Origin of the sequence: Virgibacillus profundi, assembly GCF_002287375.1 — a bacterium.
In the GTDB taxonomy this organism is placed as follows: domain Bacteria; phylum Bacillota; class Bacilli; order Bacillales; family Amphibacillaceae; genus Virgibacillus_K; species Virgibacillus_K profundi.
In genome coordinates, this window is sequence record NZ_NPOA01000001.1 from 1 (window position 1) to 739,797 (window position 739,797).

The 739,797-nt window shown below is 38.0% G+C and carries 622 protein-coding genes, 10 pseudogenes and 5 riboswitches; of the genes and pseudogenes, 140 read left to right on the forward strand and 492 right to left on the reverse strand.

The window, feature by feature from the left end; all coding sequences use genetic code 11:
- Positions 1-757: 757 nt before the first annotated feature.
- From CIL05_RS00005 to CIL05_RS00130, 26 genes are all read right to left on the reverse strand, one after another.
- Entirely contained in the window at positions 758-1,789 is a 1,032-nt protein-coding gene (locus CIL05_RS00005) for a GDP-mannose 4,6-dehydratase (RefSeq protein WP_095653450.1), read from the reverse strand.
- Positions 1,770-3,140: a UDP-glucose dehydrogenase family protein gene (locus CIL05_RS00010; protein WP_095653451.1), complete on the reverse strand. Its 1,371-nt coding sequence runs from the start codon at positions 3,138-3,140 to the stop codon at positions 1,770-1,772. Before CIL05_RS00010 ends, CIL05_RS00005 begins: the two co-directional genes overlap by 20 nt.
- Before the next feature lie 241 nt (positions 3,141-3,381).
- The gene (gene tnpC / locus CIL05_RS00015; RefSeq protein ID WP_240510083.1) at positions 3,382-4,890 is read right to left on the reverse strand and encodes an IS66 family transposase; all 1,509 of its coding nucleotides are present in this window, start codon (positions 4,888-4,890) and stop codon (positions 3,382-3,384) included.
- Positions 4,891-5,029: 139 nt separating this feature from the next.
- The gene (gene tnpB / locus CIL05_RS00020) at positions 5,030-5,386 is read right to left on the reverse strand and encodes an IS66 family insertion sequence element accessory protein TnpB (protein WP_095653453.1); all 357 of its coding nucleotides are present in this window, start codon (positions 5,384-5,386) and stop codon (positions 5,030-5,032) included.
- Positions 5,380-5,709 (reverse strand): IS66 family insertion sequence element accessory protein TnpA, encoded by a 330-nt coding sequence (tnpA, locus tag CIL05_RS00025; protein WP_095653454.1) that lies wholly within the window; start codon positions 5,707-5,709, stop codon positions 5,380-5,382. The genes tnpB and tnpA overlap by 7 nt, the downstream gene beginning before the upstream one ends.
- A gap of 126 nt (positions 5,710-5,835) precedes the next feature.
- Positions 5,836-7,782, reverse strand: coding sequence for a TRAP transporter permease (locus CIL05_RS00030; protein WP_095653455.1), 1,947 nt, complete (start codon positions 7,780-7,782; stop codon positions 5,836-5,838).
- A gap of 23 nt (positions 7,783-7,805) precedes the next feature.
- Positions 7,806-8,804, reverse strand: a complete 999-nt coding sequence (locus tag CIL05_RS00035; protein ID WP_095653456.1) for a TAXI family TRAP transporter solute-binding subunit — start codon at positions 8,802-8,804, stop codon at positions 7,806-7,808.
- Positions 8,805-8,961: 157 nt separating this feature from the next.
- Complete coding sequence (locus CIL05_RS00040) at positions 8,962-9,873, reverse strand: ATP-grasp fold amidoligase family protein (RefSeq protein WP_095653457.1); 912 nt, start codon at positions 9,871-9,873, stop codon at positions 8,962-8,964.
- Between the two features lie 79 nt (positions 9,874-9,952).
- Positions 9,953-11,089, reverse strand: coding sequence for a CapA family protein (locus CIL05_RS00045; protein WP_095653458.1), 1,137 nt, complete (start codon positions 11,087-11,089; stop codon positions 9,953-9,955).
- Entirely contained in the window at positions 11,090-12,388 is a 1,299-nt protein-coding gene (locus CIL05_RS00050; protein ID WP_095653459.1) for a lipopolysaccharide biosynthesis protein, read from the reverse strand.
- 118 nt (positions 12,389-12,506) lie between these two features.
- Positions 12,507-13,601, reverse strand: coding sequence for an EpsG family protein (locus tag CIL05_RS00055; RefSeq protein WP_095653460.1), 1,095 nt, complete (start codon positions 13,599-13,601; stop codon positions 12,507-12,509).
- Positions 13,602-13,700: 99 nt separating this feature from the next.
- Entirely contained in the window at positions 13,701-14,660 is a 960-nt protein-coding gene (locus CIL05_RS00060; RefSeq protein ID WP_095653461.1) for a glycosyltransferase family 2 protein, read from the reverse strand.
- 72 nt (positions 14,661-14,732) lie between these two features.
- Complete coding sequence (locus CIL05_RS00065) at positions 14,733-15,761, reverse strand: NAD-dependent epimerase/dehydratase family protein (protein WP_095653462.1); 1,029 nt, start codon at positions 15,759-15,761, stop codon at positions 14,733-14,735.
- Positions 15,736-17,112, reverse strand: a complete 1,377-nt coding sequence (locus CIL05_RS00070; RefSeq protein ID WP_095653463.1) for a UDP-glucose dehydrogenase family protein — start codon at positions 17,110-17,112, stop codon at positions 15,736-15,738. The genes CIL05_RS00065 and CIL05_RS00070 overlap by 26 nt, the downstream gene beginning before the upstream one ends.
- 116 nt (positions 17,113-17,228) lie before the next feature.
- Positions 17,229-18,122, reverse strand: a complete 894-nt coding sequence (locus tag CIL05_RS00075) for a glycosyltransferase family A protein (RefSeq protein ID WP_095653464.1) — start codon at positions 18,120-18,122, stop codon at positions 17,229-17,231.
- 13 nt (positions 18,123-18,135) lie between these two features.
- Positions 18,136-18,708: an acyltransferase gene (locus tag CIL05_RS00080; RefSeq protein ID WP_206207730.1), complete on the reverse strand. Its 573-nt coding sequence runs from the start codon at positions 18,706-18,708 to the stop codon at positions 18,136-18,138.
- Between the two features lie 4 nt (positions 18,709-18,712).
- Positions 18,713-19,846 (reverse strand): glycosyltransferase family 4 protein, encoded by a 1,134-nt coding sequence (locus CIL05_RS00085; RefSeq protein WP_095653465.1) that lies wholly within the window; start codon positions 19,844-19,846, stop codon positions 18,713-18,715.
- Positions 19,846-20,712: an NAD-dependent epimerase/dehydratase family protein gene (locus tag CIL05_RS00090; RefSeq protein WP_095653466.1), complete on the reverse strand. Its 867-nt coding sequence runs from the start codon at positions 20,710-20,712 to the stop codon at positions 19,846-19,848. The genes CIL05_RS00085 and CIL05_RS00090 overlap by 1 nt, the downstream gene beginning before the upstream one ends.
- Positions 20,709-21,344 (reverse strand): sugar transferase, encoded by a 636-nt coding sequence (locus CIL05_RS00095; RefSeq protein WP_095653467.1) that lies wholly within the window; start codon positions 21,342-21,344, stop codon positions 20,709-20,711. The genes CIL05_RS00090 and CIL05_RS00095 overlap by 4 nt, the downstream gene beginning before the upstream one ends.
- A 167-nt stretch (positions 21,345-21,511) precedes the next feature.
- On the reverse strand, positions 21,512-22,405 hold the full coding sequence (galU, locus tag CIL05_RS00100; protein WP_095653468.1) for a UTP--glucose-1-phosphate uridylyltransferase GalU: 894 nt from the start codon (positions 22,403-22,405) through the stop codon (positions 21,512-21,514).
- A 39-nt stretch (positions 22,406-22,444) separates the two neighbouring features.
- Positions 22,445-24,274 (reverse strand): polysaccharide biosynthesis protein, encoded by a 1,830-nt coding sequence (locus CIL05_RS00105; protein ID WP_095654036.1) that lies wholly within the window; start codon positions 24,272-24,274, stop codon positions 22,445-22,447.
- Positions 24,275-24,310: 36 nt separating this feature from the next.
- Positions 24,311-24,943 carry a helix-turn-helix transcriptional regulator gene (locus CIL05_RS00110; RefSeq protein ID WP_165769004.1) on the reverse strand — a complete coding sequence of 211 codons (633 nt, stop codon included), beginning with the start codon at positions 24,941-24,943 and terminating at the stop codon, positions 24,311-24,313.
- Positions 24,944-25,095: 152 nt separating this feature from the next.
- Positions 25,096-25,767 carry a response regulator transcription factor gene (locus CIL05_RS00115; RefSeq protein WP_095653470.1) on the reverse strand — a complete coding sequence of 224 codons (672 nt, stop codon included), beginning with the start codon at positions 25,765-25,767 and terminating at the stop codon, positions 25,096-25,098.
- A gap of 104 nt (positions 25,768-25,871) precedes the next feature.
- The gene (locus tag CIL05_RS00120; protein ID WP_095653471.1) at positions 25,872-26,636 is read right to left on the reverse strand and encodes a tyrosine-protein phosphatase; all 765 of its coding nucleotides are present in this window, start codon (positions 26,634-26,636) and stop codon (positions 25,872-25,874) included.
- A gap of 263 nt (positions 26,637-26,899) precedes the next feature.
- Positions 26,900-27,601 (reverse strand): CpsD/CapB family tyrosine-protein kinase, encoded by a 702-nt coding sequence (locus CIL05_RS00125; RefSeq protein WP_095653472.1) that lies wholly within the window; start codon positions 27,599-27,601, stop codon positions 26,900-26,902.
- Positions 27,576-28,340: a YveK family protein gene (locus CIL05_RS00130; protein WP_095653473.1), complete on the reverse strand. Its 765-nt coding sequence runs from the start codon at positions 28,338-28,340 to the stop codon at positions 27,576-27,578. The genes CIL05_RS00125 and CIL05_RS00130 overlap by 26 nt, the downstream gene beginning before the upstream one ends.
- A 327-nt stretch (positions 28,341-28,667) precedes the next feature.
- On the opposite strand from CIL05_RS00130, the gene CIL05_RS00140 reads away from it, so the two are divergent.
- Entirely contained in the window at positions 28,668-29,750 is a 1,083-nt protein-coding gene (locus CIL05_RS00140) for a C40 family peptidase (RefSeq protein ID WP_095653475.1), read from the forward strand.
- A 542-nt stretch (positions 29,751-30,292) separates the two neighbouring features.
- Here CIL05_RS00140 and CIL05_RS00145 read toward each other — a convergent pair.
- From CIL05_RS00145 to CIL05_RS00185, 9 genes are all read right to left on the reverse strand, one after another.
- Positions 30,293-31,738, reverse strand: coding sequence for an SLC13 family permease (locus CIL05_RS00145; protein ID WP_095653476.1), 1,446 nt, complete (start codon positions 31,736-31,738; stop codon positions 30,293-30,295).
- Positions 31,731-33,245, reverse strand: coding sequence for a tripartite tricarboxylate transporter permease (locus tag CIL05_RS00150; RefSeq protein WP_095653477.1), 1,515 nt, complete (start codon positions 33,243-33,245; stop codon positions 31,731-31,733). Before CIL05_RS00150 ends, CIL05_RS00145 begins: the two co-directional genes overlap by 8 nt.
- A 51-nt stretch (positions 33,246-33,296) precedes the next feature.
- Positions 33,297-33,782 carry a tripartite tricarboxylate transporter TctB family protein gene (locus tag CIL05_RS00155; protein ID WP_095653478.1) on the reverse strand — a complete coding sequence of 162 codons (486 nt, stop codon included), beginning with the start codon at positions 33,780-33,782 and terminating at the stop codon, positions 33,297-33,299.
- 194 nt (positions 33,783-33,976) lie between these two features.
- Entirely contained in the window at positions 33,977-34,711 is a 735-nt protein-coding gene (locus tag CIL05_RS00160; protein ID WP_095653479.1) for a PIG-L deacetylase family protein, read from the reverse strand.
- Positions 34,712-34,757: 46 nt separating this feature from the next.
- Positions 34,758-35,738 carry a Bug family tripartite tricarboxylate transporter substrate binding protein gene (locus tag CIL05_RS00165; RefSeq protein WP_095653480.1) on the reverse strand — a complete coding sequence of 327 codons (981 nt, stop codon included), beginning with the start codon at positions 35,736-35,738 and terminating at the stop codon, positions 34,758-34,760.
- A gap of 35 nt (positions 35,739-35,773) precedes the next feature.
- Positions 35,774-36,676: an NAD(P)-dependent oxidoreductase gene (locus tag CIL05_RS00170; RefSeq protein ID WP_095653481.1), complete on the reverse strand. Its 903-nt coding sequence runs from the start codon at positions 36,674-36,676 to the stop codon at positions 35,774-35,776.
- Between the two features lie 30 nt (positions 36,677-36,706).
- Positions 36,707-37,324 carry an RraA family protein gene (locus CIL05_RS00175; RefSeq protein ID WP_095653482.1) on the reverse strand — a complete coding sequence of 206 codons (618 nt, stop codon included), beginning with the start codon at positions 37,322-37,324 and terminating at the stop codon, positions 36,707-36,709.
- A 158-nt stretch (positions 37,325-37,482) separates the two neighbouring features.
- Complete coding sequence (locus CIL05_RS00180) at positions 37,483-38,133, reverse strand: GntR family transcriptional regulator (protein ID WP_095653483.1); 651 nt, start codon at positions 38,131-38,133, stop codon at positions 37,483-37,485.
- A 158-nt stretch (positions 38,134-38,291) separates the two neighbouring features.
- Positions 38,292-39,314, reverse strand: coding sequence for a YeiH family protein (locus CIL05_RS00185; protein ID WP_095653484.1), 1,023 nt, complete (start codon positions 39,312-39,314; stop codon positions 38,292-38,294).
- 454 nt (positions 39,315-39,768) lie between these two features.
- On the opposite strand from CIL05_RS00185, the gene CIL05_RS00190 reads away from it, so the two are divergent.
- Positions 39,769-41,097, forward strand: coding sequence for a multi antimicrobial extrusion protein MatE (locus CIL05_RS00190; protein WP_095653485.1), 1,329 nt, complete (start codon positions 39,769-39,771; stop codon positions 41,095-41,097).
- Between the two features lie 285 nt (positions 41,098-41,382).
- On the opposite strand, the gene CIL05_RS00195 is transcribed toward CIL05_RS00190, so the two are convergent.
- The 10 genes from CIL05_RS00195 to CIL05_RS00240 all read right to left on the reverse strand — a co-directional run bounded on the left by CIL05_RS00195 (position 41,383) and on the right by CIL05_RS00240 (position 51,161).
- The gene (locus tag CIL05_RS00195; protein WP_095653486.1) at positions 41,383-41,613 is read right to left on the reverse strand and encodes a hypothetical protein; all 231 of its coding nucleotides are present in this window, start codon (positions 41,611-41,613) and stop codon (positions 41,383-41,385) included.
- Between the two features lie 120 nt (positions 41,614-41,733).
- Positions 41,734-41,949 (reverse strand): hypothetical protein, encoded by a 216-nt coding sequence (locus CIL05_RS00200; RefSeq protein WP_095653487.1) that lies wholly within the window; start codon positions 41,947-41,949, stop codon positions 41,734-41,736.
- Positions 41,950-42,049: 100 nt separating this feature from the next.
- Complete coding sequence (locus CIL05_RS00205; protein WP_095653488.1) at positions 42,050-43,078, reverse strand: RpnC/YadD family protein; 1,029 nt, start codon at positions 43,076-43,078, stop codon at positions 42,050-42,052.
- Between the two features lie 67 nt (positions 43,079-43,145).
- A complete protein-coding gene (locus CIL05_RS00210; RefSeq protein ID WP_165769005.1) occupies positions 43,146-44,093 on the reverse strand; it encodes a nuclease-related domain-containing protein in 948 nt (315 codons plus the stop codon).
- Between the two features lie 717 nt (positions 44,094-44,810).
- Positions 44,811-45,695: a ribokinase gene (gene rbsK / locus CIL05_RS00215; protein ID WP_095653490.1), complete on the reverse strand. Its 885-nt coding sequence runs from the start codon at positions 45,693-45,695 to the stop codon at positions 44,811-44,813.
- 15 nt (positions 45,696-45,710) lie between these two features.
- Positions 45,711-46,640, reverse strand: coding sequence for a nucleoside hydrolase (locus CIL05_RS00220; protein ID WP_095653491.1), 930 nt, complete (start codon positions 46,638-46,640; stop codon positions 45,711-45,713).
- Between the two features lie 279 nt (positions 46,641-46,919).
- Entirely contained in the window at positions 46,920-48,101 is a 1,182-nt protein-coding gene (locus CIL05_RS00225) for a NupC/NupG family nucleoside CNT transporter (protein ID WP_095653492.1), read from the reverse strand.
- 167 nt (positions 48,102-48,268) lie between these two features.
- Positions 48,269-49,177 carry a pseudouridine-5'-phosphate glycosidase gene (locus CIL05_RS00230; protein ID WP_095653493.1) on the reverse strand — a complete coding sequence of 303 codons (909 nt, stop codon included), beginning with the start codon at positions 49,175-49,177 and terminating at the stop codon, positions 48,269-48,271.
- The gene (locus CIL05_RS00235) at positions 49,178-50,113 is read right to left on the reverse strand and encodes a carbohydrate kinase family protein (protein ID WP_095653494.1); all 936 of its coding nucleotides are present in this window, start codon (positions 50,111-50,113) and stop codon (positions 49,178-49,180) included.
- Between the two features lie 160 nt (positions 50,114-50,273).
- Entirely contained in the window at positions 50,274-51,161 is an 888-nt protein-coding gene (locus CIL05_RS00240) for an EamA family transporter (protein WP_095653495.1), read from the reverse strand.
- Between the two features lie 439 nt (positions 51,162-51,600).
- On the opposite strand from CIL05_RS00240, the gene CIL05_RS00245 reads away from it, so the two are divergent.
- Complete coding sequence (locus tag CIL05_RS00245; RefSeq protein ID WP_095653496.1) at positions 51,601-52,692, forward strand: carbohydrate kinase; 1,092 nt, start codon at positions 51,601-51,603, stop codon at positions 52,690-52,692.
- Between the two features lie 495 nt (positions 52,693-53,187).
- Entirely contained in the window at positions 53,188-53,586 is a 399-nt protein-coding gene (locus CIL05_RS00250) for a hypothetical protein (RefSeq protein ID WP_095653497.1), read from the forward strand.
- 353 nt (positions 53,587-53,939) lie between these two features.
- On the opposite strand, the gene CIL05_RS00255 is transcribed toward CIL05_RS00250, so the two are convergent.
- The 6 genes from CIL05_RS00255 to CIL05_RS00285 all read right to left on the reverse strand — a co-directional run bounded on the left by CIL05_RS00255 (position 53,940) and on the right by CIL05_RS00285 (position 61,070).
- Positions 53,940-55,871 (reverse strand): BglG family transcription antiterminator, encoded by a 1,932-nt coding sequence (locus CIL05_RS00255; protein ID WP_095653498.1) that lies wholly within the window; start codon positions 55,869-55,871, stop codon positions 53,940-53,942.
- A gap of 168 nt (positions 55,872-56,039) precedes the next feature.
- Positions 56,040-57,428: a glycoside hydrolase family 1 protein gene (locus CIL05_RS00260; RefSeq protein ID WP_095653499.1), complete on the reverse strand. Its 1,389-nt coding sequence runs from the start codon at positions 57,426-57,428 to the stop codon at positions 56,040-56,042.
- A 30-nt stretch (positions 57,429-57,458) separates the two neighbouring features.
- Positions 57,459-57,764 (reverse strand): PTS sugar transporter subunit IIA, encoded by a 306-nt coding sequence (locus tag CIL05_RS00265; RefSeq protein ID WP_095653500.1) that lies wholly within the window; start codon positions 57,762-57,764, stop codon positions 57,459-57,461.
- Between the two features lie 67 nt (positions 57,765-57,831).
- A complete protein-coding gene (celB, locus tag CIL05_RS00270; RefSeq protein ID WP_095653501.1) occupies positions 57,832-59,121 on the reverse strand; it encodes a PTS cellobiose transporter subunit IIC in 1,290 nt (429 codons plus the stop codon).
- Positions 59,122-59,152: 31 nt separating this feature from the next.
- Positions 59,153-59,461 (reverse strand): PTS sugar transporter subunit IIB, encoded by a 309-nt coding sequence (locus tag CIL05_RS00275; protein WP_095653502.1) that lies wholly within the window; start codon positions 59,459-59,461, stop codon positions 59,153-59,155.
- Between the two features lie 694 nt (positions 59,462-60,155).
- Positions 60,156-61,070, reverse strand: a complete 915-nt coding sequence (locus CIL05_RS00285) for a Gfo/Idh/MocA family protein (protein ID WP_095653504.1) — start codon at positions 61,068-61,070, stop codon at positions 60,156-60,158.
- A 172-nt stretch (positions 61,071-61,242) separates the two neighbouring features.
- On the opposite strand from CIL05_RS00285, the gene CIL05_RS00290 reads away from it, so the two are divergent.
- Positions 61,243-62,121 (forward strand): aldose 1-epimerase family protein, encoded by an 879-nt coding sequence (locus CIL05_RS00290; protein WP_095653505.1) that lies wholly within the window; start codon positions 61,243-61,245, stop codon positions 62,119-62,121.
- 224 nt (positions 62,122-62,345) lie between these two features.
- Here CIL05_RS00290 and CIL05_RS22525 read toward each other — a convergent pair whose 3' ends face one another.
- The 5 genes from CIL05_RS22525 to gatY form a co-directional block, all read right to left on the reverse strand.
- The gene (locus CIL05_RS22525) at positions 62,346-62,453 is read right to left on the reverse strand and encodes a putative holin-like toxin (RefSeq protein ID WP_240510068.1); all 108 of its coding nucleotides are present in this window, start codon (positions 62,451-62,453) and stop codon (positions 62,346-62,348) included.
- Positions 62,454-62,596: 143 nt separating this feature from the next.
- Positions 62,597-63,235 (reverse strand): SGNH/GDSL hydrolase family protein, encoded by a 639-nt coding sequence (locus tag CIL05_RS00295; protein ID WP_095653506.1) that lies wholly within the window; start codon positions 63,233-63,235, stop codon positions 62,597-62,599.
- Between the two features lie 236 nt (positions 63,236-63,471).
- Positions 63,472-64,263 (reverse strand): SDR family oxidoreductase, encoded by a 792-nt coding sequence (locus CIL05_RS00300; protein WP_095653507.1) that lies wholly within the window; start codon positions 64,261-64,263, stop codon positions 63,472-63,474.
- 72 nt (positions 64,264-64,335) lie between these two features.
- Entirely contained in the window at positions 64,336-65,271 is a 936-nt protein-coding gene (locus tag CIL05_RS00305; RefSeq protein ID WP_095653508.1) for a hexose kinase, read from the reverse strand.
- 42 nt (positions 65,272-65,313) lie between these two features.
- Positions 65,314-66,171, reverse strand: a complete 858-nt coding sequence (gene gatY, locus CIL05_RS00310) for a tagatose-bisphosphate aldolase subunit GatY (RefSeq protein WP_095653509.1) — start codon at positions 66,169-66,171, stop codon at positions 65,314-65,316.
- 48 nt (positions 66,172-66,219) lie between these two features.
- Here gatY and CIL05_RS21950 point away from each other — a divergent pair, with 48 nt between their 5' ends.
- Positions 66,220-66,468 (forward strand): hypothetical protein, encoded by a 249-nt coding sequence (locus tag CIL05_RS21950; RefSeq protein ID WP_133065285.1) that lies wholly within the window; start codon positions 66,220-66,222, stop codon positions 66,466-66,468.
- Here CIL05_RS21950 and CIL05_RS00320 read toward each other — a convergent pair.
- From CIL05_RS00320 to CIL05_RS00330, 3 genes are all read right to left on the reverse strand, one after another.
- Positions 66,456-67,631 carry an SIS domain-containing protein gene (locus CIL05_RS00320; RefSeq protein WP_095653511.1) on the reverse strand — a complete coding sequence of 392 codons (1,176 nt, stop codon included), beginning with the start codon at positions 67,629-67,631 and terminating at the stop codon, positions 66,456-66,458. The two genes, CIL05_RS21950 and CIL05_RS00320, sit on opposite strands and share 13 nt — an antisense overlap.
- A gap of 71 nt (positions 67,632-67,702) precedes the next feature.
- Entirely contained in the window at positions 67,703-68,419 is a 717-nt protein-coding gene (locus CIL05_RS00325; RefSeq protein ID WP_095653512.1) for a GntR family transcriptional regulator, read from the reverse strand.
- A gap of 188 nt (positions 68,420-68,607) precedes the next feature.
- Positions 68,608-69,909: an alpha-glucosidase/alpha-galactosidase gene (locus CIL05_RS00330; RefSeq protein ID WP_095653513.1), complete on the reverse strand. Its 1,302-nt coding sequence runs from the start codon at positions 69,907-69,909 to the stop codon at positions 68,608-68,610.
- A gap of 169 nt (positions 69,910-70,078) precedes the next feature.
- Between CIL05_RS00330 and CIL05_RS00335 the strand changes: the two genes are divergently transcribed.
- The gene (locus CIL05_RS00335) at positions 70,079-70,972 is read left to right on the forward strand and encodes an AraC family transcriptional regulator (RefSeq protein WP_165769006.1); all 894 of its coding nucleotides are present in this window, start codon (positions 70,079-70,081) and stop codon (positions 70,970-70,972) included.
- Between the two features lie 168 nt (positions 70,973-71,140).
- Here CIL05_RS00335 and CIL05_RS00340 read toward each other — a convergent pair whose 3' ends face one another.
- The 17 genes from CIL05_RS00340 to CIL05_RS00430 form a co-directional block, all read right to left on the reverse strand.
- A complete protein-coding gene (locus CIL05_RS00340) occupies positions 71,141-72,133 on the reverse strand; it encodes a LacI family DNA-binding transcriptional regulator (RefSeq protein WP_095653515.1) in 993 nt (330 codons plus the stop codon).
- 538 nt (positions 72,134-72,671) lie between these two features.
- Positions 72,672-74,417 (reverse strand): glycoside hydrolase family 35 protein, encoded by a 1,746-nt coding sequence (locus CIL05_RS00345; RefSeq protein WP_095653516.1) that lies wholly within the window; start codon positions 74,415-74,417, stop codon positions 72,672-72,674.
- 637 nt (positions 74,418-75,054) lie between these two features.
- Positions 75,055-76,323 carry a Gfo/Idh/MocA family protein gene (locus CIL05_RS00350; RefSeq protein WP_095653517.1) on the reverse strand — a complete coding sequence of 423 codons (1,269 nt, stop codon included), beginning with the start codon at positions 76,321-76,323 and terminating at the stop codon, positions 75,055-75,057.
- 91 nt (positions 76,324-76,414) lie between these two features.
- Positions 76,415-77,338, reverse strand: coding sequence for an ROK family protein (locus CIL05_RS00355; RefSeq protein ID WP_095653518.1), 924 nt, complete (start codon positions 77,336-77,338; stop codon positions 76,415-76,417).
- 29 nt (positions 77,339-77,367) lie between these two features.
- The gene (locus tag CIL05_RS00360) at positions 77,368-79,032 is read right to left on the reverse strand and encodes a DUF4091 domain-containing protein (protein ID WP_095653519.1); all 1,665 of its coding nucleotides are present in this window, start codon (positions 79,030-79,032) and stop codon (positions 77,368-77,370) included.
- Between the two features lie 364 nt (positions 79,033-79,396).
- Positions 79,397-80,545 (reverse strand): Gfo/Idh/MocA family protein, encoded by a 1,149-nt coding sequence (locus tag CIL05_RS00365; RefSeq protein WP_095653520.1) that lies wholly within the window; start codon positions 80,543-80,545, stop codon positions 79,397-79,399.
- Entirely contained in the window at positions 80,542-82,929 is a 2,388-nt protein-coding gene (locus tag CIL05_RS00370) for a glycoside hydrolase family 95 protein (RefSeq protein WP_095653521.1), read from the reverse strand. Before CIL05_RS00370 ends, CIL05_RS00365 begins: the two co-directional genes overlap by 4 nt.
- Before the next feature lie 98 nt (positions 82,930-83,027).
- Positions 83,028-84,647, reverse strand: a complete 1,620-nt coding sequence (locus CIL05_RS00375) for an extracellular solute-binding protein (protein WP_095653522.1) — start codon at positions 84,645-84,647, stop codon at positions 83,028-83,030.
- A 725-nt stretch (positions 84,648-85,372) separates the two neighbouring features.
- Complete coding sequence (locus CIL05_RS00385; protein WP_165769007.1) at positions 85,373-86,998, reverse strand: extracellular solute-binding protein; 1,626 nt, start codon at positions 86,996-86,998, stop codon at positions 85,373-85,375.
- Positions 86,999-87,043: 45 nt separating this feature from the next.
- Complete coding sequence (locus CIL05_RS00390; protein ID WP_095653524.1) at positions 87,044-88,669, reverse strand: extracellular solute-binding protein; 1,626 nt, start codon at positions 88,667-88,669, stop codon at positions 87,044-87,046.
- 329 nt (positions 88,670-88,998) lie between these two features.
- A complete protein-coding gene (locus CIL05_RS00395; protein WP_095653525.1) occupies positions 88,999-89,835 on the reverse strand; it encodes an MBL fold metallo-hydrolase in 837 nt (278 codons plus the stop codon).
- A gap of 210 nt (positions 89,836-90,045) precedes the next feature.
- The gene (locus CIL05_RS00400) at positions 90,046-91,665 is read right to left on the reverse strand and encodes an extracellular solute-binding protein (protein ID WP_095653526.1); all 1,620 of its coding nucleotides are present in this window, start codon (positions 91,663-91,665) and stop codon (positions 90,046-90,048) included.
- A gap of 308 nt (positions 91,666-91,973) precedes the next feature.
- The gene (locus tag CIL05_RS00405) at positions 91,974-93,596 is read right to left on the reverse strand and encodes an extracellular solute-binding protein (protein ID WP_095653527.1); all 1,623 of its coding nucleotides are present in this window, start codon (positions 93,594-93,596) and stop codon (positions 91,974-91,976) included.
- A gap of 371 nt (positions 93,597-93,967) precedes the next feature.
- Entirely contained in the window at positions 93,968-97,069 is a 3,102-nt protein-coding gene (lacZ, locus tag CIL05_RS00410) for a beta-galactosidase, LacZ type (protein WP_095653528.1), read from the reverse strand.
- An 87-nt stretch (positions 97,070-97,156) separates the two neighbouring features.
- Complete coding sequence (locus CIL05_RS00415; protein WP_095653529.1) at positions 97,157-97,774, reverse strand: YesL family protein; 618 nt, start codon at positions 97,772-97,774, stop codon at positions 97,157-97,159.
- Positions 97,775-98,235: 461 nt separating this feature from the next.
- Positions 98,236-99,147, reverse strand: a complete 912-nt coding sequence (locus CIL05_RS00425) for a carbohydrate ABC transporter permease (protein ID WP_095653531.1) — start codon at positions 99,145-99,147, stop codon at positions 98,236-98,238.
- 12 nt (positions 99,148-99,159) lie between these two features.
- Positions 99,160-100,161, reverse strand: a complete 1,002-nt coding sequence (locus CIL05_RS00430) for an ABC transporter permease (RefSeq protein ID WP_095653532.1) — start codon at positions 100,159-100,161, stop codon at positions 99,160-99,162.
- A gap of 711 nt (positions 100,162-100,872) precedes the next feature.
- Between CIL05_RS00430 and CIL05_RS23010 the strand changes: the two genes are divergently transcribed.
- The 5 genes from CIL05_RS23010 to CIL05_RS00450 are packed head-to-tail and all read left to right on the forward strand — an operon-like array spanning position 100,873 to position 105,818.
- Positions 100,873-101,076, forward strand: coding sequence for a hypothetical protein (locus CIL05_RS23010; protein ID WP_100662721.1), 204 nt, complete (start codon positions 100,873-100,875; stop codon positions 101,074-101,076).
- Positions 101,077-101,110: 34 nt separating this feature from the next.
- Positions 101,111-102,295, forward strand: a complete 1,185-nt coding sequence (locus tag CIL05_RS00435) for a galactokinase (RefSeq protein WP_095653533.1) — start codon at positions 101,111-101,113, stop codon at positions 102,293-102,295.
- Positions 102,292-103,296, forward strand: a complete 1,005-nt coding sequence (galE, locus tag CIL05_RS00440) for a UDP-glucose 4-epimerase GalE (RefSeq protein WP_095653534.1) — start codon at positions 102,292-102,294, stop codon at positions 103,294-103,296. The genes CIL05_RS00435 and galE (CIL05_RS00440) overlap by 4 nt, the downstream gene beginning before the upstream one ends.
- Complete coding sequence (galT, locus tag CIL05_RS00445) at positions 103,293-104,771, forward strand: UDP-glucose--hexose-1-phosphate uridylyltransferase (RefSeq protein ID WP_095653535.1); 1,479 nt, start codon at positions 103,293-103,295, stop codon at positions 104,769-104,771. The genes galE (CIL05_RS00440) and galT overlap by 4 nt, the downstream gene beginning before the upstream one ends.
- Positions 104,772-104,780: 9 nt before the next feature.
- Positions 104,781-105,818 carry an aldose epimerase family protein gene (locus CIL05_RS00450; protein WP_338066909.1) on the forward strand — a complete coding sequence of 346 codons (1,038 nt, stop codon included), beginning with the start codon at positions 104,781-104,783 and terminating at the stop codon, positions 105,816-105,818.
- Positions 105,819-105,926: 108 nt separating this feature from the next.
- Here the strand turns inward: CIL05_RS00450 and CIL05_RS00455 are convergent, their stop codons facing one another.
- From CIL05_RS00455 to CIL05_RS00520, 14 genes are all read right to left on the reverse strand, one after another.
- Positions 105,927-106,568, reverse strand: coding sequence for a YesL family protein (locus CIL05_RS00455; RefSeq protein ID WP_095653537.1), 642 nt, complete (start codon positions 106,566-106,568; stop codon positions 105,927-105,929).
- An 87-nt stretch (positions 106,569-106,655) separates the two neighbouring features.
- Positions 106,656-107,705 carry a sialidase family protein gene (locus CIL05_RS00460; RefSeq protein WP_095653538.1) on the reverse strand — a complete coding sequence of 350 codons (1,050 nt, stop codon included), beginning with the start codon at positions 107,703-107,705 and terminating at the stop codon, positions 106,656-106,658.
- A 94-nt stretch (positions 107,706-107,799) separates the two neighbouring features.
- Entirely contained in the window at positions 107,800-109,158 is a 1,359-nt protein-coding gene (locus tag CIL05_RS00465; RefSeq protein ID WP_095653539.1) for a sialidase family protein, read from the reverse strand.
- 146 nt (positions 109,159-109,304) lie between these two features.
- On the reverse strand, positions 109,305-110,999 hold the full coding sequence (locus CIL05_RS00470) for a type 2 periplasmic-binding domain-containing protein (protein ID WP_095653540.1): 1,695 nt from the start codon (positions 110,997-110,999) through the stop codon (positions 109,305-109,307).
- A gap of 24 nt (positions 111,000-111,023) precedes the next feature.
- On the reverse strand, positions 111,024-111,899 hold the full coding sequence (locus tag CIL05_RS00475) for a carbohydrate ABC transporter permease (RefSeq protein ID WP_095653541.1): 876 nt from the start codon (positions 111,897-111,899) through the stop codon (positions 111,024-111,026).
- 17 nt (positions 111,900-111,916) lie between these two features.
- A complete protein-coding gene (locus CIL05_RS00480; RefSeq protein ID WP_240510084.1) occupies positions 111,917-112,774 on the reverse strand; it encodes an ABC transporter permease in 858 nt (285 codons plus the stop codon).
- Positions 112,775-114,017: 1,243 nt separating this feature from the next.
- Positions 114,018-116,768 carry a histidine kinase gene (locus tag CIL05_RS00490; protein WP_165769008.1) on the reverse strand — a complete coding sequence of 917 codons (2,751 nt, stop codon included), beginning with the start codon at positions 116,766-116,768 and terminating at the stop codon, positions 114,018-114,020.
- Positions 116,769-116,797: 29 nt separating this feature from the next.
- Positions 116,798-118,366 (reverse strand): response regulator, encoded by a 1,569-nt coding sequence (locus CIL05_RS00495; protein ID WP_095653545.1) that lies wholly within the window; start codon positions 118,364-118,366, stop codon positions 116,798-116,800.
- Positions 118,367-118,627: 261 nt separating this feature from the next.
- Positions 118,628-120,136 (reverse strand): sulfatase family protein, encoded by a 1,509-nt coding sequence (locus CIL05_RS00500; RefSeq protein WP_095653546.1) that lies wholly within the window; start codon positions 120,134-120,136, stop codon positions 118,628-118,630.
- Positions 120,137-120,502: 366 nt separating this feature from the next.
- Positions 120,503-121,675: an ROK family transcriptional regulator gene (locus CIL05_RS00505; RefSeq protein WP_095653547.1), complete on the reverse strand. Its 1,173-nt coding sequence runs from the start codon at positions 121,673-121,675 to the stop codon at positions 120,503-120,505.
- 70 nt (positions 121,676-121,745) lie between these two features.
- Positions 121,746-122,711, reverse strand: a complete 966-nt coding sequence (locus CIL05_RS00510) for a formylglycine-generating enzyme family protein (RefSeq protein WP_095653548.1) — start codon at positions 122,709-122,711, stop codon at positions 121,746-121,748.
- Positions 122,712-123,325: 614 nt separating this feature from the next.
- Entirely contained in the window at positions 123,326-124,783 is a 1,458-nt protein-coding gene (locus CIL05_RS00515; protein ID WP_095653549.1) for an arylsulfatase, read from the reverse strand.
- Positions 124,780-124,926: a hypothetical protein gene (locus tag CIL05_RS21990; protein ID WP_165769009.1), complete on the reverse strand. Its 147-nt coding sequence runs from the start codon at positions 124,924-124,926 to the stop codon at positions 124,780-124,782. The genes CIL05_RS00515 and CIL05_RS21990 overlap by 4 nt, the downstream gene beginning before the upstream one ends.
- Positions 124,916-126,313, reverse strand: a complete 1,398-nt coding sequence (locus CIL05_RS00520) for a sulfatase family protein (RefSeq protein WP_095653550.1) — start codon at positions 126,311-126,313, stop codon at positions 124,916-124,918. Before CIL05_RS00520 ends, CIL05_RS21990 begins: the two co-directional genes overlap by 11 nt.
- A gap of 627 nt (positions 126,314-126,940) precedes the next feature.
- On the opposite strand from CIL05_RS00520, the gene CIL05_RS00525 reads away from it, so the two are divergent.
- The 5 genes from CIL05_RS00525 (at position 126,941) to CIL05_RS00545 (ending at position 133,161) form a co-directional block, all read left to right on the forward strand.
- Complete coding sequence (locus CIL05_RS00525; RefSeq protein ID WP_095653551.1) at positions 126,941-128,815, forward strand: family 16 glycosylhydrolase; 1,875 nt, start codon at positions 126,941-126,943, stop codon at positions 128,813-128,815.
- Between the two features lie 380 nt (positions 128,816-129,195).
- Positions 129,196-130,296 carry an amidohydrolase/deacetylase family metallohydrolase gene (locus CIL05_RS00530; protein WP_095653552.1) on the forward strand — a complete coding sequence of 367 codons (1,101 nt, stop codon included), beginning with the start codon at positions 129,196-129,198 and terminating at the stop codon, positions 130,294-130,296.
- Complete coding sequence (locus tag CIL05_RS00535) at positions 130,274-131,383, forward strand: DgaE family pyridoxal phosphate-dependent ammonia lyase (RefSeq protein WP_095653553.1); 1,110 nt, start codon at positions 130,274-130,276, stop codon at positions 131,381-131,383. Before CIL05_RS00530 ends, CIL05_RS00535 begins: the two co-directional genes overlap by 23 nt.
- 13 nt (positions 131,384-131,396) lie before the next feature.
- A complete protein-coding gene (gene dagF, locus CIL05_RS00540; RefSeq protein ID WP_095653554.1) occupies positions 131,397-132,152 on the forward strand; it encodes a 2-dehydro-3-deoxy-phosphogluconate aldolase in 756 nt (251 codons plus the stop codon).
- Positions 132,145-133,161 carry a sugar kinase gene (locus tag CIL05_RS00545; protein WP_095654038.1) on the forward strand — a complete coding sequence of 339 codons (1,017 nt, stop codon included), beginning with the start codon at positions 132,145-132,147 and terminating at the stop codon, positions 133,159-133,161. Before dagF ends, CIL05_RS00545 begins: the two co-directional genes overlap by 8 nt.
- Positions 133,162-133,248: 87 nt before the next feature.
- Here the strand turns inward: CIL05_RS00545 and CIL05_RS00550 are convergent, their stop codons facing one another.
- From CIL05_RS00550 to CIL05_RS00570, 6 genes are all read right to left on the reverse strand, one after another.
- Positions 133,249-134,016 (reverse strand): TIM barrel protein, encoded by a 768-nt coding sequence (locus tag CIL05_RS00550; RefSeq protein WP_095653555.1) that lies wholly within the window; start codon positions 134,014-134,016, stop codon positions 133,249-133,251.
- A gap of 131 nt (positions 134,017-134,147) precedes the next feature.
- Positions 134,148-135,503 carry a sialidase family protein gene (locus CIL05_RS00555; RefSeq protein WP_095653556.1) on the reverse strand — a complete coding sequence of 452 codons (1,356 nt, stop codon included), beginning with the start codon at positions 135,501-135,503 and terminating at the stop codon, positions 134,148-134,150.
- Positions 135,504-135,611: 108 nt separating this feature from the next.
- Positions 135,612-135,752: a hypothetical protein gene (locus CIL05_RS21995; protein ID WP_165769010.1), complete on the reverse strand. Its 141-nt coding sequence runs from the start codon at positions 135,750-135,752 to the stop codon at positions 135,612-135,614.
- A gap of 12 nt (positions 135,753-135,764) precedes the next feature.
- Complete coding sequence (locus CIL05_RS00560) at positions 135,765-137,216, reverse strand: extracellular solute-binding protein (protein WP_095653557.1); 1,452 nt, start codon at positions 137,214-137,216, stop codon at positions 135,765-135,767.
- A gap of 28 nt (positions 137,217-137,244) precedes the next feature.
- The gene (locus tag CIL05_RS00565) at positions 137,245-137,478 is read right to left on the reverse strand and encodes a hypothetical protein (RefSeq protein WP_095653558.1); all 234 of its coding nucleotides are present in this window, start codon (positions 137,476-137,478) and stop codon (positions 137,245-137,247) included.
- A gap of 508 nt (positions 137,479-137,986) precedes the next feature.
- The gene (locus CIL05_RS00570) at positions 137,987-139,033 is read right to left on the reverse strand and encodes a Gfo/Idh/MocA family protein (RefSeq protein ID WP_095653559.1); all 1,047 of its coding nucleotides are present in this window, start codon (positions 139,031-139,033) and stop codon (positions 137,987-137,989) included.
- A gap of 440 nt (positions 139,034-139,473) precedes the next feature.
- On the opposite strand from CIL05_RS00570, the gene CIL05_RS00575 reads away from it, so the two are divergent.
- From CIL05_RS00575 to CIL05_RS00595, 5 genes and pseudogenes are all read left to right on the forward strand, one after another.
- A complete protein-coding gene (locus tag CIL05_RS00575) occupies positions 139,474-140,832 on the forward strand; it encodes an alpha-L-fucosidase (protein ID WP_240510069.1) in 1,359 nt (452 codons plus the stop codon).
- Positions 140,833-140,917: 85 nt separating this feature from the next.
- Entirely contained in the window at positions 140,918-143,209 is a 2,292-nt protein-coding gene (locus CIL05_RS00580; RefSeq protein WP_095653561.1) for a glycoside hydrolase family 3 N-terminal domain-containing protein, read from the forward strand.
- 40 nt (positions 143,210-143,249) lie between these two features.
- Entirely contained in the window at positions 143,250-146,390 is a 3,141-nt protein-coding gene (locus CIL05_RS00585) for an alpha-mannosidase (RefSeq protein ID WP_095653562.1), read from the forward strand.
- A gap of 10 nt (positions 146,391-146,400) precedes the next feature.
- A pseudogene (locus tag CIL05_RS23015) lies at positions 146,401-146,649 on the forward strand (xylulokinase); the annotation flags it as partial.
- 634 nt (positions 146,650-147,283) lie between these two features.
- On the forward strand, positions 147,284-148,885 hold the full coding sequence (locus CIL05_RS00595; protein ID WP_095653563.1) for an extracellular solute-binding protein: 1,602 nt from the start codon (positions 147,284-147,286) through the stop codon (positions 148,883-148,885).
- A gap of 103 nt (positions 148,886-148,988) precedes the next feature.
- Here CIL05_RS00595 and CIL05_RS00600 read toward each other — a convergent pair whose 3' ends face one another.
- The 12 genes from CIL05_RS00600 to CIL05_RS00665 all read right to left on the reverse strand — a co-directional run bounded on the left by CIL05_RS00600 (position 148,989) and on the right by CIL05_RS00665 (position 162,548).
- Positions 148,989-150,587: an extracellular solute-binding protein gene (locus CIL05_RS00600; RefSeq protein ID WP_095653564.1), complete on the reverse strand. Its 1,599-nt coding sequence runs from the start codon at positions 150,585-150,587 to the stop codon at positions 148,989-148,991.
- A 180-nt stretch (positions 150,588-150,767) separates the two neighbouring features.
- Positions 150,768-152,177 (reverse strand): sulfatase family protein, encoded by a 1,410-nt coding sequence (locus tag CIL05_RS00605; RefSeq protein WP_095653565.1) that lies wholly within the window; start codon positions 152,175-152,177, stop codon positions 150,768-150,770.
- A gap of 64 nt (positions 152,178-152,241) precedes the next feature.
- Positions 152,242-153,114, reverse strand: coding sequence for a sugar phosphate isomerase/epimerase family protein (locus CIL05_RS00610; RefSeq protein ID WP_095653566.1), 873 nt, complete (start codon positions 153,112-153,114; stop codon positions 152,242-152,244).
- A 703-nt stretch (positions 153,115-153,817) separates the two neighbouring features.
- Entirely contained in the window at positions 153,818-155,485 is a 1,668-nt protein-coding gene (locus tag CIL05_RS00625) for an alpha-L-fucosidase (RefSeq protein ID WP_095653569.1), read from the reverse strand.
- A 119-nt stretch (positions 155,486-155,604) separates the two neighbouring features.
- Entirely contained in the window at positions 155,605-156,864 is a 1,260-nt protein-coding gene (locus CIL05_RS00630; protein ID WP_095653570.1) for an alpha-L-fucosidase, read from the reverse strand.
- A 119-nt stretch (positions 156,865-156,983) separates the two neighbouring features.
- Entirely contained in the window at positions 156,984-157,778 is a 795-nt protein-coding gene (locus CIL05_RS00635) for an SDR family NAD(P)-dependent oxidoreductase (RefSeq protein WP_095653571.1), read from the reverse strand.
- Between the two features lie 48 nt (positions 157,779-157,826).
- Positions 157,827-158,597 (reverse strand): SDR family NAD(P)-dependent oxidoreductase, encoded by a 771-nt coding sequence (locus tag CIL05_RS00640; protein WP_095653572.1) that lies wholly within the window; start codon positions 158,595-158,597, stop codon positions 157,827-157,829.
- 467 nt (positions 158,598-159,064) lie between these two features.
- Positions 159,065-159,958 carry a fumarylacetoacetate hydrolase family protein gene (locus CIL05_RS00645; protein WP_095653573.1) on the reverse strand — a complete coding sequence of 298 codons (894 nt, stop codon included), beginning with the start codon at positions 159,956-159,958 and terminating at the stop codon, positions 159,065-159,067.
- 21 nt (positions 159,959-159,979) lie between these two features.
- Complete coding sequence (locus CIL05_RS00650; protein WP_095653574.1) at positions 159,980-161,077, reverse strand: mandelate racemase/muconate lactonizing enzyme family protein; 1,098 nt, start codon at positions 161,075-161,077, stop codon at positions 159,980-159,982.
- Positions 161,078-161,104: 27 nt separating this feature from the next.
- The gene (gene rbsD, locus CIL05_RS00655; protein WP_095653575.1) at positions 161,105-161,491 is read right to left on the reverse strand and encodes a D-ribose pyranase; all 387 of its coding nucleotides are present in this window, start codon (positions 161,489-161,491) and stop codon (positions 161,105-161,107) included.
- Positions 161,442-161,690, reverse strand: coding sequence for a hypothetical protein (locus CIL05_RS00660; RefSeq protein WP_100662718.1), 249 nt, complete (start codon positions 161,688-161,690; stop codon positions 161,442-161,444). The genes rbsD and CIL05_RS00660 overlap by 50 nt, the downstream gene beginning before the upstream one ends.
- A 21-nt stretch (positions 161,691-161,711) precedes the next feature.
- Complete coding sequence (locus CIL05_RS00665) at positions 161,712-162,548, reverse strand: amidohydrolase family protein (protein WP_095653576.1); 837 nt, start codon at positions 162,546-162,548, stop codon at positions 161,712-161,714.
- 140 nt (positions 162,549-162,688) lie between these two features.
- Between CIL05_RS00665 and CIL05_RS00670 the strand changes: the two genes are divergently transcribed.
- A complete protein-coding gene (locus tag CIL05_RS00670) occupies positions 162,689-163,699 on the forward strand; it encodes a LacI family DNA-binding transcriptional regulator (RefSeq protein WP_095653577.1) in 1,011 nt (336 codons plus the stop codon).
- Positions 163,700-163,824: 125 nt separating this feature from the next.
- On the opposite strand, the gene CIL05_RS00675 is transcribed toward CIL05_RS00670, so the two are convergent.
- Positions 163,825-165,435, reverse strand: a complete 1,611-nt coding sequence (locus CIL05_RS00675) for an extracellular solute-binding protein (protein ID WP_095653578.1) — start codon at positions 165,433-165,435, stop codon at positions 163,825-163,827.
- Positions 165,436-165,661: 226 nt separating this feature from the next.
- Between CIL05_RS00675 and CIL05_RS00680 the strand changes: the two genes are divergently transcribed.
- On the forward strand, positions 165,662-166,453 hold the full coding sequence (locus CIL05_RS00680) for an AraC family transcriptional regulator (RefSeq protein ID WP_095653579.1): 792 nt from the start codon (positions 165,662-165,664) through the stop codon (positions 166,451-166,453).
- A gap of 272 nt (positions 166,454-166,725) precedes the next feature.
- On the opposite strand, the gene CIL05_RS00685 is transcribed toward CIL05_RS00680, so the two are convergent.
- From CIL05_RS00685 to CIL05_RS00770, 18 genes are all read right to left on the reverse strand, one after another.
- Positions 166,726-167,790: a Gfo/Idh/MocA family protein gene (locus tag CIL05_RS00685; RefSeq protein ID WP_095653580.1), complete on the reverse strand. Its 1,065-nt coding sequence runs from the start codon at positions 167,788-167,790 to the stop codon at positions 166,726-166,728.
- A gap of 15 nt (positions 167,791-167,805) precedes the next feature.
- Positions 167,806-168,672: a sugar phosphate isomerase/epimerase family protein gene (locus tag CIL05_RS00690; protein WP_095653581.1), complete on the reverse strand. Its 867-nt coding sequence runs from the start codon at positions 168,670-168,672 to the stop codon at positions 167,806-167,808.
- A 594-nt stretch (positions 168,673-169,266) separates the two neighbouring features.
- The gene (locus CIL05_RS00695; RefSeq protein WP_095653582.1) at positions 169,267-170,250 is read right to left on the reverse strand and encodes a Gfo/Idh/MocA family protein; all 984 of its coding nucleotides are present in this window, start codon (positions 170,248-170,250) and stop codon (positions 169,267-169,269) included.
- Positions 170,247-171,194, reverse strand: coding sequence for a Gfo/Idh/MocA family protein (locus CIL05_RS00700; protein ID WP_165769011.1), 948 nt, complete (start codon positions 171,192-171,194; stop codon positions 170,247-170,249). Before CIL05_RS00700 ends, CIL05_RS00695 begins: the two co-directional genes overlap by 4 nt.
- 90 nt (positions 171,195-171,284) lie before the next feature.
- Positions 171,285-172,157, reverse strand: a complete 873-nt coding sequence (locus CIL05_RS00705; RefSeq protein WP_095653584.1) for a sugar phosphate isomerase/epimerase family protein — start codon at positions 172,155-172,157, stop codon at positions 171,285-171,287.
- Between the two features lie 614 nt (positions 172,158-172,771).
- Positions 172,772-173,800 (reverse strand): family 20 glycosylhydrolase, encoded by a 1,029-nt coding sequence (locus CIL05_RS00710; protein WP_095653585.1) that lies wholly within the window; start codon positions 173,798-173,800, stop codon positions 172,772-172,774.
- A 4-nt stretch (positions 173,801-173,804) separates the two neighbouring features.
- Positions 173,805-174,824, reverse strand: a complete 1,020-nt coding sequence (locus CIL05_RS00715; RefSeq protein ID WP_206207731.1) for an asparaginase — start codon at positions 174,822-174,824, stop codon at positions 173,805-173,807.
- A gap of 15 nt (positions 174,825-174,839) precedes the next feature.
- Positions 174,840-176,144, reverse strand: a complete 1,305-nt coding sequence (locus CIL05_RS00720) for a glycoside hydrolase family 125 protein (protein WP_095653587.1) — start codon at positions 176,142-176,144, stop codon at positions 174,840-174,842.
- A gap of 90 nt (positions 176,145-176,234) precedes the next feature.
- On the reverse strand, positions 176,235-178,940 hold the full coding sequence (locus tag CIL05_RS00725; protein WP_095653588.1) for an alpha-mannosidase: 2,706 nt from the start codon (positions 178,938-178,940) through the stop codon (positions 176,235-176,237).
- 538 nt (positions 178,941-179,478) lie between these two features.
- Positions 179,479-182,613 carry an alpha-mannosidase gene (locus tag CIL05_RS00730; RefSeq protein ID WP_095654039.1) on the reverse strand — a complete coding sequence of 1,045 codons (3,135 nt, stop codon included), beginning with the start codon at positions 182,611-182,613 and terminating at the stop codon, positions 179,479-179,481.
- A gap of 98 nt (positions 182,614-182,711) precedes the next feature.
- Positions 182,712-184,310, reverse strand: coding sequence for an extracellular solute-binding protein (locus CIL05_RS00735; RefSeq protein WP_095653589.1), 1,599 nt, complete (start codon positions 184,308-184,310; stop codon positions 182,712-182,714).
- A gap of 106 nt (positions 184,311-184,416) precedes the next feature.
- Positions 184,417-185,322: a carbohydrate ABC transporter permease gene (locus CIL05_RS00740; RefSeq protein ID WP_095653590.1), complete on the reverse strand. Its 906-nt coding sequence runs from the start codon at positions 185,320-185,322 to the stop codon at positions 184,417-184,419.
- A 13-nt stretch (positions 185,323-185,335) separates the two neighbouring features.
- Positions 185,336-186,283, reverse strand: coding sequence for an ABC transporter permease (locus CIL05_RS00745; protein WP_095654040.1), 948 nt, complete (start codon positions 186,281-186,283; stop codon positions 185,336-185,338).
- A gap of 894 nt (positions 186,284-187,177) precedes the next feature.
- Positions 187,178-189,436, reverse strand: coding sequence for a helix-turn-helix domain-containing protein (locus tag CIL05_RS00750; protein ID WP_095653591.1), 2,259 nt, complete (start codon positions 189,434-189,436; stop codon positions 187,178-187,180).
- A gap of 34 nt (positions 189,437-189,470) precedes the next feature.
- Positions 189,471-190,091, reverse strand: coding sequence for a YesL family protein (locus tag CIL05_RS00755; RefSeq protein ID WP_095653592.1), 621 nt, complete (start codon positions 190,089-190,091; stop codon positions 189,471-189,473).
- 987 nt (positions 190,092-191,078) lie between these two features.
- Positions 191,079-194,156: a beta-galactosidase gene (locus CIL05_RS00760; RefSeq protein ID WP_095654041.1), complete on the reverse strand. Its 3,078-nt coding sequence runs from the start codon at positions 194,154-194,156 to the stop codon at positions 191,079-191,081.
- A 235-nt stretch (positions 194,157-194,391) separates the two neighbouring features.
- On the reverse strand, positions 194,392-194,850 hold the full coding sequence (locus CIL05_RS00765; protein WP_095653593.1) for a hypothetical protein: 459 nt from the start codon (positions 194,848-194,850) through the stop codon (positions 194,392-194,394).
- Positions 194,851-194,963: 113 nt separating this feature from the next.
- Positions 194,964-195,896: a DMT family transporter gene (locus tag CIL05_RS00770; protein WP_095653594.1), complete on the reverse strand. Its 933-nt coding sequence runs from the start codon at positions 195,894-195,896 to the stop codon at positions 194,964-194,966.
- 129 nt (positions 195,897-196,025) lie between these two features.
- Between CIL05_RS00770 and CIL05_RS00775 the strand changes: the two genes are divergently transcribed.
- Positions 196,026-196,421 carry a hypothetical protein gene (locus CIL05_RS00775; protein ID WP_095653595.1) on the forward strand — a complete coding sequence of 132 codons (396 nt, stop codon included), beginning with the start codon at positions 196,026-196,028 and terminating at the stop codon, positions 196,419-196,421.
- Between the two features lie 132 nt (positions 196,422-196,553).
- Here the strand turns inward: CIL05_RS00775 and CIL05_RS00780 are convergent, their stop codons facing one another.
- From CIL05_RS00780 to CIL05_RS00910, 28 genes are all read right to left on the reverse strand, one after another.
- On the reverse strand, positions 196,554-197,663 hold the full coding sequence (locus CIL05_RS00780; protein ID WP_095653596.1) for an SGNH/GDSL hydrolase family protein: 1,110 nt from the start codon (positions 197,661-197,663) through the stop codon (positions 196,554-196,556).
- Positions 197,664-197,675: 12 nt separating this feature from the next.
- The gene (locus CIL05_RS00785) at positions 197,676-198,452 is read right to left on the reverse strand and encodes an endonuclease/exonuclease/phosphatase family protein (protein ID WP_095653597.1); all 777 of its coding nucleotides are present in this window, start codon (positions 198,450-198,452) and stop codon (positions 197,676-197,678) included.
- Positions 198,453-198,500: 48 nt separating this feature from the next.
- Entirely contained in the window at positions 198,501-199,337 is an 837-nt protein-coding gene (locus tag CIL05_RS00790; RefSeq protein ID WP_095653598.1) for a carbohydrate ABC transporter permease, read from the reverse strand.
- A 16-nt stretch (positions 199,338-199,353) separates the two neighbouring features.
- Positions 199,354-200,301 carry a carbohydrate ABC transporter permease gene (locus CIL05_RS00795; RefSeq protein ID WP_095653599.1) on the reverse strand — a complete coding sequence of 316 codons (948 nt, stop codon included), beginning with the start codon at positions 200,299-200,301 and terminating at the stop codon, positions 199,354-199,356.
- An 86-nt stretch (positions 200,302-200,387) separates the two neighbouring features.
- A complete protein-coding gene (locus tag CIL05_RS00800; protein WP_240510070.1) occupies positions 200,388-201,845 on the reverse strand; it encodes an ABC transporter substrate-binding protein in 1,458 nt (485 codons plus the stop codon).
- Between the two features lie 220 nt (positions 201,846-202,065).
- The gene (locus CIL05_RS00805) at positions 202,066-208,623 is read right to left on the reverse strand and encodes a CehA/McbA family metallohydrolase (protein ID WP_095653600.1); all 6,558 of its coding nucleotides are present in this window, start codon (positions 208,621-208,623) and stop codon (positions 202,066-202,068) included.
- Between the two features lie 266 nt (positions 208,624-208,889).
- Entirely contained in the window at positions 208,890-209,483 is a 594-nt protein-coding gene (locus CIL05_RS00810; RefSeq protein ID WP_095653601.1) for a YdcF family protein, read from the reverse strand.
- Between the two features lie 92 nt (positions 209,484-209,575).
- Positions 209,576-210,328, reverse strand: coding sequence for a Cof-type HAD-IIB family hydrolase (locus CIL05_RS00815; protein ID WP_095653602.1), 753 nt, complete (start codon positions 210,326-210,328; stop codon positions 209,576-209,578).
- 10 nt (positions 210,329-210,338) lie between these two features.
- A complete protein-coding gene (locus CIL05_RS00820; RefSeq protein WP_095653603.1) occupies positions 210,339-211,502 on the reverse strand; it encodes an ROK family transcriptional regulator in 1,164 nt (387 codons plus the stop codon).
- 181 nt (positions 211,503-211,683) lie between these two features.
- On the reverse strand, positions 211,684-212,652 hold the full coding sequence (locus CIL05_RS00825; protein WP_095653604.1) for a sugar phosphate isomerase/epimerase family protein: 969 nt from the start codon (positions 212,650-212,652) through the stop codon (positions 211,684-211,686).
- 51 nt (positions 212,653-212,703) lie between these two features.
- Positions 212,704-213,417: a ThuA domain-containing protein gene (locus CIL05_RS00830; protein WP_095653605.1), complete on the reverse strand. Its 714-nt coding sequence runs from the start codon at positions 213,415-213,417 to the stop codon at positions 212,704-212,706.
- Positions 213,418-213,457: 40 nt separating this feature from the next.
- Positions 213,458-214,489, reverse strand: coding sequence for a Gfo/Idh/MocA family protein (locus tag CIL05_RS00835; RefSeq protein WP_338066910.1), 1,032 nt, complete (start codon positions 214,487-214,489; stop codon positions 213,458-213,460).
- Positions 214,482-215,564, reverse strand: coding sequence for a Gfo/Idh/MocA family protein (locus CIL05_RS00840; RefSeq protein ID WP_095653606.1), 1,083 nt, complete (start codon positions 215,562-215,564; stop codon positions 214,482-214,484). Before CIL05_RS00840 ends, CIL05_RS00835 begins: the two co-directional genes overlap by 8 nt.
- A gap of 167 nt (positions 215,565-215,731) precedes the next feature.
- The gene (locus CIL05_RS00845) at positions 215,732-216,715 is read right to left on the reverse strand and encodes a LacI family DNA-binding transcriptional regulator (RefSeq protein WP_095653607.1); all 984 of its coding nucleotides are present in this window, start codon (positions 216,713-216,715) and stop codon (positions 215,732-215,734) included.
- A 394-nt stretch (positions 216,716-217,109) separates the two neighbouring features.
- On the reverse strand, positions 217,110-217,862 hold the full coding sequence (locus CIL05_RS00850) for a sugar phosphate isomerase/epimerase family protein (protein WP_095653608.1): 753 nt from the start codon (positions 217,860-217,862) through the stop codon (positions 217,110-217,112).
- Positions 217,863-217,880: 18 nt separating this feature from the next.
- Positions 217,881-218,645: an alpha/beta hydrolase gene (locus tag CIL05_RS00855; RefSeq protein ID WP_095653609.1), complete on the reverse strand. Its 765-nt coding sequence runs from the start codon at positions 218,643-218,645 to the stop codon at positions 217,881-217,883.
- Between the two features lie 238 nt (positions 218,646-218,883).
- Entirely contained in the window at positions 218,884-220,026 is a 1,143-nt protein-coding gene (locus CIL05_RS00860) for a glucuronyl esterase domain-containing protein (protein WP_095653610.1), read from the reverse strand.
- 204 nt (positions 220,027-220,230) lie between these two features.
- Positions 220,231-221,844: an extracellular solute-binding protein gene (locus CIL05_RS00865; RefSeq protein ID WP_095653611.1), complete on the reverse strand. Its 1,614-nt coding sequence runs from the start codon at positions 221,842-221,844 to the stop codon at positions 220,231-220,233.
- A 188-nt stretch (positions 221,845-222,032) separates the two neighbouring features.
- Positions 222,033-222,785: a glycerophosphodiester phosphodiesterase gene (locus CIL05_RS00870; RefSeq protein WP_338066911.1), complete on the reverse strand. Its 753-nt coding sequence runs from the start codon at positions 222,783-222,785 to the stop codon at positions 222,033-222,035.
- A gap of 126 nt (positions 222,786-222,911) precedes the next feature.
- Positions 222,912-224,039, reverse strand: a complete 1,128-nt coding sequence (locus tag CIL05_RS00875; protein WP_095653612.1) for an MFS transporter — start codon at positions 224,037-224,039, stop codon at positions 222,912-222,914.
- Between the two features lie 18 nt (positions 224,040-224,057).
- Positions 224,058-224,186 (reverse strand): hypothetical protein, encoded by a 129-nt coding sequence (locus CIL05_RS22745; protein ID WP_276245320.1) that lies wholly within the window; start codon positions 224,184-224,186, stop codon positions 224,058-224,060.
- The gene (gene nagA, locus CIL05_RS00880) at positions 224,187-225,341 is read right to left on the reverse strand and encodes an N-acetylglucosamine-6-phosphate deacetylase (RefSeq protein WP_095653613.1); all 1,155 of its coding nucleotides are present in this window, start codon (positions 225,339-225,341) and stop codon (positions 224,187-224,189) included. It lies immediately after the preceding gene.
- A gap of 8 nt (positions 225,342-225,349) precedes the next feature.
- On the reverse strand, positions 225,350-226,225 hold the full coding sequence (locus tag CIL05_RS00885) for an ROK family protein (protein WP_095653614.1): 876 nt from the start codon (positions 226,223-226,225) through the stop codon (positions 225,350-225,352).
- Positions 226,226-226,305: 80 nt separating this feature from the next.
- Positions 226,306-227,859, reverse strand: a complete 1,554-nt coding sequence (locus CIL05_RS00890; RefSeq protein WP_095653615.1) for an FAD-dependent oxidoreductase — start codon at positions 227,857-227,859, stop codon at positions 226,306-226,308.
- Between the two features lie 9 nt (positions 227,860-227,868).
- Entirely contained in the window at positions 227,869-228,921 is a 1,053-nt protein-coding gene (locus tag CIL05_RS00895) for a Gfo/Idh/MocA family protein (protein ID WP_095653616.1), read from the reverse strand.
- 28 nt (positions 228,922-228,949) lie between these two features.
- Positions 228,950-229,945 carry a zinc-dependent alcohol dehydrogenase gene (locus tag CIL05_RS00900; RefSeq protein WP_095653617.1) on the reverse strand — a complete coding sequence of 332 codons (996 nt, stop codon included), beginning with the start codon at positions 229,943-229,945 and terminating at the stop codon, positions 228,950-228,952.
- A 17-nt stretch (positions 229,946-229,962) separates the two neighbouring features.
- Complete coding sequence (locus CIL05_RS00905) at positions 229,963-231,021, reverse strand: dihydrodipicolinate synthase family protein (protein WP_095653618.1); 1,059 nt, start codon at positions 231,019-231,021, stop codon at positions 229,963-229,965.
- Positions 231,022-232,038, reverse strand: coding sequence for an NAD-dependent epimerase/dehydratase family protein (locus CIL05_RS00910; protein ID WP_095653619.1), 1,017 nt, complete (start codon positions 232,036-232,038; stop codon positions 231,022-231,024).
- 226 nt (positions 232,039-232,264) lie between these two features.
- On the opposite strand from CIL05_RS00910, the gene CIL05_RS00915 reads away from it, so the two are divergent.
- Positions 232,265-233,608 (forward strand): GGDEF domain-containing protein, encoded by a 1,344-nt coding sequence (locus tag CIL05_RS00915; RefSeq protein ID WP_095653620.1) that lies wholly within the window; start codon positions 232,265-232,267, stop codon positions 233,606-233,608.
- Positions 233,609-233,761: 153 nt separating this feature from the next.
- Positions 233,762-234,382 (forward strand): YesL family protein, encoded by a 621-nt coding sequence (locus tag CIL05_RS22890; protein ID WP_095653621.1) that lies wholly within the window; start codon positions 233,762-233,764, stop codon positions 234,380-234,382.
- Positions 234,383-234,516: 134 nt separating this feature from the next.
- On the opposite strand, the gene CIL05_RS00925 is transcribed toward CIL05_RS22890, so the two are convergent.
- The 11 genes from CIL05_RS00925 to CIL05_RS00975 all read right to left on the reverse strand — a co-directional run bounded on the left by CIL05_RS00925 (position 234,517) and on the right by CIL05_RS00975 (position 246,852).
- Entirely contained in the window at positions 234,517-235,671 is a 1,155-nt protein-coding gene (locus CIL05_RS00925; RefSeq protein WP_095653622.1) for an N-acetylglucosamine-6-phosphate deacetylase, read from the reverse strand.
- Complete coding sequence (locus CIL05_RS00930) at positions 235,664-236,437, reverse strand: glucosamine-6-phosphate deaminase (RefSeq protein WP_439144816.1); 774 nt, start codon at positions 236,435-236,437, stop codon at positions 235,664-235,666. The genes CIL05_RS00925 and CIL05_RS00930 overlap by 8 nt, the downstream gene beginning before the upstream one ends.
- Positions 236,438-236,504: 67 nt before the next feature.
- A complete protein-coding gene (locus CIL05_RS00935) occupies positions 236,505-237,365 on the reverse strand; it encodes a sugar phosphate isomerase/epimerase family protein (RefSeq protein ID WP_240510071.1) in 861 nt (286 codons plus the stop codon).
- Between the two features lie 20 nt (positions 237,366-237,385).
- The gene (locus CIL05_RS00940) at positions 237,386-238,285 is read right to left on the reverse strand and encodes a Gfo/Idh/MocA family protein (protein ID WP_095653623.1); all 900 of its coding nucleotides are present in this window, start codon (positions 238,283-238,285) and stop codon (positions 237,386-237,388) included.
- Positions 238,286-238,319: 34 nt separating this feature from the next.
- On the reverse strand, positions 238,320-239,372 hold the full coding sequence (locus tag CIL05_RS00945) for a Gfo/Idh/MocA family protein (protein ID WP_095653624.1): 1,053 nt from the start codon (positions 239,370-239,372) through the stop codon (positions 238,320-238,322).
- 32 nt (positions 239,373-239,404) lie between these two features.
- Positions 239,405-240,910 (reverse strand): extracellular solute-binding protein, encoded by a 1,506-nt coding sequence (locus CIL05_RS00950; RefSeq protein ID WP_095653625.1) that lies wholly within the window; start codon positions 240,908-240,910, stop codon positions 239,405-239,407.
- Between the two features lie 136 nt (positions 240,911-241,046).
- A complete protein-coding gene (locus CIL05_RS00955) occupies positions 241,047-241,907 on the reverse strand; it encodes a carbohydrate ABC transporter permease (protein ID WP_240510072.1) in 861 nt (286 codons plus the stop codon).
- A 13-nt stretch (positions 241,908-241,920) separates the two neighbouring features.
- Positions 241,921-242,892 (reverse strand): ABC transporter permease, encoded by a 972-nt coding sequence (locus tag CIL05_RS00960; RefSeq protein WP_095653626.1) that lies wholly within the window; start codon positions 242,890-242,892, stop codon positions 241,921-241,923.
- A 55-nt stretch (positions 242,893-242,947) separates the two neighbouring features.
- Positions 242,948-244,009: a LacI family DNA-binding transcriptional regulator gene (locus CIL05_RS00965; RefSeq protein ID WP_240510073.1), complete on the reverse strand. Its 1,062-nt coding sequence runs from the start codon at positions 244,007-244,009 to the stop codon at positions 242,948-242,950.
- Between the two features lie 99 nt (positions 244,010-244,108).
- The gene (locus CIL05_RS00970; RefSeq protein ID WP_095653628.1) at positions 244,109-244,861 is read right to left on the reverse strand and encodes a sugar isomerase domain-containing protein; all 753 of its coding nucleotides are present in this window, start codon (positions 244,859-244,861) and stop codon (positions 244,109-244,111) included.
- 47 nt (positions 244,862-244,908) lie between these two features.
- Positions 244,909-246,852, reverse strand: coding sequence for an alpha/beta hydrolase family protein (locus CIL05_RS00975; RefSeq protein ID WP_095653629.1), 1,944 nt, complete (start codon positions 246,850-246,852; stop codon positions 244,909-244,911).
- Positions 246,853-247,257: 405 nt separating this feature from the next.
- Between CIL05_RS00975 and CIL05_RS00980 the strand changes: the two genes are divergently transcribed.
- Together CIL05_RS00980 and CIL05_RS00985 are read left to right on the forward strand one after the other, a co-directional pair.
- The gene (locus CIL05_RS00980; RefSeq protein WP_276245324.1) at positions 247,258-248,418 is read left to right on the forward strand and encodes a Gfo/Idh/MocA family protein; all 1,161 of its coding nucleotides are present in this window, start codon (positions 247,258-247,260) and stop codon (positions 248,416-248,418) included.
- Between the two features lie 466 nt (positions 248,419-248,884).
- Positions 248,885-253,045: a heparinase II/III domain-containing protein gene (locus CIL05_RS00985; RefSeq protein ID WP_095653631.1), complete on the forward strand. Its 4,161-nt coding sequence runs from the start codon at positions 248,885-248,887 to the stop codon at positions 253,043-253,045.
- Between the two features lie 315 nt (positions 253,046-253,360).
- Here the strand turns inward: CIL05_RS00985 and CIL05_RS00990 are convergent, their stop codons facing one another.
- The 10 genes from CIL05_RS00990 to CIL05_RS01030 all read right to left on the reverse strand — a co-directional run bounded on the left by CIL05_RS00990 (position 253,361) and on the right by CIL05_RS01030 (position 264,534).
- Entirely contained in the window at positions 253,361-255,007 is a 1,647-nt protein-coding gene (locus CIL05_RS00990) for an extracellular solute-binding protein (RefSeq protein WP_240510074.1), read from the reverse strand.
- A 195-nt stretch (positions 255,008-255,202) separates the two neighbouring features.
- Positions 255,203-256,276 carry a glycoside hydrolase family protein gene (locus CIL05_RS00995; protein WP_095653632.1) on the reverse strand — a complete coding sequence of 358 codons (1,074 nt, stop codon included), beginning with the start codon at positions 256,274-256,276 and terminating at the stop codon, positions 255,203-255,205.
- A gap of 546 nt (positions 256,277-256,822) precedes the next feature.
- The gene (locus CIL05_RS01000; RefSeq protein ID WP_095653633.1) at positions 256,823-257,875 is read right to left on the reverse strand and encodes a galactitol-1-phosphate 5-dehydrogenase; all 1,053 of its coding nucleotides are present in this window, start codon (positions 257,873-257,875) and stop codon (positions 256,823-256,825) included.
- 37 nt (positions 257,876-257,912) lie between these two features.
- Positions 257,913-258,071, reverse strand: coding sequence for a hypothetical protein (locus CIL05_RS22000; protein ID WP_165769012.1), 159 nt, complete (start codon positions 258,069-258,071; stop codon positions 257,913-257,915).
- 87 nt (positions 258,072-258,158) lie between these two features.
- The gene (gene deoC / locus CIL05_RS01005) at positions 258,159-258,830 is read right to left on the reverse strand and encodes a deoxyribose-phosphate aldolase (protein WP_095653634.1); all 672 of its coding nucleotides are present in this window, start codon (positions 258,828-258,830) and stop codon (positions 258,159-258,161) included.
- Between the two features lie 313 nt (positions 258,831-259,143).
- Positions 259,144-260,175 carry a zinc-binding dehydrogenase gene (locus CIL05_RS01010; RefSeq protein ID WP_095653635.1) on the reverse strand — a complete coding sequence of 344 codons (1,032 nt, stop codon included), beginning with the start codon at positions 260,173-260,175 and terminating at the stop codon, positions 259,144-259,146.
- Between the two features lie 100 nt (positions 260,176-260,275).
- Positions 260,276-261,535: a galactitol-specific PTS transporter subunit IIC gene (locus tag CIL05_RS01015; protein ID WP_095653636.1), complete on the reverse strand. Its 1,260-nt coding sequence runs from the start codon at positions 261,533-261,535 to the stop codon at positions 260,276-260,278.
- A 153-nt stretch (positions 261,536-261,688) separates the two neighbouring features.
- Positions 261,689-261,967: a PTS sugar transporter subunit IIB gene (locus tag CIL05_RS01020; RefSeq protein ID WP_095653637.1), complete on the reverse strand. Its 279-nt coding sequence runs from the start codon at positions 261,965-261,967 to the stop codon at positions 261,689-261,691.
- A 1-nt stretch (position 261,968) separates the two neighbouring features.
- Positions 261,969-262,451 (reverse strand): PTS sugar transporter subunit IIA, encoded by a 483-nt coding sequence (locus tag CIL05_RS01025; RefSeq protein WP_095653638.1) that lies wholly within the window; start codon positions 262,449-262,451, stop codon positions 261,969-261,971.
- 28 nt (positions 262,452-262,479) lie between these two features.
- Positions 262,480-264,534, reverse strand: coding sequence for a BglG family transcription antiterminator (locus CIL05_RS01030; RefSeq protein WP_095653639.1), 2,055 nt, complete (start codon positions 264,532-264,534; stop codon positions 262,480-262,482).
- A 1,140-nt stretch (positions 264,535-265,674) separates the two neighbouring features.
- Here CIL05_RS01030 and CIL05_RS01035 point away from each other — a divergent pair.
- From CIL05_RS01035 to CIL05_RS01060, 6 genes are all read left to right on the forward strand, one after another.
- Complete coding sequence (locus CIL05_RS01035; RefSeq protein ID WP_095653640.1) at positions 265,675-266,616, forward strand: Gfo/Idh/MocA family protein; 942 nt, start codon at positions 265,675-265,677, stop codon at positions 266,614-266,616.
- 81 nt (positions 266,617-266,697) lie between these two features.
- Complete coding sequence (locus CIL05_RS01040; RefSeq protein ID WP_095653641.1) at positions 266,698-267,069, forward strand: DUF956 family protein; 372 nt, start codon at positions 266,698-266,700, stop codon at positions 267,067-267,069.
- 454 nt (positions 267,070-267,523) lie between these two features.
- Entirely contained in the window at positions 267,524-268,498 is a 975-nt protein-coding gene (locus tag CIL05_RS01045; RefSeq protein WP_095653642.1) for a mannose/fructose/sorbose PTS transporter subunit IIA, read from the forward strand.
- A 131-nt stretch (positions 268,499-268,629) separates the two neighbouring features.
- Positions 268,630-269,427, forward strand: a complete 798-nt coding sequence (locus CIL05_RS01050) for a PTS mannose/fructose/sorbose transporter subunit IIC (RefSeq protein WP_240510086.1) — start codon at positions 268,630-268,632, stop codon at positions 269,425-269,427.
- A gap of 19 nt (positions 269,428-269,446) precedes the next feature.
- Positions 269,447-270,358, forward strand: coding sequence for a PTS system mannose/fructose/sorbose family transporter subunit IID (locus tag CIL05_RS01055; RefSeq protein WP_095653644.1), 912 nt, complete (start codon positions 269,447-269,449; stop codon positions 270,356-270,358).
- Between the two features lie 178 nt (positions 270,359-270,536).
- Entirely contained in the window at positions 270,537-271,553 is a 1,017-nt protein-coding gene (locus CIL05_RS01060; protein ID WP_095653645.1) for a Gfo/Idh/MocA family oxidoreductase, read from the forward strand.
- 156 nt (positions 271,554-271,709) lie between these two features.
- On the opposite strand, the gene CIL05_RS01065 is transcribed toward CIL05_RS01060, so the two are convergent.
- From CIL05_RS01065 to CIL05_RS01100, 8 genes are all read right to left on the reverse strand, one after another.
- Entirely contained in the window at positions 271,710-272,447 is a 738-nt protein-coding gene (locus CIL05_RS01065; protein ID WP_095653646.1) for a glucosamine-6-phosphate deaminase, read from the reverse strand.
- A gap of 703 nt (positions 272,448-273,150) precedes the next feature.
- Positions 273,151-274,311, reverse strand: coding sequence for a mannitol-1-phosphate 5-dehydrogenase (locus tag CIL05_RS01070; RefSeq protein WP_095653647.1), 1,161 nt, complete (start codon positions 274,309-274,311; stop codon positions 273,151-273,153).
- Positions 274,312-274,749 carry a PTS mannitol transporter subunit IIA gene (locus CIL05_RS01075; RefSeq protein WP_095653648.1) on the reverse strand — a complete coding sequence of 146 codons (438 nt, stop codon included), beginning with the start codon at positions 274,747-274,749 and terminating at the stop codon, positions 274,312-274,314.
- A 14-nt stretch (positions 274,750-274,763) separates the two neighbouring features.
- Positions 274,764-276,878, reverse strand: a complete 2,115-nt coding sequence (locus tag CIL05_RS01080) for a BglG family transcription antiterminator (protein WP_240510075.1) — start codon at positions 276,876-276,878, stop codon at positions 274,764-274,766.
- A gap of 13 nt (positions 276,879-276,891) precedes the next feature.
- Positions 276,892-278,334, reverse strand: a complete 1,443-nt coding sequence (locus CIL05_RS01085; RefSeq protein WP_095653650.1) for a PTS mannitol transporter subunit IIBC — start codon at positions 278,332-278,334, stop codon at positions 276,892-276,894.
- Between the two features lie 605 nt (positions 278,335-278,939).
- Positions 278,940-279,074: a YvrJ family protein gene (locus CIL05_RS01090; RefSeq protein ID WP_095653651.1), complete on the reverse strand. Its 135-nt coding sequence runs from the start codon at positions 279,072-279,074 to the stop codon at positions 278,940-278,942.
- Positions 279,075-279,513: 439 nt separating this feature from the next.
- The gene (locus CIL05_RS01095) at positions 279,514-279,732 is read right to left on the reverse strand and encodes a DUF2922 domain-containing protein (RefSeq protein WP_095653652.1); all 219 of its coding nucleotides are present in this window, start codon (positions 279,730-279,732) and stop codon (positions 279,514-279,516) included.
- Positions 279,733-279,766: 34 nt separating this feature from the next.
- Positions 279,767-279,991 (reverse strand): DUF1659 domain-containing protein, encoded by a 225-nt coding sequence (locus CIL05_RS01100; protein ID WP_095653653.1) that lies wholly within the window; start codon positions 279,989-279,991, stop codon positions 279,767-279,769.
- 336 nt (positions 279,992-280,327) lie between these two features.
- On the opposite strand from CIL05_RS01100, the gene CIL05_RS01105 reads away from it, so the two are divergent.
- Positions 280,328-280,873 carry a hypothetical protein gene (locus tag CIL05_RS01105; protein WP_095653654.1) on the forward strand — a complete coding sequence of 182 codons (546 nt, stop codon included), beginning with the start codon at positions 280,328-280,330 and terminating at the stop codon, positions 280,871-280,873.
- A gap of 336 nt (positions 280,874-281,209) precedes the next feature.
- Here CIL05_RS01105 and CIL05_RS01110 read toward each other — a convergent pair whose 3' ends face one another.
- Complete coding sequence (locus tag CIL05_RS01110) at positions 281,210-282,769, reverse strand: glycosyltransferase (protein WP_165769013.1); 1,560 nt, start codon at positions 282,767-282,769, stop codon at positions 281,210-281,212.
- A 130-nt stretch (positions 282,770-282,899) separates the two neighbouring features.
- Between CIL05_RS01110 and CIL05_RS01115 the strand changes: the two genes are divergently transcribed.
- Positions 282,900-283,973 (forward strand): LCP family protein, encoded by a 1,074-nt coding sequence (locus CIL05_RS01115; protein ID WP_240510076.1) that lies wholly within the window; start codon positions 282,900-282,902, stop codon positions 283,971-283,973.
- A 341-nt stretch (positions 283,974-284,314) separates the two neighbouring features.
- Here CIL05_RS01115 and CIL05_RS01120 read toward each other — a convergent pair whose 3' ends face one another.
- Both CIL05_RS01120 and CIL05_RS01125 read right to left on the reverse strand, forming a co-directional pair.
- Positions 284,315-285,058, reverse strand: coding sequence for a WecB/TagA/CpsF family glycosyltransferase (locus CIL05_RS01120; protein WP_095654049.1), 744 nt, complete (start codon positions 285,056-285,058; stop codon positions 284,315-284,317).
- 328 nt (positions 285,059-285,386) lie between these two features.
- Positions 285,387-287,495: a CDP-glycerol glycerophosphotransferase family protein gene (locus CIL05_RS01125; protein WP_095653657.1), complete on the reverse strand. Its 2,109-nt coding sequence runs from the start codon at positions 287,493-287,495 to the stop codon at positions 285,387-285,389.
- Between the two features lie 286 nt (positions 287,496-287,781).
- On the opposite strand from CIL05_RS01125, the gene tagD reads away from it, so the two are divergent.
- The 6 genes and pseudogenes from tagD to CIL05_RS01150 all read left to right on the forward strand — a co-directional run bounded on the left by tagD (position 287,782) and on the right by CIL05_RS01150 (position 293,671).
- Positions 287,782-288,180, forward strand: a complete 399-nt coding sequence (gene tagD, locus CIL05_RS01130; protein WP_095653658.1) for a glycerol-3-phosphate cytidylyltransferase — start codon at positions 287,782-287,784, stop codon at positions 288,178-288,180.
- Entirely contained in the window at positions 288,173-289,348 is a 1,176-nt protein-coding gene (locus CIL05_RS01135) for a CDP-glycerol glycerophosphotransferase family protein (RefSeq protein ID WP_095653659.1), read from the forward strand. Before tagD ends, CIL05_RS01135 begins: the two co-directional genes overlap by 8 nt.
- 601 nt (positions 289,349-289,949) lie before the next feature.
- On the forward strand, positions 289,950-290,771 hold the full coding sequence (locus CIL05_RS01140) for an ABC transporter permease (protein ID WP_095653660.1): 822 nt from the start codon (positions 289,950-289,952) through the stop codon (positions 290,769-290,771).
- Positions 290,772-290,786: 15 nt separating this feature from the next.
- Positions 290,787-291,557 (forward strand): annotated as a pseudogene (gene tagH, locus CIL05_RS22530) (teichoic acids export ABC transporter ATP-binding subunit TagH); the annotation flags it as partial.
- A 273-nt stretch (positions 291,558-291,830) separates the two neighbouring features.
- Entirely contained in the window at positions 291,831-292,100 is a 270-nt protein-coding gene (locus CIL05_RS22535; RefSeq protein ID WP_240510087.1) for an SH3-like domain-containing protein, read from the forward strand.
- Positions 292,101-292,663: 563 nt separating this feature from the next.
- A complete protein-coding gene (locus tag CIL05_RS01150; RefSeq protein WP_095653661.1) occupies positions 292,664-293,671 on the forward strand; it encodes an LCP family protein in 1,008 nt (335 codons plus the stop codon).
- Between the two features lie 117 nt (positions 293,672-293,788).
- On the opposite strand, the gene CIL05_RS01155 is transcribed toward CIL05_RS01150, so the two are convergent.
- The 17 genes from CIL05_RS01155 to CIL05_RS01235 all read right to left on the reverse strand — a co-directional run bounded on the left by CIL05_RS01155 (position 293,789) and on the right by CIL05_RS01235 (position 330,750).
- Complete coding sequence (locus CIL05_RS01155; protein WP_240510077.1) at positions 293,789-298,402, reverse strand: cell wall-binding repeat-containing protein; 4,614 nt, start codon at positions 298,400-298,402, stop codon at positions 293,789-293,791.
- Positions 298,403-298,558: 156 nt separating this feature from the next.
- The gene (locus CIL05_RS01160; protein ID WP_165769014.1) at positions 298,559-299,077 is read right to left on the reverse strand and encodes a BsuPI-related putative proteinase inhibitor; all 519 of its coding nucleotides are present in this window, start codon (positions 299,075-299,077) and stop codon (positions 298,559-298,561) included.
- 131 nt (positions 299,078-299,208) lie between these two features.
- Positions 299,209-303,132, reverse strand: a complete 3,924-nt coding sequence (locus CIL05_RS01165) for a cell wall-binding repeat-containing protein (protein WP_439144818.1) — start codon at positions 303,130-303,132, stop codon at positions 299,209-299,211.
- A gap of 426 nt (positions 303,133-303,558) precedes the next feature.
- The gene (locus tag CIL05_RS01170; protein ID WP_095653664.1) at positions 303,559-307,860 is read right to left on the reverse strand and encodes a cell wall-binding repeat-containing protein; all 4,302 of its coding nucleotides are present in this window, start codon (positions 307,858-307,860) and stop codon (positions 303,559-303,561) included.
- A 385-nt stretch (positions 307,861-308,245) separates the two neighbouring features.
- Positions 308,246-309,448 (reverse strand): alginate O-acetyltransferase AlgX-related protein, encoded by a 1,203-nt coding sequence (locus CIL05_RS01175; protein WP_095653665.1) that lies wholly within the window; start codon positions 309,446-309,448, stop codon positions 308,246-308,248.
- Between the two features lie 15 nt (positions 309,449-309,463).
- Positions 309,464-310,885: an MBOAT family O-acyltransferase gene (locus CIL05_RS01180; RefSeq protein ID WP_095653666.1), complete on the reverse strand. Its 1,422-nt coding sequence runs from the start codon at positions 310,883-310,885 to the stop codon at positions 309,464-309,466.
- A 150-nt stretch (positions 310,886-311,035) separates the two neighbouring features.
- The gene (locus CIL05_RS01185) at positions 311,036-313,453 is read right to left on the reverse strand and encodes a cell wall-binding repeat-containing protein (protein WP_095653667.1); all 2,418 of its coding nucleotides are present in this window, start codon (positions 313,451-313,453) and stop codon (positions 311,036-311,038) included.
- A gap of 200 nt (positions 313,454-313,653) precedes the next feature.
- Entirely contained in the window at positions 313,654-316,344 is a 2,691-nt protein-coding gene (locus CIL05_RS01190; protein ID WP_095653668.1) for a cell wall-binding repeat-containing protein, read from the reverse strand.
- Positions 316,345-316,970: 626 nt separating this feature from the next.
- The gene (locus CIL05_RS01195; RefSeq protein WP_240510078.1) at positions 316,971-318,071 is read right to left on the reverse strand and encodes a glycosyltransferase; all 1,101 of its coding nucleotides are present in this window, start codon (positions 318,069-318,071) and stop codon (positions 316,971-316,973) included.
- Positions 318,072-318,085: 14 nt separating this feature from the next.
- Positions 318,086-319,543, reverse strand: a complete 1,458-nt coding sequence (locus CIL05_RS01200) for an O-antigen ligase family protein (RefSeq protein ID WP_095653669.1) — start codon at positions 319,541-319,543, stop codon at positions 318,086-318,088.
- Positions 319,544-319,564: 21 nt separating this feature from the next.
- Positions 319,565-320,452, reverse strand: coding sequence for a PIG-L deacetylase family protein (locus CIL05_RS01205; RefSeq protein ID WP_095653670.1), 888 nt, complete (start codon positions 320,450-320,452; stop codon positions 319,565-319,567).
- Positions 320,449-321,981 (reverse strand): murein biosynthesis integral membrane protein MurJ, encoded by a 1,533-nt coding sequence (murJ, locus tag CIL05_RS01210; RefSeq protein WP_095653671.1) that lies wholly within the window; start codon positions 321,979-321,981, stop codon positions 320,449-320,451. Before murJ ends, CIL05_RS01205 begins: the two co-directional genes overlap by 4 nt.
- Positions 321,982-322,121: 140 nt before the next feature.
- On the reverse strand, positions 322,122-324,500 hold the full coding sequence (locus CIL05_RS01215; protein WP_165769016.1) for a cell wall-binding repeat-containing protein: 2,379 nt from the start codon (positions 324,498-324,500) through the stop codon (positions 322,122-322,124).
- A 19-nt stretch (positions 324,501-324,519) separates the two neighbouring features.
- Positions 324,520-325,287, reverse strand: coding sequence for a hypothetical protein (locus CIL05_RS01220; protein ID WP_095653673.1), 768 nt, complete (start codon positions 325,285-325,287; stop codon positions 324,520-324,522).
- A gap of 27 nt (positions 325,288-325,314) precedes the next feature.
- Positions 325,315-327,549, reverse strand: coding sequence for a cell wall-binding repeat-containing protein (locus CIL05_RS01225; RefSeq protein ID WP_095653674.1), 2,235 nt, complete (start codon positions 327,547-327,549; stop codon positions 325,315-325,317).
- 233 nt (positions 327,550-327,782) lie between these two features.
- Positions 327,783-329,669: an LTA synthase family protein gene (locus CIL05_RS01230; RefSeq protein WP_095653675.1), complete on the reverse strand. Its 1,887-nt coding sequence runs from the start codon at positions 329,667-329,669 to the stop codon at positions 327,783-327,785.
- A 43-nt stretch (positions 329,670-329,712) separates the two neighbouring features.
- Complete coding sequence (locus tag CIL05_RS01235; RefSeq protein ID WP_095653676.1) at positions 329,713-330,750, reverse strand: glycosyltransferase family 4 protein; 1,038 nt, start codon at positions 330,748-330,750, stop codon at positions 329,713-329,715.
- A 190-nt stretch (positions 330,751-330,940) separates the two neighbouring features.
- Here CIL05_RS01235 and CIL05_RS01240 point away from each other — a divergent pair, with 190 nt between their 5' ends.
- Positions 330,941-331,972, forward strand: coding sequence for a GNAT family N-acetyltransferase (locus CIL05_RS01240; protein WP_095653677.1), 1,032 nt, complete (start codon positions 330,941-330,943; stop codon positions 331,970-331,972).
- A 37-nt stretch (positions 331,973-332,009) separates the two neighbouring features.
- On the opposite strand, the gene CIL05_RS01245 is transcribed toward CIL05_RS01240, so the two are convergent.
- The 4 genes from CIL05_RS01245 to CIL05_RS01260 form a co-directional block, all read right to left on the reverse strand.
- A complete protein-coding gene (locus CIL05_RS01245) occupies positions 332,010-332,720 on the reverse strand; it encodes a WecB/TagA/CpsF family glycosyltransferase (protein ID WP_095653678.1) in 711 nt (236 codons plus the stop codon).
- 33 nt (positions 332,721-332,753) lie between these two features.
- Positions 332,754-334,025, reverse strand: a complete 1,272-nt coding sequence (locus tag CIL05_RS01250) for a nucleotide sugar dehydrogenase (RefSeq protein WP_095653679.1) — start codon at positions 334,023-334,025, stop codon at positions 332,754-332,756.
- Between the two features lie 69 nt (positions 334,026-334,094).
- Positions 334,095-335,177 carry a glycosyltransferase family 4 protein gene (locus CIL05_RS01255; RefSeq protein WP_095653680.1) on the reverse strand — a complete coding sequence of 361 codons (1,083 nt, stop codon included), beginning with the start codon at positions 335,175-335,177 and terminating at the stop codon, positions 334,095-334,097.
- Between the two features lie 480 nt (positions 335,178-335,657).
- Entirely contained in the window at positions 335,658-336,386 is a 729-nt protein-coding gene (locus tag CIL05_RS01260; RefSeq protein ID WP_095653681.1) for a glycerophosphodiester phosphodiesterase, read from the reverse strand.
- A 179-nt stretch (positions 336,387-336,565) separates the two neighbouring features.
- On the opposite strand from CIL05_RS01260, the gene CIL05_RS01265 reads away from it, so the two are divergent.
- Both CIL05_RS01265 and CIL05_RS01270 read left to right on the forward strand, forming a co-directional pair.
- Positions 336,566-337,612: a dipeptidase gene (locus CIL05_RS01265; protein WP_095653682.1), complete on the forward strand. Its 1,047-nt coding sequence runs from the start codon at positions 336,566-336,568 to the stop codon at positions 337,610-337,612.
- 285 nt (positions 337,613-337,897) lie between these two features.
- Complete coding sequence (locus tag CIL05_RS01270) at positions 337,898-338,305, forward strand: hypothetical protein (RefSeq protein WP_095653683.1); 408 nt, start codon at positions 337,898-337,900, stop codon at positions 338,303-338,305.
- A gap of 320 nt (positions 338,306-338,625) precedes the next feature.
- On the opposite strand, the gene CIL05_RS01280 is transcribed toward CIL05_RS01270, so the two are convergent.
- The 5 genes from CIL05_RS01280 to CIL05_RS01300 form a co-directional block, all read right to left on the reverse strand.
- Entirely contained in the window at positions 338,626-339,294 is a 669-nt protein-coding gene (locus tag CIL05_RS01280; RefSeq protein WP_095653685.1) for a TetR/AcrR family transcriptional regulator, read from the reverse strand.
- A gap of 426 nt (positions 339,295-339,720) precedes the next feature.
- Entirely contained in the window at positions 339,721-340,371 is a 651-nt protein-coding gene (locus tag CIL05_RS01285) for an IS3 family transposase (RefSeq protein WP_276245326.1), read from the reverse strand.
- A 234-nt stretch (positions 340,372-340,605) separates the two neighbouring features.
- Positions 340,606-340,902 carry a transposase gene (locus CIL05_RS01290; protein ID WP_095653687.1) on the reverse strand — a complete coding sequence of 99 codons (297 nt, stop codon included), beginning with the start codon at positions 340,900-340,902 and terminating at the stop codon, positions 340,606-340,608.
- A gap of 165 nt (positions 340,903-341,067) precedes the next feature.
- Positions 341,068-342,084: an ABC transporter permease gene (locus CIL05_RS01295; protein WP_095653688.1), complete on the reverse strand. Its 1,017-nt coding sequence runs from the start codon at positions 342,082-342,084 to the stop codon at positions 341,068-341,070.
- Entirely contained in the window at positions 342,085-342,819 is a 735-nt protein-coding gene (locus CIL05_RS01300; RefSeq protein WP_095653689.1) for an ABC transporter ATP-binding protein, read from the reverse strand.
- Between the two features lie 166 nt (positions 342,820-342,985).
- Here CIL05_RS01300 and CIL05_RS01305 point away from each other — a divergent pair, with 166 nt between their 5' ends.
- From CIL05_RS01305 to zwf, 4 genes are all read left to right on the forward strand, one after another.
- Positions 342,986-343,417, forward strand: a complete 432-nt coding sequence (locus CIL05_RS01305) for a DUF2935 domain-containing protein (RefSeq protein WP_095653690.1) — start codon at positions 342,986-342,988, stop codon at positions 343,415-343,417.
- Positions 343,418-343,522: 105 nt separating this feature from the next.
- Positions 343,523-344,272: a threonine/serine exporter family protein gene (locus CIL05_RS01310; protein ID WP_095653691.1), complete on the forward strand. Its 750-nt coding sequence runs from the start codon at positions 343,523-343,525 to the stop codon at positions 344,270-344,272.
- 18 nt (positions 344,273-344,290) lie between these two features.
- Positions 344,291-344,728: a threonine/serine exporter family protein gene (locus CIL05_RS01315; RefSeq protein WP_095653692.1), complete on the forward strand. Its 438-nt coding sequence runs from the start codon at positions 344,291-344,293 to the stop codon at positions 344,726-344,728.
- Positions 344,729-345,162: 434 nt separating this feature from the next.
- Positions 345,163-346,650 (forward strand): glucose-6-phosphate dehydrogenase, encoded by a 1,488-nt coding sequence (gene zwf, locus CIL05_RS01320; RefSeq protein ID WP_095653693.1) that lies wholly within the window; start codon positions 345,163-345,165, stop codon positions 346,648-346,650.
- Positions 346,651-347,257: 607 nt separating this feature from the next.
- Here zwf and CIL05_RS01325 read toward each other — a convergent pair.
- The 5 genes from CIL05_RS01325 to CIL05_RS01345 all read right to left on the reverse strand — a co-directional run bounded on the left by CIL05_RS01325 (position 347,258) and on the right by CIL05_RS01345 (position 354,099).
- On the reverse strand, positions 347,258-347,560 hold the full coding sequence (locus tag CIL05_RS01325) for a hypothetical protein (RefSeq protein WP_095653694.1): 303 nt from the start codon (positions 347,558-347,560) through the stop codon (positions 347,258-347,260).
- A gap of 513 nt (positions 347,561-348,073) precedes the next feature.
- Positions 348,074-351,136: an efflux RND transporter permease subunit gene (locus CIL05_RS01330; RefSeq protein WP_095653695.1), complete on the reverse strand. Its 3,063-nt coding sequence runs from the start codon at positions 351,134-351,136 to the stop codon at positions 348,074-348,076.
- A gap of 3 nt (positions 351,137-351,139) precedes the next feature.
- Entirely contained in the window at positions 351,140-351,997 is an 858-nt protein-coding gene (locus CIL05_RS01335) for an efflux RND transporter periplasmic adaptor subunit (RefSeq protein WP_095653696.1), read from the reverse strand.
- Positions 351,998-352,532: 535 nt separating this feature from the next.
- On the reverse strand, positions 352,533-353,411 hold the full coding sequence (locus CIL05_RS01340) for a TetR/AcrR family transcriptional regulator (RefSeq protein ID WP_095653697.1): 879 nt from the start codon (positions 353,409-353,411) through the stop codon (positions 352,533-352,535).
- Between the two features lie 196 nt (positions 353,412-353,607).
- On the reverse strand, positions 353,608-354,099 hold the full coding sequence (locus CIL05_RS01345) for a competence protein ComK (protein WP_095653698.1): 492 nt from the start codon (positions 354,097-354,099) through the stop codon (positions 353,608-353,610).
- 391 nt (positions 354,100-354,490) lie between these two features.
- Between CIL05_RS01345 and CIL05_RS01350 the strand changes: the two genes are divergently transcribed.
- Together CIL05_RS01350 and CIL05_RS01355 are read left to right on the forward strand one after the other, a co-directional pair.
- Entirely contained in the window at positions 354,491-355,156 is a 666-nt protein-coding gene (locus CIL05_RS01350; RefSeq protein WP_095653699.1) for a YtxH domain-containing protein, read from the forward strand.
- 116 nt (positions 355,157-355,272) lie between these two features.
- Entirely contained in the window at positions 355,273-355,461 is a 189-nt protein-coding gene (locus CIL05_RS01355; protein ID WP_095653700.1) for a YjfB family protein, read from the forward strand.
- Positions 355,462-355,563: 102 nt separating this feature from the next.
- Here the strand turns inward: CIL05_RS01355 and CIL05_RS01360 are convergent, their stop codons facing one another.
- Both CIL05_RS01360 and fabZ read right to left on the reverse strand, forming a co-directional pair.
- Positions 355,564-355,869: a hypothetical protein gene (locus CIL05_RS01360; RefSeq protein WP_095653701.1), complete on the reverse strand. Its 306-nt coding sequence runs from the start codon at positions 355,867-355,869 to the stop codon at positions 355,564-355,566.
- Between the two features lie 156 nt (positions 355,870-356,025).
- Positions 356,026-356,445, reverse strand: a complete 420-nt coding sequence (gene fabZ, locus CIL05_RS01365; RefSeq protein WP_095653702.1) for a 3-hydroxyacyl-ACP dehydratase FabZ — start codon at positions 356,443-356,445, stop codon at positions 356,026-356,028.
- A gap of 172 nt (positions 356,446-356,617) precedes the next feature.
- Between fabZ and CIL05_RS21790 the strand changes: the two genes are divergently transcribed.
- Positions 356,618-356,764, forward strand: a complete 147-nt coding sequence (locus CIL05_RS21790) for a lmo0937 family membrane protein (RefSeq protein WP_107505441.1) — start codon at positions 356,618-356,620, stop codon at positions 356,762-356,764.
- Between the two features lie 133 nt (positions 356,765-356,897).
- On the opposite strand, the gene CIL05_RS01370 is transcribed toward CIL05_RS21790, so the two are convergent.
- The 4 genes from CIL05_RS01370 to CIL05_RS01385 form a co-directional block, all read right to left on the reverse strand.
- A complete protein-coding gene (locus CIL05_RS01370; protein WP_095653703.1) occupies positions 356,898-357,254 on the reverse strand; it encodes a DNA-directed RNA polymerase subunit beta in 357 nt (118 codons plus the stop codon).
- An 86-nt stretch (positions 357,255-357,340) separates the two neighbouring features.
- A complete protein-coding gene (locus CIL05_RS01375; RefSeq protein WP_095653704.1) occupies positions 357,341-358,171 on the reverse strand; it encodes a flagellar hook-basal body protein in 831 nt (276 codons plus the stop codon).
- A gap of 10 nt (positions 358,172-358,181) precedes the next feature.
- Positions 358,182-358,985 carry a flagellar hook-basal body protein gene (locus tag CIL05_RS01380; protein WP_095653705.1) on the reverse strand — a complete coding sequence of 268 codons (804 nt, stop codon included), beginning with the start codon at positions 358,983-358,985 and terminating at the stop codon, positions 358,182-358,184.
- 266 nt (positions 358,986-359,251) lie between these two features.
- Entirely contained in the window at positions 359,252-360,253 is a 1,002-nt protein-coding gene (locus CIL05_RS01385; protein WP_095653706.1) for a rod shape-determining protein, read from the reverse strand.
- 433 nt (positions 360,254-360,686) lie between these two features.
- On the opposite strand from CIL05_RS01385, the gene CIL05_RS01390 reads away from it, so the two are divergent.
- Positions 360,687-361,712 carry a nuclease-related domain-containing protein gene (locus CIL05_RS01390; RefSeq protein WP_095653707.1) on the forward strand — a complete coding sequence of 342 codons (1,026 nt, stop codon included), beginning with the start codon at positions 360,687-360,689 and terminating at the stop codon, positions 361,710-361,712.
- 92 nt (positions 361,713-361,804) lie between these two features.
- Here the strand turns inward: CIL05_RS01390 and CIL05_RS21955 are convergent, their stop codons facing one another.
- The 61 genes from CIL05_RS21955 to CIL05_RS01690 form a co-directional block, all read right to left on the reverse strand.
- On the reverse strand, positions 361,805-362,260 hold the full coding sequence (locus CIL05_RS21955; RefSeq protein ID WP_133065287.1) for a hypothetical protein: 456 nt from the start codon (positions 362,258-362,260) through the stop codon (positions 361,805-361,807).
- Between the two features lie 108 nt (positions 362,261-362,368).
- Positions 362,369-362,650 carry a sporulation transcriptional regulator SpoIIID gene (gene spoIIID / locus CIL05_RS01400; protein ID WP_123056247.1) on the reverse strand — a complete coding sequence of 94 codons (282 nt, stop codon included), beginning with the start codon at positions 362,648-362,650 and terminating at the stop codon, positions 362,369-362,371.
- Between the two features lie 739 nt (positions 362,651-363,389).
- A complete protein-coding gene (locus CIL05_RS01405) occupies positions 363,390-364,403 on the reverse strand; it encodes an AimR family lysis-lysogeny pheromone receptor (RefSeq protein ID WP_095653710.1) in 1,014 nt (337 codons plus the stop codon).
- Between the two features lie 316 nt (positions 364,404-364,719).
- Positions 364,720-365,649: a stage II sporulation protein SpoIIQ gene (spoIIQ, locus tag CIL05_RS01410; protein ID WP_095653711.1), complete on the reverse strand. Its 930-nt coding sequence runs from the start codon at positions 365,647-365,649 to the stop codon at positions 364,720-364,722.
- A 148-nt stretch (positions 365,650-365,797) separates the two neighbouring features.
- Complete coding sequence (spoIID, locus tag CIL05_RS01415; RefSeq protein WP_240510079.1) at positions 365,798-367,003, reverse strand: stage II sporulation protein D; 1,206 nt, start codon at positions 367,001-367,003, stop codon at positions 365,798-365,800.
- A gap of 141 nt (positions 367,004-367,144) precedes the next feature.
- Complete coding sequence (locus tag CIL05_RS01420) at positions 367,145-368,137, reverse strand: ABC transporter ATP-binding protein (protein ID WP_095654054.1); 993 nt, start codon at positions 368,135-368,137, stop codon at positions 367,145-367,147.
- Positions 368,127-369,098, reverse strand: coding sequence for a C40 family peptidase (locus CIL05_RS01425; RefSeq protein WP_095653712.1), 972 nt, complete (start codon positions 369,096-369,098; stop codon positions 368,127-368,129). The genes CIL05_RS01420 and CIL05_RS01425 overlap by 11 nt, the downstream gene beginning before the upstream one ends.
- Positions 369,099-369,609: 511 nt before the next feature.
- On the reverse strand, positions 369,610-370,704 hold the full coding sequence (locus CIL05_RS01430) for a dipeptide epimerase (RefSeq protein ID WP_095653713.1): 1,095 nt from the start codon (positions 370,702-370,704) through the stop codon (positions 369,610-369,612).
- Between the two features lie 14 nt (positions 370,705-370,718).
- Positions 370,719-371,636, reverse strand: coding sequence for a S66 peptidase family protein (locus tag CIL05_RS01435; RefSeq protein WP_095653714.1), 918 nt, complete (start codon positions 371,634-371,636; stop codon positions 370,719-370,721).
- Positions 371,637-371,725: 89 nt separating this feature from the next.
- Entirely contained in the window at positions 371,726-373,405 is a 1,680-nt protein-coding gene (locus tag CIL05_RS01440; protein ID WP_095653715.1) for a peptide ABC transporter substrate-binding protein, read from the reverse strand.
- A 20-nt stretch (positions 373,406-373,425) separates the two neighbouring features.
- Positions 373,426-374,430 carry an ABC transporter ATP-binding protein gene (locus CIL05_RS01445; RefSeq protein ID WP_095653716.1) on the reverse strand — a complete coding sequence of 335 codons (1,005 nt, stop codon included), beginning with the start codon at positions 374,428-374,430 and terminating at the stop codon, positions 373,426-373,428.
- Positions 374,431-374,438: 8 nt separating this feature from the next.
- Positions 374,439-375,395 (reverse strand): ABC transporter permease, encoded by a 957-nt coding sequence (locus tag CIL05_RS01450; protein WP_095653717.1) that lies wholly within the window; start codon positions 375,393-375,395, stop codon positions 374,439-374,441.
- Positions 375,396-375,398: 3 nt separating this feature from the next.
- Positions 375,399-376,328, reverse strand: coding sequence for an ABC transporter permease (locus CIL05_RS01455; RefSeq protein WP_095653718.1), 930 nt, complete (start codon positions 376,326-376,328; stop codon positions 375,399-375,401).
- 101 nt (positions 376,329-376,429) lie between these two features.
- A complete protein-coding gene (gene dppA, locus CIL05_RS01460) occupies positions 376,430-377,254 on the reverse strand; it encodes a D-aminopeptidase DppA (RefSeq protein WP_095653719.1) in 825 nt (274 codons plus the stop codon).
- A gap of 361 nt (positions 377,255-377,615) precedes the next feature.
- Positions 377,616-378,950, reverse strand: coding sequence for a UDP-N-acetylglucosamine 1-carboxyvinyltransferase (gene murA / locus CIL05_RS01465; RefSeq protein WP_095653720.1), 1,335 nt, complete (start codon positions 378,948-378,950; stop codon positions 377,616-377,618).
- Between the two features lie 34 nt (positions 378,951-378,984).
- Positions 378,985-379,698, reverse strand: a complete 714-nt coding sequence (locus CIL05_RS01470) for a YwmB family TATA-box binding protein (RefSeq protein ID WP_095653721.1) — start codon at positions 379,696-379,698, stop codon at positions 378,985-378,987.
- 98 nt (positions 379,699-379,796) lie between these two features.
- Positions 379,797-380,027 carry a DUF1146 family protein gene (locus tag CIL05_RS01475; protein WP_095653722.1) on the reverse strand — a complete coding sequence of 77 codons (231 nt, stop codon included), beginning with the start codon at positions 380,025-380,027 and terminating at the stop codon, positions 379,797-379,799.
- A gap of 232 nt (positions 380,028-380,259) precedes the next feature.
- A complete protein-coding gene (locus CIL05_RS01480) occupies positions 380,260-380,604 on the reverse strand; it encodes a hypothetical protein (RefSeq protein ID WP_133121072.1) in 345 nt (114 codons plus the stop codon).
- A gap of 52 nt (positions 380,605-380,656) precedes the next feature.
- Positions 380,657-381,052, reverse strand: coding sequence for a F0F1 ATP synthase subunit epsilon (locus CIL05_RS01485; protein WP_095653724.1), 396 nt, complete (start codon positions 381,050-381,052; stop codon positions 380,657-380,659).
- A 110-nt stretch (positions 381,053-381,162) separates the two neighbouring features.
- The gene (atpD, locus tag CIL05_RS01490) at positions 381,163-382,578 is read right to left on the reverse strand and encodes a F0F1 ATP synthase subunit beta (protein WP_095653725.1); all 1,416 of its coding nucleotides are present in this window, start codon (positions 382,576-382,578) and stop codon (positions 381,163-381,165) included.
- A 37-nt stretch (positions 382,579-382,615) separates the two neighbouring features.
- Complete coding sequence (atpG, locus tag CIL05_RS01495) at positions 382,616-383,473, reverse strand: ATP synthase F1 subunit gamma (protein WP_095653726.1); 858 nt, start codon at positions 383,471-383,473, stop codon at positions 382,616-382,618.
- A gap of 125 nt (positions 383,474-383,598) precedes the next feature.
- On the reverse strand, positions 383,599-385,107 hold the full coding sequence (gene atpA, locus CIL05_RS01500) for a F0F1 ATP synthase subunit alpha (protein ID WP_095653727.1): 1,509 nt from the start codon (positions 385,105-385,107) through the stop codon (positions 383,599-383,601).
- Between the two features lie 18 nt (positions 385,108-385,125).
- Positions 385,126-385,671, reverse strand: a complete 546-nt coding sequence (locus CIL05_RS01505; protein WP_095653728.1) for a F0F1 ATP synthase subunit delta — start codon at positions 385,669-385,671, stop codon at positions 385,126-385,128.
- Positions 385,668-386,171, reverse strand: coding sequence for a F0F1 ATP synthase subunit B (gene atpF, locus CIL05_RS01510; protein ID WP_439144819.1), 504 nt, complete (start codon positions 386,169-386,171; stop codon positions 385,668-385,670). The genes CIL05_RS01505 and atpF overlap by 4 nt, the downstream gene beginning before the upstream one ends.
- 183 nt (positions 386,172-386,354) lie before the next feature.
- On the reverse strand, positions 386,355-386,561 hold the full coding sequence (gene atpE, locus CIL05_RS01515; RefSeq protein WP_094886181.1) for a F0F1 ATP synthase subunit C: 207 nt from the start codon (positions 386,559-386,561) through the stop codon (positions 386,355-386,357).
- A gap of 88 nt (positions 386,562-386,649) precedes the next feature.
- Positions 386,650-387,372 carry a F0F1 ATP synthase subunit A gene (gene atpB, locus CIL05_RS01520; RefSeq protein WP_095653730.1) on the reverse strand — a complete coding sequence of 241 codons (723 nt, stop codon included), beginning with the start codon at positions 387,370-387,372 and terminating at the stop codon, positions 386,650-386,652.
- 23 nt (positions 387,373-387,395) lie between these two features.
- Positions 387,396-387,764: an ATP synthase subunit I gene (locus tag CIL05_RS01525; protein ID WP_095654055.1), complete on the reverse strand. Its 369-nt coding sequence runs from the start codon at positions 387,762-387,764 to the stop codon at positions 387,396-387,398.
- Between the two features lie 612 nt (positions 387,765-388,376).
- The gene (locus CIL05_RS01530; protein ID WP_095653731.1) at positions 388,377-390,551 is read right to left on the reverse strand and encodes a S8 family serine peptidase; all 2,175 of its coding nucleotides are present in this window, start codon (positions 390,549-390,551) and stop codon (positions 388,377-388,379) included.
- Between the two features lie 409 nt (positions 390,552-390,960).
- Positions 390,961-391,131 (reverse strand): hypothetical protein, encoded by a 171-nt coding sequence (locus tag CIL05_RS22005; RefSeq protein ID WP_165769017.1) that lies wholly within the window; start codon positions 391,129-391,131, stop codon positions 390,961-390,963.
- Positions 391,132-391,354: 223 nt separating this feature from the next.
- Positions 391,355-392,470 carry a non-hydrolyzing UDP-N-acetylglucosamine 2-epimerase gene (gene wecB / locus CIL05_RS01535; protein WP_095653732.1) on the reverse strand — a complete coding sequence of 372 codons (1,116 nt, stop codon included), beginning with the start codon at positions 392,468-392,470 and terminating at the stop codon, positions 391,355-391,357.
- 46 nt (positions 392,471-392,516) lie between these two features.
- Positions 392,517-393,146 carry a uracil phosphoribosyltransferase gene (upp, locus tag CIL05_RS01540; protein WP_095653733.1) on the reverse strand — a complete coding sequence of 210 codons (630 nt, stop codon included), beginning with the start codon at positions 393,144-393,146 and terminating at the stop codon, positions 392,517-392,519.
- A gap of 295 nt (positions 393,147-393,441) precedes the next feature.
- Entirely contained in the window at positions 393,442-394,686 is a 1,245-nt protein-coding gene (gene glyA / locus CIL05_RS01545) for a serine hydroxymethyltransferase (protein ID WP_095653734.1), read from the reverse strand.
- A gap of 69 nt (positions 394,687-394,755) precedes the next feature.
- Entirely contained in the window at positions 394,756-395,316 is a 561-nt protein-coding gene (locus tag CIL05_RS01550) for a TIGR01440 family protein (protein ID WP_095653735.1), read from the reverse strand.
- A gap of 168 nt (positions 395,317-395,484) precedes the next feature.
- The gene (gene rpiB / locus CIL05_RS01555) at positions 395,485-395,922 is read right to left on the reverse strand and encodes a ribose 5-phosphate isomerase B (RefSeq protein WP_095653736.1); all 438 of its coding nucleotides are present in this window, start codon (positions 395,920-395,922) and stop codon (positions 395,485-395,487) included.
- Between the two features lie 116 nt (positions 395,923-396,038).
- On the reverse strand, positions 396,039-396,644 hold the full coding sequence (locus CIL05_RS01560; protein WP_095653737.1) for a low molecular weight protein arginine phosphatase: 606 nt from the start codon (positions 396,642-396,644) through the stop codon (positions 396,039-396,041).
- A 209-nt stretch (positions 396,645-396,853) separates the two neighbouring features.
- Positions 396,854-397,405: a manganese efflux pump MntP gene (locus tag CIL05_RS01565; RefSeq protein ID WP_095653738.1), complete on the reverse strand. Its 552-nt coding sequence runs from the start codon at positions 397,403-397,405 to the stop codon at positions 396,854-396,856.
- A 155-nt stretch (positions 397,406-397,560) separates the two neighbouring features.
- Positions 397,561-398,583, reverse strand: coding sequence for an L-threonylcarbamoyladenylate synthase (locus CIL05_RS01570; protein ID WP_095653739.1), 1,023 nt, complete (start codon positions 398,581-398,583; stop codon positions 397,561-397,563).
- Positions 398,584-398,948: 365 nt separating this feature from the next.
- Positions 398,949-399,350, reverse strand: coding sequence for a GNAT family N-acetyltransferase (locus CIL05_RS01575; protein ID WP_095653740.1), 402 nt, complete (start codon positions 399,348-399,350; stop codon positions 398,949-398,951).
- 70 nt (positions 399,351-399,420) lie between these two features.
- A complete protein-coding gene (spoIIR, locus tag CIL05_RS01580; RefSeq protein WP_095653741.1) occupies positions 399,421-400,023 on the reverse strand; it encodes a stage II sporulation protein R in 603 nt (200 codons plus the stop codon).
- A 298-nt stretch (positions 400,024-400,321) separates the two neighbouring features.
- Positions 400,322-401,182 (reverse strand): peptide chain release factor N(5)-glutamine methyltransferase, encoded by an 861-nt coding sequence (gene prmC / locus CIL05_RS01585; protein WP_095653742.1) that lies wholly within the window; start codon positions 401,180-401,182, stop codon positions 400,322-400,324.
- A 1-nt stretch (position 401,183) separates the two neighbouring features.
- Entirely contained in the window at positions 401,184-402,254 is a 1,071-nt protein-coding gene (gene prfA / locus CIL05_RS01590) for a peptide chain release factor 1 (RefSeq protein ID WP_095653743.1), read from the reverse strand.
- A 463-nt stretch (positions 402,255-402,717) separates the two neighbouring features.
- Positions 402,718-403,338: a thymidine kinase gene (locus tag CIL05_RS01595; protein ID WP_095653744.1), complete on the reverse strand. Its 621-nt coding sequence runs from the start codon at positions 403,336-403,338 to the stop codon at positions 402,718-402,720.
- Positions 403,339-403,714: 376 nt separating this feature from the next.
- Entirely contained in the window at positions 403,715-403,960 is a 246-nt protein-coding gene (locus CIL05_RS01600) for a type B 50S ribosomal protein L31 (protein WP_095653745.1), read from the reverse strand.
- A 155-nt stretch (positions 403,961-404,115) separates the two neighbouring features.
- Positions 404,116-405,399 (reverse strand): transcription termination factor Rho, encoded by a 1,284-nt coding sequence (rho, locus tag CIL05_RS01605; RefSeq protein ID WP_095653746.1) that lies wholly within the window; start codon positions 405,397-405,399, stop codon positions 404,116-404,118.
- 345 nt (positions 405,400-405,744) lie between these two features.
- On the reverse strand, positions 405,745-406,713 hold the full coding sequence (gene glpX, locus CIL05_RS01610; RefSeq protein ID WP_095653747.1) for a class II fructose-bisphosphatase: 969 nt from the start codon (positions 406,711-406,713) through the stop codon (positions 405,745-405,747).
- Between the two features lie 98 nt (positions 406,714-406,811).
- Positions 406,812-408,098: a UDP-N-acetylglucosamine 1-carboxyvinyltransferase gene (murA, locus tag CIL05_RS01615; RefSeq protein WP_095653748.1), complete on the reverse strand. Its 1,287-nt coding sequence runs from the start codon at positions 408,096-408,098 to the stop codon at positions 406,812-406,814.
- Positions 408,099-408,259: 161 nt separating this feature from the next.
- The gene (gene fsa, locus CIL05_RS01620) at positions 408,260-408,901 is read right to left on the reverse strand and encodes a fructose-6-phosphate aldolase (RefSeq protein ID WP_095653749.1); all 642 of its coding nucleotides are present in this window, start codon (positions 408,899-408,901) and stop codon (positions 408,260-408,262) included.
- 54 nt (positions 408,902-408,955) lie between these two features.
- Positions 408,956-409,813, reverse strand: a complete 858-nt coding sequence (locus tag CIL05_RS01625; RefSeq protein WP_095653750.1) for a class II fructose-bisphosphate aldolase — start codon at positions 409,811-409,813, stop codon at positions 408,956-408,958.
- A gap of 101 nt (positions 409,814-409,914) precedes the next feature.
- Positions 409,915-410,274 carry a response regulator gene (locus CIL05_RS01630; protein ID WP_095653751.1) on the reverse strand — a complete coding sequence of 120 codons (360 nt, stop codon included), beginning with the start codon at positions 410,272-410,274 and terminating at the stop codon, positions 409,915-409,917.
- A 356-nt stretch (positions 410,275-410,630) separates the two neighbouring features.
- Positions 410,631-412,238, reverse strand: a complete 1,608-nt coding sequence (gene pyrG, locus CIL05_RS01635; protein WP_095653752.1) for a CTP synthase — start codon at positions 412,236-412,238, stop codon at positions 410,631-410,633.
- A gap of 185 nt (positions 412,239-412,423) precedes the next feature.
- Positions 412,424-412,906 (reverse strand): DNA-directed RNA polymerase subunit delta, encoded by a 483-nt coding sequence (gene rpoE, locus CIL05_RS01640; RefSeq protein WP_095653753.1) that lies wholly within the window; start codon positions 412,904-412,906, stop codon positions 412,424-412,426.
- Positions 412,907-413,185: 279 nt separating this feature from the next.
- Positions 413,186-416,428: a fused isobutyryl-CoA mutase/GTPase IcmF gene (gene icmF / locus CIL05_RS01645; RefSeq protein WP_095653754.1), complete on the reverse strand. Its 3,243-nt coding sequence runs from the start codon at positions 416,426-416,428 to the stop codon at positions 413,186-413,188.
- Positions 416,429-416,462: 34 nt separating this feature from the next.
- A complete protein-coding gene (locus CIL05_RS01650) occupies positions 416,463-417,095 on the reverse strand; it encodes a TetR/AcrR family transcriptional regulator (protein WP_095653755.1) in 633 nt (210 codons plus the stop codon).
- A complete protein-coding gene (gene meaB / locus CIL05_RS01655) occupies positions 417,096-418,034 on the reverse strand; it encodes a methylmalonyl Co-A mutase-associated GTPase MeaB (protein WP_095653756.1) in 939 nt (312 codons plus the stop codon).
- Positions 418,035-418,193: 159 nt separating this feature from the next.
- Positions 418,194-419,333 carry an acyl-CoA dehydrogenase gene (locus CIL05_RS01660; protein WP_095653757.1) on the reverse strand — a complete coding sequence of 380 codons (1,140 nt, stop codon included), beginning with the start codon at positions 419,331-419,333 and terminating at the stop codon, positions 418,194-418,196.
- Between the two features lie 15 nt (positions 419,334-419,348).
- Entirely contained in the window at positions 419,349-420,485 is a 1,137-nt protein-coding gene (locus CIL05_RS01665) for an acyl-CoA dehydrogenase (RefSeq protein WP_095653758.1), read from the reverse strand.
- Between the two features lie 96 nt (positions 420,486-420,581).
- On the reverse strand, positions 420,582-421,433 hold the full coding sequence (locus CIL05_RS01670; protein WP_095653759.1) for a 3-hydroxybutyryl-CoA dehydrogenase: 852 nt from the start codon (positions 421,431-421,433) through the stop codon (positions 420,582-420,584).
- 395 nt (positions 421,434-421,828) lie between these two features.
- Positions 421,829-423,016, reverse strand: coding sequence for an acetyl-CoA C-acetyltransferase (locus CIL05_RS01675; protein WP_095653760.1), 1,188 nt, complete (start codon positions 423,014-423,016; stop codon positions 421,829-421,831).
- 137 nt (positions 423,017-423,153) lie between these two features.
- On the reverse strand, positions 423,154-425,268 hold the full coding sequence (locus CIL05_RS01680) for a (Fe-S)-binding protein (RefSeq protein WP_095653761.1): 2,115 nt from the start codon (positions 425,266-425,268) through the stop codon (positions 423,154-423,156).
- Positions 425,269-425,635: 367 nt separating this feature from the next.
- Entirely contained in the window at positions 425,636-427,306 is a 1,671-nt protein-coding gene (argS, locus tag CIL05_RS01685; RefSeq protein ID WP_095653762.1) for an arginine--tRNA ligase, read from the reverse strand.
- Positions 427,307-427,744, reverse strand: coding sequence for a YwiB family protein (locus tag CIL05_RS01690; RefSeq protein WP_095653763.1), 438 nt, complete (start codon positions 427,742-427,744; stop codon positions 427,307-427,309).
- Between the two features lie 224 nt (positions 427,745-427,968).
- On the opposite strand from CIL05_RS01690, the gene CIL05_RS01695 reads away from it, so the two are divergent.
- The gene (locus CIL05_RS01695; RefSeq protein ID WP_095653764.1) at positions 427,969-429,996 is read left to right on the forward strand and encodes a transglycosylase domain-containing protein; all 2,028 of its coding nucleotides are present in this window, start codon (positions 427,969-427,971) and stop codon (positions 429,994-429,996) included.
- 471 nt (positions 429,997-430,467) lie between these two features.
- On the opposite strand, the gene CIL05_RS01700 is transcribed toward CIL05_RS01695, so the two are convergent.
- From CIL05_RS01700 to CIL05_RS01710, 3 genes are all read right to left on the reverse strand, one after another.
- Complete coding sequence (locus tag CIL05_RS01700; protein WP_095653765.1) at positions 430,468-430,989, reverse strand: YwhD family protein; 522 nt, start codon at positions 430,987-430,989, stop codon at positions 430,468-430,470.
- Positions 430,990-431,093: 104 nt separating this feature from the next.
- The gene (locus CIL05_RS01705; protein WP_095653766.1) at positions 431,094-431,594 is read right to left on the reverse strand and encodes a YwgA family protein; all 501 of its coding nucleotides are present in this window, start codon (positions 431,592-431,594) and stop codon (positions 431,094-431,096) included.
- A complete protein-coding gene (locus CIL05_RS01710; protein ID WP_095653767.1) occupies positions 431,584-432,903 on the reverse strand; it encodes an HD domain-containing protein in 1,320 nt (439 codons plus the stop codon). The genes CIL05_RS01705 and CIL05_RS01710 overlap by 11 nt, the downstream gene beginning before the upstream one ends.
- An 88-nt stretch (positions 432,904-432,991) precedes the next feature.
- Between CIL05_RS01710 and CIL05_RS01715 the strand changes: the two genes are divergently transcribed.
- Complete coding sequence (locus tag CIL05_RS01715) at positions 432,992-433,843, forward strand: lipoate--protein ligase family protein (protein WP_095653768.1); 852 nt, start codon at positions 432,992-432,994, stop codon at positions 433,841-433,843.
- A 210-nt stretch (positions 433,844-434,053) separates the two neighbouring features.
- Here CIL05_RS01715 and pta read toward each other — a convergent pair whose 3' ends face one another.
- Entirely contained in the window at positions 434,054-435,022 is a 969-nt protein-coding gene (pta, locus tag CIL05_RS01720; RefSeq protein WP_095653769.1) for a phosphate acetyltransferase, read from the reverse strand.
- 236 nt (positions 435,023-435,258) lie between these two features.
- Here pta and hemQ point away from each other — a divergent pair, with 236 nt between their 5' ends.
- Complete coding sequence (hemQ, locus tag CIL05_RS01725; protein WP_095653770.1) at positions 435,259-436,008, forward strand: hydrogen peroxide-dependent heme synthase; 750 nt, start codon at positions 435,259-435,261, stop codon at positions 436,006-436,008.
- A 140-nt stretch (positions 436,009-436,148) separates the two neighbouring features.
- Here hemQ and CIL05_RS22855 read toward each other — a convergent pair.
- A pseudogene (locus CIL05_RS22855) lies at positions 436,149-436,232 on the reverse strand (DUF4177 domain-containing protein); the annotation flags it as partial.
- Positions 436,233-436,590: 358 nt separating this feature from the next.
- Here CIL05_RS22855 and CIL05_RS01735 point away from each other — a divergent pair.
- Positions 436,591-437,241: an SDR family oxidoreductase gene (locus CIL05_RS01735; RefSeq protein ID WP_095653771.1), complete on the forward strand. Its 651-nt coding sequence runs from the start codon at positions 436,591-436,593 to the stop codon at positions 437,239-437,241.
- A gap of 303 nt (positions 437,242-437,544) precedes the next feature.
- Here CIL05_RS01735 and CIL05_RS01740 read toward each other — a convergent pair whose 3' ends face one another.
- From CIL05_RS01740 to CIL05_RS01785, 10 genes and pseudogenes are all read right to left on the reverse strand, one after another.
- Positions 437,545-438,288 carry a GNAT family N-acetyltransferase gene (locus tag CIL05_RS01740; protein ID WP_095653772.1) on the reverse strand — a complete coding sequence of 248 codons (744 nt, stop codon included), beginning with the start codon at positions 438,286-438,288 and terminating at the stop codon, positions 437,545-437,547.
- A gap of 214 nt (positions 438,289-438,502) precedes the next feature.
- Positions 438,503-438,817, reverse strand: a complete 315-nt coding sequence (locus CIL05_RS01745) for a DMT family transporter (RefSeq protein ID WP_095653773.1) — start codon at positions 438,815-438,817, stop codon at positions 438,503-438,505.
- Positions 438,817-439,167, reverse strand: coding sequence for a DMT family transporter (locus CIL05_RS01750; protein WP_095653774.1), 351 nt, complete (start codon positions 439,165-439,167; stop codon positions 438,817-438,819). The genes CIL05_RS01745 and CIL05_RS01750 overlap by 1 nt, the downstream gene beginning before the upstream one ends.
- Before the next feature lie 71 nt (positions 439,168-439,238).
- Positions 439,239-439,335: riboswitch (guanidine-I (ykkC/yxkD leader) on the reverse strand.
- 159 nt (positions 439,336-439,494) lie between these two features.
- Positions 439,495-439,833 (reverse strand): ASCH domain-containing protein, encoded by a 339-nt coding sequence (locus CIL05_RS01755; RefSeq protein ID WP_095653775.1) that lies wholly within the window; start codon positions 439,831-439,833, stop codon positions 439,495-439,497.
- Between the two features lie 232 nt (positions 439,834-440,065).
- The gene (locus CIL05_RS01760) at positions 440,066-441,472 is read right to left on the reverse strand and encodes a Na+/H+ antiporter NhaC family protein (RefSeq protein WP_095653776.1); all 1,407 of its coding nucleotides are present in this window, start codon (positions 441,470-441,472) and stop codon (positions 440,066-440,068) included.
- 359 nt (positions 441,473-441,831) lie between these two features.
- Positions 441,832-442,210: pseudogene (locus tag CIL05_RS01765) on the reverse strand (VOC family protein).
- A gap of 199 nt (positions 442,211-442,409) precedes the next feature.
- Positions 442,410-442,832: an RDD family protein gene (locus CIL05_RS01770; RefSeq protein ID WP_095653777.1), complete on the reverse strand. Its 423-nt coding sequence runs from the start codon at positions 442,830-442,832 to the stop codon at positions 442,410-442,412.
- A 351-nt stretch (positions 442,833-443,183) separates the two neighbouring features.
- On the reverse strand, positions 443,184-443,564 hold the full coding sequence (locus tag CIL05_RS01775; protein WP_095653778.1) for a retropepsin-like aspartic protease: 381 nt from the start codon (positions 443,562-443,564) through the stop codon (positions 443,184-443,186).
- A complete protein-coding gene (locus CIL05_RS01780; RefSeq protein WP_095653779.1) occupies positions 443,554-443,808 on the reverse strand; it encodes a hypothetical protein in 255 nt (84 codons plus the stop codon). The genes CIL05_RS01775 and CIL05_RS01780 overlap by 11 nt, the downstream gene beginning before the upstream one ends.
- 163 nt (positions 443,809-443,971) lie before the next feature.
- Complete coding sequence (locus CIL05_RS01785; RefSeq protein WP_095653780.1) at positions 443,972-444,319, reverse strand: DUF6176 family protein; 348 nt, start codon at positions 444,317-444,319, stop codon at positions 443,972-443,974.
- 498 nt (positions 444,320-444,817) lie between these two features.
- Between CIL05_RS01785 and CIL05_RS01790 the strand changes: the two genes are divergently transcribed.
- From CIL05_RS01790 to CIL05_RS01800, 3 genes are all read left to right on the forward strand, one after another.
- The gene (locus CIL05_RS01790; RefSeq protein WP_095653781.1) at positions 444,818-445,243 is read left to right on the forward strand and encodes a cell wall hydrolase; all 426 of its coding nucleotides are present in this window, start codon (positions 444,818-444,820) and stop codon (positions 445,241-445,243) included.
- A gap of 38 nt (positions 445,244-445,281) precedes the next feature.
- Positions 445,282-445,746 (forward strand): spore coat protein GerQ, encoded by a 465-nt coding sequence (gerQ, locus tag CIL05_RS01795; protein ID WP_095653782.1) that lies wholly within the window; start codon positions 445,282-445,284, stop codon positions 445,744-445,746.
- Between the two features lie 125 nt (positions 445,747-445,871).
- Positions 445,872-446,123, forward strand: coding sequence for a hypothetical protein (locus CIL05_RS01800; protein WP_095653783.1), 252 nt, complete (start codon positions 445,872-445,874; stop codon positions 446,121-446,123).
- 15 nt (positions 446,124-446,138) lie between these two features.
- Here CIL05_RS01800 and CIL05_RS01805 read toward each other — a convergent pair whose 3' ends face one another.
- The 10 genes and pseudogenes from CIL05_RS01805 to CIL05_RS01850 form a co-directional block, all read right to left on the reverse strand.
- Complete coding sequence (locus CIL05_RS01805; protein ID WP_095653784.1) at positions 446,139-446,507, reverse strand: DUF423 domain-containing protein; 369 nt, start codon at positions 446,505-446,507, stop codon at positions 446,139-446,141.
- An 18-nt stretch (positions 446,508-446,525) separates the two neighbouring features.
- A complete protein-coding gene (locus tag CIL05_RS01810) occupies positions 446,526-446,807 on the reverse strand; it encodes a YwdI family protein (RefSeq protein ID WP_095653785.1) in 282 nt (93 codons plus the stop codon).
- A 1,079-nt stretch (positions 446,808-447,886) separates the two neighbouring features.
- A complete protein-coding gene (locus tag CIL05_RS01815) occupies positions 447,887-448,144 on the reverse strand; it encodes a GlsB/YeaQ/YmgE family stress response membrane protein (protein ID WP_095653786.1) in 258 nt (85 codons plus the stop codon).
- 14 nt (positions 448,145-448,158) lie between these two features.
- The gene (locus CIL05_RS22010) at positions 448,159-448,302 is read right to left on the reverse strand and encodes a hypothetical protein (protein WP_165769018.1); all 144 of its coding nucleotides are present in this window, start codon (positions 448,300-448,302) and stop codon (positions 448,159-448,161) included.
- A gap of 171 nt (positions 448,303-448,473) precedes the next feature.
- Positions 448,474-450,049, reverse strand: a pseudogene (locus tag CIL05_RS01820) (FMN-binding glutamate synthase family protein).
- An 18-nt stretch (positions 450,050-450,067) separates the two neighbouring features.
- Positions 450,068-450,640, reverse strand: coding sequence for a cytochrome c oxidase subunit 3 (locus CIL05_RS01825; RefSeq protein WP_095653787.1), 573 nt, complete (start codon positions 450,638-450,640; stop codon positions 450,068-450,070).
- On the reverse strand, positions 450,633-452,552 hold the full coding sequence (locus CIL05_RS01830; RefSeq protein WP_095653788.1) for a cytochrome c oxidase subunit I: 1,920 nt from the start codon (positions 452,550-452,552) through the stop codon (positions 450,633-450,635). Before CIL05_RS01830 ends, CIL05_RS01825 begins: the two co-directional genes overlap by 8 nt.
- Positions 452,553-452,584: 32 nt before the next feature.
- Positions 452,585-453,271, reverse strand: a complete 687-nt coding sequence (gene coxB, locus CIL05_RS01835) for a cytochrome c oxidase subunit II (protein ID WP_095653789.1) — start codon at positions 453,269-453,271, stop codon at positions 452,585-452,587.
- A gap of 377 nt (positions 453,272-453,648) precedes the next feature.
- On the reverse strand, positions 453,649-453,951 hold the full coding sequence (locus tag CIL05_RS01845; RefSeq protein ID WP_095653791.1) for a phasin family protein: 303 nt from the start codon (positions 453,949-453,951) through the stop codon (positions 453,649-453,651).
- A 13-nt stretch (positions 453,952-453,964) separates the two neighbouring features.
- Entirely contained in the window at positions 453,965-455,608 is a 1,644-nt protein-coding gene (locus CIL05_RS01850; protein ID WP_095653792.1) for an ABC1 kinase family protein, read from the reverse strand.
- Between the two features lie 128 nt (positions 455,609-455,736).
- Here CIL05_RS01850 and CIL05_RS01855 point away from each other — a divergent pair, with 128 nt between their 5' ends.
- The gene (locus CIL05_RS01855; RefSeq protein WP_095653793.1) at positions 455,737-457,077 is read left to right on the forward strand and encodes a YjiH family protein; all 1,341 of its coding nucleotides are present in this window, start codon (positions 455,737-455,739) and stop codon (positions 457,075-457,077) included.
- A 453-nt stretch (positions 457,078-457,530) separates the two neighbouring features.
- Here the strand turns inward: CIL05_RS01855 and CIL05_RS01860 are convergent, their stop codons facing one another.
- From CIL05_RS01860 to ku, 3 genes are all read right to left on the reverse strand, one after another.
- Positions 457,531-458,358 (reverse strand): sugar nucleotide-binding protein, encoded by an 828-nt coding sequence (locus CIL05_RS01860; RefSeq protein WP_095653794.1) that lies wholly within the window; start codon positions 458,356-458,358, stop codon positions 457,531-457,533.
- A 32-nt stretch (positions 458,359-458,390) separates the two neighbouring features.
- Complete coding sequence (locus tag CIL05_RS01865) at positions 458,391-459,410, reverse strand: acyltransferase family protein (protein ID WP_095653795.1); 1,020 nt, start codon at positions 459,408-459,410, stop codon at positions 458,391-458,393.
- Positions 459,411-459,965: 555 nt separating this feature from the next.
- The gene (gene ku / locus CIL05_RS01870; protein ID WP_095653796.1) at positions 459,966-460,817 is read right to left on the reverse strand and encodes a non-homologous end joining protein Ku; all 852 of its coding nucleotides are present in this window, start codon (positions 460,815-460,817) and stop codon (positions 459,966-459,968) included.
- 208 nt (positions 460,818-461,025) lie between these two features.
- Here ku and CIL05_RS01875 point away from each other — a divergent pair, with 208 nt between their 5' ends.
- Positions 461,026-462,825 (forward strand): DNA ligase D, encoded by a 1,800-nt coding sequence (locus CIL05_RS01875; protein ID WP_095653797.1) that lies wholly within the window; start codon positions 461,026-461,028, stop codon positions 462,823-462,825.
- Between the two features lie 501 nt (positions 462,826-463,326).
- Here the strand turns inward: CIL05_RS01875 and CIL05_RS01880 are convergent.
- The 3 genes from CIL05_RS01880 to chrA form a co-directional block, all read right to left on the reverse strand.
- Positions 463,327-464,715 (reverse strand): L-cystine transporter, encoded by a 1,389-nt coding sequence (locus CIL05_RS01880; RefSeq protein ID WP_095653798.1) that lies wholly within the window; start codon positions 464,713-464,715, stop codon positions 463,327-463,329.
- Between the two features lie 301 nt (positions 464,716-465,016).
- A complete protein-coding gene (locus CIL05_RS01885) occupies positions 465,017-465,457 on the reverse strand; it encodes an OsmC family protein (protein ID WP_095653799.1) in 441 nt (146 codons plus the stop codon).
- Between the two features lie 29 nt (positions 465,458-465,486).
- Positions 465,487-466,668: a chromate efflux transporter gene (chrA, locus tag CIL05_RS01890; protein WP_095653800.1), complete on the reverse strand. Its 1,182-nt coding sequence runs from the start codon at positions 466,666-466,668 to the stop codon at positions 465,487-465,489.
- A 143-nt stretch (positions 466,669-466,811) separates the two neighbouring features.
- On the opposite strand from chrA, the gene CIL05_RS01895 reads away from it, so the two are divergent.
- Positions 466,812-467,795, forward strand: a complete 984-nt coding sequence (locus CIL05_RS01895; protein ID WP_095653801.1) for a DUF4003 family protein — start codon at positions 466,812-466,814, stop codon at positions 467,793-467,795.
- Between the two features lie 26 nt (positions 467,796-467,821).
- Here the strand turns inward: CIL05_RS01895 and CIL05_RS01900 are convergent, their stop codons facing one another.
- The 3 genes from CIL05_RS01900 to CIL05_RS01910 all read right to left on the reverse strand — a co-directional run bounded on the left by CIL05_RS01900 (position 467,822) and on the right by CIL05_RS01910 (position 471,677).
- A complete protein-coding gene (locus CIL05_RS01900) occupies positions 467,822-468,181 on the reverse strand; it encodes a DUF488 domain-containing protein (protein ID WP_095653802.1) in 360 nt (119 codons plus the stop codon).
- 99 nt (positions 468,182-468,280) lie between these two features.
- On the reverse strand, positions 468,281-469,039 hold the full coding sequence (locus tag CIL05_RS01905; RefSeq protein WP_095654056.1) for a TerC family protein: 759 nt from the start codon (positions 469,037-469,039) through the stop codon (positions 468,281-468,283).
- A gap of 901 nt (positions 469,040-469,940) precedes the next feature.
- Entirely contained in the window at positions 469,941-471,677 is a 1,737-nt protein-coding gene (locus CIL05_RS01910; protein ID WP_095653803.1) for a phospho-sugar mutase, read from the reverse strand.
- A gap of 213 nt (positions 471,678-471,890) precedes the next feature.
- On the opposite strand from CIL05_RS01910, the gene CIL05_RS01915 reads away from it, so the two are divergent.
- Entirely contained in the window at positions 471,891-472,985 is a 1,095-nt protein-coding gene (locus CIL05_RS01915; RefSeq protein ID WP_095653804.1) for an AI-2E family transporter, read from the forward strand.
- Positions 472,986-473,028: 43 nt separating this feature from the next.
- Here CIL05_RS01915 and CIL05_RS01920 read toward each other — a convergent pair whose 3' ends face one another.
- On the reverse strand, positions 473,029-473,862 hold the full coding sequence (locus tag CIL05_RS01920; RefSeq protein WP_095653805.1) for a GNAT family N-acetyltransferase: 834 nt from the start codon (positions 473,860-473,862) through the stop codon (positions 473,029-473,031).
- 624 nt (positions 473,863-474,486) lie between these two features.
- Between CIL05_RS01920 and CIL05_RS01925 the strand changes: the two genes are divergently transcribed.
- Entirely contained in the window at positions 474,487-474,669 is a 183-nt protein-coding gene (locus CIL05_RS01925; protein WP_095653806.1) for an SE1832 family protein, read from the forward strand.
- Positions 474,670-474,857: 188 nt separating this feature from the next.
- On the opposite strand, the gene CIL05_RS01930 is transcribed toward CIL05_RS01925, so the two are convergent.
- Positions 474,858-476,729: a cation:proton antiporter gene (locus CIL05_RS01930; protein ID WP_095653807.1), complete on the reverse strand. Its 1,872-nt coding sequence runs from the start codon at positions 476,727-476,729 to the stop codon at positions 474,858-474,860.
- 451 nt (positions 476,730-477,180) lie between these two features.
- On the opposite strand from CIL05_RS01930, the gene brnQ reads away from it, so the two are divergent.
- From brnQ to CIL05_RS01950, 4 genes are all read left to right on the forward strand, one after another.
- The gene (brnQ, locus tag CIL05_RS01935; RefSeq protein ID WP_095653808.1) at positions 477,181-478,467 is read left to right on the forward strand and encodes a branched-chain amino acid transport system II carrier protein; all 1,287 of its coding nucleotides are present in this window, start codon (positions 477,181-477,183) and stop codon (positions 478,465-478,467) included.
- A gap of 231 nt (positions 478,468-478,698) precedes the next feature.
- The gene (locus CIL05_RS01940) at positions 478,699-479,103 is read left to right on the forward strand and encodes a GNAT family N-acetyltransferase (protein ID WP_095654057.1); all 405 of its coding nucleotides are present in this window, start codon (positions 478,699-478,701) and stop codon (positions 479,101-479,103) included.
- Positions 479,104-479,515: 412 nt separating this feature from the next.
- Positions 479,516-481,666, forward strand: a complete 2,151-nt coding sequence (gene recQ / locus CIL05_RS01945) for a DNA helicase RecQ (RefSeq protein ID WP_095653809.1) — start codon at positions 479,516-479,518, stop codon at positions 481,664-481,666.
- A 494-nt stretch (positions 481,667-482,160) separates the two neighbouring features.
- Positions 482,161-482,670 carry a MepB family protein gene (locus tag CIL05_RS01950; RefSeq protein ID WP_095653810.1) on the forward strand — a complete coding sequence of 170 codons (510 nt, stop codon included), beginning with the start codon at positions 482,161-482,163 and terminating at the stop codon, positions 482,668-482,670.
- Positions 482,671-482,773: 103 nt separating this feature from the next.
- On the opposite strand, the gene CIL05_RS01955 is transcribed toward CIL05_RS01950, so the two are convergent.
- The gene (locus tag CIL05_RS01955) at positions 482,774-484,015 is read right to left on the reverse strand and encodes an aminopeptidase (protein WP_095653811.1); all 1,242 of its coding nucleotides are present in this window, start codon (positions 484,013-484,015) and stop codon (positions 482,774-482,776) included.
- Positions 484,016-484,254: 239 nt separating this feature from the next.
- Here CIL05_RS01955 and CIL05_RS01960 point away from each other — a divergent pair, with 239 nt between their 5' ends.
- Positions 484,255-484,584 carry a winged helix-turn-helix transcriptional regulator gene (locus CIL05_RS01960; protein WP_095653812.1) on the forward strand — a complete coding sequence of 110 codons (330 nt, stop codon included), beginning with the start codon at positions 484,255-484,257 and terminating at the stop codon, positions 484,582-484,584.
- A gap of 21 nt (positions 484,585-484,605) precedes the next feature.
- Here the strand turns inward: CIL05_RS01960 and hutG are convergent, their stop codons facing one another.
- From hutG to megL, 8 genes are all read right to left on the reverse strand, one after another.
- A complete protein-coding gene (gene hutG, locus CIL05_RS01965) occupies positions 484,606-485,580 on the reverse strand; it encodes a formimidoylglutamase (RefSeq protein WP_095653813.1) in 975 nt (324 codons plus the stop codon).
- Positions 485,577-486,824 (reverse strand): imidazolonepropionase, encoded by a 1,248-nt coding sequence (gene hutI, locus CIL05_RS01970; protein ID WP_095653814.1) that lies wholly within the window; start codon positions 486,822-486,824, stop codon positions 485,577-485,579. The genes hutG and hutI overlap by 4 nt, the downstream gene beginning before the upstream one ends.
- Positions 486,825-486,833: 9 nt before the next feature.
- Complete coding sequence (gene hutU, locus CIL05_RS01975) at positions 486,834-488,486, reverse strand: urocanate hydratase (RefSeq protein WP_095653815.1); 1,653 nt, start codon at positions 488,484-488,486, stop codon at positions 486,834-486,836.
- Positions 488,473-490,011, reverse strand: coding sequence for a histidine ammonia-lyase (hutH, locus tag CIL05_RS01980; protein WP_095653816.1), 1,539 nt, complete (start codon positions 490,009-490,011; stop codon positions 488,473-488,475). Before hutH ends, hutU begins: the two co-directional genes overlap by 14 nt.
- Positions 490,012-490,596: 585 nt before the next feature.
- Positions 490,597-492,021 (reverse strand): alanine/glycine:cation symporter family protein, encoded by a 1,425-nt coding sequence (locus CIL05_RS01985; RefSeq protein ID WP_095653817.1) that lies wholly within the window; start codon positions 492,019-492,021, stop codon positions 490,597-490,599.
- Positions 492,022-492,404: 383 nt separating this feature from the next.
- Positions 492,405-492,926, reverse strand: a complete 522-nt coding sequence (locus CIL05_RS01990) for an acyl-CoA thioesterase (protein WP_095653818.1) — start codon at positions 492,924-492,926, stop codon at positions 492,405-492,407.
- A gap of 50 nt (positions 492,927-492,976) precedes the next feature.
- Complete coding sequence (gene cls, locus CIL05_RS01995; RefSeq protein ID WP_095653819.1) at positions 492,977-494,419, reverse strand: cardiolipin synthase; 1,443 nt, start codon at positions 494,417-494,419, stop codon at positions 492,977-492,979.
- A gap of 841 nt (positions 494,420-495,260) precedes the next feature.
- Positions 495,261-496,445: a methionine gamma-lyase gene (gene megL, locus CIL05_RS02000; RefSeq protein WP_095653820.1), complete on the reverse strand. Its 1,185-nt coding sequence runs from the start codon at positions 496,443-496,445 to the stop codon at positions 495,261-495,263.
- A gap of 193 nt (positions 496,446-496,638) precedes the next feature.
- On the opposite strand from megL, the gene rarD reads away from it, so the two are divergent.
- From rarD to CIL05_RS02020, 4 genes are all read left to right on the forward strand, one after another.
- Positions 496,639-497,550 (forward strand): EamA family transporter RarD, encoded by a 912-nt coding sequence (gene rarD, locus CIL05_RS02005; protein WP_095653821.1) that lies wholly within the window; start codon positions 496,639-496,641, stop codon positions 497,548-497,550.
- Between the two features lie 71 nt (positions 497,551-497,621).
- A riboswitch (SAM riboswitch) is annotated at positions 497,622-497,740 on the forward strand.
- Between the two features lie 143 nt (positions 497,741-497,883).
- Positions 497,884-499,590 carry a PLP-dependent aspartate aminotransferase family protein gene (locus CIL05_RS02010; protein ID WP_095653822.1) on the forward strand — a complete coding sequence of 569 codons (1,707 nt, stop codon included), beginning with the start codon at positions 497,884-497,886 and terminating at the stop codon, positions 499,588-499,590.
- Positions 499,591-499,867: 277 nt separating this feature from the next.
- On the forward strand, positions 499,868-500,770 hold the full coding sequence (locus CIL05_RS02015; protein ID WP_095653823.1) for an SGNH/GDSL hydrolase family protein: 903 nt from the start codon (positions 499,868-499,870) through the stop codon (positions 500,768-500,770).
- A gap of 11 nt (positions 500,771-500,781) precedes the next feature.
- Positions 500,782-501,414, forward strand: coding sequence for a YpmS family protein (locus CIL05_RS02020; protein ID WP_095653824.1), 633 nt, complete (start codon positions 500,782-500,784; stop codon positions 501,412-501,414).
- Positions 501,415-501,703: 289 nt separating this feature from the next.
- Here CIL05_RS02020 and CIL05_RS02025 read toward each other — a convergent pair whose 3' ends face one another.
- A complete protein-coding gene (locus tag CIL05_RS02025; protein WP_095653825.1) occupies positions 501,704-502,333 on the reverse strand; it encodes a hypothetical protein in 630 nt (209 codons plus the stop codon).
- 223 nt (positions 502,334-502,556) lie between these two features.
- Between CIL05_RS02025 and CIL05_RS02030 the strand changes: the two genes are divergently transcribed.
- Entirely contained in the window at positions 502,557-504,179 is a 1,623-nt protein-coding gene (locus tag CIL05_RS02030; protein ID WP_095653826.1) for an ABC-F family ATP-binding cassette domain-containing protein, read from the forward strand.
- A 186-nt stretch (positions 504,180-504,365) separates the two neighbouring features.
- Here the strand turns inward: CIL05_RS02030 and CIL05_RS02035 are convergent, their stop codons facing one another.
- Complete coding sequence (locus CIL05_RS02035; protein ID WP_095653827.1) at positions 504,366-505,313, reverse strand: L-threonine 3-dehydrogenase; 948 nt, start codon at positions 505,311-505,313, stop codon at positions 504,366-504,368.
- Positions 505,314-505,348: 35 nt separating this feature from the next.
- Positions 505,349-506,539, reverse strand: coding sequence for a glycine C-acetyltransferase (locus CIL05_RS02040; RefSeq protein WP_095653828.1), 1,191 nt, complete (start codon positions 506,537-506,539; stop codon positions 505,349-505,351).
- Between the two features lie 291 nt (positions 506,540-506,830).
- Between CIL05_RS02040 and CIL05_RS22750 the strand changes: the two genes are divergently transcribed.
- On the forward strand, positions 506,831-506,965 hold the full coding sequence (locus CIL05_RS22750) for a hypothetical protein (RefSeq protein WP_276245322.1): 135 nt from the start codon (positions 506,831-506,833) through the stop codon (positions 506,963-506,965).
- Positions 506,966-507,092: 127 nt separating this feature from the next.
- Here the strand turns inward: CIL05_RS22750 and CIL05_RS02045 are convergent, their stop codons facing one another.
- The 7 genes from CIL05_RS02045 to CIL05_RS02075 all read right to left on the reverse strand — a co-directional run bounded on the left by CIL05_RS02045 (position 507,093) and on the right by CIL05_RS02075 (position 516,051).
- Entirely contained in the window at positions 507,093-507,875 is a 783-nt protein-coding gene (locus tag CIL05_RS02045; protein WP_095653829.1) for a 3D domain-containing protein, read from the reverse strand.
- 892 nt (positions 507,876-508,767) lie between these two features.
- On the reverse strand, positions 508,768-509,784 hold the full coding sequence (locus tag CIL05_RS02050; protein WP_095653830.1) for an ABC transporter ATP-binding protein: 1,017 nt from the start codon (positions 509,782-509,784) through the stop codon (positions 508,768-508,770).
- Positions 509,777-510,805 carry an ABC transporter ATP-binding protein gene (locus tag CIL05_RS02055; protein ID WP_095653831.1) on the reverse strand — a complete coding sequence of 343 codons (1,029 nt, stop codon included), beginning with the start codon at positions 510,803-510,805 and terminating at the stop codon, positions 509,777-509,779. The genes CIL05_RS02050 and CIL05_RS02055 overlap by 8 nt, the downstream gene beginning before the upstream one ends.
- Before the next feature lie 18 nt (positions 510,806-510,823).
- Positions 510,824-511,744, reverse strand: a complete 921-nt coding sequence (locus CIL05_RS02060; protein WP_095653832.1) for an ABC transporter permease — start codon at positions 511,742-511,744, stop codon at positions 510,824-510,826.
- Positions 511,744-512,679 carry an ABC transporter permease gene (locus tag CIL05_RS02065; protein ID WP_095653833.1) on the reverse strand — a complete coding sequence of 312 codons (936 nt, stop codon included), beginning with the start codon at positions 512,677-512,679 and terminating at the stop codon, positions 511,744-511,746. The genes CIL05_RS02060 and CIL05_RS02065 overlap by 1 nt, the downstream gene beginning before the upstream one ends.
- A 320-nt stretch (positions 512,680-512,999) precedes the next feature.
- Positions 513,000-514,733 carry a peptide ABC transporter substrate-binding protein gene (locus CIL05_RS02070; protein ID WP_095653834.1) on the reverse strand — a complete coding sequence of 578 codons (1,734 nt, stop codon included), beginning with the start codon at positions 514,731-514,733 and terminating at the stop codon, positions 513,000-513,002.
- A gap of 391 nt (positions 514,734-515,124) precedes the next feature.
- Entirely contained in the window at positions 515,125-516,051 is a 927-nt protein-coding gene (locus CIL05_RS02075) for a DUF1002 domain-containing protein (protein WP_095653835.1), read from the reverse strand.
- Between the two features lie 279 nt (positions 516,052-516,330).
- Here CIL05_RS02075 and CIL05_RS02080 point away from each other — a divergent pair, with 279 nt between their 5' ends.
- Both CIL05_RS02080 and CIL05_RS02085 read left to right on the forward strand, forming a co-directional pair.
- Positions 516,331-517,536, forward strand: a complete 1,206-nt coding sequence (locus CIL05_RS02080; RefSeq protein ID WP_095653836.1) for an MFS transporter — start codon at positions 516,331-516,333, stop codon at positions 517,534-517,536.
- A 192-nt stretch (positions 517,537-517,728) separates the two neighbouring features.
- Positions 517,729-517,974 carry a YuzB family protein gene (locus CIL05_RS02085; protein WP_095654058.1) on the forward strand — a complete coding sequence of 82 codons (246 nt, stop codon included), beginning with the start codon at positions 517,729-517,731 and terminating at the stop codon, positions 517,972-517,974.
- Between the two features lie 64 nt (positions 517,975-518,038).
- Here CIL05_RS02085 and CIL05_RS02090 read toward each other — a convergent pair whose 3' ends face one another.
- The 8 genes from CIL05_RS02090 to CIL05_RS02125 form a co-directional block, all read right to left on the reverse strand.
- On the reverse strand, positions 518,039-519,208 hold the full coding sequence (locus tag CIL05_RS02090) for an iron-containing alcohol dehydrogenase (RefSeq protein WP_095653837.1): 1,170 nt from the start codon (positions 519,206-519,208) through the stop codon (positions 518,039-518,041).
- Positions 519,209-519,222: 14 nt separating this feature from the next.
- On the reverse strand, positions 519,223-519,600 hold the full coding sequence (locus CIL05_RS02095) for a RidA family protein (RefSeq protein ID WP_095653838.1): 378 nt from the start codon (positions 519,598-519,600) through the stop codon (positions 519,223-519,225).
- A 52-nt stretch (positions 519,601-519,652) separates the two neighbouring features.
- Complete coding sequence (locus tag CIL05_RS02100) at positions 519,653-520,276, reverse strand: lysozyme family protein (protein WP_095653839.1); 624 nt, start codon at positions 520,274-520,276, stop codon at positions 519,653-519,655.
- Positions 520,254-520,706: a hypothetical protein gene (locus tag CIL05_RS02105; RefSeq protein ID WP_133065288.1), complete on the reverse strand. Its 453-nt coding sequence runs from the start codon at positions 520,704-520,706 to the stop codon at positions 520,254-520,256. Before CIL05_RS02105 ends, CIL05_RS02100 begins: the two co-directional genes overlap by 23 nt.
- A gap of 16 nt (positions 520,707-520,722) precedes the next feature.
- On the reverse strand, positions 520,723-522,066 hold the full coding sequence (locus CIL05_RS02110; RefSeq protein ID WP_095653841.1) for an MATE family efflux transporter: 1,344 nt from the start codon (positions 522,064-522,066) through the stop codon (positions 520,723-520,725).
- Positions 522,067-522,175: 109 nt separating this feature from the next.
- A complete protein-coding gene (locus CIL05_RS02115) occupies positions 522,176-524,173 on the reverse strand; it encodes a TRAP transporter permease (RefSeq protein WP_095653842.1) in 1,998 nt (665 codons plus the stop codon).
- Positions 524,166-524,696 (reverse strand): DUF1850 domain-containing protein, encoded by a 531-nt coding sequence (locus tag CIL05_RS02120; protein WP_095653843.1) that lies wholly within the window; start codon positions 524,694-524,696, stop codon positions 524,166-524,168. Before CIL05_RS02120 ends, CIL05_RS02115 begins: the two co-directional genes overlap by 8 nt.
- A gap of 139 nt (positions 524,697-524,835) precedes the next feature.
- The gene (locus CIL05_RS02125; protein ID WP_439144817.1) at positions 524,836-525,843 is read right to left on the reverse strand and encodes a TAXI family TRAP transporter solute-binding subunit; all 1,008 of its coding nucleotides are present in this window, start codon (positions 525,841-525,843) and stop codon (positions 524,836-524,838) included.
- 217 nt (positions 525,844-526,060) lie between these two features.
- Between CIL05_RS02125 and CIL05_RS02130 the strand changes: the two genes are divergently transcribed.
- Positions 526,061-527,680 (forward strand): long-chain fatty acid--CoA ligase, encoded by a 1,620-nt coding sequence (locus CIL05_RS02130; protein ID WP_095653844.1) that lies wholly within the window; start codon positions 526,061-526,063, stop codon positions 527,678-527,680.
- Positions 527,681-528,083: 403 nt separating this feature from the next.
- Here the strand turns inward: CIL05_RS02130 and CIL05_RS02135 are convergent, their stop codons facing one another.
- A complete protein-coding gene (locus CIL05_RS02135) occupies positions 528,084-529,139 on the reverse strand; it encodes an NAD(P)H-dependent flavin oxidoreductase (protein ID WP_095653845.1) in 1,056 nt (351 codons plus the stop codon).
- Between the two features lie 194 nt (positions 529,140-529,333).
- On the opposite strand from CIL05_RS02135, the gene CIL05_RS02140 reads away from it, so the two are divergent.
- Both CIL05_RS02140 and CIL05_RS02145 read left to right on the forward strand, forming a co-directional pair.
- Positions 529,334-530,143, forward strand: coding sequence for a serine hydrolase (locus CIL05_RS02140; RefSeq protein ID WP_095653846.1), 810 nt, complete (start codon positions 529,334-529,336; stop codon positions 530,141-530,143).
- A complete protein-coding gene (locus tag CIL05_RS02145) occupies positions 530,140-531,432 on the forward strand; it encodes a hypothetical protein (RefSeq protein ID WP_095653847.1) in 1,293 nt (430 codons plus the stop codon). The genes CIL05_RS02140 and CIL05_RS02145 overlap by 4 nt, the downstream gene beginning before the upstream one ends.
- 95 nt (positions 531,433-531,527) lie before the next feature.
- Here the strand turns inward: CIL05_RS02145 and CIL05_RS02150 are convergent, their stop codons facing one another.
- From CIL05_RS02150 to CIL05_RS22020, 4 genes are all read right to left on the reverse strand, one after another.
- Positions 531,528-531,851, reverse strand: a complete 324-nt coding sequence (locus tag CIL05_RS02150) for a hypothetical protein (protein ID WP_095653848.1) — start codon at positions 531,849-531,851, stop codon at positions 531,528-531,530.
- A gap of 65 nt (positions 531,852-531,916) precedes the next feature.
- Positions 531,917-532,066, reverse strand: a complete 150-nt coding sequence (locus CIL05_RS22015) for a hypothetical protein (protein ID WP_165769020.1) — start codon at positions 532,064-532,066, stop codon at positions 531,917-531,919.
- 364 nt (positions 532,067-532,430) lie between these two features.
- The gene (locus CIL05_RS02155; protein ID WP_095653849.1) at positions 532,431-535,601 is read right to left on the reverse strand and encodes a DEAD/DEAH box helicase; all 3,171 of its coding nucleotides are present in this window, start codon (positions 535,599-535,601) and stop codon (positions 532,431-532,433) included.
- 227 nt (positions 535,602-535,828) lie between these two features.
- On the reverse strand, positions 535,829-535,987 hold the full coding sequence (locus tag CIL05_RS22020) for a hypothetical protein (protein ID WP_165769021.1): 159 nt from the start codon (positions 535,985-535,987) through the stop codon (positions 535,829-535,831).
- A 157-nt stretch (positions 535,988-536,144) separates the two neighbouring features.
- Between CIL05_RS22020 and CIL05_RS02160 the strand changes: the two genes are divergently transcribed.
- Both CIL05_RS02160 and CIL05_RS02165 read left to right on the forward strand, forming a co-directional pair.
- Entirely contained in the window at positions 536,145-536,897 is a 753-nt protein-coding gene (locus tag CIL05_RS02160; protein WP_095653850.1) for an ABC transporter ATP-binding protein, read from the forward strand.
- 15 nt (positions 536,898-536,912) lie between these two features.
- Entirely contained in the window at positions 536,913-538,769 is a 1,857-nt protein-coding gene (locus tag CIL05_RS02165) for an ABC transporter permease (protein ID WP_095653851.1), read from the forward strand.
- Positions 538,770-538,825: 56 nt separating this feature from the next.
- Here the strand turns inward: CIL05_RS02165 and CIL05_RS02170 are convergent, their stop codons facing one another.
- The 5 genes from CIL05_RS02170 to CIL05_RS02190 form a co-directional block, all read right to left on the reverse strand.
- Positions 538,826-539,458, reverse strand: a complete 633-nt coding sequence (locus CIL05_RS02170) for a LysE family translocator (RefSeq protein ID WP_095653852.1) — start codon at positions 539,456-539,458, stop codon at positions 538,826-538,828.
- Between the two features lie 26 nt (positions 539,459-539,484).
- The gene (locus CIL05_RS02175) at positions 539,485-540,672 is read right to left on the reverse strand and encodes an MFS transporter (protein WP_095653853.1); all 1,188 of its coding nucleotides are present in this window, start codon (positions 540,670-540,672) and stop codon (positions 539,485-539,487) included.
- A 331-nt stretch (positions 540,673-541,003) separates the two neighbouring features.
- Positions 541,004-541,099, reverse strand: coding sequence for a putative holin-like toxin (locus tag CIL05_RS02180; RefSeq protein WP_240510080.1), 96 nt, complete (start codon positions 541,097-541,099; stop codon positions 541,004-541,006).
- Between the two features lie 98 nt (positions 541,100-541,197).
- Positions 541,198-541,914 (reverse strand): sulfite exporter TauE/SafE family protein, encoded by a 717-nt coding sequence (locus CIL05_RS02185; RefSeq protein ID WP_095653855.1) that lies wholly within the window; start codon positions 541,912-541,914, stop codon positions 541,198-541,200.
- A gap of 90 nt (positions 541,915-542,004) precedes the next feature.
- A complete protein-coding gene (locus CIL05_RS02190) occupies positions 542,005-542,637 on the reverse strand; it encodes a superoxide dismutase family protein (RefSeq protein ID WP_095653856.1) in 633 nt (210 codons plus the stop codon).
- Between the two features lie 161 nt (positions 542,638-542,798).
- Between CIL05_RS02190 and CIL05_RS02195 the strand changes: the two genes are divergently transcribed.
- Positions 542,799-543,173: a PH domain-containing protein gene (locus tag CIL05_RS02195; RefSeq protein ID WP_095653857.1), complete on the forward strand. Its 375-nt coding sequence runs from the start codon at positions 542,799-542,801 to the stop codon at positions 543,171-543,173.
- A 121-nt stretch (positions 543,174-543,294) separates the two neighbouring features.
- Here CIL05_RS02195 and CIL05_RS02200 read toward each other — a convergent pair whose 3' ends face one another.
- Positions 543,295-543,810, reverse strand: a complete 516-nt coding sequence (locus tag CIL05_RS02200; RefSeq protein ID WP_095653858.1) for a DoxX family protein — start codon at positions 543,808-543,810, stop codon at positions 543,295-543,297.
- Positions 543,811-544,270: 460 nt separating this feature from the next.
- Here CIL05_RS02200 and CIL05_RS02205 point away from each other — a divergent pair, with 460 nt between their 5' ends.
- From CIL05_RS02205 to CIL05_RS02220, 4 genes are all read left to right on the forward strand, one after another.
- Positions 544,271-544,582, forward strand: a complete 312-nt coding sequence (locus tag CIL05_RS02205; RefSeq protein ID WP_095653859.1) for a PadR family transcriptional regulator — start codon at positions 544,271-544,273, stop codon at positions 544,580-544,582.
- A gap of 2 nt (positions 544,583-544,584) precedes the next feature.
- Positions 544,585-545,307, forward strand: a complete 723-nt coding sequence (locus tag CIL05_RS02210; protein ID WP_095653860.1) for a DUF2812 domain-containing protein — start codon at positions 544,585-544,587, stop codon at positions 545,305-545,307.
- A 188-nt stretch (positions 545,308-545,495) separates the two neighbouring features.
- Positions 545,496-546,428 (forward strand): ABC transporter ATP-binding protein, encoded by a 933-nt coding sequence (locus CIL05_RS02215; RefSeq protein WP_095653861.1) that lies wholly within the window; start codon positions 545,496-545,498, stop codon positions 546,426-546,428.
- Positions 546,421-547,662, forward strand: a complete 1,242-nt coding sequence (locus CIL05_RS02220; protein WP_095653862.1) for an ABC transporter permease — start codon at positions 546,421-546,423, stop codon at positions 547,660-547,662. The genes CIL05_RS02215 and CIL05_RS02220 overlap by 8 nt, the downstream gene beginning before the upstream one ends.
- Before the next feature lie 47 nt (positions 547,663-547,709).
- Here CIL05_RS02220 and CIL05_RS22755 read toward each other — a convergent pair whose 3' ends face one another.
- Together CIL05_RS22755 and CIL05_RS02225 are read right to left on the reverse strand one after the other, a co-directional pair.
- A complete protein-coding gene (locus CIL05_RS22755) occupies positions 547,710-547,841 on the reverse strand; it encodes a hypothetical protein (RefSeq protein ID WP_276245323.1) in 132 nt (43 codons plus the stop codon).
- A gap of 28 nt (positions 547,842-547,869) precedes the next feature.
- Positions 547,870-548,127 carry a hypothetical protein gene (locus CIL05_RS02225; RefSeq protein WP_095653863.1) on the reverse strand — a complete coding sequence of 86 codons (258 nt, stop codon included), beginning with the start codon at positions 548,125-548,127 and terminating at the stop codon, positions 547,870-547,872.
- Positions 548,128-548,495: 368 nt separating this feature from the next.
- On the opposite strand from CIL05_RS02225, the gene CIL05_RS02230 reads away from it, so the two are divergent.
- Positions 548,496-549,032 (forward strand): flavodoxin family protein, encoded by a 537-nt coding sequence (locus CIL05_RS02230; protein ID WP_095653864.1) that lies wholly within the window; start codon positions 548,496-548,498, stop codon positions 549,030-549,032.
- A gap of 271 nt (positions 549,033-549,303) precedes the next feature.
- Here the strand turns inward: CIL05_RS02230 and CIL05_RS02235 are convergent, their stop codons facing one another.
- From CIL05_RS02235 to CIL05_RS02250, 4 genes are all read right to left on the reverse strand, one after another.
- Positions 549,304-549,654, reverse strand: a complete 351-nt coding sequence (locus CIL05_RS02235; protein WP_095653865.1) for a DUF4181 domain-containing protein — start codon at positions 549,652-549,654, stop codon at positions 549,304-549,306.
- A gap of 358 nt (positions 549,655-550,012) precedes the next feature.
- Positions 550,013-550,513 (reverse strand): GNAT family N-acetyltransferase, encoded by a 501-nt coding sequence (locus tag CIL05_RS02240; protein WP_095653866.1) that lies wholly within the window; start codon positions 550,511-550,513, stop codon positions 550,013-550,015.
- A 99-nt stretch (positions 550,514-550,612) separates the two neighbouring features.
- Complete coding sequence (locus tag CIL05_RS02245; RefSeq protein ID WP_095653867.1) at positions 550,613-551,332, reverse strand: hypothetical protein; 720 nt, start codon at positions 551,330-551,332, stop codon at positions 550,613-550,615.
- A gap of 335 nt (positions 551,333-551,667) precedes the next feature.
- Entirely contained in the window at positions 551,668-551,967 is a 300-nt protein-coding gene (locus tag CIL05_RS02250; RefSeq protein WP_095653868.1) for a hypothetical protein, read from the reverse strand.
- A gap of 365 nt (positions 551,968-552,332) precedes the next feature.
- Here CIL05_RS02250 and CIL05_RS02255 point away from each other — a divergent pair, with 365 nt between their 5' ends.
- Positions 552,333-553,448, forward strand: a complete 1,116-nt coding sequence (locus CIL05_RS02255; RefSeq protein WP_095653869.1) for an N-acetylmuramoyl-L-alanine amidase family protein — start codon at positions 552,333-552,335, stop codon at positions 553,446-553,448.
- Between the two features lie 57 nt (positions 553,449-553,505).
- Here CIL05_RS02255 and CIL05_RS02260 read toward each other — a convergent pair whose 3' ends face one another.
- Together CIL05_RS02260 and CIL05_RS02265 are read right to left on the reverse strand one after the other, a co-directional pair.
- Positions 553,506-553,688 (reverse strand): hypothetical protein, encoded by a 183-nt coding sequence (locus tag CIL05_RS02260; RefSeq protein WP_095653870.1) that lies wholly within the window; start codon positions 553,686-553,688, stop codon positions 553,506-553,508.
- A gap of 41 nt (positions 553,689-553,729) precedes the next feature.
- Positions 553,730-554,779: a MerR family transcriptional regulator gene (locus CIL05_RS02265; protein WP_095653871.1), complete on the reverse strand. Its 1,050-nt coding sequence runs from the start codon at positions 554,777-554,779 to the stop codon at positions 553,730-553,732.
- A 134-nt stretch (positions 554,780-554,913) separates the two neighbouring features.
- Here CIL05_RS02265 and CIL05_RS02270 point away from each other — a divergent pair, with 134 nt between their 5' ends.
- Positions 554,914-556,179 carry a hypothetical protein gene (locus CIL05_RS02270; RefSeq protein WP_095653872.1) on the forward strand — a complete coding sequence of 422 codons (1,266 nt, stop codon included), beginning with the start codon at positions 554,914-554,916 and terminating at the stop codon, positions 556,177-556,179.
- A 433-nt stretch (positions 556,180-556,612) separates the two neighbouring features.
- On the opposite strand, the gene CIL05_RS02275 is transcribed toward CIL05_RS02270, so the two are convergent.
- From CIL05_RS02275 to gltC, 4 genes are all read right to left on the reverse strand, one after another.
- The gene (locus CIL05_RS02275; RefSeq protein ID WP_095653873.1) at positions 556,613-557,656 is read right to left on the reverse strand and encodes a ribonucleotide-diphosphate reductase subunit beta; all 1,044 of its coding nucleotides are present in this window, start codon (positions 557,654-557,656) and stop codon (positions 556,613-556,615) included.
- Complete coding sequence (locus CIL05_RS02280; RefSeq protein WP_095653874.1) at positions 557,637-558,071, reverse strand: flavodoxin; 435 nt, start codon at positions 558,069-558,071, stop codon at positions 557,637-557,639. The genes CIL05_RS02275 and CIL05_RS02280 overlap by 20 nt, the downstream gene beginning before the upstream one ends.
- Complete coding sequence (locus CIL05_RS02285) at positions 558,068-560,302, reverse strand: ribonucleoside-diphosphate reductase subunit alpha (RefSeq protein ID WP_095653875.1); 2,235 nt, start codon at positions 560,300-560,302, stop codon at positions 558,068-558,070. Before CIL05_RS02285 ends, CIL05_RS02280 begins: the two co-directional genes overlap by 4 nt.
- Positions 560,303-560,560: 258 nt before the next feature.
- Positions 560,561-560,755: riboswitch (cobalamin riboswitch) on the reverse strand.
- 109 nt (positions 560,756-560,864) lie between these two features.
- The gene (gene gltC / locus CIL05_RS02290) at positions 560,865-561,770 is read right to left on the reverse strand and encodes a glutamate biosynthesis transcriptional regulator GltC (RefSeq protein WP_095653876.1); all 906 of its coding nucleotides are present in this window, start codon (positions 561,768-561,770) and stop codon (positions 560,865-560,867) included.
- A 209-nt stretch (positions 561,771-561,979) separates the two neighbouring features.
- Here gltC and gdhA point away from each other — a divergent pair, with 209 nt between their 5' ends.
- Positions 561,980-563,365: an NADP-specific glutamate dehydrogenase gene (gene gdhA / locus CIL05_RS02295; protein ID WP_095653877.1), complete on the forward strand. Its 1,386-nt coding sequence runs from the start codon at positions 561,980-561,982 to the stop codon at positions 563,363-563,365.
- A gap of 140 nt (positions 563,366-563,505) precedes the next feature.
- On the opposite strand, the gene CIL05_RS02300 is transcribed toward gdhA, so the two are convergent.
- Both CIL05_RS02300 and CIL05_RS02305 read right to left on the reverse strand, forming a co-directional pair.
- A complete protein-coding gene (locus CIL05_RS02300; RefSeq protein WP_095653878.1) occupies positions 563,506-563,637 on the reverse strand; it encodes a YuzL family protein in 132 nt (43 codons plus the stop codon).
- Positions 563,638-563,697: 60 nt separating this feature from the next.
- A complete protein-coding gene (locus CIL05_RS02305) occupies positions 563,698-564,351 on the reverse strand; it encodes a DUF421 domain-containing protein (RefSeq protein WP_095653879.1) in 654 nt (217 codons plus the stop codon).
- A gap of 284 nt (positions 564,352-564,635) precedes the next feature.
- Here CIL05_RS02305 and CIL05_RS02310 point away from each other — a divergent pair, with 284 nt between their 5' ends.
- Complete coding sequence (locus tag CIL05_RS02310; protein ID WP_095653880.1) at positions 564,636-565,232, forward strand: LemA family protein; 597 nt, start codon at positions 564,636-564,638, stop codon at positions 565,230-565,232.
- On the forward strand, positions 565,233-566,216 hold the full coding sequence (locus CIL05_RS02315) for a DUF3137 domain-containing protein (RefSeq protein WP_095653881.1): 984 nt from the start codon (positions 565,233-565,235) through the stop codon (positions 566,214-566,216).
- A 247-nt stretch (positions 566,217-566,463) separates the two neighbouring features.
- Here CIL05_RS02315 and cuyB read toward each other — a convergent pair whose 3' ends face one another.
- Genes cuyB through CIL05_RS02330 form a run of 3 tightly spaced genes read right to left on the reverse strand, consistent with a single transcriptional unit; the run spans position 566,464 to position 569,886 of the window.
- The gene (gene cuyB, locus CIL05_RS02320; protein ID WP_095653882.1) at positions 566,464-567,171 is read right to left on the reverse strand and encodes a cysteate racemase; all 708 of its coding nucleotides are present in this window, start codon (positions 567,169-567,171) and stop codon (positions 566,464-566,466) included.
- An 11-nt stretch (positions 567,172-567,182) separates the two neighbouring features.
- Complete coding sequence (locus tag CIL05_RS02325; protein ID WP_095653883.1) at positions 567,183-568,670, reverse strand: UDP-N-acetylmuramoyl-L-alanyl-D-glutamate--2,6-diaminopimelate ligase; 1,488 nt, start codon at positions 568,668-568,670, stop codon at positions 567,183-567,185.
- Between the two features lie 31 nt (positions 568,671-568,701).
- Positions 568,702-569,886 carry a carboxylate--amine ligase gene (locus CIL05_RS02330; RefSeq protein ID WP_095653884.1) on the reverse strand — a complete coding sequence of 395 codons (1,185 nt, stop codon included), beginning with the start codon at positions 569,884-569,886 and terminating at the stop codon, positions 568,702-568,704.
- Between the two features lie 297 nt (positions 569,887-570,183).
- Between CIL05_RS02330 and CIL05_RS02335 the strand changes: the two genes are divergently transcribed.
- Positions 570,184-572,535 carry an FdhF/YdeP family oxidoreductase gene (locus CIL05_RS02335; RefSeq protein ID WP_095653885.1) on the forward strand — a complete coding sequence of 784 codons (2,352 nt, stop codon included), beginning with the start codon at positions 570,184-570,186 and terminating at the stop codon, positions 572,533-572,535.
- A 21-nt stretch (positions 572,536-572,556) separates the two neighbouring features.
- A complete protein-coding gene (gene fdhD, locus CIL05_RS02340; protein WP_240510090.1) occupies positions 572,557-573,348 on the forward strand; it encodes a formate dehydrogenase accessory sulfurtransferase FdhD in 792 nt (263 codons plus the stop codon).
- Positions 573,349-573,496: 148 nt separating this feature from the next.
- Here fdhD and CIL05_RS02345 read toward each other — a convergent pair whose 3' ends face one another.
- From CIL05_RS02345 to CIL05_RS02355, 3 genes are all read right to left on the reverse strand, one after another.
- Positions 573,497-574,024 (reverse strand): hypothetical protein, encoded by a 528-nt coding sequence (locus CIL05_RS02345; RefSeq protein WP_095653887.1) that lies wholly within the window; start codon positions 574,022-574,024, stop codon positions 573,497-573,499.
- 9 nt (positions 574,025-574,033) lie between these two features.
- Positions 574,034-575,215: a ParM/StbA family protein gene (locus tag CIL05_RS02350; protein ID WP_095653888.1), complete on the reverse strand. Its 1,182-nt coding sequence runs from the start codon at positions 575,213-575,215 to the stop codon at positions 574,034-574,036.
- Between the two features lie 300 nt (positions 575,216-575,515).
- The gene (locus CIL05_RS02355; protein ID WP_095653889.1) at positions 575,516-576,304 is read right to left on the reverse strand and encodes a DUF4097 family beta strand repeat-containing protein; all 789 of its coding nucleotides are present in this window, start codon (positions 576,302-576,304) and stop codon (positions 575,516-575,518) included.
- A gap of 190 nt (positions 576,305-576,494) precedes the next feature.
- On the opposite strand from CIL05_RS02355, the gene CIL05_RS02360 reads away from it, so the two are divergent.
- The gene (locus tag CIL05_RS02360; protein ID WP_095653890.1) at positions 576,495-577,751 is read left to right on the forward strand and encodes a GGDEF domain-containing protein; all 1,257 of its coding nucleotides are present in this window, start codon (positions 576,495-576,497) and stop codon (positions 577,749-577,751) included.
- 52 nt (positions 577,752-577,803) lie between these two features.
- Here the strand turns inward: CIL05_RS02360 and rlmN are convergent, their stop codons facing one another.
- From rlmN to CIL05_RS02585, 44 genes and pseudogenes are all read right to left on the reverse strand, one after another.
- Positions 577,804-578,871 carry a dual-specificity RNA methyltransferase RlmN gene (gene rlmN, locus CIL05_RS02365; protein WP_095653891.1) on the reverse strand — a complete coding sequence of 356 codons (1,068 nt, stop codon included), beginning with the start codon at positions 578,869-578,871 and terminating at the stop codon, positions 577,804-577,806.
- A 333-nt stretch (positions 578,872-579,204) separates the two neighbouring features.
- Positions 579,205-580,185 carry a metallophosphoesterase gene (locus CIL05_RS02370; RefSeq protein WP_165769022.1) on the reverse strand — a complete coding sequence of 327 codons (981 nt, stop codon included), beginning with the start codon at positions 580,183-580,185 and terminating at the stop codon, positions 579,205-579,207.
- Positions 580,186-580,210: 25 nt separating this feature from the next.
- On the reverse strand, positions 580,211-582,004 hold the full coding sequence (locus CIL05_RS02375; protein WP_095653893.1) for an ABC transporter ATP-binding protein: 1,794 nt from the start codon (positions 582,002-582,004) through the stop codon (positions 580,211-580,213).
- 12 nt (positions 582,005-582,016) lie between these two features.
- A complete protein-coding gene (locus CIL05_RS02380; protein ID WP_095653894.1) occupies positions 582,017-583,195 on the reverse strand; it encodes a nucleotidyltransferase domain-containing protein in 1,179 nt (392 codons plus the stop codon).
- A 15-nt stretch (positions 583,196-583,210) separates the two neighbouring features.
- Positions 583,211-583,651, reverse strand: a complete 441-nt coding sequence (locus CIL05_RS02385; protein ID WP_095653895.1) for a lasso peptide biosynthesis B2 protein — start codon at positions 583,649-583,651, stop codon at positions 583,211-583,213.
- 17 nt (positions 583,652-583,668) lie between these two features.
- A complete protein-coding gene (locus tag CIL05_RS02390) occupies positions 583,669-583,959 on the reverse strand; it encodes a lasso peptide biosynthesis PqqD family chaperone (RefSeq protein WP_095653896.1) in 291 nt (96 codons plus the stop codon).
- Entirely contained in the window at positions 583,956-584,936 is a 981-nt protein-coding gene (locus tag CIL05_RS02395) for a phosphoenolpyruvate carboxykinase (ATP) (RefSeq protein WP_095653897.1), read from the reverse strand. Before CIL05_RS02395 ends, CIL05_RS02390 begins: the two co-directional genes overlap by 4 nt.
- 252 nt (positions 584,937-585,188) lie before the next feature.
- The gene (locus CIL05_RS21800) at positions 585,189-585,347 is read right to left on the reverse strand and encodes a paeninodin family lasso peptide (RefSeq protein WP_107505443.1); all 159 of its coding nucleotides are present in this window, start codon (positions 585,345-585,347) and stop codon (positions 585,189-585,191) included.
- Positions 585,301-587,283, reverse strand: a complete 1,983-nt coding sequence (locus tag CIL05_RS02400) for an asparagine synthase-related protein (protein ID WP_095653898.1) — start codon at positions 587,281-587,283, stop codon at positions 585,301-585,303. Before CIL05_RS02400 ends, CIL05_RS21800 begins: the two co-directional genes overlap by 47 nt.
- Before the next feature lie 248 nt (positions 587,284-587,531).
- Complete coding sequence (locus CIL05_RS02405) at positions 587,532-588,233, reverse strand: metallophosphoesterase family protein (RefSeq protein WP_095653899.1); 702 nt, start codon at positions 588,231-588,233, stop codon at positions 587,532-587,534.
- 150 nt (positions 588,234-588,383) lie between these two features.
- Entirely contained in the window at positions 588,384-589,538 is a 1,155-nt protein-coding gene (locus tag CIL05_RS02410; RefSeq protein ID WP_095653900.1) for an NAD(P)-dependent oxidoreductase, read from the reverse strand.
- Between the two features lie 57 nt (positions 589,539-589,595).
- Positions 589,596-590,639 carry an NAD-dependent epimerase/dehydratase family protein gene (locus CIL05_RS02415; protein WP_095653901.1) on the reverse strand — a complete coding sequence of 348 codons (1,044 nt, stop codon included), beginning with the start codon at positions 590,637-590,639 and terminating at the stop codon, positions 589,596-589,598.
- 10 nt (positions 590,640-590,649) lie between these two features.
- On the reverse strand, positions 590,650-591,882 hold the full coding sequence (gene lhgD / locus CIL05_RS02420) for an L-2-hydroxyglutarate dehydrogenase (RefSeq protein WP_095653902.1): 1,233 nt from the start codon (positions 591,880-591,882) through the stop codon (positions 590,650-590,652).
- Complete coding sequence (gene rfbC / locus CIL05_RS02425; RefSeq protein ID WP_095653903.1) at positions 591,869-592,453, reverse strand: dTDP-4-dehydrorhamnose 3,5-epimerase; 585 nt, start codon at positions 592,451-592,453, stop codon at positions 591,869-591,871. The genes lhgD and rfbC overlap by 14 nt, the downstream gene beginning before the upstream one ends.
- Positions 592,454-592,493: 40 nt before the next feature.
- On the reverse strand, positions 592,494-593,399 hold the full coding sequence (gene rfbA, locus CIL05_RS02430) for a glucose-1-phosphate thymidylyltransferase RfbA (RefSeq protein WP_095653904.1): 906 nt from the start codon (positions 593,397-593,399) through the stop codon (positions 592,494-592,496).
- A 68-nt stretch (positions 593,400-593,467) separates the two neighbouring features.
- On the reverse strand, positions 593,468-594,733 hold the full coding sequence (locus CIL05_RS02435; protein ID WP_095653905.1) for a phosphotransferase: 1,266 nt from the start codon (positions 594,731-594,733) through the stop codon (positions 593,468-593,470).
- Positions 594,734-595,022: 289 nt separating this feature from the next.
- Complete coding sequence (locus CIL05_RS02440) at positions 595,023-596,798, reverse strand: ABC transporter ATP-binding protein (RefSeq protein ID WP_095653906.1); 1,776 nt, start codon at positions 596,796-596,798, stop codon at positions 595,023-595,025.
- Positions 596,799-596,968: 170 nt separating this feature from the next.
- Positions 596,969-597,988 (reverse strand): glycosyltransferase family 2 protein, encoded by a 1,020-nt coding sequence (locus tag CIL05_RS02445; protein ID WP_095653907.1) that lies wholly within the window; start codon positions 597,986-597,988, stop codon positions 596,969-596,971.
- Between the two features lie 56 nt (positions 597,989-598,044).
- The gene (locus CIL05_RS02450) at positions 598,045-599,043 is read right to left on the reverse strand and encodes a glycosyltransferase family 2 protein (protein WP_095653908.1); all 999 of its coding nucleotides are present in this window, start codon (positions 599,041-599,043) and stop codon (positions 598,045-598,047) included.
- A 64-nt stretch (positions 599,044-599,107) separates the two neighbouring features.
- Positions 599,108-600,109 (reverse strand): glycosyltransferase family 2 protein, encoded by a 1,002-nt coding sequence (locus CIL05_RS02455; RefSeq protein ID WP_095653909.1) that lies wholly within the window; start codon positions 600,107-600,109, stop codon positions 599,108-599,110.
- Positions 600,110-600,153: 44 nt separating this feature from the next.
- On the reverse strand, positions 600,154-601,353 hold the full coding sequence (locus tag CIL05_RS02460; protein ID WP_165769023.1) for a glycosyltransferase: 1,200 nt from the start codon (positions 601,351-601,353) through the stop codon (positions 600,154-600,156).
- 92 nt (positions 601,354-601,445) lie between these two features.
- Positions 601,446-602,630 carry a glycosyltransferase gene (locus CIL05_RS02465; protein WP_095653911.1) on the reverse strand — a complete coding sequence of 395 codons (1,185 nt, stop codon included), beginning with the start codon at positions 602,628-602,630 and terminating at the stop codon, positions 601,446-601,448.
- A complete protein-coding gene (locus CIL05_RS02470) occupies positions 602,627-603,634 on the reverse strand; it encodes a glycosyltransferase family 2 protein (protein ID WP_165769024.1) in 1,008 nt (335 codons plus the stop codon). The genes CIL05_RS02465 and CIL05_RS02470 overlap by 4 nt, the downstream gene beginning before the upstream one ends.
- A gap of 32 nt (positions 603,635-603,666) precedes the next feature.
- Positions 603,667-604,656 carry a glycosyltransferase family 2 protein gene (locus tag CIL05_RS02475; RefSeq protein WP_095653913.1) on the reverse strand — a complete coding sequence of 330 codons (990 nt, stop codon included), beginning with the start codon at positions 604,654-604,656 and terminating at the stop codon, positions 603,667-603,669.
- 16 nt (positions 604,657-604,672) lie between these two features.
- On the reverse strand, positions 604,673-605,656 hold the full coding sequence (locus tag CIL05_RS02480; RefSeq protein ID WP_095653914.1) for a glycosyltransferase family 2 protein: 984 nt from the start codon (positions 605,654-605,656) through the stop codon (positions 604,673-604,675).
- Positions 605,653-606,102 carry an FAD synthase family protein gene (locus CIL05_RS02485; RefSeq protein WP_095653915.1) on the reverse strand — a complete coding sequence of 150 codons (450 nt, stop codon included), beginning with the start codon at positions 606,100-606,102 and terminating at the stop codon, positions 605,653-605,655. Before CIL05_RS02485 ends, CIL05_RS02480 begins: the two co-directional genes overlap by 4 nt.
- The gene (locus CIL05_RS02490; protein WP_240510081.1) at positions 606,089-607,273 is read right to left on the reverse strand and encodes a CDP-glycerol glycerophosphotransferase family protein; all 1,185 of its coding nucleotides are present in this window, start codon (positions 607,271-607,273) and stop codon (positions 606,089-606,091) included. Before CIL05_RS02490 ends, CIL05_RS02485 begins: the two co-directional genes overlap by 14 nt.
- Positions 607,270-608,331: a glycosyltransferase family 2 protein gene (locus tag CIL05_RS02495; RefSeq protein ID WP_095653916.1), complete on the reverse strand. Its 1,062-nt coding sequence runs from the start codon at positions 608,329-608,331 to the stop codon at positions 607,270-607,272. The genes CIL05_RS02490 and CIL05_RS02495 overlap by 4 nt, the downstream gene beginning before the upstream one ends.
- Positions 608,332-608,347: 16 nt before the next feature.
- Entirely contained in the window at positions 608,348-609,538 is a 1,191-nt protein-coding gene (locus CIL05_RS02500; protein WP_095653917.1) for a glycosyltransferase, read from the reverse strand.
- A complete protein-coding gene (locus tag CIL05_RS02505; protein WP_095653918.1) occupies positions 609,510-610,664 on the reverse strand; it encodes a glycosyltransferase family 1 protein in 1,155 nt (384 codons plus the stop codon). The genes CIL05_RS02500 and CIL05_RS02505 overlap by 29 nt, the downstream gene beginning before the upstream one ends.
- Before the next feature lie 19 nt (positions 610,665-610,683).
- Positions 610,684-611,025: a helix-turn-helix domain-containing protein gene (locus tag CIL05_RS02510; protein WP_095653919.1), complete on the reverse strand. Its 342-nt coding sequence runs from the start codon at positions 611,023-611,025 to the stop codon at positions 610,684-610,686.
- Between the two features lie 3 nt (positions 611,026-611,028).
- The gene (locus CIL05_RS02515; protein WP_095654061.1) at positions 611,029-612,183 is read right to left on the reverse strand and encodes a DegT/DnrJ/EryC1/StrS family aminotransferase; all 1,155 of its coding nucleotides are present in this window, start codon (positions 612,181-612,183) and stop codon (positions 611,029-611,031) included.
- Between the two features lie 84 nt (positions 612,184-612,267).
- Entirely contained in the window at positions 612,268-612,906 is a 639-nt protein-coding gene (locus tag CIL05_RS02520; protein WP_095653920.1) for an acetyltransferase, read from the reverse strand.
- Between the two features lies 1 nt (position 612,907).
- Complete coding sequence (locus CIL05_RS02525; protein WP_095653921.1) at positions 612,908-613,507, reverse strand: sugar transferase; 600 nt, start codon at positions 613,505-613,507, stop codon at positions 612,908-612,910.
- Positions 613,508-613,643: 136 nt separating this feature from the next.
- A pseudogene (galE, locus tag CIL05_RS02530) lies at positions 613,644-614,651 on the reverse strand (UDP-glucose 4-epimerase GalE); the annotation flags it as partial.
- An 18-nt stretch (positions 614,652-614,669) separates the two neighbouring features.
- On the reverse strand, positions 614,670-615,743 hold the full coding sequence (locus tag CIL05_RS02535) for an EpsG family protein (RefSeq protein WP_095653923.1): 1,074 nt from the start codon (positions 615,741-615,743) through the stop codon (positions 614,670-614,672).
- 29 nt (positions 615,744-615,772) lie between these two features.
- Positions 615,773-616,663: a glycosyltransferase family 2 protein gene (locus CIL05_RS02540; RefSeq protein WP_095653924.1), complete on the reverse strand. Its 891-nt coding sequence runs from the start codon at positions 616,661-616,663 to the stop codon at positions 615,773-615,775.
- The gene (locus CIL05_RS02545; RefSeq protein ID WP_095653925.1) at positions 616,660-617,778 is read right to left on the reverse strand and encodes a glycosyltransferase family 1 protein; all 1,119 of its coding nucleotides are present in this window, start codon (positions 617,776-617,778) and stop codon (positions 616,660-616,662) included. Before CIL05_RS02545 ends, CIL05_RS02540 begins: the two co-directional genes overlap by 4 nt.
- Positions 617,763-618,917, reverse strand: a complete 1,155-nt coding sequence (locus CIL05_RS02550) for a glycosyltransferase family 4 protein (protein WP_095653926.1) — start codon at positions 618,915-618,917, stop codon at positions 617,763-617,765. The genes CIL05_RS02545 and CIL05_RS02550 overlap by 16 nt, the downstream gene beginning before the upstream one ends.
- 1 nt (position 618,918) lies before the next feature.
- Positions 618,919-619,809 (reverse strand): UTP--glucose-1-phosphate uridylyltransferase GalU, encoded by an 891-nt coding sequence (gene galU, locus CIL05_RS02555; RefSeq protein ID WP_095653927.1) that lies wholly within the window; start codon positions 619,807-619,809, stop codon positions 618,919-618,921.
- A 598-nt stretch (positions 619,810-620,407) separates the two neighbouring features.
- Positions 620,408-622,237 carry a polysaccharide biosynthesis protein gene (locus tag CIL05_RS02570; RefSeq protein ID WP_095653929.1) on the reverse strand — a complete coding sequence of 610 codons (1,830 nt, stop codon included), beginning with the start codon at positions 622,235-622,237 and terminating at the stop codon, positions 620,408-620,410.
- A 219-nt stretch (positions 622,238-622,456) separates the two neighbouring features.
- Positions 622,457-623,128: a CpsD/CapB family tyrosine-protein kinase gene (locus CIL05_RS02575; RefSeq protein ID WP_240510082.1), complete on the reverse strand. Its 672-nt coding sequence runs from the start codon at positions 623,126-623,128 to the stop codon at positions 622,457-622,459.
- Positions 623,106-623,846, reverse strand: a complete 741-nt coding sequence (locus CIL05_RS02580; protein WP_095653931.1) for a YveK family protein — start codon at positions 623,844-623,846, stop codon at positions 623,106-623,108. Before CIL05_RS02580 ends, CIL05_RS02575 begins: the two co-directional genes overlap by 23 nt.
- Positions 623,847-624,022: 176 nt before the next feature.
- Positions 624,023-624,295 carry a hypothetical protein gene (locus CIL05_RS02585; RefSeq protein ID WP_095653932.1) on the reverse strand — a complete coding sequence of 91 codons (273 nt, stop codon included), beginning with the start codon at positions 624,293-624,295 and terminating at the stop codon, positions 624,023-624,025.
- 629 nt (positions 624,296-624,924) lie between these two features.
- Here CIL05_RS02585 and CIL05_RS02590 point away from each other — a divergent pair.
- Positions 624,925-625,941: an LLM class flavin-dependent oxidoreductase gene (locus CIL05_RS02590; RefSeq protein WP_206207733.1), complete on the forward strand. Its 1,017-nt coding sequence runs from the start codon at positions 624,925-624,927 to the stop codon at positions 625,939-625,941.
- A gap of 89 nt (positions 625,942-626,030) precedes the next feature.
- Here CIL05_RS02590 and CIL05_RS02595 read toward each other — a convergent pair whose 3' ends face one another.
- Complete coding sequence (locus CIL05_RS02595; RefSeq protein ID WP_095653934.1) at positions 626,031-626,819, reverse strand: ion transporter; 789 nt, start codon at positions 626,817-626,819, stop codon at positions 626,031-626,033.
- 231 nt (positions 626,820-627,050) lie between these two features.
- A complete protein-coding gene (gene cypC / locus CIL05_RS02600; RefSeq protein WP_095653935.1) occupies positions 627,051-628,307 on the reverse strand; it encodes a CYP152 family fatty-acid peroxygenase CypC in 1,257 nt (418 codons plus the stop codon).
- 522 nt (positions 628,308-628,829) lie between these two features.
- Between cypC and CIL05_RS02605 the strand changes: the two genes are divergently transcribed.
- Genes CIL05_RS02605 through CIL05_RS02615 form a run of 3 tightly spaced genes read left to right on the forward strand, consistent with a single transcriptional unit; the run spans position 628,830 to position 630,968 of the window.
- A complete protein-coding gene (locus CIL05_RS02605) occupies positions 628,830-629,522 on the forward strand; it encodes a DUF1538 domain-containing protein (protein ID WP_095653936.1) in 693 nt (230 codons plus the stop codon).
- Positions 629,519-630,289, forward strand: a complete 771-nt coding sequence (locus tag CIL05_RS02610; protein ID WP_095653937.1) for a DUF1538 domain-containing protein — start codon at positions 629,519-629,521, stop codon at positions 630,287-630,289. The genes CIL05_RS02605 and CIL05_RS02610 overlap by 4 nt, the downstream gene beginning before the upstream one ends.
- Positions 630,243-630,968, forward strand: coding sequence for a P-II family nitrogen regulator (locus CIL05_RS02615; protein ID WP_095653938.1), 726 nt, complete (start codon positions 630,243-630,245; stop codon positions 630,966-630,968). Before CIL05_RS02610 ends, CIL05_RS02615 begins: the two co-directional genes overlap by 47 nt.
- Before the next feature lie 38 nt (positions 630,969-631,006).
- Here the strand turns inward: CIL05_RS02615 and CIL05_RS02620 are convergent, their stop codons facing one another.
- Positions 631,007-631,453 carry a small multi-drug export protein gene (locus tag CIL05_RS02620; protein WP_095653939.1) on the reverse strand — a complete coding sequence of 149 codons (447 nt, stop codon included), beginning with the start codon at positions 631,451-631,453 and terminating at the stop codon, positions 631,007-631,009.
- A gap of 142 nt (positions 631,454-631,595) precedes the next feature.
- Between CIL05_RS02620 and htpX the strand changes: the two genes are divergently transcribed.
- A complete protein-coding gene (gene htpX / locus CIL05_RS02625; protein ID WP_095653940.1) occupies positions 631,596-632,474 on the forward strand; it encodes a protease HtpX in 879 nt (292 codons plus the stop codon).
- Positions 632,475-632,520: 46 nt separating this feature from the next.
- On the opposite strand, the gene CIL05_RS02630 is transcribed toward htpX, so the two are convergent.
- The 7 genes from CIL05_RS02630 to CIL05_RS02660 are packed head-to-tail and all read right to left on the reverse strand — an operon-like array spanning position 632,521 to position 638,358.
- Positions 632,521-632,952, reverse strand: a complete 432-nt coding sequence (locus CIL05_RS02630; protein WP_095653941.1) for a Na+/H+ antiporter subunit G — start codon at positions 632,950-632,952, stop codon at positions 632,521-632,523.
- Entirely contained in the window at positions 632,930-633,214 is a 285-nt protein-coding gene (locus CIL05_RS02635) for a Na(+)/H(+) antiporter subunit F1 (RefSeq protein ID WP_095653942.1), read from the reverse strand. Before CIL05_RS02635 ends, CIL05_RS02630 begins: the two co-directional genes overlap by 23 nt.
- Entirely contained in the window at positions 633,214-633,696 is a 483-nt protein-coding gene (locus tag CIL05_RS02640; protein ID WP_095653943.1) for a Na+/H+ antiporter subunit E, read from the reverse strand. The genes CIL05_RS02635 and CIL05_RS02640 overlap by 1 nt, the downstream gene beginning before the upstream one ends.
- 28 nt (positions 633,697-633,724) lie before the next feature.
- Complete coding sequence (locus tag CIL05_RS02645; protein WP_095653944.1) at positions 633,725-635,203, reverse strand: Na+/H+ antiporter subunit D; 1,479 nt, start codon at positions 635,201-635,203, stop codon at positions 633,725-633,727.
- On the reverse strand, positions 635,196-635,534 hold the full coding sequence (locus CIL05_RS02650) for a Na(+)/H(+) antiporter subunit C (RefSeq protein ID WP_095653945.1): 339 nt from the start codon (positions 635,532-635,534) through the stop codon (positions 635,196-635,198). Before CIL05_RS02650 ends, CIL05_RS02645 begins: the two co-directional genes overlap by 8 nt.
- Positions 635,535-635,537: 3 nt before the next feature.
- Positions 635,538-635,960 carry a Na(+)/H(+) antiporter subunit B gene (locus CIL05_RS02655; RefSeq protein ID WP_095653946.1) on the reverse strand — a complete coding sequence of 141 codons (423 nt, stop codon included), beginning with the start codon at positions 635,958-635,960 and terminating at the stop codon, positions 635,538-635,540.
- The gene (locus CIL05_RS02660; protein WP_095653947.1) at positions 635,947-638,358 is read right to left on the reverse strand and encodes a Na+/H+ antiporter subunit A; all 2,412 of its coding nucleotides are present in this window, start codon (positions 638,356-638,358) and stop codon (positions 635,947-635,949) included. Before CIL05_RS02660 ends, CIL05_RS02655 begins: the two co-directional genes overlap by 14 nt.
- A 1,105-nt stretch (positions 638,359-639,463) precedes the next feature.
- Here CIL05_RS02660 and CIL05_RS02665 point away from each other — a divergent pair.
- Positions 639,464-640,138, forward strand: coding sequence for an adenine nucleotide alpha hydrolase family protein (locus tag CIL05_RS02665; RefSeq protein WP_095653948.1), 675 nt, complete (start codon positions 639,464-639,466; stop codon positions 640,136-640,138).
- Positions 640,139-640,199: 61 nt separating this feature from the next.
- On the opposite strand, the gene CIL05_RS02670 is transcribed toward CIL05_RS02665, so the two are convergent.
- A complete protein-coding gene (locus CIL05_RS02670) occupies positions 640,200-640,685 on the reverse strand; it encodes a PaaI family thioesterase (RefSeq protein WP_095653949.1) in 486 nt (161 codons plus the stop codon).
- A 194-nt stretch (positions 640,686-640,879) separates the two neighbouring features.
- On the opposite strand from CIL05_RS02670, the gene CIL05_RS02675 reads away from it, so the two are divergent.
- Complete coding sequence (locus CIL05_RS02675; protein WP_095653950.1) at positions 640,880-641,941, forward strand: NAD(P)/FAD-dependent oxidoreductase; 1,062 nt, start codon at positions 640,880-640,882, stop codon at positions 641,939-641,941.
- 48 nt (positions 641,942-641,989) lie between these two features.
- Here the strand turns inward: CIL05_RS02675 and CIL05_RS02680 are convergent, their stop codons facing one another.
- The 5 genes from CIL05_RS02680 to desA all read right to left on the reverse strand — a co-directional run bounded on the left by CIL05_RS02680 (position 641,990) and on the right by desA (position 646,059).
- Positions 641,990-642,706, reverse strand: a complete 717-nt coding sequence (locus tag CIL05_RS02680; protein WP_095653951.1) for a hypothetical protein — start codon at positions 642,704-642,706, stop codon at positions 641,990-641,992.
- 174 nt (positions 642,707-642,880) lie between these two features.
- Entirely contained in the window at positions 642,881-643,030 is a 150-nt protein-coding gene (locus tag CIL05_RS22025; protein ID WP_165769026.1) for a hypothetical protein, read from the reverse strand.
- A gap of 77 nt (positions 643,031-643,107) precedes the next feature.
- The gene (locus CIL05_RS02685) at positions 643,108-643,707 is read right to left on the reverse strand and encodes a response regulator transcription factor (protein WP_095653952.1); all 600 of its coding nucleotides are present in this window, start codon (positions 643,705-643,707) and stop codon (positions 643,108-643,110) included.
- Positions 643,704-644,840, reverse strand: coding sequence for a sensor histidine kinase (locus CIL05_RS02690; protein WP_095653953.1), 1,137 nt, complete (start codon positions 644,838-644,840; stop codon positions 643,704-643,706). The genes CIL05_RS02685 and CIL05_RS02690 overlap by 4 nt, the downstream gene beginning before the upstream one ends.
- A gap of 166 nt (positions 644,841-645,006) precedes the next feature.
- Positions 645,007-646,059, reverse strand: a complete 1,053-nt coding sequence (gene desA, locus CIL05_RS02695) for a Delta(5) desaturase DesA (RefSeq protein ID WP_095653954.1) — start codon at positions 646,057-646,059, stop codon at positions 645,007-645,009.
- Between the two features lie 242 nt (positions 646,060-646,301).
- On the opposite strand from desA, the gene CIL05_RS02700 reads away from it, so the two are divergent.
- Positions 646,302-646,922 (forward strand): NUDIX hydrolase, encoded by a 621-nt coding sequence (locus CIL05_RS02700; protein WP_095653955.1) that lies wholly within the window; start codon positions 646,302-646,304, stop codon positions 646,920-646,922.
- A gap of 189 nt (positions 646,923-647,111) precedes the next feature.
- Here the strand turns inward: CIL05_RS02700 and CIL05_RS02705 are convergent, their stop codons facing one another.
- The 4 genes from CIL05_RS02705 to CIL05_RS02720 form a co-directional block, all read right to left on the reverse strand.
- Positions 647,112-647,801, reverse strand: a complete 690-nt coding sequence (locus CIL05_RS02705; protein ID WP_095653956.1) for an LrgB family protein — start codon at positions 647,799-647,801, stop codon at positions 647,112-647,114.
- Positions 647,794-648,165, reverse strand: a complete 372-nt coding sequence (locus CIL05_RS02710) for a CidA/LrgA family protein (protein WP_095653957.1) — start codon at positions 648,163-648,165, stop codon at positions 647,794-647,796. Before CIL05_RS02710 ends, CIL05_RS02705 begins: the two co-directional genes overlap by 8 nt.
- A gap of 133 nt (positions 648,166-648,298) precedes the next feature.
- Entirely contained in the window at positions 648,299-650,227 is a 1,929-nt protein-coding gene (locus tag CIL05_RS02715) for an ATP-dependent DNA helicase (protein ID WP_095653958.1), read from the reverse strand.
- A 421-nt stretch (positions 650,228-650,648) separates the two neighbouring features.
- Positions 650,649-651,329 (reverse strand): phosphoribosylaminoimidazolesuccinocarboxamide synthase, encoded by a 681-nt coding sequence (locus CIL05_RS02720; RefSeq protein ID WP_095653959.1) that lies wholly within the window; start codon positions 651,327-651,329, stop codon positions 650,649-650,651.
- Positions 651,330-651,510: 181 nt separating this feature from the next.
- Here CIL05_RS02720 and CIL05_RS02725 point away from each other — a divergent pair, with 181 nt between their 5' ends.
- The 3 genes from CIL05_RS02725 to CIL05_RS02735 all read left to right on the forward strand — a co-directional run bounded on the left by CIL05_RS02725 (position 651,511) and on the right by CIL05_RS02735 (position 653,266).
- Positions 651,511-652,077 carry a sigma-70 family RNA polymerase sigma factor gene (locus CIL05_RS02725; RefSeq protein ID WP_095653960.1) on the forward strand — a complete coding sequence of 189 codons (567 nt, stop codon included), beginning with the start codon at positions 651,511-651,513 and terminating at the stop codon, positions 652,075-652,077.
- Positions 652,078-652,185: 108 nt separating this feature from the next.
- A complete protein-coding gene (locus CIL05_RS02730) occupies positions 652,186-652,902 on the forward strand; it encodes an SRPBCC domain-containing protein (protein WP_095653961.1) in 717 nt (238 codons plus the stop codon).
- A gap of 160 nt (positions 652,903-653,062) precedes the next feature.
- Positions 653,063-653,266, forward strand: coding sequence for a DUF1657 domain-containing protein (locus tag CIL05_RS02735; RefSeq protein WP_095653962.1), 204 nt, complete (start codon positions 653,063-653,065; stop codon positions 653,264-653,266).
- A gap of 88 nt (positions 653,267-653,354) precedes the next feature.
- On the opposite strand, the gene CIL05_RS02740 is transcribed toward CIL05_RS02735, so the two are convergent.
- Together CIL05_RS02740 and metA are read right to left on the reverse strand one after the other, a co-directional pair.
- Complete coding sequence (locus tag CIL05_RS02740) at positions 653,355-653,567, reverse strand: helix-turn-helix domain-containing protein (RefSeq protein WP_095653963.1); 213 nt, start codon at positions 653,565-653,567, stop codon at positions 653,355-653,357.
- 300 nt (positions 653,568-653,867) lie between these two features.
- The gene (gene metA, locus CIL05_RS02745) at positions 653,868-654,776 is read right to left on the reverse strand and encodes a homoserine O-acetyltransferase MetA (protein WP_095653964.1); all 909 of its coding nucleotides are present in this window, start codon (positions 654,774-654,776) and stop codon (positions 653,868-653,870) included.
- A gap of 131 nt (positions 654,777-654,907) precedes the next feature.
- A riboswitch (SAM riboswitch) is annotated at positions 654,908-655,010 on the reverse strand.
- Positions 655,011-655,265: 255 nt separating this feature from the next.
- Here metA and CIL05_RS02750 point away from each other — a divergent pair.
- Complete coding sequence (locus CIL05_RS02750) at positions 655,266-656,060, forward strand: N-acetylmuramoyl-L-alanine amidase (RefSeq protein WP_095653965.1); 795 nt, start codon at positions 655,266-655,268, stop codon at positions 656,058-656,060.
- Positions 656,061-656,265: 205 nt separating this feature from the next.
- On the opposite strand, the gene CIL05_RS02755 is transcribed toward CIL05_RS02750, so the two are convergent.
- Entirely contained in the window at positions 656,266-656,793 is a 528-nt protein-coding gene (locus CIL05_RS02755; protein ID WP_095653966.1) for a D-glycero-alpha-D-manno-heptose-1,7-bisphosphate 7-phosphatase, read from the reverse strand.
- 63 nt (positions 656,794-656,856) lie between these two features.
- Positions 656,857-657,471, reverse strand: a complete 615-nt coding sequence (locus tag CIL05_RS02760) for a PH domain-containing protein (protein WP_095653967.1) — start codon at positions 657,469-657,471, stop codon at positions 656,857-656,859.
- A 240-nt stretch (positions 657,472-657,711) separates the two neighbouring features.
- Here CIL05_RS02760 and CIL05_RS02765 point away from each other — a divergent pair, with 240 nt between their 5' ends.
- Positions 657,712-658,365, forward strand: coding sequence for a lysoplasmalogenase (locus tag CIL05_RS02765; RefSeq protein ID WP_095653968.1), 654 nt, complete (start codon positions 657,712-657,714; stop codon positions 658,363-658,365).
- A gap of 111 nt (positions 658,366-658,476) precedes the next feature.
- On the opposite strand, the gene CIL05_RS02770 is transcribed toward CIL05_RS02765, so the two are convergent.
- From CIL05_RS02770 to CIL05_RS02790, 5 genes are all read right to left on the reverse strand, one after another.
- Positions 658,477-660,168: a transglutaminase domain-containing protein gene (locus CIL05_RS02770; RefSeq protein ID WP_095653969.1), complete on the reverse strand. Its 1,692-nt coding sequence runs from the start codon at positions 660,166-660,168 to the stop codon at positions 658,477-658,479.
- A gap of 129 nt (positions 660,169-660,297) precedes the next feature.
- Positions 660,298-660,795, reverse strand: coding sequence for a PadR family transcriptional regulator (locus tag CIL05_RS02775; protein ID WP_095653970.1), 498 nt, complete (start codon positions 660,793-660,795; stop codon positions 660,298-660,300).
- Between the two features lie 12 nt (positions 660,796-660,807).
- Positions 660,808-663,279, reverse strand: coding sequence for an ABC transporter permease (locus CIL05_RS02780; protein WP_165769027.1), 2,472 nt, complete (start codon positions 663,277-663,279; stop codon positions 660,808-660,810).
- The gene (locus tag CIL05_RS02785; protein WP_095653972.1) at positions 663,248-663,961 is read right to left on the reverse strand and encodes an ABC transporter ATP-binding protein; all 714 of its coding nucleotides are present in this window, start codon (positions 663,959-663,961) and stop codon (positions 663,248-663,250) included. The genes CIL05_RS02780 and CIL05_RS02785 overlap by 32 nt, the downstream gene beginning before the upstream one ends.
- A gap of 5 nt (positions 663,962-663,966) precedes the next feature.
- A complete protein-coding gene (locus CIL05_RS02790) occupies positions 663,967-664,623 on the reverse strand; it encodes a hypothetical protein (RefSeq protein ID WP_338066912.1) in 657 nt (218 codons plus the stop codon).
- Between the two features lie 305 nt (positions 664,624-664,928).
- On the opposite strand from CIL05_RS02790, the gene CIL05_RS02795 reads away from it, so the two are divergent.
- Complete coding sequence (locus tag CIL05_RS02795) at positions 664,929-665,051, forward strand: DUF4023 family protein (RefSeq protein ID WP_338066913.1); 123 nt, start codon at positions 664,929-664,931, stop codon at positions 665,049-665,051.
- A gap of 79 nt (positions 665,052-665,130) precedes the next feature.
- Here CIL05_RS02795 and CIL05_RS02800 read toward each other — a convergent pair whose 3' ends face one another.
- The 4 genes from CIL05_RS02800 to CIL05_RS02815 form a co-directional block, all read right to left on the reverse strand.
- The gene (locus CIL05_RS02800; RefSeq protein ID WP_095653973.1) at positions 665,131-665,763 is read right to left on the reverse strand and encodes an NADPH-dependent FMN reductase; all 633 of its coding nucleotides are present in this window, start codon (positions 665,761-665,763) and stop codon (positions 665,131-665,133) included.
- A gap of 26 nt (positions 665,764-665,789) precedes the next feature.
- Positions 665,790-666,371 (reverse strand): NADPH-dependent FMN reductase, encoded by a 582-nt coding sequence (locus CIL05_RS02805; RefSeq protein ID WP_095653974.1) that lies wholly within the window; start codon positions 666,369-666,371, stop codon positions 665,790-665,792.
- 237 nt (positions 666,372-666,608) lie between these two features.
- Complete coding sequence (locus CIL05_RS02810) at positions 666,609-667,391, reverse strand: FixH family protein (protein WP_095653975.1); 783 nt, start codon at positions 667,389-667,391, stop codon at positions 666,609-666,611.
- 106 nt (positions 667,392-667,497) lie between these two features.
- Positions 667,498-668,085, reverse strand: coding sequence for a DeoR family transcriptional regulator (locus tag CIL05_RS02815; RefSeq protein ID WP_206207734.1), 588 nt, complete (start codon positions 668,083-668,085; stop codon positions 667,498-667,500).
- Between the two features lie 364 nt (positions 668,086-668,449).
- Here CIL05_RS02815 and glcT point away from each other — a divergent pair, with 364 nt between their 5' ends.
- The 4 genes from glcT (at position 668,450) to CIL05_RS02835 (ending at position 674,196) form a co-directional block, all read left to right on the forward strand.
- On the forward strand, positions 668,450-669,292 hold the full coding sequence (gene glcT, locus CIL05_RS02820; protein WP_095653976.1) for a glucose PTS transporter transcription antiterminator GlcT: 843 nt from the start codon (positions 668,450-668,452) through the stop codon (positions 669,290-669,292).
- A 192-nt stretch (positions 669,293-669,484) separates the two neighbouring features.
- On the forward strand, positions 669,485-671,539 hold the full coding sequence (gene ptsG / locus CIL05_RS02825; RefSeq protein ID WP_095653977.1) for a glucose-specific PTS transporter subunit IIBC: 2,055 nt from the start codon (positions 669,485-669,487) through the stop codon (positions 671,537-671,539).
- 656 nt (positions 671,540-672,195) lie between these two features.
- Positions 672,196-673,167, forward strand: a complete 972-nt coding sequence (locus CIL05_RS02830; protein WP_095653978.1) for an NAD(P)H-quinone oxidoreductase — start codon at positions 672,196-672,198, stop codon at positions 673,165-673,167.
- 99 nt (positions 673,168-673,266) lie between these two features.
- Positions 673,267-674,196 (forward strand): DNA-3-methyladenine glycosylase 2, encoded by a 930-nt coding sequence (locus CIL05_RS02835; RefSeq protein WP_095654065.1) that lies wholly within the window; start codon positions 673,267-673,269, stop codon positions 674,194-674,196.
- 255 nt (positions 674,197-674,451) lie between these two features.
- Here the strand turns inward: CIL05_RS02835 and CIL05_RS02840 are convergent, their stop codons facing one another.
- Genes CIL05_RS02840 through CIL05_RS02850 form a run of 3 tightly spaced genes read right to left on the reverse strand, consistent with a single transcriptional unit; the run spans position 674,452 to position 676,188 of the window.
- Positions 674,452-675,093 (reverse strand): endonuclease III domain-containing protein, encoded by a 642-nt coding sequence (locus CIL05_RS02840; protein WP_095653979.1) that lies wholly within the window; start codon positions 675,091-675,093, stop codon positions 674,452-674,454.
- 14 nt (positions 675,094-675,107) lie between these two features.
- Entirely contained in the window at positions 675,108-675,623 is a 516-nt protein-coding gene (locus tag CIL05_RS02845; protein WP_095653980.1) for a methylated-DNA--[protein]-cysteine S-methyltransferase, read from the reverse strand.
- Positions 675,613-676,188 carry a bifunctional transcriptional activator/DNA repair enzyme AdaA gene (locus tag CIL05_RS02850; RefSeq protein ID WP_095653981.1) on the reverse strand — a complete coding sequence of 192 codons (576 nt, stop codon included), beginning with the start codon at positions 676,186-676,188 and terminating at the stop codon, positions 675,613-675,615. Before CIL05_RS02850 ends, CIL05_RS02845 begins: the two co-directional genes overlap by 11 nt.
- A 201-nt stretch (positions 676,189-676,389) precedes the next feature.
- Here CIL05_RS02850 and CIL05_RS02855 point away from each other — a divergent pair, with 201 nt between their 5' ends.
- Complete coding sequence (locus CIL05_RS02855; RefSeq protein WP_095653982.1) at positions 676,390-676,812, forward strand: DUF1801 domain-containing protein; 423 nt, start codon at positions 676,390-676,392, stop codon at positions 676,810-676,812.
- 191 nt (positions 676,813-677,003) lie between these two features.
- Entirely contained in the window at positions 677,004-677,501 is a 498-nt protein-coding gene (locus CIL05_RS02860) for a DUF2798 domain-containing protein (RefSeq protein WP_095653983.1), read from the forward strand.
- Positions 677,502-677,847: 346 nt separating this feature from the next.
- Here CIL05_RS02860 and CIL05_RS02865 read toward each other — a convergent pair whose 3' ends face one another.
- The 7 genes from CIL05_RS02865 to CIL05_RS02895 form a co-directional block, all read right to left on the reverse strand.
- Complete coding sequence (locus tag CIL05_RS02865; RefSeq protein ID WP_095653984.1) at positions 677,848-678,864, reverse strand: C45 family autoproteolytic acyltransferase/hydrolase; 1,017 nt, start codon at positions 678,862-678,864, stop codon at positions 677,848-677,850.
- 52 nt (positions 678,865-678,916) lie between these two features.
- Positions 678,917-679,564 (reverse strand): uridine kinase family protein, encoded by a 648-nt coding sequence (locus tag CIL05_RS02870; RefSeq protein ID WP_095653985.1) that lies wholly within the window; start codon positions 679,562-679,564, stop codon positions 678,917-678,919.
- Between the two features lie 126 nt (positions 679,565-679,690).
- Entirely contained in the window at positions 679,691-680,197 is a 507-nt protein-coding gene (locus tag CIL05_RS02875) for a hypothetical protein (RefSeq protein ID WP_095653986.1), read from the reverse strand.
- Between the two features lie 204 nt (positions 680,198-680,401).
- The gene (locus tag CIL05_RS02880) at positions 680,402-681,271 is read right to left on the reverse strand and encodes a Cof-type HAD-IIB family hydrolase (RefSeq protein ID WP_095653987.1); all 870 of its coding nucleotides are present in this window, start codon (positions 681,269-681,271) and stop codon (positions 680,402-680,404) included.
- Positions 681,272-681,818: 547 nt separating this feature from the next.
- On the reverse strand, positions 681,819-682,781 hold the full coding sequence (gene argF / locus CIL05_RS02885; protein ID WP_095653988.1) for an ornithine carbamoyltransferase: 963 nt from the start codon (positions 682,779-682,781) through the stop codon (positions 681,819-681,821).
- Between the two features lie 25 nt (positions 682,782-682,806).
- Entirely contained in the window at positions 682,807-684,228 is a 1,422-nt protein-coding gene (gene argH / locus CIL05_RS02890; protein WP_095653989.1) for an argininosuccinate lyase, read from the reverse strand.
- Positions 684,225-685,484: an argininosuccinate synthase gene (locus CIL05_RS02895; RefSeq protein ID WP_095653990.1), complete on the reverse strand. Its 1,260-nt coding sequence runs from the start codon at positions 685,482-685,484 to the stop codon at positions 684,225-684,227. Before CIL05_RS02895 ends, argH begins: the two co-directional genes overlap by 4 nt.
- Positions 685,485-685,910: 426 nt before the next feature.
- Here CIL05_RS02895 and CIL05_RS02900 point away from each other — a divergent pair, with 426 nt between their 5' ends.
- Entirely contained in the window at positions 685,911-687,071 is a 1,161-nt protein-coding gene (locus tag CIL05_RS02900; RefSeq protein WP_095653991.1) for an AI-2E family transporter, read from the forward strand.
- 405 nt (positions 687,072-687,476) lie between these two features.
- Here CIL05_RS02900 and CIL05_RS02905 read toward each other — a convergent pair whose 3' ends face one another.
- Positions 687,477-690,122, reverse strand: coding sequence for a cation-translocating P-type ATPase (locus CIL05_RS02905; protein WP_095653992.1), 2,646 nt, complete (start codon positions 690,120-690,122; stop codon positions 687,477-687,479).
- A gap of 566 nt (positions 690,123-690,688) precedes the next feature.
- Here CIL05_RS02905 and CIL05_RS02910 point away from each other — a divergent pair.
- The 4 genes from CIL05_RS02910 to pstB all read left to right on the forward strand — a co-directional run bounded on the left by CIL05_RS02910 (position 690,689) and on the right by pstB (position 694,553).
- A complete protein-coding gene (locus tag CIL05_RS02910) occupies positions 690,689-691,687 on the forward strand; it encodes a PstS family phosphate ABC transporter substrate-binding protein (protein ID WP_095653993.1) in 999 nt (332 codons plus the stop codon).
- Positions 691,688-691,784: 97 nt separating this feature from the next.
- Positions 691,785-692,741 (forward strand): phosphate ABC transporter permease subunit PstC, encoded by a 957-nt coding sequence (gene pstC / locus CIL05_RS02915; protein WP_095653994.1) that lies wholly within the window; start codon positions 691,785-691,787, stop codon positions 692,739-692,741.
- Position 692,742: 1 nt separating this feature from the next.
- Entirely contained in the window at positions 692,743-693,627 is an 885-nt protein-coding gene (gene pstA, locus CIL05_RS02920; protein WP_095653995.1) for a phosphate ABC transporter permease PstA, read from the forward strand.
- A gap of 122 nt (positions 693,628-693,749) precedes the next feature.
- Complete coding sequence (pstB, locus tag CIL05_RS02925; RefSeq protein WP_095653996.1) at positions 693,750-694,553, forward strand: phosphate ABC transporter ATP-binding protein PstB; 804 nt, start codon at positions 693,750-693,752, stop codon at positions 694,551-694,553.
- Between the two features lie 169 nt (positions 694,554-694,722).
- Here pstB and CIL05_RS02930 read toward each other — a convergent pair whose 3' ends face one another.
- On the reverse strand, positions 694,723-696,447 hold the full coding sequence (locus tag CIL05_RS02930; protein WP_095653997.1) for a methyl-accepting chemotaxis protein: 1,725 nt from the start codon (positions 696,445-696,447) through the stop codon (positions 694,723-694,725).
- Positions 696,448-696,790: 343 nt separating this feature from the next.
- Here CIL05_RS02930 and CIL05_RS02935 point away from each other — a divergent pair, with 343 nt between their 5' ends.
- Entirely contained in the window at positions 696,791-697,438 is a 648-nt protein-coding gene (locus tag CIL05_RS02935) for an SDR family oxidoreductase (protein ID WP_095653998.1), read from the forward strand.
- A 40-nt stretch (positions 697,439-697,478) separates the two neighbouring features.
- Here CIL05_RS02935 and CIL05_RS02940 read toward each other — a convergent pair whose 3' ends face one another.
- Complete coding sequence (locus CIL05_RS02940; protein ID WP_095653999.1) at positions 697,479-697,808, reverse strand: MGMT family protein; 330 nt, start codon at positions 697,806-697,808, stop codon at positions 697,479-697,481.
- Between the two features lie 157 nt (positions 697,809-697,965).
- Between CIL05_RS02940 and CIL05_RS02945 the strand changes: the two genes are divergently transcribed.
- The gene (locus tag CIL05_RS02945; RefSeq protein WP_095654000.1) at positions 697,966-698,172 is read left to right on the forward strand and encodes an H-type small acid-soluble spore protein; all 207 of its coding nucleotides are present in this window, start codon (positions 697,966-697,968) and stop codon (positions 698,170-698,172) included.
- A 106-nt stretch (positions 698,173-698,278) separates the two neighbouring features.
- On the opposite strand, the gene CIL05_RS02950 is transcribed toward CIL05_RS02945, so the two are convergent.
- On the reverse strand, positions 698,279-699,001 hold the full coding sequence (locus tag CIL05_RS02950) for a dihydrofolate reductase family protein (RefSeq protein WP_095654001.1): 723 nt from the start codon (positions 698,999-699,001) through the stop codon (positions 698,279-698,281).
- Positions 699,002-699,019: 18 nt separating this feature from the next.
- Positions 699,020-699,127 (reverse strand): annotated as a pseudogene (locus CIL05_RS02955) (alcohol dehydrogenase); the annotation flags it as partial.
- 230 nt (positions 699,128-699,357) lie between these two features.
- On the opposite strand from CIL05_RS02955, the gene CIL05_RS02960 reads away from it, so the two are divergent.
- The gene (locus CIL05_RS02960) at positions 699,358-699,762 is read left to right on the forward strand and encodes a MerR family transcriptional regulator (RefSeq protein WP_095654002.1); all 405 of its coding nucleotides are present in this window, start codon (positions 699,358-699,360) and stop codon (positions 699,760-699,762) included.
- A gap of 136 nt (positions 699,763-699,898) precedes the next feature.
- On the opposite strand, the gene CIL05_RS02965 is transcribed toward CIL05_RS02960, so the two are convergent.
- The 5 genes from CIL05_RS02965 to CIL05_RS02985 all read right to left on the reverse strand — a co-directional run bounded on the left by CIL05_RS02965 (position 699,899) and on the right by CIL05_RS02985 (position 705,944).
- Complete coding sequence (locus tag CIL05_RS02965) at positions 699,899-700,657, reverse strand: hypothetical protein (protein WP_095654003.1); 759 nt, start codon at positions 700,655-700,657, stop codon at positions 699,899-699,901.
- Positions 700,658-700,740: 83 nt separating this feature from the next.
- Complete coding sequence (locus CIL05_RS02970; protein ID WP_095654004.1) at positions 700,741-701,961, reverse strand: hemolysin family protein; 1,221 nt, start codon at positions 701,959-701,961, stop codon at positions 700,741-700,743.
- Between the two features lie 217 nt (positions 701,962-702,178).
- Positions 702,179-703,360, reverse strand: a complete 1,182-nt coding sequence (gene alr, locus CIL05_RS02975) for an alanine racemase (protein WP_095654005.1) — start codon at positions 703,358-703,360, stop codon at positions 702,179-702,181.
- 124 nt (positions 703,361-703,484) lie between these two features.
- Complete coding sequence (gene ald / locus CIL05_RS02980) at positions 703,485-704,603, reverse strand: alanine dehydrogenase (RefSeq protein WP_095654006.1); 1,119 nt, start codon at positions 704,601-704,603, stop codon at positions 703,485-703,487.
- Positions 704,604-704,708: 105 nt separating this feature from the next.
- Positions 704,709-705,944 carry a PucR family transcriptional regulator gene (locus CIL05_RS02985; protein ID WP_095654007.1) on the reverse strand — a complete coding sequence of 412 codons (1,236 nt, stop codon included), beginning with the start codon at positions 705,942-705,944 and terminating at the stop codon, positions 704,709-704,711.
- A gap of 343 nt (positions 705,945-706,287) precedes the next feature.
- On the opposite strand from CIL05_RS02985, the gene CIL05_RS02990 reads away from it, so the two are divergent.
- Both CIL05_RS02990 and CIL05_RS02995 read left to right on the forward strand, forming a co-directional pair.
- Positions 706,288-707,373 (forward strand): YkvI family membrane protein, encoded by a 1,086-nt coding sequence (locus tag CIL05_RS02990; RefSeq protein WP_095654008.1) that lies wholly within the window; start codon positions 706,288-706,290, stop codon positions 707,371-707,373.
- Between the two features lie 482 nt (positions 707,374-707,855).
- Positions 707,856-708,941 (forward strand): annotated as a pseudogene (locus CIL05_RS02995) (YkvI family membrane protein).
- Positions 708,942-709,212: 271 nt separating this feature from the next.
- On the opposite strand, the gene CIL05_RS03000 reads toward CIL05_RS02995, so the two are convergent.
- The 7 genes from CIL05_RS03000 to CIL05_RS03030 all read right to left on the reverse strand — a co-directional run bounded on the left by CIL05_RS03000 (position 709,213) and on the right by CIL05_RS03030 (position 714,825).
- Positions 709,213-710,130, reverse strand: coding sequence for a DUF7916 family protein (locus CIL05_RS03000; RefSeq protein ID WP_095654009.1), 918 nt, complete (start codon positions 710,128-710,130; stop codon positions 709,213-709,215).
- Between the two features lie 40 nt (positions 710,131-710,170).
- Positions 710,171-711,634 (reverse strand): N-acetylglucosamine-specific PTS transporter subunit IIBC, encoded by a 1,464-nt coding sequence (nagE, locus tag CIL05_RS03005; protein ID WP_095654010.1) that lies wholly within the window; start codon positions 711,632-711,634, stop codon positions 710,171-710,173.
- Positions 711,635-711,710: 76 nt separating this feature from the next.
- Positions 711,711-712,529 (reverse strand): PRD domain-containing protein, encoded by an 819-nt coding sequence (locus CIL05_RS03010; protein WP_095654011.1) that lies wholly within the window; start codon positions 712,527-712,529, stop codon positions 711,711-711,713.
- A 54-nt stretch (positions 712,530-712,583) separates the two neighbouring features.
- Entirely contained in the window at positions 712,584-713,081 is a 498-nt protein-coding gene (locus CIL05_RS03015; RefSeq protein ID WP_095654012.1) for a PTS sugar transporter subunit IIA, read from the reverse strand.
- A 354-nt stretch (positions 713,082-713,435) separates the two neighbouring features.
- Entirely contained in the window at positions 713,436-713,717 is a 282-nt protein-coding gene (locus CIL05_RS03020; protein ID WP_095654013.1) for a hypothetical protein, read from the reverse strand.
- Positions 713,718-713,757: 40 nt separating this feature from the next.
- On the reverse strand, positions 713,758-714,168 hold the full coding sequence (gene spx / locus CIL05_RS03025; protein ID WP_095654014.1) for a transcriptional regulator Spx: 411 nt from the start codon (positions 714,166-714,168) through the stop codon (positions 713,758-713,760).
- A 36-nt stretch (positions 714,169-714,204) separates the two neighbouring features.
- Positions 714,205-714,825, reverse strand: a complete 621-nt coding sequence (locus CIL05_RS03030; RefSeq protein WP_095654015.1) for a TetR/AcrR family transcriptional regulator — start codon at positions 714,823-714,825, stop codon at positions 714,205-714,207.
- A gap of 247 nt (positions 714,826-715,072) precedes the next feature.
- Here CIL05_RS03030 and CIL05_RS03035 point away from each other — a divergent pair, with 247 nt between their 5' ends.
- On the forward strand, positions 715,073-715,774 hold the full coding sequence (locus tag CIL05_RS03035; RefSeq protein WP_095654016.1) for an NAD-dependent protein deacylase: 702 nt from the start codon (positions 715,073-715,075) through the stop codon (positions 715,772-715,774).
- 125 nt (positions 715,775-715,899) lie between these two features.
- Here CIL05_RS03035 and CIL05_RS03040 read toward each other — a convergent pair whose 3' ends face one another.
- Together CIL05_RS03040 and CIL05_RS03045 are read right to left on the reverse strand one after the other, a co-directional pair.
- A complete protein-coding gene (locus CIL05_RS03040) occupies positions 715,900-716,502 on the reverse strand; it encodes a YpjP family protein (protein ID WP_095654017.1) in 603 nt (200 codons plus the stop codon).
- Positions 716,503-716,739: 237 nt separating this feature from the next.
- Positions 716,740-718,152 (reverse strand): SpoVR family protein, encoded by a 1,413-nt coding sequence (locus tag CIL05_RS03045; protein ID WP_095654018.1) that lies wholly within the window; start codon positions 718,150-718,152, stop codon positions 716,740-716,742.
- A 359-nt stretch (positions 718,153-718,511) separates the two neighbouring features.
- Between CIL05_RS03045 and CIL05_RS03050 the strand changes: the two genes are divergently transcribed.
- Complete coding sequence (locus CIL05_RS03050) at positions 718,512-719,894, forward strand: alanine/glycine:cation symporter family protein (RefSeq protein ID WP_095654019.1); 1,383 nt, start codon at positions 718,512-718,514, stop codon at positions 719,892-719,894.
- A gap of 128 nt (positions 719,895-720,022) precedes the next feature.
- Positions 720,023-720,370 (forward strand): protein YmzB, encoded by a 348-nt coding sequence (gene ymzB, locus CIL05_RS03055; protein WP_095654020.1) that lies wholly within the window; start codon positions 720,023-720,025, stop codon positions 720,368-720,370.
- Positions 720,371-720,494: 124 nt separating this feature from the next.
- Here ymzB and yhbH read toward each other — a convergent pair whose 3' ends face one another.
- Entirely contained in the window at positions 720,495-721,658 is a 1,164-nt protein-coding gene (yhbH, locus tag CIL05_RS03060) for a sporulation protein YhbH (protein ID WP_095654021.1), read from the reverse strand.
- 163 nt (positions 721,659-721,821) lie between these two features.
- Positions 721,822-723,717 carry a PrkA family serine protein kinase gene (locus tag CIL05_RS03065; protein ID WP_095654022.1) on the reverse strand — a complete coding sequence of 632 codons (1,896 nt, stop codon included), beginning with the start codon at positions 723,715-723,717 and terminating at the stop codon, positions 721,822-721,824.
- 279 nt (positions 723,718-723,996) lie between these two features.
- Between CIL05_RS03065 and brfA the strand changes: the two are divergent.
- Positions 723,997-724,191, forward strand: a pseudogene (gene brfA, locus CIL05_RS22400) (ribosome rescue factor BrfA); the annotation flags it as partial.
- A gap of 335 nt (positions 724,192-724,526) precedes the next feature.
- Here brfA and CIL05_RS03075 read toward each other — a convergent pair.
- Complete coding sequence (locus CIL05_RS03075) at positions 724,527-725,693, reverse strand: TraB/GumN family protein (protein ID WP_095654024.1); 1,167 nt, start codon at positions 725,691-725,693, stop codon at positions 724,527-724,529.
- Positions 725,694-726,009: 316 nt separating this feature from the next.
- Positions 726,010-729,204, reverse strand: a complete 3,195-nt coding sequence (locus tag CIL05_RS03080) for a DEAD/DEAH box helicase (RefSeq protein ID WP_095654025.1) — start codon at positions 729,202-729,204, stop codon at positions 726,010-726,012.
- A gap of 288 nt (positions 729,205-729,492) precedes the next feature.
- A riboswitch (SAM riboswitch) is annotated at positions 729,493-729,603 on the forward strand.
- Positions 729,604-729,820: 217 nt separating this feature from the next.
- Between CIL05_RS03080 and CIL05_RS03085 the strand changes: the two genes are divergently transcribed.
- The 5 genes from CIL05_RS03085 (at position 729,821) to CIL05_RS03105 (ending at position 735,127) form a co-directional block, all read left to right on the forward strand.
- Entirely contained in the window at positions 729,821-730,846 is a 1,026-nt protein-coding gene (locus tag CIL05_RS03085; RefSeq protein WP_095654026.1) for a methionine ABC transporter ATP-binding protein, read from the forward strand.
- Complete coding sequence (locus tag CIL05_RS03090; protein WP_095654027.1) at positions 730,836-731,498, forward strand: methionine ABC transporter permease; 663 nt, start codon at positions 730,836-730,838, stop codon at positions 731,496-731,498. Before CIL05_RS03085 ends, CIL05_RS03090 begins: the two co-directional genes overlap by 11 nt.
- Before the next feature lie 78 nt (positions 731,499-731,576).
- A complete protein-coding gene (locus tag CIL05_RS03095; protein ID WP_095654028.1) occupies positions 731,577-732,443 on the forward strand; it encodes a MetQ/NlpA family ABC transporter substrate-binding protein in 867 nt (288 codons plus the stop codon).
- An 18-nt stretch (positions 732,444-732,461) separates the two neighbouring features.
- A complete protein-coding gene (locus CIL05_RS03100; protein ID WP_095654029.1) occupies positions 732,462-733,664 on the forward strand; it encodes a M20 family metallopeptidase in 1,203 nt (400 codons plus the stop codon).
- 272 nt (positions 733,665-733,936) lie between these two features.
- Positions 733,937-735,127: a coenzyme F420-0:L-glutamate ligase gene (locus CIL05_RS03105; protein WP_095654030.1), complete on the forward strand. Its 1,191-nt coding sequence runs from the start codon at positions 733,937-733,939 to the stop codon at positions 735,125-735,127.
- Between the two features lie 84 nt (positions 735,128-735,211).
- Here CIL05_RS03105 and hprK read toward each other — a convergent pair whose 3' ends face one another.
- Entirely contained in the window at positions 735,212-736,138 is a 927-nt protein-coding gene (gene hprK, locus CIL05_RS03110; RefSeq protein WP_095654066.1) for an HPr(Ser) kinase/phosphatase, read from the reverse strand.
- Positions 736,139-736,340: 202 nt separating this feature from the next.
- On the opposite strand from hprK, the gene CIL05_RS03115 reads away from it, so the two are divergent.
- Positions 736,341-737,228: a LysR family transcriptional regulator gene (locus CIL05_RS03115; RefSeq protein ID WP_095654031.1), complete on the forward strand. Its 888-nt coding sequence runs from the start codon at positions 736,341-736,343 to the stop codon at positions 737,226-737,228.
- Positions 737,229-737,289: 61 nt separating this feature from the next.
- Here CIL05_RS03115 and CIL05_RS03120 read toward each other — a convergent pair whose 3' ends face one another.
- Together CIL05_RS03120 and tatA are read right to left on the reverse strand one after the other, a co-directional pair.
- Positions 737,290-737,529 (reverse strand): thioredoxin family protein, encoded by a 240-nt coding sequence (locus CIL05_RS03120; protein ID WP_095654032.1) that lies wholly within the window; start codon positions 737,527-737,529, stop codon positions 737,290-737,292.
- Positions 737,530-737,656: 127 nt separating this feature from the next.
- On the reverse strand, positions 737,657-737,839 hold the full coding sequence (tatA, locus tag CIL05_RS03125) for a twin-arginine translocase TatA/TatE family subunit (protein WP_095654033.1): 183 nt from the start codon (positions 737,837-737,839) through the stop codon (positions 737,657-737,659).
- A gap of 242 nt (positions 737,840-738,081) precedes the next feature.
- On the opposite strand from tatA, the gene CIL05_RS03130 reads away from it, so the two are divergent.
- Together CIL05_RS03130 and CIL05_RS03135 are read left to right on the forward strand one after the other, a co-directional pair.
- Positions 738,082-738,849, forward strand: a complete 768-nt coding sequence (locus CIL05_RS03130) for a gluconate 2-dehydrogenase subunit 3 family protein (RefSeq protein WP_095654034.1) — start codon at positions 738,082-738,084, stop codon at positions 738,847-738,849.
- Between the two features lie 14 nt (positions 738,850-738,863).
- A pseudogene (locus tag CIL05_RS03135) lies at positions 738,864-739,667 on the forward strand (GMC family oxidoreductase); the annotation flags it as partial.
- Positions 739,668-739,797 lie beyond the last annotated feature (130 nt).

Here is a 739,797-nt window from a genome sequence, read left to right on the forward strand (position 1 = left end):
ATCATACCGCGCTTTCCATTCTAACCTTTTGTCTGTAAGAGTCATCGTATAACCTCCCAAATGATTTCTAAGAAGATTATCACACGGATGTCTTACTATTAAAATGTGGGAAGTATTTGACGCTTACACCGCCATGACAATCAGAATAATATCCATCAGGAAACTTGTATAGATTTATTATCCTGAAAACCTTCATAAATCGGGAAGTGACATGCACCTAAATTCCATATATTCCATAATATAGCCCGCTTGCTGGGAATTGATCTTATTGAAAATCAGTCAAATGTGTATAACAACTATAGTATTCTAGATTCTAAAAACAATTTTCTTGATTTTTCACATGGAAAGGTATATACTGATGTTTGTCGAAACACACTTGTGTCTAATGGATATGGCTTACCATTACTGATGATGACAAGCTTAGTACTACTATATATCCTGAATTCATTCTATTTTTATTTTGTGGGAGTGATGTGGATGACAAAAATTGGTGATCACCTTGGCAAGTTTCTTTCTATCCTATCTAGTCTATTTTCAATGGGAGCCATACTTCCTTCTTATAGGATAACCTACTAATGATTCTGTGAAATCAGATGAAAAGAAGGAAAGATTGTACCTGATCTTTTTTACAGTTAATGCTTAAATAAAAGAAGTAACTACTAAAATTAGTAGTTACTTCTTTTATTTTTACCATTTACACTATATTTCCCTAAAAAGAGTATCACAAATTAGTGTGGAACTCTGGATCTTAATATTATTAGTTAACCCTATAATACCCCACATACCAATCAGCAAACCGCTGCAATCCATCTTCAATACTAGTCTCAGGTTTAAATCCTACCGCATCCTGAAGTTGCTTTGTTGAAGCATAAGTAGCTGGTACATCTCCTGGCTTAATTGGCTCAAACTCTTTATTGAATTCTATTTCTTTACCCATTGCATTACCTAAAGCTTGTTCTAGCGCTGTAATAAATTTCATTAATTTCTCTGGGCTGTTGTTTCCAATGTTGAACACTCTATGAGCAACTTCACCATCCCCACTCGGAGGTGTACTGACCAACCTTTCAATACCAGTAACAATATCATCGATATAAGTAAAATCCCGATAAAGATCATTCTCAAAATCGCCATTATTAAATATCTTAATCGTCTCACCTGCAAAATACTTATCAGTAAAACCAAAATAAGCCATATCTGGTCGTCCCATTGGTCCATAAACAGTAAAGAAACGTAACCCCGTTGCTGGAATCTTATATAAATGACTATAAGTATGTGCCATTAGCTCATTAGACTTCTTGGTAGAAGCATATAAAGACACAGGATTATCCACAAAATCCGTTTCTTCAAATGGTACTTTCTTATTCGCTCCATAAACCGAACTGGATGATGCGTAAATAAGATGATCTACTGGATAATGTCTACATGCTTCCAGTATATTATAAAAGCCTATAACATTACTTTGGATATAAACATCCGGATTTTCAATGGAATATCGCACACCTGCTTGTGCGGCGAGATTCACTACAATTTCTGGTTTATACTCTTCAAAAATCTTCATAAGTCCAGCTTTATCAGAGATATCTTCTTTAAGAAATGTAAACTTTTCATAAGGATAAAGCTTTTCTAAACGATTTTCTTTAAGCTTTACATCATAGTAGTCATTTAAATTATCAATGCCTACTACACGGCATCCCAGATCAAGTAGCTTTCTTGATAAAAAGAATCCGATAAAGCCTGCTGCACCTGTTACAAGGTATGTTTTATTGGTATCAGGAGTTGTGATGTTCATAACTCTTAGACTCCCTTCTGCTTGCTACACTTGTAGATGGTCTTCCAACAGAGTGATATTCCACGCCTGCTTCTTCCATTTCGTTTACATCATATATATTACGTCCATCGTATACTAACGGTGTTCTCATTAGATCTTTATACATTTCAGAAGTGACCGCTTTAACTTCTCCCCACTCCGTAAATACAAAACATACATTGGCATCTTGCAATGCTTGTTCTACATTTGATACGTAAGTAATGGAGCCATTACTTATTGGCCCTTCTGGATGCACTTTAGCAAAGTTTTCCGCCCCTACTGGATCAAATGCATAAATATCAGCGCCCTTTTCCAATAATAGAGGAATATTTTCAAGTGAAGCTGCTTCTCGTAAATCATCTGTTCCCGGTTTAAAGGTTAGACCAAGTACTGCAACTTTCAAGCCGTTAAAGGTTATTAATCGTTTACTTGCTTTATTATATAGTAGTGTTTTTTGATCTTTGTTTACATCAATTGCCGCTTTGACAGTTTTTAAATCATAGCCATTTTGTCTTGCAAGGTTTTCCAATGCTTTTGTATCTTTAGGAAAACATGAACCACCAAATCCAATACCAGCATTTAAAAATTTACTTCCGATTCGCTCATCAAAGCTCATTCCTTTTGCAACATCCTGAACATCTGCGCCAACTAATTCACATAGGTTTGCAATATCATTCATATAGGATATTTTAAGTGCAAGGAAGTCATTAGAAGCATACTTAATCATTTCAGCTGATCTTCTATTAACCGATACAATAGGTAAATTAAAAGGTTCATAGATATTCGTGAGACGTTCTTCAGCCCACTTGCTTTCTGTACCAATTATAATTCTGGCAGCATGTAATGTATCATGCACTGCGGAACCTTGTGCCAAAAATTCTGGGTTTGAGGCAACCTCCACTTTTACATCGTTAATTAAAAAGTCCTGTATAAACTGCTCTACTTTATCATTTGTTCCAACTGGTACCGTCGATTTCACAACGATCAAACAGTCATTCTCAATTGTTTCAGCAATCTGCCTTGCAACAGTCGCTATATAGGATAGATTTGCAGATCCATCAGGTTGCTCCGGTGTCCCAACACCGATGAATATTGCATCCGCATCCTTATAAGCAGATTTATAATCTGTTGTGTATTCCAATCTTCCTGCAGCATAGTTTTTCTGCATTAATTCTTCTAAACCTTCTTCATAAATTGGAGATACACCAGATTTCATTACTTTTACTTTTTCTTCATCTATATCAACACAAGTTACTTGATGACCTACTTCAGCGAAAGTTACACCGGCTACTAGGCCAACGTAACCTGTTCCTGCTACTGCTATTTTATACATTATTACGCCTTCCTTTACTCTTATATTTATATAACATTTCGTCTGGTACCTTTCGGCAAAGACTCGTTGATCAGTCCCCCTTAATTAAACCTACTTGTGTACTTTAGCACATTAACGTTGTGGGGGACTGACCCCAAAATCCTTCAGGCATAAAAAGGAATCCCAGTTACAACTAAGATTCCTTGAATTGTAAGCGTAAAATAGTCCACACCTATTTCTAGATGTGGACTAATGTTATGATTTATTTAGATTTATTTGGAACACGACATTCTTCTGGAATTGTCTGTGACCATGGTAGGAGTTGATCTAACTTAGTTTTATCTGTTGTATCCATATTGGGAAGTTCTTCGAATAAGTATTTAAGATAGTGAAATGGATTCAATCCGTTTTCTTTGGCTGTCTCCACAATACTATAGATAATTGCACTGGATTCGGCCCCTTTTTGAGTATTGCTGAAAAGCCAGTTTTTCCTTCCGATTACGAAAGGTTTGATTGATCTTTCACCACGGTTGTTGTCTATTTCCAGGCGACCATCCTGCAGGAATGCCTCTAATTTATCCCATTGGTTACGACAATATTTAATCGCCAGACCAAGTGCGCTTTTTGGCAGTACACGTGGCGTTTGTTCACGAAGCCATGCTGAAAAAGCCTCCAACACTGGCTGGCTGCGCTCCAAGCGTATTTCATATCGTTCTTTGAGACTGACTTCCTTTAGTTCGCGCTCGATTGCGAAAAGTTGATTACAAAATGCCAGACCTTCCTTCGCTTTTACCGCAGAGGTACCCGCTGATTCAGGGAGTGCTTTTAAGGCATCTGTAAATTTGCGGCGCGCGTGCGCCCAGCAGCCGACTAGCGTTACATCTGAAACTTTATGATAACCGGCATACCCATCCACATGTAGATAACCCTGGAAATCCTCTAGAAAACGGCTGGGATGTTTTCCAGCACGGGTTTTTCGGTAATCGTACAAGACAATAGGTGTATCCTCTTTTCCTGTGCGATAAAGCCACATGTAGGAAGTCGACGTCGCAGGCCGATCTGGCTCAGAAAGCACCTGCAGGGTTGTTTCATCCGCATGTAAAATATCCCGTGTCAGGAGTTGCTCATGCATTTCATTGAAAATTAAACGGAGCCAGGTCTCTGCGCCATATAAAATCCAATTGGCCAGCGTTTGACGTGGTATGGAAACACCAAATCGTTCTAAATGTTTTTCCTGGCGGTAAAGTGGCATACTCTCCACATATTTTTGCGACATCGAATAGGCAATTGCTGATGGAGAAGCTAGGCTTCCTGGAAAAACAGGAGCTGGCATTTCTGCCGTAACGATAGGTGTCTCTATTTCGTGGCGTTCGCAGTGCCGGCAGCTGTAAACATGACGTACGTGCTCTACCACTTTTACCTGAGCTGGGATGATCTTCAACTCTTTACGTACTTCGGTGCTCATTTCATGAAGCGCGCCAGAGCAACACGAACAGACCTGCTCTTCTTCAGATAAACGATATTCTATCGTCTCTTTTGGCAGGTTTTCAAGCATACGTTCACGCTGACCACGCTGTTTCTTGCGTTTATATGTAATCGTCTCAACTGTCGGTTCTTCAACGGTTTCGTCGGCAGTTACCTCGGCTTCATTGAAAAGGGATAGTTGATCCGGGTGCATTTGCTCACTGGAAGATCCAAAACGGCGTTGCTGACTAAGGCGAAATTGCTCCTCATACCATTTTAATTTGGCCTCTAACGCTTCTTTTTCCATTTCAAGCTTTTCATTATGCGCTTTGTAATATTCAATTTTGTCTTTTGAGGTTTGCGCTGTAGTTTCCATAAAATTAGTATACGATAAAGAAGCCGGCTTGAAAAGCCGAATTCTCTATCTTTTTTCGCTTAATAATATTTCAAAGAATAGTGCGTGCTTTCACTTCCTGATGTGCCTGTTTTTGATTCATTGGTAGACCATCCAGTAGCCAGCGCAGTTGCCGTGGACTGATATCCATCGGTGCCGCATTCGTTTCGGATGGCCAGTGGAATGTTCCACGTTCCAGTCTTCGATAATGCAGCCAAAAACCGTTATGTTCCCACTGCAGGATTTTTAGCTTATCCCGTTTCCGATTACAGAATACGAATAGGCAGGGGGAAAAAGGATCGAGGTCAAAGCATTCTTTCACAATAACGGCAAGACCATCAATTGATTTACGAAGATCGGTACTGCCACGAGCTAGGTAAACACGTTCAAACCGGGAACCTGTTAACATTCTTTTCGTAGCACATGAACAATATCAGATACTAAGCCCATATTAACTCCTGGACGAACCTCGACTGAAATCGCTCCGAAATGAATAAATACTGGTTCTTGTGTTGCAGTGTGTGAAGATTCATCTTCCATATTTACTGCTAGCCACTGTGTCTCAGGTAGTTGTTCAGGGGATTCCTCATTACTTTCAAACTTTTGAATCCAATAATACATTTGATGAACTTTTATCCCTTGTTCTCGGCACCACTTAGCCACACTCAAATCACTTGATTTCCAGGCTTTATACCGCGCTTTCCATTCTATTCTTTTGTCTGTTAGAGTCATCGCATAACCTCCCGAATGATTTCTAAGAAGATTATCGCACGTATGACTTACTATTAAAATGTGGTAACTATTTTACGCTTACCTTGAATTAAAAATATTACGTAAAACTTTTAATTATAATATAATCTATATTAAACTATTAGTTTGAATACTGGATTTTTGCTTATTAAGTACAAATAAAATAAATAACCCTACTAATATTCCAACCAAATTAGCCCATAAAATAGAGGAAATTAACAATATTCCACATATAAAGAGTATTGTTCTATTTAACATAGATAAATTCACTACATAATGTCCTATTACAGAAGCTGCTATCAGAAAAATTCCAAACATTGCTGTGAATAACGAAATTAATATATTATCAATCCCACCTTCGATAAGTATAAGTGAAGGATTATAAACAAATGCAAACGGAATAATAAATCCTGCTATAGCTAACCTAAATCCAGCCCAACCAACTTTAGAAGGTGATGCATTGGCAATTCCTGCTGCAGCATACGATGCTAAAGCAACTGGTGGGGTTAAAGTAGATAATGTTGCAAAATAAAATACAAATAGGTGGGCAGCAAGTACCTCTACCCCTGTCGCAATTAAAACTGGTGCTGCTACCGTTCCAGCCATGATATAAGCTGCAGAAGTAGGGAGTCCCATACCCAAAATGATACAGGAAAGCATCGTTAGTAATAGCAATAATGGCAATTGACCATGAGTTAAATCTAACATAATAGAAGTAAATGATACTCCTAGACCTGTTAATGAAACAACTCCTATGATGATACCTACAACCGCACACGCAGCTGCTACTGATAATGCTCCCTTACTACCTTCTTCCAAAGTCAGCATAAATTCTTTAAAAGTTAATTTTGTCTCTTTTCTTAGAAAACTAACAATCCATATGCTCACAATCCCAAAAAAGGCAGCGTAAATAGGAGTAAGTCCATAAACTATTAAAGAAACGACTATTACTAATGGAATAATCATATGCCCTCTTTTAATAAAGGTCTCCTTCAAAGATGGGAGTTCTTCCTTGTTTAATCCGCGTAAATTTAACCTTTTGGCTTCTCTATCAATCATGATCCAAGTAGAAAAGTAATATAGGAAAGCTGGAACTATTGCTGCTATCATTACGGTTGCATATGATATTCCAGTCAATTCTGCTAGGATGAAAGCTGCTGCGCCCATTACAGGAGGAACAATCTGCCCACCTGCTGAAGCAACAGCTTCCACTGAGCCAGCAAATACTGGTTTAAACCCAATTTTTTTCATTAAGGGAATAGTAAAGGAACCAGTAGTTACAACATTTGCCACGGCTGCACCGTTAATTGTCCCCATTGTACTACTAGCAATTACAGCTACTTTTGCAGGTCCTCCAGCCTTTTTCCCTGATACTGCCAAAGACATATCAGTTATTAATTGACCCATTCCTGTTTTACTCATAAAAGCACCAAATAATATAAACAAAAAGATATATTGAGCCGATACTCCCAACGCAATTCCAAATATTCCTTCTGTACTGATATACATCTGCTCGATCATTCTTCGATATGAAAAATTAGCATGATTTAAAGGACCAGGAATCCATTCACCGTATAAGCCATACAAAAAGAAAATCACGGCTAATAAAGGTAAAGCCCAACCTACAGACCTTCTAGCAGCTTCTAGAATCAACAAAAGAAATATCGTTCCTAATATTATCTCTGTTTGGTTAGCTATTCCACCTCTTAAAATAACGTCATCATAAAAATAAAAAATATATCCTATGGTAACTCCCGATAATAAAGCCAACAAAACATCAAAGATACTGGGATATTTACTGAAGAGGTTAGAATCAACTTTTTTATTTCTATGAGGGATTAGTAAAAATATTAGGATCATGATAACCCCAATATGTACTGCGCGAAACTTAATTGCCAGTAAAGAACCAAAACCTGCACTATATAAATGAAAGATTGATAAACTAACTGCTATAGCAAATATTAAATACTTCCAAAACTTATTATTAAAATTTCTATATTTGCTTTGATTTGAAACCTCTATATTCTGGTTAAGTTTTTTATTATGCTTACTCATTTTCTCATCCTTGTAATATGGTTTTATTCTGGAATTAGATCTTCAGGTATTTCCAAACCATTATCTTCAAAAAACTTAACAGCTCCTGGATGAAGGGGGATGGTAACTCCATTTAGTCCATCCTCAACCTTTAAATCACTAATACCTTTATAAGTATTCGTTAAAGTATCTACATTACCATAAAGAGATTCTAACATACTATAAACCGTGTCATCACTCATCGCTTCGTCTACAATTAATAAATTCCCTACCGCGACTGTATCTACAGCTGCTGATTGTCCTTTATAAGAATCCTCTGGAATAGTATATGGGAAATACCAAGGATATTCTTCTAAAATATTCCCTTGAAGTTCGCCCTCTATTGGTAGTATTTTTATATCACTTGAAGTAGCCATTTCAACAACACTTGCGTGCCCTAATCCACCAGCGATATAAACCATATCAACTTTTCCATCAACAAACATACTAGCTGACTCAGCATTATCAAGGTATTGTACGTCTGCATTTCCTCCATCTTGATAATCAACATTAGCAAGCTTCAGAATTTCTCTTGCATTCTGTTCTGTTCCACTTCCAACTGCTCCAGGAGCTAATGTTTTCTCCTGTAAATCTGAAAGCTTTTTAATACCGGAATCTTCATCGACTACAAAGTATGCTAAATTAGGGTATAGGAAGGTTAGTGCTCTAATATTTTTAACTGGTTTTCCATCAAAAGGACCTTTGCCTTCCCATGCTTGTAAAGCAATACCATTTTGAGAAAAGCCTACATCGGACTCACCCATTTCAATATAATTTATATTTTGTGGTGATCCCGCTGTTGATTGAACAGATACATTTAGTCCCGCTACATTGTCAGACCATACATCTGCAATTCCATTACCTAATACATAAAATATCCCAGCAGTTCCAGCAGTCCCAATATTGACTTGATTATTATCCCCATTGCTGTCAGTATCTGAGCTACAACCAATAAGAATAATAGATATAGCTATTAAGATTAATGATCCTTTAAATAATTTCATTTTTTTCCTCCAATACTGTAATATAAACTTCACTTGTTAAATCACTATTCCAAAACAATTTTTAATTAGCTAATAATATAATACTAGTTTTTGATAGATTTTTATATATTATTCTGTCGATTAATAGATTTTTTCACACTAATTACCACTAATGAAGTTATTTATTGTATATTTTCTCAGGTAAATTAATCATATCGCCCATTTCAATTAATGCATCATCAGTGTAGTGGGTAGCCATACCAGCAGCAGGTGTGAATGTCATTTCCCCTAGTATTGGTTTATCATTGTAATCATAAAAATCAACTCTTACAAAAGGAAAGGGTTTTGATAGTTTTCTGGAATAATCAATCATTCTCTTTAATGATCGTGGTTCATTGGGTAACTCTGACTTTGATATTGTACTTCCTTTTTCGAAATTAAGAATATTCCAATCTAAGTCAAAGATGAATCTTTTAAATCCAGTTTCCCTCTCAGGAGTGACTAATATTATTTCTGGGTTTCCATTAAAACAGTATATTTTATAATCCACAGGTAATTGCCCTTCGTTTGTTTCAATGAATTTCTCGCAAATTATTCTTGGCTTCATCTTTGAGTAATGTAATTCTGCGTTTTTTAGACTGAAATCTGTGTTGAGCCAATTTTTCAATTGATTTAATGTATTCTCTTTATCTAGTTTACTTTTATTTTCACATATTATATTAAAACCACAACCATTTGTAACTTTTAATGCGAACTTTTGCGGCAAAGTTTGCCATTCCAACTCTTCCACACTATTATAAATGCCGTATATTTCGGTTAGAATTTCTGGACAGCCTAAATCCTTCGCATAATTCCTTACTTCATATTTATCACCACATTGCACAACCAATGGATGTTGCCAGTATAATTTTAGCCATTGAAGCTTTTCATTAAAATCTCTTGGTTTATTTAAATTTAATTTCTTGCCCGTCTTTTTTTTGTATAGAAATTTTGTTGCTAACACTGGTGATAATTTTACTAATCTATTCTTACTTTTGGTATAATAACTTCTAATTAAATTACTTTTTTTTAATTTTTCTTTAACTGTCATTTAGAAAACCCCACTCTGTCAAAATTTGACATAAAATAAAAAAATTATATATAAATTTACATTATCTTTTATAAAATTATCATGGTAAATCTTTATTACGTGAAATTAATTCTAGTGCATGTTTTGTTGCATAATAATAAGATTCATTTCTTAATAAATGCAAAGAAAGCAATCTTTTATTCACCTTATTTCTTCCTAACAAAAAATTTATAATTCTTTTGACAGATGATTTTAATCCACCATCATAAGGAATCGGAGATAGAGAATAGATAAGATTTTTTTTAATTTTACCATAGAAAATTTCAAGAGACATATTATCATGTGATCTATTATAATCTTCAAATAGAATATTATTTAGTACCTTTAAATCAATTTGCTTTTCAATAGGAGCTAGTTGTACAACGCCGTTTTTCTTATAATGGAAAATTGGCTCGAAATCTACTTTCTTATTTTTCCCTAATTCTAAAATTATAGAATAAGAAGAATCCTCTTTCATACGAAATTTTTTTGAATCAAAGTAAAAATTACCTAAACTATAGAAGATTATAGAATCATTATAATACTCATATCCTTGTGGGACATGAGGGTGTGAGCCTACTACTGCGTCAGCACCCAAATCACAAAAATGTTTGAAACGCAAACGCCATTCTTTCTGTGGTATATCATAATGTTCCAAACCAGCATGTGCAAGTACAATAACAAAATCACATTCTTTTTTTAATTCCAAAATTCTTTTGTCTATTTCACTATGATTGATCCAAGCATACCCTGGCTGATTTTCACTAGAAAAATAATCAATTACACCAAATTGGGCTTCACACGCATTTATAAAACCAATTTTAATATTATTAAATCTCTTTACTACCGGTTCGTATGCTTGATTAAAATTAAAACCTGCACCAATTGTTTCTAAGCCCATTTGTTTTGCTTCCTTAATTGTTGCAGTTAGACCACTTTCCCCATAATCCATTATATGATTATTTGCCAAACATAATAGATTAAACCCTTGTCGATCTAATCCACTTATAGTAGTTTTCTCTTGATAGTGGTGTGGACCAGATTTCGGTACTGGTTTGCTATTTATTTCAATAGGGGCTTCAAAATTACAAATCGAATAATCAGCCTCAGAAATTTTTTTTGACAATGAACTTGAACAAATAAGGCCATCATCATTCCCATAATTAACAATGTCCCCACATATAAAAATCTTAGTCACTTATATCCCCCTCCGTTGCATATCAAAATTTTTACTGATTTGAAGCGTAATTAAAATTAATCCTATATTTAATATAGCAGCAGAGATAGAAAAGAAAGCAATAGCGATTACATCACTGGAAAACAAATAATAACCTACTATTAATGCACCTGTGCGTATTATTATAGTGAAAATAGAATACTTTAAATGAAAAGCCTGTGCCATCATAACCGGTAGTGACTTCACGCTAGGTTGATTAATAAACATAAAGAATACCCAAAGTGCCATCCACCTAGCAAATTCTCCTGCTGTCAACCAGTCAGCACCAAAAACAACACTAAAAAGCCATGGACCAAAAATAACAATAGTTCCAAAAGGAATTATTCCAATTGCTCCCAATGCTAACGTTGCTTTTATAATTAATCTTGTTAGATTCTCACCTTTATTTCCAGCCTCAGTAATTCTCGGGTAGAATACATCCCCTACAGACTTGCCTATTAACTGTGTAGGCATACCTAATACAGTTCTTCCTATTGTGTAAAACCCCGCTGAAGCTGGGCCAAAAAAAATCGTTAATAACAATATAGGGAGATTTTGAGAAATTCCATTGATAAAGACTTGTGGTGCTCTATACAATGGAAAGTCTCTGTGAACTTTAGCTAAATAACTTACTGATTTACTTTCCTCGTTTATTGTACTTGGAGATTTGTAGTTAGACCTTCTTAAAAATAAATTTAACAGGAACGCTTTAGATCCATTTCCTAAAGCTGTAAGAACTATTAATACAGCAGCTATGGGATGGAAAAAACCAATACCAACTTTGCTGCCTTGCAATAATAAAGCTTGTAAGAATGATACTTTGGCTGTGATTGCGAATTGCTTGGTACGAATAAGCCATTGCTCTGTCACCTGCAAAGAACTTGCAAACAATATAACAATTGGAATTAAGTACAAAAACGGTTCTATGTCTTCCAACTGAAACAATTGAACAATCTTTTGACTAAAAAACATTAAGATAATAGCTACAATAGTTGCAATCACCACGGAAATATATAAAGAAAGTCGAATCAATCCCTTAGCGTCTTTATCACTTTTAGGTAATACAATAGCAATAGGGTATGATAATGCTGCGATTGGAGCGATAATTTGAATTATAGCCATAAATACGCCCATCAAGCCATATGCTTCTGGTCCATATAATCTTGTTATGATTGGAGATAAAGCAAGTGAAACAGCTTGCGCTGCTGCTGTACCAGTGGTCATTATTATTACATTTCGTACAAAAGATTTACTAGTTAACTTTTTTATATTAAATTTCATTATTGCTACTCCTTAATTCCAGCCAAAATATCTTTTTTAAAAATCAGTTTAAAAGTTAAGTAATCCAAATATTTTATAGTATCATAATACTTTCATGGAATTTTCTTGAAAGTGGAATCTATTCCCAAAAGAAAGTATAAGGTAATATACCAGGACCATTTATTTTTATTAAATTTAAATAATATAAAATTAGCACTAAAGTAATAATAAATTTAGCTATAAGTCTTACTACTATCAATTCTTTTGTTTTAAATTTAATTGGGCCTTTATCAAGGATATATAGCAGATAGGGAATATAATAAATTACAAAAACTAAATAGAACAAGTTTAACCTGGAGAAAAGATATGAAAAAGAACTCATTAATTGTATTAGCAATGAGATCACCATAATATTGAACAATGCTCTATTCTGAAAATCGTCATGTTTTATTGGGTTACGAATAAAAAGGCCAATAAATAACAATACAATTATAAATACTGCCAGACCACCAATACTCCCTGCACTTTCATATTGATTTATCATTGCTTCAGCATCATCATAATAAATAAAAGTAAGTAATTTTCCTATTTGTTTACTAAAGATAGAAATCAGCGTACAAATAATTGTAATTATAATGATTTTAGTTTTTGACCACTTCATCTGAGCAATAAAATATGCCGGCAGAAATATAAATGCTGCTGTATGAAACACAATTGCAATACAAACTACAATTAAAAATTTCAAGAAATTTCTACTTATAATAAATTTAAATGAATAAAGTACTATTATTATGGAAAGAGTTTGTCTAGCAATATTAAATGAGTGGTCAAAAAAACCTAAACCAATAAATAATATGTAGCTTAAGAAAATGCTTTTGGAATATTTATATATTATTATTCCAAATAAAGCAAAAGTAAGTATAGCAAATATAAGTAAGTACATATTAAAATCATCAGTGAATATAGTCATAAATTCCAAAAATACTCTATAACCAAAATCAATTTCACTTGTTAAAAAATCCTCTATTGCATTAAAATTCAGAACTTCTAAAAAAGATTTTTCATACCTAATAGTGTCCACACCGACATTATAACTTCTTAATCCATTTAAAATAACAAATTGAATTGTAATTAAAATCACAAATAACTTTTTAGTAACTTTAGATTTTATTATTCCTAATAAAAAGAATGACAATAATAAAAATAGTATTAGATTTATCCCTAGAATATTCATAAGTACCTCTAATCTACAAAACTATTATGATAAAATTTATCACATGGATATTTCGCAATAAATAAATTGTTTAAATTAATAGATCTCAGCTTGATTTTGTTATTTGCTGTTTTTTACGTATTTCTTGTTTTTTTTATTTTTCAAGTATATTTTAATTACTTTATTAAAAAACCAAACTGGATTAAAAATTTTCGGATTGAAAACAAGTATATTATTTATTTTTAGTTTCGAGTAAACTTTTAATGTTTTTCGAACCCCATGGTTCATTGATTTACTAATATATCCCATTCCACTTAAATTTAAAGCTTTAAACTCTTCGCTAGACACATTTTCCTGAAGAAACTTGTATTGGTTTATAAATACATTTAATCGAGCATCATATATTTTATCACTGACTGTAGTAGTTAGACTTCCTTTATTTCTTGTAACGCAATAAATAACTTCTTGAGAAACGACAAACTTTTTCATATGGTAACCTGTTTTAGTAGAAAACATCACATCATTTGAAGCAATAACTTCATCAAACATAATATTATTTTCACAAACTAAATTTGCTCGTATTAGCTTAGTCCATGGTACATAAAAACAATACCTAAGAAAAACTTCAGTTTTAAAGCTTGGATTAACTATCTGATTTTCAATTAATTTCGAATAAGTCAAATGGCGATCTGATATTTTACCGGTGTCTATTTCAATACTTGTTGGCGCAAAAAAAATAATATCGTTTGCAGACTCAAAAAAATGATGTACTTTTTTATAAAAGCCTTCAAGAAAATAATCATCAGAATCTGCAAATAACAGCCACTTTCCACTAGCTCTTTTCAAACCTATATTTCTACAAGCACCTGCACCTTTTTTGCTTGTGTCATTATTATAGAATTCAATATTTTTATCGCCACAGTTCAATTTAAGATTTACTAACTCTTCTTTATGTTTCTCATTACTATTATCATCTATAACAATAGTTTGTATATCTTTTAAATTTGGTATCGTCTGCAAAAGTGTTTTTAAAGACGAAGATGAATTATAATGCGGAATGATTATAGAAAGATTAACCATAATGTGCTCCTTTTTACTCTTGCTTTTCTACTTAATTTCTTCAATAAAAGCCTATTTCATTAAAACCTGAAGTTATACAAGCTTATAATATTCTACATACCAATCCGCAAACTTTTGCAAACCTTCTTCGATTGAGGTTTCTGGCTTAAACCCAATAGCTTTTTCTAGTTGTTTTGTAGATGCATAGGTCGCTGGCACATCTCCAAGCTTAATAGGTTCAAATATTTTATTAAAAGTTACTTCTCTTCCTAAAGCATTACTCAAACTTTTTTCTAAAGCTGTTATAAATACCATTAACTTTTCGGGACTATTATTTCCGATGTTAAATATTTTATGAGTCACTTCTCCTTCAAAAGGAGGGTTATTTAAAAGAAGTACCATTCCTTTTACAATATCGTCTATATATGTGAAATCACGGTACAAATCATTTTCGAAATCACCATTATTAAAGATTTTTATTGGTTCGCCAGCAAAGTGCTTCTTCGTAAAACTAAAATAAGCCATGTCAGGTCTTCCCAACGACCCATATACAGTGAAGAAACGAAGCCCTGTTGCCGGGATCTTGTATAAATGACTATAGGTATGTGCCATTAATTCATTGGATTTCTTTGTAGATGCATATAAAGATACGGGGTTATCTACAAAGTCAGTTTCTTCAAATGGCACTTTCTTATTCGCTCCATATACAGAGCTGGATGAAGCGTAGATAAGATGTTCTACCGGATAATTTCTGCATGCTTCAAGGATATTATAAAAGCCTATAACATTACTTTGCATATAAACATCTGGATTCTCAATAGAATATCGTACTCCAGCTTGTGCAGCAAGATTCACTACAATATCCGGTTTATATTCTTCAAAAACCCTCATAAGGGCATCCTTATCAGAAATATCCTCTTTCAGAAAAGTAAATTTCTCAAAGGGATTTAGCTGTTCCAATCGAGTTTCTTTAAGCTTTACTTCATAATAGTCATTCAGATTATCAAGCCCTATTACTCGACAGCCTTGATCAAGCAGTTTCCGTGATAAGAAAAACCCGATAAATCCGGCCGCACCTGTTACGAGATATGTTTTACTAGTATCTGGTGTTTTGAAAGTCATGATTCTTTGACTCCTTTTTACCAGCTAGACTTGTAGAAGGTCTTCCAACAGAATGATATTCCACACCTGCTTTTTCCATTTCCAGAACATCATGAATATTTCTTCCATCATATACTAATGGAGTTCTCATTAAATTTTTGTATTTTTTTGGAGTTACTTTTTTAACTTCTTCCCATTCGGTAAACACAAAACACACATTAGCATCCTGCAATGCTTGTTCTACATTCGATACATAGGTAATGGTTCCTTTTCCATTTGGTCCTTCTGGATGTACTTTTTCAAAGTTTTTTGCACCCACAGGATCAAATGCATAGATATCAGCACCCTGTTCTAGTAATAATGGGATATTTTCAAGTGATGCAGCTTCTCTTAAATCGTCTGTTCCAGGTTTAAAAGTTAAACCAAGTACTGCAACTTTTAAGCCGCTAAATGTTATTAGTCGTTTGCTTGCTTTTTTATATAGTAGTGTTTTTTGACCTTTATTTACATCAATCGCTGCTTTTACAGTTTTAAGATCGTAACCATTTTGTCTAGCAAGATTCTCCAAGGCTTTCGTATCTTTTGGGAAACAGGAACCTCCAAAGCCAATACCTGCATTTAAAAATTTACTTCCAATTCTCTCATCAAAGCTCATTCCTTTTGCCACATCCTGTACATCTGCACCAACTAATTCACACAGATTAGCAATATCATTCATATAGGATATTTTAAGGGCAAGAAAATCATTTGAAGCATATTTAATCATTTCAGCAGACCTTCTATTTACAGATACAATTGGCAGTTTAAACGGTTCATAGATACTCATGAGGCGATCTTCCGCCCATTTGCTTTCTGCACCAATTATAATTCTTGCAGCATGTAATGTGTCATGAACTGCTGACCCCTGCGCCAAGAACTCTGGGTTTGATGCTACCTCTACTCTTACATCATGAACTAAAAAGTCTTGAATAAACTGCTCGACTTTATCATTAGTTCCAATTGGTACAGTCGACTTCACAACAACCAAACAGTCATTTTCAATTGTCTCTGCAATCTGTCTTGCCACAGTTGCAATGTATGATAGATTCGCGGATCCATCAGCCTGTTCAGGTGTGCCTACTCCTATAAAGATTGCATCCACATCTTTATAGGCTGTTTTATAATCTGTTGTGTAATCCAATTTTCCAGCAGCGTAATTTTTCTGCATTAATTTTTCTAAACCTTCTTCATAAATTGGGGAAACACCAGATTTCATTACTTTTACTTTCTCTTCATCTATATCAACACAAGCCACTTGATGACCTACCTCTGCGAAAGTCACACCTGCTACTAGGCCTACGTAGCCTGTTCCTGCTACCGCAATTTTGTACATAGAAACCAATCCTTTCTGAGTAATTTTTCAATCTATCTATTAGTGGTTATTTTCACTAAATGTGGTATAAACTTTTTTACGAATTTAACTGGGACTATATCAGTTCCATTGGCTAATTACACTTTTTTGTATTTTCTAATATAAATCAAGTAACTTATTGGATATAAACAAACAGTTAAGATCTTAGCTGGCGAATTATTCAAGCAAGATAAAGCATTTGAGTCCTGGTCTAATATACATCCAAGTCCATATAAGATTATTGCTTTAATTTTCAAAATTATATTAGGTGCTAATTGGATTCTCTGTTTGTTATGCAAACTATAACCTTTTGGGTTTTTCTTAATGAGTGAAACTTTTTGTCTGGTAATCCCATCTTCTAAATATTCACTTACCATTATATCGTCCTGAATGATTAAGTATTTGTATTTCAAATCAATTTGATCGAATATAAAACTTAGAGGGATAAACTTTTCTCCATTTATTATTGGATAAGGAAATTTTTTAATAATTTCTGTTTTATAAACGAACGCATATTCCGTTTCAATTCCTAGATTGTATCTAATATATTGAAGTGTTGAATATTTGATACCGGGTGGTATTCTTTTTTGATTATTCATAACTTCCCCACTAGGGTCAGTTCTTAATGCTAGCAGCCCGCATTTTTTGGGGTCTCCCTTTATTTGTTCATATTTTGAGGCAATAACTTCAATTGCATCGAGCGTAAGATAATCATCCGAGTCCAGGCAGACCCATAGCTCTGTTTGGCATTTTTTTAAGCTTAAATTTATAGCAGAAGCTTTTCCGCCATTTTCCTTCTTTATATATTCAATGTTTATTTTATTCTCTTTATTAAATTTTTTAACAACCTCTTCAGTTTCATCTGTAGACCCATCATCAATTATCATCCAAATAAAATTTTTATTGGTTTGTTCGATTAGACTTTGATAACATGTTATTAAATTATTACTTCGATTGTAAGTAGGCGTAAAGACCGTTATTAGATTATTCATGACATGATTCCTCTCAATTTCTTATACCGATAATTTTAGCAGGAGAACCTGCTACTATATTGTTTGAATTAACATCTTTTGTCACAACGGAATTCGCGCCTATAATAATACCCGAACCTAATCTTGTACCAAACAAAATAGTTACTTTTGCGCCAATCCAAACATTATCTTCTATAATTGTTTGTTTGAAGGTCAAACCTTGTTCTTTTATTGGAACTTCTAAATCTTGGAAGTTATGGCTGCTCGATAGAATTGTAGTACCGTGAGCAATTGATACATTTTCACCAATAATAATTTCACCAACTGCATCTATATAACAAAATGGATGAACACTAACATTGTTACCAATAGATAGATTTTCAGGATTTATAATGTATACATTTGGATGAATACTAACATTCTCACCAAATTTAGGGGATATACATTTAAGCAATATATACCTTATTACTAATCCTTTATTGCCTTTCGTTTGCTGAAAAAATAGCAATAATTTTTTCAATACTTTTGTAGGTAATAAATTAAAAACTTTTACCATTGACATAATTATAGGAGCAAATTTCTTAAATTTATCTCTACCTCTACTCACTAAGTCACCTCTCGTTGATAAAATTCGTAGTTTTTTTATTAATCAATATCTCATCTATTGCTTTTAAATAAGCATTTACAACAATCTGTCTATCAAATTCTCTCTCAACCTTTTTCCGCCCTGCTAACCCCATTTCACTCTTTTGTTCGTGAGAAAGGCTTATAAACTCTTCAATTTTCCTTATAAGATTTTCACTGTTTTTTTGTTCAACTAAGTAACCATTTATTCCTTCATCCACTATCTCTCTACAACCACTTCGATTAGTTGTAATAATTGGGCGGCCACTTGCTGCACTTTCTAGTAAGACATTGGACATTCCTTCAGGATAATAAGTTGGATGGATAGTACAATGAGAGGTTGAAAGAAACTTTCTGATGTCTCTTTGCATTCCATGATATTGAAGAATATCTTCTTTCTCTAGTGAATTGAGCTCTTCTTCATAATCTCCTTCGCAAAATCCTAATATATGAAATTTAGTAAAAGGGTAATTTGCCCTTATGTACTTCGCAGCTTCAATATATTGTTCAATTCCTTTTTCCTTCATTATTCTGGAAATAAAAACAAACTCCACTATTGATGAAGATGGATATTCTAATAGGTTAAAATGTTTCAAATTCACCCCTGAACCCGGAATTACTTCATGTTTTCCTATCGCTATTTTGTTATTGACAAAGAATTGACGGTTCTCCTCATTTTGAAAAAATACTTTAGAAACCTTTTGAAAAGCCGCTTTATATAATGCAACAGAGACTTTTTGCATTATCCCCTCATTTTCAACCGCAGTGCCTAATCCTGTAATATTAGCAATATAAGGAATACGTAATGATTTAGCAGCAAGTCCACCATATATATTTGGTTTAATTGTATACGTTAAGACCACGTCAGGTTTAATTTGTTTCATAATCTTTTTATAATACTTTAAGAGTTTCCATTCCTGATACACATTTAGACCATGTCTATTAATTGTTGCCTCTATATATTTACAACCTATATTTACTAAATCATCTATTCTCTCACCATAAGGGGAAGAAATAAATACTTCATATCCATCCTCAAGTAACTTTTCAACTAATTCGAGTCGAAAATTATATATAACTACATCATGGTTAACTAAAATTAATACCTTTTTTGCTTTCATTAATGCTCCCTGCTTTCAGTTAACTCTATAGAGCTTTTTAAATCATTGATTCTGTAATTTTTGTCGTATTCACTCATAGCTTTATCGTAAACCAAATTACCGAACACCTTATTGACAATTCCTACTTTATTACTCATGAATCGCAATATCGGATTGAATACCTTAACAAGTTTTATGTTTCCTCCATCGACTTGAGCAATCAATTTAACCATTTCACTAGTCTTCACATATTCACTATTCTGCGGGAAAAACAATCCACTTTCCTCATTTTCTATCATGAGTAAAATAAATTCACTAAGGTTATCTATGTGCAACATACTTCTTTTATTATCAAAGTCAGGAAACATTGGAAGTTTCTGAGCAGCTTTTGCCAACTTAGGATAATTACCTTTGGATGCTTTACCATAAATCATAGGCGGCCTAATAACAGCTACTTTAAAAGTGTCATCACCCAGGGGCGTAATCCCTTTTTCAGCCTGTAACTTACTATTCCCATAAAAATCACGAGGCTGTGGAATCGTATTCTGATCAATAATACCCTTTTCTCCTGCAGCATCACCATACACAATAATACTACTCATAAATATAAACTGTTTAACACTATCTTTCTTAGACTTTTTGGCAATTTCTATTGTTAAATCACGGTTTATTTTGTAGTATTTCTCTTCCATCTTTGGATCCTTGGATACATGAGCTATCCCAGCAACATGAACGATTGAATCATATACAGAAAAATTCATTTCTCTCCAAGCATCATTTCTTAAGCTAATACAATCAACAGCGTACTGTTCTGGTGATTTCTCTAGCCAACTGGCTAAATTGTTTCCCACATAACTGTTCACGCCTGTTATCAATACCCTTTTCACTTTGTGACAGTCTCCTTACTGCTTGCTGTTTCTTCTTTAGTTATTGTTCCTGTTCCACCCTCAAGTACTCCGTCACTTTTCACTATACTCAAGATAGTTCCAAAGAAACATTTTGTGTCCATCCATAAGCTCATTTTCTCAACATATTCCCCGTCCAACATTGATTTTTCATCAATAGGGAGTTCGTCTCTACCCTTAATCTGAGCCCAGCCTGTTAATCCCGGAGGAATATCATTCGCACCATATTTATCTCGTTCCTCAATTAGGTCATATTGGTTCCACAAAGCTGGACGTGGGCCAATGATGCTCATTTGGCCAATAAATATGTTCAAGATCTGTGGAAGTTCATCAAGCGAGGTTTTCCTTAGAAACTTACCAACCTTTGTTATATATTGTTCAGGATCTTTTAGTAAGTGCGTTGGTGTATCTTTAGGAGTATCGATTCTCATAGTCCTAAATTTTAAAATATGAAAATGCGACTTATGAATTCCAACCCGCTTTTGTTTGAACAATACAGGGCCAGGTGTTTCTAATTTAATACTTATAATAAGAAGCAGGAAAATCGGTGACAATACTATTAATCCTATTAAAGAAAGAACGATATCTAATAATCTTTTAACCTTTAAATACATTGCGACGTCCTCCTGATCGTTTTAGAAATTTAATACTAAACAGGAACAAGAGTAATCCTATTAACTATTAAAGTTCTAAATGAATTTATATGGTAAAAAAACCATATACTCTATCAGGTTTATCATCCCAATACTCTGGGTATAAACCTAATAGAGCTTAAATTTAATCATACATTCAGCTTTTTATCATTTGCACTTCTCAATAAAACTTCTTTCAACATTTGCTCTACCTCTGGTCCAAACTCTTTATTATCAAGAGCAAATTCTATAGTTGTACGAATAAATCCTAACTTCTCACCAACATCATATCTTTTACCTTCGAAATCATAAGCAAATACCTTCTGAATCTCATTCAACATCTGAATCGCATCCGTCAACTGAATCTCTCCACCCGCTCCTATTTTTTGCTTATCAAGGAAAGTAAAGATTTCAGGTGTAAACACATAACGCCCCATAATAGCCAAATTAGAAGGAGCAGTCCCTTGCTCAGGCTTTTCAACAAAATTATTCACCTGGTAACGTCTACCTTCAATCGTACTCGGATCAACAATTCCATATCGATGTGTTTCATTATCAGGAACTTGCTGAACACCAACAACTGAACTTTGCGTTTCTTCGTATTGTTGAATCAATTGTCTTAAACCAGGTGTTTCTGCTTTTACAATATCGTCACCTAATAAAACTGCAAAAGGCTCGTTTCCAATAAACTTGCGTGCACACCATACAGCATGACCTAAACCTTTTGGTTCTTTCTGCCGTATGTAATGTAAATCTACATTTGATGCATAATTTACTTTTTCCAGTAAGTCGAATTTTTCCTTTTTTACTAGATTATCTTCTAATTCAAAATTATGATCAAAGTGATCCTCTATCGCACGTTTACCTTTCCCAGTTACAATAATGATATCTTCAATCCCAGACTCAATTGCTTCTTCTACTATATATTGAATTGTAGGCTTATCAACAATTGGTAACATTTCTTTTGGCATTGCTTTGGTTACTGGAAGAAATCTTGTCCCTAAACCCGCCGCTGGAATAATTGCTTTTTTTACAGTTTTCATTTAAATTACCTCCACATTATAATGATCATATAATATAAATTATGAACCCTTCACTGCTAGAAGTGTTTTTTCCATATATACTATTTTCATTAGTTCATCTTTCAAGTTTTCCGTAGTATAACCGTCAAACTTATCCATTAAGTCAACTAGCATACTCGCATCCACCTCAACCGTCCTACCAACATAAATCTTCTCATAAACCGCATCCGGATGAACCTCATCCTCACCCAATAGCTCCTCAAACATCTTCTCCCCAGGCCGAATCCCAGCAAATTCGATCGGAATCTCATCTTCTGTATAGCCTGATAGTTTAATAAGGTTTCTCGCCAAATCAACAATCTTCACAGGCTCACCCATATCAAGCACAAAGATCTCTCCACCTCTTGCAAGTGTTCCTGCCTGAATGACTAGTCTGGAGGCTTCCGGAATTGTCATAAAGTAACGGGTCATATCAGGATGGGTCACCGTAACAGGTCCGCCTTTTTCAATCTGCTTCTTAAACAGTGGAATAACACTGCCTCGGCTTCCAAGCACATTGCCAAATCGTACGGCAACGAATTTTGTTTTACTGCGCTGCGAGAGGTCCTGAACAACCATTTCTGCCACTCGTTTGGTTGCACCCATGACATTCGTTGGGTTTACTGCTTTATCGGTAGATACCATAACAAATGTATGTATTCCGAATGTATCTGCAGCTTCTGCGACATTTTTCGTACCGATGATATTATTTTTCACCGCTTCATGTGGATTGTATTCCATTAATGGCACATGCTTATGTGCTGCTGCATGGTAGATAATTTCCGGCTGGTGAGCTTCGACAATGTTAAACATACGCTCACGATCCTGTACATCACCAATGACTGGAATAATTTCTGTTTCTGTATTACCGAACTTGTTCCGGAGCTCCATATCAATGGTATAAATACTGAACTCCCCATGTCCGACTAAGACTATTTTCTTTGGAGTAAACCGCATTATCTGGCGGCAGATTTCCGATCCGATTGATCCACCTGCACCTGTTACCATCACGGTATTGCCTGTGACATATTCAGAGATGGCGTCAATATCAAGCTTCACCGGCTCCCGGCCAAGCAGATCCTCCACTTCGACATTTTTCAGGTTACTGACAGACACTTTTCCTGTCATCAGATCTTCTATTTTCGGGATCATTTGTACCTTTGCATTTGTCTTATTACATTCTACAACAATTTTCTCTAAGGCTCCATTACGTAATGATGGAATCGCGATGACGATATGTTCGATATTCAATTTTTCAACGAGACTGGGAATATCCTTCACCTTGCCAAGGACAGATAAATTATAGACCTGCATCTTCTGCTTGGACATGTCATCATCGACAAAACCAATCGGGCTTAGCTCCGCATTATGATGATCACTTTTCAACTGACGTGCGATCATCGCCCCTGCTGCCCCGGCACCGACGATTAATGTACGTTTTTGATTTTTTGCATCTGCAATATAGCGATCACGGAATATCCGCCACATGAAGCGGGAGCCACCGATCAGGATAATATGGAGCATCCATGTAACGAGAAGTGCACGCCGGTAGATGGCGAAATCATTGACGAAGTACATAACAACACCTGCTGCAATCACAGATAATGTGATTGCTTGAACAATCGCAAGCAGCTCTCCAACACTCGCATATGCCCATACCTTATTATACAGCTTGTAGATTAATGCAAATAAATGATGAAAGATTAATAGTGCAACTGCACTGATAATGATGGCATTCATATCTAATACTTCTGTAAACGGATAGACAATCCATGATGCGATGAAGATCGCTGTACTGACGATGATGGAATCTAGTAGGATGAGTAGGGTTAGTCTGGTTTGGTAGGTCATTTTCATTTAGGTTCGCTCCTTTCTTTGGTGGTGTTTTTATTGTTCATTGTCCTTCAATAAATCATTAAGCATCGTAATCACCTTTTTCCGACGCTTAGCACCAATTTTCGCATAAATGTGGCTGATATGTATCTTCACCGTACCTTCAGCCAGTCCCAGTATGCTAGCAATCTTTGGATTTTTATAGCCTAGCCGCAATAAATCGGCAATTTCTATTTCTTTCCGTGATAAATCGATTGCGTTTTTATGTAATTGATAGGTTAATACTTCTTTATTAATTACTTTTTGTTCACTTAGTTCTACCATTAAATAGTTTACCACAATTGGCGGCAAAAAATAATAACCCTTTTGAATCAGACGCAATGTTTCAACAATCTTCGCTTGCGTCTCTTCAGTTTTGATTAATAGACTTCCGGTTCCTGCTTCAATAAATTTTAAAAAGCCCGTCTGAGAATCACCATTCATCAGGACAATGCTATGTATGCCTCTTTCATTAAACTCCCTGATCACAGTGAATACCTCATCATTAATTAATGAACCGATATCGAATAATACGAAATCCGGCTGAACACTAATTGCTGAATGAAAGTCTTCGCAAAAAATAGCTTCCATATCCTCTTGCTGATTCATAACATCTATTAGTGATTTCATATACAGATCATTAGACATACAAACTACTCTATTCATTCACATATAACCTTCATTTCTGCAATATGATTTTCTTTTAAAAAAGCATGCAGAAATATAATACTAAATACCCAGTCATATTATTAGTGACTTTTTGCAAATAAAGTAATATCTTTTTAGATCGTATGCACTATTCACCGGTAGCTTTTCTTTGAAATCAATTCGAGTAAAAAATCAATAACATCCTTGCGACTTCTAAGATTTAATTTATTGTATAATTCACTGATATAGTTCTTGATGGTACCTTCACTTAGAAAAAGTTTTTGAGCGATTAATTTATTCGTTGATCCATTCATCATCAAGTAGGCAATATCCAGCTCCCGATTGGATAAATTAATATTCCGGTTTACTAGTTTTTTTTCTAATAAGTCCTTCTTATTATACTTAATATCTACAATCATTGTTGCTAGAATTTTTGCCGCTTCCCCTGATAATACTACCTGGTCATCATACACATCACGAATGGATCGGATTAAACGGGCTCGATCAAGACTTTTCAATAAGAAACCATCTGCCCCTGCAGCTAAACCGGTAATAATCAAATCTTCTTCAGCAAAAGTAGTTAGTAAAATGACTTTAACACTCGGGTAATTGTCTTTTAGATGGATAGTTGCTTTGATTCCATCCACATTCGGCATATGAATATCCATGATCACGATGTCGGCCTGAGACTTCTTCATCAACTGAGTGGCTTCCTCCCCATTAGACGCCATTCCAACCACATCCATATCATCCACTGTCGCAATTAAAGCATGAACCCCTTCCCTGAATAGCTGCTGATCCTCTACCAACAACACACTGATCACAACAAACGACCCCTTTAGACAGATTTGTCGCTTTCACTTCCCCCGTTTTTTCTCTTTTTTTATATTGTATCGTAAGGGGTATACATATTGGTGTATACCTAAAATTAAAATAGGCCAAGGAATTTCTTTTTCTTTATCATTCCTGGTTCCATTTTATTTACATTCATGTTGTCAATTAATAGCTGACTGTTTTCAAGGAACATATAAAAATAGTCACTGCCAAACTGACGCTTGATTTCATGCATTGCTTCATCCATACAAAATCCACGTGTTGTCGTATTATGTGCATCTGAAGCAATAAAATGTGTTAAATTCGCTTCAATCAGCTGCTGTGAGAACTTTTGAATGTTCTTCCCAAACTTGCCAACAACACTTGCTGCAGTTACTTGGGTTAGTGCTCCTTTTCTGACAAAGTCATACAGCTTGGAAGGATCTTCGATGAGTGACCGGTTCCGCTCAGGATGTACGATAATCGGTGTATATCCGGCCACTTGAATATCAAACAGCATTTTCCCGGAATAACGCGGGACTTCCCCTGAAGGAAATTCAACGAAAAGATATTTCGTGTCATTCAATGCAAGCAGTGTCCCATTATTAATATCTTCAATCATTTCCCCGTTTATTCGGGTTTCCTGACCAGGAATTACTGTAAGCGGAATATTTTCATTGGCAAATAACTCATTTAATATCGCTACATTACTTAGAATAGTTTCCCGGTCATTTTCATATTTTCCATTTTTATGATGTGGTGTTGCAATGATTGCCTGGATCCCTTGCTCAACAGCAGCTTTTGCCATAGCAATACTATCCTCTTCTGTCTTTGCCCCATCATCAACTCCGGGCAAAATATGACTATGAATATCGATCATTGGTTGTCACATCCTATTAGTTGATAGTTTTTCCTGATAGTTTTCTAAAATAGTTAGTAGTACTAGCCATTATAGCAGAAATAGACATTATATTACATTAAGTTCATATAACTTTTTCTGGTTACTAGTTCTTTTTACTCACTTTTACCAGTGTAGCATGTGGGTAGATGGATTAATAGTGTAACTTTTGGTGATACTGATAAAATTTAACAGCTTGTAAAATGCTTAAAACCCCTTACTCTATCAGCAAGGAGTTTTATCATTTAATTCGTACCATAATAGTAATAATAATTGGATTCTTTTTTCTCACGGTCATTCAGTACTGTACCAAGCAGTTTCGCACTTGCAGGCTCCAATGCTTCCTTCGCTCTTGTTGCTGCTTCAATCTCAGTATGCTTGCTGCGAACAACGAGCAGTGAACCATCCACAATATTTGCGAGTATTTGTGCATCTGTTACTGCGAGCACTGGTGGTGTATCAAAAATCACGATATCATAAGACATTTTCGCTTCTGTGAGTACTTGCTTCATTTTCCTGGAAGCCAATAATTCAGCTGGGTTCGGCGGAATTGGTCCACAGGAAATCACATCTAAATTGTCTACATCTGTTTGATTAATTGCTTCAATTAATGTACTTCCACCAACAAGAATATTACTCAGGCCCCTTAAATTATCAAGTCGGAATGTATAATGAACGGTTGGCTTTCTCAAATCCGCATCAATCAAGAGTACTTTTTTCCCTTGCTGTGCATACACCACTGCCAGGTTTGCTGTTGTCATTGACTTTCCTTCCCCGGGACCAGATGACGTTACAAGCATGGAAGTAAGCTCCTCATCAACTGAGGCAAACTGTAAATTCGTTCGAACTGTACGATATTGTTCAGTGATCGGCGATTTCGGATTTAATTTTGCAATCAGATGTCTAACTTTACTGTTAGGTCTAGATTGATTCTTTTTGCGCGCCATCAAATCCACTCCTTTTCGCTCGAGTTGGCTGGAACGTAAAGTGATCTCCACGAACATCATCGTTATTAATATGTGAGATCACACCAAGAACAGGCAGTCCAAGTTTCTTGTCAACATCATCTTCTGTCGTAATCGAATTGTCTAAGTACTCCAGTAAGAACGCGATTCCGACACCTACCATTCCACCTAATACAATCGCTATTGCAATATTTAAGATGGGATTCGGAGCAACCGGTGATGGAGTTGGGCTCATTTCTGCTTCTGTAAGCACACGAACATTATCCACGTTCATAAGATCAGGAATTTTATCCTGAAAAATTCCGACAGTAGCATTCGCTATTTGAACAGCTTGCTGTGGATTTTCATCTGTAGCTGTTACGGAAACTACCTGTGAACTATCCTGACTGGATACTTGAATTTTTTCACTGAGTACCCCGGCAGAATAAGGCAGATCCAGCTCTGCGACAACTTCATTTAAAATTGCGGCACTTTTTATAATTATATTATAAGTTTTTATGATTTCGACGTTTGTGCGGATATCATTTACATTATATTGTGCATTGGGATCCTGTTGTTCCTGATTAACAATAAACTGTGAGCTAGATTGATAGGTTGGTGTTAAAACAAAATAACTAATTACCGCAGCAATCAAAGCTGCTCCAAATACGAATGCTATAATAAGAAGCAATCGTTTCTTTATGACCCCGAATATCTCCTTCAGGGAAATTGTCTCTTCCATGATGTTACCCCCATATTCCTTTGTGAATTCATGTATGGCTATAAGTGCACGATTTTTCAACATTACAGTAAGTGATTATAACATAGAAAATGATAATGCAATAGATTTATTTCAATTTGTTCGAAATTTTATAGGTGAAAAGGAGGAAATATGTAGAATTTTTAATGAAGTGATTCTACCAATTATCAGCGTAACATTACAAATAGATTACAAATACGCTTTTAATCTATTATATTTTTGAAAAAAAGGCTATAATGAAGAGAATTTATTGGTACTTTTTGTATCAACAGGAAAAAAGTGATACATATACAGAGGGGGAAACATCGATTGGCTAATAAAAAGATTATTATGTCGGTTACTGCAAGTGCGGCTATCGCATCAGCAATTTTTGCAGCAGAGGAAGTAGAAGCAGCGTCCTATAAAGTACAAAGCGGGGACTCACTATGGAAGATAGCACAACAGCATAGCACAAGTGTTTCATCACTAAAATCAATTAACAATTTATCAAGTAATGTTATTTTTCCAAACCAAGTCATTGAAACCGAAAAAAAATCATCAAACTCTAATACTACTAAACCATCTACTAATACAAACAATAATTCTAATACTAATACTAAATCTACTTATACAGTAAAGCGCGGTGACACATTAAGCGGTATCGCATCAAAACATAAAGTTTCTCTTTCTGATTTAATGAAATGGAATAGTCTTGATACGACACTAATTTATCCTGGAAATGTATTTGTAGTGAGTAAGAATGGATCGTCGGGTTCTTCTAATCCGAGTTCCGGTTCTTCGGATTCAGGTTCCTCTGATTCTGGCTCATCTAATACTGGAAGCATTTATACGGTTAAATCTGGTGACACGCTATCCAGAATTGCATCACAGCACGGTGTCAGTGTTGCAAACCTAAAGTCATGGAACAACCTTAAATCTGATCTGATTTTAATTGGACAGAAGCTGAGCATCGGGAGTAAATCTAGTTCCGGATCCAATAAAGGTAATGACTCTTCAGGATCAAGCGAAAAGCCATCAGCCAATGTCGATTACAATGTTGACAAGCTCATCAGTGTTGCAAAAAGCATGAACGGCGTTAGTTATGCATGGGGCGGTTCAACCCCGAGCGGCTTCGACTGCAGCGGATTCATCTACTATACGTATAAGCAAGCAGGTAAGAATATCACCCGTACCTCAGCAGCAGGATTCTTTGACCGGTCTTACTATGTGAACACGCCACAAGTAGGCGACCTTGTATTCTTCGAAGGCACCTACAAAGCAGGTATCTCACATATGGGAATCTATCTGGGCAACGGTGATTTCATCCATGCCGGATCCAATGGTGTAGCAATTAATAATGTAAAAGATTATTATTGGAAAGATCACTTTGATAGTTATAAGCGGTTTTACTAAGTGGCGGTTGGTTAATTAAGGGTTTAGACCTTAGTTAATTAAGAGCTGGTTGGTAAGGGATAATTTATTAAATGCTGGTTATAAGGAAGAGGACTTCAGCGAGGCTGGGGTTCTTTTTTTGTTGGGGGTTTGGGTGGCTTTGCTGGTGCGGCGTGTGCGCACGGGGCGGTGTTGGTAGAACGGGGCGGCGGATTGAGAGAGAATGCCCTATAGTTGAGAGAGGAATGCTGAAGGTTGAGAGATAAAGCTTAAAGTTGAGAGAGGATGGCAATTAGTTGAGAGATAATATATGAATCACTCGTTATCTCTCAACTTTATCCCGGTATGTTTCAACTTCCACGCCGGTTCTCTCAACTCTCATACCGCTCCTCCCAACTTGCTCCAGTTATCTCTCAACTTACATGCCGCCTCTAACGGTTTTACTAGTTGGCAGTTGGTTAATTGAGTGCCGTACAGCCAACATAAAAGGAACTCCAGCTAGGCTGAAGTTCCTTTTATGTTGGCTGTGTCTATAATGAATGGGGTAAAGACAACGGAGCAATTCAATAGAATGATAATATAGCAGGCCACAAGAAAATGGAGACAATTATAACTACCAATATCCAAAGTGGTGCAGCAAGCATCCCTGCTTTGAATAAATCCCTTTGCGAAAAATAACCATATTGGTAAGAGAGTATGTTAACAGGACTTTGCATGATTAAAAAGAATCCCGGCATACCTACCATAAAAACCACCATAACTGTAATACTTGGAGAAAGCAGTTCAGAAAATTCACCAAATTTCAAAGCCATTGGTATCATTATTACCATATAACCTAATACATTTATAAAGAATAGCCGTAAAAGTTGACTAAAAACTGCGATAATTACTAATAGCAGCCACGAGTTCTCAATGAAATTAGTTAATAAGACTATTTTTTCTGCTATCGTTTGAATTGCTCCTGAGTCCAAAAGCATACTTGCTAGTGCTAAACTGGTAGCAAAGAATATAATTAGATCCCAGTTTACTATTTCCTTCGCTGCTTCCCAGTTCCATATACCAGTACCGGGAAATATTGTTAAAGTAGCACTAAACATACCAATCATAGCAATAGAATAGCCGTGAACGGGCTCAGTAATCCATAATAATACGGTTAATATTATAATAAAGGCTATTTTTTTTTCGCTTTTCTTCCAGCTGCCATTTTCAGTAATTTGATTTTGTATATAAGATTGTAATTTATTTGTGCTTATATTCTCTATCGGGAATAACCACATGATGACTGCAAATAATCCTAGCATAAAAATCACTATTGGTATTGAAGTTAACGAAAGCCACGATAAGTAAGTCCAGTTTATTGAGGTTTCCTCTTTTAAAATGCCTAATGTATAAATACTTGAATTGGAAGAAGTTATTACCAACCCACCAGTTATTAATACTATATAACTCATAGCTATCATTAAACCTGCTGCTAAATTATTAGTGGTCATTTGATTTTTTACATTTTTTATTATACCCTCCACTGCAAATGAAGATGTGATTCCTATTCTTCCTATATTAGAGGGAACTAATAATGCTAAAAAACCGAAAATAACATAGGAAATAAATATTATGAATTTTATATTCCCGTGTGACCATTTTAACAGGTGCAACGAAATTCTGTTTATTATATTTGATTTTATAATTGCTCCCGTGATAATAAATGTAGAAAAAAATAGCCACACCACCTCAGACCCTAAATATCCAATTGTTTTATCAAAGGTGGTAACATGTATAGACATTACCAAGATAACTATTATAGAAGTATACGCAACTGGAAACACCTTTCCTAACCATAAAACCTGAGAAATAATCAGAATAGCGATAGATTTGGTCTTTAAATCAAACGTAAAAAATAATGGAGTTAAAAAAATAATATATACAATTAACATACATACTAATAGCACATATTTAGTTTTTATTTTATCATTTTTTTTCATTATTTTAACAGGCTGCCTGCCTTTAACCATCCATATTCATCTTCGATTTTTTACTCTTAATAATATTACTGATGATTGTAGCCAAAATATACAGTAATGCAATTATTAGGAGAACTAAAGATGTAGGTCTTTCAATGAATATCATAAAGTCATAACCGGACATTAACAAACTCTGTCTCAGAGATGTCTCAGCAATTGGCATTAGAATAAAGCCCAGGACTAATGGTAAAAGTGGAAATTCAAAGCGTTTTAGAATAAAACCAAGAAGCCCAAAAAGTAACATTACCCATACATCAAACATACTATTATTTAAAGCATACACACCAATTATACAAAGAACCGCCACCAATGGCTGCAGTATATTCTTTGATAATACTAGTAAATATAAGAATAAAGGAATCGTCAGAATACTCAACAATAACAATACAAAGTTTCCAACGTACATACTTGCAAATAAACTCCAGATTACATCAGATTGATTCTCATATAACTGAGGTCCAGGTCTAACTCCGAACATTATAAAAGCTCCCAGCAGTACCGCAGTTACTGCAGACCCTGGTATTCCTAAGGTTAGCATTGGAATCAGAGCACCATTTACTGCAGAGTTATTTGCTGACTCAGCTGAAGCAACTCCTTCGATTGCCCCTTTGCCAAAATTATCGCGATTTTTACTAACTTTCTTTTCAATACTATAGGAGAAGACTGTAGCTATAGTTGCACCTGCTCCAGGTAAAACTCCTATGAGGAATCCTACGATTGTACTTCTGGAAATTGTAGGTAAAGAGCTCTTCCATTCTTTAATATTCGGAAACATTTTTTTAATATTAACTTGCTTACTGTAACTATCACCTATATTAAATTTATTTATTACATTATTAAGTACTTCACTAAATCCAAATAATCCAACAAGAACTGCAACCAATTCTATCCCATCAATTAAATAGATATTATCAAGTGTATATCTTTGTTCGCCCGTTATCAAATCAACACCGATCGTTCCTATGAACAAGCCAATACCCATCATTAAAAAACCTTTTACAGGGTGTTTTCCAGTGAGTCCGGAAACAAGCAATAAACCTAATAAAATTAACGAGAAATACTCAGGAGCTCCGAATCCCACAGCCCATTGTGCGATTATTGAACTTAAGAAAATCAAAAAAATTAAACTAATCGTGGCACCAATAAATGATGAGAAGGTTGCCATACCAATTGCAGCTCCAGCTCTCCCCTGCTTATTCATTTCATATCCATCAATTGCTGTAATAACAGATGCTGAAGTGCCAGGGATATTCAACATTACTGCAGTTATTGTATTACCATACATCGTTCCATAGTAAATTCCACATAATACAATTAAACTACCCGTCAAATCCATCCCATATGTTAAAGGTAAAAGTATTGCTGTTCCTGAAACTGCACCGACACCCGGTAAAGCTCCAACAATCATGCCGATAGTAACCCCAAGTATAATATAAAATATATATGGAAACGCTAACACTGTATTGAATCCTTCTATTAGGTAACCAATAGTCTCCACGATAAATTGAAACCTCCTTTTTGGTATGTTCTATTAATAAAGAACTCCCAATTAAAAACCTATTAGGCTGTTAGGAAATTGAACTTTAAATATAAAATCAAAAATAAAAAAAACTACAATGGAGCATGTAATTGAAACCAATATACTACGAATTAATTTTTGTCCTTCTAAGAAATGCAAAAACAAGAAAATTAGTAATGTGATAGAAATAGCCATTCCAATTAATTTCACTAAACTCATACAGACTATACAAATTATCATTGTGAATATTATCTTCTTGACCTTCTCAACGGATACCCTTTGATTTTCATCACTATCGAATTTACCCCTTTTAGTCTGTACTAGGGATAAACCACTAATAACTATTAATAAAACCCCAATCCAGAAAGTAGAAAAGCCAGCACCAAGTGTATCTTTTGTTAAATAATCATAAAATAATAGGGATGTAGTGGAGATTAATATGCCCAACATTAAGGTACACCCTAAAATCAAATAATTTGGAAATCTATTAATTTTACTCGGTTCTTTATATTCCATTCTTTCACCTTCTTCTCTGATTAAATAAAACCAAAGCGATAACTTCTGCTTGTCCTATACAAATCCAGGTTAAGCACACATTCTTGCAATTATTAGATTAAGATCCATAAGCTTAGTCAATAAAATAATGTGTGCTTACCTGGCCTATAGCTATAAATGGTTTATTATGATGATATTATACTTAACGTATACTGTTAACTAAAGAACTGACCGGTGTATGGCGCAAACCTTTTAAATGCTTCTGCATTTTTAATTTCTTTATTCCCTGACACCCTGCTTGCAATATATCCTCTATACGCTGCTCTTCTGGAATAGTTATCAAACATATACTTTTGGGATTCCGAAACTGTCATTGCCTTTTCTTTTATTTCCATAACATCAGTAATGTCGATGAATGCATCTGGATTAAATCCACAAAACTCTGGTTGATCCGGCTCAAACATAAATGTTTTTACTGGACCCAATATTTTTGTATCAGGCTCTACCCCTGGAACTTGCGCAGCTCTGAGTGCTTTATAAAATAACTTAGCAGCTTCTGGATGATCAGGGTTTAAAGGATCTCCAGTAAAATGTGTCAGGATAATTTCTGGTTGAAATTCTCTTAGTTCTTTAACTAAATCTATAATATTCTCTTTATCCGTAATTAGAGGATGATCACCCATATCCATAATTTTTAATTCTGCACCAAGGATCTCACTAGCCTTATTTGCTTCATCTGTTCTAATCTCTTTCACTTGTTCCTCAGTTGCATTTTCAATACCGTTCCATAAATCTCCGGATTCTCCTCTTTCTCCTAATGTTAAATTAATTATTCTAACGTTACTTCCTGCATTAGAATATTTAGCAATAGTCCCTCCACATCTCCATACAAAGTCAAGTGCGTGTGCACTAATTACTAATACATTTGGATTTCCTTTATTTTCGCTCATTTAAATTCTCTCCTCTTTAATAAATTATTTTTTATATAGTATTTCTTTACTCAATAATTCCTGCCTGCTTCAGTGCTTTTTCTGTTTCTTTAAATTCTTTCTCAAGTTTTTCTTTATATTCATCTGCATCAGCAAACACCTTTGTCATCATACGTGGTTCTATATATTCCTCTTGAAATTCAGGTGTTTCTACTAATTCTTTTGATTTCTCAATCCAATAATCTCTAACGTCATCTGACACCCCAGGAGGGAGTGCAAGTCCTCTTGAAACTTCATGCGTTAAATCTACACCTTGCTCTACTAAGGTAGGAACATCTGGCAATTCCGGAATTCTTTCAGGTGATGTAATAGCTAATGGGACTATGTCTCCTGATTCAATCAATTCAAATGCTTCACTTGGATTATTGAAGCTGAAGTCCACATTATTACCGAGTAATGCACTTAATTGTTCACCAGAGCTTTCAAATGGCACCGCTCTTACGTTAGTCCCTGTTTCTTCAGTAAGCATTTGGGATAGAACATGAGCTGTTCCTCCTATACCAGATACTGATATAGTAAGTTCCTCTTGTTTTCCAGCCTCTATTAAATCATCTAATGTTTTATAAGGTGAATCTTTATGAACCAATACTAGATTATAATCGCTCGCATATTGAGCAACAATGGTTAAATCTTTATAGCTGTATTCTTCACCTTGTAAATAAGGCAGCATACTAAAAGTCGAGGAGAATGGTATAAGTGTGTTGTTATCTCCTATCCTCTGTTCTATAGCGATACCAAGCCCAATCTGTCCCCCAGCGCCAGGATGATTTTCATACGTGAAGGTACCATCAACTACACCAGTTTCTTTAAATAGTCTTCCAATTTCTCTTGAGAAAACATCCGTTGCTCCCCCTGTTGAAAAAGGCGTTAACCAGACAAGAGTCTCCTCAGGATAATTTGAAATATCTACATTTTCACTATTTGCATTAGAACTACAGCCAATAAGTAACACAGATACGAAGATTAAGAGCAAAAAGCTTTTCTTCATTATTAATTAAATCCTCCTCTTTATGTTAATTTTCATCATGATTTAACATGACTTGTATCTAATGCTTTGAGTACTTCGTGATAGTCATCTGGTGCTACATGATTAAAAGTTTCTTTCAGATTCTTGTCTACTATAAATTGATAAACTTCCATGGTTTGTTTTGACATTTTTGAAGGGCTATTTAATTCGGTCAATGTTTTAAGTACCTCTCCCATTTCAGAAACCCTTCTTTCAGCATGAATAGCAGCCCTCGTAACTAATAGATTCACCACCTCTTCTAAAGGTTTATGAGAAATTGTATTTTCTATCGATTTTAAAACCTTTTCATCAATGCCATAGCTCTGACTTGCCAATAGCATTTCAATCATTAGCGCAGTGAAGCCTTTCATGAATATACTTCTACACATTTTTATTGCAGATGCACTTCCAGGCATGTCGTTTAAATAGGTGATATTCATATTATATTGATTCATTTCTGAAGCAATATCGGATGCGCCATTACCACTTACTACAATGGGGACTTTATGTTTTTCCGTTGGTACTGCGCCTAGAATAGCCCCATCAACAAATTTCCCTTTTACCTTTTCTATAATTAAAGAGATTTCTTCTTTTACTGCAGGAGAGGTTGAATTCAATTCTATATAGTATTTGCTCTCATCCATGTATGCGGATGCTTCTTCTGCAATAGATACTGCATATTTTGCACTGGTTGCACAAAGGATAATCCCTGAATTATCGATTAGTTCTTTTAATGAATTAACCAATGTTACATTCGTTGCTTTTGCTCTCTCTTTGATTAACTTTCCCGCAACTGGATGGTCTACCTGCACATCATAAGACCATACAGCAACATTTCCTTCCTTTTGTAAACCTTCGCAAATATGAAATGCTGCTTCTCCAAAACCTATAAACCCAATATTCGGTCTATTCATCTTCATACACCACCATCCATCAAAGTCAATTTAGTATTATCTTAAATTATAAATATCCAGTGAAGATTCCCCATCTTTAAGCGCTTTCAAAATTTCGATTTCCTCTTCTTCTCTTTGTACAGCATTAGCTTCAATTTCCTTAAATTGTTTTTGTGGAATAACTACACAGCCATCTGCGTCACCAATAATATAATCATTTGGGAATAACTGAGTATCTCCAATACGGATTACCTCATTAATAGATCCATAGCTGTTTTTATCCTTTGAAGTTCCTCTGATGCAAATTCCTCTTGCAAAAACAGGAAAGTCCATTTCAACCAACTGTTCACTATCTCTTACACATCCGTTAATTACCAGTCCTTTAATTCCTCTCTCCTTCGCAGCCTCGTTTAAAATCTCTCCCCAATAGCCAGCTTCATAATGTCCACTAACATCAACAACCAAAATGGTTCCTGGTTCTGCTTCGTAAACTGCTTTATGGAGCCACAAATTATCTCCAGGTGGGGAAAGTACCGGGGTAATTCTGCCAAATAGTTTAGAATTATTTGCCAAAGGTTTGATCTCAGACGGAAGTGCCCCAATTTTTCCTGCTGCTTCATGAAAAGTGGCCGATGAATAATACGTATTTTCATCTTTAATTTCTTTTGTATGCATACAGCTTACCTCCTTTTCTTGTATTCATGGGGAAATATTTTGTATATTGTATCCAATGTTGTTGTATATTGTATCCAAAGTATTCCCTCGAATACAATATAACTTACATAGAATTTTCTGTCAACATGTTTTTTAGTATCTTTTTAAGATTCTTATTATTATGCTTTTTTCTCTATCAAATAATGTTTTATTTGTTTTCCAGTTCTAAGAATATGTGCCTGCATTCTTTTAAATCCTATTTTTGGATCTCTTTTTTCTACTGCTTCCAATATAAGACGATGTTCCTGATTTGATTTAGCAATCTGTTTTCCAGTTAAGGGTATACCATAACCTAACGATTTTAAATACTTAGGCAATCTAGTCCAATTTAACCTAGAATACAATAAGCGGTGAAATTGCTTATTTAGTGAAACAAAGTTATCTGGTTTTTCTACACATTCATCTAATTTTATTAGTAACTCATTTAATTCTTCGATATCTTCGGCAGTGATTAGAGGAATACTCTTTTCCAATGCAAGGGCTTCCAACATTGCTCTAATTGTATAAATTTCTTCAATATCTTTGAATGTAATTGATCTTACTACAGCACCCTTATGTGGAACAAACTCAATCATTCCTTCAGTTTCCAGCTGCCTTAGCGCTTCCCTTATTGGCATTCTGCTTACTCCAAATAACTCAGCTAATTCATCTTGTATCAAATGTTCTCCATCTTTAAAGTAACCTGACATTATTGCCTGTCTTAATTTATTTAAAACACGGCTATGTAAGGTGCTATGATTATCAACACGAAATCCCTCATTTTTCTCCATAATATTACCCCTTTTTCATCTTAAAATATATTTAAAATTAACCATTTTTTTCTAGCATAGCAAGTATTATTAAAAATGAATACCTCTTATCTAATTTAAATATGAATCCATCCAAACATAATCAAGTGCATGCTTTTCAATTCACGATTATCTACAGGTCATTTTAATGCCATGGAAATAGTTATGAAACTAACTAATGCCACAATAACAGAAGCAATTAAACCAGTATAAATCGGCGCCATGCCTAACTTACTTAGCTTTTTCACGTTTAAACTTAATCCAATACTTACCATCGCCATTAATATGAAAAACTTTGAAAAAACAGTAAGAATATTTACGACTTGTTCACTAAACACTCCTAGCGTATTTAAAATAGACATAAGCAGGAAAAACAATAAAAAAACAGGGAATATTTTGAAAATAGATACTTTGTGATTATCATTTTCCCCTTTTTTACTTGTATAAAATCCCAGGATCAGTACCAGTGGAATTAAAAACAGGGTTCGTGTCATCTTAACAACTGTAGCAACTATTCCTGACTCATCATTATATTCATATGCAGCTGCCACAACAGAAGAGGTATCATGAATTGCTACCCCGCTCCAAACCCCAAAAAATTCATCTGATAAATTTAAAATTTGTCCTATTATAGGGTATATTATAACAGATATGATATTGAAGATAAATATGGTTGATATGGCATATGCAGTTTCTTCCTCCTTAGCTTTTAACACAGGTGAAATTGTGGCTATTGCAGTAGCACCACAAATGGCAGTACCACCACCAATTAATAAATTGAGATTGTTTGTAAGTCCAAAAAACTTTCCAATATAAAATGTTAAAACGACCCCAAGAATAACTGTTACAGTAATAGGAATCAGTGCACTGCCCCCAATACTAATTACATTCCAAAGGTTCAAACTAACTCCTAAAAGTATAATAGCCAGTTTTAAAACTTTTTTCTGTGAAAACGATATTCCTTCATTTAAATTTGAAGAAAGATTAACAATATTACTTAAAACAGCACCAATTAATATAGCTAATATTGTTGAATTAAGATAAGGAATAAAATCACCAAAAAAGCTAGCGACAAGGGCGATAACCATCACCAATAGTAAACCTGGTATTACTTTTTTAAACTTGCTGAACTGAAACCAATTACTTAAAAACGAACTGTTCACTTTGTCACCTCCATACAATTTTATTTATTGGATATTGTATCCAATTTATAATAAATTGTCAATTAATTATTTTCGAATAATAAAAATTCACATCATTCACATTAGATCCAAAGCAAAGTATAAATTTGGAAAAGGTACGACTGAAAATTGGTTTATAGGGGAGGAAGACTTTAGCAGGCGAGCAAAATTTTCTTGTACCTGCAGGAGATAAAAAGTTGAGAGATAATGCCCTATTGTTGAGAGATAAAGCTTGAAGTTGAGAGAGGATGGCAATTAGTTGAGAGATAATATATAAATCACTAGTTATTTCTCAACTTTCACACCACTTCTCTCAACTTCCACCAGCTATATCCCAACTCCCACACCACCCCCACCAAGCCCCATCACTTGTGAAAACCCTCCCACTTCATTACACTAATATAATAAACGTTACTTAGGGATGGGGTTTGATTTCGTGGATTCAACGGGGCGGCTTACGTATAAGAAACTCACTGCTTTTTTTATTCCATTGGGGGTTGCGGCAAGTTTGACTTCCGTGACACATGTCATTATTAATGGAACACTGAGCCGTGGGGAAAATGGTGCTTTTATTGTGGCTTGTTTTGCTGTGGCGATGTCTGTGTTTGGTATCATTGAGCGGCCAATGATTGTTTTTCGGCAAGCATCATCGGCATTGGTAAGCGGCCAAAAGTCTTTTAAACTATTAAAGAATTTTTTTATTTACATTTTAATCATTGTCCTGGGGATCAGTTTGATTTTGGGTTACACGCCGATCGGAAATTGGGTTTACACCAATCTTTTCAATGCCACGGATGATATGGTGACCGCGATTTCCTATACTTTCCGGGTGATCACATTTGTCATTATATTTTCCGGGATTCGCGGCATTTATCAGGGTGTGATTATTAATCAATTGGAAACCAAATGGCTGACGATTGGCGTTGTCGCAAGGCTTGTGGCCATGTTCATTATTTCTTATTTGCTCGTTACTTTTGATTTGATTACAAGTGCTGCCGGCGGGGCTATTTTTCTTGTCGGGATGATTGTGGAATGTCTTGTGAGTGTATATAAAGGCCGGCTTCTCATTAAAGATTCAAAAGTGGAAACAGGCCATGGGCAATTGAAAAAAGCGGATATCTCCAGATTTTACTTTCCATTGGTAGCTTACTTTCTAATGCAGACCATCCTCATTCCAGTTATTTACATTTTACTGGCAAAATCAGCTGACATCGAGTTGAGCATCGCATCATTTGCACTCGCTTTTAGTATTACACAAATGATTCTCGGCTTTTTCATGTATACCCATCAGCTGCTGCTCCAATTTCATGGGCAGAACACGCGGAAGGTAGTCAAGTTTGTCATTATGATCAGCATCATTCCGTCACTCCTGCTTTGCGTCCTATGCTATACACCAATTGGCATGGTCTTTATGACATCAATCATGGGTGCGGAGGATTCCTTATCGATTGCCACAATCGCCGTGCTGAAATTTTTCATTATCAAAACACTCGTTTTCCCATGGGTGGATTTTCTGAATGGCTTCCTCATGCTCAAACGCCAGACAAACAAAATGCTCTTCGCCCAAATCGGCAATCTGATCGTCGTCATTATAACCTTGCTGGGTCTGGTTCATTTTTACCCAGCTTTAAATGGCGTAAACGGATCCATCGCAGCCTCCCTCGGTGAACTCGCCGGGATTGTAATTGTCAGTATTATCGTGTACCGGATGTCGGATATGTATAAGAAAAAGAGGTATAAGCGGTTTAGGGAGAGGAGACGGTAGGTTTTTGATTGATAATTTAATTTTTATTTTTAATTCTGGTTGTACCTGGAGTAGATAATTAATGAAATAGTTGAGAGATAATGCTTAAAGTTGAGAGGGAATGGTATTAGTTGAGAGATAGTGCTTAAAGTTGAGAGAGAATAGTATTAGTTGAGAGATAACGCTTAAAGTTGATAGATAGTATGTGAATTACTGGTTTTCTCTCAACTTTTACGCCACTTCTCTCAACTTTTCCGGTTATGTCTCAACTTCCACTCCACGTCTCTCAACTTTTCCGGATACTTCTCAACACTCCATCGTTTCTTTCAACTTCCTAACCGATTCAACATCCAGCCTTGTTATTTTAACAATATATTCGTTTGAAAAATTTTCGCGCATTAACTCCTGGGCAACCATTCTTTTCGCTTCTATAATTCCTTCCAATCTTCCCTCTGCTCTGCCTTCTTCTTTTCCCTCTACCATCGCTTCAGCAAAAATACCAAATAGATCCGGCACTTCTTTCTTTTTTTCCCACATCTGCTTAATGCCTCCTTTTACAATAATGGTCTGATGTTTCATTAATTCATCAATGACTTAAAATGTAAGGTATTCGAGGTTGAGAGAGAAATGCAATCAGTTGATAAGATTAACTCTGAATCACTCGGTGTCTCTCAAGTTCGCAACCACTTCAATATCTAGCCTTGTTAAGTTTGCAATATATTCAGAGGAAAAGTTGTCGCGTATTAGCTTCCTAGCAAACATTTTTTTTGCTTCTTTAATTCCTTCAGCTCTTCCTTCTTCTCTCCCCATTTCTATTTCTTGATCAACCATCGCAGCCAAGGTCGGTGATAATTGTTCTTTTTTCGTTCGCATTTGCCCAAGTGCCTCCTCCCTTTACTTGATTGTACGAAAAGCAAACATCAGTGAGAGGTTCGCTTCTTATTAAGATAAAAGTCTGCTACTCTGAACACCATTATTCGAATTCTTTTCGTAACTTCTTAATTACTTCAACATCCAGCTTTGTTAATTTTGCAATCGTTTCGTCTGAATATTTGTTACGTATTAACTCCTGTGCAAACATTATTTTTGCCTCTTCAATTCCCTCTGCTTTTCCTTCCGCTTTTCCTTCTGCTCTTCCTTTTTCAATCCCTTTTGCTTCTCCCTCTTCCTTTGCTTCAGCAAAAATCGCAGCTAAAGTCGGTGATAACTTTTCCTTCTCTGCTTTCATCTGCAGTACTTCCTCCTTTCCTATTAATGGTCTGATTTCTTCAATGAATTTCTGTTTTAATTCTTCTGGAACTTGCAGCAAGTAATCAATGAAATATAATAATGCGGTAAAATAAGTGTGGGTTTCCTCATTGCTCATGGTGAATTTCTGAAGGATTTGCGTCATTAATTTGCGTTTAAAAATATAGCGTTGCTGTGAATCGTTTTTTGTTTTGCTTGCATAAATTCCAGCGATCACTGCAGCAGCAAATGGATTGGATGATTGTTCCAGCTTTTTAATGTTTTTACTATCGAATTTGTATATATTATATGTGTATTCGAGCTCCGTGCCATGAAATGAATAACGATATTGATTATGGTAAGTAGATTTTTCAGCATCAGTTAAAAGTGCGATTGCATATATTTCTCGATCAAACTTATCATAAATACGGTAAAAGTAACGAAACATCCGCTTCGGGAAATCCGCACCATCCTTACCTTCAACCTCGATATGGATAAGGATCCATCTCTCATCACCATTTTTCAGAAATACTTTCACAATTTGATCCGCGGCAACCCTACCTTTCTTCCCTTGAATGATTTCCTTGTAAAGCTCTTGCTGCAGGAAGTCCGGATCTTTTGTAAAATCAATTTCTTCATATAACCTTGGGGCAAAAAATTGCATAAACTTCTCAAATAATTCTGTTATCAAATTTTTCCAAAGGCCATCTTGATCGGGCGGAGTTTCTGTTGCCTCATATTTCTTCTTCTCTTCGTGCACAACATTCGTTGCCATTATTTTACCACATCCTTTGTTAAATATGAATCTGAGTCATTAGACTTATCACACAAAATAGCGACACTTATTTTTTCGCCCATCTTTTAAATTCTTTTTCATAACTAAGTCCACTCGATTTTAATATTCTGTTTGCCAGGCTTTTACAGTTAATATTCAAAAAGCGCATCGCTTCCTTATTGTTGATCCAAGGTTTAATAAGCAGCAGATAATCCGCAATCGCTTTAAGGTGAGCGTTTTTTGACAAAGTGAAGCAGCGTTCACACGCCCATTTGCCATAACCCCGCTTCATCCCCAGCCTGCCACACGCTGGGCATTGCACTCCTGGCAATATGTCAGTTGCTTTAATGCCATGATTCGCCATGACATCCATGTCAAATTCTTTGCATTCCTTCAAAATGGCACGCCCAATTTTTTCGGCACTAATTTTGGCATGTTTTTCTTTGTAATCATTATTCTTTTGGATGACCATACCTGGAATATGAGCACCGTGTGCAACGGCTTTGGCGATTTCGCATTTCTCGCCCTTCACTTTTATAATTGTTCCCGGATCACTGATCGCTACGAGTGGGTGGATCTGAATATTTTGGAGGTTGCGTTCCTGAAGCCACATCTGAAGTTTGAATTTTTGAAGCTCTGCCTGCGTGACGGGGTAATCATATCCTGTTTCTTTCATTCCATTTTCACGGATCAGCTGTTTGAGGACGGTATCAAAGGTAATCGTTCCAGAGTAATTTTTGCTTTCAACGGGAAATATCCCATGCGAGGTAACTACGATGTTGTCAATTTGAAATTGTTTTCCCATAACAGTGAGGCATACATCATGAAGAATAGTCGCATCAACAGCCAGAAAATCGAGATGATATTCAACCGCTTTCTCTCCTTTATAACCTTTCAAACGTAAAGCCTGCTCCCGCTCAATTTCTTGTAAGTGTGGAAAATTCAGCCTTAGTCTTGGAATAATTGCATCATATTTTTGCAGTACGAGCGATTTTTTAAGTTTTCTAAGTATCATTTTACAGCCCCCTCTTTTAGCTAACATAATACTATATCCACCAAATTATTCAAAATATGCAATAACTCATTTTTAGGGCAAAACTAACATATGAAAAAGTGATTTTTACAACAGCTTTTACTAATATGGATACATTATTTAGCTGGAAAATTTAATTTCGCCCTATTTTAAAGGAAAATTAAATATTAATATATTTTTTTGAATATGGATGGATACGATTTAAATCATCATTTTGATAGTTGTATGAGGTTTTATTGGTTGGCAGTTTGTTAAATTGGCTTGGTTAATTAAGTGCCTGTTTTAAAGTGCAAGTTAATTAAATGCCTGTTATAGGGGGAGGAATTCAGCACTGATGCTGGACTTCTTTTTTGGAGGGGAGATTTTGATGGTGGCGTGCTGGAGCCTTTGGATGAGGTGGAATGTTTGGTTGTGGAGTCGGGAGAAAAGAGTAATTAGTTGAGAGAGGATACCTAAAGTTGAGAAAGAAGGATAATTAGTTGAGAGATAATAGCTAAAGTTGAGAAAGAAGGCTAATTAGTTGAGAGATAATACCTAGAGTTGAGAGAGAAGGCTAATTAGTTGAGAGATATTATGTGATTCATCGTTTATCTCTCAACTTCCGCACACCTTCTCTCAACTTCCCCCAGCTACCCTCCACCTAACAGATTTAACAATAAAAAAATAAGCCCGGATAACTTATCCAGGCTCACCTCACCACTACGCATCCACATCACTCAACCTCAACAAAACTTCTCCCAACGCAGGCATGCCACCCTGTGCACCCTGCTTCTCAACCGAAATAGAAGCACTTGCATTGGCGAATCGCACTGCTTCTTCAATACCCATTCCTTCTGCCAGCCCATAAGCAAAGCTGCCATTAAAGGTATCGCCGGCACCTGTTGTATCAACAGGCTCAACCCGAAATCCTTCCACGAATATATGTTTTTCCCCATCATAATAACGGGCACCTTGGTCTCCCAGAGTAACAATTAATTTATTGGGATAGCGTTCTAAGGATTGTTCCATATTTTCGCCAAAAATGCTGATACATTCTGATTCATTTGGTGTCAGATATGTTGCTAAATCAATGAATTTCTCTTTAAAATTATCGACCGGCGCGGGATTGAGTACAACGGGAACGTCATGTTCCTTGCATATTTTCAGTACTGTCTGAACGGTTTCAGCGGGGATCTCCAGCTGGATGACGACAATTTCACTACCAATAATTTGCTGTTTCACACGTTCAATTTCCCCAGATGTCAATAAATTATTTGCTCCCGGGACGACAATAATCCGGTTATCAGCTTCAGAAACAATGATTGTTGCAATACCTGTTGTTTCATTTGGAAATAAAAATACGTTTTCTGTATTGACGTTTTCCTGTTTCAGAGACTTGAGCGCTTTTTCGCCATAGCTATCCGTGCCGCAAGCGCCAATCATTCCCGTTTCCTTGCCCAATCTTGCAATCGCTACTGCTTGATTTGCTCCCTTTCCGCCAAAATGCGTGGAAAAGGAGGTTCCTAATTTTGTTTCCCCTTTACCCGGGACATGATTTGTTTCTACAACCAAATCCATATTAATACTTCCGACGACTGTAATCATAGTATCAGCCCTACCCTAATATTTTTTGAGTGCTTCAATCATGAGCTGCCAGAAGCCTTCGGTGTCAAGTTCCAATCCGAATTTTGCATTAACTTCTCTTCCTGAAACCCCGTGCAGATCGATCAAAGTCGTTCCTGCCGTGAACTCACCTTTCGTTTCCACCGCTATGTTTACATCCTTCATCGTAAACAATTCCGGTGCAACCAAATAGGCCACTGTTAAAACATCGTGTACCGGCGCCCCGTCAAAGTCAAACATTTCCTTGTAGGTTGATGCAAAAAATACTAACAATTCACCAACTATTTTAGCAACCTCGTTATCGATTTCGTTCACTTGATCAATCACTTCTTTTGTTGCAAGTGCCTGATGCGTAATATCAAGTCCCATAACCGTCGTTGGAATGCCGCTGTCAAAAACCTTTTTCGCCGCTTCCGGATCAGCCCATATATTAAATTCAGCTGTTGGTGTCCAATTGCCAAATGTTCCACCGCCCATCAGGACGATTTCTTCAATATTATCTTTTATTTCCGGTGCTTTTGTTAAAGCCAGCGCAACATTTGTTAGTGGCCCCGTTGGCAGGATTGTAACAGGATCCTTCGATGATTTTACTAATCTAATGATTGTATCAGAACCGTGCTCATCACTCCAACTGCGTGAGGGTTCAGGAAAAACCGGACCGTCCAGCCCTGAATCTCCATGAATGCCGGGTGCGTTTTCCCGCAGGCGCACCAACGGCTCACTGGCTCCTTTTGAAACAACAACATCATGCAATGAAACCAGATCACATATTTTCAAAGCATTCAGCGTTGTTTTCTCAATTTCCGCATTCCCGGAAACTGTCGTTATTCCTAAAATATTTAAGCTAGGTTGCGCAGCGGCTAAAATAATCGCAAGCGCATCATCATGCCCAGGATCGCAATCCATAATTATCTTTTTCGTAGTCATTTTATTTCTCCTTTATTATAAAAGTGTGTTGGGAGTTGAGAGGTATTGCCTTAAAGTTGAGAGGGAAGGGTTATTAGTTGAGAGACTTGTGGCTCGAGTTGAGAGATAATACCTAAAGTTGAGAGAGAATGGTAATTAGTTGAGAGATAATAGATGAATCAACGGTTATCTCTCAACTTTCATGCTGCCTCTCTCAACTTCCACGCCACTTCTCTCAACTTCCGCACTACCTCTCTCAACTCCCACACCACTTCTCTCAACCTTCTCCAACTACTTCCCTTAAATCACAATTCCCATAATCGTTCCTGAAATCACAGAAGCCAATGTCGCACCTAGCAATAGTTTTAAGGCAAATTTTGATACATAATTTCCTTGTTTTTCACTGATAGACCTGATGGAACCGGCTACAATTCCGACCGTTCCGAAGTTGGCAAAGCTGACTAGATACACGGATACGATGGCTGTTGTTTTTTCAGACAGACCTGCCGAAATTTCGCCAAAGTTTAGCATGGCGACAAATTCATTCGTGACCAGTTTGGTTGCCATAATTCCACCTGCCTGTACCGCTTCTGCCCATGGAATACCCATCAGAAATGCGATTGGGGCAAAGACATAGCCGATAAGCGTTTGGAATGAAAGATCAAATACGCCGAGGAAGATTACATTAATCAATTCCATCAATGCAATAAACCCTAATAGCATGGCGGCAACGGTTACAACAAGTTTAAAACCTTCCATCACACTTTCTGAAATCATCTGGAAGAAAGGCACACGTTCACTTTCTTCAACTTTTACCAAATCTTCATTTTTTTCTAAATCATAAGGGTTGATGATATTTGCAATGATCAGCGCACTAAATATGTTCAGCACAACAGCTGTCACAACATATTTCGGCTCAAGCATCGTCATGTAAGACCCGACCATCGCCATACTTACTGCACTCATTGCCGAAGTACAAATGGTGTAAAGCCGGCGTTGAGACAACAGCGGGATTTGCTTGATAACGGTTAAGAACACTTCAGGCTGTCCAAGTACTGCTGTGGACACTGCGAAGTAACTTTCCAGCCGACCCATCCCTGTTATTTTACTTAAAACTAATCCGACATATTTGATGATAAACGGTAATACTTTGATATAATTCATGATACCTATTAAAACTGACAGGAAAACAAGTGGCAGTAAAGCAACAAATACAAACGGTGCTTCGCCTTCATTCACAATGCCGCCAAATACAAATTGGATTCCCGTATCAGCTATAGCTAACAAACCTTCAAAAAACTTACCGACACTCGTAATTATCGATAAACCAATACTTGTATGCATCATGAAGAAAACAAGTATTAATTGCACACCCAACATGATCAAAATGCGTTTATACTTTATATTTTTTCTATCATTACTAACTAAAAATGCAATCCCGAATACTAGTAAAATCCCTGTGAGCAGGAATAAGAAATTCACGTCTGTCCCTCCCTGGTGTTAGCGGTTTCAAGTTGAATGAAAAAATTCCACAGTACGTAAGAAACACTGTGGTAGTGTCCGCAAATACTTCTTATTTAAAAAACGACTTCTATAATCTCTATCTATTTTATAGAAGTCGCACATTTTCTTAAATGTAACTTTTAAGCCTATTTGTTAAAGCTTACTGCGATCTGGCTTCCTACTTTTGCATTGTGTTTTACTAGCTCAATATTGGCAGCAAGGCTCTTACCATCTGTTAATTCTTTAATTTTAGCTAACAGGAATGGTGTGCTGTCTTTACCAATAACATTGTTTTCTTTGGCTTCAATTACTGCTTGGTCAATAATGCCATTGATATAGCTTTCATCCATCGCATATTCTTCAGGGATTGGGTTCGCAATAACTGCACCACCATGCAGATTTAATTCCCATTTTGCTTTTAACGTTGCAGCAATTTCATCAATGGAATCAGCAGAAGCATTTAGCTTGAATTCACTACCTCTTGTAAAGAAAGCAGGCAGAACTTCCGTCTCATATCCAATGACAGGAACACCTTTTGTTTCCAAATATTCCAGTGTCAGTCCTAGATCCAGAATTGATTTAGCACCTGCACAAACAACAGCCACATCTGTTTGCGCTAATTCGTCCAGGTCAGCGGAAATATCCATTGTCGTTTCTGCGCCTTTATGAACCCCGCCGATACCACCTGTAACAAAGATGTTGATGCCAGCCATTTCAGCACAAATCATGGTCGAGGCAACTGTTGTCGCACCCAGTTTTTTCGTAGCAACGATTTGTGGTAAGTCACGTCTTGAAACTTTTGCAGCATCTGAGCTTTTACCCATTAATTCTAATTCATCGTTTGATAAACCAACTTTAATTTTCCCGTCAATGATCGCAATGGTAGCTGGAACCGCGCCATTATCACGGACGATCTGCTCCACTTCGCGTGCCATTGTTACGTTTTGCGGATATGGCATACCGTGTGAAATAATAGTAGATTCCAATGCAACGATAGCTTTTCCTTCCTCTTTAGCCTGCTTAACCTCTTGAGATAATTCGATATATTTTTCCATTTATATTGCCTCCATATCTAATTTTAATTGATTTTGTGATAAATCCTGTCTCACTGTATGCTTCGACAGAATCGTTTTATGGGCATTGACTAAACCTGATTGAATGACATGATCTATTTTCTGATTTTGCAGCCAGGTATGAATAACTCCTGAACAAAACGAGTCGCCCGCGCCTGTTACATCAGCAACGGTTGGCGTTTCGATTGCGGGAAAATAATGAATATCACCATTTTCCTCACCTACCATGACACCTTCAGCACCATTGGTTACAATCACATTTTTAATCCCATATGCTAACCACTGCTTCACGGCTTGTTCCCAGTCCTTTTGATCATTTATGTGCCTATCCATAAAAGTTTCTGTTTCATCCTTATTGACTATGAGCCAGCTTACAGCATCCAATTCTTTCGGAAGCCTTTCCATTTTCGGTGAAGAAACAGGGATAATGACTAGTGGAACCTGATGTTCAGCTGCGAAATCGTGGAGATAATCCAGGCTTTCACCCGGACAGTTCAGGTCGACGATAATACATTTCGCATTTTTTAACAGCTCGCGATTTTTTTCCAGCAATGCCGGTGTAATTTCATCTAAAACATCCATATCTGCAAATGCAATGGATAAATCACCATGCAAATCGATTACTGCTGTGTAAGAACCTGTTGCCGCATGATCCATTTGGGTAACATGCTCCAAATTCATAAAGGGTGACGACGAATCATAAATCCCCTGCCAGTCGGAATCGTTGCCACTAGCGGAAATTAAAGTAACTTCCTCCCCTAATCTTCCAAGGTTTTCAGCAATATTTCGTGCTACCCCACCAATTGTTCTCGAAGATTTCACCGGATTGGAGGTTCCATTTGTAATATCATGTTTCGCATAGAATTTCCTATCCACATTGGCGCCACCTATACAAACAATCGGCTGCTTATTTTTCATTTTATTAGTGATTTTTCACACCTCCACCCCTCTTGAGGACAAAAGTTTATCTTTTAAACATAAGTTTAGTATACGTTATCATTTTGAAATCGTCAATAAAAAATTACAGAAATAATCCCCATCCATTATTTGGATGGGGATTGATTAGTTTGCCAACTATTTAAACGCTTATACGCTTTTTTCTGTTTCCCAATGACGGTAAACACATACCAATAATAATAATGGCGATGCCTAATACTTGCAGTCCAGTAACGGTTTCACTTAATAAAAGGACCGAAACCATCACCGCAATTGGTAATTCGAAGGCACTCAAGATCGAGGACGTTCCCGATCCGACTTTAGGAACTGCAATTGAAAACAGGAATACCGGAATAATCATTCCAAATAGTCCCAGAGCTATCCCATATACCCAAAGCCCTTCGTTAAACAACGTCCCATCCCAAACAATTTCCGGGGATTGGAAAACAACCGTCGTTATAAATGCAAAAAAAGCAGTTAATAATAACCGGTTGGAAGTTTTCATGCCTTCAATTGGTTTGCCATTAACAAAGATGAATAGTGAGAAACAAAGCGCTGCAGCTAATCCCCATAACCAGCCCTCGATAGGTATGCCGCTTAAATCAACATCTATCAAACCAGCCGCCGGTATTGTTCCAGCAAACAATACAATTAAAGAAATCGTTTCAATTCGACTGGGCAACCTACGTTTTGCAATACAGGAAATCAGCATCCCGATCCATGTAAATTGGAACAAAAGCACCACTGCCAATGAAGCAGGTAAATAAATTAACGAACGGCCATAGACAATATTTGTTAGCCCTGTTAATACCCCTGCCAAAATGAGAATTCTAATTCCTTTAAAGCTTATTTTTGTCCGATTTGTGATCAGGAAAATAATTAAAGCAATTATAAACCCTACCATAAATTGACTTGTAATTGCCTCTGAAGCTGTAAAGCCACCGCGCATCGCCAGTTTAACAATCGTTGACACGACGCCATAACTACTAGCCGCCACAATAACCAACAGTGGATAATACCATGTTTTCATTAATCATTTCCTCCTGCTCTGTTTTATAAAATATATTAGGAAACTTGGCTGATCGCCAAGCTTTATGTTCACTTATACTGATTTGCCATAAAAGTTATTTTTTCCTATCAGTATAAATTCATAAGTATACACTATAATCATAGATGGACTTTTTGGCAATATTTAATTATGATAGAATTTAAATATAGTATGTTCAAAAGGAGGATAAAAAGGACCGAGAAGTTCGAGGCAGCGTAGTTTCGAGCAGAAGGAAAGCTTCATCGAATCTGCATCGCACGCAGGAAAGGTGTACTTCCTTTCCAAGGAGCGGAATGTATGTATTTAGATACATGAGTAGCGGAGAAACAAGCTAACGAAGAAATTCGATGTGTCATTTTTACCGGACTTTTTGAACAACCAATATAAAGTGTAAACTTCCTTTAGAAGTGAGGTTCATTCCATGAATAAAGAAAATCAAATTTTATATCATATACGTATAAATCCGTACATTTCCCAGCAGGAATTATCGAAAAAAATCGGGTTATCGCGGTCTGCAGTTGCCAATTATATTGCGAACCTTACGAAACAGGGACTAATCAAAGGGCGCGCCTATGTGCTCCAGGAGGAATCTTCCATAGTATGTATTGGTGGCGCAAACACAGATCGCAAAGCGCGGTCGGATCAAAAGGTACGCTTATATTCTTCCAATCCCGTAAAAATGGCAGAAGTTTGTGGTGGGGTCGCACGAAATTTTGCCGAAAACTTAAGCCGACTTGGCCATAACGCATCCCTGATGACCTGTGTGGGCGATGACAGGGAAGGCGACTGGATTCTGAAGGAAACGAAAAGTCAGGGAGTGGATGTTAGTCAGGTATGGAGCCTTCAGACGGAGCGGACGGGGACATATACAACTTTATTGGATGAAGACGGCGAAATGATTGTATCCATGGCAGATATGAACATTTACGAAAAAATCACAACTGCCATGCTGGAGGAAAAGTGGTCATTTATCGTGTCCGCACAAGCCGTTTTCATGGATGCAAATATCCCCAAGGATTGCATTGATTATTTAATTAAGCGATGTAAAGATGAAAATATCCCACTGTACATCGATCCTGTATCTTCAGCCAAAGGGCGAAAACTGCCCCAACGCCTTGAAGGTGTAGCATTACTGCTGCTTAACCAGGATCAGGCGGAAATGCTTGCTGGTGCCAAAATTGATTCCGTCGAGGATTGCCAAACAGCCGCCGAAAAAATTAGAGGGCGTGGCGCAGAAAAGGTAATCATCACACTTGGCGATCAGGGCGTTTATTACGCATCCCCAAAAGAATCCGGACATTTGCCACCTTTTGAAACAGACGTAGTTGATGTCACAGGGGCCGGAGACGCATTCGCATCCTGCGCAATCTTTGGAATCATGAACGGCGAATCACTACTCGGCGCCTGCCAATTAGGACTTGCCGGCTCGGCACTAACCATTCAAACGGAGGAATCTGCATCGACCCTTTTGAAGCCGGAGAAAATTTATGAGCTGGTGGAGAAGTATAGGTGACTGCGGGGCTGGCTGGGCTGGGTTGGCCCTTGCTGGGTGCGAGGTTAATTTTAATGTGTGATGGTGATGCTGGAAATGGGATGTGGTGTGGTGGGAGTTGAGAGACGTTATGCTGAAGTTGAGAGAGAATGGTCTAAAGTTGAGAGACGTTATGCTGAAGTTGAGAGACTGCCAGGCAAAGTTGAGAGAGAATGGATGAATCACCGGTTATCTCTCAACTTTCACACGGGCTCTCTCAACTTTTACAGCTATGTCTCAACTTCCACACCGCTTCTCTCAACTTTTCCAGTTATGTCTCAACTTCGACGCGCCCTTCGCTTTTATAATCTTCCCAGGATCGCTGATGGCTACTAGTTGGATGGAAAGGATTTTCCGGAAGCCTGTCAAGCTTGCACAATCCTCACATTAACCCTTACGCCATTCAACAAAAAATGTCATAATTTGTTCGCCTGTTGTTGTGCTATAATATAAATACCAAACAAGGAGGTGATAGACATGCAAAAGGAAGATCAGATCATTGGAATGCTGGAGCAGATTTTGAGTAAGCAGGATGAGCATAGCCGCATTCTTGGAGAGCATAGTGAAAAGCTGGACGAGCACAGTAAAAAATTAGATGAGCACACTCGCATTCTTGGGGAGCATAGTCAGAAACATGACAATCACAGCACGCAATTTACAGAACATAGTGACATACTCCGTGCCCTTCGAACTGGACAGGAGCATCTAAAAGCTGAAATAGATGGTATGAAAATTTCGAATGCCAGAGAGTTTGGAACGGGTACATTAAAAGAAGAAAACAATACTGTTTCCATAAATTTAAAGCTTTTGCGTGACGAGATTTGGGCAAATAGGGTGGATATAGCCCGCATTAAAAATACAATGGGAATGAATTAGCTTAAGTTTTTTTGTAAATCATATCCACCACATTCTTCAATTAGCTTCTTAGTATAATTCTACAGAAAATGCCTCAGTTTATTATAGAAATTAATGGATGGTTGGGCACAAAGCAGCCCAACCATTTTATATTTTATACAGCAAATATGTGTTGGAGTTAGTATGAAATAGTGAAAGTTGAGAGACATTATGCTTAAGTTGAGAGACGTAACAGCAAAGTTGAGAGAAAACATTGATTTCCATCATTATCTCTCAACTTACAAGCCGTATCTCTCAACTTCGCCCCGCTCTCTCTCAACTCCGACCACGTGTCTCTCAACTTCGGCCACGTATCTCTCAACTCCGACCACGCGTCATCTCCCCAACACACCCAAAAACTCCTCATAAGTCCCTGCCCCCACCAATTTCTGAACCACAGCTCCGTTCTCAATAATTTTTCCTAACAAATCATACATGGATTGCAGGTCTTCGGTGCTGTTTTTCTTTACACAAAGAAAGCAGATAAATTGTACGGACTTATCATGCCATAGAATCGGCTTTTCCAATGTGCATATGGCGAGAAATGTTGTATTTGACTTTGGGGTTATTGGATGCGGAACTGCTACCAGATTGCCGAAGGATGTTGGTGCTATTGCCTCTCTTTCTTTTACAGCATCAAGAAATGAAGATTCGACCAGGCCCCTTTCAAGCAACTCCCCATGCATAAATTCCAGAACTTCTTCTTTGGAAGCAAAGCTTTTCCTTAAAAACATAAGCTCCTTATTAAAATAACCATTTCCATTCTTACTACCCCCAGCGATAAATCCCCCTATTTTTTCCAGGTCTTGATCTCCGAGAATTGCATTTACTTCCACGACTGGCACAGGCAATTTTTCAGAAATCGGTATGGAGCTGACAATGAAATCAATATCATTTAGATCATATTGATCAAGCTTGTAATATTCTGTTGTTCCGATGACGTCCATTTCCCTGCCAAATTGGGATTTCAATTTGTAATAAATCAATTTAGCTGTTCCCAAACCGGATGCGCAGACAATCAGGCAACGCTTCGGACCTGTTTTTATTTTTTGTCGCTCGATGGCTGCTCCAATATGAAGCGCAAGATAGCCAATTTCATTTTCATTAATTTTGGTTTCTGTATGCTCTTCTATTGCTAATCCAGCTAAGATGCCTGCCTCAAATGCCAATGGGTAATTTTGTTTAATATTTCTTAGCATCGGATTTCTTACATTCATTCCATATTTATAGCGGTTGATGGAAGGTTTCAAATGCAGTCCAAGGCCGATAATTAATTCCTCATCCTGGGTTATTCCCAGATTAAATTCTGCTTCTATTTTAGCAAGGATATTCATTACCAGCTGATAAATATCCTGCTCCAGCACTTGTTCAACAACCTCTTTTGAATCATTTGCCTGGGATAGCATTTTTGTTCCGAGTAAATGGATGGCAATATAAGCAATTTCGGCTTGTGGAAATTTCACTTGAAAAGTATCCTCCACTTCCCTGACAATCTTTTCCGCTACCAGATATTCCTTCTGATCAAGAATATCCTGCATATCCGTTTGATATAATGACACGTGATATCCACTTTTGATTCGTTTGTAAGCAATTGCGATGTGTATCAGGAGATTATTTATTGCTATATCTGACAAGGTGATATGATGTTGTTCTATTTGTCTCATAATAATGGTTTGAATTTTGTCAAGATCTGATTGAGCCACGGTCGTTAGCCCGGATTCATTCGAACAATCACAAGAACCATCATTGCGGTCAAATAAATATTCTGACATACAAAAACGGCGTTTCAATTCACTGCCTGTAATCTTTAATCCATAATTCGGGCGTGATTCCAGTTGAATATCATAGTCAGCCAATCTATCTTTGACCAATTTTAAATCATTTTGGATCGTTGATTTGCTTACATAAATTTCATCTGCCAGATCATCAAGCTTTTCATATCCTTCACTTAACAATAGACGTTTGATTAAATAGCCTTCCCGTTCCTCAGGTGTTTTTGGTAAAAATGCATCAGAAACTTCTTCTTTAAAAATAGATTGTAAATATTTACGAAAACATAGATCATCATCAATGATTAATTGATAGCCTTTGCCCATTACGGAATCGACATTTGCGCCATTTTCAACAAGCAATTCATTTAAGCTTTTCACATCTTCCCTTGTGGTACGCGATGTCACTTGATTTATATTCGCCAAATATTTCCCTGTGAGTGGGCTTTCGGCAGTTATTAATTTTTGTAAAATTGTTTTCATTCTGGAGTTCAACATTGTGCTTCTTCTCCTTATAAAGTCAGTGTCTCATTCTATCCTGAAAATAAAAGGTTCTGATTCAAATCTTGAACCAGAACCCTGCATTATGCAGAATATAGTATACCTCAGATGTAAAAATTATGGCAAATAACCTTTATGGGTATCTAGTATTTGCTAAGATATAGTCTAAAATCCATTATTCTCAGAAACTTCTTTTATCCAATGCGCACTTTTCTTCAGGGTTCTTTCCTGTGTTTCGATATCAACGGAAATGAAGCCATAACGATTTTTGTATGCATTCATCCATGACCAGTTATCCATAAATGACCATAAATGATAACCTTTTGCGTTACAACCTTCTTCAATCGCTTTATGCAGCCATTTTAAATGGTCACTTATAAACTCGATGCGGTAATCATCTTGAATTTCTCCGTCTTGGATGAAACGCTCTTCACCTTCGACTCCCATTCCATTTTCAGAAATAAATGACTCGATATTTCCATAGTTTTCTTTCAGGTTGATCATGATGTCATAAATACCTTTTTCATAGATTTCCCAGCCGCGATATTTGTTCATCTTTCTGCCAGGCATTTCATAGTTATCAAAATACCAATCCGGCATAAACGGGCTATATGGATTCGGCAAATGATCCTTTGCTTTCACACGGCGTGGCTGGTAATAATTAACCCCAAGAATGTCTGCAGTGTTGGCTTTTAATAAATTAGTGTCACCTTCACTTGTTACCGGTAATTGACCATGCTCCCTTAAAATTTCAATTAATTCCGCTGGGTATTCCCCTAGTACTGCTGGATCCAGGAAGCTTCGGTTGAAAAACAAATCCGTGATTCGTGATGCTTTTAAATCAGCAGGATTTTGGCTTCTTGGATAGGATGGTGTCAGGTTTAAAATAATGCCGATTTTGCCATCTTTAATATCAAAACCGCGGAAGGCTTCAACCGCTTGCGCATGTGCAATCATCGTATGATATGCTACCTGAGTTGCACGACCTGCATCAACAACATTTGGATAATGGAAATCGTACAAATAGCCACCTTCAACGGGAACAATTGGTTCATTAAATGTAAACCATTTGCTCACCCTGTCACCAAACAAACGAAAAGCTTCTTTGGCATAGTCCGTGTAAGCATCGACTACTTCCCTATTTTCCCAGCCGCCTTCATTTTGCAATTCCAATGGCATATCAAAGTGGAATAGATTTACGAATGGCTCAATATCATTCGAAATTAGTTCATCAATGACATTATTATAAAATGTCACCGCTTCAGGATTAACATCGCCTCGGCCACCTGGAATTAATCGGGACCAGGAAATGGACATACGGAATGTATTGTGACCAATTTCCTTCATTAATTTAATATCTTCTTTATATAAATGATAGAAATCAGAAGTGGATCCAGGACCTACATTGTCAAAAAAGCGATTGGGTTCTGTTTCATACCAATGATCCCAAATATTTTTTCCCTTTCCGCCTTCATTTGCTGCACCTTCAATTTGTGTTGCAGATGTCGCGCTTCCCCACCAAAAACCTTTTGGAAATTTATAGTTTATTGACATAGATGCATTCCTCCTGTTTAATTAGTCCTTCTATTTATTTCGATAGATTTCAATAATTTCAATAGCCAGATCCCTTACCGTCATGGAAGTCATTAAGTGATCCTGTGAGTGAACTAAAATAACGTTAACGCCTTGTCCCTCACCACTTGCCTCCTCTTGAAGCAACTTTGTTTGGTGTCCATGTGCTTCACCTAATTCTGTACCTGCTTCTTCAATTAAACGATCCGCTTCAGCAAAATCACCTGTTTTTGCCTCTTGTATTGCTTCCATTGCACTGGATTTACCATTTCCAGCATGTAAAATAATCTGGAAAGCAATTTCTGTCATTTTATCCATATGTTAATCACCTCTGAAGTCTAATGAAAATGGCCCCGTAATTATTCATGGGACCATTATTTTTCTATTATTTACTTTCGCCTTTTTTCTCGGTTTCGTAATAGTTTTTATCCAGTATTTTCAGGAATGGCCACCAGATTATAACTACAACTAATAGGTTAAATGCTTGCAGAACTGCACCCTGCCAGGCATTACCTGTTGCCAGGAAACCACTTAGAATAGGTGGAGTTGTCCAAGGTACGATAATTCCTGCTGGTGGTGGAACTAGTCCAGTTGACATGGCAAAATACGTAATGATCGTTATAACAACTGGTGCAACCAGCCATGGAATAACAATTAATGGGTTCATGATAATAGGCAGTCCAAAAATGATCGGTTCATTAACATTAAATATACCCGCTGGAGCACCTAATTTCCCTAATTCCTTCAGCTGCCTGCTTCGTCCAATCATGAAGATCAAAATAATAACAGCTAAAGTCATACCTGATCCACCCATCCCAACAAGGAATGAATCGATAAATTGTTTTGTTACAATGTTTGGCAGTTCCAAACCTGCTTGAAATGCCGCTAAGTTTTCATCATTTAATGCATACCAGATTGGGTCAAAAACAGAGTTTATAATGATTTGACCATGCAAACCAAAGAACCAGAATACTTGAATTAACAATACAGCTACAATTGTTGCTGGTAACCCGCTTCCCAATTCGGTTAACGGCTGTTGAATAATGGTATAAATAAAGTTCTGAACGGTATCAAAAGAAGTATAACTAAAGATAATGCGAACGATTAAAAATACAGTTAGCGTCAATGTAATTGGAATCAGTGCACTAAATGATTTTGCTACTGCCCCAGGAACACCGGCAGGCATCTTAATCGTCCATGCTTTTTGTACAAAAAACCGATAAAGCTCTGCTGCAATAAATGCAGTGAAAATTCCAAGGAACATTCCTTCTGCACCAAGACTTGCTGTTGGGATCACACCAGATACTCCTTCAAGAACCTGTGGTGTTAAAATAAGAACAGCTGCAAGTGCTACAGCACCACCATAAATAGCTTCTCCTTCATAATGTTCGGTTAATTTATAACCAATACCAATTATTACAAATAATCCCATAATACTTAATGTCGCAGCAGATGCTGGACCTAATGCATTTTGATATGCAGTAAATGCCTCTTCACTAATTACCTTGTCAAGGAATGGGAAGTTTGCAATTACTACAAAGATTGAACCAAAGATAATTAATGGTAATGCTACCATAAAACCATCACGTAGTGCAGATAAATAGCGATTGTTATTTAATTTGTCTGCAACGGGTAATAACATATTTTCCAGAAATTCCATGAATTTATTATTCATAATCTCGTTTCCCCCACTTTTTACTATTTAATTATTCGCCAATCAACTCGAGGGCTTTATTTAAAACAGCCTCACCATCAACTCGGCCATATGCTACTGGATCAATGACATCAAACGGAATACCAACTTCCTCGGCCACTTTGCCAAACTTCTTCTTCATAAATCTCATTTGCGGTCCAATTAATAGAACATCCGCCTTTTCCATATCGGAAGGCGCTTTATCCTGAGCCACAGCCCAAATCTCAACCTCCATTCCTTTTTCCTTCGCCGCTTCCTCCATCTTTTTCACTAACAAGCTAGTTGACATCCCTGATGAACATGCTAATAATATACGTTTCATTTATAATTCCTCCTCGTTTGTTGTCGTGCTTAAGTTGTAAATCTATTGTAGAATAGAAACGCTTACATCTACACACATTGTTTTTCCGGCAGGTGGGGGAAATGATTAAGCGCTTGCATTTAGGGGGGACGGGTTTTGGGTGGGGGGTGTGCGGGTTCTGGCTGGATGATACATGGCATTCGGCCGGAGGTGCGTGGGTTTTGGTCGGGGGTGCGCAGCTTTCGGCTGGAGGTGCACGGCTTTCGGGAGGGGGTGCGGAGTTGAGAGATATTCCGGAAAAGTTGAGAGATAACCTGCTTTTGTTGAGAGGTAATTGTAGTTTTCCAGTTTATCTCTCAACTTTATGCTAATGTGTCTCAACTTTGGCCAGGTGTCTCTCAACTCCGGCTTCTATCTCTCAACTTTCTGGTGACCTGTCTCAACTTCGGCCTGGCCTCTCTCAACTTTTCAGCCATGTCTCTCACTCTCAGTAAAAGCTAGTACCTTACGTATCTATCACTTGTAAAAACTCCGTCATATCGGAAGGAGCTTTCTCGTCTTTTACATTAATTTGAATAAGATTAGAAAACTTGGTTGTCACCAAGCTTTTGGGTGACAGCCTTAGTTGCCCTTATGCAGATAGGAAAGTTTTTATACTTTCCTATCTGCCAAAAAAGTTCTCTTACATTATTAATGTAGAGAACTTATATTATATTTATTTTTTCAACAATGCTTCCACAGCGATTTGCGTTTTCAGACCTTCCAATCCATCAACAATCGGCTGTTCATCATTTTGAATACATGCAATAAAGTGTTTGATCGCATTTTCAAACCCTCGCTGCTTTCCTACCGTTTCCCATGATGGCGGAGTTTTTGTCGTAATTGTACCATTCTGTTCTATTTTCATGGTATACATATTTTCAACGCTTATTACTACACCATCTGCAAAGAGTCTCAAATGCTCCAGATCCGCTCCGGCATTACGATGCATTGCAGTGGTGAATGCTGCTTTCTGAGAGGATTCAAACGTATGTTGTGCATGGATAAGCTGGTTTTCATTATTTAGATGCATATTTTCATACATCATTTTCAGATTATCATCTGCCAGCCATCGAACGGTATCAACCACATGAATATAGTCATCCAACATAGTAAATTCATAGGAATTAGGGCCAATTCCATTCATCCTGTGCTTCTCAAATCGTACCCAATCAAACTGCCCGGCCATTTTTTTAGCTTCCATATACATTGGAGCAAACCGCCGATTAAATCCTACCATCAGCTTTCTTTTATGTTTTTCACTTAATTCCACAAGTCTTTCCGCCTCTGAAATAGTTGATGCCAGTGGCTTATCCACATAAACATCTATTCCTTTCATTAGAAGTTCTGACACCACCTCAAAGTGCGAAGCCGTCGTGCTATGTACAAAGATCGCATCACAGTTTTCCGCCAAATGACTCAAACTAGAAAACTCTTCTATTCGATACAGCTTACAAATACGCTTTCTTCTATCTGGACTTGGTGAAAATGCACCAACAAACTCCCAATCCATTTCTTTGGTAAGTGTTGGTAAATATGCCTTCTGAGCAATACCGCCTAACCCAACCATTCCTACACGCAGTTTTCTCATTATCGAATCACTCCTCTTGTTTTATTGTAGCGTTTTGGGTGAGGATTGCAAAATTAACATCTGAGTGCTATGTGTTTTCTTCATGAGGACTGTGATTGATGCGGTCAGCCATACTGTTTGATATAATAATTGGTAAAGGCTTGATATTATAGCAACAGATCGGAGGAAACAAATGATCGTCATAGAAAATAACTCACTCAAAGTAACTATCGCACAAGACGACGCAGAAGTACGGGAAGTAATCCATAAACAAAATGAAATTAGCTACATGTGGACTGGGGATAGTGCATACTGGGGACGTGTGTCTCCTGTTTTATTTCCGATTGTAGGTCGGTTAAAAGAAGATCAATACCAGGTCAAAGGAGAATCCTACAGCATGTCGCAGCATGGTTTTCTGCGTGATGTTACATTTGAAGTGGATAAACAGGAAAAAGACTCTGCTAGTTTTACATTTCAATCCGCTTGCCGCTTCACCGACATTTACCCTTATGAATTCAAAGCAACCATTCACTATAAGTTAAAAGAGGATTCACTCCTTGTTCAATGGGAAATAACAAATGAAAATAAGGGCGACATGTATTTTTCCATCGGTGCACATCCTGCGTTCAGGATTCCTTTGCTGGAAGAGGAAAACCTGGAAGATTATCATGTAAAACTGGTTCCTGCTGAAAATAAAAATGTGCTTGAATATGGAATAAAAGACTCGCTTATTCATAAAAAAGGAACTGCTCATGATTACGAGAGGATTCCACTCCAGGCGTCTCTTTTTGAAAATGATGCACTCATTTACAGCAATATTGATCGAGTGACATTAGAATCTAGCAAATCGAATCGTGGTATTGAAGTTACATTAAAAGATTTTCCATTTGTGGGGATCTGGTCGAAATATGATGAGCAGAATGGGACGATTGCTCCGTTCGTTTGCATTGAGCCCTGGCATGGGATTGCGGATATGCATGATACAAGTGGTAATTTAAAGGATAAATTCGGAATCAACAAGCTTGGGGCTGGTGAAATATTTCAAGCGGAGTATGGGATGAGGTTTAAATAATTGAGTCACTTGTGAAGCTGATGCAAATTAGGGATAAAGTTAGTCAAAATGATGATCTACACATTGACAGTATAATAAATAAAAATTATACTATACTTAGAATAAGGTGCCAGGTAGCGCTAACTACCCGAACACCGGCAACTACAGACCGCATTAAGAGCGGTTGACCAATAGTACTTTTGTTAAGACTGAAAGAAGTAATCGCTGACCATGGTCTGGGGCGGTTACTTCTTTTTGTTGAGGTAGACGACAATAGTCACAATTAGTGTAAGCATCGCAATTTGTAATAAACCAAATTGTGCTAGCAAACTGAATACTTCAAATGTCGTCATCCTACCACCTCCCCTCTTAAGAGAGAGAACTAAGAAAAAGAGATGGCCAACCGCCCACAATACCTATGTAGTTGTTGATTTTATTTTAGCATATAAGCTGGTAGATTAGTAGCAAACATAGGAATATCTGTTCGAATATTAAACTAAACTTTTCCCAACTCTCTATCCAACAAATTCTTCGCTTCTTTCAACCAACTCATCGCCATCAGCATATTGCCGCCTGAGTTCATATGCACACCATCTGTCGTAAGTTTATATTCATTAGCTGTTTGCAAATAATCAATAAACGCCTTATGTGTTGGTACAACAATAGTCTGGAATTCTTTTGCTAATCTTTGGACAATATTTACATAGGGAATGAGCTTTGTATTCCCTTCCGAATGGATATTTTCTTCAATCACAGTTGGCTCCATCAGTATAATCGTTGCATTCGTTTTTGCTTTTACCTCTGACAGAAGGTCATGATAAACTTGTTCAAATTGTTCGGGGTAAACCTGTTCCATCTCTTTACGATCCAATTGCCTCCATACATCATTAATCCCAATCGATACTGAAACAATATCTGGATTTAATGCAATAACATCCGTCTCCCATCTGGAAGCTAAATCTGTTATTCGATTGCCGCCGACACCTTGATTTACGATAGTTAAATGTTTAGCGGGATATGTGATTTTTAGATAATCGTGTAAAATCCGTACATACCCAATACCAATTTTTTCTGGATCTTCTTTCCTGCCCGATTCTGTAATGCTGTCTCCGATAAATATAATTCGTTTGGACATTCTTTTTCCCTCCTATCTGTTTGTAAGCAATTATCGTGGTAGTTTTGTAGTTGGGCAAGTTCTGCTTCTTATTGAATTAGAAATAGCCCTTTGCATAGAGTAAGAATCAACCTGGTTACTCCAAATACCTCGATAAATTACTAAACCAAAATCCCTGGCACTGTAGTATTAAACCAGGGATTTCCGTTACTATGTAGTAAAGAGCTAATACTTTCTCCTTCACTTACAATTACGCTTCACCTCAACAAAGACTCTGCACCATCAATATATAGTTCTGTGCCAGTAATATGGCTTGATTCATCTGAGGCTAAAAAATGAATTAAATCTGCTACCTGCTCTGGACTGCCGGCACCATGCTCGAGAGGCTGGTTTCCTTCTGGGTATTCGATAGGAATTTCAACTTTATTCAGATTATTTTGATCTGAAAAGGTGTTTTCGCCAATATTCGTCTTTATCGCTCCTGGACAGATGATATTAACTCTAATCTGGTACTCTGCCAATTCCAAGGCTGCCATTTTTCCAAAAGCCATTTGGCCGGCTTTTGAGGAACTGTATGCAGACATTCCGAAACCGGAGAAGGTCCTATTTCCATTGATAGAACTTGTTATTACAATGCTTCCACCATGATTTTTCATATGAGGTATAGCAAATTTCACAGTAAGAAACGTGCTCTTTAGATTAGTCGTTAATGTTTGATCCCAGTCATCAGCTGTAAGATCCTCAATTGGGGCAACACGCCCGTTTATTCCTGCATTTGCAAAAACAAAATCTAAACTGCCCCACCTCTCAACAACTTCTTGAATACTTGCTTCTACTTCCTGGGGATTGGAGACATCCGTATCTAAAACTATTGCCTCCCCTCCATCGTTTTCAATCTCTTTCTTTACTGTTGCCGCATTTTCCTCTTTCAAATCAATCAGGGCTAATTTTGCACCTGATTTCGCCAAACGTAGTGCTGCAGCTTTACCTATACCAGATGCCGCTCCAGTAACTATTGCCACTTTATTTTCCAACGTATGTTTTGTCATCATTTACCTCCCATTTTACATGTTAGTTTATCCTTTTAAAAGGATGCTATGTATTTGGGATTACTGCATTATTCACTTTAGAATCCGCTCCACCTGTATCTGCCTTACACACCAATCCACTTTTTCAGGGTCGATTTGCCCGGTTTTGGCCTGCATCGCGTTTAATACACCCATGGACAATCCATATTTTATGAGTTCTTCCCCTGCCAGGTGCCGTGCAATACCCGCTGCAAAGCCTGCGATTACCGAATCTCCAGAGCCAACTGGATTTACTGCATCGATCTTTGGCGCAGTAGCCCGGTAGACAGCATTATTATGTTTCACCAAAGCCCCATTTTTCCCCAGTGTCACAACCACCCATGGAATATCAGCAAATAAAATTGAGTTTAGTGCTTCTACAATCTGTCGTTCAGTTGTTAACTTTTCGCCAAGTAAATCCGCCAGTTCCTCCTGGTTTGGTTTTATTAAATAAGGACTGTTTCCGCTACCGAGTGCTTGTGCAAGCAGTTCTCCTTTTGTATCCAATAAAACCGGCGTGCCATTACGATTAGCTATACCTATGATTTTTTCATAAAAGTCATTGGCTAACCCTTTGGGCAGGCTGCCGGATATTGTTACAACATTAGCCTGCTGTAAATTCTCGGGAAGTTTTTCTAAAAACAGCTCCGCTTCCTTTTTGGCAATCACAGGGCCACCTTCAAGAATCTCTGTCTGTTTTTCATCATGAATGACGGCAATGCAATTTCTGGTTTCCCCCTGAATTTCTGTAAAAAAATCATAAATGCCAAGCAGTGAAATTTCACTGCGGATAAAATCGCCCAGATTTCCACCAAGAAACCCCGCAGCACCAACTTCTGCTTCCAACTGCTTCAATACTCTGCTTACATTTAATCCCTTTCCACCGGCAGTTTTAGAAACATCCGCAATACGGTTCACCGTGTCCTGATTAAACGAATCTGATTTATAGCTGATGTCGACAGAAGGGTTTAATGTGATTGTTAGAATCATTGTTTGTCACCTCGTTTTTTCAGGAAATGATAGAGTTAATGTTTACGCCTTTCCATCACTCATACAAATTAATATTTTTTCAATAACTGCTTCTTTCATTTTAGCCTTTGCTGGATTCAAATATTTTCTCGGATCGGTTTCGTTTGGATTTGCTATTAAATGCTCACGCAATGTTTCAGAAAATGGAATCTTCAGCTCTGTTGAAACGTTCACCTTGGCACATCCCAGGGCTATACATTTTTGCACATCCTCCTTAGAAATTCCGGAAGCACCATGCAACACAATCGGAATATCTATCAGACTCTTAATTTTCTCCAGACGCTTAAAATCAAGATTCGGTTCCGTTTCATATAGCCCGTGCCCAGTACCGATTGCGACAGCCAACGAGTCAATGCCCGTCCGTTCAACAAATTCCTGAACCGTGTCCGGATCTGTGTAAGCCGCATCTTCTGCCTCCACAATCAGATCATCTTCCTGTCCGACCAGCTTCCCAAGTTCCGCCTCAATAGTTGCGCCAAATTCATGAGCCTTGTCAGCAACTTTTTTTGAAATCGCAATATTTTCTTCAAATGTACTGTGTGACCCGTCAATCATCACAGACTTCGTGCCAAGCTTCAGTGACTCCTCGATTGATTCAAAAGTTTCATGGTGATCCAGATGCAATGCAATCGGAATATCATTTTCCTTCGCAGCAACATCCGCAATCGCCTGTATGTAAGCACGCCCCGCATATTTCATTGTCCCTGGCGTTGCAGCAAGAATTACCGGTGAACGCATCTCCACAGCTGCATCAACAACCGTCTGTATCGTTTCCAGATTGTGTATATTAAACGCCGGCACCGCATACCCTTCCCGGCGCGCCTTGATTAGCATTTCACTTGTATTTTGAATGTTTGTCATCTTATTCCTCCTTTTGTTAGCTGAGTCCTAGTGTTTGGGTGGATTGTGTTGAAAGTTGTGCGACAACTCCCGATTGCTGTGCAGCAACCTGTAAAAGTTGTGTGGCATCAGCGAATTCCTGGTGTGGTGCACAACTTTTCGCGTGTGGTGCACGACTTCGGCTCCATGATGCACAACTTCGACCCCGCGGTGCACGACTTCGGCACCATGGTACGCGACTTCCGAACCACGCCGCACGACCTCCACACAACATCGCACAACCTCACCAATCCCACTACTCGCTCCTACTTCACATAATCATAAATCGTTACGCCTTTTACAACACGATTCACTCGGCCATCTGGGCTTGGGTTATCTGGTGTGATGCCAAGCTGAATGGATTTTTTCAATGCTAAGGTTTGTGCAAAAATGACATACAATAATGCCAATGAAAAGTCACTGCTTAATGATTCTTTGCTCTGGTTGACAGGCAAGGACCAGTCTGCAAGATTTTCCACTTCCTCATCACTTTTTTCCGTGAGTGCAACAATTTTAATTCCCGAGTCATCTGAAGCAAGTTCACGCAGAATGTCCATGTCGTATTTCCTTGTATGTGGATCTTTTGAAATAAACAAAACTACTACAGAATTTTCATTCAAAATTGACTTCGGACCATGGCGGAATCCGAGTGATGATTCGTGTACTGCCACGACTTTCCCTGCGGACAGCTCTAGCATTTTTAAGGCTGCTTCATGGGATAATTGTGCGAGCAGACCCGAACCAAGGTAGACAATTCGCTCAATATCAATATTTAGAACCTCGTCAACTACCGCTCCTACCGAATCAACCAGGTGCTCAGCATTTGCTATCAGCTGAGTGGATTCGCTTCCTGTAATCGCATTTGCAGTAAACAGCGCATATGCAGTCAGAATCATGCTTGTAAAACTGCTTGTCATCGCAAACCCTTGGTCATGTGCCTTTTCCGGTGTCAATAAAGTTATACTGTTTTGATCGTCCATCGTATTTTTTGCCAATTGTCCATCCTTGTTGCATGTAACCACAACCTGATAAAAATCATCAATAATTTCCTCACCAAGTTCAACTGCCGCAACGCTTTCTGGGCTGTTGCCTGATCTGGCGAAAGAAACCAGAACAGTTGGGCTATTTTTAAACAAGTACTGTGTTGGGTTAGAAACAATATCTGTCGTTGGGATTGATTCAAATTGAACATTCTCCTGATTTTGCCTGCGCAGTTCAGGGACTAGTGTGTCGCCTGCGAAAGCGGATGTGCCAGCACCAGTGAAAATAACCCTTACATTTTCATGCTTTGCGTAAATAGATTCAATAAATTCCTGGCAAACATCCTTTTGTTGATAAAAGTTAGTTACAACCTCTTTCCACACTGCAGGCTGCTGATAAATTTCATTCGCAGTATGTACTGCCTTATTTTTTTCTAATTGTTGTGCTGTTAAGTTAAACACGAAATTCCTCCCTTTGTTTTATCTTGTGGTTATGTTGTCATAACCAGTTAAATTAAACTACCCGCTGATTTTTATGTTAATTCAACGGTGTAATCAAACTTGTCTCCTCTGGCCACGCTGACTGTATATTCGATTAATTGATCCTGATGATAGGCATGGCGTCTAATGAGCATTGCCGGCTGATTGATCTGCATGTTTAAATGATTTGCTTCTGCCTCTCCTACGCTTGTGGCTGCGAACCGTTCAATCGCTTTTGTCACTGAAACCTGATAATCCTGATAGAAAATATCATACATTGGTCTCTTGTTGAGATCGGTTTCCTTAAGCTTCGGAAAAATTTTCTTCGGCAAATAGGAGGTTTCGTACAGCAGTGCTTCCTTATCTGCAAGACGCAGGCGAACTACTTGAAAGGCTTCCTCGTAGGGATCCACTTCCATTTTCGAGGCCAAATGTTCATCGACAGTAATTTGTTTAAAAGACAAAACTTCCGTTGTAGGTGTTTTGCCCATTTTTTTCATTTCTTCTGTAAAACTATATAATTTTACCAAATTTTGATTGATGGACTTTGGAGCAACAAAAGTGCCCTTCCCATGAAGCTTGTAAATATAGCCTTCCCGCTTCAGCTCCTGCAGCGCCTGCCTTACTGTAATCCGGCTCATATTATAAATCTCACAAAGCTCACGCTCAGAATTAAGTTTTTCATTTTCACGAAATTTCCCACTGTCTATTTTCTTAATTAAGTCTTCCATTAACTGTAAATATAATGGCACCCTATTTTTCTTATCCAATCGCTTGTATCACACCACCTTTTCAACCAGACTGGTTATAACCAGTTGATTTTATTATATATTATTTTAACGATTACTACAACATCACTGATTGTTTTTGGTGTTGCACGCTTTAACTTTCGATATAAAACCGTTCAAGGGGAGTCTTTTTCCAATAATAGAACTCCCTTGAACCATTTACAAAATTACTACCTGTATTCAGGCAGCCAATCCCCATGTGCCTCAATTAAGTCATCACAAAGGGCAACAATATCATCAATCGATAATTCAGCTGATGTATGTGGATCCAACATGGCCGCCTGATAAATATGTTCCTTTTTACCAGTCATTGCAGCTTCAATTGTAAGTAGCTGTGTATTGACATTCGTACGATTCAGAGCCGCCAATTGTTCAGGCAAATCGCCGACATACGTAGGTGTTACACCATTTGCATCCACCAGGCAAGGGACTTCGACACATGCTTTCTCAGGTAGATTGCTGATTAGGCGCCCCGTGTTTAGCACATTTCCGCCAATTTTTATCGGCTGATTCGTCTCCATCGCCTCAATAATATACGAACCATACTCATGTGTACGGCTATGTGCCAGGGTTTTATTTTCAATTAAATCATTGCGCATTTCCTTCCATCGATCTATTTGATTGACGCAGCGTCTTGGATATTCATCCAACGGGATATTAAAACGATCAATTAACTCCGGATACTTACTTTTGATAAAATAAGGATGGTATTCCGCATTATGTTCGGATGACTCTGTCACGTAGTAGCCAAACCGCTGCATTAACTCAAAACGGATCATATCATCGTGCTTGTTCTTTTGCTTTACGTTCGCTCTTTTCTTGATTTCCGGGTACAAATCCTCCCCATTCCGACTTATTTCAAGTAACCAGGCCATGTGATTGATTCCAGCTATTTTGGATTGAATGTTGTCTGTCGGCATATCCAGTGACTTCAGCAGGTGATCCGCACAGACCTGAACACTATGACATAATCCAACCGTTTTAATATCGGTATAGCGGTTCATGGCCCCAGTTAACGCAGCCATCGGATTTGTATAATTCAGGAACCAGGCATCTGGACAAACCTCCTCCATATCTCTTGCAAAATCCATCATCACCGGAATTGTTCTCAAGGATCGAAATAGACCGCCTATTCCAATCGTATCTGCAATCGTCTGACGCAATCCGTATTTCTTTGGAATTTCAAAATCAATGATTGTACTCGGATCATATCCACCAACCTGAATTGCATTGATCACATAGTTTGCGCCCATTAATGCATCTTTCCTGTCAGTGTAGGAAACTACTTTTACCGTGGAGCCAAGGTTTTCTTTTATATTAGTCAGCATAACCTCGGAATCTTTCAGTCTTTCATGGTCAATATCAAATAGAGCAAATTCAAATCCTTGTAATGCAGGAACGGTCATACAATCCCCGAGCACATTCTTGGCAAAAACCGTACTCCCCGCACCTAAAAATGTAATTTTAGACATACAGCCAACTCCTTTTCATTGAATGTTTTTAAATAAAATAGACTAAAATTGCTGTGGTATAATAAATTTATCAAACTCCTTTTTAATATTCCAAATATTTGTTATACTAATGATAATGTCAGAATATAACTTTTACAATGGTAAAAATATGAGAAAGGAGGGTAAAATATTGCTACCAAATAAGCCGCCCTATTACCGAACCTATGGCGTTCATTTCAGCGGAAGCAATCAGCAGCGAATTGCCGGGATTTTTTCTCTTGGGTGGGAAAAACAGATGCTTTCAACCTATAATTGGGATGGTCTAAAGCGGAGTGAAAAAGGCAAAATTATTTTCCAATATACATTAAAAGGGCATGGCGAAATTCGAGTGAACCAACAAACGTTTCGTCTGAAGCCAGGAACTGCCTTTTTTGTGAACATCCCAAGTGATCACAGATACTATCTGCCAGAGGACTCAAAGGAATGGGAGTTCATTCATCTGACCCTTTTTGGTGATGAAAGCAATCAAGTTTTTCAGGAAATAACGAAAAAAATAGGGAATATCATCCATTTGGATATAAATTCCCCGCCAATCCAGCTCATTTTCGACCTTTATGATAAGGCGATACATGATGAGATACATGATGCTTATGAAGCTTCTGCTTATGCTTACAACTTTTTAATGGAGCTGTCCCGTTTTATTTCCACTAATGGTGACCGGAATCAAAAGTGGCCTGATTCCATTTCAAAGGCGATCCAATTTATTCACAGTCGCTATACAACATACATCACCCTGGACGATATTGTGGAAGCATCTGGTCTTTCCAAGTATCATTTTTCAAGACTTTTTCATCAGACAATGAAAATAACACCACTGCAGTATGTAACAAGAACCAGAATAAATGAGGCTATTAAACTGTTGAAAAATGAAGCGTTGACCATTGAGGAAATTTCTCAGCGTGTAGGATTTTCCAATGGAAACTACTTCGGTAAAGTGTTTCGCTCATCTATTGGTGTATCCCCAGGAAAGTACCGGGATAAAAAATCCTTTATTCCTGTTGATCAACTGATTCCAGAGAACTAAATGTCTAAAAGTGAGCCCTGCCCGGATTTGCCAGAGCGTCCCATCTACACCAAGCTTTCTTTGACGGGACGCAATCTTTCCAGGTTTCCACCATGTTAAATAACGCTAAGTCAGTCCAAAGCATGGCTTAGCAGTTATAACTTTTATCAATCAAAAAAGTGCCAGACACTAAGTTCTGACACTTTTACGAACGACGAGCTTTGTTGCTACAAATATTTTCTTTGCGATTTTTCTCCCGTCAAGCCTTTCTACCAGTGTGTCAACGGATGTTTCACCCATAATCTCAGTGTTAACTTTGACTGTACTCAGTGACGGGAATACATATTTAGCGACAGACATATCGTTGACCCCGATAATGCTGACCCGCCCAGGAACCTTTATTCCAGCCTCGTGCAGGGCACGCAGTCCTCCAATCGCGAGGACATCACTACCTGTAAAAAAAGCTGTTGGCAGTTTATCACCATGATCCTCCATTGCCTGTTTCATTAAATTATAGCCATCCTCCACGGAAAATGTGCCGATATAGATGGAGCTGGGATCTGCAATGTTTTTCTCTTTGGTATAGGCTTTGAATGTTTTTTCCCTGAGGTCCACCAAGGGCTCATCTTCACCCTTCAGCAGCTCCCTACCACCAATAAAGCCAATCTTTTCGTGATTGGTATCCATAAAATAATCGATGACTTTTTTCGTCACCCGTTCAAAATCAATCACAATGGCATCATACTTATCCTCGTCCGGGCTATAGTCCACAAAAACAACATTTGGATTGATATTCGTCAATTCTTCTACCTGGGAATTGCCGAATTTTCCGACCGCAATAATTCCTTCTATTTCATCAGCTGGAATTTCTTTAATATTATTAAAAAAATAAATTTCCGCATTCATATTGAGCTCCTTGCAACGCTGCTCAATTCCAAGCCGGATTGATAAATAATAGAGGTCATTTAACTCTTCTTTTTCTGTATACCAATGAACTACTGCAATCTTTTTTCCGATATGTTTGTTTGTCGACCTTTTGCGATAAGATAATTCCTCAGCCGCTTCAAAAATTTTCTTCTTTGTCGCATCCGCAACCGATAAGCTCGTATCGTAATTCAAAACACGTGATACTGTTGCTGGGGACACTCCTGCTTTTTTTGCTATATCCTTGATTGTTGCCAAAACCTTCACCTTCCCGACGTTCCTGTATGTACTACCATTATATTACCATGATTGATGTGTAATTGTAATACAGAAAGGCGCTGCAAAGCATTCTTCCTGCGATTAAAATGGAAAGTGTTTTTTAAAAATACGGTTTACCATTAGATTCGATGTTTTCAGATGATAACTTCCTTGCCCTAAAGTGAAAGCGCTGAAGTTGAGAGACACTGCTGCCAGGTTGAGAGACGCTCGACCGAAGTTGAGAGACATTGCTGCCAAGTTGAGAGAGAATCGGTCGAAGTTGAGAGACATCGCTGCCAAGTTGAGAGACGCTCGACCGAAGTTGAGAGACAATCCGGTTTATTCTACTTTTCTCTCAACTTCTCGCCTGAGTCTCTCAACCTTTATCCACTTTCTCTCAACTTCGGCTACCCCTTCTCAACTCGGCTGAAGTTGAGAGACAATCGGCCGAAGTTGAGAGAGAATCCGGTTTATTTTACTTTTCTCTCAACTTTTCCTCCGCCTCTCTCAACTTTCCCCCCAACCCTCTCAACTAGTTCTACCCTAGTTTATGCTCATCCCCAAGTTCTACAACTTCCTGCTGATTTCCGTGTTGTTCAAATACAATGATTTCATTTTCTCCTTTTTTCAGCAATGGTCCTGGTATATATAATGTTTTTTGCGGTCCAATTTCCCAGTATCTGCCGAGGTTAAATCCATTAACGAATACTACACCTTTTTTCCAGCCTGGCAGTTCCACGAAGGTATCGCCTATTTCATCCACTTGGAATGTGCCCTTGTAAAATGCAGGTCCCTCACCGGTGCCAGCATCAGCCTCATCAAAGCTTAACTTCTCCAGATTATCAAGTGGTAGTGAATACATCTCCCAATCAAATAGGAACTGGTATGCAAATCGGACGCCCTGGGTAATGCCTTTTGGATCATTCATCAGTGGGCCATAATTGATGCGACCCATATTTTCCACTAAAATATCAAGCTGAATGCCTTCCTCTGGCACCTCAATCATTACTTTATCGTTATCCCAACGATCAATGACGCCTTTGTATTCCTTATTTACAAAGATAAGTGCGCGGTCGCGGACCTCCTGGATGGTTAATGCTGCTTCAGCGTGTGGGCCTTTGAGAAATGTCCGGTATAAAACAAATCCATAATCCTGCCCAAGCTTTTCCATCGTTTCCGGGTTTGCTTTCTGAACTGGTGCGCTAATCTGCTCCAGTGCATCAAACAGATTAACCGATTGCTTTAGGGAAACTTCACCATAATTCTTTTTCGGAATTGGTTCTGGCAGCACAAGCTCACCAATGTCCTTGTGCTTGGCAATCGCATCACGAACCAAATGGAATTTCGGTGTGAGATCACCTGTCTCACTGATCGGACAGTCATAATCATAGCTGGTAACAGTTGGTTCATATTTTTTCCCATGATTTGCCCCATTGTAAAAGCCAAAATTCGTACCGCCATGGAACATGTAAAAATTGACAGAGTCGCCACGCGAAAGCATTTTTTCGAAAGTATCGGCAGCGTCCTGTGGATCACGCTCATGATGCTCCTCACCCCAGTGGTCAAACCAGCCATTCCAGTATTCCATGACAAAATTCGGTGTGTTCGGGAAGTGTTCCTGCAGCTTGGCAAAGGATTGCTCCGGGCGTGAGCCGAAATTAACCGTTGCATAAACGTCCTCCACTGTACCGCCTTCAAGCATCAAATCTGTCGGGCCATCTGAAGTGAACAGCAGTACATCGACACCACGTTTCAGCATGCCATCCTTTATATGATTCAGATATTTTTTGTCATTTCCGTAGCTTCCATATTCATTTTCAATTTGCATCGCGATAATTGGACCACCATTTGTTTGCTGCAATGGCGTTAATTTTTCCAGCAGAACATCATAATAATTATCTACTTTTTCCAGATAAGGTTCGTAATGAGAACGGATTTTCATATTGCTGTCAGCAAGCAGCCATGATGGAAGTCCACCGAATTCCCACTCTGCGCAAATATATGGGCTTGGACGTGCAATTACATGCAATCCCACACGCTGGGCGGTACGGATAAACTCCTCCACATTGGCAATGCCTTCAAAATTAAATTGTCCCTCTTTCGGTTCATGCAGATTCCATGGAATGTATGTCTCCACCGTATTGAATCCGCAGGCTTTCAGCTTCAGCAGGCGGTCTTCCCAGTATTCCGGGACAACCCGGTAATAATGGATAGCACCTGAGATAATTTGAATGGGTTCATTGTTTAAATGTAATTCATTTCCCTGGACTTTCAGTTTCGTCAATCAACACAGCTCCTTTTATTTCTAGGCTCTTTTTGTAAACTTTGGGACTGCACTTCGTTCGCCCCATCGAAACCATTTGTTGCTTTTTTTACTTTCGTAGTTTCTATAAAATGCGAAGTAACTTTTAATTATAGTATGTGCTAAATCTAGCGCTACGGAAACACACTTCGCTTTCCGCGGGCGGCTGATGAGCCTCCTCGAGCTGACGCTCTCCGGGTCTCATCTAGGCCTTTCCTCCCGCAGGAGTCTTCGTGTGTTTCCTCCGCTGGCAATATGCTTTCAACTTCAAAAAGTGATCTGCCACTTAATTGAATCAAACAAGTGATATCCTCTTTTATGGCGGTTGATTGGAGCGTAGGGCAGTCGACTCCTGCGGGAATAGCACGTGTCCGAAGACCCCGCAGAGTGGTTTTCTCGAGGAGGCTGAGGCCGTGCCCGCGGAAAGCGACTGCCCGAAGCGGAAATCAACACAGCAGTTACGTCGCATTTTATATCAACTATGGTGCAGAGTAATTAAGTTTTTGTTTAAATGCTGTTTTCTATATTGTCGCTCTTTTGCCACTGCTAATAAGCATATTGTCAAAAAAAAATCTTTCTTTTAATTGAGAAAGCATTTATCTGATAAAATGCCAGCTTCTTACACTTCCTCTTTCACAAAACTATTATAATACGAATCTAATTCAATTGATTCACCCTTATTCAAACGTGATTCCTCTGCGGCAAATGCCATTAGATGACTTCTTAGTGATACGGAAGCAGATGACAAACTGTCCTGTTTTCCATAATTATCGATATCACGAAGGAAGGTACGGACAATCGCATTGTCTCCGCCGCCATGTCCGCCAACCGGGCGATTGAAATTAATAACTGTTTCATGCTTGGTCAGAAAATCAAAAATGGAAATACTGTTTTCTGCCATATTACCGCGGATTTCTCCTTTAGTTCCCATAATCTGCACCATACGGGTCTGTTCACGGGTAAAGCCGGACATGCTGAAGGTTGCGGTTGCACCATCTTCAAATTCCATGTTTACCACCTGATGATCTACAACATTGTTGTCAGATTGGTAGACACATTTTCCGTAATCCGTTTCTTGCAATGCTTTAATAATTCCTTCACGGGAATCGTCTTCTGTAAACTTTCTTGCCCAGCCTTTTCCTTCGCCCAGATAATAGCGGCCAGCATGGAAAGGACATTCCAATTCTGCCGGACAGCCATCCAGACATCTTTTCGGTGCCCCTTTAGGAGTATTTTCCTCCCGAAAATGCATTAGTGAGCCATAGGAGCTGACCCGTGTACATTTTTTATCCATGACAAAGCTGAGAATGTCCATGTCATGACAGGATTTCTGCAAAATCATTGGACTCGATTTTTCCTTATTGCTCCAATTTCCACGTACAAAACTGTGAGACATATGCATGATTTCCACATTTTCATTCAATTGAATGGAGGCAACATCACCAATTGTTCCCTCTTCAATCACTTTTTTGATTGTCGACCAGAATTGTGTGTAACGAAGCACGTGGCAGATTGTCAGCTGACGGTTATATTTCTTCGCTGCCCGTTCCATTTCGATACATTCTGCCGGATCTGGTGACATCGGTTTCTCAAGCAATACATGATAGCCAGATTCCAATGCTTTCATCGTTGGTGCAAAATGGTGTCTGTCCATTGTGCATACGATGGCGATATCTGCCATTTTCCCCTGCGCGAGCAAATCCTCCCAGGAGTCATAGCAATTTTCTGTCGGAATGTTGTGTGCCTCGAAAATTCTCCTTCTTCTTTCTTTATTCGGTTCCGCTACCGCAACAATCTCTAATTCATTCGGATATTCCAGTGCATACGGTGCATATGCTCTTGCACCACGGTCCCCAGCACCAATTAAAATCGCTGTTTTTGGCTGCATGATTTTTCTCTCCTGTCCGTGTTTATTAAAAATCTTTTCTTATTTTTATTCAAAAGTTAAACCCTCTGTACTCTTTGTTGGTTGTATCAGTTTATAGATTACTAGTTAAAAACCCACTACCCTTCCCCATAAACCCTGCGCCAACAAGACCTGAATTCTCTTTAAAATGACTTGCATGCATATGTTGAAGCACATGCTGCTGCTCGGGTATCAGAAAACGCATGAGTTCCTTTTTTACCAGATCCAGCAAATAAGGCTGCTTATTTATAACCCCGCCACCCAATATGATTTTCTGAGGATCCAATAAACAAATAATTGAATAAATTCCATGTGCTAGGGATTCTACCACTTCCCCAATAAGACTTCTCGCTGTCTCATTTCCTTTTTGATATTCCAAAAATACTTCCTCTGTCGTTATATCTGATTTATTGAAATGTTTAATGGCAAGCTCTTGAATGGCTGTTCCTGATGCGGACTTTTCCAGAATATTGACTCCTCCCGGTGATGATTTTGCCAAAACCGGAAGCAGTCCTATTTCACCTGCAAATCCAGTGCCTCTGAGAAATTTGCCATGCTGGATAATTGAGCAGGAAATTCCTGTGCTGACAGTTAGATAGACAAATGTATCCTCATCACTTGCATCCATAGCCTGCCACTCCGCAAATGCTGCCATATAAACATCATTTTCAATCGCAACATTCGGAAAAGGAAAATGTTCCTGCAGGCGTGCGACCAACGGAAAATTCCTCCACGGTAAATTGTTTTGAAAAACTGCGATACCATTTTCCCTGTCTACTTTTCCAGGAACGCCAACCCCCATTCCTGCAATCGCTTCATAGGGGATTTCAGATTCTGCAAGCAGATTTTCAATACATACAAGAACCTGCCTAAACATTGTTTCTTTATCCCGCGTATTGCTTGGAATCTCCTTACGATGGAGAATTTCCTCATACTCGTCAATGATTACTGCAGCAACCTTTGTCCCACCAATATCAACACCTATTGTATATGCCATTTAATCACCACTATCCCTATATGATTTAGTTACTTGATTTTCTCTTTTATACTTAGCTCTGTAATTTTCTTATTTATTTTTTCTCTAATAATTAAAAGCCATCTGCTGTCATGAGGGTATTCCGTAAACGTTAAAGACTGCGCTAGTGAAGACTCGATAATTTCCAGAACCTGTTCTCTTCCAGCAAGTTTTTCCAATAACTGTAAAGCTCGCAAATCCTGCAGCGCCTCGTAGAACACTTCCATTCGGATTGATTCAATCGGTCCTTCCTCACCGGGGTATACGAGAAAAGCATCTCCGGACGGAAAGGCCAAATCTGCATCGGTTACATGGAATGGATCAATCTGCCTTTTTGACAGCTGAGAATTCCAAAAGTTATAGCCCCAGTGCAGAAAACCAGTTATATTAAATTTATAAAACTGAATTCCACTGATTCGATTTCGAGCAGATGGAAACGCAAAAAATCGATTGGACACCTTTTGGTTCTGTGCACAGCAATAATATGTCCACAAGTCCGGGACATCATTTTCAATAAATGATCCGATATGATCATTGGCCGGAATCGGATTTTTCACAAGCCCTTTTTCATAAAATTGATAGTCTGATAATGCATCAATTATAGGAAATTCAGAAAGATAATGGTGAATGATTTCACTTGCCTGCTTATAGGAATCCAGATTACTCAGATTCGGTTCATCGGATACATGAAAGTAGACTGATTCTTCCAGTCTCTGCTCCTTGATATAATCAATCAGTGCCGGCAAAAACTCAGCAAGAAATGCTTTGTATTCTTCACCAGCCGCATCCGTTTCCCAACCGAAAATCTTACTTGTTTCGCCATTTTCAGATGCGATGATTTTAGGCGCATGATTTGCACCCCATTGTGTAAAAAGATGGGAAAACTCGATGTATTTGATGCCTCTTTCTGTAGCCATTTCAATCCAGCGGGTTAATTTGTTAAAATCGAACCGATATCCATCCTCGGTTTTCTCCACCTCCACAAGCTGAACCGTTGGGCGTTCTCCACCGACTTCTGTATCAAGCGGCGGTGTGAACAATGGTGTCAGCAGCATATTCATGCCATGCTTTGCAGCTGTTTGGATATAACGATCAATAAGCTGCCAATGCTTCTCACTAAAAACTTCCACATTATACTGGGTTGCCAGGCAGTCACTGTGAAACCAGTGTGTATTAATCAGCTTTTGTTCCGGTAATGCTATTGTTAGTAATTCAAGTTCAAATATTTCCTCCCCAAGCTGTTCTCCTGACTCTGTTTCAAAAATCACTTTGATTGGATAGATCCCTGAAGCCAGCTCCTCATTCAGCTCAACCGTTACCCATGCAGAGCGCCACTGATTGGGTGGTGCAGGCAATTTGCCATTCTCCAATGGATGGAGTGGATCCGGATATAGTCCTGGTGTTGTCCGCAAAACATTTTCATCATGGTCGTGATAGACAGGCAGCTCTGAAGGTACCAGTCCGACTGCCCGTACTTCGACCAAATCACTCAGCTTACCTTCCACCCGAATTTTCACCTTATGCATCCGGCTTTCTTTTTGTCTGTATGCTACTTGAAATGTGTAAGTTTCATTTAAAAAAGCTGATGCTTTCAGAAACGCTTCCTCTTTTAATTCCTCATCTGGAAATACCTTTGCTAGTGAGCTTAAACTGCGTGTTTCAAACATTGCTTCCATCTCTTGAACATTCCTCCTTATTTTTTGCATATTAATTGGGCTTTTGCCACGGGGATCCGTGACTCTCGACTGCCACAGCATTGGGTGGGGATGGTGTTGGAAGTTGAGAGATAACTGCTTGAAGTTGAGAGATAGCTGCCGGAAGTTGAGAGATAACTTCAGAAGTTGAGAGATAACTCTGGAAGTTGAGAGATAACTCTATTTTCCTTTATCTTCTCTCAACTTTAACCTAATGTCTCTCAACTTTTCTTTTTATCTCTCAACTTTTGCCCAATACCTCTCAACTTTCACGACGCTTCTCTCAACTCCAGTAAATACCTCCAAACGAAAGCAGTCACCACTTCCCCAGTAAAAATAGCTTTTTCTATACAACACTATGCTTTCCCTGATCAATTATCATCACCTTGCCGCCAGCACGAATAGATTCTGTAGCCGCGTGTCCTGCAGCTACGCTCATTCGGGCAGCAATTGGGCTTGTTAATGGTTGTTTATTATGAAGTACCAGTGAAATAAAATCATCACAAATACGTGGATCTGCACCGCCATGTGTTCCAGGCATTTTCTTCATTTCATAGGTGATATCACTCATCTCCTGCCTGGAGCCCGACTTTCTTGTTTTTACGTAAATTTTATCATTTACATCATCATTTTCGATTCTTCCTTTTGTACCAATAAATGTGTAGTTACGGGAATAGTCTGGTGTAAAGTGACATTGCATGTAGGATGCTTTAATACCGTTTTCAAGCTCCATGATCAGCATGCTGTTGTCCTCCACATCAATTTCTTCGCGAAAAGCACATTGGGTTAACCGGTTTAGACTGACGTCCGGGCATGTATCTTTGATCTCGCAGTCTGGACAATGGAGGTCATTTGGCATGTTTCCACCATAGTAATCCAGACTTCCAAATGCAGATACCTTCTTCGTATAGCTGCCTGCCAACCAATGAATGATGTCCAGATCATGTGAAGCTTTTTGCAGCAGCAATGATGTCGTGTTTTCAGATTTTCCATGCCAGTCATGGTAATAAAAATATCCACCAAGCCCGACAAAATGCCGAACCCAAACTGCTTTTATGTCCCCAATCACTCCTGAATCGATAATTTTCTTCATCGTCTGGTACATTGACATGTAACGCATATTAAAACCAATCATTAAATGCTTGCCGCACCTTTCAGCTTCTTCCATGATCCGGTCACAGCCCTCAGGCGTTATCGCCAGTGGTTTTTCACAATAAACATGCTTCCCTGCCCGAAGTGCCTGGATCGCATGTTCCTCATGCAAATAATCCGGTGTTAAAATAGCAACAGCATCAATTTCGTCCTTTGCCAGCAGCTCATGATAATCTGTCGTAACATATGCATCCGGATTGATGTCTTTTTTAAATTTTTCCAATGACTCAACAGATACATCCGCTGCAGCAGCGACCACAGATTCCCCATCCGGCTTGTGCCAATATTGCACAATGCTGCTTCTTCCACCAATCCCAATGACACCCATCCTTAATTGATTCATTCTGCAATACCCCTGTCATTAAAAAGTAACTTATACGTCTGTCCTTCATCCATCTCTATCGAAATAAATCCTTTCACCCCTTCGATCGGCCTGTCTTCCTTCCCTTCCACTTGAAGGATGGGAGATGAATCTGTTTTTAATTGAAAGCGATTCGCTGAATTGCAGGTAACTTCCAGTTCACAGACCTGCATCTGATCCCAGGTAATATTTACTTCAAAGCCTCCACGGACACGCACACCAGATAATGACCCTTTCACCCAAGTGGATGGTAATGCAGGCAGTAATTCCACATATCCTTTATGTGATTGGATAACCATTTCAACGACACCAGCGGTATAGCCAAAGTTCCCGTCAATTTGAAATGGAGGATGTGCACCCAATAGATTCGGATACAAACCACCACCAGTCATCGTTTCCTGTTTCGTTTCTGCTAAATTAAATAATTGATGAAGCAGTGCCTGAATTCGTTCGCCGTCACCAATCCGTGCCCAGAGATTAATCTTCCAAGCCAGACTCCAGCCAGTTCCTGCATCACCTCGTCTGTTCAATGTTTGTCTGGCTGCTTCCAGAAAAGGTCCATCTGTCACTTGATTTCCTGGAAAGACTCCATATAAATGCGAAATATGCCGGTGATTGACTTCCATATCCTCGTAATCATTCAGCCATTCCTGTAGCTGACCATATCTTCCTATTTTCAAAGGATGCAGTCGGGCTCTCGCTTCTTTCACCTGTGTCACCAATAACCCATCAATCTGTAAAATTTCCGCTGCACTGAGGTAATTTGTAAACAGATCCCAGATAATCTCCAGATCCATCATGGCACCTTTTGTAACAGATCCTGTCTGACCATCGGCTGCCAAAAAAGAATGTTCTGGTGATGTGGATGGCGATGTAACCAGATAGCCATCCACATCTTCCACAAGCCAATCCAAGCAAAATTGTGCAGCCCCTTTCATCAATGGAAATGCTTCTTTTTCCAGGAACTCCCTATTTTGTGAAAATGTATAGTGCTCCCAAAGATGCCGGCATAGCCACGGTCCTGACATTGGCCAAAAAGCCCAGATTGGATCCCCATGCCGCTCATCTCCGACTGGCTCCGCATGCCGCCATAAATCGGTATTATGGTGTGCCGTCCATCCATGCATTCCAAAACGATCAGAAACCATTTCCCCTCCATTTACGGAAATTTCCTTGATTGCATCCAATAGTGGCTGATGGCATTCAGCCAGATTCGCAACCTCAGCAGGCCAGTAATTCATTTCGGCATTGATATTTAATGTATAATTTGATGACCATGGAGCACGTGTCTGGTTATTCCAGATTCCCTGCAGGTTCGCAGGCTGGGTACCTGCCCGTGAAGATGCAATCATCAAATACCTGCCATATTGGAACAGCAATTCCACCATTCCGAGATCATGGGCACTGAATACTGAAACTCTTTTATCTGTATCAAGAAGTTCATTAACTTCTTCTTTATCCAATGTGAATTCCACACGATTAAAGAGATTCTGATAATCCTGAATATGCTCTTTCTTCAGCTGTTCGTAGGAAATACTCATTGCCTTAGCGAGTATCGTCTCATTTTGATTCTCCAGTGTTTTAAAATCTTTTCCAGGCAGCTGATCAAACCCGTTAAACGATGTAGCCGCTGAAAAATAAATCGTGGCCTTCGTAGCACCCTGAATGGACAGCATTCCATTTTGTGACTCGACATTTCCATCCTCAATGACTGCACCGAGTCTTCCTTCAAAATGAATCGCCTTTGTCATCTCAAAGTCACCATACTGGATTGGCTGTACATTTTCCTGAAAATATACCGGGTCACATTTTTCAGGACATATCCCTTGTAAAATGACTCTTTCATCAGTATCCAATGTCCTGCTTTTTAATAAACTATCCATGGAAATCATCACATTTAACTGTTTTTCCACCGAACTTTCAAGCTTAATGGCTAACACTTGATGTGGATGGGAGATAAATGCCTCACGGGTGTAGTCTGTTTTTCCAATTGTATATCCAACCTTGGAAATTGCCTGTTTAATATCCAATGTCCGTTTATAATCCTTGGCGATATCCCCATGTAGATGGTGGATGATCAGGTTCCCAAGTGGCATATAGGCCTCGCTGTACGGACCAAACATATTCTTCGTTTCATCATCTGCTGCTTCGTATTGCTCTTCATTGATAAGCATTCTCACCTTTTCAAGTGATTCCCTGTTAACATGTACCTTTCTCTCCGGAGGCCCTGACCATAATGTATCTTCATTTAATTGAAACCGGTCCGTCTCCACTCCACCAAAGTGCATCGCCCCAATTCTACCGTTTCCCAGCGGCAGTGCTTCCGTCCATTCATTTGCCGGTTTCTGATAGGATAAAAGATTCATTGAAAAACTCCCATTCTCAGTTTTGTGTTATGGAAAATAGTTATGTAAAACAGCTTGCATGCGAACGTAAACATACATGCAAGCTAACTTTTTTGATCCTAGTTATTCATATATCTCTCATAAGCGCTGTCCTTCACACCCATATATTCTTCCAGACCCATTTGTTCGATGTTTTTCACGTAAGCATCCCATTCGTCAAAAGAAGCATCGCCAGAGATGAACTTATCGCGCATTTCCTCAACATACTTGTCAATATCTGTTCCAACACTTGCTAATGTATCCGTTTCTTCTTTTGTATAGATAAATGCAGACCAAGGTTCTTCAACCAAATCAGGCTTTACTGTTTCTGCAGCCGCTACAGCTTTATCTGACATGGCAGGTCCTTTAAAGTATTTTGCTGAAGTGACAGACGGGAATCCTCCACCCGGGAATGTTAAATATTCTGCCTGTGCCTGTTCGTACGTTAAGCCATCCGGGTTATCTGTAATATGATCCATAAATACAAACTCGCCATCCTCAGTCTCTTCAAAGGTTTCGCCCTCAATTCCCATGAAGAAAAGCTTCATACCCTCGTCACCATAGAAATGATCAATCCATCTCACAGTTGCTGCAGGATTTTCATTTGCACTTGTGATTACAAATGCACCAATATTGAAAGCCGGTGACATTAGAGTTGTAAACTGATTATGACCATTCGGCCCTTCCAATGCAGGCATTCCTGTAAGTACTTCTCCAATATCCTCCCCAAAAATTTCTCCAGGGCTGTACCATACAGTACTGCCATATTTCCCTTCACTCGCATTGGCATGATACTGATCACTTTCAATTGAGAAAATATTTTGTTCGATTAAGCCTTCATTAAATAGTTTATTCATGTACTGAAGCAATTCTTTATATCCTTCCGTTGTTGGAAAGAAACGCAGGTCCCCTGATTCAGGATCCAGATCAATATTTGCATTAGATGTTCCCATATTTGCCACACCAAATGACCCCTGAAGATATGAGAATAACGTGGCAATTCCTGTACCGCCGTATGGAATCTCATCAGCTTCCCCATTTCCATTTGGATCTTCTTCTTTTACAGCTTTCAAATAGTTATAATAGTCTTCCGTCGTTTCTGGCATATCCAGCCCCAATGTGCCCAGCCATTCCTCGTTGATCCATGGAAGCGGACCAATACGGTAGGAAAGCAGTTCCGGTTCAGCCATTTGTGGGAAGGAGTAAATATTACCATCCGGAAAGGTCAGTGCCTTTTTAACGTCCGGATTCTCTTCCATTATCTTTTTCAAATTTGGTGCGTATTGATCGATCAGATCGTTCAACGGGATAAATAAGCCCTGTTGGCCGTATTTCAAAATGTCTGCAACCGGCATACCTGCACTATGAAATGCATCCGGCATATTGCCGCTTGCCAGTGCCAAATTTCGTTTTTCGGATAATGAGGCATGCGGTACCATTTCCCATTCGATGTCAATATTGGTCATTTTTTCATATTCATTAAAAACCATGACATCATTCCAGTCATCTGCAGTCGCCGGTGACTTTCCTGCAAAGAAGTTCAATTTAATCTCATCTTCAACAATCGGCATACCAGTTTCATTCGTGTTATCCTTCGCTTCCTCGCTAACTTCACCACCAGCAGTTTCATCCTTGCTACAGGCTGCAAGCAATAACAGAATCAAAGCACCTAAAATAATTATTAATTTGTTAGTCCTCAATCTATTTCCCTCCTAACAGTTTATAAATTTCCATCCGTAGTTATGTTTTTACAACAAAGACGAATACGCTTTCATTTAATGTGTTTTGGTAAATATTTTACTTAAATATTTTACTTAAATAAAGCCTAACACAATCGCAAAAATCTGTCTATATCAAATTGAGTGAAAATTGATTATAAACAATAATACAGAGACAACAAAATGCCGCCTCTGTATTATCCATTAATTATTTATGACTCATTCCGTAAATTTTGTTGCCCTTTAACGTATGTTCGTGGTTGATATAAATTGCGAAGTAACTTACCGCTACGGAAATACACTACGCTTTCCGCGGGCTCGCGATGAGCCTCCTCGGTCGCAAAGAACGCTCCCTGTGGGGTCTCATCGTCTTCGCTTTCCCGCTGGAGTCTTCGTGTATTTCCTTCGCTAGTATTGCGATTATTACCAATGAACTGCATTAGTATTCAATATATAAAGCATAGAACCACCTCACCAGTTCGGGTGAGCGAAGGGCGGTGACTCCTGCGGGAACAGCACGTGTCTGAAGACCCCGCAGAGTGGTTTTCTCGAGGAGGCTGAAGCCGTGCCCGCGGAAAGCATCCGCCCGGAGCGATCCCGAACGGCGATTATAGAAATTCTATAGCAAACAGTAATTATGTCGCATTCTATAGACTTTGTGTCACAAACAACGATCTTTTAAAATACAGCCTTATTATATAAGACAACTAATTGTCTCCTTTATATCTCCCATAAGCCGCTTTCTGAATTTCCATATAATCTTCCAGTCCCATGTTTTCAATTGTCTCTACATAATTATCCCACTCTGTGAAAGGAACATCACCTGTGATGAATTTATCACGCGTTTCTTCGACGTATTTCTCAATATCAGTCGACAATACAGACAAATTATCACTTTCTTCTAACGTGTAAGTAAATTTCGGCCAAACTTCCTCAATCAGGTAAGGTTTAAGAATTTCTGCAGATTCTAAGGATGACGGAGAGCTTTCTGTCCCCTTAAAAAATTCTTCCTTAACAATCCCCGGATATCCTCCACCAGGCCACGTGACATACTTAGCCAATTCCTGATCCAATGTTAATCCATCAGGACTATTTGTTATTTCGTCGACATACTCGACCGTGCCGTCATCTGTCTCTTCATAGGTTTCTCCCTCTACACCCATGAAAAATAATTTCGAACCTTCATCACCATAAAAATAATCCATCCATCTAACAGTTGCAGCAGGATTTTCATTTTCATTTGTAATCACAAATCCACCCATGCCACCAACAGATGGAGAGATTCCAGTAAATAGCTTATCACCATAAGGACCCTCTAAAGCTACACCCGGCATATATTTTTCCCCTGCATCTCCAGCAAACAACTGTTCCGGACTATTGAAAACCGTGCTGCCATACATGCTCTCTGATGCATTTGCCAGATATTGATCCCATTCAATCGTGAATATATTTTGTTCAATCAATTTCTCTTCATAGAGTTTATTTACAAATTGCAGCATTTCCTTATACTCATCTGTAGTTGGATAAAACCTTACTTCTCCCTTTTCGGGATCCATATCGATAAAGGCATGACCGACTCCTCTATTTCCAATTCCATAGGATCCCTTCAACCAGCTTAATAAACTATTGATGGAAGTTCCACCAAACGGAATTTCATCCGCTTCACCGTTTCCATTCGGATCGTTTTCTTTTACTGCCTTCAGATAGCTATATAAATCCTCTGTAGTTTCTGGTACTTCCATATTCAATTCAGTAAGCCAGTCCTCTCTGACCCATGGCCGTTCACTGATTAAAAGTGATAAAAAGTCCGGCGAATAGATAGTGGGCAATGAGTATATGTTTCCATCCGGAAAAGTAAGTGCCTTTTTAACTTCCGGATATTCTTCAAATAGCTTCTGTAAATTAGGTGCATATTCTTCAATTAAATCATTAAGTGGAATGAATACACCCTGATTGCCATATTTCAAAATATCAATATTGGCAAAAAGACTTGTATGAAAAGCATCAGGCAATGTACCACTAGCTAAAGCTAGATTTCTCTTTTCTTTAAGTGATTCAAATGGCACCATTTCCCATTCAATATCGATACCTGTCATTTCCTCATACGTATTATAAACCAGCACATCATTCCAATCATCAGCAGTTGCAGGGGCTTTCCCCGCAAAGAAATTAAGCTTAATTGGTTCCTCAACAATTGGCATTCCTGATTCATTCGTATTCTTTATTGCGTCTTCACTCTGCTCTGCCTCTCCTGAAGCATCTTCATCACTGCATGCTGCAAGAATCAATATTAATACTGATATAAACAATAAATACAATTTTTTTCGATACAAACATTACCCTCCTAAAAGGAAAAAAGGGTATCACCCTTTTTTCGATTAATTTTCCTGATAACGCTCATACGCTGCAGTTTTAATTTCAAGGTATTCTTCCAGATTCATACTTTTCACTGTCTCTACATACTCATCCCAATTATCCAGCGATTCGTCACCAGAAATAAATTTATCACGCATTTCCTCAACATATTTATCGATATCTGCTCCAAAGCTTGTCAGTTTATCATTTTCTTCTTGTGTATAGTTAAATCCGGGCCAGATTTCTTCTTCCAGATCAGGTGCAAGCAATTCAGCAGCTGCAAGTGCTTTCTCATTGCTTTCTGCTCCTTTAAAATATTTCAAAGAAGTCACAGAAGGGAATCCGCCACCAGGATATGTCAGGTATTTCGCAAGCCCCTGCTCATAAGTCAAGCCTTCTTCACTGTTCATGATGTGATCCATGTATTCAGGCTCGCCTTCCTCATTCAATTCATATGTTTCACCTTCAAGTCCCATGAAGAAGAGTTTTTGTCCTTCGTCCCCATAGAAATGGTCGATCCATCTTACCGTTGCTTCCGGGTTCTTATTTTCGCTGGTAATGATAAAGGAACCTTTATTCAATGCTGCAGAGTATAATGTTGTAAATCCTTTCTCCCCCTCAGGTCCTTCAAGTGCTGGCATACCCTCTAGCACACTGCCTGCCTCTTCACCGAAAATCACTTCCGGTGCATACCAGTTGGTGCTTCCGTAAATGCCTTCACTTGCATTCGCATGATACTGACCGCTTTCAATGGAAAAGATATTTTGTGCAATCAGCCCTTCACTGTATAGCTTGTTCATATACTCAAGCAGCTGTTTATATCCATCGGTGATTGGGAAAAAGCGCATTTCGCCAGTTTCCGAGTCAATATCAATATTTGTATTATTTGCTCCTCTATTGGCTACCCCAAATGCTCCCTGAAGATAGAAGTAAAGAGAGCCGATGCCAGGTCCGCCATATGGGATCTCATCATTTTCGCCATTACCATTTGGATCCTCTGTCTTCACAGCTTTTAAATACTCATAATACTCTTCAGTTGTTTGCGGCATGTCCATTCCAAGCGCATCAAGCCACTCTGTATTGATCCATTGCTTTGGACCCATTCGATAGGAATTGAACTCAGGATCCGACATTTGTGGGAATCCATAGATATTTCCATCTGGAAATGTGATTGCTTTTCTCACATCTGGATTTTCTTCCAGAATCTTTTTGAAATTCGGTGCATATTTATCAATCAGATCATTGAGCGGGATGAAAACTCCCTGACCTCCATATTTCATGATATCCGTTGCTGGCATGACCGCACTGTGGAATGCATCCGGTAGATCTCCGCTTGCAAGTGCAAGGTTTCTTTTTTCTTCAAGGGATGCATGCGGAATCATTTCCCACTGGATATCCATATTGGTCATCTCTTCATATTCATTAAAGATCATAACGTCATTCCAATCATCATTGCTTGCAGGTGACTGTCCCGCAAAAAAGTTCAGCGAAATCTGCTCATCGACAATTGGAAATCCTTCCTCATTTGTATTGTTTTTTGCTTCCTCACTGCCCCCTGCCTCACCCGAAGCCTCATCATCGTTGCTGCAGGCTGCCAGCATTACAATCAATACGATCATTGCAAAAAATAGTAATTTTCTGTTTTTCATATTTAAACCTCCCCTTATGATTTTAGCTATTAAACACGACGAACTTTCCGTTGGACATCACCTCCGAAAATGCACAGTCAATGACTGCGCTTCCATAAATACATGTTACTTTTAGTAAATGTTTTATTAAATAATTTATTTTATTTTACCATAAGTCAGAAAACTTGTCTATTAATTTTGGGCATAAAAAAATAAGGCAACTGATATGCCAGTTGCCCTTCCTCTCTCCGTATTCCCTTTCGACAAGGGAAATATTCGGAGGATAATGAATCCAGTGCAAGTACGGGTACATAAGCACCCCTTAAATAAAGAGTGATATATTTCCAAGATTACTGCGACTTATTAATATTCATGATCATACCATCATAGGCAACATCTATACCGTAGGGTTCAAAAATTTCCACTAATTCGTTATGAAGCAACCCACAATTGTGAGAAAAGTGGGTCGTTACGATTTTTGCATGATCTGTTAATACATTCATTTCTCTAAATACTTTTTGAACCTCAATCACCGTCTCTACACTCATATGGTTGCGGCTAAATTTATTCGAAGTCTTTCCAACTGTGCAATCAAGGATGGTGAGATCAATTGTTTTTCCTTTCAACCAATCCCACGTTTCACCTGGAAACCACCCTGAATCATTTCCATATAATATAGAAGTATTTTCCTTTTCAATAAAAAATAGCAAGCAAGTCTCATTTGGATCGTGATCCGCAAGTAATGGGGTAACTTTCGCCTCCCCAATATTATATGTTTTAAAAGGCTGCAGTTTATTCAGGCGGAATTGTTCACGCCCCCCATTTTCTTCGTGAAAAATCTGTTTGCATTGATAAAGCGCTAGATCACTACCATAAATGTTCAGTGGCCATTCGATACCGTGTGCGTAACCTTCCATACGTGAAATAAGTTCCTTTGCATTCAAGTGATCAAAGTGAGTGTGGGTAATCAATAGATCTTTGACAAGTGACATATCAATCCCATCACGAAGTGCCTGCATGTAAACGTCCGGAGGATAATCTACTTTAAGAACGTCATCCACAATAACAGAGCTTCTCGTACGAATATTTTTCCCGCTCAACTGTTTCGCTTTCGTGCATGCATCACAGTTACAAAAAACATTTGGAAAGCCTTCAGCTGCAGCAGTTCCTAAAAAGTGTATTTTCATTTATACTTCCCCTTCTCGCAATACGTTTTAACTACTTTCAGAGCGTTTGAGTGCTTCCATCAATAGATTAACACTTTAGTAAATACCCTAATGAAATTTATGTTATTTTAGCATAAATCAGAAAACCCGTCTAGATTGATTGGGCAAAGCTATTTTGCATTAGAAAAAGGGCAGCTGAAATACCAGCTGCCCTCTTTTTAAAACCTATTATTATTCGCTTCTATATCTCTCCATAGCCGCTTGCTGAACTTCTAAATATTCATCAAGACCCATCTGTTTAATTGTTTCCACATAATTATCCCATTCTGATAATGGGGCATCACCAGTAATAAATTTATCTCTCATTTCTGCAAGATATTTTTCAATATCTGTTCCAACTGAATTTAATACCTTATTCTCTTCTGCAGTATACGTAAAGTTACTCCAAAGTTCATCGACAATATAAGGCTCTATCTTTTCACCTGCAGCTACAGCTTCCGGTGAACTTTCCGAACCACCGAAATATTCCTGTCTGATAATTCCCGGGGCACTTACTCCAACCCATGTAAGATATTTAGTCATTTCCTGTTCCCTTGTTAAACCTTCAGCACTATCCGTAATATGATCCATATATACAGGCCCATCTTCGGTTTCTTCATAGGTCTCTCCTTCGACACCCATATAATATAGCTTTGCACCTTCATTACTATAAAAATAGTCCATCCATTTCACGGTTGCAACCGGGTTCTCATTCACGTTTGTGATGGAAAATCCGCCCATTGTTGCTAGTGGATGTGTTACTTTGGAAAACATCTGGTCACCATTTGGACCCTTTAGAGCTATCGTGCTTTCAAAATTTTCTCCGGCCTCTCCGAATAATTGTGGTGGCGTATAAAAGACCGTACTGCCATACTTTCCTTCTGCACCATTCGCAAGGTACTGACTATGTTCAATTGAGAAGATATTCTGCTCAATTAACCCCTCTGAATACAATTTATGAAGATATTCCAGCATCTGCTTATATCCATCTGTAATCGCATGCAAACGCACATCGCCTGTCTCTGGATCCTCATCTATCCAACCGCCGCCTTTGTTGCCTATTCCAAAGGATCCATACAAGGATTGAGTTAAATGGTCAATTACATGACCACCATATGGAATTTCATCTGCTTCCCCATTTCCATTCGGATCCTCTGTTTTAACTGCTTTAAGGTATTGATAATATTCCTCTGTTGTCTCAGGCATTTCCATTCCCAGTGTATCAACCCACTCTTTATTGATCCAAAGCATCGAGCCTACCCGAAGTGATGTAAACTCTGGTGAAAAGATATACGGAAATGAGTAAACGTTTCCATCCGGGAAGGTTAACGCCTTTTTAATATCTGGATATTCTTCTAACAGCTTTTGCAGATTTGGTGCGTGTTCCTCAATTAAATCATTGAGTGGAATAAAAACGCCCTGCTCCCCGTATTTATATACATCTGTCACTGGAAGCTGTGCAGCATAGAAGACATCTGGAAGATCCCCACTCGCCAGTGCAAGGTTTCTTTTTTCCTCCAGGGCATCAGGTGTTACTGTGTTCCAGTTGACATCAACATTCGACATTTCCTTGTATGTGTTCCAAATCAGGATATCATTCCAGTCGGATGCATTGGTTGTTGCTGATGTTCCAGCAAAGAAGTCCAGTTTGATTTGTTCATCAACGATAGGAAACCCTGATTCATTAACATTATCCAGATTCTTTTTACTCTCTTCTTCATTTGTTTCTCCAGCTGCATCCTCATCACTGCAAGCAACGAGCAGCATCATAACTGCGATAATGATAAAAAGTAATAATTTTCTGATTTTCAATGGTATACCTCCCTAATTTAAAAACCCCTCTATTTTACTAAAATCTATTCAAACCTATGTGTAATTTAAATCTATTTAAGTCACCTCCTTTTCTCCAGAAAATATCACCGTTTTGTATACGCTTGCATTTTATTTACTATTTACACTATTTTAACATATTAACTCCTACTTTTCTATTAAAATATTAAAATAATATTACTGTTTATAAATTTTATACTAAAATACAATTTTACAAACTATGTTCAAAAAATAAAAGCTCCAATCCACAAGGTAATCCCCCACGGATTGGAGCTTTTAATTTCTACTTATTAATTTTCCAGATATCTCTCATATGCTGCCTGCTGTACGCCCATATATTCTTCAAATCCCATGCTCTTAAGCGTTTCCACATAATTATCCCATTCAGATAAAGGAACGTCACCAGTAATAAATTTATCCTGCATTTCTCCGACATATTTTGTAATGTCGGTTCCAATACTTGATAATACCCGGTTCTCTTCATTTGTGAAAATGAATGCAGGCCATGTTTCCTCTATTAAATTCGGATTTAGTGTTTCAGCTGCTGCCAATGATTGCTCTGAACTTTCTGCACCATTAAAGAATTGTTCAGTCGTCATGCTTGGATAGCCACCACCAAACCATGTTAGGTATTTAGCTGCCTCTTGTTCGAAAGTCAAACCCTCATCACTTTCCGTAATGTGGTCCATATATACATATTCGCCATCTTCCGTTTCTTCAAATGTCTCACCTTCAATTCCCATGAAGAATAATTTCATACCTTCTTCCCCGTAGAAATGATCGATCCAGCGAATGGTCGCTGCCGGATTTTCATTTTCATTGGTAATTATAAATGATCCCACGTTTGTGATTGGTGATATAAAACGGGAGAACTGTTTGTCCCCATCAGGTCCTTCCAATGCAGGGATTCCAGTGAAGGCTCCACCAGCCTCTTTCCCAAAAATATCGACAGGGCTAAACCAGTTGGTCGCACCATACAGACCTTCCGTAGCATTGGCCAGGTACTGACTCATTTCCATTGTAAAGATATTCTGTTCGAGAAGACCTTCTGAATAAAGTTTGTTCATATACTCCAGCATTTGCTTATAACCATCGGAAAGCGGCCAGAATCTAAGCTCATCACTCCCGGGTTCTGCATCGATATATCCTGTGGATGGGCCTCTGTTCCCAACACCAAAGGATCCTTTCAAATAATCTATCAGCCAGCCAGTATGTGGTCCACCGAGTGGAATTTCATCAGCTTCCCCGTTTCCATTCGGATCCTCTTCTTTTACTGCTTTTAAATAATCATAAAATTCCTCTGTTGTCTGCGGCATATCCATTCCAAGCGCATCCAGCCACTCCTGGTTGATCCAAGGCTTTGCACCCATGCGCATGGAAATAAACTCAGGCTCAAAGATGGTAGGTAAGGAATAGATATTGCCATCCGGGAACGTGATTCCTTTTTTAATATCCGGATTTTCCTCCAAGAATTTTTTCAGATTTGGTGCATGTTCCTCAATCAAATCGTTTAATGAGATAAATACACCCTGTTCACCATATTTTAAAATATCCGATGTTGGCATCCAGGTACTATGAAAAGCATCTGGGAGTGTTCCACTTGCAAGAGCAAGATTCCTTTTTTCTTCCAGTGAGTTTAACGGGACCATTTCCCAATTGACATCAATATTCGTCATGTCTTCATATTCATTGAAAATCATGACATCATTCCAGTCATCATTCGATGGTGCCGTTTTTCCAGCAAAGATATCAAGTGTAATTTCCTCTTTAACAATTGGAAACTGCTCATCATTCAAATTTTCCTTCGCTGCCTCACTTGATTCTGCATTTCCAGCAGAATCATTATCACTACATGCTGCTAATATCGTTACCAATATAATCATCGTCATTAATAGTAACTTTTTTAGTTTCATCAGCTCACCCCTTCTATCTGTCTGGTTTTTGTGTTTTTTATTCTATTTGGTTTCTTGCTGGATTTTATAATTTGTAACTGGTCTATCACGCTTGTAATGTCTAAGAGTTTCTGAAGTTGAGATAGTGGGTTGGACTTGAGAGAGAGCCTCCTGGAGTTGAGAGATACTCTTCCGAAGTTGAGAGATAGGCGGGTTTTACCACGTTGTCTCTCAACTTTACTTAGTTGTCTCTCAAGTTAGCGCTACCCTTTCTCAACTTTCCACTGTTATCTCTCAAGTTCGTGCGGCAGTCTCCCATGTTAGCGCTACCCTCTTTCAATCTACAACACGAGCAGCACATTCCCGCCCAAAACACTATCTCACATCATACTCTACTCACCCAAACTACGTTTCCCAAGCTCAACCGCTGATACTGGGCCGTCTGAAAATGGTACTAAATGAAAATCAAAAGTAAAGTCTTCCGTTTTCAGCTTGTATTCTTCCTGTACATCCGGTCCACAGCTTGCTGACCCGATGCCATGCTGCTTATAATCCAAATGCAGATAAACTTCTTCTTTTTTCTCCAGCTCATAGGTATGCTGAGCTTCATCCAAATTCTCAACCGTATAGTGATGTGCACTGAAGTCAAAATTCTCAGAGCCGGATACGAATATGCCTGCACCGCGCTTATTGGTAATCGCTGCCCATTTCGTATCTGTCCGGTTTCCATTCTCCTGTGGGAAAATATAATTTGTAAATAATTCATCCACTGTTTTTCGATAAACACCGAAGCGATTGGCAATTTTGGTATCCGCATAGGACTCGCCTGTGCCTCGGCCATACCAGGTAACCTGATCCAGCTTTTCAGGAAGCGTTAGCCCAAGACCAATTCGAGGCAGCGTTTCTGGTGCATTATCAGTAGGTTTTCCATTTACACTTACAGAAACCTCACCATTTCCGGAAATTTTATAGCTTTGTTTAACCTCAATTCCCCATGCAATCATTGGTGGGGCAATTCTTCCCTGTACTTCAACAGTTACGGATTTCTTATCTTCGGCAAGCTGCCATTCCACTTTATCAATTCTGTGCTGAAGCCAGTGAACCCCATGCTGCTTCCACATTCCTGCAGAGCGGTGGTCATTGTTCGTCATAGCTCGCCAAAATTCAAGCTTCGGCCCACCTTTAATCAGATCTTCACCTTCGTATTTCCATGCTTCCATTTGTCCAGTTACTTTATTGAAGGCTATTTCAAAATTTACTCCCTCGATTGTAAGTGAAGAATCTTCCTTTACGGAAATAGGGTGAACCTTGGAATGAAAAATTTGCTCACTCCGCTTCTGTGGGAGTTCAAATTGTGCCCAAGCTACTTCAAACCCTGCCTTGGCCCAGTTCGTATCTTCAGCTAAAAGAAATGCTATATTCAACCAGTAATCCGTATTTGGCTCCAGTCTCTCTGGCAACTCGTATGGAATCGTTAATTCCTCTGAAGTGCCTTCCTTAATCCCATCAAGTGAATACTTGCCACTTTGAATAATCTGGCCATTTGCTTCAATGTTCCAAGCTAATGTTAAATGATCAAGTGGAATGAAATCATAGCGATTTGTCACCGTAATTTTCCCAGCTTTTAAATCTGCTGCCTCGACCTTAACTGGCTCCACTGCCTTTTTATGTTCATAATAGCCCGGTGATGGTGTACGGTCTGGTGAAACAAGCCCATCAATGACAAAGTTATAGTCATTCGGCTGATCCCCAAAATCACCACCATAAGCAAAATACGCTTCGCCATTCTCGGTAAATTGACGCAGACCATGATCCGCCCATTCCCAGACAAATCCGCCCTGGAGCCGTTTGTGTTTATAAAAGGTTTCCCAATATTCCTTTAAACTTCCCGGACCATTTCCCATCGCATGGGCATATTCACTGAGAATATGCGGTCTTGTCAGGTGTGTGTATTCACCGATTTTATCCAGTATTGGTATATCCGTGTACATGGTTGCATTCACATGGGAAAAGACAGAATCCTTATCATGTTCTCCAGCCCTGAAATGTTCCCTGCTTTCCCCTTCATGGTGGATGAGTCTTGTTGGATCTCTTTCCATTGCCCAATTTGCCATGGCCTCCTGATTTATCCCATTACCTGACTCATTTCCGAGGGACCATATCACAATGGATGGATGATTTTTATCGCGATCGACCATTCGCTCCATTCTGTCAACATAGGCTGCCTGCCACTCTGGATCGTTGCTGAGCCGGTTAATATCTCCAATTGTTTCAAAGCCATGGGTTTCCAGGTCAGCCTCGTCAATAACATAAAGCCCAATTTCATCACAGATATCATAAAATCTGGATTCATTCGGATAATGTGCTGATCTCACTGCATTAAAGTTACCTTGTTTGATCAGCTTAATATCTTCAACCATATTTTCATATGGCACTGCTCGTCCAAAATCAGGATGGTTATCATGGCGGTTGACTCCTTTAAATTTGATAGCCTCACCATTGATAAGCACAAGTCCACCTTTTAGCTCCACTGATCGAAAACCGACCTTTTGTGCAATAACTTCGGAAATATTACCTTTTTCATCCGTTAGTTTTAATAAAACATGATACAGATATGGAGACTCTGCTGACCATTTCTTTGGATTTGTGACAGGCGCTTCAATTGTCAGAAGTCCATCTGTGGAGAGGGCTTCTCTCCCTGCAATTTCTTCTACTGGCTTTTTGAGGTGATCCAGCAGCTGATACTCCACTTTCTGGTCCCCCGCAATTTCTCCTGAGACTTCCACATCCATTTTCAATAAAGCATTCTCATAATTCTCATCTAAATCTGTTCGGATAAAAATATCCCTTATATGTACATTCGGTCTTGCAATTAAGTAAACATCACGGAAAATACCACTTAGCCACCACATATCCTGATCTTCAATGTAAGTAGAATCAGACCATTTATATACACGAACTGCCAGACGATTTTCCCCTGGATGGATCAACTTTGTAATATTAAATTCTGCAGGTACCCTACTGCCCTTACTAAAGCCTACTTCCACACCATTTACCCAAAGATGGAAGCAGTTGTCTACACCTTCAAAGCCTAAATAAATTTCTTCCTCCTGCCAGTCCTCCGGAATATAAAAATCCCTCTGATAGGATCCAGTAGGGTTTTCTGTTGGCACATGTGGCGGATCTACTGGAAATGGGTAATTCACATTGGTATAATGCGGTTTGTCATAGCCCTGTAGCTGCCAGTGATGCGGAACCTCAATTAGGTCCCAATTACTAGTGTCATAGTCTTCCTTATAAAAATCAGCAGGTGCTGTTTCCGGATTTTCTGCATAATTAAATTTCCATTTCCCATTCAAAAGCTTAAATCGATCAGAATTCCCTCGTTCATAAGACAACGCACTCGATTCATTTGGATATGGAATAAAGTAAGAACGGCTTTTTTCCCGGTTTCTCTGCAGAACATCCAGAGATTTCCAGTCTGGTATACTCATATTCTATCTATCTCCTTTAATTAATTTTTCATTTCATATAAATCGCTCTAAATTTTGGGAATTTTGCTAGAAGCCTTTTTCTATCAGTCAAGCCTCTGCCTTTTCAAATTTAGCGAATGTCAGTGATGCTCCCCACATTAAAATGAATGCTGTCACACTGCCCCCAAAGAAAAACAGCAGTCCGGGCATGACTTTAAATGTAACTAAATTCAGTGCTGCCACTGCAATCAATAGAAATATAGTTAAAATCGGGTGCATTATTCCAACAACGAAAGGCCATTTAAAATACTGTGTGAATTTCAGCTTAAAATGAACAAAGATTGGAAAGAAGTAGGCCACTATAATCGCATATAGAATTGCTTGTGCGATCACCCCAAAACTTGCTATATAATAAGCAGTTGACACCTGTGTTCTGAGGATCTGAAATTCAATTGTCAGCAAATAACCTACCCCAAATAATATAATTCCAATTACATTCGATCTTAAAAATTCATCACGATATACTTTCCAAAAGGTTGGGAAAATGGGTGCATCTTCCTCGCCTCTCACCCATTTTCGTACAACCCCAAACATTGCCGTAGTTGCCGGCATGAATCCAAATAACACCAATCCAAGTAAAGTAAATGCAACCCACAACAGATTTACATAGGCAAATCTCGTAACCCATTCCATAATACGATAAAATCCGTTTGCTATACCTTGCATGATGACTCCTCCTGATTGGTAGTTTTTTCTTTTATACTTTCTACTTGTTCCACAGCAATACTTCCATCAGACATCCTGATTGCTGGCTGATAGAAATACAAGCTGGAAAATAATAGCGCTAGTTTGAGAGATTTTTGGGTGATGTTGAGAGATAATGTCGCTTAGTTGAGATATTATCGGTTGAAGTTGAGAGAAAACCATAGAAAGTTGAGAGAGAATCAGGTTTATGCTGGATGTCTCTCAACTTTACAGTACATTCTCTCAACTTTTAACAAGCTTCTCTCAACTTCACAGTGCTATGTCTCAACTTTTAGCCGACTTCTCTCAACTACACCAAGATGAAATTCTTTTTTGGCAGTTAGGAAAGTATAAAATACTTCCCTACTGCATAAGTGCAAGCTATGAGCATTTGCCCAAAATCTTGGCAAACGCCAAGTTTTCTAAAATAAAACTTTTATTAATTACTCTTTAACTGATCCGATTAAAACACCTTTAACAAAGAATCTTTGCAAGAACGGGTAGATAATAAGCAGCGGCAGCGTAGAAATGATGATTACCGCATATTTCACCTGTGCAGCAAGCTTGACCTGTTCCACAAATGAACCTGCAGATCCAGCTGGTCCACCTGCACCGCCTCCACCACCAGCACTGGCACTTGCTTCATTGACAATCAAGATTTCTCGAAGTATCAACTGTAATGGATATAAATTCTCATCTGATAAATAAATCAGTGCTGAGAAATACTGATTCCATAAACCAACGGCATGGAATAATGCCATAACAGCGATAATCGGCATGGATAGTGGCAATACGACCCTAATAAATATCTTAAAGTCGGATGCACCATCAATTTTCGATGCCTCTACTAGCTGATCCGGAATACTTTGCTGGAAGAATGCTCTTGCAACTAGAACCGACCATGCCCCAACAAGTCCCGGAATGACGATCGCCCACATTGTATCAAGCATTCCTAGTCCTTTAACGACAAGGTATGTTGGGATCATTCCACCATTAAATAGCATTGTGAAGAGAATGAACCACATGATGAGCACTTTCCCTTTCAGTTCCTTTCGCGACAGTGCATAAGCGCACGGCAGCAAGACCAACAAATGAAGGGTTGTACCGACAATGGTATAGAAAATAGTGTTTCTGTAACCAAGCCAGATTGCGTCATTTTCAAGCACGAGCTTAAAGCCATCAAATGTGATATCAACCGGCCACAGCCACATCCTTCCAGTACTGACCGCACTTGGATCACTGATGGATGCACTGACGACAAAAATCAGCGGATATAATATAACAATAGTAATAATCGCGACAAGTATCTTGTTTATGATATCGAATGCCTTATCTGACAAACCAAATTTTTTCATGTTGATCCTCCCTTACCATAAGCTATTCTCACTTGTTTTTCTTGCAATCCAGTTCACAGTAACAAGTAAAATTATGTTCAGCGCAGATTCGAACAAACCGATTGCTGAAGCAAAACTGTACTGCCCTTCCAAGAGACCTGTTTCATATACAAATGTTGCGATGATGTCAGATGTCTCTGAGTTTAAAGAGTTCTGCAAAAGTAAAACTTTTTCAAAACCGATAGCCATAAAGTTTCCGATATTCAGAATGAACAATACAACTACAGTAGGAAGGATGGACGGAATATTAATATGCATAATCCGCTGTATTCTTGATGCTCCATCCACTTTCGCTGCTTCATGAAGCTCGGGATTAACCCCTGCCAAAGCAGCCAGGTAAATAATCGTACCCCAACCGAGCGCCTGCCATTGTCCCGACCAGACAAATATATGACGGAACCAGTCCGGGTCAGTAAGAAATGGTACAGATTCTCCGCCCACCCAAACGATTGCGTTGTTCACTAACCCAGTAATCGGATCCAAGAATGCAAGAATCATCCCTACCAGAACAACTACTGAAATAAAATGCGGCGCATATGTAAGCGTCTGTGACCATTTTTTAAATGGGCCGTTTTTAAGCTCATTAAGCATAAGTGCGAATATAATAGGAAGTGGAAACAATGCCAGTTCATATATATTCAAAATTAATGTGTTCTTTAATATCCGAAAGAAATAATAGGAATCGAAAAATCGTTCAAAGTGATCGAAGCCTATCCACGGACTGCCCCAAATCCCCATTGTTGCAAAGAAATCCTTAAACGCAATTTGCACCCCATACATGGGAATATAGTGAAGTATAAAAAAGAAACTCAATGCCGGCAAAAGGAAAGCATATAACTGCCAATTTTGGCTGAAATTCTTTTTAAAATCCTTAAATTTAGTCTTTGGCTTTTTTGGTTTATCCGGTTTCTTTAAAGCCTTCTTCTTATCATCCAATGGAACAAATTCTTCCACTTTCTCCTGTCGAACTCCCATACTCTGCCTCCTTTTGAATACCAAAAATGAATAGAAGAACAATTTCATCCCTGCATTCAGTTTTTCATCCCTCGTTTTACCAAAATAGTTTATTTTCAAAATTTTAAGCTTATACAACCACCTTCTAAAATGATCTTGCAATCACCTCCAGCAATCTATTTTTCCGCATTTGACTTGAATCCGCTTTCATGTGAATTATAAAAAAGCTGCATGGAAATTTTAAATCTTAGTTAAATTAATTAATTATTATAATATACACGTTTTTTCAGAATGTCAATGACAGAATATTACTTTTTTCGCGGTAGCCGACTTTTTATTCTGTAAATCACTAACAAAGCAATAAAATTAAACTTTTTCATAATTCCAACAAAAATAGTATTGATTAATAAATAAATTCGTAGTAAACTTAATTAAGTTAATTAATAAACTAGTTGTTATTTTTTTACTATCACTAAAGATATAAGAGATGACGTAATTATTTTCTGCTAAAGGTATTTGCTATAATCGCCGTACGGGATCGCTCCGGGCGGATGCTTTCCGCGGGCACGGCTTCAGCCTCCTCGAGAAAACCACTCTGCGGGGTCTTCAGACACGTGCTGTTCCCGCAGGAGTCACCGCCCTTCGCTCACCCGAACTGGTGAGTGGTTCAATGTTTTGAATATTGATTACTAATGCAATTCATCAGCAGTAACCGGAATCCCAGCGGAGGAAATTTACGAAGACTCCTGCGGGAGGAAAGGCATAGGTGAGACCCCGCAGTGCGTAGCACGAGGAGGCTCACCAGCCGCCCGCGGAAAGCGTAGTATATTTCCAGAGCGAATTCTTGCTCTCAATCAGCGTTTGCAAATGATTTTCACTACGTCGCATTTTAAATCAATTAAGAACACTTACAGAAGCAATTATTCAATTTTCTAATACAATTAATAAACAAAAAATTCAGGAGGTAATTATGAACCAATCGGAATTAATCAACAAATTTCAATCAGTTTTCGATGTAAGCGATTGCCCAGGTGTTTTCTTTGCACCAGGACGAATCAATTTAATCGGGGAGCACACGGACTACAATGGCGGACATGTGTTTCCGGCTTCCATCTCATTTGGGACTTATGCACTTGGGCGAAAGCGATCCGATCAGCTTCTAAGGCTTTACTCAGTTAATTTCCCTAAAAACGGCATTATCGAATGCGATCTTACCAATCTGGACTATGACGACCAGCACAATTGGGCAAATTATCCAAAGGGAATGATTCAATTTATTCAGGAAGCAGGGTATTCTGTCGAGACAGGTGCAGATATTTTATTTTATGGAAATATCCCTAACAGTGCTGGCCTCTCCTCTTCTGCTTCGATAGAAATCGTAACCGGAGTTCTGCTGGAAGGGCTTTATAATTTTGATATTGACCGGATGGACCTTATCAAGCTCGGCCAGAAGGTGGAAAACGAATACCTTGGTATCAATAGTGGCATTATGGATCAATTTGCTGTTGGTAAAGGAAAAAAAGAGCATGCCATTCTATTAAACTGCGAAACACTGGATTATGAATATGCTCCAATTAAACTAGGAAATTATAAAATTATCATTATCAATACGAATAAGCAGCGCACATTGGCAGGCTCCAAATACAATGAACGCCGTTATCAGTGTGAACAGGCATTGAAGGATTTACAGGCCGAACTTCCAATCAATAACCTCTCTGAATTAACAGTGGAAGAATTCGAGAAAAATAAACAATTAATTACCAATCCTGTCCACCAGAAGCGGGCAAAGCATGCTGTTTATGAAAATGCACGTACAATCAAAGCACTTGAAAAGCTGAAACAGGATGATTTAACGTCATTTGGAAAACTCATGAATGAATCCCATATTTCATTAATGCAGGATTATGAAGTTACTGGCAAGGAGCTTGATACCATTGTCTATGCGGCCTGGGAACAGGATGGTGTGCTAGGTGCCCGAATGACCGGCGCGGGATTCGGCGGCTGTGCCATTGCAATCGTAGATAAAGATAAAGTAAATACATTTAAGGAAAACGTAAACCGTATCTATTTGGAGAAAATCGGCCATGAACCAATTTTTTACACTGCAGAAATTGGAGATGGAGCCAAACAAATAACGGAAGGAGTGCTAAAATGAGTATTCTCGTTTTGGGTGGAGCCGGATATATCGGCTCCCATGCTGTCTATCAGTTAATTGATCAGGGCAAACAGGCTGTCGTCATTGATAATTTGGAAAATGGTCACAGGAAAGCAATTCATCCCGAGGCAGTATTTTATCAGGGAGATATTCGGAATATTGAATTTTTAAGAAATGTGTTCGAGCAAGAATCCATTGATGCCGTACTTCATTTTGCTGCAAATTCGCTTGTTGGTGAATCGATGGAAAAACCGCTCAAGTATTTTGACAACAATGTTTATGGAACGCAGGTGCTGCTGAAAGCAATGGTGGAATTTGGCGTCAATCAAATTGTCTTTTCTTCCACTGCAGCAGTATATGGAGAGCCTGAAGCTATTCCCATCACAGAAGAAATGGCCACAACCACTAAGAATACCTATGGTGAAACTAAATTAACCATGGAAAAACTAATGAAATGGACCGCTCTGGCACATGATGTGAAATATGTTTCGCTCCGCTATTTTAATGTTGCCGGTGCAAGGGAAACTGCTGAAATCGGTGAAGATCATCACCCGGAAACCCATCTCGTTCCAATTATTTTGCAGACAGCACTTGGGCAGCGTGAGCATATCACCATTTTTGGCGAGGATTATGATACACCGGATGGAACCTGTATCCGTGATTATATCCATGTTGAAGATTTAATTCAGGCACATCTGCTTGCACTCGATTATTTGCAAAATGGCGGAAGCAGTGATGTATTCAATCTTGGCAGCAACCAGGGCTTTTCCGTAAAAGAAATGATTGAAGCTGCACGTGAGGTGACAGGCAAGGATATTCCAGCGAAAACAGGTGAGCGCCGTGCGGGAGATCCAAGCACACTCATTGCCAGCTCCGAAAAGGCTGGGGAAATTCTGGGTTGGAAACCAGAACGTACCTCTATCCGAAAAATCATGACAGATGCGTGGAACTGGCATTCCGATCACCCTGATGGCTACGGGAAGGATGTAGATAACGGATGATTTATCAGCATATTTCAAGTTTGATTCAACAGGCAATAGAAGCAGAACTAATTGAACAATCAGATGAGATTTACACTCGGAATCAGGTGATGTGTCTTCTGAAGCTAGAAACTTTTCCGGAGGAGTCTGGAAAGTCTACGGAAGATACCATTCCAAATCTGCTTGAAAAACTTATCGACTTTGCCATAGAGGATGACGTGATCGAAAATGTTCTTGATGAAAAGGAAATTTTATCTGCATCTATTATGAATTGCTTTGTGCCCCGCCCATCAGCAGTAACGAAAGCTTTTTATGAAAAATATGAGCAATCCCCTGAGGCAGCAACAAATTACTTTTACAATTTAAGCAAAAACAGCAATTATATTCAGATGAACCGTATCCAAAAAAATATACAATTTAAGGCTGACACCAACTATGGCGCTCTGGATATTACCATTAATCTTTCCAAGCCCGAAAAGGACCCAGAACAAATCAAGCGGGAGCGTGAACAACAGCAGCAGCTGCATTATCCGAAATGTCTTCTTTGTGTGGAAAATGAAGGCTATGCTGGAAGAACCGGACATCCGGCACGCGCCAATCATCGGATTATTCCCGTGCCTTTGCATGGTGAGAATTGGTATCTGCAGTACTCCCCTTATGTTTATTATAATGAGCACAGTATTTTGCTGTCCGAGGAACATCGGGACATGAAAATTGTTAAACAAACGTTTGATCAATTGCTCACTTTTGTTGAAAAGTTCCCACATTATTTTATTGGTTCCAATGCGGATCTGCCTATTGTTGGTGGATCCATCCTGACCCATGAGCACTTTCAAGCAGGACATTATGAATTTGCAATGACCAATGCCGAAGAGTCTTTTGAATTTTCACTTGAAGGATTCTCCAATGTTTCTGCAGCTGTTTTAAACTGGCCACTATCTGTGATTCGGCTGAATAGCCCGCATATGGATGAACTGGTTGAGACAGCCGATCATATTCTGCAGACATGGAGAAAGTATACAGATCCTGCCGCTGATGTCCAGGCATTTTCCGGAGATACACCACATAATACGATTACCCCCATCGCCCGGATGCGGGATGGTCAATATGAACTGGATCTTGTGCTCAGAAATAATCGGACATCGGATGAGCATCCATTGGGAATTTTCCACCCACATGCAGATGTTCATCATATTAAGAAGGAAAATATTGGTTTAATCGAAGTTATGGGACTTGCAGTTCTTCCCGCAAGATTGAAGGATGAACTTGTAGAAATTGAGAAGTATTTCCTTGGTCAGCCTGCTAATGTGGCTGATTATCATAAGGATTGGGCTGAACAATTAAAGAATGAATATGGCTTTGTCTCTCAGTCCAGTGAAGCTGAGAATATTTTACAAAGAGCATTAGGCAGTAAATTCATAAGGGTTCTTGAAGATGCCGGTGTTTTAAAGGTACAGGCTGCATTTGAACGCTTTATCGAAACATTAAATCAATAGGTGGTGAAAATGATGCAAGTGGAAACAAAGGAACTGAATAAATGGAAGCAATATACGATTACAAATGAGGAAGGAATGTCTGTAAGTTTCCTTAACTATGGTGGAATTATCACTGAAATCCGGACACCTGATCGGGATGGAAGAATTGAAAATATTGTGCTTGGGTTTAAGGATTATGCAGAATATGAGAAAAATCCTGATTATTTTGGTGCACTCATCGGCAGGGTTGCAGGAAGAATTCAGAATGCAACGTTTGAATCGAATGGTGAGCAGCATAAACTGGATAAAAATGAAGGAGAACACCAGTTGCATGGCGGCACAAATGGATTTAACCAGGTTATCTGGGATGGACAGCCTTTTGAAAGCCAAACTGCTGCAGGGGTTAAATTGAGTCATAATAGCCCTGAAGGTGAAGGTGGTTATCCCGGAAACATTGAAGTGGAAGTCACCTATACATTGAATAATGATAATCAGTTTATAATTGATTATGCTGCCACAACTGATAAGACGACTGCTATCGCTCTGACAAACCATTCCTATTTTAATTTAAGCGGGGATCTGAAGGATACAGTTCACAATCATTTTCTGACAATCAACAGTGAGCGATTTGTGGAACTTGATAAGGAACTGATCCCTACCGGAAATTCAATTGATGTCCAGGATAGTCCATTTGATTTTCGAGAAGGACGCTTGCTATCGGATGGGCTTAACGATCAAACGAACCAAAATAAAATTGTTGGAAATGGCTATGATCATTACTTTATTTTTGGAAATAGAAATGAAAACAATGTGGTTGTCGTGGAGGAAAACTCCGGACGTGTCCTGACCATCCAAACAGATCTGCCTGGTATGGTTATGTATACATCCAATACCCTTGACACGGGAATCGAACTTGCAGAAGGTACATCAAAGCCCTATCTCGGTGTTTGCTTTGAAACCCAAGGGTCACCTGCTTCATTAAATCATAAGGGATTTCCGGGAGTGCTGTTGAAAGCTGGCGAAACCTATAAGAAACAAACAATTTTTACATTTGATGCGGAAAATTAAATGTAGAATTTTGTTTTTATTTCCTGGGAATAGCGAAAAATAGTCAAATTTAAAAAGCTAAACAATAAAATTATTGTTTAGCTTTTTATTTTGATTGTAACCAATCCTTTAAGACGCCTGTCTGCTCATTTTCTTTTCCACACTTGTAAATGCTGCATATGCTATTCTCATTAAAAAATAGGCCAGCATACTAAAACCTATGAACGGTAAAAGCACTGGAAACCATGACATCCCAAACCAAAAAGCAATATAGGCAGCTACCATGAGCAGTACATGTAATGGATGTGACACTGCAATGATTCCAGCATGTTTCACAACCTCTGGAACGCTCACATCAAAGTGAACGTAAACCGGAATGATAAATAGCATTGTCATTAAGTATAATAGGGCCAATGTAAATACAATGGCAACTAAAGCAATAGATGCAACACCGCCCAATTGACCGAATAGTTGCAAATAATAATAAATACTTACACCAAGCAGAACCATTCCCCAGCCCAATAAATTCGCTTTTACAAAAGCACTTTTGAATAGATTCAGAAATGTTTTAAATACTGGAAAATCATGTTCCCCTCGTATTTGTTTGCGAATAATTGCGAACATCCCTATTGTTGCCGGAAACAAACCACCAATAACTAACCCAACCAAACAAAATAATATCCAGATTAGCTGAACATGTACCAGTCTCGTTAGCCATTCCATAAATTGCATTAATTTACTATCACTACTAAAAATGCCTGTTTCAGTCATTGGAATCCCCCCTTATTGAACCTTCAATCATGGTGCACTGATTATAGTCTTTTCGTCCATTTACAAGCAATTTGTCTTTCTAGCTCGTTAATGCGAGATAAATACATCTTCCGTGAAACTATATCCGCGAATTTGGCACTTTGGTGCCTCATCTGAAATGTGCTGGACAACATATAGTTCACCATCATCAAATTGAACCCAGCCGGAATATCCATTATCAGCAATAGATGATCTATCGTAATCAATCGGTAATATTCGTACATATTGCTTCTTGCGGTCTGTCTCTACTGCTGTTCCTGCATCCATCCAGGCGGCAAATAAATTTTGCGTTGTACCATAACCAGTTGTTCCACCAGCATAAAGGCGATAAGTTAGCATGATTTTTCCACTTTGCAGCATTCTGGCTACAGGTCTATGACATCCGGGAATTGGTGTACGATACAGCCCCTCCCACGTCTCACCCTGATCTTTGGAAATCGCTTTATAACAGTCCCAGCCTTCACCTGAGTTTTCTCGTAAAAATGCAACCAGAGTTTGATCAGGTAGAGCTAAAATAGACACTTCACACAGATTCAACCCTTTTTCACTAGCCAAGGTAATTGGGCCAGTCCAGTCTTTACCTTGATTATCTGTGTACCAGACCATCTGTTCAAGACAGCCATGATCCTTACTTTTTCGGTGGGTTGACAGCAGCCATCTCCCGGATTCCAGTTCACACAATGTATCTGGAACAATTCCTACAACTGGTGTTTCTATTGGCTCTCCCCATTCATCACCTTTCGCGTCACCGATATACAATTCATTCGTTGCCTCATGGAAGTAGCCTTGCTTTGTATCTTCATTTTCTGGAATTTTATTAATTACCATTACTAATCGATTATCTTTTAATCTTGTAATACTGGGACAATCATAGAAGTAATCTTTATCCCCGGTTCCTTCTGTAAGTGGAATCTTTTTACCCCAAGTTCTTCCGCGATCATCACTTTTTGTGTAAACAATGCGTGTATAGCTTCGGTCAGTATGGCTATTGCACTCCAAAAACACACTGATTAAACGTTCTTTTTCTGTTTTTACAATTGCGGGGAAGGCTTCGTATATATGATCATCCCTGCTTACTGTATGTTTCGTGATATCCAATTAAGCACACTCCCAATTTTGAGTCTATTAATCTATCGCTTAAATAAGTATAAAATATTACTTCATCCAATTATGACCTTCAGTCTATAATCCCTCACGATTTAATCCATCCGAGCGTAAATTTCAAAAAGTTAACTGTGATCGTATAATTTTCATCCAAGTCACTCTCATATAAAAGGGCAATTTCACCATTATCCAATACCGTTAGGCAGGAATAGATAAATGAACCTGAATCAATCTGTTTTGAATAAGGCCAGCTTTTCCCACCATCTTCACTTAGACGGACTGTACCATTCTTACGGTGCTTCGGATCAGCCGGATTAACAAAAACTAACCTTGTCTTTCTGTCTTCTAGTTCGGGATATTTTATAATTGTAGATTGACATGTTGGATCTATGAGTTCATTATCATAATATAAATCCGTCCATGTTTCTCCACCATTTGTACTTGTTGCCACAGCTGTTCTCTGTTTTCCAGAGTGATTTCTCATATACACCCGAAGTTCTCCTCCAGGCAGTTCAATTACTTGGGATTCTGTTAAATCGCTATTATCTTCAGCTGTCTTTTCGGCCGAAAGTAGCTTTCCATTAAATTCACGCCCATCATTTGGCGAGCTGCCTCGTGCCCATGTTTCGCCATGATCATCACTATATATCACCGCACAGGACATTTTGGAATGTTCATTTGAAAAGTAAATTGGTAGAACCAATCTGCCCTTATATTTACCTTCCTTTATTTGGATGCCTCTTCCTGGTCCTGAACCAATAAATTTCATCCAGGATTCTTTTACTTGTACATTTAAATCCACTGGTTCTGACCATGTTAAGCCATCATCTTCACTTTTAATAATTTGCAAGAATGAAGTTCTGGATTCCAGCATACTTTCATTTTCAACTATGCCCTTTTTAAAATAGATATTTCCACAGGGAACATTATCTTTAAATACATAACCTTCTTCATCAACTGTAAAGGATGTTTCAATGGTTCCATCCTTATAAACATTTCCAGTCTCACCTAAGCTATATTGATTATTCTCAGCATCAAATAATATTTTTCTGCCATCCTGATCAAATCCTACTCCTGCCTCACTATTCCATAATCCGACTCCACCTGGTGTATGGCAAAAAACCATCCAAATAACACCAGTCTCCCCGTCCTGAAGCAATGCTGTATCAATTGCAGCAGCTCCGTCCAACCCGTTTCCTGGATAGGAAACCAGCTTCTGAACGGAACCCCATGTTTCCCCATTATCTGTACTTCTTCGGATGGTTGTATCAATTTCATTCGGATTATCCCGCGAATCAACAATTCTCGCATCGATCCCAGCAATAATGGTTCCTTTTAATGTTGTGATCATGGATGGAATACGATAAGCCTTCGAATCTGCCAGGTCTGGGTAAAATAAAGGTTCTGGTTTAGTGATAGTATTTTTAGCATCTAATTTATTATTCAAAATAAAACTCCTATTCTTTTAAATTATAGAAATATAATGGAAAACTAGAAAATAAAGAGATCCTATCACGTTATTATCTTTTAAAAGGGAGAAATCTGGCAAAGTCTTACTATTTCATTGCTATCATTCTCCCTGTTAAACTTCTTCTATTCAGCTAATAAGTCAGATACTTTTGGAGCCTTCTCCAATTCATCAAGTATTTCTTGTCCGCCATTATTTAACCAATTCTCAACGTAACTATCCCATTCTTTGTCAACATCTATTTCCCCAACGATAGCCCTCATACGGAACTCATCAACAATTGTATCTAATTGACCACTATATCTCTTTTCAAGTTCGAGCCCTTTAGTTTCTTCAAATAGATCATATCTATATGGCCGTATTGCCATTTCCTCGACTACTTCGGGTTTAGCAAAAAATTGTTCCATTAAGTTAAATGTATACTCTGAAGTCAGCCATTTTAATCTTTCACCTGGGTATGTTCTAAAGTTATATGCCCAAAAGCCCATATCTCCTTCTTCCGCTGGGTATTCCTCTTTCACTAGAATTGCGGATTCCTCAGGAGTACCTTGCCACTCTGAATGTTCTCCAACTTCACCGTATAAGGTCCATCTTGCTTCATCATCATGGTTAATATAATCAAATATTTGCAGGATTCTAGCAAGCTCTATATCTGTAACATCTTTAGCAATTTGGAAACCATCCCCTAGTAGAGTTACCGGCATCCAAGAACCCTCACCTTGCTGACCATCTGGTCCTATTTCAGGTGCTGTAACTAAAAGTTTCGCATCTGGATCAGAAAGAATTAAATTTTGCGGTGCACGTAGTTTTGTCCAGTCCTCCATAGCTACATACGAACGTTGTGCAGTAAAGTAACCTGTCTTTCCAATCTTATATTTCTCCCATGCTTTTTCAACATCTAGTGTTGTCCACTCCGGATCAACTATCCCCATGTCATACCATTTTGCTAACAGCTTCAATCCTTCTTTATACTTATTGGAGATTTCAGCTGATTTTAATTTATCATCTTCCATCAAGTTATATCCTGGGGCTACCCCATGTGCACCCATTATTGTTGTCATCCAGTGAAGCTGATTATTATATGGTAATAATCCATACGTATCATCTTTTCCGTTTCCATCTGGATCATCAAAAGTAAATGCTTTCAAAATTTCTTCCACTTCTTCTAGTGAGTAAGCTTCATCCGTAAAGTAAATACGTTCTAACCCACCATCCGGTCCTACAGGTTTGATTTCTCCTGGAGGTTCTATCCCCAGCTCTTCCAGCCAATCTAAGCGAAATGTAGGCGCCCAAAGTATCCCCTTAGTATGGGATTGCAAGCCAGTTAATTGGATATATTCCTCATTTGAACCAGAAAGTAAATTTAAATCCCAGCCTGGTTGATTCTCATCAAGCATTTCTGAATAACGTGGTGCATACTTTTTTATCATTTCCTTAGGAATTGTTCTTGTAACTCCACCATCGTACATTTCCTGTGCCGTAAGCGTTCCCGATGTAAAAGAAAACGTATCTGGCACATCCCCTGAAGCAACTGCCAGAGAGGTTTCATCAGCATTCCATGTATTTAATTTTGTGTTTACAATTTCTACATTAAACATTTCTTCCAGTTTTTTCTGTACCCAATTGTCATCTTCTATTTCACCTTGTGTAAAAGAGCCCGACAAATGCAACGTGAGCTTTTCCGAATAATCCTCTACATCAGGTAATTCCTCCATATTAACTTCCTTACTAGCCTCTTCATCACTACTGCAACCGACAATACCTATCGTCAGCAGTATAGTTAAAAGCACCAACGATAAAGATTTTTTACTTTTTCCCATAGCATTCTCTCCTTTATCAATTTATTATCCTTTCAATGACCCGATCATAATACCGCGAATAAAATACTTTTGTGCAAATGGATAAACTAGAACAATTGGTCCAATGGAGACCATTACAGTTGCTGCCCGTACATTACTTAACAGCAGTTGTGTATCCCCCATACCAGCACCTGAGACTTGGGCTTCCTGTGATGGATTTACATCAACAAGCATGTCCCGGACGATTGTTTGCAGGACTACTTTAGAGTCATCCTGTATATAAATCATCGCATGGAACCATTCATTCCAATGGAAAACCGCTGCCCAAAGTGCAATCGTAACAATAACTGGTTTGGAAAGTGGAACGATTATTTTCATTAATATCGTAAGGTGATTCGCCCCATCCATAACCGCAGATTCTTCAATCCCTTTATCAATTGTCATGAAGTAATTCCGCATGATAATAATATAAAAGACGTTTACAGCGGTCGGAATAATCAATGCAAATCTACTATCCAGCAATCCAAGATTCTTTACCAATAAATAATCAGGAATCATTCCCCCTGAGAAAAACATTGCAATCAGAAATAGAATTGTAATCGTATTCCGATAGGGTAGATCCTTTCTCGATAATGGGTAGGCAGCAAGCACTGTCAATGTAACTATTAATGCAGTACCAACTACTGTTCGGAATATTGTATTTAGATAGGCCACCCCGATATCTCCGTACGAAAAGATGAATTCATAAGCGGATGTTACCCATTGTTCCGGCCATAAATTCAATCCAAGGTTTGATGCTTGCTCCGCATCTGAAAAAGAAAGCACTAAAGTTTGCCAGAAAGGATATAATACTACAATGGAAAATAACGTAATGAATGTGATGTTAAAAAAATCAAATAGGGAAAATTTACGTGAATTCATTTCTTACCTTCTCCTTTCTACCATATACCATGTTCACTTTTTCTTCGGATGATGGCATTAGCACCTAATATTAGTATGATACCGACAACGTTTTTGAACAGCCCAACAGCCGTTGCATAATCAAACTGGAATTGCTCCAGACCTGCCCGGTATACATACGTATCAATAATATCTGCAACTTCGTACACCAGTGGATTATAAAGGTTTAAGATTTGGTCGAACCCTGCATTTAGCACACTACCAAGCCTTAAAATAAATAGAATAATAATCATTGGCATAATGGATGGTATCGTAATATGGATCATTTTATGGAAACGATTAGCCCCATCCATTTCGGCTGCCTCATATAATCCTGTGTCAATAGATGACATGGTTGCCAAGTAAATAATTGCTGCATAACCAATCTCTTTCCAGATGTCAGTACCAATCAAAATTGGGATAAACGCACTTTTACTTGCTAAAAAGTGAACAGGATCCCCCCCAAACATAGTGATGAAATAATTAACAATCCCTCTTTCCGGAGAAAACACCTCTACGATCATGGCTGATAAGATAACCCATGACATAAAATGCGGCAAATAGGAAATTGATTGTGTAACCTTTTTAAATTTCATATGCCTAACTTCATTCAGTAATAAAGCAAAGATAATTGGTGCTGGAAAAGAAATAAGGATTTTTAATAGACTAATAATAATTGTATTTCTAAGTGCCCTTATAAACAGGAAATCGTCGAACAATCTTTTAAAATGTTCAAAGTTATTCCAAGGGCTTTCCAATATTCCAAGTCCAGGCGAAAAATCTTTAAAGGCAATCAGTAAGCCATACATTGGACCATAACTAAAAATGGCCAGTAAAATCATTGGCGCAAGTAACATCAAATAGAATGCCTTCATCTTCTTAGCTTTTTTCCAGGTTTCTGCCCGTTTTTGCGCCCGATTTAATTTTTTGTTATTTTCTGCTGCTTCAATATCAATGACCTCCTCCAGTTGTAATCGGTTACAATTATTATAATAGTAAAATTTTCAGTAAATTTGTTGCACTATTTCAAGCAATGTTTGTACTATTTTAATTAAATTGACAATTGACATAATAATCACTTTGAAATTCACTGATAAATGGTATATTGATTTGAAGACAATTTATTGAAAGATAATTTACCGGTGGCGGTGTTACAATTGAATTACTTTAGTCAATATATTTATCTTATTGAAGAATTACAGCACAAATTGAAGAGGAACTTGACGGATAGAGAACAAAATTTTATTAAATGGATGGCAGCAGAACAGTGTAAATCTAATAGGTCTATTCGGGCAAATCAGAGATTTATAAAGTGAAACTTCAATCAGTGGGGGTTTTCCTCCTTCCCCAAAGATGAATAGGAATCAAAGGCTAAGGTCATAGCGTCCTGGGACTGCGGTTACTCTTGCCACCAAAATACTGTTGCTTTTTTTAACTTCATAGTTTCTATAGACTGCGACGTAAATTAAGATTAAATTCCCATGATATGTGCTATTGCTGCCGTCCGGGATCGCTCCGGGCGGATGCTTTCCGCGGGCACGGCTTCAGCCTCCTCGAGAAAACCACTCTGCGGGGTCTTCAGACACGTGCTATTCCCGCAGGAGTCACCGCCCTTCACTCACCCGAACTGGTGGGGTGGTTTGATGTTTTGTTTATTGTTTACTAATTCAGTTCATCGATAGTAACCGGAATCCCAGCGTAGGAAATATACGAAGACTCCTGCGGGAGGAAAGGCATAGGTGAGACCCCGCAGTGCGGAGCACGAGGAGACTCACCAGCCGCCCGCGGAAAGCGAAGTATATTTCCGGAGCGGATCTTTGCTCTCAATCAGCGTTTACAAAAGAATTTTCACTGTGTCGCATTTTATATCGACTACGGCTCAGATAACAACAAGTCACTTCGATGGGACGAACCCATGGTGCAGTCCCAAATCACTTTGGTGGGACGAGCAGTGCGCAGTGCCAATCATACGAAAACAGCTTTACACAAAAGAAAAAGGCACCCAAGTCTTTCTGGATGCCAGAGGCAAAAGGTCAAACTAGTAGAATTCGTGATAAATCCTATTCCATTATATGCTTTTTACAATTTACACTCTTTGTTCTAATCATTTTGTAATATTGGCAAGCTAATCGTCACTTTTGTACCCTTCCCAAGCTCACTTTCTATATCTACCCCATATTTATCTCCAAAGTAAAGCTTAATTCTTGCATCTACATTATAAATACCCGATTTATCCAAGTTTCTGGAATTTAATACTTCTCTAACATGCTTTAATTCTTCTTCATTCATTCCAATTGCATTATCTTTGACAATAATTTGCAACATGTCATCAATATGTTGACTAGTGATATCAATGGTTACCTCATCTTTTGTATGCTTCACACCATGGTGGATCGCATTTTCAATTAATGGCTGTAAGATTAGTTTAATGGTTTTATAGTGATAGAAACGCTCATCAACATGCCATGTACAACTAAAGTTATCAAATCGCTGTGACATAATATCAATATAGGCTTTTGTGTATGCAATTTCTTCTTGGATGGTAATGACGAATTTTTCGCGATTTGTAATAAAACGGAAAAATCTGCTAAGCGAACTAATCATATCAACTGCTTTATCCGTCTCTTCAGATTCCACAATGTATAATAAATTATCCAATGTATTATACAAAAAGTGTGGATTGACCTGTGATTGAAGGGCGTTCATTTGAATCTCGCGTTTTTCATATTCTGATTTAATTCGTTGTTTATTTGCATCTAACGTCTGATTTATTAATTGATTCATTTTTTGCATATTATGATTAAAATTGCGCTGTAATAAATCAATTTCATCTATTCCTGTAATTGTTTCTACCACACTAGTTGGTGAATCATTGACGTCAAATGTGTTAAATAACGTGTTTATATTTTCCAGTGGTTTGATTACTTTTTTTGGTATCCAATAGGAAAACACCAAAGCTACTAATAAAATAATAAAGATCAGATAGCTATCACTTAAAAACAAGCGATTAATTTCCCTTTGAATTCCTTCATAAGAATTTTCTGTAACGAGCTTCCAGTCAAACGCATTTAAATCTGTTATAAATAGATAATTATCATTATTCAGGGGCTCCCCATCAAAAATTTCAGCATCACGTTTGAATTCCGTTCCGATTTTATAAGGATCACCAGAGCTTAAAATCATTTTTCCATCCGTAATGATAGATGTGTTTAAACTTTTACTACGATTAAAATCATTGTAAATGCTATTTAAATATTCTTTATTAAAATAAAGAGTGATGTACCCTGCACTGCTATTTGCACTGGTGTAAAGCTCTGTCCCTAAACGAATAGTAACATTATTAAAATCATCCCTTTGTAAATCATAGCTTATTTTATTATTCGACTTTTTCATTTCTCGAATGAATTTTTCATCTAGTGGCGCATTAAAAAGTGAATTATTGGCGTATAATAAGCGATTTTCTTCCCCATAGATATTGATAGATAGATTGTCTTTTACAATATATTCCTTTTCGGTAAGCAATTTCCCCTCTAGACTTTCTTCATCATTATTCATAATGTCATTCAACAAATATCCATCAGAAGTCATTCTGGCCAATGTAAGCTTAGCCTCGTTCAGCTGCTGGCTCAATTGATGTGCATTATTTTTATGTTCCAAGTAATCACTGTTCTGAATTTCCTCTAAGACAACCTTTGAAGTCTGCCAGAAATAAAGAAACATAAAAAGTATAATTGGCACAAGTATCGTAATTAAAAAATAGAAAAATAATCTTTCCCGCAAATTCACATTTTTACTGCTTTTCGATTGTCCGATTTGAAGTTCATGACTTGTATAATGATTATCTCTAATTTCAGCTAATAGTCCGTATAGCGGTTGAAGTGTTGTTTTCGAAACTTTTCTTGAGAACATATACGCAATAAGGATTGTGATAAGAAATGAAATTAAAATTACTTTCCAGATATAATGTCTCTGTATCGAATGTACACTCAAATCTTCTACATAAAATAGCTTTAAATTGTAAAAAGGAATATTCATATGGTGGATTTCATTTTCTTTATTTTCAATTACGATCCCATCTGGTAATTCTTCTAGTTCACTTAGCCTCTTCAACATGCTTGAATTAAATTGGTCTCCATTAAAAATCACATTCTTATGCTGATCTAATAAAGCGAATTGATCTGCGTTTAACGATTTTTCAATTAAATCATTCAATTTCAGGAAAACCAAAACAGTACCATGACTTCTGCCACCAGTTAGCTCTATATTGCTGCCAAAAAACACTTTATTGTTTAAGTCATCCAATTTACTGTTTCTTAATTGATAGTTTTGCACAGGATCTTCTAAAAATATTTTATTGTAAGCTTCCCCTTTTGAAACAAAATTATAATGATCATTTACTTCGTCTCTTAATTTGATGCCATTATAACTGAAATCAATATAGTTACTATCAGAGCTGAATTGTGTATCTGGTGTGATTACCAGAATGTTATCAATGAGACTGTTATTCATTTTTATAGAATATAAGTAGTGCTCCAGCTCTTTTGCTGAATCAAATTGGTCAACAGGGGACCGTCCTTGATTTGATAACTCTTCAAGCTGGGTAATAATATTTTCATTTGTTTTTAAATTTATTGCCGTATTATATGCATCCTGCATCTTTTCCTGAAGTTCAGCTGTCATTTGTTCTATTTTCCAATCAATAGATGTGTGCTTTTTTTCCTCCAAAAACGCAGAGACCTTTACATAATAAATTGATCCGATTAACCCCATAAAAATGACAGCAGTTACTAAAGAAATAAGAGTTAAATAACGTTGGAATGTACCCTTCTTAAATATCCCTGTTTTTTTCACCTGTATTCTCCCCATGCTGCCCTATATTCTTATTTTTGTCTAATTACCAATGGGCTAATACCCATTACTTTTTTAAACACTTTATTAAAATAGGAATGGCTTTGAAAGCCAACCATACTAGAAATCTCTTTCATTTTATAGTCTGTGGTTTTAATAAGCTCTGCTGCTTTTTCAACCCTTATTTTGTTAACATAATCAATAAAATTTTTCCCTATTTCTTTTTTAAAAATATAACTAAAATATGCCTGGTGAATAAATAATTGATTAGCCATATCCTTTAGTGTAATTTTTTCTGGATAGTTCGTTTGTACATATTCTTTAGCAAACAGAACATAGCGATTCAGATGCTGTTCTTCCTTTTTTGACACATCGGCAGTAATCAGCTTAACAATATGATTCAACCATCGCTTCAGCTCATTTAATGATTGAAGGTCATAAATTTTACGTAGGATATCATCTTGTTTAATAGATGGAAGTGTAAAACCCTTATCCTCAATCCGTAAAAGTAACAACACGATAAGTTCATAACAGGATTCACGGACTTCTGAAACATGATTTGATCTTTGAGTAGGGAGAATATCAAAATACCGATCAATAATAGCCGTTAGCTGAACCGGTTTTTGTGATATAACGGAATCTATTAGTTCTGCCTCCAGCGCCCTTAATTCAGATTTCTCTTTGCTTTCTAAAACGTCCCTTTGATTACTTTTCGAAGAAAGCGGTGGCAGGTCCTGGTGAAAGAAAATAGTTTCCGCAGGACGGAAGTATTTATAGCTGTAAGCATAGACAGCCTCATTATAAGATTTGCTTATCTGTTCAATACTGCTGACCAAATTTCCAACACCAATCACAAATGTAGAATGGATCCCAATTATTTCTTTTAATTTTCCTTGTAAAAAATCTAAAAAACCGGAAATAGGTGATTGAAGGTCCATTTTTGAAAGCGGCTTACTAGACAAAACGAATAAAATTAAATGATTGCCATAAAACAGAAACGGAACATCATGCCCGTCCCAATATGCGCTTGTATACTCCATGATTTTTTGTCTGATTGATAAGGTAGTTCCTTCTTTAAATATTTCATCAAAGGAAAATACAATAACCCGACTATAGGCATGTTTCCAGCTTTTCGTATATTCTTCTAAACATTCGCCTTTAATAAGATGTAAAAGCATTTGCTCATTGAATGCCCATTCATCTTTTTCTGTGGCTATGTTATGGTCTGTATTTAATTCATTTGCTAATTTACTCATCATTGTATAAAAGTCTTTTTTCAGTAGCGGCTTTAGCATATATCCTTTGACACCATACTCAATCGCTTGCTGCGCATAAGTAAAATCATCATAAGCACTTAATAGGACAACCTTCATGTCTGGATAAGTCTTTCTAATCTCTTTAACGAGTTCAAGCCCATTCATTCTCGGCATCATAATATCTGTGAGTACAACATGTGGATTAAATTGATTAATTTTCTCTAAAGCATCTATTCCATCCTCCGCTGTTCCGACAACCTCATAACCTGTTTCAGCCCACGGAAAAAAAGCAGCCATTCGATCCCTAATATTTTTTTCATCATCAACAATCAGCGATCTATACATGTAATCCCTTCTTTTCACATTATGGCATTCAGATAAGAAAGAGAATTTATTAATTTCCCTTGAATAAGTATTATTTATATTTCTATTGATTGCAACATTGATTATTTTCTAAATTTTTATTCAACCATTGTCCCACATAAATGATTTTTATTCAACTGGTTTCGACAAAGTATGGTACCCTTGATTACTAAGATAATAGGTCTGAATATAAAGCGCGAATACCTATTTCCCCTGGAAACTAATAACATTTTCCATATAGTTTTACGCTCCCCAAATCCTCGGCATTGGCATCGACTCTTTTCCAAGCTCTGCCCAAATATATTTTAATAATAATTCCTGCTTAAGCTCCTTGTATTCCGGATCATCCCATAGATTGTGATTTTCCCCCGGATCACTCTCAAGATCAAAAATTTCTCCATAGGTCTGGTTATAATAAACTGTTATTTTATACCTTTCATCAACATAGGTTTTCTGATGGATCGCGGTTGGCTCATGGTGAAATTCGCAAATCACATGATCTCTCACTGCCTCCTTCTCTCCCATCCAAACCTTGCTTTGATCGACTCCAGTTATGGCTTTCGGTACAGGAATATCAGCAAATTTTAGAAATGTTGGTGCCAGATCCACCAGTGACTGCATTGCATCAGATACTCTTCCAGCTGGTACCTTCTGAGGATACCGGACAATAAATGGAAGTTTTATTAAATCTTCATAATGAAATCCACCCTTGTACTGCAGGCCATGCTGTCCGAAAAAGTGCCCGTGATCCGTCGTAAAAACAACAATGGTATTATCAGCTATCCCTAGTTCATCAAGCTGATCAAGAATTTCCCCAATATATTTATCCATCATGCTGACCATTCCGTAATAGGTTGCTGTTAGTTTTTTATGACGCTCCTCTGACACCCTATGGGAATGGTAGCCATGTGCTCCCATTTTCGTTTCATTATAGGCGGAGAAATCCGGATCCTTCTCTTGAGTCAGTTGAAAGTGTGGTGGGTTGTTTTTGTGCTCCCCCTCCATCCCCTTTGGAATCGTCAGTTTTTCCGGATCATACATGGTATCCCAAGGCTCCGGAACAAGATATGGTGGATGTGGGTCAAAAAAGCTAGCCCATAAAAAGAAATTCTCATCATTATCCGCATGCTGCTTTAATCGATCGTTCGTCCGTTCCGCAATCCATGTATTATAATGATATTTCTCCGGAATGGGCCAGTGATGCTCTTCTTTTCGATCCATCGTCCCAGTTGGACTTACGAAGTAATCCCGCCAGTTTTCACACCCCTTTCCCTCCATCCATAATGCATAATGCTGGCCAACATGTGCTTCATTTGTATGGTTTCTGGCAAGTTCAATATGCTCAAACCCGTAGAAGCCTTCATCATAGTTTTCCCAGAAATCCAAATCCTGCAAGGTTGGATAAGCCTCAAGTGAGGTATATTCTTCATTGGAGCGGAGTGGCTGAAAATGAGCCTTTCCAATCAGTGATGTCCGGTAGCCATTCTCCTGAAAATCTTCTCCAATGGTGTGGCGATCTTCCATTAGCTTTGTTCCAAGAGTCCATGCTCCATGCTGACTTGGATAAAGCCCAGTAATGATAGATGCTCTTGATGGTGTGCAGGTGGGATTTGGGCAATAGGCTCGGTTAAAAGTGGTGCCTTCTTTTACAAGCCGATCCAGATTTGGTGTAGCTATTTCCGAATTAAAGGCACCAATTGTATCAAAATGCTGCTGATCACTTGTAATCAGTAAAATATTTGGTTTTTTCATAGACTAAAAACAACTCCTATCATTGCTGGAATTTTCGTTCAATTCTTCTTATAAAAAAAGCTGAACAATTTTCATTACTGCTCAGCCTGTATACATGGTGCTTTATCAAAGCTAGTTTCTATGTGACCAGTTACACCTGTTTCGGCTTCGTGCGGGCGTATAGAAGCGGTCTATGTGACCAGTTACACCTGTTTCAACTTCGTTTGGGCACATAGATGCGGTCTATGTGACCGTTTCTACCTGTTTCGGCTTCGTTTGGGCACATAGAAGCGGTCTATGTGACCAGTTACACCTGTTTCAACTTCGTTCGGGCACATAGAAGCGGTCTAGTGACACAATAAAATTTACGAAAGCATCCTTTATCAATTAAACCGGATCGAATAAATCAACAAGCAATAGAGAAACCGCTCCCAGTAATGTCGCATTATCACCAAGTACTGTAACTGTCACTTCCGTTTCCTTCGCTTGTGGAATCAAAGCTCTCTCGGCGATGGCCGCTTTTATTGATGGTAACATAAATTTCTCACTCCTCATGACACCACCACCTAGCACAATTTTCGCCGGGTTTATCAGATGGATGAGGTTAGTCAGCCCGATTCCAATAATTTTTCCGGTTTCTTCCAAAATTCTAATATACTCGGCTTCTCCATTTTGAGCCATTTCATAAACATATTTTCCAGTGAGTTTTTCGCCTGGAATGCTGTATTTGACTTGATGGCGGGCACGGTCCGCAATTGCCTTTCCGCTTGCAAAGGTCTGCAGACAGCCACGGTTGCCACAATCACAAATTTCACCATGAATATCGATAGTCATATGGCCCAATTCACCAGCAATATCCTGTTCACCATGGTACAATTTCCCATTAATAACGACACCTGACCCAATACCCTGTCCAATATTAACTGCTACCATACTATCCACATCTCCATGCCCGCCAAACCAGGCTTCACCTAGTGCCATTGCCCTGGCATCGTTTTCTACATATACCTGGGTGCCAAATTCCTTCTCCAGCTCCGCTTTTATAGGCATCTCTCTCAGTCCAAGATTCGGTGCAGTTAAGGAAGTACCTGTTTCCACATCAACAACTCCATGCATTGCTACGCCAATACCAATAATTTTTTCTCTTTCTGTCGTTGAAGACTGCAAAATCTTATGTACATTTTCCTTTAGTATCGAGATAAACTGATCGTTCGTTATTGGCTTAATCAGCTTGCTGGAGGTTCGCTCAAAGATCTCCCCTGAAAGATTTGTCAGGATACACTCCACTGTCTGTGGACCTGCATCTACACCAATCACATAGAAAGCATTACTGTTAATATGCAGCATTGTGGGCTTTCTGCCGCCCATTGATTCGCCAAGCTCACTCTCCCTGACAATTCCCTGTTCAAGCAGCTCTTTTACAATGCTGCTGACCGTAGGGGGGGTGAGCTTTGTGTCTTTTGCAATCTGTGCTCTGGAAATGGGCTCAGATGTACGGATTTTATTTAAAATAATTGATTTATTTACAGATTTCATTAATTGAAAACTTCCACGCCGCATAGGTAATCCTCCGTCTTCCATATTAATTCTTTGATTGGTTAGTCTAAAGTAAAAAAATTAAGTGACTGATTCATTCTACATCAGCAGCACAACGGAATCCAAGATTTCCAGTTGATGAATCCGGTGTGTTCGAGGAACGTGCCGCCACACGGTAGCGATTGCAGTATGAATGGTGGCATAAATACGATCCGCCGCGCATCACCCGGTTTGTTCCATTTTCAGGCCCTTTTGGATTTTCTTTGCCACCGCGTTTATGAATGTTTTTTACAAACCAGTCGAAGCACCATTCCCAAACGTTTCCTGATACATTATATAATCCAAACCCATTTGGTGCAAAAGACTTAGCAGGAGCAGTGCCGGCGTATCCGTCCTCTTCCGTATTAGTTTTGGGAAATTTCCCTTGCCATATATTGCATTGATGTTCTCCAGCCAGTGTTAATTCATTACCCCATGGATACGTTTTTTGCTCAAGTCCGCCCCTTGCAGCAAATTCCCATTCCGCTTCTGTTGGGAGGCGTTTACCAGCCCATTGACAGTAGCTTCGAGCATCGTTCCAGGAAATATGGATAACCGGATGATCCATTCGATTTTCTATACTAGAATCCGCCCCTTCAGGATATTTCCAATAAGCACCCTCAACAACCCACCACCATGGTGTGCTTTGTACTTTTTGACTTACCTTTTTCGCAGTGCTTTCACTGATAAATTGATAAAAAACAAATGACCAGCCGTATTGCTCTGCTTCCGTTTTATATTCCGTATCCTCGATGAAAGCTGCAAATTCAGCATTTGTAACTGTATGGACATCCATATAAAATGGATCGACGGTAACGTTGCGGATTGGCCCTTCTCCATCAGCCGGAAAGCCTTCTTTATCATTTGTTCCCATCAGAAAGGTTCCACCAGGGATATAAGCCATCCCTTCCCTTGAGACTAGAGACCCTTTGGTTATTTTCTGAGAGGATGGCTTCGGAGGTTGCTTTTCAATTGATTCTCTGCTGGATGTGCAGCAACAGGCGTTTTTAGACTGTGCCATGTTTTCCCCTTCTCTCTAAGTTTTAATTTCTGTTCAAGAACTTTCTTGTAAACATTATTGTTTTTATATCTTCGTAGTTTCTATAAAGTGTGAAGTAAATCGAGATTGATTCCAATAACATGTGCCATTGCCGCCGTCCGGGATCGCTGCGGGCGGATGCGGACCTTAGGGCACGGCTTCAGCCTCCTCGAGAAAACCACTCTGCGGGGTCTTCAGACACGTGCTATTCCCGCAGGAGTCACCGCCCTCCGCTCACCCGAACTGGTTAGGTGGTTTGATGTTTTAAAAATTGATTACTAATGCAGTACATCGGCAGTAACCAGAAATCCAGCGGAGGAAACACATTGAAGACTCCTGCGGGAGGAAAGGCATAGGTGAGACCCCCGAGTGCGTAGCACGAGGAGGCTCACCAGCCGCCCGCGGAAAGCGAAATGTGTTTCCGGAGCGAATCCCTGCTCTCAACCAGCGTTTGCAAATGAATTTTCACTATGTCGCATATTATATCGACTATGGTGCAGATAACAACAAGTATTTTGGTGAGGCGAGTAATCGCAGTCCCAAATCACTTTGGTGGGACGAGCAGTGAGCAGTCCCAATCTTTGCGAAAAACAGCCTTACTCAAAGACAAACCTGAGTGTCGGTTTTGGAGTTCTTCCGGCTATCAGTGACTTTCCATCAGAATATCCTTCTTCTCTTCCTTCCAATTCCTTCACAAGCTGATTTCTTCTCTTTTCAATTCTCTCCTGATAATCCACCACTTTTAAAAGATTTGTCATTTCTTGCGGATCATTTTCCAAGTCAAAAAATTGTTCTTCTCCATTCTGCGAAAACCAAATATATTTTTCTTTCCCATCTGTAATATAATGAAATGATTTTTCCCCAAAGGCATGCTCACCGTGAATATATTCACGCCAGGGCATATCTTCTCCATCTTTACATAGTGGCATGACACTTTTACCATCAACTGTGTCTGGAATGCCAATATCTGCAGCGTCCAGCAATGTTGGCATAATATCTCTCATTTCCACGGCTTTATCTACTCTGCTATTTTCCTTCAATCCCAGATTGTTTCCGGGATCGGCTAGAATAAACGGTACCTTTGCACTTCCTTCATATGGAAGTGATTTTCTGAATAAATTATGATCTCCAAGCAATTCCCCATGATCAGATGCAAACAAAATAACTGTGTTATGGTAAACCCCAAATTCCTGCATAGCATTTAAGAACCGGCCAATTTGATGATCAATATGGGTAATTAGCGCATAATATGCAGCCTGTGCACGTTTCAGCCGCATTTTTGGAACAAGTCCCTTTGCGGTTACTGGACTCATCCCCTCCCCTGAAGTATCCTCTGTTTCCGCCCAGCCACCAAAAGAAGGGTCCGGTAATTCCAGATCTTTATACATATCATAGAAGACTTGTGGCGGATCAAACGGCGGATGTGGCCGTACATAGGACATATTCAGGAAGAACGGTTTTGTTGGATCACGGCGTCTCAGGAAATCAATCGATTCAGTTGTTACCCAATTCGTCGGATGCAATTCTTCCGCCAGATGCCATGGCCTTGTCACTGTTGACGAATTGCAATCAAGTCCTAAATCAATTAAATCAGCCTGTCCCGTTTTTCCTCTCAGCCAATTTAAATAGTCATCGGTGTATTCCTGTGATTCGATTGTTTTCGTATTGTGTTTAAATCTGCTGTAATGCATATAGCCATCATGCAAAACTACATTATGAAATCCGGTTAGATTCCTTGTTGGATATACATGCATTTTTCCGATTGCCTGTGTATGATAATCCGCATTGGTAAATTCTCCTGCAAGTGTATGCTCATAATTCCAGGGAACCTTATCCTGGTATCCTACTCTTCCCGTAGACGCCTGAGACATCCCCGTCAAAACAGATGCCCTTGCAGGCACACAGGAAGGAGTTGCGGAATAGGCATTTTCAAAAAGAACACCATCCCGCGCTAATTGATCCAAATTAGGGGTATCGACTACTGGATGATCCAGTATACTTAAACAATCAGCTCGCATCTGGTCGACCATAATCAGCAGTACATTTGGTTTCAAAGCACATCTCTCCTTTCAAAGAAAATAATCTTATTGTAGAATGGATCGATAACCATCACTTCATCTGTCTTCCATGGTATCTGGCTTTGTTTTTCAAGGTCGAATAACCTAAAAATCGGTGTTATTCTGGATTTATTCTTCATCGCCAACTTTTTCCTTCAGACTGTACAGTTCCTCTTTTAACTTCTCCACTGTTTCCTTATAGGCAGGATCATGATATACATTATTCATTTCGTAAGGGTCTGCTTTCAGATCAAACAGCTCCCATTCCGGTGTTCTTGGATCATCAATAGTATGAGCATTTCCCAATGCTTCTCCATAATAATAAATCAGCTTGTGGTCATGTGTCCGGATACCGTAATGTGCTCCAACACTATGTTCGACACTCAAATGCTCCCAATATCTGTAGTACATGGAAGTCTGCCAGTCATCCGGCGTGTTTTCCTCCATCACTGGACGAAGACTTGTTCCCTGCATAAAATCGGGTATTTCAATACCGGCATAGTCAAGAAATGTTTCAGGAAAATCAACATTTAATGCAAAATCCTTTGTCACGGAACCTGCTTCGATTGCTCTTGGATAACGGACAATAAATGGCATTCTTAATGATTCTTCATACATAAAGCGTTTATCATACCAGCCGTGATCTCCAAGGAAAAATCCCTGATCAGATGTGTAAACGACAATGGTATTCTCAGCTAATCCTTCTTCATCCAGATAATCAAGCACACGGCCCACATTATCATCAATTGATGCAACTACACGCAGATAATCCTTAATGTAGCGCTGGTAATACCAGCTTTTTAATTCTGATGCAGACAAGTTTTCCGGCGGATCTGCTTTAACATCCCTTTTTGTTAAGTCCCTTTCAATTCTCATTCTTGCTTCCCTTGCTGCTTCTGCCCGGTTTGAATAATCATCATGGAAGGTTTCCGGTTCAGGGATATCAACATCCTCATACATATGCATATGTTTTTCATCCGGATCCCATGGGCGATGTGGCGCCTTATGATGCAGCATCAGCATAAATGGTTTATCCTTGTCCCGATTTTCCATCCAATCCAATGAATAATCAGTAATTATGTCTGTAGCATAGCCTTTGATGATCTTTTCTTCACCCATTTCAAACATTTTCGGATCATGATAATCCCCTTGTCCTGGGAAGATATTCCAATAGTCAAAGCCAGTTGGGTCACTATTTCCGCCATGGCCTAAATGCCATTTTCCTATCAATGCTGTTTGATAGCCATTTTCTTTTAGCACCTTCTGAACTGTCGGTTGTCGGCTGTCGAATTTGTCCCCGAGCGTTTTTACACCATTTTTATGATTATACTGTCCTGTTAAAATCGCTGCCCGGCTTGGGGCACAGATAGAGTTCGTGCAAAAGCAATTGTCGAATCGCATTCCCTCATTGGCTATGCGGTCCAGATTTGGTGTTTCATTAATTTTACTGTCGTAGCAGCTCATTGCATGTGCTGCATGATCATCACTCATTATAAAAACTACGTTTGGCTGTTTATTTCCTGCCATTGGGTTTCCTCTCCCTTTTATAATTTTTTTGGATTTCTTCCAAATTTTTATATTGCATTTGAGCCTAAAAGATAATCCTGTTTTTCGTACTTACTTTTCAACTTCAAAAGCTGTTTGATTAAACTCAAAACATTCCAGATGTTCCAAAGCCATTGTTTACAATGTCTCTTGCTAATTATCAATAGTTTGTAAACGCCATCATTTTATAACTGGAACCTTTCGATTGTTTTTCTAATTGAGATACCTGCGAAAGCGCCTTAAAGATGTAAACCAGAACTGTTACAAGCATCCATCTGCCGACACTACCGTTTTCACAGTACATAAGAACTAATAACTTTAAAATCATAGGTAATTATTTGAACCATCAAACAATTAAAACAATCAGAAAGTACCATATTAATTAAATTAATTAACTATTATAATAAGGTTATACCTCAGACTTGTCAATGCATTTACCCAACTCTTTTATGGGATTTCCAGCAACTTAGAATAATAAGGGAATAATATCTAAAGGGGGTACGAAATCTGTCAAACAAGTTGATGGTTCTTCAAAAAATACGATAACGGTACAGAAAGTTCATCTTCAAAAGTAAATTTATTAGAAATAAAATTGCTAAGGAGGAAGAAATGATTAATAACAAGAGAAAAGGACCAATGTTACTAGGCATAATCCTGACAGCAATCGTACTGGCTGCATTTTCTGTAAATCACTCAAAAGCCACTTCAGTTGCCAAAGATAAAACAGATCAACTAGCTTCTGCAAAGGAAGGATGGACAATTACATTCGAGGATGAGTTTGGAGGCGATTCCATTGATTATACAAAGTGGGAGCATGCCCCCGAGTGGCCTAGAAAGGATGGCTACTGGTCAGATGAGGAAGCTTTTGTTGATGGAAATGGCAATTTAGTTATTCAAATCAGCGAGAGAGATGGCGAATACTATTCTGGTGCTGTAACAACCAGAAATACATTTAATCAGGCATACGGCTATTATGAGGTTCGTGCTAAATTGCCAACTGAGGAAGGATTTTGGAGTGCATTTTGGCTCATGACGGATGGTGAGCATATTATTGGCAATGAGGGAAGAGATGGTACGGAAATCGATATTTTCGAAACTGCCCTGGCCTACAAAGGCACGGATACATTCAACCACGCCCTGCACTGGGATGGATATGCTGAGCATCATGGAAGTGCGGCTGCATACCCGTCCATACCTGGAATTTATGAAGGATATCATACATTTGGGCTGGAGTGGAATAAGGATGAATATATTTTTTACGTAGATGGAGAAGAAACATGGCGGACTTCAGCAGGTGGCGTCTCTCAGGTTCCGGCATTTGTACAGCTGACTGCTGAGGTTGGATCATGGGGTGGCAATATCGAAAATGCCAATTTGCCGGATCAGCTACTTGTTGATTATGTGCGCGTATATGAGCGGACTCCTGATGCAAAAGCCCTTCTTGCAAAAGCAAATGAGCTACCAGAGGAGAATTATACAAATGGCAGCTATTTCAATTTTGAGATGGAGCTTAAGCGAATTGAACATCAAATGAAAAAAGGTGATTCGACTGATAGAGAACTGGCCGACGCTATTGAGAATGCAAAGCAATCTCTTGTCCATATTACCAGCAATAGGCAGAAGCTTGCCATAACAAGAACCATGGTAACCGGCTCCAATAAGCCTCAGGAGGATAATCCATTATTGGACAGCAGCTTGAGTCCTGATCAACTGGCATATCTTGCCTTTGATGATAATCCGGAAACGTTTATCGATTATAACATGGCTGATGATTCTTGGATTCAGGTTGACCTTGGCGAAGGAAATGAGCAGAAGCTCGAGTGGCTACGTGTACGTGCCCGTGATTATTATGTCGATCGACTGGAATCTGCCCAGATTGTTGCATCAGCGGATGGGGAAAATTGGACAGAACTTGGTACCTTTGAGGAAACAGGGGATGGTTGGAATATTGTCAAATCAAAGGATAGTTCCACTGCCTACCGTTATATCCGTTTTCTTGGTGCAGCTGGTTCATACGGAAATGTTTCCGAAGTTGAATTATATCCGGCTGAGATCCATGCAACTGACAAGACCTTACTGGCAAGTCTGATTGACCAAGGCACCCAATTAGAAATGGACGGGCATGGCTGGCAGGTTTTGCCACAGGCACTACAGCTTGCTGCTGAAGTCTATCAAAATAGCTCTAATCAAACAGAGGTTGACACAGCTGCAGTGAATCTTCAGTGGTTTGTGACTGGCTCGTTAACCAAATCGTTTATAGCTGAATCCGAGTTCCCCGGGGCACATGGAATTGAAAAGTCTCTCAGCAATAAATTAAAAGGGGCGTTGAACGCTGCTGAACGCGGTAATGATGGAGCTGCACAGGGAAAACTGCAAGCTGTTATTGACCAGCTGGATGCCCTTTCGGAAAAAGTCTTTACATTGAAGCAAACAGGTGTATTGAAGGATTGGCATTATTCACTGATGGAATCTGTTACTGAATAATATTATGCACTTATGTAGAAAGAAATATGAATATACCTTCTTTACTACAAAATGAAAGACTGTTCATATAGAGGTTTCTCTTCTATGAACGGTCTTTACTTTCCTAAATAAAGTGTCGCAACACTACTTTCCGACTACTGGAATTGCTTACAAGCAAACGGGACTTTTACACTACCAGTCGCCCTTCGGATGCCGCATACGTTGTCTTTTATAGAATTCGTGGCAAAAAAACATGTTTTCTTGATGGACGAACCCTTTGCACAGTTTTAAATCTATTAAAAAAAGCCCTTTTTTTAATAGATATCCCCAACATAGAAATGGTATGCTAATAACATTACCTCATAATTCTGAAAACAAAAAGTCCCTTTAGGAGAATTATTATGAATACATCTTTCGTCTTACGCAATGCAAAACTTATTACCGAAGAAGAAATCGATATCGTAATTGAACATGGAAAAATAATAGAAATAGCCCATGCTGGAAGTGGTAAAGGCCAGAAAATACATGACTGTAATGGCATCTATGTTTCAAGTGGTTGGATTGATTTGCATGTCCATGCCTTTCCTGAGGTCGAACCATATGGGGATGAAATTGATGAAATCGGCATTAAAACAGGCGTAACAACCATAGTCGATGCTGGCAGCTGTGGAGCTGATAGAATTTCAGATTTGGTGGCAAGCAAAAGTCAAAGCAAAACAAACCTGTTTGCTTTCTTAAACATTTCCAGGATTGGCTTAAAAAGAACGGATGAATTATCCGATTTGGAATGGATCAATAAACGTAAAATAATCGAATCAATTAGAGAATATAAAGATACCATAGTCGGTTTAAAAGCCAGGATAAGTAAAAGCGTGGTTGGCAAAAATGGGATTGAACCACTGCGTATGGCTCAAAAGCTTTCCCGTGAAAGTCATTTGCCCCTAATGGTACATATCGGCTCTTCGCCACCTGTAATCGAAGAAGTAGTATCCCTTTTGGAAAAAGATGATATCATCACACACTTTCTTAATGGAAAAGCAAACAACCTTTTTGATAAAGACGGCAGACCACTTCAGGCTTTAACAGATGCAGTGGAGCGTGGTGTCCATTTGGATGTAGGCCATGGTACAGCCAGTTTTTCATTTAAAGTTGCAGAAATGGCAAAGCGAAATAATATTAAATTCCATACCATAAGTACTGATATTTACCGTATGAACCGGGAAAACGGCCCTGTTTTTAATATGGCACATACATTAACAAAATTTCTTTACCTCGGTTACCCACTGGAAGAAGTAATTGCTGCAGTGACGTCCACGCCTGCCAACTGGCTAAAAAAGCCGGAACTCGGCAGGATAAAGACCGGGGATACTGCTAATTTAAGCCTGTTCAGGGTTAAAAAAGAGCCTGTAACACTTACTGATTCTGAGAAGGATAAACGTATAGCAAAAAGAAAAATAGAACCGATGGGAGTGGTAGTGAATGGAGAAATCATTACATACTAAATATGGCCTGAAACGTGTCATCAATGCAAGTGGAAGAATGAGTATTCTTGGTGTATCAGCACCGACAGATACTGTGATGGAAGCAATGAAGCAAGGTGGACAGAACTATGTCGAGATTTCTGATTTAGTGGACAAGGCTGGTGATCATATTGCAGAAATCCTTGGCTCTGAAGCATCTGTTGTTGTAAACTCTGCATCCAGTGGAATAGCCTTATCGATTGCTGCCCTTGTGACAGAAGGAAACCGCCGCAGAAGTGAAAAACTGCATCAGGATAAAATCTCCAAAAATGAAGTCATTATGCTGAAAGGACATAACGTCCAGTACGGGGCACCTGTTGAAACAATGATCTATTTAGGTGGCGGTAGCCTCATTGAAGTCGGCTATGCCAATGAAGGCAGCAAGGATCATATTAAAGAAGCAATTAACGAAAATACTGCAGCGATACTTTATGTGAAATCTCACCATGCCGTTCAGAAAAATATGATTTCCATAGAGGAAGCATGGCAAGTCGCTCAAGCGAACAAAGTCCCTCTTATTGTAGATGCTGCAGCAGAAGAGGATATTCAAAAATATGTAAAATACTCTGATCTTGCTATTTACAGTGGCTCAAAGGCAATTGAAGGCCCAACCTCAGGAATCGTTGGTGGCAAAAGGAAATATATTGACTGGGTAAAAATACAGCTTCATTGTATTGGACGCAGCATGAAAGTTGGCAAAGAAACAACCTTTGGATTATTGCAGGCACTGGATGAATACTTGCTCAAAGAAGATAAAAGTGAATTAGAAAAAGAGATATTACAAGTGCTATTGCCATTAAATAATATCGATGGTGTCGATGTAAGCATTGTTCAGGATGAAGCTGGACGGGCTATTTATCGTGCACGTATTCATATTGACCCGCTGAAAACAAATATAACTGCAATAGAAGTTGCAACCTGGCTGAGAGACGGTGATATCGCCATCTACACACGTGATTATGGCGTAAGACAAGGCTACTTTGATATCGACCCACGCCCACTACAAGGGGATGATATCCGTATCATTGAATCAAGAATTCGTAAGCTGGCAGGAGACAGTTCACAATGAGGAGGAGTGTAATTTGAAAAACATTACAAAACGTTTTTACAAAGGTCGTGTTGCATTAAATGTTTTGGCAAACAGTGTAGAAAATGCAAAAGAAGTATTTCAAGCCGGAGAAGGAAATGTTTTAGTCGGTATACTTTCCAAAGATTATTCAACAGTAGAAGAAGCAGTATCTGCCATGAAGGTATATGGAAAAGAAATAGATGAGGCTGTTTCAATAGGACTAGGAGCCGGTGATAATCGTCAAGCCGCTGTTGTGGCAGAGATTGCAAAGCATTATGCTGGCAGCCATATCAACCAGGTATTCCCAGCAGTTGGTGCAACGCGCGCCAATCTTGGTGAAAAAGACAGCTGGATCAACGGTTTAGTCTCCCCGACAGGACGCATTGGCTTTGTTAATATCTCAACAGGTCCAATTAGCGCTGCCGGGGAACAGCAGGCAATCGTACCGGTTAAAGCAGCAATTGCACTTATTCGGGATATGGGAGGTAATGCATTAAAGTACTTCCCAATGAAAGGATTAAGCTATGAAGACGAGTTTCGGGCAGTTGCAAAAGCTTGTGGAGAAGAACAATTTGCGCTGGAGCCAACGAGTGGAATAGATAAAGAGAATTTTGAACAAATACTAAGTATCGCCTTAAAAGCCAATGTACCAAAAATTATTCCACATGTGTATTCATCCATTATTGACAAAGAAACCGGAAAAACAAATACTCAAGATATACGGGAATTATATGAAATTATCAAGAAACTGGTTAATCAACATGTTTAAGAGGATTGCAGCATTTGGAGAAGTTATGATGCGCCTGGAGGTTCCCGGATACGAGTCACTGTCACAAGCAAGCACATTAAATTATTCATTCTCCGGAACTGGAGTGAATGTCACTTCCGCTCTAGCTAAATTCGGTTACTCTACCTATCTCGTATCCACATTACCAAAGAATGCAATAGGTGATGCTGCTATATCTTACATTCAAAAACTTGGGATAAACCCCTCTTTTCTCAGGCAGGATGATAATGATCTTGGTATGTACTTTTTGGAAAATGGATTTGGTGCAAGACCAAGTCGCGTGACCTATTCCAACAGATCGGGAAGCAGCTTTAACAGAGCGGAAGAAGAAAGTTATTGCTTTGATAAGATTGCAAAAGAAATAGACATCATTCATTTTTGTGGAATCACACTTGCCATGAATGATAATGTACGAAGGCAAATGAAGAACTTTGCAATTGCAGTTAAGAAAGCTGGCGGTACGGTCGTATTTGACTGTAATTACCGACCCACTCTCTGGGGAGAAGCTGGTTATGAAAAAGCAAAGCCGCATTATGAGGAAATGCTGCATTTGGCCGATATTGTAATGATGAATGAAAAGGATGCAAAATTCATCCTTGGAATGGAAACTGATAAAGAAGACAGGGCAGATCAGCTGATGGAGCTGATTCCTTCCATCTCAAGTAAATATAATATTCCAGTAATAGCTGGTACACATCGTTCAATCAACCGTGACAATACCCATTCGTTACAGGGTTTTATTTATAAAAATCAATTATTCTCATTCTCAAAAAAGATCACATTTCCTGTTTTGGATCGGATTGGTGCAGGTGACGCCTATACAAGTGGAATTATTCATGGAGAAATAAATAACTTTTCATCAGATAAAACAGTCACCTTTGCAACAACAGCGGCCATGCTTGCACATACCGTAGTTGGCGACACACCAATAGCTTCAGAAAATGATATCTATCGAGCGATGAGGGAAACGAATAGTGATGTGGAGAGATAAGGAAAAAAACAACAGCAAAAATAGACTGGATACATTGTAGACGTACCCAGTCTATTTTCTATTCATTAAACAACAACACAACAAACTTTAACATTCAACCCTGGAAACTATTGATTGTTTAAAATGATCAATCGCCTCATCTGGGTCAATGGTATACCCACACTCAAGCCCAATAAATCCTGTATAACCAGTATCCTTAATGGCCTTCAGGATATTTACATAATTTAATTCACCAGTTCCAGGCTGCTGTCTGCCTGGATTATCCGCAATATGATAATGATTTATATAGTCGGAAAAGCCTGTTGCATTACGGATAACATTACCCTCTGTAATTTGCTGATGATAGACATCAAAAACAAGTTTAACGTTCGGACTGTTAACTTGCTCCAAAATAGAAACTGCCTCGTCCGAATATTGCAGAAAGTGTCCTCGATGATCAACAAGTCCATTCATTGGTTCAATTTCTAATGTAACACCAGCTTCTTCACAAAGAGGTGCACATATCTTTAATGTTTCTATCATTGTTTCCCGCTGTTTGTCTCGTGGAATGTCTTCGATAACATTACCAGTTTGAGTAATAATAGATTTTGCACCTAGTATTGAACAAGCAACAATTGTATCCTTAATACCTTGCACATATCTCTCTCGCTGCCCTGAATCAACCAGATTGAAAAAGCTTGTACATGTTGCACTAATTCCAACGCCAATTCTTTCCTGCTCTCTGGCTATATCATGTAAATCCAGATCCCACCAATTATAGTATTCTAGGCCATGAAAGCCATGGGACTTTATTTTTTCCAAATGATAGATTACATCTTTTCCTTCATAGGCGCCAATACAAAGAGAATATTTCAAACAGATAACCCCTTAGCTTATATAAATTATATTTCGTTTAAGAATCTTTTCGTAAATTTTATTGTTCACTATCTGGCGTAAGTAATCGCAGTCCCAAATGGATTCAGTGGGACGTAAGCAACCTTTTTACTTTATGATTTTATCCAATCCAATGTAAACTTTTGGAAGTTAATTGTAATCGTATAATCATCATTAACGTCTGCTTCATATAATAGGGCAATTTCACCATTATCCAACACAGTTAGACAGGAATAGATGTATGAACCAAGTGTAATAACTTTTGAATAAGGCCAGGTCTCTCCACCATCTTCACTTAAGCGCACTGTACCATTTTTTCGTTGCTTTACATCAGCCGGATTACTGAATATCAGCCTTGTCTTTCCGTCATCCAGATCGGGATATCTAATGATGGATGATTGGCAGGTAGGATCAATCAGTGCAGAATCATATCTGAAGTCTCCCCATGTCTCCCCACCATCCTTGCTCACTGCAACTGCAGTACGCTGTTCTCCTGAATGATTTCTCATATAAATTCTCAGCTCGCCACCTGGCATTTCAATAACCTGTGATTCAGTTAAATCACTGTTATCAGTAGATGTCGTTTCAGCAGACAGCATTTCTCCGTTGAATTCGCGTCCATCATTAGGTGATTCGCCCCGTTTCCATGTTGCTCCATGATCATCACTGTATATGACGGCACATGACATTTTGGAATATTCATTCGAATAATAAATTGGGAAAACAAGTCTGCCTTTATATGTGCCTTCTTTTACCTGAATGCCTCTTCCAGGTCCTGATCCAATAAATTTCATCCATGGTTCTTTCACTTGTAAATTTAAATCGACTGGCTCAGACCACGTCTTGCCATCATCATCACTTTTGATAACCTGCAAAAAAGAGGTTCTCGCTTCCAGCAGACTTTCCGTTTTAGCAATACCTTTTCTATAATAGATATTTCCAGCAGGCTTGCCATCTTTGAACACAAACCCTTGTTCATCTATTTTATACGAGGTAATGAGATTTCCTTTGTCAAATACTTGTCCCTCTATATCCAGGCTGTATTCATTACCATCCTTATCGTATAATAATTTTCTCCCCTGCTGATCAAAACCTACCCCTGGTTCACTTTGCCATAAGCCTATTCCTCCAGGTGTATGGCAAAAAACCATCCAGATTGTTTCCATTTCCTCATCCTGGAGTAGTGCAGTATCAATTGCCGCAGCACCGTCTGCTCCTTCCCCAGCATAGGTGACAAGCTTTTGAACATCACCCCAAGTTTCTCCGTTATCTGTGCTTCGGCGAATTGTTGTATCAATTTTATTGGGATTATCATTGGAATTGGCAATCCTTGCATCAATCCCCGCAATAATCGTTCCTTTTATAGTTGTAATCATGGAAGGAATACGGTAGGCCCTAGAGTCTCCCAGTCCTGGATAAAACAAAGCTTCCGGTGCTGTAATTCCATTTATATTTTCATATTTTTCCACAATAGCTCTCCTCTACATTATAAAGTCTTTTCGTGCTTCCCAAATTATAGGTATCTGCAACGTATCTTCGGTGGTTTTTTGGGTATAGGTTAATTACCTTGTTCCAACCTACTCAGCTGCACTACCCTGTCTTTCGATGGCTTCAATTTTAATATCCATATAATCATTTAGGCCCATTTTTTCTATCGTCTCAATATAGTCATCCCAATTAGAAAAAGGTTCGTTGCCAGAAATGAATTTATCGCGCATTTCTTCAACGTATTATTCTATATCGCTTCCAAATCCTTGTAGTTGATCTACTTCTTCTTCTGTATGTTTAATGTTTGCCCATGGGTCCTTTATAACATCAGGCTTGACCTTTTCAGTTGCTTCCAATGCTTCCGGTGTCGTTTCAGCTCCTATAAAGTATCTTTCTTCTGTTAAAGCTGGATACAAACCACCCCCGAAAGTCAAATACTCTTTCAATACAGATGTATCATCTTTTTCTTCATCATATACTTCTTTCAGATAGACAGGATTTCCATCTTCATCTATTTCATAAGTCTCGCCTTCTACACCCATAAAGAACAATTTCATTCCTTCTTCACCATAGAAATGATCTATCCATCTTACAGTAGCCTCAGGGTTTTCATTTTTATTCGTGATTATGAATGCACCAGCATTTTCCACAGGACTTTTAAGGTCTGTAAATAATTTATCCCCGTGTGGTCCCTCTAAAGCAGGCATCCCTACGTAATTATCTTCTTTGTTCGGAACCCCGTACCAAACAAAACTGCCGTATCTTCCTTCTGATGCGTTAGCAGCATATTGTGCGGGATCAATAGAAAATATATTCTTCTCAATCAATTCCTCATCGTACAGTTTATTCAAATATTCAAGAAGTTCTTTGTATTGATCGGATGTAGGGTAAAAACGATAATCATTAGTTTCAGGATCCAAATCGATGAGATTCGCTCCAAGTCCTTTATTAGCGATACCAAATGCCCCTTTTAAATAATTATATAGGAGTGTAACATTATGACCGCCAAATGGAATTTCATCCACTTTTCCATTGCTTGGGTTTTCCTCTTTTACAGCTTTTAAATACTGATAATAATCCTCCGTTGTTTCAGGAACATCCATACCTAACTCATCTAACCAGTCTTGATTAATGAATGGATAAGGGGCAATTCGTTTAGATAAAAATTCCGGATGATTCATAAATGGAAAGGAATAAATGTTTCCATCAGCCATTGTAACCATCTCTTTTACGTTAGGATATTCCTCCATAATTTTCTTGAAGTTTGGGGCGTATTCATCTATTAAATCATTAAGCGGAGTAAAGATGCCTTGCTCTCCATACTTTAGTAATTCAGAATTATTTACACCAGCACTGTGAAATGCATCTGGCAGGTCGTTACTCCCTAGCGCTAAATTAAACTTTTCCTCAAATGAAGAACCAGGAACCATTTGCCAGTTAATATCAATATTAGTCATTTCTTCATATTCATTAAACATCAACACGTCATTCCAATTATCATTTGAAGCAGCTGCTTGTCGTGCAAAAAAATCAAGGGTAATACTGTCGTCAACAACTGGAAAGCCTGTTTCATTTAAATTTGCGAGATTCTCTTCACTAGTTTCACCGGTTCCCTCTTCATCCTGTGCGCATCCAGTAGCTATTATTAAAACTAACGCTATAACTAACAGAAACAAATATCTATGGTTTTTCATATTTTAGTCCTCCAATAATAATTAAATCCTATAATTTTAGATACAATAAAATGATTGATATAGTTATGGCTAAACGTACGCTTGCCTGCTTCCAGCAATCTTTTGCAATCCATTCATTTGAACTTGCTACAACACCCACTGAAATCCCTTTCATAAATATTGTCTCAAAGTTCGTTTGTATGTCCTTTAGAAGCTTTATCTTCATTACCATCACTAGCAGGAAACGTTGAAAAATCCCTTTAAATTTACCCAATTCTGACATTTCTTCCCCCTTTTTTCATTTAGAACTGTAAAATAGTAGTTAGGTATTCATTATTGGTAACGGTCATAAAAATCCCAAAAACTAAATTAATTAACTTAACTAATGAACATTATATTAAAGTAGTATGAATTTTACAAGTAATTTTGACTTTTTGATAAAGCATAATTTTAAATATACTTAGGTAATTTTATTCGTAGCATTTATAGGGGGATATACGAACCAATATCTGACACAGTTATAAATAATTTGGGTAGTCAATCAATTATATAATTATTTGAGGAAACAGGTATATTAGCTTCTTTACAAAAGTGGATACTCGGGGTTGAGGATTATTCGACAAACTCTGAAGCAAAAGCTGAATGAAATACCTTCTATTTGTAATGACGTTCGTGGACTTTTCTCTATCAGGATATAAATTGTTTTGTCCGTGAGAAACTCACTCACGGACGTACCTTACAAGACTTTAGTGAAAAACTCAGAGTGTATGCCTAGTTTATCCCAATAGCTCTTAGGAGAGCTTTATCGCTTCTCCTCTATCAGCTGATTCATATAAACCATTGATTATTTTCTGCAGCTTCACACCCTGTTCTGCAGTGCTAATGGGCTGTTCACCAGTTAAACAGCAATTTACGAAACGCTCAATCTGTTGCTCGTAATTATTTTTCAATGGTAGATAGGACGGTGTGACATCAATCAATGTCTCATGTTTTTCCTGAAACATTTTCAATGGAAAAACATCTGCTCCGCCTTTATCTCCCATTACAGAAACTGACATTTCATCATGTTTTTCAATATTTGCTGCAAACGCTGATTCCAAAATGATTGATGCACCATTTTTAAAAGTTATCATCCCTCGGGCCATGTCCTCGATGGAAAAATTCTCCCAATCCCATTGCCCTGCAAGACCAACACCTTTTTTATTACCAAGCTTCTGATATGTCACACCAAAAACCGTATCGGGCTCAGGATAATCCATTAAATACAAAGCAGTATCCAGCATATGTACACCGATATCGATTAGCGGTCCTCCACCTTGAAGTTCTTTATTGGTAAAAACTCCCCAACCAGGAATACCACGACGGCGAATGGCATGGACACGAGCTGCATAGATTTCACCAAGCTCATCTGCATCAATAAATCGTTTTAATGTATCAACCTCCGCTGTATGTCTGTAGCTTAGTCCATAAGTTAGGATTTTCCCGGTCCTTTTAGCTGTTTCAGCCATTTTCTCTGCTTCAGCAACCGTCATTGCTGGTGGCTTTTCACAAAGAACATGACATCCTGCCTCCAGTGCAGCGATTGTAGCAGCTGCATGAAACTTATTTGGTGTACAAATACTGATTACATCAAGTTCTACTGTTTCCAGCATTTCCTGATAATCTGTAAAAACATGTGGAATGTTAAATTGGTCTGACAGGTTTTCAGCATTTCCCCTGACAATATCGGCTATTGCAGTTACCTTCACCTTACTTCCCTGCTTCAAATAATTTGGTATATGTACATCTCTTGCAATGCCACCTGCCCCTATAATTCCAACTCGAATTACTTCTTTCATAATGTCAACTCCCATTGATTCCAGTATCTTTATCCGATGAAATGATAAAAAAAGATTAATTTCATCCAGGCAAAATAATCATAGCATATTTTTTTCTGCAATTGTAATAATTTATTTTATTCGGTTATTACTTTTCCTAATGTTGGGTTTGGTGAAAATACTAGGAAAACGTGGTCTATTTGGATGGCTTAAAGGTCCCTTTGTTTCAAAAAATGTGATTGCCAATTGTCACCTAATTTGCAATTGACTAAAACTTCAAATTATGATATTTTAATGTTATCGGTAACATAAAGGTATCAGCATATATATAAGACAAACACTTTGAATATTGTAACTGGAACAATCAAATAGTTAATGATTGTCGGAATTAAAAGGGTTTCATTTTGATTTGGTTAAAGAAAAACAATCAATAATTTATATTTTTTGAGAGGATGGATTTTGTGGGAAAAGTATCAACTATTACACGTGGTGTACATAATTTCAGTGCTGAAGATCGGTGGGTTAAGCCCGAGGATCCACAACTTTTGGAACGTCTTGAATGGTTTAAAGATCAGAAGCTTGCCTTGATGATGCACTGGGGCCCTTATTCACAGCTGGGATTAGTCGAATCATGGGCTTTGAGTGATAAAGATGCCGATTGGTCTAGGGAAGGTATCGACTGGGAAGATGATGGTGAAGAGTTCAAAAGACAATATTTTGATCTTAATAAAACATTTAACCCAATTCGGTTTCAACCAGAGGTATGGGCAGATTTAGCCAAAGAAGGTGGGTTTAAATATTTAATATTTACCACTAAACATCACGACGGTTTTAGCATGTGGAATACAAATGAAACTGATTATCGGGTTACAGGTTCCGATACCCCTTTTCATACACATAAGTATGCTGATATCAGCAAGCATCTATTTGATGCCTTCCGCAGCAAAGGTTTAGGTATTGCAGCTTATTTCTCCAAAGCCGACTGGAATACACCATATTATTGGGCTCCTGGAATGGAACGTGGCAGGAATATGTGGCGCGGCCCTTCCTATGATCCTTTGGAATACCCATGGTTATGGGATAAGTTTGTTGAATTTACCCATAATCAGATAATGGAATTAATGTCCAACTACGGACACATTGACATTTTATGGTTGGATGCAGGATGGGTTGGACACAAAAAGCAGGATATACGTCTGGGTGAAGTAGTAGAAAAGGCGCGTCAACTGCAACCATGGTTAATCACGGCTGATCGTACAATGGGAGGGGAATTTGAAAATTACATTACCCCTGAACAGACCATTCCTGAAGATCCAATGGAGGTTCCATGGGAAAGTTGCATTTCGATGGGTACTTCGTTTTCGTTCAGGTATGAAGACCATTATAAATCGACACGTGAAATTGTTCATACGCTTATTGAGGTAGTGGCAAAAGGTGGGAACCTCGCTCTCAATGTTGCACCACAACCCGATGGACGATTACCTGAGGGAGCTATCAAAAGGATGAAAGAACTTGGTGCATGGTTAAAAGTTTATGGAGAAGCAATCTACGGAACACGTATTTGTGCACCTTACTTTACGAATGAGTTTGCCTTCACACGAAAAGGTGAGACAACGTACTGTTTCCGATTGTTTCAGAATGGCTACTGTAAAGATGAGTATGTGACGATTCCATATAATGAAAAAGTCTACCAATTAGATATGTTAGGACATGATGATAATCTCGAATTTACTCAGACAAACGAGGGATTATCTGTAAAGATGCCAAATTTACCAGAAGATGAAAATGAAGTAATTGCACATGTATTTAGATTGAAGTAGGTTAATTGGTTATAAATCTCAAGTAGTATTTAAAATGGCGTTGAATTGATGTAACTAAGATAGATCTACTATTGGAGGAGCACTTATGAATAAATACCAAAATAGTAATTATCCAATAAATGAAAGAGTAGAAGAATTAATGAGCCATATGTCTTTGAAAGAAAAAGTGGGACAACTTAACCAAAAGTTATATGGTTGGAATGCTTATATAAAGTCAAGTAATGGTTACGAGTTAACAAAGACGTTCAAGGAACATGTATCAAAGTTTGATGGTATAGGCGCCTTATATGGTTTATTTAGAGCAGATCCTTGGTCTGGCGTGGACTTCTCCAATGGTATTTCAGTAGAGGATAGTGCAGTAGTTACGAACATGGTGCAGAAATACATTAAAGAAAACACGAGGCTAGGTATTCCGGTTTTGATTTCTGAAGAATGCCCTCACGGTCAACAAACATTAGACAGTACCTTGTTTCCAACAAATATTGGCTCAGGTGCCTCTTGGAACCCAGAACTACAACAAGAAGTTTCCTCTAATGTGGCGGAGGAACTGAGTGCAAGAGGAGTACACCTAGGACTTGTGTCCACTTTAGATATTATGCGAGATCCTAGATGGGGAAGAACTGAGGAATGTTTTAGCGAAGATACTTATCTAACCTCAAAAATGACTGAGGCTGTTGTTCGTGGAATGCAAGGAGAAGATGAGGTCCCAAAAATTATTCCAGTATTAAAACACTTTATTGCCCAAGGTGCTGGGGTCGGTGGTCATAACTCAGGGCCAGCATTAATTGGAGAACGAGAGTTACGAGAAGTATTTTTGCCCCCAATGAAAGCCGGTGTAGAAGCTGGTGCTCTAGCTTGTATGGCAGCTTATAATGAAATTGATGGCGTACCGTGCCACGCAAATCAACAATTGCTAACAGAAATATTAAGGAAAGAGTGGAAATTTAATGGAATAGTAATGGCGGACGGTAATGCACTCGATCGATTGTTGATGCTTACGGGGGAAAAAGAGTTAGCAGCAGCGTATGCACTGAGAGCAGGTGTGGATTTAAGTTTATGGGATGATGTTTATCTTACAATCGAGCAAGGTGTTAAGAAAGGTAAAATAAACATGGAATTAGTAGATCAGGCTGTATCTCGAGTTTTATTTCTTAAATTTAAGCTAGGATTATTTGATAATCAATGTTTCGTGGATGAAGACAGACCTGCAATGGTAGTGGGATGTGATAAGTTTAAGAAATCCAGCTTAGAGATGGCCAGGCAATCGATAGTACTGCTTAAAAATGACGAAAACATTTTACCATTGAATAAGAACGGTAATAGAATTGCCGTCATCGGACCTAATGCTGACAATTTATATAATATGTTAGGGGATTATACCCCTCCACAAAGAAAAGATAGTGGAGTGACCATTCTTGATGGTATACATTCACTTGCCGACCCAGACACTGAAGTTATGTACGCTCGTGGCTGTGGAATAAGGGACAAATCTAAATCTGACTTTAATAATGCTAAGGAAATAGCCCGTAAATCCGATGTCGCTGTGGTGGTTCTTGGTGGATCTAGTACTAGAGATTTTGGAATGGAATTTGAAGACAATGGTGCGGTTAAATCCTATGATGAGACAGAAATGGATTGTGGGGAAAATGTGGATGTAGCTAATTTAAATTTAGGTGGAGTACAGGAAGAATTGGTTATGGAAATCTGTGCAACAGGGACTCCAGTTATAGTAGTACTAATACAAGGAAGGCCCCACTCTATTCCGTGGATTGCTAAAAATTGCAAGGCTATTCTGTCTGGATGGTATCCAGGGCCACAAGGTGGTCAAGCTATAGCAGAAGTTCTATTTGGTAATATTAGTCCAAATGGAAAACTACCAGTGTCGATGCCTATTTCATCTATGCAGCTACCTGTCTACTATAACTACAAAAATAGTGGAGCTAAGGAAGACTATCATGATATGGATGGTAAAGCTTTATATCCATTTGGACATGGATTAAGCTATACATCTTTTGAATTCAATTTTGCAAATGATAAAACAGAAGAAATCACATTAGCTGATTTAAATTCTTCTAAAAAATTACATATTACTGTTGAAGTTAAAAACACTGGAAATAGAGATGGTTATGAGGTTGTGCAATTATATACAAAAGATTTACAAGCAAGTGTGACACAGCGGATCAAAGAGTTAAAGGGTCTCAACAAAGTTTGGGTGAAAGCAGGCGAAACCAAGATTATCACTTTCATGCTTGGACATGAAGGGTTAGCGATTTGGAATATAGCCATGAATCCCGAAGTGGAACCAGGTACAGTAAGACTTATGGTTGGAGGATCTTCAAATACGGTAATATCAAAAGATTTATTAGTAAAGAATTAGCCAATTGATTGAATGCTTAAACAGAAAGGGTGGCTAGGATATGCAGCGCATTGAGCGGTTAATTCGCCATTTAAAAGAAAATCAATTTAAAGATATACAAGAGATTCAAGGATGGCAAGCAAGTAGGGCACAGTATAAAGATCCAGGAGAGTATCAGTATAAACAAAATGACTCTCCATTAACGATACGGAAAGGAGATTGGCTAGCAAATTCAGGTACTACTATCTTCCTGGAAAAGGAAGTAGACCTACCAGAAGAATGGATTAAAGACAATATTGGTATAGTATTTAAAGCTAGTGGGAAAGGCGAGCAATCTTATTGTGAAGCCTTAGTTTCTATACAGGGATTTCCGATACAAGGGCTCGATAGAAATCGTGACATTGTAGTCCTCCCTCCCGCACACCTACAAGGGGAGAAAATTATTGTTCAAGTAGAATTGTTTAATCCTGTCGGAATCCCACAAGATAATCTTAGGGGATTTAACCAAGTAGCACCACCAGAAACAGATCCACCACCAATTTATTTAGAACAAAGCAATTTAGTACATATAAACAGAGAGGTTCAAAATCTCCTATATACATTAGAACTATACCGAGAAGTTGCATTACTCTTGGATAAAAATGATACTCGCCGAAACTTACTAATCAAAGCAATGAATCAAGTTGTCGACAAACTGGGTATCCCATCAAGGGAATCTTTGATGGATGCAAGTTTATTAAAAGAGTTGGAAGAGGAGGTGAGAAAAGACACAGAATGCCTTGCTGGGTTTAAAGAAGGGACTATCCGAGCAATTGGTCAATCCCATATTGATACGGCTTGGCTATGGCCTATCAAAGAAACAGTTCGTAAAGCAAGTCGAACCTTTTCCAGTGTGTGTACTTTATTAGATGAATATAAAGATTTTAAATATGCACAGAGTCAGCCTCAATTATTTGCTTATATTAAAGAATATCACCCTAAAATATATGCGCGAATAAAGGAGAAAATTGCTGAAGGTCGATTCGAGATTATTGGTGGTATGTGGGTAGAGCCGGATTTGAATATTCCGTCTGGTGAATCTTTGGTAAGGCAATTATTATATGGAAAGCTTTTTTATAAAGAAGAATTTGGAGTAGAGTCTAGTGTCGAATGGCTTCCTGATACTTTTGGTTATTGTGCGTCTTTGCCCCAAATATTAAAAAAGGCTGACACTGATTATTTTATGACTACTAAACTTAATTGGAATGATACTAATCGTTTCCCATATGATCTTTTTTACTGGGAAGGGATCGACGGAACAAAAGTACTTTCTTACTTACATACCATTCTTGGACAAGAAACACATGTAACAGATATAAAAAATACTTGGGCGGATTTTAAACAGAAAAACGATTATCCAGAGCGAATGTTGGTATACGGGTATGGAGATGGTGGTGGTGGCGTAACTAGAGAAATGATTGAACGTTTGGATCGCTCCGCTTCGCTTCCAGGACTTCCTAATGTACAGTTTGATACGGTCCACGGGTTTTTTGAAAGAACAAAAAAAGCGAACCCAAATCTGCCTACATGGTTTGGAGATTTATATTTGGAACTTCACCGCGGAACTTATACTTCTCAAGCTGAGACGAAAAAAAATAATAGGAAAGCTGAATCTCTTTACAGAGATTTAGAGATTTGGAACAGCTTTGCTTATATGGCATTAGGGAAGACATATCCATCAAAGAAAATAAAAGAAGGATGGAAATTATTATTGCTTAATCAGTTCCATGATATTGTGCCAGGTACATCGATATCCGAAGTATATGAGTTATCGAAAAAGCAATACCAAGAAGTTTTCGAGATTGGTAACAAAGTTAAAAAAGAGGCTATTAACTATATAGCTAAAAATATTAATACAAAGGGCTTAGGAAAACCAATTATTCTTTTCAATAATCTTAATTGGAAACGAAATGAAGTTATTAGGCTAGTAGGTGGCAATGAGCTATTAGAAAAACAGATTACTGATAGATCTGGGAACATCTACAAAACAGAACATATGATGACAAACAGTGGGGAAGTTGTACTATCTGCCTATATTGAGGATATTCCGGAAATGGGTTATAAAACAGTATGGCTAGAAGACGGGACTTCAAATATGCCGGAGTCTTCTAAGGAAAATGAATTTAATGGTTGGTGGGAGACACCTTTTTACCAAGTAGAATTTAATACTGAAGGCTGGATAAGTCGTCTTTACGATAAACTTGAAGACAAGGAGATTATTAAAGAGGGTGAAGTTGCAAACAAGTTACAATTATTTAATGATCTTCCCACAGATTGGGATGCCTGGGATATAGATCCGAACTTTGAAAATCAGCCAGCGGAAAATTCAAAATTAATTAGTAAAAAAATAACCCATAAAGGGAGCTTGTCAAGTACTTTAAAATTCATTTGGGAAATCAACCAGTCTGTTGTTTCTCAGGAAATTGTATTTTACCAACACAGCCGTCGTATAGATTTTAATACTAAGGTAGATTGGCAGGAAGAACATAAGCTTTTAAAGGTGGCCTTTCCTGTAAATGTCCATGCTTCTAAAGCAACATATGAAATACCATTTGGGTCTGTGGAGCGTTCCAGCCATAATAATACGAGTTGGGAACAAGCCCAGTATGAAGTATGTGGTCAACGGTGGGTAGATGTTTCTGAAGGTAACTATGGAGTCAGTTTGTTAAATGATAGCAAATATGGCTTTGATATTAAAGGTAATAAAATCAGATTATCTCTTCTTCGAGCACCTAAATGGCCAGATGAAAATGCGGATATTATGATACATGAGTTTACTTATTCTTTGTTTCCTCATGAAGGAGATTGGAGAAAAGGCAAGACAGTTAAACAGGGGCATGAACTTAATTCACCAATAACGGTGCATAAAACATCTTCTCATTCTGGTTCCTTGCCTAATTCCATGTCGTTTATAGAAACCGAAAGTAATAGCACTATAATTGATTCAGTGAAGTTATCTGAAAACGGAGATGGTCTAATTTTGAGGTTATATGAGTCTGAAGGAAGTGAAGCACCAATTTTGCTTAGGTTCAATTTTGATGTGGGATTCGGGGAGGAGACCAATCTGCTTGAAAGGCCTATTGAGCAAATCCCAATAAAGGAAGGGATAATAAATAGAAAAGTGAAACCTTATGAAATATGTACTGTTCATGTAAAAGGGTGATTTTCCTAGTGGTGCGAAAAATGAAGATTGGCTGCAAATGCAGGCTGATATTTTTGACGCTAAAACTGTAAATTTTTCCAGTGAGCAAGGGCTAGGCATGGGTGCCGCAATGCTGGCAGCATATGGCTGTAGTTGGTTCTAATCTTTAGCGGAATGTGCGTAGGCGTTTTTGCAGGTAGATAAGGAATTTGTTCCTGATAAAGATAATGTAAGGAAATACAAGAAGCTGTTTGATGTTTATCAGAAAGTATATGGTTAAACAAAAATTTAAAATGAAGAATTATCATTTTTTATGGCAGACTCTATGAGAAAACCGTGATAAAACTCTGATAATCTGTATTAATATTTTGTGATAGATCTTAATAATAAATTTTTTTCATGAAATATCAGAGGCATTTGAAGTATAAATCAAAATTTAAACACTTTAGAACATATTTGATATATTTAAAGGTTTACAAACACTTAATGTATCAGCAAAAAACTAAGCAATGATCTCATGGTGACAATGCTTAGCTTAAAAAACATATTCGTTGTATTTTATGAAACCGTTAACATATTAACGATTTAAATGATTAATGTAAATTTACTTATAGCTGTTAACCTGAGAAATACTGGTTTACAGGAAATATTATCCCAGAAGAATACAAATATATAGCATAGGCAATGCACAGTAAGCAACAGCTCGCCGCAATTTTTAAATAGGGTGTCATGATTGTATCGACATTGCCGGTAATTATAGCTTATCCATTCCTGCAAATAATTTGATTAAGGGTGTAATTGATTGGTTCGTTGAAAGAGTAGAAAATACACTTTTAATGCTAAAGGGGGTGGTTAATTTAATTGTGAAAATGCTGTTTTTTAAGTAATTATAAAATTTTGAAAGGGGTATACAAATGAAAAAGGGTTTGTTTTTATGGCTGACCGCTCTAATTACTATTGTTATGCTAGCTGCCTGCAGTTCTGATGAAGAAAGTAAAGAAACAGATTCATCTGCAGATGTTAAAGTGAATGAGGAAGGGTATCCAATTGTTGATGAAAAACTTGAGATGACATTAATGGCACCTGATGCTGGAGTAGCGGAATGGGGAGAAATGCCAGTATTGCAAGAGTACGCAGAAAAAACTAATATTCACTTTGAATACAATCTAACACCTATAAGTGATTTTGGAACAAAGTTAAATCTGGCATTTGCAAGTGGAGATCTTCCGGATATCATTTTTGCAGCAGGAAGTAATGATTTTACCTCCGCTATGGAAATGGATTATGGAAAACAGGGTTTATTGCTTCCTCTTGAAGATTTGATAAAGGAGTACGCACCAAATATTCAGAAGGTTTTGGAAGAAAGGCCTGAAATCAGGAAATCTATTACAACTCCTGATGGACATATTTATGCATTACCAAGAGTTACTTCAGGTAACCATGAAGCGGTGTGGTATAGACAACCATTATGGTATAACGGGCAGTGGCTGGATGCCTTGGGTGTTGAGGAACCTCCGAAGACAACTGAGGAATTCTATGACCTGCTTGTAAGGTTTAAAACAGAAGATCCAAACGGTAATGGAGAAGCAGATGAAATTCCGTTATCAGATGTGAATATGAACGGTTCAAGACAATGGCTGCTTAACGCGTTTGGAATGAAAGTCTGGGATATAGAAGAAGTAGATGGGAAAGTCCGTTACGCACCTATAACAGAAAACTATAAAGAGTATTTAACGTTTATGAAAAAACTTTACAACGAAAAGTTGTTAGATCAGGAGACTTTTTCACAGTCAAATGACCAATTTGCAGCAAAAGGGCAAAACAACAGATTAGGGGTATTCAACGCGTATTATTCGTTTCAAATAACTGGTGAAACAGAAGAGGAAGCAATGAATAATCCAATGTATTTCCCACTGAAAAGTTCGGTCTCAAATGAACCATTGATGCCACTTAACCCGGGTATGTCAAGAGGAAGCTTTTCAATTACAAAAGACAATCCTAGTCCTGAAGCATCGATTCGTTGGGTTGATTATTTGTATTCTCCGGAGGGCCATGCCTACTTTGACCAGGGACCTGAGGGGTTGCTTTGGGAGTGGGATGAAAATAAAGAAGTAAGACTGGATCTTCCTGTGCCGGAAAAATTTGATAACCGAGAGAAGTGGCGTTCAACTATAACCCCAGCCTATGGTATTTTATTACCTGAACTATACGGGCCAATAGAAGGACAAAAAGAAACAGATTTCTATAAGTTTATACAGTCTGAAACAGCCGAAAAATATGAGCCTTATGCTGAGATACCGTTCCCGCTTATTTATTTAGAAAGTGAAGAACAAGATGAGATTAATACTATTAAGGTTGATCTGCAATCGTATGTTGAGCAAATGGAGGCAAAATTTATTACTGGCGTTGAACCACTTTCAAATTGGGATGGGTATGTCAAAACAATTGAGAGTATGGGTATTGATAGATATGTAGAAATATATCAGGAAGCTTATGATAAATGGAGCGAAGGGTGAAAATAATATTGAAACAAAAAAGGTAAACTAGCATTCTCTTCGAATTAAACCTGTAGAAATCCCGTCAAAATGGGATTCTACAGGTTTAATAATTTAGAAAAATTTAATTACTCTCATACCTCTCAAAAGCTGTATTCTGGATTTCCATATATTCATCCAGGCCCATATCCTTTATCGTCTGAACGTAATTTTCCCATTCCGACAAAGGAACATCTCCTGAGATAAATTTATCCAGCATTTCGTCAACATACTTTTCGATATCCGCTGAAAGTGCTGACAGCTTATTATTTTCTTCTGCTGTATAGGTAAATGATCCCCAAACTTCATCAATGATATATGGTTCTATCTTGTCTGCAGCTTCTAAAGATGAAGGCGATTTTTCCGACCCTTGAAAATAATCTTTTTTAAGAATTGCTGGTATTCCGCCAACCCATGTGAGGTATTTTGCTACTTCTTGGTCAAGTGTCAGCCCTTCATCACTATTTCTTATGTGGTCCATATATACATATTCACCGTCATCATTTACTTCATAGGTTTCTCCTTCAATTCCCATAAAGGCTAACTTTGATCCTTCATCCCCATAGAAATAGTCGATCCATCTCATAGTCGCTTCGGGATGTTCATTTTCACTGGTAATCGCAAATTTCCCTATTTGATATGCGGGATGATTTATTTTCGTATACATTTGATCTCCATGAGGACCCTTTAGTGCTGATAATCCTACATAGGCCTGCCCAGCTTCCCCAAACAAGTCTTCCGGACTCCAGAAAACAGTACTTCCATATTTTCCTTCAGCTGCATTTGCTAAATATTGACTTTGATCAATGGAGAAGATATTTTGTTCAATTAATTTTTCGCTATATAGTTTATTTAAGTACTGTACCATTTCTTTATATTCTTCTGTTATCGGATAAAAACGTACATCCCCACTTTCAGGATTTAAATCAATATATGGTCTTCCCTTGTTCCCAATACCAAAAGATCCCCTCAACCAACCAACTAATCCATCCAAATTTGTACCACCATATGGTATAGCTTCACTACCATTTGGATCCTGTTCTTTCACTGTTTTTAAGTATTCATAAAATTCTTCCGTTGTCTCTGGCTCTTCCATATCAAATTCCTCAAGCCACTCTTTATTTATCCAAGGGCGACTACTGACAATAAGTGATAAAAAGTCTGGTGAATAAACACCTGGCAGAGAATAAATATTGCCATCAGGGAAAGTCAAAGCCTTTTCCACTTCAGGATATGTTTCAAATACCTTTTTAATATTTGGTGCATATTCATCGATTAAATCATTTAACTTAAGAAAACTACCTTGCTGCCCATACTTCATTATATCTATAGGTGGAATATCTGCAGCATAAAAAGCATCTGGTAAATCCCCACTTGCCAACACTAAATTTCTCTTTTCAATTAAGGATTCACTTGGTATTTGTTCAAAATTAACCTCGATATTCGTTATTTCTTCATATTCATTCCAAATCATAATATCGTTCCAATCATTCGCCCCTGGTGGAACGCCTGCAAACATATCCAATGTTATTTTCTCTTTTACAATAGGCATATCAGATTCATTTAGATTTTCAAGACTTTCCTCATCGGAAGCAGTACTTTCACTGGAAGCATCATCACTGCATGCTGCCATAAATAACATTGTTGCTATTGCTAATAGGATAAACAGCTTTTGACTTTTCAATAGTAACCCTCCTTATTTTTCCTTTGTAGTGTTTGTTAAACGTTTTACAACTCATCTTATCTGCCAACTAATGCAACCACCTCCTTAATAAATCCCTCATTTAACATTGCTAATTTTCAAATAATAATTTGTAAAAAAAGAAGAATAGCATTTCAAACAGTTCTCTATACTTAGCCTTGGCTATTCCTTCTCCATAGAAACTTTTCCACCCCAATTAATAATCTCAATTAATTCAGCACTTAGTTCCCGAACAATATCAGGATGTTCTAAATATACATTTCTGTTTTCCGTTTCATCCTCAGACATATTGTACAATTGTCCTGGTGAATGGTCTGTTTCCCAAACTCCCTGTGTTGGTAGTCCAATTATTTGTGTATCTCTTTTTTGAAATCCAAATCCACCCGAGCCTTTCCCTTGAATCAATTTCCATTTGCCACTTCTGATTGCAAACATACCTGAAATAGAATGGTGCACTACTGCGTTACGAAGTGAGCGGCCACCAGTCAAAGCAGGTAGCATATTTAATGTATCCTCACCTGAATCCTCCGGCAGCTCTTCGTTAAATAGTGCAGCACAAGTTCCAAGCAAATCTGTCAGACAAATAAGTTCATTACTGACCGATTCTGGTTCAATCTTTTCAGGCCAACTTGCGATAAAGGGAATACGGTGGCCTCCATCCCAAATATCTGCCTTTTGACCACGTAAGTCTCCAGCTGGTTTATGGCCATGAACGGTAACTTCTTCTGTTTTAGGATGTGGACCATTATCACTAGTAAATATTAGTAATGTATTTTCCCAAATACCTTTCTCTTTCAATGTTTCTACTATTCTACCTACCGTCCAATCTAATTCAAGAATCATATCCCCACGTGGTCCAATACCACTTTTATTTTTAAATTCTGTTGCGGGAGACCACGGGGTATGTGGTCCAGTCAAAGGGAAGTACATATAAAAGGCTTGATCCGGACGGTTTTTCACATGATTTCCAATGTAGCTGACTGCTTTCTCCGTTAATGTCTTGTTAACCTTTTCATCCTTCCAGCCAGGTGTCATCAGTCCTTTACGTCCCTTTTGACTGAAGTCCTTTGGCTCTTTTTCGATTGTCGGAATCCCTACTGTACGGTTATTTTCGATAAAACAATACGGCGGCATGTCCAGTGATGCTGTAATACCAAAATAATAGTCAAACCCCAAATCTATTGGGCCATTTTCGATAGGCAGGCTATAATCTATTTCGTCACCATCTTTGCCCCAGCCAAGTCCAAGATGCCACTTGCCGATACATGTGGTCATGTAGCCACGACTCTTAAGGAATGAGGGTACTGTAAGACGGTCTGTCTCAATTAACGGTTCGGAATGTCCCCACAGAACCCCTTCCTTCAATCTGCTTCGAAAGCAATACCTTCCCGTTAAAACACTATACCGGGTCGGTGTACAGACTGCTGATGGCGCATGTGCATCTGTAAATCTCATACCTTCTTTTGCTAACTGATCTAAATTCGGTGTTTGAATTGTAGTTGCTCCATAGCAGCTTAGATCCCCGTAACCTAAATCATCTGCTAAAATATAAACAATATTTGGCTTTTGCAACTATATAACCTCCATAAGAAAAACAGCAAATTCGTTTTTACTTTCCTTGCCTTTTAGTAGTGATTTAAGCCTCATCCCAAAATCGTCTGATGTTATCCATTCCGATTTTAGAGGCTTCTCTGCATTCTTCCATACCTTCAAATTCTAATGTGATATTCCCATCATATCCTGAGGCTTTGATCAATTTTACAATCTCTCTTATTTCAATGTCACCATGGCCAACAATCGCACCTTTCAGAAAGTTATCATTAGCTGTCTTAAACCATTTACCTGCACCTGGATCCTGGTAGTAAGGTCTAAAATAAAAGTCTTTAAAATGAATAAGCGATGCAAAAGGCAGGTTCTTTTTAACCCCAACAATAGAATTCTCGTCCACACACATAAAATTTCCTACATCCAATGTCGTTTTAAAATTCGGTCTGTCAACTGCCCGCACGACACGCTGCACCCGATCACTATGCTGGACGGCCATCCCATGATTTTCAATAGTTGTTGTGATACCAAATTGTGCTGCATAATCCGCAATCTGCCTGCTTCCTTCGGTAATCTGCGGCAAACTGTTTTCAAAGTATTCAATGGTTCGTTTCTCAGGCGGCACAGTAAAAGCGGTTACATCATGGCGCATATGTTTAATTCCCATCCGGTTTAAAAGATCCACATGTTCCTTTAGACGTGCCACTTCAGCATTGAATTCTTCCTCTGTTTCCTGTACGAAATTTGCTGGCATGGAATAGTTTGATATTTCAATTCCTTTTTCCTCTGCACGATTACGCACCTGATCTGCTAGCTCCAAATTATCTACTAAAGTAAAACCATATGGAACAATTTCCATATGCTCTCCACCGTTTTCAGCAATCCAGTCCACTACATCCAAAACATCCATTTCTCCACTTTTAATTGCATTAAGCAAACTATACGTACTCAATCCTATTTTCATTTTTATCCATCTCCTTTTTATTTTTGGTTGTTTTCACATAAATTGGGACTGCGCACTGCTCGTCCCACCGAAGTAACTTGGGACTGCGATTACTCGCCCCACCAAAAGACTTGTTGTTATTCTGCACCATAGTTGATGTAAAAGACGACGTATGGGCTAGGTTGTTTTCCACTGCGGACCGTTGCTTTCCGCGGGCACGGCTTCAGCCTCCTCGAGAAAATCACTCTGCGGGGTCTTCAGACACGTGCTGTTCCCGCAGGAGTCAACGGTCCTCCGCTCCAAACAACCACCAAATAAGTGGATAGCAAATATTTGGCTCATTCAAGAAGTAAATCAACTTTTAAAGTCGAAAAATACCATCCCAGCGGAGGAAACACATGAAGACTCCTGCGGGAGGAAAGGCCTCGGTGAGACCCCGGAGTGCGTAGCACGAGGAGGCTCACCAGCCGCCCGCGGAAAGCGTAATGTGTTTCCGGAGCGCTGGACTAGCACTCATCTTCTAAAGACAGGGATGAAAAGAAAACACGTTTAAAGTTACGCCGTCTTTTATAGAAACTACTAAAGTTAAAAAAGCAACAAATGGTTTCTATGGGGCGAGCAGTGCGCAGTCCCAGTATTATGGTGAGGAACGAAGTACAGTCCCACAGCTTACGAAAAGAACCTTTATGTTTTTCCTTAATCAATACAAAGAAATTAATAAATCTTATTCATCTATCTCTACAAAGCTTATTTTGATAGACTCTAATTCTAGTTCTAAATCTTGATTTGTATGTGTTGGCTCGGCTAATTTAATATGGAGTGGCAATATACCCTCCCTTGAGTGAACATTATATGGACCAATCACTGAACTCGTTAGATCTCCCCCTTCTACTATTTTCACTTCAGAGCCGAGCTCAATAGAGTAAGTGAAGTTTGCGTTTCCTGTACCAGTTATTTCAACAACTGCTTTACCATTTTTCGCATTTGAAATATAAGCAGTTTGTCTGGTATTTGTCTTTACAAGACTCGTATAATTTCCATTATCCGCATAATTATTTCCGTAATCGAGATCTTTCTGGTTCACTATCCATGAATTATCAGATCCAATCGAAACGGTATTATACGGAATAATACACAATTCATCAGACAGTTCTACCCTGATTGTTGTGAAAATCTTATCTACAGGAGCTTCTGGGAGCGTAATTTCAAAATCATGATCGTTCATGCTCCATTCAAGTTCAAGGCTTGAATTATCTTCAACCACTTTTTCTACATTCGTTACTAACCCTGATAGGTTAATCTTCCCATCACTAGGCCATTTAGTTACATGTAAGAATAGACTATTTCCATCGCTTGTTATCTCTCCCCATGTTTGTTCATTAAATTTAGTGGGGTTAGTTCCAAGAATTGCATTTGGATGATGTTTAATCCATTTTCCCATTCCCTGAAGGACGTTAGCTTCAAAGTCAACAATTGAACCATCTGCTTGCGGACCAATATTTAGTAAATAATTCCCTCCCCTAGCACGTATAGAAATCAGACTTTCTAACAGGTTTCGAATTTTTCCATCAAATTCATCGCGTTGCTGCCAGCTTCTATATCCCCATGTCGCGCGATAAATGGAGGCTGGTGTTTGCCATGCGCCATCCAGATTAATGGAAGGAACCTGATTATCATTTAAGGTTCGGAAGTCTCCTTCGTTATTCCAAATTCTCCCGTTAATTGCAGCTTGAGGTTGCAGGTCTTTAACAATCTGCTTAAACCGAACACTTTGTTCTTTTGTAGGTGACGACATGTCGAACCAAACTTCTGAGATTGAACCATAATTTGTCATCAATTCTGTCAATTGCTCCTCAATTATTGATTCCATCGTTTCAGGAATTTCATTGTTATTATTTGGATCAAATTCATGTCCCTGATACCAATCAACCAATGAAAAATAAACACCGAATTTTAATCCTTGTTTTTTACATTCATCAGAAAGAAGTTTTAGCACGTCTTGCCCGAATGGTGTAGAATCTACGACATTATAATCTGTCGTTCTTGTATCAAACATACAAAAACCATCATGATGTTTACTCGTAATAACTATATAATTCATTCCTGCATCCTTAGCCAATGAACAAATAGCTTCAGGGTCAAAGTTTTCTAACGTAAACTGAGCGGCCACCTTTTTATAATCCTCTGTAGCAATATCTGCCCACATTTGAATCTGCTCACTGTATCCCTTTTTAACTGGCTTATCTTTCCATGTGCCACCAAGATAGGAATATAAGCCTAAGTGAATGAACATACCAAATTGGAGTTCTTGCCATTCTTTAAGCTGATTATGAGGATCTAATTTAATTTCACCTTGAATCCCGTTATAGTTCTTTTTCTTATTAATTTGCAATCCAATCACCTTCACCTTTAATGAGTCAGTATTTTACAGATGTATTTCCAGATACACGATATCCCCATTCCCGGAGCATCATAGTTATTAGCTTTTGTTCCTTAATATAATTCCAGTGTCTAAAAGTAGTTTTCTCCTATATGATGAAAGGATAATTCTTTAATAGCTGCTTCTCCATAACTTGTGATAATTTCAAGACTGACACCTCGAACTTTAACTGAAGGGATTCGTATAATTGCTTTATGGCCAATATTACTTCCTTTGTAAATCGTTAATGGACGGCGAGTTTTTGCAGTTATTATAGATATTTCGAATTCTTGAACACGCTCGCCATCTGTTAAATCCTCTTGAATAATAATATGGTCTATTAGATGGGGCTCTTTTGATTGGTAGATCCATTTCCCATCTTGATACTCACACCGTTCAATTGTTATTGGAGTATTGAAACGACTTTTTATTTCCCTGCCAAACTCTAGTAATCGTCGGGTATCTTTTTCGGGCAGCAGTCCCTGTCGATCTGGTCCAATGTTAAGCAATAGATTAGCGCCCCGACCAATCGAAGAATAATAGATCCCCATTAATTCTTCAAGGCTTTTCACTGTATGTTCATCATTATCACTATAAAACCAATTATCCCTCATTTGTACATCACATTCAGCTGGTAGCCAAAGCTGCCTGCTAAGTTCATCATGTTCATCTGTGAGAACAGAGAATTCCAACGTATCGACTACATTCCAGCACGGCACTGGAGCAATACCATCCTCATTTCCAACCCAGCGAAAATCAGGATCAGCCATGTTAAAGATTAGAATATTTGGCTGTAGAGATCGAATTGTATTGACAATACGTTCCCAGTCGTATTCATGTCCTTCAGATCCTGCACCATCAAACCAAATAATATCGATATCTCCATAGTTAGTTAATAATTCAGTTACTTGATTAACGAAATAATCATCATATGCTTTACCATCTTTATTATAAAAATCCGCAGAGCCATCATATGGAGAATAATATAGCCCTGGTTTAATTCCGTACTTTTTACATGCTGTTATAAATTCCCGAACTACGTCTCCTTTTCCTTCTTTCCATGAGGACTCAGCAACTGAAAACTCCGTATATTTTGATGGCCAATTTGAAAAGCCATCATGATGTTTAGCAGTTAGGACAGCGTATTTCATACCTGCTTCTTTTGCTGTACGAATCCACTGATCACAATCCAGATTCGTAGGATTAAATGAAGTGGGTGACATTGGTCGTTTGTCAAAATCGACATAACCCTCATAAAAGGTCCTCAGACCAAAGTGGATAAATAACCCAAATTCCCAGCTCTGAAACTCAAGCTGTCTTTTGGTTGGCTTGATTTGTTGTTTTGTATCCATTAAATATCCTCCTTCTTTAACCGGTCATGGATATTCCATTAAGGGTTCATAGATCCGGCAGATTTTACATATACAATTCACTGTAAGTGTTTTCATTTTAAACCATCTAAATCTATTAACTAGTGCTCCATATGATCCTCAGGCTGTGCTGCTTTCACAGTCAATCCACCATCAACCATTAATAAATGACCATTTATCTGCATTGCTTCTTCTGAGGCCAAAAATACTACTGAATCTGCAATTTGTTTGGCAGTTCCTAACCGTTTCATTGGATTGGCCTCTACTTCTTGTTCATAAATCGCCTGATCGGATAAAAAATCCTTACACATGTCAGTATCAATTGTGCTTGGTCCAACTGCATTGACATTGATGTTATGTTTTCCCAATTCAATTGCTAACGCCTTAGTTAACTGATGTGCCGCAGCCTTTGACGATATATAATGTGGAATAACTGGACTTGTAACCATTAAGCTGGCTGTTGATGCAATATTAATGATCTTTCCGCTTTTTCTCTCAATCATTCCTTTTGCCACAGCCTGTGAACATAGAAAGATAGATTTCACATTGGTATCATAGGTTCGATCCCAGGTTTCCTCTGTCAGCTTCATAAATGGTTCAAATGGAGCTATTCCAGCATTATTTACTAGAATATCGATTTGGCCGAATTCATTTTGTACCTGCTGTATCATCTCATCCACTTGCTGCTTTTTCCCAACATCTGCCTGTATTGTAATGGCACGTTGCCCTAGTGCCTCTACTTTCTCTCTGACAAGTTCAGCCGAATCCTTTTCCTGCTCTGAGAGATAATTTATGGCAACATTTGCTCCCTCATGGGCTAATTGTAGTACGATTGCCTCGCCAATTCCTCTACCTCCACCCGTTACAAGAGCAGATTTGCCGTTATGTCTCTTCACCAATTCATACCACCTTCCAACCCTCAATCTAATTCTTATTTATTTTAATTAACTAAGTTTACCGTTTACGACGCCACCATCAATCATTAATGGCGTTCCCATCACGAATTTTGATTCGTCAGATGCAAGATATAACGCGGCAAACGCAACATCAATCGGTTTACCGAGATCTCCCCCTAATTGTCTTCCTTTAATAGCATTTACAGCCGCTTCAGGATTAGGGTCTTTTGACAGGTAATCTTCCACAAATGGGGTGAAAATTGTCCCAGGCATTAATGCATTCACCCGGATATTATCTTTTGCATAATCAACCTGCATGGACTTTGTCAATGCAAGTATCGCACCCTTTGTCGCAGCATAAGAAGCCCTATTAGCTAAACCAATTTCTGCAATACATGATGACATATTAATAATGGAACCACTTTGTTGCTTGATCATGTGAGGGATAACATATTTAGAAACGAGAAATACACCGTTAATATTCACATTCATCACTTTGTTCCAGTCTTCTAATTCCGTCTCATGCAATACGCCAACACCGCTGACACCTGCGTTATTAAATAACACATCGATTTTTCCAAATGCCGTTATTGCTTCTTCCGTCATTCGCTTACATTCTGATTCATTTGTGACGTTTGCTTGGATAAATAAAGCTTCGCCACCCTGTTCATTTATCTGATGGGCCGTTTGATTACCCGCTTCTTCATTCAGATCATTTACGATAACTGTTGCCCCTTCTTTTGCAAACAGATAAGCCGTTTCTCTTCCAATTCCTGACCCCGCACCTGTAATCAAGGCAACCTTATTATTTAATCTCATTGTTTCACACCTCGCTTATTAAAAATCTGGTTATTTTCGTATATTTTTCTGTATATGACATCATATTTTTGATAAAATGTGATGTCATATAACCAGCCGCTCCGGAAATACACTTCGCTTTCCGCGGGCTCGCGATGAGCCTCCTCACTCGCAAAGAACGCTCGTTGCGGGGTCTCATCGTCTTCGCTTTCCCGCAGGAGTCTTCGTGTATTTCCTACGCTGGGATGGTGTTATCACCTTCAAACGATGATTTACCGCTTGATTGAAACAAACATTTGCTATCCTCTTATGTGGCGGTTGTTTGGAGCGGAGGACCGTTGACTCCTGCGGGAAAAGCACGTGTCTGAAGACCCCGCAGAGTGGTTTTCTCGAGGAGGCTGAAGCCGTGCCCTAAGGTCCGCAACGGTCCGCAGCGGAAAACAACCTAGCGCATACGTCGCAGTTTCTATCAACCACAATAAAGCATTCTAGTCAAACCAACATTTTCTCTCACTCACACAGGTATTTTTCAAAACGCCCAGTCCCTCAATCTCAATAACTACTTCATCGCCATCCTCAAGAAATACTTTAGGATTCCTGAAAACGCCAACGCCATCTGGTGTACCAGTTGACAGCAGATCACCCGTTTTGAACGTGAATCCCTTGGACAGGTATGCGACTACTTCATTAATATTAAATATCATTTCATTTGTATTCGAATCCTGAAGAACTTCCCCATTCACTGTGCAGCGGATTGCTAGATTATGAGGGTCTTTCACTTCATCTGCCGTTACCAGATATGGTCCACAGGGTGCAAACGTGTCATAGGACTTTCCTCTAATCCACTGACCGTCAGCAAACTGGACATCTCTTGCACTGACATCATTTACAATCACATAGCCAAATACATGATCCAGTGCATTTTCTTCAGCAATATGCTTTCCTTTATTTCCTATAACGACTCCAAGTTCTGCTTCATAGTCAACTTGTTTCGACTCTTCAGGAAGTATGATATTTCCCCCCGGTCCAATAATACTGCTAGGCCATTTTGAAAAAATCAATGGTGATTCAGGTGGCTCGACATTTTGTTCACGGCAATGATCCATGTAGTTCAAGCCAACACAAACAACTTTCCCAGGGTTCGGCAATGGCGCCTTTAAAACAATGTCTTCCAATCCAGCAACAAGCTCTTTATCATTTGACTTGTTTATATTTTCTAGTTTACTTTCGATATGCTCTATAAAGCCAAGGCCCCGTTCGATGAGATCCATCATTGTAAGGGAAGGCTCATCCAGTAAATAGTTGATATTCACAACCCTGTCATTATCAAAAATCGCACCAACAAAATCAGTAGTATCTTTTGTAAATCTTACCAGTTTCATCTCAAATTCCCCTCTCTCCAGTTAACCAATTCTACATTCTTTTAATATCTTATCTGTTAATTTGCAACCAAGTCCCGGCTCTTCTGGCAGTGTATAATAGCCATTTTCCACTTTGATCGGATCTTCCCAAATATCTGCAATTGATTCATAGCAATATTCGACCATCGGCACATTGGACGATGCGGCTGCCAGTTGTACGTGTAACTTCTGCTGTACATTCGTATGTGGAATGACTTCCAGATTGTAGGATCTGGCCAGTGCAGCAACATCAAGCCATTCGTCAATGCCGGAAAGCTTTGTAGCATCAGCTTGGACGATAGCAACTCCGCCCTTTTCAATATAATCACGGAAATCATATTTTGTATAAATGGTTTCACCTACAGCTATTGGAATATTTATTCTTCTGGCAAGCTCGATATGGGATTTTTTATCAAATGGGTTCATTGGTTCTTCCAGCCAATATACGTCAAATTCCTCCAGTTTCTTTCCCCATACAATGGATGTTTTTAAATCCCAAACGGTATTGACGTCTACCATTAATTTAATATCATCACCTATTGCTTTTCGAACCGCTTTGACCCGTTCATAATCTTCTCTTGGGTCTGGTAATCCAAGCTTCATTTTTACTGCATCAAACCCACGCTCGACAAGTGCAGTCATATCTCTGACTAATTCATCTGTTGTTACTTCAAGCCAGCCGCCGTCTGTATTGTAGGCCTTCACCTTATCTTTCACAGGACCCAGATACTTCCATAATGGCATATTCGCCACTTTCAGCTTGATATCCCATAATGCAAATTCAATTGCACACAATCCAACCCGTGTAACTCCAACCTGCCCAATAAAATGGTTTGTGTAATGAAGTTCCTTTAGTATATTTTTATAAAAAACCGGGTCTTTTCCGATTAATTTTGGTGCATATGTATCATCAATAATTGCCTGGACAGCACGCGTTCCCTTCGTATAATTCCAGTTAAACCCCCAACCACTTATCCCCTCATCTGTGTCTAAGCGAACAGCCACAAATTCAACTGATTCAAGTTTCGTTTGAGAGTCTGTAATTGCCTTTTGCCTTAAGGGAACGTCCAGTAAATATGTTTCCACATTTGTAATTTTCATCTTTCCTGCCTCCGATTTAATTAATATTTATCCTGAAACAATAATGATATTTGCATAGGCGCATGTATCGCCTGTTTTAATGACTGCTTGCGCTTCTTTCGTAAGCGCTTTAAATTCCAAGTGTGTGATTTTCTCAAATAATATATTGGGATATAATTGCTTTAATTCTAGCAGTCTATCTAGACTGACAGCTTCCATCTCTTCTGTAACAATGATTCTTTCAATGTTTAATTCAGTTTCAATGACCTTTAGCAAATCAGGAACTGTCGGCAAATCATCTGTGATTCCGAGGTTTATTCGTTTTTTATCCTCAGGCACGGGATAGCCTTTATCTGCCAGGACAACATAATCTGTATGCCCCATACTAGCAATCAATTGTGATATTTCCGGATGTAGAATTCCTGCCTTTTTCATCTGCTTCCTCCATATTGAAATCCTTGTAAACTTCCTTTCGCTGATCAACTGTAATGCGGTCTCTGAAGCTTTGAACAGGTTTTTTTAAATATAGCTTTATTCCGGTCTTTTGCTTAATTGCACTTACCAGTTCCCATCCAGCACTGCCAAGTTCAGAAAGCCTTTCATCATTTTCAGTTATCATGTATTCCCATTTCATCAAACCACTTCCCATCAACCTCTATAGATTTAACTTGTAAAAGTTTTTGGCATTATTACCAATCATTTTAGCAAATTCATCTTTCGTTACATGTTCTGAAACTAAATTGCCAAATAGTTCATACACATCCCCGTAGTCTCCTGCAAGCAAACATACTGGCCAGTCACTGCCAAACATCAATCTGTTGGGACCGAAAGCTTTTAAAAGATGCTCTCCAAAAGGAATAAAGTCCTTCTGCTTCCAATTTCGATGGTCTGCTTCTGTAATAAGTCCAGAAATTTTGCACATAACATTTTCAAACCTGGATATTCCACTAATATGATTTTCCCAAAAATTTGAGATGCCATTTGTTATATCCGGCTTTGCAGCATGATTAATGACACACCTTAGTTTTGGAAACTCTTCAAGCAATTCCAATACAATTGGCAAATGCCTGGGGTAGATTAAAAGATCTAAAGGAAAATCATCATGGAGTAACTTTTCGATATTTTCCATCACCCTCGGACGCAATAACCATCGATCATCCTCAATATCCTGCAGCATTGGCCGAATTCCGACAAAGCCTTTATTTTCTCGTAACTGCTGGTATTTTTCCCCGAATGAATCAGAATCCAAGTTAATCCAGCCTACTACACCCGCAATAAATTCATTTTGATGATATAATTCTAATAAATACGCTGTTTCCGCAAGTGTCGGTGCTGCCTGAACAACAATTGTTCTATCAATTTGATGCTTTTTTAAAATTGGCTGTAAATCATCTGGCAAATAATCCTGGAACAATATACCTTGTTCCTCTGTCAGCCAGCCATAGTCCTGACGGCTGAGTTTCCAGAAATGGTGGTGGGAATCAATTTTCATAGAATTTCCTCATTTCCTGGATATTTATGTTACCGATAACATTAAAGTAACATTAAATTAATAAACTGTCAATTAAAAATATTTGTATTTTTGGATCACTCCATTGTAAAATTAAGACAACATAGAGAGGAAGTAAGCAAATGGTCACGATTTATGATATTTCCAAATTAGCAGAAGTTTCACCAATGACTGTATCAAGGGTTATTAATCAGTCCGGGAAAGTGAGTGAGGCAACCAGGGCAAAAGTAGAAAAGGCTATAGAAGAGCTGAACTATATTCCAAATGCCTCTGCCCGATATTTAACGGCAAAAAAGTCAAAGATTCTGTCACTTATTATTACCGATATTAATAACCCGTTTTTCACGAAAGTGGCTCGGGGTGCCGAAGATAAAGCAAAACAGCTGGGTTATCGTTTGATGCTTTGTAATAGTGATGAGGACATCCATAAGGAATCCGATTATATTAATATGCTAATTTCAACAGGTGTGGATGGTGTACTTATAACCCCCTCTGAAGATAAATCAAAAAAGAATCTTAGAACATTGACTAAATATAAGATCCCTTTTATTCTGCTTGACCGTAAAGTAGAAGGAATAGCTTCTGATGAAATTCATGGGGACAGTCAGGAAGGAACAAGAAAAGTTTTACAGCATCTCATTGAGCTCGGACATGAGAAAATAGCAATTATAAATGGTCCTCTCGATGTTTCAACCGCCCGGGAACGTCAGGATACTTATATCGAGACACTGCAAACACATGGATTACCTGTTAAAGATGATTTAATTTTTCAAAGTCATTATAAAAACAAAAATAAAGATGAGGTTTTCTCGAAGCTTTTATCTTTAGACAAGGATGAATGGCCCACAGCAATTTTTGCAGCAAATAATATTATTGCAATCAACACAATTAAAGAACTGCGAAAACGAAGCATCCGTGTGCCTGAGGATATTTCTGTTGTTTGTTTCGATGATTTAGACCCAGCGTATGACCTGGATCCTTTTTTAACTGTCGTTTCCCAGCCGGCCTATCAGTTTGGCTATACAGGCATCCAAATGCTGATTGACAGAGTTGAAAAAAACGCACCTTCTGAATTCAGAAAGATTGTATTGCCATCTGAATTGATAGTACGGCGATCTTCAGCCTCTATTTAGTGTAAAAAGCTACTAAAGACAAACAGGTGCAGCCTTTTCAAACGCTGCACCTGTTAAGTTTTTAGCAGTAATTAAGTCCGATAACAATAAGAGAGCACAGTTATGCCTTCTTATTTATTAACAAATTAATTATCCTTATATCGACTATAGGCCTCTTTCTGAACATCCATATATTCATCAAGCCCCATTTGAGTCAACGTTTCTACATATTTGTCCCATTCAGATAAAGACGCATCTCCGGTAATGAACTTGTCTCTCATCTCATCAACATATTTTTCGATATCAGAACCAATCGATGTTAATATCCTATTTTCCTCTTCAGTATAGGTAAATGATGGCCATACTTCTTCCGGAAGATTCGGTTCAAGCTTTTCCGCCGCTTCCAAGGCAGAAGGGGCACTTTCAGATCCCACAAAATAGTCCTGCTTTACAATAGCTGGCGGACCTACTCCTACCCAAGTCAAATATTTGGACACTTCTTGATTGCTCGTTAAGCCTTCTTCACTATTTGTTATTTTATCCACATATTGAAAGCCATCCTCTGTTTTTTCATATGTTTCACCTTCCACTCCCATATACATTAACTTGGAACCTTCATCACCATAAAAGTAATCAATCCATCGCATAGCTGCTGCGGGATTCTCATTTTCATTTGTGATGACAAATTGCCCCGGATTAGTAACGACAGAGGATAGACCTGCGAACAGCTTGTCACCATTTGGTCCTTCCAATGCATACCCACTCACATATTTCTCTCCTGTACCTCCAGCAAATGTGACGTCCGGACTCCAAAAGACGGTGCTTCCGTAATTTTCTTCTGAAGCATTTGACAAGTACTGGCTCCAATCGATTGAAAAAATATTCTGTTCGATTAAACCTTCATTATACAACTTGTTCATATAAGTCAGCATTTCTTTGTATCCTTCAGTTGTTGGCACAAACCTCATTTCTTCATTTTGCGGGTCTGCATCAATATAACCGCCACCGCGAGTATTAATCCCAAAAGCACCTTGAATCCAGTGGATAAAGTTATTGATATTATTACCGCCATAAGGTACCTCATCATTTTCGCCATTACCATTTGGATCCTCTGTTTTTACTGCTTTCAGATATTCATAGAATTCCTCAGTCGTTTGCGGAATATCCATATCTAAAGCATCTAGCCATTCCTCGTTAAACCAAGGTGTGCCCCCTACGCGTAAAGATATAAAATCTGGATCCGCCATATTGGGAAGGGAGTAAATATTACCATCGGGAAAAGTGAGTGCTTTTTTAGCATCGGGATTTTCCTCTAATAGCGCTTTCAAATTAGGTGCATATTGATCAATAAGATCATTCAGTGGTATGAACACGCCCTGCTTACCATACTTTAATAAATCCAGACCGCTGAGATTGGCAGCGTAAAACATATCGGGTAAATCACCACTAGCCAGGGCAAGATTTCGTTTTTCCTCCAATGAATCGGTTGACACCTGGTTCCACTTTACATCAATATTCGTCATATCCTTATATTTATTCCAAATTAAAATATCGTTCCAATCTGATTGCATCGTTTGGGCAGATACTCCAGCAAAAACATCCATAGTGATTGATTCATCCATAATCGGCATACCTGATTCATTAAAATGCGGATCATCGTCACCTGTTGTCTTACTTACTTCTTCATCACTACTGCAAGCTGCCAGGATAAGTAAAACGAAAATGATTAAAATAGTTATCTTCTTTTTGAAAAACATTGTTAAAACCTCCTATTATTTTCAATAAGTCTAGCAATTTGTTCGATGCCTTTTTCATCTTTTCTAATAATTTTATTGAATGCGCTTGCAAAACAAGTTAGACATGTACGCATCATTAATTAAGTTAATTAACTTTGCATATCTACTATGGTTTTACATTGACAGATAAGTGGTATTCCTATACTATTTGTACAATCTAATCAACACAGTCATGAGGTGACTATTCGTGTTTGACATATTTTCAATATCTTTCGACAATGAAATTCCCGATTGGAAAATGCCTCTAAAAAGGCTTCCTGAGAATATAATTGTATTGATGATAGAGGGAGAAGTCGATTACTGGCTTGATGATATCCACCTCCGATTGCAAAAAGGTGATGTGCTTTACATCCCAAAAGGAACGCTCAGAGAATCACGAAATGCAATGGGACAGAAACATAAAAAATATACCATTTTATTTCATGAGATTTCTCCTGAATTACAGCAGCTTTCTATCATAAAACGACATCAATTCACCCACTTCAGGACGAAAAAGTTTGCTTATTTAGAACAAAAGATGAGTATCCTGTATCAGGAATATCTCAATCGGAATCACTATTACGAGCTCATGTGCCAAGGAGAACTACTTCATCTCATGGCATATATCAGCAGGGAAATGGATACCAAATATATTTCCCCCCAAAAAATACAGTTTGCTAATTTAATCGAAGGATACATTCAATCATATTACAATGAAAATATATCGACAAAAGACACTGCGAATCATATTAATCGATCAACCAGCTATGCCATTCGTCTCTTTAAAGAGGTAAAAGGAATGACACCGATGAATTACTTGCACTATATCCGCATTGTGCATGCTCGGGAGTTATTGTTGAACACAACACGGAACATGCAGCAAATCGCCAATGATTTGGGCTTTTGTGACCAGGCGCATTTTAATCGCGTTTACAAAAAACTCATAGGAGAACCCCCTTCAGCTATTCGACGGAACCATTCTTCCAATGATAGTGGATAGTACTTTCAGAGAATGGCGTTTGTCTAATTTAAAATTATCATCAATATACCCAATTTTCCGATTAATCGCAATGAATGAAATCGATTTATTTGTATTATATTGATTTTTATTTGAAACAACCATTTACTCGGGTAGCGTATGAAAAGTCTCCACCCATACTATATTTTGGATAGAAATCTATTAACAACTTGCTAACAACACAAAAAAAGCCCTGTCACCCAAAAACTGTGACAAGGCTTTTTTCATAACTTGCAAGTCAAAAACCTACATAATTAATCAAAGCGAATTTCTTCGCCTTTTTCACTGGATTCATACACACCAGCTAATATTTTCATAATCTCCACGCCATCCTGTACCGGAGAAATTGTTTCTGTTTCTCCTTGGACACAGGATACAAAATGATTGATTTCATTTTGGAAGCCTTTACTAAAGTCAAACGATAATGCATCAATTTGTGGTGTTGAATTTAATATCGTATTATTCTTCTCTGTAATGATTTCCAGCTTCGGTTCAATTTCAGCACCGCCCTTGTCTCCAAACACGTTTACAGCTATTGACTCTTCCTTTGCATGAAGGGTGAAGCTGACATCGACCATCAGGGAAGCCCCATTTTCAAAGCGAATGATCGCATTCGCCATATCTTCAACTGAATTCTGGCTTGGATCATAATCTGCAGCCTTATAAAATGATTTATTTTCAATATGTGAGCGGTTTCCAAGTTTATTGTAAGTATTTCCACTGACAGATTTCACCTTTGGTTTACCCATCAGATACCAGCACATGTCAATTACATGTACACCAAGGTCGATTAAAGGTCCACCGCCAGAGCGTTCCTTATCTGCAAACCAGCCGCCGGGATTTCCTAAAGCACGGATACAGGAAGCTTTCGCATAATAGATTTCCCCAAGGTCGCCTGAATCAATGAAACTTTTCAAAACTTGAGTGTTTGTACCAAAGCGACGCACAAATCCAACCTGTAGTGTTTTCCCATCACTTTCTTGAACTGCTTTTTCTATTGCATGAGCCTCTTCAACGGTTTTACATAAAGGTTTTTCGACTAATACATGTTTTCCTGCATTTAATGCGGCAATGGCAATTTCCGCATGTGTATTATTCCATGTGCAAATACTTACTGCATCAATTTCTGGTACTGCAAGCAGTTCGTGATAATTTGTAAAATACTTTTCTGCACCATATTTCTCTGCTTTTGCCTTTGCTCTTTCCTCATTCAAATCACAAACGGAATAAATACTTACTTCCTCATTGTTTTTATAGGATTCAAAATGCATTTCCGAAATGGAACCTGCACCAATTATTCCAACCTTTATCCCCATAATGCCATCTCCTTTTAATTATAATTCATCCCAAATTCTGCGTACATTGTCCAAACCAATCTTTGATCCTTTTTTACAATCCTCAAGCCCTTCAAATTCGATGGAAATATACCCATCATAGCCTGATTTCTTAACCACCTTCAGAACATCCTGCAAATTGATATCTCCATGCCCTGTAATCGCACCTCTTAAGTAATTCCCTGCTGTTGACTGAAACCAGCCTTCACCCGGACTAAATGAAGAAGCGGGACGAACATAAAAATCCTTTGTATGAACCATGGATGCGTAACCAATATTTTTCTTCACCGCCGACACCGGATCCTCATCTACACACAGAAAGTTCCCGGTATCCAGCGTTGTTTTAAAATTAGGTCGGTTAACATTCTCAATCAGGCGCTGTATCCGGTCACTTGCCTGGACATAAAAGCCATGGTTTTCAATACTTGTCACAATATCGTACTCTGCTGCATAGTCAGCAATACGCTGACAGGCTTGAGTTAATTTTGGAAGATCCTCTTCAAACTGTTTAATAGAAGCTTCAGCAGGTGGCTTGAACGAGACATCATGCCTCATCAATTTCACACCAAGCTGGTTTGCAATATCTACTTCCTTTTTCACTCTTTCAATCTCTGCTTCGAATGCTTCATCCGTTTCTGGAAGAAAATCAGCACCGATTGCATAGTTTGAAATATCAATTCCAACTTCATTTGCCTTGTCCTTAATTTGGTTAACTAATTCCGGATTATCTGTCAAGGAGTAGCCTATTGGAACAATCTCAATATGCTCTCCACCTTGATCAGCTGTCCACTGTATGACATCGAGGATGGACATTTCTCCTGAGTTAATCGCTCCTGCCAAACTGTATGAACTCATGCCAAGCTTCATATTTACCCCTCCATTGTTTCATTATTCTATTAGACTATTACTTGAAAGTTTTAGTGCTGTTTAATCAACAAAGTTGATATAAACTCTACGACGAAACTTTAGTGTTACTTACTCCCACCTTCTAGAAGATGAGTGCTAGTTCAGCGCTCCAGAAACACATTTCGCTTTCCGCGGGCGGCTGATGAGCCTCCTCGAGCTGTCGCTCTCCGGGGTCTCATCTAGGCCTCTGCTCCCGCAGGAGTCTTCATGTGTTTCCTCCGCTGTGATGGTACTTTCACTTTCAAAATTTAGCAGTTTAATTAAATTAAACTATTAAGATAATTCCTACTAGCGTAGGCAGAATACGAAGACTCCTGCGGGAATAGCACGTGTCCGAAGACCCCGCAGAGTGGTTTTCTCGAGGAGGCTGAGGCCGTGCCCGCGGAAAGCGAAGTATTCTGCCGAAGCGATCCCGAATGGCGTTTATAGTAAAAACTTATAGCAAACAGTAATTACGTCGTCATTTATAGATTTTCCATCAAGAAAACTAATCCTTTCGGTGGGGCAAACGAAGAATTGCCCCAAACTTTTTTTAGAAACTGCCTGCAAGAATTACTAGTTTCGTTTCAGAAGTACTGTTTCTTTTAATTCATCAGCTTCATAGGCTGCTTTTACAACCTCTAGTGTTCTGAGTCCGTCGGTTCCTGAAATGAAAGGCTTTCGATCATTCTTGACACAGTCAATGAAATCATTGACGAGCCCAGCATCCATATCCTCGGCCCATGGCATCTGCTGAATCTTCCCATCTGTATCATTGTAAAGAAGGGAATGTTGTTTATAGGCGTCAACCGCTATCGTTCCTTCTGTCCCGACAATTTCCATTGTCACATCACCCCAGGTAGGGAAAGTTTTGGGACGGGACCAGCTTGGGTCTATTGAAACAATGACACCAGATTCGAGTTCAAGTGTTACCAGTCCAGCATCTTCCACCTCAATATCGTAAAATCTGGTATCAAATTCTGCATAAACCGTTTTCACTTCATCCTTCAGCATCCAACGCAGCACATCCATAATGTGAACAATATGGTCTGTTGCTGAACCGCCACCGGATAATTCTTTTTCCACAAACCAGCCACCTGGCATCTGCCCATGGTTGGTTGCATTCACTGCCATCACCTCACCGATTTTTCCTGCCTGCACCAAATCTTTTACTTTTTGTATTGCAGGTACGAAACGGACAGGATAGGCAACCTGTAAAATAACACCATGCTCGTCACAGACTTGAATCATTTCTTTCGCATCCGCAATTTCCGTCGCAATCGGCTTTTCACATAGTATTTGTTTCTTATAGCTTGCTGCTTTAAATACATGCTCTTTATGGTTCACATTTTCTGAACATATGATGACCGCTTCAACATCAGTTTTTAATAATTCATCTAAATCACTGTAAAAATCACTGCCAAAACGGTCAGCCATTTCTTTTCCTCTTGTGGAATCAGCATCCCAAATTGCTACCAACTCTGCCTCCGGATGCTCTACAAGGTATTTAGCATAGGCTAGTGCATGCATATGTGCAAAACTGATAATTGCTGTTTTCATTTGAGCACCCCCTCAATAGATACAGGCTGACCTGTCTCAGCCGATTTTCGTGCAGCCTCAGCAAGCTGGATCGGCTTCAAGGCATCATCTGCCCGTTTTACCGGCTTATTTTGTACTTCTACAAATGCAGCAACATGCTCAAGCTGTCTCTCTAAGGCTGATTTGAAAAGTACGGCTTCCTCAAGATCAACATCGGCTTCAGATCCAGATAGCTGCAGTGAAATCGGATTGCTTTCATTGCTGTTAAATGTGAGCATTCCCGTATCACCGGAAATTTCAAAGCTCGTCTCTTTTGTTGTTTTTGCCCAGTTCAACTCCACCTGTGTAAACGATTGATCCCTATGCCGCAGTGTTATAAGAGCATACTCCACTGGCCATCCATCTCGTCGTTTTTTCTTCACATGTTTCGCCATTACCCGCTCAACATCTCCAAATGTCCAGAGAAGCCAATCGAATTCAATCATTCCAAGTCCAGTAATTATATCTTCCTCTCCACCAGGGTGAGGTGCTCCACTTGAAAGCCTAGTTACACCCAACTTTCCAACATTCCCATTGTTTACCTGATTTCTTGCATCTGCATATTCCGGAGAATATCTGCGTCGATTCCCCACAAATAAATGTACCTTTTTCGCTTCACATTCCTTAATTATGGAAGAAGCCTTCTCCATTGTTTCTGCCAGTGGTGTTTCACAAATAATATGTACCCCTTCCTTTGCGATTTGCTGAATCCATTCAGCTCTTTCGTTTACAGGTACACAAAGATCTACCACATCGACATCCATTGTTTTTAATTCCTCAGCATTGCTGACTGCTTTTTTCTGGTGTGCTTCAGGTATCCATTCATGACTTTTCCCCGAAACAATTGCAATTACTTCCACATTTTTAATGTTCGACCATGTTTCCAGATGCTTCCGGCTATTTCCAATTACCGCCACTTTTACCACTGTATCCACCTCGCTTTTTTTTCTACTATTCTATCAATCCTATAATAACGTTTTCATTTTTACAAATATTTTTACTAATTTTTTTACTATTTATGCTTTTTCCCAAAAATGTTTCAAATTTTCCATACCGATTTTACTTGCTTCCCGGCATTCTTCCATACCTTCAAATTCCAATGTGATATTGCCGTCATACCCGGAATCTTTAATAAGCTTAACAATTTTTCTTATTTCAATATCCCCATGACCGACTATTGTGCCTTTAAGGAAGTTGCCATTTGACGTTTCAAACCATTTTCCACCACCTGGATTTTCATCATAAGGACGAAGGTAAAAATCTTTAAAATGAATAAGTGAAGCATAAGGCAGATTTTTCTTTACCCCGACAATCGGGTCTTCATCAACACACATAAAATTCCCTACATCTAGTGTTGTTTTAAAATTCGGCCTATCAACTGCCTGCACGACACGCTGCACCCGGTCACTGTGCTGTACGGCCATCCCATGATTTTCAATAGTTGTTGTAATATCAAATTGCGCTGCATAATCTGCAATCTGCCTGCTTCCTTCAATAATCTGCGGCAAACTGTTTTCAAAGTATTCAATGGTCCGTTTCTCGGGCGGTACCGTAAAGGCTGTTACATCATGGCGCATATGTTTGATTCCCATCCGGTTTAAAAGATCCACATGTTCCTTTAGGCGTGCCACTTCTGCATTGAATTCTTCCTCTGAATCCTGAACAAAGTTTGCTGGCATGGAATAATTGGACAACTCAATTCCCTTTTCCTTTGCACGATCGCGTACCTGATCTGCCAGCTCCAAATTGTCAACAAGTGTAAATCCATAGGGCACAATCTCCATATGCTCCCCACCGTTTTCAGCAATCCAGTCCACTACATCCAAAACATCCATTTCTCCTGCCTTAATTGCATCAAGCAAACTATACGTACTTAAACCAACTTTCATTTTATCCATCTCCTTTTATTTTGGCTGTTTTCTAATAGATCGGAACTGCGCACTGCTCGGCCCACCGAAATGATTTGGGACTGCACCATGGGTTCGTCCCTTCGAAAAGATCTGTTGTTATCTGCCCCGTAGTCGATATAAAAGACAACACAGTGAAAATTTATTTGCGGTTGGGAGCAGGGATTCGCTACGGAAACACATTTCGCTTTCCGCGGGCGGCTGGTGAGCCTCCTCGTGCTACTCGTCTTTAGGGGTCTCACCTATGCCTTTCCTCCCGCAGGAGTCTTCATGTGTTTCCTCCGCTGAAATTGTGCTTTAAGAGCTTTTTTAAGATTTCTTGATTAATTAAATAAACAAATGCTTGCACATTTACATTTATGGCGGTTGTTTGGAGCGAAGGACCGTTGACTCCTGCGGGAAAAGCACGTGTCTGAAGACCCCGCAGAGTGTTTTTCTCGAGGAGGCTGAAGCCGTGCCCGCGGAAAGCAACGGTCCGCAGCGAAAAATAACCCAACACATACGTCGTCTTCTACAGAAACTGCGACAGTTAAATAAGCAAGTTGATGGGGCGTATGAAGTGCAGTCCCAAAGGTTACGAAAAGAACCTTTATTTTTTACTTTAGCTTCTTCGTAATTAAATCCAGTGTTCGATATAATTCATCAAGCTCTTCCAACTGTTCCTCGGGTTCAAAAGTCTGTGGCGTCATATGAACAAACTTTTCAAAAGTATGTTCATTCCACCCATTCCATGATGTTACCAGCATACCGGGCATTTTATCTTCTTTATTCAGTTGCTTAGCCTGGCGTTTACTCTCCTCCAACAAATCTTCAGCAGCATCTGTTTTATACCAGCAAGCCGGAATTATCGTAAAACCTTTTTCAATAAAATTTCCAATTGAAGGATATGCAGCTGACTTTTCATAATGCCAATCCATAATTACAATATCCTTGGGGATGGAATCTATTGCTTTATACGTACCAAAAGTATCCCCTTCCCACTGGTCATAGCCCATCTTTTTACTATCGTTTAATCGGTCACCCCACATGAACATTTCAACACCACGATCTTTAACAAGATGGCCATACATGTCATTAACAGCTTTCGCAAATAACACAGATCTGTCTTTTCCTTTGCAGCGAGGACAGTTATCATCCGCTATTTCAAATACTTCATCCATACCAACATGAAATGCATCGGTATCAAAAGCATCAATAATTTCATCCATTAGATCAAAAACAAGCTGGTTAACATCCGGATGCTCCGGGCACCAGCTTCTGCAGAAGATCTCCGGCCATTCGGCATCCAACGGTACATGCGGCGTTTCGTCAAATTCAGGATACGCTTTTAATATGGAATTACGAGATCCTCCCCAGCCTTGATGACCAAGGCATTGGAATAACGGAATAAGCCGGATGTCATTATGTTTACATACGGCTGAAATCTCCCGTGCATCCTGTTTGGTTAATGTTCCACCGGTGACTTCAGGATGGGATTCAAATACAAACGATGTATTGCATTCCAAAAATAAATGATTAATCCCCTTTGGAACCAGTACTTTTTCAATGAATTTTTTAAAAACCTCGACTTGATCGTGTGAACCGAATCTTAAATGAAATGCACGTACAGGCTCTGTCGTATTCATTTGTTTACACTCCCCATTTGATTCCTGCTAAATGAAACACAGCTTCTTTATTTCCTACCAGTTTATCATTGTCATTATAAATATCTTTGTGTGAAATCTGATACAGCCTTTGAATGGTCTGTTTATTTTTATAATCGATTTGTTCCAGGATTGTGGCAACAATTAACGGCCATTGTTCCTCCGTACCGTCCATTACTTTTAAAGCGAATCCAAATTTTTCATCCTTTAGTCCAAAACAATAAACACCCTGTGCCCCGCCTTTTGCAACAATATTTTTATCCATCAAAAGGTTTGTGCAAATCGCATCTGTACCGGAAATAATTTCCGGGTTTTCATTCATGAGACTGCTTATCGCTACCACTGCTTCACGGATAGTTTGATCCGCTATCAGTTCAGGCCTTGCAAATCTCAGATACACATTTGCAATCGATTGAAGCGGCAATGCATAAACAGGAACCCCGCAACCATCGACACCTATGCTGATTTCCGCTATGTTACAACCGGAAACTGTGGAAAGGGCCTTAAGAATTTCCTGCTGAGCAGGATGTTCCGGCTCGTAATATCCCTCTGTACTTACACCAAGTACTTTTGCCAGTGCAATCATTCCAAGATGCTTGCCGGAACAATTATGACAAAGCCTTCTTTTCGGCTGGTTATCCTTTAGCATTGCATCCTTCGCCCCAGGGTTCAGCGGATATGTTGGGTGGCATAGTAATTCATCCTCTGCAACACCTATTTTATCCATTAGTTTTTTAAGCTCCTCCAGATGAAAATCCTCCCCGCGATGTGATGCAGCAATAAGGGCGGTTTCCCGGTTCGTCAGCTTAAAATGCTCCTGAACTTTATGTGCAATCACTGGTATTGCCTGAATCGGCTTGAATGCAGATCTCAAAAAGGTTAAATGCCGTGCATTTCCAACTGTATATTTCACTTCTTCGTTTGCATCAATCCCACAAATATGACCAGGATGAATGTTTTCCAAGATGCCGTTGCGATAATCGTTAACAAGAATTTCCTCATTCATAGACTCAACTCCCATTCACTGTTTTTCCAAGGGACTGCCTTTCACATACCGATTACATTTACTTAATAAAAATTCACTGAACATCGAATTTGCCCAGGAGAACCAAGGTCTTGTAAATTTTTCAGGTTCATCCACATGGAAGCCTTCGTGCATGAAATTTGTTGCCGCATCTGTCTTTTTGAACAGTTCAAAGATTTCATCCTTTTCATCAGTTGATGCAGCTGTCATTCCCTGAATGGCCAAAGCAATATGCCAAATATAGTGCTCTGGTGTATGTGGACTGCCAATTCCTTTAGCCACCTTGCCCTGAAAATAATATGGGTTTTCTTCACTCAAAATGAAATTTCTAGTATTTTGATAGATTGGATCATCTACATCACAATAACCTAAATACGGCAGTGAGAGCAGACTTGGAACATTGGCATCATCCATCAGATTATAGTTTCCAAATCCATCTGTTTCATAGGCATAAATCGTACCATATTCGGGATGTTCTACTTTGCCATGTTTTTGAATACCCTGATGGATTTCTTCTGCCAAATCTGATGCTGCTTTTACAAGACTTATATCTTCCAAAACTTCTTCAGCAACTTCTGCCAGCTGCTTCAAGGAAACGACTGCGAACATATTTGCAGGAATTAGATAACCATATTTACAAGCATCGTCACTTGGACGGAAGCCACTCCATGTCATTCCTGTATAGGAAACAGGAGCTCCTTTTCCATTATGTGATAATGTATCCTGCGGTGGACAGTTATCCCTTTCAAAGTGATAAGTGGAATCCTCTGCATGATTTTGTTCTGTTTTAAACGTTTCTATGATTAAGTCAACTGCGTTCCTGAAGGTTTCGTTAAAATGGGATGTCCTTCCGGTAGACTTCCAGAATAGAAAGCCAAGCTGAACTGGATAGCATAATGAATCTATTTCATATTTTCGCTCCCATAAAAGTGGTGTCATTTCTGTATTATCATCATGATATCTGTTCCCATTTGCCTCTTCGTTAAATGCGTTTGCGTATGGGTCGTGGTTGATAAAGGAAAATTGCTTTTGGATTACCCCTTCTATCAAATCAGCCATTTGCCCGTCATGCTCTGCAAGCATTAAATATGGGCGAACCTGTGCAGCGGAATCCCTTAACCACATTGCCGGAATATCACCTGTAATCACAAATGTTGTTCCGTCTTCTTGTGGGCGGATTGTTGTTTCATATGTATTGGAAAAACAGTTTTCAAAAAGTTCCTGTGCTTTTTGGTCACCGGAAAATGTTGTTTTCACTTCTTCGATTAAATTTTTCATGGATATTGGTAATTGCCCTTGCATGGTTGCACACTTCCTTTTCATAGTCTTATCGTTGGAAAAGTAGTGTTCAAAAAGTCTTGTCTGGCAACTTCTTGAACACTATTCACTGGATTACCTTTTTTCAAATCCCACTGTTATTATTTCATGTCCGCGAACAGAGTGTCCCTCTTCATTATTAATAGTTTCCTTTTCCTCTTCAAGCACATTACTCTTATATGTCTTGCCAATGTCATCCGGTGTATGAACAGCTAACGAACTATCCTTATCAGTTATGTTAAACCAGCGAGCCATTACATCACCAGTCTTGTCAGAAACTTTTAATGAGGAAAATGCTAGATTCTCAGATTCCCATTGTAAAAATGAGTGTACTGCTGGCAGTTCACCATCATGAATTCCAGTCTGTTTCACTGACCACGGAATCTGGTATTGGTAAGCATCCTGATAAGCTTTTGCTCCACCTGCTTCACCATTGGAAGGGTAGATCCGGAATGATGCGGATTGCTCCCCTAGACATTGTGCTTCAGGTGTCGGGAAATGACCCCAGTCTCCCATTTCACCAACGGAACGCAATAATGTTACCGCAATCGTATTTCGGCCATCTCTTAGAACTTCATATTCATTTAATCCAAGGTTGGAAATGGTTAAGCCCTGCTCTTGATTCCTTACATCAACAAATGCCTGCTGATGCTGGGAATAATCAGGATTCGTCCACTCTTTAGAAGGCTGAATTGATCGTTTAGCAACTTCAAATATTGAATCTGCATGATGTACGTCTGTTTCGATGTCTGTTGGAAACAATACCCGGAGACGATGATCCTTCACCTGATTATTAAATGATGCTTTTACATCAACACCTTTGCCATTTTTTTGCAATGAAACAAGAGTTTTGATAGTAAAAGTTATTTTCTTGTCGGAGCGCTCCGCTTTTCTCCCTGTAAACCAGACAACCTCGTTTTGCTCCTTCTCCAGGAGTTCCGATGCACTTTCAGGGATTTCCCACTCATGGGTAATTTCGTATACAGCCTGAAATGGCGTATCTTCCGCAACTCTTACGGAAGCAGACACATCCTTGGTCGTTAATGCCGTATCATTTTCTGGCTGCTTGTACATGTATTCATTGCCAATATCACCAGTATCCTCATACACGCCTAATTCTTTATAGGTTTTTCCTGTAGCTTTATCCATCAATGTCAAAGAACCATTTTTATTGATTTTCACATGCAAAAATTCATTTTCCATTTCATTATCAGCAGTGATCAGCGAGATGTCTTCTTGTTGTTTTTCCGATTGTACCCAGGCGAATGTTTTAAGCCCTAGTGCTGGAACATTCCCTGCTTCAAAAGTGAGTCGCACCCTTCTAGCCATGTACGGCTGGCGGAATTTCTCCTCAGGCAGATCGTAATCAAATGCAATACCCAGATCTTCCGCTGTACAGCTGAATTCGTTGCCGGATTCATCAACGATTATTCTTTGACCAAATGGGAAACTTTTTAATTGCTCTTTATTTACCCCATTTGAAAAATACTCACGTTTAACGTCAAGCGTAATTGATACGGTTCCAGTCCGCTCCCAGCCTGTTGTGTTGTAAACAGTAAATGGAAGTGCATCCTCTCCCCATTTTTCAAAACCGGATGTGTTGATTTTTTTAGAAACTGCTTCGAGACTTTCATCAATCAGCATTTCCGCAACATGTTTGCTGTTTTCGAAACGGGTGATCATACCACTGTGAACCTCATCCACACTGCAGCCGCAAATACTGTCATGGGGATGATTCTGCATTAATGTCTTCCACGCATATTCAAGCAGATGACCGTTATATTCCTCTCCCTGCATATAAGCAAATGTAGCTAATGGCTCCGCAACTTTTTCTAGCAATGTCTGTCCAACCTGATTCATTTGCTTAATATATACACGTGACGACGCGGTATTTACAAGTGTACCCCATCCGTCTGTCTGCTGGCTTCTCAGTTCCCCGTCGATTACTTTTAAGTCTTCAGGAACTGAGGCAGTTAGCTTCTCAACATATTCATTGAAGTTGGAATGGACAAATTCGACATTAGGGTACAGTTCTTTGGCTGTTCGGATTGCTTCAGGCAAATCTGCTTGAATCGGCTGGTGATCACACCCGTTCATCATCAGCATATGTGGCGTTGCTGCATACTTTTCAAGTGAATCCATATGCTGTTCCCAATAATTTTTGGCTTCCTCTGAATCTGTAGGAATCTCATTACCATTGCAATACCAGTTCGCAAACAGGATACCAAGAACGGAGGACCCGTCCGGTGAGCGCCAATGCATTTCCGAATAGGGTGACTCAAAATTATCTGATTCACTGACAGTATTATTAAATCCTGTTGGCTTCACTCCCCTGCCAAACACCGCATTATTGATACCGGCCTGGCTCAGAATTTGCGGTCCTTGACCCATATTTCCAAATGAATCTGGGAAATACCCGACCTTTGAAATTCCACCCCATTTTGTAGCATCCTTTATTCCATATTGCAGATTGCGGATATTTGCTTCACTACTTGTTAAAAATTCATCCTGCAAAATATACCAAGGACCGATGTGCAGTCTACCTTCTTGAATATATTTTTTTAGAATTTCACGCTTTTCGGGACGTACCTGTAAATAATCATCAAGGATTATGGTCTGCCCATCGAGATGAAAGCTTTTAAAATCCGGATCAGCCTCGAGTGTTGCGAGCAGTTTATCCATTAACTTAATAAGAAGAACATGGTGTTTTTCGTATGGCAAATACCATTCCCTATCCCAGTGGGTGTGGGAAATGATATGAACTTGTTTGTTATCTTTCATAGTGAACCCTCCAAAATTAATACTTCTATTCCAGTTATGATTATTCCTTCTTTTAATTAAGGAACGTTTTCTTAAAAGTTTATTTTGACACTAAAGATCTAAAATGCGACGTAAATCGATATTGATTCTAATAACATGTGCTATTGCCGTCGTCCGGGATCGCTGCGGGCGGATGCTTTCCGCGGGCACGGCCTCAGCCTCCTCGAGAAACCCCACTCTGCGGGGTCTTCGGACACGTGCTATTCCCGCAGGAGTCACCGCCCTTCGCTCACCCGAACTGGTAGGGTATTTCAATGCTTAATATTAGTTACCAATATAGTTCATTGCCAGTAACTGCAACTATAGCGGAGGAAATACACGGAGACTCCTGCGGGAGGAAAGGCCTAGATGAGACCCCGGAGAGCGACAGCTCGAGGAGGCTCATCAGCCGCCCGCGGAAAGCGTAGTGTAATTTCCGGAGCGCTGGACTAGCACTCATCATCTAAGAAAGGGTAAAAATCACGCCAAGGTTACGCCGGGGCTCAACTACGTGATTTTACTAATTCGAAAACTCCACTAAAAATGTTTTGATTTCATATGGTTTCAATGTAAAAGCAATGCTGTTTTCATAAACCTCATCAGTTTCCGGTCGTTCCATCAGATCACATTCCTGCCAGGATTTTATAGTGAAGTCACTGCCTATTTCAGCATTTGTCCGCTTCCCTTCAAATTCATGTACCCTGACAACGGCCTTGTCTCCGTACTCAGCCTTCTTCACTGCATCAATCATAATATTGGAAGCATTCATATGAAGCATTGACAATTTATCAGCAGCTGCGCTTCCCTCCGTATATGTTAGCGGGTTATTCAAGTACCAGGCTTCCTGAACAGTTTCACCTTCCACCCAACTGCCAGCATGTGGAAGCAGAGAATACGTGAATTCATGTTCTCCCTGGTCTGCCCATGGATCAGGATGGATTGGCGATTTCAGCAGGGATAATCTTATTACATTATCCTTGATATCATAACCATATTTACAATCATTCAGGAGACTTACTCCATAGCCACCTTCTGATAGATCTGCCCACTGATGTCCGACACTTTCAAACCGCGCATAATCCCAGCTTGTATTCCAATGTGTCGGCCGCTTCACATTTCCATACTGAATATCATAAGTCGCTTCTGTCGACCTGATATCTACAGGAAAAGCTGCTTTTAGCAATCGTTGCTGTTCATGCCAGTCAATCTTTGTTTTAAAATCAATCCGGCGAGAATTTGCATAGACCATCATATCCTGACTGATTACAGATTTTTCGTATTTCCAGCCGAATCGAATTACCGCTTGCAGGCTGCCATTTTCAATAAGTTCAACAGATTGCAATGAAGTAACCTCTTCCATTTTCTGCTGGTAGAAAATATCAATGTCCCATGCATCAAACATCAATGGTTTATCTTCAAATACCTGTAATACATTGCCAAGGCTTCCTTCTGCAAGTACTTCCCGTTTATTTTCCCGGTCATAAATGCTCGTCAGCTGCCCTTTATCATTCCATTTAATATCATAAAACGGCGTCACCACACTGTCTTCATTTAAACGGAAGCTATTCATTTCCTCATCGGCTGTTCCTGCTGGTTTAAACTGAATTGTCATGTATCCCATTGCGGGCATTTTTTCGACTTTTACATGCCAGCCAGCTTCACAGCGTTGTGCATTGAGACTTCTGCCATCAGCATCAACCCAGCTTCCTACATCTAAATCGGATTCTCCTGTGATAAAAAGCAGATCCTCACGTTCCCATGGCGCTGAATTAAATACTGTCCATGTATATGAATCTTTTTTCTGAACAAGTGATTCTGCAGCAGTATTCCAGGCTGCATTTCCCTGTCCCCTTGCTTCTTCATATTCCAGCTTCGCATCATCATATACTTCCTTAATAGAGGAACCTGGAATAATATCATGAAACTGATTCCTTAAAATCGTTTTCCAGCCACTTTTCAGCTCCGCATATGGATAACTTGTAAAATCCTGTTGTTTTGCACTGCTCAGTACATTTAGCCATTCACTTTCACGATAAAGCAATTCCAGTTTACGGTTCATCCGCTTCATAAAGCTTTGTGATGTATAGGTGCCGCGGTGGAATTCCAGGTACAGCTCTCCATCCCAGGTGTGAACATACTCATTCGTTTTATCAACGTTTTTATGCAGTTTGTCAAAATAGTCTCCTGCAGTGGAGGTTTTCACGTGAGGAAGCCCTGGAATTTTGTCAATCCTGCGACGCATTTCTAGCATTTCACGATTGACCCCGCCGCCACCATCCCCATAACCATAGGAAAGCAGCAAATCCTGATTAATATTTTTGTCCTTATAGGCATCCCAGGATTCCTTGACGACCTGTGGCGTCATGAAACCATTGTATGTATAGTATCTTGACTCGGGCCATGGTTCCGTAGTTGTAATAAAATGGGTTAAAATTTCGGAACCATCAATTCCGCGCCATTTAAATGTGTCATGTGGCATGCGATTAAATTGACTCCAGCTGATCTTTGTTGTCATAAATGTTTTAATGCCCGATTTTCTTAAAATTTGCGGAAGTGCCCAGCTATATCCGAAAACATCCGGAAGCCAGAGATATTCACTTTCTTTATTAAATTCTTCACGCATAAAATTGTTTCCAAGCAGCAGCTGGCGGACTAAGGATTCGCCTGAAGGTATATTACAATCAGCCTCCAGCCACATACCACCCTCTATTTCCCAGCGGCCATCATTAATTCTTTGTTTCATCTCATCATAGATTTCTGGATAATCCTCTTTGATATATTCATATAATTGCGGCTGACTTTGCAGAAAGAGGTATTCCGGATATTGTTCCATCAGCCTCATTACCGTTGTAAAAGAACGTGCCGATTTTTCCCGGGTATGCTTGAGACGCCACAGCCAGGCAACATCAATATGTGTATGGCCTACTGCATGAAAAGTTACAGCATGACTTTTTTCCATGCTGTTAAGTTCGTTTTCCAGATAATCCCCAGCTTCATGTATAGATTCATAGAATTGCTCAGAACCTGGATTCAGCCAGTTAATGAGATTCATTGATTGATTGAGAGCCTTCAGCAGCATATGTCTCTCTGGTTGGTTATCCTGCAGTACCATAATACTTTCAAGTACGGCTTTGGCATTATAATAAAAATTATCTGCCGCTTCATCCAGCCAGGCAATCTTTGCATATTGCAGCTTATATTCCTGAATAGCAGGCTTTCCCCCGCCTTCAAGGCCTGTCCATAATCTGAAATCAAGCGTTGCTGTTTTTCCTGCTTGATCTCCCGAAAGAAAAACCTCTTTATGATTGGAGTCCACCCCTTGATAGGGTTTCCCATTTAAAAATAATAGAGATTCAAATCCCGAGTTATTTCCACCGCCAGTATTTCCAAAGTCAAACAAGCCAACAATTTTCCTGCCTGTCCATTCAGCCGGGATTTCCGCTTTCGCTGACATCCAGACATAGAGGTCACGTCCCTCCCAGCGTTCACCAATGTTTATTTTCGGTGAATTACAAGTATTTTCAGGCGGGTATTCACCAATCTCCCCAGCTTCATCCTCAACAAAATACCACTCCTGTAATGGAGTGCTATCCCTGTAACGGTATCCGGACAGCTCATTTATTCTGCCTTTTATCTTATCCTCAGTCAGAAACATCATTTACAGCCACCTTTATCTCTATCTGATTGAAGGCCCGTATGTATTCTCCTATTCAAGGGACATACGAGCCTTCTCCATTTAAAATTTATTGCTTTTTAGCTTTCAGCCCAGCGGTCATAAGCATCTTGATGGACTTGAATATAATCTTCAATCTTCATGTTTTTAATTGTTTCCACATATTTGTCCCAGTTGGATAATGGTTCTACACCAGTGATAAATTTAGCTTCCATTTGTTCTACATAGGATTCCAGATCAACCTCAATGGAATTAATATTATCCTGTTCTTCCCCAGTTAAATAAACAAGCGGGAATGGAACTTCTGCATAGGGAATAATTCTTTCCTCTGTTTCAGTTTCGATAAACTTCTCGAATTCTGATTGCTCTTTACCTTCAATCGGACCACTTAAAGTCGGTGTGGAAATTCCATAATCCGGTGTCAATGTGCCGCGATGGTCCTCTGAGCTTTCAAATTGCTCCGGTGTATCAAGGTATACTCTTTCCCCGTCCTGTTCTTCCCACAGATGGCCTTCCGGACCTTCATTTAGGAACTGGAAGCCTTCCTGTGAATAAAAATAATCTATCCAGCGAATGGTCGCTTCAGGACTAGGGTTTCCTTTTGTGATCGAGAATGTACCTCTTGTAATTCCTGGATTAAGCGGAATTACTGCCTCATCGGAAACAGGACTTGTTAACGGCTGATACATTGGGTTGTTTAATGCCTCTTCTTCTGTTTCACCAGTTGTAAAGAATGAGTACCAATCTGAAAATACCCCAACACGATTGGCCTGTCCTTTCGCCTTTTTCTGTTCATCCGATTGGGAGAATGTCTCCGGATCCAGAAGTTTTTCTTCATAAAGCTTATTCATATAAGTTAAATATTCTTTGTAGTTTTCTGTGATTGGCGCATATCTTATTTCTCCGTCAATTTCCTCAATACCCCATTCTTTCATTCCAAAAGCACCAAGCAGCCATGAACGAATACTGTTCATTTTAACATCAACTAGTGGAATCTCATCAGCTTCCCCATTGCCATTTGGATCTTCTGTTTTAAACCTTACAAGCAGGTCATAAAATTCTTCGGTTGTCTTCGGAAGTTCTTCAACATTCAATGTATCAAGCCATTGTCCGTTATACCAGAGTGGACCTAAATACCAGTTGGATGTTGGGCCATCTGCAATTCTTGGCAGTGAATAAATGTGTCCATCTACGGTAGTGATTGATTTTTTGATATCAGGATTTTCATCCAATACTTTTTGAAGATTAGGAGCATGCTCAGCAATTAGGTCCTCCAATGGGAGTAATACTCCCTGCTGTCCATAATCCACTTCCATTGCTGGAGTCAGATTAGTCGTTCCCGCACCATAAATGATATCAGCAACATCTCCACTGGCAAATGCCAGGTTCAGTTTTGTCTGGAAATCACTTAATGGTGGTGTGGTGTAAGTCATATTAATATTTGTCATTTCTGAGTATTCCTGCATTGTCGGCATATCTTCCCATTCTGCCATACCAGTTCCAGGTGCCATTAAAGATAGCTCAATTTCCTCATCTACGATTGGAAAACCTTCCTCATTTACTTCAACATTAGCAGCTGCAGAGGAATCTTTATCACTTTCCTCATCACCAGAACTGCAGGCTGTAAGCATCGCAATAGCGATCAGAGCGATCATCCATAAAAGTAACCCTTTTTTCATTTTGTATATCCCCTTTCAAATTTTATAATTGCTCAAAAAGTAGTATTTTCCAGATTGAACTGTAATAATATTCAACCACCTCCCTTACTATTACAAATGTAATTTTCTACCCTTTCAACGAACCAATCATTACACCTTTAACAAAATACCTTTGCAGGAATGGATAAGCTATAATTATCGGCAATGTCGATACAATCATGACACCATATTTGATAATTGCGGCAAGCTGCTGTTTACTGTGCATTGCCTCAGCCATACTTCCTGTAATATTTGTATTCTGGGATGACATTTCCTGTAAAACTAGTATTTCTCTTAATACCAGTTGTAATGGATACATTTCTTTATCTGATAGGTAAATCAATGCATTGAAATATCCATTCCAGTGGCCAACTCCGTAAAACAGGGCCATAACCGCAATAATCGGTGCTGACAGTGGCAGGATGATTTTCATAAACATTTTAAAATTGGATGCGCCATCAATAATGGCAGCTTCTTCTAATCCCTTTGGTATCGTTGCCTGGAAAAAAACACGGGCAATAATGATATTCCATACTGCAGCAGCATTTGGTAAAACCATTGCCCAGATTGTATCAATAAGGCCGAGGCTTTTTACCACTAAATATGTCGGGATCAACCCACCACTAAAGAACATGGTTAATACGAACATGCCGGTGAAGAAGCTTCTCCCGTAAAAGTCTTTTCTGGCTAACGCGTAAGCTGCGGGAATGGTAACCCCGAGGTTTATAAGTGTTCCTAATGCTGTGTAAAAAATAGTATTAAGATACCCTCTCCAGATATCATCATTTTGAAAAATCATTTTATACCCTTCAAATGTTACATCCACTGGCCAAAGCCACATTTTCCCAGAATTTACTGCTGCTGGATTACTGATTGATGCACTGACTATATAAATTAACGGATACAGTACAACCATTAATGCTGCAGTAAGGAATAGAAATATAAAGACTTTGAAAACTTTGTCTGCTCTGGTATCTTTTATCGCTGTATTCATTTCTTTTCCCTCCTTACCATAGACTTGTTTCGCTTGTTTTCTTAGCAATCTGGTTAACAGCTATCAGTAAAATTGCATTTATCACAGCATTAAACAGACCAACTGCGGCTGCAAAGCTATACTGCGCATCAAGTAAGCCAGCCTGATAAACGAATGTTGCGATAACGTTTGAAGACTCAAGGTTAAGCGGGTTTTGAAGAAGTAAAATCTTTTCAAAGCCCATTGCCATGATGTTACCGACGTTCATTATTAATAAAATAACAATTGTAGGTACTATCGCAGGAATATTTATGTGCCAAATACGCTGAAAACGTGATGCACCGTCTACAATTGCTGCTTCATGATGCTGTGGATCGACACCAGCAAGAGCAGCAAGGTAAATAATAGTTCCCCAACCAGTACTTTGCCATACGCCCGACAGGACATATACCGTTTTAAACCAGGCGGGATCACTCATAAAGGCAATCGGTTCAAATCCCAGGAATTGAAGAAAGTGATTTACCATACCTGTTGCCGGCGATAGGAATGCAATAATCATACCAGCCATTACAACAACGGATATAAAGTGTGGTGCATAGGTAACTGTTTGTACTGTGCGTTTATATAAGCCATCTTTCGCCTCATTTAATGCCAATGCCAGAATAATCGGCAGAGGGAAACCAACGACTAGCTCATAAACACTGATTCCGAGTGTATTCGTAATTAAATCCCAAAAATAATAGGAATCAAAGAATCGGGTGAAATGCTCGAAGCCAACCCACTCACTTCCGAAAATACCCAGTGTTGGAATGAAATCTTTAAATGCAATTTGAACCCCGTACATTGGAATATAATGAAAGATAAAAAAGTACAAAAATGCTGGCAATACGAATATGTAAAGCTGCCAGTTTTGCAGGATCTTTCTGTTTTTGCGTTTCTTTGGTGGTTTCTGCTGCTTTAAACCAGCATTCGTTTGCTTCATTTGTTTGGAATCATGTATAGGTTCCTCATTTTTCGTCGGGGAAGTTGCTGTATCTGAAGCCATCCATTATCCCTCCTTATGTTTTTATGAAACTGCTTACATATTAGCCTTTTCAGAATACTAGTTCAATATGTTGTTTCTGGCTGGGCTTGTCATCATAAAGAACAAAATGGGGGTTCAGGCTTATAATGTAAGGGGATTCATTCATCCAAATATGTTAAAATTGTTAAACTATGTATACCTTTACATTCCCTTTACAAAGGGGGCTTTGCATCAATGCATTTAGCCCTCATCTGTTAATTCATATAGACTCTTTTCGTAAACTTTGGGACTGCCCACTGCTTACCCCATCGAAACCATTTGTTGCTTTTTTAATCTTCGTAGTTTCTATAAACTGCGATGTAAGCGCTAGGTTGCTTTCCGCGGGCACGGCTTCAGCCTCCTCGAGAAACCCACTCTGCGGGGTCTTCAGACACGTGCTGTTCCCGCAGGAGTCAACGGTCCTCCGCTCCAAACAACCGCCAAGTAAGCGGATAGCAAATGTTTCTATCATCAAGAAGTAAATTACTTTTTGAAGTTAAAGGCACCGTCCCAGCGGAGGAAATACACGGAGACTCCTGCGGGAAAGCGAAGACGATGAGACCCCGCAACGAGCGTTCTTTGTGAGTGAGGAGGCTCATCGCGAGCCCGCGGAAAGCGTAGTGTATTTCCGGAGCGATTCTTGCTCTCAACCAGCGTTTGCAAATGATTTTTCACTATGTCGCACTTTATATCGACTACGGCGCAGATAACATTAAGTCACTTCGGTGGGACGAGCAGTACGTAGTCCCAATATATGCGAAAATAGCCTTCATCAAAAAAACCATGATAGCGCATCTCATGGTCTTTTTGATATTATTTATTTAGTTTTCTATATTGTCCCGGCGTTACTCCCACCAGATTTTTGAACTTGCGGGTAAAGTTTGCCACATCCTTATAACCGACCTCAACGACAATATCCTTGATAGGCTGATCCGTTTCTTTTAACAGCCTCTTCACCTCATTCATACGAAGATCCTGTACATATTGGGTAAAGGTTGTACCGGTCTGTTCTTTAAAAAATCGACTGAGATATGATACGGAAAGCTGGAACTTCAATGCGACACTTTCCAGTGAGAGATCATACAGCTTATAGCTGGCTTTAATGTAATCCAAAATATCATTTCGCATCTTATCATTATGACTCTCTTTTTTACTATCAACCTCTTTACACACATCCATGACAATCGTTTGCAGCTGCTGATGCAATTGTTCAATTGAATTAAAATCTGCAATCCGGTTCAAATCACTGATATGTTTTCCCTGTCCCATCTCCGTTACGGTTTTAACAATTGTATTGATAATATCAAAGCAAATAATTTTTGAAACCTGAATGGATGGCTCTCTCTCAACAAGTGCTGCAAACATACTTTGCAATGTCTCTGCGGCTACAGTCTCGTCCCCTTGCTTTAGGCTTTGGACAAGTTTCATTTGATCCTCTTCCGGGTACCCTAGGGATTGCTCTGATTGTGAACTTAATTCCTCAATATAGATGATGCTTCCTTCAGGATTTATAAATTTATATTCCATTGTCGCAAGTGCTTCGATATAGGATCGGTTAATCCGGTTTTTTTCATCATATAACCGCCCTACCCCAATTGTTGGATTAGAAAGTGATTTTTTTCGAATATACAATTGAACCTGAGAAACGATTTCCTTTCGCAGCTGTTCTGGTTTTTCTTGGGTTCTATCCAAACTTATAATCAACGCCATCGAATCATTATAAAATAAATCAATTCCATGCACTTTAGCATTCCCAAGGGAAATCTCAGATAACAGATTAAAAATATTTTCTCTATCATCTATATTTTCTTCAGTGAAAGTTCCCTTTTCGAAATAGACAATTGCTACAAAATAATAGTCATCCCACATTTGAATATTGAGTGATTGTATAAGTGAATCTATTTCTTCGTGATCACTAATATCCCCTTTCAGCAGCCTGATTAAAAATTGCTCCCTGGCAAAGGGTCTTTGCAAGTACATCGTATTATTCAAAATTTGTTGGTCCTCAAAAACATCTGTTATCGTTTTACGGATTGTCTCAAGCTCATTTTCCCCTTTAGAATCCGTTGCCTTATCGCCATCTCTTTTCGTAATTTCAAATAGCTTCTGGATTGGTTTATATTGATTTTTCCCGAGTAACACTGCCAAAATAAAACCGATAATTAAAAGGGCAATCAATATTGCTGAGATGAGGATTGTAGTATTATCCAATCGTTTAAAAAATTCATCCGTATCCATCAGCGTTATAAACTTCCACCCACTCATTTCGGATTGGACCGAAACAAGGGAATGATCCTTCCCATTCAGTTCTACAGTATTTACGCCATAATTATTAAAAGACAGAGCTGCCAATTGCTCCTTATCAATCGATTCATCATTAATAACAGACGTAATTACCTCATTGCTTTCATTAAGGATATATACATTGCCATTTAACTCTCCAGAAATATTTTTTATCAGGTCAGCAATTGTATCTTCTTCAATAAAATACATGACCGTGCCATATGGATTAGGACTTCCTGGTGCAACAGGAAATAAATAAGCAATCATATTCACATGGTGCTCGTTATTGATTACTACATTTTCAATTGGTTTAATAAAAGGAGTTTTTGTATGTAAATCACGAAGCAGTGTTTGCTTATCCCAATCATTAAAACTGTATTTATTTTGTAGTAATGCATCAATTGAATAGGATCCATTAGTCGAATAAATCGTATCTTTTTCATGATAATAAACAAATAATTCCTCAACAATGGAACTGTTCGCTTCATATTTTGTTAATTCATTTATTGCCTCCGTACCGTAATAGCCGTGGCTGATCATATATGGTGTCAGCCTGGGGTCATATGAAATTCTGGCAGCAATGGTTTCCAGTTCCTTCATTCGTTCATTTGTTATATTTTCTACCTGTTCCAGTTTGTTAATATTAGACTGCTCTATTTCCTGTCGGAGGTTAGATACAGAATTAAAATAAATAACCAGACTCATGATTAAAAATGGAACAAGAAATACTAGCAAATAGGAGATGATGTACTTATATAATAGACTGGTTTTTTTCCTCTTACGCCACATTGGTTCACCCCCTGTTTATGTTCTTTAAAATGAATTAACTTGCTCTTTTTTCCTCTATCTGTAAACAGGCCCCGTATGCAAACCAGGAAATTGGGAATGCAACAATAGAAGAGCCCATAAAAAAAATAAGGACAGGCAGAAAACTAAGTAAGTAATAGAGGAGAACCAAACAAATTATCATAGCAATTGTTTCCATCGGTCTTGCAAAAGCAATAAAAAATGATTGCTTGAAATACTGAAAAAATTTCAGTTCATAGCGTGCGAATACTAGGAAGAAATACATAACAGTAACGATATAAAGAAAAATAACTATTAATAGCAAAAAATGTATGTACGCAGTTTCTATCACTTGTTTGGAGACATTCATATCAAAATACAAAAATACTCCAAGCGCTATCAAAATAAGTCCAAGTCCATTGGCTTTAACAAATTGCGTTTTATATGCGGTAAAGAAATTTTTAAATATCGGTATATCAAAATCATCATCAAACCATTTATGCATAACGGAAAATAATGCGGCAGTTGCCGGGGAAATTCCGAATATACCAAGACCGAGCACTGTGAACAATACCCATAGAATATGCAGGTACATCACTTTTGCCAGCCAATTCCCCAAATCGTATATCCACTTAAAAATACCATGTAATGATGACATATAAGTCACTTCCTTTTGTGTACTGCTTCTTGAAGCCAGTTAAGACTAGTATTCTTTCGTAAACTTTCGGACTGCACTTCGTTCGCCCCACCAAAATACTGGGGACTGCGCACTGCTCGCCCCATCGAAACCATGTGTTGCTTTTTTAACTTTCGAAGAAAATAAAAAAGACCACACAGTGAAAATTCGTTTGTGTTACGTATTCACTCATGCGAATGCTGGTTGAGTGCTTAAAAAACTCGCTCCGGCAGAATACTTCGCTTTCCGCGGGCACGGCCTCAGCCTCCTCGAGAAGATCACTCTGCGGTGTCTTCGGACACGTGCTGTTCCCGCAGGAGTCTTCGTATTCTGCCTACGCTAGTAGGAATTATCTTAATAGTTTTAATCAAACTGCCAAGTTTTTTTGAAGGTGAAAGTACCATCACAGCGGAGGAAACACATGAAGACTCCTGCGGGAGGAAAGGCCTCGGTGAGACCCCACAGTGCGTAGCACGAGGAGGCTCACCAGCCGCCCGCGGAAAGCGTAATGTGTTTCCGGAGCGCTGTATTAGCACTCATCTTCTAAAGAGTGAAAGGAAGTCACACTAAAGTTGTGTCGTCTATTAGATCAACTACGGCGCAGATGACAGCAAGTCTTTTGGTGGGGCGAGTAATCGCAGTTCCAAGTCACTTCGGTGGGACGAGCAGAGCACAGTCCCCTAAGACTAAAATAAAATAAATATTAGAAAAACTTTGCTTGCGAGCGTCATAGTTTTTCATACTTTAATCCTTTAGCAAAGTTAAGCTTTCTTAAAGCATAAAAGAAACCGGCTTTTTCCGATTTCTTTGAATTTATTAGTAAAAATGTTGCGGAATTATTAGATTAATCTTCATTTATTATATCACACTTTCAGTTTATGTCATATTTTGTCGAAATATTCAATTTTTTGTCTGATTTAGTCTTATAAAAATGACTGTTCCCATTTTTACTGGAACAGCCATTTTCAATTATCCCTTTATAGCTACCTCTTCCGGTCGATAAACATTAGTAATTTTTCCAGTTTCATCTGTGGAAAACATAACAGTTCTTTCCGTCGCAAGAATGAAAGAATAGCTTTTTTCTGTTATCGAATCCCTGAAAGTAATCGGTGTATCCTCTGCAAATTCAGATACAAAGATATACAGTGAACCATTCTCAAACGAAAGCTTCCTTCCATAAACCCCTGGAAAATCACCCTCCAGCCAATCGAGTTCAGCTGAAATATTAGCTTTTTTCAATGCATGTTCATACAAAGCGATGATTGGCTCACTTCGTTCATTCAGCTCAACAGGTAAAGGACTCCAAATAATCTCACCTTTTCCATAGGAATATTCCTTTACCGCAGTTGTTTTTGGCTCAGCTGCAAGCATCTCTCGCATCGCATCAGCAATTCGCTCTCCACCAAATGATAATGGATAATGCCTTCCATTTACCTCAAGCAGTTCCTCACGCACGATATTCTCTATATGTGTTGATCCAATCACTTTCTCCATGCGTTCTGTCCTGTTCCAATACGCATCAAGGTTAACCGGTCCAGTGAAAAGCAGGGTGATGCCCTGTTCCTTTACAGCCGCCAAAATAGAATTCAGTGCATTGTCACTGAAATTATGTGGACTTGGTACGACAACTAATTTCGGTAGATCACTTTTTAGTGAATCCAGTTGATATTCGCTGAGTGCACGAAAAGGTATATTCATCTCATAGGCAAGGGTCCTTGTAAGCTTCGATGTAGCCTCTTGTGCCAGTTTACGATTTGAAAAATCATTGGAGTATGGAAATACTACTGCAATATCCTCAAGCTTCCGGTTTTTAAATAAATCACGTGTTTTGTTAATAAACGCCCCAAAGTCATAAGACACATCAGTTTCCGGCTTCTCCGTCCCATCTGCACGAATTGCACCGATATTTGATTCATTAATATTATTCATAAAATAGTTGGTGTTCCAAAGCCATTGAACAGCTCCGGCTCCACCTGTTGAAAAGGAGTAGGCATACTTTCTTTCCAGAATATTTCGTAGTTCCTCTTCACTTCTTTTTGCCTGATTATTTGGATTTTCCACGTACATAATTCCAGTTTCCTGTACCAGGTTAGGTTTTGCAGGATCTTTGGTGAAAATACCATCCCAGACTAGTTGGTCCATCAGCCACCATGTATGGTTTGTCGTATAATCAACCGCCTCACTGTAAAACAACGGAGATGGGCGCTGTCCTGCCAGTGCTTCATCCTGACCAACAGTAACAAGCTGGTTTGGTGCAAGCTGTTTGATTGTGTCAGTAAGCTCCTTCGCCCATTTGTTATGCATGTCCATGGTATACAAAGCATAGTCGATCCATTTCAATCCTTTTTTTCCTGAAAGCATGTCCCTGATTCCAAAGTTAATCTCACTGGCTTCAGGAGGTTCAACCACAGCAAACGATGGTAGCTCCCGTTCTGTCATATTCCATTTTTCCTGAAGCTCAGCAATGGAGCCATGACGCTTTTCCAGCCATTCCCTATATGCTTTACGATCAAAGGAATCATGAAGTGAACGCGGTCCGGCAAAAGTTCGACTTGGGTCAAACATGGAAGGTTCATTAATCAGATCCCAATTTATATTTGTCGTCTTAGTATGTCTTGAGACAAATGCTGTAATAAACCGTTTTTGAGCTTCAACACTCCTTGGATCAAGGTATGGATTCTCACCCTCCCATGTTTCCGGTGTGAAGGAGAAGAAATTAAAAGTAACCTCCAAATCATGCTTTTTTGCACAAAGTATGAAAGCATCAACGGAACGGAGCACATTTTCATCCACATGCCCATCGACAAACATCATATGTCTCCATGCCGTCCAAATTCCTGTACGAATATAATTAATGCCGGCACGCTTCATTTGTGCCATGTCACGATCCCATACAGATGGATTCGGAAGGAAAAGGTAATAACGGGCCACATCTGAAGTCATATAGGTCATCCCAACAATTGGGAATGGCCGTCCATCTTTTTGGAAATAATCTCTGTCATTGGATAAGGGTTCTCCCTCATTCAGCAGATCTCTATCCATTCCCCAGAATCCCTGATGTAATGTTCGCTTCTCACCATTCGCAGATTTAGCGACACAGGAAACTTCATAGTATCCGGGCTTTATATCCACGGGAATGACAAATGACTTTATCTGAAATTTATTTGATACTTCTATCTCTTCCACTTTGGAATAGACCTGTTCTCCATCTTTAGTAATTGAATAGGTTAATGACCATGGTATCAACTGTTCACGGAAAGCCTGTATCTGGAAGCTGACATTTGCCCGCTCTCCGTCCTCATACGTAGCATAATTTGTTTTCAACGACATTTCAGTAACACCATTTGCGGTAAATGTTGCAAATTCGTTGATGGCCCTCGCTCCACCAGCTGTCCAAAACTGCTCTGTTATCTTTTGGTTGATAAACAGCCAGCGCCCTCCGGTGAATTTCCCTTTCACATTTTCAATCAGTACAACTGGAGCAGCTACCTGACGTCCGGTTTTCGAGATACCTTTCAACAATGGATAAATACGAGCATCCATCGGGCCAACAGAACCCATCTCAGCTTCTATAGTGCTGGATTTTGTCACATGCAGAATAAAATTATATGTATCCTCAATTGTAAAAAGCTCTTCTTTCTCGCTAAACAATGGAATATCTTCATTATGCTCCAGTGATACGATTGGTTTCGATTTAACAGGCAATGTCTCGTGAATATTCAGCTCCTGATGGTATGCTGTCTGCTCACGTTCTTTTTTCCATTCACCATCAATGAAATTGCATGGAATTCGAAAAGGGCTGCCACCAATATGCAGGAAACCTTTACCATTTTCCATATGTTGATAAATTGCCTGCCAGGCGTTTTTTGGAAAATAAGGGCCATGCAAGTTAATCAGACAGTCTACTTCTTTGTTTCTTAAAGCATCATTTAGAGATACAGCGTCTACAACCGTTAAGTCATCTCCAAAATTCTCAAAAAAGGAAACATCCGGTCTATCGCCATCTATCGGGAATCCTGAATCATAAAATAGTACGATTTTATTCATATTTATTTCCCCCATATCTTGGTTTACTACCTCCCATATATCAATAATAAAGACGGAAGCGTTACCATATTACTACTGCTCATTATCAGTCACTCAGACATAAAAAGTAAATATGTAAATTTTTTTGACTATGTAACCCTTTACATTACTATCTGAACAAAGCCTTATGTTGATTGACTTTTTCATTAAAATAGGCCTGCAGGGATTCCGGCAGGCCTACTCGATATGCTGTTGCTCAATTAATGATATCTGTATTAATAATCTTTGATTCTGATATTCGCCAATCTCCATCTTCCACAATGAAGGTCTGTTCCATCCTTGCAATATGGTCATGATAGGATAGTCCTTCTGCGATATATTCAGCAGTTGCCCGCTGCTCTGATTCAACTTTCATTTTAGTCTCTTCTTCTTCTAAAACCTCAAAATCCAACAGCTCATATTTAATATCATAATCCTTAAAAAAACCTTCAATTTCATTCTTAGTACTCTCTCTGCCACTTTCTACTAATGTGTTTAGATATGCTTCCATTTCTTCTTCCTGTGTCGCCTGAAGATTTTTTTCCAATACTTCTTTTACCGCTTTCGCATTTTCGCTCAAACCTTCAGAAGACGTATCCTTTGTTGATCCCCCCGAATTGGAGCATCCCATTAATATTATTGGGAGCATGATCGTAATCAGCAGCCATTTTTTCATTACATGCCTTCTTTCTCTGTATCTAGTATTTGTTTGATGATTTTAATTGAAATGATACTATAACCGCTTCGATTTTTCCAATCGATAGCCACCTTTTTAAAAATGATTTATTATTATGACCGTTTTCGAACGGAACGCCCTTTATAATTTACCGCAACTATCCCGAAAGCAACCAACACCAATGCTGCCAAAATATACAAATTCAATTTTTCTCCAGGTATAAACATTGCTGACAAAATTGCTCCCGAAACCGGTGTAATAAATTTGAACATCGTTATTTCACCAGCTTTATTATATTTCAATAGCGAATACCAAAGACCAAATGCGGCAGCAGACAGCAGCGCCGAATAAATGAACAGTCCCCAGCCCAGTGGCGTAAATGTCATTGCATTCTCACTGAGCTGCGGCACACCAATAATCAACATAAGTCCTGCCCCGATTGTCAGCTGCCAACCCGTTATTGCAAACGGATGGATACCAACGGCCAATTCCTTTGCCATAATTGTTGCGATGGCACTGGTCAGCGCAGCTAATATCATATATCCTTCACCGGTTAATTGAAAACTTAGTTGCAGTTCCTGCCCCCAATTAGCGACAATTATCCCAATGAAGCCGGCAGCTAATCCAAAAGCTTTTTTTGCACTCAAGCGATCATTGGAATAGAAAAAGTGTGCTAATATTACAGTAATAAATATACCACTTGAGGATAAAATCGCCCCTTGCATTCCAGACACTTTTGCAAGTCCATTATAGAAAAAATAGTACTGCAAACCTGTTTGGATAATACCAAGAATAATAAGAAACAAAAATTGTCTCTTCGTAACGAAAAGATGTCTTCTATTGAAAAAGAATAAACCTACGAGAATAATTAAACCGGCTAACAGAAAACGCATACCGGCAAATACAAGTTTTGCAATGGTGTCATCTGCCGCCATTTGTATTTCTTCATAGCTTACTTTTAATACGGGAAAAGCACTGCCCCACAAAATGGAACAGAATACAGCAATCAAAACGACAAGCCATTTCTTTTTAAATAATATATCCAAATATGTCAACTCCTATGTTGCAGTTAAATCTTTATTTAAACCTTATTTATAATAGCATATATAGATAGTAATATTCTCCCTTCCAGCTTAATAGTATTAACTAACAAGCTATTTTTGGGAGGGTATACGATGACAAGAAATGATACATTGCTAACAGGTGATATGATCAAGAAATACTATGATCTAAATCAAAGGAAGAAAGAAATCGAGCAAGAAATGAATCATTTAAAGAAAATATTTAACACCTATTTTGATGGTGAGGCTGGTTCGGGATCAAAGGGGGAATTCAGCCATAATGGCTTCAAACTGCAAAGACAGATCCGCAAATCTGAAAAATTTAAGGATGAATTGACTATCTCAAGACTGGAAGATTTGAATATGAGTGATCTGATAAAAGTTGTGAAAAAACCAGATGATAAGAAGATAAATGCAGCTGTGAGTCTGGGATTATTGAAGGAGGAAGATTTGGAAGAGTGTAGGATTACGAATTATTCAGCTGCTATAACAGTTAGGGCTGTTAACTAATATTCCGCAATATTAAAGTAGAATATCTTTTGTCCGGATATCAAACAGTTATTATATAATCATCCCCTCCGACTTAGATAAAACTATGAGTCAGAGGGGTATTCATATTAAAACCGAACTTCTACCACTAAATCAAATTACTCCACCCTTTTCCAAACTGGTCCGCAATACATCCTCAATCCCATCCGCCATTTTCATAAAACCAAGATCATTCGGATGGACACCATCAACTGTACATTCATGCCAGTTTTCACCAAGCAGCTGTGATCCATCCAGAAAAGAAATATACTTGTCCCCTTTGCGCTGGAGTTCTGCAACAGTCGACCTGGAGATTTCTCTGCGCCGCTCATAGTCTTTACCCTGTTCATCATTTAAATGCTTGGCATATCGGATTCGTGACATGACAATAATCGGAACAAATGGATGCCACTCCCTGTATAGTTCTATAAAAGGAAGCAGTGTTGCATTATATTGGTCGGCATTAACATTGCCTTCATAATCTATGACAAAACAGCCCGGTCTCTCAATCTCTCTTGCCGACAAAGCAACTTCTTTCTCTCCTTTGCCACTTCCCGAGAAACCCAAATTGATGAATTCCAATGGAAATCTTCTGCTTAAAATATTAGTATACGACATTCCTGGTCGGCTGGCACAGCCTCCTTGCGTAATAGAAGTTCCATAGAAAATCGCCCTTTTTTCAGTTTGATATGGCTTTGGCTGCTGAATAACAGCATCTGGGTCTATTCCAACTAGAACCTCTTCCACACCCTGATAGAGTGGAAAGTTTATCGTCACTTCGAGTAATTCATCCAATTTACTCCCAAAATGCCAAAGTGTACTTTCATATATTTTCTCATTAAGTGGGGGAATCGCTGAAGACAGGTACTGTTGCTTCCCTGGTTCTCCAACGTATACATCAAAACCGCATTGTCCCAGTGCCGACATATGGCCCATATTCGCTTCCCCTGATAAGGTTACTTTTATCTCTAGCTTTCTAGTATTCGTTTTGAATCGAATTTGTCCACCTGATGTGCAATCAGCTAATTCATTTACTCGGTCAGGAAGCTTAGCTACAGGTTGCTTCGGAAATCTGCGGTATATTTTTTCCTTTTGAAACCACGCAAAACCCGTTAAATCAAATGGATATTCCTTAGGATCGCACCAATTAATCTGATTCTCTTGCACCCCATTTGAAACAGCATCTTTTATTATGCTTCCATCCCCATTTTGGCCACTTTTCATAGTATCCCTCCTTCATAATTTTTCAGTTAGTTCTTCCCACTTGCATTCAATTGGATAATGATCCGACAATGTTGATACATCTTGGTGATGAATTATTTTAGCAACAGGATTTCTTTGCTGCAAAATAGGGTTTACTAATATGTAGTCAATTCTTACATAGGAAGGGTCTTTCAATTCCCCTTTGATTTTTGTTGGCATTGAATAATCCAGTTTTTCGGACATATTAACATCAAGCAAACCAGCATCCAACAAAATTTGCATGGGTCGAAAATTAATTGCTCCATTACGTATATGCTGTCGATTTTGAAACTTACTGGCACTAATTTTTTCGATATCATAATAAGCTTTATCGAATGGAGATAATGTATTCAAATCTCCCATGACAACTAAAGGTTCCTTTATAGTTTCGATGTATGTAGCTAAACTCTCAGCTTCAAGTTCTCTGAATTTAGATTCAAAAGGTGTCAAGTGTGTAATGATAAAGTTTATATCCTTTATTTTCACATGTAGCATCCCATGATGAAAAGGAGGCTTTTCAATGGCGGATATTTTACTGATGGGAAATTTCGCCGCTATTCCAATTAAAAAGCGGCTTGAATCCATTTCAAATAAGTAAGTATATTTAAAGCCAACCTTTTCCATTTCCACTTGAAACTCTTCAGCAGTCCAATCATTTAATTCATTGAAGCCCGCAACATCGTAATCCCCATTTTTTAAAAAATTGCTTAATCTTGAATAGCCTTCCTTTTCTCTACAACCATCCAGTACATTATATTGTACAATTTTCATCACGAATCATCTCCTGAGAAATCAAAATGAATATCCACTACCAATTTATTAACCTTTCACTGAGCCTAATGTTGCACCTTTTAATATCCACTTTTGAAAGAAAATAAAAACGGCTAGGCTAGGAATCATTGCGATAATGATTCCGGCAAATAAGGTTACCCAATCTGCGGAGTATTCCATCAGTTTATTTGCCTGATACATTTGTACACCAATCGTATATTTATCCGGGTCACTTAAATAGATAAATGGTGAAAGGAAAGCATTATAGAAATCGATAAATTTAAAGATGGCAACTGTTACAATTCCTGGTGTGGATAATGGGATAATGATTCTCCAAAATACCTGCCAATGGGATGCACCATCAAGAAATGCACTTTCCTCCACTTCTTTAGGGATAGATTTCATAAATCCACCAAGAATCATTAAGTAAAACACCGTTTCCCCAAGACTGGATAACAAAACTAATCCGGATAAACTATTGGTTAATCCGAGATCTCTCATGACTACATACTGTGGAACGAGCGCATTAATTCCCGGAAGAAACAGCGACATCATAATAAGACCCCAAATCAGCTGTCTTCCCTTAAATTCAATCCGTGTCAAAGCGTACGCATTCAATGTGGTGAAAAACAGCCCTAAGATCATACTTCCGCCAACATAATAAAGTGTATTGAGAAGTGCTTTACCAAAATTGTATTCCTTCCAGGCCTTTATATAATTTCCAAATTGCAACTTTTCCGGCAAGGCCCAAATATTTGCAAAAAATTCCGGGTTCGTTTTGAGAGATTCAAACAATACCCACCCAAGCGGGAAAATAATTGTAAGCCCCCATAAATAAAGGATTCCCCGGAAGATAATGTCCTTGAAGTTCCTTTTTTCTTTCAACTAAATCAACTCCCGCTTAATAGTCAATTCCGCGTTTTTTCATGTATCTGTCCATGATTGCTTTTGCTGTAATCAGGATTACAAAAAGGAGCATGCCAATCGCCGATGCATAACCATAGCTATGTGTACCTTCACCAAATGCGAGGTTAAACATATATAAGCCAATAACATCTGTAGCGCCAGCCGGACCACCATTAGTTAAAATCAGCATCATATCAAAACCTTTGATTGTAAATAAAGTCAGAAATAGCAGACTGACTCGGACAATCGGCATAATTGTTGGAAGGGTAATTTTAAATAATAATGTCCAATCACTGGCACCATCCATGATTGCTGCTTCATAAAAGGATTTCGGTATTGCATCCATCGCATTGACAAAAATGATTACATATAAACCTACACTGCCCCAAATCCAGGCTGGGACTACTGCCCATAAAGCAGTTCTTTCGTCTCCAAGCCAGTAAAAGTTTCCAGCATCAATTCCAATAAATGCAAGAACTTCATTCAAAAGCCCATAGTTTCCGTCATAAATAAATTGCCAAAGTATAGCAATAACAACGGTTGAGAGTATGTTAGGAAAAAAGAACAGCAATTTCAGAAATTTACTCTCGAAGTAATTTTTATAAGACAATAAATAAGCGAGAACTAAGGAAATAATAACAACGGACGCTGGAACAATAATGAATAAAAACAAATTATGGGATAATGCACGCCAGACAAACTGATCCTGAAACATCGCAATGAAGTTTTGAAAGCCTATAAATACAGGTTCTGTCATTCCATCCCAATTCAACAATGAATAGTAAACCGATAAGATATTCGGATACAAGGTAAATAGCAAATACCCTCCAAATGGTGGGGCAATTGCAAGAAGTAAAAATATATTTCGTTGTACATTTGATTTTTCCAAGGAAAATCTTTTCTCAGGTCTTTTCACCTTTTTGGTACTTGTATAAACAGCCAAAAATACCGTCTCCTTTCAAGGTAAAAGGATTAGGGAGGAGAAGCCCCTCCCACGTTGGTCACTAAATTTCCTTTTACTTCTTCTGCCTATTGGGCACTTATCGCTTCCTGTATAAGTGTCTCTATTTCCTCAAGTAATGGTATTGGATCTTCTTTACCAAGGAAGATATTACTGATTGACTCATCCCGCAATTTAAATGCCTGATCGTAGGAAGGATGTGAAATAGCAATAGCCCTGTACGCCTTTACTAATTGAACATTGTTTTCATCAATATAGCTGAGTACCGATTTAGATGAGCTTTGCAATTTATCATATCTTTTTGAATCATCAATAAAGTCATTTCGTACAGGCATTGCACCACCATCTTCCGCAGCAGCCAGTTGAACATCAAGTGTCAGCATCCAAAGAATAAACTCTTTTGCCCAGTCCTTATTTAAATCAGGCTTTGCCGCCCAAATATAATGTCCATTTGTCGTACTTTGGCGAACCCAGTTTTTCTGATCTGGTGAATCTACAAATGGAACCGACATATAGCCCCATTCAAAATCTTCCGGTGCAGCATTTTTCATTTCATTTTCAACATGACTTCCTGTTGATACCATTGCTACATCACCTTGAAGCACTTGCATTTGTGATTGTGTATGACTAAGTGCTGGCAGCCCTTTATGAAAGTAGCCCTTTTTTCCAAGTTCATAAATTCTCTCCCAGCGCTCAACAGTTGCTGGATTTGTGAATATTTCACCTTCGAAGTTTTGGTAATTTTCGATATGCTCGTCTGCATTTCCCTTTATGTCTGCAATTTCAAATGATTCAACATCCCCAAACGCCCAGTCATGATAGGATGGATACATTCCCGGGAAAGTGATTGGAGTGATACCATCAGATTTAATTTGTTCAAGCAATGCAGTAAATTTATCCCATGTCTGTGGATTTTGATTCCATCCGTATTCTTCAAATAAATTTTTATTAAAGAATAATCCACCAACACTAGCTGATGTTGGAACCTGATAAGAAACTCCATCAATACGGTCCACAGATTCATAAATTCCATTCATCATCATATCTTTTACAATTGCATCTGTATCCGGAAGTTTTTGTTCCCATAATTCATCCAAAGGTTCCAGTTTTCCTGCTTGTGCTAATGATACAATTCCTCCGGATGGATCACGATTGAAGAGATCAAACATTTCTTCATCATCACCGGCAGAAATCCGTGTTGAAAGAATTTGTGAAATATCCGGTGATGCTAGCATTTCAATGGTTACATTCGGATGTTTTTCCTCAAATGTTTCAATTGCATATTCTACCCAGGCACTGCCAAGTCCACCTTCGAAAAAACCATATTTCAGTGTTACCTTCTGATCTTTCGGAAGTCCGTTTTCATATACTTCTCCACCTGTTTCTGCACTAGCTTCCTCACTTGACTCATTGCTTGAAGTATCATCACCTTCATCTCCGCCGCCCATACCTGGTATACTACATCCAACCAAAAGACCTACAAGAATCACAAATAAGAAAAAGATCAACATGGATTTTTTAATCATCAAATTTTCCCCCATTCATTTTGTAATTAATCAAATTGATTTATCAAAGTAATAGTATCATCCGAATGTTAAGTAATAATGAAATTAGTGTATCATTTTTGTAAAATAAAGAAGGTTCAAAATTAATGTTGGACTGCTAATACATAGGAACAATTACCCCCAACATACTAGCAGCCACTATCAAACCAGCAATCTATTCTGGACAAGGTTTTGTTTTGCCTTACCTTAATACTGGACGATTCTCTGATCCATCCCAAACCCATATGGTTTCAAAATTCCAACCTAATGTTTGTTCATATAAATCTCTAGTTTCGATTTCTTCTAGACTCACACCTAATCCCTTTTCATTTGAAGGGGATTCTGTGGAAACTGCTTCGACATCGACAACCATTTCAGCGAATGCCAAGTTATTTTCCAGTGTGGCCGAATCTCCACTTAATACTTTTCCAACAATTCGATTGGCATTGCTTGGCGTCATTACGGATGGATTTAAGGCAACCGTATTTCTAATCACCGCTCCAGTATAGGCATATGATGTAATCCCACCTGCATTACTGTTTTCGGCAACTACTGCTCCTTCAGCATAAGAATCTTCAGTTATACTTCCTGGATTCGTTATTCCAACTAAACCACCTGCCTGATTACTATTAGCTGTTACATCAGCCTTGGAATAACTGTTGCGGACAACGCCATCTGATGTTCCTATAAGTCCACCAACTGTATTGTCACCGGCAATACTTCCTGAAGTATTGCTTTGTTCAACTGTCCCACTATTAAGATTGACCAATATTCCTGTTTGTGGTGCACCATGTAACTCATTGACATTTGCATTTTCCATGGCGATATTTTTAATGGTTCCACCGATGATATGGAATAGCCCTCCGGAATTTGATGTGAAATTGGAGATCGTCTTGCCATTTCCATCAAATATTCCCATAAATGGTTGATTAGAAGCTATTGGCTTCACTTGAAGTCCAGCAAGATCAAGATCATTTTCCAAACGATAATTTTCATTTGGAAAACTGCTGATTACTTGCAGATCCTCCACAGTTTTAATCATATAGTAGCCATTTTCATCCTGCTCTAATGACGGTGCCCCTCCCTCATCGTTTTCTATTGCTTCTCGAGTCGAAATTAATACAGGCCTTTTTACGGTTTCATCCCAAGCCCAAACATTTTCAAAATCCCAGCCTAGGTCCTCTTCAAATACTGCTTGCGCTTTTAATACTTCAGGATTCTGACCTAGGCCTTTTTCATTTGATGAGCTAGCTTCTGTGACCCCTTCCCTGCTGACAATCATATTTCGATTTGCAATATTATTTATTAGAGTAGCCTCATGCCCAGCACGTACTCTGGCCACAATTCGATTGGCAGCAGATATTGTGTTAACTACAGGGTTTAGTGCTGCATTATTTTGAATGACTGTATCATTGTAAGCATAGCCACTTAACCCACCTGAATTACTAAGACCGGAAGAGACGGAACCTACGGCGTAATTGTTTTCCGTCGTACTGCCACTGTTTGTTATACCGATCAGGCCACCAGACTGTCTGGCTATTGCCATAACATCTGCTGTGGAATAACTGTTTTTAACTGTTCCATTGGAATAACCGACTAATCCGCCAACTGTAGAATTACCCGCAATCTCACCAGTTGAATAGGAGTTTTCAATCATCCCATTGTTCGTATCTGCCAGGATTCCAACATTATTTTTCTTCGCTGAAATTTCTGCATCTACCATAGCCATATTTTTTAACGTTCCTTCATTTACGGTAATCAAACCACCACTGTTTGATTGATAATTTAAAATCCTTTTCCCATTTCCATCCAAAACTCCTGAAAATACTTCAATTGGTTTTGGAGCAGATATCTCTGTAAAATCAAGATCCGCTGCTAGAATATAGTTTTCTGCGGGATATTTATTCATTTCCTGCAGATCCTCAATCTTTTCAATCATATAAAAACCATTTGCATCTTTTTCTAGTGCTGGTTCTTCGCCGGGTTCACCTGGTTGATCTGGATCCTCTACTAATCCATTCATTTGTAGTACAGGTCTGTTATTTTCTTCATCCCACTCCCAAATTGTTTGAAAGTCCCAATCTAATCCGTCACGGTAGGTTCCAATACTTTCAATTTCCGCCTGTGTTTTACCTAAGCCTTTTTCATTCGATGGAGACTCTTTCGTAATTCCCTCAACTTCTACAACCATATCTTCAAAAGCATAGTTATTTTCCAATATAGCTGTATCTCCGCTCAAAACCCTTGCTACTACTCGGTTAGCACTAATAGGAGCTTTAACAGATGGATTTAGAGCAATATTATTTTTAACAACTGTTTCATTATAGGCATATCCAGTAATTCCACCCGCATTACTGTGATTGGCAGTAACATTCCCAGTTGCAAAGCTGTTTTCTGTCAAACTGCCAGAATTGGTGATTCCAATTAGCCCTCCAGCCTGTTTTTCCGTTGCAGTTACATCCGTATTGGAAAAACTATTTCGAACAATAGCGTTTGAATAGCCAATCAATCCGCCGACCGTGTTTTCACCGGTTACTGTACCAGTCGAATAACTGCTTCCAACGGTTCCACTGTTAACATTAACCAGAACTCCAGTCTGTGGTGCACCAGTTTCTCCGGTAACATCCACATTGACCATTGCAGTATTAATAATCGTTCCGGCATTGAGATGGAATAGTGCCCCATAATTTGATGTAAAGTTTTTCAGTTTCTTGCCATTTCCATCAAACACACCCATAAACGGTATATCAGCTACTAATTGTTTAACTGGTTGATTTTCGAAATCCAAATCATTTTGCAAGATGAAATTCTCGTTCGGGAATCTGCTGATCTCCTGTAAATCTGCAATGGTTTGAATCATATAGGATCCATTTTCATCTTGTTCAAGTGACGGGGTTCCACCACCACTATTTTCCGTATCTTCCCTGTTAGCCATTAATACTGGCCTTTGGGCAACCTCATCCCATGTCCAAACATTTTCAAAATCCCAGCCAAGCCTTTCTTCATATGTGCCCTGTTCTTTTAATTGTTCTTGACTCTTACTTTCACCTTTTTCATTATTTGGATCTGCTTCAGTTCTTCCTTCTTTGCTGACCATCATCTCTTCATTCGCAATGTTATTAACTAATGTCGCCTGTTCACCTGCAAGCATTCTTGCCACAATCCGGTTGGCTGCAGAAGTAGTAATTACAGATGGGTTTAATGCTGCACTGTTTTGAATAACTGTATTGTTGTAGCTATAGCCGCTTATCCCACCCGAGTTACTTAAGCCTGACGTAACTGAACCTGTCGCATAGACATTTTCCGTCAAACTTCCTCTGTTTGTTATTCCAATCAGTCCCCCGGATTGTTTTGAAGTTGCTTTGACATTGGCAGTGGAATAACTGTTTCGAACGGACCCATCAGAATAACCCACCAGTCCCCCGACATTGGATGTCCCGGTGATATTACCTGTCGTGTAGGAATTTTCAATTATTCCATTGTTTACATCGGCTAAGATTCCTGCATCACTTCTGCCGGCATTGATATTGGCATCTAATATTGCTACATTTTTAATGGTTCCATTATTGATTCCAAATAAACCAGCGCCACCAACCTCGGATGTTATCTCAATCCCTGTAATGTAATGGCCATTACCGTCAAACACACCGGTAAACGGTATTTCAGGGGAGCCAATTGCTTTTAAAATATCCTGATTTCCAACGATATCTGCAGTTAACTGATAATGTTTGTCTGGATAATACTGGATTTTACCAAAATCACCGAGACTATCAATCTGATATGGATTTTCTGCAGTACCTTCACCATCCATCGCTTCCCTGACAATCGTTTCAGGGAAAACCTCATTTTTATCTGTCAGGTTATCCCAAACAAATAATTTTACTGTATTTTGATCATCAAAAACTAATGGTTCATCATATTCTATTACCTGTTCTCTGCCAAGATGCTCTAATTCTACTTCTTTAACCTGGGAATCTATTAGCTCTGTACCTGTTTCATCATAAACTGCCCCCATGACAGCGACTTGATCAATTGAATTTTCATAGTTTAAAATACCTATCCCTTTAAAAGCACCATCTTCTACATCAATGCTTGTTAATTCAATATATCTTTCAGGAGGGGTTAGTGTAAATTCATCAATAAGATTCCCTTCTTTGTTATATGTCTTCCATGTTAACGAATCATTATCTGCTTCAAGGATCGCACCTGTTTGAACATTTTCATCATAGACGACATGGTCCCAATCATAGATTTCATTATCATAGAATTTTGGACCAGAAGAACCCATCGTAATGAAAGTTGTTCCCAGTTTCATTGCTTCTTCACTGTTGTTCATTTCCCCATCGCGAATGGTTGTCCGTTTGTATACGTGGTCATGTCCACCAATGTATAAACTGACTCCCAATTGCTGCATTTTCTTCGTAACTCGTGCACGATCTGCACTCATCCCAGGATCGTCACTATGTGAACCACCATAATAAGGGAAGTGTCCCATAACAACCTTCCATTTTTTATCGGTTGCACGCATGTCTTCCTCCAGCCAGTCAAGCTGTTCTTCATTAAGGTCCAGCGAGTTCAGTACAGCAATGTGCACATTCCCGTAATCAAAGGAGTAATTACCTTCCTTCTCTGTCCCTCCACCATTTTCCGGCAGGTTGAAGAAATTTCTGAATGAGCTTGCATCAGAATCTTGGATTAATTCATGGTTTCCAATCATATTTGCTGATAATAATCCTAAATCCTTGTAGATGTAATTAAATACGTCATTCCATACTTCCGTACTGCCAGCAGCATCAACAATATCGCCAACCTGAACCATTAATTCACCATCAGGTTTCTTCTGTTGTAAAACATCCAGCATATTTGTAAATAATTCGTAGCTTTCCTTATCACGATCTGGAACCTGAAGATCACCCATCAAATAAATTGTAGTGTCATCTGTAGCCGGAGCTGTATCAAAAGTATATGTTTCACCCCACGGCCCATTTTTTTTGAGTCCATACCTGTATTGATAGGTTGTCCCTAGTTCCAGTCCAGTTAAATCTGCCTCATGGGAAGCCAGAATCCGATAATTACTCGAATCAATATCTTCACCATATGCTGACTCAAAATAAGAAACCTTTGTCTTCACAACTTCTGCTTTTTTCCACTTATCTTCATTGGCTTTCTTGTATTGCACAAAGGCTTTATCAAGCGCTTTATCCGTTACAAGTGTAATGCCGACCTCATCTTCTCTTTCACCAACATTAACTACTGGTAAAAATTCATTTAAAACTTTTTCCGCAACCAGTTTATTATCTTTTACTTCAATCGGGATTAACTCAACCCGGGAATTCCCCGCTGAATCGGTAGCATAGTACCTGACAAAATACTCACCATATTCCTCTATGGTAAAACGGTTATCTGTTACCTCAACCAACCCTTTGGAATCAAATACATCAATCGTTACAGCAGGTGTTTCTCCACTGTCATCAGTCACTTTTGCTTGAGGGATTTTAACAGTTTCACCTAACTTAACTTTTTTTGGTAATTTAGGCTTTTTATTAATTTCAATTTCCGGGGCAAAATCTGTTCCCTTCGTTACATCACCAACCCAGATTGGTGCACCAATAATTTCATCGCCATCTGTTTGAAAAACCCTTACAAAGAAGTAATCCCCATCTGTACCGGAAATCGTTTCATTCAATTCAAATTCATTACTGTTAATATCCGTATATTCTTCAACGATTTCTCCATTATTTGTATGAATAGTCACATGGTCGATCAGATCCTCTGTATCCGGATCATTCAAGGTAATATTAATGTCTAATTTCTCTGTTTTTCCTGGAAGAATCGAACCTAGAATCTCACCATTAGCTGAATAGGCAAATTCAAAATTCTCATCAAAGGTTGCATAGGTACGACGATTTTTCATAGCATCATAGATGTTTTTTCTATTTAACTTTTTTGTCCATAAACCCGTAAGTGCTGTACTGCTCGTTGCCCATGTTGCACTATGTTCGTCACCGCCATAGGTTGGGGACAGATGCCATCCCTGATCCAATGCTTCGATATACTTGTCAAAATAACTAGAAGCCTTGTACTCAAATAATGTGATATTGTCATCAATGTCTCCATTAAAATGACTAAATCCAAAGAAATCCCCTTTGCTGCCTGCTGGGTGGTTAAACTGAACAATTGCATCAGGGTCCTCAGCTACGCGACCATAAAATGTAGGAAGGTCATATTTTAAATCTCCCATGCCAAATTGTCCCGTAGCGCCTTTTCCATATGTCCTTGGAAACCATTCCGTATTGAATAAATTCACATGACCCGCATTGTCATACCATGTTACCTCTGTACCTGGAACGGTCACAAATTCCTTACTATTGTATTCATCATGCTGTTCACGGACAATCTTATATTCATCGGAATAGGAATCCTGATACTTTTTCAAAAAACCATTACCAGAACTTATATCATAAGTTACGTCATGTTCAGTTGTCCCGAAAAAATCAAGATCAGTATTTTCCTGAACATGATCAAAAGCATCACTGGGCATTAAAACCCCATCACTAATCGATGTATGGGCGTGAAGTTCTCCTGTATACAACTTCATCTTTAAGTATTCTGCCCGATTATCATCCGTTATTTTTCTTTCCCCAGCTCCAAGATTTCCATTTTGTGCAAATGCCTGGGCTGGGATAATCTGTACAAAAAAAGCAATAATACACAGTAAACTTACAAACTTGTAAACTCTTTTTCTACTTTTGCTTTTCATTTTAAACTCCTTTCTAATCGGTTTCTTTTAAATCTGATCAGTGGTTAAAAAAATCCCTCCAATCCCTAGTTTATTTAATCAATTTGATTTAATAAATTAATCCTATCATAAGAATATTAAGTAATTATTAATTTATTGTTTACTTTCAGTTAATTCACTGTACACCTCCACTACCTTTTTTTAGCATTTGTGTAAGCGTTAACAAAATTATATATTCATGTTGTGATCTTGTATATAGTACGAATTATCTAAATTATTTTATAATATCAGCTAATTATATTGTCTTTTGTGTCTTTCAGCTTATCAAGCCAAGGCAGTGTCAGCCTAAATGCTCTAATCTCATCCATTGTTGGCTTGAGTTGCTTAATAACCGTTTGGAAATTCCGCTTTGCATAGAAGGATGCAGGTAACTCAACAGCATGCGTAATATATTTCATCCTTCGAATATGAAATGAGTTTGAAACGAGGAGACATGTTTTGAAGTCATATTGCATGAAAATTCTTTTGCAATTTTGGATATTAAAAACCGTGTTTCTTGATTCAGCTTCTAATAAAATTTTTTCTTCTGGAATTCCCTGTTCCAGTAAGTAGCTGCACATAATTTCAGCTTCTGTTTTTGAAGAGGCTACTGCTCCTCCAGATAGGATAATAGCTTTGTAATGATATTTTTCAACGAGTTCTATTGCGGTATCCAGCCTTTCTTTTAAAAGCGGATGGATTAGGTCATCATTACATTTATAACCAAGAATAATTAATGCATCTGCATCCTTCCTTTTCAATGGGAATGAGTGCATCCAAATAAAATAAACAGCAGGAAGCACTAAAATTGCTCCAATCAATCCATATAAGAAAATATCCAAGTGTCATGTTCCTTTCCCTCTTAATTGGATAGTCCCTTCCCAATACTTACTAGGGACGTATCCATTTTCAAATTAGATCATTTCTCCATTTATTAATCAACTTGATTCTTGATTACATATGCTTCGATGGCCTTAGCAACCCCTTCATTCTGATTTGTATCTGTTATAACATCTGCCGCTTCTTTTATAGCATCTACAGCATTGCCCATTGCCACACCTAAACCCGCTGTCCGTAACAATGGCAGGTCATTCAAACTATCCCCAATTGCTACTACTTCTCCCATATCAATTTCCAATTCCTTGCAAACTTCCCGGATACCAGTCTCCTTTGTTACACCCTTTAGCGAAATTTCCATATTAATCGGTGCAGCCTGAGTGACCTCCAATGTTCTCCAACTTTCAATTGTCTTCCACATTTCTTTTAAAGTAGTTGGGTTTTCACAACGGATACCAAATTTCATCCAGTTCTGTGCAAACATTTCATCTGTCCATTCCTCACGGTGAACCAAGTTCTCCGCACTATAGCCCCAGAACCATGTATTTGTATCTATGGCTAATTGATGTAATTTCTTTATATCTTCTTTACGGATAAAGTTTCGTTTCAGTAACTTTCCAGGCCCCTTCCAGATTTCTCCACCATTCACAAAAACCATAGGACCATTTAATCCCAGCTCTTTCCAAAAAGCGTTTGCCGTCTGTATGCCTCTGCCTGTTGCAAAGACTACATAAACACCTGATTCTATTGCTTTATAAATTGTTTCTTTTGTATTCAAGGTGATCTTCTTATCGTCAGTAAGCAGTGTTCCATCAAGGTCGAGTGCTAATAACTTATATTTTTTTTCCATATTGTCCTCCCTATTTTAATGAAAGAATTTCCAATGGTACATCGAAGTATTTTTTTATCACAAGTTTTCCAGCAAGAATAGATTCATCAAGTGGTTTATTTATATGATGCAATTTTATATTTCTGCACGATTCGGGCACATTGGTATGTACAATTTCTTCTAGTTGAGGTACTACAATATCACCTAATAATTCAATGACTTTCCCCGTTAAAAGAATCTCATCCGGATTCATAAATGTAACAACATTACCTAACGCTACCCCAATAGCATTCGTTATTGTCTCCAAGAGCTTTGTTTCTTCCTCCCCTCCCTCCCTTACCCTTGATGTGAATTCTTCAAGTGTGACTTCTATATTTTTTATTAAGCCACTATTTGAGGCTAAAGTTGTTAAACAGCCCATAGCACCACAATGGCATTTGTATGCTTCAGATCCCGAAAATGCCTTAATATGTCCAAATTCCCCAGCAACATGTGAAGACCCCACATACAGCTGTTTATTATTAATAATTGAACCACCAATTCCGTGGTCAAATTTTAATACCAGATTATTTTCAGAGTTCATTAAACTCCCTTTCTGATTTTCTATAATAGCTAAAAGATTTACATCATTTTCAATGTAGATAGGGAAGTCAAACGTTTCTTTCAGCTTTTCCACAAGTGGGAAGTCCTTCCAGGCTAATCCGGGTGAGTTCATCACAATTCCCTGTTTTGAATCAACTAGTCCTTGAATACTTACACCGATACCTTTGAGTTCACTCTTCTTCGGGATGCTTTTCAGGATTTTATTAACTGCATTCTGGATACAGGCCAATGTTTCTTCTCCTTCTTTAAATACATCCACTTCATATTTAGATCTATTAATTACGTTACCTGAAAAGTCAATCAATTTGGCTGAAACATATTTGACTGCAACTTCAACACCTACAGCAAACATTTTGCCGGAATTAATCACCAATGGAACTGGTCTTCTTCCTCTGGATCCTGCTGTTGACTTTCTTTCCATCACAAGGTCATCTTCCATTAAACGATTGACAATATTGGTGACAGTTTGCTGTGTAAGAAATGTTCTTTCTGCCAGCTCAACTCGCGAAATTGGGCTTTCGTTGTAAATTAAATTAAGTATTTTTTGCTGATTAATGAATTTCAGTCCCTGCTGGCTCGATACCTTTTGCATGTGTTTACCACCTTTTAAGTATATGCGCTTACATTTTACTATATAATCAAATCGATTGATTTAAATATATAGTATATTTTTAAGTTTTTCAACTATTTACAGTTACTTTTCGAAAAATTATGAAACAACACCAAAATTTTTTTCAAAAAAAAGAGACATTTCTGCCTCTTTTTTAAACAAACTAAGCCCACCACATATCCACAGGCTTCTCTCTAATCAAAACATCCTTCAAATTCTTAACAGCTGCACTAAACCCTTCATCCACCGACATCAACGGATCCTCATGCTCAATACTCACAACATAATCATAGCCATATGTTCTGAGTGCACTAATAATATTGGACCACTCCTGTGAGCTGTGACCATATCCAACCGAACGGAATGTCCAGGCACGCGTTTGTACTTCACCATATGGCTGCATGTCTGTCAATCCGTACATATTGACGTTATCCTGATCAATGTACGTATCCTTCGCATGGAAATGATGAATCGCATTTTCTTTTCCAAGGATTTTTATTGCTGCAACTGGATCAATTCCCTGCCACCAGAGATGGCTCGGATCCAGGTTCGCTCCCACCGCGTCATTTGTAGCATCTCTTAATTTAAGCATGGTATATGGAGTGTGTACAAGGAACCCAGCATGCAGTTCCAGACCGATTTTCACACCATGATCTTTGGCAAACTGACCCTGCTCCTTCCAATATGGAATCAGCTTCTTCTCCCATTGCCATTCCAAAATATCGGAATAGGCTGTTGGCCATGGTGTAACCGGCCAGTTTGGATATTTCGAATCCTCATTGGATCCCGGTGTTCCAGAAAATGTATTTACAACCGGAACATCCATCATTTCTGCCAATCTGACTGTTTTTACAAAAATTTCATGAGAATCATCCGCATGTTTTTTGTTTGGTGATACTGGGTTGTCATGGCAGCTGAATGCACTGATGGTCAACCCACGGGAATGAATTTTATCAAGATATTCTTTTCGATTTTCTTCACTTTCCAGTAATTCGTCTACATTACAGTGTGCGTTTCCCGGATTTCCACCTGTTCCTATTTCTACTGCATCAAGCCCGGCATTTTTCACATGATCAAGCATTACTTCAAACGGTTTATCCTGAAATAATACTGCGAATACTCCTAGTTTCATCTATATCAACTCCTATAATATTTAAGATTCCATCAGGCAATTTAACTACTTTTAGAGTTCCTCTAATGGCTTTGCATTCCCATATTTTGATATCGGGGTCTCCTCGGGCGCTGCCCATTTCACACCATTTTTTATAACCCTTTGCACTTCCTCATTATGGTAGGTAGGATATGTTTCATGGCCTGGTCGGAAATAGAAAACCTTCCCTTTCCCACGTTTAAATGTAGCACCACTGCGAAATACTTCCCCGCCCTTAAACCAACTGATGAATATCAGCTCATCAGGTACCGGTATATCAAAGTGTTCACCATACATTTCTTCTTCCTGAAGTTCAATATATTCACCAATGCCTTTTGTAATAGGGTGGCTAGGATCAACAACCCAGAGACGCTCTTTTTCAGCAGCTTCACGCCATTTCAAATCACATGTTGTACCCATAAGCTGTTTAAATATTTTGGAAAAATGAGCGGAGTGTAAGACAATAAGTCCCATCCCGTCGAGTACACGTGCTTTCACCTTTTCTACTATTTCATCTGCAACTTCTTCGTGTGCCTTGTGTCCCCACCAGATAAGCACATCTGTTTCTTTTAAAACCTCATCAGTCAAACCATGTTCAGGCTCATCAAGTGTTGCTGTCTGAATGTCAAAGCTATCTTCCTCATTTAAAAATTCTTTAATCTTGCTATGGATTCCATTCGGATAGATGTCTTTAACATCTGGATTTTCCAACTCGTGCCGAAATTCATTCCAAACGGTTATTTTCATCTGAATGCTCCTTGCTGTGTCAATTTATTCATCTAACCTTCTATCCCGTGATCTCCTTCGTTTCTATCCTTCGACCCTCATCATTCGACAATCTTGCTGCTTCATTGATCAATGTTAAATGAATAACATCTTCTTTTGTAATTACAGATTTAGAATCTGAATTTATAGCGGCAGCCCATTGCTCTATCGGTTTAGGAACGACGGGTAACTTTTCTTCTAAATTTACCCATTGATCATCATTTACGTGGATACTTTTCAGACTTACTTCACCATCTTTTATTAATAGCGTTCCTTCTGTCCCAAACATTTCCAATTGAAATGGACTTCCATGTGACAGGAACCCAGTTTCGATAATACCGAGTGCACCAGAATTATATTCGACAATGACTGCTGCACTATCATCCACATCTTTACTGGTTTGCGGCTGAAGACGTGCATATACTGCATGTGCTGGTCCTGCTAAGCGATTAGTCAGGTAAATTGGATGTGCTCCAAGATCTATTAATGAGCCGCCACCAGTTTTAGCTTTATCATAGAACCTGGCAGGAAGCCAACCATGTTCAGCTCCTTCAGCTGCCACACCGCCATTATGTGCTAGACGGCAGCGAACCATTGTTAACTTTCCAAGCCACCCCTTGCTTAAGCATTGATCTGCATATAAATAATCACTTTCTGTCAGCCTTGGCAATGAGACCATTAATTTAACTCCTTGTTCTTCAACAACTGCAAGAATCTCTTCACAATCTTTAACGGTAAATGCCAGTACTTTTTCTGTAAAAATATGTTTCTTATGATTTGCTGCAGCAATAATAATCTCTTTATGTCTGTTTGTTGGTGCTGTAACAATGACAGCATCGATATCCGAATTAGACAGGACAGCTTCCAAGTCCTTTTCAAACGGAACTCCAAGTTCATCTGCCCATGCTAAACCGCGTTCTGTGTCTTCATCCCACATCTGGGTAATATTAAGCTGCTCATTTTCCTTAGCTTCTCTAGCATAATCATCCGCATGTACGTGCCATCTACTTAATAAAGCGACATTAATCATCGTCTCACCCTTTCTATTAATCAAAATATACTGCTTTTCCTGTTTTTGCAGATTCATAGATTGCATCTAAAATTTGGGTTACAACAAGCGCCTCTCTTGGTTTTACTGTCGGCTCTGTATCATTCAGAATGCTTTCGATCCATAAACGAGCTTCAAGATCTGAGTCGCTTTCTTCCTTTCCATCATAAAAAGCAACACCGCCAGCCCCCAGTTCCACATTCGTTGTATACAGCTTCCCAAAATTTTCACCGTTTATCCGCAACCCATCCTTCATGTCAGCTCCGCCCTCTGTACCACTTAGCGAACATTTTGCTTCATCTACATCCAGTGAATTTAATGCCCAGCTGGACTCAAGTGTAATGGTTGCTCCATTTTCCATCGTAATAAATCCAAATGCAGAATCCTCAACAGTAAACTTTTCCGGATCCCATGGTCCCCACGCATTTGCTGCATCTTTCTTTTTACCAAGCTTATGATACGTTGATCCCAATACAACTTTTGGCTTGTAGTTGTCCATCATCCATAAAGTTAAATCAAGTGCATGTGTTCCAATATCGATTAATGGCCCACCACCTTGTTTTTCTTCATCCAAAAATACTCCCCATGTTGGAACAGCACGTCTGCGAATCGCATGTGCTTTGGCAAAATACACCTCACCTAAGTCACCTCGTTCACACACATTATGTAAATATTGGCTGTCCTGTCTAAAGCGATTATTATAACCAATCGTCAATTTTTTACCTGTACGTTCTGCAGCATCTACCATTAACTTTGCTTCTTCAGAAGTTTTCGCCATCGGTTTTTCACACATTACATGCTTTCCAGCTTCCATCGCAGCGATTGAAATCTCTGCATGTGACACATTTGGTGTACAAACATGTACAACATCAATTGCAGTATCTTTTAATAGTTGTTTATAGTCTTCATAAACTACTGCCCCCGCCGTACCATATGCTTCTGCAGCCGCCTGTGCCTTCTCTAAATCAATGTCACAAAACGCTACAAGCTCAACCTGTTCTATCTTTTTTAGACTTGGAAAATGCTTTCCGTTCGCAATTCCCCCACATCCAATAATTGCAACTTTTAATTTTTTAGCCATGTTAAATCATTCCTTTTTTTATATTTTTTCATCCATTTGGATTCTTATTTGTGAAATCGATTTCATTTAATGGTCTCATTATATGATATTATTAAATCTTGTCAATTATTTATTATATTTTAATATTTATTTTCTTTTTATGGCATAGTGGAAGCTATTTCTTTATTCTACGTGGATTCGCGTATGATCAATTCATGATCCAAGATCATATTTTCAACTTGGTCACCTTTTATTTTTTTAATAAGCATATTTGCCGATAAGACACCCATTTGATACATTGGCTGTGCAATCGTAGTCAATGTTGGATGAGTCATATTCGAAAAACTAATCTTATCAAAGCCAATAATAGCTATATCTTCCGGAACCTTTAAGCCACTTGACTGAATCTCCTTCAATGCTCCTATAGCAAGTACATCGGAAACTGCAAACACCGCAGTTGGCCTATTATTTTGATTTAATAATTTCCGCATTGCTTGCTGACCATTTTCAAACCCGAGTTGGGTTGTGTTATATATCCAGTTTGATTCAATTTCAAGACCAAATTCCTTCAGAGCTCTCTCATAACCCCTTCTGCGTTCACGGGCATATAAAAAATTTTCATTAAAATTAATGAACGCAATTTTTTCCTGACCCAATTTGATCAAATGCCTGACCGCGTGATATGCAGCTAATTCATTGTCAATTGATACATACGAGATTATTTCATTCTCATCAAATTCACTGCATTGCACAATTGGATGACTACTCGCAAGTTCAAGTAAACTTTCTTGATTAACCGTCGGATCCATTAATATAATACCGTCTGCCAGCCTATTCTTTAGCAGATTGAAATAAATCGTCTCTCTTTTTGGATTGGAGTCCGTCTCACATAACAGAATATTATAACCCTGCTCAATAGCTCGATCTTCAATCCCATTAATAATCTTTGTATAAAAAGGATTTGAAATACTTGGAATCAAAACAAGCAGCAGCCTGCTTTCTGAATTTCTTAAATTACGTCCAAGCACGCTCGGTTCATAGTTTAATTCCTTGATGGCCTGGTCCACTTTATTTCTTGTTTTTTCTGTTACCGTAGTACGATTATTTAACACTCTCGAAACCGTTGCAGCAGAAACCCCTGCTTTTTTAGCGACCTCCTGAATAGTTGCCATAAAATCACCTCCATGAAATCGATTACATTTATGTTATATTTTTAAATTTTATTTGTCAAGAGTGAATGGCTTGTTCAGGATGGTTCCCATACTTCATAGAACATAAAAATTTTAATTAAAATAGCCTAAAAATAATTGATCAAACGTTTGATCAATTTATATTACGTTTAAAATTGATTGAAGTTTGTAGCAATTGAATGAAGTTGAGAAAAGTAATGCTGAAGTTGAGAAACATATTGCCAAAGTTGAGAGAAGTGATGCTGAAGTTGAGAAACATTTAAAGTTTGTTGAGAGATAACCTTATTCTCTCAAGTTATCTCTCAACTTTTCTCTTGTGTCTCTCAACTCCACGGCTGTTACTCTCAACTACCTCAATCTAGTTCAACAACAGATCTCAACCAATAATCTTCTTTAATTCACTAGCGTTTTCCTCTGCACTTACCAGTGGATCTTTTGTAAAGTCCTCTTGTTCTACAACGAACCAGTCAACCTGGTGTTTTTTTCCACTTTCGATTAACTTACCAATATCAAGTGTTCCCGTTCCAATTTCCGTAGACACTTTTTTATCCCCCGCTACTTTCATATCTTTAATATGTAGGGATACACAACGATTATCGTATTTTTCTATAATCTCAAGTGGATCATATCCAGCATTTGAGGCCCAGAAACAATCCAGTTCCATTTTCACGTACGCTGGATCCGTATTTTCATAGAGGATATCAAATCCTGTTTTCCCATCAAAACTATCGAACTCAAAAGCGTGATTGTGATAGCCAAATGCAATTCCTGATTCCTTTAGCTGCTTTCCAAGCTTATTTAATACAGCTGCAGTTTGGTAATATTCATCTGAACCTGAACGCATATTTTCAGGCAAATACGGACAGATTATCAGATCATTGCCAATCAGCTGATGAAACTTTATGGTTTCATCCAAATTATTTTCCAACTGATCAATCCCCACATGGGCACCAGCAGGCACAATTCCCGCGGCATCTATCTCCGCCTTTACATCCTCTGCTGAATGATTAAAAAAACCAGCAAATTGTGCGCCTTCATATCCCATTTCCGATACTTTTCGAATTGTTCCCAGTAAATCTTTTTCAGCTGCATCTTTGACCGAGTATAGTTGTAACCCTAATTTCCCCATAATATCTCCTCCGTTTTACTAGTTTTGAATTGGAAGCCAGTTCAATACATCCTGAATTTTCTTATCCCAATAACCCCAGTTATGATCACCAGGCTCAAATTCAGTTTCCAGCTTATAATCTGTTTCTTCACATACCTTTTTGAAAGTAATATTATCATTATAAAGAAAATCCTCTGTTCCACAGCTCTGGTATAACATTGGTTTTAGCTGCTTTGCCCCATTCCCTTGCTTAATCAATTCCAGCAAATCATTTTCAGTTCCCCGAACAGGCTGTTCACCAAAAATCTGAATGAATTCTTTTTTTCGATCATTATCGGATACCCTGTCTAAGAGATCGGAAACATCCAGAGCACCTGACAAACTTGCGGCTGCTGAAAACTTTTCCGGATACCGGAGCGCCCATTTAAAGGCACCATATCCTCCCATAGATAAACCAGCAACAAAATTATCCTCCCGTTTCTCTGATAAATGAAACATAGAATGAACCGTATTGGGAATTTCTTCAGTTAAAAATGTCCAATACCTATTTCCACTGGCCATATCTGTATAGTAGCTATGATCAACCTGTGGCATTACAACAACAATTCCCATATCCTCAGCATATCGTTCTATAGATGTGCGCCTCGTCCAAGCCGTATGGTCATCACTGTAACCATGAAGAAGATAAAGTACAGGGCTGCTTTTCCTGCCTGAATGTTCTCCCGATTTCTTTGGCAGGATTACTGTCATGGAAGTACTTAACATCAAAGCCTCCGAGAAAAAGTCACATTTTAACAATGGCATATGTACATGATCCTTTCGTGAAATAATAATTATAAATTCGATAAGCTTCACCATTTTTCAAGCGTATCTATTAATATATATTCGATGACTAAACCTTATTTCCTTTTATTTTCTTAAATTCTGTCGATATTTCCCGGGAAATGATGAAATTTACTATTTTTTAAGAATTGATCAAACGTTTGTTTAAAGTTTTTATAAATTACACAAAATAGGGGAATACTTTTTCCAGCTCTTTTCTTCATTGACTGCGCAAACCCTTACAGGAAACCCCTGTCTCTAGATAATAATCTGCAAAATTAATAAAGCACTGCCAATCATACTCTAATAAATCATGTTTTCCAGTTCTCACGTGATATCCTACATTATCTCTATGTACCGGTGAATCTAGCGTTGGAAATTGTCGGGTACCTAGTCCATGTAAGCCAAAAAGACGATATACTGGTTCGGCATGAACTAGTGAAAGAAACTCTGATTCCGGGTCAGCCCAATAATCATCAGAAGCACTCGCAACATATAAAAGACGAGGGGCAATTAAGGACAATAGCATATGCTGATCCACTGGTAATTCGTATTCTTTATCGTTGTAGTTCTTGTAGTTTTCAGTAAACCAATGTGGAAATCCATTGTTTATAATCTGGATTGTTTCTCCTTTTTTTCCGCGCGAAAGTGCAGCTCCTGTATTTCCAGAATTATTACTTACCACCATAGCAAATCGCTGATCAACCGCTCCTGCCCAAAGAGCAGTTTTACCTCCTCTAGAGTGGCCAACAAGAGCAACCTGCTCAGAATTAATTTCAGGATCCGTTTCAAAGTAATCCATGACGCGACTTGCCCCCCATGCCCATGCAGAAATCGTTCCCCAAGCATTCGAAGGACGTGGTTGATCGGGAGAATCAAATATCCCATGAACCCCGTTCTGAAATCCATCATTATAATCTGGATCGATATCCTCAACATGGAAAACTGCTGCTGCATAACCTCTGGAAATAATATACTCTGCTGGCCAAAATGGTGATCGCATATCTCTTTCTGGATCCTCATCCTCCAGACGTCTATTATTAATGAGTAAAAAGACAGGGACAGGTTTGACAGGTTGGGTTGGGATAAATAGCAGGAGACGTAACAAACCTACTCCACCGGGTCCTTCGAAAGTGATGTTCACTTTCTTGCGTTTGGACAATCCCTTCATCATACCTTCTTTCTCAACTGTCTTGAAACCTAAATTTTTGGGACGCTTTACAGCTTCTCGACCATAAACATGTTCACGGAATAAATCAAGAATTTCCGGACGTCTTTTTTTCTCCCACTGTTCTGCAGTCACTATCTTCGTTCCATCTACAGTAAAAAGAGCTTCTGGTAATGATTCTTCTCTTGTACCCATTGTTCATTCCTCCACCATCATATTTGTACTTTTAAGCTGCGTTCAAATGAATAAGAAAACACCTGCCCTTTCTAGGATTAAGGGTAGGTTCCAATCTCTAGTCAGTTTTTTTCCATTAATCTCCACTTTCAACTGCTAAACCTTGGATAAAGTACAAAGCAGAGGGGATTGCCCTTCCCCCCTGCCTCTTTACATCTGCTTCACTTATTTTTTGAATCTCTCATAAGCAGCCTGCTGAATTTCCATATATTTCTCAAGGTTCATATCCTTGATTGTTTCAACATAATTATCCCACTCACTAAACGGGACTTCACCTGTAACAAATTTGTCAGTCATTTCATTAACGTATTTATGCATGTCCGCACCAAGTGTGTTCATTGTTTTGCCTTCTTCATCTGTAAAAGTGAATTCCGGCCACACTTCTTCAATCATATACGGTTCAAGTGTTTCAACAGCGTCCCAGGACATTTCCGTGTTTTCCGAGCCTATGAAAAATTCTTCTTTAACGAGTGCTGGATAAAACCCGCCTGGATATGTCAGATATTGGGAAACTGCTTGTTCCATTGAGAGACCATCAGGATTATTTTCAATTTCATCAACATAATCCCTATTTCCTTCTTCATCAGTTTCAAAGGTTTCGCCTTCAATTCCCATAAAGAAAAGTTCCGCACCCTCATCACCATAAAAATGGTCAGCCCACCGTATCGTTGCAGCTGGATTCTCATTTTCACTAGTGATGACAAAAGCACCTGGCTGCATGACTGGAGATGTGATATTACTGTATTCTCTTATTCCATCAGGCCCCTCGAGTGCATTAGCAGGAATATATTTGTTACCTACTTCTTCCCCAAAGAGCATATCGGGGCTATAGTAGTCCGTGCTTGCATAGACACCCTCAGAAGCATTAGCAAGGTACTGTGTTGTATCAATGGAATAAATATTTTCCTCAATCAGACCCTCACTGTAAAGTTTATTGATATATTCCAGCATCTCCCTATATTCATCGGCAATTGGGAAAAATCGAAGCTGCTCTTCATTTGGATCCATATCCACATATCCATGCTTCATTCCCTTATTCTGTAATCCAAAGGAACCCTTTAACCAGTTTGTTAGGCGTGCCATAGAAGTTCCACCAAATGGGATTTCATCAGCTTCCCCATTTCCATTCAAATCAGTTTCTTTTACCGCCTTTAAAAACTGGTAATACTCTTCCATAGTTTCCGGATTATCCATCTCGAGCTGTTGTAGCCAGTCCTCCCTAATCCAAGGGCGTGACGCCACCAGGACTGATGTAAATTCCGGATCGAATAAATATGGAAGAGAATAAATATTGCCATCAGGCATCGTGATAGCTTTTTTTACATCGGGATGGCTTTCAAACAAGCTGCTTAAATTTGGTGCATAGTCTTCTATTAAATCATTCAGACTTATAAACATACCCTGACTGCCATATGTCTGCAAATCAGCGAAAGAAAATCTTGCGGAATGAAATACATCAGGCAGCGTATCCCCCGCCAGTCTGATATTCCTCTTTTCAGACAAGCCTTCTACAGGCACCATTTCCCAATTGATGTCAATATTGGTCATTTCTTGATACTTATTAAAAATCAAAACATCATTCCAGTCGTCATTCGTCGCCGGAGACTTTCCAGCAAATATATCTAAAGTGATTTGTTCATCAACTATTGGAAATCCTGTTTCATTAAGATTCGCAAGCTGTTCTTCATCCAGTTCCACATCCTCAGGTTCAGCAGAGTCACTGCATCCAGTTAATATTGCAATAAACAGTAATAAACTAAATATCTTTTTTATATTCACTTTGCACCTCACGATTAAAAGTTTGATAGATTTTCAAGTTAAAATCACTTATTCAATTCAAAGCCTGTTTTCAAAACAATCATAAGTTGACAATAAAAGGATAACCAGATTCGTCTACCCTCCAATTCTTTAAATTTCACATGAACTTGTGAAAATTCACCCCCCTAAATTTAGCTGTAATGATCGAATCACTTTTTGCCTCTTACTTTTTCTTCAATCCTTTTTCGTATTTGCAATGCCTTTTCCGGGTAATCGGTTATAATTGCCTCACATCCCGCTCTTATAAATTTCTCCAGCACTTTTTCATCATTTATTGTATAAACCCTTACAGGGAATCCTTGTCTTTGTGCTTCTTTTACCATATCTTCCGAAGTATTAGGATGATGCGGATGCAACCCTTTTGCTCCTAGTGTTTTAGCGTATTCCCATGGCTTATAAAGCTTCTCCAAGTACAAAATCGCACATTCTATCTCCGAATCTAATTCATTTATTTTCTTCAGTGAATCGTGATTGAATGATGAGAAAATGATGCGATCCTTCAATTCAAATCTCTGAATCTCTTCAAGTAACCTTTCTTCAAAACCGGGATAATCTACCGTTACATTTTTCAGTTCAATATTTAATTCCAATGTATTTCCCTGCATCCAGGAAAATACATCCGTTAAAGCCGGGATAGTTTCTTCATTAAACTTCTTTGCATAATGTGATCCCGCATCCAGTTTTTTCAATTCTTCCAGCGTGTGAATGCCAACATCACCTGTGCCATTTGTTGTTCTGTCCACAGTTTTATCATGGATTACAGCAATTTGATTATCCTTTGTTAAATGTACGTCCAGTTCAATACCGTCTGCCCCTATCCTTTCTGCCTCTTTGAAAGCAGCCATTGTATTTTCCGGGTGTGTTCCGGCACTGCCCCTATGCGCAAAAATTTTCGTCATCATAAAAAAACTCCCTCTGTTAATTAACTAACGTATTTACTAATTATGTTACCATTTAAAATCTTTGTATTGAAATGTCTTTTTACCCATTTTGTGTTAATTTTCAGTAAAGAATAAGTAAACTGATTACTACTGAATCCTTCGCTTTGGTTTTATCCATAACAGAATCACACTGGCAAGTGAAAGTAGCCCCGCGAGCCTATACATTTCATCAATTTCTACATAATCCAGCAAAAAGCCTGCCAGAATATTTCCGACTAACCCACCTAATCCGAACGTCACAGCCCAGTAAAAGGTTTGACCCGTGGCACGATACCTTTCCGGTGCTATCACATCGACATAAGCTACTGATACAAAATATTGGATTGCGTATGACAGACTCAGCAAAATCTGAGACCACACAAGAATTTGCAATCCATCACTGTAGCCCAATATCAGCCACCTGAAGGCATAGATAATTGCTGCAGTGGATAAAAGAAAAGGGAATGAAAAACGACTCATCAGCTTACTGGATATTGCAAAAAAAGGTATCTCAAAAATTGATTTAATTAATAATGCGAATCCAACAATCGTCAATGTAGCACCCATATTTTGAATGTAGATGGCGTAAAATGAATTATTCGCATGTACTGTCAAATGAACTAAAAAACTAAATAATAAAAACATAATAAATGCAGGGTTTTTAAATAAACTAACTGCTTTTTGAATACTGAAATCCTTTTTTCCACCCTTTTTAATCGGAAGCCTTAACGCAAGAAGCAAAGCGATAAGCAGAAAACAGCTATGCAAGATAAACATTAACTGCAGACCAAACAGATCCAGTATTTTCCCAACTGACATGACGCCTACCGCATATCCAAAAGAACCCCATAGTCTTATTTTCCCAAAATCATTCCGGTCATCCAATAGTGACAGTGCAGTAGCATCAGCAATTGGTGGAATAGAGCTTTGAAAGAAAAAGTAAATTATATTCAGGTAAAGCAGCTGCTCAAATTCAAAGGAAAACGGAAAAAATAAAGCAGTTGCTAACGAGCCTATAATCATAATGAATAGTGTGATCTTGGGTGAACCCCAGTAATCTGTCAGCATTCCCCAGAACGGCTGAGCAAAAATCATAACAAAGGGGCCAACCGCAAACAATATTCCAATTTGAGCTGTTGTGAGACCAACATCCACATAGTACAGGTTTAAAAACTGAAAAGCACCAGTACCAAAGGCAAATATAAAGTAATAGACTTTAAGCAATGAGTATTTCATACAATCACATACCTTTTTCTAGACATAATTCATTCCTTTAGTATTTGGCAATGGAAGTGGGAATCTCTGTTCCTCATCACGAAAGGTTTCATCTGCTAGTTTAATAGACTGATCAAACTCATCCGGATTTAATTTTCTGATCTCCATTTACTCCATCTCCTTTTTGAATACTGTTTTTCCATTAATAATCGTTTCAGATACTTCCAATTTTTTGTTTAAAATTATCAAATCAGCAGCATGTCCAACAGCAACTCTACCTGAATTTGACATACCATCGATTGTTGATAGGGGCGTCTGTGTAGCCATAAAGATAGCATCTTCCAAAGGGATATTGCAGTTTTCTACAACAAACTTGATTCCTTTATCCAATGTTATTGCACTTCCAGCCAATGTTCCGTTCTTTAGGGTAACTTTGTTGCCATTCCCGATAAGATCCTTGCCTCTTAAGCTATATTCACCATTTGGGAGTTTATTATAGCCGGTGCAATCGGAAATAAGTGCCAGCCCTTTCTTTCCTTTAACCTTATATAAAAGCTCGATTACTTTAGGATGAACATGTACGCCATCCGTAATCAACTCACAGATCAAATCATCAAAAAGTAATGCAGCGGCTGTTGCACCTGGTGTGCGGTGATGCAATGGACTCATGGCATTAAATGTATGGGTTAATTGCTTCAGACCATATTCCATTGCCTGTTCGATTTCATCAATTGTTGCATTCGTATGCCCTGCAGAGGAGTTTACGCCCATTTCCTTTAACTTGCGAATGACTGAAATATCCGTCAATTCCTCCGGTGCCAGTGTTATTTTTTTGATAATATCTGTAAACGGTTTGATCACATTCTTCATGTCTTCCTTTGTCAGCTTTCGAATAAGTTCTTCGCTTTGAGCACCCTTGTATTTTGTGCTGATCCACGGACCTTCTATATGTACACCAAGCATTTTGGCACCATTTATCAGCTCATGTTTATGTTTATCGGCTGCTTCAAGAAATCGCTGAATATCTTGCAATGCTGCTGTTCGTGAGGTTGCCAGATAGGAAGTAACTCCATATTTTAGCAGCCCATTGGAAATCGAACGAAATATTGCAGGTTCTTCATCCATAAAATCCATCCCATCTATACCATGGATATGTATATCTGTAAACCCTGGACAAATATAGCCATCGTTAATCTCGTACACGGGAACATCATTCTTTTTCATTTCCTGATTGATATAAGATATTTTTCCATCTTTTATTTCAACAAATGAATTTTTTAAAATTCTTCCATCTGTGACAACATCGCCTTTTAAGTAATACATGTATTCCCTCACCTTTCTGGAACTAAAAAGCTTGCACCAATCATGCTTGCATCATTTTTCAGCTGTGCCTGCTGTAGATTTAATGGAATAGAAGATTTGTTAGCCGCTTTTTCCACTAGTTTGTCCCACCAATGTTCACCTGAAGCAATCACTCCACCACCAATAACAATCATTTCCGGATCAAATAAATATTGCAGATTACTAATTCCGATAGAAAGATATTCTATAAAAGCATCTACAATTTCCCTACAAGATTCATTTTTCGTATAGTTTTCGAAAAGATCCCTTGGATGATAGGTTTCCTTTGCTAAAACAGGGTCTTCCTGAATCATACGTTCCAATGCACTGCCTGACGCATAAGCTTCCCAGCATCCCTTTCTGCCACACCCACATTGTCTTCCATCTGGCTCAATAATCATATGACCAATTTCTCCGCCGTAGCCATTTCTGCCATGCACCAGTTCACCATTATGGATAATCCCTCCACCAATTCCTGTTCCAATTGCTACACAAATATAACTGTCCGCACCAACTGCTGCTCCTACCTTTCCTTCAGCCAATGCAGCACTATTTGCATCATTGGCAATAGCCACAGGTACATGAAAAGTCTCTTCCAGCTTTTGAACCAATGGTATATTTACAAATGCTGGTATGTTTGCGGCACTAGTAACTTTTCCTTTTTCAACATCGACAATTCCAGCAGTTGCTATTCCTATACCTTTTAGCTCGTTTTCTCCGATAATAGATTTAATTGACCCAATGATCGTTTCTAAAACCTCTTCTTTTGGTGTCTTTATTTCATCTATTTGTACAAGCTGTTTCTTTTCATCTAACATTCCAAATTTAATCTTGGTTCCTCCAATATCAATTCCAATCGTATACATATGCTCACCCTGTCCCTTTAAAAAGGACACCTTCTTTTGAGGTGTCCTTTCATTTTTTAATAGTTTCCTGTGTTAAAGTCTTACTCTGTATAAAATTCTTCAGGCCATTCAAGCTCGAAGCCATCTTTCCTTAACGCTTCCTGAAACTGATTCAGCAGCTGCTTATCACCACGAACCATTTTTGGAGTAACATTATGTTTCGAGCAATACCCTATGAGTGCACCGCAGGCTTCACCAATATTCCATTCTGTTGGATGCAATCGGTAACAGCCATTCGTTATATGTGTTGTTCCGATGTTCTTACACCCCGCCAGCAGATTATCCGCATCCCTTGGAATCAGCGCACCTAATGGAATATGGAATGGAAGTGCGGGTATATCAACATAATTCCGGCCAGTCATGCTTGGATGAAGGTCAATACTATACGAACCGATTCCAACGCGATCATCATACTTCTTGCCGGTCTTTCTTTTATTAAAATCCGGGGATACATCCTGTTCAACAATTGTATATTCTGCTTTTATCCTTCTTGATTCCCTGATATATGGTGCTTTTGCCAATCCATCCTCCGTGTCAAAAATATCCTTTCGAAGCTTCAGTCCGGGATAACCCTTCCCTCCATCAGGTCTAGGGGCCTCTGTCTGCAGCCAATATAACAAGGAAAGGCTTAATTGTTTCCCCTGATATAAATGTTTTTCTTTTTCCTCTTCCGTTACATCATAAATATTCCCTAAAAAGTAATCATTCTGCGGCCAGTTCATTAATGTGACATCTCCTGCAACAAAAGGAGTTTCATATTGATTTTTATCAAAAATTCTTCGATATTCCCATAATGGAAAGCCTGTCTTCTCACGAAATAATGTATATTGGCGCTTTTCCTTTGTAATTGGATGTGGCGCAAACAGACTTAATAGTTTATCCGGCCAAATATCAGGATGAAATTCCCTCCAAAAGGAATACATCTCAGGCTCTGGAATTGTATGATTTTCTCCTTCACGGTATTCCATTCCCAATACATAGGTAAATGCCTGAATATCATTAGGATCAGCACTTTCCACTGCATGGGACTCTCCGGTTTCGGATTTCGCCTCAGCTCCAGCTACATATTCTATATTCGCCAATGGTAAAAAATCTCCTGCTTCTGTTGCATCAATAAAATAAGATGCAGCCATTTTCTTATTTCTGTCACTTTGCAGATTTTTCAAGGTTATTTCATGAATTGACTTTCCATTTCTTTTTATTTCAGTAATCTTTGTATTTAATTCAACAGTTAGTTGATTCGTTAATACATATGGCAGCAGCATCACATTCAGGACATGTAAGGTAACACGGGGGTCGTGGCAAATAGTGCTCACTAATCCGTTACCGGGATTTAACGGTTCGTCCCTTGCATTTACTTTCATTGTCCGTAAATAAGTTTCTCTGACTTTATTACGATAGTTCCGATACCTCCTGGTAGAACCAAATTCTTCTATCCATTTATGCTCATCCGGAGGTACGCCTTGTGAGGTAACCTGACCGCCAAGCCACTCTGTTTCTTCAGTTAAAACTACGTTAAGCCCTTGTTCACATGCGGCTAATGCTGCAGCACAGCCGCCCAATCCGCCACCAACAATGATTAAATCTGTATTCATGACAGTCACCTACAAATAAATTTTTTTGCCAGTATTTGCTGATTCATAAATGGCATTCAGCATTTTCATTACTTGCACACCATCAGCTACGGGTGCAATGTTTTCACTGCCTTCAAGACAACAGTCCACAAAGTGATTAATTTCATTAATGAATGCCTTATGGACATCAAAACCAAGATTATCAACCTGTGGAGTTACATTCATGATAGTGTTATGTTTCTCTGTTACTAAAGCCAGCTCAGGCTCGAATTCTGCTCCACCCTTGTCACCAAAAAGCTTTACATATAATTCATCCTTTTTCGTTTGCAGTGTGAAGCTAACATCTACCATAATGGAAGCTCCATTTTCGAAACGGATTAAGGCATTTGTCAGATCCTCCACATCATTCAATGACGGATCGTAATCAGCGGCCTGATAGAATGAAAGATTTTCAATATGACTGCGGTTACCTAATTTTCGGTAGGTGTTTCCCGTAACAGATACTGGACGAGGTTTACCCATGAAATACCAGCAAATATCAATCATATGTACACCTAAATCTATTAAAGGACCTCCTCCGGACTTGGAAATATCGCTAAACCAGCCGCCAGGATTTCCCAGTCTTCTCAGGCATGAGGTTTTCGCATAATAGATTTCACCTAACTCACCATTATCAATGAATGTTTTAAGTAGCTTTGTATTATCTCCATGTCTCCGAACAAAGCCTACCTGCAGAACTTTACCTGATTTTTCAACGGCAGCTTGAACAGCCAGCGCTTCCTCCACTGTCATGCATAAGGGTTTTTCCACTAATACGTGTTTTCCTGCTTCCAATGCAGCAATTGCTATTTCGGCATGTGAGTTATTCCATGTGCAGATGCTCACAGCATCAATTTCTTCATTTGCTAACAACTCATGATAATCACGATACAGCTGACTTACCCCATATAGTTCACCTTTTCCAGCCAGACGCTGCTCATTTTTATCACATAAAGCAACCAGTTCTACCTGTTTATTTTCCATATATGGTTTAATATGAAACTCTGAAATCGAACCAACACCAATTACTCCGACTTTTAGCATCTTCAATCTCCCTTCACTTATGTAAATTTTAAAAACGTATAAGTTTCGTTAACGTACTAGATTTCTTATTCAACAAATCCTCAAATTCTCCTGCGGCATCCGCAAAATTAATCTCTTCCGTAATAAATGAGCTTACATCAATCCGCTTCTCACTTACCAGGCGGACATATTCTTCTACATTTCTTCCTTCCGTCCAACGAACAAACCCATATGGATAGTCAATCGCTTCTGCTTCATATACTTTGTCATAGCGTCCAGGACCACCAGCCCTGGAGATTAATAGCTCGGCTTCTTTAGCAAACATTAAATCCCTTGGAAAATCCGGCTCAACATCACCAACGACAACAACTTTCCCTTTGTTTCGAATCCACCTGAGACTTCGATGTGTAAGGGGTGAGCGTTTACCACCTATACATAATAAAACCGCATCCGCTCCATTGTTTTTTGTGGTTTTTCCGATTTCTTCTTCCATTTCCTCCATGGATGAAAAGCTCCTTATTTGATTTTCTTTCACCATTTTTACTCTATTTTCATGAAGATCATATGTAATAACATCGTACGCTGCCGCATTAGCTATTTTAGCTATCATTTGGCCGAGTAAACCCTGGCCAACAACAACTGCCGTTTCACCAAACTGCAATTTAGCTACCCGTAGTGCGTGGATCGCTATAGCCCCAATTCCGGCAAGTGCCGCTTCCTTTGGTTCAACGTTAGCTGGAACTTTGGTATATAACGTTTTTGGTACGAGTAAATACTCTGCATGCTGGACATATGGAGCACCATAGCATGCCACTAAATCTCCTTTTTCCACATCGGTTATACCACTGCCACATTCCACTACTTGCCCCATCGCACTATAGCCTAAGGGTACCTTTTTATCCGTACTATTATTAATAATCGATAATTCTGTTCCGGGTGAGATCACCGAATACATTGTTTTAATTAATACATAGGACGGTTTTACTTTTGGCATTTCGTCTTCCACGATAAAAACCTGTTTGTTATGTGCGATGATCTTCCGCATTGAAAATTGCCCCTTTCTTACCTTTCAGCTAACCATTTGGATAGATTCCTTTTCACAAATTCATCATCATGTAAATGGGCGTAATCTGCATAAACACGATCAATTTCTTCGCTCTGCCCCGGACTTAACTTTTCTTTTTCCAGCAGACACCAGTTTCCTTGTAATAGCCCTTGTCTTGTCAGGACTTCATTAATTCCGGCTATACTGCCTTTAAAATCATGTTTCGGATCAAAAAAGGCAGCATTGGCATCTGTAATCTCCTGTCCTAATGTTAATAATTTGCTGGGAACTGTATCAGCGTTTTGAACCTTTTTCACTTCCTCAAATAGGTCAACAACCCGCTTCGTCCATACAGACCAGTGACCAAGCAGCCCCCCAACAATCTTCTTTTCTACCATTTTGTCACCTGTTTTAATTCGATAGGTTGTAAGAAGATCATTTACGATATTGTCATCATTTCCGGTATATAAAGCAATCTCATCATTTCTTTTCGAATTACAAACAGCTCGGACAACATCGAATGAATGATAGCGATTAAATGGCGCGATTTTTATGCCGTAAACATTTGGTATATCTGCAAAATGCTTCCAGAAATCATAGGTGAAAACTCTGCCTCCAACAGATGGCTGCAGGTAAAATCCAAATACCGGAATGATTTCAGCCACTTTCTCAGTCCTGCTGATTAATTCATCCTCTGAAAGATCATTCAAGCCACCCATGCTCAATAACCCCAAATCATAACCGATTTCTTTACTATATTTTGCTTCTTGAATTGCCTGTTCCACAGGCCCGCAAATACCGGCTATCTTGATAAAGGAATTTTGAACTTTGGCATTTTCTATTTCTTCCATTGCCATCGTTAGTACTTTTTCAAACAAAGCGAATTCCGGATCCCGTATTTCAAATTGTGTCGTATGAACGCCAACAGCCACTCCACCGGCACCGGCATCTATATAATACCTTGTAAGTGCCCGCTGGTGTGTTTCATCTAATTGTCTATCACTGGTTAACGCCAATGGATGTGCAGGAATTACAGTCCCTTCATGCAAAAGCCCTTTTATTTCCTGTTTTAACATTTAAAATGCACCTTCCCGTTCTTGAAAATGGGTCGGTTTATTGTGTGTTTCTCCGCCAATTATCAGCCAGTCTGCAATCATATCCATCATTTGCTGAACAGAAACATTTGGATAACCAAATAACTTATGCGCCTTAGAGGCATTATTCAAGAGTGCTTGTGGACTTTCCTCACCACTGAATCTAACTGTTTTATTGAATCTTTTTCCAAATTCCTCCGCCAGCCATCTTATTGAAAGGGTTTCTGGACCTGTTACATTCAATATTTCAGGGGGAATATTTGTATGCAGCAATGATCTGACCGCATATTCATTGGCATCGCCCTGCCAGATAACATTTACTTTCCCCATTGTCAGATCAATTTCCTGCCCTTCATTGACACTTTTAGCTATTTCGAGCAATACACCATAGCGTAAGTCAATCGCATAATTCAGCCTGAATAAAACCATCGGTGTTTTATTTTTATGTGAAAAATATGTCAGGACACGTTCACGCCCAAGACAGGATTGAGCATATTCCCCAACGGGATTGACAGCAGTATCCTCCGAACATTCATTTGACAAAACATTTGTCAGCGGATAGACATTTCCAGTTGAAAATGCAACAATACGAGAGTTTTTAAATTTCTCTGCCAAGCGTCCCGGGAGATATGCATTCATTGCCCAAGTAAAATGTTCATTGCCAACAGTGCCAAATTTATTTCCGGCCATATAGATGATGTTTTTTACGTTTGGCAACGAGTCTAATGCAGCATCGTCCAGCAGATCAACTGCAATAGTTTCAATTCCATTTTCCTCAAGCTCCTGTCTCAAATTTCCTGAAGAAAATCTGGAAACACCAATTATCCTTTTATTCAATCCAGCTTCATCAATCGCTCTTTTTGTCATTTTTGCCAAGGTGGGTCCCATTTTTCCACCAATACCTAGGATTAGAATATCACCATCCAGGTTTTTTAAATCGTTAATTAATGCCGATGATGGTTTGGTCATAAAATTTTCCAGTTCTGCAATCGTTTTCATTCAAACACTCCTAATCTATTGAAATATAAAACAGATAATTATAGTTATATAGTATGGACACAGCCATTAAAAGACAAGTCTTAAAAGTGTCTTTATATAGACTTCATATTTTCAATAGTTCATATGGGTTACTCATTTTTGACAAAGCGGATTTTAAAAAGTATGATAATTACAATAAATCAGAATAGACATGTCTACACTTTTGTCTATTAAGGAAGGTGATTTTATGCAAATCAATACTGTAACAGACAATTCAGAGATTAGCATTGGAATTATTGGCCCAGAAGCTCTTATTGTACAGACAAAGAAAACATTAAAATCGTTTCCAAACTTCAAACCGATATATTCTATTATTAATCCTGATAGTGTGCTTGCTGATGCTATAATTGATTTAATAAATGATGTAGATGTATTAATGTTTACCGAATACCATCAATATCACTTAGCAAAACAGATGATTGATTTTTCCATTCCTGTTCACCATGTGCCACTAATGGGAACAGGTCTTTACAGATCCTTATTTCTTATAAAAAACAGTTATGGTTTAAAAAAATTATCTGTTGACACCATCGAAAAGAAATATGTTGAACAAATACTGTATGAATTAGATGAGACAGGTTATGAATTCACTGTTTTTAACGATCTTTCCAAAAATATGCTGATCACCAATATTATTGATTTTCATAGAGAAAACCACCTGAAAAATGGAGCAATTGCCATTACTGGTATCCAGGAGGTTTCCATAAAACTAACTGAAATGAATATCCCAAATGAATGGGTAATTCCGACATCTCAAGATATGATCGTCTCACTGGAGCGCGCACTTCTGGCCACAACTACCCGAAGAAATAAAGAATCACAAATCGTTTTTGGTTTAATTGATATTGATAATTTTAAAAAGGTAATCGAAAAATATCCTTCTGAGCATGATGTTCAATTATTAAAATTACAAATACAGCAGATGCTTCTTAATTATATAAAACAGCTTGACGGCCATTTAATTAATCTAGGCAGTGAAGAATATTCTTTTATAACTACCCGAGGTATTTTTGAACGTGAGACTAGAGGCTATAAATTCATCCCATTACTTCACGAAACAAAAAGTGAAATCGACATTACATTGAGCATCGGTGTCGGATTTGGCAGTACCGCGGCAGAAGCTGGCAGCCATGCCCGCCTGGCACTGCGTCAATCAAAAGAATTAGGAGGGAATGTCTGTTATATTGTCCGTGAAGACCGCAGTGTTCTTGGACCTGTTGACATTACAACCCACACCCAGTACGAACGTTATGACCTATCCATTACAGACGCAGAACTGCTTGGAAAAGCTGATAAAGCCGGGATGTCCGCAACATATATGACAAAATTGATGGCACGTGTTGCCAGATATAATAAATATGATTACACTGCCCAGGAATTAGCCTCAACACTAAATATAACCATTCGAAGCGCTCATCGTATTCTGCTTAAATGGATGGACGCGGAACTTGTCGAAATTATTGGTGAAGAGAAGGTAACTCATAAAGGTAGACCACGCAGGATATATAGGTTGAGTTTTATTATTGATTAGGAAGCTAAGTATATTATTTCGATTGTTTTTTTTACTATTCACAATCTGTATAAATTTGTCTTCAATAACAGGATATGATTTATACTTCATCTATCAATTATTATTTATATATGTTACTTTAAATACAGAAAATCGGAAATAGGGTGAATACTTATGAAGCTATTTTACAGCAATTTTTATGGAACACTTACAGTTTTCGCAAACTTTTTCATTTTGAATATTCTTTGGGTTATAACATGTTTACCAATTATAACCTTTTTCCCCGCGACTTCAGCGATGTTTAGTGTCATTAGACGTTGGAAATTAAAAGGAGATTCTGGGGTTCTATTTTTATACATCAAGTATTTTAAAGAAAATTTTAAACAAAGTTTTATAATTGGAACTATTTGGGTTATTTTTTCAGTAATATTATATTTCGACTTTCTCTTCATTAGACAATTTGAATTTAGAGTTTTTCTATTAGTTCCATTACTTTTTATTGCTTTATTATTCATTTTTACAACAATCTATTTATTTTCCACAATCTCTCACTATAATGCTTCAATTAAAGTAATAATTAAAAGTTCTTTTTTGGTATCAATGGCATACTTTCCAATGACAATATTGAATCTCATTCTTTTGGCTCTGATCTTAGTTATTTTATATTATTTTCCTATAATGTCTTTAATTCTCTTTAGTTTTGCTGCATTTGTTAATTTTTCTGTTTGTCATAAAGTTTTTTTAAAGAACGGCAGGTTGAATGAGAAAAAGACGATTCAACAAAACATTGAATAAGTTCCAACGCTATTTAATGCTTTCATAATACAAAAACACTTAAAACGATGACGAAATGTAAACGAAAAAGCTATCTGTTCAAAACTTTCAAATTGCATTTTTGAACAGACAGCACATTAATTTTATTCGTAAAATCACGAAGTATAAACTAGTTTTCCAGATTTATATGTTTGTACTATTTTCACAGAGTTTTTTTCCCGTGTAAAAGTTACCAGGTCAGCATTTTCTCCTTCCTTAAGTCCTTCCATCACTGGAAGTTTCATAAAAGTAGATGGGCGGACTGAGGCCATTTCCCAGGCTTCTTGTATCGAACAAACGCCACTTTTTGAAAGATGTGCAATTCCGTCTTTTAACATTTTCACAGAACCAGCCAATAATTTCGGGTTTTCTTTCATGTGAAGTTTACCTTCGGGTGTAAGCACTACCTTACCGCCAATATGAGTTTCATAATCCCCTGGCTCCAGTCCACTGAGATACACTGCATCACTTACTAATATGGATTGAGATTTTTTTGCGCTTATTGCAACTTTCAAGAAGGAATCAGGCAAATGAAATCCATCAGCAATAATACACGACCATAAATTATCCTCCGCTAACTGCTCCCAGATATAATTAGGATGACGCGGAAGCATAAGATGTGCTCCGTTTCCTAAATGTGTTGACATTTTTGCTCCAGCCTTCACTGCCTCCTGTATTTGTTCGGGAGTTGCAGCTGTATGACCAATGGAAACTGTAACACCATTCTCTGTACATTTTGATATGAATTCTGCTGACCCTGGCCATTCAGGTGAAATGGTAATAATTTTAATTCTTCCTTTTGCTGCTTCCTGCCAACGTTGAAAAAGAGACCAGTCAGGAGCTTTTACATAAGAATTGCTATGTGCACCTCTTGGACCATCTTCAGTTGATATAAATGGTCCTTCTACATGTATGCCGGCAATACATTCCTCAACAAAGCTATCGTTTTCACAGGTTTCTGAAATCACTTGCACTGCACTCTCTATCGCTTCATCACTATTTGTGATAATGGTTGGAAAGTAGGAAGTAACACCTTCCTTCCAAAGTGAGGTAGTAACCTTTTTCACCATTTCTCGAGTGATGGGCAGCGAATTAAAGTCATTGCCCTGATAGCCATTAATTTGTAAATCAACGAGCCCCGGCGCAATATATGGTAAAAATTCTTTTTTTTGGTTAGAGAGCCTTTTAATATCGCTAATCATACTTCCCTCAAATGTTACTGAGATTTGTTCTCCAGTGACATAATGGATCCCTTCCAGATATTCATTCATTATAAGAATCCTTATCTAGATATAATGTACAGTCTGGATGTCGACGCAAAATAGAAGCTGGAATTATCTCAGAAATTAGCCCTGTTAAAGTTTTCCTAACTGCTTCCCTTTTCGTCAAACCCGGTACGATACAATATAAATGGCTTCCGGACATTAATGCTGGAATAGTCAACGTTAGTGCATGTGTAGGAACATCGTCGAGATGAGGAAAAACTTCATCGTTAACCTGTTGTTGTCGAGATACTTCATCCAGCATAACCATTTTTATTTTTTCTGGGTCATTAAAATCAGCTACTGGGGGATCATTAAATGCAATATGACCGTTCTCACCAATCCCTAAACATACAATATCGATGGGAGCTTCATTTAACAATTCACTATAAACTTGACATTCATTTGCTGCATTATTTAAACCATTGATTAAATGTATTTTACCTGGTTCTACACCATCAAATAAACGATCGCATAAAAACTTGCTAAATGATTGTTCTGACTTTGGTTTCAGACCAATATATTCATCCATATGGAATACTGTAACCCGTTCCCAATCAATCCCTGAAGCATTCTTTAACGTCTCAAGAAATTCATTTTGGGAAGGTGCAGAAGCAAATACCATACGAATCGTTTCCTTCTCTTTTAATAGAGATTTCATTTTTTCTATAACATCTGCTGCCGCAGCCCGCCCCATCTCTTTCCTCTTTTCATATACTCTTACAAGTAAATCATCAAACTTCTTTTGTTTATTAGGTTGTATTTTTAGTTCCAATTTTTATAAAAACTCCTTTCTTTGATTGTTTACATCTAAACTGTAATAAATTTCATCAAGTGAATTTTTACCTTTTCGCAGTTTGTAATAGTTGATTTAAACCATCTAATGTTAATTGTGTACCATCCATTTTTGTTCCACCTTCTGGAACATAATGTGTTTCAATCGTGAACAATCCTTGATAACCATCTCTATCAATAGCCTGTAACTGTTCTAAATAAGGGACATTACCATCACCAATTGGAACACATTTTGGCTGGCCATCTGTTCCAATGTAAGCATCTTTTAAATGGACATGACCATACAATCCTTTCACAGCTTCATAGCCCTGAGGAAAAGCGGACCGCCCCCCATGCTCTTCATTTCCGGGATCCCAAAGTACTTTGAGATTAGACGAATTAACCTTCTTCGCCATTCTGCTAACTTCAGAGGCATAGCCACCATTGCAAGCACCTTCATTTTCCAGCAATAGTAAAATATCTTCTTTTTCCGCCAGATTGGCTGCTCTTTTTAAATGATCGACTATTTCATCTTCATAATCGGAAGGATTTTGTTCCCTCCAAAATGAGAATATGCGAATTTTATCTGTTTTTAACAGTTTAGCAATTTCAAAAGCTCGGTTTAGTTTCAGATAATGGGATTCAACACTTTCTTCGTCTTGCCCAAATGTATCTCCTGAGGCAACAGTTCTTGAAGGGTCAAGTTTACACTTGAATACCGGTGATGATATACATGATACATATAATCCTCGCTGTTCTATTTCTTGAAGCAGATGCCTAATTTCGTTGTCACCCAAATCAATTATATTTTTATCGTTAATCCTCCGAAGTTCTACATGTTTTAAACCTTTTCCTTTAATCCAATCTAAAGCCTCCATAATATTGGGTGATACTTCATCTGTAATTACTCCCAACCTATCAAGAATCAATGATTTCACTCCTTCAGTTTTTACAATAATACTGTTTTTCCAGACGAACGACTTTCATTTGCTGCTTCTAAAAATCTAGTAATTTCAACTGTTTCCTCGATATCTATTGCTGGCTTTCCGGTATTTAAAAAATGAATAATCTCTTCTAACAAAGCAGCATAAAAAGGCTTTTCACCTGAAGACGCATCGACAAATTCTGTTTGATCATCACTGTGAATTATCGAACCAAAGTATTTATTTCCCTTTCTATTTCCCCGAAGCGTACCAATACGTCCGTCTTTCCATTCTCCCAGAATTATGTCGTGGTCTTCGTTTTTTGTAACTGTTACCTTCTTACATCCTTTACCAAAGGCACGATAAAGCATCTCAGCAGTATGGATACCATACCAGAACAACCCATGATTGGTTTCAATCTGCAGTGGACCATAGCAGTCCATTCCTATGATATTTTTTCCTTCGAATTTCTCTAATGCTGAGGACAAACCAACTGCAAACCTAACAGCAGAACAACTCATCAGCGGTGTATCAAATTCCTTAGCTAAACGAAGCATTTCTTTCGCTTCTTTCAATGATGTTGTAAAAGGCTTATCAATAAATACTGGTTTTTTATATGAAACTATTCTCTTAAATTGTTGGAGATGAATTCGTCCATCAACTGATTCTAAAAAAATAGCATCACATTTTTCAGCAACCTCCTCTGGGGAATCTACTATTTCAACTTCATAGTTATCACGTAATTCATTGGTGAAGCCGTCTACACGTGAGAAGCTTAATTCCATATCATCTGAACCGCCTGGAAAGGCAACTATCACCTTTCCCCCAGGTACATGGTGCTGGTTATTTGAATCATTTAGTAATTTTGTAAATGCTACTACGTGGGATGTATCTAAACCTATCATCCCAATTCTAAAATAATCCATTAAATTTTATTCCTCCTGTAAAAAATTAAGATATTTATTTGTAGTTTAATTGATTTGCTGCATCTAGCTGTACTTCTTTCCCTGTTCTTGCTGATTCATATATTGCCAAAAGCAAATCAACTGCTTTACGAGCTTCCTCACCGGGGACGAGTGGCTCGCGGTCTTCCTTTATTGCCTGTATCATATCATCCACAAAAATATAGTGTCCCTTATTCGAAATAGCTTTTGGATCGCTACTACCTCCTTCTGTATTACTAACTTGTGGAATTTCTTCGTCATTATCCAGGAAATCCCATTGTTTGAAACCTGAGTCTCCAAAAATAATCGAGCCTTTTTCACCATGAATTTCAAATCTTGTTTCCTGCCCCGGATAAACGGATGTAGTCCCTTGTATAACACCAAAGGACCCATTTTTATATTTAACAGCAATAACTGATGTATCTTCTACTTCTACATCTCGAACTAAAGGGGCAGCATAAGCAAATACTGAATCAACATCTCCAACCATCCATTGAATAAGGTCAACTCCATGAATTCCTTGATTCATTAAAGCTCCACCGCCGTCTATTTCCCAAGTGCCTCTCCAACCGGCACTCTTATAATATTCTGGACTTCGGTAGTATTTTAAATAAGCATCTCCTAGAACCAGTTTTCCAAGCTTTCCTTCTTGTATTGCTTTTCGGGTTTTAATAGCTGCATCCAATGTTCTTCGCTGATAAACAGCGCCTAACTTAACATCGTAAGATTTGCATGCCTCTATCATTTTTGTCATTTTTTCATTTGTAATATCAAGTGGTTTCTCACATAGTACATGGATTCCATTCTTGGCAGCTGCTACTGTAACCTCCGCGTGCAAGCCACTGGGCACACAAACGGATACAATATCAATATCTTCTTGTTCAAACATCTCCTCATAATCCGTATATACTTTTTCTACTCCAAATTCATTAGCTAATTTCTCTGCCTTACCCTGTTCAATGTCACAAATAGCGATCAGCTTTGCCTCCTGATGTGCTGTTATCGCCCTTGCGTGGGAGGCTGAAATTACTCCAGCCCCAACAATCACTACCTTTTTTTTATTAGACATAAAAACCACCTCTTTAAATAAATAATTACTTTCTAGTTTAACTCTGCTTCTTGCATTCGTTTATATGCTTTTGCATGTATGTCTACAAGTTCCTGTACACCAAGGTCTTCCATTTCCATCACATAATCATCCCACTCACTTAAATCACGATCACCAATAATAAACTTAGCTATTTGCTCATCCCTGTGTTTAATAACTGATTCTCCCTGGATGGCTATGATTTCCTGTTCCTCAGGGGAAAAAGCTGGGATTGGAACGATTGGTGCATCGTATTGTGGACCTTCTTCATATGCTTGTTTCACTTCATCACTGAATAAGCTCATATGTGCATCGTAATCAAACCATGAGTATGTTGCATACGTAGATATCCCAGTGTCATTACGAAGGTCTGCAGGACTTTGATAGTCTTCAATCCATGTTTTCTCGCCATTTTCTTCGGTATACGTTTCACCTTCAATACCCCAACTTAATGAATCTCTTCCTTCCTCAGAAAAGGTCCAGTCAATGTATTGAATGACTGTATCGATATTTTCAGAAGTTACAGCAACCGAATAACCTGGTGCATTTGTATGTGCTGAATAAGCTAATTGTTCGCCCCCAGGAAAACCAGCTGGTGGTGCCATATTTATTAACGTATAATCTGGATTTGTTTCACGATTTGCAAGGTTAAACTCGTCTATTCTTCCAATATAGTCTTGGGTAATAAAAGATGTATCCGTAGACATTAATTCTTGCCATTGAGCCGTATCTGTTGATAAGAAATCTGATGGAATTAAACCTTCACTATAAAACTTATTTAGATGTTCCACCAATGCACGGAAATTGTCTTCTATAGGCCCATAACGCCATTCATCTTTTTCATTATCGTAATAGTAATCCAGGCTAGTACCAAAGTTTGGTGCAAAGCTTTGAAGTTTGTCTGTACCATTTCGGAAGCCAAGTGGATAGCTATCTGGATAGATCGACTTTAACTCTTTTAAAACGGTATAAAATTCATCCCAATTTTGTGGCACCTCTAAACCATGCTCTTCAAAAATATCTTGCCGATACATATACAGCATTCGATTGGTTTCTCCAATACCAATATTTGGTGATATATACATTTTTCCATCATGTGAAAGAGCGGCTCTGGCTGCTTCTGGAAATTCTTCCATCCATGTTTGTAAATTAGGCATTTCATCAATATGGTCAAGTAGGTTTACTAAAGCCCCATCATTTCCATATCTGTTAGCTGTCGAGTAATTTGGCATACGCATTAAATCCGGTAAATCTCCAGATGCAACAGCAAGATTTAATGACTCACCATAAGGATCTGCAGCAATCGTTAAATCTATATTCATATTACCGCCTTCCTCCATCAAGTCGAATACCAGCCAATCCTCATCAGTCGGCCAGCTCGGATGTTCATTCGTATAGAATTCTATCGTTGCCCTTTCCTCATCTGATTCGGCATCCGATGAAGATGGTTCATCAGAACACGCAGCCAAGACTCCTAAAATGAACATCATGATAATAATATTAGAAATCATCTTTTTCATTGATTAATCCCCTCTCCATTTATTGATAATTTGTTTATTCACTCGCGAAAAGGCAAATGCAGGTTTATCGTTCTTGTTGTGAATTGCAAAACTCTTCTCTAACCAGCCATAAATACCTGATAAGAGCATAAGCTTCTTATTCTTTTAATGATCCTATCATCACCCCTTTAACAAAGTATTTTTGAAGGAATGGATAAAGTAAAAGGATTGGAAGCGTAGAAACAAGAATGGTTGCATATTGAATCGATTCCTGAACTACTACGGCATCTCCCCCTGATACATCAGCCATTTGTTCAACAAGAACTAAATTTCTAAGAATGACCTGTAAAGGATACAGTGCATCATCCCTTAGATATAGCAGTGGAAGGATAAAGTTATTCCAGATCCCTACTGCGTAGAAAAGACCAATTGTTGCCAATACCGGTTTTGATAGTGGTAAAACAATTCGAGCGAATATACCCAAATCATTTAAACCATCGATTTTAGCAGATTCCTCTAATTCCTTTGGTATTGTAGCGGAAAAGAAGGTTCTCATAATAATTAAGTTCCATGTACTTACCGCCTGTGGCAGCACCATTGCCCAAATCGTATCCAATAACCCCAAAGATTTAACGACTAGAAAAGTTGGAATCATTCCTCCGCCGAATAAGATAGTGAAAACAATCATTATCATAAAACCTTTACGAAAAAACATCTCTTTCTTGGATAATGCATAAGCTCCCATCGCAGTAATTATTAAAGAGATAGTAGTTCCTAAGGTTACGTATAAAATGGTATTAAGGTATCCAGTAACAATTCGAGGGTCACTTAATACATGTTCATAGTTTTTAAATGTTAGTTCCTTTGGTATTAAATTTACTTCCCCCCTCATAACATGAACATCTCCACTTAATGAGACAGCAATCATATGAAGAAATGGGTAAATCGTAACAAATGCAACGCCCAGTAAAAGAATGGAGATTACAAATGTAAACGGAGTAATTTTTGTTTTTTTCAAAGCCAACGCCCCCTTACCATAGACTTTCTTGTCCAAATCGCTTCGAAAGATAATTCGCACCAAATAAGAAGATAAAACTTATTACACCTAAAAATAATCCAATTGCTGTCGCATAACTGTAGTTTCCTTGGACAAGACCAACTCGGTATACATAGGTAGAAATGATGTCTGCCGTTTCATAGGTTACTGGGTTATATAACAAGAAAACCTTTTCAAAGCCAATTTCCAACACTTTTCCTATATTTAAAATACCTACTATAAAGATTGCGGGCAGTATCCCAGGTAACGTGATGTACCATAATTTTGCAAAACGTCCGGCTCCATCAATTTCCGCTGCTTCGTATAATTGCGGACTAATGGAGGTTAAGGCAGCTAAGTAGATGATTGCCTCCCACCCCATATGTTGCCAGATTTCTGACGTGACAAATATAGTACGGAACATTTCCGGCATGATCATCCAATTAAGCGGTTCAATCCCTAAGAACGAAATCAATCGGTTTATAATTCCAGAAGGAGAAAGAAAAACTACAACCATACTCGCTACCACTACATTTGATATAAAATGCGGTAAGTAACTAAGGGTTTGGACAAAGCGTTTAAAATACATATTTTTCAATTCATTTAATAGAAGCGCAAATATGATTGGTATTGGAAACCCGAAAATGAAATTATATAAACCTAACAAAAAAGTGTTTCGTAATAAATTAAAAAAGTCTGGACTTTCTATGAACATTTGAAAATATTTTAATCCTACCCATTCACTTTCCAAAACACCTTTAAATAAGTTGTAATCTTTAAATGCAATAACGATCCCAAACATTGGTACATAATGAAAAATTAAGTAATATAGTAAAACAGGTGCAAATAATATTAGGAGATATTTGCTGCTATTAAGTTTTTTCCTTATAGTCTTTTTATTTAAGGGCTTATGGTATTCTTTCTTTCGTTTTGTTTTTTCTTTTTCTAATCCCTCTAAATTCTCCATTCATCGGTACCTCCTTTTTAATTCATTTGTAACAGTAATCGATTACCATAACTGTTCAATTCTTTAATAAAGAACTTTCTAAATCTAGTACAGAGCTGCGATTGACTATTCTTGGCTGTAACATGATATCTACATTTTCAACTATTTTTCCATCTAATTGGTCCAGCAGCAAATTGCATGCTAATTTGCCCATTTCGTAATCCGGTTGTTGAACTGTAGTTAAAGGTGGCGTAATCATTTCCGAAAACTCAATATTATCAAATCCCATAACAGAAATTTGCTCAGGGACATTTATACCTTGTTTATTCAGTTCATTCATAACACCAAAAGCTGTCATATCATTACAAACGAACACAGCTGTAGGTAATTCAGAACACTTTAATAAGTTTCGTGTTAATTCAATGCCATTCCTGAACTCATAGCTTCTTTCAAATTCTTCGTATTCTCTTGAAGCGATCTGTATCAATGACTTATCTATTTCGATATTATAATTTTCCAATGCATTTAAGTAGCCCTTATATACACTTATTCGACTTGGTCGGGTTAATGGAGAACTTATTAAAGCAATTTTTCTGTGCCCCTTCTTTATTAAATATTCCGTCGCCATATATCCACCTTTTCTATAATCGAAATGAATCTGGCTACTATTTAACCCTTCTATTGTTTGATCAAATGCTACAATATTTAAGTCTTTTTGAACTAAAGCCCCGAGTAAATTCTTATCTGGGGAAATCGAAGAAACAATTAATCCTTTTACTTGTTTTTCAAATAACGTTTTTAAATACTCCTCTTCAAGTTGCGGACTGCGGTGGGAGTTGCATAAAAACACATGATATCCCCGACTCCTGGCAATATCTTCAATCCCCAGAACGATAGAGGAATAAAAGGGATTCGTTATGGATGGAATGATGACTCCGATCGTCATGCTATTATTTGTTTTTAACTGTCTTCCTATCATATTAGGAATATAATTTACTTCTTTCGCCACTTTTTTTATTTTTTCTCTTAACTCTGATCTAACTGGATAATCGCTGTTGCTTAATACACGAGAAACTGTAGCTGTAGAGGTATCTGCTTTTTTTGCTATATCATATATAGTCGGATGCTTTTTCACCATTTCCTCACCTTTTAGTAATCGATTTCTATTTTTAAAAAATGTAGTAATAGATTTTTTTATATTTTATCGGTATCTTTAAAGGGTTTAGATACTTCCCAGTTACAACTTCTTAATTATCCCTTTAAATTTGTGGATATACTGCTGATTCCATTCGTCCCCTCCTGGAATATTACTGCTTTTCCAGATTGGTGGTTGTACATTCTCACGCACCAAAATATTTGTAGCCTCAATACTAATAGCATTTACGATGAATGCGTTTACAAAAGTAGAAATAGCCCCTACATTTTGCTGAAGCCCTTCAATCTTTAAAACTGCATCCCCTTCCTCTACTTTGGAATCGATGCTGACATCCGTTATTTCAAATAGATTGTATTTTGATGGATGTCTTGCTGGATGATCAGAAGGTGTATTTTCAGCATGCTGAACAGAACAAATTCCAATTGTTTGAACACCCCGCTCCTTTGCTTCAAGAGCAGCATCTATTACAGCAGAATTGATTCCATAAGCATTAACTAGGATTAAAAGATCACCTTCATTCAAATTGTTATCATCAATTACCATTCTTCCATATCCGGGCATACGTTCCATCGCTGATGACCTTAAAGCACCATTACTGAGTAACGTCCCTTCATCGAGAATAGCATTAGCATGCATTAATCCTCCCGCTCTATAGAAAATTTCCTGAGAGGCAAGGTTAGAATGTCCCCCAGGTCCAAACACATAAAATATTTTATCCTGCTTTATATGTGCAGCGACCAATTGAGCAGATTTTGCGATCTTTTCTTTTTCCGTTCTTAGGATTTCTGATAAAAATTTGTTGATTTCTTCATAGTATTTTAAGATTAATCCCATCTTTACACTCCTTTTCTAGAATCATCCTTTCATTATTCTGAAATCTATCAGATGTTCAAATCTGATAATTCCTGCATTCTCCATACTCCACCAGGTTCACCTAGTTTTTTGTGAATATCTTCAGACAAACGATAATTCTTCGGCCGATTTCCAAGAAAAATTAATTTAGTAGGCCAAATAAGTCCTGCCAGCTGCGGTAAATCTGTATGTCTTAATGAATTGATTATTTCAATTACATTGTCACTGCCATTTGCATTACTTGATATATCTTGTGAAGCTGGGGGGTCTTTTAAAATAACTGCATATATCCTGCTATCCAACAATGCAGCATAAAGGGCAGGGACCGTCATATCCTTCTCTGCAGCAATTATTATCTTGTCAGGGTTAACTTCTGGCCTAGATCTTATGGCCTGGATTCCCCGCAAAACATCCCAAACTCGTAACGATGCTATTGTTCTTCCCGTGAGTGCTAATGACCTTCGCACATTCCAGTTCATCTCCGTTCCCCAAGCACTTTCACCTGTCCCTCTAACCTCGATCATTGCTCGCTGCCATTCAGATGGCAAATCATGAATAATGGGGATTTTATGAAATTTAAATCCGTCAGTATTCGCAGTTGATTTTAAATAAATAGCTGTAGGTGAATTAGATGCCTTCATAGAAGATCCCCACAATTCCCCCGGAATCTTCCAGTTATATTCCGAAACAAATGAAAATTTATGATGCCAGGTTTCTTCATTACTAAAGTATTTTTGCTTTGTTTCCACAGCCAATGGAATATTATGTTTAGCAAATGCAGCAAAGCTTTCCGTCATTAGTTTCTTGATTAAGTTCTTTTTAGTAGCTTTAAGCTCTTGAGATGATTGAATCAATGGCAGTTCTTTTGATTCAATCAACCATTCCTGAACCGTAGTTGATTCATCGTTTGGCGGTGTTTTCCCTTGGTATACAAGTAATTCCTTCTCGCTTTCCTGCTTTCCATCAATATCGTTAACCTTATTTTCGCTATTTTCTTCACCCTTTAAATGTTTAAGGAACCATGAAAATGCAGCCTTTCGAGAATCTGGACTATATGAATGATGTGCATGAAAGTCAAATAACTGAATATTTTCCTTGAACCCCAGGTTTGAATACAACGCTTTCAATCTTTCATAAACCAATCGAACAGATTCTATTGTATAATTTCTGTCTCTATCCGGAGATATGATCAGCATCGGACGAGGAGCCATCAAAGCATATGACTCAATTAACGACCACCCATATGGATTATTAGGGAAAATGCAATCACAATGTGTGTCTATTGTTCTTTCTCTGACCTGTGAAGCAATCGTGCCTGTACCACTTGATGCAGCAGCAGCCTTAATTCGGTCATCACAGCAAGCAGTCCACCAGCTAATTGCTCCCCCACCGGAGTGCCCCGTGATTCCAATCCTATTCTGATCTACTTCCTGTCGTTCTGTCAGCAAATCTATACCTCTTATCGCGTTCCAAACCTCTGTTGCTGAAGGTGTATAGCCTTTACTGGTCCATTGAAACTGACCATGAGCATACGTCCCATGATGCATCCCTTGTACCTCTCCGAACTGGATTGTATCAATTATCAAAGTTACAAACCCAAGCTGAGCGAATTTTCTCGGATGGTCTTGATATTTTACTTTCTGTGTAGGGCTATGACCACAAAGATACACGATTGCTGGAGCGGGATGCTTTAAATCATTTGGGATATATAAATTAGCTGTTACATATAAGCCAGGTAAACTTTCATAATATAATTTTTCAATTCGGTGTGTGTCGCTTTTCAGTGTTCCAGTTATTGTTACGTTTAATGGCGATCTCTGTTCATTTAAGTATGTATCGATCCCAAGCATCTGCTGAAATTGTATTTGCTTGTTTTTCTTCCATAAAAAGTATTCACTTTCTGAAGAAAAAGAAGGTAAAGGACGCTCTGTAATATCCTCCGCAATTTTAACCAAGTAATCTCGTATGTACACAAACTTCCCTCCTTTTCAAGTCACTTAGAATCCCATAAATACGCGTATATTTCGTTTTAAAATATTAATAAGATTCTGATATTGATGTCTGCTAACTTTAAATTTACTTGAATCATTTTGAAATGACAAGTCTTTAAAGTGTCTATTAATCTCAGTAAACAATTTTTTTTTATTCAATCAGTGATTCCTGGCAATTCTGCCACTTCATTGATTTTGAACTTACAACTAGTGGAAAATTTATATAACAGATTTAAAAGTCAAATTTAATACAGCAAACTAAACATATAGTCTATTTAAAGACTTGTTAAAATTATCTGATACAATTATACTGTTCATATATTTTCCTTAGAAACTTGATAGGTAAAGGAGGAGAACATTATAAAAACACAAATTTCTATTGTTTTAATTGGAATAGGAGGATATGGTGACCTTTATGTCAGTCATCTGCTTGATACCAATAAACAAAAAGAAGCGTCTATCGTGGGAGTCGTTGATATAAACCCTAAGATGAGTAAAAATTATAATAAAATCATCGAAAATCATATTCCTGTTTTTTCATCCATTGAGGAATTCTATGAAAATAAGAAAGCAGACCTTGCAGTAATTTCTACGCCAATTCATCTTCACGCATACCAGACATGCTATGCTTTGACACATGGCAGCAATGTTCTCTGCGAAAAACCGATGTGTACCACAACTCAAGATGCTAATAAAATGATTAATACAAGAAATGATATGAACAAATTTTTAGCAATCGGCTTTAATTGGTCTTTTAATCCATCGGTTCAAGAATTAAAGAAAGATATTAGAAATGGTTTTTTCGGAAAACCCAAAAGGCTAAAAACAGTCTTACTTTGGCCACGATCAAGAAGTTATTATAATCGTGCACCTTGGGTAGGACGAAAGTATAGCGAGGAAAGTGAGCTGATATTAGATAGTGTGGCCAGCAATGCCGGAGCACATTACCTTCATCATATGTTCTACCTTTTAGGGCCAACAAAAGAAGAAAGTTCGTGTTTGAATCAAGTTACAGCTGAGCTTTATCGTGCGAACCCCATTGAAAATTTTGACACCTGTGCATTAAGAGCAATAACAGATGAGGGCGTGGAGTTACTGTATTATGCGACACATGCTGTTAAAAATTCGGTTGGACCTCGTTTCACTTTTGAATTTGAACATGCAACCATTACCTATACACAAGAAAAAGGTTCAAATAACGTAATTGCTCAATTTCATGATGGAAGAAAAAAGTTATATACAGATCCGAGAAAAGAGGATCCTTTACAAAAATTAGCGACGTGTATTGAGGCAATTAAATTAGGAAATCAAGATATTTATTGTGGTCCAGAGGCAGCTTACACCCATACATTATGTATTAACAGCATGCATAATTCTATGCCTGAGATTATTAATTTTCCTGAAATACTTATTAATCATGATGAAAAAACTGATCTTATCTGGGTAGATGGACTATCCGAAACCTTAATTAAATGTTTTGAGGAATCGCGAATGCCAAGCGAATTTGATATACCTTGGGCAAGGAAGGGAAAATTAGTTAATTTATAAAACTAAAAGATTGAGACTGCACCATGGGGTTATGTAAATGGACACTCCCTTTTTGTAGATGATGGAATTATGATGTAACTTGTGTAGGAGGAGCTATTTTAATAAATGGCTTCTTTTTTATTGTGCCTTGCAATGCATCCGGTCAATTTAACATTTCGTCCGGTCTGAAAATCAATTTGTTCGGTCCATTAATCGATTCATATGGTCCCCGTGCACTGCCGTTAGAGAATTTCTTCCTACCTTTCTTTCCGTTTTAGATAGAAATCCATAGAACAAATTAACTGTAAGCAAGGCCATAATGAATGAAAAGACAAAATAAACACTCCTTCTGGCTGACATCACCCTTTACTAATAGACCTAAATTACTAATTTCTAGCAGTTCCACTTATGGACCTTTTATAGACTTGTATTTAATAGAGTTTGTTATAAAATTTAGAATAATCATAATAAAGGAGGAGGAAATTAAATGAAAAGAAAAACACTGATTTTGTTTTTCGGACTGCTTTTAGTACTCAGCCCTTTTGCTGAAATCACCCCACATAATGTATCTAGCCATACGGCGAGTGCTGCTGAGACTGTTCAAGCCACAGAAGCTGCTATCGATCATTTTAACAATCGTTGGGCGATAATACCGGAAGTGGAACAGAACCTTGTCATAGACGGTGTCTTGACTGACGATGTGTGGGATGAAGCAGTTATGTTAGAAGAATTTATCACCGTGTTTCATAATGAAGAGGCTGAAAAAGGCACGGATGTCCTGGTGGCATATGACTCCGAAAATCTTTACTTTGGATTAACCTATGCACACGATGATGTTAGTCATTCATTAGCTAATTTTGAGATTTTGATTCAGCCTTCTTCGGCTGAAGATGAGTTCTTTCATGCACCCATCCCTGTTAAAGAACTAGATTTACCAATTGAAAATGTTTGGGGAACCGATAGTAATGAAGTTGCTGGTTATGATTACGAAATAGTGGATGAAGAGGGATTAATAACGGCAGAGGTTGCTGTTCCTATCTCATCACTTAATGTGGACGAGGTTCATGATGGAGATGAGTGGCAAATCAATGTAATCAATCAGCATGAAATTAATACGCGCCCCATGACTTCATGGGCTCCTATTCGTACATCCAGGTACACCAAAACGGATACTAGCTCATCTTATAGGTTTAATTTCGATGTTTCAGATGAAGGACGTATGGGCAGTATTTTTTTCAATAAATTGCCAGAGCAATGGGCACCAGAACCATACAGCTCCATTTGGAATCCACAGGAGTTAGAATTTAAATATAAAGGGTTCACAGAGAAAGAGTTGTCTTTTAAAGGATCTGGAATCAATCATATTCATGATCAAATTGCATTAACTTGGCAAACACCATCTGGAGAACAAGCTGAACTCGAAAACGTAAATTTAGAAAGAGTAGATGACCGAATCGTTGTATCATTTGAGCATCCAGAACCAGATAAAAATGGATTGTATCAGTTATATGTCAGTCTGGATCAAAACCGAAATAAACCAGAAGCAATGTTCACGATTCTTTCTTTTGACCGCAACAATATGATTGAAGCTGGGGGGAAATTATACAATCACATTCCTTACGAGGGGGAGAGAACTCCATTAGAATGGGAACCTGCTACAGAAGATGTCCAACAAATTCTGGATATTATTCCAGAACAGGTCGGCTTTCGATTTACTGGATTACCAGATCAGCCACATTTACATCCAGATAGAAATTTTAGCTGGGATATCGATAATCCTGATGTAATCAGTTCCAATCACAGTGATATGACTTATCCTAATGAAGAATATCCAGAAGATCAAGTCTTAACAGTAACTAATAGAAAAGGAGAAGATGTTGAATATCCATATTATGAGGATGAAAATGGCAGGATATATTTCTTAAGCGCCCACAAATGGTATTTACAGCGTAATTATGCAGTGGGACAAATACAGAGCATTGCGTCTTCCGATCCACTGGGGGCCGCTAGACTATTGTATCGATTTGCTGAAGTTTATGAAGGCTATACACCTGTAAGTGATCATATATGGCAAAACTTCCCAGTAGAAGTTTCATCTGGGCCGCCATATCCTTGGTGGGGTGGAGTATGGAACCGCTGGTCGGCTTCTGAGCTTTGGGATCTCCGCAATTTGTTCAAGGCTTATGAAACAGTTAAGAAGACCAACGCGTTTGAGTTGATAAGTGCGGAAGTAGGAGAAGATGTAAATCACAGGATTGTTGAAGATATGTTTAAACCATCTATTGAATTTGCTCGTACTTTCCAAATTATTAATCATAATATGGATTACACCAAATGGGTAGGTCTAGGTGAAATGTCTAAAGCTATTAATGACCCTTCTTACATTCACGAAGGAGTGGAGTTATTAGAAGACTATACAACGAATGAATATTTATTCGATGGATTTTATAAAGAAACAACATTGTCCTACCATAACCAGTCAACAAACGGAATAAATCGGGCGATCGATGCCTTTCAGGGGTGGAGTGACCCGGAAGGATACATTTCACCTCGTTCGGGGATGAGATTTGATAATTTAGATATGAGAAGTCAATTCCCAGCACTGGGTAAATCTCAGGAAATTCCAGAAATACTTGTTTATCCAGATGGGAAATACCTCCCAACTCAGGACACGTGGGCTAATGAATTATCGGGAAATCCAAATTTAGCAGCTGGTTCATTTTTGCTTCCTGCCTCTGGCTTTGCTCGTCTGCAGAGAGGAACACCAGATAGTGAGGGTGAGGATTCAGGTATAACCTATTTATTTCCTGAATTGGAAATTGTAGATCAAACCGCTGAGGATAGGTTATTTGATGCTAGCGGAACGGTACAGTTTGAAGCAGTAAGCGAAGGAAATCATATCACCTTTGCATTTGAGGTCCCCAAAACAGATACGTACCGAGTAGATTTGAAGCCATTCAAGGCCGCAAGTTATGGCTTTTACGAAATTCTAATCAATAATGTAGCCATAGCAGAACTTGACTTCTATAATACGGGATCTGGACCGACTGATACTGAAACACTTACAATGATGGAACTAGAGGAAGGTACACACGAGATCACCTTTAGAAATATTGGCAAATCTGTTGACTCGACAAATTATAAAATGGGTGTAATCGAGCTTGCTCTCCTCAATGAAGAAGCTCAGGAAGAGGAAGAAGATGATGATGGAAAACCTGCTGAACTGTCACAGCTATACATGAATTTCGACCCGAAATATGGTCATGATCATTTTGACCCACTTAATTTAAATCTTTATGCAGAGGGACAAGAATTGCTGCCGGATATCGGTTATAGTTATACTTTTTACCGCCGATGGGCAACATCGACCATGGGACACAATACAGTAGTGGTAGACAGCAAAGATATGACAGCATCTGGTGATGCTGAGCATGGAGGTAATATCGAGGTGTTTGCACCTATAGACGACAATTTGCAGGTTATGCGTGCGAACCATGAAAAAGCTTATCCAGGTACAGATGAGTATAGCAGAGAGCCTTGGTTTATCGGCTTTCCTAATAATGAAGATGGATATGTATTAGATTTGTTCCGTGTCTCAGGCGGAGATCGCCATGAATATACATTACAAGGTGATGCAAACCATGATGCCAGATTTGATACCGACATGGCGTTGGAGGAATATGGTGATTATCTATTGCCTGAAGGAACTGAAGTTACCCTTCCTGAAACTGCTTATGATAAAGGGTACGCTGAAGGGCACTATTACGGATATATCTACCTTCAAAATGTAATGGAAGCAATGCTTGAAGATAATCAGTATGAATTAACATTAGTGACCGAAGAGAATAATGAAGAACAAGCTAAAATGAAAATTACCGGTCTCCTGGAATCTGGGGAGAATGAATTGTTTTTAGCTGAATCACCTTCCCTTCGCTCTACCAGATTACATGGAACAAGTATGGATACGAATGATGAAGCTGTGAAATATCATATGCCTAAATACGTCTTAAGAAGAAACGGTGAAGACCTAACCAGTCAATTTATTACGTTAATGGAACCTTATCGGGATGATACTGGGCCACAGATTGACAGTGTAGAAAAATTAGAGATGGATGAATCCAGTCCGGGTGATATTGCGGTCGCTGTTACTTACGGAGACACTACTGATATTATCCTAAGTTCTCCTCATCATCCAGAGGAACCGTTGATTGTTGATGATATAACCATGACAGGAAAAATGGGTATGATCCGTTTGCAAGACGATGAGTTAAAGGATATGTATTTGATCGGGGGCAGTCTGTTAGAAAAAGGTGATGAACAATTGACTGGTAATGGAACTGTCGAGGGAACTCTCACAGATGTAATGCGCCAGGCAAATCGGGACAGCTATGATGCATTTGTAACAGACTCATATATACCGGAGGATACACAGGGAAGCCATATTGTAGTGACACACCCAGACGGCAAAACACATGGCTATGAAATCAAAGAGATAATCAGAGAAAACGAACAAACGATTATTCAGATAGATGGTATGGACCCAGGCTTTAGCATCAATAGTGACGGATCATCGGAAATGGAATTTTATCCATTTAAAAAATGGGAAGGAGAACACACTTTTCAAATTGAAAATATAAATTCAAAGTAAAAAGTTAAGCAGAATATAAACTCAATTAAATAAGAGCTCTTTCCTTTTTAAAGAATCGGGATGAAAGGAAAGAGCTCGTGTCATACGCTATAAAACATATATGATTATAATGCACAGGACTAAATATAACAATTAGAAGTGTGCACCGTATCTTTCTTAAATGGATGGACACGAATACGAGGAAGCACTTCTATACTTCTATATTCATCCCAAAGAATAGCTGGTTAAAAAGCCAATTTTATTAGTTAAGGGTATATTAACCTACTCTTAACTAATAAAAATTAGAATGTCTTTAAATTTCCAATTACTAAAACCCTAATTACTTTGATACCTTTCATAAGCTGATTCCTGGATACTCATGTATTCTTCTAATCCCATGTTTTCAATTGTCTCCACATAGTTATCCCACTCAGTTAATGGCACATCACCGGTAATAAATTTATCTCGCATTTCGCTAACATACTTTTCTATATCTGTACCTAATGCAGACAACGTATCGTTTTCTTCTTTTAAGTACGTGAATTTTGGCCATATTTCCTCAGGAATATAAGGTTCCAACTTTTCAGCAGCTTTTATAGATGCTTCTGTTGTTTCTGAACCACGAAAATACTCTTGCTTTACAATACCCGGAGCAGCAGTACCTATCCAAATCAGATACTTCGATAGTTCTTGCTCAAAGGTCAATCCTTCAGCGCTATTTGTTATTTTTTCCAGGTATTCAACTGAACCATCTGAATTTTCTTTATAAGTTTCACCTTCGACTCCCATATAGAAAAGTTTTGCTCCTTCATCACCATAAAAATAATCTAACCATCTTATTGTTGCTTCAGGATTTTCATTTTCGCTAGTAATAGAAAGATTTCCCATAGTATAAACTGGATGATCCACATCTACATATGCTTGTTCACCGTCAGGACCAACTAAGGCTAAAGCTCCTTCATAACTTTCACCAATCCCAAACACTTCCTCTGGGTCGTAAAAAACCGTACTACCATATAATTCTTCTGAGGCATTAGAAAGGTATTGATTATAGTCAATTGAAAATATATTTTGCTCGATAAGATTCTCACTGTACAACTTGTGCACGTATTCAAGCATCTCTTTATATTCATCTGCAACTGGAATAAATCGTAATTTATCTTCATTTGGATCCATATCAAAAAGATGTTTACCTTGGTTTCCTAATCCAAATGATCCTTTAAGCCATCCGATTAATGGATCAATAACATTGCCACCATAAGGAATTTCATCCGCTTTTCCGTTTCCATTTGGATCTTCTTCTTTAACCTTTTTTAAATATTGATAAAACTCTTCTGTCGACTCTGGAATGTCCATTCCTAGTTCGTTAAGCCATTCTTGGTTTATCCATGGTCTTGCACCTACAAGCATCGATAAAAATTGCGGTGATCGGATATTTGGTAGAGAATAAATATTTCCATCAGGAAATGTAATCGCTTTTCTTATATCTGGATTATCATCAAGTATCGTTTTTAAATTAGGTGCATAATTATCAATTAAATCATTTAAAGGAATAAAAATGCCCTGCTCCCCATATTTCAGTAAATCTAAATTAGTAAGACCAGCACCATAAAATACATCTGGAAGGGTTCCACTTGCCAATGCTAGATTTCTTTTTTCTCCTAATGAAGTGTGTGGAACCAATTCCCAATTCACATTGATATTTGTCATGTCAGAATAATGATCCCAAATCATGATATCATTCCAATTATCACTATTGGCCGGGGCCTTCCCGGCAAAAATATCTAGTGTGACTTCTTCATTGACAATAGGCATCCCACTTTTATTCAAATTTTCAAGCGCTTCTTCACTTGTCTGTTTATTATCCTTAAAATCGTCGTTATTACACGCAACTAGTAATAATAGTACAATTGTTGTTATTAGAAATAAAACTTTATTAAGTTTTAATACTAGCCCTCCTTTTATGTAGTCAATTATCTTCAAAATATTACTATTTCTAAACACCTCCCTAAATTAATTCATCTACTTTATAGTAGTCTTGATTTTGGTAACGGGAGTTTAATAGAATGCATTGTTGCCTGATCTGAATACCCTGTCCTATTTGGACTTTTTAAACCAACGGAAATTCGGGTCAGGAAATAGCATTAGCCTCGCCTCTACACTAAATATCTAACCTCATTAGTTTAGATATGTATATTTTTCATCCAAGACTATATATGAAAAAATCCCCGAAAATGTAGCTGCTTTCCTAAACGTAGTTGTTACTGGGCTTTTGTTAGGATCTTTACTATCAATCTTAGGTTTAAATAAATCTATTCCATATTGTTGAAAGTCCCTGTTTAATTCGATTAATCTTGTATCGGCTATTTCTCTGATCTTTTCTCTATTTTCAAATCTATAAAAGGCTAAATATATTTCCCAGGTATTGTTCCAATCCCTGCACCACCATGGTTCCTCATTTTCATCATTAGGGCCTATATCTACTGCCTTTTCTATCGTTTTAATCGCTTCATTAACAACATTCATCCATTTGTTTCTTAGTGAATCATCCATAAAGGGTAAGATAGTATGAGTAAAAGCAATAATTGTTGCCTGATAACTTACACTATTCCCCATACCCACTTGACCATTCCATAATTCAATGTAAGGCCACCATCCCTTGCTGTTTACTCCGAATCGACTTAGGATATGCTCAACAACTGTCAGGCTTTGGTCAAGATACTTTTTATCTTCAGTAAGCTGAAACGCCCTTCCCCAAGTGTGTGCAGCATATATGTCTCCATTTAATACATCGTGCTGTTTAGCTTGTGGATTTTTATAAACAGCACCTGGGTTCTCCTTTGATACTTGAGTTAATAAATAATTAGATGCACTTATCAAGACTTTTTTAGCATCTACTATTCCAGTTTGCTGGTATATATGAAATAGTGCGTTTGATACAGCGCCAATTTCGGCAATATCTATTGTTCCTTGTTTTCCATGTTCAACAAAATACGGTTGTGCAAAAGCGCCACTAGTTAGCTGTTGATTCCGAATTTGTTTAAGGAGATCCTTAATTATTTTTTTTCTGTCATTTCCGTTATAGATTTCATCTAGCAAATATAAACACGCAACTTGTCCAGTTGTACAACTACTAGCATTTCCATCTAAGTCTGAATCAAATAAATAGAATTGATCAGTATGGTCCTTAATCAATGTAGTATCAAAATAATTTACTAACTTTTTAATGATTGAAAGTTTTATCTCTTGCATTATTTATCCTCCATTTCAAGTTACCCACCATGTATTTTATACTAACCATGCTCTTTCCTCTTTTTCTAAATAATTGGCATCAAATCTTATTAATGTCATTTATCGGCTGGATTTTCATCTAACCTTTTAATGCCGGTATTACAGATTCTGCATTTCCTTATAACCTCTTGAAAAGTTCATTACTTTAGATTAGATTGTGGCGTCATCTTTGGTAATTAAAACCTTCCTTTACAATTAATTAAATTAATTAAATTAATTAACATAAAATATATACTATATTCTAACCTTAAAATAGACAAGTCTATAAATTGTCTTTAATATAGGACTCTTATAATAAGTTCCAATAAATTAGAAGTGACAATTGAAATCACAGAAATATTTAACGTAAAGTTAATTTGAGGAGTAAGTTGTTCTGGAGAATGAACAAACTTTTATACAAATGATTCATGGTAGCTAATCTCTAGTCTTACATTCAACTTCCTAAATATAAATATTAAAAAAGCGCCCGCTCCCGGACGCTTCACAAAATCCTACTATTCTATTCCTTTATCCCTCTTCCGGATAAAACATAACCTTCCCAAAAGACTCTTTTCTATTAATAATTCTATCAAATGTCTCCGGTCCTTCTGCCAATGGAAGACGATGTGAAATAATTGGCTTCACATTGATTTGCCCTGTACTCATATAGTGGACAGTTGTACTCCACTCTTTTCCAGGAAACGGGGCAGAGATTGCATTCCATGACCCTAATACGGTCAGTTCATTACGAACAATTTTTTCGAAATAGAATCGTTCGATATTGATATCTGCATATGGAATACCCATAAACACAACTTGTCCGCCTTTTTTAGGCAATGCAAATACCTGTGCAGATGTGATTGGAGATCCAGCCGATTCAATTGCAACATCAACACCAGCGTCATTTGTATGCTCTAAAATCTGTTCATGCGGTGGTTTTTCCAATGAATTAATTAATACATCCGCTCCAACTTCTTTGGCAACTTCAAGCTTGGAGTCATCGATATCAATCGCATAAACTTTTTTAGCTCCAAAAATTTTCGCCCATTGAATAGCAAGTAATCCAATATTTCCACAGCCCATGACAGCCACTTCTGCACCTGGCTGCATAGTTGTACGGTAAAAACCATGAACAACTACTGCAGAAGGTTCAACCATTGCTGCCGTTTCATAGTCTACATTATCAGGAATAGGAACGATATTCTCAGCTGGCAGTTTTGCATATTCTGCAAAGGCACCTGGATGGTAAGCACCCATAACATGCAAATTTTCACAGCGTGACAATTCGCCTTTTCTGCAGCTTTCGCATTCGCCACAGTAAAAAGTTGGGCACCCGGCAACCCGGTCCCCCACTTTGATATGCTCTACTTCTGATCCAACTTCTGCTACTTCTCCGGAGAATTCGTGACCAAATACATTACCTTCCACATAAGGTCCCAATTTACTAAATCTCGATATGTCTGAACCACAGATCCCAACAGCTTTCACCTTAATGATTACATCATCTGCTTTTTCAATTACTGGTTTATCTGCTTCTTCAAAACGGATATCCTGATTTCCATAAAGTCTCAAGGATTTCATTATTGTCACCCTTTCTATATTCTTGCTGTCTATCCTTCTAGCTTGCTGATTTATCCTGCGTTTTTTTCTTTTTGAAAATTACTTGAAATAGTGCAAATCCAATTACAATCGTATTTAGAATCAGTTGATTTTCAAAATAAAAATCGGAAATTACTCTAAAGGGGCCGATCATAAAATCAAGAAGTGTTTCTGTCATTTTTCATCACCCTCATTTCTTTTTTCGAATAGTAACGTACGATTATGCTATTACATCTAATCGTCCATTCTGTATTATTCAAACAGTTTAATAGGAAGCAGTTGAAGTATCGCCTGAAATTATTGCAATCGCTCCACTAGTTCCAATCCGGTTTGCTCCTGCTTTTACAATGTTTACAGCATCTTCATAAGTACGTACACCGCCAGCTGCTTTAACTCCAAAGTCTTCACCGACGATAGAACGAAGCAGTTGTACGTCCTCAACAGTTGCGCCGCCACCATTAAATCCTGTAGCTGTTTTTACAAAATCTGCACCAGCTCCAACAATTAAATTTGCTGCAGCTATCTTTTCTTCTTTCGTTAGTAATGCCGTTTCAATGATCACCTTTGTTGTCAAACCTTCTGAAGCTTTGACTACTTCGGCAATATCATATTTCACTACATCCAGGTCACCGGATTTCAATGCACCAAGGTTGATCAGCATATCTATTTCTTCTGCGCCATTTTTGATTGCTTCTTTGGTTTCTTCCACTTTCGTATGAGTTGTGGCACCACCAAGTGAAAATCCGATTGGCACACCAACCTTAATTTGATGGGGTGATAACAGACTGTGTGCATGTGCAACATAATATGGATTAACAAAAACCGTTTTAAATCCATTCTCGATAGTTTCATTGCAGAATGCTGTAATATCATCCTTCGTTGCTGTTGGTTTCAGGAGTGTATAGTCAAACATGTTGATTAATTCTTGTTTATTCAATTCATATCGCCTCACTTTTATGTTTTTCCATTAGTGACTTCTTGTTGCTGCCCAAGTACCTAATCACAGGAGCGATCAGGAATACTAAGTTGAGAGATAACTAACCAAGGTTGAGAGATAAGCAGAAAAGTTGGGAGAAATCAGTGTATATAGTCAGTATGTCTCAACTTTAGGGCGATGTCTCTCAACTTCGCCCCCGCGTGTCTCAACTTCATCGCAGTATCTCTCAACTTTACGGTAAAATCTCTCAACTAAAGCATCCTGCTCCATATTGTCCAGAGTCCCGACCGCTAATAGCAGAACGCTATATCTATTAATCCACAGGTGTCAACAATACTTTAATTGCTTCCCCGCTTTTAATTGCTTGGTATGCTTCATCCCACTGGGTAATGTCAAATTCATGTGTAACCATTGCTTTGGCGTTTACACTGCCATTATTCATTAATTCAAGAGAAGGTTCCCAATCAGCGGGTTTTTGGCTTCTGCTTCCGACAACACGGATTTCTTTTTGAATAATTTTTTCAAGATCAAATTGCACTTCGGGTTGTGCAAATAGTCCAACCTGACCATATTGTCCTTTTTTGCGAAGAAGATCAAGTCCCTGCTTAGCTGCAGGTACTGCACCGGAACATTCGAATACAACATCAGCGCCATAGCCATTTGTTAAGCTGTTAACAAGCTCTCTAATATTCTCTTCCTGTGTGTTCACTGCATAATCGATACCTAATTCTTTTGCTTTATCCAAACGAACTTTATCATTTGTTAAACCGGTGATAAGAACTTTAGCACCACGGCTTTTTGCAACCTGTGCTGTGAATAAACCAATTGGTCCTGGTCCGATAACAACAACAATATCGCCATCTTTAATGTCTGTTTTATAAACAGCGTGATGTGTACATGCTAATGGTTCTGTCATCGCCGCTGACTGATAATCAACATTTTCCGGAAGATGATGAACGCTTTTTTCACGTGCGATCAAGTATTTTGCAAATCCACCGTCCTGTTGTGTACCCAAACCTTTTCGGTGGTTACATAAGTTGTAATCGCCGGCCCTGCAGTATTCACATTCACCGCAAATGTAGAAAGTAGTTTCTGAAGTAACACGGTCGCCTGGTTTGAATGCTGTAACCCCTTCTCCAACTTCCACTACTTCTCCTGAAAATTCATGTCCCAATGTTACAGGAACACCAACTTTATAATGTCCTTCATAGGTATGGATATCTGAACCACAGACTCCTGCATATTTCACTTCGATTTTCACTTGACCAGGGCCTGCTGTTGGTTCCGGTTTGTCTTGTATTTCCAAATTTCCAAATCCATGATCTGTTTTCACTAATGATTTCATGTTGAATTCCTCCTTAAATAATCAGTGACTCTGGTTGAATGTCATAAACTATGTCAAAAAGTCACCATAATCATGCTGACTTTTTGACGAAACTAAACTATTAATTAAACAATGCAAAGACTTTATAAATTACCCAGTTCACGATATTACCACCTTGGTCAATACTTGAGATAGAAGCAGACCCTTCAGGCATATCGAAGTTGGCGTTTTCAGCCATTTGTGTAAACATTGGTGCAACATCTGTCGCGATATATAATGAGATAGCAATCATAATCGCACCAACAATGACGGAGTGAACGATATTACCTCTTGCTGCACCAACGATAAATGCGACAATAAACGGAATTGTTGCCAAGTCACCAAATGGAAGTACTGCGTTACCTGGTAAAATTACTGCAAGTACAACAGTAATTGGAACAAGGATTAATGCTGTTGAAATTACAGCCGGATGTCCTAGTGCTACCGCTGCATCAAGTCCGATATAAATTTCTTTATCACCAAAGCGTTTGTTTAACCATTCACGTGCAGATTCTGATACAGGCATTAAACCTTCCATCAGAATTTTAACCATACGTGGCATTAGAACCATAACTGCTGCCATCGCCATACCAATTTCAATTATTTCACCAACATTGTATCCTGCTAATGCACCAATTGCTGCACCAAGGAATAGTCCGATGAAAATTGATTCTCCAAAAATACCAAATCGCTTTTGGATTGTATCCGGATCTGCATTCCAGTTTCTAATTCCAGGAATTTTTTGAATCCCTTTTACTAAGAAGATACCTGGCGCATAGGAAATTGTACTACCTGTTGCGATGGAAACACCCGGTAATTCATAGAACTCACTCATCATCGGTGCTGTCCAGTCAGCGACTTTAAGACATACGACCTGGAATATTACTGCTGCAATCAAACCTTGGATAATACTGTCTGAGATTGCATACACCATTGCTGCCATGAAAGTATAATGCCAGAAATTCCAAATATCCACGTTCATTGTTTTCGTTGTTTTTGTAAGAAGCATAACAACGTTTACAACTAAACCTAGTGGAATAATAAATGCAGCTACGACAGATGCCCATGCAATAGATGATGTTGCAGGCCACCCCACATCAATAACGGTTAATTCTACTCCTAATCTGTCAACCATACCCTGCGCTGCAGGACCAAGGTTAAGAACAAGCAAATCAATAACTAAGAAGATACCAACAAATGCAACCCCGATTGTTAAACCGGAACGAAAAGCTTTACCTGGTTTTTGACCAAAGAATAATCCTAATAGAAAGATTGCTACAGGTAGAATTACTGTTGCTCCCAGATCTAAGAATGCTTGTATAAAATCAACAAATCCATCCATGATTTTATCCTCCTTACATTTCCTTATTTTTTTATGTTTAACCCCGATTTCTCTTGAACCACGTGCGTTCTACCTTTAAAAGAAACCGAGACTTTATTTACTATGCATATTTATCTCCAGTACCCAACAATTTGGGTACTGGAGCTTTTACTATTACTTTTGAAGTTCGTCCAAAATTTGTTTCTTTGTATCTTCAACACCAATTCCGGTTAAGAATGAACGTGCATTAATTACTGGGAATGGATATTCTTTTTTAGTCATTGCAGTAGTTACTAGTAAATCAGCTGAATCTACATGGCTACCAACCTCTGTAATCTTAATTTGAACTAGATCAACTTTAAGGTTGTTTTCTTTTGCCATTTCTTCAATTGCACCATTAACAACAGTTGAAGTTGCAATTCCTGCTCCACAAGCTACCAATACTTTTTTCATGTCATTCACCTCCTTCAAATGCAAAGTCTAATTTCTCTGCTAAAAGATTCTTAATTTTAACTGCTTCTTTTTCATTTGCCAGATAATTTAATGTATCTTCATCCTGGAAGACCTGCATTAAGCGCTGAAGCAATGATAACTGATCATGAGCCTGATCCATCGCCAGCATAAACACTACTTTTACAGGTGTAGTTTCCTCGGGATCACCCATAACACCAAATTCCACAGGATCTTTTAATACAGCAAAGCTGATTGTTTTGGTAATTACATGCTCCACATCTGTATGCGGGATTGCTACAGATACACCCTTTGTAGGAAGTCCAGTTGCAAATTCTCCTTCTCTAGCAATAATCGCAGGTGTGAAGCTTTCTTTTACAAGTCCTAATTTCTGTAGGTTTTCTCCCATCGCTGTTAAAACTTCTTCTTTCGTTTTTGCTTCTAAATCTACGAGAATAATAGATTCGTTAAAATGGATATCACTCATTTTTATGCACTCCTAACCATGTTGTTCTTTATACTGAATACTTGTTTATTATTTTAAAAATCTCTTCCCTTGAATCTGCGTAAATCATCGCATTTCGATCTTCATCAGATCCTGCCAGCTTCATTAACTGCATTAGAGCTTTTAGATGCTTTTGCTTATCAACGGCGGCAATAATTACGATTAAATTAATAGAGTAATCTTCCGTAAATATGACGCCTTTCTCTAACCGCAGCAGACTCATCGCAACATCATTCACACCTTCATCAGGTGCCGCATGCGGAATTGCAATATTTGGTCCAATTACAATGTAAGGATCCTTATCATAATAACTAATAATTGCCTCTACGTAGTCGTTTTTTATATGACCACTTTCAACAAGTGGATTTGCAGCAATACGAATAGCTTCTTCCCATGATGAAACAGACCTTTTTAATGTAATATTTTCCGGAATAATCAGTTCATCCAATGATGCCGCTGGGAGATCATTCCTCTGATTTTTCACCTGTGCTGTGTCATCACGATGAATATAGCGATATAGATCTTTCGTTAATTGCTGTTCGTCCTCGATGTCGGCATTGTTTTTAATAATGGTGATTAAATCATCCACATTTATATCTGAAGGAATATAGCCATGAAAATCCAGCATTACCTGTTTTCTTAGACGTATCTTTTCTTCACGTTCAAGAAAAGAACTGGCAATATACAATCGGTTGTCTGTCTCCAAAAAAACTGGGGAGAATACAATGTCATAATCCAGCTTGTAGTTGACAAACTCCCTTACGGAGAGAGAATCCAGAAAAACAAACTCTGGAAACAATTCCCTAAGCTCACTAAACATAAGCCTAGAAACAGAGACGCCTTTTGGGCAGACAACAATCGCTTTCACTTTTTCCTGTATACTTTCACCTTGCTTCGTTAACCACCCGCCAATTAGCATGGTCAAATAGGTTGTTTCACTTTCAGGAATTTTTTCTCCTATCAATTCCTCCAACGGCTCTGTTGACTTCTGAACCAGATGATGCAATTCCATAAATTCTTTACTTACTGTCAATTGAATATCATTTACATCATTAAGATGATATTTAATTCGATAATAAGCGGGTTTAACATGCAGCAGCAGTTTATTTAATAATTGTTCTCTATCCTGTATAAATATAATTGCTCTTTTTTCAAAAAGCCGCAGCATATCATCTATCGCCTGTTTAAGATTCGGAATTGCTTCTTCTGTCAAAGATTCAGACCAATAAACATTTGCCGTTAATAGATACAAAGTGATAAACATTCGTTCTTCCATAGGAATATCTTTTAGGTCATACAAAATTTCCTCAGTTGCCAAATATTCTTTTGTATCCGACAATTCCTCATACTGAATGTAAAACGGATCTATTATATGTCCTTTTTTAATTCTTTCCAGTACCAAAATTAACGTAAAAGGCATCATTGCAACCTTTTCATCTGTAAATTGTATAGTTAATTTCTTTTCTACATTATCAATCCGATTATTTATTTCTGTAATCTCGTATTCCTGAATATTAGCCAATTTATAAATCCAATCAGAACCATTTTTCATATCCAGTAATTTGGAAATAACGTTGGTAAGCAATTTGCGAATATTAAATTCCTTACCTTCAATCAAGTAACCTGAGCGTCGTGAATAGCGGATGGTTAAGTTATAATCGGAGACAAATTCCTGCGCGCGCTTCAAATCACTGAGTATTGTATTCTTGCTGACTGCAAGCTCGCTTGTGAAATGAAATAAAGAAAGCTCCTCATTACTTAAAATCATCATCACAATCATGTACACTCTCTGGTTCTCTGAAAGGATATTCATGTCTGCGGGCAGAACTTTTGGCAGTTCACTTGCAAGATTTGTAAAAACTGTCTGATCGATAATAAAATGCCCCTGCCTGGTTCTTTCAATAGCCGGGAGATTACTGTCTTTAAGCCAGTCATTTATTTTGTTAATACTGTACCCAAGTTGTCTTCTCGTCAGATCATATTTTTTTTCCAAATCCTTGCTGCTGACACTTGGATTGCTCAATAAATCATCTACAATTACTTTACTGCGATCATCAAGTTCCATGAGTATCCCTCTTTCACAATTTATTATATCACTGAAAACAACACTTTTGGTTACGTTTCCATCGTAGTTTGTTGGAGCACGATTGTACAATGTTGTGCTTTACTATTGTTGAAGGGGTTGTTGTACATTCCGTTGAGAGAGTAATTGAAGGGGGCTGCTCGTGCCTTTTCGGTAGGGATTTCTTAAGTGCTTGGAGATTCAAGTGGTGGCGGGTGTCGGCTGTACAACCTTTGGTAAAAAATTAATGAATTGTTGTACATCGAGTTGTTATATTAGTATTGGGATGCCTCGATTCTTGATGAAATAGATTTTTGCGTGGATCTGTGTTGACTGCTTCACAGGTTCTCTATCTAATAATGTGGTTGAATACCTGGTCAGTAAAAGTTTAGAGGATTATGTATGGTTGGGAGAGGCTTTGCTTGGTTGGGAGATAATAGTTGAAAGAGGGTTCTGCAAAGTTGAGAAATAATCCCTAAAAGTTGAGAGGGGTTTGTGCAAAGTTGAGAGGGAATCCCTGAAAGTTGAGAGAGGATTACATATTCCTCTGCTTTCTCTCAACTTCTTCCCGGTTTCTCTCAACTCCACTGCTTTTTCTCTCAACTCCCCCCACCAGCCCCTACTTCCACTCAATCTCCACTCCGTAAACCCGCACCGCCACCGACTAAAAACAGACCAGTGGCCCGGCCGCTGGTCTGTTTCAATAAAGCATTCCCTTATATTCCCAAATCCACTTCTTCTATAATACGTTCAACCAATCGTGCGCTCTTCTTAGCAACCAGATCGCCGCCTGATGATTTTCTGTTACATATTATTAATACAAACAACATCAATCATAACTGAAAGACTCCATTGTAGTTGCGGCAAATTATGATGTATACTAAATATATTATATCAATATTTTACAGAGGTTATTGCAATGAAAAATGGATCTCCTATTTAGCAATGAGCCTATTGTTTTTTTGATTAATTTACTTTTATTATCTTTAACGAGTATCAATGGAATTTTATACACATATTGTTATTCCTCGATGCCGTCCCCATTTATATAAAAAAGAAAAAAGGTAATAAAAAATGATGCTTATCATACATAACTTCTGCATGAATTTTGATTTGTAAAAAAATATAAGAGGAGAATTTTCTATGAAATTCGGTATTATTGGAACAAATTGGATTACGGATCGCTTTCTTCACGCTGCCAAAGCACACCCTGAGTTCACAATAGGTGCGGTTTACTCAAGAACATTTGAAAAAGGAAAAGAATTTGCCAGTAAATATAATGTATCCAACGTTTATACAGATATGGAAGCAATGTTTCAAAGTGGTGATATTGAGGCTGTCTATATTGCATCACCAAATGTATTACACGCTGAGCAAAGCATTTTAGCAATGAAAAATGGTATACATGTGCTTTGTGAAAAGCCAGCTGTAACCTCTGTTAATGAAATGGATCAAGTCATTGAGGCTTCAAAAAAATATAAAAGAACCTTTATGGAAGCAATGAAGTCAACCGTTACACCCTCATTTCTTAATTTAAAAAAGAACTTAGATAAAATAGGTACGTTAAGGCGTCTCGTATTTCATTATAATCAGTACTCATCTCGCTATGATAAATACAAAGAGGGTATTATTGAAAATGCATTTAAACCTGAACTCGGTAATGGTGCAAGAATGGATTTAGGCGTTTACACTATCGCACCAATTATCCATTTGGTTGATGAACCAAAGTCTGTGTTAAATAACACCTTTTTATTATCTACGAAAGCTGAAGGCCAAGGAAGTATGATACTAAACTACGATACATTTGAAGCGATTGTTATGTACTCTAAAATTTCAGATTCACACTTACCAAGTGAAATACAAGGTGAAAAGGGTGTCATTGAAATCGATCAAATTAGTGACCCGAAAAGAATTGTTATCAGATACAAAGATGGCGAAACAGAAAACATCTCCATCAAACACGAATTTGAAACAATGTATTATGAAGTAGCCGAGTTTATTAAAAGCGTTAAAAAAGAACAAATCGAATCAACCATCAATACGCATGAAATTTCAAGAAAGATTTCAAAACTACTTACTTTATAACCTGCATTCCCGTAAAATTACGAAAGTGGTAAAGCGGTATAATAATAATGAATATTTAAAGAAAGAAATGGGGTAGATCAAATGGTCCAATCAATCAACACAAAAGTCGATTTAATTATTGGTGCAACCTCACATATAAGAAGTTCAGATTATGGTAAAATTATGATTGGAGACAAAGGATTTGAATTCTTCAATAATCGTGATGCTCGTAAATTTATTCAAATTCCTTGGGAAGAATTTGATTATGTGATTGCTTCAGTCTTGTTCAAAGGGAAATGGATCCCACGTTATGCTATCAAAACGAAGCGGAATGGAACATATACATTTTCTTCTAAAGATCCAAAAAAGGTCTTTCGAGCAATTCGTGAATACGTTGATCCAGATCACATAGTCAAATCATTAGGTTTCTTTGATGTAATCAAACGCAATTTGAAAAGTAAAATTAAAAAGTAGTACTTTTACATCTTAGACAGGTTGGAACTTGCTTTTTTTGTTGGGACATCTCCATAATTGTTAAGTGATAAACTGTTACGGAAACGGAGACAGACAAACCCATTCTTGAAGGGGGAAAACTGGTGTGTTAAGATATCTTGTGGAAGCTCATTAAAGTAATTCGGATGCTTATTTATTTAACGCTATAATTAAAACTTTTCAAATAGATTAAATAACTATCTTAGGTTTTTTTACGTGTTACTGATTGGATCAGGCATGAGTGAAAAGCAGTGATTAAAATGAAGCATAAAGGTCCTTAATACCTCTGCCTTCATTTAACGCTACTGAATTACTTTTCGCCCATGCCTTTTTTGCCGAAAATGTAACTGTTGGAAATGGGCTGAAAAAATACTGCTTTAGTAGCTTCCATGCTTATTTAAGCCTTAACAATACTATAATATGAGGAGGTAAAAAGATGGTAGGAATTGTCATTGCAAGTCACGGTGAATTTGCTAATGGTATCTTGCAATCTGGAGCAATGATCTTTGGAGAACAAGAAAATGCGAAAGCCGTTACATTGATGCCAAGCGAAGGACCTGATGATCTAAATTCTAAAATGAAAGAAGCAATCGCCTCTTTCGACAACCAAGATGAAGTATTATTCTTAGTCGATCTTTGGGGGGGGACCCCTTTCAATCAAGCCAACAGCTTGATGGAAGGACACAAAGATAAATGGGCAATCGTTGCTGGTTTAAACTTAGCAATGGTGATCGAAGCTTATGCATCGCGCCTTTCAATGAACACAGCGCATGAAATTGCTGCGCATATTCTCGGCACAGCCAGAGAAGCAGTTAAAGTAAATCCTGAAGAATTAGAACCAGCAGATTCCTCAGTAGCTGCAGAACCTGCAGGGCAATCAAATACAGGTGCTCCTGGTAAATTTGAATACGTGTTAGCGCGTATTGATTCTCGTTTACTTCACGGACAAGTAGCGACATCTTGGACCAAAAGTACACTGCCTACACGTATCATCGTTGTATCTGATGTTGTAGCCAAGGATGAACTTCGTAAAAAATTAATCCAGCAGGCTGCTCCTTCAGGTATTAAAGCACACGTTGTTCCTGTCAATAAAATGATTGAACTTGCTAAAGATGATCAGCACTTTGGCGGCCAGCGTGCATTACTTCTTTTCGAAAATCCCCAAGATGCGCTTAGAGCGGTTGAAGGGGGTGTTCCATTGGAGACAATCAACGTTGGCTCTATGGCACATTCAATTGGTAAAGTACAGCCGAATAAGGTACTGGCCTTTGACCAAGATGATATTGATGCCTTCGCTAAGTTAAAAGAAGCTGGTTTGGACTTCGATGTACGCAAGGTTCCGAACGATTCAAGTGGCAACATGGACGATATTTTAAAAAGGGCTCAAGCGGAGTTAAACAGACAGAAATAATCCTAATCAATAGATTAGAAAACTTGGCGTTTGCTATAGTTTGAGCAAATGCTCATAGCTTGCACTTATGCAGTAGGAAAATTTTTTATACTTTCCTATCTGCCAAAAAAGGAGGATTAGTAATCATGGAATTGACTATTATTCAAATAATACTAATTATTATCGTGGCATTTATAGCTGGTATAGAAGGAATCTTGGATGAATTCCACTTTCACCAGCCAATTATTGCTTGTACGTTAATCGGCTTAGTTTCCGGACAATTAGTGCCATGCCTTATCTTAGGTGGTACCCTGCAACTAATCGCTTTAGGTTGGGCAAATATCGGAGCTGCCGTAGCACCGGATGCTGCTTTAGCATCAGTTGCATCTGCAATTATTCTTGTATTAGGTGGGCAAGGTGAAGCCGGTGTATCTTCAGCTATTGCGATTGCAGTTCCACTTGCAGTTGCAGGTTTGCTACTCACAATCATCGTCCGAACCATGGCAACAGGAATAGTACATATAATGGATGCCGCAGCGAAAGAAGGAAACTTTAGAAAAATTGAAATGTGGCATATTATCGCTATCTGCATGCAGGGATTACGTATTGCAATTCCAGCTGCATTGATTGTGGCTATTGGTGCAGGTCCGGTTAGAAATGCGCTCGAAGCTATGCCAACCTGGTTGACAGGCGGTTTAGCAGTCGGCGGGGGAATGGTAGTAGCCGTTGGTTATGCAATGGTTATTAACATGATGGCAACAAAAGAAGTATGGCCATTTTTTGCAATTGGTTTCGTATTAGCTACTATTCCATCCATCACCCTTGTTGGTCTTGGTGGTATCGGTGTAGCCCTTGCACTTATCTATTTAGCGCTTACTAAACAAGGCGGTTCAGGTGGCGGAAACGGAAACACTGGTGATCCGTTAGGCAATATTATTGATAACTACTAAAGAAGGAGGAGGACATAAAATGGCACAAGAATTGAAATTATCAAAAAGAGATCGTATTTCTATTTGGTGGCGTTCCACTTTCCTTCAAGGTTCTTGGAACTATGAACGTATGCAAAACGGCGGTTGGGCATTTTCCATGATTCCCGCAATCAAAAGATTATATAAATCAAAAGAAGATCGTGCTGCTGCATTGGAACGTCACTTAGAGTTTTTTAATACGCACCCTTATGTGGCTTCCCCTATTATTGGTGTAACTTTAGCGCTTGAAGAAGAACGTGCAAATGGTGTGCCAGTTGACGACAAGGCAATTCAAGGGGTTAAAGTCGGAATGATGGGGCCTTTAGCAGGTATCGGGGATCCAATGTTCTGGTTCACGGTTAAACCAATTCTCGGTGCTTTAGCAGCTTCCCTTGCTCTGACCGGTAACATACTTGGACCAATTCTTTATTTCGTTTTATGGAATATCATTCGTATGGGATTCATGTGGTATTCACAAGAACTTGGTTACAAAGCTGGTTCTAAAATTACGGAGGACTTATCTGGCGGATTACTTCAGGATATTACGAAAGGCGCAGGAATATTGGGTATGTTCATCCTTGGTTCATTAGTTAACCGTTGGGTAGCTGTAGCATTTACACCAACGGTATCTGAGGTTCAGCTAGATGATGGCGCTTTTATTGAATGGGATAAATTACCTGCTGGGTCTGAAGGAATTAAATCTGCAATGCAACAGAAAGCTGAAGGCCGGTCATTAAGCGAATATGAGGTAACTACTTTACAAGACAACTTAGATAGCTTAATTCCTGGTTTAGCTGGATTATTGCTAACACTTCTTTGCATGTGGCTGCTAAGGAAGAAAGTTTCTCCAATTACTATGATTCTTGGATTGTTCGTAGTCGGTGTCATCTTCCACGTTTTAGGCTTGATGTAATAGATAAAGACGTTAATCCAGGCCATTTTCATAAAATTAAATATATAAGCTACGTATTCAAATAACGTATACAAATAGAGAAGTGCCTCCTTGTTGATAAACCTATCAATATAAGGAGGTGCTTTTTCAAACGATTCAATTGAAGAAGTCAAAGGTAAATACATCTCAGGAGGCTGCTATGCTTACTATCGGTTATATTGGAAATGGGAAAAGCACAAACAGATATCATCTGCCGTTCGTGCAGCAAAGAGAGAATATAAAGGTGAAAACAATTTATCGAAGAAATCCCGAACATGATAGCTGGGATAAGATCGCAGGAGTAAATTATACTTCTGATTTAGATGAATTATTAAATGACAAGGACATTCAACTCATTGTGGTTTGCACAAAACATGACAGCCACTATAAGTACGCAAAACTCGTATTAGAACATAATAAAAACTGTTTGGTCGAAAAGCCTTTTATGGAAACATCCGCACAAGCAAAAGAAATATTTGCATTGGCAAAAGAGAAAGGTTTAATTGTTCAGGCTTATCAAAACAGACGTTTTGATAGTGACTTTTTAACAGTTCAAAAGGTCATGGAAGAAGGGAAATTGGGGGACTTGCTGGAAGTGGAAATGCATTATGACTATTATCGCCGGGAAGTACCCGAGTCTGTTCATTCATTTGATCCTGCTTCGTCATTTTTATATGGACATGGCTGTCATACACTGGATCAAGTTATCAGCTACTTTGGCAAGCCGGATCATATACATTATGATGTAAGGCAATTATTAGGGCAAGGAAGAATGAATGACTATTTCGATTTAGATTTATATTTTGGCAGGTTAAAGGTATCTGTAAAATCCAGTTACTTTAGACTTAAAGAGAGACCCAGCTTCGCCGTGTATGGTAAAAAGGGATGCTTTGTGAAACAAACCAAAGATCGTCAGGAGGAACATTTAAAGTTATTTTATATGCCTGATAACAAGGATTTTGGTATAGAAACAATAAAACATTATGGTGAACTGACATATATTGATGAGGAAGATACAATCCACGAAAAAAAAGTAAAATCTGTAAATGGTGATTATGGAAGAGTGTATGATGACTTATATGAAGCCGTCATAAATGGTAAAGATAAAACCATTACAGATGAACAGACACTGCTGCAAATGGAAATATTAGAAACGGGAGTTAAGAACTTAAAGTAAAATGAAAGTCTGATTCTGTTATAGACTTTCTTGATTCATGCCTATCAAGAGAAAAGAAGAAAGTATAGATTTAAAACGACCACCTCACTAAAGCAGGTGGTCGTTTAATAACGTCGCCCGCTGAGAAAAATCCGTCAACAGGCAGACAGTAAAAATTTACTTATAATCCTTTTCTAATAATGAGGCTGCAGCATCGTCCATAATAAACGTGACATTGGGATGAGCACGTAATATTGATGCCGGACAATCTTCATTGATTGGGCCTTCAAGTGTAGCTTTAACAGCCTCTGCTTTTCTAACGCCAGATGATGCTACAAGAATATGCTTTCCTTCCATAATATCCGCTAACCCCATTGTAATCATTTGAGTTGGTGCTTCTTCAGGCGTCAATTGATGATAGCCCATTGTGCTTTGGATAGTAGAATCATCACTATTAGCCAAGAATAAGCGTGAATCAAAAGATGTTCCAGGTTCATTTGCAGCTAAGTGAGCATTCACACCTAAGCCAACAATTTGTAGATCTCTCGGATATCTTTTAAGTACTTCATTATAACGATCGATTTCAGTCTGTACATCCGCAACACTTCCATCAATTAATCCAATATACTTAGGATGGGTTTTAATTAGATCATAGAAATTTTTATGCATATACGTGTAAACAGAAAAAGATGCATCTCTTGAAGAAACATACTCATCCAGATTTGTGAAAATTGAGTTTTCAATAGAAATTTTATCGTTGTTAATTGCTTCCACTAATAATTCAAATGTACCATCATAACTAGCACCTGTAGTTGTGTTTATGCTTGCAGATTCATTTTTTTCTAACGTATCTGCAATTACTTTATACGATTCTTTAGACAATTCATTGTAATCTCTTGTTTGAATAATTCTCATCAATTGCCTCTCCCAGCATTATATATTTAAACCCATTCTATTAAACCATTACCCCTAACTTTACGAGGAAGTCCATATCTCCATAGTTATTTAACTTATATCAACTAACAATCAATAATAATAAATCCTTTTATATTTGACTTAAATAGTGTTCATCTAGTGTAGCTTGAAATATCTTATCAAACTAAGGTTAGCTAGTACAAAGAAAATGTCATTATATAACGGTTTGGTACTATTATCGGTAGATATTTCAGTTTAATTATGAATCACGGTTTATTAACCACTATTATTGTAGCATCAGCTTAAAAATTATTCAAGAAAACTGCTAATAGGGTTAATTTGCGCCCAGCTTCTAAAAATCCTGTCGATATTTCCCGGGAAATGATGAAATTCGCCTGGTCTTTTCTATTCGTAAAATAGTGCTTTAAACAACGATTTCTAACTCCCCCCTTTTTAAAATAGAATTATTTCCATCTTAGTGATTCTAGGCATGATTATATGGAATGCTTTATTTACAAAGCATGAAGCTATTGATCAAACGTTTGATCAATAGCAAAGCAGCGATATTTCCACACATAAATGGGTCAATCCGAATACGCTGCTAAAACCACCATTATTCAAAAAAAACATCAAAATTCCAGCTCTATTACAACCTAATCTAATCCAAAATAAAAAACTCCCTTATCAAAAGGAGTTTCAATTATTATTTTCTCAACCTAGTCAATTCCTCAATTTCCTCCAAAACAACACCAGCCAACGGGTGATCAGCCTCCAGCTGTGACACAGACTGCAATGTCTTTTCATACCCCTGTTCTTCAACCATTTCCTGCAGTTTAGCCGCTTCTTCATCCTGCTCGTTCTTATATTCCAAAGCAGCCGCAATTGTTTTGGCCAGGTAAACTGGCTCCTTATTCGTAACTTCCATATACATTGTGGCAGGACGAATTAAGCGGTCATTTGGGCCAAGCTTACGAATTGGGCCTCGTCCCACTCTGGTAACTTCATCGGAAATATACGGGTTCATAAATCGCTTGATAATTTTATTAATATATGTCTGATGTTTTTCTCTATCGAATTGATATGTTTGGATTAGTGCTTCACCAGATTCGGTTAATGCACCTTTGATGATTTCCTGAACGTTTTGGTCGTTCATTGCTTCATTAATTGTTGCATATCCCATATAGTGACCGATATATGCTGGTACTGCATGGCCTGTATTAACCGTAAATAATTTACGTTCAATATAGGGTTTTAAATCATTAACAAAAGTAATTCCATCAATGGGAGGTGTGTCACCTTCAATCGATGACTCTTCAACAACCCATTCATAATAAGGTTCAACAGACACTTCCAATGGATCCTCATTTACTTGATTTGGCACAATTCTATCAACAGCCGCATCCGGGAAACCAAAAAGGTCATTAAACTTTGGTTGTTCTTCTTTTGTTATATGTTCAAATACCTTCTCTTTTAATAACGTGCTACCGCCAACCATGTTTTCACATGCGATAATATTAAGTGGCTGCTGGTTCGATTTTATTCGTTCACGCAAGCCTTTTGCTATAAATTCTGAGATCATAGCTAAAATATTCGGACCAACAGCGGTTGTTACAATATCAGCTTTTGAGATAGCGTCAACAACTTTTTCCGGATCACTGATACTATTAATTCCTGAAACATTCTTCACGGTGAACTTTTCACTGTCCTCAGCAGCTAAAACAACATGATACTGTTGCTTTTCATTCAATTCCTGAATAACCGCTTCGTTTACATCAACAAAAGTGGTATGATAATTTGCCTGGTATAAAAGGGAACCAATAAAGCCCCGGCCGATATTCCCAGCACCAAAGTGTACAGCTAACATTTAGTTCACCTCATCGAAAAGAGCTATGATTTCCTCTTTTGAACCAGCATCTAATATTTTTTGGATATTTTCTTCCTCGGAAAGAACGATCGCAATTTTTGACAAAACTTCTAAATGTTCGTCTCCCTTACCAGCAATACCAATTAGTACTTTAACAATGTTTCCATCACCAAAATCAACACCATCTGGTATGGTTACAACAGAAAGTCCGGTTTCTTTTACTAATCCCTTCGCATCCTCTGTTCCATGCGGGATTGCGACATTATTTCCCATAAATGTAGAGGTTAATTCTTCTCTCTCCAGCATTTTATCTACATAAGATGCTTCAACATACCCTTTGTTCACCAGGATTTCTCCTGTATAACGAACCGCTTCTTCTTTACTGCTTAATGTTACATTTAGATCGATATTTTCTTTGCTTAAAATTTCTTTTGCCATTGTATATGCACTCCTTAAATGATGATGTTTTTTTCCTGCAAAAACTTTTGAAATTGTTCAGACAGAAATTGCTTGATATGTGATTCATTCCCGGATTCAAACAATTTGATGCTTTCCTGCCCTTGTATAATTAAACTACTTAGAAAACTTAAAGCTTCCAACACTTCCTGATGGGTTACCTCTGGTGCCAGCATTAAAACTATTGTATTCATTTTCATGTTTTCCCCATCCATACCTTTAATCGTTAAAGGATGGGATAATGAATAGATTGAAAAACTGGGTTTGTATACACCCGCTGAACGGGTATGATACAGCGCAAGAGATGTATCAGGAATTCCGAGTCCACTTATCTGTTCCCTCTTCAGCAGCTTTTTAAAAACATTCTCGCTATTTGTTAGCCATTTTCCTTTTTTCAATTCATTACATGCCATGCTCAAAATGGACTCCAAGGATTTCTTTTCCGTTATTTGTGTCATATGAAAAGAATTCAACAGACTCAAAATTGCCTTGGAGTAATTTTGCATTGCTTCCAGCTTTGGAATGAAGTTATCGTTATGCACTTTTGCTTGCTTCGATTTCACAGGACTTTTTTCCGGCTTAAAGTTGAGTCTTTTTTGTCTGATTAACTTCTTAATCCGATGAATTTCTGATTGGGTTAGCATTGGTGACGCGTGAATATAGTCGCCATCAAATCCTGTTAATGAAATTGTTGAAACAATAATATCATAGCTATCTGTATGAATATCTTCCAGATCAAACATGGATTTATTGTCAACCTGCTTAATTTCCGGAACTCGTTGCATGAGTCTTGTAGCAAGGATTTTCGCTGTACCAATACCGCTTGAACAGATAACCAATGCATGTAAGTCTGTCCTTATTTCACTAGTAAGGAGAATAGCTGCAAAATGAAGGACAAGGTATCCAATTTCATCATCCGGGAATTCCATGTCAGGGAATAAGTCACGAACTCCTTTTCGGATTAAATAAAAAAGGTCAGAATAATCTCTTGTAATTTCCTCGATTAAGGGATTTTTTATATTCATATCCTGTTTAAGCCGGTAAATCGTTGGTTTCAAGTGTGCTACTAAATCGTTCAGCAATGGCGCATCATCACTTAAATCCGTATCCAGCTGTGTACTTACATACTGGATTAATTCTCTCGCTTTATAGGCGATATCCAAACTGGAATCTTCCATTAAATAATGTTGATTAATACGCAATTTAGCGCCCATTAAATGCATCGTTATATACCCTATTTCGTCATCGGGAATATCCATGGAAAGTGAGACTTCCAGATCCTTGATCATGTTACTGGCTATCTCAAATTCCTTTGTTCCTTGGATTTGCTTCATATAAACTTTATCAAATGTTATTTTATCGCCTTTTTGAAGACGCTCAATTGCTAATGAAAGATGTACAACTAAACCAATATATGCACTGTCTGCTAATTCATGTGGTAACTCTTCTCTTACTAGTTCTACTCTTTTTTCAATCACATTTAAATTTTCAGGATTGACTAAACCCAATAATCGATTTGAAATAGTATTTAATTGCTGCTGAGATTTCTTCTGAATACTTTCCTTCAACAGGGAAATATAATCAAAAGGGTCCACATACTTGGAAATTAAATTACTTATTGCAGCACGTTTATCCCCCTCATCGCCTTCAACCTTTACGCCATATCCTCTTTTTCGAATAAGTTGGAGCTGATAGTCCGCTAACTCTTCTTCCATTTGATCCAGGTCATTACTTATTGTTGCTACCGTAACTTTAAGCTCACTTGCAAGCGCGTGAAGCTTGATTGGTTCATTTGTATCAAAAAGGGTGGATAAAATGACAGCCTGTCTTTCATCAGATGTGAAGTTGGAGGATGCTACGTTCGCAAGTAACCTCTCCAATTTTTGTTTATCCCTTTTATCTCCAATAATCTGAAGCCCTACTCCCGCTTTTTTCTTCAGCTTCAGATTATAATCAGCCATCAGCTTTTCAACACTTTTTATGTCCCGATGAATGGTTCTGTCACTCACACCAAGTGCTTTTGCAATTTCCTTAATAGTTATAGCTTCTTTTGCATTCAATAAAAATTCAATAACTTTTCGTTCCCGACCTGGTAAATACAAATTGTTCACCGCCCTGTTTGGTTTAGTTCTTAAGTCTTTGAACTAACTCTTCATATTTAGGACTGTTCAGGAAGTTTTCCACAGAAATATGTTCTGCAGTTGGTAATTTCATTTTGGCTCTATCTGTTAAATCCTTATGGGTAATAACGATATCAGCATCATCAGGTATTTCATTAATTGCTTTATTTGTAACGAAAATATCGATATCAGCTTTTTTAAATTTATTTTTTAATAGGGAAGATCCCATTGCACTTGAACCCATCCCCGCATCACAGGCAAAAATAATTTTATTTATTTCGTCTTTGCTTTTTTCCTGTTCTTCCTGACTTTCAGCTTGAGCATCCGTTTCTTCGTCTTTTTGACCAAGCGCACCAGTTACAGAGCTCTTCTTCCCTTTCATTTCTTCCATTTTTCCAGTCGCTTCTGAAAGATCTTCCTCTTCTGTCTTACTTGTTTTCAAAATTAATGCAGCAAGAAAGAATGAAACCGCAGCAGCTACAATGACACCTAGCGCAATACCTAGATAGCTTCCCTTTGATGCCATTATAAATACAGCAAAAATACTACCTGGTGATGCTGTTGCGACTAATCCCGCTCCAAAGATTTGAAATGTGAGCACACCACTAACTCCCCCACCAATTGCAGCTAGAAGTAATGCAGGCTTCGATAGTATATATGGGAAATAAATCTCATGGATCCCACCCAAAAATTGAATAACTATAGCACCAGGTGCAGAACTTTTTGACATTCCTTTTCCAAAAATAGCGAATGCAAGCAAGATACCTAATCCTGGTCCAGGGTTTGCTTCTAGTAAGAATAGAATGGATTTACCTGTGTCTGCAGCCTGTTCCACTCCAATTGGGCCTAATATGCCATGATTAATTGCATTGTTTAAAAATAAAATCTTAGCTGGTTCTATAATGACATTTGCTAATGGTAATAATCCAGCATTGATAATTGTTTCAACACCTGCAGCTAATACATTATTTAAACTTTCTACTACTGGTCCAATTAGTTTTACAGCAATACCTGCTAATATTGCAGCAAGAATACCAGCAGAGAAGTTATTGTAAAGCATTTCAAATCCAGATTTAATTTTATCGAGGAATGCCTGATCAATTTTCTTCATGAGATAACCAGCTAATGGCCCCATGATCATTGCACCTAAAAACATCGGAATGTCAGCACCAACGATGACCCCCATCGTTGCAGTCGCACCAACAACCCCTCCACGGAAACCATGTACCATTCGCCCACCAGTAAAACCGATTAATAGTGGCAATAAATAATTAATCATCGGATCTACTAATGTTGCCAATTGTTCATTTGGCCACCACCCATCTGGAATAAATAATGCGGTTATAATACCCCAAGCAATAAATGCGCCAATGTTCGGCATAATCATACCACTCAAATAACTGCCAAACCGCTGAACCTTAGCACGAAATCCTCTATTTTCAGCCATCTTAACCTCTCCCTTTTTTATATTAAAAATAATTTATTATTCCTTCTATACTCTAATGATATGCGCTTACATTTGGCTTTTCAATCTAATCAAAATACCAATTTGTCAAATCACTTGTTGACATTATTAAAAAGAAACCTTTACCACTTATTTTTGGATAAGTAAGATGGAGAAAATTATACGATAAGTATTTCTGTTATAGTACTTCCCGTTATGATTAGGACATAACAAGTTTTGTGGCAGTTGGGGGGATAGTTTTTATTATCACAAAAAAAGCGCCAGTCCCGGACGCTCTAAAATTTTTATTCATTTAACCTGTGCTAGATCAAAAAGGTTCTTTTCTATTTATGATTTTACCAAAAGTTGTTCTAATGGAAGGTGAGGTGAAATGTTTGGTTTTCATTTACTTGCCTTATACTCATACTGTTAACAGTAATGCTTAACTCCTGTCAAGGGAAGCATGTAGAGTACCATGAATACAACTTGTCCACTTTTTTCAGGCAATACAAATACTTGTTAAGTTATGTTCGGGTTTGAAGATTGTATATTAGTTCAAATTTATGCGCTGGAAACCATATCACTTACAGGTTTCCAGCTGTTCTTTCTCACTTCATCTTCTCAGGCAACCCATGAATAGATTCAATCAATTGGTTTAGTTTCCCCTCAATCCGGTGCAGCAAATAAAACGTCACCGCAATGGGAAAGCCTAATTCTGTAATGAATGGTATCCAGGTTTCCAATGGTAGAACCTCCTCCTATGATTATTTTTGCTGGGGGTTTCCGGATTTATGATGTAGTTGGATGGATTTTATATGGAAATGTGCTGCTTAAGTTCTATTTAGATAAATACGGTATGTTGCTATAAAACTGCTAAAGTTGAGAGACAGATTCAGATTGTTGAGAGAGATTAGCAGAAAGTTGAGAGATAGCTCCCCATTGTTGAGAGATAGTTGCATATTCTGTTGTTTTCTCTCAACTTTCACTGGGAGTCTCTCAACTTATCTGGCTTTCTCTCAACTTCCACCCAGGATCTCTCAACTCTCAATCTGTATCTCTCAACTTCACCCCCCAGCTCCTAGTTCCACTCATGTCTCCATCCCAGCTCCGTAAACCCGCACCCCCATCTAACCAAAACAGACCAGTGGCCCGGCCGCTGGTCTGTTTCAATAAAGCATTCCATTATAGTCCTAAATCCACTTCTTCTATAATACGTTCAACCAATCGTGCGCTCTTCTTAGCAACCAGATCGCCGCCTGATGATGTAAATGCATTTTGTGCAATGATTTCATCCATTGCTGCATTTACTGTAGCAGGATCAACTGGTTCGATCGGTACATCGAGTGAGTATGTTACCGTTTTGCCATCGTAATTTTCAAATTTAAGCTCCAGCTTTTTCATATTCTGACCTCCCTTCTTTATTGTTTTTTAAGCTTTAAGCCTGTCTGATGTCTGAGCTGTCTTTACGGTGAATATTGTAAAGATTTCGCTCCTGCAAGCCTGCGAATGCTACTGCGATTGTATACAATTGATCCGCTGTCGCAGTTGTCTTCACACTGTTAAAGCTTTTCGTTTTGTAGATTGGTAATCCTGTTGATGTATCAATTCCATCATTCAGCACCAACTGCAACTGAGAATTCGTCATATCCTGTACTGCCATGTAACTCACCTCCCTTTCATAACTACTATCGAATTGGATGGTGGAAAGGGGGCATGGGGAGGATATTTAATTTTTAAACTGCTATCTTTTTTTAAAAAAGACTAGGTAAAAAGTTAAAATAGTATAATTTTGCTTTTTGCTCTATTTATCAGCTGTAAAATTCCATCAACATTATAGAAAATTAATTTTTATGAAATATATTATATGGAAATTCTGCTTTTCGACGTATAAATGTTTTTTTAACAAATTGCGCCTTTAACAGTGAAGTGGTATATTCTAAGTAAGATTTGAAAAGCAACACAAACTATAGAAATTTTAAAGGAAGGAGGAATTGGGATGTCTGACAAAATACTAAATCATATAATGGATCGAATAGAGTTTATGAGTAATAAAATGGTCACCAAAGATGATCTTGAGACCATGGCGACCAAAAGCGACATCAAAAATATGGCTACTAAAGATGACCTCAAGACCATGGCTACCAAGAGCGATATCAAGAATATGGCGGCCAAAAGTGATCTCAACAACATGGCAACTAAAGATGATATCAAAAACTTAGCTGCCAATATTAAAAGCCTTGAAGAAAAAACGAATCAAAATACTGATAAAATCGCCCTTAATTTCAAACAGATTGTAACGAACACGGAGCAATCGTTCTCTTTAAAGGATGATATGAAGGAATTGAAAGTTAGCGGTAAAAGGCTTGAAGATAAATCAGACAAAAACACTGATAAGATTGACCTGAATTACAAGCAAATTGTTGCTAATTCGGAGCAGTTGAACGCTTTGACAAACAGCAGTACAAAGCAGGAAGATATTTTAGCAACGCTGGCATTACGTTCCATTGAACAGGAAGGTAAGCTAAGAAGTGCGGATCTCTAATAAGGGATTTTCTTTACAGAATAAAACGATATATACCCATATTTAATTAACATATACTACAAGAGCAACTATCTCTCCCACCATGTTCAGTTCAACACTTAAAATCCCAATTTCATAAAAAAGAAGCACAATTATTTAAGCAGATGCAACTCCAAATCTGACTCTAGGACTTCTTGATACTACTCAAACTTATCTACTGTGCTTCTTGATCATTTTTGCTAAATTACTCAAATCCAGCATTTAAGGTGATAGAATACCTAAGGTTAAACTCTATCAATCTGCACACCTAAAAAATAAAACACCTCCAGCACAAGACTGAAGATGCTTTACCTAAAACTAACTCTGTACACGGCTCTTCTGTTCAATTAAATGCTGCACATAGTTCTCCCATTTCTCAGCATAGGACTTTTTACTGAAATGATCCTGAATAAAATGTTCGGCATTCTTACCCATTTTAATTGCTTCTATCGGATTTTCGAATAGATGAATCATTTTTTCGGCAAGTGCATCGATGTTTTTATCCTTAACGATATAGCCATTTTTTCCGTGTTCAATTAAATCATTAGGACCATATTTGATATCATAGCTGATCACAGGGGTTTTATTTGCCATGCTTTCCAGTACTGATAACGAGAATCCCTCACTTTTTGATGTTAACGCAGTGAATAATGCATTTTCATATGCTTTATCCGGATTTTGTGTATACCCGCTCATATGGACATTATTCGTTAATTGCAATTGCTCAATTAGGTTCCGGAGCTTTTCTTCCTCGGTTCCTTTTCCGTAAATGTCGAGCTTAACATTTGGAAGCTGATCTACTACTTTTCTAAATGCTTTAATGATATGGTCTACACGTTTCAAGGTAGACAACCTGCTGATTACAACTGCACGATTTTTGTCTTTTTCCGTTGGTTTTAATTTTTCCAGAAATGACTTACTACTTTCATGGTAATGGCCGATTACATACATTTTCTCTCCATTTCCATAGTTGTCACTCATATCTTGCTTTTGCTGGTTTGTTAATAAAAATACACCATCAAATTTATCCATATGATTTAAACCATGCTCGACTTTATTTGCTATCGGTGAATCATCTTTATATGGCGCGCCGAGATAATGGCTGTGGAGCCGCCAGATTGTTATTGCATGTTTAGCTTTAAGCCCTGTCAGAATAGCATCAGTACTCCTTGTATCTGAGATGATCACCGGATTGTTATCATCTTTAATTAAATCCTTTAACCAAGCCTGTTTCAATTTCATAATGTCACCTGTATATTCCTCGGTGATCTCGCCTTTTTTGTTAAACACATGAATATGATCATATTTATCTTTCTCTTTACTGTACCAGGCTGATAAATAAGAGCGCCCCTTTTTATCAAAATAAATGGTTTGACGTGGTTTATTTGTTTCCAGATCTGTATAGATAGTTCGTTTCAAATTTCCACCCGGATCATATTCTTCCCGTCTTGTGCGGTAGCGATTTTCATTAAAATAGTCAATTAGCTTTAATGTATTGCCCTTACCCAGACCAATATACTTTGTATAATAGCCATTCTTGAGAACACGATAGGCGTTATGACCATTCCGTTTGCTTAATGCACCACCATCCGCCAATTTTTTCAAATTTGCCGGTTTCAGTTTAGTTTTTAGTTCGCTATTCTTCTGACCTTCAATATCTTCGTACATATTTCGAATGAATACATTTGGATGTACTTTCCCAAGATCTGCAAGCTTTTGTTTTATATATGGATAATATGCGTTAAAATTAAAGGTGATTATTTCCGTTTCATAGCCTAATTCTGCAAACAAGGAAGCCTGTTTGAGTGAGGCCTTCGTTAAGCCACCCCGTTCAATGTCAACGGAATTACATAAGAAGTATATTTTTTGTTTCTTCATCTTCATCATCCTTCCTGGATATAAATAACTTCGGCAATGCATAGATTTTTATGTAGGTGTTTGAAATTTTGATTTACGAAACCAACACTTAATAGTAAAATGATAATTAGCACGTTTTATGAGGTGACTGATGATGTCTAAAAATAATCAAATTGAGACAAGAACTGACAACCAGACCAAAAAAAAGAAAAGTAAACGAAAGAAAGTCCTATTATATACAGGAATACCCGTTTTGGCTATTTTAATAACCATTCTTTCCTATGGCGTTCATTTATACACGAAAGCTGAAAGGGCTGTGGAGGATTCTTATGAAGATGTTGGCAGAGACAACGGGACCTCTGACCTGAGGACAGAAGCTGTAGATCCGGTGGAGGATAATGTGTCCATTCTCATTATAGGTGTTGATGCAAGTGTAGAACGTGACAATAGTACAACACGCTCTGACACGCTAATGCTGGCAACTTTTAATAAAAAAGACAGCAACGTAAAGCTACTAAGTATCCCCAGGGACTCCCGTGTGTTCGTTCCGGAGGTAGGTTACGATACAAAAATCAATCATGCACATAGTTATGGCGGGACAAAAGCCTCCATTGAAACGGTGGAAAACTTTTTAGACGTGCCTGTTGATTATTATGTAGAACTTAATTTTAAAGCATTCATTGAAGTCGTCGATGCAATCGGTGGAATTAATTATAATGTGCCATTTGACATGAGTGAGATTAATACAAAGGGTCAGGAAAATACGATCAAAATTGATAAAGGCTATCAAAGACTTGATGGAGAAAAAGCTCTTGCATTAGCCCGCTCCAGAAAATATGACAGTGATATCAAACGCGGTGAACGCCAACAGGAAATCATTAAAATTATTGCTGATAAGGTAACTTCCAGTTCTTCTGTTTTAAAACTGGATAATTTAATTGATGCAATTGGGGATAATATGAAAACCAATTTAAACTTTAACGATATGAAAAGCTTTCTGAGCTATGGTATGAATTCAGATGTTGCAATCGAATCCGTCAACCTCGAAGGCAGTGGTGGAAAGATGGTAGACGGATTATGGTATTACCAGGTGGATGAAGAAAGCAGAGCAGAAATTTCTCAAGACTTGAGAGAGCATTTGGATTTACCAATTATGCATACACAGGAATTCGAAACGGAGTTTAGTGCGGAAGATGAAAATATCGAGGGTTATCATGCTTATTAATAGAAGGGAAATCGGCTAGTGGGCCGATTTCTTTTTTATACGCGTAAATGAGACAGATTCTGGTTATTTAAAGTAACTTTTGCGCTCGGGGCGATATTTCCGTGCTCCGGTTGATATATTTGCTTTTCTGGAAGATATATTCCCGCTCCAGATGATATATTTGCTCTCCGGAAGATATATTCCCGCTCCGGATGATATATTTGCTCTCCGGAAGATATATTCCCGCTCTCGATGATATTCCCACTCTCTAGCAGATAACCACACCACTTTAGCCTGCAATTCGTCCCACTACACTAACCAAGCCTACAAACCCATCAAAAAAAGGAAGCAATCCCGAAGAATCACTTCCTTTTCAAAACCATTCTTATCATAAATTCAATTGACTTTAAAAATCTTTTCAGGCGAAAGGGCTCCTTCAATAGTCTGTACAGCCATTCAAGATTATATTTGATCCATTTATCCGGAGCACGCTTCACTTCTCCAGCCAATACGTCAAAGCTGCCGCCGACTCCTATAAAGAGACCTTTGGAAAATTGATCAATATATTTGCTGATCCATGTTTCCTGTCTTGGTGAACCGAGTGCGACAAATACCACATCCGGCTTTGTTGCAATAATCTCTTCAGTAACCGAAGAATCATCCAAAGCAAAAAAACCATGTTGTTGCCCGGCTATTTTCAAATTCGGATATCTCTTTTTAACTTCCGGCACCATTTTTTCAATTACATATTCTTTTGCACCGAGAAAATAACAGGATAACCCTTGAGCTTCAGCATGTTCCAGCAAACTGATCGTCAGTTCAAAGCCGGGGATTCTCTCTTTGAGTGGTTTATTAATCATTTTTGAAGCCATTACGACACCGGCACCATCCGGTACGACATAATCTGCCTTTTCAACAATAGCTTTATAGGCGGCTTCATCTCTTGTTCGCATGACGATTTCCGGGTTTGCTGTCACAACAAAACATTTATCCTCACTGCTAAGCCGAGGATAAATGTGATCATGCAAAAATTCGCTCTTTGTCATATTAATAAAATCAATATCCATAATAGAGACCTGATTTTTAATGTTTGATTCATTTGGCATCTTTAACAACCTCTCACGCCACCTCTAACAGTAGCGCATAAAAATCAATATATCACTTTATTGCTTCATTTTTTAGCAGAGAAGAAAGTATAAACTTTCTTCTCCTGCATAAGTGCAACTAAAGCATTCGCTCAAAGGCTTGGCGAACGCCAAGTTTTCTAATATTTATTTCTGATTTGGACAAGCAATTATAACTTCCTAAATTATACAATTCAAAAGTTGAAAAGACAATAAAGGCTACCATCTTATCCCAACGGAGACAACCTGGAAGCCTGCACTATTCTCAAGCTTCCGGATCTCCTATCTATCCCAAAAACGCAATACGAAATCATTCTTTAAATACCTCATCAACCACACGCTTCGATGCATTTCCGTCTTCCAAATAACAAAAACGATTATAAAATTCCTCATGTACTGCTGACGGGTGAAAGTCTTCCGTTTCAAGCTGCTTGATTTCACGCACAATCTCCTCTGTCGATTTCACCAAGGGACCGGGTGCTTTTGTTTCAAAATCAAAATAGAAGCCTCGAAGATTATCACGGTATTCCTCAATATCATAGACAAAAAACAGCATTGGTCTTTTTAAGTTAGCATAATCAAAGAATACAGAAGAATAATCGGTGATCAGAACATCGGAAATCAAATACAGATCTCTAATATCTTCATATGTTGAAAAATCATACACAAACCCTTTATATGCAGATATATCCAGGTTTTCCGCTACTAAATAATGCATTCTGAGTGCAATAACATGAGTGCTTCCAAATTGCTCATATAACTTTTTTAAATCCAGCTCTAAATTAAATTTATATTTACCTTTCCCATAAAATTGATTATCACGCCAAGTTGGCGCATATAATATTACTTTTTTATTTTCCGGGATATTCAGTGCTTGCTTTAACCTTTTTACAGCTTCCGGATGATTACTATTGTATAGATAGTCATTCCTCGGATAGCCCGATTCGATCATTTCCTGATTAAATTGAAAAGCCCGTCTGAATATTTTTGATGAATAGGCATTTGGTGAGATGAGATAATCCCATTTACTCGCCTCTTTGGTAAAATTCTTTTTATATTTTGTTGTGTTTGTTCCAGGCATATGAACCTCTTCCATATCTGCAGCCAAACGTTTCAATGGGGTACCATGCCATGTTTGTAGATAAATTGTATGTCTTGGTTTAGGAATCCAAAGTGGCAGCCTTGCATTGGTTACCCAATATCCTGCACGGCTCATTAATAACAGCCAACTTACGGAGAAACGACGAACGTAAGTTACATCTTTGCCATTAAAATAGTTTACATGCCTTCTGTCAACACTCCAAATTAGTTTGTAATTTGTTTTTTCATGCTTCATATACTCGTAAATAGCACGTGGATTATCACTAAACTGCTTCCCATGAAAGCTTTCAAAAATAACTAACTTTTTATCGACAGGCATGATTAAACCTAGAATTTTAAAAGCTAACTTGTACACCTTTAAAAGCTGTTTGCTTCGACGTAATGCTACCCAATTTTTCTTTGCATTGCGGATCATTTCAATCGGCAGCTTATACTCAGCAACTTTCAGGGAAAAATATTTTGATTTCTTCGTTGGTTTAGCCGTTATTTTAACCTTGTTTGAACCTGACTTCAGCTTCCTTATTAGCGGATATTGTTGTTTTAAATGATTTACTTTAATTCGTGTACTCTCAAGAACTTCCAGAGTACCTTCACGTTCTGCTTCAATCTTTAAGTAAAATTTTAAAAATTGAGCTTTGCCGAGTGACATATATGGCTTTAAATCCACTTCAGCCTGAAATCCCTTTTCTTTCATTCCATGAAACCAGACATATCCTGCATATGAATCCGGAATAACCATTGGACGCACTGGTATGTGGATTGTTTCATCATTCAAATTCGATGTGGCTATAAGTTCTATATTTTTTATAGCTTCAAAACGCAAACCACTATAATGATACATCCCTTTCATCTGAAGGAGTCCATCTTTCTTTAATGCAACCTCTTCAAGTTTTGCAAATAAAAATACTTCTCTAAAATAAAAGCTTAAATTCCCCTGCCCTGTGGTAGAAGGGTAAAATATATGGGATTCATCCAGTTCCAATTTGAGAAATTCAATGTAATCATAGTTACTTTTAATCCTGGATCGTTTCTCTTCATCATCACGCTGCCTTATAATCGACAAATCAACTATTTCAACTTCTGTTAGGAAAGCCTGGTATTCAGGAAACGAAACTTCTAAATGAAAAATAAAATACGAATCTGTTTCTTCTTTTAATATATATGGAATGATTTTATAATTATCTGTACTGCGCTGATACATTGCAAAATAGTAATTTTCCCATTCGTCCACAAAGGATTTGCTAATAGCTATATCAAGCAAATATGTATCTCCATCAAGCGTCATATCCACTATTTTTTTATTTTTCAAAGCATTCATTGCTGCACCTCTCTGTTTTCCAGTAACCTACTATTTACTAATTATTTCACATAACGTAACATTAAATGCGTTGTTTTCCAACACCAATAATAGTATTTACGTATTAGTATACAATTTTTCGTCTTGGAAATAAAAGTTAAAATCGTTTCATTTCATATTTTCGACTAAATTATTAATAATTTGTTAACTTAATGTTAACTCTGTGTAAAGTTGTGGTATTATAATGATAAGTGGAATTAACATCAAGAAGTAGATGCATTTCATTTGATATTGGAGGAGAAACACTATGAAAAAAGTAATCACATATGGAACATTTGACTTGCTCCATACTGGACATATAAATTTATTACGCCGTGCCAGAGAATACGGTGACTATTTAATTGTTGCTATATCAGCAGATGAGTTCAACGCACTTAAAGGGAAAGAAGCTTATTATACGTTTGAACAACGAAAGTTAATACTTGAAGCGATTCGTTATGTAGATGAAGTTATTCCAGAGTATACGTGGGAACAAAAGGTAGAAGATGTAGAGAAGCATAACGTTGATATCTTCGTAATGGGAGATGACTGGAATGGTAAATTTGACTTCTTAAAAGACCATTGTGACGTTGTTTATTTACCTCGAACTGTCGGGATATCAACTACGAAAATTAAAACAGATTTGACTAAAGCAAATAATGGCTAGAGAATTTGGAATTTCTCTCTACCTTTTTGCTTTCCGCATACTCTTTAATACTTTTAAACTATTTCCCCAAAAGAAGAAAACAGTTGGTGTTGCTTCATTTGGGGATAATATTTTTTATACAGTTTGCGCTTTAAAGGAGCATTCAAACGAAGAGATTATCATCTTAAAAAATAGCTCTTGCAAATATGAATTTGATCCATCAATAGGTAATATCATCCAATTTAATATAAGACATCCAATTGCTTATCTACAATCTATTTATCATCTCGCAACAGCATCTACTATTTTAGTAGATACGTATTTTGGCTTTTTAGCAGCCATAGAATTCAAAAAGGGTACAAACTGTATCCAGCTTTGGCATGCAGCCGGTGCTATTAAACAATTCGGTTTGCTTGATCCTTCGATTGAAAACAGAACCCCAAAAGCCAAGGATCGTTTTCAAAGGGTATATGATAACTTCCATTACTGCGTCGTTGGTTCCGAAGAAATGGCAATTATTTTCAAAGAAAGCTTTGGCTTAACCGATGATAGAATCATTCGTACAGGAACACCACGGACGGATATTTTGTTTGATAATGACGAAAGACAGCGAATCTATCAGGATTTAACGGAAAAATATCCGCAGATTAAAGGCAAAAAAATCATGCTTTATGCCCCGACATTTCGAGCCGAGCAATTGTCGAATGTTGAATTTGAACTGGATATTAAACAGCTATATGAGCAGTTATCTGATGAATATGTGCTGTTTGTTAAAGCACATCCGGCCGTTAATTACACGCTAAGTGATGCATATCAAGACTTTGCAATCGATGTATCCTATGTGAAAGATACAAATTCCTTATTGCTAGCTGTTGATTTATTAATTACCGATTATTCATCCATTCCATTTGAGTTTGCAGTACTTGAAAAACCGATGATTTTCTTTGCTTATGATATGGAAGAATACAAGATTAAAAGTGGTTTAATGCCGGATTATGAAAATCAAATGCCAGGACCAGTCGTATTTTCAACTGAAGCAATTATTCGTGCCATTAAACAGAAAGTTTTTGACAAAAATCAAATCCAGGCTTTTGCTACAAAATGGAATGATTATTCCGATGGTAACGCAAGTTTAAAATTGGCAAAACTATTGCTTGGAATCGAAGAAAAGGAAAAAGTTCCTGTATAAAAAGACTGTCTCAAAATGTGCAGATTGGTGACACTAAATGAGGCAGTTTTTTTCTTATTGGCTGTTATCCAAAAGGTTGGAAATGCGGTTACTCTCCCCACAGTGAATATTGGGGAGAGTGCACTGCTAGACCCATTGAAAAAATTGTTGCTTTTTCATAAATACAGTTTATAAAAGACGAAGTATGTACTAGGTTGTTTTCCGCTGCGGACCGTTGCTTTCCGCGGGCACGGCTTCAGCCTCCTCGCGGAAGACCACCGCTGTGGGGTCTTCAGACACGTGCTGTTCCCGCAGGAGTCAACGGTCCTCCGCTCCAAACAACCGCCACAAAAGTGGATAGCAAATGTTTGATTCAACCAGGATGTACAACACTTTTTTGAAGTTGAAGGCACATTACCAGCGAAGTATATTTCCGGAGCGAATCCTTGCTCTCAACCAATGTTTGCAAAAGAATTGTCACTGTTACATCTACTACTGTATGATTCAAGCCTTTTTTATATTAGTTTTAAACGCAAATCGCTAGGATTATTGTCTTTTATATCTTTAACTTGTATAATTTATTAACATGAAATTATGTATATAGATCTGAAAGGATACACTAATGAAATCTGCAATTACGGTTATTAAAGAGCAAATTGAACACTTTTACTTAATTCGGAGACTTTCGTTGTATGAATTAAAAAGTAAAAATAAAAATAATTATTTGGGTATGGCATGGGAGATTATTAATCCAGCAATACAAATCCTTATTTACTGGTTTGTGTTTGGGACACTCCGTGAGCGGAACCCAATAATGGTAGACGGAGAAGAAATACAGTTTTTCAGCTGGCTATTGGCTGCATTCTTTTTGTGGATTTTCTTTTATCAATCCACGATACAAGGATCAAAATCCATTTATTCCAGGCTAAGAATGCTATCAAAAATGAATTTTCCGATGAGTATCATACCTAGTTATGTGATATTTTCACAGTTCTATGTTCATTTATTTATGCTGGGTATATCGATGATAATTTTGCAATTTATCGGTTATTCCATTTCCATATATTATTTGCAACTCATCTATTATATCTTTGCAACATTGTGTCTGCTATTTGCTATATCACTTATTACGTCAACACTATCCACAATCATAAGAGATGTGCACATGCTACTCAATTCAACATTGCGGATGATGCTGTATTTATCAGGTGTATTATGGCCAATAACACTTTTGGCAGGTTTTCCGATCATAATGAATCTGATAAAACTGAATCCATTATATTATTTAATTGAAGGATATCGATCAGCTTTATTTGGTACAGAGTGGCATTTTATAACGCACTGGGAGTATACATTGATTTTTTGGGGCATTGTGATTGTATTATTCCTGTTTGGTTCCATGCTCCATGTTAAATTCCGAAGACATTTTATTGATTACTTGTAAAGGCTTGTGAGAATGATGGAAAAAGCGATTATCGCCAGTAATATTTCAAAAAAATATAAGCTGTACAATGGCGGCAAAGAACGTCTATTGGATCTGCTTACACCTAAAAGCTATGGGAAGGATTTTTTCGCCTTAACCGATGTTAGTTTTGAAGCGGATAAAGGGGATGTCATTGGCTTTGTAGGTATTAATGGCTCTGGAAAGTCAACATTATCCAATATAGTTGCAGGTATTGTTCCCGAAACCTCAGGGAAAGTCCAAATAAATGGACAAGCTGCCTTGATCGCAGTTGCTTCAGGATTAAAAGGCGATTTAACCGGGCGTGATAATATTGAATTAAAACTGTTGATGCTCGGATTTAATAAAGAAGAAATTAAAGAACTGGAGCCTCGTATCATTGAGTTTTCCGAACTTGAAAATTTTATTGATCAGCCGGTAAAGTCCTATTCCAGTGGGATGAAATCAAGATTAGGTTTTGCTATCTCGGTCAATGTAGACCCTGATATTTTAATTATTGATGAAGCATTATCTGTTGGAGACAAGGCATTTGCCGGAAAAAGCTTTGATAAGATGATGGAATTCAAGGATAAAGGAAAGACCATGATTTTTGTAAGTCATTCCATTGGACAAATGAAAAAATTCTGTGGAAAAATTTTATGGCTTGAGTTTGGCAGGGTAAAAGAATTCGGATCGGTTGACGAAGTAATACCACACTATGAAGCCTTTTTAGCGATGTGGGAAAAGCTGTCCAAAAAAGAACGTGAGCAATATAAAAATAATATATTGGCTGGTGGGACTGGCAGCGACTTTTTGAATAAGCCGAATAAAAAAGAATCAAGCGACAGTAGCGAACAGCAAGAGCAATTAACAAGCCTGCTCGGTCATTTAAAAGCAGGTAAATCTTATATCTATTCATCACCCGTAGACCAGGAGTCCGGAAAGCCTTCCGAGTCATTTAAACATAATGTCTACTATATAAAAAGACAAATTACGTATCGTGAGGAAACATTTTATTTGCTTAGTGAAAGTCCCAGCGCAGAGAAGGATGTCATTGGTTGGATGAAATCCACTGACTTATCCATTCACCAAAATGTAGAAATTGATGAAGACCCTAAATCTTTATATCTCAACGGAGAAGGATCAGGTTTTTCCCGTCCCTGGGGTGGAAAAAACAACATTGTTTATGGTGACCTGAAGCCATATAAAAACAAGGAGTTTCCTGTGAACAAAACTGAAAAAGTCGGCAGAAATATCTGGTATAGAGGAAAATTAAATGATAAAGAGATGTGGATTAATAGCAAGTACGTAACACAAAGGGAAAATAAATAGCAGAAATAAAAATTTTCAGCTACATTAATCAGGGAAGGCTGCAATTCAAAGGATATCGTTCTTGAGTTGCAGCACTTTTTTTAAGTTATAGGAAAGTATAAAAATTTTGGCTTTATTAAGTTAACGACAAGGTAAGCCACGTCCAGCTCCAGCGCCCAGCGACTAGTGGACTTCCTTCACCTCCGTACGATAAGTCAACATCGGTTCGCTTTTAGCTCACCGTGTTTCCTTTATCTCCTACGGCTCAGTCCAGTCCATACGTCGCTTAACGGGCGCTTGCACTTTTGTTCAATGTGAATCCTTTTCCTTTTTCAAACGTCTATATATATTACAGGAGAAATAATTTCTTACAAAACTGTAATCAAATAGTAGTTTACGGATACACGTATTCATAGTAAAATGAAGATTGGTTTGTAATAGCATGACGAAAGCACGTGAATTATGTAGCATAGCGTAAAATAATGTCAAACGTAAAACAAACAGTCAATTAACTAAACATGAACGCATAGTATCGTACGAAGAAAGCTTATGAATTGAACCAATGATACAAAAGGGGAATTACGATGTCTGACAAACAGAAGACAACACAAACACGGATGGTACGCAGAAAGAAAAAGCGTAAATTAAGGAAGAGAGCTTACTTTTTATTGGTATTTTTCCTGATTGCATTCCTATCTGTAATATCATATGCAACATACCTATATATCAAAGCTGACTCTGTATTCTCTGATTCCTATAAAGATGATGGCAGAGAAAAGTCGGAATTAAGAGAACAAGCCGTTGATCCAGCTGAAGATCATGTATCCGTCCTAATTATTGGTGTCGATGAAAGTGAAAAGCGTGACAATGAAGGTTCCGCGCGTTCTGACACACTGATGCTAGCTACAATGAATGTTGAAGACAAAAGTGTGAATTTAGTAAGTATCCCACGAGACTCGCTCGTTTATATTCCAGAAGTAGGTTATGAAACAAAAATCAACCATGCCCATGCATATGGCGGTCCGAAAGCTTCGGTTGAAACTGTAGAAAACTTATTGGATATACCTGTCGACTATTATGTGAAAGTCAATTTCGATGCATTTATCGATGTGGTCGATGCAGTAAATGGGATTACCGTTGATGTACCGTATGAATTAAGTGAACAGGATTCCAGTGATACAAAAGGTGCAATCCACTTGCTTCCAGGCGAACAGGAGCTAAATGGCGAAGAAGCCCTTGCACTGGCGAGAACGAGGAAGTTCGATAATGATATTGAACGTGGAAAAAGACAGCAGGATATCATCAAAGCTGTTCTAAAAAAATCAATTTCATTAGGCTCTGTTTTAAAATATGACAATATCATTGAAGCTGTCGGTGACAATATGACAACGAATATGACATTTGATGAAATGAAGAGCTTTATATCCTATGGAACCAAAGGTAACCTCGAGATTAATACACTTACACTCGAAGGACATGATTACCAGCCTGAAGGAACATATTACTGGCAGCTGGATGAAGCTTCACTTGCTGAGACGAAGCAAACTTTGAAGGAGCATTTAGAGTATAAAGGTTCAGTGAGAAGTGAATAAGCAAAAGCCCTTTACCATTATGAGGTAAAGGGCTTTATTACGATTATTCAACAACAAAAAGGGAATTTCTTTTAGAAATTCCCTTTTTGTATAATACTTAACTTCACTGTCAGCAGATTATCTTAGTAATTTAGCAAGTTCATCAATTACTTGATCACTCACTGCAACTGTTCCACCGATTACAGTTAAAAAGTCAAGATCCTTTTCAGAAATAAACTCTGAAACATCCTCAGAAACATTGTTTCCTACAAGTAAGATTCCTGTTTCTGTTTTTGCGGCTAATGCTGCACTGGATAATGCGTCAGCATAATTTGTACCAGTAGCTATATAATACTCATTCGTATCAACATTAAAGTAATCAGCCACTGCCACTGCTGTTGCATATCTATCTGAACCTTTTATTCGCAATGCATTTGGTACACTATTAAACACTTCATCCGAAATAGCTACCGTTCCACCAATAACTAATGTTTTGGATACATCTAAATCATATAATGCTTGCTTAGTTGCACCTGGAACACTTTCATCATCAGTTAATAAAATTGGTAGTCCTTCTGCTGCAGCATATGAAGCAACAGATAATGCATCAGGGAAGTTCATCCCATTAACAAGAACAACTTCGTTACTTGATCCGTTTTCTACCACTTCATTTGCAATATCTACTGCTGTTTCATACCGTGTTTTACCAGATATACGCTCAACTGCCAGTCCTTGGTTTTTGAGTTCTGCTTCTACATTTTCATTTATAGCAGCTGTTCCACCAAGGATGTATACTGTTTCCGCATCTAAGCGATCAATTTCAGCCTTAGTAGCTTCTGATAATTGTTCTGATTTTGTAAGCAATAGCGGAGAATCATACTTCTTAGCTAAAGGAATGCCGGCTAAAGCATCCGCATAGTTATCCCCACGTGCCAATACAACAACATCAGATGTTTCCCATCCTTCTTGACTTATTTCTACGGCAGTTGCATAGCGGTCATCACCTTTTAATCTTGGAATACGATCTTCGTTTGCAGATGAAGCCCGATATACATTAACTTCCTTAGTTGTCTTATTTCCTGCCAGATCAGTTAATTCTAAATTAATCACATTGTTTCCTGGTTCAAGTGATACACTAGTGGATACTTCATCACTGAAAGGTACCATTTCATATCCAGGCATTTCATTGTAATATACTTCACTGCCATCAACTAGTAATCTTAACTCTTCAGCATTATCTGCTAGTTGTGCAGTAAGGCTAACTGACGTAATTTCATGGTTTACATACGCTGGTACGTCCACTTCTAATTGAGGAGAAGTTGTATCAACAAAAATAGTACGACTGTTTGATTGTGCTGCTACATTTCCATTAATATCAGTTGCTGTAATTCTAATCGGGTTTGCACCATCTTCAAATTCTACTTCTGCTTCAAAGATGTATGTTCCCCCACCTATATTTGTCACCACAGCTTCTTGGCCCTCAACTGTAACCTCTACGATCTCTGTATCGTCCGTCACAGTTCCTAAAACATATACTTCGCTTTCAGAAACAATACTAAAGGTTTCTGGTGTAAATACACTAATAATCGGTGCTTCCTCATCGCCAACTACATGATTGGCAGTATTCCCTGCATTATCAACTGCTTTTACAGTTACTTCACCTTTTTCAGAAAACTCATTACCTAAATCATATTTTGTTACAGCTTCTTCACTTGGTTCTACCAGTCCTAATGGGTCCCCATTTAGTAAGACCTCGTAATAAGATAAACCTGAAGTTTCATCTGAACCAGTGATTGTTAATTCTGTTCCGTCTATACCAGCAACTACTACCGGAGCAACTGTATCGACCTTAACAGGAATTTCAAGTGTTTGAGCTTCTTTGTCCGGATAGTCAATTGTTGTTGCAACTTCAAAGTAATATTGACCGTCAGCAACAACTTCATTTTTCACTGTGCCATCCCAACCATTAGCGGGATTTATATAATACATTGCGCCTAAACCACCATCAAAGTAATTTTTTCTAACATTATTCTCTGATTTAATCGTACGTACCAGATTCTTGTCTTCATCGAGTACATTGTATTCTACTAATTTCGCATTACGCAAAAATGATAAAAGTGGAATAATCTCATCATTTTCACCATCACCATTTGGTGAAATAGCGATATCAGAAGTATTATTTGTATCTGTAAATGGATCGTAGCCTAAGTAGTAATAGCTTCCATCTCCACCATCAGATAATACTCCCGCCTGCTCATAGAATGAATCATTTCCATCATATGCTAATTCGTCTAGTACTGGTGCTTCGTTCCAGTCACCATTGAAACCAACATATGGAACAGAAAGCTCCGGCAGTGCTTCATTTGATAGTGTAACGAAACCTTCTACAAAATAACCATTAGGGAAGATTTCTTCTGGTGATGTAAAACCAGATCCATCCTCATTTAGTACTTTTGCTTCTGTTAAATCAATTTCAACATCAATTGTTGCTGAACCGTTTGCTGGAACTTCAACAGCTGTTTCTCCATCATTTAGTGTTACAACAGCGTCAATTAGTTCTTGTGCTTCAAGTTCATCAAGAGCACCAGTTAATTGCGCATTCCCAATTAAACCGTAAAAAGCAAAATCAGTTTGTATGTTTGCATCGACATCATATGTTACTGCTTCATCGCTGTAGTTTGTTGCTTCAAGTGTAAAGCTAATTTGATCATTTACTTCTTTTAGAGCTACTTTAGCTTCGCCAGTATTTGTTTCTGTCACTACTACAGGCGTGCTTATTGCTCCATGTAGTTGCATAATTCCAGCACCCTGACGACGAGGAGAATATGGATTTTCCTGCTCTAACGCTGACTGAGCTGCCCCTTTATCTACAACTGGTGCAGAAGTATTCAATAAAATATTCTTAGCCATTTCAACACGGTCTTTACCATTTAAATCAAACGCTTCATCAACACGCTGCAGTACTAGTGCAGAACCACCTGATACATGTGGAGCAGCCATTGATGTACCACTCATTGTTCCATATTGATCATCTTGAAGTGTCGATAAAATATTTCCACCTGGAGCTGTAATCTCAGGTTTGAAATCAAGGTTTGGAGTTAAACCCCATGAACTGAAAGCTGACATTGTATCTGCAAGTGGATTCGCAGTTGTAACATTGTCACCATTGAATGAAAGGGATACTGTTTCACCTGCATCCAACTTTTCTTTTAATAAGTCACCATCTGATTTCAACATAAATAACTGTGGTATATCGATAGCCGGATCAGATGCCATGTTTACCCAACCGTCTGAATGGTTATAAACTATAACACCCTCTGCATTTGCCTCCATTGCATTGAACGCAGTATCAGTAAATGAATTACCTCTAACTGCAAAAGCAAATTTCCCTGTCAGATCTTTCCCTGCAAAACCTTCCGCATCACCAATACCTACAAATTCAATCTCATAGGCACCAGCTTCAATATCATTTGGATGAACTTCACTTGCCGACATAAAAGGCGCCAGTCCTTCTTCGTCACCAAAGTTATATGTCACTGCATCCATATCCATGAAGCTATTTTCTAAAGATGCAACCTGAAGGGAGTCATATGAAATCCCCGGGGCACCTACAACACCAATATCAGGGTTTGATGCATATGGATTAAAGAATCCATTCCCGAAATGTGCAGAGTTACCGGCAGAAATGGACATTAATACACCATTTTCTACTGCTCTCTCAACTGCCTGCTGTTCAGGGTCTTCTTCATTAACAAATGCTGCCGTAGAACCTAAACTCATGTTTAGCACATCAGCACCCAGAATGATCGCATCATCAATTGCCTTGATATAAATATCACCCCATGTAGAAGCCATTTCCGGATCATTACCAAATACTTTTAGTGCTAAAAGTTGTGCTTCTGGAGCTACCCCTTTAATCCCGCCATTTTCTTCATCACCATTTGCACCCACTGTACCTGCAACGTGCATACCATGATATGAAGCATCTGGTCCAAGATCAAGGATTTCCTGGGTCTCATCCATATAGTTATAGCCATAAGGAACTTTCGCTGTATGGAATTGCCCTGGAAGGTCATTTTCAAGTATAGCTGCTTCAATTCCTTCCTCTGATAATGAAGCTTCCTCTTCATTTGTTAAAACCATGTCCTGGTGACTTGGGTCAATACCAGTATCAATGATACCAACGATCATTCCCTCACCATTTAAACCATAATCATCCCATACTCTTTGAGCCTCAACTATTTCTTTACTGTATTTCATATCGGGCTCTGCTTCCGGACGTTCATACTCGTTCGTTACCGTTACTTTTGTAACACCGGATAACTTTTCGATATTTTTGATTTCTCCAAATTCAACAATTCCACTAAACCCATTGAATACAGTAGTAAAGTTTTCTTTAAAATCCATGTTTACTTTACTGCTGTTAAGTTGTTCTTTCACTTGTTGTTGGGAATTTAAAACATTTTTTTGTAATTCTGTCTGTTTAGACTCTTCTAATTCACTGAATTTCTTTCCTTGCTTTGTTGCGTATGTAATCGCAGGTTCACCATCAACCTCAACAATTACCCTTACCTTATCAGTTGCTTTATATGTTGCTTCTTTCACATCTTCTTTACTAATTTTGTTGTTTTTTGTTACTTCTTTCGTAATGTTAGCTGGTCCATCTAGATTAGGAGCAGCAAATACCATCCCGAAATTTGAGAACACTAACAGAAATGCTGCTAGTAAGACAAAAGCTTTTTTAATCCTCAATCCATATTCCTCCCTTTTTCTATTGATTCCTCTAACTAGTAATCTAGTAGAGGAAAAATGTAAAATCATTCCCTCCTTTTTTTCAATATTTTACAAAATTATTACAATTATATTATATTGGTAAAAAAAGTAATAGTCAATCAATTATAGGAATTTTTACTCATCTATTTTAAATGAAATAGTTTTTTCTGATTTACTCATGTCACGAGCTGTTAAGAAGACTCGTAAAGTATATTCGCCAGCATTTAAAGACGAAAGGGAAATATCATAACTTAGCTCTTCACCCGGTGCCAGTTTAATATCTTTCAATACTTGCATAAATGCCTTTCCATCAGAATATCGTTTAATTACTCCTTCTTCTTTACTACTTAATTCATATTCATATCTTTGACTTGTATTAAATGATAATTCTACTTCGTCTGCCCCTTCATTTTTTACGATATAATTAAATTCCTTACTCGAATTGCCTGAATTAACTTCTTCTAAAGAAAACGTTAGATCTTTCTCCTCCACATTATCATCCTCCTCTTTCGGCTCTTCATTTACTTCTTCACTTTCTTCATTTGTCTCATTATTTCGTTCCTGATCATTTTCACTCTCTTGATTTGACAAAAAAAGGAGAGTTCCTAAACCTGCAATTAATAAGATTACAATGATTAGTCCGAGCTTTTTCATGATCTTCACCTCATTAAACATTTTTTATATCTTCAAATTATTCCCCTTTCTTATAAATACTATAAATTAAAAAAATTGATAATACAAAGAACTCAACTTTGCTAAAAGCTGAGTTCTACAGTCTTAATTTACTATTTAATTATTTTTTCTAACATATCTGCCACATTATTACTTACAGCACCCTCTCCACCGAAAATAGTTATTCGATTTGCGTCATTTTCTGTCATAAATTCTGATACTCCTTTAGGAACCTCATCACTTACGAGTAAAATAGCACTATCATTCTTAGCCGCAAGTACTGCGCCTGTTAATGCATCGGCATACAGTTTTCCTGTTGCTACATACATATGCTTATTTTCCACACCAAAGTGTTTCGCAACTTCCACATTGGTTTCATAGCGGTCTGCTCCTCTTAATCTATCAGCATCCGGTAGCTGTTCTAAGATTTCATCGGATACTACCATCGTTCCACCAACGACAATTGTTTTACCGGCATTAAGATCACTGATTGCTGCTTCCGTTACTTGTGGTAATGACTCTGATTTAGTTAATAGAATTGGCAGGCCTTCTTTCGCTGCATGTGACGCTACAGATAAAGCGTCAGGGAAGTCCATTCCATTTACTACGACTACTTCTTCTGCCCCATCCGGCGATACCTCTGAAGCAATCAATGCTGCCGTTTCAAATCTGGTTCCCCCGGCAATACGTCGTACATCCAGGTCTGCCTCCTCAAGCTCTTCTACAACATTTTCACTTATTGCCCCGGTTCCACCTAAGATAATTACTTCACCTGCACCTAAACGCTCAATCTCTTCTAAGGTGTTGTCCCTAAGGTCATCATTAGGTGTGAGCAGGATCGGCGCATCCAGTTTATGTGCTAATGGCACACCTGCAAGTGCATCGGCAAATTCCAAACCACGTGACAGGATAACTGTATCAGAAGTCTCCCATCCTTCCTGACTGATTTCAATTGCCGTATCATACCTCATTTCACCTGAAATACGATCCAATTGCTCTGAAGATATAAATAGTTTTCCCGGTGCTTCTTCTGTAACTCTATTGCCGGTACTATCTGTAAGTTCCACTTCAATGGTTACATTTTGCAGGTCTACATTTGTCGGTACTGTCCATGTACCTTTATAAACCCCGGTTTGCACTTCTTCCATATTGTTGGAAGTAGATTGTGTAGAACTCTGATTCGGGAATTTTACGATAAAGTTTGCTTCTCCTCCAATGACATTACTTTGGAAAGATATATCTACTTCGTCACCTACTCGTACATATTGATCTGTCAATGGTTGTAAATTTTCAATAACAGGTTTCTCTGCAATAAATGTTACAATAACCGGATCTGAGCTGCCTGTAACTTTTCCATCTAATGTTGATAAGGCTGTTATCTCATTTTTACCTTCTGTCAATTCCATTGTAATTGCAAATTTGCCATCATCACCAACTTCGGCTGCACCTACTTTTTCACTGTTATTCATCAACTCAATCGTTGTTGTAGGTGATGCAGTACCTTCAACAGTAATAGTACTGTCATTCGTTATTTCATCATGCTTTGGTGATGTAATAGCCGGTTCATTTACCTCATAATCAACTAGTGCTCGAATCATTTTGTTTCCAGTAAGAAAATTAGATTCAAGCTGGTACCAATAACCGTGGTACATTTCCCAGCTGCGTTCTGTAAAAGGCCCATTTTTATCCTGTTCCAGCCTTGGTGTATTTTGCCTATCCTCTGTTTGGATATAAACAATATAAAAATCATCATTAACGAATATCCCCTCATCACCCAAATCAACTGTTGTCCATTCGTCATTTTTTATTGCAGTCGCGTCGATCGGCCCGGCAAGTTTATTTCCCGGGGCTCCGTCAAGTCCTGTAGCGTCATATACTGCAACTTGGAATTTATCACCACCACGTTCTGAAAATAAGAATTTGCCCCCAGTCACTTTAGCTATTTCTTCACCTTCAGCTAGTGACATTTTTACTCCCCAGCCGCTACCTGCTTCAAGGAACCAACTCCCACCTTCACCAGTCCCATCATCATAGCCAATTTCACCGCCGGGATAACTGTAAAAAGGTTCTAGTTCCACATCTATATCTGAAGTAGCTTCATCAATTTTAATTGGAATATCTGCAGTGTAATAACCATGTGCAGTTACTTTTAATTTATATGTTCCTTCATAGGCAGATAACTCATAATGACCATTTTGATCGGTTGTGACAGGTGTAATATTGGCGTCTTCCACGAGTAATAATGCAGCTCCTTCAATAGCTTCACCCGATTCATTTGTAACCGTCCCACTGATTGTTCTTTGTGGGATTTCTTTCAACGGGAAATCAGCTTGAACTGTTTCGTGTTCTTCAATATTCACTAATCGCTGCACCGCTTGATACCCATAAGCTTCTGCTTGCACGGTGTATTCCCCCGCTGCATAATTTATTGAGTAGGATCCATCTGAAGGATCTGTGTTTACTGACCTTCCACGATCCAGTATACTTATACTTGCACTTAATGGGATTTCAGATTCTTTTACTTCCTGTACTACTTTACCTTCTATTGTTCCAACACCTTCATCTACAGCTGCTACTGCGTTCAATGCATCAACTAATCCATAGCCATAGCCATTATTCGGACTCTCTGGATATTCATCATCTGTTAATGGTTTCGTTGTTGATAATAAAATATCTTCCAGTTCATCAACAGATAATTCTGTGTTAATAGAATGTACTAATGCTGCCACACCCGAAACCGCTGGTCCTGCCATTGATGTTCCACTATTCTCAGCATATCCATTTCCTGGTATGGATGAGCGAATAACTTGACCTGGTGCTGTCACATCTGGTTTTACTTCACCATACGGCGAAGGTCCACGTAAAGAAAATCTTGCAACTTGATCAACAATATCTGTCGCACCAACTGCAAATGATTCTGGATAATTTGCTGGTGAGACAATCGATTCAGGTCCACCCGGGTTTCCATTTCCTATATTCCCTGCAGAGAACACCGGTAAGACATCAGCATTTCTCCATGCTATTACGACATCCCGGTACCATTCATCAAGTCCAGGTCCACCACCCCAGGAATTGTTAACTACATCTGGCGCCAAATCTATACGGGTATTACCTTCTTCATCTGTTGGGGCTAAAATCCATTCTGCAGCTTCCAGCAGGTCTACATCAGTTCCACCGTCTTCAGTGAAAGCTTTAACAGCAATCCACTTGGCACCAGGTGCTACACCAATCTTATTTGGCCCGTCGGTTTCACTCCCAAGCATTGTTCCAACTGTATGTGTTCCATGTCCCTGGTCATCATATGGCTCAACCTCACCTGCTGTAGCATCGTACCAATTAAAATCATGGTCAACATCGCCGGTCGTTTTATCATAGCCACGATACTTTTCCTTTAATGCGGGATGATCCCATTGGACACCCGTATCAATACTAGCTACGACTGTACCGGTACCATCAATCCCCATATCCCAAACCTGAGGTGCCTTGACCCGCTCAATGTTCCATTCCGCATTAGCAGAATCTGCTGCCGGTTTTTGTGGCATATCTTTTTTTACTGAAGTATATAATTTGCTTGTTTCATTTGGCAGAATTTTTTCCACCTCATCAAATGCCGTAATACTTTTGGCAACCTCTTTCGTTGCCGTAACTGCTATTCCATTAACAATAAAATAGGATTTAATAGCTTCTGCATTGCCTTTATCCACTTCTTCTTCAAGATACTCCAATACATTCTGCTGTGCTTTATTAGCTGTTGCTTTTAATTCAGATACTACAGCAGAACGTTGAACAAACTCTGCTTTTTGGGCAGTTAGTTCCGCTTTTTTCGCATCTTCTCTTACATCTTTTACTACTTTTTGGGTATCTGCTTTTTCTTTAAATTTAATTAAGAACGTTATCTTTTCTTCATCATTAAATTGATCTTGTAATCGTTCACTCAATTTACTTTCTGTTTCGTTATTCAATTCATTTAAGACACGACCCGATACATCATTTGCGTTAACAAGTCCAGGTGCTACTAATGAAAATAGCAATAGCATTGATGTTACTATACTAAAAAACCTTACCTGATAAATTTTCCTTTTCCCCAATTTACGTTCCTCCCCATATTTATGTTTACTATTCTTGTATTAATGCTTGATTAGCTGTTTATAATTAATCACACCCTTTTTCATTAATATTCATCCAGGTTTTACTTCAAGTAACCTTTAATATGAATATTTTAGTATTGAATACAACTATAATAGAAAATTCACTAAAATAGTATGATACTTAACCAAATATAGCCGTAAATGTCAGAATTGATAGATTTGTATCATTTTTATAATTTTTTTACATAGGCATAATTATCTACTTTGCTATTTACTTAGATTCCACCTAACTACCAATATAGTAATTAAATGTAAAAACAAATAGAACCCACCTCCTAAAAGAAGATGAGTTCTATTTGAAATGCTATTATTTTATTACTGGATTAGCTCATTCAGTGCATCTAAAGCTTCTTCACTAACTGCATTAGTACCTCCGAATATAGTTAATCGATTTACTTCTTGTTCAGTAATATAGCTGGAAACTACTTCAGGAATCTCTCCATTTTCGCCTGCTAATTTACTTACTAATAAAATAGAACTATTATTCTTTGCAGCTAATACAGCTCCAGTTAATGCATCAGCATATGCTGTACCTGTTGCTATATACATATGATTGTTATCTGCTCCAAAGTGTTTCACTACTTCAACATTCGTTTCGTAACGATTTTCACCGTTTAGTCGGCTAGCCTCTGGAAGCTGATCTTTTACAGCATTTGAAACTACTGACTTACCACCAATTACTAGTGTTTGAGAAGCACCAAGATTATTAATCGCTTCCTCAGTTACTTCTGGTAGTTCATCTGCAAATGTTAGTAAGATTGGTAAACCATCTTTAGCAGCAAGAGATGCAACAGATAGTGCATCAGGGAAGTCCATTCCATTTGCTACGACTACCTTTTCTGCCCCATCAGGTGCAACTATATTAGCAATTGCAGCAGCTGTTTCAAATCTTGTGTCACCTTCATAACGTGTTACATCAAAACCTTCACTTACCAGGTGTGATCCAATTGATTCATCAATTGCACCTGTTCCACCTAAAATAATTATATCCTTAGTACCCAGGCGTTCGATTTCCGCTAATGTTTCTTCCAATAATTTATCACTAGGTGTTAATAATATTGGAGCATCTAGTTTATGTGCTAAAGGCACACCTGCTAGTGCATCAGCAAAGTTATCTCCACGTGCCAGAATAACTGTATCGGCAGAATCCCAACCTTCCTGGCTTATTTCTATTGCTGTATCGTATCTCGACTCACCTGAAATACGGTCTATTTTTTCTGTAGTGATATAAAGTTTCCCTTCAGCTTCCTGTACAGTTGTATTGCCTGCATCATCTGTTAATTCAACTTCAATCACTCCACCTTGAAGAGCTAGGTCGGGAACAGTCCAAGTTCCTTGATAAATTCCCGGTTCTACTTCTTCCATTGGATTTGAAGCAGAGGATTGAGGTACAGCCTGTCCTGGAAGTTGTACTGTAAAGTTTGCTTCTCCTCCTACTTTTTCACTATGGAAGGAAATTTCTACCTCATCACCTGGTAATACATTTTGATCAGTTGATGGTTGTAGATTTTCCATTACAGGTGTAGTTTGATCCACTACAATTGTAACGGATTCTGCTTGTTCATTACCTGCAACATCAACTGCAACTACATTAATTTCATTCTCACCATTTTCAACGATAATTCGTTTAGAAAATTTTTCATCCGTTACAGTTGCTTCCTCACCATTTACTGTTACTGATGAAAGGTTAGCATCTGTCACAGTTCCTTCAACTGTTACAGTCTCGCTATTTGTTACTTCTCCATCCTGAGGAGAATCAATCGTTAAACCAGGTGCTTCTGTATCCAATGTTACCGAAATCGGTGCGGATTCATTAACAGAAGTACCATCAATTAATGTTACTGCGGTTAATACGTTTTCTCCTTCTGTTAACTCTGTTTCGAATGTAAATTGGCCATTATCACTAATGTCAACAGAATCTACTGCTTCACCATTATTTATTAATTCAATTGTTGTACTTGGTGATGCTGTACCTTCCACTGTTAGCATTGCTTCATTTGTAATAAGGTCTTTTGCTGGAGAAGTAATAACAGCATCGCTTACTCCATACGCTACTCGAGCACGTATCATATAGTTTCCTTCTTCAGAAGGAGCTGGTTCAAATGATCCAGAAACATACTGATAACTTCTCTCAGCATTTGGACCATTTTCATCTGTTGCCAAACCTGGTACGTTTGGATTTGCACCTGTTTGGATATATACCATGTAAAAATCGCCTTCAACTTGAATAGCGTGTTCCCTCAGGTCAACAACTGTCCATTCATTTATACTTCTTGTCGCTTCTGCATCAACAGGGCCTGCTATTTTTTCTCCTGGAGTTCCATTAGGACCTGTAGCATCCCATACTTCTACAGCAAATTCAGTACCACCTGGAACTGGCCAATCGGTACCATGGAATTGGAATACACCATCTGTTACGATTCCGGAATCTTCCCCCTCTGGTAAGGACATTTTAACTGCCCATCCATTGCCTGCATCATAGAAAGCACGTGCATTTTCAGCAGTTCCGTCATCATAGCCGATCTCTCCGCCCGGAACTGTGTAGAATGGCTCCAGTGCAACATCAACAGTAGCATCCGAACCATCAAGGTTAACCTCAACCTCTGCAGCATGATAACCACTTGCTAATACTTTTAATGTGTACGTACCTTCGTACGCTGTTAGAGAATAGTTACCTTCCCCATCTGTTTCGACAGGTGTAATGTTCGCATCTTCCACAAGAAGCACTGTTGCTCCTTCAATAGTTTCATCTGTTGCTTCGTCAGTAATTGTACCACTTACTGTATACTGATCGATTTCTTCCAAAGTGAAATTTGCTTCTGCAGTTCCATCTTCTTCAATGGATACAGATTGCTCTTGAGATTCAAACCCATAAGCCTCCGCTTGAACAGTAAATTCTCCAGCAGCATGAAGCAATGAATAGCTTCCATCTGCAGGATCTGTATTTACAGAGCGTCCACTTTCAAGTACACTAACCTGTGCACCTAAAGGAAGTGCATTAGGTTTATAGTTGTTTTCTTCTACTGCTTCATGTTCAAAAGTAGGTGCTTCTAAATCGTCACCTTCTTTTGTAACCTGACCTTCTAAAGTTCCAAGTCCTCTAATAAGAGTTGAAACTGCATCATATGCATTAACTAATCCATAGCCATATCCCATATTTGGAGATTCAGGATATTCTCCATCTGTTAATGGCGTTGCAGTGTTCACAATAATTTCCTCTAATTCATCAACAGTTAAACTAGCATCTGCTTCGATCAAAAGTGCCACAACTGCGGATACAGCTGGCCCCGCCATTGAAGTTCCATTCCAACCTCCTTCATATCCACTCCCTGGTACAGATGAACGAATGTTCACACCAGGAGCTGAAATATCCGGTTTAATGTCACCTTCATATGGAGAAGGTCCTCTTAATGAAAAACCTGCTACAGTATCATTTATATCAGTTGCGCCTGTGGCAAATGATTCAGGATAATTTGCAGGTGTTGCAATTGAACCAGGCCCACCTGGATTAAATAAAGTCGTATTACCTGCTGAAAATTCAGGGAAAATATCAGCAGCTCTCCAGTTTTGAACAACTTCACGATACCATTCATCAAGACCTGGTCCGCCCCCCCAAGAGTTGTTAACAACATCTGGAGCCTTAGTTGCATCCCCACCTGGAGCTATGATCCAATCGGCAGCTTCTAATAAATCAACATCAGTTCCACCATCTGCAGTAAACGCCTTGACGGCAATCCACTGAGCACCAGGAGCTACCCCAATTTGGTTTGACCCATCTGGTTCACTTCCTACCATTGTTCCCGTTACATGTGTTCCATGTCCTTGGTCATCATATGGCGTGGATTCACCAGCAGTTGCATCATACCAGCTATACGTATGTTTTACTTCACCTGCATTGTATCCACGATATTTCTCCTGCAGTGCTGGATGATCCCATTGAACTCCACTATCAATACTTGCTACAACAGTACCTGTTCCATCAAATCCCATATCCCAAACTGCTGGAGCACCAACACGATCGACATTCCATTCTACATTTGCAATGTCTGATTTAGGTGTATCAGCATCTTTAGAAACAGTTGTGTATAATTCACGGGTTTCATTTTTCAATAGTTTTTCTACTTCCGGAAATGATGCAACTTTTTCAGCTACTTCTTTTGTAGCAGTTACAGCCATTCCATTGACAATAAAGTAAGAGTTAAACGCATCCACATTACCGGTTTCAGCTTCTTGCTCGAGAAACTCGATTACACTTTGCTGTGAAGATATGGAAGTTGATTTCAATTTAGCAATGACTGCAGAACGCTGTAAGTGCTCTGTCTTAAGCGCAGATAAGTTCGTATTTTCTGCGGTTGCCCTCGCTTCTTCAGCAACTTTTGCAGCATCAGCCTTTTCATTAAATTTAACTAAGAAAGTTACCTTTTCCTTGTCTTGAAAATCATTCAATAAGCGGTCACTTACTTTAGCTTGTACTGTGTTTTGCGAACTTTTTGCTGATATACTTACATCACCAGTTGATTGCGCACTGGCAAGTCCCGGTGCGACTAATGAAAACGTCATAAGTAATGATGATGCGATACTAAAAGCACGTATTCGCTGCTGTTTCTTTTTCTTCAATTAACATTCCTCCTATTTTTTTTAAAAATATATAAATTAATGCGCTGTCTTAAATTTTTTAGAAAAAAAGACAACAATAAACACATTTCACCTCCTTAACTGTATATTCTGCAGTTTCTTCGGTGTAAGTGTTTATCTTAAAACAATGTTGTATGTAAATTAAAATTTATATGAAATTCTTTTCATGAGTACAAAGATTGATAGATTGATTATATTGAACTACCACGAGATTTTTATATAGCACTTAAAGCATAGGTCATTTTTAGTATAATTATTATACATTTATTTGTCAACTAATTCAGATAATTGTCTTTACATGTATTAAAAATAGAACCCAACCTCATATTGAAGCTGAATTCCAATCAAATTTTATTCGTTTATTTATTTACTTATGAACATCTCCAAAATTAAAATTCTCACCTCGAATTTGGGTGCTATTATAAATTACTGCAATCATGTCGAAATTATTTTCTTCTATAAACTCCACCACCGTCCTATCTTTATTGTGCCTTGGGTCATAAATTGTCGTTTTATAAAAGCCTTCAGCTAAATGATAGATAATCGGGTTTGTATAGGAATCCTTAATTATTAGTAGTTTATTATTTTCATCTTTCTTCTTTGGATTTGTAATATTTATTTCTCTTAAATCCCGAGTAAACAGATCATTATATGCAATCAAATCACTTTTGGTATCCTTAAATGCACTTCCGTATAGTTCATACGGTTCAATCCGTTTACCTTCTATTATAACTTCATATTTTTGGAATGAGTCAGACAACAATGTGCACAAATTCTCACCACTCGTGTCGATGAGTCTGTATAATTGTTTGTTATAGCTTCCATCAAAAAGATTTGATGGAAAACATCTTCTTTCATAATGATCTTTATTTACTTCCCTTGATATAAATGTATCAGAATGATTTGAAAATGTATCCACAATTGTTTTATACACCTGAAAAGCACCATTCATATTCCAATGGTGATCTGTTTTAAAATACATCTTTTTAAGATCTTCATTAGAAAATTCATCTAAAAATAATTTCGTGAAATCAACCTTGATTACACTTTCACTACCTATTTGGCTCATTAAATAATCTGTTTTTTCTTTATAGTTACCTGCTGTAATATAATCAGGATATAAAAATGGCAGTACACTAACTTTATGAGGAACGGAAAAATAATAAAATTCTATATCTTTGTCTGCTAAATAATCACCAAAATTTTTTATATTTTCGGCAGCAATATCTATATCTTTTTTAGGGAAATTAGATTGAGGTTTAGGCATAATCCAATTCTCCTCTGTTATATAGTAATCTTGAATATAGGTTTTATCCATTAACATTTGGTAGTTAACATAAGTTTTCAACCATTTATCTCTACCAGGAAATTGGTCCGTAATATACGCTTCAAAACCCAACATGTATTCTCCAGAAGTGAAGTCACTTAAAGTTAATTCCGGCTTCTGTGCGAGATTTCTATTTTCAATGTCTGAAACCTCTTTATCCGGCATGATCAACAAATAGATACCTATAGAAAATATAAATAATATAAATAACACAGATAATAGGACGTCCCCAAATTTATTCATATAAAACAGCTCCAATTAAAATCGAAAATAAATAAACGGATTATACGTGGAATTTACTAATAGCAATACTGAAATTACCATTAATGCCATATAAACGAAAGGTACTGTTACTGAAAATATTGGCATCAAGCGCTTTTCAAGGTTATTTACAGCTATGATAGCATTTAGCCACCGAACAACTGGCATAGCAAAAATAATACCAATTAGAAAGATCAGCCAATAATCATGTGAATAAATTAATGTATATTCGTCTACTAGATTAGTATCATTCAATAGGAACATTGTCTTCAAATAATTAAATGAATAACTAAAATTATCTGCTCTAAAGAATACCCAGCCAATGAAAACAATGAACAATAAATAAAAGTGCTGAATCGGTTTCCATAGTTTATTTAAAAGTCTCGTCAGACCAATTCGTTCAAGAACAATAAATATCCCAAAATATAATCCCCAAGCCATAAATGTCCAACTGGCACCATGCCAGAAGCCTGTAATTGTCCATACAATTAATAAATTTATAAGTGTTCTGTAATACCCTTTACGATTTCCTCCCAAAGGAATATATACATAATCTCTAAACCAGGAAGATAAGGAGATATGCCATCTTCTCCAAAACTCTGAGACAGATTTTGCTATGTATGGGTAATTAAAATTTTCCAGGAAATCAAAGCCAAACATTTTCCCAAGTCCAATTGCCATATCACTATAGCCTGAAAAATCAAAGTAAATTTGCAACCCATATGCAACTATTCCTATCCAAGCTGCCGATACACTTAAGCTATCAGCTGGCGTATTAAAGGCTGCATCCGCAACATCACCAAAAGAGTTTGCAAGGATTACCTTTTTTGCTAAGCCAATGATAAATCTTTTTACACCTTCTGTAAATTTCTCCAAATTAACGAATCTCTTCTTCAGTTGCCCGGCAATAGAATTATATCGCACAATTGGCCCTGCTACTAATTGCGGAAACAATGAAATATATAATGATAACGAAATTATACTCCTTTGAACCTTTACATCCTCCCGGTAAACATCAATAACATAACTCATTGCCTGAAAGGTGAAAAAGGAAATCCCTATAGGTAATGGGATGGATTCCATTTCTATACTGGTATTTAACAAGGAATTAATGTTATTTATCAGGAAATTCGCATATTTAAAAAAGCCCAGGATAAGTAAATTCCCTATTATGCCTAATGTTAGAAATAACTTTTTAAGGGATATATTTCTCTTATATTTCCCTATCAATAAACCCGCTATGAAATTAATTAAAATGGAAAACAACATAAGGAAAACATATTTCGGTTCACCCCACGCATAAAAAAATAGACTTGCAAGTAATAATATGAAATTTCTCCATTCATTTTTTACTATAAAATAACAAAATAATACAAATGGCAAAAATATAAATAAAAATACCAAATTACTAAAGACCAATTAATCCACCTTCATTTTAAGTATAAGAACGATAATAATATGTATAAATTCACACTACATAAGTATAAAGTATTGATAAGAGTATGTATATAGAATTAAAAATAGAACCCACCTATTAAGATGAGTTCTAACACATAAACATGAAGTTTTTTACTGAATTAGCTGTTCCAGTTCTGCAAACGATTTTTTAGTAACTGCTTCAGTTCCCCCAAAAATAGTTAATCTATTAAACTTATTTTCTAAAATATAATCGGAAACTACTTTCGGTATTTCTTTCTCTTCGCCAGCTAATTTACCTACCAATAAAATCCCACTATCATTTTTTGTTGCTAATACCGCTCCTGTTAATGCATCGGCATAGTGTCCACCCGTCGCAATATACATATGCTTCGTCTCTACTCCGAAGTATTTTGCAACTTCCATATTCGTCGCATAACGATTCGCTCCTCTGAGCCTAATAGCATGAGGCAGTAGACCTTTGATTTTATCCGAAACCACTTTCGTTCCTCCAACAACAATCGTATCCTTCGTTCCTAATGTGTTCAGTGTATCGATTGTTGACTGTGGAAGGGAGTTTTTATAGGTTAATAGAATCGGTATTCCTTCTCTTGCGGCATATGAAGCAACGGATAGAGCATCAGGGAAATTCATGCCATTCACAACTACCGCGGTAGCTGCCTCTCCTGAGGATACCTGTTTAGCAATTTCAGAAGCTGTTTCAAATCTTGTTTCCCCTGAGTAACGGGTTACCTTTATTCCAGACTTTATCAGCTGCTCTTGAACTTTATTACTTATTGCCCCGGTTCCGCCAAGAATGATTACCTTGTCTGCCCGGAGGCGTTTAATTTCTCTCATCGTTCTGTCAAAAATCATATTATTAGTTGTGAGCAGTATAGGAGCGTTCAGCTTATGTGCCAGTGGGACACCGGCTAATGAGTCAGCAAAATTATCCCCTCGGGCGAGAATAACAGTATCCGAAGAATTCCATCCCTGTCTGCTGATTTCAATAGCTGTATCATAGCGCATCGATCCAGAAATCCTTTTCACATTACTGTTTTCCATGGAAATTGTAGCATTTAAAGCAGCAGGAGCATTGACAAGTCCATAGCCGTAGCCATTATTCGGCGATTCCGGATAGGTTTCATCTGTCAAAGGAGTAGCTGTTTCTCTTAAAATATGCTTCATCTGCTTTACCGTTAAGCTTGGTCCTGCCTGTTTTAGTAGTGCAACCACTCCTGATACTGCCGGTCCCGCCATTGATGTTCCACTCTTTGATCCATATTCACCACCGGGTACAGAAGAGCGGATACTTTCTCCTGGTGCTACAACATCCGGTTTTATTTCATTATATGGTGAAGGTCCAAGCAATGAAAAGGATGTCAGCTTATTTTCACTGTTAACTGCACCTGTTGCAAATGATTCCGGATAATTTGCCGGAGCTTCAACTGATCCGGGAACGGTTGGTTTTGAACCTAAATTATTTCCAGCCGAGAACTCCGGAAAGATACCTGCAGCAATCCAGTTTTTCACGACATCACGATACCATTCATCCTTGCCTTTTCCTCCGCTCCAGGAATTATTAACAATATCCGGAGCCATATCCGGTCTCTCATTCCCATGCTCATCTGTTGGGGCAAGAATCCACTCCGCCGCCTTTAATAGGTCAGCATCTGTAGCTGTTCCAGATGTATTGAAAGCGTTTACCGCAATCCATTTGGCTCCTGGTGCTACTCCAATTTGATTTGAGCCATCTGGTTCTGATCCAATCATTGTGCCTGTTACATGTGTGCCATGTCCATGGATATCATAGGGGACAGTCTTACCGTTCACTGCATCAAACCAGTTGAAGCTGTGATCAACCTCACCTGTTTCACTGTTATATCCGCGATATTTTCCCTTTAAAGCCGGATGGTCCCAATCAACTCCTGAGTCGATGCTTGCAATTATGACACCTGATCCATCAATGTTTTGTCCCCATACCTCCGGGGCACCAACCTGCTCTATATTCGTTTCTATATTATTGTGTACTGAATTAGATTCTTCATTTTTTGTTTCAGTTAAGTGGCGAACCCGGTTCGGTAATACTTTTTCTACTTCATTAAAATCAAGAACCTTTTTAGCTACTTCTTCCGTTGCGGTTACCGCAATCCCATTAACAATGTGAAATGAGCGGATATCCTCAGCGTTGCCTGATTCCGCTTCCTTCCGGAGGTATTCCAATACACTCTCTTGAGAACCTTCCGAAGTCGATTTTAATTCATTCAGAACAGCAATATGCCTCTGGAGCTGCACTTCTTCCGCATTTAAAGTATTTTGATTAATCTTTTCACTTGCTTTATTTAATGCATTCCCGACTGCAGGCTTATCATTAAATTTAATCAGGAATGTAACTTTATGCTCCTGACCAAATGCTGTAGCTAGCGCCTTAGGTATGGTATCCTGTGGATTTTGACCTTCAGAATTGGTTCCTCTCGCATAGGCAGTTTGAGGAATAACCATTGAAACTGCCATTAGAAGGGCTAACCCTATATATAACCATTTATGTATGTAATTACTCTTGCTTTTCATCAATTATCTTCCCTTCGATGCTGAAAATTCACCTATTCTATGAAACTATAACAATATATATAATAACATTATAGAAGTAAGTTAACCATAAAATTTTCCACCGAATTATAAGTTGTTTAAATTCAAAGCTTGGATATAACTTCAGTTTAATAGAAAAAGAACCCATCTTTTTCAAGACAGGTTCTTTTTCAAAAAGTTACTTACTTAAGCAATTTGCTAAGTGCGTTTTCTGTAGCTTCATCAACTGCTACTGTACCACCAAAAATAGTTAAATCAGTTACACCTTGTTCAGTAATGTAATTGGAAACTACGTTTGGAATGATTCCATCTTCTTTAACTAAATTACCTACCAGTAGGATAGCACTATTGTTTTTCGCTGCTAATACCGACCCGGTTAACGCATCAGCATATTCGGTTCCTGTTGCAACATATAAGTTGCTATTTTCTACACCGAAATGTTCCGCTATAGCAATGTTAGTTTCGTAACGGTTATCCCCACTTAATCTTTCTGCAGCAGGAAGCTCATTCAATACATCATCAGACACAACCGCTTTACCACCAACTACAACTGTATTTGTAGTACCAAGTTCATTAAGAGCAGTTTGCGTTGCTTCCGGTAGCTCACTGTCTCTTGTTAATAAAATTGGCGTTCCTTCTTGTGCCGCAAACGAAGCAACTGTCAATGCATCAGGGAAATTCAATCCATTTGCAATAACTGCATTTTCAGTTCCACCAGTTACCTCAGCTAATTTCTCAGCAATTTCAACTGCTGTTTCAAATCTAGTGTCACCAGCAAGGCGGATTACTTCCTTACCTGCTTCTGTCAGTTCATTTTCATCTGGCAGTTCAATTGCACCTGCCCCACCAAGAACGTAAATTTCATTAGCACCCAAACGGTTAATTTCTGCTAAAACGTCATCACTTAACTCACCTTCTGATGGGGTTAACAGAATTGGTGTATCCATAGCATGTGCTAATGGAACACCTGCTAATGCATCCGCAAAATCATCACCACGTGCTAAGATAACCTTATCAACTGAACCATCTTCCCAGCCATCTTGGCTAGTTTCGATAGCAGTATCATATCTCCAGTCACCATAAATTCTTTCCAAAGGCTCTACAGGCTCTTCTGCTGGTTCGATAACAATTTTACCATCTGCAACTTTTGATACACTGTCGCCATTGCTGTTGGCAATTGTTACTTCCACCGCAGCTTCTTCATAGCCTGCATCTTCAGGTACAGTGTAAACAGCTGTGTAAGCTCCAGCTTCTGTTTCGTTCATTGCAACTGCTTCACCGTCAGCTACTGTATATGTTGCGTTACCCTCTTCTATGTTACTAGTGAAAGTAATTGTAACATCATCGCCAGCTTTTACTACTTGATCAGAGCTTGGCTCAAGATTTTCAATTGTTGGTACTTCCGGTTCTGGCACTTCATCTTCCTGCAATGCCTCAACTGCTGCAAGTGCATCTACTAAACCATGACCAAAACCATTGTTAGGCGTTTCAGTATACTCTTCATTCGTAAGTTCTGTTGCAGTTTCCTGCAATGTAGTTTTCAGTTCATCAATTGTTACATCAGATTTTGCTTGAATCATCAATGCCGCAATACCCGCTACAGCTGGTGCAGCCATTGAAGTTCCATTGGAAACTGCGTATCCGTCACCAGGATAAGTAGATAGAATTTCTACTCCTGGGGCTGCAACATTTGGCTTAATATCTCCATATGGAGATGGTCCTCTTAAAGAAAATTCCGCCAGTGCATTATCCTGATCAGTTGCGCCTACTGCGAATGCTTCAGGATAAAGAGCTGGAATTGATACAGAACCTTCAACAGGCTCTACAACACCTGGTACTGCATTTCCCGCTGCAAATACAGGGAAAATTCCTGCATCCTGCCAAGCTACAATAACATCACGGAAAAATTCATTCATTTCCTCTGGAGTATATCCTGGGAATCCCCATGAATTGTTAACAACATCAGGAGCATTAGCGGCATCTCCACCTGGAGCCATCATCCACTCTGCTGCTGACAAGATTGCATCACTTGGTAAACCACCACTTGCATTCGCTACGTTTGCCGCAATCCATTTTGCTTGTGGAGCTACACCAACTTCATCTCCAACCATTGTACCTGTAACATGTGTACCATGGCCTTGATAATCATTGGCTTCTTTTTCTCCATATACTGCATCGAAGAAACTTGCTGAATGATCAACCTCACCTGTTTCTGCATTATAACCACGATATTTCTCTTTTAATGCAGGGTGGTCCCATTGAACACCAGAATCAATGCTTGCTACAACTACGCCTTCACCATTAAACCCTTTTTCCCAAGTTTGGGGAGCATTAACACGGTCAACATTCCATGCAATCTCTGACAGCTTATTATCATCTGTCTTAACAGGTTCAATTACTTCAGCTTCAATGTTCGGATAAACATCTGCAACTTCATTGAATTGAAGCAGTTCTTCAGCTACTTCCTGTGTAGCGGTAACTGAAATTGCATTTGTAATAAAGTAAGATTTTATATCTTCAGCATTTGTATCTTTTAAATATTCAAATACATTTGATTGTGCTTTATCGGCAGTTGTCTGTAATGTGTTAATTACAGCTTCGCGCTGTGCTAAAACTGCCTTTTCTTCTGTTGCGCCCGCTAGAGTTGCTTGTTCTTTAGCCTGTTCCGCAACTGCTGCAGTATTGGCTTCGTCTTTAAAATCAACAATAAATGTTACCTTCTCGGTATTTTCAAATTGTTTAACCAAAGTATCTGATAATTTTGCTGAATTAACTGATTCCGCACTAATTGCTGAAGGTGCAATTAATGAAAATACCATTAAAAACGCAGCAAGGATAGAAAATACTTTAACTTGTCTTCTGTTTTTTCTCATGTAATTCCTCCTAAAGTTTTAAACTCTAAATCTGTTATACTCACGAACTTAAAATATACACCCCTTTTTAGATAATAGTTTTATATATTACTAGAAAACAATGATGGTTTTTCATGTTGATATGTAGTCTACTGGATGCCTCATAAATATCATTTTTTCTAGTGACATGCTTAGTTAATACCACTGTTCTTTTTTTCCTAAACCTTTTTTCCTAATTTTCATTTCAAAACATTAAGATTTGAATACATTAATATGAAGTATATTGGAAAATCAAGCTTTGAAATTACAATTATTACTTTTTAATTAAAAAGTCATTACTGCTAACTATATCGATTATATGCATGAAATATTTTCCAGTCAATGAAGTGTCTTGATATTGATAGTTTAGCACTATAATATGCCGGCTCTAAAATACTACTTTAAATTCTATTAAGTACTTTTTTACTATTCTTTAAGATTGATATGATACAGAACTTATTTACTAGCCAAAAAAACATGACTTTTAATGCTATGTTGGCATTAAAACTTTTATACATTAATTAAAATGGAAATAAAATGATACTTCATAACCTAGGTCAGATCAGATTAAAAATAGCTGCCACCTATTATAGGCAACAGCTATCTCATTATAATTTCTCATAAATTGTAAATAATTTATTTAACAGGATTCTTTGGTCATTTTCCTGTGCCTTTTCTTCACCTTTATCAATTAATTGCTTCTGTAAATCTTTATTCGTTATTATATTTTCCATACCTTTTCTTAATGAATCAGTATTCTGTGCTTCAACTAAAACTCCCGAGCCATCCTGAAGTAAATAAGCTAATCCTCCGACCTTGCTTCCAACTACAGGTGTACGTACTGACATTGCCTCCAGTGCAACTAGTCCAAAACCTTCTATGTACGAAGGAAGTACAAATAAATCTGCAGCTGCCATCCACTTTGCGAGTTGCTGTTGATTTTTAGTTGAATGAATCTTAACATCTTTTATTTGCTCTGATTCGATTTTCTCATCTAATTCTTTTTTGAATTCTTCTTGTTTCGTTGCACCGATTAAATGTAATTCAATAAATGGATATTTCTTTTTCAACATATTATAAGCATCGAGAAGTTCAATAAGGCCTTTTGCCTTGATATAATTTCCCACAAATAAAACAGAAAATTTATCCAGGGGTTGATTCAGCTCTACTTTTGCTTTATCTTTTTCAATCGGCTTAAAAACCTCTCGATTAACTCCCATATTTAAAACGCTGATTTTCTCTGGTTCAATGCCAAATGTTTCATTTATTTCCCGCTTCAGTTCTTCTCCAACAGCAATCACATGGTTTGCTTTTTTTAATATATTTTTGGTTTGATTAAAGAAAAATGGGCCTTTTTTTGACATTTTATCAATATCCCCACCATGTGCTGTAACCACCAGTTTTGTTCCATAAAGCTTTTTGAACAATAATCCGAATAAACCACTGGGAAATACATAATGTGCATGAATAATATCGTACTTTCTTCCTTTAAATAACAATATACTAATTACTTTTAAAAACCAGATTAAGTATTTCTTTAACACAAACAATTTACCCATCCGTGGATCTTTAACTACCGCAATATCCACTTGATGATTATATTGTTTAATTGCTTCAACCTGATTTTTAACGAATATTCCATATGTAGGACTATCATCGCTTGGATACATGTTGCTGATAACAAGTATTTTTTTACTGCTGCTGCCCATTTTTATCCTCCAGACTATTCAATCGCATGTTGATTGACCTTTTCTCTAAACTTCTCATTAACTAAATAGCCTAAGAAGGAGAAATAAAACAACGTAAATATATCGCTCTCCCACGCATTATAAACCATACATATTACATAGGAGCCCAATAAGAGACAAAAAACTAATATTCCATAGTTAGATCCTCTTCCATGTTTCCAGGTTAAATAAAGCATATGAAGTAGGAATATAGCAAAAAGAATTGTCCCGATAATACCAGTTTGCACAATTATTTGAATGTATTGATTGTCTGAGTAAAAATCTAATCCAATATCATAAGTTTCATATATTGGTGATCCTTGTGAAAGTGTTGATGAATCTCCGAATGTACCGAAACCTGTACCAATAATTGGATGATCCTTAAATACCTGAAATCCTTTTTGAATTATAAATAACCTGCCTGAATCCATGCTTCCCTCTATGGTAGATTGATCAAATGTTTGGCGCATTCGATCAGAAAAATTCCCGTCCGTTTGATCATACTCTTTTTGGACTTCTCGCTGCCCTACACCAAAATCTGTATTTTCTACAAGGGTTGTAATCCCGGATACTGGAAGTGCAATTAATAATATTCCTAATACAAGTGAGATAGCTAAGTTCTTTAAGAATCTCCAGTTCTTAGTTAAGATAATATACAGGAGTGCAGTTATTGCAAATGCCCCCCAAGTCCCTCTGGAGAATGTTAGCGAAAAAACCCCCATGGCCAGTATTAATGTGATATTCAATATTAAATACTTATTTTTTTGAACATGATTTTTCAAATACATTATTATTATAAATACAAATGACATGTACAAGGCAAGGCTATTTGGATTACCTAATAAACCATATATTCTAATTCGATTTGTTGCAGATAATGGCATGTTCTCCCATGATTCAGGCAACAATACACTGCGTAATGAAAGTTTCTCAATTAAACCATGAATACTAATAATAATTGTTAAAACCACGATCGTCCACCCTAGTTTTATAAGATCCTGTTTCGTAACATTGATCCTTTTAATAATGTAAAACATTACATATAATAAAATAAACGATCTTGTTTGAAGAATGATTGAGGTAAGAGAAACTCCTGTAATTAAAGCAGATATAACTCCTACTAAAATAAAGCCAAAATAAGCTAATTCAAACCATTGAAATTGAAACAGGCTTTTCCAATTCTTTCGATACATATATACTACTTTTACTAATGCTATAAAAAGAATTATATCTGCAATAGATTTCAAGTCCGGATTAAATTCTAATAAAAATGGTCTTAATGGCAGATACATGAATAATATGATTAAACCATTTTTAGGTTTAAATAATGTATATACACCAAAACCTAATGTGATAATAACCCCTACAGCAAAATAATTTAGTGTTATACCTAGTGCGAAAACCAGTAATGTAATTGGTACAAATATTAGATCTTTATATGACAATTTCATCATATTCTCCTTCTTTTTTCATGTTTAACTAATTCCCTTATTATATATTTCTTTTTTAAGCTTATAGTTTTTGAAAATTGCCCATAATAATGTGACGGAACGATTCACTTGTTTAAATAGAACTGAATAATTATAATGATCGCTTTGAATTATTTCAAATTGCTTTATGAAATCATTGCTATTCAATTCCAGGAATGTTTCTACTGTTCGGGTATTCGGGTTGTTAACCAATGCTTTTTTTATGCTATTCAATTCTAAAAATCCATCAAATGCAATTTGTTGTGAACTAAATACACTTATTGCCTCTTTTTTATATTTCATAGTTGTTGTTACATCAATAACGCAATTTATTTCAAGCGGAGGAATGGGGCAATTTATTTCATATAGCCTCACCCCGCACGGATAGTCCATTTTCTTTAGTGTATCAGCTAGTAATTTAGTTGTATTTGTATGGTCAATATGTGCGTCAACAAATGGTGTACAATAGATTATATCCGGCTGAACTTCTTGTATTATCTCATTTAGCTTATTCTGGGAGTTCTCATTACTCTTGAAGCTCGAATCTGGAAGATCAAGATAATACATCTTTGTAATTCCTAAAATATCTTTGACTTTCTCCATTTCTAACTTTCTTGTTTTTGAAAGCTCTTGCCTGTCTAAATCACTTTGACTATTTGACCCATCTGTAATCATCGCGCAATTTATTTGAGCCCCATTATTCGCATGCAATTTCAACGTAGCCCCTGCACCAATTGTTTCATCATCCATATGTGGAGCTAATATAAGAATTCGTTGATAATCCCCAATTTCCGACAAGGTTTTTGTCGATCGATAATGCCGTTTTAATATGAGCCTTGTAATTGGAACAATTACTGGTTTACTGCTATTCATCAGTTTCTGTTTAATACTCATTCATCTAACCTCTTTTCTGCTGCTTTCTTTGGCAGAAACCTTTTTATTAAAAATGATAATGACTTAATCCGAAGTAGGAGCGCACTAATAAAATAAGTGATCACACCTGTTACTGAAATTAAAATAATTTGTACAATATTAACCCAGTCATTTATTAACGATTTTAGTAACAAAATGCAAGCTACCATTATTATGCCTGCTATGATAACTTTTATATATTCTGCACCTAGTTTTTTTAAGTTTAAGCCTTTAACAAGCTTAAGCAAAAGAACAAAAGAGGCACCTACATAAAGGAATGCGACTACTGACGAAGCTAATGGTATTCCGTTATATCCTAACCATCTTGTGAATACAAAATTTAATATCACATTTAAAATTACCGAGATACCACCTATTATTAATATGAGATGGCCTTTTTTTAGAGTATAAAAGCCCTTTGTTACAACATTATGCAAACTAAAAAATAATACGGATCCAAAATAATAATATGCAACTGTAGCTGTAGTATTGGTTGCATCGGCACTAAATGCACCTCTTTGATAAAGTAATTCAATAATATTTGGCATCAAAACCATCATACCTGCAATTGCTGGCAGCAAAATGAAAAACATGGTATTTAAACCTATTTCTATTCCACGTTTAAATTGATTAAAGTTACTCTGTGCATTTGCTCTGGAAAGGAAAGGAAAAATTACTGTTCCAATAACCACACCAAATATTGCTTGTGGAAAATGCACCAAATTCTTAGCATAGTTAATATAAGTAACTACCCCTTCGTCAAAATAACTAGCATAAATATTATCAACGGCTAAATTTATTTGACCTACAGCTACAGTAATGGCCACAGGAATAAATATTATGTAAAAACGCTTAATTTCTTTCCAATCTGTTTTCATTTTAAATTTAATAAGTTTTCTTGGAGCAACCAATAACGCTTTAAATAGCAATGACATAATTGTACCAATCAAGTAACCAAGGGCCAGTGAATATGCCCCAATAGATCGGGCAAAAAATACAGCTCCCATTATCGTTGATCCAATTACTATAATTTGTGACACCATTGAAAGCGAGAATTTATTTTCAGAATCAAAATAGGCCTCCAAAACAGCATTCATACCTACAAAAACAACGGAAGAAAAAAGAATTATTGTAGTCCATATCGCAATTTCCTGTCCTTCAGGAGAAAATGCAGGGTATAAGAGTGGAATATAGTATTTTGCCAGAACCATACCAAGGAGTGACAATAAAATACTTATTCCAAAGGTCCCTCTAAATACCTGGCTAAGATGATAAGATCCTCTTTTTTCTTCTACTGATTGAATATAACTTGGTACAAGTGCATTTTTCATTCCTGTTGTAAAAAACAAGATAATCATATTCGGAATAATAAATGCAGCTAAATAAGCATCTGCTACATAACTATCTCCAAAATAAAATGCAATAACCATATCACGAATCAAACCTGATATTTTCAGGAATATTGTAGCTATTAAAAAAAGAATGCTCGCTAAACCTAGTTTAGATTTCAATTTTTATACCTCTTTCAAATCGCTATGTACCAAATACTTATTAAAACATACTTTCCATTATAACATTTTATCGACATAATTCTAGGGAATTTTCACCAAAAAAACAAGGCTGTTCCAACGAAGGAATAGCCTTGTTACAGTTACTTTACAATTTGATTAAATTCTTTCCTAGTATTGTTCGATATTGCATTTTTACCACCCAGGAAGTAGAGATTCGGTTTTTCAGTTATATACCCGTTCATCCATTTTTTTACTTCTCTTGGTACATTTTCTGTACGAGTTAAGATTATTGGGCTATTCTCTTTTGCTGCCAGTGGTGATGCAGCTAATGCATCGGCTATCTCAAGTCCCTGTGAAACAAATATTTTACTGATGTCAGCTTTATTGTAGTATTTCTCAATGATCTCAGTATTTGTGCTGTATCTTGTTTTTCCAGATACACGTTCGACATTATCTACCAAAGTATCTAAATGATTTACTACAGTTGTGGATACCGCTTCTGTACCACCAATAATTGTAACTTTTTTAACGCCATAATCTTGAATAAACTTAATCACATTTCGGTCTAGCTTATTATTTCTCGTCAGCAGAATAGGTATGTTATTTTCTCCTGCATATGGAGCAATTGCAAGTGGATCAGATGACGATTCATCCCCGGTAGTTACAAAAATTTCATTTACTGCTTTGGAATTCCCTACTTCTTTTGCTACCTCAAATGCTGTTTCGTAACGATCCGTACCTGATATTCTGTGTACACTTTTCTTTCCAAATTTATTTTTAAGCTTTGCCTCTACTGCCGGAGAGATGGCAGTTTTATCTCCACCTAATATATAAACTTTATCAGGTTGTAATCGGTCAAGCTCTTTTTCAACAGATTCTGTTAACTCATTATTTTGCGTCAACAGCAGTGGCGAATCTAATTTTGCTGCAAGTACACTTCCAGTTAATGCATCAATCGGTATATCTCCTCTTCCAATAACTACAGAAGATGGTTGGTCCCAATGCCAGCCAAAATTAGCAATACTTACACTCGTTTCATAACGTCTTTCGCCAGATAAGCTGTAATTATCGATATAATTATTCGTTGGGCTTAAATAGCTTGATGCGACCCAGCCAGTTTGACCTGAACTTGTTCTTATAGGGAACCAGACATATTGATTAACTCTTGAGTTGTTCCCTTCATACTTTCCTGTGATTATAACCTTAGTACCCTTATTTAAGCTGCCTTTTACATTTCCACCTGGAGCACTACGCAGGTTTAGATCATTTACAGTTACAAATGAAGTGTCACCAGCTTTAAGGGATTGACTGGAATAATGCTGTGGCCCCTCTACCGTAAAATTTGACGTTTTAAACCTTAACTGTCCATTCCCAATAATATATGGATCTAATTTATGTGTTGGAAATGGATTAATATCTATCAAACTATAATTTCCTACACGCTCCATCACTTCTTCCTGATAGGCCGCATATGGCGAAAAAGGTCTTTCCAGCGGATTATTTCTTGGTAAAAGGCCATTGTATGCCATTATTGCAAAATACCAATTTTCTATTACCATTGAGTCGTTGTCATTAATCGTCGGAATCAAGCCGGAACGATGATAATTCCACTTCTCTTTTAATATTTTTATACCTTCCTGAATGTTAAAACGAATATTTGTTTTTAGTTTTCTAATGTATTCTTCCTTCTCAGGTCCTTCGTCTAAATACATTTGATTAGAAATTTGCATTATCCCAATCCCAATACAGTCATAACCTAATTTCACATTTGTTCCATCGTAATTAGGACATTTTTTGACAGATTCCGGCACTCTTTCCCAATACTGCTGCCAACCACTCTCTTGATAAGCAATTGCTTTAACTATTTCAGGTGAAACATTAGCTTTAAGAGATTCCTCTGTTAATATACTATTTATTTCTGCATAGGATGGATTAACACCATTTAAAGTATTCGATTGTAATTTTTGATCACTTAGTGTTGCAGAAATCTCTTTTTCATTTTCAACTACTTTATTTTTAATAATTGAAAAATGTTGCGTTACTATATTTGACGGATTTGTTTTCACATCGCCTTTTTCAAATTTAGGATATTCCAGTATAATCTCGTTGTCTTCAATAACTACGCGCCCTCGCTCATAAGTTTCAGATGTATAGATACTTTCCATTCCATCTTCGTTCATCAAGAACACTTCAAAATACAGCGCATTTGCACTACCATCATGACGATAGTTTACAATAGCGTATTCCTGATTATTAAATATTAGTTTCTCAATACTGGAAATATTAATTAACGTAAATTCCTCATGATGAATTTCTTCTTCATTTTCAATAATGGAAACAGTAGAGTTTATTTCACCATTATTTACAATTACTTCTTTCGTATCTGTTAGCTTTTCCTGTGTTTCACCATTATAAAAATTAAATAAATTTCCCTCTTCAGCATTACCTTGAATTGGTTGTACATATAATATCACCATCAGAGTAATGGAAAAGATTAGTATTCTATTAAAATTTTTCACGGTTTCCCCTCCCATAAATCTAATTCTTTGTTGTATTTTCTAATTCAGTTGTTATCTCATAGCCGTTATCGCCTGTTACCTCTACTGTTTCTTTCACCAATCCCATATTTGGTGCATAAAAAGCCTGTGAGATTGTCTTATCCCCAGTAGTATCTGATTCAAAGGTTTGCTTCACTAAGTACACTTCAGAAAACTCTCCAAATGGGACCTTAACAGTTTCATCTGTTGAAACAATTTCCCAATCGGAACTATTTCCTTCCCCAAGACTATCTGAATCTACAAGTGTAATGGGAGGTTCATAGGCTTCAAAAGAATCCAGTTGATCAGATGTATCGGTTGGGTTTTCTTCCTGGTAGACAATTGCGATACTGTCTGGTGTCCATTCCAGTATTTGTAAGGTAATATTATCTCCAAATGAAATAATTCTTTGAATGTACTGTTCATTAGCAGCAAGTATTTCATAAGTTATTTCAAATTCATCATTTTGCATGAAGGTTTTTGAAGTACCTGCTTCAGGTCGATATTTAATTAGACCAATATCTTCCGTGCTATCTTCTTCGTTGTTCTCCCCATCGCCTTCTACTTCTTCGTTTTCTTTTTCCCGATCCTCTTCACTCTCTTCATCATCTGTATGTTGATTATTATCAACTTCCGAGTTATTTTCTTTTTCTATCTCTTGTTCTTGTTCAGATGAATCCCCTTTCTCGACAGGGGATTCATTCGTATCTTCATTTGAACAAGCAGCTAAAATGGTAATCAATATAAGCATAAAAAGTAATTTGCGCATTGATGTCCCTCCTGTTAGAAGTATTGGTTATTTAATCAGATTTGCTATTTGATTAATTAATTGATCATTCAATACGCCACCAATTACTTTAAATTCCTCTACAACGTTATTATCTCCATAGGATTCAATAATGCCGGAAAGCTCCGGATCCAGCTTATCACCAGTCAACAGTAAAGGTGCTTTTGATTTTACTGATAGTGAAGAAGCAGTTAATGCATCAGGGAAATTCTTACCAGTAGCCACAAGTGCTTCATTTGAGTGAATGTCGTCTTTAAAATAAGACAGCACTGCCGCTAATGTTTTGTATCTGTCACTACCTGATAAACGCAGTACCTTGTCTCCACCATTTTGAGTGATAATTTCATCTTCCACATCCGTTGAGACTGCCTGGGTGCCTCCAACTATAACGATGTCTTCAAAATTTAAATAGTTGAGGCTATTATCTGGAATTCTATCTGTTCTTGTTAAAACAATGGCCCAATCTTTAATCGCAGCAATCGGTGCAGCCCCTAAAGTATCCGGGAAATTCATGCCTGACGTCACAAAAACTCCTTCAACACCTGTTAATTGCTTATTTATTTCGAGATTTGTTTCAAATCTATCTTTTCCTGAAATACGTTCTACCGCATAGCCTTGACTCTTTAGATTTTGCTCAATTTGTGTGGAGATTGCCTGTGTACCACCAATTAAGATTACTTTTTCTGTATTTAATCGATTTAATTCTGCCAAAACTTCCTCTCGTATTTTTGTGGCATCTGTAAGCAGGATAGGAGCATTTCCTTCCTGTGCTGCAAGTGGCGCACTAGATAAGGCATCGGCATATTCAAGCATTGTAGTCAGGACAACTGTCTTATGACTATGGTTACTAGAGAACCCTTCTGGATAAAGGTCTTTAGATACCTCGATAGCCGTTGTAATTCTATGATCGGATGAAACTTTCTTTGTTTTAAAGTCATAAACATAATTTTCATCTTGATTACTCCACACAACTTCATTTGTTTTTTTATTAGTAACTGTAGTATTCATCCAGTTTTCCGCATAATCTATTGCGTGTTGTTCGCGGTAAAACTCTTTTAGCAACCCTTTTGTTGTATGTTCTACTTTGAATTCTTTCGTAAGGTAATTCGTCCAAAGCACTTTATCATTTTCAATATTAATCACGGCCGTATTTTTCCATTTCTTAGCATAAGCTATCGCTGGATCTGCCTGATAAAATTTTTCTAAAGTACCCTGTGCCGAATGCTCAACTGTATAATTTTCCGCTAAGTAATTTGACCAAATAATTCTGGACTCTTTATTATCTACTACTCTGGTGTTATTCCAGCCTTTAGCAAAATCAACAGCTGCTTCAGCTGTGATAAATGTTTGATTAATCGTATCTACACTACTATGGTAAACGCCATAACGATATTCAATATTGTTATATATAATATTTTGTGTTGATTTTTCTAATACATAGACGCCCTTTATTGTTTTAGCTTTATCCAATGCCTCTTGTTTTGACTCATAAATTCCAAGTCTATTATCTTCATTATCATATATTTCATAAACATCGAAATATTGATCGATGGCGTTGGAAATCGATGAAGCTGCCTCTCTTTGAAATTTTGATGTTTTAATTAACTTTTCTTCTGTAGGGTTAGTCATATAACCTAATTCTACTAATGTGGATGGCATCTGCGCATTACGTGTCACAAATAGACTATTACTAATTATTCCTCTGCCTTCAGTTATAGGAACTTCATCCAGAACAGTGTTATGTATAGTGTGTGCTAGTCTTTTACTTTCAGGTGAGTAATGTTCTTGTAAAGGATCTGGTGGGTAAGTTGGATTTATTCCATCGTTTATATCATAAAAATAGGTTTCGTATCCTCTAAATGAAGGATTACCTGGTATAGCGTTATGATGAACTGAGATAAAAATAGAGTTATCACGATTTCCTTCTACTAAATTATTGGCTATTTTCATACGTTTAGCTAAATCTTTTGCCTGAGTACTGCCAAAATCTCTATCATTATCACGAGTCATGTAAACTGTATAACCTCTATTGATTAACTCCTCCCTAAGTTTTAATGCTACCTCTAAGTTAGCATGTTTTTCATAGTAACCAGTACTATTTCCCGAAAAGCCAGTTGTACCACTGAACTTGCCTCCATGGCCTGGATCAATAATAACTGTATTTCCTTCTGCTGCATCTGCCGGCATAGGTATAATTAATGCAAAAATTAAAGCAATTAACGACAAGAAAATACTTCTTTTCACTTTATTCCCCCTCCATTTAAAATTATTAACTCGCAATGATGTATTTTGGAGTATTAGTTTGTAATCTATTAAAATACATATATATATAATATAACATCCAAATTTACAAATCTACCATTTTTCGACAATTGAAGGTTGAAATCTTAAGGAAAGTTTATTATATTTCACAAAAAAAGAGGGCATCTCCATACTATAAGAGACATCCTCCACAAAGAATAACTTCTTCCTATCCTTTAGAATTCAGAAGTACCTTCTTGAAATACATAATCTGACCAATTATATAGCTGTAACATCTTTCTGAAATCCTCATCAAAGTATTCTCTGGGATTTTCAAATTGATCATCTATTTTTTTATAGTTCTTCATATCGTAAATACGAATATCTCTCTTACTACTTTCCGTTATATACAATACATCACCATTAAAAAAAGATCCTGCAGGCAGATAATATCGCATCCCGATTAGATTCTTTTCGTACTGAAGCAGATTCTGTCCAAAATAAACTTTTTCGGGCTTCACACCCATTAGATTCAGAATCGTTGGCATCATATCAATCTGTCCACCCAAATTGTTAATTTCTCTTCCTTTGTCTATTACACCTGGGATATCAATAATAAAAGGAATATTAAAACGCTGCATCAGTGAATAAGATCCTAAAACTCCTCTAAGCAGTTCTACATCTTTATCGGTTAGCAACTGCCCATGAAGTCCTGAATGGTCTCCATAAAGTGCAATTATACTATTCTCCCAAAGCCCTTTTTCTTTAAGACCTGAAAAAAATTTCCCAATTGTATAATCAGTATAATGGATAGATTGAAGATAATTTCCAAATAGGGTATCGTCATATTCTGCCGGTAAGTCTAACATTTGCTTTTCTTCCGGAATTTCAAATGGTGTATGTGAAGTCATTGAATTAATCATCGTATAGTAGTTTTCATATTCCTGATCGATTTCGATTAACTTTTCAAGTGATTTATCAAACAACACCTCATCAGATGGACCAATCCCAATAATATCTTGGTCTCCAAAAAAGTCTATATCATAATAGTCATTAAATCCAAGAGCAGGGTATAATTCAATACGATTCCAATAGTCGATATCGTCTGCATGGAATGTTGCAGCGTAATAGGATTCATCAGCCAAAATACGTGGCAAACTTGGGATTTCATGATCTGGCAAATTATTAGATACCGCCCTGTTTCCTAATGGATAAATAGAAGAATTCATTAAAAACTCTGCATCAGACGTGTTCCCGGCTCCTATCTGCTGATATACATTGGAAAAATAATAGCTATTTTTCACCCATTCATTTATGTTTGGAGTTATTTCCTGGCCAGCAATCTCTAAATTAATAGCAAAATCCTGCATTGATTCGATTTGAAGAATAATTAAGTCTTTTTCCTTTGCTAATCCAAACTGATCGTGTTCTTCAAAGGGAACAGGCTGATTCCCTTTGAGTCTAATAATATCTTTTTGTGATACCTCTTCGTCATTCGAGGTGGATGCTATTAACTTATTTGTTTTCGCAAAAGCAGTCTCGGAATAGGCTTGAATAATTTGTGTATTTATATAGCCATTATTTTTAGCAAACAAACCTACATCCAAAATTTGCTCATCTTTAATAAAGTTCAATTTAAAAGAAGCAATTAGAATTAAGACCACTAATAATGGGGTCCATAACTTCTTTGAACTTTTGCTATTCAGTGAATTCTTTGTTTTACTGAGAATAAAAAATAAGATGAACAACAGAATAAAATCAAAGAAATAAACAAAATCTACAGGGGATACCAGAATAAAAATACTGTCACTTACTGAGCCGATCTGATTTATTTGTTCAAAATCAAAATAGGTTGGGATGGTTTGAAAATATTTTTCATAGACGATAATCCCAAAGAACAATAATGATAGAATAAAGTTCGTTGTTAAATAGGCAATCAATTTTGTTTTTTTTAATAGAAGTTCATATACTATGAACAGTATTAAAATATAGATTAATTCATTAGAAAAGATGTGTAATAATGCAACTTCCTCAAATAGTGAATATCTCAATATGATAAACTTTAAATAAATAATTATAGAAAACAATATAAAGTAGCTTTTGAAAAATTCATTGATTTTCATTTTATATTACCCAAACCTTTATAAATTTTCAGGTTATTATCTCTCACCGAACCCTACTAAATAAATTAAGCAGTGGTCTATAGCTCTTACCTATTAATCCAGTAATTTCAACTATGAGTTCAATCAACACTGCTAAGGCGATTAAAACTACTAATGAAATCCACAGTGTAGCCTTCGTGAATATAATTGCAGCAATTCCAAATAGAGCGCTCAAAAAGTAAATGATCAAAACGGTTGAGCGATGGCTATAGCCAAGATCTATTAAACAATGATGAAGATGCAATTTGTCTGGAGATGATATTGGCTTTTTTTGTATTAATCTACGAACCATTGCAAAAAACGTATCTGAAATAGGTATTGCAAGAATAATCATAGGAACAATGATGGAAAACATCGTAACATTTTTGAAACCAAGAATTGCTAGTACACTGATCATGAATCCTAAAAATAAAGAACCGGTATCCCCAAGGAATATTTTTGCCGGATGGAAATTATATACAAGAAACCCTAATGTGGAGCCAAGTAATATTAATCCCGCAAATATCGCCAACGAGTTTCCCATTGTTATAGCAAGCCCGGAAATCGTTAATAATGCAATTGCAGAAACACCTGCAGCTAATCCATCAAGACCATCGATTAGATTAATTGCATTAGTGACCCCAACAATCCATAGAATAGTTATGGGAATTGTCCACATACCAAATTCGAGTTTACCATCAAACGGAAGATTAATAAAGTCAATTTGGATGCCACCAAGAACAACTGTTACTGCTGCTGCTAACTGGCCCAGTAACTTAACTTTAGCTGATAATTCATACAGGTCATCCAGTAATCCTACAGCCATAATGATTGTTCCTCCGACAATTAATGGCCATATATAAACATTGCTTGGTTCAAATATAATTAGCCATAAAACAAAACTAATATAGATGGATAGTCCGCCAAGTCTTGGCATTACCTTTTTATGAACTTTACGTTGATTCGGATAGTCGACTGCACCGATTTTTACTGCAATTTTTTTTACTGCCGGGGTTAATAGGATAGTTGTAACAAAACTAATTATTAATGCCAAGTACGCCATTCATATTCCCTCCATGCCTAGAAACTCATAAATGTTTTTTTAATTCTAATTTATTAGACGTTGTACTATTTTTATTTGTTACACTTTTAGTTCATTTCATCATAAACTAGATTGATAAACAAGTATATTGTATACTTACTAGTATAATTGGTCAATAGATAATAAATCCTAAATACGAGGAGGGGTGGACATGTCTATTAGACAGTACAAACCTGGTGACGAAAAAAAAATAATGGAATTATTTTATAAAGTTTTCCAGCAAAAACGTTCAATTGAACTTTGGAAATGGAAATTTATAGATAACCCTGAAAAAGCCAACCCTTTTATCCTTGTTTATGAGGACAGGGGAGCGATATTGGGACACATAAGTTTATGGGTTAATAATGCTTTTATTAATGGAAGCATAAAGAAAGTGGCACTTCGAGTAGATACTATGGTAGATCCGGATGCAAGAGGAAAAGGAATATATAAAAAGTTAAATGAACATATGCTGGAATTAGCGGAAAAAGAAAATATAACATTCCTATACGGATTTCCAGCCCCAAAAGCCAATGAGCTTTTCCAAAAATATACAAATGCGATACATATGATTGATATGCCTCGTTGGATCTATGTTCTACATCCGGTTGCACTCGTATCTGCAAAAGTTAACTTATTTAAAATATTTAAGTTCTTTGATAAACTATTTGAAAAAAATAAGAAAAAGAATCTTATCAAGGAAGATGCAATTAAAATAGTAAACATTTGCAATAAGGAATTTGACGAGTTAGCAGATAGAACCAAATCGATGGATAAAATACTTATAGTAAGAGATTCTTCCTATTTAAACTGGAGGTATTTTCAGCATCCGGAAAATAAATATAAGATGTATGGGTATTATGATGATAATAAGCTAAGGGGTTATATTGTCTATAAAATAACTGACAAACCAAATACAACGATTCGTATAGGCAACATTGTAGATTTAATTGTAGATGATATTAATGATATCGATATCCAAACAAAGCTCCTGCACACAGCCATTCAACAAATGGATAATGTGGATTTCGTTCAAGCCTGGTCATTACCACATCAATATACATCCAGCTTGTTTAAGAAACAAGGATTCATTCATAAGGATAGCCCAATGCCACTAGTCGGTAAAAGTATTTCTAAAAGTAGTACAGAACTGACGAATGCTTCTAATTGGTTTATTTGTATGGGCGATGTTGATTCCTATTAAAAAGCTGTTATTACAAAATAACAGCTTTTTAATAGTATTATTTTGTTTTCCAAACTTTTAATAAGAATAAGGGCAATTTCAATTGACGTTTAATTCTATACGGTTCTTTCATTAAACGATAAAACCATTCCAATCCAATTTTTTGAAAAAATTTTGGTGCCCTCTTTGTTCTACCTGATAAAACATCAAAAGAACCACCAACCCCCTGAAATATATTTACATTCAAGTCCTCCATATTATCTACAATCCAATATTCCTGAGTGGGACTTCCCAGTGCAACAAATAATATATCTGGCTGAGCCATGTTAATTGTATTCTTTATTAATTCCTGATCTTTTTCGTAGCCATCCAATACACCGGCTACTTTAAGACTGGGAAACTTTTTTATTAAATTGAACTTTGCCTGGTCGGCAACACCTGGTTTAGCTCCATACAGGAATATGCTTTTTCCATTTACTGAAGCCATTTCACATAGTGCTTCCAACATATCTATACCTGTTACTCTTTCTCTTATATTTCCTTTTTTTATTCTTGAAGCAATTAATATGCCTACACCATCAGGAATTTGATATGTTGCTTGATTTAATAATCGCATTAAATTATTATCCTGCTGAGCTGTTAAAATTTTTTCAGGATTAATAGCTACAATAAAAGATTGCTTATCTTCATTAATATCTTCCACAACATGAGTCATAAGGTTTTTATATGAGTAGCTGCTAACATCAATGCCCAAATAATTCTCTTTCATATTCCCACCCAATTTTGTTTCAAGATTTTAGTGTTATCTTATAGATTTAAGTTTACCGAGATCCCCTATTTTGTATAAGGTTATCTCGTCACTATCCTGTATACAGTTTTTTGTGTCTAAAATTACAGGAGTTTTCATGTTATTAACGTACACCATTGAATCCATTTCTTTAAATACATTATGATCCGCTAATACTAAAGCCACATCCGCTTCAGCCAGGCTTTCTTCCAGTCCAAAAAGCTCCAGATTTGCTGCGGACTGTTTTACATAAGGATCGTGACATTTTATATGGTAGTCTGCACTTACTAATTGATTTGCTATCTCAATTGCCGGACTTTCCCTTACATCATCAACATTCCCTTTATAACTTAATCCAAGGATAGCAATGGTAGGATTCTCTATATTCATTGTAATTTTTTTAATTTGATCAATAACAAATCCTGGCATGGAGCTGTTTATTTCTCTGGCGGTTTGCATTAATGGTGATAACTCATTAGCTTTTTCAATGATGAAATAAGGATCCACTGCGATACAATGTCCACCTACGCCTGGTCCCGGCTGGTGAATATTTACTCTTGGATGCATATTTGCTAGTTTTACAACCTCATGTGCATTAACTCCCAACTTTTCACTGACTTTGGACAATTCATTTGCTAAGGCAATATTTACATCTCGGTATGTATTTTCCATTAATTTAGACATTTCAGCTGTTAATGCTGATGTTTCGAATACTTGGCCTTTAACAACTTTTCTATAAAAATCAGCTGTTCTCTTAGCTGCCTCTTCTGTATATCCTCCAACGATTCGGTTGTTTTCAATTAGTTCGGTCATGATGCGCCCAGGTATAACCCTTTCAGGACAATGAGATACATAAACATCATCTTCTTCAGGATTAAAACCGCCAGCCTTAATTATCGGTACTACAATATCATCTATTGTTCTTGGTGGTATTGTAGATTCTATAATAACTATATCCCCTTTCTTCATATAGGGGATAATACTTTCTGTTGCTTTTTTCACATAATCAAGGTTTGAGGTTTTATTATCATGCACTGGTGTTGGGACAGCAATAATGAAAATATCTGCCTGTACAGGGGTAGTGGATACTTTTAATTTTCCGTTATGAATCGATTCACTTATAATACCTGCCAAGCTTGGTTCTTCTATATGTATTTCACCCTTAGATAAGGTTTCAACAACATCCTCATTAACATCTACACCATACACTTCATACCCATTATCAGCTAAAAAACCGGAAGTAGGTAAGCCTATATATCCCAAACCTATAACACATATTTTTTCCATCTTAATTCAACTTCTTTCTTTACATAAGATTAGCTTACAGTATATCAAAATCAAGTAAATGAACAAAAGCTAGTTTTTACTTTTAAATTTTGTTTTATTAACTACATTTTTTATCACATTTATTATTGGTCTTTTTCCTGAACCTACAACTCCAACTAGTTCAGCAATTATATGTACCATTATTAATACGATGATTGAAACAATCAAAGTCAAATTTAGTGATGCATTTGAGAATAAGATCGCTAAAGCTCCAAATAAAATACTGAATGCATAAATAATCAGCACTGAGGTTTTATGGCTAAATCCTGCCAATAATAATTGATGATGAATATGTTTTTTATCCGGCATCATTATTTTTTCTCCACTCAGCATTCTTCTTACCATTGCAAATAAAGTATCAAAAATTGGTACAGCAAGAACGATGACAGGAATAATAAAACTAAATAAAGTTATATTTTTAAAGAGACCAAGTATTGAAATCACAGCAATAGAATAGCCTAAAAACAATGATCCCGTGTCACCCATATAAACTTTTGCAGGGTGAAAATTATGAAATAAAAAGCCTAGATTACTTCCAATTAATACAATACAAAGATAACCGACCAGGATACGTTCATCCATAATTGCCATAATAAATATACTTGTTAAAGCAATAGTGGAAACTCCGGAAGCTAATCCATCTAATCCATCAATTAAATTTATTGCGTTGGTGATACCAACAATCCATAACAAAGTAATTAAAATACTAAAATAACCTAACTCAATAACACCAAAAAAAGGTATCGTAATGCGTTCGATAATTAGTCCTGAATAAATCAGAAGTGCTGCTGGAATAATTTGGCCAGTTAACTTCAACATTGGCTTTATTGAAAATTTATCATCTAATAAGCCGGTAATAATTATAATTACCGCACCAATACAAATCTCCAGGAAATATTCATTTGTTGGTCTTAAATATAATAAACCGATAACTGTTCCCAGATATATTCCAAGCCCGCCTAAACGTGGCAAAGGAGTTTTATGAACTTTTCTATAATTTGGCATATCAATAACATTCATTTTAACAGCTAATCTTTTTATTGGGTACATTAGAAATAGCGTTGCACAAAATGATATTAAGAAAGCTATGATAAGATCTGTAACATTAAACATAAGTACCTCATCTTAATTAAGTTTTATTACAAGCAATACAATAATAACATATTTATATTAGTTGTTATTATAGTTTTCGACAATCTTTTACAATTTATGTTTTTTTAATATATTTATGGGTATGGAAAGCATGAACAGATATGATTAATTATAATTAGAAAGCGTATGTTTAAAAGAGAACGATATAACAGAGGAAAGTTATTATCAAAAATATGCATTATATTTTGATAATAACTTTAGTATAAATTATGAAGAGATTTTCACTTTAATTCAAATAGCGGCTTTCCAGACTATCACAGGCCGATCATTTCCATAATAGAAAGCTAAGAAAACGATTCTTCTCTTAGTCTTATCTGTAAACCCGCACATACTTATCCTCACGTCTCAACCTAAATAAAGCAAACAAACTTAATATGGGCAAGGCCACAAAATAAATATACTTTGCCTTACCAAATCTCCCTGACTTTTCACGCTTACCCATCAAACACTCACCTGCTTCCAATCCACAGTTTTCGGATAATTAAATGCCTTAAATTTTTCCAGTTCATCTGTAGTAACTAATATAGAAGGAAACTTTTTCAAATACTGCATTTGTTCAATTTTATTTACTGTCCAAACAACTACCTGTATTCCGTGTTCCTCACATTTTTTAATATATTTTTCATCCAGCACCGCATATTTAACTGAAATATACTTAGCATCGAGCTTGTTCATAAGGCGGAAATGCGAGCGTTTCAGCTTGTTGACGAGTGGGCCAAGTTGCAGGTCATGAGAAATCATTCGCATTTTTGCTAATGATTTATGATCAAAAGAAATGATATACACCTGATCGATCATGTCGGTTCTCTGGATTGCCTCATATACTTTTTCCTCTATTCCTTTATACAGTTTCGGATCCTTCAGTTCGATTGATACGATAATACGATCCTTTGCCAATAGCAGCACTTCTTCTAAGGTAGGTATTTTTTCATTATGATTAATGGTGAATTGTCTTAATTCGCTTAATGTGTAATCCTGTATTTCACCTGTTCCATCTGTCATTCGGTCAATTCTGTGATCATGCATGACAACTGGAATTCCATCTTTACTCAAATGCACATCAAGTTCCATATGCGTGTAGCCTAGTTCAATAGCAGCTTGAAAAGAAGACATCGTATTTTCCGGATATTTAGCTGGGTACCCTCTGTGCCCGATCCCACGTATACTCATTAAAATTCTCCCTTCAATCTATAAGTTTTTGGCTTACGGGTCGTTCTATCTTCAATTATAGAAGGGCTTTGTTAAGAGAGTATTAGTGGTGAGTAAATTTTCTGTAAAATTAATATTAATAATAATCCTATGATAGTATAAAATTAATATCAATTTAAAATTTGGAGGGAAATCTTATCATGAAAAAGGAAAACTATCAGCATTTAGTTGAAGAAATTCACAATGAAGCAATTATTATCGATGCACATTTTGATCTCCTATACGACGTAGCAGCACAACGTGAACTTGGTCGGAAGCAAGTTATCGAAACAGATCATCTTCCTAATTTTGTAAAAGGTGGGTGGAATATAATCGTGTCCTCCATTTATCTTGATGATTCGGATTTACCGGAGATGGCCCTGCGCAAGGCATTGAATCAGGTGAGTTGCCTTTATAGCGAGATTGAGGAATCTCCAGATAAGATTATGCTCTGTAAAAATACGGAGGATATTTTGCACGCCAAACAGAGCGGTAAAATTGGAATCATGCTCTCCTTTGAAGGTGTAGAGCCACTTGGAACAGATGTGACACTTTTGCGTGTATTTTATGAATTAGGTGTACGGATGATTGGACTTACCTGGAGCAGAAGAAATGCTGCTGGTGATGGATGTACATTTAACTTTTCCGATCGAGCAATGACTGGCGGAATCACGGACTTTGGCCTTTCTGTAATTGAGGAAGCTGAGCGATTGGGTATGGTTATGGATGTTACACATATTAATGATCAGGGATTTTCCGATATTATCAACCACTCCCATCAGCCGGTGGTTGCATCACATTCCAATGCACGCACCATAGCCAATACACCCCGGAATTTAACGAATGACCAGTTAAGGGCGCTTGCGGATTCCAGCGGAGTTGCCGGAATTAACGCTGTAAGTATAATCGCTGTGGAAAATAGTGAGAATGCAACAATTGAGAAGCTGGTCGATCATATTGAACATATGATTAAAGTTGTTGGAATTGATCATGTTGGGTTGGGTCTGGATTTATGTGATTTGTTTAATAAATATTCATCTCCTGAAGAGGGTGATAAGCTTCCACATAAGTCTTTTGATATTTTAGGGGATCACGGGGAGCTGAGTGAGCTAACCTATGCATTGTTGGGCAGAGGATTTAAGAAGGAGGAAGTGTTGAAGATTTATGGAGGGAATATGTTGCGGGTTTATCGGAAGACGTTTGGTTAGAAGAGCTTATAACTTAATTTGGGTGGTCTGTAACTCTATTTAGGTGAGGTAGTTCTATAATTTTTAATTTAATAAAAAGGGCTCGTAACTCAGGCGATTTTTTCTTTTATTCAACTTCTCTTCCATCATTTTCGATATCTTATATTATTGCAGTTTTCTATATTTTATCATTATTATTTTTAAACATATTAATAGTAACTATTTACCCTTCTCACCTTTTAAATGGGAACAGACCTCAAAAATGTGATAAAATTTATACTAGTTTATCAGGGGAGGAGGGATTTCATGCCTGCACCATACATTTTCGTTGCTGCAGCTATTCTTGCTGTTATTCCTATACTAGTTATTTTTAAAGTGAACATGGACAAATTAAAAGAGGACCCCAGTCAGCGCGGGAAGATCCAAACACGTTTTATGATTGGAATTGCCTTGAGTGAAGCCATTCCGATACTCCTCATAGTTTGGGGTTTCATGGAAATGTCAGCCGTTTCAAGCATGGGGGAATTATACATACCTGGAATCATCATCATCTTTCTAATGGCATTCGCAGTTTTCTTTATTTTCCTGCAAAAAAATGTCGGGGTCGAACCCAAAGCAAAAGAAACAATCAATTCATTTGCCATGGTAAGCATCCCCATTGTATTGGCTTTTCCAGTAATTGCGCTTGTCAGCCTGTTTATGATGCTTCCTTAGGTTGTTTTTGGGGGATCTGGAGCGGTCTTGCGGCTAGGAGTAGTTGTAGTTGAGAGATATACGTCTAAAGTTGAGAGACTCCCTGGCAAAGTTGAGAGACATACGGCTAGAGTTGAGAGAGCACCGGCAATTGTTGAGAGACATACGGCTAAAGTTGAGAGACAAACGCTTATTTGCCATTTATCTCTCAACTTTTTAGATTTCTTCTCAACTTTTCGCTAGTTTCTCTCAACTAACAGCACCTGTCTCTCAACTTTTAACTCTTTCCTCTCAACTCCCCACATTAAACCTCCCCATGCCCACGCACTCCCAAGCAAAAACTACTCCCCCACTTTTCCAATTCCCTTCATAATGAAATCTACAGTCCGCCTTATCTCCCGATCATCATCCCATTCCAAATCAGGTTGCAGGAGGAAGCGGGTAATCAAAAAGCCTAATACGGTTGGTGCGAGCAATCGTATAATTGACAGGTTGGGCTGGTCTTTGATCTCCCCTTTTTCCTTATAATAATCCAGCACATTATTAATTGCCGGGTATATTTTTTCAGCAAATACTTTTTTGTAGGATGCCTGAATTTCAGGGTGGAAAGCCAATTCCTGCAGCAGGATTTTCACAAGCGGTACGTTAGCTTTGGCAAATTCAAATCTATTTTTAATAAATGCATACAAGAAATCCTCGAAATTCTTGTGAGGCTTTCTGAACACCTGATCTACAAACTTTTCAGCAAAAAATGGGGCGGAAAATTTCGTAATAACTGGTGTAATGATCGATGCCAGCAAATCTTTCTTTGTCCGGTAATGCCGGAAAATTGTTCCTTCAGCGACCCCTGCCCGCTTGGCAATTTCACTGGTTGATGTATTGTAATACCCTTTTTCCGAAATAATTTCAATTGCAGCCTCGAGTATTTTCACTTGTTTTGGTGTCATGTTTTCTGATTCGCCAAGTGTATCGATCATTTGCTTATAGATGGATTGATCTTGTTCCGACATTTTTAATCCTCCCTGATTGGTTACACATCTGTTTCCCTCATTCTGTTCAAAATCCAGGACCCTGAAAAAAATAATTTTAATTATAATCTATAAATCAAAAGCCAGACCAAACATAGACCTACGCTTTCGGAAAAGTATTTTTTATAGTTATCATGGACAGTTTGGGACTGAAGCTGTTCTGATTTGTCCTTGAGAAGTGCTCTCACGGACAGTTCGGGCTTGATGTTGCCTCTCCTTTGTCTTTGAGAAGTGCTCTCATGGACAGTTCAGGACTGAAGTTGCTCTGTTTTGGACCTCTGTCAAGAAAATGGACACATACATTAATATGTTTCATTTCATCTAATCCACGATTTCTGTCGCTTTGAATAACCTGATGATCCAATAGCCCAATCTTTATAATTCTGTTTTTAAGACAAATTGATCACCTTATGCGCTGCGATTCTCCTCTAATCGCAGCCTCCTTCTTTCAAATTGATTAGGCGAAACATAGCCTATTGTGGAATGCCTTCTCTTTTCGTTATAAAAATGCATATAGCTGGTAATGCCTTTCTTGGCCTGTTCCTTGGTCTCGAAGCGATGTCGGTAAACAAACTCCTTCTTGATGCTTGCGTGAAAGGATTCCATGCAAGCATTATCATACGGATTTCCGGTACGACTCATGCTTATGTCAGCTGTTATCTCGTCTAGTCTTTCAATGTATTCATTGGCACAGTACTGTGACCCTCTGTCCGAATGATGAATAAGCCCTTCGTTTGGCTGTCTTGTCACAAGAGCCATTTTCAAGGCGTTTAGCGTCAATTCCGTTCTCATATGATCTGCCATCGACCAGCCTATAACTTTTCTCGAATACAAGTCTATAATAGACGCCAAGTAAAGCCAGCCCTCCATCGTCCAGACATACGTAATATCCGTTACCCATACGGTATTTGGTTCATCCACTTCAAAGTTCTGATCAAGTAAATTAGGATAAATATTATAATTATGATTCGAATCGGTTGTCACTACATACCTTTCCTTAGGGACAGCACGTAGCCCCAGTTCATTCATCAATCGCGCGACGGTCTTCTCAGAAACAATATAGCCTTCTGCCTACTAAATCTTTATGAATACGAGGACTCCCATATGTACCGAAGCTCTCATGGAAAAACTGATTAACCTTTTATTTTAATTTTTCTCTTTTTATTTCCCTTTCTGTTGGCTCCCTGTCCTGGTTCTTTAACCAGTTATAGTAACCACTTTTAGATACCTCAAGCACGTTACACATCCTCACGATAGTAAATTCATTCTCGTGAGCTTGGATAAATTGAAACTTTATTTCGGGTCTTGCGTGAAGATGTGCATCGCCTTTTTTAATATCTCGTTCTCCTCTTTCAGCTTGGCAATCTCTTTCTCCTTCTGTTTCAACGTCTTTTCATGTTCGGAAGGAGTGATATACTTCTCCTTTGAATCGCCTTCTCCAAGTCGGTTTCTATAATCTTTTACCCAACGGCGCAAGGTTCCATAAGGAATATCCAGCTCATAAGCAACCTCCCTCATTACTCTGTTCTCCTCCACAATCAACTTGGATACATAGTCTTTATACTCCTGATCGTAATGCTTCCCCATCATGAACACGTCCTTTGTAATGTTATCTACATTATAAATGATTATCGCTCATTTATCCGTGTCCATTATCTAGACTATCTCAAGCTATGACCTTGAGAAGCGCTCTCGCGGACAGCACGAACCTGAAACAGCTCTCCTTTGTCCTTGAGAACCTCAAATCCAAGTTCATCATAATTTCCGATGCCGCTTTAAAGCTACTATATTCAGGAAGATAAATACAACGGAAAAGCCAATCAGTATGCCTATATCGCCCCATACATCTGTAAGCTGCTGGCCGCGGATCATTATTTCCCTCAAGGCATCTGCCCCGTAATATAGTGGCATTATTTTTCCAATGGCATCAATCCAGGCGATGGATTCCGTATGAAAAATCCCTGCAAAGAAAACCTGTGGGATGATGGCAATTGGGATGAACTGGATCATTTGAAATTCATTTTTGGCATATGCTGATAAAAGTGTTCCAAGACTTAATGCAGTGATTGCCAGCAGGATGGAAATAATAATCACTGCAAAAAATGAACCAGCCATGTAAATATCTAGGACGTAAATGGAAAATGCCGCCATAATAATTGATTGGATAATGATAAAAATTCCAAATCCGCTCAAATAGCCTGTGACAATTTCCCAGCGTCTCAGTGGTGTTGCCAATAACCGCTCCAAAGTTCCTTGTGTCCGTTCCCTTAGGAAGGAAACGCCGCCAATAATAAACGTAAAAAAGAATACGAAGAAACCAATAAGAACTGGACCAATATTATCAAATAGTTTTACATCTGTTGAGCCATGCAGAAAGTCAATTTCAACGTTTAAATTACTGGGGTTTAGCTGTTTGGATGCTTCATTTAACACCCGCTGAACGGCAGAGGTTGCTGTTGGGTCGCTTCCTTCCATTGTGATGTTCATCAGTTCATTTTCCAATCGAAAGTGGGCATCGACTTCTTGTTTCTTTAAAGCTTCCTCCGCTTCCGTCAATGTCATCTCGGAAAAAGAAGCATCCTGTTCCTCCAGCACTTCCTGAAACTGTTCGGGAACATCTGTTAACGCAATCGCTGGCTCATAATCCTCCATACCCAAAACCAGCCACAGTAATGTCATGACAAATATTGGGGCGACAAACATAAGCGCAATACTTCGCTTATCTCCGAGCAGCTGCTGAATAATCCGTTTTATAATCACATTTACTCTCATTTACCCTACCTCCACTTGCTGACTTTTTCCAAAATATAAAAATGCATCTTCAAGTGTTTCCGTTTTACTTTTTTCTTTCAGTTCATCCGGGCTTCCTTTTGCTATCATGTAGCCATCACGCAGCAGGGCAAGCTCATCACATTTTTCCGCTTCATCCATGACATGTGTTGTGATAATGATGGTCGTACCAGTCTCTTGAATTGCTTTAAGATCCTTCCAAATTGATGCACGAAGAACCGGATCAATTCCAACAGTGGGCTCGTCAAGAATAAGTAGTGATGGACGGTGCAGGAGCGCAACCGCCAGTGACATCCGCCGTTTCATTCCGCCCGAATAGTGTTCCAGCGTTTTATGAAGATGATCGGTTAAATTCACAATTTTTGCCGCTTCATCGACACGCTCTGCTCGTTCCTTTTTGAAAATTCCATAGATACTGGCAAAAAATTCAAGGTTCTGCTTCCCTGTTAGCTCACTGTACAATGCATCATTTTGTGCCATATAGCCAATCTCCTGCAATTGCTTTAATGACGGCATCTTTTGGTTAGCAATCGAAACAGTGCCTTTCGTTGGGTTCAGCAGCCCGATCATTATTTTTACCAATGTTGTTTTTCCTGAACCTGATGGCCCTAGCAAACCAAATAACTGTCCCTTCGGAATTGTTAAATCAACCTTTTTCAATACTTGCTCTTTGTCAAATTGCTGTTGAATACCTTCTAATTTCACAAAATCATTCATGGAAATGCCTCCTTGTATTTGTGAATTCTCATTTAGTGAGTGATTACTCACTTTTATATTAAAGTATACTTTCAGAATTGTAAAGTTAAAATTTATTCCCAGCATGAAGCCTGTTTCCATTGCATAAATATTAATGGAGATTATACAACAGGGAGGTCTTTAAGAGATGCAATTTTATTATGGGAGTCAAATGCCGCTTCGGGTTCTGGATGAGGCCGAGTTTTGGAAGGAGCAGGAAGCTGAGCATACTGTGGTCATGCGGGAGCTTATGAAAGATTTGGAGAAGGAATATGTTGACGCTCTAAAGCACTGGGAAGAAGTTTTAAATACGACCCATCAGCATGTAAAAAGATATGTGGAGTCGGTTGTGCGCAGTAATAATCAGCTTTCCCCACAGCTTTATCAGCAGGTGCTTGAGCTAGTAACCTTTTGTTTGCAGGAAAGTGTTGCATTCACAAAATTTTGTCGCCAGGTGAAAACAGAAAGTAAAGCTGCAGCTAACAATGCAACAGCAAGGGTTGTGATTGATCATATTATAGATGAGTCGGAGTATTTTATCGGGATTGCACAAACGATTTTATACGAACAGCATAATTGAATAATTTTCATTTACAGTGCTTCTTCATCACGGAGAAGCACTTTTCGTTTCAATAGTGCCCCTTGAGGTTATATAATATGTTTATAACTTAAGAAAAGTAGGTGTATGCAGGTGAAGGATCATACATTGATTGCCAAGGTTAGTATGCTGGCAGGGAAAATCATGCTCAAGAGTGGTGCAGAAACATATCGGGTGGAAGATACAATGAACCGGATAGCTGTTGCTTATGGATTAAAAAATGTTCAGAGTTATGCAACGCCCACAGGAATTAATTTTTCTAGTGATATTGCTACAGATACTCATTTTAATCGAATTTCCAATCGATCCAATGATTTACATAAAATAGCTGAAGTCAACAGCGTCTCGCGTCAGATAACAGCCGGTGAGCTTGAGTTAAAAGATGCGCTCAAGAAGCTGAGGGATATTGAAAACGCCAAACTAAACTTCCCAGGCTGGATGCAAATTATAGCTGCAGCATTGGTCAGTGGAAGTTTTGCCATGATGTTTGGGGGAACCTGGCCTGATTTCATTCCTTCATTTATCGCCGGTGGGCTGGGCTATGCTGCGATGCTTGGATTTGAACGTTTGGTGGAAATCCGTTTCATGGCAGAGTTTTTTGGTAGTTTTATTATCGGGGTTACAGCATTTATTTTTATTTACAATGGGGTTGGCAACGAGCTTGACCGAATTATTATCGGTGCTGTCATGCCACTGGTTCCAGGGTTACATATTACAAATGCAGTCCGTGATCTGATGTCAGGGCATCTAGTTGCAGGGATATCCAAAGGAGTTGAAGCCACACTGACAGCCTTTGCGATCGGTGCCGGGGTTGCAGTTATTTTTGCGTTTGTTTAGAGAGGGGAGAGAAATGACATGATGATCATCATACAGCTTATCACAAGTTTTATAGCTTCAGCGGGATTCGGAATCCTTTTTAATGCACCAAGGCAAGCGCTAATTCAATGTGGACTCGTTGGGATGTCCGGCTGGATGTTATATTATTGGGTTGTTTTCACTGGGATGGACGTCGTTCCGGCAACAATTTTTGCTGCCATGCTCGTAGCTGTGTTGAGCCAAATTTGTGCAAAATTTTATAAAAAGCCAATTATAATTTTTAATGTCTCGGGAATTATCCCCCTCGTCCCTGGTGGAATGGCCTTTAATGCCATGCGCCACTTTGTAGAAAATGACTATCTTACCGCAGTGGAATTATCTGCCAAAGTCATGCTGCTGGCAGGTGGCATTGCAATTGGACTCATGTTTTCGGAGGTGGTGAATCAGGTGGTTAGGAAGTTTCCGGCTAAGAGGTAGTTTTGGGGGTAGCGTTCGCTTGGTTTAGGATGGCTGTTGGCTCGAATCCGGCCTGGCTTTTGGCATACGGTTTGGTTGGGCAGCTGCTCGATCTTTGTCTCTACGCCCGATCTGAGTAATAATTAGCTCAAACTGTCGTATAGAACGTCTCTATACGACCAAACGAACCAAAGTCATCTGCAAACCGTCCAATAGAAGTAATTCCTCGCTCGACCACACTCACTAAAAGTTTGATTCTCCAAGCTACACCTCTTTCAAATCCCCCCATTTGGATAAACTCAAACTTTATGTGCAAACTTTTAATAGTGTTCAACCTGCAATAGTTGCTTTAACATTCGTTTCCTTATAAAATGAAATTTCACACAAAAGATATATAACACCCTGAAATCTATGGTGAAATTTATAGGAATTTCATATGAAATGAGGCGGTATTTTTGACTATTCAACAAAAACCGAAAGTAATAATTGTAATCTTCGGGGCAACAGGGGATCTGGCTAAGCGAAAGTTATTTCCCTCGATTTATCGCCTTTATAAAAGTGGTAAGATCAGCGAGGACTTTGCTGTAGTCGGGCTTGCGCGCAGACCGTGGACGAATGATGTTTTCCGGGATAATGTGGAAAATTCTATTCATGATGCACTGTCTACCGATGAGAATATTGGCACATTCTCTTCTCACTTTTATTATCATCCATTCGATGTGACAGAGACCTCGTCCTACCAGGATTTAAAGGTTTTATTAGAAGAGCTTGATGGAAAATATCAAACAGATGGAAATCGAGTATTTTATTTGGCAATGGCTCCAGAGTATTTTGGTTCAATCGCCCAAAACCTCGAAAGCTACGGATTAAAAGAAAGTGCCGGTTGGTCGCGGCTTGTGATTGAGAAACCGTTTGGCCATGATTTAGCATCTGCAAAAGAATTAAATAATGAAATTCGGGCAGCTTTTGATGAAGAACAAATTTATCGGATTGATCATTATCTTGGAAAAGAAATGGTGCAAAATATTGAAGTAATCCGTTTTGCTAATGCGATATTCGAACATCTTTGGAATAACCAATATATTTCAAATGTCCAAATCACCTCAAGCGAATCACTTGGGGTTGAGGAGCGGGCCCGTTATTACGATCATTCCGGAGCAACCCGTGATATGGTGCAAAACCATATGCTGCAAATGGTTGCGCTGCTTGCGATGGAGCCTCCTATAAAATTAACAACAGATGAAATTCGCTCAGAAAAGGTAAAGGTACTCAGGGCTCTGAGGACAATTGAAAACGAAAAGGTAGATAAGTACTTTGTTCGGGGTCAATATGACAGTGGCTCGATCAACGAAAAACCTGTTGAACGATATCGTGATGAAGCTGAAGAATTAATCGATTCAAATACGGAAACATATGTTGCCGGTAAAGTACTTATCGACAATTACCGCTGGAGTGGTGTCCCATTTTATATCCGAACAGGAAAAAGAATGGCTGAAAAGTCCACAAAAATTGTTGTCGAGTTCAAGGATATCCCAATGAATTTATATTTTAAAACGAATCGGGAAAAACATCCAAATTTACTTATAATCCATATCCAGCCAAATGAAGGGGTGACCCTTGTACTAAATGCGAAGAAGTCAGGTGGATCTCTCGCTGAGCCGATCCAGCTTGCTTATAATAATTATGGTTATGACGGAATCAACACACCTGAAGCATATGAAAAACTTTTGTATGATTGTATACTTGGTGACGCAACAAACTTTACCCACTGGGATGAGGTGGCCTATTCCTGGGCTTATATCGACTCCATTCTAAAAACATGGGAAACGACACAAGCTGATTTCCCTAATTACAAATCAGGTTCGATGGGCCCCGAAGCAGCGGACAAGCTCCTGGAAAAGGATGGATTCCATTGGTGGCCGATTACAGAGATTGAAAAATAAGAAGAGTTTACATTGAAATTATATGATGCTACAGCAGATATTTTGGGCATCTTGCAGAAGTTCCAGAAAGAGATTATTTCATGGTCGCAGCACCAATAAAACTTTAGGGAACCGATGCAGCACCAGCAAGGGTTATGCTGTTTGAAGGAATTACGATTGATTAAAAGATATAAGTGGAAAAAAGGCCTGTGCTAGATTAGAGCGCAGGCCTTTTTATGTGTTGGGTAGCGTTATTTGCGTGGTATTGTTGATATATCTGTTTTTCGGACGATATATTTGTGCCCGGGTTGATATATTCTTTCTCCGGCAGATATATTCCCGCTCTGGACGATATATTTCTTCTCCGGCAGATATGTTCCCGCTCTGGACGATATATTTCTTCTCCGGCAGATATATTCTCGCTCCGGACGATATATTTCTTCTCCGGCAGATATATTCTCGCTCTGGACGATATATTTCTTCTCCGGCAGATATGTTCCCGCTCTGGACGATATATTTCTTCTCCGGCAGATATATTCTCGCTCCGGACGATATATTTCTTCTCCGGCAGATATATTCTCGCTTCGGATAGTTTTAGCAACATTAACATTAACAACAGTTCGATTTTCTATCTATAGCTCTTCCTGTCCCCCATTGCTGCCGTTATTAGTAGCACAACTGCTGTCAACATATGCATGATCATTCCAACGACAGGAATCCATCCTATACATGATGTGATAATTCCTAATATACTTCCACCACTAGCTCCTCGATCATTTTTAGTAAGGATTAATGTTATAATGTGCAGGATTAACATGACAAATAGTGGTGCCCATCCTTGGCTGAAAATATATAGGCCACCCAATAAAGGAATACCAAGCAGTCCTTCAAAAATTCCTGTTATTAATTTCATGATGCGTGAGATCGACATATGATTTCCTCCGTATTTGTAAATTCATTTAATAATAATATTATTCCCTAATACAAATATCATAACACCTCTGATATTTACCAGGATTCCTCTTTTAGTTGAAATATGAGGCTGTTAAGAGATTATCTCTGCTATGCGATGAGAAGATAGGACAGCAAAGTTGAGAAGACGATTGAGAGATAAGATAGCAAAGGTGAGAGATGGTCGCCCATAGTTGAGAGATGGCCGATTATAGTTGAGAGATAAGACAGCATAGTTGAGAGACGATCGCTTATAGTTGAGAGAAAAAATGAATTTAGTTGATTATCTCTCAACTTCCGTCCGGTGTCTCTCAACTTCGGGTCTGCGTCTCTCAACTTCACCCCAACCTCTCTCACCCCCAACACAACATCTCTCAACCCACCTCAAGCATCTAATCAAACTCCCCCACGCAAGCAAAAACATCAGCCCATACACCCGATCACCCACACGGAACAAAAACCCTCCGCACCAAAGCGGAGGGACTCCAATAATTTACTCTTTCTTCTTCTTCCTCCCAATAATCTTCCCAGTCAAATCTGCAAACAATGAATAGACGACAGGGATCAATAATAGTGTGAATATAGTTGAGACACCCAGTCCGAATATGATTGTCACTGCCAGTGGTTGCTGCATTTCTGCGCCTTCTCCCAGTGCGAGTCCGAGTGGGATCATGGCCAGGATGGTTGTTAATGTTGTCATGAGAATTGGGCGTAATCTGCTTTGGCCTGCTTCGATAATTGCTTCATATAAATCCATACCTTTTCGCCGTAAAATATTAATGTAATCGACGAGTACGATTGAATTATTTACGACGATTCCGGCGAGCATGATGATCCCAATAAAGCCTGGAATACTTAGTGGCAGCCCTGTTACAAACAGTCCGCCCATCACGCCAACAACTGTTGCTGGTAGTGAGAACATGATGATAAATGGAAACAGGAAGTTCTCAAATTGGATTGCCATGACAGCATATACAAGGAAAATCGAGAAAATCAATGCCAGCGCTAAATCCGCAAATGATTCAGCCATGTCCTGCGCCTGTCCGCCAATTTCATAGCTGTAGCCCTCTGGCAGTTGCATCCCATCCAGTGTATTTTCAACATCTGTTACAACACTTGCCAGATCCCTGTCTACTACCTGACTTGTTACATTCATTTGTGGCTGCTGATTTTGTCTCTGCAATGCCACAGGTCCGCTCATTTCCTTTAATTCCGCAACTTCTTCCAATGGAATTGCTGCACCCTGAGATGATTGAATCTTCATATCCTGCAAGTCACTTATTGTGCTGCGCTCATCCTCTGGATACAGTAGGGTCACATCCATTTCCTGGCCTTCTTCACGGAATTGTGTTGCCACCTGACCGGTAAATTGCATTTGAATTTGACCTAAAATCTGCTCCTGGGTCAATCCATACATTGCTGCCCTGTCATCATTAATGACAATGTTCATTTGTGGAACACCATCAGATGCTCCTGACTCTGGATTATAAACACCATCAACGGAAGAAATTTCTTCAACAATTTGACCTGAAAGCTCTCGCAAGACTTCATGTTCCGGTCCATTTAACTGAATTTGAATCGGATCTCCCATCCCCATGCCTGCATCCATTGAGCTGACAGTAATTTCAGCACCCGGGATGTCCTGTAAATCATTATCAATATCCTGAACAATATCAGTAGTTGTTTTATCCCGTTCTGCCGGAGGGGGTAATTGTATGGTGTATGTGGCACTATTTCCACCTCCACCCATTGCAAAACCGCCCCCGCCAACGGTCACATAATTTGTTTCCATTACCGATTCATACGGTGTTAACTTTTCATTTACCTTTTCTACAATTTCTGTCGTATGATCTAATGAACTGCCGGCATCTGTTTCCACACGGATCTCCATTTGACCCTGGTCTGCTGCTGGAATAAACTCCGCACCGATTAATGGGATTAGTGCCAAGCTTGCCACGATAGCAATAACTGTTCCGGCAATCGTTGTTTTACGATGTTTCAGCACCCATTTTAAAACACGCTTGTACTTGCTGTTGACCCAACCAAGAAATTGATCAAACCAATAGCGCCGTCCACTGTCCTCCATTGCTTTTGACAGCAATTTTGATGAAAGCATTGGCACTAAAGTTACTGCAACTACAAGTGATGCGATTAAAGAAAACGAAACAGCTAATGCTAGTGGTGTAAACATATCAGATGCTATTCCCTCAACATATACGATTGGCAAAAATACGACCAATGTTGTTGTCGTTGATGCAATAACTGCTGGTGCCAATTCGGAAGCACCCTTTGTCGCAGATTCAAATAAACTGTATCCGCGCTGCCTGTAGGAATATATATTTTCCAAAATAACGATCGAGCTGTCGACCATCATCCCCAGACCTAAAGCCAGACCACCTAATGTTAAAATATTAAGCGTTTCTCCAGTGAAATAAAGTAATGCAAATGTGGAGATAATCGCAATCGGAATTGATAGGCCGATAACGATTGTTGCACGAACGCTTTTTAAAAACAGGAGTAATACAAAGATCGATATCGCTCCACCGATTAAAATATTTTGCACAACAGAATCAATCGACATTTGGATGAATTCGGATGTATCAATGATAACTTCCAGATTCACATCTCCTGGCAGATTCTCCTTGATTTCATCCATGCCTGCGATAACATTTTGTGCAACCTCCACCGTATTGCTGTCTGTTTTTTTCAAAATTGATAAAACAAGCGACGGTTTGCCATTCACGAGTGTCAGGGAGGATGAATCTTTGAATGTATCATTTACTTCTGCAACATCTTCTATCTGAATGGTTGCACCAGCACTAGTTTGAACAAGCGTTTGTTTGATATCTTCAATCGACTCGAATTCTCCGGTCACACGTAGCTGGAGATCTTTATTTCCTTTTTCTACATTGCCAACAGATGCGGATTGATTCCCACTTCTTAGTGACTGCATGATCGTCTGTGCATTCACGCCATACTGCTGTAATTTTGCCTGATCCAGGATAAGCTGGATTTCCCGTTCTTTTCCACCTTCAACTGTAACAGAGCCTACTCCACCCTGCCGCTCAAAAAATGGAACAACCTGTTCATCAGCAATTTCGGTTAAAGCTGGGGTATCTTTACCAGTTAAACCAACCCAGATAACCGGTAGCTGGTCCGGATTAAATCGCATTATACTTGGTTCACCAGCCCGATCCGGCAAAAGTCCTTTTACCTGATCAACGCTTTCCCGTACATCGAGCAATGCCTGATCCAAATCTGTCCCATTGGCAAACATCATCAGCACTAAAGATGAGCCTGACTGTGACTGGGACTGCACGGTTTCGATGCCTTCAACTGTACTTACAGCAGATTCTATCGGTCTGCTAATTAAATTCTCTACTTCCTGAGGGGCAGCGTCCTGATAGGATGTTGCCACAACTGCAACAGGCAGATCAATTTTTGGAAAAAGATCAATCGTTAAACTGCGCATGGATACAATTCCAAGCGCTATGATGGCAAGTACAATCATAATGACGCCAACAGGACGTTTTACGGATGTATTTACAAGCTTCAAAGTTTATTCCCCTTCCTGTACGTCAACTCGGGATTCATCAGTCAGTGTCAACTGACCTGTCACCACAACCTGATCACCTGCTTTTACGTCACCTTCGATTGCAGTTTTATCTGATTGTGTTTCCTGAATCGTGACTTTTTGCTTCATTGCTTTATTGTCTTTTACAACGTATACGAAAGATTCATCATTCTCCTCAAAAACCGATGCTGTCGGAACGATGATTGCCTTTTCAATCCTTTTTTCCGGAACAGTCATTTCAATAACTGTTCCTGGTAAAATTTCCCCATCTTCATTGGGAGCTTCTGCTTCAATTTCATATAATCCCGTATCATTCGGCATTGAGCCGATTGCTGTAATTTCCGCTTCGTATTCTTTATCTCTTGCTGTCACATCAAGTGTTGCTTCTTTTTCAAAAAGCTCACGGACTTTGGCTGTTACGGAAAACTCAAGTTTTACTGAATGCATGTCAGCGATTAATGCGAATGGCTCTTCATTTGAGACCATATCTCCTGCTGCTCCAGTTAAATTAACAACCTCCCCATCTCGAGGTGCTCGAACATTTTGAGTTCCAGCAGGGGTTGAAAGGGTTGCGATCAGATCATCTTCTTCAACCTGGTCGCCATTTTCAACTTCTAATGTATCAATTTCCCCAGGAGTCTCAAGCATAATTGGCGCCGTTGCAGAAGGGGCTGTTCGTCCATAAACAGATTTTTCAATAACCAGGTCACCTTCCGTTACTTCAGCAGTTTCCACCGGTACTACTCTTTCTTCCTCATCCTTATTTGTATCCTCATCCTGATTGCATGCTGCAAGCAAAGCGATCAAAAGTATCAATATCATGCTAATTGTTTTTTTATTCATTTCTTTAACTCCTCTCGAATAAGCAATTTAAGTTTACTTTTATGTATTGTCTATCATGACGTAGTTGATATATGGTGAAGTAACTTCCTACCAGTCCTTAGAAGATGAGTGCTTATTCAGCGCTACGGAAACACATTTCGCTTTCCGTGGGCGGCTGGTGAGCCTCCTCGTGCTACTCGTCTTTAGGGGTCTCACCTATGTCTTTCCTCCCACAGGAGTCTCAATATGTTTCCTCCGCTGATATTCCGGTTACTGCTAATGAACTGCTTATTAATATTAAAACGTAAAACAACTTCACCAGTTCGGGTGAGCGTAGGGCGGTGACTCCTCAAAAATACAGATCAATTTTCTTCGTGCGATGCAGATGCTGGCGAAGCCTTCCTTGTCCTGCGGGAATAGCACGTGTCTGAAGACCCCGCAGAGTGGTTTTCTCGAGGAGGCTGAGGCCGTGCCCTAAGGATGCGCATCCGCCTGGAGCGATCCCGAACGGCGGTTGTAGCAATACCTATAGAAAAACAGCTTTACAAAAACATCCCTACTCCAAAAGCTCGACATCCAATAATCGGGCAATTTGTTTACATTCTTTTTTTAATTCGGGAAGTTGCCTGAAATGTGCCAGCAATCCCTGGATTACGATGGGCTGACGCTTTGCTTTACTAACTTCTTTTTTCAAGGCACTCACAACTTCTTGCAGCTGACCTACTATTTTGTATTCCCTGTTTAACCTAGCAACTTTTGACTGCAATAAAGTGAGCATTTCTGAAAGTTCATCAGTATCCCTGTTCATCATTGCTTCATATTCTTCCGGGATTTTATCAATTGTGATCAGTGCTTCTTCGTTCCGCATATGCATTCCTTCTACGATATCATCTAGACGTCTAACGATAAATGCTCCTATCTTTTCCTTCTCAATATGTACATTGTCAATAACGATCCATTTAAAATAGCCATTGATCAAGCCCTCTAATTGAATCACTGTATCGACTAGCAAAGCATTAATTTTATCTCCATAGATAGCCTGGATGTTTTCTCTCATCCAATGATAATTTTCCATTTTCATTTGGTGAATCAGCTTATCAATATCTTGCCCAATCGATATATTTTCACGTAAAGACATAATAAGAAATTCCTTGTATTTGTATATATAATTAAAAAAAGCGGTGATTTGGTGTGCAAGGCTTTCTTGAGGAAGATAATTTTCCTGTTTTGCTATTCCAATTCTTTCAGAAATTTGTGTGTAAAAATACTGAAGGGCTGTTACTATAAAATCTTCTTTAGACTCGAAATATAAATAAAAAGCTCCCTTGGAAATTCCCGCTTCTGTTACGATTTCCTGGATCGAAGTTGTGTGATATCCTTTTGCAGCAAATAATTTCATACCTGCCTCAATTAACTTCATCTTTTTCTCATTCACTTTGATCACCTGTTTCTTTATACGATCCAACTTGTTGGATGGTTTCACTTTTATGTATGACTAACCAGTCAGTCATGCAATTTTATAATTCTAACTACTCTAGTGTACACCTCTGCATAAAGGTTATACAAGTGAAGTTCCTGTTAACTTTTCCATTCCAATAAAACGAGGGTCGCTATTCAAGCGACCCGTTTTTTCACCACCAGGGATACCAGTGTTTTCCGAATAGTGTACCCCTGTTCATATGAACAATTACCTGGCTTGTCCGTTTGTATTGTATGTCGAATGCTTTTTCAGATATGTTTACATATATCCCTGTGCCATCACGAAAAGCTATGTATGTTTGATCACCACGTTGTTCATATGTAAGGATGTGCTGATAGGATACCCAGACACAATCTTTATTTTTCGTTGAAGCTGTCGGTATCATGTAGATCCCTTTATCGACATTGACCGGAACTGGCAATTTACTCACCGAATTCAGAATCTCCTTTACTGGACTTTTTCTGCCATCTAATGATGCGCCATATACCAGACAGCTGTTATCAATTATTTGCTCCGGATTATGCCGCGAAAACTTTTCCTCGCCCACTTCAAGAATCCTTGAACGGTAATATGCTGACGCATCAAACATAATTGCTTTCGTTCTTTGTGTAATAATGTAAACTGGCCTTCTCCCATCCCCCATTTAAAATTACCCCCACCAAATTTTAAAATTGATAATCTTTACATGACTATATTACTATTTGTTTCAGAATAAAGGAAATATTTTAATGAAAACGTTACATTTGTAACATTTCCTCATCAATATGAAGCGATTCCCCATGTTGAAACATTTCCAGTGTTAATATTTCAGTTAAATTCTTCCAGAAGGGGAAATCTGCTGTTTTCAATTTAATAAAAAGGGTAACTAAAAGGATAGGGTCAAAAATTATCTGAAATGACCGATCGATATTACATTCAGTTACAGCGAAAGAAGCAAATGATCAACTGCAAAAACGACTTGAGAAATTGGAAGGAAAGCTATCCGAATCTGAAAACAGTCGTTTGCCATAAACATATTTTAGGAGGAGTAAATCATGGCTGAAAAAAAGAAAAACAATAAAAGGCAGATCACAAGGAAAAATGTAATAACAGGAACAGTTATTGGAAGTGTTGTGGGAGCAGCAACTACATTACTGTTAGCACCAAAGTCCGGCAAAGAACTTCGTGGCGATATCACGGAACAGGTTGGTACAGCCAAGGATAAAGCAGTAGACAAGACAAAAGAATTTGGTGATTCTACAAAAGTAAAATTCAATGACATTAAAACTGGTGCTTCCAATAAATCAAAACAATTTACAGGCAAACTGAAGCGTAATAAGAAAGAAACAGATGAGGATACTGAAGCAAATGAAGAAGAAGGCAGCGAACAAGGTGCACAGCTGCAATCAAATGATTTGGAAGAAGCACAGGGAAATGAAAATGCAAATGAAGCTGATGATGCTGAAAATAAGAAAGATGGTAAGCAGGAGGAAGATAAGCCGTCCAGTAAAAAGAGTGAGAAAATAGCTCCGAAAAAGGATAGTGGCAGTAAAACTACGAGCAGTAAATCGAGTTCAAATAAATCTACTGGCACCAAGACAAAAACACAGTCTAAAAGTACAACTAGCACTGCTAAGAAACCAGCTGCAAAAAAAGGGACGACAAAGTCCAGTGAGGCAAAAAGCACAACAACTGAAAAGCAAGCAACAAAAACTGAATAAGTCTCATTATTTCTACTTATCCCAGCTCCAATTATGATATACTAATTCTTATAAAAGCATGCTAAAGAGGGTCGTACTTTTTAAAGATCCAAAAGTAGTGATGATGGAGGGTTTTTATGGATATTGCAGCACTATCAATTGCAATGGCTAATCAGCAGGTTCGCAACAATGCAGGAATAGCTGTCATGAATAATGCCAAGGAAATGATGGAGCAGCAAGGCAGCCAATTAATAAAAATGCTTGAGCAGCCAGCACAATCTGCCCCACATCCAACAGCAGGAAGTAGAATCGACATCAAAATCTAAAAACAAACAAAAGCAGAACGAGCCCTTCTTATAGAGGTTCGTTCTGCTTTTAAACTTTAGCACTGCAAATAATGCTGATAGACCTGTGAAATGTAGACTTACTTATTGATTATCGTCTTCTTTATTTAAATCATCGTCAGGCATATTGTTGTCTCCATTATTGCCGGTACCGTTATTCCCATTACCACCATTGTTATCTCCATCGGTGCCATTCATACCGCCATTGTTACCATTATCTTCCTCATTCATGCCACCATCTTCGGCTGGGTTCTGATTATTGTTATCATCCTCTTGATTTAATGGAGCCTCTTCCTCAACTGGATCCCCACCATCATCGGTCCCACATGCTGCAATCAGAGATAACGCTAATACCGGTGCACCAAATTTCAATAATAATTTCCTTTTCATAAATGTTTCCCTCCTTTGATGTTCGCTATCGTCATTAGGTTAACCATTTTCAAAGAAGTGATACTTATTTTTCGAGAATTTTTTTGAAACACAAAAAATCCTCTTGATCAAGAGGATTTCAGTGCGGTCTTAGCGCTAATACTATGAGTTGCTCACCTATTGTATCGCAAACATAATTTCTGCTTCACAGGCTACTTCGCCATTTACAGTTGCAATACCTTTTCCTTTGCCAATCGGGCCTTTTACTCTCGTTATTTCAACCTCCAGCTTAAGCTGATCACCTGGCTTCACCTGACGTTTGAAGCGGCATTTATCAACACCAGCCAAAAATCCAAGTTTCCCTTTATTTGCTTCGATTCCCAGTACAGCTATCGCACCAACCTGGGCCAATGCTTCAATAATTAACACGCCAGGCATCACCGCATATTCTGGAAAATGCCCCTGAAAAAAAGGTTCATTAATCGTTACATTTTTTAATCCAGTCACCCGTTTTCCCTCTTCCATTTCTGTCACCTTATCTACCAAAAGAAACGGATAACGATGTGGAATAATCTCTTTAATTTCTTCAATGTCCATAGGAACTCTCCTTTTAAAATTCAGCCTAAGTATAGTATAAATGTCTTTTTAATTATAGCAAAGAAATGTTTGCTTTTAAGCTGAAAGAGGTATTGTTAACTATCAACAGTTAATTTACTTAATCACGAATATGTAATTTAAAAGTTTCCACTTCCTGAAAGGAGGACATGCTATGCTTTGGACCATTCTAATTATTTTATTAATTTTATGGGCACTTGGTTTTGCTTTCGAAGTTGCTGGTGGCCTTGTCCACATATTACTTGTAATCGCATTGGTTATTTTAATTATACGTCTGGTTACAGGAAGACGAGTCCCTTAATTGACTGGGAAAAGCTGATGTTAGGGCTGGTGTTATTGTGCTCGAGCTGATATTCCCACACCCCCGAATCAACATCCCCACCTTATCAAAAAAAGCATTTCATCTTTATATCAGATGAGATGCTTTTATTATGTTATTCAGTTTTCGTTACAATATCAATGATATGCTGCCATGTTTCTTTTTTCAAAGCATCAGTTGGAGTTCCGTCACCTACAACACCATATCCAATCATTAATCCGGCTATAAGAGCACCCGCACAAAGAAGGAGAACAATAATAATCCGCAGCCATATTGGGAAAATACGACGCCTTGGCTTCTTACCTTTTCTCTTTTCTTCTTTCTGCTTTATCTTTTGCTGTTTTCTTGTTTGTTTTTCTGAAGATGATTGCTTTTTTTCAGCAGGCTGTTGCTTCTTATTCTGCTTAGCCTGTTTATGAGCCTTTCTTGACTCCTTCTCATCAACAGTTTTTTCAGATTGGTTTGTTGTCATGGTTTACTTTCTCCTTATGAACTGACAAATGCATGAAAATAGTATGGTTAAATTTTACCATAAAAAACGGGTAGCTATCTAGTATATCATCTTAACTGATTAACCAATCCCATCATCTGATCTCCCATCGAGATGGTTCTTGCATTAAACTGGTACGATCTCTGGGTCATGATCATGTCTGTCATTTGCTTTGAAATATCTACATTGGAATTTTCTAGAGCACTGTTTTGTAATACATTCGCATCCGGTGCAGTTGCCTGAATAATTTCTCCCATATTAAAACCGAGCTCAGCTAAATCAGGTAGTCGATAGGAATTTTGCCCCGTTGCTTCGAGGAGTCTTGGACGAACTGCTTCAACTACAGCTATTCTTCCTGCAAACTCTGTTTGATTCCCGCGCTGAACAACAACCTGTCCTTGCCCGCGAATATCTATTGCGTCAAAGCCTTCTGCGATCACAATTGGCCCAGTTTCTCCAAGAACAGGATTTCCATCACTCGTTGTAAGCATCATTGCCTGATTGTCATTGACTGGATTCAAATAAAATGCTCCGTCACGAGTGTAGCGAGTTTCCTGCACACCATTTTCAGTTACTTGGATTTGATATAAATGATTTTCTTCCCTGAGGGCCGTATCCAAAACACGATCTGTGATTGAAAGACTTCCAGGTGATAAATCGATATTCACTGATCCAAGTCTTGCACCTGAGCCAATTCTGACACCATCTGGGGTAAGCCGCCCCTCGGCATTAGCAGGGTCTTCCAGATTATTCATTTGCTGAAACAATAAAGAGGAAAAATCAGCCTGGCGGTTTTTATAACCGGTTGTTTGACTGTTTGCCATGTTATGTCCAATCAGGTCCAGCTTATTTTGCAGCTGATTCATTGTCACAGCCGCCTGTATCATCATTCTTGACATGAGACCCCTCCTAACCTAAACGCCCAATTTCACTAACTGCCTTACCCATACTTTCATCGTATGCCTTTAAAACACGTTGATTTGTTTCAAACATTCGATAGGCTTCCATTATTTGTGTCATGGATTGTAATGTATCAACATTCGAGCGTTCCAGAGCACCCTGCTGTATTTGAAAGGTAGTTCCAGCTGGAATTTCAGCTGCTTCACCACTGAATAAACCATTTCCTTCTTTCACCAGAGCATTCGCATTTTCTGTATATGCAATGCCCAGTTGAATATTTCCACCTTCCGTTTGAAGCATTCCGTCAGGCAAAACCGTAAATTCCATACCATTTGTTTGGATTGGATTACCTGACTGGTCCAGCACATAATAGCCCTGGTTCGAAACAAGAAAACCCTGTCCATCAACTGTAAAGTTTCCATTTCTCGTATAACGTTCTTCTCCGGCATCATTTTGCACGGTAAAAAATAAACTTCCTGTCTCATCGGGTATTGTCCCATTGACAAGTGCCAGGTCTGTTGTAATACCTGTTTCACGAATATCGCCCTGCACATAATTCGGAATTGTTTCATGCACATATACACCTGTATTCAATGTCCCAATTGGATTTTGAATCGGCAAATTCAGACCACGTGTTGTCGGAATATTTTCTGACCCCGTTTGCTGCAGTAATATTTCAGGAAATGCACGCAATGCTGTTTGATCTGATTTATAGCCTGGTGTATTCGCATTCGCAATATTATTGGATAAAGCTTCTTGCTGACGTTGCTGTGCAATCATTCCACTTGCAGCAGTATAAAATCCTCTTAACAAGGCAATCCCTCCTTGCTTTTTTTAGAAATCCTTAGCTAATGCCAAGTCTTCGTTACACCTATACTGATTTTCTAAAAAAAATTTTGCAAAATAAAAACATGGTTTAAGATTCCTTCATTCGGGTACATAAATAAAGAATCCAAACTTCCCTCCACTTCAGCTCGATGAAAGCTGAAGTGGTTCCCTTTTATTTAAGCTGATTTGATAGAAAGGGACCTGGTCTGAATATAAACTGCATATTGAAGCACTCACTTACAGTGCTAAGGTCAAACAACTTTTCTTCGTTCAATTTTATCAATATTTTCAAGCATGACTCCAGTTCCTTTTGCCACACAATTCATTGGCTCTTCGGCAGTAAAGATAGGAACCTTTAATTCCTCTGCTAATAATTGGTCGATTCCGTGGATCAATGCCCCGCCACCTGTTAAAATTACACCTCGATCAATAATATCAGCTGACAATTCCGGTGGTGTGCGTTCAAGCACTAATTTTGCAGCCTGGACGATCAAATAAACAGATTCACGCAATGCTTCTTCAATCTCAGCGGAATAAACTGTAATCGTACGTGGCAGACCACTTACCATATCACGTCCACGAATTTCCATTTCCTCTTTACGGGAATCTTTAAATACGGTAGCCACATTAATTTTAATATCCTCGGCAGTACGCTCTCCAATAAGCAGCTTGTACTTTTTCTTTATGAATTGCAGAATTTCCACATCAAATTTATCCCCAGCCATTTTTATCGATTCGGATGTAACAATATCACCCATCGAAAGTACGGCAACATCTGTTGTTCCCCCACCGATATCCACAACCATATTTCCACTTGGTTGGAAAATTTCCATACCGGCACCGATTGCTGCTACTTTTGGCTCTTCTTCAAGGTAAACCTTCTTACCTCCAGATTTCTCAGCCGCTTCCTTAATTGCTTTCTGCTCAACCTTCGTAATATTTGTCGGACAGCATATAAGCATTCTCGGCTTCGAAAGAAAACCACGTACATTTATTTTATCTATAAAGTGCTTTAACATCGCTTCGGTCACATCGAAATCAGCAATTACGCCATCCTTTAATGGACGAGTAGCCTCAATGTTTCCTGGTGTTCTACCAACCATGCGTCTTGCAGCTTCCCCAACTTCAAGTACCTTACCTGTATTGCGGTCCATTGCTACAACGGCTGGTTCATTTAAAACTATTCCTTTTCCTTTTACATGAATTAAAACATTGGCAGTTCCAAGGTCAATTCCAATATCCCTAGAAAACATGAATCATTTTCCTCCTACTGTTAAAACTAACTCGCATCTGTAAACGAACACAATGCTACTAATATTATATTTTACCACAAAAAGCAATTTTTAACTGCACATTTCGACAAAATTTATGTAAAAAATTGTTAGTGGTATGAGGTAGTTGGTTTGTTGATAGCAAATGCCATGTGTAGCGTGTTGGAAGAGGTGGATTGTATGGTGAAAATATACGCTCTGGATGATATATCTGCACTCCGGACGATATTTTTACTCTCTGGATGATATATGCGTGCTCCGGACGATATTTTTACTCTTGGCTATTATATTTACTTCCTGGATAGATCTAATGTGTACATATTAAAAAAGTATATAAAGAAACTCCATAAATAAAAAGGATATCCGCAATTTTTGTAGAATAGTAATATTAACACAAAATTAGGAGTGATAATAGTTGATTAAATTACATAGAACAAAGCCATATGTAATTTTATGTTATGAAGCATTATTTAGGAGGTTGAAGGAAAAATATAGAAATAACAATGTGATTAACCAAGATTACTGGAATTATTTAGCTGGATATCGTGGAGAACAAACGGTTGATTATAAATTAAGTACTTACCCGCAAAAAAGATTCTTCGAGTATCAAAGTCTTCGATTAAAAGTTAACCACAACTTTTTCCAAATCGACTCCCTACTACTATCCAGCAAATTTATTCTCATAATAGAGGCAAAAAATATGAAAGGTGAATTAAACTATAATTCGGATTCCGGTCATTTAACACAAACTTATAAAAATGTTGAAAAGGGATATCAAAGCCCTATATTGCAAGCTAATTCACAAGAAATGCAGTTAAGTTACTGGTTGCAACAAGTTATATCTGTATATGGAATTCCCATAGAATCCCTCGTAATTGTCAGTGATCCTTCCACCATTATCAAAAATAATCAAAACGATCCAACATTTTATAATAAAATGATCTATGCCGACAACTTAATTCCAAAAATTAAAGAAATGACAATTAAATATACCAAAAATGTGTTAAATAAAAATATATTATATAGCATAAATGATGCTTTTTTGAAATACAATACACCACTTAAACCAAAACTACTTGACTACTACAATATAAACGAAAATCATTTAATAAAAGGAATACAATGTGAAAATTGTGGTAGTTATCCAATGAAACGGATGTATAAAACCTGGAAATGTGATAAATGTTTTTATGCTGATCCTACTGCACACGTCAGGTTGATACTGGACTATTTCCTTCTTCATAATGCAACGATCACCAATAGTGAATGTAGAAATCTTCTTCAAATTGACTCCGGGAAAACAGCTTACACCATACTAAACTCCATGAATCTCACGCAAACAGGGAAAAATAAAGCTAGAAAGTACTATGCTCCAAAACTGGAATTATTTCCACAAGATTCATTCGTTCCGAATAAGAAAAAAACAATTTTACAATTATAATTTAAATTCCAGATTAGATAACTCATGCAGCAGATCAAAGTATTTTAGACCTGCTTTTTGCTATTCCATTTTGCCTACTAAATATGATTTCTTTATGGATGATATATGCATGATCTAGACGATGTTTTTCTCCGGATGATATATCTGATCTCCGGACGATATATTTTCGTTCCGGATGATAAACTAGACCTCCGGACGATATATCTTCGCTCCGGATGACAATACCAGACCTCCAGACGATATATTTTCGCTCCGGATGATAAACCAGACCTCCGGACGATATTTTTCATCTCCGGATGATAAATCTGATCTCCGGACGATATTTTTCGTCTCCAGATGATAAACTTGATTTCCGGACGATATTTTTCGTCTCCGGATGATAAATCTGACCTCCGGACGATATTTTTCGTTTCCGGATGATAAATCTGATCTCCGGACGATATTTTTCGTCTCCGGATGATAAACCAGACCTCCGGACGATATTTTTCGTCTCCGGATGATAAACCAGACCTTCCGACGCTATATCCAGTGCTCTGGCAGATATACACACGCCCCTAGTGATACACTCCCACCCGGCAACACAACAGCTACCACCACCTTCAAAAACCCAGCCACTCAGGCTGGGTTTCCACTAAAAAACTATACACGCAGGATGATTACCCCACTGGCTTCACTTCACCTTCCTTTTTTGGATCGAGTTTATATTTTTGCCTTGTTGCTTCGCCACCACGGAGATGGCGGATTGCTTTGTGATATTCCAGAATTTCTTTTACTTGATTGGCTAGTTCCGGATTGATTTCCGGTAAGCGTTCTGTTAAATCTTTGTGGACTGTGCTTTTGGAAACACCAAATTCTTTTGCTATCATTCGGACAGTTTTTCTCGATTCCACGACATAATTCCCTATCCTGATAGTTCTCTCTTTGATGTAATCGTGCACACCATTCGCCTCCCTAAGTTGGATATTTCCGAGGTGTGGTTTTGAGACAAGGTGTTAAATTTGCTGTGGCTTTCCCGTTTATCTAAAGTTCCAATGAACAATGATCGTGATTATGTACACTTTCCCGTGTGCTTAGGAGCTGGTTCTGACTTGTGATGTATTATTTACAAAATTTTCTGTTATTAATTCCTATAAAAATGCATATAATTTATACTTATATTTTTATAGCCACACAAGCTCTCACCTCAGACATTTCAGATTGCTTGGTTTGTAACATTTTATTACTGGAACTGCATGTTTATGATTAAAATTACATCTTTCGGAAAGGTGGACAAGAAGAATTTTTCCGCAAAAAAATAACTGCACCAAATAGCTGCAGTTATTAAGGGAAAAAGCATGCACAGAAACATAGAAAGAATAAGGCTTCCGCATGCTTTTTGAATTTATAAAAAGGATCAAGCTTTCCCGTGGAAGAGAAACGCATTATTTTATTATTTTTCCTTTTCGTTAATCATTTTTTTAACGGTATTAATCCATTTCACCTAACTCTGGGTCAAACATAATTAAATCCCCGAGTGATTCTGGGAGTATAGAAAAGATAAGCATTACAACAGAAATAAACAGAAAGGCTTTCATTTTTTTCATTTTATTTGCTCCTTTTCAATTTTTTTATTCACAAGAAAAACTGATCCTTATTTATTTAAATAGTTGAGTAGGGAAATATCCCGCCGCCTAAAATTTAAACAGGCAATCTTTTGATTTCATTAAGTGGTAATCTGCTGAAGAAGTAGTCACTTCTTTTTTCGATAAAATAATTGTATGATTTAAGAAGAAGGTTTTTATCTTGTTTTGCTTTACCCATATAATAAAGCTTATATGGACTGTCCAGCGGGATTTCGTTCAGAATCTTTATAGCCTCAGTGTAATTACCTTTAGCAATTTCAATATGGGCCTGTTCACTTTTATCTGTTGATGAAATATTATCCACTTCTCGAAAATGTGCAGATAGAAATGGGATATTATTCTGTTCAATTGCCTTTATAGCATTCAATAAATTTTCTTTCTTTGCCAAATTTAATGCTTCGGACAGGTGATACATCCCCTGAAAATAGGTCTCAAATGTATAGGATAAACCCAAATTTATGTGAAGCCCGATTTTCGTTCGTATATTTCCGGTTTCATTTAAAGCACGATACGCATATTTTCTGGCAATAATTAATTCATTTCTTGACAGATAATAAAAAAACAAGGTTTGATGCAATCGTATGTTAAAGTAAGATATCAATAATCTATCTTCTATAGATTCAAACAATTGCTGCTGTATCTCCAGGAAATTTCCTAATTTGTTATATTCATTCATATCATAATAAGAGGTAACTTTTGCAAATTCAATCAGGCATTGTAATTCCGGTTCAGTGGATTTTATTTTTTGTACTCTCTGAATTACCTGGTATGGCGCACATTTTTTCTGTTTCCGATCCATCATCGAATCATATACTTCTGCCCAATTCCTATTGGAGGCGCTTGCAGATTCTTTATTCTTTTGAATCAGGATAGCTAAATCCTCATAAAATCCATTGATATACAAAAATTCCATTCCTTTTTTCTGGATATCATTCGAAGTAGACTTTAAACAGTATTTCCTCATTAACTTAACTACTGTTTGGTCATCATGTTTTTGAGTTAATAATTCCATTAATTGTTCCAATGTTAAAGCATCTGTGTTAGTCAAAAAGATGGTAGATGAGTGCATGATGAATGTGGGGCTCCTTTCCAAACGGAAACCTTGCTCGTTTACTATCATATTTCGGCAAGAATTAACATTTATCTAGTTATTTTTTATATTACCATATATTTTAGAGAATAAACAGAAATTTCTTTCGACATTTTTTGCAAAAGTTATAGTTTTCTAGTTAGCAAACTATTAAATAAGCGTGAATTCATCCCCCAGCCAAAAGAAGCGTGATTTCTTCAGAATAAGTAAACAAAAAATCCCCGGCTCCAATGCCAGGGATAAGTAGTAAAATGTTTTCTATTTATTTTTAGAAAATCCTTTAGCCTGTTTGTGCTTAAGCACTCTCATCAGTTTCGGAAGAATCACTAGTTTCATCTTCAGGATTTTCTTCTTCTCCATCTGATTCTTCACTTTCATCAGATTCATCGACTGAATTGTCTTCCTCATTTTCCTGCTCATCTGATTCTTCGACAGTTCCGGATTCTTCACTTGCTTCTGAATCTTCTTCGACAGTTCCGGATTCCTCACTTGCTTCTGATTCTTCTTCAGCTTGCTCGTCTGTAACACTATCTAATGTACTTACAGATTGATTGAAGAATTCTTCAGGATTAACTTCCTTACCGTCTTTATCCAGTTGGAAATAGACATGTGTTCCACTATCTTTGCCGAAGATATTATTTCCGGCAGTACCGATTTGTTCACCCTGCATGACTTCTGCTCCGGTTTTAACAAGGACTTCACCAAGGCTTGCGTAATATGTCTTTACATCATTTTCATGTGACATGATTACCACATTGCCTAAAAGTGGATCCTCTTTAACCTCCGTTACAGTTCCGCTTAATGCCGAAACTACATCGAATGTCTCACCATCTGCAGCTGCAATATCTACACCTGTGCTTTGATAATAGCGGTTGTTATGAAGAACCAATGCATTTTCTTTATCCTCTTGTTCTGCGTCGTAATCATAAAATTTAGTTACGATTTCTGCTTGATCTTGATCAGTCACAGGCATTAGAATAACTTCTTGCTGTTCTACGACAGGTTCTGCATCCTCATCATTTGGTGTCGGGATATAATCACCCGTATTTTCCAATTGCTCACTATCATTATCAGCCTCTGGAATTTGATTATCCAGATTTTGATACCACACCACCACCGCTAAAAGGAGGGCTGCAATTGTCAAATATACTGCTGGAAAAAACCACTTCTTCCGGAAAATGCGAGTCCACTTGTTTTTTGAACCGCCTTTGTTTTCCTCATTCATAATCTCATCACCTCAACAACCATTCTGATCAGAAAAAAGAAAATATATACATTATTTGTTAAAAATATTTTAATTTCATGCATTTTTTCGGAAAAGTAGGGGAAGGTAAGAGATTTAAGGCGGGTGATGTAAACCCAAAAACCCCCGTCTATTTCGAGACGAGGGTTGGTGCAGAGTCAGTTATTGTACTGACTTCTACATCTTTATAATAATGTTTCACAATTTCCTTATATGTTTTTCCTTCTTTAGCCATTCCATTAGCGCCGTATTGGCTCATTCCAATCCCATGGCCAAAGCCCTTTGTGGTGAAAATTAAATGGTCATTCTTTTGTTCGATTGTGAAATCACTTGATTGTAATTCAAATTTTTCTCTGATTTCCCTGCCTGAAAATGTGTTTTCGGCAATTGCTAATTGATCAACCCGATTACTTTCGGTACGGGTTACTTCAATAGGTAATGCTGCATCCTCAGGAAGATTCAGTTCCAGAACCTTTTCCACTTCATTTATCATAAATATTTTTTGATCGAGAAATTTTGGAGATTCTTCATCCCATTTACTCTCGACACTCCTTAAATAAGGAAGCTCATTTTCCCAGTAATCCTCTGAATTCTCGGTATAGCCATTGCTCGTGGAAAAAAAGGCTGGTGTGATTAAATCATTCTTGTATGTGATTATTTCTCCTTCTGTTGCCTGTACTGCTTTCTTTATTTTATCCATGTTCTCCGTGTAACTGCCTTTCATTACTTGTTGTAATTCGCGTTCATCCTTATACACCTGATGCTTGGTAGTATCCGTCACATCATATTCCGTATCCCCGTTCTGGTACAGAATATGGTTTATTACATAAGTCCTGGCAGCTAGTGATTGTGCTTTTAATGCTTCCAATTCAAATTTTGCCGGCATTTCTGATGCAACTACCCTGGATACATATGTTTCAAGTGGTACATCCTCAACCGTTTCTGATTTAGATCTTATTACAGCTACTGAAAATGGAGATGTTAATGAGTCCAACTCCCCTCCGGAGTCCGGCTGAATTTCAGTTGCTCCGGATTTCTGTTGATTATCTGTTACAAATGGAGTAACAATCAGTGTAGGGACAACTAAAATAATTGTTATCAACATTGATATAAGTAAGACTGCAGGAAGTCTCCATGTAGCTGATTTTTTGGTAAGATATTGTTTTTTTGGTTTGAAAGGTGTAAGTTTTTTTGGACTTTTAGAGTGACTAATGGTACTGTTGCTTTTTGCGATAATGGTTTGCTTCCTTTTTAGTTCCAGTTGTTTCTTCATTTTGGATTTTTTCTTTTTCCATGCTTTAGGAAGCTTATTGCTGGGATATTTACGATTTTGCACGGCCTTCCCCCTTTTTTAAAATTAATTTTATACTCTAGCATCCCTACTACCTAAACTTATACAGAAATCAGAAACAATAGAACCTGATAAATGAAAAAACTACGAAGGCTTTATTAACGCAAGCTTTCGTAGTCTTCTTCATTATTGTCCTACCAGTTCCCTATCTTCCAATGTCTCATCATACAAATGACAGGCAACATAATGATTTTGCTCCACTTCCTGCCAATCCGGTTTTTTCAGTGAACAAACTTCCATTGCCACTGGACAGCGTGTCCGAAAAACACATCCGCTTGGTGGGTTGATTGGACTTGGCAGCTCTCCCTCCAAAATAACCCGCTCTCTTGCTTCCTCAATATCGGGATCAGGAATTGGAATTGCTGACAGCAGTGCTTGCGTATATGGATGCAATGGATTTTCATAAAGACGTGCACTTTCTGTAAGTTCAACCATATTTCCTAAATACATAACCCCAATTCGATCGGAAATTTGTTTTACCATGGACAAATCATGGGCAATAAATAAAAACGTTAATCCCTTTTCTTTTTGCAGTTCTTTTAACAGATTTACCACCTGTGCCTGAACAGAGACATCCAGTGCAGAAATTGGTTCATCAGCTATAATGAAGTCTGGATTTAATGCGAGTGCACGGGCGATGCCAATCCGCTGGCGCTGTCCACCACTGAATTCATGGGGATAGCGATTCGCGTGATCTCTATTTAAACCAACCTCTTCCAATAGCTGGTATACCCGATCAAGTAATTCTCTTTTACTTTTGAACATTCCATGCACTTCCATCGGCTCCGAAATAACCTCTTTTACTGTTGACCTTGGATTTAATGATGCATAAGGGTCCTGAAAAATCATTTGCATTTTACGATAAAAATTAAATTTCCCCTTATCATCCAACTGATGAATATTATCCCCATCATACGTAACATCACCAGCAGTTTTATTATAAAGACCCATGATCGTACGGCCGATTGTGGATTTTCCGCAGCCTGATTCACCAACAAGTCCAAAGGTCTCCCCTTTATTAACATAAAAACTCACATCATTAACAGCCTGTAATACCTGCCCTTTTCCCACTGTAAAATGCTTTTTCAGGTTTTGTATTTGTAAAATTTTATCTTCCATCATCATTATTTCCCTTTCTGTACCTGCACCAATAACGTCTTGCGGCACAAAGCTCTTTTTCGTATTTCGTGCCTTTCATGCTGATGATTTCAATTCCTTTTCCTGTTTGTGGGGCATGAATCATTTTTCCATCTCCATAGTAAATTCCCACATGATGAAGCCTGCCTTTTCCCTCTTCATATGCAAAAAACACTAAATCTCCCGGCAACAGTTTGTCATCATCTACATTTTCGCCCGACGCAGCCTGATCATCCGCATCTCGTGCGATTTCGTAGCCATTTGCTTTATGCATTGCATATGCAAGTCCGGAACAATCATAGCCAAATGAACTCATTCCACCCCAAAAATAATCGAGACTGACAAAGGGGTCTGCAGCTTTAACTATATTTTCTCCGCTAGCAGGATCCATTCCTTTTTCCGAAGAGAATATATAGGTTGAGGCTTTTGGTAAAAATTTATTTCCATGAGGTGTTTTTACTTCAACACGATCTTCATGGACTTCTGCAACTGGCAAAAAAGTCATGTAGCTAAGTTTCATTTCCTTTTCTCCATGATCTGATTCCAGCCAGGTTTTATCGTTAATGATTGCAGCTGTTTCCGGACTTTTCCATTTCGCTCTATTTACCTTGGACAGCTGGCTTAATGGAACCCAGCCAGGGTAGCCGCGCATATCTTTTTTTGAGGGTTGTGAAGGGATAACAATATGTGCCCATTTTTCTTTAATTTCTGTTACAAGCACAGGTTCCCCGTAAAGTAATTGTGTCTGCACTCTATTTTCATCACATAAGGCTAGATTTGTTTCATAGGTCAATCCTGAAATCCATTGATCTATATTCGTTGGGTTGTCTGTTCCATGTGCATCGATATCTCTTGCCGATTCAGGTGTGGTCCAAACCGTAGCTACCTGCACAGCCGTAACCCACATCTCTTCCGGAAATTGATCAAAAGTTTGTTTAACCATTTTTAGGCTCCTTTCTTTGTGAAAAGTTCTTTTTCTAAGTCTTTTGCGTTTGAATCAGCACAGTGAGTGTAAAAGGCGAGTAAATGCTGATTGCTATAAGTATTTTCTATAATCGCCGTACGGGATCGCTCCGGGCGGATGCTTTCCACGGGCACGGCCACAGTCTCCTCGAGAAAACCACTCTGCGGGGTCTTCGGACACGTGCTATTCCCGCAGGAGTCACCGCCCTTCGCTCACCCGAACTGGTGAGGTGGTTCGATGTTTTGGATATTGATTTCTAATGTAGTTCATGGGCAGTAACTGGAATACCAGCGGAGGAAACACACGTAGACTCCTGCGGGAGGAAAGGCATAGGTGAGACCCCACAGTGCGTAGCACGAGGAGGCTCACCAGCCGCCCGCGGAAAGCGAAGTGTGTTTCCGTAGCGGTCGATGAGACCTGCTACTATTGATTTTACATCGTATAACTTTCTGAAAAAACTACATTTCTTTTAAGACTAAGAACATTAAACCTATCCCACTATATACTGCGAGTCTACTGACTTAATCCCCAGGCCCACTTTATCACCTAAATCTATAACATTACCGTTATAGATTATTCCACCATCCACGAGATCCGCTGAAAGCATGAGTGGGGCGTCGAAGTCATATCGTGTGACATTTGGTTGGCTTGCTGCAAAATGTGCTGCGGCTGTTATGCCTATTTTTGTTTCTATCATACTTCCAACCATGCAATCTACTCCATAAGTTTTAGCCAGCTGAGCAATCTTTAAGGCCTCATGAATGCCTCCTGCTTTCATTAATTTGATATTAATTAAATCAGCTGCACCCTGCTCGAGGACAATTTTAGCGTCATTTGCTGAAAATACACTTTCATCTGCCATTATCGGTGTTGTTGTATTTTCGGTTACATATTTTAAGCCCTTCAGATCATTTGCTTTTACTGGCTGCTCAATCAACTCAATATTTAATCCGAGATCCTCCATCTTCCGGATCGCTTTAACTGCTTCCAACGCACTCCATCCTTGGTTTGCGTCTAGTCTAATCAGTGTTTCTGTTCCAACTTGCTCTCGAATTGCCTGAATTCGCTTTATATCTGTCTCTATAAGATCCTTGCCAACTTTTACTTTTAATACGGTAAAACCATCATTAACATACTGCTGTGCATCCTGAGCCATCTGTTCAGGGCTGTTTACACTAACTGTATAGTCTGTTTCAATTTTTCCATGATAACCTCCGAGAAATTGCGTGAGCGGCATTTTAGCATGCTGTGCAATACAATCATAAATTGCCATATCCATAGCTGCCTTTGCACTTGGATTGCCAACCACACCGGTGTTTACTTTTTCAAACATTCGCTCCCTACATAAAATTGACTCACCCACAAGCAAGGGTTTAAAAATCCCATTGATTACATAATCAATACTCGCTAAGCTGTCGCCTGTAATAACATGTGTTGGTGGAGCCTCGCCCCACCCTATAATTCCGTCATCACAAGTAATTTTAACAACAATTGATTCAGCTACCGTGACCGTTCGGAGGGCTGTTTTAAATGGTGTATGTAATGGAATAGCTGCTTGAAATGTCTCGATATTTTGTATTTTCATCTGCTCACCTCCAACTATTTAACGCCTGGCTCGATGATTAATGATTTATCTTTTGTTGATAGTTTTGCTTGAACACCAAGCGGAACGGAAAAATGTGGGAAACAATGTCCAATTTTGAATCCAGCCAGCACTGGACAGCTCAGGTCATTAAAATAATCATAAAAAACTTGCTCCATTGTTAAAGACGGATCCAATTTAGGCTCTGCTTTAGCAAAATCTCCTACCACAATCCCTGCTGCATCCGCTAGTTTCCCTGAAAACTTCAATTGATTTAGCATTCCATCAATTTTATATGGTTCTTCACCTATATCCTCCAGTAAAAGCAGCTTGCCTTTTGTATCAATTTCATAGGACGAGCCAAGTGTGCTCACAAGTAATGATAGATTTCCGCCAACCAGCTGCCCTTCCGATTCCCCTGACACAATCTCATGTAATGCCGAAATCTTTTCTGTATAGCCATATCTTTTGGGCTCGAAAAGCTGTTCAAACATACTTGCCGAAAGCTCGTCAAATCCTTCCTCGGCAATATCAGAAGCAAGCATTGGCCCATGAAATGTGACGAGCCCGACTTTCTTGCGAATAGCTGTATGTAAATATGTAATATCACTATAGCCCCAAATGATTTTTGGGTTTCTTTTTATTAAATTGAAGTCTATGTCTGGTACAATTCTGCCCATGCCATAACCACCACGAGCGAAAATAATTGCTTTAATTTCTGGGTTTGCAATCATTTCATGCAAATCCTCAAGCCTTTCTTCATCTGTACCAGCTAAATAACCATGAACCTTATCAATATGCTTGCCTAACTTTACATGCAGTCCCATCTTTTTTAAAAAAGGAATGGCTTGTTTTAATTTGTCTAGGTCAGGCGGGCCGGATGGTGCTATCACACCAATTGTGTCACCTTTATGCAATCGATTTGGACAGAGCATTTATATCCCTCTTTCCGGTTTCTTGGGTGATAAAAAGGAGCGGCCCATATACAATATGTAAATGAGCCATTCCCCCTTTTCAATTTAAGTTACTCTACGTCTGCATATTTCAAATCAAAATATCCAACGGGGTGACGCAGGATGCCTGATACGCCATCAGCTTGCAAAACAACTGTGTTATAATAGCGAATCGGTACTGCGATCATTTCTTCAGCAAGCATTTTTTCTGCTTCGTATAAATATTCCCAGCGTTTTTCCTGATCTGTTTCTGATTTTCCTTTTTCAATCAATTCATCATATTCCTCACTGGAGAATCCAGTTCGGTTCATATATGAATCTGTAATAAAGCTCTCCAGGAAGTTGACCGGATCATTATAATCATTGATAAATGAACTACGTGAAAATTGAAGTTCGAGGTTTGTCTGTGCTTCTGCAAAAACGCCCCACTCCTGGTTTTCCAGTGATACTTCAATACCTAAGTTTTCATTTAACATGTTTTGTACTGTTTCTGCCACTGCTTTATTCAAATCACTTGTGTTATAGGACAGCACGACAGGTGGCAACTCTTCATAGCCTTCTTCCGCCATACCTTCTTCAAGTAATTGCTTTGCCTGATCCGGGTCGAATGATACAAGTTTTCCGTTGACATCACGGAAATCCTCGCCGGAAGGGCTTGTAAATCCTGGAGAAATGAATCCGTAAGCCGGTTCCACTCCATTTTTTACAACAAATTCAGCTATATCAGCTCTGTTTAGTGCGTATGAAAACGCCTGTCTGATCTTCTTATTTTGGAATGGCTCTTCTGTAATATTAAACCGGTAAAATTCTAGGCCACCATAATCGCCGATAAATACATTGTCGCCATCAATCAACTCATCAGATAATTCTGGTGGAATGCTTGCAGTATCAAGATCTCCACTTTCAAACATTTGATATTGGGTATTGGTATCATTAACCATTGCCCAATGTACTTTATCCAATTTCACAGCATCTGCATCCCAATACGCTTCGTTTTTGGCAAATACCATTTCACTATCATGCTCCCATGATTCGAGCTTAAATGGCCCATTTGCTACGAAAGAATCTGCTTCTGCATGCCAGTCCGGATTTTCCTCTGCTACTTTATGGTTAACAGGGAAGAATGCCGGATTTGTTAATAAATCCAGGAAGAATCCGGTTGGGGCTGTTAAGACAACCTCTAATGTTTTTTCGTCAACTGCCGTGACAGCAACATCTTCTGCTGAACCTTCCCCACTGTTAAAAGCTTCTGCCCCTTCAATAAAATATGCCAGGAATGCGGCTGGAGAGGCTGGTTCAGTTTCCGGATTAAGCATTAATTTCCAAGCATAGACAAAGTCCCCTGCTGTAACCGGATCTCCATTGGACCAGTTGGCATCCTCACGAATATGGAACGTATACGTTAAGCCATCCTCAGAAATATCCCAGGATTCCGCTGCTCCTTCAGCTGCTTTTGATTCTTCATCCAGACGGGTAAGTCCCTCCATCAAGTTATTTAATGGGTCCCATGATACAGCATCAAAGCCGATGGACGGGTTCAATGAAGTAGGTTCCACCCCATTGTTAAGGTGAAGTACTTTTCCTTCAAGCGCTTCATCGGTTTCCTCTGATTCAGTTTCTCCATTTTCCTCAGCCTGCTCAGCTTCATTATCCTCAGCCGGTTCTTCTTCTCCTGCACTGTCATTAGCTGTACATGCTGCTAAAAAGAAAATAGTTAAAACAGCTAACAATAAAACTAGCCACTTCTTCATCTTTTTTGTCCCCCTTAAATTTATTTTGTTACTGCTTCAGCTAAAAGCTGTTTAGCCCGCTCATCCTGCAGCCAGCAATTCACTTGATGCGAATCACTAAGGGCCGAAACTTCGGGATAAACTTTATCACACACCTCCATGGCGAATGGACATCTGGCAGTAAATGGACATCCGGTGGGAGGTGAGAATAAATCCGGTGGCGTTCCATCGATCGGGATTAATTTTTCCCCTTGTAAATCAAGCCGCGGAACGGAATTTAATAAGCCTTTTGTATATGGATGTTCGGGATTGTAAAAGATTTCCCGTTTTGTTCCGACTTCAATAATTTTTCCAGCATACATTACCGCAATTCGATCAGCAATTTTTGCTACAACACCTAAATCATGTGTAATCAAAATAATGGAAACCCCTGTAGCATGTTGGATTTTTTCAAAAAGCTCCAGAATCTGTGCCTGAATCGTTACATCAAGTGCTGTCGTTGGTTCATCTGCAATCAAAAGCTCCGGCTCACAAATTAAGGCAATAGCAATGACAATTCGCTGGCGCATTCCCCCACTAAACTGGTGCGGGTATTGTTTCAGCCTTTCATCCGGATTTGGTATGCCCACAAGGTCCATCATTTCAAGCGCTTTTTTCCTTGCCTCGGCCCCACTTACTTTATGATGCTGTTTTAATCCTTCCATCAGCTGTGTCCCAATGGTAAGTGTAGGATTTAATGCTGTCATGGGATCCTGAAAAATCATGGAAATATCAACACCGCGGATCCCGCGCATCTCTTTCTCGGAAACCCTTGTTAAATCTGTCCCTTTAAACAGAATGGTTCCATTTGAAATTTTACCTGGCGGGTCTGGGATTAGTCGCATAATTGCATTGGATGTAACACTTTTTCCACAGCCGGACTCCCCAACAATGGCAAGGGTTTCGCCTTTATTTAAATAAAAGTTAACTCCACGGACCGCTTTAACGGTTCCCCCATAGGTTGTAAAGGTTACGTGGAGATCTTTTACTTCGAGTATTTTTTCCATGTTGTCACCTACTTCCTTAATTTCGGATCAAGCGCATCCTGCAGCCCGTCACCCAGCACGTTAAAAGCAAACATTGTAAATGAAATAAAGAATGCCGGGAAAAATAATGTCCACCAGTTTCCGGATAATATAGCCCCAAGTGAGTCATTTGCCATGACACCCCAACTTGCAAAAGGTGCCTGTATACCTAAACCGATAAAGCTTAAAAATGCTTCTGCAAAGATTGCTGACGGGACGGTTAGGGTCATTTGCACAATGATTGGTCCCATCGTATTGGGCAATAAATTTTTCCGTATGATCCTGGATGACTTGGTACCAAACGATTTGGATGCGAGGACAAATTCATAATTCTTAATTTGTAATACCTGTCCCCGCACAATTCGGGCCATCCCAACCCAGCCTGTGACGGTTAATGCAATAATAATTGTTGATAGGCTTGGTCCTAAAACAACTAGCAATAAAATGACTACAAGCAAATAGGGAAGGCCATATAAAATCTCAATAATACGCATCATAATATTATCTGCACGGCCACCTTTATAGCCGGAAATGCCACCATATATAATCCCGATTGAAACATCGATTAGTGCTGCCATCAGTCCAACAAATAAGGATATTCTCGCACCATACCAGGTCCTTGTAAATACATCCCGACCAGCAGAATCAGTTCCAAACCAATGCTCTAAGGATGGTGGTTGATACTGATTGGGCAGATCCTGTCTATTTACTTCATATGGTGAAAAAAATGGTCCGAAAATTGCCATGAATGTTAATAATATTAAAAAGACTAACCCAAGCATTGCCAGTTTATTTTTCACTAATCGCTTCCAGGCATCCTTCCAGTAGGATAGGGATGGTCTGGATACCGCTTCAGCTGCTTCCTTATCCTTTTCCTTCCAATTGAACCACTCATTTGGCACTTCGGTAGGAGAATGGGGTGTTTTCGTATCTTCTGATAGTTTCATAGATTATTCTCCCTCCTTATGCACTTTAATTCGGGGATCAAGTATGCCGTAAGCTATATCTACCAAAAAGAGCATGAAAATCAGAAAGGCACTGTAAAATACCGTTGTCCCCATAATTACCGGATAGTCGCGCTGATTAATACTTTCAACAAAATATTTTCCCATACCCGGAATGGCAAAAATTTGCTCGATAACAAATGTACCTGTCAGAATTCCTGCAAGCAACGTTCCCATAATTGTCACAACAGGCATTAATGCATTTCTTAATGCATGCTTGATCGTAATTTTCCATGGTGATAATCCTTTTGCTTTGGCCATTTTTATATAATCCTGTGTTAAAACTTCAAGCATCGTGGAGCGTGTCAGTCTTGCGATAATGGCCATTGGTCCTGTAGCGAGTGCCAAAACCGGCAGAACCATATGTGCCGGACTGGACCATGTAGCAACAGGAAATATCGAAAACTTAACAGCTAATTGCTGAATCAATAATGTCGCCAATATAAAGTTTGGAATCGAAATACCCAATACGGCAATCCCCATCATCAAGTAGTCAATAAATCCATTGTGTTTTAATGCTGCTAGGATTCCTAAAATAATCCCTGAAAAAACTGCGACGATTATTGTGACAATCCCTAATTCAAATGAAATTGGAAATCCCCTTGCCAATAAATCGTTGACAGACTGATTCGGCTGTTTAATCGATGGTCCAAAATCAAATGTAACGATTGATTTTATGTAGAGTAAATATTGTACATAATACGGTTCATCCAAATTATAATGTCTTTCCAAATTGGCCTGAACAATTTCATTTGATGATTTTTCACTATTAAAAGGCGAACCAGGAATACTGACCATCAGCACAAAGGTTAATGTAATAATAATCCACAATGTTACAACCATGATTAGCAGTCGTTTTAATAAGTACCTGAGCATGACTTCCCACTCCCCTGTAACTCTCGTTTTTACCGGTGTTTTTTAATTATTCCGATATTTTTATGTATACTTTTCTTCGTCCACAGGTTATTATTCGTTTGCTATGAAAAAGCAGTGCGCATTGCGAGCTCTGTCATCACGAGCATTGCCTGGTAAGCTTCAATGATATTTTTTGCCTGATACTTGACAATGGTTGTTCCAGGTTCAATTTCCGTTCCTGGCATTAAATTTGCCCATTCTGCCTGACCGTAATTATTAAATTCAATTTTTATTTCCGGATTTTCTGGTAAAATTAACGGCTTTACGTTCTCTCGATTCTCCAATGCATGTTTTACCTTTTCTGTTAAAAGCTCTCCTGCTTTTTTAGGTGTTAAGCTTTTCACTGCAGATCTGGAAATGGTCTCTTTCACAGCTACAGTAGTTACATTCGGAATAAGTTCTTCCGCTTCTTTTGCGGCCTGATCATCCCCTGCAACCAGTAATAATGGAACTCCAAAATGACCGGCAACATACGCATTTATTCCCATTTCACCTACGGGCTGTTCATTAATATAAAAATTTCGGACTGCATGAATCATGGCGTGTGACATAACACCAAACTGTCCCGCACGCGCGTGATAGCCAACAAACATTGCTCCACCATATGTATTGTCAATTCCTTGCATCATCGATAGCGCCTTCACTTCTCCAGTTATTAATTTCGCATCCGGATGCAGCTGATCGATCAATATATTATTCATTTTCGAATGACTATCATTGATTAAAACATCCTCACAGCCAAATTTAAAAGCTGCATCAATCACATAATTTGTTTCTTCAGTCATAATTTTACGCGCTCGCTCATAATTATGCTTACCAGAGTCAACATAGGTGTAATCAGGTAAGCCGGTAATTCCCTCCATATCAACGGAGACATACAATTTCATAACACATTTCTCCTTTTGGATTATTATCCCTTTTACTAATTTTCTTTCTATTCTATCACATTTATTTTGAAATGAACAGATGATATTTAGCTTATCCTCTTGGAATAATATTTCAGTTTTAGTCTGACGTGTTACTTAAACAACCGCTCAAGACGTGGGGCGCTGTTAAAAGACAGTTTTGCGCTGATAGAATTACGTTGTGAGCTGATACATGGCCGATTTGCGCTGTTACAATCCGGGAGACCGCTGATCTGCTGCTTAAAACAACAATGCTTTAGAATACAGCCAACACAAAAAAACAGATAGAATTTAAATTTCCATCTGTTTTATAATAAATATTCCATATTAACTTTTAACGAAATTAAGATAGTTCTGCTACTGCATTTTCTGTTTTAAAATCTACTTGTACAAATGGTTTTACTGTATCTCCGTTTTCATCAACACGTTCAATATCTGCACCCAATGCAGCTAATTTTCCTGATAGGTCAACATATCCACGGTCAAGATGCTTTAATTCTGTAACACGGGTTAAGCCTTCAGCTCTTAAACCTGACAGAATAAGTGCTGCTGCTGCCCGTAGGTCTGTTGCAGCAACTTCCGCTCCCTGCATATCAGAAGGACCTTCAATAATAACACTGCGGCCTTCAATTTTCATTTTAGCATTCATGCGGCGAAATTCTTCCACATGCATAAAACGGTTTTCAAAAACAGTTTCTGTTATTACACTCGTACCATGTGCCGATAGCATTAATGACATCATCTGTGATTGCATATCGGTAGGAAAACCAGGATGTGGCAATGTTTTAATGTCTGTAGCTTTTAATTCTTCAGGACCGATCACACGGATTCCTTCATTTTCTTCGGTTATTTTTACATTCATTTCTTCAAGCTTGGAAATAACTGAACGCAAATGCTCACTAACCGCATTTTCGATTAGAATATTTCCACCGGTGATTGCTGCTGCAACCATAAAAGTTCCTGCTTCCACACGATCCGGAATAATGGAATGCTCTGCTCCATGCAGTTTTTCCACACCCTCGATTTTGATCGTTTCTGTTCCGGCACCTATAACTTTTGCACCCATTTTATTCAGGTAATTGGCTAAGTCAACAATTTCTGGTTCTTTCGCACAGTTTTCAATAATTGTTTTTCCATCTGCCAAAGCTGCTGCCATCATTATATTTTCCGTTGCTCCAACACTTGGCATATCCAGATATATTTTTGCACCTTTAAGACGCCCATTTACATGAGCTTCAACAAAGCCATTTCCTACATGTACTTCAGCACCCATTGCTTCAAAGCCTTTTAAATGTAAATCAATTGGGCGTGATCCAATTGCACATCCACCAGGCATTGCTACCTTTGCGTGGCCATACCGCGCTAATAAGGGCCCAAGAACCAATACAGACGCTCGCATTTTTCGCACATATTCAAATGGGGCCTCCGTTTTTAATTCATTGGATGCATCAATGTTTATTGTATTGTTATTAGAATCAAAGTTTACTTCTGCATTCATATTTCGGATTACTTCATTTATCGTATATACATCCGCCAGGACAGGGACCTCTGTAATCGTACTTTTCCCTTCACTTGCAATAAGACTCGCAGCAATGACTGGAAGTACCGCATTCTTTGCACCTTCAACTTTAACGGTGCCATTCAGCTGGTGTCCGCCTCTTACGATGATCTTTTCCATATTTCAATTCTCCTTCAGATCCAATTTCATTATATTAATATTCATTTATTAAGATAGGTGTTCCTATGATGTATGTCTGATTCCCTATTTCGTTTTCAGTAACAGCTATTTGCACATTCATCGGGCGATCCATAATCGTGATTTTTTCGTTCCATAATGGTATATACCCGTAAATTATTTTTTTATGCAAAGATTTTTTTACTGTGTCGATTTGTGTTTTTAATTGTTGTACATTGAAGTTTTCTGCGAACTCATAAATAAAAACATCAGCTTTCATTATACCATCATCACTAGTTGTCAGACAAGCAAAACTTTTGGCTGATTTCGTGAAAAATTTATTCATCATCAGTTTAAGCCTAGTGTTGTAGTTTTCTTCTATTGAGTCATCCCAGTTTTCACCTTTCAATACGCCAATTAACTCCACATCATATATTTTCTCCTTAGGGATAATGACATTATAAAATTCGACAACACTCTCAGTTTTGTGAGTGCTGCTAAACGAATATTTTATACTGTTTTCATCTTCATTCCTAGTGACTAAATAACTATTTTTCATTTCTTTAATGAGGCTGTTCACATTTTGTCTATCAATCTGTTCTTTTATCGTCAATTGCCAGCCTTCCACTTTCATTTTATTGTCCAGAACATAATTAGCTATGTCCGTCATTTCATTCACTTGTGTTTTTTCAGCTATTGTATCTGTAGTTATACTTAATAATAAAAAGGTTATAAGAACTATTTTTTTCATAATAAAATCCCCCTGTAGTCTACTATAATTAGTTATAGTATCGACAGGGGGAACTTATAACATACTAAACAAATTCCGACATTTACTAGATTACAAGATTAGAAGAGATATATCAGATCGCGTGACCATTGCAGGATTTCAAGGAAAAACCTACTTACCCCTGAACCAATGACAATCGTAATAAATAATAATAAAATCTTTGCCTCAGTTGTACGACCCTTTCTAATTAAAGGATCAAAATTTATAGTCAACACAACTCTCCAAGTAATGTAAATAAATATCAAATGTGAGATCATGCTTATTATCGCTAATTCACCAATTCCAATCATATAGACCACCTTTATTATTTTTCACTAATTGTAACTTTGCCACTTGTGATAAAAAAAGTCAATGAATAGAGCATAATTAAATTGCTCCTACAATTGATTTTTATTATTTGGGAAATGTAGAAATATGTATTAATTTCCCGGGAAATATCGACATGCTTTGCGGATGATGTTCATTTTTGGGAATGTGGAGTGTTGTCGAGTACGTAGCATGGTTGCTTATACGGTGAGTTTGTTAAAATATGTGTTTTAGTGGGGTTGTTTTTTCTCTGGAAGATATCTCTGCTCTCTGGGTGAAATATCTGATCTCCGGATGATAAAATCTTTCTCCGGACGATATCCCTGCTCTCCAGGCGATATATCTACTCTCCAGACGATATATTCTCCATCCGGACGATATCTCTGATCTCCAGACGATATATCCTTGCTCCGGATGATATTTCTGCTCTCCAGACGATATATTCTCCATCCGGATGATATCTCTGATCTCCGGACGATATATCCTCGCTCCGGATGATATACCCGCACTCCGGTCGATATCCCCATCCTCCAGCAGATACCCCCCCGCCCCTCCAACCAATAAAAACAAAAAAACTCCTACAACCTAAAGTTATAAGAGATTTCCTTGTTTATTATTGACCAACATTTAAGCGATTCATTGCTCGTTTGAGTGCTAATTCTGCCCGTTGGAAGTCGATGCTGTCCTGTTTAGACTGAAGTCGGCGTTCTGCACGTGCTCTTGCTTCTCTAGCACGCTCGACATTGATATCTGAAGGTTTTTCTGCAGATTGGGCAAGGATCGTTACCTTATCTGGTCTGACCTCCATGAATCCACCGTTTACAGCAAGTTTTTCCGTATCATTTTCACGCTTTAGTCGAACAACGCTGATTGATAATGGAGCAACTAGTGGAATATGGCCTGGCAGAATACCGAGTTCGCCACTTTCTGCTTTACAGCTAACCATTTCAAAACTATCTTCCAGTACCGGACCATCAGGAGTAACAACACTCACAGTTAGTGTTTTCAATGTAACCCCTCCTAAAACTGGCATGAAGTCGGTCAGGTACGAATTACGAATTTACTGACCTCTTGTTAGAAGAGCATTTCTGCTCTACTATTTACTTCTGAGCCAATTGTCTATTGTTCCAAACCTTTTGCTTTTTCAACTACATCTTCAATACGTCCAACCAGACGGAATGCATCTTCCGGAAGGTCATCGTATTTTCCATCTAAAATTTCCTTGAAGCCTTGTACTGTTTCTTTTACCGGAACGTAAGAACCTTTTTGTCCTGTAAATTGCTCAGCAACGTGGAAGTTTTGTGATAGGAAGAACTGAATACGACGTGCTCGTCCAACAACAAGTTTATCATCGTCACCTAATTCATCCATACCAAGGATTGCAATAATATCCTGAAGCTCTTTGTAGCGCTGCAGTGTTTGTTGTACTCCAAGTGCAACTTCATAATGTTCATCTCCAACAATTTCCGGGTCTAATGCACGAGATGTGGACGCTAATGGATCAACCGCAGGATAGATACCTTGCTCGGATAATTTACGATCCAGGTTTGTTGTTGCATCAAGATGCGCAAACGTTGTTGCCGGTGCCGGGTCAGTATAGTCATCGGCAGGTACATAAATAGCCTGAATGGATGTAACTGAACCTTTATTTGTTGAAGTAATTCGCTCCTGTAATTGTCCCATTTCAGTAGCAAGTGTCGGCTGATAGCCAACCGCGGATGGCATACGTCCAAGAAGTGCGGAAACTTCAGAACCTGCCTGTGTGAAACGGTAAATATTATCGATGAAGAGCAATACATCCTGCCCTTGTTCATCACGGAAATACTCAGCCATTGTCAAGCCTGTTAATGCTACACGCATACGTGCACCAGGTGGTTCGTTCATTTGACCGAATACCATAGCTGTTTTCGTAATAACGCCAGAGTCTTTCATTTCATAGTAAAGGTCATTACCTTCACGTGTACGTTCACCAACACCTGCGAACACAGAAAGACCACCATGCTCTAATGCGATGTTGTTAATTAATTCCTGAATCAATACTGTTTTACCAACACCCGCACCACCAAATAAACCGATTTTACCACCTTTAATATATGGTGCTAATAGGTCTACTACTTTGATACCTGTTTCCAAAATTTCAGTTTCGGTTGAAAGGTCTTCAAATTTAGGTGATGGACGATGAATTGGGTCTAAACGAGTTTCTGCCGGCAAGGCTTCATCAAGGTCGATTTTTTCACCAAGTACGTTAAAAACCCGACCAAGTGTTACATCACCAACAGGTACAGAAATAGGTTTATTTTGATTTTCTACTGCCATACCACGCTTAACACCTTCTGTAGATGACATAGCGATTGTACGTACACTATGGTCACCTAAGTGCAGTGCAACTTCTACTGTCAGGTCAATAGCTACCTGACCTTCATCCGTTGCTTCAGCATTAATGGTTAAAGCGGTATAAATATCCGGAAGCTGTCCGTCTTCGAACTTTACGTCTACGACAGGTCCCGTTACTTGAGTAACATATGCTTTGCTCATCGATTTCCCTCCTAACTAACTTATCCATGGTGAGGAGCTATTCCAGTGCAGCTACTCCGCCAATAATTTCTGTGATTTCCTGTGTAATAGCTGCTTGGCGTTGTCGGTTATATGACAATTCCAATTCGCCGATAAGATCTTCTGCATTATCTGTTGCACTTCTCATCGCCGTCATTGACGCCGCATGCTCACTCGCTTTACCATCTAGTAATGCGCCAAAAATCAAGCTTTCAGCATACTGTGGTAAAAGCACTTCTAATATTTGCTGCTGATCCGGCTCATATTCGTACTGGCTGCCTGACCCGCTTGTTTCAATATCTGTAATTGGCAATAAATTCTTTGTTGTTACCTGCTGCGAAATGGCACTTACATAGTGATTATAGAAAATGATCAACTCGTCAATTTCTTCATCAATAAACATTTGAACCGTTTCAGATGCAAGTTCTTTAATATCTGCAAATTTCGGTTGATCTGCAAGTCCAATCATACTTTTAGATACTGGAATATCACGTTTTTGACAGAAATCATAGCCTTTACGGCCAACTGCAATAACTGTATATTCATCAGAAGATTGATGCTTCTCTTGAATCGTTCGTTGCAAATGTCTCAGGATGCTGCTATTATACGCACCTACAAGACCTTTATCTGCAGTAACAATAAGATAACCCGTCTTTTTCACATCACGCTTACTGAGCATAGGATGTGAAACATCTGTATTATTGGTAGCAATACTTGCCACAACTTCCTGTATCTTTTCACTGTATGGCACGTATGACTTTGCATTTTGTTCTGCTTTACTCATCTTGGAGGCAGATACCATTTCCATTGCTGCAGTAATTTGTTTTGTTTTTTTAGTCGAATCCATACGACCTTTAATATCTCTTAGTGATGCCAAGCTTTTTCACCACACTTTCCAACTGGGTCAGAAAAAGGAATCTGAATGACCAGGCTGCAAGAATTGCTCGCCCTCGATTCATCCATCCTCCAATCTCTGTAAACACTGTTTTAATTATCTATTCATTAATCTGTTGGTAAGAATGTTTTCTTAAATGACTCAACTGCATCATTCATATCCTCAGCTTCCGGGAGTTTACCTGTTTCACGGATGGATGCAAGCAATTCTGCACGGTTACTGTCTAACCATACATGGAATTCTGCTTCAAAACGTGTAACGTCTCCAACTGGAATATCATCTATGAATCCTTTAGTCAATGCATAAAGAATCATAACCTGTTTTTCAACAACTAATGGTTTATGCAATCCTTGTTTTAGAACCTCAACCGTACGTTCCCCACGATCAAGTTTTGCTTTCGTTGCTTTATCCAAGTCTGAACCGAACTGTGAGAATGCTTCCAGTTCACGGAATGATGCTAAATCCAGACGTAGTGTACCGGCAACTTTTTTCATTGCTTTTATTTGTGCAGAACCACCAACACGTGATACCGAGAGTCCTGGGTTTATTGCCGGACGTACACCGGAGAAGAATAGATCTGATTGCAGGAAGATCTGTCCATCGGTAATCGAGATTACGTTCGTTGGAATATATGCAGAAATATCGCCTGCTTGTGTTTCAACAAATGGCAGTGCAGTTAATGAACCGCCACCTAATGCGTCACTTAATTTTGCAGCACGTTCCAATAAACGTGAGTGAATGTAGAATACATCCCCTGGGAATGCTTCACGACCTGGAGGACGACGTAGTAACAGGGAAAGTTCACGATATGCTGATGCCTGTTTTGATAAGTCATCATATACTACAAGTACGTGTTTTCCGTTATACATAAATTCCTCACCCATTGCTACACCTGCATATGGGGCTAGGTATAATAATGGAGCCGGATCTGATGCACCTGCAGTTACAACAATGGTATAATCCAATGCACCGTAACGGCGAAATGTTTCTACTGTATTTCTTACTGTTGATTCTTTTTGTCCAATTGCTACATAAATACAAATCATATCCTGATCTGACTGATTTAGAATCGTATCAACCGCAACAGTTGTTTTACCTGTTTGACGGTCCCCGATAATAAGCTCACGCTGACCACGACCGATTGGTACGAGTGCGTCAATTGCTTTAATCCCTGTTTGCAATGGTTCATCAACTGATTTACGATCCATTACACCAGGAGCAGGTGTTTCAATAGGACGGGTTTTTGTAGTGTTTGCCGGGCCTTTGCCATCAATCGGCTGTCCAAGCGGGTTAACTACACGACCTATCAATTCCTCACCTACAGGTACTTGCATGATACGGCCAGTCCGACGAACTTCATCGCCTTCTTTAATATCTGTATATGGGCCCAAAATAACGATACCTACGTTACTTTCTTCCAGGTTTTGTGCCAGTCCCATAACGCCGTTTGGAAATTCAACAAGCTCCTGCGCCATAACATCGTCAAGACCATGAGCACGTGCGATACCGTCACCAACTTCAATAATTGTCCCGACATCATTTACTTCTATTTCAGCATCGAAATTTTCGATTTGCGTTTTTATCAGTGTACTGATTTCCTCAGCTTTAATGCTCATACCATTTCACCCCTATCATCATTTGTTTGCAGTTACAATATCCCGTTCGATCCGTTGTAGTTTTCTACTGATGGAACCATCGATAATCGTGTTTCCTACACGGATTTTCACACCGCCGATCAATGTTGGATCAATAACATTATTAATCTCAAACGTGCTTTTATTAAAGCGTTTGACAAACGATGCTACAAGATGTGATCTTTCAGGATTTGATAACTTTCGAACAGAGTATACAGTTACTTCTGCAATTCCTTTTGCATCATTAACGAATTGATTGAAATGGTCAACCATGGATGGAATGATGTCCGTACGATGACGATCTACTAGTAATTTTAATGTAGTTATAACATCTGGATCTAGACCTTGAAACACTTCATCAAGAAACTGTTTCTTTTTCGTATTATTAATACGTGGATGCTTCAGGAATGTATTTAATTTTTTATTTGCTTGAAAAACTTCTTTTACTACTTGAAAATCATCAACCATTTGATCCAATGTAGCTTTTTCATTTCCGAGTTGGAAAAGAGCTTCTGCATAACGTTTGGCAACTACCGCTTCACTCATAGCTCTTCTCCTACCTCTTTAATATAGTCATTGATCAATTTCTCTTGATCCTGTGCACTAATTTCTTTCTCAATTACTTTACTTGCAATAAGTACAGATAATGAAGCAACTTTATCCTGCAATGCCTGGAGCGCTTTTTCTTTCTCAGTTTGAATATCAGCCTGTGCTGCTTCCTTAATACGGGCAGCCTCTGATCGTGCTGATTCAATAATGTCCTTCTCTTGTCTTACACCAGCATTTTTTGCGTCTTCTATCATTTTTTGTGCTTCTTGTTTGGTTTGTTTTAATTGTGCTAATGCTTCTTTGGAAGCTTTCTCTGCTTCAGCGCGGCTTGATTCTGCAGCTTCAATTTCACCTGCAACATATTCTTCACGCTTTTGCATCATATTCATTACCGGGCCCCAAGCGAACTTCTTCACTAGTAGTAGCAATACAATAAAGAAGAATAATTGTACAGCCATGTCTATTACATGAAGGCCGCCAAGCGCTGCATAAATCATCGAATAATCAGTGAATGTATGCACAGAATTCACTCCTTTCACTTTCAATAGTGAATATTACATGTATTATTTTTCATTGTCTTATAACAATTTTTTATGAAATTCTTGTAGTATTACATTACAAACAAGGGCGAAGGTTCTTATGGTAGATTATCTTCGCCATTTTAGGTTTACTTTATTTAATTACATTACCATTAGTGCGATAACCACACCGATGATAGGTACTGCCTCAACTAGACCAACACCAATGAACATTGTTGTTTGCAATTGACCTTTTAGTTCCGGCTGACGAGCGATCCCCTCAACTGTTTTACTTACGATAAGACCGTTACCTACACCAGCACCTAATGCACCTAATCCTACTGCGATTGCAGCTGCTAAAGCTCCCATAATATAAATCCTCCTCAAGATAGTTGTAATAGTTTTTAATAATTCCGGTTTTAACAGGTATTCCATTAAAACTGGTTAATTAACAATTCTAGTGTTCTTCACTTACTTTGTGTGACATGTAAACCATTGCAAGCATTGTAAAGATAAATGCCTGGATTCCTCCAATAAATACACTAAATCCTTGCCAAGCCAAGAATGGAATTGCCCCACCAAAGAAACCTAATACTCCAGATGATGTTAATCCTACCAGCAATGCGAGCAGAACTTCACCTGCATACAAGTTCCCGAATAGACGCAAACCAAGTGTAAGTGTGTTTGCAAATTCTTCAATTAGCTTAATTGGAAATAAAATCGGTATCGGACGGAAGTAATCTTTTACATATTCTTTTCCACCCCGTAATTTAATTCCATAAAAGTGTGATAAGACAATTACCATTGCTGATAAAGTCAATGTAACACCTGCATCAGCAGTTGGCGATTTCCACCATACATTACCACCAAATACGCCATTTGTTATAACCCCTAACAGGTTACCTACTAAAATGTATGTAAATAATGTCAGTGCTAACGGCAGGAATAGCTTTCCAGTCTTCCAACCCATCGTATCATTTATAATTCCTTTCACAAAATCAAGAATCCATTCCATGACATTCTGGGCTCCGGTTGGTTTCATCTGCAATTTTTTTGCACCTAATACGCAAAGTACAAACACAATTATGGAAGTTACTGTAATCATGAGTACATTTGATAAATTAACACTCAGCCAGGATATCCCAAATATATTGTCTATTACCGGTGCTCCATGATCCAAATTATTCACCCCTCTCTTTAGCACTAATCCTTATCTCTAAACAATGCAAAATCTATCATAATGACCATATAGGATGTCATTAATCCAATAATAACAGCAATAATGTTTATTTCCTCTTCAAAACGAAGAGCAATTATTATTGCCAATGCAGCTCCTGCAAATCTCGATAATGTACCAAGACCTTTAGACTTTTCCTCTTTAGCCACTGCATCTGTGAAATTGACAATTTTCTTTTGCAGAAGATATAAGTTATAAAAACTAACAGTACTTCCCAAAAGCAGTCCAAGGAAGATACGGGTATATGGTGTAAACCCAGCTCCAAGTACCATGATTGCGAGAAGGCAGAACATCCACTTACGTTGACGTCTTATCATATTTTCATATTCCGACATAGTTCTCTCTTCTCCCATAATTTCCGAAAAAACATAGTTGCACATATTATATCCCATTGTTAACCTGCTGTATTTTATTTAATAGATAATGGCCAGTTTAATTTACTCGGGTATTGTTAGGCTTGAAAGCAAGCTATGTTAGTGGAATTCGACATTTTATGTACTTGATGCTTCTTCTCCTCAGGGTTGATTGTTTTCACATGTAAAAAATGAAGAAAATGTGAGATTTAGCACAGCAATTGTGGAAAGCTTCGATATATTATGTATATATTACTTCAATAAGTTTTAAAAAAGCCTAAGAACAAACATAATTATCGCAGTTTAATGTAAACCTTACCATTCCACACTAAATTAGTGTACAATAGCCCCACCTTGTTGTCAATTAGTTTAAGGGATGTTTTACATTTTTTTAACTTCCATTTTATCCAATCATTTTTAGCTGAATTTCGCCATTTATCATTATATTCACAAGCAGTATGAAACCCTGTGTATTATTATATAGGAAACTATGGGTCTTTTAAGTGACATTTTTGTGAACTAATCGGTTTTTTCGACGATGTTTAAGAGTGGATTTTTAAAGATTGGGGCTGTGCTGCTATTCCCAATTTCCACTCACTCAATATACAGTACTGTTTCATAACTTTCATATTGTCCATTTTCCAGGTAAACCGTGATCAGTGCATTATAATGACCAGGGCTGCCTAGTTCTGATTTCTTTATTTCTCCTTCGTTCATTCCGACTTTTATATCATTAAGCTCCAGTAAGTTTCTTTCAAACATTAGTGTATCTGGATCGTATAAGTCTACTTCCACGCGTGTTGCGGGATCTGTCACATACAGGCGATATGTGAGTGTATCATCGGAAAAAGGCTTTAATGAAAATTCAAAGCCCATAGCTTTCGGGTTATCTGCTGTTTTATTAACGAATAAGTATGGCAAATGAAATTCCTCGTTATCTCGATGTAAAGCTAACCACCCCTGATGTATTCCTTCATTTATTTGGGAAGAGATAATATTTAGTTCCATCGGGATCGTGATGCTTTCATTTCCTTTAATTTGGAATGTTTTTGGCAGCTTCCAGGTAAGACCCTGTTTTTTTGAAGGAATAGAAAAGCTGTAGCTCTGCGTTTGATCTGTTGTATTTTCAATGACTACTTCTATCGTTTTCGATCCTTTATAGTCGTCTATTTTCCCAAATGATAGTAGCGGATCATTAATTAATGTTTCTGTATTGATCGCCTGATCTACTTGGATTTTTCCCATTCCCTGAATGATTGGTTCCAGTGGTTGTCCTTTTTCAGTTTTCAATCGCTCGGCCGTAGTCTTTAATGCTCCAAAAATTTGTTCTGTTGTCCAATCAGGTTGCGCTTCTTTGATTAAAGCTATAGCACCGGCAACATGCGGTGCGGCCATACTTGTCCCTTGTAATTCCTGATAGCCACCAGGCACCGTGCTTAAAATATTTGTTCCAGGTGCGAGCACATCAGGCTTGATATCCCAGTTAACGGTTACCGGACCACGTGAACTGAAATCTGCAATTGTACTTTCTGTTTTTTTATACGCTGTCTCCATTTGAAAAGTTGGGGATTGCAGTTGTTCCTTCAGCCATTCCCCGTCCTGCTTAGCGATTGACGCCACAGGAATAGTAACAGGTTTTTCATTTTGAATCATTCCTTGAAAAATTCCATCTTCATTGTTATAAATTGCAACTGCAATTGCGCCATTCTCTTCTGCTTTTTTAGCCTTTTCGTAAAAAGGTATATCATTACGGATGAAAAGTGCTATTTTTCCATGCAAGTTTGTTTCTTTTTCAGCATTTACCATCGGATATGACTTTTCTAAATCCCAGTTAGTTGAACCAATCATTGGCACAAGCGGGATGGTTTTATCCATTAATGTTTCGTATAAATATGGAATACGCGCCGGGGGACTGGAGGCACCTACAGAAAGTGCCTTTGAAGCGGTTGCCGGTGAGCCAACAGTCCATTTATTCGGTCCATTATTTCCATTTGCTATGACAACTGAAACCCCGAGTTCTATGGCACGGTTAACCGCTATGCTTGTCGGGTAATCTGGTCCATTTACTGCATTTCCCAATGAAAGGTTCATAATATCAACATCATCTTCAACCGCCTGCTCCATTGCTGCGATAACCTGGACAGATGTCCCTGAACCTCCGGGGCCAAGCGCACGATATGCATAAATTTCCGCATCTGGTGCAACACCTTTTAATTCGCCATTAGCAGCAATTATACCGGAAACATGTGTACCATGTAGAGTCGACGGTCCTTGTTCAGGAAGTGTCTCCATGGGATCATCATCAAGGTCTACCAAATCGTAGCCTGCAACGTAATTTGAAGCTAAATCCACATGATTATAATCAATTCCTGTATCAATAACCGCAACCTTTACTCCCTCCCCTGTATAGTCCGTTGTATTTAGTTCAGACGGGATTACTGCATTAGGTAGCTTCGCTTGCGGGGAAGTTATTAATGGCGATGTTGTTTCATATGTTTGTACAGAATGAATCGCCTTAATAAACTCCAATGATTCCATTTTCGCCAACTTTTCAGGCGCTCCTTGAATCGCCAGCCCATTGAAAAGTTTCTCGTATGTTGCAATCACATTGATAAAAGGATGATATGTTTCAATATATTCCCTATGCTCTTGTGGATCACCCTCCACTTCGATGATGATGGATTGAAGGTCTTCTTCATTTGCTTGTGTAGTTGATGGGGATATTGCTAAGATTAGAATTGCAGTTAGTATGTAACGGAAAAAGCGCATAGGTGGCGGGACTCCTTTTTAAAGTTAGTTTTTGGAGGAGGAGGTGAAAATATACATGGGGCGCATGAATGTGCGGATATTTTTGTGTTGCGGGTGATATATTTGGGCTTTGGACGATATATTTGCGCTCCGGATGATATGTTTACACTCTGGATGATATATCTGCGCTTCGGATGATATTTCCTCTCTCCAGACGATATTTCTACCCTCCGGCAGATTTATTCGCTATCTGGTTGATATATTTTCTCTCCGGACGATATATCCGCTCTCCAGACGATATTTCTACCCTCCGGCAGATTTATTTTCTCTCCGGAAGATATTTCTACGCTCCGGCAGATATCCACATGCTCCAGCCGATATATCCAATCAAAAACAAAAAAATGCCTAGCTCAGGTCGCTAGGTAATATGTTAATAATTATCTTTTTCTTCGGTATTGTTTATTTGCTGATGGATTTGCTGCACTGTTTCATAGGAATAATGTGCTTCAACACCAATTCCACCTTCATTGATCATATTGGCAATCCTCTCTTTATTTTCCAAGCTATCATAGTTCCTATGTGTTGCCTGTGCACTTGTCACAAGTATCCACTCCTTTCATTATAATTGCAGCATATATTCACTATTATTAAACTATTTAGAATTTTATTATATATATTCCAATTAAGAAATCCAGTGACAATTGAATATCTATATCTAAGGCGGTTAAAATGCTAAAAAGCTGCTATCTCATGGATTGGAGATAACAGCTAATTTATCGTTTTAAATTAAAAATACGTGAATTATTTCAGTCATGAAGTTTCGATCACTGTCCAAAATACGCCACAATCGCATCTGCAATTCTTCTCGATGCCTCGCCGTCACCATAAGGGTTGGAGGCTTTGGCCATTTTCATATGTGCTCTTTCGTCTGATAATAACTCATTAGCCAGATTGAAGATTGTATCCTCATCTGTACCTGCTAATTTTAATGTACCAGCATCGATTCCTTCCGGGCGTTCTGTTGTATCACGCAATACCAGAACCGGGACTCCAAGTGATGGTGCTTCCTCCTGCACACCACCTGAATCTGTTAATATCAAATGGGCGTGTGCTGCGAAATTATGAAAATCTACTACACTAAGAGGTTCGATTAATTGAATACGGTCATCATCACCTAAAATTTCATTCGCTGTTTGCTGAACAACCGGATTTAAATGCACAGGATAAATAACCTGAATATCATCATGTGTTTCAACCAACCGTTTGATTGCACGAAACATTTGCTGCATATTACTGCCAAGGTTTTCTCTGCGGTGTGCTGTCATCAAAACAAGTCGTTTGTCACCCAATGCGTCAATAATTGGACTGGAATAAGCTTCATCAACCGTTGTTTTCAGTGCATCAATTGCTGTATTACCAGTTACAGAAATACGATCAGCTGGCTTATTTTCATCCAGTAAATTTTGCTTTGACTTTTCCGTTGGTGAAAAATGCAAATCTGCCATTACACCTGTTAGCTGGCGATTCATCTCTTCAGGGAATGGGGAATATTTATCCCAGGTTCTTAAGCCCGCTTCAACATGGCCCACAGCTATTTGATTATAATAGGCAGCCAGAGAACCGGCAAATGTAGTACTAGTATCACCATGAATCAGCACGATATCCGGCTTCGTTTCCTTCATCACTTCATCCAGACCTTCAAGTGCTCGTGTTGTAATTTGTGCAAGGGTTTGCTGCTTTTTCATGATATCCAAATCATAATCTGGTGTTATTTTAAAAATATCCAGTACTTGATCCAGCATTTCACGATGTTGTGCAGTTACCGTTACAATTGATTCAAATTCTTCTGAGCGCTTATTTAATTCAAGAACCAGCGGCGCCATTTTTATCGCTTCTGGTCTTGTCCCGAAAATTGTCATTACCTTAATGCGTTTACTCAAATTTAGTCACTCCATTATTCATAATCCCCACAAGCAGGGGAGGAAATTACTTCGTACCGAATAAACGGTCACCAGCGTCACCAAGCCCTGGAACAATATATCCTTTTTCATCCAGCTTTTCATCTAATGCAGCTAAATAAATATCAACATCTGGGTGCTCTTCTTTAATAACTTCTACACCTTCGGGAGCTGCAACCAAACACATTAGGCGAATATTTTTAGCGCCACGCTTTTTCAAAGAATGAATTGCATCATTTGCTGATCCGCCTGTCGCCAGCATCGGATCAATAACAATTAATTCACGTTCCGAAATATCAGTTGGTAATTTTATATAATATTCTACTGGTTTTAACGTTTCAGGATCACGATATAAACCAACATGGCCTACCCTTGCTGCCGGAATTAGATTTAACATCCCGTCCACCATGCCTAATCCTGCACGCAAAATAGGAATGAGACCAATTTTTTTACCTGCTAAAACTTTTGTCTTTGTTTCCATTACCGGTGTTTCAATGCTCGCTTCCTGCAATGGAAGATTTCTCGTTATTTCAAAAGCCATAAGCATAGCTACTTCATCCACCAGCTCGCGAAATTCCTTTGTTCCAGTGTTTTTATCTCTTATGTACGTTAATTTATGCTGAATTAACGGATGATCCAGTACGAAAACATTTCCCATTCTTTTGATCACTCCTTCAAGTTTGTTGTATCTTTAAAATTGTACTGAAAAAACGACAAGCTTTCAAGTTATGTGAAGATATTTTGTAAAAGAGCAAAAGACTCCTTTCGGAAAGATTACTAATAGAGAAGCGGTCTATGTGCCCTGGTACACCTGATTTTTGATCGTTAGGGCGTAGAGAAGCGGTCTATGTGCCCATTCACATCTATTTTCGTTCCGATCGGGCGTAGAGAGATGACCCAAGATCATCCTAACGCAAAAAAGGGATGCCCTTATCCAGGACATCCCTTTTCACTTACGCATATACAGAATACAATGGGAATTTTGCAGTCAGTGTTGTGACACGTTCTGCTGCTTCTTTTAATTTCGCTTCGTCTTCATGATTTTTTAATGAAAGGGAAATAATTTCTGCGATTTCCTTCATCTCTGCTTCACCAAATCCACGCGTTGTTACTGCAGCTGTACCAATACGGACACCACTCGTTACAAATGGACTTTCCGTGTCAAAAGGAATTGTATTTTTATTTGTTGTAATACCGATATCATCCAATACTTTTTCAGCTACTTTACCAGTAAGGTTCAGTGTCGTTACGTCCAGCAGGAGCAAATGATTATCTGTTCCGCCTGAAACGACCCGTACACCCTCACTTACAAGTGCTTCTCCTAAAGTACTTGCGTTTTCAATAACCTGTTTTGCGTAGGTTTTAAAATCATCTGCCAATGCTTCTTTAAATGCTGTTGCTTTTGCAGCAATTACGTGCATCAACGGACCACCTTGCATACCAGGGAAAACAGATTTATCAACTTTTTTAGCGTGTTCTTCTTTACATAAAATTACCCCGCCACGTGGACCACGTAATGTTTTATGTGTTGTTGTCGTAACAAAATCTGCATGAGGAACAGGGTTTTGATGCAAGCCTGCTGCCACAAGTCCGGCAACGTGTGCCATATCCACCAATAGGTATGCATCAACAGCATCAGCGATTTCACGGAATTTAGCAAAATCAAGTTCACGTGAGTATGCACTTGCACCGGCAACAATTAATTTAGGTTTTACTTCTTTTGCCTTAGCCATTACCACTTCATAATCAAGCTGCTCTGTTTCTTTTTCCACACCATATTCTTCAAAGTTATATAGTTTACCACTAAAGTTAACTGGACTTCCGTGTGTTAAGTGACCACCATGGTTTAAATTCATTCCAAGCACTGTATCTCCTGGCTCTAAAATACTGGAATATACAGCCATATTTGCTTGTGCACCGGAATGCGGCTGAACGTTAGCATGCTCTGCGCCAAACAGTTCTTTCACACGATCACGCGCTAAATTTTCCACTACATCCACATGTTCACAGCCACCATAATATCTTTTACCAGGATAGCCTTCAGCATATTTATTCGTTAAAACAGAACCCATTGCCTCCATAACTGCTTCAGAGACAAAGTTTTCTGATGCAATTAACTCAATTTTCTCCTGCTGACGTGTTTTCTCCGCTTGAATTGCTTCATACAATTCATGATCTGCTTGTTTTACATGTTCCATATGTATAGCCTCCTGTATAATTTATATTTTATATTTTAAGCTTGCTCCAGTGTGAAATTGTAGCTGGTATCAGCTTAAAGAATTAACATAATTTGCACGCTCTCCACCAATGAGCTTCGGACGTGTTCGGGCTGACGAGACCCTGGCATCACCTATGAAGCGACTTTCAAACCGCTGTGGCACTGCAACATGCTTTAAATGCATGCCAATCATTGTCTCACCAATATCGATACCTGCATGTGCTTTGATTGTTTCAACAACAACCGGATTCGTCATATTTTTATAGGCATAGGAAGCCATTGATCCGCCTGCTGTAGGAACAGGTATGACGGAAACTTCCTCCAGCTGATATAACTGCAATGTTTCTTTTTCCACAACTAATACACGGTTTAAATGTTCACAGCATTGAAAAACAAGATGGATTCCTGTTCTTTGTTTGAGCTTGCTTAATTCTGTGAAAATAATTGCAGCAATCTCTTCACTGCCGGAGGTTCCAATATGCTTTCCGGCAACTTCACTTGTAGAGCATCCAATTACAAAAAGGTCTCCCTTATGCAATAGTTCACTGGTGATCCATTCATTTACGACAGCTGCGATATCTTCTTTGAGCTTATAATTAAAATCTGCCATGAAGTCCACCTGCCATATGATAGTTTTTTTAGAAAACTTGGCTTTCGTTAAAGTTATTCTTAAAAGCATAGTTTGCTTTCCTAGAAGCCCTTAAACTCCGGAGTGCAAGCCTTAGTTGAACTTATACTGATTTCCTGAAAAAATTTATACTTTCCTATCAGTAGAACATTATCCCTCGTATGTTGTAATTTTTCCAATTCGGTTTGCATGGCGGCCACCATCAAATTCGGTTTCAAGCCATACTTTAGCAACCTCTCGCGCCAACCCTGGACCAACGACACGTTCACCCATTGCGAGTACGTTTGTATCATTATGCTGACGGGTTAATTTTGCACTATAGACATCATGTGTCAATGCACAGCGGATTCCTTTAACTTTATTTGCGGCGATCGACATGCCAATACCTGTTCCACAGATAAAAATCCCGCGATCAAATTCGCCATTAACAATGCGCTCAGCAGCAGGTAGCGCATAGTCCGGATAATCTACAGACGTTTCACAGCTGCAGCCGGTATCTTCATATTCAATACCCATTTCCTCTAATAAGCTTTTTACTTCACTCCGAACGGTCATGCCCGCATGGTCTCCTGTAATGATAACCTTCATCCTGCTTCACTCCTTTTCATAGATGTCATTTACAAAATAATATCGCTTTAAATTGATTAATCTGTTTATTTAGATTCTGTGCCGGTAGATGTTTCCCCTGCAATTGCTTCAACCGACTACTTAGTTAACTTTTTTTGTAGTAGATCAATATATTTATCCATCTCTGTCAGTGTTTCCTGATAGATTCTCAATTCCCCGCCAAAGGGATCAGAAATATCGTAATTGATAAGATTGGCTTCCAGTTGTTTAATCTTTTGCAAATCATCATTCAAATGTTTTTCCAGCTTCTGATCTAGCAGTGTGTTGTCCAGCTTGTGCTGGTTTTTCTGAATAAATAATGATCGTTTTTCTTCATATTCTGCATAAGCTTTTTTTAGTTTATTCCATACAATTTTATCGGCTTCGGAAACGTATTCCTTCAGGGTGAAATATTTATCCTGAAAATTCGGATACTCCATAATTAATGATTGTTTGTGTTGTGTCGTCATCGTTAAAATAATATCTGCCCAGTGCAGAATTTTTTCTGTTACCGGCTGGGAAGAATGATTCATTGTAATCTGGTATTCTCCCAAGGCTTCAACTGCTTTTTGGTTTGCCCGCTGATTTTCCCCGGCAAAGATTCCCGCAGATTGCACCTCTGCATCAGGCATTTTATCTTTCAGCAAAGCCTCAGCCATTGGACTTCGGCACGTATTCCCTGTACAGACAAACAAAATTCTCATTGATGAACCTCCACCTTAATTTCTCTTTATCAAATATATCACATATTAAGAAAACTTGTTAGCAAAAAAGGTCAATTTACAGATCGGTTTCTTATATGATTTTAAAGATATATTGCTCGTTTTTTTACCTGAAGGTGACTGTTATTTCATATATTTCCCTGACACTCAAATAAGGCTGACTTTTCGCCCAAGCAAAAATCAGCCTTATTTTAACCAAACAATATTTTAAGTCCAAAACCACATAAAATACTTCCACCTAAAATTTCGCTATAGGCACCTAACAATCCGTGGACTTTCCTGCCTAAAAGCATCCCGCCCCATGCGAGGATTGTACTTGCAGCACCAAACAGTAATAGTGCAAGGGCTGTTTTAACTCCGGATATACCAAGACTTAAACCAACAGAAAAACTATCAATACTTACACTGAAAGCTAAGAAAATTAAACCTGCTCCAATTGGTTGTATAATTTTTTTGACTTGATGATTGAATGCAGAAAAGATCATTTGTGCACCAATTCCAACTAATAAAAGACCACCAGCTAATTCGGTTAATTGCCCGATTTGCATCGAGATTACTTTTCCCAGAATAATTCCGATAAACGGCATTAAAATATGAAATAATCCAATGGTTATACCTATCAATGCAATTCGTTTCAACCGCAGTCGTTGCATTCCAAGTCCAAGACTTATCGAAAAAGCATCTAACCCTAATGCAATAGCCAAAAAGATTAATGAGATAAACTCACCTATATATGCTGTCATCCACCATCCCCCTAGAACATGCTGTTAAAAATATATGCATGTCCAAATAGGAATATGAATGCAAGCTTCATATGCCGGAATTACCTCCTGTTAGCTACTGCTCTATTGGTATCCAGATGCTTGAGAGTCTAGCTGATACAAACACTTCTATCTAGCTAATCCAAATATACACTTGCCGCTTTTCTCAATCGATTCATTACTGCCTGACCAATCCCTGCTTCCGGGAAGGATTCACATAGGATAATATCCACATCCCCCTGTTTAAATCTGCGTAATCCATCATAAAGGTTTGCAGCAATTTCATTCATGTTTTCACCTAGTGGTATGATTTCATCTGCTTTTATGGTTTTGGCAAAATTCGTACTAGCAAGCACACCAACCCGGTTATTCTTTTTTTGCTCCTGATCAATGTAATACTGAATTTTATCGGTTGTACCATTAATTAACCATAATGGAACTTCAGGAGAATAATGCTTATACTTCATTCCAGGAGACTTTGGCTTTTCATTGTTATTCACAATCGCAGGATCCATCATCACAAGACCAACCGCTTCTTCCAATTGTTCCTTCGTTATACCACCAGGTCTTAAAATAATGGGGATATTCTGTGTACAATCAATTACCGTTGATTCAAGACCCACTCCTGTAGCGCCGCCATCCAGCAAACCAGCAATTTTTCCAAACAAATCATTCTTGACGTGATCTGCTGTTGTCGGACTTGGTTTGCCTGAAATATTGGCACTTGGTGCTGCAATTGGGATATTACAGCTTTTCAACAGCTGTCGTGCGACTGGATGATCAGGCATTCTTACTGCAATAGTAGATAAGCCTGCGATTACATTATTTGCACATGTCCCATTACCTGGTAACACAAAAGTTAATGGCCCCGGAGCAAATGTGTCGATTAACTTTTCTGCATAAGTAGGAAGGTTATCCACAAGCTGTTTTAATTGCTGTTTTGTAGCAACATGGGCAATTAAAGGGTTATCCTGTGGACGCCCTTTTGCTTCGAAAATTTTGGCCACCGCTTCTTCATTTGTTGCATCTGCACCCAATCCGTAAACAGTTTCTGTCGGAAAAGCAACAGTTTCCCCTGCTAATAACAGCTTGGCCGCTTCCTCAATAGCAACTTCTTTATCAGTTATTTCATTTTCTAAATTCCATCGTTTTGTTTCCATTACTGCCGCAACCTCTTTTCTAGTTATTATTTTAGAGGATGTGCACAGTTTTCGCAAAAAATGGGGTATTAATGCATATACTACAACTTGAAATCAGATGAGAAATGTCCGTGAGAGCTTCTCAAAGACAAAGCTGCTGGAAATTAGATGAAGAATGTCCGTGAGAGTTCTTCTCAAGGACAAAACAAATAGTAGAAAACAGCCTTCCAAAAAAATAAAAAAGCCCGCAGACATTTATCCACAGACTTGATATGGTTTCTATATCTTTTTCAACATGTTAACAATCTTATGCACAAATTAACATTTTTACTAACAACTTTCCAACAAGTTACTCACAAACCTCTGTGGATAATGTGAATATCTTATTATGAAACGCTATAGGACCACCAGCTGCCTTGATCAGCATTGTACTTATCCACGAAAACCTTTTCTTTTTGTGGACGGAATTGTAGTGCTTCCAATAATATATCCACGACTGGCTGATGGCTGTGCACATATACTCTTTTTGCCTGCTGCTTTTTTGCCAATGTTAAAATAGACTCAAGCAGTATAGGAAGTTTAGCAGCTTCGGATTTAGTAATATAGAGTTGCTTTAACCAATAAACCCCTTCATCCATCGCTTCTAAAATAAAACAGCCTTCGATTTGATCCTGGATTTCCACAACATAACCCATTTGAAGCAGACTGTCCTTTTCTACATTTTGGTTTTTATGCAGGAATTGATCGATTTGGTTTTCAGAAGCTTGATACGCTGGAATTAATTTCATGTTTTCACCTCTATTATTGTTTTGATAGTTTTACCATCATTTCTATCATCCTATGCACAAACTATCTGAACTATAACCAATCAAACCATTCAAATAGGAAAAATTTTACCTCGGTCTCTTTTTCTTCTTCTACTTCTTCCATCTCATCTGTTTCTGCTGCTGCAGCTACTGCCGTTCCATTGGAAAAGTCCAAAAAGCATAGTGGTGGAAAAAGTACACACCACCAATTGGCACCTTTACCTTCACCGATCGTTATAAGGACAGCTTCATACTCTCCTGCAGGATATAAATACGAACCATACAGCTTGGTTGGAAAAGTTACATCTTTACCATATTCCACTTCAAAACCATGATCCTTATTTTCTTCTTTCAAAACTTCTGCCACAATAGCCTCTACTTCCGGAAGACGTGATTCTATCAGCTTTCTCGCTTCCTCAATATCTGTAATATATTCAACCCACTGGGTAATCTCTTCATTAACTCTATCTCGCACAGTTCGCTTCAGCTGCTGATCGACATCGCTATCACTGTTTGCCAGAATCCGAAGTCTAATGGCATCATCCGGAATTACCTGATAATCATCCTCTGAATCTACCGTTAAACTCACACCCTGTGCTGGCATCATAAAAAATAATAATAAAAATATAAATGCAAAAAATACTAGTTTCTTCATCACCGCTTTCCCCTCTCCAATTGATCTATCAACAGTATGGGCTGAGGAAGAAGATTTTAAACTAGTATTCTATAAAAATATTATTTATGGATTATACTTTGGCTATTTTTGGCAGATAGGGAAGTATAAAACGTTACCTGTCTACATAAGTGCAACTAAGACATACGCCCAACCTAAAGCGAATGTCAAGTTTTCTAATGTACGTTGTTGCTAATATGCCATGCATTTTCAAGGGTTTTTCATGAATTTCAACTGCCAGAAAAATTTCAGCATGTTTACTTTCATTGGAAATTAGCCTTTATTTTATAATAGCTGAGATGATTCGGTCTTTTTTGTTTATGTCTTGTAAGATTTCCACATCGCTTGATGGGTAGACATTTTTGATTAGCCCACTTACTGCTTTTCCTTGCTCGAATCCTATTTCAAATGCAAATGCGGCTTTTGATTTAATCAATTCTTGTGATTGATCAATTATTTTTTTGTATGCAGCCAACCCGTCTTCTTCTGCAAAAAGTGCCAGTTCGGGATCAAAATTCTTCACAGTTTCAGAAAGTGAATCCTCTTCTGATTTTGCAATGTAGGGAGGATTGGATACTATTATATCCGGAATTATTTCTTCATCGATTAGCGGTTTCAGAAAATCACCTTTTCGAAAAATAACATCTGCCTGAAGTGTTTCAGCATTATGTTCAGCCATTTTCAAAGCTTCTTCCGAAATATCAGTTGCATAAATTGTTGCGTCAGGCAGCTCTAGTGCGAGTGTGATTGCGATAATTCCACTTCCTGTACCAATATCTGCAATCCTCGGATGTGGTATATTGCTCCATTTTCCCAATTCTATAACATGCTGAACAAGTTCCTCAGTTTCAGGTCTTGGAACTAGCACATGTTCATTGACAAAGAACTTCCGACCGTAAAATGTTTCATATCCCATTAAATGCTGAACTGGAATACCTGTTTCGGCATGTTTTAAGATATCCGCTTTGTAGCGGTCTATAACTTCATCTGTAATTGAATCTCTCATCATCATGTGAAATTGGGATCGAGTTACTTGTAAATGATGCTGCAGCAGGATTTCTGCAACCCGTGATTCACGATTATGTTTTTCTAAAAAAAGAGAAGCCCATTGAAGGACTTCATATTGTTTTGTTTTTATCATATTATTCACCGATTTGCTCAAGTCTCTTCGTTTGTTCTTCTACTAGTAACGCGTCGATAAATTCGTCCAATTTACCTTGTAAGATCTGATCAAGCTTTTGCAGCGTTAATCCAATACGATGATCTGTTACACGGGTTTGTGGAAAATTATAGGTGCGAATTCGCTCTGAGCGATCACCGGTACCAACTGCAGACTTTCTGGTTTCATCATATTCCGCCTGAGCTTCCTGCTGATATTTATCATAAATCCGCGCACGAAGCACTTTCATCGCTTTTTCTTTATTTTTAATTTGGGATTTTTCATCCTGGATGGAAACTACAGTGCCTGTTGGCTCATGTGTTAGGCGTACAGCAGACATCGTTGTGTTAACACTTTGCCCACCAGGACCACTTGATGCGAATGTGTCCACACGGATATCTTTTTCATGTATATCAATTTCAACTTCCGCAGCCTCCGGCAAAACAGCAACCGTTGCAGTCGATGTATGAATTCTTCCACCAGATTCAGTTTCCGGAACACGTTGCACACGGTGTGCACCATTTTCATACTTTAATTTGGAATAAGCACCATTTCCATTGATCATAAAAACAATCTCTTTATAGCCGCCAACTCCAGTTGAGTGTGCTTCCATTACCTCTGTTTTCCAGCCTTGATTTTCTGCATATCTGGAATACATACGGTATAAATCGCCAGCAAATAGTGCAGCTTCATCGCCACCAGCTGCACCGCGAATTTCCATAAATACGTTTTTATCATCATTAGGATCCTTTGGAAGAAGAAGTATTCTCATTTTCTCTTCCAGGTCTTCCTTTGTCTCGGCAAGCTCTGAAATTTCCGCTTTAACCATCTCATACATTTCATCATCCAGATTATCTTCAAGCATTTCTTTTGCATCTTTCAACTGTGTTGATGCATCTTTATATTCACGATAAGACTGAACAACATCCTCAAGTCCGGACTGTTCCTTCGAATATTCACGCAGTTTATCCATATCACTAATAACTTCAGGATCACTTAACATTTCATTTAGTTTATTATAACGATCTTCCAATGTTTGCAAACGATCTAACATCACGACCACCTCTTTTTCGATTAACATTATAATTATAGTATAACCAAGGGTGCAGGTCAAAATTATTTTGGATTTATCTGTGCCCAGGCTGATGTACCGGCGCTTTCGATGTTGAATACTTCTTCAGATGATATAATCTGACTCCGGACGATATATCTACGCTCCGGATGATATATTCTGCTTCCGGACGATATATTTACGCTCCGGATGATATAATTTGCCTCCGGACGATATATTTACGCTCCGGATGATATTATCTGCTTCCGAACGATATATCTACGCTCCAGATGATATTATCTGCTTCCGGACGATATATTTACGCTCTGGATGATATATTCTGTATCCGGACGATATATCTACGCTCCGGATGATATTTTTTCGTCAATCCCACTTTATTCCCACACTTAAAAAGAAGTTCTCCCCTTTTCCACATTCAAAAATAGAGCACCCCACTCAAGGCGCTCTATTTCGAAACTTCAGTTAAACTTTTTGACATTTTGTTACTGGGTTTATTAGGTACTTCGTGATGGTGCCGGCATCTTGGCTCATAGGATTCAGATGCACCAACAAGAATTATCGGATCATCATAAGACGCTGGTTTTCCATTGATTAATCTTTGTGTTCTACTAGCTGGAGAGCCACATACCGGACAAATTGCGTTTAGTTTTGTGACAGATTCACTGAGGGCCATGAGTTTTGGCATTGGTTCGAATGGTTCACCCCGGAAATCTGTGTCCAGTCCAGCAGTAATTACCTGGATACCCCGATTCGCTATTTCCTCGGCAACTTCCACAATATTATTATCAAAAAATTGCACTTCATCAATACCGACAATATCAACATTATCATTGATTTGCTGCAAAATTTCAGCTGAGCTATTTACAGGACGTGCTACCGTTGATGTCCCATCATGTGATACAACTGATGTATCGTCATATCTGTCATCAATCGCCGGTTTGAATACACGTACTGTTAAATTTGCATACATTGCGCGGCGAATACGGCGGATCAATTCCTCGGATTTCCCGGAGAACATACTTCCACAAATCACTTCAACCCAGCCGCTTTGATTCATCACGTACATGGTAGGGAGCTCCCTTCAAGGATGTTTTTCTATGTGTATAGATTAGTTTACCACTAATCCCAAGATAATTAACCTGATTTTTAAAGTAAAAAAACAGGCAAAATATAGACGTTTTGCCTGTTTTCTTATTAATTTTATTGATTCGCTGATGACTTAGAAGCTAACTTTTTTCAGCCAGTGTAGCAGGGCAAGCCCTCTGCACTGACTCATCAATTCAAGCCTTCAGCTTCTAAACAGTCCCCTCAGCCTCTTATCAGTCTAGCTCCAAGGGCTAGCGACTCGAGTCATAAGCAATAAACACTCCAAGCGCCAAAACCGTGCGCTCTACGGTTTCTTGCTTATGCTTTTCGTCGCTGTGCAAGCCCTTTACGCTTCCTTATTTCATATTATATTTTTTCTTGAATCGGTCTACACGGCCGCCGACTTTGTCTGCTTTTTGTTTACCTGTGTAGAATGGGTGTGAATCTGAGCTGATTTCAACTTTGATCAATGGGTATGTGTTACCATCTTCCCACTCGATTGTTTCATCTGAGCTTTTTGTTGATCCACTCAAGAATTTAAAGTCTGAGCTAGTATCAAGAAATACTACTTTTTTGTACTGGGGATGAATTTCCTTTTTCATGTTCTTCCACTCCTTTTTGCCCTGAATCCCTTGGAAACAGAGTTGTTACGGGGAGCCGTCATAGGTGCAATAACCTATCAAAACTCACATAAAAAGATTATAACAGTCTCAAGTGTTGATTGCAATAGGATGGGTATAAAAAATATTTCCAGTTCCTATCTTTTTGTCCCTTTACGTTTCATCTCTTCATCCATTAATTGAAGAAATTCCGCATTGGTATCTGATGCTTTTAATCGTCTTAGGAAGCGTTCAAGGAAATCATTGGAGTCCTGCATGGTTTTGCGTATTGCCCACATTTTGTCAAGATGCCCTTTATCCACAAGTAATTCTTCTTTACGTGTTCCGGATCTTAAAATATCAATGGCAGGGAAAATTCTGCGTTCTGCCAAATGGCGATCGAGATGCAGTTCCATGTTTCCTGTTCCTTTGAACTCCTCATAAATGACATCATCCATGCGGGAGCCTGTGTCAACTAATGCAGTCGCCAGGATTGTAAAACTGCCGCCTTCTTCGATATTTCTTGCTGCACCGAAGAATCGTTTCGGACGATGGAATGCCGCAGGGTCAATACCACCGGAAAGTGTGCGTCCACTTGGCGGAATGACCAAGTTATAAGCACGTGCCAAACGTGTGATGCTGTCCATTAATACAATCACATCACGTTTATGTTCCACTAAACGCATAGCTCTTTCCAATACAAGCTCAGAAACCTTAATATGGCTTTCCGGGACTTCGTCAAAGGTTGAACTGACTACATCAACATCAGGGTGTACAGAGCGTTCAATGTCTGTAACTTCCTCCGGTCTTTCATCAACTAGTAAAATGATCAATTTTGCTTCCGGATGATTTTTGGAAATGCTGTTTGCAATTTCTTTTAACAGAATTGTTTTACCGGCTTTTGGTGGTGCAACAATAAGTCCACGCTGACCATAACCTACCGGGGTCATTAAATCAATAATTCGAGTGGATAATCTTTTCGATTCATCTTCCTCCAACCGCATTAATCGGTCAGGATATAAAGCTGTTAGTGCCGGAAAATGCACACGTTCTTTCGATGAATCAGGATCTTCTCCATTAACTGCATCCACATGAAGCAATCCATAGTAACGCTCATTCTCTTTAGGAGGGCGAACCTTCCCAGATACTTTATCCCCGTTACGCAGATCAAACCTGCGAATTTGTGAAGCGGATATATAAATATCTTCTGCACTTGGAGAATAATTAATCGGCCTTAGAAAGCCGAATCCTTCTGAAGGGATTATTTCTAAAACGCCATCCATAAAAAGAAAGCCATCTTTTTCTGCCTGTGCTTTTAAAATTGAAAAAATAAGTTCTTTTTTAGTTAATTTTGCATAATATGATACTTTGTATTCTCTCGCCAAAGCATAAATTTCTTTCAATGTTAATGTTTCTAAATGAGAGATTGTTAATGCTGCCATAAAATCACCACGCCTATTCGTTTTTACATCTAAAAAGATATATGTATAAAAATAATTTATGTTAGTCCCATCAGTCAATAATTACTTTTTAATTTTGATGAGAATTTTGCTTTTCTTTGGTAGGTCTGTCCTTGAAGAAAAGAAGGTTTTAAGAAGCTAGATTAGAAGTTCCGTTACGTATAAACCAGAGTAGCCAATTTATACATGTATTAAACATATACCATATTACCTTTTTACCTGTGATAATTCAACTCTATTTTTAATTTAAATGTTTAATAGAAAAGGAAGCCAAGAAGATTTGTGGCTCCCTTTTCTCTTTTTTTGGAAGATAACTTTTATTTCATACTATGGCTCCATCACAAGATTCGGCTTTTTCTGCAGGCTGTGTTCTCCGTCAATGAAGCGAACAGTACCACTTTTTGCCCGCATAACAACTGTTTGTGTTGTGGCTTTCGAGCCTTTAAATTGCACACCTTTAAGTAATTCACCATCGGTAACGCCTGTTGCAGCAAAGATGGCATCATCACCACTGCAAAAGTCATCCATGTATAAAACTCTATTTATATCTTTGATTCCCATTTTTTCACAGCGTGCTTTTTCCTCATCATTAGATGGAGTCAGCTTGCCCTGGATTTCGCCGCCTAAACATTTTAATGCCACTGCAGCTAAAACTCCTTCAGGTGCACCACCCTTGCCTAGCAGTATATCAACACCTGTATCATCAAATGCTGTATTTATTGCTGCTGCTACATCTCCATCAGGAATTAATTTGATTCTAGCGCCAGTTGCACGGATTTCCTCAATTAACTTTTGATGACGAGGACGATCCAATACGATTGCAACAACATCTTCTATATTTTTGTTTTTTGCTTTTGCTACCGCTTGCAGATTTTCAATTGTGGAGAAATTGATATCTATCTTGCCTACTGCTTCTGGACCAACTGCAATTTTATCCATATACATATCCGGTGCATGCAATAATGTCTTTTCATCTGCAATAGCTATAACTGCCAGTGCATTCCACGTACCCTGTGCAACGATGTTTGTTCCTTCCAAAGGATCGACTGCAACGTCTACACCTGGGCCAGAACCAGTACCAAGCTTTTCACCAATATAAAGCATTGGTGCTTCATCCATTTCTCCTTCACCGATAACTACCGTACCTTGCATCGGAATGGTATCAAATACATCTCGCATTGCAGATGTTGCAGCATCATCCGCTTCTTCTTTCATTCCCCTGCCCATCCAACGGGCTGAAGATTGTGCTGCAGCCTCGGTTACACGTACTAATTCCATTGTTAAACTTCTTTCCATGTTTTCCCTCTCCTTTTTATATAAATTATCCTCATCCCAAAAGGAAAAATTTTAAGAAAGGCTGAGCGGAAATATAAGCTTTCCGCTCATCCATGGACTTAAGAATTTTGAAATTGGACTATTTCTTTTTCTGTCATCTCTTCTCGCCACACGTTGGCACCGAGATTGAGTAACTTCTCTGTAACTTTTTCATAGCCTCTGTCAATATGCTCAAGGCCGGTTATTTCTGTGATACCATTTGCCATTAAGCCAGCAATAATAAGCGAAGCCCCTGCACGGAGATCTGTAGCTTTCACTCGAGCTCCTTGCAGTTGGACAGGACCTGATATAATGGCAGATCCACCTTCAACCTTTATTATAGCATTCATGCGTCTTAATTCGTCAATATGTTTTAAGCGAGCAGAATAAATGGTATCTGTAATCACACCTGTATTTACTGCTTTTGTTAATAACGATGTAAATGGCTGTTGTAAATCTGTTGGAAATCCAGGGTATACCAATGTTTTTAAATCCACACTTTTCAGCGGATTTTTTGGTCTGATCAGTAGCTGCTCATCACTTTCCTCGATAGATACACCCATTTCACGTAATTTAGCAAGTAAAGATTCCAGATGCTGGGAAATAACATTATCAATAATAACTTCTTTCCCCTGTGCTGCTGCAGCAATTGTGTACGTACCAGCTTCAATCCGGTCCGGTATAATCGTATGTCTGCAGCCATGCAGTGTTTCTACACCCTCAATACGAATAACGTCAGTTCCAACACCTTTAATTTTTGCACCCATATTTGTCAGCAATGTAGCCACATCAATTATTTCCGGCTCTTTTGCCGCATTTTCAATAATTGTTTTTCCTTTTGCTTTTACTGCTGCAAGCATGATATTAATCGTCGCACCTACACTGACGACGTCAAGGTAGATCCTGGCACCTCTCAGTTCTTTTGCCCGGAGATAAATGGCTCCCTGCTCATTGGTAACCTCGGCACCAAGTGCTTCAAATCCTTTAATATGCTGGTCAATTGGACGAGGACCCAAGTAACAGCCCCCTGGCAAGCCAATAACGGCTTTGTTAAATTTCCCAAGCATAGCTCCCATGAAATAGTAAGAGGCACGCAGCTTCTTTACTTTTCCATTTGGCAATGGCATGGATACCATATTCTCAGGATTAATGTGAACAGTTTGTCCATCCCAGGCAACTTTTCCACCTATTTCCTCCAGCAAATCCCCTAGTGTATACACATCGGAAATTTCAGGAAGTCCTTCTATTGCTACATCTGAGTCAGCTAATATCGCGGCAGGCAGCAAAGCCACGGCACTATTTTTCGCACCGCTTATTCGCACCTTGCCATTCAATAAATGGCCGCCCTCAATTAACATTTTTTGCATTTTAAACCCCACTTCCCTGAGGTTGTTCAAAGATTAATTTGAACACACACATCTTTTGAAGTAATCGATCATTTTCAATTTGGAATCCAGGTCATGAAACTATATTTCACCGAACCACAGCCTTCCAACATATCTTGTGCAGTTCTTCCATTATTATGCAATTAATTTTGCTTGTTCCAGTCTGCAAGAAATTTTTCAATACCTTGGTCTGTTAATGGATGTTTTACAAGTTGCTCAAGTACCTTCAACGGAAGTGTTGCAATATGTGCTCCATTTAATGCTGCATCTATTACATGTAATGGATGTCTGATGGAAGCTGCAATAATTTCAGAATGAATATCATGACGGTTAAAAATTTCCGAAATGGTTGCAACAAGATTCATTCCATCATGTCCAATATCATCCAATCGCCCTAAAAATGGCGAAACATAAGTAGCACCTGCCCGTGCTGCAAGAAGTGCCTGGTTTGCATTGAAAATTAATGTGACATTTGTTTTTATATTTAAATCACTAAATGCCTTGACTGCTTTTAGACCTTCTAATGTCATTGGTACCTTTACAGTAATGTTCGGGGCGATGGCAGCCAATTCTTTCCCCTCATTGATCATACCTTCTGCATCTTCAGCGATAACTTCCGCACTTACAGAACCTGACACTTCTGCAGTAATTTCACGCAGCCGGTCATGAAATGATACACCTTCTTTTGCCACCAAACTTGGGTTTGTCGTTACACCTGCAAGAATACCAAGTTCATTTGCCAGTCTTATTTCATCAATGTTCGCAGTATCAATAAAAAATTTCATTAAGCAAGCCCCCACTTCTTTATATGAATTATTTTATTTCTTAGTACAACTTACTTAAGCTTTTTGTGAAGAACCAAATTCGCGCATTTTGCCCATAACTGTTTGTTTAATCGCTTCTGTACCTGGTCCTAGATATTTACGTGGGTCATATTGATCCGGATCTGCAGCCAATGCTTCACGAACTGCTTTTGACTGAGAAATTTGGTTATCCGTATTTACATTAATTTTCGCAGTACCTAATGAAATAGAGCGTTGGATATCTTTTGTAGGGATCCCAGTTCCGCCATGTAATACCAATGGAAGAGCTATAGTTTTGGAGATTTCCTCCATTTCAGTAAAGCCTAAGTTTGGTTCACCTTTGTATGGACCGTGAACTGAACCTAAAGCTGGTGCTAGGCAATCAATGCCAGTACGGTTAACAAGCTCTAAACATTCTTTAGGATCCGCGTAAATGACACCCTCTGCAATTACGTCATCTTCCTGTCCACCAACTATACCAAGCTCTGCTTCTACGGAACCCCCGTGGATATGTGCCAACTCTACTACTTTACTTGTTGTTGCAATATTTTCTTCCAATGGACCATGGGATGCGTCAATCATCACAGAAGTGAATCCTGCGTGAATGGCTTCCGCACATTTTGCAAAGCTTGAACCATGATCTAAATGAATAGCTACCGGAACTGTTGTGCCATAAGCTTCCATTAATGACTTCACCATGGATACAACTACTTTAAAACCACCCATGTATCTTCCTGCACCTTCAGAAACACCTAGAATAACCGGTGATTTTTCTTCCTCTGCTGCCTGAAGAATAGCCTGTATATACTCCAGATTATTTATATTGAATTGACCAACTGCATAACCATCTCTTTTTCCTGTTTCGAGCATTTCTTTCATAGAAACCAATGGCATTGTATATCCTCCTCTAGATGAATACGTTCATCATTTGAATTTAATTATTCTACATTATAAGAATACCAACTACTGCAGCCCGGCGCAAGAATAGAGTGATTTTAACCGATAATAGACTTTACAATGTTGCAAACATCCATCACATTAAATGGTTTTGGCAAAACATTTTTTACCGAACTGTAATGTTCTGCTTCCTTAATAATATCTTCTGCCAAACCACTCATAAGTATTGCTGGTATGTGAATTTCAGCGGCTTCCATTCGCTGTAAAACCTTTGTTCCATCCAAAATTGGAAGCTTATAATCTAAAATAATTAAATCAAATAAATGCTCCGTAACTTTATCCAATGCCTGTTTTCCAGTATTAGCTGTATATACTATATACCCTTCATTTTCGAGAATATCTGTCAATAACAAACATATCCCTGGCTGATCATCAACCACCAAAATCTCCTTAGCCAATAACCTTTCCCCCTTCTGTCTTTCTATCCCCTAGTCAGTTAGTTCTCCATACAAACCCCATTCTCCTGCAAAAAATTGATTTTGTTGTGTATCAGCAGGTGAATTTTTGAAAGATTTGTTGTTATTGACACAATAGATAAAGACGGCGATGTAATTATTGTTTGCTATATGTATTTGCTATAATCGCCGTTGGATCGCTCTTCTCAAGGACATAACTGCTAGAAATTAAATGGGAGTTGTCCGTGAGAACTCTTCTCAACGACAATTCTGCTCAAAACCAAGCTCAAACTGTCCAATAGAAGAAGAAACAAAAAAACCCCGAAAAGGATGTAAAACATCCTTTTCGGGGTTTCGATTTAATTTTCCTGATATTCAACTGCCGCTCCGATAAAGCCTTTAAATAAACTATGTGCTCTTGTCGGACGTGATTTGAATTCTGGATGGAATTGACATGCAACAAACCATGGATGATCTCCCAGTTCAATTGTTTCCACCAATCTACCATCAGGGCTTGTACCTGAAAAAATCAATCCATTCTCAGCCAATTGTTCTTTATAATCATTATTAAACTCATAACGATGACGGTGTCGTTCTTCGATTAATTCTGCTCCATCATATGCGGCCTGTATTTTCGTACCTTCGACTAATTTACATGGATATTTACCAAGTCTTAATGTGCCACCAATTTCAGAAACTTCCTTTTGCTCTGGCAGTAAATCGATAATTGGATACTCGGTGTTATGATCTATTTCTGCAGAATGTGCTCCTTTTAGACCTAGCACATTTCTTGCAAATTCAACTGTTGCCAGCTGCATTCCGAGACAGATTCCAAAGAAAGGAATTTTATTTTCACGGGCATAACGAATTGCTTCGATTTTCCCTTCAATTCCACGATCACCAAATCCACCAGGCACAATAATTCCATCGACATGAGATAATTCCTCTTGAATTGTTTCTTTATCTAATTTCTCCGAGTTGATCCAGTGTACTTTAATATCCGTACCGTAATCAAACCCTGCATGTTTCAATGATTCTACAACGGAAATATATGCGTCAGGAAGCTCCACATATTTTCCTACTAAACCAATATCCGTTATCCTCGAAAGGTTTCTCACATTTGAAACAAGTGCATTCCATTCTTCCATGTCTGCCGGTCCGCATTCCAATCCAAAATGGTCACATGTAATCTGATCCAAATGTTGCTCCTGCAGGGAAATAGGTACTTGGTAAAGAGTATCTGCATCTTGCATTTCGATAACGGCTTGTTCGTTTATATCGCAAAATAAGGCTATTTTTTCTTTCATATCTTTACTAATTGTATGCTCTGTGCGCAGTACGATAACATCAGGCTGAATCCCCAATGAACGCAATTCCTTCACACTATGCTGTGTAGGCTTTGTCTTCATCTCACCAGCTGCTGCAATGTATGGAACAAGTGTACAATGAAGATACATCACACTGTCTCTTCCAACATCTTTCTTAATCTGGCGGATCGCTTCAAGGAATGGCAATGATTCAATATCACCAACCGTTCCCCCGATCTCCGTAATAACAATATCTGCCCCTGTCGCTTCACCTGCACGAAAAACCTGGTCTTTGATTTCATTTGTAATATGAGGGATGACCTGAACTGTTCCGCCCAAATAGTCGCCACGACGCTCTTTTTTGATAACAGATGAATAAACTTTCCCTGTCGTAATATTGCTGTATTTATTTAAATTGTTATCAATAAATCTTTCATAATGTCCCAGATCGAGATCCGTTTCCGCACCGTCTTCTGTTACAAAGACCTCCCCATGCTGATATGGACTCATGGTTCCCGGATCCACGTTGATATAAGGGTCAAACTTTTGAATAGTAACCTTTAAACCACGATTTTTCAATAAACGACCAAGTGAAGCTGCTGTTATTCCTTTACCCAGCGAAGAAACAACCCCACCTGTTACAAAAATATATTTAGTCACTGCTTTTCCTTCTTTCTTCTTTATAATCTCGTCATCATTGTTCTAATATTGTGTACTAAAATGAAAAATAAATAATAAAAAGCGCTCCCCTTAATAGGTAAGGGAAACGCTTTGGATGTGTAGATTTAAAGAGCCCAATAAAAATTGTACTCATACAGATTAAAAAAGTCAAGCTAACCTAAAATTTATTTTTTAGCTTTCTCATCGTCGTCTTCGTCATCTGAATCCTCATCATCTTCATCTAATTCTTCTTCACCAAGTTCTTTTTCAAACTCATCTTCATCCAGGTCGTCAACTATTTCCTCGATATCCTCATCAACAATATCAAGTTCTTCTTCAACAACCTCTTTTTTCTTTTTCTTCGCTTTTTTCTTCTTCTTTTTCGGAGCTGGTGCAACTTCCTCATCCATTTGTTCAACAGGATACCAGCGTTTCAGACCCCACATATTTTCCCCAATCGTAATAAAATGTCCATTGACATTCAAATCTGTATAAAATTGAGAAATATATTCCTGCTTTTCTTTTTTGGTAAGTCCTTTCAGTTCCGCAATTTTCTCAAAAATATCTTTGAAGTTAATCGCCTTTTTTTCTTCCAATAATAGTAAATCTGCCAAATCAATCATTGACATACTTTTTAATTCCTCGTGGCTGTATTTCTTCAAGCTCACAGCAACGCACTCCCTTTACTTATATAATAAGGCTTTTTGCCCTGGTGATCATACTATTGATTTATCTATGATATATTCTTTTTATTATACTACAATAACCAAATAAACCATACCATACATTATAAACAAATAGTTAGTGATTATGCCAGAGATGAAGTAGAAAAAAGTTGAGAAATGAAATCATTCCCTCAACTTTTTCCTTTTAAAGCTGTTTGCTTCTTGCCTTTTCCTTACGTCGCCGGCCAAGCCCGCTTCATTTTTCTTATCCGACTTCAGCTGCTACATATTCCTTCTATACTGTCCGCCTACTTCGTATAGTGCGTTAGTAATTTGTCCAAGGCTCGCAACCTTAACTGTTTCAATAAGCTCCGCAAAAACATTTCCGCCTGATGCAGCAACTTCTTTCAACTGCTTCAATGCCGCATCCGTATGCTCCTTATTTGCATCCTGGAACTTATGCAATTCACTAATTTGATGTTCTTTCTCTTCTTTGGATGCCCGGGCAAGTTCCATAGAATCAATTTGATCGTCAGATGGTGGATTTGGATTTACATACGTGTTTACCCCAACAATTGGCAAATCACCTGAATGCTTTTTTCCTTCATAGTAAAGGGATTCTTCCTGAATTTTACCCCGCTGGTATTGCCGCTCCATCGCACCAAGCACGCCACCACGGTCATTCATTTTTTCAAATTCCTGCAGTACTGCTTCCTCAACCAAATCAGTTAGTTCCTCAATGATGAATGAGCCTTGCAAGGAGTTTTCGTTTTTGGTCAGTCCAAATTCCTTATTAATGATCATTTGAATCGCCATTGCTCTGCGGACAGATTCCTCTGTTGGTGTCGTAATTGCCTCATCATATGCATTTGTGTGCAGTGAATTCGTATTATCCTGAATGGCCAGCAATGCCTGCAATGTTGTACGAATATCATTAAAATCAATTTCCTGTGCATGCAGTGAACGTCCTGATGTCTGCACATGATACTTCAGTTTCTGACTGCGCTCATTTGCCCCGTATTTATCACGCATCGTAATCGCCCAAATACGACGAGCCACACGCCCGATCACGGAATACTCAGGATCCAGACCGTTTGAAAAGAAGAATGACAGGTTTGGAGCAAATTTATTAACGTCCATTCCTCTGCTTAAATAATATTCCACATAGGTGAATCCATTTGCCAATGTAAACGCCAGTTGGGTAATCGGATTCGCGCCAGCTTCTGCAATATGATAGCCGGAAATGGACACAGAATAGTAATTACGCACTTTTTTATCAATAAAATACTGCTGGATGTCACCCATCATACGTAATGCAAATTCCGTTGAAAAGATACATGTATTTTGCCCCTGATCCTCTTTTAAAATATCTGCCTGAACTGTACCGCGGACTACTGCCAATGTATCATCTTTAATTTCTCCATATTCTTCCTGATTCGGTTCACGGTTATTTTCTTCTTTAAACTTCGTAATCTGCTGATCGATTGCTGTATTGAAAAACATTGCCAGAATAATTGGTGCAGGTCCGTTTATCGTCATCGAGACAGATGTTAATGGATTTGTTAAATCAAATCCGGCATACAGCTTTTTCATATCTTCCAGTGTACAGATGTTTACACCGCTCTCGCCGACTTTTCCGTAAATGTCCGGTCGTGGCGCAGGATCTTCTCCATACAATGTAACCGAATCAAATGCTGTGGATAGACGTTTGGCATCATCATTTTTTGATAAATAATGGAAGCGGCGATTCGTCCGTTCCGGTGTGCCTTCCCCGGCAAACTGACGTGTTGGATCTTCGCCTTTTCGTTTGAACGGAAAAACACCTGCTGTAAATGGAAATGCTCCTGGAACATTTTCTTTACGCAGCCAAGTTAAACGCTCTCCCCAATCCTGGAATTTCGGAAAAGCTACCTTAGGTATTTTAAGTCCTGATAATGACTCTGTAACGATATCCATCTCAATTTCTTTATCACGAACTGAAAATGTCATCGTGCCTTGAGCATAGTTTTCTTTTATTTCATCCCATGCCCCGAGGAGCTTATTTGCCTTAGGATCAAGCTTCTCCATGTATTGATCAAACGTTTGATCAATAGTTTTTACGACACTTTCATCCTCGATTACTTCCTTTGCACCATGAAGCTGATGAAGCTTTCTTGCCGTATCACTTTGACTATTTGTATGTTGATGATATGTGCGAATATGTGTGGCAATTTCACGTAAATAATGACGGCGTTCGTTTGTAATAATCATATTTTGTTTTTGGGCAATAATATTTCGATCAAAGTTTATTTCATTCTCCCAATTATATTTTTCATTCAATGTATCAATGACTGACGCAAATAATGCGTTTGTGCCTGCATCATTAAACTGACTAGCAATCGTCCCAAATACAGGGAATTTTTCTTTATCCTGATGGAAGAGCATATGACTCCGTTCGTATTGTTTTCGCACTTGATTGAGCGCATCCTCTGAACCTTTTTGCTCAAATTTATTGATGACTATAAAATCCGCATAATCAATCATGTCGATTTTCTCAAGCTGTGTAGGTGCGCCAAATTCAGCTGTCATCACATACATAGATAGGTCGGTAATATCGGTAATAGCCGCATCCCCCTGACCGATCCCACTTGTTTCCACAATAATAAAATCATATCCTGATGCACGAATAACATCGATCACATCCTGAATGGCTTTAGAAAGCTCACTTCTTGAGTCACGGGTTGCAAGCGAGCGCATATATACACGATCTGTGAAAATGGCATTCATCCGAATTCGATCACCAAGCAATGCGCCACCAGTCTTTCTTTTCGTTGGATCAATCGAAATAACTGCTATTTTCCGATCAGGTATTTCATTCATAAACCGGCGGATCAATTCATCCGTTAATGAGCTTTTCCCTGCGCCACCTGTGCCGGTAATTCCAAGTACAGGCGTTTTTTCATTCCCTTTTTCTCTTAATGTTTCAAGCACACGCTGTTTTTCATCTGGATCAGCTTCACTATTCTCAACATAGGTAATATATTGGCCAATCGCCTTACGTTCCCCTTTTACTAATCGATCCAGATCTTTTTCCAGATCAACTGGCGGGATAAAATCACATTCCTCCAGCATTCGGTTAATCATTCCCTGAAGACCATATTTCCGCCCGTCCTCCGGGGAAAATATCCATGAAACCCCGTATCCATGCAGCTCTTTAATTTCACGTGGAATAATTACTCCACCACCGCCGCCATAAATCTTAATGTGTTCTGCTCCGAGTTCTTTCAACAAATCGACCATATACTTAAAATATTCTACATGGCCCCCCTGATAGGATGATATCGCAATTCCCTGTACATCTTCCTGAATCGCAGCATGAACCACCTCTTCCACTGAGCGGTTATGACCTAAATGAATTACTTCCCCTCCGCTTGCCTGTAAAATTCTCCGCATAATGTTAATTGAAGCATCATGTCCATCAAATAAACTTGATGCGGTTACAAAACGGACAGGATTAGTCGGTTTATAAATCGTTACTTGTTCCATCACCCAAGCCTCCTCTTCATATTTTAAAACGTTTTCATTTACTTTGAGAAGCTGTGTCAATAGCCAGTGACTGTAAAATCAAGTGTGTTTGTCTATCGATATATTCCTCAAGTGTGAATTGCTTTTGCAGCACCCAGCGTCTGAATCCCCACATATGACCCTGAATAAAAATATTATTTGCTGAAAGCTCTGCATCCTGTTTTGAAACTTTCCCCGGTAAACATGTCAATATTACGTGTTCAAGCATGTTAACCATTTCCCGTTCTTTCTCCAGGACATATTCTTTTGTATCTTTTTTTAATGATTTTACTTCCTGATACATGATCACAATTTCTTCCTGCATTTCATCCATTAGATAAAAATATGATCTAATTACAGCGACCAGATTATCAACCGATGGATTATCAATGTTGGTCGATGATTCCATACGTTCACGAACCTGCTCGTGGATGGAATCACATACGAGAAACAGTACATCCTCTTTTGTCCGGATATATTCATAAAGTGTACCAATACTAAATCCGGATTCTTTAGCTATTTCTCTTGTCGTCGTTCGGTGAAAACCCTTTTCTTTAAAAAGAGTAATGGCTCCTTTGATCATCTGGTTACGTCGTTTTTCTACTAATTCCCGATCTTTTACGGAGGAAAGGACTTGTTCTTGCTTCATCTAGCTTTTGCCCCCTTCCTTTTTCCATTTCTCAAACCAGCTGCTTGCCAGCTTGTATGGATCGCTATTCGTATAAATCTCCGGGAGGTAATCATTCGTTTCAATGAAGTCCTTCACATCCCGCCAGATTTCTTCGCGAATCAGCTCATACACTTCGAGCTCCTGCTGTGCAACACGTTTCTTCTGACCTTCTGAAGTACTGTATAAATATTCATGATGCTGTTTAATTTTTCCCCACAGCTTATCAATGCCTTTATTCTCAGTCGTAATTGTTTTGACAATCGCAGTTTCATGGTTTTCAGTAGATGACATCATGACAAGCTCTTTCAATAATGCTTTTAGCTTTCCAAAACCATGAAGATCAGCTTTATTAATAACGAATAAATCTGCTATTTCCATAATCCCAGCTTTGAAAATCTGCAAAACATCTCCACTATTCGGGGTTAAAACTACAGCTGTCGTATCAACGATCTTCATAATATCCAGCTCTGACTGACCAACACCAACCGTTTCCACAATCACCACATCAAAACCATAGGCATCACATATTCGAATAGCATCCTTAGTTGCGCGCGCCAGGCCCCCAAGGCTTCCCCTTGTAGCCATACTCCGAATAAATACACCATCATCTGTAAAATGCTGATTCATCCGGACTCTATCACCAAGTAATGCACCACCACTGAACGGACTGGTTGGATCAACCGCAATCACGGCAACCGTTTTCCCTTCTTCCCGTATCTGGCTGATTAAGCGATTGACAAGTGAGCTCTTTCCAGCCCCTGGTGAACCGGTAAGCCCAACATATAGTGCATGTTTTTCTAGTGAAAATACATCACTTAATAATTCGAGTTTTTCCGGGTGGTCATTTTCCACCATGGTAATCGCTCTTGCCAGTGCGCGTATGTCTTTGTTCTTTATCCGTTCAACGATTTCATGCATTTGTAGTGCATCCTTTCTGGGTTTGCTTGGGTAATGGTGTGCGACTTTATGGTGTGGGTGCACGGCTTTATCGCGTTGGTGCACAGCTTTACGGCGCTGGTGCACGACTTTAACAGGCGGCTGCACGGCTTTCCTGCCCCGGTGTCAGCGCATCCACCTCTATTTTGTCAGCATTCTCCCAATAACAAGTCGCTGTATTTCATTTGTTCCTTCATAAATTTGGGTGATCTTAGCATCTCGCATATAGCGTTCTACTGGATAATCCTTTGTATAACCATATCCGCCGAATACTTGGACTGCTTCCACGGTTATGCGCATTGCTGCGTCCCCGGCAAATAATTTGGACATTGCTGATGCTTTCCCATATGACTTGCCTTCAGATTCCAGCCATGCTGCCTGGTAGGTTAGCAGTCTGGAAGCTTCCACTTCTGTAGCCATATCTGCTAATTTAAAAGATATCCCTTGATTATGTGCAATCGGCTTTCCGAATTGTTCCCGTTCTTTTGCATAATCCACTGATGCATCCAGTGCACCCTGAGCAATTCCAAGTGCCTGTGCTGCAATTCCGTTACGGCCACCATCAAGTGTTGTCATTGCAATTTTAAATCCATCACCTTCAGCACCCAGCATATTTTCTTTAGGTATACGGCAATTTTCAAAAATCAGCTCTGTTGTTGGAGATGAACGGATCCCAAGTTTCCTTTCTTTTTTACCAAATGTGAATCCTTCCGTGCCCTTTTCTACAATAAATGCACTGATTCCTTTATGCTTGGCGTCTGCATCAGTTTTTGCAAATACGATATAAATATCTGCAACGCCACCATTCGTAATCCATACTTTGCTGCCATTCAGCACATAATGGTCGCCATCTTCTTTTGCAGTTGTCTTCATCGATACAACGTCACTACCCGCACCTGGTTCTGACAATGCATATGCACCTAATGCTTCCCCTGTTGCCAGGCGATACAGAAATGTTTTCTTCTGTTCTTCATTTCCATAGGTAAAGATCGGCCAGCTTGCGAGTGAAAGATGTGCGGAAAGTGTTACACCAGTTGATGCACAAACACGTGACAACTCTTCAACGGCAATGACATAGCTGACATAGTCTGCACCGATTCCACCATATTCTTCCGGCCACGGAATTCCGGTTAATCCAAGCTCCGCCATTTTGTCAAAAATTCCACGGTCAAACCGCTCTTCCTCATCACGCTCTGCAGCTGTAGGTTCCACTTCTTTTTTTGCAAAATCACGGACCATTTTACGTAGCATTTCCTGTTCGTCTGTTAGTTGAAAATTCATATTCTGTTATCCTCCTCAGTCTTTCAGCAAATTTTTCGCAATCACAATATGTTGAATCTCATTAGTTCCCTCATATATTTCAGTCACTTTTGCATCACGGAAAAAGCGTTCTGCCGGATAATCTTCGGTATAACCATAGCCACCGTAAACCTGCACAGCCTCAATCGCAGCCTTCATCGCTGTTTTTGATGCATACATTTTAGCCATCGAAGCTTCTTTGCTGCATGGAATATCTCGCTCAACAAGTGATGCAACGTTATAGACTAGCAGTTTAGATGCCTCTACCTCTGTTGCCATGTCTGCCAGTTTAAAAGATATCCCTTGGTTGTGGGCGATTGGTTTTCCAAATTGTTCCCGCTCTTTGGCGTAGTTAACCGCATGTTCAAGTGCAGCTTCACCAATACCAAGTGCTTGTGCCGCTATTCCAATTCGACCAACATTCAAATTTGCCATAGCAATTTTAAATCCATCGCCTTCGTTGCCGAGAAGCTGATCTTTCGGTATAACACATTGGTCAAAATTTAATTGGACAGTGCTTGAGCCATGCAGTCCCATTTTCTTTTCTTTTTTTCCGATGATCAGCCCCGGTGAATCCTGTTCAACAATAAATGCGCTGATTCCTTTGGGACCTTTACCTGTTCTGGCAAAGGTGATGTATGTATCTGCAGCACCTCCATTGGTGATAAATACTTTTGAACCATTTAGAATATAATTATCCCCATCTTTTTTTGCAGATGTTTTCATGCTCCCAACATCAGATCCTGCACCTGATTCAGTTACCGCAAAAGCACCCAAATATTCGCCTGAGGCAAGCTTTGGTAAGTATTTTTTCTTCTGTTCTTCATTTCCGAAATATAAAATTGGGTTCGTACCAACAGATGTATGGACAGATAAAATCACACCAAGTGTTGCACTAACCTTCGACAGTTCATTGATTGCAATAATATAAGAAGTGTAATCCATCCCGCTTCCGCCATATGCTTCAGGGATTGGAATTCCCATTAATCCAAGCTCACCCATCTTTTGGATGATTTCCTTTGGAAAACGATCCTCTTTTTCCATGCGTTCGATTTCTGGTGTAACCTCTTTTCGGGCAAAGTCCCGAACTACTTTCCTCATCATTACCTGTTCCTCGGAAAAGTTCATGTTCATACTTATGCCCCCTTTCTGAAAATTTCATGTTGGTTGCAGTCGCTTTGTTATGAAGCTGCTGATTCCATCTTATTCTGATCAAGCATTTCCATATTTTTAACTATACTGATAAAATCCCCGGCCTGACTTCTTTCCCAGCCAGCCCGCTTTTACGTATTGTCTAAGCAGTGGGCATGGGCGATATTTGCTGTCACCGAAGCCTTCATGGAGTACTTCCATAATATATAGGCATGTGTCCAGGCCTATAAAATCGGCTAATGTTATTGGGCCCATTGGATGATTTGTTCCAAGTTTCATTACCGTATCCACATCTTCAGGTGATGCTACCCCTTCATATACCGTATAGATAGCCTCATTGATCATCGGCATGAGTACACGATTTGATACAAATCCCGGGAAATCTTTTACCTCTACAGGCGTTTTATTCAGCTTATTTGTCATTGATTCAATTGCCTTGTAAGTATCATCACTTGTTTGCAGTCCACGGATAATTTCTACCAGCTTCATTACTGGAACCGGATTCATAAAATGCATCCCAATAACCTGCTCCGGCCGATTGGTTGCAGCAGCAATTTCTGTGATCGGTAGTGATGACGTATTGGATGCCAATATTGCATGCTTTGGTGCAACAGCATCAAGTTCACCGAAGACCTTCTTTTTTACTTCCATATTTTCTACAACCGCTTCAATTACAAAATCACAATCATGTGCATCCTTCAGCTCAGTGGAAGAATTTAATCTTCTTAATGCATCTGTTTTATCTCTATCTGTCATGCGTTTTTTTCCGACTGCACGTGTAAGCAGCTTTTCGATATTTTTCATTCCTTTTTCAAGTGCAGCTTCATTCATGTCGTTTAGCAGTACATTAAAGCCGGACTGGGCACAAACCTGAGCAATTCCTGCACCCATCTGCCCAGCACCAATTACCATTACTTTTTTTATTGTCATAACGAGGTCCTCCTTTTATTACCTAACTCGGGCTAGGTTAATGTGTTAGTATCTTTGCGGGTAGTTATTGCTGCAAGCTGGGAGTTGAGAGAGCGCTTCTGAAAGTTGAGAGATAACTGCATTAGTTGAGAGATAGTTTCTGGAAGTTGAGAGATAACTGCATTAGTTGAGAGATAGCCCCTGAAAGTTGAGAGACAAACGACTATTTCTTCATTATCACTCAACTTTCTCTGAGGTTCTCTCAACTTTAGTCCCCTGACTCTCAACTTCGGCATAGCGTCTCTCAACTTTAGTCCCCTGTCTCTCAAGTCTGGCATAGTCTCTCAACTCTGCCCCTGCTTCTCTCAACTTCCGCCCTCTCTCAAACACCAAAAGTCCAAACTACATTTCCCAATCTAGCTTTTCGGCACTTCTACCAATACAGCGTCACCCTGTCCGCCGCCACTGCAAATCGCTGCAATTCCTAGTCCGCCGCCACGGCGTTTTAATTCATGAATTAATGTTAAAATAATCCGCCCGCCACTTGCACCAATTGGATGACCCAATGCAACAGCTCCACCATTTACATTAACTTTTTCATGATCAATTCCAGCAATTTTCCCACTGGCTAGGGAGACAGCTGCAAATGCTTCGTTGATTTCGAATAAATCTATTTCATCTTTTGAATGACCGGTTTTTTCCAACAATTTATTGATTACCAGACCTGGAGTTTGCGGGAAATTCTTCGCTTCCACCGCAACCTCAGCATGACCTAATACTGTTGCCATTGGAGTCTTTCCTAATTCTTCTGCTTTTTCATCAGACATTACTACAAATGCACATGCGCCGTCATTGACACCTGGCGCATTTCCAGCTGTGATTGTACCTTCTGCTCCAAAAGCCGGACGTAGCTTACCCAGTTTTTCCACGCTTGTATCTTTACGTGGTGCTTCGTCCGTATCAACAACGATAGGGTCGCTTTTTCGCTGTGGTACTTCCATTGCAACAATTTCCTCGGCAAATTTCCCATTTTCTATCGCCTGTACTGCACGTTGATGGCTGCGGTATGACCATTCATCCTGCGCTTCTCTGGTTAATTCGTATTCCTCAGCCGTTGTATTTCCATAATTACCCATGTGTACACCTGTAAATGAGCATGTTAGGCCATCATGTACCATCATATCTTTGACTTCTTTATCCCCCATGCGATTTCCCCAGCGTGCGTCAGGCAGAAAATAAGGCGCATTGCTCATGCTTTCCATACCACCTGCAACAATTACATCCTCATCTCCAAGACGAATAAGCTGATCCGCTAACGTTACACTGCGCAAGCCCGATGCACAGACCTTATTGATTGTCTCCGTTTTCACTTCCCATGGAATACCTGCTTCCCGCGCAGCCTGTCTTGAAGGAATTTGTCCCTGACCACCTTGCAGAACGTTCCCTATAATAACTTCATCAATTTGCGAGCCGTCCATTCCAGCGCGATTTAAAGCTTCTTTGATAGCCGCTCCACCCAACTGTGATGCGGTAAACGACTTTAGGGATCCACCAAATTTTCCAAATGGTGTTCTGGCACCTGACACAATTACAGTTTTTCTCATCTTAAAATCCTCCTTGTTATAATCATTTTCACTAATAAACGAAACCTTTTCAAAAAACACAAAACCACTATGATCGAACGCTCGCTCAACTTGTATTCGTTTTAAAAGAGGCGCGTTATTGCTACCCCTCCATTAAATTAAGCTGTCTTCGTTTCTTCTTCAACCAATACAGATAATGCTAGAATTTCAGCAACATCCATAGTACTTATATCTTCCTCTACTTCTTTCGCCTTTGTTCCATCACTTAGCATCGTTAAGCAATAAGGACATGCACTTGAAATCATTGTTGGCTGAACGGCCATTGCCTGTTCTGTGCGGGAAACGTTTATGCGATTACCAGTAGTTTCCTCTGTCCACATTAGTCCACCACCAGCACCACAGCACATGCCGTTTTCTTTATTTCGGTCCATTTCCACCAGTTCAAGACCTGGTATGGAAGTTAGAATTTCCCTTGGTGGATCATATACCCCATTATATCTTCCTAAGTAACAGGAATCATGATAGGTTAATCTTTCATTAATTGCCAGTTGTGGCTTCAATTTTCCATTCATTACAAGATCATAAAGCATTTGTGTATGGTGATACACTTCCGCTTTATACCCAAAATCAGGGTACTCATTTTTGAAAATATTATAGGCGTGTGGATCAATTGTAACGATCTTTGTCACACCATTTTTCTCAAATTCTTTTATATTTTTTTCTGCGATCTCCTGGAATAAGAATTCATTCCCGATACGACGGGCTGTATCCCCGGAATTCGCTTCTTTATTTCCTAGTATCGCAAAGCTTACACCTGCCTGGTTCATAAGTTTTGCAAAAGCAAGTGCGATTTTCTGACTGCGGCTATCATAAGCCCCCATTGAACTTACCCAGAAAAGGTATTCAAATTCTTTATCTTCCTTCTTCAATTCCTTCACTGTAGGGATATATGCAGATTCGTCCTGCTCACGCCATTTAATACGATCTTTTTTCGACAGTCCCCAAGGATTTCCTTGACGCTCAATATTCATAACTGCACGCTGGATATCAGAATCCATTTTACCTTCTGTCATGACAAGATAACGACGCATATCAATAATTGTTCCTACATGCTCGTTGTTTACCGGACAAGCATCTTCACAATTTCGGCAAGTTGTACAACCCGAAAGCTCTTCCTCTGTAATAATATCGCCTATTAAACTAGCACTCTGCACGGTTGCTGCAGCTTCACTTCCACCACTTGCTTGATTTCCCTGTGTTCCTGAAAAAGCATAGGTAGGAACCCATGGTGATTTACCTGTAATGGCTGCACCCTTTTCGGTTAAATGATCTCGAACCTTGACCATAATATCCATTGGTGACAGCATTTTACCGGTTCCGGCCGCAGGACAAACATCTGTACAGCGTCCACATTCCACACATGCGTAAAAATCTATCATTTGATGCTGTTCAAAGTCTTCCACCTTCCCAACACCAAATGAAATTTCCTCTTCACTTTCCTCTGCATCCTCATCCATTTCTATATCAAAGTCGATTTTATTCAATTTACCTGGTACACGCTTACTTAAAAACACATTAATCGGTGCTGCTAGCAAGTGGGCGTGCTTCGATTGTGGTACATAAACCAGGAATGACAGAATCGTAATCGTATGTATCCACCAGAAAATATAAAACAGCACCATAGCACTCGTCTCCGGCACCCAGCTGAATCCTAATGCTATTAAACTAGCAACAGGCTCTGTCCATACTGCTTCATGGCCATGCCAGATTTGCGCCATCCCATTACCAAATAACACAGATAACATCAGTGTTCCAATAAATATCAGTACTAAACCAGCTTTAAATCCTCGTTTCAGACGAACAATTTTTTCCATGTAACGTCGGTAAAAGGCCCAAACTACTGCTACCAGAATCATTAGTGTAACGAGTTCCTGGAAAAATACAAAGCCAGGATAAAATACACCAAACGGCAGGTGGTTTCCTGGAGATAAACCTTTTACAAACATGTCAATCGCACCAAATTGCACGAGCAGAAATCCGTAAAACATCATGACATGAATCGTCCCTGATTTTTTATCCTTTAAAAGCTTCGATTGTCCGAAAACAATCTTTCCTACTCGGCGAAACCGTTCTTTAAAATCACGATCAAATTCTGATTTCTTCCCCAGCTTAATATATGCTATTCTAGTTGCTACAACTTTAGCAAATAAGTATAGGCCATATATTGTAATTGCAATAAATGCCAATAAATTAATCAGTAAAAATGTTTCCATAACCAGCGCCCCCTTTAATTCTTGTATTCTACCAGGAATGACAGCGATTCCATTTTTCAGAAAAAATAAATTACCTGCAAATGGTTATTCCTATAAATCTCTTATTACTATTTTAAATGTGAATGATCATTCAGTCAACTGTTTTTATAAAAGGAGTGACAATAATCATTAGAAAACTTGGCTTATCGCCAAGCATTAATGGCGAAAGCCTTAGTTGAACTTATACTGATTTCCTAAGAAAGTTATACTTGCCAATCAGTGTTAAAAATATAAGTCCCCTCAAGTCACAAATATCCAGTAAAACTTCAACCACTTTACTGCCTATTGCAACTAACCCAAGGGGACCCATCCTTAAAGTGTAAGCTTTTTACATTTTTTCCGGTGCTGTTACACCAATTAAACCAAGTGCATTAGCAATTGTAATACGTACTGCCTTCATTAGTGCAATCCGGGCACCTGTTAACTCTTTATTTTGTGGATCAAGCACTTTTTCTGCATTATAAAAGCTATGCAAAAGTGAAGCCAGATCAAATACATATTGTGTTACTTTATGTGGTGTATGTTTTTCAGCTGCTTCTGCTACAGTTTGCGGAAATTCACCAAGCTTTTTCAGAAGGTCGATTTCTTTTTCAGCCGTCAAAAGTGCTGCATCAAATGTTTCACTTCCAGCAAGTCCTTTTTCTTCTGCCTGTTTAAGCATCGTGCATATACGTGCATGTGCATATTGTACGTAATATACCGGGTTATCATTTGACTGCGAACGAGCCAGGTCCATGTCAAAGTCCAGTTGTGAATCATTAGAGCGGGCTACGAAAAAGTAACGTACTGCATCAATTCCAACCTCTTCCATTAATTCACGCAGTGCAACAGCTCTTCCTGTCCGCTTGCTCATTTTCACTTTTTCGCCGTTTTCAAATAGGTTTACCATTTGGATAATTTTTACTTCAAACTGTTCTTCAGAATATCCTAATGCCTGAATGGCAGCACGCATCCTTGGAACATATCCATGGTGGTCAGCTCCCCAAACATTAATTATTTTATCAAATCCGCGCTCCAGTTTATTTTTATGATAAGCGATATCTGGTGTCAGATAAGTAAAGCTTGTATCCTGCTTAATGAGCACCCGGTCTTTGTCATCCCCGAGCTCTGTTGATTTAAACCATGTTGCTCCATCTTTTTCATAGGTGTAATTGCCTTCATCCAATGTTTTTAGTGCTTCGGAAATTTTGTCATCCTTGTATAATGACCTTTCTGAGAACCAGTTATCAAATTGCACACGGAAATCTGCTAAATCCTTTTCGATTTTCCCGAGTTCATATTTCAAACCATACTCTTTGAAAAATGCTAAACGCTCAGATTTTTCCTCAGACGCCCATTTATCACCATACGCTTCGGCTAAAACTTTTCCAATTTCAACAATATCCTGCCCATGATAGCCATCTTCAGGCATCTCTGCATCTTTTCCAAGTGCCTGCAGATAGCGTGCTTCCACTGATAATGCAAGGTTATCAATTTGATTTCCGGCATCATTAATATAGTATTCGCGCTCCACATTGTAGCCTGCTGCGCCTAGAACATTACATAATACATCACCAAAGGCTGCACCACGAGCGTGACCAAGATGCAAGTCCCCCGTTGGATTTACAGATACAAATTCAACCTGGATTCTTTCACCATCACCAGCATTTGTTCGTCCATATGTCTCTTTAGCTTCAAGAACCGCAGGGACAACTTCACCTAAAAAATCATTCTTCAGGAAAAAATTAATAAAACCAGGTCCTGCAATTTCTACTTTTTCAATGGATGCTTTTGTCTCGTCTAAATTTGCCACAATATCTTCAGCAATTTGACGTGGTGCTTTTTTTGCAATTCGTGCAAGCTGCATGGCAATATTTGTTGCGAAATCGCCATGTGATTTATCCTTTGGTTTTTCCAATATAATTTCAGGCAATTCCTCTTCATTTGCAAGCTTTGCTTTTATTGTAGAAGCAGCTATTTCCTGTTTTAAATTATCCTCTGTTTGTTTCAAGACATTCATTTAAGCACCCTCCTCTGTATAGGTTAATACCAGTTCATGTTTCCGTTCTTCCTGACCATTTAATTTTACCGTATAGGAAATAGTCAGCTTCCCCTGATCATTTTCATTCATCGACTGATAGGAAATAGAATTCGTATATGTTTCCATATGGATATTTCCATGTGGATGCTGAAAGACATTTTCTGTCGTATGATTTTTTCGGAATTTTTGGTTCATCGTTACATTTCCCGAACGCTTAATGCTTACTCTATCCGTCTGAATGGTAATCAAATTTTTAATCGTGGAATTATCCTCCATCTTTTCTTCATATGTAAGCACATCAAGATGGTTTTTTTTATAAAAATCCCCAGATTGTTTTATGGTGTTATATTCCATTTGCCCATTATCATCAATGGTTGTACGGAGTTCAATTGCAACTGATTTTTTATATGTATCCATGACATCGCCTCTATTTTAGAAAAAATCGTATATTGTCCTATTATAGCGATAAGTTGGGGGGATAATCAATCATATTTTATGGAAATTCTTCTAGAAAAGTATTCCTGCCCCCCTGATGGTACTTTTGTTTGTGCCATACTACTGGCATTTTCGGTAATTAAGTTTATTTCTTTATATCTTTTCCCATAATGAGATTATGCAGACATTCATTGGAGCTAATTATTATGGGAAAAAAGTTTAATAAAAATAGATTCATCATTAAAATATTGCTGGGTGCTTTCCTATTATTTTTAAGCGTCATATTGGGCGTTTATTTGGTGAGTTTTATTTTAGGTCCACCAACGTTAACAAATCAGCAAAACACAATTTATTATAGTAATTCCGATGAAATTATCGGGGAGGAAAGTGGATCGGAAAACAGGTATTGGGTTGAACTTGATGAGATGTCTCCTGCTGTTATTGATGCAACCTTAATGATTGAGGATAAGCATTTTTATGATCATCATGGATTTGATTTCAGAAGAATTGCGGGAGCCATATGGAAGGATATTCAAAGTTTTTCTTTGAAGGAAGGGGCCAGTACGCTTACACAGCAATATGCACGTAATTTATTCCTCACCCATGAAAAAACCTGGGAAAGGAAATTAAAAGAAGCCTTTTATACGATTCGACTCGAGATGTATTATTCGAAGGACGAAATTCTGGAGGGCTATTTAAATACGATTTATTATGGGCATGGGGCATATGGAATCGAAGCTGCCAGCAATCACTTTTTTAATAAATCTGCAAAAAAACTGACCCTTGCTGAGGCATCGATGTTAGCTGGTATTCCTAAAGGACCAACCTATTATTCTCCATTAAATGATGAGGAAAGAGCGAAGAACCGCCAGCTGCAAATTTTGAAATCAATGTTGAATGAAAAGAAAATCACCGAACAGGAATATGATTTGGCTACAGGTAAAAAACTGACATATGCTGATCAAACAGATCGAAATAAAGTTGAAATAGGCTCCTATTTTCAGGACGTGGTTTTGCAGGAAGCTTCCAAAATACTGGAGCTCGATTCCGAATCCATCAGATCTGGTGGATTTCAAATTTATACGACATTAAATATTGATTATCAAAAACAGCTGGAAAGCAAAATAAATACAACAGTAAACCATGCCAGCGAAATTCAGGCTGGCGCTATCGCAATGGAGCCGAAGACTGGTGGAATTCGTGCAATGGTTGGCGGCAGAAATTATGAGGAGAGCCCTTTTAACAGGGCCACTATGGCAAAACGAATGCCTGGGTCTGCGTTTAAGCCATTTTTATATTATACTGCACTCGAAAATGGGTATACACCAAGCACCATGCTGATGAGTAAACCTACCACTTTCGAATTGGAGAATGCAGCTGTTTACAGTCCCAGCAATTTTAATGGCTATTATGCAAATCAACCGATAACATTAGCTCGGGCATTAGCTTTATCAGATAATGTCTATGCCGTGAAAACGAATATGTTTTTAGGTGCTGACAAACTTGTTGAAACTGCGAAAAATTTTGGTATTACCAGCGAATTACCTGCAGTGCCATCACTTGCATTAGGTACAGCTGCAGTTACAGTTGAAGAAATGGTTACAGGTTATGGACTACCGGCCAACGGGGGCAAGAAAATAGACGGCTACACGATTGAAAAAATTATTGACAGGGATGGTAAAACTGTTTTTGAAAGAGATAATGATTCCAGTGAGTTGGTTCTTGATCCCCAAAAAGCATTTATCCTAACCCAGCTGATGACAGGAATGTTTGACAGAGAGCTGGATGGCTATATGGCTGTAACAGGCTCTTCGATAGCAAATGACCTTACACATCTTTATGCCGGTAAATCAGGTACAACCGATTCGGACAGCTGGATGATTGGATTCAGCCCATCTCTTGTGGCAGGTGTTTGGATCGGCTATGACGATAACCGTTCCATGGAAATCGTCGCAGAAAGCACCTATGCCAAAAACATATGGGCCGGGTTTATGGAAAGTGCTCATGAAGGATTACCTCAAGAGAAATTCCCATCCCCCGCTGGTGTTGTCGGTATCCCCATCGATCCCGCAACAGGAGAGCGCGCCACACCATACTGTGATGCGAGCCGTGTAATGTATTATGAAAAAGGAACAGAACCTGAGTCCCATTGCACCGAGCATTTTCATATAGAGGGCAATGAAAAAGAGGATAATAAAGGCATTTTGGAAAAACTGTTTGAAATGTTTAATTGAATTTGTTGTGCGGGCGTTTACTTAATAATGGAAAACTCTTTTTCTCACGAAGATGGTAGTGCTGCCGAAGCTTTCCTGTTCTGCAGTATTTTCTATTGGCTTGGCTTTGAGCAGTATTGTCCTTCAGGGGATTTCTCACGGACAGTTCGCATCTATTTTCCAATTGTTTTGTCCTTGAGGGGAGCTCTCACGGATATTTTAGAAGTTCTATTGGAATTTTTGCCGCATCGTTCTTCCAGAGCAGTATTTTAAGTTGTCACTTCCATCAAATTCATAGTTTAATAAGCAAAAAAAAGAGCCGACATCAGGTAAGTCCGTCTTACCTGATTGTCGGCTTCTTTTTTTGTCCTAGCAATACATGAGTTAGCCCATGTATACACATTTTACAAATTTATAATGAAAAGTACAAGATTTTAGCTAGTTATTCATAATTCGTCACAAATTGTTCACTTTTAAGTGTTTTAAATTACCCTATTCCGGAAGAACCTCTTTTAATTCATCCGTGGAATTATTCCACATGTCTTCATTAAATTCGACAAGGAAATCCTTCAGTAATTTTTTGGATGGATCATCCATATGTTCGACGATGATTTTGCCTTTTAATGATTTTTCCATGTGCGTCACATGCTCTGCCATGGATTTGTATGCACGTTTGATGGAACGGTCGACACGTAATTCACTTCCGGCCACCCCTGCATAATATGGTCCGTTTTCACCACGGTCCACATTTACCCAAACGATCCAATACAGCTTGCCATTTGGAACTTCATCCTTATTTGGCAGATATTTCACACGGCGCTCTATATCACTGCGTGCATGCATTGCACCCATATCTACATATGCTTTATTTTCACTCGGGTCAACAATAACGGGGGACATATTTTCTAAACTAACGGTTCCTGCCCCATAACCGCCATGCCCATCAGTAGAATCATCCTTAATAATTGTAAATGCATTGCTCTTCTTTTTATTTGAAGATTGATCGGAACTCATACCGGGAGCCCTCCTTCTATTTCTGTATTGTTATCCATTGTAGCACAGGAATCTGCTCTTTTTAACTTATTCGATTTCACGCAGGCGCAGCAGGTGCTCTATTCCTATTGTACTTGAGATAATTTTCCAATAAACGCCCACGCCTCAGAAATCTCATCTAAACTGTATTTTTGCTTAGGTTTCGTAATTTGTATTTTCTCTTCCACTTCATTTTTAGATAAATCATCAAAATAAAGCATTGTAGAAACAAGTTCAAGAAACCGGGAACTTCTTCCTTTAAGCATGACCACTTTATCTGTAAAATCTGGGAGTCCTGTGGAAAATTGATTTAGAAACGTTTCACCTGCAGAAGTAATTGTGTAATGATATTGATAATAGCTGCTTTTCTCTTCTTTCATCTCATCAATAAACCCAAGATTACAAAGCTCTTCTACCCGTAATGTTAATTCCTCAGAATAAGGGCCATAGAAATGAAACTGATATTTTTCCTCAAAGGGAATGTCTTGTTTTTGCAAAATATAAATCATCTTCTGTAGCTTTTTACGGCCGGTAACCTCATTGGCTACAGAAAAAAACTGCATTAGCTTTGCATGATTATTTAACATTTTTAATCTCTCCCCGCCCATATAAAATAGCTTTTATTCTGTTTTTGATATTCTCATCTTTTATATCATTCAATAAATCATTGGGAAAATATAACTTATGATCTGTTCGCTTTCTCCCGGAGATTGATTCTACAATATCGGAATGCCTGGAAAGCTCTTTCAGCTCATTATTTGGCATAAGTAAATGAATCGGCAACCGCTCTTCCTCTTCACCAGGCCTGTAAAAATCATACGGTAAATCGGAAGAGGAATCTACAACAAGGTAATATTCCGGATCAATGTTTGCTTTCTGAAACAGTCGATACAGTTCCATCCATTCATTCATTTGCAGATTAGGATTAAACTCCACATATTTAAACAGGCGGCGATTCATAAATCGTTCACATAAGTCCCTTAAAATGCTGTCATCCTCTTCCTGCCATAGCTGGAAATAATAATGAACAATCGACTCATCCAGTTTTAAATATTCATCCAAAGCTACTTTCCCTTTAAAAAAGGAAATAAAATGTGTTGGTTTAAGCTTAAACTTAAAATCATTTGTCTCATATAAATATTTGGCACGATGCAGGATTTTCGAAAGAATTACTTCAGCACTTCTTGTAACAGGATGAAAATATACTTGCCAATACATTTGATAGCGACTCATAATGTAATCCTCGACCGCATGCATACCCGTGGATTTGATCACTACCTGATCCTCAATCGGCCGCATCACACGTAAAATTCTTTCCATATCAAAATGGCCGTAGCTTACCCCTGTGAAATAAGCATCCCGCTGCAAATAATCCATACGATCTGCATCAATCTGACTTGAAATCAAACTGACTACTAATTTATCTTCATACGTCTTAGCGATGACATCAGCGACCTTCTGAGCAAAACCTGAAGCAACACGCTCCAATATTTTATTAATATAAGTATCCCCTAATATAATTGCTTGAGTAAAATATTCATGATCCAGCTTAAACACTTTTTCAAAAGAATGGGAAAACGGCCCATGCCCCAGGTCATGCAGCAATGCCGCACATAAACATAAAAGCCGTTCATCATTATTCCAGTGTGGGCGATCCTGAAAATTATAAATGATACGGCGTACTATTTCATATACCCCAAGTGAATGGTTGAAACGACTATGTTCTGCTCCGTGAAAAGTATAATTTGTTGTCCCGAGCTGCTTAATTCTGCGCAGGCGCTGGAATTCCGGTGTCGCTATTAAATCCCAAATAACCCGATCCTTCACATGAACATATCTATGGACAGGATCTTTGAAAACCTTCTCCTCATTTAATTGTTCATCTTTATATGCCATCTATTTTCTCATCCCGTTTCTTTTCGACGATTTTAGTTTATTATATAATAGAAGACAATAGGAAAAAAGAGATACGAAGGAGTTTATTATGAAAAACTGGAAAGACATCATAAGTCATAAGACATTTCGATATATAGATCATTCGAATGAACAGAAATTTAATGGTGAAATTTATTCGGCCATCACATCATTTGCCATAGATGATGCATTGGCTTTATCAGTAAGCGACGAACTCTCCCCACCCATCATTCGATTATGGGCACATCCTGAGACAATTGTGCTTGGCATTCCGGATGCCAAACTCCCTTATATAGATGAAGGTGTACCATTGCTTTCTGCAAATGGCTACCATGTTGTTGTGCGTAATTCAGGTGGACTTGCTGTAGCACTCGATCAAGGTGTATTAAATATTTCCCTGATTCTACCAGGGGTAAAACATATTTCTATCCATGATTGCTATGAAGCGATGGTTAGTTTTATTCAATATATGTTGCGTGATTTGACTGACAGCATTCAAGCATTTGAGGTTGTTGGCTCCTATTGTCCAGGTGATTATGATTTAAGTATCAACGGAAGAAAATTTGCCGGAATCTCACAACGGCGTGTTAAAGATGGTGCGTCAATTCAAATCTATTTGGATGTAGAAGGAAATAGCTACGAGCGTGCTACTTTAATCCGACAATTTTATGATATCAGTAAAAAAGATGAGGAAACAAAATTCACGTACCCAACAGTTAAACCGGAAGTTATGGGATCGTTATCGGAATTATTGGGTATAAATTTATCCGTGGAAGAAATGAAAAAACATGTCTACGAAGCACTGAATGATTTCAGTGAGCATATAGTGGAAATTGATTTTTCTGACAAGGAGCTTGAAGCATTTAGTAAACGTCATGAGCAAATGAAGAAACGGAATGAAAGCATTGCTGAAATGCAATGATTTCCATAGATGCGTCCCTGTTTATTATGATATAATCGTTCTCCGGATGATATATCCACTCTCCGGACGATATATCCACTTTCTAAGCGATTAGCTTGCTCTCCTGTCGAATTCCCTGCTATCCCAAGGTTATCCCTAGCCTGTACTGGCACAAAAAAGCTTGCTAACAGAGTTATTCACTCCGCTCGCAAGCTTCCAGGTCAACTATTATTATGCTTGTGCTGCTGTTATCAATGCTAATTTAAATACATCATCTGCACTGCATCCGCGGGATAGATCATTCACTGGTTTATTCAGGCCTTGCAGGACAGGGCCGACAGCTTCAAATCCACCTAGGCGCTGCGCAATTTTATAACCGATATTTCCAGCTTCCAGACTAGGGAAAATAAATACGTTCGCATCTCCCTTAATGATAGAATCGGGAGCTTTTTTCTCTGCGACACTTGGAACAATTGCTGCATCAAATTGAAATTCACCATCAATAACCAGGGATGGATTTTTCTCTCTGGCAATTGTCAAAGCTTCAACCACTTTGTCGGTTTCCTCTGATTTTGCAGATCCTTTTGTTGAAAAACTCAACATTGCAACACGTGGATCAACATCGAATAAATCTGCTGTTACAGCACTTTCAACAGCTATTTCTGCTAGATCCTGAGCATCCGGCGTAATATTTATCGCACAATCGGCAAAAACATATTTTTCATCATCACGAACCATTACAAATACACCGGATGTTTTCTTGATGCCTTCTTTTGTTTTAATAATCTGCAGGGCGGGTCTAACTGTATCAGCAGTGGAATGCGCTGCACCACTTACTAAACCATCTGCCTGGTTCATATAGACAAGCATGGTTCCAAAATAGTTTTCATCAAGCAATATTTTCATCGCATCCTCTTTTGTAGCCTTGCCTTTACGGCGTTCCACGAATGTTTCAACCATTAAGTTAAATTCCGGGAAATCTTTCGGATCCATTATTTTACAAGAAGATACATCTACTCCAACTTCCTCTGCTTTCTGTTTCACACTTGCTTTATCCCCTATTAAGATGGGAGTTAGTATACCTGCTGCCCCCAACTGGCTTGCTGCAGTTAAAACACGCTCATCCAGTCCCTCAGGAAAAACGATTGATTTATTTTGATTTGCTATCTTTTCTTTTAATTGATCAAATAAGTTACTCATTTGTACATCCTCCTATTTTCCATAACCTGCTCCAATTCGTTTTACTATTTCATAATAAATGATTCCTTGTCTCAATTAAAGTAATCACATCCGGTTATATAACCAAATTTGACAGTAAAATGAACAATGACGAAAAAACATTTCATAAAAGAGCTCACATGTGATTATCTTTCCCTAATTATGATAGACTAAAAACATAGGATAAATACTTTTCTGGTTAGAAGGAGAGATAGATTATGGTTGAAGCAGTAGAAACCATGGATGGTTGGTATTCGTTACATGATTTACGTACAATTGATTGGACAGCATGGAAATTGGCCTCAGTTGAAGAGCGGGAGGAAGCAATTGCCGGCTTTGAAAAATTACTTACAAAATGGGATGCTGTTGAGGAAGAAAAGAATGGCAGTCATGTCCTTTATAAAATTGTTGGACAGAAAGCAGATTTAATCTTCATGTTCCTTCGTCCGACAATGGAAGAATTAAATGATATTGAAACAGAATTAAATAAATCAAAATTAGGGGAGTTTTTACTTCCTGCACATTCCTATGTATCTGTTGTTGAGCTTTCCAAATACCGTCCTGCGAAAGATGGGATTGATCCGGAAACCTTACCTGAAACACAAGCTCGACTAAAACCAATTCTTCCAAAGTGGGAGCATATTTGCTTTTATCCAATGGACCGACGCCGTGAAGCTGAAGAAAACTGGTATACACTGGAAAAAGATGTGCGCGGAAAACTTCTTTATGATCATAGTAAAACAGGACGTAAATATGCCGGTAAAGTTAAACAAATTATTACAGGTTCAATTGGGCTTGACGATTGGGAATGGGGAGTAACATTATTTGCTCACGAACCCCTTCAGTTCAAGAAAATTGTTTATGAAATGCGCTTTGACGAAGTAAGTTCACGCTATGGTGAGTTTGGTGAATTTTTTGTTGGAAACCACTTGCCAAATGAAAGTGTAGCATCATATTTGAAAATATAAGCTAATGCTTAAAGACCTTTGTATAAAAATTACGGGTTCAATTCAGCTACAAATTAACAGTATATAAGCACACAAAAACGCTCAGTTGGGCGTTTTTTTGCATAGTAACTATTTTCTTGTTTTTTAGTATGTGTTTCCCATTAGTCTTTCTTACGTTTAAAGATTAACTCAAAAAAGGAAGGAGTGCCGTAACTTTTTATTCCTGGTGCAAAAATTTGTACTAACTCCCAGCCTTCTTTTTCGTGTTCATAAACGACCGAATGATAATCTTCCTCTGGAGTTGATTTTGAAACTAGATAAACTAACCTTCACAAATTTATGTTCATACACTAAAATTACCCCCTTTAGATTTCAGCCTTTATTCATTTACGAACTTAAATAGAAAAAAGTTCCAATTACATTTTATTTAGTATATAACCCGATCACTTCCACTTCAGCTAAAAAAGACTGTCATAGGCTTTATCTACTTGAATAAGAGACCAGAGGAACTTGTCCTGTAGTCCAATTAATAGACATTGTTTTTTTGATTCTTTAAGATAAGGGATAGAAGATTTTTTCTTAATTCACAGAAAGGGTGGGAACATGAAAGTTCTAGTTGTTGGAGCAAATGGTCAAATCGGAAAACAGTTTGTTACGTTTATTCAGGATAGTGAGAAGCTGGAGGCAAGAGCAATGATTCGCCAGATAGAGCAAGGGCTCTTTTTTGAGAAATTAGGTGCTGAAACAGCAGTTGTTGACTTAGAGGATGATGTTGATGCAATTGCCAAAGCGGCTAAGGGAGTCGATGCGATTGTATTTACGGCAGGTTCCGGTCCGAATACCGGGAAGGATAAAACAATTATGATTGATTTGGATGGAGCTGTAAAAACAATTGAAGCAGCTAAAGCGGCAGGTGTGAAACGATTCATCATGATCAGTTCGTTTGATACAACACGTAAAGCAATTCAGGAATCCCCTTCTTCATTTGCGCCATATGTCATCGCGAAACATTATGCGGATGAATGGCTAAGAGACACCGACCTGGATTACACCATTATACACCCGGGATTACTGACAAATGATCAAGGCACAGGAAAAGTCAATGCCGCACCTACAGTAGATAGAGGAGAAGTACCAAGAGAAGACATAGCAAAAGTAATTGTTGCCACGCTGGAAAACGATTCTACAATCGGCAAAGAGTTTCAAGTCGTAGCCGGAAACGATCCAGTTGATGAAGCAGTCCGATCACTTTAATCTAGACAGGATATTAGGTTTGATTTTAATTCAAGTACGAACCATGACGTCAGGTACCACGGTCCACTTCCGCGAATTATATGGTTACCTCTGAAATTGGAGGAAATTACCGTAATTGATCTCATGGTGAATAAATGAAACCAGGCGCTTTCTCTTAATTGAGGAAAGCGTCTTTTTAATAGATTAGAAATCTAACGGATATTAAATCGTTGCAATAAGGCTGTCCATTCAACTATTAGTCGTTGGTATTGCTAGTCATTTATCTCCACACAAAAAACTGCAGTTTTACATTCCTAAAAAAGCTCAGGCAGAATGTTCCTTCAATCTATAAGTGACTTTCGATTCAAACATATGACAACCGCCCGCTTGAAATATTCGCTGCATTGGGATATTTTTATGTCCGGTTGCCCCGATGTAATAGGCGGCACCTATTTCTTTAAGGAGATACATAGAAAGTTTGTGAAGGGCTGCTCCCCACCCTTTGTTACGATACTTGGGGATTAATCCAAAATAAAACAGTCTACCCTCATGAATGGTCCCTGGTTCGATATGAGGCATTGTGACCCCTATCGGATTTTTGCCATAAAAGGCAATCAGACAACTTTTTGTGTAATCAGGGCCCAGTTCAGATTTCATTCCCTCAAATTCCCTCTCAATCGATCGAGCTGAAGTATCATTTAGAGACCCAAAGGTAGCTTCTTGCCAAACCTTTTTAAACATGTCGGCGGTTGTTTGTTCCATCGATTTTATTTCAATGGATTCTTTCTGTCCATGCGCTTTTAAAGCGGTTAGATCTCGTTTGTAAAAATATTGTGTTTCTTCTTTCTGAAAGCCAAACCCTCTAAGTAGATCAAGATATTCATTGTTCAAAGCCTCTTTTTCATTTAAAACTACCGATACGGAATGAATACCATTTTCTTTAACATATTCCTTCATTTCGTATAGGATCTTTTCAAAGTGTCCTATGGAGGATACCTGTCCTATATCTTCCATAACCAAGTAATTCGGTGTTCCATCAAGAATTTTTGCACCTTGTATTGTAAACATTTCTAGCTTCCTTTCTATTTCATTATATTGAAGGTGTTGTAGCTTTGAAATAAAATTTGATAAAAAATGGATGCTTCCTTACTGAATTAGTATACATTTCCCATAAAAAGTTTGCTCATTTTCTAATTGCGATTTTCCGCAATCGGATGCCCTATTGCCGAAGATATAAAGCCCAATTTGTATTTTTTAAGTAATTAGTCTTTACAATGTTGGTCTATGAAATAAGTTTTAATCCAATTGCAGAACTTAATATCAAAGTTACAAAGAGCATTCTCTTCCAACTTTTTGACTCTCCAAAATAAAACATTCCAATTAAAGCACTACCTACAACACTAATCCCTGTCCAAATCGCATACCCTGTTCCCATCGGAATCGTTTGTAATGAATAGCTCAGAAGACCAAGAGCTGATCCAAGCCCAAAAATTATTAAAACAACTGTTTGCCAATTTCGTTTTCTAGACAATTGATTAATCATGGCAACAGCAAAAGTCTCGAACAGACCTGCTATAATTAAAATAAACCAAGCCATTAAGATCTTCCCCCTTCCTCAACCTCATCACTTTCATTATCTGTAACTAATTTCAAACCAATAACTCCTGATAACAGGACTGCGATTAGGAAAATCTTCGCCCATCTGAATGGTTCTCCGAAGAATAAAATTTCTGCAATAACAGTACCTCCTGCACCTAACCCAACAAAAACAGCGTAAACCGTTCCAGCAGGAAGTACTTGTGCTACTGTTATCATTAAATAATTACTCAATATAATCAGAATGACTGTAGCAGTCCAAGTCCAAAAATCGTATGCATGAGCTAAACCAATTACCCAAAAAACTTCTAAAAAAGCTGCCACAAATAATTTAATCCAGTTTTTATTCATCTGAAATTACCTCCATTTTTTAGTATTAACATAAACACATAAAAAAGCCTGAGAGAAACTGTTTAACAGTTATCTCCCAGGCTTTTATCCTTCCGTGACACGTCCCTGCGTGAGTTTTCTCTCGGACCAGACCAATAATATGCTTGCGGAACCCTAGAAAACATTTTATTTATGTAATTGTTTATCACTATACATACATTTTAGACTAAATCAAATTAAAATGCATCTTCAACAAAATGGGCCAATTCAGGAAGGACGTACCTATTTAAAAATTGCGCCCGATTACGGAAGATTGCTTACGTTTACTTTAACGTAATAAATTCAACTTTAATATTCAATTGTAATAGCTAGTGCTCCCCATTCCTTTTCTTGTTCCGGGGTATATATTTCATATGTTCCTTTTATCATTTCTTCCATTGTCCAACCTTCACCATCTAAGTCTTTAAACGGAATATCCTCATACATATCTTTAAAAGTATCATATCTCCTCATTTCAGTTACTTTAACTATAAAGGAGTCATCTTGTTCAGGAACCTTAATAAATTCTATGGTGTCACCAACTTTTATTTTCCTTCTTTTTTCATCGTTCAAGCGTACTTCTACTGTCTTTTCCCCATCTTTAATAGCTTTAAAATATTCGCCATATAAACCCATTTGATGCATCATTTTAATCCCACCCACCCATCTATGTATGTTCTCATACTCAATTATATCTTTTTATTAACTGGCCTCGTTTTTTAAGTCTTTATATTCAAATAATAACACATTATATTATGGTTTTATTTTAAATTCTTGAAATTTTTAACAGAAAAAAAGACCATCAATTGATGATCTCACTTGTTCAATTCCTGCACCGGTTTAGCTTAACGAGTTAGTGTCATAGCCATCTTAAAATCCATCATCCAAGAAAGAATCCGGCTACAAGATAAAGTACTGCGGCTATGCCGACACCAACTGAAACAATTTTCAATTTATAGCGGGCATACTTGATAAGCGGAACATCCAGAATAGATGCAGTTGTGATTGTTGTGTCACCAAGCGGGGAGGTCATGGCACCGAATGAACCGCTGGCAAACACTGCACCAACTGTCATTGGAAGCGATGCGCCGGTAGAAGTAGCCAACGCTATTCCAAGTGGCATGAAAATCCCCCATGTTCCAAAAGAAGAACCGATGAAATAACTGACGACCGAACCGACTAAAAAGACAATTGCCGGAATGGTAAAAGCTGGCAGGAAAGAACCTAAGGTTGCCCCGATAAACCGGGAAAATCCAAGATCTTCTGCTACAAGAGAAAGTGACCATACAAGTACAAGGAGAATGATCGGTTGCATCAGCTGATTTCCACCATCATAAAAATGATACATTGTCTCACCAAGTTTTTGCTTCCTAAGCATATAGAAAATAAATGTGAGAATCAGTGTAATAAACACAGCAAGAAGAATGACAAAAGTAGCATCTGCTTTCGCAAGGGCATCAAATACCCCTGCAGCTCCCTTGTCCATGCCGTCCTGCCACAACAGGAACAATGTCAGCCCAAGCAGCAAAAACAAAGGAACAATCAAGTTCCAGGGCTGTGCTTTCACCATGGACAGTTCTTTTTTAATTCCTGTGCGGTGAAACTCCTCACCCTCTTGTTTGTTTTTCTTAACCTTCTTCTTAGGTTTTGACCAGAATGTCCAAACCAATCCAATAATCAACATAACAATCGCAAAAAAGTTAAATGGAATACTGGATAAAAATACTTGATAGGCATCAGCCTCCAGATTGTGTTTTTGAATCCCACCTTCGATTAGCGAGACCATGAACCCGACAAATGCGGTTGCAGCCGGCAGGAGCACAATCACTGAGCCTGTCGATACATCCATTGTAAAGCCGACTTTCCAGCTGGACATATTCACCTTTTTCAGCAATGTTTTGACAATAGGACCAATCATCATGATTCGGAACATTGGCATCATAAATGTAAAGGGTAGCGTTAGCCAGATTACTGCCAGGAGCCCCCGTTCAGAGCTTATTTTGTCGCCTACCCACTCTGAGAAACCTTTGACCCCTCCGGATATTTGCATCATACCTATCAGCCCGCCAAACAGGTAAAGAAAACCGATGATATTTATATTTCCCGGGTCTGATAGTGTCGTTACGATATAGTTTACTGTTTCTTTTGATCCATCAAGCATGCTGAATTCCACTAGAAATGCTCCAACAAGCAGTCCCAACACAAGTCCAGGAAGTATTTGTTTTAACCAGATAGATAGTACAATGACGATAATGAATGGAATTAAAGAAAGCCATGTCTGTTCTATAATATTGTCACCTCATCTATATGTCCTATCGTTAACATGTGCAGCATTTAGGAATTTCATACAAGGGCAATTCTCTATTATAGAAACCGAAAAGATGAGGGAAAGAAACCGTGTTTTTCTGGTTGTCCTTTTTCTATATGGCCTTATTAATAACGGTAGTCGAGGTAGAACATCGTACCAGTGGGACTTGATCTCGTTAGTTAAACTGTATATCCATAGAGACCATTCTGATTGAACTTTATTTTAAATCTATAGTCAAAAAAACATTCAAAAAGAAGAACCCATCATACAAATTTAAATTTTACATTTGTATGATAGGTTCTTCCTTAAACCATTCTTATTATATTATTTAGGTAGATTTAGTTGCCATAACGATCATTTAACCATCCGAACGAACTTTTTACTGAAACCGTAATCGTCTAATGGTATAAGTGCTTGTCCATCTCGCCCTAGCTTTTGATAAACATTGTCAAGTTCTTCTTCAGTATTACAAGTAACATATATTAAGAACGAAGGTGTAAAGGTAAACTGATGTTTTATATTACTGTCAATACACATAAATTCTTGACCTTTCAAAGTGAAAGCAGCCTGCATCACTGTCCCTTCTTCCCCAGCTTCGTTAGGTCCATAGCGAACAATTTCTGTAATCTCGGAATCCTCCATAAGAGATGTTTAAAAATTCGTTGCTTCTTCTGCTTTGCCATCTTGAAACATTAAAAATGGTGTGATTTTTCCCATGATAACTCTACTCCTTTTGTATCTATTATCTAAATTATATTCCAATCTGTATTATTATATCCATTCGTCTACTTTTCCTGTATTGTTAGTATATCAATCACACAGGATAAAATTATATCTCTAAACTAAACACTATAGCACAAGAAGGTTGCTCTTTTTAAATAATCGGGTCATTATAAATAGTTGAAGTGCTTGACCATTAAGATGTTGGTGGATCTGTTGTGACATATGTTTGTGCAATAAAATCGTGAATTGAACGCTTATCTTCTCTAACCCCTACCATAAAAGCACTTACAATCAATCCTATTCCTAATGTCAGAATATAGACAACGCCTGCTACAATATCCCTCAATACCATTGTACCAATCCCAACTTTTCTACCATCGATTCTGACAATGCGATTACCTGCCATTCTTTTTCCTAATGTGTACCCGTACCAGAAAATAGGCAATAACAAGGAATAGAGGAAACCCAATGAATCTGTGAGGTAATAATTGTCACCATCATAAAATACTCCGTATAGAAGCTTTGATAAAGTTCCTGTTACCAAAAAAATAATGATGAAGTCTAAAAATCTTGCCAGAAATCTATTCTGAAAACCCGCTGGATTTGTAATATACATCTAAACTCTCCTATCATTAAACGAAAGTTTTATTTTTTTATAATCCTTTCTTCCAAAAACCTGCCTTTTAAAGAGCTATATACAACATTAACAAAATATCCATAATATGTAATTAAAAAATCAGAATGTAAATAAGCAGATTGACTAAATGTCGATCTGCTTATTGAATTATCGCACATTTACTTTAGGTATAATTCTTCACATTATGCTTCGGTATTCTGAAAATAAAATGTGATGCTTTTTAAATTATCCTTACTCTTTTGTTTGAAAAAGTAACCTTTGCGGATGATTCTAATGCTAACAGCCTGTTAAATGACAAAAGAGAACCCTTTTTTCTTTTTTAGGTTCTCTTTAACCGTTTCTTTCCATCTCAAAATGCCTTAAATCAATTGTAAATCCTGCCTTCATTAACAAGTCTAAACCAAGTAATCCGTTTATGTCATCATATCCAAAATCATTGAAATCTACTTCAATTTTTTCAACAATAAAATCATCAATTTGAATTTGGTCTACTCGTTTCCTAAATGCGTGCTCTTTTCCACCAATTCCAAAATAAGTGACAATCCTATCATGTAAATCAACATGAAGATCAATATCTTCTACAACATCCTGAGAAATAAGGGTTCTAGCAGCCCCAGTATCTACAACCATATTTTCAATCACTTTACTTTTTCCGTTAAATGCCAGAGTAAAATCCGCTAAAAGTAATCCGTATTTATGCTTAATTTTCAAGGTAGTCAAATCTCCTTAAGCCAACATCTTGGCGGATTTCAAGTACAATACTCTCATTAGCAGTATGAAAAATGAGCTCATCACCTTTTGATTTCAACAGTTCTTTTGTTGCTAGTTGATCTGATACAGGCGTAATTACAGCCATATCTTCAACAAATTCTTGTTTATTTTTTATCTGAGACGATAACACTTTTAATTTAACAAATTGATTTGGGTACAAATTCCTAACCTCTGACCATTTCATACCTCTCACCGTCCCTTTACTTAATTTCCTCTATATACATAATAGCATTATATTCAATAAATAAATATCGTGGAAATTAACGATAGTTTCGATAATTACTTTGTTGAGCTCTTGCACCAGATCGGAGTTTAAGTGAAGTTCTTCACTAAGTAGATATAAGGAATTACTGTTTCATTACTTCCCTAATTTTTGCTGGTATCATTACAACCTCAGTCGTAAGGTCTACAGGTCTAAAGTTCGAATCTATACATTCATCCCAATATTGTAGGTGCTTTTTGTCAATCCAATTTTCGGACTCTTCAACCTCTTGACCGTTTTCTCCCTGAACAGAGCACCAATATAAATACTCATTGCCATCTAGCATTTCTCTAAAGATAGTTTCAACATACATTTTCTCATCTTCTAAAGTGATTAGAACATCCTTCATATTATCATTTAAAAACTTTAACCATTCATCCACCAATTCGGATTTGCCTTCTTTAACTCTAAACCTCGTTAACTCAACATTCATTATATTTCCCACCTTCTTATTGTACTAACCTGCCAGTTTAAGTGTAATCGCTCACAATCTTTATTTACAGTTTAACATAAACCCCCATATATCCTCTGAAAATCTAAAACAAATATAGGATTTCTTTTAAAATTTAAAATATAAATTAACAATCGTTTTAACACATTAATTAGCAATATAAAGATTTATGTACTCTTGCTAAAATGAATGTGATTTACTTTACCAAATGCTGTGTTAAACAATATATACCCAGATATGCCAATAAAGATTGAACACTAATCACGATTATTGTTTTCTCCTCGACAACTGAAACAGGAGGTCCTTTTTTGTTCAGTTCCTGTGTCAAAGCGCAGTAAAATGATCGATTCTTCCTTAATCCAACTCAGGCATAAACCGATTCGCCTCTAAGCTTTTCTTGTCATAATCATTTATCCCGATTCATACATATAATTTAGTGAGCTTAACATCAAGATTTTCAGCAGAATTGAGGAATGTTTTATGGCTGTTGTTGCACATACAGAAAAGGATATTGACTTATTGGCAAGGTTAATGCGTGCTGAAGCTGAGGGTGAAGGACAATTAGGTATGCTGATGGTTGGAAATACAGGGGTAAACCGGGTTATTGCAGATTGCCTGGATTTCACTGAAATTCGAAATATTAATGATATGGTTTTTCAAAGCCCCGGGGGATTTGAGGCAACACAAAAAGGATATTTCTATCAGCGAGCCAGGGAGGTTGATAAACGGTTGGCACGCAGAACTATACAAGGTGAGCGTCAGCATCCGGCTTCCAATTCATTGTGGTTCTTTATGCCCGCGGGCAGTTGTCCTGCACAATGGTATAACCAATGGAATACGGGCAGATATAAATCACATTGTTTCTATGCACCATCTTCCGCTGACTGTCCTGCAGTTTTTCGGTAAAAATTCGTTATCAAGCATTTAATTTAGGAGGTTTTTTAATGAGCGAAAAGCAAGAAAATGTAAATAATCAATTTGCAAATCCATATCAGGCATATCCATACTATTATTACCCACAATCGTCACCAGCATATTATCCGATGTATAACACGAGACAGCAATTTCCGCCACAGACACAGCAGCAAAACCAGCAGGCACCTGTTGCCAATGACCAAAATATGCTTCCAATCCAGGAATCATACATTGAAAACATTTTACGTTTGAATAGAGGCAAGCAAGCTACTGTTTATATGACATTTGAAAATAATGACCAATGGAATGCACAAATTTTCAAAGGAGTTATTGAGGCTGCTGGTAGGGACCATATTATTATCAGTGACCCACAGACAGGCAAAAGATATTTATTGTTAATGATATACCTTGATTACGTAACCTTTGATGAAGAAATAAATTATTCCTATCCATATGGCTCCAATTCTCAAATGTCGATGTACTCACCTAGGTAAAACCTGTCGGGTAACCGCTGTCCCTATTTTCCAAAAAAGCTACCTTATTAAAAGGATGACACATATACCAAGCTTGTGTCATCCTTTTCTCACATTATAATAACAGCATGAAGAGAGGCGATCACATGAGACACCCCTTTGAAAAATTCATCCGATTGGAGCTTTTATCCATTGTCTGTGTGATTCTATTTGGATTAATCGCACTCATTCAAGGCTATCTGTTATTAATTTTCCTGAGCCTTTATTTGCTGGCAATTGGGCTGCTTTGTAATGCGATGATTGAATGGTATACACACCAATCAGCCAGTGCCGGAAAACAAGTCCTCCGGGCAATTATGATCTTTCTTTTTACTACTTATCTGATGTTTCTACTATAAGAGATCATTATAAGTCTATAAATGTTTTGCCACTGCGGTACCAAGTAATACCCAGCCAATCAAAAACGCCACACCGCCAAGTGGTGTAATCATGGCAAATGTCTTAATTGCTGTAGTCGAATAAATATATAGACTGCCTGAAAATAAAATAATCCCAATAAAGAACATCCAGCCGGCCCATACGAGACTGCCACCAGTGACCTTCGCAATGAGTAAGCCAGTTACAAGCAATGCCATGGTATGAAACATTTGATAGTTCACTGCTTTATCCCATGTTCCTAATGCCTTCTCCGATATTTTCCCTTCCAATCCATGTGCACCAAATGCACCCAGTGCAACTGCAAGAAATCCATTTATTACGCCTAAAAGTAAAAATAACTTCATTTTTTTCCACCTCACCGGTTAAAAGTCAAAAAGTGAATCACCATTTGCCTCATCATGATTAATTATTGATTTTTTATCTTTGTCCTGCTTCACCGGATTTGTCTGAGCGCCGATCATTGCCTTCATTTCCTCCGGTGAAATTTCATTTGCATCAACTGTAGAGTCATCTACAAATAAATCACATAATAAACGCACATTTTCAATATGCTTTATCATTTTCACCTGGTCTGTTGAATTCGCTTTTGCCTGATTTAATTCATTGATCATTTTTTGGATGATTGTATCATTTGTCACCGCCACCTGCGATCACTCCTTATACCTTTATTCGGCAAATTCAAGTATACCATTAGTTTACTATGATAAAAATTAAAAAAGCCCAAGGGCGCCCCAGGACTTTTTACTACATTTTTTTTAGAAAACTTGGCTTATCGCCAGGCCTTAATGTCGGGATAGAAAACAGGCGCGCGCGTTCAAAGTTTCTTTAAACCACGTTTCCTGTAGCCCCCCTACGATCCCGGACGGTCGGATTTCCCGAGTCCGGTTCTGACCTTGGGTTTTCTTCACTTATGCCTTCCCGGACAATTGTAAAGTTAAATGTTGATACACATATACGCCCATCAGTTGTTGGTTTACATTAAGTGTCATCCGTTATTTTAATTTCAAGCTTAGAATCCTGAAAATGCAAACTCTGTGTTTTGCTTTTGTAGGATACCCAAGTGCCCAGAGGTCCTTTGCCCATTCATAGGTGTTACCTTGATGGAGTGCGATTTACTCACACTTAAGAAGACATTACTCTTCTCTCATTGCTCATACGACCTCATGCGCCAGTCCTAAATCTTCCGGCTACTTTCGGTGTTAACTTATATAGCCGGTCTTTACTGTTCAGTATCATCCCAGCTTGAAGTAGGACCTTCCCGTCGTTATCTCTAAGAATCTTTCCCTTGATGCCAAAACCCATATCCCGGCTACTCCTATGGTGTTTATTGCCGTTTCTTCCCATAGAACAACGGTCTTCCCTATTTCGCCAGTAGGTCGACGTTTAGCAAAACCCCTTCAACAGCTTCTGAAGGGCTAAGTTTTCGGGACTGCAGTATTCGTTAAAGCCTTTTGGCCTCATGGTTTGCTCGCCGCACAGACTGTTCTGACATTAACTTCTCAGAGTAAGTTAAGCCTACTGCGACTTTTACTTCCGAGCAGAACACAGTTCGTTACCTCACTGTGCATCGGATATGCTAATCACCCGATTCGGCAAACTGGTGATAGGAGACTTCCACTCCTTTAGATTCATAGCCTTGACGGCTGCTCCGGCGAAAGCCTTAGTTACACTTATACTGATTTCCTAAAAATGTTATACTTTCCTATCAGTGTAAAAATTAAACTTATGTTCTAATATCGGCTCTTCTACCCAAGAGCCCAATAATCAGAGCAACTATAAATGCACCAATAACTGCCGGCAGTACATAATAGTCACCTATTGTCGGACCCAGCTCCCGTATCAGCACATCTCCTATCCATGCCCCTAATAAACCGGCGATAATGGCACCAAACCAGCCACCTGCGATTTTAAAGCCGAATAGTGCTGCAACAATTAATCCGACAATGATTGCCACAATTACATACAGTAAAAACTGTATCATATGTGCTTCCTCCTCTATACCTTGGAATACTCGTAGATCTCCCCTTTTTCTTCTTCATAGCGTTTATACATCCATTGCAAAAATTCCACTTCATTTTCCTGCAACTGTCTGCCAAGCTTTTTTTCTGTATCTTCACATACCTGCAAAAGGCTCTCCATAACGCTAAGATCCCCCCCTAAAGTGGATGTTCTATACTAAATGTAAGTATTCTCGAATTTTATATTTCCATTGTACCGTGATTTGCCGGGAGAATCAACGAAAATTAGAAAAATAAGCTGAATTTACAGATAACTACTTTCTTTGACAGAATTTCCTAGTTCAAAACGACATTATTCAGTATAAGCATAATCTTTTAATCCAACTACTTTATTAAACTGATCCTTAAAAACAATATGTTCCCTGGTTAATTTAGTAGGTGAATCGACTCCCGCAACCGCAGCCATTTCAAAAAGCCCTTCCCTGAGTGAAAGCAGGTAATTACATACACGGTACCTCTTTTCTTCAACACTCAAAGCCTTTTGCAATTTCGGGTCAGTAGTTGCTACACCTACGGGGCAATTATTTGTATGACAAACCTGAGCCATAATACAGCCGACACTCAGCATAAACCCTCTTGCAATATTGATCATGTCAGCACCTAAGGCTAAAGCAAGTGCTATTTTGTCAGGTGTTAATAATTTCCCTGAGGCGATAATATGAGTTCGGTCACGCAAGCCATATTTCCTTAAGCTTTCATCAACCATTGGCAATGCTGCAAACGTTGGCAAACCTACTGATTCAGCTAATTCATAAAATGATGCGCCTGTACCGCCATTTCCGCCATCAACTGTAATAAAGTCCGGAACGATATCGATTTCTTTCATTGTTTTTATATAATCTTCAATCTGTATTTCATTTCCGACAACAATTTTCGTCCCAACAGGTTTATCTCCAATATCACGCATTTTATCCAAAAATTCCAGCAATCCTTTTGCATCTGAGAATTCATGGAAACGATTAGGACTATTAATATCCTTCCATGGCTCCAAATTTCTAATTTCTGCAATTTCTTCGGTTACTTTGCTTCCATCTACATGTCCACCACGGGTTTTTGCTCCTTGTGCAAGCTTCAATTCAAATGCTTTAATCCCCTTATTCTCACTCTTCTTTTTAAACTCACTCCATGAAAATTCACCATCTCTTGTTCGAACACCATAAAGACCTGGACTTACTTGCAAAATAATATCCACATTCCCTTTTTGGTGGTAGTCTGATATACTTCCCTCCCCTGTATTCATCCAGGTTCCACCTGCCATGCCAAGCCCTTTGGATAATGCAGTAATAGCATGGTCTCCAAGTGAGCCAAAACTCATTGCAGATTGTCCGATCAATCCTTTTATTTTAAACGGCTTTTTCACTGTGTTTTTTTCCAAGAATAATGGCTTCATAATCCGTTAAATAAAATGGTTTGAGTGAAGCATCCTCATGATGTTCTTTCCGACTGATTAATTTTTCGTTATCAATCTTATAAAGCTTTGTTTTAATTTCCGAATCCTGATCAATTTTCATTTCCTCATGCTGTTTTGGAAACATATGATTAGCAATATAAAATCCATCTTCATCAAAATTACGCTCAGATCCGTATCCCATCATCCGATCATTATATTTTCCCGCTTTATAAACAAATTCAAATTCCCTGCGATTAAAGGGTTTTCCTTCATTATCATTATTAAATAAATATTGACGCAGTTCAGGACCCACCTTCTCCACGATATAGCGAACTTTTCCTAGCAACGGATAATTGCGCAAAATAGAATGCTCCTGTTGTTTCGTATCCTGAATATATATACGGATAAATAAAATTAATGGCAGGATAACTACTATTCCTACAATCGATAACAACGCAATCAATAGCCATATTTCCATTTTTTATCACCCTTTCTGTCATAATAAATATGGTAGGTATACAAGCAGAATAATTACTACCCATATGACATCAACGAAGTGCCAGTAGTAGGAAAATATCTTGTGTTTTTCTCTAAATAAGGACATGGGTATTTTCCTCATGTAATGGATGAACAACACAATCATCCAACCGATCCCAAAGGCTACATGGGCTGCGTGGAGTCCAACCAACACATAGAAGGAAGACATAAAAACATTTACGCTAATTCCATAACCATCACTGACAAACGTATAAAACTCATGAATTTCCAAGCCAAGAAAGATCATGGCAAATAATAGAGTTATTGCAAACCAGGTGATAAATTTTCTTTGATTATTTTTTGCCAGACCCTTTTCAGCAGCTATTAATGTTCCACTGCTCGACAACAGAAAGAAGGAGGATAAAATCACACTGACAGCTTTGAAAACTTCTGTTGGATGTGGTCCTTGTTCGGCTGGTGTAAATATCAAATAGGTAGCAAACAATACGGTAAACATTATTGCCTCAGCGCCCAAATAAATCAAGAAGCCTATTTGCTTATCCTTAAACAAAGCTGATTCATAGTCATTCATAAGAATCCTCCTTCCCATACACATGCTCACGTTCATCCGTAAACGAACGAACAATGAATAGACCTAAGACGCCTATTCCACCCACAATAGCCAGCCAATACAAGGAAAAAGTTAATCCAAGACTTAGTAAAAATAAAGCCATTGCCATCGAAATCGGGATAAAGGATTCTGTTTCGATTGGAGCAGGTCGTGTACTTGTTGTTGTGCGTAAAGATCTATTTTCCAACTTTGTATACCATAGAGGATCTATTTCCTTAACTATTGGCATTGGATCAAATGTCTGAACAGGTGCAGGTGATGGCACATACCATTCCAACGTTCTACCATCCCACGGGTCATTGCCCACTTTTTTACCGTTTGTATGTGTCTTATATACATTCCATACAAGAAATAACATGCTGATCCCCATTAGAAATGCACCAATTGTACTTGTGAAATTCAGAAGGAAAATCCCATCTGCCTCTGTATACGTATATACACGACGTGGCACGCCTTCAAGACCTGTTATATGCATAGGGAAAAACGTTAAATGAAACCCAATAAGAAATGTCCAAAAATGCCATCTCCCCAATTTTTCACCCAATACAAATCCGGTAATTTTTGGATACCAATAATAAAGCCCTGCAAAAATCCCAAAAATCGTTGAAGCAATAATGACATAATGAAAATGTGCTACAACAAAGTGTGTATCATGAAATTGAAAATTTGCAGCAGAGACGGAAAGCATAACACCGGTAACTCCCCCCATAACAAAAGAAGGAATAAATCCTAATGCAAATAACATTGGTGTCGTAAATCGAACCACACCGCCCCGAATTGTAAATAACCAATTAAATACCTTTATTCCGGTTGGTACAGCTATAGCCATTGTTGTTATCGCAAAAAATGTGTTCGCCATCGGACCAAGCCCAACCGTAAACATATGATGTGCCCAGACCATAAATCCTAAAAAGCCAATTAATGCGATAGATATTACCATAATGGGATAACCAAAAATGACCTTTTTCGAAAAGGTTGAAATAATATCGGAAAAAACACCAAATGCCGGCAATGCCAGAATATAAACTTCCGGATGGCCAAAAATCCAAAATAAATGTTGCCAAAAGACAGGATCCCCTTCACTTCCTGAGAAAAACCCTGTTCCAAATTGCCGATCAAACATAAGTAAGTAAAGAGCAATTGCCAGTACTGAAAATGCAATGATAATAAGTAAAGAAGTAATCAAGGTTGCCCAGGCAAATAAGGGCATTCTTGTCATCTTCATACCAGGCGCACGATGCCTGATAATCGTTACAATCAGGTTAAGTGCTGTAAAGATCGTACCAAGCCCGGATATTTGCAGGCCAAATACATAAAAATCAGTACCTGCCCCTGGTGTAAATTGTTCTGTTGATAATGGGGCATAGCCTGTCCACCCTATCTCCGGAGTCATATTAATAAAGAATGAGACATTAAAGAAGACAGATCCTGCAAAGAACAGCCAGAATCCAACCGCATTTAAAAATGGAAATGCCAGATCCCTTGCACCAATTTGCAATGGGACAACGACATTCATCAATCCAAGCAATAAAGGCATTGCCACAAAAAATATCATTAATGTGCCATGTGTTGTAAATACTTCATTATACTTTTCACCCTGAAACACCCAAAAGTCGTTATTCGGAAATGCCAGTTGCGCACGAATAAACAGCGCATCCACCCCAGCTCTAAAAAAGTAAACAATCCCAAATAAAATGTATAACGTTCCTATTTTTCGATGGTTTGTTGTTTTAACATAATCAAAAATGAGTCCAACTTTTTTCTTTTTAAGTATAAATAAACCAATTGGAATTGCCATAAGTATTGTGAAAACCCATGCAGCCATGACATCTGTTGGTACAAATAGTGTATCTCCAAATAATGGTATATCCATTTCTGTTCACCTCTTCTTAACAAATAGACAGTCTAATCTTCATTCACATACCGCTCATAGTCCTCGATTGATACCACATTTGCTTCAAAAGTCATTTTGGCATGTTGAATTCCACAATACTCCGCACATTTACCTTGATATGTGCCTATTTCGGGATTCTCGATAACATAAACCAGCTCTTCCCCCGGCAGCACGTCAACTTTCCCGCCTAAATGCGGCACCCAGAATGAGTGGATCACATCCTTGGAGTTTAAGTGCAGGATAATCGATTCTCCTTCAGGAATAACCAAATCATTTTGCACTTCCTTGCCAGTTTCATGTTCAAAGGTCCAGGAAAATTGCTGTGCAGTCACATAAATATGTGTACCTTCATGATCTGACTGGTCACCTGCTACCGGCGATTGTTCATATGTAATTGCAATTGTTGGGACCGCTAAAACAGCCAATAGCAGAATTGGGAGAATGATCCACGTTGCTTCCAGTTTTTTATTTCCTTTAACATCCTTAGGCATAAAATCCTTTTTATTGTCTGTATACCTGTATTTATATACAAATCTCACAAATAAAACAAAGACCGTTAAAACAACGATCATCATCAGCCAAAAGCTAAAAACTATTAAAAAAGCCTGATCACTCGCTGTTTCGCTCTTTGGTTCCAGAACTGCAATATTGCATCCTGTCAACAGTAATAGGCTCAGCAGTAGTCCTAATTTTTTCATCGTTGTTCGCAACCTTTTTAAAATAGTAGTTGTTTTGCCATTTCCCGAACGAAGTCGGCTATAAACATTTTCGGGGTGGTGTATCTAGTTGCAAGGCGATATATTCTGCACTCCGGGGGGTATTTTCTCTCCGGGCGATATTTCTGCGCTCCGGATGATATATTTTCCCTCCGGACGATATTTCTGCGCTCCCGCTGATATATTTCCCCTCCGGACGATATTTCTGTGCTCCAGATGATATATTTCCCCTCCGGACGATATTTCTGTGCTCCGGACGATAAACTTGGCATTCGCCATGCCTTAGCTCCACTTATGCAGAAAGAAATATGGATTTAATAAAAAAAGTGAACCATTTTACAGGTCCACTCTTTCATGTATTATTCTTTTTCGTTTAATTTTTCTTCCAACTCTGTAATGCGTGCTCTAAGTTCATTAATGTCTTCCTTTGTTGCGACGCCCATGTCTTTTGCCATTTTTTGTGTTTGTTCGAATTGCTTTGTGCTCCATTCGTCTTTTTTCATTTCACCTTTTTCAACAAATTTCTGCATGACAGATCTTGCCTGGTCTGATGTAAGTTCATTTTTATCAACTAATTCCTGCAGCTTTTGATCAAACTTTTCCTTACTGCTGACTGCAGCACCAAGCCCCAGCAAGAATCCTTTTTTGAGAATTTCATTCATCTCCAACACCCCCTCACATTCTATTCCTAATCATACGAAAATGCTTAAACAGGATAATACTTATTATAACAATAAATATGACTGTTATTACGGAAGCAATTATTATCATACCTGGTAGACTGAGGATCAATCCATAACTTACTGTTCCAATTCCTATTACTACCATAATAAATGAAATCACCTCAAGGAGTAAATAAAAGTGATGCTTGAATTTCATCTGCTGCTTTTCTTTCTCCCATTGTCTATCCTTTTCCCCACTCTCCAGCCAATTTAACATCGCCCGCGGAAATGATAATAGCGGTTCTACCGTTTCTTTTGCATATTGTTTATAAAAAATCTCCACTAAATTTTTACTCCCAAACCATTTCTTTATTTTTGGTTTGGCCCATGCTTCCATATCGATATCAGGATATATCGCAAATAAAATCCCAACCACAATCGATATTGCTCTTCCTAAATAGGCATAATCTGCGGGCAATTGGATTGGTTGATTTTTTACAAGACTGATTATTTCTTCTTTCAATTGATCCAATGTTTGTGCATCCATATTATTAAATGACCCATTCTGATACATTTCCAGTGTTTGCTTCATTGTTTTTTTTAGGTTCTTTTTATTTGCATTTGGCAGGATAAAATTCATTTCATCCAAAGCTTCAAATACAATATCATAATTATCTATAATTAACCCTTGGACAAACAGTTTAAAATAATGCGTGTCCTGCTTCGTTATCTCCCGAACCATCCCAAAATCAATAATCCCAATCCTGCCATCTTTTTTAATTAAAACATTTCCTGCATGGGGATCTGCATGGAATTTACCGACATTTAAAAACTGATCCAGATAAAAATCAAACAAGTTCTTTGCTGTTTGCTCCACATTGATATGATGCCTTTTCATAAATTTCAAATCCGTAATTTTCGTTCCATCTATCCATTCCATTACTAGTACTTTTTTTGTACTCAATTCATTATAGTAGGAAGGAATATGTATGGATTCATTATCTTTATAACGTTCTTTGAAATATTCTCCGAAGCCTAATTCCTTTTCAAAATCCAGTTCCCTGTCCATCACATATATAAGCTCACGGTAAAGTGCTTTCAAATCTGCTGTTTTACCAAATGAAGTAAAGACAGATAAAATCCAGAAAACAATATTTAATGCTCTAAAATCCTTATGAAAGATCTCCTGAATCCGATAACGCTGTACTTTAATCGCAACATGTGTCCCATCCTTTAATATTGCCCGGTAAACCTCACCAATGGAAGCGGAAGCAATGGAAGACTTTTCTATTACCTTTAGATGGTCATAAATTTCCGTGCCCCATTCCTTTTCCAGTAAAAATTTGGCATAATTGAATTCCATTGGCGGTACACGATCCACTAATCCAGTAAGCTCTTTAATAAAAACATCAGGCATAAAATCAGTTCTTGTACTCAGGAATTGGCCTACTTTAATTAAAACGCCACCTAGTCTTACAGCCTTTATTCGATATTCCTTTGCCAATTTCACTAATAGTTTATCCCATTTTTTCTTTGTTCTTTCATCCCAGATACGATGACGAAAGTGAAATAAAGCTATTTGAAAAATAAATTTCACCGCCAGCCAAACAATAACGGTGCAACGATAAATCAGACTATATTTTAAAGAATTCCTCACAAATAACACCTCATCATACTTTACCCTATCATAATTTTATTATAACACTTTATAATTTCCGTAAAATAATATACATCTATCTATTCTTCCATTATAATAGGTGAATATAGAATCATCAGGAGGTACATATGAAACATAATTATTCTATAGCTGATCATATAAAATTCATTATCCCATCATTACTAGGGATATTTTTATTCATGTCTCCCGTGAAAACAGATAATGGATTCACCATACCAATTGCGCTTTTAGCAGAATGGGTTCAGGTCCTACTCGCAAATCAGCTGTCAGCCATCATGACATTTATCATTTTAATTACTGCTGTTTTTACAGTATTAGCCAAGTTCTTAGGGAAAAATGCATTTTCAAAAACTCCCTTTTTCCAAAAACTATTTTATGTTAGTGGATTTTGGACTGTAACAAGAGTAGTTGCAGCCGTGTTTGCGATAATGGTCTATTTCGAATTAGGTCCTGAAGCAATTCATGGTGAAGTAACCGGACAAACACTTATGGGATTATTGCATGTATTGTTTTCTGTCTTTTTATTCGCTGGACTATTTTTGCCATTGTTAATGAACTTTGGTTTACTTGAGCTTTTTGGAACATTAATGACAAAAATAATGAGGCCATTATTCAAGCTGCCTGGACGTTCATCAATTGATGCTTTGGCATCCTGGATTGGTGACGGCACAATTGGCGTGCTTTTAACAAGTAAACAATATGAGGATGGCTATTATACAAAAAGAGAAGCAGCTGTTATTGGGACAACATTCTCGATCGTTTCCATTACATTTACACTGGTTATTATTACAGAGGTAGGCCTTGAGCATATGTTTGTTCCTTTTTATGCAACTGTCTTTGTAGCCGGGTTGGTTGCTGCATTAATTATGCCGCGGATTCCGCCACTTTCAAGAAAAGCAGACACTTATATAACAGATTCAACTGGGGTAGATGAAAAGATTCCTGAGGAACATAATGTCTTTTCATATGGCTATCAAAAAGCATTGGATCGTGGAAAAAAAGAATCAAGTGTTTATAAGTTCGCTAAGGAAGGCGGACAAAATATTTTAGATATGTGGATGGGTGTTGCACCTGTTGTTATGGCATTTGGGTTGGTTGCTTTGATTATCGCTGAATTTACACCAGTGTTTCAATGGCTGGGAATGCCATTTATCCCATTATTGGAATTGATGCAAATACCGCATGCCGCTGCTGCTTCCGAAACAATTTTAATCGGCTTTGCGGATATGTTCCTGCCGGCTATTATCGGTGCATCAATCGAGGCGGAAATTACCAGGTTTATCATCGCAGCACTATCCGTCACACAGTTAATCTACATGTCTGAGGTCGGTGGATTGCTTTTAGGTTCAAAAGTTCCCGTGTCGTTTATAGATTTATTTATTATATTCCTGCTGCGTACACTCATAACACTACCAGTCATTACACTGATTGCACATATGATATTTTGAATTTGAGAAGGTTGTTAGTGACACAAAAGATATTTAAGAGGACGCTTGGGCGCATAGCAACTTTTTATGTGACCGTTTGTGCTCGTTTCGACTTCGTTTGGGCATATAGATGCGTTCTATGTGACCGTTCGCGCCTGTTTCGACTTCGATTGGGCATATAGATGCATTCTATGTGACTGTTCGCGCCTGTTTCGACTTCGATTGGGCATATAGATGCGTTCTATGTGACCGTTTGTGCCTGTTTCGACTTCATTTGGGCATATAGATGCATTCTATCCTAAGATCCACACAGCGCATTTCTGGATTTGTATCTTGTGTCGCATATTACATTCACTGCAAACAAAGATCAGGACTCTTTTTAAAAAGTATAAAAAATACAAAAAGCAGACAATCAGCAATTGATTGTCTGCTTTTCTATATTTTAAAAAAAGGGGGGGTAATTAGTTATACGATTCATCTGAATTTTTGTTTCGTTATTTCTGTTATTTTTTTCGTAATTAATGAAGTATCTTTTGGAATTTCCTGATCAACCTTTTCATATTCCGATTCCTTTTCGACAAAGTTCGGATTATAGCCCAGTTGCTCTGCCATTAACCTCATAAATTGATAATAACTTTTACTTTCAGATTGGCCGGTATTATAAACACCTGTCACATCATTTTGAACCAATTCAGTAATAACACTCGCCAGATCCTCTACATGGACAAAGGTTCGAATTAGATCATCCCGAAAGGCAATCGATTTATCTGATCGTAAATGATAGGATAATTTATCTGTTCGATCATCCAATTTTCCAATTTGATTTTCTCCATAGATGGGGCCTGCTCTGAGAATGACGTAATTTGATAATTCGTTGTTTATCAAGTGCTCTGCTTTTATCTTTGCATTTGTATAACTGCTGAATAGATGATCATCAGGCAATGTTGACAAGGAGTCCTCCTCATCATAAGGCCCTTTACCATCACTGTATACAAAGTCTGAAGAAATATAAATGAGCTTTGTTTCCGGTGTTAGAAATGTGAGTAAGTGCATCAATCCCTGATCTGTTAACATATGTTCATTCGGACCGTCCATTACCGACCAAATGACCACATCCGGATTTTCCTGCTTGTAATAGCTCGAAAATGATTCGGGCTCATTTATATCAAGTTTGTAAAGTTCATCAAATAATGACGGTTCCCTTAAATAGGTTCCACTTACATTGATCGATGGTATTTTCCGCAAGCTTTTATATACCGAAGCCCCGACATATCCATTCGCACCAAATACACAAACCTTCATGATAACACCTTCCTTTTATTACTTTTAAAATATTAGGAGTCTGTCTGTGTTGAATTCTTGTTTGCCCTTTGTTTAACAGCATTTTTTATAATGGAATTTTTACCTTCGATCATCGGCTGCCATATTCCCAGAACTGGCTTACTAGATAAAACAAGTACGATTAATCCTGAGATTGCTGCAAGACCAATTAAATCCACTAAATTATTAACTTCAAATAATCCTGCCTGACGGAAATATTGAATGAAAAATCCATGTAAAAGATATACATACAATGTTCTAGTCCCCAGCTTGGAAACTTTCAATTGATTAGCAGGTACCCATGCCAGAATACTAGCTGTCATAACGGCTGCAGTTATATAGACTGCCAGGCGTGCAATTCCACCAAATTCCGCCATTCCTAAATCACCATAGGATTTTGAAGCCAATAGCCATCCTGAATTAAACTCAGGAGCATAATAGATTGCTGCAGCTACTAAAGCCATAACCACAAGTGATGCTGCCTTTGCAGCTCTGTGTTTCACCCACATAATCTGTTTTTCCGTAATCCAATAACCAATCAGGAAAAACGGGAAAAAGACAAATGTACGTGACAGGCTGAATGCATGACCAATTTCACCAAAATAGCCAACAATAACACCTATTAAAACTGCAATCATAACACTTAGTGCAGCTGGTATTTTTTTAAACCAAAATAAGAGTATATGCCAGCTGAATAAGCTAAACAGGAACCATAGTGACCAATGGGGATAAAACATTCCCGTCTGCCAGCCTTCTTTTCCTATAAAGAAATAATATCCTGTATAGAGTAGCTGAAAAATTAAATATGGAAACAATAACTTTTTAGCTAATTTGATAATATAATCCTTATTCCCTGATCCTTTCGCAAAAAAACCTGAAAGCAAAATAAATGCAGGCATATGAAATGTGTAAATCCACATATATAATGTATTCATCCCTTGTGATCCATCAACAAACGGCTGAATCATGTGACCAAATACTACTAAAAAAATCAATAATACTTTTGCATTATCTAAAAATGCATTCCTCTTCATTGCTTCTCATCCCTTTTGTGTTAATAACATGTGTATTATCCACTCTACCCGTTTTCAATAGAAGATACGTGTAATTTGCACCGATTTTATGGAGTTGTTATTGATTTGTAAGTGGAATGAAATAATGAAGCAACTTTGTAAAATGATTGGTGAAAATTGGATGGGCGTAAGTGATGGGGCTGGGACTTGAGAGATAACCTTGGATAGTTGAGAGATAATGCTGGAACTTGAGAGACAGCCATGGATAGTTGAGAGATAATGCTGAAACTTGAGAGACAGCCATGGATAGTTGAGAGATAATGCTGGAACTTGAGAGACAGCCATGGATAGTTGAGAGATAATGCTGGAACTTGAGAGATAAATGTAAAAACCGGTTTATCTCTCAACTTTGATGACCGGTTTCTCAACTTCATCAGGGTTTCTCTCAACTTAAGCGAATTTCTCTCAACTTTAGCGTCTTATCTCTCAAGTTCACCTCCTTACCCAGTCAACTCCGCCCCTCATCCGCTATGAAGCTGCAGAAATTAAAAATGCCTCCATTTAAGGAGACATTTTTTAGGTTGCTGCTTTTTTCTTTTTGGCAGTTGTTGTTTTTGTTTTCCGCTTTGTTGGCTGCTTTGGTTTTGGTTTTTCCTTTTTTGCCCTGTCAAGTGACGCCTGCAGCGCATCCATTAAATTGGTTGCAGCGTCAGGTGTCGGTTTATCTTTTGCTGTAGTCGTTTGATCTTTGTTTTTCTTTTCTTCGATTAGATCTAATAGTGCTGAACGATATTCATCTTTATATTTTTCGGGGTCAAACTCTGTAGTCAATTGGTCAATGAGCATTTTCGCTGTATCTAATTCTTTTTTTGCTGTGTCTACTTCCTCTGGGACATTCGGGACATCCTGAACACCACGGACTTCATCCGGATAGTGAATCGTTTCCGCTACTAAGGTGTTTTCGTAAACACGGATCACCGCCAACTGTTCCTTTGACCGGATGATCATTTTCGCAACACCAATTTTTCCGGTATCTTTTAGTGCATTGCGTAATAATCCATATGCTTTACCTCCACCTTCATTGGGAGATAAATAATAGCTCTTCTCAAAATATATTGGATCAATCTCGTCCAGTTTTACAAAGTCAACAATTTCTACTGCCTTGTCTGCCTGTTCTTTCTTCAATGCTTCTAATTCTTCTTCATCTAATACAACAAATTTGTTTTTTGCATATTCATAAGCTTTTACAATTTCCTCATTTTTAATTTCCCGATCACAAACGGGACAGACCTTTTCATATTTAACAGGTGACTGACATTCTTTATGCAGTTGCCGTAGTTTAACATCTTTATTTTCTGTTGCGGCATGCATTTTTACAGGGATATTAACCAGGCCAAAACTAATTGTTCCTTTCCACATTGTATGCATGAAAAAACCTCCTTTTTACCGGCTCTGGCTCTTAAAAATTTCCGTTATAAGAAATTGACTCTACAGACGCCAGGCTTATCCATTCACTTTTGACCAGTTACCTTTGCTTTTCTACTTTTAGTTTGTCAGTAATGTTTATTTTTATCCTGACAGTAGTTTATTTTTATCATTATGAGCCATTTTAAAGTAGAAGGGAGTGTGTTTGAAAATGGATATTATGAAACCAAAAGCAAGTTCAGAAATTCCTGCTGGTGATATGTGGTTATATGAAGTGAAATATGATGGTTTTCGATGTGTTTTGGAATGGGAAAAAGATGTCATTCGTCTGAAAAGCAGAAATGATAAGGATTTAACGGATAACTTTCCGGAAATAGTTGATTCATGTCTGGAAAACCAATCGTTGGTTCATTCACTTCTACCAATAAAGCTTGACGGAGAACTGGTCATTCTGAATAATTCCTACCAGGCAAATTTCTCCCTGATTCAACAACGTGGCAGATTAAAGAGTAAAGATTCCATTAAAAAAGCAGCAGCATCCCGCCCTGCAAGCTTTTTAGCTTTTGACCTAATCGAGCAATCTGCAATTTCATTAAAAAATGAAGGTTTTTCCAAGCGAAAAGATTTATTGGAAAAATTGTTGAACAAGTTGAGCCAAGCCAATCGACTGCAGTTCGTTCCATCCTATAAGAACCCCAATGAGTTATGGAAAATTATCTTTGATTACAAAGCAGAAGGTATGATTGCCAAGCGAAAAAAAAGTAACTATAGTGCAGGAAAAAAGCATCATGACTGGTTTAAAATAAAAAACTGGCGAACAATTTTTGGGTTTCTAACGCATTATGATACAAAGAATGGGTACTTTATTGTACAGGTTTATGAAAATGATTCGATAAAGGAAATTGGCAAATGTAAACATGGTCTTGATGCAGAATCGGTAGAAACCTTAAAAAAATTATTTGCGGCAAAAGGGAAAAAGGAAGCGGGAGGTTACAGGCTTCCTCCAGCTATCTGTGCCGCAATTCATACACTGGATATGTACAAAAATGAGCCTCGGGAACCCGAATTCGCCTCCTTACTTCCAGATGCTTCACCCAGCGATTTTACGATTCAAAAGTTAAATCTGGATATGGCGTTGCTTCCTCCCAACGTCGAACTTACAAATACTGCTAAAGTATTTTGGCCAGATAAGCATCTAACAAAGGGTGACCTACTTTTTTACATAAGGGAGATCTCTCCATACATGCTTCCTTTTTTGAAAAAGCGTGCATTAACACTCATTCGCTGCCCTGACGGTGTAACAGAAGAGCATTTCTTTCAAAAGCATCTTCCAGATTATGCACCTGCATTCATAAACAATATTCGAACAGATGATGGAAAACTTATTATTTGTAATGATCTGGAGTCATTGGTCTGGTTTGCGAATCATGGAGCAGTTGAATTTCATATTCCTTTTCAAACAGCGGGGAGCAGTCATCCTGAAGAAATTGTATTTGATTTAGATCCCCCCGATAGGGATAGATTTAGTCTGGCAATTCAGGCAGCCCTTTTGATAAAGCCCTTGCTTGATGACCTGGGGCTTGTTTCTTTTGCAAAAACTTCCGGAAATAAAGGATTGCAAATTCATATCCCTATTCCAAAAAGCAGTATGACCTATGATGAAACAGCAACATTCACTCAAGCCATAGCATGGACGGTTGAAAATGCCTATCCGGACTTATTTACAACAGAGCGTTTGAAAAAAAATAGAAATGAACGATTATATATTGACTATGTCCAGCATGGAAAAGATAAAACATTAATAGCACCCTATTCTCCTCGAAAAACCGATGAAGGTACTGTTGCGACACCATTATTCTGGGAAGAAGTAGTAGAAGGATTGAGGCCCGAACAATTTACGATTAAAAATGTACTGGAACGTGTGCAGAAGCTCGGTTGCCCGTTCAGAGGATATTTTGATGCAGGGAAGAAACAACAGCTTGATAAGGTCTTGAAGCTTGTTAAAATGTAAGGTGCTTTTTATAAATTTTGTTGTTCTCATCTAATTTCTAACTAGTATGTCCTTGAGCAAAACGCTCACGGACATTCTTCATCTGATTTCTTGCTAGTATGTCCTTGAGAGGGACGATCACGGACATTCTTCATCTGATTTCCAGCTAGTATGTCCTTGAGAGGGACGATCACGGACATTCTTTCATGTTTTGTCCTTTAGAGGGGCTCTCATGGACAGCTATTGGACAGTTTCGTCGTAGAGAGATGTTCTATTGGAACTTTTGCTGCATCGTTCTTCCATAGCAGTACCTTACGTCGTGTTTTACGGTGGGGCGAACGAAGTGCAGTCCCAAATCTTTAGTGATGGGACGTGGCAGTCAACAGTCCTAAATCCTTTTAAAAAGCTAAATGCAAAAAAGCAAAAGTATTTGCGCAGGTCAATTGTTCAGAATTCAGTATTATTCTAAACTAAACTCCATAAAAATAGCCGCTCCCATCAAGGAACGGCTATTTGCTTCAATTATAAAGAAACATTATCTTCAATTGCGGTTTTATCATTAAATTTCTTTAGGTTTAAATTCTTCAGTACACGTGATGTTAATGTTCCTGAAAGCATCGAACCATTTACATTAAGTGCTGTACGACCCATATCAATTAATGCCTCAATGGAGATTAACAGACCTGCTAACGCTACAGGCATACCCATGGATGACAATACGATTATTGCTGCAAAGGTTGCGCCACCACCGACACCGGCTACACCAAAGGAGCTGATACCTACAATAAGTACCAATTGTATGATGAACCCTGGTGATAATGGATCGATACCCATTGTTGGAGCAATCATTACTGCTAACATTGCCGGATAAATTCCTGCACAGCCGTTTTGCCCCATTGTTGCCCCAAAGGAGGCTGACATGTTTGCAATCCCCTGATCAACACCGAGAGAATTTTTTTGTGCTTGAATATTCAACGGAATAGTTCCGGCACTTGAACGGGATGTGAAAGCAAATCCCAGTACTGGTATTACTTTTTTCAGATAGGTCAACGGACTTAATCCAAATACACCTACTAAAATTAAATGAATAATGAACATGATGAATAATGCTACATAGGAAGCAATAACAAATTTACCCAGCTCGATAATCCCTGCAAAATCTGTACCTGCTACCGTGTTTGCCATCAAGGCCAAAATACCAAATGGCGTTAAGCGCAGTACCAATGTTACGATACGCATAACGACTGCATAGAGTGAATTAATAATTTTCGTAAACATTTCAGCTTGCTCCGGATTTTTCCTTCGAACCCCAAGTACAGCGATACCAACAAAAATAGAAAATATAACAACTGCAATGACTGATGTAGATCTTTGTCCAGTCATATCCAAAAATATATTGGATGGAATGAAGTTAAGAATTTTCTGTGGTGCTGACTGATCTTCTGCCGCACGCGTTTCCAGCATTGTTCCTCGTTCTGTTTCTGCAGTACCTGCTTCAATTTGTCCTGCATCCAGGTCAAATACAACTGCTGTTCCAATACCAATCATTGCTGCGATCATGGTAGTTCCAATAAGGATTCCGATAATCCATAAAGACATTTTCCCAAGTTCTGCAGTCTTTTCCAGATTAGTAATCGATTGAATAATCGATACCATAACAATTGGCACAACGATCATCATCAGAAAACTAATATAACCCCGACCTACAATATTGTACCATTCTGTTGTTTCAGTTAAGACCTCCGAACCGGCACCGTAAACAAGTTGCAATACTGCCCCAAGCACAATACCTGCTCCAAGGCCAGTGAATACACGCTTCGTAAATGAAAAATGCTTTTTCTGCATCCAAATAAGTATACCTATGACCGCTAATAAAACGGCGATATTTAATACAACATAAAATAAATCCACTTATATTCCTCCCCTTCTTTATACGTTCCCTTATTGTTTGCAACTAATGATGAACTTATCATATGCAACCAATTATTTATCGTTCACATTATACTGTATAATTCCGATAATATTAGTATGACTTCAATAAGATACAACGATTTTGCTGAAGTGTCAAGGAAATGATTTCACAATGATTCATCTGTATTTTCGGAACTGATATGATTCCCGAATTATTGTAATGCGTATATTATATGATCCTATTTTTAAAACATTCCCTATTTAAAAAGATACCCCCTCATTTGAAGAAGTATCTTTAGCTTCAGCGCAAATCAGGCTGGAGTTCTATTTCGACATTTCCCTGAATCGCTCGTGAAATCATACAGCCTTTCTCCGCTTTTTCGACTAATTTCTTTAACAAATTATGTTCTTTTTCTATTGCATTACTTTTTAAAACAACTGAGGGTTTGTGAATAATTTCTTTATAGGTAAATATACCTTTCGTAACATCGACAATCCCCTCCGATTCAAGCGACATCTCTACAAGTGGAAGTTCGGCACGCTCAATCATCGCAGCTAGTGTTATTAAATAGCAAGTTGCTGCTGCGCCAAGTAGCATTTCATCAGGATTTGTCCCAATTCCTGGCCCGTCCATTTCAGGTGGAATTGAGATTTTTGTCTGCAGATTCCCTGCTTCAATATAGCCTTCACTATTCCTGCCACCCGGCCAGTCTGCTTTTAAATGAAAATGATGTTCCGCCATTGTATTCACCTCACAATTCATTTTATCTTTTAAACAAAGAAATAAGCAATTATTTCGCCCAGGACAACACCAATAATAACGATTAGCCATGCAGGTGTTTTCCAGAAGTGCATGAGTGCAAAGAGAATCGCAGCAAGACCGAAATGAGCACCACTTAAGATTGAACTTGTAAAAACAGGGTCGTAAAATGCTGCAAGGAGAATACCTACAACACTGGCGTTCACTCCTGTTAATATTCCTTGAAAACTGGAATGCTTGCGCAGCTCACTTAAAAATGGCAACGCCCCGACAATCAATAAAAATGAGGGCAGGAACATCGCAACCGTAGCGATTACCCCTCCAGTAATTCCACTGATCATCGTTCCTAAATAACTGGCAAAAGTAAATAATGGTCCAGGAACTGCCTGAGCCATCCCATATCCTGCCAGAAACTCTCCACTACTCAAGAGGCCATTTGGGACAACTTCCTGCTCAAGTAATGGGAGCACAACATGTCCACCACCAAAAACAATGGAACCAACCCGGAAAAATGTATCAAAAATACTTAAATAGGAATTAGAGACTGTTTGCGAAATTATTGGTAAACCTATTAATAGGACAGCTAAGATAGATAATGAAATAACCCCTTGCTTCTTCGTAATCGAAACAGAAAAAGGTTGTACTTTTGTCTCTGCTTGTTTCGAAAACATAACATAACCGACTATTGCTGCAACGACAATTATCGAAATTTGTACAATAGCCGATGGAAATAACAGCATGGTGAAAGCAGCTATCAGCGCAATAGCTATACGTGGCCTGTCAGGTGTTAGCTTTTTACCTAAACCTAAAACAGCATGTGCAACAACAGCAACTGCCACAACTTTTAGGCTGGCTATCCAAGTTGCATCACCTAATGTAAAGGATTGATAGGCAAGAGCGAATAGAATAAGGAGTGCTACAGATGGTATCGTAAAACCGAACCAGGATACGACACCGCCGAAAAATCCACCACGCAGCATCCCGATTGCAATTCCCACCTGGCTGCTCGCAGGACCAGGTAAAAATTGACAAATTGCAATAATATCTGCATATGTTTTATCGTCCAGCCATTTCCGTTTATCAATATATTCATTTTTAAAATAACCAAGATGGGCGACAGGCCCACCGAATGAAGTGAATCCCAATTTCAGTGATGTCATTAATATTTCAAGCAGGGAATGTTTTTTTGTCATAATTACCTCCGAAGCTAATTTTCCTTCTAATTTACCATACTTTATATGAGTACACTTTAAAATTTACATAAACTTAACATTTGAAACTTTTTCCCTGCACATATCGTATAAATAGTAAGTAATCCAGAGAGGAGCAATCTACATTGAACAAAGATAAAATTACGAGTTATGCTCAAATATATGAAGTGCTTAAAGACGAAATGAAATGGAAAGTCCCTGATAAAAGAATCCTGATGACGATCACATCCCTCTATGTAATGAACAATAAAAAACTAAATCCGGAACAATTACTTCAGCTTGCAGACAAAATCAAAAGCCGGGCAAGTCTATTTTCTTCGATGAGATCCTATTCCAGGTTCACGACTGCTGCAATGCTTTACGTTAATTTTGAAAACCCCCAGAAAGAAATTTCGACATTGTTCAGCTTATATGGTCAATTTAAAAAGGCAAAATTCAAGAGTGGGGTCTATACCTATATAGCAGCCTCCATCCTATTAACAAACAAGGATAAAGAATTACAGTCAGATCAGATTATAGCAAAAGCGAAGGATATTTATGAGGGGATGAAAAGTGAACATATTTTTCTAACCGGTACCAGTGATTATCCATTGGCTGCATTGCTTGCATTTGAGGAACAATCGGATATTATCCAGCATATTGAAAAATTTTATGATGAATTAGCCAAAAACGGCTTTAGAAAAGGAAATGATTTGCAATTCTTAAGTCATATTCTTTCATTAAGCAAGGAAGCAAATGTCCAGGATTTAATCAGTCGTTCCATTCGTGTTTCGGATGATTTTAAAGCATATGGTATGAAGCCAAAATCAAAATATTATCCTGTAATTGGTATGCTTGCATTACTTCCTCAGAAAGATGTTAATATGAATGAAATTTCTGCAATGTATGAACAGCTCAATGAAGAAAAACATTTCAAATGGCAAAAGGACTTGAATGTCACAATGGCTGTCAGTTTTTATGTTAATGAAAAATCGGAACATTCCGGGCTGGCTGATGCAAGTATTCGCACTACCTTAGAGATGATTCTGCAGGCACAGCAGGCTGTTATGATTTCCACTATTGCTGCAACAACTGCAGCGGCAAATTCCAACAATGGAGGAGGTAATTAAAGGAACGCAGTTTAGGGTTCCTTTAATTATTGATGATCCAGAATCTCCTTTAACACCTGTGCCTGATTGTTTTTTTCATCTTTAGCTGCATACAGCAAGGTCACATTTTTATTATGTTTTTTCGTAATATCCTTTAGTTTCTCCAGCTCTTCCTGCTGGTCTCCGCTTTCAAGCTCTTTTTTATATTTTTTCTTAAAGTCCTCATATTTGTTTGGATCATGGCCAAACCATTTCCTCAAATCATCAGACGGACCAACTTCTTTCATCCAATGATCAAGCTCAGCGTCCTCTTTCGACATTCCTCTTGGCCATATGCGGTCCACCAATACACGAACACCATCATTTTTATTCGATTCCTCGTAAGTTCTTTTAATTTGTACAGGCATTATTAAATCACTCCTTCCTTTACTCCTACCCGTTTCGACAAAAAATAAGCAACCCACTTAAGTGATGGTTGCTTATGAATTCATTATTCATTATCTTGCTTAACTTTTCTTTGGAATATTTCTTCCGGACAAAAACCATCCACCGACTGCTATTAGAACCAGCACGGACCAGAAAGTAACCTGCCAGCCAGTAGTGTGTGCAAAGTTTTCATCCAGGATACCTACATGAGCAAGTGTAATAACTGCGAGTTTCACACCGACCCATGCAACGATCATATATGCCGTTGTTTCAAGTCCAGGTCGTTCATCAAGAAGTGTAACAAACCAGTTTGCAGCATACTTAATTAAAATTAATCCTGCTATCCCTGCAATAACTACAATTATAAATTGTCCACCGTCCATACCACCGATTTGTGGTAACGTTGTTTCCGGCAGAACAATGGCAAGCGCGACAGCTGCAAGAATCGAATCAACAGCAAAAGCAAGGTCTGCTAATCCAATTTTCGCTACTGTTGGCCAGAAGCCTTTACCGGCAGCTACTTTTTCTTCCTCTTCCTCCTGTTTTTCCTTGGAATTAAAACGGGATGCGATTATATGTTTCATCCCTAAATAGATAAGGTAAGCCGCACCAATTGCTTGAACCTGCCAAACATTCGCTATAAAGGAAATAGCAAATAGGGCTGCAAATCTAAAAATAAAGGCACCTATAATACCATAGTTAATTGCTCTCTTTTTTTCATCTGGCGGTAAATGTTTTGCTATTACCGCCATAACAAGTGCGTTGTCAGCAGACAGGATACCCTCTAATCCTATCAACACCAATAATGTCCATGCATACTCCATCCAAATTGATTCCACGTACTTTTCTCCCTTCAGAAATAAAAAAATAGAGGCTTTCACCATTAATATGGTAAAGGCCCCTACCTAAACAAATGACCTTCACCAGATTGGCAAAGGTCTTGCTAACAACACCGTACGTTGCCAGTAAAACCGAGAGTGTATGATTCTACTCTGTAATGACGACTTTACTGTTAAAGCTACTCCCCTTTGAAACTCTATTTTTAATTTAACCATTATCCTTTTTATATGTCAAGACTTTATTTAATTATACGGTGTACATGCCTTAGTGTCTTTATTATTTGGTCAATACCAGGTTTTATACGTATTGTCATTAAACATGAACCCAACATAATTATTTTTAATTTAGGCTATTTTCGCATAGATTGGGACTGCGATTAGTCGCCTCACCAAAAGACTTGTTGTTATCTGCTCCGTAGTCGATATAAAGTGCGACACAGTGAAAATTCATTTGCAAACGCTGGTTGAGAGCAGGGATTCGCTACGGAAACACATTTCGCTGGTATTCCGGTTACTATCGATGAACTGAATTAATAAACAATAAACAAAACATCAAACCACCCCACCAGTTCGGGTGAGTGAAGGGCGGTGACTCCTGCGGAAATAGCATGTGTCTGAAGACCCCGCAGAGTGGTTTTCTCGAGGAGACTGAAGCCGTGCCCTAAGGATGCGCATCCGCCCGGAGCGATCCCAGACGGCAGCAATAGCACATGTTATTGGAATCAATCTCGATTTACTTCGCATTTTATAGAAACTGTGAAAGTTATAAAAGCAATAAAATATACGAAAAGAGCCTTAATTTAAAACCACGAAAAAAGGGACCCATACCTGTTCATAGGTAAAGGTCATAAATCAACGTTTATTGCCAGCTAGGCCCAGAAAAATTTCTCATTACTTTTATTTAATTAGATGAAACAATCCCCTCGATCAACTCATCCATCGTCTCTTTTAGTGCTGTTAACTTTTGCTCACTTTCCTCACTACTATCTGCACAAACCCCAAAGTAACATTTAATCTTAGGCTCTGTACCTGATGGACGCAGACATACCCAGCTATCCTGCTCCAAAATAAATTTCATCATATTTTCTTTTGGCAGCTGAATGGTTTCTTTTTCTCCCCCGGCTAAAGTTCGTTCACCTGCTTGGTAATCCTCCACTTTTTCCACTTTAAATTGTGCTATTTCTGTTAATTGATTATTTCGGATTTCTTCCATGATTTTAACTATTTGCTCAGAGCCTTCTTTTCCTTTTAATGTAAGTGAAGACATACCTTCTAAATAAAACCCGTGCTTTTCATACAAAACATCCAATGCCTCAAGCAGTGTTTTTTCTTGTTTTTTCCAAAAGTATGCCATTTCACAAGCCATCACAGCAGCCTGGACTGCATCTTTATCACGTGCAAAACTGCTGATTAAATAGCCATAGCTCTCTTCATATCCAAATATAAACGTTTCGCCTGTTGCATCAAATTGGCGGATTTTCTCACCAATATATTTAAACCCTGTTAATGTATCAATTGTTTTTATACCATAAGCATCTGCAACAGCACGTCCAAGTTCAGAAGTTACTACTGTTTTCAGCATGCGTGCACTTTTTAACATAACTGGATCACTGTGAGAAAGAATATAATCAAGTAGTAATGCGCCCAATTGGTTCCCTGTTAAAACACGATATTCACCTGTATTGTCTTTTACTGCGACCCCTAAACGGTCTGCATCCGGGTCAGTTCCAAGCAGAATATCTGCATCCGTTTGTTTTCCCTGTTTGATCGCCAAGGTGAAAGCATGATGCTCTTCCGGATTTGGTGATTCCACTGTGGAAAACTCTGGATCCGGTTTTGCTTGCTCCTCTACAACACCTACATTTGCAAAGTTTAATTGATCCAGTCCGTTTGTAACAAGATCATAGGCAGTTCCATGTAATGGTGTGAAAACAATTTGCAGATCTTTTTGTTTCTCAATCTCTGCTGGTTCCAGTCTGGAAATTTGTTTTAACTGTTCCAGGTAAGCATTATCGATTTCTTTACCTACCCAATTAATCAATTCCTGCTTTTCCAATTCTTCATTTTCCATAAATGGTACTGATAATTCGTCTTTTGTTTCTTGAATCGAAGCAATAATTTCTGTTGCTTCATCTGGTGTAATCTGTCCACCGTCTTCATTGTATACTTTAAATCCATTGTATTCCGGCGGGTTATGACTTGCTGTAATCATCACACCTGCCACCGTGCCCAAATAGCGTACAGCAAAGGAAAGTAGTGGTGTAGGGCGTAATGAATCAAATACATATGTCCTTATCCCGTATGTGCCAAGAACTTTTGCTGTTTCTACTGCAAACTCCTGCGACATATATCTTGAATCATATGCAACAACTACACCACGGTCTTTTACATTTACCGTATTAATTAGTAAATAATTCGCCAGTCCATTAACTGCCTTTCTGATTGTATATATATTCATTCGGTTGATACCAGGCCCAAGGATTCCCCGCATGCCGCCGGTACCAAAAGTTAGTTCTTTATAAAATGCATCCTCCAATGATTCCTGATTAACTTTTATATTTTCCAGGTCCGATTTTAGTGATGGATCTAAATTTTGAAAGGAACTCCATTTATGATAGACTTTTTCCCAACTGCTCATATAATATATCCCCCCACCCAAGTTCTTATTAGTTCTATAAGCTCAAATTTTAGCACACTTTTATTGAATATTCTATGACTTATTTACCAAAATAGTTTAAGTCAGTTCTTTTATGGTGAAAATATTAAAATAAATGTATCGTTTACTTCCTATTATTGTAATTTATCGTTAGAATAATAGATATAGAAAAACGAAAAGAAAGTTGTGATAGTCTTGCTCAATAAACGATGGTTTCAGTTTCTGGTATTTTTTATTTTGGTCTTTTCGCTGATCCTACTAATTTCTGCAGCAGATTTTATTTTTGTACCGGTGTTGAAATATGTGGGAGCTGTTGCCTTCCCGTTAATTGGTGCAGGTATTCTGTTTTATTTGACCAAACCAGTAATGCATTTTTTTGAAAGGTTTAAAATCCACCGCATCATATCTATTGTACTTGTATTTCTATTATTAATTTTACTTGGATTTTTATTTGTGATGTATATTTGGCCTATCGCTCAGAAGCAGTTTACAAATCTCATTGACAGCATTCCCGGTATGATTACATCAGGGGAAAATTTCATTGATTATTGGCAGGCTAATTATACAAGTATCCCTGAACAGGTGATTACTGCCATTAATGATTTTACTGCCAACATCCCATCCCATATAGAAAACATATCCAAAAACATCTTTGGATTTATAGGAGGATTTATTGGTCAGGTTATTAGTATTGTTGCAGGGATTGTGTTAATTCCTTTCTTCCTTTTCTTTATGTTAAAGGATGGAGATAAATTTTTACCTTTTGTAACTCGAATTTTTACACCTAAAAAGGCAAAAAATATTCGTTCTTTATTCAGCAAAATTGATGAAACGTTAACTGCCTTTATTCAAGGACAGCTGATTGTCAGCTTTGCTGTAGGTGTATTATTATTCATAGGCTATCTCATTATTGGCTTGGAATATTCGTTAACACTCTCCTTATTCGCAATGCTGATGAACGTTATTCCATTTGTCGGGCCATTTATTGCAGTAATTCCTGCACTGCTCGTTGGCGTGTTTCAGGATCCAATGATGGTTGTTTGGGTATCTATTGTTATGATAGCTGCACAGCAAATTGAAAGTAATTTAATTTCACCTAATGTTATGGGACGTGCACTCGATTTACACCCGTTAACCGTAATTACAGTAATCCTGGCAGCTGGAAGTATCGGAGGGTTTATGGGCATTCTGTTTGCAGTACCATTTTATTCAGTTTTAAAAACTATAATTATCCATTTTTATAAGACATATGAAGAATCAAAGAAGAAGAAAGAGGATGCGTTAATTTAAGCAATAAGCGAGCAGTCCATGATGGGGTGCTCGCTTTTCACACCTAAAGTTTATATACAATCGATGAACCTGCCTCATAATAGCCTATTTTTTTATAAATGCTATTGGATGTTGGGTTAGTACTGTCGGTATAGAGACTGCAAAATTGAAACCCTTCATCAAGTATCTTTTGACTCAGGTGCGCTACAGTACTTGTTGCATACCCTTTTTTCTTAAATTTATCCGGAGTAAATACAGCATTAATTGTTGCCCCATTTTTTGTCTTTCTTGATCTATTTGCCATGGAAACAAGCTGCCCGTCTATCTGCCACAAATAGATGCTCCGGTTATCGATAAATCTTGTTGCCATTTGTTCGGCTCGGGTTTGTGCAATCAATTCATTGGCTTCCTGCCCAAATTGATATAGCCAGTCAGCAATCAATGGGAAATGTTTTCTAGCAGCGTGGATTAATTTTCCACCATTTCGCAGTTCGGACTGCACTTCATCCAATTGGTATATTAATTGATTCATATGTATAACCGCTTTTTTATTCGTCAATTCCTGCCAAAGCTCCACAAACCTTCCTGTTTTAGCTATAGGACCCAAAACCCCCGGTACTTCCAGGTTTTTCTGGTAGATGGATTTTGCTACTGCTTCGATTGTGTCTTGATCCACATTTTCAACATCAGCTAATATCCAATTATTCGGTGGTGTTTGCATAAATGCGTAGACAATATTTCCTTCTTTTTCAACATAACCGAGGTGACATTCAGCCTTATGTGTCAATAGGCGATCCAGAAGACCAAGCATTAGATTGTTACACGCTTCTTTCTTTAAGAGCAATTCTTCTACTATATTGAGATATTCATTAACAGATGCAGCAAATGTTACTTTCATCGATAATCCCCCTTTTATTTACTTATTTTCTAAAAAGTTTGGAGCTGCGCACTGCTCACCCCATCGAAAAATTTTGTTGTTTCTGTCATAAAAGATGTAAACTGCGACGTATGCGCTTGGTTATTTTCCGCTGCGGACCGTTGCTTTCCGCGGGCACGGCTTCAGTCTCCTCGAGAAAACCAATCTGCGGGGTCTTCAGACACGTGCTTTTCCCGCAGGAGTCAACGGTCCTCCGCTCCAAACAACCGCATAAATGTGCAAGTATTTGTTTAAATTAATCAAGAAATTTTTAAAAAATTTTAAAGCACAATTCCAGCGGAGGAAACACATTGAAGACTCCTGCGGGAGGAAAGGCATAGGTGAGACCCCGGAGTGCGTAGCATGAGGAGGCTCACCAGCCGCCCGCGGAAAGCGAAATGTGTTTCCGCAGCGAATCCCTGCTCTCAACCAGCGTTTGCAAATGAATTTTCACTGTGTCGCACTTTCTATCCAATGCGAAGTCTAAAAAGCAATAAAACTTACAAAAGAAGCCTTACTAAAAAGAGCCTCTATTAAAAATAATAAAGAAATTTCTTGTTTTGTAAAGAGAAATTCAGCTACACTGGAGTATAGAGGTGATTAATTATGGAAAGAAAAGAATTGGAAGATCAGCTGATTGAATTGAAATCAGACTATGTTCGTATACAAGGTGATATGGATAAATTGGAATATGTACGTGGAAGAGTATCCTCTGCTGAGGAGCAGCTCATTCGGTTGGAAGAAGAAATTGCTGAGGTTAATCGAAAGCTGGAAGAAATACCGGAATAAAAAAACAAAGAGGCTTCCCCGTGATGAGGTAAGCCTCTTTTTGGTAAATAGGAAAGTATAAAAACTTTCCTATTTGCATAAGTGCACAAAGGAAAGCTGCGTGAGCAATGCTTCGCAGACGAAAAAGGAATTTTTCGTTGTACAAAGGCTGTCACCCAAAAGCTTGGTGACAACCAAGTTTTCTAATATTAATTCTTACTCTTATTCTTATTCCCATTCCCATTTCTCTGATTTTCCAGTCTTGCCTGGATTTTTGCTTTTTCCTTGTTCGGAGGTGTTAAACTTATAATTTTGTCACCAACTTGCGGCACTGTTTGCATTTCCTCTGAATAAAATTTAAGCTGACCAGACGGTTTAATCAAATATAGGAATACGGTCGAGTTATCTTTTTCTTCTACATACTGCTTATAATTAAATGCCTTTGTTAAATTCGTTATTCTAAACACATAGCCATTGCTTAGTTTATCATTTAAATCATCCATTGAAAATTTCTTATCAAATAGAATTCTTCCCCCAACCTTAGAGACAATCTCACTGGAATATTTATATCTCTGATGCGTATATGGACTGATTTTGAAAACATTCGTTCTTCCATATTCAGGCATAAAAGTTGTACAAACCAATGAGTTAAAGGCATGATCATCAGTTACTGCAAGTAAAAAGTCGTATGGAATCGTATCCAGGTTATATTCTGTCTGTTCAGAAAGCATATTACCATGATAGAACGGAATACCCGCTTCACGTGCTTTACGTAAATTCTGCCATGAATAATCCACAATCACAACGGGCACCTTCTCCTTGGTTAGTGATTTTGCCAGTTCGACAGTGAATGGATTACTGCCAATAATTAATGTCCCTGGTTTTCCTTCCATTGAAAGCCCGAGCTTTTTCGCCAATGGGCCGATAGTGAAACCATGTGCAACAACAGTGAAGAATACCAGTGCAAAGGTTAATGTTGTTAAAATATTTGCATCTTCATAACCGGCATCCAGCAGGATTGAGGCAAAGTAGCCCGATACAGTCAAAGCAACAATCCCTCTCGGCGCAATCCACCCTACCAAAGCTTTTTCATTGAATGTTAACGCTGTTCCCATTGTCGATATAAATATTGATAATGGACGCACAATGAACATCATTAATAGTACATACCCTAAAATATTTGGTTTGAATATATGAAGCAATGTTTCCAACTCCAGAGAAGCTGTCAGCATAATAAATATGGTTGAAATTAAAAGTATTGAAATGTTTTCCTTAAAATGACGCATATCGGAAATGGAGCTGATTCCCATATTTGCTAATGTAATACCCATGGCAGTCACAGATAAAAGTCCTGTTTCATGCATGACCAAATCTGCTCCTGTAAAACAGATAATTACCGTGACAATAACTGCGGGAGACTTGAGGAATTCCGGGATATGGCCCGTTTCAAACATCCACCCCAGCCCTCTACCAAATACCCAACCTAAGATTATCGCAAAGAAGGATGCTGCGAAAAACAGCAGTAACTTTGTTCCATCAGGATCAACAGCTGTGATATATACAATAATTTCAAAGGCAAAAACAGCAAGAAGTGCACCGATGGGATCAACGATTATACCTTCCCATTTTAAGATCCTTGCAGGCCTCGGTTTTAATTTTGATTGTCTTAGCAATGGCAAAATAACCGTGGGACCTGTAACAATGAACAAACCACCAATAACGAAAGCTACTGCCCAGGATAAACCTGCTATATAATGTGCCGTTAATGAACCAAGTATCCAAGCTATGAATGCTCCGACTGTAGAGATTCTAAAGATTGGCTTACCAATGCCACGGAGTTCTTTAAAGCTTAAATTTAAGCTTCCTTCAAAAAGAATTATTGCAACGGCTACAGATATAATTGGACTATATAAACCACCAAAGTCTTCACCGGGATTAATAATACCGAAGATTGGCCCGACGAGCAGTCCTGCAACGGACATTAATACAATGGCTGGCATTCGATAACGCCACGCTAACCATTGAGACCCAATTCCCAAAAGACCTATCAGCGTGATTTCAAACAACAAAGACGGAAACATTTCATCCCCCCACTCAAATAATTTATAAAGATATTCTATATAGGAAAGTGTAGAATGTAAACAATTGTGTTCGGGATCTTTTAAGTATATTTGACTTTCCTTAAAGTCTTAATTGCCGAAAGCCTTGATACACTGATATCTTATCTCAATTTCCCTTTTCTAACCGTGTAAAAAAGCTTAACCTATTACTTTGAATTGTCATGAAAATGTTGTAAATATTTTCAAAAGTCAATTGACAGTTAATACCCTTCTTGTTAAGATTGTCCTTGCTTTAGGATGGTTCTGAAGAAAATAACAAATTCAGTAAATAAATGTCACTATTATTATCTGATAATAGCAAAAATTATATTCTTCCTGTTTTAACCAATACTAGACATTATCCGAATGACCGTTTACATGTCTTGGTAGCCAATATAATAAAACAAACAATGTACCAGGGGGCTTACTCATCATGAATAAAGATACATTTATCATCGGATTTATGCTTTTCGCATTATTTTTCGGTGCAGGAAATTTAATTTATCCACCAACACTCGGAATTGATTCCGGAACTTCCTACTGGGCTGCAATCAGTGGGTTTGTTATAACCGGTGTTGGCTTGCCAATACTTGCTGTTACAGCTATTTCATTTGTAAAAAATGATGCAAGAGAGTTGGCAGACCGGGTTCATCCATTATTCGGACTTATTTTCACTTCAGTTGTTTATCTCGCAATCGGCCCGTTTTTCGGGATTCCCCGTGCAGCAACAGTAGGTTACGAAATGAGTATGGAACCATTTTTAGATGGAACTTCGACTATTGCTTTGTTAATCTTTACGACTGTTTTCTTCTTTTTTGTATTTATCGTCAGCTTGAATCCTTCAAAGATGGTGGATCGAATTGGACAATATCTTACACCCATTTTATTAATAGCAATCGTTGCTTTAAGTGTTGGAGGATATTTATTAATGGATAATCCTTTATCTGCACCAACAGAAAAGTATACTTCCTCTCCTTTTTTCACAGGGTTCGTCGAAGGCTACTTAACAATGGATGCAATCGCAGCATTGGCTTTTGGGATTATTGTAGTAAATGCATTTAAAGAGCGTGGTATAACAACCAAACAGGATCTTGTAAAATCAACCCTGAAAGCAGGACTCATTACCGGAATTGGTTTAATAGCTGTTTATGCATCCATTGGCTGGATCGGAGCAAAAATGGCTGCACATGGGACGTTTACAAATGGTGGAGAAATCTTATCAAATGCAGCAAACCTGATGTTTGGCAGCTTTGGAGCCTTATTACTTGGAGTAATCGTTTCATTGGCATGCTTCACAACATCCGTTGGGTTGGTAGTAGCTGCAGGGCAATTTTTTAATAAAATTACGGGAATCTCCTATAATTGGATTATTTTAATTGTAACCATTGCAAGCTATATCATTGCAAATCAAGGATTGAATACGATTATAAGTGTTTCGGTACCGGTACTTGTATTTATTTATCCAATTGCCATTGTACTTATCCTGCTTACATTCATGCATAAGCTATTTGGTGGCTCGCAAGGAGTATACCGTGGAGCAATTCTGCTTACAGCCATTGTTAGCCTGTATGATGGACTTGTTGCATTTGAAGTGGACTTATCAGCAATCACACCGTTCATGGAAAAACTTCCATTCTTCTCACTGGGATTGGGCTGGCTTGTTCCAGCTATTGTCGGCGGATTGATTGGATTGCTGATTTCCAGGAAGAGAGTAGCTTAAGACTGATATTTGTTGTTCGGTTTTTTATGGAATAAGATATCAATTTTATGACCAGGTCTCCTAAGGATCTGGTCTTTTATTTAAAAATAAAAAGGATTTTCGAACTTTATGTAGAATATCTGTATAGTATCTCAAGAAATGTTTGGAGGGCACCTGTTTTGTTATTGTACTTTTGATATATATCATCTGCCTAATAATTTTTTATAAATACAACTTAGGAGCTGATATATGATGCTATACAAAAATTCCCTTTATGGTATTACGTCTGATATGTTGGAAGGTTTTTTTGTGGATTGGCCTAATTCACCAAAACCACAAACTCATTTAAAACTGCTTAAAAACAGCAGTAAAGTTGTTATTGCGTTAGATGATAATACAAACCAGGTAGTCGGATTTATTACCGCAACTAGTGATGGTGTTCTTTCCGCCTACATTCCATTCCTTGAAGTTTTACCAGAATACAAAAAATCAGGTATAGGCAAGGAATTAGTGGATCAGATGCTAAAAGAACTTAATGACATATATATGATTGATTTATGCTGTGATGACGACTTAGTTCCTTATTATGAAAAGTTTGGAATGATAAAGACAAATGGTATGATTTTGAGGAATTATGAAATGCAATCAGGAAGTTAAGTTGAATAAATATAAGTAAAAAACGCTTGGATTTTTCCAAGCGTTTTTGTGTATTTAGATTTACTTATACACTTTTGCAAATCTTTACGGTGGGGCGAGTAATCGGAGCCCCAGAAAGAAATATGGATATACTTTACTCCCAAGGAAAGATTCTTCTAATGATCGGTAGCCATGGACACCTACCCTTTAAAACTTCTCCTGCGGCATAGAGGCCTGGAATTGCCTCCCCAGTGTCATTTAATACTTGCACATCCATGTATATAGAGAAGAGTATCAAAAATCTATTTTCTATAGTTTTACTGTGTTGATACTTGAAAATCTATCAGAAAATATTGCCTATCATTCTATTTTTAATAATTCTATCCTCCCCTCAAAAGAATATGTTAGGATTAATCTTAGAGGAGGATAACGAATGCTTGTTAAAGAAGAAAAAATCCTACAAACCTATTTTGGTTACGAATCGTTTCGTCCAGGCCAAAAAGAAACGATTGATCATATCATACAAATGAATAATACACTTGCTGTTATGCCTACAGGTGGGGGGAAATCTCTTTGTTATCAAATTCCCGGATTATCACTTGATGGAACAGCAATCATTATATCCCCATTAATTTCTCTTATGAAAGATCAGGTGGATGCACTGAATTCATTAGGCATACCTGCTACATATATTAATAGCTCACTGACCCCAGCTGAACAGCAATCCCGGCTGCGTGAAGTTGCTGCAAATCAATATAAATTTGTCTATGTTGCTCCGGAACGATTTGAATCAATGCGTTTTGTAAATGTAATTAAAAATATTTCTATTGCATTAGTAGCTTTTGATGAGGCACATTGTATTTCCCAATGGGGGCATGATTTCAGACCAAGCTATCGATCCATCGTTCCCAATCTGAAAAAATTGCCGAACATCCCGGTATACGTTGCATTGACTGCCACAGCTACAGATGAGGTTATTTCTGACATTCAGGAATTGTTGCAGATTAATCATGATCATGTCGTTAATACTGGCTTTGAGCGTGAGAATTTATCTTTTCATATTGTAAAAGGGAAGGACAAGCCCTCCTATATTCGTTCTTTTTTAGAGGAACACCAGGATGAATCAGGTATCATTTACACTGCTACCCGTAAACAGGCAGATGCCTTATACGATCAGCTTACAAAACGGGGTGTCTCCGTTTCCAAATACCATGCCGGATTATCTGAGAATGAGCGTAAAGAAGCCCAATCAGCATTTATCCATGACGAAAAATCTGTCATGATTGCAACAAATGCTTTTGGAATGGGGATCGATAAATCGAATGTGCGTTACGTGATCCATTATGCCATGCCCATGAATATTGAATCCTACTATCAGGAAGCGGGCAGAGCAGGCCGTGACGGGGAACCAAGTGATTGTATTTTATTATTTTCCCCACAGGATGTTCAATTACAAAAGTTTCTAATCGAACAATCCTTTATGGATGATCCCTCCAAGCATAATGAGTACCGAAAATTACAGGCAATGATTAATTATTGTCATACCCATGGCTGTTTGACTTCATTTGTTCTTGATTATTTTGATGATTCAACTGCAAAGGAATCCTGCGGTCGCTGCAGTAACTGTATGGAACGTCAGGAAAAAATGGATATTACCGAAGAGGCACAAATGATTCTATCCTGTGTGAAACGTATGGGAGAGCGCTTTGGTGTAGGCATGACTGCAAAGGTTTTAAAAGGTTCCAGAGATAAAAAGATTAAGGATTTTCGACTCAACAGCATTTCCACCTATGGAATACTTTCTGCATATACAGAGAAAGAATTGACCGAATGGATCCACTTTTTAATAGCTGAACAGCTATTATCAATAGAAGAAGGGAAATTCCCTACTTTACGTTTGAATCAGAATTCGGTTGATGTGTTAAAAGGCATCAGACCAGTTGAAATGTACACAGCACCAATTCCGACAAGTGATGATGCTGATTATCACGAAGGTCTGTTTCAGGCATTACGAGTAATACGGAAAGAAATCGCTGACGCAAAAAATGTTCCACCATACGTATTATTCTCGGATGCAACATTAAAAGAATTAAGCCGTTATTTCCCTTTGAACAAAGAGGATATGCTTGAAATAAAAGGTGTCGGCGAGAAAAAATATGAACAATTTGGGGAGGATTTCCTGGCTGTAATTAAGGAATGGCGTGAAGGAAATCCGGATGTGAAGAAAAAAATTCGTATTTCTGATTCACCACCCGTTTCTAAACCTAAACCTAGGAAAACGGATGATGATCGACCAAGTCATTTAATCAGTTATCAAATGTTTCAATCCGGAAAATCAATAAAGGATATTGCTGTGATTCGTGAATTTTCAAAGCAAACGATAGAAAGTCATATTTTCAAAGCATTCAATGATGGACACCCTATTGCATGGGGGATTTTCTTTGATGATGAAGAAGAGGCAGCTGTTCTTGAAGCTCGCGAGAAAATTGATGAACCACGGCTAAAACCGTTGAAGGAAGCACTGCCTGAAGGTTATGATTATACGAAGATTAAGGCTGTACTTGTGAAGAATGGGTATATGTAGGAAGCTATAGTTTTTTGGAAGATTGTATTGGAAGTTCGTTCTGATGGACAGTTTGGGCTGGTTTGTCCTTAGTGTGGCTTTGAAATAAAGTCCGATAATTAAAAAAGGTTTGATACAATTGTGCTAATAGGCTGAAAGAGATAATTCCGCAAACATGCCATTTAATCGAATAACGCTTTACTTAAAGGGAGTGAAAATGTAGTGGATGAAAATAAGAGATATAGAAGATTATATTTCACTCATTTATATTAATCGTTGCCATAGGTGCAATCATTGACTCTTTTATGAGCTGGAATGAAAAGGACAATCGAGCATTGCTGTACCTAATATTAGGGATTGTAATTACTGCCGAAAGTATATTTGGATTATATAAGAATTTCAGGAACAAATCGGCACAATAAAGTATTCAATCATCGGGCGCAATTCTAGAATAAGAATCTGCGCCTATTCAGTTATAGAGATTGGCCATTTTTTTAAAATTTAGGAGTGAAGAAATGAATAATTTTTTTACAGCATTAACTTATGTAAATAAAATGATTTATGAGCCGAATCACTTAACTGTAAGGTCAGTTCAAGAAGAGAAGCAAAATTCTAAGTATGGTGCTGGTACATTTCAATTATCTTCTAAAACAGTTCGATTCAGAGTCGCAAATATAACCCCTACCAAAGAAGGGCAGTTTGTTGCATTTTGGGAAAAAGACGAAAATAATAAAAATCAACCCTACTCATATGACGAAGCACCTGATTTATTAGTTATATCTACTTTTAAAAATGAAAATGAGTTTGGGCAATTTGTTTTCCCAAAAGAAATTCTTTTAAAACAGAACATTCTTAGGTCTACCTTAACAAAGGGGAAAATGGCAATAAGAGTTTATCCTAGCTGGGATAGTCTGAGTAATAAACAAGCGATAAAAACTCAAAAATGGCAGATTCCCTATTTTGTTGATATGTGTAATCCGAATAAATTACCCTTAGAAAAAATAATAGAACTGTATTCTCTTTAATTCTCTGCAATCGAGCGTATTACAATTTTTTTTACACTCATTATTGTTACTTAAACAAAAAACGCCATGCTCCAGGCATAGCGTTTTACATTAAACTATTTAATTACCCCTTCACATTCAAAGCCCATGTTCCATTACGGAAAACTGCTTCTGTAGTTCCATCTGCTTTTACACCATCGATATCGAGTTCCTCTGAGCCGATCATGAAATCAACATGTGTTAGGCTGTCATTCACCCCATGTTTGTCAAGCTGCGTCTCATCCATTGCCGAGCCGCCCTCCAAATTGGTAGGATATGCTTTTCCGAGTGCAATATGGCAGGATGCATTTTCATCAAATAATGTGTTATAGAAAATCAAGCCTGATTGTGATACAGGAGATTCATGCGGCACGAGTGCAACTTCACCTAAACGACGTGCACCATCATCTGTATCAAGTAAGTGTTTTAATGTATCTCCACCTTGCTCTGCTTGATAATCAACCACTTTGCCATCCTTGAAGGTTAAGCTGAAATTATCGATTAAGCTGCCACCATAATTAAGTGGTTTCGTGCTTGAAACAGTTCCATTTACGCCATATTTATGCGGCATGGAGAATACTTCTTCTGTCGGCATATTGGGATTAAACGTTACGCCACCTTCTGTTTCGGCAGATCCACCTTTCCAAATATGTCCTTCAGGAAGTTCCATTTCAAGTTCTGTTCCCGGTGCTTTGAATACCAGTTTTTGATAGTTTTTCTTATTTAATACTTCACGGGCAGTTTTTAATGTTGCATTATGTGCGTCCCAAGCAGCAACCGGATCGTCCTGATCAACACGAACAATTTTGACTATTGCTTCCCATAAACTTTCCACTGCATCTTCACGGGATTTCTCTGGGAAAATTTTCTGTGCCCAATCGCCTGTTGGGATCGAAATAATCGACCATGCAATTCGATCATTCATTGTGTACTGGCGGAAATTCTTCATTGCTTGTGCTGCAGCTTTATTTGCTTTCGCTACACGTGTTGGATCAATATCCTTTAATAAATCGGGATTTGTTGAACGAATATTTAATACTGCACCACCATCTTCCGCAAAATTATCATGCAATAATACACGCCACTCAGGGTAATTGGTGATTACTTCGTCCGGAGCATTTTCATATTTTAACAGGGTCAGTTCATCATCAACCCAATTAATATGTACATTTTTAGCACCCATTTCATAGGCTTTACGGACAACTATTTTCGTGAAATCCGCTCCTTCAATTGGTGCATTGACCATTAGTGCCTGGTTCTTTTCCAAATTAACTCCTGTACGTAGTGCTAATTCTGCATATTTTTCTTGCGTTTGTTGACTTACCATAATTTTACCTCCAAATAAAAATAATTTCGTATACCGTTATTATTTCACAAAATCAGATAAATTACCAAAATATTATGTAATAGTTTGAAAAAACATTTCGCCTTCCCATCAACAACGAATCACTATTTACTCAATGCAGGAATTGTGTTAAGCTAACAATAGGTTACTTTTTGTAATCAATGTTATCCATTTTTTCTCAATTTGTACGTATACTCATTAAGTAGAGTGAGGTGATGATCATGGAGGAGTTATGTCCACGTTTCGAAAAAGCAATGGGACTTCTTAGCACACGCTGGGTCGGGCTTATTTTATTTGATTTGTTAAAAGGTACAAAACGTTTTTCACAAATGGAAGCGGATTTGCCTATTAGCGGACGATTACTCTCTGATCGACTAAAATTGCTCGAAAAAGAAGGTATCGTTGCACGAAATATATATTCCGAATTCCCTGTCCGTATTGAATATTCTTTATCTGATAAAGGAAGAGCTTTGGAGCCGGTTATCAAAGAAATTCAATCCTGGGCTGATGTCCATGTACCAGCTGAGCAGGACGATGAACAAAAAGTATAATTTAGGTTGGGCTGTTGACGTTCACAGCCCTTTTTGCGTTCCCCCGCCATCATCCATTCTTTTCCCCTTGATAAACTGCAGCATCACGTAAGCAGCTATCCGACTTGTCATATTTCGAAAGTCAATAGTCGGATCTATTTCCACAATATCCATGGCCTGCACCTTTTCATAATGGGAAGCGAATAAAATCCCCTTTAGCAATGTCTTACTATCCATGCCACCAGGGCCAATTGCGGGGCAGCCAGGTGCAAATGCCTGATCAAGTACATCCATATCCACAGATAAATAAATCACATCAACGACCTTAGCCAACCTCTGGATTTCAATCTCCAATATTTGATTTAATGATAAACGATCCACATCTGCCATCGTATAAACAGTAACACTCTGCTCCTTGGCATATTCATCGTAAGCACCGGAATTTGTGAAATCACGTATGCCTATTTGGGTTAAGTTTTCCCCACGTATGATGCTGTCTTCAAGCAACCTTCGAAATGGGGTGCCGTTTGTTGGTCCTCCATCCTCTGTATTACGTAAATCATGGTGTGCATCAAATTGAATGACACCAACCGTTTTCTTTTCAGCAAACGCTTTAATCGAGGAGTAGCTGATCGAATGGTCCCCACCTAAGATCATCCAGTTACCAGCCGTTTCTGTTGCAAAAACATCTGTAAGTCCTTCCGTAATTCGCTCCTGATTTTGGGTAACATCTGTTGGATTCATGTAAATATCTCCAAAGTCAATGATTCGATCCGCAATCTCCATTCCTTCTTCACCGGAATAGGTTGTGTAGCTTTGCAATGCCTCACGAATTGTAGTCGGCGCAAAAGAAGCACCCGAATGACTGATCGAGGCCTTAGATAACGGTACACCAACAACTGCAATCTCACGCTGCATTCCTGGTGAATAAGCTTCAAGCAGCTCTCTTGCCTTCGTAGTATAGCTGTCTTTAAAAACAGCCTCACCGGCAGGTTTCAAATGACGTAATTTCTTCATCGTATCTCCTGCCTTTCAAATAGAACCGAGCCATTTTTTATCACTGTATTTACATGATTCACGCCATAATGATATGGAATATACATATAATTTGGTGCATCCCATATGACAATATCTGCATTTCTTCCTACAGCAATCGACCCGGCCTGATCCCCGCGTCCAATCGCATGTGCTGCATTTACCGTAACTGCATGCCAAATTTCTTCAGGTGACAGCTTCAGCTTTAAAGCTGCAATCGACATAATTAACTGCAGATTTTCCGTTACAGAGCTGCCTGGATTAAAGTCTGTTGAAATAGCAATTGCCGCACCTGCGTCAATCATTTCCCTTGCCCTGGAGTACGTGTCTTTTCCAAGATAAAAGCTTGTTCCCGGTAAAATAACGCCAATCGTGTCAGATGCTGCGAGCTGCTTAATTCCTTCATCTGAAGTAACTGCCAGGTGATCCCCACTAATCGCACCTAATTCTACAGCAAGCTCCGTTCCACCAAGTGGGTCGATTTCATCTGCATGGATTTTAACCCCGAAACCTTTATCCTTGGCCTTTTGCAAATAATGTCGCGACTGTTCAATCGAAAATACACCTGTTTCTGTAAAAATATCAACAAATTCCGCCAGATTTTCAGCTTTTATTTCATCAAAAAGTTCTGCCATCAAATCGAGGAAGCCCTCAGGATCAGCTTTGTACTTAGGTGGAATCGCGTGTGCCCCCAGAAAGGTAGATACGATATCAAGTGGATGTTTTTCTCCAGCTTCCTTTGCAACTTTCAACTGTTTCAGTTCTGTTTCTTTATCAAGCCCATAGCCGCTTTTGGCTTCAACTGTTGTAATTCCGTACGCGGCCATTCGGTCTAAATGGAAGAGGGCCTTTTCCAGTAATTCATCATAGGAAGCTTTTTTTGTTGCATTTACTGTCGATAATATGCCGCCACCTTGCTTTAGAATTTCCAAATAAGGTACATCCTGCTGCTTCAGTGCCATTTCCTGCTCCCGTGATCCACCAAAGACGAGATGTGTATGTGGCTCAACAAGACCTGGTGTAACAAGCCTTCCTTTTGCATCTATTGTGCTATTTGCTTTGATGTTTGTTGCTTCATCAGCTGTTCCAATCCATTCTATTTTGCCATTTTTAATACCTATAGCTGCATTTTCCAATAGGCTTAAATCATTCATTTCACTCCCCTTAACAGGACCTTTTTTATCCAAGGTTAAAAGCTGACCAATATTTTCTATTACTATATCCATTTGATTACCTCACTCCTTCATCGGAATCGTTATATCATTATTTTCGGCAAAATCGATCGCTGTCTGATAACCCGCATCAGCGTGACGGATAACTCCCATGCCTGGATCTGTTGTTAATACTCGCTCCAGACGTTCTTTAGCCAGCTGTGTTCCATCGGCAACTGCGACCATCCCTGCATGCAGGGAATATCCCATACCAACGCCACCACCATGATGGAAGGATATCCATGAGCCACCAGCTGCTGTGTTGATTAGTGCATTCAAAACAGCCCAATCTGCAACTGCATCACTGCCATCCTTCATTCCCTCTGTTTCGCGATTTGGTGATGCTACAGACCCACTATCCAAATGATCACGTCCAATTACAATTGGAGCTTTTAATTCACCTTTACGAACCAATTCATTAATTGCCAAGCCCATTTTCATACGCTCACCATAGCCCAGCCAGCAGATTCTGGATGGCAATCCTTGAAAAGCAACTTTTTCACGTGCCAAATCGATCCAGCGGATTAAGGCATCATTTTCAGGAAAAAGCTCTTTGATTAATTGATCTGTTCTGTAAATATCTTCAGGATCTCCCGATAGTGCTGCCCAGCGGAATGGTCCTTTTCCTTCCGTAAATAATGGACGGATATATGCAGGGACAAATCCTGGGAAGTTAAAAGCATCTCTAACCCCCTCATTTTTTGCTACCTGTCTGATGTTATTTCCATAATCAAAAACGATCGATCCTGCTTTCTGAAATGCCAGCATTGCTTCTACATGTTTTGCCATACTCTGTTTGGAAAGCTTGGTGTATTTATTCGGATTCTCCTTGCGCAATTTCGCTGCTTCTTCTATCGTGAATCCTACTGGTACATATCCATTCAAAGGATCATGTGCAGAAGTTTGATCTGTTACAATATCAATTTGGATATCTTTTTTGAGTAGTTCATAATGAATCTCTGCTGCATTTCCCAGGAGCGCAATAGATAAGGCTTTCCCATTCTTTTTAGCTTGCTTTGCTAGTTTGATAGCTTCATCTAAGTCATCTGTCAATACATCACAATATTTGGTATGCAGGCGCTTTTCGATTCTACTCTGATCAACTTCAACTGCAATGACAACACCTTCATTCATTGTCACAGCAAGTGGCTGTGCCCCGCCCATTCCACCAAGCCCTGCTGTCAATGTAATTGTGTGTTTCAGCGATCCATTATAATGCTTCTTTGCAAGGGCTGAAAAAGTTTCATAGGTGCCTTGAAGAATCCCCTGTGTCCCAATATAAATCCAGCTGCCTGCAGTCATTTGTCCATACATCATTAAGCCCATTTGATCAAGTTCATGAAAATGTTCCCATGTCGCCCATTTTGGAACTAAAACAGAGTTTGACAGAAGTACCCGTGGTGCATGCTGATGTGTTTTAAATACACCAACTGGCTTTCCTGACTGAATCAGCATCGTTTCATCATTTTCCAGCTTACGCAAAGTTTTAACAATGGCTTGAAAAGCATCCCAATTTCGTGCAGCTTTTCCGATACCGCCATAAACGACAAGCTCTTCCGGATTTTCCGCTACTTCAGGATCCAGATTATTGTAGAGCATTCGTAAAGCCGCTTCCTGTTCCCAGCCTTTACACTCAAGCTCAAGCCCTTTTTTTGCTTTTACATTAAGATCGTTCATAAGCTTCTCCCCTGCCTTTCAATATATTTTCACGAACATCACTTGCTTCACAGTTTTTGAGCCAATCTGTCAGTTTCTCAATATCTGTTGAAAACACCCTGTCTTTTGTAATACTCGGCACAATCCTCCTGGCTTTTTCATACAATTTTCCGGTAGCTGAGGCCATTCGCTCAATTCCCCGATATTCCACTGCCTGCATGGCACAAATAAGCTCGATCGCCACAACTATCCTCGTATTTTGCAGCATTTGGAGCGCATGCCTTGCAGCGATTGTTCCCATACTCACATGATCCTCCTGATTTGCCGATGACGGAATGGAATCGACACTTGCCGGATGGGCGAGGGTTTTATTTTCCGACACAAGTGATGCAGCACTGTATTGCATAATCATCGCACCTGATTCAAGTCCAGGATTTGGACTTAAAAATGGAGGTAAATCATTGAGCTGCGGGTTTACCAAACGTTCAATTCGTCTTTCAGAAATATTCGCAGTTTCAGCAATTCCCAGTTTTATAAAATCCATTGCAAATGCGATTGGCTGACCATGGAAATTCCCACCTGAAATTATTTTGTCAGCTTCGGAAAAAATTAACGGATTATCTGTAACCGCATTCATTTCTATTTCCAGCTTTTCTTTAGCGTATAACGCAGATTGCCAGCATGCTCCCAGCACTTGTGGTATACACCTTAATGAATAAGCATCCTGAACGCGTTGTTCACCTTGTCTTGTTGTCAGTTTGCTATCTGATAAAATATGGCGGATTCTTTCTGCCACATCCATTTGCTCCTGATGACCTCTAACCTGATGCAAATCCTGATCAAATGCATCAATAATTCCTTGCAGCCCTTCTAACGTCATTGCAGCAACATACTCACTCTGGTGTAAAAGCTTCTCTACTTCCAAATAGGTGATCACACCAACTGCTGTCATTGCCTGTGTTCCATTAATTAATGCCAGGCCTTCCTTCGCTTTTAATGTTAGTGGGGGTAGGTCTTCTTCCTGCAGTACATACCTTGTTTCTATTCGCTCCCCCTGGTAATATACTTCTCCTTCCCCTAACAGAGCTAACGCCAAATGAGATAGTGGCGCCAAATCTCCACTTGCACCGAGCGAGCCCTGTTCAGGAATAACCGGATGTATTCCTGCATTAATAAAATTAATTAATTGCTCTATCAATACCGGCCTTACTCCAGAGTGCCCCTGAGATAATGCATTGGCACGAAGCAACAGCATGGCACGACTAATGTTTTCATGAAAGGCTTCTCCCACCCCACATGCATGAGAATGAATAAGGTTAAGCTGCAGCTCATCTAAATCTTCATCTTCAATAATGACATCACTAAATTTGCCAAATCCCGTGTTAATCCCATACATTGTCTTTTTTTCAGTGAGCATCGCTTCAACGGTGTATCTATTTTCCAGCACTTTCGTCATTGCCCCAGTAGATAAACTCACAGATTCTTTTTTAAAAACTACCTGTTTCACTTCATCCAGCGTTAACGTTTTTCCAGTTAAAATGACCACATTACTGCACCTCCATGGTGTCGCTTTAGCATAATAAAGCAGACAAAGTAAAAGGAGGCTATGGTTATAAACCATGCCTCCCTGACATTTCATTTCTATATGGTTTCGCTGCTTTTACAATTAAAAACATGTAACCACTCCAATAATTATACTATTCATACACTTATTATTGTAAGCGCTTTTCGATGATAAAGCAACACTTCCCGGGAATTTCTATCAGTTTGGGACTGCGGTTATGTTGTGCACCGAAAGGAATTGTTGTTCTAATGCTGCAAGGGCTTTCCATGTTCTGCGGTATCTTCTATTGGACAGCATCTCATCTCATTTTCGGTTGTTTCGTCCTTGAGAGGAGCTCTCACGGACATCTCCCTTCTCATTTCCGGCTGTTTTGTCCTTGAGAAGAGCTCTCACGGACATCTATTGTACAGTTTCGTCGAAGAGAATTAAAAAGCAAGAAATGGTTTCGATGGGGCGAGCAGTCCCAGTATTATTGCGGGGCGAACGAAGTGTAGTCCCAATACTTACGATAAGTTCCAAAGAAAAAGCTGCCTACCTCACAAGAGATAAACAGCACAGCACCCAAATTTATTTTTCTTTTTCAGACGTCTGGTCACGTCCCCAAAACTCGATTCCATCCTGATTTTCCAATGTATCACGGTAGAATACAGGATCTTTACCCGCTTTCCGCTGTTTACGGTAATCCTTCAAAACAATGTTTACTATTTTATATAACTTGGTAATCGCGTAAAGGTTAATCAGTGCCATAATCGCCATCGTTAAGTCTGCTAAAGCCCAAACAAGGTCAAATGTAGCAACAGCTCCAAAGATGACCATCGCCAGCACTGCTATACGATAAATAAATAATCCAATTTTGCTATCTTTTACATAAGTAATATTGCTTTCCCCATAATAATAGTTTCCTAAAATCGAGCTGTAGGCAAACAGCAAAATGGCTATAGCAATAAAACCACCTGCCCAATCACCCAAATGAAATGCAAAGGCATCTTGTGTTAACTGGATCCCATCTGCTTCACTGCCCGCAAAACCACCTGCTGCCAGGATAATAAATCCGGTTGCACTACATATTATAATCGTATCAAAGAATACACCCAATGCCTGAATTAACCCCTGCTTTACCGGGTGTGATACTTCGGCAGTTGCTGCAGCGTTCGGGGCACTCCCCATACCAGCTTCATTGGAAAATAATCCCCGTTTGATCCCCATCATAATTGCAGCACCAAATCCACCACCTGCAACTTCTCGAAGACCAAAAGCATTGGCAAAAATAAGAGAGATCATGTCCGGCACTGCTGTAATATTAACGATCAGTACAAACACAGCTACAAATATATAAATAATCGCCATAACCGGTACGATAATTTGCGTTACATTTGCAATGCTTTTTAGCCCTCCAAATATTACAATTGCCGTTAAAATAACTAAAATGATTGCGATTACGCTTGAATCGATATCAAATTGTCCGGAAAAAGCAAGACTGATCGTATTTGATTGTACGGAGTTAAATACAAGACCATATGTAAATGTAATAGTAATTGCAAAGACTACCGCCAGCCAGCGCTTTTTCAAGCCTTTTTCCATATAATACGCAGGTCCGCCACGATATTGCGTTTTGTCAGGCACTTTATACACCTGTGCAAGTGTACTTTCGACAAAACCTGAAGCTGCACCGAGCAGTGCGATCAGCCACATCCAAAAAATAGCACCAGGTCCTCCAAGAGCTACCGCAGATGCTACACCGGCAAGGTTTCCAGTTCCTACCCTTGATGCTGCACTAATTGCAAATGCCTGAAAGGATGATGTTCCCTTTTTGCCTGATGCACTCATTGTTCGTTTATCAAATAGTACACGAAACATTTCCGGCAAATTTCTAAATTGGACAAAGTCTGTTTTGATCGTAAAAAATAAACCTAACCCAATTAATACGATAATGAGTACATAACTCCATAAGGCGTCGTTTATTTCGCCAACAATATTTTCAATAATACCCATTCCTGATGTTCTCCTCCTTGATGTCAGCCTGATTTCTCTTCTCTCTTTTAAAAATACCCGTTATTGCTTTATCCTAACCACAAATAATAATTATATCATTTTTTGTAAAAGGCTGTATTCTAAAAGTAAATTGTGATTATTCAACCACTGTTGAAATACACTGATTAAATAGCCACCTGGGGTTGGTTCCGTTGAAAAAGTACCATTTGTGCTGATAGACTACCGATGTCCGCTAATAGGCGTATGTCAATATAAATATCATCCAATTTGACAAAAGATCCAATCACCACTTAGCAATGTGATATCAATAAAACAGGGATACAAATCGGTTAAGATTTGTATCCCTGAATATAGCTCTAAATTATTATAAGATGAAAAAATGCTTACATCCCCTTATCCCAAGGGAAATCCGTCCCAAACAACTCTGCAAATTTTTTCGATTGTTTTCGTCGTTCTTTTCGTTGATTAGCTCGAATTGATGCATGTTCATGTAGAATTTTCTCATGTTCCGACTCTGGATATACCCCTGGAACCGGAATTGGCCTGCCCTCTTCATTTACTGCTACAAATGTTAAAAATGCTGTTGTACATACCTTCCGATCCCCTGTCAGCAAATTTTCTGTAACTGCCTTTACAAATACCTCCATAGACGTATTATGTGTCCAAGTTACAAATGCCTCCACACATACTGAATCTCCTTCTTTTACCGGTGCAAGAAAATCGACGGAATCGGTTGAGGCTGTTACTACTGGTTTTCTGGCATGTCTTACGGCGGCAATTGCAGCAACATCATCAATATGCGCCATTAATTTTCCACCAAATAATGTACCATGATTATTCGTATCCGGTGGCAATACATGGGATGTTTTTACTGCCAATGAATAAGAACAAGGTTTTCCTTTCATATCACTAACCTCCATACTTTTTCCTTTATTTTTCCCCAAAATAGCTCTAATTACAACACTGGTGAAATTAAGCGGGAAATTGATTCTTTAAAACGTATTCCGAGCGAACGCTCATCATATAGTTTTTTTGTCATTTGCGTAGACAATTTAATATCTTCATTAAATGCTTCCAGTAAGCTTTCGGCAAGACTTTCATCATATAAAAAAGCATTCACTTCAAAATTCAAACGGAAGCTGCGTACATCAATATTCGCAGTCCCAACAGATGCAATTTCACCATCCACTACAATTGTCTTTGCATGCAGGAAACCATTTTGGTATATATAAACCTCTGCTCCAGCTTCAAGCAGGTCCCCTACATTGGATAATGTTGCCCAGTATACAAAGGGGTGATCCGGCTTATTCGGGATCATTATTTTCACATCAACACCAGACAGTGCGGCAATTCTGAGCGCATCTCTTAAGCTTTCATCAGGAATATAGTAAGGTGTTTGAATATAAATATACTCCTTGGCAGACATAATCATTTTGATATAGCCATTTTTAATCTGTTCCCAATCCGAATCGGGGCCGCTTGAAACAATTTGAACACCAACATCCCCTGCCGGATCAGCTGCATAGTAGCGTTCATCATATAAAATATCATTACGGGATGCCTGGTTCCAATCCAGTATATATCTTGTTTGCATATCCCGCACAGCATCCCCAAACACCCGTAAATGCGTATCACGCCAATAACCAAATTTTTTACTTCCACCAAGGTATTCGTCCCCGATATTAAACCCACCGATATAGCCGACTTTCCCATCTATAATAGCTAACTTACGATGGTTCCTATAATTGATTTTAAAATTGACTTTAGGAATTCTTGATGGGAAAAATGCTTCAACATGGGCTCCGGCATTACGCAGCCGTTTTATGTATTTCCGACTTACCCTTCGTGACCCCATATCATCATAAAGCAAACGAACCTCTACACCTTCATTCACTTTCTTTATTAGTACATCTGCAATTCGCTTTCCAAGCCGATCACTGCGGATGATATAATAAAGCAAGTGAATATGATCTGTCGCTTTTTCCATATCCTGGATCAATGCATTAAATTTTTCTTCCCCATCTGTAAAAATTTCAACTTTATTATGCTGGGTAAAGATGGCATCATCATTTCGCAAATGCAAATAAATGAGATCCTCATACTTTGTTATATTTTTATGTTTGAAAATAAATCTTTCTTCTTCGAGTGCACGAAGCTGGGACTGTACGGCAGTCTTCACTCCGAGTCTTACTTTCGTATCCCACGTGAAAATCCTTCGTTTGCTGATTGGTTTGCCGAAAATCAGATAAAGAAAGAATCCTGCAATCGGAATAAAAAGCAGCACCATCAACCAAGCCCAGGTAGAACTAGCATCTTTTCGTTCCAGAAATATAATAGAAATACCTAAAGTAATATTAAAAATTAAAATAAAACCAAGTAAATAAGTTAGTATTCCCATTATAAAATTCTCCTCTCCAAAACACAATTGCTACAAATTTCCATGGTATTAATATAGCATACAATCGTTTTAAAATTAAATAACACAAAACGATTCTTTTGCAACATCTGCTACCTAAGGGTACTAGTATTCCTTTAGGTTTATACCATATTCGAGATAATAAAGTTTCCTTAAAATAAAATACGTTTGCATTGGTTGATTGCCAGTGCAAACGTATAAGTTATTCTATAAAAGTGTTTTTAAACTAGGCTCTTTCGTAAACTTTGGGACTGCACTTCGTTCGCCCCACCAAAATAATGTTACTTTTTAACCTTCGGAGTTTCTATAGACGCGACGAAGTGAAAATCATTTGCAAACGCTGGTTGAGAGCAGGGATTCGCTCCAGAAACACATTTTGCTTTCCGCGGGCGGCTGGTGAGCCTCCGTGTGCTACGCACTACGGGGTCTCACCTATGCCTTTCCTCCCGCAGGAGTCTCCATGTGTTTCCTCCGCTGGAATTCCGGTTACTGCCGATGAACTGTATTAGTAATTAATATTCAAAACATCAAACCACCTCACCAGTTCGGGTGAGCGAAGGGCGGTGACTCCTGCGGGAATAGCACGTGTCCGAAGACCCCGCAGAGTGGTTTTCTCGAGGAGGCTGAGGCCGTGCCCGCGGAAAGCATCCGCCCGGAGCGATCCCGAACGGCGATTATAGCAAACAGTATTTACGTCGCATTTTATATCTAGTACGGGGTAGTTAACAACAAGTCTTTTGGTGGGGCGAGTAATCGCAGTCCCAATTCACTTCGATGGGACGAGCAGTGCGCAGATCCAATCTATGCGAAAAACAGCCTTAAACTATAATTTCTCCAATGCCTGATCCAGATCTGCCCAAATATCCTCCCATGCTTCGAGGCCTACGGATAAACGAATGAGCTGATCAGTTATTCCCATGGCCTGCCTTGAATCCTCCGGCACAACAGCATGTGTCATTGTAGCAGGGTGTTCAATTAAGGTTTCTGCATCACCAAGACTGACAGCAATCTTTAGAAAGGATAAACTGTTTAGCAGCTTCTGCGCATCCTGTTTTGTTCCTTTAATTTCAAACGAAATGATCCCACCGCCCCGTTTCATTTGTTTTTTGCGAATCAGGTAATCAGGATGGCTTTTATCATTAGGATAATAAGTTTCTTCAACATTTGGATGGATTCGCAGCTTTTCAAATATTTTCTCTGCATTATCCGAATGGCGATCAAGACGGATAGGCAAGGTTTTTAATCCTCTTATCAAAAGCCATGCATCAAATGGCGAAATAATTCCACCAATATCCTTCTGTGTTGTCATAGCTACTGAATCCAGAAAGTCCTTTTTTCCAACGACTAGGCCTGCTATAACATCCCCGTGTCCACCAATATATTTTGTCGCACTATGGAGAACCACATCACAGCCTAACTCCAGCGGTCGCTGTAGATAAGGAGATGAGAAAGTATTATCAACAACTACCGGAATCCCATATTCTTGTGCAACTTCAGCAACCATTTTTAGATCAATTAGCTTCATTGTTGGATTGATTGGTGTTTCCACATAGATACAGGTTGTTTCTGGCTTAATAAGTGTACGAATTTCTTCCTTTGTTTCCATTGCAGAGAAATCATGAGAAATATTATATTTTTCTTCCATCATCGTTAATAAACCAAAAGTACATCCATACAATCCGGACGAACATAGTATATGGTCATTAGCTTTCGTTAATGCAATTAAAACCGCAGAAACTGCTGCCATCCCTGAGGCAAAAGCAAGTCCACGCTCGCCATTTTCCAGTGCTGCAATTCTTTCTTCCAATACAGATACGGTAGGATTGCCCAATCTTGAATAAATATAGCCATCCTCTTCCCCGGCAAATCTTCGTTCCCCTTGCTCAGCTGTATCGAATGTATATGTTGATGTTTGAAATAGTGGTGGAGTCAAACTCCCCAGCATCTCTTTTGAATCATATCCTTCATGAATGACAGACGTCTCAAAATGTTTATGTTTTTTCTCCATACGACTAGCCCCCTTCAAGTGCTTGTAAAATAAACATATCTACTATTATCATAAGCTATTACACTCATATTTGAAAGCGTTTTCCTCTAATCTCTATTCACTAATATTTTCAGCGTAAACAAGCCAATTAATTGCTTTGTTAAAAAAATAAATCTAATATTAGTTTAATTTAAGAGATAAAGGAGAAGTTCCAATGGATAAAAATCAGGAGAAGTTAGGGATATTATACACAGCTACGGCCTATATCTTATGGGGATTCCTGCCGATTTACTGGAAATTAGTGGACCGGGTTCCAGCAGGTGAAATACTGGCACACCGGATTGTCTGGTCGTTTATCTTTATGCTTCTGATTGTTTCCATTTTACGAAAGTGGTCTCCTTTCATTCAAGAATGCAAAGTAATCCTGAAAGACAGGAATAAGCTGATCGGTATATCTGCAGCTTCCATTTTGATAAGTATAAACTGGCTGACTTTTATTTGGGCAGTAAATAGTGACCATGTTATTCAAGCCAGTTTGGGGTATTACATTAATCCTCTGGTCAGTATTTTATTAGGGATTATCGTATTAAAAGAGAAACTTACAAGGAGACAGGTTATATCATTCATACTTGCAGCTGCAGGCGTATTCTACCTAACATTCAGCTTTGGTGTATTTCCATGGATTTCTATCCTATTGGCACTTAGTTTTGGATTTTATGGCTTGTTGAAAAAGATGGTGGATATTAGCGCCATGTTTGGGTTGACCATTGAAACAATGATTGTGACTCCCATTGCTGCGATTTATTTATTCACATTACCCGAAAGTGTTTTTACTTTTGACACTGCAATGTCATCGACGAATCTTTTATTGATCGGAGCCGGTGTAGTTACTGCAGTTCCATTATTGTTATTTGCAAGTGGTGCAAAACAAATCCCACTGGCAATGGTAGGATTTTTGCAGTACTTTGCCCCAACACTTATGTTAATTCTCGGTGTGTTTCTATACAATGAGACATTCACTATGGCACATTTTATCGCATTTGCATTCATTTGGACTGCATTAATTATTTATATGGGTTCAGCATACAAACGACCAATGCGCCCACGAAAAAAACAGGAAATTTAATTATTTTTAAAATATAGTTGACAATTGAATCAATTAAATACTATAATGTTCAGTAATTCAAAAAATTAAATCTCTTATCAAGAGTGGTGGAGGGAATAGGCCCTGTGAAACCCGGCAACCTTAAGCAGAAAGTATTTGCTTTATTATGGTGCTAAATCCTACAGATCGAAACTGGTCTGGAAGATAAGAGGAGGACCCGTTAAAATATACGCCCTCTTCTTAGGAAGAGGGCTTTTTGATTTATCTCCTCTTCCTCCAGATTCTCTACAGGCAGCAAGAGGCTTCATACTTTCAAACTATTTTAATATCAAATTACCCAAGGAGGAATTTATTATGTCAAAATTTAATTTTCATAACCCGGAAACAGTATTACTTCATGCAGGTCAGGAAGCAGATCCTACAACAGGATCAAGGGCTGTACCAATCTATCAAACTACGTCATACGTTTTTCGCGACACAGAGCACGCACAAAATCTTTTCGGATTAGCAGAGCCAGGAAATATTTATACCCGAATCACGAATCCAACCGTTGACGCTTTTGAGCAACGTGTTGCCCAGCTGGAAGATGGTGTAGCAGCAGTAGCAACAGCTTCAGGAATGGCTGCTATCACATATGCTATTTTAAATGTAGCCAGTGCAGGTGATGAAATCATAACAGACAGTAATTTATATGGAGGAACCTATAATCTTTTCGCAAATACATTGCCTCGTTACGGAATTAATGTAAAATTTGTCGATGGTACTGATATTGATGCAATTGAAGCAGCCATCACTGATAAAACAAAAGCAATTTTTGGTGAAATCATTACAAATCCAAGCTTAAACATATTTGATGTAGAGGCAGTTTCTTCCGTCGCTCACGCTAATGGCCTTCCATTAATTATTGACAATACATTTGCTCCATATCTAACGAAACCTCTAACGTGGGGTGCTGATATTGTTGTCCACTCTGCAACAAAATGGATAGGCGGTCATGGTACGGCAATCGGTGGCATTGTTGTAGATGGCGGACGCTTCGATTGGGATAATGGAAAATTCCCAGGATTTACAGAGCCTGATGAAAGCTATAATGGACTTAAATTTATCGACGTTGGTCCTACAGCTTTTGCTACTAAACTACGTGTTCAATTATTACGTGATATCGGGGCATGTTTAAGTCCTCATAATGCATTTCTATTACTGCAAGGACTTGAAACATTGCATTTACGCATCGAGCGTCACAATAAAAACGCCGGGGAAGTAGCTGCATACTTACAAAAACACCCTGCTGTAGAATGGGTTAATTATCCAGGTCTCAAGGAACATCCTTCCCATCAATTGGCGAAAAAGTATTTGAAAGATGGATTCGGATCCATCATCACATTTGGCATTAAAGGTGGACGTGATGCAGGAAGAAAACTGATTGATAACATTACCCTATGGTCACATGTTGCCAATGTCGGTGATGCAAAATCACTTATCATTCACCCTGCATCAACAACACATCAGCAATTAGGTGAAGATGACCTTGTAAAGAGTGGTGTGTCTGAAGAATTGGTTCGCTTATCTATTGGTCTTGAATCTACAAAGGATATTTTAATTGATTTAGATCAGGCTATTGCAAAGGCTGTTAATGAACCTGGTTTGTATGAAGCAACCGATGAAGATGCAATTAACTGGTTACTATCTTCTCCATTTGACCGTAATAATGGTGCTGTGCGGAAAAAGGTAATTGCTGTGGTGGAGTCCAATGATTCTGTTCAACAGTTGAAGGAATTAGGATTCGGTATTATCCAGGTTAATGAAACATCCGAACTCAATGATATTCAGGGTAATGTGGATGCTGTATGGGTAAATAACCAGCCATTAGCCCAATCAACTATTGAACAATTTATAAATAAACAAGGAAAAATACTATGGGTTGAGGAACCTGGTGTGAATGAACGACTATTAGAAAACGCCAAAGCTGCAGGAATCACTGTTATTTCAGGTAAAAATCCATCTGAAGAAGCAGTTCGAATAAGAGGAAATCACTCTGTCAGAGAAACTTTGGAAGTATAGAACTTCTCCTTCTTCCGTTTTTTTAGAAAACTGCCAGTAAAGTTTCAAATAAGGTTTATTTTACTGTAATTATGGAAAAATTAAAGATAACCACTGTTCAAGATCGCCTTGATTCAAGGCGATCTTTTTTTATGCTCACACACTTAAATTAAATTTCTCATTTTACGAATTGATGATTTCGGGTACATAGAGTAATATACTTTTTATTTAAGTAAATTCATGAGACAATTTACATTATTTCCATATAATATTATATAACAGCTTAGGTGTGGTAAGTATGAAGAAGAGAATCTTTATTATTGCCGGTTTAATTATAATCATCGGAATAGTTCTGATCGTTTCAAATAGTCAACTTAAATCATCAACTTTTGAAAATGTAGAAATCCCTGAAGATGAAGTCATAGAAACAATGGAAGAAGAAACAGAAGAAGAGCAAGAACAAAGTCAAGAATCAGAAGAGGAATCCGAAAAACAGGAAACTGGAGAAAGCAGACAGATTTCAAAGATCCTTTTGGATGTAGTACGGGGTACAATTGATTTCTTTTCCAATAGGGAAACTCACGTCGTTGCTATAGGTGACTCCTTGACAAAGGGTGTCGGGGATAGCAAAAAGCAAGGAGGATATGTCGGCATATTGGATCGTTCCATTAATCAGGAAACGGAACTTGTTTTATTTGATAATTACGGAATACGTGGTTACCGTTCTGATCAACTGCTGAAATACCTGGATGAGCCTGAAGTTACTAAAAGCATCACTGATTCGGATATTGTACTGATAACCATTGGTGCAAATGATATTATGCAGGTAGTTAAAAAGAACTTCACAGACTTGAACCTGGATGATTTCATGCAGGAAAGAGATCGTTATGAGGAGAGACTCAGACAAATTTTCACCAAAATTCAGGATATGAATGCTAGTACTGAAATATATTTATTAGGTTTTTATAATCCATTTGAAAAATACTTTCAGGAAATCGAGGAACTTAGTATCATTGTAGAAGAATGGAATAGTACCGGCAAGACTATTGCCGAAGAATATAATAATGTAACATTTATCCCGACAGTGGATCTATTTGATGATCCGAATGCAGATTTATTTGCGGAGGATAATTTCCATCCGAATGATCTTGGCTATCAGCGGATGGCAAGAAGAGTACTTGAATATTTGACTGATGAATAAGGATGAGTGCCATGACCGCAAGAAAAGAACACCGTAAAAATAAAAACAGATGGAAGAAGTTGTTTTTTGGCCTGCTCATTTTAAATATTGCTGTTTTCCTGCTGATTGCTACATTTATATTTTGGCCAGTTTCTGAGACAAATGTAGGGCAAAACCAGGATCGTGAAGAACAGGAAAGCTCCGAATTTATCGTTCGCACAACAAAGCAGAATTTAAATGAATTAGTTAATGCCTATATTGATCAGCTCTTAAGTACGACAAACCATCAATACAGTATTTCATTGGATGAAGATGTCCACTTAACCGGTGAACTGCCGGTATTCTCGAGTACCGTTCCGCTTTCTGTTCACTTTGAACCATTTGTTCAGGAGAACGGTGATATCATTTTAAAACAAAAATCAATTTCAGTTGGATTATTGCAATTACCTAACCAGAAAATCATGGAATATATGGCGAAATATTTGCCCATGCCGGAGTGGGTAACTGTTAATGCAAAGGATGAGGAAATATATGTTGCAGTAACCGACATGGAAATAAGAAGTAATTTTGAAGTTAGTGTAGAGCATATCGATCTTGAAGCAAATAATCTGGCTTTCAAAATTAAAGTTCCCTATGAATCACTTGGTATCAATTTGAATGAATAGAGATTATTAGAGCCGGATTGGAAAGAGTTATTTTGATCCGGCTTAGTAGTCTGGGCAATTTTGTCCTTGAGAAGCTTTCTATACGACCGTTCGTCCTGGTTTTCAGTACGTTGTGAATAGAGAGCCGTTCTATGCGACCGTTCGCACTACTTTCCGCCCCGTTCAGGCGTAGAGATGCCCCTTTATTGGCCAATCAGCTTCATTAGCAGCATTTGGATTCACTCAACTCATTCCCAAAGTTTCCAAAAGCATAAAAAAGAACCATCCACAGAATTGTGAATGGTTCTTTTTATCTAATAACAAATCGTTTTACTTTTGAAGATAATAAGAATATAAATGATTGCTTTGGTAATGTTTGTTCACCAATTACTAGTTTTCTCTCTTTTTTAATTCTGCTGGACTGATAATCTCCCAGCCTTCCCTGATAGATTAACTGCATGTCTTCATGCATTCGAATATCTGCAGGTGTAATAAAGTGGGGCGGTTTTGATAACTGAAATTTTTCCAAATCCTTTAATATTGTTGCCACAAATTGGGAGCAAAAATATGCATTCTTACGATTTATTTTAATATGAAGTAAAATTCCTATTAAGCCAATAAAATTATATCTGTACATTTCTTTCCTTGCTTCAATTTCTTTGATGTTTTGTATAATTGCTTCACACTCAGATTCGGTAATCGTATAGCTGTAGATGGCGCAATTCGAGTTTTTCATAAACTCACTTTGAATATCTTCTACTACAAAGCCACCGATAAACGGATTTTTAGGACGCTTCCTGCCAAAGCTGTACACTTCACTTAAATCAGGTTCAAATGCAATAGAAACATGATTTAATGATTGTTTGGTACAATAATTGATTGCCTTGGATAAATAAGTCCCTGTATCTGTGAAGAGAAAGTAAATCGTTCTCTCTCTCATCGGATTTTCCTCCCCCCAATCTTTACTTGTTGAACCTCTAAAAAAATAGTCTTTTTTCTACTATTACAAAAAACCGTGAATTATACAAGCTATTTTTTTATTTTTATCTTATTTTAATGCTTCTTATTTATATATATGCTGGTTTTACATTGACGAAACCACTTAAATACCGTAAGCTTACGTTGATTGCTATTTATTTTTTATTGGAGGAAATTCAAGCGAAATGATAAATGTTACCAACGTAAGTTTACGATATGGCGATAAAAAGTTGTTTGAGGATGTTAATTTAAAATTCACTCCTGGTAATTGCTATGGATTAATTGGTGCAAACGGTGCCGGTAAATCCACTTTTCTAAAAGTATTATCAGGTGAAATAGAGCCACAGTCTGGAAATATTTCTTTATCCCCCGGCGAGCGCCTTGCTGTTCTAAAACAGGATCACTTTGCCTATGAGGATCAACAGGTGCTTGATACAGTTTTAATGGGGCATGAGAAATTATATGAAGTAAAACGGGAAAAAGACGCTATCTATATGAAAGCAGATTTCTCTGAAGAAGACGGCATGCGTGCAGCAGAGCTTGAAGGTGAGTTTGCTGAAATGAATGGCTGGGAAGCTGAATCAGATGCAGCTGTTCTGCTTAAAGGTCTTGGAATTGATGAATCTCTGCAAATGAAAAATATGGCTGAGCTAACAGGTGACCAAAAAATAAAGGTACTCCTAGCACAAGCCTTATTTGGCAATCCGGATATTTTACTGCTGGATGAACCGACAAACGGACTCGATATTCAGGCAATTCAGTGGCTGGAGGATTTCTTGATCAACTTTGAAAATACGGTTATTGTTGTATCCCATGACCGTCACTTTTTAAATAAAGTATGCACACACATTGCAGATGTTGACTACGGGAAAATCCAAATTTACATTGGGAATTATGATTTCTGGTATGAATCAAGCCAGCTTGCTTCCCAAATGGCACAGGATGCTAACAAAAAGAAGGAAGAAAAAATTAAAGACCTGCAAGCTTTTGTTGCGCGCTTTAGTGCAAATGCCTCAAAATCGAAACAGGCAACATCACGTAAAAAGCTACTTGATAGTATAACACTTGATGACATTAAACCATCTTCACGGAAATATCCATATATTGCCTTCACACCAGAACGCGAAATTGGTAATGATCTATTGCGTGTTGATGGATTAACAAAAACTATTAAAGGTAAAAAGGTGTTGGATAATGTCAGTTTCACCATGAATAAGGATGATAAAATCGCCCTTGTTGGTACAGATGATATTGCCAAAACGACTCTTTTTAAAATATTAATGGGCGAAATGGAAGCAGATAGCGGGACTTTCAGTTGGGGAGTAACAACATCCCAGTCTTATTTTCCGAAAGATAATGCAGCATATTTCGAAAATAATAACCTGCCTCTAGTCGACTGGTTGCGTCAATATTCACCAGAAGATGAAACAGAAACTTTCCTACGTGGTTTCCTAGGCCGGATGCTATTCTCCGGCGAGGAAGCTTTAAAGAAGGCAAATGTTCTATCTGGTGGGGAAAAGGTTCGCTGTATGCTTTCAAAAATGATGCTGAGCAATGCAAACGTATTGCTATTGGATGAGCCAACAAACCACCTGGATCTGGAATCCATTACTTCTTTAAATAATGGCTTAATTAAATTTAAAGGATCCATCCTGTTTACATCACATGACCATCAGTTTATTAACAGTATTGCGAATCGACTTATCGAAATTACCCCAAGCGGCATTATCGATAAAGAAATAAGCTATGATGAATATGTGCGGGATAAAAAGTTACAGAAGCAAATTGCAGAAATGTATGCAAGTTAATTGAAATCTTTTAGCGTCCTCTCTTGGTGGGAGGACGCTTTTTTGCTTCGGTAGTGTCTCGGATTGAGATCTCTTCAGGTATGGCGTGTTCATTCGGTCAAATTAATCCAATTGCCCTCGCCTGGTCTATTTTTTCACTATATAAAATAAGCTCTCCCTTTTAAAAACGGGAGAGCTTATTTTACATTATTTAATTTCTTTTTCTTTTATTTTTGTAAGCATATCCTTTGTCATTTTGTCCAGGTCATATTCCGTCTTAAAACCCCACTCTGCCATTGCTGCTGATGAATCAATACTATTTGGCCAGCTATCAGCAATTTTCTGTCTGACAGGATCAACATGATAGGACATATTGAATTCCGGGATCTGTTTTTGAATGGCGTTGGCAAAATCCTCCGGTGCAGCGGAAATTGCTGATATATTAAAGGCATTGCGATGCTTGAGCTTTCCTGGATCTGCTTCCATTAGCTGAATAATTGCATCAAGTGCATCAGGCATATACATCATATCCATATATGTACCTTCATTTATATAGGATGTATATTTTTTACTTTTGATTGCTTCATAGTAAATTTCCACTGCATAATCAGTTGTTCCTCCACCTGGTGGAGCCACATAGGAGATCAATCCAGGATAACGAACGCCGCGAGTATCCACACCGAAACGATTATAATAATAATCACAAAGCAATTCTCCGGCCACCTTATTCACACCATACATGGTTGTTGGACGCTGCAAGGCATCCTGTGGCGTATTATCCTTTGGTGTGGACGGGCCAAATGCGCCAATAGAGCTTGGCGTAAAGAATTGCAGATCAAGCTCTCTCGCTACCTCTAATGCGTTAATTAAACCACCCATATTCAAATACCATGCTACTTTAGGGAATGCCTCAGCTTTTGCTGACAGCAATGCAGCTAAATGCATGATTGTATCCACATTATGCTTTTTCGCTACTGAAAATAAATCTTCTTCATTTGTCACGTCAACAACTTCAAATGGGCCTGTTTCCGCAACTCCGTCCTTTTCACGGATATCTGTTCCAATTACATTTGATGTTCCATATATATTACGTAATTTTTCAACAAGCTCTGAACCAATTTGTCCAAGGGCTCCTGTAACAAGAATTTTCTTCATTTCCTAAATCCTTTCATACTATCTGGATAAGTCGTTTAAATTAAACCCATTTCCTTACCGACTTTTTCATACACAGCAATTGCTTCATCAAGCATTTCTTTTGTATGTGCAGCTGTTGGCATATTACGCACTCGCCCTGTTCCTCTAGGTACGGTTGGGAATACAATGGATTTAGCATAAACGCCTTCTTCATACAATCGTTTACTGAATTTCTGAGCTTCTTTCTCATTACCAATAATACATGGAGTAATTGGTGTTTCACTTACCCCAATATCAAAGCCTATTTTCTTCAGGCCTTCTTTTAAGTAATTGGCATTATCCCAAAGCTTTTCATTCAGCTCCGTACTTTCCATTAAAAGTTCAATTGCTTTTGTACTTGCAACTGCATCTGCCGGAGAAACAGCTGTTGAGAATAAGAATGGACGTGAGCGAACTTTTAGCCAATCAATTAGATTTGACTTTCCAGCAACATATCCACCAATTACACCAATCGCTTTGGATAATGTACCCATCTGGAAGTCTACTTTATCCTGAAGCCCAAAATGTTTCACTGTTCCTGCACCTTTGCCAAGGACCCCTGACCCATGTGCATCATCTACATATGTGATTAAATCGAATTCTTCAGCAATTTCTACAATTTCAGGAAGTTTTGCAATATCCCCATCCATCGAGAACACGCCATCAGTAATTACCATTATTTTATTGTACTGACCTGATTCGACAGCCTCTTTGGCTTTTTGACGGAGATCTTCCATATCTGAGTGATTGACACGAATAATCTTAGCTTTTGACAACCGGCATCCATCAATGATCGACGCATGATTCAATTCGTCTGACAGGATAGCATCATTTTTATCCATTACAGCAGATATCGCTGCCATATTACAATTAAACCCGGATTGGTAGGAAATCGCTGCTTCAGTTCCCTTAAATGCAGCAAGCTTTTCCTCAAGTTCTATATGAAGATCCAATGTACCATTAATTGTTCGAACTGCACCTGCACCAACACCATGTGAATCTACAACTTGTTTTGCAACCTCTTTTAAACGTTCATCTGTAGCAAGTCCTAGATAATTATTTGACGAGAGATTAATCAGTTCTTTTCCATTAATTGTGATCTTCGGTCCATTTGGTCCCTGTACAGGATCGATTTCATTATATAGACCACGCTCTTTTAAATCTGTAATATTTTCATCTAAAAAATTATCCAATGCTTTACTGGTCATATTTTTAAATTTCCTCCTTATTATATGTAAGCGCTTCATACTAATCCTACTATAAAATGAACGCTTAATTTAATCTCAGTCTAACATAAACAGATCTTTTTGTTTAATAAGATACGGCTTCTGACAAAAAGTAAAACTATTTAATTTATTGTAAGCTTTAATCAAGGTAAATTTATGTCTAATCTTTCATTATTGTAAGAATTTCCTCTGAAAATGTCATAAAAAACCATGGTGATTTATCACTATTTTTATTATACTTTTAGGTAGATATTAATTTTGGAGGCATTAACCATGAAGAAAGTACTTGTCGGACTTTTCGCTGTATTAATTATAGGCTTTGGAGTTGTTGGATTTTCGCAGATGAATGATGGACCAAATGAAATTGTAGATGATGAGAAGAACCATACCATGACGATTAAATCATAATCATAGGATACTTTAACAATAGATGTTTAAAATTAAAAAGGAAAAGGAAAGCATTATTATATAGATGCTTTCCTTTTCCAATTATACCGTTTGATTCATATATATGTTAATCCCGATATTAAAATTATTATTCGACAACAGTTACATCAACTGTACGAACACCCCAGCTATATGCTTCATCTTTAGTTGGGACATGGATATCAATTTTATTACCTTTAATTGCACTGCCAATATCACCTGCAACAGCGTAGCCATAACCTTCCACATATACTTCTGTACCTAGTGGAATAACATTAGGATCTACAGCAATCACTTTTGCACTTGGATTTTCATTTAGGTTGATTCCAGTTGAAGTAACACCGGAACATCCAGCACAGCCTGCTGTATATGCAGTTGCTGTTACCGAAATTGTTTTACCTTCTGCTTCTTGCTTTGTTTCAGTTTCTTTTTCACTTGATTCTTTTGCAGACACATTGTTCTGTGTATTTTGTTTGCTTTCTTCTGAACTTTCTTTTGGTTCTTCAGTAATCTCTGCAGCTGGTTTGTCTTCCTGTGAAACATTTACACCTTTTATTGTTAATTCCTGACCAATAACAATGACAGAAGATGTAAGACTATTCCATTCTTTTAGTTCATCTACAGTTACATCATGGTCATTTCCGATACTGATGAGTGTATCCCCTTTTTGCACTACATATTCTTCATTAATAAATAGTGTTTGTTTTGGATGAATCATTGTAGATTTTAATTCATTTATATCAACCAATTCATCAACGGTAGTATTATAGTTTTCTGCAATATCCCAAAGGCTATCTCCTTTTTGTACTTCATATTCTTCTGCTGAGACATTCGTTACAGCTGCTCCGGCGATAATGACGCCTGTAGCAATTGCGGCTACTAATTTTTTCATTAGGTAGTCCCTCCTTAAATTTCTAACATTGCCTATACTATCACATGCAAATGGGCAATACAGTTACAGGAGGTTTAAGAGTCTGTTACAAGATTCGCCTAAACAGCAGAAAATATTACAAATGTAATTTCATTGATACAAAAGTCTATTGTAAATTACATTAACGTTACTAAAGTCATAGAATAATAGATTTTGTAATAAATAAAAGCTCTTTTCGTAAACTTCTGCACTTCGTTCTCCTCACCAAAATACTGGGACTGCGCACTGCTCGCCCCATCGAAACCATTTGTTGCTTTTTTAACTTTCGTAGTTTCTATAAAGTGCGACATAGTGAAAATTCATTTGCAAACGCTGGTTGAGAGTGGGGATTCGCTACGGAAACACATTTCGCTTTCCGCGGGCGGCTGGTGAGCCTCCTCGTGCTACGCACTCCGGGGTCTCACCTATGCCTTTCCTCCCGCAGGAGTCTTCAATGTGTTTCCTCCGCTGGATTCCCGATTACTGCCGATGTACTGCATTAGTAATCAATTTTCAAAACATCAAACCACCTCACCAGTTCGGGTGAGCGAAGGGCGGTGACTCCTGCGGGAATAGCACGTGTCCGAAGACCCCGCAGAGTGGTTTTCTCGAGGAGGCTAAGGCCGTGCCCGCGGAAAGCATCCGCCCGGAGCGATCCCGAACGGCCATTATAGCAAACACTTATAGCAAACAGTAATTACGTCGTCTTTTATATCAACTATGGCACAGTATAACAACAAGTCTTTTGATGGGGCGAGTAATCGCAGTCCCAAATCACTTCGGTGGGACGAGCAGTGCGCAGTCCCAATCTATGCGAAAAACACCCTAAACAAAAGCACACCCAAAGCGATAAATTGGATGTGCTTTTTGAATATTATTTTGTTACTAATGCCTTTTTCCCCTCAAATGCATCATTGTATTTATCATTATAAAGATGACATGCAACCCAGTGGTCCTTTTCGTACTCTTGAAATTCTGGTACAACCTCGGCACATATATCCGTCGCAAATGGACATCTCGTTCTGAAGCGACAACCACTTGGCGGATTAACCGGACTTGGCACATCACCTTCTACTATGATTCGCTCTCTTGATCGTTCTACTTCAGGGTCTGAAATTGGTATCGCACTTAACAATGCCTGTGTATATGGGTGTAACGGTTCTGCGTATAAATCATCACTTGTAGCGATTTCAGCCATATTTCCAAGATACATGACACCAACACGATCACTGATATGTTTTACCATGGATAGATCATGAGCAATAAACAGATAGGTTAATCCATGTTCCTTCTGCAATCTTTGTAATAGATTAACGACCTGTGCCTGAATCGATACATCCAGTGCAGAAATCGGCTCATCTGCCACGATAAACTCCGGATCTACAGCGAGGGCACGAGCAATTCCAATCCGTTGGCGCTGTCCACCACTGAACTCATGGGGGTAGCGGTTACCATGTTCCTCACTTAAACCAACTGTTTTTAATAATTCATTCACTCGGTCCAAGCGTTCTTGTTTACTTTTTGCCAGACCGTGAATATCAATACCCTCAGCGATAATATCTTTCACCGTCATTCTAGGGTTCAGGGATGCATATGGGTCTTGAAAGATCATCTGCATATCACGGTTGAATTTCTTTAGTTCTCTTTTTGTTTTTTTGGTATGGACGTTTTCCCCGTTAAAATCAACTTCCCCTGCAGTTGCCTCATATAAACGCATAATCGTACGTCCTGCAGTAGATTTTCCACAGCCGGATTCACCCACCAGGCCGAAGGTTTCCCCTTTATAAATGTCAAAGGTGATCCCATCGACTGCTTTTAACGTACTATTTCGATCCAGCTTAAAATGTTTTTTCAAATCCTTAATTTCCAGTAATTTTTCCTGTTTAGCCATGTACTTTTGCACCTCCTACGATAGCAGATTCAGGGGGCTCTACTTCCGGTGCACGTTCATCCAATAACCAGCAGGCCGTTTTCTGTGTATCTGATAGATTCGTATATTCCGGCATATGATTCTCACACAACTTCATCGCATACGGGCAGCGCGCTACAAACGGACAGCCCTTCGGTGGATCTGCCAGATCTGGCGGGGATCCTGGGATCGCCTGTAATTCTTCTTCCCCATTGTTAATTTTCGGCATCGAACTCAATAAGCCCCATGTATACGGATGCTTTGGATTGTAAAAAATCTCATCCACATTTCCTGTTTCGACAATTTTCCCACCGTACATTACCGCTACACGACTCGCCGCATTTGCTACCACCCCTAAATCATGGGTGATCAGAATAATCGCTGTTCCGGTTTTCTGCTGCAAGTCACGCATCAAATCAAGGATTTGTGCCTGAATGGTTACATCAAGTGCGGTCGTCGGCTCATCCGCGATAAGAACTTTCGGGTTACAGGCAAGCGCGATCGCTATCATCGCACGCTGCCGCATTCCTCCCGAATATTCATGCGGGTATTGATTAATACGCTTTTCCGGATTGGGAATTCCAACCAGCTTTAAAAGCTCTACTCCCCGGTTATGCGCTTCTTTTTTCGACATATTCTGATGCTTGATTAACCCTTCGGCAATTTGCTTACCAATCGTCATCGTTGGGTTTAATGATGTCATCGGATCCTGGAAAATCATACTAATATCTTTTCCACGGATGCTTTCCATTTGGCTTTCCGATTTCTTGGTTAAATCTTCGCCATTAAACAAGATGGAGCCACCCGCAAATTTCCCGGGAGGCATCGGGGTCAGCCGCATCAATGATTGGGCGGTTACACTTTTCCCTGATCCAGACTCTCCTACAATAGCCAATGTTTCCTTCTCATCCAGTTCAAAACTGACGCCACGAACAGCTTGTACTTCTGCTTGATAGGTGTCAAAATAAATCGCCAAATCCTTCACTTCTAATAATTTACTCATTTACATATCCTCCCATCTCTAGCGTTCTTTCGGATCCAATGCATCTCTCATTCCGTCTCCTATCACATTAAATGCCAGCATCGTTAAACAGATAAAGAATGCCGGGAAAAATAACTGTGATGGATAATACTGCAGTGCCGACAAGCCATCAGACGACATCGTTCCCCAACTTGCTAGTGGTGCCGGTACCCCGAGACCAAGGAAGCTCAGGAATGCTTCGGTAAAGATTGCCGTTGGAATGGTTAAAGTTAACGTAACAAGTATGGGACCAAGTGTGTTTGGTACCAGGTGTTTAAACATAAGCCTGGAATTGCTTGCACCCAAGGAGCGCGACGCCATGACATATTCCTCCGAACGTAACTGCAACACCTGTCCCCGAACAATCCTTGCCATATTAATCCACCCCGTTATCGTCATTGCAATAATTAAGGTCCAAAGACCCGGTGGCAATATAACCATTAACAATATAACAACTAAAAGATACGGTACACCATACAGTACATCAGCAACACGCATCATATATTCATCTACTTTTCCACCAAAGAAACCAGCGACTGATCCCCAGATAATTCCAATAACCAGGTCAATCAGAGCTGCCATTAATCCAATAAACAGAGAAATCTTGGCACCGTACCAAGTTCTGGCAAATACATCCCTTCCTAAGTTATCTGTGCCAAACCAATGTTCTGCAGATGGGGACTGATTGACATTTAGTAAGTCATTACCGTCGTAGGTGTGACCGGAGATGGGGCCGCCAATAAACGACATAATTCCAAGCAGGACAATAATGACAACTCCCGCCAAGGCTAATTTGTTTTTCCGAAAGCGGCGCCATGCATCCTTCCAATAGGAAGTACTTTTACCAACAATCTTTTCCGATTCTGCATGGTCCACCTGTAACGGTTCAAAATCTGCCTGTTTAAATTCTGATTGTGCCATTATTTCGAAGCCCCCTTATCTGTGACTTTAATTCTAGGATCGACCAGCCCATATAATAAATCTACCAACAGGATCGAAACGAGCAGAAGTACACTAAAGAATACTGTCGTTCCCATAATTACGGTATAGTCACGATTCGTAACACTTACGACAAACTCATTACCGAGGCCGGGAATACCAAATATTTTTTCAATGATAAAGCTTCCAGTCAAAATCGATACAACCAGTGGGCCCAAATAAGAAACAACCGGTAAAATAGCGTTTCTCAGGGCATGTTTATAGGTTACCACCCGTTCACTTAAGCCTTTGGATTTCGCTGTTTTTATATAGTCCGAATGCAGGACATCCAGCATACTGGAGCGCATCAGTCTTGCGATAAAGGCAAGTGGTGTAGTGGCCAGCGCTACTGCCGGTAAAATTGTATGGGCGAATGATTCAAATCTTGCAATAGGCAATGCCTGCAGTTTGATTGCGAAAATATATTGCAGAATTGTAGCCATGATAAAGCTTGGTACCGATATTCCAAGTACAGCGATGACCATCGCTGTATAATCACCAAATTTATTATGTTTTACCGCTGCAATAACCCCCAGTAATACCCCTATCGAGAGGGCAATCAAAATTGCCTCCACACCCAGAATCAGGGAATAGGGAAAGCTTCTTGCGATAATCTCGGTAACATCCTGTCCTACATATTTAATGGATGGACCGAAATCGAATTGAAATGCACTGAAAAGATAATTGAAATACTGGACATGAATAGGCTCATTTAATCCATAAGCCTCGTTCATCTGTGCCTCAAGTGCCGGTGTCAGCGCCCTCTCTGATGCGAATGGACTACCTGGTGCTGCCTGCATGAGGAAAAATGTGATCGTAATGATGAAAAATAGCGAAACAATGATATATACGAGTCTTTTTAATAAATATTTAGCCAAGAGCTTTACACCTCCGCGTCCTTTGAATTTTTACTATTCTATACCAATTATTATTTTTGGAATTATCTTTTTTTTAACAATAAAATAAGGGTGAAATTAATCACCCCTTTAAACAGTTCACTATCTCTATTAAACTAACAACAACAGCTTGATAGAAATAGAAAACGATTACATATACAAAGCTGCCCTAAAAAGTCTAAACTACTTTTATAGATTTTATCAAAGGAGTTATATTCTCATGCTGTATTAAAACATTACTTTTTATAAACATTCAATTATAAGGTATATAGATTTCGCTATATACCTTATAATTTTTAAAGTTATTGTTCAGTTAAATATCCCCATTTAAATTGAACGCCACCAAGTGGGGAAACTTCGATGCCATGAACATAATCCTGGCTTAGCCATGCATTCGTGTAGAAGTACACTGGTGCAATTGGCATATCATCCATAAAGATTTGTTCAGCCTGACGCAGGATATCTTTACGTGCTGCATCATCTGTTTCTGTTCTTGATTGTTCAATCAGATCAGAGTATTCTTCACTTTCCCAATTCGTATAGTTATTTCCACCAACAGATTGGAAGATTTCCAGGAAGTTAATCGCATCGTTAAAGTCAGCTAACCAGCCCATACGTCCAATTTGGTAGTTTCCAGCACCCATACTGTCAAGGTATACGTTCCATTCTTCATTATTAAGCTCAACTTCTACTCCAAGATTTTCTTTCCACATAGCCTGAACAGCTTGCGCAATCGCCGCATGTGCTTCACTTGTGTTATAAGAAAGCTTGACAGCTGGTAGTTCGTCTAGACCTAATTCTTCCAGTCCTGTTTCTAAATATTCTTTCGCAGCTTCGGGATCGTTATCTGCAAAGTAACCTTCATTATTTTCTTCCCAAATAGATGGTGGTACTAATGCCATTGCAGGTTGTTCTTCACGTTGTGTAATACTTTGTACGATACCTTCACGGTTAATAGCTGATGCAAAAGCTTTACGAATATTTACATTGTCAAATGGTGACTCTTCCGTATTGAATGAATAATAGTATACACCCGCTAAAGAAGAAAGATTCAATGAACCATCTTCCGTTAATGAAGGAATTGCTGCAAGTGGAAGTGAATCAGTTGGATCCCCTGCCCAATCCAGCTCGCCACTATTATACATTTCTAAAGCTGTATTCTCATCATCAACCATATACATATTAACAGTTTCCAGTTTTACAGTTTCTGCATCCCAGTAATCAGGATTTTTCTTAAGAACAATCTGGTTTTTATGTTCCCATGATTCCAGAGTGAATGGACCATTTGTTACATAATTCTCTGTTACATCTTGTGCCCATTCATCATTACCATCAACTACATTATGGTTTACCGGATAGTAAGTATAGAATGCTGTTAGATCCAGGAAATATGGTGTTGGCTGTGCAAGTTCAACGACTAATGTTTGATCATCTTCAGCAGTGATTCCCACATCATCGATGGAACCGCCTTCTTCTTTGGCAGCCTGCGCACCTTTAATTACATATAATTGGTAAGCATAGTCAGTATCAGCATTATCCGGGTCTAAAACCCATTCCCAAGCATATTCGAAATCTTGTGCTGTTACAGGATCACCATTGGACCATGTAGCATCTTCTCGGATTTTAAAAGTATATGTTGTTTGGTCTTCCGACATTTCATACGATTCTGCCATCGCTTCTTCTACTTCACCTTCTTGATTAATTCGCATTAACCCTTCGAAGACCTGATCAAGAACAGCTCCCGATGTAGTATCAGTTGCAAGTCCCGGATGTAAAGAAGGAGGCTCTGACTTAATATTTATATCAAATGTTTGGTCAGCAGCTAATTCGCCCTCACCATCCGATCCCTCTGAATCTTCTGAGCTCCCTGAATCCTCTGAGCCCTCGGAGCTATCTGAACCTGAATCTTCAGTTTCCTCCGTATCTCCTGAGTCATTTCCATCACTACTTTCAGAGTCATCCCCTGCACAAGCAGCTAGAAAAATACTCATAGCAAATACTAGTACTAAAAGTATGGACCACTTCTTCAATTTCATTTTTTGACCTCCCCATAGTATTCCTTTTTATTTAACAGACAATTCATAATTACCTGTGTCGAATATTATACTATTGATTCACGAAAATTTCACTATATTTTTAAAAGTAATTTACAATTTATTTACTTACCCTTCTTCGCAATTATTAATTAACTCATGATAAACGCTGTAATACCAACACGTTAGCCAAGTTTATAAAGTTAGTAATTATCGAAAACTTCACCAAAATAAAAAAAGAATTAACCGGATTCAGTTCATTCCAAATTCTAGTATTTCCCTTATTATGTAAATAAATCCTGTGAAACTCTATTAATAAAGATAGGAATATTGCATAAGTATAAGGACTCCAATTTAAGGAGTCCTTTACCTATTTCTAATAATAGCTAAACAATTAATTAAATAATCCTTTAAAGAAATTACCTAATTGATTGAAGAACTCACTAAAGAAATTAGCTACCTTTTCCCAGAATCCTGCATCCAGACCAAGTTCTTCTGCTTTATCTTTAATCGTTGTAGCAAGATCCTCCAACTGACTTTTTACTTTACCAAAATCGATGTTCAAATCACGCATTTTTTCAAATAAATCAACAAGCATCTGGCGGTCTGCATCACTTAAGGAAATTTCGAGTTTATCCAGCTGCTCTTTGACAATTCGCTCCACATCTTCTTTTGTTGCCGGATTTTGATCAGCAATTGTTTTTTTAATTTCTGTCAGCAACTCACTAACCTTTTCCTGACTCATTCCGTCTTTTTCAGCCAGGTCTGTTGCTACATCAAGCTCTTCATTCGCTAATTCCATCCGCTCTTTATCAAGCTGCTCTCCTTCAGCATCATAGGCTTTATAAATACCGGTTAATGCAGAATGACCACTTACCTTAACTGGTGAAACAACATCTACAGTAGCATTTTCAACTCCGGCTGTTAATAATGCATTGGCATACATTTCATTTGTTACTGCTGTGATATTTTCAGGTGTTACTACATTAATGGTTAACCCATTTCCTTCTTCCTGTCGCATAATTTTTGCTGAAGAAAACAATCTCGCAGTTGGATCACCGTCGATATAGTTTGCTACATCCTGACCTGTTACATTGTATTCCACAACTGATTCCGGATCTGTTACTTCTAAAAGTTCACGTACCTCAGCCTTTTGTTCATCTGTTAATGTGTCCCCATAAACAACAATCGGGCTACCCAGTTTTTCATTAATACTATCCGTATCAGTTGCCCCATCAGCCGCCAAAACAGGGAGAGTCATTCCTGTTACCAACCCAACAATCAATAGAAGCATAATGACTTTTTTCACATGATATCTCATATTTTTAATTTCTCCTTTTACATTACATTCTTCAAGTCGAGGTGTACACAATGAAAATTACATGGAATTCATTGTCCGTTTATTATAACGTTTTCTGTCCAATATGAACACATATTATATTTTTTCTTTACTTGTAATTAACAAATCAGCAGCAAACCTGAGCATTATACTTTAGATTTTCAATCGAATGAGATATATTTAGGGTAACGAAATACTTTTAGAAAGAAGGGCATTTAAATCACAGAGCAAAACTCAATTGTCAAACGCAACTTAGCAATCATGTGGTTTGCTAACTTTTTTATTGCCGGAAGTATTACAATGGTGCTTCCATTTATCTCATTATACATTGATTCATTCGGGAACTTCTCTAATTCCTATGTACAAAATTGGTCTGGTTGGATTTTTGCAATCACATTTGTGACTGCTTTTATCTTTTCACCAATCTGGGGACGCATTGGAGATAAGTATGGGAGGAAAAAAATACTCATCATCTCTGCCTTAGGTATTGGTCTATCCGTATTTTTAATGGGGTTTGCCACATCGGTCTGGCAGCTTTTTTTGTTGCGCCTGTTTATGGGGATTGTAACAGGATTCATTCCTATGTCACAAGCACTTATCGCAACACAAACACCTAAAAAAGTCGCAGGAAGAGTCCTTGGAACACTGCAAACTGGAAGCATCACGGGAGCATTAATGGGGCCACTGCTTGGCGGTGCACTTGCAGATGCATTTGGTTATGCGAATACATTTAAATGGGTTTCCATTACAATATTTATTTCCGCTATCATTGTTTTATTTGGTATAAAAGAAGTTAAAATGAAATTATCCAGTGATGAAAATGATTATAAATCCTATTCCAGTAAAGAAGTCATCAAACACATCCTGAATAGGCCGGTATTGTTAATCGTCATGCTTATCTCTGTGTTGGTACAGGTAGCACATTTCAGTATTCAGCCTATTCTATCACTTTTTGTGGCTGAGATTCATGGACCTGTGAGCATAGCCTTCTTCTCAGGCATGGCTTTTTCAGCTGCAGGATTGGGAAATTTGTTAATGACCAGAAAATGGGGTAGATTAGGTGACCGCATCGGTTATGTTAAAATACTAATCTTTCTGTTGTTTATGGCAGGAATTGTTTATTTCCCTGGAGCATTTGTAACAAATATATGGCAGCTTGTCATTCTAAGATTCTTACTCGGCGTTTCTATCGGCGGGATCGTTCCTGTAAGAATTGCTTACATTCGTCAGGAAGCACCATTATCCATGCAGGGTGAAGTACTTGGCTACAACACAAGCCTTCGCTTTCTGGGAAATATTATAGGACCTGCGTTAGGTGGAGCACTTTCAGGATTCTTTGGTTTCTCATCTGTATTTTTTGTAACAAGTGGGATCCTCATTCTGAGTGGTGTTATCATGTTAGTTACCTGGTATAAATATGAATATGAAGGAAAACATTCACGGTCTTTATCTACGAATAGAGGATAAATCAAGACCTCTGGAAGCTCCAGTGCTTTCAGAGGTCTTTTTTAGTATGGGATATGAATCTGGACGATATTTATTTCCCTATTATAATGATTTATCGTTAACACAAGATGCACAACGATTGATTTGTTTTTATAAATATGCTAAAACTAACAGAGCTTAAGAAATATTTTAATCAGAAAGAAAGTGATGGCAATGGGTATAGTCGTAGTCGAAGTATGTGACGGAAATGCAATCACTACAGTAAATATAGAAGAAATAATCGAATCAGAATTTCCAGAAGTAGCCGTATTAATGAATGAATGCTTATCATTTTGCGGTTTATGTCGAGTTAAACCATACGCACTCGTTAACAATAGACGCATTTTCGGTAATACACCTGAAGAATGTTTAGATAAAGTAAGAAAAGCCATAAAAGAAGAACTAGCTGTTTATCAATAATCAGCTAGTTCTTCTTTTTCATTTTTATCGACAAAATATTACCCGGGAAATATAATTGTCGAAATTACAGACTTGCTTTAAATATTTCAACCGAATCCTGTCTTGTCAATTTCTTGAAATTACCATATTCCGAGTTTGCGATGACTGTTTTATCAGCCATAGATTCAACTGAACTTTCATTAATGGAATAAGCAGCAAGTGTAGCTGGTGCGCCAATGCTATCCCAAAAGTTGCGGAGCTTCCCGATTCCCTCGAGTGCTACATCATAATCTGATTTATTTCCCGCTTCCACGTTAAACACACGAACAGCAAGCTGTTTAAATCGTGCAGCATTTCCCTCATCAAGTACATGCTTCATCCAATTTGGAAATAGGATTGCCAGTCCCCCTCCATGTGGAATATCATGTATGGCAGAAGCAGCATGCTCCAAATTATGTGTTGCCCAGTCACCGCGATACCCCATGTTCAACATGTCATTTAATGCAAGTGTACCTGATAGCATGATTGTTTCACGAAGTTCATAGTTTTCCGAGTCATCCAGTAATTTAGGCGCTGTTTCCATCACTGTTTGTAAAATGGATTCACAAAAACGATCCTGAACTTTCGTATTCGTAGTTTGGTGGAAATAATGTTCCAGAACATGTGACATAATATCCACCATGCCATAAACAGTTTGATCTCTTGGTACCGAATACGTATGAACCGGATCCAGAATGGAAAACTTCGGCCATGTGTAAGAACATCCCCAACCATATTTCTCATTCGTCTCCCAGTTTGTAATAACAGATCCGCGATTCATTTCCGATCCTGTCGCAGCAATCGTTAGTACTGTACCAAAAGGCAGGGCGTCTGTTGCTTTTTTCTTTTTAGTGACAATATCCCACATATCAACATCCGTTTTTGCTCCTGCTGCGATTGCCTTTGTACAATCAATCGTACTTCCACCACCGACTGCCAACACAAATTCAATGTCTTCTTTTTTACAAATTCCGACACCTTTGCGAACTGTTGAAATGCGCGGATTTGGCTCTACACCCGGAAGTTCAAAAACCTCTGCATTAATCTCAGCTAATTTTTCCATTACATTATCATAAATGCCATTTCGCTTAATGCTTCCGCCACCATATACAATTAAAACTTTTTTGCCGTATTGCTCAACCTCTTTTGGCAGTGCCTCCAATTGCCCTTTGCCAAAAATTAATTTTGTCGGATTATAGTACGTAAAGTTTTCCATAAACTTTTTCCTCCTTATTTGGTAAAAACAACAACGTCCATTTCTACGAGCACGTCATTCGGCAATCTGCTAACTTCTACAGTCGCTCTGGCAGGATATGGCTCTGTTAGATAACTTCCATAAATTTCATTCACTGTAGAAAAATCATTCATTGAATTCAGATAAATAGTGAATTTTACTACTTTGGAAAAATCAGTACCTGCTTCTGTTAAAATTGCTTTCAGGTTATTCAGTACCTGATTTGTCTGGTTATCAATCCCTTCCACCACGTCACCGGTTTTAGGATCAATTCCAATCTGTCCGGAAACATAAATAAAGTCACCTGCCTGAATTGCCTGTGAATACGGTCCAATTGCTGCTGGAGCATGTTCTGTATGTATTGCTTTTACCATAATAATTTCCTCCTAAATTAGCTATTTATTTTATCATAACATTATTTTCATTCTAATTCCCCGATAACACTTCCCGATATTCCATCACGGAACGAACATAGTAGATATCACCGTAGCACGCATCCAATTCTCTTGCGCCCTCACGTAAACAACGGTATTTCGACTTATTCGGGTCCTTGTCATACATTTCTTTTGAAAAGTCTATCGCAATCTCAATAGTATATTTTCCCGATTTGCCTTGAACATAATCAATAAATCCCCTGCCAAAATTATAGGACTGAATCGCCAGTTCAAGATCATCGTCTGCATCCTGCAGTGTTTTCGAAAAATAATAGACTCCTTGTTTAATAGAAAGTTCAGGATCGTCAATACAACCTCTTGATCCACAATAGCTTTCTGATGATTGCATTGGGTCATTTCCCCTGCCTCCTGACTCCTGCATCATCATCGCAAGTAAGACATTCTCATACGCTAAAACGTCGAACTTTTTCGCATACTTTTCGACAATATGTCGATAGTTTTCTACCTCTTCACTTATCACCGGATAAGAAACCTTAAAATTATCGTCCGGTTTTTCATAGGATATAAATGAAACCACAACAAAGATACTGCATATCGTAATGATAATAACAGCTGTTTTTTTAAATGCATTTTTAGTTTTTTTCTTGATCTTCATCCAAATCCAACCTCATTAAAAATAATAGACTCCCAACAACAGCCCCATAAATTAAATGCCCTACTATCCAATAGATAAATGCTGCAATATCAGTAATTTCCGGTGTTCGCTGAGAAAATGCTGTTGTTAAAAATAATACACCACCGACCAACATATTCACAACGACGTATGGATAGATTTTCGTATGAATATTCATAACCTTGAACAGATAATAAAGTACTATAACGAGTAATATAGAAACTATCAGGTGCAAGGTTAATTCAATAATCTCATTCATCTGCCAATCTCTTACTATTGGTATATAATCCACATTTAATAAAAGTACATAGACAAACTTACCCGAAATCCCTTCAACCAGCTTTAAGAACCCGCCTAATGTAATTCCGGAGATTAAACCGGCAGCTATCAGTTTCATTAAAATTTTCATCATTTTATCCCAACTTATCTTAACGATCTTTAGAAAACAATTTCTTTTCCCTCCATTTACCAAACCGGTAATAGGAATATGCGAAAAGACTGCTTACCAGAAAGCTTGAACCCATTCCAATTGCAATGCCAGTATCACCAAACAGGCTTGAAAACAGTGCTGTTAAGGGGTAACGAAGCACCCAAAATGAGATGATGTTTAATACCAGCACCTGATACATTGCACCTGAAGCCCGGACGACTCCATTTAAAATAAAGTTGATCCCTAAAAACGGGTAACATAATGCGATAATTTGTAAATATCTTGTTCCGAAACGTACCGCTTCTTCCTCCTGGATGAATAATCTTATTCCATATTCCGCTAGAAATACCACCAGAAGCCCAACAACCAGCATAACAGAAAAATTATACAGAACACCATATTTTGCAATCGTTCTTACCCTTGCCCAATCACGTACACCAATGTTTTGTCCTGCCATACTGCTAACGGCTGTTCCCAGTGCATGTGCAGGAAGCATTAAAATACTATCCAGTCTTTGAGCAGCACTGAAACCTGCTACAACATCATCTCCAAATCCAGTAACAACACTCATTATTGCTGCAACACCTGCAGAAATAACTGCCATTTGAAGACCTGATGGAATGCCAAGATTTAATATTAAGCCAACCTCATGTTTTTTCGGCAGTCTCGGAAGGCTAAACGGAGCAACCTTTCGATGCAACACAAAAATAATCCCATACAGAAATGCAATACCTTGTGAGAAAATTGTTGCATATGCAGCACCCTCCACCCCCATATCAAATCCTGCAATGAATAATGGGTCAAGTGCAATATTCAGGACGACTGCGATCATCACAAACCTTAAAGGTGTTTTGCTATCCCCTAATGCCCGGAGTACTGTACTAATAAAATTATAGCCAAATAAAAACAGAATCCCGATAAAATTAATTTGCAGATAGGATTTTGCGGCAGCCATCATGCTGTCAGGTGTTCCCAGCAGCAGTAAAAACTTATCCGCAAAAACATAGCCAATCCCCCCCAATAATAAAGATAGGAAAGTAAGAATTACTACAAATGCATTTAAATAGTTTTTTAAACCAGCGTCATTATCACGACCTTTTTGTTGTGACAATATCGTAAGCGCTGCATTATTCAGTCCAATAACAAAGGAAAGGACGGTAAAAATTATTGTGCTTGAAACAGCGACAGCACCTAATGCATTTCCACCAAGCAGGTTCCCCACCCACAAACTGTCTGCAAATTGATAAGAGGTTTGCAACAGATTTGCAAGCATAATCGGTCCTGAGAAAATGATAAGTTGCTTCAAAATATTTCCTTGTGTGAAATCATGCTGTTCCTTCATTTCAAGTCCTGCCTCTCACATTTGATCAATATCTTCATAATAACGATAAAAGATTAAGGTGACCAGGAAAAATCCTGATCACCTTAGAATTAAGCTCTATATCCACTCATTATTTACTTGCTTCCTGAACTTTCTCTTTTGAATCTTTATCGCCTTTAAAAACAAATTGAAGTACGATCATTGCAATGAATGCACCAAGGCCATAGAGGTCTGTATTTCCTTCTGGATAAATTAATAGCAAACCAATTACAACCGATATAATTCGTAACGTCCAGTGAAGCTTTCGGTACCAGTAGCCAATAAGACCTGCCCCTACCGCAATCATTCCAGAGATAGCCGTAAACAGAATCCAAATTATCTCCCAGAATGTTGTATCGATCATCAGTAATTCCGGCTGTAAAACGAACATATATGGAATAATGAATGCTGCAATCGCTAGTTTGGAGGCATTTACTCCTGTTCGAATTGGCTCTCCTCCTGATATACCTGTTGCCGCAAATGCCGCCAGAGCTACTGGTGGTGTAATATCAGCTACTATCCCAAAGTAGAATACAAACATATGACCTGCAAGTATAGGAATCGCAACATCAAGCTGATCATTTAAAGCCAGAATCGCTGGCAATGCAATGGTAGATGTAATAATGTAATTAGCCGTTGTAGGTGAACCCATGCCTAAAATAATCGATGCAATCATCGTAAAGAATAGTGTCAATAATAATTGGGCTTCCGGAGAACTGGCAAGTGCTCCAGCCATACTTACAAGACTATTCCCAAGCTTGAGACCTAAACCTGTTTTTGTTACCACCCCAACTATGATACCAGCACAAGCTGTTGCTGCTGCAACTCCCAATGCGGTTCGTGCACCTGATGTTAATGCTACAACGAATCTGCTTGGCGTTATTCTTGTATCTTTTCGGAAAAGACTAACAAGTATTGTTATTCCAATACCATAAAGTGCAGTCCTTTCAATACTAAACCCTGAAAAAAGTAACCAAACAATTGCTACTATCGGTAGTAATAAATGGATCTTTTTTAAAACTGATTTTTTACTCGGTATTTCTTCTTTTGGTAAACCATGAAGTCCCAGTCTCTTTGCCTCAAGGTGAGTCATTATCCAAATCCCTGAGAAAAATAGAATTGCAGGTATTGTAGCAGCTTTAGCAATATTCCAATAGCTTTCTCCTGCAAACTCAATCATCAGAAAGGCTGCCGCACCCATAATCGGCGGCATTATTTGTCCACCTGTGGATGCTGCTGCCTCTACCGCACCAGCAAAGTTAGGTTTATACCCAAGTTTTTTCATCATTGGAATTGTATAAGATCCAGTAGTTACAGTATTTGCCACGGAACTCCCTGAGATTGTTCCATTTAATGCACTGGAGAATATGGCTACTTTTGCAGGTCCACCTGTCCGCTTCCCTGCAATTGAGATAGCTAAGTCATTAAAGTAATTCCCAACACCTGTCTGTACAAGAAATGCCCCAAATAATAGGAACAGGAATATATATGTGGATGATACCTGCAACGGTGTACCCAGAATACCATCCGTTGTAAAGAACATCGATTTGATTAATTGATCCAGGGTAAGCCCTCGATGTGCAAGTGCCCCTGGCATATAAGGACCGAGATAGGCATAAGCCATAAACACAAGAGCAATAATAGTAATCGGAAGTCCAACTGCCCTTCTGGATGCTTCCAGCACAAGCAATACTGCTAACCCACCAATAATCATTTGTATTTGATCAATTCCACCAATCTGTTGTACTAAGGTCTCATAAAATACAGGCCAATAGCCACAAACAATAATTGATAGTAAAACTAATAAGTAATCATACCATGGCACTTTCGTTTTACTCCCTTTTCTTCGTGCCGGATATAATAAGAAGATGAGGGAGAGTGCAAATCCCAAGTGAATGGTTCGTTGAATATATGCCGTATATGCACCTGCTGCTCCTGTATACAACTGAAATAAAGAAAAGGCAATTAGTCCAAAAAAGATAATTTTAGCCGTAATTCCAGTAACATTTCGGTTATTTGATTCCGCATCATATTTTTGCAGCAACTTCTCTTGTTCTTCTGCTGTTAGTTGTTCTTTTGAATCACTCATGGATTCTCACTCCTTTCAAAGATTGCCATAATGATAGATTTTCAACCTTAATCGTAAACCAGGCTCCTGGCTTTAAATATTCCTTGAGATAAATTATATGCTCCCCTTGTTCACCCCATACAAGACGATTTTCAGGAACTGTTTTTCCATTTCTTAGATTAATGGACGGAAAAATATTATCAAGATCCATCACATGATATTTTCCATCTTTATATTCAAATTTTTCGCCTTCCAAAGCATTGGAGGGCATTCCTATCCCAAATTCTTCATAAATGATTTCATATTGTTTAATATTTTGATTATCCATTACTATGTATTTCTCGATAACATCAGTTAAATGGATGGAATGCTTCCATATAAGCTGGAAGGTGTCTTCCTCATTGATCGGTAAAAAGGCTTCAATATAATTCGTATTTTCCTTATAAAATACTAAAGCTGTCCGGAAAGGAACAAATAATTGCAGGATTACAAAAATCAGAAGGGTAATAGTGAAAAGAGTTTTTTTATTTGCAAGATATTTCATGTTATATTCTTCACCTTTAATGCATATCTCCCTTGATTGATAACCCCTCAAAGTCGAATGCTTCTCTAAAAAAATGGAATGACCGGCAGCAAATTCCTATGAAGGATTAACAGCCGGCCGTCCTGACCTAAGTTCTTTCTTACTCTGCACTTACTCCAATTTCATCGAAGTATTTTTGAGCACCAGGGTGTAATTCAATGCCAATTCCATCCAAGGCTGCTTCTTTCGTGATAAATTCTGCCTTGGCGTGAGCCATATTCCCTGCATTTTCATAGATTGCTTTTGTAATGTCGTAAACTACATCCTCTGATAGGCTGTCAGTTACAGCTAACATTGCAAGTACAGCTACGGTTGTAATATCTTCATCTATACCACTATAAGTACCTCCAGCAATTGTATCAGCTGCATAATAAGGATATTGTTCAATAAGCTCATCAATCTTTTCCTGAGATACAGGAACGATACTAACATCTGTCGTAGCACCTAAACCTTCAACTGCCCCTGTAGGCGTACCTGCTGTTATAAATGCAGCATCGATATTTCCATCCTGGATCCCACTGGTGGATTCACCAAAGTCAAGGTTCTGTGCATCAATGTCATCCATTGTCAGACCATGCACTTCAAGAATTTGTTCCGCATTAACATACGTACCTGATCCTGGAGCACCAACAGAAACTGTTTTCCCAGCTAAATCCTCAGCGGAAGCAATTCCCGAGTCAGCTGATGTTACTATTTGAATAGTTTCCGGATAAAGTGATCCAATTGCCTGAACATTATCAACCGGATTGCCATCGAAAGAGTTAATGCCTTCAATTGCATTTGCAACTACGTCTGTCTGAACAAATGCAAGCTCAGACTCTTCTTCCTGTAAAGCGATTACATTGTCTGCCGAAGCATTCGATGATACAGCATTCGTTTCAATTCCCGTTTCATCTGAAATAATTGTTGCCATTTCCCCACCAAGTGGATAATATGTACCACTAGTTCCACCTGTTAGCATTTGCAGGAATTTAGGTGCATCTTCGCCCCCATCATCTGAGGCACTGTCATCCCCATTACTTTCATCATCATTTCCTCCACAAGCCGCTAGAAATAAAGCAAGTACCAGAAGCATTGCAAATGAAAATAAATAGTTTTTCTTATTCACATAAACTCCCCCTTATATTTTTATAGTAGTATACATTTTACCTTTATTATTATAATATTGTCAATCTATTCTTAACTAATTCGCTAAACATATTTTACTATCCATAAAGTAAATTGAGGCTTTCTGACTAAATACTATTTATAATTGTTAAAATAATTACAATTATATGATATTATATAATTGTATAAAACTTAAATATAAGAGGAGATGTTTTCGTATGATGCACGTTCCATTAACAGTAGGATCAATGCTAGAGCATGCAGAAAAGTTTTTCGCAAAAAAACAGGTCATCTCACAAACACATGATAAGCTTCATCATTTTAATTACGGCGAAATAGGGCAACGCACACGTCGGTTGATGAGTGTTTTGGATGAGCTGGGAGCAAAAAAAGGGGACCGAATTGGTACATTAGCCTGGAATCACCACAGACATCTCGAAGTTTACTTTGCCGCACCGGGAATTGGAGCAGTATTGCATACCATTAATATCCGCCTGGCTCCTGAACATATTATTTACATCATTAACCACGCAGAAGATAAAATTCTGTTCATCGATGAAGATATTTTGCCTCTCATAGAAAAGATACAAGGTCACCTGAAAACCGTTGAAGCATTTGTCGTAATGACTGATAAAGACGAGAAACCTAAGTCTTCTTTAAAGCCACTATACTCCTATGAAGAATTACTGCACACCGGAGATCCATCCTATTCATTTAATACAGACATAGATGAGAATGATCCTGCAGGAATGTGCTATACTTCTGCAACCACAGGCAAACCAAAAAGCGTTATTTATTCCCATCGCGGTATCGTTTTACACAGCTATGCACTAGGCTTGGCCGACTCAGCTGCAATATCGGAATCAGATGTAGCAATGCCCGTTGTGCCACAATTTCACGTCAATGCCTGGGGAATACCATTTGCCTGTACATGGTTTGGCAGCACCATGGTAATGCCAGGTCCAAGGTTCACACCAAAACGCCTTGCTGAATTTATTGAAAGATTTAATGTAACGATCACTGCCGGAGTACCTACAATCTGGTTAGGATTATTACGTGAATTGGAGCAAGGAAATTATAATACTTCCAGTTTACGAGCTGTACTTTGCGGAGGGTCTGCAGCACCACTCGGATTAATTAAAGCTTTTGAACAAAAGTATAATATACCATTTTACCATGCTTATGGTGCAACAGAAACGACACCACTAGCTACCGTTTCCCGTTTAAAAAGCTATCAGCAGGAATTAACGGAGGATGAGAAACTGGAGGAACGTTCCAGACAAGGAATCCTGGTGCCGGGTCTTGAGATGAAAATCATTGGAAGTGATGGAGAAGTCGCATGGAATGATGAAGAAATGGGTGAATTGCTCTTGCGAGGCCATTGGATTGCCGATGAATATTATAAGGATGATCGCAGTGAGAATGCTTTTGTGGACGGGTGGTTCCATACAGGTGATGTCGTTACAGTAGATGAAGAAGGTACAATTAAAATCGTTGATCGGACAAACGATTTAATCAAAAGTGGCGGGGAGTGGATTTCATCGGTTGATCTCGAAAATGCAATTATGGCACATGAGGCAGTTTTTGAAGCCAGTGTGATCGCAATTCCGGATGCCGAGTGGCAGGAAAGACCTGTTGCATGTGTTGTTTTAAATGAGGGCTTTTCTGAAAATGACATGAAAGACAAAATACTTGAATTTCTGCGCCCGCAATTTGCAAAATTCTGGTTGCCTGATGATGTCTTATTTTTTGATGAAATTCCAAAAACGTCTGTAGGTAAATTTCTAAAACGTCAATTACGGGAAGATGTTAAAGCACATTATAATCTTCAAAGCTGATTTTATTTGTTTAACAGACTCATTCAAAATTTGAATGAGTCTATTTCTTAGCTCTGGTTTCAGCTAGAAGGATTTGAAACACCCGTATTACTAGGTGTCCAGTCTGGATACGAAAAAATCCCCGTGGAGTGCTTCTCTACGACCGAATGGAGCCGAAACGGGTACCAACAGATAGAATGCCTCTCTACGACCAAACCGATCGAAAACTAGTTCAAACGGTCGGATAGAATGCCTCTCTACGACCAAGCGAATCGAAAACTAGTGCGAACGGTCGAATAGAATACCTCTCTACGACCAAACGGATCGAAAACTAGTGCAAACAGTCGAATAGAGAGCTTCTCAAGGACAAAAATGATTAAATCAAGCGCAAACTGTCCATTAGAACTTCTATAAGCAAACGCACCTAATTTATTTCCTTACTATTTTCCACTAATGAATCCATAATCTCCCTAACCGTTTCCTCTTTATGAATCGCACCGACTCCCTGACCCGCCCATAATGACTGGAAATCTGATATGGCAAACTCTGACCCTGCTGCGCGAAGATCTTTTGTAAGCTCATTTTGGATTGGAAATGGCAGCAAATCCACCTGACTAGTTTCTGCCTCATTGATAAACCGATTATTAATGGCTCTCGCAGGTCTTCCGGAAAACACTTTTATAATAACTGTATCCTCTGTATCTGCCTTGATTAATGCTCGGCGGTAAGCATTGTTTGTACCTGCTTCTTTAGCCATCAGAAACCTTGTTCCCAGTTGAACCCCTGCTACTCCCATACTTAATAATGCATCAATTTGCCCGCTGCTATGTATACCCCCTGCTGCTATTACCGGCGTCGGGAGATTTTCCACAAAAGACTGGGCAAGCACCATAAGTCCAATATCACTGCCATTTGGGTATTTCCCTACATCAAATGTGCCACGATGCCCACCGGCTTCAAAGCCTTGGGCCACAATAATATCATAGCCTGCCTCAACAAGCTGTTTTGCTTCATCAAGGTTTGTCGCCATTCCTATTAGAGTCACATCATTCTTTTTTAACTTCTCAATTAATACAGAAGATAATACACCAAATGCAGTACTGACTATGGGTATGTTTTCCTGTAGAATCACATAAATCTTTTCCTGCAAATAGTCGTTTACTTTAACCTGTTTACTGCCCTTGTCTAATTCCAGTTCATTCCTATATTTATCTAGAAATATTTGCATCTCCTGAATGTCCGTTGAAAATGTCTCCAGATTCGTCGCAAATAAATTCACTGCAAAGTCCTTATTTGTTAATCCCTTAATCTGCTTGATATTCTCTTTTAAAGTGGACGCACTCATATACCCTGCCCCAACTGTCCCCAAAGCCCCGGTGTTTGCAACCGCTGCAACAAGCTCGGGAGTAGTAATCCCTCCCGCCATACCTGCCTGAATAATAGGAATATCCACTTTTACTTTTTCCAAAAAAGAATTCACGATCAACCTCTCCTCCATTTAACACCCTCTAATTAGAATACCATATAAACCATTTGTTCAGAATTTAAAGGAATTATATAACTTAGCGTCTTGACAATATTGGGAAAATTCAATACTATAATAGGAATTAATAAAAAACGTCGTTTACTGATTTTACATAGAAGGAATTTACCTTAATTAAAGGTGGGAATTTGATGAATCTTATCCAATTAGAAAATGCCATCCGTGATTTGATTCAAAATAATAAGCATAACTTTTCTATTTCCATCCATACACAGGAAGGGAATATCAGCATCAATGCTGCAAAACAAAGAAAGGCAGCAAGTCTAGCGAAAATCTCAATTTTACTTGAGGCTTACAGACAAATAGAAAATAATAAACTATCGCTTGAGACGCCAATTTATATCAACAAATCAGCGATGGTTGGTGGATCAGGGGTTTTAAACTATTTAACAAATTCTCATGTCCACAGCTTGCAAAATCTATTGGAACTAATGATAATCGTCTCTGATAATACCGCTTCCAATCTATTATTAGAGCATGTTGGTATGGAAAATATCAATAAACTCACAGAAAAAACTGGATGTAAGCAAACGATTATTAAGCGCAAATTTATGGACCTGCAGGCACAAATGGTCGGGTTTGAAAATTATACCAGTTCCCAGGATATTGCAACGTTATTGAAAATCATTTCGAAAAATAATGTGTATTTATCAGATAAAAGTCGCCATCAAATGCTAGAAATTCTTTCAAATCAACAATTCAAGGATAAACTGGCAGCCTATTTAACTGATGATGACAAGATTGAAATTTATCATAAATCAGGTGAGCTGCAGGGTATTGAGCATGATGCAGCCATTTTTAAATATCATGAAAACACAATCGAAGTCGCTGTTTTATCTGAAGGATGGATCAATAACGGGGAAGGCAAGAAATATATAGCTGCTATTGGCAAGCTCTTAATTACATATTTGAAAGCTGGATCAAGGGAGGGTAAAGGATGAAAGTGAAAATAGCTGTATTCGCCAGATTTGAAATGATGGAACGTATAAAAGCATACACTAATGATGAAGATGATTTTGAAATAGTTCCCTTTACCTATTCAAATGCTATAGAGACTGTTGAATTAATTGAAAAGGCAATTATGTGCGATATTTATTTATTCACTGAGATACTGCCTTTTTTATATGTAAAGAAAAAGATCGATAAAAAGCGATTACCGGCTGTAAAAGTAGCTGTTGATGAATATATGATTATGTCCTCTTTTTACAGGCTTAAGTATGAACATAACCAACCATTGGATCGATTCTCCATCGATGTATTAAACCAGATTCATGTCGATGAAGTACTAACTGAATTAAATAAATTGGATAAAGATATTTATACATACAGCATATCGGAAAACGGATTAGTTGACCTTGATAAAATTGTCTCCTTCCATCAAAATTTATGGAAAGAAGGCAAAATTGACTTTGTCCTCACATCATCTAATGAAATAGAGCAACAGTTGAAAGGATTAGGTATTACCGCAAGGACGATGCATGTACCGAAAATTAATCTCAGGCGGGCTATGACAGAAGCGAAGACAATGACAAAGCTGAACCAGAGCAAGAGTGCACAAATCGTTATCGGGAAAATTCGAATCAAAAATTTAATGGCTATAAAACTGGAAAAAGGTGAGAATGCAACACAGGAGTTAATAGAAAAGCTGCATGATATCTTATTAAAATTCAGCCAAAAAACAGCTGCATCCACATTTCCAATTAATAATGATGAATTTATTTTACTTGGTACAAAAGGAGTCCTTGATCACATAACAAATCATTACCGCGATTTTCCACTGCTGAAGGAAATGGAAAGAACACTGCATACACCTGTAGATATCGGCTTGGGGCTTGGGTTGACAGCTAAACAGGCGGAAAATAATGCAAAAATGGCATTAGAGGCTTGTGAGCAATCAGATAATAGTAGTTGTTATATTGTTAATGAAAGGCAGGATACAATTGGGCCACTCGGGATCAGAAAACAATTTGATACATCACGCCTATACCAATCCCTGATTCATAAAGCGCGCCTTAATAATGAACTATCCTATAATTTCATTGATTTTATTACAATTCGTAACAATGAACCATTTTCGTCAAACGATATAGCGACCTATTACCGGGTAACCAAGCGCAGCGCAGAACGTACCGTTAATAAGCTTTTGCTTGGTGAAGTAATTAAAGTAGTCGGTGAAGAAAAGCCCTATGTAAAAGGACGTCCAAGAAAGCTGTTTTCCTTAAATCAATAATCCGGGATTGTTGGCAGCACGCTCGGACTGATGTTTCTCCGCTTGGGCTGATGAAGCCAGACGTGTAAGCCGTCTGACTTCATCCATCCATCCATTTATTCATTGCTTCCATATCCTTTGCTGTCAGCTAAAATTTGAATTGCTTCCTCATAATCTTTTTCATCAACTTGACCTTCGAGTAGATGTGTAGCCGGGTTATCATCTTTATTCGCCAGGTCATCACCTAGACCAACAACTCCCCCAGCACTGGTTCCCGTATTTGTTGATCCGATTGGCATAAGTGGTACGTAGGTTACGTTATGATCCGTTTCCGGTATTTCATCAACAAATAAGTTTGATACTTGTAGTCGCTGCAGGTTAGCCTTTGCAGACTCAGCATCATTTTCCGATTTAAAATAAGCAAGAATGTTTTTCGTCATTAAAAACAGCACCTTTCCCTATACTATTTATTCTTTTTCACGATTAAAATTATGTTTAGCTGCAGTTAGCTTTTATTGTTAAATAAGTAATTTAGAACCTCATTGAAAATCGCTACATCGTCAGTGAATAGAAAAACAGGCAATAGCATGATAGCAAAAACAACCATTACATTTGCAACAATAAATTTTGCAAACCCTCTAAAAATAGCCTTCATCGAACCCTCTCCTCCACTATGGGGTAGTTTATATTAATTTTCCCTATTATTAAAAAATATAAACCCTTACTTTATTAGAATATCCTATGCAGGAAAAACGTTTTTTTACCTTCTTTTTTTATATTCGTTTTCGCACTACTTTACAATTACCAATTATCTTTACTAAAAAAAAGACTGAGACCTGACGCTGAGTACTTGCATTGTTAAGCACTCAAAAACCCCAAAAGATGAGTCTTTTGGGGTTTTTAGTATCTATGGTTTCTATATTTTATTCTTCCGTTACCTCAAAGGACATACGGATTGCCGGCATACTTAGGTCTAGATGATCCGAGCTATACGTTAATTGGGGAATTAACGTTATTCCTTATAAGCTAAGCAGTTCTCTAACATCCTCTTCACTTAAAGAAGAAAGCATTGTTTCACCTGGCTGAATTACCTGGTCAATCAGTTCACGTTTCTTCTGTTGCAAATCGTATATTTTTTCTTCAATTGTTCCTTCGGTAATTAAACGAATTACCTGAACAACTTTCTTTTGACCAAAGCGATGGGCACGTCCCGCTGCCTGGTCCTCAACTGCTGGATTCCACCATAGATCGTACAGGATAACGGTGTCTGCACCCGTCAGATTCAATCCGGTTCCACCTGCTTTTAAAGAAATCAAAAAGACATCATTTTCCCCATTATTAAAGCGTTCACTCATTTCAACACGCTCACGAGATGGTGTTTGTCCATGTAAATAAAAGTAATCAATACCTTCCTGCTTGAGCTTTTCAATAATGATTTCATGCATGCTGGTAAACTGGGAGAAAATCAGCATCCGTTTACCATTTACAATCGCATTTCGGATGGTGTCCATCAATTGTTCCAATTTGCCGGATTGTCCCTGATAATTTTCAATGAACAGGGATGGGTGGCAGCAAATCTGGCGTAATCTTGTTAATCCAGCCAGTATTTTCATACGGTTTTGGTTAAAACCACTTTCTTTCATGGATTGTGCTGCTTCCTGCTGCAGCTGACGATGATAGCCAACATACAAATCCTTTTGATCCTTTGTTAACTCAGAAACACTTACAGATTCAATTTTATCCGGAAGCTCTTTTAGTACATCTTTCTTCAATCGTCGTAAAATAAATGGTCTTGTGATCATCGAAATTCTTTCATTGGATAATTGCTTGAAATTACGTTGACTTGGCATGAGCCCTGGGAGAACCACTTGAAAAATTGCCCATAATTCATCAATTGAATTCTCAATTGGTGTACCACTTAATGCAAAACGGCGACTTGCTTTTATTTCACGGATTGCACGGGATGTTTTTGTTGCATAATTCTTAATAAATTGTGCTTCATCCAGTATTAGTGTTTGGAAATTTAACTCACGATATAGTTCAATATCCTGTCGTAACGTTGAATAGGAAGTAATCCAAACATCCATATCTCCCATCTCAGCAATCTTTTGCTGACGTTCAGATGGTGTACCCGTAAGAATTGCAACATTCAAATCCGGCACAAACTTTTCAAATTCATTTTTCCAATTGTAAACGACAGAGGATGGTGCCACAATCAAATGCGGATTGTCACTTGGTTCTGAAGCAATGTAAGCAATGCTCTGCAATGTTTTACCAAGCCCCATATCGTCAGCAAGAATTCCTCCAAGGTGATAACGGCTTAATGATTTAAACCATTGAAAGCCTGTATACTGGTAATTTCGTAATGATGCATTCAAGTTCTCCGGTAATTCATAAATTTGTTCCTCCGGTGACTTCAACTGATGCAATAATTTGCGGAAAGTTGGATCATAATTCTTGTTGGTATCCATCATTTCATCAATTTGTGTTCCACGAAAAACAGGCATATGAATATTTCCATCCTGCACATCATTTTTATTAATCTCAAAATCATTGAAAAACTGCTTCATGGAGGAAAACTCTTCTCCTTCCAATGAAAGCAATGCACCACTTTGCAAGCGATAGTAACGCTTTTTTTCAATGACGGCATTAATAATCTGATTAATTTCCGAATCTTCCACCCCGTCGATATCAAATCCAATTTCCAATAAATTAGTTGATGATTCCAGTCTTACACTTGTGTTTGGCGATGGGGCATTTTCCACTATCATTCCACGAATATCCGATGTTAGAAATAATTCCATATGTTCGTCAAGCAATGGTAAAACCGTATAGAGGAATTCATACATTTCCTCTTCATCTGCTTCAATATATAATTCTTTTCCATTGTAATGAAAATTCGCATGCTCAATTAAATGCATAATCAATTGTTCTTTTTCCACATCGCGAATAATAATGACATCATTTTCTTCACGACCGCTAAATGGATCGATCAATTGCGTGCCATAATGATATTCCAGTTTCCCAACAATCCAGTCTGCATTCACTTCCAAATAGAATTTTGCTCGTAAAGGAACCTGAATTATTTCTGCTGCAACCTTTTCCGATATCTCCACATCGCCGACTTTTTTTAGTGAAGGAAGCACCTCGGATAAAAAGCTATCTGCCTGGCTTTTTGTAATAGGAAGCTGCAAATCATTCATTCCAAATGTGCTGATTTCTTCAAGAACCGGAATTTGATCTTTCGCAGGAAAATAAAATATTCCTTGGTAAAACAGCATTTCATATGGCTTAAAGTACGTAGCATCAGCTATTTCGTCCATTTTCAACATAAGATCATCACGTTCATTTTTTGTTAAGGAAAAGTTAAATGGCAATGTATCCTTTTCAATCGTTATATGGTTATAGTTTTTTCTACGGGTTTCCACTGTTAAATCCCGTTCCGTTATTTTCTCAAGAAGTTCCTGAATAACTAAGGAAGGTATTGTAACAGATCGTTTATCATTTGCGTTTCCCTGGTAGTGGAAAACCATATAATCATTATATATTTGCTCATTTTTCAATACTGCATAAAGCATTTCAAAAATAGCAAGATCCTGTTGTAAAAAGTAGTGTGTTTCCGGATTATAGGTGAACGTTTTCGTAAAATAATGTTCATTCCCCTGCAATACATTACTGATAAATTCATTAACATCTTTCACAACAAAGCATCTTTTCACACCAGTTTTTAATTCAATTACTATATTTTTATCATAGGTCCATTTGCAGTAATATTCGACATGCATTGGCATTTTATCCGGCAGAATTTCAATTGCGTTATTTTGCTGCTGAATCGAACTCAATGCACTAATAAAACGGTTTGTCAGTTGATAATCGTAGTTGGCCGTAGGAAGAGGCTTATTTGATTCTTTATTTACGACAGCAACAAGTGTTGCCGCAATATGCTTACACGAACCAAATGTATCAAAAGCCGGACAATCACAGAACGTATCAATTGAACCCTTGTCAAAATCCTTCATATTAATTTCAACAAAATAATCCTCCGTTCCATGAACCGTTGCAGTCCAAACCCGGTAGTTTATATCATATAAAAGATCACTTACTTTATTACGTTTATAGTAATCCAACCCTCGTTTATAAATTATAGACGGAAATAGTTTTTGGATATTAATATCGCCAATACTCTTCAAGATATCAGTTACCTACCTTCTTAAATCTCATTACATCTATTGTAAACGAGAAAGACTAGATTTTAAACTATTGAATCTTATACTAGGATGGGAAAACTAGCAAAATATTATACATTTTTGATTATGGGATGAGGTTACCAGTGCTCGGGCTGATGTAAAAGGCTACGGCTATAGCGCCATCCTTTTTAACAGCTCATCTTATAACTTTCGATATATCCTCATACCAATCACCCATTCGGACCGGATATCTCGATATTATCATCAGATATGGATAGCTCATTATTAATCACCCAGTAAAATAGCAGGGTTCCAATCGAAACAACTATAATAACTGCAATAAAAATAAATTTTATAGCATTCATATTTCCAAACATTCTATAAATCATGAATCAAACCACCCTCGCCCTTCTTTGTTTACGAATCTCATCTATATTTAGTTTCATATCTTACAAAACTGTAAGGCTGCTGAAAGGAAAATACATACCACAATCAAGTCAATCCATATAAACTTACAGTAGATTAAAAAGTATGGAGGTAAAAAATATGAATCAGCATGTATTACATGTGAAGAACTTAAACAAAGTATATGGAAAGAAAAGTGAAAATCAGTACCATGCATTAAATAATGTTTCATTTGATATGGCGCGAGGTGAGTTTGTTGGAATAATGGGTTCCTCGGGTGCAGGTAAAACAACATTATTAAATGTTATTTCAACATTGGATAGCGCAACCTCGGGAACGATCGAAATTGCCGGAACGAATATTACTGCAATGAAACAAGGTCAACTGGCTGATTTCCGTTCCGAGCAGCTTGGCTTTATTTTTCAGGACTTTAATCTGCTGGAAAATTTAACAGTCTATGAAAATATCGCACTCCCTTTATCACTCCAAGGAGTTTCTTCAAAAAAAATTAAACCAAGTGTACACAAAGTTGCTGGAAAACTTGGAATTGAAGCTATTCTGGAAAAATACCCTGTGACAATTTCAGGTGGTCAAAAGCAGCGTGCAGCAGCAGCCCGTGCTCTGGTTCATGAGCCTGCAATGATTTTAGCAGATGAACCAACTGGTGCGCTGGATTCTAAAAATGCTAAAAGCTTAATGGAAACATTGGTGCATTTAAATGAAAATCTTGATACATCGATTATGCTTGTGACACATGATCCGCTTAGTGCGAGCTACTGTCAGCGTATCCTGTTTATTCAAGACGGAAAGCTGTTCAAAGAGATTCACCGAAAAAACTCACGTACTGCATTTCATCAGGAAATCCTTGATGTTCTTGCTGAATTTGCTGAGTAGAAAGGAAGGCAGCACATGTTATTAAAATTATCATTTTCCAGTATGAGGAAATCATTCAAAGATTACTTAGTTCTTTTATTTGGACTCACGATTTCTATTGCTATTTTTTATATGTTCCAGACATTGGCACAAAACAAAGCCTTTATTGAGTCCAACGCTATGATAAGCCAAATAGTGTTTATTTTCCATGTTGGGTCATTTATCTTGGGCGCCATCACTGTCTTCTATATTTTTTATGCCACTTCTTTTATGCTGACATTACGGCAAAAAGAAATGGGTATGTATATGACACTTGGGGCCAAGAAGGGCAAAATCACCCAGCTCATGTTTTTTGAAACCTTTTTCATCGGAATTATTTCATTAGTTATCGGTATTGTAATTGGTATTGGCCTTGCCATGGGTGTTGCAGAACTTTTCATGTGGCAATTGAATTTTAGTGGAGAAGGGTTCGAGGCGTTTTATATTTCTTCACTGACTACTACCGTTATTTTTTATATCGCATTATTTGTTCTCACTTCCATTGTTAATGCATGGCAGATTGGCAGGAAAAGTGTCTTAAACCTGCTACGTGCCGATCAGAAGCAGGATCAAATAAAAACAAACGGACTAAAAACATTTTTCGGTGTATTCTTTGCCCTTATCTTAATCGGTGTAGGTTACTATGCAATGATGAACATGGCAGAGTTCAAACAATTTGGAGTAATTTTAGCAACAGTTACGATTATTCCCGGAACCTATTTAATATTTATTTCGCTGCTTCCCTATTTCATAAAAAAACTGAAGCAGAACCGATCATTAAATGAAAAAGGGATCAATTCGTTTACATTGGGACAGCTGCGCTTTAGAATGTTAAATTTAACAAAAGTACTTGGAACAGTTGCCATGCTCATCGCCCTTGGACTTGGTGCAATGACAGCAGGTATTTCTTTTTACCATAACATCGAAATACAATCATCTATGTTCCATGCAAACGATGTTGTCGTACACCAGCCTGATAATGAAGACAAGGAAATACTTGAGGCAATCGATTTCACAGAAGAAAATGTTTATCACTACAAAGCAGACGGCAAGTCGGTTTACTTTCTAAAAGAGGATTTACTAAACAATCCTCCAGGAATAAAAAAATTCACAGACCAATTTGAACTGCCAAAAACAGTAAGGGTAGATAAGGCATTGCCTGATGAAAAATACTCCTTATATGAAAGCGAAAACGCCAGTGGACTGCCTGAGGACTGGCAACAAGCACTCTCTACCGAATTAAATGCCAGTTATCAAATGTTTGGCGATAAGGATATATTTATTTATTCCACTACAGCATATGATAAAATACCAACAGACGAGCTTCAGGTTACTTTAGGCAAGGTAGATGATTTCACAAATTATTTACCACACCTGGAAAAACTCAATGAAGGGCAACTTCAGCTTGCCGAATCATATCGTGGAGAAAATGTAGAAGTAGTCGGAGGAAAGTACAGCAATTATATTGCTTTTCAGGCAATAGCTAGCGGAACAATCTTTATGGGATTATTTTTAGGAATAGCCTTCCTTATGATGATGGCGAGTGTATTAATGTTTAAATTATTATCAAGTGCGGGTTCTGATGTCAGCAGGTACAACATGCTGCGCAAAATCGGTGTTCGGAAAGGTTTACTCGTAAAATCTATTTACAGGGAACTGTTTCTGCTCTTCCTTTTCCCAGCCCTAGTCGGATTGGTTCATGTACTTGTTGGGATGCAGATGTTTTCATTCATTATAATCGAACCGTATGCGAAAATATGGATTCCTATAAGCATATTCCTGTTAATCTATGGAATTTATTATTGGATTACCGTTCAAATGTATAAACGGATTGTATTACCAAAAGAAATCTAATAAAACAAACAAGCAGCCACAAAGGTTGCTTGTTTTTTATATACAAAATGATAAATTTAAAGCACTTCAGGTATCGCAATAATAAATTGATAAGCAAAATATCCGGAGAAACCAATTAATATTACTCCTGCAATGATGGAAAACCTTTTGATCATTGAAAGACTCATTACTTTTCTGGTTGTAGCCACAATTGTTAGTAACCCTATGTCATGCAATAAAATTCCAGTTAAAATACCTGCTGCAATAATTAAAAAATGGGCTGGTTCAGCTGCGTTATATGAACTTGTAAGTACTGCTCCAAATACACTTAACCAAAAAACAATATTACCTGGAGATAGCGCAACAAGGAACCCGTTACGATAAGTAGACCTTAATGATTTGACAGGTTTCTCACCTGCTAATGTTATGTCACGATCTGCATTTTTAATTGAATCATAGCCGATTAGAAACAAAAATATTGCACCAACTAACCACATTGGTATTTGAATGAAGGATAGTTGCAGAATGGAAGCAAGTCCAAAATAAAGAGCTGTGATTAAAACAAAGTCTATAGTCATCCCGCCTAATCCAACAACCCAACCATGCATGAATCCATTCTTAAGACCCTGTTTTATCATTTCTACTGTAATTGTTCCCACTGGCATTGCAATAGCAAGCCCCGCTATAACATATGTAAAAAACAATGCCATTTAACCACATACTTTCATAAATAATATTATGCTGGCTTACTCGCTTTCTTATAAAGATAAATGTACAGGACCATCGAAAGCAGCACGGAACCTGCTGATGTAGCGTATATCACACCATACCCATACATAAATGCAAGCTGCCCAAATACAATTGCTCCAATTCCAATTCCTAAGTCAAAAAAGGAGAAGAATGTTGCATTTGCCATCCCTTTGCGATTTCCCGGTGCCTGATCAACCGCCCAGGCCTGCAATGCCGGCTGAACAGAACCAAACCCCAAACCATATATTCCCGCAGCGATTAACATCGTTGTCATGTCAGGCAGCCATGATAATAAAAGCATCGCAATAAATATAAAGAAAGTTCCTGGCAAAAATACATATAAATGCCCTTTTTTATCATAAATTTTCCCTGCAAATGTACGTGATATCATTAGAAAAATAGCATATACCAGAAAATACAGCTCAATTCCATCAACATTTTGATTTGCTGCATGCAGCGGCAAAAACGTTGCAATTCCTCCGAAAGTAAAAGTAATAAAAAATAATAGCAAAGATGGCTGAATTGCACTTTTTTCAAAGATATCAAATTTCACTGTAGCTGTTTTATGAGCAGATTCCTCCACTTTTTTATAGCGTATTTTGGTTGATAGAAGAAAGGCGACCAATCCACAGGAGGCACAGATTAAAAATAACTGTGGAAATGAAATAACACCAACTAATGTCAATCCAAGCGAAGGGCCAAATGCTAGGGCAATATTACCTGATAAACCAAAGTAACCCATTCCCTCTCCACGGCGCTTCGGAGGAATCAAGTCAGTGGCAATCGTCCCTGTCGCAGTTGTGGAAAATCCCCAGCCTACCCCTTGCACAACTCTAATCATTAAAAGCAGTGCGATACCTGTAACCATTGAAAATGCACCAACTGACAGCACAAAAACAGCCAGTCCAAACATATAAACAAAGCGTCTCCCCTTTGATTCCAGTGAATGGCCAGCGTATGGACGCATGATTAAGGCTGAAAATGTAAATATTCCGACAATAATTCCAACAATTTGGTCACTTCCTCCTAGCTCCTTTACGAACAAGGGAAGTGTCGGTAATGTCATTTGAAACCCTAGAAAAATAAAAAAATTAGCCAGACATACAAGCACGAAATCGCGTGTCCATATTTTGTCTGGTTTTGTCATTGTTTGTGTATTCGATTGCGACCCCATAAATGTCTTCCTTTCTTCGATACTCGAAACATATTATACAGGAGTGTTATATGAATTGGAATGGTTATATTATAGTAGTTACAGATGCAGATTTTAACCGAAAAGGTACTATTCCAACAGTGATGTTTTAATTAGTATGTAATCATTACAGCAACTGACGTATAATTATTTTATTTTCAGCTGAACATGGTATAATATAATTAGAAACTTAATATATTAAAAAGAGCCCAGCTGTAACTGGGCTTTTGGATAAGCGGTTCCCCCAAAGGGATCGGCTACTGTATTACAGTATAGACCTCTCCTAATAACTTTTCAGGGCTAATAGGGAGGTCTATTTATTTTTGATCAACGTAATGACCAAAGCGAGTAGTGCAATCAGCAAGGTACCAAAACTTCCTAGTACCATCAAGACCTCATACATACTCATAAGCATCACCCCCTTTTTAAAAGGGTTAGCCGACCGCCCATAAAAAAACATTATCCATTGTTAGTATACCACACATATATAGAACATATGTTCTTTTTTCAGAATTGTTGAAGCAACAAATAGACCCCGGTGAAAAACAAAAGACCATATGTCAACAGACGAAATAATTTCTGATTAATCCACTTAAATAATATCTGTCCAACAATTAATCCAATAATTACAAGCGGTAGCCCCTTCAAGCCGGAAATCCAAATCTCTTTTGATGTCCCTGCAAATATTACCTGGATGATTAAGCTTACAAAATAAATAAATAAATAAAACGCCAATGTTGTTGCACGTAATTGTTCCTTTGTTGTATCAGTACCGGAAAAGTACAATAAAATTGGCGGTCCCGGCATGCCGATACTTGTCGTAAATGCTCCGGACAGTCCCCCAACAGCAAAATCCCGATTTGTTGTACGAGAAATGCGGAAATTAAGTATTAGCAGTGTTGTCAGAACTAAAATTAAAATACTGACTCCGAGTTTAAGAAAAGTCGTGTCGATTAAAGAAAATACAGTGATCCCTACCGGCAGTCCAACAATGCTGCCAATTATAAACTTTTTCATTATCCCTTTATCGACATCATGTCTGATTTTCATAATCAATGCACAGGAAATAACCAGCGATAATATTAGGTTAATTTGTATGGCTTCCCTTGGTTCAAACATAATTAATAAAAATGGGGTCGCCATAATCGAGAAACCAAAACCGGTACTGGTTTGCAGTATGGAAGCAAGCAAAATAATACAACTAAATAAAATAAAAGAGTCCAATTAAAACACCCACAATTTAAAAGTAATAACATTAATAGTAACACAACGAAGAATGGCCGGGGAATGAATCCCGGGCCATTTTTTTAAAACCTATTCACCAATCACTCCACATGCAATCCTGTCTCCCGCATCACCAGAGGGCTGTGATTTATTATCATCTGCCTTGGAGTGAATCATGAGCGCTGTTCCGCCTTCCTTATACAATGAATTATCCTGATCTTTCTCCAATGTAACCATTTCTGCAGTTACATCCACATTTGCCGTTCCATCTTCAGCAACATCAATATTCGGAAGATCTCCGGCATGTGGTCCTTCGGGGTCATCAAAACCGTGGTTGGCATCAGTTGGGTTGAAATGTCCACCGGCTGATTTAAAATCAGGGACTTCACAATTACCGGTTTCGTGGATATGAAAACCATGTGTCCCTGCTGGAAGATCAGTTCCTTCGAGTGTGATATCAACTCCTGTATCGCCTTTCATAAGTGTTGCTATTGCAACTACATTCCCTTCTGCATCATTCAAGGAAACCAATACCTCTTCCTCTTCTGTTGCATTGTCAGTTTGTTCCTCACCCGATTCACCAGATCCGTTATTATTTTCCTGTTCTTCCTGACTCTGCTTGTCCTGATCCGCATTATCCTGCTGTTCCTCTTCAGTCCCACCACAAGCTGATAGCATAATAGCAATCACTGCAGTGAATAGAAATAAGATCCAACGTTTCATATTAGTATTTAGCTCCCTCCAAGATAGTTATATACATTTTCCACAAACAGGAAGTAATTTAAACATATTTACTATAATCTCGTTCCTTATCCCTATTGCTAGTAAGTTTCCCGTGAAAAACCTATACTTAAGGAAAGATACTACCTGAGGAGGTTACTTACATGGGTATTTTTGATGGAATGATGGGAAATGCATCAGAGATTTCAGCAGGTGATGCGGAGAAGGAACTTACCGAATTACTTACTTCTTCAGAAAAAGTAGAACATGCCTACAAATTAATTCGTGATTTATTCGTCTTCACCAACAAACGACTCATACTGGTTGACAAGCAAGGCGTAACAGGAAAGAAAATGGAGTATCATTCGATTCCCTACAAAAGTATTACACATTTTTCCGTAGAAACAGCGGAGACGTTTGATCTGGAAGCCGAACTAAAAATCTGGGTATCAGGCAATAGCGTCCCAATCCAAAAAACATTCAACAAACAGCTTAATATTTATCATGTTCAGAGTGTTCTAGCATCATATGTTTGTTAATTGAAAGTCAGATTGAGTGAGAAGTTTTCTTAGGAACTTTTGCAGAAAAAGCCATCAAAGCTCTTCTCACGCAAAAACAGATCCCGTCATTTAGACAGGATCTGTTTTTGTTAGTTAATTATTATGCAACTGCAACTTCTTCTTTCCGCTTTTTATTCTTGGCAGTTGGAGTATGACCTTTCAAGAAAGGAAGAATCCATCTGTCCAGTCCAAATCTTCCAGCATTATAGCCTGCAACGATTAGGAATACTGTAATCAATACCATCTGTGCGTTTGTGCTTACTGTTCCACTGAAAAGAAATGCGAAGTTCATAGTAATTCCCATAAGTGCTGCAAAGTTAGTAAAAATACCTAGAATAAGTGCAATACCTACTAAAAACTCTCCCCACATTACCATAAAGCTAAACAATTCAGCGTTTGGCAAAGCTACTGCTTCCAGAAATGTTGCCCACCAGCCTTGAATTGCTGGATTTTCTCCACCCGCACCTGCAATAGCTCCCTGAATAAATCCACTTGCGTCAAATCCTCCACCGGTTATTTTTCCAAATCCACCAGTCAGCCATTGATATCCGATATAGATCCTTAGAAAAGTTAAAATCCCTGCAACTATTTTATTATTACGAATAAAATTCATCATTACTTCCATCTCCTTTTAATAATTTATTATTTCCTTGTTCACTATTTCACAATATATTGTAAATGTATTTCCTTGGTACACTTATATAATAACATGATTTTATAATATGGAAATAAGTTTGTGCACAATTTCACAATGTTGCAACAAAGTTATGGCAAAAATGTGAACGACTAGAATTCTTTATTCCACATATCAGCGGTTTTAGTGGTTTTAACACGCCACATTCCACTAGAAATACTCCAACAAGCAGTCCCAACACGAGCCCAGGAAGAACATCCCACACATTTAGAAATAACGAAGAGCCAATTGTAGGATTCCTTTTTGTTCTGTAAGAAAAAATATCATACTGTTAATGTATCAAATTATGATATAACTCTAGACATATATATCACATCATGATATATTGTTTTTAGATATATATCGTTTTCTGATATGTCATAAATATAATGAAGGTGATTGATTGAAGAAAACTGAGCAATTAACAGATTCAATGTCTTATATTATGGCTGCTTTAACTAAACCAAGGCATGGTTACGCCATTATGAACTTAATTGAAGAAACAACAAAAGGGGCAATTACTATAGGTCCTGCTTCCATGTACACGATTATTAAAAAGTTATTAAAGCAAGAATGGATTTATTTGTATGACGAGTCGAATTCAAGACGTAAAACATATCTGCTTACTGAAAAGGGCAGAGAGGTATTAGGAGAAGATTTGAAGGTAAGAAAATTAATGATTCAATTAGCGGAGACTGGACTCGAGGAGGCCTAAGAATGAGACAAACAAAGTATATTACGTCAGGTGGGTTAGCTTTCTCTGAGAAGAAGGACATGGAAAAATTACGCAGCTATTCATTCAAGGGATGGCATGTCAGTAAATTTACATTTATGGGATATACGCTTGAAAAAGGAGTAAGCTCAGATTATATCTACAGTCTAGATTATCGTTGGTTAAATGATGATGATGAAGAGGAATACTTTGAGTTTTTTTCATCTGCTGGATGGTCACATGTTACCTCAGAAGGAAATATTCATTTATTTAGGGCGCACCCTGGTACAAAGCCGATTTATACTGACCGTGAAACAACGGTTGAAAAGTATGAAAACTCAACTGTGGGCATGTTAAAATTTGCAATTCCGTTAGTTTTAATAACAGCACTCGTATGGGTTGTAGCAATGATAGTCTCTGGCACCTTAAAATCAATACTTCTTGTAGCAGCTGTAATTCTCAGTGCAATTGTCGTACCAACAGTTTGGACTGTAATCACAGCATACAGTAACAAATGGAAGGTAGAAGGAAGAAGAGGATTGGGCAATCTAGGGAAAACTATACCATTCCTATTCTTATTAATAGCTGTTATTATTTTGTTATTTGGCGTTGGTACAGGCGCTACAGTTGACATCTTAACATCTATGATGATTGGAGGGATTGCACTTCCAACTGCTATTTGGCTCATCATGTCCCTTTATCATAAAATCGGGGGGAAGAGAGGTTAGAAAAGAAAAAGCTGAATCTTGCGGACTATTTATCCGTATTACAGAATGGAAAGTTGATTGGTACATTTGAAAAGGAAGAATTAATTGGAGGATACCGGCGCTATTGGATGAAAGTATGTTGGAATGGACAGACGCACTACGTCCAAGTCCGGTAGAAATTATTAGAGGGAAAGGAAGAATAACACCACATGGAAACAATGTTATCTGTAGAAAGTCTCGGTAAATCATTTAAAGACAAACAAGTAATTTCAAACATCTCCTTTGAGGTTCAAAAAGGGGAAATCATGGCTATTCTTGGTCCGAATGGTGCTGGGAAGTCAACAACAATCCGAAATATTATGGGGATCATGTATCCGGATGAAGGATCGATTGTTTTTCAAAATAGTAATGGAAAAGATATTCCCCGTCATATCATTGGATATTTGCCAGAAGAACGAGGACTTTATAAAAATGTAAAAGTAATGGATATTCTGCTTTATTTAGCGGAACTCAAGGATTATCCACTGGACAAAGCGAAGGAACGTGCGCTTGCTTATTTGAAAAAATTCGATTTGGAAGGAAAAGAAAAAGTCTCCGTTGAAGAGTTGTCGAAAGGAATGGGACAAAAAGTACAATTTATTGCTTCGATTATTCATGAACCAGAGCTACTTATTTTAGATGAGCCCTTTTCCGGACTCGATCCTGTCAGCCAGGAATTATTCAAAGATGAAATTCGTAATTTAGCGGATAATGGAACAGCAATCCTCCTATCCTCCCATCAAATGAACCTGGTGGAGGAAATGGCTGACAGGTTATTCATGATTCATCGCGGGCAGAAGGTGATCTACGGGACGATGGAAGATGTAAAAACACAATATGCGAACTTTAAGTGTACAATTCACGGAAAAAACGATCTTTATGATTTAGAACGTATACCGGAAGTTCAGCGTGTGGAACAAAATGACAACACATCTATTCTTTATTTATCCAAAGATGTTCAGCCAACTATTTGGTTGAGAAATCTGCCTGAGGATATCGTCATCCAGGAACTGGCTATCGACCGGGTTTCGCTTCATGAAATCTTCATCGATATTGCCACAGATAAGAATTTGTTTCAGGAAGCAGGTGAAGTGAATGCGTAACACAATGAAAGTAGCTAAATGGGAAATTAAACGAAACATGAAAAATAAAACATTTCTTATTGGGATGTTTTTAACACCTGTACTGATCATTGGTTTTATACTTATAGGGTATTTGTTTAATGATTCAGATAGTGAAGAAGCGGAAACTACAAAGGTAATTGTAAATGATCAATTAGATGTTTTCTCTGAGCTTCAAGCAACCGCCGATCAAGCTGGATTTAACTGGCAAATGCATCAAACGGAACTGGAAGAGTCCAAGGTGAAAAGTGAGTTGGATGGCACCGAAAATACGGCTTACTTATTTATAGACGATCGTGCTATGACTGAGGGAAGTGTACCCGTATATACGAGTGAAGAGATAGATCAATTTTTTATCAATCAAGTTCAAGTATTGGAAACGCCGCTTAAAGCATTACAAATGAAACAACTTGGATTATCCGATGCGGAGCTGGCAATCGCCTCAAGTGGGATTTCCTTTGAAGAGGCAGCCAATGAAAATGTTGCAGTAACAGAAGAAGCTGATACAGAGGAAGCGCTCGGTGCAGATCCGATGGAACGTATTGTACCAGGCGCATTTGCCGGGTTTATCATGCTTTCAATCGTTTTTACGGGTATGGCAATATTCCAAAGTGCTTCCCAGGAAAAGAAAGATAAAATTGCTGAAATCATTTTATCATCACTAACACCAGCAGAATTAATGCAAGGAAAGATCGTCGGATATTTCGTACTAGGAATTATCCAATCTGTAGTCTCTATCGGGCTAGTATTGCCTGTCCTTATATGGAGGATAGATATCCCGATCATGGAATATTTATTAGTACCTGAGCTTGCATTATTAATCGGTATCGCCATTCTGGGCTTTTTGCTATTTGCATCCATTTTTGTTGGAATTGGAGCAACCATGGCGGATATCTCTACAGCCGGGAACTTCCAGGGTATGGTTATGATGCTGCCATTCTTACCATTTATCTTTATTGGACCTGTTGCAAGTGATCCAAGTGGATTAATGGCACAAATCGGCACCTATATTCCATTTACATCTCCAGGGGTCTTACTCCTTCGCCTATCCATGTTAGATGAATGGCCGTGGATGGAAATAGTAATTTCATTAGCTATTTTAATCGTAAGTGTCTGGATCTTTATGAAACTGGCAGGGAAAATTTTCAAAGTGGGAATTTTAATGTATGGGAAAAATGCTACACCAGGCGAGATTTGGAAGTGGATTCGTGCGTAAGTAATAGTCTTAGTCAAAGTGGAGCGCTTGATGATGTGCTCCACTTTTTAATTCCAGAATTTAACCAAATTGATGATACCCCTTACAATTCCTCTTAGGGCAAGAAAGATGAGTTCCGGGATAGTTAACAGTATATCGAGAAGCCAGTGATCTTTATCCTTCTTTTTCTTTTTTTCCATTGATTCACCCCGTTTAGTATTTATAGATCTATGGTAAATCAGCTAGTAATTTGAATTCATGTTTTGCATCCTTACCAGTTATAAATCCTTCCTCACTTTCTAATTGTTCTAATTCTTCATTGCTTAAAGGCTGATCATCAGATTCTAATTCATCTATCTCTTTCCAAGAAGCTGGTGTTTTTCCTGAACGTTCATTCAGGAATTGCATGAAATCGTAAACTGATTTTTTATCCTCTTTGTTCAGACGGTCAATCATGTTATAAAGTTCCTTTTTACTGATAGCCAATGTAATCACCTTTTCTCTAAATTCTTAATTTTATTATATAATATGTTAGCATATATCATAAAATATTACATTTACTCTGCCATTTTTAAAAATTGTATTATTCATAACTTCCTCACTAACTTCTAAAATTCCTGCCCCTAACATATAAATCAATAAAAATCATAAACCTGTAATGATTCTTAATTTTACCTTATACTATAATTATCTTAGAAAATCTGACATTCATTAAAGGGATTCTTGAAAGCGTATTTTGCTTTCTTAGGACCCCTTATACTTTGGGGTGCAAGCCCTAAGGTGAATGGCTTAGTTACACTTATGCAGATAGGAAACGTTTTATACTTTCCTATCTACCAAAAAAGGGGGATAATATGAAATTAGCAGTTATCCACGGGTCAACTCGAATAAATGGGAATACAGAGTATTTAACATATCAAGCTGTACCAAAGGGAAAAGCAACCCATATTTATTTGCGGGACTATCATATTCAGCCAATTATCGATGAACGGCATGAAGAAAAAGGCTTCCAGGAAGTTGATGACGATCATCAGGAGCTTATTGATATAATGCTGAAGCATGATATTCTTGTTTTCTCCACACCAATTTATTGGTACAGTATGTCTGGTGCAATGAAAACTTTCATTGATCGCTGGTCACAAATTATGAGAGATCCGAACTACACCCATTTCCGGGAAGAACTGGGAAAGAAGAAAGCATACCTGATCGCAGTGGGTGGGGACAATCCACATATTAAAGGCCTCCCACTCGTACAACAATTTAAGTATCTTTGTGATTTTTATGGCATGTCCTTTGAAGGGTATGTTATTGGCAAAGCCAGCAAACCTGGAGATATCCGAAATGATGTAAGGGCATTGCAGGCTGCGTCGACATTAATCAAAGAGTTATAGGATGACAGCCTTGAATTATGGAAGACTTCTAATTATAAATAACAGGTTCAGTATTGGGAGAGAAAAATGCTAATAACACACCGATTAGCACATCTTCCAATAGCGTATTAGCAACATAAAAAGCACGTGAAATAGCTCAGAATTTAATCTGAGCTATTTTTGACGTTGTATCTTACTGTACTTCTTCAACTAACTGTCAGTTAGCTTAATAGCATTTTAATTACTTAATATTATATTTGTTCTCTTTGAGAGTATCAAAGTATTGACTGTATTATATTAAGCCATAAACAACCGAGCCCATAATAAATAATCCACAAGTCACAGCACTTAGGAGATATGTTTTGTTTTCTCTCGTAAAATTCCATTTCATTATGGTACGAAAAGCGAACATAATGGCCATACCAAGAAAAATTAGTATTCTGAGATGAGGAAATTCATTTATTGCAATAATCATTACGATAAAACTAATCCAGTAGAGTATTCGCTCCCCATATTTATGTAGTTTGTTTACGTATTTCCCTTCTAATTCAGGTATTTGCATATCCCATTTTTTTATTAGTCTTCGATTGATAAATTGATCTAAAATAAGAATAGCAATCAAAATGATGAGAATAGGTATCACTTTAAGTCTCCTTCCTACTGTCATTAGATTCAGACGCTAAACCTACTTGATTAGCATAATGGCAATTCCCTTCTTCGACAATTGCCATAGAGTTGAAGATGAAAAAGAGGCTTTCATTAAACAATAACCCCCTATCGATGAACATTAGTTTTTACTTTATTTCATCTTTCAGAAGTAACTTAACTCCTATCAAGTAACCGATTAAGGCTGCTAATGCACCAATAATTATTGATATAAAAGAGTTTATATCAGGAAAAAAGAATTCCTTAACAAAAAGGATAACCCCTACAAATTTGTTGAAAAGATAATCAGACCGCACACTTTAGCTAACCTGCAATGTTAGCACAAGAAAAATTATTTAAAGAAATAAAACCATATGGTATTCATCAAAATATGTATCATTATATTTCAAAGCATTTTTTTCAGTTCCAAATACTTTAAAACCAAATGATGAGTACAATCGTTTAGCTGATGAGTTAGTTGTAACAACTGTTAAATAAACTTGCTCAATTACTCTTAAATCTCTGGCCTTTTGAATTGCTTCCACCAGTAATGCCTTCCCTATTCCATATCCACGTTTTTCTTTAGTAACATACATAGCCACAATACTTGTTTTGTGCCATAATTTAACTCTTTTTTCTTTTACTAATGTAACTACTCCAATAAGTTCATAACCATAGAAAGCACCAAAGGTAAATGAGTCTTGTGGTGATTTGAATCTATTTATGTATTTATCCACTGATTGGTTTTTTTCTTCTTGATAACTTGATGCAAATGCCTCTGGATTATTCTGTAATGCCTCAAGTCTCATATTAAGATATTGGTGAGCATCTTGTGCAATTAATTGTCTAATCTTCATTGCCATCTCCCCTAAAAGATCAAATCTCATAACTTTTTTTGCATAAAGTGATCATTAAAATTTCAAGAATATGTATCATTGCAATAGATTAAATATAGGTTATTGACCGAATTCATAGTTGAACAAAGTATAAACCATAAACAGCATTTCTGGATTGTGTTTATTATTAGGATTCATAATTAATTGATAAACGGAATCACTTATTCTATTTCCCGTTGCAACAGTATTATCATTGTTGTAAATTTCGGTTTTTGCACCAATTCCAAATGACTTAAAATGATAAGTATTTTGTCCATATTCAAGATATAGACTTTCTTTTAGTTTCGCTGCGTTTTTTATTGAATAATCAGAATGGATGGTTCCTACTTCTTTATCGTTATGATAAATAATCCATTCTTTATTTCCGTGAATTTTATTTTCATTTTTTTGTTTAAAAATCACTTGATCATTATTTAATAGTGAAAACGATAGATTAAGGTACCATTGACCAGAGTTATCCATCACATCTGCAACAATGCGCTTCCACCACCTATGATAAAACCGATGATACGAGCCCAATTGTGTTGTATCTTTATACATTTGTTTTGTTGTAGTTGACACCCTATCCCCTAGCCGAGTAACCATATTCTTTTCAGCCTGGTTGGGGTAAAAATCACGATCTTTGTTATATTGCCATTTCATAATAAATAAAAGCAGCACAGAAGCAATAGGGAACAGAAGTAGTAATAGTAGTTGATTAAGTTCAAATTCTCCTATAATGATATAACGAAGCGATAGTCCAATAAAACCAGCAATAAATAGCACAATTAATCGACTCAAAAAGATGCCTCCTCTCTAATTCAAAGATGATATATTGCTACAATGGCATACACATTCCCTTTCTAATATACGGAAATACTCTACAATAAGTTTCATTTACTTCATGTCCAAAATAATATAAAACGCTATAACTATATCTGAATTTTACTGGTATAGTTTTTAATTGCCACGTTTAACCACTTGTAATCTTCCAGCCCCTTGTCGGTGAAGTTATATCAAGAAAGCTAAACAGTAATGCCTTAATTAATTTCGATCTTACTTCGAATAAACTCTGCCCTTTATTCCACAATCTAACCCGATCACTTAATAAACAAGTTGCTAATTGCTATGTTAATTTATGCCACCAAACCTAAATATGGAATTTTATCACCATCTAATTTAACAATGAAAATCGGACCCTTTTTTTCTTCAAGCTCATATATCTCTGTTCCAGTAGGTAATTTTGAAGCAGTAAAATTCTCAAATTCTTTACTGTTGTCTGTTTGATTTTGAATTTCACCAACTTTTTCGCCTAAGGTGAGTTCTTCTTCATTGACCCATTCTATATCCTTTGCATTTGTATAAACAGTACCATCGAAGGTTAATCTAGTTACCGCAAACGGGCGCTTTAATGGAATAACACAAGCAGAAAACATTAAACTTTTTCATAAAAAATAAACTTAAAACTACAGGAACAGAATCCATTTTGAGCAAACTTTCTTTCAAAATGGATTCTGTTTGTTGTTTGCGAGATATTTTTAATTAAACTTTATTCTAAACCTACATTATTTTACTGTTAAAAATTTTAAACTATTACTGTATATAACAATATTGCCGGATTATATAGCTTTACGACATTAGAAAATCCGATTACCCTTTTTTACTAGGTAAAAATACTTTTCATCTAGTTCATCTGATCGATTTTTTGCTAAATAAGTTTAAACTCTACTTGTTTTGGCTAGAGCTAAGTACTATTATTAATTTAATAGTCATAATTTTTCCCACAACAAAGGAGGCTCACATGCGAAAGATTCGACATTTTTCTATTTTTATTGGATTTCTACTATTTTTATTCTTATTTATTCCTTCTGCTAGTCATGCAGAAAGCAAGGACACCTACGAAGTTGGTACATCGATACTAAATGTAAGAGCAGAACCTGCTAATAACTCTAGTATAATCGGGTTGCTTAGCGAGGGGGATCAGGTCGTTGTATTCCAGGAGAAATACGGATGGGTACAAACGTATTATGGTGGTGAAGAGGCTTGGATTGCCAAACATCATTTAGTTCCTGTTAGTATTACTGAAAAAAGCTCACACTCGGTTTCACAGGCTGCATCAGGAAAAATCACTGTAAGTGCCAGAAGTGTTAATGTTAGATCTGGGCCTGGTACAGACTACTCTATTATTGGGTCAACTTATTCCGGGGATACATACAACTTGGTAGAATCATCAGGGGAGTGGCATAAGGTTTCTTTAGCCAATGGATCTACTGGATGGATTGCTGGATGGCTAACGAACTCGTCTGATACAGAAGAAGTACCTTCGAATACGAATTCGGACAATGTGGTGAATGTGCCAACAAAACAAACGACTGATAAATCACTGGCAGGCTATAACATTGTTCTTGACCCAGGACACGGAGGAAAGGATCCAGGCGCGATTGGATTAGGTGGGATATATGAAAAAGACGTCATCACTTCCACAACCGGTAAAGTAGCCGAGCAACTGCGAAATGCTGGCGCAACTGTAATTGTAACAAGATCAGGTGATTATTTCGTTTCACTGAATGAAAGAGTACGCATTAATAATGTATATAATACACATGCATTTGTGAGCCTGCATTACAATGCATATCCGATTATCGCTGTAAATGGGGTAAGCACTTATTATTCCAGTGAATCGGACCAGAATCTGGCGCGAGATGTCCAAGCTTCTCTAGCTTCAACAGTCAATATGTATGATAGAGGAGTTATGCAAGCAGATTACCGAGTATTACGCTACAGTAATGCACCATCTATTTTAATGGAGCTTGGATTTATTACAAATCCGAATGATCTTTCTATCGTTCAAACAGCAGATTATCAAAGTAAAGTAGCCCAGGCTGTTACGAATGGATTAATAAATTACTTTCATTAATTTGCAAAAATAGCTGTCCCGAGGAGGACAGCTATTTTACATTTAAAAACATACGGCTTAATGCAGCCATTTACCGGATTTTATCTTCGCAGTCTTAGGCGACAGTGGTTTTCCATCATTTAATTCCCGTACACCTTGCTGAAATTTAATATGGATATAAAGCTCCTGGATAATATCCTCCATTGTAACATTATCGGGTAGGTCTTTAATCAATTTAATAACCTCTTCTTTGGCGTTCATATTACCTGCCTCCCATTCAAACTAGTACTTCAAGTATAACACTACCCATCTTTCTTTGCTTTTTTTGCATATATCATGCCCAAAATATCATTAAATTGGTGTGTTTTGACCTCGAAGCCTTTTTCAGATAACCAGTTTAAGAGTAATAATTGATCAGCATAATATTCATCTTCTATTGCTACAATTGCTTCCGTATTACCTGACTTCCTAAAATCCCCCATCACCTGTTCACGATCGTCTTCATTAAGAAACATCAAATCTGCAATACAAATTTGCCCATTTGGCTTTAATACTCGGCGCATCTCTTCCAGTGCGAGTAATTTTTCATCATCTGTCAAATGGTGCAATGCATAGCTTGAAACTACTGCGTCAACATGATTATCCATCAAAGGAATGGCAAGAAAATTTCCTTTTCGTACTTCGATCAATGGATGTTTTTCTTTACACATCTCGAGCATTTTTTCAGATTGATCCACACCTATGACTTTTATTCCTTCAGTTAAAAATTTCGAACCCAGATTTCCTGTTCCAATTCCAATATCCAGGCAAGTTTCTCCTTGCTTTAATTGAACCGTATCAACTATCATAGCCAGTGCTTCATCATAGTCCTGATGAACATTAAAGGTGTGACCAATTCTTTTAATGTTTTTATCAAAGTCATCTGCCCAGCTATCAAAGTTCCATTTATCCTGCCAGTTTTTACGAATATTTTTCAAGTTCTTCAAGTGATTTGCCAATGAAAGGATATTATCCATTGAATAATGATCATCCTCTGTCTTCTCTACCATTTGATCTATTGCATGAATCATATCCTTTATTTCAATCCATTTATCAAATAACGCTGAGCGCTGCACATTTAAATAGTCTTCCATGCTCATTTTTGGATCTTCCAGTATTTTCTTTATATCCATGACGCTAATACCTATTTCACGTAACGCCAAAATTGTGCTTAACCGGAGAATATCCTTTTCGGTAAAATACCGGTAATTATTTTCTTCATCTTTTTCCGGTGAAATTAATCCTTTTTCTTCATAAAATCTGATTGATCTTGAAGTTGTGTTTAATTGCTTTGCTACTTCATTTATATGCATGCTATCCTCTCCTCAAGTTATACTATAAACGTTAACGTAACGGAAAGGTAAAGAGAAAAATATCATTCATTTTTTCAATCTAAAAATAAGAATGATATACTAAATGCAATCATTCAATAAGCGAGGTTTTTCAAATGCATCATAAAATTAAGGAAATCGTTGATTATACTGCCGAAAAGTTTAAACTAGACAACTACTATTTAAAAAGACATCATATTTACCAGGAAAAGAACGGTTTAAATGAGGAATCCTTTGTTTTGAACATGGAATGGTTTCCAAGTAAAGTAAAGCATACAGATGATGACCATAATCCCGCTGGAACAGCCAGTATTGATGTGGATATTCATACAAAATTAGTGCGTAGTATTATATTTGTTCAAGGTGTCTCTTATGCTCATTCCAATTTCCCGTCTGCATCTGAGAAAGAAAATATAATTGAATGGGTTGAAGAGGAAACCGGTTTGGAATTTGGCCGTCAATTCAGGCTCATTGGCGATGAGGAGCGTAAACTTAGCTTCCGGGCTGCAGTTGATAATGTTGCCGTTTATCCTGCAGGTTCCATTGATGTGAAATTTAATCAGGAGGGTCAGCTCGTCTTGTTTTCAATCCATGGCAATTTCCCAAATGAGTCACAATTAAATTGGGAACCATTTTCACTCACACCTGAAACAACTGATCCAATTGCAGAGGAGCAATTCAAATTACTTGAGATTCCACTGGAGGACGAAGAAAAGTGGAAAGCTGTATACGGGGCTCCAGCTGTTTTTGTAACAAATGATGGGAAACGTTTTATTTCATTTGAGGAAGTGGAAAATCAAGGCTCCTATGTGAAAAAAGATGTTATGTTGGAATGGGAATCTCAAATTCATGAGGAATTTACGAAAGAATCAATCGACATTTCACTAGAAGTTACGATTGAACAAGCATTGGCAAATGAGACAAACACAGACAATCAGCCCTTAACAAAGGCAGAAGAAGATAAGGCTATCACAGAAACAAAACAATTTATGCAACGTGAATATCCAAATGACAGTGAGAAGTGGAAATTAACACAATTGCACCGTGAACATGGGTATATTTTCGCTGAATTAAAACCAGCTGCACCAGACCAGCGTGTGATTGAACGTAAAATTAAGGTTGTGATTGATGAGGAAAATTACACAGCCATAAACTATTTCGACAATAGCGTCATCCTTGATATGTTTGGGCATTTCGAAAGTGCCGATGAACCTGCTATTTCTAAGGATACTGCCTTCGAAAAGCTGCGTGGTCATATTGATGTTACTCCAGTATATGTATATGACAAGGAACAGGAAAGCTATATTCTATGCGGGAAAATAGATTGTGAATATGGTGTGGATGCAGTTACGGCTGAAGTTATTTTGCTGGATGAATTATAAGTGGAGAATCGGCACCTGAGCCGATTCTCTTTTTTGATCATGGTGTTTTCTAAAAGATTGGGACTGCGCACTGCTCGTCCCACCGAAGCCATTTGTTTTTGACATAAAAGATATAGTGCGACGTAATTACCGCTCCAGAAATTCACTAAAGCCTTAGGGATTGAAAACTGGTACAAACGGTCGAATAAAACGTCTCCCTATGCCCGAACAAGGACAAACTTGAGAGATAATACAGAAAGTTGAGAGATCACGGTAATTAGTTGAGAGATAACCCATGAATCACCGATTATGTCTCAACTTTCTTCGGTTATGTCTCAACTTCCATGTTAGTTCTCTCAACTTTCCACGGTTTTCTCTCAACTTCGATGCTACTTCTCTCAACTTTTGCGCTGCTCTCATCTGAAGTCCCAAAATTTACGATAAAAGCCTTAAATCATAAATCATCAAACCCATTCAAATCACTTGTTTTTGTATATTGTCTTGATTTTTGTTCAAAGAAATCTGTTTTTGTTCCATCAAAATTATCCACATATGCACGGATCCATTTCATCGGGTTATCCACATGCTCTGTGTATATCTCATTTAACCCCATCATTCGGAGCATTTTATTAGCACGGTATTTTATATAGCCTGTCATTTCATCTAAATCAATTCCTTCAACATCACCCAGTACATAGCGGGACCACTCATTTTCAAGCTCTACGGATTCTTTAAAATGCGCATATACCCAATCTATAAATTCACTCGTATTATATTCCGGGTTTTCTGCCAATGTTGCACGAAATAGTTCGGAAATAAATCGTCCATGCTCCAGCTCATCACGGTTGATATAGCTAATCATTGTTGATGTGCCAACCATTTTATTATGCCTGGCCAGATTATAGAAGAACGCAAACCCTGAATAGAAAAACATTCCTTCAAGCAGTGAAGTGTACACCAGCGTTTTTAGGATATTTTCAATTGTCGGCTCTTCCACAAAATTATTATATTGCTGAGTAATATTTTCATTTCGTTTAAGCAGAATCGGATCTTTTCTGCCTAGCTGGAAGGATTCATTTTGTTCATCCAGTGAAACAACTGATGATAATACATAGGAGTAGCTTTCATTATGAACCGCTTCCTGCTGTGCAATGACCGCCATGATCGATTGTACAGACGCATCTGTTGCATATAATGATAAAAGCAGTGCTGTTCTTGTTTGCGGTGCATCCAATGTGGATAACAATCCAATTATTTTTAAATAGGCTTCACGCTCAGATTCCGTTAATGTGGAAAACTGTTTCACATCCCCTGCCATATTAACTTCATCAGCCTGCCAGTAGTTACCCACAAGCCGTTTGTACATTTTATACCAATGTGGATAAGCTATATCATTCCAATTTAAAATCCCGCTCGATTTCCCACCAAATAGAGCTGTTGATTTATTTGGATTACGCGGTTCCAATGTCTTCGCTTTTTCAAGCAGTAATTTTGGCATCCTCTAACACTCCTTCGACCCATTCTACTACGATTTGTTCCTGGCTTCCCCGGGGAGATTGTTCTATTTTCAACCCACTCCATTTACTCTCATAAAACTTCACCAACTTATCCACAGCTTTACAGAATAGAGCATCCCCACCAAATTGGGTGTCTCCTGTCCCAAAAACAGCGATATCTTCCGGCTTATACCCAATTTCCAAAACAAAGTCCTTTATCTCATCCGGTGTATTCCCCATATCCCATGTGAATGTTCCAATAAAAATGTAATCATATAAAGAAGCATTAATTGGTAGATCAATCCCAATACGGTGCATTTCCACCTGAATAGACTCATTGGATAAGTGGCTGGATATGATTTCAGCAACCTCTTCGGTGTTTCCGCTATACGATAAATATGCTATTAAAATATTCAACTCTCACACCACTCACATTCTTCGACATCATTGGAAGTTGATCGAACATAATACGTTGTCTTCAATCCCTCTTTCCATGCCTGCAAATGAAGATCAAGCAGTACGGATGCTCTAATTGTATTTGGTACATAAAAATTAAATGATATACTTTGGTCAATATGCTTTTGTCTTGCCGCATTTTGTCTAACAGACCATCGCTGGTCGACAATATATGCAGATCTGCGATAAATATCATATGTTTTATGCGTTAAGTCAGGTGCCGTTGTTGGAATTTTAAAGTCCTTCTTTTCCTCATTGTAAAAAGGCTTGAAAACAGGATCAATACTTGCTGTCGAACCAGCAATCATTGAAGTAGTTGAATTAGGAGCAACAGCCATTAAATAGCCATTACGCATTCCATTTGCTTCCACCTGTTTTTGCAGTGTGGACCATCTTTCATCGTTATAGCCTTTCACTGCAAAATATTCACCTGTACTCCAGCTACTTCCTTCAAATGCCGGATAGCTTCCTTTTTCCTTACTTAATTCCATGCTATTTTTTATGGTTAAATAGGCAATTTTTTCATAAAGATCATCAGCAAACTGTACTGCATTATCGGATTCCCATTTAATATTTTCAAGTGCTAATAGGTGATGCCAGCCAAATGTTCCGAGTCCGATCGCTCGATATTTTTGATTGGTTAACTGTGTTTGTTTGATTGGCAATGTATTAATGTCGATTACATTATCCAGCATACGAACCTGAATTTTAATTAGTCTTTCAAGTATATTATCCGGTATCGCCTTACCTAAGTTAATGGAGCTTAAGTTACAAACGACATAGTCGCCCGTCTTATACTTCTTTACAATCGTATTATCATTTTCAATATACTCCTCGATAAATTCGGTTGGAGATTGATTTTGCGTTATTTCGGTACACAGATTGGAACAGTAAATGATTCCATTATGTTTGTTGCTGTTCATTCTATTCACTTCATCACGGTAAAACATAAATGGTGTACCTGATTCAAGCTGCGATTTCATAATTCTTTTCATAATATCTATTGCCAGCACTCTTCTTTTGGTAAGTTGATCTGATTGCACGCATTCGTCATACCTCCTTCGCCACTGGCCGCTTCCTTTTTCTTCATCATAAAAGTCTTCCAAGGAGTAGCCCATCACCTGTCTCACTTCATGTGGATCAAATAAATACCAGTCTCCTCTTGCATCGACCTGCTCCATAAACAAGTCCGGCAGGCTAACTCCTGTGAAGATATCATGGGCACGCATCCGGTCATCCCCATTATTTAATTTTAAATCCAGAAATGATTCAATATCCAAATGCCATACATCCAAATATATTGCGATGGCACCTTTTCTTGTTCCCAATTGATCTACATTCACCGCTGTATTATTGAGCTGTTTAATCCAGGGCACCACGCCACTGGACATCCCTTTATATCCTTTAATCGCACTTCCGCGGCTCCGGATTTTTCCCATGTACACACCGATTCCACCACCATTTTTGGATAGCTTTGCAATATCCGTGTTACTGTCATAAATGGATTGCAGGCTGTCATCAACCGTATCTATAAAGCAGCTTGACAATTGACCATGCGATTTGCCGGCATTTGTGAGTGTAGGTGTTGCAACAGTCATATACAAGTTGCTTAATGCCCAGTAGGCCTCAATTGCGAGTTGGATACGCTGCTGTGGATCCTCATCCTGCATCAAATACATGGCAATTACCATCCATCTTTCCTGAGGAAGCTCATAGATATTTTTATCATGATCTGTTGCCAGGTAGCGTGTTGCTATTGTATACAGCCCCAGATAATCAAACAGCAAATCCCGCTTTGGATCGATTTGCTCTGCAAGAAAATCTATGTCCACTTTCGAATATTTGGAAATTATATTTGTTGCATAAACACCTCTGTCGGTAAGTGTTTTGATTAAATCATAAAAGTTTCCATAGCGAATGTTAGCATCATAATTCCGGTTATCACCAGCTTCACGATAAAGCTCTTCTAAATAAATTCTGCTAGCCAGGTAAGTCCAGTTAGGGTTTGTCTCATCAATGTTTTCCAGCGCATTTTTCACCAGAATTTCTGTAGCCTTTGATATAGATAGATTGGGTGAAATTGCTTTTAATGATTTCTCTTTGAAATTTGCGGTGTTCAGTGATAGCTCTTTGGAAGCTCTGTCGATAATTTGAATGATTTCTTCCTGGTTGGTCGTCATTTTCGTGATCATAATAAATTCTCCTTTTATATAGATATGTATTGGGCTCTTTTCTGCTGAACTGTTTGGTTATTTAAGGTTGGTGCACAACTTTGATGCTACGATGCACAGCTTTGGCGCTGTAGTGCACGACTTCGCACTATGTCACTCAACTTTATTCATACCCCACAAAACTTAAATAGCCGTTCACCCAAAGGATGAACGGCTATAAAACGACAGAAATTTATGTATTTGCATCTCTATCGCTCCAGCTTCCCTCACCCCGGGGAAATGAAACTATAAGTTATGGCAGGTCTCCTGACTTGTGCTCCAACCTACTTGAGTCCTTCCCATAACGTTGCCTCATCAGCTATCGATACAGTGGAATTCCCGTTCGCTCACACATACAGTTGCGGGGGCAGTTTCGGATTTTTACCGAATTCCCTTTTCAGACATTTACATGTCACCTTAACTTATATCACTACATATAGTATTAACTTTCAGAAACAATAACAATATATTGTATTTTTAGACTAGCATATTCATTTATAGAATGCAACAGCCATCATTTTAAATTTCCAATTCTTCGGCAGCATTAATTCTGGAACTTTTCCAGTCGTGTAAAGAAGTCCAGCAGAAATTCATAAAATAATTTTTCTGTTGGGAGTAACTTACGGTCTTTTGGAATAACAACCCCTACCGTACGGGTAATATTTGGATCAATATTTGTCACTTTTACGGTAGCCCGTGGCAAATTATCCACTAAGGTAATCTCCGGCACAAGTGATACACCTAAACCTGCTGATACCAGTCCTTTTATCGAATCGATATCCTGTCCTTCGAAAGAGACATTTGGCTTAAACCCAATTTGTTGACAAGCATTTGTAATAAGATCACGAAGCACATATTCCTTGGGGAAAAGTACAAATGATTCTTCCCGCAGCTGATTCAGCTTCAGTGATGAGCTGTTAGCAAGTGGATGGGTTGCCGGTAATAATCCTACAATATTTTCGGTAAACAAAATGGCCCCTTTTAACTTTTTTTCATTCATCGGAAGCGGCCCGAGCAAAGCCATATTAATTTCCCCTTTTATAACTGCAGTCTTTAATTCATGATAAGATCCCTGATTTAATTGAAATTTTACATCCGGGTATTCTTCGCGGAAAGCAGAAATGGCAGTAGGCAAGATGTATGTAGCCAAACTGCTTGGAAAACCAATATGGATGGTCCCTTTTTCAGGGTCTGTATATTCATCAATTACCTGTTTCGCATCATCAATAACATGAATTGCCTGTTCCATATGTTCTAAAAAGATCCGTCCAATCGGTGTAAGGCGAACATTACGTCCCTCACGTATAAATAGATCCACACCTAATTCTGACTCCAAATTAAAAATTTGTCTGCTGACTGCGGATTGGGCTACATGCAAGGCGATAGCGGCTTCTGTTACATGTTCTCGGTTTGCAACTTCAATAAAGTATTTTATCTGTCTCAGTTCCATTTTCAACCACCTCATTACCCATTATCGCATATTGATATCAATTATATCTATTATTTATATTGTTAAGATTGATTAATTTTTGTAAAATTAAAATATACCATAATATAATCGACTTAATTTCAGAATACACATAGGAATCTATCGCAGATGAACAGCATGTTGTCTTTTATCTGCGATAGATTTTCAATTTTAAAGCAGGAGGTTCATTAATGAATTTGACTAAAGAGAATAAAAGCATAAAGGATAACGAAATCGTACTAGACTATATACAAAATATATATAAAACGGTAGTAGAACGAAACCCCTACGAAACAGAATTTCACCAGGCAGTTAAATTAATTCTTCAATCACTCATCCCAATTTATGTGAAAAACCCCACATATATGGAAAATGGTATACTGGAACAGCTGCTCGAGCCTGAACGGGTGATCATCTTTCGCGTACCATGGGTGGATGATGAAGGGAAAGTTCAGGTTAACAGGGGATTCCGTGTCCAATTCAATAATGCACTTGGGCCATTTAAAGGTGGGCTTCGCTTCCATCCATCTGTTAATTTAAGTATCGTGAAATTTCTTGGATTACAGCAGATTTTTAAGAATTCACTGACAGGTCAGCCGATTGGCGGGGCAAAAGGTGGCGCTGATTTCGATCCAAAGGGCAAGTCAGATAATGAAATCATGCGTTTTTGCCAGAGTTTTATGACAGAGCTTGCAAAACATATTGGCCCAGATGTAGATATTCCAGCAGGGGATATCGGAGTAGGGGCTAAGGAAATTGGATATATGTTTGGCCAATATAAAAAAATACGCGGAAGCTTTGAAGCAGGAGTTCTAACAGGAAAAGGACTTGGCTATGGCGGCAGCCTGGCACGTAAAGAAGCTACAGGGTATGGTACCGTTTATTTCGTACAGGAAATGTTAAAGGATCATGAGTTGTCCATTAACGAAAGCACTGTCATTGTTTCCGGCTCAGGAAATGTATCTATTTATGCAATGGAAAAGGCCATTAAATTAGGGGCTACAGTTGTTGCATGCAGTGATTCAAATGGCTATATTTATGATGAAAGTGGTATTAATCTTGATACTGTTAAACAACTAAAAGAAGTAGATAACGCCCGAATTTGTGAATATGTGAATATACATCCAACAGCTGAATATGTTGAAGAGTGTACAGGTATATGGTCCGTTCCTTGCGACATTGCACTACCTTGTGCAACACAAAACGAAATTGACGTTCAGGCCGCAGAACAGCTTGTTGCCAACGGTGTAAAAGCTGTCGCAGAAGGAGCAAACATGCCTTCCACTACAGAGGCAATTGAAGTGTTTATTCAAAATAATATTTTATTTGGACCTGCAAAAGCTGTAAATGCAGGCGGTGTCGCAGTCTCATCTTTGGAAATGGCACAAAATAGCATGCGGATGTCCTGGAGTTTTGAAGAAGTTGATGCTAAATTACAGGAAATTATGAAGACCATTTATCAAAACTGTGTAGATGCTGCTGAAGAATTTGATAAAAAAGGTAATTTAATCGTTGGTGCGAACATTGCCGGATTTAAAAGAGTTGCTGATGCAATGCTGGCACAAGGTGTTGTTTAATAAAGAATTAAAATGCCTGTCTCCCATAACTTCTTCACATTGGGAGACAGGCATTTATATTTTAGCCCCGCTTAACCCCTGATTAATTTGATACGTATTTTGTTGAAGAATAGTTCTACAATTAAAAAAGGCACTACATATTAAGAACGCTTTTGTTTCTTTCTAGAAGAATCAGCCTTTTTACTTCCTGTTTCCCTTCTTGTCGTCCCTTGCCCTTCTACCTCAGGGGAACTCAAACCATCAGTTACTGGATTAACTTTTCTTTTTTTCACTCTAATCACCTCCAACCTTATCTTTTCCTAAAAATAATTTAGATATGTTACCACGTATTACTACTGCAAATGCTTTGGTGGATTTGTATCATGTCTTTGTTGTTTCACTTCTGCAAATAAATCCTCATGATTGCTACTTTCGCTTAGCTGATTGTTTAACAGATTTAGTTGTTCCTTCAATTGAGTTAATTCCATTACTGAATTTAGCTGGTTTAGTGTTTGCTGAATATTATCTGCAAGCTGCTGGAATTCTTTTTTTGTTACAGGTTGTGCATCTTGTTTTAATACATAGCCTATTTGCCCGTTTGGCTCCAGAGTTGCCCACTGAACATCACTGACTTTCATAACATTTTGCTGCCGTAAATTCATTTCCAGTTGATCAACAGTGAGTCTCAGTTTTTTTAGATTCTTTTCCTGCAATATACCATTTTCAATAACAACCTTTGATTTACCTGTAATTAGCGTCTCAAAAAAATCCCCCTTGATTTGCGCATATTCTATTACAATTAGTGTTAGTATTAAAACCCCCCCGACAGCCAGTGTCATCCAAATATTTTCACCCGCTACAGGCTGAATAAGTAATGAACCGATACCAATCATAATAACCGTTTGAGCCAAAGTCATTTGGGAAATTGACTTTCTTCCAGCAATTCGCAGTAAAAGAGTTCCGGCAACTACAATGAGAATAGCCTTCCAAATCAAATCTAACTCCATGCAACACACCTCTTTTCTAAAATAACTTCTGAGCCTTAGTTTAACGAATAAGGGAGATCTTATTCTATGCGAAGTACGGGGCGCATCCTTAGAAGATTAGGTAATGTCCGTACATAAGCAAGAATGTCAATAGCTGCAAACTCTCCCCTTCCAACTCCCAAAATCACATTTCGCTGGAGATAGGCCTAAAGTATCTTTTTCAAATTTTTAGTATTTCTGAGGTGCGGAATTTGATACAATAACTACAGATATTTTAACTATCCCCTATTCTAGGGAGAAGGAGCGTGTTTAAAATAGACAGTTTTTTAGCTTTTTTATTAACACCAACTGGATTAATTCTGGCAGGTATTGTTATCATCATTATTATATTTATGACAATTTACAACCGCTTTGTGGCTTTACGCAACCGAACCAGGCAAGCTTTTAGGTCTATTGATACATATTTGGAGCAGCGTTTTGATGCATTGACGAAATTAGCAGATGCTGTAGCTTCTCATAATGAGCATGAACGTTCGACATATACGGAGCTCGCTGCAATTCGCTCAAACTACAAAAATATGACAGATGATGAAAAAGTGGCAGCATCCAACGAGGCTGAAGATTTAAAGGCACGGCTCAATGTACAGGTTGAGAACTATCCGGAGCTGAAGGCAGATGGGTTGTATTTGAATATGATGAAAACAACTACTGATATTGAGGAGAAGTTATCTGCCAGCAGACGCAGCTATAATGCAAATGCATACAAATTTAATACGATGCTGGATTCATTTCCTACGAACATATTTGGGAAGATGATGAATTTTAAGAAGGCTGAAATGTTTAGAGCAACAGAGGAAAAAAGAGAAGATATCGACCTCCGGGCAAGATTGAGAGGAATGTAAATGTTTCCCTCTTTTGAAAGTATTTATCCCAATCTCGGACCTGTACTCGAAGTAGCTCAGGAAGCTCGCGCAGAAGCAAAAAGGAAAATCACCCGTAATATTATGATCATCCTAATCATGTGGGCTGTTTCTGTAGGGGTAATGTTTATCACTCAAAACTCGAGCATCGGGGGAACATTGATCTTCATCGCTTTCCTCAGTACATTTTTATTTATTGGTTTATCTGTACGTGCTGCGAAAGAGTTCCGCTCTACATATTCCCATAAAATAGTTGGAGCTTTGGTTACAGCAATGTTTGAAAATATCGAAGCCCCCGAGAATGAACCCGAATACGAGGCATCTGTAAAATTCATCCCAAATAAACGAATAGGGGCTAGTAGGGTCAGCACAAGTGGAATTGCCCCTCGTTTTGATAAAATAAAAGGGGAAGATTATATAAGCGGAAGACTTGGAGCAACAACGTTTGAGTTCTCTGAGATTGAGCTTATTGATATCGATTATAAAAAAGATAATAATGGCAATCGAAAGAAAGTTGAAAAGCGGGTTTTTAAAGGTATTATGTTTATAGCTGATTTTCATAAAGATTTCGATGGTGAAACATACCTAATTGATAAGAAGTTTTTTGATAGTGAAAGATTTCTTTTAAAATTCCAGGGAGCATTTGAAATTGAAATGGAGGATATAGCCTTTAATAAAGCCTTCCGGACCATGACAACAGATGATATCGAAGCCCGATATGTTCTTTCATCCAATCTAATGGAAAGAATTATGGAATTTGAGAATCAATCAAAGGATGAGGTCGAATTATCCTTTAAAAATTCAAAGATGTTTATCATGCACAAGTCACGCAAAAATCATTTTGAAGGTAAACTGTTCGAAAATAATGATGAGGAAACATTAAAACAAATTTATACAGATTTCCGGACATACTTTGACATCGTTGAAGAATTCCGACTGAACCGCAGAATATGGAGTAAAAGCTAGTTAGATTTTTGTTAGTTTAGGCGTGGAGTAGACTACTATTGGACAGCTTTAGAATGGTTTTGGGTAGTTTCTTGTCCTTGAGAAGCGTTCTATGCGACCGTTCGCACCTGTTTTCAAACAGTTCGGGCGTAGAGAGGTTGTAAAGGTAAAACATTGATCTACAGCGCTTTAAAACCCTTCCAGCCAAAACACAAGCTAGAAAAAAGGCACTGGTCACTATACAAAGTGATCAGTACCTTCCTTTTATCTAATCCTTCACAAGCTTACCTGATAATAAGATCGACTGATCAACAAGCGCCTGCATAGCATCGACACAATGCAGAGACACTTCTTCATTTAATTCCAAACAGGATAATTCCGTACAGCCCAATATGACGCAGGAGCAGTCTTCCTCATTTATCAAATTGTCGATAATCGTTTCTACTTCCGTAATGTTTACAGGCTTGTCCTCTTTAAAATTATAAATATTGTTCATCACTTGTTCCTGCTCCAAACCCATAGGAATAACAGGTTTGAGATTATACTCTGAACAGCCATTTTGATAGATTTCGCTATTAATTGTACCATCAGTAGCTAATATACCAACTTTTGCATTTCCCCCATATTTATCATGAATATATTTTACCGTTTCATCAATCATATTAATGATATTTACATCCGTCATTTCCTGCATTTCTTTTATAAAATAATGTGATGTATTACAGGGAATTGCTATATTGGAAACACCTGCATATTCAAGAATTTGAAAATCCTTTTTTACTGCTTTCAGGAATGCATTTTCCTTTTGTTCCAAAATAGCTTCTGTCCGGTCAGGGATTGTGGAATGGTTAAGAATGATCATATCAATATGGTCCTGGTCTTTTTTTGCAGCTGTATTCTCAATTACCTTCTCAAAGAAAAGAGAGGTTGCCATCGGCCCCATGCCACCAAGCACCCCTAGTTTTTTACCTTCCATTTTTAGCCCACCTACTTACTTTTCACAAAATACTTCTTGCTTTTTAATGCTTCAAATATAATTTCTGATTCATTAAATGGGATCTCTTGGTCACCAATAATCTGCGTTCTTTCATGCCCTTTTCCTGCTATAAATATAGTATCATTTTCATTACTTACTTCAACAGCATACTCGATCGCTTCTTTTCGATCCAGAAAGGTCTTATAATCCCCCTGATGCTCATCCATTGCGCCGGCTATTTCCTCGATGATTACATTAGGGTCATGCTGCTTCGGATTGTCGGAAGTGACAATGGATAGATCAGCATATTCTGATGCCACGCGCGCCATCCCATACCGTTTATCTCTTCCACTTTCACTTGTATCTGCATAAACACCAAACACTAATATTATTCTGCCTTTTACATATGGCTTGATCGTTGTTAAAGCTTTCTCCAAAGCATCTTCTGTATGTGAGAAATCGACCATGATTTTATAGTCTTTTTGTCGATATACTACTTCCATCCGACCATCAATTCCCCCAACTTCCTGGATTCCCTTTTGAATAACCGAAAGTGGAATATCATTACAATACGCACAAGCAATTGCTGCAAGACTATTATAGACATAAATAGCACCAGGCAGATTCACTTTCATGCGAATACTCCCCGCCGGTGTATTGACAGTATATGTAGTGCCTTCAAATGTATATTCGATATCAGTTGGGAAAATATCAGCACTGTTTTCGATTCCATATGTGATCAGTTTTGCTTGACGAACTTTAACGATATTAATCAGTTTTTGGCCATATTCATCATCCACATTAATCACATTAAAATCACTTGTCAGCTCAAATAACTTTGCTTTTGCAAAAAAATATTCTTCCATGTTTTTGTGCAGTTCCAGGTGATCTGGTGATAAATTCGTGAATATACCTATATTGAATTTACTGTATGCCACACGGTCCAGATTCAAGGCATGTGATGATACTTCCATAATACAGCTGTCCACCTTTGTATCATTCATTTTGGTGAAAAATTGCTGCAGATTCAGTGACTCCGGTGTTGTGTTTTTATTTTGGATCAGCTTATTATTAATCATTGTTCCAATCGTACCAATTGATCCGACAGATTGATTCGCCTGTTCAAAAATAGATTTTATAAAATAGGTTGTTGAAGTCTTGCCATTCGTGCCCGTTAAACCAATGACATTCAATTGATCAGTTGGATTATTATAGAAGTTTGCTGAAATCCGTGCAAGGGCATTTCTGGAATTGGGAACCTGTAAAACAGCAATACCTTCAGTTATTTCTATTTCTTTTTCCAGAATAATGGCAGCTGCACCCTGTTCAATCGCTTTATTAATAAAACGGTGTCCATCTACACTGAAGCCTGATATCGCAACAAATAAACTACCTTCGACTACTTCTCTGGAGTCATATGCGATTCCAGTGATGTCCATCTCCATATTTCCTTTAATTTTATTAAACTCCATATCCTGTACTACTGAGGTTAATAACATTGTTTCAGCTCCTCAACAAACACTATTTTGATTAGCGTTTTCCAATTCTTTTAAAGACTTTACTCAAAATAATTCCTGTATAAGCAAATGCCGGTTTCGGGTCTTTCCAATCCCAAATAGCATAGGCTTTTGGCCTAATCAGAGACTTAATAACATTCATGACAGAAAGCTGACCTGTTTTTATATAATCCCGAATTGCCAGCATATCCTCATACCCATACCAGAAAGCTCGGTTTGTTGTTTCTTTTAAAGCTGTTGGGGCAAGCGGAGCACCAGTCAATTCCATATAAGTTATATAAGGGATATTCATGCCTACCTTAGCTAATAAATCATTTAAATTCGTTATTCTTGCATTAATTTCAATCAGATAAAAATCGCCAGTCTCTGCATCTTTTTTGAATTCTATTTCGGCAAAACCTTTGAATTTAATAGCTTCCAGGAAATCAGAGGCCTGCTCCACAAGCTCAGGGATATATTTTTGTACAGTGTATACTGATGCACCGAAATTAATCGGATATTGACGGAGTTTTTGACATGTAACCCAATGCGTAACTTTCCCGTCCTGGTTTAGATAGGCGTCAAATGTATGCATATGGTCATCAAATCCTGGAATAATCCGTTGTACAATTACTTCCTCATCCGCATCCTTAGCCTGTTTCAAAGCATCATTCAATTCATCCATTGAATGAACTTTAAATAACTTCCTTCTGAATTTCTCTACAAAGCTTGGTGAATCCGTTGGTTTAACAAGACAAGGAAATTTAATGATAGTTTCTATTTTTTCAGCAAAATCATCTTCGTCCACGCGTATCGTTTCAGGTACTTTAATACCTTTTTCGACTGCTAAAGCTTCCAGCGTTTCCTTATTCATTACCTTTGTATATAACCCCTGCTCCGTTTGAGGAATGAGATAATATTCCCGAATCCTGTCTAACTGAGTATCCAGTACTTCAACATATGAATCATGACATGGGATCAGCACAGGCTTTGCGTCCTGTTTTTTTGCATAATCTATTAATGCATCGATAAAGTTTTCAGAGTCTTTTTTATAATGTGGAACAATTATCTTTTCCGAGCAATATTTTGACTTTGCCCCATATCTTTCCTCTTCAGAATAGTCGGCAGCAACTGTATGTATTCCGTACATGCCAAGACATCTAATCGTACTTAATCCTATATAATAATTATTCCCTAAAATTACGGCTTTATTATTCATGTAATCGCTCCTTGAAAGTGAAACCAATGCTACATTTAATGATAGTCATTTGTAATTGTTTTGTATATTGTAAACCAATAAATTATACCATATTTAGCATGAACTAACTAGCATTAGTTCGCCTTAGACCTTTCGTATGAGCTCGTCTTTTTATGGCTTGCGTCTCAACTCATTATCTTTTTATATAATTCGCATAATTCATTAATTAAGACACCAATTTAGTGTATAATGTATATAGATTATATCAAGCCATAGATACATATACATCATTATATAATCAATTTGGGGGGATAACCGTTGGGGAAGACAAAGCATACTGGTCCAGTTAAATTGTCAAAAAAGCCAAGCCCTGACTTATGGGTAAGTAAAGTTCCTTTTGGTTTGGGAAAAATAAAACCACATCACATTCGAGATACAATGAAGGTAGTTTGGGATAATAAAGACAATCTCCCATATGCCACCCGTATTTTAACACAAGGTGTCTGTGACGGCTGTGCATTAGGAGTTTCTGGATTAAAGGATCAAACATTGGCAGGTCCTCATATTTGTACGACACGTTTAAATGTTCTTCGTTTAAACACAATGTCTCAGGTAAAAGAAGATATTTTACATGCAGATATTGAAGATTTGAGAAAAATGAGCAGTACAGAACTTCGGAAGCTGGGAAGAATTCCTTACCCATTAATCCGCAAACCTGGAGAACGAAAATTCAGTCGTATCTCATGGGACGATGCGTTAGATAAAATAGCTAATAAAATGAAAACGCTTAATCCGAAACAATCCGCTTTTTATTCTACATCACGGGGAATCACCAATGAAGTTTATTACACACTTGGTAAAGTAGCACGCTTTCTTGGAACAAATAATATTGATAATGCATCACGGATTTGCCACTCTCCATCCAAAACTGCTTTGAACCGATCTGTTGGAATTGGAGCATCCAGCTGTAATTACAAGGATTGGATTGGCACAGATGTCCTTGTCTTTTGGGGATCTGTCGCAGCAAACAACCAGCCTGTTTCCACAAAATATATGTATGCAGCCAAGAAGAAAGGCACAAAAATTATTATCATCAATCCATACCACGAACCCGCTATGGATAATTATTGGGTACCATCCATAGCAGAATCCGCATTATTCGGTACTAAAATAGCGGACGATGTGTACCAGGTGAATATTGGTGGGGACATTGCCTTCATGCACGGAATAATGAAGCATTGGTTTGATATGGAAGCACATGAACTTGGATCAGCTATCGATCATGAATTTGTGAAAGCACATGTAAATGGATTGGAAGAATTAAAAGCAAAATCCACCTCCTATGATTGGGAGCAGCTTGTGAAATCATCCGGCATTTCGAAAGAACAAATGATTGAACTGGCAGAACTGCTGGCTAAATCCAAATCAGCCGTGTTTGTTTGGTCAATGGGACTTACACAGCATCGGTTCGGAACGGATAATATATCACAGGTTGCAAACCTTGCATTATTACGTGGTTTCTTAGGACGGGAACATTGTGGTCTCATGCCGATCCGTGGCCACTCCGGTGTTCAGGGATCCGGAGAAATGGGTGCAGACCCCTTCGTCCTGCCAGGTGGTGGCATGAATGATTCGAACAGAGAACGAGTAGAAAAAATATGGGGATTTGATATTCCAAGTTGGCATGGAGACATTGTTGGGGTCTCCATAGAAAATGCCTTACTGTCTGAAGATCATGAACGAAAACTGAATTTATATTACATGTCTGGTGGTAATTTTCTGGAAACAATGCCCGATCCCGATTTTGTAAAAGAAGCCCTGGAGAATGTGGATATTCGTGTACATCAGGATATTATTTTTAATACATCTACATTTCTTGATGCCCGTGAAGCCGTTATTGTTTTACCGGCAATGACCAGATATGAACAGCCTGGGGGAGGTACATCTACATCCACAGAGAGAATGGTTTATTTCTCTCCGGAGATTAAAGGACCCAGAATTGAAGAAGCCCGTTCAGAATGGGAAATTTACATTGACCTGGCTAAGCGGGTGAAGCCTGAAGAGAAACAGCTGATTGATTTCAAGGATGCCTCTGAAATACGTGAAGAAATTGCAAAAACTGCACCTAATTATGAGGGGATTCAACATCTTAAGAACAGAGGGGATCTATTTCAATGGGGCGGTGCATGGCTTTGTGAAGATGGGATATGCCCAACACCCGACGGGAAGGGAAACCTTATTACTGTAGAATTACCTGAACTCCGCAAACCTGAAGGACATTTCTATGTGACAACACGCCGTGGAAAGCAATTCAACTCAATGATCTATGGTGAAAAAGATCCATTTAATGATGCTGATCGCCATGATGTTTTAATGAATGAATCCGATGGGAAAGTGCATGAAATCGTTGAAGGTGATGCTATCGTCGTTTTCAATCAGTACGGCACATTTAATGGACGTGCAAAGTTTGTTCCTTTAAAAGAAGGGAATATTGAAGTACATTGGCCTGAGGGAAATCCGCTTATTCCAAAAGGTGTTTACGAGGAACATGCAGGGATCCCGGAGTATAACACAGCCGTTATTGTAGAGAAAGCAGAAACTTATTACGCCCATAAAGATACGAAATATGTAGAGAAGCGTGTGGAAGAATTGGAAATGGAAGCTAATTAGAGGGTGAAAATAATGATCGAAATGAAGCAAAATGAATGGGAGGTTATTCGATTTGATGGCACCTCTTTATCCTTTGATGAGGAAGAGGTTGCTACCGAATTTCCTCTGACTGTCATGTTAAATGGAGAGGAATTCGCGACAATGGTCTGTTCACCATCCAACCTGCATGAGCTTCTGGTCGGATTCCTGGCTTCAGAGGGCATTATTCGTTTTTATAATGAAATTACGAAACTATCAATCGATGAGGATCGTGGCTTTGCTTATGTCGAAATAGATAAAGCGCTTGACACAATCCAACATGATCATTCAAAACGATTTATTGGGTCATGCTGCGGAAAAAGCAGACAGTTTTATTTTAAGAGTGATGTAAAAACTGCAAAAACAATCACCAGCCGATTGTCGGTTTCTGTAAACCAATGTGTGATGCTTATGAAAGATCTGCAAGCCAGGTCTGATCAATTCCTGAGAACGGGCGGTGTGCATAATGCGGCATTATGCACACCTGACGAAACCCTTTGTATTCGAACAGACATTGGAAGGCACAATGCATTGGATAAAATTTACGGTAAAATTTTAGAGGACAAAATTCCTTTATCTGACAAATTAATTGTTTTCAGTGGACGTATTTCATCGGAAGTTTTACTAAAAATATCGAAAATCGGTGTTGGTATACTTGTTTCCAAATCAGCCCCTACTGATCTTGCACTTAAATTAGCTAATGACTTAGGAATAACTACTATCGGTTTTGCAAGGGGAAATAAGTTGAATATTTATACACATCCTCACCGGATTATTGAAGTTAATGGGGAGTAAGTTATTCGTTTAGCTGTAGATAGAGGTCATGTAGATATTACTAGTTACTTTACCCGGATTCCGGTTATAGAGCCGCTCATTATAGACTTTTCATCTAACTTTTATAAAAAAAGCTGACCCAAATGGTATAGCACCATCTGGATCGGCTTTATTTGTTCATACTGGAGAGAAAATCACCTAATGGATCCTCATCCTCTTCTGGTTCTTCCTCAGCCTCATGATTAATTTCCAGCCCCTGAATATTCACATCATCCAGGTCCTGCTCACTTACCTCGGGTTTATAATCGCTTTCCTTAGAAACTGCTGCTTCCTGAAGGTACAGTGCTTCATCAATATTACTTGTATTACTGTTTAATGCTGCCAGCAATGTTGTCGCACGCATCGGATCATTTAATAATTGATACAAAATCGTTCCAATAAGTGCCTCGGAATGCTCGTGTTTTAACCAGCTCTTCTGTTCTTTCGTAAGCTGTTTAGGGAGCGGTACTGTGATCGTTTCCCTATCTTTTGCATACGTTTCATTTACTCCTTTTAATACAAAACCTGCAATCTCACTGGAAAAGTTTCTTCGTTCTGTTTCTTTCAGTTTCGTCAATTGTTTCAAAAGATAATCTGGTGTATCTGAAGGAACTCGAAATGTTATCGATTGCCCTCTTTCTATATTTTTCTTAGACATAGTCTCACCCTATTTTGCTTTTGCGGTCTTTTTATCTTCTTCCTTACTTTCATCATTTACTCCTGATTTTCTGACAAAATCCGTAACTAATTTATAATAGGCATTTGCCATCATCCAGATACTTTCATTCTCATCCTCAAAGAATTCAATGTTGTAGCCATCCAGCTTATTATTCAAGGCTTTGATATAATCCTTTAATACTGCTGAACCACCACCAACGAAATAGCATATCTCAGATTGTGAATTTTTCGCCCATACATTTCTCAGGAATCGGTATTCTTTCTTTGCAAGCTCAAGCAGAATATGATCTGTTATATCATGGACATTCGTTCTGCTACCTTTTACCATGATATGGTGGCGATCATTTTTCCTTGTAATAATATCAACCACATCACGACGGCTATCCAGTTCAACCCCATGTTTTGAACGGATTTCTTCACGAATTTCCTCCAGCGATTCAGATACACCAAGATTAAATCCTTGCGCTTTATCATCATCAACATTGCGATTACGAATCACAGCTATATCTGTAGACAATCCGCCAATATCCTGAATTAATATTTGCTTGTCAATTAATTCCTTATTAATTACTTTTAAATCGTTATCCATAATTAGATTTACATATGCTGCAAAGCCTTCCGGATAAACTTTTACTTCATCAAATTTAATATTTACTTTCTTGCCCTGATGCTGTGGCGTTACCAGAAATTCTACCTGGTGTACAGAGCCTAATAACTGGGATCTGTACCCTACATCCTTTCCTTCTTTTACCTCTCTTAACGGCAGGCCTGTACCTAGTGTATAGTTCGCATCAATAACGTCATCCTTTGATGCTTTAAATACCCCATTGCTTACGGCATCCAATGCTAATGATGCAAATAGCATAACTAGTGTCTGATCTTCCTCTGATTTGCTGCTACCTGGGTCAAGCTCTGTGGAATTATTCGTTTTTGTTGCTAGGTTACCAACACGATACACCGAATTATTTTCTTCGAGAGCAGGGGAGTGTACTCGAATGTGTATATTATCCAATACCTCTTTTTCATCCAGCTCTTCTATTCCAATAACCGGACGGTCCTCCATGTCCTGCGCAATTACATTCGGTATATATAACTCATTTTCCATTCTTCCAAAGTTTGCTTTTAAGGCATCATTTCCAACATCAACTGCTGCGATTCTTGATTTTGTCATAACTTGAAAAAACTCCCTTCTATAAAATATGTATCACTAATAGAATAATAGTTTCCAGCGAAATAATCAATCAGACTAATTACGTATTCTTTAACGTACACTTGTACACAATATGCAAACTGCTTCACGCCAGTATGTGTGCTTGTTTGTATACTTGCAAACTCTTTTGTAATCATTGTGTACACAATTTGTTTACAAGTGTACTAATTTGTATATAAATAAAACAGAGACAGAATTATCCATTTCTGTCTCTGTTTCGAGTCTATTTTAGTTAGAAAACTATCTATGAAATTGAATTATTTAATTCACTTCCACATTTATATCGCCAACATCAGTGTTTATTGTCACCAGATAATCTGACTGTTTTAGAACATAACTGCCCCTTTCACCAAATACAGTTACAGTACCAACCTCTGTATTCGCATTAAAGGAGGTATCAGAAGGAATTTCTTCAAGTACGATACTTACCCCTCCGACATTCGTTATAAGCTCCATATCATCTGTTATGGCCTCCGTTACAATCGTAATATCCCCAACATCATTTTTAACGTCAACTATTCCATGTGAATTCTTCAAAACAATATCACCAACAGCTGATTCAGCCTTTATATCATTCGCATGTACACCTTCTATTGTCATATCAGAGACATCTGTATGTACTGTTAGTTCATCAGTTTTAATTCCCGAAATGAGTGTGGAACCTACATTATTCCTTAAATTAATAGAATCATACAGTTTTTCCGGTAAAAACACATCTACATCCAATGAATTGAAATTAAAACCAAATTGTAGGAAATTAAATATCTTTATCCTTCCAATATCGATATGGAGCGTCTCAGAATCCTGTTCGATATCCACCTCTGTTTTACCAAACATTTTGGATTTCCCTTCCCAAATAACCTTAATATCGTTTGAATTGGTGGGCAGTATACTAATTGTTGCTACATCACTATTTAAATCAATGTTAGCAATAGATTTTGCTGAAAATGTCTCCTCCCCTTCTAATGGTTTTTTTGTAAAATAATTAATTGCAAAAAATAGAATCAAAATAACACCTATCACAGCAATAGTACTGAATAACCTACGCATTCAAACAACTCCATACCACTAATATACCAACTATGAAACTACACCATTCTTTATATAGATTAATCATTTCATTGTTATAATATGACCAAAGTTGGGAATTAAAAGATATTATTACACCGAAAAAAGTATTTTATGGTATTATTAAATAACTAGTAATTTTTACCTATATAAATGCCAAAGGAGATTAATCATGCTTCGACTAAAGGTCTTTATCATTTCAATATTTCTGGCCTCACTAATTGTCGCTGTTACTTCTGGGCCAATACTTATAGAAACATCATTATATGTGAAGACCCTATTATTATTTTGGGTGTTCTCATTCCTTTATTCACATCTAAGTATTGTCGTTAGAAAAGGCAATGTAAGTATGGATTATGGTATATACTACGGCCTTTCACTTGGCTTGTTTGCAGGACCGCTTGGACTATTCATATTTGAAACGATCTATCGATTCACAGTGTACTTAAGCAGGAAATGGTCTAAAACAGCTGATCCGGATGAGTTTTTACATACATTTTATAATATAGGTGCTTTTGCGCTTAATCATTCCATTGCTTATTACATGTTTATTACCTTACACCCATTCTTTCAAAGCATTCCTTTTGGTTTTTGGATCCTAATAATTTTACTGGTTATCATGGTCTCATTTTTGTCAGACACCTACCTGATTATCATACTATCCATCACAGGAGATATTAAATCACGGAACGATGCAATAGATTTCGTTAAAAGCAGAAGTCTACTGGATATGGGTAAAATCATATTCTCAAATGGTCTCTTACTTCTTTTTATTCAACAGCAAAATTGGGAAATGCTGATTGCTTTGTTTATACTTAATTATCTTGTCAGTCGCTCATATGTTGCAAAATCACAGAGCATGCAGCATAAAATTGAACGGGATAAATTTAAACAAATGGCCTATACGGACTTCTTAACAGAGGTATACAATAGAGCTTTTATGGATAAAAAAATGGATGAATACAATAACTCTGGTGAAAATATTGGAATTATTGTATCGGATATTGATACATTCAAAAATATTAATGATACATATAATCATGCTGTCGGCGACCGGGTGATCCAGCATTATGCCGCTACATTACAAAGTTATTTGGATGATGGTGATTATCTATTTCGCAGTGGTGGTGAGGAGTTTACGATATTTCTGAGAAACAGGGATTATCAGGAATGTATAGAATTAGCGGAGAAGATGAAAAGCGGTGTGGAAACTACCCCTGCTATGGCAGAATTTAAAGCTGAAAATATTTCTATCCCTTATACAGCTTCCTTTGGCTTGTATTATTATAAAACCAGCAACCACCTGGAGATAAAAAAAGCATATGTATATGCAGATCATCTGCTGCTTGATTCAAAGGAACTGGGTAAAAACAGGGTATCAGTGAAGAACGGATTGACAGATATGCCACTTTCTTTACGTTATAATTAGTATATAAAAACAGGACCCCTCGCCATGTGTAGTGAGGGATCCTGCATTTATTTTAAACTGCATTTTTCTTCTTTATTTGTTTACTTCTGAGTTGACCGCATGCTGCATCAATATCCGCACCATTCTCCCAGCGTACCCCACAATGAATACCTTGCTCTTTTAAGGTTTCAAAGAACGTCTGGATTGATCCAGTTTCACTGCGCTGATATTGATTATGTTCATCAACAGAATTGTATGGAATTAAATTCACATAGGCAAGATGACGATGATCTTTCAACAGTTTTGCAAGCTGAATTGCCTCTTCCTTATGATCATTGACATCCCGCAGCATAATATATTCATACGTAATTCGCCGGTTTGTTTTTTCCAAATAGTAGTCCACAGCTTTCATCAGCTTCTCAATTGGAAATGCTTTATTTATTTTCATAATCCTTGTACGCAGCTCATTGTTTGGCGCATGAATGGAAATTGCCAAATTCACCTGAATACCCGTATCAGCAAACTCATAAATTTTATGTGCAAGACCACTTGTTGAAACCGTAATATGTCTTGCTCCGATATTTAGACCTTTATCATCATTTACAACATATAAGAAGTCCATTAGATTTGTGAAATTATCGAATGGTTCACCAATTCCCATGACAACAATATGGCTCACACGCTCATCTTTTCCTTGTGCATCAAGATGTTTTTGTACATTCATGATTTGCTCAACGATTTCACCACTACTTAGATCACGGCTCTTTCTTAATAAGCCACTCGCACAAAATGTACAGCCAATATTACAGCCAACCTGTGTGGTAACACAAACCGATAATCCATAATTAAAGCGCATCAGCACAGTCTCTATTAAGTTTCCATCATCTAATTTAAATAGAAATTTGATCGTACCATCCTTGGATTCCTGTTTGATCTCCTCATCCAACGTATGCAGGACAAAACTTTCTTCCAATAAAGCGATCGTATCTTTATTTACATTTTTCATATCTGCAAAAGTCTTAACCCGCTTTTTATAAAGCCAATTCCATACCTGATCGACACGAAAACGCTGTTGCCCACGCTCCATCAGCCAGTCAGTTAATTGATCATATGTCAGTCCATAAATAGATTTTTTAGTCATTATATTACCCTCATTTCTTAGAAAACTTAGCTTGCCGCCAAGTCTTAGTTGCAAAAAAACAGTCTTCTTCATAATTTTTCAAGATAAATTAATTATATATCATTGCAATAAATCATCATACTATATTATTACATAATTATCAATGAAGCAAGGGAAATTAGGGATTCGTAGAGTAAATTGCAATATAAAATTGTGGCTCATCAGCGGACTTGGGGCATTTATCAGCGCATATCCTTATTCTATCAGCGGTTTTAGAGTTTCTATCAGCAAATTAAAGATAGCAACATTTTCGATGGCACAGCAAATCTCAGTTCTAAACATTAATAAGACCAATTAATCCCCTTTTAGCGTCGAAAGATTAATCTCCGGCGGGTTGAACAACCGGAACTTTAAAAAGGAAATGGCGTCACTGCTTCCCAATCCAGTACTGACATACTGTTTCGTTTCTTTATACTCCCATAGCCCTTTTACTCGATTCTGTGGCGGAAAAAAACTGTTAGGCTCATACCAAGGATCAGGTATGAATATCGCTCCATAAAAGGGGATCCGAATTTGTCCCCCATGGTAATGCCCAGCTATTATCAAATCAAAGTCTCTCCATATAGTATTGGCATCTTTTTCAATATAGTCTATTCTTAGATCAGGAACAGGGTAATGGTTAAGTGCAACCATTATATCTGACTCCTCTATAACGAGGTTTTGCATATCTCTCCACAGCTTTTTTTGATGTGTAAGATACTGTTCATCTAAGGTATAAGATGGGTAAACGACTCCATTGATTCCTCCAATACTTTCAGGATTTTCTATGATAGATAGCTCAAAATTGGTAAAATGAATGCTAACACCCTCAACCTCTACCGTGTCAATAGATTCTAAAAGCTGAACACCTCTCTCTTCCATACCTATGATAAATTCGCTTTTTCCAAATGTTGGTTCAACCTGGTAACTATCCGGGTCTGCATTTCCCGGCACATACCAGGCGTTTTCCTTTTTATCAATTCCTTCTAACAAGGAATAAAAAGGCTGATAGTTTGTGCTTTGTACACCATCCAGCATGTCACCTGTAAACACGATTGCATCATATTCAATAGAATTAATGGTATCTATCAATCTCTTTTGGTTTTTACCGAATTGTTTTTCATGTAAATCGGTAATTTGCAGGATTCGAAAATCTTCAAGCTGATAAGGGAGGTTATCTATATTTATTTCTTGTTCAGCTATAGTTATGCGGTTGTTGTCCCAGAGTGTATAAATAACAAACACAATAACAACGATTAAAATACCCACTATAATTCTTCCAACTACTTTTCTCACGACTAATCGCACTCCAATTCCTTTCTTACTTAATAGCCTCCAATTGGTTATGCAGTAAGTTACTAAACACACTTTTCTTTTCCTTGGAAAGCTGCGTAAATCCGCCCTTCTGAATGATTTCCCCATCTTCAAGTACAACAACCTGGTCTGCATTTCGAATCGTCGATAAGCGGTGAGCAATAACAATGATTGTCATCTTTCCTTTTAATCGTTCCAATGCCTGCTGAATTTTTGCCTCATTTTCTGTATCAAGTGAACTTGTTGCTTCATCTAAAACAAGAATAGATGGTTTTCTTAAAATAGCACGGGCTAAAACGAGCCGCTGCCGTTCCCCACCAGAAAGCTTGATCCCGCGATCACCAATGATAGTATCGAGTCCGTCGGTGAGTTTGTTTACAAATTCGGCTGCTGATGAAAAGTCTAAGGCTTCCCACATCTCTTCTTCTGTTGCATCGGCTTTTACGATTGATAGATTATCTCTGATAGAAGTATTGAAAAGAAATGGTTCTTGTGGAACGTAGCTAATCGACCTTCTTAAGGCTACTAAATTATCGCTGGATAATGCTACCCCATCGATTAAAACCTGACCTTTTTCGGCTTTATTTAATCCCATCAAAATATCGATTAATGTACTTTTTCCAGCACCGGATCTCCCAACAAAAGCTGTCATTTGATTCGTTGGGATCGTGACATTAATATTTTTCAAGGCGTAGCTGGCAGTTTGGTTATAGCGAAAATAGACTTGTGTACATTGAATACCTTGGTTAATTGTAAGTGGGGTAATATCAGTATTTGCTTCTGCGTCAAATTCTTGGGAATTTCTACACTCTTCCTGCATTGCTATCACCGCTCTAAAGGATGGAATCGTTGTTGCTATTTGTTCCATCGAGCTTTGAAGCCCTGCAACGCGTGGCCATAACCGTGAGAAAACTACAATAATTAACATGAGTTGAGCAGCCTGTGCATTAAACATCATTACTGCAAAATAGATAAAGATGGCGATTAAAACAGCAGATGCTACTTTATAGTATAATTGCGAAGTTAATTTTAACCTCGTATAATCTACTTGTTCTTTTTCTATTCCCTTCGTAATCCATACATACCAGTCTAATCTTGATTTTTCCAATGTATTACTTTTAATATCTTTTATTCCATTCATATGATCGGTAATTCCGCTAATATATTCTTTACCCAATTCGAAGTTTCTGTTCCCTAAAGCTAATGATCTTTTTAAAAATTTTCGATTAAAAAAGATGAGAACTAATCCACACAGTAGTACAAATGTAGTAACAGTAGAAGAGATAACAAATGCTAACCCTATTTGTATAATGGTAATTGTAAGAGATGAGATAAATTGTAAGACCGAATATGCACCAACACTGGAACGTCCAATTTCTGATGATAAAATATTTATAAAATCTGACTTTCTATTTCTAACGAAAAATTGCCAGTCAGCATATAATAATAATTTATAAGTTTCAAGACGCATAGAGTGCAAGAAGCCAAGCTGTATCATAGTATTTTTCAAGTTTAGCTTATTTTTTACAATATTTTGCCCAATCACAATCATGACAAAAATAGCTAATATAATAGGTAGCCCAATATTTGCTGGAATATCTTCCATAAAATCAAACATACTTAAAATCGGCACACCTTCTACTCCCATATCAACAATTCCACTCATACTAATCAACGGGACAAGTAATAAAATTGCTACACCATCCAATAAGCCTATACCAGCCATCGCAAATAAATTAATATAGACAATCTTCCCGGAGTAATTATGGATTTGTTTCAAAAAATATATAATTGGTTTCATTCGTATGTCCCCCTAAGATAATGCATGTTTCCTTGTTTTCCTCCATACCCAGAGAAATGGACGTAATGGAAAATAGAGGAAATGAAATGCTTTTGGTAATGGTAATAGTTGTTTATCCTCAGGATATGGATATAAGAAGCTTATAATAAAGATAATCTTTTGCTGCATACTCCTTAAAGCGAATAAATGGGATTTATGATAGTTTGCTACATCTTCAGGAACTGGATCTGAATGAAGATTAATCCTGTTTTCAAAATAAAATACTGCTTGCTGAGCTAATTTTTTTGCTGAAGGTGCTTTCGTTAACCGTTCCATCTCAGGGACCAATTCCAAGTTAAATAGAGACTTAGCCAGATAGATTCCTTGTCCTGCAGAACGATGATAATGATATATTCTTGCCATCAGAAGGGTTCTTTTCAAATCTAAATGCTTCTCTACTAGTAGGTACTTAATGTCTACGAGCCACCGTAAACGTGACCAACCGTGACGCGCGCCGTGTGAGATTAGAAATAAAAGCAGGTCTTCTTTCCCCAATAAATAAACTGGGAAATGAGTCAACTTACTTCTCGATTTTCGCTTCCACAGTTCATTAAATTTTGGCTCTTTCCCAGGTCCTGGATTTAGTCGCCAATGGATTTCGACTTTAATATTTTGCTGGGGGTGTATATATGTGAAATGATGATGTCTCCACTTCCAATCATTAAGTACCGTTTGTATATATTCATCTTTTACATATCCCTGCCCAACAAGTAGTTTCTCAGTTTCTTCTAATTTTTCTATTGGTACAAGGAAATCTAAGTCACCTGAAGTTCTATGAGATATATCTCCATAAAGCTGATGTGCAAGGGCAGGTCCTTTTAATAAAATGACCGGGATTTGATTGTCTGTAAGCAATCTGCTAATTTGTTCTGTAATTGCACTGAATTTAAGCATTTTTAATGTATTTCTTTTATATTGAATAGAGAGATAATTCATCACAAATGAAGGTACAATACCTTCTTTTAGCTGTTTTAATTTTAAATAAATGACTGGATATAAACGATGGTGAAGGGATAACTTAATAAAAGTATCCCAATTGATTTCTTCATATGAAGCCCGATTACTTTCATACTGGAAATCTTCTTTTAACAAATCTAATATAAATTTTAACTCTATCGGTATCTGTGAAATATTAAGTTTGAATGGTTTCATGTCTTCTCCTTATCTTCACATCATTTTCGCAAACTTACTGACTACCGTAAATCGTTCTTTTACTTCAGCACCAGTAATATAAAATGGACCGCTCCGTAGCCATGCATGTGCAATTAATTTCCCAGCCCCATCTTTTGCAGTTCCTAAATATAGGGTGCTTTCTATGTTTCTTTTTTCCAGCATTTTTAGTGCTGCAATCGCTTTTACAAGACATTCACTTTCCCAAAATGTATACTTACTCATAATACGGATAGCTTGGGATACTTCTGCCTGTTTCCTTCTTTGTTCAGGTATTAGATCTTTCGAGGTTTCCTTCATTTTGTCTCCCAACGAAGAGGCGATTTTTGAAAAAGACTTGCCTTTTAAAACCCTGGCCCATGCAAGATAAATATATGCTTCCAATAGGAGTAGTATCATTTTCGGGTGTAAGGATAGAAGTAATTTTATCTTTCTCATCGCTATCTGTCTCCTTCTTAAGTAGACTCAATCTTTACTAAACCTTGTACTCTCAAACTATCGATAAATCCGATAACCTGATCACGACAAATCTGTTCCCCCACATCATATTTCATCACTAACGTATTGATTAAGTCCTGTATAGAGATCGGCTCTTTCATACACTCCCAAATTTCACCGCCAGTATCACCGAGATTGTAGTACTTTCCATTTTCAATACTCAGCATGACCTTTTCTCCATCCATATCACTAACAATATTGCTCTCTACTTGACTTACGACATCATTTGTAGAAATTATTTTATTCATATCACTTTTTCCCCTTTATGATGGATTGTATTTATTTTTTTACCACCCAATTTATCACTGTTATTAATTATATCTAGAATTTCATCCACTAATTCATTGGCTGTGAAATGTGAATTTGGGCGAATGATTTGGTGAAAATCAAGTTTATTTACCATGTTGGCTGAAAAATAAAAATGCCATTCCATTAGTCCTAAACGACTAATCATAAAATTTCGGTAAGTATTATGATAAAGGATAGGAAGCCGTTCTAATTTTCCGATGGGATAGATCTCAATATCATCTTGATTTGCTTTGCTTAGTACAAATACCCCAGCTAAAGGCATGGGTTGATCATGGAAATGGTCATTTATAGGAATTGCAAACTTTGTTTCCCGACTATAAATTGGTTTAAAATGTTCAGATTCAACACCAAACTCAGTCAAGCTTTCTTGCCATAACTTCTGCTGTGGATAAGAAGGTATAACGAACGGAATATTATCATTGAATAGTGTCACTGCAATAACATCATCCGTAAGAAATTGAAAACCACGATTGATAAATGCTGATGCAAGTGTTGATTTACCTGCACCTGAATCTCCAACAAATGCATAGGCTTTCCCATCTATAGCAATACAACTTCCATGGATGGGTAATACTTTCTTTTGCATGAGTGCTACACCCAAACATGTTCCAAGTAAATAAAGTCGGATTTGGTCATCGTTTGATTTTCCGATAGGGGAATACGAAATAGCTCTCCCATACTCAATTTTGAAAATGGCGACATCTGGAACTCTAACCAGACATAGATTTTCTTTAATAAAGTAATAGGAATCTGTTTTAACATTTTTAAGCCACAAGTTAGATAAATCTTCATGCTTAATTATTAAATCGGCGTCATCATTTTCATAGTCAATATGTATTAATTCAGGTAAATGAAAGTCACTGGAAATGATTAACCCAAATGCACTGTATATTGCATTTTTTGAAGTTCTATTCACTGATTACTCACCTGCACTTTTTCTTGAATTAATAAAAAGATAACCCTTATACAAATTTTCAGGTATAAGGGTCAATAAAATTAGTGGTTTCCGACTATTGAAGGGAATACCCTCCACCAGCTAATAATCAAATATATTTTTCACAAGTGAAAAGAGTCTTAAGGTTTACTTGGCATTCACTATAGTTTCATACAAATACCAAATTTTCATTAAGTAAAGTTAGCTTAGTTAGAATAAACTGTATTTGATTTATTAACTAATCTCTGGTGGTGGATCTCCTTGCCCAGGATCTTTAGGCGGCTTAGTAAAATCAAAATCAAATATGTTATCAAAGCCAAAATAACGATCACCACCCATTGTCTCTCTAATATCCAATACTTCCAATTTTGGTTCTTCCCATACCTTCTTCATATTTATCACCTCCTTCAAATGTTTGTAAGAACCGATAGACAATAATACTTCGCATCAGACCCCTTAGCTGTGGATTAAGAGCCATGTCTCCTTTTCGATCTTCCAATACCTTAGAAAGGGCATCGCTTATCGATTCCTTATTTAAATATTGAGTCACATCCTTATTTTTTAATAGCTCTTGTGTCTCCTTGATTAATTCCAGCCAATTAGATGACATACGATGAACCCAATCCATTCCTTGAACACCTTTGTATATCTGATTTAATCGCACTTTATCCGGTAAATAGCCTTCAGTTGCTTTTCTTATGAGAGCCCGGTCCATCCCGTTATTTATAAATTGTTCTAAAGGTACTGACTTACAATAATTAACGACACGGATATCATTTGTTGGATCTCGCAATAATAATCCATATTGCAAAGAAAGCTTTGTGAAAGTTGTTCCGCTTGTATTCCAAATAAATCCATTATCAATCAAGTAATTTTTTTGACCATGAATGGTCCGCTTCGTAAATCCATTTGCTTCAATTCCGTAATTTTGTAGCTTTTCAAATACATTCATTTTAGCAGCGAAATCAGGATTTATAAGCATTGGAAATTGATAGTTTTCTTCTTTAAACAGGCGTGGAAATGCCCTTTTACTTATAGGATCAAGTAGATTTTTTCTTCCTACTCCAATATTTCTGCTATAACTTTTCAGTTCTTGAGCAAAGCGAATCCATCTCATACTCTTTAATAAATGGGCATAATAATCATATGCTGGTCCCCAGGATATCGTAAAATTACCTCTAGCCCCACTTAATAATATTCCTATACCTTCTTTACTAGCTTCTTCAAAAATACCCTTTATCCAGAATGAATTTTCAAATGCCTTATATGGAGTTTCAATAATATCCAACCAATCATCAATATCTGTGTATGAATTTTTATCATCTAAACTTAAATAATGTTCTTCTATACTCCCAACATAATCAACAGTTGCGCGAATAAAGGGACGTTCGTCTGGAAAGTAGTGGTCGGATGTATAATCTTCAAAATCTTTCACAGGAATAGAGCTATAGGTATGTAACTTTTTATTTTGTTTTTGTAAGGTTTTTACTGCAAAGCTTACAACCGACCCTGAGTCAAGACCACCGCTCAATTGTGAACCAACGTCTTTAAATGTACGTAAACTTGAGTCAACTGCTTTCTGGAAAATATCACGGAAAGCCTCAATATATTCTTCATCTTTTTTAAATCTAATTTTTTCGTTCAGTGATAGTACTTGGTATTTAGAAAGCTTAATCTTGCCATTTATGACAGAAATCGTATGGGAAGGCGGGAGTTGTTGGATATCCCTAATGGCCGTTTTTGTTACATCTACTGCATCAATCATGTTTGGAATTGCCAAATACTCAGCCAGCCATTCTTCATTTAGTTGTTTTTTTATATAAGGCAACTGCAGGAGCGGCTCTATAACTGTGCAAAATGCAAACCTCTGATCACTACTGTTATAATAAAGAGATCTCGTCCCCGAAAAATCCCTCGCCCCAAACAGCTTTTGCTTTCTTTCATCCCAAATCATAAAAGCAAAATCACCTATCAAATGGTTAGGAACTCCATCTTCCCATTTTGAGTAAGAAAGGAGGATCAATTGACTATCAGGCATTCCTTTTCTTTCTTCATGATGAATCCCCAATTTATCAAATAATTCATCACGATTATCAATCATCGCGTCTGATGTAATTGCCAGTTGTCTTTCATAATCATAAAAGGGCAGTTGTTCCCCGACCGATTCCGGTGTAATCCACTGTGAATGGCATCCCAGAAAAATATTTTTCTGTTGCCATATCTGAATATCATCAGAAGGATACTTTTGTAAAACCTTCATCATTTCAATCCCTTGATCAATTGATACAGGTTCATTATTTGCATGATGAATACCAGTAATAGCGCTCATAATTTCCTCCTAATGATGATATTTAGTATGTATTTTAAACTGCATCCAATGTTCACTATAAAGAACATTGGAATCAAAAAAATATATGTTGTACTCAATAAAGTCATCCGCAAACGTCTTCGTTCTTTATAAAGAATAACCTAATACTAAATTACCATCATTTAACCATAGTGTCAATCACTAAAATAATTATTTTCCGATAAAATAAAACTATATTTATAATTGACCGCTACTTAATTTTTTAAACTTTATTCCAAGATATTAGCTATTTCCTTATTGGGGTAATCAGACTCTCTAATCTCTGTTATAACCTTGTCAACATCATATTCAACCCTAACAATCGAAGTATTAAAACTGTTTTCGTTAATATTCAAAATCACATATGATGCTTTTTTCACCCCATCAAAAGGTAATCCCACACTCCCCGTATTCACAACACATTTTCCATCAATATACCTTATATAAGGCTTGTGAATATGTGCATAAATATAAATATCAGCGTTTGTACCCATTAATTTTTCACTAAGAACTTCATCACTTTCAAAAGGCTGCACCATTTCAAACAAACTATTAGGAGTGGCATGAAATGCATGGATTTTAACATCTCCATATTCTAAATTCAGTTCTTCAGGGAGATTTTTAAGATATTCTATTTCTTCTTCACTTAATTTTGAATAGGTCCAGTCACGTTCTTTGTTCATCATTGATAATGCTTGTTCTGGAACCTCTCCCTGTCGTACACCACGCACTACCCATTCATCTGCATTGCCTTTTATAACATCCGCATTTAACGACCTTACCATTTCGAGTGAACATTTAGGATCCAGTCCCTTGTAACATAAATCTCCTAAGACAAAAGTTTTTTGGATGTCTCTTTGTTTAATATCCTCTAATACTGCTTCCAGCGCAGTAGCATTGCCATGAATATCTGAAATAAAAGTTATTCTCATATTAATCACCTGTCCTTATTTGTAATAAGCATATTTATTATTTCTTACCCTATTTAATCGATGGTATAACTATATGTACAAAAATTGAAAAGGGATAGTTGGCGCTTTCTTGATTAACTATCCCAATAAAAATTGAATGGAGTCATCATATTATATATTTATCGGCGCTCTTCCAGCAATCTCAAGCCACGCCGTCAATGCCAGACTTTCAGGTAACTCAACATCATCAAAGGTGATCATTTCCTCTTCTGCCACTTCCCTTTTCATAACTGCATTTACTAGTATACCAATTGGAACATGGTCCTTATTTGTAGTCATCTCAACCGCTTCTCCTCTTACTTGAAAACTGCCAATCCCTTTTTCAATTTCCTCGCCAGGTTGAAGTTTCCTTTTTGCAATAGCTGCCACACTCACTCTGGGGTTTTCACCATTGTTTAATAAAACACCGCCACCACTTATAACCCTCTTAATCGTTTTTACAACTTCTAAATGGCAGAGGTGGTAGTTTTGAAGAATCGTATAATAAGGGCCTTCTCCCATCTTAAAATATCTAAGTGCATCCTTTTGACGGCTATCATGCTCTGCAGTTATGAAGACACCCGGGGGAGCTTTTGGTGCCAGCACAAATTCACTAATAGGATAACCCAAACGTTTTGCTTCTTCAGCTAATTCTTCTCCGGTTTTGTTCAGATCATCTGAGCTAGGAGCTAGTAGTCCATCAACAGCAATCCCGGCACCAAGTCCATTTGCAACCAGTGCCTGTTCCACCTGAACTTTTGTCCCGTCTGTAAAGGAAGTTGTCATGTCAATACGTACACCATTTTTTTTGGAAAAGTATTTCATATCTTCAATGTTCGGGTCCAGCTTAAGAAATCCTTTAATGTTTCCATATACTAACGGCTTGAAACCCATCTGGATCACATTCTCATGTAATGAAGCTAGACATCCTGGCTGATCTCCCTCTGCTTCTGTAATAAAGCCTCTTTTGGCAAAATAAGAACCTGTTGTTACCTGCAGCTCAGCATTCATCGTTATAACAGGTATGGATGCCTTGATGGCCTTATCAATTACTTCCGTACCATAAATAACATCTCCACTGCATTCTATAATTAAGTCACAGCTCTCAATAAATGCGTCAACAGAATTTGTAAGTGTTTCGGAGAATGGGTAGTCATTCATTGTATTGATATTACGACGGGTCAGAACCTTTGATAGTTTCAATTCAGCTTGTTTCTCAACCTCAATTGCTATCCCCTTACCAATTAAACCCGTACCCGCAATACCAACTCTCGTAATATTATGCATTTCATTTTCCTCCTAAATAGATTGATTCTATATAAAGAACATTTGGATTAAAAAATTTTAATTTATTTGTATTTCACTCTTCTCCAGTTCTAAAATTCCACCATACTTATCAACCTGGTTAATTATGCTCTGCCATTTAATTAATTCCTTATACCAATCTAATGTTATCGTTTGTTCCGTTTTTTGAAGACTTCCTTTTTCCAGCCTTTGGTATATTTGAAGCGCACCATCAGCCGCCGTGTATTTAGCCTTCCAATTCAGAGCAGTTTCGATCTTTTTAAAATTGACGCGATAGGAACGATGATCCGGATCTCCATACCATTCAATTTTTACATCGATTGGCAGTGCAGCTGCAATTTCTTCAGCAAGTGGGCCCAGTTGATAATTATTTCGATTGGAGCCTATATTGAAAATCTCACCATTAATACTATTCGCTTCAGCTTCAAGCAACAGGCACATCACATCCGTTGTATCTTCCACATGTATCATCGGCCTCCATTGTGAACCATCTCTCATTAGAGGAATCACGCCATTTTCCCATGCACCATAAGTCATTCCATTTACTGCTAAATCAAATCTCATTCTTGGCGAATATCCATAAACAGTTGCTTGCCTCATCACAGTTACAGTAAAATTATCATCAGCTAATGGAAGCACTCCTTGTTCTGCTTTTTCATTCGCTTTAGCATAGACTGTTAATGGATTTGTTTCTGAATTCTCATCTGCAATTGCATCCTGAAATCCATAAATGCTGCAGGAAGATGGTAAAATATATCGTTTCACGCCCATCAATTTTGCAAGCATTGCTGTATTCACCCTGGCCAGGTGATTCACTTCATACGTAACCTCTTTGAATTCTTCACCACTAGGATCATTTGAAATAGCTACTAAATCAATAACTGCATCAACACCAGCAAATTGATCTGCTTCTAATCGGCGGCAATCCTCATGAATAATTGTTAAATTCGGATGTGGCTGTAATTTATCAACCCCAAAAAAGAAACGATCAACCGCACTAACGGTATATCCTTTTTCCAGTAATTTCGGTACTAAAACACTACCAATATATCCACCCGCACCTGTTACCAGTATAGTCTTCATCTTTTGCCCCCTATGAAATGTTTTCTTTTATTTCCCTTAATTTTTTACCCTGTTTCTCTTGGATTTTATCCACTACATATCTCGAAAAAGGGAAAGCACATGTAAAACCTGGAGAAACTGCATTTAAAATGTGAAAAGAATGGTTATCTCCTTCATCAACAAAATCCTGTACAAGCTCTAATGTTTCCTTGTTTAACAATTGAGCACGGATTCCTGGTTTCATGAATTGGCCAAATCCATTTTTATCTATATTTTTAACCATAGCTAAAGATAGTTTAATAAAATTTGATTTCTTATATTTCTTCATTTCTTCAAATGCTAGTGAACGGAAATTAAAGGAGTTTTTCATAAACAATTTCGCCTCATAGAGTAAAATGCTGAAAAACTCATTTAACTTGAAGTTTTTCAATCCGCTGTAGTTTTCCCTCCAGAAAGCAGGAATGGCGGTAGGTCCAATTTTAATAGATTCATCCACTGTCTTCGTAAAATGAACGCCTAAAAAGGGATTTTTCAAATTAGGTACCGGATAAATATTTGTCGTGACATCAGATTTATTTTTGGCATACTTCAGGTAGATTCCTTTAAAGGGGATGATTGTATATTTATCTCCAAAATCAAAATCCCTTGCAACTTTATCTGCATATAACCCTGCTGCATTTATAAAATAGTTACATGTGAATATTCCGTTATTTGTGAGGATTTCATTCTGTGATCTCCCCTTATACTGGGTATTACATATAAGATCCACACCTTTGCTTAATACTTCGGCCTTAATGGTTTGACATACCTCTACCGGATTAACAGATGCAGTGGTTGGAGAATAAAGAGCCTTTTTAAAAGTCTTTACATTAGGATCAATCAAATGTACCTCTGGCTCATTAATCCAATGGAGTTCAACACCATTTTTTTCTGCCCTCTTTTTCAACTCATTTAACCCCTCTAACTCTGTCTCATCTGTTGCTACAACAAGCTTCCCACACTTATTGATCTTCAAGCCGTTTTCATCACAGTAACTCGTCATTTCCTGATTGCCTTCCCTTGTAAACCTAGCTTTTAAACTATTAGCCGTATAGTAGAATCCAGCATGCAGAACACCGCTGTTTCTTCCGCTTGAGTGGTGAGCAACATCGGATTCTTTTTCCAAAATACAGATCGAGGCTTTCGGGAATCTATTTATAAGCTCCCTTGCGATGGACAAGCCAATTATTCCACCACCCACAATCAGGTAGTCATAGGACTTCATGACCAACATCCTCTTTAGCTGGATACTGAAAATTAATTTCGGCTTTATTTAACAATGGTTGTTTTGCATCTTTTTCAGATAAAATTGGGTTGCAAGCTGGCCAGTTAATTGCGAGTGCCGGGTCATTCCACAATATCCCTTTATCGTTCTCTGCCGAATAATACGCATCAACCTTATACTGAACATGTGTATCTTTGGTTAATGTACAAAAACCATGGGCAAAGCCTTTAGGAACTAGAAACATACGATGGTTTTCCTGACTTAACGTAACACCAACCCAGTTGCCAAATGTCGGTGAATCTTTACGAATATCCACTGCCACGTCGTAGATTGCTCCGGTAATAACTCTAACCAGCTTCGTTTGCGCTTTCGGATTCAGCTGATAATGAAGACCGCGAATAACATCCTTATCAACTGAGAGCGAATGATTATCCTGGAGAAAATCAAATTCCAACCCAAGTTCTGCAAACTTTTGGTGGTTAAAACTTTCCATGAAAAAACCACGATGATCTTTAAAAACCTTTGGCTCAATGATTTTTATGTCTTCAAGCTTTGTATCTATTATTTTCATTTTTTTCCTCCCATTTGATAAGTTTAAAGCAGCTAATCTGTCAATTTACCAATCGTAATGTTTCCCGACCTTTACCTCTGTTCATCTCTACAACTCGAAGTAAATATTTCCCATAAGCACTCTTTTTCAATGGTTCTGCTAGTTTTAATAATTGGGATTCTGAAATATATCCTTTGCTATATGAGATTTCTTCTAAACATGCAACTTTTAGAAGGGTTCGCTTTTCCATTATTTCAATAAATTGCGATGCCTCAAGCAATGATTCATGTGTGCCCGTATCTAGCCATGCAAATCCACGTCCAAACAATTCGACTTTTAATTGATCTCGTACAACGTATTCTTTAAGGATATCGGTGATTTCCAGTTCACCTCTATCAGATGGCTCTACGTTTTTAGCAATATCAACGACCTGATTATCAAAGAAATATAAACCGGTAATGGCAAAATTAGATTTAGGTATTTCCGGTTTTTCTTCTATAGACAGAACCTTATGATTGTTATCAAATTCAACAACACCAAATCTTTGTGGGTCATCGACATTGTATCCAAAGATAGTCGCCCCATTTAATTGCCGTTTCACTCTCTCAAGGTGAGAAATGAAGTCATGCCCATAGAAAATGTTATCACCTAAAATTAACGAAATATCGTCCTTGCCAATAAAGTCTTCGCCAATGATAAATGCTTCAGCCAGCCCATTAGGATTTTCCTGAATGGTATAGGATAAATTAATTCCCAACTCCGAACCGTCTCCTAATAACTGTTCGAAACGTGGTGTATCCTCTGGCGTTGAAATGATAAGGATATCCTTAATACCTGCTAACATTAATACTGAAATCGGGTAATAAATCATAGGTTTGTCGTAAACTGGAAGTAATTGTTTTGAAATGGACTTTGTTAATGGATATAGCCGTGTCCCATTTCCGCCTGCAAGTATGATTCCTTTCATGGTAACCCTCCTCGTAAAATTATAAAATGCATAAAAAAAACACCTCTAGTTAAAGTTGAGATGCTGCTTTACATAGTATTCAATTGTCTTTTTACATTGCTTTTATGTTTATCAATTTCTATTTCTTTTGCAATTTCTTCTATAAGTTCAACCGCTGGACGAAGGTACAATTCGAGACTATTATTGAATTCTTTTTTACTAAACTCAGAAATCCAAACTGTAATTAATGTATATATAAAAAACAGCTTTTCAATTGGCTCAAAATGGCCAGTTACTTTTTCATTTAATAGGAAGTTTGAATGAATTTTATTAAATGGCTGCCTTATTTCTCCTAGAAATCCAGCCATATCACACCACGATGGGCCTATCTTCATACAACCCCAATCAACAACATATATTTTATTATCTTCAGATAGTAGATTCTTGTAAAAAAAGTCACCATGCTGTACAGAATAATGTTTCATTGGCTGAAGCTTTTCATACATTTTTTTCTCCATTATTATAGTTTCAACTCGTTCAATTAATAAGATAGATTCACTTAAATAATTTAATTGTTCCATTTTATTATATAGAGTCATAAATAGTTCCTTGTTTTTATGTTCCCTATGAATTGAGTCAAATGACCATAGCAATTTATGGATCTCACTACCACTTTTAACAATATTTGAAGGAAACCATTTATAAATTTCCCCATAGGTAATTGAACTAATTATTTTGCTGATTTTACCCACTTCATGAATTACTTTATCATTTAATTTAAGTCCCATTCCCTCAACTTTTTGCATGGTTATCAAACTGAGATTATGTTCTTTTATTTGGGTTATTCCCATAAATTTAGGGGTGACTTTTTTAATTTCTGGATAGAGTTTGTAAATCTTCGAATAAAATAATTTTTCCACTTCTTTATGTTCAGATTGAGTTATTTTTGTTAAATATTTGTTATTTATTAGTCTATGTTCAATTAATCCTTCATTATTACTTCCACCTAAATATAAATACTTGGATTTAATTAGATTTTGATCACTAAATTGTTTCTCTGAAATTTCAAATACATCATTAAGATTAAAATTCAAATCAAAATAATTCTGTATAATTTTGTATGCCTGGCCATCTTTATTTATATTTTGATAACATTCCGCGACTTTTAATGGATAGTACATATTATCAGGAAAAATAGATAACAAAGTTTCACCAGTCCTTATAGCCTTTTCCCATTTCCCTTCTTTCATAAGTTTAGAGAGTATTCGACTCTTTACTTTACCTATTAACTTGAAATAAACACCGTAAAAACCCTCCTCCAATATTATTTGAAATAACCTTTTTAAACCTCTCATGTTTTTCCCCTTTTTAATATTTATTATCTAAATACAACACATTCTTCATTTCTCATCCTCCATTGATAATCATTAACGTTTTAATTCTGATATATATAATTCAAAATATTATTGAGCTACCATAAAATAACATATTAAGATCATATGGATTAACCTGAAAAATATCGCCACCTATGAAATGTGTAATTTTTATATATGAGGTAAAACCCCATACATAATCCGCCTTTTAGTAATATACTTCAATTATTGAAATTACAAATGAACTCCTTTAAAACTCTCCCCATCTTTCCTATATTATTGACCTTTCTTCCATATAATTAATTTCCGCTAATCTACCCTTATTTATCCTGAAAGCAATATCACAATTTTCTATTGTACTAAGTCTATGCGCAATAATAATCAAGGTCTTCTCACCCTTAAGTCCATCAATAGCCTCCATGATTTCCTTTTCGGTTTCATTATCCAGTGCTGAAGTTGCTTCATCCATGAATAATATTTCCGGGTTATGATATAAAGCGCGAGCAATACCGATTCGTTGACGTTGACCCCCAGAAATTCTTACTCCGCGTTCTCCCACTGAAGTTTCTAATTTGTCTGGAAGTTCTTTAACAAACTCTTTTAATTGCGCTTGTTCTAAAGCCCTCCATACTTCATCATCATCAATGTCTTTCTTATTTATTCCAAAAGCAACGTTGCTACGAATAGTATCATCTGATAGAAATATAGATTGTGGGATATAGCCTATTTTTTGTTGCCATAATGCTTTTTGATCATGAAGACTTTCTCCATCTATCAATACAACACCTTTTTCTGGACGAAACAAACCTAAAATAATATCAACAAGCGTTGTTTTACCAGCGCCTGACTCGCCAATAAATGCAACTGACTGTCCAATCGGTATAGTCAACGAAATATCTTTTAACGAATAGTCTTTTTGATTTGGATAACGAAAAGATACTTCTTTTAATATTATTGAATCTACAAATGTTTTTTCTCCACTATTAACTACTATCAAATCTTTATTACTTTTTATCTTTGTATTTTCATCTTTATTCATAAATAAATCATTATATACAACAGATAATGCAGGTTGATTATACCGAATACTAGTAATCAGTGCCGTTACACGAGTAATAGAAGGCATCAATCGAAAAGAAGCCATAGCAAATAGTGCCATTGTTGAAATAAGCTGCGTCATACTTGTTCCCTGCAAAACTATAATTAGCATTGTTATGAGAATAACAGACACCAATAGGGTTTCAATAAATAATCTAGGCACTAGTTCCAACATCTTCATATACCTGCTATTGTTTGCCTTGATCTGGCTTTGAGCAGTGTAAGAGTTAATAAAAAAACTCTCTTTTCCTGATACTTTAACTTCTTTACTTGCTCCTAAACCTTGATTTACCCATTTAATCATCATTCCGCTTACCTTTTGTTGCTCTTTTCCCAGAAGGCTTATCTTCTTACGGAGAAATGCGAAAAACAAAAAAACACTTCCACCTAATAGGATAGAAGCTACTATAGTCGCAGTTGGAGCAGTCACTAACAATAATACAAAAATACAAGCAATAACAAGAAACTCAGTCAACAATTGAAAACCCGCCATAATTATGCCCTGAAACACTTTAGATACTTCTCCATTTATATTCCGAAGTAATTCTGCAGTGTTTCGTTGTAAATGGAAAGTATAAGGTTTTGTTAAATATTCTTTAAACAAGTTACTCGATAGCTTAACTTGTTGATTTAAGATAACTCTGAATTGTGCATAGTTGAAAAGAAGTAAGTATAGATTTTTAAAAACAAAAACTGATAGTAACAATACAACAGAAAATATAATAAATGATGTTGTTGATTGAAAGTTAAATAAGTCGAAAAGATATGCTAAAATAGCCTGTTCCTGAATAATATCAGGGTTGGTTACAATTCCAACAAACGGAACAATTAATCCTATGCCTATTGTTTCGAAAAAAGCAGCTACTATCATCATAAAGAATAAAATTAGAAATTTTTTCTTTTCTCTTTTATTAAAAAGCAGCATTAATCGTTTGATTGCTTTTTGCAATTCAAACACACCTTCTTTCTTTTATATTTCCAAATGCATCCACTAATATTCTTTTTTTACCCATTATCTTCACCTCAATATGACATTTATAAAGCTTGTTTCCCGAATTGAATAATCCCAATTTTATATATCCAACTTTACCTATGAACGTAATTTAAAATTCCCCTTAATTAAACAGCGCTTGATTTCTTTGCTACTAAAATATATAAATTATAAAACTTGTAAAACAAACTTCCTAATAAATAACTACTAACTAGCATTTTGGAGATTATTCTCACCTTGAGTTGTTCTTTCAGCATTAACTCCTTGAAATACTTATTTTTTCTAATGTTTATCCCTGTTCTCTTCCATTTTTTATATAAAGACTTACTCAACTCATTTTTCTTGTTGTAAATAATATCTCTGTTAACCCAGAAGTTGTGAATGAAGGCTAAAAATTCAAATTCCTCTTTATTTTCTTTGTACATATTGTTATATTTTAAATCCTGTTGAATAAAGCTAGTTGCCTTCTCCACTTCTAATAATATAGATGAAGCGGAATTAGTTACTGATTGACTTCTGGAAATTAAATAATAATACAAAAACTCATCAACAAGACAGACTCTTGGACAATGGATAGCTAAAGAACATGAAAATGCTAAATCCTCTCCTTTGGCAATATCATTAGGAAAAACTATATTGTTATTTTTGATAAACTTTTTTTTCATTAACTTACTCCATAGGGATGGATTTATTTTACTTGTCATAATCATTTTTAGAAAATCATCTCCAACCAACATTTGATAACTGATATTTTTAGTTGAACTTTTTCTTATTTCATCCCCTTCTACAAAATAAAATTTATAACATACAATATCATAATCATTTTGTTTTGCCTTTTTATATAAAACGTCAATGGCATCTTCAGCCAGCCAATCATCACCATCTACAAATAGTAAGTACTCACCCTTTGCCTTTTCAAAACCCTTCTCTCTTGCTCTCATGACTCCTTCATTACTTTGATCAATAACATTTATTCTGGTATCAATCTCTTCCATTTGTTGAATTTTTGTTAATGTATTATCAGTAGAACCATCATTAATCACTATTATTTCCAAATCCTGGAAGGTCTGGTAAATGAGAGACTGTAAACATTTTTTTATGTACTTTTCAATATTGTAGGCAGATACAATTAAACTAACTTTTGGCATTTTATAGGATCTCCTTTAAAAAATTGCATTAACTTTTGAAATTGTTCATTTTTCTTTTAAAATAGAAGATTAGATAACCTTTTTCTAACCTTGACAAATCTGCTGTAAACAGAAGGATGAATCGAGAAAAATTTAAGTTCCATCCTGTTTTTATAATTTATGATGTTTTTATAATTTTTAAATCCAATTTCGAATTCCTTTTTCAATTGTTCCATAACTTCTTTTTCAATTGGAAAATGTCTCTGCACAGAATAATAATGTATGATGATTAAGTGTAAATAAGTATTAGACCCCTTTTGAAGCAATTCATTATATTTTTGTAATTCAAAAAGCAAGACACGATCTTTAATTGCTTCTATTGCATCCAGTCTCTTTAAAGTATATTTTTCATTTGTAAAACTGTTTTCGTTATGAAAGTAGTAATATAAAACTGCATCAGTAAAAACAATTTTTTTTGTTGCCTGAATGATATGGTGAATCACAAATTCATCATCATGTACTTTTCCATCTGGATAGCGAACATGTTTAAAAACCTCTTTTTTGTAAAGTTTGTTCCAAGGTACAACTGTAACTAAATTTTTTTCATTAAATAAATTTTTAAAGGCTTCTTCTTGTTCTAAAAAATGAATTTCCTGTTTGTTTACCGTTATATTACTTTCTCTTATATGCTCATTTATGTTTGTATCGTAAACTTTAGATATCTCACACATAGCTATGTCAGCGTCATTATCATGCAGGTGTTTCTGCAAGATCTCATACATTCTTGGATGAATACTATCATCAGAGTCCACAAATCCAATTAGTTCCCCACTGGCCATGTCTAGGCCTTTATTTCTTACAGAGGACAAACCTATATTAGATTGATGAACCACTATGATTCTCTCATCCAATTCAGCAAATTTATCACATATTTCTTGACTGCCATCTGTAGAACCATCGTTTATTATAATGATTTCAAGGTTTTTATAAGTTTGATTCAAAATACTATTAAAACACTTCTCGATGAATGCTTCCCCATTATAAACAGGGACAATGACAGTAATTAATGGCTTCATGCTAGAAAATTCCCCCTTCTTAAAACAAAGAGTCTAATCTGCTTCTTTCCAGTTAATTTTGATTTTAACTATTTAATACAAATTGATTTCTAATATGATAAACTGCCAGCGTTATCCTGGGTAATCGAGACCAAAAGTAAATTAAATAGGTTTCCTTTTTTGAAATATAAGGGTTATTTAAAAATAAGTTTTTCCATGAAATGATTTGCTGCGTCACAATCTCCAATGACTTTTTCTGCACATCTTTATTTTCCTTCATAATATCAATAGCCAGCCATCTAAGAGATTTATAATAGTCTGCAGTGATTATATCCAAAACATATTCAGAAGTGTTGTTCTGTTTTAAAAACTCAATAGCCTCTTCAAAGTTTTTAATAATATCTAACCTTTTTTCGCTGTACTTTGCTAACTTCTTTCTAGTCATACTTTCCGAATGAATCACATAAAGGTACAGTCGTTCTTCCGTAAATACTACTTTATTAGCTTGTTGCATAAGGCGGTACTGTATGGCAGCATCTTCAAATTTTCTCCCAATAGGAAATCTAACTTCCTTAAGTAATTCTCTTCTATAAAGCTTATTACATAAGCCAAATCCAGTAAGTTTACCACTGTACATTTTAAATAGTGCTTCTTCGTTATTCATTGAATAAACCTTCTTACCAATAATAGGAGTACCTAATATCTGGTTTTTCTCATCTACTAAATAATTCATACATGTGCTTATGTCTGCATTGTTTGATTCGCAAAGAATAAATAACTTAGCAAGCATAGTTATTTCAAGCTGATCATCTCCATCAGCCATAAGAATATATTTTCCAGTGGAAGCTTCAAGCGCCCGATTACGTGCTGCTGAAACTCCTTGATTTGGTTGATAAATATATGTTATTCTCTCATCTAACTTTTCATAATATTTACAAATATTACTGCTTTGATCTGTTGATCCGTCATCAATAATTATTAACTCAAAGTCTGTAAACTCCTGATTTAGTATAGAGACGATACATTTCTCAACATATTTCTCTAAGTTATATACAGTAATAGAAACACTAATAGAAGGAACTCCCATCCTGATTTCTCCTTTACCCGTAGTTCTTTAAATTTACTTCTCACTTATGAATAAATACTCCCTTTATTACACTGCTTTTCTTTTTCCATTTTGTTAAATAGTGCCTCTTTTTTAGAGCTGCTATAATAATGTGCACTCCATTCTTTAGAATGAAAAGGGATTGAATTTTTATTGTTTTCCTCTTGTAAAGCTTCACTTATTTTAGTTCTTAAGTCTGGATTTTTTATTAACTTTATGATATTTCTAAGTAACTCTGGTTCATTTATCTCCGAAATCAATCCCGTTTCACCATGTTTTATCTGTTCTTTTGCACCTGCAGTAGCCGTTGACACAATAGGCTTTTTCAGCGCACGTGCCTCTGCAATAGTTAAACAGTAACCTTCATGCCTGGATGGCTGGACATAAATATCGCTTTGACGTATATAAGGATAAGGGTTACTTTTTGACCCTTCTAGTATAAATGAGTCTTCTAATTCGAATTCTTGTATCATTTCTTTGATATGAGAAATCCACTGACCTTCCCCAACCCAATGCCACTGTATGTTATACCCAAGCTTTCTTAATTCATACAATGTTTTAACTGCTATATCAGGGCCCTTCTCATTCATAATCCTCGCAACCGTCACAATTCTAATAATTGAAGAAGCAGGAAACACGTCTTCTTTTTCTGCAAGTTGAGTAATTGTCAAAGCTGGGATATCATTTGTTTGAGTATCTATTTTGTGACTTAATGTAGGTAGTTTTTCTTTTAAGTGATTTGCAGCAGTATTTGAAACCACGAATATACGATTAAATAATCTATACATTCTTCGTGCAAATCTATGGTCAAATCCTATTTCCTTTACATCAAAATGTATCCATTGATATTTTTCCTTTGCCTTTACTCGATTAGCAATATAGTAAGTGATTATATCCATCGGTCCCGCATAGGCAACTGCAACATCATACTTTTCTTCCAAGATAGGGACTTTTTTGAAAACATTTTTAAATAATATCCTCCTGTCTTTGGTTACTTTCATGTAGCTGTGGAGCACAAAAAGAAAAAGCGACTGTTTATACCGACGCTTAGATAAATGAGCTTTTATTTTTTCTTTAGGATTGTAGGATAGTTGCCGTCCAATATGAGGGAAATCCTTCATTTCCTGAACGATCACATGCTGTGGGAGCTCTTGATAAAGACCACCCTTTTTTTCTAACAGCAATACTGTAATATCATAGTCTTCTTCGGGTAGTTCATGAAGCATATTCAAAAATGCCCGTTCTGTTCCTCCAACGTTCATACTGATTAGCATAAACAGGACTCTTTTTCTCATATTTTACTTTTCACCTCTTTTCCTTATACACCGACAAGGTCATAAAACTTCTGGATTTCTTCAATATTCCCCTTTTTCTCTTGCTTTTGGCAAGCAATAATTTGCTCTTTTAATTCATGTTGATTAAGCAGCCGTTGAATACCCTCAGCCACTGCTTCTGGTTGCATATCTACGACAATTCCGTTTTGGCCATCTACCATTTGACTGTACACGGCATCAAAACGGGTGGTTACTATTGGGGTGTTCAGCATTCTTGCTTCCGCAAGAGCTATTCCATAACCTTCAAATCTGGACGTTTGAACATAAAGGTCTGCTTCTTTAATATAAGGATAAGGGTTGGATTTAACTCCCAACAATATCATTTCTTTTTCCAGCCCAAGTGCCTGAATCTGCTCTCGTATTTCCTTTTCCAGAGGACCTTTGCCGAGTACATACCAGCGAAACGATATTCCATTTTTCTTTAGTTTTGCACATGCTTCTAAAGCTATATCATAGCCCTTCTGTCTTGCGATTCTACCAATCGTTAATATCCTAATTCCATTAAAGTTATCATCATATCCATTTCCACTTTCAGCCATTTTATTTATCAATTCCGGATTGTTAATATCGTAAATAACTTCCATTTTATACTCTGAGGGTAGTTGGTTTTGTGAAAAAATCTCTTTTGTCTTCTCGGAGACAGTTATGATTTTATCCATGTTATTATAATGCTTCATCTGAAATGTTCTCTCTATTCCCTCTAAGTAATAGCTGACGTTAACCCAAGCATATTTTTTAGCTGCAGACACCTTTTCTGACACATAAAACGTTGGAACACCTTGAGCATAAGCAATTGCTACATCATAGCGCTCTTTATTAGATGGAATAACCGAACCAGTACTTTCCCAAAATAATCGAGCTTTTGTAATATTATTTGGTTTTCCTCTCCTCAACTTAGATGAATAAGAAATCCTCGCTGACACATATCGAGGAGGATATATAAAGACTGTTTTCCAAAAAGGCTTCGATGCAAAATTGGTGTATTTAAGTGGGGGTAATATCTTTACCTCTTTTGGAACAAGGGTTTCTAGTTCTCCTCCATACAAAAACAGCTGAAGGTCTACATCATATGAATCAAAATCTATTAAATTTAAGAGGGTAACTAAACTCTTTTCAGCCCCTGCACATGCAAGTGAATCAATAACAAACAACAGTTTCTTTTTCTTCATGGCTGCTTCACCAATCTTTTGGCATCAAGGCGTGAAATCAGCAGTTTGTGAATGGATGGGCTTAGGCGGAAGGCACCATAGACAACTCTTTTCTTTTTACTTACTTGCGGATTATTTATCATTCTAAAAAATAACCGATTATATAACTTTTTAATTTCCTTACGCCTTTCAGCTGCATTAGGAAGCTCTTTTTGAGATTGTAAGTAATACCAGAAAAAATGTTCCGAAAAATGCAGGAGTGCTCTTTCTTCTACGTCTCTTAAATTCCTTTCTCTAAAGAATACAGCACGTTCATACAGCGCCAGCACTTTATCAAATTTTTTTACAGTCATTGGTATGGGAGTTTCGCTTCCTTTACGCCCCACACAAACCACATAATAATAAAGTGGTTCATGAATATATACAACTTTATCTGCTTGATAAAGTAGCCTGTGAGCAACAAATTCATCATCATCTACGTAGCCCACTGGGTATTTAATATGATTAAAAAGCTCTTTTCGAAACATCTTACTCCATGGGACGGAAAATAATCGGTCTGTATCGTACAAACCATGTAATGCCTTTATTCCCGATGAAGTTGTTACAGAGTAGTTTTGGAGTGGATCTTTCCTTCTATTCTCATTTTTCTCTTCTCTCTCTTCTATCGGCTGAAAATCACAAAGTGCTATATCTGCCTCAGTAAAAACGATTTGGTGGTAAAGTACTTTTAACATTTCCTCGTGAAGAAAATCATCACAATCGACAAAAGTAATGTATTCTCCAGATGAGCGCGAGATACCAGCATTACGTGCAGCACCAATATCATGATGTTCTTTATGGATAACCGAAATTCGTTTATCTTTCTTTAAGTATTCATCACATAGAACTCCGCTTTTGTCAGTAGATCCATCATTAACTAAAATGAGTTCGAAATCTGGAAAAGTCTGTGTTAATACAGATTCGATACAAAGTTGCATATTGAATTCCTGATTATATATCGGTATAATTACACTTATTTTCGCCATAGAATTCCTCCGCTTTGAGATAATACTGATCATCAATATTCAACAGGCTGCTTTTTATTCTTCCAACCTGTTATTAGTAGTTTGTGAATAAAAGGACTAAAACGAAATACACTGAAAACAACTTTTTTCTTTTTATTAGTCTCAGGGTTTTTAATTATTCTAAAAAACAACTGATTATATTTGTTTTTTATTTCAGTGCGTCTGTCATCTGCTTCCGGTAGCTCAATTTTTGACTGTAAATAATACCAGAAGAAATACTCTGTAAAATCCAATAACGCTTTATTTTCCAGCTCTCGCAGTTTCTTTTCCCTAAAAAACTTTGCCCTATCATGCAATGCTAGTACCTTATCAAACTTTTTTTCTGTCATTGGGGAATGGGTAGTACTTCCATTACGAATGATATAAAAATAGAGTGGAACTTGAACGTATACAATTTTATTCGCTTCATAAAGCAATTTGTGGGCTGTAAATTCATCATCATATAAGTATCCACTTGGATATTCGATGTCCGCAAAAAGTTTTTTTCTGTATATTTTATTCCAAGGTACAACATACGTAAGGTTTTTTTCATACAATCCATGTAAACCCCGCTTCTGTGTATAGCTAGTCACTGAATAGTCTGGAAGCGCATTTTTCCTTTGAATCTCTTTACCTTCATCTGTCGGAGAAAAGTCACACATCGCAATGTCTGCCTCAGCAGAAACAATTTCTTTATAAAGAATTTCTACCATTTGTTCATGAAAGTAATCATCACAATCGATAAAAGTAATATATTTGCCAGAAGCATAAGAAATGCCTGTATTACGTGCAGCTGCTATACCAGCATTGCTTTTATGTACAACCGATATTCTTTTATCTTTTTTTGCATATTCCTCACAAATACGACCACTATTATCAGTAGATCCATCGTTAACAAGTATTAGTTCAAAATCTTTAAATGTCTGTTCTAACACAGAATTGATACACAGCGGCATGTAAGCTTCTAAATTATAAATTAATGCGATAATACTTACTTTTGGCATAGTGTACCTCCAATTATTAAGTGGGCTGTCCCTTCAATATTTTTTTGTTCTTTGCCGAAATGTAATATTGATAATTTATCATCAGCAACTGCAACTTCACTTTCCAAGACAGCTGTTTTAGTTTTGGGATTTTATGAAAGTGCTTCCTCACTTCTCGGCTAATCCAAGCAAATTGTTCATTTGCTTCTTCCTTATCTGATATTTGATTTAAGATTGTTTGAACATTATCTAAAGACCACCAGACAAACCGCAACCAAACTTCATCCATTAATTGAGGATATACCTTGCTAATAGTACTAATAATTTCGTCCCATGCTTTGTAACTGTCAATCCTCCCTTTATGAAACTTTGTTGTAAGAATGCTTTCTTCACGTGTCCGATAAATATATCCTGTTTTTGAAGTATTAACGATGCGATTCGCTTTTAAGAACAACTTATACGATACAGCTAAATCTTCATGGATTCTACCTAGTGGAAAAGTGATATTGTCAAAGCAATGGCGACGGTAAAGTTTATTCCATAATGCAAATCTGTATATTTTTCCACGAAATAACTCTCGTAGCGATTCCTCTTGTGGGAGTGTAAGGAAATGGTTATTTTCTCTTATGTCTGTTACTTCATCTCCAAACTGACGAGCATACCCGCAAATTGAGATATCACAGTTATTCTCCTCTAAAATATTCTCTAAGTTCTCAAACATATCCGGAAGAATCCAGTCATCACTATCTACAAATCCTACCAATTCTCCGGTGGCATTTTTAATTCCTGTATTTCTAGCTGCACTAACTCCTTGTGAGGATTGATGAATAACGACTATTCGTGGATCTTTTTTTGCAAATTCCTCACAAATTGAAGGACTATTATCGGTTGAACCGTCATTAATCAATAGAATTTCCAATTCTTTTTTAGTTTGATTACAGATACTTAACAAACATTTCTCTAAATACATTTCCACGTTATAAACAGGAACGATAATTGATATCAGACCAGTATTGATCATCTCACTTCCTCCACTGAAAACTCATCTAGTAAATTTCCCACTTTATCTTTCACAATCGTCGACGACACTCCTTTTGTATACGGAAAATAAACAATATCAACACCTACATGATTAAACTTGATTTCCAGTTCATCAAAAAGAGCATTTCCTTTCCAATCGTCACCAACAAACATGACGTTAAAAAGCAAATGCTCCCATGCAACAAATTTTTCTCGATTTATTTGGGGTACTGCCTGGTCTACATATTTTATTCCTTCTACAATGGCTTTTCGTTCTTCGTATGGAATGACCGGTCTTTTCTGTTTATATTTCATTACCAATTCATCTGTGCTGACCCCTACAATGAGGTAATCACATTGTTCTTTTGCCTTTTTTAAAATGTTCAAGTGACCAACATGGAATAAATCAAAAACCCCAGTTGTATAGCCTACTTTATACTGCTTCATACATTTCACTCCTTTTGTCATTAAAGCAAACAGCTTCAATTCGTTTCAGTAAGTGTTCACTCGCTCTTCCCTCTTCATAGGAACCAACTCTGTTTAGGAATTTCGCCAGATTATCCTGATAATTTCTATTATGAAAATTGCCTATTTTATCGAACAAATCGCTGTTACTTGTTGCACTAATGAAAGGAAGATCTGTGATATCGAAATAAAGCTTTCTGTCTTGCTTTGTATATTCATGAATGTCAGGAACATACAGGAAGCATGGACGCTTGGTTATTGAAAAATCAAACATCAGGGATGAATAATCAGATATTAAAACATCTGCAGTGAACAGCAATTCCTGGATATCCTCATAGGAAGTAACGTCTTTAACATGTTGATTTCCATTTATTAGCTGACTGGATTTCGAAATCAGATGTGGGTGCAACTTAACCAAAATGACCCATTCACTGCCAAATTTATTTTTCAGTCTATTTAATAGCTGTGTCCAATCTAAATCATAAACTTCCAAATTATTATGCTTTCTAAATGTTGGAGCATATAATAAAATTTTTTTGTCTTTAGGGATATTAAGTTTCCTCTTGATCTCTCCCATATCGTCTGATTTATGCTGGATTAACATATCATTCCTGGGAATACCTTGCTCAAAAATTTCACCATCAAACCAAAAAGATCTTTTGAATATGTTGGTACTGTATTTACATCCGGAAAGTAATAGATCACACTTCATAGAATCTTTCCTGGCCATTTGCACATAAGAATCAGGCAGTACATCCTCGGCATCCTTCTCGATTTGTTTTAGACGTAGTGAGCTGTGCCAGGTCTGGATGTAATACTGGTTTTTCCGTTTAACAAACAATTCGGTTGTTCGATAATTTGTAATAACGACTTTGGCTGTACATAGCTCATAGAAGTATCTAAAGGACATTGTCTTTACTTTTCTGATAGGTGTGGGGAGATGTTTGGAATTAGGATCATTGAAAGCCCACACCACGTCAAATCGGCCTTTGGGATAATGAGTCACCAAATATTCAGTGATATATTTCGGATTGCATCCATAGTTACTGCCATAATAGCTGAACATGAATAATTTGTTTTTCTTAATTGGAAGGCACCTGCAAAAATAAATAATAGCTAAGGCGATCAGCTGCTTCATACGATCGATCTTCACTCCGCTAACACCTCCTTTTTCAAATTCACTTCTACTTGCTCAAGCCCAGGTGGGTGGGACAAAACCCTGATTGACCTTAACCCTCTTCTCAAGCCCAGGAAGGCAATATTAAAATAAGGGTGTAAAGAAAATAAGTATAATTGCGTGTTTAACTGTTTATCATACTTAACCGCATTTTTAAGCTTTGTGTAATTAGTTTGTATGTATGACTGTATTTCCTTTCGATATATCCCGTTTTTATCTTTCTTTCTGTTCATAAACAATAGGTTATAATGAATCAGGCACATTTTTAAAATAGCTATATATGACGCATCTATAAGTCTTTCATAGTTTTTCTCGATGAATTGATGTCTTACCTTAAGTCCCTTGATTATATCCAGGTTTCTCGGAGAATAAGTCGCAACAATACTGTCATCCCTTTGGAAATAGTAGTACAGTGGCTGATGCATCAATAAAAAGTTTTTTACATTGTGCATCACCTGATGTGCCCAGAATACATCTTCAAATAATACTCCTTTTTTAAATGGAATTTCTTTGATCAATTCTGTCTTATATAGTTTCCCCCAGGCGAAGTTCTTCACTTTTTCATTTTTAACCAATTCATACATCAATATTTGATTATCCAGCTCGAGTGGTTCATCATTTGCATCAATATATCTGTTGTCAATCAGAAGCTTATCTTCATAAGCATAATAAAAAGCTGATTGAACAACATCAGCTTGGTATCTTAAACTATAATGAAGCATTAATTCAATCGCATTTTCCTTCAGCCAGTCATCACTGTCTGCAAACATCGTATATTCTCCTGTAACCTGCTTCATGCCATGATTTCTCGCATCAGAAAGTCCGCCGTTTTCTTTATGGATCACCTTTATCCGATCGTCTTTATCCCGGTACTGGTCGGCAATTTTCCCACAATGATCCGGTGAACCATCGTCCACTAGAATAACTTCGATATTTTTATAGGTTTGATTTAAAATACTGTCTACACATCTATGAATATATTTCTCTACTTTGTAAATAGGAACAACAACGCTGACTTTTCCCTTTTGAAACATATAGTGTCCCCCCTTCCTAAGCCAATTGATATAACTTCTTAAGTTCCTGCTGATTTTGATAGTCTGTGTTTCTGCAGTTTTCTGCCAATTGCTTTCTACCCTCAGAATCCTTGAACAGTTTTTCTATACCACTCGCAATACCAGCAATGGAAAGGTCACAGATAGCACCATCAAAACCATCTTTCACCTGACTCTGGGCAGTAGGGTAATTGGTAATCAAAACAGGCTTGGAAAGAATCTGTGCTTCTCCAACTGTCACAGCTTTTCCTTCATATCTTGATGGCTGAACATAAAGATCCGCTGCTTTCATAAATGGATAAGGGTTCGTTTTTTTGCCAAGTAGGATAAAACTCTCTGTCAGATCGTTTTCAGCTATTAATCTTCTGAGCTTTTCTTCCTCTCCGCCATACCCAACCACATACCAGGAAATATTTTTATAGCCTTTATTTTTTAACAGCTTTAACGCCTTCACAGCATAATCAATGCCTTTTGCATGTGATAATCTGGCCACAGTAATCAATTTGAACCGCTGATCATGGTTCATTGGATTATTCACTTCTTCATCAGCCAGTTTTATTATAAAATTCGGTGAGGAAATATTTTCAATGACCCTTACTTTGTTCTCCAGTTCACTATACTTGTTTAGAAAGGACTGTCTGCATGCATCTGATACAGCGATAATATCATCGAATTTCCTCCACATTTTCAAATCCATATTTATGTCTGTATCCACTGTTGAATAATCTGTATGGATCCAGGCTATTTTCTTCCTTGCATTCACCTTTTCTGCTACAAAATAATGTGGCCATAAATAACTGACCGCTGTGTCATATTTTTTTTCCAGCTTAGGGAGAAATGGCAGGGCATACTTCCACATCAATTGCAGCTGATAATACCCTGGCTCCTCCACTCCTTTTATTCTGCCTTTCATATCAGCGTTTACTTTGGATAGGATTCTCGATAAAGCGATGGAATAATGTTTATCCTTGATTATTTCTCTGATTGACTTTCTAAATGTCGTATACTGGTCGACTTCTTCCAATAAAGTAATTTTGTTTGGAAGCAGGTTCATGAACTCTCCCTGATGCTTATATAGCATTAAATCAACCTTGTAATTTTTATAATCAAAATGGTCAAGCATGCTGATTAAGCTTCTTTCCACTCCTCCAATTTCCATATCATAGGAGGCGATTAGTAGTTCTTTCATATGTCCCTCCCGTGTTGGTTTGATAGATATTCATTAAAGCTAAAATTCCGCTTCTCAGCGAGTATCCGCTCTGTTCAAAGCCATCAATAATTTTAGTAATATTTCTTTCCCTTTTAGCAGCCACTTCCAATATTTTATCTGCCCAAATATCGGCCCCATCAGCCAATGAAAGCTTCGTCACTAAACCGATATTTATATCCGCTTCAGGCTGTATCGCTTCAGATACGACACACGGTACGCCACTTGCTTGAGCCTCCAGTAAAACCAGCCCAAGCCCCTCATACAAAGACGGGAAAACAAATACATCCATACTTTGCATTGCTGTGGCTATATTACTTCTTATCCCAGTAAACCTGATATTTTCATGAATTCCTTCATTTTTTGCCTTTTCCTCGATTTGTTTTCTTAGATCTCCATCACCTACCAGCAACAATTTAACTGAAGCGTCTTTTTTGATCATGCTTTTCATGATTTCCAATAGAAATGAATGATTTTTCGCTTCGATAAACCTGCCGACATGACCAATAACAATATTATTTCCAAGCCCCTCTTCAACTTTAAAACTCTTTACATCTGTTCCCGGAGTTTGTAGGAATTGTTCATAATCAATTGCATTTGGGAAATAGGAGTAATTTATTCGATTTAATGCTTTTTCTCCAAATAGATAGCTGCCTGCCCCATTACTGCATGCTAATAAATCGGTTGAAAAGCTATTGATGATCAGTCGCATGAATCTGATATAAGCTTTTCTGGTAAAACTGTCGCTATTGTCTAAAGTAGTGTGCGCATGTGCAATTCTGATTTTCACTCCAGCAAGAAGAGCCGCGGTATTTGCAATTCCTGAATGAAATAAGGTGTGGGAATGAACCGCATGATATGGGCCATATTCTTTCATGACACGATACAGTGCTCTAAGTGATGTCGTTTTCGGTAGCTTGATAACCTTACCGCCCATTTTTTTTATTTCCTGATCATAATCAGCTTCTTCCTTACCATAGGAAATAAAATCAAACTGTATCTTTTCATGATCAATATTTCTATAAATATTCATTAGCATTGTCTCTGTTCCTGCTCTGTTCATTGCCCCAACAACATGAAGAACCTTGATTGGCTTAAAATTCTCCATTTTCTCCTCCTTGTTATATCTAACTGGAATCATTCTTCTCCTTTTGCCATCTTGCAAATTCAATAACTGTTTTATATTCCTGAAGCTGACCTTTTTCAACTCCTGATTTTTTTAAATCTTTCACAAAATCCATCCATTCACTTTCCAGCATTTGCTGGCCACCGGGCTTAATACCAACAATTGAGCGAAGATCCACTTCCAGCACATTTGCTATCTTTTCTATGATTTGGATCGAGGGATTTTGGTTTTTGCTTCGTTCTATATTACTTAAATAAGATTTGGATATATTTGCCCGTTCAGCACATTCAGATAAAGTAAGACCTTTTCTTTTTCGGATAGTCTGGATATTTTTTCCTATCATTTTTTATACCTCTTGTTTTCCTAATATCAAATAACTCCTATTACTGATGGTTCTATTTAGCGCATCCCTTAAACATTTAATTACACGCAGCTGTTCTTCTCCAGTTAAGCCTGATCCTGAAGGGAGACATATCCCTTCAGCAAATAACTGCTTTGCAACATGTTCATTTTCCCTGTGTGGATAGTAGCTTGCTCCACGGAAAAGCGGCTGCATATGAAGGGGTTTCCACACATGACGTGCTTCTATATTTTCTTTTTGAAATGCTTCCAGCAATTGTTTTACAGATACTCCTGTTTTTGTCTCATCAACAGTTAATGTCGTAAGCCAGCGATTTGACCTTGTATCCTTTAATTCCGGCATAAAATTAACACCTGGAATGTCTGATAATGCATGGGTATAGAGATCGAATAATCTTCTTTTGGTCCTAACCCGGTCATCAAGCACCTGTAATTGTGTTCTGCCAACCCCTGCCAAAAGATTGCTTAGCCGGTAATTATAGCCTGTGACACTATGCTGATAATGTGGGGACGGGTCACGTGCCTGACTTGCCAGAAAGCGCGCTTGATTGATTGCCTCAACATCATCAGATACAAGCATTCCACCACCGGATGTTGTGATGATTTTATTCCCATTAAAGGAGTAAATACCAAACCTGCCTAATGTACCACTTGCCTTTCCTTTGTAAGTTGTTCCAAGAGATTCAGCTGCATCCTCTATAATTGGTACACCATAAAGGTCACAGATTTTTAATATTTCATCCATTTTCGAGCTTTGGCCATATAGATTAACAACGATAACCGCTTTTGGCAGTTTCTCCTTTATAGCAGCTTCCTGCATGGCTCTTTTTAATGCCGCTGGTGACATATTCCACGAATCCGGCTCTGAATCAATAAAAACAGGTTCTGCTCCCTGGTACAAAACCGGATTGGCACTTGCAACAAATGTAAGCGTCGAACAAAACACCTTATCTCCTTTTGATATATCCAATAAGGAAAGAGCCAAATGAATTGCCGCTGTTCCTGAGCTGACAGCCACAGCAGCTTTTACACCTACCGCCTTGGCAAATTCCTCTTCGAATGCATCCACATTTGGCCCTACAGGAGCAACCCAATTTGTTTCAAATGCTTCATTGATATACTGGTTCTCTTTTCCGGTCATATGGGCCAGGGATAGGTTGATTCTAGGTTTTGTCAAAAAAACACCGCCTTCTTAATGGGATTTGAACACATTGAACACATATTTCTATTCTTTTTTCACTAGGATTCTTTCGATTATTCTTGTTGGACTTCCTACTGCTTTGCTGTATGCCGGTATATGCTCAATAACTGTGGAGCCTGCTCCGATTACCGACCAGCTACCCAGATGCTTTCCGGGAATAACTGTGGCGGAAGACCCAACATGTACGCCTTCTCCTGTGGTTACATTCCCTGCCAACGTGCCATTTGGAGAAATATGAGAATAATCACCAACTCTATTATCGTGTTCTACCACACCACCCGTGTTGATAATACAATGATTCCCAACATTGGCATTGGCGTTGATTACAGCATTGGGCATAATCACCGTTCCATTTCCTATCTTCGCTGATCTACTCACAACGGCTGTCGGATGAACAACAGTTAAATAATGTTTTGGCAGTAAATTTAAGCTTTGAACAATCTTTCTTCTGATTTCATTACTGCCTATTGCCACAACCACTTTGGTATCATGGCGAAAGAGCTTTACCAGGTAGGAAATTGGGGCATGAATCATCCCTTTTTCCTGAAATCGATGATCATATTTATCATCCAATACAGCAGTTACCTCATATAATCCACCACAAAAAATCATTTCCTGTATGACCCTGCTATGGCCGCCATCTCCTAAAATAACTACACTCATCCTACAGCGCCCTTTGATTGCCATTAAATTTTTCCATCGTTACAGTACCCTTGTGGCTGATTCCTTCTTTTTTCAGGACTTTCAAAACAGTCATGAACAGGATCTTGCAATCTAATCGAATACGCTGATTTTTCACATACCATGTATCCAATTTGAACTTCTCCTGCCAGGTGATTGCATTTCTTCCATTCACCTGTGCCCATCCTGTAATACCCGGTTTTACATTTTGACGCTGGCGCTGTTCCTTGTTATAAAGCGGCAAATATTCCATTAGTAATGGTCTCGGGCCAACCAGACTCATTTCACCTTTTAAAACATTGATCAGCTGCGGAAATTCATCCATGCTGTATTTTCTAAGAAATGCTCCTAAGGGGGTTAGACGGACTTCATCAGATAATATATTTCCTCCTTTATCCGTTTTATTCGTCATCGTTCGAAATTTATAAAGGTGAAATGGCTTACTATCAAGACCCGGACGTTGCTGTTTAAATAAAATGGGAGTTCCCATTTTCAATCTGATCATTACCGCAACATAAACAATCAATGGAGAAAATAACATAATTAAAATCAAAGAAATGAAAAGATCCATGACTCGTTTCATCTGTTTATCACTCCCTAAGGAATTTTAGAAAAGTTCGCTTATACTGATTGTCTAAAAGTTATGCTTTCCTATCGGTCAAAAAAACCGCTGCATCATGCACCGGTTGATTGTTTAACGCTATTATTCTGGAAATCCTCTCATATCCATTCGGATTATTTCGTTGCCAACGCCACGCGTCTTCACACATTACGTCGATCCCTCTTTTGGCCTGCCAGCCAAGTTTCTCCTTTGCTTTCTGGGGATTTGCATAACATATACCAGCATCTCCTAAACGCCTGCTCGCAACCGTGTATGGAACTGTTTTACCGGAGGCTTTTTCAAATGCCCTTACCATTTCCAGCACACTATAGCCTTTGCCGGTTCCCAGGTTGTAGGCATCAACACCCTTTGTGGATAGAACCCTTTCCAATGCTTTCAAATGACCTAAAGCCAAATCGACAACATGAATATAATCCCTTACTCCTGTTCCATCCTCCGTCAGATAGTCATCTCCAAATATTGTAAGCTGATCTCTTTTTCCAACCGCCACCTGTGAAATATAGGGCATGAGGTTGTTAGGTATACCATTTGGATCTTCACCAATATAGCCGCTTTGATGTGCACCAATTGGATTAAAGTATCGCAATAAAGCAATACTCCAGGTTTGATCAGAAAAAGAAACATCCCTAAGTATTTCTTCAATTACCAGCTTTGTGCGACCATATGGATTAACTGCCCCGAGAATCGCTTCCTCATCGATAGGTACTTTCTCTGTCGTTCCGTACACAGTTGCAGAAGAACTAAATACGAGATTCTTCACTCCATATTGCTGCATCACCTCACATAGAATAATCGTACCGGCAATGTTGTTTTGAAAATACTTTAGTGGGAGTGAAACAGATTCACCAACTGCCTTTAGTCCTGCCAGATGAATTACTGCTTCAATCTTATTTTCAGCAAAAATTTCCGTAACCTTTTTCTTATCCAGCAGATCAGCATCATATATCTTCAACTGTTTTCCCGTAATCCCAGCCACCCTATTTAACGACTCTGGATTACTATTTGAAAAGTTATCCAAAACAATAACCTTATAACCTTCATTTAAGAGCTCTATACAGGTATGACTCCCAATATACCCAGCCCCACCTGTTACAAGAACAGCCATGATGTTTTCCTCCTTCCGTTACCAAATTAAGAAATCACTTCGATATACGATGTTCAAGCTAATAACACTTTCGTAATAGTAATAAGCAAAATAACAAATTAAGATTCCAAAATATATCAACTTCTGATCCTTTTCTCTAAATAGCTTAGGAATCCATGCTATAAGAATTAATTGATATAATTGGAAATAGATGGATATCCTTGCAAAGATCCATTGTTGTGTTGCAATTACCATGAAAACAAATCCAATTAAAGCCATGTTTACAATAAAATCACTATTTGGAAATATCTGTTTCAACTTCTCTCTTCCTAAGTACGCAAAGATAATCGGTGCTCCTTCAACCGCTACCCTTAGAATATTCGCTCCGCCCTCGGCAAAACTATCATAGGCAGCATATTGCGTGTCTTCCAATGCCGTAAATAAAAGAGAAGAAAATTGTTCATATCCAATGACAGCCACGACGGATAGCATTACTAATGCGACAGTTGCCTTTGACCAGGCTTTAAACCTTACCAAAAAATATATAGGAAGTAATATAAGCGCACTTTGGTGAAAGAAAGATGCTAAAACAATGATGATTGCGTATTTTATAAAACTACCATTTATTAAATATTTAATTGCTGCAAAGGTAATTGCAGCTGCAAGCACCTGTCTGATTCCATTCATCGATACTAAAAATAAACCACCTGTGATATATACATACAAACTAAGCTCAATCAATCTGGAATAGTTATACAACACTAAAATAATAATTAAATTCGTGATCAAGGCTGTAGTAAAGATCATGACTTGCGGATCCTGAGAAATATAATTTTTTAAAAACATTTGCAGGATACCAAAGCCAATATCTTTCTCGGATAAAACATACTCCCAAGTAAAGTCATTTTCTTCAAAAATATTAATATAGTTAAACGTGTCCCCAATATTTGATCGAAGTCCTGAGATAAGTACCAGGACGAGTAGAGATCCAAATATCAATAGCTTATGGGGTCTTATGGAAAAGGGTATTCCCGACGCCAGTGTTGGTGTAAAATACCTTGCAAAAATTGCAAAACTAAAAACGATGGCAAGATTCATCCATAGTAAAGTCATATTATATATCCTTTCAGGCTCTATGAAAGTTAAAGTCTAACTTCCCTTGTTTTAGACCTAACGTATAGATACAATAGAAAACCTAATGGTAAAGCTGGAATCGTAAGACCTTTATTTGGTGTTTCCTGTAAAAAAGTTCGATTTTTGCTGAGTAAACTACTTGAAACATAGTGTATGGCTTGCCTAAATTTAAATGAGGCGCTTGTAAACGGTAGTTTCATCAGTTCCTTACGATAGAATGAGAACCCTCTTGGATTTTTCCGATATTGATTTAGCATGTTGAGTGAAGACCCATCAGGAAGATATTCCACACAGCATAAAACCTCATTCATCAACAGCATTTCATAATCCTTATCGAGCATGTAATATTTATAAGCCAGCCCAACATATCTTTCATTCTCAAATAGTGGATATGGGTATTTCTTCGTTAATTCTGTTCGGTACACTAATTTTTTATCGCCTGTTACACCATGTTTATTATAAAGGTCAAACAGGGTAGAGTATTTTAATTTTGCTGGCAGGAACGTTCCGATTATTTGATTATCACTATCAGCATCAAGCCCAATGATGCCACTGACTTGATCACTTCCATATTTCTCCCAAAATGAAAGAATCTTTTCCACTGAATTATCAGGCATATAATCATCGGAATCAATACAAATATTTAATTCTGTATCGATTTGCTCATATGCCGTATTATGAGCACCATGCATTCCCTGGTTTTTTTGCCAATGATAGTTTATAAGGATACTATTTTCATCCATCCACTTTTTAACCAATTCTTCCGTTTCGTCCGTTGATCCATCGTCAATGATTAGCCAAATAAAGTCTTTACTTGTTTGCCGTTTCAGACTCTCATAGCAATGATGGAGACAATATGCCCTATTATAAGTCGGCGTGAATATCGTCAGCTTTTTCATACAGCCTTCTCTCCTAATGATAAATAGGATGTTTGTGTCAGCTCTGCCGTTTTTCTAATATCATAGCCTTGGTTGTTTAATGCTTGTTGATTAATTTTCCTGGTTTGTTTATTTTTATTAAAATCAGTTATTTGTTTAATCCATTTTTCTTTATTTGCTAGAGGAAGATGCTTAATCAATCCCACTTTCATATCAACTTCATTAGTAATCGTATCGGAAATGAAACAGGAAAGACCTGAACCCTGTGCTTCAATTAAGGTGACTGGCAGCCCTTCATGGAAAGAAGGGAAAACAAATAAATCGAAAGCTTGAAGCAATTTATGAATATCCTCCCGAATCCCAAGGAATCTTACCTTTTTATCCAATTTTAATGCTGTGACCTTTTCCTTAAGCTCTGTTTTTAAAGGACCATCTCCTGCTAATACTAAAACGGAATCTGGTAGTTTCTTATTTACTTCTGCAAAAATATCCAATAAAAATAAATGATTTTTTTGAGGTGAGAATCTGCCAACATGACCTAAAACCAATGTATCCTCATTAATTTTCAATTCACTTCTTATCGACTTGCGGGTTTCCTGGCAATATTGAAATAGATTTGTCTCAATTCCATTTTTTAGAATGAATGCTTTCCGGGCCTTGTTTTTAAATAACCAATTGGCTGCAGCCTTTGAACAGGCATAATAATGTGTCGCATATGCTTGAACTTGACTGCCTGCATACCATTTATAGGTTCTTGCAAGAAAGTTACCCTCACTTTCTGTGTTATGACTATGAGCAATTCTTATCGGGACATTTTCTTTCCTCGCTGCCCTGAGAACAAATCCGCTCATCTTATCCATATGGGAATGAATGATTTTATAATCCGGATTTGACCTAAGGAAGTTTCTCAATCCTCGTATAAATCCTCTATGGCCAGCTTCTGTTATATATGGGATCCGATGAACCTTCCCACCTAGTGCTTTTATTTCTGCATCAAAAGCTCCCTCTTTATATGTCAGGAAGTCAAATTGGACTTTTGTTCTGTCCATATTTCGATAAAGATTCATAATGAGGGTTTCAGCACCACCACGATTCATATTGACAACAACATGCAAAACCCTTAATGGACTGCCCAAATTTTCTCACCTCTTCCTTCCATATGGGATTTGTATATACGGCTTTTTGCAGCCATCACTTTGTTTATACTGAATTTATCCAGAATCATTTCTCTTCCTTTTAAGCCAAATTGTTTTCTTAGTGCCCCTGATTCAGAAAGAACTTTTATCTTTTTGGAAAAATCACCCGTATCCCACTCATTCAATAGCCAGCCATTTTTATTATTGGAAATGAGCTCCCGATGCCCCCTGTTATCTACTGCCAAAACCGGAAGTTCACATGCCATTGCTTCCATGATATTAACAGGCAAGCCTTCTCTAAAGCTTGATGCTACGGCTATGTCACACATTGGCAGGATTTGATCTATGTCTTTTCGAAATCCCATAAATTCAATCCTATGACTAATTCCAAGACGTTCAGCAAGATCTTTGCAGTCTTCCAATAAAATACCTTCACCAGCAAGCAGCAGCTTTGCATGTGGTACTTCATCTTTTATCAGTGCCAATGACTGTATAAGGAACTGCTGATTCTTATTTTTATTAAATTCAGCTGCATAAAATAATAAAAAGTCATCAGCTTTATAGCCAAATGACTTTTTCAGTTCCAGTTTTTTAGTTGGTTCGATTACTTTAAATCGTTCTGTATCAACCCCGACACCATGAACCTGTTCAATTCGCCCTGCTTTAAATCTGTGATTTACAACCAATTTATAATCTTCTTTATTAATCGTAATTAAACTGTCTGTATGTCGTGATAAGTATTTTTCAATTGGATAATAAATGCACCAGTTCTTAAGTGGTGCTCCTTTACAAAAATGAAATCCATGTGCTGTATAAAGAACCTTTGTTTCATTTTTCCTTGCCTCTCTTGCAGCAAGTCTTGCCAGAACTCCTCCGAGTGGTGTGTGGCAGTGGATAATAGAATAATCATTTTGATCAATTATCGCTTTTAATTGTTTATAAGCCTTAAGGTTAGAGCTATGAAAAGGAGAGCGCTGAATGGGAATATTGTATTTATTATCTGTATAGGGCAAATCAATTTCGCCTGATGCTGCAACATCAACAATCCATCCCTGCTCTTTAAACCATTTCATATAGGGTAGATGGAAAGCCTTAAAGTGATAATCAACAGTTGCACAGTACAATATTCTCCCAGACATTCTATCCCCCCTCCGTTTTCGTTAATTCCGCTTCTACTACAGATGATAGATAATCCAATAAATCTCTTCTTAAATCCTCTCGTTGGATTGCAAATTCAATGATAGTCTGAATAAACCCCATCTTTTCCCCAACATCATAGCGCTTGCCTTCAAAATCATATGCATAAACAGCTTCAAGTTTGTTTAATTCAGCGATCGCATCTGTTAATTGTATTTCGTCACCGGCACCTGGCTTTAATGTGCTCAAAATATCAAATATTTTCGGACTTAAAATATATCTTCCCAGAATAGCCAAATTGGAAGGAGCTTCCTCCTGTTTTGGCTTTTCGATTAAATACTGGACATTGTGAAGGCGGTTTTCTATCTCGCTGCAGCCCACAATGCCATAGCGTGATACATCTTCTTCCTTTACGGCCTGCACCCCAAGGATAGAAGCTTTATAGCGGTCATATTGATTGATCATTTGCTTTAGACATGGAGTTTCTGCTTGAACAACATCGTCCCCGAGCAACACTGCAAAAGGCTCATCACCGATAAATTTACGAGCACACCAAATTGCATGACCTAACCCTTTTGGTTCTTTTTGCCGGATATAGTGAATATCCACCATTTTGGAGGACTTTTGAACTTCACTTAGCAGATCGAATTTCCCTTTATCAAGCAGATTTTTTTCCAATTCAAAGGAATGATCAAAATGATCTTCAATCGCTCTTTTTCCTTTGCCTGTTACAATAATAATATCCTCTATGCCTGATTCAATTGCTTCTTCAACAATGTATTGAATTGTTGGCTTATCAACAATTGGCAGCATCTCTTTTGGCATTGCCTTTGTGGCTGGAAGAAATCTTGTTCCTAAACCAGCAGCCGGAATAATCGCCTTTCTGACCTTCATTTATATACGCCTCTTTTCTTTAGATTCTTTTTGTAAACTTTGGGACTGCACTTCGTTCACCCCACAAAATACTATTGTTTTTTTAACTGCCATAGTTTCTATAAAGTGCGACGTAACTAGAGATGATGAAAGGTGCGTAATCATCGCTCCAGAAATATACTTCGCTTTCCGCGGGCGGCTGGTGAGCCTCCTCGTGCTACGCACTCCGGGGTCTCACCGATGCCTTTCCTCCCGCAGGAGTCTTCGTATATTTCTTCCGCTGGTATTGTGCTTGTCAACTTCAAAAGTGATTTAACACTTGATTAAATCAACAATTGCATCTACTTTTATGATGGTTGTTTGGAGCGGAGGACCGTTGACTCCTGCGGGAACAAAGGTTTTCGGTGGGGCGAGTAATCGCAGTCCCAGCACGTGTCTGAAGACCCCGCAGAGTGGGTTTCTCGAGGAGGCTGAAGCCGTGCCCGCGGAAAGCAACGGTCCGCAGCGGAAAATAATCAAGCGCATACGTCGGCTTTTACATCTATGATGCCGAATAACAACAAATCTTTTGGTGGGAAGAGAAGTGTGCAGTCCCAATCTATGCGAAAATAGTTTTTATTTAAATGGATATAACTGATTCGGCTTCTCTGACCGGATCATAGTTAGCCAGGTTTAGTAATTCCTGTCTGAGTAATTCTCTGTCATAATTGTTATAGCTGGCTATAATCCTATTAATGTCCTCTAAATATAGATTTGCTGTTGTTTTTCCAACATATATTTTCGGGTAAACCTGCTTTTCATGAATTTCATTTTCCTTTAGTAATTCTTCAAAAAGCTTTTCTCCTGGTCTGATTCCGGTAAATTCCAGTTCAATTTCGTCAAGAGAATAGCCGGATAGTTTTATTAGGTTTTTTGCAAGATCTACAATTTTTACTGGATCACCCATGTCCAGAACAAAAATTTCCCCACCATTTGCTAATGCACCTGCTTGAATCACCAGCCTCGAAGCTTCCGGTATGGTCATGAAATAGCGAACCATATCCGGATGGGTTACCGTAACAGGTCCACCCTTTTCAATTTGTTTTTTAAATAATGGAATCACACTGCCACGACTTCCTAACACATTACCAAATCGAACGGCAACAAACTTTGTATTACTATGGTTATTCATATCCTGAACAACCATTTCTGCAAGCCTTTTTGATGCCCCCATCACACTTGTTGGATTAACGGCTTTATCAGTTGAAACCATGACAAATGTTTTCACATTGTTCCAGCTGGCAGCTTTTGCGACATTCATTGTTCCAATAATATTATTTTTGACTGCTTCTTCCGGATTCTTTTCCATTAATGGCACATGTTTATGTGCTGCTGCATGATAAACAACATCGGGATTATATTTATTCATGATTATCATCATTTTCTTTTCATCCTTGACATCAGCTATTTCTGTAATCAATTCGATTGGTCTATGACTGAATCTTTCTTTCAATTCCATTTCAATCGTATAGATACTGTTCTCACCATGTCCTAGTAGAATTAGCTGCCTCGGATTAAATTGGGAGATTTGCCGTGATATTTCAGAACCTATAGAGCCGCCTGCCCCTGTTACAAGTACTGTTTTTCGGCTAATATAATCTGCGATGCTTTCTATATCCATATCAATTGGGTCTCTGCCAAGGAGATCTTCAACCTGAACATCACGAAATTGACTCACTGAAATTTTCCCTGTTATTAAATCCTCCAATAATGGCAGTATTTTTGTCTCGGCCTTTGTCTTTGCACATTCCTGAAATATCGTGTTTAATTCCTTTTTACTTAGGGAGGGAATGGAAATAATAATATTATCTATGTTAAACTCCTTCACTACCTTTTCAATATCCTTTACCCCACCCTGTACAGGGAGTCCTAAAATATCGAGCTGGTGTTTTTTCACATCATCATCGATAAAGGCAACGGGTAAAAGATTTCCTTCATTATTTTTTAATGTTTGCCTTGCAACCATTGCTCCTGCCGACCCAGCACCGACAATTAATGTTCGTATTTTATTTTTGGAATTATTCATGATGGAATCACGGTACATCCTCCAAACAAATCGTGAACCCCCTATTAAAAACATATGAAGCATCCCGGTCACAGCAAGCAATCGATATTGTATTTCATTTAATGCCAGCAACTGGAGAACTGCTGCACAAAGAATAGAGAATGATACCACTTTAAAAATTATTAAAAGTTCGCTAACGCTTGCATATTCCCATGCTTTTTTATATAACTTATATCTGACTGCAAAAAGATGGTGACATAGCAGAATGGTTATGGAGCTTAACAGTAGCGGCAAATTGAAAACATAAATTGTCGCATGAACGAGAAAACTGCTGATGAAAATAGCAGTTAGAACAATAGAAGAATCAACGATAAAAAACAGGGACAGTCTTTGTTTATAGGTCATTTACTTCCTCCTTTCCTGAAGGGTAAATTTATTGTAGATTGCATTATTATGTAAATTACATGGGCATCCAACCCATCCTCACACCACACTATCGACGACAAGCGTCTAAGGTTTAATTAGAACCCACAGCATGACCGAGTGCCTGCATCGATAACGGCAAGTAGGCATCACCAAAATTATTAAATTCTTAATAACGAACATTTAAGCTAAAATTTTTTCTTACTTTTCATTCATAATTGTTCCAACTAGTTTTGATTTGGAGAGCGCCAGTATTTTTCTTGCTTCCACTGCTTTTTCTATGCTTGTTTTTCCACGGCTTACAACTAAAACTACTCCATCACATTGATTTGCCAGTACCCGTGTTTCCGTGGATTTCAATACAGTCGGCGAATCAATGAGGACAATGTCATATTCTTTCGTCACTTCAGTTAACAGATTTTCCATCGTATCACTGCCTAAAAGCTCTGCAGGATTATGCGATGATGTTGAACCACTAGGTAAAATATCCAATTTTCCAATTCCCGGTTTGCAAATCACTTCTTCAAGTGTCGCTTTATATGTGAGTACATCTGTTAAACCTGTTTCATTTTGCACTTTAAATATACGGTGAATCGCCGGTTCCCTTATGCTGGCGTCAATTAACAATACTCTTTCCTTTTGTCCAGCCATCGATACTGCTAAATTGGCAGTGGTCGTTGATTTTCCTTCCCTTTTGCCTGGTGAAGTTACTAGGATAACTTTATTTTGATTCTCCGCAGTTAAAAATGTAATATTCGTTCGTATTGTTCGAAATTGATCAGAAATGATGGAATCGGGATTGGAATAGGTGACAAGATGTCTTTTTTTCAAGGCATGCCCATGACTTTTTTTATTTAAGGTCAACAGTTTCACCCCTTAACTCAACATCTTTTTGTTTACTTTTTTTAACCGCTAACTTTTTCCTATTCATGTTTGAAACTACCCCGAGAACCGGAACACCTAAAATCTCTTCCAATTCACTCTCTTTTCTAATCTTTCCATCCAAAGAGTCCAACAGGAAGACAAGACCAATTCCGGTGATAAGTCCAAAAACCCCTCCAATAAGCAGCAGTTTATTTTGATTACCCCCATTGATTGGATATGGATTTTCCACAGCCGCTGACAGTAATTGAACTTCCTTAAAATCTAATATGTTTGCAATCTCCGTTTTATAGACGCTGGCAGTTGTATTGGCAATTGCAGCTGCCAGCGCTGGATCACTATCCGTTACTGAGATCATTATCACTTGGGATTCTTCCAGCCTCTGAACTTCTATTTGACCTGCAATCCCACTCGCTGATTTTGATAACTGCAATTCTTCGATGACCCGATTCAAAATTATTGGATCTTTAATCATAACCATCAGAGTACTCATGGACTCCCCTTCTGAGCCTACAACAATTCTCGTTGAAGTCTGATAAAGTGGTGTTGTATTATTAAGGCCGCTATAATAATGTGCACCAACCATTGCAAAGATTGTAACAACAATTATGATCCAAAAACGTCTTTTAATGACATCAAAAAAATCTTTTAAATTAATTTCTTTTACATGATTTTTTTCAAAAAATTGCTGCTGGTTATCTTTACCCATAAGGACCACCTTTATTTAAGTATTTAATTATCTGTATTCAGACTTCATGAATTTATTCTTTATAAAGAACAATTAAGGCAAAAAAAATCCTTTACTCATTTTCTATTAATTTGTATCGGAAATTACTTTGTTATTATACAGTTTAGTTCTTTATAAAGAACATGTCAATAGATAATTTAAATATTCTGCAATAATCTTTTTACTTTTACTTCATCTTCCATTATTTTATTAATATTTAATATAGTTGGAATAAGTGCAGTCGTTGGCCCAATCAGTGCTTTCCCTTTTTGTTCCACCCCAGAACCGAGCATGAAACGGAGCATTCGGTAAAATTTCTTTTCAATCAATGCAACGTAATATTTAGACCCATTTTTATTTATATGATCATATAAAATATGTGAAAAGATTTGGAAATATCCCTGGCGCTGATAATCCTTATGAATACACACTTTATCTATTTCCCAAATTTGCTTTTGATGTAAGCGAATTTCATTGTACCTAGAGAATTGAAATCTCCCCTCTACAGTACTGTTGGGGTTTTTCGAATTATATGGTATAAATTCAATGGTTCCAATTACTTTTTTCCTTTTATAAAAGCCTTTTCTATGTAATAGCAGATTATATCTTATCCCATCTCTGCATATGGATCATTTTCCCATCTATATATTTCACAAAAGTACTCCCATGTATTTTCGAACTGTTTTTGCTGGCGTTTTGTTTGGACAACCTCATACATTAGATATAACCTCCCAATTTCATAGTCATACTTAATCCAGTTTGCCAGAGGCTGAAGCCGGGGGCGCGAACGAAGTGCAGTCCCAAATGATACGAAAAGAGCCCTAGGCAAAAGATATGCAGCAGACAGATAAAATATTTGTTTCTTTTAAGAAATGGTTGTTCCTTATTGAGAACATATTTATATAGTACCTCAACACTCATGTTTTATCAAGCTTATTTTTAAAATTCTGTGTTTATTTTTTAAAAGCCTTTCTTACTCTCCCAAGCTAATCATTGGACGAGCCTATCTAAAAACCGTATCATTTCTTACTAAGCAAATATTTCCGAGGAGTGAAGCATTTTGACATCCCATAAAGAAAAAAAGTTCAATAATATTCCATTATCTGTACTGGATCTTGCCCCTATAAATGAAGGAAGCAATCCGAGTGAGTCATTTAAAGATAGTGTAGAGCTTGCTCAGCATGTTGAAAGATTAGGATTTCACCGGTATTGGCTGGCCGAACATCATAATATGCCTGGCATTGCCAGTTCTGCAACTTCGGTTATTATGGGACATATTGCAAGTAAGACAAACCATATGCGAATTGGTGCAGGTGGGGTTATGCTGCCAAACCACGCAACACTTGTAATTGCCGAGCAATTTGGCACACTGGAATCCCTCTTCCCTGGTAGAATAGATCTTGGTTTGGGTAGGGCACCAGGAAGTGATCAGGCGACGGCTTACGCCTTGCGCAGAACATTAAATATGAGTGTAGAAGATTTTCCAAATCAGGTAAATGAACTGCAGGATTATTTTTCAGATGAACCAGTATCACGTGTGAAAGCAGTTCCCGGACAGGGACTTGATATCCCAATTTGGCTGCTTGGATCAAGTGACTTCAGTGCAAGACTTGCAGCACAGAAGGGATTGTCTTTCTCTTTTGCCAGTCATTTTGCACCTGCATACACCGTCCCGGCATTAAAACTTTACAGGGATAATTTTAAAGCTTCAAAGGAACTTGAAAAGCCCTATGCCATGGTTGGAATCAATGTAATAGCAGCTGATACTGATGAACAGGCACAATATTTAGCTACATCTTTAAAACAACAGTTTTTGAACATACGCAGGGGAAATGCAATAAAGCTTCAGCCACCTGTAGATAACCTCAGTGATCTATGGTCACCACCAGAGCTTGATGCACTTAAAGATACACTCGATCCACGTACAACGATTATCGGAAGCCCTGATACGGTTAAACGAGGACTTGAAAAGTTCCAAGAGGAAACTCAAGCTGATGAAATGATAATTAGTGCACAGATCTTTGATCAGAAAGCCCGGTTAAGGTCATTTGAAATTATTTCGGAGTTAATGGATTAAAGAAGTTTATGAAGTTGGGCAGATATATTTGTAATGCCAATTTCACAGAAAAACTGCCTCAAAAGGAATTTAGCTTCCTGAGGCAGTTTTTATTCTGCTTTATTTTCCAATATTTTTTTAATAGCCTGCAATTCCTGCTGCACTTCGGCTAACTTAATATCGGTTGGAGATGGTGTTTCTTCACGGTTTGCCTCTTCCACATTGTTAACGATGACACCAACAAATAAGTTAACAATAACAAATGAGCCTATTAGAATGAAGGTAACAAAATACCACCAGGAGGAAGGAGCCTCTGCTAAAATCGGTCTCATTACACCACTGGCCCATGACTCCAAAGTTATTACTTGAAAAAGAGATAGTAACGAATCATGCAGGGTTCCAAAATATTCAGGAGCAATTGATTGGAACATCATAGTTCCTATTACACCATACACATAAAAGAACAATCCAAGTAATAATAGAATGGTTCCCATCGATGGGATCGTTAATAATAGGGCATTCACTATTTTCTTTAGTGATGGAATAATAGAAATCGCACGTAGCACACGGAGAACTCTGAGAATCCTCAGGACAGTCACATAATAAGACCCTACTAATAGATGACCGCTTGCAACGATAATAAAATCAAATATACTCCAAGGATCTTTGAAAAAGGCTCCTATTGATTTGCTTCCTAATAATCTAATAATAATCTCTACTGTAAATATCCAAAGCAAAACCTGATCAGCTATGTAGATCCACTTGGAGAAATTTTCAGCAAAAAAAGAATAGGTTTCTAACCCTACTAAAATCGCATTAATTATTATTAAACCGATAATCACATTCATAAATAATGGATGTTCCGAAATTATGGCACATTTCTTTCTAAAACTGTTCATAAATTATGTTATCCTCCTCCCTTATTATTTTACTTGTTTTTTGGGTGACTGTCACTTACGTTTTTTTCTCATATTTTACAGTATTCGACGACAAGCTTAGATGAAGTTTAGAAAACTTGGCGTTTGCCAAGCCTTTGGGCAAATGCCTTAGTTGCACTTATGCAGTAGGGAAGTATTATATACTTTCCTAACTGCCAAAAAATCCACAATCAATTTTGATCGTGGATTTCATTATTTCCTCCGTACATTTTTTATAACAAACCTGCTTTTCGGTATGGATGGCATTCTTACCATGCTATAACTCAAATTCTGTTCAGGTACTTCATATTCCATATGTTTTGTTAAATATTCAAGGCTTGTTTTCATCGCTTCAATAGTTATCCACTCACCCGCACAGCGATGTCCTTTATGGTAATCGCCACCACCCTGTGGAATAAAATCAAATGGACTCCCTTTCCAATCATGAAACCGCTCAGGCCAAAATGAATCTGGGTTTTCCCATAACTTCGGGCTATGATTTGTTCCGTAAATATCAAGCAGCACCAGTGTTCCTTTTTTAAAATTATGCTCTTTCCATGTAAAATTCCGACGTACCCTTGCACCCAAAAATGGCCCAAATGGATAAAATCGGCGAACCTCCTGAACAAACATTTGAACATAATTATCAGCATCTGGCTGCAGCTTTCCATGTGTTTCAGGATGTTGATGCAAAGCAAGAGCTCCAAATGTTATATACCTGCCAATTGCTACTATCGGCCGCAATATATTAAGAAGCTCAACAGCAGCAGTTTTAACACTCAGTAATTTTCCGTTTAAATCCTCATGCCATGCAATTTTGTATAAAGCTGTATTTTCATCTGCAGACATTTTCCCTGTTCGAAACTTTGTAATGACATATTCAATCCATCTTTCGGATCGGTTACGTGCAAGTCTTCCTTGCCAGTGTCTCGGACCAGCTGCTCCAAATGCATCAATCATCGCCGAAAAGTCCTTTGTACGCCGTGTTAACTCCTTCGCCCATAATGGAACTCCTGCAAAGTGACAGGCTACCTGGCACATGATCAATTCCGCTTCTTCAAAAAGGATGACCTTGTCCATCTTTTCCCACTTATCAATAGCCATCTCCCATTGTTCAATGGTCAAATCATTTAATACGCTCAGGCTCTGTGGTGTCATGAGTGACATGAATAGATCCTTGCGATGTTGATGTGCACTTCCATCCAGTCCCTGTACACCAGCCTCTCCAAACAATGATTCACGAATTCTGTTTGGAGCTGCACCCTTTCTTTGAAATCGTTCTGGATCATAAAAAACCTCTCCCGCTTCCTTACCACTTATACAGATCACTTTCTGACCCATCAATCTAGTTTGGAAAATATCGGAATTAAATCTGCGTACCCTATTCGGAATGAATTGATAGCCTTCTGACAATAATGAAAGACTCAGGTCCAAGCCTTCATCTCGAGGAATTTGATTAGTTGAGGTCATTTTGTTCCAGCTCCTTTTAACAACTTAAACTCCCGGTTGATTTTCCCTAGATCCAGGGAGATCAAACAATTAGCGGTCTGTTTCTTCCGTGATTTTAAATCCGTGATACATATTTAGCGATTGCACGCTTAAACCTAATCAACGCAAAAAATTTCGTGATGTATTCAGCCAGTTCCGGCTGTGATTTTCATTGTTCATATGTTTTACAACAAACCTATATCTATTAATTTTACCTTGTTTTGATAAAATTATTCTGGGTTTGTAAACGCTCCTTTTTGGTTATTACAGGGTCATTTAAAGTAAATTTTTTAACAACAAAGCTTCAATATATTTTAGAATATTTAAATATAGTGATATAATTTATGTATAAGTCTGTTCCTGAACCCCCTAATAGAAAACATTTCATCGCCCTATCTAGTAAACTTTTTTCTTAATCTACTTAAGTTCGACAAAATAATTCATATACTTATAGTTGAAGCTACTCATTTTTTATTACGTTATCAAAAGTAAAGGAGGTTTTAGATGGATAACATAAAAGAGACTGTACTCGAGGTCATTTATTCAATTTTACCTATTACAATCGTTATTACGGTTTTGCAGTTTACGATAATTGGGTTGCCAATTGAAACATTTATACAATTTTTAATAGGGGTCCTCATGGTAGGAGTTGGTCTGATACTTTTCTTATTAGGTGTTAATGTTGGGTTACTGCCCGTTGGGGAGATGATTGGATCTGCATTATCCAAAACAAATAAACTTTGGCTTATTATATTTTTCGGCTTTTTATTAGGAATTGTTGTAACTGTAGCAGAGCCTGATGTCCGAGTACTTTCCACACAGGTTGATCAAGTATCCGGTGGTGCTATTCCAAAGAGCATTTTAATTTTGGCAGTTGCGCTAGGTGTTGGTACTTTTGTTGCACTGGCTATGATTCGGATCATATTCAATTTTAGTATTGTATATATATTGGCAATCGGTTACGGAATTATTTTTTTATTGGCAGCGTTTACTCCGGCAAGCTATGTTCCAATTTCCTTTGATTCAGGTGGCGTTACGACAGGCCCATTGACAGTACCGTTTATATTGGCTTTAGGACTGGGTGTAGCCACTGTTTTAAGGGGGAAATCAGCTTCAAGTGACAGCTTTGGTCTTGTTGCACTTGCTTCTATTGGACCTATTTTATCTGTGCTTATTTTAGGGGTGATTTACGGATGAGCATACAAATATTTGAAGGCTTTGGAGCAATTATTTTAGAAGTTGCCATTGCATTATTACCATTATTTATCCTGTTTTTATTTTTCCAATTCATCTTCTTAAAATTACCTGCCAAAAAGTTGAAAGATATTGGTGTAGGATTTTTACTGACCTTTTTAGGCTTATCTTTTTTCCTTCAAGGTGTACACATAGGCTTTCTTCCGATAGGTGAGCTAATGGGGCAAAGTCTGGGTACCATTTCTTATAAATGGATTTTGTTGCCGATTGGCTTTATTCTTGGCTTTTTCGCTATTTATGCTGAACCAGCTGTAAGTGTCTTGATCCATCAGGTGGAAAAGGTTTCAGGTGGCTACATTCCGCAAAAGATATTATTGTATACACTATCAATTGGAGTCGGAATTTCCATCGCACTTTCCATGGTTCGGATAATTTATGGATTTTCCCTCTGGTATTTCATCTTACCGGGTTATATAATAGCTCTAATCATGGTAAAATATTCATCGAAAACATTTACATCCATCGCTTTTGATTCAGGCGGGGTGGCAACAGGGCCAATGACTGCTACATTCCTTCTGGCATTGTTTGTTGGAATTGCCTCCGTAACAGAAGGGCGTGATCCGCTTCTTGACGGATTTGGTATGGTTGCACTCGTAGCATTAGCTCCCATATTATCTGTATTAACACTCGGTATTTTATACAGTAGGAAGGAGAAGGGTCAAGATGCCAGGAACAAAGCTGGGACAAAAATTAATAGTCACGATCGTTAAAAAGGAAAAAGCAAAAAAAGTTGTGAAAGCTTCTAAAGAGGCCGGTGCACGTGGCGGCACCACTTTTTTCGGAAGAGGAATCAGACTGAATGAAAAGAGCAGATTTCTGGGGATCCCATTGGAACGAGAAAGAGAAGTTATCTTAACACTTGTTCCGGATGACATTTATCCTGAAGTAATGAATGCCATCATCCATTCTGTAAAATTAGACCGACCCAGACAAGGTATTGGTTTTGTTATAGATACGAGGAAGGTTACCGGAATCCATCATTTATTAGGGCTGGATGATGAAGATGAAGAGACCGATGAAGAGGATGTGGATCTCAAAATGGAAGAAAAAGTCATGTATGACCTGATCGTTACTATTGTAAATAAAGGTGATTCCGAAAAAGTGGTGGATGCCACAAGAAATGCCGGTGCAGAAGGCGGCACCATATTAAACGGGCGCGGAACTGGTATTCACGAACAAGCAAAGCTGTTCAACATTTTAATTGAACCTGAAAAAGAAGTTGTTCTGACACTGATCAACAAAGACAAAACTAAAAATGTTCTTAGTGCCATTGAGGAAGATGCTAACTTAAAAACTGCTGGAAAAGGAATAGCATTTGTAATGGAAGTAGATCAAACGATCGGAATCAACCATGCATTAAACAGCAGATTAAAAGATGAATTTAAATAAGATCAGGTACCTTCTTCAGGCGAGTGGAAGGTACCTTTTTATTTTTGCACAAAAATATCCAGTCCCATTACAGTGGCTACACCAATGATAATGGTCCATAGCCCAATGCTAACAGTCATCCAAAGCATAACCCACTGTTTTTTGGCTCCTAATGACATGCCGATAAATGCAGCAATATGGGTACCTGTCAAAATTGGTCCAAGAAGTGCAAGACCAGGAAGTCCATATTTGTTCCAGATTTTCTTTCCTCGATCTGTTCGTTTGGAAGGTTGCTTTTCTTTTTTCCTTCGACGTTTGGCAAACCAGCTTTTCACTTTTTCAAACCCGATAATTAAAGGAACGACTGTAATTAAATTACCAACAAACGCCAGCAGCATAACCAAAAACGGAGAAAGTCCCCATACTATCCCCACCGGAATAACTAAGGCAATTTCCATCCAGGGTATCGCAGCTCCGATAAAAACTAATGCATATTCAAGTAACATGCGTTGCCTCCTAAAATTCCTGCGTAAAATCCAGTATACATTATTTTTCCATCGTGAATCTATTGTAAACATTAGATTCGCGTTATATAATGTGTATATGTGAAATATTCACATTATATTATAAATATAAAAGGGTGAGAATGTGGGAAAGCGAATATTCTATTTTCTATTGACGAACGTTTTAGTTTTAGTAACTATTAGTATAATTTTCTCGCTAATACCAGGTGGAATGAATTATATTAATTCAGATGGTACTATAGCTTTTGGTACGCTTTTAATTTTTAGTGCCATTATCGGTTTCACTGGGGCATTTATTTCATTAGGCATGTCACGCTGGATGGCAAAGAAAATGATGAATGTACGCGTCATCAACCCGGATGATTCAATGTCTTCCTATGAAAGAGAAGTTGTTGAAAAAGTACATCGCCTTTCAAGAGCTGCTGGTCTAGCGCACATGCCAGAGGTTGGTATTTACGATTCTCCGGAAGTAAATGCTTTTGCAACTGGACCTACCAAAAAGCGTTCCTTAGTCGCTGTTTCATCGGGATTATTAAATGAAATGGATGATGACTCAATTGAAGGCGTTATTGCCCACGAGATTGCCCACGTGGCAAATGGCGATATGGTAACTATGACTCTTCTGCAAGGTGTTGTAAATACATTTGTCGTTTTCCTTGCTCGTATTGCAGCATTTATAGCTTCTCGCTTTGTAAAAGAAGAAATGGCGCCAATTGTTCATTTCCTTGCAATCATTGTATTCCAAATTGTATTCTCGATTTTAGGAAGTCTGGTAGTCTTTGCATATTCTAGGCATCGTGAATTTCATGCAGACCGGGGTGGAGCGGATCTAGCTGGTAAGGATAAAATGAAACATGCTCTGGAAATGCTAAAAGCATATTCAAATCGTACCCGCGGGAATGAGCAAACTTCTATTTCCACATTAAAAATAAATGGTAAAAAGAAATCAAGTATCTTTTCAACACATCCGGATATAGATGACCGGATTAGGAGATTAGTTTAAAGATAAATACTTAAGTAAAGAGGCTTCTCTCCCCCGAGAAGCCTCTTTACTTCTGCTTATCTTCATTGCGGAGTATTTTCTCCCTGTCTTCTTTCTCCAAAACATCTTTATGAATGAATTCCTTATCTTCTTCATGCAAAACTTCATGCAGTTCATCTTCAATCGTGATTTCAGATAGCTTTACTTTGGATCGGTAAGCAGCCCGAATGATAAGGTGACCGGCAACAGGAGCTGTTATAAACACAAATAAAATTCCTAATAAAATACGCACACTAAAAAATGATTCACTTATCCAGAAGTAAAAAAACGCTCCTGAAAGTGTCAGTAACACAGATAAAGTCGAGCTTTTTGTTGCTGCATGTGAACGGGTATATACATCAGGAAAGCGAACAATTCCATAGGCACTAATCACGCTTAGAATACTCCCTAACAATATTAATAATACTGCAATAAACTCAAGAATCTCTCTTTCGTTCAATGATAACACCCCTCTCGATATATTTTGAGAAGGCAATCGTACTAATAAACGTTAAAACCGCCAAAATAAGAATAACTTCAAGAAATGCTTTTGTACGGAGCATTACGGATATAATAGCTATTCCTGAAACAAGATTAACACCTATCATATCAAGTGCGATAACACGATCCGGCAGACTGGGACCGAAGACAATACGAAAAAGCGCAATCGCTATGGCCACACCAAACAACGCAATAGAAGTCATCAGCATTATTTCAATCATTAACGTGTCACCTCCATAATAGCCTTTTCGAATTTAGCCAGGGACCTAAGCAGTGTTTCCTTCGACTGTTCCACGTCCATTGCATGAATGTAGAATACATTACCCTCAGGGGTTACTTCCATCACGACAGATCCCGGTGTTAACGTCAAAAGTAATGCAAGTGCCGGAACTTCCCATTCCCCTCTTAGAACTGTTTCATATTTAAAAATACCTGGTTTAAAATTGATTTTCGGACTGAGTATTTGCTTTAAAACAATAACCCCAGCCTGCAAGAGCTCAGAATTAAAAATGAAGATTAATTTAATTAATGCGTAGAACCGCATTAAATAAAAGCGCTCACCGAAGAAACGATGCATTAAAAATACAATCACAGCACCTACAATGTAACCCGTGAAAAATGTTGTAAATTTTAATTCATTTTCATCATTAAAAAGCATCCATAGGAAAGCAATAAATAAGTTTATTAAAAATTGGGCTGGCATCTACATTCACCCCCTCCATTGTTTGGAATCAATCATGTAATACTGCATCAATATAAATATTAGGATTTAACAACGTGTTTGCTGCATCACTGACATAGATAGCTACCGATTCAGCACCTAATCCCAGTCCAATTGTCGCCAATGTAAGCAGCACACATGGTATCAACCATCCTTTTTTCATTGGAATTTCATCTTCCTCACTAATAATTGTTTCACCCCAGAAGCAGTTTAGGAAAACACGTAATAATGAATACAATACGAATATACTGGACAGAAAAGCAAGTGCAAGCAGAATATATGCACCGGCATCGACTGTACCTTGTCCAACCAGTACTTTTCCAATAAATCCACTAAAAGGTGGAATGCCTGTAAGTGACAGCATCACAATAAAAAACATCCAGCCGAGAAACGGATAATTTCGAATCAGCCCACTCATATAATCTATATTGGTCATACCGGTTAATGTAATCATGGTACCTGCAATTAAAAACAACAATCCTTTAACAAGCATATCATGCATCAAATAATAAATAGATCCTTCGATCGCCTCAGGTGTTAATACAGCAAGCCCCACGAGAATGAATCCAACTGCTATAACAACATTATAGGAAACGATCTGACGTAAGTCTTTATAAGCAATGGCTCCAATGCTTCCTCCGATTAATGTTAAACCGGCCAGCACACCGATAATCGTATGTGTAATGCCTGGTTCATGATAGAAGATAAGTGTAAAGACACGAAACATTGCGTAGATGCCAACCTTTGTCAACAGCGCTCCAAATAAAGCTGCAACTGCTGTTGGCGGCGCACTATAAGAGCCTGGAAGCCAATAATAAAGCAGTAGACCTGACTTCAAACTAAAAACAACCAGAAATAAAATACTGATAACCGTGAGTATCGGTGTCTGCCCGGATTCAGCTATACGTTCAGATAAATGCGCCATATTCAATGTACCTACAGTACCATATAAATAGGCAATCCCTATAAGGAAGAACCATGAAGAAAGTACATTAATCGCAACATATTTCACCGACTCTTTTAATTGAATCTTTTTTCCACCAAGCGCAATAAGTACATAGGATGCCAGTAACATGATTTCAAAACAAACATAAAGATTAAATAAATCCCCTGTTAGAAAAGAACCATTCACACCTGCTACAAGGAAATTCACAAATGAATAGAAAAACATATTTTCATGCGCTTTTCCAATGGAAGAAAAAGAATAAAGCAAACAAACGGCAGTTACGATACTTGTAGTCAGAACAAGAATGGCGGAGAAGGAATCTGCCACAAACAAAATTCCAAATGGCGGCTCCCATCCACCGAAATCAAGCCGCAATATACCTTCTGACTGAATTCGATTTAAAATATAAATGCTTATACCTATATTCGCTATCATTACACCAAGACTTATCCACCGCTGCGTCTTAATATATGGACGCAGGAAAATAAGCAAAATACCAGCCAGAACAGGGATAACCATTGGTAATACAAGAATATTATTCATCTTTAAAACCTCTCAGTGCATAAAGATTATCTGTGCCTGTTTCCCTGTACGTACGAAATGCCAATACAAGGAATAAAGCTGTAACAGCAAAACTGATAACAATTGATGTTAAAATAAGTGCCTGAGGAAGTGCATCTGTATAGCTTTCTGTCTCTTCTCCTAAAATCGGAGCACTTCCACGCTTTAATCCACCCATTGTCATAATCAGCAAATGGGCCGCATGGGAAAGAATTGCCGACCCTAAAACAACTCTTATTAAACTTCTGGATAGAAGTAAATAAGTAGCAACAGATACTAAAACACCTGACAGGATGGTTATTAACGTTTCCATAGATTACACATCCTCACTAATACTTAAAATGATCGTCACTACTACACCTACTACAACAAGCGCCACACCTGCTTCAAAAATAGTAACCGTAGCAAGTTCCGTCTTCCCGAAAATAGGAAGATCGAAATAACCAAATGACTGGCTCAGAAATGGCTCACCAAATAGAAGGGAACCAAACCCTGTTCCAACAGCAAGGAAAGCCCCCAATGCTGCAACCCTTTTAAAATCAAATGGAATTGCTTTTTGAACTGTTTCTATATCAAAAACAATGAAGAGCAGAACAAAGGCTGTTGCCAGGACGAGTCCACCGATAAATCCGCCACCGGGGCTATTATGTCCTGACAAAAACAAATACACGGCCAATGTCAATATAATAAATACAGCAATTTTTGTAACTGCCTGCAGAATAACATTATTGATCTTCAATGTTCTCGTCCTCCTTTCCAGCCTTCAGTTTGATTAATGTATAAACACCAATACCGGCTATAAGGAGTACAACAACTTCAAGCATCGTATCAAATGCACGAAAATCGCCTAAAATGGCATTCACTATATTTTTACCACCGGCAAGTTCATAGGCATTTTCAAAATAACCGGAAATCGATTCAAACAGTTTTCCACTCTGAACAGAAAGTGCAACAAGGACAAAAACAATACCGACAGCGATTGATATGATTAAATTGATCCTTTTTGTTCGTGTAGGTTTATTCTCTTTTTTCCATTCCGGCATGTAATAATAACAAACCAGAAATAACACTGTTGTCACTGTTTCTACAATAATCTGGGTAAGTGCCAAATCCGGCGCACGAAATATAACAAATAACACAGCAATGGAATAACCAAGCACACCATTCAGTAAAACAGCAGTCAATCTTGATTTTGCGAAAAGAATCGTGATTCCTGCAATAATCATTACAATAATAATAGACCACTCAAACATGGTGACAGGCTCGTCCCCGGTTAAATCAAAGGAAAACGCCCCAGTATAGAAGAGTATCCCACCAATTGCCACAATAAAGAAGAGATAAATATACAATAAGTAATCACGCAGAAATCCAGTCATATAGGATTTTGTCACCGCTGCAGAACCATCTTCCAATTGTGTAAGAGAAAAGTAATACAGCTCATTGAACGTCCACTTTTCAGGAAATAAGCTGTAAATTCCTTTCCAATAGTTACGAAAAATATATAAAAAAGTACCTACGGCTATTACACCAATTGTCATGTACAATTCCGGCTGGAATCCATGCCAGATAGTAATGGTCTGCCCCAAATCTCCTTCAACAGCCAGCCTTGGAAATATCGTTGTCATCGCTGGGTTAATTAAATATTTTCCTACCAGATTAGGGAAGAAGAAGATCCCTACTACAAATACAGCGAGAATTATAGGAGAAACTAACATGCCCCTAGAAGCCCCATGTGCCGGGAGATCCAGCTTTTCTTTCTGATAGGGACCGAAAAATGTTTGAAAAACGATGATCATGGAATAAACAAAAGTAAAAACACTACCTATCCAGGCTATAACCGGAAGAAGAGTTCCCCATGTGTCTAATGCAAAAATATCGAGTTGACTAATATTTAATGCGGCAGTAAAAAACATCTCCTTACTCAAGAACCCGTTAAAAGGAGGTAATCCAGCCATGGAAAAGCTACCAATTAAAGCAATTGTAAAAGTAGCTGGCATGATTGTTATCAAACCACCCAGTCTCCGAAGATCACGTGTACCTACTTCATGGTCGACAATTCCTACAACCATGAAGAGTGCCCCTTTAAACGTGGAATGGTTAATAAGATGGAAAAGCGCAGCAAATGTTGCCTGTGTATAGACGACAGACTCTGTGGAATAACCAAAATGAAGTGCCGCAGAACCCATTCCGAACATACTCATAATCATACCCAGCTGACTTACCGTGGAATAGGCAAGCAGTGCTTTAAGATCTGTTTGCCTAATAGCATTAAAGGAGCCCCAAAACAAGGTTAACAGCCCTACACCTGAGACAAGCCAGAACCAAGTTTGTTCTCCTCCAAAAACAGGGGTAAAGCGCGCAACTAAATAAATACCTGCCTTAACCATTGTGGCAGAATGCAAATAAGCACTGACAGGCGTAGGTGCCTCCATCGCATCAGGTAGCCAGATATGAAACGGAAATTGGGCAGATTTTGTAAATGCACCAAGAAGAATTAAAAGCATCGCAGGTAAAAATAATGGGTGATCTGTATTATCCCCAATTGTTAAGACTATCTCTCGAATACTTAATGTATCCGCAATACCGGAAAGCATGATAAAACCGATTAGCATCCCGAATCCACCACTTATAGTAATAAGTAATGACTTCTTAGCACCTTGTCTCGACTTTTTCCGATGATACCAAAAAGCGATTAACAGAAAGGATGAAATACTGGTTAATTCCCAAAATACATATAGAACCATGATATTATCCGAGAATACTACACCAAGCATTGCTCCCATAAATAACAGCAAATAAACATAGAAATGACTCAACGACTCTTTTGAGGATAAATAATAAATAGAATAAATAACAACAAGGCTGCCGATACCTGTGATCAGCAGGGCAAATATCATACTAAGCCCATCAAGGTATGTCGTAAAATTTATACCATAAGATGGAATCCAATTAATCGTATAGACATACGTCTTTCCACCAGCTATAGTAGGGATATAACGTGCGAGGGTAACAAATAAAGTTGCAGGTACAAATAGCGCAAACCAGCCTATATGTATATTTGGATATTTTTTATTTATAAACGGAATAAAAATGGCAGCTAAAAAAGGGATAATGATTGCAATATTTACTGTTAACAAAGTCAAACCTCCAATTCGCAAACGATCAAGTTCAGGCAATCAATAGAAAAACTGCGCTTCAGTCATATAATCCCCTTTTTATAATAAAAATGCACATACAGCATATTAAATAAAAGCGGGTAACCTGACCTATTGGTTACACTCCGCGATTCTTTATTTGTTCATTTTAATAACTGTATATGGCTTAATAATGTACCAAAAGGAATTGATAGTGAGGTATTTCACTTTTTCATGCAATATGGAGAAAGTATCCTGCATCATTTGTGCTATATAGTGGTTCAAAAAAAGTAGAATTACTTGACTTACTGCAGAACTATACTCGTTACATTACGAATAGTAACAAGTACAGGGAACTAAATTAATTTACCACAATTAATTATACACGAAACAACTATACACTGCACATATAATGTATATAGGTAGTTTTTAATAAAAGGCTTTTAAATTCACGTTTAAGCCTGGTATTATTCATATATTTCGCTTATGCTATAGGTAAATAAATAGAAGTTTATTTCAAAGTAGGCTCTTTTCGTAAACCTTGTTGCTTTTTAACCTTCGTAAACTGCGACGTAACTGCTCTGTTGAATTCCGCTCCGGGCAGTCGCTTTCCGCGGGCACGGCTTCAGCCTCCTCGCGGAAGACCGCCGCTGCGGGGTCTTCAGACACGTGCTTTTCCCGCAGGAGTCGACTGCCCTACGCTCCATTCAACTATTATAAAAGTGGAAAGTGATGGTTGAACCACCCAATTGATAAATCACTTTAATGAAGTTAAAAGTACTATACTAGCGGAGGAAAAACACGAAGACTCCTGCGGGAGGAAAGGCCTCGGTGAGACCCCCGAGTGCGTAGCACGAGGAGGCTCACCAGCCGCCCGCGGAAAGCGTAGTGTTTTTCTGTAGCGGTTGATGATATCATCATCAATCATTTTACATAGCATTTACATTGATTAGGGGTGATAACAATAATCTATGTGAAAACCGTCTTTAGGAATAAATCTTTTTAAGATACCTTGTATAAGATACCCCCTTATGTTAAACTTATTTAGTTTTGAAAATCAACATAAAAGCAACATATAATATGATAAATTGAAGAGGTGATTACCGTCATGAAGAAGGTAAAAGGCCGCATGGATGAAAGCATTCTTGTATGTGTCTATTATGGTCCTAACGGAGAACGTTTAATAAGACGCGGACACAAGTTAGCTAACATGCTTGATTGCCCTATGTATGTATTAACTGTAGATCCACTGCCATTTGATGAATTTGATGCAGAGAAATCCGGATATATCGAACGTTGGAAGGAACTATGCGATGAATTGGATGTAGACGAATTTATTTTGCGTGACAATGAGAAAAAGTCATCAGTCAGAGCGATTGCAGAAGTAGCACATAACCATAATATTACACAGGTAGTTGTCGGACAAAGCCCGCAAAACAGATGGGAAGAAATAACCAAGGGTTCTTTTGTCAATGTTCTTTTACGTGCCATGACGTTTATTGATATTCATCTTGTTGCTATTGACCGGACACTTAAAAGTGTTGAAGATACATCCTATGAAAAGGGTGTACGGGGCTTCCTGCAGAAGAATGAGGATGAATATCGACTCAGCTTTGCGAGATCAAAAAACAACCTCTATGAAGGTATTTTCTATAAAGAAATCGGAACAGACTTTAATAATGGGATATTTAAGTTTGTTAATAATGATGGCAAAACCTGTCAGGTTCATATAACAGAGGATAATGTAACAGGAAGAATGAAAGAAGCACCGAACGTAAAGTAATATAGATAAAGCCTGGCGGAGATTATGCTTCGCCAGGTTTTTTTCTGTGGAGTGTGATTACTTATTTCTGCATAAATGTATCCGGCATGACTGCAGCAACAACTTCTCCTTTTGCACAGAGCTCATCACCTGCAAATACTTCTGTGTGTACTTTCCATTTCTTTGGATGAATTTCTTCAATCGTTCCTACTGCTTTTAACGGAACACCGTGAGGAGTTGGTTTCATAAAATTGACAGTTAATGATGCAGTTACAAATCGAGGTGGCTCCACAACGCCTTCGCCTGGCTCATGCCCCTTTTTACGATGAAGTGCAAGCGATGCAGACCCTGTCCCATGACAATCCACCAATGATCCGATTAATCCGCCATACACAAACCCAGGGATTGCCGTATGCTCCTGGCGAGGTGTATAAACGGTTACTGTTTTATCGCCCTCCCATCCTGTGCGCAAATGAAGCCCTTCCTCATTTAATCTTCCACAACCATAACACCATGCGTAATCATCTGCATATTCATCCTGGATTGCATTTACAATTTTCCCAATCATCACACATTCCTCCTTTTTTGTTTAGTATAGCACTCGAAAAGACTTCTTTCGACTCAAAATAAGCAGGAACTTGCCCCATTTGGTGAAATTTTATTATTCGGCTGGAGAAAGGTACTTTTTTTTGGTACTCTTTAGGGTGAGGGGTTGTATGTAAGCGCATATATAGAAAGATCATTAAGAGATGGGGTAGTTTCATGAAAAGATTAGTCGTTTTAGGCGGGGGCTACGGTGGGCTAAAAACTGTATTGGGCTTATTAGAACATCATCTGCCGGAAGATGTACATATTACAATTATTGATCGAAATCCATATCATTCGGTAAAGACCGAATTTTTTACAATTGCGGCAGGAACAGTTGCAGAAAGAGATGTACGTATGGATTTTCCGGACGATAAACGAGTTCACTATGAATATGGTGAAATCACAAAAATTGACACAACAAAACAGGAAATTTTAATAAAAGGAAAAACTGATCACGTTCCATACGATTACATGGTGATTGGACTCGGCTGTGAAGACAATTATCATGATGTAGAAGGAGCCGAGGAATTTACAGAAAGTGTACAAACTTTTTCAAAGGCAAGGCATACCGGATTAGCTGTCGGTAATTTGAAGGCCTATGGAAAAGTAACGATTGTTGGTGCCGGACTGAGCGGAATCGAAGTGGCTTCAGAGATTAGGGAAAGCAGATCTGACCTGAACATAAGAATACTGGATAGAGGTACTTCTGTATTAAAAGCATTTGATTCCAAGATTCAGGAACATGTACATGAATGGTTTATAAAAAATGATGTCGATGTTCTGCATAACTCGAATGTGGAATATGTGGAGAAGGATGGCGTATGTAATAATGGTCTTTGCTTTGTTAATGATGTCACGATCTGGACTGCAGGCGTAAGGCCAAATTTTCTGGCCAGAGAGTTACCATTTGAAAAAGATACACAGGAAAAAATCATCGTCAATGACTTTTTCCAGGTACCCTCACACCCAAATGTCTATGTAGTAGGTGACTGTGCTTCATCCGTCCATTCCCCAAGTGCCCAGCTTGCTGGACAACAGGGAGAACTAGTTGCCGATGTATTACTGGCTGTTTTAAAAGAAAGAACACCGAAGAGACCTAAGGAAATAAAGTTAAAAGGAACACTTGGCTCCCTTGGTAAATCAGATGGCTTTGGCAACATGATGGAAAGAGCGGTTACGGGATACCTGCCAAGACTCGCAAAATCTGGCGTACTGTGGCTGAATAAACGTCATTAATAATAAATACAAAGGCTATCCTAAACATAATTAGGACAGCCTTTACTATTAATGATGCCTATCTTCAAATGGAAATATTTTAAGCTCCTTCGCTTCGTCTGCATGTTCAGCAATAATTTCATCCAAAAGCTGTTCTGCATTTTTATCTTTCGTATCGATTCCCAATGTTACTGCAGATTGATAAATCTTTTGTTCATGTATCTCCTTCGTTATTTCACCAGGTCCTTTTCCTTCCGTATCAATCCCTAACATATCTGCTTCATTTTTGATGTATGTTTCCATAACTTCCCTTTTAAGCTTTTTGATATCCTTATCTTCTACGGGAATACCTAATTCCTCTGCCTTTTGTTTCACCATAGTTTCATGAACTTCTTTGGCTAACATTTTAGGGTCTTTCCCATCTGTTTCGATTCCGAGTTCAGTTGCTTTTTTCATCACCTTTTGATGATGCACTTCCTTTGCAAGTTCCTCAAAATCCTTACCCTCTAACTCAATTCCCAGTTCTTCTGCAGCCTGTTGCACCTTTGCTTCAGCGACTTCTTTGGCTAAAGTTTTCGCATCTTTTCCTTCCGTTTCAATTCCGAGTTCCTCTGCTTTCAGCTTTAATAATGCCTCACTTTTATAATATCCGCCTTTTTTTCCATGCACCTCCTCAGATTCCCATACTTCAAAATCAGTGTCTGCTGATACTGATACGGTGGAAGCCTGCCAGGAAAAACCTAGGGAAAGCCCCATTGCAAATACTATTAATAAAACCTTGTTCATTTTGTTTACATCCTTCCTGTTGTGATATGTATTTCTCCCTATAGTATTTCCAATTGGAGAAAATAAATGAATAAATTTAATAGTCTTTTCTGTGGAAACCAACAAATGGATATAAAAATAGAGTCTAACTCGTATACACTACGAAATTAGACTCTTATACCAAAGGTGAATTGGCTACTCATCCTTTTTACTTACATACTCATTCGGTGCTTCACCAAGCTTTGAATTATGATTTTTAAACTGGCTTTTGCGTCCATTCCGCTGCTCTCCACTATTTTCATTTTCTTTAAACATATTATTAAATTCCTTTTCTTTATTAACCATTTTTACTGCCCCTTTCTTAAATAAGATTAGGGGTTAGTTTTTGGTAATACGCCCATTTTTATTCATTCAGTTATCACTCACTTAAACCAGCCCTGCTCCTTAAACCGGGAAATAGCCTCAATCCGGTTGCTTACATCGAGCTTATCAAGGATTACCGAAACGTAATTGCGAACAGTTCCATTCGTAATATAAAGTTCATTTGCAATTTGCTTTGTCGTTTTTCCTTCAGCAATTAGTTGGAGTACCTGCTCTTCACGTTCTGTAAGTGGATTTTCATTTTCAAATGCCAAATCAACCAGTTCAGGGGCATAAACTTTTCTGCCATTCATAATGGTTCGAATTGAATTCGCCAAGTCTTCACTTGGGCTATCCTTTAACAAATAGCCACTGACCTTCGATTTCCGTGCCCGTTCAAAATAGCCCGCTCGAGCGAAGGTGGTTAAAACGATTACTTTACATTGGTCATCTTCTAATTCTTCTGCAACATCGAGCCCGCTTTTTAATGGCATTTCAATATCCATAATACAAATATCAGGCTGGTGTTGCCTCACAAGCGTTAGTGCTTCCTCTCCATTTCTCGCTTTGCCAACAACTTCCATATCTTCTTCCAAATCAAGTAAAGATCCCAGAGCACCAAGCAGCATGCGCTGATCTTCGGCAATTACAATTCGAATCATGACAATTCCCCCTTGTACGTTTGCTGAATAACATGAGGTATTTGAATCGTGAGTGTTGTTCCATTGGATGATTTGATTGTTAAGGTTCCGTTTACAAATTCCAAACGCTCACGCATCCCCTGAAGTCCATGCTCTTCTAAATAATCTACTTTTTCAGGTATACCAATGCCATTATCCTGTACTTCTATAAGCCATTCGTCCGTTGACTGCTGTATTTTCACATGACAAGAAGTTGCTTGACTATGCTTAACAAGATTATTAATAGCTTCCTTCAAACACATACTCAATACATTTTCGACTAATAATGGTGTATTGATGAGTTCAGGGTTTCCTTCCAAATAAAAATCAATTTCGGCAGCTTTCAACATTTGCCTAATACGTAACATCTCATCTTTCAGTTTAGTCCCTTTCATATCTGAAACCAGCTCACGTACTTCTTTTAAAGCAGTTCTCGCCGTTTGATTTATATCTGTTAGCTCATTTTTTGCTGAATCAGGTTTTACATCAATTAATTTTCCGGCCAAATCACTTTTCAATCCAATTAAGGAAAGCTTTTGCCCCAATGTATCATGTAAATCCCGAGCAATCCGCTGACGTTCTTCAAAAACCATCAACTGTGAAATCTTTTTGTTTGCGTTTTCTAATTGATTCTCCAGTTTTTCCCTTTTATTTCTGTTGTACATATTAAACGGCAGAAGAATGACGCCAATAACACTAAGAATAATAAATGGATACTGTGTAAAAAAGATTTGGCTTTGGGTGAAAAATCCAACACTAACTGCACCAACAGTTGTGACAAGATGTACAATATATAACGTAATAAACCCAATTCTATTTTGAATGTTCCCAATAAAAAATGCTAAGAAAAGGGAAAAATAAACATAGCCATAAAACAATGTCATGCCAACGTTTATTGCTATTTGTATACCAACTGACACATAAACAGTCCAGCCTTTTTTAATGAATGACAACCGATATGTAGTGAAAAATAAAATAATCATTACAATTCCAAAAATAATTTCCATTAATGAAATGGATCTAAATATAAAATAAAAAGGAAGAAGACAAAAAATAATCCAGGCATATAAACTAAGCCCTGTGTTTCTTGGAAATATATGAAACCAATTTTGCATAGTTGTCCCTCCTTTGTTGTCTGATTATATGCTGACCAGCAGTAAAACTGCCACCTGATAAATGGGGCTTTCTTCTACGGATGTTTATTATGAAACACTCTCTTATACAAGTATAGCAAAAATAGGACCCCCCAATGCAATATTGGAGGGTCTTTGTTAATTTATATTATTTTTCCTGAAAGCTTGACCTTCCTGGAGTAAGTTGTACATTAAGCTTTCTTTTTCTCAAAAGCTCTTTCACTTCTTTAAAAGTAACAAATGACTTGCTTGCCTCATCAAACAAACGGAAGCGAATCGACTTTAAACTCGAAGCCAATGTTATTGTTGTTGCTTTCTGTAATGGTGGTGTGGATTCATGTGCTTTTTCCAAATTATAGTTCGGTACTCTTGGGCTTAAATGATGCACATGGTGGAAGCCAATACTGCCTGTCATCCATTGCATGATTTTTGGTAGCTTATAATAAGAGCTTCCATCGACAGCAGCTTTTACGAAATCCCACTCCTCTTCATTTTCAAAGTAGGAATCTTCAAATTGATGCTGTACATAGAACAACCAAATCCCCAGTGAGCCTGCAATAAAAAGAATAGGAAGCTGTACGATCAGAAGCGCCTGCCAACCAATTGCCCATATCAATAACGCATATATGCCAACAAGAGAAGCATTGATCAAATACGTATTCATCCGTTCTTTTCGTTTGGCACCTTTTCTGTTAAAACGGTTAGATATTATGAAAAGATAGATGGGGCCGAGTCCAAACATAACAATTGGAGTACGATAAAGCCGGTAAGCTAATCTGCCCCAAAAGGATGCAGCAGCATATTCTTCAACTGTCATGACCCAGACATCACCAGTACCGCGTTTATCTAAATTACTGCTTGTCGCATGATGAATTGCATGATCCCTTTTCCATTTCGCAAAGGCAAAATGGGTGATGATTCCTGTAATCGTTCCAACTATCTTATTTGCTTTATTATTTTTGAAAAAAGAACCATGTGTACAGTCATGGAAAATAATAAAGATGCGAACAACAAATCCTGCTGCTACAATCGATAGTGCAATACTTAGCCAAATTGAAATAGCTATACTTTGATATGCAAGAAACCAAAGCAAGAAAAACGGAATTATTGTGTTGATTAACTGTATGATACTAGCTCTCATATCTGCATTAGCAAAAGTGGAAACACTCTTTTTTAATTGTGCTTGTTTTTGTCTACTCATAATTTGCCTCCTACACTGGATTATCGCTGTTTATTACGGCGAACAATATCTTCTAACTATATAATAGGGAAAAATCATCTTATTTATAAGTCATAAATGTCAATGATAGAGTATGACAAATGTCATGTATTTGGATTTGGGCTACTCCCACCAACGATTCAATTATTGGTTTTCCATAAATAGGAACTTGTATAATAGATATATAATAACTTGCATATGTTTTTACTATGGAGGTAACGCAAATGAATTTATCAAATATTATCACAAAATTAAAGGATCGAAAGCCATCTATACTTGGACATGAACAATTTCGCAAATCTGCAGTACTGCTGCCACTTATAGAAAAAGACGATGAACTGCATATTTTGTTCGAAGTCAGATCAATAAAAATGCGCAGCCAACCAGGAGATATTTGTTTTCCAGGTGGAAGAATAGATAAAGAGGACCTGGGCCCGAAGCATGCGGCAATTCGGGAAACTACAGAAGAACTTGGGATTAATGCAGCAGCCATTAAGGATGTAATTCCCCTCGATTTTATGGCATCTGATTTAGGCAGAATCATTTACCCATTTGTCGGAAGAATCACTGATTATGAACAAATTGTCCCGAATGAATCCGAGGTGGAAGAGGTTTTTACTGTACCACTATCTTTTTTCCTTAAAACTACTCCTGAAAAGTATAAAGTTAATTTCAAGGTCATCCCTGAAGCTGATTTCCCATTTGATTTGATTATTGGTGGGGAAAACTACAACTGGCAGACACATCATATTGAGGAAATTTTTTATAAATACGAAGGTAGAGTTATCTGGGGACTGACTGCGAAGATATTGACTCACTTTATTGAGCTGTTGGGCGATGAATAATGATGGAGTACCTGGGATTATCAAAATAAGCACAGTAGGACTTTAAATTATCCTACTGTAATTTATTTATAACCCAGCATATTCCTTCTTCAGCTAAGAGTATACTGAACTGATCTGTTTCTAAAACCGGAAATAGCACTGAATGTCTTTTCCATTTTATTTCAAATCTCCTCGGGTGGGACAGTCCTACTACAATAAAATTGCTACCAATCCAGGTGTTATCACGGAAACAACTACCGCACTGACAACCATGGCAATTGTGCTGATCGATCCTTCAAGCAAGCTACTTTCCAATGCTTTGGAGGTTCCGATGGCATGTGACGCGCTGCCTATTCCAACACCTCTACCTATGTAATTATTGAGCCTGAATATTTTATGAACAATTGAGCTGAAGAGAACGCCGCCTATTCCGGCAATCATGACAAAAACTGCTGCCAATGGTGTCACACCACCTATTGTTTCTGCGATAGCCATTGCAACAGGTGTTGTCACAGATTTTGGGGTAAGTGAGTATATAATAACATCCTCAAAACCAACTGATTTCGCAAGTAATATACCTGTAGATACACCCACAATTGCTCCAACAGAAGTTCCAACAAGGATTGGAGCTGTAAGTTTCTTTAATATGTCACGTTGCTGATAGAGTGGATAGGCAAGCGCTACGACTGCAGGCCCCAGCAACTCATTTATCCACTCCCCACCGATCATGTAAGTTTCATAGGGGATCTGAAAGCTCAGTAAAATAGCAATGATGATAATGGTTGATGTAATTACAGGTGCTGTAAATGAATACCCCATTTTTCTATGGATCATCTTTGCAAACAAATAAATTACATATGTCCCGACAATTACTATCATTCCGATAAAAAAGTTAATCATGGTTCAATTCCTTTCTGCGCATCATCCATTGACTGGTAAGACCTGAACCAGCCATGACGAGAAAGGTACTAAATAAGACAATGACAACAAGTAATATACCCTTACCTACAAAAAGGTCAAAATAATTAATAATACCTACAGTTGCTGGAACGAAAAACAAGGCAAGATTATTGACAATAAACCTTGCACCATCCTCCACCCATGTTATTTTGATCATCTTTGTCGAAAGCAAAACAAACAAAATAATCATTCCAATAACACTACCAGGCACAAATAGATCGAGTGTAACCTGAATCCAATTTCCAATTAAATAAATACAATATAAAAAAGCAATATGAATAATAATCCTGCTAAATTTCAGCACAATCTAACACTCCAATATTCCAGGTAATGAACTTAGTATAGCAAATAACACAGCTGAACTGGTCGATTATTTCTTCGATAAAATTCAAGCATTAAAAAGGTAACTAATTTCAGATTAGTTACCTTTTTATACTTTACCATTCCATCGCAACAGGTAAAACATCCTCAATTGCCTGCTGATACATAGACTGTTCATTTTTTTTCATCCAAATATGAATCTGACCAAAATCCCCACTTGTTCGTATTAACCTTCCAATTCCCTGTCTTAATCGGAGTAGCATATATGGTGCATCAATTTCCTGAATCGGGTTATTCGTATGCTTTCTTTTCGCCTTAAAAACTGGGTCATTGGGTGGAAAAGGGAGTGATGATATAATCACCTGAGTTAAAGCTACACCAGGCACATCCAGGCCTTCCCATAAATGATATGCACAGATTACAGATGATTCATCCATTTGGAAATTCTGTACCGTCCCGCTAATTTCACGATCACCCTCAAAAAGAATAGTGAAAGGGAATTTCTGTTCAGCAGACCAATGGCGAAATTGATTCATCTCTTCTACAGTTGAAAATAAAACCAGTGATTTCCCGCCATTTTCCAGCAATTGTTCGCCAATTTCCATCCATTTATTAGATTTCTCTGTTTCTATATGGCCGCTCACCTTCATTTGTTCCCCATAATCAAAAGGAGATTCCACTGAAAAAGAGTCATACTTCCGAATTCCTAAACTCCCGGCTAAATAGGAAAAGTCTCCGTTTTGTGATAATGTAGCTGATGAAAAAACAAATGGAATAACTTGTGAAAACACTTCTTTTTTTAAAACATCCTCAACCAAACGTGGCATGATTACCAAGCTTGTAGTATGATCATTTTCTTCCAACCAAAAAATACCTTCATCATCCTTCAGCAAAATAGATAGTCCATAGGAGAAAAACTCCAAATATTCCTCGATTATTTTGATGTGATAATCTTCAATCGTAAATAACTCTGCATCAAAAACTAGCTGTTCCAGTAACTGGTCAACCTTATCATTTAAGCTTCTTCCCATGGTAATTATTTCTTCAGAAAGGAGAATCTCCCGGCGATTGGATCCTTCCACAACAGAAGCATTGTTTCCAAGCATTTCAAACCACTCATCATTTAAGGCTAAAATATCCTCAACCAAATAGAGAGATTCCTCTCTAACATCTTGACCCATATAGCCTGTCAGCACTTTGGTCAGTGCTTCAAAGTTATAGCGGTATGTTAAACCCTTTTGGGCAGCAAACTCCAGTAAATGACCTTCATCAAAAACGACACAGCTTGCTTCCGGAAGCAATGGCATTTGCCCCTCACGCTTACGTGAATCCTTCGTCCAGACATGCTCCATATAAAAATCATGGGAACAAATAATGATATCTGATGCATGGCGATAGTAATCCCTGTTCAACGTTTGTCCACTCCGATGGCGCCATTCACAGGTCGAACATTGCTGCAGCGGATCCCAGGCAATTTTGTCCCAGGTTTCATTTGGTACCCAGGGATATTCCTTTCGATCGCCATAACGCTCAAAGGATTGCATGGAAGCACCTGTGTCAAAAACAAAATCAGGTATCTCATCATGCACGCGTAAGATATCCTCATCATTTGTCCGGTTGGCAAGTGGATCCAGTTTTTTGATACAGACATAATTTTCTCTTGCTTTAGCCAGTCTCACATCAACCGTAAGACCCAATGCTTCTTCCAGTTTTTCAATGTCCCCGCCTTTTTTCACAAGCTGTTCAATCAATGTCTCATCCGCACATGAAATAATTGCCGGTTTCCCGCGATATCTTGCATAACAGATGGCATACAATAAATAAACAAGCGTTTTCCCCGTTCCTACTCCAGCCTCTGCGAATATTGTATGCTTATTTTTAAAAGCCTGTTCCAGTTGAAAGGCCATATATATTTGTTCATCACGTAATTCATATCCTTTTTCAGGTAAAATATCATAAAAAACATCACCGACATAATCTCCTAAACGATCAAAGAAATTTTCGGTTTTTGTTACAGTAAATGGTAGTGAATTTGATTTCAATATTGTTTACTCCTCTTCTAACAAACATTCGAAAAGCTATTATACAGTAGCAACACCGGGGCTGTCCATTCTAGAAAAAACTGGTGTATTTAGACCTATGCTTATGAATTTTCCTTTTAAGAATACTTTCATTAAAAGAAGAAGCGGATTGTCTAAAAAAACTGTTCAATAGAGGGCTTCTATACGACCAAACGGAGCCGTAACTAGTGCTAATGGGCACATAGAACGCTGCTATACGACCAAACGAAGCCAAAACCAGTGCTAATGGGCGCATAGAACGCTGCTATACGACCGAACGAAGCCAAAACTAGTACTGACGGGCGTATAGAAAAGCTTCTATAAGGCAAAATCAACCAGACACAAGCACAAAGTGCATTCAAAAACAATCCACGGAGAAAAACATTCCGCAGATTGAAGTTTTGCATTATAACACGATTAACTTTTCCAAATCCAATGGTTCTATATACTTCCCGTCTTTATATGCTCTCATATTCCCACCGGATATTTCATCGATAAGGATGATTTGATTATTCTTATCCCTGCCAAACTCCAGTTTGATGTCATATAGCTCTACATCCTTCTTCGCTAATTCTTCCTTCACGACAAGGGAAATTCCCTTCGTGCGTTCCTTTAAAATGCTGTATTCCTCTTTGGTTAAAATTCCAAGCATGTCCAGTGCATCTTCACTAATTGGGGGATCCTGACGCTCATCATCTTTCAGGGTCACCTCAACAAATGCATCCAAGCTTTGACCTTCTTCCACATATTTCCCATAACGTCTTAAAAAACTGCCAACCGCCCGGTACCTGCAAATTACTTCAAGCCCCTGACCAAATACCGTTGCCGGAACAACTGTCATAGTCGCTTCCTCCGGATTGGCATCAATATAATGTGTTGGAATGTTTTTTTCTTTTAGTTTTTCAAAAAAAAGCTGTGTCAGTCGCAAGCCTGCTGCACCTGCACCCTCTATCGTAAGGCCAACCGTATTGGCCCCAGGATCAAATACACCGTCTTTTCCTGTTACATCATCTTTAAATTCCAACAAATAATTACCGTCACTCAACTCGTATACATCTTTTGTTTTTCCTGAAAATAATTGTTTCATCTGAAGCATTCCTCTCTTTTCAGATTTTGATATTACCATAATAACAGTTTTGGAAGAACTCTTCTCGAATTTTTCCGAAATTTTTTTAAAAAAATAGCACCCCCAAAACTGTTTTTCCTACGATAGTTGTTATAGAGATACTATTTATTTTATCAAAAATAAATACCTAGGGGGAAAAAAGATGGGCGAAAATAAAAATCAATTTACCTTTGAAGAAATTTTTAAGCAAAATGAGAGGCGAATTCATTTTCATATAAATCGGCTGAATATCCAGGATTCGAATCAGGACTTTTACCGCGAAGGGATATTCGCACTGTGGAATGCATATGAGACATACAAGCCCGACAAAGGGCCAATGGCTACCTATTTCAATTACAATATTCGTAATCGCTTAATTGATATGATCCGTAAAGATAACCGAAGAAATGAAGTACAAGAAACCTTTATTATTGAAAATATAGCAGATTTTAATGATGGTAATTACATTCGAAGCTCAGATTCAAGCACATCAATCACAAATGTTTCAGATACTGTGTTGGAGAATCAGGAAATGTGGCAGCAACTGAAAGCACAGCTCACAGAAAATCAATGGAAATGGGTATACTACCACATTATTGATGGAATGACCCTAAAGGATATAGCATTCCAGGAAAATAAGACACTCGAGGCAGTAAAAAGCTGGGGCAAACAGGTACGAAAGAAATTAAGGGATAATGAATTTCGAAAAGTGATTGACTGGAAGGTGTAAATTGAGCTTTAGAGTGTGTAAAACAGAAATCAACTTATGCATTTCTTTAAATTTATTTAGAAATACTATATCATAATCAGTAAGCTATATATAGAAAAGAGGAATAATATGAGTGGAATTAAAGAGTCCATAAAAAGAGATATTGTTGTGAATGCATCGATTGATAAAATTTGGGACGCTTTAACCAAACCTGAAGATTTAAATCGCTGGTACACCAAAGAAGCCAAGCTGGACTTTCGTGTTGGTGGGCATTGTAAGATGGTTCATGGTTGGGGCGCAGAAACATCCGGTACCTTTATAGATATAGTTCAACATAAAAAGATTGTCCTTGAAAGCGAAGATGGACACTTTAAAACGATTACTACATTGGATCAGGAGAAGGATGGTGTACGTGTCACCATTGAATACGAAACACCTTTTATCGGGGAAGAAGGAGAAGCTGCAAAAGAAAATATGGCATTTGCCACTTTCCAATTCCTTGAAAATTTAAAAAGTGTTTATGAAGAAAATCAGGACATCCGTTCAAACATGTGGAAGGCATGGATTGGCCTTATTCATACAACGAACAATCCAGCAGGAGCAGAGTCACTTGTTGACGGCAGTAAAGTGGTACATGCTGCAAATGAATCCCCGGCTGATGCTGCAGGAATTAAAGCCAAAGATGTAATTACAGAAGTAGATGGGCGTCCTGTACAAAGCTATGAATCATTGGAAAGAATAATCAATAACAGTAAAATTGGCGGGACAATTGCATTGACCATTGTAAGGAAAAAGGAACAAATTACCTTAGATTGTGAAGTCGCTAAATATCCTGTTCCGTACTAAGTGCTCCATAATAGAGCGGTGTTATATGAAAAACAAGCCATCAATACGTGATGATGGCTTGTTTTTTTATTCTTTTTTATAGGCAAGGATTGCTTCCAAATAAAGGTTGTTATACAAAAAGCCATTATGGCAAACATATTTACAGGGAGGTGATTGTAAAATGACAGTAGGAACAAAAATGCAGCAAGCAATCGCAGGCTGTGAAAGTTCATTAGCCAGTCTAAAAACATTCGCATTGGATACAGATGACCAAAACGCAAAACAAATGTTTCAAAATATGGCTCAACAGCAACAAACAATCGTTGACAATCTAAATGCACGACTGCAATATATTGAATCAGAGGAACCTCAATTTAAACAGTAGTAAACATATCCTCTAAAAACACAAAAGATAAGTCACTTTTTTAAAATGACTTATCTTTTGTGTCTAAATTATTTGTATCCTGACACAACTAAGAAACCTTCTGATCACCGGTTAGTAAATATTCTGCAGATACATTAAAGAATTCTGCGATTCTCTCTATATGATTCAAACTCGGTTTTTTCTTCCCAAGTTCGTAGCTCCATATAATACTTTTCACAAAGTTAATTTGATCTGCATATTCCTCTACAGTTAAACCTTTCTCTTCACGAAGTTCTTTTAATCTGTCTCCAATATTATACATAAAAACCACTCCATCTCTAGTTGTAAATTAGACCTATTGTCTAAATATTTTATTATTTTAATCTTATCATATAATTACAATTAATTGTTACTATTTGCTCAAGGAATATGTAATATATTAAAAATCAATCAGAAAAGAGGGAATTAATCAAATAAAAATGGCACACAGTTGGCTTATTTTTTTGTGATATAAAAAAACCGTTATAAGCAGTTTTATGCTAATAACGGTTTCTTTTCTTATGTATAAGAGGAAGCCATAAAAAATGGATCTACTCTATTTTTCTGTTATTTCTTCATCCGGCTACTTCCACTCATAAGGTGTTTGCTGATAAACATAATAATTAAGCCAGTTGGAGAATAGCAAATGAGTGTGTGAACGCCATGTATTTGGTGGCTGCTCGCCGGGATTGTCATTTGGAAAATAGTTTTTTGGTACACCAATATCCAATCCTTTACTGAGATCACGTTCATATTCTTCAGCAAGTGTTGTTGCATCATATTCTAAATGGCCGGTAATCATAATGTTTCTTGCATCATTAGACATAATTATAAATGGTGCATTTTCCTCTGATATAGAAAGTAATGAGATCGATTCATTATTTTTAATTTCCTCTGCCAATACGGTCGTATGCCGTGAATGTGGTGCATTGAATACTTCGTCAAATCCCTGAACGAGCTTAATCGTTGGATCTGTTAGATGATGCTTATAAATACCAAAGGATTTCTTTGGCAGCTCATATTTGCCAACCCCATAATGATAATGCAATGCAGCCTGGGCTCCCCAACAAATATGCAGTACAGAGGTCACATTATGCTTTGTCCATTCCATAACTTCCGTTAGCTCTTCCCAATAATTCACTTTTTCAAATTCCAAATGCTCGATCGGTGCTCCTGTTATTATCATTCCATCAAATCGGCGGTCATTAATCTTTTCAAATGTCGTGTAAAATGTATCCAAATGGTATTCACTAACATTTTTGGATTGATGTGTCGCCATCCTCAGGAAAGTAATATTGACCTGGAGCGGAGTATTCCCAAGAAGTCTTAAAAGCTGTAGTTCTGTTCTTTCTTTTTCCGGCATCAAATTTAAAATTAGTATATTAAGTGGACGGATATCCTGAGTTCTGGCTCTATCTTCATCCATCACAAAAATCTTCTCCTGTTTTAAAACTTCCCGTACAGGCAATTTTTTCGGTATATTTATTGGCAACGTATATCTCCCCTTTTATTTTTTCGAATATATATGATCCGTTGAATATTATGTTAATTTATTTTGTAATAGCTTTATCCCTTTAAAAATAAAAAAACCTTTTGCTTTGATTGCAAAAAGGAGTCTCACCATTTTTATCATTCAAAGCAGCTGCCTTGTTGGTAGTAGCACCTTATCTATTGTAGGTTGCTGTGACGTCGCGGAGCCAATTCTCTCGATCACTCTTAATATCTATTTAATTAATTTCCAGTATATATGATATCCACGTAAATGTAAAAATTACTACTTTTTGATTTATAAACGCTTGCATGTGCCCCCAAATTCATTTTTCCTTCGATAGTAGTTATAGCAGTACACTAATGGATGACTACCCACAAAAGTTGGTGACAGTCATGGATTTTTAATAAGATAATGACGTTTGTCCAACTTAGTTTTGCAACCTGCCATATGCTATTAGTGTTAAAAAAATTAAGAATGGGGGACATTTTAATGAAGCTTTATTTAGATCCGGGACATGGTGGATCAGACCCGGGTGCCAGTGGAAATGGGATAAAGGAAAAGGATATCGTTTTGGATATCGCAATTAAAATACGGACAATTTTAACGAATGATTATGAAAATGCTGTGATAAAAATGAGCAGAACAAGTGATAGTACGAAGAGTTTACAGCAGCGAACCAATGAGGCTAATTCCTGGGGAGCAGATTATTATTTATCCATTCATTGTAATGCTTTCAATGGAACAGCCCAAGGATATGAGGACTTTATCCATAGCAGCTTATCCAACAATTCGAAAACCGCTAAATATCAGGACATTTTGCATGCTGAGATTGCGAAAGTGAATCAACTTAGAAACCGTGGACAGAAAAAGGCGAATTTCCATGTATTACGCGAAACAACTATGTCAGCACTTTTAACAGAAAATGGTTTTATCGATCATGCAAGTGATGCAGCTTTGATGAAAAAATCTTCATGGCGCCAAAGAATTGCACAAGGACATGTAAATGGACTAGCAAGGGCTTTTAATCTTCAAAGAAAAGAGAACGGCTCTAAAACAATTTATAAAATCATCGCCGGCTCCTTCAAATCAAAAGCTAATGCAGATGAACGAAAAGATTTCCTGAATACAAAGGGCATTGAATCGTTTGTAGATCAGGTATCTATTTCCGGAGAGCGGTGGTACCGCGTTCAAGCCGGTGCATTTTCCAACCGAACGAATGCAGACGTACGTTTGAATGAAGTAAAAAATGCAGGTATAGCAGATGCATATATTATTAGTGAATAGAAAATCCTGGAGTATAGTAGGTTAGTATAAAAATTAATTGACTCAACAAGTTCTGGCAACAAACTCTGGAGTAACAGTGTCGAAAGTGGTAGTAGGGAGACTATATTGATGAAGGAAATGAAAAAATAGATGAAGCAAGAGATAAAAAGAATGATCAATAATCTTGTTCCGGCTGTACCATTTGGTGTAGCCGGACTTTTAATGGTTAACTAGAGGCTACCCACTTCGCAAAGGAAAATAGATCAGGAAAATACATATCTGCACTCGTGTGATCTTCCTTTCGATCCCCGACTAAAACGGTTTGTGTTCCCGCTTCCCTTCCGGCTTCTATATCGGGGGCTCTATCACCTACCATGTAGCTATTCGCAACGTCAACATCATGTTTCTTTGCTAAATTCAGAATCATTTGAGGCTTTGGCTTACGACAGGCACATGCTGCTTTCGGTTTATGTGGACAATAAGCAATATCATCAATATTTGCACCAAAAGCTGCTAAGTCAGCTTCCATCTTTTTATGGACAGCATGTAAAGCTGACTCCTTCATGAAACCAAGGCCAATTCCACCTTGATTCGTAACAACAAAAACCTTAAACCCTTCTTCATTAAAAATTTTAATTGCTTGCCCAACCCTATCCAACAGATAAAAATCCTCCGGCTTGTTTACAAATTTTACCCGGTGACTAAGCACCTCATTGATTACACCATCACGGTCTAAAAACACAGCCTCTTTCATAAAATCACCTTTTCTAAGGATAATATAATGATTAGTTTTTAGATTTGGGCTGGATTTATTCGTTTAATTATTTATATACTTCTCAAAGATATCCCCAAAGTCTTTCTCATGATACTGGTCACGCACTGATTTTAACCAGGAAAATCCATACTCTGTTAATTCTTTATATTGTTCTGCCAGATTTGTTTCATTTGTTCTTGAATTTTGCAGAACGGTAACAGCTTTATCCAGACTTTGCCCAGCCATTTCTGAAATAACACCATTTTCATGTGTAGTTTCGGAAATATGAAGCAGAGCTTTGTACAGATCTTTTAAATTGTCAATTTCATCTTTATGAACATCAATAGTAATCGGTTGGTTGCCTAAGGTTAATTTGATTTCTATATCCAAATCGACTCTTCCGGCTGTTTCCAGGAGTACGTTTGTTATTTTATTCTGTGAGTAAGGATAACGGTACAAGGTTCGTTTGGAAGAAGAAGCCTTTTCACCATCTACATGGATTAAAGCTAAGTTGGTGAAGCAATATTCATCGGCTTTTGTTTTAATCAGAAAGTAAATTTTTTCATCATCTTCATGTCTAACATAATCATCAGCATCGGTTTTATCATAATCCTCTGGTCCGATAATTTTACCAATATCAGATAAACCTAAAGCATCTGAAGCTAACTTCTTTAACATTTCTATCTCTCTCCTTCTATTTTTAAAATTAATATGTTCAGAATTATTGTATCATTTAGGTGTTTTAATTTAAACCATTCTTTAAATCTCGATAAAATTCGGACATCCCCATGTAAATCGGTATAACCAAATCCATCAGAATATAATGCAAAAGATAGAAATCACAATTATAGTTATTTTAGAGGGATTTAACCCACCTATGTAGAAATATGTATTAACTGAGCTTAGGGCGTGATCTGATTGATAATGTATCGTTTACCCATACTTATATTACTTATGAGCATTCTTTATATTTTCATCATTCCGGAAGAACCTTTAGGCATTAAACTTCTATTCAAATTGATCCCAATGGCCATGATTATCTTTTATGCCATTAGAAAACTTCCTGGAAAGAAGTCGCTCACACATTGGCTGATCCTAATCGGATTATTCTTCAGCATGATAGGTGATGGAACACTGCACTGGTTTGTTGTTGGTTTATCTGCCTTTCTGATTGGACATCTATTTTATATGACAGGTTTTTTTGCAAAATGGAATTTTTCTGTGATTCGATTTTTGATGATCGTTCCTATTGCTGTATATGGGTTTTTCATGGGAAGTGAGCTGTTGAATGCATTGAAGCAGGAGGGAAATGATACTTTAATTATTCCAGTGCTTGCTTATATTATAGTTATTTCATTGATGGCTTGGTCTGCAGTGATGACAGGGAATAAATGGGTGATCATGGGAAGTATTTTGTTTGTTATTTCTGATAGTATATTGGCATGGAATATGTTTGTAGCACCTGTGAATTTCTCCGGAGAACTTATTATGTCGACATACTATGGAGCGCAATTTCTGATTGCACATAGTCTGGGAACGATTGTGAAAAGAAGTAATCGGGTTGTATGGTAGCAATTAAAATGCCAGACCTGCACGCAGCTAGGCCTGGCATCTTTTCAATATGCTTACTCTTTGTTTAACCATATCTGCATCTTGTTAAACATTTTCTTAAGGAATTATATGTCAATACATAATCCCTTCCCTTGTATGAGTCTCAGCTAAAAAGTTAGGATCCGGATCAAAATAGTCTTCGTTGTAGTGGAAATGGAATTGGCCATCCTGCACATAGCCTGCGCCCCATGTAGGATCCATTTCAAGCCACTCTCCATCTACTTTTACTTCCACCCATGCATGGCGTTCACCTGCATAGCCTTCCACATAATGTGATTTGATCCCAATCGCTCGTAATAACGCTGTTGCAAGAAATGCATAGTCCTGACAAATACCAATACCGGATTCTAGTGTTGATAATGCACTGTCCCCAATATTGAAAATATCATTTTCTGCTTTTTCTACATCATAAGCAACATGCTCTGCAACAAACTGATAAATAGCTTTTGCCTTTTCCCGTTCACTTTCAAGTCCGGCAGTAAGTTCTTCCGCTTTTTGAATGATTGCCGGGTGATCTGACTCAATGCCTCGGGATGGCAATAGATCACGTTCATCAACTATACCTTCTACCTGATGATTTATTTTTACCACACCTTGAAAATAAAACATAGATTGATCATGCTGCTCGAGATCAGGTACATTAATTATCACTTCATAATCTCCTGGCCCGAACCTGAAGTATGCCGTTCCATCGAATTGATAGTTTTCCACCGGGATAAGGTAGCCTGATTCCAAATTTTCATCCAGGTGTTTTACTGTAACAATCACATAGTTAATATCCGCCGCACCTGGAGCTTCAGGATCTATTTCCCCTGCAACCTGGTATGCCTGCTGGTCGAGCACAGCTTCTGTATGAAAGGTTGGTTCGTCAAGTGATACGCCACGGGTGATATATTCATTGTATTTCTCCATCTCGGCAAAAACAGTTTCTGTTTGATTATCTGCATAAAAGGAGGCTGATTCATAATAAAGATCCTCCGCTTCATTATATGTCTGAATACGAATGTGATGGATTCCTTCTCCAAAGTATAATGGCACATCTCCTGAAAACTTATTATCTTTAACCGGAAACAGGATTTGTCTGTTTTCATTTTCCTTGTTTACCTGAACGAGCACCATCTCCCCTGTATGATCTTCCGGAACAGTCCCTTCGATATGTACACCGGCTTCAGAATCACTGATACCAAAAGCTGGACTCGTTAGCTGAATATTATTTTTCACTCCATACTTTGTATACTCGACTTCACGCTCTACATTCTGATCCTGATTGATTACATCAAAGGAGGCAGCTTCATAGTATTTGTCCTCTTCTCCAGCTTTATTACTTGGAACCCGTACACTTACCTGATATTCACCTTCTCCATGATGAAGCTTCATTTGCTTGGAAAATTCCCCGTTTTCTAATGGGATATAATAATTAAAATCATTCTTTTCGATCTTCTTCATGGGTTCATCAGTTGTGATAACAACCCAGATAAGGTTTTCATTGAAATTATCAGCCTGTCCAATCGTCCCTTTAAGTTCTACGATCGTATTAGCAGAGATTTCTTCTTTTTCAGGTGATATAAGGGAAAAGTCAATTTCTTCTGCATATGGACTTAATTGAATGGCTGCACTTTCTATTACTTCTGTATCCTCTGCTTCAACTTCTTTAACTTCTTCTTGCTTTTCATCCTCGCTCGGTTCAGCACTTTCCTCATTGGAACAGCCCACCACCACAAGAAGCATAGAAATAATTGCGAATACAATCCTTACCTGTTTCACTATATCACCCGATTCATGAATTTTTGGAAAATATTACTTCTATCATACTATGAAAGTCAGGATGGGGAAATTAAAAAAATGCTCAAAGCTACAATAACTTGAGCATTTTTAGATATATTTTTTCAGTAACTAATCCCTTGCAATCATATCAAGCCACTTAATATCTGCTTCCAAATGAAGCAAAGCACCCTCCACAAGCATCTTCATCGTTTTATTCCCCGATTGGTTCATCTGCTTCCTCAATTGGGTAAGATTCAAGACATCTTTCATCATTGTTTGCTTTTGAACCTGGATCATCCTCTGTTTATCTTTATAATCCACAAAACTCGCACAAAGGTATTTGAAATAAAATTCATCTTTGAGTAAAGAACGTCCAACAGGTTTTTCCAGCCAGTTCCACAGCTCATCTTTTCCTTGTTTGGTAATTGTGTATTGTTTTCGATCCTTCAGGTCATGGCCAGGTGATTCAACAAGGTTATCTCTTTCCAGTCTGTCGAGTGTTGTGTATACCTGACCAGCATTAAGCGGCCACATGCTCTCAACGAGTTCATCGAAGCCTGTTTTCAATTCATAGCCATGTCTTGGTTTTTCATATAGCAATGCAAGTAGTGAATGTTTTACAGACATAAAGATCCCCGCTTACTCATAAGATATCGCTTCCTTTACTGGTACGCTTGATGCTATGACGCTTGGTAGCCATGATGCAAAAAATGTGAATAGTAAGCCGCCTGAAATCGCTAAAATTAAGCTGGTCCATGGAACCGTAAAGCTTAATAGTGCCTGCGCCTGGTCAGATTGTGAATTTAAATAGATAACCAGAATTCCGTAACCGATCCCTACGATTACACCCACTAAACCAATAATTAAACCCTCTGCAATGATCATAAATCTGACCTGCCCTTTTGTAAAACCGATTGCTCGCATTGTACCAATTTCCTTGACCCGCTCGAGTGTATTCATAAATAAGGTATTGCTGATTCCAATTGCTGATAAAACAATAATGAGCAGAAGCAGTCCCTGCATAAGCTCGTTCATTCCAGTTAATGCATTAGTAGACTGTGCAACCGTCATGGATGCACTATTAACATTGGATAACTCATCACCATAAGTCTCCCAGACCTGATCATAAACAAGGGGAATACTTGCTTCGTCATTGGCAGTAATCGCTAAATTATACTGCCCAGTCCAATTAAGGACTGTTCTAAGTGTCGACTCTTCTACAAACGCTACATAGTTCGTGTAGTGAGATGTCTGCACACTTCCTTTCACAAAGAAATCGGTTTTGCCAGAAGGGGTATTCATTGTAAAAACATCCCCAACTTCTCCTCCCCACTCAGCTAATGCACGTTCCCCAAGATAGAGAGTCGCAAGTTCGGTGGCTTCGTTTGCTTCAGCTGTGATAAGGAAAATCTCTGCTTCCTCAGCCTCTCCTGAAAAACTCATGATCGAAAATTCCCGTTCCTCTTCATTTTGAGTTTCCCACGTAACATTCGGTATGTCAGCAAATCGATAGGCACTTGCAATACCTTCCATCGCTTCAACGGTTTCCAGATCCCCGTCCTGCCATGGGCTTTCTTTAACCACATGAATGTCCCCACCGTATGTTGAGCGAACTTCTGATTCCATTCCATCAGGTAGTGACTCAAGTGTCGCACTCATAAACAATGCTAAACTAACACCAATCGCAAGCATCGCGGATGTATTAACATTGCGGTTTTCAAATTGTTTAACAGATCTAATCGCTTGTTTGCCAGAATAATTGAAGATCCACTTGAATAATGGACTGATCATTGATTGAATTCCCCGCATAAATAACGGGTACAAAAGCACGAGCCCAATAAAAAGGAACAAAAAGGCAATATTGTTATCGATTAATCCAATTCCCGTACAAATCACACCTGCTACTATTCGTATCGTATTTCCACCTTTACTAGCTCTTTGTTGTGCTGCCTTATCAACCATTGCTTCCATAACTGGTGTTTTTCCTGCTTGGTATACAGGAAAAGCAGCAGCCAGAAAGGGAAACAGAATTCCAACAGCTGCAGAAATAATAAGTGGAACAGTTAATTCCAAATCATACGTTATATTCTGTGTAGCAATAGCAGCCATTAGCATTTCCTGAAAAAACCCACCAAACAATATACCAATTGGTAGAGCAAGAGTGGTTCCTATTAGTGCAAGAAGTCCAATTTCCTGTAATACAAGACGGTTAATGTTTCCATTTGTATAGCCTAAACTCTTCATGACAGCAAATTCTTTTCTTCGTTCAATAATACTTGCATAAATCATGTTAAACACAATAAAGCCACTTATAAAGACAGATAATATTGCGATAATGTTGAACGTCCAATATAGTCCTTCCATATCATTATTTTGTCTTCCATCGATCACGACTGGCTGTATATATAGATCAGAGGATGAAAGCTCTGCCTGGTAGGAGGTAAGAAGCTCATCACTTCTTTCGTGATTCTTTGTTGCAAACCTGTAATTGGTAATTTCGTCTTCCATCCCAGTCCAATTTTGGAGAGTATCAAGTGGAATCATTACACGTGAATGCTGAAAAGCTGCCTTTTCCATCGTCTGTGGGCTTTTTAACATAGACCCTTCATAGACAATTGCAGTTACTTCCATACTTCCCATATCTTTAAATATAACTGTATCGCCTATCTCTTTCCCCCAGAGATTTGCCGCATTCTCTGTAATAATAAGTCCTTCTTTTGTAACGTCTCCTTCTTTTTCGGGAAGTTCGTTTATTCCATTATCAAAGCTTGCGACACCTGTAATTCTTACAGAAGCTTGAGCGGGACTTACGCCATCTAGTTCAACAAATCCCTGCTTTAATAATGCTGCGTTTCCCTTGTCAAAATCCTCCCGGTCTACCAACCAGTCCAGCTCACTTTCCTGAAATGAAAAGCCATTACTCTGAATCCAATAATCTGCATTGCCTGCATATAATTGTTCATAGTGATTCAGCGTGCTTGAGGTTGTTTGCTTGGCGATAAGCATTCCTGCCATAACAACAACACCAATAATAAGTGCAATAAGTGTAAAGAAAAATCGCTTTTTGTTTCGTGTTAAATTACGCCATGAAACGAGAAAGGAACTCAGCATAATCGTCATCCTCCCGTTGTACTTCCGTTTCAATGAGCCCATCTTTAAATAAAACAATTCGATCTGCATAGCCTGCTGCAAACAAGTCGTGGGTCACCATCACAATCGTCTGTCCCCTATCCTGATGAAAAGCAGACAATAAATCCAGAATATCACTGGATCTTTCCCTGTCCAGATTACCAGTTGGCTCATCTGCCAGAAGAATATCCGGTTGATGAATAAGTGCTCTTGCTATCGCAACACGCTGTTGCTGCCCACCACTCAATTCATATGGAAAACGCTTGTCATAGCCTTTCAGATCCACTGCATTTAAAAGCTCATGTATAGCTACCGAATCAACTTTCCTTCCGTCTGCATGTAATGGAAAAGCAATATTTTCATAAACGGATAATGTTGGCAGGAGCTGATAGCTTTGAAAAACAAAACCAATTTTTCTGCGTCTGATAATTGTCCGCTGTTTCTCTGTTTTCTTTTGCAATTCGACCCCATCAAGCTTAATCGCTCCCTCTGTAGGAACATCAAGACCACCAAGTAATTGGAGAAGCGTACTTTTTCCAGATCCACTTGGCCCCATAATTGCTACAAATTCACCCTTCTGAACAGAAAAATCAATGCCTTTAAGAACAGAAGTTTTTTCTCCTCCAGTATTAAACACCTTTTTTAAACCAATTGTTTGAATCATAATCGTCACCCTTTCGAATTAGATGGAAAAATCGTATAAGACCACGAATAAATAAAATCGATGATAAAAACAAGTCCCCATAGCTGCGAAAAACCATAGATAATTTCATTGGGATAAGGTGTTTCAGCAACGTTTTCAGTTCCCTCCATACTGAACCATGATAGATCCGTTAGATAATTAAGAAAGTCTCCCATACTACCTGACGTATAAATCCATATCCCTGCTTGAACTACTACAAATACAATCAGATGTGCCATTGCACTAAAGCGATATTTTCTCGCCACATATCGCGGGTCTTTCTGTTTGTTCATGATTTGTATGTCTTTTTCTGAAAGGAGCTCGACACCACGCCAGCCACCAATTTTCCTGCGCATCAAGCGATCCAATTTCAAAAAGTCAAAAATCCCAAACGTACATGCATAGATCACAAAAATTGTTATGACGATCTGAAAAGTAGATATTTCACCTGTTTCCTGATAAATCATTAAAGCCATTATCGCTTCGAGTACCAATAATAGGAGGAATAGTAGCAAAAATAACAAACTGAATTTGCGCCTATCAAAGAAATAACGCACCGCCCCAAATAGAAGTAGTGATATAACGGATAACACTTCAGCTGTGATAAATATTTCCCATTGAAATTTTAATATCAATTCCATCATTACATTATTTACCCCAATCCTTATATACTGAGTATCTAGTTACTGAGTATATATATACCGAGTAACTATGTCAATAGTTTTTACATATTTTTTTCAAACTTATCTATAAAATTATTTTGGGAAAACATGAGACAATCAGTTACTTGCTGCGACCCTGTAAATATTAATAACTTTAATGGTTAAACTAACTTGGCAGTAAAGAAAGTATATCCATATTTCTTTCTGCATAAGCGCAACTAAGGCATCGCCGAAGTCCTGGCGAATGCCAAGTTTTCTAATAGTAAATTCTTAACGAGGAGGTTTATATGGTGGGCAACACGAACGATTTTGTAAAAAAATTTAAAGATACAAAGAAGAAGGACAATAAAAACAGGAATAGACAGGGCCATGGTGATCCTTCAAAAAAACTGCCTAATAAACGACATTAAGCATTGCCTGAAAAAAAATTTCTTAAACCAAATTAAAACTGCCGGAAGATCTAGTTCGATCTCCCGGCAGTCTCATCATTTATGCAGTTACAAGTTCTTTTCTTAAAGCTTTAAATCCTTCACTCCAGGCAACAACCTGGTTAAGCATGGTGTTAGCATTTGCTGCGTGATATTCTGCAGGGTTGAATTCACTCATGTTTACAAAATCAGTCATTAGTGAAAATGTAACAGCAGTTTGTACATCCGCAACCTGAAGTTCACCAAAAATAAGGCGAAGGTTTTCATGTGCTCTTGTTCCACCTAAGCTGCCATAACCAACAAGTCCAGCTGCTTTATTAGCTACTTCCGGTTTCAAATAATCCAGTGCGTTTTTTAGTGCGCCACCTACTGAATGGTTATATTCCGGTGCTATGAAGATATAGCCGTCAAATGAAGCCATTTTTTCTGACCATCCTTTAATCGCTGCCTCTGCATCAGCTTGACCTGCTTCCGGTACAGCTGCACCTAGCAATGGTAAATTATAATTAGCCAAATCCACCACTTCATAATTTACATTATCATTTCGTTTTGTTGCAAAATCATATATCCAATTCGTAACAGCTTCTGCATTACGACCTTCACGTACACTTCCTAAAATAATACCTATTTTTAAGTCTGACACGGTTTCTTCCTCCTTAGGTGATCTACCAAATAATTTATCTAAAAATCCCATTTCCTGCACCGCCTATTATATGTTGTTTACGCATTAACCAGATTTTTTTCTCTTACTGTTTGTAGAACTCCGCTCCAAGCAATAACCTGATCAAGCATTGTGTTGGCATTTGCTCCGTGATAATCTGCAGGATTGAATTCGCTCATATTTACAAAGTCAGTCATTAGTGAGAATGTAACTGCAGTTTGTACGTCTGCAACCTGTAGCTCACCAAAGATAAGACGTAGATTTTCATGTGCACGTGTACCACCAAGGCTACCATAACCGACCATACCTGCAGCTTTATTAGCTACTTCTGGTTTCAAGTAATCCAGTGCGTTTTTAAGTGCTCCGCCTACTGAATGGTTATATTCCGGTGCTATGAAGATATAGCCATCAAAAGAAGCCATTTTTTCCGACCATCCTTTGATAGCCGCTTCTGCTTCAGCTTGACCTGCTTCCGGTACAGCTGCACCTAACAATGGCAGGTTGTAATCCGCAAGATCCACTAGTTCATATGCCACATCAGCATCATTACGCTTATTTGCAAAATCTAATGTCCAATTAGCAACTGCTTCTGCATTACGACCTTGACGTACACTTCCTAAAACAATACCTATTTTCAACATATTAATTCCTCCTAAGATGTATATAACTTGAATTCTTTTATATTTAATTCATTATTTCTGAACTCAACATAAATATAATAGCATCTTTCAAAAGCATATGCAATATATTTAATTCTTTTTAATTATAAAGTTACATTTAGTAAGTGTCAAGTCGAAATAATTCTTAAAAAGCAGAAGCCACAAGCATTAAAAACCCGATTCTCTTCATGAAAATCGGGTTTGTCGTAAATATGAATTTTACTTCATTACTTCCACTGGATATTCCTCATGCTCATGTAATCCTTCATCATTTTCTACATGGATTTGCACCGTATAAGTTCCGACTTCTGTAAATTGATGTGCAGCCGTATACTCGCCAGGTACTGATTCCTCAGCATCTGTCCATTCATGCTTATCCGAGACTTCATCATTCCAAATTTCATATCGCACTTGGGCTTTTTCCAATGGGATACCTTCATTTTGTAAATGGACTGTCAATTCTGTATCTGTTTCTATTATTACATCTTCCGGTTCCATGAAATTCATACCGAATCCTTCAGCTTCTTCATCCTGTTCATTTGCATGATTCTCTGCTTTATCTGTCCCACTTGCTGCTTCACTACTTGCTCCCTCGCCAACAGTAATGGATTTCTTCGGCATTGTGTGCAATTCTCTTGCATTAGTATGTGCATACATTTCATATATACCATCTTGTTCAAAAGACGTTTCGGCTGTATATGTCCCATCACTATTATTCGTTGCTTCAATCTTCGTACTGTCATCTTCATTTCCCTGTTCCCAAATTTCAAATGTTACATCATCCGCATCTGTTACATCTTCCTCCCCATATGTAACAATTGCTTTCAATTCCACTGTCTCATTTACCTCAGCAGTTTCGGGAACCTCAAATTCCACTTCAAGTATTTTCAGCTCATCTGTTTCCTCAGACTCTTCAGCACTTTCACTTTCTCCTCCCCCACATGCTGTGAGTACAGCAGTTAAAGCTATTATTAATAAGAACACCCACGTTTTATTTTTCATTATGTTTGCCTCCATTTTTCAGGTAAATTTTATATTCAAACTTACATTTAATCCGCTTAAATTTGAATCTGTTTCATTATATTTACTGATGCTAAAATATTAAATCCTATTCATGTTTGCTGCAGTGTTTCTCGGAGCCATTCATTTTTTTATAGAGGTATTCCATTGCTTCATAGAAGGAATATACTTCTCCTCCAAATCCTTTGACGAATTTTTCTGCGTGTTCTTTCCATTCAAACGTTAAAGCTTGTGGTTGACAGCAGCCCATATGTACAGATGTATTCATGACATACCAGGTTATGGAAGCGCTTATCGTTGTTTGCTTGAAAAAATCATGGCAAATTGCCTGTATCACTTCATCTCCAAGCTGCCGATGCCGGATAAGTCCACAATGTGCACAACAGGTCATTTCAATTCTGTTATTAGGTAAAATTAGCCGATAAGCTAACCTTTCATCCGTATCTTTATTGCAAATTACACATTCTTTTGTATTAGAAGCTATATCCTGATAATCACCGGCAAGTGTAATACCACCAAATGTTTTCACAACAAAACCCTCGTTGATCAGCGGCTTTATATCTCTATGAATGGTCATTTCAGAAACACCAAGCTCCTGACTTAATTCAGCTATCTTAATATTACGTTTCTCTTGAATCCGATCTTTAATTCGATTCTGTCTTTCAATTGGCAGCATTTACTAACGCCCCTTATTTAAACATTATTGTTTGATTTAAACAATCTCAAACATAGTATAACATTAGAATGACCTATAATCAGCGAACTATCTATGAACTTAGTGTGAAATGTTTGTGACATATGAAAAGGAATATGATAAACCTTTTGATAAGGATGTGATTGTTTATATTTGCAAGACTCCGGCGTTATTTTAGCGACAATTTGTGGGACTGATGCGACTTTTTCTTATAACCTTTTTATTAAGTTTTCATATATTTTAATTCTATCTTTATAGTGGTATTATGAAATATAGCAAGCAGATGTTAAAAGTTGTTTTAGAATAACAGACACCAATTATCTGATAAACATATAGGGGATTGGATATGAATTCATATATAGTAAAAAAAGCACTGAATAATAATGTTTTAATTGCAGGTGATCAGCATCAGCAAGAAGTTATTTTAATTGGTAAAGGTATTGGTTTTAATAAGAAGAAAAATGATCCAATTGATGACAACACAATTGAAAAAATGTTTGTATTGCGTAATGAGGCTGATCAGGAGTATTATAAAAACCTTCTACCGAATATCGATGAGAAAACATTAAATGCAATTATTGATTCTTTAAATATAATCGGCAACAAATCAAACGTGCTGATAACGGAACAGGTCCATGTCGCTTTAACCGATCACATTCTTTTTGCAATTAACCGTCTCATGAAGGGGATGGCAATAAAGAATCCCTTTTTAGCGGAAACCAAAGTACTTTATCCCTTTGAATATGAAATTGCGGCAGAGGTGGTAGATTTTATTAATCAATCTATTGGAATTAACCTTCCTGAAGGTGAAATAGGATTTATCGCACTTCATGTGCATGGGGCAATTACCAATCAGGATGTTTCAGATATAAATAAGTACTCCCAGTTGGTATCAAAGTTAATCAAGATGATTGAAGATCAATTCAAGTTGACAATTGACCGAAACAGCATCGACTATATACGGCTTGTCCGTCATATCCGCTACACAATTGAACGAGTTATCAATGAAGAAAAAATAGAAGAACCCGAAAAAATAGCTACATTATTGAAAAATGAGTATCCCACATGCTATAATCTTTCTTGGAAACTAATTAAAATAATGCAGCAAACATTAAAAAAGCCGGTATATGACGCTGAAGCTGTGTATCTGACGATGCATCTCCAGCGATTAACGACAAAATATGAATAATCATTTTTACGTGTAACTGATTCGATCAGGCATGAGTTGAGAGTGATGATGAAAAAGTAAAGATGGGGAAAGATATCCCTGTCTCTTACCTGAATTCATTATTATTCTTGCTCATGCCTTTTTTGTTTGCATAAAAATACTGCTTATAGCTGCTTATATAGAAAGTTTCAATTAAATAATGGAGGTTTTGACATGTTTCAAAAAGCTTTTGGTACACTGCAAAAAATTGGTAAAGCCTTAATGCTTCCAGTTGCATTATTGCCTGCAGCAGGGCTTTTGCTCGGGCTCGGTAACGCTGCTCAACAAGCGACCATGCTTGAGTATCTTCCCTTTCTGAGTGCAGACTGGATCCAGCTGACTGCAACCGTTATGGAAGATGCGGGTGGCGTCATATTTGATAACCTTGCACTCCTTTTTGCGATAGGTGTCGCAATAGGACTTGTTGGAGATGGCGCAGCAGGACTTGCTGCAATCGTAGGTTATTTGGTATTAAATCAGGTGATGAGTTCATTTATTGGCGTTACACCCGAAACACTTGAATCAGATCCCGGATTTGCATCTGTCTTGGGGATTCCAACATTGCAGACAGGCGTATTTGGGGGACTTATTGTTGGTTTAATCGCAGCGTTTTGTTACAACCGTTATCACGATATTGAAATGCCTTCATTCCTTGGATTCTTTGCAGGAAAACGGTTTGTTCCAATCGTAACTGCTGCAGCTTCATTTATAATGGGACTTATCTTGATATTTATTTGGCCTCCAGTACAGGAAGCAATGAACAGTGCATCCTACTGGCTGATTGAAGAAGGAACATACTTTGCCGTATTTTTCTTTGGTTTTATTAAACGATTACTCATTCCATTTGGACTGCATCATATTTTCCATGCTCCATTCTGGTATGAGTTCGGTACGTACACATCAGTCGCCGGTGAACTTGTTCGTGGTGATATGACAATCTTCTTTGCCCAATTAAAAGATGGTGTTGAAATTACTGCAGGTAACTTTATGGCCGGGGAATTCCCAATCATGATGTTTGGACTTCCAGCGGCAGCACTGGCTATGTATCATGCAGCAAGACCGGAAAGGAAGAAGCTGGTTGCCGGTTTACTGGGGTCAGCTGCATTAACATCTTTCCTAACAGGAATTACCGAACCGCTTGAGTTTTCATTTATGTTTATTTCACCGGTATTATTCTTTATCCATGCAGTTTTAGATGGATTTTCATTTGTAATAATGACCTTTTTAAGTGTAAACGTCGGATATACATTCTCAGGTGGAGCCATTGACTTTCTCTTATTTGGAATACTGCCAGGTAGAGAACCATGGTGGATTACCATTCCGATAGGCCTTGTGTTTGCCGTAATTTATTATGTCATTTTTAGATTCTTTATTAAAAAATTCAATTTGATGACACCGGGCCGTGAAGAAACTGATGAGGATGAAGATGGGTCATCAAAGGTCGAAGCAGGAGATCTTGCCTATAATGTGCTTCATGCAATGGGCGGACAGGAAAACATTGCTCATTTAGATGCTTGTATTACTCGTCTGCGTGTTTCTGTCAATGATATTAAGAATGTAGACAAGGATGGACTGAAAAAAATAGGTGCGGCCGGAGTGCTTGAAGTCGGTAATAATATCCAGGCAATCTTCGGGCCACGTTCTGAAACAATCAAAGGTCAAATGCAGGATATCATCTCAGGTAAAAAACCACGTATGGTTGAAACAAACCAGGAAGCGGAAATCCAGCAGCAAATTGAAGAAGTAAATCCTGATGCATTAAAAAATGAAATAATTGATAAAAAAATCTTCTCACCAATAAAAGGGAAGCTCGTTCCAATTACAGAAGTCCCTGACGAGGTATTTGCCGGTAAAATGATGGGTGACGGTTTTGCGATTATCCCTGAAGAAGGATTAATTACGTCACCTGTTAACGGGAAAATCATCAATGTATTCCCAACAAAACACGCACTTGGAATTCAGTCTGAAGGCGGCAGGGAAATACTCATTCATGTTGGTATTGATACAGTTAATCTGAAGGGTGAAGGATTTGAAACACTCATTAATGAAGGAGACAATGTAGAAGTTGGACAACCTTTATTAAAGGCAGACCTTGATTATATTGGCGAGCATGCTAAATCCACTATCACACCAGTAGTCTTCACGAATTTAGGTGATGGTGAGAAAATTGTTTTGCAAAAACAAGGTAAAATTGATGTGAAAGAAGAAAGTATTGTTACGATTGAATAGTTAGATTGATCCCCCAATGGCTTTAGAGCTGTTGGGGGATTTGTTTCTTCTTTGGACTTATGCAGGTTAGTTCGGGCTTAGATAGAGACGTTCTACTGATTTTTTCTCGCCTGCTGCACTTAAAAAATATATAGAAAATTTACTTACACTTACCACTAACTTAATAAACATTTAGTAATCTGGAATTGAGAATGACTTTACAATCATGGGGGTGCATTATGCGGTTACTAGCAAAAATTGGTGTCTGTCTCGTTGCAGTAATGCTTTATATTTTTTAATTTGTATTCTCTTCAATGATCTTCACAGGATATCCACTAATATTCAACATCAAACTACCCAATATAAATAACACCATATTTAGTCTCTATGTATAGTTGCATCAAGGCCTTCTTACTTTTATATGTTTTTAGTTGAGAGATATTAAGAGGAAGTTAAGAGATATTAGCATAAAGTTGAGACATATATGATTTTAGCTGGCTTATGTCTCAACTTTTAATGTTTTTCTCTCAACTTTGATGGTACCTCTCTCAACTTCCCTGCTTCATCTCTCAACTTTAATGGCCTTTCTCTCAACATTGAGTGTCTCTATCTGAAAACTCCTCCCAAAACATGCTATCATTAATATAAGAGAACATAATTGAAGAGGAGGAGCTGAAATGAAAGCCATTATTGTGAAACAGCCAGGCGGTGCGGAGCAATTAGAGGTGGCTGAGCAGCCGGTACCTGTACCAAACCCAGGCGAATTACTGATTAAAGTAAAAGCTGCTGCCATCAACAGAACAGACATTTTAAACCGTGAAGGGAGAGTTGGATATTTGGAGAATCCGATTCTAGGAGTTGAAGTATCAGGTATTCTGGAAACATCAATAGCCGGTATCGAAGCGGGAACCCGGGTGATGGGGCTTGTGAATGGTGGTGCTTATGCTGAATATGCCGTGATGCCTGCTGATCGCGCCATGATCATTCCTGATAATCTTACATTCGAGGAAGCTGCGGCTATTCCTGAAGTATTCTTGACTGCATATCAAACTTTATTTTGGCTTGGAAAATTGCAAGAAAACGAAACGGTGCTGATCCATGCGGGCGGAAGCGGCGTTGGAACCGCAGCAATTCAGCTTGCAAAGCAGCTTAAAAATGCAAAAGTTATTACAACGGCTGGCTCAAAAGAGAAGCTTGATTTCGCCCGGTCTCTTGGTGCAGATGTATGTATTAATTATAAAGAACAGAACTTTGACGAAGAAGTAAAAAAGGCAACAGAAGGTCAAGGTGTCGATTTAATTCTCGACTTTATTGGCGCATCTTATTGGGAGAAAAACCTAAACAGCATTAAAGTGGATGGACGCTGGGTATTAATAGGTTTATTAGGTGGAGCGGAAATTGAAAAGTTTAATTTAATGGATGTAATGAAAAAACGCATCCAGCTGACAGGAACATTGCTCACCCCTAGAAGTGATCAATACAAAGCTGAACTAAGTACTGATTTTGCTTCCAATGCTCTGGAACTTTTTAAAAATGATCAACTAAAGCCTATCATTGACACAGTATTTCCTTTTGATCAAGTCCAAAATGCACATGAGCATATGGAAGGTAACAGGAACATAGGGAAGATAATTTTAAAAACAAAGTAACCAGAAATGAGCTTTGGATTTATAAAGAATACCTCAGCTCTGCATCAGCATTCCAAAAAAGATGAAAAGAAAAATATAAAAATCAGAAGGGGTTTCCAAATGGTTAAAAACAAGTGGAAAGAGGAAAACGATAGTATCATCATTGATGTTCCTGCTGAGTTCGATTTCAGACCCAATCTTGATTACCTGCTAAGAGATAAAAATGAAATCATGTATAAAATAAAAGACAAGGCAATTACACGTCTAATCTCGGCTAACGATAAACGCATGCTTGTACAGATCAGTGCCCCTAACAATCACAATCTGCACGTTCGATTTTTAGCAGGAACGCGGCCTAAATCTGTCAAAACAAGAGCCAATGTAGTTAATTATATCCGAGACTGGTTCGATCTTGACACTAATCTTGCTCCTTTTTATGAAATAGCCCAAACCGATCCACTGCTTAAACATCTTATTCAGGACTTTTTCGGTCTCAGGCTTGTTGGCCTGCCTGACTTATTTGAAGCTTTATGCTGGGGTGTGTTAGGTCAGCAAATTAATTTGGGGTTTGCCTATACATTGAAGCGTCAATTTGTTGAAAAATTTGGGGATGCAGTCGAATATAACGGGGAAAATTATTGGGTTTTCCCCTCATTTGAAAAGATAGCAAAACTCACCATTGAGGACATGTCAGAGATAAAAATGACAGTTAGAAAAAGCGAATATATTATTGGAATTGCAAAATTAATGGCCAGTGGAGAGCTTTCTAAAGAAAAGTTACTGGAACTGGATGATTTTAAAAAGATCGAAAAGGAGCTTGTCAAAATTCGTGGTATTGGCCCTTGGACTGCCAATTATGTTTTAATGCGCTGTCTTCGATACCTAACAGCATTTCCAATTGCTGATGTCGGTCTCCAAAATGCAATAAAATCACTGAAGAATATAAATCGGAAACCAACAAAAGAAGAGATTCTGGAAATAGCTTCAACATGGAAAGGCTGGGAGGCCTATGCTACGTTTTATTTATGGCGTGTGTCTTATAATTTTTAAGAAAAATACTAACGCATCTTTCCAGAGGTCAGAAGTCAGATGTAGGATTAGTACAAGCTATAATGATTTGTAAATATCAATAAAAATAGCTTGATGGAATATCCAAGCTATTTTTATTCTGATAGTTATTCAAAGAAAAACTATTAGCAAAAGTAAGACTTAGCCTTCACGTAACCCTAAGTAAGGAATTTCTTCACCTTCCGCGACCGCAATGTTGATATCTGCTGTAGTTTTTCAATTTACTTCCCACCACACTCACTCTATCCGTTGATCACAAATACTCAGCAATGGACATTCCACGCAGATTGGTTTTGCCCTGCACAGTTGCTTCGCATGTTCAACCAGTAGTGCGTGGCTTTCATTAAAGATAACCAGATCGCCAGGCAGTTCCTTTTCAACAAGCTTCCCAAAGCCGTCATATGACGCTGGCATATCGTGCCCTAGTCGATAAAATATTCTTCTGGCATAGGCATCCACGACAAATACCGGTTTATCAAATGCATATAGCAGCATTACATCAGCAGTTTCCATGCCGATACCATTAATTAGCAACAATTCGTTGCGTAATTCCCGCTTCTCTTTCCTTTTAATTCTATCGATGTCGAAGTTATATTTTTTAAACCATGCAATAAACGCTTTTATTCGCTTTGCCTTTATATTGAAAAAGCCACTTGATCTGATCAGTTGTGCTAGTTCCTCTATCGGTAAAAAGTCGATCGATTCAGGATCCAAATAAGGTCTGAGTTTCACCAATGCCTTCTCAACATTACGCCAATTTGTATTCTGAACAAGTATTGACCCAATCATCATCTCAAAAGGAGTATCTGCAGGCCACCAGCTTTGCGGACCATAATGATTAAACAATTTTTCATAGATTAATTGATAGTCCGGCTGCATGTATTTTCCTCCACCTATTTCTTTTCCAGTTCAAGCAATCTTTCCTTCATCGGAATTCCGCCACGAAAACCTGCAAGTTTACCACTTTTCGCAATGACACGATGACATGGAACAACAATCATTACCGGATTAGCTCCAATAGCTGATCCTACAGCTCGTACCGATTTTGGTCTGCCAATATTCTTTGCTATATCTGTATATGTTTTTATTTCCCCAAACGGAATGTTTCTTAATTCTGCCCAGACTGCTTCTTGAAATTCGGTTCCCGCTAAGTCTGCAGGGAGATCAAAGTCTTTGCGCTCTCCATTCAGATATTCCACTAATTCATCTGCATAAAGGGCTACACTATCCCAAGCCTCCACAAGTTCCGCTTTAGGCCGATTTTTTCCAAACCATTTTTTCACTTCATCAATTGCACCTTCCTGTGAACCAACAAAGCATAATCCTTTATCTGTTGCCGCAATATAAAAAGACCAACCATCCTCATTTATTTGTCCGTAATATGCTGTCTGCTCTTCATTAAACTTCATTTTGCAATACCTCCTTTTTATAGTTTTTCCGGAATTCCCTTGGTGTTAGGCTGTTGCGTTTCTTAAATAATGTTGCAAAGTGTGCAGCATTTGGAATTCCGATTAAATTTCCAATCTCACTGACGGCGGTATCACTATGCTTCAAATAATCCATCGCTTTTTCCATTCGAATTCGCTGTAAATATTCTAAAGGCGTTATGCCCTTTATGCTTTTAAAAACGCGATGCAGATGATAGGGACTGCCATGGCATCCATCTGCAATAAAATCCAGTGTCATATAGGAAGAATAATTCTCTTTCATATAAGCTTCTGCCTGTAATACCCATTCTTCATCAGGCAAGCGATACCCACCTGATTTACATCGTTTGCACGGTCTGTATCCAGCTTTCATTGCACCCTCTGCGCTGTAGAAAATCGTTACATTATCAAAATTTGGAACCCTAGATTTACATGAGGGTCTGCAAAATACTTTGGTTGTCTTAACAGCATAGAAAAATTTATTATCATATGATTTATCATTTTCGCTGATAGCCTTCCACTGTTCACCTATAATTTTTGCGGCCATTTTGACCTCACCTCTATTTATATTATACAACGTAAAAGCAGCAGAATACTTTTTTCTGAATTAAAAAGCAAGATACCGAAAGTTTTTTCGGATATGGAAAATACTTTCATTATGTTAAAATGGCTGAAAAGGTGCTTAATTAATCAACTGCGAATGTAAAGGGAAATTAAAAGGTTCTTTGAATAAGGAGAGAGCATGCTTATGTACGAACACAAAACAAAAGAAAATGATAGCAGTGCTATCGAGTTTATTGAAAGCGTAGGAAATTCAAAAAAGCGGGAAGATGCCTACAAACTATTGGATATTTTTACTGAGACTACCGGGTATCCTGCAAAGATGTGGGGGCCAAGCATTATCGGATTCGGATCTTATCATTATAAATATGCATCCGGCCATGAAGGTGATGCTGCGCTGGTTGGGTTCTCCCCCCGAAAAGCCAAAATCAGTTTGTATTTTGCTACCGGGGATGAAAAGCGTGAAGAATTGCTGAAGAATTTTGGAAAACATACGACCGGAAAGGCATGTGTCTACATTAATAAGATTGCAGATATTGATGTGGATATATTGAAAGCTTTGATTAACCAGTCTGTTCTGTTTTTGAGGGAAACTTATCCGGAGGAATGAAAAGTGCACTCTTTGAACAGAAACAAAAATACATAATGAAAATATAATTAAAAAAAGTCTTGAAATACATTTAATACAAGTGATAATATTATTAAATCAGTGTGTAGAGATATTGGTCTTACTTTTTGATCAAAAATATATGTCTCATGATACGTCTGCCATCTGAAATATTATAAATGGAGATGACGAATATGCATGAGGAAACAAGATTACCCCGAAATGGAAAAGAATTTATATTATTCTTAGCGATTATTTCGGTACTTTCAGTAAATATTATTGCACCAATTATTATGGGGTTTGAATTTGGATTCAAAAAAGAAACTTATGTTAACACATTACAAGTAATTCCGTTTGTTTGGATTTGTGTTATTTTATTGGTAACGCTTGTTGCAAACCCAATCGTTAGTAAACTAGTACCAAAGTTCGTTAAACCAACGGACGGATTTAACGCAAGAATTTTATTCAATATATTATTCAGTGTAACCATCCTGTCCATTTTACTGACAGTTATCGGATCATGGATTGGTATGAGAGAAATTAGTCTGGAGCCGATTCAAACATTCTTTTATGCTTGGCCACGTAACTTTTTCATCGCATTTTGGGTTGAAATGTTGATTGCCCAGCCGATAGCAAGATTTGCAATGAAAAAATTACATGAAAGTCAGGCAAGTAAAGCAGTAAATGTTTAACACTCAATCTAAAAGTATTTTTATTTGTATAGGGTATTCTTAAAAAAAACCACACAGCCGATTGAATTCATAAAAAAATCAATCGGCTTTTAACTGCTTAATTTCTCTTAAGACACCTTTTCATCAGATTCACTAAACGAATAAGGTATTCGCTAAATATGACAAAACATTTCGGTTGATTATGTGTTTGTTGTTGATTTATTGTGCGGTAACTATTTTTTGGTAAACCCTGTTAATTAGATCTTCAATGAAGCGGAGTAATTGTTAAATAGCGAAGGGCTAATGTCTCAGTAAAAATACTGATGAATTAGCTCCTTTTTTTACTATCAAAATGATTTATCAAACTCTAGTGTGCTTGTATTATCTTTCCATTAATGCGAGTGGTTCTAATATTATTTCCATCAACCCAAGCCTTCCAATCTATTTCCAGCGTTTCACCATAAGGTAAAGCAGTTAATATAATTTCCTTGTCAAACAGGTAAGCAAACGTATGCAGCGTTCCAAATAAATTCTTGTAATCTTTATAAAACATAGCTGAGTCTGGTGTTTTGAACCAATCAAACGCCTCTTTTCCGGTTAATCGGTTTACACCTTTCTCCTCCAGATCTTCTATCCTTCTATAGCTGTTGGTATAATCATTTTTATTTTTATCTATAAGATCATGATGCTGATAATGATTGGTACACAAAAGAATTCCTTCGCTTTTCCTCACCCTAATTTCATCCGACATTATTTCCACTATGGCCGTATTACCATCCCGATCACCAATGGAAAAATTGTATCCCCAGGAGTGCGGAAGCTGTTTCAATAAATCAACGGCATCCTCTGTGCTCTCGCAGGTATCAAGTATTATTCGAATTACCGTAGATGCAGTTAAGCCAAGTTTGGGTCTTTCCTTTTCTACAAAGTGAAATGCGGCGTATAGTCCTTTTTCGTTTACTCCTTCGTGCCGGCCGATAACATGGAGACTATGACCCACACTGGAAAAACTTCCTTCAGACTGAATAAAAACCAGTCTATGATCGTATATCTCGGGTGAAAAATCATAATTTCGTACAGCATACCTTTGATTGACTACAGAAGAACATCCCATACCTTCGAATCCTGGAATCCCATAGCCACTAAATAGCGATGCCGCTTTTGTAACGGAAATTTCCAGGGCGTCTGCCAGGCCTTGGATTTCATCCAGTAAATGTGGAGCAAAGTGTTCAAACAGTTTATTAGCATCGTTCATAGTAAAATGCTTGTTTTCCAGGATTGAAAGTTTTGATAGAAGAGAATTACTTAATTGCTTTCCTTGTAAGAAACCAGTTTGATAGGCTGTATTCCTGTATTGTTCTACTGTAACGGTAATCGGCTTCACAGTTCATACCCCCTTCTCTTTAATATAATTAAAAGATGACGACCAAAAAAGATTATTTTTTTAAGACACCTTTTTCCAGAAAGAAATCCTCATTGGAATTTTTTATAACAAAGTCAAAATTACGATGATATTGATGCATGAATAAATCATATTGAATTCTGCGTTCTTCATGTGACTGTCTGAGATAATTAATATCTGTTCCTCTTTCAGAAACATCGCGAACGCCCCTCCTCATTAGCTCGGTCTCTCCATCAGTATAAAAGTAAATTGTTAGATCAAACAGATTCGGATTTATAAATGCAACACTCATACCTTCCACAATGTTCACCTTGTTTCGTGAAGAAATTGGAGTGCTTTTCGAATAATGTGTCCCGATTGTATAAAAATACAAACCGTCTTTTATCATATGTACATCTCTCTCTAATGCTGATAAATGGTGAGCATCAGGATGACAGGCAGTCATTTTATAATGATGATTTTCATTTTTAAATTGATAATCAATCATTGTATGCTTCCTTATATTAGAACCAATAATATATGGGTCAGTATTGATATAATTCACACCACATGGCCCCAGAAGTTTTCGAAGGCTATTTGCAAACGTTGTCTTTCCTGATGCACCGTGACCAGAAATACCAATGATTATACGATTTTCTTTAGTTCGAATTAAATTGGCTATTCCATGTAATATCTCGTCCATAAGCTCCTCCTTTCATCCTTATTCCTGGGTATGTTCAAACTGATTCTTTCTTTTTGGTTAAATATATTCTTGTGTTAATAATCCTGCATTTTATACGGCTATTATCATAAGTAAAGAGAACCCTAGTTACAAAATAAAAATAATCAAAAAAAGCGCCAGTGATGTCCAAACAAAAGAAAATTTAACTTTATTTTCATTAGAGATCCTGTTTCTATTTGTCTTATGAATAATGGATAGAACTGTTGCGTTTATCAGAAATAGTACATAGTAAAATAATACATAAATCATCCAGCGATTGTTTTGTACCAAATCGCTTAATGGCTCTATCAGGAAAAAACTAAAAATAACAATTAATGATATAACGAACAGAAAAGGCATCAGGATATGCATTTTGTCCCACAATGGGTGCTTTAAAAAGGTATCACTTTTCTTCGTTTGAAAATACATTAGTAAGCTTAATAACCCAATTACTGTAACGACAAACAAAAAAGTTATTAACATTGGTGTATTTGTTTCCATGCTTGAAGAAAATGGTATTGCAATCTCTTCCTTAAATATATCTGCTATAAATGAAAGAACAACTAATAAAATAATTATAACAGCTTGATATAAAGTCCAGCGTGAAAAGAACATGTAATTATACTCCCTCATTCTTTTTACTATTACTTACGAAAAAACAAGTTAATGGTTTCACTAATTATTTGTCCAAATTGGTTTTTGCTCCGTTCAACCCAATTCCAGAATCTTTATACTCGAAAAAAGCTGATTTCCCATCAATTTGGGATATCAGCTTTTTGTAATATCAACGTTCAAACAATATCGGCTAATGTTTTTCTTCTATTCTACTGCAACTTCCTTCAGCATTTCTTCTATGGCAAAAGCCACACCATGCTCCTCATTTATTTTTGTAGTATGGGAGCATAATGCTTTTATTTCGTCTACTGCATTGCCCATTGAAACACTGCGCCCAGCCATTTTCAGCATACTTACATCATTAAAATTATCACCCAGGCTCATGACATCCTTCATTTCAATTCCCATGTTTTTAGCCAGCACTTCAAGCGCTATCCCTTTTTGAGCGTCTGGATGGTTGAATTCAAGATTTATGTCTCCTGAGGATGTTATCGCTATTCCCGAATCTTTTTCCAAATCTACATACACCTTATTTAATTTTTCCTTTTCCAGGGAAAAAGCCAATATTTTAAATATTTTAAGGCCTTCTATATGGAATAGCTCATCATAATTTTCAATGAATTGAACTTTTTCATGCTGGAACCTGAGCTCAGCATTCTCGCGTATTTCCTCTTCAGAAAGATTTGGGTTGGCTGATTTTAAAATATCCTCCATTACAGCAATAAAGTTTTCTCTGCTCGTGGAGTAGACGCCATCATTTGTAAATACTTCAAAATATATATCCTCTTCCTGGCAAGCCAATTGAATTTTGCGGACAATTGATTGATCCAACGGTACATCTCTGAGTAGTTTGCCGTCTAATGAATAAGTCATTGCACCATTCAGCGAAATAACCGGTGCTGTTAATCCAACAGCCTGAAGGGGTTTATTTGCCGCATCAAAGGATCTGCCAGTCGCAACTACAAATTCAATTCCGTGCTCTATCGCCTTTTTAATTGCCTGTACATTTCGGGCACTAACTTCTCCGCTATTATTTAAAAGTGTTCCATCTAAGTCTGTTGCAATTAGTTTCATGTTTATCTCCTTACTGTTTATACTTACGTTCATTATACATTCTTTTGGTGGACTTTTCCTTAGAATGGCTTTCATTTAGCCTACTTTTTTGGCTAGAAGGATTTGAAAGCCCGTATGTCAATATTTTAATCAGCAAAGCTTTAAACTGAGGGATATCTGGAGCAAAGTTGAGAGAAATTCTTATATAGTTGAGAGATAACTGAATATAGTTGAGAGGAAACTTCATATAGTTGAGAGATAACTGAATATAGTTGAGAGGAAACTTCATATAGTTGAGAGATAACTGAATATAGTTGAGAGGAAACTTCATATAGTTGAGAGATAATTGTCTTTTCATGCATTGTCTCTCAACTTTTGCCTTGCTTCTCTCAACTTTTACCTAGTTTCTCTCAACTTCCGTCTCTGCACGGATGCACTAAAACGGCATTGACCGGAGCATAGAGCGCCTCTCCTACACATTTCAAATAAATCACAATACGGCAGAAAAATCGTCAGCGCTATATCGCTGACGAACAAAATTAATAATGCTTATATTTAAGCGACCAGATCACGCCATCAATGCAACCATCAAAGCCTTCTGTGCATGAAGTCTATTCTCTGCCTGCTGAAAAACAACGGATTGTTTACCGTCAATTACTTCAGCTGATACCTCTTCTCCCCGATGTGCAGGGAGACAATGCATGAAGATGGCGTCTTTCGCAGCATGGGAGAATAATTCCTCGTTTACCTGAAATTCTGCAAATTGCTGTTCACGTATTTTTTGCTCCTGTTCCTGTCCCATACTAGCCCAAACATCTGTATAAAGAGCATCCGCATTTCGAACAGCACGGACTGGATCTTCGGTGACTTCTACTTTGCTTCCTTTTTTAGCAGCGATTGTCTTCGCTTTTTGTATCACTTCATAATCAGGCTGATATTCAGCAGGTGTAGCAATACTGATGTCCATTCCAATGATCGCTGCACCCAGCATTAAAGAATGTGCCACATTATTTCCGTCACCAATATAGGCAAGCTTCACATTTTTAAGATTGCCCTTTACTTCCTGAATGGTTTGAAAATCAGCCAACACCTGACATGGATGGTACAGATCAGTTAACCCGTTAATTACCGGAATACTGGCATTTTCGGCAAGTTCTTCGACAGTTTCCTGAGAAAATGTCCGAATCATGATTCCGTCAAGATAGCCTGATAGCACTTTTGCCGTATCCGGAATCGGTTCTCCTCTTCCCATTTGAATATCGTCAGAGCTCAGAAATAATCCCATTCCGCCAAGCTGGTAAATTCCAGTTTCAAAAGATACCCTTGTTCTCGTCGATGCTTTTTCAAAAATTATCCCAAGCGTTTTGCCTTTTAATGGCTGATAAAGCACTCCTGATTTCTGTTTTGCTTTTAATTCATGAGCTGTTTCCAATATATATAGCAACTCTTCCTCACCATAGTCTGCAAGTGTTAGGAAGTCACGTCCTGAAAGATTGGGTTCGGGGTTAATATCATCCGCTTTTAATTCCATGTTAACCACTCTCCATTAATGATTGTTATTCAGCTGACGGCTGTTTATTTTTCTGCTGCTCGATCCAAGCCTTTGAATCTGCAAGATAACTTTGAGCGATTTCAAGCTGCTCCTCTACCCGATTTTTCGCTGTCCCGCCAGCTACATTACGTGCATTGACAACAGCTTCCGGTGTAAGTACATCTAAAATATCAGCCTCAATCAACTCGGAGAACGACTGAAATTCCTGAAGGCTCAAATTCAGTAAATATTTATCGTTCTGGATACAATGTAACACAATCTGCCCAACAACCGCATGGGATTCTCTGAATGGCATCCCTTTCCCAACGAGGTAATCCGCTAAATCCGTTGCATTGGAAAAATCATTGCTTACAGCTTCGTACATGTTTTCTTTCTTCACAGTCATGGTTTCAATCATTGGGGCAAATAAAGCCAGTGCCCCCTTCAATGTATCCACCGTATCAAACATGCCTTCCTTATCTTCCTGCATGTCTTTATTATATGCCAGTGGCAGTCCTTTTAATGTTGTCAGCATCCCAATTAAATGGCCATACACCCGGCCAGTCTTTCCTCTTACAAGTTCCGCTACATCCGGGTTTTTCTTCTGTGGCATCATACTGCTTCCTGTAGAAAATGCGTCATCCAGTTCAATGAAATTAAATTCAGCACTGGACCATTGCACAAGCTCCTCACAAAGTCGGGAAAGATGCATGGAAATCATGGAGGAATTTGATAGAAACTCCACCACAAAGTCCCTGTCACTGACTGCGTCCAGACTGTTTTCGCAAATTCCATCAAATCCTAACTGATCTGCAACAAATTGCCTGTCAATCGGAAACGTTGTACCAGCTAATGCACCTGCTCCAAGGGGGGATTTATTTACCCGCTTCAAGCTGTCCATCAGTCTTTCCAGGTCACGTTGAAGCATGAAAACATATGCCATCATGTGATGTGCAAACAAAACAGGCTGGGCTCTTTGCAAATGTGTATAGCCAGGCAAAACAGTTTCCAGATTCTCTGTAGCCTGTTTTTGCAGTGACTCCTGTACATCCACAAGCAGCTGGCTGATTTCGATTAATGCATCCCTCAGGTATAGGCGCATATCCAGTGCCACCTGATCATTTCGGCTTCTGCCTGTGTGCAGCTTTCCACCGACAGGACCGACTTCTTCAATCAGCAGTTTTTCAACATTCATATGAATATCTTCATGTTCTTCACTGAGTTCCGCTTCACCATTGGCAATTTTCTCAGCAACCTTTTTTAATCCTTCAGCAATGGTATTTGCATCCTGCGCCGGAATGATTCCGCAAGACTTCAGCATCTCAACATGGGCAAGGCTCCCTTGAATATCATAGTCTGCTAGTTTTTTATCAAAATAAATCGATGCTGTATATTCATCCACTAGTTGATTGGTAGGTTTTGTGAAACGGCCGCCCCATAGCTTCATTGTTTAACAGCTTCCTTTACATCTACTGTTGCCTTTTCAATCGAAACATCTTTTTTTGCATGTGTTTTGTTTACAGAGGAGTGAACCTGTGTCGGTAGTCCCCAAAGCTTGATAAAGCCTAACGCTGCTTCATGGTCAAATGCATCCTCTTTGTTATACGTGGCAAGGTCAAAATCATATAAAGACTGTGCTGATTCACGACCAATCACTTGTGCATGCCCTTTGTATAATTTAACTTTTACAGTTCCTGACACCTGTTCCTGCGTTTTTTCAATAAATGCCTTTAATGCATCTGTTAACGGTGAGAACCAAAGTCCGTCATATACCGATTGGGCAAATTTCTGCTCGATGATTGGTTTAAACTGGGCAACCTCTCTAGTTAATGTTAGTGCTTCTAGCTCCTGGTGTGCAGCAATCAATGTAAGTGCAGCCGGTGCTTCGTAAATTTCACGAGACTTTATTCCAACCAAACGATTTTCCACGTGATCGATACGCCCAACGCCGTGTTTTCCTGCGACATCATTTAATTTTAAAATGAGTTCTTCCAATGGAAGTGCTTCACCATCTATTGAAGTTGGCTTGCCTTGATCAAATGTAATTTGCACAATCTGTGGTTCATTTGGTGCATCCACGGGATCAACTGTTAAATCATATGCTTCCGGAGGTGCTTCTATCCAAGGATCCTCCAGCACGCCACATTCATTACTGCGCCCCCATAAATTCTGATCAATACTGAATGGATTATTCACATCTACCGGTACGGGAATGTCGTGAGCTTCCGCATATTCGATTTCTTCCTCTCTTGACATTGCCCATTCACGAACAGGTGCAACAATTTTAAGTTCAGGATTGAGTGCTGTAAAAGCAACATCAAATCTTACCTGGTCATTTCCTTTCCCTGTACATCCATGTGCAACAGCAACTGCTCCTTCTTTTTCTGCAATGTCCACAAGGATTTTAGAAATTAATGGACGTGATAATGCTGAGATTAATGGATACTTTCCTTCATATAATAGATTGGCTTTTAATGCAGGCAGTACATATTCATTTGAATATAAAGATTTTGCATCAATCACATAGGATTTTATTGCACCAACATCAATGGCTTTATTTTTTACGAATTCAAGATCCTTGCCTTCCCCTACATCAAGTGCAACTGCAATCACATCATAATTATATTTATCCTGTAACCATTTAACCGCAACCGATGTATCAAGTCCTCCAGAGTATGCTAAAACAATCTTTTCTTTTGCCATATATATCGCTCTCCTTTATGTTTATTCTTATTAATGAATTATTATGCACTATTATGTATATTAATGCAAGTGTTTTTTTGAATTATTTTAGATGATTTTTAAAATAGTTCTCTACAGTTTGGATTTAGAGCTATTTTAATTTGACTTCAAGCGGAATTACCCGCAACTTTTTTGCCAAAGGGTCGGTTGGTCTCCAATATATCCGTCTATATGTCTGAAGTCTTAGTAAAGATTATGTCGTTAGTCTGTTAGAGTCCATTGAATATCCTGTTATAATATGATTTAAGATGTACACTAATTCAATTACCTGAGTTATTATTGTAGTGGGTGTTCAAAACGCACCCTGAGTATTTAAAAGTCCTTACATACTAAGACAGGCCAATTTACACTATAAAAATCACGGTTACAACAGAAGCGGAGGTACTAATGAAAAAACCAAATATCATTCAATTTCTTGGTGGGCGTCAAACACTCTACATTCTCGGAGTTGTACTTCTCACGGGGCTGATTATCCTACTCTATAATAGCGTTTCTTTTATCTTTACACCAGTTATTATTCTCATCAGTACCATTGCTTTACCAGTACTGCTTGCAATAATTGCTTATTACTTATTGCGTCCTTTAGTTAAATTACTGGACAAAGTTGGTATAAAGAAGATATGGGCAATTTTACTGTTATTCATTCTTATTGCCGGGGGACTTACATTTGGAATTATGTCAATCATTCCTTTTATTATTGAACAGGCTAAAGGCTTTGTTAATACATTTCCTAACTATTTAGAGCAGTTCATTACTGGTATGGATGGCTGGCTGAAAGGTTCCTTTTTGGCTCCCTATTATGAAAGTTTAATGGATAAAAACGGGGAATTTCTCGATTCTTTAGTAAGTGACACTTCACAGTTGTTAAGCGACACCATTAATAACTTAACAAACATCGTTTCAACTGTTGCTAATGTTACTATTTCACTTATCACATTTCCATTTGTCCTTTTTTATTTACTTAAAGATGGAGACCGACTTCCAAAAGCAGTGCTGAAAATACTGCCTCCTAAAATGAGAACTGAAACAAAAAAGGTGTTTGACCGAATAGATTTACAGCTAAAATCATATATTCAAGGCCAAATTATGGTTAGCTTTTGTATCGGAATCATGATGTATATAGGATTCTTAATTATTGGTATGGACTATGCACTTATTTTGGCAGCAATTGCAAGTGTTACTAGTATTGTTCCATACCTTGGGCCGACAATCGCCATAACACCGGCACTTATTATCGCAATAGTTACCTCACCTTTTATGGTGATTAAGCTGGTCATTGTGTGGACAATTGTTCAACTTTCAGAAGGTAAATTTATCTCACCGCAAATCTTCGGCAAATCGTTGCATGTTCATCCAGTTACAATTATTTTTGTTTTATTAACTGCCGGTCATCTATTTGGCGTGTTCGGCGTCATTCTGGGGATACCAGGCTATGCAGTGCTTCGTACAATCATTGAACAGCTCTTTTCCTTGTTTAAAAAGCGTTACAATCATTATTTTGCAAAAGCGGGTGAGGAGTATGAAATTGAAGAAAATGGGGCGGGCTAAAGAAATTAATAATAAAATTAATGCGGGTACTCTAATGAAGATGATTCGTTTTGGTTTTATAACTCCTATGAAGTAAAAAAGAGAAAAACTATACAATAAAAACGCTTGGTCCAAGCGTTTTTGTATGTTATTTAATGTATTAATGTTGCTGTGATTTAACATTTCCTCCACATGGGCTTGTAACTTGAGAGATAATTAACTTTAGTTGAGAGATAATCCAGATTAGTTGAGAGATAACACCATATATCAGGGTTGTCTCTCAACTTCTATATGTTATGTCTCAACTTCGTCACGCTGTCTCTCAACTTTCATATCTTTTCTCTCAACTTAAGCGGGCTGTCTCTCAACTTTCATATCTTTTCTCTCAACTTAAGCGGGCTGTCTCTCAACTATAAAGCTATATACTTATTTCCCCATCTTATGCTGAATCACTTTAACAATCTCCATCAGAATAACTGCTCCAACAGCCAGTCCTGTTGCAACGCCCCAGTCAGCTAATCCAAATGAAGCTGGAATGGAGAATACACTACGGGCAAATGGCAGTACCGTGATTCCGTATAGAACGAAACACAAGGCTACAGCACCAATTACATATTTATTGCTGAAGAACCCTGCACCAAATACGGTTTGTGTGTTGGAACGTGCAGCAAAGGTTTGCAGTGTTCTTGCCAGAATCAATGTTGTAAATGCCATGGCTACACCCATTTCTGTTGAGTGCTGCAGTCCGATATAGTGTGAAATAATAACGGCAATACCGATTAACACACCACGAGTAACAACTGCTTTCATTGTTCCTCCGGAGAAAATTCCTTCATTTACGTTCCGCGGTTTTCGTTTCATCACTTCAGGTTCTGACTTTTCCATACCAAGTGCAATGGCAGGAAGGGAATCATTGACAAGGTTAATGAACAAGAGCTGCAGTGCAGAAAATGGATTTGCCCAGTTTAAAATTACTGCAAAAAGAATGGCGATGATCGCACCAAGATTCCCTGCAAATAGATAACCGATCGCTTTTTTAATATTATCGAATACCGTTCGGCCGACACCAACAGCATTGACGATTGATACAAAATTATCATCTGTTAAAATCATCGCAGAAGAATCCTTAGCCACATCGGTTCCACTTCCCATGGCAATTCCAATATCAGCCTGTTTCAGTGCAGGTGCATCATTGACACCATCACCAGTCATCGCTGTAATACTGTCTCTCTTCTGCCATGCACGGACAATTCGAATTTTATTTTCTGGTGATACCCGTGCGTAAACAGAAATCTGCTCAAGTTTTTCTTCAAGTTCTTCTTCTGACATCGCATCAAGTTCCTGACCTGTTAATGCAAGGTCATTCTCATCCATCAATCCAATATCCCGGCCAATAGCCTGAGCTGTTGTTTTATGGTCTCCTGTAATCATTACTGTTCGAATGCCTGCTTTTTTCGATTCTTCAATAGACCCATACACAGCTTCTCTTGGTGGGTCGATCATTGCTGTCAGGCCAACTAACACAAGATCATACTCATCATCATGGGTGATGTCCGTTTTTCCTTCCTTCAACCGTTTATAACCATATGCCAGAACTCTTAATGCCTGATTGGAAAAGTCCTCATTTTCTTTTTCAAAAAGCTCGCGCAATTCTTCGGTAATCGGCTCTTCCTTTCCATACCGTAAAACATAGCCGGCACGATCGAACATCACATCAGGTCCGCCTTTTGTCAGCATTAGCCTGTCATTATCAATTGTGTGAACCGTTGACATCAATTTACGATCCGAGTCAAATGGCAGCTCTGCTTCACGTTCAAAATTACTGCGGATCGTTTCATATTCCTTGTTATTTTTATTGGAAAAGTTAATCAGCGCCACTTCGGTTGGATCACCAATTTCATTGCCATCCTTATTTATATAAGAATCATTACAAAGCGCCATAATATTGACCAGCAGTTCTTCCGGTTTACTCCAGTCATCGGGGTTTTCTGCAAGATTTTCGTTCCCATCTCCCGGAACAAAGTAATCCGTCACTGTCATTTTATTTTGAGTCAATGTGCCTGTCTTATCTGTACATATAACACTTGTTGAACCGAGCGTTTCCACAGCGGGAAGTTTTCGGATAATCGCATGCTGTCTGGCCATTTTATTTGTACCAACAGAAAGCACAATGGTTACAATGGAAGATAAAGCTTCCGGAATAGCTGCTACCGCAATCGCTACGGAAAACATCAATGCATTTAAAATGGCAGTCGTTGTATCAACATTGCCATCACCAAACCAAATACGTGCCACTTGTACAGCAAAAATGAGGATACAAAGAAGAAGGATTCCGATTCCAAGTTTCTTGCTGAAAGATTCCAGTTTACGCTGCAGTGGCGTCTGTTTTGCCTCCGCAGTCGAAAGCATATCTGCAATTTTACCAATTTCCGTTTTTTCAGCAGTACCGGTTACGACAATGGTACCACGCCCGTAAACAATCAATGAACTGCTGAATACCATATTCAAGCGATCCCCAAGCGCCGCTTCTTCGGCAATCATTTCCGTATCTTTCTCTACAGCTTCGGATTCCCCTGTAAGCATTCCTTCATTTATCTTGAGTGAACCACTTTCAAGCACTCGCCCATCTGCAGGAACATAATCTCCCGCTTCCAGAAAAACAATATCTCCTTGAACGAGCTCTCTCGCAGGAATGGTCTGTTTTTCACCATCACGGAGTACTTTTGCTTCGGGAGCGGACATATCCCTTAATGCATCAAGTGAGCTTTCTGCTTTCTTTGTCTGTACCACACTGATAATCGAGTTAATGATTAATACAAGGAAAATAATTAATGATTCAACAACTTCTCCAAGTATTAACTGCACTCCTGCGGCTATCAGCAGGACAACAACCATCGGATCCTTGAATGTTTCCAGAAACAGCTTCCATGTCGGTTCTTTTTCTTTATCTTCAATTTCATTGTAGCCATCTTTCTCAAGGCGCTTTTTCGCCTCAGTTTTCTTCAACCCTTCCTTAGAGGAATTAATTGAATGTAAAACATCTTCTTTACTTTTTCGGTAAAATTCTTCCATGTAAAAACTCCTTCCTTCTATCTTATTATCCTTAAAAGTGAAATTTTAAAACAAAGGCTGTTTTTCGTATAATAATTCCTTTCGGTAAGATGAGCAGTGTGCAGTCCCAATCTTTTTAAAAACAGTCAAAATAAAAAAGCGAGACTTCTGCCACAATGGGCAAAGATCTCGCTAAGCATTTTCATGCCAATAAAGCCGATGATTCGTGAATCATGTAATGACGACTTTTATTTTGGAATTGACTCTCTCTAGTAATTCCAACGCTACTCCTCTTTGACGATTTGCCAAAGCTATTAAATTGATATCATTATTTTAGCACAGCTGATGTACAGGAACAAAACAAAAAACCTATGTGTTTCAACAGAAGTTGAGTATTGTTTAGGAAAATACCGAAGTTCACATATAACAGACTGGATACTAATCAATATTTTAAGAAGGGAGCTTCAAATTTACAAAACCTTTACATTATAAACATACTTACTTAATATTCCCCTACTATACTAGCAATTGAGAGAGGAAATCACCTTTCAAAAAATAAACCAGACATATAGGGGAGGACAATTTTTATGAAATTCAAAAAGTATCTACTGTTCCTAGTAGTTGCAGCACTAGCATTTGTACTTGCAGCTTGCGGAGGATCAGATTCAGAGGAAGAAAATAACGATTCAGAGGATGCATCTTCAGAAAGTGCAAATGCCGAGGGTGATAGTGAATCAGCTGAACTGGAAGGCAATGTGGTAATCGACGGATCCGGAACAGTTTACCCATTAATGCAAAGACTTGCTGAAGAATATATGGTTAATGAACAAGAAGGTGTTTCTGTTGAAGTGAGCCGTGCTGGAACAAGTGCTGGATTTGAAAGGTTCCTAGCAGAAGATGGAACAGACTTTAACGATGCTTCCCGATTAATTAAAGATGAAGAAAAAGCAAAAGCAGAAGAGCTTGGCATTGATATAATGGAAATTAAAGTAGCATTGGATGGTTTAACAATTGTAACAAACCCTGAAAATGAATGGGCTACTGAGCTGACTGAAGATCAAGTTAAAGGCATCTTCATGGGTGAATATACAAATTGGTCAGATATTAACCCAGATTGGCCAGAAGAAAAAATTCAAACTTATGGACCGAATGAAAACCATGGTACGTATGAATTCTTCTATGAAAACATTCTTGAAGAACAAGATTTAGTTAGTGATATCAATCTTCAACAAGATTATTCAACGCTTGTAACTCTAGTAGCAGAAGATAAAAACGCAATTGGATTCTTCGGCTTTGGATATTATGATAACAACCAAGACAAAGTAAATGCTGTAGGCATTGACTTTGGTGAAGGTGCAGTTACTCCATCTCTTGAAACAATCGGAGAAGAAGGACCTTATGCTAACTTTACTCGTCCAGTATTCACTTACTTAAACGTAGGAATGGCAGAGGAGAAAGCACAAGTACTGGATTACGCTAAGTTTGTTGCTGAAGAAGCAAATACATTCGCTGGTGAAACCGGATTTGCTCCAATCCCAGACGAAGAAGCTCAAGCACAACTTGAGGAAATAGAAGGAATCGAATAAGAAAGAGCTAAATTAAATAACTTTAAGGTAATGAGATGAGAGTTGTGCACTCTCATCTCATTATGACTTTTATGCGCTGGAAGGGGTGCACCAGAAAATGACGACAAACAGCGGTTCCGAGAAAAAAAGCGCTGTTAATGTCAGAGAAATGATCGCCGAAAAGAAACGAAAGAGGAATTTTTCTGCACTAACTGAAAAAATAATTCCAATACTTCTTCTCATTATTGCATCCATTTCCATTCTGACAACAGTAGGAATAATCTATACTTTATTATCGGAAGCATTCGAATTTTTCAAGCGAATACCTATTTGGGAATTCATTTCAGGAACCGTGCTGAAGCCATTAAGCCAAGAACCTGAATTCGGTCTACTGCCACTTTTAAATGGAACGATTATATCGTCTGTCATAGCAATGCTTGTAGCAGGTCCTATTGGGATTATGTCTGCAGTTTATTTAAGTGAATATGCATCAGAAAAAGTAAGAAAAACATTAAAACCACTTTTGGAAATACTTGCCGGTATTCCAACTATTGTATACGGATTTTTCGCATTTACGTTTGTAACACCTGTAATTCGAGCTGTTTTTCCAGCTGTTGAAGCAACTAATATTCTTAGTCCCGGTCTTGTCATGGGAGTTATGATTATCCCAATGATTGCATCCCTATCAGAGGATGCGATGACGTCTGTCCCGAACTCCATGCGAGAAGGCGCATTGGCACTAGGGGCCACAAAATTGGAAACAACATTCAAGGTTGTAATTCCAGCTGCATTATCCGGAATTATTTCCTCATTCGTTCTTGGAATTTCCCGAGCAATTGGTGAAACGATGATTGTAACGATTGCAAGCGGAAGCTCCAAAAACTTTACTTTCGACATTACACAATCTATGCAAACAATGACTGCATACATTGTTGAAGTCTCCGGTGGGGAAGCACCTGCCGGATCGACAATATATTATAGTCTTTACGCTGTGGCTCTGACTTTATTTGTATTTACACTTATCATGAATTTACTTGCAAGGTACGTCTCTCGTAAGTTTAGGGAGGAATATTAATATGAAGTATGTTGATCAGACTTTAGTTCATAAACGAATGAATTCCCGTGTATTAAAAAACAACATTTTAAAACAAGTATTTTTAATAGCAACTTTGTTTGGCCTTGCTGTACTGGCGATTTTAATTTTTCGGGTTGTTACACAAGGTATTGCCTGGATTGATTGGAATTTCCTCACTGGAAAACTATCAACTTTCCCCGAAAAGGCAGGAATTATGGGGGCCATTCTTGGAACCTCCTATTTGATGCTCATTGTCATTCCAGTCACCTTAATTATTGGTGTAGGGACGGCAATTTATATGGAGCTATATGCAAAAAAAGGTAAACTACAGTCCTTCATTGCGACAAATATTTCCAACCTGGCTGGTGTCCCATCAATCGTTTACGGTCTATTAGGGCTTACTATCTTTGTAAGGGTCATGGACTTTGGAAATGTTGTATTAGCTGGTGGCTTAACATTATCTCTGCTTGTTTTGCCTATCGTTATCGTTGCTGCACAAGAAGCAATACGTGCTGTTCCCGGGCATTTAAGTGAAGCATCCTATGGTATGGGAGCAACAAAATGGCAAACAGTTAAAAAAATCATACTTCCTGCAGCATTACCAGGGATAATAACAGGTGCTATCTTAGCCGTGTCACGTGCTATCGGAGAAACTGCTCCATTAACTGTTCTTGGCATACCAGCATTCTTACTTCCATTTCCTGAAGGTATATTTGACACATTTACGGCACTTCCCATGCAGATTTACTATTGGACACTCGATGCTTCACTAGTCGATGAATATGCATATTTAGCTGCCGCAACAATTATCGTATTGCTTGTACTATTATTTATTCTAAACGCCATTGCTGTAATTATTCGAAATAAATTCCAGCAGCGGTATTAGGAATCAGTAGCACATGCACCGGACGAAAGCCAATACTAAGCACTTGTACGGTATTTTCGAGCGCTTAGGTACCGTTTTTTAAGCGCCTATACCAAATTTCATACTATACGAGGAGTGAAATAATGACTACCTTAACAGAAGATAAACACGCATATTCAGGATCAACGAATAATAGAGTTGTTTACGATACGAAAGATTTAAACCTATGGTATGGACAGACACATGCATTAAAAGACATTAATCTATCCATCTATGAAAAAGAAGTAACAGCAATTATTGGGCCATCAGGATGTGGGAAATCCACTTTTATAAAAACATTAAATCGGATGGTTGAGCTTGTTCCAACTGTTAGTACTTCCGGAACAATCACATATAACGATAAAAGCATCCTGGATAAAACGTTTAAAGTGGAGGACTTAAGAACCCAGGTTGGGATGGTCTTTCAAAAACCTAATCCATTCCCTAAATCCATTTACGACAATATCACTTACGGTCCAAAAATACATGGCATCCGCAGCAAAAAGGTTCTGGATGAAATAGTGGAACGAAGTCTTCGCGGCGCTTCTATTTGGGATGAAGTTAAAGATCGACTCAAAGAAAATGCATACGGGCTTTCCGGTGGCCAGCAGCAGCGTCTATGTATCGCTCGTTGTCTCGCAATCGAGCCGGAAGTTATCTTAATGGATGAACCAACATCTGCACTTGACCCTAAATCAACCCTTCGCATTGAAGAGTTAGTTCAGGAGCTAAAAAAAGAGTACTCTATTATTATTGTCACCCATAACATGCAGCAAGCTGCCCGCATATCAGATAAAACTGCATTTTTCCTTAATGGTGAAGTAGTTGAATATGATAAGACAGATACTATTTTTACCACCCCATCTGATAATCGTACAGAGGATTATATCTCCGGACGATTTGGATAGAAAAGGGAAAAAGGGACAGTCCTCGTCACATGAAAGTTTTAAATGTGGCAGAGACTGTCCCTTTTCGTAATCTGTCTGTCATTTATTTGTTTGTATTACCTCTCTCTCCTCTTCATTCAGTAAATTACCCGCGGTACTCCCTGAGTTTCCGATAGTGTCTCACCCAATGTTATCCTGCTTCTACACTAAAATGCTTAGCATTCTCAGATAATGATCTCGATAAATCTGTAAGCTTCAATCCAATTTCATGTGTATTTTCCAGCTGCTGTATTTGATTTTCGCTGCCAGCAAGCATCTGCTCAGCACTTGCTAATGTTTCCTGTGATACAGATGAAAAGCTAATCGCTGTTTGTTCTAATTCAGGGAGCGTTCTCTCTAAATCTTTTAGTTCTCCTTGCATTCCTTGCAGCTTATTACTTACTTGCATTATTTCCACCATAAGTTCATCGAACGATACCTTAGCCTCATTAGACATACTTAAAGTTGTTTTCGTTTTCATCAGCATTTGTTCAAATTCCTGAGTGGCACTATTCGTTACATCTTCCATATTGGATATTGACTGTGTAATTTGTTCAGCCGCACTTGATGATTGTTCAGCTAATTTCCCTACTTCATTTGCTACGACCGCAAACCCTTTCCCGGCTTCCCCTGCACGTGCCGCTTCAATCGCTGCATTTAAAGATAATAGCTTTGTTTGCTCAGCTATTCCTTGAATTAATCCAACCAGATTTGAAATGGAAAAAGAATAGTTTTGTACCTGTTTAATCGTACCTGTCAGATGTTCAAAATCTTTTTCGAAAGTAAGAATCGTGGTAATTAATTCAGCCATTTTTTTATCACCACGTTTTGCTGAGTGGTTCATTCCCTCTGAGCTATTAAAAACAATATCCATATTTGTAATCATTACTTCAATCTTTTGCTTCATTGCTTTAAAACTTTCAACATTACTTTCAGAGCTGCTGGCAGTTTGATCAGCACCTTGCTTTACAACTTGAATTGCTTCAATCAGCTGATGACTGGATGCAATTGTATCCTCTGATGAACCCTGCAATTCCCCTCCAGTCTGTTCCAAATTTGCAGTCGTCTCCTGTATTTCATTAAGCATCATTTTCATTTGATATATCATAGCATCATAGCTTTTATGCAATGAAATAAACTCAGGTAACGTTGTCTTTACCACAGGAGAATGATTTAAGTTTCCATCACGAACTTCCTTCATGGTTTGACGTAAAACAGTAAGTGGTTTTGTAATGCTTCTCACAAAAAGGATAATGATAATCACAGCAATTACTATGCTTGTAATAATAATAGCGATTGTGAAAAAGGCCATTTGATTTACAGGACCCATATAGGATGCTGTCGGAATGAGCAATACATAAATACCGTTAATTTCATCCATTTCCTGGAAGGCTAACGTATAGTTCTCTCCTTCAATATTTTCCTGGAGAAGACCGCTTTTTGTATCTGTTAATTTATCGATTAATGAATCTGATATCGATGGAATCGCATCATTGCTAACTTCAAATGGAATTGTTTCTCCATCTTCAATGTAAAAATAGTCAGATGGAATTCCGTCATCTTCTAACTTTTTCTGCTGTGTACGAATGTTAATTTCAAGCTGCTGCATAAAATAATCCTCATCACTTACATATAAAAATTTCAAATTATCAGCGATGTATCCCATTAATTCTGCTTCACGTTCAAGACGATTTTCAATTGAATTTGCCGTCATATCCTTAGCTTTTATGTACGATGTACTCCCAACTGCAACAATTGAGATAATTAATAACAAAATAAACGTAATCAGTAAACGAGATTGCAAGCTGAGTTTATTTAATACATGTTGAAATTTTCCCTTTTTTGTATCTCTGTTAAAACCGGACTTCTTATTCAAAGTTTTACCCCCTAATACTCACATATTAAGGTAAATTATAACAACTCAATATTAAGCTACTGTAAATAATCTGTGAATAATGATTAAAAAGTCCTATTCTTCTATCAGTAACCTGCATCTCCTGCTATTTTCAATGCAACTGTTAGAAAACTTGGCATACGCTATAGGTTAGGCGTATGCCTTAGTTGCACTTATGCAAATCTTTACGGTGGGGCGAGTAATCGGAGCCCCAGGAGAAGAAAGTTTTATACTTTCTGCTAAATTAACTAAACAGTTCCTTTGCTTCCCCCACCTGCATCTGAAATAATGAAAGAGATAGCAAATAGTAGAGGAGAGATGCTTTGTGAAAGTTTTACTAATAGGGGCTAATGGCCAAATTGGAAAGCACGTCGTTGATCTACTGCAAAACAGTACGGAACATACATTAAGGGCAATGGTAAGAAAAGAAGATCAAGCCGAGACACTTAAAAAATCGGGTGTGGAGGCTGTTGTAGCAAATCTGGAAGGTAGTGTTGATGAGATTGCCGAAGCCGCATCTGGATGCGATGCAGTTATTTTTACAGCTGGTTCAGGTGGAAGTACCGGAGCTGATAAAACATTATTAGTCGATTTGGATGGTGCAATTAAATCAATAGAAGCTGCTGAAAAGGCTGGAGCAAACCGCTTTGTCATCGTTAGTGCTTTTCAGGCACATAACCGGTATAGCTGGGCTGATAATCCGATTAAACCATACATGGTTGCGAAGCATTATGCGGACAAGGCACTTGAAGCAAGTGATTTAACCTATACCATTATTCGCCCTGGTGGCCTTTTAAATGAAGCAGGTACCGGAAAAATATCTGCAGCTGAGAATATAAAAAGTGGATCTATTCCACGTGAGGATGTTGCCAAAGTAGTTGTAGAATCTTTAAATGAGGAAAAGACCCATAATCGTTCATTTGATCTTATGTCAGGTGAAACCTCAATTTCTGATGCTTTAAAAAATATATAATATGCGTAACCTCTTAAAGCGAACAGTGACACTGTTCGCTTTATAATTCTTCATCCAAATTTAGATCAAGGTGAAATCGATACTTCTCTAAATTTAACTTTCCCGTTTCGCTCACCTCTATCCCTTCATCTTCAAGCATCATTTTCTGATTCCATGCGCCTTCCTCATCTTTTATAGCAATTTCGCCCTTTACATTAATAACACGATGCCAGGGCAGGTCATATTTTCTGCTCATAGAGTGAAGTATCCGCACAACCTGTCTCGCCCCACGCGGACTTCCTGCAGTCTTCGCTATTTGCCCATAAGTCATAACCTTTCCCTCAGGTATTTGCTTTATAATTTTGATGACATTTTCAGTAAATGGTTTCATCATACACCTTTTTCTAATTAAACTCTTATTTTTACCGCGTCCTGGATCCTATTTTCCTCATCTTAATAATAACAGAAAAAAATGGATTCACACCTTTTGAATATCCTGTGTGCAATCAGCAAAAAATACAACCTAAGCCATTGTAAAGGAGAACATCATGGATAGACAACGTGCACAGGAAATTATGGAATCAATACAAATGATAAATGTAAATTACCATGGAATACCAGTTTATATTCAGGAAATACAGACAGATCATCAATCAGCAATGGTATTTCCGCTTGATGAGATGGATAATGAGCAGATTGTGGACTTAAGTGGTTTAAACGAAATACCACTTGTGAATTATAATGAAAATAAATAAGATAAAAGCAACCTTCTTATTTTAGGAGGTTGCTTTTAAAATAAGGCTATTTTCTAAAAGATTGGGACTGCGATCTTTTTGGAAAGATGTTTTCTCTATTGTTGTTTTACTTCTTTTTTACAGAATAGCGAATCCATAATGTACCGTGTTCCAATTCTTCAACGGATTTAAGTTGAAAAGCTGTTTCTTTCATGCTGGAATATGGTTCTTTTGCCTCGAAGAATCGGTGGCCGTCTGGATCGCCATTTGCGATAGGGGCTAAGATGACGCTGACTTCATCAACTAGTCCATTTTGAATGAAAGACCAGTTGATCGTTCCGCCACCTCCAACCATCATTCGCTTGATATGGAAGAGATTGTAGAACTTGTCCAGCATCACTTCATAATCAATTTGGTCAAAACCCGCAATGATATATGAGATCTTTTTCTTTCTAAGGAAATCTTTATAGGCGTTTGACGCTTGCTCCGTTAGGACTTCTACAATGTGAGAAGGGACACCGCCATAGCCAAAGGTATTCTCTTCAAAGGCTAATTCTCCTCGTGCATCGATGGATAAATAATACATGGGAGCATCGGGGTCCGCCACATAATCCCCTTCAGGAACAGGGGCTGCTTTTTCATCTAACTCCGGTTTCTTGTAATGGGTCATATTGTCTTCTGTTGTAGTTTTACCGTTCAGATAGCCTTGTATTTCAAACTGTTGTTTTTCAGAGTCCAATGAAAGTTCTTGATATTGTCTACTCGCTTCTTCAAATTCTCGCAAATTCATAATATCCAGATTACCATCGATGGACGTATGTGTGTGTATAATAATATAAGGTTTATTCATACCAGATCCTCCTAATTATTTAATTTCAATCAGAACATCATGTGAATCAAGATCACGTCTTTTAATTTCAGCAGCTCGAAATGGTTTGTCTGGACCGTCTACTGCCCGTGCTTTAGCTGTTATCATTTGTTTAAACCTCCAATAATTTAATTTAATAAAGAGAATTAACTTGTTTTTCTCTTGCCAAACTAGAATAAGCCCTATAGTTAACTCTAGGTCAAGATATAAGTTTATCTGCAGAATATCAGAATATAAATGGACTTAATTATGCCTTTACTTTTAGTATTTAGTATGATTAAATTATGCTAAATCATAGAGTTAACTCGAAGTCTAAATAAAAAGGGAGATAAATGACGATGAAATATTCGATCAGCGAAGTTGCAAAAAAATTAGATCTCACAGCATATACTTTACGTTACTATGATAAGGAAGGCCTAATGCCTTTTGTAGAACGCACACCTAACGGAACTAGGGTTTTTAAAGAATCCGATATAGACGCCTTAAAAATTATTGAATGTCTAAAATCTACAGGGATGCCTATCAAGGAAATTAAAAATTTTATTGATTGGTGCTCTGATGGGGATTCCACGTTGCAAGAAAGATATGACATGTTCTTGGAACGAAAAACTAGTGTTGAAGAACAGATGGAAGAACTAAAAAAAACAATGGAACTCATAGAGCATAAATGTTCATATTACAAAACTGCTTTAGATGCCGGAACGGAAGATATTCATAAAACCAATAAAATAGGGAATTTTTAATTAAAAGAAAGCCACCAGTCTTCATAACTGTTGATCTGAAGGACAGGTGGCTCTATTTGTTCAATATTTGATTCTGTTGAAATAATTTACAGGACAAACGAATCAGCGATACTTTTTTAGAATCGCTGCTCCCCAACTATTTTGTGCTTTTCTGTTCTTCCTTCTGTTTTTGATTCAGCATGTAACTATTCAAAGGCTGATCTGCTCCATTCATAAATTTAGCAACATATGAAGAAGTGAGCTGGTATCCATTTTCAATTTTTTCTGCCAGATAGCTGGTTCTCTCGAAAAGAGTGGAACGGAAATGTTCGATTTGTCTAATCACTTTCTCTGTCAACGCTTCCTGGTTCTCAAGTCGATCCAAGACATCATCCTGCTTTACCCCTTGCTTAGTAACTTGCTCTGCCATCTGCTGCTGTATTTCAAAGTGTTTATCCACTTTTAAGGAAAGCTCTTCATTAGCTAATCCATATGCATGTAATTGAGCCACAATTTCCTGATTGGATTGACTAATACCGTTAATTTGATCGCTAAATTCCTGCTCTGATAATCGTCCATCATCCATCATTACTTGCAGCTTCTTATTCTCACTTTCCAATTTCTTTAATTGATCAACCACATGACTTTCCAGCTTTTCATGCTGGTGATTCATTACTTTGAGCTCATTTAACCTGGTACTAATGTCATTCCAACGACTTGATTGTTTATTCTCCTGCTGTGCATGCAGCTTTTCCAATCCAAGGAAGGAACGATGTAATGAATCATTTACTTTTTTTTGTTCCTCGATCATTTCTTCTACATGGTTTCTCATAAAAAAACCTTGGTTGTGTTCATTAATTACACCATTGTTTTTAAAAATATCCTCATGGTTTTCATGATTAATAAATAATCCCATCTATTACACCCCTTAAAAGCATTACTTTATTATCCTATGCTTTTTTCAGGCAAAGGGGGACATTTATCCCTGTTGTGGATGATCTACTTTATGATCTGAACCTGCTTCAGCGTTCTTCCATCAATCTCCAGTATCTTAAAGGTTAGATTATTTCTTTCAAGAATATCCCCCACTTCAGGGAAGTGAGTGAATTCCTTTAATAAGTAACCCGCCAGGACGTCTTCCTCTTCGGGTATGTCTGTTTGAAAAAGAGAGTTCAATCGATGCAGAGGGATTTTTCCATCACAAATAACCTCTGTTTCGGTATGCTTTTCTATCAGCATTTCACTTTTAAGATCCATTTCATCTTCAATTTCCAATCCAATCATTGCCTCAATAACATCTTCATGTGTTAAAATGCCTTCTGTTCCACCATATTCATCCAACACGATGGCCATATGTTTTTTCTCCTGTGTCATTTTACGAAAGATCCACTCAATCGAATGAAATTCATAAACAATCATTGGATCCATATCACTAAATGATTCAAGGGATCTTTCAGGTTCAATGGACCATGACAGCAAATATTTCGAATGAAAAACACCAATGATTTGATCAATATCTTCTTTATAAATCGGGTACCTTGTATATGGATTTTGAATGGCTACATCTCTTACCTCTTCAAAGCTTGCCGTATAAGACAAAGCGACCATATCTATCCTCGGTGTTTTCAGTACATCCTTTACATTTAAATTATGAAAGTCCAGAACACCTTTAATCCGATGTGATTCATCCACTTTAAATGTTCCCTCAGAACCTGCAATATCCACCATTGCCCTTAGTTCCGCTATTGATATGGAAGTCTCTTCCTTCTGACCTTTGGATAGAAGCCTTATGATAAATCCTGTTAAACCATTAAGCAAAAGTGTCAGTGGTTTAAAAATAAACATGACAGCCCTAATGACCGGATACACAAAATATGCAATTCGATCCGGAAATGTAGCTGCAACAGATTTTGGAATGACTTCGGAAAAAATTATAATCACTATTGTTAAAACGGCTGAGGCGATTGCAGTATTTATTCCATAATCAATAGCCATTATTGTTACTAGTGTTGGCAACATTATATTTGAGATATTGTTTCCAATCAAAATAGCTGTTATGAATTGTCCCGGTTTGGAAACCAACTCTAATAACTTTGCTGATTTTTTATCATTATTCGTAGCCTTTGTCTGAAGCTTCATTTTATTTGCAGCAGTTAAAGCTGTTTCACTGCCTGAAAAGAAAAATGAAACAAATAATAAAACGATGATCGCTATGATCACGAACGTGTTCCTCCTTGTTGATCTTTCATTGGTTAGTATTCACTATAATTATATTTTAAATGATTAAATATCGATAGGAAAGGAAAAAGCCGTCCAACAACAGACAGCTTAAGCGGGAACGATCGGACAACAGCCCGGTATTTGGGAAGGAGCACACCTTAACGAGCGACCACCTTATGTTTTCGAGCGAGGAACGTGCTATTTCGACAATTTTTCATTATATTGCATGTATATTTTCCTTTATTAACCCTATTTCCTTCACAATCATTCCATCATTTATATATACTCTCGGAACTCTTTTACTTATTAAACAGGCTGTCTCATAGTGTATTGTGTTCATTTGTGATGCTACTTCACCCAAGGAAATAAATCCTTCATCCGGTTCTCCGAAGATCGTAATCACATCAGATTCATTGATATCTTCCATTTCTGTTACATCAATCATCGACTGATCCATACATATTCTGCCAACGATAGGAGCCTTTTTATCTTTAACTGTTACATATCCTTTATTCGACAACAGTCTGGAAAACCCATCAGCATACCCCACTGGGATCGTTGCAATCAGAGCGTCCTTTTCAGGCGAAAAAGTACAGCCGTAGCTAATTGGATGATCAGCCTGAACTGTTTTAATCATTACCGGTTTTGTTTTAAAACTCATCGCCTGTTTCAGATGAATTTTATCTTGCAAATGTTCATCCGGATATAAACCATATAGACTAACCCCAACCCGAACCATGTCCAAATGCATCTCTGGATATGCAATTGTACCTGCACTATTACAGCAATGTTTTATCGGAATTGAAAGATTATGTTTTTCCAGGTAGTCCGTGACTTTGGTAAAATGCTCAAATTGCTTCACAGTGTATGTGGAATCTATATTATCCGCATCTGCAAAATGTGTGTAAATCCCTTCTGTCAGTACATATGGGGAATGAATCGATTGAATCAGTTCTAAGGCTTCTTTTTCATCAGCTATTCCAATCCTGTTCATTCCACTCTCAATTTTCACATGAATACGAGCAGTTTTTTTATTTTGATCTGCAATTTTTATGATTGTATCGATTACATCCTGTGTAAATACAGTTAATGTAATATCATTCATAATTGCATCCTCCACCGCATCCGGTGTTGTATACCCGAGAACCAGAACTGGGAAATCAATCCCCGCCTGGCGAAGCTGAATTGCCTCATCGAGAAATGCAACTGCCAAATAATCAGCACCTGCATCAATTGCCATTTTGGCTACATCTACTGCTCCATGACCATAGGCATCTGCTTTTACTACAGCCATAAGCCTGCTGTCCTGTTCTATATATTCTTTAAAAGTCCTCACATTATGCTGGATCGCATTTATTGAAACCTCTACCCATGTATCCCGGTAACTTCCATAACTCATGACTTCATTCCCCCTGGTAGTTAAAATAATAACATAATTATTCTCCTAAAATTTTAAAAATACCCTTCAAAGCTATGCTGGAAGGGTATTTTTATATAATGCTATTTAATGTTATTATAATGGGTTATTCAGAAATTGCCTCATCAACTGTTGCAAAGTCATAACCAAGATCTTTTGCTACTGCTTCAAAGGTAACTTTTCCGTTTACTACGTTAACACCTGTTTGAATTGCTGCATTTTCTTTAATTGCTTTTACAGCACCTTTTGATGCAATTTGGGTTGCATAAGGTATGGTTACATTTGTTAGTGCAATTGTAGCCGTGCGTGGCACTGCACCAGGAATATTAGCAACAGCATAATGCAGGACGTCATGTTTTTCATAGATTGGATCATCATGTGTTGTTACATGATCAACAGTTTCAAAGTTACCACCTTGGTCAATTGCAACATCTACAATAACAGATCCTGGCTGCATTGATTTAACCATGTCCTCTGTTACAAGCTTAGGCGCTTTTGCACCAGGAATTAATACAGAACCGACAACAAGATCAGAATCTTTTACAGCTTCTGCAATATTGTACGGATTAGACATCAATGTTTGAACACTTGTACCGAAAATATCTTCAAGCTGACGTAAACGTGCCGGGTTCAAATCGATAATTGTTACATCTGCACCAAGTCCAAGCGCAATTTTTGCTGCGTTTGTTCCAACAACACCACCACCGATAACGGTAACTTTCCCGCGCTGAACTCCTGGTACACCACTTAAAAGGATACCTTTTCCACCTTTTGACTTTTCAAGATATTGTGCACCGATTTGAGATGCCATACGGCCAGCTACCTCACTCATTGGTGTAAGCAAAGGTAATGTGTTATTTACAGTAATAGTTTCATAAGCGATTGCTGTAACTTCATGTTCGACTAAAGCATGAGTTAATTCAGGTTCATTTGCCAGGTGAAGATAAGTAAATAAAATCAACCCTTTACGGAAATAGCCATACTCGGATGAAAGCGGTTCTTTCACCTTCATAATCATTTCCGCTTTTCCCCAAACGTCTGAAGCGCTTTCAAGGACTTCAGCACCAGCTTCTCTATATTCTTCATTCGTAAAACTACTGCCAAGGCCAGCATCTGCTTCAATAATCACTTGATGCCCTGCACCAAGTAAATTGGCAACGCCAGCTGGTGTCATAGCAACACGATTTTCATTATTTTTTATTTCCTTTGGAACACCTATAATCATCTAAAACACTCCTCATTTACTAATTCTATAATTCCAGTATATAACTTGTTATCGAATTTTTCTTCATTTAGAATACAAAATAGATACGGGATAGTTTGTTAAAAATCACAAACCATCCTGTAAACTTGCCATTTTCAAATCCAGATATAATGTTACTTTCTGATTTGGATCCTTTAGATCAATCCCTGTAATTTCTGTAATTCGTTTCAATCGGTAATTTAATGTGTTTACATGGACGTGGATTTTACTGGCTGCACCTGCAACATTGCTGTCACAATTCAGAAAAACATGGAGCGTTTCCAGTAAATCGGAATTGTTCCTTGTGTCATAGTCCTTTAATTTTTCGATGGAGGTATTTTGATATTGTTCTTCTTTTCTGAGTGTATTTAATTCTGTCAGAAACTGATAAATACCAAGCTCCTGATAGCTAAATATACCCTTCAGTTTTTCAGGAATTCTCCTTTGAAGTTCCAATACCTTCAACGCCTGTTTATAGCTGTAATGTATAGATGCAGGCGAGTTATAGAGAAGACCATAGGATCCTTTCACCTCCTTAATTTCTAGCCGTTCATTGATTTTATGAATAAAGTCAGCAATAAAATGATTGATATTATCTTTGCTATCCATTTTATTTACCAGTCGAATCAGCAGGATCAGCTGGTTTTCATCAAATACACGGCAAACAACATGAACATGATGTAATGATTCTGTTAAATAATGTGCATGTTTTTCAATATTTTCAGATACCTCTCCTTCAAATTCAATAACGGCAATTGTCAGTTGGCCATTCATCTGCAGTCCGAAATATTCAGCCTGTCGGGCAATTTCCCCTTCTTTTAGAATATGTCCTGTCAGCATCTGCCAGAAAAATTCATTATAGTTCACATCTGCTTTTCTTCGTTTTATACGATGTCGAATCAGCTGGCTTTTTACATGGACTGCAGCTTCTTCAAGCAATTTCAGCTGTTCCTGATCAAGTGTTTTTTCATTGGTTTGTACCCAGATGAATCCAATTATTTTATTTCTTTCCCTGACAGATACAGCAACACGGTTTCCGAGACCAACATGTTCAATAGCTGGTACGACGACTGCTTTATCACTTTCAATCAACTTTACCATAATGCCATTTTTCCATAAACTATTTATGACTTCTTCCGGGACCTTTCTTTGAATAATCGTAGCCATTCTTGCTTTGTCTACATTATTTTCGTGCTTGGAATAGGAAATGATCCGATGTTTGGAATCTTCTATTGTAACAGGACAACCCAGAATTTCTGCAATCCGATCGGCTAAACCCTCGGGAGAATCCAATGTATTTTTAAATAAATTTGTGCTGGGCATATGGGCATCCTCCGTTCTTCTCCTATCACTATTTTATCACATATTTTGTAGGTTTTAACAAATGGAATGGTTTAATTTGTGCATTTTTTACAAAGTAATACTTTATTCGATGTGATATAATCTTTTATATTGTCTCATTATTTTAATTAGAAAAATATTTGAAAGCGTTTGCCGTCAAGGCCTAAGGCGCATGCGCTCATATAGCAACGTATGGACTGATGACTTTAGGTTGTGGATTAGTTCAGTGTTGGGATAAATGTTTTCACGTGGGGGTAACTATTATCGGTTACAAATAGCGTTTCAGTAAATACTTAAAAGACAAACAATAAATATGGAGGTCATCATGAAGAAAATCTTAAAAATAGGTAGTGCATTCATTGGTATTATCGTGGGAGCAGGCTTTGCTTCCGGACAGGAAATTCTACAGTATTTTACAAGTTTCGGATATATTGGAATAATTGGAGCTATCGTTTCCACCGCATTATTTGCCTATCTTGGTATGATGTTAACAAGGCTTGGAAGTCGCATGCGGGCAACCTCGCATAAAGAAGCTATCTATAAGGTCAGCGGGAAGTATCTCGGGATTATAGTTGATGCCATCATTATTTTCACCTTATTTGGTGTAGGTGTAGTAATGATAGCAGGGGCAGGTTCTATTTTTAGTCAGCAATTTGGACTATCATCTATTGTAGGAATTATTTTTATGAGTGTTCTTGTCATCGTTACAATGATGCTGAATGTGGACCGGGTCGTGGCCGTAATTGGAAGCATTACACCATTTCTAATACTGGCTGTTATCCTTGTATCCATTTACAGTATCCTAGCCATGGATAATTCTTTCGCTGCATTAAACCCGGTTGCTCAGGAATCACCTTCAGCACTTTCACACTGGCTGCTTTCCGCAATTAACTATGTTTCATTTAATATAGCTGTTGGGGCTTCCATGGCGCTTCTAATGGGTGGCGCAGAGGAAGATGAAAGAATTGCTTCACTTGGCGGACTCGTTGGTGGGCTGGGAATTGGAGTACTGATTGTATTAAGTAATCTGGCTGTATTTTCAAATGTTGATGTTGTTGCAAGCTTTGACATGCCGATGCTGAAAATTGTGGATGATATTTCACCAGTTCTCGGATTCATCTATTCCTTCATATTATTCGGTATGATTTTCAATACAGCTGTAAGTATGTTTTACTCATTCGGTGCACGCTTCACGGAAGTTGGCACAATGAAACAAAGGCTGTTCACAACAGTTACCATTGTAATTGCGTTTGGATTAAGCTTTGTTGGATTTACAGATCTTGTTGCCTGGTTCTACCCAACCATCGGATGGCTTGGAACATTCCTGATATTAGCACTTGTCATTGCACCATTTAGAATGTCATCAGCCAAAAAAAAAGAGGAACAGGAGCAACTTAGAAAAGCGAATTGAAAAATGATCGTATAAAATTTGATAGATTCATGAAAAAAGAGGTTATTCAATTGGTGAATAGCCTCTTTTTGTGCTTGGCAGATAGGAAATAATAAATCCGTAGTTTAAAATCTTCTATAGTTAGAGAACAGTCCAGTATTTCCGCAGGTTCAGTTGGCTACACCTTCTGACGATGCCAATATACACTAAATAGTTCTGAGTTTTCTCATATGTGCATTCTCTTATCCATCACGCTTTTTCACCATAATTTGTGACTTTTAACAAATGAATTGTTTCAGTTTGTAGATTTCGACAAAGTAATTCTTTATTCGACATGGTATACTTTTCTACATTGTTTTATTTAATGAAATTATGAATATTTGAAAGCGTTTACTTAACTAAGAGTATAGACTCTAGTTTCTAACGGATAATCCGGGCAAGAGTCGTTAAACATCGGCAAGCAAGGACAACTTGGGAGACAAACAGCAAATATGGAGGTCATCATGAAGAAAATCTTAACAATGGGCAGCGCATTTATTGGAATTATCGTGGGAGCAGGCTTTGCTTCCGGACAGGAAATTCTGTAGTATTTTACAAGCTTCGGATATATTGGAACTATTGGAGCCATCATTTCTACCGTTTTATTTGCATATCTGGGTATGATGTTAACAAAGCTTGGAAGTCGCATGCGGGCAACCTCGCATAAAGAAGCTATCTATAAAGTCAACGGGAAATATCTCGGGGTTATCGTTGATGCCATCATCGTCTTTACCTTATTTGGTACAGGTGTTGTTATGATAGCAGGTGCGGGTTCAATTTTCAGTCAGCAATTTGATCTTCCGTCAGTTGTGGGAATTGTTCTTATGAGTGCCCTTGTCATCGTTACAATGATGCTGAATGTGGATCGGGTCGTGGCCGTAATTGGAAGCATTACACCGTTCCTGATACTGGCAGTTATCCTTGTATCCATTTACAGTATCCTGGCTATGGATAATTCTTCCGCAGTATTAAACCCGGTTGCTCAGGAGTCAACTCCTGCACTTTCAAACTGGGTGCTATCGGCGATTAACTATGTTTCATTTAATATAGCTCTAGGGGCATCCATGGCCCTTCTAATGGGTGGTGCAGAGGAAGACGAAAGAGTTGCTTCACTTGGCGGACTTGTTGGTGGACTGGGAATTGGAGTACTGATTGTATTAAGCCATCTGGCCATATTCTCAAATGTCGATGTCGTTGCAAGCTTTGACATGCCAATGCTGAAAATTGTGGATGAAATATCACCAATCCTGGGAGTCATCTATTCCATCATCTTGTTTGGTATGATTTTCAATACAGCTGTAAGCATGTCCTACTCATTCGGTGCACGTTTCACCGAAGTTGGCACAAAAAAACAAAAGCTTTTCACAACCGCATCCATTGTAATTGCTTTGAGTTTAAGCTTTGTTGGATTTACAGATCTTGTTGCTTTCTTCTATCCACTCATCGGATTTCTCGGAATATTCCTGATTGTGGCACTGGTCATTGCACCATTTAGAATGCCATCAGCGAAAAGAAAAGAACGACAGGAACAATTAAGAAAAGCGAATTAAAGATAAAAGATTTATTAAAACGACCACCTGCTACCAGGTGGTCGTTTAAGTTTAGGATATAGGAGATGTTATTAAGTAGAAGTATAGAGAGGGTATTTTTCGTGAAATCATTAATAACTCAGCATTGCAGTTAGGAAATAGTAGTAGAGATAGATCAGGTGATTGAAAAAACAGCCGAGAGCAACAATGCGTTGTTCTCGGCTGTCTGTACTATCATTCTTTATTCGGTTATATAGCCTTCATTCACAAATAAAAATTTGAAATGCTTTCTTTATCGATTCACCGATGATGCCATCCTTACATACGTATGACGTCTTCCTCTTATTGCGATCGAATAGGTCATGATATTCTCCGGTACGGCAATGCCATAAAAGCCTGTATCACCAATATGATAAATATCCGCACCTGCCATTTTACTGTTCAGTGCAATCTGCCTGATTGTCGCTTCATCAGCACCTTCTTGACTGGTGCCGATCGTTAGCATGGCTAATGCACCTTTCGAATGTACAAAGCGCACATATTTTTCACTTGTTTCCAGTGTAATTCCTGGAACCGTACCAGGGGCAGGCATGAGGATAATGTCCGCACCTGCTTTGATAAAGCTGGTTAGTGCAGATTCTGAAATAATACTACTACCCGTTTCATCTGCTACACCGGCGCCATGCATCTTACCGGCAATAATCAGACCTTCTTCGCCAAATACTTTTCGAGTCAGCTTTATCGCTGTAACAATTTCATCGTTTGTTACACCGGTTTTGGGATTGCCCGTTAAACAGACAAAATCAAACCCTAATTCTTTTGCCCTTTTCAACGATGTTTCCGTAGCCATGCGCCCCTTTGCAACCTTATCCAGTTTTTCAATTTCCTGTGCGCGGATATCAACCGGCTCCAAATTCAGACCTACAGGACGTCCCGTCAGTTCTTTTACTTTTTGTATAATCGATTGATCTTCATCACATTCATATCCCTCAACAATCGGATTGAAAACATCGAATAGGTTGAGTAACAACAAATCGGCACCAAATGCAGCTGCAAGTTCGGCATTGGAGATACTTGGATATAATGGTGCGACAGCGGTCATCACCTCTGATAACATGACCCTTCCTTCTGACGCTCGAATGGATTGTTTTAATTTCTGTCCATTCATGTTTTGAAAATCTGAAGCCGTACAATCTAAGATCCGTTTCATTTGAATACTCCCCTCTGAATCATCAAATATATTTGCCACATTATTTTCGTAGTTTGTTCACTTCATCTGCAACAAATTGAACGCTTGTTCCAACAATAACCTGGATACTATGCTTTCCAACGATATTGATTCCTGGAACATTGGTAGCCTTAATTTTGTTCTGATCTACTTTATCCATATCTTTAACTTCTACTCGAAGTCGGGTTGTACAATGATCAACAGCTGTGACATTTTCATCCCCGCCAAGTCCATCGTAAATTTGAGCTCCCATGACAGCAAATTTATCTTCTTGGTTATTATTTTCACTTTCGTTTTCTTCTTCCTCTTTTACACCTTCAAGTTTATCTTCTCTTCCTGGTGTTTTTAGGTCAAATTTGACAATTAGAAAGCGGAACAAGAAGTAGTAAATAATAGCAAATACAAGTCCTTGCACAAGAAGCATATATGGTTGGTTTGCAAGTGGATTTACGAAACTCAATGTGTAATCGACAAACCCTGCACTAAAGCCAAAACCAGATGTCCATTCGAAAAATGCTGCGATAAACAATGATAAACCGGTAAGCAATGCATGCACTACATACAATGCTGGCGCTAAAAACATAAATGAAAATTCAAGTGGTTCTGTTACACCAGTTAGGAAAGAAGCAACTGCGGCTGCTAACATTAATGATGCAGCTGTTTTTTTACGACTTGTTTTAGCTGTGTGATACATAGCTAAAGCTGCTGCAGGTAAACCAAACATCATGATTGGGAAAAACCCTGCTTGGTAACGGCCTGTTATTCCCTTAATGCCATCCCCAGCACTACCTGCAAGGAATTTACCTATATCATTTATTCCAATCGTGTCAAACCAGAATACCGAGTTCAATGCGTGGTGCAAACCAGTTGGAATTAAAAGGCGGTTGAAGAAACCGTATAACCCTGCACCAATTGCTCCCAAGTCACTGATTGATGTACCAAACGTAACAAGCCAAGAATAAACAATTGGCCAAACGAATATCATTACAGCAGCGCCAACTACCATTGCAGCTGCTGACATAATTGGGGCAAGTCGTTTACCACTAAAGAATGCTAGAGCATCTGGCAACTTGGCATTACTGAAACGATTGTACATTATCGAGGAAATGACCCCGGCAAAAATCCCCATGAACACATTTCCCTCAATACCTTCAAAGGCAGCATTGACCTCTGATGGATCAATTCCTTTAAGTCCAGCAACTGAACCAACAGATATCAAAGAAGTGAGAACTAAAAATCCGACTAACCCACTTAGTGCCGCTGCACCATGCTTATCTTTAGACAAACCAATTGCTATACCTACAGCAAATAAGACGGCTAGGTTATCAAGTATGGATGTACCAGCATTTAATAAAAACGTACCAGCAATATTCCCCTCAGAAAATCCAAGAATCCAGTTTCCAATACCAGCTAATATTGCCGCTGCAGGTAGAACTGCAACCGGCAACATGATAGATCGACCCAACCTTTGAAAAAAAATTTTCATCTCTAAAATTCCTCCGTTTCTTTTTAACCCTGAAATCGTTATCATACTTAGCAAAGCAAAACGTGATCGATCTACTTTACTTGTTTCTTAATCTTTCAATATGAAGCGTAATATATCCGAGTTCATCTTCCGGCAAATGAATATCATGCTTAGCGGATAGCTCTTGTGCTACACTTGCAGCACAATCATAAGCAATCGGAAATTTCCGCTTAATCATTTGGAACATTTCATCATCCATTGTGTGATGTTCATTATCCTTTAAACGGATCATGGCAAATCGCAAATGGTGAATCAAACGCTCATAAGCAATATCATCTGATTCGACTTTGATTGATAGCTTTTGATTGATTGTCTGTACCATATTTTTTAAAACAGATGTCTGTCTTACAATCTCATGGAGATCACCACCTTGAATTTTCATGGCGTGAACATGGAGAGCAATAAAAGCCGCTTCATCTATCGGTATCCTCATATTAAATTTATTTTCTATATGCTGGATAGCCCAAAGACCTATATCAAATTCCTTCTTATAAAGTACCTTTATTTCCGGAAGTAATTTATTCTTTATATGAATACCTTGTTTTTCTCTATCAATTGCAAATGAAATATGATCTGTTAACGCAATACGAATATGGTCATTCAGCTTTGTACCAAGGTTTTCCTCTGCATAAGCAATAATTTCCTCTGTGATCATAAAATGTTCTTCCGGTATACGTAAAAGCAACTGCTGCAGCTTTTCACTCTCTTTTGATACAAATAGCTTCTCTATTTTTACTTTGTTAACGATATCCTTATTCTTTTTTTCGTAGCCGACACCAGCCCCAATGGCAATTTTCTCCTCATCACCATCCATGACCACAACGGCATTGTTGTTCAGGATTTTTGTTATTCTCACCTGAAGTCACTTCCTTATTGTTACCGTATTTCTATCCATTCAGTTTTTCTTCAACTACGCTTCAGTAGAAGTTATAATCACTGTTTCTCCAGCAGTACCAATCTTCGCGTCTGTCATTCTATATTCCTTACCATTGTTTTGGCTATTCGTGATAATGATCGGAGTAACAGTGTCTGCATGATCACGGATATATTCCAGGTCCGCCTCAATTAACACTTGTCCAACAGAAACTTCATCCCCCTCCTTCACTTTTGCTTCGAATCCCTCTCCTTTAAGTGCTACCGTTTCCAGTCCGATATGAATCAGAATCTCACTGCCATCTTCGGCAAGGATACCAACTGCATGCTTTGTATCAGGAACCTGAATAATTTTCCCATTGACCGGGGACAGGAAATGACCATCTGAAGGCGTGATCGCGATACCCTCTCCCATCATTTTTTGATTGAAAACCGGATCAGGCACTTCCTCTAGTGGGATAATATCTCCATTAACTGGTGCAACGATCTCAATGCTTGCAGGTTGTTTCTTTTTCTTAAACAAATTTAAAGCCATATTTATCTCTCCTTGTTTGTTTTTCATGATAGTATTTGTAACTATTTACTTTATATCAATCAAAGATGATACAACACAAAAAAGACATGACGGTATAAGAAGTGCTTGGGTAAGCATTTCATTTTACCATCATGCCTAATCTAGTCAGTAACATGTGATCGATATAAAATTTCTACTCTTAGAATATCACTTTAATAGTCAAAATGCAACAAATGTTAGCGTCTTCATAATTGCATTTTTTTCATATGTTTGGGTTATTCCAAGCAACGTTCCAATCCCCCTCTTCCAATATGCAGGTTCATCAATAAATTGATCTACTCCATAAACAAAGAAAAAACCCCACTAAATGAGGTTTCATTTCATATGATCCTTATATACTTTTACAAATTGCTCCGGTGAGGTTTTCACAGTATAGGAAAAAACCCCTTTACTTGTGTGCAGGTAAAGAAGGCCTCCTGAAGCTCCAATGAACCGATAAGATATATCCATTACATCTTCAATAGGAAATTCACGGTTTTGTGTGACAATTTTTTCATCATACAAGTAAATCATACGTTGATGTTCAATGTTTATCTGTTCGATGCTATTTACTTCCCGTTGCACTTTAATATACGGCTGCTCCGCTAGCAAATACATGTAAAACCTCCAGTTGAATCTGCCTTTTTTAAATGAATTCCTAACTTTCGGCCAATCTGAGATAATTCAATCTCCACTCCAGCCATTGATGCTGACGTGTTTTTCTTGGCAGAAATTGACGGATATCATCTTCATGATAACCAACTTGAATTCTTTTTTCATCCATAATAATCGGACTTCGCAGTAATCCAGGATGTTTATGAAATAATTCAAGCAGTTCCTGCAATGGAAGTGAATCTATATCCAAATCAAGCTCTTTATAAATTTTGGATCTTGTTGACATAATTTCATCTGTTCCTTCCAATGTCATCCGAAGAATTTGCTGAAGCTCATTTACTGTTAGCGGTTCTTTTAAAATATTTCTTTCCACATAGGAAATCCCATGTTTCGATAACCACTCTTTGGCCTTCCTTGTCGATGAACATGGTGCTCCATAAACTTTTACTTTCATTTATCATACCCCATTTTCATTAAGTAATTTTTACCACTAAATTCCTTGCTTGCAAAGTCCGTTTTTCAAAAGATTCATTTCGATTTTAAAATTGCTCATTGCCTGCTCATAGGTTAATTCCTTGGCAAATTTCTCCACCAGATTATGAAAGGTAACAGACATAATAATTTGTATTACATGAGTTAAATCATCTTCATCCGAAATATTCAAATTCTCTTTATTGATCATCGAGCTTATTTCCCTTAATTTTTCACTGCTTTCATTCACACTGAAGATTTTTGTAAATATGTTTTCTATTTTGTGAGTCATATTTAAGAATGCATTTTTTAAAAACTCGAGATTTTCCTGTGTGGGTATTTCGAGTAATATCAATCGATACATTTCCGTTATTGCATCAAACAAATTGCCATCATTTTTTGACAAAAGTGCAATGAAGTTTCCCTGTCTTGCTTTTGCTTGCTGATTCAGTAAAAATAGATAGGCATCTTCCTTATCTTCAAAGTATTGATAGAAGCTTCCACGTGGGATCCCTGCTGTTTTTACGATATTCGAAATGGATGCTTCAAATAGAGGTACTCTGGAAAACTCCTTCTCAGCAGCAAGTATCAATGTTTGTCTTTTGTCATCAGGTAAATTAAAAAAAGTCTGTTTCGGCAAGTTCTTTCCCCCATATTCCTCTGAAGTGACATGATGTCATTTCCCTATATATTTATAATAAATGACAACATGTCACTTTGTCAATGGATTCGGTGACAATATGTCAAACTGATAGGAAAGTGTTTTTTAGGAAATCAGTATAAGTGTAACTAAAAAGGCTTGGTCATAAGCCAAGTTTTCTAATGTTTTATTATTGCTAATAGAAATGAAACTATTCATGTATACTTAAAATAAGGGAGAGATAAAATTGCTTAAAAAATGGCTCAATGAATCTAATTACACAGTGGTTTTTACTGGGGCAGGCATGTCTACGGAGAGCGGTTTACCTGATTTTCGATCCTCAAAGGGATTGTGGAAACAAAAAGACCCAAGCAAAATTGCCAGTACCGAGGCATTGAATGATAATGTAAGTGAATTCATTGATTTTTATCGTGAACGGGTACTCGGTGTGAAAGAATATAAGCCACATAAGGGACATTATATACTGGCAGATTGGGAGAAACGTGGGAAGATCCAATCGATCATTACACAAAATGTGGATGGTTTTCATCAGCAGGCTGGCAGCAAGCAAGTTGCAGAGCTGCACGGGACATTACAAAAACTGCATTGTCAGTCTTGTGGAAAAGTATACAGCAGTGAGGAATATATAAACCAGGAATATTATTGCAGCTGTGGCGGTATTTTGCGCCCTTCCATTATTTTATTTGGTGAAACACTGCCTCGAGACGCATTTCAATCTGCACTTGCAGAGACAGAAAAAGCAGATTTGTTTATCGTTTTGGGGTCATCTTTAAGTGTTACTCCTGCAAATCAGTTTCCATTAATTGCAAAGGATAATGGAGCAAAATTAGTTATTGTAAACATGGAGCAAACAGAATTTGATTATTATGCGGACCAAGTTATTAATGAAAAAGAGATTGGTGCGCTATTGGAGGAACTGGATAAATAGGTTGTAGTGCTATTTCGGGATCATGGTGGAAATGAAAAAGCACTGGATTGAAATAGGCAAAAAATGCCAGCCACTCCAAATAGGAAGCTGGCATTTTTTATTTTCAGTGGATGTTTACTATAATTTTAAGCCATCCATTTGGGTGGTATGTTTTTATTCCAGTAAATTTCGCCAATTTCATGATGTTCTTCAAAGCTATCATTGCTCAAATGATAGTGAAAATTAAACCAGTATCCTTCCAACGGCCGATTATCTCGTCGAACATGGAATCTGGCAACATCTTTATGTGTCCGGTAATCATAAATATTAAAAATCTTTTCTCCCAATCCCTTGGATGGATGTTCTGTAATACCGAAATATTGGACTTTACCGGATTCTGCTAAAATGGTATGGAGAGCTTCCTCCATATTAAGTAAAATATCATGAAGAAAATCATCTTCTATTTGGTTAGTAATTTTAGACCCTAATTTTGTAATCGTCCGTTCTTTTGCTTTTTCAGTAATAACTTGAATAAAATAGTCGTCTTCATCCAGCTCATGCGGAAAATCCAGTTCTTCTTCCCTAATGTCTGAAATAGGGGGAGAAGCAACTTCATAGCTATCCGAATCTGAAGAAATCGTATCTTTATTTTCATCTGCATCAACATCTAATGAAAGTGGCGGGACATATAATCCCAATGTCATAATTGTAACGAGTACAACGGTTATTTTTCTCATCCAAAGTTTCATAAGACTATCTCCTCTAATCTACTTATTTAAATTTTACCACGATCACGAGATATGTCTATAAGTTTTTAAATTTTTAACAAAATTGTAATACTTATTTTACCTTCCTCATTTTCCTCATTGATTTGATGATTTATCACAGAAATTAAGAAGATATAGGAAAAAGCCTGGAAGAGTTAACTAAAACTTTCCAAGCTCTTTTTGGCAATTAATAATCCACTTACCTTAAACAGTCCCCCGTTATAAATTCCGGCGATGCACCTTCTTTCCATCATATGAATAAATAACATCCTTCTCCTCAACAACCGTCTCCATATACACCGTACGGCCCCACAATTGATAAATGTATGGAAGAACGCTTTCGAGGTACTTAATATCTAACTCTGTTCCTTCATAGCCATGGACTAAATATAATTCCCCATTTCGCAAATAGTCACCATTTTCAACAGTTATATATGGAAATCCTCCATTAACCCGCATGGAGATTAGTTGATCTCTCACGTTTTCATATTCTTTATCCGTAATGCGATAATACTCTCCCTGTTTTTCGAATAAGTACATATCTTCCTGCTGAACCAGTTCTTTGGTTAAATAATTTCGGATAAAGGAAATATCTGATTCAATCTCTCTTACTTCGAATAGCTTTTTTCTTCCTAATCCAGGTTCAGCTCCGAATTTTTGCATTTCTTCAGTGGGATTATTGTATCGTTCTTCAATGTCTTCAAAAATCTTTAACCCAAGATAATATGGATTGATCTGCTGTTTAGATGGTTGTACTACACCTGCATTCAATTTAGCGAATTCAATTGTGTCATCAGTTGTCAGATCCATTTCCCTTAATATTCGCTGATGCCAGTATGAAGCCCAGCCTTCATTCATGATTTTCGTCTCAAGCTGTGGCCAGAAATAAAGCATTTCCTCCCGCATCATTGTAAGAATATCACGTTGCCAGTCCTCCAGCTCACGACTGTATTCCTGAATGAAAAGTAAAATATCTTTTTCAGGCTTTGGTGGCAGCTTTTTTCTTCTTTTCTTCTTATACCTCTTATCAACCCTTTTTTCATCCAGACTCCATAAATCATCATAAGGTGTTTTTATGGAAGGCTTGTCGTCCGCTTCACCCTCTTCTTCTAAATCATATGAAGATAATTTAGGTCTGACAATAGATGGATCAATATGTTCCTGGATCGAGAGGATAGCATCCAGAAAGCTTTCAACCTCATCCTTGCCGTGAATCGTTTCATAGTCAGCAATTCGCTCAGCTGTTGCAGTCATGCTTTCCACCATATCACGCCTTGTATTTGAAAAGCGGACATTATTTTTGAAAAAATCGCAATGTGCAAGTACATGGGCAATGATTAGCTTATTCTGGATAAGGCTGTTCGTATCAAGCAGAAATGCATAACAAGGATCAGAATTAATGACAAGCTCATAAATTTGACTCAGGCCCAAGTCATATTGCAGCTTCATTTTATGAAACTGTTTTCCAAAGCTCCAATGAGTAAAACGTGTTGGCATACCATATGCACCAAATGTATAAATAATATCAGCAGGGCAAATTTCATAACGCATCGGATAAAAATCAAGACCAAACTCGGAAGCTATTTCCGTAATTTCATCAATTGAACGGTAAAGTGCTTTTGTCTCCGTCAAATAGGATCCCTCCAAATGTACTTTTTATAGTGTATGAGTCAGGATTTAAAATGATGAACCAGAGAATTTGATCAGGTGAAAAAATCCTGATTTATATTTAATTCACCCCCCATAATCTTTTTTATCCAATTCATTTAACATCTATTAACAGATATTTGACGTTATTTATCTGTACAAATAACTGATTCAGTATTATTATTAACTATAGTTGAGTTATATTTTCATTTCTTATGCCTTATTTGATACGGATATTGTAAGCGTTCTTTTATATTCCTGTTGCATCGTAAATGATGTCCATTGCAGTAATATTTATAGATATATATGCCTGAAACATTGGAATTTAGGGGGACAAAAAAATTATGTTAACGTTTCTTGAAAACATCAACGAGTTACTTTGGGGTACACCCACGTTAATATTATTAGTTGGGACAGGACTATTTTTAACAGTTATTTTAAAAGGATTACAATTTAAAAAATTGGCATATGCGTTTAAATTAGCATTTTTTAAAGACAAAGACGAAGATCCAAATGCTGAGGGTGATGTAAGTAACTTTAAAGCATTAATGACGTCACTTGCCGGAATGATTGGGAACGGTAACATTGCTGGTGTTGCAACAGCCGTAACACTTGGCGGGCCTGGTGCCATCTTTTGGATGTGGATTGTTGGGTTGCTTGGAATGGCAACGAAATATGCAGAGGCATTACTTGCAATGAAATACCGAGTTAAAAATGAAGACGGTGAGTATTCCAGTGGGCCGATGTACTATATCGAACGGGGTATTGGCCCAAAATGGAAATTTCTCGCTGTAGCTTTTGCGGGATTCGCTGCATTTGCTGCACTTGGTATTGGCAATAGCGTACAGTCCAATACGATAGCTGATGTCATGGAAAACAGCTTTAATATTAGCGGATTGGTAACAGGAATTATTCTGGTTATTCTAACGGCGTTGATTATTTTTGGTGGACTGCAGCGGATAAGTTCAGTTGCCAGTGTTTTCGTACCAGTTATGGCAATACTTTATATTAGTGCTTCTCTTGTTATTCTTGTGATTAATTATGAGAATATCATCCCAGCTTTTTCATTAATTTTTCAATATGCTTTTAATCCAATTTCTGCTGTAGGAGGATTTTCGGGTATTGTTGTTTCTGAAGCGATTCGCCACGGGGTATCAAAAGGGATTTTCTCAAACGAAGCCGGTCTTGGTACAATTGCATTAATCGCTGGTAATGCAAAAACCAACCACCCTGTAAAACAGGCACTTGTTGCAATGACAGGTACATTTATTGTAACAATCATTGTCTGTACGATGACAGGTCTTGTTTTAATAGTAACTGGATTTTGGGATACTACTGGTGGACTACTCTCCGGTGTTACACATGATGCAACACTGGAGGCAGGTGCTTTAACAAGCTCGGCGTTTGGCGCATCCCTGGGTGCTATTGGTGAATATGTTGTTTCCATTTCGGTGGTTTTCTTCGGTTTCTCAACCATACTGGGTTGGTATGTATATGGTGTAAAATGTTTTGAGTATCTATTCGGCCTTAAATACATTGGTATTTATCGAATTATTTACGTCGGGGCAACATTCCTTGGTACCATTGCGAGTCTAAACACGGTATGGGCTTTCGCTGACATGGCAAATGCTTTAATGATGATTCCAAACTTAATTGGCCTTCTACTCTTATACAAAGTTGTTAAAAGTGAGACAGAAGATTTCTTTGGCAAGTTTGGAGTGAGATAAAATTTTTATTAATTAGCCTGAATGATTCGGTTACCTCTTATCCATTAAAAATTCCCATTATGTGTCATGCCAAATCCCTGTATGATTACAACCGCTCAAGGAAAGTTTATATGGTAGGAGGGATTATCTTGGAGCAACATTTCTTATCCGTAGAAGAATTTAACGAGCAGCTAAAGCAATGGCATGGACAAACTGTTAAAATTACAAAACATGAAATGGATGATCTTGATAAAACACTGCTCAATTTAAATACAATTTCCTATTCCACAGATGCGGGAACTATTGACGATTACAAGTCAATGCACACACTGAATTTGAATGGGGATGGCAAAATAGAAACAACAGCCAATCAATTCGAGCCACTACCATCAGCCTTATACGAAATTCCATTGGAGGATACTTCACTTTATGAATTTGATGGAACAAGGTTCATAGTAAGCACAGATCGTGCAGTTTACAAAATTGAACTTACTTGAGAAATGGCAAGTGATTGGACTGTGTTGGGGAGATGAGGCATCAGCCCGAGAACAGAAACATCAACCCACATTCAACAACTAAAAAGCGAAATCAACATAAATAGCGATTTCGCTCTTATTTAAACTAGGCAAGTGCCGCTTCTTTCTGAAAAAACTTCTTCATTGCGTGATAAACATCCTGTTTTTCTTTGAGTATATAGTGTCTGAACTTGGGATCGTCTATCGTTTTGTATGCCGACATTAATGTGGAGTAACGGCTGTATGCATTTACTTCCCCATATCCAAACATACTGGAAACATCCATTAGCTCATTGACGAGTTTAATACAATTCTGATTATCTGATGAAATATTTTCCCCATCTGAAAAGTGGAACGGATAAATATTGTAGCGATGTGGATTGAATTTTTCATCAACAAGCTCCAATGCTTTCAGATAGGCTGACGAACATCTTGTTCCACCACTTTCTCCTTTATAGAAAAAGTCGTCCTCTGTAACAACTTTGGCTTCTGTGTGGTGGGCAATAAATGCAATTTCCACCGTTTCATATTTTGTACGGAGGAACTTTGTCATCCAGAAAAAGAAACTTCTTGCCATATATTTTTCAAAAGTTCCCATGGATCCACTTGTATCCATCATCGCCAGCACAACTGCTTTTGATTCAGGCTTTACTACATCATTCCATGTCTTAAAACGCAGATCATCATTATGAATCGGGGTAATCCCCGGTTTTCCTTTTGTAGCATTTCTTTTTAATGCAGATAATATAGTACGTTTCTTGTCAACATTGCCCATCAACCCTTTTTTGCGGACATCGTTAAATTCAACCTTTTCTGTCGTGATTTCAGCCTGCTCTTTTTTTTGTAAGTTCGGCAGCTCCAGCTCCTTAAATAGAATTTCCTCGATTTCAGCCATGGAGATATCTGCTTCATAATAATCTTCGCCAGGCTGATCACCTGCCTGGTCCCCTTTTCCAGGTCCCTTCTTTCCCTGACCTGGTTCACGTGCGATAACATCACCTATTTCACTATCTCCGTCACCTTGCCCCACATGTTTAGACTTATTGTGATTATAGCGGATTTTATATTCATCCAAAGAACGGATTGGTATTTTTATAATATCACGCCCATTTGACATGATTATATTTTCTTCACTAATTAAATCCGGCAAGTTATTTTTTATGGCTTCTTTTACTTTGTCAGTATGGCGCTGCTGATCTTGATAACCTTTACGATGGAGGGTCCAGTTTTCCTTGGAGACGACAAAACTTTTATCTTGTTTTTCGTGCATTTCCATCCCCACCTATTTATTATTGGAAGATGCCTAACATTTGACACCCTCTATTTTATTTATCTTATGCATCCACAAACAAGTTATTGCCAATTATGTTGAATTTTAGGTAAAAAAAACAAGACTAACGTACTGATCAGTCTTGTTTTTTTATAGTTTAAATCTATCTGTTGAGTAAACTTCCTACATAACGCAGTAATTCGTTTGCTGAAATAGAGTTGTAGCCATATTCATCAATCAGCCTTACAACCACTTCATTAATCTTTTTAAGCTGTGATTCATCTGGTGTTTTTGACGAAGTTGTTATTTTAACTACATCTTTTAAATCTGCAAAAAGTTTCTTTTGAATCGCTTCCCTTAATCTTTCATGCGAATTATAGTCAAAGCGTTTTCCTTTTCGAGCATAGGCAGATATACGAATGAGGATTTCCTCTCTAAATGCTTTTTTTGCATTTTCCGAAATGCCTATTTGCTCCTCAATCGAACGCATTAACTTTTCATCCGGGTTCATCTCTTCACCAGTAAGCGGATCCCTGATTTTATTTTTATTGCAAAAAGCCTCCACATTATCAAGGTAATTATCCATTAGCGTTTTCGCGGATTCTTCATAGGAATACACAAATGCTTTTTGTATTTCTTTCTTGGCAATTTCATCATATTCTCTTCTGGCAACAGCAATATAATTCATATACTTTTCCTTGTCTTCCTGTGAAATCGATGGATGCTGATCAAGCCCATCTTTTAATGACCTTAGTACATCAAGTGCATTAATGGCAGGAACCTCTTTACGAATAATAGTCGAAGAAATTCGATTGATTACATACCTTGGATCAATTCCATGCATTCCTTCATCAGAAAACTCCATCTTTAATTCATCCACATCAATCTGGTTATAGCCTTCGACACTTTCCCCATCGTAAAGCCGCATCTTCTTAACATTATCAATCCCTTGCTTTTTGGAATCCTCAAGTCTTGTCAGGATTGAAAATATAGCAGCAACCCTAAGTGCATGTGGGGCAATATGAACATGGGCCATATCACTTTCCTTGATCATTTTTTCATAAATACGTTCTTCCTGACTCACTCGCAAATTATAAGGAATGGGCATAACAATAATTCTTGAATGAAGTGCTTCATTCTTTTTATTGGATATAAAAGAGCGGTATTCTGTTTCATTCGTGTGGGCCACGATTAGCTCATCAGCACTGATGAGCGCAAATCTTCCTGCCTTAAAATTCCCTTCCTGTGTCAAAGATAGCAGATGCCAAAGGAACTTCTCATCACATTTCAGCATTTCCTGAAATTCCATCATTCCGCGGTTTGCTTTATTTAATTCTCCATCAAACCGGTATGCACGAGGATCTGATTCCGAACCGAATTCAGCAATGGTTGAAAAGTCTATACTCCCCGTCAAATCAGCAATATCCTGTGACTTTGGGTCAGAAGGGGTAAATGTCCCAATTCCAACACGTTTATCCTCCGAGAAAAAGATACGTTCAACTTCAACATCTTCAATACGCCCCCCATATTCTTTCTCCAGTCGCATTGTATTAAGTGGGGACAAGCTTCCCTCAATCCGAATCCCATATTCTCCAGCAAAATCCTCACGTAAATGCTGTGGAATGAGATGAAGCGGATCTTCATGCATTGGACAGCCTTTAATCGCATAAACTGCTCCATCATCCGTTCTTGAAAATTTCTCGAGGCCACGTTTCAGCATGGTTACAATCGTTGATTTCCCACCACTTACAGGACCCATTAATAGTAAAACCCGCTTACGAACATCCAGTCGCTTGGCTGCTGGATGAAGGTATTCCTCTACAAGCCTTTCAATTGCATCCTCCAACCCAAATATTTCTTCTCCAAAGAAATCATACATCCTCTGTCCATCTCTCTCTGTTAAACCAGAGCTTTTAATCATATTATAAATACGGGAATGGGCAGTTTGAGCAACTTCGGGCCGCTGTTTCAAAACATCCAAATAATCCGAGAAAGTACCTTCCCACGTCAGCTGTTTTTCTTCTTCTCTATAATTCCTCACTTTGTTTAGTATATCCATAATACTCCCTCCATCTAGGTAGCGGTTTATACATGTTATGCGGAAGTAGTCTTGATCATGCCGGATAGTTTTTTTAGTAATATTCCGAGCTATCCTGAATAGAAAAAGATTAGCAAATTTCTCATATGAGAAAGTTTTTACCAAGGGGAAAGTGTACCATAACAGAACTATAACTTTAGAAGTTTAGTTCTGCTTTTGTGAAAATGGCCATCTGGTTGCTTCACATCTATCCGAAACTGTGTATAATAGAAACCAACAATTAAATGGAGAGTGATATTCATGGGGAAATCAAAAGCCCTAAAACAACGAGAAAAGTTAGTACGGGAAGGAAAGCTGAATCCGGAAATTGGTCGTAGTCCCTTCTCACAGTTTGATTTAAGAACACGGAAAACAAAAACGAAAAAAGAACAATTATACAGCGTTAAACATAAGAATCATAATTCCGGAAAATGGGAAGATGATTCTTTTTATTTAGGCAAAATTTGTAGGAATAGAGCGTGCCTTTTTAATTTGGGGATAGTTGAGAGATGTAATGGCAATGTTGAGAGATCAGGCATAAAGTTGAGACATATAACGAAAAAGTTGAGAGATGAAGCAGTAATGTTGAGACACACAACGACAAAGTTGAGAGATACCAAGGAAATGCACAATTATCTCTCAACTTCATGCAGCTTTCTCTCAACTTCTTCATACGGATTTCTCTCAACATTTACGATTTTCTCTCAAGTCTCATCTAACTTCTCGGCATACTATTCGCAATAAAAAACCCCGCCCACTGTCACTCAGCAGGAGAGGCCTCATTTCCTTCACTATAGATTTTCAATAAACAAACGAATGACATCTGCTCCACCAATAAATGTTCCGAGTGAGCTTCCTAAGTTTGCCAAAACAACTACAAGCAGGATGCGGGTTACTTTATTGTTCCAAAACCCCTTCACACTAAAAACATCCTCCATAAGATTTTCAAAATCACCTACATTAGGCCGTTTTATATAAGCTTGAGTAATTCCGGCAAACCACCCAGCTGCTATCAGCGGATTTAAGGAGGTTATTGGGGCAACTACAAACGCCGTCAGTATAGTTAGCGGATGCCCTAAGGCAATCGCTGCACCAATTGCTGACATTGATCCATTCCATATCACCCAGCTGATTGTCTGCTGGAGTCCTGCAGATGGATTGGCATAAAAGGTATATGCAATTAATGCAATAATGATGACAGGGATAGACCAGCCGATTATTTTCGGCACCTTGGATTTAGGAGGTATTTCAGATAAACGCTTTAAATCATGATCTTTTTTTATCTCCTTAGTAATTCCCGGAACATGGGCTGCACCTAAAACAGCAAGCACTTTATTCCCTGGAGCTTTTTTTATTTTCTGGGATAAATATTGATCACGTTCATCAATTAATGGAACTTTTAATTTAGGAAAGGATTCTGTGAACTCATTTAGAATAGAGTTAATCGTGTCCTGTGATTTCATTTTTTCCAGTTCTTCTTCAGAAATACTTTCTTTACTGAATATACTCGCAATAACCTGCATTAGAAGGATTGCTTTCCCCTTCAGTCCAATCCCGCCCCAAATACGGGAAAAGGTGGTTTGAATATTTCTGTCAGCTAAGACAAGCTCTGCATCAACCTCTTTAGCAGATTCAATTCCCTGAATCATCTCCTGACCTGGATTAATATTGAATTGTTTCGCCATCCGTTTTTGAAAAGAGGATATAGCAAGATTCATTAAAAGCAGTGAAGCTTTCTTTTCTTTAATAACCTTAAAGATATCCATATCCTTCCACTTACTGCCTTCCGTGATGGATTGATACCTTTGCTCATCCAATTCGACGCAAACTGAATCAGGCTTTTCTGCTTCAATAACTTCCTTTACCTGTGCTGCACTGTGTTTAGAAACGTGGGCCGTCCCGATAAGTATTAATTCCTTACCATCCATATGTATTCTAGTAATATTTTCTTCTGACATAACTACCTTCCTTTTAAAAACAAGCTTGGCTTATTGCCAAGAACTAATGACTCAAGCCTTATCGTTAATTATACTTCATACAGCGGAAATTTTATACTGTCAAAGCGTTGAGCGGAAAAAACTACGTTCAAGCAAGTTGTTTGGGCTGTATATCAGCGGTTTGGCTCATGGTATCAGCGGTCAGCGGGATCTCACCGTGTATCAGCGCTTTCGGTCACTGTATCAGCGCTAATGATGATTCTATCAGCCCAAAACTGCTTTTTATCAGCAAACCCCCGCTTGGACGCCCGTTTAATTTTTGCCTGGAATAACTTCCTCATTCAAGCGTTAATATTTCCCGTATATCTTCTTCGTTAAGTGAAGTATTTGCCTTCTCTGCCGGATCAATAATCTCTTCAATTAAATGTCTCTTCTTCTCTTGTAATTCATTTATTTTCCCTTCGATTGTTCCACGGGAGATAAGTTTGATAACCTGGACAACATTTTTCTGACCAATACGGTGTGCACGATCAGCAGCTTGCTCCTCGACCGCGGGATTCCACCAGAGGTCATAAAGAATAACTGTATCGGCGCCTGTCAAATTAAGTCCGGTACCACCTGCCTTCAGGGAAATTAGAAACAGATCACGTTCGCCTTCATTGAATCGATTACAGATTTCCACACGCTCTTCTGAAGGAGTTTGTCCATCAAGATAAAAATAGTTATCCCCTTGAATAGTCAGTTCTCTGCCGATAATTTCAAGCATTCCCGTAAACTGGGAGAAAATAAGCACCCTTCTTCCGGACAGCTTTGATTCTTCTATAATTTCCAGCAGCTGCTCAAATTTTGCTGAACTTCCTTTATAGCCATCCACAAACAATGCCGGGTGACAGCAAATTTGCCGTAATCGGGTGAGCCCGGCAAGGATACGGATTTTATTTTTCTGAAATGTATCTTTATCCAAATGCTTTAACGTGTCATATTTTAATTTTGCCAAATAGGCAGCATATAGCTCCTTTTGATCCTTAAGCAATTCTACTGATTCCATAGTCTCAATTTTTTCCGGTAGCTCTGAAAGGACATTCTTCTTTAACCGCCGAAGTAAAAATGGGCGAATTCTCCTTGCAATTTTATCCCGTGTCAGGTTACTATATTCCTTTAATCCCTGGAATAATTCAGGGAAAACAACGTGGAAGATGGACCAAAGCTCTTCAAGTGCGTTTTCAACAGGGGTTCCAGTCAGCGCAAACCGATAATCTGCTTCGATTCGTTTCACAGCCCTTGCTGTTTGTGTAATGGGATTTTTGAAGACTTGAGCCTCATCAAAAAATACCGTGTGAAAATATTGCTTTTCAAACCATTTTATATCTTTACGCAGTAATGGGTAGGATGTAATAACAACATCCATCCCCATTACTTCCTTCTGTAAATGAATCCGATCTGTCTTATTTCCGTCGACTATGGCAGCTCGTATATCCGGTGTGAATTTCTTGATTTCATTCAGCCAATTATATGTCAATGAGGATGGACAAACGATGAGAACGGGAAGCTTCCTTTTACGGATATCTTTGAGTTCTGAGTGAATGAATGCAATACTCTGCAGTGTCTTACCAAGTCCCATGTCATCAGCTAAAATCCCGCCAAATTTATAAGCAGCAAGTGTTTTCATCCATTGAAAACCCTGCTTTTGATAGTCTCGCAGTATGTGCTCCAAACTACCGGGGACTTCGAACTCCATTTTATCCGGATGTTGAATGTTATCCAGAAAATGACGAAACGATTCCTCAAACGTGAGTAAATTATGGTCATTAACTGTTTCAAGCAGACGGATCCCTCTTACAATAGGTACATTCAATCCCTCTTCCAGATTCTCATCCTGTGCTGGAACAGCATTTAAGAAACGTCTGATCTCTTCAAATTCTCTTGTCTCCAGGGAGAGTAGCGAACCACTTTGCAAACGGTAAAACTTGCGCTTTTCCTCAATAGCTAATAATACTTCCTTGATCTGCTTTTCCGGAATACCATCCATTTCAAATTTAAATTCCAGCCAATTGGTTCGTTCCTTTTTCACTTTCACACGTATCTTTGGAAAGATGCTTTTTTTCAGGATTCGGGTCCTCACTGCTGTAGTTGCATAGATTTGAACAAGCTTCTGAAGCTTTGGTACGATATGATATAAAAACTGATACTCTAGCTCCTCATTATGCAAAAAGTACCCGCCCTCTGTTTTAGCAAAAGAGCCAGTCTCCATTAATTCAAGGATTTCTTCTTCCTTTTCCATATCTCTAATAAGCTTAGAATACGCTTTGGATTCCTGACTTTCCAACGGATTTATCAGACTATTTTCATAGTGGAATTCGAGTCCTGCAAGCAATCGATTGTTCACACGATCCAAATATAGCTTAGCGATTAATGGGGTTTTTATAAAACTTTTGGAGATCTCCCCGGACAGCTGAACATCTCCTAACTTTTTCAAGCCTTTTGCTACATTATCCAAAAAATAATCCAGCTGTTCCTTAGGAATTGGTACTTGATTTATTTTTGAACCCTCTAACATTTGCTTTAAATCTGACAGACGCTTACAGTCCTCATTTTCAAGCTCATGTATTTTTCCGCCGGAGAGAACAGATTGATAGGAATTTAAAACAACCACCTGATTTAGACCTTTGACTTTCAACTGATACCCGTGCCCGTTGTTTGCAGCTTCAAAGGAAAACTGTAAAGGGAGCGTTTCGTTTGAAAATATCAGACCATCAAATGTATTTCCACCATACTCCAGCTTCACCATTGGAGTTTGCTCAAGCAATGGTGCGAGCTGTTCCCAGGAAGAAGGTGGAATGAACAAGCTATGATCATTTATATAGTTGGGTTTATCCTGTAATGCATCCATATAGACTTTCTCATCGTGCGCAACTTTTATGAGCTGCCCAATGGTGGCATTTGTTTCTTTAGAAAAGCAATGAAGATTTGGATCATATGTGAATCGATCAGTAAGTACACTTGGTTTCCCCACTTTAACTTGTTCCAGGAACTCCCGGACATCCCATACAATAGTAGAATTAACTTCCATTTCCAGCCCCAGCATGTGCAACTCTTTTCCTAACATGAATGGTTTGCATGTAAACACTACATCCAGCACTTCCCTATCTTCAAAGTGAAGCTGATGACCACTTGAGCGTTTAGACTGATCATTAAAAAGTGTCAGCAGATCTTTAGTCAGTTTCGGATTTTCACCTGATACTTCCTGTTTTCGTTGTTTATCGTAAATCAGTGATAAAACGGCTGCAATATGCTGACAATCATTTTTATACGACGCCAGTTTCGGACAGCTGCATGACGTGCTAAAGCTCCCATCTGTCTCTTTATCAATCGTGACATGAAAATCCTCTTTCCCTTTTACGGTTGCTTCACATCGATTGGGGCTATATTTTTCAACGATTACTTTATTGGAATGATAAAAAGACTCGCCTCTTTTATAGGAGACAGAACCGCACATTTCTTTAATTTTCTTGTGACTTAATTTAATTTTCAAAAGTCCTGCTCCTTCCTGAGGATTTCATTATGTACTCTTTTAGAAAATGAAATAATATAGATTTTATGTTTAGAAGTTTTGACTTTCCAGTTTACTTTCTTAAATAACTGTAATTATTTAGATTGTATCACAGAATAGACATGTTAAATAAAACCTGACTTTGAAAACGGATACAATTCCGAGCTTAATAGTCAGAATTATTTTATTTTATAAAAATCATTGACTTCTCTTCATTTTCAATCTAGACTTACATTTAATCTTAAAAAAATCGAATAGCAATACATCATTTTCTTATCAAGAGAGATTGAGGGACAGGCCCTAAGACATCTCGGCAACAGATTCTATATCGGAATACTGTGCTAATTCCTGCAAATGCAAGTAGCATTTGAAAGATGAGAATGAGATGGCTTCTTACATAGAATCCTTCTTTTTCTTATATCCAAGAAAAAGAGGGATTTTTTTATTTACACTGATAGTAAAGTATAACTTTTTTAGGAAATCAGTATAAGTGTAACTAAGGCTTTCGCCATTAAGGCTTGGCGATAAGCCAAGTTTTCTAAGGAAATAAATTTGATGGTGTTAAACAGAATTTCAGTAGACTTCAGGAGGTCAGCATATGATTGAATTTAAAGATGTGTCCAAGACATTTAGCCTTGGAAAACGAGATGTTCACGCAGTTAAAAATGTATCCTTATCCATCAGTAAAGGAGAAATATTCGGGATCATTGGCTTCAGTGGTGCAGGAAAAAGCACACTGCTCCGCCTGGTGAACATGCTTGAGCGGCCGACTTCCGGAACCATCTTCATCCAGGATATTGATGTTAGTAAACTGTCTTCAAAAGATTTACGGACTAGAAGGCGCAATATCGGCATGATCTTTCAAAACTTTAACCTGTTCAACTCACGTACTGTTGCTGGAAACATTGCCTATCCATTGAAATTGGCTGGTACGCCCAAAAGGGAAATTAATAAACGTGTGAAGGAATTATTGAACTTTGTAGGACTTGCAGATAAGGAAAAGGATTTCCCTGATCAATTATCAGGCGGACAAAAGCAGCGTGTCGGAATTGCACGGGCACTTGCCACTTCTCCGGATATTCTTATCTGTGATGAAGCAACTTCAGCGCTTGACCCTGATACAACTGCTGATATTTTAAAACTACTGAAGAAAGTAAATCGGGATTTAGGGATCACGATATTATTAATCACACACGAAATGCATGTCATCCAATCCATTTGTGACAAAGTAGCTGTTATGGAAGATGGAGAAGTCATTGAAGACGGAAATGTATTTGAAACATTCACTGACCCACAGCATGAAACAACACAGCGATTCATCCACTCTGTACAAAGTGACCTGCCATCCAAACAAATTTTAAAGGAATGGCGCTCTAGTGGGGGCGGGAAGTTGTATCGTGTCATATTTAAAGGGGATGCAACGAATGACCCGGTCCTTTCAACAATTACCAAAAAACATGATGTTGATTTCAATATCGTTTACGGTGCAGTGAGAGAATTACAGGAAAAACTGTTTGGAAATCTGATTGTTTCGTTTACCGGTGATGCATCAGCAGTGCAAAACGTACTGAATGAGCTTAACACAATTGTAGAACTTGAGGAGGTCATTGAAAATGAAGGTTGATTGGACAACATTTTGGCCAAGGATTGTAGAAGCGACTGGTGAAACACTCACAATGGTTATTGCCACACTTATTTTTGGTTCCATCATCGGAATCAGTTTTGGTCTTTTGCTCTTTGTAACAAGAGAAAATAATATTTTGGAAAACAAACTGCTCTTTCAAATCTTAAACGTTTTTATAAATATCATACGACCGATTCCGTTCATTATTTTCATGGTTGCTATATCAGAGCTAACCAGATTGGTTGTCGGGACAACAATAGGTACCGTTGCAGCAATTTTCCCAATGACGATTGTAGCAAGCTTTACCATCGCAAGGGTTGTGGAAAATAACCTGGTCAGCATCGACCCTGGCGTAATAGAAGCAGCACAAGCCATGGGAGCAAGTCCACTCCGCATCATCTTTACTATTTTGATACCTGAAGCGCTCGGTCCGCTTATTTTAGGACTTACATTTGTTTCTGTCAGCCTTATCGACTTCTCGGCAGTCGCCGGAACTGTCGGTGGTGGTGGTCTCGGACATATAGCCATGACCTATGGCTATCAGCGATTTGATGGAAGTGTCATGCTTGTCACAGTTATTATCCTAATCGTTATGGTACAGCTCGCACAATGGATCGGCAATACACTTTCGAAAAAAATTATGCGGCGTTAAAACGGTGCATGTAAAATATTTTTTTAAAAGACCCAAGTATCAGGCTCTTAACCACAGAATAAAGGGAGGAATTTTAAAATGAAAAAATTATGGATATTATGTTTAGCTATCTTATCAGTTGTTGCACTTTCCGCTTGCAGTAGTGCGAGCAGTGAAAGCGGTGAAGGTGATACTGTTAAAGTGAAAATTGGGGTAAATGGTTCAGATGGTGTTCAATGGCCGATTTTGAAGGAGAAAGCAGCAAAAGAAGGCATTGAAATTGAACTCATTGAATTTCAAGATTATACCCTACCAAATAATGCTCTGGCTCAGGGAGACCTTGATATCAATGCATTCCAGCATATTGCATTCCTTGGACAATATGTGAAGGAAAGCGGTGAAGACCTTGTACCGATTGGTTCGACAATGCTTGCACCAATTGGTATATATTCCGAAAAAATTACGGATGTTTCAGAGATTAAAGAAGGGGATAAAATCGCTATCCCTGATGACCCTTCCAACCAGGCACGCTCACTCAGACTGCTGGAGAGTGCTGAACTGATTACACTGGCTGACGACTTTGGAATGTTCGGGGATCCATCTAAAATTGCGGAAAATCCATTGAATCTGGAGATTATTCCAATGACAGCACAGCAGACTCCACGTGTATTACCTGATGTTACTGCATCTGTTATCAATAATGGTGTTGCAGGACAGGCCGGATTTTCCCCTGGGGAAGACCCAATTTTCATAGAAGATGCAAATGGTGAGGCAACACATCCATACGTCAATATCATCGCAGCACGAGCAGAAGACAAAGATAACGAAACATATAAACGCATTGTTGAACTTTACCAGGAGAAAGATATCGAACAGGCTATAAAAGAAGACACAAATGGCGGATCATTCCTTGTCAAATTAACACAGGAAGAATTGGATAAGGCTTTTGAACAACTAAAAAAGTAAACCAGGGAGGAATATAAAATGAGTATTGTACAAGAAAATCGTAAAGAGGTATTACTTCAGTCCATTGACGAAAATCGTGATCTGTATATAAAAACAAGTCAAGACATCCACGCAAACCCGGAAATAGGGAACCAAGAAGTTTATGCAAGTGGCAAGCATGTTGACATACTGCAAAATGCAGGTTTTGACGTAAAAACAGCGGTGGCTGGGCATGAAACATCTTTTTATGCGGTAAAGGACAGTGGGGTAGAAGGACCAACTATCGCCTATCTTGCTGAATACGATGCTTTACCTGGAATCGGCCATGCTTGTGGGCATAATATTATTGGTACAACAAGTGTTGCTGCAGGTATCGCACTTGCAGAAGCACTACCTGAAACAGGCGGTCGTGTTGTTGTTCTTGGAACACCTGCTGAAGAAGGCGGGCCGAATGGCAGTGCTAAAGGCAGTTTCGTAAAACACGGCTATTTAAAAGATGTGGATGTAGCACTAATGCTTCATCCATCTGGAAAAACGAGTTTAACCGGTGAATCACTTGCCGTAGATCCGCTTGATTTTAAATTTTATGGAAAACCAGCTCACGCCTCGGGGGCACCTGAACAAGGTATCAATGCACTTGATGCCGTCATTCAATTATTCAATGGGATCAACGCACTTCGTCAACAGCTGCCATCCGATGTACGTATTCATGGTATAATTACACATGGTGGGGATGCACCAAACATTATTCCCGAATATGCATCTTCCCGCTTTTACATACGGGCTGAATCCTGGAATAAAACAGAGCAAACAGCGGCTAAAGTACGCGCCATCGCTGAAGGTGCCGCTCTTGCTACAGGTGCAACCGTTAAAGTTGAACGTTTCCAAAATGAAGTGAAGGATTTTGTTCTGAATTCCGTACTGGACGAAGCATTACAAGTGGAACTCGAATCGCTCGGTGAGGTCGTTCATACTAAAAAGGGTAAAGGTAAAGGATCAACAGATGCCGGAAACATCAGCTATGAGGTTCCAACATCACACGGACATATTAAAATTGGTCCAGATGATCTAATTGCCCACACTGACGAGTTCCGGGAGGCAGCTAAATCAGAATTAGGAGATAAAGCAATTATTACCGGGGCAAAAGCTCTTGCTTCAACAGGCTATAAGCTATTAACCGATTTTGAACTTTTACATCGAATTAAAAAGGAATACGAACAAGCACTCGCTCTGAAGCAATAAAGAAAGTTGGCTGAAACGATGTGAAAATCGTTTTAGCTTTCTCGCTTTGGGAAAATGTTTTTGTTATCGGGATGATGTTCTGGCTCTCGGGCTGATGCTTTCGCGCACAGGCTGATGTTTCTGTTTTCGAGCCGATGTTCTCCCAACCTGGTATATTCCCTTTCTTGTTTATATTTTAAAGCACATCTAATTTTACTTATATGACCAAATTGTTGTATATTACAAGTTGACACATATAAATTTATTTTAGTAGTCCTATGGAGGCGATTGTAGTGGAAAGAGTAGTCGGAACAGTTGTTAGAGGTCTTCGGTGCCCGATCATTAATGAAGGGGATAACATTGAGGAAATTGTTGTGGACAGCGTTTTAAAAGCCTCGGAAGTGGAAAAAGTTCAAATAAATGATAAGGATATCGTTACATTAACTGAATCAATCGTTGCCCGTGCCCAAGGTAATTATGCAACAGTTGATCACATTGCTGAAGATGTACATACCAAATTTGGAGATGATACAGTTGGTGTGATATTTCCAATTTTAAGCCGGAATCGATTTGCAAACTGCCTTCGGGGGATTGCAAAGGGAGCCAAAAAAATCGTTTTAATGCTCAGCTTTCCTTCAGATGAGGTTGGCAATCACTTAGTAGATATAGATGCGCTTGATGAAAAGGGAGTCAATCCATGGACAGATGTCCTGACAGAAGAACAATTCCGCAATCATTTTGGGTATATTAAGCATACATTTACAGGTGTTGATTATATTGAGTACTATAAATCACTGGTTGAAGAATATAACATAGAATGTGAAGTTATCTTCTCAAATAATGCAAAGACCATTTTGGATTACACAAAAAACGTTCTAACTTGTGACATACATACAAGAACCAGAACGAAGAAAATATTAAAGGAAAATGGCGGAGATAAAGTTTACGGCCTTGATGATATCCTGGCTGCTTCAGTTGACGGGAGCGGCTATAATGAATCCTATGGTTTGCTTGGATCAAACAAATCGACGGAAGATGGCATTAAACTTTTCCCACGTCAATGCCAGCCTATTGTTGATAACATTCAACAAAAACTTAAAGAAAAAACAGGCAAAAATATAGAAGTAATGATTTATGGAGATGGTGCCTTTAAAGATCCAGTAGGTAAAATATGGGAGCTTGCTGACCCTGTTGTATCCCCGGCTTACACGTCAGGACTTGTTGGTACGCCTAATGAGGTTAAATTAAAATATCTTGCTGATAATAACTTTGCTGATTTAAGAGGAGAAGAATTGCAGCAGGCTATATCTAAGTTCATTGATAATAAAGATGACGATCTTTCAGATGCAATGGAAGCCCAGGGTACGACACCAAGAAAGCTGACAGATCTGATTGGTTCACTATCTGACCTGACTTCAGGAAGTGGGGATAAAGGAACACCCATCGTCTTTATCCAAGGATATTTTGATAATTATACAGAATAAGATGGTAATGAAATGGTTTCAATCAGTAAAGTTGTAGAAGCTTTACTGATTTTTTTATTGTTTGGTAAAAAAACAGACGGGATATCAGCTATTCCCGTCTTCTTCATCTGATTCGATACGTTGAATAAACTCCTCTGCAGCACTATAGCCCTGCTGCTGCAAATACCAGTTATTTGCTGCCGCTTCAATTAGACCGGCCACGTCCCGGCCTGGTTGCAGCTGAATCTCAATATGAGGAATGGGAACATCCATATACTCCTTGAATTTTGTCTCAACCTCCAGCTCGTTATTCAAGGAGTTTTTCTCCCACTTTGTTAGGTTTATATCTAAAGCAATCCTCGTTTCATCCTGAAAGGCCTTTCTTCCATATATACGTACAACATTTAATAAACCAATACTTCTTAGTGCAAGAAATGCCTTGTTTTTCTCATTATGGGTACCAAGAATTGTTTTATGGCTTAGTTTTTTCAATACGACAATATCATCTGCCACCAGCCGATGTCCTCTGCCAATCAACGTGTGCGCTGTTTCGCTTTTTCCCACACCCGACTCTCCACGAAGCAGGATTCCTATTCCAAAAACATTAAGACAAACCCCGTGCAATGCAATTTCAGGTGCCAATATTCTTGTCAAATAGGCATCTGCTTTTGCAATAAAATCTGTCGTAGATTCAGTTGTACGCAACAAGGGAATTTTCTCTTTTGTACAATAGCGCTTTAAGTATGTAAGTCCTTCCTGCTCTGCCGTTACAATAAAGCATGGTGGATGGTAGTTTACAACATTGCCAATCCGCTTCTGCCGTTCTTTCTGACTTAACTGATGTAAGTATGTAATTTCCTTTTTACCAAGGATTTGTACACGCTCCATTGGGAAAAAATCAAAGTAGCCGATAAATTCCAGTCCGGGGCGATGTGTCTGCAATTTTGTAATTGGGCGCTCCAGATATGCTTCCCCTGACAGTACCTCCAATGAAAACTCTGCCACTAATTTCCCAACCGCAATTGATTTCAGCATAATTACACTCCAACCTCTAAATTAGTATATTTATTGATTATACTTCAAAATGAAGCAGATAGTAAAAAATATTAATTATTCAGGATGTCTTTTTATTTTAAAATATGGAATCCAGTTCATAGTCTGCTTAAATTGTATTATCCAATAATCTGTATAATAATAGGAAGATAAACCATCATTTAGAAAGGGTTGGGGCAGAATGGATCTAAGACAACTTGAATGTTTTATGGCGGTCAGCAAAGAACTGCACTTTTCCAGAGCTGCTGAGAAGTTATATATTTCACAGCCATCCTTAAGCCAACAAATAAAAAATTTAGAAGCTGAAGTAGGCACACCACTATTTGATCGAATTGGTAAAAAAACAGCTTTAACAGAAGCTGGAAGTATTTTACTAATTCACAGCCAACGAATTTTTCATGAAATTGAACAATCTAAAGCCGAAATAAGAGAATTAAACGTACTACAACGAGGAAAACTTACCATCGGGTCGCTTTTAACATGTATAAGCTATCTTCTCCCACCTACCATTATAAATTTCAAAAGATTATATCCTAATATTGAACTATCCATCTTAGGTTTACGGACAGGAGATATAAAGAAGAGACTGCTGGAAAATGAATTAGACTTAGGGATTGTGTTTTTACCAGTGGACGATGAGGAAATTGAGTCCATTCCATTATTTACGGAAGAACTTTCTTTAGCTGTTCCATTAGGTCATCCCCTTGCAGAATTCAAAGAGATTGAGATGAAGAAACTTGAGGACACAGCAACAATATTATTACCTGAAAACTATCAGCTGAGAAAGCTGATTGATAAGTATTGTGTGGAACTTGGCATTACGCTTAAGTCAACGCTGGAAATGACTACAATGGAATCTTTAATTCAAATGGTTTCTGAAGGTATTGGTGTAACTATTTTGCCTGAACCGTACATTGATTATTTAAAAAGTAGCCAAATTGCTAAAGTTAAATTAATTAATCCCACACCCCAAAGGGACATTGGATTTATTTATAGAAAGGACAAATTCATGTGTGCAACTACAAAGTCCTTTATTGATCAATTGGGTGAAAAAAGTGTCTCTTTGTAGCCCATAGAATTAAATAAAGCAAGAGGCACAGTGATTGAGCCTCTTGCTTTTGATGTTTTTATTATCCGTTCTTCACATCTTCCATGCTTGCCCCAAAATTAATATGATAGACATCTTCACCTATTACAAGAGCCGGAACTGATTTTACCCCAACCGATTCAGCTTCACTTATTCTTGAAGCATCTTCACCAAAGTGGACAATTTCCAGATCTGTTTTTGATTTATCCAAATATCCTAACATCATTTGCTCTGCATCCATACATACTGGACAACCTGCATGATAAAAAACTGCTTTTTTCATTATTTTTTCCTCCTACTATTTTGTCCTATATATATAGGATAGGACAGATATAGTAAGTAATCCAATAGCAATTTTTTATTGTTATGATAGGTTTTAACTATGATTACCAAGCTTTTAATTATAACTACTATTCACCTTTTTGTTTTTCACTCGTCTCATCATCACCCATGAGATCACTTGCCGTCCGTTTAAACTCTGCTAGGGTTTTTCCCATGGCAGAACCAATCTCAGGAAGTTTCCTTGGTCCAAAAATAATTAAAGCAATAATTAAAATTAAGATCAATCCTGGAATGCCAATACTTGATAACAACTTCTGTCAACACCTTTCATGACTTCTTAATGGATGAGTTATTTTTTTAATATGTCCACGATAAATTTTATTTATACATTGTTAAAAATTGGGCACTCTATTATTGAAATATATTATTTGTTGTTGGAGATTGAATGTTTATATCAGACAGTTTCCACGTTATTGGAATTTCCGGTATCTGAATTTATCATCCAAAAATTGCTGCTTTGCAATAATATTCATTAGAATTAGGAGGTTTTTTTGTGTCAGATAAAGAGAATCCAGAAAACAAACAAGATACAAAAAGTACGAGACGTGACTTTATAAAAAGTTCAAGTTTAACTGTCGGGGGCCTTGTTGTAGGTGGGGCAGTTGGAGGCTTGCTTGGCAGAACAAGTACGGATCCGGATGAAAAAACGGAAACGAAACAAACGCCAGCAGCTAATCCAAATGAAGCCTTGATGTTTTTTTATCCTGATGAATATCAGACAACCATGGCTGCTGCGGAACGCATCTTTCCGGAAGATGATTTAGGGCCTGGTGCTAGGGGATTGAATGTAGCCATTTATATCGATCATCAGCTTGCCAGCCAATGGGGTGTAAATGCAAAAGACTATAGAATGGGGCCATGGTATAACCCAGAGCCAACACAAGGTGGACAGGTTAGACTACTTAGAAAGGATTTGTTCCGGTTAGGCATAAAGCAGCTGGATAATTACAGCAAAAAGAAATTCGATAATACATTTGTGGACCTAGAATCTGACCAACAAGTTGAAGTATTGGTTGCATTTGAAAATGGTGAAGCAAACGCCTTATCCGGTGTACCTTCATCTGAATTTTTTAAATTACTTCGAACGTTAACCCTTGAGGGAGTTTATGCTGATCCAATGTACGGCGGTAATAATGAAATGGAAGGATGGGCAATGAGAAAATATCCTGGGACACGTATGAATTATGTCAAAGAAGTTGAGAGTAAAGAGTTTATTAAGTTGGAGCCTAAGAGCCTACATAGTCATATGAAACACTCATAGAAAGGATGATAAACATGGTTAAAAAACTGCCTAAAGTACCTGTAGTTGTTGTCGGTATGGGGTGGGCCGGCAGTATTATTTCTGCAGAATTAACAAAAGCGGGAATTGAAGTGGTTGGCCTTGAACGTGGAAGAGAAAGAAAAATGAGCGATTATTTAATGGTACATGACGAGCTCCGTTTCCAGCACCGTGAAGAAATGATGCAGGATCTATCCAAAGAAACGATTACTTCCCGTAATAACCGAAAAATGCGCGCACTGCCTATGCGCCATTATGGAACATTTATTGTCGGTGATGGTGTTGGTGGAGCCGGAAGTCACTGGAACGGACAAACCTATCGTTTCCTACCCTATGATTTTGAAATTAAATCATTAACTCAAGAAAGATATGGCGCAGGCAAAATCAAATCTGAAATACCACTCCAGGATTGGGGCATTACGTATGATGAATTGGAGTCCTATTACGATACCTTTGAGAAAATGGCGGGGATTTCCGGTGAAACAGTTGACCTTTATGGACATAGGTCTAATCCATATCCAACCGGTCCAATGTTAAAAACACCCGTTTTGGAGGAATTTGAAAAGGCTACAAAAAAACTCGGCTATAATCCATATATCCTGCCTTCTGCCAATCTTTCGGAGAACTATGAGAATCCGGATGGAATTTCGCGCATGGCTTGTCAGTATTGTGCGTATTGTGAAAACTTCGGCTGTGAGTATGGTGCGAAGGCGGACCCAGTTGTTACTGTTATTCCAGTTGCACAAGAAACAGGGAAACTGGATCTTCGTACACATGCCAATGTCACTCGCATCCTGAACGATGATTAAGTCCATATAATTGTGTAAAAAGGATAAACAAAAAGGGTCACATTAATTCCTTATGATACAATGTTTTTCAACGACGATAAACAATGTAGGAGGAATTAATAATGACCCAGTTACAGTTTAA

Coding starts and splice junctions, on each gene's coding strand:
- CIL05_RS00005 (WP_095653450.1), bottom strand. CDS start 1,789: ATGAACATCACAACTCCTGATACCAATAAAACATACCTTGTAACAGGT.
- CIL05_RS00010 (WP_095653451.1), bottom strand. CDS start 3,140: ATGTATAAAATAGCAGTAGCAGGAACAGGTTACGTTGGCCTAGTAGCC.
- tnpC (WP_240510083.1), bottom strand. CDS start 4,890: ATGGAAAAAGAAGCGTTAGAGGCCAAATTAAAATGGTATGAGGAGCAA.
- tnpB (WP_095653453.1), bottom strand. CDS start 5,386: ATGTTAACAGGTTCCCGGTTTGAACGTGTTTACCTAGCTCGTGGCAGT.
- tnpA (WP_095653454.1), bottom strand. CDS start 5,709: ATGACTCTAACAGACAAAAGAATAGAATGGAAAGCGCGGTATAAAGCC.
- CIL05_RS00030 (WP_095653455.1), bottom strand. CDS start 7,782: ATGAGTAAGCATAATAAAAAACTTAACCAGAATATAGAGGTTTCAAAT.
- CIL05_RS00035 (WP_095653456.1), bottom strand. CDS start 8,804: ATGAAATTATTTAAAGGATCATTAATCTTAATAGCTATATCTATTATT.
- CIL05_RS00040 (WP_095653457.1), bottom strand. CDS start 9,873: ATGACAGTTAAAGAAAAATTAAAAAAAAGTAATTTAATTAGAAGTTAT.
- CIL05_RS00050 (WP_095653459.1), bottom strand. CDS start 12,388: ATGAAATTTAATATAAAAAAGTTAACTAGTAAATCTTTTGTACGAAAT.
- CIL05_RS00055 (WP_095653460.1), bottom strand. CDS start 13,601: ATGAATATTCTAGGGATAAATCTAATACTATTTTTATTATTGTCATTC.
- CIL05_RS00060 (WP_095653461.1), bottom strand. CDS start 14,660: ATGGTTAATCTTTCTATAATCATTCCGCATTATAATTCATCTTCGTCT.
- CIL05_RS00065 (WP_095653462.1), bottom strand. CDS start 15,761: ATGACTTTCAAAACACCAGATACTAGTAAAACATATCTCGTAACAGGT.
- CIL05_RS00070 (WP_095653463.1), bottom strand. CDS start 17,112: ATGTACAAAATTGCGGTAGCAGGAACAGGCTACGTAGGCCTAGTAGCA.
- CIL05_RS00075 (WP_095653464.1), bottom strand. CDS start 18,122: ATGAATAATCTAATAACGGTCTTTACGCCTACTTACAATCGAAGTAAT.
- CIL05_RS00085 (WP_095653465.1), bottom strand. CDS start 19,846: ATGAAAGCAAAAAAGGTATTAATTTTAGTTAACCATGATGTAGTTATA.
- CIL05_RS00095 (WP_095653467.1), bottom strand. CDS start 21,344: ATGTATTTAAAGGTTAAAAGATTATTAGATATCGTTCTTTCTTTAATA.
- galU (WP_095653468.1), bottom strand. CDS start 22,405: ATGAAAACTGTAAAAAAAGCAATTATTCCAGCGGCGGGTTTAGGGACA.
- CIL05_RS00105 (WP_095654036.1), bottom strand. CDS start 24,274: ATGACCTACCAAACCAGACTAACCCTACTCATCCTACTAGATTCCATC.
- CIL05_RS00110 (WP_165769004.1), bottom strand. CDS start 24,943: ATGTCTAATGATCTGTATATGAAATCACTAATAGATGTTATGAATCAG.
- CIL05_RS00120 (WP_095653471.1), bottom strand. CDS start 26,636: ATGATCGATATTCATAGTCATATTTTGCCCGGAGTTGATGATGGGGCA.
- CIL05_RS00125 (WP_095653472.1), bottom strand. CDS start 27,601: ATGGCGCGCAAAAAGAATCAATCTAGACCTAACAGTAAAGTTAGACAT.
- CIL05_RS00130 (WP_095653473.1), bottom strand. CDS start 28,340: ATGGAAGAGACAATTTCCCTGAAGGAGATATTCGGGGTCATAAAGAAA.
- CIL05_RS00145 (WP_095653476.1), bottom strand. CDS start 31,738: ATGGTTAAAGGCAGGCAGCCTGTTAAAATAATGAAAAAAAATGATAAA.
- CIL05_RS00155 (WP_095653478.1), bottom strand. CDS start 33,782: ATGGAATATAAAGAACCGAGTAAAATTAATAGATTTCCAAATTATTTG.
- CIL05_RS00160 (WP_095653479.1), bottom strand. CDS start 34,711: ATGAGCGAAAATAAAGGAAATCCAAATGTATTAGTAATTAGTGCACAC.
- CIL05_RS00165 (WP_095653480.1), bottom strand. CDS start 35,738: ATGAAGAAAAGCTTTTTGCTCTTAATCTTCGTATCTGTGTTACTTATT.
- CIL05_RS00170 (WP_095653481.1), bottom strand. CDS start 36,676: ATGAAGATGAATAGACCGAATATTGGGTTTATAGGTTTTGGAGAAGCA.
- CIL05_RS00175 (WP_095653482.1), bottom strand. CDS start 37,324: ATGCATACAAAAGAAATTAAAGATGAAAATACGTATTATTCATCGGCC.
- CIL05_RS00180 (WP_095653483.1), bottom strand. CDS start 38,133: ATGGAGAAAAATGAGGGATTTCGTGTTGATAATCATAGCACCTTACAT.
- CIL05_RS00195 (WP_095653486.1), bottom strand. CDS start 41,613: ATGTGGGAAAAAAAGAAAGAAGTGCCGGATCTATTTGGTATTTTTGCT.
- CIL05_RS00200 (WP_095653487.1), bottom strand. CDS start 41,949: ATGCGAACGAAAAAAGAACAATTATCACCGACCTTGGCTGCGATGGTT.
- CIL05_RS00205 (WP_095653488.1), bottom strand. CDS start 43,078: ATGGCAACGAATGTTGTGCACGAAGAGAAGAAGAAATATGAGGCAACA.
- CIL05_RS00210 (WP_165769005.1), bottom strand. CDS start 44,093: ATGATACTTAGAAAACTTAAAAAATCGCTCGTACTGCAAAAATATGAT.
- rbsK (WP_095653490.1), bottom strand. CDS start 45,695: ATGATTACAGTCGTCGGAAGTATTAATATGGATTTGGTTGTAGAAACA.
- CIL05_RS00220 (WP_095653491.1), bottom strand. CDS start 46,640: ATGACTACGAAAAAGATAATTATGGATTGCGATCCTGGGCATGATGAT.
- CIL05_RS00230 (WP_095653493.1), bottom strand. CDS start 49,177: ATGGAAAAATATATCGAATTATCTCAAGAGGTTAAGCAGGCTAAAGAG.
- CIL05_RS00235 (WP_095653494.1), bottom strand. CDS start 50,113: ATGAAAAATAAGCAGCCGATTGTTTGTATAGGTGGCGCCAATGTGGAT.
- CIL05_RS00240 (WP_095653495.1), bottom strand. CDS start 51,161: ATGAAAACATGGTATTATCCACTGTTGGTTATTGTGGCGGCTAGTAGT.
- CIL05_RS00245 (WP_095653496.1), top strand. CDS start 51,601: ATGAATAAAGAAAATCAAATTTTATATCATATACGTATAAATCCGTAC.
- CIL05_RS00250 (WP_095653497.1), top strand. CDS start 53,188: ATGCAAAAGGAAGATCAGATCATTGGAATGCTGGAGCAGATTTTGAGT.
- CIL05_RS00255 (WP_095653498.1), bottom strand. CDS start 55,871: ATGTTGAACTCCAGAATGAAAACAATTTTACAAAAATTAATAACTGCC.
- CIL05_RS00260 (WP_095653499.1), bottom strand. CDS start 57,428: ATGTCAATAAACTATAAATTTCCAAAAGGTTTTTGGTGGGGAAGCGCG.
- CIL05_RS00265 (WP_095653500.1), bottom strand. CDS start 57,764: ATGGATAAAATGACAGAAATTGCTTTCCAGATTATTTTACATGCTGGA.
- celB (WP_095653501.1), bottom strand. CDS start 59,121: ATGAATAATAAATTCATGGAATTTCTGGAAAATATGTTATTACCCGTT.
- CIL05_RS00275 (WP_095653502.1), bottom strand. CDS start 59,461: ATGAAACGTATATTATTAGCATGTTCATCAGGGATGTCAACTAGCTTG.
- CIL05_RS00285 (WP_095653504.1), bottom strand. CDS start 61,070: ATGAGAAAACTGCGTGTAGGAATGGTTGGGTTAGGCGGTATTGCTCAG.
- CIL05_RS00290 (WP_095653505.1), top strand. CDS start 61,243: ATGATCGTCATAGAAAATAACTCACTCAAAGTAACTATCGCACAAGAC.
- CIL05_RS22525 (WP_240510068.1), bottom strand. CDS start 62,453: ATGACGACATTTGAAGTATTCAGTTTGCTAGCACAATTTGGTTTATTA.
- CIL05_RS00295 (WP_095653506.1), bottom strand. CDS start 63,235: ATGTCCAAACGAATTATATTTATCGGAGACAGCATTACAGAATCGGGC.
- CIL05_RS00300 (WP_095653507.1), bottom strand. CDS start 64,263: ATGACAAAACATACGTTGGAAAATAAAGTGGCAATAGTTACTGGAGCG.
- CIL05_RS00305 (WP_095653508.1), bottom strand. CDS start 65,271: ATGATTCTAACAATCACATTAAACCCTTCTGTCGACATCAGCTATAAA.
- gatY (WP_095653509.1), bottom strand. CDS start 66,171: ATGACAAACATTCAAAATACAAGTGAAATGCTAATCAAGGCGCGCCGG.
- CIL05_RS00330 (WP_095653513.1), bottom strand. CDS start 69,909: ATGTCTAAAATTACATTTTTAGGTGCGGGGAGTACGGTTTTTGCCAAG.
- CIL05_RS00350 (WP_095653517.1), bottom strand. CDS start 76,323: ATGCAGCCAAAAACAGCGATTTTAATTGGTGCTGGGGACCGTGGTGCA.
- CIL05_RS00355 (WP_095653518.1), bottom strand. CDS start 77,338: ATGGCATATACAATAGGTGTTGATATTGGTGGGACAAAGGTTGCTGCA.
- CIL05_RS00360 (WP_095653519.1), bottom strand. CDS start 79,032: ATGGAAGCAATGTTTGAAACACGCAGTTTAAGCTCACTAGCAAAGGTA.
- CIL05_RS00365 (WP_095653520.1), bottom strand. CDS start 80,545: ATGAATCAATTAAGGATGGGTGTCATTGGGATTGGTGGAAGAAGCAGC.
- CIL05_RS00370 (WP_095653521.1), bottom strand. CDS start 82,929: ATGAATCTTTTATCCTATCAGAAACCGGCAAATGAATGGACGGAAGCA.
- CIL05_RS00390 (WP_095653524.1), bottom strand. CDS start 88,669: ATGAAAAACAGAAAATTACTATTTTTTGCAATGATCGTATTGATTGTA.
- CIL05_RS00395 (WP_095653525.1), bottom strand. CDS start 89,835: ATGAAAATACACTTTTTAGGAACTGCTGCAGCTGAAGGCTTTCCAAAT.
- CIL05_RS00405 (WP_095653527.1), bottom strand. CDS start 93,596: ATGAAACTAAAAAAGTTACTATTAATGACGATGATTATATTGGTAACG.
- lacZ (WP_095653528.1), bottom strand. CDS start 97,069: ATGAGTATACCAGACTGGAAATCTCTGGATGTTCTGCAGAGAAACCGG.
- CIL05_RS00415 (WP_095653529.1), bottom strand. CDS start 97,774: ATGCAAGGTATAGCAAACGGATTTTATCGTATTATGGAATGGGTTACG.
- CIL05_RS00425 (WP_095653531.1), bottom strand. CDS start 99,147: ATGAAAAAATTTGGTTTGTCAGATAAGGCATTCGATATCATAAACAAG.
- CIL05_RS00430 (WP_095653532.1), bottom strand. CDS start 100,161: ATGGGAGTTCGACAGGAGAAAGTGGAAGAATTTGTTCCATTGGATGAT.
- CIL05_RS00435 (WP_095653533.1), top strand. CDS start 101,111: ATGAACCAATCGGAATTAATCAACAAATTTCAATCAGTTTTCGATGTA.
- galE (WP_095653534.1), top strand. CDS start 102,292: ATGAGTATTCTCGTTTTGGGTGGAGCCGGATATATCGGCTCCCATGCT.
- galT (WP_095653535.1), top strand. CDS start 103,293: ATGATTTATCAGCATATTTCAAGTTTGATTCAACAGGCAATAGAAGCA.
- CIL05_RS00450 (WP_338066909.1), top strand. CDS start 104,781: ATGATGCAAGTGGAAACAAAGGAACTGAATAAATGGAAGCAATATACG.
- CIL05_RS00455 (WP_095653537.1), bottom strand. CDS start 106,568: ATGACTGAAACAGGCATTTTTAGTAGTGATAGTAAATTAATGCAATTT.
- CIL05_RS00470 (WP_095653540.1), bottom strand. CDS start 110,999: ATGGGAAAAAGTAAAAAATCTTTATCGTTGGTGCTTTTAACTATACTG.
- CIL05_RS00475 (WP_095653541.1), bottom strand. CDS start 111,899: ATGAATTCACGTAAATTTTCCCTATTTGATTTTTTTAACATCACATTC.
- CIL05_RS00480 (WP_240510084.1), bottom strand. CDS start 112,774: ATGTTACTTGCGCCAATGATTTTACTGGCCATTTTTAGTTATGGTCCA.
- CIL05_RS00495 (WP_095653545.1), bottom strand. CDS start 118,366: ATGTATAGATCGCTGATTGTTGATGATGAAAAAAATATTAGGGATCGA.
- CIL05_RS00500 (WP_095653546.1), bottom strand. CDS start 120,136: ATGAAAAAACCAAATATTTTACTGATTACAAGTGATCAGCAGCATTTT.
- CIL05_RS00505 (WP_095653547.1), bottom strand. CDS start 121,675: ATGCGGCGTGGAAGTTTTCAATTAATGAAATCTGTAAATAAATCAATT.
- CIL05_RS00510 (WP_095653548.1), bottom strand. CDS start 122,711: ATGGCACAGTCTAAAAACGCCTGTTGCTGCACATCCAGCAGAGAATCA.
- CIL05_RS21990 (WP_165769009.1), bottom strand. CDS start 124,926: ATGAAGAATAAATCCAGAATAACACCGATTTTTAGGTTATTCGACCTT.
- CIL05_RS00520 (WP_095653550.1), bottom strand. CDS start 126,313: ATGGCAGGAAATAAACAGCCAAACGTAGTTTTTATAATGAGTGATGAT.
- CIL05_RS00525 (WP_095653551.1), top strand. CDS start 126,941: ATGATTAATAACAAGAGAAAAGGACCAATGTTACTAGGCATAATCCTG.
- CIL05_RS00530 (WP_095653552.1), top strand. CDS start 129,196: ATGAATACATCTTTCGTCTTACGCAATGCAAAACTTATTACCGAAGAA.
- CIL05_RS00535 (WP_095653553.1), top strand. CDS start 130,274: ATGGAGAAATCATTACATACTAAATATGGCCTGAAACGTGTCATCAAT.
- CIL05_RS00545 (WP_095654038.1), top strand. CDS start 132,145: ATGTTTAAGAGGATTGCAGCATTTGGAGAAGTTATGATGCGCCTGGAG.
- CIL05_RS21995 (WP_165769010.1), bottom strand. CDS start 135,752: ATGCGCGATAAATTCATTTCTGGCAACGAACCTTTTTCTAATTGGGAT.
- CIL05_RS00560 (WP_095653557.1), bottom strand. CDS start 137,216: ATGAAAAACCATAGATATTTGTTTCTGTTAGTTATAGCGTTAGTTTTA.
- CIL05_RS00565 (WP_095653558.1), bottom strand. CDS start 137,478: ATGTCAGAATTGGGTAAATTTAAAGGGATTTTTCAACGTTTCCTGCTA.
- CIL05_RS00570 (WP_095653559.1), bottom strand. CDS start 139,033: ATGAAAGAAGTAATTCGAGTTGGAATTATAGGGGCAGGTGGCATTGCA.
- CIL05_RS00580 (WP_095653561.1), top strand. CDS start 140,918: ATGAATAAATACCAAAATAGTAATTATCCAATAAATGAAAGAGTAGAA.
- CIL05_RS00585 (WP_095653562.1), top strand. CDS start 143,250: ATGCAGCGCATTGAGCGGTTAATTCGCCATTTAAAAGAAAATCAATTT.
- CIL05_RS00595 (WP_095653563.1), top strand. CDS start 147,284: ATGAAAAAGGGTTTGTTTTTATGGCTGACCGCTCTAATTACTATTGTT.
- CIL05_RS00610 (WP_095653566.1), bottom strand. CDS start 153,114: ATGAAAATAGGATTGAGTACGTATAGTTTGCTTAATGCAATTAAAAGT.
- CIL05_RS00630 (WP_095653570.1), bottom strand. CDS start 156,864: ATGGATACAAAACAACAAATCAAGCCAACCAAAAGACAGCTTGAGTTT.
- CIL05_RS00640 (WP_095653572.1), bottom strand. CDS start 158,597: ATGAGATTAAATAATAAGGTTGCCTTGATTACAGGTGCGGGGTCAGGA.
- CIL05_RS00645 (WP_095653573.1), bottom strand. CDS start 159,958: ATGAAACTGGTAAGATTTACAAAAGATACTACTGATTTTGTTGGTGCG.
- CIL05_RS00650 (WP_095653574.1), bottom strand. CDS start 161,077: ATGAAAATTACAAATGTGGAAACATATTTACTGGACGTTCCCTTAAGG.
- rbsD (WP_095653575.1), bottom strand. CDS start 161,491: ATGAAAAAGGCAGGAATTCTACATCCGGAAATATCACAATTGATTGCT.
- CIL05_RS00660 (WP_100662718.1), bottom strand. CDS start 161,690: ATGAAATGGGAATACATGATAACTGAAAATGATGAAAGGCTTTCTGAA.
- CIL05_RS00665 (WP_095653576.1), bottom strand. CDS start 162,548: ATGAAAATTGATTCCCACCACCATTTCTGGAAACTCAGCCGTCAGGAC.
- CIL05_RS00670 (WP_095653577.1), top strand. CDS start 162,689: ATGGTCACGATTTATGATATTTCCAAATTAGCAGAAGTTTCACCAATG.
- CIL05_RS00675 (WP_095653578.1), bottom strand. CDS start 165,435: ATGTTTTTCAAAAAGAAGATAACTATTTTAATCATTTTCGTTTTACTT.
- CIL05_RS00690 (WP_095653581.1), bottom strand. CDS start 168,672: ATGAAGCTTGGCATGAGTTCATACAGTTTGGCAGGAGCGATTAACTCA.
- CIL05_RS00695 (WP_095653582.1), bottom strand. CDS start 170,250: ATGAAAACAGCAATTATCAGTTTTGCACATATGCATGCACTAGCCTAT.
- CIL05_RS00705 (WP_095653584.1), bottom strand. CDS start 172,157: ATGAAAGTTGGTTTAAGTACGTATAGTTTGCTTGATGCAATTAAGGCA.
- CIL05_RS00710 (WP_095653585.1), bottom strand. CDS start 173,800: ATGAATACGACAGAGCCTGTACGTGCATTTCATTTAAGATTCGGTTCA.
- CIL05_RS00715 (WP_206207731.1), bottom strand. CDS start 174,824: ATGAATGAGGAAATTCTTGTTAACGATTATCGCAACGGCATCTTGGAA.
- CIL05_RS00720 (WP_095653587.1), bottom strand. CDS start 176,144: ATGCAAGGGCAATTACCAATATCCATGAAAAATTTAATCGAAGAAGTG.
- CIL05_RS00725 (WP_095653588.1), bottom strand. CDS start 178,940: ATGAAAGATAACAAACAAGTTCATATCATTTCCCACACCCACTGGGAT.
- CIL05_RS00730 (WP_095654039.1), bottom strand. CDS start 182,613: ATGTTTCTGACTGAGGATAAGATAAAAGGCAGAATAAATGAGCTGTCC.
- CIL05_RS00735 (WP_095653589.1), bottom strand. CDS start 184,310: ATGAAAAAAGGGTTACTTTTATGGATGATCGCTCTGATCGCTATTGCG.
- CIL05_RS00740 (WP_095653590.1), bottom strand. CDS start 185,322: ATGAATACAGCGATAAAAGATACCAGAGCAGACAAAGTTTTCAAAGTC.
- CIL05_RS00745 (WP_095654040.1), bottom strand. CDS start 186,283: ATGAAGCAAACGAATGCTGGTTTAAAGCAGCAGAAACCACCAAAGAAA.
- CIL05_RS00750 (WP_095653591.1), bottom strand. CDS start 189,436: ATGTGGCGTAAGAGGAAAAAAACCAGTCTATTATATAAGTACATCATC.
- CIL05_RS00755 (WP_095653592.1), bottom strand. CDS start 190,091: ATGTCATCATTACATGGTATTTTTAAGTGGATATACGATTTGGGGAAT.
- CIL05_RS00760 (WP_095654041.1), bottom strand. CDS start 194,156: ATGAATAAAATCGTACTATTTTATGATTCAGGATTCCCGATAGATGGC.
- CIL05_RS00765 (WP_095653593.1), bottom strand. CDS start 194,850: ATGAAAAAATGGCTGCTGATTACGATCATGCTCCCAATAATATTAATG.
- CIL05_RS00775 (WP_095653595.1), top strand. CDS start 196,026: ATGACAAGAAATGATACATTGCTAACAGGTGATATGATCAAGAAATAC.
- CIL05_RS00780 (WP_095653596.1), bottom strand. CDS start 197,663: ATGAAAAGTGGCCAAAATGGGGATGGAAGCATAATAAAAGATGCTGTT.
- CIL05_RS00785 (WP_095653597.1), bottom strand. CDS start 198,452: ATGAAAATTGTACAATATAATGTACTGGATGGTTGTAGAGAAAAGGAA.
- CIL05_RS00800 (WP_240510070.1), bottom strand. CDS start 201,845: ATGATTAAAAAATCCATGTTGATCTTTTTCTTATTTGTGATTCTTGTA.
- CIL05_RS00805 (WP_095653600.1), bottom strand. CDS start 208,623: ATGAAAAGCAAAAGTAGAAAAAGAGTTTACAAGTTTGTAAGTTTACTG.
- CIL05_RS00815 (WP_095653602.1), bottom strand. CDS start 210,328: ATGGAAAAAAAATATAAGTTATTAGCACTCGACCTTGATGGAACACTG.
- CIL05_RS00820 (WP_095653603.1), bottom strand. CDS start 211,502: ATGCAAAAGGTATCGAGCCAGCAGGGACTGAAATTCATTAATCAGCAA.
- CIL05_RS00825 (WP_095653604.1), bottom strand. CDS start 212,652: ATGAAACTAGGAGTATTCGCAGTATTATTTCAGGATAAACCGTTTGAA.
- CIL05_RS00830 (WP_095653605.1), bottom strand. CDS start 213,417: ATGAAAATAACCGTTTGGAATGAATTTCGGCACGAGTTGGAAAATCCA.
- CIL05_RS00840 (WP_095653606.1), bottom strand. CDS start 215,564: ATGGCTAAAAAATTAAAAGTTGCAATTATTGGATGTGGGGGAATTGCG.
- CIL05_RS00845 (WP_095653607.1), bottom strand. CDS start 216,715: ATGGCAACTATTCAGGAGGTCGCTAAAAAAGCAGGGGTTTCTGCTGCA.
- CIL05_RS00850 (WP_095653608.1), bottom strand. CDS start 217,862: ATGGGGAAATTAGGGTTACAACTATACTCGGTCAAAGATGCAGCTGAA.
- CIL05_RS00855 (WP_095653609.1), bottom strand. CDS start 218,645: ATGCCATTGTTAAAATGTGACTTTTTCTCGGAGGCTTTGATGTTAAGT.
- CIL05_RS00860 (WP_095653610.1), bottom strand. CDS start 220,026: ATGGGTACAAGAGAAGAATCATTACCAGAAGCTCTTTTTACTGTAGAT.
- CIL05_RS00870 (WP_338066911.1), bottom strand. CDS start 222,785: ATGATGACGAAAATTTTTGCGCATAGGGGCAGTGCCGGAACACACCCG.
- CIL05_RS00875 (WP_095653612.1), bottom strand. CDS start 224,039: ATGAAATACTCATTGCTTAAAGTCTATTACTTTATATTTGCCTTTGGT.
- CIL05_RS22745 (WP_276245320.1), bottom strand. CDS start 224,186: ATGGAGATCAGAAAATTAAATCCGGATGAGTTTGATCAGTCTATTAAA.
- nagA (WP_095653613.1), bottom strand. CDS start 225,341: ATGTATTACTTAAAAGGCGATGTTGTCACAGATGGAAGAATTTTAAAA.
- CIL05_RS00885 (WP_095653614.1), bottom strand. CDS start 226,225: ATGTATACGATTGGAATTGATATTGGAGGAACCAAGATTAAATTTGGA.
- CIL05_RS00890 (WP_095653615.1), bottom strand. CDS start 227,859: ATGAATACAGATTTAATCATTGTTGGTGGCGGATTGGGCGGCTGTGCT.
- CIL05_RS00895 (WP_095653616.1), bottom strand. CDS start 228,921: ATGCTAAAAGTCGGAGTAATTGGTGTTGGTTCGATTTCAGAGTTTCAT.
- CIL05_RS00900 (WP_095653617.1), bottom strand. CDS start 229,945: ATGCGGAAGATCATCGCACATAACAAACAGGTTTTTATCGTGGAAGAC.
- CIL05_RS00905 (WP_095653618.1), bottom strand. CDS start 231,021: ATGTTAAAACAGGAAATAAAAGGGCTTTTGCATGAAGGGACTGTAATT.
- CIL05_RS00910 (WP_095653619.1), bottom strand. CDS start 232,038: ATGAAAACGATTGCAGAACTGGAAAATTTTATGACCAAACCATCATCG.
- CIL05_RS00915 (WP_095653620.1), top strand. CDS start 232,265: ATGCAAATCAATACTGTAACAGACAATTCAGAGATTAGCATTGGAATT.
- CIL05_RS22890 (WP_095653621.1), top strand. CDS start 233,762: ATGAAGCTATTTTACAGCAATTTTTATGGAACACTTACAGTTTTCGCA.
- CIL05_RS00925 (WP_095653622.1), bottom strand. CDS start 235,671: ATGAATGAATATCTGGAAGGGATCCATTATGTCACTGGAGAACAAATC.
- CIL05_RS00940 (WP_095653623.1), bottom strand. CDS start 238,285: ATGGATTATTTTAGAATTGGGATGATAGGTTTAGATACATCCCACGTA.
- CIL05_RS00945 (WP_095653624.1), bottom strand. CDS start 239,372: ATGTCTAATAAAAAAAAGGTAGTGATTGTTGGGGCTGGAGTAATTTCA.
- CIL05_RS00950 (WP_095653625.1), bottom strand. CDS start 240,910: ATGAAAAAGATGATTTCTAATATTATTATCATGATGTTCATTTTAGGA.
- CIL05_RS00960 (WP_095653626.1), bottom strand. CDS start 242,892: ATGGAGAATTTAGAGGGATTAGAAAAAGAAAAAACAAAACGAAAGAAA.
- CIL05_RS00965 (WP_240510073.1), bottom strand. CDS start 244,009: ATGGTGAAAAAGCATCCGACTATATATGATATAGCAAAAAAAGCAGAT.
- CIL05_RS00970 (WP_095653628.1), bottom strand. CDS start 244,861: ATGGGATTAATCTTAAAATACTATGAAGAAATCAACAAATTTTTATCA.
- CIL05_RS00985 (WP_095653631.1), top strand. CDS start 248,885: ATGAAAAGAAAAACACTGATTTTGTTTTTCGGACTGCTTTTAGTACTC.
- CIL05_RS00995 (WP_095653632.1), bottom strand. CDS start 256,276: ATGCAAGAGATAAAACTTTCAATCATTAAAAAGTTAGTAAATTATTTT.
- CIL05_RS01000 (WP_095653633.1), bottom strand. CDS start 257,875: ATGAAATCCTTGAGACTTTATGGAAATCAGGATATCCGTTTTGAAGAA.
- CIL05_RS22000 (WP_165769012.1), bottom strand. CDS start 258,071: ATGACAGAAACACTTCTTGATTTTATGATCGGCCCCTTTAGAGTAATT.
- CIL05_RS01010 (WP_095653635.1), bottom strand. CDS start 260,175: ATGAAATCATTAGTGAAAACAGATCATGGATTTGGAAATTTGGAAATA.
- CIL05_RS01015 (WP_095653636.1), bottom strand. CDS start 261,535: ATGGATGGATTTGTTGATTTTATACAAGCATTCTTAGATCTGGGAGCA.
- CIL05_RS01020 (WP_095653637.1), bottom strand. CDS start 261,967: ATGAAAAAAGTATTGGTAGCTTGTGGAGCAGGAATTGCAACTTCAACT.
- CIL05_RS01025 (WP_095653638.1), bottom strand. CDS start 262,451: ATGAGTGATATCCATTTTAACGAATCTATTATTCTCGTAGATTTAGAA.
- CIL05_RS01030 (WP_095653639.1), bottom strand. CDS start 264,534: ATGGAACTTGATGATCGCAGTAAAGTAATTGTAGATGATTTATTGAGC.
- CIL05_RS01035 (WP_095653640.1), top strand. CDS start 265,675: ATGAAATTCGGTATTATTGGAACAAATTGGATTACGGATCGCTTTCTT.
- CIL05_RS01040 (WP_095653641.1), top strand. CDS start 266,698: ATGGTCCAATCAATCAACACAAAAGTCGATTTAATTATTGGTGCAACC.
- CIL05_RS01045 (WP_095653642.1), top strand. CDS start 267,524: ATGGTAGGAATTGTCATTGCAAGTCACGGTGAATTTGCTAATGGTATC.
- CIL05_RS01055 (WP_095653644.1), top strand. CDS start 269,447: ATGGCACAAGAATTGAAATTATCAAAAAGAGATCGTATTTCTATTTGG.
- CIL05_RS01060 (WP_095653645.1), top strand. CDS start 270,537: ATGCTTACTATCGGTTATATTGGAAATGGGAAAAGCACAAACAGATAT.
- CIL05_RS01065 (WP_095653646.1), bottom strand. CDS start 272,447: ATGAGAATTATTCAAACAAGAGATTACAATGAATTGTCTAAAGAATCG.
- CIL05_RS01070 (WP_095653647.1), bottom strand. CDS start 274,311: ATGTTAGCTGTACACTTTGGTGCTGGGAATATCGGCCGGGGCTTTATT.
- CIL05_RS01075 (WP_095653648.1), bottom strand. CDS start 274,749: ATGGCAAAAGAAATTTTAAGCAAAGAAAATATCGATCTAAATGTAACA.
- CIL05_RS01085 (WP_095653650.1), bottom strand. CDS start 278,334: ATGGCTGAAAATAGAGGATTTCGTGCTAAGGTTCAGCGGTTTGGCAGT.
- CIL05_RS01095 (WP_095653652.1), bottom strand. CDS start 279,732: ATGAAAAAGCTGGAGCTTAAATTTGAAAATTACGATGGCAAAACGGTA.
- CIL05_RS01100 (WP_095653653.1), bottom strand. CDS start 279,991: ATGGCAGTACAGGATATGACGAATTCTCAGTTGCAGTTGGTGCTGAAT.
- CIL05_RS01105 (WP_095653654.1), top strand. CDS start 280,328: ATGTCTGACAAAATACTAAATCATATAATGGATCGAATAGAGTTTATG.
- CIL05_RS01110 (WP_165769013.1), bottom strand. CDS start 282,769: ATGAAGAAACAAAAAATATACTTCTTATGTAATTCCGTTGACATTGAA.
- CIL05_RS01115 (WP_240510076.1), top strand. CDS start 282,900: ATGATGTCTAAAAATAATCAAATTGAGACAAGAACTGACAACCAGACC.
- CIL05_RS01120 (WP_095654049.1), bottom strand. CDS start 285,058: ATGCCAAATGAATCAAACATTAAAAATCAGGTCTCTATTATGGATATT.
- CIL05_RS01125 (WP_095653657.1), bottom strand. CDS start 287,495: ATGAATGCTTTGAAAAATAAAAAAATAGTGGATATGACGCTTGATGGA.
- tagD (WP_095653658.1), top strand. CDS start 287,782: ATGAAAAAAGTAATCACATATGGAACATTTGACTTGCTCCATACTGGA.
- CIL05_RS01135 (WP_095653659.1), top strand. CDS start 288,173: ATGGCTAGAGAATTTGGAATTTCTCTCTACCTTTTTGCTTTCCGCATA.
- CIL05_RS01140 (WP_095653660.1), top strand. CDS start 289,950: ATGAAATCTGCAATTACGGTTATTAAAGAGCAAATTGAACACTTTTAC.
- CIL05_RS22535 (WP_240510087.1), top strand. CDS start 291,831: ATGAAATCCACTGACTTATCCATTCACCAAAATGTAGAAATTGATGAA.
- CIL05_RS01150 (WP_095653661.1), top strand. CDS start 292,664: ATGTCTGACAAACAGAAGACAACACAAACACGGATGGTACGCAGAAAG.
- CIL05_RS01160 (WP_165769014.1), bottom strand. CDS start 299,077: ATGAAAAAGCTCGGACTAATCATTGTAATCTTATTAATTGCAGGTTTA.
- CIL05_RS01165 (WP_439144818.1), bottom strand. CDS start 303,132: ATGCTATTGCTATTTTCATTAGTAGCACCTGGACTTGTTAACGCAAAT.
- CIL05_RS01175 (WP_095653665.1), bottom strand. CDS start 309,448: ATGAATAAATTTGGGGACGTCCTATTATCTGTGTTATTTATATTATTT.
- CIL05_RS01185 (WP_095653667.1), bottom strand. CDS start 313,453: ATGAAAAGCAAGAGTAATTACATACATAAATGGTTATATATAGGGTTA.
- CIL05_RS01190 (WP_095653668.1), bottom strand. CDS start 316,344: ATGAGAAAAAACAGAAGACAAGTTAAAGTATTTTCTATCCTTGCTGCG.
- CIL05_RS01195 (WP_240510078.1), bottom strand. CDS start 318,071: ATGGGCAGCAGCAGTAAAAAAATACTTGTTATCAGCAACATGTATCCA.
- CIL05_RS01200 (WP_095653669.1), bottom strand. CDS start 319,543: ATGATGAAATTGTCATATAAAGATCTAATATTTGTACCAATTACATTA.
- CIL05_RS01205 (WP_095653670.1), bottom strand. CDS start 320,452: ATGAGTATTAAACAGAAACTGATGAATAGCAGTAAACCAGTAATTGTT.
- CIL05_RS01220 (WP_095653673.1), bottom strand. CDS start 325,287: ATGCGCAAATTACTTTTTATGCTTATATTGATTACCATTTTAGCTGCT.
- CIL05_RS01230 (WP_095653675.1), bottom strand. CDS start 329,669: ATGAAAATCAATGAATTTTTCAAAAGCTACTTTATATTGTTTTCTATA.
- CIL05_RS01235 (WP_095653676.1), bottom strand. CDS start 330,750: ATGGCGTACTTGGCATTAATAATTAGTTTTGTTACAACTATCCTATTA.
- CIL05_RS01240 (WP_095653677.1), top strand. CDS start 330,941: ATGTCTATTAGACAGTACAAACCTGGTGACGAAAAAAAAATAATGGAA.
- CIL05_RS01245 (WP_095653678.1), bottom strand. CDS start 332,720: ATGAAAGAGAATTATTTGGGCATTGATGTTAGCAGCTACTCATATAAA.
- CIL05_RS01250 (WP_095653679.1), bottom strand. CDS start 334,025: ATGGAAAAAATATGTGTTATAGGTTTGGGATATATAGGCTTACCTACT.
- CIL05_RS01255 (WP_095653680.1), bottom strand. CDS start 335,177: ATGTTTAATGTTACAGATCTTATCATAGCTTTCTTAATATCATTTTGT.
- CIL05_RS01260 (WP_095653681.1), bottom strand. CDS start 336,386: ATGAGTATACGTGGGATCGGGCACAGAGGGTACCCAGCTAAATATCCG.
- CIL05_RS01265 (WP_095653682.1), top strand. CDS start 336,566: ATGAAAAAGGAAAACTATCAGCATTTAGTTGAAGAAATTCACAATGAA.
- CIL05_RS01270 (WP_095653683.1), top strand. CDS start 337,898: ATGCCTGCACCATACATTTTCGTTGCTGCAGCTATTCTTGCTGTTATT.
- CIL05_RS01280 (WP_095653685.1), bottom strand. CDS start 339,294: ATGTCGGAACAAGATCAATCCATCTATAAGCAAATGATCGATACACTT.
- CIL05_RS01290 (WP_095653687.1), bottom strand. CDS start 340,902: ATGATGGGGAAGCATTACGATCAGGAGTATAAAGACTATGTATCCAAG.
- CIL05_RS01295 (WP_095653688.1), bottom strand. CDS start 342,084: ATGAGAGTAAATGTGATTATAAAACGGATTATTCAGCAGCTGCTCGGA.
- CIL05_RS01300 (WP_095653689.1), bottom strand. CDS start 342,819: ATGAATGATTTTGTGAAATTAGAAGGTATTCAACAGCAATTTGACAAA.
- CIL05_RS01305 (WP_095653690.1), top strand. CDS start 342,986: ATGCAATTTTATTATGGGAGTCAAATGCCGCTTCGGGTTCTGGATGAG.
- CIL05_RS01310 (WP_095653691.1), top strand. CDS start 343,523: ATGCAGGTGAAGGATCATACATTGATTGCCAAGGTTAGTATGCTGGCA.
- CIL05_RS01315 (WP_095653692.1), top strand. CDS start 344,291: ATGATGATCATCATACAGCTTATCACAAGTTTTATAGCTTCAGCGGGA.
- CIL05_RS01325 (WP_095653694.1), bottom strand. CDS start 347,560: ATGTCGATCTCACGCATCATGAAATTAATAACAGGAATTTTTGAAGGA.
- CIL05_RS01335 (WP_095653696.1), bottom strand. CDS start 351,997: ATGAATAAAAAAACAATTAGCATGATATTGATACTTTTGATCGCTTTG.
- CIL05_RS01345 (WP_095653698.1), bottom strand. CDS start 354,099: ATGGGGGATGGGAGAAGGCCAGTTTACATTATTACACAAAGAACGAAA.
- CIL05_RS01350 (WP_095653699.1), top strand. CDS start 354,491: ATGGCTGAAAAAAAGAAAAACAATAAAAGGCAGATCACAAGGAAAAAT.
- CIL05_RS01355 (WP_095653700.1), top strand. CDS start 355,273: ATGGATATTGCAGCACTATCAATTGCAATGGCTAATCAGCAGGTTCGC.
- CIL05_RS01360 (WP_095653701.1), bottom strand. CDS start 355,869: ATGAAAAGGAAATTATTATTGAAATTTGGTGCACCGGTATTAGCGTTA.
- fabZ (WP_095653702.1), bottom strand. CDS start 356,445: ATGGACATTGAAGAAATTAAAGAGATTATTCCACATCGTTATCCGTTT.
- CIL05_RS21790 (WP_107505441.1), top strand. CDS start 356,618: ATGCTTTGGACCATTCTAATTATTTTATTAATTTTATGGGCACTTGGT.
- CIL05_RS01370 (WP_095653703.1), bottom strand. CDS start 357,254: ATGACAACAAACCAATCTGAAAAAACTGTTGATGAGAAGGAGTCAAGA.
- CIL05_RS01375 (WP_095653704.1), bottom strand. CDS start 358,171: ATGTCAAGAATGATGATACAGGCGGCTGTGACAATGAATCAGCTGCAA.
- CIL05_RS01385 (WP_095653706.1), bottom strand. CDS start 360,253: ATGTTTTCTAGGGATATTGGAATTGACCTTGGAACTGCCAATGTTTTA.
- CIL05_RS01405 (WP_095653710.1), bottom strand. CDS start 364,403: ATGCACTCATCTACCATCTTTTTGACTAACACAGATGCTTTAACATTG.
- spoIIQ (WP_095653711.1), bottom strand. CDS start 365,649: ATGAATGAGGAAAACAAAGGCGGTTCAAAAAACAAGTGGACTCGCATT.
- CIL05_RS01420 (WP_095654054.1), bottom strand. CDS start 368,137: ATGGAAGATAAAATTTTACAAATACAAAACCTGAAAAAGCATTTTACA.
- CIL05_RS01425 (WP_095653712.1), bottom strand. CDS start 369,098: ATGGTTAAACAAACTTTTGATCAATTTCCGGAAGAGATGTGGGTTACG.
- CIL05_RS01430 (WP_095653713.1), bottom strand. CDS start 370,704: ATGAAAATACAAAATATCGAGACATTTCAAGCAGCTATTCCATTACAT.
- CIL05_RS01435 (WP_095653714.1), bottom strand. CDS start 371,636: ATGCTCTGTCCAAATCGATTGCATAAAGGTGACACAATTGGTGTGATA.
- CIL05_RS01440 (WP_095653715.1), bottom strand. CDS start 373,405: ATGAAGAAGTGGCTAGTTTTATTGTTAGCTGTTTTAACTATTTTCTTT.
- CIL05_RS01445 (WP_095653716.1), bottom strand. CDS start 374,430: ATGGAAAAAATACTCGAAGTAAAAGATCTCCACGTAACCTTTACAACC.
- CIL05_RS01450 (WP_095653717.1), bottom strand. CDS start 375,395: ATGAAACTATCAGAAGATACGAAAACACCCCATTCTCCTACCGAAGTG.
- CIL05_RS01455 (WP_095653718.1), bottom strand. CDS start 376,328: ATGCTCAGGTACTTATTAAAACGACTGCTAATCATGGTTGTAACATTG.
- dppA (WP_095653719.1), bottom strand. CDS start 377,254: ATGAAATTGTATGTCTCCGTTGATATGGAGGGAATTACCGGCTTACCT.
- murA (WP_095653720.1), bottom strand. CDS start 378,950: ATGGAAAAGATCATCGTAAGAGGCGGACACCAGCTGAATGGCACCGTT.
- CIL05_RS01470 (WP_095653721.1), bottom strand. CDS start 379,698: ATGAAAAAAATAGTTCTTATAACCTTTTTATTATTAAGTATAACTACA.
- CIL05_RS01475 (WP_095653722.1), bottom strand. CDS start 380,027: ATGATTGGAATTGGTGAATTAGCGATAATAAGCATGATCTCACATTTG.
- atpD (WP_095653725.1), bottom strand. CDS start 382,578: ATGAGCAAAGCATATGTTACTCAAGTAACGGGACCTGTCGTAGACGTA.
- atpA (WP_095653727.1), bottom strand. CDS start 385,107: ATGAGCATTAAAGCTGAGGAAATCAGTACACTGATAAAAACGCAAATC.
- CIL05_RS01505 (WP_095653728.1), bottom strand. CDS start 385,671: ATGAGTGAAGCGGTAGTTGCCAAACGTTATGCAGAAGCTCTTTTCCAA.
- atpF (WP_439144819.1), bottom strand. CDS start 386,171: ATGATTTATGCAGCGCTTGGCGGCCTTCATGTAATAGACATGGCTGTA.
- atpE (WP_094886181.1), bottom strand. CDS start 386,561: ATGGGAGCTTTAGCAGCTGCAATCGCAGTAGGATTAGGTGCATTAGGT.
- CIL05_RS01525 (WP_095654055.1), bottom strand. CDS start 387,764: ATGTCGGAATATGAAAATATGATAAGACGTCAACGTAAGTGGATGTTC.
- CIL05_RS01530 (WP_095653731.1), bottom strand. CDS start 390,551: ATGCGCTTTTTCCGTTACATACTAACTGCAATTCTAATCTTAGCAATA.
- upp (WP_095653733.1), bottom strand. CDS start 393,146: ATGGGAAATGTTTTCGTACTGGATCATCCGTTAATTCAGCATAAATTA.
- glyA (WP_095653734.1), bottom strand. CDS start 394,686: ATGGAACATGTAAAACAAGCAGATCATGAATTGTATGAAGCAATTCAA.
- CIL05_RS01550 (WP_095653735.1), bottom strand. CDS start 395,316: ATGGCAGATTTTAATTATAAGCTCAAAGAAGATATCGCAGCTGTCGTA.
- rpiB (WP_095653736.1), bottom strand. CDS start 395,922: ATGAAGGTTATCATTACAGGAGACCATGCGGGCATGACCGTTCGGAGT.
- CIL05_RS01560 (WP_095653737.1), bottom strand. CDS start 396,644: ATGAGAATTTTGTTTGTCTGTACAGGGAATACGTGCCGAAGTCCAATG.
- CIL05_RS01565 (WP_095653738.1), bottom strand. CDS start 397,405: ATGACAGCATATATAGGTGAGTTTATCTCATTAATCTTTTTGGCTATT.
- CIL05_RS01570 (WP_095653739.1), bottom strand. CDS start 398,583: ATGGAAACAAAACGATGGAATTTAGAAAATGAAATAACTGATAAAGAA.
- CIL05_RS01575 (WP_095653740.1), bottom strand. CDS start 399,350: ATGAAATTAATTCCAGCGTATCAAGCTTCTGAAAACCAAATCGATCAA.
- spoIIR (WP_095653741.1), bottom strand. CDS start 400,023: ATGAAGAAACTAGTATTTTTTGCATTTATATTTTTATTATTATTTTTT.
- prmC (WP_095653742.1), bottom strand. CDS start 401,182: ATGATAAAAACAAAACAATATGAAGTCCTTCAATGGGCTTCTCTTTTT.
- prfA (WP_095653743.1), bottom strand. CDS start 402,254: ATGTTAGATCGTTTGCAAACATTGGAAGATCGTTATAATAAACTAAAT.
- CIL05_RS01595 (WP_095653744.1), bottom strand. CDS start 403,338: ATGTACGTGATGAATCAAAGCGGCTGGGTTGAAGTGATTTGTGGAAGT.
- CIL05_RS01600 (WP_095653745.1), bottom strand. CDS start 403,960: ATGAAAAAGGAAATTCATCCCCAGTACAAAAAAGTAGTATTTCTTGAT.
- rho (WP_095653746.1), bottom strand. CDS start 405,399: ATGGCAGCATTAACAATCTCTCATTTAGAAACATTAACATTGAAAGAA.
- glpX (WP_095653747.1), bottom strand. CDS start 406,713: ATGGAAAGAAGTTTAACAATGGAATTAGTACGTGTAACCGAGGCTGCA.
- murA (WP_095653748.1), bottom strand. CDS start 408,098: ATGCAAAAAATGTTAATTGAGGGCGGCCATTTATTGAATGGCAAGGTG.
- fsa (WP_095653749.1), bottom strand. CDS start 408,901: ATGAAATTTTTTATTGATACTGCGAACATTGATGAAATAAGACTGGCA.
- CIL05_RS01625 (WP_095653750.1), bottom strand. CDS start 409,813: ATGCCATTGGTTTCTATGAAAGAAATGCTCGAAACAGGAAAAAGAGAT.
- icmF (WP_095653754.1), bottom strand. CDS start 416,428: ATGGAACAAGTAACGATTTATAAACCGACTAATCCTGTCCGTTTTGTA.
- CIL05_RS01650 (WP_095653755.1), bottom strand. CDS start 417,095: ATGAAGCAAGAACAAGTCCTTTCCTCCGTAAAAGATCGGGAATTAGTA.
- meaB (WP_095653756.1), bottom strand. CDS start 418,034: ATGCATGAAATCGTTGAACGGATAAAGAACAAAGACATACGCGCACTG.
- CIL05_RS01660 (WP_095653757.1), bottom strand. CDS start 419,333: ATGAATTTTCAACTAACAGACGAACAGGAAATGCTACGTAAAATGGTC.
- CIL05_RS01665 (WP_095653758.1), bottom strand. CDS start 420,485: ATGAACATGAACTTTTCCGAGGAACAGGTAATGATGAGGAAAGTAGTT.
- CIL05_RS01670 (WP_095653759.1), bottom strand. CDS start 421,433: ATGACAATAAAAAAAGTAATGGTAATTGGTGCTGGGCAGATGGGTGCA.
- CIL05_RS01675 (WP_095653760.1), bottom strand. CDS start 423,016: ATGAGAAAAACTGTAATTGTGTCAGGTGCCAGAACACCATTTGGAAAA.
- CIL05_RS01680 (WP_095653761.1), bottom strand. CDS start 425,268: ATGGAAACATTTTTACTGATTAATTTATTGGCATTTATTGCAATTACA.
- argS (WP_095653762.1), bottom strand. CDS start 427,306: ATGAATGTCTTGAAACAAACAGAGGATAATTTAAAACAGGAAATAGCT.
- CIL05_RS01690 (WP_095653763.1), bottom strand. CDS start 427,744: ATGGATACATATAAAAAATCAGTTGCAATTGAACTCCGTACAACCATT.
- CIL05_RS01695 (WP_095653764.1), top strand. CDS start 427,969: ATGGGAAAAAAGTTTAATAAAAATAGATTCATCATTAAAATATTGCTG.
- CIL05_RS01700 (WP_095653765.1), bottom strand. CDS start 430,989: ATGAGTTCCGATCAATCTTCAAATAAAAAGAAGAGCAATGCATTTACA.
- CIL05_RS01705 (WP_095653766.1), bottom strand. CDS start 431,594: ATGTTAAATAATCATGCAAAGCTAATGCAGTTTTTTTCTGTAGCCAAT.
- CIL05_RS01710 (WP_095653767.1), bottom strand. CDS start 432,903: ATGGCATATAAAGATGAACAATTAAATGAGGAGAAGGTTTTCAAAGAT.
- CIL05_RS01715 (WP_095653768.1), top strand. CDS start 432,992: ATGAAAAACTGGAAAGACATCATAAGTCATAAGACATTTCGATATATA.
- pta (WP_095653769.1), bottom strand. CDS start 435,022: ATGAGTAACTTATTTGATCAATTAAAAGAAAAGATAGCAAATCAAAAT.
- hemQ (WP_095653770.1), top strand. CDS start 435,259: ATGGTTGAAGCAGTAGAAACCATGGATGGTTGGTATTCGTTACATGAT.
- CIL05_RS01735 (WP_095653771.1), top strand. CDS start 436,591: ATGAAAGTTCTAGTTGTTGGAGCAAATGGTCAAATCGGAAAACAGTTT.
- CIL05_RS01740 (WP_095653772.1), bottom strand. CDS start 438,288: ATGTTTACAATACAAGGTGCAAAAATTCTTGATGGAACACCGAATTAC.
- CIL05_RS01745 (WP_095653773.1), bottom strand. CDS start 438,817: ATGGCTTGGTTTATTTTAATTATAGCAGGTCTGTTCGAGACTTTTGCT.
- CIL05_RS01750 (WP_095653774.1), bottom strand. CDS start 439,167: ATGAATAAAAACTGGATTAAATTATTTGTGGCAGCTTTTTTAGAAGTT.
- CIL05_RS01755 (WP_095653775.1), bottom strand. CDS start 439,833: ATGATGCATCAAATGGGTTTATATGGCGAATATTTTAAAGCTATTAAA.
- CIL05_RS01770 (WP_095653777.1), bottom strand. CDS start 442,832: ATGTATATTACAAATCCAGCGGGTTTTCAGAATAGATTTCTGGCAAGA.
- CIL05_RS01780 (WP_095653779.1), bottom strand. CDS start 443,808: ATGAAATGGTCAGAGGTTAGGAATTTGTACCCAAATCAATTTGTTAAA.
- CIL05_RS01785 (WP_095653780.1), bottom strand. CDS start 444,319: ATGAATGTTGAGTTAACGAGGTTTAGAGTTAAAGAAGGCAAATCCGAA.
- CIL05_RS01790 (WP_095653781.1), top strand. CDS start 444,818: ATGGCTGTTGTTGCACATACAGAAAAGGATATTGACTTATTGGCAAGG.
- gerQ (WP_095653782.1), top strand. CDS start 445,282: ATGAGCGAAAAGCAAGAAAATGTAAATAATCAATTTGCAAATCCATAT.
- CIL05_RS01800 (WP_095653783.1), top strand. CDS start 445,872: ATGAGACACCCCTTTGAAAAATTCATCCGATTGGAGCTTTTATCCATT.
- CIL05_RS01805 (WP_095653784.1), bottom strand. CDS start 446,507: ATGAAGTTATTTTTACTTTTAGGCGTAATAAATGGATTTCTTGCAGTT.
- CIL05_RS01815 (WP_095653786.1), bottom strand. CDS start 448,144: ATGATACAGTTTTTACTGTATGTAATTGTGGCAATCATTGTCGGATTA.
- CIL05_RS22010 (WP_165769018.1), bottom strand. CDS start 448,302: ATGGAGAGCCTTTTGCAGGTATGTGAAGATACAGAAAAAAAGCTTGGC.
- CIL05_RS01825 (WP_095653787.1), bottom strand. CDS start 450,640: ATGAATGACTATGAATCAGCTTTGTTTAAGGATAAGCAAATAGGCTTC.
- CIL05_RS01830 (WP_095653788.1), bottom strand. CDS start 452,552: ATGGATATACCATTATTTGGAGATACACTATTTGTACCAACAGATGTC.
- coxB (WP_095653789.1), bottom strand. CDS start 453,271: ATGAAAAAATTAGGACTACTGCTGAGCCTATTACTGTTGACAGGATGC.
- CIL05_RS01845 (WP_095653791.1), bottom strand. CDS start 453,951: ATGAATGAAATTCTCAAAAAAGGATTCTTGCTGGGGCTTGGTGCTGCA.
- CIL05_RS01855 (WP_095653793.1), top strand. CDS start 455,737: ATGAAACATAATTATTCTATAGCTGATCATATAAAATTCATTATCCCA.
- CIL05_RS01860 (WP_095653794.1), bottom strand. CDS start 458,358: ATGAAGGTTTGTGTATTTGGTGCGAATGGATATGTCGGGGCTTCGGTA.
- CIL05_RS01865 (WP_095653795.1), bottom strand. CDS start 459,410: ATGAAGAGGAATGCATTTTTAGATAATGCAAAAGTATTATTGATTTTT.
- ku (WP_095653796.1), bottom strand. CDS start 460,817: ATGCATACAATGTGGAAAGGAACAATTAGTTTTGGCCTGGTTAATATC.
- CIL05_RS01875 (WP_095653797.1), top strand. CDS start 461,026: ATGGATATTATGAAACCAAAAGCAAGTTCAGAAATTCCTGCTGGTGAT.
- CIL05_RS01885 (WP_095653799.1), bottom strand. CDS start 465,457: ATGGCGGAACATCATTTTCATTTAAAAGCAGACTGGCCGGGTGGCAGG.
- chrA (WP_095653800.1), bottom strand. CDS start 466,668: ATGACAAAAAAACATTCCCTGCTTGAAATATTAATGACATCACTGAAA.
- CIL05_RS01900 (WP_095653802.1), bottom strand. CDS start 468,181: ATGCCTGTACAAATTAAAAGAACTTACGAGGAATCGAATAAAAATGAT.
- CIL05_RS01910 (WP_095653803.1), bottom strand. CDS start 471,677: ATGAGCAGTTGGGAAAAAGTCTATCATAAATGGAGTTCCTTTCAAAAT.
- CIL05_RS01920 (WP_095653805.1), bottom strand. CDS start 473,862: ATGAAAGTAACATTTGCTGCATCTGTTAATGAATATCTCAATATAGTA.
- CIL05_RS01925 (WP_095653806.1), top strand. CDS start 474,487: ATGGAAAGAAAAGAATTGGAAGATCAGCTGATTGAATTGAAATCAGAC.
- CIL05_RS01930 (WP_095653807.1), bottom strand. CDS start 476,729: ATGTTTCCGTCTTTGTTGTTTGAAATCACGCTGATAGGTCTTTTGGGA.
- brnQ (WP_095653808.1), top strand. CDS start 477,181: ATGAATAAAGATACATTTATCATCGGATTTATGCTTTTCGCATTATTT.
- CIL05_RS01940 (WP_095654057.1), top strand. CDS start 478,699: ATGCTATACAAAAATTCCCTTTATGGTATTACGTCTGATATGTTGGAA.
- recQ (WP_095653809.1), top strand. CDS start 479,516: ATGCTTGTTAAAGAAGAAAAAATCCTACAAACCTATTTTGGTTACGAA.
- CIL05_RS01950 (WP_095653810.1), top strand. CDS start 482,161: ATGAATAATTTTTTTACAGCATTAACTTATGTAAATAAAATGATTTAT.
- CIL05_RS01955 (WP_095653811.1), bottom strand. CDS start 484,015: ATGGTAAGTCAACAAACGCAAGAAAAATATGCAGAATTAGCACTACGT.
- CIL05_RS01960 (WP_095653812.1), top strand. CDS start 484,255: ATGGAGGAGTTATGTCCACGTTTCGAAAAAGCAATGGGACTTCTTAGC.
- hutG (WP_095653813.1), bottom strand. CDS start 485,580: ATGAAGAAATTACGTCATTTGAAACCTGCCGGTGAGGCTGTTTTTAAA.
- hutI (WP_095653814.1), bottom strand. CDS start 486,824: ATGGATATAGTAATAGAAAATATTGGTCAGCTTTTAACCTTGGATAAA.
- hutU (WP_095653815.1), bottom strand. CDS start 488,486: ATGAACGATCTTAATGTAAAAGCAAAAAAAGGGCTTGAGCTTGAGTGT.
- CIL05_RS01985 (WP_095653817.1), bottom strand. CDS start 492,021: ATGGGTATTATTGAAAATATTGTTGGCGAAATAAACGACGCCTTATGG.
- CIL05_RS01990 (WP_095653818.1), bottom strand. CDS start 492,926: ATGAAAGGAAAACCTTGTTCTTATTCATTGGCAGTAAAAACATCCCAT.
- cls (WP_095653819.1), bottom strand. CDS start 494,419: ATGGGAATACTAACTTATTTACTTGGTTTTATTTTAATTTTTAATATT.
- megL (WP_095653820.1), bottom strand. CDS start 496,445: ATGGAGAAAAAACATAAACATTTTGAGACGTCTGTCATTCATGAAGGA.
- rarD (WP_095653821.1), top strand. CDS start 496,639: ATGGATAAAAATCAGGAGAAGTTAGGGATATTATACACAGCTACGGCC.
- CIL05_RS02010 (WP_095653822.1), top strand. CDS start 497,884: ATGTCAAAATTTAATTTTCATAACCCGGAAACAGTATTACTTCATGCA.
- CIL05_RS02015 (WP_095653823.1), top strand. CDS start 499,868: ATGAAGAAGAGAATCTTTATTATTGCCGGTTTAATTATAATCATCGGA.
- CIL05_RS02020 (WP_095653824.1), top strand. CDS start 500,782: ATGACCGCAAGAAAAGAACACCGTAAAAATAAAAACAGATGGAAGAAG.
- CIL05_RS02025 (WP_095653825.1), bottom strand. CDS start 502,333: ATGAGAGAGAGAACGATTTACTTTCTCTTCACAGATACAGGGACTTAT.
- CIL05_RS02030 (WP_095653826.1), top strand. CDS start 502,557: ATGATAAATGTTACCAACGTAAGTTTACGATATGGCGATAAAAAGTTG.
- CIL05_RS02035 (WP_095653827.1), bottom strand. CDS start 505,313: ATGAAGAAAATTCTTGTTACAGGAGCCCTTGGACAAATTGGTTCAGAG.
- CIL05_RS02040 (WP_095653828.1), bottom strand. CDS start 506,539: ATGACCAGTAAAGCATTGGATAATTTTTTAGATGAAAATATTACAGAT.
- CIL05_RS22750 (WP_276245322.1), top strand. CDS start 506,831: ATGAAGAAAGTACTTGTCGGACTTTTCGCTGTATTAATTATAGGCTTT.
- CIL05_RS02045 (WP_095653829.1), bottom strand. CDS start 507,875: ATGAAAAAATTAGTAGCCGCAATTGCTACAGGCGTCATTATCGCCGGA.
- CIL05_RS02050 (WP_095653830.1), bottom strand. CDS start 509,784: ATGGCTAAACAGGAAAAATTACTGGAAATTAAGGATTTGAAAAAACAT.
- CIL05_RS02055 (WP_095653831.1), bottom strand. CDS start 510,805: ATGAGTAAATTATTAGAAGTGAAGGATTTGGCGATTTATTTTGACACC.
- CIL05_RS02060 (WP_095653832.1), bottom strand. CDS start 511,744: ATGGCACAATCAGAATTTAAACAGGCAGATTTTGAACCGTTACAGGTG.
- CIL05_RS02070 (WP_095653834.1), bottom strand. CDS start 514,733: ATGAAATTGAAGAAGTGGTCCATACTTTTAGTACTAGTATTTGCTATG.
- CIL05_RS02075 (WP_095653835.1), bottom strand. CDS start 516,051: ATGAGATATCATGTGAAAAAAGTCATTATGCTTCTATTGATTGTTGGG.
- CIL05_RS02080 (WP_095653836.1), top strand. CDS start 516,331: ATGTGGTTTGCTAACTTTTTTATTGCCGGAAGTATTACAATGGTGCTT.
- CIL05_RS02085 (WP_095654058.1), top strand. CDS start 517,729: ATGGGTATAGTCGTAGTCGAAGTATGTGACGGAAATGCAATCACTACA.
- CIL05_RS02090 (WP_095653837.1), bottom strand. CDS start 519,208: ATGGAAAACTTTACGTACTATAATCCGACAAAATTAATTTTTGGCAAA.
- CIL05_RS02095 (WP_095653838.1), bottom strand. CDS start 519,600: ATGGTAAAAGCAATACATACAGAACATGCTCCAGCAGCAATTGGACCG.
- CIL05_RS02100 (WP_095653839.1), bottom strand. CDS start 520,276: ATGAAGATCAAGAAAAAAACTAAAAATGCATTTAAAAAAACAGCTGTT.
- CIL05_RS02105 (WP_133065288.1), bottom strand. CDS start 520,706: ATGATGAAAATTTTAATGAAACTGATAGCTGCCGGTTTAATCTCCGGA.
- CIL05_RS02110 (WP_095653841.1), bottom strand. CDS start 522,066: ATGAAGGAACAGCATGATTTCACACAAGGAAATATTTTGAAGCAACTT.
- CIL05_RS02115 (WP_095653842.1), bottom strand. CDS start 524,173: ATGAGTGATTCAAAAGAACAACTAACAGCAGAAGAACAAGAGAAGTTG.
- CIL05_RS02120 (WP_095653843.1), bottom strand. CDS start 524,696: ATGAAATATCTTGCAAATAAAAAAACTCTTTTCACTATTACCCTTCTG.
- CIL05_RS02130 (WP_095653844.1), top strand. CDS start 526,061: ATGATGCACGTTCCATTAACAGTAGGATCAATGCTAGAGCATGCAGAA.
- CIL05_RS02140 (WP_095653846.1), top strand. CDS start 529,334: ATGAATCTTATCCAATTAGAAAATGCCATCCGTGATTTGATTCAAAAT.
- CIL05_RS02145 (WP_095653847.1), top strand. CDS start 530,140: ATGAAAGTGAAAATAGCTGTATTCGCCAGATTTGAAATGATGGAACGT.
- CIL05_RS02150 (WP_095653848.1), bottom strand. CDS start 531,851: ATGACGAAAAACATTCTTGCTTATTTTAAATCGGAAAATGATGCTGAG.
- CIL05_RS22015 (WP_165769020.1), bottom strand. CDS start 532,066: ATGAAGGCTATTTTTAGAGGGTTTGCAAAATTTATTGTTGCAAATGTA.
- CIL05_RS22020 (WP_165769021.1), bottom strand. CDS start 535,987: ATGATTTATAGAATGTTTGGAAATATGAATGCTATAAAATTTATTTTT.
- CIL05_RS02160 (WP_095653850.1), top strand. CDS start 536,145: ATGAATCAGCATGTATTACATGTGAAGAACTTAAACAAAGTATATGGA.
- CIL05_RS02165 (WP_095653851.1), top strand. CDS start 536,913: ATGTTATTAAAATTATCATTTTCCAGTATGAGGAAATCATTCAAAGAT.
- CIL05_RS02170 (WP_095653852.1), bottom strand. CDS start 539,458: ATGGCATTGTTTTTTACATATGTTATAGCGGGGCTTGCTATTGCAATG.
- CIL05_RS02175 (WP_095653853.1), bottom strand. CDS start 540,672: ATGGGGTCGCAATCGAATACACAAACAATGACAAAACCAGACAAAATA.
- CIL05_RS02180 (WP_240510080.1), bottom strand. CDS start 541,099: ATGAGTATGTATGAGGTCTTGATGGTACTAGGAAGTTTTGGTACCTTG.
- CIL05_RS02190 (WP_095653856.1), bottom strand. CDS start 542,637: ATGAAACGTTGGATCTTATTTCTATTCACTGCAGTGATTGCTATTATG.
- CIL05_RS02195 (WP_095653857.1), top strand. CDS start 542,799: ATGGGTATTTTTGATGGAATGATGGGAAATGCATCAGAGATTTCAGCA.
- CIL05_RS02200 (WP_095653858.1), bottom strand. CDS start 543,810: ATGATGAATTTTATTCGTAATAATAAAATAGTTGCAGGGATTTTAACT.
- CIL05_RS02210 (WP_095653860.1), top strand. CDS start 544,585: ATGAGACAAACAAAGTATATTACGTCAGGTGGGTTAGCTTTCTCTGAG.
- CIL05_RS02215 (WP_095653861.1), top strand. CDS start 545,496: ATGGAAACAATGTTATCTGTAGAAAGTCTCGGTAAATCATTTAAAGAC.
- CIL05_RS02220 (WP_095653862.1), top strand. CDS start 546,421: ATGCGTAACACAATGAAAGTAGCTAAATGGGAAATTAAACGAAACATG.
- CIL05_RS22755 (WP_276245323.1), bottom strand. CDS start 547,841: ATGGAAAAAAAGAAAAAGAAGGATAAAGATCACTGGCTTCTCGATATA.
- CIL05_RS02230 (WP_095653864.1), top strand. CDS start 548,496: ATGAAATTAGCAGTTATCCACGGGTCAACTCGAATAAATGGGAATACA.
- CIL05_RS02240 (WP_095653866.1), bottom strand. CDS start 550,513: ATGAAGATTAGACAATTAATTGCACAAGATGCTCACCAATATCTTAAT.
- CIL05_RS02250 (WP_095653868.1), bottom strand. CDS start 551,967: ATGTTTTCTGCTTGTGTTATTCCATTAAAGCGCCCGTTTGCGGTAACT.
- CIL05_RS02255 (WP_095653869.1), top strand. CDS start 552,333: ATGCGAAAGATTCGACATTTTTCTATTTTTATTGGATTTCTACTATTT.
- CIL05_RS02260 (WP_095653870.1), bottom strand. CDS start 553,688: ATGAACGCCAAAGAAGAGGTTATTAAATTGATTAAAGACCTACCCGAT.
- CIL05_RS02265 (WP_095653871.1), bottom strand. CDS start 554,779: ATGCATATAAATGAAGTAGCAAAGCAATTAAACACAACTTCAAGATCA.
- CIL05_RS02270 (WP_095653872.1), top strand. CDS start 554,914: ATGCATCATAAAATTAAGGAAATCGTTGATTATACTGCCGAAAAGTTT.
- CIL05_RS02275 (WP_095653873.1), bottom strand. CDS start 557,656: ATGCCAAAATTACTGCTTGAAAAAGCGAAGACATTGGAACCGCGTAAT.
- CIL05_RS02285 (WP_095653875.1), bottom strand. CDS start 560,302: ATGATCACGAAAATGACGACCAACCAGGAAGAAATCATTCAAATTATC.
- gltC (WP_095653876.1), bottom strand. CDS start 561,770: ATGGAACTGAGACAGATAAAATACTTTATTGAAGTTGCAAACCGAGAA.
- gdhA (WP_095653877.1), top strand. CDS start 561,980: ATGAATTTGACTAAAGAGAATAAAAGCATAAAGGATAACGAAATCGTA.
- CIL05_RS02305 (WP_095653879.1), bottom strand. CDS start 564,351: ATGGAGTTAGATTTGATTTGGAAGGCTATTCTCATTGTAGTTGCCGGA.
- CIL05_RS02315 (WP_095653881.1), top strand. CDS start 565,233: ATGTTTCCCTCTTTTGAAAGTATTTATCCCAATCTCGGACCTGTACTC.
- cuyB (WP_095653882.1), bottom strand. CDS start 567,171: ATGGAAGGTAAAAAACTAGGGGTGCTTGGTGGCATGGGGCCGATGGCA.
- CIL05_RS02325 (WP_095653883.1), bottom strand. CDS start 568,670: ATGTTATTAACCTCAGTAGTACAGGATATGGAGTTTAATAAAATTAAA.
- CIL05_RS02330 (WP_095653884.1), bottom strand. CDS start 569,886: ATGAATAATAAAGCCGTAATTTTAGGGAATAATTATTATATAGGATTA.
- fdhD (WP_240510090.1), top strand. CDS start 572,557: ATGAAGCAAAATGAATGGGAGGTTATTCGATTTGATGGCACCTCTTTA.
- CIL05_RS02345 (WP_095653887.1), bottom strand. CDS start 574,024: ATGTCTAAGAAAAATATAGAAAGAGGGCAATCGATAACATTTCGAGTT.
- CIL05_RS02350 (WP_095653888.1), bottom strand. CDS start 575,215: ATGACAAAATCAAGAATCGCAGCAGTTGATGTTGGAAATGATGCCTTA.
- CIL05_RS02355 (WP_095653889.1), bottom strand. CDS start 576,304: ATGCGTAGGTTATTCAGTACTATTGCTGTGATAGGTGTTATTTTGATT.
- CIL05_RS02360 (WP_095653890.1), top strand. CDS start 576,495: ATGCTTCGACTAAAGGTCTTTATCATTTCAATATTTCTGGCCTCACTA.
- rlmN (WP_095653891.1), bottom strand. CDS start 578,871: ATGACTAAAAAATCTATTTATGGACTGACATATGATCAATTAACTGAC.
- CIL05_RS02375 (WP_095653893.1), bottom strand. CDS start 582,004: ATGAAACCAATTATATATTTTTTGAAACAAATCCATAATTACTCCGGG.
- CIL05_RS02380 (WP_095653894.1), bottom strand. CDS start 583,195: ATGAAACCATTCAAACTTAATATTTCACAGATACCGATAGAGTTAAAA.
- CIL05_RS02385 (WP_095653895.1), bottom strand. CDS start 583,651: ATGAGAAAGATAAAATTACTTCTATCCTTACACCCGAAAATGATACTA.
- CIL05_RS02390 (WP_095653896.1), bottom strand. CDS start 583,959: ATGAATAAAATAATTTCTACAAATGATGTCGTAAGTCAAGTAGAGAGC.
- CIL05_RS21800 (WP_107505443.1), bottom strand. CDS start 585,347: ATGAAGAAGGTATGGGAAGAACCAAAATTGGAAGTATTGGATATTAGA.
- CIL05_RS02400 (WP_095653898.1), bottom strand. CDS start 587,283: ATGAGCGCTATTACTGGTATTCATCATGCAAATAATGAACCTGTATCA.
- CIL05_RS02405 (WP_095653899.1), bottom strand. CDS start 588,233: ATGAGAATAACTTTTATTTCAGATATTCATGGCAATGCTACTGCGCTG.
- CIL05_RS02410 (WP_095653900.1), bottom strand. CDS start 589,538: ATGCATAATATTACGAGAGTTGGTATTGCGGGTACGGGTTTAATTGGT.
- CIL05_RS02415 (WP_095653901.1), bottom strand. CDS start 590,639: ATGAAGACTATACTGGTAACAGGTGCGGGTGGATATATTGGTAGTGTT.
- lhgD (WP_095653902.1), bottom strand. CDS start 591,882: ATGAAGTCCTATGACTACCTGATTGTGGGTGGTGGAATAATTGGCTTG.
- rfbC (WP_095653903.1), bottom strand. CDS start 592,453: ATGAAAATAATAGATACAAAGCTTGAAGACATAAAAATCATTGAGCCA.
- rfbA (WP_095653904.1), bottom strand. CDS start 593,399: ATGAAAGGAATCATACTTGCAGGCGGAAATGGGACACGGCTATATCCA.
- CIL05_RS02435 (WP_095653905.1), bottom strand. CDS start 594,733: ATGAGAGGTTTAAAAAGGTTATTTCAAATAATATTGGAGGAGGGTTTT.
- CIL05_RS02445 (WP_095653907.1), bottom strand. CDS start 597,988: ATGCCAAAAGTTAGTTTAATTGTATCTGCCTACAATATTGAAAAGTAC.
- CIL05_RS02450 (WP_095653908.1), bottom strand. CDS start 599,043: ATGAAGCCATTAATTACTGTCATTGTCCCTGTTTATAATGGGGAAGCA.
- CIL05_RS02455 (WP_095653909.1), bottom strand. CDS start 600,109: ATGGGAGTTCCTTCTATTAGTGTTTCTATTACTGTATATAACTTAGAG.
- CIL05_RS02460 (WP_165769023.1), bottom strand. CDS start 601,353: ATGCTTCATGAACTACCCGAAGAAGACTATGATATTACAGTATTGCTG.
- CIL05_RS02465 (WP_095653911.1), bottom strand. CDS start 602,630: ATGAAGAAAAAGAAACTGTTGTTTGTTATTGATTCACTTGCATGTGCA.
- CIL05_RS02470 (WP_165769024.1), bottom strand. CDS start 603,634: ATGGCGAAAATAAGTGTAATTATACCGATATATAATCAGGAATTCAAT.
- CIL05_RS02475 (WP_095653913.1), bottom strand. CDS start 604,656: ATGCCAAAAGTAAGTATTATCGCATTAATTTATAATTTAGAAGCTTAC.
- CIL05_RS02480 (WP_095653914.1), bottom strand. CDS start 605,656: ATGATCAATACTGGTCTGATATCAATTATCGTTCCTGTTTATAACGTG.
- CIL05_RS02485 (WP_095653915.1), bottom strand. CDS start 606,102: ATGAAGCAGTATAAAGTAGGCTATACAACTGGGGTTTTTGATTTATTC.
- CIL05_RS02495 (WP_095653916.1), bottom strand. CDS start 608,331: ATGTTTCAAAAGGGAAAAGTCAGCGTTGTTGTTCCTATTTACAAAGTA.
- CIL05_RS02500 (WP_095653917.1), bottom strand. CDS start 609,538: ATGAAAGAACTACTAATCGCCTCCTATGATATGGAAATTGGAGGAGTG.
- CIL05_RS02505 (WP_095653918.1), bottom strand. CDS start 610,664: ATGGAGAATTTTAAGCCAATCAAGGTTCTTCATGTTGTTGGGGCAATG.
- CIL05_RS02510 (WP_095653919.1), bottom strand. CDS start 611,025: ATGATAGGAAAAAATATCCAGACTATCCGAAAAAGAAAAGGTCTTACT.
- CIL05_RS02515 (WP_095654061.1), bottom strand. CDS start 612,183: ATGACCGGAAAAGAGAACCAGTATATCAATGAAGCATTTGAAACAAAT.
- CIL05_RS02520 (WP_095653920.1), bottom strand. CDS start 612,906: ATGAGTGTAGTTATTTTAGGAGATGGCGGCCATAGCAGGGTCATACAG.
- CIL05_RS02525 (WP_095653921.1), bottom strand. CDS start 613,507: ATGAAACGAGTCATGGATCTTTTCATTTCTTTGATTTTAATTATGTTA.
- CIL05_RS02535 (WP_095653923.1), bottom strand. CDS start 615,743: ATGACTTTACTATGGATGAATCTTGCCATCGTTTTTAGTTTTGCAATT.
- CIL05_RS02540 (WP_095653924.1), bottom strand. CDS start 616,663: ATGAAAAAGCTGACGATATTCACGCCGACTTATAATAGGGCATATTGT.
- CIL05_RS02550 (WP_095653926.1), bottom strand. CDS start 618,917: ATGTCTGGGAGAATATTGTACTGTGCAACTGTTGATTATCACTTTAAG.
- galU (WP_095653927.1), bottom strand. CDS start 619,809: ATGAAGGTCAGAAAGGCGATTATTCCGGCTGCTGGTTTAGGAACAAGA.
- CIL05_RS02570 (WP_095653929.1), bottom strand. CDS start 622,237: ATGACCTATAAACAAAGACTGTCCCTGTTTTTTATCGTTGATTCTTCT.
- CIL05_RS02580 (WP_095653931.1), bottom strand. CDS start 623,846: ATGGGTAAAGATAACCAGCAGCAATTTTTTGAAAAAAATCATGTAAAA.
- CIL05_RS02595 (WP_095653934.1), bottom strand. CDS start 626,819: ATGAACAGTTTTAGAAAGAAATGTGCCATAATTTCGGAACATCCATTA.
- cypC (WP_095653935.1), bottom strand. CDS start 628,307: ATGACCTCAACTAATCAAATTCCTCGAGATGAAGGCTTGGACCTGAGT.
- CIL05_RS02605 (WP_095653936.1), top strand. CDS start 628,830: ATGGATAACATAAAAGAGACTGTACTCGAGGTCATTTATTCAATTTTA.
- CIL05_RS02610 (WP_095653937.1), top strand. CDS start 629,519: ATGAGCATACAAATATTTGAAGGCTTTGGAGCAATTATTTTAGAAGTT.
- CIL05_RS02615 (WP_095653938.1), top strand. CDS start 630,243: ATGCCAGGAACAAAGCTGGGACAAAAATTAATAGTCACGATCGTTAAA.
- CIL05_RS02620 (WP_095653939.1), bottom strand. CDS start 631,453: ATGTTACTTGAATATGCATTAGTTTTTATCGGAGCTGCGATACCCTGG.
- CIL05_RS02635 (WP_095653942.1), bottom strand. CDS start 633,214: ATGATTGAAATAATGCTGATGACTTCTATTGCGTTGTTTGGTGTGGCC.
- CIL05_RS02640 (WP_095653943.1), bottom strand. CDS start 633,696: ATGCCAGCCCAATTTTTAATAAACTTATTTATTGCTTTCCTATGGATG.
- CIL05_RS02645 (WP_095653944.1), bottom strand. CDS start 635,203: ATGAATAATATTCTTGTATTACCAATGGTTATCCCTGTTCTGGCTGGT.
- CIL05_RS02650 (WP_095653945.1), bottom strand. CDS start 635,534: ATGGAAACGTTAATAACCATCCTGTCAGGTGTTTTAGTATCTGTTGCT.
- CIL05_RS02665 (WP_095653948.1), top strand. CDS start 639,464: ATGAAGAAGGTAAAAGGCCGCATGGATGAAAGCATTCTTGTATGTGTC.
- CIL05_RS02670 (WP_095653949.1), bottom strand. CDS start 640,685: ATGATTGGGAAAATTGTAAATGCAATCCAGGATGAATATGCAGATGAT.
- CIL05_RS02675 (WP_095653950.1), top strand. CDS start 640,880: ATGAAAAGATTAGTCGTTTTAGGCGGGGGCTACGGTGGGCTAAAAACT.
- CIL05_RS02680 (WP_095653951.1), bottom strand. CDS start 642,706: ATGAACAAGGTTTTATTAATAGTATTTGCAATGGGGCTTTCCCTAGGT.
- CIL05_RS22025 (WP_165769026.1), bottom strand. CDS start 643,030: ATGGTTAATAAAGAAAAGGAATTTAATAATATGTTTAAAGAAAATGAA.
- CIL05_RS02685 (WP_095653952.1), bottom strand. CDS start 643,707: ATGATTCGAATTGTAATTGCCGAAGATCAGCGCATGCTGCTTGGTGCT.
- CIL05_RS02690 (WP_095653953.1), bottom strand. CDS start 644,840: ATGCAAAATTGGTTTCATATATTTCCAAGAAACACAGGGCTTAGTTTA.
- desA (WP_095653954.1), bottom strand. CDS start 646,059: ATGAGTAGACAAAAACAAGCACAATTAAAAAAGAGTGTTTCCACTTTT.
- CIL05_RS02700 (WP_095653955.1), top strand. CDS start 646,302: ATGAATTTATCAAATATTATCACAAAATTAAAGGATCGAAAGCCATCT.
- CIL05_RS02705 (WP_095653956.1), bottom strand. CDS start 647,801: ATGATTAACTTTTTTATCGGAATGATAGTAATTGTCGGGACATATGTA.
- CIL05_RS02720 (WP_095653959.1), bottom strand. CDS start 651,329: ATGAAACAATTATTTTCAGGAAAAACAAAAGATGTATACGAGTTGAGT.
- CIL05_RS02725 (WP_095653960.1), top strand. CDS start 651,511: ATGGGCGAAAATAAAAATCAATTTACCTTTGAAGAAATTTTTAAGCAA.
- CIL05_RS02730 (WP_095653961.1), top strand. CDS start 652,186: ATGAGTGGAATTAAAGAGTCCATAAAAAGAGATATTGTTGTGAATGCA.
- CIL05_RS02735 (WP_095653962.1), top strand. CDS start 653,063: ATGACAGTAGGAACAAAAATGCAGCAAGCAATCGCAGGCTGTGAAAGT.
- CIL05_RS02740 (WP_095653963.1), bottom strand. CDS start 653,567: ATGTATAATATTGGAGACAGATTAAAAGAACTTCGTGAAGAGAAAGGT.
- CIL05_RS02750 (WP_095653965.1), top strand. CDS start 655,266: ATGAAGCTTTATTTAGATCCGGGACATGGTGGATCAGACCCGGGTGCC.
- CIL05_RS02755 (WP_095653966.1), bottom strand. CDS start 656,793: ATGAAAGAGGCTGTGTTTTTAGACCGTGATGGTGTAATCAATGAGGTG.
- CIL05_RS02760 (WP_095653967.1), bottom strand. CDS start 657,471: ATGTTAAAGAAGTTAGCTTCAGATGCTTTAGGTTTATCTGATATTGGT.
- CIL05_RS02775 (WP_095653970.1), bottom strand. CDS start 660,795: ATGTCTGTAAAACATTCACTACTTGCATTGCTATATGAAAAACCAAGA.
- CIL05_RS02780 (WP_165769027.1), bottom strand. CDS start 663,279: ATGCTGAGTTCCTTTCTCGTTTCATGGCGTAATTTAACACGAAACAAA.
- CIL05_RS02785 (WP_095653972.1), bottom strand. CDS start 663,961: ATGATTCAAACAATTGGTTTAAAAAAGGTGTTTAATACTGGAGGAGAA.
- CIL05_RS02790 (WP_338066912.1), bottom strand. CDS start 664,623: ATGATGGAATTGATATTAAAATTTCAATGGGAAATATTTATCACAGCT.
- CIL05_RS02795 (WP_338066913.1), top strand. CDS start 664,929: ATGGTGGGCAACACGAACGATTTTGTAAAAAAATTTAAAGATACAAAG.
- CIL05_RS02800 (WP_095653973.1), bottom strand. CDS start 665,763: ATGGGATTTTTAGATAAATTATTTGGTAGATCACCTAAGGAGGAAGAA.
- CIL05_RS02805 (WP_095653974.1), bottom strand. CDS start 666,371: ATGTTGAAAATAGGTATTGTTTTAGGAAGTGTACGTCAAGGTCGTAAT.
- CIL05_RS02810 (WP_095653975.1), bottom strand. CDS start 667,391: ATGAAAAATAAAACGTGGGTGTTCTTATTAATAATAGCTTTAACTGCT.
- CIL05_RS02815 (WP_206207734.1), bottom strand. CDS start 668,085: ATGCTGCCAATTGAAAGACAGAATCGAATTAAAGATCGGATTCAAGAG.
- glcT (WP_095653976.1), top strand. CDS start 668,450: ATGAATTCATATATAGTAAAAAAAGCACTGAATAATAATGTTTTAATT.
- ptsG (WP_095653977.1), top strand. CDS start 669,485: ATGTTTCAAAAAGCTTTTGGTACACTGCAAAAAATTGGTAAAGCCTTA.
- CIL05_RS02830 (WP_095653978.1), top strand. CDS start 672,196: ATGAAAGCCATTATTGTGAAACAGCCAGGCGGTGCGGAGCAATTAGAG.
- CIL05_RS02835 (WP_095654065.1), top strand. CDS start 673,267: ATGGTTAAAAACAAGTGGAAAGAGGAAAACGATAGTATCATCATTGAT.
- CIL05_RS02840 (WP_095653979.1), bottom strand. CDS start 675,093: ATGCAGCCGGACTATCAATTAATCTATGAAAAATTGTTTAATCATTAT.
- CIL05_RS02845 (WP_095653980.1), bottom strand. CDS start 675,623: ATGAAGTTTAATGAAGAGCAGACAGCATATTACGGACAAATAAATGAG.
- CIL05_RS02850 (WP_095653981.1), bottom strand. CDS start 676,188: ATGGCCGCAAAAATTATAGGTGAACAGTGGAAGGCTATCAGCGAAAAT.
- CIL05_RS02855 (WP_095653982.1), top strand. CDS start 676,390: ATGTACGAACACAAAACAAAAGAAAATGATAGCAGTGCTATCGAGTTT.
- CIL05_RS02860 (WP_095653983.1), top strand. CDS start 677,004: ATGCATGAGGAAACAAGATTACCCCGAAATGGAAAAGAATTTATATTA.
- CIL05_RS02870 (WP_095653985.1), bottom strand. CDS start 679,564: ATGGACGAGATATTACATGGAATAGCCAATTTAATTCGAACTAAAGAA.
- CIL05_RS02875 (WP_095653986.1), bottom strand. CDS start 680,197: ATGTTCTTTTCACGCTGGACTTTATATCAAGCTGTTATAATTATTTTA.
- CIL05_RS02880 (WP_095653987.1), bottom strand. CDS start 681,271: ATGAAACTAATTGCAACAGACTTAGATGGAACACTTTTAAATAATAGC.
- argF (WP_095653988.1), bottom strand. CDS start 682,781: ATGGAATTAAAAGCGGATGATATTAACCCCGAACCCAATCTTTCAGGA.
- argH (WP_095653989.1), bottom strand. CDS start 684,228: ATGAAGCTATGGGGCGGCCGTTTCACAAAACCTACCAATCAACTAGTG.
- CIL05_RS02895 (WP_095653990.1), bottom strand. CDS start 685,484: ATGGCAAAAGAAAAGATTGTTTTAGCATACTCTGGAGGACTTGATACA.
- CIL05_RS02900 (WP_095653991.1), top strand. CDS start 685,911: ATGAAAAAACCAAATATCATTCAATTTCTTGGTGGGCGTCAAACACTC.
- CIL05_RS02905 (WP_095653992.1), bottom strand. CDS start 690,122: ATGGAAGAATTTTACCGAAAAAGTAAAGAAGATGTTTTACATTCAATT.
- CIL05_RS02910 (WP_095653993.1), top strand. CDS start 690,689: ATGAAATTCAAAAAGTATCTACTGTTCCTAGTAGTTGCAGCACTAGCA.
- pstC (WP_095653994.1), top strand. CDS start 691,785: ATGACGACAAACAGCGGTTCCGAGAAAAAAAGCGCTGTTAATGTCAGA.
- pstA (WP_095653995.1), top strand. CDS start 692,743: ATGAAGTATGTTGATCAGACTTTAGTTCATAAACGAATGAATTCCCGT.
- pstB (WP_095653996.1), top strand. CDS start 693,750: ATGACTACCTTAACAGAAGATAAACACGCATATTCAGGATCAACGAAT.
- CIL05_RS02940 (WP_095653999.1), bottom strand. CDS start 697,808: ATGAAACCATTTACTGAAAATGTCATCAAAATTATAAAGCAAATACCT.
- CIL05_RS02945 (WP_095654000.1), top strand. CDS start 697,966: ATGGATAGACAACGTGCACAGGAAATTATGGAATCAATACAAATGATA.
- CIL05_RS02950 (WP_095654001.1), bottom strand. CDS start 699,001: ATGAATAAACCTTATATTATTATACACACACATACGTCCATCGATGGT.
- CIL05_RS02960 (WP_095654002.1), top strand. CDS start 699,358: ATGAAATATTCGATCAGCGAAGTTGCAAAAAAATTAGATCTCACAGCA.
- CIL05_RS02965 (WP_095654003.1), bottom strand. CDS start 700,657: ATGGGATTATTTATTAATCATGAAAACCATGAGGATATTTTTAAAAAC.
- alr (WP_095654005.1), bottom strand. CDS start 703,360: ATGAGTTATGGAAGTTACCGGGATACATGGGTAGAGGTTTCAATAAAT.
- ald (WP_095654006.1), bottom strand. CDS start 704,603: ATGATTATAGGTGTTCCAAAGGAAATAAAAAATAATGAAAATCGTGTT.
- CIL05_RS02985 (WP_095654007.1), bottom strand. CDS start 705,944: ATGCCCAGCACAAATTTATTTAAAAATACATTGGATTCTCCCGAGGGT.
- CIL05_RS02990 (WP_095654008.1), top strand. CDS start 706,288: ATGAAGAAAATCTTAAAAATAGGTAGTGCATTCATTGGTATTATCGTG.
- CIL05_RS03000 (WP_095654009.1), bottom strand. CDS start 710,130: ATGAAACGGATCTTAGATTGTACGGCTTCAGATTTTCAAAACATGAAT.
- nagE (WP_095654010.1), bottom strand. CDS start 711,634: ATGAAAATTTTTTTTCAAAGGTTGGGTCGATCTATCATGTTGCCGGTT.
- CIL05_RS03015 (WP_095654012.1), bottom strand. CDS start 713,081: ATGGCTTTAAATTTGTTTAAGAAAAAGAAACAACCTGCAAGCATTGAG.
- CIL05_RS03020 (WP_095654013.1), bottom strand. CDS start 713,717: ATGTATTTGCTAGCGGAGCAGCCGTATATTAAAGTGCAACGGGAAGTA.
- spx (WP_095654014.1), bottom strand. CDS start 714,168: ATGAAAGTAAAAGTTTATGGAGCACCATGTTCATCGACAAGGAAGGCC.
- CIL05_RS03040 (WP_095654017.1), bottom strand. CDS start 716,502: ATGAAACTTTGGATGAGAAAAATAACCGTTGTACTCGTTACAATTATG.
- CIL05_RS03050 (WP_095654019.1), top strand. CDS start 718,512: ATGTTAACGTTTCTTGAAAACATCAACGAGTTACTTTGGGGTACACCC.
- yhbH (WP_095654021.1), bottom strand. CDS start 721,658: ATGCACGAAAAACAAGATAAAAGTTTTGTCGTCTCCAAGGAAAACTGG.
- CIL05_RS03065 (WP_095654022.1), bottom strand. CDS start 723,717: ATGGATATACTAAACAAAGTGAGGAATTATAGAGAAGAAGAAAAACAG.
- CIL05_RS03075 (WP_095654024.1), bottom strand. CDS start 725,693: ATGTCAGAAGAAAATATTACTAGAATACATATGGATGGTAAGGAATTA.
- CIL05_RS03085 (WP_095654026.1), top strand. CDS start 729,821: ATGATTGAATTTAAAGATGTGTCCAAGACATTTAGCCTTGGAAAACGA.
- CIL05_RS03090 (WP_095654027.1), top strand. CDS start 730,836: ATGAAGGTTGATTGGACAACATTTTGGCCAAGGATTGTAGAAGCGACT.
- CIL05_RS03095 (WP_095654028.1), top strand. CDS start 731,577: ATGAAAAAATTATGGATATTATGTTTAGCTATCTTATCAGTTGTTGCA.
- CIL05_RS03100 (WP_095654029.1), top strand. CDS start 732,462: ATGAGTATTGTACAAGAAAATCGTAAAGAGGTATTACTTCAGTCCATT.
- CIL05_RS03115 (WP_095654031.1), top strand. CDS start 736,341: ATGGATCTAAGACAACTTGAATGTTTTATGGCGGTCAGCAAAGAACTG.
- CIL05_RS03120 (WP_095654032.1), bottom strand. CDS start 737,529: ATGAAAAAAGCAGTTTTTTATCATGCAGGTTGTCCAGTATGTATGGAT.